This is a genomic window from Candidatus Neomarinimicrobiota bacterium (genome assembly GCA_041154365.1).
In the GTDB taxonomy this organism is placed as follows: domain Bacteria; phylum Fidelibacterota; class Fidelibacteria; order Fidelibacterales; family Fidelibacteraceae; genus Fidelibacter; species Fidelibacter multiformis.
Window position 1 is genome coordinate 980,415 of record AP035449.1, and the last position, 922,746, is coordinate 1,903,160.

At 45.1% G+C, this 922,746-nt stretch carries 753 protein-coding genes, 26 tRNA genes, 1 other RNA gene, 3 pseudogenes and 1 riboswitch (2 of these 784 running past the window's edge); of the genes and pseudogenes, 328 read left to right on the forward strand and 455 right to left on the reverse strand.

The features are described from left to right. A protein-coding gene (locus strainIA91_RS04285) for an ABC transporter ATP-binding protein (protein WP_400167898.1) crosses the window boundary here: on the reverse strand, window positions 1-892 show its 5' portion. The gene continues 809 nt to the left of window position 1, outside the view; the window shows 892 of its 1,701 coding nt (coding positions 1-892); it begins with the start codon at window positions 890-892; its stop codon lies beyond the left edge, outside the window. Continuing rightward, the gene (locus tag strainIA91_RS04290) at window positions 889-2,673 is read right to left on the reverse strand and encodes an ABC transporter ATP-binding protein (protein ID WP_400167899.1); all 1,785 of its coding nucleotides are present in this window, start codon (window positions 2,671-2,673) and stop codon (window positions 889-891) included. The genes strainIA91_RS04285 and strainIA91_RS04290 overlap by 4 nt, the downstream gene beginning before the upstream one ends. A 254-nt stretch (window positions 2,674-2,927) precedes the next feature. On the opposite strand from strainIA91_RS04290, the gene strainIA91_RS04295 reads away from it, so the two are divergent. The 3 genes from strainIA91_RS04295 (at window position 2,928) to strainIA91_RS04305 (ending at window position 10,156) form a co-directional block, all read left to right on the forward strand. Continuing rightward, window positions 2,928-3,632, forward strand: coding sequence for an alpha/beta family hydrolase (locus strainIA91_RS04295; RefSeq protein ID WP_400167900.1), 705 nt, complete (start codon window positions 2,928-2,930; stop codon window positions 3,630-3,632). 148 nt (window positions 3,633-3,780) lie between these two features. Further along, on the forward strand, window positions 3,781-4,749 hold the full coding sequence (locus strainIA91_RS04300) for a hypothetical protein (RefSeq protein ID WP_400167901.1): 969 nt from the start codon (window positions 3,781-3,783) through the stop codon (window positions 4,747-4,749). 7 nt (window positions 4,750-4,756) lie between these two features. Continuing rightward, window positions 4,757-10,156, forward strand: a complete 5,400-nt coding sequence (locus strainIA91_RS04305) for an aminotransferase class I/II-fold pyridoxal phosphate-dependent enzyme (protein WP_400167902.1) — start codon at window positions 4,757-4,759, stop codon at window positions 10,154-10,156. 154 nt (window positions 10,157-10,310) lie between these two features. Here the strand turns inward: strainIA91_RS04305 and strainIA91_RS04310 are convergent, their stop codons facing one another. Further along, window positions 10,311-11,567: an aminotransferase class I/II-fold pyridoxal phosphate-dependent enzyme gene (locus tag strainIA91_RS04310; protein WP_400167903.1), complete on the reverse strand. Its 1,257-nt coding sequence runs from the start codon at window positions 11,565-11,567 to the stop codon at window positions 10,311-10,313. Window positions 11,568-11,744: 177 nt separating this feature from the next. Between strainIA91_RS04310 and strainIA91_RS04315 the strand changes: the two genes are divergently transcribed. The 5 genes from strainIA91_RS04315 to strainIA91_RS04335 all read left to right on the forward strand — a co-directional run bounded on the left by strainIA91_RS04315 (window position 11,745) and on the right by strainIA91_RS04335 (window position 19,236). Next, complete coding sequence (locus strainIA91_RS04315; RefSeq protein WP_400167904.1) at window positions 11,745-12,938, forward strand: MFS transporter; 1,194 nt, start codon at window positions 11,745-11,747, stop codon at window positions 12,936-12,938. Between the two features lie 171 nt (window positions 12,939-13,109). After that, entirely contained in the window at window positions 13,110-14,816 is a 1,707-nt protein-coding gene (locus strainIA91_RS04320; RefSeq protein ID WP_400165908.1) for a transposase, read from the forward strand. Window positions 14,817-14,944: 128 nt separating this feature from the next. Continuing rightward, the gene (gene hydE / locus strainIA91_RS04325; RefSeq protein ID WP_400167905.1) at window positions 14,945-16,024 is read left to right on the forward strand and encodes a [FeFe] hydrogenase H-cluster radical SAM maturase HydE; all 1,080 of its coding nucleotides are present in this window, start codon (window positions 14,945-14,947) and stop codon (window positions 16,022-16,024) included. Between the two features lie 194 nt (window positions 16,025-16,218). Further along, the gene (locus tag strainIA91_RS04330; RefSeq protein ID WP_400167906.1) at window positions 16,219-18,855 is read left to right on the forward strand and encodes a transporter substrate-binding domain-containing protein; all 2,637 of its coding nucleotides are present in this window, start codon (window positions 16,219-16,221) and stop codon (window positions 18,853-18,855) included. Window positions 18,856-18,864: 9 nt separating this feature from the next. Beyond that, complete coding sequence (locus strainIA91_RS04335; protein WP_400167907.1) at window positions 18,865-19,236, forward strand: response regulator; 372 nt, start codon at window positions 18,865-18,867, stop codon at window positions 19,234-19,236. Window positions 19,237-19,990: 754 nt separating this feature from the next. Here the strand turns inward: strainIA91_RS04335 and strainIA91_RS04340 are convergent. The 4 genes from strainIA91_RS04340 to strainIA91_RS04355 all read right to left on the reverse strand — a co-directional run bounded on the left by strainIA91_RS04340 (window position 19,991) and on the right by strainIA91_RS04355 (window position 23,086). Then, a complete protein-coding gene (locus strainIA91_RS04340; RefSeq protein WP_400168234.1) occupies window positions 19,991-20,164 on the reverse strand; it encodes a four helix bundle protein in 174 nt (57 codons plus the stop codon). Window positions 20,165-20,514: 350 nt separating this feature from the next. Continuing rightward, window positions 20,515-21,423, reverse strand: coding sequence for a homoserine O-succinyltransferase (gene metA, locus strainIA91_RS04345; RefSeq protein ID WP_400167908.1), 909 nt, complete (start codon window positions 21,421-21,423; stop codon window positions 20,515-20,517). Window positions 21,424-21,434: 11 nt separating this feature from the next. After that, a complete protein-coding gene (locus strainIA91_RS04350) occupies window positions 21,435-22,736 on the reverse strand; it encodes an O-acetylhomoserine aminocarboxypropyltransferase/cysteine synthase family protein (RefSeq protein WP_400167909.1) in 1,302 nt (433 codons plus the stop codon). A gap of 155 nt (window positions 22,737-22,891) precedes the next feature. Continuing rightward, window positions 22,892-23,086, reverse strand: a complete 195-nt coding sequence (locus strainIA91_RS04355; RefSeq protein WP_400167910.1) for a PspC domain-containing protein — start codon at window positions 23,084-23,086, stop codon at window positions 22,892-22,894. Window positions 23,087-23,253: 167 nt separating this feature from the next. Between strainIA91_RS04355 and strainIA91_RS04360 the strand changes: the two genes are divergently transcribed. Continuing rightward, window positions 23,254-24,741, forward strand: a complete 1,488-nt coding sequence (locus tag strainIA91_RS04360; RefSeq protein WP_400167911.1) for an OmpP1/FadL family transporter — start codon at window positions 23,254-23,256, stop codon at window positions 24,739-24,741. Between the two features lie 178 nt (window positions 24,742-24,919). Here strainIA91_RS04360 and strainIA91_RS04365 read toward each other — a convergent pair whose 3' ends face one another. Beyond that, the gene (locus strainIA91_RS04365) at window positions 24,920-26,119 is read right to left on the reverse strand and encodes an FprA family A-type flavoprotein (RefSeq protein WP_400167912.1); all 1,200 of its coding nucleotides are present in this window, start codon (window positions 26,117-26,119) and stop codon (window positions 24,920-24,922) included. Window positions 26,120-27,425: 1,306 nt separating this feature from the next. Here strainIA91_RS04365 and strainIA91_RS04370 point away from each other — a divergent pair. The 6 genes from strainIA91_RS04370 (at window position 27,426) to strainIA91_RS04395 (ending at window position 32,023) form a co-directional block, all read left to right on the forward strand. Beyond that, window positions 27,426-27,854, forward strand: a complete 429-nt coding sequence (locus strainIA91_RS04370) for a SufE family protein (protein WP_400167913.1) — start codon at window positions 27,426-27,428, stop codon at window positions 27,852-27,854. Between the two features lie 108 nt (window positions 27,855-27,962). Continuing rightward, complete coding sequence (locus tag strainIA91_RS04375) at window positions 27,963-28,652, forward strand: glycosyltransferase family 2 protein (protein WP_400167914.1); 690 nt, start codon at window positions 27,963-27,965, stop codon at window positions 28,650-28,652. Beyond that, on the forward strand, window positions 28,652-29,131 hold the full coding sequence (locus strainIA91_RS04380; RefSeq protein ID WP_400168235.1) for a COG2426 family protein: 480 nt from the start codon (window positions 28,652-28,654) through the stop codon (window positions 29,129-29,131). Before strainIA91_RS04375 ends, strainIA91_RS04380 begins: the two co-directional genes overlap by 1 nt. Before the next feature lie 104 nt (window positions 29,132-29,235). After that, entirely contained in the window at window positions 29,236-29,904 is a 669-nt protein-coding gene (locus tag strainIA91_RS04385; RefSeq protein WP_400167915.1) for a corrinoid protein, read from the forward strand. 11 nt (window positions 29,905-29,915) lie between these two features. Beyond that, a complete protein-coding gene (locus strainIA91_RS04390; protein ID WP_400167916.1) occupies window positions 29,916-30,941 on the forward strand; it encodes a uroporphyrinogen decarboxylase family protein in 1,026 nt (341 codons plus the stop codon). 86 nt (window positions 30,942-31,027) lie between these two features. Then, window positions 31,028-32,023, forward strand: coding sequence for a uroporphyrinogen decarboxylase family protein (locus tag strainIA91_RS04395; RefSeq protein WP_400167917.1), 996 nt, complete (start codon window positions 31,028-31,030; stop codon window positions 32,021-32,023). Between the two features lie 37 nt (window positions 32,024-32,060). Here strainIA91_RS04395 and strainIA91_RS04400 read toward each other — a convergent pair whose 3' ends face one another. The 4 genes from strainIA91_RS04400 to strainIA91_RS04415 all read right to left on the reverse strand — a co-directional run bounded on the left by strainIA91_RS04400 (window position 32,061) and on the right by strainIA91_RS04415 (window position 36,707). Continuing rightward, window positions 32,061-32,852 carry a CPBP family intramembrane glutamic endopeptidase gene (locus strainIA91_RS04400; RefSeq protein ID WP_400167918.1) on the reverse strand — a complete coding sequence of 264 codons (792 nt, stop codon included), beginning with the start codon at window positions 32,850-32,852 and terminating at the stop codon, window positions 32,061-32,063. 12 nt (window positions 32,853-32,864) lie between these two features. Further along, window positions 32,865-35,432: a C39 family peptidase gene (locus tag strainIA91_RS04405; RefSeq protein WP_400167919.1), complete on the reverse strand. Its 2,568-nt coding sequence runs from the start codon at window positions 35,430-35,432 to the stop codon at window positions 32,865-32,867. A gap of 7 nt (window positions 35,433-35,439) precedes the next feature. After that, complete coding sequence (locus tag strainIA91_RS04410) at window positions 35,440-36,561, reverse strand: tetratricopeptide repeat protein (protein WP_400167920.1); 1,122 nt, start codon at window positions 36,559-36,561, stop codon at window positions 35,440-35,442. A 74-nt stretch (window positions 36,562-36,635) separates the two neighbouring features. Then, window positions 36,636-36,707: transfer RNA gene (locus strainIA91_RS04415), tRNA-Gly, on the reverse strand. 168 nt (window positions 36,708-36,875) lie between these two features. Here strainIA91_RS04415 and strainIA91_RS04420 point away from each other — a divergent pair. The 18 genes from strainIA91_RS04420 (at window position 36,876) to ispG (ending at window position 52,366) form a co-directional block, all read left to right on the forward strand. Next, the gene (locus tag strainIA91_RS04420; protein WP_400167921.1) at window positions 36,876-37,160 is read left to right on the forward strand and encodes a fluoride efflux transporter FluC; all 285 of its coding nucleotides are present in this window, start codon (window positions 36,876-36,878) and stop codon (window positions 37,158-37,160) included. A 105-nt stretch (window positions 37,161-37,265) separates the two neighbouring features. Next, the gene (locus strainIA91_RS04425; protein ID WP_400167922.1) at window positions 37,266-37,604 is read left to right on the forward strand and encodes a DUF190 domain-containing protein; all 339 of its coding nucleotides are present in this window, start codon (window positions 37,266-37,268) and stop codon (window positions 37,602-37,604) included. Window positions 37,605-37,764: 160 nt separating this feature from the next. Next, window positions 37,765-39,537, forward strand: coding sequence for a PAS domain S-box protein (locus strainIA91_RS04430; protein WP_400167923.1), 1,773 nt, complete (start codon window positions 37,765-37,767; stop codon window positions 39,535-39,537). A gap of 93 nt (window positions 39,538-39,630) precedes the next feature. Further along, entirely contained in the window at window positions 39,631-40,689 is a 1,059-nt protein-coding gene (plsX, locus tag strainIA91_RS04435) for a phosphate acyltransferase PlsX (RefSeq protein WP_400167924.1), read from the forward strand. A gap of 142 nt (window positions 40,690-40,831) precedes the next feature. After that, complete coding sequence (gene hrcA, locus strainIA91_RS04440) at window positions 40,832-41,866, forward strand: heat-inducible transcriptional repressor HrcA (RefSeq protein WP_400167925.1); 1,035 nt, start codon at window positions 40,832-40,834, stop codon at window positions 41,864-41,866. 10 nt (window positions 41,867-41,876) lie between these two features. Then, a complete protein-coding gene (locus strainIA91_RS04445; RefSeq protein WP_400167926.1) occupies window positions 41,877-42,545 on the forward strand; it encodes a nucleotide exchange factor GrpE in 669 nt (222 codons plus the stop codon). A gap of 4 nt (window positions 42,546-42,549) precedes the next feature. After that, on the forward strand, window positions 42,550-43,668 hold the full coding sequence (gene dnaJ, locus strainIA91_RS04450; protein WP_400167927.1) for a molecular chaperone DnaJ: 1,119 nt from the start codon (window positions 42,550-42,552) through the stop codon (window positions 43,666-43,668). A 36-nt stretch (window positions 43,669-43,704) separates the two neighbouring features. Next, window positions 43,705-44,064 (forward strand): ComEA family DNA-binding protein, encoded by a 360-nt coding sequence (locus tag strainIA91_RS04455; RefSeq protein WP_400167928.1) that lies wholly within the window; start codon window positions 43,705-43,707, stop codon window positions 44,062-44,064. Between the two features lie 10 nt (window positions 44,065-44,074). Further along, a complete protein-coding gene (locus tag strainIA91_RS04460) occupies window positions 44,075-44,830 on the forward strand; it encodes a hypothetical protein (RefSeq protein ID WP_400167929.1) in 756 nt (251 codons plus the stop codon). Between the two features lie 11 nt (window positions 44,831-44,841). Then, complete coding sequence (locus strainIA91_RS04465) at window positions 44,842-45,720, forward strand: hypothetical protein (protein ID WP_400167930.1); 879 nt, start codon at window positions 44,842-44,844, stop codon at window positions 45,718-45,720. A 2-nt stretch (window positions 45,721-45,722) separates the two neighbouring features. Then, window positions 45,723-46,889, forward strand: a complete 1,167-nt coding sequence (locus strainIA91_RS04470; protein WP_400167931.1) for a hypothetical protein — start codon at window positions 45,723-45,725, stop codon at window positions 46,887-46,889. Next, window positions 46,889-47,419 carry an RsmD family RNA methyltransferase gene (locus strainIA91_RS04475; protein ID WP_400167932.1) on the forward strand — a complete coding sequence of 177 codons (531 nt, stop codon included), beginning with the start codon at window positions 46,889-46,891 and terminating at the stop codon, window positions 47,417-47,419. The genes strainIA91_RS04470 and strainIA91_RS04475 overlap by 1 nt, the downstream gene beginning before the upstream one ends. After that, window positions 47,409-47,897, forward strand: a complete 489-nt coding sequence (gene coaD / locus strainIA91_RS04480) for a pantetheine-phosphate adenylyltransferase (RefSeq protein WP_400167933.1) — start codon at window positions 47,409-47,411, stop codon at window positions 47,895-47,897. Before strainIA91_RS04475 ends, coaD begins: the two co-directional genes overlap by 11 nt. Then, on the forward strand, window positions 47,894-48,889 hold the full coding sequence (pta, locus tag strainIA91_RS04485; protein WP_400167934.1) for a phosphate acetyltransferase: 996 nt from the start codon (window positions 47,894-47,896) through the stop codon (window positions 48,887-48,889). Before coaD ends, pta begins: the two co-directional genes overlap by 4 nt. Continuing rightward, window positions 48,889-49,155, forward strand: a complete 267-nt coding sequence (locus strainIA91_RS04490; protein ID WP_400168236.1) for an FmdB family zinc ribbon protein — start codon at window positions 48,889-48,891, stop codon at window positions 49,153-49,155. The genes pta and strainIA91_RS04490 overlap by 1 nt, the downstream gene beginning before the upstream one ends. Next, on the forward strand, window positions 49,152-50,120 hold the full coding sequence (gene obgE, locus strainIA91_RS04495; RefSeq protein ID WP_400167935.1) for a GTPase ObgE: 969 nt from the start codon (window positions 49,152-49,154) through the stop codon (window positions 50,118-50,120). Before strainIA91_RS04490 ends, obgE begins: the two co-directional genes overlap by 4 nt. 68 nt (window positions 50,121-50,188) lie before the next feature. Then, window positions 50,189-51,280 carry a DNA-processing protein DprA gene (gene dprA / locus strainIA91_RS04500; protein ID WP_400167936.1) on the forward strand — a complete coding sequence of 364 codons (1,092 nt, stop codon included), beginning with the start codon at window positions 50,189-50,191 and terminating at the stop codon, window positions 51,278-51,280. A gap of 12 nt (window positions 51,281-51,292) precedes the next feature. Next, window positions 51,293-52,366: a flavodoxin-dependent (E)-4-hydroxy-3-methylbut-2-enyl-diphosphate synthase gene (gene ispG / locus strainIA91_RS04505; protein ID WP_400167937.1), complete on the forward strand. Its 1,074-nt coding sequence runs from the start codon at window positions 51,293-51,295 to the stop codon at window positions 52,364-52,366. Here the strand turns inward: ispG and strainIA91_RS04510 are convergent. Further along, window positions 52,339-53,424 carry a hypothetical protein gene (locus strainIA91_RS04510; RefSeq protein WP_400167938.1) on the reverse strand — a complete coding sequence of 362 codons (1,086 nt, stop codon included), beginning with the start codon at window positions 53,422-53,424 and terminating at the stop codon, window positions 52,339-52,341. The genes ispG and strainIA91_RS04510 overlap by 28 nt on opposite strands. 182 nt (window positions 53,425-53,606) lie before the next feature. Between strainIA91_RS04510 and strainIA91_RS04515 the strand changes: the two genes are divergently transcribed. The 4 genes from strainIA91_RS04515 to strainIA91_RS04530 all read left to right on the forward strand — a co-directional run bounded on the left by strainIA91_RS04515 (window position 53,607) and on the right by strainIA91_RS04530 (window position 56,429). Beyond that, the gene (locus tag strainIA91_RS04515; protein WP_400167939.1) at window positions 53,607-53,846 is read left to right on the forward strand and encodes a hypothetical protein; all 240 of its coding nucleotides are present in this window, start codon (window positions 53,607-53,609) and stop codon (window positions 53,844-53,846) included. Window positions 53,847-53,987: 141 nt separating this feature from the next. Then, window positions 53,988-54,644, forward strand: a complete 657-nt coding sequence (locus tag strainIA91_RS04520; RefSeq protein WP_400167940.1) for an HAD family hydrolase — start codon at window positions 53,988-53,990, stop codon at window positions 54,642-54,644. After that, on the forward strand, window positions 54,641-55,207 hold the full coding sequence (locus tag strainIA91_RS04525) for a GNAT family N-acetyltransferase (RefSeq protein WP_400167941.1): 567 nt from the start codon (window positions 54,641-54,643) through the stop codon (window positions 55,205-55,207). Before strainIA91_RS04520 ends, strainIA91_RS04525 begins: the two co-directional genes overlap by 4 nt. Next, the gene (locus tag strainIA91_RS04530; RefSeq protein ID WP_400167942.1) at window positions 55,197-56,429 is read left to right on the forward strand and encodes an MDR family MFS transporter; all 1,233 of its coding nucleotides are present in this window, start codon (window positions 55,197-55,199) and stop codon (window positions 56,427-56,429) included. Before strainIA91_RS04525 ends, strainIA91_RS04530 begins: the two co-directional genes overlap by 11 nt. Here the strand turns inward: strainIA91_RS04530 and strainIA91_RS04535 are convergent. The 8 genes from strainIA91_RS04535 to strainIA91_RS04570 all read right to left on the reverse strand — a co-directional run bounded on the left by strainIA91_RS04535 (window position 56,424) and on the right by strainIA91_RS04570 (window position 66,375). Continuing rightward, the gene (locus strainIA91_RS04535) at window positions 56,424-56,885 is read right to left on the reverse strand and encodes a universal stress protein (protein WP_400167943.1); all 462 of its coding nucleotides are present in this window, start codon (window positions 56,883-56,885) and stop codon (window positions 56,424-56,426) included. The two genes, strainIA91_RS04530 and strainIA91_RS04535, sit on opposite strands and share 6 nt — an antisense overlap. 142 nt (window positions 56,886-57,027) lie before the next feature. Further along, window positions 57,028-58,470 (reverse strand): 2-oxoacid:acceptor oxidoreductase family protein, encoded by a 1,443-nt coding sequence (locus strainIA91_RS04540; RefSeq protein ID WP_400167944.1) that lies wholly within the window; start codon window positions 58,468-58,470, stop codon window positions 57,028-57,030. After that, window positions 58,467-59,525: a 3-methyl-2-oxobutanoate dehydrogenase subunit VorB gene (locus tag strainIA91_RS04545; RefSeq protein ID WP_400167945.1), complete on the reverse strand. Its 1,059-nt coding sequence runs from the start codon at window positions 59,523-59,525 to the stop codon at window positions 58,467-58,469. Before strainIA91_RS04545 ends, strainIA91_RS04540 begins: the two co-directional genes overlap by 4 nt. 7 nt (window positions 59,526-59,532) lie before the next feature. Then, window positions 59,533-59,868: a ferredoxin family protein gene (locus strainIA91_RS04550; RefSeq protein WP_400167946.1), complete on the reverse strand. Its 336-nt coding sequence runs from the start codon at window positions 59,866-59,868 to the stop codon at window positions 59,533-59,535. A 93-nt stretch (window positions 59,869-59,961) separates the two neighbouring features. Further along, window positions 59,962-61,260 carry an acetyl-CoA hydrolase/transferase family protein gene (locus strainIA91_RS04555; RefSeq protein WP_400167947.1) on the reverse strand — a complete coding sequence of 433 codons (1,299 nt, stop codon included), beginning with the start codon at window positions 61,258-61,260 and terminating at the stop codon, window positions 59,962-59,964. Between the two features lie 191 nt (window positions 61,261-61,451). Further along, window positions 61,452-63,764: a PEP/pyruvate-binding domain-containing protein gene (locus strainIA91_RS04560; protein WP_400167948.1), complete on the reverse strand. Its 2,313-nt coding sequence runs from the start codon at window positions 63,762-63,764 to the stop codon at window positions 61,452-61,454. A gap of 105 nt (window positions 63,765-63,869) precedes the next feature. Then, a complete protein-coding gene (locus strainIA91_RS04565; RefSeq protein ID WP_400167949.1) occupies window positions 63,870-65,132 on the reverse strand; it encodes a Glu/Leu/Phe/Val dehydrogenase in 1,263 nt (420 codons plus the stop codon). A 58-nt stretch (window positions 65,133-65,190) separates the two neighbouring features. Beyond that, window positions 65,191-66,375, reverse strand: coding sequence for a trans-sulfuration enzyme family protein (locus strainIA91_RS04570; protein WP_400167950.1), 1,185 nt, complete (start codon window positions 66,373-66,375; stop codon window positions 65,191-65,193). Window positions 66,376-66,697: 322 nt separating this feature from the next. Between strainIA91_RS04570 and strainIA91_RS04575 the strand changes: the two genes are divergently transcribed. Genes strainIA91_RS04575 through strainIA91_RS04585 form a run of 3 tightly spaced genes read left to right on the forward strand, consistent with a single transcriptional unit; the run spans window position 66,698 to window position 70,307 of the window. Continuing rightward, window positions 66,698-68,416, forward strand: a complete 1,719-nt coding sequence (locus strainIA91_RS04575) for a tol-pal system YbgF family protein (protein ID WP_400167951.1) — start codon at window positions 66,698-66,700, stop codon at window positions 68,414-68,416. Between the two features lie 14 nt (window positions 68,417-68,430). Further along, a complete protein-coding gene (locus strainIA91_RS04580) occupies window positions 68,431-69,411 on the forward strand; it encodes an AAA family ATPase (RefSeq protein ID WP_400167952.1) in 981 nt (326 codons plus the stop codon). Further along, the gene (locus tag strainIA91_RS04585; RefSeq protein WP_400167953.1) at window positions 69,408-70,307 is read left to right on the forward strand and encodes a DUF58 domain-containing protein; all 900 of its coding nucleotides are present in this window, start codon (window positions 69,408-69,410) and stop codon (window positions 70,305-70,307) included. The genes strainIA91_RS04580 and strainIA91_RS04585 overlap by 4 nt, the downstream gene beginning before the upstream one ends. Window positions 70,308-70,371: 64 nt before the next feature. Here strainIA91_RS04585 and strainIA91_RS04590 read toward each other — a convergent pair whose 3' ends face one another. The 8 genes and pseudogenes from strainIA91_RS04590 to asnB form a co-directional block, all read right to left on the reverse strand. Then, window positions 70,372-72,822 (reverse strand): phosphodiester glycosidase family protein, encoded by a 2,451-nt coding sequence (locus strainIA91_RS04590; protein WP_400167954.1) that lies wholly within the window; start codon window positions 72,820-72,822, stop codon window positions 70,372-70,374. Window positions 72,823-73,327: 505 nt separating this feature from the next. After that, on the reverse strand, window positions 73,328-74,344 hold the full coding sequence (locus strainIA91_RS04595) for an ABC transporter ATP-binding protein (protein WP_400167955.1): 1,017 nt from the start codon (window positions 74,342-74,344) through the stop codon (window positions 73,328-73,330). Beyond that, window positions 74,341-75,348 carry an ABC transporter ATP-binding protein gene (locus strainIA91_RS04600; protein WP_400168237.1) on the reverse strand — a complete coding sequence of 336 codons (1,008 nt, stop codon included), beginning with the start codon at window positions 75,346-75,348 and terminating at the stop codon, window positions 74,341-74,343. Before strainIA91_RS04600 ends, strainIA91_RS04595 begins: the two co-directional genes overlap by 4 nt. A 255-nt stretch (window positions 75,349-75,603) precedes the next feature. Beyond that, a pseudogene (locus tag strainIA91_RS04605) lies at window positions 75,604-75,822 on the reverse strand (ATP-binding cassette domain-containing protein); the annotation flags it as partial. Further along, window positions 75,819-76,901, reverse strand: coding sequence for an ABC transporter permease subunit (locus strainIA91_RS04610; protein WP_400167956.1), 1,083 nt, complete (start codon window positions 76,899-76,901; stop codon window positions 75,819-75,821). The pseudogene strainIA91_RS04605 and the gene strainIA91_RS04610, both read right to left, overlap by 4 nt. After that, entirely contained in the window at window positions 76,898-78,172 is a 1,275-nt protein-coding gene (locus strainIA91_RS04615; protein ID WP_400167957.1) for an ABC transporter permease subunit, read from the reverse strand. The genes strainIA91_RS04610 and strainIA91_RS04615 overlap by 4 nt, the downstream gene beginning before the upstream one ends. Before the next feature lie 14 nt (window positions 78,173-78,186). Next, window positions 78,187-80,109: an extracellular solute-binding protein gene (locus strainIA91_RS04620; protein WP_400167958.1), complete on the reverse strand. Its 1,923-nt coding sequence runs from the start codon at window positions 80,107-80,109 to the stop codon at window positions 78,187-78,189. A 171-nt stretch (window positions 80,110-80,280) separates the two neighbouring features. Continuing rightward, a complete protein-coding gene (gene asnB / locus strainIA91_RS04625) occupies window positions 80,281-81,939 on the reverse strand; it encodes an asparagine synthase B (RefSeq protein WP_400167959.1) in 1,659 nt (552 codons plus the stop codon). A 269-nt stretch (window positions 81,940-82,208) separates the two neighbouring features. On the opposite strand from asnB, the gene strainIA91_RS04630 reads away from it, so the two are divergent. From strainIA91_RS04630 to strainIA91_RS04650, 5 genes are all read left to right on the forward strand, one after another. After that, window positions 82,209-83,348, forward strand: coding sequence for a KamA family radical SAM protein (locus tag strainIA91_RS04630; protein WP_400167960.1), 1,140 nt, complete (start codon window positions 82,209-82,211; stop codon window positions 83,346-83,348). A gap of 163 nt (window positions 83,349-83,511) precedes the next feature. Next, window positions 83,512-84,450 (forward strand): homoserine kinase, encoded by a 939-nt coding sequence (locus strainIA91_RS04635; protein WP_400167961.1) that lies wholly within the window; start codon window positions 83,512-83,514, stop codon window positions 84,448-84,450. 17 nt (window positions 84,451-84,467) lie between these two features. Next, complete coding sequence (thrC, locus tag strainIA91_RS04640) at window positions 84,468-85,775, forward strand: threonine synthase (protein ID WP_400167962.1); 1,308 nt, start codon at window positions 84,468-84,470, stop codon at window positions 85,773-85,775. Between the two features lie 348 nt (window positions 85,776-86,123). Beyond that, window positions 86,124-87,026: a zinc transporter ZupT gene (gene zupT, locus strainIA91_RS04645; protein WP_400167963.1), complete on the forward strand. Its 903-nt coding sequence runs from the start codon at window positions 86,124-86,126 to the stop codon at window positions 87,024-87,026. Between the two features lie 171 nt (window positions 87,027-87,197). After that, complete coding sequence (locus tag strainIA91_RS04650) at window positions 87,198-87,554, forward strand: four helix bundle protein (protein ID WP_400167964.1); 357 nt, start codon at window positions 87,198-87,200, stop codon at window positions 87,552-87,554. An 81-nt stretch (window positions 87,555-87,635) separates the two neighbouring features. Here strainIA91_RS04650 and thrA read toward each other — a convergent pair whose 3' ends face one another. The 11 genes from thrA to ilvD are packed head-to-tail and all read right to left on the reverse strand — an operon-like array spanning window position 87,636 to window position 101,859. Then, on the reverse strand, window positions 87,636-90,077 hold the full coding sequence (gene thrA / locus strainIA91_RS04655; protein ID WP_400167965.1) for a bifunctional aspartate kinase/homoserine dehydrogenase I: 2,442 nt from the start codon (window positions 90,075-90,077) through the stop codon (window positions 87,636-87,638). 3 nt (window positions 90,078-90,080) lie between these two features. Beyond that, window positions 90,081-90,923: a pyrroline-5-carboxylate reductase gene (gene proC, locus strainIA91_RS04660; protein WP_400167966.1), complete on the reverse strand. Its 843-nt coding sequence runs from the start codon at window positions 90,921-90,923 to the stop codon at window positions 90,081-90,083. A 15-nt stretch (window positions 90,924-90,938) separates the two neighbouring features. Beyond that, window positions 90,939-92,033 (reverse strand): 3-isopropylmalate dehydrogenase, encoded by a 1,095-nt coding sequence (leuB, locus tag strainIA91_RS04665; RefSeq protein WP_400167967.1) that lies wholly within the window; start codon window positions 92,031-92,033, stop codon window positions 90,939-90,941. Next, window positions 92,030-92,521 carry a 3-isopropylmalate dehydratase small subunit gene (locus strainIA91_RS04670; protein WP_400167968.1) on the reverse strand — a complete coding sequence of 164 codons (492 nt, stop codon included), beginning with the start codon at window positions 92,519-92,521 and terminating at the stop codon, window positions 92,030-92,032. Before strainIA91_RS04670 ends, leuB begins: the two co-directional genes overlap by 4 nt. A 2-nt stretch (window positions 92,522-92,523) precedes the next feature. Beyond that, on the reverse strand, window positions 92,524-93,792 hold the full coding sequence (gene leuC, locus strainIA91_RS04675; protein ID WP_400167969.1) for a 3-isopropylmalate dehydratase large subunit: 1,269 nt from the start codon (window positions 93,790-93,792) through the stop codon (window positions 92,524-92,526). A 9-nt stretch (window positions 93,793-93,801) separates the two neighbouring features. Beyond that, complete coding sequence (locus tag strainIA91_RS04680; RefSeq protein WP_400167970.1) at window positions 93,802-95,346, reverse strand: 2-isopropylmalate synthase; 1,545 nt, start codon at window positions 95,344-95,346, stop codon at window positions 93,802-93,804. Further along, window positions 95,343-96,926, reverse strand: a complete 1,584-nt coding sequence (cimA, locus tag strainIA91_RS04685; protein ID WP_400167971.1) for a citramalate synthase — start codon at window positions 96,924-96,926, stop codon at window positions 95,343-95,345. The genes strainIA91_RS04680 and cimA overlap by 4 nt, the downstream gene beginning before the upstream one ends. Window positions 96,927-96,928: 2 nt before the next feature. Beyond that, a complete protein-coding gene (gene ilvC / locus strainIA91_RS04690) occupies window positions 96,929-97,930 on the reverse strand; it encodes a ketol-acid reductoisomerase (protein WP_400167972.1) in 1,002 nt (333 codons plus the stop codon). Beyond that, window positions 97,920-98,438 (reverse strand): acetolactate synthase small subunit, encoded by a 519-nt coding sequence (gene ilvN, locus strainIA91_RS04695; protein WP_400167973.1) that lies wholly within the window; start codon window positions 98,436-98,438, stop codon window positions 97,920-97,922. The genes ilvC and ilvN overlap by 11 nt, the downstream gene beginning before the upstream one ends. Then, entirely contained in the window at window positions 98,435-100,168 is a 1,734-nt protein-coding gene (ilvB, locus tag strainIA91_RS04700; RefSeq protein ID WP_400167974.1) for a biosynthetic-type acetolactate synthase large subunit, read from the reverse strand. The genes ilvN and ilvB overlap by 4 nt, the downstream gene beginning before the upstream one ends. Continuing rightward, entirely contained in the window at window positions 100,165-101,859 is a 1,695-nt protein-coding gene (gene ilvD / locus strainIA91_RS04705) for a dihydroxy-acid dehydratase (RefSeq protein WP_400167975.1), read from the reverse strand. The genes ilvB and ilvD overlap by 4 nt, the downstream gene beginning before the upstream one ends. Window positions 101,860-102,205: 346 nt before the next feature. Between ilvD and strainIA91_RS04710 the strand changes: the two genes are divergently transcribed. The 6 genes from strainIA91_RS04710 to strainIA91_RS04735 all read left to right on the forward strand — a co-directional run bounded on the left by strainIA91_RS04710 (window position 102,206) and on the right by strainIA91_RS04735 (window position 109,398). Next, a complete protein-coding gene (locus strainIA91_RS04710; protein ID WP_400167976.1) occupies window positions 102,206-102,706 on the forward strand; it encodes an arginine repressor in 501 nt (166 codons plus the stop codon). A gap of 38 nt (window positions 102,707-102,744) precedes the next feature. Continuing rightward, complete coding sequence (locus tag strainIA91_RS04715; protein WP_400167977.1) at window positions 102,745-103,998, forward strand: argininosuccinate synthase; 1,254 nt, start codon at window positions 102,745-102,747, stop codon at window positions 103,996-103,998. After that, window positions 103,995-105,173 carry an argininosuccinate lyase gene (gene argH / locus strainIA91_RS04720; protein WP_400167978.1) on the forward strand — a complete coding sequence of 393 codons (1,179 nt, stop codon included), beginning with the start codon at window positions 103,995-103,997 and terminating at the stop codon, window positions 105,171-105,173. The genes strainIA91_RS04715 and argH overlap by 4 nt, the downstream gene beginning before the upstream one ends. Before the next feature lie 315 nt (window positions 105,174-105,488). Further along, window positions 105,489-106,976: an aspartate aminotransferase family protein gene (locus strainIA91_RS04725; RefSeq protein ID WP_400167979.1), complete on the forward strand. Its 1,488-nt coding sequence runs from the start codon at window positions 105,489-105,491 to the stop codon at window positions 106,974-106,976. 23 nt (window positions 106,977-106,999) lie between these two features. Further along, on the forward strand, window positions 107,000-108,145 hold the full coding sequence (proB, locus tag strainIA91_RS04730; RefSeq protein ID WP_400168238.1) for a glutamate 5-kinase: 1,146 nt from the start codon (window positions 107,000-107,002) through the stop codon (window positions 108,143-108,145). Next, window positions 108,142-109,398, forward strand: coding sequence for a glutamate-5-semialdehyde dehydrogenase (locus strainIA91_RS04735; protein ID WP_400167980.1), 1,257 nt, complete (start codon window positions 108,142-108,144; stop codon window positions 109,396-109,398). Before proB ends, strainIA91_RS04735 begins: the two co-directional genes overlap by 4 nt. 244 nt (window positions 109,399-109,642) lie before the next feature. Here strainIA91_RS04735 and asd read toward each other — a convergent pair whose 3' ends face one another. After that, window positions 109,643-110,668, reverse strand: a complete 1,026-nt coding sequence (gene asd / locus strainIA91_RS04740; protein WP_400167981.1) for an aspartate-semialdehyde dehydrogenase — start codon at window positions 110,666-110,668, stop codon at window positions 109,643-109,645. 151 nt (window positions 110,669-110,819) lie between these two features. Here asd and strainIA91_RS04745 point away from each other — a divergent pair, with 151 nt between their 5' ends. The 3 genes from strainIA91_RS04745 (at window position 110,820) to strainIA91_RS04755 (ending at window position 114,665) form a co-directional block, all read left to right on the forward strand. Beyond that, entirely contained in the window at window positions 110,820-113,174 is a 2,355-nt protein-coding gene (locus strainIA91_RS04745; protein ID WP_400167982.1) for a CehA/McbA family metallohydrolase, read from the forward strand. A 103-nt stretch (window positions 113,175-113,277) separates the two neighbouring features. Further along, window positions 113,278-113,451: a hypothetical protein gene (locus strainIA91_RS04750; protein ID WP_400167983.1), complete on the forward strand. Its 174-nt coding sequence runs from the start codon at window positions 113,278-113,280 to the stop codon at window positions 113,449-113,451. 62 nt (window positions 113,452-113,513) lie between these two features. Continuing rightward, window positions 113,514-114,665, forward strand: coding sequence for a murein transglycosylase domain-containing protein (locus tag strainIA91_RS04755; protein WP_400167984.1), 1,152 nt, complete (start codon window positions 113,514-113,516; stop codon window positions 114,663-114,665). A 53-nt stretch (window positions 114,666-114,718) separates the two neighbouring features. Here the strand turns inward: strainIA91_RS04755 and strainIA91_RS04760 are convergent, their stop codons facing one another. Beyond that, window positions 114,719-116,788 carry a tetratricopeptide repeat protein gene (locus strainIA91_RS04760; RefSeq protein ID WP_400167985.1) on the reverse strand — a complete coding sequence of 690 codons (2,070 nt, stop codon included), beginning with the start codon at window positions 116,786-116,788 and terminating at the stop codon, window positions 114,719-114,721. A 159-nt stretch (window positions 116,789-116,947) separates the two neighbouring features. Between strainIA91_RS04760 and msrA the strand changes: the two genes are divergently transcribed. Further along, entirely contained in the window at window positions 116,948-117,421 is a 474-nt protein-coding gene (gene msrA, locus strainIA91_RS04765) for a peptide-methionine (S)-S-oxide reductase MsrA (protein ID WP_400167986.1), read from the forward strand. Window positions 117,422-117,490: 69 nt separating this feature from the next. Here the strand turns inward: msrA and strainIA91_RS04770 are convergent, their stop codons facing one another. The 4 genes from strainIA91_RS04770 to strainIA91_RS04785 form a co-directional block, all read right to left on the reverse strand. Beyond that, the gene (locus strainIA91_RS04770) at window positions 117,491-118,537 is read right to left on the reverse strand and encodes an LPP20 family lipoprotein (RefSeq protein WP_400167987.1); all 1,047 of its coding nucleotides are present in this window, start codon (window positions 118,535-118,537) and stop codon (window positions 117,491-117,493) included. 10 nt (window positions 118,538-118,547) lie between these two features. After that, the gene (locus strainIA91_RS04775) at window positions 118,548-119,966 is read right to left on the reverse strand and encodes a hypothetical protein (protein ID WP_400167988.1); all 1,419 of its coding nucleotides are present in this window, start codon (window positions 119,964-119,966) and stop codon (window positions 118,548-118,550) included. Window position 119,967: 1 nt separating this feature from the next. Further along, on the reverse strand, window positions 119,968-120,585 hold the full coding sequence (locus strainIA91_RS04780; protein WP_400167989.1) for a penicillin-binding protein activator LpoB: 618 nt from the start codon (window positions 120,583-120,585) through the stop codon (window positions 119,968-119,970). A gap of 71 nt (window positions 120,586-120,656) precedes the next feature. Further along, window positions 120,657-121,781, reverse strand: a complete 1,125-nt coding sequence (locus tag strainIA91_RS04785) for an exo-beta-N-acetylmuramidase NamZ domain-containing protein (protein ID WP_400167990.1) — start codon at window positions 121,779-121,781, stop codon at window positions 120,657-120,659. Here strainIA91_RS04785 and strainIA91_RS04790 point away from each other — a divergent pair. The 20 genes from strainIA91_RS04790 to strainIA91_RS04885 all read left to right on the forward strand — a co-directional run bounded on the left by strainIA91_RS04790 (window position 121,769) and on the right by strainIA91_RS04885 (window position 141,588). Continuing rightward, window positions 121,769-122,137: a hypothetical protein gene (locus tag strainIA91_RS04790; protein ID WP_400167991.1), complete on the forward strand. Its 369-nt coding sequence runs from the start codon at window positions 121,769-121,771 to the stop codon at window positions 122,135-122,137. The genes strainIA91_RS04785 and strainIA91_RS04790 overlap by 13 nt on opposite strands. Continuing rightward, the gene (locus tag strainIA91_RS04795) at window positions 122,064-123,716 is read left to right on the forward strand and encodes a diphosphate--fructose-6-phosphate 1-phosphotransferase (RefSeq protein WP_400167992.1); all 1,653 of its coding nucleotides are present in this window, start codon (window positions 122,064-122,066) and stop codon (window positions 123,714-123,716) included. Before strainIA91_RS04790 ends, strainIA91_RS04795 begins: the two co-directional genes overlap by 74 nt. Before the next feature lie 17 nt (window positions 123,717-123,733). After that, on the forward strand, window positions 123,734-124,828 hold the full coding sequence (gene fbaA / locus strainIA91_RS04800; RefSeq protein WP_400167993.1) for a class II fructose-bisphosphate aldolase: 1,095 nt from the start codon (window positions 123,734-123,736) through the stop codon (window positions 124,826-124,828). A 70-nt stretch (window positions 124,829-124,898) separates the two neighbouring features. Continuing rightward, window positions 124,899-125,891: a hypothetical protein gene (locus strainIA91_RS04805; protein WP_400167994.1), complete on the forward strand. Its 993-nt coding sequence runs from the start codon at window positions 124,899-124,901 to the stop codon at window positions 125,889-125,891. Then, on the forward strand, window positions 125,888-126,988 hold the full coding sequence (locus tag strainIA91_RS04810) for a hypothetical protein (protein WP_400167995.1): 1,101 nt from the start codon (window positions 125,888-125,890) through the stop codon (window positions 126,986-126,988). Before strainIA91_RS04805 ends, strainIA91_RS04810 begins: the two co-directional genes overlap by 4 nt. A 104-nt stretch (window positions 126,989-127,092) precedes the next feature. Continuing rightward, the gene (locus strainIA91_RS04815; RefSeq protein WP_400167996.1) at window positions 127,093-127,827 is read left to right on the forward strand and encodes an ATP-binding cassette domain-containing protein; all 735 of its coding nucleotides are present in this window, start codon (window positions 127,093-127,095) and stop codon (window positions 127,825-127,827) included. Window positions 127,828-127,862: 35 nt separating this feature from the next. Then, window positions 127,863-128,447, forward strand: coding sequence for a protein-L-isoaspartate(D-aspartate) O-methyltransferase (locus tag strainIA91_RS04820; protein WP_400167997.1), 585 nt, complete (start codon window positions 127,863-127,865; stop codon window positions 128,445-128,447). Window positions 128,448-128,623: 176 nt separating this feature from the next. Beyond that, window positions 128,624-129,019: a DUF5683 domain-containing protein gene (locus tag strainIA91_RS04825; protein ID WP_400167998.1), complete on the forward strand. Its 396-nt coding sequence runs from the start codon at window positions 128,624-128,626 to the stop codon at window positions 129,017-129,019. A 1-nt stretch (window position 129,020) separates the two neighbouring features. Next, entirely contained in the window at window positions 129,021-130,430 is a 1,410-nt protein-coding gene (locus tag strainIA91_RS04830) for a sodium-dependent transporter (protein ID WP_400167999.1), read from the forward strand. Beyond that, entirely contained in the window at window positions 130,427-130,807 is a 381-nt protein-coding gene (locus strainIA91_RS04835; protein WP_400168000.1) for a hypothetical protein, read from the forward strand. The genes strainIA91_RS04830 and strainIA91_RS04835 overlap by 4 nt, the downstream gene beginning before the upstream one ends. Beyond that, window positions 130,797-131,585 carry a polysaccharide deacetylase family protein gene (locus tag strainIA91_RS04840; protein ID WP_400168001.1) on the forward strand — a complete coding sequence of 263 codons (789 nt, stop codon included), beginning with the start codon at window positions 130,797-130,799 and terminating at the stop codon, window positions 131,583-131,585. The genes strainIA91_RS04835 and strainIA91_RS04840 overlap by 11 nt, the downstream gene beginning before the upstream one ends. Before the next feature lie 99 nt (window positions 131,586-131,684). Continuing rightward, a complete protein-coding gene (locus tag strainIA91_RS04845; protein WP_400168002.1) occupies window positions 131,685-131,864 on the forward strand; it encodes a DUF362 domain-containing protein in 180 nt (59 codons plus the stop codon). Beyond that, entirely contained in the window at window positions 131,857-133,035 is a 1,179-nt protein-coding gene (locus tag strainIA91_RS04850) for an NAD(P)/FAD-dependent oxidoreductase (protein WP_400168003.1), read from the forward strand. The genes strainIA91_RS04845 and strainIA91_RS04850 overlap by 8 nt, the downstream gene beginning before the upstream one ends. 15 nt (window positions 133,036-133,050) lie before the next feature. Continuing rightward, window positions 133,051-135,969, forward strand: a complete 2,919-nt coding sequence (locus strainIA91_RS04855) for a helicase C-terminal domain-containing protein (RefSeq protein ID WP_400168004.1) — start codon at window positions 133,051-133,053, stop codon at window positions 135,967-135,969. Window positions 135,970-136,086: 117 nt separating this feature from the next. Continuing rightward, window positions 136,087-137,025, forward strand: coding sequence for an ATP-binding cassette domain-containing protein (locus tag strainIA91_RS04860; RefSeq protein ID WP_400168005.1), 939 nt, complete (start codon window positions 136,087-136,089; stop codon window positions 137,023-137,025). Next, a complete protein-coding gene (locus strainIA91_RS04865) occupies window positions 137,022-137,735 on the forward strand; it encodes an ABC transporter permease subunit (protein WP_400168006.1) in 714 nt (237 codons plus the stop codon). The genes strainIA91_RS04860 and strainIA91_RS04865 overlap by 4 nt, the downstream gene beginning before the upstream one ends. 2 nt (window positions 137,736-137,737) lie before the next feature. Next, complete coding sequence (locus strainIA91_RS04870) at window positions 137,738-139,345, forward strand: GldG family protein (protein WP_400168007.1); 1,608 nt, start codon at window positions 137,738-137,740, stop codon at window positions 139,343-139,345. Next, window positions 139,338-139,856, forward strand: a complete 519-nt coding sequence (locus strainIA91_RS04875) for a DUF4340 domain-containing protein (RefSeq protein WP_400168008.1) — start codon at window positions 139,338-139,340, stop codon at window positions 139,854-139,856. The genes strainIA91_RS04870 and strainIA91_RS04875 overlap by 8 nt, the downstream gene beginning before the upstream one ends. A 96-nt stretch (window positions 139,857-139,952) precedes the next feature. Continuing rightward, a complete protein-coding gene (locus strainIA91_RS04880) occupies window positions 139,953-140,366 on the forward strand; it encodes a hypothetical protein (protein WP_400168009.1) in 414 nt (137 codons plus the stop codon). A gap of 10 nt (window positions 140,367-140,376) precedes the next feature. Further along, complete coding sequence (locus strainIA91_RS04885) at window positions 140,377-141,588, forward strand: redoxin domain-containing protein (protein ID WP_400168010.1); 1,212 nt, start codon at window positions 140,377-140,379, stop codon at window positions 141,586-141,588. 361 nt (window positions 141,589-141,949) lie between these two features. Here the strand turns inward: strainIA91_RS04885 and strainIA91_RS04890 are convergent, their stop codons facing one another. Beyond that, complete coding sequence (locus tag strainIA91_RS04890) at window positions 141,950-143,044, reverse strand: tetratricopeptide repeat protein (protein WP_400168011.1); 1,095 nt, start codon at window positions 143,042-143,044, stop codon at window positions 141,950-141,952. A 276-nt stretch (window positions 143,045-143,320) separates the two neighbouring features. Here strainIA91_RS04890 and strainIA91_RS04895 point away from each other — a divergent pair, with 276 nt between their 5' ends. From strainIA91_RS04895 to strainIA91_RS04905, 3 genes are all read left to right on the forward strand, one after another. Beyond that, window positions 143,321-144,112: an N-formylglutamate amidohydrolase gene (locus strainIA91_RS04895; RefSeq protein ID WP_400168012.1), complete on the forward strand. Its 792-nt coding sequence runs from the start codon at window positions 143,321-143,323 to the stop codon at window positions 144,110-144,112. Next, on the forward strand, window positions 144,109-144,636 hold the full coding sequence (locus strainIA91_RS04900) for a cysteine peptidase family C39 domain-containing protein (protein ID WP_400168013.1): 528 nt from the start codon (window positions 144,109-144,111) through the stop codon (window positions 144,634-144,636). Before strainIA91_RS04895 ends, strainIA91_RS04900 begins: the two co-directional genes overlap by 4 nt. Before the next feature lie 69 nt (window positions 144,637-144,705). After that, complete coding sequence (locus strainIA91_RS04905) at window positions 144,706-145,419, forward strand: M48 family metallopeptidase (RefSeq protein WP_400168014.1); 714 nt, start codon at window positions 144,706-144,708, stop codon at window positions 145,417-145,419. An 81-nt stretch (window positions 145,420-145,500) separates the two neighbouring features. On the opposite strand, the gene strainIA91_RS04910 is transcribed toward strainIA91_RS04905, so the two are convergent. The 7 genes from strainIA91_RS04910 to strainIA91_RS04940 all read right to left on the reverse strand — a co-directional run bounded on the left by strainIA91_RS04910 (window position 145,501) and on the right by strainIA91_RS04940 (window position 156,073). After that, window positions 145,501-147,942, reverse strand: a complete 2,442-nt coding sequence (locus tag strainIA91_RS04910; protein ID WP_400168015.1) for a DUF3160 domain-containing protein — start codon at window positions 147,940-147,942, stop codon at window positions 145,501-145,503. 150 nt (window positions 147,943-148,092) lie between these two features. Beyond that, window positions 148,093-149,406 carry a WD40/YVTN/BNR-like repeat-containing protein gene (locus tag strainIA91_RS04915; protein ID WP_400168016.1) on the reverse strand — a complete coding sequence of 438 codons (1,314 nt, stop codon included), beginning with the start codon at window positions 149,404-149,406 and terminating at the stop codon, window positions 148,093-148,095. Window positions 149,407-149,577: 171 nt separating this feature from the next. Continuing rightward, complete coding sequence (locus strainIA91_RS04920; protein ID WP_400168017.1) at window positions 149,578-150,894, reverse strand: WD40/YVTN/BNR-like repeat-containing protein; 1,317 nt, start codon at window positions 150,892-150,894, stop codon at window positions 149,578-149,580. Between the two features lie 127 nt (window positions 150,895-151,021). Continuing rightward, window positions 151,022-152,350, reverse strand: a complete 1,329-nt coding sequence (locus strainIA91_RS04925) for a hypothetical protein (RefSeq protein ID WP_400166425.1) — start codon at window positions 152,348-152,350, stop codon at window positions 151,022-151,024. Between the two features lie 473 nt (window positions 152,351-152,823). Beyond that, window positions 152,824-154,059 (reverse strand): IS256 family transposase, encoded by a 1,236-nt coding sequence (locus strainIA91_RS04930; RefSeq protein WP_400168018.1) that lies wholly within the window; start codon window positions 154,057-154,059, stop codon window positions 152,824-152,826. A gap of 51 nt (window positions 154,060-154,110) precedes the next feature. After that, window positions 154,111-154,656, reverse strand: a complete 546-nt coding sequence (locus tag strainIA91_RS04935; RefSeq protein ID WP_400168019.1) for a hypothetical protein — start codon at window positions 154,654-154,656, stop codon at window positions 154,111-154,113. A 106-nt stretch (window positions 154,657-154,762) separates the two neighbouring features. After that, window positions 154,763-156,073 (reverse strand): hypothetical protein, encoded by a 1,311-nt coding sequence (locus strainIA91_RS04940; protein WP_400168020.1) that lies wholly within the window; start codon window positions 156,071-156,073, stop codon window positions 154,763-154,765. Between the two features lie 269 nt (window positions 156,074-156,342). Between strainIA91_RS04940 and strainIA91_RS04945 the strand changes: the two genes are divergently transcribed. Then, on the forward strand, window positions 156,343-158,028 hold the full coding sequence (locus tag strainIA91_RS04945; RefSeq protein ID WP_400168021.1) for a T9SS type A sorting domain-containing protein: 1,686 nt from the start codon (window positions 156,343-156,345) through the stop codon (window positions 158,026-158,028). 322 nt (window positions 158,029-158,350) lie between these two features. Here strainIA91_RS04945 and strainIA91_RS04950 read toward each other — a convergent pair. From strainIA91_RS04950 to strainIA91_RS04960, 3 genes are all read right to left on the reverse strand, one after another. Further along, window positions 158,351-158,424: transfer RNA gene (locus strainIA91_RS04950), tRNA-Arg, on the reverse strand. A gap of 5 nt (window positions 158,425-158,429) precedes the next feature. After that, a tRNA-Pro gene (locus strainIA91_RS04955) sits at window positions 158,430-158,504 on the reverse strand. Between the two features lie 104 nt (window positions 158,505-158,608). Continuing rightward, window positions 158,609-158,681, reverse strand: a tRNA-His gene (locus tag strainIA91_RS04960). A 122-nt stretch (window positions 158,682-158,803) separates the two neighbouring features. Here strainIA91_RS04960 and strainIA91_RS04965 point away from each other — a divergent pair. After that, window positions 158,804-159,850: a serine protease gene (locus tag strainIA91_RS04965; protein ID WP_400168022.1), complete on the forward strand. Its 1,047-nt coding sequence runs from the start codon at window positions 158,804-158,806 to the stop codon at window positions 159,848-159,850. On the opposite strand, the gene strainIA91_RS04970 is transcribed toward strainIA91_RS04965, so the two are convergent. The 6 genes from strainIA91_RS04970 to strainIA91_RS04995 all read right to left on the reverse strand — a co-directional run bounded on the left by strainIA91_RS04970 (window position 159,851) and on the right by strainIA91_RS04995 (window position 164,951). Continuing rightward, a complete protein-coding gene (locus strainIA91_RS04970; protein ID WP_400168023.1) occupies window positions 159,851-160,726 on the reverse strand; it encodes a rhomboid family intramembrane serine protease in 876 nt (291 codons plus the stop codon). It abuts the gene before it with no gap. Continuing rightward, complete coding sequence (locus strainIA91_RS04975; protein ID WP_400168024.1) at window positions 160,726-161,490, reverse strand: alpha/beta hydrolase; 765 nt, start codon at window positions 161,488-161,490, stop codon at window positions 160,726-160,728. The genes strainIA91_RS04970 and strainIA91_RS04975 overlap by 1 nt, the downstream gene beginning before the upstream one ends. A 39-nt stretch (window positions 161,491-161,529) precedes the next feature. Next, window positions 161,530-162,276 carry a DNA repair protein RecO gene (gene recO, locus strainIA91_RS04980; RefSeq protein ID WP_400168025.1) on the reverse strand — a complete coding sequence of 249 codons (747 nt, stop codon included), beginning with the start codon at window positions 162,274-162,276 and terminating at the stop codon, window positions 161,530-161,532. Window positions 162,277-162,357: 81 nt separating this feature from the next. Further along, window positions 162,358-163,788 carry a proline--tRNA ligase gene (gene proS, locus strainIA91_RS04985; protein ID WP_400168026.1) on the reverse strand — a complete coding sequence of 477 codons (1,431 nt, stop codon included), beginning with the start codon at window positions 163,786-163,788 and terminating at the stop codon, window positions 162,358-162,360. Further along, entirely contained in the window at window positions 163,785-164,495 is a 711-nt protein-coding gene (locus strainIA91_RS04990; RefSeq protein ID WP_400168027.1) for a PhoU domain-containing protein, read from the reverse strand. Before strainIA91_RS04990 ends, proS begins: the two co-directional genes overlap by 4 nt. A 141-nt stretch (window positions 164,496-164,636) precedes the next feature. After that, on the reverse strand, window positions 164,637-164,951 hold the full coding sequence (locus strainIA91_RS04995; RefSeq protein ID WP_400168028.1) for an ArsR/SmtB family transcription factor: 315 nt from the start codon (window positions 164,949-164,951) through the stop codon (window positions 164,637-164,639). A gap of 289 nt (window positions 164,952-165,240) precedes the next feature. Here strainIA91_RS04995 and strainIA91_RS05000 point away from each other — a divergent pair, with 289 nt between their 5' ends. The 11 genes from strainIA91_RS05000 (at window position 165,241) to strainIA91_RS05050 (ending at window position 178,496) form a co-directional block, all read left to right on the forward strand. Beyond that, window positions 165,241-165,621 (forward strand): Hpt domain-containing protein, encoded by a 381-nt coding sequence (locus tag strainIA91_RS05000; protein ID WP_400168029.1) that lies wholly within the window; start codon window positions 165,241-165,243, stop codon window positions 165,619-165,621. Continuing rightward, entirely contained in the window at window positions 165,618-165,995 is a 378-nt protein-coding gene (locus strainIA91_RS05005; protein ID WP_400168030.1) for a response regulator, read from the forward strand. The genes strainIA91_RS05000 and strainIA91_RS05005 overlap by 4 nt, the downstream gene beginning before the upstream one ends. Continuing rightward, the gene (locus strainIA91_RS05010) at window positions 165,992-168,088 is read left to right on the forward strand and encodes a PAS domain-containing sensor histidine kinase (protein ID WP_400168031.1); all 2,097 of its coding nucleotides are present in this window, start codon (window positions 165,992-165,994) and stop codon (window positions 168,086-168,088) included. Before strainIA91_RS05005 ends, strainIA91_RS05010 begins: the two co-directional genes overlap by 4 nt. A gap of 11 nt (window positions 168,089-168,099) precedes the next feature. Next, entirely contained in the window at window positions 168,100-169,617 is a 1,518-nt protein-coding gene (locus strainIA91_RS05015) for a response regulator (protein WP_400168032.1), read from the forward strand. Further along, entirely contained in the window at window positions 169,614-169,958 is a 345-nt protein-coding gene (locus strainIA91_RS05020; protein ID WP_400168033.1) for a response regulator, read from the forward strand. The genes strainIA91_RS05015 and strainIA91_RS05020 overlap by 4 nt, the downstream gene beginning before the upstream one ends. 1 nt (window position 169,959) lies before the next feature. Next, window positions 169,960-171,033, forward strand: a complete 1,074-nt coding sequence (locus tag strainIA91_RS05025) for a HEAT repeat domain-containing protein (protein WP_400168034.1) — start codon at window positions 169,960-169,962, stop codon at window positions 171,031-171,033. After that, window positions 171,034-172,467 carry a glycosyltransferase gene (locus strainIA91_RS05030; RefSeq protein ID WP_400168035.1) on the forward strand — a complete coding sequence of 478 codons (1,434 nt, stop codon included), beginning with the start codon at window positions 171,034-171,036 and terminating at the stop codon, window positions 172,465-172,467. Further along, entirely contained in the window at window positions 172,464-173,768 is a 1,305-nt protein-coding gene (locus strainIA91_RS05035) for a YaiO family outer membrane beta-barrel protein (protein ID WP_400168036.1), read from the forward strand. Before strainIA91_RS05030 ends, strainIA91_RS05035 begins: the two co-directional genes overlap by 4 nt. Further along, window positions 173,746-174,957: a hypothetical protein gene (locus strainIA91_RS05040; RefSeq protein WP_400168037.1), complete on the forward strand. Its 1,212-nt coding sequence runs from the start codon at window positions 173,746-173,748 to the stop codon at window positions 174,955-174,957. Before strainIA91_RS05035 ends, strainIA91_RS05040 begins: the two co-directional genes overlap by 23 nt. A 116-nt stretch (window positions 174,958-175,073) precedes the next feature. After that, window positions 175,074-176,039, forward strand: a complete 966-nt coding sequence (locus strainIA91_RS05045) for a YbgA family protein (protein ID WP_400168038.1) — start codon at window positions 175,074-175,076, stop codon at window positions 176,037-176,039. Between the two features lie 870 nt (window positions 176,040-176,909). Further along, on the forward strand, window positions 176,910-178,496 hold the full coding sequence (locus strainIA91_RS05050) for an aspartate:alanine exchanger family transporter (protein WP_400168039.1): 1,587 nt from the start codon (window positions 176,910-176,912) through the stop codon (window positions 178,494-178,496). Window positions 178,497-178,712: 216 nt separating this feature from the next. Here strainIA91_RS05050 and galE read toward each other — a convergent pair whose 3' ends face one another. Next, window positions 178,713-179,720, reverse strand: coding sequence for a UDP-glucose 4-epimerase GalE (gene galE / locus strainIA91_RS05055; RefSeq protein ID WP_400168040.1), 1,008 nt, complete (start codon window positions 179,718-179,720; stop codon window positions 178,713-178,715). A gap of 9 nt (window positions 179,721-179,729) precedes the next feature. After that, a complete protein-coding gene (locus strainIA91_RS05060) occupies window positions 179,730-181,256 on the reverse strand; it encodes a S8 family peptidase (protein ID WP_400168041.1) in 1,527 nt (508 codons plus the stop codon). A 211-nt stretch (window positions 181,257-181,467) separates the two neighbouring features. On the opposite strand from strainIA91_RS05060, the gene strainIA91_RS05065 reads away from it, so the two are divergent. The 27 genes from strainIA91_RS05065 to strainIA91_RS05195 all read left to right on the forward strand — a co-directional run bounded on the left by strainIA91_RS05065 (window position 181,468) and on the right by strainIA91_RS05195 (window position 209,076). Then, window positions 181,468-182,316: an ExeA family protein gene (locus strainIA91_RS05065; RefSeq protein WP_400168042.1), complete on the forward strand. Its 849-nt coding sequence runs from the start codon at window positions 181,468-181,470 to the stop codon at window positions 182,314-182,316. 374 nt (window positions 182,317-182,690) lie between these two features. Beyond that, window positions 182,691-182,840: a hypothetical protein gene (locus strainIA91_RS05070; protein WP_400168043.1), complete on the forward strand. Its 150-nt coding sequence runs from the start codon at window positions 182,691-182,693 to the stop codon at window positions 182,838-182,840. Continuing rightward, the gene (gene pilM / locus strainIA91_RS05075) at window positions 182,827-185,694 is read left to right on the forward strand and encodes a pilus assembly protein PilM (RefSeq protein ID WP_400168044.1); all 2,868 of its coding nucleotides are present in this window, start codon (window positions 182,827-182,829) and stop codon (window positions 185,692-185,694) included. The genes strainIA91_RS05070 and pilM overlap by 14 nt, the downstream gene beginning before the upstream one ends. After that, window positions 185,691-186,257 carry a type 4a pilus biogenesis protein PilO gene (gene pilO / locus strainIA91_RS05080; RefSeq protein ID WP_400168045.1) on the forward strand — a complete coding sequence of 189 codons (567 nt, stop codon included), beginning with the start codon at window positions 185,691-185,693 and terminating at the stop codon, window positions 186,255-186,257. Before pilM ends, pilO begins: the two co-directional genes overlap by 4 nt. A 1-nt stretch (window position 186,258) precedes the next feature. Then, on the forward strand, window positions 186,259-186,786 hold the full coding sequence (locus strainIA91_RS05085; protein WP_400168046.1) for a hypothetical protein: 528 nt from the start codon (window positions 186,259-186,261) through the stop codon (window positions 186,784-186,786). 74 nt (window positions 186,787-186,860) lie between these two features. Then, window positions 186,861-188,624, forward strand: a complete 1,764-nt coding sequence (locus strainIA91_RS05090; protein WP_400168047.1) for a hypothetical protein — start codon at window positions 186,861-186,863, stop codon at window positions 188,622-188,624. Between the two features lie 17 nt (window positions 188,625-188,641). Further along, window positions 188,642-189,706, forward strand: a complete 1,065-nt coding sequence (locus strainIA91_RS05095) for a type IV pilus twitching motility protein PilT (protein WP_400168048.1) — start codon at window positions 188,642-188,644, stop codon at window positions 189,704-189,706. Between the two features lies 1 nt (window position 189,707). Beyond that, a complete protein-coding gene (locus strainIA91_RS05100) occupies window positions 189,708-190,811 on the forward strand; it encodes a PilT/PilU family type 4a pilus ATPase (protein WP_400168049.1) in 1,104 nt (367 codons plus the stop codon). A 24-nt stretch (window positions 190,812-190,835) separates the two neighbouring features. After that, window positions 190,836-192,764 (forward strand): sensor histidine kinase, encoded by a 1,929-nt coding sequence (locus strainIA91_RS05105; protein WP_400168050.1) that lies wholly within the window; start codon window positions 190,836-190,838, stop codon window positions 192,762-192,764. Window positions 192,765-192,914: 150 nt separating this feature from the next. Continuing rightward, window positions 192,915-193,286, forward strand: coding sequence for a response regulator transcription factor (locus tag strainIA91_RS05110; protein ID WP_400168051.1), 372 nt, complete (start codon window positions 192,915-192,917; stop codon window positions 193,284-193,286). Further along, complete coding sequence (locus strainIA91_RS05115; RefSeq protein ID WP_400168052.1) at window positions 193,283-194,062, forward strand: prepilin peptidase; 780 nt, start codon at window positions 193,283-193,285, stop codon at window positions 194,060-194,062. The genes strainIA91_RS05110 and strainIA91_RS05115 overlap by 4 nt, the downstream gene beginning before the upstream one ends. A 13-nt stretch (window positions 194,063-194,075) precedes the next feature. After that, window positions 194,076-195,770 carry a GspE/PulE family protein gene (locus tag strainIA91_RS05120; protein ID WP_400168053.1) on the forward strand — a complete coding sequence of 565 codons (1,695 nt, stop codon included), beginning with the start codon at window positions 194,076-194,078 and terminating at the stop codon, window positions 195,768-195,770. Beyond that, on the forward strand, window positions 195,748-196,140 hold the full coding sequence (locus tag strainIA91_RS05125) for a type IV pilin protein (RefSeq protein ID WP_400168054.1): 393 nt from the start codon (window positions 195,748-195,750) through the stop codon (window positions 196,138-196,140). The genes strainIA91_RS05120 and strainIA91_RS05125 overlap by 23 nt, the downstream gene beginning before the upstream one ends. Then, window positions 196,140-197,354 (forward strand): type II secretion system F family protein, encoded by a 1,215-nt coding sequence (locus strainIA91_RS05130; RefSeq protein WP_400168055.1) that lies wholly within the window; start codon window positions 196,140-196,142, stop codon window positions 197,352-197,354. Before strainIA91_RS05125 ends, strainIA91_RS05130 begins: the two co-directional genes overlap by 1 nt. Window positions 197,355-197,492: 138 nt before the next feature. Next, window positions 197,493-197,843: a type II secretion system protein gene (locus strainIA91_RS05135; protein WP_400168056.1), complete on the forward strand. Its 351-nt coding sequence runs from the start codon at window positions 197,493-197,495 to the stop codon at window positions 197,841-197,843. A gap of 117 nt (window positions 197,844-197,960) precedes the next feature. Next, window positions 197,961-199,061 (forward strand): glycosyltransferase, encoded by a 1,101-nt coding sequence (locus tag strainIA91_RS05140; protein WP_400168057.1) that lies wholly within the window; start codon window positions 197,961-197,963, stop codon window positions 199,059-199,061. Further along, window positions 199,048-199,368 (forward strand): glycosyltransferase, encoded by a 321-nt coding sequence (locus tag strainIA91_RS05145; protein WP_400168058.1) that lies wholly within the window; start codon window positions 199,048-199,050, stop codon window positions 199,366-199,368. Before strainIA91_RS05140 ends, strainIA91_RS05145 begins: the two co-directional genes overlap by 14 nt. Continuing rightward, window positions 199,358-200,308 (forward strand): hypothetical protein, encoded by a 951-nt coding sequence (locus strainIA91_RS05150; protein WP_400168059.1) that lies wholly within the window; start codon window positions 199,358-199,360, stop codon window positions 200,306-200,308. Before strainIA91_RS05145 ends, strainIA91_RS05150 begins: the two co-directional genes overlap by 11 nt. After that, on the forward strand, window positions 200,284-201,264 hold the full coding sequence (locus strainIA91_RS05155; RefSeq protein ID WP_400168060.1) for a lysylphosphatidylglycerol synthase transmembrane domain-containing protein: 981 nt from the start codon (window positions 200,284-200,286) through the stop codon (window positions 201,262-201,264). Before strainIA91_RS05150 ends, strainIA91_RS05155 begins: the two co-directional genes overlap by 25 nt. A 14-nt stretch (window positions 201,265-201,278) precedes the next feature. Continuing rightward, window positions 201,279-202,241 (forward strand): glycosyltransferase family 2 protein, encoded by a 963-nt coding sequence (locus strainIA91_RS05160; RefSeq protein WP_400168061.1) that lies wholly within the window; start codon window positions 201,279-201,281, stop codon window positions 202,239-202,241. 7 nt (window positions 202,242-202,248) lie between these two features. Beyond that, a complete protein-coding gene (locus tag strainIA91_RS05165; protein WP_400168062.1) occupies window positions 202,249-204,351 on the forward strand; it encodes a hypothetical protein in 2,103 nt (700 codons plus the stop codon). A gap of 408 nt (window positions 204,352-204,759) precedes the next feature. Next, a complete protein-coding gene (locus tag strainIA91_RS05170; RefSeq protein ID WP_400168063.1) occupies window positions 204,760-205,143 on the forward strand; it encodes a GxxExxY protein in 384 nt (127 codons plus the stop codon). A gap of 469 nt (window positions 205,144-205,612) precedes the next feature. Beyond that, window positions 205,613-205,999, forward strand: coding sequence for a hypothetical protein (locus strainIA91_RS05175; RefSeq protein ID WP_400168064.1), 387 nt, complete (start codon window positions 205,613-205,615; stop codon window positions 205,997-205,999). 384 nt (window positions 206,000-206,383) lie between these two features. Further along, window positions 206,384-206,737 carry a hypothetical protein gene (locus tag strainIA91_RS05180; protein ID WP_400168065.1) on the forward strand — a complete coding sequence of 118 codons (354 nt, stop codon included), beginning with the start codon at window positions 206,384-206,386 and terminating at the stop codon, window positions 206,735-206,737. Further along, window positions 206,737-207,237: a type II secretion system protein J gene (locus strainIA91_RS05185; RefSeq protein WP_400168066.1), complete on the forward strand. Its 501-nt coding sequence runs from the start codon at window positions 206,737-206,739 to the stop codon at window positions 207,235-207,237. The genes strainIA91_RS05180 and strainIA91_RS05185 overlap by 1 nt, the downstream gene beginning before the upstream one ends. Window position 207,238: 1 nt before the next feature. Continuing rightward, window positions 207,239-208,282, forward strand: coding sequence for a LamG-like jellyroll fold domain-containing protein (locus strainIA91_RS05190; protein ID WP_400168067.1), 1,044 nt, complete (start codon window positions 207,239-207,241; stop codon window positions 208,280-208,282). A gap of 551 nt (window positions 208,283-208,833) precedes the next feature. Next, the gene (locus strainIA91_RS05195; RefSeq protein ID WP_400168068.1) at window positions 208,834-209,076 is read left to right on the forward strand and encodes a hypothetical protein; all 243 of its coding nucleotides are present in this window, start codon (window positions 208,834-208,836) and stop codon (window positions 209,074-209,076) included. On the opposite strand, the gene strainIA91_RS05200 is transcribed toward strainIA91_RS05195, so the two are convergent. Next, window positions 209,073-209,735: a CpXC domain-containing protein gene (locus tag strainIA91_RS05200; protein ID WP_400168069.1), complete on the reverse strand. Its 663-nt coding sequence runs from the start codon at window positions 209,733-209,735 to the stop codon at window positions 209,073-209,075. The genes strainIA91_RS05195 and strainIA91_RS05200 overlap by 4 nt on opposite strands. A 462-nt stretch (window positions 209,736-210,197) precedes the next feature. On the opposite strand from strainIA91_RS05200, the gene mutS reads away from it, so the two are divergent. The 3 genes from mutS to strainIA91_RS05215 all read left to right on the forward strand — a co-directional run bounded on the left by mutS (window position 210,198) and on the right by strainIA91_RS05215 (window position 214,433). Continuing rightward, a complete protein-coding gene (mutS, locus tag strainIA91_RS05205) occupies window positions 210,198-212,795 on the forward strand; it encodes a DNA mismatch repair protein MutS (RefSeq protein ID WP_400168070.1) in 2,598 nt (865 codons plus the stop codon). Further along, window positions 212,773-213,831, forward strand: a complete 1,059-nt coding sequence (locus strainIA91_RS05210; protein ID WP_400168071.1) for a hypothetical protein — start codon at window positions 212,773-212,775, stop codon at window positions 213,829-213,831. The genes mutS and strainIA91_RS05210 overlap by 23 nt, the downstream gene beginning before the upstream one ends. 224 nt (window positions 213,832-214,055) lie before the next feature. After that, a complete protein-coding gene (locus strainIA91_RS05215) occupies window positions 214,056-214,433 on the forward strand; it encodes a four helix bundle protein (RefSeq protein ID WP_400168072.1) in 378 nt (125 codons plus the stop codon). A 75-nt stretch (window positions 214,434-214,508) separates the two neighbouring features. On the opposite strand, the gene strainIA91_RS05220 is transcribed toward strainIA91_RS05215, so the two are convergent. Beyond that, window positions 214,509-216,926: a TonB-dependent receptor domain-containing protein gene (locus strainIA91_RS05220; RefSeq protein WP_400168073.1), complete on the reverse strand. Its 2,418-nt coding sequence runs from the start codon at window positions 216,924-216,926 to the stop codon at window positions 214,509-214,511. After that, window positions 216,923-217,678, reverse strand: a complete 756-nt coding sequence (locus strainIA91_RS05225; protein ID WP_400168074.1) for a hypothetical protein — start codon at window positions 217,676-217,678, stop codon at window positions 216,923-216,925. Before strainIA91_RS05225 ends, strainIA91_RS05220 begins: the two co-directional genes overlap by 4 nt. A 471-nt stretch (window positions 217,679-218,149) precedes the next feature. On the opposite strand from strainIA91_RS05225, the gene strainIA91_RS05230 reads away from it, so the two are divergent. From strainIA91_RS05230 to strainIA91_RS05285, 12 genes are all read left to right on the forward strand, one after another. Further along, entirely contained in the window at window positions 218,150-218,746 is a 597-nt protein-coding gene (locus strainIA91_RS05230; protein WP_400168075.1) for a hypothetical protein, read from the forward strand. A gap of 654 nt (window positions 218,747-219,400) precedes the next feature. Further along, entirely contained in the window at window positions 219,401-221,332 is a 1,932-nt protein-coding gene (thrS, locus tag strainIA91_RS05235) for a threonine--tRNA ligase (protein ID WP_400168076.1), read from the forward strand. 39 nt (window positions 221,333-221,371) lie between these two features. Then, window positions 221,372-221,887 carry a translation initiation factor IF-3 gene (infC, locus tag strainIA91_RS05240; protein WP_400168240.1) on the forward strand — a complete coding sequence of 172 codons (516 nt, stop codon included), beginning with the start codon at window positions 221,372-221,374 and terminating at the stop codon, window positions 221,885-221,887. 15 nt (window positions 221,888-221,902) lie between these two features. Then, window positions 221,903-222,097 carry a 50S ribosomal protein L35 gene (gene rpmI, locus strainIA91_RS05245; protein WP_400168077.1) on the forward strand — a complete coding sequence of 65 codons (195 nt, stop codon included), beginning with the start codon at window positions 221,903-221,905 and terminating at the stop codon, window positions 222,095-222,097. Between the two features lie 12 nt (window positions 222,098-222,109). After that, window positions 222,110-222,454 carry a 50S ribosomal protein L20 gene (gene rplT, locus strainIA91_RS05250; protein ID WP_400168078.1) on the forward strand — a complete coding sequence of 115 codons (345 nt, stop codon included), beginning with the start codon at window positions 222,110-222,112 and terminating at the stop codon, window positions 222,452-222,454. Window positions 222,455-222,466: 12 nt separating this feature from the next. After that, window positions 222,467-223,480 carry a phenylalanine--tRNA ligase subunit alpha gene (pheS, locus tag strainIA91_RS05255; RefSeq protein WP_400168079.1) on the forward strand — a complete coding sequence of 338 codons (1,014 nt, stop codon included), beginning with the start codon at window positions 222,467-222,469 and terminating at the stop codon, window positions 223,478-223,480. A 28-nt stretch (window positions 223,481-223,508) separates the two neighbouring features. Further along, on the forward strand, window positions 223,509-225,905 hold the full coding sequence (gene pheT, locus strainIA91_RS05260) for a phenylalanine--tRNA ligase subunit beta (protein ID WP_400168080.1): 2,397 nt from the start codon (window positions 223,509-223,511) through the stop codon (window positions 225,903-225,905). After that, the gene (locus tag strainIA91_RS05265) at window positions 225,905-226,132 is read left to right on the forward strand and encodes a hypothetical protein (RefSeq protein WP_400168081.1); all 228 of its coding nucleotides are present in this window, start codon (window positions 225,905-225,907) and stop codon (window positions 226,130-226,132) included. Before pheT ends, strainIA91_RS05265 begins: the two co-directional genes overlap by 1 nt. Further along, on the forward strand, window positions 226,116-226,421 hold the full coding sequence (locus strainIA91_RS05270) for a cell division protein ZapA (RefSeq protein WP_400168082.1): 306 nt from the start codon (window positions 226,116-226,118) through the stop codon (window positions 226,419-226,421). Before strainIA91_RS05265 ends, strainIA91_RS05270 begins: the two co-directional genes overlap by 17 nt. Before the next feature lie 50 nt (window positions 226,422-226,471). Continuing rightward, window positions 226,472-228,016, forward strand: coding sequence for a ribonuclease Y (rny, locus tag strainIA91_RS05275; RefSeq protein WP_400168083.1), 1,545 nt, complete (start codon window positions 226,472-226,474; stop codon window positions 228,014-228,016). A gap of 16 nt (window positions 228,017-228,032) precedes the next feature. Beyond that, on the forward strand, window positions 228,033-228,914 hold the full coding sequence (folD, locus tag strainIA91_RS05280; RefSeq protein ID WP_400168084.1) for a bifunctional methylenetetrahydrofolate dehydrogenase/methenyltetrahydrofolate cyclohydrolase FolD: 882 nt from the start codon (window positions 228,033-228,035) through the stop codon (window positions 228,912-228,914). Window positions 228,915-228,920: 6 nt separating this feature from the next. Next, window positions 228,921-229,247, forward strand: coding sequence for a rhodanese-like domain-containing protein (locus strainIA91_RS05285; protein WP_400168085.1), 327 nt, complete (start codon window positions 228,921-228,923; stop codon window positions 229,245-229,247). Here strainIA91_RS05285 and strainIA91_RS05290 read toward each other — a convergent pair. The 4 genes from strainIA91_RS05290 to strainIA91_RS05305 form a co-directional block, all read right to left on the reverse strand. Continuing rightward, on the reverse strand, window positions 229,242-231,707 hold the full coding sequence (locus tag strainIA91_RS05290) for a TonB-dependent receptor (protein WP_400168086.1): 2,466 nt from the start codon (window positions 231,705-231,707) through the stop codon (window positions 229,242-229,244). The two genes, strainIA91_RS05285 and strainIA91_RS05290, sit on opposite strands and share 6 nt — an antisense overlap. Then, a riboswitch (TPP riboswitch) is annotated at window positions 231,694-231,792 on the reverse strand. Its footprint overlaps the gene before it by 14 nt. Before the next feature lie 65 nt (window positions 231,793-231,857). Then, window positions 231,858-232,436, reverse strand: coding sequence for an HD domain-containing protein (locus strainIA91_RS05295; protein WP_400168087.1), 579 nt, complete (start codon window positions 232,434-232,436; stop codon window positions 231,858-231,860). Continuing rightward, window positions 232,433-232,750 (reverse strand): hypothetical protein, encoded by a 318-nt coding sequence (locus strainIA91_RS05300; RefSeq protein ID WP_400168088.1) that lies wholly within the window; start codon window positions 232,748-232,750, stop codon window positions 232,433-232,435. Before strainIA91_RS05300 ends, strainIA91_RS05295 begins: the two co-directional genes overlap by 4 nt. Then, window positions 232,747-233,601: a helix-turn-helix domain-containing protein gene (locus strainIA91_RS05305; RefSeq protein ID WP_400168089.1), complete on the reverse strand. Its 855-nt coding sequence runs from the start codon at window positions 233,599-233,601 to the stop codon at window positions 232,747-232,749. The genes strainIA91_RS05300 and strainIA91_RS05305 overlap by 4 nt, the downstream gene beginning before the upstream one ends. Before the next feature lie 119 nt (window positions 233,602-233,720). On the opposite strand from strainIA91_RS05305, the gene cobO reads away from it, so the two are divergent. Beyond that, a complete protein-coding gene (gene cobO, locus strainIA91_RS05310; protein WP_400168090.1) occupies window positions 233,721-234,257 on the forward strand; it encodes a cob(I)yrinic acid a,c-diamide adenosyltransferase in 537 nt (178 codons plus the stop codon). A gap of 15 nt (window positions 234,258-234,272) precedes the next feature. Continuing rightward, complete coding sequence (nadA, locus tag strainIA91_RS05315) at window positions 234,273-235,364, forward strand: quinolinate synthase NadA (RefSeq protein ID WP_400168091.1); 1,092 nt, start codon at window positions 234,273-234,275, stop codon at window positions 235,362-235,364. Window positions 235,365-235,367: 3 nt separating this feature from the next. Here the strand turns inward: nadA and strainIA91_RS05320 are convergent, their stop codons facing one another. Beyond that, window positions 235,368-236,777, reverse strand: coding sequence for a PAS domain S-box protein (locus strainIA91_RS05320; protein ID WP_400168092.1), 1,410 nt, complete (start codon window positions 236,775-236,777; stop codon window positions 235,368-235,370). 79 nt (window positions 236,778-236,856) lie between these two features. On the opposite strand from strainIA91_RS05320, the gene strainIA91_RS05325 reads away from it, so the two are divergent. Next, a complete protein-coding gene (locus strainIA91_RS05325) occupies window positions 236,857-238,251 on the forward strand; it encodes an MBL fold metallo-hydrolase RNA specificity domain-containing protein (protein ID WP_400168093.1) in 1,395 nt (464 codons plus the stop codon). A 25-nt stretch (window positions 238,252-238,276) separates the two neighbouring features. Here strainIA91_RS05325 and strainIA91_RS05330 read toward each other — a convergent pair whose 3' ends face one another. After that, window positions 238,277-239,275, reverse strand: a complete 999-nt coding sequence (locus strainIA91_RS05330) for a potassium channel family protein (RefSeq protein ID WP_400168094.1) — start codon at window positions 239,273-239,275, stop codon at window positions 238,277-238,279. Between the two features lie 134 nt (window positions 239,276-239,409). Here strainIA91_RS05330 and strainIA91_RS05335 point away from each other — a divergent pair, with 134 nt between their 5' ends. Then, window positions 239,410-240,066, forward strand: coding sequence for a redox-sensing transcriptional repressor Rex (locus strainIA91_RS05335; RefSeq protein ID WP_400168095.1), 657 nt, complete (start codon window positions 239,410-239,412; stop codon window positions 240,064-240,066). 108 nt (window positions 240,067-240,174) lie between these two features. Next, window positions 240,175-240,624, forward strand: coding sequence for a hypothetical protein (locus strainIA91_RS05340; protein WP_400168096.1), 450 nt, complete (start codon window positions 240,175-240,177; stop codon window positions 240,622-240,624). A gap of 39 nt (window positions 240,625-240,663) precedes the next feature. Here strainIA91_RS05340 and strainIA91_RS05345 read toward each other — a convergent pair whose 3' ends face one another. Beyond that, window positions 240,664-241,884, reverse strand: a complete 1,221-nt coding sequence (locus strainIA91_RS05345) for an aminotransferase class I/II-fold pyridoxal phosphate-dependent enzyme (RefSeq protein ID WP_400168097.1) — start codon at window positions 241,882-241,884, stop codon at window positions 240,664-240,666. A 228-nt stretch (window positions 241,885-242,112) separates the two neighbouring features. Between strainIA91_RS05345 and strainIA91_RS05350 the strand changes: the two genes are divergently transcribed. From strainIA91_RS05350 to strainIA91_RS05385, 8 genes are all read left to right on the forward strand, one after another. Beyond that, window positions 242,113-242,766, forward strand: a complete 654-nt coding sequence (locus tag strainIA91_RS05350; protein WP_400168098.1) for a PTS sugar transporter subunit IIA — start codon at window positions 242,113-242,115, stop codon at window positions 242,764-242,766. Then, entirely contained in the window at window positions 242,763-244,424 is a 1,662-nt protein-coding gene (locus tag strainIA91_RS05355) for a cation:proton antiporter (RefSeq protein WP_400168099.1), read from the forward strand. The genes strainIA91_RS05350 and strainIA91_RS05355 overlap by 4 nt, the downstream gene beginning before the upstream one ends. 148 nt (window positions 244,425-244,572) lie before the next feature. Continuing rightward, a complete protein-coding gene (locus tag strainIA91_RS05360) occupies window positions 244,573-249,240 on the forward strand; it encodes a hypothetical protein (RefSeq protein WP_400168100.1) in 4,668 nt (1,555 codons plus the stop codon). Further along, a complete protein-coding gene (locus strainIA91_RS05365) occupies window positions 249,240-250,400 on the forward strand; it encodes a FecR domain-containing protein (RefSeq protein WP_400168101.1) in 1,161 nt (386 codons plus the stop codon). Before strainIA91_RS05360 ends, strainIA91_RS05365 begins: the two co-directional genes overlap by 1 nt. 14 nt (window positions 250,401-250,414) lie before the next feature. Continuing rightward, window positions 250,415-253,054 carry a hypothetical protein gene (locus tag strainIA91_RS05370; protein WP_400168102.1) on the forward strand — a complete coding sequence of 880 codons (2,640 nt, stop codon included), beginning with the start codon at window positions 250,415-250,417 and terminating at the stop codon, window positions 253,052-253,054. A 70-nt stretch (window positions 253,055-253,124) separates the two neighbouring features. Continuing rightward, window positions 253,125-253,841 (forward strand): gamma-glutamyl-gamma-aminobutyrate hydrolase family protein, encoded by a 717-nt coding sequence (locus strainIA91_RS05375; protein WP_400168103.1) that lies wholly within the window; start codon window positions 253,125-253,127, stop codon window positions 253,839-253,841. 222 nt (window positions 253,842-254,063) lie between these two features. Further along, window positions 254,064-257,585: a pyruvate:ferredoxin (flavodoxin) oxidoreductase gene (gene nifJ / locus strainIA91_RS05380; RefSeq protein WP_400168104.1), complete on the forward strand. Its 3,522-nt coding sequence runs from the start codon at window positions 254,064-254,066 to the stop codon at window positions 257,583-257,585. Between the two features lie 65 nt (window positions 257,586-257,650). Further along, on the forward strand, window positions 257,651-258,412 hold the full coding sequence (locus tag strainIA91_RS05385; RefSeq protein WP_400168105.1) for an ATP-binding protein: 762 nt from the start codon (window positions 257,651-257,653) through the stop codon (window positions 258,410-258,412). Between the two features lie 197 nt (window positions 258,413-258,609). Here the strand turns inward: strainIA91_RS05385 and strainIA91_RS05390 are convergent, their stop codons facing one another. Next, window positions 258,610-260,676: a M13 family metallopeptidase gene (locus tag strainIA91_RS05390; RefSeq protein ID WP_400168106.1), complete on the reverse strand. Its 2,067-nt coding sequence runs from the start codon at window positions 260,674-260,676 to the stop codon at window positions 258,610-258,612. A gap of 154 nt (window positions 260,677-260,830) precedes the next feature. After that, window positions 260,831-262,474 carry a hydroxylamine reductase gene (gene hcp, locus strainIA91_RS05395; RefSeq protein WP_400168241.1) on the reverse strand — a complete coding sequence of 548 codons (1,644 nt, stop codon included), beginning with the start codon at window positions 262,472-262,474 and terminating at the stop codon, window positions 260,831-260,833. 81 nt (window positions 262,475-262,555) lie between these two features. Between hcp and strainIA91_RS05400 the strand changes: the two genes are divergently transcribed. Then, complete coding sequence (locus tag strainIA91_RS05400) at window positions 262,556-263,236, forward strand: Crp/Fnr family transcriptional regulator (protein ID WP_400168107.1); 681 nt, start codon at window positions 262,556-262,558, stop codon at window positions 263,234-263,236. Here the strand turns inward: strainIA91_RS05400 and strainIA91_RS05405 are convergent, their stop codons facing one another. The 14 genes from strainIA91_RS05405 to strainIA91_RS05470 all read right to left on the reverse strand — a co-directional run bounded on the left by strainIA91_RS05405 (window position 263,237) and on the right by strainIA91_RS05470 (window position 274,424). Next, window positions 263,237-265,057: a lysophospholipid acyltransferase family protein gene (locus strainIA91_RS05405; protein WP_400168108.1), complete on the reverse strand. Its 1,821-nt coding sequence runs from the start codon at window positions 265,055-265,057 to the stop codon at window positions 263,237-263,239. Between the two features lie 190 nt (window positions 265,058-265,247). Further along, on the reverse strand, window positions 265,248-265,778 hold the full coding sequence (locus strainIA91_RS05410) for an LptE family protein (protein ID WP_400168109.1): 531 nt from the start codon (window positions 265,776-265,778) through the stop codon (window positions 265,248-265,250). Beyond that, the gene (locus strainIA91_RS05415) at window positions 265,762-266,937 is read right to left on the reverse strand and encodes a sigma-54 interaction domain-containing protein (RefSeq protein ID WP_400168110.1); all 1,176 of its coding nucleotides are present in this window, start codon (window positions 266,935-266,937) and stop codon (window positions 265,762-265,764) included. Before strainIA91_RS05415 ends, strainIA91_RS05410 begins: the two co-directional genes overlap by 17 nt. Window position 266,938: 1 nt before the next feature. Beyond that, a complete protein-coding gene (uvrB, locus tag strainIA91_RS05420; protein ID WP_400168111.1) occupies window positions 266,939-268,939 on the reverse strand; it encodes an excinuclease ABC subunit UvrB in 2,001 nt (666 codons plus the stop codon). Window positions 268,940-269,525: 586 nt separating this feature from the next. Next, window positions 269,526-269,607 (reverse strand) — tRNA-Ser (locus strainIA91_RS05425). Window positions 269,608-269,673: 66 nt separating this feature from the next. Then, window positions 269,674-272,076, reverse strand: a complete 2,403-nt coding sequence (locus tag strainIA91_RS05430; RefSeq protein WP_400168112.1) for a DEAD/DEAH box helicase — start codon at window positions 272,074-272,076, stop codon at window positions 269,674-269,676. Between the two features lies 1 nt (window position 272,077). Beyond that, window positions 272,078-273,367: a ribonuclease H-like domain-containing protein gene (locus tag strainIA91_RS05435; RefSeq protein WP_400168113.1), complete on the reverse strand. Its 1,290-nt coding sequence runs from the start codon at window positions 273,365-273,367 to the stop codon at window positions 272,078-272,080. Window positions 273,368-273,400: 33 nt separating this feature from the next. Beyond that, a complete protein-coding gene (locus strainIA91_RS05440; RefSeq protein WP_400168114.1) occupies window positions 273,401-273,676 on the reverse strand; it encodes a GIY-YIG nuclease family protein in 276 nt (91 codons plus the stop codon). Window positions 273,677-273,678: 2 nt separating this feature from the next. Continuing rightward, a tRNA-Pro gene (locus strainIA91_RS05445) sits at window positions 273,679-273,753 on the reverse strand. Window positions 273,754-273,896: 143 nt separating this feature from the next. Next, window positions 273,897-273,976 (reverse strand) — tRNA-OTHER (locus strainIA91_RS05450). A 32-nt stretch (window positions 273,977-274,008) separates the two neighbouring features. Further along, window positions 274,009-274,088: transfer RNA gene (locus tag strainIA91_RS05455), tRNA-OTHER, on the reverse strand. Window positions 274,089-274,120: 32 nt separating this feature from the next. Further along, window positions 274,121-274,200: transfer RNA gene (locus tag strainIA91_RS05460), tRNA-OTHER, on the reverse strand. Window positions 274,201-274,232: 32 nt separating this feature from the next. Continuing rightward, window positions 274,233-274,312: transfer RNA gene (locus tag strainIA91_RS05465), tRNA-OTHER, on the reverse strand. A 32-nt stretch (window positions 274,313-274,344) separates the two neighbouring features. Next, window positions 274,345-274,424, reverse strand: a tRNA-OTHER gene (locus strainIA91_RS05470). Window positions 274,425-274,540: 116 nt separating this feature from the next. Here strainIA91_RS05470 and rlmN point away from each other — a divergent pair. The 9 genes from rlmN (at window position 274,541) to strainIA91_RS05515 (ending at window position 285,376) form a co-directional block, all read left to right on the forward strand. Then, window positions 274,541-275,611, forward strand: coding sequence for a 23S rRNA (adenine(2503)-C(2))-methyltransferase RlmN (gene rlmN / locus strainIA91_RS05475; protein WP_400168115.1), 1,071 nt, complete (start codon window positions 274,541-274,543; stop codon window positions 275,609-275,611). Further along, complete coding sequence (locus strainIA91_RS05480; RefSeq protein WP_400168116.1) at window positions 275,583-276,356, forward strand: purine-nucleoside phosphorylase; 774 nt, start codon at window positions 275,583-275,585, stop codon at window positions 276,354-276,356. The genes rlmN and strainIA91_RS05480 overlap by 29 nt, the downstream gene beginning before the upstream one ends. A 12-nt stretch (window positions 276,357-276,368) precedes the next feature. After that, entirely contained in the window at window positions 276,369-278,459 is a 2,091-nt protein-coding gene (locus strainIA91_RS05485; RefSeq protein ID WP_400168117.1) for a pullulanase, read from the forward strand. Beyond that, window positions 278,459-278,917, forward strand: coding sequence for a DUF523 domain-containing protein (locus strainIA91_RS05490; RefSeq protein ID WP_400168118.1), 459 nt, complete (start codon window positions 278,459-278,461; stop codon window positions 278,915-278,917). The genes strainIA91_RS05485 and strainIA91_RS05490 overlap by 1 nt, the downstream gene beginning before the upstream one ends. Beyond that, complete coding sequence (locus tag strainIA91_RS05495; RefSeq protein WP_400168119.1) at window positions 278,917-279,174, forward strand: glutaredoxin family protein; 258 nt, start codon at window positions 278,917-278,919, stop codon at window positions 279,172-279,174. Before strainIA91_RS05490 ends, strainIA91_RS05495 begins: the two co-directional genes overlap by 1 nt. A 3-nt stretch (window positions 279,175-279,177) precedes the next feature. Further along, window positions 279,178-280,293 (forward strand): aminopeptidase, encoded by a 1,116-nt coding sequence (locus strainIA91_RS05500; RefSeq protein WP_400168120.1) that lies wholly within the window; start codon window positions 279,178-279,180, stop codon window positions 280,291-280,293. A gap of 107 nt (window positions 280,294-280,400) precedes the next feature. Beyond that, window positions 280,401-281,000 carry a hypothetical protein gene (locus tag strainIA91_RS05505; RefSeq protein ID WP_400168121.1) on the forward strand — a complete coding sequence of 200 codons (600 nt, stop codon included), beginning with the start codon at window positions 280,401-280,403 and terminating at the stop codon, window positions 280,998-281,000. A gap of 209 nt (window positions 281,001-281,209) precedes the next feature. After that, complete coding sequence (locus tag strainIA91_RS05510) at window positions 281,210-282,661, forward strand: SH3 domain-containing protein (protein ID WP_400168122.1); 1,452 nt, start codon at window positions 281,210-281,212, stop codon at window positions 282,659-282,661. A 108-nt stretch (window positions 282,662-282,769) separates the two neighbouring features. Beyond that, complete coding sequence (locus strainIA91_RS05515) at window positions 282,770-285,376, forward strand: T9SS type A sorting domain-containing protein (RefSeq protein ID WP_400168123.1); 2,607 nt, start codon at window positions 282,770-282,772, stop codon at window positions 285,374-285,376. A 1,300-nt stretch (window positions 285,377-286,676) separates the two neighbouring features. On the opposite strand, the gene strainIA91_RS05520 is transcribed toward strainIA91_RS05515, so the two are convergent. After that, window positions 286,677-287,945 carry a hypothetical protein gene (locus strainIA91_RS05520; protein WP_400168124.1) on the reverse strand — a complete coding sequence of 423 codons (1,269 nt, stop codon included), beginning with the start codon at window positions 287,943-287,945 and terminating at the stop codon, window positions 286,677-286,679. Between the two features lie 328 nt (window positions 287,946-288,273). On the opposite strand from strainIA91_RS05520, the gene strainIA91_RS05525 reads away from it, so the two are divergent. Next, a complete protein-coding gene (locus tag strainIA91_RS05525; protein WP_400168125.1) occupies window positions 288,274-288,576 on the forward strand; it encodes a tyrosine-type recombinase/integrase in 303 nt (100 codons plus the stop codon). 445 nt (window positions 288,577-289,021) lie between these two features. Here the strand turns inward: strainIA91_RS05525 and strainIA91_RS05530 are convergent. From strainIA91_RS05530 to strainIA91_RS05550, 5 genes are all read right to left on the reverse strand, one after another. Further along, a tRNA-Ile gene (locus tag strainIA91_RS05530) sits at window positions 289,022-289,095 on the reverse strand. 13 nt (window positions 289,096-289,108) lie between these two features. Continuing rightward, a tRNA-Val gene (locus strainIA91_RS05535) sits at window positions 289,109-289,182 on the reverse strand. A 22-nt stretch (window positions 289,183-289,204) separates the two neighbouring features. Further along, entirely contained in the window at window positions 289,205-290,587 is a 1,383-nt protein-coding gene (locus tag strainIA91_RS05540) for a sodium:solute symporter (RefSeq protein ID WP_400168126.1), read from the reverse strand. Window position 290,588: 1 nt separating this feature from the next. Beyond that, window positions 290,589-291,215 carry a thiamine diphosphokinase gene (locus strainIA91_RS05545; protein ID WP_400168127.1) on the reverse strand — a complete coding sequence of 209 codons (627 nt, stop codon included), beginning with the start codon at window positions 291,213-291,215 and terminating at the stop codon, window positions 290,589-290,591. Continuing rightward, a complete protein-coding gene (locus strainIA91_RS05550) occupies window positions 291,205-292,110 on the reverse strand; it encodes a hypothetical protein (protein ID WP_400168128.1) in 906 nt (301 codons plus the stop codon). Before strainIA91_RS05550 ends, strainIA91_RS05545 begins: the two co-directional genes overlap by 11 nt. Before the next feature lie 119 nt (window positions 292,111-292,229). Between strainIA91_RS05550 and strainIA91_RS05555 the strand changes: the two genes are divergently transcribed. Next, a complete protein-coding gene (locus tag strainIA91_RS05555; RefSeq protein WP_400168130.1) occupies window positions 292,230-293,663 on the forward strand; it encodes a sodium:solute symporter in 1,434 nt (477 codons plus the stop codon). Window positions 293,664-293,777: 114 nt separating this feature from the next. Continuing rightward, on the forward strand, window positions 293,778-295,154 hold the full coding sequence (locus strainIA91_RS05560) for a sigma-54-dependent transcriptional regulator (protein ID WP_400168131.1): 1,377 nt from the start codon (window positions 293,778-293,780) through the stop codon (window positions 295,152-295,154). Window positions 295,155-295,207: 53 nt separating this feature from the next. Here strainIA91_RS05560 and strainIA91_RS05565 read toward each other — a convergent pair. Then, a tRNA-Leu gene (locus strainIA91_RS05565) sits at window positions 295,208-295,291 on the reverse strand. Between the two features lie 52 nt (window positions 295,292-295,343). On the opposite strand from strainIA91_RS05565, the gene strainIA91_RS05570 reads away from it, so the two are divergent. From strainIA91_RS05570 to strainIA91_RS05650, 17 genes are all read left to right on the forward strand, one after another. Next, entirely contained in the window at window positions 295,344-297,146 is a 1,803-nt protein-coding gene (locus strainIA91_RS05570; protein WP_400168132.1) for an AMP-dependent synthetase/ligase, read from the forward strand. Window positions 297,147-297,158: 12 nt separating this feature from the next. Beyond that, on the forward strand, window positions 297,159-298,181 hold the full coding sequence (locus tag strainIA91_RS05575; RefSeq protein ID WP_400168133.1) for an NAD(P)H-dependent glycerol-3-phosphate dehydrogenase: 1,023 nt from the start codon (window positions 297,159-297,161) through the stop codon (window positions 298,179-298,181). A gap of 41 nt (window positions 298,182-298,222) precedes the next feature. Then, window positions 298,223-298,296: transfer RNA gene (locus strainIA91_RS05580), tRNA-Arg, on the forward strand. A 20-nt stretch (window positions 298,297-298,316) separates the two neighbouring features. Further along, window positions 298,317-298,991, forward strand: a complete 675-nt coding sequence (locus strainIA91_RS05585) for a tetratricopeptide repeat protein (protein WP_400168134.1) — start codon at window positions 298,317-298,319, stop codon at window positions 298,989-298,991. Between the two features lie 91 nt (window positions 298,992-299,082). Continuing rightward, on the forward strand, window positions 299,083-299,541 hold the full coding sequence (rimP, locus tag strainIA91_RS05590; RefSeq protein ID WP_400168135.1) for a ribosome maturation factor RimP: 459 nt from the start codon (window positions 299,083-299,085) through the stop codon (window positions 299,539-299,541). Between the two features lie 13 nt (window positions 299,542-299,554). Continuing rightward, a complete protein-coding gene (nusA, locus tag strainIA91_RS05595) occupies window positions 299,555-300,850 on the forward strand; it encodes a transcription termination factor NusA (RefSeq protein WP_400168136.1) in 1,296 nt (431 codons plus the stop codon). Window positions 300,851-300,881: 31 nt separating this feature from the next. Next, window positions 300,882-303,548 carry a translation initiation factor IF-2 gene (infB, locus tag strainIA91_RS05600; protein ID WP_400168137.1) on the forward strand — a complete coding sequence of 889 codons (2,667 nt, stop codon included), beginning with the start codon at window positions 300,882-300,884 and terminating at the stop codon, window positions 303,546-303,548. Further along, window positions 303,535-303,882 (forward strand): 30S ribosome-binding factor RbfA, encoded by a 348-nt coding sequence (gene rbfA / locus strainIA91_RS05605; protein ID WP_400168138.1) that lies wholly within the window; start codon window positions 303,535-303,537, stop codon window positions 303,880-303,882. The genes infB and rbfA overlap by 14 nt, the downstream gene beginning before the upstream one ends. 10 nt (window positions 303,883-303,892) lie before the next feature. After that, entirely contained in the window at window positions 303,893-304,546 is a 654-nt protein-coding gene (truB, locus tag strainIA91_RS05610) for a tRNA pseudouridine(55) synthase TruB (RefSeq protein ID WP_400168139.1), read from the forward strand. A gap of 29 nt (window positions 304,547-304,575) precedes the next feature. After that, the gene (locus strainIA91_RS05615; RefSeq protein WP_400168140.1) at window positions 304,576-305,466 is read left to right on the forward strand and encodes a bifunctional riboflavin kinase/FAD synthetase; all 891 of its coding nucleotides are present in this window, start codon (window positions 304,576-304,578) and stop codon (window positions 305,464-305,466) included. Continuing rightward, complete coding sequence (gene rpsO, locus strainIA91_RS05620) at window positions 305,466-305,738, forward strand: 30S ribosomal protein S15 (protein WP_400168141.1); 273 nt, start codon at window positions 305,466-305,468, stop codon at window positions 305,736-305,738. The genes strainIA91_RS05615 and rpsO overlap by 1 nt, the downstream gene beginning before the upstream one ends. Window positions 305,739-305,748: 10 nt before the next feature. Then, entirely contained in the window at window positions 305,749-307,920 is a 2,172-nt protein-coding gene (locus strainIA91_RS05625) for a polyribonucleotide nucleotidyltransferase (RefSeq protein ID WP_400168242.1), read from the forward strand. Continuing rightward, on the forward strand, window positions 307,898-309,145 hold the full coding sequence (locus tag strainIA91_RS05630; protein ID WP_400168142.1) for a M16 family metallopeptidase: 1,248 nt from the start codon (window positions 307,898-307,900) through the stop codon (window positions 309,143-309,145). Before strainIA91_RS05625 ends, strainIA91_RS05630 begins: the two co-directional genes overlap by 23 nt. A gap of 63 nt (window positions 309,146-309,208) precedes the next feature. Continuing rightward, window positions 309,209-309,748 carry a MerR family transcriptional regulator gene (locus strainIA91_RS05635; protein WP_400168143.1) on the forward strand — a complete coding sequence of 180 codons (540 nt, stop codon included), beginning with the start codon at window positions 309,209-309,211 and terminating at the stop codon, window positions 309,746-309,748. Window positions 309,749-309,783: 35 nt separating this feature from the next. After that, window positions 309,784-309,857, forward strand: a tRNA-Pro gene (locus tag strainIA91_RS05640). 178 nt (window positions 309,858-310,035) lie between these two features. Further along, a complete protein-coding gene (locus strainIA91_RS05645; protein WP_400168144.1) occupies window positions 310,036-310,383 on the forward strand; it encodes an ArsR/SmtB family transcription factor in 348 nt (115 codons plus the stop codon). 114 nt (window positions 310,384-310,497) lie between these two features. After that, the gene (locus tag strainIA91_RS05650) at window positions 310,498-311,400 is read left to right on the forward strand and encodes an AAC(3) family N-acetyltransferase (RefSeq protein WP_400168145.1); all 903 of its coding nucleotides are present in this window, start codon (window positions 310,498-310,500) and stop codon (window positions 311,398-311,400) included. Here strainIA91_RS05650 and lon (strainIA91_RS05655) read toward each other — a convergent pair. The 4 genes from lon (strainIA91_RS05655) to strainIA91_RS05670 form a co-directional block, all read right to left on the reverse strand. Then, window positions 311,349-313,763 carry an endopeptidase La gene (gene lon, locus strainIA91_RS05655; RefSeq protein ID WP_400168146.1) on the reverse strand — a complete coding sequence of 805 codons (2,415 nt, stop codon included), beginning with the start codon at window positions 313,761-313,763 and terminating at the stop codon, window positions 311,349-311,351. The genes strainIA91_RS05650 and lon (strainIA91_RS05655) overlap by 52 nt on opposite strands. A 71-nt stretch (window positions 313,764-313,834) precedes the next feature. After that, window positions 313,835-314,653, reverse strand: a complete 819-nt coding sequence (locus strainIA91_RS05660; protein ID WP_400168147.1) for a metal ABC transporter permease — start codon at window positions 314,651-314,653, stop codon at window positions 313,835-313,837. Beyond that, on the reverse strand, window positions 314,653-315,420 hold the full coding sequence (locus strainIA91_RS05665; protein WP_400168148.1) for a metal ABC transporter ATP-binding protein: 768 nt from the start codon (window positions 315,418-315,420) through the stop codon (window positions 314,653-314,655). The genes strainIA91_RS05660 and strainIA91_RS05665 overlap by 1 nt, the downstream gene beginning before the upstream one ends. Further along, window positions 315,417-316,256, reverse strand: a complete 840-nt coding sequence (locus tag strainIA91_RS05670; RefSeq protein ID WP_400168149.1) for a metal ABC transporter solute-binding protein, Zn/Mn family — start codon at window positions 316,254-316,256, stop codon at window positions 315,417-315,419. Before strainIA91_RS05670 ends, strainIA91_RS05665 begins: the two co-directional genes overlap by 4 nt. A gap of 81 nt (window positions 316,257-316,337) precedes the next feature. Here strainIA91_RS05670 and strainIA91_RS05675 point away from each other — a divergent pair, with 81 nt between their 5' ends. The 3 genes from strainIA91_RS05675 to strainIA91_RS05685 all read left to right on the forward strand — a co-directional run bounded on the left by strainIA91_RS05675 (window position 316,338) and on the right by strainIA91_RS05685 (window position 323,909). Then, window positions 316,338-317,603, forward strand: coding sequence for an asparagine synthetase B (locus strainIA91_RS05675; RefSeq protein ID WP_400168150.1), 1,266 nt, complete (start codon window positions 316,338-316,340; stop codon window positions 317,601-317,603). A gap of 190 nt (window positions 317,604-317,793) precedes the next feature. After that, window positions 317,794-323,382 (forward strand): lamin tail domain-containing protein, encoded by a 5,589-nt coding sequence (locus strainIA91_RS05680; RefSeq protein WP_400168151.1) that lies wholly within the window; start codon window positions 317,794-317,796, stop codon window positions 323,380-323,382. Window positions 323,383-323,558: 176 nt separating this feature from the next. Next, a complete protein-coding gene (locus tag strainIA91_RS05685) occupies window positions 323,559-323,909 on the forward strand; it encodes a four helix bundle protein (protein WP_400168152.1) in 351 nt (116 codons plus the stop codon). A gap of 107 nt (window positions 323,910-324,016) precedes the next feature. Here strainIA91_RS05685 and lpdA read toward each other — a convergent pair whose 3' ends face one another. The 6 genes from lpdA to strainIA91_RS05715 are packed head-to-tail and all read right to left on the reverse strand — an operon-like array spanning window position 324,017 to window position 330,000. Beyond that, complete coding sequence (gene lpdA / locus strainIA91_RS05690) at window positions 324,017-325,405, reverse strand: dihydrolipoyl dehydrogenase (RefSeq protein WP_400168153.1); 1,389 nt, start codon at window positions 325,403-325,405, stop codon at window positions 324,017-324,019. Between the two features lie 55 nt (window positions 325,406-325,460). Next, on the reverse strand, window positions 325,461-326,714 hold the full coding sequence (locus tag strainIA91_RS05695; RefSeq protein ID WP_400168154.1) for a pyruvate dehydrogenase complex dihydrolipoamide acetyltransferase: 1,254 nt from the start codon (window positions 326,712-326,714) through the stop codon (window positions 325,461-325,463). Continuing rightward, window positions 326,715-327,701: a pyruvate dehydrogenase complex E1 component subunit beta gene (locus strainIA91_RS05700; RefSeq protein WP_400168155.1), complete on the reverse strand. Its 987-nt coding sequence runs from the start codon at window positions 327,699-327,701 to the stop codon at window positions 326,715-326,717. It lies immediately after the preceding gene. 10 nt (window positions 327,702-327,711) lie between these two features. Next, on the reverse strand, window positions 327,712-328,704 hold the full coding sequence (gene pdhA, locus strainIA91_RS05705) for a pyruvate dehydrogenase (acetyl-transferring) E1 component subunit alpha (protein WP_400168156.1): 993 nt from the start codon (window positions 328,702-328,704) through the stop codon (window positions 327,712-327,714). A gap of 20 nt (window positions 328,705-328,724) precedes the next feature. Continuing rightward, window positions 328,725-329,162, reverse strand: coding sequence for a pyridoxamine 5'-phosphate oxidase family protein (locus tag strainIA91_RS05710; RefSeq protein ID WP_400168157.1), 438 nt, complete (start codon window positions 329,160-329,162; stop codon window positions 328,725-328,727). Further along, on the reverse strand, window positions 329,137-330,000 hold the full coding sequence (locus strainIA91_RS05715; protein WP_400168158.1) for a biotin/lipoate A/B protein ligase family protein: 864 nt from the start codon (window positions 329,998-330,000) through the stop codon (window positions 329,137-329,139). Before strainIA91_RS05715 ends, strainIA91_RS05710 begins: the two co-directional genes overlap by 26 nt. A 47-nt stretch (window positions 330,001-330,047) precedes the next feature. Here strainIA91_RS05715 and strainIA91_RS05720 point away from each other — a divergent pair, with 47 nt between their 5' ends. Further along, window positions 330,048-330,575 (forward strand): GNAT family N-acetyltransferase, encoded by a 528-nt coding sequence (locus strainIA91_RS05720; RefSeq protein ID WP_400168159.1) that lies wholly within the window; start codon window positions 330,048-330,050, stop codon window positions 330,573-330,575. Between the two features lie 384 nt (window positions 330,576-330,959). Here strainIA91_RS05720 and strainIA91_RS05725 read toward each other — a convergent pair whose 3' ends face one another. From strainIA91_RS05725 to strainIA91_RS05750, 6 genes are all read right to left on the reverse strand, one after another. After that, entirely contained in the window at window positions 330,960-331,481 is a 522-nt protein-coding gene (locus tag strainIA91_RS05725; protein ID WP_400168160.1) for a methylated-DNA--[protein]-cysteine S-methyltransferase, read from the reverse strand. Next, window positions 331,450-332,397 (reverse strand): DMT family transporter, encoded by a 948-nt coding sequence (locus strainIA91_RS05730; RefSeq protein ID WP_400168161.1) that lies wholly within the window; start codon window positions 332,395-332,397, stop codon window positions 331,450-331,452. The genes strainIA91_RS05725 and strainIA91_RS05730 overlap by 32 nt, the downstream gene beginning before the upstream one ends. A gap of 45 nt (window positions 332,398-332,442) precedes the next feature. Further along, entirely contained in the window at window positions 332,443-333,336 is an 894-nt protein-coding gene (gene secF / locus strainIA91_RS05735; protein ID WP_400168162.1) for a protein translocase subunit SecF, read from the reverse strand. A gap of 16 nt (window positions 333,337-333,352) precedes the next feature. Next, window positions 333,353-335,242: a protein translocase subunit SecD gene (gene secD / locus strainIA91_RS05740; protein ID WP_400168163.1), complete on the reverse strand. Its 1,890-nt coding sequence runs from the start codon at window positions 335,240-335,242 to the stop codon at window positions 333,353-333,355. A gap of 127 nt (window positions 335,243-335,369) precedes the next feature. Next, window positions 335,370-336,593: an aminotransferase class I/II-fold pyridoxal phosphate-dependent enzyme gene (locus tag strainIA91_RS05745; RefSeq protein ID WP_400168243.1), complete on the reverse strand. Its 1,224-nt coding sequence runs from the start codon at window positions 336,591-336,593 to the stop codon at window positions 335,370-335,372. After that, window positions 336,584-337,561: an L-threonine 3-dehydrogenase gene (locus strainIA91_RS05750; RefSeq protein ID WP_400168164.1), complete on the reverse strand. Its 978-nt coding sequence runs from the start codon at window positions 337,559-337,561 to the stop codon at window positions 336,584-336,586. Before strainIA91_RS05750 ends, strainIA91_RS05745 begins: the two co-directional genes overlap by 10 nt. A gap of 226 nt (window positions 337,562-337,787) precedes the next feature. On the opposite strand from strainIA91_RS05750, the gene strainIA91_RS05755 reads away from it, so the two are divergent. The 6 genes from strainIA91_RS05755 to strainIA91_RS05780 all read left to right on the forward strand — a co-directional run bounded on the left by strainIA91_RS05755 (window position 337,788) and on the right by strainIA91_RS05780 (window position 346,374). Beyond that, a complete protein-coding gene (locus strainIA91_RS05755; protein WP_400168165.1) occupies window positions 337,788-339,335 on the forward strand; it encodes a class I adenylate-forming enzyme family protein in 1,548 nt (515 codons plus the stop codon). Then, window positions 339,332-341,416, forward strand: a complete 2,085-nt coding sequence (gene fusA / locus strainIA91_RS05760; RefSeq protein ID WP_400168166.1) for an elongation factor G — start codon at window positions 339,332-339,334, stop codon at window positions 341,414-341,416. Before strainIA91_RS05755 ends, fusA (strainIA91_RS05760) begins: the two co-directional genes overlap by 4 nt. A 1-nt stretch (window position 341,417) precedes the next feature. After that, window positions 341,418-341,927, forward strand: coding sequence for an HIT family protein (locus strainIA91_RS05765; RefSeq protein WP_400168167.1), 510 nt, complete (start codon window positions 341,418-341,420; stop codon window positions 341,925-341,927). Window positions 341,928-342,005: 78 nt separating this feature from the next. Continuing rightward, window positions 342,006-343,286 carry a histidine--tRNA ligase gene (gene hisS, locus strainIA91_RS05770; RefSeq protein ID WP_400168168.1) on the forward strand — a complete coding sequence of 427 codons (1,281 nt, stop codon included), beginning with the start codon at window positions 342,006-342,008 and terminating at the stop codon, window positions 343,284-343,286. After that, window positions 343,255-344,190, forward strand: a complete 936-nt coding sequence (locus strainIA91_RS05775; protein WP_400168169.1) for a lysophospholipid acyltransferase family protein — start codon at window positions 343,255-343,257, stop codon at window positions 344,188-344,190. Before hisS ends, strainIA91_RS05775 begins: the two co-directional genes overlap by 32 nt. A gap of 45 nt (window positions 344,191-344,235) precedes the next feature. Beyond that, window positions 344,236-346,374, forward strand: a complete 2,139-nt coding sequence (locus strainIA91_RS05780) for a histidine kinase dimerization/phosphoacceptor domain -containing protein (RefSeq protein WP_400168170.1) — start codon at window positions 344,236-344,238, stop codon at window positions 346,372-346,374. On the opposite strand, the gene strainIA91_RS05785 is transcribed toward strainIA91_RS05780, so the two are convergent. Further along, window positions 346,371-347,624: a glycerate kinase gene (locus strainIA91_RS05785; protein ID WP_400168171.1), complete on the reverse strand. Its 1,254-nt coding sequence runs from the start codon at window positions 347,622-347,624 to the stop codon at window positions 346,371-346,373. The genes strainIA91_RS05780 and strainIA91_RS05785 overlap by 4 nt on opposite strands. 41 nt (window positions 347,625-347,665) lie before the next feature. On the opposite strand from strainIA91_RS05785, the gene strainIA91_RS05790 reads away from it, so the two are divergent. Genes strainIA91_RS05790 through strainIA91_RS05800 form a run of 3 tightly spaced genes read left to right on the forward strand, consistent with a single transcriptional unit; the run spans window position 347,666 to window position 349,718 of the window. Further along, window positions 347,666-348,289 carry an ATP-binding cassette domain-containing protein gene (locus tag strainIA91_RS05790; protein WP_400168172.1) on the forward strand — a complete coding sequence of 208 codons (624 nt, stop codon included), beginning with the start codon at window positions 347,666-347,668 and terminating at the stop codon, window positions 348,287-348,289. After that, window positions 348,286-349,083: an ABC transporter permease gene (locus strainIA91_RS05795; protein ID WP_400168173.1), complete on the forward strand. Its 798-nt coding sequence runs from the start codon at window positions 348,286-348,288 to the stop codon at window positions 349,081-349,083. Before strainIA91_RS05790 ends, strainIA91_RS05795 begins: the two co-directional genes overlap by 4 nt. Then, window positions 349,080-349,718, forward strand: a complete 639-nt coding sequence (locus strainIA91_RS05800; RefSeq protein ID WP_400168174.1) for an L-threonylcarbamoyladenylate synthase — start codon at window positions 349,080-349,082, stop codon at window positions 349,716-349,718. Before strainIA91_RS05795 ends, strainIA91_RS05800 begins: the two co-directional genes overlap by 4 nt. A gap of 2 nt (window positions 349,719-349,720) precedes the next feature. On the opposite strand, the gene strainIA91_RS05805 is transcribed toward strainIA91_RS05800, so the two are convergent. Continuing rightward, on the reverse strand, window positions 349,721-350,563 hold the full coding sequence (locus strainIA91_RS05805; RefSeq protein ID WP_400168175.1) for a DUF4835 family protein: 843 nt from the start codon (window positions 350,561-350,563) through the stop codon (window positions 349,721-349,723). A gap of 120 nt (window positions 350,564-350,683) precedes the next feature. Between strainIA91_RS05805 and strainIA91_RS05810 the strand changes: the two genes are divergently transcribed. From strainIA91_RS05810 to strainIA91_RS05835, 6 genes are all read left to right on the forward strand, one after another. Further along, complete coding sequence (locus strainIA91_RS05810; RefSeq protein WP_400168176.1) at window positions 350,684-352,492, forward strand: carbamoyltransferase; 1,809 nt, start codon at window positions 350,684-350,686, stop codon at window positions 352,490-352,492. Between the two features lie 132 nt (window positions 352,493-352,624). Next, complete coding sequence (locus strainIA91_RS05815) at window positions 352,625-352,891, forward strand: hypothetical protein (RefSeq protein ID WP_400168177.1); 267 nt, start codon at window positions 352,625-352,627, stop codon at window positions 352,889-352,891. A gap of 10 nt (window positions 352,892-352,901) precedes the next feature. After that, the gene (locus tag strainIA91_RS05820) at window positions 352,902-353,060 is read left to right on the forward strand and encodes a DUF5989 family protein (RefSeq protein WP_400168178.1); all 159 of its coding nucleotides are present in this window, start codon (window positions 352,902-352,904) and stop codon (window positions 353,058-353,060) included. Between the two features lie 8 nt (window positions 353,061-353,068). Further along, a complete protein-coding gene (locus strainIA91_RS05825) occupies window positions 353,069-355,003 on the forward strand; it encodes a hypothetical protein (RefSeq protein WP_400168179.1) in 1,935 nt (644 codons plus the stop codon). Next, window positions 354,993-356,897, forward strand: coding sequence for a hypothetical protein (locus strainIA91_RS05830; protein WP_400168180.1), 1,905 nt, complete (start codon window positions 354,993-354,995; stop codon window positions 356,895-356,897). Before strainIA91_RS05825 ends, strainIA91_RS05830 begins: the two co-directional genes overlap by 11 nt. Window positions 356,898-356,935: 38 nt before the next feature. Further along, complete coding sequence (locus strainIA91_RS05835; RefSeq protein ID WP_400168181.1) at window positions 356,936-358,954, forward strand: urocanate hydratase; 2,019 nt, start codon at window positions 356,936-356,938, stop codon at window positions 358,952-358,954. Here strainIA91_RS05835 and strainIA91_RS05840 read toward each other — a convergent pair. From strainIA91_RS05840 to mltF, 3 genes are read right to left on the reverse strand one after another with little or no spacing between them, the layout of a single operon-like run. Next, window positions 358,951-359,172 carry a zinc ribbon domain-containing protein gene (locus strainIA91_RS05840; RefSeq protein ID WP_400168182.1) on the reverse strand — a complete coding sequence of 74 codons (222 nt, stop codon included), beginning with the start codon at window positions 359,170-359,172 and terminating at the stop codon, window positions 358,951-358,953. The genes strainIA91_RS05835 and strainIA91_RS05840 overlap by 4 nt on opposite strands. Continuing rightward, the gene (locus strainIA91_RS05845; protein ID WP_400168183.1) at window positions 359,165-362,173 is read right to left on the reverse strand and encodes a hypothetical protein; all 3,009 of its coding nucleotides are present in this window, start codon (window positions 362,171-362,173) and stop codon (window positions 359,165-359,167) included. The genes strainIA91_RS05840 and strainIA91_RS05845 overlap by 8 nt, the downstream gene beginning before the upstream one ends. A gap of 14 nt (window positions 362,174-362,187) precedes the next feature. Further along, entirely contained in the window at window positions 362,188-363,633 is a 1,446-nt protein-coding gene (gene mltF, locus strainIA91_RS05850; protein WP_400168184.1) for a membrane-bound lytic murein transglycosylase MltF, read from the reverse strand. 71 nt (window positions 363,634-363,704) lie between these two features. Between mltF and strainIA91_RS05855 the strand changes: the two genes are divergently transcribed. From strainIA91_RS05855 to strainIA91_RS05865, 3 genes are all read left to right on the forward strand, one after another. Further along, on the forward strand, window positions 363,705-364,172 hold the full coding sequence (locus strainIA91_RS05855) for a GNAT family N-acetyltransferase (protein ID WP_400168185.1): 468 nt from the start codon (window positions 363,705-363,707) through the stop codon (window positions 364,170-364,172). 2 nt (window positions 364,173-364,174) lie between these two features. Then, the gene (locus tag strainIA91_RS05860; protein ID WP_400168186.1) at window positions 364,175-365,752 is read left to right on the forward strand and encodes a hypothetical protein; all 1,578 of its coding nucleotides are present in this window, start codon (window positions 364,175-364,177) and stop codon (window positions 365,750-365,752) included. Window positions 365,753-366,047: 295 nt separating this feature from the next. Beyond that, the gene (locus strainIA91_RS05865) at window positions 366,048-367,436 is read left to right on the forward strand and encodes a deoxyribodipyrimidine photo-lyase (protein WP_400168187.1); all 1,389 of its coding nucleotides are present in this window, start codon (window positions 366,048-366,050) and stop codon (window positions 367,434-367,436) included. A 223-nt stretch (window positions 367,437-367,659) separates the two neighbouring features. Here strainIA91_RS05865 and strainIA91_RS05870 read toward each other — a convergent pair whose 3' ends face one another. The 4 genes from strainIA91_RS05870 to strainIA91_RS05885 form a co-directional block, all read right to left on the reverse strand. After that, complete coding sequence (locus strainIA91_RS05870; RefSeq protein WP_400168188.1) at window positions 367,660-369,042, reverse strand: YcaO-like family protein; 1,383 nt, start codon at window positions 369,040-369,042, stop codon at window positions 367,660-367,662. Then, entirely contained in the window at window positions 369,043-370,068 is a 1,026-nt protein-coding gene (locus strainIA91_RS05875; protein WP_400168190.1) for a putative glycoside hydrolase, read from the reverse strand. Window positions 370,069-370,242: 174 nt separating this feature from the next. Next, window positions 370,243-370,641 (reverse strand): PIN domain-containing protein, encoded by a 399-nt coding sequence (locus strainIA91_RS05880; protein ID WP_400168191.1) that lies wholly within the window; start codon window positions 370,639-370,641, stop codon window positions 370,243-370,245. Beyond that, entirely contained in the window at window positions 370,638-370,841 is a 204-nt protein-coding gene (locus tag strainIA91_RS05885) for a type II toxin-antitoxin system VapB family antitoxin (RefSeq protein ID WP_400168192.1), read from the reverse strand. The genes strainIA91_RS05880 and strainIA91_RS05885 overlap by 4 nt, the downstream gene beginning before the upstream one ends. Before the next feature lie 704 nt (window positions 370,842-371,545). Here strainIA91_RS05885 and hisG point away from each other — a divergent pair. From hisG to strainIA91_RS05930, 9 genes are all read left to right on the forward strand, one after another. Then, window positions 371,546-372,397 carry an ATP phosphoribosyltransferase gene (gene hisG / locus strainIA91_RS05890; RefSeq protein ID WP_400168193.1) on the forward strand — a complete coding sequence of 284 codons (852 nt, stop codon included), beginning with the start codon at window positions 371,546-371,548 and terminating at the stop codon, window positions 372,395-372,397. Between the two features lie 13 nt (window positions 372,398-372,410). Then, the gene (gene hisD, locus strainIA91_RS05895; protein WP_400168194.1) at window positions 372,411-373,715 is read left to right on the forward strand and encodes a histidinol dehydrogenase; all 1,305 of its coding nucleotides are present in this window, start codon (window positions 372,411-372,413) and stop codon (window positions 373,713-373,715) included. Beyond that, window positions 373,708-374,745 carry a histidinol-phosphate transaminase gene (hisC, locus tag strainIA91_RS05900; protein WP_400168195.1) on the forward strand — a complete coding sequence of 346 codons (1,038 nt, stop codon included), beginning with the start codon at window positions 373,708-373,710 and terminating at the stop codon, window positions 374,743-374,745. The genes hisD and hisC overlap by 8 nt, the downstream gene beginning before the upstream one ends. Next, complete coding sequence (gene hisB, locus strainIA91_RS05905) at window positions 374,742-375,833, forward strand: bifunctional histidinol-phosphatase/imidazoleglycerol-phosphate dehydratase HisB (protein WP_400168196.1); 1,092 nt, start codon at window positions 374,742-374,744, stop codon at window positions 375,831-375,833. Before hisC ends, hisB begins: the two co-directional genes overlap by 4 nt. Beyond that, entirely contained in the window at window positions 375,830-376,414 is a 585-nt protein-coding gene (gene hisH / locus strainIA91_RS05910; RefSeq protein ID WP_400168197.1) for an imidazole glycerol phosphate synthase subunit HisH, read from the forward strand. Before hisB ends, hisH begins: the two co-directional genes overlap by 4 nt. Continuing rightward, entirely contained in the window at window positions 376,411-377,130 is a 720-nt protein-coding gene (gene hisA, locus strainIA91_RS05915; protein ID WP_400168198.1) for a 1-(5-phosphoribosyl)-5-[(5-phosphoribosylamino)methylideneamino]imidazole-4-carboxamide isomerase, read from the forward strand. Before hisH ends, hisA begins: the two co-directional genes overlap by 4 nt. Further along, entirely contained in the window at window positions 377,124-377,879 is a 756-nt protein-coding gene (gene hisF, locus strainIA91_RS05920) for an imidazole glycerol phosphate synthase subunit HisF (RefSeq protein WP_400168199.1), read from the forward strand. The genes hisA and hisF overlap by 7 nt, the downstream gene beginning before the upstream one ends. After that, entirely contained in the window at window positions 377,873-378,466 is a 594-nt protein-coding gene (gene hisIE / locus strainIA91_RS05925) for a bifunctional phosphoribosyl-AMP cyclohydrolase/phosphoribosyl-ATP diphosphatase HisIE (protein ID WP_400168244.1), read from the forward strand. Before hisF ends, hisIE begins: the two co-directional genes overlap by 7 nt. Before the next feature lie 318 nt (window positions 378,467-378,784). Beyond that, window positions 378,785-379,039, forward strand: a complete 255-nt coding sequence (locus tag strainIA91_RS05930; RefSeq protein ID WP_400168200.1) for a hypothetical protein — start codon at window positions 378,785-378,787, stop codon at window positions 379,037-379,039. Window positions 379,040-379,089: 50 nt separating this feature from the next. Here strainIA91_RS05930 and strainIA91_RS05935 read toward each other — a convergent pair whose 3' ends face one another. Then, on the reverse strand, window positions 379,090-379,653 hold the full coding sequence (locus strainIA91_RS05935) for a hypothetical protein (protein ID WP_400168201.1): 564 nt from the start codon (window positions 379,651-379,653) through the stop codon (window positions 379,090-379,092). 136 nt (window positions 379,654-379,789) lie between these two features. Between strainIA91_RS05935 and strainIA91_RS05940 the strand changes: the two genes are divergently transcribed. The 6 genes and pseudogenes from strainIA91_RS05940 to strainIA91_RS05965 all read left to right on the forward strand — a co-directional run bounded on the left by strainIA91_RS05940 (window position 379,790) and on the right by strainIA91_RS05965 (window position 385,116). Then, window positions 379,790-380,389 carry a TetR/AcrR family transcriptional regulator gene (locus strainIA91_RS05940; RefSeq protein ID WP_400168202.1) on the forward strand — a complete coding sequence of 200 codons (600 nt, stop codon included), beginning with the start codon at window positions 379,790-379,792 and terminating at the stop codon, window positions 380,387-380,389. Beyond that, window positions 380,373-381,272 (forward strand): HlyD family secretion protein, encoded by a 900-nt coding sequence (locus strainIA91_RS05945; RefSeq protein WP_400168203.1) that lies wholly within the window; start codon window positions 380,373-380,375, stop codon window positions 381,270-381,272. The genes strainIA91_RS05940 and strainIA91_RS05945 overlap by 17 nt, the downstream gene beginning before the upstream one ends. 3 nt (window positions 381,273-381,275) lie before the next feature. Next, complete coding sequence (locus tag strainIA91_RS05950; protein ID WP_400168204.1) at window positions 381,276-382,178, forward strand: ABC transporter ATP-binding protein; 903 nt, start codon at window positions 381,276-381,278, stop codon at window positions 382,176-382,178. A 1-nt stretch (window position 382,179) separates the two neighbouring features. Beyond that, window positions 382,180-382,902, forward strand: a pseudogene (locus tag strainIA91_RS05955) (ABC transporter ATP-binding protein); the annotation flags it as partial. After that, window positions 382,903-383,997: an ABC transporter permease gene (locus tag strainIA91_RS05960; protein ID WP_400168206.1), complete on the forward strand. Its 1,095-nt coding sequence runs from the start codon at window positions 382,903-382,905 to the stop codon at window positions 383,995-383,997. 3 nt (window positions 383,998-384,000) lie between these two features. Next, on the forward strand, window positions 384,001-385,116 hold the full coding sequence (locus tag strainIA91_RS05965; RefSeq protein WP_400168207.1) for an ABC transporter permease: 1,116 nt from the start codon (window positions 384,001-384,003) through the stop codon (window positions 385,114-385,116). A 19-nt stretch (window positions 385,117-385,135) separates the two neighbouring features. On the opposite strand, the gene msrB is transcribed toward strainIA91_RS05965, so the two are convergent. From msrB to strainIA91_RS05985, 4 genes are all read right to left on the reverse strand, one after another. Further along, window positions 385,136-385,540, reverse strand: coding sequence for a peptide-methionine (R)-S-oxide reductase MsrB (gene msrB / locus strainIA91_RS05970; protein WP_400168245.1), 405 nt, complete (start codon window positions 385,538-385,540; stop codon window positions 385,136-385,138). A 189-nt stretch (window positions 385,541-385,729) separates the two neighbouring features. Further along, entirely contained in the window at window positions 385,730-386,767 is a 1,038-nt protein-coding gene (ltaE, locus tag strainIA91_RS05975) for a low-specificity L-threonine aldolase (protein ID WP_400168208.1), read from the reverse strand. Then, window positions 386,764-387,534, reverse strand: coding sequence for a sugar phosphate nucleotidyltransferase (locus strainIA91_RS05980; RefSeq protein WP_400168209.1), 771 nt, complete (start codon window positions 387,532-387,534; stop codon window positions 386,764-386,766). Before strainIA91_RS05980 ends, ltaE begins: the two co-directional genes overlap by 4 nt. Further along, entirely contained in the window at window positions 387,513-388,967 is a 1,455-nt protein-coding gene (locus strainIA91_RS05985) for a phosphotransferase (RefSeq protein ID WP_400168210.1), read from the reverse strand. The genes strainIA91_RS05980 and strainIA91_RS05985 overlap by 22 nt, the downstream gene beginning before the upstream one ends. A 356-nt stretch (window positions 388,968-389,323) precedes the next feature. On the opposite strand from strainIA91_RS05985, the gene strainIA91_RS05990 reads away from it, so the two are divergent. From strainIA91_RS05990 to strainIA91_RS06000, 3 genes are all read left to right on the forward strand, one after another. Further along, window positions 389,324-389,394, forward strand: a tRNA-Gly gene (locus strainIA91_RS05990). Between the two features lie 303 nt (window positions 389,395-389,697). Then, window positions 389,698-390,750, forward strand: a complete 1,053-nt coding sequence (gene queA, locus strainIA91_RS05995) for a tRNA preQ1(34) S-adenosylmethionine ribosyltransferase-isomerase QueA (protein ID WP_400168211.1) — start codon at window positions 389,698-389,700, stop codon at window positions 390,748-390,750. Window positions 390,751-391,011: 261 nt separating this feature from the next. Next, entirely contained in the window at window positions 391,012-395,640 is a 4,629-nt protein-coding gene (locus strainIA91_RS06000) for a PKD domain-containing protein (RefSeq protein WP_400168212.1), read from the forward strand. 69 nt (window positions 395,641-395,709) lie between these two features. Here strainIA91_RS06000 and strainIA91_RS06005 read toward each other — a convergent pair whose 3' ends face one another. The 6 genes from strainIA91_RS06005 to strainIA91_RS06030 all read right to left on the reverse strand — a co-directional run bounded on the left by strainIA91_RS06005 (window position 395,710) and on the right by strainIA91_RS06030 (window position 407,268). Continuing rightward, a complete protein-coding gene (locus tag strainIA91_RS06005; protein ID WP_400168213.1) occupies window positions 395,710-397,008 on the reverse strand; it encodes a hypothetical protein in 1,299 nt (432 codons plus the stop codon). Between the two features lie 74 nt (window positions 397,009-397,082). Then, window positions 397,083-398,069: a PorV/PorQ family protein gene (locus strainIA91_RS06010; RefSeq protein ID WP_400168214.1), complete on the reverse strand. Its 987-nt coding sequence runs from the start codon at window positions 398,067-398,069 to the stop codon at window positions 397,083-397,085. 21 nt (window positions 398,070-398,090) lie between these two features. Continuing rightward, a complete protein-coding gene (locus tag strainIA91_RS06015) occupies window positions 398,091-400,793 on the reverse strand; it encodes a TonB-dependent receptor domain-containing protein (RefSeq protein WP_400168215.1) in 2,703 nt (900 codons plus the stop codon). After that, window positions 400,790-402,292 carry a hypothetical protein gene (locus strainIA91_RS06020; protein ID WP_400168216.1) on the reverse strand — a complete coding sequence of 501 codons (1,503 nt, stop codon included), beginning with the start codon at window positions 402,290-402,292 and terminating at the stop codon, window positions 400,790-400,792. Before strainIA91_RS06020 ends, strainIA91_RS06015 begins: the two co-directional genes overlap by 4 nt. 153 nt (window positions 402,293-402,445) lie before the next feature. Next, window positions 402,446-405,091: a T9SS type A sorting domain-containing protein gene (locus strainIA91_RS06025; protein WP_400168217.1), complete on the reverse strand. Its 2,646-nt coding sequence runs from the start codon at window positions 405,089-405,091 to the stop codon at window positions 402,446-402,448. Between the two features lie 26 nt (window positions 405,092-405,117). Next, window positions 405,118-407,268 (reverse strand): hypothetical protein, encoded by a 2,151-nt coding sequence (locus tag strainIA91_RS06030; protein ID WP_400168218.1) that lies wholly within the window; start codon window positions 407,266-407,268, stop codon window positions 405,118-405,120. A gap of 472 nt (window positions 407,269-407,740) precedes the next feature. On the opposite strand from strainIA91_RS06030, the gene strainIA91_RS06035 reads away from it, so the two are divergent. The 5 genes from strainIA91_RS06035 (at window position 407,741) to strainIA91_RS06055 (ending at window position 414,589) form a co-directional block, all read left to right on the forward strand. Beyond that, window positions 407,741-408,832 carry a Na/Pi symporter gene (locus tag strainIA91_RS06035; protein WP_400168219.1) on the forward strand — a complete coding sequence of 364 codons (1,092 nt, stop codon included), beginning with the start codon at window positions 407,741-407,743 and terminating at the stop codon, window positions 408,830-408,832. A 287-nt stretch (window positions 408,833-409,119) separates the two neighbouring features. Further along, window positions 409,120-410,610, forward strand: a complete 1,491-nt coding sequence (locus strainIA91_RS06040; protein WP_400168220.1) for an IMP dehydrogenase — start codon at window positions 409,120-409,122, stop codon at window positions 410,608-410,610. Window positions 410,611-410,624: 14 nt separating this feature from the next. Then, the gene (locus tag strainIA91_RS06045; protein ID WP_400168221.1) at window positions 410,625-411,863 is read left to right on the forward strand and encodes an adenylosuccinate synthase; all 1,239 of its coding nucleotides are present in this window, start codon (window positions 410,625-410,627) and stop codon (window positions 411,861-411,863) included. Between the two features lie 19 nt (window positions 411,864-411,882). Then, window positions 411,883-413,442, forward strand: a complete 1,560-nt coding sequence (gene guaA, locus strainIA91_RS06050; RefSeq protein ID WP_400168222.1) for a glutamine-hydrolyzing GMP synthase — start codon at window positions 411,883-411,885, stop codon at window positions 413,440-413,442. A gap of 373 nt (window positions 413,443-413,815) precedes the next feature. After that, on the forward strand, window positions 413,816-414,589 hold the full coding sequence (locus tag strainIA91_RS06055) for an MBL fold metallo-hydrolase (protein WP_400168223.1): 774 nt from the start codon (window positions 413,816-413,818) through the stop codon (window positions 414,587-414,589). Window positions 414,590-414,856: 267 nt separating this feature from the next. Here the strand turns inward: strainIA91_RS06055 and leuS are convergent, their stop codons facing one another. The 11 genes from leuS to strainIA91_RS06110 form a co-directional block, all read right to left on the reverse strand. Then, entirely contained in the window at window positions 414,857-417,271 is a 2,415-nt protein-coding gene (gene leuS, locus strainIA91_RS06060) for a leucine--tRNA ligase (protein WP_400165877.1), read from the reverse strand. A gap of 74 nt (window positions 417,272-417,345) precedes the next feature. Continuing rightward, window positions 417,346-418,548: a hypothetical protein gene (locus tag strainIA91_RS06065; RefSeq protein WP_400165878.1), complete on the reverse strand. Its 1,203-nt coding sequence runs from the start codon at window positions 418,546-418,548 to the stop codon at window positions 417,346-417,348. Further along, window positions 418,545-419,816 carry a hypothetical protein gene (locus tag strainIA91_RS06070; RefSeq protein WP_400165879.1) on the reverse strand — a complete coding sequence of 424 codons (1,272 nt, stop codon included), beginning with the start codon at window positions 419,814-419,816 and terminating at the stop codon, window positions 418,545-418,547. The genes strainIA91_RS06065 and strainIA91_RS06070 overlap by 4 nt, the downstream gene beginning before the upstream one ends. Beyond that, window positions 419,813-420,415: a hypothetical protein gene (locus tag strainIA91_RS06075; protein WP_400165880.1), complete on the reverse strand. Its 603-nt coding sequence runs from the start codon at window positions 420,413-420,415 to the stop codon at window positions 419,813-419,815. Before strainIA91_RS06075 ends, strainIA91_RS06070 begins: the two co-directional genes overlap by 4 nt. Then, a complete protein-coding gene (locus strainIA91_RS06080) occupies window positions 420,396-420,641 on the reverse strand; it encodes a hypothetical protein (protein ID WP_400165881.1) in 246 nt (81 codons plus the stop codon). Before strainIA91_RS06080 ends, strainIA91_RS06075 begins: the two co-directional genes overlap by 20 nt. After that, entirely contained in the window at window positions 420,638-421,075 is a 438-nt protein-coding gene (locus tag strainIA91_RS06085) for a hypothetical protein (protein ID WP_400165882.1), read from the reverse strand. Before strainIA91_RS06085 ends, strainIA91_RS06080 begins: the two co-directional genes overlap by 4 nt. Next, window positions 421,072-422,001 carry a hypothetical protein gene (locus strainIA91_RS06090; protein ID WP_400165883.1) on the reverse strand — a complete coding sequence of 310 codons (930 nt, stop codon included), beginning with the start codon at window positions 421,999-422,001 and terminating at the stop codon, window positions 421,072-421,074. Before strainIA91_RS06090 ends, strainIA91_RS06085 begins: the two co-directional genes overlap by 4 nt. Beyond that, entirely contained in the window at window positions 421,998-422,957 is a 960-nt protein-coding gene (locus tag strainIA91_RS06095; RefSeq protein ID WP_400165884.1) for a hypothetical protein, read from the reverse strand. The genes strainIA91_RS06090 and strainIA91_RS06095 overlap by 4 nt, the downstream gene beginning before the upstream one ends. Continuing rightward, window positions 422,954-423,238 carry a hypothetical protein gene (locus strainIA91_RS06100; protein ID WP_400165885.1) on the reverse strand — a complete coding sequence of 95 codons (285 nt, stop codon included), beginning with the start codon at window positions 423,236-423,238 and terminating at the stop codon, window positions 422,954-422,956. Before strainIA91_RS06100 ends, strainIA91_RS06095 begins: the two co-directional genes overlap by 4 nt. An 18-nt stretch (window positions 423,239-423,256) precedes the next feature. After that, window positions 423,257-424,330 carry an adenosine deaminase gene (gene add / locus strainIA91_RS06105; protein ID WP_400165886.1) on the reverse strand — a complete coding sequence of 358 codons (1,074 nt, stop codon included), beginning with the start codon at window positions 424,328-424,330 and terminating at the stop codon, window positions 423,257-423,259. Then, on the reverse strand, window positions 424,331-426,220 hold the full coding sequence (locus strainIA91_RS06110; protein ID WP_400165887.1) for an OPT family oligopeptide transporter: 1,890 nt from the start codon (window positions 426,218-426,220) through the stop codon (window positions 424,331-424,333). Window positions 426,221-426,351: 131 nt separating this feature from the next. Between strainIA91_RS06110 and strainIA91_RS06115 the strand changes: the two genes are divergently transcribed. Then, window positions 426,352-426,702: a carboxymuconolactone decarboxylase family protein gene (locus strainIA91_RS06115; protein ID WP_400165888.1), complete on the forward strand. Its 351-nt coding sequence runs from the start codon at window positions 426,352-426,354 to the stop codon at window positions 426,700-426,702. Further along, window positions 426,699-427,505 carry a M55 family metallopeptidase gene (locus strainIA91_RS06120; RefSeq protein WP_400165889.1) on the forward strand — a complete coding sequence of 269 codons (807 nt, stop codon included), beginning with the start codon at window positions 426,699-426,701 and terminating at the stop codon, window positions 427,503-427,505. The genes strainIA91_RS06115 and strainIA91_RS06120 overlap by 4 nt, the downstream gene beginning before the upstream one ends. 274 nt (window positions 427,506-427,779) lie before the next feature. On the opposite strand, the gene strainIA91_RS06125 is transcribed toward strainIA91_RS06120, so the two are convergent. The 9 genes from strainIA91_RS06125 to lepA form a co-directional block, all read right to left on the reverse strand. Beyond that, window positions 427,780-429,114: a hypothetical protein gene (locus strainIA91_RS06125; protein ID WP_400165890.1), complete on the reverse strand. Its 1,335-nt coding sequence runs from the start codon at window positions 429,112-429,114 to the stop codon at window positions 427,780-427,782. A gap of 19 nt (window positions 429,115-429,133) precedes the next feature. Next, entirely contained in the window at window positions 429,134-432,064 is a 2,931-nt protein-coding gene (locus strainIA91_RS06130) for a TonB-dependent receptor (protein ID WP_400165891.1), read from the reverse strand. 101 nt (window positions 432,065-432,165) lie between these two features. Further along, entirely contained in the window at window positions 432,166-432,981 is an 816-nt protein-coding gene (locus tag strainIA91_RS06135) for a DUF2520 domain-containing protein (protein ID WP_400165892.1), read from the reverse strand. After that, window positions 432,974-433,531 carry an AmmeMemoRadiSam system protein A gene (gene amrA / locus strainIA91_RS06140; protein ID WP_400165893.1) on the reverse strand — a complete coding sequence of 186 codons (558 nt, stop codon included), beginning with the start codon at window positions 433,529-433,531 and terminating at the stop codon, window positions 432,974-432,976. The genes strainIA91_RS06135 and amrA overlap by 8 nt, the downstream gene beginning before the upstream one ends. 1 nt (window position 433,532) lies before the next feature. After that, entirely contained in the window at window positions 433,533-434,351 is an 819-nt protein-coding gene (amrB, locus tag strainIA91_RS06145) for an AmmeMemoRadiSam system protein B (RefSeq protein WP_400165894.1), read from the reverse strand. Further along, a complete protein-coding gene (locus strainIA91_RS06150; RefSeq protein WP_400165895.1) occupies window positions 434,348-435,052 on the reverse strand; it encodes a type II CAAX prenyl endopeptidase Rce1 family protein in 705 nt (234 codons plus the stop codon). Before strainIA91_RS06150 ends, amrB begins: the two co-directional genes overlap by 4 nt. 6 nt (window positions 435,053-435,058) lie before the next feature. Beyond that, window positions 435,059-436,609 (reverse strand): amidohydrolase, encoded by a 1,551-nt coding sequence (locus strainIA91_RS06155; protein WP_400165896.1) that lies wholly within the window; start codon window positions 436,607-436,609, stop codon window positions 435,059-435,061. Between the two features lie 3 nt (window positions 436,610-436,612). Next, window positions 436,613-437,071 carry a Crp/Fnr family transcriptional regulator gene (locus tag strainIA91_RS06160; protein WP_400165897.1) on the reverse strand — a complete coding sequence of 153 codons (459 nt, stop codon included), beginning with the start codon at window positions 437,069-437,071 and terminating at the stop codon, window positions 436,613-436,615. 11 nt (window positions 437,072-437,082) lie between these two features. Further along, window positions 437,083-438,888, reverse strand: a complete 1,806-nt coding sequence (gene lepA, locus strainIA91_RS06165) for a translation elongation factor 4 (RefSeq protein ID WP_400165898.1) — start codon at window positions 438,886-438,888, stop codon at window positions 437,083-437,085. Window positions 438,889-438,959: 71 nt separating this feature from the next. Between lepA and strainIA91_RS06170 the strand changes: the two genes are divergently transcribed. After that, complete coding sequence (locus tag strainIA91_RS06170; protein WP_400165899.1) at window positions 438,960-439,751, forward strand: Nif3-like dinuclear metal center hexameric protein; 792 nt, start codon at window positions 438,960-438,962, stop codon at window positions 439,749-439,751. A gap of 51 nt (window positions 439,752-439,802) precedes the next feature. On the opposite strand, the gene strainIA91_RS06175 is transcribed toward strainIA91_RS06170, so the two are convergent. Next, entirely contained in the window at window positions 439,803-440,051 is a 249-nt protein-coding gene (locus strainIA91_RS06175) for a hypothetical protein (RefSeq protein ID WP_400165900.1), read from the reverse strand. 85 nt (window positions 440,052-440,136) lie between these two features. On the opposite strand from strainIA91_RS06175, the gene strainIA91_RS06180 reads away from it, so the two are divergent. The 12 genes from strainIA91_RS06180 to strainIA91_RS06235 all read left to right on the forward strand — a co-directional run bounded on the left by strainIA91_RS06180 (window position 440,137) and on the right by strainIA91_RS06235 (window position 454,557). Beyond that, window positions 440,137-441,576, forward strand: coding sequence for an aminoacyl-histidine dipeptidase (locus strainIA91_RS06180; protein WP_400165901.1), 1,440 nt, complete (start codon window positions 440,137-440,139; stop codon window positions 441,574-441,576). Then, window positions 441,573-442,022, forward strand: a complete 450-nt coding sequence (locus strainIA91_RS06185) for a LexA family protein (protein ID WP_400165902.1) — start codon at window positions 441,573-441,575, stop codon at window positions 442,020-442,022. Before strainIA91_RS06180 ends, strainIA91_RS06185 begins: the two co-directional genes overlap by 4 nt. Window positions 442,023-442,029: 7 nt before the next feature. Beyond that, on the forward strand, window positions 442,030-443,286 hold the full coding sequence (locus tag strainIA91_RS06190; protein WP_400165903.1) for a Y-family DNA polymerase: 1,257 nt from the start codon (window positions 442,030-442,032) through the stop codon (window positions 443,284-443,286). A 1,139-nt stretch (window positions 443,287-444,425) separates the two neighbouring features. Then, window positions 444,426-445,301, forward strand: a complete 876-nt coding sequence (gene lipA, locus strainIA91_RS06195; RefSeq protein WP_400165904.1) for a lipoyl synthase — start codon at window positions 444,426-444,428, stop codon at window positions 445,299-445,301. After that, window positions 445,298-445,954: a ribulose-phosphate 3-epimerase gene (gene rpe, locus strainIA91_RS06200; RefSeq protein ID WP_400165905.1), complete on the forward strand. Its 657-nt coding sequence runs from the start codon at window positions 445,298-445,300 to the stop codon at window positions 445,952-445,954. The genes lipA and rpe overlap by 4 nt, the downstream gene beginning before the upstream one ends. Then, window positions 445,951-446,625, forward strand: coding sequence for a prenyltransferase/squalene oxidase repeat-containing protein (locus strainIA91_RS06205; RefSeq protein ID WP_400165906.1), 675 nt, complete (start codon window positions 445,951-445,953; stop codon window positions 446,623-446,625). Before rpe ends, strainIA91_RS06205 begins: the two co-directional genes overlap by 4 nt. 146 nt (window positions 446,626-446,771) lie before the next feature. Next, window positions 446,772-448,478, forward strand: coding sequence for a transposase (locus strainIA91_RS06210; protein WP_400165908.1), 1,707 nt, complete (start codon window positions 446,772-446,774; stop codon window positions 448,476-448,478). Between the two features lie 12 nt (window positions 448,479-448,490). Next, entirely contained in the window at window positions 448,491-448,970 is a 480-nt protein-coding gene (locus strainIA91_RS06215) for a hypothetical protein (protein WP_400165909.1), read from the forward strand. Further along, window positions 448,960-451,365: an endopeptidase La gene (gene lon / locus strainIA91_RS06220; protein WP_400165910.1), complete on the forward strand. Its 2,406-nt coding sequence runs from the start codon at window positions 448,960-448,962 to the stop codon at window positions 451,363-451,365. The genes strainIA91_RS06215 and lon (strainIA91_RS06220) overlap by 11 nt, the downstream gene beginning before the upstream one ends. Before the next feature lie 6 nt (window positions 451,366-451,371). Beyond that, window positions 451,372-453,189 (forward strand): ABC transporter ATP-binding protein, encoded by a 1,818-nt coding sequence (locus strainIA91_RS06225; RefSeq protein ID WP_400165912.1) that lies wholly within the window; start codon window positions 451,372-451,374, stop codon window positions 453,187-453,189. Further along, window positions 453,170-453,850, forward strand: coding sequence for a DUF3108 domain-containing protein (locus strainIA91_RS06230; protein ID WP_400165914.1), 681 nt, complete (start codon window positions 453,170-453,172; stop codon window positions 453,848-453,850). The genes strainIA91_RS06225 and strainIA91_RS06230 overlap by 20 nt, the downstream gene beginning before the upstream one ends. Beyond that, window positions 453,847-454,557 carry an arylamine N-acetyltransferase gene (locus strainIA91_RS06235; RefSeq protein ID WP_400165915.1) on the forward strand — a complete coding sequence of 237 codons (711 nt, stop codon included), beginning with the start codon at window positions 453,847-453,849 and terminating at the stop codon, window positions 454,555-454,557. Before strainIA91_RS06230 ends, strainIA91_RS06235 begins: the two co-directional genes overlap by 4 nt. Before the next feature lie 198 nt (window positions 454,558-454,755). Here strainIA91_RS06235 and strainIA91_RS06240 read toward each other — a convergent pair whose 3' ends face one another. The 3 genes from strainIA91_RS06240 to strainIA91_RS06250 are packed head-to-tail and all read right to left on the reverse strand — an operon-like array spanning window position 454,756 to window position 459,189. After that, the gene (locus tag strainIA91_RS06240) at window positions 454,756-456,729 is read right to left on the reverse strand and encodes a prolyl oligopeptidase family serine peptidase (RefSeq protein ID WP_400165916.1); all 1,974 of its coding nucleotides are present in this window, start codon (window positions 456,727-456,729) and stop codon (window positions 454,756-454,758) included. Window positions 456,730-456,744: 15 nt separating this feature from the next. Then, window positions 456,745-457,203 carry a GNAT family N-acetyltransferase gene (locus strainIA91_RS06245; protein WP_400165917.1) on the reverse strand — a complete coding sequence of 153 codons (459 nt, stop codon included), beginning with the start codon at window positions 457,201-457,203 and terminating at the stop codon, window positions 456,745-456,747. Between the two features lie 15 nt (window positions 457,204-457,218). After that, window positions 457,219-459,189, reverse strand: coding sequence for an FG-GAP-like repeat-containing protein (locus tag strainIA91_RS06250; protein ID WP_400165918.1), 1,971 nt, complete (start codon window positions 459,187-459,189; stop codon window positions 457,219-457,221). Between the two features lie 209 nt (window positions 459,190-459,398). Here strainIA91_RS06250 and cysK point away from each other — a divergent pair, with 209 nt between their 5' ends. Continuing rightward, entirely contained in the window at window positions 459,399-460,325 is a 927-nt protein-coding gene (cysK, locus tag strainIA91_RS06255) for a cysteine synthase A (RefSeq protein ID WP_400165919.1), read from the forward strand. A gap of 99 nt (window positions 460,326-460,424) precedes the next feature. Here cysK and strainIA91_RS06260 read toward each other — a convergent pair whose 3' ends face one another. The 7 genes from strainIA91_RS06260 to strainIA91_RS06290 all read right to left on the reverse strand — a co-directional run bounded on the left by strainIA91_RS06260 (window position 460,425) and on the right by strainIA91_RS06290 (window position 466,518). Next, the gene (locus strainIA91_RS06260; RefSeq protein WP_400165920.1) at window positions 460,425-461,603 is read right to left on the reverse strand and encodes a MalY/PatB family protein; all 1,179 of its coding nucleotides are present in this window, start codon (window positions 461,601-461,603) and stop codon (window positions 460,425-460,427) included. 136 nt (window positions 461,604-461,739) lie between these two features. After that, window positions 461,740-462,624 carry a hypothetical protein gene (locus tag strainIA91_RS06265; protein WP_400165921.1) on the reverse strand — a complete coding sequence of 295 codons (885 nt, stop codon included), beginning with the start codon at window positions 462,622-462,624 and terminating at the stop codon, window positions 461,740-461,742. A 108-nt stretch (window positions 462,625-462,732) separates the two neighbouring features. Beyond that, window positions 462,733-463,497, reverse strand: coding sequence for a DUF6544 family protein (locus strainIA91_RS06270; RefSeq protein WP_400165922.1), 765 nt, complete (start codon window positions 463,495-463,497; stop codon window positions 462,733-462,735). A 58-nt stretch (window positions 463,498-463,555) separates the two neighbouring features. Further along, window positions 463,556-464,542 (reverse strand): Acg family FMN-binding oxidoreductase, encoded by a 987-nt coding sequence (locus tag strainIA91_RS06275; RefSeq protein WP_400165923.1) that lies wholly within the window; start codon window positions 464,540-464,542, stop codon window positions 463,556-463,558. 41 nt (window positions 464,543-464,583) lie between these two features. Next, a complete protein-coding gene (locus strainIA91_RS06280) occupies window positions 464,584-465,156 on the reverse strand; it encodes a hypothetical protein (RefSeq protein WP_400165924.1) in 573 nt (190 codons plus the stop codon). Between the two features lie 20 nt (window positions 465,157-465,176). Continuing rightward, window positions 465,177-465,887, reverse strand: coding sequence for a hypothetical protein (locus tag strainIA91_RS06285; RefSeq protein ID WP_400165926.1), 711 nt, complete (start codon window positions 465,885-465,887; stop codon window positions 465,177-465,179). Window positions 465,888-465,981: 94 nt separating this feature from the next. Then, window positions 465,982-466,518 carry a helix-turn-helix domain-containing protein gene (locus strainIA91_RS06290; protein WP_400165927.1) on the reverse strand — a complete coding sequence of 179 codons (537 nt, stop codon included), beginning with the start codon at window positions 466,516-466,518 and terminating at the stop codon, window positions 465,982-465,984. A gap of 97 nt (window positions 466,519-466,615) precedes the next feature. Here strainIA91_RS06290 and strainIA91_RS06295 point away from each other — a divergent pair, with 97 nt between their 5' ends. Then, window positions 466,616-467,614 carry a T9SS type A sorting domain-containing protein gene (locus strainIA91_RS06295; RefSeq protein WP_400165928.1) on the forward strand — a complete coding sequence of 333 codons (999 nt, stop codon included), beginning with the start codon at window positions 466,616-466,618 and terminating at the stop codon, window positions 467,612-467,614. 156 nt (window positions 467,615-467,770) lie between these two features. Here the strand turns inward: strainIA91_RS06295 and strainIA91_RS06300 are convergent. After that, window positions 467,771-467,855: transfer RNA gene (locus strainIA91_RS06300), tRNA-Leu, on the reverse strand. 8 nt (window positions 467,856-467,863) lie between these two features. After that, window positions 467,864-467,936, reverse strand: a tRNA-Cys gene (locus tag strainIA91_RS06305). A gap of 157 nt (window positions 467,937-468,093) precedes the next feature. Between strainIA91_RS06305 and strainIA91_RS06310 the strand changes: the two genes are divergently transcribed. Then, window positions 468,094-468,726 carry a hypothetical protein gene (locus tag strainIA91_RS06310; RefSeq protein WP_400165929.1) on the forward strand — a complete coding sequence of 211 codons (633 nt, stop codon included), beginning with the start codon at window positions 468,094-468,096 and terminating at the stop codon, window positions 468,724-468,726. Window positions 468,727-468,842: 116 nt separating this feature from the next. On the opposite strand, the gene strainIA91_RS06315 is transcribed toward strainIA91_RS06310, so the two are convergent. From strainIA91_RS06315 to strainIA91_RS06415, 21 genes are all read right to left on the reverse strand, one after another. After that, on the reverse strand, window positions 468,843-469,772 hold the full coding sequence (locus strainIA91_RS06315) for a LytR C-terminal domain-containing protein (protein ID WP_400165930.1): 930 nt from the start codon (window positions 469,770-469,772) through the stop codon (window positions 468,843-468,845). Further along, window positions 469,724-470,455, reverse strand: a complete 732-nt coding sequence (locus tag strainIA91_RS06320; RefSeq protein ID WP_400165932.1) for an RNase H family protein — start codon at window positions 470,453-470,455, stop codon at window positions 469,724-469,726. The genes strainIA91_RS06315 and strainIA91_RS06320 overlap by 49 nt, the downstream gene beginning before the upstream one ends. Further along, entirely contained in the window at window positions 470,456-471,616 is a 1,161-nt protein-coding gene (locus strainIA91_RS06325) for a glycosyltransferase (RefSeq protein ID WP_400165933.1), read from the reverse strand. Next, window positions 471,609-473,048, reverse strand: a complete 1,440-nt coding sequence (locus strainIA91_RS06330; protein ID WP_400165934.1) for an oligosaccharide flippase family protein — start codon at window positions 473,046-473,048, stop codon at window positions 471,609-471,611. The genes strainIA91_RS06325 and strainIA91_RS06330 overlap by 8 nt, the downstream gene beginning before the upstream one ends. Further along, window positions 473,048-474,034, reverse strand: a complete 987-nt coding sequence (locus strainIA91_RS06335; protein ID WP_400165935.1) for a GNAT family N-acetyltransferase — start codon at window positions 474,032-474,034, stop codon at window positions 473,048-473,050. Before strainIA91_RS06335 ends, strainIA91_RS06330 begins: the two co-directional genes overlap by 1 nt. Continuing rightward, window positions 474,021-474,827, reverse strand: a complete 807-nt coding sequence (locus tag strainIA91_RS06340) for a ferredoxin--NADP reductase (RefSeq protein ID WP_400165936.1) — start codon at window positions 474,825-474,827, stop codon at window positions 474,021-474,023. Before strainIA91_RS06340 ends, strainIA91_RS06335 begins: the two co-directional genes overlap by 14 nt. 2 nt (window positions 474,828-474,829) lie before the next feature. Next, window positions 474,830-476,290 (reverse strand): glycogen synthase, encoded by a 1,461-nt coding sequence (locus strainIA91_RS06345; RefSeq protein ID WP_400165937.1) that lies wholly within the window; start codon window positions 476,288-476,290, stop codon window positions 474,830-474,832. Window positions 476,291-476,311: 21 nt separating this feature from the next. Continuing rightward, the gene (locus strainIA91_RS06350) at window positions 476,312-478,348 is read right to left on the reverse strand and encodes an alpha-amylase/4-alpha-glucanotransferase domain-containing protein (RefSeq protein ID WP_400165938.1); all 2,037 of its coding nucleotides are present in this window, start codon (window positions 478,346-478,348) and stop codon (window positions 476,312-476,314) included. Window positions 478,349-478,396: 48 nt separating this feature from the next. Continuing rightward, window positions 478,397-479,395, reverse strand: coding sequence for a type I glyceraldehyde-3-phosphate dehydrogenase (gene gap, locus strainIA91_RS06355; RefSeq protein WP_400165939.1), 999 nt, complete (start codon window positions 479,393-479,395; stop codon window positions 478,397-478,399). Window positions 479,396-479,473: 78 nt separating this feature from the next. Continuing rightward, window positions 479,474-480,097: a regulatory protein RecX gene (locus tag strainIA91_RS06360; RefSeq protein ID WP_400165940.1), complete on the reverse strand. Its 624-nt coding sequence runs from the start codon at window positions 480,095-480,097 to the stop codon at window positions 479,474-479,476. Beyond that, window positions 480,094-481,116 (reverse strand): recombinase RecA, encoded by a 1,023-nt coding sequence (recA, locus tag strainIA91_RS06365; RefSeq protein ID WP_400165941.1) that lies wholly within the window; start codon window positions 481,114-481,116, stop codon window positions 480,094-480,096. The genes strainIA91_RS06360 and recA overlap by 4 nt, the downstream gene beginning before the upstream one ends. A gap of 1 nt (window position 481,117) precedes the next feature. Further along, window positions 481,118-481,699, reverse strand: a complete 582-nt coding sequence (gene thpR, locus strainIA91_RS06370) for an RNA 2',3'-cyclic phosphodiesterase (protein ID WP_400165942.1) — start codon at window positions 481,697-481,699, stop codon at window positions 481,118-481,120. Further along, the gene (locus strainIA91_RS06375) at window positions 481,696-482,925 is read right to left on the reverse strand and encodes a competence/damage-inducible protein A (protein ID WP_400165944.1); all 1,230 of its coding nucleotides are present in this window, start codon (window positions 482,923-482,925) and stop codon (window positions 481,696-481,698) included. The genes thpR and strainIA91_RS06375 overlap by 4 nt, the downstream gene beginning before the upstream one ends. Further along, window positions 482,922-483,401 carry a phosphatidylglycerophosphatase A gene (locus strainIA91_RS06380; protein WP_400165945.1) on the reverse strand — a complete coding sequence of 160 codons (480 nt, stop codon included), beginning with the start codon at window positions 483,399-483,401 and terminating at the stop codon, window positions 482,922-482,924. Before strainIA91_RS06380 ends, strainIA91_RS06375 begins: the two co-directional genes overlap by 4 nt. After that, a complete protein-coding gene (pgsA, locus tag strainIA91_RS06385; RefSeq protein WP_400165946.1) occupies window positions 483,379-483,975 on the reverse strand; it encodes a CDP-diacylglycerol--glycerol-3-phosphate 3-phosphatidyltransferase in 597 nt (198 codons plus the stop codon). Before pgsA ends, strainIA91_RS06380 begins: the two co-directional genes overlap by 23 nt. Further along, window positions 483,965-484,582, reverse strand: a complete 618-nt coding sequence (gene recR / locus strainIA91_RS06390) for a recombination mediator RecR (RefSeq protein WP_400165947.1) — start codon at window positions 484,580-484,582, stop codon at window positions 483,965-483,967. Before recR ends, pgsA begins: the two co-directional genes overlap by 11 nt. After that, a complete protein-coding gene (locus tag strainIA91_RS06395; RefSeq protein ID WP_400165948.1) occupies window positions 484,582-484,905 on the reverse strand; it encodes a YbaB/EbfC family nucleoid-associated protein in 324 nt (107 codons plus the stop codon). Before strainIA91_RS06395 ends, recR begins: the two co-directional genes overlap by 1 nt. A gap of 18 nt (window positions 484,906-484,923) precedes the next feature. Beyond that, on the reverse strand, window positions 484,924-486,504 hold the full coding sequence (gene dnaX / locus strainIA91_RS06400; protein ID WP_400165950.1) for a DNA polymerase III subunit gamma/tau: 1,581 nt from the start codon (window positions 486,502-486,504) through the stop codon (window positions 484,924-484,926). Window positions 486,505-486,527: 23 nt separating this feature from the next. Beyond that, window positions 486,528-486,624: signal recognition particle sRNA small type (gene ffs, locus strainIA91_RS06405), an RNA gene on the reverse strand. 65 nt (window positions 486,625-486,689) lie between these two features. After that, on the reverse strand, window positions 486,690-487,448 hold the full coding sequence (locus tag strainIA91_RS06410; protein ID WP_400165951.1) for a hypothetical protein: 759 nt from the start codon (window positions 487,446-487,448) through the stop codon (window positions 486,690-486,692). Window positions 487,449-487,467: 19 nt separating this feature from the next. After that, complete coding sequence (locus tag strainIA91_RS06415) at window positions 487,468-489,753, reverse strand: FecR domain-containing protein (RefSeq protein ID WP_400165952.1); 2,286 nt, start codon at window positions 489,751-489,753, stop codon at window positions 487,468-487,470. A gap of 175 nt (window positions 489,754-489,928) precedes the next feature. Between strainIA91_RS06415 and strainIA91_RS06420 the strand changes: the two genes are divergently transcribed. Then, window positions 489,929-491,206, forward strand: a complete 1,278-nt coding sequence (locus strainIA91_RS06420; protein ID WP_400165953.1) for an NAD(P)/FAD-dependent oxidoreductase — start codon at window positions 489,929-489,931, stop codon at window positions 491,204-491,206. Window positions 491,207-491,272: 66 nt separating this feature from the next. Here strainIA91_RS06420 and strainIA91_RS06425 read toward each other — a convergent pair whose 3' ends face one another. The 21 genes from strainIA91_RS06425 to strainIA91_RS06525 all read right to left on the reverse strand — a co-directional run bounded on the left by strainIA91_RS06425 (window position 491,273) and on the right by strainIA91_RS06525 (window position 512,375). Further along, window positions 491,273-492,139: an SMP-30/gluconolactonase/LRE family protein gene (locus strainIA91_RS06425; RefSeq protein WP_400165954.1), complete on the reverse strand. Its 867-nt coding sequence runs from the start codon at window positions 492,137-492,139 to the stop codon at window positions 491,273-491,275. Next, window positions 492,126-494,504: a DNA translocase FtsK 4TM domain-containing protein gene (locus strainIA91_RS06430; RefSeq protein WP_400165955.1), complete on the reverse strand. Its 2,379-nt coding sequence runs from the start codon at window positions 494,502-494,504 to the stop codon at window positions 492,126-492,128. Before strainIA91_RS06430 ends, strainIA91_RS06425 begins: the two co-directional genes overlap by 14 nt. Window positions 494,505-494,509: 5 nt before the next feature. Further along, window positions 494,510-495,610, reverse strand: coding sequence for a glycine cleavage system aminomethyltransferase GcvT (gene gcvT, locus strainIA91_RS06435; RefSeq protein WP_400165956.1), 1,101 nt, complete (start codon window positions 495,608-495,610; stop codon window positions 494,510-494,512). Further along, on the reverse strand, window positions 495,603-496,688 hold the full coding sequence (locus tag strainIA91_RS06440; protein ID WP_400165957.1) for a pyridoxal phosphate-dependent aminotransferase: 1,086 nt from the start codon (window positions 496,686-496,688) through the stop codon (window positions 495,603-495,605). The genes gcvT and strainIA91_RS06440 overlap by 8 nt, the downstream gene beginning before the upstream one ends. An 81-nt stretch (window positions 496,689-496,769) precedes the next feature. Continuing rightward, complete coding sequence (locus tag strainIA91_RS06445) at window positions 496,770-497,147, reverse strand: hypothetical protein (protein ID WP_400165958.1); 378 nt, start codon at window positions 497,145-497,147, stop codon at window positions 496,770-496,772. Between the two features lie 73 nt (window positions 497,148-497,220). Continuing rightward, window positions 497,221-497,415, reverse strand: coding sequence for a hypothetical protein (locus strainIA91_RS06450; RefSeq protein ID WP_400165959.1), 195 nt, complete (start codon window positions 497,413-497,415; stop codon window positions 497,221-497,223). 1 nt (window position 497,416) lies between these two features. Then, window positions 497,417-497,806 carry a hypothetical protein gene (locus strainIA91_RS06455; protein ID WP_400165960.1) on the reverse strand — a complete coding sequence of 130 codons (390 nt, stop codon included), beginning with the start codon at window positions 497,804-497,806 and terminating at the stop codon, window positions 497,417-497,419. A gap of 18 nt (window positions 497,807-497,824) precedes the next feature. Then, entirely contained in the window at window positions 497,825-498,853 is a 1,029-nt protein-coding gene (gene amrS / locus strainIA91_RS06460) for an AmmeMemoRadiSam system radical SAM enzyme (RefSeq protein ID WP_400165961.1), read from the reverse strand. Further along, window positions 498,840-499,502: a hypothetical protein gene (locus strainIA91_RS06465; RefSeq protein WP_400165962.1), complete on the reverse strand. Its 663-nt coding sequence runs from the start codon at window positions 499,500-499,502 to the stop codon at window positions 498,840-498,842. Before strainIA91_RS06465 ends, amrS begins: the two co-directional genes overlap by 14 nt. Before the next feature lie 151 nt (window positions 499,503-499,653). Beyond that, window positions 499,654-500,787 carry a radical SAM family heme chaperone HemW gene (gene hemW / locus strainIA91_RS06470; protein ID WP_400165963.1) on the reverse strand — a complete coding sequence of 378 codons (1,134 nt, stop codon included), beginning with the start codon at window positions 500,785-500,787 and terminating at the stop codon, window positions 499,654-499,656. Window positions 500,788-500,796: 9 nt separating this feature from the next. Continuing rightward, the gene (gene lepB / locus strainIA91_RS06475; protein ID WP_400165964.1) at window positions 500,797-501,702 is read right to left on the reverse strand and encodes a signal peptidase I; all 906 of its coding nucleotides are present in this window, start codon (window positions 501,700-501,702) and stop codon (window positions 500,797-500,799) included. Then, window positions 501,692-502,711, reverse strand: a complete 1,020-nt coding sequence (locus tag strainIA91_RS06480; protein ID WP_400165965.1) for a ribonuclease HII — start codon at window positions 502,709-502,711, stop codon at window positions 501,692-501,694. The genes lepB and strainIA91_RS06480 overlap by 11 nt, the downstream gene beginning before the upstream one ends. Beyond that, on the reverse strand, window positions 502,705-504,537 hold the full coding sequence (locus tag strainIA91_RS06485; protein WP_400165966.1) for a ComEC/Rec2 family competence protein: 1,833 nt from the start codon (window positions 504,535-504,537) through the stop codon (window positions 502,705-502,707). Before strainIA91_RS06485 ends, strainIA91_RS06480 begins: the two co-directional genes overlap by 7 nt. 172 nt (window positions 504,538-504,709) lie before the next feature. Further along, window positions 504,710-506,356 carry an NAD+ synthase gene (locus tag strainIA91_RS06490; protein WP_400165967.1) on the reverse strand — a complete coding sequence of 549 codons (1,647 nt, stop codon included), beginning with the start codon at window positions 506,354-506,356 and terminating at the stop codon, window positions 504,710-504,712. A 13-nt stretch (window positions 506,357-506,369) separates the two neighbouring features. Beyond that, window positions 506,370-506,657, reverse strand: coding sequence for an acylphosphatase (locus strainIA91_RS06495; RefSeq protein WP_400165968.1), 288 nt, complete (start codon window positions 506,655-506,657; stop codon window positions 506,370-506,372). Then, the gene (locus strainIA91_RS06500; RefSeq protein WP_400165969.1) at window positions 506,633-507,091 is read right to left on the reverse strand and encodes a TIGR00725 family protein; all 459 of its coding nucleotides are present in this window, start codon (window positions 507,089-507,091) and stop codon (window positions 506,633-506,635) included. Before strainIA91_RS06500 ends, strainIA91_RS06495 begins: the two co-directional genes overlap by 25 nt. A 390-nt stretch (window positions 507,092-507,481) precedes the next feature. Next, on the reverse strand, window positions 507,482-508,777 hold the full coding sequence (gene asnS, locus strainIA91_RS06505; protein WP_400165970.1) for an asparagine--tRNA ligase: 1,296 nt from the start codon (window positions 508,775-508,777) through the stop codon (window positions 507,482-507,484). Between the two features lie 685 nt (window positions 508,778-509,462). Then, complete coding sequence (locus tag strainIA91_RS06510) at window positions 509,463-510,392, reverse strand: TIGR01212 family radical SAM protein (protein ID WP_400165971.1); 930 nt, start codon at window positions 510,390-510,392, stop codon at window positions 509,463-509,465. Between the two features lie 155 nt (window positions 510,393-510,547). Beyond that, window positions 510,548-511,228: a Crp/Fnr family transcriptional regulator gene (locus strainIA91_RS06515; protein WP_400165972.1), complete on the reverse strand. Its 681-nt coding sequence runs from the start codon at window positions 511,226-511,228 to the stop codon at window positions 510,548-510,550. Further along, window positions 511,229-511,588, reverse strand: a complete 360-nt coding sequence (locus strainIA91_RS06520; RefSeq protein ID WP_400165973.1) for a GerW family sporulation protein — start codon at window positions 511,586-511,588, stop codon at window positions 511,229-511,231. After that, a complete protein-coding gene (locus strainIA91_RS06525; protein WP_400165974.1) occupies window positions 511,560-512,375 on the reverse strand; it encodes a hypothetical protein in 816 nt (271 codons plus the stop codon). Before strainIA91_RS06525 ends, strainIA91_RS06520 begins: the two co-directional genes overlap by 29 nt. Window positions 512,376-512,499: 124 nt before the next feature. On the opposite strand from strainIA91_RS06525, the gene rpsT reads away from it, so the two are divergent. Beyond that, window positions 512,500-512,754, forward strand: coding sequence for a 30S ribosomal protein S20 (gene rpsT, locus strainIA91_RS06530; RefSeq protein ID WP_400165975.1), 255 nt, complete (start codon window positions 512,500-512,502; stop codon window positions 512,752-512,754). A 70-nt stretch (window positions 512,755-512,824) separates the two neighbouring features. On the opposite strand, the gene hutH is transcribed toward rpsT, so the two are convergent. From hutH to strainIA91_RS06590, 12 genes are all read right to left on the reverse strand, one after another. Continuing rightward, on the reverse strand, window positions 512,825-514,348 hold the full coding sequence (gene hutH / locus strainIA91_RS06535; RefSeq protein WP_400165976.1) for a histidine ammonia-lyase: 1,524 nt from the start codon (window positions 514,346-514,348) through the stop codon (window positions 512,825-512,827). Between the two features lie 19 nt (window positions 514,349-514,367). Further along, window positions 514,368-517,238 carry an alpha-amylase family glycosyl hydrolase gene (locus tag strainIA91_RS06540; protein ID WP_400165977.1) on the reverse strand — a complete coding sequence of 957 codons (2,871 nt, stop codon included), beginning with the start codon at window positions 517,236-517,238 and terminating at the stop codon, window positions 514,368-514,370. A 14-nt stretch (window positions 517,239-517,252) separates the two neighbouring features. Continuing rightward, window positions 517,253-520,177 carry an alpha-amylase family glycosyl hydrolase gene (locus tag strainIA91_RS06545; protein WP_400165978.1) on the reverse strand — a complete coding sequence of 975 codons (2,925 nt, stop codon included), beginning with the start codon at window positions 520,175-520,177 and terminating at the stop codon, window positions 517,253-517,255. A 21-nt stretch (window positions 520,178-520,198) separates the two neighbouring features. Continuing rightward, window positions 520,199-521,017: a TrmB family transcriptional regulator gene (locus strainIA91_RS06550; protein ID WP_400165980.1), complete on the reverse strand. Its 819-nt coding sequence runs from the start codon at window positions 521,015-521,017 to the stop codon at window positions 520,199-520,201. A 52-nt stretch (window positions 521,018-521,069) separates the two neighbouring features. Continuing rightward, a complete protein-coding gene (locus strainIA91_RS06555; RefSeq protein WP_400165981.1) occupies window positions 521,070-522,893 on the reverse strand; it encodes a sodium:solute symporter family transporter in 1,824 nt (607 codons plus the stop codon). A 16-nt stretch (window positions 522,894-522,909) separates the two neighbouring features. Continuing rightward, entirely contained in the window at window positions 522,910-524,298 is a 1,389-nt protein-coding gene (locus strainIA91_RS06560; RefSeq protein WP_400165982.1) for a peptidylprolyl isomerase, read from the reverse strand. Between the two features lie 34 nt (window positions 524,299-524,332). Further along, window positions 524,333-525,346 carry a PorV/PorQ family protein gene (locus strainIA91_RS06565; protein WP_400165983.1) on the reverse strand — a complete coding sequence of 338 codons (1,014 nt, stop codon included), beginning with the start codon at window positions 525,344-525,346 and terminating at the stop codon, window positions 524,333-524,335. Between the two features lie 20 nt (window positions 525,347-525,366). Next, entirely contained in the window at window positions 525,367-528,459 is a 3,093-nt protein-coding gene (locus tag strainIA91_RS06570; protein WP_400165984.1) for a hypothetical protein, read from the reverse strand. 9 nt (window positions 528,460-528,468) lie between these two features. Then, window positions 528,469-532,326, reverse strand: a complete 3,858-nt coding sequence (locus strainIA91_RS06575) for a hypothetical protein (protein WP_400165985.1) — start codon at window positions 532,324-532,326, stop codon at window positions 528,469-528,471. 7 nt (window positions 532,327-532,333) lie between these two features. Then, window positions 532,334-535,276, reverse strand: a complete 2,943-nt coding sequence (locus strainIA91_RS06580) for a TonB-dependent receptor domain-containing protein (RefSeq protein WP_400165986.1) — start codon at window positions 535,274-535,276, stop codon at window positions 532,334-532,336. Window positions 535,277-535,391: 115 nt separating this feature from the next. Beyond that, a complete protein-coding gene (locus strainIA91_RS06585; RefSeq protein WP_400165987.1) occupies window positions 535,392-537,176 on the reverse strand; it encodes an aminopeptidase P family protein in 1,785 nt (594 codons plus the stop codon). 37 nt (window positions 537,177-537,213) lie between these two features. Further along, window positions 537,214-537,651 (reverse strand): hypothetical protein, encoded by a 438-nt coding sequence (locus strainIA91_RS06590; protein WP_400165988.1) that lies wholly within the window; start codon window positions 537,649-537,651, stop codon window positions 537,214-537,216. Window positions 537,652-537,838: 187 nt separating this feature from the next. Between strainIA91_RS06590 and strainIA91_RS06595 the strand changes: the two genes are divergently transcribed. From strainIA91_RS06595 to strainIA91_RS06610, 4 genes are all read left to right on the forward strand, one after another. Next, window positions 537,839-538,366, forward strand: coding sequence for a flavin reductase (locus tag strainIA91_RS06595; protein WP_400165989.1), 528 nt, complete (start codon window positions 537,839-537,841; stop codon window positions 538,364-538,366). A 90-nt stretch (window positions 538,367-538,456) separates the two neighbouring features. After that, window positions 538,457-539,578, forward strand: a complete 1,122-nt coding sequence (locus strainIA91_RS06600; RefSeq protein ID WP_400165990.1) for a mandelate racemase/muconate lactonizing enzyme family protein — start codon at window positions 538,457-538,459, stop codon at window positions 539,576-539,578. A 3-nt stretch (window positions 539,579-539,581) separates the two neighbouring features. Continuing rightward, complete coding sequence (locus strainIA91_RS06605; protein WP_400165991.1) at window positions 539,582-540,685, forward strand: aminotransferase class I/II-fold pyridoxal phosphate-dependent enzyme; 1,104 nt, start codon at window positions 539,582-539,584, stop codon at window positions 540,683-540,685. A gap of 26 nt (window positions 540,686-540,711) precedes the next feature. After that, the gene (locus strainIA91_RS06610; RefSeq protein ID WP_400165992.1) at window positions 540,712-542,118 is read left to right on the forward strand and encodes a Na+/H+ antiporter NhaC family protein; all 1,407 of its coding nucleotides are present in this window, start codon (window positions 540,712-540,714) and stop codon (window positions 542,116-542,118) included. Window positions 542,119-542,274: 156 nt separating this feature from the next. Here strainIA91_RS06610 and strainIA91_RS06615 read toward each other — a convergent pair whose 3' ends face one another. Continuing rightward, window positions 542,275-542,907 carry a metallophosphoesterase gene (locus strainIA91_RS06615; RefSeq protein WP_400165993.1) on the reverse strand — a complete coding sequence of 211 codons (633 nt, stop codon included), beginning with the start codon at window positions 542,905-542,907 and terminating at the stop codon, window positions 542,275-542,277. 643 nt (window positions 542,908-543,550) lie between these two features. Next, window positions 543,551-545,323: an aspartate--tRNA ligase gene (gene aspS, locus strainIA91_RS06620; protein WP_400165994.1), complete on the reverse strand. Its 1,773-nt coding sequence runs from the start codon at window positions 545,321-545,323 to the stop codon at window positions 543,551-543,553. A gap of 126 nt (window positions 545,324-545,449) precedes the next feature. On the opposite strand from aspS, the gene bamA reads away from it, so the two are divergent. From bamA to strainIA91_RS06640, 4 genes are all read left to right on the forward strand, one after another. Then, complete coding sequence (bamA, locus tag strainIA91_RS06625; protein WP_400165995.1) at window positions 545,450-547,267, forward strand: outer membrane protein assembly factor BamA; 1,818 nt, start codon at window positions 545,450-545,452, stop codon at window positions 547,265-547,267. 1 nt (window position 547,268) lies between these two features. Then, entirely contained in the window at window positions 547,269-551,096 is a 3,828-nt protein-coding gene (locus tag strainIA91_RS06630; protein ID WP_400165996.1) for a translocation/assembly module TamB domain-containing protein, read from the forward strand. A 9-nt stretch (window positions 551,097-551,105) separates the two neighbouring features. Continuing rightward, window positions 551,106-552,596 carry a glycoside hydrolase family 10 protein gene (locus strainIA91_RS06635; protein WP_400165997.1) on the forward strand — a complete coding sequence of 497 codons (1,491 nt, stop codon included), beginning with the start codon at window positions 551,106-551,108 and terminating at the stop codon, window positions 552,594-552,596. A gap of 62 nt (window positions 552,597-552,658) precedes the next feature. Then, window positions 552,659-553,018: a response regulator gene (locus strainIA91_RS06640; RefSeq protein ID WP_400165998.1), complete on the forward strand. Its 360-nt coding sequence runs from the start codon at window positions 552,659-552,661 to the stop codon at window positions 553,016-553,018. 203 nt (window positions 553,019-553,221) lie between these two features. On the opposite strand, the gene strainIA91_RS06645 is transcribed toward strainIA91_RS06640, so the two are convergent. The 9 genes from strainIA91_RS06645 to strainIA91_RS06685 form a co-directional block, all read right to left on the reverse strand. Next, complete coding sequence (locus tag strainIA91_RS06645) at window positions 553,222-554,370, reverse strand: NAD(P)/FAD-dependent oxidoreductase (RefSeq protein ID WP_400165999.1); 1,149 nt, start codon at window positions 554,368-554,370, stop codon at window positions 553,222-553,224. After that, window positions 554,357-556,438 (reverse strand): 2Fe-2S iron-sulfur cluster-binding protein, encoded by a 2,082-nt coding sequence (locus strainIA91_RS06650; protein ID WP_400166000.1) that lies wholly within the window; start codon window positions 556,436-556,438, stop codon window positions 554,357-554,359. Before strainIA91_RS06650 ends, strainIA91_RS06645 begins: the two co-directional genes overlap by 14 nt. A 9-nt stretch (window positions 556,439-556,447) precedes the next feature. Continuing rightward, a complete protein-coding gene (locus strainIA91_RS06655; protein ID WP_400166001.1) occupies window positions 556,448-557,200 on the reverse strand; it encodes a LamG-like jellyroll fold domain-containing protein in 753 nt (250 codons plus the stop codon). Window positions 557,201-557,256: 56 nt separating this feature from the next. Beyond that, complete coding sequence (locus tag strainIA91_RS06660; protein WP_400166002.1) at window positions 557,257-557,742, reverse strand: hypothetical protein; 486 nt, start codon at window positions 557,740-557,742, stop codon at window positions 557,257-557,259. Then, window positions 557,729-558,799: a branched-chain amino acid aminotransferase gene (locus strainIA91_RS06665; RefSeq protein WP_400166003.1), complete on the reverse strand. Its 1,071-nt coding sequence runs from the start codon at window positions 558,797-558,799 to the stop codon at window positions 557,729-557,731. Before strainIA91_RS06665 ends, strainIA91_RS06660 begins: the two co-directional genes overlap by 14 nt. A gap of 154 nt (window positions 558,800-558,953) precedes the next feature. After that, window positions 558,954-559,589, reverse strand: a complete 636-nt coding sequence (locus strainIA91_RS06670; protein WP_400166004.1) for a deoxynucleoside kinase — start codon at window positions 559,587-559,589, stop codon at window positions 558,954-558,956. Then, window positions 559,586-560,884, reverse strand: coding sequence for a tRNA (N(6)-L-threonylcarbamoyladenosine(37)-C(2))-methylthiotransferase MtaB (gene mtaB / locus strainIA91_RS06675; protein ID WP_400166005.1), 1,299 nt, complete (start codon window positions 560,882-560,884; stop codon window positions 559,586-559,588). The genes strainIA91_RS06670 and mtaB overlap by 4 nt, the downstream gene beginning before the upstream one ends. A gap of 12 nt (window positions 560,885-560,896) precedes the next feature. Beyond that, complete coding sequence (locus tag strainIA91_RS06680; RefSeq protein WP_400166006.1) at window positions 560,897-561,970, reverse strand: glucose-1-phosphate thymidylyltransferase; 1,074 nt, start codon at window positions 561,968-561,970, stop codon at window positions 560,897-560,899. Window positions 561,971-561,997: 27 nt separating this feature from the next. Continuing rightward, window positions 561,998-563,311 (reverse strand): aconitase family protein, encoded by a 1,314-nt coding sequence (locus tag strainIA91_RS06685; RefSeq protein ID WP_400166007.1) that lies wholly within the window; start codon window positions 563,309-563,311, stop codon window positions 561,998-562,000. Window positions 563,312-563,488: 177 nt separating this feature from the next. Here strainIA91_RS06685 and strainIA91_RS06690 point away from each other — a divergent pair, with 177 nt between their 5' ends. Next, complete coding sequence (locus strainIA91_RS06690; RefSeq protein WP_400166008.1) at window positions 563,489-563,815, forward strand: hypothetical protein; 327 nt, start codon at window positions 563,489-563,491, stop codon at window positions 563,813-563,815. A gap of 4 nt (window positions 563,816-563,819) precedes the next feature. On the opposite strand, the gene strainIA91_RS06695 is transcribed toward strainIA91_RS06690, so the two are convergent. The 15 genes from strainIA91_RS06695 to strainIA91_RS06765 all read right to left on the reverse strand — a co-directional run bounded on the left by strainIA91_RS06695 (window position 563,820) and on the right by strainIA91_RS06765 (window position 581,437). Then, the gene (locus tag strainIA91_RS06695; protein WP_400166009.1) at window positions 563,820-564,371 is read right to left on the reverse strand and encodes a YceI family protein; all 552 of its coding nucleotides are present in this window, start codon (window positions 564,369-564,371) and stop codon (window positions 563,820-563,822) included. A gap of 72 nt (window positions 564,372-564,443) precedes the next feature. Further along, a complete protein-coding gene (gene nadB / locus strainIA91_RS06700; RefSeq protein ID WP_400166010.1) occupies window positions 564,444-566,030 on the reverse strand; it encodes an L-aspartate oxidase in 1,587 nt (528 codons plus the stop codon). After that, window positions 566,017-568,728, reverse strand: coding sequence for a DNA polymerase I (gene polA, locus strainIA91_RS06705; protein ID WP_400166011.1), 2,712 nt, complete (start codon window positions 568,726-568,728; stop codon window positions 566,017-566,019). The genes nadB and polA overlap by 14 nt, the downstream gene beginning before the upstream one ends. Before the next feature lie 25 nt (window positions 568,729-568,753). After that, window positions 568,754-569,809 (reverse strand): hypothetical protein, encoded by a 1,056-nt coding sequence (locus tag strainIA91_RS06710; protein ID WP_400166012.1) that lies wholly within the window; start codon window positions 569,807-569,809, stop codon window positions 568,754-568,756. Between the two features lie 8 nt (window positions 569,810-569,817). Continuing rightward, window positions 569,818-571,038 carry a GWxTD domain-containing protein gene (locus strainIA91_RS06715; RefSeq protein WP_400166013.1) on the reverse strand — a complete coding sequence of 407 codons (1,221 nt, stop codon included), beginning with the start codon at window positions 571,036-571,038 and terminating at the stop codon, window positions 569,818-569,820. Next, window positions 571,022-572,596 (reverse strand): hypothetical protein, encoded by a 1,575-nt coding sequence (locus strainIA91_RS06720; protein ID WP_400166014.1) that lies wholly within the window; start codon window positions 572,594-572,596, stop codon window positions 571,022-571,024. Before strainIA91_RS06720 ends, strainIA91_RS06715 begins: the two co-directional genes overlap by 17 nt. Window positions 572,597-572,637: 41 nt before the next feature. Beyond that, entirely contained in the window at window positions 572,638-573,633 is a 996-nt protein-coding gene (rfaE1, locus tag strainIA91_RS06725; protein ID WP_400166015.1) for a D-glycero-beta-D-manno-heptose-7-phosphate kinase, read from the reverse strand. Beyond that, window positions 573,626-575,152, reverse strand: coding sequence for a 2,3-bisphosphoglycerate-independent phosphoglycerate mutase (gene gpmI, locus strainIA91_RS06730; protein WP_400166016.1), 1,527 nt, complete (start codon window positions 575,150-575,152; stop codon window positions 573,626-573,628). Before gpmI ends, rfaE1 begins: the two co-directional genes overlap by 8 nt. Window positions 575,153-575,233: 81 nt before the next feature. Further along, on the reverse strand, window positions 575,234-575,953 hold the full coding sequence (locus strainIA91_RS06735; protein ID WP_400166017.1) for a ubiquinone/menaquinone biosynthesis methyltransferase: 720 nt from the start codon (window positions 575,951-575,953) through the stop codon (window positions 575,234-575,236). Then, window positions 575,931-576,542 carry a UbiX family flavin prenyltransferase gene (locus tag strainIA91_RS06740; protein WP_400166018.1) on the reverse strand — a complete coding sequence of 204 codons (612 nt, stop codon included), beginning with the start codon at window positions 576,540-576,542 and terminating at the stop codon, window positions 575,931-575,933. The genes strainIA91_RS06735 and strainIA91_RS06740 overlap by 23 nt, the downstream gene beginning before the upstream one ends. Further along, entirely contained in the window at window positions 576,539-577,402 is an 864-nt protein-coding gene (locus tag strainIA91_RS06745) for a UbiA-like polyprenyltransferase (protein ID WP_400166019.1), read from the reverse strand. The genes strainIA91_RS06740 and strainIA91_RS06745 overlap by 4 nt, the downstream gene beginning before the upstream one ends. Continuing rightward, window positions 577,389-578,054, reverse strand: a complete 666-nt coding sequence (gene queC / locus strainIA91_RS06750) for a 7-cyano-7-deazaguanine synthase QueC (protein WP_400166020.1) — start codon at window positions 578,052-578,054, stop codon at window positions 577,389-577,391. Before queC ends, strainIA91_RS06745 begins: the two co-directional genes overlap by 14 nt. After that, window positions 578,051-578,653 (reverse strand): 7-carboxy-7-deazaguanine synthase QueE, encoded by a 603-nt coding sequence (locus tag strainIA91_RS06755; RefSeq protein ID WP_400166021.1) that lies wholly within the window; start codon window positions 578,651-578,653, stop codon window positions 578,051-578,053. The genes queC and strainIA91_RS06755 overlap by 4 nt, the downstream gene beginning before the upstream one ends. Beyond that, window positions 578,614-579,021, reverse strand: a complete 408-nt coding sequence (gene queD / locus strainIA91_RS06760) for a 6-carboxytetrahydropterin synthase QueD (RefSeq protein WP_400166022.1) — start codon at window positions 579,019-579,021, stop codon at window positions 578,614-578,616. Before queD ends, strainIA91_RS06755 begins: the two co-directional genes overlap by 40 nt. Window position 579,022: 1 nt before the next feature. Beyond that, complete coding sequence (locus strainIA91_RS06765; RefSeq protein WP_400166023.1) at window positions 579,023-581,437, reverse strand: alpha-amylase family glycosyl hydrolase; 2,415 nt, start codon at window positions 581,435-581,437, stop codon at window positions 579,023-579,025. 203 nt (window positions 581,438-581,640) lie between these two features. Here strainIA91_RS06765 and strainIA91_RS06770 point away from each other — a divergent pair, with 203 nt between their 5' ends. Then, complete coding sequence (locus tag strainIA91_RS06770) at window positions 581,641-582,591, forward strand: MBL fold metallo-hydrolase (protein WP_400166024.1); 951 nt, start codon at window positions 581,641-581,643, stop codon at window positions 582,589-582,591. A gap of 65 nt (window positions 582,592-582,656) precedes the next feature. Here strainIA91_RS06770 and strainIA91_RS06775 read toward each other — a convergent pair whose 3' ends face one another. Together strainIA91_RS06775 and tatC are read right to left on the reverse strand one after the other, a co-directional pair. Continuing rightward, window positions 582,657-583,283, reverse strand: a complete 627-nt coding sequence (locus strainIA91_RS06775; RefSeq protein WP_400166025.1) for a LysM peptidoglycan-binding domain-containing protein — start codon at window positions 583,281-583,283, stop codon at window positions 582,657-582,659. Between the two features lie 104 nt (window positions 583,284-583,387). Further along, window positions 583,388-584,173 (reverse strand): twin-arginine translocase subunit TatC, encoded by a 786-nt coding sequence (gene tatC / locus strainIA91_RS06780; protein WP_400166026.1) that lies wholly within the window; start codon window positions 584,171-584,173, stop codon window positions 583,388-583,390. 80 nt (window positions 584,174-584,253) lie between these two features. Between tatC and strainIA91_RS06785 the strand changes: the two genes are divergently transcribed. Then, window positions 584,254-584,326: transfer RNA gene (locus strainIA91_RS06785), tRNA-Ala, on the forward strand. A 30-nt stretch (window positions 584,327-584,356) separates the two neighbouring features. On the opposite strand, the gene strainIA91_RS06790 is transcribed toward strainIA91_RS06785, so the two are convergent. From strainIA91_RS06790 to strainIA91_RS06800, 3 genes are all read right to left on the reverse strand, one after another. Beyond that, a complete protein-coding gene (locus strainIA91_RS06790) occupies window positions 584,357-584,704 on the reverse strand; it encodes a cupin domain-containing protein (protein ID WP_400166027.1) in 348 nt (115 codons plus the stop codon). 92 nt (window positions 584,705-584,796) lie between these two features. Further along, window positions 584,797-585,237 (reverse strand): hypothetical protein, encoded by a 441-nt coding sequence (locus strainIA91_RS06795; RefSeq protein WP_400166028.1) that lies wholly within the window; start codon window positions 585,235-585,237, stop codon window positions 584,797-584,799. 102 nt (window positions 585,238-585,339) lie between these two features. Continuing rightward, the gene (locus strainIA91_RS06800; protein ID WP_400166029.1) at window positions 585,340-586,110 is read right to left on the reverse strand and encodes an exodeoxyribonuclease III; all 771 of its coding nucleotides are present in this window, start codon (window positions 586,108-586,110) and stop codon (window positions 585,340-585,342) included. Between the two features lie 140 nt (window positions 586,111-586,250). Here strainIA91_RS06800 and strainIA91_RS06805 point away from each other — a divergent pair, with 140 nt between their 5' ends. The 4 genes from strainIA91_RS06805 (at window position 586,251) to miaB (ending at window position 590,588) form a co-directional block, all read left to right on the forward strand. Beyond that, window positions 586,251-586,763: a ferritin gene (locus strainIA91_RS06805; RefSeq protein ID WP_400166030.1), complete on the forward strand. Its 513-nt coding sequence runs from the start codon at window positions 586,251-586,253 to the stop codon at window positions 586,761-586,763. A gap of 59 nt (window positions 586,764-586,822) precedes the next feature. Beyond that, complete coding sequence (locus strainIA91_RS06810; RefSeq protein WP_400166031.1) at window positions 586,823-587,203, forward strand: desulfoferrodoxin family protein; 381 nt, start codon at window positions 586,823-586,825, stop codon at window positions 587,201-587,203. Window positions 587,204-587,403: 200 nt separating this feature from the next. After that, on the forward strand, window positions 587,404-589,281 hold the full coding sequence (gene htpG / locus strainIA91_RS06815) for a molecular chaperone HtpG (protein WP_400166032.1): 1,878 nt from the start codon (window positions 587,404-587,406) through the stop codon (window positions 589,279-589,281). Window positions 589,282-589,283: 2 nt separating this feature from the next. Beyond that, a complete protein-coding gene (gene miaB / locus strainIA91_RS06820; RefSeq protein ID WP_400166033.1) occupies window positions 589,284-590,588 on the forward strand; it encodes a tRNA (N6-isopentenyl adenosine(37)-C2)-methylthiotransferase MiaB in 1,305 nt (434 codons plus the stop codon). A gap of 369 nt (window positions 590,589-590,957) precedes the next feature. Here miaB and strainIA91_RS06825 read toward each other — a convergent pair whose 3' ends face one another. Continuing rightward, entirely contained in the window at window positions 590,958-591,824 is an 867-nt protein-coding gene (locus tag strainIA91_RS06825) for an endonuclease/exonuclease/phosphatase family protein (RefSeq protein WP_400166034.1), read from the reverse strand. Window positions 591,825-591,961: 137 nt separating this feature from the next. Here strainIA91_RS06825 and strainIA91_RS06830 point away from each other — a divergent pair, with 137 nt between their 5' ends. From strainIA91_RS06830 to strainIA91_RS06860, 7 genes are all read left to right on the forward strand, one after another. Beyond that, complete coding sequence (locus strainIA91_RS06830; protein ID WP_400166035.1) at window positions 591,962-592,879, forward strand: TolB family protein; 918 nt, start codon at window positions 591,962-591,964, stop codon at window positions 592,877-592,879. 9 nt (window positions 592,880-592,888) lie between these two features. After that, a complete protein-coding gene (locus strainIA91_RS06835) occupies window positions 592,889-595,444 on the forward strand; it encodes an Ig-like domain-containing protein (RefSeq protein ID WP_400166036.1) in 2,556 nt (851 codons plus the stop codon). Between the two features lie 138 nt (window positions 595,445-595,582). Beyond that, the gene (locus strainIA91_RS06840) at window positions 595,583-596,263 is read left to right on the forward strand and encodes a response regulator transcription factor (RefSeq protein ID WP_400166037.1); all 681 of its coding nucleotides are present in this window, start codon (window positions 595,583-595,585) and stop codon (window positions 596,261-596,263) included. Then, complete coding sequence (locus strainIA91_RS06845; protein WP_400166038.1) at window positions 596,264-598,003, forward strand: ATP-binding protein; 1,740 nt, start codon at window positions 596,264-596,266, stop codon at window positions 598,001-598,003. Between the two features lie 73 nt (window positions 598,004-598,076). Then, window positions 598,077-599,051, forward strand: coding sequence for a hypothetical protein (locus strainIA91_RS06850; protein ID WP_400166039.1), 975 nt, complete (start codon window positions 598,077-598,079; stop codon window positions 599,049-599,051). Next, a complete protein-coding gene (locus tag strainIA91_RS06855; protein ID WP_400166040.1) occupies window positions 599,041-600,702 on the forward strand; it encodes a M14 family zinc carboxypeptidase in 1,662 nt (553 codons plus the stop codon). The genes strainIA91_RS06850 and strainIA91_RS06855 overlap by 11 nt, the downstream gene beginning before the upstream one ends. A gap of 16 nt (window positions 600,703-600,718) precedes the next feature. Beyond that, complete coding sequence (locus strainIA91_RS06860; RefSeq protein WP_400166041.1) at window positions 600,719-602,293, forward strand: amidohydrolase family protein; 1,575 nt, start codon at window positions 600,719-600,721, stop codon at window positions 602,291-602,293. Between the two features lies 1 nt (window position 602,294). Here strainIA91_RS06860 and strainIA91_RS06865 read toward each other — a convergent pair whose 3' ends face one another. The 6 genes from strainIA91_RS06865 to strainIA91_RS06890 form a co-directional block, all read right to left on the reverse strand. Further along, a complete protein-coding gene (locus tag strainIA91_RS06865; RefSeq protein WP_400166042.1) occupies window positions 602,295-603,023 on the reverse strand; it encodes a Bax inhibitor-1/YccA family protein in 729 nt (242 codons plus the stop codon). Window positions 603,024-603,316: 293 nt separating this feature from the next. After that, on the reverse strand, window positions 603,317-604,801 hold the full coding sequence (gene dacB / locus strainIA91_RS06870) for a D-alanyl-D-alanine carboxypeptidase/D-alanyl-D-alanine-endopeptidase (protein ID WP_400166043.1): 1,485 nt from the start codon (window positions 604,799-604,801) through the stop codon (window positions 603,317-603,319). Window positions 604,802-604,900: 99 nt separating this feature from the next. Then, complete coding sequence (locus strainIA91_RS06875; RefSeq protein ID WP_400166044.1) at window positions 604,901-605,389, reverse strand: GNAT family N-acetyltransferase; 489 nt, start codon at window positions 605,387-605,389, stop codon at window positions 604,901-604,903. A gap of 58 nt (window positions 605,390-605,447) precedes the next feature. Further along, window positions 605,448-605,520, reverse strand: a tRNA-Lys gene (locus strainIA91_RS06880). 56 nt (window positions 605,521-605,576) lie between these two features. Further along, entirely contained in the window at window positions 605,577-606,938 is a 1,362-nt protein-coding gene (locus strainIA91_RS06885) for a sigma-54-dependent transcriptional regulator (protein WP_400166045.1), read from the reverse strand. Next, on the reverse strand, window positions 606,910-608,316 hold the full coding sequence (locus strainIA91_RS06890; RefSeq protein ID WP_400166046.1) for a nitrogen regulation protein NR(II): 1,407 nt from the start codon (window positions 608,314-608,316) through the stop codon (window positions 606,910-606,912). Before strainIA91_RS06890 ends, strainIA91_RS06885 begins: the two co-directional genes overlap by 29 nt. A 100-nt stretch (window positions 608,317-608,416) precedes the next feature. Between strainIA91_RS06890 and strainIA91_RS06895 the strand changes: the two genes are divergently transcribed. Further along, on the forward strand, window positions 608,417-608,944 hold the full coding sequence (locus tag strainIA91_RS06895; RefSeq protein WP_400166047.1) for a DUF4416 family protein: 528 nt from the start codon (window positions 608,417-608,419) through the stop codon (window positions 608,942-608,944). Here the strand turns inward: strainIA91_RS06895 and strainIA91_RS06900 are convergent. Then, complete coding sequence (locus strainIA91_RS06900; RefSeq protein ID WP_400166048.1) at window positions 608,941-609,441, reverse strand: asparaginase domain-containing protein; 501 nt, start codon at window positions 609,439-609,441, stop codon at window positions 608,941-608,943. The genes strainIA91_RS06895 and strainIA91_RS06900 overlap by 4 nt on opposite strands. A 123-nt stretch (window positions 609,442-609,564) precedes the next feature. On the opposite strand from strainIA91_RS06900, the gene strainIA91_RS06905 reads away from it, so the two are divergent. Beyond that, window positions 609,565-610,296, forward strand: a complete 732-nt coding sequence (locus strainIA91_RS06905) for a superoxide dismutase (protein WP_400166049.1) — start codon at window positions 609,565-609,567, stop codon at window positions 610,294-610,296. A 480-nt stretch (window positions 610,297-610,776) separates the two neighbouring features. Here strainIA91_RS06905 and strainIA91_RS06910 read toward each other — a convergent pair whose 3' ends face one another. Then, on the reverse strand, window positions 610,777-611,001 hold the full coding sequence (locus tag strainIA91_RS06910; RefSeq protein WP_400166050.1) for a hypothetical protein: 225 nt from the start codon (window positions 610,999-611,001) through the stop codon (window positions 610,777-610,779). 11 nt (window positions 611,002-611,012) lie between these two features. On the opposite strand from strainIA91_RS06910, the gene strainIA91_RS06915 reads away from it, so the two are divergent. Beyond that, entirely contained in the window at window positions 611,013-611,702 is a 690-nt protein-coding gene (locus strainIA91_RS06915; protein WP_400166051.1) for a protein-L-isoaspartate(D-aspartate) O-methyltransferase, read from the forward strand. Continuing rightward, window positions 611,699-614,062, forward strand: coding sequence for a hypothetical protein (locus strainIA91_RS06920; RefSeq protein WP_400166052.1), 2,364 nt, complete (start codon window positions 611,699-611,701; stop codon window positions 614,060-614,062). The genes strainIA91_RS06915 and strainIA91_RS06920 overlap by 4 nt, the downstream gene beginning before the upstream one ends. A 78-nt stretch (window positions 614,063-614,140) precedes the next feature. On the opposite strand, the gene strainIA91_RS06925 is transcribed toward strainIA91_RS06920, so the two are convergent. From strainIA91_RS06925 to strainIA91_RS06950, 6 genes and pseudogenes are all read right to left on the reverse strand, one after another. Beyond that, window positions 614,141-617,707 (reverse strand): right-handed parallel beta-helix repeat-containing protein, encoded by a 3,567-nt coding sequence (locus tag strainIA91_RS06925; protein WP_400168246.1) that lies wholly within the window; start codon window positions 617,705-617,707, stop codon window positions 614,141-614,143. A 291-nt stretch (window positions 617,708-617,998) separates the two neighbouring features. Continuing rightward, a pseudogene (locus strainIA91_RS06930) lies at window positions 617,999-618,367 on the reverse strand (glycosyl hydrolase family 28-related protein); the annotation flags it as partial. Window positions 618,368-618,406: 39 nt separating this feature from the next. Next, window positions 618,407-619,078 (reverse strand): outer membrane beta-barrel protein, encoded by a 672-nt coding sequence (locus strainIA91_RS06935; protein ID WP_400166053.1) that lies wholly within the window; start codon window positions 619,076-619,078, stop codon window positions 618,407-618,409. A 346-nt stretch (window positions 619,079-619,424) separates the two neighbouring features. Further along, complete coding sequence (locus tag strainIA91_RS06940) at window positions 619,425-620,501, reverse strand: hypothetical protein (RefSeq protein WP_400166054.1); 1,077 nt, start codon at window positions 620,499-620,501, stop codon at window positions 619,425-619,427. 609 nt (window positions 620,502-621,110) lie between these two features. Further along, window positions 621,111-622,295 carry a [FeFe] hydrogenase H-cluster maturation GTPase HydF gene (gene hydF / locus strainIA91_RS06945; RefSeq protein WP_400166055.1) on the reverse strand — a complete coding sequence of 395 codons (1,185 nt, stop codon included), beginning with the start codon at window positions 622,293-622,295 and terminating at the stop codon, window positions 621,111-621,113. Window positions 622,296-622,305: 10 nt separating this feature from the next. Continuing rightward, window positions 622,306-623,709 carry an aspartate ammonia-lyase gene (locus strainIA91_RS06950; RefSeq protein ID WP_400166056.1) on the reverse strand — a complete coding sequence of 468 codons (1,404 nt, stop codon included), beginning with the start codon at window positions 623,707-623,709 and terminating at the stop codon, window positions 622,306-622,308. Between the two features lie 148 nt (window positions 623,710-623,857). Between strainIA91_RS06950 and strainIA91_RS06955 the strand changes: the two genes are divergently transcribed. The 3 genes from strainIA91_RS06955 (at window position 623,858) to strainIA91_RS06965 (ending at window position 627,095) form a co-directional block, all read left to right on the forward strand. Then, window positions 623,858-624,817 (forward strand): PhoH family protein, encoded by a 960-nt coding sequence (locus strainIA91_RS06955; protein WP_400166057.1) that lies wholly within the window; start codon window positions 623,858-623,860, stop codon window positions 624,815-624,817. Beyond that, a complete protein-coding gene (locus tag strainIA91_RS06960) occupies window positions 624,804-625,565 on the forward strand; it encodes an NAD-dependent protein deacylase (protein ID WP_400166058.1) in 762 nt (253 codons plus the stop codon). Before strainIA91_RS06955 ends, strainIA91_RS06960 begins: the two co-directional genes overlap by 14 nt. Window positions 625,566-625,682: 117 nt before the next feature. Further along, window positions 625,683-627,095, forward strand: coding sequence for an aminopeptidase (locus strainIA91_RS06965; RefSeq protein ID WP_400166059.1), 1,413 nt, complete (start codon window positions 625,683-625,685; stop codon window positions 627,093-627,095). Between the two features lie 1,326 nt (window positions 627,096-628,421). Here strainIA91_RS06965 and strainIA91_RS06970 read toward each other — a convergent pair. The 22 genes from strainIA91_RS06970 to strainIA91_RS07075 all read right to left on the reverse strand — a co-directional run bounded on the left by strainIA91_RS06970 (window position 628,422) and on the right by strainIA91_RS07075 (window position 667,361). Next, window positions 628,422-630,824: a GH36-type glycosyl hydrolase domain-containing protein gene (locus strainIA91_RS06970; RefSeq protein ID WP_400166060.1), complete on the reverse strand. Its 2,403-nt coding sequence runs from the start codon at window positions 630,822-630,824 to the stop codon at window positions 628,422-628,424. Window positions 630,825-630,841: 17 nt separating this feature from the next. Beyond that, window positions 630,842-633,595, reverse strand: a complete 2,754-nt coding sequence (locus strainIA91_RS06975; protein WP_400166061.1) for an alpha-mannosidase — start codon at window positions 633,593-633,595, stop codon at window positions 630,842-630,844. Between the two features lie 2 nt (window positions 633,596-633,597). Further along, window positions 633,598-634,947: a hypothetical protein gene (locus strainIA91_RS06980; protein WP_400166062.1), complete on the reverse strand. Its 1,350-nt coding sequence runs from the start codon at window positions 634,945-634,947 to the stop codon at window positions 633,598-633,600. Further along, window positions 634,944-636,386: a phosphoglucomutase gene (locus strainIA91_RS06985; protein WP_400166063.1), complete on the reverse strand. Its 1,443-nt coding sequence runs from the start codon at window positions 636,384-636,386 to the stop codon at window positions 634,944-634,946. Before strainIA91_RS06985 ends, strainIA91_RS06980 begins: the two co-directional genes overlap by 4 nt. Continuing rightward, entirely contained in the window at window positions 636,376-637,485 is a 1,110-nt protein-coding gene (locus tag strainIA91_RS06990) for a glycoside hydrolase family 10 protein (RefSeq protein WP_400166064.1), read from the reverse strand. The genes strainIA91_RS06985 and strainIA91_RS06990 overlap by 11 nt, the downstream gene beginning before the upstream one ends. A gap of 48 nt (window positions 637,486-637,533) precedes the next feature. After that, on the reverse strand, window positions 637,534-638,844 hold the full coding sequence (locus strainIA91_RS06995) for an FAD-dependent oxidoreductase (RefSeq protein WP_400166065.1): 1,311 nt from the start codon (window positions 638,842-638,844) through the stop codon (window positions 637,534-637,536). Between the two features lie 3 nt (window positions 638,845-638,847). Continuing rightward, complete coding sequence (locus strainIA91_RS07000; protein ID WP_400166066.1) at window positions 638,848-639,543, reverse strand: N-acetylmannosamine-6-phosphate 2-epimerase; 696 nt, start codon at window positions 639,541-639,543, stop codon at window positions 638,848-638,850. After that, complete coding sequence (locus strainIA91_RS07005; RefSeq protein ID WP_400166067.1) at window positions 639,521-640,354, reverse strand: FAD-dependent oxidoreductase; 834 nt, start codon at window positions 640,352-640,354, stop codon at window positions 639,521-639,523. The genes strainIA91_RS07000 and strainIA91_RS07005 overlap by 23 nt, the downstream gene beginning before the upstream one ends. 3 nt (window positions 640,355-640,357) lie before the next feature. Beyond that, window positions 640,358-641,857, reverse strand: coding sequence for a DUF5009 domain-containing protein (locus tag strainIA91_RS07010; protein ID WP_400166068.1), 1,500 nt, complete (start codon window positions 641,855-641,857; stop codon window positions 640,358-640,360). 11 nt (window positions 641,858-641,868) lie between these two features. Next, on the reverse strand, window positions 641,869-644,028 hold the full coding sequence (locus strainIA91_RS07015; RefSeq protein WP_400166069.1) for a hydantoinase/oxoprolinase family protein: 2,160 nt from the start codon (window positions 644,026-644,028) through the stop codon (window positions 641,869-641,871). A 16-nt stretch (window positions 644,029-644,044) separates the two neighbouring features. Then, a complete protein-coding gene (locus strainIA91_RS07020; protein ID WP_400166070.1) occupies window positions 644,045-645,517 on the reverse strand; it encodes a citrate transporter in 1,473 nt (490 codons plus the stop codon). A gap of 71 nt (window positions 645,518-645,588) precedes the next feature. Continuing rightward, a complete protein-coding gene (locus tag strainIA91_RS07025) occupies window positions 645,589-650,697 on the reverse strand; it encodes a choice-of-anchor D domain-containing protein (protein WP_400166071.1) in 5,109 nt (1,702 codons plus the stop codon). A 64-nt stretch (window positions 650,698-650,761) separates the two neighbouring features. Next, window positions 650,762-652,435 (reverse strand): phosphodiester glycosidase family protein, encoded by a 1,674-nt coding sequence (locus tag strainIA91_RS07030; RefSeq protein ID WP_400166072.1) that lies wholly within the window; start codon window positions 652,433-652,435, stop codon window positions 650,762-650,764. Then, window positions 652,432-653,694, reverse strand: coding sequence for an ROK family transcriptional regulator (locus strainIA91_RS07035; protein ID WP_400166073.1), 1,263 nt, complete (start codon window positions 653,692-653,694; stop codon window positions 652,432-652,434). Before strainIA91_RS07035 ends, strainIA91_RS07030 begins: the two co-directional genes overlap by 4 nt. Continuing rightward, a complete protein-coding gene (locus strainIA91_RS07040) occupies window positions 653,691-655,547 on the reverse strand; it encodes a glycoside hydrolase family 10 protein (protein WP_400166074.1) in 1,857 nt (618 codons plus the stop codon). The genes strainIA91_RS07035 and strainIA91_RS07040 overlap by 4 nt, the downstream gene beginning before the upstream one ends. Beyond that, window positions 655,547-657,529, reverse strand: a complete 1,983-nt coding sequence (locus strainIA91_RS07045; protein WP_400166075.1) for a T9SS type A sorting domain-containing protein — start codon at window positions 657,527-657,529, stop codon at window positions 655,547-655,549. The genes strainIA91_RS07040 and strainIA91_RS07045 overlap by 1 nt, the downstream gene beginning before the upstream one ends. Window positions 657,530-657,542: 13 nt before the next feature. Next, window positions 657,543-659,543, reverse strand: coding sequence for a T9SS type A sorting domain-containing protein (locus strainIA91_RS07050; protein ID WP_400166076.1), 2,001 nt, complete (start codon window positions 659,541-659,543; stop codon window positions 657,543-657,545). 24 nt (window positions 659,544-659,567) lie between these two features. After that, a complete protein-coding gene (locus strainIA91_RS07055; protein ID WP_400166077.1) occupies window positions 659,568-660,203 on the reverse strand; it encodes a hypothetical protein in 636 nt (211 codons plus the stop codon). 17 nt (window positions 660,204-660,220) lie between these two features. Beyond that, a complete protein-coding gene (locus strainIA91_RS07060) occupies window positions 660,221-661,177 on the reverse strand; it encodes a hypothetical protein (RefSeq protein ID WP_400166078.1) in 957 nt (318 codons plus the stop codon). Then, window positions 661,178-662,158 (reverse strand): PorV/PorQ family protein, encoded by a 981-nt coding sequence (locus tag strainIA91_RS07065; RefSeq protein WP_400166079.1) that lies wholly within the window; start codon window positions 662,156-662,158, stop codon window positions 661,178-661,180. It lies immediately after the preceding gene. A gap of 24 nt (window positions 662,159-662,182) precedes the next feature. Continuing rightward, window positions 662,183-664,258 (reverse strand): hypothetical protein, encoded by a 2,076-nt coding sequence (locus tag strainIA91_RS07070; RefSeq protein WP_400166080.1) that lies wholly within the window; start codon window positions 664,256-664,258, stop codon window positions 662,183-662,185. Window positions 664,259-664,277: 19 nt separating this feature from the next. Beyond that, window positions 664,278-667,361 (reverse strand): carboxypeptidase-like regulatory domain-containing protein, encoded by a 3,084-nt coding sequence (locus strainIA91_RS07075; protein ID WP_400166081.1) that lies wholly within the window; start codon window positions 667,359-667,361, stop codon window positions 664,278-664,280. 135 nt (window positions 667,362-667,496) lie between these two features. On the opposite strand from strainIA91_RS07075, the gene strainIA91_RS07080 reads away from it, so the two are divergent. The 4 genes from strainIA91_RS07080 to nagA all read left to right on the forward strand — a co-directional run bounded on the left by strainIA91_RS07080 (window position 667,497) and on the right by nagA (window position 672,556). Further along, entirely contained in the window at window positions 667,497-668,135 is a 639-nt protein-coding gene (locus tag strainIA91_RS07080) for an SGNH/GDSL hydrolase family protein (protein ID WP_400166082.1), read from the forward strand. 1 nt (window position 668,136) lies between these two features. Next, window positions 668,137-669,270, forward strand: coding sequence for a glycoside hydrolase family 10 protein (locus strainIA91_RS07085; RefSeq protein ID WP_400166083.1), 1,134 nt, complete (start codon window positions 668,137-668,139; stop codon window positions 669,268-669,270). Further along, on the forward strand, window positions 669,267-671,174 hold the full coding sequence (locus strainIA91_RS07090) for a family 10 glycosylhydrolase (protein ID WP_400166084.1): 1,908 nt from the start codon (window positions 669,267-669,269) through the stop codon (window positions 671,172-671,174). Before strainIA91_RS07085 ends, strainIA91_RS07090 begins: the two co-directional genes overlap by 4 nt. A gap of 140 nt (window positions 671,175-671,314) precedes the next feature. Then, complete coding sequence (gene nagA / locus strainIA91_RS07095) at window positions 671,315-672,556, forward strand: N-acetylglucosamine-6-phosphate deacetylase (RefSeq protein ID WP_400166085.1); 1,242 nt, start codon at window positions 671,315-671,317, stop codon at window positions 672,554-672,556. A gap of 49 nt (window positions 672,557-672,605) precedes the next feature. Here nagA and strainIA91_RS07100 read toward each other — a convergent pair whose 3' ends face one another. The 29 genes from strainIA91_RS07100 to strainIA91_RS07240 form a co-directional block, all read right to left on the reverse strand. Next, window positions 672,606-672,836 carry an SHOCT domain-containing protein gene (locus strainIA91_RS07100; RefSeq protein ID WP_400166086.1) on the reverse strand — a complete coding sequence of 77 codons (231 nt, stop codon included), beginning with the start codon at window positions 672,834-672,836 and terminating at the stop codon, window positions 672,606-672,608. Window positions 672,837-673,121: 285 nt separating this feature from the next. After that, entirely contained in the window at window positions 673,122-673,934 is an 813-nt protein-coding gene (locus strainIA91_RS07105) for a nucleotidyl transferase AbiEii/AbiGii toxin family protein (RefSeq protein WP_400166087.1), read from the reverse strand. Beyond that, window positions 673,931-674,563, reverse strand: a complete 633-nt coding sequence (locus tag strainIA91_RS07110) for a hypothetical protein (RefSeq protein WP_400166088.1) — start codon at window positions 674,561-674,563, stop codon at window positions 673,931-673,933. The genes strainIA91_RS07105 and strainIA91_RS07110 overlap by 4 nt, the downstream gene beginning before the upstream one ends. A 124-nt stretch (window positions 674,564-674,687) precedes the next feature. Then, complete coding sequence (locus tag strainIA91_RS07115) at window positions 674,688-675,116, reverse strand: type II toxin-antitoxin system VapC family toxin (RefSeq protein ID WP_400166089.1); 429 nt, start codon at window positions 675,114-675,116, stop codon at window positions 674,688-674,690. Beyond that, the gene (locus strainIA91_RS07120; RefSeq protein ID WP_400166090.1) at window positions 675,097-675,369 is read right to left on the reverse strand and encodes a DUF6364 family protein; all 273 of its coding nucleotides are present in this window, start codon (window positions 675,367-675,369) and stop codon (window positions 675,097-675,099) included. The genes strainIA91_RS07115 and strainIA91_RS07120 overlap by 20 nt, the downstream gene beginning before the upstream one ends. A 154-nt stretch (window positions 675,370-675,523) precedes the next feature. Beyond that, a complete protein-coding gene (locus strainIA91_RS07125) occupies window positions 675,524-675,940 on the reverse strand; it encodes a PIN domain-containing protein (RefSeq protein ID WP_400166091.1) in 417 nt (138 codons plus the stop codon). Further along, a complete protein-coding gene (locus strainIA91_RS07130; protein ID WP_400166092.1) occupies window positions 675,937-676,182 on the reverse strand; it encodes a DUF6364 family protein in 246 nt (81 codons plus the stop codon). The genes strainIA91_RS07125 and strainIA91_RS07130 overlap by 4 nt, the downstream gene beginning before the upstream one ends. A 378-nt stretch (window positions 676,183-676,560) precedes the next feature. Next, window positions 676,561-676,770, reverse strand: coding sequence for a helix-turn-helix domain-containing protein (locus strainIA91_RS07135; RefSeq protein ID WP_400166093.1), 210 nt, complete (start codon window positions 676,768-676,770; stop codon window positions 676,561-676,563). A gap of 99 nt (window positions 676,771-676,869) precedes the next feature. Further along, complete coding sequence (locus strainIA91_RS07140; protein ID WP_400166094.1) at window positions 676,870-677,850, reverse strand: nucleotidyl transferase AbiEii/AbiGii toxin family protein; 981 nt, start codon at window positions 677,848-677,850, stop codon at window positions 676,870-676,872. Further along, on the reverse strand, window positions 677,847-678,572 hold the full coding sequence (locus strainIA91_RS07145; RefSeq protein ID WP_400166095.1) for a DUF6088 family protein: 726 nt from the start codon (window positions 678,570-678,572) through the stop codon (window positions 677,847-677,849). The genes strainIA91_RS07140 and strainIA91_RS07145 overlap by 4 nt, the downstream gene beginning before the upstream one ends. Window positions 678,573-678,832: 260 nt before the next feature. Next, entirely contained in the window at window positions 678,833-679,042 is a 210-nt protein-coding gene (locus strainIA91_RS07150; protein WP_400166096.1) for a helix-turn-helix domain-containing protein, read from the reverse strand. A 392-nt stretch (window positions 679,043-679,434) separates the two neighbouring features. After that, window positions 679,435-680,277: a hypothetical protein gene (locus strainIA91_RS07155; protein WP_400166097.1), complete on the reverse strand. Its 843-nt coding sequence runs from the start codon at window positions 680,275-680,277 to the stop codon at window positions 679,435-679,437. 193 nt (window positions 680,278-680,470) lie between these two features. Then, complete coding sequence (locus tag strainIA91_RS07160; RefSeq protein WP_400166098.1) at window positions 680,471-681,427, reverse strand: ComEC/Rec2 family competence protein; 957 nt, start codon at window positions 681,425-681,427, stop codon at window positions 680,471-680,473. Between the two features lie 985 nt (window positions 681,428-682,412). Next, window positions 682,413-685,490, reverse strand: coding sequence for a type I restriction endonuclease subunit R (locus strainIA91_RS07165; protein ID WP_400166099.1), 3,078 nt, complete (start codon window positions 685,488-685,490; stop codon window positions 682,413-682,415). Then, window positions 685,480-686,559 (reverse strand): restriction endonuclease subunit S, encoded by a 1,080-nt coding sequence (locus strainIA91_RS07170; protein WP_400166100.1) that lies wholly within the window; start codon window positions 686,557-686,559, stop codon window positions 685,480-685,482. The genes strainIA91_RS07165 and strainIA91_RS07170 overlap by 11 nt, the downstream gene beginning before the upstream one ends. After that, window positions 686,556-687,599 carry a virulence RhuM family protein gene (locus tag strainIA91_RS07175; RefSeq protein WP_400166101.1) on the reverse strand — a complete coding sequence of 348 codons (1,044 nt, stop codon included), beginning with the start codon at window positions 687,597-687,599 and terminating at the stop codon, window positions 686,556-686,558. Before strainIA91_RS07175 ends, strainIA91_RS07170 begins: the two co-directional genes overlap by 4 nt. Beyond that, on the reverse strand, window positions 687,599-689,185 hold the full coding sequence (locus strainIA91_RS07180) for a type I restriction-modification system subunit M (RefSeq protein WP_400166102.1): 1,587 nt from the start codon (window positions 689,183-689,185) through the stop codon (window positions 687,599-687,601). Before strainIA91_RS07180 ends, strainIA91_RS07175 begins: the two co-directional genes overlap by 1 nt. A gap of 265 nt (window positions 689,186-689,450) precedes the next feature. Beyond that, window positions 689,451-690,380, reverse strand: a complete 930-nt coding sequence (locus tag strainIA91_RS07185; RefSeq protein ID WP_400166103.1) for a hypothetical protein — start codon at window positions 690,378-690,380, stop codon at window positions 689,451-689,453. Between the two features lie 30 nt (window positions 690,381-690,410). After that, entirely contained in the window at window positions 690,411-691,418 is a 1,008-nt protein-coding gene (locus tag strainIA91_RS07190; protein ID WP_400166104.1) for a PGN_0703 family putative restriction endonuclease, read from the reverse strand. A 182-nt stretch (window positions 691,419-691,600) separates the two neighbouring features. Further along, entirely contained in the window at window positions 691,601-692,011 is a 411-nt protein-coding gene (locus strainIA91_RS07195) for a hypothetical protein (RefSeq protein ID WP_400166105.1), read from the reverse strand. Further along, window positions 692,004-692,696, reverse strand: coding sequence for a hypothetical protein (locus strainIA91_RS07200; protein ID WP_400166106.1), 693 nt, complete (start codon window positions 692,694-692,696; stop codon window positions 692,004-692,006). The genes strainIA91_RS07195 and strainIA91_RS07200 overlap by 8 nt, the downstream gene beginning before the upstream one ends. Window positions 692,697-693,314: 618 nt before the next feature. Beyond that, window positions 693,315-693,797, reverse strand: a complete 483-nt coding sequence (locus strainIA91_RS07205) for a hypothetical protein (protein WP_400166107.1) — start codon at window positions 693,795-693,797, stop codon at window positions 693,315-693,317. Next, window positions 693,764-694,396: a Panacea domain-containing protein gene (locus tag strainIA91_RS07210; RefSeq protein WP_400166108.1), complete on the reverse strand. Its 633-nt coding sequence runs from the start codon at window positions 694,394-694,396 to the stop codon at window positions 693,764-693,766. The genes strainIA91_RS07205 and strainIA91_RS07210 overlap by 34 nt, the downstream gene beginning before the upstream one ends. A gap of 676 nt (window positions 694,397-695,072) precedes the next feature. Then, the gene (locus strainIA91_RS07215) at window positions 695,073-696,284 is read right to left on the reverse strand and encodes a hypothetical protein (RefSeq protein WP_400166109.1); all 1,212 of its coding nucleotides are present in this window, start codon (window positions 696,282-696,284) and stop codon (window positions 695,073-695,075) included. Window positions 696,285-696,541: 257 nt separating this feature from the next. Beyond that, window positions 696,542-697,012 carry a DUF3795 domain-containing protein gene (locus strainIA91_RS07220; RefSeq protein ID WP_400166110.1) on the reverse strand — a complete coding sequence of 157 codons (471 nt, stop codon included), beginning with the start codon at window positions 697,010-697,012 and terminating at the stop codon, window positions 696,542-696,544. Next, window positions 697,009-697,701, reverse strand: a complete 693-nt coding sequence (locus strainIA91_RS07225; protein ID WP_400166111.1) for a hypothetical protein — start codon at window positions 697,699-697,701, stop codon at window positions 697,009-697,011. Before strainIA91_RS07225 ends, strainIA91_RS07220 begins: the two co-directional genes overlap by 4 nt. A gap of 89 nt (window positions 697,702-697,790) precedes the next feature. Further along, on the reverse strand, window positions 697,791-698,468 hold the full coding sequence (locus strainIA91_RS07230; protein WP_400166112.1) for a hypothetical protein: 678 nt from the start codon (window positions 698,466-698,468) through the stop codon (window positions 697,791-697,793). A gap of 154 nt (window positions 698,469-698,622) precedes the next feature. After that, window positions 698,623-699,045: a hypothetical protein gene (locus strainIA91_RS07235; protein WP_400166113.1), complete on the reverse strand. Its 423-nt coding sequence runs from the start codon at window positions 699,043-699,045 to the stop codon at window positions 698,623-698,625. Between the two features lie 206 nt (window positions 699,046-699,251). Further along, window positions 699,252-700,340, reverse strand: a complete 1,089-nt coding sequence (locus strainIA91_RS07240; protein WP_400166114.1) for a serine hydrolase domain-containing protein — start codon at window positions 700,338-700,340, stop codon at window positions 699,252-699,254. Between the two features lie 313 nt (window positions 700,341-700,653). On the opposite strand from strainIA91_RS07240, the gene strainIA91_RS07245 reads away from it, so the two are divergent. Beyond that, window positions 700,654-703,581: an insulinase family protein gene (locus tag strainIA91_RS07245; RefSeq protein WP_400166115.1), complete on the forward strand. Its 2,928-nt coding sequence runs from the start codon at window positions 700,654-700,656 to the stop codon at window positions 703,579-703,581. A gap of 1,089 nt (window positions 703,582-704,670) precedes the next feature. Here the strand turns inward: strainIA91_RS07245 and strainIA91_RS07250 are convergent. The 9 genes from strainIA91_RS07250 to strainIA91_RS07290 form a co-directional block, all read right to left on the reverse strand. After that, window positions 704,671-706,158, reverse strand: a complete 1,488-nt coding sequence (locus strainIA91_RS07250) for a serine hydrolase domain-containing protein (RefSeq protein ID WP_400166116.1) — start codon at window positions 706,156-706,158, stop codon at window positions 704,671-704,673. Between the two features lie 15 nt (window positions 706,159-706,173). Next, window positions 706,174-706,890, reverse strand: a complete 717-nt coding sequence (locus strainIA91_RS07255) for a DNA alkylation repair protein (protein ID WP_400166117.1) — start codon at window positions 706,888-706,890, stop codon at window positions 706,174-706,176. A gap of 28 nt (window positions 706,891-706,918) precedes the next feature. Beyond that, window positions 706,919-707,371, reverse strand: coding sequence for a cupin domain-containing protein (locus tag strainIA91_RS07260; RefSeq protein ID WP_400166118.1), 453 nt, complete (start codon window positions 707,369-707,371; stop codon window positions 706,919-706,921). Between the two features lie 89 nt (window positions 707,372-707,460). Then, on the reverse strand, window positions 707,461-707,868 hold the full coding sequence (locus strainIA91_RS07265) for an ASCH domain-containing protein (RefSeq protein ID WP_400166119.1): 408 nt from the start codon (window positions 707,866-707,868) through the stop codon (window positions 707,461-707,463). Between the two features lie 122 nt (window positions 707,869-707,990). Beyond that, entirely contained in the window at window positions 707,991-708,836 is an 846-nt protein-coding gene (locus strainIA91_RS07270) for a carbohydrate ABC transporter permease (RefSeq protein ID WP_400166120.1), read from the reverse strand. After that, complete coding sequence (locus tag strainIA91_RS07275; RefSeq protein ID WP_400166121.1) at window positions 708,833-709,750, reverse strand: carbohydrate ABC transporter permease; 918 nt, start codon at window positions 709,748-709,750, stop codon at window positions 708,833-708,835. The genes strainIA91_RS07270 and strainIA91_RS07275 overlap by 4 nt, the downstream gene beginning before the upstream one ends. Beyond that, window positions 709,740-710,936, reverse strand: coding sequence for an extracellular solute-binding protein (locus tag strainIA91_RS07280; RefSeq protein WP_400166122.1), 1,197 nt, complete (start codon window positions 710,934-710,936; stop codon window positions 709,740-709,742). The genes strainIA91_RS07275 and strainIA91_RS07280 overlap by 11 nt, the downstream gene beginning before the upstream one ends. Window positions 710,937-712,982: 2,046 nt before the next feature. After that, window positions 712,983-715,103, reverse strand: a complete 2,121-nt coding sequence (locus tag strainIA91_RS07285; RefSeq protein WP_400166123.1) for a glutamine synthetase III — start codon at window positions 715,101-715,103, stop codon at window positions 712,983-712,985. Window positions 715,104-715,464: 361 nt separating this feature from the next. Continuing rightward, the gene (locus tag strainIA91_RS07290) at window positions 715,465-715,926 is read right to left on the reverse strand and encodes an Lrp/AsnC family transcriptional regulator (RefSeq protein WP_400166124.1); all 462 of its coding nucleotides are present in this window, start codon (window positions 715,924-715,926) and stop codon (window positions 715,465-715,467) included. A gap of 215 nt (window positions 715,927-716,141) precedes the next feature. Between strainIA91_RS07290 and strainIA91_RS07295 the strand changes: the two genes are divergently transcribed. The 4 genes from strainIA91_RS07295 (at window position 716,142) to strainIA91_RS07310 (ending at window position 718,349) form a co-directional block, all read left to right on the forward strand. Then, window positions 716,142-716,212, forward strand: a tRNA-Gln gene (locus tag strainIA91_RS07295). A gap of 9 nt (window positions 716,213-716,221) precedes the next feature. Further along, window positions 716,222-716,293 (forward strand) — tRNA-Glu (locus strainIA91_RS07300). A gap of 11 nt (window positions 716,294-716,304) precedes the next feature. Next, a tRNA-Arg gene (locus strainIA91_RS07305) sits at window positions 716,305-716,378 on the forward strand. 87 nt (window positions 716,379-716,465) lie between these two features. Next, complete coding sequence (locus strainIA91_RS07310) at window positions 716,466-718,349, forward strand: metallophosphoesterase family protein (protein WP_400166125.1); 1,884 nt, start codon at window positions 716,466-716,468, stop codon at window positions 718,347-718,349. Between the two features lie 56 nt (window positions 718,350-718,405). Here the strand turns inward: strainIA91_RS07310 and strainIA91_RS07315 are convergent, their stop codons facing one another. The 8 genes from strainIA91_RS07315 to strainIA91_RS07350 all read right to left on the reverse strand — a co-directional run bounded on the left by strainIA91_RS07315 (window position 718,406) and on the right by strainIA91_RS07350 (window position 734,161). Beyond that, a complete protein-coding gene (locus strainIA91_RS07315; protein WP_400166126.1) occupies window positions 718,406-721,111 on the reverse strand; it encodes a T9SS type A sorting domain-containing protein in 2,706 nt (901 codons plus the stop codon). A gap of 41 nt (window positions 721,112-721,152) precedes the next feature. Then, entirely contained in the window at window positions 721,153-721,401 is a 249-nt protein-coding gene (locus strainIA91_RS07320) for a hypothetical protein (protein ID WP_400166127.1), read from the reverse strand. Further along, window positions 721,388-722,908: a [FeFe] hydrogenase H-cluster radical SAM maturase HydG gene (gene hydG / locus strainIA91_RS07325; protein WP_400166128.1), complete on the reverse strand. Its 1,521-nt coding sequence runs from the start codon at window positions 722,906-722,908 to the stop codon at window positions 721,388-721,390. The genes strainIA91_RS07320 and hydG overlap by 14 nt, the downstream gene beginning before the upstream one ends. A gap of 8 nt (window positions 722,909-722,916) precedes the next feature. Continuing rightward, on the reverse strand, window positions 722,917-723,171 hold the full coding sequence (locus tag strainIA91_RS07330; protein WP_400166129.1) for a TM1266 family iron-only hydrogenase system putative regulator: 255 nt from the start codon (window positions 723,169-723,171) through the stop codon (window positions 722,917-722,919). Window positions 723,172-723,335: 164 nt separating this feature from the next. Beyond that, window positions 723,336-729,539, reverse strand: coding sequence for a UvrD-helicase domain-containing protein (locus strainIA91_RS07335; RefSeq protein WP_400166130.1), 6,204 nt, complete (start codon window positions 729,537-729,539; stop codon window positions 723,336-723,338). A 15-nt stretch (window positions 729,540-729,554) separates the two neighbouring features. Continuing rightward, window positions 729,555-730,520, reverse strand: coding sequence for a response regulator (locus strainIA91_RS07340; RefSeq protein ID WP_400166131.1), 966 nt, complete (start codon window positions 730,518-730,520; stop codon window positions 729,555-729,557). 117 nt (window positions 730,521-730,637) lie between these two features. Continuing rightward, complete coding sequence (locus tag strainIA91_RS07345; protein WP_400166132.1) at window positions 730,638-731,207, reverse strand: biotin transporter BioY; 570 nt, start codon at window positions 731,205-731,207, stop codon at window positions 730,638-730,640. An 11-nt stretch (window positions 731,208-731,218) separates the two neighbouring features. Beyond that, on the reverse strand, window positions 731,219-734,161 hold the full coding sequence (locus strainIA91_RS07350) for a C1 family peptidase (RefSeq protein WP_400166133.1): 2,943 nt from the start codon (window positions 734,159-734,161) through the stop codon (window positions 731,219-731,221). 155 nt (window positions 734,162-734,316) lie between these two features. On the opposite strand from strainIA91_RS07350, the gene der reads away from it, so the two are divergent. The 3 genes from der to strainIA91_RS07365 are packed head-to-tail and all read left to right on the forward strand — an operon-like array spanning window position 734,317 to window position 737,734. Further along, complete coding sequence (der, locus tag strainIA91_RS07355; RefSeq protein ID WP_400166134.1) at window positions 734,317-735,624, forward strand: ribosome biogenesis GTPase Der; 1,308 nt, start codon at window positions 734,317-734,319, stop codon at window positions 735,622-735,624. After that, the gene (locus tag strainIA91_RS07360; RefSeq protein ID WP_400166135.1) at window positions 735,624-737,144 is read left to right on the forward strand and encodes a hypothetical protein; all 1,521 of its coding nucleotides are present in this window, start codon (window positions 735,624-735,626) and stop codon (window positions 737,142-737,144) included. The genes der and strainIA91_RS07360 overlap by 1 nt, the downstream gene beginning before the upstream one ends. Further along, entirely contained in the window at window positions 737,141-737,734 is a 594-nt protein-coding gene (locus strainIA91_RS07365; RefSeq protein WP_400166136.1) for an IMPACT family protein, read from the forward strand. The genes strainIA91_RS07360 and strainIA91_RS07365 overlap by 4 nt, the downstream gene beginning before the upstream one ends. Before the next feature lie 378 nt (window positions 737,735-738,112). On the opposite strand, the gene strainIA91_RS07370 is transcribed toward strainIA91_RS07365, so the two are convergent. The 4 genes from strainIA91_RS07370 to strainIA91_RS07385 all read right to left on the reverse strand — a co-directional run bounded on the left by strainIA91_RS07370 (window position 738,113) and on the right by strainIA91_RS07385 (window position 740,026). Then, window positions 738,113-738,526: a hypothetical protein gene (locus strainIA91_RS07370; protein WP_400166137.1), complete on the reverse strand. Its 414-nt coding sequence runs from the start codon at window positions 738,524-738,526 to the stop codon at window positions 738,113-738,115. Window positions 738,527-738,592: 66 nt separating this feature from the next. Next, entirely contained in the window at window positions 738,593-739,366 is a 774-nt protein-coding gene (locus strainIA91_RS07375) for a patatin-like phospholipase family protein (protein ID WP_400166138.1), read from the reverse strand. Between the two features lie 22 nt (window positions 739,367-739,388). Beyond that, complete coding sequence (locus strainIA91_RS07380) at window positions 739,389-739,667, reverse strand: encapsulin-associated ferritin-like protein (protein ID WP_400166139.1); 279 nt, start codon at window positions 739,665-739,667, stop codon at window positions 739,389-739,391. Between the two features lie 65 nt (window positions 739,668-739,732). Next, on the reverse strand, window positions 739,733-740,026 hold the full coding sequence (locus strainIA91_RS07385; RefSeq protein WP_400166140.1) for a hypothetical protein: 294 nt from the start codon (window positions 740,024-740,026) through the stop codon (window positions 739,733-739,735). 197 nt (window positions 740,027-740,223) lie between these two features. Here strainIA91_RS07385 and strainIA91_RS07390 point away from each other — a divergent pair, with 197 nt between their 5' ends. Genes strainIA91_RS07390 through strainIA91_RS07435 form a run of 10 tightly spaced genes read left to right on the forward strand, consistent with a single transcriptional unit; the run spans window position 740,224 to window position 754,269 of the window. Continuing rightward, the gene (locus tag strainIA91_RS07390; RefSeq protein ID WP_400166141.1) at window positions 740,224-741,393 is read left to right on the forward strand and encodes a hypothetical protein; all 1,170 of its coding nucleotides are present in this window, start codon (window positions 740,224-740,226) and stop codon (window positions 741,391-741,393) included. Between the two features lie 33 nt (window positions 741,394-741,426). Next, the gene (locus strainIA91_RS07395; RefSeq protein ID WP_400166142.1) at window positions 741,427-742,884 is read left to right on the forward strand and encodes a PKD domain-containing protein; all 1,458 of its coding nucleotides are present in this window, start codon (window positions 741,427-741,429) and stop codon (window positions 742,882-742,884) included. Then, a complete protein-coding gene (locus tag strainIA91_RS07400; RefSeq protein ID WP_400166143.1) occupies window positions 742,881-743,852 on the forward strand; it encodes a nuclear transport factor 2 family protein in 972 nt (323 codons plus the stop codon). The genes strainIA91_RS07395 and strainIA91_RS07400 overlap by 4 nt, the downstream gene beginning before the upstream one ends. Before the next feature lie 26 nt (window positions 743,853-743,878). Further along, window positions 743,879-745,009 carry a PEGA domain-containing protein gene (locus tag strainIA91_RS07405; RefSeq protein WP_400166144.1) on the forward strand — a complete coding sequence of 377 codons (1,131 nt, stop codon included), beginning with the start codon at window positions 743,879-743,881 and terminating at the stop codon, window positions 745,007-745,009. Continuing rightward, window positions 744,994-746,679: a PQQ-binding-like beta-propeller repeat protein gene (locus strainIA91_RS07410; protein ID WP_400166145.1), complete on the forward strand. Its 1,686-nt coding sequence runs from the start codon at window positions 744,994-744,996 to the stop codon at window positions 746,677-746,679. The genes strainIA91_RS07405 and strainIA91_RS07410 overlap by 16 nt, the downstream gene beginning before the upstream one ends. 3 nt (window positions 746,680-746,682) lie before the next feature. Beyond that, window positions 746,683-748,116, forward strand: a complete 1,434-nt coding sequence (locus strainIA91_RS07415; protein ID WP_400166146.1) for a PQQ-binding-like beta-propeller repeat protein — start codon at window positions 746,683-746,685, stop codon at window positions 748,114-748,116. Beyond that, the gene (locus strainIA91_RS07420) at window positions 748,117-749,508 is read left to right on the forward strand and encodes a WD40 repeat domain-containing protein (protein ID WP_400166147.1); all 1,392 of its coding nucleotides are present in this window, start codon (window positions 748,117-748,119) and stop codon (window positions 749,506-749,508) included. Between the two features lie 12 nt (window positions 749,509-749,520). Then, complete coding sequence (locus strainIA91_RS07425; protein ID WP_400166148.1) at window positions 749,521-751,194, forward strand: hypothetical protein; 1,674 nt, start codon at window positions 749,521-749,523, stop codon at window positions 751,192-751,194. A gap of 4 nt (window positions 751,195-751,198) precedes the next feature. Further along, window positions 751,199-752,590 carry a WD40 repeat domain-containing protein gene (locus strainIA91_RS07430; RefSeq protein WP_400166149.1) on the forward strand — a complete coding sequence of 464 codons (1,392 nt, stop codon included), beginning with the start codon at window positions 751,199-751,201 and terminating at the stop codon, window positions 752,588-752,590. 2 nt (window positions 752,591-752,592) lie between these two features. After that, window positions 752,593-754,269: a PQQ-binding-like beta-propeller repeat protein gene (locus strainIA91_RS07435; protein ID WP_400166150.1), complete on the forward strand. Its 1,677-nt coding sequence runs from the start codon at window positions 752,593-752,595 to the stop codon at window positions 754,267-754,269. Window positions 754,270-754,530: 261 nt separating this feature from the next. Here the strand turns inward: strainIA91_RS07435 and strainIA91_RS07440 are convergent, their stop codons facing one another. From strainIA91_RS07440 to strainIA91_RS07460, 5 genes are all read right to left on the reverse strand, one after another. Continuing rightward, on the reverse strand, window positions 754,531-755,229 hold the full coding sequence (locus tag strainIA91_RS07440) for a methyltransferase family protein (protein ID WP_400166151.1): 699 nt from the start codon (window positions 755,227-755,229) through the stop codon (window positions 754,531-754,533). Window positions 755,230-755,342: 113 nt separating this feature from the next. Then, entirely contained in the window at window positions 755,343-755,753 is a 411-nt protein-coding gene (locus strainIA91_RS07445; RefSeq protein ID WP_400166152.1) for a hypothetical protein, read from the reverse strand. Window positions 755,754-755,892: 139 nt separating this feature from the next. Continuing rightward, on the reverse strand, window positions 755,893-758,916 hold the full coding sequence (locus strainIA91_RS07450; protein WP_400166153.1) for a FlgD immunoglobulin-like domain containing protein: 3,024 nt from the start codon (window positions 758,914-758,916) through the stop codon (window positions 755,893-755,895). A gap of 208 nt (window positions 758,917-759,124) precedes the next feature. Next, window positions 759,125-759,367, reverse strand: coding sequence for a DUF6868 family protein (locus tag strainIA91_RS07455; RefSeq protein ID WP_400166154.1), 243 nt, complete (start codon window positions 759,365-759,367; stop codon window positions 759,125-759,127). A gap of 81 nt (window positions 759,368-759,448) precedes the next feature. After that, window positions 759,449-760,108: a transposase gene (locus strainIA91_RS07460; RefSeq protein ID WP_400166155.1), complete on the reverse strand. Its 660-nt coding sequence runs from the start codon at window positions 760,106-760,108 to the stop codon at window positions 759,449-759,451. Between the two features lie 169 nt (window positions 760,109-760,277). Here strainIA91_RS07460 and strainIA91_RS07465 point away from each other — a divergent pair, with 169 nt between their 5' ends. The 4 genes from strainIA91_RS07465 to strainIA91_RS07480 all read left to right on the forward strand — a co-directional run bounded on the left by strainIA91_RS07465 (window position 760,278) and on the right by strainIA91_RS07480 (window position 765,184). Further along, window positions 760,278-762,623, forward strand: a complete 2,346-nt coding sequence (locus strainIA91_RS07465; RefSeq protein WP_400166156.1) for a TonB-dependent receptor — start codon at window positions 760,278-760,280, stop codon at window positions 762,621-762,623. Next, entirely contained in the window at window positions 762,620-763,570 is a 951-nt protein-coding gene (locus tag strainIA91_RS07470) for a hypothetical protein (protein ID WP_400166157.1), read from the forward strand. The genes strainIA91_RS07465 and strainIA91_RS07470 overlap by 4 nt, the downstream gene beginning before the upstream one ends. An 88-nt stretch (window positions 763,571-763,658) precedes the next feature. After that, window positions 763,659-764,327, forward strand: coding sequence for an MBL fold metallo-hydrolase (locus strainIA91_RS07475; RefSeq protein ID WP_400166158.1), 669 nt, complete (start codon window positions 763,659-763,661; stop codon window positions 764,325-764,327). Beyond that, complete coding sequence (locus strainIA91_RS07480) at window positions 764,327-765,184, forward strand: damage-control phosphatase ARMT1 family protein (RefSeq protein WP_400166159.1); 858 nt, start codon at window positions 764,327-764,329, stop codon at window positions 765,182-765,184. The genes strainIA91_RS07475 and strainIA91_RS07480 overlap by 1 nt, the downstream gene beginning before the upstream one ends. A gap of 477 nt (window positions 765,185-765,661) precedes the next feature. Here strainIA91_RS07480 and strainIA91_RS07485 read toward each other — a convergent pair whose 3' ends face one another. Both strainIA91_RS07485 and strainIA91_RS07490 read right to left on the reverse strand, forming a co-directional pair. Beyond that, window positions 765,662-765,916 (reverse strand): hypothetical protein, encoded by a 255-nt coding sequence (locus strainIA91_RS07485; RefSeq protein WP_400166160.1) that lies wholly within the window; start codon window positions 765,914-765,916, stop codon window positions 765,662-765,664. Between the two features lie 13 nt (window positions 765,917-765,929). Further along, window positions 765,930-767,675: a T9SS type A sorting domain-containing protein gene (locus strainIA91_RS07490; protein ID WP_400166161.1), complete on the reverse strand. Its 1,746-nt coding sequence runs from the start codon at window positions 767,673-767,675 to the stop codon at window positions 765,930-765,932. Between the two features lie 373 nt (window positions 767,676-768,048). Between strainIA91_RS07490 and strainIA91_RS07495 the strand changes: the two genes are divergently transcribed. The 3 genes from strainIA91_RS07495 (at window position 768,049) to strainIA91_RS07505 (ending at window position 772,839) form a co-directional block, all read left to right on the forward strand. Continuing rightward, complete coding sequence (locus strainIA91_RS07495; RefSeq protein ID WP_400166162.1) at window positions 768,049-769,413, forward strand: MATE family efflux transporter; 1,365 nt, start codon at window positions 768,049-768,051, stop codon at window positions 769,411-769,413. A 142-nt stretch (window positions 769,414-769,555) separates the two neighbouring features. Continuing rightward, on the forward strand, window positions 769,556-772,276 hold the full coding sequence (locus strainIA91_RS07500; RefSeq protein WP_400166163.1) for a FlgD immunoglobulin-like domain containing protein: 2,721 nt from the start codon (window positions 769,556-769,558) through the stop codon (window positions 772,274-772,276). A gap of 392 nt (window positions 772,277-772,668) precedes the next feature. Continuing rightward, window positions 772,669-772,839: a hypothetical protein gene (locus strainIA91_RS07505; RefSeq protein WP_400166164.1), complete on the forward strand. Its 171-nt coding sequence runs from the start codon at window positions 772,669-772,671 to the stop codon at window positions 772,837-772,839. Window positions 772,840-773,036: 197 nt separating this feature from the next. Here strainIA91_RS07505 and strainIA91_RS07510 read toward each other — a convergent pair whose 3' ends face one another. From strainIA91_RS07510 to strainIA91_RS07520, 3 genes are all read right to left on the reverse strand, one after another. Next, entirely contained in the window at window positions 773,037-776,234 is a 3,198-nt protein-coding gene (locus tag strainIA91_RS07510; RefSeq protein ID WP_400166165.1) for a T9SS type A sorting domain-containing protein, read from the reverse strand. A 383-nt stretch (window positions 776,235-776,617) separates the two neighbouring features. Beyond that, window positions 776,618-781,693: a T9SS type A sorting domain-containing protein gene (locus tag strainIA91_RS07515; RefSeq protein ID WP_400166166.1), complete on the reverse strand. Its 5,076-nt coding sequence runs from the start codon at window positions 781,691-781,693 to the stop codon at window positions 776,618-776,620. A gap of 294 nt (window positions 781,694-781,987) precedes the next feature. Beyond that, window positions 781,988-783,415, reverse strand: coding sequence for a sodium:solute symporter (locus strainIA91_RS07520; RefSeq protein ID WP_400166167.1), 1,428 nt, complete (start codon window positions 783,413-783,415; stop codon window positions 781,988-781,990). A 718-nt stretch (window positions 783,416-784,133) separates the two neighbouring features. On the opposite strand from strainIA91_RS07520, the gene strainIA91_RS07525 reads away from it, so the two are divergent. Beyond that, a complete protein-coding gene (locus strainIA91_RS07525; protein WP_400166168.1) occupies window positions 784,134-785,504 on the forward strand; it encodes a sodium:solute symporter family protein in 1,371 nt (456 codons plus the stop codon). Window positions 785,505-785,696: 192 nt separating this feature from the next. On the opposite strand, the gene strainIA91_RS07530 is transcribed toward strainIA91_RS07525, so the two are convergent. From strainIA91_RS07530 to strainIA91_RS07560, 7 genes are all read right to left on the reverse strand, one after another. Further along, the gene (locus tag strainIA91_RS07530) at window positions 785,697-785,930 is read right to left on the reverse strand and encodes a hypothetical protein (protein WP_400166169.1); all 234 of its coding nucleotides are present in this window, start codon (window positions 785,928-785,930) and stop codon (window positions 785,697-785,699) included. A 400-nt stretch (window positions 785,931-786,330) separates the two neighbouring features. Further along, window positions 786,331-786,921 (reverse strand): hypothetical protein, encoded by a 591-nt coding sequence (locus strainIA91_RS07535; RefSeq protein WP_400166170.1) that lies wholly within the window; start codon window positions 786,919-786,921, stop codon window positions 786,331-786,333. An 8-nt stretch (window positions 786,922-786,929) separates the two neighbouring features. Beyond that, window positions 786,930-796,259 (reverse strand): PKD domain-containing protein, encoded by a 9,330-nt coding sequence (locus strainIA91_RS07540; protein WP_400166171.1) that lies wholly within the window; start codon window positions 796,257-796,259, stop codon window positions 786,930-786,932. Between the two features lie 13 nt (window positions 796,260-796,272). Then, entirely contained in the window at window positions 796,273-797,013 is a 741-nt protein-coding gene (locus tag strainIA91_RS07545; protein ID WP_400166172.1) for a hypothetical protein, read from the reverse strand. 134 nt (window positions 797,014-797,147) lie between these two features. Beyond that, entirely contained in the window at window positions 797,148-798,620 is a 1,473-nt protein-coding gene (locus strainIA91_RS07550; RefSeq protein WP_400166173.1) for a hypothetical protein, read from the reverse strand. Window positions 798,621-798,628: 8 nt separating this feature from the next. Further along, entirely contained in the window at window positions 798,629-799,204 is a 576-nt protein-coding gene (locus strainIA91_RS07555) for a hypothetical protein (RefSeq protein ID WP_400166174.1), read from the reverse strand. Then, window positions 799,194-800,165, reverse strand: coding sequence for a 3'-5' exoribonuclease YhaM family protein (locus strainIA91_RS07560; protein WP_400166175.1), 972 nt, complete (start codon window positions 800,163-800,165; stop codon window positions 799,194-799,196). Before strainIA91_RS07560 ends, strainIA91_RS07555 begins: the two co-directional genes overlap by 11 nt. Before the next feature lie 238 nt (window positions 800,166-800,403). Between strainIA91_RS07560 and rsxC the strand changes: the two genes are divergently transcribed. Genes rsxC through strainIA91_RS07600 form a run of 8 tightly spaced genes read left to right on the forward strand, consistent with a single transcriptional unit; the run spans window position 800,404 to window position 806,144 of the window. Further along, entirely contained in the window at window positions 800,404-801,738 is a 1,335-nt protein-coding gene (gene rsxC, locus strainIA91_RS07565) for an electron transport complex subunit RsxC (protein ID WP_400166176.1), read from the forward strand. A 14-nt stretch (window positions 801,739-801,752) separates the two neighbouring features. Then, a complete protein-coding gene (locus tag strainIA91_RS07570) occupies window positions 801,753-802,847 on the forward strand; it encodes an RnfABCDGE type electron transport complex subunit D (RefSeq protein WP_400166177.1) in 1,095 nt (364 codons plus the stop codon). Beyond that, window positions 802,844-803,425, forward strand: a complete 582-nt coding sequence (locus strainIA91_RS07575) for an FMN-binding protein (protein ID WP_400166178.1) — start codon at window positions 802,844-802,846, stop codon at window positions 803,423-803,425. The genes strainIA91_RS07570 and strainIA91_RS07575 overlap by 4 nt, the downstream gene beginning before the upstream one ends. Window positions 803,426-803,432: 7 nt before the next feature. Further along, window positions 803,433-804,041 carry an electron transport complex subunit RsxE gene (gene rsxE, locus strainIA91_RS07580; RefSeq protein WP_400166179.1) on the forward strand — a complete coding sequence of 203 codons (609 nt, stop codon included), beginning with the start codon at window positions 803,433-803,435 and terminating at the stop codon, window positions 804,039-804,041. Next, a complete protein-coding gene (gene rsxA, locus strainIA91_RS07585; RefSeq protein ID WP_400166180.1) occupies window positions 804,041-804,613 on the forward strand; it encodes an electron transport complex subunit RsxA in 573 nt (190 codons plus the stop codon). Before rsxE ends, rsxA begins: the two co-directional genes overlap by 1 nt. A 48-nt stretch (window positions 804,614-804,661) precedes the next feature. Then, on the forward strand, window positions 804,662-804,874 hold the full coding sequence (locus strainIA91_RS07590; RefSeq protein WP_400166181.1) for a hypothetical protein: 213 nt from the start codon (window positions 804,662-804,664) through the stop codon (window positions 804,872-804,874). Between the two features lie 2 nt (window positions 804,875-804,876). Further along, window positions 804,877-805,698: an RnfABCDGE type electron transport complex subunit B gene (locus strainIA91_RS07595; RefSeq protein ID WP_400166182.1), complete on the forward strand. Its 822-nt coding sequence runs from the start codon at window positions 804,877-804,879 to the stop codon at window positions 805,696-805,698. Window positions 805,699-805,703: 5 nt separating this feature from the next. After that, on the forward strand, window positions 805,704-806,144 hold the full coding sequence (locus tag strainIA91_RS07600; protein WP_400166183.1) for a SoxR reducing system RseC family protein: 441 nt from the start codon (window positions 805,704-805,706) through the stop codon (window positions 806,142-806,144). A 1,120-nt stretch (window positions 806,145-807,264) separates the two neighbouring features. On the opposite strand, the gene strainIA91_RS07605 is transcribed toward strainIA91_RS07600, so the two are convergent. The 7 genes from strainIA91_RS07605 to strainIA91_RS07635 form a co-directional block, all read right to left on the reverse strand. Next, on the reverse strand, window positions 807,265-808,299 hold the full coding sequence (locus strainIA91_RS07605; protein WP_400166184.1) for a CDP-glycerol glycerophosphotransferase family protein: 1,035 nt from the start codon (window positions 808,297-808,299) through the stop codon (window positions 807,265-807,267). Next, window positions 808,299-809,348, reverse strand: coding sequence for a RimK family alpha-L-glutamate ligase (locus strainIA91_RS07610; protein ID WP_400166185.1), 1,050 nt, complete (start codon window positions 809,346-809,348; stop codon window positions 808,299-808,301). The genes strainIA91_RS07605 and strainIA91_RS07610 overlap by 1 nt, the downstream gene beginning before the upstream one ends. Beyond that, window positions 809,332-810,378, reverse strand: a complete 1,047-nt coding sequence (waaF, locus tag strainIA91_RS07615) for a lipopolysaccharide heptosyltransferase II (RefSeq protein ID WP_400166186.1) — start codon at window positions 810,376-810,378, stop codon at window positions 809,332-809,334. The genes strainIA91_RS07610 and waaF overlap by 17 nt, the downstream gene beginning before the upstream one ends. After that, window positions 810,353-811,456 carry a glycosyltransferase family 4 protein gene (locus strainIA91_RS07620; RefSeq protein WP_400166187.1) on the reverse strand — a complete coding sequence of 368 codons (1,104 nt, stop codon included), beginning with the start codon at window positions 811,454-811,456 and terminating at the stop codon, window positions 810,353-810,355. Before strainIA91_RS07620 ends, waaF begins: the two co-directional genes overlap by 26 nt. Further along, window positions 811,453-812,223, reverse strand: coding sequence for a glycosyltransferase family 2 protein (locus strainIA91_RS07625; RefSeq protein ID WP_400166188.1), 771 nt, complete (start codon window positions 812,221-812,223; stop codon window positions 811,453-811,455). The genes strainIA91_RS07620 and strainIA91_RS07625 overlap by 4 nt, the downstream gene beginning before the upstream one ends. Beyond that, a complete protein-coding gene (locus strainIA91_RS07630) occupies window positions 812,216-813,154 on the reverse strand; it encodes a glycosyltransferase family 2 protein (RefSeq protein WP_400166189.1) in 939 nt (312 codons plus the stop codon). Before strainIA91_RS07630 ends, strainIA91_RS07625 begins: the two co-directional genes overlap by 8 nt. Before the next feature lie 145 nt (window positions 813,155-813,299). Beyond that, window positions 813,300-814,433, reverse strand: coding sequence for an anhydro-N-acetylmuramic acid kinase (locus tag strainIA91_RS07635; RefSeq protein ID WP_400166190.1), 1,134 nt, complete (start codon window positions 814,431-814,433; stop codon window positions 813,300-813,302). Between the two features lie 180 nt (window positions 814,434-814,613). On the opposite strand from strainIA91_RS07635, the gene uvrA reads away from it, so the two are divergent. Beyond that, a complete protein-coding gene (gene uvrA / locus strainIA91_RS07640) occupies window positions 814,614-817,442 on the forward strand; it encodes an excinuclease ABC subunit UvrA (protein ID WP_400166191.1) in 2,829 nt (942 codons plus the stop codon). Window positions 817,443-817,478: 36 nt separating this feature from the next. Here uvrA and strainIA91_RS07645 read toward each other — a convergent pair whose 3' ends face one another. The 19 genes from strainIA91_RS07645 to strainIA91_RS07735 form a co-directional block, all read right to left on the reverse strand. Then, window positions 817,479-818,015, reverse strand: coding sequence for a spore maturation protein (locus strainIA91_RS07645; RefSeq protein WP_400166192.1), 537 nt, complete (start codon window positions 818,013-818,015; stop codon window positions 817,479-817,481). 12 nt (window positions 818,016-818,027) lie between these two features. Beyond that, window positions 818,028-818,726: a nucleoside recognition domain-containing protein gene (locus tag strainIA91_RS07650; protein WP_400166193.1), complete on the reverse strand. Its 699-nt coding sequence runs from the start codon at window positions 818,724-818,726 to the stop codon at window positions 818,028-818,030. Between the two features lie 428 nt (window positions 818,727-819,154). Then, window positions 819,155-819,943, reverse strand: a complete 789-nt coding sequence (locus tag strainIA91_RS07655) for a dihydroorotate dehydrogenase electron transfer subunit (RefSeq protein WP_400166194.1) — start codon at window positions 819,941-819,943, stop codon at window positions 819,155-819,157. After that, window positions 819,936-820,865: a dihydroorotate dehydrogenase gene (locus strainIA91_RS07660; RefSeq protein WP_400166195.1), complete on the reverse strand. Its 930-nt coding sequence runs from the start codon at window positions 820,863-820,865 to the stop codon at window positions 819,936-819,938. Before strainIA91_RS07660 ends, strainIA91_RS07655 begins: the two co-directional genes overlap by 8 nt. An 8-nt stretch (window positions 820,866-820,873) precedes the next feature. Continuing rightward, the gene (locus tag strainIA91_RS07665; protein WP_400166196.1) at window positions 820,874-821,344 is read right to left on the reverse strand and encodes an aspartate carbamoyltransferase regulatory subunit; all 471 of its coding nucleotides are present in this window, start codon (window positions 821,342-821,344) and stop codon (window positions 820,874-820,876) included. Further along, window positions 821,341-822,261 carry an aspartate carbamoyltransferase gene (gene pyrB, locus strainIA91_RS07670; protein WP_400166197.1) on the reverse strand — a complete coding sequence of 307 codons (921 nt, stop codon included), beginning with the start codon at window positions 822,259-822,261 and terminating at the stop codon, window positions 821,341-821,343. Before pyrB ends, strainIA91_RS07665 begins: the two co-directional genes overlap by 4 nt. Then, complete coding sequence (locus strainIA91_RS07675; protein WP_400166198.1) at window positions 822,258-822,962, reverse strand: orotidine 5'-phosphate decarboxylase / HUMPS family protein; 705 nt, start codon at window positions 822,960-822,962, stop codon at window positions 822,258-822,260. Before strainIA91_RS07675 ends, pyrB begins: the two co-directional genes overlap by 4 nt. Further along, window positions 822,955-823,530, reverse strand: coding sequence for an orotate phosphoribosyltransferase (pyrE, locus tag strainIA91_RS07680; RefSeq protein ID WP_400166199.1), 576 nt, complete (start codon window positions 823,528-823,530; stop codon window positions 822,955-822,957). Before pyrE ends, strainIA91_RS07675 begins: the two co-directional genes overlap by 8 nt. 22 nt (window positions 823,531-823,552) lie before the next feature. Continuing rightward, the gene (locus strainIA91_RS07685; protein ID WP_400166200.1) at window positions 823,553-824,830 is read right to left on the reverse strand and encodes a dihydroorotase family protein; all 1,278 of its coding nucleotides are present in this window, start codon (window positions 824,828-824,830) and stop codon (window positions 823,553-823,555) included. 3 nt (window positions 824,831-824,833) lie between these two features. After that, window positions 824,834-826,270 carry an amidophosphoribosyltransferase gene (purF, locus tag strainIA91_RS07690; RefSeq protein WP_400166201.1) on the reverse strand — a complete coding sequence of 479 codons (1,437 nt, stop codon included), beginning with the start codon at window positions 826,268-826,270 and terminating at the stop codon, window positions 824,834-824,836. Continuing rightward, window positions 826,271-826,870, reverse strand: coding sequence for a phosphoribosylglycinamide formyltransferase (gene purN / locus strainIA91_RS07695; protein WP_400166202.1), 600 nt, complete (start codon window positions 826,868-826,870; stop codon window positions 826,271-826,273). Then, window positions 826,867-828,117, reverse strand: coding sequence for a phosphoribosylamine--glycine ligase (gene purD / locus strainIA91_RS07700; protein WP_400166203.1), 1,251 nt, complete (start codon window positions 828,115-828,117; stop codon window positions 826,867-826,869). Before purD ends, purN begins: the two co-directional genes overlap by 4 nt. Then, the gene (gene purB, locus strainIA91_RS07705; RefSeq protein WP_400166204.1) at window positions 828,114-829,481 is read right to left on the reverse strand and encodes an adenylosuccinate lyase; all 1,368 of its coding nucleotides are present in this window, start codon (window positions 829,479-829,481) and stop codon (window positions 828,114-828,116) included. Before purB ends, purD begins: the two co-directional genes overlap by 4 nt. Continuing rightward, a complete protein-coding gene (locus strainIA91_RS07710) occupies window positions 829,474-830,868 on the reverse strand; it encodes a phosphoribosylaminoimidazolesuccinocarboxamide synthase (RefSeq protein ID WP_400166205.1) in 1,395 nt (464 codons plus the stop codon). The genes purB and strainIA91_RS07710 overlap by 8 nt, the downstream gene beginning before the upstream one ends. Window positions 830,869-830,884: 16 nt before the next feature. After that, entirely contained in the window at window positions 830,885-832,501 is a 1,617-nt protein-coding gene (gene purH, locus strainIA91_RS07715; RefSeq protein ID WP_400166206.1) for a bifunctional phosphoribosylaminoimidazolecarboxamide formyltransferase/IMP cyclohydrolase, read from the reverse strand. A 607-nt stretch (window positions 832,502-833,108) separates the two neighbouring features. After that, on the reverse strand, window positions 833,109-833,951 hold the full coding sequence (locus strainIA91_RS07720) for a phosphoribosylformylglycinamidine synthase subunit PurQ (RefSeq protein ID WP_400166207.1): 843 nt from the start codon (window positions 833,949-833,951) through the stop codon (window positions 833,109-833,111). After that, complete coding sequence (locus strainIA91_RS07725) at window positions 833,941-836,934, reverse strand: AIR synthase-related protein (protein WP_400166208.1); 2,994 nt, start codon at window positions 836,932-836,934, stop codon at window positions 833,941-833,943. Before strainIA91_RS07725 ends, strainIA91_RS07720 begins: the two co-directional genes overlap by 11 nt. Before the next feature lie 11 nt (window positions 836,935-836,945). Continuing rightward, complete coding sequence (locus strainIA91_RS07730; RefSeq protein WP_400166209.1) at window positions 836,946-838,034, reverse strand: AIR synthase-related protein; 1,089 nt, start codon at window positions 838,032-838,034, stop codon at window positions 836,946-836,948. A 583-nt stretch (window positions 838,035-838,617) separates the two neighbouring features. Then, on the reverse strand, window positions 838,618-838,893 hold the full coding sequence (locus strainIA91_RS07735) for a hypothetical protein (RefSeq protein ID WP_400166210.1): 276 nt from the start codon (window positions 838,891-838,893) through the stop codon (window positions 838,618-838,620). 234 nt (window positions 838,894-839,127) lie between these two features. On the opposite strand from strainIA91_RS07735, the gene strainIA91_RS07740 reads away from it, so the two are divergent. Together strainIA91_RS07740 and strainIA91_RS07745 are read left to right on the forward strand one after the other, a co-directional pair. Next, a complete protein-coding gene (locus tag strainIA91_RS07740; protein ID WP_400168247.1) occupies window positions 839,128-839,670 on the forward strand; it encodes a glutathione peroxidase in 543 nt (180 codons plus the stop codon). Continuing rightward, entirely contained in the window at window positions 839,667-840,191 is a 525-nt protein-coding gene (locus strainIA91_RS07745; RefSeq protein WP_400166211.1) for a nitroreductase family protein, read from the forward strand. Before strainIA91_RS07740 ends, strainIA91_RS07745 begins: the two co-directional genes overlap by 4 nt. A 287-nt stretch (window positions 840,192-840,478) precedes the next feature. Here the strand turns inward: strainIA91_RS07745 and strainIA91_RS07750 are convergent, their stop codons facing one another. Then, window positions 840,479-841,513 carry a 3-deoxy-7-phosphoheptulonate synthase gene (locus tag strainIA91_RS07750; RefSeq protein ID WP_400166212.1) on the reverse strand — a complete coding sequence of 345 codons (1,035 nt, stop codon included), beginning with the start codon at window positions 841,511-841,513 and terminating at the stop codon, window positions 840,479-840,481. 724 nt (window positions 841,514-842,237) lie between these two features. On the opposite strand from strainIA91_RS07750, the gene strainIA91_RS07755 reads away from it, so the two are divergent. The 7 genes from strainIA91_RS07755 to strainIA91_RS07785 all read left to right on the forward strand — a co-directional run bounded on the left by strainIA91_RS07755 (window position 842,238) and on the right by strainIA91_RS07785 (window position 847,878). Continuing rightward, the gene (locus tag strainIA91_RS07755) at window positions 842,238-842,873 is read left to right on the forward strand and encodes a hypothetical protein (RefSeq protein ID WP_400166213.1); all 636 of its coding nucleotides are present in this window, start codon (window positions 842,238-842,240) and stop codon (window positions 842,871-842,873) included. Beyond that, window positions 842,873-843,535, forward strand: a complete 663-nt coding sequence (locus strainIA91_RS07760; protein WP_400166214.1) for a YggS family pyridoxal phosphate-dependent enzyme — start codon at window positions 842,873-842,875, stop codon at window positions 843,533-843,535. The genes strainIA91_RS07755 and strainIA91_RS07760 overlap by 1 nt, the downstream gene beginning before the upstream one ends. A gap of 50 nt (window positions 843,536-843,585) precedes the next feature. Then, window positions 843,586-844,635, forward strand: coding sequence for a class I fructose-bisphosphate aldolase (locus strainIA91_RS07765; RefSeq protein ID WP_400166215.1), 1,050 nt, complete (start codon window positions 843,586-843,588; stop codon window positions 844,633-844,635). A 62-nt stretch (window positions 844,636-844,697) separates the two neighbouring features. Beyond that, entirely contained in the window at window positions 844,698-845,450 is a 753-nt protein-coding gene (locus strainIA91_RS07770) for a hypothetical protein (RefSeq protein WP_400166216.1), read from the forward strand. Window positions 845,451-845,589: 139 nt separating this feature from the next. Beyond that, a complete protein-coding gene (locus strainIA91_RS07775; protein ID WP_400166217.1) occupies window positions 845,590-846,405 on the forward strand; it encodes an HD domain-containing protein in 816 nt (271 codons plus the stop codon). A 5-nt stretch (window positions 846,406-846,410) separates the two neighbouring features. Then, complete coding sequence (locus strainIA91_RS07780; RefSeq protein ID WP_400166218.1) at window positions 846,411-847,211, forward strand: uracil-DNA glycosylase; 801 nt, start codon at window positions 846,411-846,413, stop codon at window positions 847,209-847,211. Window positions 847,212-847,248: 37 nt separating this feature from the next. Beyond that, window positions 847,249-847,878, forward strand: a complete 630-nt coding sequence (locus strainIA91_RS07785) for a class I SAM-dependent methyltransferase (protein ID WP_400166219.1) — start codon at window positions 847,249-847,251, stop codon at window positions 847,876-847,878. A 94-nt stretch (window positions 847,879-847,972) separates the two neighbouring features. On the opposite strand, the gene strainIA91_RS07790 is transcribed toward strainIA91_RS07785, so the two are convergent. From strainIA91_RS07790 to strainIA91_RS07815, 6 genes are all read right to left on the reverse strand, one after another. Further along, entirely contained in the window at window positions 847,973-848,365 is a 393-nt protein-coding gene (locus strainIA91_RS07790; protein WP_400166220.1) for a NifB/NifX family molybdenum-iron cluster-binding protein, read from the reverse strand. A gap of 378 nt (window positions 848,366-848,743) precedes the next feature. Next, entirely contained in the window at window positions 848,744-849,391 is a 648-nt protein-coding gene (gene trhA / locus strainIA91_RS07795; RefSeq protein WP_400166221.1) for a PAQR family membrane homeostasis protein TrhA, read from the reverse strand. A gap of 1,031 nt (window positions 849,392-850,422) precedes the next feature. Then, a tRNA-Ser gene (locus tag strainIA91_RS07800) sits at window positions 850,423-850,511 on the reverse strand. A 72-nt stretch (window positions 850,512-850,583) separates the two neighbouring features. Then, window positions 850,584-851,456 carry an ATP-binding protein gene (locus strainIA91_RS07805; protein ID WP_400166222.1) on the reverse strand — a complete coding sequence of 291 codons (873 nt, stop codon included), beginning with the start codon at window positions 851,454-851,456 and terminating at the stop codon, window positions 850,584-850,586. Next, window positions 851,453-852,298 carry a 4Fe-4S binding protein gene (locus strainIA91_RS07810; RefSeq protein WP_400166223.1) on the reverse strand — a complete coding sequence of 282 codons (846 nt, stop codon included), beginning with the start codon at window positions 852,296-852,298 and terminating at the stop codon, window positions 851,453-851,455. Before strainIA91_RS07810 ends, strainIA91_RS07805 begins: the two co-directional genes overlap by 4 nt. Next, window positions 852,295-852,612 carry a NifB/NifX family molybdenum-iron cluster-binding protein gene (locus tag strainIA91_RS07815; protein ID WP_400166224.1) on the reverse strand — a complete coding sequence of 106 codons (318 nt, stop codon included), beginning with the start codon at window positions 852,610-852,612 and terminating at the stop codon, window positions 852,295-852,297. The genes strainIA91_RS07810 and strainIA91_RS07815 overlap by 4 nt, the downstream gene beginning before the upstream one ends. A 128-nt stretch (window positions 852,613-852,740) precedes the next feature. Here strainIA91_RS07815 and aspA point away from each other — a divergent pair, with 128 nt between their 5' ends. From aspA to strainIA91_RS07830, 3 genes are all read left to right on the forward strand, one after another. Continuing rightward, window positions 852,741-854,582 carry an aspartate ammonia-lyase gene (gene aspA / locus strainIA91_RS07820; RefSeq protein ID WP_400166225.1) on the forward strand — a complete coding sequence of 614 codons (1,842 nt, stop codon included), beginning with the start codon at window positions 852,741-852,743 and terminating at the stop codon, window positions 854,580-854,582. Beyond that, window positions 854,579-855,343 carry a biotin--[acetyl-CoA-carboxylase] ligase gene (locus tag strainIA91_RS07825; protein WP_400166226.1) on the forward strand — a complete coding sequence of 255 codons (765 nt, stop codon included), beginning with the start codon at window positions 854,579-854,581 and terminating at the stop codon, window positions 855,341-855,343. The genes aspA and strainIA91_RS07825 overlap by 4 nt, the downstream gene beginning before the upstream one ends. Window positions 855,344-855,793: 450 nt before the next feature. Next, entirely contained in the window at window positions 855,794-856,561 is a 768-nt protein-coding gene (locus strainIA91_RS07830; RefSeq protein ID WP_400166227.1) for an SDR family NAD(P)-dependent oxidoreductase, read from the forward strand. 764 nt (window positions 856,562-857,325) lie between these two features. On the opposite strand, the gene strainIA91_RS07835 is transcribed toward strainIA91_RS07830, so the two are convergent. From strainIA91_RS07835 to strainIA91_RS07845, 3 genes are all read right to left on the reverse strand, one after another. Continuing rightward, window positions 857,326-858,585, reverse strand: coding sequence for a glucose-6-phosphate isomerase (locus tag strainIA91_RS07835; protein WP_400166228.1), 1,260 nt, complete (start codon window positions 858,583-858,585; stop codon window positions 857,326-857,328). A gap of 110 nt (window positions 858,586-858,695) precedes the next feature. Continuing rightward, window positions 858,696-859,607, reverse strand: coding sequence for a carbohydrate kinase family protein (locus tag strainIA91_RS07840; protein WP_400166229.1), 912 nt, complete (start codon window positions 859,605-859,607; stop codon window positions 858,696-858,698). A gap of 24 nt (window positions 859,608-859,631) precedes the next feature. Next, on the reverse strand, window positions 859,632-860,390 hold the full coding sequence (locus strainIA91_RS07845) for a TerB family tellurite resistance protein (RefSeq protein WP_400166230.1): 759 nt from the start codon (window positions 860,388-860,390) through the stop codon (window positions 859,632-859,634). A gap of 321 nt (window positions 860,391-860,711) precedes the next feature. On the opposite strand from strainIA91_RS07845, the gene strainIA91_RS07850 reads away from it, so the two are divergent. The 7 genes from strainIA91_RS07850 (at window position 860,712) to strainIA91_RS07880 (ending at window position 867,139) form a co-directional block, all read left to right on the forward strand. Then, entirely contained in the window at window positions 860,712-861,065 is a 354-nt protein-coding gene (locus tag strainIA91_RS07850; protein WP_400166231.1) for a four helix bundle protein, read from the forward strand. A 198-nt stretch (window positions 861,066-861,263) separates the two neighbouring features. After that, window positions 861,264-862,160: an RNA polymerase sigma factor RpoD/SigA gene (locus strainIA91_RS07855; RefSeq protein ID WP_400166232.1), complete on the forward strand. Its 897-nt coding sequence runs from the start codon at window positions 861,264-861,266 to the stop codon at window positions 862,158-862,160. 34 nt (window positions 862,161-862,194) lie between these two features. Beyond that, on the forward strand, window positions 862,195-862,386 hold the full coding sequence (gene rpsU / locus strainIA91_RS07860; RefSeq protein WP_400166233.1) for a 30S ribosomal protein S21: 192 nt from the start codon (window positions 862,195-862,197) through the stop codon (window positions 862,384-862,386). 52 nt (window positions 862,387-862,438) lie between these two features. After that, window positions 862,439-863,815, forward strand: a complete 1,377-nt coding sequence (gene glmM / locus strainIA91_RS07865; protein ID WP_400166234.1) for a phosphoglucosamine mutase — start codon at window positions 862,439-862,441, stop codon at window positions 863,813-863,815. A gap of 65 nt (window positions 863,816-863,880) precedes the next feature. Further along, a complete protein-coding gene (deoC, locus tag strainIA91_RS07870; protein WP_400166235.1) occupies window positions 863,881-864,576 on the forward strand; it encodes a deoxyribose-phosphate aldolase in 696 nt (231 codons plus the stop codon). A gap of 212 nt (window positions 864,577-864,788) precedes the next feature. Further along, window positions 864,789-866,201 (forward strand): 23S rRNA (uracil(1939)-C(5))-methyltransferase RlmD, encoded by a 1,413-nt coding sequence (gene rlmD / locus strainIA91_RS07875; RefSeq protein WP_400166236.1) that lies wholly within the window; start codon window positions 864,789-864,791, stop codon window positions 866,199-866,201. Between the two features lie 74 nt (window positions 866,202-866,275). Further along, entirely contained in the window at window positions 866,276-867,139 is an 864-nt protein-coding gene (locus strainIA91_RS07880) for a ChbG/HpnK family deacetylase (protein ID WP_400166237.1), read from the forward strand. A 268-nt stretch (window positions 867,140-867,407) separates the two neighbouring features. On the opposite strand, the gene strainIA91_RS07885 is transcribed toward strainIA91_RS07880, so the two are convergent. From strainIA91_RS07885 to tuf (strainIA91_RS08195), 63 genes are all read right to left on the reverse strand, one after another. After that, window positions 867,408-868,871, reverse strand: coding sequence for a TolC family protein (locus tag strainIA91_RS07885; RefSeq protein ID WP_400166238.1), 1,464 nt, complete (start codon window positions 868,869-868,871; stop codon window positions 867,408-867,410). A gap of 12 nt (window positions 868,872-868,883) precedes the next feature. Then, complete coding sequence (locus strainIA91_RS07890; protein ID WP_400166239.1) at window positions 868,884-870,239, reverse strand: ABC transporter permease; 1,356 nt, start codon at window positions 870,237-870,239, stop codon at window positions 868,884-868,886. Next, window positions 870,236-871,489 (reverse strand): efflux RND transporter periplasmic adaptor subunit, encoded by a 1,254-nt coding sequence (locus strainIA91_RS07895; RefSeq protein WP_400166240.1) that lies wholly within the window; start codon window positions 871,487-871,489, stop codon window positions 870,236-870,238. Before strainIA91_RS07895 ends, strainIA91_RS07890 begins: the two co-directional genes overlap by 4 nt. Further along, on the reverse strand, window positions 871,486-872,718 hold the full coding sequence (locus strainIA91_RS07900; protein ID WP_400166241.1) for a hypothetical protein: 1,233 nt from the start codon (window positions 872,716-872,718) through the stop codon (window positions 871,486-871,488). Before strainIA91_RS07900 ends, strainIA91_RS07895 begins: the two co-directional genes overlap by 4 nt. A gap of 14 nt (window positions 872,719-872,732) precedes the next feature. Then, a complete protein-coding gene (locus strainIA91_RS07905; protein WP_400166242.1) occupies window positions 872,733-873,968 on the reverse strand; it encodes a nucleoside recognition domain-containing protein in 1,236 nt (411 codons plus the stop codon). Window positions 873,969-873,976: 8 nt separating this feature from the next. Then, window positions 873,977-876,901, reverse strand: a complete 2,925-nt coding sequence (locus tag strainIA91_RS07910) for an FAD-binding and (Fe-S)-binding domain-containing protein (protein WP_400166243.1) — start codon at window positions 876,899-876,901, stop codon at window positions 873,977-873,979. Window positions 876,902-876,992: 91 nt separating this feature from the next. Then, on the reverse strand, window positions 876,993-877,235 hold the full coding sequence (locus tag strainIA91_RS07915; RefSeq protein WP_400166244.1) for a hypothetical protein: 243 nt from the start codon (window positions 877,233-877,235) through the stop codon (window positions 876,993-876,995). A gap of 406 nt (window positions 877,236-877,641) precedes the next feature. Then, window positions 877,642-878,115, reverse strand: coding sequence for a tRNA adenosine(34) deaminase TadA (gene tadA, locus strainIA91_RS07920; protein WP_400166245.1), 474 nt, complete (start codon window positions 878,113-878,115; stop codon window positions 877,642-877,644). A 7-nt stretch (window positions 878,116-878,122) separates the two neighbouring features. Further along, window positions 878,123-879,280 carry a pyridoxal phosphate-dependent aminotransferase gene (locus tag strainIA91_RS07925; protein ID WP_400166246.1) on the reverse strand — a complete coding sequence of 386 codons (1,158 nt, stop codon included), beginning with the start codon at window positions 879,278-879,280 and terminating at the stop codon, window positions 878,123-878,125. A 16-nt stretch (window positions 879,281-879,296) separates the two neighbouring features. After that, window positions 879,297-880,937 (reverse strand): uridine kinase, encoded by a 1,641-nt coding sequence (locus tag strainIA91_RS07930; RefSeq protein WP_400166247.1) that lies wholly within the window; start codon window positions 880,935-880,937, stop codon window positions 879,297-879,299. 1 nt (window position 880,938) lies between these two features. Further along, the gene (gcvPB, locus tag strainIA91_RS07935; protein ID WP_400166248.1) at window positions 880,939-882,399 is read right to left on the reverse strand and encodes an aminomethyl-transferring glycine dehydrogenase subunit GcvPB; all 1,461 of its coding nucleotides are present in this window, start codon (window positions 882,397-882,399) and stop codon (window positions 880,939-880,941) included. Window positions 882,400-882,402: 3 nt separating this feature from the next. Further along, complete coding sequence (alaS, locus tag strainIA91_RS07940; RefSeq protein WP_400166249.1) at window positions 882,403-885,021, reverse strand: alanine--tRNA ligase; 2,619 nt, start codon at window positions 885,019-885,021, stop codon at window positions 882,403-882,405. 96 nt (window positions 885,022-885,117) lie between these two features. Beyond that, the gene (locus strainIA91_RS07945; protein ID WP_400166250.1) at window positions 885,118-887,490 is read right to left on the reverse strand and encodes a hypothetical protein; all 2,373 of its coding nucleotides are present in this window, start codon (window positions 887,488-887,490) and stop codon (window positions 885,118-885,120) included. Window positions 887,491-887,557: 67 nt separating this feature from the next. Then, window positions 887,558-888,361, reverse strand: coding sequence for an SPOR domain-containing protein (locus tag strainIA91_RS07950; RefSeq protein ID WP_400166251.1), 804 nt, complete (start codon window positions 888,359-888,361; stop codon window positions 887,558-887,560). Window positions 888,362-888,450: 89 nt separating this feature from the next. Beyond that, window positions 888,451-888,678: a DUF350 domain-containing protein gene (locus strainIA91_RS07955; protein WP_400166252.1), complete on the reverse strand. Its 228-nt coding sequence runs from the start codon at window positions 888,676-888,678 to the stop codon at window positions 888,451-888,453. A 14-nt stretch (window positions 888,679-888,692) separates the two neighbouring features. Then, window positions 888,693-889,124, reverse strand: coding sequence for a hypothetical protein (locus strainIA91_RS07960; protein ID WP_400166253.1), 432 nt, complete (start codon window positions 889,122-889,124; stop codon window positions 888,693-888,695). A 56-nt stretch (window positions 889,125-889,180) separates the two neighbouring features. Further along, window positions 889,181-890,389, reverse strand: coding sequence for an imidazolonepropionase (gene hutI, locus strainIA91_RS07965; protein ID WP_400166254.1), 1,209 nt, complete (start codon window positions 890,387-890,389; stop codon window positions 889,181-889,183). Between the two features lie 3 nt (window positions 890,390-890,392). Next, window positions 890,393-891,505 carry a glycoside hydrolase family 10 protein gene (locus tag strainIA91_RS07970; protein ID WP_400166255.1) on the reverse strand — a complete coding sequence of 371 codons (1,113 nt, stop codon included), beginning with the start codon at window positions 891,503-891,505 and terminating at the stop codon, window positions 890,393-890,395. 64 nt (window positions 891,506-891,569) lie between these two features. Beyond that, window positions 891,570-892,166, reverse strand: a complete 597-nt coding sequence (gene rplQ, locus strainIA91_RS07975; protein ID WP_400166256.1) for a 50S ribosomal protein L17 — start codon at window positions 892,164-892,166, stop codon at window positions 891,570-891,572. Window positions 892,167-892,177: 11 nt separating this feature from the next. Then, the gene (locus strainIA91_RS07980) at window positions 892,178-893,161 is read right to left on the reverse strand and encodes a DNA-directed RNA polymerase subunit alpha (protein ID WP_400166257.1); all 984 of its coding nucleotides are present in this window, start codon (window positions 893,159-893,161) and stop codon (window positions 892,178-892,180) included. A 19-nt stretch (window positions 893,162-893,180) separates the two neighbouring features. Next, a complete protein-coding gene (gene rpsD / locus strainIA91_RS07985; protein ID WP_400166258.1) occupies window positions 893,181-893,786 on the reverse strand; it encodes a 30S ribosomal protein S4 in 606 nt (201 codons plus the stop codon). A gap of 9 nt (window positions 893,787-893,795) precedes the next feature. Next, window positions 893,796-894,191, reverse strand: a complete 396-nt coding sequence (gene rpsK / locus strainIA91_RS07990) for a 30S ribosomal protein S11 (protein ID WP_400166259.1) — start codon at window positions 894,189-894,191, stop codon at window positions 893,796-893,798. Between the two features lie 31 nt (window positions 894,192-894,222). Then, a complete protein-coding gene (rpsM, locus tag strainIA91_RS07995; protein WP_400166260.1) occupies window positions 894,223-894,597 on the reverse strand; it encodes a 30S ribosomal protein S13 in 375 nt (124 codons plus the stop codon). A 13-nt stretch (window positions 894,598-894,610) separates the two neighbouring features. Further along, window positions 894,611-894,724: a 50S ribosomal protein L36 gene (gene rpmJ, locus strainIA91_RS08000; RefSeq protein WP_400166261.1), complete on the reverse strand. Its 114-nt coding sequence runs from the start codon at window positions 894,722-894,724 to the stop codon at window positions 894,611-894,613. 10 nt (window positions 894,725-894,734) lie between these two features. After that, complete coding sequence (gene infA, locus strainIA91_RS08005; RefSeq protein ID WP_400166262.1) at window positions 894,735-894,953, reverse strand: translation initiation factor IF-1; 219 nt, start codon at window positions 894,951-894,953, stop codon at window positions 894,735-894,737. A 3-nt stretch (window positions 894,954-894,956) separates the two neighbouring features. Further along, on the reverse strand, window positions 894,957-895,703 hold the full coding sequence (map, locus tag strainIA91_RS08010) for a type I methionyl aminopeptidase (protein ID WP_400166263.1): 747 nt from the start codon (window positions 895,701-895,703) through the stop codon (window positions 894,957-894,959). A gap of 12 nt (window positions 895,704-895,715) precedes the next feature. Further along, a complete protein-coding gene (gene secY / locus strainIA91_RS08015) occupies window positions 895,716-897,053 on the reverse strand; it encodes a preprotein translocase subunit SecY (RefSeq protein WP_400166264.1) in 1,338 nt (445 codons plus the stop codon). Then, window positions 897,050-897,490 carry a 50S ribosomal protein L15 gene (gene rplO, locus strainIA91_RS08020; protein ID WP_400166265.1) on the reverse strand — a complete coding sequence of 147 codons (441 nt, stop codon included), beginning with the start codon at window positions 897,488-897,490 and terminating at the stop codon, window positions 897,050-897,052. Before rplO ends, secY begins: the two co-directional genes overlap by 4 nt. Continuing rightward, the gene (gene rpmD / locus strainIA91_RS08025) at window positions 897,487-897,690 is read right to left on the reverse strand and encodes a 50S ribosomal protein L30 (RefSeq protein ID WP_400166266.1); all 204 of its coding nucleotides are present in this window, start codon (window positions 897,688-897,690) and stop codon (window positions 897,487-897,489) included. Before rpmD ends, rplO begins: the two co-directional genes overlap by 4 nt. A 1-nt stretch (window position 897,691) precedes the next feature. After that, entirely contained in the window at window positions 897,692-898,204 is a 513-nt protein-coding gene (rpsE, locus tag strainIA91_RS08030) for a 30S ribosomal protein S5 (RefSeq protein ID WP_400166267.1), read from the reverse strand. Window positions 898,205-898,219: 15 nt separating this feature from the next. After that, on the reverse strand, window positions 898,220-898,588 hold the full coding sequence (rplR, locus tag strainIA91_RS08035; RefSeq protein ID WP_400166268.1) for a 50S ribosomal protein L18: 369 nt from the start codon (window positions 898,586-898,588) through the stop codon (window positions 898,220-898,222). Between the two features lie 11 nt (window positions 898,589-898,599). Beyond that, a complete protein-coding gene (gene rplF, locus strainIA91_RS08040; RefSeq protein WP_400166269.1) occupies window positions 898,600-899,139 on the reverse strand; it encodes a 50S ribosomal protein L6 in 540 nt (179 codons plus the stop codon). A 14-nt stretch (window positions 899,140-899,153) separates the two neighbouring features. Then, window positions 899,154-899,546, reverse strand: coding sequence for a 30S ribosomal protein S8 (gene rpsH / locus strainIA91_RS08045; protein ID WP_400166270.1), 393 nt, complete (start codon window positions 899,544-899,546; stop codon window positions 899,154-899,156). A 12-nt stretch (window positions 899,547-899,558) separates the two neighbouring features. Further along, entirely contained in the window at window positions 899,559-899,744 is a 186-nt protein-coding gene (locus tag strainIA91_RS08050) for a type Z 30S ribosomal protein S14 (RefSeq protein WP_400166271.1), read from the reverse strand. 8 nt (window positions 899,745-899,752) lie between these two features. After that, a complete protein-coding gene (gene rplE / locus strainIA91_RS08055) occupies window positions 899,753-900,313 on the reverse strand; it encodes a 50S ribosomal protein L5 (protein WP_400168248.1) in 561 nt (186 codons plus the stop codon). A gap of 14 nt (window positions 900,314-900,327) precedes the next feature. Next, complete coding sequence (rplX, locus tag strainIA91_RS08060; protein WP_400166272.1) at window positions 900,328-900,642, reverse strand: 50S ribosomal protein L24; 315 nt, start codon at window positions 900,640-900,642, stop codon at window positions 900,328-900,330. Window positions 900,643-900,652: 10 nt separating this feature from the next. Further along, complete coding sequence (gene rplN, locus strainIA91_RS08065) at window positions 900,653-901,021, reverse strand: 50S ribosomal protein L14 (protein WP_400166273.1); 369 nt, start codon at window positions 901,019-901,021, stop codon at window positions 900,653-900,655. Window positions 901,022-901,041: 20 nt separating this feature from the next. Then, window positions 901,042-901,302, reverse strand: a complete 261-nt coding sequence (rpsQ, locus tag strainIA91_RS08070; protein ID WP_400166274.1) for a 30S ribosomal protein S17 — start codon at window positions 901,300-901,302, stop codon at window positions 901,042-901,044. 15 nt (window positions 901,303-901,317) lie between these two features. Further along, window positions 901,318-901,518, reverse strand: coding sequence for a 50S ribosomal protein L29 (gene rpmC / locus strainIA91_RS08075; RefSeq protein WP_400166275.1), 201 nt, complete (start codon window positions 901,516-901,518; stop codon window positions 901,318-901,320). Between the two features lie 3 nt (window positions 901,519-901,521). Further along, window positions 901,522-901,941: a 50S ribosomal protein L16 gene (rplP, locus tag strainIA91_RS08080; protein ID WP_400166276.1), complete on the reverse strand. Its 420-nt coding sequence runs from the start codon at window positions 901,939-901,941 to the stop codon at window positions 901,522-901,524. Window positions 901,942-901,965: 24 nt separating this feature from the next. Next, entirely contained in the window at window positions 901,966-902,595 is a 630-nt protein-coding gene (gene rpsC / locus strainIA91_RS08085) for a 30S ribosomal protein S3 (protein ID WP_400166277.1), read from the reverse strand. 3 nt (window positions 902,596-902,598) lie between these two features. Further along, window positions 902,599-902,973, reverse strand: coding sequence for a 50S ribosomal protein L22 (rplV, locus tag strainIA91_RS08090; protein ID WP_400166278.1), 375 nt, complete (start codon window positions 902,971-902,973; stop codon window positions 902,599-902,601). 19 nt (window positions 902,974-902,992) lie between these two features. Next, window positions 902,993-903,256 (reverse strand): 30S ribosomal protein S19, encoded by a 264-nt coding sequence (rpsS, locus tag strainIA91_RS08095; RefSeq protein WP_400166279.1) that lies wholly within the window; start codon window positions 903,254-903,256, stop codon window positions 902,993-902,995. A gap of 13 nt (window positions 903,257-903,269) precedes the next feature. Beyond that, window positions 903,270-904,097 carry a 50S ribosomal protein L2 gene (gene rplB / locus strainIA91_RS08100; RefSeq protein WP_400166280.1) on the reverse strand — a complete coding sequence of 276 codons (828 nt, stop codon included), beginning with the start codon at window positions 904,095-904,097 and terminating at the stop codon, window positions 903,270-903,272. An 11-nt stretch (window positions 904,098-904,108) separates the two neighbouring features. Then, window positions 904,109-904,432, reverse strand: coding sequence for a 50S ribosomal protein L23 (gene rplW, locus strainIA91_RS08105; protein WP_400166281.1), 324 nt, complete (start codon window positions 904,430-904,432; stop codon window positions 904,109-904,111). A gap of 7 nt (window positions 904,433-904,439) precedes the next feature. After that, window positions 904,440-905,069: a 50S ribosomal protein L4 gene (rplD, locus tag strainIA91_RS08110; RefSeq protein WP_400166282.1), complete on the reverse strand. Its 630-nt coding sequence runs from the start codon at window positions 905,067-905,069 to the stop codon at window positions 904,440-904,442. Window positions 905,070-905,074: 5 nt separating this feature from the next. After that, a complete protein-coding gene (gene rplC / locus strainIA91_RS08115) occupies window positions 905,075-905,698 on the reverse strand; it encodes a 50S ribosomal protein L3 (protein WP_400166283.1) in 624 nt (207 codons plus the stop codon). A 3-nt stretch (window positions 905,699-905,701) separates the two neighbouring features. After that, complete coding sequence (gene rpsJ, locus strainIA91_RS08120) at window positions 905,702-906,010, reverse strand: 30S ribosomal protein S10 (RefSeq protein ID WP_400166284.1); 309 nt, start codon at window positions 906,008-906,010, stop codon at window positions 905,702-905,704. Between the two features lie 14 nt (window positions 906,011-906,024). Beyond that, entirely contained in the window at window positions 906,025-907,218 is a 1,194-nt protein-coding gene (gene tuf, locus strainIA91_RS08125; protein ID WP_400166285.1) for an elongation factor Tu, read from the reverse strand. A gap of 11 nt (window positions 907,219-907,229) precedes the next feature. Next, on the reverse strand, window positions 907,230-909,311 hold the full coding sequence (gene fusA / locus strainIA91_RS08130; RefSeq protein WP_400166286.1) for an elongation factor G: 2,082 nt from the start codon (window positions 909,309-909,311) through the stop codon (window positions 907,230-907,232). 15 nt (window positions 909,312-909,326) lie between these two features. Next, window positions 909,327-909,794, reverse strand: a complete 468-nt coding sequence (rpsG, locus tag strainIA91_RS08135; RefSeq protein WP_400166287.1) for a 30S ribosomal protein S7 — start codon at window positions 909,792-909,794, stop codon at window positions 909,327-909,329. Window positions 909,795-909,806: 12 nt separating this feature from the next. Continuing rightward, window positions 909,807-910,178: a 30S ribosomal protein S12 gene (gene rpsL / locus strainIA91_RS08140; protein WP_400166288.1), complete on the reverse strand. Its 372-nt coding sequence runs from the start codon at window positions 910,176-910,178 to the stop codon at window positions 909,807-909,809. A 63-nt stretch (window positions 910,179-910,241) separates the two neighbouring features. Further along, the gene (gene rpoC, locus strainIA91_RS08145) at window positions 910,242-914,549 is read right to left on the reverse strand and encodes a DNA-directed RNA polymerase subunit beta' (RefSeq protein WP_400168249.1); all 4,308 of its coding nucleotides are present in this window, start codon (window positions 914,547-914,549) and stop codon (window positions 910,242-910,244) included. A gap of 36 nt (window positions 914,550-914,585) precedes the next feature. Next, complete coding sequence (gene rpoB, locus strainIA91_RS08150; protein ID WP_400166289.1) at window positions 914,586-918,401, reverse strand: DNA-directed RNA polymerase subunit beta; 3,816 nt, start codon at window positions 918,399-918,401, stop codon at window positions 914,586-914,588. Between the two features lie 109 nt (window positions 918,402-918,510). Then, entirely contained in the window at window positions 918,511-918,894 is a 384-nt protein-coding gene (gene rplL, locus strainIA91_RS08155) for a 50S ribosomal protein L7/L12 (RefSeq protein WP_400166290.1), read from the reverse strand. A gap of 24 nt (window positions 918,895-918,918) precedes the next feature. Continuing rightward, window positions 918,919-919,446 (reverse strand): 50S ribosomal protein L10, encoded by a 528-nt coding sequence (gene rplJ, locus strainIA91_RS08160; RefSeq protein WP_400166291.1) that lies wholly within the window; start codon window positions 919,444-919,446, stop codon window positions 918,919-918,921. Window positions 919,447-919,457: 11 nt separating this feature from the next. Then, window positions 919,458-920,153 (reverse strand): 50S ribosomal protein L1, encoded by a 696-nt coding sequence (rplA, locus tag strainIA91_RS08165; RefSeq protein ID WP_400168250.1) that lies wholly within the window; start codon window positions 920,151-920,153, stop codon window positions 919,458-919,460. Window positions 920,154-920,168: 15 nt separating this feature from the next. After that, entirely contained in the window at window positions 920,169-920,594 is a 426-nt protein-coding gene (rplK, locus tag strainIA91_RS08170) for a 50S ribosomal protein L11 (RefSeq protein ID WP_400166292.1), read from the reverse strand. Window positions 920,595-920,604: 10 nt separating this feature from the next. After that, window positions 920,605-921,132, reverse strand: coding sequence for a transcription termination/antitermination protein NusG (gene nusG / locus strainIA91_RS08175; protein WP_400166293.1), 528 nt, complete (start codon window positions 921,130-921,132; stop codon window positions 920,605-920,607). A 15-nt stretch (window positions 921,133-921,147) separates the two neighbouring features. Further along, complete coding sequence (gene secE, locus strainIA91_RS08180; RefSeq protein WP_400166294.1) at window positions 921,148-921,333, reverse strand: preprotein translocase subunit SecE; 186 nt, start codon at window positions 921,331-921,333, stop codon at window positions 921,148-921,150. A 23-nt stretch (window positions 921,334-921,356) separates the two neighbouring features. Beyond that, a tRNA-Trp gene (locus strainIA91_RS08185) sits at window positions 921,357-921,429 on the reverse strand. An 11-nt stretch (window positions 921,430-921,440) separates the two neighbouring features. Then, window positions 921,441-921,590 carry a 50S ribosomal protein L33 gene (gene rpmG / locus strainIA91_RS08190; protein ID WP_400166295.1) on the reverse strand — a complete coding sequence of 50 codons (150 nt, stop codon included), beginning with the start codon at window positions 921,588-921,590 and terminating at the stop codon, window positions 921,441-921,443. Between the two features lie 21 nt (window positions 921,591-921,611). After that, on the reverse strand, window positions 921,612-922,746 hold the 3' portion of the coding sequence (tuf, locus tag strainIA91_RS08195; protein WP_400166285.1) for an elongation factor Tu. Its footprint extends 59 nt past the window's final position; the window shows 1,135 of its 1,194 coding nt (coding positions 60-1,194); its start codon lies beyond the right edge, outside the window; the stop codon is at window positions 921,612-921,614.

Sequence of the window (922,746 nt, forward strand, 5' to 3'; positions counted from 1 at the left end):
AGCTGATGGTCCAGATCGTTTCGGTCATGCCTGACAGATAGGCCACAAAGGCGTAGAATTCGCCCAGACTCATGCGCCCCTGCTGAACGAAATAACCTCCCACAAAAAGAATAATCACAAGTCCCACCTGATTGATCATGGCTCCCAGGCTTTCCAGAAAGGAACGGATTAAAACCACCTTTTCCTCTGCGCTGACCCGTTCTTTCATCACACGTCGGAAAATTTTCCCCTGGGCTTTTTCTGCCACATATCCCACCACAATCCGGATGCCTGAGAAGGCAGATTCCAATACATCCACGGTTTCGCTGGTCCGTTTCTGGCGAAGGCTGTATGCCCGTTGCTGAATATGTTCTGTTTTGGCAATAACCCAGATGATAACAGGCAGGGGTGCCACGGCGATCAGAGTCAGCCGCCAGTTCAGGGAAAGCATAAGGGCGATACTGAATCCCAGGGTGAGAAAAGCTTCCACCGGCCGGAGAATTCCTGAAGCGGCATACCAGGCGATTTTCAAATCTCCGTCAATATCATCTGTGAGCCGGGTTGTCAGATCTCCGGTCCGGTGCCGGGCAAAAAAGGAGTAATCCTTATTCATGATTTCATGGAAATAATTCAGACGGATATCCATACCAATGCCCATATTCATGAAATAACGCGTGGCAGGAAGCAGCCATTGGGTGATTTCACGGACAAGCCCCACACCGAGTATAATCCATACCCAGGTGAGAATATTGTCGTAGTGGATATCCCGGGTTAGGTGATCGATCACAAATTTAAAAATATAGGGATAAACTGTTTTGGCGGCGATGGCGAGGGTCGTAATCAGCAGGAGGATGCCCATGCCTTTGCGCCGGAGTTTCCAAAAGGGGAGGAACCATCGGAGGACGTGTTTCATGCCACACCCTCCCGTTGTTTCATGATCAGGTCATAATAAAATCCTTCTTTCATCATCAGTTCGTCATGATTACCCATCTCCATAATTTTGCCATCCCGGATAAAAAGGATGATATCGCAATGCCGGATGGTGGACAGACGATGGGCTACAATGAAACTTGTCCGCTCTTCGATGAGGGTATTGATGGCGTGTTGGATTTTTTGTTCGGTTCCGGGATCCACAGAGGAAGTTGCTTCATCCAGAATAAGGATGGAAGGGTTCACGGTAAGGGCCCGTGCCACAGCCAGAAGTTGCCGTTGTCCGTAAGAAAGATCTTTTCCCCCTTCAGCCAGATTGTCATGGATGGAAATTCCCCGTTGAAAAAGGACGGAATCGATGCGGCTTACCTGTATGGCATGGTGAATCTGATCTTCGGGGATATCCTCACGGAAAGCCATGAGATTTTCCTTCACGGAAGCCGGGAAAAGGTAAAGATCCTGAAGCACCAGACCGAAATGATGCCGCAAATCCTGTACGGCAAAGCGCCGGATATCTGTCCCGTTGATATAAACAGCCCCCTCATCCGGATCTCTGAAGCGGCACAAGAGACTGAGGATCGTTGTTTTTCCGCCGCCGGTTGGACCTACAATGGCTACAGACTGGCCGGCATGAACGTCGAACGAAATATTTTTCAGGACCGGTTTATCCTGTTCATAACCATAAGACACGTTTTTGAACTCAATCCGGCGGATTTCATCAGGAAAGGGGAGAGGATCCGGTACATCAGGGAGGACCGGTTTCATTTCAAGTGTGTTGAAAATGCGGTCTGCAGCACCGCCTGCCCGTTGAATTTCCCCTAGTTGTTCGCTCAGCATGATAATTGGCCAGTAAATTTGAGCAATGTATTGTGAAAAGAGAATCAGGGTCCCGATTGTCATGGTGCCGGCACTGATCCATTTGGATCCAAAAATCAACACGGCCATAGTTACCAGGACTTCCATAAAGGCGAGTCCCCGGAAGATGCCGTATTCTACATAGGCTATTTTTGCCGCAAAGCGCCGGTAGGATTCATTCTCTTTTTCCAGCCGCCGGGCAGCCCAGTGTTTCCGGTTGAAAATCTGGAGTATGGATACCGATTTCAGAAATTCTGCCACAATTCCACTGATGGTGGCATAACGGGCACGTTCCTCACGGAAAAACGGCCGTAGATATTTAAACAGAAAATATGTCCCGGTGATGACCACCGGCAATACCGCTGCAACAATCAAAAAAAGCCGGTAATCCACAATGAGCAACATGACCATGGCACCCACAAGCATTCCAGCCGCCATGAGAACCCGTTGCATCATGGTGGATGTCAGGGAAATAAGACGCTGGGCATCGGATTCAATCCGACTAACCAGCTTGCCTACAGGATATTTTTCCAGGTAAGGGAGTCCAAGGGTCATTAAATGGTCAAAAAGCTTGATTTTGATGTCACTGATTGCCCGGACACCGGCTAATTGCAGGAGCCAGGAGGAAAAAAAACCGACAATGGCGGATAAAACCATGGTGCCCAAATAGAGGAGAGCACCATTGCGGACCGGCCGATAGCTGTCGGATGGGATGGCTTTATCTACGATGTACATGAGGATGCGGGGTTGAAGAAGTATGAGAAACACACCGGTTAATGCCAGAAAAAAGGCCCCGATAAAAATAGTCCGGTATGGCCGGATAAATGGATATACCTTTTTAAAAATGTTTCGGGTCGAAGGGATGTTGCTCCCCTCATCTTCAAATGAATCGTCCTCATTCCACCACATGACTCGTCTCTCTTTAAGGCGTTAAAATTACGATGATTTGAAAGAGAGAGGAAAAGAATTATGAATGATGAATGATGAATGATGAATTGAATGATGAATGATGAATTGAATGATGAATGATAAATTGAATGATGAATGATGAATTGGATGTGTAACAAGGTTCAGTAGTAGTGGCAGGGCACGCCTGCCACTACTCTACACTCTCAACTCATCACTCATTCTCTTATATTATGGTATAGGAAAAAGGATGTTGTATGGCGAAAACACGATATGAGGAAATGACTCTGCAATATGGCAGAGATGAAATTTTGATTCGTATTGACCGTCCGGAGCGGGAATCGGATGTGGTTTTGGTGTTGGGACATGGGTACTACCATGATATGGAGGATGATTTATTACAGTATCTGGCACAAAAACTGCCGGAAGAAGGACTTTTGGTAGCCCGGTTTAATTACCCCTTTGCCCATAAACGGTGGAAAGGACTCCCCCATGCTTCCAAATGGGTCCCTTTTTATCAGAAGGTATTGGAACGTATTCAGACAGAATCTTTTATCCCTGAAAATTCCTATTATTTTACCGGTGGGAAATCCCTCAGTGCCCTGGTTTCAGCCTCTTTACCGGATCATCAGGATACGGGAAAGATATTTCTCGGGGCACCCCTTGAAATCCGAAAAGGTTTTCTCCGCTGGCCTGTCAGTCCTGAACCTTTTTTAAAGCAATCCGTTCCCATGCTTTTTGTTCAGGGAAGTGAAGACCGCTATGCACCCCGGCGGAAGGTGGAACTTCTCATGGGTAAACTGAATCCCCGGGGACATCTTCTCCTGATTCCCGGTGCAGATCACTCCCTGAAAATCCAAAATCAGCAAAACCGGTCACAAAAAGAAGTATATCAGGAAATTTCTGATATTATTTTATGGTTTGTCAGCGAATCCCTCAGGAAAAAGCTGAAGAAAAACTAAAATCCGGGAAAAGCGTAGAATAAACGTCAAATCGTAAACAGATGTAAAATATTAAAAAAATATCAAAAGACATATTCCCAGGTTGCTTATAAATCATAAAATCGTCATATTTGCATTATAGAAACAGACAGGAAAAAGAGGTGTTCACATGGAATTTTGGATTACACTTGCAGCACTCATCGTCATACTTGTCCTTGTATGGCTGATCGAGTACCGTTACCGCCGGCCGGATCAGATTGTTTTGCGGGAGCGGAAGGGGGTTGTTGAGGAAAACAAGAAGCGCTGGTATCCCCGGCATACATCCCTGGCTCTTCCAGGGAATGTGTATGCCGTACAATCCCAGGTAGATACGGAAGCCCGTGGGAAGCTGGGAGTCCGGGTCGTGATGGATCTGGCTGTGGCACCCTCGAGAAATCATTTACATGCACTGGTCCGGGCCGGAGGATGGTCCTCGGATGTGGTGGTTCATGCCACCCGGGAACTGGAGCGGCGCACCCATGCCCTGATTCGGGAGTTTGCAGAACAGAAAGATATTGACGTCCTTGAACCGGAAATTCTTAAAAAGCAATTGACAAAACAGGTTTCCGAAATGGCTCTTCTTCTGGGATTGGAGCTGGACAATCTGCATATTCAGAGTATTGAACCCCTGGATAAGCGGATAACGGAAGCCATGCAACGGCGTGAGGCGGACCGTATTTTGGAAGAGACAGAAAAGGCCAGTCAACAAGCCCGGGTCTCAGCGGAAAAAGCCCGCATTGAAGCAGATACGGAAATTGCAGACCGGGAGCATTCTCTCCGCTTGAAAAAACTGGAACTTTTAGGAAAGGAACAAGCCCGGGAAGCAGCCCTGGCAGAAGCAAGAGTCCGGGAAGAACAAAAACGCCGGCTTATGCAGATAGAAACTGAAAGCCGGGAGATGGAACTGTTGAAATCCCATCCTGAGATGATTCTGCTTTCACCACAACTGGCACAGCTTGCCGAATCTTCCCAACAGTTGAGGAATGCCCGGACGGTTGTCAATCTTCAGGGACAAGATGGTTCTGCTGTCGGATTTATTCAGGAACTACTGCAAGATGTGCTGAAACGGTTACAAAAGAGCGAAACAAAGGAATCCTGACGGTTTCATGCCTGATACGCAATCACATATCCCCCGGCTGAATCCCTTGCGGGTAGCCCGGATTTCTGAAATCAGCGAACTGACATCCGGTGCAGGTGTTTCCGATGTCCGCCGGGTGAGTTTTCACATTGGAAATCCGGTCCAGGATATCCGACTGGAAGGAAAAACACTGGCTCTCCTTGCGGGAGATGAAAATCCCGGTGAACATCCTCTATGGCCCTTGATTGTAAAAGCGACATCAGCCAGTATTCCCTATGCCCCCCGGGGAGGATACCGGAGTCATGATATCCCCGAACTGGTCCGGATCATTCATGACCATTTGCTGAATACAGAACGGGAGGGACTTGAATACCATGTGGGTGAAAATGGTGACCCTCGGGAAATAATTTTTAGTTCCGGTGGACATTTTGAAACACTCCGGGTCTTCCTTCGGGTTCTGAACACCTCTCTTGAATCCCCAACAGCCCGGATCCTTGCCATCGGGACAGATTTATCTCTCATTGCCTCCGATTATGAGCGGCTCCGTTTTGTTACTTTACCGGAAAAACCTCAAGACCTTTTTTCAAGGGATAAATCCCCCGTCTTTTTTATCATCGGACATCATCTGTCTGAAAGTGAACGGAAACTATATCGTCAGATAGCCCTTGATTTCCCGGTCATGTTTGTGGAAATGAATGATGCCCCTAATCACCTTTCACTGGCACGGGAAGCTGGACTCCGGGATCATGTTATCCGCTTTCTGAGTCCGGTTCTTTTTGATCCACGTCTTGCCTTTATTCCCGTCGTGACTGTCCTTGGGAACAGCAGCTACCTGCAACAAATGGAAACCCTCCATTTCGAATTGAAGGGTACACCTTCTGCAGCGGAAATTTGTACCCTGGAAGCTTTTTTGACCGGCGAAACAGAATTAAACCCGGATCCGGATCTTCAAACAGGCGTGGGTCAAAGACAATTTCCAGAAAATACACGGTTGAAATCCTTTTGGGAAAGGACCCGTCAAAGCACAGACCGCATCCTGGGGGAATCCCCCCTTGTGAAGCGCCATTCGCTGAAGGATCCTCTTATATCGATGAGTCGAACAGAGCTTTTGGACTTCTATGTCAATCTGAGCCGGCAACCGCATAAAATCCACGACCTGGAGCTTTCATTTCTGGCGGCTTTTCTCCGTTCTTACCCCTTTTACCGGCAGCAGGAGTGTTGCGTTGTCAGCGGATCGGCACGGACTGCCCTGGCTATCCTTGGACAACACAGTGGGATTGAGGACGTGATTATTTCGGATATGAGCTGGAATTATGAGCATGCTTTTCCTCGCTGCCGGACTATTCCCCCTTTGCCCGATCTACGTCCCGATGTTACCGGCATTTTGAATACAGTCGATGCCTGTTTGCGCCGGGATCCGTCCTGGCGTGATAAAGGGGCGGTGGTTGTGAATACACCACACAATGCCACAGGATTGGTATGGAAAGGGGAGACCCTGGATTTTCTGATCCGAGAGTTAGCTATCCGCCATATCCGGATTATTGATGATTTATCGTATTATGGGCTTGCTCCTTCCAACCATTTTAGGCCTGAACCTTCCATCCGCCAGCGGGCTTTAAAACTCCGGGAACAGGGTATTATCGCCGATGAGGCACCCGATCTTATTTTTACCATTCACTCTCTATCCAAAACAGACTGTCTGGCCGGAGCCCGCCTGGCTGTAGCCCATCTTCCTCATCCCAAAATCCGCGAACGTTTTCAGGCCGTGAATCAAAAAATCCACCCCAATCCCACAGCTTTGTTAATCGGGCTTCTTTTCTATAAAAATCCTTTTTCCCGACTGGATGAATCCCGAAGACTGAGAAACAGAATTCTGAACGAGCGGATGACGGCCTTGGAGCAGGCTCAGAAGGAGCTGCCGGCATATCGGAACAGGCAGCATATCATCATTCACAGACCGGAAGGGGCCATGTATCCCCGGCTTGAAATCAAAGATTTGCCACCAGGTGTCTCTATTGACCTGTTGGCAACGGAACTGGCCAATCAGGGGATTGGTCTGATCCCCTTAACGGCTTTTGCCCGCACATCTCTTGGATATATAGCTGCCTGCAAAAGTTTCAGGCTCTCCCTGGGAGGCAAAGATTCCGCTGAAGATCTGCAGTTTAAAACCCGCCGGATGTTGATAGATTTGAACCGGATCATCCAAATCAAAGCCGCATCGGTACGTCGGGTGAATTTACCCCCGGCAACATTGCGGGAACCGTCCTTTGACACTTTCAGGCCTCAATGGGAATCTGTCTGTCGGGACATTTTCAGGTTTGCTGTTGAAAACGGGATGAACCGTGTCCTGAAACGGAATCTTCCCCTGGATGGCCCTTCCGGATTAAAACCATTTTTAAATGAACGGATGAAGACGTTTACCCAACAGTTTCTGGATGCCTGCGCTTTGAATGAAGCCCGGGCACTCTGGATCCGTTCTCAAAAAACCCAATCCCTGCGGAAAATGCTGCAGGACGAATTTTATAAAGAATTGGATGAAGAACGGGCGGAACGGTTTAAACACCGTTTATTTGACCGGACTGTTCATCCTACGCAAATTCATGCCCTGCCGGTTGAGCAGGATTTTCGCAGCATCATCGATTTGATTTGCCGGGGGAATGTTGTGACCCATGAACTGAAAATGCGCCTGGCACGCTCGCTGGTGCATGAATTTTTAGGTGAAAATGTGGCCATCTCCTCGTCTCAGGAAGCAGATGAGCTGGTCCTGGATGTCAGAGCCTGGCAGGATGCTGAAGCCCGGGCAGAAATGTTTCATGGTGTGAAAAATCCGGTTCTCCTTTCCTTCTGGAGCGACTGGGATGGAAGTTCACGTCCCAGCGGACAAGGACACCGCCTGGCTGCAGCAGTCCTTCTATATGATGTTCAGCGAATGGCCGGACTTCTGAAACATGCCCGAAAAATTGATCCGTCCTATATTCCACCGGAAGACCTCTGGAAAAAAGTCCAGAAACTGGAGGAAACAACCCGCAATTTCTGGAAACTTTTAAACCGGATTACCGATTTGACGGTAGAGCTGGCAGAACGTTATCAATCCCTTATGCCCTATGATCTGGTCAATCCGTCCGCGTTCCGAAAAGTGCTGGGAAAGGTAGGGCTTTCAGGGGACCCGGTGCGGAAAATCTGGCAACACAATGATAAACTGGAACGGCAAATGCAAAAACTCCGGGAAGAACGACGCTTCTGGCTGGAGTACTATTTTTTGCTGAACAAACAGCTCCGGAAAACAATCCACGATTTTATTCCCCGGATGGCCGGCAGACTGGATGACCCCACCCTTTCTCTACCATTCGTGGCATTCAAAAGCGCGGTCAAACGGGTTGCCCTGACACCCCGGATTCATCAGAAGCAGATTATGGATAGAGATCAGTTTGCCATAGATACAACTATCTATAATATCTGTGAGATTAATATGCTGGCACAACAAACCGGGCATCCTCGGATGGTGCCTGCCCTTCAGGTAAGCATGAGTGATACTCCAAAGGCTTTTGTCAATCTGGACCGGAAGTTTATACAACACCGGGAAACGATCAGCCGTTCAGGTAGACAACCGGTTCCCCCGGTATGGATCATTCCCCTCTTTGAAGAGATGGACCGGGTGAAAAGTATTCGCCAATATCTGGATGAGCTTTGGTCTTATGCCGCCCGGACACGGCGGGTAGATCAGAGTGAGCAGGATCGATTTAAAGAAATGGTATGTGAATTTTTTATCGCCGGTTCGGATTTAAGTCAACAGGTGGGTCAGGCTGGGAGTCAGGAGTTATATCAGCATGCACGGGTGGATATCAAAGAGTGGCTGGCAACCCGGGGACTGGCCGCTGACGTGCGGGTGAAATTGGGCAGTGGTGAGCCCATGCAACGCCAGGGGGGGTATTATGATCCCCTGGCGGGTAAACCGGTAACAGTATCGGAAGGGCTGAAGGAATTGCCGGATGGACCTTTGAAGCTGCAACTCTCATCAGCCCGCTTTCCCCTGAGAGGTATCTGGCAGGGATGGGAATTCCGGACCTTTCAAAGTACCGTAAGTGAATGCATCCGTTTTTTAAGCCTTGAAGACAGAACGGCTCTCCTCCATCACCTGTCAGTTTCGTCAAAAGACCATGCCGATCAGGTCCGCCGGATGAATGATACTTTTCAGGGAACCCGAAACCGGTCTGTAATGCAACGGAGGCAAATGATTGAATCCCTTTACGGCTTGAGCCCCGATACGGCGATGGATCGTTTTATTGATATTCACACACAAAATTTCCGGCAGATTCTTTATGGACGGCATGAAGACCTGACAGGCCTTCACCTGGTCAGCTATTTTCTCTCGAGAATTGTCCCCACGCTTCGTGACCGGCCGACGATACGACCTGTGAGTGGACAGGAAAGACAGGAACTTTTACAGCGTTTGGCACAAATTATTCCCATGGCAGAAAGCGGCAGCATGCTCCGGGCTATCGGTCATCAACGCAGCCAAACGGTGATGATCGGGGTGAATCAACTGTCAACCGGACTTTTTCGGGCTTTTCGGCAGTTTATGGAGGATCCGGAATGGAAAGGAGAAGGCGAGACAATCCTGAAGGACAGAATCTTATCCCGTTTGCCCTGCCTGGATATTCTGAAAACCCTCCGCCTTTATCAGGATCCTGACCTGAAAATTGTAAAGGAAGCAGCCCTGGCTTTTCCACCGGGGAATTCAGCTTTTGCCGCCCTTGAAGAAGACCATCAGCTTATCCGCGAGATGATTCCTTTTCTTCAGGGAGAAGTGTTAAGACAATTGGGACTTCCTGTACAGGATATTTTAACTGAAAACGGAGTGGATCCGGATATTTTATCTGCGCTTCATCCCGAACTGGCCGTTTTAATGCAATCCGATTTTATGAACCGGGATACAGAAGTATTTCTTTTATCGATTCACCATATTCCCTCCGATAACTGGCTACAAGCTGTTTTGTCGGAGTTGGAAAAACCGGGTATCATCGAATTTCATCGGAAGGCTGTGTGGGATATTGTTTCAGACAGTGTTCTGGAAAAGATTAAAAGTTTTAATGAATTGGCGGCTGCTTTGAATACCTTGGCAGGGATATCCCCTGATGTAGCTATGGATGGGCAGACTGACAATTCTGTGGGCAATCTCTTTCGGCAGGTATTGCGCCTGCCATCCTCACCGGAGGATGATCGCCTGAAAATACTCCTGCTGGAGGCCGTCCGAATGCTCCGTACCGCGACCACCCGGCAGACAGAAGTTCCGGTGGATGTTCTAAGAGTGATTCGGGATGTTCAGCAAATTATTAAAATGGAAGAAACCGCCCTTAAAATATCAGAACGCAATCTTATTCAGGCTCACCTGTTGGCAGTAGCACGACTGACAGGCGAAAACGGGTAAAAGAGTTGAGAATTAAGAGGGGAGAGTAATAAGTTTGAGTTGTGAATTATTAGTTTGGTTTTGTGTGTTATTTGACGAACTAAATCATGGATTCATCTTATGAAAAAAGGACACACCCCTCGCACCTCGTCACTCGTCACTCATCACTCGTCACTCAAGTAATAATCCCGTGCTTTTTTCCCACTTTATAAAATTTATCCAGGCAAAAATTGAGCTGTGATTGTATATGAGTCGCCATGTAGCTGGTTCGTAAGAGGCACCGGTTTTCCGGAACAGCAGGCGGGATCACTGGATTCGTATAGACCCCTTCTTCAAAAAGGTCTTTCCACACCCGAAAGGTTTTCATCTCTTCACCGATGATCACAGGAACGACCGGTGTTGTGCTCATTCCGATATTGAATCCCATTTTTTTTAAATTCTTCTGAATATAGGCGGCATTTTCCAGGACTTTTTTCCGGCGCCAGGGTTCTTTTTCAATGATATCCAGGGCTTTGGAGACCATTGCCACATTCGAGGGGGGTAATGCGGCTGTAAATATCATGGTCCGGGTATGATGCTTCAGATAATCGATAACCGGTTCTTCTGCTGCGACAAATCCTCCCACACAGGCCAGAGATTTACTGAATGTTCCCATAATCATATCCACCTGATCCGTCAATCCAAAGTGAGCGGCTGTCCCGTTTCCTTTAGGACCCAATACCCCCAGGGAGTGAGCATCATCCACCATCAGGCGGGCCCCGTATTTACGGGCGATCTGCACAAGTTCCGGCAGATTAATAATATCCCCTTCCATAGAAAAGATTCCATCCACGACGATAAAACGTCCTTTTGTTTTATCTGCAGCAGAAATCTTATTTTCAAGATCTTTCATGTTGTTATGCTTAAAGCGGATAATCTCTGCCCGGGAAAAACGGGAACCATCCACAATGGAAGCATGATTGAGTTCATCACTGAACAAAAGGTCTCCAGGTCCTACCGTGGTGGCAATGACGCCTAAATTAACACCGAAACCGGTTGAAAATACCAAAGCAGCCTCTTTGCCTACAAACCGTGCCAATTTAACTTCCAGTTCATCATGAAGAACCAAGTTCCCATTTAAAAATCGGCTTCCCGTCAAGCCGGACCCATATCTGCGAATGGCTTCGATGCCCGCTTCTGCAATTTCCGGATGCTTTGTAAGTCCCAGATAATTGTTGGATCCCAGCATCAATACTTTTTTTCCCTCTATAACAACCTCTGTTGTATCAGATTCCTGAATTTTCAGAAAATAAGGATAATACCGTAACGCTTTGGCCGTTTTGGCCCGTGTAAAATTGTACATTTTGTTGAAAACATCGGGATATTCACTAAAAAATTCAGATTTTCGGGCTTTTAACTTTTGCTTTGCAATCTCTTTCATCTCGGATAACATGGAGGTTCCTTTCTATTGAAATAAGAACAAATATAAGGAAAATTGGGGGAGTTCAGAAAGATTATGTTTTGCTATAAGAGGCGAGGTGTGAGATATGTGTATCGAGTATCGAAAATCAAGACTTGACTTTCAACTTCTGGCACTTTGAGTCCCAATAGATTATGGTTAAATTTACCCATGATTCAAAAGGCAAAACAAGATGGTTTTCAGGGTTTAAGAGTCATGGTTTTGTCTCTTTCCCACATGCTGCATGATACATATTCTTCCTTTTTAGCGCCTGTTTTACCGTTGATTATTGAAAATCTGGGAATTTCCTATGCGTTGGCGGGGCTTTTATCTGTCATACAACGGATTCCATCCCTTTTAAATCCTTTTGTCGGGCTGGCCATAGATCGTTTACCGGTAAAATATTTTATTATTTTTGCCCCTTTGGTGACAGCTATAAGCATGAGTCTTATCGGTTTGGCTCCAAGTTATGGCGTCCTGGCGATTTTGCTCTTTGTCAGTGGTGTGAGTTCAACGGTTTTTCATGTTCCCGCCCCGGTGATGATCCGACGCCTTGCCGGGAAACGGAACGGGATGGGAATGAGTTTTTATATGTTTGGTGGAGAATTGGCACGGACCCTGGGACCTTTGACGATTTTGGGTGCTATTAGCCTGTGGGGATTTGCCGGAAGCTGGCGTTTGACAGGCTTTGCCCTGGTGGTGACGGTTTTGCTGTGGTATGAGCTCCATTCTGTGGATCTCCATGCCCGAAATGAAACACAATCTGACTCCATGCCCCATATCCGGGAGGATGTGAAACAAATCATCCCTTTCCTGGCCATGATGGGAGCCATGTTTTTCTTCCGATCCTCTATGAAAAGTGCCCTGACTATCTTTTTACCGACCTTTTTGAAAACCCGGGGAGCAAGCCTCTTTTTTGCCGGAGCCGGTCTTTCGGTGCTCCAGTTTGCAGGTGCAGCAGGGACTTTTATCGCCGGGACTTTCTCTGATTATTTCGGCCGACGCAAAACCTTGATTTTAATTACCAGTGTGAATCCCATCCTCATGGCTCTCTTTATTCTGGCAAAAGGGATATGGGTTTTGCCGGTCCTCCTTTTGACTGGATTTTTTCTCTTTGCTTTTGGCCCCGTTACCCTGGCCATGGTCCATGATATCCCCCATAACCGGCCGGCTTTTATTAACGGACTCTATATGACCATGAATTTTGTCCTCAGTGCCCTGGCCACTTTTCTTATCGGATGGCTTGCAGACCTTTGGGGACTTGAATCCGCCTATATCATCGCGAATATCATGGCTCTGGCCGCCATTCCCTTCGCCGCAAAAATCCCCCTGAAAACATCTCCTCCTCACACACCCAATTCATAATTCATCATTCATCATTCATCATTGATCCCACTCCGAAAAGTCGACAGCCATGCTCGGGTACAGGCGTTATGACAGGCGTCAAATAGTCTATAAGTCTTTGATAATCAGTAATATAACTTGATATTGTTGATAAAATATTGTAAAATATGAGCAATATTTTAAGAGGCAAAGATGTTCAAAGAGACAGAGTCCAGTCGGCCGGTAGAGTTGTTTGGTGATGTAGAGAACCTGTTAGAATGGAACAAGAAGAAGCTGAAGAAATACCGTGATGAGACGCGATGGCACAATCAATTCCGGTGCATGGTCTATGATGTCATTGACGAGACGCCTTACCGGATATTGTTTGATGCGCGGATGGGCGCACCGAATGCCCCAGTAAAACAGTTGGTATCCATGATGATTATCAAAGAGCTGTTTCGCTGGAGCGACAGTCAGTTATTTGAGCAGTTTGAGTTTAATGTTTTGGTCCGTCGCGCCATCGGAATCGACACGCTCACGGAAGATATCCCGGTTCCCTCCACCTATTACTTATTCCGAAAGCGGATCTATGAGCATGGTAAAGAGACGGGCGAGGAATTGCTGGAAGAGACTTTTTCCCAGATAACGGAAGCACAAGTTCGTGAATTCAAGGTGGATGGACGGCGTATCCGGATGGACAGCAAATTACTGGGGAGCAATATAGGCTGGTACAGTCGTTATGAGTTGGTCCACAAGAGTTTTGAGATGTTTTATCGGGGGCTAACCAAGAGTGATAAGCGTTTTCTACAGACGCGGTATCGGACAGAGATCAGTCGTTTGTTGGGAGAAGAGGCAGAGAAGGTTGTCTATCGTCATAACCGTGATGAAGTCAATGAACGCCTAGTGCGTTTAGGTGAATTACTTTATATGGTCATCCGTCATTATAAGGGAAAAAAGGAGGAATCATTCCGGGTATTGAAGCGGGTCTTTGAGAACCAATATGAGGTGAATGAAGAGGAGAAGATTATCTTACGCCCGAAGGAGAAAATCCCCCCGGATAGTGTTCAATCGCCCCATGATCCGGACTGCACCTATCGGGGCAAGTCAGGAAAGAAGGTGAAGGGGTATCATGCGAATGTGACAGAGACCTGTGGAGAGGACTTGCATTTAATCACGGATATCCGGATAGAGGCCGCCAGTTGCGGGGAGGCCCGTTTTTATAAAGAGGCGGTGGAAGGCAGTGAAAGAGTCACGGGTCAAAGGGTAGAACATGTGCATGCTGACGGGGCTTATTACAGCGAAAGTAACAGCCGGTACTCGGAAGAAAGAGACCTTGATTTTGTGGTGACCGGAATCAAAGGAAGTGAGCCCCGATATCTGATCCATGAAACACACGAAGGGTATGTTGCCGTGGACCGCGAGAGCGGGAGCGTGTATGAACTTCATAAAGCAGAGACGTATCAAGACTCGGAAGAAGCACGATATTATATCCGAACAGACTCCGGCCGGAAATACTTTAGCAGTCTGGCCATATACACTGCTTTGCAACGTCAAAAACTGATATCCCGTCCTGAAAGAGAACTGCAGATCCGTAATAACGTGGAAGCCACGATTGGTCATTTTGCTTATGGACTTCTGAATAATAAAACACCCTACCGTCGAAAGCAGAAACAGCAGATGTGGGCTTATTGCCGGGCGATGGCGGTAAACATCAAACGAATCGCGGGATACGTACGTCCAAAAAAGCCGTTTGAAGAGCAAAAAGCAGCATTATGTGCACAAAAGGTTCAAAACACAGTCCCATCCACCCCTTGCTTTTTCATTTTTTCCTCAATCGGTCGCCATCTGGCTAATTTTTATGGCTTTTTCCAATCCAATCCCTCGATTTATCCGAAAACCCCCGTATTTATACAATTATAACCGTATTTTTTAATGGGGTTTTCGGAGGAGGCTCATCATTCATCATTCATCATTCTTCATTCTTCATTCTCCCCAAAGCCGATTTGTCCTTAAATTCCCGAAAGAAAAAATATGAGAAACCCTATTTCATGATTGAATCCATTCTGGAAAAAGAGATACCTACAAAAGAAGATCTCGTGTCCATGCTGAAAGCTGAAGGACCGGAGATGGACCGCCTGTTTAAAAAATCCATGGCGGTAAAAGAACAGTATGTCCAAAACAAAGTATATTTTCGGGGACTGATTGAATTCTCCAATATTTGCCGGAAAGATTGTCTCTATTGCGGAATCCGTAAATCGAACACGAAGGTCCATCGTTATGATATTGCTGATGAAGAAATCCTTAAAGCAGCCCAATTTGCCTATGAAAATCATTTCGGTTCTGTGGTCCTCCAATCAGGTGAGCAGAAAAGTTCTGTTTTTACCCGGCGGATTACCCGGCTTCTGGATGGTATGGATAAATTATCCGGTGGAAAACTTCGGGTAACCTTATCCTGCGGGGAACAATCCCGGGACACCTACCGGAAATGGTTTGAACACGGGGCAGCCCGCTATTTGCTTCGGATAGAAACATCAAACAGGGACTTGTATTCAAAACTCCATCCCAACGATTCACTTCACAATTTTGAAGAACGGTTAAAATGCCTGTATGATTTGAAAGATCTGGGATATCAGACCGGAAGCGGGGTGATGATTGGCCTGCCATTCCAAAGCTATGAAAGTCTTGCAGAGGATCTTCTCTGGATGCAAGCCTTTGATTTGGATATGATCGGAATGGGTCCCTATCTGGAACATGAAGATACCCCACTCTATGCTTTTCGGAATCTTTTATTGCCCCAGCAGAAACGATTTGAACTGGCGTTAAAAATGGTGGCGGCTCTCCGGATTCTTATGAAGGATGTAAATATTGCTGCGGCAACAGCCCTGCAAGCCATCCATAAACTTGGACGGGAAAAAGCAATTAAAATCGGTGCCAATGTTATCATGCCCAACATCACTCCCGGTGAGTTCAGGGATGATTATCACCTGTATCACAACAAACCCTGCACAGACGAGAATCCTGAAGATTGTAAAAGCTGCCTGGAAATGCGGGTTGGACTTGCAGGGAATCACATTGCCTATGACGAGTGGGGAGATTCAATCCATTATCAAAAACGAGTTAAGAGTTAAGAGTCGAGAGTCGCCGCAAAGCGAACCGGACCTCTGAGATGATTGCTTAAATTTTGCATCTTGCTTTACATCCATCATTTTCCTTATATTCAAAAAATTAATTAACCATCATTTTCAAACGGACCAGGACATAGGATAAGATTTGTACCCTTCCAAGTAGATTTTAAATGTTCTGCTAACGGTAGGGAAAGAACATGAACAGATATCTCAAAAAGGCAATTTCTTATACTATCCCGATCGGGTTAAATTGTAATTTTAAAGAACTGTTCTATATTTTAAGTGTCTTATTATTAATCACTCCTCTTACAGCTGAATATCCCTGGGGAACGGAGACAATTCCTGTCATATCCGGTTGTGAGTATGATTATCCTCCGTACTGCTTTGTTGATGCAGACAGTCATGCCACCGGTTTTTCTGTGGAGCTGATGCAGGCGGCCCTGAAAGTCATGGGACGGGATGTCACGTTTCGTGTAGGCCCCTGGGAAGATGTGAAAGGATGGCTGGAAAACGGAGAGGTAGATGCTCTCCCATTAGTGGGCCGTACACCGGAACGGGAAGAGATTTTTGATTTTACCTTTCCCTATCTGTCCATGCACGGTGCGATTATTGTTCACGAAGAAACCCGGGATGTTGAAGATCTGAGCGATCTTCGTGGACGGAAAGTCGCCGTGATGAAAGGGGATAATGCCGAAGAGTTTCTCCGTCGCGAGGAGCAGGGATTGGTTCTCAAAACCACCCGGACATTTAAAGATGCCTTGTTAGGGCTATCTGAAAAGAAATATGATGCGGTGGTTGTTCAGCGCAATGTAGGGTTGCGGCTGATCCAGGAATTGGGATTGAAAAATCTCCGGGTTGTTGCTAAGCCGATATACGGGTTCAGGCAGGACTTTTGTTTTGCCGTCCAGGAGGGAGACCGGGAAACCCTGGCTTTATTAAATGAGGGATTATCCCTCGTGATTGCCGATGGAACATATCGCTATCTTCATGCCCGGTGGTTTTCATCCCTGGAATTACCCGGGCACCGGGAAATAATCGTTGGTGGGGATTCCCATTTCCCGCCCTATGAATTTCTGGATGAAGAGGGAAATCCCAGCGGATTCAATGTGGATCTTATCCGTGCCATCGCCAGAGAAATGGATCTGGATGTGGCAATCCAACTGGCTCCATGGACAGAAATCCGGGATGGATTGCTCAAAGGTAATATTGACCTCATTGAGGGAATGTTTTATTCACATGAACGGGATCTTCTTTTTGATTTTACGCAACCCCATGCCATGAGTCACTATGTAACGGTGGTCCGAAAAGAAGCAGGGAAACCTCCCCAAACTGTGGCGGATCTGAAGGCTTTTGTGACCGCAGTGGAAGATGGAGATATCATGCATGAGTTCGCCTTAGAAAATGGGTTGAAAGATCAGATTAAAATCTATAATAACCAGGAAGAATGCCTTTCGGCACTCTTACGGGGTGAGGTGGATTGTGCCCTGGTAGCACGGCAGACCGTTTTGTATTTGATCGTAAAAAACAATTGGAAAGATTTGTCTGTCGGACAACATCCTTTTGCCACCCTGGAATACTGTTTTGCCGTACAACAGAACAACCAGGAGATCATGAATCTTTTCAGTGAAGGTCTCACCATTATTGAGAAAAGCGGGGAATACCGGGACATTTATAAAAAATGGCTGGGGGTATATCCCGGAACTTCCACGGATTGGAACAAGGTTCTTCGCTATATCAGCTATATTACAATTCCACTTATTATCCTTATTTTGAGTGCCGTTCTGTGGGTAAATCTGCTCCGGAAACAAGTTGCCCTGCGTACCCGGGAACTCCAGGAATCCAAAGAAAATCTTCAGGATATTCTGGATTCAGTAGCTTTCGGAATTATGATTATTGGATTTGATAAAAAAATATATCGGTCAAACCGCCGGGCTACCGAATTGTGCAGGTATGAACAGGAAGCTGATATTATCGGTAAAACATGTCATGATATCTTATGCCCGGACCGGATAAATCAGTGTCCGATCCTTGATTTGAATGAAACATCAAACACATCCGAACAAGTTTTATTTACCCGGGACGGACAAAAAATTCCGATTCAAAAGAGTGTTACAACAATCACCCTTCAGGGAAAACATTATCTATTGGAAAGCTTTATTGACATTTCGGAGCAAAAGAAAGCCGAAGAACAGATCAAACAAAGTCTGAAAGAAAAGGAAATACTCCTCCGGGAACTATATCACCGTACAAAAAATAACATGCAGGTGATTGCCGCGTTCATGCATCTCAGGACCCGCCATTTTAAAGATGAAACTCTAAAAGATATTTTTCGGGATTTGGAAACGAAGATATCCTCCATGGCCCTGGTTCATAAAAAACTTTACGAATCGGGGGATTTATCAAAAATTAATCTGAAAGGTTATTATCACAGCCTGGTGGAACTGATTAAAGAAACGTACGATATCCCGGATAAAGATATTGACATATTGCTGAGTGGAGATGATATCCCTGTGCTTATCGATGTGGCTATGCCTTTGGGACTCATCTTGAACGAGTTGGTTACCAATTCTCTGAAATATGCTTTTATTGATCGAAAAGAAGGGCGGATTGATATTCATATTAAAGTTGGAGAGAAAACCCTGATTTTGTTATATTCAGACAATGGGATAGGTCTTCCTGAGGGATTTGATCTGAAAAAAGACAGCAAACTCGGCCTTGAAACGGTCCGGGCTCTGGTGGAACAACAACTCATGGGAAAAATGGAAATAGAAAACAAAAACGGATTATTATTCCGTTTTACATTTACGGAAACCCTTTATTACCCACGAATTTAAAGGAATGCTATGAAAATAATGGTAGTTGAAGACGAAATTCTGACAGCAAAAAGTTTGTGTATGGATCTTGAGGATTTTAACGGGGAGGTTTTGCCACCTGTTGCCAAAGGGGAAGATGCCGTCAACGTGTACAGCGAAAAAAAGCCCGGATTGATTTTTATGGATATCCGTCTGGCTGGAGAGATGGATGGTATCGAAGCCGCAGAATTAATCCGTCAACTGAACGGGCCGGAAATTTGTTTCATGACCGGTTTTGCCACACCTCACGTCCGGGAAAAAGCAATGAAAGTCAAACCGATAGCCTTCCTGGAAAAACCCTTTTCCATTGCCGATATACGAGCTGTTTACGATTCTGTCGTTGATAAGATTAAGGGTTCATGAGTTCAGGGGTTCCGACTGTCGACTGAAAAAGTGACGCGTGACAAGTAACACGTGACGAGTGGCAAGGGATTCAAGCACCTCACTGCGTTCGGTGTTCAATAGCCGCTGCGCGGCTTTCAAACGCTGCTGCTCAGCGTTCAAGGATCTCACTTCGTTCGATCTTCAATTCCAGCTTTGCAGATTTCAATAGGTGTCCGGACTTCTTTATTGAACACTGCGAAGCAGTGCTGGAATGCTGAACGCAGTGAAGCAATTGAACGGCACGAAGTGCCGCTTGAATTATTTAACGCCGCTGCGCGGCTTTCAAACGCTGCTGCGCAGCGTTCAAGGATCTCACTTCGTTCGATCTTCAATCCCAGCTTTGCAGATTTCAATAGGTGACCGGACTTCTTTTTTGAACACTGCGATGCAGTGCTGGAATGCTGAACGCAGTGAAGCAATTGAACGGCACGAAGTGCCGCTTGAATCCTATAGCACTGCGTGCAACGAAGTACCAACCCCCCCCTGAAATATCCCAATAAATTGGGTCCCTTTTCACGGGGCAGGCAATTATCTCATAGAAGTTGGAAGTTGGAAGTTAGCGTCGCTGCGCTCCTGATAGTTGGTTCATGGGTTCAGGGGGGTGGTGGTACAGGTTCCTACTTTCGACTTTCGACTTTTGACTTTCGACTTTTGACTTTCGACCATCTACTGCCGACTGAAAAAGTGACGCGTGACAAGTAACGCGTGACAAGTGGGTTTGAGGGAGAGGCATTTATTGACGAGAAAGGTATCGGATCAGGCCGATAGTCCTGTTTTTGATTTCAAGGATTTCTTTTTGAAATGTTTTTAATAATTCTTCCGAAATATATTCGAGATGATGTGGGATGATGAGTTGTGTCTCCAGTTCCGAAATACTGCCCGGGGCAACATATAAAAAATAGATAATTTTTTACAAGAATTACGTGCAGAGCCTTCAGCAATGTTAGATGGAATAGAAACCGCAGATCACCGCATTTGATGGATTATTCCATATTTTTCGTCATCTGGAAATGCTTTCGTAATCCTGAATATCTCTGTCACTCATGCAATACTTCTTTTCCAAACATCCAAATCTTTATGCGATTTCAAAGCAAATTCCCATTTTACACAATTAACTAACACACACTAAAATTCATCACATTAAACAATAGTTACCCCACAAAAACCACTTGTGACTCGTTACGCGTGACAAGGGGTCCAATCATCCAATCCCCCAATCTCCCCAATCCCCTCATCACTGCCGACTGTCAACTTCCGTTATTTCCACACATAAGGCGTTTCCTGGTACACATAATAGTTCAGCCAGTTTGAAAAAAGCAGGCTGGCATGTGCCCGCCAGGAGATCCGGGGGTGGTTGGATGGATTGTCCTCCGGGAAATAGTTTTTTGGGATTTCGATGGGAAGCCCGGCGGCTTTGTCCCGCTCATACTCCTTTTTTAAAGTATTTGCACTGTATTCAGGATGTCCTGTAATAAAAATCTGTTTGCCGTTTTTTGTGGCAATAATACCGAGACCGGCTTCAGGAGAAATGGCGAGGATTTTAAGGTTTGGGACAGATAAAATGTCCTCTTTCCGGATTTCAGTATGGCGACTATGGGGCATCATGAAACAATCATCGAATCCATGAAAAAGGGGTGTGGTTTTTGGGAGGACGGTATGAGGAAATATTCCGAAACACTTTTTTTCCAGGGGATATTTGGGAATCCCATAAAAATGATGGAGACCGGCCTGAGCTGCCCAGCAAAGATAGAGTGTGGAGGTCACATGATCAGTTGTCCAGTCCATAATAGATTGAAGCTCCCGCCAGTATGTGACTTCTTCAAAGGGAAGGGTTTCGACAGGGGCTCCTGTAATGATCATACCGTCATAGCGGTGCTCCCGGATATCCCCAAAGGTGTGGTAAAATTGTTCCAGATGTTCACGGGGAGTATTTTTAGATATATGGGTGGACATGTGGAGGAGTTCCAGCTCTACTTGAAGGGGAGTATTGGAAAGCATTCGGATGAGATCGGTTTCCGTCACAATTTTTAAAGGCATTAGATTTAAAACCAAAAGTCGTAATGGCCGGATATCCTGGTGAGTTGCCCGGCTTTCCGTCATGACAAATATATTCTCTTTCCGGAGTGTGTGAATAGCTGGGAGTTTATCGGGGACATTCACAGGCATAGCGGTCTCCTTTAAATTTTTGTCAGGGCCTGGTCCAAATCCTCCAGGATGTCATCAATATGTTCAATACCCACCGAAAGTCGGAGCATATTGGGATAAATTCCACCGGCCCGCTGTTCTGATTCTGTCATTTGCTGATGGGTTGTACTGGCCGGGTGAATGATAAGGGTTTTGGCATCACCCACGTTTGCCAGGTGACTGATCAGATCCAAATGATGGATCAACTCAGACGCCTTATTCTTACCCCCTTTGATACGGAATGTCAACACACCCCCATATCCGTGTTCCAGATACTTTTTCGCCAGTGAATGGTAAGGATTATCCGGCAGTCCGGGATAATTGACAGATTCAATTTTCCGGTGCTTTAATAACCATTTTGCCACTGTCAGGGCATTATCGGCATGTCGTTGTGCCCGCAAACTTAACGTTTCCAAACCCTGCAGCAGAAGAAAGGCATTGAAAGGAGAGAGGGCAGGGCCCATATCCCTGAGTCCTTCTACCCGTGCACGGATGGCAAACGCAATATTGCCATGTGGACTTTTTTCACCGAATGTATCCCAAAAATTCAGTCCGTGATATCCTTCGGAAGGTTCTGAAAAGAGGGGATAACGTCCGTTATCCCAGTTAAAATTTCCTCCATCAATCAATATTCCTCCGATGGATGTCCCATGACCTCCGATCCATTTGGTAGCTGATGCTGTAACAATATTTGCACCGTGTACCAGGGGTCGGCAGTAATACCCACCGGCTCCAAAAGTATTATCAACAATCAGGGGGATTTGGTGTGCCTGGGCAAGGGCAGAGAGTCCTTCAAAGTCGGGAATACTGAATTCAGGATTTCCGATGGTTTCCGTGTAAAGGGCTTTTGTTGTCTTGTCTATCAAATGGGACATAGCTTCCGGTGAATCATTTTCAGCAAAGTGAACCCTTATGCCTAATCGTTTCAAGGCAATTTTAAACTGGATATAGGTTCCACCGTATAAATAAGGTGAGGAAACTATGGAATCTCCTGCCTCCAGAAGGGTGATGAGAGCCAGGAATTGGGCGGACATTCCAGAGGCCGTAGCGACTGAAGCAGTTCCCCCTTCAAGGGCTGCCATGCGCTTTTCAAAAACATCGGTCGTAGGGTTCATGATACGTGTGTAGATATTGCCAAATTCTTTCAGCTCGAAAAGATCTGCTCCATGCTGTGTATCTTTAAAAGTATAGGAGGAAGTCTGATAGATGGGGACAGCCCGGGAATGAGTTACCGAATCAGGTGTATGCCCCGCATGAAGCTGTAATGTTTCAAATCGGTAGGGTTTATTTTTCATAATTCCTCCTGTCGGATATTTTTAGAAAAAGTTTGTATGAACAACCCCCACCTTCAGAAATCTGAAATAAACAGCAGTCTTGAAGCAAGTCTGATAGGGGAGGGGACGCGGGGATTACCTTTCCCGAATATATAAACGGGTTTAGAATAGATGTGTTATTGTTCTTCAGGCATCAAAATCCACAGAACCACATAAACAAGGATTCCGGGAAAAACAGATGATAAGAGGGAAATAACAACGAATGCAATCCGCAGCGCAGTGACATCCCAGCCTAACCAGTCTGCCAGTCCTGCCAACACGCCGGCTATCATTCGGTTCTGACGGGGCCTCTGTAAGGGTCTGTTGTTCATGATTTCTCCTTTGTCCTGTTCAAAGTTTAAAATAAAAAATTTTATCCTGCAATCATATTGAAATGGATAGTGTTAAGTATTGTATAAAATGACTTGCAAATATATGCATGATTCTGGTAATTTCACAAAAAGCAAAATACAAGTGTAACACAAACAAGGAGGGAATCTTGAAAACACTAAACTTGCTGATCGTTGTTGTTTTATGTCTGGTTTCCGTTACGGCTTTCGCCGGAGGGATTGTGACGAACACGAATCAAAGTGCCCAGTACACCCGGACATTGAACAGAAATGCTTCCACCGACCTGGACGCGGTCTACTACAATCCTGCCGGTTTGTCCAGATTGGATGACGGGCTTTATCTTCATGTAAGTAACCAGATGATCTGGCAGACCAAGACTGTCATTAATAACCTGCCTACATTGAACAATGATGAATTTGTCGGGGATGTTTTTGCTCCCCTGTTTCCAAATCTTTATTTTGCCTACAAAAGCGGAAAAATTGCTATATCCGGCGGTTTTGAACCTATAGGCGGAGGCGGAAGTGCCGTTTATGAAGACGGCCTCCCGTCCTTTGAAATGCCTGTCTCAGGACTGGTTCCCCAATTGGGTGTCCAGGGCTATAAACTGGATACGGAATTTGAAGGTTCTTCTGTTTATTATTCCGGCCAGGCCGGTTTAACCTACAAGCTGAGTGATATGATCTCCCTGGCTGTCGGAGGCCGGGTTGTCGTGGCGAAAAATACCTATGACGGATATCTGAAAGATATTATGGTGACAGAAGATGGTGTTAATTGGATTGAACCTGAACAATCAACCACAGCATTAACTTTAATTAATACTGCTTCTAACCTTCAGTCTTTTATTGATGGAGGAGCCGGTGGATTGACCCTTTCTCAGCTACAAGCAGCCGGACAGTTGACAGCAGAACAAGTATCGTCACTCGAAGGTGGATTACAGCAACTTGGGATAGATCCTACAGGATACACAGTTGAACAGGTTCAGGCATCATATAGTGGTGTTTATTCTAACTTAGTAAACAAAACCGCCGATGTAGAAGTGGATGCTGCCCAGGATGCCACGGGCTTCAGTCCCATTTTCAGTGTCTTTGTCACTCCTTTTGAAGGACTCGATATTGCCTTGCGTTATGAAATGAAAACCGAGTTGACTCTTGAAAATGACACAGAAGTGGATGGCTCCGGAATGTTTGCAGACGGTGTAGAAACCCATGCCGATATCCCGGCCATACTGGCCATGGGTGTGGCCTATCAAGTAATGCCCAAACTTCGTGCCGACGCGAACTTCAACTATTATTTCAACGAAGGTGTAAACTGGGATGGCAAAGAAGAGAAAATTGACAACGGGATTGAATTTGGCGTTGCTTTTGAATATGACCTGTCTGATAAACTCCTTATCAGTGCCGGATATTCTTATGGAGACCAGAATGTAACTCCCGAATATCAGACCGATCTCAGCTATAGCCTGCCTTCCAGCACACTGGCCGGTGGTTTTGGCTATAAAGTGAGTCCGAAACTTATGGTCAATGCCGGTATCTTGAATACATTCTATGATGAAGACGAAAAAACTACCGAAACCTATACCGAAACCTATAAAAAAACAACTTTCAACGTGGGCGTGGGATTTGATTATTCATTTTAAGAGTTGAGAGTGTTGAGCGATGAGTACTGAGTCGGAGTTATGAGTTGAGAGTTCGGTATTACAACATATGAAAAAAGGCGCCTGATCAGGCGCCTTTCTTATAATGATGAATGATAAATGATAAATGATGAATTAAATTTATTAATTATGAATTGGGTTTAGTGGGTCAATGAATGTATCATTCATCATTCTTCACTCTTGTAGCCATTCTTCCAGCAATGTCCCGGCATATTTCGTAGTCTTTTTCAAGAGGCCGGTATTTGGCTTCATGGGGGGGGTGGACCATCTCTAATCCGGTCGTTTCAGCAAAACGGATCAGGTTTTTCACACCGCCGCCACTCCAGGTGGCTGTCCCAAATAGGCCTAAAAGACGGTTTTTTATGTGTAACTGCTCCAATTTAATTGTTAGGGCTTCTATTGTGGGAAAAAGTCTGTTATTGTATGCAGGACTTCCAATAATGAGTCCCCTGTATTTCCAGATGTCACTCAGGATATAGGAAAGATGGGTTTTTGAGGCATCATAGACTTTTACATGCCGGATCCCGGCCAGGATAAGCTCCCGGGCAATATATTCTGCCATCCGTTCCGTCCGGCCGTACATGGACCCGTAGGCAATGACAACTCCCGGATCCCCGTCAAGCCGGGACCAGCGGTCATACAAGTTGACAATATGATCAGGATGCTGGCGCCAGATGAGACCATGTGTCGGTGCAAACATCCTGACATTTACAGTTTTCAATTTTTCAAGAGCTCTCTGGGTTTGTTTGACATATTTTCCGACGATATTTGAATAATATCTCCGTTGTTCCGGCTCCCAGTCGTCAAGGTTCACTTCATCATCAAAAAGCACACCGTCCAAAGTACCGAAACTTCCGAACACATCGCCGGTAAAGAGAATTTGGTTCTTTGTTTCCAGAGTCATCATGGTTTCAGGCCAATGAAGCATGGGCGTCATGACAAATGTCAGGGAGTGATCTCCCAGATCCAAAGTATCACCTTCTACCACTTCAAGAATACGCTTAAAATCACCGAAAAACCCCCGGACAAATTTGAAAGTGTTCTTGTTTCCCACCAGGGTGATGTCCGGATATCGTTGCGTGATCAGTTTCAGAGCCCCTGAATGATCCGGCTCCATGTGATTGATGACCAGATAATCTACATTTTCTCCTGATTCCAGAATTTCATCTATAGCATCAAAATATGATTCCACATGGCCGATTTCTACAGTATCAATCAGGACATTCTTTTTATCCCGAATGAGGTAAGCATTGTATGATATTCCTTTATCCAATGGCCATAAATTTTCAAAAAGATGTGTCCGCCGGTCGTTGACTCCAATCCAGAAGATGTGTTGACTCAGTTTGATTCCGTGATTCATGTTCTATCTCCAGTTGTTTAAAAGAAAAATTAACGAAAAAATAGATCAAATGGAAGGTTGGATGATTGGATGGTAAATCAGTCCCGATCCTGAGTCTATGAGAAAAAAAAGGGAAATAATCCGGATTTTAGTTCAGTGGGAGGGATGAAGCACAAACCTAGACTTCATGTATGGCTATAAAAATTGTATGTAGTCCTATTATGTAGATCGATGAAAAATCAACCCCATGATATATATGAATTATAATATTATCTTGCATTGTGTTGCATTTCGCTGTATTTTACCCCCCGGGGTGGGGGGCGCTACCTAATCGAAATCATATATTCCCTCTCTCTTATATCCTGATTCCGGTTAGGAAAAAAATCCCAATCATTTATAAGAAGTTGGAAGTTGGAAGTTGGAAGTTAGAAGTTGGAAGTTGGCGTCGCTTCGCTCCTGATAGTTGGTTCAAGGGTTCATGAGTTCAAGGGCTCATGGGTTCAGGGGCTCAGGGGTTCCGACTGTCGACTGAAAAAGTGACGAGTAACGCGTGACGCGTGACAAGTGGTCCAATCGAATCAATCGAATCAATCGAATCAATCCCTCCAATCTCCGCGTCACTGTCCACTGCCGACTGTCCACTTTCGACTGAAAAAGTGACGCGTAACAAGTAACGCGTGACGAGTGGGTTTAGGGGACAGGCTTTTGTTGACGGGAAAGATATTGGATCAGGCCGATAGTCCTGTTTTTGATTTCAAGTGATTGTTCCAAACTATTTTATACAATTAACTAAGTTATACTAATAAATAATACATAAAATAAAAATTATCCCACAAAAACCACTTGTTACTCGTCACACGTTACGCGTCACTGCCCCGCCCCATTTCACAGGGCAGGCAATCCCCTGTGAAATACGCTGCGCTCATTTCACGGGGCAGGCAATCATCACCTGGAAGTTAGAAGTTGGAATTTGGAATTTGGCGTCGCTTCGCTCCTGGTGCTTCAATCGAATCAATCAAACCCATCAAATCAATCTAACCAATTAACTTTTTGGCTTTCAACTTTCGACTTTCGACTTTTCGACTATCAACTGTCGATTGACGACTGACCACTGCCGACTGCCGACTGAAAAAGTGACGCGTAACGCGTGACACGTGACAAGTGGTTCAATCATCCAATCTAACCAATCTAATCAATCGACTTTTCGACTGTCAACTGCCGACTGACGACTGCCGACTGTCGACTGAAAAAGTGACTCCCCACATCAAGCTGGCTCTCATTCCATTAAAACCTTTCAATCTCATCCCGAATTGAATAATTTCTTACAATGAGTGATTTATACGAGATGACAGCAGATGACCTTGCCAATTTCTTTGCCATGTTACCTGGCTGGGAAGAAAAATTCAGGTACATCATTGATTTAGGAAAAAAGCTTCCCCCATACCCTGAAGAATATAAAAAAGATGAATTCCGGATTTTTGGCTGTCAGAGTCTGGTCTGGCTGAAATCGGATTATAAGGACGGCCGTATTCATTTTGTTGCTGATGCTGATGCAGCTATTGTCCGCGGACTGATTGCCATTCTTATGGTCATCTACAATGATAAAACACCAGAGGATATACTCGGTTTTGATATCCATGCATGGCTTGAATCGGTGGGACTCAGTGCTCAATTGACTCCTACGCGGAGTAACGGTCTTCATGCCATGATCAAAAGACTGTACACTTTTGCTGAAAATGCACAAGAAAAACATTAGTCAGGGATGAAACGTGTGTAGTTATCAAAAATCCTTTATGACCGATCATATAAGTTCTGATTGTGATCATCCGTGCCATGTTAACCTGAAACACATTAAAGTCTTTGTATGAATCCTGATACACACAATGGCTATATTATCATTCCGGCTTATAATGCGGAAAAAACACTTCCCGAATTGCTTCAACGGATCAGAGCATGCTGTCCCTTCCATATCGTGGTTGTGGATGACGGGTCGAAGGACCATAGCGCCCAAATTGCTGCCCATGAAGGTGTCCACCTGATTCGTCACCCCAAAAATATGGGGAAGGGAAAGGCGCTTCAGTCCGGTTTTAAGTTTGTTTCAAAAGCCGGAGGAGACTTTGCTATAACCCTCGATGCCGATCTGCAGCATCCACCGGAAGCGATTCCCGGATTGGTTGTGAAATATTCGGAAGCTCCGGGAACCTTCATGATCGGCAGGCGGCAGAGGGATGACAATATGCCTTTGCATCGCCAGCTGAGCAATTATATTACCAGTTTTCTTGTCAGTCGACGAACCGAAATGACAATCCCGGATGTTCAGTGTGGCTTCAGACTGATTCCCGGTAAGTATTTACATCACTTATTTACCGGCAGTAAAGGGTTTGTCTTTGAAGCGGAAATGGTGATCCGACTGGCAGATATCGGTGTTCCAGTGGATTTTTATCCTATCCCCACCATTTATTTGAAAGGTGGACATAGCAGTATTGCCCATATCCGGGATACCCTTCACTTTATCAGCATGTTTACCCGCTCACTTTTCAGGAGATTTTCGTGATGTGGCATAACCTTTGGCAACTGATTCTTGTGACTTTCCTCCCGTTTCTTGAACTCCGGGCCAGCATTCCCTACGGTATTCTGAAACTGAATATGCCCTGGTTCGAGGTCTATCTGATCTGTATGCTTATCAATGTCCTCCTGGCACCCTTTGTTTACTATATGCTTCACTGGTTTGTCGATGTTGTGATTAAAATCCCTTTTATCGGCAGACTCTATGATAAAATTGTCCTCCGGACCCAACGGCGAATCCATGACAAGGTGGAGAAATACGGAGAATGGGGACTCGCTCTCTTTATTGGGGTCCCACTGCCTGGATCAGGTGTTTATACAGGTGCCCTGGCAGCCTTCCTCCTGGGTGTCCCCCCACGAAAGTTCATGATTGCCGCCATCTGGGGCGTCCTGATTGCCGGTACAGCTGTTCTCATCGTGACTCTCACCGGTATCGAATCCCTCCAGTTCTTTTTGAAAAAAGTCTGACAACGGCTATATCCTCAATTCCAGGTGCAACTTTCTTCTTTCGGTTTGTAAACAAACTTTATAAACTATAGAGATAAAAGACATATAGATAAGAGGAAGAGAATATGGAGCTCCTGAAGCAAATTGAAGAATTGGTTGTTCGTGGCCACATTGATGCGGAATCCCGTTATCCCAAAGATTTATCCGGTCAACCCGGTGTTCGTGAAAAAGTGGCAGATGCCCTGGAGAAAGGAATATCCCCACAGGAAATTCTATGGAACGGACTCATCAGCGGGATGAAAATTGTCGGTGAGAAATATGAAAAGAATGAAATATTTGTCCCCGAGATGCTTTTTTCAGCCAAAGCAATGAAAAGTGGCCTGAATCAGATTCGCCCCATGTTGGTAGGTGATGTGAGTGTCCGTGTAGGGACTGTCATCCTGGGAACCGTCCAGGGGGATATGCATGATATCGGGAAAAACCTTGTAGGAATGATGCTTGAAGGCGCCGGTTTTGAGGTAATTGATCTGGGAATTAATACACCGGTTTCAAAATTTGTGGAATCAGCACGGAAGCACCCGGAAGCGGTGATCGGTATGTCCGCCCTGCTTACCGTCACGATGAAAAATATGAAAACGGTCATCGAATCCCTCCGTTCCAACGGCCTGGAGAATAAAGTCATGATCGGCGGAGCACCTGTTACCCAGTCTTTTGCCGATGAAATCGGAGCTGAAGGATACTCCCTGAATGCCAACCAGGCTGTCTCCCTGGCCAAAAACCTGATATCAGCCTAATAGAGGATATTATGTTTGAACATCTTCGAAAAATTGATTTTGAACGCCTGGATAAGACCTTGCGGAATCAAAAAGCCGATGCCATCCCCCTGATTGAATTGGGAATTCATCCGGATATTAAAAGAGAAATCACCGGGAAACCGGTAGTGACGGTCCGGGAGGACATTCAGTTTATGCGTTCCCTGGGTTATGACTTCCTGAAGGTTCAGCCCCGAATTGACCTCGAATTAAACCGGAAGAAGGCGGAGGATGAGTCCAAAGCGACAGACCGGTCCTGGTCCTCGGAACATGACAGCCTTGTGAAGGATTGGGAGAGTTTTGAAGCATATCCATTCCCCAAACGGGAAGATATCAATTACAGCCGCCTGGAAGAAGCCGGAAAACTTATCCCTGATGATATGGGAATCATTGGCCAATATGGAGATATTTACACAACCGTCTGGGAAACCATGGGGTTTGAAACCTTTTCCATGCTCATGTATGAAGAGCCGGAACTGGTGGCTGAAATGTTTCGCCGGATCGGAGATGTGATTTACAGCATGTTTGAAGTGATGGCCCAGATGGATTTTGTAAAGGTTCTGTGGTACAGTGACGATATTGCCTATTCTTCCGGACTCATGGTGGATCCTGATTTTCTCCGGGAGCATTTTTTCCCCTGGTTGAAGAAAATCGGGAAACTGGCCACAGCACGGAATATTCCCTTTATCTATCATTCCGATGGTGTGTTGTATGATGTGATGGAGGATATTCTGGATTGTGGTGTGACTGCGCTTCATCCGCTGGAACCCATCTCCATGGATATTGATGAATTAAAAACCCGCTACGGCGATAAAATTGCACTCTGCGGGGGTATTGATGTGGATCAATTGGCCCGGGCATCCACTGATACCATCCGCAACCTGACCCGGAAATATATGCGTATCGCCGGCAATAACGGAGGATGGGCTGCAGGTTCTTCAAATTCAATTACTGAATATATGAAAACCGAAAACGTTCTGGCCATGATCGAAACCGTCCTGAAAGAAGGGACCTATTAGGATGGAAGGGGAGAAAGTTCTTACTTCGGATTTCAGTTTGGGGCGATAAAAATAGAGGGTGAAAACTTCAAAAGAGGAAGTATCAAATGAACATGCTCAATTCAGTCCATGCGAATTATAAAGAAGGCCGGCGTATTTTAGCTCCTTTACTGGGTTTCCCTGCAGTAAAACCGGCAGGAACCTCGATCAAACTGGCCCAACAGAATGCAGGTGAACACATGAAGGTGATGCAGCGGATTGTGGAGAAATGGCATCCTGATGTGGTTTTTACCCTTATGGATCTCTCCGTGGAAGCCAGTGCCCTGGGCCGTGAGACCATTTTCCCACCAGATGAAGCAGCAACGATAGTAAAATTTGATTATGACAAAGAACGGGATTTATCCCTTTTGAAAGCTATAAATATTCTGGAGGACGGGCGGCTCCAGTCCTATGTGGAAACACACAAACGTATGAAACGTGATTTTCCCGGAGATATTCTCAGGGGTGCTTATGTAACAGGGCCTTATACTTTGGCCGGACTCATTATGGGTGCTGAGAATGCGGCCATGGAAACAATGATGGATCCGGAAGGATTTCATGTCTTGTGCACCGTGTGCACAGAAAAAATTTTAGACTATACACAGGCCATGATAGAAGCCGGTGCTCACATAATTGCGGTTCTCGAACCCAGTGCCATGATGCTTGGTCCGGAACAATTCCGGGAATTCTCGATGGATTATACCCGGAAAATTGTGGATATGTGTCATCAACATGATGTGGGAATGGTTTATCACATTTGCGGCAATACTGACCATTTGCTGGAATCCCTGAATGATTCGGGGGCGGATGCCCTGAGCCTGGATTCGGATGTCAATTTCCCTCAGGCTGCAAAAATGATCCGTGAGGATATGATACTCATCGGTAATATATGTCCAACCGGTACAATCATGACCGGTCATCCTGAAAGTGTCCAAAAAGAAGTTCAAAAGCTTCTGGAGGATATGAAAGACATCCCCAATTATATTCTTAGTACAGGTTGCGATCTTCCATCGGAAGTGCCTGAAGAAAATGTGACAGCTTTTATGGAAACGGGAAGAAAATAAATCCCTCTTCATTTATGTCCAAATAATCCAGTTCTCTTTAGTCTTTGAGATTGATGGATATCCAGAAGTCGGGATCCTTTATGGGAGTGCCTTTCTGTCTGTATGCTCCATATATCATGCCTGCAAGCGTTCCGATTGCCAGTATAAGCGGTATGATGATGGGTGATGCTTCACTGTTGTAGATGACACCTTTCGATGCCAATAACAAGGCATTGGACATAAGATGAACCAACATGACAAGAATCAGCGATTCACTCCAGATATAGAGAAGCATATAGGCAATGAAGGTGATAAAGAGGTATCCTGCGGCATAGCTGTGGACAATTTCAGGGAAGAGGGCAGGAAAAAGGGTGTGGTATACTGTGAATAATACTCCGTTGATGAACAATGACCACCACAGGCCGTATCTTTTGCGAAATGCCGGGAATAGCAACATGGCAAAGAGGGGATAATAAACCACCTGAATCATCAGTGTTTGGGATACATGTTCAAAAAATGCATTCCAGCTTAATCCGTTCATTCTGATGATCGTCAGATTGTCATAGTTCATGAGTACAAACCACAGGGCCAGAAAAAAGATAACATGAAGGGGATTTTTGTTTTTCGGCCAGAAAGCATGAGGAAGTCCCCACTTTGATACCATGCGAAAAGGTACGTAAATCCCGAAAAGAGCAAGTCCAAAACCGGCCAGGAGTATATATGCTCCCGCTTCATACCAGGAATTTCCCAGAGAGAAGGCCTTTTCAAGTCCCAGATTACCCAGGTATACCGATAGCCCTGATAAGATGAAAATAAACAGGGCATAACGGATTTTCTTTTTTTCATCCATAATAGCACCTCACTATTTTAACAAGACAAGACGGATTGTTTTATAACCCTGTGTGGATGCCAGCCGGGCAATGTATACGCCGCTTGTGGCGGCATGTCCCTGCATATCTGTTCCATCCCAATGAATTTGATAAGTTCCGGCTGTGTGAAATCCATTCTCCAGGGTTTTTACATGCCGTCCCCGGATATCGAAAAGATCCAGGCGGATATGGCCTGATTCAGGCAGACTTACATGGATTATTCCGCGGGGATTGAAAGGATTCGGATAGGCACGGAGGGCGAATACCCCGGGGCGCGATTCTTCCGGCTCCAGGGTCGTGGATGTAAGTGTGAATGTCCAGGTATATACACTTTCAAATCCTGCCAGATTCCGTACCCGTACCTCGGCAGTGTACTCTCCAGGTTCCAGGGGACTTTCGGATATCCGACGGATTTCACGGGTATTCCAGCTGCAATCGGCATTGATATTGACTCCATTCAGACTTAAAAAAACCGAATCTGTATCCACCTTGTCAATGGTTTCCCTGAATTTTGCAAAAAGAACCGGTGTTGTACTGTTCACTGTAGCCCCTTTTTCGGGAGCTGTGGCATATACATGGGGATATCCTACGAGTTTTACTTCTTTTTCATAACGGTTATTGGAAAACCGGATTTCACTGAATTGGGTGTCAAGGGGAACACTGATACTAATGATATAAGTATCGCTTACCAGAGAGTCCGGAAGATGCATATTCTGTTCAAAGGTCTGATATGAGCCGGGAACGAGTGGATCAACATTCATACGTAACAATACAGTATCTATATCCAGATTGTTGACTCCGTTACTGGTCAATCGCCATTCAATGGATCCAGGAGATGTGGTAGTATCTCCCAAATTGTGAAGTGTATAATTCAGTGGTATTATTGAACCACTCTGTAAGGTGTCGGCGACTGGTTGTTGCATTTCCAGTGCCCAGTCCGGCCGGGTGGGGATATCTGCCTGAAAATAGATAAAACACCATACGGTATTCAGATTCTGATACCCGTTATTGTAACCCGGCCAGTCGTATCGGGACAGTGCCCCGTCGTAACTGGGATAGCCCGGTGTGTTTTTATTTCCATAAGGGTCGTTAAAAATAAGGGTCGTGGCAGAACTGTTTTCATAACCGATGGTGCTGATATAATGGCCTGAACTGGTGAGGGAGTTCAGGAGCACGAAGGGCATGCGCTCATCTACCTGTTGAATAACCTCTGCACGGGTCGGGGTCCAGTCTACAGGCTTGTTGGCCATCCCGTTTTTCCAGGCATATTCAGCCATATACCCTTTGGTATCGGACCAGTTATTTTGGGTGATGTAACCAAAAGCTCCCCAGCCGTAATTTCCCCGGCTGTATCCAATCCGGTTCATGTGATATCCAAGAATGGTATAATATTTATCGCAAATGTAGCGGCCATAAGGACTTTCATGGGGGTAGGGATTGGAGGCGGTTGTCGGCCAGGGGGTGATCGTGCCGTAATAGGCCAGGCACATCACCGCCGCTGTTCCTCCACAGGCTGCCGAGCCGGCACCAAACCAGTCCGGTGGATCATACACCTGATTGACATAGGGGATTTCATAATAAGCCGCTCCCTTGGACGAGCGGTGTGGGGGATAGTAGGTGACCGATAACGGGGCATCCAGTGTGTGTAGGATGGATTCTCCCTTGGTGTTTGACAGGGTGACGATGGAAGCATCCTTCCGGGTGTGAAAAAGGATTCGCTGCTTCGATTTATCCCAGAAAGGATCCATTTCAAAACGGTCGGGTGTATCTGTAAGGTTTTCTATCGTGCCTTTGTGAATGTCACAGGCGTAAAGGTCTGCATTTACTGCTTTGCCTTCCTGTACTTCAATCCGGTGAAAAAGGATAGTGGAGGAATCTTTCCATACGGCTGATTGTCCCTCGGTTAGTGGATGGGAAGATCCGGTTTCCAAAAAATAAACCCAGAGAGTACCTCCCACGGAGGAAAAAAGTATGGACTTTCCATCAGGACTCCATTGGGGATTGTAAAAGGCTTCTTCCAGAGCTGGGGATACCCGGATGTGTTTTCCGCTCCCGATATCCGTCAGCCACAGTTGATCCGAGTCATCATTGGAAACCACCCATTTCCCATTGGGAGAGACCGGGGCCAGATTTGCATAGGCCGGGAGATCACAGGAACGTCCATCAGAGAGATGAAAACGGCGCCCGGAGGTCCAGGCAGCTACCCCGTCCCGGGTAAAAGAGACCTGGCCGGCCTCGTGAACCGGAGCCTGTAAATAAATGATCTCATCATTTTTCAGGTCATACAGGACCGGAACCTGCAGTCCGTTATCCAAAATGATTTTAGTTCCGACGGCATCCCGGACCGGTGATCGGCTTATGTGATATCCAATTCCCCGTCCTTCGGCCATTTTCCGGATATTACCATCCTCCAGAGTATACAATGCGGATGTCCGGTTGTCTGTAAAAATTATGTGTTCCCTGAAAGCACAGGGCCGGAGTATCAGTCCGTCAACTTCAGTACTCTGGAGGTAAACACTGCATACGATGAGTAATAAAATACTGTGAATGAATCTTTTCATGCTCGTCCTATTTGATTTCCATTCCGGGAATGCGTTTAAATTTTGTTTCCAGCGTTGATACATTTTCCAGGTATTGATTTTGGAGGATTTTCTGGATTTCGCGGGCTTTGGCTTTAAAGGTTTCTGCTTTTTCTTTCTGATCCAGCTGGGTGTAATAATGGGAAAGGTTCAAAAGAAGGGCAGGGTAAAGGGGTGTCGTTTCCGGGATATCCTCCATGAGTTTTAAAAGAATCTTATACTCTTTTTCCGCTTTATCCATGTCCTGCACGGCCCGGTAAATTTCTGCCAGATTGCTGTGAATTTCAGCCTGCTTTATGTGGGAATCCTTTTCCTCTTTCCAGATTTTCAGGGATTTTTCCAGATGGGTTATGGCCTCTTCAGGGCGGTTGGTCATAAAGCAGACAGATGCGAGATTATTATGGAGGGAAGCGGATTGCAGGCTGTTTGTCCCTCTGAGCTTATCCACTGTCGCCAATGCTTTGCGATAAAATTTTTCGGCGGTCTCATATTTTTCCTGAGATTCTTTCAGCATGCCCAGCCGGGCTTCGATATCGGCAATCATCACATGATTGGAATCGGCCTTTTCCACAAGTCCAATGGCTTTAAAATACAATGCTTCGGCGTCATCCATACGTTGAAAAGCCTGGTTGACTTCGGCGTATCGTGAGTAAATGTCCGCCAATAACAGATAATTTCCATGGTGAGCCATGGCAGCTGCCGTCATGCCTTTATCCAGATAATTTTTTGCCAGACGGGGTTCTCCCAGGGTCATGGCAAAATCAGCAAGTTGTATGTATACACGGATGGTTTTTTCATCTTTGGGGCCGTAGAGGACTTCCGCCATGGATTGTGCCCGAAGTCCCGCTTCAAACGCACGGTGAGCATCTCCCATTTCTGTGCCCAAACGGCTTAAATCCATGAGATTTTTCAATGCTTCGGGACTCGCTTCGCCCTGCTGTTGGATCTCAAGGGTGAGATCATCTATCCGCCGGAGCAGTTTCTCCTCCTTTGACGTATGAATCCAACCGGCATACCGGTCGTATAGTGAAGTGGAACGCTTTTCACATCCTGTAAACTGAATGGATAGAAGAATGACAGTTGTAACGATAAAAAATGACAGATGACGCATAATCACTCCCTTTTGGTACGGGTCAATGATAATTAATTTTGAGGTATTAAAAAAGCCCCATTCGGGGCTTATTGAGCGAGAGACGAGACTCGAACTCGCGACAGCCACGTTGGCAACGTGGGGCTCTACCACTGAGCTACTCTCGCGTTTCTCAAAAAGCGTGTAATTTTACTTTGAATGGATATAAGAAGCAAGAAAAAATGGTGACCTATACAACGGTCTGAAGAATCTGTTTTTTAATGTCCCTCGAAAGTGTAATAATTTGCTATAATTCTTTTTTTAATTTATTTTGCTTCCCGTTACTTATGAGCTCAATGATGATTAAAATACTTTTCATTATGGCGGGGGGTGCACTTGGTACCCTGGCCCGGTATGGGGTTTCTGGTTTTTCTTACCGTTTTTTAAATACAACATTTCCCTATGGGACACTGGTCGTAAACTTAATCGGGTCTCTCATCATTGGTTTTTTATGGGGATTCTGGGAATTGGAACATATTCCGGGTAACATAAAAGTCTTTATTTTTATTGGTGTCCTGGGCGGGTTTACAACCTTTTCATCCTTATATGCTGGAAACCATGAATCTTTTAAGAGAAGGTGAAGTAAGATTTGTTCTGGTAAATATTTTATTATACAATATTTTGGGCTTGTTGTGTGTGTTGGGAGGATACTTCTTCGCTAAATTTCTTGTACAGGGGGGCAGACCATGAAACTACCGGACGAAGGAATTTTATTACGGATATTTATTGGAGAAGGGGATATGTATCATGGGAAACCGCTTTATGAAACTATTGTCATGAAAGCCCGGGAATTAAATATCGCCGGAGCAACTGTGACCCGTGGAATCCTTGGGTATGGGGCGGACAGTCGCATTCATTCCTCAAAATTTCTCAGAATATCTGAAGATTTACCTGTCATCATTGAAATTGTGGATCATGAAGAACGGATTCACAAACTTATCCCTTTTCTGAATGAAACCGTTAAAGATGGATTGATTACACAGGAAAAAGTTTCTGTATTATTTTACAATCATAACTCGGGTTGACACATAAACCTGCCAGGAGAGTAATAGCCGTTTAGACCAATTAATTGTTTATTCTAAGAAATATTTATGTTAAATTTATAAGCTTTACATAATAATTTTCTAAGACTTTGATGAGGTCTGGACGATTCGCATGTTCTGAACTTCTGAAACAGGTCGTGATGTGGAAACAAAAAAAATAAAACGCTTACAGGCCAGTGAAGCCAAATTCCGGCAGATCTGGGAGTCCGCCCGGGATGGGATGCGGCTCACAGATGCTGATGGGATTGTCCGTGATGTCAATCCGGCATTTTCGGGGCTGGTACATTTATCCAGGGAATCTCTTGTCGGAAAACCTCTGTCGGTTATATATCAAAAAGATGCATCACGAATTATCCGGAAGCATTGTGAACGCTTTAAAACAAGGACCATTCCACCCCATGTGCTAAATCAATATGTTTTACATGACGGGACTGTCCGATGGTTTGAGGTTTATAATACGTTTGTGGATATTCCAGGTGAACCGGAGCAGGTGTTAGCCGTTTTCCGGGATAAAACGGAACTGGTTGAGGCGACAGACAAGCTGAAAGAGAGCGAAAGCCGCCTGAATATTGCCGTGCAGAGTGCCCGTATAGGGCTCTGGGATCAGGATTTCCGAACCGGAACCATAGTCCGGAATAACACCTGGTCGGAAATGCTGGGATATGCTCCCGAAGAGATTCATAAAGATAAAAATGCCTTTGTCAATCTGATCCATCCTATGGACAAAGAACGAACCAACTGCATCATCCAGAAACACGAAGCAGGTCAAACGGAGTATTTCCGGATCGAGCACAGGCTTCGTTGTGCCGATGGATCCTGGAAATGGATCCTGAATGTGGGACAGATCGTGGAAAGGGATGAATCCGGAAAACCCTTGCGAGCTGCTGGTGTACATATAGACATCGACGAACAGAAAAAGACGGAAGAATACCTGAAACAGTCGGAAAAACTCCTCCATTCCGTGTGGGACCAGTCCAAAGACGGTATGCGGCTGACCGATGCCAAGGGACGCATTGTGATGGTCAACGACGCCTTTAGTGACATGATGGACATGCCAAAAGAGGAATTGGAAGGGCAATCTCTCGGTATTATTTATTTCCCTGAAGAACAGCACAGAATCGTTAAGCGGTATAAAGAAAACTTTTCAAATAAAACGGTTCAACCCTATATCGAACGTCCATTCACCCTGTGGAACGGGGAGCAAAAATGGTTTGGTGTTTCAATCGCCTTTATCAGTGATACCCTGTTGTTAAGTGTATTCAGAGATATTACCCAGAGGGTTCGAAACCAGGAATCCCTCAGGGAGCTTGTCCATCAGAAGGAAATGCTAATGCGCGAACTCCAGCACCGGGTGAAAAACAATATGAACATTATCGCGAGTCTGATCAGCCTGGAAATGCGGCAGATCCAGAATCCGGACATCAGGGATATCTTCCTGAATATCCGTAACCGTATCCATTCCATGGCCGCCATTTACGAGCGCTTCAGCCTGACCGGTGATCTGGAATCTGTTGAATTGAACCAATACATCAAAACCCTGGCAGAAAGTATTCTTGAGACTTTCACTGCCGGTTCCAACCGTCTCCATCTGGAGACCTTTCTGGATCCTGTCAGACTCGATACAAAACGGGCGGCCAGCCTGGGACTCATTTTAAATGAGTTGCTGACAAATTCCCTGAAATATGCATATCCAAATCATGAAAAGGGGACGATTACCATCGAAATCCGGCAAAAAGACAATCAGCTACGTTTTGTTGTTAAAGATGACGGAATCGGACTGCCGGAAGATTTTTCTCCCGGGAAACAGAAGAGTATGGGATTTATGCTGATTGAGACTCTGGTCAGTCAGCTCAAGGGGAAAATGAGTATTGACGGGGTGCGGGGAACCCAAACAACGATTGAATTTCCAGTTTAATCCATACTGCTCAGATTACGAAACCTATGGCCGGCTTGTGTCGTATCAGGGGAAACTGTATATTTACATGAAATTGAAGGATGAAAGTGAATTATGGAAGATCATGAAATTACAATCGCCCTGGATGCCATGGGCGGTGATGATGCCCCGGCGGTGACAGTCCAGGGGGCTGCAGAAGCAACTCTCGAATCTCCCCTAAAGGTCCTGCTGATAGGCGATGAAAAGGCTATTCAGAAAGAACTGAAAAAACATAAATATCATGCAGATCAGATAGAAATTATTCATACAAGCCACCAGATTTCCATGGGTGAAAACCCAAAAATTGCCATGAACCAAAAACCCGATGCGTCCATTGTTCTGGCAACCCGAAAAGTATCCGAGGGGCATGCACATGCTTTGGTGTCTGCCGGGAGTACCGGGGCTGTCATTTTATCCGCGGCAAAAAATATTCCCAGAATCCTGGGTGTCCACAAAGCAGCCCTGGCCGCCAGCTATCCCACCCATAATATCCAAAAAAGACAGGATATATTTTCTCTGCTTCTTGATGTAGGGGCCAATATTCACAATTCCCACCACGATTTGGTCCATTTTGCCTTTATGGGGGCTACGTACGCCCGGGAAATCAAGAAAATTGAAAACCCTTCGGTGGGACTTCTGAACATCGGGGCTGAAGAGTACAAGGGGGGTGAAAAACTGGCCAGAACCCATGGAATTTTAAAAACCCTTCCGGATATTAATTTTATCGGCAATATCGAGGGGAATCAGATTATGCAGGGACTGGCAGATGTGGTTGTTACCGAGGGGCTTACGGGAAATATTGCCCTGAAGGTGATGGAGGGAATGGCCAGTTCAGTCAAACACCTTGGAAAACAGGCATTCCGTCAGAATGTCTTGTGGAAAATGGGACTCATTATGCTTTCCGGAGGGATTCGCAAGTTAAAAGATGTGACCGATTATCAGGAATATGGCGGAGCACCCATTTTCGGGTTCGATAAGATGATTATTAAATGTCATGGACGGTCTACAGCTAAGGCGATAAAAAACGCCCTGAAGCTGGCGGCTAAATCTGTCCGGGATGATATTACCGGGCAAATCAGCCGCTATATCACCAATTATGAGTATCACCATGCAGACTATGATGTGGAAGTCTGAGTCTGCCGGAAAATAAGTCAGGATTTGTAAAATCAATAATATCATAAACTTACACTCCTTTTACTTCGGGAAGGGATATGCTTTTACAACTTGAAAAAAAACAATGATTTTGTTAATATCTACGATGATTGTGAGATAAAAGATGGTACGGACAAAGGAATTGGAAAATAAAGTTTTGGCCGGCGTGATCCGGGAGTATATTGCCACCGCACAACCTGTATCTTCCAGGGTGGTTGTAGAAAAGTATATCCCGAATATTTCGGCTGCCACGGTCCGGAATATCATGGTCGGACTCGAAAAGCGGGGGGTGTTGACCCATCCTTTCACATCATCGGGCCGAATTCCTACGAACAGCGGGTACAAGTATTATGTAGATACCCTGATGACTTCTCCGGAGCCGGGTGATTCTATAAAGCATGCCATTCATGAAGCCCTGAATCGTACGCCTTCCGACATTGAAATGTTGTTGAATCTTACCTCGCGACTCTTGGGGACCATGACGGATGAAATCGGTGTGGCGATGGCTCCGGTGTTTATGAAAGGTATCGTGGATGATATTCAGCTCCTTGAGTTGTCGGGGGACAGGCTTTTGCTGGTGTTTCAGATTGAAAACGGTCTGGTGAAAACTGTGATGGTGGAAACACGCCAGGTGTTGAATAAGTCCCGGCTTCAGTTTATCCAATCCCTTTTTAAGGAACTTTTCGTAGGTGTTAATCTCTACACGATGAAACAGAAACTGGAACGGATACTGAATGACATTCCCAGCGGTGAACGGGGACTGGTGGAATTGATTTGCGGCCAGATTGAGCAACAGATGATGCCCCGGATCCACACCAGTGAAAATTATTCCTTCCTTGCAAAACCGGAATTCCGTGAACCGGCCGACTCTGCAGTTGTACACCTTTTAATGACGGATGGATGGATGTTCAGACTCCGGGAAAAAATTTCCGGTACTCATCTTCCGGATGCATTGACACTTCTGACCGGGGACGACATCGATTTTGTATCCGGGACAAACTGCAGCGTGCTCATGTCTGGTTTTACCCTGGGGAATCTGGAAGGTGCTCTGGCCGTTGTCGGTCCTTCCCGAATGGATTACGATTTTATCGTACCCCTGCTGGGATTTGTCCGCCGCAAGATTCACGAGAAAATCAATAACATCAAGGAAAATATATAGGACACTCCGTATGAAAAAAGATGAAACTCCAAAAGACAACCGGGATCATGAGATATTGGAGGATGAAAATCCCCGGGATGTGAACAAAGGGAAAACAAAATCCAAAGGGAAAGGAAAACAGAAGACTTCTGAAGAAAAATCCCAAACGAAAAAAGAAGAGCCCAAACAGTCTGAAGCGGAAGAAACGGAACAGGCAAAGGAAAAAGAAACGGATCCTTTACAAATCCTGATGGATCAGCTGTCTCAGACCGAAGAACAGAAAAAGGATCTGGAAGATAAATTTATCCGTCTGGTTGCAGAGTTTGACAATTATAAAAAGCGTATGTCCCGGGATTTTGACAGACAGTCGGAAATGGTCCGGGATAAGATTATTCTCAGTTTATTACCGGTGATGGATGATCTGGACCGGCTTTTACAACATGAAGGAGAAAATGGGAACGTCTCCCTGGAAGGGATTAAACTGATACGGAACAATTTTGAAAGGATTTTGAACAATTATGGCGTGAAAGCTTTTGAGTCAGTGGGACAGCCATTTGATCCCGAAAAGCATGATGCCATGATGACCCGTAAAAGTGAAGAGCACGATGTTCCAACTGTTATTGAAGAATTTGAAAAAGGATATGAAATAAATGATAAGGTCCTTCGGCATGCCCGGGTCGTGGTAAGTGCCGCGGAATAAATATATGGCAAAAAATTATTATGACATACTTGGCGTCAGTAAAGATGCCACACAGGAAGAACTGAAAAAAGCATACCGGAAAATTGCCCTGAAATACCATCCGGACAAGAACCCGGGTAATAAGGAAGCGGAAGAGAAGTTCAAGGAAGCCGCTGAAGCCTATGCGGTATTATCCGATAAAGAGAAAAGGGCCCGGTATGATCAATATGGTGAAGACGGGTTGAAAAATTCCGGATTCAGCGGATTTGGTGGCGGCGGCATGTCCATGGATGATATTTTTTCCCAGTTCAGCGATATCTTCGGTGGAGCTTTCGGAGGGAGTCCCTTCAGTGACTTTTTCGGTGGAGGGTCCCGCCAACGGGTAAGAAAAGGCTCGGACCTCCGGGTACGGATTTCCCTGACACTGGAAGAGATTTATAAAGGGACAAAAAAGAGTATCAAAGTCCGCCATTATGAAGAATGTCCCGTTTGTCATGGCTCTGGTGCCGAACCAGGTCATGGCAGCAGCACCTGTTCTTTGTGTCATGGAAGCGGTGAAATCCGTGAACGGGTCGGCTCTTTTCTGGGTCAAATGGTGAATATCCGTCCGTGTCCCAATTGTCATGGCGAAGGGACTGTCATTGACAAACCCTGCCGTAACTGTCATGGGGACGGTCGGGTGAAAACAGAAAGCAAAGTGGATATTGAAATACCCCAGGGCGTATCTACCGGAAATTACATGACCCTGAAAGGTAAAGGAAATGCAGCCGTCCGGGGTGGAATTCCCGGTGATTTGATTGTTGAATTCTACGAACAGGAACACCCTCTCTTTACACGCCATGATAATGATATTTTTATCAGTATCGTCATTACCTGGCCCCAGGCAGTACTTGGAGATGAAATCACGGTTCCCACGCTCTCCGGAAATGTCAGCCTGAAAATTCCCCCAGGCATTCGCTCCGGTAAAATGCTAAGACTACGGAAGAAAGGCATGCCCGGACTCCATGGCAGCCAATACGGGGATCAATTAATACGAGTACAGGTTGAAACACCCACCAATTTATCCAAGGAAGAGGAAGAACTAATTAGCCGCCTGAAGGATTTATACCGAAATAAAAAAATAAAAATCGAAAAGTATAAATGAAATTATTAGATTAGACTGATTAAAGAGGGAAAAGCCATGTTAAACAATATTCATAAGAAAATTGTGTCTGTATTATCCTGGACACTACTGGCAGCAGGCGTTCTGGCCTTGTTTAAAAGGATTTTTCATGGTACGGCTGTGTGCGGAAAAGCAAAAAAAACAGATGTACAGGGAGAAGATGAAGGAATATTCGATGTGGACAAAAAGGTGAATATTAACAGTGCCGATGTCCATGAACTGGCGACTCTTCCTTATGTCAGCCTGCCTGTGGCACAGAATATCGTGAACTACCGTGAACTGAACGGTTCCTTTTCTCAAAAAGATGAATTACTGAATGTCAAAGGTATCGGGCCCAAATTACTGGGATTAATCGAAGAATATATTTGTGTAGAATAAGGGAGGTCTTGTGGAACAACAGGCATATAATGAAAAATGGTCTTTTGTGGTTAAATGGGTGACAGTCATCCTATTGGTCGTGTTGGCTTTGGTTATCCTGATTCCCTGGTCCATCTGGAAGGAAGAAGAATATTACCGGAATCTGTGTCACTGGAAAATGTCAAACCTGTGGAATGCACAGCGGCTCTATCATAACTTGCGTCATGAATACAATCCCAATCTCCGTGAAACACTCCAGTTTATCGATCAGGTCAGAGATTCGGTCCTGGCAGACAGTATGTACGTTAAAGACCAAAAAATATATTTTAACAATGAGTGGCTTGATATCACGGTTCCTGAATACTGGCATGAGGATTTTGATACCACCTTTGCTTATGGTTACGATGCCCAGGACACTTCGGAGGAGATTATTTATACAGCCCTGGTCCCCAATGATGAAACGGGCATGATCGATACGCTCTTTTTAAACCGGGAACGTGACCGATGGATGTATAGTGATACCCTTTGGGAAGGGGAAATTATTGACACCAACTCGGAAATGCGTATCGAAAAGGTGGTTAAATACAACCGCTACAACCTGGTGGATTCCCTCCTTGTATGTCCCCTCGTGAATGAGTTATATCAGTCTGTCCTCTCTGAAGATAGTGTTCTTACCATCTACTGTCCTACCCGGGGTGGGGTGGAATTTGAGCGCTACTATTTCTTTACATTCAGCGATACAGGACACGGATCCATTCGGGACGGTGAACGAAGCTGGCAAAAATAACAGGGTAAAACATGTTGTATCTTTCACTGAATCCCGGATTGTGTACTTACGTTTCTTCCAATGATAATAACGGAAATCAGGTTGTGGAAGATGCAGGCAAAATCCCCGTTCCTTTTGAACTGAACCGGACCTTTTTTTATGGAAGGGATGCACTTGCACAGCTTACTTCCCTGTTTAAAAACCTGAAAGGAACCCAGGATTTTCCACAACATGAAATCTCCCTGAGCCTTCCCCCCAATATTCTAACGTATTCTGTCAACGAGGAACCGGTACCGGACTGGATGGATACCCTGCGACTTGGGAAGGATTATTCTGAAAAACTGGAAAAAAAGGTGTATTCCCTGGAAAAGGGACAATTAACGGTGTGGCATGATCCTCACATCACGGATATGATTCTCCAGGCAGCTAAGAACTCCGGATATACAATAAACAAAATTACACCGGGTATTGTAAATGCCATAAACAGTGTTTTCATGATTTATGCCACCAGCGATTACGACAAATTCACTATTTTAAAATGGGATTCCCATTATCCCGAACTTGTCACTTTCAGGAATGATGTCCTCTCAGGCCATCTCTGTTTTTCGAATGACGAATCTCCCTGTGTATTGCAGGGCAGTGGTGATAGGGACGCTACCATACCGGAACACCTGAAGAAGAATAATATTACAGAAAAATTATATGACCACACGGGTCCTCTTTTTGTGTATTCTGTTTTTGAACCCGATTCAGATCCCCTGCAGCCCTTTAAAAAATTTGGGTTTTGTGAAATCATCAATCCATGGACAGGGCTGGAAGTCAGTCAATCCGGAAACGGTCTCCTTACGGATTTGTCTGATACCGTACTGTCTTTGTGGACTGAATCCGCAGGATTTATAAACCGGGAATAATTATGAAAAAAATTGATGTGAACATTTTGGAGAAGGATGAAGACTCTGACGTAAAAGCGCCAGAATCTGAATCTCCGGCAGAAGAAACAGCTGAAGAAGAATCGTTAGCCCCACAGGAAGCCTTGCCGGTGGACGAAGGTGAAGCCGGGAAAAAAGAGCCGGAAGATACCCCTGTCCCGGATATCGAAGAAGCTCATACTGGTGAGGAAATGCCTGCAGATCTGGAAGAAACAGACACGGATTCTGTACTGGAAGAAGAAGAAAAAGCGGGTGCAGGAGGTGGTGGCAGTGGATCCAAACCACCGGCTAAAAAGAAAACAGGCCGGAATATCATGCTGTTCCTCCTTTTTCTGATTATCCTGTCGATTGTTTTTCTATTGACCAAACCTGAATTTGTCCCGGGTTTCTTTAAGCTGGACAAAGATACGGTTCTTGTTGTTGAAGAGATTGTCCCTGCAGATACCCAGGAATTTTCCATCGTTCCCGCCGATGATGAGAAAGCCGGTGAAACCCTGGCACGGATCCAAAAAGCGATGGATGGACAGGAAAAAGTGGTACCGGAAAACATTCAGGTTCTGAAGCGGCGAATGGCTGAATCTGCAGAAAGACTCAATCGGTTATTCCTGCTCTCAAGGCACTTTCCCAGTGGACTCTTTTGGTCTTATTATACAACCAGCTCCGGTTTTGAACTGCTAGAGATGAAAGCTACCGAGGTGGGCCTCTTTGAACAATATTTTAACCGGGTGATGAAGAATAAACTCTTCGATACCCTGGAATTTTTCTCTTACGACGGAAAGTACTGGGACTCGCTGGAAGGTGTATTTGTCGGTTCGTATACTCCAGCAGCCAAAGCCCAAACAGGTCCACTCTATACTATGAGTGCCGAAGATTTTCTGGATTATACAGGATATGCTGCACAAAAGGCCGGTATCAATTTTACGGACAGAAATTCTAGCATGGGGAAGTCAGTGATTCCCGGAACCAAACAAACAGTGTTTGAACTGACATTTTACGGTACTGTGAACCAGTTGGCGGATTTTGCTGATGAATTTCTCTCTATCCCTGCAACATTTACCATTACAAAGGTTCTTGCAGGCCGCAGACCTTCTGACTCATATCCCGATCCGCTGAAACTGACACTGTTTGTCTCGTTATATGAAAAAGAGTGATGCCCAGAATTATATCCGGAGAATTTGGCGGTCGGGTGATCAAAACACCGGGGTATGAGCTCCGCCCTACATCCGATAAAGTGAAAGAATACATTTTTAATGTCATTCGGGACTGGGAAGGAAAGACGGTGGCGGATCTTTTTGCCGGCTCCGGTTCTCTCGGCCTTGAAGCAGTGTCACGGGGAGCAATATCTGTGGATTTTGTTGATTCACATCCCCTGTCCATCCGGATGATTACTGAAAATATGGAAAGACTCAACCTTGACCACCCGGAAATACGCCGTTTCAAAATGAATGCCCGAACTTTTTGTTCACGTTATATGGAGTATTACGACCGGATTTTGGCAGACCCGCCTTACAAACTTCGATTGGATGCATCATTTTTCCTGAGTGTGTCCAAAGCCCTGAAAAAAGGGGGGTTGTTTGTGCTGGAATTTTCCATCCGTGAAACAGATGCGATCCTGACAGATATGAACCTGATAAAAGAAAAAGTATTTGGCGAAACAGGAGTCCGGATTTATGAAAAATGAACGAGTTGCCGTGTATCCCGGGACCTTCGATCCCATTACCTATGGTCACCTGGATATCATTGAAAGAGCCGCACATCTTTTTGATAAGGTGATTGTTGCCATTGCGATGAATAAAAACAAAACAGCTCTTTTCAGTGTGGAAGAACGGAAAGAAATGGTGGAAAAATCCACGGAACATCTGAAGCCGGTGGAAGTAGTGACTTTTCAGGGACTCAGTGCCCGTTTTTCAGAAAAAATGAATGCAGTGGCTCTTATACGAGGTCTCAGGGCTGTTTCCGATTTTGAATATGAGTTCCAGATGGCATTGATAAACCGGAAAATCGGGAAAAACACGGAAACCGTTTTTTTAATGCCAACAGAAAAAAACACCTATCTCAGTTCTTCTGTTGTCCGGGAAATTGCCTCTTTCCAGGGAGATGTATCTCCCTTTGTACCGAAATTTGTCAAACAGAAACTAGAGGAGAAATTCAAAAAATGAATCCACTTGAACACATTAGAAAACGAGCCATAGAAGAAACCGATATTCATCTTGTACTTCCTGAAGGGAATGATCCCCGTGTTTTACAGGCAGCTATGACCATTGAAGCAGAACATATAGCCCGAGTGACAGTTTTGGGAGATGAAAATCAGATTTTAAAAATGGCATCTGATGCCGGTATTCAACCCAATGTTTTGCAGATGATCAATCCCCTGAATAGTGAGTATCTTGAAGATTTCGGCCGGGAATATTATGAACTTCGAAAGAAAAAGGGAATTAGCACAGACGTTGCATTGGATGCAGTGAAAGATACAACATTTTTCGGAGCCATGATGTTACGGAAAGATCTGGCAGATGCCTGTATCAGCGGGGCTGCCAATGCCACATCTCATGTGGTCAGAGCGGCAGTCACTGTTGTAAAAACCAAACCCGGAATTTCCCTGATGTCCAGTGATTTTCTCATGTTTTCGCCAGATGGGGATAAAATCTATTCTTTTGCAGATTGTGCTGTGAATCCCGATCCAAACAGCGAACAGCTGGCAGATATTGCGTATGCCACTGCCATGACCCATCAGCAGATTTTTAATGTGGAACCCGTGGTTTCTCTTCTCAGTTTCTCCACAAAAGGCAGTGCGGCACACGATCTGGTGTACAAAGTGGAACGGGCGTTGAAAATTGCCCGGGAAAAATACCCCGATTTGAATATTGACGGTGAACTTCAGCTGGATGCATCCATTGTACCGGCTATTGGAGAAAAAAAAGCCCCCGGGAGTCCTGTGGCTGGTCATGCCAACGTACTCATTTTTCCCGATCTTAATGCGGGTAATATTGGCTATAAATTGGTTCAACGTTTGGCAGGCTATAAAGCAGTCGGCCCGGTTCTCCAAGGATTGAAAAAACCTATGCATGATCTGTCCAGAGGCTGCAGTGCAGAAGATATAGTTAATCTTGCAGCAGTTACGGCACTTCAGACGTTGAGCAGAGGTAAATGATGCCCACATATCGTTATCAGTGTGAAAAATGCGGGAAAATCTCTGAAGTATTTCAGAAGATGAGCGATCCTCCCTTAAAACGGTGTCAGGAGTGTGGAGGAAAACTTGTCAGGTTGTTATCACCTGGTGCTGGTTTTATCCTGAAAGGGGAGGGTTTTTATGTGAATGATTATAGAAAAAAAGACAAATCCCCGCAGATGGATAAAAAGAAGCCTCAAAATGACAGTGAAAAAAGTGCTACACCCTGTGTGGATTGTAAAAGATGAACTTTGTTGATTTTACAGAAATTCAGGTACAGGCCGGAAAAGGTGGAGATGGATGTGTGAGTTTCCACCGGGAAAAGTATATTCCCAAAGGGGGGCCTGATGGGGGAGATGGCGGAGACGGAGGTCATGTAATAGTCCGGGCCACCACACAGCTCCATACCCTCCAGGATGTGCGGTACCATAAGAAATACCATGCAGGAAACGGAAAACCGGGGCAGGGAAATAACCGTTCAGGTCAGAAAGGTAAGCATGTTGTGATCCGTGTACCTGCCGGGACACTGATAAAAGATGCGGTAAGCCATGAACTTATTGCAGATTTGGTTGAAGAAGGGCAGGAGGTGATTGTCGCCAGGGGTGGCAGCGGCGGTTGGGGTAATCAGCATTTTGCATCCTCTGTAAACAGGGTTCCCAGACATGCCAATCCCGGAACAGCAGGGGAATTCAAAAAAATTGAACTTGAACTGAAAGTGTTGGCAGATGTTGGGCTTGTAGGATTCCCCAATGCCGGGAAAAGTACACTTTTGTCCGTACTTTCTGCCGCAAAACCGAAAATCGCCGATTATCCCTTTACCACTCTGGTCCCCAATCTGGGCATCGTCAAATATGGTGAGTATCAATCATTTGTCATGGCCGATATTCCGGGGCTTATTCGGGGGGCGCATGAAGGGAAGGGACTGGGTGACCGCTTTTTAAGACATATTGAAAGAACCCGGGTCCTTGTCTTTCTCATTGATATCCACGATGAAAAACCGGAAGTAAGCTATCAGACCCTTCTCGATGAACTAAAGGCTTTTGATCCTCAATTGCTGGAAAAAAAACAGATTGTGGTTTTTTCCAAATGTGATCACGAAACAGAGGAAAAAATGGCAGCTGATAAACGCTTCCTGGATGATATGTTCACCATTTCATCCATCACAAAGAGGAATTTAAACACCCTCATTCATCAAATAGACAATATATTATAATAGTATCAAAAAATATTATAAATACTGAATTATTTTTTAATTGAAAAATTCATTTCTTAGATTTCTGCATGTTTGATCCTGAAAGTATTCTGAAGGTCATGTGTGTGGAAGGAATGGGGCCTCGTCTTTTCCAAACACTTTTGGAGCGCTGTAAAACTCCTGAGGCGATTCTTGTGCATCTGGAAAGTGGAGACAATACACTGCCTGGTCAACTCGTGCAATCCGTCCGGAAAAGAAATCATGAAAAATTTTATAACATGCATCAACGGTGGGTGAAAAAGAACGGTGCACGAATTATCTCTTTTGAGGAATCGATTTACCCGGATATTTTAAAACACATTTATGATCCACCACCTGTTCTGACCTGTACCGGTGAATGGGATTCTTCGGACCGGAATGCCCTTGCCATTGTAGGGACCCGACATCCGGATGTTTACGGAAAGCGGATAACCCGTGAACTGGCTCAGGCTGCTGTAGATTTGAATATCACAGTAGTCAGTGGACTGGCAAAAGGTGTGGATTCCATTGCCCATTATACGGCTGTACGTGCCCAAAAGCGGACCATTGCCGTTTTAGGTACACCACCTCATATCATTTACCCTGCTGAAAATAAGGCTTTAGCCCGTCAGATTTCACAAAACGGGGTTGTATTATCGGAATTTATCGTAGGACATAAAACCACACCGGGATGTTTTGTCCGGAGAAACCGCCTGATCAGTGGATTGTGCAGAGGTGTGATTGTAACCCAGGCCGGTGATTCCAGTGGTGCCCTTGCCACAGCCTATAGTGCCAATGAACAAAACCGTGAGGTCTTTGCCGTCCCGGGAAATGTATTGTCCGGCAATCATGAAGGGTGCCACCGGCTGATTAAAAGCGGGGCGAAACTGGTGGAAAAATTTGAGGATATACTTGATGAACTTCCCGTTCTGAAATCCAAAGCATCCCAAATGAATCTCCTTGTGGAAGCAGCAGAAATGAAAAACATGACAGAAACGGGAAAGGCAATCATTGATTGCTTAAACCGTGAGCCGGTGCATGTGGATCAAATCCTGGAAAAAACACGGCTTGAACATGGAAAATTGATGAGTGTGCTTCTCCAATTGGAATTAAAAGGATATATTCAACAGTTACCGGGTAAATTTTATATCCGAAAAATATAGGGAAGAGATGTCATGATCTCACGTCGTAAAACCCGTCTTGTACAGGTTGGCAATGTTGGAGTTGGTGGTGATGCCCCCATTTCGGTTCAGAGTATGGTGAACACCCTGACCACCGATATTAACCAAACGGTTTCCCAGATACACCGCCTTGAAGAAGCAGGTTGCTCCATTGTGCGGGTAACGGTTCCTGATAAAGCTTCTGCAAAGGCTTTGCCGGCTATTTTGAAACGCATATCCATCCCGTTGGTGGCGGATATCCATTTCGATTATCATTTGGCTCTGATGGCGGTGGATGCGGGAGTACAAAAAATCCGGATCAATCCGGGAAATATTGGAACCGGTGAACGGATCCGGGAAGTGTTGAGGGCCTGTGAATCGGCAAAAATTCCTATTCGGATTGGTGTGAATTCAGGATCCCTCGAACGGGAAATTATGGAAAAATACGGAGAACCTACAGTTCAGGGAATGGTTGAAAGTGGTGAGAAACATCTGAAGATTTGCTATGACTATGGATTTGAGGATGTGATCGTTGCTTTAAAATCATCCAATGTTTCCATGATGATTGAAGCGAACCGTTTGTTTGCAGAGAAATACGATGTCCCCCTTCATCTGGGGGTTACGGAAGCAGGGCCTAAAGGCAGCGGAAGCATAAAATCAGCTGTTGGCATTGGGACTCTTTTGGCGGAAGGTATTGGAGATACGTTGCGGGTATCTCTCTCCTCCGATCCGCTGGAAGAAGTAAAAGCCGGTTACCAGATATTAAAAGCACTGGGATTTCAACGACAAGGTGTGAATCTTATCAGTTGTCCGACCTGTGGCCGTATGAGTTTTGATCTTGTCCGCATTGCCTCCGAAATAGAAGCCCGAACCTCACATATAAAAGAAGCAATAAATGTAGCCATCATGGGTTGTGTGGTTAATGGTCCGGGTGAAGCCCGGGAAGCAGATATCGGAATAGCCGGCCTGGGCAAAGGTAAGGCAAGACTCTATATTCATGGGATAGCAAGGGATATCATTACAGAGAAGGATATCATTCCACGTGTATTGGATGAGATTGATCAGTTGATCAATGATGAGATACGCTGACGGACTTCGTATTCGATACGGAGTGCTTTTTCTTCATCACCGGTATGACGGTATAGGTCGGATAATTTAACAAGTTGGCGAAGTGTGTTACTGTGGGTTTTTCCCCATAACGCTTCACTGGTATTTGCTGCGAGGATTTGGTAACTCACGGCCTTTAGGGGCTCATTCAAAATCAGGCTTAATTCTGATAATCCACCATAAATCTTTTCCAGTTCCGGAGTATACACACCTGTGGACGGATCCAAAAGATTCAGTGCCTTTTCGTAGTGATTTCGGGCAGTGAGTACTGCCTTTTGTCCCCGCATATTCCGGGCGGCGATCATAAGGAGTCTTGCCTCTTTCTGTTTGGAAACATTGTGCCTGTTACCGGCAATCTCTAAACCCAACTCAGCGGTCTGACGGCCTAAATGATAATTTCCCAGATGATAGTATACAGTAGACAACAGATACAGGGGATCTATCAATTGTGGAGAGGTGCTTCCGTAATGATTTTCCAGGATTCTGACAGCCCATCGTATATAGTTTAGGGCACTTTCATATTTTTCGTAGGCCGTGTAATACAGAGCCTGGTCAAAATAAAGTTGTCCCAGTTTATCCGGTGTAATTTGATGACGATGCCTGTGGGCTTTCAGGTATTCCAGCAATTCGGCATTGATGGCAAGCGCGCCCCGAATATCATTCAGCCGATGTAAAAAACGGCTGTAGTCCCTGTATATGAGATACGTCTGTTGAATATCCGCCTGGTCCAGATCCCGAATCATGAAAAGGCACCTGGAGTAAAAATGATCGGCTGTTTCATGTTTTTTCAATTGGTCATTGATGGAAGCCAGCAGGTAGAGGGACTGTAAAATTCTGTAATGATCCACATCTTCAAAATGCCGAGCGGCATTCAGAGAAACCGATGCATGCCGCAATGCTTCCTGGTACCGGTTTTGACGATATAACATTTGACCACGCGCGTAGGATTCATCCCAGGATTCGCGATTATCACACCCGAACATGAATAAAAATAGAAAAATAAGGGCAAATCCCTGCACCAGACCGGTATATTTGTGCATTAACCCACAGCCCCGTGAATGCATAACCTTGCAAAGTATATTTTTATGGGTGATACTTTCAGGTAAGAGAGGAATCCGGGAAGACAATATGTTTTTATCCATTTTATCTGGTTTATATGTGTGCACGTTACGACTGGCTTTTTTGCTGTTATATTTTAACCAATTTATTTACATTCATCACTATGAAAAACGAGCGTAAAAGACCGGAAATATTTGAACGGATGGGGCTAACCCGGAAAAACCTGTTCATTTTTGCTGCAGGTATAATCAGCATCCTTTTGGGTTATTTTTCACTGGCCATCGGCAAGACCAACGACGTATGGTCTCTGACGATCGGCCCTGTTTTGCTGGTTCTGGGTTATGTTGTGCTCTTGCCTGTTGCTCTTGCATATAAAGATAAGAGCCACCATCCGGAAAAATAACGTCCTTCAGAAAGGAATCCGTACCGATTATTGCTGCGGGTTCTTTTTGTATCATCCTTTTTATGAGAATCGGATGGGTGAATCTGAGTTTGTCAAAGCGTTCGGGTTACCGAAGCAGATGGAACAGGAAACTGAAAATTCATGCCGCAATCACTTCAAAAAAAGGCCATATTGTTTGATTTCGACGGGGTTGTAGTCAATTCCGAACTGATATATGAAGAATATACCCGGGAGCGTTTTTTACAGTATGGGATCCAAATTCCTCCTTCAGAATGGTCACTCTTCAAAGGAATCAGTACAGATGTCTTTTTTAAGCTGGTAAAAAGTCGTTTCATTCCGGATATTGATATCCGGGAACTCAGGGAGGAATGGCAGATTGGTTTGCGGGAAACCATGCGGAAGAAACTGGCATATACTCCCTATTTTTGTCATTTTTATCAGAAAATTTCTTCCTATTTTAAAACGGCTCTTGTCACATCTTCCCGGCGGGAAATGGTAGACTGGATTTTTCAGAATACACTGATTGAAAATGTCTTTTCTCTCATCGTTACCTCAGATGATGTAACAAATACAAAACCCCATGCGGAACCTTATTTGAAAGCATCTGAAAAACTTGGTGTGGCCATTCAGGATTGTATTGTGATCGAAGATAGCCTAAGGGGAATAAAAAGCGGTAAAGAATCGGGTGCTTTTGTGATTGCCATTACGACAACCCATTCCCGTCACGAAATGAAAGATGCCGATTTGGTGATTGATTCATGGAACGACCTGAGTCTGGAAAAATTATGGACTATATGACAGATCAGACCATTGTGCTGGCAGGTGATCTGGTGACCCTGACAAATCCTGAAGACAGTCATGCCTCTTTTTTTTATGAACTTGCCTCGGATGAACAACTGCGTTATTACAGTTCAGACGAACCCTTTCGGAAACTACAACCTGAAGAATTTATCTATTATTATCTCACACGCCTTATGCCGTCAACAAGGTACTATTTACCTTTTGTCATACTGGACAAAGATACGGGCCAGCCTGTGGGGCAAATTCATGCCGGACGAATCGATCAGGACAATCAGAATTGCATGATCGGATTTGAAATTCATCCCAGGTTTCAACAACGCGGATATGGAACTGATGCGGTGGAAACCCTTCTGGATTACCTTTTTTTTGATATGCAACTCCACCGGGTTGGAGCCGAAGTTTATGAATACAATCAGGCCAGCCGGAAAGTGTTGAAAAAGCTCGGCTTTTCCCAGGAAGGCAGACTGACAGAGTGGCTTTACAGAAATGGGAAATACTGGGATAAACTCCTTTATGGCATTCTCCGGAATGAATGGATAAATTCTGCCGATGATGAATAATAAACTGTCCAGATATCTATTTTCATTTGATCGCCGTTTATGGGTGCTCATGCTGGGCTGGTTTATCAGTTCATTGGGTTTTGGAGCGGTTGTTCCCTTTGTAAGTATCTATTTTCATACAGAACTGGGTGTCCCCATGAGCTTGATCGGCTCTTTTTTTCTGGTAGCTGCAGTATTGCGGAGCAGTTCACAGATTATTGGGGGTGAGTTGTCGGACAGGATCGGAAGACGCCGGTTATTGATTATTTCCCAAGCCAACCGGGCTGCGGTTTTTATTGCCACAGGGGTCGCCATTGCCTTCCAGGCGGGATTCTGGGTGATTGCCGGAATATTAATGCTGAATTACCTGCTCTCATCCTATTTTCAGCCTGTGGCCAGTGCCATGATTGTGGATCTGGTTCCAAAAGAAAAGAGGGTGGAAGGGTATTCGGTGCTACGGACCGCCGGTAATGCCGGCTGGGGGACAGGTCCTGCCATCGGAGGATTTCTGGCGTATTACGGATATGAATACCTTTTCTATTTTTGCGGAATCAGTGCATTGATTTCAGGTATCCTTATCTGGACTTTTGTCGGAGAAACCTTTCGGAAATCTGAAAATTCATCTTCTGAATCCTTCATGGCTTCTTTCAGTGTTCTTAAAAACAATCCAACTTTCAATGTCTTTATGATTTCTGCTTTGCTCCTTTTTCTTACCATGGGACAGCTGGTTTCCACACTGTCTGTTTACATGAGCAAAACCCTGGAATTTTCTTCCCGGAGCATCGGATGGGTTTATACCTATAACGCTTTGCTTGTGATTCTTTTCCAAATTCCCGTCAGCCGGATGATCCGGAAAATCAACATGTTCAAACTCATGATTATCTCTTCTTTTCTATATTTCATCGCCTATGCCCTCATGGGCTGGGTGCATACATACCCCTTGATCCTGCTCATGATTACAATTATTACAAGCGGTGAAATTATCGGAATCCCAACGGGAAATACGATTGTCAGTTATATGTCCCCCGAAGGAAAACACGGCCGGTACCAGGGAATCTACAGCCTGGCAACCACACTCGGCTGGTCTGTTGGTCCCTTTATCGGTGGAGTAAGTATGGATTTACTGCCGGATCCCAAAGTTTTATGGTTTGTGCTGTCTCTTTTCAGTTTTATGGCTGTCTGGGGATTCTTATGGCTAAAACATCATGAAAAAGCCTGTTGCGGATCTGCTGAACCGTTATAACATTTCAAATTTATGCTCCGGATCCCGAACCGTTAAAACCGGTACCGGTGATTTCCGAACCACTTTTTCTGCGGTTGATCCGAAAAGAATATGTGAAATACCTGTCAGTCCGTGGGTGGACATGATGATGATATCAAATTCTTCCTCTTTGGCACAGCGGATAATTTCTTCAAAAGACCGTCCATACCGGATAATCGGTGTCGCTTTAATCTTATCCGGGATTTTTTCACGAATGATTTTATCCAGGGATTCCTGCGTGTATTCCCGGGACTTTTTCTCCAATTCGGCGATATCGTAACTTTCCCAGGTGAAATCTGTAGGTGCGATAATGGGTTCAATGACATGTAAAAGACCGATTTCCGCCTTGAATTTATCGGCAAATTCCACAGCATAAGTCAATGCATAGTGGGCATAATCGGAAAAATCAGTCGTTAAAAGAATCTTTTTTATCTTCATGGTCATGTCCTCCTTTAAATTTATAATATTAATTATTTTCTTTTAAATCAATATGGAGTTTCCAAATAAAAAAAACACCCCGGCGGGGAAAAGACCGGGGTGTGTTATTGAGAACGAAATGAAAACTTCACTTCGTCAGAACTCACACATGTTTGTCCGCATAGTCAAAACCCGTCTGAAATGCTTTTTGGTTGATTTCATGAAAGGCTTTGTTTTTCAGGATCTGGGGAAGAGCCCAACGGATGTAATGATCACTCAGGATCTGTTTTTTTAGATAGGCAAAGATTCCCAGGACTATCATATTTGCTGCTTTTGTACTTCCCAGCTTGTCTGCCATTTCTGTTGCAGGCAATCCAATAACAGTTACATCATCCCGGGAGGGAGGCGTATCTATCAGGCCGCTGTCGTATATGATTGTTCCGCCACTCACTACATCATTTTCAAATTTTTCCAGTGAGGGTTTATTCATAACGATCAGGGTTGTTGGATTGGCAACCAGGGGTGCTCCAATCCGTTTATCTGAGATTTTCACACTGCAATTGGCCGTTCCACCTCGCATTTCGGGTCCATAGCTTGGCAGCCAGCTGACTTCGTACTGGTGTCCCATGGCGACATTGGCAATCACATATCCCAAACTCAAGAGCCCCTGACCTCCAAATCCGGCAATTTTCAATTCTTCATGAAAATTGTTTTTTTCAGGCGTGGGAACAACATCCTCTTTTTCGGATAAGTGACTGATATCCATCAATTTGTGATAATCTTTAAATGATGGGGTTTCCTGTTTGATGATGATGGGTTCCCGTTCTTCGATGACATCTTTAAATACGCCAGGGACAAAATATTTGGACAGGACTGAATCAATCCAGTTCTTTGCCTCCTGAGGGGTCATTTTCCATCCGGTGGGGCATCCTGACAGAACTTCCACGAAGGAAAATCCTTTATGGTCGATTTGAGCTTTCAGGGCTTTCCGGACAGCCTTCCGGGTTTTCGCAATATTTCTGGCATCGGTCAGCATGCATCGTTCAACATAGACCGGTGCTTCAAGTGTGGCGATGATTTCAGACATCCGGATAGGGAATCCTTCACTGTGACTGTTTCTGCCATAAGGTGTGGTTGTAGTCTTTTGTCCGATCAATGTCGTCGGAGCCATTTGGCCCCCGGTCATACCATAAATCGCGTTATTGACGAAAAAGACGGTCATGGCTTCGCCCCGGTTTGCCGCCTGAATGATTTCATTGGCACCGATGGCTGCCAGATCACCGTCTCCCTGATACGAAATAAGGATGGAATCCGGATTAGCCCGTTTGTAACCGGTTCCAACTGCCGGTGCCCGGCCATGGGCACTTTGAATGTTGCCTGTATCAAAATAATAATAGGCAAAGACAGAACAACCTACGGGACTTACAAGTACCGTTTTATCCTGGATGTCAAAATCGGATACAGCCTCGGCGATTAGCTTATGGAGTATTCCATGTCCACAACCCGGACAATAGTGGGTTGCTTTTAGTTCCGAATCTCCTTTACGTACAAACGTGTCGTAAAAGGTCTCGGGCTTTTGCAGAACTTTATTGTGTTGAATTGTCATGACTGCCTCATATTTTTCATTATTTCCGCACTGATCTCCTTGATGGTTGGAAGATTACCCCCCATTCTTCCATAAAACAGAACAGGTTTTCGTCCGTTCACAACCAGTTTTACATCATCTACCATCTGTCCGTTATTTAGTTCAAACACATTGAAAAAACGGACATTCTTTTTTGAGGCATAAACATCTATGATTTTCCTGGGGAAGGGGAAGAGGGTGATGGGACGAATTAAACCCACAGGAATGCCTTCAGCTCTCATTTCATCCACCACAGACTGAAGCAGGCGGCTTACAATCCCAAAGCCACACAAGAGGATTTCCGCATCATCACTCCGGTATTCTTCACAGCGGACCTCTTTTTCCTCGATAATAGCATATTTTTTCTGAAGTTTTTGATTATGGACTTCCAGACGATCCGGATCGAGTTCTATGGAAGAGACGAGATTTTCCCGGGTTTCTGCCGTGGCTTTTACAGCCCAGTCTTTTTTAGGGAAGGATGTCACCGGCTGGGGAAATTCAACCGGTTCCATCATTTGTCCGATGGTCCCATCTGCCATGATCACAGTTGGATTTCTGTATTTATCTGCCAATTCAAAGGCCAGCATAGTCAGGTCGCACATTTCCTGGGCACTGTTGGGTGCCAGTACGATCAATTTGTAATTTCCGTGACCGCCTCCTTTGACAATCTGATTGTAATCTCCCTGTTCCGGCGCAATATTTCCAAGCCCCGGTCCACCCCGGGTAATATCCACAATCACACAGGGTAATTCAGAACCGGCCAGGTAAGAAATGCCTTCCATTTTGAGGCTGATGCCCGGACTGGAGCTGGCCGTCATACACCGAACTCCACTGGAAGCAGCTCCGTAAAGCATGTTGATGGCCCCGATTTCACTCTCTGCCTGAAGAAAGGTTCCCCCGACTCTTGGGAATAGCAGAGCTGATCCTTCGGCTATTTCACTGGCAGGGGTGATGGGATATCCGAAATAATTCCGGCAACCTGCCAGCAATGCTCCTCTTACAACGGCATCATTTCCTTTTATAAGTACTTTTTTCATAAAACCCTCACGATATGGGATTTAAACATTCGGCACAAAGAACAATATCTTTTCCATTCTTTGCGTGATACACTTTGGTTTCTTTTTGACACACCGGGCACATGGCTTTTTCCGGCCAGGTATCCCAGCCTTTAAAAACGGTGATTGCTCCCGGTTCCGGACAGGTATAATAACAAATCCCACAACCGGTACACCCTTCTCCGGTGTACGTTGCCGGTTTGTATCCCATGTGATTCAGTTTTTCGGCCAGTTTGAGCACATGGACCGGACAAGCTTCAATACATAACTGACAGCCCTTGCATTCCGATGCCTTGATGATCACATGGCCTTTTGATGCGCTCATATTATCTCCTTAGCTATACGTTGAATTCTCAATTCCCAATTCTCAATTCTCAATTCTCAGTTCTCAATTGAACTCTGCTTCTTATTCTCCCAGTCATACCCTCAAATTTCTCTCCCAGGCGGCTTTTGCCAGTTCTTCCCGGAATTTGGGATGAGCAATGTTGATCAGGGCTTTTGCTCTCTCCCGGAAAGATTTACCATGGACATAAGCCACACCGTATTCTGTAACGATATAGTGGACATCCGCACGGGTTGTGGTGACGGAGGCCCCTTGCTTTAAAAACGGGACAATCCGGCTGATTTCTCCGCATTTGGCTGTTGATGTCAGAGCGAGAATTGCTTTGCCGCCGGGACTCATTTTTGCACCGCGGAAAAAATCCACCTGTCCACCAATTCCACTATAATTCATGGTTCCAATGCTATCTGAACAAATCTGTCCCGTAATATCTACTTCAATTGCTGAATTGATAGATACCATTTTCGGATTTTGGGCGATGACCCGGGGATCATTGATATATTCCTGAACATGAAATTCAACCAAAGGATTGTCATCAATAAAATCAAAAAGACGGCGGGTACCCAGGACGAAACCGGCTGTCATCTTTCCCCTGTGAATGATTTTTTGAGAATTGTTAATGATGCCTTTTTCTACCAGTTCAATAACCCCGTCGGAAAACATTTCAGTATGAATCCCCAGGTTCTTTTTGTCATGAAGATGATTCAATACTGCATCGGGTATGCCACCGATACCAGTCTGCATGGTGGCTCCATCATCAATGAGCTCGGATATGTACTGTCCGATCTTTGAGAATTCTTCAGTCACCACAGGCCTGGGAAGTTCATGGACCTCTGTTTCCGCTTCCACAATAAAATCCAGTTCGTCTATGTGGATAAAATTATCTCCATGGACCCGGGGCATTCGGGAATTCACCTGGGCGATGACAATATCGGCTGTTTTTGTGACTGCACGGGTATGATCCAGGGATACACCAAAACTGCAGTATCCGTGCCGGTCCGGTGGTGAAACCTGAATCAATGCGACATTCACTTTTATTTGTCCGGACCAGAAAAGCCCCGATACCTCATGAAGAAAAATGGGTACAAAATCCCCCCGGCCTTCCTTGATGGCCTGACGGGTATTGGCTCCGGAAAATAAACTGAGAGTTCTGAAATGTCCTTCCATTTCCGGCTTGGTATAGGCAGCTTTTCCAAAGGTCAATATGTGGGCCATGGTGACATTTTCCAGCTCAGGGGCACGGGCGACAAGAGCATCAATCAGGTGTTCCGGAACCGCACAGTTCGAATGAACATAAACAGTATCTCCCGATTTTACGGTCTTTACCGCATCTTCAGCCGTTGTGATTTTTGCTTCATAACGTGTCTTCCAGGTCATGGGCTCTCCAAATGCATGTCGTGTTTATGGTTAGAGTATGATAGTTCAGGCAAACAAATAACTTCAAATTTCATGCCAAAAATATATTCAGTATCAATCCCCTTTCTGTTCTGCTTTCCATAACCACGGATATAGCAGATATTCTCAAAAATGATAAAACCACACGCACAGATAAGAATACACAGTTTATATCAGGAATGATCTTCAGGGGCAATGAATCCAAGTGATTTTTGATTATCCCTGTCCATATAGATATGAAAGTATTGTGCCTGAAAACATCGTGGGACCTGATAGACTTTTAGTACTTTTTGAAACCGTTCATAGGTTGGCACCAGTTGTCCCAGCATGTTATCACAGGTGTCAAAAACGCCAGGGTTGAAAAAGGTGCTGCTTAAATCGGGATATAAGGGCATATAAAATATATTTGCCTCCACCAGATCCTGAAAAAAGTGGGTCCCGTAGGAGACTTCCGGCGTATATCCACCAGATTCCCGGGCAATTTCAAAAATCATTTTGGTTTTATTGATATCTGAATAACGTGTTGGAATTCCCAGCTTGATATTGCTGCTTCCCCATCGTCCTGGACCCAGGAGGATGAATCGTTTCCCTTCCAGGAGCCGGTTTAATTTACTGATGACCCGTGCCAGGAGAGACTTGTCATTATCCGGAATTTCATTATAATCCAAGGGGTCACAGTAAATAATGTATTCGATATTTCTTAATACACCGCAAGGTACATCCCGTTCGGTCCGGAAGAATATCTTGTTTTCCGGTACATGATCCGGTAATTGAATTTTTTCCTCAACCAGCCTGTGAGTCAGGGGGCGACATTGAAGGAGATAAAATTTTTGGTTTGCATAGGCAAATTCCAGATCCACGGGACAATTGTAGGCTTTTTCCAGTTTTTTCAGCATCCGGCCGATAAGTTCAGGGAATTTTTTATCTTTCAGCAGATTGTTGAAAGTAATGACCGGCTGGCCTTCTTCCTGATAAGAGACATTTCCGATAGGATCGGTGATATGATTGTCCTTGAAAGTGCTGATAATTTTTGACAATTCCGGTGTTTTAATTTTATCCAGGATTTCATCCAGTGTCATCGTGACGAATGTATTGGATCTGAGGTCAATCACGTCTACTTTTTTCTGGGAATAGAACTTGATTTCCCGGGGTGTGGCTTCCGGTCTGAGCAAAGGTTTTGTGAGTCCGATCATTCGGGGATAATCGCTCACACGGTCTACTGCCCGGGTACCCATGCCAAAAACAAGGCGTACAAGGCCGTCTTCATATTTCAGTTGCTGGGTCCACCGGTACTCATTCCGTCCAAAAGCAACTCCGGCCCAAAGGGGCATGAAATAATCCCCAAAGCGCTCACCCACCACTTTTTGGATCAGGATGGCAACACTTTCAAAATAATCCAACAAATCATGTTCTTTCCGGTATTCCAACGGATCCGGTCCGAGTCCGGAACTGTAAACTTCACCAATGGCAGCAATCAAAGCAGAAAGCCGGTCATCAAGCGAACCCTGATTCGCCAGAAAAATACTGTCATATTTTCCTGAAAAGGAGGTGCCGAAATTATCTTCCAGCAGGGAACTGCTCCGGACAATGAGGGGGACTTCGCCGATTTTATCCAGCAGATGTCTTAACTGCCGTTTAATGGCCGGCTGAAAATCGGCGTTTTTAAATAGTTCACGGATCAGGGGGTATTCATCATGAATTTCATCAATGCTTTTATATTTCTGGTTTTGATATTCCACCAGTCCGTTATATGCCAGAAAGTCTTCAAAAACATCGGTTCGCAGGTAATAAGATTCAGGGACATATACATTTTTCTGAAAATACTCATAATCCTCATCGCCGGAATATTCATCTGTGAGAATTTTATATGCAAGAATGAGTCCAGCTGCTTTACCGCCGATTTTCCCTGTCCCCGTTTCTGATCCCAGGGTTCGTTTGATAATCGGATCGAGATCTGTAATCCGGATATGTTTGCGGGCAATGCGAATAAACTGGAGATTGTCGCTGATAAAATTCTTCAGCAACGCCACCCGGATACCGGTTGCCATGGATAGAGGGATGGGCTCTGCTTCCGGAAGATTGCAGAATTCATGGACCTTTTCAGCCAAAAGCCAGAAGGATACCCCGGGGAGATTGGCAATATTTTCCAGGGCAAAAGCTTTTTCCGTTTTTGATACATAATTCACTATCCGGTCAATTTCCTCGATGGAGAAATTTTCCGAAGCATGTTTAATGACCATTTTCCGGATATACTCTTTTTCCTTTTTACCCCACTGGTGGACTTTACCTGCGTTGGGATTATACTTTTTTTTATCTCCGGTATCGGGAAGAGAGGCTGCCATTTCACGGCTGTGTTGATAAATTTTATCAATGGATACGATTTTCCGGTTATGGAGCTGAATCAGAAGATTCTGAATGATTTTTTCCGCCAGATTGGGATGTTTTTGAAGGATGTTATTCAGATGTTCATACGTCTTGTCTATCACAGCTTCCTCTTCTCTCTTTCCGTAATATAATGATAATCCGGTTATGAAAAACAGGTGTAAAAAAAAGAGGGTGCGTTTGCACCCTCTCAATCAATGTGGCAGGGATCAGATCCATCCCCGCAATTTTGCCGCTCTGGCAACCCGGGCGATGGATACCATGTAGGCTGCTTTGCGCATATCAACTTTTTTATCGTATTTGCAATACATATCGTAAACAGCTTTAAATGCCGCCGTCATCTTCTGATCCAGCCGTTCATTCACTTCAGCTTCTTCCCAGTAGAAATTGTAGGCATTCTGAACCTGTTCGAAATAGGAGACGGTTACACCACCGGAATTGGCCAGAAAATCAGGAACGACGAATTTTTTGTTCTTGAAAAGAATGACATCGGCTTCAGGGGTTGTGGGGCCATTGGCCAGTTCAACAATCACATCGGCCTTGATACGATCTGCATTTTCTGCTGTGATCTGACTTTCAAGGGCTGCAGGGATCAGGATATCAACACTCATCTCCAGTACGTCCATGGGATTATCAAAGGCTTTCATACCTTCTTCCGTATATCCTTCAAGGGATCCGTGTTTTCCCACATATTCAAACATCGCATCAGTGTCGAATCCTTTCATCTTATAATAGGCACCGCTGATATCGGAAATCCCCACGATTTTACAACCGGCTTCTTTAAAGAGGACGCCTGCCCATCCCCCGACATTACCGAAACCCTGAATGGCAACGGTTTTACCTGCCAGGGCTTCACCCCGGGCTTTTATGGCTTCACGGGCGATGAACAAACCACCCCGGGCTGTTGCGGCGGCACGCCCTTTAGAACCGCCGATATCAATGGGTTTTCCTGTGATAACACCCGGCATGCTTTCACCTTTGATCTTTTCGTATTCATCCATCATCCAGCTCATGATCTGAGGAGTGGTGTATACATCGGGAGCCGGCACATCTACCGTGGGACCGATATCCTTGGCGATGGCGCCAATAAAGGCACGGGCCAGCCGTTCTTTCTCAGTATCGGATAATTCCTGGGGATTACAGGTTACACCACCTTTTCCCCCGCCCAGAGGGATATCAACAACTGCCGTTTTCCATGTCATCCAGGCAGCTAAAGCCCGAACAGTGTCGATGGTTTCATCCGGATGCCAGCGAAGTCCGCCCTTTGTGGGACCCAGAGCCCGGTTGTACTGAACACGGTATCCCTTAAAGACCTTTATGCTACCATCATCCATGCGGACAGGGAGCGTCACAACAATCTCTTTTTGGGGCCACCGTAAAAATTCCCGTGTGGACTTATCCAGTCCTAACAGTTCACACGCTTCATCGAGTTGCTGCTGAGCCATCTCAAAGATGTTCTGCGATTTGGACATTCTTTCCTCCATTCATGTTTCTCTGTCCGAAATATGTATTCGGACTTTTTAAAGTGTTTTATGCGTTTAAAGCCTGCTCAAGATCTTCAATTAAATCATCTGCATGTTCAAGTCCGATAGACAACCGTATGAGCCCCGGATTGATGCCTGCAGCTTCCAGTTCGCAATCACTCAGCCCGGAATGTGTAATGGATGCAGGATGCTGGATCAGTGAATCGCATTCTCCAATGGAAACAGCCCGGGTAAACAAACGGACCCGGTTAATCACCTGAATACCTGTTTCTTTGTCACCCACATCAAAAGACACGACTCCTCCAAAACCAGTCATTTGCCTGCGGGCAATGTCATGTCCGGGGTGGTCAGGCAAACCGGGATAATAAACACGTTTCACCCTGGGATGTTTATGGAGAAATTGGGCCACTTTCATGGCGTTTTGCTCATGACGTTCCATCCGTACCGATAAGGTTTTGAGTCCCCGAAGTAAAAGCCAGGCATCAAAGGGACTGATAATTGGACCGTAACGACATAGAATCTCATCACGAATTATATCCATCATCTCCTTTTTTCCCGTGACAATCCCGGCGATTACATCACCATGACCGCAAATATATTTTGTGGCACTATGCACGACGATATCCACGCCTAAATCCGCCGGCCGCTGGAATATGGGTGTGGCAAAGGTATTATCGATCATAACAGGGATTTTCTTTTCTCTGGCAATTGCACAAACCGCCTGAATATCCACCAGGCTGAGGGTTGGGTTGGAAGGGGTTTCCAGGAAAATCAACTGAAAATCATCTTTTTCCAGATGACGTCTGAATGTTTCCGGATTATCATCTTCCACGATGACCGTTTCAATATCCCGGCCGGGAAGGGAGCGGGTGAACAGACAATGGGTTCCACCGTATAATGTGTGACTGGCCAGTACTTTCCCGTTTTTGGGAATCAGTGCCATGATGACAGCTGCAATAGCGGCCATCCCTGAGGCAAAAGCCAGTGAAGACTCCGTGTTTTCAAGCCGGGCGATCTGCCGGCATAAGGCGTTTACCGTGGGATTTCCCATCCGGGAATAAAAATAGCCCTCCTTCTGTCCCGTAAAGAGTGCTGAACCATCCTCCGTCGATTCAAAGGCGAAAGCCGTCGTCTGATACAAAGGAGGAATAACGGCATGATAAGATGGATCCGATTCACCCTTGCCATGAACACATATTGTCTCAATACGTTTACTCTTTTTCAAATCCATACCTGCTTAGTTTCTTACTATGTTTATGGCAATTTATATGCCAGTTCTCAATCGGTGTCAAACTTATCCTTTTTTTTTCAAAAAAGCCTGTGATTTTGAGAAAAAAATGAAAAAATCCACCCGTTGACCGGAAAATAAATATCACTTTTACAAAGAGTATTCTCAATAATGATAATGCCCAGCCATTCACACAGTGCCTGGAATTCGATAAATTAAACTGTTGATAAAGATTTCATGACGAATGTTTCAATTTTGTCGTTTTAATGAATGTAAAAAATTGATAGTTTAACATGATGGGTATAAAAAGAACAGGTGGGATATCATGAAACGTTCAGGTGTGTTAATAATGAGTCTCATTATTCTGGTTCCTTTACTTATGGGACAGGATATTGATGTGATGGATGGGATCCAGAGGCGGGATACGAGCCGCACTCTGGCTCCGTTAGATTTGGATGAAATTCCAGATGAGATTGAAAGTACTTCTGATGAAGACTCACGGGAGGATTCTACATGGCGTAAGGCCTTGATTGACAGCCTTGAATACCGGTATAATCTGGAAAAAGAACGAATGGAAGCAAATTATAAAACGTCGTATCAGTACAAGCTGAATAAAGCTGTAGATTCCATTCGTTTAAGTATTGCCGGACAGATTAAAGCCCTGGAGGATGAAATTGAAGTTTTACGTCAGCAGGAAGTGGACAGTGCAGATCAGGTAAGTCCGGCTTATCTGTGCGAAAAGGATTCTCTCATTGCTGTAATCCAAAATCTCAGAGAGTCCCTTTCTTCAGTCAAAGTCCAAACTGATGTCCTTTTTTCCCCTGCAGAGATAAAAAGGGAACAGGCACACTATCAATATTTGTTACAGCTAATGGAAGAAAAGAGCCCTGAGTCATTCCTGCCTTTAAAAGATACCGAACTTCCTGAACTGAAAAAGAAAGAACTTTCACTGTATCTGGATATGTATTTACCCGAATTGAACAGCAGCGAGGTATTGATCCGGCTTAGCAGAGTTTATGAGGATCAGAAGGAATCCCAATTCGCCAAACTGAGCTATTTGAAATATCTTTTTTATTTTCCTGAATCCACAAATCTTACCTATATCAAAGAACAAATAAACCAGTTGATGGAGACATATCCTGATCCCCGGGACACCCTTTTATCCTTTTATTTAAAAGATGAAACACGGGAATCCCTGGAAGGAAGTATTCTGTTCAGATATATTCGAGCTGTAGCTGATATTGGATATCCGGAATGTGAACCCCTGTTTGAAAAGGAAATTTACCGTTTCCAGAAGGAATCGCAGACGGGAGACCGGGTAGATCGTGCTTTGATTTGGTATGCAGATATTTTGAAGAACCAAAAGCTGTACACATCAGCTGTCAGTCAATTGCAAAAATTGGTCACAGTATATCCTGATAGCCCTGAAGTTCCCTATGCTTTTTATACTATGGCTGAACTTTACAGGGATAATTTAAAGGAAAGCCGGATGGCTCTGGAAACACTTCGTAAAATCAGTGCCGGATATCCGGACAGCAGGCTGGCTCCAAAAGCCATCCTGATGAGTGGAGATATCCAGGAGAAGGATTTGAAGGATCCGGTAGCTGCCCTCACAGAATATGAGAAAGTACCTGCTGCTTATCCTGGAAGCCGGCATGCGGTGACGGCTTTGAAAAATATGGGCAGAATTTATCAAACTCTGTCAAAAAGTTCTGAACTTGCTTTCAAACAGTACGAAATCATAAAGAATGAGTATGCTTCATTTTATTCCGATGCAGCAGATGCCATGATCACGATTGCGCATTTATATGAGGCCAATGGAGAATTCAGAAAAGCCGTGGAAGAAATCCGGGAACTTTATGAACGTTATCCCGAATATGAAAAAACACCGGATCAGCTTTTAAAAGCAGGAGGTTTTCTTGAAAAAGAGTTGGCAGACGGAGATGGGGCCATAGAGATATATACAATCCTCATCACACAATATCCGGAAACAAAAGCATCGGAAAAGGCGAGGAAAGCACTGGCCAAATTGCAGAAAGAATAAATAAAAGGACATTCATGGCATCATCACCCCTGAAGCAGTTAGATGAAACGGCGCATTTTTATCAATCAGCCACACAGGAAATCAGTAAAGTCATCATTGGCCAGCATGAGATCATTGAAAATCTCCTGATCTCACTTTTATCCGGGGGACACTGTCTGTTAGTTGGTGTTCCCGGACTTGCAAAAACACTTCTGGTCAAATCACTGGCAAGCATACTGGATCTCTCCTTTAGCCGGATTCAGTTCACACCTGACCTGATGCCATCAGATATCACCGGGACGGAAGTGATTGAAGAGGACCGGGAAACGGGTCAACGGATTTTTCGATTTATTCAGGGACCTGTTTTTGCCAATATTATTTTGGCTGATGAAATTAACCGGACACCCCCCAAAACCCAGTCCGCCTTACTGGAAGCCATGCAGGAACATCAGGTCACATCTGCAGGGAGGACATTGCCTCTTGAAGAACCTTTTTTTGTCCTTGCCACACAAAATCCGATTGAGCAGGAGGGGACCTATCCCTTGCCTGAAGCCCAGCAGGACCGTTTCATGTTTCAGCTTAATCTGGATTATCCTTCTTTGGAGGAAGAAAAGGTGATTGTGGATCAGACAGTCCGGATTAACAATACCCGTCTCTCGTCTGTCATTGAAAAAAGGCGGATTCTGGATATCATGGCCTTTACCCGGGAAATTCCTGTGTCCGACCATGTTGTGGAATATGCAGTGAATCTGATCCGGAAAACCCGTCCTTCTGAAGATAATGATGGGTTTATCCGTAAGTATGTCCGTTGGGGTGCCGGTCCACGTGCTGCCCAATACCTGATTGCCACGGCAAAAACCCGGGCTGCGATTCATGGGAAACCCACTCCCGATGAGGAAGATATTGATGCCCTGACCCTGCCGGTCCTTCAGCACCGGGTTCTCCGGACTTTCGCTGCAGAAGCAGAGCAGGTGGACATCAAAGCAATTATCCGGCACATTGTGCAAAATAAATGATGCAAAAAGCAGAACCTTTCAAACCGATTACCTTATCTGATTTAGTTTTATTTGATACCCTTGATTTAAAGGTCCGACAAGTAGTAGAGGGATTTCTTCTGGGACTTCACAGTTCGCCCTATCATGGATTCAGTGTGGAATTTTCACGCCATCGTGCCTACAATCCTGGAGATGATATTCGTCATTTGGACTGGAAGGTCTATGGCCGGACCAACCGGTATTATATTCGCCAGTATGAACAGGATACCAATTTATCGGCTTATCTTCTGGTAGATAGCAGCCGTTCCATGGGATTTGGTAAGCCTTTTAGCAAGTTCACAGCTGCTTCAGTCATTGCCGCATCTCTGGCCAGCCTTTTGGTCCGTCAGAATGATGCCGCGGGACTGTGCCTTTTTCAGGATAAACTGGTAAATTTTATGCCACCCAAGGCCATTCCATCGTATCCTGTTGAAATGATGAAGGTCCTTTCCCAAACAGTTGTTGCAGGCACCACTTCCACAGCATCAGCGCTCCACCAGCTTGCTGAAACGATTAAACACCGCGGACTTGTGATTTTGATATCCGATCTTTGGGATGATCAGAAGGATGTACTTAACGGAATCCGGCATTTCCGGCATTATGGGCATGAAGTGATCGTGATACATGTCTGGAATCCGGAAGAAATGGCGTTGAAAGCCCGGAGAAAAACAGAATTTATTGATATGGAAACAAAAGAGCGGATTAAGGTGGATAACCGGAAAATCAAAGAAGAATATGAACAAATACGGTCTGCCTTGCAAGAGACGTATTTGGAAACCCTGGGAGATATGGGCGTGGATTATCTCTTTTTCAGGACGGATGATGATTTAAGAACGGTCCTGATGACCTATCTGCTCAAGCGCATGGAATTGCCATAAATTGGTGATAAAAAAAAGAGACGCCTTAAAGGACGTCTCTTTTTATCTGTAAGATTATTTTCAATTATTTGAGATAGACCATTTTTTTGCAATCTCTGAATTCTTTTGTCTGAATGGAATAGAGATAGAGTCCGGTACTTACCGTCTTACCCTGGGTATTGGTTCCATCCCAGGTAATGGAATACCGTCCGGCATCCTGACCTGTAAAAGTCCATTCCCTGATGAGTTGACCGTTCAGATCATAAATCTTGAGAACTACGTCATCAGTATGGGGAAGCTGGTAAGCGATTTTTGTTTGAGGATTGAAAGGATTGGGATAATTCTGATCCAATCTGAATGATTCAGGGATTTGAAGGTTTTCAGGGATCTTTGTTGTAATAAAATCAATGATGAAATCGTCAAAATATAACACACCGGTTCCCTTGTTATCATCACTGGTTTCTGCAAGATAGAAGCGTGTCCATGTTATGGGATAGGAAAGGACGGCATTGGGGTTTGCCCAACTGGGAATGGCATCATCGATGTTGACTTCAATCCGTTTCCAGGTATCTGTCCAGTCGATACCCGGACTGGCATCGGTAAAGTTTATAAGAAATTTTTCACCGTCCGCGTCTTTAAATTCTCCCCGGAGCCAGTGACCCTTTCCGTCGCCGTAAATATGAATTCCGATTTTATCAGGGTGACCTGATACAGGGATATTGCAGTTCATGTAGAGGGCACTGGTACCACCTGTTGTCAGAGTATAAGAAAGTTTTCCTGAACTTGGCTCGGATATATATACGCTGGTGTCTGTTTTAAAAGTACAATCGTTGATGGCGACATTAACCCCTGTCAGTGTAAAACCGGAGACACTGGAAAAATCATCTACCAGAACGGAAGTTGAAATGCCGACGGTTACCGGTACAGATCCGGTTATGGTGTCGTAACGGGCACAGATAAGGCCTTCTCCGCTTTGGGTGGCTGTGAAAAACCCGTTTTCCGAAATGGTTCCCACATCTCCTTCAACCCACCACTCATAATCGGAGAGGGCAAACGTGATAAGGTTTCCATAATTGTCAAAAGCTTTCGCATCCATTTGCTGAAAGTCGCCTTCGTTCAAAATGACAGGATTCGGTGTAAGTTCCAATTTTGACAGAATACTTTTTTTCACCAGAGCAGAATCGACAACATGGCTTATCTGGGCGTATACATATCCGCTGACGGTGTCGTTTGACGCCACGAAAAGACCGTTTTCATCAATCGTCCCCAATGTGGAATCACAAATCCAGAGAAGTGTGGAATCCTGAATATTCACATGATTATAGAACATATCTAATCCCTGGACGCTGAATTGGATTTCAGACCCGGCAATGGCATAGACCAAAGGCGGGGTAATTCGTAAATGTGCCAGGTTACTGTCTGGAGCCGTACTCACAACAAGAAAACAGTTTGAAACAGTCCGTTCACCGCCGGGATCCGAAGGACTGTTTTTAATTTCATCCCGGACCAGCATTGTTGTAGAGCCGCCACCATCCAGATTGATTCCGTGATATACACCCCATTCCAGCATGTAAGCCGCCAGTTCCTGATAGGTCATACCAATGGAATAACCTGGTTGACGGCCATCTACTGTGAATAGAAAGAATTTTGTCGAATCCGCGTTATATCCTGCTGCAGTCCTCGGATGCCGGTCCCCTGAACTGCCTACATTCACACCATCCCGGACCAGAATCGTGTTTCCACCCACCAGTTGTGTGAATTTTTCCGGGCCTGGGATCATGTTTTGGACCAGTTGAATGGTATCATCAACAGTCAGCTGATTGATGAAAGCAGCAGCTGTTCCATGGCCTGAGAGGACTGCCTTTCCTTTTGACAGGGGCATATTTCCCTGGTTGATGCGGGTTTCTTCCACGACACATTGAAGTGTATCGTTCACGAACCATCCCGATACAGGCACTATTCGTGCTTCCGAACCGTATGCGTTAGTTCCTGTCGCCTGGCCGTAAAAAGAATTGTACAATATCATCTGATCGGTATTTCGGACCGTATTGATTCCGGATAAGGGCACGGATCCTGAATCGGATATGATCACACCAGAAAATGCAACATCTGCAATTGACGGAATGTTTTTCACATTCACCCCTATACTTTGCCAGGCTTCATCGGTTTTGACGATTTCACCATTTGAAATCTGGGCACCGATGGGAACACCATTGGATGTGTTATAAAAATCTCCATTTACTCCACCAACAATCCGGTGGTATTTCCGGTCTTTCCGGGCAGCCATTGAAGAAGTGCGTTCGAAAGCATTCAGCTTATCGCCGGCTTTCACCGTTTCAAATGTGATATAAGGATTGGTCAAATCCACAACCAGCACATCGAATTGAAAAGGACCATTATCTCTGGATTCGGAATAATACATGACCCCCGGACCCACACGCAGACTGTCCAGGTGATCTGCATAAATTCTCGTACTAAATATACACAGTGCTGTTACCACACTCAGGATTTTTCCGGCATACTTTAAGGCTTTCATCTTTATACCTTTTGATTGTTTAATATGTTAAATATTTTTAACCCGGAATAAATATATGAGGTAAATATATTGAGGGCAAGGAACAAATATATAATGAGTCAGGATATCCTCATTTTGATAAAGGGTGATGGAAATCAGATGGTGACAACTTGGTTTGATAACGATTGAGATGTTTCTTATGATGAAGGTTATAAAAAGCCATACTCCTATTGAATATATAAAATACAATATAAGCTTGACATTGATTCAAAGTGGAATTATTTTGTCCCCGGGGGTTTTCAATATAGCAACAATCATATATAATAGTTATCTTAAAAATGGATAATTTCGAATTCTGCTTATGTAAAATAAATACTTATTATCACTATCAATTCATTTGTTGATAAATATACCATTGAAACTCATCATTCAATTCATCATTCATCATTCATCATTCATCATTCATCATTTATCATTCATCATTCATCATTCAATTCATCATTCATCATTTATCATTCATCATTCATTATTTAACCACAGGGCACGCCACAAAGTGTCCATCCGCATGTTCTTCAAGGGGAGGTACTTCCTGGGAACAGGAGGGGAGTGCCAGGGGACACCGGGTACGGAAGGGACAGCCCGAGGGTTTATTGAGGGGGTTGGGAACATCACCTTTGAGTACGATCCGTTTCCGGTTTTTCCGGGATGGATCCGGCAGGGGAACAGCGGATAAAAGGGCCTTACTGTAAGGATGTCTTGGATGATGATAGACATCCCGGGCTTTGCCCATTTCCACAATGTTGCCCAGATACATTACAATAATCCGGTCAGATATGTGTTCCACAACAGAAAGGTCGTGGGCAATAAACAGGTAAGACATGTTGAATTCATCCTGTAGATCCTGCATCAGGTTGATGACCTGGGCCTGGATGGAAACATCCAGGGCAGAGACCGGCTCATCGCAGATAATCAGTTCAGGATTTGTTGCCAAAGCCCGGGCTATTCCAACCCGCTGGCGCTGGCCACCTGAGAATTCGTGGGGATATCGCCGTGACTGTTCCGGTTGCAAACCCACCTTGTCCAGTAGCCAACCAACACGCTCTTTTTGCTCTGTCTTACTCATGTTTGTATGAAGCTGCAAGGGCTCACTGATGATTTGAGCCACCGTCATCCGGGGGTTCAAAGAGGCATAGGGATCCTGAAAAATCATTTGGACATCTGAACGGAAAGGTCGGATTTTTTTCGGACTGCTTTTAATAAAATTGACTTTCTCCCCTTTCAGGTGATAGATGATATCACCGGAAAGCTCTACATCCGGTGCTACATGCTTCAGGATATTGACCAATGCACGTCCCACAGTTGTTTTGCCGCATCCCGATTCGCCCACCATCCCCACAATTTCACGCTTCCCGATAGTGAATGTGATGTCATCGACAGCTTTAACGGTAGCCACCTTATGGGATAAAACACCCCCAAAGACGGGAAAATGGACTTTCAAATGTTGCACATCAAGAAGGGGAGAGGTATGTGTGTTATGTTTCATGCTTTTGATTCCATCTTTTGTTGAACCACGTGGCATCGGACAAAATGGCCGGGACGAATTTCCCGAAGTTTGGGCTCAACCGTATCACAAATATCAATTTTCTGATCACAGCGGGTACAGAATTTACAACCCTCCGGCAGTTTTAAAATGCTGGGGACCATCCCCCGGATTGTTTTGAGTTTTTCCTTTTTTTCCGTATCCAGAGGATTGGGGATGGATTGAAGGAGTCCCAATGTGTAGGGATGCAAAGGGTGATTAAATAGTTCTTCTACCGGTGCTTCTTCCTGGATCATCCCCCCGTACATGACAATCACCCGTTCACAGGTTTCCGCCACCACGGCAAGGTCATGGGTAATCAGGACAATGGCGGAATCACTTTTCTTGTTTTTTATTTCCAGCATCAAATCCAGAATCTGAGCCTGGATAGTGACATCCAGTGCGGTTGTCGGTTCGTCTGCAATGAGCAGGGAGGGATCTTTAGCCAGTGCCATGGCAATCATAACCCGTTGCCGCATACCTCCGGAAAATTGGTGGGGATAATCTTTCATGCGGGATGCTGGATCGGGGATTCCCACCAGTTCAAGAAGCCGGACACCTTTGGTGAAAAGCTGTGCCTTTTTCTTTTTATAGGATTCGGGGATGGTTTTATCCCAGAGGATAATCCCACCGGCAAAGACAGATGGAATCAGAAGCCCACCGAGCAAAGACCCGGCAATGGCGGATAGTTGAAAGGTCCATCCGGCCGCAAGCTGACTGAAAAAGAGGAAGATTGCAGCGACTATTCCCATCGCAGAAGCTCGGAATTTCCAGGAATGTCCCCGAAAAGATTCCGAAAGATTGATAACACGGTCCCGGATAAACTCTTTAAAGGATTTGGGCTCCAAAGATTCTTCGATCTGCATGCCAATGGTATAGACCGGGTTCAGGGATGTCATGGGTTCCTGAAAAATCATGGCAATATTCCGTCCACGGTAATCCCTCATCTGTGAATAGAGCTTTTCCATGTACTTTCTGAGAACCTTTTTTCGTGGAGAATTATAGAAAATCCGGATGGTCACCCAGATATCCAAAATAAAAGATAATACCAGGGGAAGGAGTCCTGATATGGGCAATAAGGCATAGAGAAAAAGCCAGAGGATGAAGAAGGCTCCGGCAGCCCATTTTCTGTGTTTATCGGATAGTTTATTGAAAAAGCGGTATTCGGGAACATCAAAGACCTTCCGGTATTCGGCACCGTCAAAGATCAGTTTATCCCGGAAACGGATTGTCCCTTCAATCACTTCTCCGGGAGGATTGGGGATGAGTTGGATCAGGGAGAGGACCGAAACCGATTTTCCGGAACCTGATTCACCGACGATACCCAGTGTTTCCCCTTCGTAGATATTGAAATCAATCCCGTTTACGGCTGTTGCCCAGTCGTCTCCCACTTTAAACCGGGTTTTGAGTCCTTTTATTTCAACCAGTTTTTTTCTGTTCATCGCAACCTCGAATAGACTTTGGGGTCAAAGGCTTCCCGGACACCTTCACCGATGAAAACAATGCAGAGAAGGGTAAGAAATTGAGCCGTTACCGGGGCAAAAACCATCCACCATTTTGTAATATTGGAAAGACCTACATCCAGCATTTGTCCCCAACTGGGTGTCGGTGGCGGCATTCCAAATCCCAAATAATCCAGTCCTACAAGGGCCAGTATACCCATAACCACGGCAAATGGGAAATACGTAATGACAGGTACCAGGGAATTGGGCAGAATATGTTTAAACATCACCTTGAAATCACTTTGTCCCATAGACAGAGCCGCAGCCACATAATCTTTGGCCTTTTCCCTGTAAAATTCCGCCCGCATCAGGTAGGTCATGCTGATCCAGTTGACGATGGTGTAAATTCCGATCAACAGGAGAAAGGACGGTTTCATGATGGATACCAGGATAATGATGACGTACAAAATCGGCATACTGGACCAGATTTCAATAATGCGTTGGAAGAAGAGGTCAAATTTTCCGCCGAAATACCCCATGGATCCACCGATCAGGATACCGATAATGTAATTCAGGATCGTCAACAGCAGGGCAAATGAGATGGAGATATTAAACGCGTAGCAGAGCCGTGCAAAGACATCCCGTCCCGTATTGTCCGTTCCAAGCCAGTGTTCTGAATTGGGCGGATCAAACATTTTATTTCCTTCGACGGTTATATCCTCGTATGGACTGTAGGGGTAGGGAGGCATGATGAGCCAGTTTGGGTTGTCAGTTTCATCCCAGGTTTGTTTCAAAAGTCTGTAATTGGTCTCACCGGGGACATCCTGCCCGAAGGTGGTGCCCTCAATATATCCCTGAATGACGGGAAAATAGAGATGGTCTTCATATTTAACCACCAGGGCCCGGTTGTTTATCAGAAAGGGAAGAAAGAAAGAGATGATATAGAGAGTTATCAGAATGACAAACGAGTAGTACCCTCGTTTCATGGTTTTAAACTTTTGCCACCGTTTCCGGTAGATGCTTAAAGATATTTCATCTCTATCGTAAACATGTTTTTTAAAAAATTTTGGCCATTTCATTTGAATCGTATCCTCGGGTCAACAGTTGCAAGGGCAAGGTCAGACAGGATATTACCTATCAGCCGAATCAGAACAACAATCACAAGAAATCCCAATGTAATGGGGTAATCCCGGTCCAGAATGGCCTGGTAACCCATTTTTCCAAATCCATCGATATTAAAAACCCGTTCGATAAAATATGAACCGGATATAATGACACCGATATTTTGACCGATCCGGGCAGCGATGGGAATGAGGGAGTTTCTCATGGCATGGATCCAGACCACCCGTTTTTCACTGAGTCCTTTGGCAAAGGCTGTCCGGATATAATCCTGTGAGAGGTTTTCCAGGAGGCTGTTTTTCATCAGAGTTGTCATGGTGGCAAAACTCCCGATAGTCCAGGCGATAATCGGCAGAATGGCATGATGGAGCTGATCCATAATTTTCTGCCACCAGGAAAGGGTTTCCCAGATTTCCATCGGTGAGCGGAATCCTCCCAGGGGGAAAATATCCCAGAAAGACCCCCCGCCAAAGAGGACGAGAAGAACCCCTCCAAGAGCCCATCCCGGGATAGAGTAACCCACAAAAACAATCACACTGGATACAAAATCGAAAGGGGTTCCATGATTCAGGGCTTTCTTGATTCCCAGGGGGATACAGATCAGGTACATGAGAATAAGTCCGGACAGACCGTAGAATATGGATATTTTAAAGCGGGGAGCCATCACTTCGGTGACAGGCTGGGCATAGGTATAGGAGGTTCCCAGGTTGCCGGTGAGTATTCCGGAAAATTCTGTTTGAAAGATGACAGCCTCAACCGTCCCATCATCCCTGATTTTATCAATACGGCCTTTCCAGTCTGATGGAACAGTTCCCGATTCATCGGTGATCAATAAATCATTTTTGCTTCGTTCCAGGTTCAGATAGGTTCCATAACCCACATATTTATTGAGAGTTGTTTCACCGGGATCAAAGGTCAGATCCCTGTGACGGATTTCCCGGGGCCACACACCCAGCCAGATAAGGTAGCGTTGCCAAATAGGTTTATCAAATCCATAAAAACGATTGAGTTCTTTCAGGGCGGATTCCGGCAGAATGCTGCTGCCGCCGGTCATCATATCCCCGGTAGCACCAGAGATTTCTCCACGGCTCATACTTCCCATCTGCAAGCGTTGAATGGTTTGCTCCAGGGGTCCCCCGGGTGTAAGCTGCAGAATGACGAAGATGAGAAGTGTAGAACCCAGAAATGTAGGAATCATGAGCAGGATACGTCGAATAAAATACTGAATCATGACGGGAGTCCCTTTCAGATGTCCGTATTTTTATATTTATCCCAATAACGGACGATCAACTCACCTTTCGGCAAAGATGTGTTGTTTTTCATGGCTTCTTTCAGCAGGGTATCTTTTTCAGGCTCATACCACCAGTACCTGAAAATGCTGGTATAATCTCCGTTGTAACGGTCAAAAACAAATTCGGGGTGTCCCAGCTTGTTCCAATAAAGGATATTCATAGACCGCCGTGCAATACCCCAGGCTGCGGGATGAATGTCTGAATAAATGCCGTCAATCTCCCGGATGATTTCAATCCGGCGTTTCTGATCGAAACACTGATCATATTCTTCCAAAAGTTCATCCACGCGTTCATTGGCAAAACCGCTGATATTGTTGTTGTTCTTTTTGTCTGCCAGGGAAGAGTGAAGCGTTGTTTCCGGATTCGGAAAAACAAGTCCGCCCCAACTTTGCATGTAAATTGTAAAATTTCGGTCCATCAGATTTTTCCAAATGGCATTACCGTCCATGTATTTGATTTGCATGTCTATCCCATAATCTTTCAACATCTGCTGGACCGGTGTCACCATGTAATCCACGGATTTTTGGATGGCAATTTCAAAACGAAGGACCTTTCCCTCATCATTGACAAGCCAGCCATCCTCGTTCCGTTTTGTAAATCCGGCTTCTCTTAAAAGCTGGACGGCCTTTTCGGGATTGTATGTAATTTTTTCGTTATTGGGGTTTTCATAGACAGAACCGGTGTACAATGAATTCATCATGTCGTATTCATTATAATACATTTCTTCATTCATTTTTTCCCGGTTATACAGGTATGCAAAGGCATAGCGGATCCTCCGGTCATTAAAGGGCCATTTCCGCATATTAAAGGCAAAACCGGATGTCCCGGCCGGGCGGTTGGAAAAGACTTTGCGTTTTTGGACCCAGCCTTTTTGGACGGATTCAAAATCCGTTTCTTCATGCCATTCGCGGGCACTATAGACAGGATAAAAATCACACTCGCCTTTTTTGAATTTCTCAAACATCAGACTCCGGTTATCTTTGACCACGACGATTTTGACCCTGTCAAAATTATGGACGTATTTATTCATAGGATCTTCGGCAGCCCAGTAATTATCCCGGCGGGTAAAGGTAAAGGATTCCTGATTGATGATATCTTCGGGATAAATGACGTATGGGCCGGATCCGGGCACCATAGTGTACTGGTACCGTTTCAGAAATTCAGTTCCATCCACCTGGCGCAGATAGTGTGCCGGCATGATGTTCATTCCGCTGAAATAGAGGAAATTACGCCAGTTCAGGTTTTTACTTTTTACCTTTACGATATATTTTCCTTCAGCTTCAGGCCGTTCGAATTTGCCGTAAACCAGTTGGCTTGAAGGCATGAGAATGGTTTCATCCATGTGCAGGTCCCAGGTGGCGATAACATCTTCGGCAGTTACCGGCCGGCCATCGCTGAACCGCGCATCAGGATTGATTCTGAACCAGTAGGTTAGTTTATCATCGGATATTTTCCAGTGAGACGCCAAAGCAGGGACATATTCCAGTGTGACAGGATGGAGTCCCAACAGACTTTCGTAGCATAAAGGGGCAATGATACTGATGTTTTCTTCATAATTGTAATTTTGTCCCACAATCCGCATGGTGGCAGGAAAACGGGAAGAAATATGTGTCAGTGTTCCCCCTTTTTTGGCCCGGGGATCACCAAAGGCAGGGTAATCTGTTTCAGGATTGAGGACATAGGTTTCATATCCCAGATCTTCTGCGATATTTTCAAATCCGTATCCTCCTTCTTCTGCAGGTGTCACCGTATCCCTGGGAGCCGGTTTTCCATTGTAAAGGGCCTCAGCTGAAGATTCCAGTTTGTCTCCGGATCCACCGCACCCGGCGAGAATGATAACAGATAGGATCATTCCTATAAGTGCTATTTTTTTCATAGTCTCTCTCCAAACATCCATTGGTTATTTATCACGTATTCATTTTCAGATCAGGTGGAAACTACTAAAAAAAGGGTGAGTATTCACGGAAAAAATCACGTTTAATCTGTAAATAAGTCATGAAGATCAATGATTAGAAGCAGGAATGATCATGGAAAAAATCCAAAAATTTTATCCTTTATGGATTCCTTTAACAGCTCTTCCGGATGGATCTGCCAATTGGGAGAAATTTTTATCCCAGGACAGAGCGGTTTCAGTGCTGCATGCGATGGATGGAACAGAGGGGACTGTCCGGGCAGCGGCTTCTGAAGGAAAGTGTTCCGAAAATATACTTCGGTAAAAATATTCTTCCTTGCTGAGGGGGGGATTGACAGGATAACGGAAATGGGCGTTTTCCATGGCTTCATCTGAGACTTTATGGGAACTTATTTCTTTCAGAATATCAATCCAGCCGTATCCCACCCCGTCGGAAAATTGTTCTTTCTGCCGCCATACAATATCGGCTGGCAACAAATCCTCAAATGCCTTACGAGGCAGCCATTTTTCCATCCGGCCCGGACGAATCATTTTATCCATTGGATTGATGTTCATGGCCACATCCAGGAATTCCTTATCCAAAAAGGGGACTCTGCCCTCAATTCCCCAGGCTGCAAGGGATTTATTTGCACGAAGACAATCATAGAGGTGGAGCTTTTCCAGCTTTCGAACGGTTTCATCATGGAAATCCCTGGCGCCGGGAGCTTTATGAAAATAGAGGTAACCGCCGAAGATTTCGTCGGATCCCTCACCGGAAAGCACCATTTTAATCCCCATGGATTTTATCACCCGGGCCAGAAGATACATGGGAGTAGATGCCCGGACCGTGGTTACATCGTATGTTTCCAGATGATAGATGACATCCCGGATGGCGTCCAGTCCTTCCTGAAGGGTAAAATGAATTTCATGGTGCACGGTCCCTATGTAGTCCGCCACTCTTTTAGCCGCTATCAGGTCCGGGGATCCTTCCAGACCGATGGCAAAGGAATGAAGCCGCGGCCACCAAGCCTCCTGACTGTCCCCGGTTTCTATTCGTTTTGCAGCATATTTTCGGGCGATGGCAGCAATAATCGAAGAATCGAGTCCACCAGACAGGAGAACCCCGTATGGGACATCACTCATCAGTTGTCGGTGAACGGCATGTTCTAGGGATTGGCGGAGGTGAGCCAAGTTTGTTGTATTGTCCTTTACGGCTTCATATTTTACCCAGTCCCGTTTATACCAACGTCGGATTTCCCCAATGGAACTGTCCAGATAATGACCTGGCGGAAATATCTCAATTTGGTGGCAGATTCCTTCCAGGGCTTTCATCTCAGAAGCCACATAAAATTGCCCCAGCTGATCCCGGCCGGTGTAGAGGGGTATAATGCCGATATGATCCCGGGCAATTAAATAGCGCTCATTTTCTTCATCGTACAGGGCAAAGGCAAAAATCCCATTCAGCTCTTCAAGAAAGTCTGCTCCATTTTCACGATATAACGGCAGGATGATTTCGCAATCGGAATGAGTCATAAAAGGATAGGTCCCTTCATACCGTTTCCGGATGGACTGGTGGTTGTATATTTCACCGTTCACAGCCAAAATGAGTTTTTTGTCCGGACTGTACAAAGGCTGGCCACCGGACTGGGGATCGACAATGGCCAGGCGTTCATGTGCCATAATAGCCCGGTTTGACCCATAAATCCCTGACCAATCCGGTCCCCGGTGTCGTACCTTCTTGGCCATATCCAATATCCGGGGACGCATGGATTCCATCCCGGTCCGGATTTCAAAACAGCAGACAATACCACACATTAGTGTTCCTTTAATTTTGAATTTTATTCGAAGATATGTCAATGTTATCGAATAGAAACATAGTAAAATTAAAAATATTCGACAAATCAAATTATTATTGTTAAAATTACTGAATTATCATGATGCCAGTTGTCTGGTGATTCACCCGGCAGACAGTAGTATAGAAGAGAAGAAGCTGAAAATTTCTTCTTTACTCTTAAGGATCAGGCTGTTAAACTATAAAGCTAAGCCTTTTCATACAATTTGCCTGTGGGATGAAAGGAGGTTATATGAAATCTGTCAAATATATTACACACATTAAAAATGTAAAAGGACTGACAGACAAGGAGAAGGAGCGTTTATCCAAAATTGAGGATAAATTTACCTTTCGTGCAAATGAATATTATCTGGGGCTCATCAATTGGGACGATCCGGAGGATCCCATTCGGCGGATCATCATTCCCACAGAAGATGAGTTTGTGGAATGGGGAGCTCTGGATGCTTCCGGTGAGTCAAAATATGTCCGGGTTCCGGGTGTGGAACACAAATATCGGGATACGGCTCTCTTTATTTCCCAGGATACCTGCGGGGCATTTTGCCGGTTCTGTTTCAGAAAACGGCTTTTTATGCATGAAAACAAGGAAGTTACCCGGCGCTATGATGAAGGTATCGAGTATATCCGGAATCATCCGGAAATCCTCAATGTCCTAATTACGGGTGGGGATCCCCTCATCATGTCCACCCCGAAACTGGAAGACCTGATCCGTAAAGTGGCTGAAATTCCCCATGTTCGGATTATCCGTATCGGGACCAAAATTCCCCTGTTCAATCCCTATCGGATTTTGGAAGATTCCTCTCTGACGGATATGATTCAGCGGTATTCCAACGGGGACAAAAAAATCTATCTCATGCTGCATATCAATCATCCCCGGGAGTTAACCCGCCAGAGTCGTCAGGCTTTGAAGATTTTACGGCAATCCGGTGCAGCCCTCGTCAATCAAACACCAATGATCCGTGGTGTAAATGATCATCCCCAGGTTTTGGCAGATCTTTTTCTTCAGCTGAATATGCTGGATGTCCCCCCGTATTATATTTTCCAGTGCCGGCCAACACTGGGGAATAAAACCTTTGCCGTTCCCATTGCCGAAGGTTGGAATATTTTGGAACAGGCAAAGGACAGGGTTTCCGGACTTGGACGCAGGGCACGGCTGGTAATGTCCCATAAGACCGGCAAAATTGAAATTCTCGCTGTTACGCCGGAACATACAGTGATGAAATATCACCGGAATGCTGACCCTGCAAACCGGTCTAAAGTGATGATCTATAAAACAAACCCTGAAGCCTTCTGGCTGGATGACTTTGAGGAGTATAAAGCCTGGCTGAAACAGGAAGGACTCGAAGGGGATACGGATCCATATACGTATTGGTGAGAGTGATGAATTGAATGATAAATGATGAATGATGAATGATGAATTGAATGATGAATTCTTAAATTTCCATTCTCAATTCTCCATTCTCAATTTTCAATTTTCAATTTTCCATTCTCAATTCATGAAAAAGAGCGTCAGGATTCACCATGAAAGCAGGGCAAGAATGATAAGAAATACACAAACCATTCGTGTTTTTGCACCGGCAACCGTGGCAAATGTTTCCTGCGGTTTTGATGTTTTTGGGTTTGCAGTCCATGAGCCGGGTGATGAGGTGTTTCTCACACTTCGGAATACACCGCGTGTAAAGATCCTGTCAATCCATGGAGACAAGGGATTACTTTCGGTGGATCCTGAGAAAAACACAGCTGGTGTTGCAGCTCAGGCATTTCTGAATGCCTATGCACCTGATGCCGGGGTTGACATCGAACTATTTAAAGGATTGCCTATTGGAAGCGGTCTGGGTTCTAGTGCCGCCAGTGCGGCAGCTGTTCTTTTTGGTTTAAATCGCTTATTGGGACATCCTGCCGATGGTAAAGCCCTTTTGGAATTTGGGCTTCAATCTGAAAAATCCGCCTGCGGTTCAGCCCATGGTGATAATGTAATACCCTCCCTCCTGGGGGGATTTATCCTGATTCGAAGTTATCATCCTCTGGATATCCGGCACCTGCCTATCCCTGAGGATTTATACTGCACGCTGGTTTTTCCACAGGTTGAAATTGAAACCCGAAAAGCCCGGGAATTGATCCCCAAATCCATCCCTCTTGAAACAGCTGTAAGGCAGTGGGGTAATACGGCGGGACTGGCAGCCGGATTTTGTTTGTCTGATTATGATTTAATTGCCCGTTCCATGGAGGATTTGATTGCCGAACCGGTCCGGGCTACTCTCATTCCACAATATCACCTTGTGACAAAATCTGCACAGGATGCCGGTGCTCTGGGATGTGGTATTTCCGGGTCAGGACCGACTGTTTTTGCCCTCTCGAAGGGTAAAGAAACAGCTCAAAAGGTCAGGGAAGCGATGAGATCGGTCTATGAGAAATCTCATGTGTCATATCAAACGTGGGTGTCACCCCTTAACCCCGAAGGACCGCGCATCGTATAAAAAGGGTTACATAAGGTATGAAATTTTACAGTACAAAAAACAAATTACTGAGGGTCAGCCTGAAAGAAGCCGTGCTAACTGGTATGCCACCGGACCATGGGCTCTATATGCCCGAAACCGTCCCAACTTTAACCCCGGAGTTTTTAAAACGTGTTCCAGATCTCCCTTTTCAAGAATTAGCCTTTGAACTTGCTCGATATTTTGTGGATGGAGAAATCAGCGATGATAAGCTGATAGATCTTGTTAGCGATGCCTTTCCCTTTGATGCACCTCTTGTGCCTCTTTCTGATCATATTTACGCACTTGAACTTTTTCATGGGCCAACCCTGGCATTCAAAGATTTTGGCGCCCGGTTCATGTCCAGACTCATGGCCCTTTTTACACAAAACCTTTCAAAAGAACTTAAAATCCTTGTGGCCACATCTGGTGACACGGGAAGTGCTGTGGCAAACGGATTTTTTAATGTTCCGGGTATTCGGGTCTATGTTTTGTATCCTGCCGGAAAAGTCAGTGAGATTCAGGAAAAACAAATGGCAACCCTGGGTAAAAATGTCATTGCCCTGAAAGTTCACGGCGTGTTTGATGATTGCCAGGCTCTGGTGAAAAAAGCGTTGGCAGATAAAAAATTGCGTGAGTCTTTTGTGATTAGTTCGGCGAATTCCATCAATATTGCCCGCCTGATACCCCAGATATTTTACTATTTCTATGCCTGGGCACAATTACCTGAAACAAAGAGGGATAAACTGGTTATGTCAGTCCCCAGTGGAAATTTTGGGAATCTTACAGCTGGACTGATAGCCAAACAGATGGGGCTCCCGGTTGACCGATTTGTGGATGCCGCCAACAGGAATGATGTGGTACCTGAATATCTGCAAACCGCCCGTTTCAATCCACGCCCTTCAGTACAGACGATTTCCAGTGCCATGGATGTGGGCAATCCCAGTAATTTCGACCGGATTCTGGATCTGTATGGTCACTCCCATAAAGCGATGATACGGGATATCTGGGGAAAAGCATATTCCGATGAAGAAACACGGGACAAAATACGTGAAACCATTGAAAATACAGGATATCTCTGTGATCCACACGGGGCCGTGGGACTCCTGGGTCTTCAAGAATATTTGGAACATGTGGATAACACTGCTACGGGTATCTTTTTGGAAACAGCCCATCCCGCAAAATTCAAACCGGTGGTAGAGGAAATTATCGGAAAGGAAATCTCTCTCCCTGAACGGTTGTCAGAGTGCCTGGAAAAACCCCTGCTATCCGTTCCTATGGAAAACGATTATGAGGCATTTTTTGGGGTAGTAACGCGTAACGAGTAACGAGGGGGGTGTGTGGGTCAATTGACAGTTCCATTTTTGGTAGAGAGCTGACACGAGCATACTTCGATCCTTCGACAAGCACTTCGATTTCGCTCAGTGATCAGTCAGCTTAGTAACCGTGCCTGTTTCAGCCTGGATAATTTTGAGAACATCAATGAACCCACCCAACCAAATTCATAACTCATCATTCATCATTCATCATTCAATTCATCATTCATCATTCAATTCATCATTCATCATTCAATTCATCATTCATCATTCATCATTCATCATTCATCATTATTTCATGTAACTTGTCGCATATCATATCATCTTAAAATCTGATTCACATGGAGATATGACTCGAAGATGGATAATTTTTGGTTAGCCTTTGGTTTGACCCTGATTGCAGGGATGGCGACAGGTATCGGCAGTGTTATAGCTTTTACAGCCAAACGGACCAATTACCGTTTTCTTTCAATATCCACAGGATTTTCAGCCGGTGTGATGCTTTATGTATCTTTTGTTGAAATTTTTTATAAGGGATTTGATGCCTTAGGCGAAGCCTATGGGGAAAATTTGGGATCGTGGGTTAATACGGCTGCTTTTTTCAGTGGTATCTTTCTGATAGCCCTCATTGACAATCTCATTCCTTCCATTGAAAACCCACACGAACCTTTTGACGAGCGTGCAACGGCCCCTCTCCATGATCCGAATGCTGAATTGCCGGATCTGAAAGAAGTGACCCGGGGTGGAGTGGACGAAGAAACCCCGGACCATATCCATCATATTCATCATACCCACCTTTTAAGACTCGGCTTGTTTACTGCATTGGCTATTACGATTCACAATTTTCCCGAAGGGCTGGCAACCTTTTTATCTGGATTGAAGGATCCTCAACTGGCTGTTGCCATTACTGTTGCTATTGCCCTCCATAACATCCCCGAAGGCATTAGTGTATCCGTCCCCATTTTTTATGCCACGGGAAACCGTAAAAAAGCATTTTTCTACTCATTTATGAGTGGACTGGCTGAACCGGTAGGCGCTGTGATTGCCTATGTAGGAATCCGTTTTTTTCTTGCCGGTGATTCAGGAGAAATTCCTTCTCAAATCATGGGAATCCTTTTTGCTGCCGTGGCCGGTATTATGGTCTATATCAGCCTGGATCAACTTTTACCCACCAGCAGAGCCTACGGGAAAGGACATGATAGCCTTTTGGGTCTTATGGGAGGGATGATTGTAATGGCGTTGAGTCTTTTATTGATGAATTAAGAATTGATGAATTGATAATTGAGAATTGAGAATTGAGAATTGAGAATTGGGTTTTATAATTGTATTTGTTGATATTTGTTAATTTGTAAATTGGATACATCATTAGATTTAGATAATATATTTTAAATACTATAATATTGGTTAGTTTTTTGATTTTTACTATAATTCGCTATGAAAAAAAATATTCTTAAAGAAAAAACGTTTCAATTTTCTCTTGAAATTTTTAAAACTGCCAAATACTTAATGGATGTAAAAAAAGAATTTATAATTTCACGACAATTGCTAAGATCAGGGACTTCGATTGGTGCAAATGTTGAAGAATCACAAGAGGTATTAACAAAAAAAGAATTTATATATAAGTTGACCATAGCTTTAAGAGAAGCAAAAGAAACCCATTATTGGCTAAGGCTACTAAATGCTTTAGAAAAAGAATCAACAACTTATACATCATTACTGCAATCTTGTGAGGAAATTATAAAAATTTTAAATTCAATTATTATAACAACAAAGAAAAGATACTTGTCCTAAAATTGAAAATTATTGAAAAAAAAGTAAAAGTGAAATTCTTTCCAAACGCAAAAGCATCCCCCCGTTCTCCATTGTCAATTCTCAATTATCAATTATCAATTCACTCATAATCCCCGCTGCCGTGACTTTCGCACCGGCTCCAGGCCCCTGGATAACCAGGGGATTTTCATGATAACGTTTTGTTGTAAATATGATGGCATTATCACTGCCTTTCAGACCGGCAAACGGGTGATTCGAATCAATTTCTGTCAACTCAATGTTTCCTTTACCGTTCTTATAGGTTCCGATGTAACGTAAAAGCCGTTTGTTTTTTGCAGCGCTCAGGCGTGCTTCTTCAAATTGTGGATCGTAATCTTTCAGGATGGTGTAGGTTTCGTCTACGGTTGCTGCTTCAAAACATGCTACTGGGAGGAGTGGGTCAATCCGGATATCTTCAAGATTCACGACTTCGCCGCATTCACGCATGAGCAGTAACAGTTTCCGTGCAAAATCAAGGCCGTTCAGATCATTTCGGGGATCAGGCTCGGTAAAGCCCTTTTCCTGAGCTTCCCGGATGACCTCACTGAATGTCTTTTCACCGGATTGAAAGGTATTGAAAAGATAACTGAGGGTGCCACTGAGAATGGCTTCAATTTTTAGGACCGTGTCTCCGGTTTCCAAAAGACTCTTCAGGGTCCGTAGGACCGGAAGTCCGGCTCCCACATTGGTCTCGTAACGGAAAAAGAGCCCTTTATTCCGGCTGAGTGACTGCAAGGTTTGATAACCATCATAATCTCCTGTATTGGCGATTTTATTGGCAGCTACAATCGATACGCCGTTTCTTAAATAGCTTTCATAGGTTTGGCTGATTTCTCCGCTGGCAGTGAGGTCAATAAAAACCGTTTGCCCCCCATGAAATTTTTTTAAGTGTCTCAAAAAAAATCCGGGATCGGGGCTTTGATGTCCCTGCATCAGTATTTTCTGCCAATCGGCCGGTGGAATGCCATCTGTACGAAAAATGCCATATTTCCTGTTTGACAAACCAATGAGATGCAAATCGAGGTTTTTACTCTTTAGTATATTATCATGGTTTTCGGCCAGTTGCCTGAGGAACTCGCTTCCGATCAGGCCGGTTCCGCATAAGAGCAGATTGAGTTTTCGTGCCTTTGAAAAGAAGGCTTCGTGAATCGCCTGAAGAGCCCGCACTTCGTCTGCCTGGGATACAACGACGGAGATGTTCAGTTCTGAGGATCCCTGGGCAATGGCAACGACATTAACTGACCGTTCGGCCAAAGCGTGAAACAATCTTCCGGCAATTCCCGGTGTTTTTCTCATGCTTTCACCTACCAGTGCAATTGCAGAAAGGTCTTTTTCTATCTGAACACGGTCTACAAAACGCGCTTTGATTTCCAGCTCAAATTCCTTTTCAATGGCTTTCTTGGCCGGTAGGGCGTCTTCCGGTTTTACCGCCAGACAAATGGAGTGCTCCGAGGAAGCCTGACTGATGAGGATGACACTGATGGCGTGATTAGCCAGAATCGAAAAGGCACGGGCGGATATCCCGGTAACTCCCACCATGCCAGATCCCTGAAGAGTCAATAAAGCAATGTGATGAATGGATGTGATCCCTTTGGCTGGAAACTCGTGATGTAAGGGGTCCTTTTGTACCAGCGTTCCTTCAAATTTTGGATTGAAAGTATTCAGTATGCGGATGGGAATCCCTTTTTCCATAGCCGGTTGGATAGTGGGAGGGTGGAGTACCTTTGCTCCGAAATGGGAAAGCTCCATCGCTTCTTCATAGCTGAGAGTTTTTAGGCAAAAAGCATCGGGAACTTTCCCCGGGTCGGCACTCATCACACCGTCTACATCTGTCCAGATCTGAATTTCATCGGCTTTGAGTACAGCTCCTAGAAAGGAGGCTGTCAGATCGGATCCACCCCGTCCCAGTGTGGTTGAGATCCCGTCAGATGTGGTGGCGATAAAACCTGTGATAATTTTCAATCCTGGATTTTTATCATAAAACCGCCGGATTTTCCGTGCTGATTTTTGATAAAGGATATTGGCATGACCGTGCACGTCATCTGTGATTAAAAGTTTTCGGGCATCTGTATAAATAGCCGGTACTTCTTGTGAAATGAGAAAGCAACTGATAATATACGCCGACAGCTGTTCACCGAATCCCATAATCAGGTCGACAGAACGGGGGGTTAGTTCTTTTAGCAGGTAGATACCATGAAGGATGTCCTGAAGTTCATGAAAAACCTTTTGCACCTGACATAAAACCGGTTGAGCGGATGAGGGCATCAAAACTTTAACCGTTTCTGCATGGCGTTTTTCACAACGTTGCAAAATTTTAAAATATTGCCGGTCCCGCCGACAAGCCAGTTCGCTTACGTGGATTAGATCGTTTGTGACTCCGGTGAAGGCAGAGACTACCACACTGATATCCGGGTCTTCCCGGATCGATTTCTGAATAATCCGGCCAACCTGTCGTATGTTTTCCGGTGTGCCGACGGATGTCCCCCCGAATTTCAGAATTTTCATTGTCTATTCTGTCCTGTTTTTTGGTGAATGTTTATCCGGTGTTTTATAGAGTCCGGAAGCCTTTTCAGCAGATAGTCTGATTCCCTTGATCATGGCAGAGCTGAATCCTTCATGTTCCATTTGATTCAGGCCGGCGATGGTGCATCCCAGAGGTGTCGTAACTTTATCGATTTCCTGTTCGGGATGGTTTCCGGATGTTTGAATCAACGAGGCAGCTCCTTTTGCCGTCTGGGCTGCAATTTTCAAAGCATCACCGGCATGAAATCCCACTTCGATACCTCCCTGGGAAGCAGCCCTGATAGCCCTGAGAAAGAAAGCAATGCCACAGGCACCCAGGGCTGTGGCAGCACTCATCTGCTCTTCATCAATGATGAGGGTTTGTCCCAGGGTGTTAAAAAGGGTCTCGGCAGTTTTCAAAGCCGGCACCTGACGGTTGACCGCTGCCAGACAGGTCATGGATTCCCGAATGGAAATGGCTGTATTAGGCATGACCCGGACCAGTGGCAGGTTTTCAGGCAGCAAGGCCTGCATATCCGGGATGGGCAACCCTGAAACCACCGATAAAAAGATATGTTTTGCCGGGTTAAGAACTGGTGCTATGCATTTCATAACAGGTTCCGCCTGCTGGGGTTCCACGGCAAGAATAATAATGTTTCCGGATTGAACGGCAGACAGATTGTCCGCTGTAATGCGATACCCTTCCTTTGCATAGGGTTCAAGTACCGCGATATGACGGCGGGTTAATGTGATGTCCTTTGCTTTTACCAGGCCGGAGCGGACAAATCCGCGGGCCATGGCCGTCCCGATATTTCCCGCTCCGATAATGACGATCTGTGTCTCTTTCATGATCGATTTCTTTTGTTATAATTGTTTATAGGCCGTTGTGATCAGATCCCCCATGGTTCCCGTTGAAACGGGGGTGTCTTCTCTTCCGGCAATATCGGCAGTTCTGTGACCTTCAGCGAGGACTTTTTCCACGGCTTTTTCTATGTCACGTGCCGGTTTTTCCATATTAAGTGAATATCTCAACATCATAGCGGTACTCAAAATCTGGGCAATTGGGTTGGCGATATGTTGCCCGGCGATATCCTGTGCGGAGCCACCTCCCGGTTCATACATACCGAAACCGGATCCGGCAAAACTGGCACTGGGCAGCATACCCAGACTCCCCGTCAGCATGGCTGCTTCATCCGACAAAATATCCCCAAACATATTTCCGCATAGTAACACATCAAATTGTTGTGGGTTTTTAACCATTTGCATGGCGGCATTGTCTACATACATGGGTTCATACGTCACATCGGGATAGTCTGCTGCTACTTCCTCCACAACCTGGCGCCAAAAGACCATTGTTGTCAAAACATTAGCCTTATCAATGGACGTGACCTTTTGTCGGCGCTTTCGTGCGATTTCAAAGGCGACCTGTGCTATCCTCCGGATTTCACACCGGCTGTAAACCATGGTATCAAAGGCTTTTTCTTCTTCTCCGGTACCGGTTCGTCCTTTTGGCTGGCCAAAATAAATACCACCGGTCAGTTCACGGACAACCAGGATATCAAATCCCTCCCGGGCTACATCCTGTCGCAGGGGTGAAGCAAAAGCCAGTGCCGGAAACAACCTGGCAGGCCGGAGGTTTGCAAAAAGTCCAAATGCCTTTCGAAGTCCTAAAAGGGAATGAACCTCTACACCCTGCCATTTGGGAGTGTTTTGTTCACGGACAGGTCCGCCGACAGAACCGAACAGAATCGCATCAGATTCCCTGCAGATTGTCAGTGTTTCTTCTGGAAGGTGACTGTGATAATGATCCCAGGCGGCACCCCCCACCAATGCTTCCTGGGTCCGGAATGCCACATTTTCTTTCCTGCTGACGGCTTTAAGTACTTTTAATGCTTCCGCCATGACTTCCGGTCCGATCCCGTCGCCGGGTAACACAGCGATTTGATAAGTTTTTGTCATGCCTTCACCTTTTGGAGGATGGTTTTCATCAGGCCTCCTGATTCTAGTATCTGAAGGGCAAAATCAGGGACCGGTGTAAATGTATAGGATTCCTGCTTTGTTTCATTGAGGATTTTACCACTTTTCAGGTCGATCGTCAGGTTGTCGCCAGTGTGGACCTTTTGGACGGCTTCAGGACATTCAATAGCCAAAAATCCGTTATTGATGCAATTCCGGTAAAAGATCCGGGCAAAAGAGCCGGCGATAACAGCCTGGATTCCGGCACCTCTCAAGGCCCAAACGGCGTGTTCACGGGAACTGCCACAACCGAAATCTTCTCCGGCTACAATAAAATCCCCTTCATGAACCTTTTTTACAAAAGTTTTATCAATATCTTCCATGGCATGGGCTGCCAGATCCTTTTCCTGATCCATATTCAGGTAACGGGCCGGGATGATTTCATCTGTATTGATATGATCTCTGGGATAACAGTGTGCTTTTCCTTTCATTATCAATCCTGTCTGTATGCATTGGGGTTTACGATTTTTCCTGCGATGGCGGATGCGGCAACGGTGGCGGGGCTGGCCAGGTAAACTTCCGATTCCGGGCTTCCCATACGGCCGACAAAATTCCGGTTTGTACTGCTGATACACCGTTCACCGGCTGCCAGAATCCCCATGTGTCCGCCCAGACACGCACCACAGGTGGGAGCAGAAACTGTGGCTCCGGCTTCCATGAATATATCCAGCAACCCTTCCCGGTTGGCCTGTTTCCAAATATCTGATGTGGCCGGAACAACAATCATCCGCACACCCTGGGCCACTTTTTTGCCTTTGATTTCAGCTGCCGCTTTCCGCAGGTCTTCAATTCGTCCGTTTGTACAGCTACCCAGCCAGGCCTGATCAATGGGAATGTTTCCGATCTGCGATACAGGCTTGCCGTTGGAGGGGAGGTGGGGAAGGGCTACCATCGGTTCCAAATCCGATACGTCAATGTCAATGACATCACTGTATTCTGCGTCCGGATCGCTGGTGTAGACATCGAAAATCTCGTTTGAACGGGACTGCACATAATCCAGTGTTTTGTCATCCGGGTTGATGATGCCGGATTTGGCACCGGCCTCAATGGCCATGTTACACAGAGTCATGCGGGATTCAACAGAAAATTCTTCCACTACATTTCCGGTGAATTCCATAGCTTTGTACAAGGCTCCGTCCACACCAATGCGCCGGATGATTTCCAGAATTACATCTTTGGCAAAAACTCCCTTCTGAAGGGTTCCGTTGATTTTAAAAAGAATGGTTTCGGGAACCTTGAACCAGAGTTCGCCGGTTGCCAAAGCTGCAGCCAGATCGGTACTGCCGATTCCCGTCGCAAAGGCACCCAATGCTCCATGGGTGGATGTGTGACTGTCCCCGCAAATGATGGTCGTCCCAGGGCGTACATGTCCCTGTTCCGGTAACAGGGCATGACATACACCATGGCGACCGATTTCGTAAAATTTTTCAATCTTCTCTTCTTTGGCCCAACGGCGGATTTTTGCCACCATTTCAGCAGATTTAATATCTTTGTTCGGTACGAAATGGTCCGGCATGATCACTACGCGCTCCGGATAGGCTACATGAAGATTTCCATGGGCTTTTAACAGGTCAATGGCCGGTGTGGTTGTGACGTCATGACACATGATGACGTCGATTTCGGCGTTTATCAGTTCACCCGGCCGGACGGTTTCACGGCCGCTGTGGGCCGCCAGTATTTTTTCAGTAATAGTTGATCCCACAATATCCTCTCAACTGTTTTGAAGGGTTCGTTCTTTATAGTTCAGTGCTTTGTTAATCCCCTTGATGATGGCTTTCACACTGGCTTTGATCACATCTTCATCCAGTGCCCGGGCAATGTATATGTTGTCTGACTCGTCAGAAAGCTTGATGGAGACATCCGCCAGGGCATCGGTCCCCCCGGTGATGGCCTTCAGGTTATATTCCACCAGCTTCAAAGAGGGATCAATGACATTCCAGATGGCGTTACTTACAGCATCCACCGGACCGTCACCGGTTCCCGAAGCTGTTTTCTGATCACCGTAAACTCTCAGTTTAACCGAAGCGGTGGGTGTCATATTGGACCCGGTAAAGACGGCAAATTCCTCGATCTTGACATATTGTTCTTCTTCAGAGAGCTGGTTGGTCACATCCCGGGCAATGGCAATCACATCATCCCGTTCCACCATTTTTTGTTTATCTGCCAGGTCTTTTACTTTTTCCGTTATTTGCCGGATTTGATGATCCGAAAGCTGGAACCCTTCTTCAGACAGAAGGGCTGTGACGGCATGTTTACCTGAATGTTTGCCGATCACCAGGTTTTCGCCTGTCCAGCCCACATCTTCCGCTTTCATGATTTCATAGGTTTCGCGGTTTTGCAATACACCATGCTGATGTATCCCGGCTTCATGGGCAAACACGTTGGCTCCTACAATAGGTTTGTTCCGCTGAATTTCAAGTCCTGTCAGATTGGCCAGAAGCCGGCTTGTTTTATATATTTCCCGGGTGTTTACGGCCACGTCTACATTGAAATAATCCCGGCGGGTTATCAGATTCATGATGATTTCTTCCAAAGACGCATTCCCTGCCCGTTCACCAATGCCGTTGATACAGCCTTCAACCTGGGTTGCTCCGGCCTCGACTGCTGCCAGGGAGTTTGCCACGGCATTTCCCAGATCGTTATGACAGTGAACGCTGATGATCACATTTTTTGCTTCGGGCACGTGTTTAAACAGATAGCGTATCCGGTCTCCGAATTCCTTTGGTTCGGCATATCCTACCGTATCGGGGATATTGATGGTGGTGGCACCGGCCTCAATGGCAGCCCGAACAACATCACACATATAATCCAGACTGGTTCGTGCGGCATCTTCCGGAGAAAATTCCACATCATCACAGTACCCTTTCGCCCTCTTTACAGCATTCCGGGTGATTTCGATAATTTCTTCCGGACTCTTTTTCAGCTTGTCTTCACGATGGACCTTTGATGTGGCGATAAATGTGTGGATGCGGGGTTTTTCAGCATATTTTACCGCTTCCCAACACCGGTCAATATCTGCCTGATTCGCCCGGGCCAAGCCACATACTGAGGGTCCCTTAATGTTTTGGGCGACCTGTTTTACCGCTTCAAAATCCCCTTCGGAGGCGATGGGAAAACCGGCTTCAATCACATCCACTCCCAAACGGGCCAGCTGATGGGCGATCACCAGTTTTTCGTTGACCGTAAGGGATGCTCCGGGACTCTGTTCGCCATCCCGGAGAGTTGTGTCGAAAAGAATAATACGTCGCTTGCTCATGATGTCTCCAAAGGTTTATGTTGATGTCGTTTCATTAAAAAGTAAGATATACTGTCTGTAAGAGCCTGCCAGCTTGCTTCGATGATGTTTTCCGATACACCGACCGTACTCCAGGTTTTTCCATTGGTGGAAGATTCGATCAACACCCGGACTTTTGCCGATGTGGCAGCCCGGGCATTAATCACACGAACCTTGTAATCGGTGAGTTTCATCTCTTCGATTTCCGGATAAAATTTGATCAGGGCTTTCCTTAAAGCCTTGTCCAGGGCATTCACCGGTCCTACACCTTCTGCCGCTGTATGCTCTTCCTGTCCGTCTACAACAGCCCGGACTGTAGCTTCCGACCGGATTTCATTGTTTTCGTCCTTTTCATTCAGTATCCGGAATCCCTGAAGGGTAAAAAAGTTTGGATATTCCTGCTTCATCCGCTTGATCAACAGTTCCAGGGAACTCTCGGCGGCTTCGAATTCATATCCTTCGTGTTCCATCTCTTTCAACTGTTTGATAATCTCAGGAATCCGTTCTTTGTCTGAAGCCAGATCCAGGCCCAATTCGGAACTTTTAAACAGAATATTGCTTTTTCCAGCCAGATCCGAAATGAGCACACGCCGTTTGTTCCCCACCTTTTCCGGCTGGATATGTTCGTATGAATCAGGTTTTCTCATGACGGCACTTACATGAATTCCTCCCTTATGGGCAAAGGCACTTTTGCCGGTAAAAGGGGTGGTGTTATTCAGGATCAGGTTGGAGATTTCACTCACATAATGGGAAATTGCCGTCAGTTTGGAGATATTTTCATCGGGGATACAACGATATCCTGCCTTGAGCTGAAGATTGGGGATGATGCTGCATAAATTGGCATTGCCACAGCGCTCTCCGTAACCATTGATGGTCCCCTGAACATGGACTACTCCGTTCATGACTGCCGCAATACTGTTGGCCACTGCCAGATCTGAATCGTTGTGGGCATGGATCCCAAGGGGGGATTTTACAGCCTTATGTACAGATTTTACAATCCCGGCAAGATCATGGGTCAGGGTTCCACCGTTTGTGTCGCATAGTACCAGGACATCGGCACCGGCCGATTCTGCAGCTTTCAGACAGGCCATGGCATAATCGGCATTGTCTTTGAATCCGTCAAAAAAGTGCTCGGCATCGAAGATAACCTCCCGGCCGTGTTTTTTCAAGTAAGCTACACTCTCCCGGATCATGTCCAGATTCTGTTTCCGGGTGACGCGTAATGCCTGCTCAACATGGTAAATCCAGGTTTTCCCAAATACGGAAACAGCCTGCGTTTGTGCGTCCAGCAAGGCTTTGATATTTGGATCCTTTTCAACAGAATTCCGGGCATGCTTGGTGGAACCAAAGGCTACGATGCGGGCATGCCGGAACTTTTCCTCCCGGACCTTCTGAAAAAAAAGCATATCCTTGGGATTTGAGCCGGGCCATCCTCCTTCGATGTAATGGATCCCAAATTCATCCAGTTTGTGGGCAATATGGAGTTTATCCTCCACAGAAAAGGAGATATTTTCACTTTGGGATCCATCCCGAAGGGTTGTGTCAAACAAGGTGACATTCATACCTATGCGTCCTTTTGTAACCAGGCCATCATGTTTCGCAGTTTTTTCCCGGTCTTTTCGATGAGCAATTCGGCATGTTCCCGGCGTTTTTCTGTTAAAACTTTCCGGCCTGTCTGGTTTTCATGAATCCATTCTTCAGCAAAAGTTCCATCCTGGACCTCCCGGAGGATCTCTTTCATTTTATGCTGAACCGTTGCATCAATCAGACGTGGTCCACGGGTCATGCCGCCGTATTCCGCCGTGTCACTTACAGAGTAATACATCCCACTGATACCACCCCGATAAAAAAGGTCCACAATCAGTTTCATTTCGTGCAGGCATTCAAAATAGGCGATTTCAGGCTGGTAACCGGCATCCACCAGGGTTTGAAAACCGCTTTTGATCAGTTCGGTAACGCCACCGCAAAGGACAGCCTGTTCACCAAAGAGATCGGTTTCTGTTTCTTCTTTAAAAGTCGTTTCAATGATACCCGCCCGGCCGGCACCAATACCACTTGCATGGGCCAAAGCCAGACTTTTCGCCTGTCCCGTGGCATCCTGATAGATGGCAATCAGGGAAGGTACACCGGCACCGGCTTCAAATTGGGAGCGGACTAAATGACCAGGTCCCTTAGGTGCCACCATATACACATCCACATTTTCCGGTGGGACAATCTGATTGAAATGAATGTTGAAACCATGGGAAAACACCAATGCTTTTCCGGCTGTCATATTTTTTTCAATAGACTCATGATAGACCTTCTTTTGGATTTCATCCGGTAAAAGTATCTGCACAATATCAGCTTCTGCACTGGCCTTTTCGGCGGATCTTGGTTTGAAACCATGTTTCAGGGCAAGTTTGTAGTTGTCAGACCCTTCAACGTCCGATACAATCACCTTAAAACCGCTTTCCCGAAGATTCTGTGCCTGGGCGTGTCCCTGACTTCCATACCCGATGACAGCTACGGTTTTTTGCTTCAGGATCTGTGTATCAATATCCTTGTCGTAATACATTTTAATCGCCATTTTTTTCTCCTTTTTTTGATTTTTGATATTCAGACATGGCAAATTCGCCACTCCGGACATATTCCTTGATGCCGAAGGGACGGACAAGCTCGATAAAACGGTCAATTTTCCGGGGATTTCCCGAGAGCTCCATGATGATATGATCCGTTTCGATATCAATGGCATGGGCATTAAAGTGACGAGCCAGTTCCAGGAGGTCTGTCCGGTTTTTTTGCTGCACTTCCAGTTTTAAAATGATGTATTCCCGGACGATGTAATTGTCTTTATGGGATATGTCCACCACCCGGATGGTGCCGATAAGTTTATTCAGCTGCTTGACAATCTGTTCAATGTGTTCATCGCTTTCCTGAACCACCAGGATGACTTTGTAAATGTCAGGGTCTTCGGTGGGTGCGCCAATGGCGCTTTCTATGTTATAACCCCGCTGAAAAAGGAGTCCGGATATGCGGGCAAGCACACCTGGACTGTTTGTGACTGTGATAATAATCGTATGTTTTTCCACCATCATTCTTCTCCTGTCAGGATATCCGTAAGGGGTTTTCCGGCTGAGACCATGGGATAGACGTTTTCCTCCCTGCTCACCAAAAATTCCATGAGAACCGGTCCGGTATGTTGAAGTCCTTTTTTCAGAGTCGGGAGAACTTCACCCGGTTTGGCAGCTCTCAGACCTTTTACACTGTTGGCTTCAGCCACTTTCACAAAGTCCGGAATATAATCCGGTGGACAATGCTCATCCAGCCCCCGGCATTCTTGTGGACAATCCGGTCCCCGTTTCAGACAGACCTGTGAATATTTTTTATTCCAGAAGAGATCCTGCCATTGCCGGACCATCCCCAGATAGGCGTTATTAATGACAATAATTTTCACCGGGAAACGGTTGATGGCACAGGTGGCCAGCTCCTGAATATTCATTTGAAGACCTCCGTCACCGGTGATGCAGACAACCTGTTTATCCGGATTTCCCAGAGCTGCCCCCATGGCTGCCGGAAGTCCGAATCCCATGGTTCCAAGGCCGCCTGAACTGAGAAAATGCCGGGGTTTCCGGAAGTGGTGATACAGGGCGGTCCACATCTGATGTTGTCCCACATCCGTCACGACAATCGCTTCGGGATCAATTACCTGATTCAGTGCATCGATGACATACTGGGGGATTACTGTCCCCTGATCTTTTTGCTCATACCGTGTGGGAAATTTTTCCTTCCAGTATTCGGTTCGATCATTCCAGGCATCCTTCAAACGGGGTTTAACCCGTTCAGTCAATTCTGTCAGTACATGGGCAGCATCGCCGACAATGGGCAGATGGGTTTTTACGTTTTTTCCGATTTCTGCAGCATCGATATCGATATGGGCAATTGTAGCCTGTTGTGCAAAGGTATGGAGGGGACCGGTTACCCGGTCGTCAAAACGGACACCTACCGCAATGAGCAGGTCACATTCGGTAAGTGCTTTATTGGCAGCAATGGTCCCATGCATACCGGGCATTCCCAGGAAACAGGGATGATCATAAGGGATACTGCCCAGTCCCATCAGCGTGACAACAATGGGAATTTGTGTTTTATCCAGCAATCCATGAAGGACTTCAGTGGCACCGGAACTGATGATCCCGCCACCGGTATAGAGGAGTGGTTTTTTTGCCCGTTCAATAGCCCGGGCCAGTTTTTCAATCTGCATGGGATTTCCCTGAATGACAGGTTTATAACCCGGCAGATGAATATTTTCTGGATAGACGTAATTTTTCACTTTGGAATTCAGCACATTTACAGGCAGATCAATGGAAACAGGTCCCGGACGACCAGAACGGGCGATATAAAAAGCCTCTTTTATGGTTTTGGCCAGATCATTCACATCTTTAATCAGGTAATTGTGTTTACAGATGGAACGGGTTAACCCAACCATATCCGTCTCCTGGAATGCATCGGTTCCGATACTATTCGTATGGACCTGTCCGCTCAGGATGACCAGGGGGATGGAATCCATTTTGGCTGTGGCAATGCCGGTGATGGTATTGGTTGCACCGGGGCCGGATGTGACCATGCAGACACCTACTTTTCCGGTAGAACGGGCATAGCCATCTGCCGCATGGACTGCTCCCTGTTCGTGCCGGGTCAAAAGGAAACGGATTTCCGGCGTTGAATAGAGAACATCAAAAATGGGTATCATCACACCCCCCGGATAACCGAATACGGTATTCACCCCTTCTTTCTTCAGGGCGTCTATGACGATTTCAGCGCCTTTCATCTTGACCTCGGGGTTTGAGTGTTAAAGGCTTTTAAAACAGCTCCTTCACTGGCGGAACCAACCATCTGGGCATAACGGGCTAATGTACCTGTTTTTACCCGTGGTTCCGGAGGACTCAGGACTTTTTTCCGGTCCGCCAGTTCTTCCGGACTCAGGCGTACGGATAGTTTACCTGCCGGAATATCGATGTCAATCATATCTCCGTCTTTCAGGAATCCGATAGGCCCTCCGGCGGCTGCTTCCGGAGCCACATGACCAATGCAGGCACCCCGGGTCCCGCCTGAAAAACGGCCGTCCGTAATCAGCGCAACTTTCTCTCCCAGTCCGTGCCCCATGATCAGGGAAGTGGGGGAGAGCATCTCCTGCATGCCGGGACCACCTTTCGGACCTTCATAACGAATCACCACCACATCGCCGGCGTGTACCTTTCCTTCGGATATTCCCCGGGATGCTTCTTCCTGGCTGTTGAAAATCACCGCTTTTCCTGTGAAGGTGAGCATGGATTCTGCCACTCCGGCAAACTTCACCACACTGCCTTCAGGTGCCAGATTTCCCTTTAGGATGGCCAGCCCGCCGGTTGGACTGTAAGCATCCTTTAAAGGATGAATGATGGCCGGATCGAGAATTACGGCATCCCGGACATTCTCTTCAAGGGTCTTTCCCGTGACGGTGATACAATTTCCTGTCACCATACCAGGTGACTTCAACAATTCATTCAGGATGGCGGATATTCCACCGGCTTGTTCCACATCCTCTATGTGATATGAACCGGATGGGGAGACTTTGCACAGGGTGGGGACCCTTTTGGAAATGGCATCCATATCCTCAAGGGTATAGGGGACACGGGCTTCGGCAGCAACTGCCAGAGTATGCAGAACCGTGTTGGTAGAACCTCCCATGGCCATATCCAGGGCCATGGCATTGTTGAGTGAATCTTTGTTGACAATATCCCGGGGTTTAAGGTCCTGTTGTACCAGATCAACGATTTTTTCTCCGGCCTGTCTGTACAGGTCTTTTCGCCGGGGATCTTCCGCCAGGATTGTCCCGTTTCCCGGCAAGGCCAGACCCAATGCTTCACACAGGCAGTTCATGGAGTTTGCCGTAAACATACCGGAACAGCTTCCCCAGCCGGGACAGGCACAGGCTTCGATTGTTTCAAGTTCTTTTGAGGAAATATGGCCGGATTTATAGGCACCGATTCCTTCAAAGACCGATATCAGATCCACGGTTTTGTTTTCCGGAGTTCTGCCGGCTTTCATGGGACCTCCGGAGACAAAGATAACGGGGATATTCACCCGCATGGCGGCCATGAGCATACCGGGGATGATTTTGTCACAGTTGGGTATACATACCAGTCCGTCAAATGCATGAGCCCAAAGCATGGTCTCCATGGAATCGGCGATCAATTCACGGCTGGGCAGACTGTAGCGCATACCCATGTGTCCCATGGCAATGCCGTCACACACAGCAATGGTGTTGAATTCAAATGGAAGTCCGCCACGTGCATATACGGCTTCTTTGACAATCTTTCCTGCTTCCGGAAGATTTACATGTCCCGGTACAATGTCTGTATACGAATTTGCCACGGCAATAAAGGGACGGTTAAAATCTTCACGCCGTTTACCGGTCGCCCGTAACAATGCCCGGTGGGGTGCACGGTCTATTCCTTGTTTGATTTCATCACTACGCATGGTCAAAATCCTTTCTCAAAAAAAAACCCCTTCTTTCGGAAGGGGTTATTGTGAATTATGTGGAAAAATAATTTACATCACCCCTTCTCTCCCGGAATTAGGATAATGGTTAAAGGCAGAATGTGAAGAAGGAGCTGTTTCATGGTATTATTTTGTCCCTTTTTCAATTAATTGATTTTAAAGAGATAGAATAAATATGTCAATTCTTTTTTTATAAAAAAATAAAATGAGTCCGTTTAGGCTGTTTTGGGGATAAAATTTCAAAAATATCGAACAAACGCTTGTAATATTTTGTTTAAAAATGTATAATTATGCGTAGATAGTGAAATAATATACAGGTGGAGCCATGAAAAAAGATGAAAGACATGAAGTAATCCGACAACTGCTTCAATCCCACAAGATCAACCACCAGGATCAATTGCTGACGCTTTTGAAGAAAATGGGGATTCAGATTACCCAGGCTACCTTATCCCGGGATTTGAATGCCTTGCGGGTTGGAAAGGTTGCGGACCCAAAATATGGTCATGTTTACACCCTGCCTGATCAATTTGGAGGAAACGAGGATTCGGTCTTTGCCCAGGATTTCCCGGCGGACAGTGTCCGCTCCCTGCGATTTTCTGCAAATCTGGGTGTGATGAAGACGCAGCCGTCCTTTGCGCCAACAGTGGGACTTTTTCTGGACAAGCTGGAATTAAAAGAAGTGACAGGCACTGTGGCCGGTGATGATACGGTTTTGATTATTCTGGAAGAATCAACAACCCGGGAGGAATTCGTGACAGCCCTGTTGGACCGAATTCCCCGGCTTCAGGACAGGCTAATGGGGCGGGTATCATTCGATATAGAATAAAAAAAGTAAGAAAGGATGACAGGCATACAAAAATGGAAATGAAAAAAAAGATTGTTCTTGCGTACAGTGGCGGCTTGGATACCTCCGTCATTTTAAAATGGCTCACACAAAAGGGCTTTGATGTCATTGCCTATGTGGCTGATGTAGGACAAAAAGATGATTTTGAAAAGGTCCGGGAAAAAGCTCTGAAGACCGGTGCATCCAAAGTGTATGTGGAAGATCTCCGGGAAGAGCTGGTTACCGATTATATTTTTCCTGCTCTCCGGGGAAATGCACTGTATGAAGGGCGTTACCTTTTGGGGACAGCCCTGGCCCGGCCTTTGATTGCCAAAAGGCAGGTTCAGATTGCGGAAAGGGAGGGGACCAACCTGCTGGCTCATGGTGCGACAGGCAAAGGCAACGATCAGGTCCGGTTTGAATTTGCTTTTTATGCCCTCCATCCCGATGCCGTAGTGATATCCCCCTGGAAGGATCCGGAATTTCTTTTTGAATTCAAAGGGCGGACCGACATGCTGAAATACGCAGAGAAATTTGGCATTCCCGTCACGGCTTCCAAATCCAAGCCCTACAGTGAAGATGAAAATATCATGCATATCAGTCATGAAGCAGGGATTCTGGAGGATCCGGACAATTCGCCGCCGGAAGAGATGTTTAGCCACACCCTCTCACCTCAAAAGGCACCGGATGTGGAAACTATCATTGAGATTGAATTTAAAGATGGATTTCCTGTGTCTGTGGTAAATCTAAATGATGGGACGGTGAAAAAAAAGCCGCTGGAGCTCTTTCTCTATCTGAATGAACTGGCAGGGAAAAATGGTATCGGACGGGTGGATATGGTGGAAAATCGTTTCATTGGAATTAAATCCAGAGGTGTATATGAAACACCGGGTGCCACCATTCTCTGGGCTGCACACCGGGACCTGGAAGGCATTGCCATGGATAAAGAAGTGATGTACCTCCGGGATATGATGATCCCGAAGTTTTCTGAACTGATTTATAACGGGTTCTGGTTTTCTCCGGAAATGGATTTTATTATGGCGGCCATCGAAAAATCCCAGGAAAAAATAGACGGGACCGTCCGCCTGTCCCTGTATAAGGGCAATGTACAGCCAATCGGCAGAAAATCCCCCACATCCCTCTACAATGAAGATCTGTCCAGCATGGATATCGAAGGAGGGTTCAACGCCGTGGATTCCCTGGGTTTTATCAATATCAATGCCATCCGTCTGAAAGCCCATAATCTGCTCCTGAGAAACCACGATCCCTATAGATGGAGGAAGAGAAGACAATGAAACTCTGGCAAAAAGGATACACCCTGAACAGCCGGATTGAAGCCTTTACCGTCGGTGAGGATTACCTCATCGATCAAAAACTGGTGGATTATGACTGCCTGGCTTCCAAAGCCCATGCCTCTATGTTGTGTAAAATCGGCATCCTCACGGATGATGAGCTGGAAAAAATCCTCAATGAACTGGACCGGATCATTGAGCTGAATCATAACGGACGTTTTCCGGTAACGCTTAAGGATGAGGACTGTCATACGGCGATTGAAAACCGGTTGACAGAATCGTTGGGGGAGACGGGCAAGAAGATCCATACCGGACGTTCCAGAAATGATCAGGTACTGGCGGCACTCCGGCTTTATTATAAGGATCGTCTGACGCACCTGAAAGATGAATTAAAATCCCTGAAAAAAGCGGTGGATAAACTGATTGAATCCTCCGGTGCCATTCCAATCCCCGGATATACCCATACACGGAAAGCCATGCCGTCCAGTGTGGGACTCTGGGCTGGAGCCTTAAGCGAGGCTTTGGAGGATGACCTTCTTCAGCTGAAAAGTGTGTATGACCTGGTGGATCAGTCCCCCCTGGGATCCGGGGCCGGATATGGTGTGCCCCTGAATCTGGACCGGAAAATGGTCGCGGAAGAATTAGGGTTTTCCAAAGTTCAGCAAAATCCAGCCTACGTTCAGTCCAGCCGGGGGAAATTTGAAGCCGCCCTGCTCCATCTGGCCGGTTTTATCCTTTTTGATGCCAATAAGACCGCCACCGATCTCATCCTGTATACCCTGCCGGATTTTGGTTTCTTTGAACTCCCTGATGCTTTTCTCACCGGAAGCTCTATCATGCCCCAGAAGAAAAACCCCGATGTCCTTGAACTGGTTCGGGCCAACTACCATGTGGTGCTGGGCTATGAAATGCAGGTTAAATCCCTTATCGGAAACCTGATCTCCGGTTATCACCGGGATTTTCAACTCCTGAAAGAACCGGTGATGAAATCCCTGGAAATCCTTCTGGAAACCATCAGTATCCTGACTCTTGTCTTTGAAAATCTGACTGTGAATGAAGAGCAGTGTAAAAAAGCCATGACCAATGAACTCTATGCCACCGAAAAGGTCTATGAACTGGTGAAAAAGGGAATGAGTTTTCGGGAAGCATATAGAAGTGTAATGATGAATTATGGATGATGAATGATGAATGATGAATTGGATGATGAATGATGAATTGGATTTTTACCGCTGCTTCGCAGCTTTTTCAGAAGTTGGAAGTTAGAAGTTGGAAGTTGGCGTCGCTGCGCTCCTGACCTATCATTCAAATCAATCTATTCAATCGAATCAATACCTCCAATCTCCTCGTCACTGTCCACTTTCGACTGATGACTGCCGACTGAAAAAGTGACGCGTAACGCGTGATGTGTAACAAGTGGCAATTGACTTTTCGACTTTTGACTTTCGACTTTCGACTGCCGACTGTCGACTGTCGACTAAACCATAGGTGATAAAATGAAACAAAAATTAATGAACGTACTGATCAATGACAGATCACAGCATCCGGAACGCTTAAATGCAACACCGGAAAGAATTTTGGAAGTTTTGGAAAATATCTCGAAGAAAAATATGAATGAATATTCAAAAAATATCCGGAGTATCCTGGGTACATCCCCGAAAAGACAGGAAATAACGCAGGATATCGCAGAGAAAATATGCAATTATCTGGTGTCTGCCGATATACCGGATGACATTCTGTTGTTTATTGCGGATCAGTTAATAGCATCTGAAATATCGACGGATGAAGCCGTTGAGATGCACGAAACCTATAAAATCCCTGTATCCACCCTGGAAAAAGATCTGGTACCTGTATCCGGCAAAGGCTGCTGGTTGATGGATACAAAAGGGAAAACCTATCTGGATATGGACAGCAATTACAGTGCCACCAACCTGGGAATGTCAAACGAAGAGATTGCCAAAGGACTTTATAACCAGGCATCTCAGCTTATCTCCATGAAGGAAGACAGGGTTCAGATTGCCCGGACCCGTTTGTTAAAAACCATCATGCCCATGATGCCAAAGGGACTGAATTACTTTTATTTTCAGAATTCAGGTGGAGAAGCCGTGGATAAGGCTCTGAAAATTGCCAAGGCCTATACCGGCTCGCGTCATGTGATTGCCTTTAAAAACGGCTTTCATGGACGGACCCATGGAGCAGTATCTGTCACCTGGAACGAAAAATACCGGAAGCCTTTTGGACTGGATCATGAGGACTGGGTCCACTTTGCGGATTTTAACGATGTTGAGAGTGTCCGGACACTCATGGAAAAAAAGAATGCCAAAATTATCATTCTTGAAATGATCCAGGGTGAAGAAGCCGGAAATCTGGCAGCCACTCAGACTTTTATGGATGAATTGTTTGAACTGGCAGGGGAAAAGGGGGCCATTGTGATTGCCGACGAGGTCCAGACCGGTTTCGGCAGGACGGCGATCAAGCAAAACGACTGGTTTGCCTGCATGGGATACAACGTGATTCCGGATATCATGACTATTGGGAAATCATTTGGTGGTGGATATCCGGTAACGGCTGTTGTGACACGGAAAGAGATCTCCCAGGCCATGAAAGGGGGATACGACGGGTCCACATTCGGCGGTAATCCCATGGCTATGACAGCTGCCCTGATTGCCACACGTCAAATGCGGGAACTGGATGTTACAGGCAATGTGGTAGCCCGGAGCAGACAGTTTGAAGAAGGACTGAAGCACTTGTCCAAAAAATACGGACTTCCCGGTGAAATCCGGATCCGGGGACTCATGATTGCCTTTTCCCTGGGCTCCTCTGAGCGGGTCCATGCCGTACAGGAAGCCCTGAAAGATCATGGTGTCATGTCCAGCCTGTCTACAGATAAATTTCTGCGGATTCTTCCTCCTACCATCATTTCAGAAAAGGAAGTTACTTACTTTCTTGAAGCATTGGAAAAAAGCATACAAGATACGATGTAAAAAACATGAAAGAGTATAAAGCCATAAAGCTTCCCCCCTGGAAGCGGTGTGTTATCAAAATCGGGAGCTCCATTATTGCCCCGGACGGGAGAGGTTGTGCCACAAAATACCTTTTACCCATCGCCAACTTCATCAACCAGAGTATACAGGATGGAAAGGAGGTTATTGTCGTTTCTTCAGGTGCCGTTGCTGCAGGATGGAGTACCCAACCCCAGTATCCACGGAATACACCCCTTTCTATTCCACGGAAACAGGCTTTTTCGGCCATTGGTCAACCCATGATGTTCTTTTTATGGAAACAGCTCTTTGATTATCCCTGTGCCCAGTTGCTGATTACCCATGATGATCTCCTGAACCGGCGGCGGTTTATCAATGTCAAAAATACCCTTCTGGAACTTCTTCGTTTGAAGGCACTGCCGATTGTGAATGAAAACGATACGGTGGTTGTGCAACAATTAAAGGTAGGGGATAATGACAACCTCTCAGCCCATGTCGCAGATCTGGTGGAAGCAGATATCCTGTTTATCTGTTCCGATATTGACGGTCTTTATACCGGTAATCCTCATCTGGATAAAGAAGCAAGTCTGATTTCGGAAGTCCGCAAAATCGATGATTCGGTGTATCGTATCGCCGGGGATTCGAATAATCCCATGGCGGTAGGGGGTATGCGGACCAAGATTCAGGCCGCTGAAAAAGCCACATCCCGGGGGATTGATGTGGTCATTCTCCATGGGAAAAAGGCAGAAAATTTTGATTTGATGGCCCGGGGGAAATTCGTGGGAACCCTCTTCCACCGGACTATGAGTCCACGGGCGGCGAAAAAACACTGGATTCTCCATGCCCTGCCCTCCAGTGGTGAAATTGTGGTGGATGAAGGGGCCGCCAAAGCACTTCTCCACCGGTCGGCCTCTTTGCTTCCGTCGGGTGTGGTACAAATCTACGGTAAATTCGATCATGGTGATGCCGTTAAAATTTACCGGGAGAGTGTATCCAAGGCAAATCTCATCGCAAAGGGACTTACGCAATATAATTCGGAAGATATGCGAAAACTGACAGGACGTCAGAGTCATGAAATTCAGGATGTCCTGGGCTATTTTGCCAGCAGTTCCATCGTCCACCGGGATGATATGGTGATTGTAAGTACCGTAAAAAAAGAGGATTTGATATGAGTAAAGAGAAAAAAATCATCACAATGGCAGAAAAAGCAAAAACGGCATCCCGATATATTGCCTCTTTGAGCTCCAAAGATAAAGATGCGCTTTTACACCGCATGGCCAAACTTTTAACAGAGCGGAGTGACTTCATTCAGGTGGAAAACAGAAAAGATGTGGAGGAAGCACGAAAAAGAGGAGTGTCAAATGCCCTGGTTGACCGGCTGATCCTGGATGATGTACGGATTCAAGGAATGGCAGACGCATTGCTTGAAATTGCCCGCTTGCCTGATCCGGTCGGTGTGATGGATCAGTTTAAAATCCGCCCCAACGGTATTCAGGTGGGACGGATGGCCATTCCTCTGGGAGTGATTCTCATGATTTACGAAGCACGCCCCAATGTAACATCGGATGCGGCCGGGCTCTGCCTGAAAGCGGGAAATGCGGTGATTCTCCGGGGAGGATCGGAAGCTTTTCATTCCAATACGGCGATTGTAGAAGTTTTGCACCAGGCCTTGCAGGAATCCGGTTTCCCGAAAGAAATTATTGCATTTGTCCCTTCTACAGACCGCGATAGCATTCACACTCTACTGAAGTTAAATGGAACCATTGATCTGGTCATTCCCCGGGGAGGTGAGGGACTCATTCGTTTTGTGGATGAGAACAGCCGGATACCTGTCATCAAGCATTATAAGGGAGTCTGTCATCTGTATGTGGATCAGGCAGCTGATCTGAATATGGCCATGGAACTCCTGGTAAACGGAAAAACATCCCGTCCCGGAGTCTGCAATGCCTTGGAAACTCTGTTGATTCATGAAAAAATTGCCGAAGCATTTCTAAACCGGATTGAAAAAGAACTTCGCCTGAAAGATGTGGTATTTAAAGGATGTCCGGTGACGCAAAAGTATTTTCCCCAGGCAGAATCCGCCACGGAAGAGGATTATTTTGCTGAATACCTGGATTTAAAAATCGCTGTAAAATGCGTCTCGTCGGTAGATGAAGCGATCAATCATATCGAAAAATACGGATCCAATCACACGGAAGTCATCGCAACTCAGGATATATCGGTCGCCCAACAGTTTATCCGCGGGATTGATTCCTCTGTCGTGATGGTCAATACATCCTCCCGTTTTTCCGACGGCGGACAATTGGGGCTGGGCGCTGAAATCGGCATATCCACCACCAAACTCCATGCCTATGGTCCCATGGGAGTGGAATCGCTCACCACGAAAAAATTTGTGGTTTTGGGAGAAGGTCAGACGAGGGAATGAGGGGTAAAGATTCTCCCGCAGAGAGTCCCGAGAGGCTGAGAGAATAAGTGCACGAAAGGGTGGTGTGTCCGCCCGGAAGATTGGATGATTGATAAATCCATATTTCAGTCCGGGGAATAAAGAATATGATAAAAAAGATATCTAATAATATAAATCATAAATCTTTCCCGTAACCCCATTCATAATTATTAAATTCAATTCATCATTCTTCATTCTTCATTCTTCATTCTTCATTCATCATTCTTCATTCTTCAACCATCATTTCCCCAATAAGTATAGCCGTCCCCGCTGCACCGCGGATGGTATTATGAGACAAAAGGGTAAAGGAATAGTCCAGAACGGGACAGGTTTGAAGACGTCCGATGGACACGGCCATCCCTTTATCCAGATGACGATGAAGCTTAGGCTGGGGATAGGCAGATTCATGAAAATAATGTATAGGTTGCAGGGGTGCCATGGGTAAGTCTTTTTCCTGAGCCTCTGAACGAAAGCTTTCCCAGACACGTATGATTTCATCTTCAGAAGTGCTCTTTTTAAGTTTTACCGAAACGCATTCCAAATGTCCGTCAATGACCGGTACTCTGTTGCATTGGGCACTGATTTTAATATCTGCCGGTATTATCCGGTTCTCGTTCAGGGTTCCTAAAATTTTCAGGGGTTCCCGGCGCATTTTATCCTCTTCACCGGAAATAAAAGGAATGACATTATCGAGTATATCCAGGGATGAAACTCCCGGATAGCCGGCACCGGACAATGCCTGGAAGGTCACTACATGCAAGGCTTCCACACCAAAGGTATCCAGCAGGGGCTTGATGGCCAGGGTGAGTCCGATAGTGGAACAATTGGGATTGGTGATGATACACCCCTTGCCATACGGTTGATGTTTTATCAGGGCAAGGTGGTTACTATTTACTTCAGGTATCACCAGGGGGACATCCTCATCAAAACGGTGGTTCCGGGCGTTGGAAATGACCGTATATCCCTCCCGGGCAAAAGCAGTCTCGATGGGTCCTGCCACAGAGGCATCCAATCCGGAAAAAACAATCCGGCAGGGCAGATTGGGTTCACAGGTCTGAACCGTCATAGTTTCCACAAAATCCGGCATAGGTGTGGATAAGAACCAGGTCACAGCCTCCCGGTAAGATTTTCCTGCAGACCGTTCCGATGCCGCCAATGCAGTAATCTCGAAAAAGGGATGATCCCTGAGCAAATGTATGAATTGCTGTCCCACACTCCCCGTAGCGCCTAATATGCCGACTGGTATTTTCACGTCAACTCCTTGGTTTACTGTTGGGAATATATTGACTTCTGCCTTTCCCGTCAGCTTGTTTTTAAGAGAAAGAATATAAATCAGCGCCTGTTTTGATTTTAATGCCTGCCTTTATAAATTTGGGTAACATTTTAAGAAAGCAGGGAATATCATGGCAAAATCCATCACCCGAAGGGATTTTTTAAAACAAACGGGACTGGCAGGAGGGAGTCTGATCTTTTTGCCCCTGGGGCGGCTTTTGGCAAATGGCTTCTGGGAAGAACACGCACGGGTTGATGAAGCATCAAAGGCACCTTACTGGACCATATCACCCGGTATCACTGTTGGAGAAGGGGTTCAATGCAATTATCCTGGCATCTGTCTGTTTGATCAGCGACTCTATGTGGCTTTAACACAACAACAGGGGGATAAAGAATCTATTCAGATTTTTGTTTTTAATGAAGATCTGAAACAGGTAGACAGCAAGGTTGCTGTATCAGATTTTCCCATCAACAGCAGGGCTGCATTTGGAAACGATACACAACATATATACCTGTTTTGGCTTCGAAAATCCGGTGTAAACGGTGACATTGTTTTTCAGGATGTGAATCAGAGTTCAGATACATCTCCGCAGGTTCTGGCACCTGTTTCAGGCAACAGCGGATGGATCCGGACAGCTTCATCCCCGGAGGGTGATTTAATGATCGTCTGGCAGGACGGGTCTCAAAAACCATATCAATGCCGGTATACTCTTTTAAAGGATGGGAAACCCGGTCCTATTCATACGCTTACTTCTGAATGTCCTGTCCGCCATCCCGATGTCATCTATGGCGACGATGCTTTTTATATTGCCGCGGAGCACGAAACAAAAGAATTCCAGTCCCAGATTTATCTGACCCGGATTCAGAAAAATGGACGTATCGATGAATCAATCCGCATAAGCGACCATCCGGCAGGAAATTATCATCCGTCTCTGGCCTTATCACAAAATGAGGATCTTGTGGTGGCTTATACCAGCCCGCGAAAAGGAAAACAGGGCTGGGATATGCCCCGATGGGTCTATTTATCCCTCTACGACGGTCGGAAAGTCCGCCATCTGGATTCCCTTCCGGGCATGGACCTTACCAAAGATCTCACAGACCAAAGCCTTGAGTATCCCAAACTGGCTGCACTGGATTCCGGGCAGCTGTTTCTTACCGGAAGGCCATCCCAAAACTTCTTTGTACAGGTCCAGAGCCAAAAAGGATTTGAAAAACCTTACCGTCTGGAACAGGATGGCTGGGGCGGCCGTGGATTGACTGTAGAACTTGCCGTCAACGGACATACGGTGTATACAATCCGCCGGGATCTACGAGAAATCATTTTGCAGAAAATTGAAGTCCACAAGCCGGAAGGCCGGTTGAGCAAATTAAAATCATACCCTCCTTCCGGTGAGATTCCTGTCCTGAAAAATTCATCTTATGAAAACTACCAGGATGTTTATCCTAAAATCATGGGAAAAACCGTCTTCTTCGGTGATTTACACCACCATACCGCCTATTCTGATGGCATTGGAGATCCTGACGAATACTACACCCGGGCCCGGAATCTTTTCGGTGACGATTTTTTCTGCCTGACCGATCATGATCACTTTGTGTGCCGTCCCATGCAACCGGGGGACTGGCAGATGATGAAAGATGTGGCGGATTATTACAATGTCAATGACGCCTTTGCGACTTTTTACGGTATTGAATGGACGACAGGCCGTTACCCCAACAAGGGATATGGACACCGAAATATCTATGCCGTTGATCCTGCAATGCCTCTTATCGATCATACCCGGGAGCCCTGGAAGACATCGAAGGATCTTTTGAAAAAAATCCGGACTTTTGACGGCATTGCCGTTCCTCATCACACCGGATGGACCGGCACAGACTGGGAGAATGCAGATGATGTCAGTCAGCCCCTCTGTGAGATTATTTCAAATCACGGTGCCTATGAATTTATGGGAAACCGCCCCATTCAGCACCGGGGTGGGAAAAAGGGCTGTTTTATGCAGGATGGTCTGGCGGGTGGACACAAATTCGGAGTGATTGGCAGTACAGATTCTCATGGGCTCATCTGGCATCACAGAGCCGGGTACAAACGGAATTGCATCCGGAGCGGACTGACAGCGGTTATTGCAGAAAAATTGAACCGTGAAAGTCTTTTTCAGGCGATGAAGCACCGGCATACCTATGCAACATCCGGTATCAAACTGTTTTTACGATTTGAATGTGAAAACAACATGCAGGGTGATGTGATGACCTCTCATCGTGTTCCGGAATTTTCTGTGGAATGTATATCACCTGATCCTATCCTGCGTATTGTCCTTGTGAAAAATAATTCGGATGTTTACGAATATGGAGGGGATGGTTTACGATCACGCTTTACCTGGACAGATCCGGATCCCTTACCCGGCCAGGAGAGCTGGTATTATCTGAGGGTTACGACAGTTTCCGGCGAGATGGCCTGGAGCAGTCCTATATGGATTACTCCTCTGATTTGAGTCCATCTAATGTGACAAGGGACTCATTTCACTTAAAAAACTTGATTTAGGAACCCTGATTATTGTATTTTGTTTTATATTGAAAAATAACAGGGAGGTTACCATGGCGAAAGGTGCAAAAGGATTCGGTGCAAAAATTGCTCACCGGGCCAAAGATAAAAGCAATGCCATTCTTGTAAAAGTGTATAAACCTGTAAAAGGAGCCCATGCCGGTGTTAAGTTTAAAACCAGGATGGTAACAGTTGAAGATAAAAGTGAATTGGATAAAATGAAATAGGGGAGCCCGGCTCCCCTTTTTGTGGGATAATATATCATCGCTGTAAACAGAAGGGATTTTACATGAAATATGCATCAGTCATTTTAACGTTTTGTCTGGCGGGCTATCTGATAGCCCAGGATTATCAGCAAGGGATGGAAGATGATATGGAGGCTTTTCGCCGCTTTCAACAACAGGATGAAGAGGCATTTTCAGATTTTCAGAAAAAGGACAGAGAAGCTTTTGAGGCATTCAAGAAAAAAGTTGAAAAGGAGTGGGGGGATTTTATATCATCCACGCCCAATGACTGGGTGGAATACTCGGAAGATTTGCAAAACCGCTCCAAAGTTGATTTTGAAAAGGGTGAAGTGACCATTGAGGTCCTTGTGGATAAAAACGAAGCGAAAAATGAAAAAGTAGTTAAAGAAAAACTCGCCAAAGCAGTAGAACATGTAGCCACCACCCGAGCCAAAGCTCAGGATTTTCCGGGGCAGACTGCAGAGAAAAAACCAGTCACCCCTAAACCGGTCCTTCATGACCAGTTGAAAACTCCGGATGGGAAAAAAGTCACATCTCAGAATGCCAAAACCTTTGCCCAGGAAGTTGTAAAAAAAGAGGCGGTAAAACCCAAACCGGTCAAAGGTAACCCGGATAAGGTGAAAGTTCAGATCTCCCTGGCCCTTGCACCGGATCATATACAAACCCGGGCGAAGGATTATATCCCATCAGTTAAAAAATATGCATCCAAATATAATATTGATCCGGCATTGATTCTGGCTGTGATACATACTGAATCCCATTTTAATCCCAAAGCACGATCCCATATCCCTGCTTACGGACTTATGCAGCTGGTTCCCTGGAGTGGAGCTAAAGACGCCAACCGCTTTCTTTTTAATAAAGATGAAGATGTTTCTGCCGGAGACCTGTACGATCCTGATAAAAACATTCAGTTTGGTGTTGCTTATATTTATCTCCTTCAGAACCGCTATTTTAAAAAAATTACGGATCCCCAGGTGAAAACCTATTGCACGATTACAGCTTACAATGCCGGCGCCGGTAATGTCAGCAGGGCTTTTATCGGAAATACCAATCTTCCCAAGGCGATTCCCACCATCAATACCTATTCACCGGACCGGGCATATAATCAGCTCAAGAATAAAATGTCCACGGAAGAAGCGCGGAATTATATCCAAAAAGTGTCCAAACTCCACACCCAGTACAAATCCTGGATGTAGTTTAAATTCCTAAAGCAGTATTTTTCAGGAGAGGTTTTTTGCCTCTCCTTTTTTTATGGATTCACTGATCTATTATCCGGAGGACATTCGGGAATTTTCAGTATCATAACTGTTCCTGAAGGTGAATTGTCTTCCACTTCAATCTGACCCTGATACCGCTCTATGTTCTTCTTTACAATATAGAGTCCTAACCCGGTCCGAGCCCTTGGGCCAAAGGAAAATTCTTCATCGAAAACTCTGTTTTTAATTGTATCTGAAATGCCACTGCCATTGTCGGCAACCCGGATCTCTACAAAAGGCTGATCATGAATGCGGATTGCTTGAATGGAAATATCGATACGGGTTGCTTCACCGTGGGTAACAGAATTTTCGATAAGGTTATCGATCACGGATAGTAAAGCCTCGTCGGCAAAAGCTGTTCCCTGGCCTTGTATATGCCATTCAAGGGCTGGGTATTTTAAACGGACCCGTTTCATGATTTCCGGGATATTCACCGGTTTCAGGGTTCCGGAGGATGCGGTAATCTTCTCAAGCTGTTTCATCCGTTCAATGAGTTCAAGACTCGATTTTGCCTTTTGAATAATGGCATCGAGAAATTCCTCATCTTTTTGTCTTTTATACAATTTTACGGCACTCATCACCGCAGTGTTGTTGTTGGCCAGGTCATGGCGTAATATTTTGTTAATCAGGGATAAATGATCCTGATGCCGTACCACCAGGGCATGTTCTTTTTCTATGACCTGATTTTTATGTTGCAGTGTTTTCAGATAATTTCTCCGCATCCGGTTGATAACAGCCAGGATAATGGTGATGATAATCATGAAAGCAACGATGACGATCAACATATTCCGGATTTGTTTGGCCCGTCGGACAGCAGACGTTTTTTCCAAAATCTCCATGCGACTTTTTTGTCGTTCAAATTCATGCTGTAATTCCTCCATCCGGAATAATACTTCTTCCTCATGCAGGGATTCATTCAGATTAATATAGGCTTCATACATCTCAAGAGCTGCCTGATAATTCCCGTGTTGCTTGTAAATACCGGACAATGCAGAATAAATATCCCGGAGTTCCATCACAGCATGGGCATCTTCGGCAAGAGGCAGGCTTTGCTTCAGATAATCCAGAGCTTTCTCTGTATCACCCACTTTTTGAGCAATCATTCCCAGATTCTTCAAAGCTGAGGCCTGACAGTAAATGTCTTTTTCTTCAATACACAGAGTATAGGATTTTTGTGCTTTTTCCCGGGCTTCTTCTAAATTCCCCTGCTTCAGATGTGTCTCGGCGATGTTGTTTAACACATTGGAGTACAAGTACCTGTTTCCGGTCTCCTTGCTCATGTTGAGAACTTCATTAAAATAAACAAGAGCAGAATCGTAATTTTCCAGATAAAAGTGGACTGCACCCAGATTGGTAGATGCTGTCAGAATCCCCGGGATAAAATCGGAATTTTTATAGAAGTCGTAGACTTCCTGCTGGTATTTATAGGCGATTCCATACTGGCGGAATTGAATATAAATCATGACCAGATTGCTCAAACAGGCGATTTCACCGTTTTTATCTCCCAGTTGTACATAGAGTTTTCTGGATTTATTATAATAATCCACGGCATCTGAAAATTTGCTTTGGGTGGAATACACACTCCCCAGATTCATATACACTACCGCCAGGGCTTCCAGATCATTCTCTTTCAAAAAAATGCCTTCGGCTTGTTTCAACAGCTTCAGGGATTTTTCAAGATTCCCCGATTGCAGTTTCACCGTCCCCAATAAATTATAAATCCGGGCCACTTTAACTGAGTCGTTCACGGCCCGGGCTGTTTTCATGGCCATATCTGCATATTTTAGTGTGCTGTCCAAATTATTGTAGGTGTAGAAAAAATCTCTTGCAAGCTGGTATTCTGCATTGAACCGTTGCGCACCGAAATCTCTGTCATACCGGATGATTTTACGGTAAAAAGACAAAGCTTTTTGTGGATCCACGCTTTGATAATAGTCAGCAGAATCAATCCAGGTTTGAATTGTGTTGGGATCACTTGCTGAAGGCTCTTTTTGAATTCCGGCAAAGAGTATGGTTTGAATTAGTAAAAGATTAACTATTGTAATAGGAATCCGCTTTTTCATAGGGGATTTTCCTCCGCTCTCTGTATTTTATGGGGAAAAACCAGCCGGGATAATATACACATTAAAATGGAACGACTGTGTAAAATCCTGCGTAATAAAGAAACAAAGAAACAATTTCTGATACTGATCGGTCTGATCACAATCATCTACGGAGAAAGCATGAAAGAGAAAGCAACATTTGGTGGCGGATGTTTTTGGGGAGTGGAAGAATCCTTTAGAACAATCCCAGGTGTTTTGGACACACAAGTTGGCTTTATGGGGGGTAAAACCGAGAACCCAAGCTATAAGGAAGTCTGCACAGATAAAACCGGTCATGCCGAGGTTGTTCATTTGATCTTTGATCCTGATAAAATTTCTTATCAGGCTCTTTTGGAGACCTTTTTCAAGATTCACAATCCTACACAGTTGAACCGGCAGGGGCCTGATGTAGGGACCCAATACCGCTCGGTTATTTTTTATCATACGGAGGAACAGAAATCCCAGGCTGAATCAATGATTAAATCTCTTGAAAATAGTGGTAAATACATCAAAAAAATTGTTACAGTGATCGAGCCGGCATCTTCTTTTTATCCGGCTGAAGAGTATCATCAGAAATATCTTTTCAAACGGGGATTGGGGAGCTGTGGAATATAGATTTTATTTCTAAGATACAGAAAAGGGGATCTTTCAGGATCCCCTTTTTTTATTGATCACTTTTTTATTTTACTTAAGCCGGCTGTCAAAATATTCCGTCAGTTGTTTTTCCAGTTTATTTCCGACATTTTTTCCGATTTCCCGGAGGGCAATCCGCCTGGCAGCTTCCTGACTCATGCCGCCTTCCCGTCCTTTGGCATCCAGTTCAACAAAAACAGCACCGTCAGGTCCTGTAACTTTCAGGTTCAGGTTCCACCCGACAAATTCCATGTTGTCCCGCTGAAGGTCCACATCCTCATAACTGATGGTGCCGGTAATCCGGACAGCCGGATTCTGATTAACCAGGGGAAAGCCCATCTGGCTGATGGTTTCGGATGTCATGGATGCAACCCGACCGTCGTCACCACTGATGTTGACGGAAAAGGTCAGTGCTTTGGCTGCTTCTGCCCGTTTTTGGCTGATGCTGTTATGGTTGATGGACTCATATTCTGCTGTCAGCATGGAATGGGAGGGAGGATGTATAAAATTTAACTGTTCCAGCATGGCCTGATTGATGGTACTCATGGCATGGGCTGCATTGAGTAATGCGTACCGTTCTACCGGATCGGAAGCAGATTCGGTGTCTTTTAACAAGAACTCAATTTTTTCATAATTGGCACTAATTTTGTCTCTGTAAATATCGGCTGTTTCCTTCCGGTCCAGATATGCCAGTACATGTACTCTGCCCATTTCGTCAGTATAGGTCTCGCTGAATTTAATGTTAAAGAGCGTTTCTCCGGCCAGGACCTTTACTATCTGGTCCATATCGGTTTGCAGGGTTTCGTCCATACTGCCGCCCAGTTTCGTGAAAGCAGAGTAACGTTCCCGGGTGGTTTGATCCACGGATATTTCAGATTTGAAAATTCTGGCAAGATTTCCAGACGCGTTATCTTCAGCTGCCTGACGGGTGTCACCGGCACCCCGTGCCGCCAGGTAATTTTTCTCGGGATAAGCGGCAGCCGGATTATCTACCCAGATGGGTTTGCCTTTTGAACCTGTGGTTCCCTTGCTTCCGGCACAGGATACTAACATCAAAGACATCAGAATGATCAGCAAGAAGAGACATATTTTTTTCATGGCAGACTCCTTATTGTAAGCAGAAGGATTCGAAAAGATTCAGGTCGCGGGGATTTATCTGGACTGTCCCCAGATCATTGCTCCGGATGACATTTCCGTATTGATCCAGATAAAGGACCTCCAGCCGGTGTTCTCCCGAGGACAGCTCAAAATCTGCTATCGATGTAAATCCCGGGAAGAAACGGGATATCCGAAGATCGGCATTTTCACTCACATCTACAGCCACATCCGTGGCAAAACCGGCTAAAAGACTCAAATACGGATTTTCAATTTCCTCATTCATTTTTTCCTTACCTTTTTCTGCGGCAAACCCTTTAATCAAAGACCGGGCCACTGATTTGAGGTAGATCAGAGGGGCTTTTAACTCGAAGGTGGTTACAGCGACTTTATTCATGTCTTCAAGGGGCGTAAGGGAGATCGTTTGATGATTGTCAATCCGGACTTTTACACTGTGAATGAAAGAGCTGCGTTCTTTCAGGTAAGGGAGTGAGAATTTGAAATGGTACCCATGTTTGGAAGGCCATGGGATCGATTCGGAAAAGGGTGCCGGCGAATCGGAAGAGATCACCACGTAATTATCAAAGGTGGTAATCCGGAAATTTGCCGCATCTTTGATGGGACCCAGTCCGTGAAAGGAAAGAAGGGTTACGGGGATTTTATCCCGGCTTTCAGGACGGATAGAAATATCCGGTGGATCAAAAGGATAGATATGTGGCTGACTTGAGAAAGCCTGAAGCAGGTTCTGTTTGTCGATGCGGGCATCATCGTAATCGTTTTCATACCGGTAAAGAATGACACCCAACGCATTTCCCAGGGCTGAATTGTGGTATTTCAGTGTCCCCGGTTTGAATTCCGGGACTTTTCCTTCCGGTTCATCCCCTTCTTCTTCTTTGATCTGCATCATCATGGCTTGCTGGTATTTGGCACTCATGTCTACATATTTTGCTTCCAGCTGCTGCAGTTTGTGATGAAGCCGGTTCAATTCTACAAAGGAGGCGTCTGTTTCTCCTAAATGGGCATAATTCAATGCCTTAAATACGTTAAGATAAATGTCTTCATAGTCCTCACCGGCATAATCCAGGGCGTTATCATTCAATAGAAATGATGTGGCAATCTTGGAAACGCTGGCGGTAAACAGTTCCTCAATTCCCCGCTCGGCCTGGGTCAGCATGGCATTGCTTTCAGCATAATTCCCAATATAATGATGAAGCATTCCCATGTTTAAATAATATAAAACCCGGTCCTTTTCGGAAAAAGCCTTGTCTTTAACCTTTTCAAGCTGGGCAATGGGAACGGAAAACTGATTGTTGGCAATTGCCTCATCCATTCCTTCATAAATAGACGTATTTGTCATGATTGACGTACAGGAAGGCAGGAGGAAGATGATCAGAATGGTGAATAAGGCAACAAAATGATGTGTTGCCTTCATGTTACCATCCTACTTTTTTTTGATCGATAAGTTTTTTAATCTTTTTGGTGCCGATCCAGACTTTCTGGTTGGATTCCACATCGATAAGTTCCAGATCAACCTGGTAATATTTCGCCTGTTCACCGCCGGCCTGATCCACGAACATCGTGATACTACCCTGAAGCATATAATCGGCCGCCTGTTCCTGAGCGACACGTTTGGCTGTTTCTTCCGAGGCATACTGCTGCTGGTCCATGCGCTCACCCCGGATTTCTTCTCGTTCTTCCGAACTGGCTACGAACTGGACTTTTCCGCTGTTGATCAGTTCCCGTTCAATATCTTTGACAAATGCGTTGGTCCGGATATGTTCACTGGCATCCCTGAGACGGATACGTCCGACAATCACCTTGGGTGCCACACCGTTTTCAGATGTGAAATTTGACAACCAGGGGCGACTGGTCATATCCCTGACCATCTCCTCCGCTACAAGCCGGGAATCTGTGTCATTCCAATATCCACTCAAATCCGTCTGGGTATCAGCTGCCGTTCTCTGAACACTTACGGAACTACCGCATCCGGCTACGAAAACCAGTGTCAGAATCAAAATGAAAATCTTCTTTACAGCATTGGACTGTACCATGGTTTACTCCTCTCTTATTTTTAGTTTAATTGTGTGTATAATTTCGCGGAATTCATGTATCACATCAAGTATTATTCTTTCATTGCATCTGATCTGTACAGACTTATACGTTTCATCCGTTCGTAAAACGTCCTGTATTCCGGGTCCCAATATACCTGAAAGTGATCCAAAGGTGTATGCCTGAGAAGCAATTCACCATATTCATGACTTCCTGTTTTCCGGGCCAGAGCCTGTGTATCCAAAAGAATCTGATCCGGATACAGGATGAGCATCAGGCGAAGGCAGGCGGTAATTTTGTAGAATTCCGGGAGTTTTACTTTGTCAAGACTCAGAATTTGAAAAGCACTTGTATCGTTTTTAACGGTTCGAATGCTGATGTTTCCGAATGCGGGGTGGATATCAGCTAATTTGGCCTTGAGAAAAAAGGGATCTGCCGAGGGTGATCCAAACCACACATTTTCCGGAGTTGTTTCGATGTACAAATTTGTTGCCTGTAACAGACTCAGTCCGGTAGCATATTTTCCCTGTTCACTGTTAAGAAGCAATGTATCGACTTTTACCGGATACGGGCTTATAAAGCGTGGAATGTCCTGTCGATTCCGGATATCCAGGGGAATGACACTCAGACGCAGCCCCGGAAAGAAATAGGTGCCGAAATAGTGTGCCAGTTCACCGCTTGTGAGCCCATATTGATAGGGAAGTTCAAAGCCCTCATGCCACGGCCCCTGGCAGGTATCAAGCCGGGTAAGGGGAGGGCGGTCACACACAATAAGCTCCAAATCATGTTTTTGTGCCAGCGAAGCGGCAATTTGTAAGATGGATAAAGCCGGATCATCGACAACTCCACTGAGTTGCATATCGAATAAAATAGCGTCACAGGAAAGGATATCCCGGATATTGAAGCGGAGATGGGGGTATTGCTGATAGCGGATAACCGTACTGTCCATCCAGATAGTTTCCTCCGGGATACTTAATCCCTTCCAATGGGGAGCATTAAAAATATAAATAAGGGGAATGGCCATTGTGTCCGAAGGGTTCAGGACATCCAGCAAATGCCTGCCTTGCCTGTCCAGACTGCTGTGATTGCAAAAGACGGCTGTCCGCCGCCATTCAAGAGGTTCATATTCCAATTTTTTTAAAACATCAATACCATACGAAACAGGAGATTCTGCCGGTGTGTTTTTTGGTGAAAACAACACACCTGATACGAAAAGTAACAGGAAGAAAAGAGCTTTATAATAAGGGTGTTGCATTTCAGGTAAAATGCGGTAAAGTAAAGGGATATTCAATGAAAAAATCAATGGGAAGGGAAAAAGAGAAAGAAATGAAACACAACATCCGTCTGTCCGTAAGAAAATTGAAAGATGAAACAAAATACAATACGTCAAGAAAGATAGCAGCTTCAGGAAATACTCGCATTAAAGCTATGAAAATGAGTATATTAAAAGCTGAAAACATCAAACCATCAGAGGGACGGAATGGAAAAAATTTCATTATTACAACAGGAGAGAGCGAAGTACAGGCCCAAACTACCGGCGATTTTTACCGGTGAAGGGAGTGTCCTGGCAGTTGAAAGGGGAAAAACCGAGTCTGTTGATGATCAGGAAACTGTCCGCACGTTGTTCTCCAAGACTTATGGTTTGCCTTTGATTTCATTCGAACCGTCAGAAAAAATTTCCCTTGAACCTGTGAATGTTGGCGTCATCCTGTCCGGCGGACAGGCTCCCGGAGGGCATAATGTGATATCAGGTTTATTTGACGGACTAAAGGCACTGAATCCCGAAAACCGTTTATACGGCTTCCTGGGCGGGCCTGGAGGACTTGTAGAAAATAAATACCGGGAACTTACGGCTGATATGATCAATACTTACCGGAATACCGGTGGATTTGATATCATCGGATCTGGGCGGACAAAGCTGGAAAAAGAGGAACAATTTGACAAAGGGCTGGAAAATCTGAAAGCCCTGGGGATTAAAGCCCTGGTTATTATCGGAGGAGATGACTCCAATACCAATGCCGGGATACTGGCTGAATATTACCAAAAAATTGATGCCGGAGTGCAGGTCATCGGATGCCCGAAAACCATTGACGGCGACCTGAAAAATGAGATGATTGAAGTATCCTTCGGTTTTGATACCGCCACAAAAGTCTACAGTGAACTCATTGGAAATATTGCACGGGATGCACTTTCTGCGAAGAAGTACTGGCATTTTATCAAGCTCATGGGACGTTCGGCTTCCCACATTGCCCTTGAGTGCGGACTCAAAACCCAGCCCAATATCACACTGATCTCGGAAGAGGTGGAAGCAAAGGGTATGACACTGGGTGATATTGTTGATGAGATTGCCGGCACCATTGCCAAGCGGGCTGAGAAGGGAAAACATTTCGGTATTGTTTTGATACCTGAAGGACTGATTGAATTTATACCCGAAATGAAAGCCCTGATTGGCGAACTGAATGACGTTATAGCCCACAGGTCATCGGAGCTGGACAGCAAAGATAATCCTGATGAAAAACGGTCTCTGGTGAGTTCCATGTTATCAGAGAAAGCAGGTGCTTTATATGTCTCACTGCCGGAGGATATTGCCGATCAGCTGATCATGGATCGCGATCCCCACGGTAATGTGCAGGTCTCCCGGATTGAAACGGAAAAGTTGCTGATCGAAATGGTGGGTGAAAAATTAAAAGCTTTGAAAGAAAAGGGGATGTACACCGGAAAATTTTCGGCACAGAACCATTTCTTTGGATATGAAGGCCGCTGTGCCGCACCTTCAAATTTCGATGCCGATTATGCCTATGCTTTAGGTTACACGGCATCAGCGCTTATCGGAACCGGAAAAACAGGTTATATGTCATCCGTCCGGAACCTGACTGCTCCAGCATCCAAATGGATAGCCGGAGGTGTCCCTTTAACGATGATGATGAACATTGAACGACGCCATGGCGAAGATAAACCGGTCATTCGGAAAGCCTTGGTTGATCTGAAAGGAAAACCCTTTGAAATGCTGAAAAAACACCGGGATCAATGGGCTGTGGAAACCTGCTATGTTTATCCTGGACCCATTCAGTATTTTGGTCCGGAGGATGTAACTGACCAGCGTTCAGAGACTCTTACATTAGAACATGAATAGCCTTAAAAGGAGATAAAATGATGACAGTAGCCAAACCCAAACTTGAACCGGGAGTGATTACCGGTAAAAAATTGATGGAAGTCCTGGAATATGCCCGGGAGAATAATTTTGCTTTTCCAGCTGTGAACGTGGTGGGATCCAATTCGATAAATGCCGCCCTGGAAGCAGCAAAACAGGCAAAATCCATTTTAATGATTCAGTTTTCAAACGGGGGAGCTCATTTTAATGCGGGCAAATTTTTAAGTAATGAAAATGAAAAAGCAGCTATCGCCGGAGCGGTGGCAGGAGCCGAACATATTCACCGCATGGCCAAAGCTTATGGTGTACCGGTTATTCTCCACACGGATCATGCCGCAAAAAAGCTTTTACCCTGGATTGACGGACTTTTGGATGCCAACGAAGCCTGGTATAAAGAACATGGTGCTCCCCTCTTCAGCTCACACATGCTGGATTTGTCCGCTGAGGATTTGAAAGAAAATGTGGAAACTTGCAAAAAGTATTTGAAACGGATGGCAAAAAGCGACCTCCTGCTGGAAATTGAACTGGGTGTCACCGGAGGAGAAGAAGATGGTGTAGATAATACAGGGATTGATAATTCCCAGTTGTATACACAACCTGAACATGTCTCTTTTGCTTACGAAGAGCTGAGCGACGTGAGTCCCATGTTTACTATCGCTGCTTCCTTTGGAAATGTACATGGTGTGTATAAACCCGGAAATGTCAAACTGACACCGAAAATTTTGGATAATTCCCAAAAATACATTGAGAAAAAACACAATACCGGGGAAAAACCTGTATTCTTTGTCTTCCACGGTGGATCCGGTTCCACCCGTGAAGAAATCCGTGAAGCAATTTCCTACGGTGTGATCAAGATGAATATCGATACGGATACACAATGGGCGTTTACCAAACCGGTCAAAGATTATATGGATGAAAAAGATGCCTATCTTCAGGCTCAGATCGGTAATCCCGAAGGAGAGGATAAGCCGAATAAAAAATACTACGACCCCCGGAAATGGCTCCATGAAGGTGAAAAGGGATTCGTGAAACGCCTGATTGAGGCCTTTGAAGATCTCAATTCCCTCAATGCCTTTGAATATCTTTATGAATAAGTCCGATTCATAAAACGACCCAGGCCCCGGAAGTTCTTCCGGGGCTCTTTTCATATTGGCTGTATTTCTGATGAAAGATCCTTACACCATGATGAACTCTGTTACCAAATCACGTCTCTATGAAACTCTGGCATATTTTCTGATTCTTGTTTTTTTACTGATTCACGAATCCGGTTTTAATCTATCAATTCTCCGGTCTCCGGCCATTCTCTTTTCAGCCGGACTCTTTATGCTTTTAAGGTACGTTTTTGAAAACCGGGAACGAGTTGATTTTAGTTTTTATATTGATACAGTTGTTTTCATAATGCTTGTCTGGGCAGGTGTAGTGTTGATCCATACCCTCTTTTTTCAAAGCAGTACAGGTGTATTAACGCAGAGTCTTTTTATTTTTCTACCCCTGGCCGGACTCTTACTTAATACCGGCCGCCTGGTGCATCCGTCCCGTTTACATCGGATCTATGCCCTGAGTACCCTCGTATTTCTGGCGGGTATCTATCATCTAAGCGGACCGATGCTATTTTTTCAGATCGATCCTGTACAACTGATAACTCTTTTTGTGGATCAATACCTTGTGAGTCTGTTCTTCCTCTTCCTCTACTTCTTTCTGCCGCCCCTGATTCTGTGTATCGGCCGTGGTCTTCTTGAATCGAATGATATTAAACCTTTTCGGGATTTTGCGAAAGTCCTGCTCCCGTTTCAGTCTGTTCTCTATTTTTCACATACCACTCTGATTGTTACCCGGAGTACTGAAAGCAGCCGGTATATCCTGAGCCATTACCAGATTTTAATGATACTTTTCCTGCTGGTCATGTTTATCGGCGGAATCATTTTGAATAAGCCGGCATATAATGAAAGCAGAAAAAGGGGACGTAAACTGGGAATAGAAATATTCACTATTGTTGGAAATTATCACACCGGTGTCAGTTATACCGGACTCCTGCTCGCACTGATTGGATCGTTGTGGGTGTTCAACAGCGTGACAGATAAAACACTTGGCGGCCTGTGGTTTTGTCTCTCGGGCTTCTTCGTGTACAACACCTTTCAAAAAAAGGATGAAACATGAAAAAATTAATCCTTCTCCTCCTCATTTTCAGTGGGATATTATCCTGTACGAACAATTCCTCTTCCAGGGAAAATACCGTTAAGATTATTATATCAGGGAACAGCCGTGCCGAACTGGAGCCTTGTGGTTGCCGGATTCCTGCAGGTGGATTGCCAAGACGGATGGGTTTTATCCATTCCATGGAAAAGAGCGATGAAAATATTCTGAAATTAGAGGCCGGCAACTGGCTTTTTCCAGCTTATAATTATCCTGCACCCGATACGTGGAAACACACATCCGATTTATTGGCCGAAGCCTATGGCGAAGCAGAATTTGATGCCATTCATATTGGTGTCAGCGATTTGGCTTATGGTTTTGAGTATTTACTTGATCTCCAAAAAAAGTATCATCTCCCACTATTATCTACAAATCTCCTGAATGATGCGGGAGAGGGTGTATTTCGCCCCTTTTACCTGTTTCATGTTAAAGGATTCCGCCTGGCTGTCCTGGGTGTCACGTATCTGACGGATGACCAGGCGTCACGTTTTAAAGCCATGAATCCTGAAGAAGCCATCCGGAAACAACTGCCAAAACTGCGGAAAGAAGCAGATTTGATCCTCCTTTTGGCAGATATGCCTTTGGAAAAGACGGAGGCGTTGGGTGAAGCCATTCCTGAAATTGATTTTATTGTTAATTCCCGGCATAAAGGGCGGACCCAGCTTCCCCGGCAGACAGGTGGTAAGGCGGCTTTTACGTATCTTGGACCGGACGGTCAATATCTGGGCATTCTGGATGTGGTGTTTAAGTCTCCCGGACAGCCACTCCGGGATGTGAGCAGTACCTTTCACCGCCTTGATTTTTCCAAAGGACGGCTGGACGAGTACCGAAAAAGGGCGGGGGATACGCCTGTGGAAACCTATTTTCAGGATAATCCGGGACTCCTACGCACGATTCGGGTCTATGAAAAAGAGGTGGAACGGCAACAAAGCATCCTGGATACGACCCGGAACTATTTCATCTGGTCCATGCGTCACCTGGATGGAGATGTCTACAGTCCCCCGGAATGGGAAAAAGCTGTCAATGAAGTGCTCATGCAAACATCAGACGAAAAGAAATAAGGGTGATTCTTTCATACCATTGTTGAATAGTGTATATTTACATGCTATTTGAAAAGCGGGTGGAATGGTAAGATGGCATGTTTTAATGTGAAAGGTAAATTTTTATGAGTGATCAAACACCTGTTATCGAACTTCAGGATCTTAATGTGAAGCGCGGTATTCAGAAACTTGAAATATACTCCATGAAAATCTATCCCGGTGTTTGTTATCATATTTTCGGTCCAAACGGATCAGGAAAATCATTGTTAATGGACGTTTTGGCACACAGACAGTCTGTAGATGGCGGGAATATCCTCTATGAGGGCAAATCTCTGAAGAGACGGGAATATTCTCAGGCTGTCGTTCAAAAACAGATTGCCTATTTTCAACAAAAACCGACAGGATGGATACGTGGAACAGTGCTTTCCTATCTGGAAAAGACTCTGAAAGAACGAAAAATCTCAGCAGGAATCGCCTATCAGCAGGCAATGGCTCAACTGGATGAATTCGATTTGAAAGAATTCGCCAATGTGAAACGCAAGCTATTGTCCCCTGGTGTTTTTCATAAGGTTGAACTGATTCGATGCTTATTGCAAAGCAGTGACCTTTTAATACTCGATGAACCTTACAGCATTCCTGATGAGAGTTTTATTAAAAAATTTAACAGTCGTTTGCGGAATGTCATCCGTAACGAAAAAAAAGCCGTCGTGATTGCATCAGCACAAAGTCTGTCCCGATTCAGGCTGGTGGATATCATTCTGAATTTGAATCACGGCCGGATTGTGCGGGTCGAAAAGACCCGAAGACCTCCAAGAACAGATAACCGGAATAAAAACCGGCGTTATCAGAACCATAAATAAATATTAAACATCATTCCGCCCGCCCTTTTTTTACGATGAAAAAAAGTCCTGTCAATAAATACTCACAATATGGAAAATTTACAAAGCGTCAGAAAATGACGGAGACGCTCCGTTATTATGGAATTCGGGATCCGCGGATTCTTTCAGCATTCCTTGCCATACCCCGGCATCGATTTGTTCCTCCCGATGAGCAAGACCGGGCCTATGCCGATACCCCTCTGCATATCGGTTTTGGACAGACGATTTCACAACCCTACGTGATTGCCTTTATGCTTGAAGCCCTGGATTTGCAATCCCACCATCATATCCTTGAAGTGGGATCCGGATGCGGTTATGTGACCGCTTTACTCTCTATGCTGGTAAAAAGAGTGACAGGCATCGAACTGGAAAAAAATCTGGTCTCCCGAAGCCGTTCTATCCTGAAAGAACTGGATATTAAAAATGTGAAAATAGTCCATGGGGACGGGTACAAGGGATTTGAACCCAATGCGCCATACGATGGGATACTCGTCTCTGCAGCACCCGATGAGGTCCCTGAAAAGCTCTTTCAGCAATTGAAAGATGGAGGATCTCTGGTCATCCCCGTTGGGAAATATGCCCAAATGTTGAAAAAAATTTAAAAAAAAGAGGGGAAGAAAATTGAAGCAGACCTCCTGGATGTCCGTTTTGTTCCCTTGAGAAAGCCCTCAATATATTGAAATAAATATAACCTTTTCCCGCGGACTGATTTGTTGTAAATTTCACGTTCGTAAAGGAGGGGCTTATCCGGAAAAGCACGCTTGTAAAATGCTTGTTCATGTGTCTTCTGATTCCGGTGATGCTGACGGGACAGGAGAATGTCAAGGGTGTGGATTTATATAAAAATCCGCGGACGGCTGTTTTGTGCTCTGCTCTTTTTCCGGGAGCCGGACAAATGTATAACGGGAAGTGGCTGAAAGCCGGGATTTTATCCGGACTTGAAGGATATACGTTGTACCGGGCTCACACCTTTCATGAAGAGTATCAACAAGACCTTACAGACAAGGATGCCCAGATCAACCGGAACAAACACCTGTGGTATGCGGCAGGTGTGTATGTCTATGCCATGCTGGATGCGTATGTGGATGCCCACCTCAGCAGTTTTCCTGAAGGAAACCTGGTTTTTGATCCGGTGAACAGAAGTTTGCAATTTGCCTTAATTCTGGAGTTTTAACATGGCTGAAACACGAGAACACTGGGGGAGTCATATCGGTTTTATACTGGCGGCTGCCGGAAGTGCCATCGGATTGGGGAATATCTGGAAATTTCCCTATGTGGCCGGGAAAAACGGCGGAGCAGCCTTTATCCTGATTTATCTGATCAGTGTCTTCTTTATCGGTATTTCCCTGGTGATTGCAGAAATTCTGATTGGACGCAAATCCCAGCTGAACCCCGTCGGGGCGTACCGGAAACTCTTGAAAGGGCACCGGGGCTGGACTTTGGTAGGTTACCTGGGTGTTTTTACTGGTTTTATCATTTTATCCTATTACAATGTGGTGGCCGGATGGTCCGTCGGATATTTTATCGAAGGAGTGCGTGGAAGTGTTCTTTCATTTACTTCATCTGAAGAAGCGGCGGACTTTTTCAACCACCAGATTATGAATCCTGCCTGGATTATCGGTTATCAGGCCATTTTTTCCATATTGGTGCTGGCGGTTGTTTATTTTGGTGTAGCCGGCGGCATTGAGAGAATTTCCAGAATCCTTATGCCCGTTTTCCTGGGGATTTTATTGATTCTTGTAGGATGGGGAATCTCACTGGAAGGATCCCGGGAAGGACTCTCCTTCCTGTTGAAGCCAAACTGGGAAAGTGTCAACGGCAGGACCGTCCTGGAAGCATTGGGACAGGCATTTTTTTCCCTGAGCCTGGGAATGGGCGCCTTGCTCACGTATGGAAGCTACCTGAACAAAGATGACAGTATTTTAAGCAGCTCCATCATGATCGCCTTTTTGGATACCCTGATTGCACTTCTGGCCGGTGTGGCAATTTTTACCTCCGTCTTTGCCATGGGATTTAGTCCCGATACCGGGCCGGGACTCGTTTTTTGTGTGTTGCCGGCTGTTTTCAGTAAAATGCCGGGAGGTTACGCTTTTGGACTCCTGTTCTTTTTGCTTCTGACCATTGCCGCCCTCACATCGGCAATATCTCTTCTGGAAGTCATTACATCCTATTTTGTGGATGAAAAAAAATGGACACGCCACAGGGTTGTCCTGGGAGCCGGGCTGATTGTCTTTCTGGTGGGGATCCCGTCAGCCCTCTCGTTCGGTCCCATGAGACATGTCACTGTTTTTAAACGCACTTTCTTTGATTTTCTCGATTTTCTCTCTTCCAATATCCTCTTGCCTTTGGGAGGATTGCTTATGGCCCTTTTTGTGGGCTGGTATGTCAAGAAAACATCCATTTTGGAGGAATTTCGTAAAGGCGCTGGCGGATGGGTCGATACACATGTTCTGCACCCGGTTAAACAGATCCGGCATAAAACAGCCTTCCTGACCATCGGGAATGTGTGGTTCTTTGTGGTAAAATATCTGGCACCTGTCGTGATTCTTCTCGTTTTCCTCTACTCAATCGGAATCCTGTCATGAAAAAAAGATACATGATTATCCTGCTGCTTATGATTGTATCTGCTTTGCCGGCTGAAGAGAATTTGGATACGAAGACGCAGTGGGAAAAGCCGAAAGACACCTGGACCGGTTTTGATAAATGGCAGCATTTCTCTTTCAGCCTGCTGATGACGGTTCAGTCCGGCTATATTTTATCCCATGAACAGGGCGTTTTTCAGGCACCGGACCGGCAGAACCGGATGATTTCGGCCGGTATAAGTTTTTCTTTCGGCATGTTAAAAGAATGCCTGGATATGAAACGAAAACCCTCGGGTTTTTTTAGCTGGAAGGATTTGGTGATGGATATGGGAGGTACATTGGCAGGTGTGTGGATACTGAGTACTATCAATGATGCATGACGATAAGTACATATATCTGAAAAGAGTCCCGGTGCTCCTGTATCACCATGTGAGTCCCCATGGATTCAACACCGTTTCCCCCGGTCTTTTCGAAAAACATATACGCTCTCTGAAACAAACCGGATATACGGGAATTACCTTTCGGCAGATCCTGAATGGAGATGCACTTCCTGAAAAACCGGTGGTCATTACCTTTGATGACGGGTATGATGCCGTGTTTCATCATGCACTCCCCATTTTGGAAAAGTATGGATTCAAAGCTGTCGTGTTCATGTTATCGGGATATATTGGCAAAAAAAACACCTGGGACCTTTCATTGGAACCTTCAGATATCCGCCATTTAAGCCGTGAAGAATTGATGGAATTATCCTGCAGGGAGTGGGAAGTTGCAGCCCATGCCCTGACTCATCGTGTTTTGACAGAAATGCAGATGCAAAAAGCCCGGTATGAAATAGAAAAATCCGGTAGAATTCTTGAGGATCTGTTACAGGTTCCTACACTTGGTTTTGCGTACCCTTTCGGTCGATATAATGAATCCATAAAAGCCTGTGTAAAAGAAAGCGGATATCGTTATGCCTGTGGAGCCTTGAAGCGGCATCAGCTGCCGGCATCTGTTTATGAGCTGGTTCGAATACCTGTCTATCGCACTGACGGAACTCATTCCATCGGAAAAAAGCTGGCTTATCCGGAAATTCCCTATGGAGAATATTTCAAACTGAAAGCCATCAGCAGCCTTTCCCGGTTCACGCCGCTCTATCAGAAAATGAGGCGTAAATGACCACAGACTTTTGTCCGGGGTGCAAGGGAGGTCCCGAACCTTGTCCCTCACCCCTCGATCCTCGTTACTTGTAAACCCAACACATGAGGAATACATGCCATGATACACATTGATCATGATCTGTGTGATTTGTGCGGGACCTGCGTTGGAGTGTGTCCCGTCGATTGTATATCCATGTCTGACACAACACTGGATATTGATGATGATACATGCATTCAGTGTAATTTTTGTATTCAGGTGTGTCCGATGGAAGCCCTGAAGGAGGAAACCAATGATTAAGCGGGATTGGGATGTCATCGTCGTGGGAGGCGGACCGGCGGGGACAGTATTTGGCCGATATGCTGCTGAAAAGGGTCTATCTGTACTGATTCTTGAAAAAGACCGGGAAATCGGATTACCGGTCCGTTGCGGTGAAGGTGTAAGTATGCGTGGTTTGGAAGCTTTCACACCTGTGAATCCCCGGTGGATTTGCCGGAAAATCAGTGCCGTTGATTTTTATGCTCCGGATGGGACTTTGGTGGAGCTGGATTTTAAAATGGAAGGGGCCATTCTGGACCGGCGTGTTTTTGACAGGGATCTGGCGGATCTTGCCGCTCAGGCAGGGGCACGGATCTATACCCGGGCGAATGTAACCGATCTGATACTGGATGATAATTTTGTGCGGGGTGTTGTGGTCCATTATCGTCATGAGGATTTAAAACTCTCGGCCCGTCTGGTCATTGCTGCTGATGGAGTAGAAAGCCGCATCGCCCGGAAAGCCGGCATCAAAACAGCTGTTACACCGGAAAATATGGATAGTTGTGTCCAGGTAACGGCCCATGGATTGAATATGAATCCTGATGCCCTGAGCTTTTACATGAAACGTGAATATGCTCCGGGAGGATATGTGTGGGTCTTTCCTAAAAGTGAAACTTCAGCCAATGTGGGACTTGGTATCAGTGGAAATTTTACTCATAAAACCAGTCCCTATAAATCCCTTATGAAATTCCTGGCCGACACTTTTCCCAATGCGTCCTGGAGCAGCCTGGTTGCCGGGGGAGTCCCGACGGATAAAACCCTGGACCGGATTACGGCAAACGGACTCATGGTTGTAGGGGATGCCGCCAGGATGGTGAATCCCCTGAGCGGTGGGGGGATCCATGCAGCCATGAGAGCTGGAAAACTGGCTGCAGATACAGCTGTCGAAGCGTTGAAACAGAATGATGTGTCTGAAGATTTTTTGAAACGGTATGCCAAAGCCTGGCATGATGAGGCCGGAAAAAATCATGAAGGCCTCTACCGTCTGAAAGAAGTTGTCAACAAACTGACAGATGAAGATCTGGATAAACTGGGACACAAGATGGCGGCTATTCCGAAGGAAAAAAGAAGTCTGACACGAATATTTAAAGCAGTTGCCTGGAATAAGCCCCGACTGATTATGGATGTGGCCCGGGCATTTGCCGGTATTTAAGGAACTTGGAGTGCTATGCGATTAACTGAAAACTTTCTGCAAGAGATTGGATTAAACCGTTTTGTAGCTTTTGATGTGGAAACAACGGGACTTGAGCCGGAGAGTTGTGATGTCATCCAGTTTTCGGCATCTGTTTTTGAACAGGGGAAATTGAAGGAAACGCGGACTTTTTTCTGTAAACCCCGGGGAGAAGTTCCCGAATTTATCCGGCAACTGACCCGGATCTCCGATGAAATGGTTAAAAATGAAAAGCCCTTTTCCCAACGGATTGATGAGGTTCTTGATATTTTTGGAGACAGTCCGGTTGTCGGGCATAATATTAAATTTGATATCGCTTTTCTTGTACCTCATCTAAAGGAACCCTTTACCAATCCCCTGGTGGATACCGTTGAACTCTCAAGGATTTTTCTCTACTATCTTCCGGATAGGAAGCTGGAATCCCTGGCTGCACACTTCAATTTGCAAACAGAAGGAGCCCACCGGGCTGATGTGGATACTGAAAATACCGGCGAACTTTTTCTCCGTCTACTCGACATCATGGTTTATTATGATTATCCGGTTTTTAATCAGCTTACCACCATTGCTGCTCCTTTGGCACAGGCTCCAAATACCTGGCTCTATCAAAGCTTTTTGTCCGTGTATCAGTCCCAGAGGAGAGTCCGGGATGAAAATCTGGCCCCTCTCCATCCGGTTCCAGAAAATGCTTTGGGAGAATTTAAAAAGGGGGGAGAGGACAATAGTGAAGACCGGGAGGATGTAACACTTCAAAAAGTGAATCCCCGGGACATTCAGGATGTGTTTGGGATGAACGGCATCCTTTCACGGAAATTAAAGGGATATGAACTTCGGCCGGGACAGATCCGGTTTGCATCGGATATTGTGACAGCCCTGAATAAGGGAAATTACCTGGTGGGAGAAGCAGGTACAGGTGTGGGGAAATCCCTGGCCTATCTGATTCCTGCCATTAAATGGGTACGAAAAAACCGGGATGCGAATTTTTCAGTCGTCGTTTCATCCAATACCAAAGCCCTTCAGGAACAACTTTTTGGCAAGGAAATCCCCTTTATTCAAAAAGAAATTGATTCTGATTTCACGGCAACGTTGCTGAAAGGGCGGAAAAACTACATTTGTATGACCCGTTGGGAACAGTTCTATCAGAATCTGGATGGAGCTGTGGATATATTTGACAGGGGTGATGTACTTCCCCTGATTGTATGGCTCCGCGAAACCCAGACAGGTGATATTGAAGAAAACAGCGGTTTCAGGGCCTCCCGTTATACCACTATCTGGAGCAAAATCTGCAGTGAAACGGGATATTGCACTACCAAACGTTGCAGTGACAAAGGGGGGTGTTACCTGGGGAAAATCCGCTGGAAATCCCAGAAAGCAGACCTGGTGGTTGTAAATCACTCTCTTTTGCTCAGTGATGCCGCTTCTGATAACCAGGTGCTCCCGGATCATCCCATTCTGGTCATCGATGAGGCTCATAATCTGACGAAGAGTGCCTATAAATATTTTGCCGTTGAAGTGGGTCCCTGGATTATCGATCAGGTTCTGGAAGCTTTTTTTCGGCAGGGAAGGGATAATTTCGGGCTGCTGGTTTTGCTTAACCGGAAAATCAACAGACTCTCTCTCTCGGAGTCGCTTACAAATTCTCTGTTGAAACGCATTGCTGCTTTTGAAAAAGAAACCCTTGAATTGCAACGGGAATCCCGGCAGTTTTTTAACCGGTTTCTGGATTTTATCAACGAAAATATCCGTACCGTAAATCAACGATATATCCTGAAAACCCGTTATAAACCCCATCAAAATCCCTTTGTACTGATGGGATTGGATAAAAGTCGGGATCACCTGCTCAATCAGTATGAAAAAATAATTCTGGATTTTCAGAATTTCAGGGACACCCTGGAAAAGCTCCCTCTGAAAGAACGGATGACCATGAGTGCCCTGCTGGATGATTTTGATACATCCCTGAAATTGCTGGCAGAATTGAAGCAAAATCTTGAAACAGTACTGGTTCCCGAGCATGATGACTGGGTTTACTGGTATGAAGTGCCTGTCGATCCCAAAAATTTTAATATCGGATTATATGCCGTTCCCCTGGCGGTAGATGCCTATATCTATGAACGGATACTTCGGCGGAAACATTCAGTGATTGCCACATCAGCCACCCTGACCATTGCCGGCTCTTTTGAATATTTTAATAAAACAACCGGATTTTCACGGCTGGAACCGGGAAATCTTGTGTGTCGTACGTATGAAAGTCCATTCGATTATGCCAGTCAGTGCGCCGTGTATGTTCCTACCTTTCTGGGAGATCCGGGACATGTGAAATTCGAAGAAAATGTGGCGGGTCTTCTAAATGAAATTGCCGCCCGCTTTCAGCCCGGAATGCTGGTCTTGGCAACATCTTATTACTCCATTAAACAGCTTAGCGAACGTATGCACATCCCCTATAAAGAGGAAAACGTCCCTCTGATTTATCAGGCGGGTTCAGCATCCCGGAGTGCCCTTCTAAACCGTTTCCGTGAATCAGGTAATGCCACCCTGATTGGCACCGAATCTTTTTGGGAAGGAGTGGATATCCCCGGGGATGCTCTTGAAATGCTTGTGATGCTGAAACTTCCCTTTGCTGTTCCTTCAGAACCTATTGTGGAAGCCATTACGGATAAAATAAAAGAGAGTGGAAAAAATCCCTTTCTGGAGTACTCCGTCCCTGAAGCGGTCATCAAATTCAAACAGGGATTCGGACGCCTTATCAGAAGTCGAAGCGATACAGGTGTCGCCCTTTTTCTGGATAATCGCCTTCATTTTAAACGATACGGGCGGATTTTTATGGATTCATTACCAGGAAAATATTCCTTTGTGAGGAACCGGGAAGAATTTTTCAAGTATCTGGAAACCTGGTATAGACGGAAAAGACAATCCCGATAAAATTGAAGTTGCAGAATTTAAATAACGCCGGGGAACTTTTTGCCTGTCAGTGTGTGAAAAAGACAGTTTGATATATTACATAATTATATTTGTTGACAGAAACAGAGAGGAAAAGCAATGATCAAAGTTGAACACCTCACAAAGCATTACGGACATGTAAAGGCCGTAGACGATATCTCTTTTCATGTCCGGGACGGAGAAATTCTGGGATTTCTTGGTCCAAACGGTGCCGGAAAATCAACAACTCTCCGGATCATGACATCCTATCTGACTCCCACGTCGGGAAACATTCATATCAACAACCTGAATGTCCTGGATGATTCTCTGGATATCCGGAAAATCATTGGATATCTTCCGGAAAATAACCCCCTTTACCCGGAAATGAATGTCTATGATTTTCTGAAATTTTCAGCTGCAGCCCGGCAAATTGAAGGGAAAGCTTTTGAAGAGCGTCTTAAGAAAGTCTCTGAACTATGCGGGCTCCATGGTGTAATCCACAAAAAGATTTCGGAACTGTCCAAAGGATATAAGCAGAGGACAGGTCTGGCACAAGCCATTTTTCACGATCCGGAAATTCTGATTCTGGATGAACCTACAACCGGTCTGGATCCCAATCAGATTGTGGAAATCCGGAACCTCATCAAACAACTGGGAAAAGAAAAAACGGTCGTCATTTCATCCCATATTCTCCAGGAAATACAGGCGACGGCGGACCGGATGGTGATTATCAACAAAGGAAAAATTGCCGCAGACGGGACCATAGATGAACTCATGAGTGGTTTCAAAGGGTTTACACGTCTTCACCTTGAAATTGAAGGGTCTGATCATGTGAAAGACCTGACGAAAATCCATGAGAAAGTGAAACTTGCCGATATTCATACTTCGAATGGTATTACAAAAGTGGTAATCGAATATCCGAATACCCTGGATTTAAGAAAGGATGTCTTTCAATATGCTGTAAAAAAAGGGTGGATCCTTCTGGAGATGAATCGTCATCGCACCTCGTTGGAAGATATGTTCAGAATTCTCACTGTTGAAGAAGGAGGAGAGGCATGAATACTGTCCGATTGATATACCGTAAAGAAATGAGTGCGTATTTCAACAGTGCCGTTGCCTATATCACGTTGATCATTTTTCTCCTGATCAATGGGTGGTTTTTTACCAGTTCATTTTTTCTTGTGGGCCAGTCAGATCTGAGAATTTTATTCAATTCTGTACCACTGGTTTTTATCTTTTTCATACCGGCCATTACCATGGGATCACTGGCCCGGGAAAATCATGCCGGAACGATGGAATTTTTAACCACGTTGCCGGTGGATGATTACCAGATTGTGCTCGGGAAGTTTTTCTCTGCCGTGGCATTGATTGGGGTTGGACTCCTTTTCACCCTTCCTCATTTTATCACCCTCCTTTTTGTGGGAACCAGCCCGGATATCGGAGCCATTCTGTGCGGGTATTTGGGGCTCTTGTTGGTAGGGGCCATGTATGCTTCTATCGGGATGTTTGGAAGTGCCGTGTCCAATAACCAGATTACGTCTTTTCTTTTGAGTTTTATTATCATTTTTGCCCTTTATCTTTTTGATAAAATCCTCATTTTTGTCCCCCCCTTTCTCAGCGGCATCCTGCAGTTTCTCAGCACTGACTACCATTTCAGCAATATCAGCAGAGGTGTCATCGATTCAAGGAATATCATCTATTTCCTTTCGGTTATCTTCTTTTTCCTGACACTCTCTGTCAGAGTCCTTGAAATTCGGAAATGGAGGTAATTATGGCCCGCATCAATAATAGTAAACAGTTTGCACTCTCCCTTGTGTTTTTAGCTGTGATCTTGATACTGATCAATATCATATCACGCTCCCTCTTTTTTCGTTGGGATTTGACCCGGGGGAATATTTATTCCCTAAGCGAATCCAGTAAATCAATCATCAGCCAGCTGGATGACCGGATGACTGCCCGGGTTTTCTTTTCTGAAGATCTTCCAGGTGAATATGTGAATTCCCGGCGGTATCTGCAGGATATACTCGAGGAATACAGGGCATACTCCAACGGGAATTTTCATTTCGAATTTGTCAACCCTGATGATCATGAAAAAGCCAAAGAGGAGGCTTCCGGCTACAGAATACCCCCGGTTCAGCTTCGGGTTCTCGAAAATGATAAACTGGAAATCAAAAATGTCTATATGGGGCTGGTCCTTTTGTATCGGGATAAGAAGGAAGTCCTGCCTGTGATTCAAACTACAGAGGGACTCGAGTACGATCTGACGGCGGCAATCAAAAAGATGTTGGCAAAAGATCTGAAAACAATCGGACTGATAGCCGGTAAAGGAGAAGGTGTAAAGACCCATCAGCTGAGCCAGTTTCTGAATCAAACCTATCAGGTTCGTCCGGTTTCCCTGAACTCACCTGTTCCGCTGGATGTTGATCTTGTGCTTATGAATGGAGTCATGGATTCCCTCAGCATGGATGAACTGTACCATATGGACCAGTTCCTGATGCGTGGTGGAAAGTTATTCCTCTCCCAGGCAAGACAGGAAGCAAAGGTTCAGGAAGGCATGGCCGAATCCATTGCTTCGAATATTTTTTCCTTTCTGGAACACTATGGTTTGACTATTAACCCGGATATCGTAATCGACAAACTTTGCAGTCAGATTCAGATTCAGCAACGTCAGGGTATTTTTTCCTTTAATAATGCGGTGGATTATCCTCCCATCCCGGTAATACGCCGGTTTAATGAAGAAAGTCCCATTGTCTCCGGATTGGATGAAGTGCGGGTTTTCTTTCCTCATGAAATAACGGCATCTCCTGATTCGGGGACCTTTACACCCTTGATGTGGACATCAAAAAATTCCGGTTCACTGGCGGAAGGCTATTTCCCGGCTCCTTCCATGGGAGGGAATTATACACTGCGGAACGGGTATAATATCTATCCGGTGGATAATAAGCAGCTCCAGAAATTCGATAAAGGCCCCATGATTGTTGCGGGATTACGGACAGGTTCTCAAACCAGTTTCTTTGCAGACAGCAGTGAATATGCTGAAAAAGAAGGTTTTTTAGCTTTCACCAATGATCTCAATCTGTTATTGATCACAGACAATCGCTTTTTCGATGATACGCGGGCTGCAGGAATCCCGGAAAATACGGCGCTCATTTTAAATGCTGCAGATGTAATGACGGGTGATGCCGAACTGGTTTCCATCCGTAACCGGGGCATAAAGGTCCGGCCTCTGAAACCGGAAATCCTCACTTCGGATACTTCACGGAATGCATGGAAATGGGCCAATATCATCACTCCTTCACTGCTTGTCATACTTTTTGCCCTCTATAAAGTAGGACAAAATCGTAAAAAACGCCGGAAACTGGAGGAATATTATGGCTAAACATATTCATTGGATTCGTTATGCTGTCGTTTTGGTAACGGCCATCCTGGTGTTATGGATTGTACAGAGCCGGGAAAAACAATTTGAATCGCAGGAAGTGCCTGTCTTCAATTTTGAATCGGAAGCAGTGACATCCATTCACATGTGGAGAGGTACAGATTCCCTTGCTTTGGCCCGTGAAGATACCCTTTGGGTCTTTCAGGAACCGGATACAGGTGTCGTGGATCAACAGAAGGTCCATGAATTTTTGAAAACGATCTCAGAGATGAGTCACGGTTCGTATATCGCATCCAATCCGGAGTACTATTCTGAATATCATCTGGATGAAGCGTCAGCTACGCATCTGACCTTGAAAAAAGGCAATGACATTGTGGGAGAAATACTTGTGGGACGCTCAGATGCTTCTCCGGTCAAAGATAACATCCGCTATCCCCAGGATCCCCATGTTTATCAGGTGGATTTAAAACTGACACGTCATTTGAGACCCCAAGCCGCTTATTGGCGGGAGTAGCTTTTTATTAAAAAAAAGAGGAAATAATTCCGGGAAAGAGACAAATTTCTTGAATCTTTCCCGGAATGTGCTGATTTTCCCACACAGGAGGGAAGCATGGCAAAAATTGAGCTGACCATCGATGAAATTGTGGATTTGTATACCCGGTATTTTGAAGCGGAAAAAATTCCGGTTCGGAATCTTGTGGCTGTCGATTCCAAAACTGTCCGGGGTGAAATCAAGGTCCCATCACTTTCCCTGGATTTTCCTGTTACCCTGGCCTTTGATTCCTACATGAAACCCAATATCCTATTTAAAATCGTATCCAGAAGTTCCCTGGTGAACAAATTATTACCGATTGTAAGCCGGTTTGTGGAACGGTACCAAAATAACATTGTAGCGTTAAAGATGCCATATATCATCATCGATACGGAAACAGCCATGAAAAAAATTGCTGAGCTCATACAGGTTTTGGATGTACAGCATGACGGAGAAAAATTCATTGTAGAAATCGGTGTGAGAAACGTTTAAGAGGAGACCCATGAAAAAAACTGCCCTAATTATTACTTTACTCATGATGATTACGGCTTGTGCTATCAAGCCTACAGAGAACAGGATAGAAAAGACATTGGCTATAAAAGAAGATTCCGTTTTTGTCCGGGAAGCCCTTATGATGATAGATGATGTAGAATCTTCCGAATTGAAGTACCAGCTTACAGAAAGACTGTTTCCTTTGGTTATAGACAGGGAGGGGGAGATATATCAATCAGTACTAAATGCCACGCAGGAGAGTCATAATGCCATGCAATATGCCATGCTGGCAAACACAATCGCCTGGAAAAACAGGGAGAACACCCTCCTGGAGGACAGGCTCTTTTCATTGATTGAAGATGCAGCAGTTCAATGCCGTACCGGCGAGTTTATTGATGCATTGTCTGTGTATCTGGATAAACGGGGATATTCTCCAATGGAGAAAATTGAAGCTGAACCGCAGTACAGAGCCATGATTTTGGATACCTATGCGTATTACCTGATGAAAATGGGCAGGGTGGAGGATGCCCTTGCTGTCTATGAGGAAATCCTGGCAGAATATGATGATCCTGAAATTCTGATCAATGTATCCCGGGCTCAGGCAAAACTGAACCGGTATCAGTATGCTATGGAAAATGTTCTCAAAGCTCTCTCACAGGCTCCTGCCCATCAGGATGCTTTATCGCTCATCTATGAATACGGAGAATCTCTTTCCTATCCTGCATCAGCTATTGATACAATGGTTGAGAAAGCGGTAAATGACGCCCATGAAGCCATTGTCAGCACTTTGGACGAGATTCGGATAGACAAGCCTATGCCGGCTTTTAAACTGGAAAACCTGGACGGTTCTGTTGTCCGGTCCTCAGATCTTCAGGGCAAGATTCTGGTGATTGATTTTTTTGCTACCTGGTGCGGGCCCTGCCGACGGGCATTGCCCAAAGTGCATCAGCTATACCAATCCTATGAAAATGATGAGGATGTCCGTTTTTTGATCATATCAACTGATAAAGATAAATCCAAAGTCCGTCCTTTTATCGAAACAAATCAATATACCTTTCCGGTTTACTATGGAGACGATGTATCGGATAAATTTGGCATTAAGGGAGTGCCAACTATGTTTGTGGTTGGACCCGATGGTAAAATCCGCTATGAGAAAATCGGATATGCCGAAGGGGAAGATCTTGAGTTTACTCTGATGATGTATGTGAATTCGTTACGTTGAGGCCTGTCTGAAGTTGGCGTCGCTTCGTTCCTGGGATTTCAGTCGAAAGTCGTAAGTCGAAAGTCGAAAGTCGAAAGTCGAAAGTCAACGGTCGACAGACAGAAGCGAGGAAGGCTGGGAACTTTTTCTGCCCCTCCGCCCATAGAGACGCTCCCAACCAATCTCGTCATGCCTCACGTATCCCTCGCCCTCGTCCCTCGTTACTCTTCACTCGTCACTCGTTACTCGTTACTCGTCCCTCGTTACTTTCTTACACACCCCTAAAAGAGAGGACTTGCCCGGTCTCATCGTCAATTAAAGCTCTCAACCCAATTCATAATTAAAAATTCAATTCATCATTCATCATTCATCATTCATCATTCTAATTATATATCCATCCAAATAACCTGTCCGCCAGATCCTGGTTGAGTTCTTTCAGAATTTTATACTCTTCCAAAGCCGAACTCCTGTCCTCAAGTACCACATAGGTCCATCCCAGATTATAATGGGTCTGGGCATCGTCGGGACGGATTTCAATGGCATTTTTAAAGGATTGAATGGCATCATGGTAGTGTTCTATATGTGCCAGAGACCAACCCAGATTATGGTGCGCTTCATGATGTCTTTCATTGATCTCAATTGTCCGGCGATAGGATTCAATGGCTTGGGTAAAATTTCCCTGCTGCCCATAGGCATAACCCAGATTGTAATGTGCTTCTTCGTATTCAGGATCAATTCGGATGGCTTCAGAGTAGGATTTAACGGCATCCCCGAATTGTCCCAGTTTTCCATAAGCCCATCCCTGGCGGTAAAAAGCCATTTTAAAATTGGGATTGAGTTCCACAGCCTTCTGATAAGCATCGATGGCGTCCCGGTACTGCTCCAGTGACGCATAGGCAATACCCAGGTTGTAATATGCATTCGCGTCGCTGGGGTTTTGAGGGTCATCCGGTGAGCGGAGCGTATATTCCTTGGTATATTTCTCCAGTTCTTTTTGTGCTTGTCCCAAATGATACCGGGCATTGACCATATCCGGATCATATTCCAGAGATTTTTCAAAGGATTCAATTGCATCTGTATACTGTTCCAAAGCATTATAAGCCAGACCAAGATGAAAATAGGCACTCGCATTTTCCGGTTCTATCCGGATAGTTTGCCAAAATGAAGAAATTCCGTTGCTGTACTGTCCCAGATGGTTGTAAGACAATCCCAATTCATAATGAGCCTCTGCATAATCAGGATTTAAACGAATAGCCTGTCTGTAAGATTCTGCAGCCAGCGAGTAATTGTCATCATTAAAATAAGCGTGCCCCAACTCAAAATGAGCCGTATCATAGTCTGGATTTAAACGAATTGCTTCCATATAAGATGCATAGCTATCCTGTTTTGTGTTTTCTGTACAAAATGACAGGAATATTGCAATCATTACAAGGACAGCAACATTGATTTTTCTATAAACGTCCTGTTGATTAGGCATGAAAAAAGACTCCTTTGTTAACAATAGAAAATAAGAGTTAGTTAAAAAAATGTCAATACAGCATATCATCAATTCATTAAATTTAATCAGATAAAATGCAGTTTAAACGGCATTTTGCTGAAAAAATGTTCAATAGATCTTTTTTTTGTAGAATAAACAGTTCTTGAACCGAATTCTGAACCCTCTTAGATTTACATATCTTGAGATTAGCGGCTTCATGTTGGGTGAAGTCGCTCTGTTTTTTCAGAGGTATACCTTTCAGAGGAGAGAGAATTCATGAATCATTCAGATATTCTTGTGGTGATTCCCCATAGTGGATTGATCATTCCCTATGAAATCGACATGGATTCACTCTCGTCGGATTTCCGTCTTCTGGTTCAAAATGTGGATTGGTACACCAACTGGCTTTATGATTTCAGGGATATCCTTTCAAACCGGCATCTTGTCTTTCCTTATTGCAGCATGATTGTGGAAGGTAACCGGCATCCCGATATCCTCGATGATTCTGTCCCCCTGGTTGATGTGTGGGGACGGCCGGTCTATGAACAGGGACGTGAACCTTCACTGGCAAGGCGGCAGGAAATGTCGGATAGATATTTAAAAAAATTCCACCAGGTGATTACTGAAGAAATACGATCCGGCGCTACCTTTCTCCTGGATGGACACAGTACAGTTTCAGCCCGGGGAGTAACAGATCATCAGATCGACCTGATGAATTATCAGCATTCTAAGCTGGATAAAGAGCCTGTTTATTATTCTCCGGATGCATATATTGAAACCTATGCTGCTGAACTCCGGAAACGTCTGCCGGAAGTAAACGTTACGGTTAATGCGTCTGAATATTATACGGTGTACGGCCATGTGTGTTCTGCCCATTCCATTTCAGCCACGACCCGTATCGGGGACAGGGTACCGGCGATTCTGCAGGAGACCAATGAACGGCTTTACAAGCATCCGGATAAAACACCGGATGTGGATGCAATAAACCGGCTGCGCAGAGCCTTTGCAGAATCCCTGGCTGTTACCGTGGAAAATCTTCAGAAAAAGACCGGAGGAAACGAATCATGATTAATCTTCATGTTGGCCGGCAGACCTTCGATTTTGATTGTGGGGCTACAGCACTGCAACTGGTGATGGCTTATTACGGAGTAGATATCCGGGGGGATGAATTAATGAAAGCCCTTGGAACAGGAGAGGATGGAACTCCGGTATCAGGTATGATCAAAGTGGCTGAAGATCATGGTTTTTCAGTCATTGCCAAATCAGGGTGGACACTGAAGGAATTGAAACAAATGCTGGATAAAGGATATCCGGTAATTGTTTTGGTGCAGGCCTGGGCTGATCAATATATGACACTTGAAGAATGGAAAAGTGATTATGATGATGGACACTATGTCATCGTCATCGGATATTCCAAAGGGGTACTGCTTTTCGAGGATCCTTCTTCATTTCACCGGACCTGGTTAAGGGAAAGGGAATTTATGGCCAGGTGGCATGATGTCGATACGGGCTCGCAAGAAAAATTTGAACATTTTGGAATCGTACTTACCGGTAAGGAACCGGCTGTGAAAATTCCAAAACACATGGATTGAGTGAAAGTATTGGTCATATTTTCGGACGCGCGTTGGTTCTAACCCGTTAATAATGAATTATGGATCTTCATGAAGGAAAAACGAAGCACACTTGTTATTCTGAATATTCCGGTTGAAATCATCTGGAAAAAAGTAAAGAACATAAACCTGAGAGTGTATCCACCGGATGGACAGGTAAGGATGTCTGTCCCTCATGGAATCGGTGAATCAACCGTCAAGACTTTTATTCTGAAAAAAATGGAATGGATACATTCAAAACAGGCGATGTTTCAACGACAGCCATTGATAGCTAAAAAACAGATGCATACTGGAGAAATTCATACCTTATGGGGAAACTCTTATCGTTTGCATGTCATTGAACAGGTGTCTTCTCCAAAAGTGTGGCTTGGAGTTGATAAGACCCTGATTATGCAGATTCAACCGGGAATGGGGCGCGACCAACGGCAAGTTCTTTTGGAAGATTGGTATCGCCGGCAGCTAAAAAAAGTAATTCCTGATTTTATATCACACTGGGAGCCTGTCCTGGGAGTTCATGTAAAGGAATGGAAAGTCAGAAAAATGAAAACCCGCTGGGGAAGCTGCAATATTCAGGCACAAAGGATCTGGTTTAATTTGGAACTGGCCAAAAAGCCCCTGAAGTGTCTGGAATATATTGTTGTACACGAGATGAACCATTTACTGGAACGTTACCACAATGCCCGGTTTTATCGGTTGATGGATTCCTGGATGCCGGATTGGCGGGATTACAAAGAGTTGTTGAATCAAATTCCGGATATTCAATAAATACTTTTTGTGAATTTTATTCATCTACTTTACTGATTCGATAGATTATCCCGATTAATAATCAATAAAATGATATGCAAATTACTTCATAAGTACCATTTTTCGGATGGATGTATTGCCTTCGTATTCAATCTGATACATGTACACGCCAGACGGTGCAAGGTGATTGTTTTGATCATACCCATCCCAATACACGACCTTATGACCGGCTTGTTCATACGAATTTTTCAGAGTTATGATATGTTCTCCGAGAACATTGTATATGGATATATTGACAAAACCATCCTTCGGAAGATCATATTGAATGGTGGTTGAACTGTTAAACGGATTCGGGTAGTTTGGGTGGAGGGAGAAGTTTCGGGGAAGGGTTTCTTCATGAATGTTCGTGATTGACAGTCCTTTTTTGTAGCAATAATAGTGTTCAGGTTCTGAATTGGTAAGATCATATTCCGGATCAAGGTATTCTGTAGTCCAGTACGGCAGTTCAGGGGGTGTTTCAGAGATGAGCATCTCTATCCATTCCTCATCCGTCAGTCTGTTGGCGATTGGCTGGACAAATTCATAAGATGAAAAAATACCGCCCACTGTTACCGTGAGTTCTCCTTCAACCGGGCATATTACATAGATTCTGAAAGGGTAGCCCACACCTTCCTCAAGGCAGGAGGATGTGTTTGGGTCTGTGTGTACATCTGCAATAACGGGCATCTCATCATCAATGGCAGGTAAGAACATATCATAAAAATCATTATACTCATTGAACGTGACAAGGTCTTCGACAGTTTCACCAAACAGGCAAAGGGCTATGTATTCATCCGTGGTGATTTCCTCTCCGGTCAGCTCTTTTTCCGATATACTTTTCAGGGTTAAGAGCAGGTCTTCCAATATGATTAACCGCTCTTCCATATCTTCATTGAGTATGGAAAGTCCAAGCAATCCCTCTTTTGTCAATTTTGTAAGAGAAGCCAGCCGGGCAAAAACCCAGGGATTGGATTCCACGTAACCCCGGATAAGTATATTTCTGGGCCCGTCACCGATGGGTGTTTCACTCGGTTTTGCGTATAAAATAGTATTATGCCGTAATTCGGTCCATGAACTCAGTGCCGTATTCAAATCCTTCCGGAGCCATGCCAGATTTTGCATAAACGGCGGGAAGCCCCCGTTTTTCTCCATTAGGAGAGGCATCAGACAATAAAGCCAGTTCCAATAGAGGTTTTCTACCCATTGTTCTTCCGGATAATCTTCAAATTTGGCTTTCAGCAATGCGAGTTGACTCAAATATCCGGGATACCCGGTTTCACCCATCTCTTCCAGCAGGTTAAAGGCCTCATCCGAATTTAAGACGGCGAGAATATCCAGGGACTTTGGCATGAGTCGTTCCAGTGAAACAAGCTGGTCCAGGATATATGAATCAGGAACGAAACGCTGTCCCATAAACCGCATACCTGTGCCTGTCAATGTTGTGATTTCAGGATCAGGGAAAAAATCATCAGCCCAGTTAATAAATGCTGACAGATCAGATTCGTTCAATATATCTTCAAGATTCCGGGATGCGAAGTCCTGGCCAAAATATTCCAATGCTGCACTGAAATAATCCTGGGGCAACAGATCATCGGCTTTTCCCACAAAAAAGACAGTTGGCAGATATATGTTATTCCACAGAGTCCATACCTCATTGCTATTATCCATATTCTCCATGAGATAAATCAGGGCAAGAGCAGAACCGGTAATATGAATACAGGATGATGCTTCGCTATCATGTAAAACAAACGTCTGCCTTCCATGCCACATCATGGCCTTAAAATAGTTCTCCAGTTCCTCTGTTTTTGTATAATGCCCTCTGGGTTTGTACTGGCTGTAATCTTCAGGATAAGCGCCGAAGAGGGGGGATATCTCATATCCTTCATGGGCTTCAATCAGTTCCAGTTCCTGACGGACCGTATCGGAGACGAGATCCGGCACCTGATAGGTACTGTCCATTAGTTTCAGGGGGACCGAAAAGTAGGCGACGAGGGTTTTAAAAGAGGACCTGATGAGATCATCGGAGTGTGTGTGATAGGCGTTGAGGGATTCATGGACCAGCATACTGTCCATCTCTTTCAGATAACGGATAAGATAATCCTCTTCAGTGGTTGAAAGAATTTTATCGAACAGTATATGGTAGGTGTGTAAAACAGCATCAGTGGTAATAAATTGGGGGATATCGTTTTCCCGGGCTTCATTATAGATGTCGTAGATCTCTTTATAGCCTGTCGGACCGGAGGTTCTTCCGGGAATCACCACAAAATGGTTTTCCAGTAATTTCTGTTTTTGTGATTCGGTAAAAGTGAAATCGCTGAAGTTTGCAACATTACTGAAATCTGATTCGATGACATATTGTGGTGCATTGGGTTCAATGTCAACAAGACAGGGGATATATGTACCGAACTCTGTTTCAATTTGTCCGGTAATATCGGCCAGCATGCCTGTTTGAGCGAAGGAAAGTTTAAATGCAATCACAAGTATTGATAACAATTTTACTTTCATTTTCACTCCAGTTTAAATATGAAAATGTTGTTTATATTATTATAGTGTGAACAAAAATCTTATGCAAGAGTAAATCTGTTGGTGGCTTTTTTGAATCTTGATATCCTCCACAGAAGCCTTCATTCATCATTATCAATTGTTATCGTTTTCTTATTTAACTTTTTTACCCCAAACAATCTGATCACCGACTACAATGACTAAATCCTCTTTACGATCCATTGCCCGGTATTCACAATATATATTTGGATTAGAAAAAACATTTTTCCAGCTTTTACCATTGAAGTGAATAAATTGCCGGATAGCGCCAATCATCAGAATATCATTTTCTGCCTTAGTGTCCATATCAACATAAAAATCCCCAGGATAATCCTGATACATTATCCAATGACTCATATAGTCCTTACTATAAGGGAATTTCAATATGCCCTGAATGGCTCTCACATACAGATGCTCCTTAAGGATGTCGAATGTTATCATGTGCCCCCAATCCGAAAAAACACCCAATGTACGGTCCCAAATTCCGTTAGCCGTATTGGAACTCATAAGAGTTTTACATTCACCATTTTTTATGTTGATAAATGCACTCTTAAAAGGACTGAATCGAGTATAACCGACAACAAACACATCATTACCCATACCTTTCACTTTTGACCAATCTAACTGGGACTCCCATGAATTGGATATCCTGCGGAACCGGCTCCCGTCGTAGTGGACAATGCGTCCATATCTGCCTACAAACCAAACATCATTTGGTGAAGCTCCCCAAATAGAACCACCAAGCCCTCCTGGTATTATTCCCATTTCTGTTAAGTGGTAGTGAGTCCATGATTCTCCATCCCAATGAATTGGATAACTTGATAGTACCCAGATATCATCTTCTGCAAAATACCAGATACTGTATAAATCAAGAGTATTGCTGTAAATACCCATAAATTCCCATTCCGAACCATTCCATCGAGCGGCATTATATTCACCATCCGGGGTATTTATGTTTCCCACAACCCAGATGTTGTTTTCATCCACAATGGCCACATCATTGAGGGTTGACCCGGCATCTCCCAGGGTTTCCACGGTCCATGTAAAATCATGGCTGGTGGTATCCGGCGTGGTAACGGCGATGGGATCGGACCGGTCTTTGTCCCGGCCGTCTTTCATATAGCTTATGTGATAGGTATAATCCGCCGCCGGCAAAAGTCCCGTATCCCGGATATAACCGCTTTGTCCGCTGAGTGTTTCCGTTACCACCAGACTGTCATCCCGGTAGAGTCCGCACGTCCACGTTTCCGGCACCCCGGAAGCCGTCACCCGGAATGTGGCCTCCACACAGACCACATCCACCGCTTCAAGCGCCAGTCCGTAATCCTCCGGCTCCGGGCTGAAGCAGGCGGTGATGAGGAAGGGGAGAAGAAGTGTGTAAATCAGAGGGGATTTTAGGCGGAATATATGTTGTTTATGGATGTTCATGGGGGTTCCTTTATTTCTTATATGTCAGCCAAATCATTTTTACTGCTACTTCCCTTTTTTCATTCATGATGCACTCCTTTCACAATAATTCCCCCCGGGATAGCTGAATCAAACAAGCCCACAATCACTGCCAGATTGTCTGTGTAGCGTGCCCGTCGCATCTCCTAATATTTATTTTCCCATTACAACTTTAGACAGAAAACTGCCATGATCGACGCCAACAGCCACTACGGACCGGTTTATCACAGCGATACTTTTTAGACGGACGGATTCAGAAACAAGCCCTTCATACCAATGCCAGGAGAGTCCGTTAAAATGAAACAAAGAACCGAATTCACCGGCAATAAATAAATCTGCTTCATGATTTCCCCGCATTTTCCACGGATATGCAAAATAACCGGTATGTGCTTCCACATCTATCCGGGTGTATTTTTGGGGTGACTCCCGGTTATCCAGCTCATATAGTCCATAACCCCCGGCTATTTTCAGACGCCGGCTGTGAGGACCGGTCCAAATTGTCCAGGCTTCAGGAGACCAGTATGTTTCATCATCCAGATTATTTGTTCCATCACTGTACCGATGGAAAAGTTTCGTTGGTTTTGAATCAAAGATTCCTATGATTACTGACTGGGTAAACTCGTCACATCCGGCTACCCATATATGATTTGCGTTTACTCCGTAAATATCTGTGAAATCCACATCCGTCCCGCTCTCCACCCGGCGGAACCGGCTCCCGTCGTAGTGGACAATGCGTCCATATCTGCCTACAAACCAAACATCATTTGGTGAAGCTCCCCAAATAGAACCACCAAGCCCTCCTGGTATTATTCCCATTTCTGTTAAGTGGTAGTGAGTCCATGATTCTCCATCCCAATGAATTGGATAACTTGATAGTACCCAGATATCATCTTCTGCAAAATACCAGATACTGTATAAATCAAGAGTATTGCTGTAAATACCCATAAATTCCCATTCCGAACCATTCCATCGAGCGGCATTATATTCACCATCCGGGGTATTTATGTTTCCCACAACCCAGATATTGTTTTCATCCACAATGGCCACATCATTGAAGTAAGACCCGGCATCTCCCAGCGTTTCCACGGTCCATGTAAAATCATGGCTGGTGGTATCCGGCGTGGTAACGGCGATGGGATCGGACCGGTCTTTGTCCCGGCCCTCTTTCATATAGGTTATGTGATAGGTATAATCCGCCGCCGGCAAAAGTCCCGTATCCCGGATATAACCGCTTTGTCCGCTAAGTGTCTCTGTTACCACCAGACTGTCATCCCGGTAGAGTCCGCACGTCCACGTTTCCGGCACCCCGGAAGCCGTCACCCGGAATGTGGCCTCCACACAGACCACATCCACCGCTTCGAGCACCAGTCCGTAATCATCCGGTTCCGGGTTAAAACAGGCGGTGATGAGGAAGGGGAGAAGAAGAAGAGGGGATTTTGGAAAGAAGTTTTGATGTTTATGGTTTTTCATCGGTTACCTTATGCGTTATTAATAAACAGAGAATAGTTGTTTAAAAGCACTGTGACCATTAAAAGTCCCGCCAAAAGACATATTCGTTTACCCATGGCACTGTCTCCTATGCATTTCTTCCATATAATTATCGAACTCCTCGAAAAACTACAGCCCGAAAACTGCTGCCCGTAGCTCCGGCAACAAATACGTGATTATTAAAATGATAAATACCAAATGAATAGCCGTCCAGGGATAATTCGGGATAATTTCTTACGGTGCTGCCGTTATAGTGATATACTTTATTCCAGTCTCCTACGATAAAGAAATCGTTTATACTGTTCCCATGCATATCAAAAGAGAATAAGTCATGATTAAACAATGAAGTATGCTGATGCGGATTTTGCTGATTTAAAAGATAGGTGCCGGAATTACTACCACCCCATACCGAAACGATAAACCCTTTTCTATCCGGAACCCAGACCGTATTAGGATTATTATAATTATCTTTAAAGAAGGGGTGATCAAAATCCCAGACAACCTCCCAGGTTTCCCCCTCGGAATAGAGAAGCACTCCCGAACCGGCTACCCAGATCCGGGTTTGCCCCGTTTCAGGATCATATACCCCGTCGATATCCTTTAAATCCGCATCCGTACCACTCTCCATGCGTCGGTATTGGGATCCGTCATAATGGACAATGGTACCCTTGTCACCCACAAAATACAGATTGGTGGATGATGTCCCCCAAACTTTTGTTAGTATTCCATCATTAGGACTTAATACACCCATGTCCCATAAATGATATTTACTCCAATTCATCCCATCCCAATGGTGTGGAATCCCACTTACCATCCATAAATCATCTTGTGAAAAACCTAATATATAATACATGGGTGGATTAAGATCTATCTTATGCAATTCCCACTTAGTACCATCCCAGTGAGCAGCATTAGACTTATCCCCGGTATGAACATTTGTGATGATTTCGCCCACAACCCATACATCATTTTCACTGAAAGCGAATACATCCCTCAGCATACTGCCGTATTCTCCCAGAGTATCGATCTCCCAGTGAAAATCATGACTGCTAAGAGGCAGGGTTGTAACCGGGACAGTGTCACCGGAATCCACAGGCTCACTGTTTTTAATTCCGTATACCGTGTAATAGTATTCCGTACCGGGTGTCAGGGATGTATCGGTGATCAGGGTATCCCGGCCGGAGAATTGCCCTGTAAACCGGTCCTCATTGTTTCGCCGGATCAGATAATGAAGATCTTTCACAGTTTCTTCTACAGACAGTTTGAGCCAGACGAAATCCGTTCCCCGGTAATCCACGTCCAATTGAATAGACGGTACCGGTTCCGGACCCGTGGAATGATCCCGGCATGCAGGTAGAAGGCACAAAACGATCAGGAATAGTAATAGAATGCAAGCCGAATATCTGTTCCCTGATGTAAAATGTGTGAGATTAGGCATGAAACGTCCCTGTATACGGTTACATGCTGCAATTTAGATGAGAATGGGGTGGGAAGCAATGAGGAGAATGAAGAATTAAAACACCGGTATAATCCCCCGAAACCCCCGGTAATTTCCTAAATATAGGAAAATACAGAGAGCACCATTCCGGTTGGACTGATATGCACGGTGCATCTTTCTGCTTGACAGCAGCAAATAATCAATCTATTTTCTGTATAAGAAAATAGCTACATGGGCATATGAAAGTCAGTATGATCACGCGGTGGATTCTTCTATTTCTGATAAGCATCAGTGCTTTTGGTCAACAATTACCCCAAATGCGAATAGTCGATAAACCACAACTTCTCAGTAATGAATCTCTGGGCTCACTGTATTGGAATATAACACAGTCAACCTTTTTAGCATATGTTCTCTGAATTTAACCTTATGCTTCAATAAAGTATTAAGAGCAATCAGTCTAACCCGGGAGAAGATTAAGCAACGTTTTTTCTGTAAAAAGGCATAGCATTGTTTTTCGCCTCGCATTCATCTATATCAAAGTTTAAGTATATTCGTCCTGAGATCCACGTTTCATGTTGTTCAACAAGTATGGCGGTAATCAGTCTCAGACACGATTCCTGATTGGGAAAAAGGCGTGCGACACGAGTTCGCCGTTTAATCTCCTGATTGAGGCGTTCCAACCCGTTGCTGGTCCTGATTCTTCTGCGATGAGATTTGGGGAAGTCATACACTGTCAGGGCTTCGTCGATGTGATCCTGAAGCCAGTCACAGAACGCCGGTGCTTTGTCTGCATAGGTTTTACAGACGGTCTCTGTTTTAGTACAGGCCTCTTCTTTGCTGTCTGTATTAAAAATAGCTTTTACCGCGTCTGCCAGCTCTTTTCTCATGTTTTTGGCCGGGGCGTAAGCCTGGGCATTTTGCTGAAAGTGAAATTGACACCGCTGCCACGGGATATGGGAGTAAACCGCCAAACGGGCTGCTTTTAAACCCGAATGATCATCGCTGATAAACAGATCCACACCCTTTAATCCACGTTTTTGTAAGTGCTCCAGAAAATGGCGCCAGTGTACTTCCGCTTCAGACAGTTCCGTGCTGATGCCCAACACTTCACGCAGGCCTGTTCGCTTATTGACCCCAATGGCAATCAAAACCGCACTATCGATCACACGGCCGTTGTGACGCGTTTTCTCATACCGGGCATCCAGATAGACATACGGATACGGATCGTCCAACTCACGGTCTCTGAAGGCGCTCAGCGATTCATCTAATTCCCGGGTCACACGGCTTACCTGACTTGAACTCACACTGAGGCCGCACAAGGCTTCGGTAATCTCCCGGACTTTCCGGGTGGACACACCCTGGATATACATTTCCGCCAGGGCACACTTCAATGCCTTCTCACTCCGGGTGCCCCGCTCAAGACTCCCGGGATAAAAACTCACATCGCCCCGGACCTGAGGAATCTGTAACGCCAGCGTTCCAACACTGCTGTTGAAGCGTTTGGGCTTAAATCCGTTGGCGTGTCCCCGCCGTGCCTCTGTCCGCTCATAAGGGTGGGCACGGAGAACCTCACTTCGTTCTATCTGCATTGCCTGATTATAAAGCAGCTCCAGGCTCTCCCGAAACTTTTCCGGTCCGTATTCAATTAAGAGTTTCATTACATCTTCAATCATCGTACTTTTTTCCAGGCTCATTGTTTTTCCTTTCATTTGTTTGTTACCTGAATTTGAAAAACTTTGAGCCTTTTTACAGAAAGAAAATTACACTACCGACTGCGTTGTGTTATGTTCCCATGATCCGGTATTATCGGTTGTAAACAAGAAGTAATCACCAGTATTTATTCCATTAACATCATCCAAATATAAAGTATCTGAACCAAATTCAATGCATTCAGGATGGGTATGGTCAACAAATTTTGTAATATCCGTAGAACCTTGAATATTGATTGCCGCATTTTCTCCGACATTGAACAGCAGTGTTGTTGTTTCCGGACTATCTCCTGAGATGATAAGATTTTTATCAATATTTATGATGTTATTCCCAAAATTATATATACCCGGGTCCAATTTGATTCTGGTAATTTCACTCGTGTCCCTTGAATTTAGTGCTGCAAAAAAATCATTAACAGAATTTACTGTTATAGTTGTATTCGCAACAAATGTAGAATTATCACCTGCAATACTCCAATCAACTGTAGGATAGGTTTGCAGTCCCATTAAATTTGAACCAATAATAAACCAAATGAAAATAAATACTCTTTTCATTATAACCTCCATTTTGCCTGAATAGTTAGTTAAATCACCCATATCAAATCCTCATCCAAGACTGGTATATGGGCTTGTGCATTGCCTTGTAGACTTCGCCAAAAGTGATAAACAAGACAATTTACTTTGATGCGTTCCATTCCTCTTTTTAATGATTTCTTCTGCCAATGAAGATATTCTTCGATCGAAGTGCAGCTACAATCAACTCGTCTTTCACTGCTCCATCACCCAAGTCAATAACAGATGGAAAGCCCGGATTAATATGCTTAAATGTCATCCCATTATAATGGGCTATTTCACCTGCCGTAGTGAAAAAATATATATCATTTACTGCATTTGCCCTGATCGCATGGACTGGCTTTAAATCGTTCAGGATCGTCGTTTCTATTAGAATCAATTTTGTCGTATTTGAAGCAATATGCCAGTGGACAAAGGCCGTCCGGACAGTGTTAAATAAAACATGCTCCTGAAGAACATCCAATGAATAAAACAAGCCTGCATCTCCTAAAGTCCAGTCTCCGTTGGGCAGGGATGAATGCCGTTTTATGCTTACCTGTTTATCTCTGATTTCAAGCAAGTAACTATTTTGATCCCAATAACTCCAGGCTGTTGCAACTGTTAATTCATCATTCCCATCAATATCCTGAATATCTACATCAATCCCGCTCTCCACCCGGCGGAACCGGCTCCCGTCGTAGTGGACCAGTGACCCGTTGTTTCCCGCAAACCATACGTTATCCGAAGATGAGCCCCAAATGGCTTTTCCTGCACAGGCATTTACACCTACACCATTGGAAGAAAAACGATAGTATGTCCATTCGTTTCCATCCCAATGATACGGTGAACAGGCATTGCTTACCCATATATCATTATTTGAAAAAGCGAAAACACTATATAATATGTTTCCCACAGGACCTACGAGATCAAATTTCCATTGATTATTATTCCATATACCAATGTTATACCAACCAGAATCAGATCTTATTTCACCTACGACATATATATTGTTTTCATCCACGATGGCCACATCATTGAGATAAGACCCGGCATCTCCCAGCGTTTCCACGGTCCATGTAAAATCATGGCTGGTGGTATCCAGCGTGGTAACGGCGACGGGATCGGACCGGTCTTTGTCCCGGCCGTCTTTCATATAGCTTATGTGATAAGTATAATCCGCCGCCGGCAAAAGTCCCGTATCCCGGATATAACCGCTTTGTCCGCTGAGTGTTTCCGTCACTACCAGACTGTCATCCCGGTAGAGTCCGCACGTCCACGTTTCCGGCACCCCGGAAGCCGTCACCCGGAATGTGGCCTCTACACAGACCACATCCACCGCTTCGAGCACCAGTCCGTAATCATCCGGCTCCGGGTTAAAGCAGGCGGTGATGAGGAAGGGGAGAAGAAACATCAACAAAGCCGGATATCTGTTCCCTGATGTAAAATGTGTGAGATTAGGCATGAAATGTCCCTGTATACGGTTACATGCTGCAATTTAGATGAGAATGGGGTGGGAAGCAATGGGGAGAATGAAGAATGAAGAATGAAGAATTAAGAATGATGAATGATGAATTGAATGTCTGAATGATGAATTGGGTTTGGTTAATAATGTGTTCAATTAGTCTCGGATCTCGCTATTTAATCAAATGAATGTCCATATCCAACCTCTTGGAAATAATTGTAATCTTTTCTTTTATATCTGCTGAGTTTATATTAGTTATTGAGGATATCATGAAATCATTATTCCGATATATGCTTTTCGTTTGTTTATTTGTATCATTTATTTTCGGACAAAATGCACCAGAGCCCTATCTTAGGTTTAAGGTCTTTTTAGAGCATGGACCGGATGGTGGACCTCTTTTAACCAGTCCGGTAATGATGGATATGAACAGAGACGGATATAAAGAGATCATCATGAATGCTCACAATAAAGTCTTCATTGTGAATAAAGACGGGTTTTCCCTTCCCGGCTGGCCACAGGAGACGACCTATCGAATCCAGCAAAATGCCTCAATTGCAGATATTGACGGGGATGACACATTGGATGTGGTGGTCCGGGACCGGGGCTGGGGGACATCGGATCATTTTCTGTATGCCTGGAATCATCGGGGTGAATTGTTCCCGGGCTTTCCCGTTGAAGCGCCGCTGACAACCAATCAGCCCAAAACCCCCACATTGTTCGATTTTAACGGAGACGGGACGGCAGATATCCTTTTTAATAAAGAAAATGAACTGGTGATTATTGATCACACCGGAACGCCTCTTCCCGGCTGGCCGGTGCGTTTAAAAAACCGCCCCCGTCATTATCAGCTTGCGTCATTGACCGGGAATGATTCAATACAGATTCTGGTGCAGATCAATTCCTGTGACAGCCTGTATATCCTTAATCCGGACGGGACCTTTTTTATGGAACCTGTTCATTTGCATATTGAAGACCACTTTTTGTCTATATTCTCAGCAGCCGATGTGGACCGGGACGGAATTGCGGAGATCTTTGCCGGCATGTATAAGCTGGGGATTTTTCCGCCGGAAGAATATGCCGTGGCTCTGTTTTCACCCTTTCATGGGATTCTCCCGGGTTGGCCTCAGTATTTCTCCACGGAATATATTTCCCAACCCTGCAGTTGGGCTGATTTGACGGGGGATGGTCAATTGGAAATCATCTGGGCGGATTATACGGGTCATCTATATACTTATTTATCAGATGGAACACCCCTGCCGGGATTTCCGGTTAAACCCACAGGCAGCAGAGAATCCGGAGTTGATCCTGTCATTGGAGATATAGACGGAGATGTGGATTTGGAAATATTCGTTGATAACAATCTGGCATTTAATGACAGTTCTCATTACCACGTTTACCATCATACCGGAGAAGAAGTCAGCTGGTCCCCCTTGGTAACTCCTGCAATAACCGGTTTTAAATGTCCGGCCCTGGGGGATATTGACAAAGATGGCTCTGTTGAAATGGCATTGTGCATTGAAGATCCCTATGACTGGAATGTCTATTTATGGGTTTTTACCATCCCGTCGGTACCTTTTGTCCCGGAACGCTTTCCCTGGCCAATGCACGCCCATGACCCGCAACATACCTTTTGGTATGATTTTCAGGAAAATTCGTACAATTCTGTAACAAAACCCGCGATTCACCATGCAGAGAAATTCAGACTCTTTGCGAATTATCCCAATCCCTTTAATCCGGCAACAACCATCCGATATTCACTTCCGGAAGCAAGCCATGTTACGCTGAATATCTATGACATCACCGGCCGGCTGGTGGAACAACTTGTCAATCAGCACATTCCTGCCGGATATCACACCGTCACCTGGGATGCATCCTCTTACAGCTCAGGTGTGTATATCGCACGATTAAAAGCCGGAAGTTCTATTAAGACACAAAAGATGGTATTGATGAAATAAGTCGGCAGTCGACAGTCAACAGTCGACAGTCGATAGTCCCCGAACGTCATTCTGGCTTATCGGGGCATGTTTCAGTCGAAAGTCGAAAAACAGTGACGAGGTGCGAGTAGAGACACAAGATTTTGTGTTTAGGTTAATTGGGGAAATTCTCGTTACTCGACCCTCGCTACTCGCTACTTATACCAGCAGTCGTCGAGACTGAAAGGTCGTAATATTTATATCATTCAGATTAACAATAAAATTATGGTGATAAATAGTAAAACATAATTGACATATTAAACCCAATTCATCATTCATCATTCTTAATTCATCATTATTTATGTACCCCGAGCAGGACTCGAACCTGCGACCTACGGTTTAGAAGACCGTTGCTCTATCCAGTTGAGCTATCGGGGCATCTGTCGGGGCGGGGAGATTTGAACTCCCGGCCTCCTGCTCCCAAAGCAGGCGCGCTAACCGGGCTGCGCTACGCCCCGTATAACTCATTATTCAGAACTCAAACCTATGATTCGGAATTCAAAACTCAAATTCATCATTCATCATTCATCATTCATCATTCTGAATTTAGAATTCCCTTGAGGGTGAATGATGGGACTTGAACCCACGACCACTTGGGCCACAACCAAGCGCTCTGCCAACTGAGCTACATCCACCATGTTCAAAAAGCTAAGTATTTTACACAATAAGTCCTTTTATGTCAATATCAATTCATCTATCATTTCCGTTTCAAAAGCCTGCTGAAGACCTTATTTTTATATACAAACCAGGAGTTTTCATGCAACGATTTCCCATCCTGATGTTGCCCGCTGCCTTTCTGTCCGTCCTGCTGACAGCCTTTGCCTGTACACGCGTTGTCTACGATGATGAGCTCTTTGTGATGCCCGATGGCAGGTATGACAGTGAATTTCCCAATAAAAACGGATCCGGTGAATTGGCGGATATCCTTGAATCTGTTAAAATGATTAATTCCATTGCCTACTATATTGGATACAATTTTTCGGAGGTTTCCGGCGTGAGAGAGATCAGCGAAGCTGCCTTATCCAAAGCGAACCATGTTTTTTATTTTAATGAAACTTCAGCCGGAACGGCGACCATTATCTATAATTACGGGAACCGTCTGGCCCTGCTGACCTGTGAACATATTGTGACTTTTCCGGATACAATGATAACGTATTATGAAAATACAGATCGAATCAGAACGGTGTCCTTTTTGCGACGACAGACAAATTATGTAAATGGTATTCCCGATGGTTCGGATCTGGAGGTTATTATCAGTAATAAAACCCATGATCTGGCCCTCATCGGGAGGGAAAAAGAGTCGAATGCTTATTTGCCGGTCTTTTCTTATCCCCTGGGTGAGGCAAAAAAGCTTGAATGGGGATCCTTCGTGTATCTGCTGGGTTATCCCAAAGGGAATAAAATGATTACACGGGGCATTGTCAGCAGTCCAAACCGGAATAAAGAAGATCATTCATTCCTTGTGGATGCCCTCTTCAATAAAGGGTTCAGTGGCGGACTTATTCTGGCCTTGAAAGACGGGGTTCCAAATTTTGAGCTGGTGGGCATTGCCAAATCTGTCTCAGCAGATTACGATCTGCTTGTAACCCCTGAAAAAAATTATACCCGGAATGAAATGGAAATGAATTTACCCTATACCGGTGATCTCTATGTGGAAGAACGGAGCACTATCAGCTATGGGATTACCAATACAACATCGATTGAAAGTATTCAACGTTTTCTCACTGCGAATCGTTTAAGACTGGAAGAATCGGGATATGAATTTTCCTATTTCTTTAAATCCGTGATCCCCAATAATCGTTGATCAATCTTTTCGATGATCTCTTTTACTTAATCGACTGCTGGCTTCAAGCAGTGTCTGTTTTTCTTCAGCCGTTAATCCTTCATATCCTGTTTTGCTTATTTTATCGAGTATCCGGTCCAGTTCTTTTCGATCATCAGACCGGACATCCGGACCTTTTTTATCTGTTTTCTTGTGTTTGAACTGATTGATTTTCTGCCGGATTTTATTCAGTGCCTGATCGATATTCAGATTTTTCAAATCGTTGCGGTAAGATCTGTACCGCCTGAATGTACCCATCCGCCGAAGGTAAATATATCCAATCAACATGCCGGAAAGATGGGTGAAATGGGCAATGCCGTCCTGCATTCCAATGGAAATGGTTGAAAAAAATTCAATCAGACCGAAAATCATCACAAAATATTTCATCCGGATGGGGACGGGTAATGGAAATATAAAAGCCTCTCTATCCGGAAAACGGAGTCCATATGCCAGCAATATACCATAAATTGCACCGGATGCTCCAATAACCGGGATCGTTGAGTGAATCTGAAACAGGATGGTGACCAAGCCGGCTCCTGCGCCTGTGATGAAATAGTATTTTAGAAATTGCTTCCGTCCCCATATCATCTCCAACTCGGTCCCGAACATCCACAACGCCAGCATGTTTAACGCCAGATGTGCCAGGCTTCCATGGAGGAATATGTAGGTAACAGGCTGCCAAAGGTGGAGACGGCTCCAGAAATCAGCCGGGACAATTCCGAAATTGAAAATGATAAACTGACGGAAAGAGGGTGAACTGATTGCCTGAAAGAAGAAAATGGCAACACTGATGATAATGATTTTTTTTATCCCGTCCGTCATGCGACGACCGGGACCAAATTGTACGCGTCTATACATTATGTTTCCTGTTTCTCCTGGTTGAGGTTTTGATGAATGAATTGAAGACTTTTGCGAATAATATGATCCTGATCAGGTCCGGCTACTATCCGGTGATGGCTTTTTTCCAACAGATGTGTTTCCACATAGTAACTGCCGATATTATCCTTGAGAAAATCCAGGTTTTCCGGTGGCGTCAGGGTGTCTTTTTGACCGTGACATGCCAGGACTGGGGCATGAATGCTTTGAAGCCGCCGCCGGACCTGATGGCTCAGTCGCAGGACTTCCCGGAATCCCAAAGCCGGCCACATTTCATAACCCTGAAGACGCTGTGGATCTTCTTTGTCAAATATTTCATCCAGTGGAATGAGTGGACGGGTATCTTCTGCAATCATCTGCCGTAAATGTTGTGAATGCGTGAATTTTAAGGCGGTGGAAAGTAGAATCAGCCCCGAAAGGGTCCGCCTGGAAGCCAGTTCAAGGGCCAGGAGGGAGCCCAGAGAGTATCCCAGGACAAATACATGGAAATGGTGTTTTTTGAGCTGCAAAAATGTTTTATCTGCAGCATTGATCCATTGTTCCATTGTGGCAGAATTAATCTCTTCAATCGTCCCGCCGTGTCCCGGGAGGAGGGGAGCTTCAATGGCAATGTCCTCTTGATGAATATGCCGGGCAATCCGTTTTAAAACAATGGGATTGCCGGTAAAACCATGAAGTATCAGCAAGGCGGCTTTTTTGCCAGGTAAACGATAGGTGAGTTCTTCTTTTTTCCAGCTTCGTTGCATATATTCCTTTTCAATTAGTGACGACAGGAGATATAAAGGTCACAAAAGACGTTCAACCGCTTTTTTTGTATTTAAATATTCTGTTTTATCATAGTGCAATTCCAATAGTTTCCACAACCAGCGTGTCAGGGTAACAGCTCCATGCCGGTTGATACGGATGGCATTGCTCTTTTCCGGAGGATTGGCTGTCAGAAAAACCAGCACCTCACGAAGTTTTGTATCCAACGACAGGCCTTGAGTCCCTGTATGTCCGGCACAGGTTTCACAAAAGAGTCCGCCGCTGTCCGGGATGAGTACAGCATGTGCCAGCTTCCCCTGGCATCCGGCGCAGGTTTCCGGATCCGGCCATACACCATGGATTTTTAAAAAATGGACAATGAACCACCAATGTATTTTTTCACCGGAAAATTCTGCATGATTCATAGCCCTTAAACTGATATACAATAAGCGCAGAGTTTCGATATCCTCATGAGGTTCAGCAGTCTTATCTACAATTTCAAGGATCATGGAAGCATAGACAATTTTTTCCGGATCCATGGTCAAATCTTGAAAATATTCGATACGGGACACCGATCGAAAAAAGGGCAGATACCGGCTTGTAGCCGTTTCAAAATCCACTACAGAAAAGGGGGTGAGTAAACCGAAAAAAGCACTACCGGGTTTCCGGGCTCCCTTGGCAATGCAGATCATGCGCCCCGAATCCTTTGCAAACAGGCGGACTTTTAGGCTGGTTTCTCCGCTTTTTTCGGTTTTAAGCACAATGCCCCTGTCTTTCACAAGCTTCATGTCGGAAGTTAGCCGTTTTGCAGGATAAAAAAAACCCCGATGAAAAACCGGGGTTTTATGTGTTTTATTTTGGGGATTGAGTTAGTATGATTTTGAAAAAATCACTTGTTCTGTGCTCGGTTTTCCGGTCATGACGCAGGGTCCGGACTCTTTGGTTTTTTCAAAGAGGATGCAGCGGATGGTCGCTTTGGTTTCTTCCTGAATGCGATTTTCCATGTCACTGTCTCCAGCCCAGAAGGTCCGTGCAAAGCCTCCCTTTTCTATTACCTCTTTCAGTTCATCGTATGTTGCCACATCTGTCGTGTTTTCTTCACGGAAAGCCAGACGATTGTTATAAATGGATTGCTGAATATCTTCCAGGGTCTCTTTGCAGGAATGGATAAAGGCATCGATGGCAAGGAAGGTCTTTTCACCGGTATCCCTGCGGACTCGCATCAACCCGTTTTTGTCGGCATCTTTCGGTCCGATTTCTACCCTGAGAGGGACACCCTTCATCTCCCAGTCATTGAATTTGAAACCAGGGGAAACAGTTTCCCGGTCATCGGTATGGTACCGGATCCCCTGATCTTTAAAAGCCTTTTCCAGGGAGTTAACTAGTTCCATAACCTTTTCTTTGTCTTCAGGATTCTTATAAATCGGGACGATCACGATCTGATATGGTGCAATCCGGGGAGGAAGTATCAGTCCCTGATCATCCCCATGGGCCATAATTACGGCTCCTACAAGGCGCGTACTCACACCCCAGCTGGATGCGTACACATATTCCATGACGTTATCTTCGGATTGAAATTTTACGTCAAAGGCCTTGGCGAAATTTTGTCCCAAATAATGACTGGTCCCGGCCTGTAGTGCGCGCATATCACCCATCATCGCTTCGATCGTGTAAGTGTTCACGGCGCCGGCAAATTTTTCATTTTCCGTTTTCCGTCCCACATGGACCGGCAGGGCAAGGGTTTCTTCGCACAACTGGCGGTAGACATCGATCATGCGGTGAGCTTCTTCTTCCGCTTCTTCACCGGTGGCATGGGCAGTATGTCCTTCCTGCCATAAAAATTCCGTGGTTCTCAGGAAAAGCCGGGTGCGCATTTCCCAGCGGACGACATTTGCCCACTGATTGATGAGTAAAGGTAAATCCCGGTAACTATTAATCCATTTTTTATACATGGACCAGATGATAGTTTCAGATGTGGGGCGGATCACCAGAGGTTCTTCCAGTTCTTTTCCTCCGCCATGGGTCACGACGGCCAGTTCAGGTGCGAAACCTTCCACATGCTCCGCCTCTTTTTTTAAAAAACTCTCAGGAATCAACATGGGAAAATAGGCATTCACATGTCCCGTTTCCTTAAAACGCCGGTCTAAAAAATCCCGAATCTGTTCCCATAAAGCGTAGCCATAGGGACGGATCACCATGCACCCTTTGACGGGAGAATAATCAGCCAGCTCTGCTTTTTGAACGACATCTGTATACCATTTTGCGTAATCCTTTGAACGGGGGGTGACTCCCTTACTCATACCGACTTATCCTTGTCCTTATAATTGTATCCGATTTTCTTGAAAGGGTTTACCATCAGGCTCGCGACATTCCGCTGGTTGGCATCAATGCGTTTCAGATACCGGAGGTACAGTGCCGCAGATACCATGTTCTGGGGTGGTAACTTGGCATAATTCCCTTTTAAAATGTTGATCACCGTTTCATTGATCCGGAATGAGACATCTTCCTTGTATTCATTCATGATCCGTTTGCTGATTTCCAGGTCATCATTTTTAACGGCTTCCAGCAATTCATCAAAATGACGGAAAACAATGTTCTCCAGTGTTGTAACGGTTTCTTCCAAATCTCCGTAATGCACCGTCCCGCTGGCAGCCATGGCCAGATCTGCAATATTCTTGCAGTTGTCACCAATCCGTTCAAGACCGTTGATGACCGTGACAATTCCCAGGGCCTGGGATATCTCATATTTGGATATGTCTGAAATAATCAAATGGGTTAACACATCCTCACGGATCTTCTGTTGCATGGCATTGATTTTTTTATCCACAGCCAGAAGATTATTGAATTGCTCATTCTGATATTCAATCCGGAGCAGGTGATGGGCATCCTTGAACATGGCCTTGTCCGTTTGAATCATATCGATCACAAGATTCCATGCCTCTTCCAGCAAGCCGGCCTTAAATAACCTTTCACGGAGAATGGACCACAAACTTTCTTTTTTCTCCATCTGTCAAATCCTTCTGTTTTTATATCCTGCAAAAATAGAATTTTTATGGGTCAATATCAAACGAATGCACATAAAAAAAGCTGTCGCTCTTCATTTTTTCCAATGACAGAGGACAGCTTTTATAAGTAGAGGCAAAAGCTGCTATTTCTTTGATTTCAGAACGGCGTTTGTCACATGTTTCAGGTTCTGAACTGTCGGGTCATCTGTCAAAGAATAATAGTGCCAACGGCCTTCTTTACGGTATTGAACAATCTGACGTTTGAGCATTTTCCGCAGATAAATGGAAGTGATTGTCTGTTCCTCGTCAATCTTCTTCTGAATTTCAGCCACGGAGTGTTCTCCCTTCTGAAGCGTCAGAAGGATTTTCAGCATGATGGGATGTCCCAGAGTTTTCAGGACAAGAGCCGCCCGTTCAATACTGTCTCCCGGAGGGATTAATTCTGCTTTTCGTGCCATATTTTTTCCTTTCCTTTTATGTTATCGGTTTTGCAAAATATACTTGCTTTAATTCGTACAATTTTAAATTATTGTTTATTATCTTAAATATCAACAAAAAAAAAAATATGAATATCTACACATTGCAAACTGTTTTTTCATATAGCGTTATAAGGAATATCTTAAAATATGTTTCAACCTTTTTTAGAATACATATTTCCGGTTTATAAATGATCGTTATGTCAGATAGAATCCTCACTTGTTTCTCTGACAGAGTTAGCCTACATTTCTAATATATATGGAAAGAAAAATGACAGAATCCCATCCCCAAACCATCCCGCTTGTCACACTCCTGAAGGATAAGGCCGGTCTTCAGGAAGACCGCCTGAAGATGCTTTTTTCACTGGGAGGAGAGGATTTTTTAAAACAGATTCTTTATACAGCTTTGGATAATATGCGCCACCGGAGTGACGGTTTTGAGAAATCCCTTGATGAGAAGGACTATGATACGGTGCACAAGCTGGCTCATTCCATCAAATCTTCTGCAGGCAATATTGGGGCGCCGGATGTGATGGCATTAGCCCGAACCATTGAAGAGACGGATATCCCTGATCCAAAAAAGGTCCGTGAACTCCGGGATAAAATCCGTATCTTACACTCACAAATCACAAAGAGTCTGGACATATCATGAACCAGAAAAAAATTGTTTTGATTGAAGATAATGCCGACAACCGCCTGTTAACCCAGGCTATCCTGGAATCGGAGTTTCAGGTGGAATGTTTTGAGGATGGAATGACGGCACTTGACAAGATTGAAGGATCCAAACCGGACCTGATTCTGTTGGATATTTCTCTCCCCGGTATGGATGGGATAGAGGTATTAAAACATATCCGAAACATGCAAAGCTTAAAAAATATCCCTATCATTGCCCTGACAGCCCATGCCCTGCCCGGTGACAAGGAAAATTTTCTGCGCCACGGATTCAATGACTACATCACCAAACCGATTATTGACGATATTATTCTATTTGAAACCATCAACAAGTGGATTCCTCAGGGTGAATGAACAATCCAGGGTCACATAGAGGAATTTTTCTCAGATACCTGATCCCCCTTTTGGTTTTTATTCTGATTTTTTTCTTTCTGGAAAGCCTTTTCTGGTTTTTCTCCCGTGTCCTGGATCTGGATGATATTTTCTGGAGCCGTGCCCTTTATCTGCAAAAGCCCATTCTTGTGATAAATTTAATTGCAGCATGTATTTTTTCGGGTGGTGCAGCACTCATTATTTACCGGATTCAGATGTTGAAACGCAAACTTTCCGAGGCAGGCTATGAGCAGGAAGGACTCTTCAATAAAATCCCGTTTCAGGTGATGATCAAGGATGTCAGGGGGAAAATTGTCCGGGTGAATCAGGCTGTTTTGGATTTTTACGGACTGGATCCGCAGGACATGCTTGGAAAAAAAGAAGAGGAGGCTATTCCCGGCCTGAAGGCCAAATATTTTGAAAACAACGAGTATGTATATCACAAACAGACCGAAAAGCGTGGTCTCCTGGAAACCCGGATGGCTCCGGACGGCCATGAAAAAATCATCAGGACAGACCGCATCCCCTATTTTAATACAAAGGGTGATTTTCAGGGAGTGATGGTTTTTGGTGAAGATGTGACATCGGATGTAGAAACGGCCCATCAAATCCGGGAAACCAGTTCCCGCCTGGAAAAAATCATCGAAAGCCTTCAGGAAGGGGTAACCCTGAGTACACCGGAAGGACACTTTGAAATCTACAATTCCCAGATGAGGGATATAACGGGTTATACACGGGAACAGGCAAACCGGACCCGCGATTTCATCAATTTGATCTATCCTGATCCCAACCAGCGTCAGATTGTTCTCGATGCCATCGAAGATATGCAAAAAACGGGTCGTTCCCATGAAACCATTACAGAAATTGTTACCCGGGACCGCCAGCATAAACTCATCCTGGTTTCATCGGTGCTTGTGGCTTTTAATGATAAAATCCGTTTTCTAAGCACTTACCGGGATGTGACCGATGTTTTTCATATCCAGGAACAGGTTAACCTGTTCAGCCGGGCCGTGGAACAAGGGGCCAGCTCGGTACTGATTGCAGACAGAAACGGATATATCCAGTATTCAAACTCCAAATTCAGTGAAATCTCGGGATTTGACAGGGATGACATTGTCGGACAGCGTATTGGTTTTCATTTTGTCCGGTCTTCTTCAAATGGCATGATTGATGAGATGATGCAACACATGCATGACGGGGAGGAATGGCAGGGAGAGTTTGAATGTCAGCGAAAAAACGGGGATGTATATTGGAATGATATCAATATATCCCCCATCGCAGATACGTCCGGTGAAATCACTCATTTCATCATCATTGAAAATGATATCACCGAACGGCGGCGGATGATCGAAATGTTGAAAAACGCACGGGATATTTCCGAATCGGCAAATCGTGCCAAAACCGAATTTCTGGCGAACATGAGTCATGAACTCCGGACTCCCCTCAATTCCATCATCGGTTTTACAAATATCCTATTGAAAAACGAAAAAAAGCATTTCGACGAACGGGATACAATGTTTTTGAACCGGATTCGCCAAAACGGAATTCAACTGCTCAATATTCTCTCGGATATCCTGGAAATCAGTATGGTGGAATCCGGAAAAATCACAACCCGCTTTGTGCAGACGGATCTGCAGGAATTACTCAAAGAAATCCTTCACACCTATGGCGAAAATGCCCGGAAAAAAGGATTGGAATTTAATCTCTCCCTGCCTGAAAAAATTCAGCCATTCAAAACGGATCCGGAAAAGCTCAAATCCATTGTGGACAATTTGTTGTCCAATGCTGTGAAATTCACCGAAAAAGGGAGTGTTTCCGTCACCCTCAATGTGAATCCCAATACGGGTGAACCGGCTGAACTCATGATTGCCGATACGGGTCCTGGTATTCCAAAGGAAAGACATGAATCCATTTTTAAGGCCTTTGAGCAGGTGGATTATTCCAAATCCCGGAAATATGGAGGAACGGGATTGGGCCTTGCCCTGGCCAATTCCTATGCCGAGCTGATGAATTACCAGATGTTGATGAACACTCGTGTTGATGAAGGGACCACCTTTACGATACGTTTTTATTAATGGGTGGCTTTATGGAAGATCTGAAAAAAATATATATCCGTAGCCTGCCATCCCGGATTGATTCGTTGAAAACCCAGGTGGATGATCTGGAAAATTCCAGTGAAGGGGCAGGAGAATCCATCCGCAGACTGGCTCATTCCCTATACGGTTCCGGAGCAACATACGGATTCCCGCGGGTTTCCGAAGCTGCCCGGAAAGTCGAAGTGTGTCCGGACAGTGAACTGGTGACTAAAAGCCGTGAATTCATTCATGTGTTGGAAGATATCGTTCTTGGTTATGAAAAAACACCCCAAACCCTGTTGATCATTGATGACGACCCCGATATTGTGCTGATTCTTAAAATGACAATGGCACGGCTCTTTGATAAAATTGACGAAGCAGAGACTTTTGAAAAGGCCCAATTGCTTTTACAGCAGCAGGATTATTCCCTGATCCTTCTGGATTTGGTTTTGCCGGACCGTGACGGACGGGAAATTCTGGTGGATATGAGAAAGAGTCCCTATATGAAAAGGGTCCCCATTTTGGTGATGTCCGCCCTGACGGATTTCAAACATAAACAGGAATGTTATGCTTTGGGTGCAGATGGATTTATTCAAAAACCCTTTATGCCGGAAGAAGTCATCCTGACGGTCCAGACAACTCTTAATCAATATGAATCATCCCGGGAAACACCCCTTCCTGATAAAGCTGAAGCCCTCCATGAAAAGGAGTTGCAGTCTTTTTATCAAAAAACCCATGCCCTGATGCAGAGAACCCGCAACCATGCTACCCTGGTGAAGATAGCCGTGGATGATCTTCAGACTTTCCGGCTCCATTTCGGAAGGGATACAGAGGATAAAATTGTGACGAAAGCCCAAAATATTATCAATGATCATCTGAGAGATTCGGATTATCTTTTTCGTCATCATGACGGATCCTTTTCCATGATCCTTCCGAATACGAGTCTGGATGACGCTTCCCTGATTGTAGAGCGGATGCTTTTTTACATCCGCGAAAGCGGAAAGAAGGATGTCCAGTTCTTCATGTCCGCCGGCCTTGTGGATCTTGGGGATGTTAAAAGTTATGAAGAAGCCACAACAACCGTAAATGCCCTTTTGGTACAGGCACAGAATGAGGGAGGAAACCGTGTGGTGCTTCAGTCCAGATCTGAATCCCTTAAAAATAAAATCATGTTGGCTGAAGATGACCGGCTGATGGCAAACATCATCATTCACAATCTGAAAAAAGCCGGATTTGAAGTGGATTATTTCAGTGACGGTGCTTTGGCACTGGAAGGTGCTGAAGCCCAGGATTATTCCCTGATGATTACCGATATCAAAATGCCGGTAATCGATGGGTTTGAATTATTGCGCCGTGTCCGGATGCTGCCGGGAAAAACCCATACTCCGGTCCTGATTCTCACATCCATGGGAAATGAGGATGATATTGTCCGGGCCTTTGATTCAGGGGCTGATGATTACCTGTTGAAACCCTTTTCTCCCAAAGAACTGATCGCAAGGATTAACCGGATGCTTCGGGGACTTTCATGAAAATTTTGATCTGTGACGACGATCCGGATATGCAGTTTCTTCTCTCCTATATCCTGGAAGAAGCCGGTCACAAACCTGTCATTATTCCTGACAAGAAACGCCTTTTTGCCCGGTCTTCATCCGGCGTGGATTTGATACTCATGGATCTCCGGTTCGGAGAGGATGATGGCATGGATATCCTCACATCCTGGACCTATGAATGTCCGGTCATTTTGATAACCGGTGTGCAAAACCCCGATCTCAAGGGAAGGGAAAAGGCATTGGGAATTATCGATATCATCCGGAAACCTTTTGATCCTCTCGAATTGATGACATATTTCAAATCAATAAAACATTTATAATATGATTCGCTATTACTGGCACATATTCGTCACCATGTCCCGTCAGGACCAGATTCTTTTTATCCTGACACTATCCATACTGTTGCTTCTATTATTTGTAATTTTTCTGGCTTTTTCCACTTTTTATCTTCGGGCCAGGAACAACCGGAAATCCAGGAAATATTACCGGTTGGAGCGTGTGTGGGAACCGTTGTTGCTGGAAATTCTCAGTGAAGAACGGGCCCCTGAATCGATCCAATCCCATGTACATCCGGATGATGTATGGCAATTTTTGACGTATTTAAGCCGATACATAGCCCGTGTGGATGGTGAAGCCAGGCAACGGCTGATAGAAGCAGGCCGACCGTATGTGAAGAGAATTTTAAATAAACTGCACAGCTGGAAAGTAGAAAAACGGGCAGAAGTCATCAGCCTGCTTCAGCGGATGGATCCAGATCAGTACGACCGGGCTTTTAGAAAAGGATTGAATGACAGCTCTTTTTTGGTCAATATGGTCGCCGCCCGGGCTTTGGCCCGGAAAGGACACGTCGATAACGGTGAAGCTATTTTAAGGCATCTGGATCGTTTTAAAATATGGTCTGTGAATTTACTCTCTTCATTGATTGCACAGGTAGGGAACGGACTCGGTCCGGCCTTGAGGGCCCTGATGATTGACCGTGACGAACCGGACTGGCAAAGAACTGTAGCGATTGAAACACTCCACAAGCTGTACGATTTTAAGGCAGGGGATTATGCCCAGGTGATATGTACACCTGAAGAAAACAGGGAGGTGGTTGCTGCGTATCTCAGATTATTACGTGTGATAGGTGAAGAAAAACATATCCCCTATATAAAACAAGCCTGTGAGCGGGATGATCCCGTATTGCTGGCCCACGGTATCCGGATTCTGGTCCATCTTGAAAAAGAAAAATACCCGTCCTGCCTTTCCAAAGCCATGGACCATTCCTCCATCTGGGTAGTGATAAATGCTGCCTGGGGTTTAAAGGAAGCCGGCAAGCTGGATGTCCTGAGGCATTATGCCTATTCAGACCATCCCCGGGCAGAACTGGCCAGACAGGTTTTGACGGAGGTGTAAATGATAGATATACCCCGCCTGTTTCTGGATTTTTTCAACCATGTCGTCCTGGCCTACTTTTTTATTTTGAATACTGTATATCTCATTTTAAATAGTATTTCTTTTATCTCTCTTCGCAGATATGCCCGGAGTATGCGTGTTTTGCAGGTAGATGAACTGATCAATATCGCCGGGGCACTGCCTATTACCCTTATTGCTCCGGCATATAATGAAGGGTCTACCATCGTGGAATCCACTCGATCCCTGCTGGCTTTGAAATATCCCGATTTCGAGATTATTACTGTCAATGACGGCTCCAAGGATGATACTTTAAAACGTGTCATCGAAAATTTTGACATGATCCAGGTTTCAAGGGCACCGATTGCGTCCCTGAAAACTGCCGATGTAAAAGCGGTTTACAGAAGCCGGAAACATTATAATTTATGGCTGATTGACAAGGAAAACGGCGGGAAAGCAGATGCCCTCAACTGTGGTTTGAATTATGCCCGGACACCCCTCTATTGTGCCATGGATTCAGACAGTCTGCTTGAACGGGATTCTCTGACCCGGATTGTACGGCCCTTTTTGGAAAATAAGGATACCATTGCCGCCGGAGGCATTATCCGGATTGCCAATGGCTGTGACGTACGGGGAGGAGAGGTTAAAAATATTAAACTTCCGAAAAATCAACTGGCCCGTTTTCAGGTGATGGAATATTTAAGAGCTTTTCTGGCAGGACGTATGGGGTGGGATTCCCTGAATCTGACCTTTATTATTTCCGGTGCTTTCGGGATTTTCAAACGGGGTATTGCCATTGCCGCCGGAGGATATCACACCCAGACCGTCGGTGAAGATATGGAACTGGTCGTGCGTCTTCACCGCTACTGCATTGAACATAAGATTCCCTATCATATCACCTTTATTCCCGATCCCGTCGCCTGGACCGAATGTCCCGAATCCATGAAAGTATTGGGCCGGCAGAGGGACCGTTGGCAGCGTGGACTGATGGAGGTGTTGTTCCGCCATAAAAAGATGTTGATGAATCCCCGGTACGGCCGGATTGGCATGCTGGCTTATCCCTATTTCTTTTTCCTGGAAATGTGCGGCCCCCTGATTGAAGTCCCGGGATATATTCTCTTCCTTATCTCATGGATGACAGGGAATCTCTCAACGATGTATGTGTCTGCTTTTTTTATTCTGGCTTTTATTTTCGGAGTGAATCTCAGCATTTTTGCCGTTGGTCTCGAAGAGCTCACGTTCAAACGCTACGGACGGTTCAGAGATCTCCTGAATCTGTTCTGGCTGGCGGTTGTGGAGAATTTTGGATATCGACAGCTTACCACCTATTGGAGAGCCCGGGGGACCTGGTCCTTTTTCCGAAAAGTCAAATCGTGGGGCGCTATGGAACGAAAAGGATTTCAAACCATCGAAGCAGACAGGAATACGAAACCATGACAAGAAATCAGATGACCAAAAGTCTGTTATCCCTTTTCTCTTCCGGGGGATGGCTCCCAAGTTGGAGCAAATCTTTAACTTTAATCTTTATCCTGTTATTATTTTCCTCTTCTTTTGCCCAGGACCTTCCCCCTGAAGGACGTGAACTGAAAGGACTGGTGTATCAGGAGCTTTTTGAGAATGCGCGGGAAGCCATCGGGAAGGACAGCCTTCCCGAGGCGGAAAGCATTCTGAACACTCTTTTGGAGAACTTTCCCGGGGATGCCGATGGACAGCTTATGCGTGGCCGGGTTCTGGCATGGCAGGGGAAATATCCGGAAGCCGAAAAAGATCTCCTGGAGGTGACCCGGAATACACCGGAATACACCGATGCCTGGCATGCTTTGACGGATCTCTATCTGTGGAGTAACCGGTTGGAAGAAGCAAAAAAATGCTGTGAAATGTGCCTGAAACAGGAACCGGATACACCGGGCTTTTATATCAAATATGCCCGGATATTAATCGGACTCCGTATGTATCCCAAAGCAAGGCAGGCTTTGTTACAAGGACAGGCACTGGGCGCAGATCCCCTGGATGTGGATCCGTTCCTTGATGAAATTAACCGGATTCAGAATCCGCTGACCTGGGAAAGCGGCATTGCCCTGGATTACCAAACATTCTCAAGCGAAAAATCCGACTGGTTTGGTATGATTCAGATGATAAAAAGGGATTTTTCAAATCAAACACTTGTAGCTGAAGCTGCTCAATATTGGCGCTATGATCAAACAGATCAGCAAATCAGCGGCGAAATCTATGCAGATGCCTGGCAGAATGCATACTGGAATGCCAGGCTCTCAGCCGCTTTTCAACGCGAGTTTCTGCCTGATTTTGATTTCTATGGTGAATTATACCAGGGGTTTGCCGGAAAATGGGAAGGTGCTGTTGCATACCGGATGATGAATTTTCATGATGATCATATTCATATTCCTGCTCTGGCCCTGGCTCTCTATCAGGGGTCGTATTACTTAAGATATAAATATAACTATATAATTGACAGTCCTCACCATAAAGTATTTCATCTTGCTTCAGTCCGGTATTTCTACGGCAGTGTGGATGACTATGCTGAATTTTCCTGGGGATACGGGCGGGATCTGGATCAGATATCCCAGGGAATTTCGGGAGAGGATTCCCATATTTTAACCATGAAAGGCCAACATCTGCTTCATCGTCAATGGATTTTCCAGTGGATGATTAACCTCCAGGTGAATACTCCTGAAGAAAATCAGGGAGGGGGACGGATTGGACTCTTCTACCGCTGGTAAAATACAGAAGGAATCAGATGCCACAGATCATACCCAATTATCCGCACAGGAGAAAAAAGGGCGTCAAAAGCGGAGTGTGGGACTTATTATTTTTTTCCTTTTGCCCTTTTGGATGTTTCTGGTATGGTATTTTTCTCCCCGTGTGGAGAAATCCGTCTTTATGATGGATAAAACGGTGCCTAACCAAAGTTATCAGGAACACAAAGCTTTCTTCTGGGTACTCAGGCATCTGAAATGGGTTAAACCGGATCGATCTTTTTATAACCCGTCGGATGATTATTATGGATTTTTTCCTGTTGAACCGGGATTATCCTATTTTGTGGATGATCTGGATCCTTTGGATGCTCGGGATCTTGAATTGCTGGCAGATTCTGTGGATATGGTTGTTTATCTTGATGGTTACGGTGTGTACCAGCAGGACTGGTGGGGACGGGCAGAGGATGAAATTTCCAAAATATATGGGGGAATCAGCCTTCAGGATGTCCGCTTTCTTGAAATGATCCAATCTCTGGGAAAACCCGTCATGGCAGAATTCAGTTTTTTGGGTTCACCCACCCCTCATGATGTCCGCCGGCAGATAGAAAAGAACTTCCATTTGAAATCCACAGGATGGACCGGCCGGTATTTTGATGACCTGGACATTCTCAATACGGATATTCCCCGGTGGATTTTTGAAACATACCAGGAACAATATGATATTATTTGGGAAATGAAAGGTCCCGGGACAATCCTGGTGCATGAAAACGGGACCCTCCTTATCTTGCAGGCTGAAAAACATTTGCGCACTTATTGGCCAATGGTCAGTACTGACAAAGTATGGCAAAAAAAGCTCCGGGTGCCCGATGAAATCCGTTACCCCTTTTGGTTTGAAATTATGGAGGCCGGACCTGAATACGAGTTGATTTCTGAATTTTATCTGGATATTACCGAGACCGGCGATTCCCTTTTATCCTTGCACAATGTGCCAAATGCATTTCCCGCAACACTTTTCCGCCGCGCACCATCACCTGTACTATATTATACCGGCGATTTCTCCGACACCAGGGTCAAGCTGAGAACCGCCCATCTTTGGGGTATTCAATATTTCAGGTCTCTCTTTTATAATGAAGGGGAACCTTTGGACAGAGATAAATTCTTTTGGGATTATTATATTCATGTGACGAAGTGGTTTTTGAGGGGATGGGGGTAGGTTGGTAGGGGGTAGAATGGTAGGTGGTAGGTTGGTAGGTGGTAGAATGGTAGGTGGTAGGTTGGTAGGTGGTAGAATGGTAGGTGGTAGGTTGGTAGGTGAAGAAGGAGATTTCTATGTGGGATGAATGCAGGCCCCGGATTTTACTGAGTCGATGTATTGAACATGACCACTGCCGTTTTAACGGAGGAATTGTTTCAAGCCAGGAAATTAAAAATTTAAAACCTTTTGTCGAGTTTGTGACCGTATGTCCTGAAGTGGCAGTTGGACTCAGTGTCCCCCGGGAAGCCATCCGGATGATTAAAAAAAATGGGAAGAAACACCTGGTCTGGAGTCTTTCCGGTAAGGATATTACTCAGGATATGAAAGATTTTTCTGAACGGTATCTGAAGGATCTGGAGGATATTGACGGTGCCGTTTTGAAAAGCCGTTCACCTACATGCGGTATCAAGGATGTGAAAATCTATCCCACTGCAGGAAAAGTCGCTGCTTTGGGTGAAAAAACTGAAGGTATGTTCGGCGGGGCTGTGGCGGATTTTTTTCAGGATATCCCTGTTGAAGATGAGGGCCGACTGACCAATTTCAGGATTCGTGAGCATTTTTATACCCGGATTTTTGCTCACCGGCGTTTTGCGGATCTGAAGAAAAATCCAACCATGGCCAAATTGGTCGATTTTCATACACGTCACAAATATTTATTCATGATTTATAGCCAAAAGGAATTGCGTCATGCCGGCCGTGTGGTTGCCGGTCACAGTAAAAGAACCCTGGGGACTGCCCTGGAAGAATATGAAGATGCGTTGAACAATATTTTCCTGAAACCTCCCCGGCGCCCGTCTGTGATCAATGTCCTTATGCATATTATGGGCTATTTTTCCAAACAGCTCTCGCCGGAAGAGAAGGCTTTTTTTCTGGATCAGCTTGAACTCTACCGTGAAGAAAAAATTCCCCTGAGCAGCCTTCTGTTGATACTCCGGTCCTGGATCATCCGTTTCAACAACGATTACCTGAAAAAACAGATAGTTTTTGAACCCTATCCCCGGGAGCTGGTAACTATATCGGATTCCGGGAAAGGCAGGTAGGAGGGGGAGATGCAGAGGGATTTTTTACCTCCCGCTGAGGGCGCGGAGACACAGAGAATGTTTTGAAAAGATTGATTGGATTGACTGGATTGGGGGGGTGGTACTTCGCTGCACACAGTGTTATAAGATTCAAGCGGCACTTCGTGCCGTTCAATTGCTTCGCTGCGCTCAGCATTCCAGCACTGCTTCGCAGTGTTCAAAAAAAACTCTCTAATTGGAATCCCCATAGCTGGGATTGAAAATCGAACGAAGTGAGATCCTTGAACGCTGCGTAGCAGCATTTGAACACCGAACGAAGTGAGGTGCTTGAACCCCATGAAATGGGGGTTGAACGCCATCAGGCGTTGGAATACCGCAAAGCGGCTATTGAACCCATGAACCCCTGAGCCCATGAACCAACTATCAGGAGCGTAGCGACGCTAACTTCCAACTTCCACCTTCTAACTTCTTAAATAGAATTGACAATTAATTTGATTTAGCACCAGGATTATAAGAGAGATGGGATATATGAATTTGCTTAGGTGACGCCCCCCACCCCGGGGGTAAAATACAGCAAAATGCGACATGAAGCAAGATAATATTATTAAACAAATATATAAATTGTCTAATAACTTAACAGACTGAAATCGGAAAACATTCAAGCCAATAAAGTAGTATGCTCACAGGTGGACGAATTAAAATAATAACCTTTCGTCAATTTCCCCGAGAAATATTCCCGTAAACCAGATCTCATTTCACAGGGTAAGCAATCAAATCAATCTATTCAATCGAATCAATCGACTTTTGACTTTACGACTCAATCAAAAAGATTTTCCGTTATGTTTCATGCCTGAACTTTTTAATTTATGTGGTAAACATGAGGAGTGATCTGTGCTGGAAAATTCTGTGTTTGTCCTCTTTGTGATTATTACCCTGGGCTATTTTCTGGGGCTGATCCGATTCGGCTCTTTCAGTCTGGAAGCCTCGGGGATTGTCATTATTGCCATGATTTTTGGTCATTTTGGATATATGGTGCCTGATGCGTTTCGCACCATGGGTCTCACCCTGTTTCTATATACCATTGGACTCCAGGCCGGACCGGGGTTTATTGAATCCTTTAAGAAAAGTGGGCGTCAACTCACTACCCTGGCACTTATCACCGTGGGTTCCGCCGGGTTATTGACCCTTATACTGGGACATCTGTTCAAAATAAGTCCGGAACTCTCCGTCGGATTGTTTGCCGGCTCTCTCACATCCACTCCCGGACTGGCAGCTGCAACGGAAGCTTCCGGAAGTCCCATGGCGTCTCTGGGCTACGGTGTGGCTTATCCTGTCGGGGTCATCGGCACGATTCTGACTCTGCGCATGATGCCCCGACTTTTTAAAATATCCATTTCTGATGCTGAAAAAGCGGTGAAACTGGAAAAGGTGGATATCCACCGCCAGATGGAATGGCGAATCCTCCGGGTGACGAACAAGAATGTCCGGAAGTTGACCATCAAGGACTTAAACCTGGACAAACACTATGGTGTTACCATTTCCCGGATTTTACGGAATGGCGAATCTCTGGTTCCGGCACAGAATATCCAGTTGGAAATGGATGATAAAGTGCGCCTTGTAGGTCCGCGGGAGGGACTGGATAAGGCGGTTCTTTTACTGGGTGAAGAGGAACATGATGTTGAGATTCCCCTGCCGGCTAACCGGACAGTCCTTCGGGTCCTTGTGAATAATCCGGAATATGTAGGAAAAACTCTGGGTGACCATCACCTTGAGGAGCGGTTCAATGTCATTGTTACCCGGGTCCGCCGGAGTGGAATTGATTTACCACCCACACCGGAACGCAGACTCCAGATGGGGGATATTCTGCAGTTGGTGGGAGATGCCCAGACCCTGGAAATGCTCTCCGAAAGGATGGGTGCAAACCTGAAAAATATGCTTAAACATGAAATAGTCCCGGTCTCATTGGGAATCGTCCTTGGTATGCTGGTAGGAAGCCTCCATATCGGCTCGGAAAATGGGCTTACTATTTCATTGGGACTCAGCGGGGGTATTATCCTTACATCTCTTTTTCTCGGGTATAAAGGTGTCACCGGGCCGGTTACGTGGGTGGTGACGGGACATACCAACCGGCTTTTACGAGATTTTGGACTGGTCTTTTTTCTCTCGTCGGTAGGTACGGAAGCCGGGGCCGGATTGGTGAATACTATACAGGATCAAGGGGTCATTCTCCTGTTAATGGCCTTTTTTATCACTATTCTTCCCATGCTGATAACGGCACTGGCCGGACTCAAACTCTTTAAACTCAACCTGTTAACCGTTCTGGGGACGATCACCGGCGGTATGACAAATACTCCCGGCCTGGGTGTGGTGAATAAAATGAGTGATTCGGACGCTGTCAATGCCTCGTATGCAGCTGTATATCCCTTTGCCCTTGTATTAATGATTGTGTTTGCCCACCTGATGATTAAAATATGGTAACTTTTAAGAGTTATGAGTGGAGAGTGGTGAGTATTGAGTTGGAATTTTGAGTTTAGAGTCTGGTTTTGTGCGTTAATTATCGTCCCAGCCCCAATTCATCATTCAATTCATCATTCATCATTCAATTCATCATTCATCATTCAATTCATCATTCATCATTCAATTCATCATTCATCATTCAATTCATCATTCATCATTCTTAATTCTTAATTCCTTTCAATATCCATCGGGATTTTTCATCTGCCATCGCCACGTATCCGCTGTCATATCTTCCAGCGTTTTTTCTGTTTTCCAATCCAACTCTTTCAGTGCAAGTGAGGGATCGGCGTAACAACGGGCGATATCACCGGGGCGGCGTTTGGTGATCTTGTAGGGAATGGATTTTCCACTGGCCTTTTCAAAGGCTTTGATCATTTCAAGTACACTGTATCCCCGGCCGGTGCCCAGATTGTATGTATATACTCCCGGGTCCTGACGGAGCTTTTTTAATGCCTGCAGGTGTCCCTTCGCCAGATCTACCACATGAATATAATCCCGGACCCCTGTCCCGTCCGGTGTGGGGTAGTCGTTGCCGAATACCTGCAATTCTTTCAGTTTTCCCACAGCCACCTGGGCAATGTAGGGCATCAGGTTGTTGGGAATCCCTTTCGGATCTTCACCTATCAGACCGCTGGGATGGGCTCCAACGGGATTAAAATACCGGAGCAGAGCAATTCGCCAGGAAGGATCGGAAATCTGTACATCCCGGAGTATCTCCTCTATCATCAGTTTAGTCCGCCCGTAAGGGTTGGTGGCCTGCAGCGGAAAATCCTCCCGGATCGGCACTTGTGCCGGATCTCCGTAGACTGTTGCAGAAGAACTGAAAACGATGGATTTTACCCCGCGTTCCATCATCACCTGACATAAGGTGAGGGTTCCATGGATGTTGTTTTCATAATAGAGAAGTGGTTTTTCCACAGATTCACCTACAGCCTTGAGTCCTGCAAAATGAATCACACTTTCAATGGCATGCGTTTGAAAGATTTTTAATAAAGCCTCTTTATCCCGTAAATCTATCGGATAAAAGACCAGTTTTTTACCGGCAATTTTTTCCACCCGGGCAAGAGATTCCCGTTTGCTGTTTGAAAGGTTATCCACCACAATTACGTCATAATCTTTGTTGAGGAGCTCAACACAGGTATGACTTCCGATATATCCGGCCCCGCCGGTGACAAGTACTTGCATGGATTGATCCTACAGTTTAATGAATTTCACGGTTTGTCCCCCGGTCCGGCCGAAATAAATGCCTGATGGCCACTGGTTCAGGGGTATATAAAATGTCAGGCTGTCCTGAAAAGAGTGAAGGGTTGTTTCCCAGATTTCCCGTCCTGTCAGGTCAAAAACAGTCAGGGACTGTGAGGGTTTCGTTCTGGGTGAGAGAATCGTGATGCTTAGGGATGCAGGATTGGGATAAGCTTTCAGGGTAAAGGGTTCAAGGGATCCCTGGTATAAATCGGTCACAATTTTTCCAAAATCAGGGATTCCCCAACCAGTATTGTTATTTTTGGGGTGGTCGGCATATTTCTGCAGCACATAAAGCATATCATGGACATCCCAGTCCGGCCGGAGCTGCTTGATCAGGGCAATGCCGCTGGTGATGAGAGGAGTTGCATAAGATGTCCCGCTGCCATAGGAAATGTCTCCTGAAGGCAGGGCTTTGTAAACCTCTTCAGCAAGGGCTGCCACATCGGGTTTGGTCCGGCCGTCTGCCGTAGGTCCCCGACCGCTGAATGACGAAACCTGTCCCTCTGTATCCACACCGCCCACGGTAATCACCAGGGGAGAATCACCGGGACTCCAGAGGGTTGTGGGACCGGGTCCTTCATTACCGGCGGCAGTCACCACAATCATCCCCCGGGATGCAGCCCAGTTGCAGATCCGGGCTACGATGGTTGTATTACCATCCAGTGCGGATAAGGGATAATCCGGAAAGGGATCATCAAATTCAAGATACGCCAGGGATGATGTGGCAATTTCCACCTTCAGGGAATCAAACCACTCGATGGCTGCAGCGAAATAATCCTCCTCGACAGGTGTTTCTGTCGGGATGACCTCTGTTTTGGCCAATACAAATTCCGCGTCGAAAGCACCCCCTACAAGTTCACCGGGTGCGTATGACCCGATGACGGACCACACTCCGGTCCCGTGGGTTTGAGTTGCCCCCGATTCTCCATCTTCTGCTTCATCTTCCGTATGGTCATCCCCATGGATAAAATCCCGTTCGGCAATCAATCGCCCTTCATCCCGGATTTTTTCGAAGATGGGCAGGGAGGATTTGAAACCTGTATCAAGAATTCCGATCCGGACCCCCGATCCTGTGATTCCCAGATTTTGAGCGGATATAAATCCAAGTCCCGATAGCTGGTCAAAGGCATATCCATAGAAGGGATCCACAGTGACACTCTTTTTTGACAACGCCCATGATGCCGTTTTTGGAGGATTTGGAACATGCAGACGGCGTAAGGGTTCCGTGTGATGGATGCCGGGAAGTTCCATGAGATCCTCCGGCCCAATATCCTGGTTCAGTTCAAGACTGATGGCATGGAGGGCTCTGGATTTATATCGGATTTTTGCACATTTTTTCAGGTGTGTTAAGGCGTCTTCAAGGGGATAATCCGGTTCATAAAAGACCCATAAACGTAGGGGGGGATCGCCGGCAGCCAAAATGGCAACCCCGAGGATTAGAAGGATGAAACCGCCCTGTAGCATCCGTTTGAACATGCAAAAGTTTACTTACTTATGGACATGGAATCCATGAAATTCTTGTGGCTGAGTCACTTGAAAAGAGTCTTATGCGGAAAAATGGACAGATCAATATTTCTATTTGCATTTTATGATTAAAATATTTAAATGACGTTATAATATGTTGGGAAATAAATGGTGCAGATTGTAAATTGTATATTGAAAGAAATAGTAAATTAATGCTGGTGATATGGAATATTTTGAGATTGTAAATCTAAAAAAAGAACCTTTCTCCATAACACCGGATCCCTATTATTTTTACGAATCCGAAATTCACCAGGAGTGCCTGAATCTTCTGGAAATCGCGGTCCGTACCCGTCGCGGTCTGAGTGTGGTAATCGGAGGTATCGGGACCGGCAAGACGACCCTGAGCCGCATTTTACTGCGCCGCTTTTATAAATACGATCCACGATTTGAATTTTATCTGATTCTGGATCCTTCCTGGAATTCAGAACTGGATTTTTTGAAATACCTGATCGATCTCTTTGATATTCCTGAAAAAGGGGATTCCATTGTTGTCTGCAAGGATATCATCGAAAATTACCTCTATGAAAAAGGTGTGGAAGAGAAGAAGGTCCTGGTTTTGGTGATTGATGAGGGACAAAAAATATCTTCGGAGAACCTGGAACTCATCAGGACCCTTTTAAATTATGAAACCAATCAATATAAGTTGATTCAGGTTATCTTTTTTGCCCAGCCTGAATTTCGCGATATACTCCAGAAGCATCCCAATTTTGCGGACCGGGTTTCCATGGGATATACCCTGAAACCTCTGAGCCGTGATGATGCCATTGCCATGATTGAACACCGCCTGAAAATTGCCGGTGCCGCCGGGGGAATCAAATTTTTCACCGATGGCGCACTGGAACTGATTTACCTGAATTCTCAGGGTTATCCCCGTAAAATGATCACACTGTGCCATGACTGCCTGATTGAAATGATCCGGCAGGAGAAACAGATGGTGGACGCAGACATTGTGATCAGCCTTTTAAAAGGAAACAGGTTTTTCCATGTCGGAGCATCATCCGAAAGATTGTAACAGTGCCACAAAAAGACTCCTCGAAATACTCCGTAAAGAAGTAAACGAAGATGATTCGTCGGGGAGCAACAATGATTTTGATCCCGGAGTTGTAAAGAAAAAGAAGGAGGTCAAATCTCAGCAACTGAGTCTATTTCCCAATTTGGAGACGGAGTCTGAACCGGAAAAATAAGACCGGATCGCCGGATTGATCCCACTTTCATCCTGTCACACCCGTTAAAGAACATCAGCAAAAGGAAAGGAGAACGATTGATACACCGGGAGAATCATTTTTTTTTAAACAGCCTTCAAGACAACGGAAGATTCTTGAATTACAAAATAAATAAGGATAAGTTAATCCGTAATTTTTCTTTACTCAGGATGAGTTCAGAGAAATGGAACAGAAATCCTTTTTTTTCGGTGGATTTCTCTTACATTCCACTGTTTTTTCCGTATTCTGCCAAAGATTGATGCGAAAAAAGGCAGAATATCCGGAAGAAACCCAATATATAAAGGAGCCCCGCATCATCCATGCCGGACCGTGACGATAAAAACCGGGACAATGCCACAAACAAACTCCTGAATATCCTCCGGACAGAATCTTCTGAGACCGGAAAGGGAGAAAAAGTGTCTCATTCGACGGATAAGCCATCCGGTGAAGAGAGTCTTGATTCAAAAAAACTAACGGAACTCTTTGATCAAGCCACCTCGCGGAAAAAAGGGAAACCAGGAGAAGAAACGTTTAACGAAAGTGAACCGGAGCAGAAAAAGGATGAGAAAAAATCTGAAGAAGAAGGTGCTCCCGAAGATTTAAGCCGGTTTATGGATCTGAAAAAAATCAAAGCGGATACACCTGAAGAGGATACATCCCGGGAGGAAAAGTCCAAAGAGGAAAAACCCAAAGAGAAAGAAAAAGAACCCGAAGAAGAACCCAAAGAAGAAGAAGAAGAAAAAGAAGCCATTCCAGATAAAGGGGATGAGACCGGCCTGAATATTGAAACACCAAAAATTAGTCTGACGGTTGATAAAGAAGAGAAAAAGAAGACTGAACAAGAAACTGAACAGGAACCCGATAAAGAACCAGAATCCCCTGAAGTAGAAAAAGATTCTGAAGATTTAGATGCGTTAATATCCGATACGGAAGAAACATCCAATCGGGTGGGTCCTTTTGTAGAATTCAAAACCCGCTTTGAAGACCGGGAAGCAGCTCCTCCGGAAGAGGTTTCATCTGAGGATCAGGAAAAGGCATCAGAAGAAGGTGAATCCCTGCTGACTTTTTTGGATAAACAGCCTCGTGAAAGTACTGAAGAAGAGAAAGAAACTGCTACAGGAATTGGTTTTAAAGGTGAGAAACCCTCCCGTGACGGAAAGTCTATTTTTGATATATTGGATGAATATATAGCCACAAAAAATGATGATGTGGTATTACCGATTAAAGAGACAGAAGAGCTTTCCCTTGAAACTCCTTCTCCGGCTCCACCATCTGAACCTGCCGGTGATGAAAAGAAGAAAGATGAGAAAGTTCAGGAACCTGAAACTCCGGTGGATAAATCTCTGATTACAGAGGAAGAAGAGGAAAAACAGCCTAAATCCGCGACGCAGAAAATCCTTTATGATGATTTTGAAAATGAAAAAAGAAGTTTTGATGATCTCCTGGAAGAAGAAGAGGACGAAGACCGGGTGTTTGATGAAAAATTCAATTCGGTCTCACCAGCAGTTAAACTGAAGATTTCGGAAATTTCCGACTGGTTGAACAATAAACGGAATATTGTGGTTGTGGAAACAGATGATTCTTCAGCCCGTTATCTTCAGGCTGCTCCGGAAGTAAATAAAATCAAGATCACCAACTGGGGCATTTTGAATTACTGGAATTTTCCGGAGGATGCCACAGATGAAGATAAACATAAATTCGCCCTGAGGTCTATTTCCCGGCAGATCAAGCATAAAAAGAGTTTTCTGACCTATTTTACCCATTCCCGGAATTATGTATCCCGGATCCAGAATTTTCAGAAATTAAGCAAGAAAGAGATCCAGGAAGCTTTGAAATGGGCGGTATCCAAGAATTTGCCTTTCCCTGATAAAGCCATTGAATATGATGTGAAACAGGTATCATCGGATAGTGTGGATGAAAAGAATTTTCTCACCCTCATTGCCCCTCACAACCTGGTAGCCCAGCAGGAAAAGTATTTTCAGGACGTAGGCATGAATCCCCGCCAGATCACCACGGTGTCCTATCTGGCTTCCAAAGCTTTCCGGCTGAATTATCCCGATTATTTTAAAGAGACTGCCATCATCTTCTATATGGGGGAAAGCTACAGCAATCTCATTTTTATCAAAAATCATGAATTTCACTACGAACGGGAATTCAGTATTGGCCGGAAGGATCTCCTCGGGGCTCTGAACCAGGAAGTAAACACCCTGAACGGTCCGCGGAAATTGTCCACTTCCGATGCTCTTCTGCTTTTGGATACATACGGATTTCAGCGTAAGACGGCAAGCACCATTAAAAGCCTGGGCATTGATTATTCCCGCTACTCCATCATGATTCGCCCCATTGCGGAACGTATTATCATGGAAATCAGCCGTTCCATCGATTATTACCGGAAAACCTTTTCACTCCTTGCCGACGGGGATGTCTTTCTGGTGGGACCGGGAGCTGTGATTCCGGGCATTGCCCGATTTATTGAAGACCAACTGGGACGCCGGACCAGTGTGTTGAATCCCATGCGGGCGGATATTTTTGCCTACAAATCAAAAGAATCAGAAATCCCGGAAAAATTGTTGCCCTGTTACACACTCCATCTGGCTGCCGCCTATCCGGATAAAGACCTTAACGTGATTACCAAAGCCACCCGCAACCGGGAAATTTTTATTGCCGGGACCAAACTGACCCATCTGATTTTAGCTGTATTCCTGATTTTTTCCGGTATCCGCACCTATGATATGCTGGAAAAACGGGATCAGGTAGAGGCTGATTACCGGCGGACCCGCACACGGTGGCAAAATATTTCAGATGTATCCACCACATTTATGTCCATGAGTGAAAAAGAACAAACACTCACACAGATTTTGAATCAGATCCGGATGGATCAGTATTCCACCGACAGGACCCTGACCTTCCTCAAAATGATATCCAATCTCACACCGGCTGGTATCCATCTGATCGATTTTCAACTGAATAAGCCCGTGGATGATTCAAGTAAGGACAAATCAGACTTCATCCTGAAGGGATATATCACTCGGAATCCTTCGGTAGCCGATATTTATCTGAACAACTATCTGGCAAAATTCAGGGATACGGGATTTTTTGAATCGATTGAACTTTCTACCGATGATGAAAGAACGGAAACCGGCACGCGCCGAACATTCATAATCAAAGGGGTTTTGAAGAAATTATGAACCAGCAACGCATGGGACTGATCAATATCGGAATTCTGGTTGTCGTCGTCTTTGGATGGCTACTCTTCTTTTACCTTCCGGTGAATCATGAAATCCAAACCATGAACCAGGAAATGAGTTCCCTGGAACAGCGCATTGCCCAGGTAGGATCCATTGAACGGAACCGGGCACAGATCGAGCAACGGATAAAAACACTTGAAAATGACCTGGTTCAGCTTTTTGAATCTGTAAACAGCGATAATGGCATTGAAAACACAGTGGAAATGATCGATAAACTGGCAGTTCGGCACGAATTGGATCTGGAATACGTCAATCCGTCGCCTGTAGACCAGTTTTCTGTTGTTGGAGCAGAACAGAGGAAATATTTTGACAAATCCCTGCATTCATATCCCATCGATGTGTTTCTGAATGGGAAATTCATCCCAACCGGCAAATTTCTGGAAGAATTATCCGCCACCACAGAACCTGTCCATATTCAATCCATTCACCTGTTGACGGATACACAGCTTCCTGATAAATTGCATATTGAGATAAAACTGCTGGCTTACTCGGCAAAGGAATAAGATGGCACTCCAGAAACGGGAAAAAATCCTATTGGGACTGGCCGGCATCGCCGTCCTGATATTTGCTGCCACCAAGGTTATTCCCATGCTTTCCAAAGAGAAACCGGCTGCACCCACGGCATCCACCACTGTGGCACAACAGGTTACAGCGTCCCTGCCGGCCCAGTCTGCGGCTGCATCGGTCAAACGTGTACCTTTGAAATCCTATTCCACCCGCACCGCCTGGAATCTGGAGTGGAAAAGCGATCCCTTTGTATATTCTGAAAAACCTGAAGAAGAAACAGCCATCACGGAAGTTGAAGAAATACCTGAAGAAACCAGCCATCATTTTGAGCTGAACGGGATTTCGTGGCTGAATAACAAGCCAACAGTCCTGATTAACGATCAAATATTGAAGCCGGGGGACACCATTGAAGGGTATACCCTTTCTCTGGTGAAACCTGAATATGTGATACTCATTAAAAACGGGGAAAGAATCCGCCTGACCTTTTCGGAAGGCGCCTTTGTCCCCGGCAGGATTTTCCGCTAAGGGGATTGATATTTTAAATCTGTTTCCCCGAACCGGAGACTGTAAAAAAGACAAAGACAAAAACGGAGATCCGGATGCTTCGTAAACATATTATTTTCTTATGCCTGCTTATGGTATCGGTCGGCAATGTGCTCCTGGCCGATAACGCCATCAGGGATATTATTTATCACCGGTATGAAAGCCAGGCTGAAATTGAAATGGTTTTTGAGGATGATAAAATCGAATATGATGTCTACGGGACCTATTCACCGCCTCAGATTACCATAGATATCCGGAATTGTGAAAATATTTTTCAGGGAAAAAAGGAGTATGTGAACTATTCACCCCTTTATCTCTACCGGATTCTCAACCGATACAAAATGAATGATCAGTTTAAGGTGATTTTTGATTTCTCTTACCTGCCCAAGTATTCTGTGTACCAAAATGGGAAATCCCTGTTTTTAACCTGGGAACTGGATGACGACGGTCAGGCCGAACCGGTGGAAAATGAGTATTATTCGCCCTATAAAGCCGGATTAAACAACCGGGTTTCCTTGCAGTTTTCCAATGCACCCCTCTCCAAGGTCCTCAGGCTCTTTGCCATTCAAAATGATCTGAACCTGGTGAGTTCCAACGATGTGGAAGGAATTGTCACCCTGACCTTAACCAATGTAAAGGTCCACAATGCGCTGGATGCTATTCTCCGGGTGAACGGATACAATTGGTTTCAGAACGATGATGTTATCATCATCAAAGAAAAAGACGAAGAGATGACGGGGGAGACCATTACCCAGGTGTATCGCCTGACCTACGTAGATGGTCAGTCTGTTGCCAATGCCTTGGAAAATGTGTTGACGGATAAGGGAGAAGTTGCCGTGTTTTCACCATCTATCAAGGGTGGACAAGCCATGGGGCAGAGTGGAACCGGTACGGGGACCGGCACGACCGGCGGAACCGTCGGCGGATTTGGATCTACCGGGTTTATGGGTAGCTCCATGGGTATGGGCGCGATTGGCGGGACCGGTGCTACCGGCGCTTCCGGTGCCATGGGTAGCATGGGTATGATGGGCATGATGAGCCTGATGCCCGGCTATGATATGATCCTGGTGACGGATGTCAGTGCCAATTTTGAAACCATCGATAAAATTATCCGCCAGCTGGATGTGGAAATCCCCCAGATCAATATTTCCGTCAAATTTGTGGAAACCAAGCTGGATGCCTCCGAGGATATGGGGATTAACTGGACGGCCCGTGCCAGTCTGCAGGGCGGTCCCGGAAGTTCGGCTCAGGGCTTTACCCTGGGGAACTGGCAGGATATGGCCATTGCCACCCTGACAGCCGCCCAGTTTTCCGCCGTTTTTGACTTACTGAAATCCTCTACCTCATCAAAAATCACCCAGCAGCCCCAGACCACCACCTTTGATAACCAGATGGCTACCATCAATGTGGGCACAACCTATCCCATCACCGTGACCCAGCCGGCAACTCAATACGGACCGGCAACCACCACTTATGAAGAGCAGGAAGTCAATATTGTCCTTATGGTCACACCCCGTATCAATGAAAATGATTACATTTCATTGGCAGTCAATGCCCAGGTGGAAGCGGTCACAGGTTTCGGCGGACCTGAATCGGACCGGCCCATTGTCTCCAAGCGGACAGCCAATACAAATGTCCGGGTAAAAGACAAAGAGACACTCCTTATGGGCGGATTGATTCTGGAACAGGATATTGAAACCATTAAGAAGGTCCCTTTCTTTAGTAAAATTCCCTTAATTAAACATCTTTTCATTCATAAAAGTACCGAAACTCAACGCAGTGAACTCATGATTTTTATCACCCCCACCATTATTAAATGATCTTCAGGAGATAATTGATGGCGACGGAAATCTATACACTCTTAAAATTTGCAGTCGATAACGGAGCATCGGACCTTCATCTTTGTGTGGGTTCGCCCCCCATTGTCCGGGTGGACGGCGATATGCTCCGGACCAATCTGGATCCTATGGACAGTACCACGATTCATTCCCTTGTCTACGATGTGATGAGTGATGAACAACGGAAACTCTTTGAAACAAACTGGGAAATCGATTTCTCCCGGGAATTCAAAGGCATCGGACGGTTCAGGGTGAATGTCTACAGGGATATCAACGGCGAAGCGGCTGTTTTCCGGATGATCCCCACAAAGGTTTTAAGCTTTAAAGAACTGGGACTCCCGGATGTTCTTCTCAATATTGCATCCCAGGATAAAGGCCTTGTGCTGGTCACCGGTCCTACAGGGAGTGGAAAATCCACAACTCTGGCTACGATCATTGATTTTATTAATAAAAAGTATAAAAAACATATTATTACGGTTGAAGATCCCGTAGAGTTTGTCCATGTATCCGATGAATCACTGGTGAATCAGCGGGAAGTCGGATTCAACACCAAATCCTTTGCGGCAGCTTTGAGGAGCGCCCTCCGTGAAGATCCCGATGTGATTCTGGTTGGGGAGATGAGGGATCTGGAAACCACCAGTCTGGCCATCACCGCGGCAGAAACAGGTCACCTGGTGTTTGGAACGCTTCACACCAATAACGCCGCAAAGACCATCGACCGGGTCATCGACCAGTATCCGGCCACACAGCAGGCACAAATCCGCTCCATGTTATCGGAATCCCTCCTGGCCGTTGTCTCACAGGTTTTACTGAAACATGCCTCCGGCCGGGGTCGGGTAGCTGCCTTTGAGATTATGATCGGAACCAGCGGAATCCGGAATCTGATCCGGGAAAGCAAGGTGTTTCAGATTCCTTCGGCCATTCAAACCGGCTCCAATGTGGGGATGGTGTCTCTCGACCAGTCCCTGGTCCGGCTGGCGGAAGCCGGTAAAATCGATACCAATATCGCCATCCAGAGCGCGACCAATCCCGGTTATGTGAAGAAAAATCTGGGCTTAGAATAAGATGTATTCCATTGAAGATTTTCTGAATGTGATGATCCAGGCAAAAGCCTCGGATCTTTACCTGACCATCGGTGCCTATCCCATGCTCCGCATCGAAGGAAAATTAATCCCCCTGGAAAAAGAAAAAATCAACATGGATGCTCTGAAAACCCTGATGAAGGAAATGCTGTCCGAAAATGACATCCAGAAAGTCCGGAATCAGAAAGAACTGGATTTTATTGTCAGCAAACCGGGCATGGGCCGATTCAGGGGGAATGCCTTCTATCAGCGGAATTCCATCGGCTTCGTCCTCCGGAAGATTGTAACCCAGATTCCCACCCTGGATGAACTGAAGATGCCGGCGGTGCTGAAAGATCTGATCATGCGGAAAAAGGGACTCATCCTCGTGGTAGGTGCCACTGGTTCAGGGAAAAGCACCACCATGGCGGCGATGATCGATCACCGCAACAGCCAGACGACCGGACATATCCTCACGGTGGAAGATCCCATTGAATTTATCCATAACCATAAAAAAAGCATTGTCAATCAGCGGGAGGTGGGGATTGATACCCCTGATTTCAATTCCGCTTTAAAATATGCCCTCCGCCAGGCGCCGGATCTGATTCTTATCGGAGAGATCCGGGACCGTGAAACCATGAGTGCCGCCCTGAATTTTTCAGAAACCGGTCACCTGGTACTGGGTACCCTCCATGCCAATAATGCATACCAGACCCTGGAACGGATCATGGGTTTTTATCCCCCCGAATATCACGATATGATCCGCCTGCAAATGAGCTTGAATCTACAGGCAATCATCGGTCAAAGGCTGGTGCCTACGGTGAAAGGCGCAAGGACAGCTGTCATGGAACTCTTACTGGATTCCGCCCGGGTCCGGGATCTCATCCACAATGGTGAAATCGAAATGATCCGTTCCACCATTGAAGCCAGCACCCATGAAGGGATGATGACCTTTGATCAAAGCCTGTATCAGAAACACATGGACGGCCTTATTTCCATGGAGGATGCCATTCGTTTTGCAGACCGGCCCAATGATCTGAGACTGAAAATCAGACTCAACAGCCAGACGAACGACACGGATGAAAAAAAGATTGGAATCACCCAATAGATAAATGGATTGTACGGTTAAATCATGGTATCCGGAGTTTCAATAAAACATGTCCTTTTTCTTGCTGACGATAGGCTGAAATTCAGTGCACTCGCCGATGCGTTCCGTAAAAAAAATATCACCGTCAAAACCCTCAATGATACTTCGGCGAAATCTTCTTTTGTCGAACCCGCACCGGATCTTGTCCTTTTTGACCTATCCCACGAAAAAACCGCTTTAAAAAACCGGGATACATGCCCGGCCTGTTTTATTCCCATTGCACATACCCCGGATGATGTAGACGCATTTCAAAACACCTGGCCTTTTTATATCATCTGGTCCGTGGACGGGGATCATCCGGATATTCTGATGCACCGCCTGATGAGTTTTACCCGCCTGTCCCGCGGAATCCTTCCATCCTCAGAGAAAATGACGGATGGAAATACGGCCCTGATTAAACTGAATATCCTGAATGATCTGCTCCTCTCCCTCGATGACCACCTGCGCCTCTCCGATGCCCTGTCTGTTGCAGCAAAATATTTTGACCGGGTGATCCATTATGATCTGCTTTTTTTCTATTCCCTCTGGAGCGACAATATTGTTTTGCTTTCCGGTGAAGGCGTATCTCCCCGCCTGAAAGATGCCATTCATATCCTTTCGGAAACTTTCCTAGAGGAAAAAAATCCAGAAATGACCCGCATGATCCCGGATTTCCGCTACAGTGACTCGGAGAACCCGGTCCGGGATGAACGGATCCGGGATTCCCTTCTGTTTCCCTTTCCTTCATCGGGACGCTTCTCGGGGATTATCGGTTTTTTGAGTTATAAAAACGACGTCTACAAGGAAAGCGACCGCACCTTTTTTGAGGATCTGACCCGGCAGATTGAAACCATTCTCAATCACCTGGAAAATATTGTCCGAAAAAAACAGGAACAACAGATCCTGACGATTTTTGACCAGATCAATGATGCGGTTGCCATTATCGACTTGCAAAAAGAATCGGTCTATGTGAATCACTATTTTCAGGATCTGATGGGGAAATACCAGAAAATCATTCCCTATGAAGAATTAATCCATTTTTTTTCCCAGGATTGGGAGAAAGTTCAGAAAATCTGCATCGAGGATAAGAAAATTTATCGCCATAAAGTTTTTCTCGGTGAAAACAAGGCGGATCGCCTGGTGTTTGACACGGTGACGGACCGTTTTCAGAATTTGCCTTTTATTGAGAACGGATTGATCCTGGTGGCTCGGAATATTACGGACAATCAACGGGTTGAAGATATGAAAGCCGACCTGATTTCCAATGTATCCCATGAGTTGAAAACACCCGTTGCCATTGTCAAGGAGTATGTATCCCTTATGGCAGATGGCATCGGAGGGACCCTGTCACCAGATCATCAGGAATTCGTTTTCATTATAGCCAAAAACCTGGAACGGCTGGAAAGACTCATCAACAACGTTTTCGATGTGATGAAAACAGACAAAACCCGGCGGAAACAGCAAATTACTGATGTGTATATCCCCGATCTGATCCAGGAAGTGGTGGATTTATTCAAGGTGCGCTATGCCTCAAAGAATATGACACTCACAACGAAGGTCAAGAAAGATTTGCCCACTATCCCTACAGACCGCGATGCACTGATGCAAATTCTGGTAAATTTTGTGGAAAATGCCTATAAATATTCCGATGAAAATTCAGAAGTGATTATATTTGCAGATATCCGGAAGGATGGGGACCTTTACATGTATGTCAAAGATCACGGCCGGGGCATCGCCAAAAAAGACCAGGACAAAATTTTTCAACGGTTTTTCCGCACGGGTTTGGATTTGGAACGTCTTCCCGGTGCCGGACTGGGACTCAGTATCACCAAGGATGTCGTGGAACAGATGGGCGGCGAGATCTGGTTTGAAAGCGAATTGAATAAAGGCACGACTTTTTTTGTGACCATACCGGGGTTATTGAATGAAGAATGAAGAATGAAGAATGAAGAATGATGAATTGAGAATTGAGAATGATGAATTGAGAATTGAGAATTGAGAATGATGAATGATGAATGATGAATGATGAATGATGAATGAGCACTGGAGTACAGTTCAGGGTTTTGAAGAGAAGGATAGAAGATTATGATGGAATACACAATACTGATCATTGAAGATGAGCCGGATATGCTTCGGGCGATCAAGCTCAGGCTGGAATCCATCGGGTTCAGGGTGGAAACGGCTTCGGACGGACTGGAAGGGCTGCAAAAGGTGAAATCCCTTAACCCGGATTTGGTCCTTTTGGATATTATGCTCCCCAAGATGGATGGTTTCAAGGTCTGCAATATGATCAAATTCGATAAAAAATATAAAAACATTCCTGTGATCATCCTCTCCGCCAAGAGCGCCCAGAAAGATTTTCATACCGCCAAAACCGTAGGAGCCGATGCCTACCTTACAAAACCTTTTACCACGGTGGATATGCTGAAAAAAATCAAGGAGTTACTGCCGAAATGAACATTGCCTGGATGGGACTGCTTTTATCCGCCCTGGGTGGACTGGCCCTGGGGAGTTTTGCCAATGTGGTGATTTACCGCGTACCCCGGGAGAAATCCATCATCAAACCCCGGTCCACCTGCGTTTCCTGCGGGTATCAAATACCCTGGTACGACAATATTCCCATCCTGAGCTACCTGATTCTGGGTGGCACATGCCGTCATTGCAAATCAGCCATCAGCCTGCGCTATCCCCTGGTGGAATTCCTCACCGCTTTTTTGTTCGTAGCCGTCTACTGGAAATTTGGCCCATCCATTGAAGCCGTCTGGTATATGTCCCTCATGTTCATCCTGATTATTACCGCTTTTGTGGATCTGGATCATCTTATCATCCCCCGGTCTTTTATTACCGCCGGTGTGATTATGGCCATTTCCGGACTGATTGTCTTCTGGGATGACCGGTGGATTTCATCCCTCATCGGGGCGGCGATTATCTCCGGCTTCCTTTTTCTGGCAGGAATCCTGGGGAAAGCCCTTTTTAAAAAAGAGAGCATGGGTTCCGGCGACGTGTTGCTGGGTATCGTGATTGGTCTCTTCCTGGGATGGAAGCTCTCCCTGATGATGCTTTTCCTGACCTTTTTCTCTGCCGCTGTGATTCTGCTGATCCTTATGGCTTTGAAACGGGTCCGGGCCGGTGTGCAGGTACCCTTTGGCCCCTTTATGGCTATCGGCGCCATTCTGTCCCTCTTTTTTGGACACTTTTTAATTGAATTATATATGACCTATGTTTGGATTTAATCAGGAGTAACACATGCCAGCCATCAAAATGAAAAAACCCCTGGGACAACTTTTGTTGGATAACCGGAGAATTACCCAGGAGCAGTTGAATGAAGCCCTGAGATATCAGAGTGAAAACGGTGTATACTTTGGAAAAGCCCTCATCGAACTGGGATATATCAGCGATCTGGATCTGACCCAGTTTCTGGCGGAACAGATGGATATTCCCTTTGTCAAACTGGACGATTTAACCATTGATAAAGAGATTATCCGTCTGGTCCCGGAAGAAATGGCCCGGAAATACCAGATCGTGCCCCTTTTTAAAATCGGAGACCAGCTGAGCGTTGCCACCGCCGACCCCCTGAATGTGGAAAGCATCGATACCGTCAGCAAACATACGGGGATGGATCTGGACCTGGTTTTGGCCACCGAAGCGGATATTGAATACGCGGTGGAGGTCTATTACGGCAAGTCCAAAAAGATGGAAGGGCTTTCCGAAGAAAATATTGAATATGAAATTGAAGAGATCGAACGGCAGCGCCAGGAAGCCAAGGATGAGGAAAATGTCGGCAATTCCAAGGTCATCGAAGCGGTAAACACCATGCTTGTGCAGGCCATAGACATGGGTGTGAGTGACATCCACTTTGAACCCCGGGAAAAAGACGTACGGATCCGTTTCCGGGTGGATGGGACCCTCTTTGAGAATTATACCCTGCCCAAAACCTTCCAGGCATCGGTGGCTTCCCGTCTGAAAGTCATGTGTAATATGGACATTTCGGAAAACCGGAAACCCCAGGACGGCCGGATCCGCTTTAAAAAAGATAATAAACGGGTGAGTCTTCGTGTATCCACCTATCCCACCTACTTCGGTGAAAAAATCGTGATGCGGCTTCTGGATAAGGAAAAGAACCAGATTGATCTGAAGGATATGGGATTCAGCCGGGAGATGCTTCAGCAGTGGCTGGACCTGATCCGCATGCCCAACGGGATTATCCTGGTGACGGGTCCGACCGGGAGTGGTAAAACAACCACCCTCTATTCCACACTGACAACCCTGAATACGGTTTCCAAAAACATTATTACGGTGGAAGATCCCATCGAATACGAACTGGATAACATCAACCAGGGACAGGTCAATCCAAAAATCGGAGTCACCTTTTCATCCTCACTGCGGACCATCCTCCGGCAGGATCCGGACATTATCATGATTGGTGAGCTTCGGGACCAGGAAACGGTGGAGCTGGCAGTCCGTTCCGCCCTCACAGGCCATTTGGTGTTGAGCACCCTCCATACCAACGATGCCCCCTCAGCCGTCACCCGGCTCATCGATATGGGAGTGGAACCCTATCTCATTGCATCCACCATCCGGGCGGTATTGGCCCAGCGGCTGGTACGAAAACTGTGCCCGCATTGCAAGGAATCCTTTGTACCGCCGAAACACCTCTTTGAGCGCCTGAACCTGGATCCGGACAAAGAGTATGATTTTTACAAACCCGTGGGATGTATTCAGTGCCGGAATACAGGCTATCTGGGTCGTTTGGGACTCTTTGAACTTTTGACCAACGACGAAAAACTCTCGGAAATGATTATCAATGAAGCTTCTCTGGATCAATTGCGGAACTATGCCGTTAAAAAGGGGATGGTGCGACTGATGCAGCAGGGAATCAAACTGGCAACGGAAGGAATTGTATCTATTGAAGAAGTCCTTGAAATTACATCCATGGTCTGATCTCCGGGGATTCACCCTTATGGAGATCGTGCTGGTGATCATTCTTTTGGGGATTTTGGCGGCAGTGGCTGTTCCCCGTTTCTTTGATACCGGCAATACAGGAAAGCAGGAAGCGGAGGAAACCATCGTAGCCCTGGTGAGGGCCGGGATCGAGAGCCATTACAACCGGGCTGTCACCCGGGGTACCACGCCTCTGTATCCTGCCGCGCTGGATGGGGCATCGGACGGGGCGGCATCCTCCTCCAATCCCTTTTTTACCAACGTCCTCACCCAGCCGGTCACGGACAACTGGACCAAGAGCGGCAGTACCTACACCGGACCGGCGGGAAACAGCTATACCTATAACTCAGGCACAGGAGCTTTTCAATAATGCCAACCTTTGAATACAAAATTTTGGGAAAAAACGGGGTACCCCGCACCGAAACGGGGGAGGGACCGGGTAAGAACGAGATGCTCTCCATGCTGGAAAGCCAGGGATACATGGTGTTATCCATCAAGGAAGTGAAAGACGGTGCCGGCGGGGGAACCAAAGGCGGGACAAAATTCGGTGAAAAGGTGAAACCGGAAGATGTGAGTCTTTTTACCGATCAGCTGGCCACCATGCTCAAGGCCGGTGTCCCTCTGGTGACCAGTCTGGAAGCCATCCATTCCCAGGTCTCCAACGAAAAATTCAAAGGCATCTTATATGAAATTATCGGGGATGTGAATTCAGGGTACTCCCTTTCTGTGGCCATGCAGAAACACCCCAAGGTTTTTGACAACCTGTATGTCAACATGATCCATGCCGGAGAAGAGGCAGGGGTAATGGACACGGTTTTGAACCGGCTGAGCAATTTGATAGAATCCGATATCAAAGTTAAGCAGGAAGTCAAATCGGCCATGCGCTATCCCATGATCGTCCTTGTAGTGCTCATCCTGGCCTTTGTCGGAGCCATGGTCTTTATCATCCCGGCTTTCATGGGCATGTTCAATCAGATGGGCGCCGAATTGCCCTTACCCACCCGGATCATGATCGCCACCTCTGATTTCATGAGGAATTACTGGTGGTTGCTGGGGGCCATCGTGGCAGGGATCATCTTTGGATTCAAACGATATATCAACACGGAAAGCGGCCGTTTATGGTGGGATGGATTTAAAATGAAAGCGCCGGTCTTTGGGGATTTGATCTCCAAATCGTCTTTATCCCGTTTTGCCCACATGTTGCGGACCCTGAGCCAGAGCGGGATACAAATAGTAGATGCCATGAAAGTTGTGGCGGAAACCACGGGAAACGCGGCCTTAACCCGGGACATCCTGGAAGCCCGGAAAGACGTGATCCGGGGAAATGCCATTGCCGAATCACTGAGAAAGAGCAAGTTTTTTTCCAAGCTGGTCATCCAGATGATTGACATTGGTGAACAGAGCGGGAGCCTGGAAGAGATGATGGGCAGCATTGCCAAGCAGTACGACCGGGACGTGGATTATTCCATTAAAAAACTCTCCAGCCTCATCGAGCCCATCATGGTCATGATCATCACCGGCTTTCTCCTTATCTTCGCCCTGGGTATTTTCTTGCCCATGTGGAACATGTCTTCCATCATGTAAGGAAAGGTGTGATTTATATCACATTTGGGCAATATGAAAAAAAATGAGATAAATACATGTTTTTTTCTTGCATTTGGTTTACAAATAAACGAATATTAAATGAAACATTAAAAGGGTAAAAAATTGAAGGGAGATATCATGAAACACAGAGGTTTTACATTGATTGAGCTGGTGACGGTCATCGTCCTGCTCGGTATTTTGGCGGCGGTTGCGGTGCCGAGGTTTGTTGATGTACAAGCTGAAGCAAGAGCGGCAAATAAGCAAGCAATTAGAGCACAAATTACTAGTGCTATAAATCTAAAAATTGCAAGCAATATGGCAAGTAATGTCTCTCCTACTGTACCTGCAAGTTTTAGTTCATTAAGCGAGATTTTAAGTGATTGGCCCGAAGACTTAACTTTGGCAAGTGGAACAGCATTTGCGTATGATGGTTCAAAGTTAGTCTATACTTCTTCAACTGATGGGTACACTTTATCACAATGGCAATGATAATTAATAATGTTACTTAATTAATTAAAAAAAAAGCTCCTTTTGGAGCTTTTTTTTATAAACTTAGAAATTGTAAAATATTAGAGCTTCTGTTAATAGAATTAATTAAGCTTGTTTATGAAGAAAATAATAATCCTAAATTACTCATCATGTGAAAATAATTTACGTCTGTGCATTATAAATACTTTAATAAAACAGTATTGTATTGTCCATGTGTTGGAATCGAATCATTGGAAAAACACAAAGAATAAATTACAGTATATAAAAAAGCCACTCAAGATAATAATAAATAGTATTGGATATATTAATAAACTTATAAAATTTATTAGGAAACTTGATGATTATGATGTGATTATTATTGGATATCCTGCTTATTTGGATTTTCTTATTGTTAGGATATTTGGATATAAATATTTGAATAAGGTTATTATCGATTTTTTTCTTTCATCTTATGACACGGTTATTTTAGATCGAAAAATTATACAAAGAACTACACTTAGAGCTAAATTACTTTTTATGACTGATAAATGGCTATTGAAAAAAGGTAATAAGGTGATGGTTGATACTAATGTAAATATTGATAGATATCGAAGCATATTTGATTTAGAGAAAAAAAATATTTATCGTGTATTTGTAGGATCTTATTTTCTCTTGAACCCTTTAAAAAAAGAAATTAATAAAAAAACAAATAATAATAAGATGAATGTAGGCTGGGTTGGTTCAATAATACCTTTACATGGAATCGAAAAGATATTAGCAGTTGCTTCATTGTTAAGAGAAAAAGACTTTATCTTTCATATCATCGGGGATGATCCGGATAATGAATGGGCAGAAAGAAACTCCCCAAAACATCATAATCAGTACATTAACTTTTATGGTAGATTAAATTATCATGATAGTATGGAAATACTTTCAGAATGTGATATATGCCTGGGTATTTTTGGTGATAGTGATAAAGCGAAATCTGTCATACCTTTCAAAATTTTTGATTATATGGCTTTACGAAAAGTCATTGTTACCCAAAACTCAAGGGCAATTCAAGAACTTGGAGTACTTTCTGGATTGTTTATGGTAGATAATACAGTCAATGCACTTGTCAATCAACTAATGTGGATAAAAAAAAATATAAAGAATATTCAAATAAAGTACCCAGATATAAGACAATTGATGGAAAATGACCTTAGGAAATTTGGAATTTTAAACAATGAAAAACACTGATATTCGATATTATTCCAAAGATGACTGGTCTTTCTATATTTTTGTGAACACGGAGTTAAGCATTAAATTGCAGAAAAGAAAAAGAAAGGAAAATAATGGAATATTAGTAGATGAGAAGAATCCTAAAGCGATAGCTAATGCGGTTATAAACATTGTCGAAAACACATATTTCAGAAAAAAACTTATTGAAAGAGGCTTGGAAGATGTAGTTAAAAGGTATTCATGGGATTCAATTGCTAAAAAATACAATGATTATTATAATAATATTACAAGAAGTCATAGTTGGGATAAACATATTGAAGAATAATATTAAAGACCATAGTAAACCTGATATTTTTAATGAAAAAAACTTTGTGTTTATCATTTCAGCAGGAAGAACTGGTACGAAATTCTTAGGTGATAAATTATCAGAAATTATTGAGAATTCTTATTCAGTACACGAACCAGATGTTCTAAATGATGACTTTAAAAATATTATTAATAAAATTTACCAATTTGGTATTTATCAGATGATTATTGGGAAGTTTCTCAATAAAACGGGTATTCGAAATTTATCACAGAATTATATCTCACGAAAAATCAATATAAATCAACTTGTAACACAGTTGATTAATCATAGAGAAAAATTCTATAAAAAAATTAATAGTAATTTAATTATTGAATCGTATTCTGGATGGTATGGAGTTATTCCAGGAATTCAAAAGTTATATAAATATTATAAAATAATAATAATAATAAGAGATCCAAGAGAATGGATTAGATCAACTATAAATTGGCAAAATATTTATGGAAAAAAAGATTTTGTTCAAAAATTATCTTTTCTAAAGTTGGAGCGACTTAACCCGGAAATGACTCAGGATATGAATTATTCTATGGATTGGAAAGAGTATTCAAAATTTGAAAAACTTTGTTGGATGTATAATAGTCTCTATTCTATCATGCTTTCTGAAGCTAAAAATGATCAAAATATTGAAGTAGTAAGGTATGAGGATATTTTTAATCCTAATGGAGTTGCTTTTAAAAATATGCTGATTTTCATATCTGAGTATCCAAATAAAATATATAATATTAATAATAAAAATATAATAACTGATAAGAAAATTCATCAAACAAAAAATAGTCATTTTCCGCAGTGGCATTCTTGGGATGATTATTTAGCAAAAACACTTAATAAACATTGTCACGAGTTAATGACTAAATATGGATATGGAGAAGAAAGTGAGTGGATAGAAAAAATAAACAGATAATATTCCTAGTTTTAAAATATTTCTTAAGCATTACTATACTAGTTCCTATTATTTATTTAATATTAAAAAATAAAGAAACTATTTTATCTTTAAAAGATATCAACATATTTGGCGTATTATTATTATTATTATCATCTATTCTCGCTTATTTACCTACATCATTAGAGTTCAATATTTCTCTGAAATTATTTAATATCCCTATCAGTTATATTGAAAGCTTCAAATTAAGTTCTTTAAATAGCATGTATAATTATTTTATACCAATACGGGGTGGCAGCTTTGCCCGGGCTTACCTTTTAAAAAAGAGATATGGTCTTGATTATTCTAAATACCTCAGTTTACTTGGCGGTCTTTACTTTATTGGAATCTTTGTTTCCTCTCTTATTGCACTTCTTACTCTAAATATTCTGTTATTATTTCTTCACATGTGGTATTGTAAGTTGTATTTTTTATCACTGTTTCTTTTTCTGACTTTAATAGTACTATTTTTTTTGTTGAACAAAATAAAAACAATACAAAGTCAAAATCATAGAAATAAAGTTATAAAAGCGTTAATAAAAATTTATGTTGGTTTATCTCTCTTTAAAAAAAATCCAAAAGTAATTGTTAAAATTTCTTTAGTACAAATAATTTTAGTATTATTTCTTACACTTCGACTATATATCTCTTTTATTCTTCTAGATATTTCAGTCAGCTTTATTCATTTATTAGTCGTACAATCTTTAGTAACTTTTTCTACTATTTTATCCATAACGCCCGGAAATATCGGGATAAGAGAAGGAATTGTTGGGCTATTGTCAAACTTATTTGGAATTTCTTTACCGGGAGCTTTTATGGCTGCAGCTTTAGACAGGGTTGTGTCCATGTGTGTTGTCTTTTTGTTTGGATTTATTTCGCATTTAAATATTTTACATCAAGATCAAAAGGAACATAACATGAAATTCACGAAACATTAATATTGAGAAAAACCATGTATAAAAGTAATAGTATTGCAGTAGTAATTCCTTGTTACAACGAAGCAAAGCAGATCAGTCGAGTAATAAAAACAATTCCCAACTATATTGATCATGTTGTAGTAGTAGATGATTTCAGCAAAGATAATACGATAGAAAAGATTACGTCCATACACGATCATAGAATCATTCTCATTGAACATAAGAAGAATTTAGGGGTAGGTGCGGCGATTTCTACAGGATATAAGTGGGTTTGTAATCATGATGTTGATATTGCTGTGGTAATGGCCGGTGACGGTCAGATGGATCCGGATGATCTTCCGGCACTTCTCGATCCGGTCTGTGATGGAACAGCAGATTATTCCAAGGGAAACAGGCTCTTTACCGGAGAAGCCTACAAAATGATTCCCAAAATCCGGTTTTGGGGCAATGCCTTTCTCTCCTTCCTTACAAAAATTGCCAGTGGCTACTGGCACGTGGCGGACTCCCAGTCCGGCTATATAGCCATTAATAAAAAAGCCCTACATGCTATTGACTGGGATAAGATGTACAAACGCTACGGCCAGCCTAACGATCTGCTGGTCCGCCTGAATATCCATAATATGCGTGTTGTGGATGTGCCTGTAAAACCGGTTTATAATGTGGGGGAGACGTCCGGACTGAAGATTCGAAAAATTATTTTTACCATTCCCTTCATGTTAATCCGCATGTTTTTTACCCGTCTTTTTAAAAAGTACATGATTCGGAATTTTCACCCCCTGGTTCTCTTCTATTTCATGGGTATTTTACTCAATATTTTATCGATTCCCCTTCTGGTCCGCTTTGTCTATTACTGGATCACCGCCGGAACCATTCCCAAGGTGAATTTTCTGGCCTGGATGATGCTCACCATCCTGGGCGTCCAGTTCCTCCTCTTTGCCATGTGGTTTGACATGGAAGAAAACCGTCATTTGGAACCCGATATACTTGATAAAACATGAGAGGATTATGAAAGTCAATAAAACCTTCTATTGCCTGATTATCATTATCGTGACAACCATTGCCTACTGGAATTCATTTGATGTTCCTTTTCAATTTGATGATAGTCATGCTATACAAAATAACCCTGGAATCCGGGATCTGTCGGATTTAAACCGGGTTTTCAACTCGTTTCCCCAGCGGCCTGTGGCCCAGTTGACTTTTGCCCTGAACTACCATTTTCACGAACTGGATGTGTGGGGCTATCACCTGGTGAATCTGATCATCCATATTATCAATGCGCTTTTAGTCTTTTGGCTGGTACTCCAGATATTGAACCGCTTGAAGGAGCAAAAACGGATTTCGTTGCAAGATCCGGAGATTCTCTTCGTGGCGTTTTCCACGGGACTCCTTTTTGCCGTTCACCCCGTCCAGACCCAGGCCGTGACCTATATCGTCCAGCGCATGGCCTCCCTGGCAACTTTGTTTTATCTGTTGGCTGTGAATTGTTTTCTGAAAGGGAGGAGTCTCTTATCAAAGAAAAAATTTGCCTGGATTTGGTTTGTCCTATCCGGCCTGTCCGGACTTTTGGGACTCTTTACCAAACAAATTGTCTTTACCTTTCCCATCATGATTCTCATGCTGGAGTGGATCCTGTATGAAGATATCGGATCGTTTTTAAAGAAGCATCAGAAGAAAGCCATCATCATCGGTGTGATTTTTCTGTCATTTTTGCTTATTCTCCCGCTGGTTTATAAACTGGATTTTTCCAGGATTTTTAAAACAATACCTCCGCAACAAGGACACACCTACACATTGACTCCCTATAATTACTTTTTAACCCAGTTGCGGGTCCACATGACCTATTTACGGCTCATCTTTTTACCCGTCAACCAGCATCTGGACTATGATTATCCCATCAGTGAAAGTCTCTTCGAGTGGAAAGTCATTCTGAGTGGGTTGTTTCTTTTAACACTTTTCATCCTTGCAATTCGCTATCGAAAAAAATATCCGGTTTTCTCCATAGGGGTCCTGTGGTATTTTATCGCATCGGCTGTGGAATCATCCATTATTCCCATTCCCAATGTGATTTTTGAACATCGTTTGTATTTACCTTTTGTAGGAATTTTATTGGCTTCATTTTTAGTAGTTTTTATAAAAGTAAGGAAAAAATTAACAATTATAATATTATTAATAACAACATCATTATTGTATATGACATATGAAAGGAATAGAATATGGGAGTCAAAAAAATTGTTATGGTATGAATCTTTTTTGTTATCACCAAACAAGGCAAGAACTAAAAATAATTATGCCACATATTTATCAATACAAAACGATTATTTAAAATCATATATTATATATAAAAATACTTTAAATATTAATTCAAGTTATGAAGCTCCTTTATTAAATCTATATAAAATTTATTTAACGATAGGTGATTATAATAGTGCAAATAAACTTAATATTAATCAAAAAAAACCAGAACTTATTAATCACATATTAAATTATTATATCGATCGTGATTTTAAAACAAAGGTAAAAGAATATTTACTAGATATAAATATTAATAATGTAAAAAGTAGTAATATAAATGTATTGATAAAAGCATCAGAAATTGTAGACTTACAAAACGTAAGTGATAATCTTATTAATTATGCAGATAGTGTTGGAATAATTAATAACGATCTAAAAAATTATTATACTTATTATCATAACATAACCAATACAAATAAAAATATTAATAATATGATAGAAAAAATAGAAAATAATAAAATTAAATCATTATTACTTTTTAATCTTAGCCGTAAATTTACTGTTGAAAAGGATTATAAAACAGCCCTGAATTATATCATGGATGCCCTGGAACTGGATAACCGGCCGGAGTTTTATCATTTACGGGCAGCAATATTCTTCAATGTAGGAAATTATCTTTACGCCGCCATGGATTACACATCGGCCTTTAAACTCACGGGGGATCCGGAATTTGTAAAATACAGGGCTATGTGCTATGAGCGGATGGGACATGAGGAGAGTGCGAAGAATGAGTGGCGGTATTATGAGATTTTGACGGAGAAAGAGGGGGAGAAGGGGGAGATCCCTGAGAGTACGCTGAGTGTGGGGGAGGAGTGATGCCTCCCGCTGAGATGCAGAGACGCGGAGATTTTTTTATAACCTCCCGCTGAGATGCTGAGGTGCAGAGAGTATTTATATTTAATCCCGCAGAGATTCTGAGAATGCAGAGGGTATTTATATTTAGTCCCGCAGAGATTCTGAGAACGCAGAGGGATTTTTAATTATTCCCGCGGAGGGCGCAGAGATGCAGAGGGTTTTAATTATTCACGCGGAGGGCGCAGAGATGCAGAGGGTTTTAATTATTCACGCGGAGGGCGCTGAGGTCGCAGAGGGATAGGTTAGAATAGATGGCTGAGTGCGCGGAGCCGCGGAGATAATTGAGTTTATCCTTGGATTTGATTTAAAGAATTATTATCCTTAATATGTATCAATAATAATAGAAATTGTATATCGGGGGGATGGTATATGACGGAAAATGAGATCGGGACACTTGCCATTGCTTCTGCGATTGCGGTTCACCGGGAATTGGGCCCCGGTTTGCTGGAATCTGTGTATCAGAAAGCTCTGCTCTATGAGTTGATTCAACAGGGTCTTTCTGTAAAAGCACAGGTCAATATCCCGGTAAAATATAAACGTGAAATTATGGATATTGGATTCCGGGCGGATATTTTAATTGAAAATAAAGTCCTCCTGGAACTTAAATCCGTTGAAAAAATTCAGGATGTCCACAAAAAACAAGTACAAACATACCTTAAACTGACCCGTTTGAAATTAGGATATATTTTTAATTTCAATACACCTTTGTTGAAAAACGGCATTGTCCGATGCGTCAACGGTCTGGATGATTAATTCTTTAAAATAATGAGACAATTATGTTACATTGTGCCATGATCTATAATGAAATATTATGAATAAATTATTAAAAAACAATTCTTCCTCCCCTGTGAAATATGCTACGCTTATGTCACGGGGCAGGCACTTTCACTCTCAGCGAGCTCTGCAGGAGAATAAAAAGAATCTCAGCGACTCTGCGTCCTCAGCAGAATATTTAAAGAATTTCTCCGCGTCTCCGCGTTCTCAGCGGGAGGTAAAAAAAAATCTCTCTACTTCTCCGCGCCCTCTGCGGGAGGCAAAAAAAAACCTCCGCATCACCACTGGAAAAGACATTTATTATCCGAAATCAAATTCATCAATTCATCATTCAATTCATCATTCATCATTCATCATTCATCATTCATTAAACAGAGGCTTCACGCTTATCGAGATCGTCGCTATCGTTATCATCACCGCCATCCTGGCCGTTGTGGTCCTGCCCAATATGTTCTCCGGCTACTCCTCCGTGAAAGTCTCTACAGCCTTAGGACAGGTAGCCGACGATATCCGCTATTGCCGGGAAGAGGCGGAAGCCACCCGGGATACGTGCTGGATTTCCTTTGATGTGGCCAATAACCGCTATACGCTCTACCGGCACTATCCCTCGGGGACCATCCTGACCAATCCCGTGACCCAGGAAAACTTTCAGGTCCAGTTGGGACAGGGATCCCTGGATGGATTAACCCTTTCAGCCGTTTCATTTACCGCCCCGGCTTCCAATCACCTGGCCTTTACACCCTTCGGGACACCGGTAGGAGGGGGGAGCATCACCCTGAACGGCTCAAGGGTGATAACGGTGGAAGCAGAGACGGGAACACTTGATATCCAATAGAAACTTATCGTATATTTATTTATGATAAATCATGTAAAGAAACCATGGGAAAGAATTGGGGGCGCACTGCATTCGTTTCAAATATTTGAGCTAGTTCGGCAATATTATAGAAGTTGGAAGTTGGAAGTTGGAAGTTGGAAGTTAGGAGTTGGCGTCGCCGCGCTCCTGCGCTCTCTCGTCCCTCACACCCCGCCCCTCGCACCTTGCTCCTCGTCTTCTCCGCACCCTCAGCGTAATAATAAAAACGTCCGCATCTCTGCGCCCTCCTCGGGAGGTAAAAAAGATATCTCCGCGCCTCTGCGGCCTCTGCGGGAGGAAATAAAACCGACTGCATCTCAGCACTCTCAGCGGGCTGGCTTCTCCCTCATTGAAGTGGTCTCCTTCGTGGTGATCGTAGCCATCTCCTTTGTGGTCCTGGTCCTGGTTTTCCGGAATGCCGGTGATTTTTCCATGAAGGGCGACCTTCTCACCCAGGCGTCCCAACTGGCGGTCCACCGTATGGAAACCATCCGGAGCGATACCTTTGACGGCATCGATACCTGGGATGAGGTAACCACAACCCACGGATCCATCACCGTGACCTCCTATGTCTACTATGTGGATCCAACCACAGACCTTGTCACAGAAGTAGCGGGTCCTACCACCATGAAACGCATTGTGGTCCAGGCAGCCAGTCCGGAGACGGATACGGTCACAATTACATCATTATACTATCAAAGACCCGGGATTGTGTACTGATGAAAAGTCATCCCAAAGGATTTACGCTCATTGAAATGCTGGCGGCCATGGTGATTGCGGTTGTCGTAGGTTCCCTGACCTATCAGATCATTGGAAATATGGCGGATATCTACGCCCATATCACCGCCCGGAATCAGCTCACAAGCCTGATCCGCCAGGTGGATGACCGTTTGGTATTGGAAATACGGCAGGCGGCGACTATCAATACGGCCTCAGCCCAGGCGTTTGAATTTGTGACCTCCGGCAGCAATACGGTTCGATACGAAATTACATCGGGACAATTACAACGGCAACTGAACGGCGGGACTGCCCGGACACTGGTTCCGTCAGAAAATTTAAATGCCACCGGGTCCGGATTTACCTATTATGATGCTTCCATGACCGTTGAAACGATACCTGACAGCATTAAATCGGTGCTGGTGACCCTGAACCTGGTCTCCGGCAGTGAAACATATACCCTGAATCAGCATATCTTGCTTGAAAACAGGAGGGGGTTATAAAATGAAAATGCATCAAAAAATAAAAGCCTATCCCGGTGTCGCCCTGACGGCGGTGGCGCTGGTGGTGGTGATCCTTTTCGGGATTATGGGGACCTTTTTGCTCTATATCAGCTCCTCGGGCGGACTCAGTGCCGCCGGATTTCTGAACGGACACAAGGCGTATTATATCGCCGATGCAGGGATTGAATATGCCCTGAATGAATTGGCTGTGACAGATACGATTGTGAATGAAACCGTTTCCTTTGGTGACGGGCAGTTTACCATTACCAATACAGCCTTAACTGATACAACCTTTCGTCTCCGCTCTGTGGGAAGTATAGGAAAATACACCCGGAATATTCAAATGGATTATTATTATGTTAATATTGAGCCGGTTCCCTTTGAGGGTGCCAATCTTGCAATGGATCTGACAGATTGGGAAGGCAGCGGAGATATTTCTGGAGAATTTGATGGGACGGAAGTACCAGTTGTAGCCGATACTGCAGGAGAAAGCATCATTGAAGCAGGAAACGATGATCCCTTCACCATATCCGCCTGGATTCGGCTGAATCCATTGTGGGATGATCCTGATAATGTAATGGTTATTGCAAGCCTTTACCAGGATGAAGATAAGACTTATGCCCTCTTTTTGGAAGGTGGAACCGTTTCTGGTGATGTTGTAGCAAAGGTTGCCTTGAGATACAGGGATGTTGTATTTGTTGCTGATAATTCAGACGTCAATGACGGAGAATGGCATTTGGTAACCGGAACGGCCGTACGAAATGGTAATACCATATCTTGCAGGATTTTTGTGGATGATACTGAATATGCAGATTTGACACAAAGGGCACCAGGAAATCCTGTTACCGGAGATGTCGTTTATGTCTCTATCGGATCCTGGAGTCCTGGTGGTGGAGACTATTTCTCTGGAAGTATTAGCTCAGTTGGTGTTTATCAAGAAACCCTTACTGAAGAAGATGTCTCAGAAATATATTATGCTAATCCTGATGTCAGTGGCTCTGCAGGAAGTCTTATTACCCAGATTTTAACTGTGAGTGAGTTTTGAATGTTGAGTCGTTAGTTGGCAGTGGACAGTCGTCAGTCGGCAGTCGTCAGTCGGCAGTCTGTAGGGGATTGATTCGATTGAATAGATTGATTGGATTGCCTGCCCCGTGAAATGAGTGCAGCGTATTTCACAGGGGATTCGATTGGAGGATTGGATGATTGGACCCCTTGTCACGCGTTACGGGTTACGCGTCACTTTTTCAGTCGGCAGTCGGCAGTCGAAAGACAGTAGCGAGGTACGAGTAGCGAGGGACGAGTCCTGTAAAATGGGACCCGGTTTACCGTATATCACGGGGGATTGATTAGATTGGGATGATTGGTTTGATTGGATTGATTGTTCTACTTGTTTCATGTAATGCCTGACGAAATTGGTTGGGAACGTCAATGGACGGAGGGGCTGAAAAAGTTCATAGCTTTCCTCGCTACTGACTTTCGACTTTTGACTTTTGACTTTCGACTTAAACCCCAGGAGCGAAGCGACGCCAACTTCAGACAGGCCGCAGTCTGTCCCTACATCTTCCAGCTTCCAACTTCTGATAAAACTGCGCAGCAGTGTTTGAACGCCGTCAGGCGTTGGAATACCGCATAGCAGCTATTGAACACCGCAAAGCGGTGATTGAATCCCTCACTGCGCTCGATGTTCTAAAAGATATTGATAAAATATCGCTTTTTATGCAAATCATGTCTCTTTCACGAAACCCAATTCATCATTCATCATTCAATTCATCATTCATCATTCAATTCATCATTCATCATTTATCATTTATCATTCATTCATGGCAGACAGGTTTTTAATCTGCACTTAAAGAGAGCTGTTCGGCGATCGTCTCCTGGTCCACCCGGAGCCAGACATCATTTTCCTTAAATTCACTCATGTTGATAAGTTGGCGGGTTTCATCCAGGACACTCAACTGGTCCACCGGATAGTGATATGCCATGTATTCCGATCCCATAGGACGGATTAAAACAATTTGTTCGTCGCCTTCCTTGCTGTCTTTAGTCCCTTCGTAGAGGATCATCTCATCAGGTTCCAGATGGTTGGAGACACGGAACATATATTTGAGGATTTCCAGGGTCACATCATCAAAACCATCGTCGATGATGCGGATTTTTTCCAGGAAATCGGGGAAATTATAGACGGACCGGAGGATATAATCATCGCCCATGGCTTTCACCAGTCCCAACGATTCGGGATCAAATTCCGGCACGTCGCCGTTTTCATCGGGATATCGGAGGAGAATCATCATTTTTTCATCCAGATCGTGGTAAATCATATCGAATTTGACAAAAACCGCTGCCTGACATGCTTCACAGACCATGGTGGTTAAGTCACCATGCATTAACTTCTCTTTCAGTTCCGGATTTTTGGATGCGTTCAGACTGTCCCATACTTCAAACGGCTGCTGGTGTCCGCAGGTTGGGCACGTAATCCTTTCCTCATGTGAGCTGCTCATCAAACCCCCTCATTGTTTTTTGGGAATTTACAATACTGAAGGGGAGAAGTCACGGGGGAATTGGGAATGGAGAATTGGGAATGGAAAATTGAGAATTGATAATTTAGTCGACAGTGGACAGTCGGCAGTCGTCAGTTGGCGCAGATTGATTAGATTGGTTTGATTGATTTGATTGGGGGATTGGCACTTCGCTGCGCTCCGCATTCAATCGCCTTCGGCGTTCCACGATTCAAATATATCATTGCGTTCGATATTCAAGGGAATTGGAAAAAAAGTATCGTTAATTATAAAAAATCGATTCTTTTCTCACGAAACCTAACTCATCATTCATCATTCAACTCATCATTCATCATTCAATTCATCATTCATCATTCAATTCATCATTCATCATTCATCATTCTTCATTCTTCATACCCTCATTCCCATTTCCAATTCTCAATTTTCAATTGTACATTTCAATCTATGTCGGATAAGGAAAAACTCACACCCCTGATGCGCCAGTATAAAGCCGTGAAGGCCAAACACACGGATAAGGTGGTGCTTTTTCGCATGGGGGATTTTTATGAGACCTTTGAGAACGATGCCAAAATCGCCAGCCGGGTTTTGGGAATTACACTCACCAAACGGAGCAACGGAAAAGCAGCAGATACGCCCCTGGCCGGTTTTCCACACCATGCCCTGGACGCCTATCTCCATAAATTACTGAAAGCCGGACTTAAGGTGGCCATCTGCGAACAACTGGAAGATCCGAAACTGGCCAAAGGACTGGTAAAACGGGATATTACGGAGATTGTAACACCGGGTACGGCGGTAAATGATAAGTTTCTCCAGAGTGGTGAAAATAATTTCCTGGGCGCCTTGTGGCTGGGGGATCACAGCGGTGTTTTGGCCTTGTCCGATATTTCCACCGGGGATTTCTTTTTCCTGAAGGATTCCAAAAAGAAAATCCGGGACTATTTTAATGCCCGTCCACCGTCAGAACTCCTTTACAGTGATGAGCAGCAGGAGATAATTAAATCCTTTATTCCCCATTATGGTGGACTCAAAACACCTCTTCCGGACTGGATTTTCGATACGGTATACGGCCGGGAACAGATCAACGGCCATTTTCGCACCCATTCCCTGAAGGGACTCAGCCTGGAGGAGGGAAGTGTTGAAATCCGGGTTATCGGAGCGGTCCTCCATTATATCAAAGAGAATTTTCAGCGTCAACTGGCTCACATTACATCGGTCCGGCGGATCCACCTGAATGAGTATATGGGACTGGATCAGTATACCATCCGGAATCTGGAGGTTTTCAGACGCCTGTCCGGTGAAACGGGAGAGGGGACCCTGATTCATGTCCTGGATCAGACCAGCACATCTATGGGAGCCCGTCTGTTAAGAAACTGGTTGTTACAACCTCTGCAGGATATTAAGGCCATTGAACGGCGCCTGAATTATGTCTCCCTCTTTCTGGATCAGCCCAAGCTTCTGGAGGATATTCAGACCATCCTCCGGGAAATACCCGATATGGAGCGGTTAACTGCCCGATTAAGTTCAGGTAAAATCAATCCCCGGGAGATAGTCCAGTATGGAAAAGGGATGGTACACTGTCTGGCTCTGGGTCAACTGATGCAAAACCATTTGGATTTTTCCCTGAGTAATCCCGGAGATTTACAGGCCGTAGCAGAAAAAATCCGGGATGCCTTTGAAGAAAATCCACCGGTGCAGATTTCCGACGGTTATGTGTTTAAAAACTCCTGGCATGAGGATTTGAAATCTCTCCGGGACATCGCTTATCACGGGAAGGATTTCCTCCTGAATCTTCAGAATACGGAACGGGAGCGCCTGGGGATACCCAGTCTGAAAGTAAGTTATAACCGGGTTTTCGGATACTATATCGAAATTACCAAAGCCCATACCGGAAAGGTCCCCGGGGATTATATCCGAAAGCAGACCCTGGTCAATTCGGAACGGTATATTACCCCGGAATTGAAAGAATACGAGGAGAAAATTCTCACAGCAGAGGAAAAACTCCTGGAATTGGAATCCCGCCTGTTCAAAGAATTCACCGATGAGCTGACTCAATCCATCGAATTAATACAGACCAATGCCCGGATTGTGGCAGAGCTGGATGTGCTGGCTTGTTTTGCCGAACTGGCAACCCGTCACCAATGGGTCCGTCCTGAAGTGACCGAAGAGACATCCCTTGAGATTAAAGGGGGCACACATCCGGTGGTACAATCTTTGCTCCCGCCGGGAGAATCATTTATCCCCAATGATGTATACACGGACACGGAAAGCGATCAAATCCTCATTATTACTGGTCCCAATATGGCCGGTAAATCCACCTATCTCCGGCAAATCGGTTTGATCGTCCTCATGGCCCATATCGGATCCTATGTACCTGCCGTCAGTGCCCGTATCGGCCGGGTGGATAAAATCTTTACCCGGGTGGGTGCCAGTGATAACCTGGCTTTTGGCGAAAGCACCTTCCTCACGGAAATGATCGAAACGGCCAATATCCTCAATACGGCGACAAAACGGAGTCTTATCCTTCTGGATGAAATCGGCCGGGGGACCAGCACGTATGACGGCCTGTCCATCGCCTGGGCGGTGGTGGAATATCTCCATAATTCTTCAGATGTGGCGGCCCGTACCCTTTTTGCAACGCATTATCATGAATTAACAGAGTTGGAACAAATTCTGGAGCGGCTGAAAAATTACAATGTGGCGGTCCGGGAATACGGGGATCAGGTGGTCTTCCTCCGGAAAATTATCCCTGGTGGTGCCGATAAATCCTACGGGATTCATGTAGCCCAGATGGCAGGAATTCCCCTTGAGGTGGTGAACCGGGCGAAAGATATACTCCATGGGCTATCAGGAAGTGACCATATACTCCCGGATGGTCAGAAAATGGTGAAACCCTCCATCAAAGGCACAGAACAGGCTGTTCAACTCAGTATTTTCGAAGCAGAGGAACATGAGGTCCTTAAAGAAGTTAAAACCATCAAAATTGAAGAAATGACACCCCTGGAAGCACTGCAAAAACTCAATGAACTCAAGAAAAAACTCTAAAATCTTATTCGTCCTGGCCGGCTTGCTTTTTATTGTAAGTTCTGTCTCTGGAAAATCCCCTTTCCGCTCTTATGGAAATGACCATCTGGAACTCACCGGTGGACCGGGAGGCAGTGTGTTTGGACAGCTGTGGGGACTCTATCATCAGGGAAGTGACAATGTCCGGTACAATCCCCTGGCATTGGAGCCGGATAACGGGCATCATCTGTTTCTTTTTCATGCTTTGCTGTATCATCAGCTGGTTACGGCATCCAGCGGAGCTTATACATTCACCCTTTTTCAGGATAAACCGGCTGCATTCATGATATCCCGTGTGGGTGTGGATCATATTCCCGATACACGCAATGCCCTGTTGGATTGGGGACATGACGGGATGCCGGGTACGGGCGATGACGGTGAGGGAAACGGTCTGCTGGATCCAGGCGAACGGCTGGATTATGATCAGGTTTCCTATCACTCATCAGGCATTACCACCCTTGCCCTGGGGACTTCTTTACGGAAAATCGGTGGATTTGAAACGGGAGTGACAATCCAAACCATCATGATGAATCTTATCGCGGAGGATGGTTTTGGCCTGTCCTTTGATCTTCATGCCTATAAAAAGGGGGATAAGCTTCACAGCTTGTATGCCCTCAGACAGCTTCCCACAGGTGTAACAGCCTTTTCTGACGGCTCGGTACAACTTTACGCCCCGTATCTGGAAAGTGCCTGGAGCCTGCCCCTGGAATTTGGCCCCTTTGGAATGAAACCCGGGCTTACACTTCGTTTTACACCAGGATACAATCGGGATGAAGGGGTGAACCTTGGGGGCCTGGGCAATCTGACTTTCCGTCCCGGACTGCTTATGGATTACCGAAACCTTCTCTCCCTGGGCACAGCCTACGATTCCCGAAATGTATTTTCCCTCTTTACAGCCATTTCACTGAAACCCCTGACCCTTGAATATGCATTTCGCATGCACAGTCATGAACTCCTGGGGAACAGTCACCTGGTGGCGATATCCTTTGATCCGAAGTTTTTGCTTGAGGAGAGTTGAGAGTTAAGAGTGATGAGTAGTAGCGGCAGGACGTGTCCTGCCGCTGAGTCTGAGTTGGGAGTTTTGAGTTTGGTTTTGTGGACCTGAGTAGTTTTTTATGTATTGGCGATACTTGATGATTGGGAAAACGTTTGTATCGTAAAAAAGGCATTTTATCGTTATCTGCTAATATATGATGTTTAATATTATTTTGTTTGTGTGCATGAATTGTATTACTTTTTTTCATGGCTAAAAGTATCATTGCAGAAAAAACCCTGGATTTCTCGGTGAATGTTGTCAGGGCATCCCAATTTTTAAATCAGGAAAAACATGAATACGATATATCCCGTCAGCTTAAAAGAGCCGGAACATCTATTGGAGCCAATGTATCAGAGGCTCTGAATGCTTCATCCCGGAAAGACTTTATTCATAAAATGACTCTTGCTTTGAAAGAAGCCAATGAAGCCTTCTATTGGATTCAAATATTAAAACGGACAGATTACAATCATGAAATCATATCAAACCTGGAATATCCCTGTCATGAAATTATAAAAATCTTAAGATCCATCATTCTCACATCAAAAAACCGCCTCAATCATTCCACCCTAAAAGATAGTCAATAACGAAAAACGTATCTAACGCACTCAATCAAACTCTCCACTCATAACTTGTACTCAGCGGCAGGACGTGTCCTGCCGCTACCACTCATCACTCTCCACTCTCCACTCTACAAAGTCAATCATAATTCCAATAGACGGCAAAACCGTCCCCGTTGTGTTTTCAATTGTTTTCAACTGATACCGGTCTATGCCATCTTCTCCTGTGACGATGATGCGGTTGCCATTATCATCAGTTTCGGGGAGGACGATATCTGACAGTTGAGCCTGGTAATTATAAACATTTTGGATATCCAGATAGAGCATAAGGGTCCAGTTGCGCAGGTAAATCCGTTTATCCACCCGCAAATCCAGTTGATGGAAGGGTTTTAATCGTGCCTGGTTAAAGCGTGAGTAATCCAGAAAAGGCTGTTCCCGGGTCTGCCAGGCAGTGACGATGGCCGATTTTTCCAGATCATAGGGAGTTGTCGGGAGTCCGCCCACATATCGCCATTTCCCGCCGATCTGCCAGCCATTACCAAATGAACGGATGACTGTCATATTCAACAAATGTTTGCTGTCCCAGGCGGAAGGTGTGTATTCATCAAACTGATTCACAAATTCACTCCGGACCAGTGTATAGGAGATATTGATATTCAGTGAATTATCCGGTTTGTATCGAAAGAGGAATTCTGCCCCGTAAGCGCGGCCTTCGCCATCCGAGCGGACGGCCTCATCGCCGATCACCCCAAAATCCGCCCCTTTATTGGCCAGACTGATGGAATCCCGGATGGAAACAGGATAATTGTTGTATGTTTTATAGAAAGACTCAACAGTAAACTGGGATTGTGGGTTCAGGCGGTATTCAATACCCCCGATCAGATGGTCGGACGTGATGTAACTCATTCCCGTTTCCTGATTTACCAAAGTACCTGTATTGTCCTTATATCCAAAAGACGTATAGGGTGGGCGCTGATAATATCGACCTGTGTTGAAATTCAGATTCAGGCGGTCGGACAGGGAATAGGAGAGGGAAAGGCGCGGTGAAAACTGTTCCAAAGGATTGGACATGGCCGATGAATAGTTATTTCCATCCATGCGCAGACCTATGGATGCCGTCAGTCTTTCATTGAAAAAATTCCGGCTGTACTGGCCGAATACACCATATATCCACAGATACACCTCTGTATTGTAGCTCAGTTCAAAAAGCTGGTTATTGAGAAAATCTTTCCGGTACGTCTCGTTATCATACCGGGCAAGTTCCAGATTTCCTCCCCAGGTAAAGCGCTGCCCATTCCGTCGGGTAATCCGTTCATAGCGAAATTTGTTTTCACTTTCATCCGAGCTGTAATCCAGGATTTTATTGGATGGAAGGGATTCATCGTTGTTCAGGTATTTGTAGGAAGTATTCCGGAGCATATTCCGGCTGAATACCCAATTGCTGAAGGAATTGTTTTTATGGAAATGGGTATAAACGGCTCCCAGGGTATAATTCCATTGCTCATTTACCGGAATATTGTTCAAAATGTACTGTTGTTCTTCATCGGGATTTTCAATGTCCAGATTCAGTTCAAACTGGTCGATTGCCCCAAGGCCGATGATTGTCAAAGAGTTTTTGGCATCAAAGTTTATTTTGGTTTTGAACTGGAAATCGTTATAGGTAGGGAGGAAGGGGAGTCCGATGATACCAAAGAGAAATTCAAGGTAAGAGCGTCGGGCGGAAAAGATGAAGGATGTCTTTTCGTTGAGAGGTCCGTCCAGGGTCAGGGCCAGGTCCGAAGCTCCCACGACAGCCCTGCCGGTGAGTTTTTCCCGGTTGCCCTCTTTTTGACTGAAATTGAATACCCCGCTCAGGGCATTACCCCGGTTGGTGGGAAAAGCACCGGCGTAATAGTCCACAGACTGAATAAAGTCCGGATTGATGATCCCAACCGGTCCGCCCGAAGCTCCCTGTGTGGCAAAATGGTTCAGATTGGGAATTTCCACACCGTCCAGATAAAAACGGCTCTCATTGGGTCCCCCGCCCCGGACGATTACATCATTCCGGAAGGCTGCCGTGGATGCAACACCCGGGAATGACTGTATGATTTTGGACAGATCACGGTTTGCCCCGGGATTGTTCTCGATATCACCAACGCCAATGGTCCGTAGTGATAGGGGAGCTTCTTCCGTCTTGGGAAACACACTGGGACGGACCTGAATCTGTTCAAATTCCAGAGCCTGAATTTCCATGGGGAGTTCAATATATGCCGGACGGGCGAAATTCACCTGGAATTCTTCCGAATAGGTGGTTTTAAAGCCGATAAAAGAAGCCATAAGTCGATAAAAGCCCGGTTCAAGACCATAAATGACAAAATTCCCATCTAAATCTGTGGCCGCACCATAATCTGTATCCAGAACTACCACATTGGCGAAGGCAATCGGTTCGTTGCTCACGGCCTGAAATACCCGTCCACGGATCACGGTTGATTGTCCATACAGGGAAACGGCCAGGATCAGGAGTGGTATAAATTTTTTCATGATCCATCTCCCATCCGGACACTTACCTCACGAATGATATCCAAAGCAGTCGTCAGGGTACTGAGGTCTGTGTATAATTTGCCGTTTTTCCCGCCGTAATGGCTGTGACCGATGGGATTCAGATAGTACAGCTCCGAGGGATCGTGTGAATCAATCATCACCGAATAGACCAGAGCCGGCTGGCTGGAGCTTTTATAATCAAAATCATCCGGATATTTATTGTTATGCCAGTATGGGTTCCAGTCCCAGGTTTGATTGATTTCCAGCATAAACCGGTAGGGAAGTTCAGGTTTAATATCACTTTTCAGCGTCAAATAAAATTCTCCCCGGGGAGTGGCACCTGTAAATCCATCTGCGGCAGGGTTTTCCGGGACAGGCATATCACCCTCACCATTTTTCAGAATGCCGCTTTTATGCAGCCAGTAGGGGAGGGTTGCCCTGCGGATAGAAATTCCGGGTTCATCTTTCCATCGGCCTGCATCCAATTGACCGTGACCAAACCAACCAGTTGCCAGGGATTGGGTAACATAAAGAGTCTGAATGAAATCCCCTTCCGCAGTTTCAAGCCAGATGGCAAAGGTAGGGTGATTGTGGGCTTTACCGGGGACGAAATGAAGGGTGTACGTTTGACCCTCACCTGCAGGATTAATCTGGAAAATCTCGACATTTTTTTTGGCATCTTTATTTTCACTCAATCCGCTGCATGCGGTTAGAATGAAACTTATGAGGAGAAGTAACAACCTTTTTTTCATGCGAACTCCGAATTTTGGACATATGATAAATATTTATGAGAAATGTTACTTTATGTTGAGTGTTTACTGAGTTCACTGTTCATGGGTTCATGAAGCTGTATCATCATAACCTTATTTTCTTGTCCAATTTCCCCTCGTCTCCTCGTATCTTCATACTCCTTTCTTCCAAGAAGTGCATCAGTAACAGTAAATAGTAAAAATATGCAAAAGTAGATGATGATAATATATGAAAAATTCTATTATTAAGCCCCCCCGGGGATAAAATATCGCCAAAGTTTATGAAATGCAAGAATATATTATAAATAATATAAATGAGTGTGTTCGTGTAGCTGTTGGTCATATGAAGAACATTTATCTCAGAAATTTTGAGAATTTAAATTACCATTTGATGATAACCAGGTAAGTTTTTTTCAGGAAATTCCCGGAATATCTGTAGATTATAAATAGAGCAGAAAAAACAGGAGGGGTGACATGAAAGGGAATAAAGTCCTATTGAGTGTTTTATTATTTACGTCGTTGGCTTGGGGACAGGAGGGGAAGATGCTTTCGAAAGCCATTGGTTTTGCCGGGGGATTGATCAGCGGATCCGGTTTTTCCTATCGGAAAATTGATGAGAAAGGGGGATATCAGATCAACGGAGGACTCGTTGGCTGGAACCGGAATGAGACACTGCCGGCTGAAAGTGCTTTGTGGTATTCGGATTATGTAGTGACGGAATATGCTTGGAATATGTATATCAATGGAAATGTCGGCGTGAATCTTTATAAAACTCTTCGCAAAGCAGAGAAATCCACACTCTATCTGCTTTGTGGATCAGCCATTTATATTGATGCAGAGGAAGAAACAAGCCGCAAACATCAATATGGACAGTATATTTCCCCGGAAAAAAACACATGGGATACGAACTTACAGGTGAACGCCGGGGCCGGATTCGGATTTGAATACCACATTACCGAAAACATCCATCTGGCTCTTGAATGGCCACTCACTCTCTCGATTGGCGGAGAAACGGATTTTCAAATTATCATGTACATTCCTCAGGGGGGGATACACTATTATTTTGAATGATGAATGATGAATGATGAATGATGAATTGAATGAAGAATGATGAATTGGGTTTCGTGAAAGAGACATGATTTGCATAAACAGCGATATTTAATCTATATCATTTTTAAGCACCTTACAATGATCGGTGTTCAATAGCCGCTATGCGGTATTCCAACGCCTGACGGTGTTCAAACGCTGCTGCGCAGCTTTATCAGAAGTTGGAAGTTGGAAGATGTAGGGACAGGCTGCGGCCTGTCTGAAGTTAGCGTCACTTCGCTCCTGATGGGTGGTTCAGGGGCTCAGGTTCCGACTGTCGACTGAATATCCCGGTCACACCTGCAATACTTCTTTTCCAAACATCCAAATCTTTGTGTGATTTCAAAACAAATCTCTATTTTAAACACTCTACTAACATATTCTAATATTCTTCGCTCTAAAGAATAATTATCCCACAAAAACCCCTTTTCACTCGTCACGCGTCACGCGTCACTGCCCTGATCCCATTTCACGGAGCTCGCACCTCGTACCTCGCACCTCGTACCTCGCACCTCGCTACTTTCTGCCGACTGCCGACTAAACAACGTCCAAAAGTAATTGTATGAACAGATGAAGGTATGTATATTATACGAAGTTTGAAAATTGACAATGTAACGATGAGAGAAAAACTGAAAACCCATGACAGACACAATAAAGATTACCCTTCCTGACGGTAGTGTTCAGGAGTTTCCCATAGGATCGACCCCTTACGATGTGGCTTTATCAATCAGTGAAGGACTCGCAAGGAACTGTCTTGCCGCAAAAGTAAACGGTAAGCTGATTGATTTGAAACGTCCCTTGCTAAATGATTCGGAAATTCTGCTGATTACCTATAAATCCCCTGAAGCCCATGAAATACTTCTCCACAGTACAGCCCACATTATGGCTCAGGCGGTTCAGCGGCTTTTTAAGGATGTGAAAGTGACCATCGGTCCGGCCATCGAAAACCGGTTTTATTACGATTTTGATGCCCCGGACCCTTTTACCGAAGAGGATCTGGATAAGATTGAAAAGGAAATGGAAAAAATCATTTCCGAAGATCTTCCGGTCACCCGCCGGGAAGTGACCCGTGATGAAGCGATCCGTTTCTTTGAAAACCTGGGTGAGACCTACAAAGTGGAGATTATTCGTGAAATCCCGGAAGATGAGATTTTATCCATCTATACACAGGGAGAATTTTCTGATCTTTGCCGCGGTCCCCATATTCCCTCAACCGGCAAAGTCCCGGCCTTTAAACTCTTAAGTGTGGCCGGCGCCTATTGGCGCGGTGATGAACGGAATAAAATGCTGTCCCGGATTTATGGAACGGCTTTTCCTGACAAAAAGGGACTCAAGAATTATCTGAATTTCCTGGAGGAAGCCAAAAAGCGGGATCACCGGAAACTGGGACGGGAACTGGATCTTTTTGATTTTTCCGACCGGGTAGGCCAGGGACTCACTTTATGGTTCCCAAAAGGGGCAACGCTCCGAAAAATTATTGAAGATTTCTGGCATGTGGAACACCGGAAAGCCGGTTATGAACTGGTCCAGACTCCCCATATTGGTAAGGCGGAACTTTGGGAAACGTCCGGACATCTGGGTTTCTATAAAGATTCCATGTATAGTCCCATGGAGGTTGAAGGCCAGGATTACTACATCAAACCCATGAACTGTCCCTTTCATATTATGATTTTCAAACGCCGGCAACATTCATACCGGGATTTGCCTGTCCGCTATGCTGAACTGGGAACGGTGTATCGTTATGAAATGTCCGGGGTTTTACATGGACTCATGCGGGTCCGGGGATTTACTCAGGATGATGCCCATATCATCTGTACACCGGATCAGTTAAATGAAGAAGTGGAAAAACTCATCCAGTTCTCTTTTGATTATTTGAAAACCTTTGGATTTACCGAATTTGAAGTCTACCTATCTACACGCCCTGAAGGAAAATCTGTCGGTGATCCGGCGGATTGGGAACAAGCCCAGGCATCCCTGAGGGCATCTCTGGAAAAGAAAGGGGTTGATTTTGAAGTAGATGAGGGAGGCGGTGCCTTTTATGGACCTAAAATTGATATAAAAATCAAAGATGCCATCGGCCGCTTATGGCAATGCACCACCATCCAGTTTGATTTCAACGAGCCGGAACGCTTTGATATGGAATACACCGGCACGGACGGGAACAAACACCGGCCTTTTATGATCCACCGGGCTATCATGGGTTCTCTGGAACGCTTTATCGGGATTCTTATTGAAGATACAGCCGGACATTTCCCCATGTGGCTGGCTCCGGTCCAGGTGAAACTTTTGCCGATTGCCGATCGTCACCTGGAATATGTCCGTGAAATCGCCGATTCTCTCTTTCAAAAGGGAATCCGGGTGGAAATAGATGACCGTCAGGAGAAAATAGGTGCAAAAATACGCGATGCGGAATTGAATAAAATCCCATTTATGTGTATAATTGGAGATAAAGAAGTGGAAGATCGCCTGGTCAGTGTCCGGCAACACCGGAAAGGGGACCAGGGTTCACTTCGTTTCGATGAGTTTATTAATTGGATGCAGGAAGCATCAAGACCTGAATATACGGAATAGGTTCAGGTCTGTCAGTTAACCCGAAACAAAGGAGAGACTATTTCGAAAAAAGATGACAGCCAACGAATCAATCAGGAGATTCGTGCTCCAAGAGTTCGACTGATTGAAGAAAATGGCAATCAAATTGGTATCGTAAGCATACAAGAGGCGCTCAGAGAAGCTGAAAAAAGAGAGTTGGATCTGGTGGAAATCTCCCCGGATGCAAATCCCCCTGTATGCAAGATACTTGACTTTGGAAAGTATAAGTATCAACAGCACAAGCACGAGAAGGAAAACCGGAAGAAACAGCACGTCGTGCAGATGAAAGAGATCCGGTTCAGACCCGGAACCGATGTCCATGACATTGAGACCAAAGCCAAAAAGATCCGCAAGTTTATTGAAGACGGATCCAAGGTGAAAATAACGGTCATGTTCCGGGGGCGGGAAATGGCTCACAAAGAGTATGGACACAGAGTCCTCGAGGTGGTGAGCGAACAATTGTCGGATATTGCCCGCATGGAAAGTGAACCGTCTCAGGAAGGTCGTTTCTTAACCACCTATCTCGTCGCCAAATGAAAGGAGTCGCATTCAATGCCCAAAATGAAGACAAATCGCGGTGCCGCCAAACGCTTTAAAGTGACGGGCACCGGGAAAATCAAACGCGTGAAAGCTTACGGCAGTCACCTGCTCACATCCAAGACCACGAAGCGTAAACGCTCATTAAGAAAACCCACCGTGGTTTCAAATGCTGAAAGACGGCGGGTAAAACGGATGCTGGGAATTTAAAGGAGGTGAAATATGCCAAGAGCAAATAGTTCTGTACCAAGACATCGTCGCCATAAAAAAATACTGAAAATGGCAAAAGGCTACTGGGGTGCCAGAAGCAGACTTTATAGAACCGCAAAAGAAGCTGTCGAACGGGGTTGGCTGTATGCCTATCGCGATCGCAGGCGTAAGAAACGGGATTTTCGCCGTTTGTGGATTACCCGTATCAATGCCGCCGTCCGCCAGTACGATATGTCCTACTCTGTGTTTATTCACAAACTGCAGGAAAACAACATCAAACTCAACCGGAAACAACTGAGCGAAATGGCAATACGTGAACCTCAGAGTTTCAAGAAGCTGGTGGAATCACTCAAGTAGAAAAACACGTTTATGACACTTCTGGAAAAAATCAATCACGTTCGGGATCAGTTTAATACTGATCTCGAACGTATTAGTGACTTAAAAAGCTGGGAAGAACTGAAAAATACCTATCTGGGCCGGAAAGGGCTTGTCAGCAAACTCTTTTCCCGGATTGGAGACGTTCCCCCCCAGGAACGTAAAACCATTGGGCAGGCGCTGAACAGCCTGAAAAATGAGCTTCAGAACCAGGTGGATTCCTTGCTTCAGACACTGCAGGAAAAAGTGGATGAATCCCACAATGTGGATTATACCCTTCCCGGTTTTCCCATCTTTAAAGGATCCCGTCATCCCCTGACCCAGGCGATTGACGAAATGTTGTCAATTTTTGCCCGGCTGGGTTTTGATATCGCCTATGGGCCTGAAGTGGAAACAGACTGGTACAATTTTTCATCCCTGAATCTGCCCCTCAATCACCCGGCACGGGATATGCAGGATACGTTTTATGTGGATGAAGGGATTATGCTCAGGACCCATACATCTCCGGTGCAAACCCGGTATATGACACAACATAAACCACCGGTCCGGATTGTAGCTCCGGGAAGAGTCTACCGGAATGAAGCCATCAGTGCCCGGAGTTATTGCATGTTCCACCAGATCGAAGGCCTTTATGTGGATAAAAATGTGACCTTTGCCGATCTGAGGGGAACTTTGGAACTCTTTTGCAAAATGTATTTTGGTTCTGATGCCCGGATCAAGTTCCGTACCAGTTACTTTCCATTTACTGAGCCATCTGCGGAAGTGGATGTATCCTGCTTTCTCTGTAATGGAAAAGGTTGCCGTGTCTGTAAAAATACCGGCTGGCTGGAAATCCTGGGTTGCGGAATGGTGGATCCCAATGTGTTTAAGGCAGTAGGATATGATCCGGAAGAAGTAAGCGGATATGCTTTTGGCCTGGGCGTAGATCGTTCAGTTATGCAAAAGCTGGATATCCCTGACATTCGCATGCTGTTTGATAATGACGTCGAATTTTTAAAACAATTCTGATTCGACATACCGATGATGGAGTTTCACTGTGAAAGTTGATCTGAACTGGCTTCAGGATTATGTAGATATAGATAGACCTCTTGAAGAAATCCGCGATCTGCTGACGGAGGCGGGACTCGAGTGCCAGATTGTTGAATCTGGTCCAAGGGTTCCAGAAGGCGTGATAGTGGGGGAAGTCGTCTCTGTAGAAAATCATCCCAATGCCGATAAATTGTCTGTTTGTTTTGTGAACACCGGTGAACCCGAACCGGCTCAGATTGTCTGTGGCGCCCCGAATGTGGCTGCCGGCCAGAAAGTCCCGGTGGCAACGGTAGGGACATCCCTGACACCTGAATTCACCTTGAAAAAAGCAAAACTGAGGGGGGTTACATCCAATGGTATGATTTGTGCCGAGGATGAACTGGGCCTTTCGGAAGATCATTCCGGAATTATGGTCCTGGATGAATCCTGTGAAATTGGTAAATCCCTGAACGATTACCTCCCTAAAACGGTGATTCTGGATATCGATTTAACGGCAAACCGCCCCGATTGTATGTCCCATATCGGGGTCGCCCGGGAAGTGGCGGCTCTTACCGGTAAACCCCTGAAAATTCCTGAAATCACACTTCAGGAAACAGGACCGGATGTCCATTCCCTGGCTCAGGTGGATGTCCCTGCCTCCGATGGGTGTCCACGATATACAGCCCGAGTCATCCGGAATGTGAGCATCAGTCCCAGTCCGGACTGGCTGAAAAAACGGATCGAAGCCATTGGCTTGCGACCGGTCAACAATGTGGTGGATGCATCCAACTATGTATTGCATGAAACCGGACATCCTCTCCATACCTTTGACTATGATAAATTAGCGGAACTCCGGATTGTGGTCCGGTATGCGGAAGAAGGGGAGACTTTTGAAACCCTGGATCATAAAGAACGGACTCTCTCCCGAAATGTCTTATTGATTTGTGACGGAAAAAAACCGGTCGCCATGGCGGGTGTAATGGGCGGACTCGATTCTGAAATTTCCGACGATACCGTCAATGTATTGATAGAAAGTGCTTATTTTGACCCACCGACCATCCGTAAAGGATCCAAGCAGCAGTTGCTCTCCACCGATTCCTCCAAGCGCTTTGAAAGGGGAACGGATCCCAATGCAAACTGTGTGTATGCCCAGGACCGGCTGGCATCCCTGATCCTTGAACTGGCAGGGGGAAGCTGTGCAAAAGGGATGATTGATGTCTACCCGGAAAAGATTGAATCCCTTCCCATCACCATGCGCTTTGACAGGTTGAAAAAAATTACATCCCTCGATATTCCCCCCGAAACCTGTCTCACAATTTTCGAATCTCTGGATATTTCCGTTCTGTCTATGGACGATCAAACGATTCACGTTCTTGCCCCCACCTTTCGTCCCGATCTGGAACGGGAAATTGATCTGATTGAGGAAATTATCCGTATTTACGGACTGAATAAAATCCAGGCAAATTCACGACTTCAGTTTTCCATGCCTGAAACGGTAGACCCGCTGAATCCCTTTTTTAACAGAATCCGTGAGATTTTTATGGGATTTGGTTTTCACGAAGCCATCAGCAATTCCCTTGTTTCACAGGATATGGCTAAAGCCGGAATTTGGGAGTATGAGCCTGTTCGTTTGATGAATCCTTTGTCAGTGGACATGAATTTTTTAAGAACTGACCTGATTCAGCCCTTGCTGCACAATTTAAAACTGAACGCTGCCCGAAAAAGGCAACATGTTCGCCTATTCGAAATCGGACGGGTAATGGAGAAAGATCCATCGTCGGAAACCACAGTCTGTGAACACCAGAATTTGGGAGTGATCATGTGCAGTGACATGTGGGATCTTCACTGGCTCGGAAGTCCTGCACCGGCTGATTTCTTTTATGGAAAAGGTATGCTGATACGTTTTCTGGAGAACCTGGGGATCACGGATATCTCTCTGAATAAGACAGATTTTAATCCGGACACATATCGCATTATCATGGACATCACTTCGGGGAAAACACAAATTGGAAAAATCGGTGAGTATTACCCCGAATTTCTGAATAAATATCAGCTGGAATATCCGGTGGTTGTTCTGGAACTGAAACTGGATGAAATTTTTAAACGTCGCAAAGAAGTTTTCAAATACAAACCGGTTTCACCCTATCCCTCAATGACCCGGGATATTTCCATTGTGGTAGATAAAAACATGGAATCTGAAACTCTGATGAAGGAAATTCATCAAAAAGGAAGTAAATTTCTGAAGGATGTGGTTGTCTATGATCAATTCATGGATGACCGGAAACTCACTCCCGGAAAAAAGGCTCTTTCTTACAGGCTTTGGTTCCAGAGTGATGACCGGACCCTTGAAGATCAGGATGTGGACCGCATCATGGAAAAGATATTTAACATACTGATCAGGAAATATGGAGCTCAACTCAGATAATGGACATCAGGGCTCTTGAAGAACTGGAAATCAAATTACATCTGCTGGTGGAACATCTGCAGTCTGTAAAAGAGGAGAATCAACGCCTTCGTCAGTCCCGGAGTCAACCCAACCCCGACATCCAGGAAGCTGTGAAGAAAATCCGGACAAGTCTCCGGAAAATATCGGGATGGATTGATGAGGAACTGAAGGCGCAGGCGGAATTAAACCATGAGCGTGGAGAATGAAGAAAAATCGGTTGTCCTGAAAATTTACGGCCAGGACTATCCGGTTCGGGGCAAAGTGGATGTGGAACAGTTGAAACGCATCGCCGCCCTGGTAAATGACAGAATGCATGAAGTCGGTGCCAATATGTCATCCTCTGCGGCTGTTCATAAAATAGCTGTTCTGGCGGCAATGAATATTGCCGGGGAATATCTGGAGTACCGGGATGAACACGAAAGTCTTTTGGACAGTGTAGAAGAAAAGTCCCGGGAATTGATTCTCACGATTGATCGTTCTTTAAGCGACACCTGATTTTATCTGCAGAGATCCGGTTTTCCTGGTTTTAACCAGGAGATGAACTGATGCTTAATATTATTATTTGTTCAACGGTATCCTTTTTAGTGGGCTTCCTGATTTACTGGCTTTATGTCCGCATTAAGCTGGGTGGATTGAAGAATCACATCCAGGATATGCTGGAAAATGCCCGTAAAGAAGGGGAAAGCATAAAAAAGGAGCGCATTCTTGAAGCGAAGGATGAAGCCCTTCGTATTAAACAGAATGCCGAGGAAGAGTACAAACAGAAACTCAAAGATGTTCGTGAAGCTGAAAAGGAGATCCTGAAAAAGGAGAGCAACCTGGAGCGTCGCAGCGATTTTCTTGATCAGCGGTACGACAATATCCAGAAGCAGGAAGATGAACTCCGGAAAAAGGATAAAAAGCTGGAGGAACGGGCTGAGGAAATCGAAAACCTGATTCGTCTGCAGCAAAAAAAGTTGGAGGAAATCGGCGGGTTGAGTGCTGACGAGGCCAAGGAAATCCTCATGAACAGCATGATTGAAAAAGCCCGGATGGATGCCCAGGTGAAGGTAAAGGAAATCCGTGAGCAGGCTCTGCTGAACGCCAATAAAGAAGCAAAGAAAATTATTATTGAAGCCATTCAGCGCTCCGCGGCTGATCATACGGCCGAAACGACGGTGACTGTTGTGAACCTGCCCAATGAACAGATGAAAGGACGGGTGATCGGACGTGAAGGACGGAATATCCGTCACTTTGAATCCCTTACCGGTGTAGAACTGATTGTGGATGATACACCTGAAGCAGTGGTTCTGAGCGGATTTGATCCCATTCGCCGGGAAACAGCCCGAATCGCCCTGGAAAAATTAATTCAGGATGGCCGGATTCATCCTGCACGGATTGAAGAAATGATCGAAAAAGCCACGAAAGAAATTGAGGAATCCATTATACAGGCAGCGCAGGATGCCCTGATGGAACTGGAACTCCCTCCCCTGAATCCTGAAATGATGCATTTTATCGGTCGCCTGAAATACCGGACCAGTTATGGACAAAATGTTTTGAAACACTCTATAGAAGTGGGCTGGCTTGCAGGTTTGATGGCTGTTGAACTGGGGTTTGACGGAACACTGGCCAAACGGGCGGGCTTTTTGCACGACCTGGGAAAAGCTTACGACCGGAATATTGAAGGGACTCATGCCCTGATTGGCGGTGAAATTGCCCGGCGGAACGGTGAAAACAAGATAGTCGTGAATGCCATTGAAAGCCACCACGATGAAGTAGAAATGATTCATCCCATTTCTGCCCTGGTCCAGGCTGCCGATGCCATCAGCGGTTCCCGAAGAGGTGCACGTGGACAAACCCTGGAAAGTTATATCCACCGGATGGAAAAGCTGGAAGAGATTTCAAACGGATTTTCCGGTGTAAGCAAAACATACGCCATTCAGGCCGGCCGGGAAGTCCGGGTAATGGTGGAACAGGACTCCGTTGACGATCGGGATGCAGATTTGCTGGCCGATGATATTGCCGGGAAAATTCAAAATGAAATGACCTACCCGGGACAGATTAAAGTGACGGTTATCCGGGAGCACCGGTCTGTCAGCTATGCGAAATAAAAAAAGAGGAGACACCATGAAAGCGATGCTTCTTAACGGGAAAGATGTAGCCAAATCCGTTAGAGAATCGGTAAAACATGAGGTGGAGGCCCTGAAGAAGGAGAATATCTATCCCGGTCTGGCTGTGGTTCTGGTAGGGGAAGATCCGGCATCAAAAGTTTATGTGAGAAATAAAGGCCGGACCTGTGAAAAACTGGGAATATTTTCCGAGACTATCACTCTGCCTAAAGATGTATCCCAAAAAGAATTGAATACCATCATTGATAAACTGAACCATGACCCAAAATTTCACGGTATTTTGGTCCAGATGCCGTTGCCCAGGCAACTGGATGCATCAGAAATCATACACCGGATCCGTCCGGAAAAGGATGTGGATGGTTTTCATCCGGAAAATGTGGGGCGGCTCATTTTGGATGAAGAGGGTTTTCAGCCCTGTACACCTGCCGGAATTATGGAAATACTTCGTTATTATAAGATATCGCTGGAAGGGAAACATGCTGTCGTGGTAGGCCGTAGCAATATTGTCGGTAAACCCATGCTGAATATGCTGTACCAGAAAAAGAAAGATGCCAATGCCACTGCAACTATTTGCCATACGCGAACCCAGGATATGGGTGCCATCACACGCACGGCGGATGTTCTCATCGTTGCTGCCGGTGTGCCGGAATTTGTGACCGGAGATATGATTAAACCCGGTGCGGTTGTCATCGATGTGGGTATGAACCGTGTGGATGATCCTTCAACTGATAAGGGGTATCGTCTGACCGGTGACGTGAAATTTGATGAAGCATCGGAGATCGCTTCGGCCATTACGCCTGTTCCCGGTGGTGTGGGACCCATGACCATTGCAATGCTTATGGTGAATACGGTTAAAGCTGCAAAATTTCAAAACAGGTAAATGATCATGCCTGAAAGAATCAAGACATTCCCTGTCATTCATGGACATAAGTTGCGTGAAATTTTTCAGGATACACCGGAAGATCTTTTTATATTGGATCTGAGATCTCCGGACCGGTATATTGAAGGACACATCCCCGGCGCCCATTCATTCCCTTTTTCTCAATTGGAGCAAAAGGTTCATTCAATCCCAAAGAATAAAATAGTTGTGGTGTATTGCCAGAACGGACTTAAATCATCCCTCGCCGTGGATCTTCTGAAAAAGAAGGGAATTCCCCACGTTTTTTCATTGGGAAGTCTGAAACACTGGGACTATGAATTAATCCCATCATAAACCGGTTTTAATGTGCCAGGTGGCTGTTAAAAAGAAATTCCTTGTGGCTGCAGGCCAGTAGACATCAATACGTGTGTCGGGATCCAGATAATAATTATATCCAAAGGTTTCATACAAGGTATCGAAAACATTGTAGATTTTTACATCCATCGTCAGATTTCCGGCACGGGATTGAATGAATGGCAGGTTTAAAGCCATATTTACGATGGTATGTGGCGATACGGCTGCATCTTTTGTGTTGGAAAAATCGATATATTGTTTACCGGTGTATTGTATATCCAGGTTTAGTGAATATCCTCCCAGACTGAAGGTTCCGCTTAGATTGGCCATGAGAGACGGATAACCGGGAATGGTTTTTCCTGAATAATCCGCGATAGACCCATATCCGCCCCAACCCAGGGCATCTCCGAAAAATTCAACAAATGAATTATTGGAATAGCTCACATTGGAACGGAGGGATACATGTCGGTTGAACCGGAACGCAATATCTGTTTCGATGCCCTGATGAATGGTTTTGGGTACATTCCCTTTAAGGATGTTATCGTCATCCCGGTACCGGTAATCCATGGGAATCAGCTCATTCCGGAAATCCATCCGGTACAGGTTCAAAGCCCCGGATAACCGGTCGGTGGAATAATCGATACCCAGTTCAGTATGTATCAGCCGTTCTTCTTTAACAAGCGGCTCAGCATACTTTGAGTCTGTCCACCGGATAGCCGGTTCAGCATCAGGATCAGACTGGTCATAAATATCCGAATCAGCCGGTTCACGGTGAGCAGTGGAGATATTGGCAAAGAGTGTCAATCCGTCGGCTGCTTCCCACATGATACCCAATCGCGGATCCAGGAACAGATATTTCAAAGTGTATTCATATCCTTTGAAAGCACCTGTCTGATCCTGTTCAAATGTGTAAAAATGAGAGAGGAATCGCACATCTGTAAGGAAACTCAGGTTTTCGCTGAGCTTATAAACGGTATGAAGATAGAAAGAAACTGAATTTTTATAACTGTCCGAATAATAGTATTTATGATCATCAGGTGGCGACAAGGGAACATTTTCCAGCGAGGTGACGGTTCCGAAATGGTCGGACTGGTAAAAACGGGCTTCCGTTCCCAGGGTCATGTCCATGTTGTTGATATGTTGCAAATTGTATTGAAGGAGGAGTCCCTGATAATCATTCTTTAACCATTTCTGTCGGATCAGGTCTACAGATGCTGTATCGGGAAGCAGGGATGTCAGATGATATTCTTTGACGGACTGAGTGCCTTTAAACTGTTCATAATATCCATCGCCTTTGACGGCATACAGTGTGAGGTTCAGCAGGGAGGAGGTAAATTTTCGGCTGTGTTGTAAAGAAACGATATGCTGTGTGAAAACATCTTTGTTTGCATCATCAAAACCGCCGTTATAGGCGGGATCGGCATAAAAATTATACCGGCGATCATCCCGGTTATTCAGATCATATCCATATTGAGGCGAAATACCATCCCAGGAAAAATGCGTGATTTCATCACCGAAAATCCACTCCACCCGGGTCATCCTGTCCGGACTCTGTTTTTGAAATCCGGTATGGAAGGATTTTTGTGTGGTTCCGCTTCCTACACGGTATCCGGGATTGTCCATGTAACTCCCCCGGGCATAAACGTAGAGAGGTTTATCGGCAAATGGCCTGCCATTGTACGTGGAGGATATCTTATAGCCGGGTAAATCGAGTCCTCCTGAACCCATATAATTTCCATAACCGGTGGAAATTTGAATTCCCCGGGGTAAATGGGCATAATTGGTTTCCATGTTCACCGTCCCCCCGAAAACCGTAGCTCCGTTGAGAAAATTTCCGGTACCTCTTTGTATTTGGATGTTGGATACCGAGGCGAGAATATCCCCATGATCCACCCAGTACACAGAATGGGATTCAGGATCATTCAAGGGAATGCCATTCAGCATGATGCCGATCCGGTCCTGGGAAAATCCACGGATTTTCAGATAGGAATATCCTGTTCCATTTCCTGCATCTGAGTAGACATAAACCCCCGGTGTTTTCTTCATCACCATAGGGACATCCTGATGTGAGTAGGCCGTTTGAATATCCTTCTGATCAATGGTGGAAAAGGCGACCGGTGTTTTACCCTTTACAGCCCGGCTTGCGATTACACGAATTTCTTCCGTTTGAAGGACATCCGGTTCCAGGATGATTTTTGTGTAAGGATCCTTCAATTTGAGAATCCTGTTTTTAAACTGGATATGACCGATTTTCACCTGTAAAGGCAATGTGTCGGTTTTTACCAAAAAATATCCGTCCGGATTACTGATGGTTCCCTGATCCGTCCCCGATATGGAGATATTCACATAAGGGACAGGCTCACCGGTTATCGAAGAGATAACGAGTCCCTCAAGTACATCGGCATGAATCCTGTTACTGATTAAAAGTGAGATGGCGATGATAAGATGAGATATTTTCATGTTTTCCTCCGCCGGTATTATCCGTTTCAGGTTCAAGGGTTTGCTCTCAGCCATCCTTTTTAGGATAGCACCCCTAACATTTCACTCTGAATATAAGGACTTTCTGACTTTAAAACAAAACCCGGCTGTTACAAGGAGGATGATATGGTGTTACATACCTGTTTCATCTGCTATTTCTGTCATGGCATCGATGGCAAGTTGAATAAATTCCGATTCTTCCATATTTGCATGCAGGTAGGTGTCGGTAATAAATTCCCGGTTTACAGAGGCGGCAAAGGATTTATCTTTCAATTTTTTTCGGATAGATTTGGGTTTTGTCCCTTCCAGTTTTCCGCCGGGTTTCAGCAATACATAAGCGGATATAATACCGGTAATATTCTCTGCTCCCGCCAGACAATAATCAAGAAGAGTTTCCCGTTTCGGACGGCTGGAATCCAGTCCTTCGGTATGGGACAGAATGGCCTGGAACATGGAAGGAATGTCATATCCTTCATCTTTCAGGATTTCCAGTGTCCTGAATCCGTGTCTGCTGTAATCACCCTCGCATGCATCCATATCCAGGTCGTGTAGCAGCCCTGTAATCCCCCAGAATTCTTCATCTTCATGTAATACCCGGGCTAAGTGGCGCATGATGACTTCCGTTTCCCGGGAATGTTTTCTCAGATAGTCTGTCTTCAGGTATGTATCAAATAGATTTTGAGCTTCCTCATAGGTGATGCTTTCTTTCATGGGGCAGACTCCTCTTCATTGGGGATGGATTTTTTGGATATCATGCGGGGATGATATCCATACTTGGCAATACATTGCAATATCACATCCGAATGGGTTTTATAGCGGTCATATTTCAGGGTAATGTGTGTAGTATCGGGACTCAGGGCTACATAGCTGATTCCCTGAAGCCCTGTTAAGGCATATTTTAATGAATCAACAGCTGCGGATTGTGTGTTTGATACAATCTCAACTTCAATTCGGTTGATATTGGATTGACAGGCAACAGTGCATAAAATTGGAATAAGAAGAAGAAAATATCGCTTGAATGTCATTGTGTTGATCCGAAAAGCGTCAATTTTCCTGATTCATTCACCTGGACAACGACAGGTTTGTTGGTTTCCACAGGGAGAATTTGCTTATTTATCATAATCCGACACTTATCAGGCTGGAAAATTTTCAGCTTGAAGGGGGAATTCAGTGTGATACTGTGGTTAATATTTTTCTGAATAAGATTCTCCCGGGAACGTTCGTTGTTTACCTGTAGCAAATAGATGAGATTCTCCTCAGGGAGTATCTCAATGGTATAAGGTTGTGTGAGAATCGTTTCATCATCCGGATCCAGATTTTCCATATCATTGGATACCTGGATCGCTTCGGCATCACTCCGGAGGGTGGTTTGTGCCAGTGTATCGGTTAAAGGGGTATTGGTGGGATCCTCAGACGTATTCTGATAGTATTCAAAGACAATCACAGCAGCAGCAATGATAATCACACCGGATAATAGCAACAGAGGATTGCGTTTTCGACGGCTCCTGATCCGGAGAGGTTTCGTGTTTTCATGTCCTTGTGTTGTGGCCACCGGGACTTTAGGTTTTTTTTGAATGGATTCCGGAGTGTGGGACAGAATTTCCTCAAAATCCAAATCTAATTCCTGTGCATAGGATTTTAAAAATAAACGGATGTATGTTTCAGGAAGCGCAGAAAAATCCCCCCGTTCAATGGCTTCAAAATAACGGACATTGATTTTTGTTTTCAGACTCAGATCTTCAAGAGTGATTTTTTTCTGGATTCGCTTTTTTTTCAACAATTCCCAATAGGTGTTTTCCGTTTCCCGGGATGTTGATTTTTGTGAATGTTGATCGTGATTTCCGCTGTTTTCTGTATGATCGGATGTATTTTTCATGATGGCTATCCTGTTTTTGGAAATATAATAAAAAAGCAGGAGCTTTTAAATCATCCATTTTCAAATCCCGGGCCATTTTTGGGAATCTTCTGTATATTAGGGCAAAAATCGGAGTGACTATGAAAGATTCAAAAGGATTAATCCTGGTCTATACCGGAAACGGGAAGGGAAAAACCACGGCTGCCCTGGGTACGGCGCTCCGATGCCTGGGATATGGTTGCAAGGTCTGCATGATCCAGTTTATCAAGGGTGATTGGCACTATGGAGAACTGGATGCCGTCAAACGACTGGCTCCTGATTTTGAAATTCACCGGATGGGTAAAGGTTTTTACCACATCATGGGAGATAAAGTACCGGAGAAGGAACACCGGGAAGCGGCTGAACGTGCCCTGGCTTTTGCCCGCGAAAAAATGCTTTCAGGGGCATATCGCCTGATCATACTGGATGAAATATTGGTTTCGGTCCAGGTGAACCTGATTCCGGAAAAACAACTTCTGGATTTCATTCAGGATAAGCCGGATACGATTGATCTGATTCTTACAGGCCGTGGAGCGGGAGATGCTGTGATTCAGATTGCGGATCTGGTGACGGAAATGAAAGAGATTAAGCACCCATTTCAAAAGGGGATTCCCGGAAAAAAGGGGATAGACTTTTAAAGCGAAAGGATATGTATGGAAGCCTTTGAAAAAGGAGTAGAATATTTTAAATCCCGCCGGACTCAGGATCAGATCCTCACAGATATCCGGACCCTGAAACATGAACTGAGCCACGAGATAATACTTCTGGCCCATCACTATCAGCAGGACGAGATTGTCGCCATAGCGGATATTGTAGGAGATTCATTAAAACTGGCGCAAGAAGCGGCTAAAATCCGGAATAAAAAATATATTGTTTTTGCCGGTGTCCATTTCATGGCAGAAAGTGCCGATATTTTAACCCCTCCGGACCGGGTGGTTCTCTTACCGGAGCCCAAAGCCGGGTGTCCCCTGGCTGAAATGGCAGATATTACAGAAGTGGAAAGTGTATGGCGTACCCTGAAAGATCAGGTAGATGGGAAGATTATCCCCGTGACATATATCAATTCTACAGCCGTGATTAAAGCCTTTGTAGGCCGAAACGGGGGGACGGTCTGTACCAGCGGAAATGCAGGGAAAATATTTGACTGGGCATTGAAACAGGGCGATAAAATCCTTTTTCTTCCGGATCGCTACCTGGGTGAAAATACGGCATTGGCTAAGGGAATCCCTCCGGAATTGATCTATCATCTCAAAGGGGATATGCTCAATCCGGTATTCCAGGAGGATATTCACACGGCAAAAGTTCTCCTTTGGGATGGCTATTGCAGTGTCCATCGCCGCTTTAAGACGGAAGATGTGGCGCATATCCGAAAAAAATACCCCGGTGTGCGGGTCATTGTTCACCCGGAGTGCAGCCATGATGTCGTGGCTCAAGCCGACGATTCCGGAAGTACGGAGAAAATACTCCGTCAGGTGGAACAGAGTAAAAGCGGTAGTGTATGGGCGGTTGGGACTGAGGCACACATGGTGAACCGGCTTCAGGACATGTTTCCTGATAAAACAATTTTACAATTAAGTAATCCCGGATATCAATGTGTCACCATGTCCATGACCACTCCTGAAAAATTACATCACCTGTTGTCAGAATTATCCAAAGGACACGTCATACATCAGGTCAGGGTAAAACCGGATATCGCGCGGGATGCCTACACGGCCTTGAATAAAATGCTTGATATAACCGGCTGATCCTTACCAGTGGATGGTATATGCCAATCCCTGATCCGATTCCATGTCCAGGGTCCCGTGTAACTGGGCGGTCAGGGTTTTGATAAGATGAATCCCCATGGTTTTTGACTCTTCCGGTTTTTTTGACAAATCCAAACCGCATCCATTATCCTGAATGATCATCTCAAACCTTGAATCAATTTTATGTAATGAAATATGAATAACGGGTTTAGGTGTATCCTTAAAGGCATATTTGAGGCTGTTTGATATGATTTCATTCACAATCAGTCCTAAGGGAATTGCCTGGTTGATGGGAATCGCCAAATCCTCAATATCGAAGATAAAATCAATATTTTTGGGTCCAGATTCGTAGGAAGCAAGAAGATAACTGACAACTTTTCGGGTATATTCCTCAAAACTGATATGGGTCAGATCATCTGATTTGTATAGGCGTTCGTGTATCAATGCCATGGATTTAATCCGGTTCTGACTCTCCCTGAAAATTTCCTTATCAGCTTCATCTTTTACATAACGAATCTGCATGTTTAACAGGGACGAGATAATCTGCATATTATTTTTCACCCGATGATGAATCTCTTTCAACAAAACCTCTTTTTCCTTTAAATCCCGGGCTATCTTTTCCTCTGTTTTTTTCCGCCGGGTAATATCCCGGTAGATGCCGTAAACAGCCAGTTGATTGTTTTCCATCAGAATCGGTTTGCCAATAATGGAGACATGGATCAGTTTGCCTGATTTTGTTTTACGGACGGTTTCCAGACTGATATTTTGCCCACTGGCAACACTCATGGTGGCCTCCAGTCCCTCTTTCTTCAGATCATCAGGGACAACCAGGCTGTTAATAGGTTTTCCAAGTGACTCCCGGAGAGTATAGCCGAAGAGTTCGGTAAAGGCATCATTGACATTAACCACCCTGTCGTTATTGTCTAGAATAGCAATGGCATCCGGGGATTGCTGGAAAAGGTTTTCAAAATATGCTTTTTGAATTTTGTGTTTGTCTGATATATTTTTCAGCTCTGTTGTATCCCGTCCGTTGATGATAATTCCCATGATTGCGTCACCAAATGGACGGTAGGGAAGACATGTTACACTGATATATCTTTGAATTTTATTGTGTTTATACCAGGCTGAATAGTGGACGGATTCACCTTGCAGACACTTTTCCAGATTGGGTCGTATGGTCTTTTTATAAAATTCCGCGCCAAACAGTTCCTTGTGTGTTTTGCCCAGTATATCCGCTTCATCCAGATTGAAATATTTTTTATAGGCTAGATTGACATACCGGTATGTACAATCTCTGTCCAAAACAGAAATGTAATCATTCACATTGAGAGTAGATTGCAGCGTTTTTAGAATGATATCATGATGAAAAGGATCTTTCGAAAAAGCGTGTTGAGTATCCATATCTTCTTTCATTCCTTAGTTTATTGAAACATTAAGATGTAAATTATGATGATGACTAAAGAATAACAATACTATAAGTGAAGGAGTTCTCATGAGTTCTGTACGATTCCTGGGAGCGACAGGTACGGTAACCGGATCAAAATATGTTTTTGAGAGCCGGGGAAAGCGGATCATGATTGATTGCGGCTTGTTTCAGGGTCTTAAGGAACTGCGGCAGCGGAACTGGGCGCCCTTGCCTTTGGATATTCACTCACTTGATGCCATAATCCTTACCCATGCCCATATCGATCATACAGGATATTTACCCCGTCTGGTGAAACAGGGGTATTCTGGTCCGGTTTATGCAAATACTGCCACAGTAGACCTGTTAAAGATCATGCTTATGGATTCGGCTCACCTGCAGGAAGAAGATGCCCGATTCCTGAATAAAATCGGTGCAACCAAACACAGACCGGCCCTCCCCCTTTATAACAAGGAAGATGCTGAAAAGGCGATTGCTTTGTTGGAACCGGTGTCCTACGGTTTTGAATTTGAGGTGATACCCGGAGTAAAGGCAAAGTTGAAGGATGCAGGACACATTCTGGGCTCCTCTTTTGTAAATCTTTATTGGCAAACGGATGAAGGTGACAAACGGAAAATTGTTTTCAGTGGAGACCTGGGTCGGGCCAACAGACCCATCCTGAAAGATCCTGCTACAATTTACAATACTGATTATCTTTTGGTGGAATCTACCTATGGAAACCGTCTTCATGAGGAAAATCATCCGGAAAGAAAACTGGAGGAGATCATTGGAGAAACAATCCGGAAAAAGGGAAGCGTGATCATACCTTCCTTTGCTGTGGGACGGACTCAGGAGCTCTTGTATATCCTGAGGGATCTTGAAGAACAGAAACGGATTCCACAAGTCCCCGTTTTTGTCGATAGTCCCATGGCCATCAATGCCACAGAAATTACATCCAGGCACATCGAGAATCAGGATTTGGATGCCCGTTTGCTCCATATTAAGGGGATAGATGCTTTCAAAACCCAAAATACCCGATTCACCCAGACCCGGGAAGAATCCCAGAAAATCAACGATTTCAGGGAACCGTGTATCATCATCAGTGCCAGTGGTATGTTGACAGGTGGCCGAATCCTGCATCATCTAAAGTACCGCCTCCCTGATCCGAAACATACTGTCTTGTTTATTGGGTATCAGGCAGAGGGGACCCGTGGACGGGCGATGCTGGAAGGAAAAAAGAAAATCAAAATCCATGGTGAACACATTCCCGTGAAGGCCAGGGTAGAACAAATCAGTGGTTTTTCAGCCCATGCCGACTATGAAGAAATTCTGGCCTGGCTGGCAGGACTCACACATCCGCCCAAATCTGTTTTTATTGTTCATGGCGAACCGGAAGCATCCAGGAGTCTGGCAGAGAAAATTAATGAGACTTTCCATTGGACAGTCCATATCCCCCAATACGATGAAACATATAAACTACCATAAACCATGCCTCTAAAGAAATAGTCTGTCAGGATGAGATCCCCAAATCCTTCTTCAGATGATTCAAATCATCGGTCTTACCCATGATCAGCACATGATCACCGGATTTCAAAACGTGATCCGATGAAGGGTTAAAATAAGGATCGTGGTTTTTATCAAAAATCACAGTAATCATCAGGTTGTATTTAGACCGAAGGGGTGCATCGATCAGGCGTTTGTCAGATAAAAAACTATCGTTGGGGATTTCAATTTCTTCCATTGCCAGATCAATATCCCTGCTGCGGAAAATTTCAATAAAGTTATGAATGGCCGGCTGCAGAAGGATTTGGGCAATGGTTTTTCCACTCACTTCATAAGGATTGATGACGCGGTTTGCCCCCGCTTTCTGGAGTTTGATCGTGTTGGCCGATTCTTTGCACCGGGCAATAATCAGTGCCTTCTTGTTTTTCTCACGAACAGAAAAAGTGACGAAGAGATTGTCTGCATCCGTTTCCAGGGTACAGACGCAGGCCCGGGCATCCTTGACATTCGCCTTTTCCAAAAATTCATCCAGTGTTGCATCTCCCTGGATTGCCGGGATCTGATCATGCATCAGCTCTTCAATGACCTTTTCGTCCCGGTCAATAACTACAAAAGGCTGACCGGAATGGATCAGCGATTCGCAGACAATATGTCCCATTCTTCCATAGCCGCAAACAATAATATGGTTTTTCATCTCTTTAATATTTTTAAGCATTTTATGTCTCCTGAAAACCCGTATATCTGTTAATACTTCGGCAAACTTCCCCGCGATAACACCCAGGATGGTCACTCCGAATAAAATCAGAATCAGCGACCATACACGGCCAGCGGTGGACAGGGGAAAAACTTCGCCGTAACCCACAGTGCTGATGGTAATCACCGTCATGTACAAAGAATCGAACCAGGATAACTCCTCAATATAGTGGTATCCCAGCGCCCCAAAAAAGATGAGTCCGAATACAAGCAATACAATTTGTATCAGTAATGTACGCTGTGAAGCAATCATACATGAAATTATTCAATTTCAAGGAAAAAAAAAGCTTAAACTATGCTTAGAGTTTTATAATTGAGGATGAATTCTTGACTTAACCTGTAAAAAAAGCTATTATTCGTGAAATAATTCTCTATTGGAGATGTATTATGCGAAAAATCAGGAAATTCTCTGCTCCGGAACCGTCAATGCGGCGACTGCCCGCTTATTTACATGTCCTCACTCGTTTACTTCGTGAAAACCGGCTTTATGTCTCCTGTACCTTTATTTCCAACGAATTGTATCTGGATCCGACTCAGGTACGGAAAGATCTGGCTTTAACAGGGATTGTAGGCAAACCGCGTGTAGGATATTCTGTTCAGGAATTGATTGATAAGATCAAAGCTTTTCTCGGGTGGGATGTCCAAAGGGATGCGATTCTTGTCGGAGTCGGAAATCTGGGGACGGCATTGTTGGGATATCAGCGCTTTCGTCTGTATGGTTTGAATATTGTGGCGGCATTTGACAAGGATCCCCGGCGAATCGGTAAAACAATCTTTGGTGTGGATGTCCTCCCCGTGGAAAAAATGCCGAACCTGGCATTGAGGAAAAAAATTGATATAGGGATTATTACGGTGGGTGAAGATGCTGCCCAGGAAGTGGCCGATTTGATGGTGCAGGGCTTTATCAAGGGTATCTGGAATTTTGCTCCGAAAGCCCTCATCGTTCCTGACAATGTGATTGTGGAAAATGCCCAACTTTCGGTAAGCCTGGGGGTCCTGACCAGCAAAATGAAGCTGTCCGAAACAGAGAAGGATACGGTGTAAAAGCATTTGCGTATTTATGATTCCTGATTTCCTAAAGACTAAAACTTATATAAAAAGTGGTTTCCAGGCATGATCAGACCTCTTCAGATAATGATAACACTCGCTCTTATGGTGACAAGCATTGCGCTTATTTCAGGATGTGAAGGGGATGGTGATGCCCAGTCTGAAAATCTTACCGGAGTCTGGATCAGTGAAGGAGATCATCTTTCTGCTTTGCAACCATCCGTGATTGACAGCATGAAACTTGTGTTTTATCAGACCGGTGAATTTAAGATGTATACCTATATGAAAAATGTGTCACCAGTTATTCATGAAGGAATCTATGTGGTCACCCAACCGCCCGGTGGATTGTACGAATGGCTTGAAATGGCCTATCATGACGGCAGGGTAGAGGAAGGTCTTTTTCAATATTTGCCCGGTGAAGACGTGAGCATGGAAACTGACCTGGTCCAGACAGTGCCTGATTTAGGCCATATACCACCTGATCCGGAACGTGGCACTGGTTCATCCAGTCTTGGACCTGCCAATATCCAGGTTTATGTAAAGATAGAAGAATAAAAAAAGGTCCGTGACGGACCTTTTTGATCATGATATGATTTATGATGAATGGTACCGCTTCCGGGTGAAATCCCGGATTTTATCGTAAGCTTTGATAAGCCTGTCTTCTTCCGGCAGAAAAACCACCCGCATATGCTGTGTCCCCTCTTTTTGTCCGAAACCGCTGCCGTGAACCGTGACAACTCCGGTTTCACGGATGAGATCTGATACATAATCCAGGTCACGATCCGGGATGTTCAGGGTTGGAAAGGCATAAAAGGCTGCTTTCGCCGGGACACAGCTGATTTCAGGAATATCATTCAGCATTTCGTCCGTAATCCGGTTGCGTTTTTCCAGTTCGCCAAGGACATATTGAATGTGAGATTGATCCATTTCCAACGCCGGTTTGATGGCATATTGCATGGGATGGTTGGCACAGAGTCTTGCACGGACCATCTTATTGACACCTTCAATGTAATCATGCATCAGTTCTTCGGGTCCACTGAAAATAGCCCAGCCGATTCGGAATCCCGGCACCAGATAGGATTTAGAGAGTCCGTTAAACGTGACAACCGGTGTATCCTGAGTCAGGGAAGCCAGGGATGTGTAGGATTGTCCGTGAAAACAGAGTTTATCATATATTTCATCGCTGAAAATCACCAGATTATACTTTTGGGCCAGTTCAATGAGTTGTTTCAATGTCTCCGGCGGATAAATGGCACCTGTGGGATTGTTTGGATTGATGATCACAATACCTTTGGTCCGCTCGTTGATGCGGCTCTCAATATCTGCCACATCTAGATTCCAGTCGTTCTCTTCATTTAGATAATAAGGATTGATTTCGGCGGAAAGTTTCCCCACAACTGATGTATAGAGAGGATATCCGGGGTATGGCAGCAATACATTATCCCCGGGGTTAAGCAAGGCTGTAAGACACAGTTCAATCGCTTCACTGGCACCGGTTGAAACAAAAATATCCCGGATGTTCTGAATTCCTGAACGAGCAGCCTGTTTCCGGATTGCTTCCACCGCTTCTTCTATGCCGGAAGAAGGGGAGTATCCGTTCATGTTGCGGTTCATGGCATCAGTTACAGCATCCAGCATATGCTGAGGTGTCCGAAACCCAAAAATATTCGGATCCCCGATATTCAGATAAATCATCTCTTTTCCGGATGCTTTCGCTTTGTTTGCGATGGCAACAATGTCCCGTATGGCGTATTTAACGTTTTCAACCCGTTTTGCCGGTGTAATCGGTTTCATCACTTCCTCTGTTTTTTTCATCTATACCAATAAACTCAAGATATAAACTTATGTAAAAGAATGGATTTTAAAAACAACTTTTCCATGAAATTTTCCAGGATTTGCTCCCTCCATGATTCCATGCCTGCAAACAGGTCATTAATATGGATTCTATATGAATTTTATGGAAATATATAAACTGTGAAGTAATTAATTGAAAATAATTGAAAATACACGAAAATTGTACTAATTTAAGACAGGAGGACGAAGATGAACGAAATTATGACTCTTGAAGAAGTGGCTGATTATTTACGGGTATCCGAACGGACGGTATATGAGTGGGTCCAGAAAGGGGATATTCCCGGTGGTAAGATCGGCACATCCTGGCGTTTCAAACGGTCTGATATTGAAAACTGGGTTAACCGACGGCTCACGCCCCGGATTCCCTCTGAATCCAAAGAATTCAGTCTGACGGTTCCTGCCGTCCTGAAACCGGAATCAGTAAAATTACTCCAATCAGAGCATAAGTGGGGGGCATTGGAGGAACTGGCAGATTTGATTATTCAGACGGGTAGGATGAAATCAAAGGAAGAGCTGATGCATGCTCTTCACCAGCGGGAGGATTTGATGAGTACCGGCATCGGCTGGGGGATTGCCGTTCCCCATGTCCGCCTGACATCGGTCAAATCTCCGGTGATGGCTTTGGGTGTCTCCCGGAAAGGGATTATAGACTACGATTCTCTGGATGGTCTGCCGGTCCATTATATTATTATGATAGCAGCAGGACGCGATCAGCATGCTGAATATATCCGGCTTCTATCTCTGGTCAGCGCCCGTATGAAAGATGAATCGGTGGTCAAAGCCTTGTTGACAGCGGAAGAACATGAAATTTGGTCTGTCTTTACAGGGAAGGATTTGTCATGACGGGACTCAATCCGGGCATTCTGATTATTTTTGGAATTGGTGTGTTTGGGGGGATTCTCAGTGCCTTGATGGCCAGGCGATTGAGTATTCCTCAGGTTTTGGGATATATCCTCTTGGGTGTACTCCTGGGGGAAGGGGGGATCCGCCTGGTGACTCAGGAAGATATCCAGGCTCTCAGTTCCTTTAACTACTTTGCCCTGGGGATTATCGGGTTTCTTGTCGGTGCGGAAATCCGTTTTTCCACACTTCAAAAATATGGGAAACAATTTGCTGCTATCCTGATTTCTGAAGGTTTACTGACATTTTTCCTGGTTGGATTGCCTATTACTGTGATTCTTTACACGGTGATGGGAAGCTGGTCCGGTGCCATCGCTGCCGGGATTATTTTTGGTGCCATTGCCAGTGCCACGGATCCGGCATCCACCATCAATGTCATTTGGGAATACCGGTCTGCCGGGATTTTAACAACCACTCTCATTGCTATTGTGGCCCTGGATGATGCCCTGGCAATGACATTGTACGGTGTGGGGACCGGTATCGCCGGCATCTTAGCAGGGGAAGGTGTCAACTGGCTGGAACAAATACTCCGCATCAGTGTGGAATTAGGCGGTGCTATTCTGACTGGCTTTATTGCTGCCTTCATTCTCAAATGGATTCTTCGCTATACTGACAAACTGGAAGTGATTTTACCCTCTGCAATTGGTCTGTTACTATTAACCATTGGGACGGCTGTATTTTTTAAAATGGATGTGATTATGGCATCCATGACCATGGGGATTGTCGTGGTGAATCTGGATTATGAACGGAGTAAAAAAGTCATTCAGCAACTGAAGAACTTTTCCGATCCCATTTATATCCTCTTTTTCGTCCTGGTCGGTGCCCGGTTGACCTTATATGCCATGCCGGGATGGCTCTGGCTGATGATCGGAGTCTATGTGGTCGCACGTACTTTGGGAAAAATTGCAGGTGCCTGGTTTGGCGCGGTGTTGTCCAAAACCGCCCCGGTTGTTAAAAAATACGCAGGTCTGGGGCTCTTCGCCCAGGGTGGTGTAGCTATCGGTCTGTCCATCATGGCCAGCCATCACCTGCAGCATATTCCGGTCTCTTCTTCCATGTCTCTTGGGGATGTGGTGATTTTCGGCGTGACGACCACAACGTTTATTGTCCAGCTTATCGGCCCTCCCATGGTCAAATGGATTGTGAAAAAATCCGGCGAAGCAGGAAAAAATGTGACCATTGAAGATGTCCTGGCAGAAATGAAAACATCTGAAGTTTTAAATCCTAAACCTGTAATATTCTACGAAGACCTGCCCCTGGAAAAAGCCGTGGATATGATGGCCCAGGCGGACCAGTCAATATTTCCGGTTGTCAAGCGGTCGGGTGAGTGGATCGGCCTGCTGAGTGTCAGCGGTATCCGCCAGGTTTTACCGGATCCCTCCCTCTGGCAATGGATGGTAAGTTCTGATGTGATGACCGATCCTCCCAAAGATATGATATATCCCCATACGCCCCTGGATAAAGCCCTTGCCCTTATGAATCAAAAGGGATATGGTGAATATATTGTAACGGATGAGACTCATCAAAAAATCATTGGCCTCATCAGCCGGCACCACATTATGAGAGAAGTGGAACACCGGGTGCTGGCGGAGACATTTTAGCTCCGGCTCATCAATGTGAGAGCCGTCATATCCTTTGGAATATTTGTTCAGTTGCCTTGCATGGTATGATATTTAAAAGTATAATGTAACATGAACAGGAATTTTTTATAAATTACCCACAATATCCTTATTCAGGGAGGGACCCCTCATGAAAAAACTTTCCATTTTGATACTGGCCCTTTTATTATGTATACATTTTGCAGATGCGGCTCCGATGGGAGAAGAGCTGGATATTGAAGTCCGGTTGTTAATGACGGGGCAATTCACGCTGCAAAGCTGGAATGATCCCAACATTAATTTGTGGACAGTCAGCCTGATGAACAAGACGGATGATGTCATGTATGTAAATGTGGAATTCCGTCTTAGCGTCCAGAATGTTTCCGGCATTTCTGAAAGCGATAATCCTATCGCCTGGGGCGTGACGGATCCCTATGAAGTATCGGCCAATTCAACGGTCCTGCTGATGAATTCCAGCTTTACCGAAGACCGGATGATGGTCTTTGAAATTACCCAGAAATTCCAGGATATGATTGAAACCAACGGCTATCTGCCGGCCGGTAAATATGATATTAAAATGATTGCGTGGGAAAATGTACGACGGTCTGATACAGATAGCGATTCACGACTGGTGATGGATACAGACGGAAACCGGTTGTTGGATTTATCCTGGGATCATAGCTATGTGGATGATAGTTACAACCAGAACTGGACCTGGGATAAACCGGAAGCTCAGGTACCCGGTGAAAGTCTGACAAATATTTTATCCAGTAAAATTGTATTAAATGAACCCATCCAGCGGGCGGATGTGACGGATTTTCAACCCTGGTTTCGCTGGGATTCCCCAGGATTCCGTCAAGGTGTGGTGATCGATTACAGACTCAAAGTAGCCCAATATGACCCTGAAATCCATAGCAGTTATGAAGACGCTTTTGAAGATGTGACCGCTGTATTTTTGGATACACGCTGGGAAGAATCCTATGCGTCCATTTACAGAGTCCCTGAAACGGGAACAGTCCGGACCGTATCCCTTCAGTATCCTTCCAGCGAACGGGAATTGGCCTGTGGTTATGAGTATGTATGGCAGGTGGAAGCCAGGGAGTATATTGATGGTTACGATTATATCGGCCAGCAGGGAATTTGGGGTTGGCCCGATCCCATCACGAGTCCGGTGTACATTTTCAGTTATGGCAAGCGGATAACCCAGGACCGGATGTCCTCACCTGCTTACGGAGCAGCAGTCAACAGTGTCAATCCGATTTTTAACTGGGATGTGGTGGCTTGTGCACAGGAATATGAAATCTGGCTCAGTGAAGCAGATATCGACCCTATGGTGGAGAATCCCTGGTGGCAAAGTGATCCGATCCAAAGTCTCCCTTATACCTATCCCCTTGAAGAAGAACCTCTGGTTCCCGGTAAACGCTATGCCTGGAAAGTCCGCATGAATCCCGGACCCGATCCTTCGCCCTGGAGTGATATCAGCACTTTTACCGTTTCTCCCATCCAGTTGACAGAGCCCGTTACGGGGGATGAAATTTTTTCTGTTTTACCCACCTTTAATGCAGATGTCCCTGCGGCGATCCCCTATTATGAACTCCGGATCAGCGATATCAATGATCAGACGGTGGATATCGGGAATGTCCTCAATACAGTCATCCAAACACTCCCCTATAAATTGCGGATGGATGAAAACGGCTGGTTATATCCAGGCCGGCAATATTTCTGGAAACTGATTCCCCTGGATGCCAATGAAACCATGCTTGGACTACCGGATGATCACACAGTTATCAGCAATTTCAGAGTTTCCAATCTCTCACTGCAATCTCCTGTCAATGGAGAAAACCAGGCCGAACCCAATCCTGTATTTTCTTGGGAAGCTCCGGCAGGACAGGATCTGTTTGAATTACATGTGTCATCTGCTGATGATCCAAATGTTGAAAATCCCTTTTTTACAACGGTTTTACGTCAGAAAATGTATCAGTACCCCACCGATGCAGATGTTCCTTTACAGCCTGGAGAAACCTATTTTTGGCAGGTTATTCCCCTTAATCCCGATGAGGTAGCGGGAGACCCATCAGTCACCTACTCTTTTTCTGTAAAAACCCTGGATTTTCCTGTGGTGGACTGGTCGCTGACAAACCGGGATCTCACAGCGTTTTGGTCTGCCTATGCCTCAGCACAGGGATACGAGATTCTGATTTCCGATATGCCGGATATCCAGGAAGACGGGCGCCTGACCCAGCCTTTATGGAGTTCCGATATGCTGTTGGAAACCTCTTTGCGTTTGCCGGTGAATGATCTGCGGATAACACCTGAAATGACCCTTTACGGCCAAATCGGGATAACACTGGATGGGAGCACCTTCTTCTGGGATGTTCCCCGGCCTCTGAATCTTGACCTGTTTAATGAGGAGGATTTGTTTATCCGTCTGAGCCAGAATCCGCAAAATCCTCTTCAACCCCTCGTGGAACTGATCCAGGGCGTCAGTGGAGTTGATGAATATGTGATTACCCTGTCATCGGATGCCGGGGGAGAAGAGGTCATTACGGATTTTTCAACCCTGGGATTTCCATATCCCCTTGAGGATGTGTGGAATCAGATTGCAGAATATGATCAGGTATATGTGACGGTCCAGGCCCTCTCTTCAGGGATGGTCATGGCAGCCACCCACGAACCGGTTGTCATCAATCCTGCAACCTTTATTTCAGCACTTTATGAGCCATTTATGGTAGAACCCGATCCATCTGGAAATCCGGGTTTTATGGTTCGATATACCCAGCCATTATCATTTGCTCAGTCTGTCCTGGTCAATGCTGGTACAGATCCTGAACTGTCAACACCCATCCATTCGGAAGAGTATTCTACCAATGCTTTGCCGGCTCTTGTGACCGACGATTTCTTTGAATACAACCAACAAATGTTTGTGCAGCTGGTGCTTTTACGGGATGGTATGCCTTTGGGAAATGGATCCAGGGTGTATGAAGTCATTCTACCATCCCAACCGGGAGCCAATCAACAGGTGGGAATTGTGGCAAACTGGCTCAGAGATCAGGATCAGATTTCGGTGGAAAGGACAAATTCCGTCACCGGAGCAGATACTTATCGCCTGACAGCTTATTCTGATGCAGAAGGTATGGATGAGATCTGGCGTCTGGACGCCATGACGGGAATGACGGTAAACCTCGATAGAGAGGAGTTGGGACTCTCTTTCGATTCCAATGTCTATTTTCAAATTACGCCCCTGGCAAATGATGAAGTGCATGGAATTCCATCTGAAATCCGGCGGGTCTATATCGAGCCCGTTGTTCCGCCGGTCTTGTCCGAAAGTCTCCTCATGTGGGATCCTGCCATTCCTCCGGCGCCCCAATATGAAGTGAGACTCTCCCCGGATCCTGATTTCCGAAGCGAGGTTATAGAAACGGTTGTCAGTCAAAATCTGATTACGGAAGATCAGTTTGATCTCTTCTGGGGTACCCTTTATTATTGGCAGGTTCGAGGACTGGGATATCATGACGAACCCTGGGGAGACTGGAGCAGGGTAAAATCTTACCGGAGTTCCCCGGGACCGGATATCCTGCCTGAATCACCCCCATCCGGGGCTTCACTCACAGATCTTCCAACTTTTAACTGGTCATGCCCGGAAAACCTGACCTTTGTTCTGGAAATTTCCGAAGATGAAAGTTTCCAGTCTTACCTCTATGCACGGGAAACATCCGAAAAACAGGTGGTGTATGACGGGGAAGTCGGGATTTTTCAGGAAAATAAGTCCTATTATTGGCGAGTCCGTGGCATCCATCCATCAAAAGGTACGGTTGTATCACCGGTCCTTTCCTTTGCATTTCAGGAATTACCCTTAATTGCTGAAGACAAGGATGAAGGGACACTTCGTTTTGTCACACCGGCCAATCAGGGAATATATCCGGCAGACCGCTTACGTCTGGCCTGGAGTGGTGAACCGGAAGGCAGTGTCCGGTATGAAGTGAGCTTTTCCTATGATGAGGGCTTTAGTGACGCCCGGACTGAAAGGGTGGAAGCAAAAGAGTTTCAGCCGGTATCTTCCGGTTACTTTGAGGAAAGGCAGGATATTTATGCCCGCGTGAGGGCTTTGGATGATGGGAACAATCCTTTGACAGATTGGAGCAATGTGCTCACCTTTCAGGTGGTATCCAATATGATACCCACCCTCGAATCTCCGGCAAATGGAGAGAAAGTCTATTCTTCTGCCATGGTATTTACGTGGTCAACGGTTCGTCATGCAGACCGCTATGAAATCATGATTGCTGAAGATGAAGAATTTACCTCTTTAATCTGGAACCATGACCGGGTAAGGGAACCCAATGTCAGTCTTCCAGAAGGAGCCGGAAGTGAGCTGAAAAATGATCAAAATTATTACTGGAGGGTTCGAAGCCTTATTTCCGGCGCGAGTCCTTTTTCATGGTCTGTTCCCTTTCAGTTCAGCCTGTCCGGCGACCGGATTACAACCCTGGAGTATCCTCTCGATGAATTGTTCGAACCGGGAAATATTTCCTTCTCCTGGAAAAGGCCTACCGGTGTGAGTCATGTGATTGTTCAAATCAGTACCAGCAGTGATTTTACATCGGTTTTATTTGAATCACCTCCCCTGAGTACCAATCAGTTCTCCTATCCTGCAGAAGCACCGGTACCTTTGAGTCCATCGGTGGATTATTTCTGCCGGGTCATTTCTTCGGATGAAGAAGGGAATCATCTGGCGGATCCTTCCCAAACCGGTAAATTCAGAATTAAGGGACAGGTGATTGAAATTGAATTAATCTTCTCTGCTGCCGAAGGAGGTGAATAATGAAACACCTGAATAAGACTCTCTTGCTGCTTCTGATTTTGTCACTGTCCCTTACGGCAGCAGAAAAAGTAGCTGCAGTCATTAAGATTAAAGGGAATGTGATGGTGAGACCTGCAGAGGGGAAAATCTATAAACAAAGTTACGTTGGACAAATTCTCTATGATGGTGACTGGCTGAAGACGAATGGGGATGAATTTGCAGCCATCGTCTTTATGGATGGATCCCAATTGAAAATCAGAGAGCTCACAGAGCTTGAAATACGTGCTCAGCAGGTGTCCCAATCTGTACAGAATACAGATTTGTATCTAACCCAGGGAGAGGTGTGGACGAAAGTACAGAAGCAAAAGGGTGAGTTTAAGATTCAAACTCCTGTCTCTGTTGCATCTGTAAAAGGTACGGAATTTGATCTTTTGTACGATCAAATTGAAAATATTTCAGATCTTTTTGTAATCAGTGGATCTGTGGAATTCAGCAACGAACTGGGAACGATCCTGGCACGGGAAATGACCATGTCCCGTATTGAACCCCAGCAAAAACCGCAACGGGTTTCCAAACTGAAAAAATCAGAAATTCCCGGATGGAAAGATGAAATCGAACCGGAATGGGGATTCCATGTGGTTCCTGAAAAGCAAGGGAAAATCCCGGCGGGGCAGCCGGTCAATGTGGCTGTTCAGGTGAGAGATCTGTCCTCCAGTAAAACAGCCAATCAATTTTCCGGCAAGATGACCATCGTGTCCGATTCTCCCTCCATGATCGTGGGAGTTTCTTCCGGTGCTTTGAAGGATCAGACAGAGGTTCCCGTCTCAAATGGTAACGGGACCTTTGTAATCAAGGGACTCAATCCCGGGGATTTTGGATGTACCCTATCCATGGATGGAGCGGAATCCAAAAAAGTGATGTTTGAATTTGACAGAACGGTGGAACAGAAAAAGAAAATTGCCAGGGATGTGGAAAAGTTAGGGACCTCTTCGAAAATCCAGAAAATTGGAGAACTTTCTGAAAACAGAACACTTGAGACGGCCAAAATCAGTGGGGCCGGTGAAACGGTGAATGATGTTCTGAATAAAGTGGATAAAGGAGAGTATGAAGTGCTGGATATCATACAGGTAGAAAACCCTGACGGGACCATCAGTCTCAGAATACTTGTTGAACCTAAATGACGGGGAGATGTCCCATGAAGTGTCGCAACATCACATTGATGGTATTTGGCTTTGCTCTTTCACTTTTTGCCCAGGATGACGGACAGCCTCCCACATTTGTGTCGGTCCCCCAAATTGGAAATATTACGGCCGGAAGCCCTATCCAGTTTGAAATTGTTATTTCCGATGCTTCCCCCCTTGAATCGGTCCGTCTTTATTATAAAACCAGAGAAACCCGTGGATTTACGTCCGTAGAAATGGAAAAGGATGTAAATTATATCGCAGAGATTCCCGGTTTTGAAGTGATTGAAGGTGTATTGGAGTACTATTTCTGGGCAAAGGATGCCTATAACAATCAGGCATTCTATCCGGAAGGTGGAGAACGAAATCCGTTGCGGATCAAAGTTGGACGGTTTGAGTCAGAGATTGAACCGGAGCGTTTTTCCATTCAAATGCTCTATCCCGAGCCCAATGTTCAGACGGATGATGATAAACCGACATTTGTCTTTCTTGTCCATGATCCGGATAATTTGTTGGAAAAAAACAATTTACGGGTTGTTTTAAATACTACCGATGTCTCCGGTAAATTAATCCGGGATGGAGCGGTTATGACTTACATCCCGGAAAGACAACTTTCGGGTGGTTCTCAGGAAGTGAAGATTTTGCTGCAAGATCAGAGTGGAAAACCTCTCTTTATGAAACGTTATCCCGTCAGTATCGGGAAAGGAAGTCCCATTGCAGATCGTGGAGAACGACCGGCGTGGCAGGATAAACTGAAAATTAATGCGAATGTAGGACTCGATTCTGATTATGACATATTCTACGGGAAAGAACAACCGGAAAACCGTCCCATGGATGTCCACAAAGCATCGGCAAGGGTCCGGTTCCGCTATGGCAAAATCCAATTGAACACTTCAGCCCTCCTGAATGCCCATGTGATGGATGAAAAGGCCCATGATTTGAGTCTGCGCAGACAGCCACTAAACCGTTTGCGTGTTGATTTCAGGTCTCCTCTCCTGGATGTGACTTTTGGTGATGCTTCACCGGAATTTACTGAGTTGACGTTAAAAGGAACCCGGGTCCGCGGATTGTCTGCCTGGCTCAAGCTGGGATGGTGGCATACAGCTTATGTGCAGGGAACAACCCGGCAGCTTATCAAGCCTATCGTGGAAACTCACCCCGATTCAATACATTGGCAGATGATGCGAAATCTTACCGGGGATACACTGTATGTGAATCATGATAAAGGAACACCTGTCCGGGAGTTTAGGGGACTTTCTACTTCTATGGATTTTTATCGCCATTTTCGTCTAGGGGTTTCCGCCTTTAAATCTTACGACGATGTGAGTTCTCTCAATTTGGAATATGAACCTTTGGAGGATCATTATCTGTTTTTGGCGAATTCGGTTGTGGGACTCAATTCCGAGCTTCATTTCAATCATGAACGAACGGTTTTGTCAGCAGAACTGGCAATTTCCGCTACCAACGATCTCAGGGCGGATGACTCTCTATTGATACATGAAGGCGGACTGGATACAACCCTGCTCAATGATATCAATGATTTATTGGGTTATCCTCTGACGGATGATATCTTTCTGGGAAGCGCTCAGGGGATGGGACTTTCAATTCCCTTTCCGGATCTGGATGATTTCGATCCCGCTTCCTATCTGATTGAAGATGTGGTCAAGAGAGGGACCTACCGAATTGCATTTCGCACACCCCTTGATTTAAAATGGCTCCAGGTTGATTTGAATTCTGAATATTTCAGGGTTCCGGCTAATTTTGTTACAATTGGCAACCCATCTTTGCAGACCGACATTATGGGTCTCCGGTCCGGAGCCAGGATTCGCTTGATTAAAAACCAATTGTCTTTAACAGGCCGCTATGAAAATACCTTCGACAATGTTGCGGGAAACACCAAGAATCAAACCACAAATACTGAATCCATCGTGGGAGGGATCGGACTCAATTTTTTTGGTTTACCTATGGTGAATTATTCCATGCGGATTATGAACCGCCTGGGCGAGCCGGCAGAAGGATATGAGAATCCCGAAGAACTTACCCTGAATGATAATGTGACCATAACTCATACAGTGAGTCCTTCCTATCAGTTTACAGCATTTAAAACACAGTTCAATATCAATGCCAGCTATATGTTAATGAATTATGAGGATGCAAATTCCACGGATGACTATAACACAAATTATCTCACCCAATCCCTGACAACTGCTTTAACAGCCGGTTTTGAATTCCCTCTTTCCATGACGCTGGGGGGTGGATTTTCAACGACGGATCCTGAAGATGTCACTCAGGCCGGGACGCGTTTTATCATTCACAGCAGCCGGGTCGGGTATAAATGGATGAATAACCGGCTAAACACATACATTGGCTATAGCATGGTGGATGGATTCCGGGATAAAAACGGCTTGTTTGATCCCGGGGAATCCTATACTGATTCCAATGAGGACGGTCAGTATAATGATGGTGAGTCCTATATTGATGAAATTCAGCTTGATAATAGCAAGTTTACCCTCAAAGCCGGTGCCGGTTACAAGATTATGAAAAACTTTACATTAGACGGAAATATGGATTTAATCGTCGTAAGTGATGAAGTGGATGTGGAAAAAGAGTATAATGAATTTCGATTCAGAATGAAGTTGAAATATTGGTTTTAATGAATGAAGAATGATGAATGATGAATTAAGAATGAATGATGAATGATGAATTGTGTTTAGTGGATATGAGATGAGAACAGTTAAAGAAAAAAAGCCTTTGATAGGGGTGAATAATAATTTTGAAGAGAGAAAGAAGGCACCCTGGATCACGGTACCCGGGAGGTATCTTGAGGCCGTTTACGATAATGGTGGAATTCCGGTAGTGATTCCTCCCTTTGAAGATGATAAACACCTGGAACTCTATTTTGACTTTTTGGATGGATTTCTTTTTGTCGGTGGAGATGATTATGATCCTTCTCTTTATGGAGGGAAAGTGTTACCTGACATGGAACTGGCTCACCCCCGGAGGACAAATCATGATTTAATGATGATGAAACAGGTTTTAAAACAGGAAAAACCTCTACTTGCCATTTGTGCCGGAGTACAAATAATGAGTATTGCCGCTGGTGGCCGGTTGATTCAACATCTTGAAACCGGAATGCGGCATACCGGTGAATTCTATCATCACATAAATATCTTGGAAGGTTCTCTTCTTGCCGGGATTTTTTCGGAAACAAAACTTGTTGTCAATTCTTACCATCATCAGGCGGTGGATCCAGACTGTGCAGGTCAGAGATTGAATATCATCGCTCAGGCTCCGGATGGTATTCCTGAAGCCCTCTCCGTTCAGGGACGATCTTTTCAGTTGGGCGTTCAATGGCATCCTGAACGTATAGATGACTTACATCACCGGGATTTGCTTTTTTCAGCCTTCATTCGTGCTGCCGTGAATCCTGTCGAAACATAATACCTGCTACACCGTATAGAGTTTAGAAACATGGGAATCAATGAATCCGGAAATGATCCGGATTTATTTTCGTCCGTTTAAAAGGGGTAAAAAGCTCTCACTTTCATGCGATCCATAAGTAAAAAAATATCAATAAAGAGCTTAAAAAATCAGAAAATTATTTTGTATATTGCAACGCTATGGAAGTTCTGAGATTAAAAAATATAAATAGGAGATATGCAGATGAGCAAATTTAAAAAACAGACGATTGATGGAAATTTTGCCGCTTCTCATGTCGCATATGCGTTCAGTGATGTGGCTGCCATATATCCCATTACTCCTTCATCAAATATGGGTGAGTATGCCGATGCATGGGCATCCAAAGGACAAAAAAATCTCTTTGATGAAGTTGTGGATGTCGTGGAAATGCAAAGTGAAGCAGGTGCTTCCGGAGCAGTGCACGGTTCTCTTTCTGCCGGGGCCTTCACAACGACTTTTACGGCTTCACAGGGACTCATGCTCATGTTACCGAATATGCATAAGATTGCAGGAGAGATGCTACCAACAGTTTTTCATGTCAGTGCCCGTTCCCTGGCGGCTCAGTCTCTCTCTATTTTCGGAGATCACTCGGATGTAATGTCTGCCCGGAATACGGGTTTTGCCCTGGTCGCTGCATCATCCATTCAGGAGATCATGGATCTCGGCCTGGTTTCACACTTGGCAACTCTCGAAGCAAAGGTTCCCTTTCTCAATTTCTTTGATGGATTCCGTAATTCCCATGAAATCCAAAAGATTGAAATGATTGATTATGACACGATGGGTGAACTTTTAGAGGATAGTAAAGAATATATCGAAGCATTCAGGAAAAGAGCCCTGAATCCGGAAGTCCCAATGGCAAAAGTCGGTGCCCAGAACCCGGATGTCTATTTTCAGGGACGGGAAACCGTTAATAAATACTATCTGGCGACTCCGGATATTGTGCAAAAATATATGGATAAAGTGGCTGAGAAAATCGGTCGCCAATACCATCTCTTCGATTATTTCGGTGATCCCAAAGCAGAAAAGGTAATTGTGGCCATGGGCAGTGCCTGTGACACCATCGAAGAGACTATCAACAAACTCAATAAAAACGGTGAAAAACTTGGACTCGTGAAAGTCCGCCTCTATCGTCCCTTTGCATCAGAAAAATTTGTAGAAACAATTCCTGATTCTGTTAAAAAAATTGCCGTATTGGACCGGACCAAAGAACCAGGTTCCATCGGTGAACCGCTCTATCTGGATGTCTCTGCAGCACTGAAAGACCGGAAGGGGATCGAAATCATCGGCGGCCGCTATGGGCTTTCCAGCAAGGAATTCACACCATCGATGGTGAAGGCCGTTTATGATCATCTGGATGGAAAAGCCTTCCATAGTTTTACCGTTGGAATTACAGACGATGTCACCGGTTTTTCGATTCCGGTTCAAGAGCATATCAATACCGTTCCCGAAGGTACGATCTCCTGTAAATTCTGGGGACTTGGTTCGGATGGGACGGTTGGTGCCAATAAGAATTCTATCAAGATTATCGGGGACAATACGGATATGTATGCCCAGGGATATTTTCAATACGATTCGAAAAAATCCGGTGGGATTACCCGCAGTCACCTCCGTTTTGGAAAAGAAAAAATTCAATCCGAATACCTGGTGGAAAACGCCGATTTTATTGCCTGCCATAATCAGGCCTTTATCGGACGTTATGATATCCTCCAGGGCATAAAAGAAAATGGTGTATTTCTGTTGAATTCCAACTGGAAAGACGACGAGGTCTTCGAAAATCTTACGGAAGATATGCAGAAAACCATCATTGAGAAGAATATCAGTCTTTACAATATCGATGCATTGAAAATTGCTCAGGATGTGGGACTTGGATCCCGGATCAATACAGTGATGATGGCTGCCTTTTTTATTATTTCCAAGGTTCTTCCCCGGGAAGATGCCATTCAAATGATCAAGAAAGCCATCGAAAAGACTTATATGAGTAAGGGTAAAGATGTAGTCGAAATGAACTGGAAGGCTGTGGACAGAGCCGACGAAGCCTTGAAACAGATCAAAGTTCCTGAAAAAATTACAAAGAGTGCACACATCAGTGATCTGGTGCCCCAAGATGCCGATGATTTTACGAAAAATGTGATTGAACGGATCATGCGGGAAAAGGGAGACGAGATTCCTGTAAGCCAGATGCCCTATGATGGACAAATTCCTACCGGTACCACGGCTCTTGAAAAACGGGGTGTTGCACCTCAGGTTCCCCATTGGGAAGCAGAAAAATGTATTCAGTGTAACCAGTGTTCTTTCGTCTGTCCCCATGCAGCTATCCGGGCCAAGCTTATTGATCCGTCTGAATTGGAAAACGCCCCGGAAACATTCAATGTATTGGATGTGAAAGGCAAGGATAGTCAGTATAAATATAAAATCCAGGTGTACATTGATGACTGTGTAGGTTGTGGTGTTTGTATCAATGATTGTCCCACCGGTGCCCTGACCTTTTCACCTATCGAAAAGGAACGGGAAGCGGGAGAACGGGTTAATGCAGACTTTTTCAACGCATTGCCCAATGATGTGCTGGGTAACAGCAGGGAAAATTCCGTCAAAGGAAGTCAGTTCAAACAACCTTTGTTTGAATTTTCCGGAGCCTGTGCCGGATGTGGTGAGACACCTTACATTAAGCTGGTCACGCAGCTCTTCGGAGACCGGATGATCATTGCCAATGCCACGGGATGTTCATCTATTTACGGCGGGACATTCCCCACGATTCCCTACACGAAAAACAAGGACGGCTATGGACCGGCCTGGGCAAATTCACTTTTCGAGGATAATGCCGAGTATGGTTTTGGGATGCGTCTGGCTGTAGATGCCAACCGGAAGCAATTGAAAAGCAATGTTCAGAAGCTTTTAAACGGGGGTGTCAATGGTGAATTGGGCGAAGCACTGAAGACCGCAGTGGAGAACTGGACATCCGTGGATCAGGAAACCAAAGCCAATGCACGGAAAATCAAAGAATTGTTACCGGAATACCTAAAGAAGGTCCCTGCTGAATTCAAACCTGTCGCCCAAAAAGTCTATGAACTGAGAAATTATTTCGTGGACAAATCCATCTGGTCTTTTGGTGGTGACGGCTGGGCTTATGATATTGGATTCGGTGGCCTGGACCATGTTCTTGCATCTGGTAAGAACATCAATATCCTTGTGTTGGATACAGAAGTCTATTCCAATACTGGTGGACAGGCATCAAAGGCATCCCCGCTGGGTGCTGTGGCACGTTTTGCTGAAGCAGGTAAGATGACTAACAAAAAGGATCTGGGCAAGATGATGATGACATACGGTTATGTCTACGTTGCCATGGTCTCAATGGGTGCCAATAAGAATCAATTGATTAAGGCAATTTCCGAAGCGGAAGCCTATCCCGGACCTTCTATCATTATTGCGTACGCTCCCTGTATCAATCATGGGATTGATATGAGTAAAAGTCAACTGGAAGAGAAAAAAGCCGTTGAATCCGGATACTGGCTGCTTTATCGCTATAATCCGGCGCTGAAAGAAGAAGGTAAAAATCCCTTTATTCTTGATTCCAAAGAACCGAAAGAGGATGTGCTGGACTTCCTGGAAGGTGAAAAACGCTACACATCCCTGAAACAGACCTTTCCTGAAAAAGTGAAAGAATACAGGGAAAAATTTGCGGAATATGCCAAAGAGCGCTATGAAGAATACCGGAAAATGGCTGAATAAACAATAATCACACATAACTCAAAAAGGGGACAGTCAAACTGTCCCCTTTTTTTGTAAATTCTATTATGCCTACAAAACTGGAAAAAATACTCCTGGCCTATATCCGGGAAGCTAACCAAAATTGGAATCTCTTTCAGGAAGGTGAAAAAGTGCTGGTGGGTATTTCCGGCGGGAAAGATTCCATGAGTCTTCTCACCCTTTTATCCCGCTTCCCGGTTGAACTCCATGCAGTGTATGTGCACCTCAATCCTGATTCTCCTGTCCATTTTCTGGATTATTGCCGTCAATACGCTACGGTTTACCGCGTAGATACAGATATTTACAAAAAGGTTTTTGCACCTGATGCAGAAAAAAATCCCTGTTTCATCTGTATGCGTCTTAGGCGAAAGGCAGTGGTAAGCTTTGCCATAGAAAATGGGTTTAACAAAGTATTCTTCGGGCACCATAAACATGATGTCGTCGAAACCTTTCTTTTAAACCAGATCTATAGCCGTGAAATCAGCACCATGCTTCCACGTCAACCCCTCTTTGACGGACAATTCCACATATGCAGGCCTCTGTATCTGATCCCTGAACCGCTTTTAAAAACCTATGCTGGGGAACAAAACTGTCCGGCAGTTTCTGAAAGCTGTCCTGCTGCAGAGCATTCACGACGAAAACAAGTCAGAGAATGGCTTACGAATATTCAGGAACTCAATCCCAGGATAGATATCGTGGATAATATATTTTCAAGTCTGAAACGGATAAACCGTCCCTTTATCCCCGTGTTCCCAGACACACAAGATTTGACAGAGATTCGAAAACCAAAATATAAAAAGTCCTTGTAAAAAATATTTAATAATAAAAATAATAATATAAGCTTGACATCTTTTAATTTGTGGCGTATCTTTCCCCCCGGGGTGGGGGGAAAAGGGCAAAATTATTATTATATTAAAATATATTGAAATACTTAAATAAATTTACCGGATGATTAGATAAAAAAAGAGGGTCAAAAGACCCTCGATTTTTTATTCTCTTTAATATATTACCAGATAACTACCCGTTCTTCCGGAGATCGGTATCTTGGGTCTCCGGGTTGAATGTGAAAAGCCTTGTAAAAGGCATCCACATTTTCAAGGGGACCCACAACCCGGTAATGGGCAGGAGAATGTTCATCTTCCATGATACGACGGATCATGGTTTCCCGGCTCATATTTCGTCGCCAGATTTGGGCAAATCCCAGAAAGAAGCGCTGATCAGGTGTAAATCCATCGATATTTTTCATATCACGATTCTGTTTGGCCAGTTGTAAAGCGTCATAAGCCACATTGACTCCACCCAAATCCGCGATGTTTTCACCCAGTGTCAATTCGCCATTGATGTGAAACGTATCAATAACAACATAGCGATCATATTGTCCGATGAGTTTTTTTGACCGGGCATCAAACTGTGCTGCATCTTCAGCTGTCCACCAGTCGTTCAGCATTCCGTTTTCATCATATTGCCTGCCATGATCGTCAAACCCGTGAGTCATTTCATGACCGATTACCACACCAATTCCCCCGTAGTTTACAGGGTCGTCGGCATGTAGATTGAAAAAGGGTGGCTGGAGAATACCCGCAGGAAAAACGACTTCATTCCCCAGGGGACTGTAATAGGCATTGACAATATGAGCCGGCATGTGCCATTCTTCCGGGTCCGGCTCTTGTCCGGCTTTTGACTTTTCTAAATCGAATTGATAGGCCGCAATTCGCAGAAAATTACCAAAATAATCATCTCGTGTAAGTATTAATCCGGAAAAATCATCCCAGGAATCGGGATATCCGATTTTAATGCGCATCGTTTCCAGTTTGACCAAGGCTTTTTCTCGTGTTTTGTCTGTCATCCAATCCACATTTTCGATACGTTGTTTTAGGGCACGCTTCAAATTCCCGGTTAATTCGGTCATTTTTTCTTTTGCTTCAGGAGGAAAATAGGTCTCAACATAAAGCCTGGCCAGCATATCCCCCAGAATCCAGTTAGCCTGGTCTAATACTCTTTTTGTCCGGGGTTCCATAACTTTCTGTCCGGATAAATACCTGTTAAAAAAATCAAAATGTAAGGCATTGATTTCACTTGGCAAATAATGGGCCATACGGTCCATCAAATTCCAGGTAAAATAATCATTCCACACTTCGGGCGGGATATTCGAAAGCATTTGATTTATTTCTCTGAAAAAATCCGGCTGGTGAACATTATAATATTGATCGTAATCAAGCCCCAATGTTTTAAAGTAAAGATCCCAGTTTAAATCTGGTGTTAATGCTTTTAATTCTGATAGGGACATTTTATGGTATGTTTTTTGTGGATCACGTCGGTCGACAAGGTTCATGGATGCTTCGGCTAGCCGTGTTTCAAACGACAGGATGGAGGCAGCTGCTGTTTCTGCTTTTTCCGGTGTATATCCGCCGGCTTGTAAAAAACGGCTTAGAAAGTCTTGATACTCTTTTCGGATCTCCTTTAACCTTTCAGATTGTCCAATGTAGTATTCCCGCTCAGGAAGACCTAAACCACTTTGTCCCAGGTGTACAATGACAAGCTCTGTGTTTTTTGGATCTTCGTAAAATGAGATATCAAATGCCGGTGCCATGAAATGTGAATGAAACCAGGCAAGGGTCTCAATAATTTTGTCGGGTGTTTCAGTATTGACCATCTCAAGCCGTGCTTGTAAGGGTGTTAGGCCTTTTTCTTCAATGAGAGCACTGTCCAGACCACTGGCGTAATAAGCACCTACCTGGCCACGTAAACTTGCAGGATCTGAGTCCACGTCTTTCGCAGCTTCATCTAAAAGATTTTTGATCATTTCCTGATTCCGATCGTATACTTCCCGAAAAGCACCTATGCTGACTTTGTCATCGGGTACAGGGTTATTCCGCAGCCATTTCCCGTTGACATAAAGATAAAAATCTTCACCAGGTTTGATAGACAAATCCATGTTGGAGGTGTCAAAAGCAGGATACATGTGAACAGTTTCCGGTTCATCCAGTATTTCCCTTGGAGTGCAGGCCATACTCAAAATCAGTAAAAGTCCAGTGATTACAATCATTCCAAATCTTAATACAGTACGATTCATGGTTTTTTCCTCATGTTTATCCAAATTCAGATTAAAAATTTACCCAAAAAGTTGTCATAAAATGTAAATTTTTTCATGATCCGGGAAGATTATCCCCAAGAAATAAAAAGACCGGATTTTTTCCGGTCTTTTCATGAGTGAGTTATGGGGGGGATCAGGCAAGAAGTTTGATATCTTCATCAACAGAGCTAATCGGAGCGATCCCAAAGTTTTTTACAAGTACATCTGTAACATTGGGGGAGAGGAATGCAGGGAGTGTGGGACCCAGATGAATATTTTTGACACCCAGGTATAGTAACGCCAATAATACAATCACTGCTTTCTGTTCATACCAGGCGATATTGTATGCGATAGGAAGCTCATTAATATCGTTCAGTTCAAAGATCTCCTTTAACTTGAGTGCAATCACGGCAAGACTGTAAGAATCATTACACTGCCCCGCATCCAGAATCCGTGGAATTCCACCGATGTCTCCCAGAGGCAGCTTGTTGTAACGGTATTTGGCACAACCGGCCGTTAGGATAACTGTATCTTTCGGAAGTTTTTGGGCAAATTCTGTATAATATTCACGGCTTTTCATTCTACCGTCACATCCGGCCATGACTATGAATTTCCGGATGGCTCCGCTTTTTACGGCGTCCACCACTTTATCGGCTAATTGTACAACCTGATTGTGGGCAAATCCACCGGTAATGGTGCCGTTTTCGATGGCTACCGGAGGTTTGCAGGTTTTTGCCATCTCGATGATGGGTGAAAAGTCTTTGCTCCCGCCTTTAGGCCGGTCTGCGATATGGGGAAAACCGCTGAATCCTGCAGCACCCGTTGTGAAAACACGGTCACTGTATGTGGATTTTTTTCGGGGAGGAACCAGACAGTTAGTAGTAAAAAGAATGGGACCATTGAAGGTTTCAAATTCTTCGGTCTGTTTCCACCAGGAATTTCCGTAATTCCCTACAAAATGATCATATTTTTTGAACGCAGGATAATAATGGGCCGGCAGCATCTCACTGTGTGTGTAAACATCGATTCCGGTTCCCTCGGTCTGCTCAAGAAGTTCTTCCAAATCTTTCAGATCATGGCCACTGATCAGTATCCCCGGATTGTTTCGGGTACCAATATTTACCTGTGTTATCTCAGGATGTCCATAGGTAGACGTGTTGGCTTTATCCAAAAGAGCCATGGCGCTGACACCAAATTTTCCACATTCCAATACCAGATTGGTCAATGTTTCAGCATCCAGGCTCTCATCCAGGGTTGCAATCAAACCCTTTTCAATGAAACCAAATACATCATTATCCGAATAGCCCAGATTCAATGCATGTTCTGCGTATGCAGCCATTCCCTTTAAACCATAGGTAAGCAGTTCACGGAGACTCCTTATATCCTCATCTTTCGTCTCCAATACACCCACATGCTTTGCCTTTTCTTCCAATTCGGGAATAGTTGATCCGTTCCAGGTGATTACATCATGGGTTTTGAGCCATTCGGGGAGTGCTTCCACATCAACATTCTCCTTGATGTGATCCCGCAAGGCAAGTCCCTGTAAGATTTTATCGGCAATCACCTGCAGATCAAAATTGGCATTGGTGATGGTTGTGAACAAGGCATCCGCCAGATAGCGGTTAGGTGTTTCACAAAGGACATTCTGTTTGCGTTTTTCCCTGCTTAAGACGGCCACACCTTTGGCTGTATACATAAGCAGATCCTGCATGCGGGCAACTTCCGGTTCTTTGCCGCAAACACCTTTGATCGTGCATCCGGTGCCTCCTGCGGCTTCCTGACATTGAAAACAAAACATGTTGGTCATTCAATACTCCTTTTTTCTTTTTAAAAATATACTGGTAATTCCAAATCAAATGATGTAACATAAGTTACAAAAATGGAAAATATCTACCAAAAATTGAGAAAAATTTCTCTTTTTAGCTTTTTTGATGAACAGGCTTTATCTGAATTGTTACCGGAAGACCGAATGTATGTCCGGCATTATATATCCGGCAATGTTATTGCTTTTTCTGATGATCCCGTCGAGTCACTGTATTGTCTGACCCAGGGGGAATGCCGGGGAGAAATGCTTGATTTTTCCGGACGTTCTTTCACCGTGGAAGCCATTTATGCACCGGATACGGTGGCATCCGCTTTTTTATTCGCCACAGAAAATCGTTTTCCCGTCAATGTGGTGGCTGTAACATCCTGTGAAATTGTTCTGATTCCCAGAGATTTTATTTTTATGCTCATTGCTCAGAATCCGGAATTTATCCGCATGATCATTCGGGATATCACAGACAGGACCGTTTTTCTGGCGAAGAAGATACAAATGTTGTCTTTCCGGACTATCCGACAGAAACTGGTCCGGTATCTTCTGTCACTGCGAAAGAATCAGTCACTGAATGTCCATGTGCCTGTCACCCGCGAAGCCATGGCAGATCTCTTTAATGTGGAAAGACCTTCTGTATCCCGTGTCTTGTCGGAATTAAACCGCGAAGGATTGATAGTCGTAAAAGGGAGGACTATCGAACTGAAAAATCTTCAAAAACTGAATGAAATTCTGATTGATGTTTAGTCAGCTTTGATGAAATTTAATATAGGATTCATACCCTTCCGGTGACATGTACCATTTTAATATGTCCCGATCCGTGGACGGAAGGTTTACATAGATCAGTCCATCCAGACAATAGTTAAAATCGGGATCCACATTAAAAGATAGAATTTTTCCACCCAGTTTCAGATACTGTTTGATCAAAACGGGAATGCCGTCAATCTGATGCTCGATGTCGGATATGAGTGACGAAAGTTCTTCCGGTGTTTTTATCAGATGTTGTGACGGGATTTTATCCCACACCTTCATAGATTTGTGCTTAAATGGATTCCGGGGGCGAACATACCGGGCCAGTTCTTTATCCATATAGTGATCTTTCAGGAAATTGACCAATATTTGCCGGGATGCGGCGTTATAATCTCCCGTGATGCTTACTGGACCGAAGAGATTTGCATAGTGTGGATTCCGCACAATAAACAGACTGATACCTTTCCATAGAAGCAGGAGGGGGGCATATTTCTTCTGGTATTCTTTCCGGATAAAAGACCTGCCCAATTCAAGTGACGGCCCCATTTTATCAAAAATTTCTGCTTTATACCGGAATAATGTGCTTGTATAGAGTCCGGAAGTACCATATTTGCGAATTATTTCGTCCGTCGGCCCCAGGCGGTATGCACCTACAATCTCTTTTTTGACATGATTCCAAACGATCAAATGGTAATAATATTCGTCAAAAATATCCAAATCCAGGCTTTTTCCCGTCCCTTCGCCGACATCCCGGAATGTTATTTCTCTCAAACGCCCTAGTTCCCGGACAGAATAAGGGATATCATCAACTTTGGCATAGATTACGCTGTATTCTCTGTTTTTCAAAAGCTCCTGTCCAGGGGGCAGCGATTCGATTTCTTCTGTCAAAACGCCTCTATCAAACCGTTCTGGGATTTCTTCCAATGGATTTTCTTTCAAGGTGTTTTGCTGTTTCTGATCTTCTGTGGACAAGGGTCTGTATTGGAGGACATAGGTTTTAAGGCGGAGATAGTTCAAGAGATCTTTTGGATTGGTATATCCCTGATATCGCTTTGGTTGAATGGAATCACCCACTTTTACAATGATGTGTTTATTTTTTGTCTTCAGGAATTCCCTTGGATACATGAACATACGCAAATTTTGATTAAACATACCGGCCAGTAGAAATGTCAGGCTGTTTCTTCCTTCAAAATAGACGGGGATTAAAGGGACAGAAGCCAATTTAATCAGACGGGCTGTGTTTTCAATCCATCCGGGATCTGTGATATCCTGATGGCGCACACGAAATTGTGATACTGCCCCGGAAGGAAATAACACAAGACCGCCGCCTCGCTTCAACCATTGCAGACCATGACGTACTGCTTTTATATTCATGTATTTTGATTCCGGAGACCGGTGTGTATCTACCAGTATCAGACGGTCCCGAATATCCGGAATGTATTTGATCTCTTTCTGGGCAATAAATTTGACATCCTGCCGGATTCTGTAAATTAAATCCATCAGAATGAGTCCGTCCAAAACCCCAAAGGGATGGTTGGCAATGATGATAAACGGGCCCTTTTCCGGAATGTTATGGAGCGTTTTTGCATCGGAAACTGCATAGGTGATGTTCATGTTTTTCAGTACACAGGCTTCGAATGTTTCATGATCCGGACGGTTTCGGAGTTTTGAATACAAATCATTCAAACGCCCAAAAGCAAACAGATGTTCTAAAAGAGGATTGGCCAGATGAATTATCTGATCTTTCCATCTGCGTCGTGAATGAAAATTAACCCTGAATGGATCTTCTGTGTGATGTGTGTCTGTTTTTTTCGTCATCAATAAATGTTGATTTTATTCTTAAATTATACGGTTCTGACAGATTTTTACCAACAGTTAATTCCTGCCTGGTAAAGATTTGTTTTGAATCTCCGGGTTTACGATAGCCTGAAAATAGCAAGTGTCATGATTTGAAAATACACCACAATGCGTTGTATATCAATAACAAACAGTTGACAACTAAAGTTTACTACCAATCCGACGTGAGCTTTTCAATCAGATCCTGCGAGATTTTTCCAAGGACATCTTCAATGGCATCCTCCCGGACTATCTGATCACCGGGGGATAATTGATTGTTATAGTTGTCACTGTAATAGATGCTCCATTGAGATAATGTTCCAGACATTAGTTCCCGTTCTTCCGGTGTGGCAATCCACTCAAACTGAAGGGTCAGAGATACTTTATACTCTTTTACCGTCTCTGTTTCATCAAAAGTATGGGGGTCATCAGAAATGCGTGTAATGCGGGTTCGTATTACGGAGTGGGCAGAATGGGGTTCAGCCAGGGGCAGGATATTTTCAGATAAAATCCTGGAAATCAGAACAGAAGTCAGTTCTTGTCCTAACCCGAATTCAGCGGTTTCGTTTAGGACATCTTCTACGGCAATGCTTTTTATTCCAGGGGGAATGGTTCCGGGACGCACCGAGTAAATGCCACATCCCGTGAATAAAAGATGTGTCAGTATGAATATGAAAACAGTGTATTTAGCTTTGAATATCATACTCTTTCAACTTTCTGTATAGTGTCCGTTCGCTGATTTGCAGGGCCTGGGCTGTTTTTCGCTTGGATCCGTGATATTTATCCAGTGTCTGTTCTATGAGTCCTTTTTCCATATCCCGGATGGATTTATCCTCTACAGTTAAAATTTCTCCTGCCTGGATAGGCTCTTTGTCGTACCGGTTCAGTCGCTGGGGGATTTCATCCAGTGATACCTGCCCTTTTTCCAGCATTTGATAATTCTGTCTCAACATGTTTTTGATTTCATCCACATCCTGTCGGAGAAGAAAGAGTTGGCGGAGTATTAATTCACGTTCCATTTTATCCACATCTTTATCCATGCGGACCGGAAACCGGGTATCAAAATGTCCGCTTTCGATGAATCCTGCATGTTTCCTGAGATATTCACGGACCGTTTCTGCCTGGATGATATGGGATTTCTCCAGGACAAAGACAGAGTGAATAAAATTCCGCAATTCCCGGATATTTCCCTGCCAGTTTAAAGATTCCAGGATTTTCATGGCTGAGGGAGTAATCGGTTTGTATTGCAGATTGTTCCGGTCGGCATATTCAATCATAAAATGTTCCGCCAGCATGGGGATATCCTCCCGGCGATCCCTTAACGCGGGCAGGTGAATCGATATGGTTTTCAACCGGTAATAGAGATCTTTTCTAAAATCCCCTTCCATTACCTGTTCTTTCAGATCTTTATTGGTGGCGGCCAGAATACGGACATCAACTTTTTGGGGAATGCTTTCGCCGACACGGATAATTTCCCCTGATTCAAGGACACGGAGAAGTTTTACCTGGGTTTCCAGAGGCAATTCACCAATTTCATCGAGAAAAATCGTTCCCTGGTTGGCTGCCTCAAAAAAACCTTTCCGGTCTTCCGTGGCACCGGTAAAACTTCCCTTTTTATGGCCAAAAAGTTCGCTTTCAATGGTTCCTGAAGGGATGGCTCCGCAATTGACCACTATGTACGGCCGGTTTTTACGGTGGCTTAAGCGATGAATCGCCTGGGCAACCAGTTCCTTTCCGGTTCCGCTTTCCCCGCTGATAAGTATGCTGATGTCTGTAGGTGCCACCTGTTCAATAGAACTGATGACCTCTTTGATGGCATCGGATTTGCCAATGATCCCGTATTTTTGTTCAATTTCAATCATATTATTTCTTCAAAGCCCGTTTTAAGACCACGATTTGATCCCTGAGTTTTGCCGCCAGTTCAAATTCCAGGTTCTCAGCCGCTTGATTCATCTCGTTGGTCAATTCGTCAATATGCTTCAGAATGTCCAGTTTCGACAATGCCGCTGCATCTTTTTCAATCTTGTAGCGTGCCTGCTTCTCTTTGACATGGGAGTAGTCTGCAATGGATGTACTCAGGCGGACAGCATCCTGGGTTTTATAAATTGTGACTGGTGTAATATCATGAATCCGGTTGTATTCCTTTTGGACCTTCCGCCGGCGGTTGGTTTCATCAATGACTGTTTTCATGGCATCGCTGATACGGTCTGCATAAAAAATCACCTTGCCATTCACATTCCGGCTGGCCCGGCCGGCAATCTGAAACAATGAACGTTCAGAACGTAAAAATCCCTGTTTATCTGCATCCAGGATAGCCACCAGTGAAACTTCCGGCAAATCCAGTCCTTCCCGGAGAAGATTTATTCCTACCAGTACATCAAATTCACCCAGTCGCAGATCCCGGAGGATGGAGATTCGTTCAAGGCTATCGATTTCCGAATGGAGATACCGGGTATTGACCTGGACATTTTTCAGGTAATCTGCCAGGTTTTCGGACATTTTCTTCGTTAACGTGGTGATCAGAACCCGTTCTTTTCGGCTGGTTCGTTTTTTTATTTCATCTATCAAATCATCAATTTGGTTTTCTGTGGGACGGACTTCGATTTCCGGATCCAGGAGTCCGGTAGGACGTATGATCTGTTCGGTAAAAACGCCTTCTGTTTTCTCCATTTCATAATCGGCCGGTGTGGCGCTGACAAAGATTGCCTGATGGATCATCTCTTCAAATTCTTCAAATTTCATGGGTCGGTTATCCAGGGCGCTGGGAAGGCGGAAGCCGTATTCCACCAGTACTTCTTTTCGGGAACGGTCTCCGTTGTACATGGCGCGGATCTGGGGGATGGTAGCATGGGATTCATCGATAAAAAGGAGATAATCCTCCGGGAAAAAATCCATGAGGGTATAGGGACGTTCTCCCGGTTTGCGCCGGGTTAGATGACGGCTGTAATTCTCTATTCCCGAACAGTATCCCAGTTCCTGCATCATCTCCATGTCGTAGTTTACCCGCTGTTCCAAACGTTGGGCTTCTACCAGTTTGCCGTTTTGCCGGAGCTCTGTCAGCCGTTCGGAAAGTTCATTCCGGATATCCCCTAATGCAATTTTCATGGTCTCTTCGTTGGTGATAAAATGCCGGGCCGGATAGATGATGATCCAGTCTGAACTGCCCTGAACCTTCCCGGTTATAGGGTCAATAAAGGTAATGCTGTCCAGTTCGTCTCCCCAGAATTCAAGCCTGACCGGATTGTCGTTGTATGCCGGATAGATATCCATCACATCGCCCCGGATCCGGAAAGTTCCCCGGGAAAAACTCATATCGTTCCGGACATAATGGATGGCAATGAGCTTTTTAAGCAGCTCATCACGGGGATAGATGTTTCCTTTCTGGAGGAGAATAATCTGATCTTTATATTCTGTGGGAGATCCCAGGCCGTATATACACGAGACCGATGCCACCACAATCACATCACGGCGTGACAGGAGGGAGGCAGTGGCTTTCAGACGGAGTTTTTCAATTTCGTCGTTGATATCCGAATCTTTTTCAATATAGGTGTCCGTCACCGGAAGATATGCTTCAGGCTGATAGTAATCGTAATAACTGATAAAATATTCCACTGCATTTTCCGGGAAAAAACTCTTGAATTCCCCGTAAAGCTGAGCAGCCAGGGTTTTATTGTGAGAAATGATCAACGTGGGCCGCTGGACCTTTTCAATGACCTTCGCCATGGTAAAGGTCTTGCCTGAACCGGTAATACCCAATAGGGTTTGAAATTTCTCCCCACGTTTTAATCCATCCACCAGGGATTGAATGGCCTCCGGCTGATCCCCCGTCGGCTTAAACTGTGATTTGACTTTGAGTTGTGTCATATTGTCAAGAATATATGACATTTAGTGGAAGAATGGAAGAGGGGATGATTGAGTAGCGAGGGTCGAGTATCGAGTAGCGAGGTTCGAGTATTGAGTAGCGAGGGTCGAGTATCGAGTAGCGAGGTTCGAGGTTGGGGTCTTCATTGACCCGTTTACCAGATTCATCATTCTTCATTCAATTTAAAATAGTTATTATAATACTTCCTTAGATACCATTAAAAAGGGACTTTTTTGGCCTCACCGTCTACTGACGCACCCAGCCAGTCCCAGTCCCTAATCCCCAGTCCCTAATTTCCAGTCCCCAATTAACGCACTAAATCAATCTCAAAACTCATAACTTGGACTCACTACTCATTACTCATAACTCTTCACTCATCGGGATAAACTTCTCGTCCCTCAGATTTAGCTATTCGCATATGTTTTAAAAGATAAATTATATTCACATTACCGAATTATGTTGATGCGGAGGATGAGGGACTTCCCGATCCGCTTCGCTTCTCGGGATAAACTTCTCGTCCCTCAGATTTAGCTATTCGCATATGTTTTAAAAGATAAATTATATTCACATTACCGAATTATATTGATGCGGAGGATGAGGGACTCGAACCCCCAAGCCCAGAGGGCGGCGGTTTTCAAGACCGCTGACTTACCAATTAGCCTAATCCTCCCAAAAGCCCGATAGTTTACTGCAGACGGGGGTTTTTTTCAACAGGTTTTTATATGGTTATGACAGATCAGGATTCCCGTTCCAATAAAATGGATAATATATCGAGGGCGATTTCTTTGGTGTTGATACCCACTTCATTTGACGGGCCGACACAGGAGGGACACCCATTGTGACATGAGCAGTTTTGGATGAGGGACCAGCTTTCCCGGATGAGTTTTTCATGGGCATCATAGAGTAGGGGACTGAATCCGATGCCTCCTGGATAATTGTCGTAGATAAAGAGTGTGGGTTGAAAGTTTTCCAGATCCTCCGGGTTGAGTTTTTCTGACTTTTTGTTTTCATCCGGGGCAGAATAGATACCCCGTTCTGTAATGGTGTTCATGGCGAACCATTCCGAGCTTTTGTCCCCTACAGCTTTATGAATATCATGGGGTTCACTCATGATGTGCAGGGTGGCAACGGAGTGTAGGGCTTTACTGATTCCCAACAAGCCATCCACTATATCCGCCCTGCTTCGGGGCAGACGCTCAATCGCGTGATTGGGGATGGTAAACCAATAAGCTGTGGTGGCCATTTCCAGATCCGGCAGGTTGATTTTTCCATATCCTGTATTTTCACTGGTGTAAAACCGGATTTTCTTGAATCCCACCGCCCGGGTCATGACCTGAACTTCGCCCTGGAAAACCTCGGCATTCCGGGTATGGCGCGCTTCGTCTTCACTTAATACTTTCACTTTGGTGTAATCAATGGAATCGGTGTAATAATCCGAATCGGTGGGACGAACCAACGCCTTTCGGCCGTCCCAGTCCAGCTTGTCTACAATGTACTGTTGTCCGGACGCCAGATAGATGGCATCGGGATATATGGTAAGAATCGCAGCGCTGTAATCCACTTCACCGATGATTTTGTGATTATTTTCTGTATCTACCACAACAAAATTGCCTTCAGGTGAGCGTCGGAGATTTACATTTACCGCAGGATAAGCCGTGTCGGACCAATACCAGCGACGGTTATCATAATGTAAGACGCCTCCTTTGGTCAGAAATTCCAAAATTGCCAGCAAATCGTCCGCCGGTACATTCCCAAAGGTGTCTCCTTCTTGAAAGGGGAGTTCAAAGGCGGCACATTTAATATGATCTACCAATAGCATGACATTGTCCGGATTCATCCGGGCATGTTCCGGGGACTGTCCGAAAAAGTAACCGGGGTTTTGCATCAGGAACTGATCCAGGGGATCGGACCGGCCGATAAATATGCCGATGGCGGATTTTCCCCGGCGTCCTGCCCGGCCGATCTGCTGCCAGGTGCTGGATATACTTCCTGGATATCCTGCCAGAATCGCCGCGTCCAGACTCCCGATGTCAATCCCCAGTTCCAGGGCGTTTGTGGATACAACCCCACGTATCTGTCCGCTCCGGATGCCCTTTTCTATCTCCCGGCGCCGGTTGGGCAGATATCCCCCCCGGTAACCGGCAATCATTTCCGGCCGGCTCATGGATTCCCGATCTGAATCAAAGGTGTCCTTGAGATATTTTGTCAATACTTCCACATTCAGACGTGAAAGGGCAAAAATAAGGGTCTGTACATCCTTCCGAATGAGAAATTCTGCCAGGTACCGGGCTTGTTTGAGGTAACTGGCACGGATGCCCAGCTCTTTGTTGATGATAGGTGGATTATAAAAAATAAGCGTTTTGGAACTTACCGGTGCACCGGAGCGGTCAATGACGGTGATCTGATCCTCAATCAAGCGGCTTGCGTGCTCACCTGGATTGGCTATTGTGGCAGAGCAAAGAATGAAAAGGGGATTCGAACGGTAAAACCGGCAAATTCGTTTCAACCTACGGATGACATTGGTCATGTGGGATCCGAAAACACCCCGGTAAATATGCATTTCATCGATAACCACGATATCCAGATTCTGAAAAAACTGCATCCATTTTGTGTGATGGGGCAAAATGCCCTGATGGAGCATGTCCGGATTTGTGACAACGATATTACCCTGTTTCCGGATCGCGGCCCGGGCGCTGGAGGGCGTATCCCCGTCAAAGGTGTAAACCTTGATATCCCGTTCCAAAGCCGTGATCAGTTCATGAAGCTCCGTCATCTGATCCTGACTCAATGCCTTGGTGGGGAAGAGGTACAAGGCCTTTGCTTTTGGGTTCTCTATGATTTTTTGTAAGACCGGAAGGTTGTATGTGAGAGTTTTTCCGGAAGCAGTGGGGGTAACCACGGTGATGTTTTTACCGGCAGTGGTCTGTTCCCAGGCTTCTGCCTGGTGGGAATAAAGACGCTGAATACCCCGGGACCGAAGAATACGGGTAATATCGGGGTGAAGATCTTCCGGAAAGTCCCGATAATCACCTTCATTCCCTTCAATATGGTGAATATGCACAATATTGGGACTAAACTGCCCTGATTGGGTGAGGATTGTTTCCACCGTTTCTTTCTCTTTAGAGTACAGATCATTCATCTTATTTTCCTGCTTCGAGTTTACGTATTATCCGTGATAGCCTGTATTCCAGAGATTCAATTTCTGTCCTGCGACGGAAAGGAATGTTTGCCAGTGCTTCTTCAACAATTTGCCGGGCTGTTTCATAGTTTTTTTCTCTGTGTTCATGGTAAATTGCACGTTCCACATACGCTTCGTATGAAAAAGGGTATTGGGAATGACAGGCTTCTGTCCAGGCTTCCAGAGCCTCACGCCACATCCCTTGTTTTTTATGAATAGACGCCAGTTCCAGAAGGGTTTTCTGACGGCGCTGCAGTGAGATGTCGGATTTCAAAACAAAGCGGTAATGGGCAACACTCCGTTCAAAATCCAACCGATTCCTGAATAGCCGACCCTTTGCATAGTCATCCAGAGGGTTTTCTTCCGCCTGCACCCGTTCATGGCTCTCCAGGATGCGTATGAGGATGGCCAGCATGGTGATAATATCCCACCTGTTGTGGATAAAAACCTTGGCCAGAAGATCCACACGGTTCAGACGCATATATTCAAAATAGACACCGGGAATCATTTCACCTGGAATGTCCTCATCCCGGATATACCCCAGCTTATCCCGTTCAAGACTTGTCAGTTTGCAATTCTCCTGAGAGAATTTCCACAAATTCCGGCTGTGATGAAGCAAATCAGCATGAGGTATTTCCGGATCCAGGGGGGGCAGATGATTCATGACAAAACGGGTGTTAAGAAGGGGAATATCATAGATTTTTCCATTGAAGGTCACGAGGGTATGAAAATTATTGAGCAGATCACGGATCAGTTCCAACATCCCTTCCTCATGACTCAGACGGGAGATAAAGTACTGATACACATGGAATAAGCCATTTTTGATAAAGCCAAGACCAATCATAAATGCCACCGTTCCCGATCCGCCGCTGAGTCCGGTCGTCTCCGTATCTACAAAGATGAGAGATTCCCATGATGGAGGTATTGGCGTGCAAAAAGTATCGGAAAATGATGGTTTATCAATAGAGAAAATAGTAGAGAGATTACATTTACCATATAATTCGTTCAAATCCCATGCATATTCCGCCCGGAAAATATCACCGAAGGGTGTGTTGATCCACCGGCCTCCAACAAGCTCTTCCAGTCCGGAAGATTGCTGCTGAAGCCGTGTGTCCGGAAAATGTTTGACCTCTTTTTTGTGAGTATAAATCCGCTCAAGCTGATGTTTTACAGGACTTTCATCATCTTTGTGCTTTTTGGGGGTGGAGGAGGGGTATGACAGCTCCTGAAGTTTGTCTTTGATGCTTTTCATGAAAATAAATTTACAATGAGATTGAGAGAATATCTAATGGACACTGGAAGAAGATATTTCCTGTTTAAAATTTCTAATCAGTGTTTCGATATATTTTCGGCTTTTCATTTTTTTGATAGACCGTTCACAGGCATACGCTGCAGATTTTGAATCAAAGGCTTTATACCAAACAAGTTCCCAGGGTCCCCTATTGCTGGTATAGGATATTTTATGATCGTGGTGCCGCTTAAGCCGTTCTTCAAGATCGGATGTATAGCCAACATAATATCGATCGACTTTTTTACTATAAAGGATGTACGTATAGTACATAGTCGGGGTGAGAAGATTTGAACTTCCGACCTCGTCGTCCCGAACGACGCGCGCTAACCGGACTGCGCTACACCCCGAGCACAAAAGAGAATGTCAAAGAATTGATAAAGGAAAGCGAAAGGTTGAACTTCCGACCTTCCCGATCAGCGAAGCGATCGGGACGCGCTAACCGGACTGCGCTACACCCCGAACACAAAAGAGAATGTCAAAGAATTGATAAAGGAAAGTGAAAGGTTGAACTTCCGACCTTCCCGATCAGCGAAGCGATCGGGACGCGCTAACCGGACTGCGCTACACCCCGAGCACAAAAGAGAATGTCAAAGAATTGATAAAGGAAAGTGAAAGGTTGAACTTCCGACCTTCCCGATCAGCGAAGCGATCGGGACGCGCTAACCGGACTGCGCTACACCCCGAGCACAAAAGAGAATGTCAAAGAATTGATAAAGGAAAGTGAAAGGTTGAACTTCCGACCTTCCCGATCAGCGAAGCGATCGGGACGCGCTAACCGGACTGCGCTACACCCCGAGCACAAAAGAGAATGTCAAAGAATTGATAAAGGAAAGTGAAAGGTTGAACTTCCGACCTTCCCGATCAGCGAAGCGATCGGGACGCGCTAACCGGACTGCGCTACACCCCGAGCACAAAAGAGAATGTCAAAGAATTGATAAAGGAAAGTGAAAGGTTGAACTTCCGACCTTCCCGATCAGCGAAGCGATCGGGACGCGCTAACCGGACTGCGCTACACCCCGATGGATTCTCAAAAAGCTGTGTAATTTAATGAATCTGCAAGGGAGGAGAAACTATTTTAGTGAAAAAAGTGGAAAAGAATAGACCCTTAGCCGTGAACTCACTATCTTTCACGTTATGACAATCAAGCATTCCCTGAAAGATCTGCTTCCTGAAGAAATGGAAACATGGGCTCAGTCTAAAGGCTATCCATCCTACAAAGGGCGACAGATGGCTCAATGGATTTTCCAGAAAGGGGAAGACAATCCGGATTTCATGCACACTTTGCCCAAAACGTTTCGGGAATTGATCCATGCTGAAGGGAATCTTCACCTGACTCGTCTTATTGGTGATGGACCGAACGATTTTTCACGCGCCTTTAAATTTCTTTTTAAACTGTCTGATGGAAAAGCGGTGGAGAGTGTTTACATCCCATCGAAAAAACGCAGGACAGTGTGTGTAAGCAGTCAGGTAGGCTGTCCCCTGAACTGTACTTTTTGTCAGACAGCCCGGATGGGATTTCAACGGAATCTGACGCCCGGAGAAATTGTAGATCAGGTTTTACACATTCGCCATCTGATTCCGGAAACCATGACCAACGTGGTGTTTATGGGTATGGGAGAACCTTTTCTCAATTTTGATGCGGTGATACAGGCAGCACGGATCCTGAATCATGAATCGGGTCTCAATATTGGAGCCCGGCATATCACGGTTTCCACTGCAGGCATTGTCCCCCAAATCCTTGCCTTTGCCGAGTTGCCTTATCAGTTTAAACTGGCTGTATCCCTCAATGCCATCCGCGACGACTTAAGGCAAACGCTGATGCCGATAAACAGACAATATCCTTTGTCTGCTCTTTTGGAAGCTGTTAAATTTTACACCCGGAAAACCCATCGCAGAGTCACTTTTGAATATGTGATGATGAGGAATGTCAATATATCCCAAAGGGATGCCGATGAACTGGTAGCCCGTCTAGGTGAATTGGATTGCAAACTGAATCTGATTCCTTTCAATATGACTGAGGCTCCCTATGAAAGGCCGGCTGAAGAAGAGATACAGTTTTTTACTGACTATTTACAGCAACGAGCGTCTTTTCCGGTAATGATACGATGGAGTGACGGAGCCGACAAACAGGCAGCGTGTGGACAGTTATACACACAGATAAAACAAAAGGAAACTTATGACGGATACCCTGAAAAAATATCTTGAGACAAACCCCGTTGATTATGGAATGATTCTGGGAAGCGGACTGGGAGATGTGGCATCTGAAATCCAGGCAGAGCAGGTTTTAGCCTACGATAAAATCCCCGGTTTTCCTAAACCCACGGTGGAAGGCCATGCCGGTCAGTTTATTCTGGGAAATTGGCACGGACACCGGATATTGGCTGCCAAAGGCCGTTTTCACTATTATGAAGGCTACAGCATGGATAAAATTCTGGCAATTGTGGACTATTTTCATGCTGTCGGGATTTCTCATGTCATTGTAACCAATGCCGCAGGACTCATGAATGAAAAGTATGAAAAGGGAGTCATTCTTAGAATTGATGATTTTAAAGATTTTACCCATAAAGCTCTTGAAGCAGGTGATCTTGACCTGGCTAAAATCCGGGAGGATGAAAAAGAGGCGATTGATCGTGCCGTTTCACAATCCAATGTGTCCATTGGGCACGGAATATATGTTTGGACTACCGGGCCTTCGTATGAATCGCCTGCGGAAATACAATACTTTAAAGAACTGGGTGCCGATGTGGTGGGAATGTCCACAATGCCGGAAGTGATCCGGGCCCGCTCTTTTGGTATGAAGGTCTACCCCTTCAGTTGTGCCACCAATTATGCCGCCGGGATTAAAAAAGAAGCGCTGTATCATGAAGAAGTCACAGAGACGGCTCTGAAAGTCAGTGGAAATATAAAATCCCTGATTTCATCCCTCTTAAATGTTTTGGACAAATCATAAATTGAGGCAGTTATGAAAACAACACTCATTACTGCGTGCATGGTGATGTTATTGGGAGGATGCATGACCGAAAATGCCGTTTATCAGTCTCCGCAAAAGGTTAAACCCTTTACGGAAAAGGATTTTGACAGGCTCTACTCTGATAAAGCCCTGGGGATGAATATTGAAAATGGAAAGATGACTTTCAGACTCTTTGCTCCCCGGGCAACTCAGGTGAAAATCCTGTTCTTTAAAAAATACAATGATGAAAAACCCTATGAGACTCTCTATCTGGTTCGGGATGATCAGGGCGTGTGGGAGTATATCAGTCCCTCCAAACGCTGGGGAGATTATTATGGATACCAGGTTTCCGGACCTAAGGGTCCCGGCGAGATGTTTGATGATAACATCGTGATTGCAGATCCCTATTCCATCGCCGTTTCTACAAAAAACCATTTTACCCATGAAGGAAAATCCATCATCCTGAAAGATGATTACAATTGGGACAATGATACCTGGGTCGCTCCGGCAGATCCCCGGGATCTGATCATCTATGAAGCCCATCTCCGGGATCTGACGGCTCATTCCTCTTCAGGTGCTTCAAAACCGGGGACATATACCGGAGCCGTGGAAAAGGGTATTACAGGCGGACTGGAACACATTAAATCCCTGGGAGTGAATGCAGTGGAATTTCTTCCCCTGATGGATTTTGGAAACATTGAAATTCCCTATAAAGATAGTGTGGAAAGGAAATACAACACCTGGAATCCCTATGAACGGAATCATTGGGGATACATGACCAGTTATTTCTTTGCCCCTGAATCCTACTATGCTTCCAATCCATCCCTGAAAGAGGGAGGATACAGCGGTCATGACGGCCGGCAGGTGAAGGAAATGAAAGAAATGGTCAAAGCATTTCATAAAGAAGGAATTGCCGTCCTGATGGATGTCGTTTATAACCATGTCAGTGAATACGATTATAATCCTCTTAAGTACATCGATAAAAAATATTATTTCCGTTTGGATGAAAAGGGGGACTTTATTTCTGTCAGCGGGTGCGGGAATGATTACGCCACAGAGCGTCCCATGGCCCGCAGGCTGATTATAGACAGTGTGATATTCTGGATGAAAAAATACCATATAGATGGCTTCCGTTTCGATTTGGCAGCCATGATTGATGAAGAAACCTGTTCCATGATCCTTGAGGAAGCCCGGAAAGTGAATCCCCATGTGGTCATTATCGCCGAACCCTGGGGAGGAGGATATAAACCAGATCGTTTCAGCGAACTGGGATGGGCTTCCTGGAATGATCAGTTCCGGAATGGGATCAAGGGACAGAATCCAGATAACCGTCCCGGTTTTATTTTTGGACGATGGGATGATGGGGTAACCCGGGATAATGCCTTTCGATTTCTAACCGGGACACTAATCAATGATGGGGGACTTTTTCAGACATCCGCCCATTCGGTGAATTATCTGGCATCCCATGATGATCATACCCTGGGTGATTTTATCCGACTCTTCCTAAACTGGACTCCTCAGAATAAGAGCGTTGAAGAGTATCATCTTGTCCAGGGGGATATGCTGGCATTGAATCGACTGGCGGCTTTTACACTGGCTACATCACAGGGAATCATGATGATCCATTCGGGTCAGGAATATGCCCGCTCCAAGGTGATTGCACCCTCGGGTGTGGAGGATGCCCACGTAGGCCATATTGACCATAATTCCTATGAAAAAGATAATGAAACCAATTATATCAACTATCATACCGCATCCAAGAACAAAGAGCTGGTCTCTTATTATAGCGACCTGATGAAACTCCGTACCCGGATACCTGAACTCAGACGTACCGACCGGAAGCATCTGAAACGAAAATATTCAGAGAATGTTCAGTTAGGAATTGGTTATGATATTCATGACCCTGTTTCGGAAAAGCGGTATCTGGTCTTGCTCAACGGAGATCCGGCAAAACACGCCATGTATAAACTACCCGAGGGCACCTGGGATGTTCGGGCTAATGAGAAAAAAGTCGGATTGGATGATCCCGTACACAAAGGGATTGTCGGTCAAATTGTCCTTGATCCCCGGGGAGCTGCCTTACTGGAACAGATGAAGGATTAATGAAAGAGAAACTTCTTATTTCTGGTTGTCTGGCCGGACTTTCCTGCCGTTACGACGGTGGTTCCAAACCACATCCCCATTTGGATGATTTAAGAAAGGACTATGATCTGATTCCGGTATGTCCTGAACAAGCCGGTGGATTATCCACCCCAAGAATTCCGAATGAGTTGCAGGATTCTGCAGCTGAGATTCTTTTCGGGCGGGGAAAGGTTAAGAATCAGGCCGGTGAAGATTGTACCGAACAATTTATTCGGGGTGCAAACGAAACATTAAAAGTTGTCCGTCTGCTGGAGATAAAAAAAGCACTTTTAAAAGATGGATCTCCATCGTGTGGAAAAAACCGTGTTTATGACGGCACCTTTAGTGGGAAATCCATAACAGGCAGGGGCATTACGGCTGAAAAGCTTCATGATGAAGGGGTAGACATTTACTCAGAAGATGAAACGGATCAGTTGTGATGAAACGTCTTGAGATTTACACCGCTGAATGGTGTGCCGTATGCCTGGCACTGAAAAAGATGCTGGAGCATGAAAAGATACCCTACACTGAAATAGATGTCACACAAAGAGATAACTATAAGGAATTTCTGTATGAAAAAACCGGATACTGGGGTACGCCAGGTATTGTATTGGATGACAAGCCCCTGAAAGGTGGTTTCCCCGAACTTGCCGGACTTATAAACCGGGGATATTTCAGAGAGAAAAAGGAGGATTAAAGCATGACAGATCCCAGAGAGAAGGCATTAGCCGAAGTACTGGTCAATTATTCAACTCACGTTCAGGAAAATGAAAATGTTCTGATTGAAGCATTCAATATCCCCGATTCGCTCGTTGTGCAGCTCATTCGTGCTGTTCGTTTGCGGAAGGGAAATCCCTTTGTACAGATTAAATCGTCAGTTATCAACCGTGAACTCTTGCGGAATGGTAATGATGCCCAGATTTCCCTGAGCGGTAAGCTGGAAGCGGCAGCTATGAAGGAAATGGACTGTTACATTGGTGTCCGGGGAGCCCTGAATATTTCTGAAATGTCTGATGTGGCTGCGGAAGATATGAAACGCTACGAACTTTTGTGGGGATATCCGGTCCATAAAGAGATTCGCGTCCCCAAAACCCGCTGGGTGGTTCTCCGGTATCCCACACCCTCCATGGCCCAGCAGGCGGGGATGAGTACGGAAGCTTTCGAGGATTTCTTTTTCAAGGTCTGTACCCTGGATTACTCAAAAATGTCCAAAGCCATGGATCCTCTGGTGGATTTGATCAACAAAACAGATAAGGTTCATATCACGGGTAAAGATACGGATTTAACCTTTTCCATCAAGGGATTCAACGGTATTAAATGTGATGGTGAAGCCAATATTCCGGATGGTGAAGTTTTTACGGCACCGGTGAAGGAGAGTGTGAATGGCGTCATCCATTATAATACACCCACCCTGTATCAGGGAACGGTTTTTCAGGATATCCGCCTGACATTCAAAGACGGGAAAATTGTGGATTTTCAGGGAGATCATTCTGAAAAGCTGAAAGCAATTTTTGACACGGACGAAGGCGCCCGGTATGTAGGAGAATTTGCCATCGGACTCAATCCCTGGATTACCGAGGGGATGCTGGATATTCTCTTTGATGAAAAAATTGCCGGATCTATCCATTTTACCCCCGGGGATACCTATGAAGAAACCAATAACGGCAATAAAAGTGCGATTCACTGGGACCTGGTTTTACGCCAGACTCCGGAACATGGCGGGGGAGAAATCTGGTTTGATGATGTTTTAATCCGGAAAGACGGGCGCTTTGTGTTACCGGAATTGGACGGATTGAACCCGGAAAAATTGAAATAAAAAATTAGTCCAAGGCTTCAGCATTTAAGTATTCAGTATTCAGCATTCAGAATTCATTTGATAGATACTGAATAAAAACCATACATTCTTTATCATCAGGAGAAATTATGTCTAAACATACGATGAAAACTCTAATGCTTATGAGTTTTATCCTTTTGCTCGTGTGGGGTTGTTGGATTCCCGAAGATTTTGAAACCCAAATTTATGTAAATAAAGATGGGAGTTATCGGTTTACCTATGAAGGAAAATTGGCGAATGTCATGGCTTTGTCTTTGGAAAAAGAGGGGAAACTCGGGAAAAAGGAAGAGAGTGAACTGAAAAAGGACGTTGAAAAACTAAAAGAACTGGACGGTTTTAAGTCAGTCAAATATATAGGAAAAGGACGTTATCGAGTAACAGTGGACTATCAGGGAACAAGAGGAAAGGCATATTCTTTTATTACGGATGATTTACGGATTTTTTCTGTTTTGTTTCAGGAAGAAAACCAGCTAGCTGTCCAAGGTTTCAGACCGGAAGAAGAAGAAATAAAACAGTTGAATGCACTGGGTGTGAACATTGAAGGCTCTTTAACTGTCCATGTGCACCCTGCTTTGAAAGTGAAGACTCATAATGCAGATCAACATTTTAATAAGTCCAATTTGAAAAGCTATGTCTGGAATATCAAAGGTGTTGCTGCTAAGCCAGAAATGGTCATTATTTTACAATAAAATGGAGTTTGAAATTGACCATGGAAAAATAAAATTTATTTTCAAACATAAAATGACTTGTTGATAAGAGTTTGCAGGGGTAATTTTAGTTGAGACGAATTATTCATTGTGGCGTTGTTACATCAAATATCCCCGTGGATATTCGAATTTTTTCGAATCAGGTACTGTACAAAATCCTATAATCCGGAATCACAGAACAGGAGATCATCATGAAGGCAAAGTATGCTCTGTATGCCGCCATTTTTGCTGTTGTCATTACTTTTTTGGTGAACGTATTTCAAAAGGACAGACGAATTTATGATGCCGAACCTTATGCTTCAGTCATCATTGAAGATGCAGATTTAATGTCCAATTATCATTGGAGAGGGGCCAGCGACGAGTGGGTCAGCCGTGTTGTCGGGCAGGTTCAAGCCGGTATGCCGGTACAAGTGATGGAAGGACATTCAGAATGGTATAAGATTCTCATAGATGATGGAACAATGGGGTGGATTCATGAGAATTATCTAAAACCATCTAAAAAGGTTCTTGTAAGAGAAGTAGAAAACAGAACAATTGATATCTGGGATAAACCTGAGACAGCAGGTCATAAAGTAATTGGGGAAGTTCACGGACGCAAATGGGTTACACGACTTGAGGAATCTCCAAAAGCATTGAATAAACAGGCTTTTACCCGTATACGGACAGAAGACGGAAAAGAGGGATGGGTTTTTTCTTATGATTTGGAACGGATCGGCTGGAAACAACCTCGTCTGATTCAAAGAGATGAATGGCGTTATAATAAAAAAAGAATTGTAAAACGGTGGACTGGACGGCCGGTTGAAAAATTTATCGGGAGATATTCAGAACCTCATGCTATCATGATTGAAGAAGGACGGAAAATATATTTTTTCAACAATCTTTATTTATTCAATGATCACCGGAAAGAGATTGGTACACAGGTGATAACAGAAGATGGAAACATACAGAATATTCATTATAGTGCCCGGCCGGGACAGTTAATAGGTCGCTTTCCTTTAAGTGCGAGCCTCCGCTTTCCCATTATTATGAATAATTTATGGCATGTATTCGATCTAAGTTATCATAAATCTTACAACAGATTTGGAGATAAATTATCTGAAACAATTTATAATCCACCACAGTGGCTTTCATGGATACTGGTTATTCTTGTGGTCATCAGTTTCATATCCCTTTTTTATATTATCTTATTTGTCCCTTATTATATCTCCAATAAAATCGCTCTCGGTGTCAGTTTAAATCAGAAACTGGCAAATAAAATCATTTTACTCGTTGCGGCAATTTCTGGGATTATTCTGGGATATATATATTTTGTCTTTATTAATGTCAATATCGGAACATTCAACAACTACTTCTTAATTCATTTTCTCTTTGTACTCGGTATGACGATCGGTTTTATCAGCAAATGGAAATCAGACCTTCTTTATAACCGGTGTTCCAAATGCCGCAACTGGTCTGGTTCTGATGCCGGTTCTGAACTGGTGGATAAATCAGAGCATACACTGACAACGACATACAGTAGCGGGAATAAAACAGTAGAACATGGCACTAAAGAAGTCTGGCTGGATCATCGCTTGTGTACAAATCAAGAATGCGGACATTTTTGGAGTATTGTCCGAACTCGGTGGTCGGGGTGGCACAGATGAGAATGAAGAATGATGAATGAAGAATGATGAATTGAATGGCTGAATGCAGACTTGACATATAACTAATTAAGTGTTAAACTATTTTAGAGAATGAAAATGAGGTCTGTTATGAATAGGCAAAGAAATATCCTGTTTTTAGTTGTTATGTCCGTTTTTCTATGGATATCCGGGACGCATGGAGCCGTGCCCCTGGACCGGGCGGAGCATATTGTGACTGAAAATCAGGATTTTACTGTGGATTATGGTCAGTTTGACGGAAACCGGATCTGCACGTGGACCAGCAATGTAGGGGACTGGGTTTCGTATCGGGCGACATCGTATCCCGGTATGGAATGGCCGAAAGGTTCCGAAATATCGAATGTGTTCCAGTCCGGACTCTTTCTGGTAAGCGGACAGACAAAGGAAAAGGATTCCCTTGCATTCCGCGAGGATATCCGGACGGCGGTAGTGGGGTTCTTTTCACAGTATCAGCCCGGACAGATTCTCTATTTTGATACCTTAAACCAGGTTGTGGTGCCTGTGAGTCACTATCCTCAGGAACACTGCATCTGGAAAGCGGGAGATCCGGCAGATCCGTCTTACAGGTTGTATAAAATCAACCGGCATGACAGTCTGTCTGCTGATTACCTGAACTGGCCGGCGGAACAGGGCGCCCCGGTGGATGAATCGGGGAAACCACTCTTTTCAGGTGACCAGATGGTATGGAGTGTCTGCAATGATATGGATACGAGCCTTCATACGTCCACTTTGGGTGGAGCCCCCATGGGCGTTGAGATACAGACGACATTATACGGATTTGACCGGAGTGATATATTGGGAGATGTACTTTTTATCCGGAGCCTTGTCATCAACAAATCGGATAACCACTATAAAGAGATGTATGCCGGTATCTGGGCGGCTCCGGAATTGGGAATGGCATGGGATAACTGTGCAGGGGTTGATACTAGTCTAACAATGGGATATGTATTTAATGGTGTTCCTGAAGATTTGAAATATGGTTTAACACCCCCTGCAGTAGGATTTACATTTCTTCAAAGGCCTCAGGTGCAAAGCCCGGGAGATACGGCGAGCTGGTCCGGGAAACTACGACCGGGCTGGAGAGAAGTGGATTTGTCCGGATTTATCGTTCTAAAAGGATCACCGACTCTTGACCAGGATCCTCATAGTACGGAAGAGGCATATCATGTCGTCCGGGGCTTGAAAAAAGGGGGAGGATCATGGATTGATCCGATGACGGGTGAACCGACCCGTTTTCATTACACCGGTGATCCGGTCACGGGAGAGGGATGGCTGAATATTATGGAAGTTCCCCCGGGGGACCGCCGATTCCTGTTCAGTGCAGGTCCTTTTGAAATGGCACCCTGTGATACCCAGGAGATTGTGACGGCCATCATCGTTGCCCAGGGACACAACCATATCCGTTCCGTGGCGGCCCTGCGTTTTGCAAAAGAATATGTCCAGACGCTGTTTGACACTCAGTTTGATTTTGAAACCACAGCGACTGTAGCAGATGTTATAGATGCAGTCAGACCGGAGAATCTGGATTATCATGTGCGGGTTCTTTCGGGTGATACCACGGCCATGATCGGGGGTAGTGAACAGCGTATCGAAAAACGCTACTTCATTTTTAACACGACAGTAAGGGAAGAAAATGACGTTCCCCTGGCTGAACAGTATCTGACAGAAACTCTCGAATCATACGGATATTCGGTGACATCCCGCCCGATAGGTTTAAACGATTTGGATATTAACGACCTGCTGATTTTTAAAGAGGGGACCGAATATCCTGATTCCTGTATACTTATGACGGCTTTTTACGACGGTATTGAGTGTTGGTCAAAGCCGTCTGTTATCAATCCCAATGCAGATTTAAATGCAAGCGGGGTGGCAGCACTTCTGGAATGTGCACGTATCCTGAAAGATGTTGATACACCTTATTCCATCCTCTTCGCGTTGTGGGGATCCTGGCAGATTGGTGCCACATCTTTCAAAGAATGGCCGGACAATCCCTGGTGGGATCAGATCCTCTTCAATGTGGATGTGGAAGCCATTGGGTACGATACCCTGAATCTGAGAGAGATTGTCCCCCAATATAGTGACAGGGAAGGAAACATTGCCATTCAAAGCTATGTTTTGGACCGGATGCAGTCGGTTTTGTACCAGAATGCCGTTAATTTGTCCATCGGAAGGCGATGGCAAGGGACAACCTATGGACAGGCAGATCCTTTACCTTCCATCTCCTTTACTCAAAGTATTTATCATCCGGATACCAGCTATGAATATTTGATCTCCAACCCCAATATGCATGGGTTTGGTAGGGATGATATGGAATTTTTCGATCTGCCGGTCTTTCACGACCGGGCCAGGGCAGTCATAGGCCTGGTCGCCGATCTGGCATTGCATGGCATTCCGGAAAATCTGCCTACGGAAATAAAGCCTGTTATAAAACCAGAATCATTTGCTTTATATCCCAACTATCCCAACCCCTTCAATCCTGTGACACATATAGAATTTTCACTGCCTGAACCGGCACAAATCACCCTGAATATTTACGACATCACCGGACGACTGGTGGAACAACTCGTTAATCAACACATTCCTGCCGGATATCACACCGTCACCTGGGATGCATCCTCTTACAGCTCCGGTGTGTATATCGCACGATTAAAAGCCGGGAGTTCTGTTAAGACGCAAAAGATGGTGTTGATGAAATAAGTCGACAGTCGGCAGTCCTCGAACGTTATTCTGGTTTATCGGGGCATGTTTCAGTCGAAAGTCGAAAAACAGTGACGAGGTGCGAGTAGAGACGCAAGATTTCATGGTGTGTTTTAGGTTAATTGAGGAAATTCTCGTCCTAGTTCCTCGCTCCTCGGCCCTCGCTACTCGCTACTTATACCAGCAGTTGGCAGATTAGTCACTTGTCACGTGTTACGCGTCACTATTCAGTGGACAGCCGTCAGTTGGCAGGATTGGTCCACGTGTCACGCGTTACTCGTCACGCGTTACTTTTAAGTTGGCAGTCAGTATAAAATAACTCAGGGGCGGCATCACAACCGCTCTTTTTATTACCCTATTATTTAAAATAACCCCGTAATCCCCCGGGGAACCCCACCCTTTACCCACATATAGGAATATTTAGTCCAAAACCATACGCCCCTGAGACCCCTTTCAGGGGCTTTTTTGTATCCCCCCGTTTTTTATCCCCCATCCTCAAAAATGTTCAGAAAACCCATGACATAACTAGAGTGAGCGTGGTTATCTGGTTGTGTGAAAAATTATAGGAAATCGTTGCCATTAAAGGTCGTAATATTAATATTATTTAGATTGACAGCAAAATAATGGTTATAAACATGATTGACAAATTAATCCCAATTCATCCCGTGAAATTCTTATTCATCATTCATCATTCATCATTCTTAATTCATCATTTAAAAAGTAGCTCCCGTAGGACTCAAACCTACGACAAACAGATTATAAGTGAGGTGGAAGCCCTTTATCTAAGAGAGTTTTACGGTTTATGTGTACCAAGATGTGGCTGGTGCGGGAAAGTTTGTGTTTTGAACTGTATTATTATATTGGTGGATAGGAAACTTTGCTGAAAAGTGCACTTATACAATATTGGATAGGGACGCCTTAATTTCATACCTCAAACTGTACACTTTAGGCTGACGTTAAACATTCCGGCTCCCTATAACCCTTAGAGGGGAAGTATCCGCACGCGCATAAGGCGTAGACTGGACATGACTGTATTTTTGCGAGAGTTTTTAGACTTTATTCATACGGTTAGGTTATATGCTTAGCAGTGTCCAAAAGTTGACAAATGGATATTTCCTGTTTTTCGGAAAATGTTTTGGGGTGAATTACCGGTGTTTGCTGACATTTTAAAATTGCCTTGTTTATGAGGAGAATGACAGATAGTATTTTTTTATAATGTTATATTATTTATTAGATAAATCAAACCTGTTGGCACTGTTTATCATGCCAACAGGTTTTTTCTATTGTAGAACCGTATTCATTAATCCGCGTCTGTTTCAGTAAATGAAATGGAATAATCACCATTATCACCTATAAAACTTCCAAGCTTTATATAAATGAAAGAATCTGAACCGGTTGTATTACTCATGTTGCCGGTAATTGTTTGCCCGTCACCACCATCTTCATTTCCAAGATATGTTTGGCTGGCATTATAAACATGAAAGTGAAGTTCTGTATTTGCAGCATCGGGATCAACCGACCATGATACTTTTTTATTATTTGCTATTGTTATTTTAAAGAACTCATAGTCCCCTCCATTATCATTGGCGGCATCACTTAATATTGTGCCTGTCAGATCGGTTGGGAATGAGGTGATTTCCCGTGCATTATCAAATGTATCATCCGGCTCATTGTCATCATTGCCGTTATTTATAACACTCATGGAGTAGCTTCCGCTTGATGATTGGTAATCATCATAGAACAAACCATTACCTCCTGCAATTAAGACATAAAAAACATCTTCTTTCGTAGTCAGGCTTGCAGACAAATCAGCTCCTTTGGTACTACTGCTAACACTTTTTAATTCGTTTTTTGCAACATCATAAAATCTAATGGTTGCAAACAAATCACTTGAAACATTTGTAAGTGTTACGGAATAGGAATTCCAGACGCCAGAAGCAGGATTGCTGAACATATAATAATCAGTTTCATACTTCGATACAATAACACCATCATAGGAATTACCATATTCAAGAGATTCCTCAGCCGTTTCAAAAGTATGATTAGGGGCGAATTCATCATTGGCATCCATATTTGAAACAGTTAAAGAATAAGAACCAACCGATCCATGATCCCCCACAATACCGTCCCAACCACTAAGACGAATATAATAATCAACCCCGGGTGTGGCAAATGTGTAAGTTAAACTTTGTCCTTTAGTTGTATTGCCATGTGTTGCAAGGCTGGCGCCATCAGCACTGTAAAGCTCCATGTGAATAAATAAATCAGTAGATACATCGGTTACACTAATTTGCACCTTATCATAAGTATCGCTGCCATGTAAAGGCGTTATTTTAAACCAATCGTCATCATCATCACTGATCCTTGCATCATATATTGTATCCAGAGCAATGATAAATGCCTCGGATCGTTCATCATTGGGCTCATAATCATCGACTGTAGGGACAGTATCATCAATAGAGAGAATATCACATGATACCAAAACAAGTGATAGCATCAACAATAAACTGGTTAAACTAATAAAATTACTGGTCATTCCGTGCAAAACGTTCTTCTTAGAAGATTTCATTTGCTCACCCTTTCATATTACAATGTTTTAAGTGACTTATCATAAGTAAAAAATTAGTAATGGAGAGTATAACCTCTCTGTCTCTGGCGATTTCTTACTTATTTTAGTTATACAATTGGAATATTCACCTTTTTTTAAATATAATATTCTATTTTTTATTAGTCAAGAAAAAATAAGTTGCTAACGTTTTGCAACGTTTGAGCTAGGTTTTACATTAAATATTCTTCCGAAGTTAGTTCTGAAATATTAAATGTGTCATTTACATCTGCTGTTTACAGACATCTAATGTTGGTTGGCCATCCCAGTTTTTCAGTCACGTGCATGTTATATGATAATAAAGAGTGGAATTTCCCATGATGAAGCATACCTGAAAATGAAAGAGAATATCCCGCATAAATGTACTGTCTCTCATCAGTTCAAGGTGTTTGCCCAAAAAGCCGGATTGTCTGATGATATCACTTTCCACAGCCTGAGACATACCTTTGCCGTGCGCCACTGGATTGAACACCGGGATATCAACCTGACTAAACAGGTTTTGGGACATTCTTCTGTTGTTGTGACTGAAATCTACACCCGGATTCCCATCGACTACCTGAAGAATGTGATCAGTATTCGGAGCCAGAAGTCCTGAACTGACATGAATCCGGGGTTTTGCATGGGATGTTTCCTGTGATAAGCCCCGGTAATTCAGCATAAAAGTCCAACAATTTGGGGTGTTAATCTGAAAAGTTAACGCTATGTTAACGGTATGAGCGTTTGGGATTCTTCTTGTACGTTGATAATCAACTGTTTATAGGTATGCTTCAGTCAAACATTTTAATCAATAAAACTGCCGGCCACACTACGTTTAATCCGGAGTTATACTCATTTACTAAAAGGGCATGTTTTTATAACTCCCTTTCTATCAGCAGGTTAATCATTATAAAGATGCCTCAAAAAGTTAACGGTATGTTAACGGTTTACATGATAAAACCCCGCTAAAATTGAGCTAATTCGGCACTTTACAGGGGGCAAAAAACAAGCCTCCGGAACGACTTGGAGGCTTGTAAGTCGTTGATAGTCAGTGGATTAGTTCGTAGCCCCCGTAGGACTCGAACCTACGACAAACGGATTATGAGTCCGCTGCTCTAACCAACTGAGCTAGGGGGCCGGGGAAGGGAGTGTGGGTAGTACTAGACTCGAACTAGTGACCTCCTGCGTGTCGAGCAGGCGCTCTAACCAACTGAGCTAACCACCCTATCAAAAAGCCAAAAAGTTTATCACCTTTCACCCTTATTTTCAACAGGTTTTTTTCTCCACGCCGGAAAAAGAACCAGCAGGCTCCATAATAATCCGGGATAAAATGGCTCAATCCCTAAAGGATATCCTTTTCCTGTAAAAAATGAGATGCCATACCAAAATACCGGAATAAGAAAAGCACCCCCCATGCTGATCAGAATCCGATTGGAAGAAATGTGTCGTTTCCCATACGCCATTAAAACCGGTAAGATTAATGCAGGTATGATGAGGGTCCCTATGGTGTACCACAAATCCACAACAGAAGGAATCAACCAAATGAGAACCAGGGATAATATGCCTGTAATGGCATATCCCCAACGGACATAGTATCGAGTCGATTTTCCCCGGAGACGCCAGTGTGCCAGTAAATCGTATCCCAGGGTTTGACCCGATATGAAGAGGTAAGAATCCAATGTGGACATGACCGTGGCGATTAATCCTGTATAAAAAATCCCTAAAAGTCCAACAGGCAGAAATTTTTCCGCCAGTAAAGGATATAAATACAAAGGATCTGCATCCGGTAATAGAGCCCGGCCGTACAAAGCGGTCATAAGTGTAAGGGCATCAAAAACCGCCCAGAAACCGATACTGATCAGCATCCCCCTTTGAGCTGTCCGGCTGTCCTTCGCCGCCAGGCACCGCTGATGAAATCCCGGATCCACCAGAGTCCATAAGGCAATAAAAAACCAGGATAAAATATATGTCCAGGAAAGTCCCCCGGTAAGCTGTGTATGTTCTTTCGGTAGTTTCGGGAGAATATCCCCGGAGAATGAAAAATTCTTGAGAAGCACACTCATCAGGATGGCAAATCCTGCAAACATGAATATAAATTGCAGCACATCTGTTTGAATCACGGTTTTGAATCCGTATTTGTACAAGTAAAATGTTGAAACAATCAACAAAATTACAGCCCAAAAGAGAAAATTTCCCGGAAGAATGATGGAAAAAAGGAGTCCGGCAATTAAAAGATAGGGAGCAGGAGTGACAATAACTGACACAAGAACTGCTGAGATGATGCCTGGTTTTTGTCCGTACCGCTGAGATATGAGATCCGGTATGGAGCTATAACGATGATTGCGTAAAAGGGGAATGATAAAAACTGCAAAGATGAATGCAAAGATGTAGTAGGGGAATCCAAAGATAAACCAGTTGCTGATTCCATATTGAAATGTGAATTCCCCGATACCCAGGATACCACCATACCAGGTGGAGACAAGCGTCATGACAAACAAGGGGATGGTCAGACGTCTTCCGGCAAGCAGATAATCATCATCTGCGTCTCCTTTCCGGAGTCCAATCCAGAATAGAAAGCCCACATAAACGAGAAGAATCAGATAATCGTAAGGAGACAGGGTGATCGTCATATCAAATATTGTCTTTGTATGGAATAACGGCTACCAGGATCCCCCGGGTAAAACTCAGAAAAACCTCAGACATGACAAAATGATTGCTGAGTCCACGGCTTCCGGGAAATAACGTTTCAAATTCCAGAGTGTATTCCGTCCCCTTTAAATGGATATCTTCAACAGGGGAGAGGGGAATCAAAGAAAGCAGATCCCCTTTGTGACCACGGAATGTATACACCCCTGGCCGGAGGATGCGGGCCAGTTGTCCTCCTTCATACGCAAAAATGTCCAGATGGGAGGATACTCGCAGAAAAAGGTTGAGATTTACCAGTTCATGATCCAGACGATCACCCCGGAACCCATGAATATGAACCGTTGAGTATCCTTCCTGAATAAGCCACTCTAGCGCTTTTTCCGAATCATTTCGTTCCTGATTGGGCATAGGGATTACACGACAGTTATCCGGTAGCTTTTTAATCGAATCCATGTCACCAATCACGGCATCCGGTGTGATATCCATCCCTTGCAGAAGATCATAGGCTCCATCTGCACAAAGATGGAAATATCCCTTTTGAATCAGACAGCGGAGAATCTTTTCATCCTGCCATGAACCGTTCAATGTGAGTATGGCCGATTTAGGTGACATCCCCTTCTTCCTTGTACTTTGTCATCAGCTTATCCCGGTCCACTTCAATCCGGAGCTTATCTTTGTATTGCCGGTATGAATTTTTGTATTCTTTGGAATCAAAGTAATTTTTTATTTCATCACTGGTGGGCAGGACCATTAATGAAGGCTTCCATTCCAGGGGTTTTCCCGTATCCAGATGGTAAATACAGTTGAAATACCCGGCCCATGCGATGGTCCACAAACTATAATGTTTCATCAAATATCCTTTGATGGCCTGGTTTATTGCCTCCATAGCCGGATCGATAAAAAGAAATTCTTTGGAAAAAAGGACGGCGGTATGCAGGTAGTTTGGAGTATTGGCCAGGCCTGAGGTCCGGATTCTTTCAGCCATGTGATATAAAATTTCCATAACGTGATCCCCGATACGCAGGCCCGGGTAAACTTGTCCCGGCAGACGGGGACGGCGAAGGGAAAATTGTTTTTCCGGATTCTGTAATAAAAGCCATTCTACATACAAGAATTCGGCATCCTTGAGCCCGGAAGTGTTTAAGGGCGAATCTTCCAACTCCAATCCCTTTTTGCGAAGGACAATCTCAACAACCTTTTTGGAGTCCTCATATTTTCCACTGTAAATACAAAATTTGTGTTCATAAGAATCCGCCAGATCCAGGACGTATTTCAAATTCTTCAGTCCCAACGTGGAAAGATATTCGAAGACATGAAATTTTTTCAGGTATAAATCAATGGTTTTGGGATGATAATATCCTAAAAACAAGTTAGTCTGATGCCGGATGCCCCCTGATTCCGCCAGAATATCCTCTTCACTCAGGTTGAAATCCCGGGAATTCTGAAATTCAAGAGATGTCATTTCCTTGAAGATGCGATCATATTTTTTTCTTAATCGGGCTGCCATGGGAAAATATAAAAATTTTTAAAATTAATAACATCCCAAAATTGATAAAAAGTTCCTTGATAATGAGTACAGGAAACAGGAAATTCCGCGGAAAATAATAAATATGCGAGAGGTATTCCATGCAGTTTGTTGATTATGCAATTGTGGTTGTCTTTATGCTTGTTGTGTTCACAGCAGGAACCTGGCTTGGAAAAAGTGTTAAGGATGTTCAGGGCTATTATAATGCCGGTAAGAATCTTCCCTGGTGGGCTGTGATGATTTCTATTGTGGCCGCTGAAACATCGGTCCTTACCTTTCTGTCCATTCCCGGACTGGCCTTCATTTCGGATCTCTCTTTCCTTCAGGTCTGCCTGGGGTACATTCTCGGACGTTTTTTAGTCTCTTTTGTGCTGTTGCCCATGTATGTCCGGGGAAACGTGATTTCCGTCTATGAATCCATCCGTGAAAAGGGCGGAATTACCATGCAACGTGTCATGAGTATCACTTTCATGTTTACCCGCCTTCTGGCAGATGGTGTGCGCCTGTTTGCCGTGGCAATTCCCCTGTCTATGATATCCGGACTCAGCTATGGTGCATCTATCTGGATCATGGGAATTGTCACCGTTGTGTATACCTGGTTTGGAGGAATCCGGTCTGTCGTGTGGATGGATGTGGTTCAGTGGATCATCTATATTACGGCGGCATTTTTTACCCTTGGCATTGCCTATAATCTTCTGCCTGAACCGGGAGCTATCTTTGCAACCATGGCCGAAGCGGGAAAATTTAAAATGTTTACATTCAGTCTGGATATGAGCAACTACAGCATCTTATCCGGTCTGTTGGGCGGTGCGATTCTTTCCATGGCAAGTCATGGGACGGATCAGTTGATTGTTCAGCGGGTTTTAAGCTGTAAAAATCTGGCTGATTCAAAAAAAGCCATGATCGGAAGCGGATTTGTGGTTTTCTTTCAGTTTGCTCTCTTTTTAATTATCGGACTCCTTATTTATGCCGTATGGAATGGAGCCACCCTGGCGCAAGCAGGCTTAACCAAATCTGATGAGGTGTTTACCCTCTTTATCATTAATCAGTTGCCACCGGTGATAAAAGGGATTACTGTTGCCGGTATTTTTGCCGCAGCCATGTCTACCCTCAGTGGTTCCCTGAGCGCCTTGTCCAGCTCTACAACCATGGATATCATCAAGCCTCTTTTCAAACTGGATGTAAGTCAGGAACGCCTGTTCAGAATCAGTCGCTTCGTAACCCTGATCTGGGGAATTATCATGGTGGGCGGAGCATCCCTGTTTAAAAATATGAATAACCCCCTGGTGGAAGTTGGACTTTCAATTGCTTCTTTTACCTATGGTGCTATGCTGGGGATGTTTATCCTCACGCGATTCTTTAAAAAAGCTGACGTGTGGCAGTATGTGGTCACATTTTTTACAACCCTCTTCGCCATGATCCTGGTGATACAGGGGACCAGCATTCACTGGACCTGGTACACGATTATTGGATTGATTGTTTCAGTGATTACTGAACAGGTTTTGGTCCGGATCTTCGGTGTAAAAACAGCCTAAACAAAAAAAATACAATGAAGAAAAAAGGCGCTTCGGTGCCTTTTTTCATTTTTTGGAAGTATTTCAGGCTTGTTCTCTCCCTTATCCTGAAATAAATTCTTAAAATTGAGAAGCATGATGATAAAAGGAGAAGCTATGGCTCAAACCCATATTCTGATTGTGGATGATGATCTGGAAGTCCGGGATTCACTCCGGGATGCCCTTTCTTCAGAAGGGTATCTGTGCAACAGCGCTGCAAACGGGGAAGAAGCCATGACCTGTCTTGAGAAGTCCAATTACGATTTGGTCATTACGGATTTGAACATGCCTATCCGGAATGGTATGGACCTGCTGAAATACATCTCCGCCTATGCCCCCAAAACATCTACAATGATCATCACGGCTCACGGTACGGTGGAAACCGCTATTGAAGCTTTGCGGAAAGGAGCGATCGATTATATTTTAAAACCGGTGGATCCTGAGGAGTTGATCTATCGGATCCGCCATATCAGCAAATACCGCCGGACCTTGTCGGAAAATATTTCTCTGAAAAAGGAACTGGGAGCAAAATATAATTTTTCGAACATCATCGGTAATAGTCCGGCCATGAAACAGGTTTTTCACATGGTGACCCGGGTTGCCAACTCGACAAGCAATGTGTTGATTACCGGTAAAAGCGGCACAGGCAAAGAACTCATTGCCCGGGCGATTCATGCCAATAGCCCACGAAAAAATGAGCCCTTTGTTCCAATTAACTGTGGCGCTCTTCCCGAAACCCTTTTTGAGAGCGAACTTTTCGGATTTAAAAAGGGAGCTTTTACCGGTGCATCCCAGGATAAAGACGGTGTATTCAAATCCGCCAGCGGTGGGACTCTTTTTTTGGATGAAGTCGGGGAGATTCCTGTACACATTCAGGTGAAATTACTCAGGGCTATTGAAACAAAAGAGATTAAACCCCTGGGCAGCAGCAATCCTATCCGGGTGAATGTGAGAATTGTTTCAGCCACCAACAAGGATTTGTTGAAGGAAGTGGAGGAAGGCAATTTCAGGGAAGATTTATATTACCGGTTGAATATTGTGGAAATCCATCTGCCATCTCTCCGGGAACGTCAGGAAGATATTCCCCTCCTCGTCACACATTTTATCCATAAATATAACCATGAACTGAAGCGGAAAGTAAAGGGTGTGGATAATGAGACGATGAAAGCCCTGATCAATCATCCCTGGAAGGGAGAGGTCCGGGAATTGGAAAATATGATTGAACGGGCAGTGCTGCTGTGTGACGGAGAATACCTGACCATTGACAATCTTCAGGGTGCCAATATGGAGGATCCGGTGTCCGGCAGACATTTTCCTCCGGCCCTGAAACAGGCTGTCAGAGAATTTGAAAAATACCACATCCGGAAAATACTGGAACAGGTGGAATTCGATAAAAGTAAAGCGTCTGAAATTCTGGATATTGGCCTCAGTTCTCTGTACCGTAAAATAGATGATCTCTGCATTGAATGCTGAGATGAAACAGACAAAGCAGAATAAAAAAAGGGGCTCCGGAAAGCCCCTGTGTGTACCGAGGGCGGGAGTCGAACCCGCAAGGACCGAAGTCCGGAGGATTTTGAGTCCTCTGCGTCTGCCAATTTCACCACCTCGGCATGGCAAGGGCGAAAATTTCAAATAAATCCATAAAAAGCAAGTAAAAAAGAGATGACAGAAGAAAAAAGAACAATCGCAGCAGAATTTATCCGGTCGACAGATGAGTGGAAAGAAAAAACAGCATATGCTTATAAACACCATGGTGAATGGGTGGATATCAGCTATGCGGAGGTGCGGAATAAAGCTGAAAATATTGCACATGCTTTGTGGGATATGGGAATCCGGCGTGGTGATCACATTGCCATCCTTTCAGAAAACCGCCCGGAATGGTCCATCACCGATTACGCCATAACTTCTCCGGGTATGGTAACAGTGACAGTCTATCCAACCCTTTTGGCATCACATATCCAATATATCCTGAAAAATTCCGACACAAAGGCGATTTTTGTCTCAGATCGTGATCAGGCGGAAAAAATCATCGGGATTAAAAAAGATTTGCCGGAATTACAGTTTATGGTGGTTTTCGATTGGGATCGGAGTCTGGATGAACCATGGGTCTATGATTACGTGAAAATGGAATCGACGGGACAAGAGGCTAAAGCCCGATCTTCTTTTGATTTTATCGATGAAAGCCTGAAAACCCGTCCGGAAGAGATTATGACCATCATTTATACCTCAGGTACTACAGGGAACCCCAAAGGTGTGATGCTGAGTCATGGAAATCTGTGGTGGAATGCCATATCCAGCATTGAGACGCTGAAACCCGATCATGATGAAGTTTTTCTTTCCTTTTTACCCTTGTCTCATTCGTTGGAACGGACAACCGGCAATATGATCCCCATGATTTTAGGAGCCAAGGTCTGTTTTGCCACCCATATTTCTGCAGTCGCTCAGGAAATTCGTGAAGTTAAACCCACTATAGCCATTTCCGTCCCCCGTCTGTTTGAAAAGATGTACGCCGCCATCCAAAATGAAACACAAAAGTTTTCCGGTGTAAAAAAACAGATTTTCAAACAGGCTATGAAGACAGGCAGAATGATCAGTCGCAAATACAAACAGCATGGAAAAGAACCTGCAGGAATACACCGGATTCAATATGCCACGGCGGATATGCTGGTCTTTAAAAAATTGAGATCCTATACGGGCGGCCGGATCAAATTCTTTATATCAGGCGGAGCTCCGCTTTTGGAAGAGATCGGAGAATTTTTTGATGCCGTAGGGATTCTGATCCTTCAGGGATACGGCCTGACAGAAGCCTCTCCCGTAACCCATACAAACAGACGGGAGCATTATAAATTCTCCACGGTGGGAAAACCCATCCACAATGTAGAACATAAACTCACGGAGGAGGGAGAAATTCTGGTGAAAGGTCCCAATGTCATGCAGGGCTATTATAAGGATCCCCGGGCAACGGCTGAAATGATCGATGAAGAGGGATGGCTTCACACAGGAGATATCGGAGAAATTGATCTGGATGGCTATTTGAAAATAACGGATCGAATTAAAAATATTATTGTCACATCCGGCGGGAAGAATATCGCACCTGCAACCCTGGAGACGGAACTGATGAAATCCCCCTATATTGAACAGATTGTCATCATCGGAGACAAACGCAATTATCTGACGGCATTGATTGTCCCCAAATATGAACAGATGGAAGCTTTGGCTCAGGAATACAACATTCAATATGACTCCTACCGGGAATTGATCAACCATTACAAAATTGTCAATACAGTTCACGAAGATGTCCAAAGGATACAACAGAAATTTGCCCGTTATGAACAGATCAAGAAAATTGCCCTGCTTCCTGAAGCATTTTCAATTGAAAAGGGGGAAGTCACCCCTTCCCATAAAATCAAACGCACAGTTGTGGAAAATCATTACCGTGAAATTATCGATACACTCTATCACTAAGATGGGGGAAATATGATGCAACACAAACAAATCGGTGTCATCGGAACCGGCTCGTGGGGAACGGCTTTGGGGCTTCATCTTCACGATCTGGGTCATCATCTTTCCTATTGGGAACATGATCAGGAACGGGTCCGGCGGATCCGTGAGACCCGTGTCAATGATCTGATTCCTTACCGGGAGTTTCCTGAAGATGTCCGGATCAGTCAGGAACTTAATGAAGTGGTTTCCTATAAAGATATTCTTATTTTCGCTGTCCCGTCCCATGCCATGCGACACGTCAGCCGGGAAGTGAATCTGTCTTTCAAAGGGCCTGCTCCTCTCATTCTGAATATCTCAAAAGGCATTGAATCGGGGTCGCTGTTGCGGATGAGTGAAGTTGTCCGCGAAGAAACCCATTATCCTTTCCGGGGTATTGTGACAGTTTCAGGTCCAAGTCATGCAGAAGAGGTGATCAAAAACCAGCCGACAGTTCTTGTTGCCGCGTCAGATGATGAGAATTTGTCTGAAGAAGTCCAACTTTTATTGATGGGAGACCGGTTACGGGTTTACCGGACCGATGATATTGTCGGGGTAGAGCTGGGTGGATCCCTGAAGAATGTCGTTGCCATCGCCGCCGGAATCAGCGATGGTGTAGGATTTGGCGATAATGCAAAGGCTGCCCTCATTGTAAGAGGAGCCCATGAAATTATGAAGCTGGGACTTGCCATGGGTGCCCGGCCTGAAACCTTTTCCGGCCTGACCGGTATGGGGGATCTGATCGTTACCTGCATCAGCAGGCATAGCCGGAACCGCTATGTAGGTGAAGAACTGGGAAAGGGAAGGACCCTTGAAGATATTTTAAAATCCATGAACATGGTGGCGGAAGGGGTCATAACAACCCAATCAGTCATAAAACTGTCTGAAACATACGGAGTGGATATGCCTGTAGCCCAGGCCGTCTATCAGGTTATGTTTGATCATGCCGATCCTCTGAAAATTGTTAACGACTTAATGAACAGAGATCCAAAATCTGAATCCCTCGTTCTGGAAATATAGAATTGTATTTAACCCTGAAAACTGATAAACTTTATAGTTTTGCCCTTGTAGCTCAGCAGGATAGAGCGACGGTTTCCTAAACCGTAGGCCGCAGGTTCGAGTCCTGCCAGGGGTACAAAAATAAGGAGTTGAATCATGCTGAAAGCCCGAAAAAAGATGACCAAGAAGGAATTGAAAACTGACCCGTTCTTTGAGAAAATGGATGCACTCTTACGGTTTTACAAACGGAATGAAAAGCGGATCTGGACCATCATGCTTGCCGTGATCCTCATTGGAATCGCCGGCTCATACATCACCCGGTCTGTTGTTAAAAAGCATGAAAAAGCGAAAAGTCAGATCAGCATTGCCCAGTTTTATATGAAAAGCGGCCAGGAAGACCGGGCTGTCAGCCTTCTCTCAGAAGTCCGTGACGGACTTTATGGGAAAAAATATATTGGCTATGCCGCCTATTACCTGGGGGATATTCACCTGAAGAACCGGAATTACGAGCAAGCTGAGGAAAATTACAGGGAATTTTTAAGCAGCAAATCCGGGGACAGATTGATGAAAACCACGGCCTGGGCTGCTTTGGGAGCCGTGGAAGAAAGCCGAAAAGGATATGAGAAAGCAGCAGAATTCTATCTGGAAGCTCTTAAACTTGCAGAATTGACCAGCCGAAAAATCAACTTTGGTGAAAAAGTTTTTCAAAATTCCCTGAAAGCCGGAAATACACAAAAAGCTGAAGAAGTCCTTGATCTTCTTGAAAAATTGGATCTGAATGATGTCCAGAAAAATAAAATCGTAAGCTATCGCGCATTGATCGGAAAATAAACGACTATTTCCTTGTTACATATACAATTCATTCATAAATTATACACTGGAAAGTGGGATTAATCCCACTTTTCTATTATAGGTGCGAAGAATGACCCTGAAAGATGAACTGAAAACAAAGGTTGAAGCCATGGCGGATAGCCGTGGATTGTGGATTGAAGACATCCGTATATCGGAGAGTGGTGGGGGGACCATCCTGATTTTATGTGACAAAGAAGGAGGGATTCAATTCGCTGACCTTCAACAGTTTTCCAAAGACATCCAGAAAAGTGAGTGGTTTGATGAATCCTTCAGTGAGCATTACGATTTGGAAGTGAGTTCACCTGGATTGGATTTTCCCCTTCGCTTGCCACGGCATTTTGTGAAGAACCGGGGACGGCTGGTGAAAATCCGCCATACAGTGGATACAATTCCAAGTCCCGTCAGGGGAAACATTGTGGATGCGACGGATTCCATGGTTATTCTTCAGAAAGAAGGATCGACATCGGGGGAGACACTTGAAATTCCCCTGGATGCCATAACAGAAGCCAAAGTAAAAATTAAGTGGTAAGAGGAGATCTGCTTTGAACCACAAAGAACTTATTGATGCCTTTGCCCAGCTGGCAAAAGAAAAAGGGATTGCCAGAACCGAGGTCGCCGAAATTATTGAATCGGTGTTTGAATCCATTATCCGGAAAAAATATGGTGATGTAGATAATTTCGACATTATTGTGAATACGGATAAGGGAGAAATTGAAATTTACCAGGAACTGGAAGTGGTGGCTGATGAAGACCTGGACGATGAAGTCCGGGAGATTTCCCTTACAGAAGCCAGTAAACGCCAGGATGTAGATGATGTGGAGCCGGGTGATGTCATTGTCCAGGTGATTGATCCGGACATATTCGGACGCCGGGCCATTTCTGCTGCCAAACAGGTTTTAAGTCAGAAAATCCGGGAGCTTGAACGGAATCAGATCTATGAGGAATATACCAACCGTATCGGAGAAATTATTGTGGGAAGTATCCACCAGATCCGACGGGGGGAATCCCTTTTTGTCAATATTGACAAAACTGAGCTTAAAATGCCACGCCGTGAACAGATTGAAACAGAGCGTTATCGCCGTGGGGATACCATAAAAGCCATTATCAAAGAAGTGAACATGACCCCCAAAGGGCCTGAAATCATCATTTCCAGGGCGGATGAATCTTTTTTAAGACGGCTTTTTGAACTGGAAGTGCCGGAGATTTTTGATGGAATCGTGGAAATTAAAGCCATTGCCCGCGTCCCTGGCCGGCGTAGCAAGATCATCGTAGAATCCAATGATAAACGGATTGATGCCGTAGGTGCCTGTGTAGGTATCAAAGGAAGCCGGATTAAAACCATAGTCAATGAACTGGCCGGGGAAAATGTAGATATCATCAGTTACAGCCATGAATCGGAAGTCCTCATTTCCAGAGCCTTGTCACCGGCGAAACCTCTTTTTATTGAGATTGATGAGGACCGCCGTACGGCACTGGCTGTCTTTGATGACAACGAAATCGCCACGGCAATTGGTACCGGTGGAATCAATATCAATCTGACCTCACAGGTGACCGGATACGATATTGATGCTATACGCCGTTCCGAATATAACCGTCTGGAAGGGGATGATATTTTCATTGAGGATCTGGAAGGAATTACCAAAACCCAGGTCAATGCCCTTCAGGAAGCCGGTATTGAAACGGTTGCAGATTTTCTGAATACGGAAACAGCCAATCTCCTTGAAATTAAAGGAATCGGAGAAAAGACCTTTGAAAAAATCGAAACCATTGTTCAGGATGCCCTGCAATCCAAACGGGATAAGCAGGATGAACTGGATCTCGATGACAATCAGGGTTAAGTCGTTGTAAAAAATAAAAAGGAAATTCTGAATGACCTCAGAGAAGCCTGTAAGAATATATCAACTTGCGAAAAGACTGAATATCTCTCATAATGATATCATTTCCCTGCTGGAAAAGCATGGGATTGAAGCCAAAATTAATACGGTTTTGGATAAAGAGAATCTGGGTCTTGTCTTGTCTCATTTTTCGGATGATGATAAAAAAGCGCATGATGAACGCAAAGAAAAAATCACCCAGAAAAAAGCGGACGAAGAAGAGAAAAAAAAGATTGAAGCACAGAAAAAGTCTGAAGAAGAAGCACGGATCAAGGCAGAAAAGGCACGTCTGAGGGCACTAAAGGAAGAAGATGATTTAGAACAAAAGGAAAAGGAACGGCTAGAAGAAGAGACCCGGAAGGCCCGGGAGATTGAAGAGAAGGTCCGCAAAGAAAAAGAAGAGCGTTTGAAAGCCGAAGCCGAAGCCAAAAAAGAACTGGAAAAAGAACAGAAGAAAGAGAAACATAAAAAGAAAAGTACAGAACCGGAAAAAGGAGAATCTGAAGAAAAAGCGGCAGCTATTCCTGAAAAAGAGACTAAAGAGACACAGAAAAAGAAGAAAAAGCATAAAAAACGTGGTGGCGTAACTTCTGATGAGGATGAATACGAAAAGAAGCTTGAAGATTTGAAACGACGGCATAAATCAGCCACCAAACGGTACCAGGTATCTGAAATCGAATCCCGGCTGGATCAGTTCAAAAAACAAAAAACCGTAGCCCAGGCCGGATCTGCTCCCAAGAGGAGCCGAAGTAAGAAAAAAGGCCGTAAAGTAGATCAAAATGAGGTGAACAAATCCATTAAATCTACCCTGGCGGCGATGGATGAACGGAAAACCCGCCGTAAACATAAACATACCCAGAGTGCTTCAGAAGCTCCTGTGCAGGAAGATTCCGGTATCATTGAAGTCACAGAGTTTATCAGCGTCCAGGAACTGGCCAAACAGCTGGATGTCCCCAGTACGGACATCATTGCCAAAGGGATGGGACTGGGATTGATGCTGACAATCAATCAACGGCTGGACTGGGACACCATTGAACTCCTGTGTGCTGAATATGATATGGAAGTGAAAAAGCTCGAGGAGTATACAGAAGAGATTCTGAACGAGACGGAAGAAGAGATTGATGAAGAGGATTTAACAGAAAGAGCTCCCGTTGTAACTGTGATGGGACATGTGGATCACGGGAAAACGTCTATTCTGGATACCATTCGGAATTCGAGGGTTGTTGATGGGGAATCGGGAGGTATTACACAGCACATTGGTGCCTATAATGTAGACGTTAGTAATGGGAAACGGATCACTTTTCTGGATACGCCTGGACATGAGGCTTTTACGGCGATGCGTGCCCGGGGTGCCCAGGTGACGGATATTGTTGTGATTGTCGTGGCTGCAGATGATGGGGTGATGCCCCAGACAAAAGAAGCCATCAGTCATGCCCATGCAGCAGGAGTTCCCATTATTGTTGCTATCAATAAAATTGATAAACCTGAATCTGATCCGGAACGGGTCATTCGTGAATTGTCTGAAAACAACGTTCTCGTGGAAGACTGGGGTGGAAAAGTCCAGAGTGTAAAAGTCTCAGCAAAGCAAAATATTAATATCGATAAATTGATGGATTCCATACTCCTGGAAGCCGAAGTGCTGGAACTGAAATCCACAAAGAAGGGACTTGCACGGGGTGTGGTGATAGAATCACGGCTGGATAAGGGACTGGGAGCCATAGCCACTGTTTTGATTCAACGGGGAACCCTGAAAATTGGGGATCCCTTCATTTGCGGACGTTTTGCCGGTAAAGTCCGGGCGATGATCAATGATCAGGGAGAACGAATCAAAGAAGCTTATCCGGCGGATCCTGTCCAGATTCAGGGATTTGATGACGTCCCTCAGGCCGGTGACCATTTTATCTGTATGGATGATGAGCGGGAAGTCAAGCGAATTGCCACCGAGCGTCAGCGCATTCACCGGGAACAGGAATTCCGGTCATATTCACTGCAGACACTGGATGAAATCGGCCGGCAAATTAAAGATGGACGGACCAAGGAACTGGCTCTGATTATCAAAGGGGATGTGGACGGATCTATTGAAGCCCTGGCCGATGCTTTCATGAAACTTTCCACTAAAGAAGTGGCGGTGAATGTGATCCACAAGGGTATTGGAATGATTAATGAGACCGACATCAACCTGGCATCAGCATCCCGGGCCGTGATTATCGGTTTTCATGTCAATGCCACAACGAAAGCCCTTGAAGCAGCCAAAGAACTGAAAGTGGAAATCCGGAATTACACGATTATTTATGACGCAGTGGATGATGTGAGAGCAGCCCTCGAAGGCTTGCTTGAACCGGAAAAAATCCGGGAAGTAATGGGTGAAGCGGAAGTCCGGCAAATTATTAAAATTTCCCGAATCGGTTCAGTAGCCGGGTCTTTTGTTACATCAGGCAAAATGATCCGGAATGCCCAAATCCGGATACTGAGAAATAAAGAAGAAATTTATCAGGGATATCTCTCTTCATTAAAACGTTTCAAGGATGATGTAAAAGAGGTTCAGGAAGGCTATGAATGCGGAATCACCATTGATGGTTTTGATGCCTTCCGTGAAGGAGATATTATTGAATGTTATAAAGAGAAGTCCGTGAGAAGAACACTGGAAGATGCAACAAAATAAACGACAAAGGCAGATTGCCTCTGAAATAAAGCATAAACTGGGTGAATATTTTATCCGTGAGGGAAAGGCACTGACGGGGGAATCCCTGATATCTGTCTCCCGGGTTGAAATGTCTCCGGATCTGCAATATGCCGATATTTATATCAGCATCTATCCCGAAACCGCTGAGGGAGAGGGTGTTTTTCAGAAAATCCAGGAAAATATCAAGCAAATCCGCATGTTTATAGCCCGGAATATCCGTCTCAGACTGGTACCGGAAATAAGAATATTTAAAGATGACTCCATGGAATATGCCGACAGAATTAATAAAATACTGCGAGATCTGGGAGAATAATATCAAAGGTATGACTGTCCCAATCCATAAACCTGCCGGATGGACATCTTTTGATGTGGTCAAAAAATTAAGAAATGTGACAGGTTTTAAGAAAGTCGGACATGGGGGGACACTGGATCCCTTTGCATCAGGTCTGCTGATGGTAGGTTTTGGGACACACACGAAGAAATTGAATACCTTTTTAAAAGCAGATAAAAGTTATGAAGTATTGATCCGGACAGGAATGGAATCGGATACCATGGATATCACCGGGAAAATTCATCAGGCTCAGAAAAGCGTACACCTGAGCAGGGATATGATACTACAGGCTATCCAATCTTTCAAAGGCCATCAACAGCAGATTCCACCCATGTATTCTGCAAAAAAAGTAGATGGAACTCCCCTGTACAAGAAAGCCAGAAAAGGGGAGCTTGTGGAAAGAAAACCTCAAGACATCGAAATATACACAATTGATCTTTTAGATTTTACTGAGGATACATTTCGGATCCGGGTATCTTGTTCCAGCGGGACCTATATCCGTGTTTTGGCGCATGATCTGGGTAAAGCCCTGGGAACTGCAGCGCTGGCAGAAGAACTGATACGTCTGAGAATAGGTGATATTAGCCTGGAAGAGAGTCTTACTATTGAGGATTTTATCGAACAGTGGAAATTATTAGCAGCTTAGATAACTTGCCCGGAAATCCGGAAGCGTATGTGACCATTGGAACTTTTGACGGGTTTCATCTGGGACATCAAAAAGTCATTTTCCGGCTTGTGGAAAGGGCCCGTGAAGATCAGGTAAAAAGCATTCTTATCACTTTTGCACCCCATCCCAGAGAGATTGTTCAAAATCCATCCCGTGAACCGATTCGTTTTATTAACAGCCTGGAAGAACGGATTCAAAATCTTGCAGTTACCGGACTTGATTATATTGTAATTCAGCCCTTCAATCAGTACATGGCCAATCTGGAGGGAGAAGTTTTCCTGGAACGCTATATTATGAAACGGATTCGGGTTAAAGGCTTTGTCATCGGAGAAAGTCACACCTTCGGAAAAGACCGGAAATGCACAGCACAGCGTTTGAAAGCGCTGGGTAATCAGAAATACGGTTTCGATGTGGAAATAATTTCCCGTGTAAGTGACGGTGATTTTATTATAAATTCAACCAATATCCGACACCTTATTGCCACCGGAAACATGGAGTCGGCTAAAAAATACATGAATAAGCCCTTTCACATGAAAGGACGTGTTATTTCGGGTGAAAAAAGGGGGAGAACCCTCAGTTTTCCCACCTTGAATATTCTTCCTTCGTCACCCAAAAAGATCATACCGAAAGAAGGCGTCTACTGTGTGAAGGTCCATATTCAGAGAAAAACCTTTAAAGGGATGTGCAATATAGGCACCAGACCCACCTTTGAAGGGAACCATCTCACCATTGAAGTCCATGTGATCGACCAGGAACTGAACAATCTCTACGGCCGTGAACTGGATATGGAGTTTTTTCATTATGTCCGCGAAGAAATGAAGTTTAACAGCGTGGATGATTTGAAAAAACAGTTGGAAAAAGATAAAAAATATTGTAAAGAATTAAAGTTGGAGGACTGATGTCAACGTTATCATCGGAAAAAAAGAAGGAAATCATTCAGGAATTTGGAAAAAATGAGCAGGATACAGGAAGTCCTGAAGTCCAGATTGCTATGTTAACAAAACGCATTAAGGATCTGACGGAACATGTCAAGATTCATAAAAAGGATCATCACAACCGGCGTGGACTCCAGAAGCTTGTAGGACAGCGTCGTGGTTTGTTGAACTATCTTATGAAGAATGACTTTAACCGTTACAGAGACATCATTAAGAAATTAGGATTGCGTAAATAATTAGGAGTTTATTTTGATTGTAAAAGAACGAGAATTTCAAGGAATTAAAACCAGTCTGCAGACCGGTAAAGTGGCTAAACAGGCTCATGGATCTGTCCTTGCCAAAGCAGGCGAGACAGTTGTTCTTGCCACCGTCGTTTCTCAGAAAGAGGTACGGGAAGGGGCAGACTTCATTCCTTTGATGGTGGAATACCGGGAAAAATTTTATGCCAGCGGCAAAATCCCCGGTGGTTTTATCAAGCGGGAAGGCCGTCCATCTGACCGTGAGATCTTGTCCGCAAGGATTGTAGATCGTCAGATCAGGCCCTTGCTTCCCAAAACCTGGTTTTTTGAGACCCAGGTTGTGATCAATGTGTTATCTTATGACCAGGTGAATCAGGCGGATGTCCTGGCAGCCGTGGCTGCTTCTGCAGCTTTGACAATATCTGATATCCCATTTGCAGGGCCTGTTGCCTCTGTCCGGGTGGGACGTGTGGACGGCAAGTATATCATCAATCCAACCCTTGAAGAGATTGAAAAGGGGGATATGGATCTTTTTGTCGCCGGATTGAAAGATTCCGTCATCATGGTAGAAGGAGAAAGCAAGGAAATCGGTGAAAAAGACTTTCTCGAAGCCATCCGTGTTGCCCAGGAAGCCATCAACGAACTCATTGAACTTCAGTTGGAACTGGCAGAAGAAATCAAGCCGGTGAAACGGGAAGCGCCGGTTTTTGATGAACTGGAAAACCTGAAACAGGTTGTACGCGAAAAAATTACGACAGAAATTGATGAACTCATCAGTATTCTGCCGAAACAGGAACGGGTGAATTTTGAACAGGAACTGGTGAAAAAGATCACCGGGGAACTGGAAGAAGAGTATCCGGACTGTAAAAATGTTGTAGCGGGAGAAATTCATGACCTGATCAAGGATAAAATCCGGAAGAAGATCCTGAAAGAGGGAATCCGGATCGATGGACGAAAGACAGATGAAATACGTTCTATCACCTCGGAAATCGCCTTTTTACCCCGTGCTCACGGATCTGCCCTTTTTACACGGGGAGAGACTCAGGCACTTGTGGTCACGACCCTGGGATCGAAACAGGATGTACAGATTTTGGACAATATTGATGGAGAAGGGGAGAAACACTATATGCTTCAATATAATTTCCCGCCCTTCTGTACCGGAGAAGCGAAAATGATCCGGGGTACCAGCCGGCGTGAAATCGGGCATGGAAACTTGGCGGAACGGGCACTGAAAAATGTGGTTCCCTCCCATGAAGAATTCCCCTATACCATCCGGGTTGTCAGTGATATCCTTGAATCAAACGGATCATCCTCCATGGCAACGGTTTGTGGCGGATGTCTTTCTCTCATGGATGCCGGTGTACCTGTCAAAAAGATGGTGAGTGGCATTGCCATGGGACTCATTACAGAAGGTGAAGACTTTGCCGTATTATCCGATATTCTTGGTGAAGAAGATCATTATGGAGATATGGACTTCAAGGTTGCCGGAACAGATGATGGAATTACGGCCATTCAAATGGATCTGAAAATTCAGGGACTTTCTTACGAAAAGATGGAAAAAGCCCTGTTGCAGGCCCGTGAAGGAAGGAAGTATATCCTGAACAAAATGCGGGAAACCATAACTGAACCTAAAAAAGAGCTCAGTGTATGGGCACCCAGGATCACCACGCTTCACATCCCCATTGATAAAATCGGGGCGGTGATTGGTCCCGGCGGTAAAGTTATCCGGGAAATCATTGCCGATACCGGTGTGGAAATCGATATTGAAGACGATGGAACCGTCAATATCTTTACACACGACAGCAAAGCATCAGATGAAGCGGAAAAACGGATTCTGGCACTTGTAGAAGAACCGGAAGTGGGCAAAGTGTACAAAGATGCAACGGTAACCCGCCTGATGGATTTTGGTGCCTTTGTTGAGTTTATGCCAGGAAAAGAAGGACTCGTACACATTTCCGAGCTGAAATGGGAACGGGTTGAAAAGGTCAGTGATGTTCTTAATGTGGGTGATAAAACTGATGTCATCCTCTTTGAAATAGACCGGCAGGGACGGATGAACCTCAGTATTAAACGTTTATCCGAACCACCTGAACGGTATCGTCATTACGACCGGGATAAAAAGTCCCATGATTCCAAACCGGGACAACACCGGAGAAATGACCGAAACAAAAATCATTAAATCCGTTCTGACAAACGGACTGACAATTATAACGGAAAACGTCCCCGGTGCATCTTCAACCGCCGTGGGCGTTTTTGTTAAAGCTGGTTCAATTCATGAGCGATACGAACTATCCGGTATCGCTCATTTAATTGAACACCTTGTTTTTAAAGGATCTAAAAAACGGTCTTCCTTTAATATTGTGGATGCTATTGAATCGAAAGGGGGGATTCTCAATGCATACACGGAAAAAGATTTAACGACTTTTGTGGCCAGGGTTTTACCCAGGGATGTGCTCTCAGCTTTGGATATCCTCTGTGATATGATACTGAATCCTGAATTTTCAGAATTGCATATCCAGCAGGAAAAAAGTGTGATTCTGGAGGAAATCAATGATTTTATGGACACACCCCAGGATTATGCCAACGAATCTTTTATCCGGAAGCTTTATCCGGAGTCCAGCTTTGGGACCTACATTTTAGGGAATAAGCAGAGTATATTACACATTACACCTGAAGATATTCATGCATTTCACCGCCGGTATTATCATCCATCAAACATGGTCATTGTAGTATCTGGTGCATTAAATCCACAAGATATTGTTTCATTTTTGGAAAGACATTGCACGATCTCTCCAAATATACATAATGAGCATGGCGTTGAGAAAACGTTACCGGATGTCATCTCCCGTGGATTTGAATGGGAAGAGAAGGATGATATCGGGCAATCCCACCTTATCTACGGATGTCATTTCCCTGTGAAAGACCGGTACCAGAAATACGCTTTTCATCTTATACAATTGATGTTGTCCGGTGGTATGTCATCACGGCTATTTCAGCATATCCGCGAAAAATTCGGTTTTGTCTATACCATTGAGTCTTTTATGGATACCTTTTTAGGGTGTGGTGTTTTTGGAGTATATGCCGGGACAGATGCGTCAAAACGCTATTTTGTCCGGGATTTAATTCAGGAAGAAATCAGGAATATCCATGCAGGATCCATATCAGCTCAGGAGTTGATGCGTATCCGGATGCAATTTGAAGGTCAACTGATAATCAGTCTGGAAAATCCTGAAAACAGGATGGAACGGATTGCCCGGCATGTGATGACGTATGGAGATTATCTGACACCCCTGGAAACCATGGGACTGATTCAAGGTATTGGGGCGGATGATCTGATTCGAAGTGTTCGGGAGTTGCAGGCTTTTGAAGATTACAATACTTATTCACTCATCCCCAGAAGCTAAAGAAGTGAAAAATGAATCATGGTGTATACCTTGAAAAGCATATTTTAGGTAAAATATTCAATAGTGTTGATTATCAATCATTTAATTCGTACGTTTAAAGAAAAGGTTGATCGGGAAATGGCACTTCCAAAAATGAAAAAGCTCTATTATTCCATCAGTGAAGTCAGTCGCATCACGGATGTAACCCAGCCCACACTACGCTATTGGGAAAATGAATTCCCATTTTTACAACCAGGCAAAAACAGTGCCGGAAACAGGATTTATAAAGAGTCGGATATCAAATTAATTTTTTTAATTAAGTATCTGCTTTATGTACAGAAGCTAACCATCAATGGTGCCATCGATTATATACAGGAGCTTCATGATAAAAATGCCCTGAATGAAGCTTTGGATTCATTTTATCCACCGAAAAAGGGTGCTGAAAAGAAAACAACAGAAACTAACATGCCTGCAACACAGGAAGAGCAAGTAAATCAGACAAATAAACCTCAGGAATCTGCAAAAGAGATGCATTCAGGAATTCTAAACCTACTGATGAAAATCAAGGAAGAAATTGATACACTTAATCATGAACTGGAAAAAATACAGTATAAATTGGATTGATTTTAAAGGGAAAAAACTCTATAATAGCAAACTTTCGGAGCGTAGCGCAGCCCGGTAGCGCACTTGAATGGGGTTCAAGGGGTCGTAGGTTCAAATCCTATCGCTCCGACAGAATAAAGAAAGGGGATAGCTCCCCTTTTTTAATTTCAGAGTTTTTTAAGAAACTTTAAAAACTAAAAATAATTAGTTAAATGAAGATTTTAGTTGACAAAGAGAAATGTAAAATAATAGATTTAGGTAGATTGTCAAATAGAACATTACATTAATTGAACAAGTGGAGGATCTCAATGGGGGTTAGACGTCAAAATGTGAAGAAAAAGGAAGATCCGATTTGTTCACCAGAAGCCCTGAAAAAGTTATCTTCAACCTTCAAGGTTTTGGGGCATCCTGCAAGAATCAAGATCTTCCGGGTCCTGGATGGGAAAGAGTACAGCGTGACTGAGATTCAAAATCTCATAGGGGAAGTTCAACCCGTCACATCCCAGCATCTTAAGATCATGGCAGATCATGAGTTGCTTTTGTGCCGAAGGAATGGAACCCATGTTATGTACTCCCAGAATGCTTCCGAATTTAACCGGAAGTTATCATCCCACATTGTTCGCGAATTAATGAGCGAAATATCTCAGGACCAATGAGTGCCGGGCGGGGGGTGTTTTACACCCCCCACAATTATTCTCCCTTTCCAAAATGTTCTGATTCTTCTTCTTCTTTCTTATTGATTATTATATTGTTTATGTTTACAATTCATCATGAATAAATCACTACGTGAAATGGAAGCAGTCATTAAAACATATTCATTAAGTCATACCATACTTTGCCTTCATATGTCGTTTAACCGCTTGTCCCGTCTTATTCCGTCTCCCGAAACTTTTATCGATCTTCTCCTATTTCATGGAATAACACTCATTGTTCCCGCCCACCGTTATGGGAACCAGGTGCATGATGTCCACCAGCTAAAGATTCTGCAAAATGGCAATGATGACCAACCAGAATATATGAACAATCCACAGCCCTATTCAGGAGACATGGATCCGGAAGAAATAAGTCCGCTGATGGGAATCGTAGCCCGACGAATTGCTAAGCGTGGTACGTCACATATTGGATTTCATCCTGAGAATGCTTTTGCAGGAATAGGACCGGCAGCAGAGAAAATTATAAAAACACAAACTCCCTGGAATGTGTATGCTCCTTATGATATCCTCATGGAGGACACACAAGCAAGAATTGTGTTGATAGATGTTGATTTAAGCAAAGCAACGCCCATCCATTATGCTGAAATGAAGGCAGGCAGAAATCCCTTTATCCGGTGGTACAAAGACAGTACCAATCAAGTAAAACCGATGCGGGTGGGGGGATGCTCTGATGGTTTTGAACAGTGCAGACCTTACCTGAAAGACCTTGAAAGCGTTTGTCAAACAGGTTTATCAACCTGGAGGATATATCCTTTCCAGGCATTTATCAATCGTATGTCGGATCTTATTGGGGATTTCCCGGAGATCACCCGGTGTGATAAGCCGATGTGTCCCCGATGCAGGGATAGTATTGCCGGAGGTCCCTATTTTTCATTTTTTTCCATCAGCTCTCACTTGCTGAAAGGCGATCATTCCTTCTGTGAACGGGGGAAGGTGATGGGAATCAAGTCTTCAAAGTAATCCACAAAATGGACCTTTTGAATACCCTCGGTGATTTTAGGATTCAGATCTTCATAATCCGGACGATTATCAGACGGCAGAATCAATTCCCGGATTCCAACCCGTCGGGCTGCGATGGTTTTTTCCTTTACCCCTCCAATCGGTAAAATCTTTCCTGTCAGAGACAATTCCCCCGTCATGGCAATATCCCGGCGGACAGATTTATTCAAGGCCAGGGAATAAAGAGCCAGAGCCATGGTAATTCCGGCAGATGGGCCGTCTTTGGGTGTGGCTCCAGCCGGTACATGCAAATGGATGTGATTTTCACGAAAAAAGTTTTTTACAGATTTTTCATGAGGATGTTTGTCTATATATGACCTAACATAGGAATAGGCAATATGGGAGGATTCCTGCATTACTTTTCCCAGCTGACCGGTTTGCTGGAAACCTGCAGATTTGCTCATGACAGATGAGGCTTCAACATAAAGGGTTGTTCCCCCAAGGGGTGTCCATGCCAGACCCAGCACAATACCGGGTTTTTGTCTCGTATAGAGTTGTTCTGTTTTGTAAATAGGTTTTCCAAGGAATTCTTCAAGGTTTTTCTGATTCACCTGAACTTTATGGTTTCCTTTATCTGCCTGTAAAAGTGTCGTTTGACGCATGATTTTTTTTATCTGATTTTCCAGATTTCTCACGCCGGCTTCCCGGGCATATTGTCCTGCTATCCGTTTGATGGCTCCATCACTGATGGAAATATCCTTAGTAAACAACCCGTGTTCTTTCCGTTGCTTTGGAATGAGAAATTTTTTGGCGATTTCCACTTTATCTTCCAGAATATATCCCGGCAATTTGATAATCTCCATCCGGTCCAGCAAAGGGGATGGAATGGTGTCAAGCTGGTTGGCTGTGGTGATGAAAAGGATGTTGGATAAATCATACCGGACATCCAGGTAGTGATCCAGGAAAGACTGATTCTGTTCGGGATCCAAAACCTCCAAAAGGGCTGATGCCGGATCTCCTTGATAACTGATGCCGATTTTATCGATTTCATCCAGCATTATGACAGGATTGGATGTCCCGGTCCGTTTCAGGCTCTGGATGATTTTTCCCGGCATGGCACCGATATAAGTGCGCCGGTGACCCTTAATTTCAGCTTCATCGCGCATTCCACCAACACTGAAGCGGTAAAATTTTCGGTCCAGGGCGTTGGCTATGGATCGGCCTACAGAGGTTTTTCCTACACCGGGAGGACCTACAAGACAAAGAATAGACCCGGCAACGCGTCCTCTTTTAATGATTGTGCTGATAACTTCCAGGATGCGTTGTTTTACATCTTCAAGACCGAAATGCTCCCTGTCCAAAATCTCACGGGCTTTGTGGATATCCAGGTTATCCCGGCTGTAAAAACCCCAGGGAAGATCGGTGAGTGTCGTCAGATAGGTACGGGTCACATGAAATTCTGCAGAAGCAGGCTCCAGAATGCGGAGTTTATCCAATTCTTCCTGAACTACCTGTAGGGCTTCCGCCGGCAATGTAAGGGATTTTATCTTTTCTTCAATTTTTTCGATTTCTGCTGTTTTATCATCCTTTTCCAGACCAAGCTCTTTTTTAATTGCCTTCAGCTGTTCCCTGAGGAAAAACTCTTTTTGCTGCCTGTTGATCTTTTCATCAATCTGTTTCTGGATTTTTTCCTGAAGCTGGGCCAGTTCAATTTCTTTACGAAGGAGTAGAAGGAGCTTTTCCGCCCGGCGATTTAAATCGTATGTTTCAAGAATTTCCTGCAGTTCCGATGACTCTGCTGACAACATCTGGGCTATCAGATCCATTACCAGACCCGGTTTGTCGTAACTAATCTGGGATAATACCATCTTGAGTTGTTCTTTCATCAATGGATTCAGGGCGATCAGTTCTTTGACATTCGTCATAACAGACAGGGTGTAGGCTTTAAGGGAATCCGACATCTCATCCTCATTATCCCGGACGGGAGTTACAGTCCAGCGTGTAAAGTCCGGATGATGAATTTCCCGGACCTTTTTAAAACGTGAAATAGCCTGGACGATTAAATGGGCAGAATCATCTGTAATCTGAATGATTTTGATAATTTTCAGGATGGATCCGGTTTCGTGCAGACGGAATGTTTCATGCTTTGGGTTATCTGAATTTTTAACAAGGGAAACTCCCAGAAAATTGCCGTCTTTTTCAATAGCATAGCGAATTTCTTCCACATGTGACTGCCCGTTGAAAGTGATGGGAAGGGTAATGCCGGGAAAAACCGGACGATTATAAAGGGGTAATATGTTCAGATTATCCGGGATGATATCCGAAACAAGAAGCAATCCCTGTTGATCCTTATCCGTATTTGTATTGATATCGTATTCTTTCATTGAATTCTCCTGCATTCATTTAAATCTGTAATTGGACAAAATGATCCACACTGTATGACCGGTTTACCGTTTCATTTAACCAATTTATTATTTCTTTTCAGAAGATATGTTCCAAATAAAATCATGGCCCCCAGAAGGATAATCACCGGACCGGCGGACAGATCCAGATAAAAGGAGAGGATAATCCCACTTTGAGTTAGAAAAATACTAATCAGGACGGAGAAGAGGAGCACACGCCTGAAATCATTGAGAAAAATCATGCTTAGCAGCGGAGGTATGGTTAACAGGGCAATGACGAGAATAATTCCCACAACCTGAATCAATGTCACAATTGTCAACCCCGTCAGAACAAAGAGAATCATCCGGAAAAGCCGGACCGGAATATCCTGCAGCTGCGCAAATTCCTCATCGAAGGCGATAGATAAAAAATATTTAAAGAAGCCGAAAATAATTATCAGAACTGAAACTGTCAGAATGGACATCCATATCAGATCCTCTGGCCGGACCATCAGAATATTTCCGAAGAGATAGGACATCAAATTGGGAGTATAGGATTGAGGAGAAAGACTGATCATTAAAATACCTGCTGCCATACCCACGGACCACAGAATGCCGATATAAGCATCCTGTGAATTAATCTTTGAAGGTTTGTAATACCCGAGAATCAAAGACGCGATGACAGCAACGGCGTAAGCTCCCAAAATGGGACTCAGACCAAGCATAAAAAAGAGTCCAAGCCCCCCAAAGGCAGCATGACTGATCCCCCCGCTGATAAATACAAGGCGTTTGGTGACCACAAAAGTACCCATAACACCACACATTAGGCTGGCTAAAAAACCGGCAAGCATGGCATTTTTCATAAAGTCATAGGATAGAATGTCAAGTCCCATTATCTGCGTCCGTTATGTGATTTTAAAACCCGGTGGGGTACTCCATGAGCGATAAGGTCTACCGGGCAGCCATAGACCTTTTCCAGGGTTTCTTCCGAAACTTTCCCCACATCATGGATATACAGCTCCTGATTCATACAGGCAATATGTTTTACTTCCTGAGCAATTGCCGAAGCATCATGAGTAACCATGACAATTGGAATATGTTGATTCAATTCATGGATAACTGACTGGAAAATCTGTCGGGATTCGGAATCTATTGAAGCAGTGGGTTCATCGAACAGCAGAATACCCGGATCACCAATAATAGCCCGGGCTATAAGTACCCGTTGCATTTGTCCCCCAGACAGTTCACTGACGGGCTTATCCAGAATAGAATCCAGCTTCAATTTCTTTGCCAGTTCAACAGGTTCTTTATCCGATAAACCCCGGGAAGGGCTTAAAAAACAATACTTCTTCAAATTCCCCATTTTGATCACATCCAAAACCCTGAGGGGGACATTCTGGTCAAAATTTGAAAACTGGGGGACATACCCGATTTTCTTTTCCAGAGAGGGAGGATGGTAGGTGATTTTACCACGGATGGGTGTCAGCAACCCTGCGATCACCCTTAACAAGGTTGTCTTTCCCCCACCATTCGGTCCGATAATTACAAGGTAGTCCCGGGGTGTAATTGTAAAACTGATATTTTTTAGTATCAGATTATTCGGGCGATATCCGAAAGAGACATTGTGAATTTCAATAACAGTATTCGTCTTATTCATCATGGTTTAACCAGAATTGTTGTCATTGTTCTGATGCTTTCCAGCCAGTCATAAGTCAATGGGTCTGCCTCTGCCAGCCCGGCTCCTGTTTCGTGTGCCAGTGCTTCAGCGCTCTTTTGATTAAATCCTTTCTGAACAATAATTTTTTTATGATCATGTTCATGGACCTGACGGGAGATCTGCATCAAATGTCCGGGACCTGGTTCGTGTCCGCGGGTCTCAATCGCAATTTGAGACAAATTAAAATCCCGGGCAAAATACCCCCAGGACGGATGGTAAATAAAAAACTCACGAACCTGATGTTCCCTGATCAAATGCTGTATACTATCCTGAAGGGTTATAATTTTTTCCGAGAGCCGTTGTGCATTTTGACGAAAGAGAAGCGAATCCTCCGGATAAAACTCATGGAGAAAACGTGTCAAGTCTTTCAACATCTTATTCATGAGGATTGGGGACATCCAAAGATGGGGGTCGTGATCATCTGGAGTGTAAGAGACGTTCAGGGCTTCCCGGTATAGGTTGAACACGGGGATATCCTTGCGTCTGTTCACATAAGGAAAAATATGTTTGGTTTCAAACAGAAAGGCCGGATGACCGATCAGAAAAAAGGCATCGGACCGATTCATTTTCATCATTTGGGATGGTTTTGGAGAATACACTGCCGGAGACTGACCATTAGGAATCATGATATTTACGTCAAAGCGATTTTCACCTGCAATCTGATGAATAAAGTACGCCTGTGGAGGAATACTGACAGTAATCACTGGAGTGTCAGCATATACAGGTAATAGCTGTAACATCAGAAGGATAAGAATACCGGGCATTATTCTCTTTTTCATTGCATTTCTGTGATTGATCCGTTGTTTATTCGTTACAGAATTTAGTACATTTTAAAAATTGAATAAAATGATATGAGACTAATGATAAAAAAAATAATTGTGCTTCTTGCTTTAGGGCTGTTTTGGATCAACTTTCTGCAGGCTTCTGTTTTGCTGATTCCAATGGATGAGACTCAAGCAAACCATTTAAAAGCATACGGTATCATGTATTGGGTTTTGGAACAGGGTTGGGAGGGGGATTGGTTGCTCAATTATCGGGGAGGTTCTTTCAGGACAGATGATATTTCCTCCATCCGGGAAGTGTGTGTCATCAGGGGTGTTCGCTATGAAATTTTAAATGAAAGTCAAAACCAGCGCATGGAAGAGGAGATAGAAAACGAAAACATGGATATCGTCAAACTGGAGGTGGCGCCGAAAATTGCTGTCTATACGCCCCCCAACACCATGCCCTGGGATGATGCCGTGACTCTGGCTCTTACCTATGCGGAAATACCATATGATAAACTGTATGATTCGGAAATATTGCAGGGGCGGTTGGCTGATTATGACTGGCTGCATCTCCATCACGAGGATTTTACGGGTCAATACGGAAAATTTTATCGCTCATACAAAAATGCTGCCTGGTATATTCAGGAAGTCCGGACCCAGGAACGTATAGCGGCAGACCTGGGTTTTTCCAAAGTATCAGAGTTGAAACTGGCTGTCGCTGAAAAGATTCGCAGTTATGTTTTGGACGGTGGTTTTTTATTTGCCATGTGTGCGGCAACGGACAGTTATGAGATTGCCCTTGCAGCACACCGTACGGACATCGTTCCGTCAGTCTTTGATGGAGATGGGATTGATGAAAATTTTGAAGAAAAAATGGATTTTGACTATACCTTTGCATTTGAAAATTTTTCCATCATCACAGATCCGAACATTTATGAATTCTCAAACATTGACATCCCACCGGGATATGATCCGTATGCCATTGATATGAATACAGATTATTTCTCCCTTTTTGAATTTTCTGCTAAATGGGATCCTGTCCCCGCAATGCTCACCCAGAATCATGAATCCCTCATCCGGGGATTTATGGGGCAGACCAGTAATTTTAACCGGGAGCTGATAAAGAAGCATGTCCTTGTGATGGGGGACACACCGGAAACAAAGCGGGTGAAATACATCCATGGGAATGCAGGCAAGGGGACCTTCACCTATTTGGGAGGCCACGATCCTGCAGATTACCGCCATTTTGTGGGGGATCCGCCGACAAATCTGGACCTGTATAAAAATGATCCCGGATACAGACTTATATTAAATAACATTTTATTCCCTGCTGCAAAGAAAGAGAAACGAAAAACTTAATATCTTATTCCTTGAATTTGAATTTCATAAGAGTTATTATTGAACACGTGAATAATAAACATACAATATTCTCATCAGGAGAAAGTGCAGCCATGTCGGGTGAAGATGTTGATTTCATTCAGGACTTTCACGATGGCTCATATTTGATAAGTATAATCCATAAACAATCCAAAGAAGAAGGAGAAGTCTCATGAGAAAAGTGCTATTTCTCTTGTTGGCTTTTGCCGTAGTAGGATATGCGGCACAAGCTAACTTAGAAGGAGACGTGTTGCTTCTTCCGAATCCAACGCAGGACGCGGATTTTGCAGTATCCATTGATGATGGTTTTACCATTGGTGATAATGCAGGATCCCAGGTCCGCGATTTATGGGTCGGAAGCGACATCAACGGCAACGGCATATTGGAAGTCATTTTGGCGACCTATGACGGTGGCGGTGGTAAAGCATACGTCTATGATGTAATTGCGGATAATACCGTGGAACTTATTGGCGAATCGGATGCCTTTGGCCTGGGTGCAGGGACACTTCGAGACGCCAAATGGGGAGATCTTGATGGTAATGGTTCAGCTGAACTTATTATCAATATCAACTCTTCCGACGCTTCCACAGCAGGTATTTGGGTTTACGAATGGGATGCCACAGGTGATTCTTTACTGGATGGCTTTCACATTCAGGTAGATGATATTACTGGAAACCGCTGGTTATCCGAAAGCATGTATATTTCAGATGTTGACCAGGATGGAGTCCAGGAAATACTTGTCGGAAATAATGGACTGAGTACATTTGACAATGTTTACATTGGTTCCATTACTTCAGGTACCTTTGCAGCCGGTGATGCTGTATGGACAATTGAATTTCAACATGGAAAATCAAGTGAAACATTGCCATTTGGCGGATCAGCCTATGGTCCCGTAGTGGGCGATATGGATGGCGATGGAAATTTGGAAGCCCTCTTTTCCATCTGGGATCACGGTGCCCTGTTTATTGTAGAAGCAGATGGTCCGGATACTTATACGCCTCATGCCTATGTGCAGACCGATCTGGATCTCCGGGACGATTTTGCGTTTTATGATTTCCGGGTTGCCGATCTGGATCAGGACGGTCGTGATGAAGTCTATGTGTCCCTCTATGATGCAGGTGCTTTTAATGTTGTGACCTGTCCTGAAGGGACTGATTTATCCGCTTTGACCACGGCAAATGTCCACCCCATCGGATTGATGGGTTCCACCGGTGGATTTGGGCAGTCTTTTGGTGATCTGGATGGTAATGGTCATATGAATTACTATTCTACCAATGGCGGATCCACCATTTATAACTGGGAATTTAAAGGTGGCGATCCCACCGACTCCACGAACTGGGTCGCGGCTGAACCCATTACCAACGAACATTTTGACGGTATTATGCCCCTCCAGTATGCTGACGATCTGGATGGTGACGGATACGATGAAATTTATGTTGGAAACATGGGTACATCCGATCCCGCATTGGCGGTCGCCATTGAATTTGTACCCCCTGCTGTTTACTTCTCGGAATATATTGAGGGAAGCAGCAATAACAAGGCTCTGGAAATCTACAATAATAGTGACGAAACGGTCTATTTGGATAATTTTGCATTTCCAAATACCAATAATGGTGCAGATACACCGGGTGAACATGATTATTGGAATACCTTCCCTGAAGGTGCCACAATTGCTCCCGGAGATGTCTATATCATTGCACATCCTTCAGCAGTTCCAGAGATTCTGGACCAAGCTGATATGACTCACCTGTATCTCAGTAATGGTGATGATGGATTTGCCCTAGTATACGGAACAGAAGACAGTTACGTCATTCTGGACATTATCGGAGACTGGGGTGCAGATCCCGGTTCAGGTTGGGATGTGGCCGGTGTGACAAGTGCCACGGCAAACCATACTCTGGTCCGTAAAGAAACAGTGACGAACGGAAATCCGGACTGGGCAAGTTCTGCAGGGACCAATGCCGATGATTCCGAGTGGATTGTCTATCCTCAGGATACATTCCGCTATCTGGGATCCCGTGTATGGGTTGCCCCCGATCCCATCACTCTGAAAACCCGGTGGGAAATCGGAGTTGATGCATATTCATTCTTTGCCAATGATAACAATACTCGCGGTATGGCCATGGCACCCGATGGATCAAAAATCTATGTTCCAAGTAGAACTGGCGGAGCCAACATTTACATTATGGATCCGGCTACCGGTGATTCATTGGGTAAATTGGACATGACCGGTGTAACCGATGGTTATTATGGTATTGTCTTGACCAATGTTGCTGTGGATACAACGGGTATTATTTACGCGTGTAACCTGGCTAGTGGCGGTGATTTCAAAATCTATCGCTGGGCAGACGAAACATCTGCGCCGACTGTCGCTTATCAAGGTGCTATGACAAATCGGACCGGTGATTCTTTTGGAATCAAAGGATCTGCTGAAAATACGGTTATTTATGCCAGTGGTGCAGGAAATACAGCCATTGAAGTATTTACAACGACTGATGGCATTAGTTATACGCTCGGAACACCAATTACTGTTGCTGCCGGTTCTGCTGACGGTGGTATCGCTCCAACACCGGATGGTAATCTCTGGGTGAATGGATCAGGCGAAGAAGCTTCGCTGATCACTTCCAGCGGTACTGTCCTTGGAACCCTGTCTTCGGCAGTTGTATCTTCAGCATATCATCATATTGATTATCTTGAACTCTCAACAGGCGAAAAACTGGTAGCTCTGGCTGGCGGAAATGTAGACGGAACATCTGATCAGGCCCAGGTTTGGGATGTTTCAGTTGTTAATGATCCGTACCTGTATGGAAGTGGTGCATTAACAGGTACCTGGAATGCAAATCTGAATGCAACTGCTGCCGTCTATATGTATGAAGCCACTGAAGGTGATTTGCACGTTGCTCATATGGTCAGCAACAATGGAATCGCTTATTATACTGTCAAGAATGCACCGGTTGTACCAGGCCAGTATGATATTGCCGAAGAATTCAATGATGATTCGGATATTGCCAACTGGCGCTCCGATAACAGCGGTTGGACCAGCAGGGCTTTTGTGGACAGTACGCTGTTCCTGAGAGATGGTGGTTGGACCTTTGATGCCCGCCGTGATGTGGAAGCTGAAGCCAATACCTTCTTTAAAGCCACGGCCACGGTGAAAACCATCGGTTCTTTCAGTCAGTATGACAATCAATACCTCTATTTCGGTGTTGATGGACTCGGTGGAGACCAGGTATATCAGACCTCTTGTGTGTCTGATGATGGTTTTACAACATTTACCGTTATCGGTTATGCTGTGAATACATCCGGAACGCTCTTTATTGCCGGTCAAGGCGGTAGTGGAGCCGATACGGTCTATGTGGATTCTTATACATTCACGAATGATTTCATTCCTGAACTGGATCAGATCTCCACGATTGCCGAAGCCAAAGCCATTCCGGATGGACAAATGGCAGCCACAAAGGGTGTTGTGAATTGTGCATCCCTTGGTGCTCCGATTTTTATTCAGGATGACAATGCCGGACTCTCACTTTATGACTGGGATTTTATCAATGACGGTATCGTCAAGGAAGGCGATGAAATCTTGGTGATTGGTGAACGTTCCACCTATAACGGGCTGGTTCAGATTCAAAGTACAAATGAGAATTATGTTGTTCTCAGTGAAAACAATCCTGTAGAACCCATACTCATTACGGTACCCGATCTGGACAGTCGTCAGTATCAGGGAATGCTGGTTAAAGTGGAAGATGTGGATACAACCGCCGGTTTTGCCTGGCCTGAAGAAGGAAGTGATGCCACGATTACCCTGATGGATGCGGACAGTAATGAATTTGCTTTGCGTATCGATAAAGACGGGAATATCGATGGTTCACCGGAACCCAATCAATGGCCTCTGGATCTGATCGGGGTGGTTGGCGAGTACAAAGTACCACAGATTATGCCACGTTACAGAGAAGACTTCATTGACAACCAGGCTCCGGCTCCCTTCTTTGTCCTGAATCCTGTCGATGGGGATACAATCTCATCTCTGGATGATCCGGCATTTGTGGATGTGACCATTGAAGGCAAGACCGTTAAAACATTGTTCTTCAACTGGACCGAAGCAACGGATACCGATGCAGGTGACACTGTGACCTATGAAATCATGATTTCACCCGATGGTCCGGAAGAAGCAATGGTTACAGAAGATACACTCTATTATCTGCCTATTCCTGAGGACAGACCCTGGGATATGAACGGAACCTATGATGTGTACGTACAAGCCGTTGATCTGCTTGGCAATGCAACGATCAGTGATACTGTAACCGTGACATTTGAATTCAAGGCACCGCCGGAAGTTGAATTTGCCGATGTGGTCCTTGTAGATGGCGTTCCTGCCTACTACGCTGAATTCAATATGCCTATTGTTATGGACATTGCGAACTACACGTTGATTGACTGGGATACCGGAACAGCAATCGATCCTGCAACCATGGATTCAATAGCTCCCAACGCTATTATGCTGAATGCCTCTCTGGCCGAAGATCATTTTGTATCTCTGGCTTATGATGGTGTAGCCGCTGTGGCTGATGAAGCTGCAGAACCCATGACAATCAGCGATACAACAGATGCAAATGAAGTTCTGATTCCCTTCAGTGAAAACCATCCTGAAGATACGGAACATATCATTGAAACTTTTGAGGCCAATACAGGATCCTTCTGGGCGCCAACTGGCTCAGGATCTACATCTGGTCTTTTGACAACATCCACGTTCGCAGTCTCCGATGAAGCTGCCTTCAGAGGTGAAAAATCCGGTAAACTAACACTGCTCGATGATCCTGATAAGGAAGGTGGTTGGTATTTAAGGCTGTATCATCAGTTAACATACACAGCCCGGGCAGATGCCAAACTCATGCTTATGGTCAAGGGAACCAATGCCAATGTTGATATCCGTCTCTCCATTAAGGATACAGGATATGAACAGGGTCCATGGCAAACGGTCACCCTCTCTGAAAATGATTGGCAGATCGTTACATTTGACCTGCTCAATGATGAAGCTGAAGGCTGGATTACCGGTAACGGTGAGGTCGAAGGAAAGACCGTCCAGATCGAAGCCATTCACATGAGATGCAGTGAAGATGCGGATGTCACACTCTACGTGGATGAATTCATGGAACGTCGGCTTATTGATGTTTCCTTCAATGTTAACATGAAGAAATATGCAGAAGCCGGTGATTTTAGTATTGAGAATGATTTCGTGGACGTAGCAGGGTCTTTCAACAATTGGGAAGGTACCGAGATGAAAGATCCCAATGCCGATACAATCTATACGGCAGTCATTCCATTGAAACAGTTCTCAACCCATGAGTTCAAATTCCGTATCAACGGAAGCTGGGATACGTCTGAGTTTCCGGGTGGTGGACCCAACCGTGTTTATACTGTCGGTGATTCCGCGAATAATGTCGTGACCTACTGGTATAACAACGAAGTATATGTCGGTATTGTGGATAACCTCATTCCCGATGTATATGAACTGGGTCATAACTATCCGAACCCATTCAATCCCACAACTACCATTCCGCTGGCGCTGCCGGAAGCCGGAATGGTGAAACTGGTCCTGTATGATATCTCAGGTCGTATGGTTAAAGAAATCTACACTGGCGAACTGGATGCCGGTTACCATGATTTCAATTTCCATATCGGCAACCTGGCCAGCGGTATCTATATCTACCGTGTAAAGGTCAATGACTATCAGAAGGCTCATAAGATGACAATCCTGAAATAATCCTCGATTAAACAGGATAGAAAAAAAAAAGGGCGGTAAAACGCCCTTTTTTTTTAATTAAGAATTAAGAATTAAGAATGATGAATTGAATTAAGAATGATGAATGATGTTGATTGTATAATATATTGTATATTATATTATCTTGTTTTTTCCTTTTCCTTTTATTATAATTTATCATGAAGAAGAACATCATTGCAGATAAAACTTTTCATTTTTCTGTTGGAATTATGGATTATGTAAATGAATTAAAAGAAAATCAAAAAGAATATATCATATCAAATCAACTTTTACGATCGGGAACATCAATAGGTGCAAATATCAGTGAAGCGCAAAGTGCTGTATCAAAAAGGGATTTTAGCAATAAAATGATGATAGCCCTCAAGGAAGCAAACGAAACTCAGTATTGGTTGAAATTACTAAACGAAGCAAATGGTTCTTCACAAAAACTTCAAATATTAATAATCGAATGTGAAGAAATTATTAAAATCCTTCGATCAATAAATCTATCCATCAAAAAATCTCTCTAATTCTTCACACCATAAATCACAAACACACCAAATTCATCATTCATCATTCAATTCTTCATTCATCATTCAATTCATCATTCATCATTCATCATTCATCATTCATCATTTCAAATGTGTATTGCTTCACCAAGAATCCCCCTCGCCGCTTCCATCACAGCCTCCGATAATGTAGGATGGGCATGAATCATCGTAGCAATATCTTCCGGAAGGAGTTCGGCTTTTCGGGCCAGGAGAATTTCATGTATCAATTCTGTGGCATCTTTTCCGGCAATATGGGCACCTAAAATTTCATGAGTCTTTTCATGACAGACTAGTTTCACGAGTCCTTCGGATTCCTCGACAGCTACAGCCTTTCCCGCACCTCTGAAGGGAAAGACAAATATTTTGACAGGTAGTCCTGCTTCTTTTGCTTTTGCTTCCGTATATCCAAAACTGGCAACCTGAGGTTCAGTATAGACAGCTCCGGGAATAAGTGTAGAATCCACCCGTTTTTCATGCCCTTTCCCTGTCATGTGCTCTACGGCAATTTCTCCCTCCTTGGAAGCTACATGAGCCAAAAGGGGAGTGTTAATCACATCACCAATGGCATAAATACCCGGGACTGATGTCTCATAGTAATCACCGGTTTCAATGAAACCCTTGTCGGTTTTTATACCTATTTCCTCCAGCCCCAAATGATCCGAATTAGGCGTTCTGCCTACAGCCACCAGAATTTTTTCTACTTCAAGCTCTTCAGCTTTACCATCTTGATGCTCAAGCTTCACTTTGTAAATATTTTTTTTTCTATCTGAAACAGAGGCTTTGGTGGATGTGTAAACTTTGACTTTACTCTTTTTAAACGCCTTCAGAAGGATATCTGATACATCCTTATCTTCCTGAGGCAGGATTGACTCCAACATTTCTACCAGATAGACCTGGACGCCAAATGAGCTTAAAATATAGGCGAATTCCACACCGATGGCGCCGGCACCCACAATGAGTATACTTTTCGGCAATGATTTCAGACTTAAGGCACCTGTTGATGAGAGTATCCCTTCTTCATCAAATTCCAAACCGGGGATTACTTTAGGTCGAGAACCTGTGGCAATCAGGATATTTTTGGCTGTATATTCTTTTTCATCAACAGATACTTGATGTTGACCGCTTATTTTGGCTGTCCCTTTTATCAGTTCAATGGCATTCTTTTTGAGTAGAAACTCCACACCTTTAGACAGTTTGGTAGCAGCCAGACGTGATTTCTTGTAGACTTTTTCATAATCCAGATTTCCGGTATCAATGGAGACACCCATGTTTTCCAGATCTTTCAGATATGAAAATTTCTGAGCCTGGGAGATGAGTGACTTTGAAGGAATGCATCCCCAGTTCAAACACACACCACCGGGATTATCTTTCTCGATAACTGCCGTTTTCAGTCCCAGTTGAGATGCCCGGATGGCCGAAACGTAACCACCTGGACCGGCACCGATAATCAGAAGATCATAATTGTAATCAGTCATAGTCTATCCTCAATTTGTATGTGAAATTAGATTTCTTTACTATTTGGATCAAGCTTTAGGTTAAAGCCAGGGCCGGATCGTCAATGTAGGCTTTCAGGGTCTTCATAAAATCAGCCCCAGTAGCGCCGTCAATGACCCTGTGATCACAGGATAGGGTCATGGACATCATCGGCCGGATGATAATCTCATCGTTGATGACAACAGGCTTTTTTTCTATGGCACCTAAAGCGAGAATTGCCGATCCCGGAGGATTGATGATAGCTGTGAATTCTTCAATACCCCAGGCCCCCAGGTTGCTGATTGTGAAAGTGGCTCCCGTGTACTCTTCCGGAGAAAGTTTATTGTTCTTTGCTTTCTCGATAAGTCCTTGAAGTTCATGATCCACCTGAGCAATTTTTTTATATTCGACAGATTTTACCACTGGTGTAATCAGCCCGTCTTCCTGAGCCACTGCCAGCCCGATATGCACATTTCCAAAACGGATAAGAGCATCCGTATCCCACCCGGAATTCACTTCGGGATGTTTTTTCAACGCTTCCGACGAAAGTTTGATAAGCCAGGCATTCAGGGATGTTTTAGCATCAGGATGAGTTTCGTGATAGCGTTTTCGTGCTTCCATCAACCGGGTCATATCCACCTGGACCCTTAAATAAAAATGGGGAGCAGAGTATTTTGATTCGGAAAGACGCTTGGCAATGATCTGCCGTTTCTCACTTAAGGGAATCCGTTGATCTGAATTTTCTGAGGAGGGTGCATGCGTTATAGCAGATTTTTCCTGAGGTTTATAATTCTCCACATCCCGCTTCACTATCCGGTTTTGCGGTCCACTGCCTCTAATTTGCGAAAGATTGAGACCTCTCTCCTCAGCAATTTTCCGTGCCAGGGGAGATGCTTTGATTCGTGTTGTCGCTTCAGGTTGTGTGGTTTTTTGTGACTCAGGACTTTCTTCTTCAATATCTGGATCCGTTTTCTTTTCTGAAGCCGGCTCTTTTTCTTTCTCTTCTCTATTTGTATCCGGTTTGGATGATTTTTCTTTTTTAATTTCATCCAACAAAGGGGAGATATCCTCACCTTCTTCGCCAAAAATAGCAATAGGATCCCCAACCGATGCCTGTCCGCCTTCATTCACCAGAATTTTTAATAGGATTGCATCTTCCGGAGATTCATATTCCATGGTGGTTTTATCCGTTTCCACATCGCAAAGGATATCTCCTGTAGAAAAGGCATCTCCCTCTTTGACATGCCATGTATGAATAGTCCCTTTCTCCATTGTAGGGGAGAGGGCAATCATGAGTAATTTATCAGCCATTTAAGCCTCCCTGATATACATCACTTTTTGAACTGCCTGAACAATCTTATCCACCGATGGTTGAGCAGCCAACTCAAGGGTGTGGTTGTACGGCATGGGGACATCCTCGGAAGTCACCAACTCAACCGGAGCATCCAGAAAATCAAAAGCTTTATGTGAGATGATCCACCCAATGTGTGATGCCATACCGGCTACCGGCCAGGATTCATCCACAATCACAGCCCGGTTTGTTTTTTTCACTGTTTTGAGAATAGCTTCTTCGTCCAGAGGGCGAAGGGAACGTAAATCCAAAATATCTGCGTGGATTCCTTTTTTTTCCAGGACATCTGCAGCTTCTGTAACGATTTGAAGGGGTTTTCCAAAAGTGATGATCGAAACATCATCCCCCTCTTTTTTAAGATCGGCTTTACCAATCTCAATCAAATATTCCTCTTCCGGGACATCTCCTTCCCAGGCATATATCAGCTCCGCTTCCATGAAAACGACAGGATTGTCATCCCGGATTGCCGATTTCAGGAGTCCTTTGGCATCATAAGGAGTTGCCGGGGCCACAACTTTTAATCCCGGAAAATGGGCATAGATCGAAGCCAAAGCCTGTGAGTGTTGGGATGCCAGATATTCCGCCGGGCCATTGGGTCCGCGAAATACAATGGGGATATTAAACTGTCCACCGGACATGTACAGCATTTTGGCAGCATTGTTGAACACCTGATCCATGGCCTGAATGGAAAAATTGAAGGTCATCCACTCGACCACGGGACGCATTCCCGCCATGGCAGCGCCGATGGCCACCCCTGTAAAACCTTCCTCTGTGATGGGTGTATCAATCACCCTTTCTTCTCCAAATTCATCCAAAAGCCCCTTTGATACTTTGTATGCACCGTTATATTGTGCCACTTCCTCTCCGAGAAGGATGACATTTTTATCCCGATGCATTTCTTCTTCCAAAGCCTGGCGTAATGCTTCTCTGTATGTAATAACTGCCATATTACCTCCCTCAGACGAGGACATCCTCGTATAATAATTCCAAAGACGGTTCAGGACTCTTTTCTGCAAAATCTGCAGCAGCCTTCACCTGATCCTTGATTTTTTTATCCATCTTTTGAAATTCATCTTCAGTCAGTTTTTTTTCTTTTAATAGATGGTCTTTTAAAATGAGAATCGGATCCTGGTTTTTATATTCTTCCAGTTCTTCCTTTGTCCTGTATTTTGCCGGATCACTCATGGAGTGCCCTTTGTACCGATACGTTTTGATTTCCAGCAGGGTGGGGGTTCCTTCTTCTTTAGCCCTGTAAACTGCTTCACCTACTTCTCTGTGTACTTCCTGGACATCCATGCCGTTCACTTGTTTTCCGGGTATGCCATAAGATTGTCCCATGATGGAAAAATCGTCCACCGAACTGACGCGTCGGAAATCAGTTCCCATACCATACTGGTTGTTCTCACATATAAACACAACCGGCAGATTCCAGATTTTTGCCAGATTCAGGGTTTCATGAAACGAACCCTGATGTATCGCTCCATCACCGAAAAAACAAAGGACTACTCCATTTTCCTTATTGAATTTTATTTTCATAGCAGTCCCTGCTGCCAGTGGGATATGGGCACCAACGATACCATTACCTCCCATGAAATGTTTTTCCTTGTCGAAAAAGTGCATGGAACCACCCTTACCCCGGGAACACCCACTCTCTTTTCCGTAAAGCTCTGCCATGAGTCCTTTGATATCCATTCCACAGGCAATGGCATGTCCATGATCCCGGTAAGCGGTATATACATAATCTCTTTTCAGATCTAAATGTGCTATACTTCCCACAGCTACCGCTTCCTGGCCGATATATAGATGAAGAAATCCTCCGATCTTGCGAAGTCCATACGCCTGGGCTGCCCTCTCTTCAAATCGACGGATAAGAAGCATTTGCCCGAGCATGTGTTTCAAATCAGGGGTTTTCTTGGCTGTTTCCTGCTTTTTTGTTTTATCTGATGTCATGGATTCCTCCAAATAACCCTTTAAAAGGTCGCTTTTTCTTTTAAACAGTCCATGGGTTTGTAATAGGAAATTTCATCGATGGCTGTTTCAAGAACCACCATATCTTCTTCATTGTCACATAATTTCCAAAACACATCCAACCGGTCCGATATTTCTTCAAGGAGTTCGGAACGAAGCGATGCATTTTCAATAATCGTAGTTTCACCTTGTACATTCATAATTTCCCGAAGATCTCGACTCTGAATCATCCACTCAGTGTGTGGATTTTCTTCAATCTCGTGTTTTTTGGTGAATGTTTTGGATGTAACCGTGAAAATAAACCCCGGCCTTTTTCGTAAAACGATAGGACTCATCCAACGCGTATGAGGTCTGTTGTTCTCATCCACGGTCGTTAGCACTCCCGTTTTAACTTTGGAAATCATATCATCCAGCTTATTCAGAAATTCCTGCTTTTTCATGAATATCCTCCCTGTAATAAGGATTAGTGACATAATCTGTATTTAGTGACATCCAATCTCCAAAGCGCCACGTTGTGCTTTGGTGGAATTCTATTAGATTTACTAATTCTGCTGAATTGAGGATGGGCAATACAAGATTGGATTCAGCAAAATGAAAGTGATTCTTAAACTCGTTTATCAGCGTTTCGATCAACATTGGCGTTGTTAAGGCCGGATTCAATTGCTGTAAATTAATGACCTCAGCAGGATTTGAACGTGTGCTTTTAAGATCTGTTACAGTGTAGGGGGATGTGAGGGACGTTTTCATCTGATCCAGATCTGAATGGACAAGCAGGGTCCCATGATGAAGCACCATCCGGTTGCTCTGGCGAAAAGCAGATCCGGAGAATTTTTTTCCAGCTGCTGTAAGCGCCCATGTTGATGTGATCTTTATTTTCATATCCATTTTTTCAAATGCAAGACAAATGGATGAAAATATCTTATCCCGGTGATAAAGCTTTCTTGGCATGATGAATGAATAGTTCACATTCCCTGTGTCGTGATACACACTTCCGCCACCGGACCGGCGCCTGGCAAAAGAATATCTCAAAGGATCCGTTTCTATCCACGGGTTTTGATGTTTTCCTATTATGACCACAGGATCGTTGATATAAAAAAGAAATGCCGGGATTTGATGGGAAAACAGATAATCTTCCAAGGCCAAATGCTTATATGCAGATCCTTCCGAAATGTGTAAAAGAAACGGAGAATGTAGATCGCCTTTAATCATCGATTCTTGTATTCCTGGCTTTGCAGAATGTCTGTTTTTTTTGATTTCATCGTCATACATTTCATGCATTAAGAGATCGTATGAATAGAATTGTTACATGATCAGGATGGTGAAATATGAGAGATATTTTTCTGGAAGGTGAGAAAGTTATACTGACACCCATGGAAGAAGAAGATGCTGAATTTATCCGGATAATGGAGAATGATCCGGATGTGAGGTATGCCCTGTTTCTCTATAAACCCTTAACCCAAGAAAGTGCTGAAAAAAAAGTTCGGGAAATGATATCTTCACCTGACATTTTCATGTTTATGATCATGGAGAAAGAGTCCGGACAAAAGATTGGACAAACCGGCCTCGTCCGCATTGATTTTGTCAGCCGCGCTGCGGTGTTTTATATTGCAATTCATCATAAGGCCAGCCGTTCCAAGGGATTCGGGACAGAAGCTACGCGACTCATGGTTGACTATGCTTTTCATACCCTAAATTTGAACCGGATACAACTTCATGTAAATTCAGAAAATTTACCGGCAATCCATATATACAAAAAATTGGGCTTTGAGATAGAAGGAACCCTACGCCAGGCCATGTATCATGGCGGTAAATATTGTGACTTTTACGTAATGGGAAAAATAAGGGAGAGTTGAGAGTTGAGAGGGGAGAGTCGTGAGTTGGAGTTGTGAGTTATGAGTTTTGTTGAGAGAAAGAGCGAAGATGATTTTGATAGGCTATTTATATTTTTTAAAACAGATGATTTTTAAAAAAAACATCTCCAGGTTTCGAGTATTCAGTTAATTTCATTATTTTTATCTAAAACATTGAATATCAGTTTATAATATATGCTATCGGCAGATTAACTGGAAATTCCTCTTTCATTTACACATTAGAGTTTCAATAAATGAAAAATCTATTTACAATACTACCTTAGAACATGAACATTCCAAAATGGCACGACCTCCCGAGCTCAAACGAATAATCTTCAATAGAAGCAGAACGCCAACTCATAACTCACAACTCAACTTCACGACTCATCACTCATTACTCATCACTCTTTCCATATTTATTATCATCTGCTTCATGGCTGTTCCTCCGCCGTATTGTCCGGGGGTTCCATCTGCTTTGATAACACGGTGACAGGGTATAATGAAGGGAAGGGGGTTGTTTTTCATGGCACTGCCAACAGCACGGGCTGCACCGGGATACCCGGCCATGGATGCCAAATTTCCATAACTCACCGTATGGCCATATTTAACCCGCTTGTACAGCGTCTGATAAATAGTTTCCTGAAAGGGCGTTCCACTCAGTTTAAAAGGAAATGTAAAATCTTTCCGATGTCCTTCAAAAAATTCCCTTAACTCCTCTTCAGCCCATGCGAGGACTGGATGAGTTTGATAAAGGGGAAGCGGAAGATGATGTCTCTTGAGAAAATCTTTTAGAGCATTCTCATAGGACGTGATAAACAAAACCTTCCCATCGCAGGCGAGCAGGTAATGTTCGGGAATAGTCTTGTGTAAAAGTGTTTTAATGAGGAAACAATGCGTCTCTTCCGACATGAATGTATCTCCTGTATTTCAAATAATCGATGATAAAAATTCCCAGGAAAATAAGGATCATACCGATGTAGGACTGGGCATTTAAAGATTCGCTGTAAAACAAGACGCCAATGATTAGCGACACTATGGGGGTTAGATATGCGGAAAGGGAAAGCTTGGTCAGCTGCACATGTCTCATCAGCCAGAAAAAGGCAATCAGTGTGTAGCAGGAAGCAAAGACGGATAAATACCCCAGCACAAGCCAGAAACGAAAGTCTGATGGAACATGAAGGGGCGATTCAACAAAAAAGGAGGTCAATAATAATAGGATACCACCTAAAAGCATTCCCAGGGAATTCAGGACAAAGACATTGAGATGAATGCTGTTTTTGCGGACAAGGACACTGGGAAGAGCGGCAAAAACAACGGAAAAAACCATGGTAAAAAAAGCAATTGATGAAACACGTGCCTGAAGGATCACAGGATCAAAAAAGAGAATAAAAACACCCATAAATGAGATGAGTGTCCCTGCGATTTTCAGAAGTCCGGCCTTTTCTTCCTGAAGAAGAAGAACACTCAGAATGAGAACCATCACAGGATAAAGACTGAAAATAATAGAACACAGGCTGGAGGGTAAAAACTGCTGACTCCAAAAGACCAGGGCATTGGATAAGGCAATCAGGAAAAGTCCGTAATATAAAATTGATAAATAGTCTTTTTTTGTCAGAGTGATTTTTTTTAGTTGGTGAAGGGCGACAGGAAAGATCAGGACACCGGCTAAAAGGTATCGAAGGCCGGCAATATAAAAAGGTTTGGCCCCATCAAATGCCTGGGCATAATTTTCCAGTAAAAAACGGACGGAAGCCCAGCTGCTGCCCCAGATCAGGACGTTCAGGAAGAAGAGCACATAGTATAAGGGTCTGTTTTTTTGTTTCATAAAAAAAGGCTCCGGAAACCGGAGCCTGAATTTTTGGATAGAGTTTTATTTCTTTTTTATATCTTTTTGTCTCACTTTTTTATCCCAGATGATAAGAAGGGGAGAAGCCACAAAAGAAGAGGAATAGGTACCTACAATTATTCCAATCAACATGGCGATTGAAAAGCCGAATAACACCTCACCACCGAAGAGAACAAGTATCAATACCACAAGGAATGTGGTCAGGGATGTAATAACCGTTCGGGACAAACTTTCGTTAATACTCAGGTTGATGACATCGGGAAAAGCTTTATTTTTATGGGTAAGACGATTCTCTCGAATTCTGTCAAATACAACGATGGTATCGTTTAAAGAATATCCCACAATGGTCAGGAAGGCAGCCAAAACGGGCATGGAAATTTCCCATTGAAAAAGTGAGAAAAGCCCCAGTGTAATTAAAACATCATGAAACAATGCCAAGACTGCCCCTATGGCAAATTTAAGTTCAAAGCGGATGCTGATATAGACCAGAATCAGAAACAATGCAGCGAAAATAGCCCCAAAGGCTTTTCGCCGTAATTCTTCACCGATTTTTGGTCCTACAATTTCTGCCCGCCGGACTTCGAAGGTTTTTTCCTGGAGATCTTTTTGGATCATATTCTGAATTTCATCACCGGTCCCGATACTCAAAACCCGGATCATGTATTCATTGGGTCCGCTCCGTTGTATCTGGGGGGTACCCAGTTCAGGACTTTTCAGAAGCGACCGGATTTCACCAGCTGTGATAGGTTCTTCAAATTTTACCTGAATCAACGTTCCACCCCTGAAATCAATCCCGTAATTCAACCCCTGAAGTATAAAGCTCAGGAGTCCTGCAAGAATGAGCAAACCGGAAATCCAATACGCGTAGACGCGTTTTCCGACGATGTTGTAATGTGTGTTGACAAATATTTGAAACAAGGTATGACTCCTTTCCTTATATACTCAGTTTTTTCAGTGTCCGTCCATGGGTCACGGTTGTGAGGATTGTCTTGGAAATAAAGTAACCGGAAACGAAGTTGAAAATAATTCCCCAGAACAGAACCACTGCAAATCCCCGGATGGGACCGGTACCGAACTGCCAAAGCACGAGGGCAGCAATCAGGGTTGTCAGGTTTGCATCCAGAATGGTAATAATAGCCCGTGAATAGCCATTATCCACAGAAGCTTTCACCGTTTTTCCTTTTCTCAACTCCTCGCGGATTCTTTCAAAAATGAGCACATTCGCATCGACAGCCATACCCACGGTTAACACCAATCCGGCAATTCCCGGAAGGGTGAGGGTTGCCCGAAGGAGTGCGAGGACCGAAAGGACGAAAATGATATTAAGAACCAGTGTAACAAAAGCGACTATGCCAGAAGCCCGATAGTAAACCACGATAAACAGGACAACCAGCAGGAGACCGATCAGTGCACTCATTGTTCCTTTACGGATTGAATCAGCGCCCAAAGAGGGGCCGATTGTCCGTTTTTCAATAATATCCACTGGTGCCGGAAGAGCTCCGGCTTTCAGGCAGATTTCAATATCCTTGGCCTCTTCAATATTTGTCAGTCCTTCGATGACCGTTCTTCCGCCGGTAATCCGGTCTCGGATAACGGGAGCAATCTGAACTTTGTCATCCAGAACGATCGCAATCCGTTTACCCACATTGGCCCCTGTCATCCTTGACCATGTTTTGGCACCTTCGCTGTTCATGCTGACATTGACAATGGGTTGTCCCATATTGGATCCATCCATGCCACCCAGTGTTGCTTTGGCATCTGTGACCACTTCTCCGGTTAAACCGGCATCTCGGTTCACAAAATATAGCCTGTAAAATTCTTTTTGAGTCCCATCCTGTGTGGTGAATGTCTCAGGGGCATTGGACCACAGAATCCGGATATCGGCAGGGAGGACCCTTTGAACTTCAGGATTTTGTAATACCTGGTTGACGGCATAATAATTTTCTGCCGGGACACCGATATCATTCCCAAGGTTTCTTAAAAGGGCGCTGAAGGGCCTGTCTTCAAAAATTGTTTCATCAACCAGGGCTGTGGAATCGCCTTCAGTATCGGCCTGATCCTCGGTAAGACCGAATAATTCCTCAACAGAAACTTCCTTATCCTGGCTGACCCTGTCTTCGACTGTCGTTGTATCTTTTAAAGTCCCAGGATCAACTTTTTTCACAACGGCATCAATTCGTGATATAGCGTCCTGAACCACTTCAGGATCTTTAAGGAGGACGAATTCCAGTTGAGCTGTACTCTGAATCAGGTTGGTTGCACGTTCCGGATCGGTGACACCAGCCAGTTCGACAATAATCCGTCGATCGCCCTGGCGCTGAATCGTTGGTTCACTCACACCGAATTGGTCCACACGATTCCGGATAATCTCTTCCGCCCGAATCACCGCATCGGTGGCTTCCTTACGAAGGGATGCGACAATTTGAGGGTTTTCATCTCCTCTCCCGGGAAAATGCCGGGCCAGACGAAAATTTTGTGTGTTAGCCATTTCTTCCAGAATATCAAAATAATCACGGTCTGTCTGCCCTGTAAATTGCTCTTCGACCTGATTCATGAATTGATAGTAAGACTGGCTTTTATTCTGGGCGATATTTTGTGTTAATTGGGATACATTGACTTCCAAAACCAGGTGCATTCCGCCCTGTAGATCCAATCCCCTACGGATGATCCGCTCCTGGATGGGTTCCAGATCGCCTTGCATGCGAAGTTCTTCTTTCCGCTCTTCAGACATCATTTCATAACGTAAGGTTGGAATCAGCTGCCAGGCAGCCCAAACCAGAAGAACACCAATGATGACATAGTTCAACATGAATTTTTTCTGCATTCTGTATCTTACCTCCTAAGTGCCGCAGGGACTTTGTTTCGTTTAAAGCAAGCGAATTTAACCTGTCACAGGGTGAAATTCAATCCCAAAAGAGAGATATGAAAAAGCTCAGTGAGCTTATATTCATTCAGGATTCGAATTTGGCCAGAACCGACAAAACTGCTTCGATATCCTTTTCAGTGTGTTCAGCGGATATCTGGAAACGGATTTCTTCATCTCCTTTGGGAACTACCGGAAAATTAAGTCCCGTTGCAAGTACACCTTCCTTGTGAAGCCAGCGGGTTAAACGTCCGGTTTTTTCTGTATTCCGAACCATGAGGGGTACGATGGGGTGCGGCCCGGGAATCGTTTCATAGCCGGCACCGGTAAGGCCGGATTCAAATCGGCGGGTCAATTCACCCAGATGCTTGAGAATTTTTTTCCCTTCCGGTGAATCAACAATGCTCAGAGCTGTTTCTGCTGCAGCTGCCTCGGGAACCGTAATAGGATTTGAATAGATATACATGGGGGCCGTTTCCCGGAGATAACGGATCAGGGTTTTGTCTCCTGCTACATATCCTCCGTTTACACCGAATGCCTTGCCCAAAGTCCCGATAAGGATATCTACCTGGGTTTTGGTGTATTCTTCCGTTCCCCGGCCTGTATCCCCAAAAGCACCAACACCATGGGAATCATCCATGATACTGATCACACCTTCTTCAAAATAGTCATTATATGTGTGGCAAAGAGAGACCAGCTCATGCAAAGGCGCATAATCTCCACGCATACTGAAAATACCATCTGTTACCACCAATACCCGTTTCCCTTTTCCAACAGAGGATTTCAGTTTACTGTGAAGATCATCCATATCGTTATGATGGTAAATGTATTTTTCCGCGGGGCGGGAAAGACGGATCGCGTGAATGATACAATTATGATTCAATTCATCACTGATCACAATTGTCTCTGGTGTGATCAGCGGATAGATAACGCCCATACTGGTAACATAGGCGGAACTGAATAACATAGCTGCCTGTTTCCGGTGAAATTGGGCGATCCGGTTTTCCAGGGAGATATGATGTTTGAAAGTACCGCTGATAAACCGGACAGCACCTGGTCCGCTTCCGAATATCCTGGCTGCTTCTTCTTCAGCTTCTATCACTTTTGGATGACGGGATAATCCCAGATATGAATTGGAATTCATCCGGATAAAGGGTTTATTTTCATCCCCCAGGATAAAATACCGGGGTCCATACCCGTTTTTTCCTTCTTCAATTTGGTGAATGACCATCTCATGTCCTTTGACGGTTCCCTTTTTTTCAAGATCGTCAATCACCTGCTGTAAAGGATATTCATATTTTTTCATGATGATATCTCCTTATGATGCCTTTGCCTTTTCTTGAGCGTTTTAAGCATATCGTCCGTCATTTTGGATAGATCGTATTCATGTTTCCAGCCCCATTCCTGACGGGCGGCACGATCATCCATATAATCCGGCCAGCTGTCTGCAATAGCCTGTTTTGCCGGATCCGGCTTGCAGACCATCTGGAAATCAGGAATGTGCTTTTGAATTTCAGCTTTTAACTCACGGGGGCTAAAACTCATGGCCGATACATTATAGGCATTACGATGCACCAGCTTGTCCGGATCTGCTTCCATCACTTCAATTGCTGCCCGGACAGCATCGGGCATGTACATCATGTCCAGGTAAGTATCTTCTTTCAGATAACAGGTATACCGCCCCTCTTCCAAAGCCTTATAGAAGATCTCGACTGCATAATCCGTCGTCCCTCCGCCCGGTTGAGTCACGTTTGAAATGATCCCCGGATAGCGAAGCCCCCGGGCGTCCACACCATACTTTTTAAAATAATAATCCCCCAGCATTTCTCCGCACACTTTGGTAATACCGTAGATGGTTGTTGGCCGCATAAGGGTATCCTGTGGTGTGTTTTTTTTGGGTGTAGAGGGACCGAAAGCACCGATTGAACTGGGAATAAAAACTGATAAATGCAGTTCACGGGCAATTTCAAGGACATTCATCAGGCTTCCTACATTGATGTTCCATGCCATCAATGGTTTGTGTTCACCTACAGCCGATAAAAGGGCAACGAGGTGATAAACACGTGTTATTTTGTACTTGATAATGACTTCGATTAAACGGTGTTCATCCATGCAATCCAGAATTTCAAAGGGGCCTTCATTCAGAACCTGTTCACAAATGTCGGGTTTAATATCTGATGCAACTACATGCTCCGAACCATACACTCTTCGTAAGGCCGGAGTCAGTTCGGAACCAATTTGACCACCGGCACCGATTACCAGTATGCGCGTTTTTTTCATGCTTCTCTCCCAAAATAGATTAATCACATTCCATTATGGACAAATCTGTTGTTTGCTATGCCTCACTTTCTTTCATGGTTAAAAACATCGTTTAAAATTTAAGGGGATACTCCAAAGAATCAAAAGGGACAATTAATCATATCCCCATGAATTGAACATAACTTTCTGAATTGACTAATGATCAATCTATGAGTAACTTCACAAGCTTAAGAAGTGAGTATCAGATATGAAATTTTCAATGTCTTTGTACTCAAGTTTTTTTCAGATTACAAAGCAAAAACATGATAAAATTTTCCTCACCCATGGTGAACAGAATGATACGTACCATGATGTTCTGGATAAATCCCTGCAAATTGCCGGATTTTTACTGGATTCCGGTGTAAAAAAACGGTCCCGTATTGCACTCATGCTCCCTTCTTCACCGGAATTCTTCTATATTGTATTGGCTTTATCCCGTCTGGAATGCACGGTAGTTCCTGTTGATCCCCATTTTAAAGCCCTGGCTCTCAGACATGTTTTGAGTGATGCCGATATTCCTGTGGTCATCTATCACAGGGATTATGAAAAAAGTGTGGCGGATGCCATCGACATTCTCGATAATGTTAAGACAGTAATATCTGTTGGTGGAAAAGGAGAGCTTTCAGAGTTATACATAGACACCACATTAAAACATGCCCTTTATGGCGGTCCTTTTAACCCGGACAGCCAGCAGGAAGCGGTTATTTTTTTCAGCTCCGGTACCAGCGGTCCTTCCAGAGGCGGCATTTTCAACAATCGCCAGTTGCTGATGAATGCCCAATCCTTTAATGAAACCATGATCCTCCATGAAAATGAATCTTTGTGTGCCCAGTTTCCCCTCCATCATTTCTGGGGATTCACCACAATTCTCGTAAGTTCTCTGATCAAAGGGAACAGGGTCATTTTAAATCAATCAACAACGTTACCTTCTACACCGGATGATGCCAAAGGCATGATTCTTATCGGGGATACAAATTATTTTGAAACGCTTTCCGAATCTGTCCGGGAACTTCCACCAGGTCTTTTATACGGAATTACTGCAGGGGGACACTTGAAGCCGGATGTCCAGCAGTGGTTTTATGAAACGTTTCATTTCCCGATTTTCAGAGGATATGGCCTGATCGAAGCGGGACCAATTATTTTGATCAACAACGATGAAAGCAAGCTCCGTTCCATCGGAATTCCGCTGCATAATGTTTCCGTTTCGATCCGCCAGGAAGATGCCGTTGTTACAGATCAGAAAATCGGCGAGTTATGTATTCGGAAAGAATCGGTTGTATCAGGTTTTACTTCAGGGCAGGAAAAATTAAATGAAGCATTGAACAAGGGCTGGTATCATACCGGGGATCTCTGTTATCAGGATCTGGACGGGTACATCTATTTTGTAGACCGTATTGAAAACCGTATCCGGATTAATGGATTTGACATGTTTCCGGAAAGTGCGGAAAATATCCTCAAAAAGCATCCCAATATCCGGGAGGCGGTTATTGTAGGGATTCCGGCAGACAACCGGGGGAATGAAAAAGCTATTGCTTATGTAGTGCCTGATAAACTGAGCCAGGCTGATTCTGAAGCCCTGAAAGAGTATCTCAAAGGGAAAATTCCACGCTATCAGATCCCCGCGGATTTCATTTTTCTTAATCATTTACCTGCAGGAGCCACCGGCAAAATCGCCCGGCAGACAATTCGCAGAAATGCCATACACCATAACAATAAAATGAATAATTTATCTTCAAAACCGGAGGACGATTTATGAAAACATTCGATACGAAACAAGTTCGGAATTTTTCTTTAATGGGACATTCCGCCAGCGGCAAAACCATTCTGTCTGATGCTCTTTTACTTCTGGCCGGTGAAATCAGCCGGATCGGATCTGTTGAAGAGGGCAGTACCACATCGGATTATTCCAGCGATGAAATTGAACGTCAGATATCTATTAAAACTTCATTAATGCATTTTGAAAAGAATGGTGTGAAATGCAATATTCTGGATACACCGGGCTATATGGATTTTGCCGGAGAAGTGATTAGTGCCGTGAAAGTCACGGAAAATGCCATGATTCTGGTCAATGCTACATCCGGGATTGAAGTGGGAACTGAGTTTGCGTGGAATTATGTGAATGATTACAAAACAACAGCCATGGTCGTTATGTCCATGTTGGATAAGGAACATACACAATTTGATACAATTACCGACAGCATTCGGGATCGTTTTTCCAACCGGATCTATCCCATTCAGTATCCCGTCAATGCCGGTCCTGCTTTTGACAGCATCATTGACTTGCTGAAACGGAAGATGCTGGTTTTTGATAATAATGGTGCTTATAAGGAAGAGGAGATACCGGCGGAATTCAAAGATACATTTGATACACGGTATGAAGAACTGGTTGAAATGATTGCAGAATCGGATGATGCCCTATTGGAAAAGTTTTTTGAGGCAGGAGAATTGACGGAAGAGGAACTGAAGGATGGACTGCGGCAGGCTATCCTTGAACGGAATTTCTTTCCGCTGGTATGTGTTTCATCTGAAAAGAAAGTGGGGATATCCCGCCTGATGGAAATAATGGTGGATTATTATCCTGATCCGTCACAAAGCACAGAGTGGAAGGTGAAAAAATCCGGTGATGCTGATCCGGAGCCTGTAACCATCGATGAAAAAGGTGTGACAGCCCTTTTCATTTACAAAACCGTCCATGAACAGCATGTTGGGGATATCTCCTATTTCAAGGTGATCAATGGAAGCCTGAAAGTAGGGGATGAGCTGAAAAATCCGAAGACCAACACATCCGAACGCTTTGGAAATCTATTTATCCTGAATGGTAAACACCGGAAAGAAGTATCCGAAATCAAAGCCGGAGATCTGGGTATTGCCGTCAAGTTAAAAAACACCATGACCAATCATACACTGGTTAATTCCAAAGAGCCCTGGCAGTTTGTAGGAATCAAATATCCCGAACCGGTTATTCGTGTAGCCGTTGAAGCGGCAGCCAAGGGTGATGAAGAAAAAATCGGAACAGGCCTGGCACAGATTCAGGCGGAAGATCCGACTTTTCATTATGTTGTCGATTCCGAATTGAAGCAGACGATTGTATCGGGTATGGGAGAAATTCACCTGGATATTTCCCTGAAGAAAATTGCCCAGCGTTTCAATGTGGAAATAGTGCAGGTACAACCCAAAATACCTTATCGTGAAACCATCCGAAAGACAGCCACCGCCCGTTACCGGCATAAAAAACAGTCCGGTGGGGCAGGGCAGTTTGGTGAAGTGGAACTTCGGATTGAACCCCTGCCTCGTGGGACAGGCATTGAATTTGCCAGTGAGCTTGTGGGGATGAATGTAGACCGTTCGTTTGTCCCATCTATTGAAAAGGGTGTCCGTCAGGCTTGTGAAGCCGGCCCTCTTTCCGGAAACAAAGTGATCGATGTCAAAGCGGCTGTCTTTGATGGTAAACAGCACCCGGTAGATTCAAAGGACATCGCTTTTCAGATTGCAGCCCGGGGCGCTTTTCGGGATGCCTTTGCTAAAGCAGATCCGATTCTGCTGGAACCCATCTATGAAATCGAAATTACCATTCCCGAAGAATACATGGGTGATGTGATGGGCGATATTTCTGCCCGTCGTGGAAAAGTGCTGGGTATGGATTCAGACGGACATTTCCAGATCATTAAAGCAGAAGTCCCTCTGGCTAACCTCTATAAATATTCCAACACCCTGCGCTCCCTTTGTCAGGGACGGGGATACCACCGGAGAAAATTCAGTCACTACGAATACGTTCCAAGGGAAATTCAGGAAAAAATTGTGGAAGAGTACCTGAAAGAACGGGAAGAAGGACATTAACATGGATTATCTCTGGGCTCCCTGGCGGATTGAATATATCCGCCGGGATAAATCAGAGGAAGAAAAATGTATTTTCTGTCAGAAGCCCTCTGAAGATGATGACGAGGAAAACCTGATTGTGTATAGGGGAAAGTACACCTTTGTGTTGATGAATCTCTTTCCGTATAACAATGGTCATCTGATGATAGCCCCTTACCGGCACACATCGGATTTCCTGTCTCTCACAGATGATGAAAACCGCGAAATGACTAAACTCACTCAAGTATCCCTACGGGTTCTTGAGACCTGTTTGTCCCCTCAGGGATACAATATCGGTTTGAATCTTGGAAGTGTAAGCGGAGCCGGAATTGCAGATCACCTTCATCAGCACATAGTACCCCGATGGCTTGGGGATACCAATTTCATGCCTATCATTGGTCATACCAAAGTCATGATCGATGGATTGAAAGAGACCTGGAAAGAGCTTCACGACGGGTTTATCAGGATACAAGATACCGGGAATTCCGATTAACATTTCCCGGCCTTTCTTTGGATACATTAATCTGATATCCCTGTGGATTCAGAGATAGTGAATAACGATTGGGGATTCATGAAATCACTAAACGCAGTAAAAGGGACCAAAGACATACTCCCCTGGGAATCGCCGATCTGGCACCATGTGGAATCGGTTTGCCGGGATGTTTTTTCCTCTGCTTTCTATCAGGAAGTCCGAACGCCGGTTTTTGAGAAAACAGAGCTCTTTGCCCGGGGGATCGGCGAATTTTCTGATATCGTCAGTAAAGAAATGTATACCTTTCAGGATAAGGGAGGAGAATGGCTGACCCTTCGGCCGGAATACACTGCTTCTGTGATTCGCTCATACATTCAGCATCATTATGAACAACAGTCTCCACTTCAAAAATTGTGGTATGTGGGTCCCCTGTTCAGACAGGAGCGCCCCCAGGCCGGCCGGCTCAGACAATTTCATCAATTTGGAATTGAACTCATCGGTTCTGAATATCCTGAGGCGGATGCTGAAGTGATTACTCTTGCGTGTCAGTTGTATAAAAAGGTCGGACTCCGGGATTGGGAGCTCCATATCAACAGTATCGGAAATACAAAAGACCGGCTTAAATATATCCAACGGCTGTCAGATTCCCTGAAACCTCATTTTAACGATTTCTGTCCTGTTTGCCGCGAACGTTTTGATAAAAATATTCTCAGGCTTTTTGATTGTAAAAATGAATCCTGCCAGAAACTTCTGGATGACCATGCCCCGAAAATCATCGATCATCTTTCCCCTGAAGATAAGTCCCATTTTGATGAAGTATGCACATTGCTGGATGTTCAGGGGATTGCATATACCATCAATCCCAAGCTGGTCCGGGGACTGGATTATTATACCCGTACAACCTTTGAAATCAAAGGGAAACAGCTGGGTGCCCAGGATGCCCTTTGCGGCGGTGGCCGCTATGACAATCTGGTGGAGGAACTGGGAGGAAAACCGACACCGGCAGTCGGATTTGCAGCAGGTATTGAACGGTTGATTCTGGCACTTGAAGCGGAAAAGAAATCAGATATAACGGGAGCACGTCCGGATCTGTACATGGCTACCCTCGATGTGGCATCGTATGAAGGGATTTTAAAAACATGTACCGCACTGAGAGACCAGGGCTACATTGTTGAAACAGACTTGTTGCGCCGCAGTGTAAAAGCCATGATGCGGGATGCCAATAAAAAACAGGCACGGTATGTGACCGTGGTCGGCCCGGATGAGCTGGAATCGGGGACCCTTACACTGAAAAACCTGGAAACAGGCAAAACCAGTCAGGTTTCATGGAATGAGCTTGGGAAAGCCCTTGGAAAAGAAATCTATACGCCTAAAATATAAGCTGGAATATTCTGTACTTCTTTTTGTACGGTTTTTAGCCAATGTTTTGCCCGTCTCTGTCTCAGAATGGATTGGCCGCCGATTGGGTGATATTGCCTGGTATTTTTTTCCCTACCGTTTTCAGGTGATGATGTACAATATGGATATTGTATTTCCTGAGAAATCCCATGAATATAAACTTCATTTGGCCCATCACTCTTACCGTTTTTTCGGGGAAATGGCTGTTCAGTTTTTCAGTCAGAACAAAAAGAAGAACAAAAAAAGAATTTTGTCGGCGGAGATTCAGGGTCGTGAATTTCTTGATAAAGCCCTGAATAAAGGGAAAGGTGTCATTTTAACGGCTCTTCATTCCGGAAACTGGGAGTATGTGGCATCCTGGTTAAATATGAGTGGGATTACTACCTCGGGAATCTATAAACCGATGAAAAATCCCCTGAGTGATGAATTTTTTCTCTCTTTGCGTCTGAATATGGGAGATGCAATGCATATGATTTCAACACGGCAGGGCATGAAAGCTTATGAAAAAGCTCTTAAACAAAATCATGTGCTGGCTGTAGCTGTTGATCAAAATGCGCACGAAAAGGGAGTTAAAGTCCCCTTCTTTAACCGGATCACGTCAATAGCAAAAGGAACTGCCGTCCTCAAATTCAGAACGGATGCAGAAATATTAGGAATGGTACCCCTCTATCAGCATGGGAAATTTTATATCCATTTTTTTCCGGTCAATGATGAACCTATATCTGTACTGAACGACGAAACCATCGGACAAACCATGAAATCTGTCATGAAAAGCTTTGAACCCTGGATTGTTCGGTATCCTTCTCAATGGATGTGGTTTCATAAATTATGGGGCAGTCCTGATAAAACGTATAAACGAACATTATATCAGATACTTCGGTATTAAGGTCTTATGAACTCCGGAAAAACCCAACATTTATCTGCTTTATTGATGAATATCCTTCTGTGGATCCCCGGGATTTTTATTGCACTTTTTAACCATCGGTTTTTGAACCAATCTATGATTCTCACTCAATGGTCTGTTCTGATTCTCCTCTTTGGAATATTGAGCATTTTTTATTATATGGGGCGTTTAAAGACATGGGAAATATTTCGATACTTACATGTTCTTGTGATCATCAACCTCTTTTCAGCCCTCTTTTTTGTGTGGGTTTCTCTGTTTCTGGGGGATTACTTTTTCTATACAGGCTTTGTCTTTTTTTTGCTCGTTTTCTATTTTGTTGTGTATTTCTATAAATTATCATTCAGGGACATACTTTTATACGGATTGAGTACTTTGGTTCTGTTAGTGCTCAGCCTTCCGTTTTCACGATTTCTGTTCCAAAAATCCGTCAATTCCATCATTCTGATCTATTATCTTTTCCTGATCCTCTCGTTTACTGTCGTAGCTCTGTTTATTCTGGCAGAAAGATACATGTTTTATAAACGGGGAAACCATTTGATTCAAACAAAAGGTGATTTCCTGAGAAACAAGACAAGGATTCAGGAGGATGTAAGCCTGTCATTTTATTCTCATTTAAACGCTCTTTTTCTAAAAATGACCAGTCCATCCATTTTGGAAAACTATCCGGAGATGATTTATCAGCTTCTTGAATTGACTGGCCGGTATTGCCATGCAGACAGGGCATATATTTTTAAGTTTTCAAAGGATGGAAAATACGTTATCAATACGTATGAATGGTGTCATCAGGGAATTAATTCACAGATCACAAATCTCCAGCACCTGCCCGTTGCCGATTATCCCTGGTGGCTTAATCAATTGAAGAAACATGAGATCATTTATTTTAAATCCCTGAGTGAGCTGCCTGTTGAAGCGATTCATGAGAAAGAAATTCTTGAAATGCAGGATATTTCGGGAGCTCTGGTTGCAGGCATCTATCGGAATCAGAATATGACGGGGTTTGTTGGATTGGATTATGTGACAGGAAATGATCAGCTTGAGACTGCCTATATTTCCGTCATGAAGTTGATTTCTGGCATGCTTTCATGTTTGTACAACCGGCTTCAAATGACTTTTGCCCTCTATTCGGAAGATGAAAATGGATTTACACTGCCTGAAAGTAAGACTTTTAATCAGGAGATACTGGCCCGAAATTTCTATACCGCCGTCATGAAGACTCCGGTTCTGGTAGTAGATCATCGGCTGAGAATTGTGACAATGAATCTGAAAACACGGGAGGATTTTTATAAGGCCCGCCGGTTAAATCCGGAAAAAGATGTGAAAGAATTTTTATTTATCAGCGAAAAAGAAAGGCCTGCATTTAAAAAGAATTTGCAGGAAGCGTTATCTTCTGATGAGATCCTCTCCGCCCTTTCAGATAAACCCTGTCGGTTAGGGGAGGCATACTATGCTGTGTATTATTTTAAAATATTGGATGATTCCGGGAATACAAAAGCCTTGATTCTATATTTTATTGAGATGACAGCCCAATATATGAACCGTTTACATCTTATAAAATCTCTTGAGGAGAAAGAACTTCTTCTCAGCGAGATTCATCATCGTGTGAAAAACAATATGCAGATTATGGCAAATCTGATGGATTTGAAAGCGATGATGATTAATGAGCAGAATGCGCTGTCTGTGTTTTATGATACCCGGGACAGATTGAAAAGTCTTGCTCTCCTTCATGAAAAACTTTATGAAAGCCAGGATTCCGGAAAGGTTAAACTGAATACATACCTGAAAGAACTGGCTGCCAATATGATTTTTGCCTTTTCAGGGGAGAAAAATATCAACTTTGATATGATTAAAGCTGAGCCTGTGGAAGTCACCTTTGATAAAGCCATCACCCTGGGCATGCTTATGAATGAAATAATCGTCAACAGCATGAAACATGGTTTTTACGACAAAAATGAAGGAAACATCACTCTCAGCTTATCAAAAGAGGATGACCAGCTTATCCTTGAGATTGGAGACAACGGCTCCGGTTTTGATGTGACATCCGTTTCAAAAGATACCCGTACCCTGGGATTGAATTTGATTTCCGGTTTTATCCGCGAACTCAATGGCAGCCATGAACTCCGTTCAGATGCAGGGACACATTATAAAATACGCATTCCCAACACCTAGGCAGGTTTATCCACATATGCGACAAACAGATCATTTAAATGAATACCGGTATAGCCTGTTTTTATTAGTCCGTTATGTGATTTAAAAAAGGAGTATGTATCGTTATTGTACAGGGCTCTTTCTCCTTCTTCCACCATGTCCTTCGTGAATTGCTGACTTGTCATGACAGCTCCGGCAGCAGCGGTTGGTCCATCAACTCCATCAGATCCTACACATGCCACACCCCAGGTGTAAGGTGTTTGCTGTAATTCAAGACCGGTTTTCAATGTCACCTCCATGTTTCTTCCACCGATGCCGTTTCCGCGGACTGTTACTGATGTTTCTCCGCCACCAATATAATAAACAGGCGTTGTTTTCACTGAAGCAGCTATATATTCGGCAATGCGTTTCCCACAGTCTGAAGCCTCACCGGAGAGGGGAAAGGGGAGCAGGCGACATTGCTTGCCCTGTTTCTCAATATTTTTTCTGCATGCTTCAATCAACGTTTGGTTGTTTGAGATGAGTGTAGTGCTGACATGACGAAAATCAAAATTTATTGTATCCTGGCCTGTTTTCTTGATAATGTTTGAATCCAGGCCGTATGCTGATAATATTTCCCGTGCCTTTTCAGGCGTCCCTGTGTCTGGTGTTACCGGTCCGGAAGCAATCAGATCAAGATTGTCACCCACCACATCAGACATGATGAAAGCTTTTATTTTCCGGGGATATAGCAATTGAGCCAGTTTTCCACCCTTTACGGCAGACATTTGTTTGCGGATGGTATTTAGTGTCTGAATATCTGCTCCTTTTTTCATAAGATTTTTTGTTACGTCAGATATATCCTTTATACTCAATCCGGCCTGTGGAATTTCAAATAAGGCTGAACCACCGCCAGACAGAAGCAACACGATGTGTCCATAATCAGGGATGTCTGTCAGAATCCTGTCCAATACCTCTCTGGATGTTCGCTCAGTTTTTTCTCCTGGATAGGGGTGTTCTCCCAGATAAATTGACAAATCATCAGAATATTTTTCCGGAAGATATTCTGAAGAAGTGATTACACAATTCAATGCCGGAGTTACCAGGACATGGCGTAAGAACACTTCAGCCATAGAAACAGCTGCTTTTCCGATGGAGAGCAGGGCATAGGGAGTCTGGATAGTCAGGTCGTTCAGCCAAAAGGGAAAAATTTTTTCCGGGTGGCAAGTCCGGATGCTTTCGAGGATGATATTCTCCAAATCCCATGCTATATTTCCATTGCTTTTTCTCATCTGTATCTCCAATGATTTCAAATGAACGATAAGGAGTGATTTTGATAAAGTTTGAAAACATTTATGTGAAAAAAAAGGATAAAGTCGTTTTAAATCATATCTCCGGGGAGATCCGGGAAGGAGACAGGGTTCTCATTACCGGACCATCAGGAAGTGGTAAAACAACACTTCTCAAAACACTCCTTTTTTTTGACTATCCCGAAACGGCAGATATCCGTTTTCAAAACCAGAAAATAGGTAAAAAAGATATTCACCATTATAGGTCCTCATTTGGATATATCGGACAGAATCCACCAGCCTTTACAGGTAAAACATCTTCCCTCATGCGCTTTATGGTCAGGGATATTGTTGAAAAACAAAACCGGCTGAAGGAGCTTATGTTTTTTTTCTCCCTGGAGGATGAATTATTGGAGAGCGCTTTCGTGTCCCTCTCAAATGGTGAAAAACAACGGATAAACATCATCATTTCCTTGCTGTTAAACCGGAACATCTATTTACTCGACGAAATCACATCGAATCTTGATCCTGAAAATGTCCAGAAAACCATCCGCTGTTTCTCCCGTGAAGATTTTACATGCCTTGTGGTGAGTCATCAGGAAGAATGGCAGTCCTTTGCGACACGCCGGTGGCATCTCAACGGATCTTTGAAGGAGGTAAACCCATGAATACACAGGGAACCTTTGACATTCCTATTATAAATATTGTCATGTATAGTTCCATTCTCATTGTTCCCCTATTAATATTTATCTGGCTGGACCTGAAGGTGTATAAAGATTTATTCATTTCAATTGTCCGGATGATTCTTCAATTGATTCTTATAGGCCTTTATTTGAAATACCTTTTTATCTATGACAAAATCTGGCTGAATCTTTCCTGGGTTCTCATTATGATCCTTGCCGCGAATTTTACCATTCTAAAAAACAGCGGCATGCTCAACAAACGTATTTATCTGACAACCATTCCCGTATATATCATCATTGTCGTTCTGGTTTTTCTCACGTTTTTAATACCATTGGGATATGAAAACCTTCGGTCTGCCCAGTATATGATACCCTTGATTGGCATGATCCTGGGGAATATCCTGAGCAGTAACATCATCGGTTTGCAACGCTTTTACGAAGATCTGATTCATCACGAGGATGATTACATACAGTTTATCCTGGCCGGAGCCGGTTTTATCGAGGCAATCAAACCCTTTGCCCGGCATGCACTAAAAACATCCATTATGCCCAAATTGGGGATCATGGCAACGATGGGACTGGTTTCGATTCCCGGAATGATGACCGGACAGATTCTGGGTGGTGTGCCTCCGGTTGCCGCCATTAAATATCAGATTATAATTATGATCGGCATCATTTCATCTGCCACTTTATCCGTGATCTGTTCAATCCTGGTGTCTGCTGTTTTAAATTTTGATGCTTATGGACGAATATGCAAAGATGTAAGAGATCTTTTATGAGGAATGATGTTCAAAACTATGAAGAGAACAAAAATCTAATTCTTGATGTTTTCCGGTCAGGAGGGATTGCAGCCTATCCGACAGATACAATCTTTGGTCTGGGGGTAGATGCTTTAAACCCTGATGCCATCAAATCCCTGTATTATCTAAAACAAAGACCTGAAAAACTCCCATTCAGCATTCTTTTTCCTCATGTAGATAAGATCCTTGAAATTGTGGATGTATCCGAAAAATGCAGAGTATTTCTAACAGGTGTGTTTCCCGGACCTGTCACAGCCGTGTTGCCGTTAAAAGATCCTCACTGTTTTTCATCCGGGTTTTTATCCGATGAATACGCCGGATTCCGGATACCGGATCATCCCTTTTGCCGGTGGCTTTCCCATCATTACGATCATCCCGTCATAACCACGTCGGCGAATCCTTCCGGTATGGCACCCTTATTAACGCTTGAAGAAATCAAAAAAGTCTATCAGGATAGGGTTCATTTGTATATCGATGACCCGGTTGACGGATTTTCCCGTTCCAATTTACCCAGTACGGTTTTTAAAATAAGCCGTGATGACAAAATAAATATCCTCCGGGAAGGTCAAATTCCAGGAGAGAAGTTATTGGAAAGTTTTTTAAACATTTCCTGAGATCAGTAATATTTGTCTACAATCGAATCAAAATATTTTTTTTCATTGGGAGTGATATCCCGGTATAAAGGCATAAATGAAGTATCTTTTAGGGCAGACAAGAAATATTCGGCATCTTTGTAATGACTTTCGATAAAATCATTGGTGAATTTGTCTTTATTCCGGATGCGGATAATTTCCTGAATCAATGAGAGAGATTCTTTTAATTTGCTTAAAGCTAGATCCTTTTTTTGATCTTCCACGGCCCAGAAAGCTTCGCTCAGGTAAAAACGGGCTTTCCGGAGTCTGTAATTCCGGGTAATCGATTCAAAATCAGCAATCCGGCTGCGCCATCCGGAACTCCACCGGCTGGACTGGCTTCTTTGGATAATCTGGTTGGCTTTTTCAAAAATAGCATTTCCTCCTAAAAGCTCAATCGCATCCAGTTCTGTACCCACAATCAGATATCCGTAGTAATCAATGATGTCAGTCAACGGATTGAATATTCCCATGGACCGATATAACGATGAACCACTGGAATATTCAAATTTCCATTGGGGATCGTAATACCGCTGATCGTAATCATTGGTAAAAAATGCCTCACAGGTATACACCCGGTCTGTCCCGCTTTCATCAATGCTCCGGACAAAAATGGAGATGCGGTAGGGTATCTGAAAATCATAGGTTTCATCTGAGAAGGATTCGGTTTGGATATATTGGGCTATTTGCTGTTCAAGTTCCTCTATTTCAGGAAGATATGAGGATTCAATTCTCTCAGAATCAATGCTGACATTTGGAATTAAAACCTGTCCACAAAGAAAAAAGGGGACAAGTAAAATAAATATAATAATTTTATTTATTGTCATGGATAACTCCTTATTTAACCATACTCGAATTTAGGTGACCTGTTCATCTTTGTAAAGATATAATCACGCTTGTTCCCTTAGGGATTATCCCGTATTTTTTCACAAAATTTCAGGGGAGAGATGGACCTTATTCTTGGAATATCGGCCTATTACCATGACAGTGCCGCCGTGATTATCAAGGGAGATATGATTCTAGCGGCCGCCCAGGAAGAACGGTTTACCCGGATCAAACATGATCCTTCATTTCCTGAACATGCCATCCGTTATTGTCTGGAAGAAGCCGGAGTTTCTCCTTCAGATCTGAAAGCCGTCGCTTTTTATGATAAACCCTTTTTAAAGTTTGAAAGGATCCTGGATACCTATCTGCACTATGCTCCCCGGGGACTTTTTTCCTTTACAAAGTCTATTCCAGTGTGGATAAAACAAAAAATCTGGATTAAATCACTGATACAAGAGCAATTGCCTGGATTTAAAGGGGAATTATTATTTACCCGTCACCATCAGGCCCATGCCTCTTCTGCTTTTTTCCCTTCTCCCTTCGAAAAAGCCGCTATTGTCACTGTTGATGGAGTAGGGGAGTGGACCACCACCAGCATCGGGGAAGGTCATGGGCATTCTATACGCATGATGCAGGACATCCATTTTCCTCACTCTTTGGGACTCCTGTATTCGGCATTTACATACTATTGCGGCTTTAAGGTGAATTCGGGAGAATACAAACTGATGGGACTTGCTCCATATGGCCGCCCGGTATATACACAGATTATCAAAGAACACTTAATCGATATCCGGGAGGATGGCTCCTTTCGTATGAACATGTCTTTTTTTAATTATGTTTCAGGTCTTACAATGGTAAACCGGCGATTTGAAAAATTATTTGGTTTTCCACGACGAAAACCGGAGGATTCCCTTACCCAGCCCTATATGGACCTTGCCCGGTCTGTCCAGGATGTTACCAATGAAGTGATGTTGAAAATCGCCCGATATGCAAAAGTCCTGACAGGTCAGGATTCCCTCTGCCTGGCCGGAGGTGTGGCTCTTAATTGTGTGGCCAACAGCCAAATCCTGAAGTCTGGACTCTTTTCAGATCTCTGGATACAACCGGCTGCCGGTGATGCAGGCGGTGCTTTAGGTGCTGCTTTATCGGCTTATTACGAGTATTATGCTCACCCACGGACTGCAGTAAGACCGGATTCACAACAGGGCAGCCTGCTGGGACCGGTTTACAGTCAGCAAGCCATAGAATCTTTCCTGCAATCCCACAGTATTAAATACAAGACCTATGATCAGGAATCCCTGACGGATACAACAGCAGAGTTTTTAAATCAACAAAAGGTAGTTGGCTGGTTTCAGGGACGCATGGAATTCGGGCCACGGGCCCTGGGAAATCGGAGTATTCTGGCCGATCCCAGATCTCCGGAAATGCAAAGACAACTGAACCTGAAAATAAAATTCCGGGAATCTTTCAGACCCTTTGCACCCTCGGTTTTGAAAGAATTTTCCCAGACGTATTTCGATCTTAATACAAGCAGTCCCTATATGCTCTTAACAGCTGATGTACTTAAAGATCATCGTCTGAAAATCCATGAAGAGAAAGAGGGTCTGGAAAAGTTGCATATCCAACGCGCCACTATTCCGGCAGTTACCCATGTGGATTTTTCTGCGCGTCTTCAAACTGTTCACAAGGAAACGAATCCATGCTTTCACAGACTAATCACAGCATTTTATCGTCTTTCCGGCTGCCCGATCCTGGTCAATACATCTTTTAATGTGCGAGGTGAACCCATTGTTAATAGTCCCAAAGATGCCTTTAGCTGTTTTATGAATACAGAAATGGATGTTCTTGTCATGGGACATTGTATTATATTAAAAGACGAGCAATCCCATCTGGATCCTAACGACTGGAAAACCTCTTACTGTAAAGATTAAATGAATATCTCCTTTCACAACATCCAAACAAAAACCTCCCGTCAGTTTGTCTTGATTCTATTGGGGGTTCTCCTTGTTTGTCAAACTATTTCACTATTTAAGGGGAATAACCCCAATCCGGTTTTACTCATCATGACAGGGCTTTTAGCTTTCCTTTTCCTTTTACCGGCAGTTGTTACCCGGAGTCTTTTCTGGGGCGTCATGGTGATCACCGGTGTTTTGGGAACGATTTTAACGTTTCTCCTTTTAACTGTGGTATTTTTTCTTCTTATTTTTCCTTTGGGATTTTTTCGCCGGATACTTGGAAAAAGTCCCCTCGATGATAGGATAGAAAAAGAAAATCGGACGTATTGGCGTCCGGTGCATGATGACCACAATGATATGACAAAACAGTATTGAAGGTAAAGCCATGGGAAAATGGATAATTATCAAAGAATTTTTCCAATATGCCCGGGAGAATAAGCGGTATCTCATCTTACCTATCGTGATGATTCTGCTGTTATTGGGAGTCATTATTATCTTTTCACAGGGGAGTGCCCTGGCGCCATTTATTTATGCCTTATTTTGAGGGTTTGAATGTCTGTAAAAAAATGGAAAAAAATGCTCTTTTCAATCCTGCTGATGCTGGCAGGTATATCCCTCTTTGTCCTGACGGAATGGGTACTTCACCTTTTTCATCTGGGGGAAGAGTATACCCTTGTGGAAGAGCTGGAAATTCACCATAAACCATATTACCGGATTAACCGGAATTTTCCCGAAAAGTACTTCAGATCTCATGAAACTGCCCCGGAATTCAGAGATGAGATTATCCCGCGCTATAAAGGTCCTTCTGAAAAGCGGATACTGGTGTTGGGGGGGAGTACAGCCTTTGGCTTTCCCTATTCGTATAACATTACTTTTCCGGATATGCTGGAAGGATTGTTGAACCGGGGGGATCCGGATCATATATGGAATGTGATCAATCTGGCAACATCCGCCATTAACAGCTATTCTGTTTCTGATATCCTGGAACACACACCCGTTCTTGAACCGGATGCTTTGATTCTGTATATGGGTCACAATGAATTTTACGGAGCTTTTGGCAGTGCATCGTCTGAACGGGGATTTACGTCATATTTTCTGACTCATCTGCTGATGAAAGTCCAACAGACCTATCTTTTCCAGGTCTTGCTGAAATGGGTTAACCGCGCCCTGCCAGATGAAATCACCGGAGATCCCCTGATGGCCAGGGTTGTAAGGAAACGCCAGATTCCCTATGGCTCGTCACTTTATTTGAAAACTCGTCTGAATTATATCAAAAATCTGCACAGGATTCATAAAATTGCTGAAAAAATGGGTATTCCCGTATATATCGGAACTCTCACAAGTAATGAACGGTCTCAAATTCCCTTTGCATCCGATTTTCAGGATGAAGCTCTAAATCAGCAGACACTTTATAACGAATTTACTTTTTTATTGGAACGGGAAGACACAACCGGTGTGGAAATGTGGCTGAAAGATATGGAACTCTGGGAGCCCCAGTCCGCACTATTTGCCTATTGCAGGGCAAAATACCATGAATGGCAGGGCAGACCCGACAGTGCTTCCTATTTTTATACTTTAGCCAGAGACCTGGATGTCCTCCGATTCAGAGCCGGGTCGGACTGGAACGTGGCAATCCGTCAGTTTGCCCGGGAAAATGACTGGGTGTGTGTGCCGGTGGATGAGGCTTTTCATAACGTTTCTGCTCCTTATGCCCCGGGAAATAACCTCTTTCATGAGCACGTTCATCCAAAGGAAAATGGATATATGCTTATGGCGGAAACCTTTTTCAAGAGCCTGACAAATTCTGGCTTTTATCAATACGGAATTTCTGACGATGAACTATTGTCTGATTTCAAAACAACGTATCCCATTACCCCTTTTGAATTAAAAGCCGGCGAACTGACGATTAAAAAACTCATGTCCAGATGGCCCTTTGTTTCTGATAATCAACCATTTACATTTAATCCTTCAAACACGACCGAATACTATGTCTGGGAATATCTGAACGGAAATATCAGTTGGGGGAAGGCCAATCAATCCCTGACAGATTACCATATCAACCGGGACGAGAATGATCTGGCTATCCGATATGTGAACAGTATCCGGGCCGTTTTGCCCCATGAAGCCGCTCCGGTAATCCAACTGGCTCATATCCTCCTGGATCAAAACCAGATTGATCAAGCCCTGCAGGTTCTAAGAAAAGTGGATGAAACCATGGATGATCCCCATCTCTGGTTTCTTGAAGGATCTGTCTATTTAAACCGCCATGAATATGATTTTGCCATATATGCCCTGAATAAAACGCGGAGAATCATTTTGAAAAATCCGTCTTCCTTTCATCCTGAGATGATATCCCGGCTTTATCAGCACCTGTTCAAAGCTCTTATGATGACCGGTAGGACGGAAGAGGCGGATATCGTAAAAAAAGAATCTGAACAAACCTTTCATCTGAATATCAATGCGGATACCTTAAAAAATGCTTCTTAATACTTCATCGAAACGAAGGATTCTTTATCGTCTTATTTTTCTAGTACTGATTATCGGATTTTTTTGCCTGATAGAAGTGGGCTTTCGTTTGGCAGGATATGGACACTCATACCGGATTTGTGTTGAAAAAGAGTTTAACGGTCATTCCTATTTGGCTATAAATCCCGATGCTGGAGAAAAATATTTTTTCAAAAAGGTTAAACCGGATATATCCACAGATATGTTTCTCAAAGAGAAACCTGAGAATGCCTACCGTGTTTTTGTCCTTGGTGGATCTACAAGCGCAGGCTATCCATGGGAATACAACTTTTCATTTTCCAATATCCTGAAAGAGCATTTATCCCACTATAAACCTTCATATCACATTGAGATGGTAAATTTTTCAATGCCGGCGGTGAACAGTTACGCTGTTTTGGATATTTTCCGACAGATTTCACGTTATGATCCCGATCTGGTCATTGTATATACCGGACACAATGAATTTTACGGCAGTATGGGTGCCGGGGGAGGAGGGACCTCCATCCTCCTGAAAAGACTCGTCCTGGTGCTCCGGGATCTCCGCTTTTATCAATGGATGGAGGCAGGTGTTGAAAAAATCATATTCAACCACAGGGAACAGGATGTTTCAAATCTCATGCACCGTTTGGCGGGAGAAAAACGTGTGGAACCGGATAGTCCCCTTCGATCAGCAGTGGCCCGTCAATATCGAAAAAATCTCAATGCGCTGTGCCGGCATGCCAAAAGGCATCAAATCAATCTTTTACTTATGAGACCTGTCAGTCATGTGACGGAATTTCCACCTTTTGAATCATCAGGTGCAGCGGATCAGCAGCTCATACAAAAAGTGATTGATTCTGTAACATTCATGATTCGAAAAGGGGAATATTCAGCGGCTTCCCACGAGTTGAAAAAACAGCTTAAAATAACTCCCAATGATGCCCATTTGCACTATCTGCTGGGTCAGTGTATGCTCTCACTTCAACATGAGGATACAGCCCTGATGCATTTTAAACAGGCCCGGGATCTGGATGCTTATCCTTTCAGAATGCCCGGGCGCCTGGACTCTGTCCTTACCCGGGTAGCTGTTACTTGGTCGGTACCAATATTTGATACCCATGAGGTTCTGGCATTGCATCAACCTCAGAATTACGACCGATATTTCTGTGATCATCTGCATTTTTCCATTGAAGGATTAAAAAAGGTGGGGGAATCTCTGGCGGAATATTTACTTAACAGACCGGTTCAACTTCTGGATCACATGGACCACTTTACACGGCTGGATTCCCTGTTGGGGGAAATCCGCCTGGATATTTTGTTGAGAACCTGGCCATATACAGAGGATTTTCATGTTACACGTCCCCATTTTATTCCTGAAAATGATTATGACCGGATTGTGATGAAGGTATGGGAGAATTCTCTGAGTTGGGAAGAAGGCCATGTTTACGCTGCCCGGCTCCTTGAAAAAGAGGGAAAATTGAATGCAGCCATCCGGGAGTACCAGGCTTTATGGCATTTGATGTCCTTTAATGAAGCGCCTCTGGTGGAATCAGCCCGTCTTGCCATCCAGTTGAAGAATTGGAATGATGCCGAAACGTGGAGCAGTAAAGCTCTGGAGATTTTTTTCAATGCCAGGGCTTTGTGGTACAGGATCCAGGCTGAAGCCGCCCGGGGGCACACCGGTACAATTCTTTCGCTTATGGAGTCTTACCGGGATCAGATATCACAAAGTGATCCGGAAATCAAAGGTGTTTTATACTATTTTGAGGGATGGGCCTATGCCAACCGGAAAGAATACGGAAAGGCACTCAATGCACTGGATAAGGCTTTGGATGTTTTACCTGGATATCGTCAGGCTTTGAATCTCAAACATGACATTCAGGCTGTTTTTCAATAAATTTATTCGTACAACACATAATTACAGAGGTATCTGTCATGAATCATGAAAATCAGGGATCCGTGATAACTATTGGTCTTTCAAAGGAATTACCCCCTGATCCGGTTTTTGATCCGGGAATCCGCCGGGCACCGGACCGGGGGTTCAGACTAAATGAAATGGAAACACGTCAGGCGTTGAAGAATGCCTTACGATATATACCTCCGGAACTCCATGAAAAACTGGCTCCGGAGTTTTTGCAGGAATTGAAATCACGTGGACGGATTTACGGGTACAGGTATAAACCGGCAGAACGGCTTTGGGGCAAACCGGTGGATTCTTATAGAGGCATTCTTCCCGCCAGGGCCTTGCAGGTGAATATTGATAATAACCTGGATCCCGATGTGGCGCTTTATCCCTATGAACTGGTGACTTACGGAGAAACAGGGCAAATTTTCCAAAATTGGATGCAATACCGTCTGGTTAAACAATACCTGGAAATCATGAGGGAAGATCAGACACTGGTCGTCAGCAGCGGGCACCCTGCCGGACTCTTTCCGTCCCATGAAAACGCTCCCAGGGTAATATCCACAAACGGTCTTTTGGTTGGTGCCTGGGATAATCCTGAAAATTTTCACACATGTGCCGCCCTGGGGGTAAGCAATTACGGACAGATGACTGCCGGCGGCTGGATGTATATTGGTCCCCAGGGCATCGTTCATGGGACCTACATCACACTCCTGAATGCTGGAAGAAAATATCTGGGCATCCCTGAAGATAAGGATCTTTCTGGTGTTCTTTTCATTTCTTCCGGATTGGGTGGCATGAGCGGTGCCCAGGCAAAAGCCGTTGAAATTGCAGGGGGCGTGGGTATTATCGCTGAAGTGGATCAATCTAGAATCAAAACCCGATATGAACAGGGATGGGTGTCAGAAGTTAGCGATGACCTGGATAAAGTCGTTGAATTGGCGTTTACGTATCAGAAGAAGAAACAAGCCGCCTCTATAGCTTATTATGGTAACGTAGTGGATTTGCTGGAATATTGTGCCAACAAGAAGGTTCCTGTTGAACTGTTGTCAGATCAGACCTCCTGTCATGCCGTTTATGAGGGAGGATATACTCCGGCCGGTCTTAGCTATGAGGCCGGGAGGGGCCTTTTGAAATCCAATCCTTCCCTGTTTCGTGAAAAAGTAAACGCGTCTTTAAAACGGCATTTTGAGTGTATTCAAAAACTTGTTCAACAGGGAGCTCATTTTTGGGATTATGGAAACAGCTTCATGGCAAGCATTTTTGAAGCAGGTGAGGTAAGGATTGCCAAAAACGGTAAAGATGTATCAGAGGGCTTTATTTGGCCCTCATACGTGGAAGATATCATGGGTCCCATCTGTTTCGACCGGGGCTTCGGTCCGTTCCGCTGGGTTTGTCTGAGCCGGAAAGATGAAGATTTACGAAAAACAGACCAGGCTGCGTTATCCTGCATAGATCCTTCAAGGAGTTCACTTCACCGGGATAACTATCACTGGATAGAAACGGCAGAACAAAACAAGCTGGTTGTAGGCACAAAAGCGCGGATTCTTTACGCAGACGAAGAAGGGCGGATTCAGATTGCCCTGAAATTCAACGATCTGGTTCGTAAAGGAAAAATCGGTCCTGTTTTACTGGGCCGGGATCATCATGATGTTTCAGGCACCGATTCACCGTTTCGTGAAACCGCCAATATTTACGATGGCAGCCGTATCACCGCCGATATGTCTGTCCAGTGCTTTGGAGGAAATATTGCCCGCGGCATGACCCTGGTGGTTTTATCCAATGGCGGAGGGGTTGGCATCGGTCGTGCCAGTAACGGCGGAAACGGTATTTTGCTGGATGGTAGCGACAAAGCAGACCGGGTTGTTGCATCAGGACTTTCCTGGGATGTTATGGGTGGTGTTGCCCGGCGGAGCTGGGCAGGTAATGAACCGGCCATCAAAACAGCCGGATTGTGGAATAAAAACCATACGGACGGTCATATAACCATGCCCTATAAGGCAGATGAAAATTTGTTGACGGATGTTATTGACAAAAGCAGAAAACGCTAACCCCGGGTGAAGAAATCAAAAATATTACCCAGGGCTGTCGTTTCCGATTTGTAAAGCTCAGTGTAACGGCAGCGTGTACAACTGACTGCGACAAATTTTTTATTCTGGACATCAAAAATTTTGCTGAATCCTCCACCGGTTGTCCGGATTTGGTCTACTTCATATTCGGTGTGACCGCATTTGGGACATTTGTAGTTTAATCGGGTTTGATTATTCATCGTGATTTTCCTTTATATGTGATAATGTTTTAAATACAAAATGCAAGAGCGCATTCCGTTCGTGGGCAGTAGGAATGGATTCAAAGGGAATCCCCAGAGCAAAGACGGAATAATTATCATGATACAAAGTACCGGCGCTGATATTGTTGTCAGTATAACGGAACAGCGTACAGACGGCGTGATCTTTGACCGGTTCTATCCCGTCAGGGGATTCTACAGCATACAGGGTGTCATTCAACTCTGCGACATAGGAAAAGAGGGAGGGAGTGTCCGGAAAATTATTGACTGCCCGAATTCCTCCGCTTCGTGACGCATAGTTTGTGCGCCACGTGAACTTGAGGATATCTTTACAAAATTTTTGGTCCTCCGGATATGCCAGGGCATCGGTCCCGATATAAGCACCGCTGACAAGAATAATCCCATCTTTCCGCCCGGAAAAGTCTGTCAATACACGTTTCAGAGAAGGAGTCCACACACGGTACTTCGGTTTTTGGAGTGGTTTGACTCCGGGTGTGGTCTTTTGTTCGCCGTGAATGACATCCAGGAGTGCATAAGGAGAGAGAGAAAAGGATGTATCCTGTAAGACACCGGTTTGGCAGGAGGCAAAGGAATAGCCCTGTTCCAAAAGCGCCTGACCATGAACAGCTGTATAGTCGAACGTATTACCGGCGATGATGTCTGTCTCGTAATCAGCAAAGCTGGCTCCGTGCCCCGGATTGTCATCATCCAGCCATTTGACATTTCTGTTATATTCGTATTGTGCCCCCACATAACTTATATCCTGTTTCCATGGAACGCCCTGATCCAGAAAATCAGCAAAACCTGCAATCGGGTCTTTTTCAAGAGTCGCCGGAGCACTCACCCGCTCGAAGTTATAAATCACAAGTGCCGTGTCTTTACCCTCAGCAATCCCTGCAGATAATACTACCGATGGGAAACTTTCTCCGCCGGCATTGGCAGCCGTTACCCTGAAAATGTAAACCGTATTCTTTTCGATCTCAGGGATCGTTATAAAGGGATCATTACAGACCCGTGGAGCTCCAAAAGCCCCGTTGTTTTTTCGCATATACACCAGGTAATAGTCGGGATCCGCCGAGGGTTCCAGAGGATCAGGGACACCCCGCCAGCTTAAATTCAAATTATTTCCCTGAAGCAGAACGGAAAAATCTTCCACAGGCAGTGGTTGTACTGTGTAGGGGCGGTTTTGAGAGGTGGCTAAAAATTTTAAGATTGCCTTGTAAATCGACCGTGATACATCGAAACGAAACTGTGGATCCAGGCCGAATTTCATATCCAGAAAGTTATGATGTGATAAGAGTTCCAAAAGTCCGGCCGGAACGTTGGGTTTCCATGCTTCATTATATTTCCGGTCCCACAGCCCCCGCCGGCTCCATGCCGGGTCGTATAAGCGGCGCAGATCATCCACGATTTGTGTTTGCACGATATCGGCAAAATCCCGGTTGGCTATGCGGTTTACCCCATCGGGAAACCAAAGTGTATCTTTCAGTCCTTGTGAACTGTAAATCATTAATGTTCCAATGACGGTATCAGTCCGTGCCGATCCGGCATCGGTGTGAAAGGCGAGGGACAGATCCACAGGGATATTGAGTCCTTTTACATCTTGTCGGGCTGAATCAACGTAGGTTCCTCCCAGGTAGTTCACCCAGGCGCCACGACATTGATAGTCGTCATTATAATCCAGGGTATCCTTATTCAGATCATACACCAGTGTATCGGGAAATCCGGCATACTGTAGGTAATATCGGGCTCCTTCAACAAAACGAGGTCGGTGGCTAATTCGGCCGTTCCGCGAAACATTTCCCATCCCGCCTCCCAGACGGATGGCATCTGCTGTGATCACTTTACCGGAAGCCCGGGATTGATTTGTAAGCACGATGGAACCTGATTCCGGATGTATTCCCTCATGAAAAGGATATGTCCCGGCGTAAACCCATGTATGGTATCCCATGGTTTGATTTGCCAGTATCCGGGTGCGTCCTCCGGAATGGTGAACAATATATTCGGCATCATCGACTGCTTCGGATGTATCTGCCCAGGAAAGATAAAGTGCATAATCTCCGGTTTCGGGAATATCCGGTATGTAAACGATGGAATCAGAAGCCACAGTATCTGAAAGCATATAAATCCATCCACCGGAGCGAAAAGGATTTTCGCCACTTTCATAGGGTGGATTGCCGATCGAAAAACCAGGGGATCCTCCATATTGAACCGATTGATTGTATTTTATACGAGAAGGAGCGGTAGATGAATCCTGATCAACGATGACCTCATGCGTCTGAAGATCTCTTTCGCGGGGGAAAAGAACGGTGCAGCCGGCATTTTCCAGCATAGGTGCCAAAAAAGGCAGGGTATAAGCCATGGGATAGATATCCTCTACTATTTGAAACACACGGGCTCGTTGCCATTCCCAGCGATCCAGACGATTTTCATAATACCAGCCGTGACTATGCCACAAAGCAATGTGGGCACCGTATAAACCATTGTAAGGACGGACCGGATGGTCAGGATATCGGACAAGGGGAACAGGGGGGAAGGGTTTCGGAATTGCCATGCGGCTCTTATCGTAGTGTGTTGAATCCGTACGGAAATAATTGGGGATCAGTTCATACAGTTCATACCCGTTACTGTAAATCATCACGTTTGCATCCCTGAATCGCCGGCCGGCGGATCTGAGAATCTGGGACCGTAACCAGTTTACCTCATCCTCACGGTATGGTTTGAATGCAAAAGCACGGTTCATATAAAGTTCAATCGTCTTTTCATCCTCATGATATGCCAGTGAATCCAACTGTGCATAAGGAGGAATCAATCGGTGAAAAGGATCTTTTCGAATCACATCCAGGTAATCCTGGATTCGGTTGTATAATCGATGCACCGATCTGTTATCAGGATAAATCGGGATTTTTTCAGGTGGGAAGATTGGTAAAGTTGCACAGGATGTCAGGGATATAAAAAACACAAATAGAAGAAATTTTTTCATAAGTTGTCAGATCCTCATTGCGTTTGAAGTGCTTCAGTATTTGTGGTATCCGGATTCAGCTCCTGCGGCTGGAACAGGGTTTGTTCCAGAATATCCCGGTAATTGACAATTCTATCCACATAACGAACCGGTTCCATTCCCCTGGCATACCCAAAGGTCAGTTTTGAATAATATTTCGGTTGGCTTAAAAGGGGAAGGACCGATTTCAGGTCGTGCCAGGAGTCTGGATTTCTGCCCAGGTCCGCTGCTAACCTTCGGGCGTCTGTTAGATGACCGAATCCCACATTGTATGCTGCCAGGGCAAAAAGATAGCGATCGTTAGGCTGGACGGACAAAGGGATCCGGTCAATCAATCCTGCCAGATAACGGGCACCACCAAAAATGCTCTGTCTTGCATCCAGACGGTTGGTCACATCTACTGTCTGAGCAGTTGTTTGTGTGAGCATCATAAGTCCACGGACACCAGTGGGGCTGATAGCCCGTGAATTCCAGTGAGATTCCTGATAGGATTGAGCTGCTAAAAGAGTCCATGGGATGTTGTATTTATTTCCTGCTTCTTCAAACCATTTGCGGTAAAGAGGAAGCCGGGTTTCAATACGCCAGTGAAAAGTCCGGATATCAAAATAATCGAAAAACTCATAATATCCGAAATACTTGGCCACCAGCTCATCCAGATATCCGCTCTTTTTTATTTTTTTAAACCATTTTTTCGCATAACGCTCCAGATCATACCCGTTTTTTCTCAGGATCCAGGCGACTTCTTCTGCTTCACTGACAGGAAACAACGGGATGAGTTCTGGAAAATAGCGTCGGTAGAGAGAAATAATTTTATCATCACAAATGGTGACATCTATCTCACCAAGCCAGACCTTTTCAAGAATCTGTTCAGTGGATAATACAGTAGTGGTATCCCACTCCAATGCAGGATACTCTTTTTTCAACCGTATTAAATTCTCTTCAAAGCTCGTCCCTGCCACAATAACCGGTTTAAACTGAAGCAAATCTTCCATAGATCGTGGCAGATTCCTAAATCTTTTCCCCACCACATACTGAGTCACTTCATAATACGTCGGACCAAACAGGTATTTGTTCTGCCTTTCCCGGGTGCGGGTCATACCGGCTGCAGCGATGTCCCCTTCTCCGCTCTGAATAGCTTTTAAAACTTCATTAATGTTGTGCTTAACCCGGAACTCCACTTCAACACCCAGGGATTGGGCAAATAATGTTGCCAGCTCATATTCCATACCTTTTGGACCGTCTGTTCCGTAATAATACGTGGAAGATGTATTGGTTGTAAGAACGATGAGCTTTTTCCGCTTCCGGATAGTATGTAAACTTGAAAGTAAAAGGCTGTCCAGTGCAACCCCCATCCCAATTAGAAAGGTAAAAGATACCGAGATGATAAGGATCAGACGATGTTGTAGTGTGTGATTTCTACTTTTTTTTGTATACTTGCTCAAGTTGGGTATTATTTTTTCTGTGATTATACCTGCTTCAAATGAATATGTCAACACTAAGTCCCTGAATTTGAATGGATGAAACAAAAATTACACTCCACCGCTGGCAGGAACCTGCAGCCCGTCACATCATACAAAAAATTCGCTATGAAGTCTTTGTTGAAGAACAAAAAGTCCCTGTGGAAGAAGAAATAGACCGTTTTGATCCTCTTTCACTCCATATTCTTGTTCATTTGAAAACCCGGAATGGTGTATATGAGCCTGTGGCTACCGGCAGACTGATCCCAGATGGACATATTGGCAGGATTGCAGTATTAAAAGGCTATCGAGGGCGGGGTATTGGTCTTCTCATGATGGAAATCCTGGAGAAAAAGGCCATGGATAAAGGCATAAGTACCGTGGAACTGGATGCCCAGTTGCAGGCACTCCCGTTTTATGAAAAAGCCGGCTATATCGCGTATGGCGGTGTTTTTATGGATGCGGGAATCCAACATAAAAAAATGAAAAAAATCCTGAACAACCGAAACGATGAAATGTCATAACCATGAAATTAAAGACACTTATACTACTTAATCTTATTCTTATTTTTATTCTAATCACTTCATGCACAACAGATACAGAGGAAACATCCAGTCAAATCACGATCAGGGAGTGGACACAGAACCATCGTTCTGAAATAATTCGTGAAGCGGATGCCTGGCAGGTGTATTGCTCCGAAAACTTTCCTGTTCAAAAGGATATTGTCCACACTCTGATTGAACGGGGAGAGCTTCCCATAAAGACAGTATCTCATATATCATCAGAAAAGCCAGGAACCTGGTTTCTTCATGTAGATGATTCCCTCTCAGCTGTTTTGACACCATTCTTTTTAAAAGGCGATACAGTCATTATTGATGACCAAGCCATCGATTTGCACGGATCTTTTCTTTTTACCTTGATTTCCTCAGGGAGAAACAACGGGTATCATGAAGTGGTTATTGCTGGAAAAAAAGTTGATCCGGAAAGATTAAGAGATTTTATTAACAAAGCATCCCTGATCCCGGAGCCGTGGTTTGTGTATAAAAAAAATGTATTAATCCTGCCTGATTTAAAACGGGAACAGAATCATAAAATGATTGATTACCCAAACTTTGCAGAAGGTTCTGCGTTTGAGGACTGGATGCAGAAAATCAGGCAATCATCGGTCCCGAAAGTGCTTGCAGAAGCCTTTGAAACCTTTGTTACCCAAAACCCCATGCCTTTAATTCAGGATTCCCTTGCGACCTTTTTCTGGTTTGAACCATCGGAAGATAAGCCGGTATACCTGTTATCTGATAAAACGGGTTGGGATACATCCCCCAAAAACAGGATGAAACAGATTCCTGATACCCATATCCATTATTATCAAATGATTCTCCACCGGGAAGCCCGGATCGAATACCTATATCGCATGGGGAATGAAGTCAAAAGGGACTATTTGAATCCCCAATATACCGGTTCAGGATATTTTTCCCATTCCGTGTTGACCATGCCCGGTCGAAAACCTGCACCTGAAATCTCTCAGCCTCCCCTTGCTTTTCAATCTGCGATCGATGAGTTTGCTTCAGATAACGGCAATAGAATCCGTGTGATTCTTCCTCCGGAATACCATCAAACTTCATCTGCCTACAGAACCCTGTACATTCTCAACTCATATCAAAATATGTTTATTATCCGGACACTTATGGAAAACCTCATGCTCAGCGGGGAAATCCCGCCGGTGATCGTTGTTTTTGCCGGAAATGAACTGTTAAAAGAGCTGGTTCTTGATGTGGATAAACGGTATAGAACCATGAAAAAGCCGGAGTACCGCATACTTTGTGCGTGGAGCGGTGAAACAGACAGATTGATGGTTGATAATACCCTGTGGGAGAATTATCTGCTCTTTTCTCCACTGGATATGCCGGCAATGCCGGATGAAAAAGAACATCATTTCACCCTGAATATCTCAACAGGTTTATATGACCTGAATAAAGCAGATTTTATCACCAAGGCTTTGAAAGCAAGATATCCCGATCATACGGAGGTACACTATTTCCCCGGAGGCCATCATCCGGAAGAGTGGTACAGAGCACTTGTCCGGGAGTTGAAAAGAGGGTTTTGAGTCGTTAGTCGACAGTGGACAGTCAGCAGTGGACAGTCAGCAGTCAAATCGTTGATTGAATAGATTGATTTGATTGACACACCAGGAGCGAAGCGACGCTAACTTCCAGCTTCTAACTTCTAACTTCTAACTTCTGAAAACGCTGCGCAGCAGCGTTTGAAAGCCGCGAAGCGGCTATTGAACACCGAACGTAGTGAGGTGCTTGAATTCCATGAAATAGGAATTGGATGATTGGACCCCTTGCCACGCATTACGCGTTACGCGTCACTTTTTTAAGTGTTGTTAAGGAGTTACTGTGGATCGTGTGAAACAATTGAGCCGTGGTTTTGGAAGTGGCGGAGAGTACATTCTTTATTGGATGCAGCAATCTCAACGGGTTTTTTACAATCACGCCCTGAATTTCGCCATTTCAAAGGCAAACAAGAATCATCAGCCGCTAATGGTTTTATTTGTCCTCACCAACGATTTTCCCCAGGCTGAAAATTCACATTATGTGTTTATGCTTGAAGGGTTACAGGAAGTACAGGAGGAATTGCAAAAAAGAGGGGTCACTTTTATTATTCGACAGGGAGATCCTGTAGATATTGTATCGGATTTTGCCAGGCAAGCTTCCATTGTAGTGTTTGACGGGGGGTATCTGAGAATCCAGAAGTCATGGCGAAATCATATCCGGGATCACATAGAAAACCCCATTTACCAGGTAGAATCTGATGTAGTGATTCCTGTTGAAACAGCCTCAAACAAACGGGAATATATGGCCAGAACCCTCAGACCGAAAATCCATGCTGCTTTGAAAGAGGTGTTTGAGGATGAGGTTAAGGTTAAGCCCCGTGAAATAAGTGAAGCAGATTTCTCAGGGGAGGTTGAGGTTCCACCTCGATACGACTCTGTTACAGGTAGTATTAACCCGGTGACAGGGGTTAAGATTGAGAAAATTTTGGAAGAATATAGAGAAAAGGCAAAAAAAACACGATTTACCGGTGGCCATTCCACAGCTGTGGCTCAATTCAGGAATTTCGTGAAAGAAAAACTCCCTTTTTATGCCGACAAATCCAATGATCCGGGGTATGAAAATGTGTCACTCATGAGTCCATACCTTCATTTCGGACAGATTTCACCTTTGGAACTGATTCACCTGATCCAGGAACATTATGACCTGAATGAACCCTTTGTCCGGGATTATTTGGAACAGCTGATTGTCCGCCGGGAACTGGCTGTGAATTTTGTCCATTATACAGAACATTATGATTCACTGGACGCATTGCCGGACTGGGCACGAAAGACTTTAGAAGAGCATGCAAACGATGCGAGAGAATACCTGTACACCTTTGAGGAACTGGAGCAGGGAAAAACCCACGATGAGGACTGGAACACCTGTATGGAAGAAATGCGTGAAACAGGTTTTATGCATGGTCATATGCGAATGTACTGGGGAAAAAAAATCATTGAGTGGACAGAAAGTCCGGAAATTGCCTTTGACACCCTTATAAAACTGAACAACCGGTATTTTTTGGATGGACGTGATCCGGTCTCGTATACATCCATACTTTGGCTATTTGGTCTGCATGATCAGGCCTGGAAAGAAAGGCCAATTTTCGGGAAAATCAGGTATATGAACCAGGCGGGATTGCATCGGAAATTTAATATGAAGAATTATGAGATAAGAATTAAGAATGATGAATGATGAATGATGAATTGAATTTAGTAATGATGAATTGGATTGTGCGGATCAATCTTGCCCACTGTCCACTGAAAAAGTGACGCAGCGTTTTCAGAAGTTAGAAGTTAGAAGCTGGAAGTTAGCGTCGCTTCGCTCCTGGTGTGTCAATCAAATCAATCTATTCAATCAACGATTTGACTGATGACTGCCCACTGATGACTGTCCACTGATGACTGTCGACTGCCAACTAATGACTCTCAATAACTTCTTCAACAGTATGATTGAACCACAGAGCATCAGGTGAAAAGAGGACACCAAGGGCTTCGCCCAAATCCTGGTCCGGACGGAAATACTCTGAATCTAATAATTCTACTAATCTTTCCGCATCACGGGGATACCTTTCCAGTAGGGATATAACTTCATTTCGTGTGACGCAATATCCCTGAAAATCTTTCTCAATCAGATCCTGGTAGGGATATACTTCGGAAAATCCCGGAATAATAATCTGGCAGGCTGAATGGCCATTCCAAAAGATATCCCGGGTTAAAATCGTAAACCCCGTTTTCTCTACGATATCACACAGGTGATCCCATTCCTTTTCTGATGTCCCGTGGAAAGAGCAAAACGTTGAAGATAGAGAAGATGGCGGTTTAAATATATTGGTATGAAGAATGCCTGTAGAATTGATAAAATGGGATTCCAGGTTTTCCGGAAGGCCTGTTAGTTTCGTATCATCAGAAACAATGTTCAGAAAATCCTGCGTATCCTCCCTTGGATTTCGTCCCTGAAAAGCCTCAGCAATCGTCCGCTCGATGGCAATTTCCTGATCAGGATGGGCGCCAAAGGAGAGAAAGGCTTCCTGCTGATCCGGAGTATAGATCAGAAAAGCCATCACCGGATAATTCATTCCCAGGGAAGCATCAAGCAACTTGCATTGTAATCCCACATCGGACAGGAGAGACTGAGCCCTGTAGAAGATCTCCGGATTTTTTAACTTTTCCGGAGACACGGACGGTAAAGAAAGTCCCTTTCTGATAACCCTATATTTGACATGTCGTTCAATAATCTCACATAAAGCCTGAACCCTGGCTTCATAGATATTATTCCCATACGCGAGTCCATTTGATGTATAGAGTTCACGCCAATAAGAAACCGGAAGAAAAAGCTGTTCTCCATGCCGGGTATGAAATGGTAGAAAACAGAACGGTTCTTCACTGGGCGACTGATTGATGTCATAACAGGATTTTGATTGCAGTATGGACATTGGATAGAACTTTTTCAAATTTTTTAACAGGGATTCCGGTTTGGAGGTCCAAATTTCGTTTTTATCGTAAACCCAGGGGACAGGTCCATCTTTTGTAAGCCATAAATCATAGAAGAAAAAACGGGTCATAAACCGTTCCATAAATTCACCATAGGCACTGGCGAGGGCCAGTTCACGGCTGATGCCTTTTCCGTTGGCCATGAAACGTTCTGAATGCTTATCAGCAATCAAAACTGAAAAAAGTCCGCCAATATTATTCTCTGATACAATTTCAGGGCTAAAATCCTCCAAAATCAGCGTTTGTTGAATTCTCCGAATCGTTTCTTCAGGGTTGAGATCTTTTCCTGCAACAAGATGATTTTTCATTTAATCAGCCCTTTGTGAATTTTCTACAAGTCCCCAGTGAAATAGCACGTTCCCGCTAAAAAGATCCTCGTTGAGAAGGGAATGGGAGAGTGTATCTGAAAGATGAAAGGAGGGAAGTAAATGAATATCCGGATATCGTCTGGTAAAATCCGTTATCATTTTTCTGATTCTTTCAGGTGTGAGTCCCGGTACTATCGTATAAAACATGGGAGAGAGGAAATCAGCATAGACTGCAAGAGAATCTACATCCTGACCTGTCAGAGATGTAAGATAGAACTCCTGCTCTTCTTCCAGCCAGGGGAGAATATGAAGTATCAGGGGAATATCTTTAATCTGTATCCGTGCATCCCGGACAAAAGATGTAATTTGATTGGTTTTAAAGGATCCCCATTCCGGGGATGGAGAATTTCCCGGTAACACTGATGTTAGGGAATCAACTTTGAATGTATTCTTGAACATACTGATAGACAATGGGTTATAATCATATCTTCGTGTGATTTTATGGAGTGAATCTACATGAACGTTTTCCCAGAAAACGGGATAGCGGATAAAATCCAGAGCCAGCATATCGGGATTTAGTTCCTGGATGATCCGGCTGATATGTTCCAGTTTAAGATTCCTGAAATCCCCACAGGCCGGTGAGAGCATTTTCTGCCATGCCTGGGGTGAATCATCCCTTTCTTGGTCCAATGCCCGCCATTCAGGATGTTCATCCCACCGTTCCGGATCATAGAAAACCTGTACAACGGCTGTAAAGCGAATATCTTGTTTTTTCAGTTCACGACGGAAAGCATAAAGATCGAATTCAGTCCTATCTGACAAATCCTTTTCCCGGACAGGCATAAATACCATAGTATAACCGGCATCATGAATAGACCTTGCACAGGTCTCTGCATCGGAACACCGGCTGTGTTCGGGATAGAATTTGATACCGCGGATAAGGGCGGCCTTGTCATTTTTCTCTTTACAACTCATGAGTATTCCTGATAATACAATGATGATCAAAAGTGTGAGATAATTTTTCATTGTAAATATTACATTAACGAGTCGAAAGTCGAAAGTCGAAAGTCGTTAGTTGGCAGTCATCAGTGGGCAGATGTTTAGGTGTAGGAGTGAATTTCCTCTCGTCACGCGCGTTACACGTTACGCATCACTATCTTGCTACCCGCCAAACGCTTCACGTCCCTCGTTACTGCCCAATCAATAAATTTTCAATTCATGTATCACGGATGCCAGCATATCATAATCACTGTTATTATGTAAAAGATATAGATCATGATCTATTGCTGTCTGAGCAATGAGTATATCAATTGTACTCCGGATGGTAAGACCGGCTTTTCGGGCACGAAAATAAAATCGTGCAGCTTTTTCCATAGAATCATGATCCTGATTCAGATGATAAAGAGGGATGGAAATCAGGTATTCTTTCAAATATTTGAATTCTCTTTCGGATTTCGCACCTTGCAGCAATTCCACATAGGTTAAGGCCGAAATTCCCCAGGGTATACTTTTGTCCAGAATTTCATCAAAGAGTCCGGTTTTTGTATTTTCTGTTCCTTTCAGGTAATCAATGAGGACGGAAGTATCCACAAGAATCATTTTTCTTCCCTCAAGGACTTATAATCATAGGATTCATGAAAGGAAATTTTTCCTTTTATGTCTTTTAAATTTTTCATTTTCCGCCTTTGAACGAATTCTATCAGTGCTCTCTCTACCAGTTCACGTTTAGTCTTTATATCTTTAACTAATTTAAACGCCTCTTCAACAAGCCTGTCATCCAACACAATATTGGTTCGCATAATACACCTCCTATGGTGTATTATAATACACATATTAAAATGAATCAACTTTTTTTGGAAAGAAAGTTTTCCTTCAGACATCCTGTTAAGGACGGGGGTAAGTGGTTTATAAAATTCAAGCGCTTCACCTTATTCGGTGTTCAAACGCCGCTGCGCGGCTTTCAAGCGCTGCTGCGCATCGTACAAATCCATTATCTTTCATAAGCTGATATCTTGATATGATTGCCGCAATGTCTAAATGAAGACTTTATTTAATCCATTAAATAATTCGAAATAACACATATATGATTAACAATATTATCTTGACTTCTGTCGGTTTCTGGTGTATTTTACCCCCGGGGTGGGGGGCACTACCTAATCGAAATCATATATTCCATCTTTCTTATAATCTCATCTTAAGATCAGCAAAATCTCACAGTCCGGTCAACCGACTGTCCACTGTCGACTGTCGACTGTCGACTGTCCACTGCCGACTGATGACTGCCCACTGTCAACTGATGACAACGTTTTTCATTTGCATTTCATCGCCAATTTAATTTAGATTCCGACGAAATGAAGAATTCACACAGACATACCCATCATCATCTTCTTCTCAAAACCGTCGGAGGAGCCGGGTAGGTCTCGTGTGTTTCCCATAAAATGTCAAAGCCCGATTCCTCAGAGTCGGGCTTTTTTGATTGTATCGACAAATTAAAGGAGAAAAAATGCTGACTCTTGCAATTCAGAAAAAAGGAAGACTTCATGACAGTACCATGTCCCTGCTGAAAGATTGCGGTATTCGTCTGAGTAATGGAGGTAAGGATGGACTCATAGCTGATGCAGACAATTTTCCCCTGCGGGTCCTCTATCTGCGGGATGACGATATTCCTGAATGCATCAATGACGGTGCAGCAGATATCGGCATTGTGGGAGAAAATGTGATCCGGGAAAAAAAGAAAGACCTGAAAATCATCAAAAAGCTGGGGTTTGCCCGATGTCGCCTTTCCATTGCCGTGCCCAAAAATATGTCTATATCCAAACCGGAAGAGCTGAACGGACTCAGTATCGCCACATCTTATCCCGGAATTTTGAAAGACTACCTGGATTCAAATAGCATCGATGCTTCTATCTATGAAATCAGCGGTTCGGTGGAAATCAGTCCGGGAATCGGACTGGCTGATGCCATTTTTGACATTGTAAGCAGTGGCAGCACGCTTTTAAGCAATGGACTGAAAGAAGTAATAACCGTAATGACATCGGAAGCTGTCTTAACAGGTAAAGATCTTGAAACTGAAAAACAAAAAATTCTGGATCAGTTGATTTTCCGTATCAAAGCTGTCCGGGAAGCGGAACGGAACAAGTATATCCTTCTGAACGCCCCTAAGAACAAACTGGATGAAATTACGGCAATCATTCCGGGAATGAAGAGTCCCAGTGTCATTCCCCTGGCCCGGGAAGGCTGGTGCTCTGTTCACTCCGTAATCAGTGAAGATGACTTCTGGGAGAATATCGAACAGTTAAAAAAGACTGGAGCCGAAGGTATTCTGGTCATTCCTATTGAAAAAATGGTTCGCTGAGGAGGGGAACACAGTGCAAAAGCTCAACCAACCCCGGAAGGATTTCCTCAAACGTCTTTTTGACAGGAAAAGTACACCTGAGGCAGAAATGCTGAAGAAAACCATGGCAATCTTTGAAACCGTGAAACGAAACGGTGATGAAGCTGTGAAGTCTTATACACGAACTTTCGATGGGGTAGATATATCCCATCTGTCCATCCCTATTCTCATGGAAGATTTTGAATCCCGCGTGGATGGTTCCCTGAAAGAAGCCATCACCTGGGCTGCAGAAAATATACGGACCTTCCATGAAAAACAGGTACCAGGTAAGAATGAAAACTACACAGTGGAAGTCCGTCCGGGTATATCCTGCGGATTACGATATCAGCCCATTGAATCGGCAGGAATCTATATTCCCGGCGGCACAGCACCTTTGTTTTCCAGTGTATTGATGCTGGTGATTCCCGCCCAGTTGGCAGGATGTAAAAAGATTGTCTGTTGTACACCACCGGATAAAAATGGTTCAGTCAATCCGGTGATTGGATATACTCTTGCTTACCTGGGAATTGACTCAGTATTTCTGGTAGGTGGTGCACAGGCGGTCGCCGCCATGACGTACGGGACTGAATCCATCCCCCGGGTAGATAAAATTGCCGGACCGGGAAATGCTTGGGTAACCCTTGCCAAACAGGTGGCTTTTCTCAACGGGACAGGCATTGATCTGCCGGCCGGCCCCTCAGAAGTAGCTATTCTTGCCGATGATTCCGCCGATCTCTCTTTTATCGCGGCGGACTGTCTATCTCAGGCAGAACACGGTTATGACAGCCAGGTACTGGTGGCAACTACATCGGAAAGGATTTTTAACGACCTGATTCCGGAAATCACGCTTCAGCTAAACAAACTGCCACGTAGAGATATGGCACAACACTCTCTGGAAAAGAGTTATCTGATCTATGTTCCAAACCTGGAGGATGCTGTGAACATCACAAATCTCTATGCGCCGGAACACCTGATTATCCAGACACGTTCTGCCGGGCTGGTCTCCGAACAGGTGACAAATGCCGGGTCCGTCTTTGTAGGCTCCTGGACTCCAGAATCCGCCGGAGATTATGCTTCCGGGACCAATCACACACTGCCCACATCGGGAAATGCAGCCAACACTGGCGGAGTGACCGCAAAAACCTTTATGAAAACCATGACAACCCAGACTATTACACAAGATGGACTCCGGGAGCTGGGACCCAGAGTCGTCACTATGGCCGAAGCAGAAGAACTCAAAGCCCATGGGGAAGCAGTCCGGATCCGGTTAAAAAAGCTGAAGGGAAATATCTATGAATAACATCATCCGGAAAAATATCCTCACACTTAAACCCTATTCTTCAGCCCGGGATGAATTCAAAGGGAAGGCAGACCTTTATCTGGATGCCAATGAATCCCCCTGGGATGACGGTTCACAACTTAATCGATATCCAGATCCCATGCAGAGAGATCTGAGAAAAAAAATTGCAGAATATTTCAAAGTGGAAGAAGAAACCCTTTTCATCGGAAACGGGAGTGATGAGGCCATAGATCTCCTGATTCGTGTCACCTGTGAACCGGGTATTGACCGGATTATCCAGTTCCCGCCAACCTACGGCATGTATGAGGTCCAGGCACGGATTCAAAATGCAGACGTGAAAAATATCCTCCTGAATAAGGATTTTTCACTACCTGTAAAAGATTATCAAAGCCAGATGGATGAACATGATAAACTTACCTTTGTCTGTACACCCAACAATCCTACAGGAAATGTCTTTCCTACAGAGGATATTGAAGCATTGATTCGGACTACATCCGGGCTGATTGTCGTAGATGAAGCCTATATTGACTTTTCAAATGTTGAAAGTATGATTGGGAAAATTGGGGACTATGACCGTCTGGTAGTTTTGCGGACCTTTTCAAAGGCTTGGTCTGCAGCTGGGATCCGCCTGGGTGTAGCCATTGGAAATCCAACCGTTATATCCTATCTGAATGCCGTCAAATACCCCTATAATATCAACCGGCTCACAGCGGGAAAAGCCATCTCTCTGCTGGACGAAAAGAACACATATAAAGAAAGGCGGGAGTTGATTCAGAGAGAGAGGCAAAAAATGCGCCTTGAACTGTCAAAATTACCGGGCATTGAAACGGTATTTCCCTCGGAAGCCAATTTCCTTCTTGTCCGCGTACAGAATTCAGCAACCGTGTTGGTAAAAAAACTTGCTGACCGGGGAATCATCATCCGTAACAGGAGCTATTTGCCACGATGCAAAAACTGTGTGAGAATTACCATTGGCCGGCCGGAGGATAATAAACGCCTGCTGAATAATATGAAGGAGATCCTGATATGAAGAAAGTCCTCTTTATCGACCGGGACGGGACCCTGATCCGCGAACCGGAAGATGAACAGATTGATTCCTGGGATAAATTTGAATTTCTTCCCGGTGTCATCCGATATCTGGGATATATTGCAGAAAATATGGATTATGAACTGGTCATGGTCACCAATCAGGACGGACTTGGAACAAAGAGTTTTCCCGAGGACACCTTCTGGCCTGTCCAGAATAAAATGCTTCAGATCCTGAAAGGGGAAAGAATTGTATTCAATGAGATCTTTATTGACCGAAGTTTTCCTGAAGATAATTCACCGGCCCGTAAACCCGGTACAGCCCTGCTTATGAATTATTTGAATGGGGAGTACGACCTTAAAGCCTCATACGTCATCGGGGACCGGCAGAGTGACGCCGATCTGGCAAAGAATCTGAATGCTCATAGTATCCTGATTACTGATGAGAAGGATCTGAATGCCGATTATATCGTGTCATCCTGGAAAGAGATACCTAAAATTCTCTGTTTTGATCAGCGCAAAGCCGAAATCAGCCGTAAAACACGGGAAACGAATATTTCATTGATCCTCAATGTGGACGGAATGGGGAAAACAGATATCAACACGGGCATCGGTTTTTTAGATCATATGCTGGAGCAGGTGGCTTTTCACAGTAAAAGTGATCTTACCCTTACCGTTCAGGGCGATCTGCAGGTGGATGAACATCATACTGTGGAGGATACGGCCATTGCGTTGGGACAGGCCTTTGCAAAGGCACTGGCGGATAAAAAACAGATCAACCGCTATGGTTTTCTCCTGCCCATGGATGAATCCCTGGCCCAGGTGGCGCTGGATTTCTCCGGCCGTTCTTACTTGGTGTGGGATGTGACATTCACCCGTGAAAAGATCGGTGATATGCCTACGGAACTCTTCAAGCATTTTTTTGAGAGTTTCGTCCGTCATGCGGGGTGCACATTGAATATCAAAGCAGAGGGAGAAAATGAGCACCACATAGCCGAAGCGATTTTTAAAGCTTTTGGTAAAGTCTTGAGACAGGCTGTGGATCGCAACCCTGAGAACGCCATCACGGCCAGTACGAAAGGAGTCCTGTGAAAACCGGTATTATACGCTATTCTGCCGGCAATGTTTATTCTGTTGCCATGGCTCTGGAAAGACTGGGTGAATCGTATCAGGTGAGTGATGATCCGGAGGTTCTTCAGGCCTGTGATCGTATCATTTTTCCCGGTGTGGGAGAAGCGGTAACGGCATTGAAAGACCTTGATATGAAGGGACTTACGAAATTTATTAAAAGTTATAACCGCCCCTTTTTGGGGATTTGCCTCGGTATGCAGATCCTGTGCCGCGATACGGAGGAAAACAATGCACGGGGACTTGGAATTTTCAATCCGAAGGTGCGCAAATTCCGGGGGGATCTGAAAATTCCCCACATGGGATGGAACACTCTGCATAATATGGATTCCCTGCTTTTTTCAGGAATTCCCGAAGGAAGCAGTGTTTATTTTGTCCACAGCTATTATGCCGAACTTTCAGAGCAAAGTTCTTCCTGGTGCAATTATGGCAAGGATTTTTCCGCATCACTGGAAAAGGGGAATTACTATGGTGTACAGTTTCACCCGGAAAAAAGCGGGGAAACAGGTTCAAAAATTCTGAAAAACTTTCTGGAGAAGACATGATTATCTTACCTGCGATAGACATTATGGATGGAGAGGTTGTTCGTCTTGAAAAAGGAAATTTTTCCCGGAGAAAAAACTATGGTACCGATCCTGTATCACTGGCAAAATTTTATAAAAACGCCGGATTTTCTTATCTGCATGTAGTGGATTTGGATGCGGCAAAAACCGGCCAACCGGTAAATCAGTCTTTGATTGTTGATATTGCCAGAGAAAGTGGACTCTTTGTCGATGTGGGAGGTGGATTAAAAGAAGAAGAGGACATAGCCTTTTACCTTGAGAATGGCGTTTTTGCTGTAAATATGGGGAGTCTGGCTGTAAAAGAACCGGGCAGAACGGCAAAACTGATTCAGAAATTCGGTGGCGACAGAATCTATGTCAGTCTGGATTTACTGGGAGAAGATGTGCGTATCCATGGCTGGCAGGAAAAAGCAACGGTCAAATGGCAGGATCTTATGAAAAAGTTAATCAAAGGCGGGGCAGAAACCTTTGTGATGACCGATATCAGCCGGGACGGCATGCTCAGCGGTGTATCCGAGGACTTTTATAAGAGAATTTTGAATACTTTTCCTGATATCCGGCTCTTCGCCAGCGGAGGTGTGTCTGGTTTGGAGGATATACGTGTACTGGATCGTCTGGGTGTATACGGTGTGATAACGGGAAAAGCCCTGTTGGAAGGAAAACTGAAAACCGAAGAACTGGCGGAGTGGTTATGCTAAAAAAGCGCATTATACCGTGCCTGGATATAAAAGACGGACGGACGGTAAAGGGTATAAATTTTATTAACCTGAAGGATGCCGGTGATCCGGTAGAGCTCGCACAAGCCTATTCGGATCAGGGAGCCGATGAACTGGTCTTTCTGGATATCACCGCTACGGTGGAAAAACGAAAAACACTGGCTGAGCTGGTTCGAAATATTGCCCGGGCAATCCATATTCCATTTACTGTCGGTGGTGGAATATCTTCTGTGGAGGATGTGAATATTCTTTTGGATTCCGGTGCTGATAAAATATCAGTTAACACATCTGCCGTCAACAATCCGGAGTTAATTGACAAACTGGCAAATCGTTTTGGAAGCCAGTGTGTGGTTTTGGCTGTAGATACAAAGAGAATACATGGAACGGATATTGTTTTTATCCATGGCGGAAGGACTCCCACAGAAAGGAAAACGTTTAAATGGCTGAAAGAGGGAGTGGATCGGGGGGCAGGTGAAATTTTACTCACGTCCATGGATCACGACGGGACAAAGGATGGATTTGCCCTGGAACTCACCCGGAAAGCCTCCGCAACGGTCTCCGTGCCCGTCATTGCCAGTGGCGGTGCGGGTAATATGGAACACTTTGTACAGGTCTTCAATGAAGGCAAAGCCGACGCTGCCCTGGCGGCGTCTATCTTTCATTACGGTGAAATATCCATACCTGAATTAAAACACTATTTATCAAAACAGAATATTGAGGTCAGATTATGATTGATTTTGACAAATCGGAAGGACTCGTTCCTGCCATTATTCAGGACAGCCGGAGTGGGGTTGTTCTTATGTTGGGTTACATGAATCGTGAAGCCTATGAAAAAACAGTGAAGGAAAAGAGAGTTACCTTTTTCAGCAGAAGTCGGCAGAAATTGTGGACAAAAGGGGAGACCAGCGGAAATTTTCTGACCGTTAAGGAAATTATCACGGATTGTGATGAAGATACTCTGTTGATTAAAGTTGTTCCTGCCGGTCCTGTATGTCATACAGGGGCGGATACCTGTTTTGACGAAATCAATAAACCGGATTCACTTGAATTTTTACGATCATTGGAAACACTAATTCAGGAACGAAAAAGGGAACTCCCGGAGAAATCCTATACCACCCGTCTTTTCCGTGAAGGAATTCCGAAAATTTCACAAAAAGTGGGTGAAGAAGCCGTGGAAACCATCATTGAGGCGATGAAAGAAGATCAAGAACGCTTCAAAGAAGAGAGTGCAGACCTGATGTATCACCTTTTGGTCCTGGCTACAGCACTTGATGTCACTTTCGATGAGATAGTCGATACATTAAGAAAAAGGCATTAGCTACATTAGTTGTTAGTCGACAGTCGGCAGTGGACAGTCATCAGTCGGCAGTGGGCAGTCGGCAGTCGACAGTGGGCAGTCGGTTGACCGGACTGTGAGATTTTGCTGATCTTAAGATGAGATTATAAGAAAGATGGAATATATGATTTCGATTAGGTAGCACCCCCCACCCCGGGGGTAAAATACACCAGAAACCGACAGAAGTCAAGATAATATTGTTAATCATATATGTGTTATTTCGAATTATTTAATGGATTAAATAAAGTCTTCATTTAGACATTGCGGCAATCATATCAAGATATCAGCTTATGAAAGATAATGGATTTGTACGATGCGCAGCAGCGCTTGAAAGCCGCGCAGCGGCGTTTAATAATTCAAGCGGCACTTCGTGCCGTTCAATGGCTTCGCTGCGCTAAGCATTCCAGCACTGTTTCGCAGTGTTCAAAAAAGAAGTCCAGTCACCTGTTGAAATCTGCAAAGCTGGGATTGAAGACCGAACGCAGTGAGATCCTTGAACGCTGCGCAGCAGCGTTTGAAAGCCGCGTAGCGGCTATTGAACTCATGAACCCATGAGCCCTTGAACTCATGAACCCATGAACCCCTGAGCCCATGAGCCCAATAATCTAAAACCAGGACAATCTGTACAATGCATCCACCCGCATTTTCAGTCTGTTATGGTTTTTTTCCAGGTCATGGGATAATTCTTTGATTCGGTCGGCATATTTTTCAAGTTCATCCGCTTGTGCTTCGATATCGGAGGATTTGACTTCGATATCCTCCTCAAAATCTTCGGCATCATAGAAGGGACTCAGCATCCTTAAAACCCCTGCAGCAGCTGCGATACCGATTTTTCCGGCTTCTTTGCCTATATCCGAAGCTTTATCAACCAGGATTTCAATTTCTTTTTCCATACTATCACACAGATCATAGTATTCTGTTACCAGATTTATTTCATACGGATTCAGTTTAATTTCCTGATCATTGATCAACAGCTTACCATTTTTATAAATCTTGACATCTTCCTGAGTTCTGGTTTCAGAATATATCCGAACATATTCAGGATGAATGGAAAATCGAAGATCTTTATTGGAATCGATCAGGTTTATATCATCCAAATCATGAATATGTACAGCTCCCAGAGCCAGGGGTAAGCATAACATGAAAAGTATTGATGTGATTTTTTTCATTTTTTATCTCCTTTTTTCATATAAGAGCTCATTAATTGAATAATCGTTGTCTTTTTAATATAAAAATCTTTGAAAAAAAATTCTCTTTCAATAAATTAACCATACAGTTAAACCATACGGTTAAAAGGGAGGTATCATGCCGGGGTCACACACTAAATCAGCTATTTTAAATGCAGCACAGAATGTTTTTATGATGAAGGGATATGATGGTGCACGGATGCAGGAAATTGCTGACAAAGCCGGGATTAACAAAGCCATGCTCCATTATTATTATCATACGAAATATGAGCTTTTCAAAGAAGTGTTCTATCATATCATGGACCTGTTTTTACCTGTGATTCTAAAAACAGTGGAAGAGAAGATTTCCATGAGGGACAAGATTAATATTATAGTGGACAGCTATATGAATTTCTTTAGTGAATATACTTTCATTCCTGCATTTATCATGAGGGAAATGACGCAAAAACCCGACTGGTTCACCCAATATTTAAAATCACATGGTGTAAATCCACCGGAAATCTTTCATAATCTCAAAGAGAAATCAACATCCACTATGGATACTGTAGACATGGAACATCTGATTGTGAATATCCTGTCACTTTGTATTTTTCCTGTCGCAGCCACGCCAGTATTAAAAGAAATGCTATTTGATAATCGTGAAACTGAATGGGAACGCTTTATCAAGGAACGAAAACAGGTTATTAAGGAGGTCTTATTCAATGCCTATAATTTGTAATAATCTAATTAAAACAATTCTATGCCTGACAGGAGTAGTATTCATCCAATCCTGTTCAGAAGAACCCAATAAATTTGATGCCCAGGGAAACTTTGAAACAGAAGAGATCCATGTATCGGCTCAGGAAAGCGGAATTCTCCTGTGGAGTTCTATAAGGGAAGGAGAAAAACTGTTTCAAGGGGATACCGTGGGATTAATAGATACCATGATGTTTCATCTCACAAAAGAGCAGCTTCTGGCACAAAGTGAACTTATTGATTTTAAGCATCGATCGATTGATGCAGAGAAAGAAGTCCTACTTGCACAGTTAAAACCTTTAAAAAACGATTTAAAGCGGATGAAAGCTTTGTATGAATCGGATGCTGCGACCAAACAGGAATTGGATCATGTGCAGGGTAAAGTTGAAACACTTATGAAACAGTTGGAAGCATTGGATGTGAAAGAAGACGGGATCAGCCATGAAAAAGCTGTTGTGGGAAAACAGATACAACAGGCAGACTTTCATCTTCATCAATGTCATATTATAAATCCAGTGAATGGTACAATCTTAACCCGTTATATTCAAGCAGGTGAATTGGTTCAACCCGGCAGATATTTATATACAATCGCACCACTGGATCCGCTAACTCTCCGGGTTTATATCAGTGGAGTTCAGCTATCAGAAATCAGGATTGGTGATACCGTCACAGTAATGACGGATTCCAAAAATGGATATCAAACTCATGAGGGAATTGTCCGGTGGATTTCATCTGAAGCGGAATTTACACCCCGTCAGATTCAAACACGGGAAGAACGCGTCCACTTGGTCTATGCTGTTAAAATTGATGTACCCAACCCAAATGGAATTTTTAAAACGGGTATGCCGGCAGAGGTAATTTTTTAGGATATGATAGCGCTCAGAAATGTCACGAAATCGTTTGGCGAAATCCTTGCCTTAAAATCTATAAATCTATCGGTCTGTAAAGGTAAGCTTCATGGTCTTATTGGTCCGGATGGCGCAGGAAAAACGACACTATTCCGTATATTGACGACGCTTTATCTTCCGGACAGTGGCCATGTAACCATTGATGGAATGGATGTTGTTAAATCCTACAAGAAAATCCGTCGCATTCTTGGATATATGCCTGGAAAATTTTCTTTATACCCAGATTTGACAGTAGAAGAAAACCTCAAATTTTTTGCAGCTGTATTCAACGTTCGGATTGAAGAGAATTATGAGTTAATCCGGCCCATTTATTCTCAAATTGAACCTTTTAAAAAACGCCGTGCAGGGGCATTATCGGGAGGGATGAAACAAAAGCTGGCCCTATCTTGTGCACTCATTCATAAGCCTGAAATTTTACTGCTGGATGAACCCACAACAGGTGTTGACGCCGTCTCGCGCAGAGAATTTTGGAATATGCTGGATCATTTGATTTCTTTGGGATTAACCATCCTCGTTTCGACTCCTTACATGGATGAAGCGGCCCGATGCCATAAAATTTCACTCATTCATGAAGGTGACATTTTCAAAACGGGATCTCCCCATATGATTGTTAAGGCATTTCATCGTCCACTTTATTCATTGAAGACAGCCCACCGATTGCACATGCTTACGTATTTAAGAAAAAGGGAGGAAGTCTATCTTGCTTATCCCAGTGGCCAATCCATTCATTTCAGCCTTCATCAATCACAGAAGAATATTGAGAAAATCATTCAATCATCGGGTATTTCCTATACGCACTTAAGTCCGAAGCCTGCTGATATTGAAGATTTTTTTATGGAAAGGATGGGTGGTCATGCAGAGTGAACCTATCATTTCCGTAAAAAATCTCACAAAAAAATTTGGACATTTTACTGCAAATGATGCATTGACTTTTAATGTCTACCCGGGAGAAATATTTGGTTTCCTCGGGGCTAATGGTGCAGGGAAAACAACGGCCATGAGAATCTTATGTGGTTTATCAAAACCGACGGGGGGAGATGCTTATGTTGCAGGCTATTCGGTAAAAAAATCATCTGAAGCAATTAAAAAACGCATTGGGTATATGAGTCAGAAATTTTCCTTATATGAGGATTTGACAGTAGAAGAAAATATCCGGTTTTATGGGGGTATTTACGGTTTAAAAAGAAAAGATATCATGAATAGGATGGAAGAATTATTGGATCGTCTTGGGATTCAATCCATACGCCATCAGATCATCCGGTCTGTTCCTACAGGATGGCGACAAAAGCTGGCTTTTTCCATTGCTATCCTGCATAAGCCTGTTATTGTATTTCTGGATGAACCGACAGGTGGTGTAGATCCGGCAGCACGGCGTCAGTTCTGGGAACTCATCTATGAAGCCGCAGATAATGGAATCACTGTTTTTTTCACGACCCACTATATGGATGAGGCTGAATATTGTGACCGGGTATGTATTATGACTGAAGGGAGAATTGTGGCCCTGGATACCCCTGATAACCTGATAAAGTGGCATCAATGCAATACAATCGAAGATGTCTTTATCAAACTTGCCAGGAATCGTGAATAAATGAGACGATTTATAGGTTTTCTGAAAAAAGAATTTCTCCACATTTTTCGTGACTCACGGACCCTTGTGGTCCTGTTTGGAATTCCGATTGCACAACTTCTGATTTTTGGATTTGTTATCGTGAACGATATCAAGCATATTGATGTGTTAGTTATAGATCATTCAGGTGATGAAGTGACACAAGATATGATTCAAAAGTTATCAGGCAACCCCTATTTTAATATTGTTTCCAATCGAAACGATGAACGGTATGAAGATTTGTTTAAAAAAGGAACCATTCAGGAAGTGCTTGTTTTCGAAAAACAATTTGCTCGGAATTACATCCAGGGAAATCCGGCAACTGTCCAATTGCTGGCAGATGGATCAGAACCGAATACAGCACATCTGATTGTCAATTATACCCAGGGTGTCCTTCAGTCATATCTCTCCAATTCCTATTCTGACCAGTCAATTCCCGGTTTTTATGTCCGGATGTTTTATAATGAGGAGCTTCGGAGTCCCCATGTGTTTGTCCCCGGGACCATGGCTTTAATTCTGATGCTCATATCCGCCATGATGACATCCATCTCCATAACCCGGGAAAAGGAAATGGGTTCAATGGAAATTCTGCTGGCATCACCCATGAGACCTGCCCAGATCATTGCAGGAAAAGTCCTGCCCTACTTACTATTATCAGTAATCAATGCCGTGATTATAATTGCCCTTGGTTTTTATGTTTTTCACGTGCCTATTGAGGGAAGTCTCATCCTTCTATTGGCAGAATCTATATTATTTATTGCCATGGCTCTGGCTTTGGGAATCATGATCTCAGCCGTATCGCCTAATCAGCAGGTTGCCATGATGATATCGATGTTTGCTCTGATGATGCCAACAATGCTTTTATCGGGATTTATTTTCCCAATCGACAGCATGCCCATCCCGCTTCAGTGGTTTAGCATTTTAATGCCACCCCGATGGTTTATTGTCATTCTGAAACGCATCATGTTGAAAGGGGTCAGCTTTACGTATGTCTGGAAAGAAACAGCCATAATTTCTGGTATGTTTATTTTCTTTCTTGTCGTGAGTATCCGGAAATTTAAAATCAGGCTGGAATAGAAGATGAGACAACTGCTCACATTGATACGGAAGGAATTCATACAGATATTTCGCAATCGTACGATATTGCCCATTATTTTTCTTATGCCATTGCTTCAAATGGCTGTCCTGGTATTTGCCGCGACTTTTGACCTGAAACATATTGACATTGCCGTGGTAGATCCCAGACCAACTCAGTCATCCCGGCAGATTATTGCTTCATTACAAGGCAACCCGCTATACTCTGTCAACACATTTACCCATGTGGCAGATGCTGAAAAGTATTTTCTCATGGATGAAAAAGATCTCATTCTTGTCTTTCCCATCCACTTTGAAAAAAAGACGTTTGATAAGGGTTTTGAGGTTCAGATTTTAGCTGATGCAGTTAACAGCCGGAGTGCCCAACTGGCAGTCGCCTATTTACAGGAAACGCTAATAAAACATGTCCCCGGAATTTTTATGAATGTTTCCGGATTGTCAGAAAGAACAACGCAAAAAGCCCGGATAAATGTGATTCCCCGCTATCTATATAATCCTGATTTGGATTATAAGCAATATATGTTTCCCGGGTTGATTGTGGTGGTAACCTCAGCTGTTGGAATTTTCCTGACAGCCTTCAATATTGTCAGGGAAAAAGAAGTCGGTACGATTGAACAAGTAAATGTGAGTCCTATCCATAAAACAGTCTTTATTGTAGGGAAACTGATTCCTTTTTGGATTATTGCCATATTTGAAATGTCCTTTGGATTGCTCATCGGACATTTATTTTATGATATAACCGTTGCAGGCCCACTGGGAGATTTGTTCATTTTTACCGTAGCATATTTATTGTTGGGATTGGGACTTGGGCTTTTACTCAGCACATTTGCTCATACACAACAACAGGTGATGTTTCTAAGCTGGTTTTTTATGATGATTTTTATTTTGATGAGTGGACTCTTTACATCCATTGAAAGCATGCCCCTTTGGGCTCAAAAAGCAAATATTTTAAACCCAATGGCCCACTTTATGAAGGTCATCCGAATGATCATGTTAAAAGGGTCCACTCTATCAGATGTCCTCCGGACCTTTCTTTTTATTCTGGGCTATGCCTTTGTCGTCCTATTGGCAGCTGTTATCAGGTACCGTAAAAATGAGTGATAAGGGATGGGTCGGATAGCTAAGGATCGGTTTTCAGGCTGTCCTGACTAAAATCCAGGGCGGCAGAATTGATACAATAACGCAATCCTGTCTTGCCGGGTCCATCCTCAAAAACATGACCTAAATGGGCATCACATTGGGCACATTTCACCTCTGTCCGCTGCAACCCATATCTGAAATCAGTTTTGGTCTTAATATTTTCTGACTTTAACACATCGGTAAAACTGGGCCATCCGGAACCTGAATCATATTTTGTTTCCGACGAAAACAAAGGATTTCCACAAACTATGCAGACATAGGTTCCCTCTTCCTTATTGTAAAGATATTTTCCCGAAAAGGGTGGTTCAGTACCGCATTCTACAGCAACATGATAGGACTCAGGTGACAAATTTTTGTATAATTTCTGTTTATCTTGATCACTCATATTTTCTCCTGATACAACAGCATTGGCCATCAGAATTATGATCGCAATAGCTGTCAGTTTTGATAGATTCATGTAATACCTCACATTGAACAGTAGATATTAGAAAATATTATTGCCTGATTGTTACAAAATCACGATTTATATCATCACAGCCCAATCAACTCTCAACTCTAAACTCCAACTCAATACTCAGCACTCATCACTCATCACTCTTTCAAAAATATTTACCGCTCTTTCTGTCATTTCATCATCGATATGCAAGTGAAATACAGCCCGTAAACGTGTCGGGGAGACGGGAAGAATATCCAGACCGAATTTCATGAGTTTGTGGTGTAATTCTGCAGCAGGAATAGATAGTACATCAATCATGACGATATTTGTCTGGACTGTTTCAAGATTCACGGCCAATCCTCTCATTTGGGCCAGTTCATTGGCAAAAAATGCCGCCCGGGCGTGATCTTCAATCAGTCTGTCGATATGGTATTCAAAGGCATACTCTGCCGCTGCAGCTAAATATCCCGATTGACGCATACCACCACCAAAAACTTTTCGCCAGCGTTTCGCTTTATGAATGAATTCAGCCGATCCCAAAAGCATACTGCCAACGGGTGCCCCCAATCCCTTGCTGAAACAGACGGACACAGATTCAAAATACTGCGCATATTCCTGTAGTGGAATATGTGTTGCCACATGGGCATTCCAGATCCGGGCTCCGTCCAGATGCATGGGGAGTTCATATTTATCGGCAATTTTTCGGATATCCTGAATATTTTTCATGGGGATGATGGTTCCGCCCCCCCGGTTATGTGTATTTTCCAGCTCAATCAGTGCGGTTGGCGCGTGATGCACATTATCATCAAAACGGAGATTTTCTTCAACATATTCCGGATCCATAATTCCGTAATTACCTTTGACCGGCCGGATTTGTACACCGGATAACACGGCAGGTCCACCTCCTTCAAAGTTGAAAATATGGGCACCCATTTCACAAATGATTTCCTGCCCCGGCTGAGTATGAGTCCTGATGGCAATTTGGTTGCTCATAGTACCGCTGGGAACAAACAAACCGGCTTCCTTGCCAAATCGTTCGGAAACTTTTTTCTGGAGACGGATAACCGTGGGATCGTCACCCAGCACATCATCACCTACTTCTGCTTTCATCATGGCATTTACCATAGCAGGTGTGGGTTTTGTTATCGTGTCACTTCGTAAATCGATACGTTTCATGTAGTCTCCGTCATTTGTTTAAAATTCTCAAAGGACATCTCTCTCAGTACTTTTAACGAGGGAGGCTTACCTGCGTCATACCAGTGACTTACATCATGTTCAAAAGCAAAGATTTTATGCTTGTTTGACAGATGTAAGAACCAGGGAATCACTGAAAAGACGTCTTCTTCCGGAACGTGATTCAGTAATTCCGGGGACATTGAATATATCCCACTGAATGCCCGGGCTTTCAATGGATTTCTTGTATTGCCTATGATGAGTCTTTCATCTGTGTTCCTGTTTTCCCAGCCACAGAGTTTCATGGACTGATCCAGCAAGAGGTATCGACTTGATTTCCTGTCAGACACCAGAAGCAATGCATCCAAATCTTGTGAAATACTATATTCCATAAAAGACGATACATTGAAATCCGAAAAGATATCCACATTATGAACAAGGACATGAGAAAAATTTTCCAGAATAGGTCTTGCTTTTTTTAAAGCCCCGCCTGTATCCAACAGTCTATCTTTTTCAAGCGACATATGGATACGAATATCCGAATTAGATATTTGATATTCAGAAAGCCAGGCTATGAGTTTATCGGCATGGTGGTGGATATTGATGACAAAATCTGTGATACCTGCAGCACTTATCTTTTTTAAAATCCAAAAAATCATGGGTTTCCCTTGGACTTCAACAAGTGCCTTGGGAATATCTTTTGTTTCGTCTTTAAGCCGTTTTCCCAGACCGGCAGCCGGAATAAAGGCTATGTTTCGTTGTGTATCCATGATTCCTGATCCCGGTGATTCAGAATAACATTCAAATCATATTTATCCAACAGATGGCGGGCAAGGGCTTCAGCACAATAAACTGACCGGTGTTGACCTCCGGTACACCCAAAATTTACCTGCAGATGAGAAAAATGACGTTCGATATAGGATTCGACTGTTTGATCCACGATTTGATACACGTTTATCAGAAAATCATCCATTTCACTTTCCTTATTAAAAAAGCGGATGACTTCTTCATCTTTTCCGGTCAGTGATTTGTATTCATCATAGCGTCCCGGATTGTGAATTCCCCGGCAGTCAAAAACAAATCCTCCACCGTGTCCATGTGGATCCTCCGGTAATCCCCTGTGATAAGAAAAACTATTAATCGTGACGGTTAAATCTGATTTTTCCAAATTCTTTGTATATTTTTTCAGTGCTTTGGATTCAAGCATGTCTTCCAGAACATGTAAAAGGGTGGGGAGTTGTATGGGCCAGTCCACATTTTTCAATAGCCATTCCACGTTTTTCAGGGCATAAGGAATACTTTGAAGGAAGTGTCGTTTTCTCTCATAGAATCCTCGATACCCGTACGAACCCATTGCCTGCATAATCCGGATCAGGACATAACCATAATAATATTCGATAAAAGCATCCCGGTTTACAGGAAGATACTGTTCCAGTTGATCCAGGTAATATTCCAGGAGATATGACCGGATATCATAGGGGATATCTGCCTTCCCATCCCATAACAGAGAGGCAAGGTCATATTGAAGTGCCCCTTTTCGACCTCCCTGGTAATCAATAAACCAGGGATCCAGAGAATCTCCTCTGAGCATGATATTCCGGGATTGAAAGTCCCGGTAGAGAAAATAATCACAATCCACCTGCAGGAGAAAACCGGACAAGCGGTTAAAATCATCCTCCAAAAGTTGTTCATCAAAGGGGATATGCGCCAATTTTAAAAAGTAATACTTAAAATAAGACATATCCCACATCATAGATTGCTTATCAAAACTGTCACGTGGATAACAAACGCTGAAATCCAAACCGGATCGTCCTTCAATTTGAAAGCGGGGCAGGATTTCCAGAATTTTTTTATACACATTAATCAGTGTCCGTGGAAATATCTGAGATGTACGGACCTGGCGGGAATATCCAAAAAGAGTCAGATCCCCCAAATCCTCCAACAAATAACAATTGTTTTTTAGATCTTCACTGTACAGCTTTGGAACCGGAAAGTCTTTTTTCCTGAAGTGCTTGGTAAAGCTTAAAAAAGCAAGATTTTCTTTTTTATCCGGATTCGTTGCAGCAATATAGGTCTGTCCCGAATCATCAGACAAACGATAATAATGCCGGTCTGATCCGGAACGAGGAAGCGGAGAAACCGATCTGGGATATTCTCCCGAAAAATGCTTAAAGAGTTCCGACACCCGTTCCGTATCTTTCATCAAAATCCTTTCAATACATGTTTAAGTGAATTTAAAGAAAAGGGGATGAACTTCAAAACAGCTTCCTTACTCTAAGAATTCAAACAGTGGATAGTCGGCAGTTATTAGTCGACAGTCATCAGTCGGCAATTGGCAGTGACAAGGGTATTGGGGAGATTGGGGGATTGATTTGATTGATTCGATTGATTCGATTGGACCACTTGTCACGCGTCACGCGTTACTCGTCACTTTTTCAGTCGAAAGTTGGAAACTGTACCAACCCCTGAACTCATGAACCCCTGAACCCCTGAACCCTTGAACTCATTATTCCTTGAGTTCATCAAAAATTTCACCTATATTTTCCCGCTTTTTGACGTGCGGGTGTAGTTCAATGGCAGAACACCAGCTTCCCAAGCTGGATACGAGGGTTCGATTCCCTTCACCCGCTCTGTTCCATTTCTTGATGTTTAAATGAAAAGTATATAAATTTCTATCGGTTATCTAAACCATATCATTAAAGGATTATTGAAAATGAAAAAAAATCATATCATTATTCTTTTGATCAGTCTTGGTCTGATAGGACTGATTTTTCTCTTATGGTGGTATATCATACGGGAAACCTGAAAATATATCGGATAAGAGCTTGAAATGAATGTCAGATGACTTAAATGCTGGCTTCCAGTGATGGCGAATAAATTCCTGCCTGCCAATTATTTTAAATCCATTCAAATAAGTATTCAAAATGTAGACGATGAATAAAGAATCTTCCAACTCTCTTATATACCGGGATACATACAATTATGACCTGCCGGAAGAACTGATTGCCCAGTATCCGCTTAAAGACAGGGATCATTCCAGGCTTTTAGTGTTGAAGAGAGATACCGGTCATATTGAGCACAAGACCTTTGATCATTTGCCTGATTTACTTCAACCCGGTGATTTACTTGTGTTTAATGAGACAAAAGTCATTTCTGCCCGCCTGAAAGGACATAAAACGACTGGAGGAAAAGCTGAAATATTTCTGCTGAATCAAAAAGATGAATGCCATTGGGAATGTCTTGTTAAGCCGGGACGCCGTTTGCGTCCGGGGACAGCTGTTACTTTTTCCGATACGTTCAAAGCGGAAATTAAGGATGTCCTGGAAGAAGGGGGGAGGCTCGTTAAATTTATCTGGGAAGGTGATTTTTGGAATACCCTTGAGGAACATGGCCAGATCCCCCTTCCACCTTATGTCCACCGGGAACCGGAACCTTCAGATAAAGATCATTACCAGACTGTATATGCCCGTACATACGGTTCGGTGGCTGCCCATACAGCCGGACTTCATTTTACACCGGAAATCTTGGATAAATTATCAATGAAAGGCGTAGAAACAGCTTTTGTCAATCTCCGTGTCGGGTTGGGCACATTTAGACCGGTAAAAACAAAACGTATCGATCAACATACCATGCATCGCGAGTATTGTGAAATTCCCATACATACGGCGAATACTGTAAATCAAGCTCTGAATGAAGGCAGGCGTGTTATCGCTGTCGGAACCACCTCCACCCGAACCCTGGAAAGTTTTGCAGAAAATGGAAGAGTGAAGTCCGGTGGACATTTCACGGACATTTTTATCTATCCTGGCGGAAGACCTATTCAAATCATCAACGGCCTGATTACCAATTTCCACATGCCCAAATCCACACTCCTGATGCTTGTATCTGCCTTTGCCGGGTACGAAAACATTATGAATGCTTATAATATCGCTGTTCAAAAGAAATATCGTTTTTTCAGTTATGGCGATGCGATGATGATACTTTAAGAGTTATGAGTGTTGAGGGGAGAGTAGTGAGTTGGAGTTTTGAGTTGAGAGTTGTTGAGAGTTATTGAGAGTTATTGAGAGGATAAAAACCAATATGATTTAATATAATAAATAGTGTTAATTTATCATTGTAAAAAACCAACTATTGTTTTACAGAATGTGTTGTTTAAAAAAAAGCAATTGATTACTTTTATTATATCATTACTTATCAAAAATTATCATGTATGACAAAATGATGATTAAGCTTAAGGAGTTCACGGGATGAAAGGTTTAAAGATATTCCTCATCATACTAACCCTTGTTATTGTATCATGTGATTGGTTTATGAATGAGCCGCCAACGTGTATCATAACCAATCCTCTGGACAGTATGACGTATGAAATAGGGGAAGTTCTGCCTGTTTCTGTTGAGGCGGAGGATCCGGATGGTAAAGTAGTCGGGGTTCAATACTATATTAACAATGTTGCAATTACATCACTGGATTCATTCCCATGGACCTATTCGTGGAATACGATGGGGGAAGATGAGGCATCCTATACGATTAAAGCTATTGCCTATGATAACGATGATGATTCAAAATCAGACGAAATCACGATTTTCCTTGAAAACAGTGCACCTGTTGCTTTTTTTACTGTGGATTCTACGCATGGACATACTCAATCAGTCTTTCGTTTTGACGCAACCAAAACTTATGATGCCTCTGATGATTCCTCGACATTGATGATTCGGTGGGACTGGACAAATGACGGGACATGGGACACCAACTATTCCACAGAAAGGATAGTGACTCATCAATATGAAAATCCGGGGACATATACAATCCGGATGGAAGTCAAAGACAGTTATGATCTGATCTCGCAAATGTCATTAATTATCCATGTGGAACCCTATAATTCAGCTCCCACTGCTAAATTTTATTTTACTCCCGAAGCCCCGGAAATGGAGACGGAAGTAACCTTCGACGCGTCTGAAAGCTTTGACCTGGAAGATGATGCACAATCCCTGGAGGTTCGATGGGATTTTGAAAACGACGGGACCTGGGATACGGGATATTTAAATACGAAAATAAAAAAATACACCTATTCTGAAGAGGGATCATACATAGTCAAACTGGAAGTCAGGGATTCCGGTGGTTTAACAGATGTATTAAACAAAGAAATTACGGTTCTTTATAAAAATCAATCTCCGACAGCTGTTATTGAATGTACACCGCCTTATGGGGATACACAGACCCTTTTCACGTTTTCTGCTGCAAAGTGCCAGGATTTCGAGGATGATACGAGTGAATTAGAAGTCCGTTGGGACTGGGAAAGTGATGGGGAATGGGATACGGGGTTTGACACACAGAAAACAATCACACATCGGTACTCAAAACAGGGAACATTTACTGTCACGGTTGAGGTACGGGATACGGAAGAATTATCATCCACAGCCACAAAAGATGTTTTTGTTTCGGATTACAATTCCGCACCCACAGCCAAATTCACGATTTCACCTGAAACAGGGGATACAGAAACACTATTTACGTTTGATGCATCACCCTCTTTTGATCCTCAGGAACAAACGTCTGCACTGCAGGTCCGTTGGGATTGGGAAAGTGACGGTGAATGGGATACGGGATATTCACAGACCAAAACCATTACCCACCAGTTTCCTGAAGCCGGATCATACAGGATTAAAATGGAGGTAATCGATAATGGCGAATTGACAGACACTATTTCACATGTTTTAACGGTTAACTATAAAAACGAAACACCCACTGCTTTATTCGTGCATACACCGGAGCATGGAACAACTGAAACCCTATTTCATTTCGATGCATCATCGAGTCATGATGTAGAAGATGCTTCTTCTGAATTACAGGTCCGTTGGGATTGGGAAAATGATGGGAACTGGGACACAGGGTATTCCACAACAAAAACAGTAACACACTCATTTGATGAAAGTTCTACTTATACCGTTCGACTTGAAGTAAAAGATACAGATGGAGGAATAGGAACTGCCGAAAAAGATATTTTTGTGGCAGATTACAATTCTGCACCTTCAGCGCGTTTTACTTTTACACCTGAATCAGGAAATACTGAAACTGTTTTTACATTTGACGCATCAACCTCATTTGATTTGGAAGAAACCTCAACAAATCTGCGGGTCCGTTGGGATTGGGAAAATGATGGCACATGGGATACGGGATATTCTACTACAAAAACCGCAACCCATCAGTTTAATGAGAGTGGAAGTTACTCTGTGAAACTGGAAGTTCAAGATTCAGGTGGTTTGACATCAACCGTCGTAAAAGGAGTAGCTGTTTCACACAAAAATACGGCTCCTGTAGCCATATTGAAAGGGACTCCCAATTATGGAACGACAGAAACTGTATTTACTTTTGATGTATCAGAAAGTTCTGATTTAGAAGATGATTTGGCAAATTTAATAGTTCGTTGGGACTGGGAAAACGATGGCAACTGGGATACGGGTTTTGATACCAGCAAGACGATCACCTATAGTTTTACAAAAGAAGGCAACTATACTGTAAAAGTTGAAGTCCGAGATACAGAAGAATTATCCGGATTTGATACGAAGGAAATTTTTATTTCACAGTTAAATACTGCCCCTTCAGCACGATTTGATGTTCATCCATCATCGGGAGATACTGAGACACAATTTACTTTTGATGCATCAGAGAGTTATGATAACGAAGAACAGGATGAATATCTTCAGGTACGCTGGGATTGGGAAAATGATGGAATCTGGGATACGGGTTATTCAACTCAAAAAATAGCGACACATCGTTATGATTCAGCAGGTACATATAAGATCCTCATGGAAATAAGAGACAGTGGGGAATTGACCGATACCGTCAGTCATCAATTAACGGTAATCTACAAAAACACGCCACCGACAGCTGTATTTCAGGCTATTCCAAGCTTTGGCAATACAGAAACCCTCTTTACCTTTGATGCATCCGCTTCGTCTGATATAGAGGATAGTCCCCAGGATTTATACATTCGTTGGGATTTTGAAAATGATGGGATATGGAACACGGATTTTGATACATCAAAAACGATAGTGCATCAATTTCCTGTTGGAGGTACGTTTTCTGTAAAATTGGAAGTGATTGATACCGAAGGACTTACAGATTCACATGTAAAAGAGATTATCGTGGCTAATATCAATTCGGAACCAACTGCAATTGCCGAGGTAATCCCCTTGGTTGGCAATACACGAACCGATTTTTCATTTGACGCATCCAAAAGTTATGATAAAGAAGATGCATCAGAATTTTTACAGGTCCGATGGGATTTTGATGATGATAATGAATGGGATACAGAATACACAACAAATAAAATAAGCCAATTTAGATTTGCAGTTGCTGATACGTATCAAACAAGGTTACGGGTCAGAGACCGGGGGGGACTGACAAAAGATACATTGATCCATGTAATCGTTGAAGAATATGTGAATACAGCACCTGTCGCTGTGTTTTCGATCGATCCAACAGCCGGACCGCCAGAAACACTGTTTCATTTTGATGCAACATCCAGTTATGATCATGAAGATGATATTAACAATATCCAGGTCCGTTGGGACTGGGAAAATGATGGCACATGGGATACGGGATATTCATATAAAAAAACGGCAAGTCATTTATATGGTAGTGACGGCACATATATTATTAAATTGGAAGTCCGGGATAGTGAAGGGTTATCGAGTACAAAAGAAGGAACTGTTGTTGTTTCATCTACCAATCAGACGCCGGTAGCAGTCATCAATAGTGATGCCACCAGTGGGGACACGGAGACGGTGTTCACCTTTGATGCGTCGGGCTCCTCAGATGCAGAAGACGCGCTGGCGGATCTTGAGGTTCGCTGGGATTATGACAGTGACGGGGAATGGGATACCGGTTACAGCACCAGTAAGACGGTCACCCATACGTTTACGACGGCGGGAAATTACACGGTGACCCTGGAAGTGCGGGATACCGAGGGGGCGACGGATCAGGCGATGATGGATATTTATGTGGACATTGCAAATACTTCACCAACAGCCGTCTTTACTTCCAACTATAGCACAGGCACAACCGAAACTGTTTTTACCTTTGATGCCTCAGGTTCTTCAGATGCTGAAGATGCTGTGTCATCTTTGGAAGTCCGTTGGGACTGGGAAGGTGATGGTACTTTTGATACACCTTACCATTCCATAAATGAGACGATGGATCATCGCTTCACTTCAGCCGGAACCTATCAAGTGACAGCACGGGTAAAAGACAGCGGCGGCTTAACTGACGATGCCACAATCAGCTATACGATTACCGAATATACCAATAATCCGCCGTCAGCCGGTTTTACCGTTACCCCGGAATCAGGATATACCAGTACTGTTTTTGAGTTTGATGCATCAAATTCAAGCGATCTGGAAGATGGACAAAATCTGCTCTACATCTGGGATTGGGATAATGATGGAAATTGGGACACAGATACATTATCCACACATTCAACAACCCATAAATATGATAATTCTAGCTCCTATATTGTTAAACTGCTTGTCATAGATTCTCATGGATTAACCGATGAAGCAACAGGCACAGTTCATGTATCAACGACTGTGTATTATGCCCCTACAGCCATTTTTTCAGTAAGCTCTACTACAATAAATGCAGGTGATACATTAACTGTTGATGCTTCAGAGTCTTTTGATACCTTTAACGGAGAATATACGCTGCGATACAGATGGGATTGGGAAGATGATGGTACATGGGATACAGGTTATGAATCCAATGCAGTAAGAAAACATGTTTATGAAATCGCGGGAAACAAAACAATCCGCCTGGAAGTGATTGACGATGATGATCAGATTGATACGACAACCGAAACAGTCACTGTTAATCCATAGATTAAAACCATAGAGAAAAAAAAGAGTCCTGATGTCAGGACTCTTTTTTTTATTATCATCTAAAGAAAATTAATCATAAGGATTCGGGTCTTCAATACCCGCCTCTGTCCGGGTAAAACGTAAGATTCTTTGATTCCCATTATCCGAGACATATAACACTTCATTATAAAAAGCCAATGCCTTTGGTGCATCGAGGAGATCATGATAGGAAACCTGGACCAATGTATCCCTCAGAATCATTTCATTATCTATCCAGGTTGTATCTGTTTCTTTGATCCATTCCTCACGGATTGCGACAAATTTTTGAAATTCGCCCTGGGGACTGAATTTTAAAACAGCATTTTGGGTTGAATCGAGGACAAATATGGCACCGTCATCACCAACGACTGCATCCATGGGGGATTTAAAACGTCCTAAATCCATGATATCATCTGTACCGAAGGTAAAAGCAGTGGTATACATACCTGTCCGAAGTTTATGGAAACCGAAGTAATCACCAAACTGTGTATATAATAAATTGCCGTTTTCATCACTATACAAGCTGTTTGGTTCTGAAATAGTCCCAGCACCTGTTCCATCTGATGCCAAAAGATTATCATAGACCCCTTTAAAATGCCAGATGAAGAAACCATTGCTCAACTTTAGCAAATAGGTGGGAACCAGTTTGAAATTAATCAGCCTGTTGTTCAATGAATCCATTACAGCGATATGACGGGATTCTACACTTTCATCTGCCACTGCGATAAATGATTTGGTTAAAGAAGCATAAACAGGATTATTTCCCAAAACACTTCCATCTATAGGATCTATGGTGGCTTCACGATTTGATTGATCGCGTGATGCATAAAGTGGGACAATGCTTAAGAGAGAATCTATCAAAGCCGGATCTGTATTTAGTACTTCACTGTGATCAAGACGGGTGTATCCTTCTGTAAACTCACCAATGTATGGGTCTTCTGTCACAATTTCTCCATCCACACGGTAATCAAAGGATGTCACAATACCTTCAACCCCTGCCATGTTTAAATACTGGAACCAGGCATAAACCGTGTCGCTTCTGTTTGTAAAATAAAGGATAAAACGGTCATCCACTGCAACTGAGACCGGTGAGAGGGGGGACCCGTGAAATGAAAGTTGCCGGAGTGATTCATAAATCCCTGTTTCCCGTTTGCCGCTGGGACGAACAACAGAGATCCGATGATTCACAGGGTCTGCAAAATATAGTCGCCCGTCTTCTGTAGTTTCCATGTCTGATAGTGAACTGATACCCAGCTCACTGAAAGCCCATCGGGGCGTAATTTCTATAAATGCATCTTTATCTTCAGATATTCCTGTGGGATTGCCATTCCCGGTGCTGGGTAATTCCATGGTTTCAATGCATGAGGTCAAGATGAGCAGAGGAAATAAGAATGATATTCGTTTTAAATGTCTCATTATCCGTCCTAGAAATTGTAAGATATCTGAAATTGTTGTGTCGGGTTCAAATATTCATTATCCCTGTATGCATAATCAATCCTCAGGGATTGTCCCCATTTTTCCGCTTTAAAACCCAATCCAAAAGAGAAGGGATTATGATCTTCATTTGTGTCAAAGCCTGCCCTGAGAACCAACGTTTTCAAGAGGGTTATTTCGGAGCCGAATGCAAAATATTCCGCGTTATCCACAGGATGGTTCAATTGAGCAGAAACAAGCCAATTAAAAGCCTGACGTTCCAGAAGGGTCATGGCAGATCCCAGATGGAAAGTGGTTGGTGGCGAAAATTTTTCGTACTCCCGGGTCTCTGTATATCCCTCCGCATTGATATACTCATAGGTACCTTCGGGAGCTGTAGGCGGGCCGAAATTTAAAAACGCAACAGCGATTCTCAGGTCTTTAAAACCGGTATAATAATAGGTTCCCAAATCCATCAGGAGATTTGTGCTTTTAAAATTCAGGTATTCTTCGCGGGCGATACGGCCTGTGATACCAAAACTGAACCGTTCACTCATTTTACGTGAGAAGGAGATCCCAGCAAAATAATCGGTAAAAGTGAAATATTCACCGGATCCATAGGGTTTATATTCTGTGGTAATTTCCATGGCAGGCATGTGAAGGGTTCCGGCTTCAAATCCCAAAGCCCAGTTAAGAAAAGGATAACTCACGGCAAAATATTCAAAATCAATATCGGCGAACCAGTCCAGATGACTAAAGGTGACAGACGGGTTTTCCAATTGTGTGAGTCCCCCCGGATTATATTGTATAATTGATGCATCTCCCGCTATGGCAGTAAAGGCTTCAGCCATCCCGGAGGCCCGGGCGCTGGGTTTTATTTTCAGAAATGTCAAAGAGGATGTACCGGCACGCTGCCCACCTAGTTGGGGTAATATCCCTCCGGCATGGAGAGTGGTTGTAAGAATGAGGAGTGTTAATATGATCAGTTTTTGTTTCATTGTATTCCGTCAGTTCATGATTTAAAACATTAAAAACGCACCCAGGGTCACCTGTCTGGGAGCATAATATCGTGATGGATCATAATTTGGATTTCTGCCGCCTAAATAGACATAAGAGATAATTTCACCGGGATCGTAAGGTTTTCCGGTAAAGGGATTGATTCTTCGGGGTATTTTATGATTAAAGACATTTTGGGCATCAATGTAAAATCCATATCGGAGGGATTTGAAGTAATATTCTTTGGTGAATTTGACATCGATGGTCACAATCGGATCGGCAATTGCCCCGTAGGGATTGTCGGACATGGAGGTACCCAGAAAAATCCAGGTGCCACCTTCAACCTGTACGGTGTCTGTCGCAACACTGGGTGTATATCGTTGCCCGGACTGGGCATCAAAATGGATATTCAGTTTCCAGTTGTTGGGCATTCTCATCCCAAACAGGCGGGGAGGTGTTTCTTCAAACATATTAAACCGTAGATTTCCCCGAAGCCGAAAGGGTTCATCCCAAGACAGGTAGTTTTCAGAGAGGGGTTTTTGAGAAAGCATTCCGGCTTCAATCAGCAGATTGTCATCGGGTCTGGAAGATTTACCAGTACTGATAGCATAGGAAAATGAGGCATCCCCGGAAAAATATCGGCCATAAAGGCGACGGAAGGTGATTTCAATCCCCCTGGACCGGGCATAATCAGCATTGATATAAATGAGCATGCTGTAATTCCCCACAAGAGGATTAAAACTGGTAATCCGTTGTGAGGTTTCATAATCAAACATGTCTTTGTAATAGGCTTTGAATTCAATGGCCGTGGACTTGGAAAATTTATGTTTAATACCTAATTCATAGGCTACGGTTGTCTTAGGATTCAAATTGGGATTTCCGATGAGGGAATAAGGATTTTCGGAACGGCTTGTGAGATTGGCATATACATAGTTGTATGTCGGTAATTGGCTGAAATGGCCGTAATTAAAGTACAGAACATCATTATCGGTCACCGGATGACTGATACCCAGTCGGGGACTTATATGCCCCTTGGCTCTTCGTCCCAGCAGATTATATGTTTCATTCAAAAATCGATCTTTCCCTTCGGGAGTAATGGTCAGGATATCGGGATCATTCACGATATCTTCCACGTACTCACCAATAATCCAGTAATCATAGCGCAGGCCGATATTGGCGATCATGCCTTCAAATGTAATTTTATCCTGAATATAAAAAGCACCATCCGACGGGGATACCGTGTAATAGTCAAAGGATTCCCCCAATCCTGAACCACCACCGGCCCAGGGTTTATAAATATCGACGACCTGCATATTGGTCTTACGATGGTTGTACCCCCCCTTGACGGTATGCCGTGTGTTGGGCTGCCATGTCATATCTGCTTCAATAGAATAGTTCTTGCTGAAGTAATCATACCAATACGGGGCGTCGCCATGATCCCAAAATTCATCCCCGTTGTATACACGAAGATTCCCATACGGATTCAAAGGAGTAAAGGAAGTGGGATCCAAATCCAGAACTTCATGATATTCAGACCAGTGTTTATTTTTTACGGCATCATGCTTTCCGGTGTAAAAATATCCTAGATTCATATTATAAAAAAGCTTCGAATTCAGCGTATGAGTCCAGATCACATTCACAACCTGCGATTCCCGGGTTGTTGTGGGGTAATTATCCATGATCTCTTTATAGGCATAATCATAATCCCGGTCCACATTGGCACTATGGTTATAAGAGATGGCAAATTTATGTTTTGGAGTAATCAGCCAGCTGAGTTTGGCCATGCTGCTGAAATTGTTTTCTTCCCGGCTGACAAATGCTTCAGTCCATTCCCGATAGGGATACAAAGGACCAGCAGTTGGCAGATATGTGTCCGTCAAAAAAAGATAGCCACTCAGGAAATAGGAAAGATTTCCAGGTATCATATCACTATTTCTGAAAAGAGGGCCACCCAGAGTAAATTCGATGTTATCCGTATTAAAATTGTCTGATAAAATTTTATCTGTCTTATATCTGACAGATCCTTCCAGTTGTTTGGCACCTTCCTTTAATTTGACATCAATAATTCCGGACATGGCCTGTCCGTATTCGGCGTTAAATCCTCCGGTGATGAATTCCAGTTCCTCAATGGCATTTGGATTCACATACAGGCTGTTTGTAGCTCCTGTCAGGGGATCTTTAATGGAAAGCCCATCTACAATAAACTGGCCTTCGTCCACACGGCCACCCCGGATATGGATTTCATTATCCCCGCTTTTTGATACACCGGTCTGCTGGGCTACAATATCACTAACACTCTCGACGATGGAGTTTTCCAGATCGCTGGCACTCACATTGACCGAAGAACCGGTCGCATCGGCATCAATAATCGGACGTTCACCGATGACCGTCACTTCTTGACCCAAGGCTAAGACGGTTGGTTTCAATTGGATATTCAAAACGCGTGTTTCCCTGGCAGACACATCAATACCACTGTGAATTTGTACGGTATAGCCCATCATAGAGACTTCAAGGTCGTAACTTCCGGAAGAAACATCAGGAATCACATAGGTACCATCCACATCCGAAGCAGCACCGTAGTAGGTTCCTTTTAAAATGATGTTGGCTCCCGGCAGGGGTTCGCCCGTCTCTGCATCTGTCACTGTTCCGCGAATTGTGGCAGCAATCGTTAAAGATGTACTCAGGAGAAGAAGAACCAGGATTTTATGTATTATTTGTTTCATCATTCCAATTCAAATACGTGTTTAAACAGCTTATCGACATTCTCATTCCCATTACAATAGTAAAGCGGGATGGTCATATAATAGCAAATACCCTCATTGATCCGGGTTTCGGTCATAATCCCAGGGGCTCCATTATAGGATTGACCATTCGGACCGGCATCCTCAAATCGGTAACGGATCACCGCATTTTTACCAGGTTCTATGGCCCATAAACGGTCGGCAAGGGTAGAGCCCAGTGATAAGGCCAGGGTTGAATCCAATACCGGATCTCCCCAGAACCCATCGATATTTGTCCCCGGCAGAACCCGCCCTGTTTTGCTGAAAAAGTACATGGTATCAATGCTGGTGAAACTCCAGGTTGTATCAGCCAGTGTGCCGCCTTTCATGGCATTGTTCATAAAAAGAATGCCACCATCAGCAACAAATCGGGTCAGAGCCAGGGCAGACTGGTTTATGGAGTTTTCTCCCCGGAAGGTAAACCAAAAGACATTTTTAAAGTAACTTAAATTGTATTCAATATCCTGTGTGCTGTAAGGAATGGAATTATGGGCATTATTCACATTATCACCGATTTCCCAAATAGAATATTGATCTGAACCAATGATGTTATCAAAAATTTCTTTATAAAAATTTTGATGCGTATAATTTAACTGATCACTGGCGTAATCGTTTACAATGAGGTAATCACCGACAGGTTCAATCACTTTCCATGTATTTGGAATTTCATCATCTTCGGGATCAGGAAAGGAAATCACGTTTGATTTTGCTCCTGCAATATCTTCTGCCTGAAAAAAGATCCGGTGGTTTCCTGGTTCCAAATCCTCCAGGAAAATAGAGCGCTGATCTCCATCCAGCCTGTGCCATGTACTTGTATCATCCAAAGCCCAATAGACAGACGTGATAGTTTCCAGTCCGTCCAGATCATATACATCCCAGAAAAAAGAGTGATGTGTAAACGATTGGTGAACAACATTGGGGGTAGTTGCAACAGGGGGGAGGGAGTTTAGTTTCCATTCTAAAACCGGCGGAGAATTGTATACCGGAAAACTGACGACAGCCGGAGTACTGTCTTCCAGACTGTCATTATCAACCGCCCAGACTTTAATGCTATAAATATCAAACTTGCTTCTTAAAGGCAGATAAAAGGTATCGGATTCCTCCTGAGTAAATTCAGGTTCAGGCATAAAACTCCATTGGTAATAATATCCGATGATTTCTCCATCCGGATCATCACCCCACCAAAAGACTTCTTTGACACTGACAGTTGTATCCAATCCAAGGATCAGGCTGTCGTTTTCTTCCACCCAGATGGTATCCCCTTCATTTATCCAGTAATCACCGGCTGTTAAAACCGTATCCGGATGGTATATCATGGAAATATGCGTTTCAGGTGGCAGATTGGTATAAGTAGATTCCGGGATATCCGGTGTAAAGGGATTTTCACAATTCCACATGAGAAGCGTTAATAAAAACAGAACTCCAACGAATACTCTATGTCTCATGGATACCTCTCATGATTGATATGATGCCTGCATATTGCAAGGAGTGACAGAAGTTTTTCGGATTTCCCGGCCATGATGTGAATTTTCGTATACTTTGTCATTTCATAAATGAATAAAAGGGGGGAGTTGAATCCCCCCTTTCAGACAAGTTTCCTATTTAAGATATGTCATCTTTTTTACTGCGTTAAAATCACCGGCATTAATCCTGTACAGATAAATACCGCTGCTGAGATTAACCGGTTTCCACGTAAGCGTGTGTTGTCCCGGTGCATACACACTGTTAGTCAACGTTTGCACCAGTTGTCCTCTCACATTGTAGATCTGAATCGAGACCAGTGTTTGTTCAGGGAGTGAGAATGAGATAGACGTTGAGGGATTGAAAGGATTGGGATAATTCTGGTGCAAGGCATAGGTCATCGGTACTACCGGTTCAGTGGCAGATGTCAGTCCCAGGTCGGTTCCGTCCCGGACTTCAATTTTAAAAGTGCCATAGCTGAACAGATAAACACCTTTGACGATATCCAGATAATCTCCGACACGTACCGTATCTGTCCCACCGATAACAGCATATTCATTGCTGGTAATGCTGAATATTTCGGAAGGTACGCAGTCATCATCAAGCAGAATGCTGTCACTTCCGTTTGTGATGGTGATATCATACTGATTGATGGATGCGATTTGAGAAAAATCGGTCACATTAATTTCAACACCTTCGAAGGATTCATGATCGGCAGCAATATCCGAGATGGAGACTCTTGCAGGAGTCGGTGGTTCAGAGACATCACCTGCGACGATTGAATCAGCAACAATATAGGTGTTTTTCTGCCATCTCCAGTACTCATCGTAGTTATCATCAACTCTACCGGTTACAGTGACTTCCTGTCCATACTGGAGTCCGGCCAGCTGTTCCGGGGTAGCAAGGATAAAAATACCGTTCCATGGACCGCTATCATCAGCCATGGGCAGGGCACTGACACCACTGTTGGTAAACTGTGTAACGTAACCTTGTCCTGCAGTGATATATCCGGTGGTTGTTACTGTGGAACCATGGAAGGGTGATTCACCATTGGCCCAATGCGTATACTGGATATCCCTGATAGTAGGATTACCATCTGTCACAACATAGGAGAAGTTCTTGAGATTTACATCAGAGGGAAGAGTAGACACACCCCCTTTTTCATCTTCAACATAGAAGTAATAATCCACAAAAGCGCCTTCTGCCTGAGCAGGAATATCTCCGGCAAAGACTTTTTCTCCCTGATCAGTCATGACAACTTCAGTATATGAAGCAGCATTATCTACCCGGTAGTAAACTTTTGCATCAGTTATTGACCGGTTAGTTACGGCGGTTACCTGAACCGTAACCACATCAGAGGAGGAGGGAAGTTGGGGTGTTCTTTTAGCACTGGTCAGCAGCGCCGGACCTTCACCGGCCACAATATCCCGTTCGAAAAGGGGCTCGATTTTATAGGTGGTGGAATCGGCATAACTGCCATAGTGATGATAAATCCATCCGACAACACTCTGGAGCTGTGTTCCAACAGGGGGGGCAATATAATTTGCCAGGCTGTCTGAATCATCATCAACCAGCGCAGCACCGGAACCATCATCAATTTCCATGACTTCATATTGAAGGTCATTATTGGTCACGACACAGTTTTCAGTTTTTACAAAAACATTTCCCCATTGTTCTGCAGTTGTTGGCCATCTGAGATCACCCGTTTTAACAACAGGTGTATCCGGAAGCGCCTGCTCGAAATTAAGAATTTCAATATCTCCCACAAGCCAGAATTCCGTCATATTCGCATCATCTGTTGTATATTCGCCCACATAACCGGTCATTTCAATCTCATCACCGGGAAATAAAACGGGATAGATAGTTGAATCAGCATTATATGAAAGAATGGCACTCCAGGGACCACCATGAGGATCAGAAAGGATAAATTTAATACCGTCTCCGGCGTAACTGATACCGGTAGGCATAGTTACTATACCACGGACAGTCATCAGAGAACTGTCTCCGGCCTCACGAACCAGATAGGAAGCATCTGATTCTGCATCAACGCCTGCTTTGACCAGATCGGAATACCGCACCTGCTGGATTCTCTGGATTCTGGTGTAGGCTTTATCCTGCCCTTTTTTTACACCTTCTACAATATCATAGGCAATCCGGGGTGCAATTTTACGGTTATTATAATCGTAATGGAGGGGGCCTGTAATGGATTTAATGGAATCGTATTCCGCAGGCCAAAAATAGTAGTCACCGTTATCAACCATCACGGTGTCTGTCCCGTCGGTGACAGACCATTCACCGTATCCTTCATCAGGATTTGCCACGGCAACATCCCTAATTTGGACCAGAACGGCCTCATAGGATTCTGATTCGGCAGCGCCTGTGGCAATTTGATCTGCCGTGACGACAATGGGTTCAATACCGAAAACACCTTTTTCTTCAATCACAATAGAGGTAAGATCGGTAAAACGGGTCATTCCGTATTTTTCCTCAACGGTACCCGTTAATGTCACACTGTCTCCCTCAGCAATTAAAATATCGTCGGGAGCACTGTCATACACAAAGATTCCGGACCAGGGTGCATTGTCATCCTGAACGAAGAAATAGCTGTTACCATAGGCATAGGGTTCTGCTGTTACAATACCCGATATGGTTACAGTCTGTCCGTTCATGGGAGAATCACCACTGGCTTCCGTTGTGTACTGAATATCTCTGATAGGCGTAATCTGGGCAAAAGCCGGTATGGCCAGAACCGCTATCAGTACAACGGTTAGCAGTTTTTTCATATCATCTCTCCTTGGTTTATTGTTATTTATTTAATGATCAGAAAACGGCCTGTTTGGATTTTACCGGATTCCTTATCTTCAATGGAATAAAGATAAAGTCCGGTAGCCGTTGCCTGATCGTAGTCTGTAATCAGATCCCAGGCGTGTTCTCCGCCGGCATACACCGTATTTGATGTGGAAAGGTCTTTCAGAGATACGATATCCGCGCCGTTATAGGTATCGGCATCATGGTCGATGGTTTTGATCAATTCGCCAGCGATGGTAAATATCCGGATGGTGGCTTTATGGGGCAAACCGTAAAACCAAATCATCCGTTCACGGACACCCAATCCATCCCAGGCGGCATGGGCATGGTAAGGATTGGGATAAACCCCTGTCACCCATTCATCTCCCGGTTCAACCGGTGCCTTGCCTGCAACAACTGCCGTGCGGTTTTCCAGAGTACTGGATTCAAGAGAAACAAGTCCCGTCGCCGGATCACCAGTATCATAAGAGGTCACGGAAAACACATTTTTATCCGGCCATCCATTGAGGATGCCGGTATTTTCAAATTTATAATAAAAGGTATCCGGACCGAAAACGGTATAGGATGGGTTTCCAAATTCATCCCTGATCCGGAGGACATCCAGACCGCTGTTGAATCCAATATCATTTTTCTTATCAATTTGTCCCAGAAGTGTCCACTGCTTGTCTATGCCACTGGTTTTGCGGCGTGCATAGATCCGGTATCCTTCAAAGTCTTTTTTCCGGCTGATAGGGTCTTCAAAATCTTCGGGGGAATTATCCCAGTATAAAACTGCTTTACCGGCATCCACTTCAATATGCAGGCGGGGTGAGGGAGGGGGAGAGGGGAGTATGTATCGATCCAATTCACCATCACCGTCCTGATCTTCCCAACCATCCAGAACACCGTTCCCGTTACTATCTTCCCCGTTATAGGCTTTCTGAGCCCAGTCCAGATTTGCCCGAAGCAGTTCTCTTCGCTCGGGAGAATCTTTTAATTCATTGGTTGCCCAGCGTCCACATCCTACGGCATAAACGACATTTAAGGTGTCCCCGGGATAAAAATCCCAGGCAGTGCTGTCGTCATTTGCCGGATGAGTCCCAAATGGACCGGCAGAGATAAGTATCATCCAGCTATTGGGCTGACTGGGGTAGCCATCTTCCGTATAAAGATCGGGATATGAAACCGGGTCACCTTTGGGGACCGATGTTTTCATCTTATCATAACGCTGGTTGTCATCAACCGGCATAAAATAATCCGGGTAAGTCATATTGGATGCCGCCTGCCAGGGCCATTGATTATATTGGGTATCCCAGTATTCTCTTGGAACCGTTTCAGATCCGAGACAGGAAAAGCCCACGTAACTTTCAGAGTACCCGTTATCTCCATCGGCATCAAATTGATAGGCGATATTCCGGGGAAAACCCGGGACATTGTCGTCCGGCATTGGGTCAAAATCCGATTGGTCAAATCCATTTTGATTGTCATACCAGCTCCACCCGCCTCCGTTTTCATAAATACTGGTATAATTCATATTGCCCACTGCGGCATCGGCCCACAAGCCTACATAAATATCTTTAATGACTTCTGTACCTTTATTTACAATGAAATAATCCAGAATCACAAAAGCTTCCGCAAATTTATAATTCCATGCATGTGTCTGCAAATTGACTTCCAAATTCATGGGAGTATGTTCTACTACCGGACCCATATCATGAAACTGAGTAATAAAATCCTGGTGACTCACGGCATCAGGTGAATAGTATCGGCTGGTTGTAATGGAAGAACGGACATAGATTGAATCACCGTTATCCGTAAACTCAAATCCTTCTGACCCATAATCAAATACACCGTCAACAATGGCTGTTGAAACCCGTTTCACATCACCAACGATTCCTCCAATCCATAAACCGCCATAGCTCATGTGTTCTACTTGTTCTTTAATATTATCCGGATATTGTTTGTACATGAAACTCGGCTGGTCCGGATTATTATATCCTTCACCAATAATTCCGAAATTGGTGACCGTTAATCCCAATTGTCCCACAGTGGTGTAATGGACATAGTCCGCCACACCGGCATTGCTTTTTCTCATTTGAATATCCGATACAGGACCGGTACGCCGCTGTGCATGGGCACCTGAATGAATGACTAAAAGTAAAATTGAGATCATTAGATACTGAATATTATTTTTTCGGAAAATCGTCTCTTTCAATGCAACTCCCGCCTGATACCAGTAAAATAATCTACCTGATTATTTTCTGTTTGTCCAAATATGTAAGATGTGAAAATATTCACGTTTCCCCGGTTTTAGTTGGACAAATAAGCTATTTATTTTTTACCGATAAGTCAAAAAAATAATTGTTAAGAAACCTTTAATTTCAGCTATTTCGAAGATCTTTTTAATAGGGTCTAACCTAACTTTTATAAAGAATAGTAACTCATTGTAAATCAGCTTAATAGAAGATATTATAAAAGTATATTTTGAAATTCTGCATTATTGAAAAGTAGAAAATCTCATTGCCCTTCAGAAATCTTAACAATATCTTAACACACAATTCACAGTGAATTAATTTAAAATACGGATTATTCTGCGTATTTTCCGGCTTTGAAAAGTGACTGTCCATGAAAAACCCAGGGAGTCCATGAACAAATATACAAGCGGCCTGATCAAGACTTTACAGATCCTTGGACTGTTATACCTTTTTCTCCTGAGTATTGAATTGATTGGTTTGGGTTTTAAACTGTTCGGTAAAGAGTTTGCCCATGCTCTGATGGAAACAACTTCATCCCCTTTTGTGGGGCTTTTTATTGGGATTTTGGTAACCAGTATGGTTCAAAGTTCGTCGACAGTTACATCCATAGTGGTAGGAATGGTGGCAGGGGGAACCTTAACGATTTCAGGGGCTATTCCTATTGTTATGGGATCCAATATCGGGACCTCTGTAACCAACATTATTGTCTCGATGGGATCCTTATCCAGACGAAATGAGTTCCGAAGTGCCTTTTCGGCAGCCGTTGTCCACGATTTTTTCAATGTTCTTTCAGTCCTTATTCTTTTTCCTCTGCAAATATCTTTTAACGTTTTGGGGGTTTTATCCAAAGAACTTGCAGATATTTTTGTAGGATCATCCGGAGTAACCTTTAAAAGTCCATTGAAGCTGATTGTGAACCCCCTGGCATCTTACCTTGCGGATCTTCTAAATAAAAATCCGGTTTTAATTGTGATACTCGCCCTCATCTTTCTTTTTATTGCATTGCGGTATATCGTGGTTGTTTTAAAAAGTGTTTTTATTAATAAAGCAGAAAACTTTTTTGACAAAGTCATTTTCAAATCAACCTTTACAGCCCTTGCCTTTGGTTTGATCCTGACGGTTCTTGTCCAGAGCAGTTCCATTACCACATCACTCATAGTACCTATTGTGGGATCGGGAATCCTGACGCTGTATCAGGTATTTCCCTATACTGTCGGAGCTAATATCGGCACAACGATTACAGCAATTCTGGCTTCCCTTGTCACAGGTAAAACAGAAGCATTGATCGTTGCCTTTGCCCACTTTATGTTCAATGTTACCGGGGCAATTTTAATTCTTTCTATTCCGTTTTTACGAAATATCCCCCTGTGGGGCGCAAAAAAATTCTCAGAACTTGTCTATAATAACCGGTATATATCTGTACTCTTCTTAATCATCTTTTTCTTTATTATTCCATTATTGGTCATCTTTTTATCGCGTTGATCAGATATTTCATTGAAACAAATCGTATTTAGACAAAAGATCAATGATTATGTAAATTTCACACGTAAAATCGTTCATTTCAGCCGACATTTTTCTTAATTTTCCGGCATGATCACACCGAATCCCACCCGGACAAATCCCATTGGTATATTTCTCCCTTTCGTCGTCCCAGAATATTCCACGACAATACATCAGATCGTACAATTCACAGGTCGTCGTCAGGAATATCCTATTATGGATATATCCTTGAATATCAAACAATTAATGAAAACTTCATAAGGAGAATCATGGCAAAAAAAATCATTAATGAACCATCCCGGACTCTTATGGAATATCGTCTTTTGCCGGGATATACAACGGATGAAACATCCATTGATAAAATATCCCTGGAAACAACATTGGCATGGACACCTGAGGGAGAGCAGGAACTTAAACTCAATATTCCTGTTGTTTCAGCCGCTATGCAGAGTGTTTCCGGTGTGGAGATGGGCATTGAACTGGCCAGGCTGGGCGGACTGGCATTTATTTTCTGTTCACAAACCATAGAGAATGAAGCGGCCATGATCCGGGATATTAAAAGCTATAAAGCCGGTTTTGTGGATCCCTTTTATGTACATCCGGATATGCTGATCGGCGATGTTTTCGAAATCAGCAAAAGCAAGGGTTTTAACACTTTTCCTGTGGTTGATGTCAATCATAAGTTGTTGGGAATTCTTACAAAAAATGATTACAGCGGGACCCATCATGCCCATTTAAAAGTTTCCGAGCGGATGATTCCACGGGAACAGCTGGTTGTGGGTGTCAATATTTCCGATATCAAGGAAGCCAACAAATTATTAAGGGAAAGTCATCAGAGCGTTCTTCCCATTGTGAATGAAGAGGATCAACTGAAAAACCTGGTTTTCCGTAAAGATGTCCGTAACCACATGAATTATCCTCTGGAATTGCTGGATGACCGGAAACGTCTTTTGACCGGAGCCGCTGTAAACACCCACGATTACAGAGAGCGGGTCCCGGCCCTTGAAGAAGCCGGTGCTGATATTCTGACAGTGGATTCATCCGATGGTTTTTCAATCTATCAAAAGCAGGCATTAGAGTGGATATCGGCAAATTATTCCCATCTTCCGGTTATTGGAGGCAATATTATTACAGGAAAAGGATTTCGATTCCTGGTGGATTGCGGTGCCCGGGCGGTAAAGGTGGGTATGGGCGGGGGATCCATTTGCATCACTCAGGAACAAAAGGGGACAGGTCGTGGACTTGCATCGGCGATTATTGATGTGGTGAATGAAAGAAACCGGTATTTTGAAGAGACAGGCAAATATATCCCCGTCGTTGCAGATGGGGGGATCGTAGATTCCAAAGATGTTACCATCGCCCTGGCGTTGGGTGCGGATTATGTAATGATGGGTCGTTATTTTGCCAGGATGGAGGAATCCCCCACGGAAAAAATTCAACTTAGCAACCGGATTATGAAACCCTATTGGGGAGAAGGCTCTGCCCGGGCCAGGGAATGGAAATCTGCCCGGTACTACCAGATGAAATTTGTTGAAGGTGTGGAAGGTTTTGTCCAGTATGCAGGTAAACTCCGGGACAATCTGCCGGAAACCCTTTCAAAAATCAAGGCATCTATGTCTTCCTGTGGTGTCACTACCATCCGGGAGTTCCATGAACAGGCAGAGCTTGAAATTGTCTCGGCATTGTCCATCCGGGAAGGGAAGGTCCACGATATCTATATGCCTAATGATTCTTCAGACTATAAATCCGATAAATATTGACAGGATGTTTTATTATGAGTGTATCAATTGTCATGGGAGCCCAATGGGGTGATGAGGGGAAAGGGAAAATTGTCGATACCCTGGCCGAAAAGGCGGACCTGGTAATTCGTTACCAGGGAGGGGCCAATGCCGGCCATACCGTAATTCATGGAAACAAAAAATATGTCCTTCATCTGATTCCCAGCGGGATTATATCCGGCCAATCTGTCAATATCATCGGAAACGGTTGTGTTGTGGATCCCATACTCCTGCTTCAAGAAATTGAAATTCTGCGGGATCAGGGAATTACTGTAGATCCCCGCCATCTTCTGATCGCTGAAAATGCCCACATAGTCACACCACTCCACAAATGGCTTGATTCCCTGCAAAATGCCCACATCGGCACAACCAAACGGGGAATTGGTCCGGCTTATGAACAAAAAGCCCGCAGAAACGGCATCCGTTTTGATATGATCGCCGAAGACAGATATCAATCCATCCTGGACTCTCAACTTGCTGAAATCCAAAAGTTGACGGAAACTGTTTATCACCAGGAATTCCCTGATAATATGGAGGATGAACTGACTGAGTGTTTTCGTTCAGCTCAAAAACTTCTACCCTTTGTGAAAGAAACATCATCTGTGATTGCCCAAGCTGTGAACTCAGGAAAAGAGGTTCTCTATGAAGGAGCGCAGGGGACGCTCCTGGATATCGATCACGGCACCTATCCCTTTGTCACATCATCCAGTACAACTATTGGAGGGGCTTATACAGGATCCGGTGTGTATGTCCATTTCGACCATCGGATCGGTATCGTGAAATCGTATACAACCCGGGTTGGTGAAGGTCCATTCCCAACGGAGCTTTTTGATGAAGACGGTGAAAAACTTCGGCAAAACGGACATGAATTCGGAGCCACTACCGGCCGACCCCGACGCTGTGGCTGGCTGGATCTGCCGCTCCTGAAAAAAGCCATTCGAATCAATGGCTTCAATTCCCTGGTTTTAACGAAAATCAGCTGCCTGTCTGGATTCGATACCTTAAAAATTGCTGTCGATTATCATGGTAACCAGCCGATTTATCAGGAACTTGCAGGTTGGCAAGATCCAGTGGAAGGGATGACGGACTGGAACACACTCCCCAAAAACTGTCAGTATTATGTTCAATTTATCGAAGAGGCTCTGGGAGTTCCTTTTGGGATGATTTCAACCGGTCCGGACCGGGATAATATCATTGTCAGACATACATCGGCCAATGATATACCACGACGGTAAATTATAATAAGAGGCTTTTATGAAAACACTCTTTCAGAATGAAAAGATTCTTATCCTGGATTTCGGATCCCAGGTGACCCAGCTGATAGCCCGGAGAATACGTGAATCCCATGTCTACTGTGAAATCCATCCTTATAATATGCCTTTGAAGGATATAAAAGCTTTCAATCCCAAGGGAATCATCCTATCCGGTGGACCGTCCAGTGTGTATGATGTAAATGCCCCCAAACCCCCGGATGAAATTTACGAATTGGGTATTCCCATTTTAGGAATCTGTTACGGACTGCAATTAATTGCTCAACACTTTGGCGGGCATGTGGATAAAGCAGCAGAAAGAGAATACGGCCGGGCGGAATTGAGCATTTTGAATGAAGAAGATTTATTCAATAAACTTCAATTGTCAAAGGGACGGTTGACGGTTTGGATGAGTCATGGGGACCGGATCGAACATTTGCCGGAAGATTTTGAAATCCTGGCAAGGACAGATAATGCTCCGGTTGCGGCAATCCGAAACAGAGACAAGAACATTTACGCGATCCAATTCCATCCGGAAGTAGCCCATACGGATCAGGGAAAAGACATTCTAAAGAATTTCATTTTGAAAATCTGTGATGTCCAGCCGGTCTGGACTCCCTTGAATTTCGTGGAGTCCCAACTTGAAAAAATCCGGGAAAAAGTGGGAGGGAAGCGGGTTCTTTGTGGTCTGTCCGGCGGAGTGGACAGTTCTGTTGTAGCTCTTCTTCTCCACAAGGCAATCGGTGATCAGCTGACCTGTGTTTTTGTGAATAACGGCCTGTTAAGACTCCATGAAGCGGAAGATGTTCAGCGTGCTTTTCGTGAACATTTTAAGATCAACCTCGTCTATGTGGATGCAGAGGAACGTTTCCTGAAAGCTCTGGAGGGTGTTGTCGATCCCGAAAGAAAACGGAAGATTATCGGTAATCTCTTCATTGATATTTTTGAGGATGAAGCCCGCAAACTGGGAGAATTTGAATTTTTGGCCCAGGGGACCCTTTATCCTGATGTAATTGAATCGGTGTCTTTTAAGGGACCTTCAGCAACCATTAAAAGTCACCATAACGTTGGGGGACTCCCGGAGAAGATGCATTTTAAGCTTATAGAGCCCCTGAGAGAGCTTTTCAAGGACGAAGTCCGTGAAGTGGGATTCCAGCTCGGCCTGGACGAAAAAATCCTTCACAGGCATCCTTTTCCGGGTCCAGGACTTGCAATCCGAGTTTTGGGGGATATTACACGGGATAAACTGGATACATTGCGGAAAGCAGATTATATCGCTATTGAGGAATTACGGAACCACGGACTCTACCGAAAAATATGGCAGGCCTTTTGTGTACTCCTGCCGGTTCAAAGTGTTGGGGTTATGGGTGATGAAAGAACCTATGAAAATACCATTGTATTCAGGGCAGTGACCAGTCTGGACGGCATGACTGCCGATTGGGCCCATATCCCTTACAACGTATTAAGCCGCATATCAAACCGTATCATCAATGAAGTTAACGGCGTGAACAGAGTCGCTTACGATATCAGCTCCAAACCGCCTGCAACAATAGAATGGGAATAATACATACGAGTTGAGAGTGATGAGTGGAGAGTTTGAAGTACAAGTTTTGAGTTAAGAGTAGGGGGTGACCCATGTGTCACCCCATTAAAAATCGAAAACCCCATGTGTCACCCCAACAGAAAAACCAATACCCCATGTGTCACCCCATTAAAAATCGAAAACCCCATGTGTCGCCCCAACAGAAAAACCAATACCCCATGTATCACCCCAACAAAAAACCAATGCCCCATATCCCCCAATCATAAAATGCCAAACCGTCTGTTGTCCCAATGGATTGAAATATTATGTGTGATGAATACCGCCCCAATACATGAGGTTGAATAATTGATATATCTCATTGTATATCAAGAACATACAAATAATTCATTAAAGTATGAATACACCTTACATACATGTCCTTGGGACCGGCACATCGGTTCCTGAAGCAGGTAATGCACCATCATCGTATTGGGTAAAGGTTAGGGATAAAGCCTTACTGATCGATGCAGGTCCGGGTATCGCACAGGAAATTGTCAATAATGGTTATAATTTGACAGATATACATACCATTTTCCTGACCCATATTCACTCAGATCATTGCCTGGGTCTTCCGGAAATCCTTTTTGGCATTATTCACGGTGAACAAAATATTCATCACAGCATAAATATATGTGTATCAGCTGCTTATACAAAATTTATAGAAGACGGATTACTTAAAGTATGGCATCCGTGGTTTAAAAAATCTAAACATGTAACGTATCAGATAACTCCGTGTGTTTCAGGAAAAGAGCTTTTTGTCAATGATGTGACCATCACACCTTTTAAGGTAAATCATCATGATAGCAGTTTAGGATATCATATGAGAACTAAAGATATATCTCTGTCATTCACCGGAGATACAGATGTATTTGATATTCACCAAGTTGAAGAGTTAAAAACTCAAATCCTGTTTTTGGACAGCAGTACAAGTGATCCACAAAAAATTCCGGGACATTTAACAGTACAGGAATCTGTCAGATTGGTAGAGAATTCCAACATATCCAGGGTATATTTGTCCCATTTTATGCCTGGAGAACAAAAAAAGATCAAAAAATATCTTAAAAAAAGAGGGAAGAAGGGGAGATCTGAGATCTTATTAGCTGAAAAGGGAAAAAAAATACCCCTGTGATAGCTGCGCATAATATGTATTATGTAAACTGTTACGTATTAACGTTCAAGGGTTGAAAAGTTTAAAAGCTTAAACATTGAGGGGTTTTTTAGAAGCTTAGACGTTGTTTTCCGTGGTTATTTCACTGGATTTTATGTTGATAACTGAAGTTGCTCTGATGATGCATTGCATTTTCTATCTAAATTAGACAGAATTATTTGTAGATCATGTTATGCTCTTACATGGCAACTGCAATATCAGGAAAAATGTATTTTTTATGTGATAGAATCAGATCACGATAGTGATGATTTTTTCCGGAACTACGATAAATTTCCGAATAGGTTTTCCAGCAGTATATTTTTGTACACGATCATTTTCAAAAACAACGGCTTCAAGGTCTCCCCTGCTGATGTTTTTGGGAACGGTTATCACGGTGCGTACTTTGCCGTTTATTTGAACCGGATAATCAATAGTCGCCTCAATGAGATATTTTTCTTCATATTCCGGCCAGCTTGAATACGTTAATTCATCGGTATTCCCCATTTTCTCCCATAATTCTTCTGCCAGATGAGGTGCAAAAGGCGACAACAATTTCACAAATCCGTTCATGAATGACCTGTTCAGTGTTTTTTCTTTATAACATTCATTAATGAATACCATTAATTGTGAAATGGCTGTATTAAACCGACACGATTCGATGTGTTCAGTCAGGATTTTTACCGTTTCATGGTACACTTTAACGTTCTGCCCGGATGCATGATCGTCTGTGATTTTATCTGTCAGTGTCCCATCTTCTTCAATAAAAAGCCGCCATATCCGGTTGAGAAAACGGTTAATACCTGCTAATCCCTGGGTAGACCACGGTTTTGGCCGTTCTATAGGTCCCATGAACATTTCATATACCCGTAATGTGTCTGCACCGTATTCATGAATAATCTCGTCAGGATTCACCACATTTCCCCGGGATTTACTCATTTTTTCACCGTCTTCACCAAGTATAAGTCCTTGATTCATAAGCTTTTGGAAGGGTTCATCCGTAGAAACAACACCAAGATCATACAGGACTTTATGCCAGAAACGGGCGTAAAGTAAATGTAAGACTGCATGTTCTGCACCACCGATGTAGAAATCCACCGGCATCCAGTATTTCTCTTTTTCGGAATCTACCAGCTTTTCGGAATTGTGAGGATCGATGTAACGCAGATAATACCAGTTAGAGCCAGCCCACTGAGGCATCGTGTGAGTTTCCCGGTAATATGTTTTGCCATTCCTGGTAAATTCAACCCAATCCCGGATAGCAGCCAAAGGTGACTGTCCACTCCCGGAAGGTTCATATTTTTCTACTTCGGGTAATTCCAGGGGAAGTTCATCCTCCTCAAGGGCATATACATTGCCTTCTTCATCTTTATACAACGGAATGGGTTCGCCCCAGTAACGTTGACGCGAGAATAGCCAGTCCCTGAGTTTATAATTGATAGCCCTCTCCCCCGCATTGTGTTCTTCCAGCCAACGGATCATGGTGTCAATGGCATCTTTTTTGTTCATGCCGTTGATAAAACCTGAATTGATATGAGTACCGTCTTCAACGAAGGCTTCCTGAGAGATATCCCCACCTTCCAAAACCGGTACAATTTTCAAATGAAACTTACGGGCAAATTCCCAGTCGCGTTGATCATGAGCAGGAACGGCCATGATAGCACCTGTTCCATAACTGATGAGGACATAATCGGCAATCCAGATCGGAATTTTTTCCTCATTCACCGGATTAATCGCATAAGCACCCGTGAATACCCCGGTTTTCTCTTTAGCCAACTCGGTACGGTCTAAATCACTTTTTAACGCGGCTTCTTCCTGGTATTTCTTAATATCGGTTTTGTGCTCGGGTGTACATATTTTATCAACAAGTGGATGTTCAGGGGATAGGACCATATATGTGGCACCAAAAAGTGTGTCCGGACGTGTGGTAAAAACTTTGATGGTTTCAGGGTGGCCATGCACGGGAAAAAGAACTTCAGCACCTTCACTCCGCCCTATCCAGTTTCTCTGCATCTCTTTGATGGATTCGGGCCAGTCCAGTTTATCCAATCCTTCAAGCAACCGGTCGGCATAGGCGGTAATTTTCAACATCCACTGTTTCAGCATTATCCGGCGGACAGGATATCCACCCCGCTCGCTTTTTCCATCCACCACTTCTTCATTGGCCAGAACCGATTTCAGTTCTTCACACCACCAAACAGGAGATTCGGCTTCATAGACCAGTCCCTTTTTGAATAGCTGAATGAATATCCACTGAGTCCATTTGTAATAATGAGGGTCTGTTGTGTTCACAACCCGGTCCCAATCGTATGAAAAACCGAATTGTTTCAACTGCCTTGTAAATGTGGCAATATTATTTTCTGTGGTGATTCTGGGATGAGTGCCTGTCTGAAGGGCATACGTTTCTGCAGGCAAACCGAATGCATCAAAACCGATGGGATGAAGCACATTAAAATTATTCATCCTTTTGAACCGGGCAATAATATCACTGGCTGTATATCCTTCAGGATGACCTACATGCAAACCCTGTCCGGATGGATAAGGAAACATATCCAAAATGTAAAATTTTTCTTTGCCCGGGTCTTCCTGCGTTTTGAATGTTTTATTTTTTTCCCAAACACGTTGCCATTTTTTTTCGATGTCTTGAAATGGATAAGATTTTGCCATGCATGAACCTTTCTTTGTGATGATTCGACTCGAAATTTAACGGATTAGCTTACGATTATTAATGGAAAACTGACCTAAAATCCAAAAAATCGGGGGAAATTTTCAAAAAAGACCCATAAGAAAAGGTTAAAAAGAAGGATAAAGAGCAATACGGGATCAAAATGGCCATTATATGGTTTTTCTGAAGGATGGATCTGTCGTCCAGTTTTATAATACAGATAGATCCAGAATGCCAGGAGAAGCGTCCCGGCAGCAAGCAATAAAAAGCTAAACAAAGATTGAAAGTCCAAACGGGTCAGAACATGTATCCAAATTACACTTCCGGCTGTAAAGGGTAGCCCATGAAGTGTCATCAGCATCATGAGATAAGCTCTGCGATAACGGCTCTGCCACCAATTATTTTTTAGCAAAAACAAGAGGACCCATGGAAGCAACAGATATCCATAAACGGTGCTGAGATTTATAATACCGGACAGAGCAAGCAATAAACAGGGTAGTATCAGGGTGTTCAGACTCATATCCAGAGATGATGTATCTGATGGTTTACGCCCTGATTCAATAAAATGTATGATCACTGATACGATGAGGAGTCCGGCTCCTAAGATACGGACTCGCATGAAAGTCATTTCCGGCTGAAAACGAATGATCAGTAGAATGGTGATAAATGTTTGAAGAAACGAAGCGTAAAAGGATTGAGCAGGTCTTGTGGAATATCCCCCGGGAGTATAAAGGCGTAGGATGAATCCTGAAAATAAAAGAAAAGAGGCATAATCCCGTACCAACATTTGTCCGTTTTGGACTGTTAATAGCCATAAAGAAAGAAAAAGAATCAATGAGGAAATGAGATATCTGATCCGGAATGATTGGGATCGGAGGGTTCCCCGGGAAAGTTGAAGAAACAGGGAGAGAACTTCATACGATAAATACCAGATCAAGGGGTGTTCGAATCCATTCAGAAAAAAAATAAAATAGGGGATTAAGCCCAAAGTGGGATTGGAATCAAAAGTATGATACCGTTTCGTATAAATCAGGGCCGGCAGCATCATAAAAGCAGATAAAGCAAATAAAACCCCGGATTCCTTATGAAAGGTAAACCCACCCGGTAATCCACTAAATGAAATCAGGCTGATGAATGATGAATAAACCAGTCCAGACCATAAAACTAAACCTGATATTTTTCGATACATCTGTTCCCTGTCGGACATGATGTAAACTACGGCAGCAGCGGATAATACCAACACCAGAGTATATATGTGAGTCAGCGTAAGATGTATCATGACAAAACTCCCAGTTCATGTATCATCAAGAAAAGGATCGCCATGATGAGCATCACGCCGGGAAATTGGGTCCCCTTCCCCTCCCCCTTATTTGTATACAAAAGCAAAAATGCACTGGATAGAATGGACCACAATGTAAACAGTATAAATAGAACCATTCCAAAGGAATTTTCATGCATAAAGGTAAAGAAGGAATATGCATAAACCTTTCCTGAGAGAATGAGAGGATTGAGGATCAGAGTCATCGTGAAAATAATGCTTGCATAATAACGGGATAATTGATCTTTAAGAATCATGAATACGTCCCGAAAAAGTACAATTATTAAAGTGTATAAGGGGAAAGCTGTAATAAAACGTTGTTGCAGATGCAGGATCGAAATCTCGACCGGGAAGAGTCTGAGGCTCATAAAAACAAAACTCATGGTAAGTAAAAAGGTGATCATAAAAGGAGCAAACGACTGGTTCCGCAAGCATTTAAAGAATATTGTCCCCATCAGGATAAACAGGATAACGGAAGCTGATATGAACCAGTACATCAGAATCACATGGGGATTCAACATCATCCCGGTTAACCGCTGGATGATAAAAAGCAGTGCAAAAAATGAAATAATCAATTCAAGGATGGCATATTCTACAGATACATAATCCTGAATAATATCCGTTAAGCGGATTACAGCTATCAGAAAATAGGCAGAAAGAATCAGATACAAAACAGATCCGGAAACGGGGATAACAGCAGATATTTCATGGATGGATGTGGCAAGTGATGTGGGCTCCCGGAGCATATTGAAAAGAAAATATGCTGTTATTAATAAAAAAACCGGGATATAGGTTATCACGTGTAATTTTTTCCCCCGTCCCAGTTGAGAAGTAAGAAAATAGATGAATGAGGCAAAAAGCATCGTTCCTGTATTTCCTGCCAAAACCAGAAGATCAAGGGAGATAATAATCCAGAGATATCTTCCTTTATCCTTATCCGGCTTGGTGAGTAAGAGGATAAAGAGCGATATTGAAATCGAGAGAAGAAAGAGGGTGTTCATTTCATCCAATTGAAGCGTCAATGAAAAGGAGTTAAAAAATGAAATCGTAGAGACGAGAGGAAACATATTCCCGAAGATAAGATAAAGGATAACAGACATAAAACCGGTCTGAAACAATAAAAATAAGGGGTAGCGGTGCCGTATTCGATAGAATCGGTCCGGTAATACATCCACAAAGAATGCAGGGACAAAAAGTATAAGAAAAATGCTTTTCAGAAGAAGATTCATCCTGTCACAAATCCTATCATTAGAATGATAAAGCTTAGCAAAAAATAGAGAGTCAGGATACCAATGACGGGCGTATCCTGTTTATATTTATGACCGGTATGGTATTGGGCATTGGGAGGGTGAGTATAAAAACAGCCTAATTTCTGAATTTTCATTCTAAGGGAGGAAGAACTGAACAAAGCAATTCCGAACCACGATAATAGTATAAAAAGAACACCGGTAAAAGCGGTAAATATATTCCCGGAAAATAGAAAAAGGCTGATAAATAAAGCACACACCAGGATTTCATCCTTTGGGCTATGACGATTATACATTCCAGTAATTAGTAAAGTCAAAAAGACGAGGGAAAAAAAGATAAGTCTGCTGATCGTGAGTTTAAAAAGAAGAATATCGTAATTATAAAGTGTGTAAGACAAAACGGGGTTTTTCAATGAACCGGGGAGTGTCAGGAAAAGAGTGGTCAGTAAGAGAATAAGAAATGAGAGCAAGGGTAAAAAAACGAAACGCCGCCGAAAGGCAGGAATGAGCCCGTAGAACAGGCAGAATGTTGTGACAAATAGGAGCAGAGCCAGAAAGAGCTTATCCTGAAGAATCATCATGGCTCCTTTCCATCATAAAATAGATGAAAAACAAGATCAAAATTATCATCCCGGTAAATGCGGTAATAATAGTGATATGATGCAACAAAATGGTGACCATCACCGTCATACCCATGATATATCCCATTCCCTGAGCAAGTTTATCTTTGGAGAAAAAGAGTAATACCCCTGAAAAAATGATTAGCAGGCAATATGAGATATAGGGTAGTATAAGTTCCCACGTCATGGATGACCTTCCTTATCTTTTTCAAGGTAAAACCGTATAAAAAGGACAAGAATTACCACCAATAACAAAGAGAATACAGGAGTGAGTACTGTTTCTGAGGATACCATGACAGGGTAAAAAACAATAAAAAAACCTGCCATCATAAACGATACCAGATATAATAGAAAAAGAAAAAAACGGGACAGGTTTTGTGGTAAAGAAACCGGTCGGATATTTTTTATAAAGACAAGGGAAACCGTACATAGAAGAATTGGGATCAGAAACAGGAAATACACAGGACCTTCTGAATATTTGACTGGCAGTAAAATAAAAATAAGCAGCAGAAACAAGACTCCAATCCGTAGCATGGGTGAGCGGAAATACACAAACATCACACCACTTACTGCAGTGAGGAGAATAAGAATCAGCGAAAACAGCTGTGGGCTTATATTCATATCAACACCAAAACAATTGCAGCAATCATCAAAACCGGTAAAAGAACCTTATGATTCAAAATGATCAAATACTTCTCATCTGGCCAGGAATAACGAAACATAAGGCGACGTTGAAAAAGATCCAGTAAAATCACAACCAATAGAGTCATGAAGTACAAAATAATTGGGTGTGACATGCCGGATTGATTCAGTAATTCCTTTGTAAAAACCTCATTCCAGGTACTTAAGGTTAAAAAGATACCAAGAAACAAGAAACCCGACACCTGTTCATTCAATTCAGTGAACAATTTTCCGTTTTTTGACAAACGATCGGACCAGGGTTTGTTTAACAGGTACATATCCAATGAAAATGTGTGGCGTATGACCCACAAAGTAATAAACAGGACAATCATCAACAAAACCCTTAAAACAACGATCAATGATGATAGAAATGGTGTTTTAGCAGAGGCCGGATTAGATGAACCAAGAATCAGGACCAGAAAGAAAAGGAGGAAAAAATATTCAAAAAGAATACGTATACGTTTCAGAAAGAAATGTCTTAACACAGAATCGTTGGCGGAAAGAAACATCAAAAAATTGATAAACAACATCAAAGTACCGTATAGGGTTATTAAGACAAAATGATGTTCCTGAGGGACGGGAAAAAGAAACAGGTAGACTAAAAAAAGCAAGGAAACAGGAAGTTGTAATTTATAAATAATATCAATCTGGTTATATGTATTTTTATACAAAGAACTGGTAAAGAGTGGTTTCAATTGAAAGGTAAGATCTTTTCTCTTCCGGTTCACCAACTTTTGGCTTATCTGTCGGTAATAAGCAATCAGAAAAAACATAAGGCTCAGGCATATCCCGGAAATCAGAACAGTCAGGATTCCTTTTACAAATGGTTTGACGGATAATGTTTCAAGAAAACCGGGCAGATTCATGAATACTCTTTCTCTAATAATGTAAAATTCATCAGAAAAAAAACAAATTCCAATGCTTCATGGTGCAATCCATAAAAAACATGGGGATTTTGGAAGTACCGGTCATACAAATATTCAACTAAATATTGATGATTCGTTTTATGATGAATATTACCGTAATGAAAAGCCGATTCAAGATTTGTTTGCATGGAAGTTATATTTTGTCTACCGCCTCCCTCCTCTTTTCCAGAGAGAATTTCAAGATCATGTTTCATAACCTGCAGATATTTTTTCAGATCATTCAATAATTTTTTTCTGTATTCCGGAACAGATATCAATTCGGGGTTTGAATCTTTAATAAAGGCATTATCATAGAAATGACCGGGTAAGATTTTTTTATGTTTATGAAAGTGCCGGAAAACTGCATGGTTCATGACCAAATAACTTTTTCCTTCTTTTTCCTTTTCTTTTTCATACCCCATAATCAAATCGTAGAGAAAAAAAATATCTTTTATGGTAAGAATAGTATTCAAAGAATCCTTCTCTGGATTCAATATATGCGCTGACAAACGATTGAGTATTTTCTCATTAAAAATACTTTCCCTGAAAAAGAGGGCTGTGGTCTGATAAAGGGCTTTATCATGATAATGTACAGCCAGCAATTTAATCTGCTTCATGATTTCGAGAATAGAAAAATAGTCCTGAAGAATTTTTAACTGGAATCCAGGTGTTGAAAAAGAAAGTTTTTCATCCAACAGATCCTGTTGACTTTTAATCAGGTAATTTAAAAAGTTGAAAGTCATGTAAGGATATTCAAACGAGAGTTCCATGATTTCAGATTGCTGTATCAATTCCTGTTCAGGCGTATAGTCAGGCAGGATGATTTTTCGGACATATCCATGATTCAGACCGGCATGAATATGAATGATACGGTCTTTCTTGAGTGTTGGAACGCGATATGTCCAAAAAACGTTCATTGATATCTGTATCCTGAAACGTACAAAATCAACGCATAAAGAGTGAGCATCATCAAAACCACAAATCCCTGATCATTCAATGCGTTTCTGCTCATAAATATAAAAATCAGGATGATGTACAAGAGCATTTTCAAAAGAAATACAGCAAAATTTTCACCCATATCTGAATCAACGGGTTTAAATAACACGGAATAGTCTTTCAGCGCAGATATATGCAAAATCCAGAAAAGATAAAAAACAAGAAAACTCAGTGCTGCAATCAGGTACACAGTTGTCATCATGTCAAATTTCCATTATAATCAGGATTCCTGTTTATCAAAATCACGGATCATTTCATCCATGATGGGAGACACTTCCCGAATGAGCCGGACCCGATCCCGATGATGCATAAAAGAACTTTTAAAACCATCAATCAGGACGTCTTTAATGTCTTTCAATTTCAAATTGAAAGTATGATATGCCAGACACAGTTCGTCGGTAAGTGTGGTGTTGGAAATCAGCCTATTATCCGTATTCAGACACAAACGGAGTCCGTAATCTTTAAAATATTTAAAAGGGTGTTTTTTCAGGCTTTGGACAGCCCCTGTCTGGACATTGCTGGTGAGGCATATTTCAAGGCAAATGCGATGATCATTGATATAATTGAGCAGATCTCCATCTTCCGTCAGACGTGTTCCATGGCCAATGCGGTGTGCCCCGCAATAATGGACCGCCTGATGAATACTTTCAGGTCCGTATGCTTCGCCGGCATGAATCGTAATATTAATATTGTTCTTTAAAACCAGCCTGAACGCATTCTCGTGGTCTTTAGCCGGATAGTTTTCTTCCGGCCCAGCCAGATCAAATCCCACAACACCCCTGTTTTTATAGGCAACGGCCAGTTCTGCCAGATTATAAGAGATATCGGGACTGATACTTCTCATGCCACAGATGATTACGCCGCCACGGATTCCAAAATCCATCTCCGCTTTTTTCAGCCCCCGGATTACAGCTTCCAGATTATCAACCGTTCCCATATCATTATTCACATGCAGAATGGGTGAATACCGTACTTCCAGCCATTTGATGTTTTCCGCGGAAGCATCTTCAGCCAGTTCGTAGGCTACTCTTTCAAGAGCATCGGGAGTCTGGAGAACACTCAATGTTAAATCGAATTTTTTCAGAAAGACTTCCAGCGATTCACCCTTTTCAAAGCGAAGGAACTCCATTAAATCATTTTTATTTTCATAAGGGATGTTGACATTATTTTGTTTGGCAAGATCAAAAAGGGTATCCGGCCTGAGTGAACCATCCAGATGACAGTGCAGCTCAGCTTTTGGAAATTTTTGAATGACTTCCCTTAATTTGGGATCATAGTTCTGATGATGTGACATTTAATTCCTTTTTGCAATTTTCGTTAATATCGCAGTTATTATGACAAACAGCAAGATCCCAAGCCATGAAAAACCGGGTATTTCAGGCCACCAATTTTTTTCACCGGAGATAAAAATTGGAATCGCGACCAAGATGCCCATCAACGCTTCACCGGTAATGAGTCCCGATGCGAAAAGGAGCCCCTGCTTATTTTCCGGATGTGTCTCCCTGTGTTTCCGTGTAAAATGGGAAACCATTCCACCAATGAAGATGGGAGTTGAGAGAGTGATGGGCAGATAAATACCGACGGCCACTGCCAGAATGGGTATTCTGAAATCGGATCCCCTGGATTTTTGTATCAGATCTGCGATAATGATCAAAACACCTAAAACGGCGCCGGTAATCACAAAATTCCAGGGAAGATTCCCCTGAAAAACGCCTTCCGCCACGGATTTCATCAGGGTTGCCTGAGGTGCCGGAAGGGTTTCACTTCCGATTGTGTAGGCACTATGGAGGATGTCCAGTGTAAGTCCCAGAGCGATGGCTGCTGAAAGTGTTCCCACAATTTGCATGATCTGCTGTTTCCAGGGTGTGGCTCCAAGGATATAACCGGCCTTTAAATCCTGCATATTATCACCGGCAATGGCTGCGGCACAGCAGACAACTGCACCGATAATCACAGCACCTGCTGCACCTTCTATACTGCCGGTCCCTTTGATAAGAAGCAGGAGCAGGGAAGAAAAGAGAATGGTTGCGATAGTCACTCCACTGATGGGATTGTTGGAAGACCCCACCAGGCCCGCCATATAACCGGCTACTGCAGAAAAGAGGAATCCGAAGATCAACATAATCACAGCCATTAAAAGTGCAGTAAATACATTATGAATGATATCTTGATAAATAAAAAATACGGGGATAACAGAAATAATCAGAGCAATGATCACCCAGTTTATCGGGATATCTTTTTCATGGCGTTCCACAGCAATTCCGGAATTGCGATTCTTGTAGGCATTCAGACTGGATTTGACACCGTTCACCAGGGGGCGATAGAGGTTGATCACAGACCAGATTCCTCCGATAACCATGGCACCGACACCCATATAGCGGATTTTAGCATTCCAGATATCATAGGCTGCATCCAGATATCCTGAACCTGCTTCAACAGGATTAAAAAACGAATATAGGGGAATGGCAACAATCCAGGAAATCAGTCCACCGGCAAAAACCAGGACGGCAATATTTCTCCCCACAATATATCCGACGGCCAGAAGTGCCGGAGACAGTTCAGAGCCGAATCCAATGACAGAGCGTTTTTCTGCCTGTCTGGAAGCAAAGGGAAGGGCAAAATCAATGGCTGAATTCCACATCTGTAGTCCCTGTTGGGCAAGCTTCATCAATCCACCAAACAGGGCTGCTTTAAAAATCATCATCAGATTTTTTGAGGAATCATCCGTCTCACCCTGATGATCACCGGCTTTTAAAACTTCAGCCGTTGCCACACCTTCGGGATACTGCAATTCCGCTTCTACAATCAAAGCTCTCCGCAGCGGAATGGTAAAAAAGACTCCAATCAATCCACCGATACCGGAGATTTTTGCAATTTCAAAATAATCAAAATCGGTCCAATATCCCATCAGCACCAGTGCGGGTATGGTAAAAATTACACCTGCCGCCAGAGATTCTCCTGCAGAAGCAGAGGTTTGTACAATGTTATTTTCAAGAATGTTGGATCGTTTGAAGAGTTTCAAAACGCCCATGGATATGACTGCAGCAGGTATGGAAGCGCTGACCGTCATTCCGGCAAATAAGCCCAAATAAGCATTTGCAGAGGCAAGAACAATGGATAAAAAGACACCAAGTATCACAGATTTCAGTGTGATTTCAGGTAAAGTGTGATTTACTTTCATCATAATCCCTGTCATTTAACTGTCTGGTTAAAGCCTTGTCGGAACATGAGGTTAAAATAGTCATGATTCCATTTGTGGTAAAGTGATTTTTATCCTTAAGTTTGATTAAATTCAATAAAAATCGGGGTTCAACCATGGAAAAATACAGTTTCAAGGATTATGATGTGGATGGACTTACATTTCTGATGTCCAACCGGAAAGAAGTCGTTAAATCTTATCAGAAGCTCATATCCACGCTGGGGGAACATTTGGATGACAAGACCCGGATTCTGATTACCCTGGCCCTTCAGGTTACGACACAACAGCCTGAGGCCGTTAAAATTGTCATTCCCAAAGCACTGAAAGCAGGTGCCAGTTCAGATGAGATTATTGACAGTGTCATACTGACTACACCCATAGTTGGACTGACGGGAATCATTAAGTTATTGCCCAAAGTTTTGGATGAACTCAAAAAACATCAGGATATGACGAAAGAGGGATCATGATGAAATTGTACATGAGTGTAGATATTGAAGGCATCACTGGTGTCGCCAACTGGGATGATGCGGAAATAGGTCATCAGGAACACCAATATTACCGGAAGATTATGACCCGGGAAGTTTTAGCTGCCAGTAAAGAAGCAAAAAGCAACGGGGTACGGGAAATTCTGGTGAAGGATGCTCATGCATCAGGCCGGAATATTCTGATCGATGAGCTTCCGGAGTATGTGACCGTTATCCGTGGCTGGAGTGGTCACCCTTTTTCAATGGTTCAGGGACTTGACGGCAGTTTTGATGCTCTGTTTATGATGGGATACCACTCCCCTTCCGGCTCCCTGGGAAATCCCCTCTCCCACACCATGGCTTCATCCATTATCCGTGAAATGCGCTTGAATGGGCACCGGATCTCAGAATTCACCCTCCATGCTCTGGTCGCCGGTCACTATAAGGTTCCGGTAACACTCCTTTCAGGAGACGACGAGATGTGCAAACAGGCAAAAGAACTGATTCCTCAAATCATTACATTGCCGGTAAAACTTGGTTTTGGAAATGCAGTCGTCACAAAAACTCCGTCAAAAGTATTTGAGGAATATAAATCAGCCGTAAAAGAAGCCTTGAATGTGAAACGTTTCAGAGAGTGTATTCCGGTGATTCCATCCTCCTTGTCCATGGAGATTGTCTATTCACATCCAACGATTGCCTATAAATACAGCTTCTTCCCGGGTGTTGAGATGACAGATGAATCCACTATCCGGTATAAAGCTGAAAATATTTTTGATATGATGACTTTCATCCAGTTTTGTTCATGAAAGAAATCAGGGAATCGGATAATCTGTGATGAAATTCCGGCTTGTTCAGCAGCATGGCCGTTGTGCCATTTGCAAGAGACATTCCATGCGTCGTATCCATCGAAACCGGTGGATGAAAATGCTACCGGGAACAAAACTCCTGAGCTGCCATAATTGTCATGCTAAAGAATATGTCTTTTTTAAATACTTTTCTATCGTTTTAAAAAATAAGCTATAAAAAAACAATCCGGCATTAATGCCGGATTGTTTTGCGGGGTCAGTTGTGTGATAACGATTAAAACCGCTGAGTTTCAGACAGAATTGACCAGCCATCAAGCCAGTTTTCTGTACCAAAAGCCCCTTTAAAATTCACGTTTTCAAAAAATCCGTCATTGGGAAGTTCGTCAACCAGCTGAAATGCTGCCCCTCCGGGAGCAGGTAACAGATCAAGGAGTCCGCCACTTTCACGTCCGTCCAGGGCATAACCCGGATCTTCCTGAACGGCAGTCAGTACGCTGTCTTCATCACCTTTGAACAGGTCCGGCGTACCATAAATGATATTATTGGGTGAGAAATAGAGATAATCAGGAGCAGTCTCTCCGGCAAGATCTGCTGTAATCAGGGCTTGTGTAGGTGCATCCGAAATGCGAACACCATATTCCTTCCCCTGATAGATAATCATATTCCGAAAATCTGCACCGGTCCCTTCGCGAAGACGGATACATTGGTCATTGTCTGCAGAAGCACTTTGACCGGAACCGATAATGGTTACATTATGGAATTGTGGAAAAGATCGGGGCTGCAAATCCATATTTGACCCGTCGTTATCCATTTCAAAGCCACGGTTACCGTCATCAGAACCAATGAGAGCCAGAAGAAACTGTCCCTTCCCTTCATATCCCAAATCCGTATCAAAATGGTCATCTCCACAGAAGATGGCTGCACAATGTTTAAGATTCACTGTTCCCCCAAACATTTCAAATCCGTCATCCAGATTATAGGCCACCTCGCAATACTCAACGGTTGTTCCCCGTCCTACACCGGCAAGTGTGATTCCGTTGATCTCATTATCCTGGCCGATGGAACGTCCGCCGTGCCAGACCCGGACATATTTCAAAATGCCACTGTCATCCTCGGGATCATTGCCTCCAAAAGGAATTCCGGCTAAACCTTCCACATAGGTTTCACCGATATTTACCGGAGCATTTCCTAAAAGGATTAGTCCACCCCAGTTTCCCATGGGATTTCTGTCCAGCATATCCCGGGGAAGTATGGAAGTAAAGGTAATAGGCTTTGCTGCAGTTCCTTCCGCAATAATCCTGGCACCCCGTTCAATGACCAACGCCGGGGCCAAGCCTTTACCATCATCAGCCATGGCATAAATAGTTGTACCTTCTTCTATCGTCAAGGTGACACCTGGTTTAACAAAGGTCTGTCCGGCCAGGACAATGCTATCCTCGGCATGCAGTGTCAGATTGCTTGTGATATTTCCCTTTAATACCACATCCGCCTGAATTTCGTTGTCTGTTTCATCATCTTCATTGCTGTTCAACAGATTACACCCCGTGGCTGACAAAATCCATAAACCCAGTCCAATCACCAGTAAAACCCTGAATACCTGCTTTTTCATCATCTCTCCTTTTTGTGTGTTACATTGCGTAAGACAGGCTTATTCCTGCACCCATCCCGGGACGATACTGATCCGTGATGTAAAGCCTGTCATCTTTTTCAAAGCCAAATCGAACCATTGAATTCAAAATATTTTTAATCTTAAAGCTCAGATTCAAAGATCCCATGGATTTATTGAATGTGAGATTCAAGGAGTGAAAAGGAAACTCGTACTCATTGGGAACATCACCGCTTCCCAGGGCATTAAGCCGTGGACTAAACGTATGATAACTCAGAGATCCGCTGAAACCCTTTAAACCGTGGTAATTCAGGGAAAGATTCAGCATGATATCCGATTGTCCCTGAAGTGGACGAACCAGGGATTGGGCATTATTGGGTGTTTCAGCACCTGTAAAAAGACGAATGGTTTCAGGAGATTTTACACGGGATCTTGAGAGGGTTGTATTAAATGTCACCATGATTTTTCCTGATTCCAGAGGAATGATGGGTAGATGGGTTCTGTAATCCACTTCAATACCGTAGGTAGTGGCATGTTCGGCATTTTGGAAAGTGATATAGGATTCATCAGCTGTTTCTATAATGACTTTTTCAATGGGATGTGAAAAATCCTTGAAAAAGGCTCCAACAGAAAAAATCTCACCGGCCATGCGATACCATTCATACCGAAAATCATAGTTTCCGATACGACTTGATTGAAGATAGGGATAACCAACAACAGGATTCCCACCATAAAAGGCCTGGAATTCATAGGGAGCCATTTCCCTGAATTCTGCACGGGCCACTGTATTGCTGTATGAAATTCTGAATTTCTGATAATCTGACGGATTATATACCAGATTCAATGAAGGCAGGAGTGTTGTTTCATGAAGATTTGTCTCAACCTGTTCTCCTCCCAGGATATCACTCGTATAGGGAACTCCGGTGACGGGATTATAGGAGGCAATGGTTACACGATAATCTTCAATTCGTACCCCACCGATGATACGCCATTTGTTGAGAGTTGTGTAGCGACCCATTCCCAGGGGAATATCAGTCATGACATACAATGCATTATTGATTTCCTGGGCATCATAGGCATTTCGCGTAGCGCCATCTGTAGATTCCAGCAGAATGAGTCCTTCACTGATGTGTTGGTCGTTGCTGTTGTATGAAAAGTAGTTTTCTTCACGGAATATTTCTCCAAAAGAGTCCGGATGGCTTTTTACATCAAGGGATATCAGTTCATCAGGCCATGTACCGTTACTATATTCATGATAAAACGATCTTTTTTGAAAACTCCGGAGCTTGTATTGCAACCTTCCGCCGGTCTTGATTTTATACAACTCACCCAAGCGGTCTTTCAGATTCAGGCTGTAATTCACATCTGCATTTCCGTTAAAATCGAATCCTTTGGTAAAATCCCGGATACCTGCTTTTGCGGATGAACTGGCCAGACGATAGATCTCTTCGCCTGGATAGTACTTATAATTCTGGCTTTTCCCATCTGGTTCGGAAAGTTGTGATAAGCCTGTGTTGATAGTCCATTCCACCCGGCTATCAGCCTGTTTATCAAAATGATGCAATCCTGTCAGCGATGTATTGAGAATACTTTTTTCTACAAAATATTCTCTCAGGTAAATACCCTTTTCATCCAGATTCGGTGTTTTTCCACTCCCATACGTAAATGCGTTTTCTGAAGCATGAGTATATAGGGATGATAATTTCAATTTGTGCTGATTATTGATTTTGGCGCCCATACTCCCGCTGATACTCAGGTTTGTTTTATAACTGCTTTTCTGATTCAGCAAATCCGTCCGGGCAATCATCTTCTCATCAGAAGCAGAATATTTACGGAATATTTCTTCCCGGTACCCATAATCATTGGAAAAATGGACGTTGGTATAATACCCGTATTCCAGATTTTTTGTGGGTGTATACCGGTTGCCGGCGTTAAAACCTATCGAAACCGGCATAAAGGAATTTTCTTCCGAACTGGTCATATCCGTCGAAAAAGCCCTGCCATAATCAGCCAGAGACTGATAATGACTGAGTATATCATTCCCGTTATATTTTGATAATATTTTATTCTCCGGAATCTCGGCTGGCATGCTTCGAATCCCGTCATCAAAACCAAAGAAGTCCAAAGATCCCTGGCTGCCAAGACGAAACTGAGCCCCTACGAGGTCCGTTGATCCAGAAAATCCCAGCGAAGCATTAAAAATACGTTGATCTGGATAGGCCTTTGTCCGGATATCCACTGTTCCTCCACCAAAAGAACCTGGCAAATCCGGTGTGAATGTTTTATATGCCGTGATACTTTCAAGAATTCCGGTGGAAAAGAGATTCAGGGGGACACTCTTCTTTTCCGGTTCCGGACTTGGAATCGGTACCCCATTCATTTGTGTAGAAACGTAACGGTCTCCAAGTCCGCGAACATACACTGTATTCCCATTCAGAACCGAGACACCTGTAATGCGTTTGACAGCATCGGCAGCATTGGAATCACCGGACCGGGACATTTGAGACCCGCTGACTCCATCCTGAACATTGGATGACTGTCTTTTTTCTGAAATCAGATATGCATCCGAATTTGAGGATGCCCGGGCTTCCACGACAATTTCTGATAAATTCATCACCGATGGGATGAGAGCAACATCCAGATAATGGTTTTCATCTTTCTGGATTTGAAGTCCTTTTACGGCCTGGTTTTCATATCCCACATAGCTGACAGAAACATCATAGGTGCCAGGGGGCACATCATAAATCATATAATGACCGTCCAAATCGGTGGCTGCTCCCATGGATGTTCCTGAAATCATGACATTTGCTCCCACAAGAGCCTGGCCTGTTTTATAGTCTATGACACGCCCTTTTAAGGATCCTCCTCCGTTCCCCGCATGGAGTTGAATACCAATGCCCATCATCATAAAGAGTAAAATACCTGCTTTCATGAATTTTTTTGTCCGGATCATCGTATCTCCCTTGTTTTATCGTTATCACACAGGGAAATTCCACATCAGGAATTAAAGCTTCGTGAATAAAAAATGAATTAATGGTTAATTAATCAGCGAATTCAGTTTATTGACATCTTTTGTATCAAATACCTGCTGAGGAGATCATACATGGCGTATTCATCAGTAAGTCCTGCCTTTTTAAGGGCGGCTTTTTCCCGTTCCAGTAAATGGTAATCTTTCCGGACAATGGGACCCCCCAGCGCCTTATGCAATCCACTCTGATGAATATGGTCGATCACACTGTCCACCAGCGGTAAAAAAATTTTTTCATAATCTTCAGGGGATATTCCGGCCAAGGAAGCTGTCGCTTCGGCTCCCCGCAGGATACCGATAATCAGATTTGCCGTCATCACAGCCGAAGCGTGATAGAAATCTTTTTTATCATCGGGCAAAAGAAAAGTCTGCAATCCCCATGCGGATGCCATATTTTGCATCCACGAGGGGTTATCGCCTGATAAGGCCCACCATGCCTTTTTCAGCAGTTTTTTACCCTGGTCAGTGTTTGTTTCAATGACTGATATCATGGGATGAAACGAATGGATTTCCGACTGAAAAACATCTCGAAGGGGGGACAATATTTCCGCCTGATGAAAACCACTTGTATGGATAATATGAGGTGTTTTCCATTCCGGTTTTTGCTGAAGATCCCGGATCAGTTCATGAAAAGAATCATCCCGGATACAAATCAACAGGCATGTCGGTTGGGATGGTGTGGGTTTTGGAGTAAAACAGGAGGAAAAATGCTTTTGATAAGCTTTCAACTGATGATCTGATACATCATCCACCCGATCTATGGTCCATCCCAAATCTGTTAGTAGTCCGCTCAAAGCCCAGCCGATGCGACCTGTCCCGATGAGTGAAAATCTTTTATGCATGGTCATCTTCTTCCGAGAAGACATCTGCCGTAAAGACAAAAAATTCTGTGTTTTTATCCAGATATGCCTGTGGTTTCAGGCCCGCTTTCATGGATAGATGGGTTAACATCTCATCTCTGTCCCACCCTTGTTCCGGAGCCACCTGAGGCAGAAAAACAGCTTGTCGAAATCCTTGCTTCAATACCACGCCGTGTTGTCCCGGTATAATTTTATCTATGGAATCCACCGGAATCAATTCGGAAAGGATTGAAATTTCAATGCTGATATCCTGGAGTTCATTTCTGCTTAAGGGGGGAAAACGGGGATCTGAAAAGGCGGCGGCTTCTGCCATCTCAAAAAGAGCTTCTTTCAGGGGAATGTGACCCATAATGTGTCCGATACATCCCCTGAGCTCTTGATTTCTATGGAGTGTGACAAATATTCCGGTTTTTTGATTATACAGGGGATTTTCACTCAACACAGGTTTCGTATCGCTGATACCTAATTTATACGACAGGTAACTGCGAACAGCTTTGAGAAGCTCTTGTTTCACATGATGATCCAGTATCATATCACACCTCCGATATTACAGCCGATGTATATCCCACAACCGATGAATCATCCCGGTTGATCTCACCGGAATGGGTATAACCTGTGACCCGAATCTGTGTATTATCCGAGTACAGTGCTTTCATCAGGGCAATAATTCCCCCTCCTCCACATGCTTCACAAGTTTCAGAAAAAAAATAGTTTTCCAGGGTTTCAATGTCGTATTTCTTCATGGCATTAATCCACATGCCGTCCATGCGCCGGGCTGTTTCAGAATCGTGAAAATGAGACAGATCGGAACTGGCGATGATTAATAAATCGGGATCCTGTCCTTTGGCAGCTTTCAGAAAATGTGCCAGGTATTCAATGTTTTTTTCGTCCTGATTACCCATAACAACAGGCAAAAGGCGAAAGCCATCCCCCAAAACAACCTGAAGGAATGGAAGTTGAACTTCCAGGGCATGCTCAAAGCCATGACCGGATTCTGAAAAGCGGCATCCCGTTGATGATTCAATCAACGTGTCAAAATCTTCTGTTCTTTCAAGTATCCCCAGGGGTGTTTCATATCCCTCTCCGGGATAGATGGAAATAAAATCAAAGAAATCCCGGTGGCTCGGGCTGATGACAAGGACATTTTTAAACATCTTTCCGCTCAGGGATTTATAGGCTTCTGCTGCCCGCTGACCGGAGTAAATATACCCGGCATGGGGTGCGACAAGGCCGGAAATTTTTCCTTTCACATCCAGATTTTCTGCATTTCCCAGAAAAGCCCGGATCATATAGGTCAGTTCCCGGGGAGATCCCGGATAAAACTGGCCGGCAACACTGGATTGTCTGATCATGGTATCAATCCTCCCAGATAAATCAGTGAAAGATTATAAAATGTGTGGGTATAAGCTGCAACTGCAAATCCGCGAAACAAAAAGACAAGACTCAAAATCACCGAAACGGCGGAACGGACCAAAAAGCTGTGCCATTCGAAGAGGTATTTGAATTCTCCCACATAATGGAGTGTGACAAAAACCGCCGTTGAAATAAGAATCGCCGATACCCACGACAACCATTCATTCTTTCCCAGTGATTGAATCATGAGATAGAGTCCATACATGATAACGGCTCTGAAAACCAGTTCTTCATAGACACCCGCTCCACAACTGTAGGCTATGTTCAGTGCGTGATCCGGACTGTTGACAGGTGCATAACTCATATTCAGGTGTATTAGAATGTAAAATATTAACAGGGCGTAAATCAAGCCCTCACCAGCCATGACCGGAATAGAAATAAATTTAAGTTCACTTTCATTGAAATGGATATTATGAAGCCATTTTACCATGATGAACACTATAAGAAAAAGAACAATGCCTGCCTCCAGTCCGTAAAATCCAATTTCAGACAGGAGCCTTTTCAGAAGGATATCCGCCCCGTTCCGGATTGACACGGATTCAGATTGATAACGAATAAACATGACAGATTCATAGATAATCACCAGTGGGATCACGGCGATAAATGAGAGGAGCGGTGATTTTGTATGTTTCAGGGGCATAACAGCTTATAAAACGGAGTAAACAATCCTTCCGTCGATAATGGTCATCAGGGTTTCTATAGAGAGAAAATCCTCCGTTTCAAAGGGGTCTTCACTGATGACGATCATATCTGCCAACATACCTGGCAGAAGTTTTCCCACCAGGTGTTCTTTACCTGCTGCTAGGGATGGATGTATTGTCAATGCATCGATACACTCATCAATGGTCAGACTTTGTTCGGGGTACCAGGATTTTTCTTCTTTTTCCGGATATCTGAATACTGCTGCATGGACGGCTTTCCAGGGATTTACTGTTTCAACAGGCGCATCTGAGCCTATGATCACATTGGCTCCTGTACTCCACAGATCCCGGTAATTATAGGCATGGCTGCAGTTGTCCTTCCCCCAGATTTTCTCTGCCAGGTGGATATCCCCGGGCAGATGAGAGGGATTGATACATATTGCCAGATTTCGCCACAAGGTTCTGTTTAAAAGATCCTCGGGAATATACTGAACATGTTCCAGACGACATTTTCCATCATATTTATCAAGACTGTTAAAAATTTGTTCCAGTGCCGCATCACCTATCACATGGACCATCATATCCCAGTGATTCCGGTTTGCTTTCGAGAGGATGCCATCCAGTTCCTCCTGGGAATATTTTAAAAAGCTTTGGGCTGTTGCATCGGTATAATCAAAACGCATGGCCGCAGAACGGCTCCCCAGGGATCCATCGAGAAAAATTTTCATTCCCAGAAATTCGAACCAGCTTCCTCCCCCTCCGGAACTCATCATCATGGACTCTACCGATTTGTAATCATCCCAATAAATATAGGATCTGAAACGGGGACCCCGTTTGGATGGATCCTGATATAAATTCTGGTATTTGATAAAATTGTCGTATTCCTCCACAGCGTGGACGGTAGTAATTCCCTGTTTGAATAGTTCATTGAATATTTTTTCCGGTTCATGAAATACCGGGGATTCCATTTTCCGGATGATGGGGGATATCAGTTCGTTGAGTGCATCTTCCTTCACAATTCCCAAAGGTTTACCCGATGTATCCAGGGGAACCCGGCCATTTTGGATATTTTTCATCAGTATTCGGGTATCCATCAGGTCGAAAACAGGATAATTTACCCAGGCAGTGTGATAATCCTTGTTGATGAAAATGGCCTTGGTGTGGGAAGATAAAAAGTTCAGATCACTGGCCCGGGGCATCAGATATTCATCCCAGGCATTGGCATTCCAGCCCCATCCCAAAAGCCATTCCTGTCCTTTGTACTCATTCCGGATCATCTGAACCGCTTCATCCCTGCTGCTGCTATCCCCCAGGTTTAACTGGGTGATTTTTTTTGCCCAGTCAGAGACATGGATGTGGCAGTCACACAATCCCGGCAGAACAATCCGTCCCTCCAGATCAACCGTAATGCTGTCCCGGCTGATGGACGGTGAAAACTCGTGGGATTCCCCAATGGCCGAAATGTATTGATCCTCAATTAAAAGGGCGGATACCCAGGGCTTTTTGGAATCCCCCGTATAGATGCGTCCGTTATAGAGAAATATCTGACCTGCCATGATTTACCAGATGAAGAGATTTCGTTGACTGATATTTGAGCGTCTCATCCTGTCAGTTAAAGACTGGGCAAGACGTTTCATGAACAGATAGCCAATCCGGGGATTTTTATTGAAAAGTTCGTTCAGTTTTTCGTAATCAAATTTAATAATCACCGCATCCTTATCCACCAGGGCACTGGCACTACGGGGTGAGCCGTCAATAAAGGAAAATTCACCTACTGCTTCTCCCGGTTTTAAACGATAAATATTGATTTCCTCGTTTTCATCAAAATTTACCTTCATGGTGATCTCTATCCGTCCGCTGACCAAAAAATAAAGATCACGGCTCTTTTCTCCTTCCTGAAGAAGCAAAGAACCAACCGGAAGCTTTAAGACTTCTGCATAGGGAATCAGATCATCAACAACATCATTTGGCAGGGCTTCGAAAAAAGTCAGATCTTTCAAAAATTCTTTAACAGCCATCACGTATCTCCTTATTTTTCATCACCAAGCTGGAGAACAGCCAGAAAGGCTTCCTGCGGAACCTGCACGCGTCCCACCTGTTTCATCCGTTTTTTACCTTCTTTCTGTTTTTCCAGCAATTTACGTTTCCGGGTAATATCACCACCATAACATTTCGCCGTCACATTTTTCCGCAGGGCTTTCACATTTTCACGGGCAATCACTTTATTGCCGATCGCAGCCTGTATGGGAACCTCAAAAAGATGGCGGGGAATCAGGCTGCGAAGTTTCTGAACCAGACGTCGACCCTGATAATATGCCTGATCCTGATGGATGATCAGCGACAGGGCATCTACCGGTTCATTGTTGATCAGGATGTCCATTTTCACCAGTTTACTGGGCTTATATCCGATAAATTCATAATCCAGAGAAGCATATCCACGACTTACAGTTTTCAGTTTATCGTAAAAATCATAGATAATTTCCGAAAGGGGTATTTCATAGATCAACTGTACTTTGCTTGGATCCAGATAATGGGTATTGACATACGTTGCCCGTTTTTCCTGGGTAAGGGTCATCAGGTTTCCGATAAACTCCGGCGGTGTAATAATTTCGGCTTTAACATAAGGCTCTTCGATCATCTCGATATCCCCCATATCCGGCATTTTTGAGGGTGTATCCACAATAAAAAGATTCCCCTGGCGATCAGTTACATGGTATTCCACATTGGGAATGGTTGTTATCAGATTTTGATCAAATTCCCTTTCCAGACGCTCCTGGACAATTTCAAGATGAAGAAGTCCCAAAAAACCACAACGAAAACCAAACCCCAGGGCTTCGGATGTTTCCGGCTCATAACGGAGTGACGCATCATTGAGCTGAAGTTTTTCAATGCTCTGACGGAGTTCTTCATAATCATCGCTGTTGACGGGGTACAAACCGGAAAATACCATGGGCTTCATCTCTTTGTAGCCTTTTAAGGGGGATTTAGCCTCATTCTCCAACGTGGTTATTGTGTCTCCAACCTTTAAATCCCGGATATTTTTAATCTGGGCAACAATATACCCTACATCTCCGGCTTTCAGTTCTTGTGTAGGGATCTTTTTAAAGAGGAATTTTCCCACTTCCGTAATTTCATAGACATGCCGTGTTGCAAAGGATTTCATCTTCTGACCAGGTTCAATCCGGCCTTCAAAAACACGTACGTAGGGGATTGCTCCACGGTAATTGTCAAACACACTGTCGAAAATCAGGGCCCGTGCCGCTTTATTGAAATCACGCTCCGGCGGTGGAATCCGGGTAATAATTGCCTGAAGCAGCTCGGGAATCCCTTTTCCGGTCTTTGCACTGGTCAGGATGATGTCATCTTCTTCACATCCTGTAAGATCCACCAGCTGGTGTTTAACTGATTCCACCTGTGCACCCGGCAGATCCACCTTATTGATCACCGGGATGATTGCCAGGTCGTTTTCCAGTGCCAAATACGTATTGGAAACCGTCTGGGCTTCCACTCCCTGGGAAGCATCCACCAGCAATAAAGCGCCTTCACAGGCGGCAAGACTCCGTGAAACTTCATAGCTGAAATCCACGTGTCCGGGGGTATCAATCAAATTCAGTGTATACGTTGTTTTGTGATCGGCTTTATACAAAATCTGAATTGGGTGGGATTTGATGGTGATACCCCGCTCCCGCTCCAGATCCATATCATCCAGTATCTGTTCTTTCATTTGAAAAGCCTGCAGAGTGCCGGTATATTCCAATAGCCTGTCCGCCAGGGTGGATTTTCCGTGATCAATATGGGCAATAATGCAGAAATTTCGAATATTATTGTCTTTCATGTCCGGAAAATAACGGAATTTTACCATAATTAAAAAGACATTGATAAATTAGGGTAAGATAAGGAGGATCCATGAAACGCCACGAACTTGATCAATTTCTACGTCATCTATACCAGATTGAAACCTTTGATGATTATTGTTATAATGGTTTGCAGGTGGAAGGAGCAGAAAATATTCACAAGATTCTTCTGGGAGTATCTTTTCACTCCCTTTTACTGGAAGCAGCGATTCGTGAACATGCCGATGCCATCATTGTCCATCATGGGATATTCGGAAAAGACTTTTTTAAAATTCATGAACCCTTTAAAAAGACACTTCATACTTTATTAAACAAAAATATTTCACTTTTCGGCATTCACCTGCCCATGGATGCCCATCCTGAGATTGGGAACAATGCCGAATTAGCCCGGATGATCGGAGCCAGTATACTGGAACCCTTTGAAGTAGGTTTTTTAGTGGAAAACACACGGAATCTGAGTCTGCAACAAATCGTCAACCTCTATCACAAGGAACTGGATCCAGATGGAGAAAATGATGCCACCAATCACCCTTCCCCCTTGCACTACAAAAGCCGAGGTGGCATCCAGTATTATGATTTTGGTCCTGATACACCCGAAAAAATCGGAATATTAAGCGGTGGTGGAAGCGGGTATATAACTGATGCACAATCACTTGGGGCCGACACTTATATTACCGGAGATATCAAGGAACACCTGCCGGCCTACCTGTATGACCATGGTTTAAACTATATCAATCTCGGCCATTACCGGTCCGAAACCACCGGAGTGCTGGCTCTGAAGCGACTGATTGAAAAAACATTTTCTGTGGAATGTGTTTTTCGAGATATATTTAATCCTATTTAAGAGTTATGAGTTATGAGTTATGGGTAATGAGTTGGAGTTATGAGTTGTGAGTTAGCATTGTGCTTCTGTTGGAGCTTCCTGGTGTGAGATTAGTGGGTTGTGCCGTTTTGGAATGTTCTTTAGTAAAAGGTTAAAACCCAGGGAAGATTTTTTAAAATATCTGCCAGAAAATGTATTTAATAATACATGTTTATTTTTTTCTTTTTTATCATTGTTATCAACAGGGTAAATAGCTTTTTTTAAAATGCATTCCGCCCTTCCTCCCCAACCAACTCTCAACTCCCAACTCAAACTCTCCACTCACCACTCTCCACTCTCAACTCCCAAATAACATGTATTTGTCCCGGCAATTTTGTACTTTTACATATAACTCAAAGGAGCGTATATGGACAAAGAAATAAGGGAAATTTTAGACATATTTACAGAAATCAATCAAATCCCCCGGGAATCGAAGCACGAGCAACAGATATCGGACTGGCTCATGACATGGGCGGAAAAACAGGGTTTTACGGCTAAACGGGACAAGCTGATGAATGTCCTCATTCACGTCCCTCCCACCCCCGGCTATGAAAAAAGTCCTGTGGTAGTGCTTCAGGGACACATGGACATGGTGTGTGAAAAAACACCGGAATCCACCCATGATTTTCGGAAAGACGCGATTAAAGTATTAATTGACGGAGACTGGGTCCATGGGGATCAAACCACATTGGGAGCAGATAACGGAATTGCCATGGCCATGGCCATGAAAATCGCCACAGATCCGTCCATTGAGCACCCGGAGCTGGAACTGCTGTTTACGGTAGATGAAGAAACGGGACTCACCGGTGCGAATGGACTCTCCTCTGATTTTTTAAAGGGTAAGATTCTTTTGAATATAGATTCGGAGGATGATAAAAAATTTACCATCGGATGTGCCGGTGGCCGGGACACAAAAATACGATTCATCAAAGAAGATGAAGCCATTCCTGAAAATTTCGAAATTTACAAATTGTCTGTATCGGGCCTTTCCGGCGGACATTCGGGAAGTGACATTCACCTGGGACGGGCCAATGCCAATAAACTGTTGGGACGGGTTTTGGATCATATTCAGCGTCAGGTACCGGAATTGCGACTTTTATCACTTTCCGGCGGATCAGCCCACAATGCCATTCCACGGGATGCCCATGCCCTGATTGGATTGCCGACGCTTCAAACTGATCCCGCTTCCCGTTTTGAACCCTTTTTCTTCGATTTACGCCAGGAATACAAAGAACGTGATCCCCGTTTGAGCATCAGCCTTGAAAAAGCAACAGCATCGCCGGAAATGGCTTATTCAAAGTCGACAGGCTCCCGGATCATTCAAACACTCATGGCTTTACCCCACGGTGTGGCAGCCATGTCACCCACAATTCCCGGACTGGTTGAAACCTCCTCCAACCTGGCAACTCTGAAAGAGAATTCAGGTGAACTGACCATCCTCACCAGTCAAAGAAGTTCTGTTATGAGCCGCCTGGATGCGACTACCCGAAGCATTGAAAGCGTAGGGTCTCTGGCAGGCGCAGAGGTTGAATCGGGAAACGGCTATCCCGCCTGGCAACCGGATATGGACTCCACCCTGCTAAAAAAATGTACCGCCGTCTACGAAAGGGTCCACAAGAAAAAACCGGTGATTGAAGTCATCCATGCCGGCCTTGAATGTGGTGTGATCGGTGCCAAATATCCCGGCATGGAGATGATCTCTTTCGGCCCCCTGATTGTCAATGCCCACTCTCCCGAAGAAAAAATGAGTATCTCTTCGCTGGAGAAGGTGTGGCGCTTTTTGAAACAACTCCTGAAGGAATTATGAAACTCATCCGTTTAAAAAAATCCGGCCCATTGGAATTCTATTCCGCCGAAGGCAGCACACCCCTGAAACTTCCCTTTTACGAATCCACAGTGGAAGCAGGATTCCCATCCCCGGCTGATGATTACGCAGAGCTCAAGCTCGATCTGAATAAACACCTGATCCGGAATCCCTCTGCGACCTTTTACGTCCGGGTCCGGGGGCATTCCATGGTGAATGCCGGTATTTGTGACGGTGATATGTTGATTGTAGACCGCTCTCTGGAACCGAAGGACGGGGATGTAGCCGTGTGTGTAATCAATGGAGAATTTACCGTTAAACGCATTAAAAAGAGCGGGCAACAAATCGTTCTTTCCCCGGAAAATCCCGATTTTCCTGAAATGTCCGTCACCAAAGACGATGATTTCCGGATCTGGGGCATCGTTTCTTACGTAATCCATAAACCCTGAGAAACCCATGTTTGGTATTGCGGACTGCAACAACTTCTATGTTTCCTGTGAACGGGTTTTCAATCCATCCCTGGAAAAGAAACCGGTTGTCGTTTTATCCAACAACGACGGATGTATTGTGGCACGGTCCAACGAGGTGAAGGCACTTGGCATTCCCATGGGGACTCCTTTGTTTAAGGTCCGTGAAATGATTCAGGAATACAAAATCGCCGTCTATTCCTCCAATTATACCTTGTATGCCGATATGTCCCAACGGGTGATGACAGTTCTGGCCCAGATGGTTCCTTCCATGGAAATCTACTCCATTGACGAGGCTTTTTTGGATTTGCGGGGTTTTCCGCCAGACCGCCTGGAGACCCATATCCGGGACACACGAAGAAAAGTGGTCCAGTGGACCGGCATTCCTGTTTCCATCGGCGTGGCATCCAGTAAGACCCTGGCAAAAATCGCCAACCGGGCTGCGAAAAAGAAAGGGGAATACGAGGGTGTATGTATTCTTAATTCAGAGATTCTTCGGGAGGAGTTTCTGAAACACACCGCCGTGGAAGATATTTGGGGCATTGGTCCCCGTCTCTCCCGTTTTTTAAAAGCCCGGGGAATTTTTACTGCCTGGCAGCTAACCCACATGAATGACTTCTGGATTAAAAAGAATCTCACGGTTACGGGACTGAGAACGGTTTATGAATTGCGTGGAATACCGGTCCTTCCCCTGGAAGACAAAACACCGGATAAACAGGAAATCTGCACTTCCCGCTCTTTTGGAAGGCCGGTGGAAAGACTTCAGGAACTAAAAGAATCCATTGCGACATATGCGGCACGGTCGGCTGAAAAACTCCGGCAACAGCACTCTCTGGCCAATACGGTTCTTGTGTTTATCCGTACCGATCCCTTTAAAGAAGGGGCCTATCAGAATTTCAGAGTCCTCTCTCTCCCTGTCCCCACGGCCTGTACCGAAGAAATTACCGAATATGCCTTATACGGATTAAGGCACATTTACAAACCGGGATACCGCTATAAAAAAGCCGGTGTGATTCTCAGCAGTATCGTTCCGGACACCGGTGTACAGCAAAACCTTTTCGATGCCCGTCCCCGGGAAAAAAGCCGCAAACGCATGCAGGTGGTAGACCTCATCAATCAGAAAATGGGCAGTGACACCCTCCGTTTTGCTTCCCAGGGCATTCAGAAATCCTGGAAAATGAAACGGGAAAATATCACACCCGCCTATACCACAAACTGGGATGAAATTTTAACGGTTAGGATTTGACAGTCGGCAGTCATCAGTCGTTAGTCGGCAGTCGGCAGTAAACAGTTGATTGATTCGATTGGACCACTTCTCACGCGTCACGCGTTACTCGTCACTTTTTCAGTCGACAGTGGACTGTGGACATGAGGGATTGATTTGATTGATTTGATTGATTTGATTTGATTGGTTTGATTTATTTGATTGAAACGTCAGGAGCGCAGCAACGCCAACTTCAGACAGGCCGTAGCCTGTCCCTACATCTCGACACACACCAGGAGCGAAGCGACGCTAACTTCCAACTTCCACCTTCTAACTTCTTTAATAGAATTGGCGATTCATTTGATTTAGCACAAGGATTATTGGAGAGATGGGATATATGATTTCGCTTAGGTAACGCCCCCCACCCCGGGGGTAAGATACATTGAATGAGTGGAGAGTGGAGAGTCGTAGGGGCAGGATGTGTCCTGCCTCTGAGTTGGAGTCTTGAGTTTTGAGTGTATGTTTTTAGAAAATTGCAGATTTTGAGACTTAGATATTCTGACTTTTATTCATTGGATGATATTGTAATCAATTACTCCAAAGGCTATAAGTGAAACAAGATATATGAATTCGATTAGGTAACGCCCCCCACCCCGGGGGTAAGATACACCGAAATGCGACATGACGCAAGTTAATATTGTTATTCGTATATATGAATCTTCGAATCATTCTCCAGTTTATCGACTTGTATCCATCATCCCGGTTACTGATTGGACTGTGAAGCAGTCTTATAGAGATGGGATCATGGAATAAATTGCCCACAGGTGATCATCTCAAAATGCCAGCCAATGACTTCGTGACACTGTATGTATAAAAGCACCACAATTTAAATACGGAGAAACAGCTATTAAAATTCGATCGAAATAAAGTGCTTGAATTCCACGAAACAAGATCGTATCCAAATGCAATTATCTCTGCAACTCAGCGTACCCTGCGGGAGAAAAATCCATTCTCAATTCTCCATTCTCAATTCCCAATTTCCCTCCCATTTCTTCCTTTCTGAAAGCCAATTTGTAAGATTAGCACTTAAATTTATCCGGTTTGAAAGGCAAATTTCTATATTTCCTCTTTTTTATCTCCCTACTAAACCGGGAATGTCGTAATTTTCACATGGAGGAAATATGCCGCAATTAAATCATTTGAAAAAGCCGGAATGGCTAAAAATAAAGGTTCCGGGGGGTGAAGGATACCGGACCGTCAAGCAACGGCTCAAAGACCACAAACTGCATACCGTCTGTGAGGAAGCCTTATGTCCCAATATGGAAGAATGCTGGGGACGGCGAACGGCTACATTCATGATTTTGGGTGACACCTGCACTCGGAATTGCCGCTTTTGTGCAGTTAAAAAGGGAGTTCCTCTGCCACCGAATCCGGATGAACCCCGGCAACTTGCTGAAGCCGTAAACGAATTGGGTTTAAAATATGTGGTCATTACGTCGGTAGACCGGGATGACCTTGCTGATGGAGGAGCTTCCATCTGGTCTGAATCCGTCCATCAAATCAGGTCATTGAATCCGAACTGTAAAATAGAGGTTCTGATACCGGATTTCCAGGGAGATCAGAAGGCTTTGGACATGGTGCTGAGTGCGGTTCCGGATGTTGTGGGACACAATCTTGAAACCATCCCGTCTCTTTATCCCATTGCCCGGTCTAAAGGGAATTATCAGCTGTCTTTGAATGTGTTACAATATATTTCAAAGAAGGGATTCTTAACAAAAACCGGTATCATGGTGGGACTGGGTGAAAAACCTGAAGAAGTCATTGATTTGATGAAAGATGCCTATAAACATGGAGTTACATTATTTACTATCGGACAATATCTACAACCCACGTCCCGTCATTTGCCTGTTAAAGAATATGTAAGTCCGGCACAATTCATGGAATATAAAAAAATTGGGGAAACCCTGGGATTCGATCACGTAGAATCAGGGCCTCTGGTTCGATCTTCGTACCATGCCGATGAACAGGCTATCTTTCAAAAAAAGGGACAATCATGAAGAAATTACTGGCACCCTCCCTCCTCTCTGCGGACTTCCTTCATCTTGAAGATCAGATCCGGCTTACGGAAGAAGCCGGTGCAGATATCCTCCATCTGGATATTATGGATGGTCATTATGTCCCCAACCTGACCTTTGGTCCGCCATTGATTGAAAAAATCCGGCAATTGACTGATCTACCTTTGGATGTCCATCTGATGATCACAAATCCGGAAGAAACGATTGATATGTATATTGATGCAGGAGCAGACTGGATTTCCGTCCACCCTGAAACCGTCCGCCACCTGCATCGTCTGATATCCCATATAAAAGATCAAAACGTGAAAGCCGGTGTTGTATTAAATCCCGCAACGCCTGTTTCCTGCCTGCAGGATATCCTGCCTGTACTGGACTATGTGTTGCTGATGTCTGTTAACCCGGGTTTTGGTGGACAACATTTTATCCCGGATGTTTTAAAAAAAGTGGATGCATTTTTACGTTTGCGGGAACAACAGGCTTGTCCACAGGTGAAACTTGAAATGGATGGTGGAATCAATCGTGCGAATATTGCAGAAATCTCAAAGGCAGGTGTGGAAATTTTTGTAGCAGGCAGCGCGATCTATCATTCTGAAAACATTGCTGAAACGATACTCTTTATGAAAAAAACTTTATGAAAAATACAAAGAAAAATCTTCTTCCCTTTCCAGAAATACCGGAAAACCTTTCCTGGTTTTCAAATCGTTTCACCATCGATCCCATACAGAGAATTCTACGCTCCAGGAATTCTCAGGTTAAATTTTACCTTTATAAAAATGTCTTTCAAATGGATCAGATGGCAATCCATTTAAAAGTCACCAAACGGGAATTGAATGAGAACCGGAACCGTACAAAAATATTAAAATCCCTGGAGCTCTTTGATCCAGCCACACAATATGCTGAGTATCCTGCTGACAAACAGGGAGCTCTGCAGATCAATTATCTTACCTCTCTTTTAAGTGAGGCACGGGATTATAATTGTCACAAACGTATGACAGACATTCAGAATGTCTTCATTCACATTTTAAAACATCAGAATAAAGACGGTTCATTCCCCCTTCCCCTCCATCTGAATGCTCATGTCATTGAAACCCTGTTAAAATATGATTTTGAGGGGAATCGTTTTGTTGAACAGGCAATACGATGGCTGGTTCGTCAACAGAATGAAGATGGCGGATGGGGGACTTCTGATGAGGGTTCAGATGTCTGGCTTACATTGAAAGTTTTGAGTGCCTGCAGCTATCACTCCATCATGCGGGAGCGGAAAAAAATAAAACGGGGTGCTGATTTTATTTTAAATCATTATTGATCCCACTCCGAAAAGTCGACAGCCATGCTCGGGTACAGGCGTTATGACAGGCGTCAAATAGTCTATAAGTCTTTGATAATCAGTAATATAACTTGATATTGTTGATAAAATATTGTAAAATATGAGCAATATTTTAAGAGGCAAAGATGTTCAAAGAGACAGAGTCCAGTCGGCCGGTAGAGTTGTTTGGTGATGTAGAGAACCTGTTAGAATGGAACAAGAAGAAGCTGAAGAAATACCGTGATGAGACGCGATGGCACAATCAATTCCGGTGCATGGTCTATGATGTCATTGACGAGACGCCTTACCGGATATTGTTTGATGCGCGGATGGGCGCACCGAATGCCCCAGTAAAACAGTTGGTATCCATGATGATTATCAAAGAGCTGTTTCGCTGGAGCGACAGTCAGTTATTTGAGCAGTTTGAGTTTAATGTTTTGGTCCGTCGCGCCATCGGAATCGACACGCTCACGGAAGATATCCCGGTTCCCTCCACCTATTACTTATTCCGAAAGCGGATCTATGAGCATGGTAAAGAGACGGGCGAGGAATTGCTGGAAGAGACTTTTTCCCAGATAACGGAAGCACAAGTTCGTGAATTCAAGGTGGATGGACGGCGTATCCGGATGGACAGCAAATTACTGGGGAGCAATATAGGCTGGTACAGTCGTTATGAGTTGGTCCACAAGAGTTTTGAGATGTTTTATCGGGGGCTAACCAAGAGTGATAAGCGTTTTCTACAGACGCGGTATCGGACAGAGATCAGTCGTTTGTTGGGAGAAGAGGCAGAGAAGGTTGTCTATCGTCATAACCGTGATGAAGTCAATGAACGCCTAGTGCGTTTAGGTGAATTACTTTATATGGTCATCCGTCATTATAAGGGAAAAAAGGAGGAATCATTCCGGGTATTGAAGCGGGTCTTTGAGAACCAATATGAGGTGAATGAAGAGGAGAAGATTATCTTACGCCCGAAGGAGAAAATCCCCCCGGATAGTGTTCAATCGCCCCATGATCCGGACTGCACCTATCGGGGCAAGTCAGGAAAGAAGGTGAAGGGGTATCATGCGAATGTGACAGAGACCTGTGGAGAGGACTTGCATTTAATCACGGATATCCGGATAGAGGCCGCCAGTTGCGGGGAGGCCCGTTTTTATAAAGAGGCGGTGGAAGGCAGTGAAAGAGTCACGGGTCAAAGGGTAGAACATGTGCATGCTGACGGGGCTTATTACAGCGAAAGTAACAGCCGGTACTCGGAAGAAAGAGACCTTGATTTTGTGGTGACCGGAATCAAAGGAAGTGAGCCCCGATATCTGATCCATGAAACACACGAAGGGTATGTTGCCGTGGACCGCGAGAGCGGGAGCGTGTATGAACTTCATAAAGCAGAGACGTATCAAGACTCGGAAGAAGCACGATATTATATCCGAACAGACTCCGGCCGGAAATACTTTAGCAGTCTGGCCATATACACTGCTTTGCAACGTCAAAAACTGATATCCCGTCCTGAAAGAGAACTGCAGATCCGTAATAACGTGGAAGCCACGATTGGTCATTTTGCTTATGGACTTCTGAATAATAAAACACCCTACCGTCGAAAGCAGAAACAGCAGATGTGGGCTTATTGCCGGGCGATGGCGGTAAACATCAAACGAATCGCGGGATACGTACGTCCAAAAAAGCCGTTTGAAGAGCAAAAAGCAGCATTATGTGCACAAAAGGTTCAAAACACAGTCCCATCCACCCCTTGCTTTTTCATTTTTTCCTCAATCGGTCGCCATCTGGCTAATTTTTATGGCTTTTTCCAATCCAATCCCTCGATTTATCCGAAAACCCCCGTATTTATACAATTATAACCGTATTTTTTAATGGGGTTTTCGGAGGAGGCTCATTATTTATCGCTGAACAAAGGGGGTATTCTGGAAGGTCTGCAGGCATGGGACCAGCTTTCCTATGGTTACGAAGGAATCAAGGCCTTCCGGGGCGGAACTCTGAAAGTATTGGAAGTGTTGGTTCGTTTGGGATATACTGCCGAAAACAAAAGCATCCGAAAGATGTTAAACTGGCTGGAAAGCCAACAAAATATGTATGGCCTTTGGTCCGCACTGCCCCGGCAGGCAAAGGATACCACTGACGACTGGGTATCCTACCGGGTCATCCGGGTTTTACAACTTTACTATCTTTTAGCCGGAGACCGGAAACCTATCCGAAAGTTTAAAATTAAACCAGGTGGGCGGACTTCTTCAAAAAAACCCCGTTTTTTGACAGAACGTAACCTGAATGATGATGAATTATCAGAATCATCAGAAGAAAATACAGATGACAAGGAGACACTGAATGAGTCATAAAGAATTTGAAAATATTAAAGCGGACATAAGCCTGGCAGATGATTTTGAATCCCCCCAGGAAATCCCTCTTATGCCCTTGAGAAATACCGTTCTCTATCCTCAACAGGTTATTCCACTCTATATCGGTCGGGAACGTTCCCTGCGCCTGCTGGATGAACTGCTTCCTGAAACAAAACTCATTGCCGTCGTCGCTCAAAAAGATATCAGTACGGAAAATCCCAAAGAAGATGATCTGTACAGTTGGGGGACACTGGCACAGGTTTTAAAAATATTTGATATGCCGGACAAGAGTAAAAGTGCCATAGTCCAGGGAATTGAACGGATTCAGATTTTAAAGGTAACCCAGGAATCACCCTTTTATAAAGCGGTGGTTCGCCGGGTACATGAAATCAGTTACACAAACGATGTAAAAACCCAGGCGTTGGTCAGCAATCTGTACAATCAATTCCAGACCCTGGTGGATAAAGCCCAATACCTGACAAACGAACATCTGGATGTGGTAAAGGTGATTCGGGATCCTGGTAGGCTTGCTGATAAAATTGTCTCCATCCTGAATGTCCAGGTTAGTGAAAAACAGTCTATTCTGGAAATTCCGGATGTTCAGAAACGACTCACATCCGCGACGATTCTGGTGAACAAGGAAATCCAACGGATGGAAGTGGGTGAAAAAATTCAGTCCCAGGTTCAGGATTCCATCAATAAGAATCAAAGGGAGTATTTCCTTCGGGAACAATTGAAAGCCATCCGGAAAGAGCTGGGTGAAGACGATTCAGGTATGGATACGAAAGAACTGGAAGAAAAGATCGAAAAATCCAATCTGCCTGAAGAAGCTCTGAAGGTTGCCCGAAAAGAATTGACCCGTCTTGAACGGATTTCGCCTCAATCCCCGGAATATACCGTAAGCCGGACCTATCTGGAATGGCTTGTTGAACTTCCGTGGTCTGTTTCAACAGATGATCAGGTGGATATTACCAAGGCAGAACAGATTCTGAACGAAGATCATTACGGACTTGAAAAGATCAAGGAACGGATTCTCGAATATCTGGCTGTCCGAAAACTGAAACAGTTAAAAGATCCCAAAGCCGGTGTAAAAGGTCCTATCCTTTGCTTCATTGGACCTCCGGGTGTTGGTAAAACATCTGTCGGTATGTCAATAGCACGGGCTATGGGACGGAAATTTTACCGAATGTCTTTAGGAGGTGTCCGGGATGAAGCAGAGATTCGCGGACATCGCAGGACCTACATCGGAGCTTTGCCCGGACGGATTATTCAGGGGATTAAAAAGGCAGGCTCCAACAATCCGGTTTTCATGTTGGATGAAATCGACAAGCTGGGAGCTGATTTCAGAGGGGATCCGTCCAGTGCCCTGTTGGAGGTCCTGGATCCGGAACAGAATTATTCCTTTTCTGACCACTATCTGGAAGTCCCCTTTGATTTACGCCATGTCATGTTTATTGCCACCGCCAACTGGTATGATCCCATCCCGGATCCGTTGAAAGACCGGATGGAAATCCTGGAATTTCCGGGATATACAGAACCGGAAAAAATTCATATCGCCAAATCCTTTTTGATACCCAAACAGATTAAAGAGCACGGACTGGAGCAGGATGATATCGTCTTTACCAATGATGGAATCAGTACAATCATTGAAAATTTCACACGGGAATCGGGTGTGAGAAATCTGGAACGTGAAATCGCCAATATCTGCCGGAAAGTCGCCCGTGAAAAAGTAGAAAAAGGAACACGCAAACGGCGGATTACCTCATCCATGGTGACCCGTTACCTTGGGAAGAAAAAATATTACAGCGAAGTTGCCGAGCGTATGGTTAAACCGGGCATTGCTGTAGGACTTGCCTGGACAGCCGTAGGTGGTGACATCCTGTTCATAGAAGCCACAAAGATGCCAGGAACCGGAAAACTAATCCTCACCGGGAAACTTGGGGATGTGATGCAGGAATCAGCCCAGGCTGCCATGAGTTTCATCCGGGCGAATGCTGAACACTTTGGCATTGATCCCAATTTCAACAAGGAATATGATGTCCACATACATATACCGGCCGGAGCCATCCCCAAAGACGGCCCTTCAGCCGGTGTCACCTTAATGACCGCCATGGTGAGTGTTTTAAGTGACCGGATGGTTAAAGACCGTTATGCCATGACCGGAGAAATTACCCTGCGTGGACACATTTTGCCGGTAGGTGGAATCAAGGAAAAAGTGATTGCCGCAAACCGGGCAGGAATCCGAAATGTGATCCTCCCGGATAAGAATAAAAAGGATATCGATGAAGATATTCCGGCAGAAGTTAAAAAAGAGATGACTTTTCATTTTCTGGATGATATGCTGGATGTTCTGGATCTGGCCCTGGAACCCAAGAAAGACAGGGAAAAAAAATAAAAGCACATGTTTAAAAGACTCATAAAAACAGCGGCCCATTATTGGCCGCTCTCCCTTTCAGGGCTCTTTTTCTCTTTGCTCTATGCCATCAGCAATACAGCCTCACTCTGGGTTGTGGCTTCACTGATTCAGACGATTTTCAAACCGGAAGAATCGGTTTCACCTGATGCTCTCCCGGCGGATCCGGGACTCAACGAATACCTAAAGGGACTGGTTAGCCGGCTGATTGTAGATATCGATCCCGTGACAGCCCTGACGCGCCTGAGTCTTTTAATTATCTCCATTTTTCTATTGAAAAATCTCTTTCTGATCATCAAGCGATTGCTTTTCGGCCGGATGGAACTGAGCATTATTGTGGATACCCGCAATAAACTATACAGTCATATTACACGACAAACCATGTCCTACTATGATAATCACAAACAAGGCGATTTTATGTCCATCATTATGAATGATGTACTGATCTTCCGCCAGGCAATCAAGGTCATTTTTGATAAAATGGTAACCGAACCGGCAAATATCGTGATTACCATCCTCCTCCTTTTTATCATCAGCTGGAAATTTACACTTTATGTCCTGATCATGTTTCCCGTTTCAATTTTCATTTTCTGGATCGTGGGATCATCCATCCGCCGGAAAGGCCGCCGTACGCTACGACAAATGAGTGTGATTACTTCTTTTCTCCAACAGATGCTCGGAGCATTCCGCCTGATAAAATCATATCATAAAGAATCGGATGAAATACAAAATTTTAAAGACCGGAACCGGAAGTTCTTTAAAATTCAGATGCGCCAACTCCGGCTGACAGCCATCAACTCACCCTTATCAGAAATGGTGGGTGTTGTGACAGGAGCGCTGTTGTTTATGATCGGTGGAAAAATGGTCATTACCGGCTCAGCCATGGATTCAGAGGATTTCCTCCGGTATATTATCCTCCTTTTTTCTGTACTCAGCCCTGTAAAAAATCTGACATCCGTCAATGACAGTATTCAGAATGGTCTGGCAGCCGCAGAACGTATTTTCAATGTTTTGGAAACCCCCATCGAAAATTTGGAATCTCCCCATGCTGTTGAGAAAATAAACTTCGAAAAAGAAATTGAATTCCGGAATGTCTCATTTCGTTATGAATCCCACGATGTCCTAAAAAACATCAATCTGGTGATCCCCAAGGGAAAATCCTATGCCCTGGTAGGTGCCAGCGGTTCAGGAAAATCTACACTGGCAGACTTGTTATGTCGATTTTATCTCCCCCGTGAAGGACAGATACTGATAGACGGCACAGATATACGTGATATCAAGGCAGAATCACTGTATAAACTGATTGGTACAGTGTCTCAGGATGTCCAGATGCTGAATGAAACGATCCGGGATAATTTAACGTATGGGTCTGAAGGGATTAATGATGCATCCATTGACCGAGCAGTTGAAATTGCCAACGCCGGGTTTATTCATGATCTGGAACAAGGATGGGATACCATTGCCGGCGATCAGGGCGTCCGTTTATCAGGAGGACAAAAACAACGCATCGCCATTGCCCGGGCAGTATTACGGAATCCACCCATTCTAATTCTGGATGAAGCCACATCTTCTTTGGATACGGAATCGGAAAGGCTTGTACAAAATTCCCTGAACCGTCTAATGAAAGGACGGACTTCCCTGATTATTGCTCACCGTTTATCCACCATATTGGATGCTGATCAAATCGTTGTGCTCAAGAAAGGACAAATCGTTTGCCAGGGAACTCATACTGAACTCCTGCAATCCTGTCCGGACTATAAAAAATTGTACAAACAACAAATCCGGAATGATCTTGAAAAGGATTAGGAAATACCTCATATTTTTTGCTTTATTTTTCTTTCTGCTCTCTCAATTTCTGTATGCAAATGAGTATCTTTTTGATATTTATTTCCGTGGAATCCCTGGAGGAAATGCCAGTTTAGTCGTTGATTATCAAGATGATAGGGTGTTTGCTTCATTCATCATACACTCATCAGGTTTTGTTGACACTTTTTATGAAGTCAGGGATACTACCCAAATTGTAGCGTCATATCCTTCCTACCATACTCTTGAATATGACAAGCGGATCCATGAAGGAAAATATCACAGTCAACGCACATTTGATATTGAAACAATTGATACAGAAAAACTGACGTATCCTGTTCGTGATGAATATACAACCATGATCATGTTGTTGGATTCTCTTTATTTTTCCACTGATTCTGTGACTGTAAGTCTTTGGGACCGAAAAGACAGTGTATCTGTTCCCTTCAGGCTGTACAAGAAAGATAAGGATATTATCAACAGTCCTGCGGGGACCTATCCAACGCTGGTTTATAAACCGGATAAAGATTTTCGGGAAGTCTTTGAAAATGAATCGGATCTTGTGATTTGGATATCGGAAAGTATTCCACCTCTTCCGGTACAGATGCAAATTCGTCTAAAATATGGACCGCTGGTATGTGTTTTAAGAAAGGTTATTCCTTGAATACAATCAATATCCTTTTAGAAGATTTTTCTGATATTCCTTATGAAAATATTTCAAAAATACTCCGGCTTCCTATAGAGAGGCATCAAAGGCCTCGATCTCCGGAGACATTGATATCCGAGTTTATCCAATCAGGCCGGGGTGGAACCTGTTTTTCATTGAATTATACCGTTATGAAGGCATTGCGGATGAACGGTTATCCGGCCTGGCCGGTTTCTGTTCATACCGGAAGGAATTCTTTTCCCCACTATGCTGTCATTTTTTCTATCAGAGATCAATCCTATCTGGTTGACCCGGGATATTTGTTATACTCACCCTTATGTTTGAAGGAAAAGGGCAGCGATTATGGAACAAACGGTGTTTTGGATTACGAATTATCAAAGCAGAACGGAGTATATACGTTGTATTCTTTAGATTCTCAAAACCGTAAAATTCGCTATACCTTTACTCCCCAACCGGTTGGTGACCGTCTGTTTATTCATCATTGGATCCGTTCTTACGACTATATTTCAGCCCTTGTTGCCTCCCGGATTGTAGATAACAGCATTTTATATATCAATGACGATTATGTCCGTTTTACTGATGCTCACAGTGTTCAAAAAAGCTATGATATAGACAAGGCGAACAGGTATTTATCTCAATATTTTGGTTTTACACAGGAAGAAATTGACCGGGCAAGAGGAATCTTGAAAATTCATACGTCCTGAGAAGAGTGGCGTTCAGATCAATCAACCATCTAATCAATCATTCGGGCGGACACGTGATATCTGCCCCCTGTGCCCTGTCTCACCATCATACCCTCGTACCTTCTTACCCCTATTCCTTCTCTGCGGGAGGAATCTGGGAGCGACACTTGGGTCGCTCCCTACTCCCTACTCAAAACTCAAAACTCAAACTCTCTACTCTCAACTCTTAACTCTAAACTCCTCAAGCATTAGTTTCAATCGTTCAACACGTCTGTCCGGGCGGCCTCCGCGGCTTAAACCGTGGGATTCTTCGGGAAAAAGAACCAGTCTGACCGGCTTTTTATCGTATTTCAGCCGGACAAAAAGCTGCTCTGCCTGTTCCACGGGGCAACGGAGATCATTCTCCGAATGGATAATACAAAGGGGAGTATCAATTTGATCTGCATAAGTTATGGGAGACCATTTTTTATAGAGTTCCGGATTTTTCCAGGGGACATCATGAAAATCGGCTTCCAGGTCCCATCCTGTATCGGATGTGCCAAAAAAGGATGACAGATCACAAATAGATCTTTGGGTAACAGCCCCTTTGAACCGGTTTGTATGTGATATGACCCAGTTTGTCATGTATCCGCCATAACTCCCTCCTGTTACAAAACACTGTTCCGGATCCACAAAACCCAGTTCAAGAATATAGTCCACGGCCGCCATCAAATCATTCATGGCCGGTTCAGCCCATTTGCCAGTAATGGCATCGGCAAAGGCGTGACCATATCCCTGGCTCCCCTGGGGATTGGTGTACAGTACTACAAACCCGGCTGCTGCAAAGACTTGCATTTCATGAAACCAGGTATAGCCGTATTGGGCTCGCGGACCGCCATGTATCTGCAGCAACAGCGGATATTTTTTCTTTGAATTGAATCCTGGTGGTTTTAGAACCCAGCTTTGAATAACAGCATTGTCCGAAGGAATATGATATTCTTCCGGAACGTTGCAGGAAATCGAACTCATATACTCGTCATTCAAAAAAGTAATCCGGCGAAAATGTTTTTCACTGTTCAGTTCCAAAAGCCAGATTTCGTCGGGTCTTTCCATTTGAGCGAGATGTACAGCGATGTTTTTTCCATCACGGGACATACTGAAAGACACGACACATTCAGGTCCGTCTAAAAGAGGTGTGATTTCTCCGGATAAAATATTGAATTTAAACAAAGGATTGGCACCTTCGGAAGAAACAGTGAATAAAAGGTCTTCCGAAGTTTGAAACAGGGCTTTTTGTTTCACAAAGGATGGCGTGATATCCCCCAGAGTTACCATATCTGTTGTCCTGTCCAGAGAAGCTGTCAGTGAATGGATTTCTCCCGTTTCCAGATGAAGCTGCTGAATTTCCGAATTGACAGCCCCCCAGCTGTGGCCTGGTTTAAAATGACCTGCAAAATAGAGGTATTTACCTTCAGGATCAGCCTGAACCCATCCTATAGGACCTGCCGGCTTTTCGATTCTGACATGGCGTTTTTCCTTCAGTGAATAAAAGAAAATGGATTCTTCATCCATGTGCCTGTCCGGATCTTCATGATCATTCGTCACATAATAGATGCCTGTCCCATCATGATTCCAGGCAAAATCCGTCACATCCCGTGGCACATCCGTGATAGGGATAAGTCTGCCACCCCTGCTTTTTACGATAAATAACTGAACAGCTCTTTTTTGGCGGAAACCTTCTCCGTCAAGACGATAAAAAAGTCTGTCAATATCTCTTTTCAGAGGTTCTTTTTTACGGTCTTCACCGGATACATCATATTTTTGAATGAGAACCGCGACCCATTTATCATCCGGAGAAAATGCGAGATCCTGGATATCGCCATCCTCCAGGCTGATCAATGGCATGGGCTCTCCCAATCCCCCATAAAAGGACAACAATTCAGATTTATTTTGGGTGGAACGGATAAAAAGCAGTTGTTTCCCGTTTCGGTTCCAGCGGGGTTTGATATCCTTTTGTTCACCCCGGGTAAATTGTACCACCGTACCCCTTACGGTATCTACAGAATACAGGTTGGAATAATATTTCTGTTCTTTCTTGTGGATCCACTTTTTCACAAAAATGACTTTCTTACCATCCGGTGAAATTTGCGGATCCGATGGAAACTGAAGATCATAGATATCCTCAGGACTCACGTATTTTTCCTGTTTACTCATCGTATCAATCCCTCTTTAGAGTTCCTTATAATAAATTCGTGATGGCTTGCCGCTAAAAAGATCAATACCATCTTCCATGCGGGTCCACCCGTATTTCTCGTAATATCCGTCCAGGTCTGTAGTTAAATATACTTTGTGAAAACCAGCGTTCCCTGCACACTGTACCGCATGGTCAAGTAACAGACTCCCAAATTGATTCCCACGATAAGCTTCATCTACATAAAGGCAGGCAACCCAGGGATACAGGTCATGGCGGCTGATAAAATCATTGATGATCAATGCGGCACATCCTATGATATCATCATCGTGCAGAAGAAGATAAAATTGAGGGAGTCCCTTATCATTTTCAGACGCATTGCGAATGGCATCCTCATAAAAAGCATAATTTCCGGCATTTCCCCATACTCCGTGAATGTAGCGGATTCCTGCTTTAAGTCCATTTTTATACTTTTTTACATTGATCATTTCAACCATCGTTTTTTACCTGTTTTACTTTAAAAGAATCATTTTTCCGGATGACACATGTTCCGGGGTACGTACCTGATAGATATAGAGACCTGAACCTGCCGGAGAGCCATCCTGCATACAGCCGTCCCAATTCTGGGTATGAATACCCTGACCAAGTATAGAAAACCGCCAGGAACGGACCTCACGTCCCCTCAGATCAAAGATCACAAGAGAAGCGGGGGTTGCCATGGAAAGGGTAAATTCAATTGTTGTAGAGGCGTTAAAGGGGTTTGGATAGTTTTTCAACCCAAAGTCTTCCGGGAGAATTATGTGTTGATCCGTCAGGCTTGTGGTGCCGGCCTGGTTTTCATAATAACTGAATGTTCCTTCATAACATCCCAGAACCAGGTCCTGATCACCGTCACCATCCATATCGATCAAAGCAGGTGCCGTATTTTGTCCACCAACAATTCCGGCAAAAAAGGTTGTATCTTGTTTCCACACGCTATCCTGAAAGGTAAAGAAATTCAATTCCCGCCACATATTTCCCGTCAGGACGTCCAACCTGCCATTTCCGGTAAAATCTGAAACAGACGGGACACAGTTGGATCCTACATCAATACCATTGAAATAGTCTGCAATTTCCACCCAGTCGGGATTATCAGGTGTCCCCTGATTCTCAAAATAAAACAGATTTCCTTCTTCATTCCCGGCAACCAGATCCAGATCTCCGTCATCATCCATATCCACCAGTCGCGGTACAGACCAGCCGCCAAGGGAGATATGTGACAGGACATCGCTTTGGAATATAAAGCCGCTTCCGGTATTTTTATGGAAATAAAGATTGCCGCTTAAATCACCTACGATGGCATCGGGCAGACTATCCTGATTAACGTCTCCAATTGCCACTGAAGCATAAATAGAGTGCTTTAAACCCGAAAAAGAACTGCTTTTTTCTTTCCATGCGGGAGAATTAGCGCTCCCGGTATTTTCATAATATTTGATATCGCCCAGATTGCTTCCGCTGAACAAATCCCGGTCCCCGTCAAAATCATAGTCGTAAAAAAAGGGATTAGAGGCCCCGCCTACATCTAAAGTACCGCCAAAAAGGGTTGTATTTCGTGTCCAGGCAGGTGTTTGTGCTGTACCTGTGTTCCGAAAGTAATTCAGAGGTCCTGATCCTGAACCGTAAACAAGGTCCAATTTTCCGTCTCCGTTTAAATCTGCAATTCCCGGCGAGTTAAAATACGTATCGCTCCCGATTCCGTCAAAAGGGATTGCATCGGGATGCCAGACACCATTTGCAGCATCTCCGTTATTTCTATAATAGGCAAACCCGTGTCCGTCGCGTCCTATCAGGATATCCAGATCTCCATCGGAATCCATATCGCAAAATACCGGATATGCATAGAGCCCCACATCCCCGATTAAAAGGGTATTATTGTCTGAAAATTGGGCTACGGAATCCGTCCCCGTGTTAAAATATATTTTTACCGAACCGTCTTCACTGAATCCTAATACCAAATCCAAATCACCGTCATCGTCTACATCTCCCAAATCAGGTACAGGATAAGAACCGGTATTAATTCCGGAGAAATATCCTTCTTCTTTCACAAAGATGGGGAATTCAGGAATACCTGCATTCTTATAGAGATGAAGTCCGGTATATCCACCCGTAATGAAATCAGCTTTTCGATCCCCGTTTATATCGGCCATTACACCAGCTTCTGCGTCTAATGAAGATACCAGGGAAAAAATATCGCCTGAACCTACCTGAAATTTCGGAGACGATGCCGTTCCAATATTTTCAAGATAAAGAGGCTTATCACTCATATTCCCCAATATCATATCAAAATCCCCATCCTCATCCACGTCGGCAAAACGGGGGTGGGAGAACATCAGGCTGGGGACACCACTGGGATTGAAAATGGCATCATTTTGTTGCCATGGTTGAGCAATAAGCATAATGTGTAAAAGCAGAATGAACGTTAATGTTTTGAAAAGATATTTCATCACGATCCTTTTTTAATTATAGAAAACAGAACTGAATATTTCTGATAATTAATGCGTGTATTTCTATTTCCCATACATTCATCCAATTTTCAATTTGTTTAGAATTTAACGAACCCTGCTAATGATTAATATTGTTTTCACTGCCTTACTCGATTTACCCCGGTGAATCTTAAACTTTGTATATTCAGATTAAAGAGAGAGGAAATGTGATGAACATACACGATGATATTACAAAATTGACAGGTAACACACCCCTTGTCCGAATAAACCGTCTGAATACAGGTATCCATGCTACAATATTGGCAAAGCTGGAATATTTTAATCCCTTATCCAGTGTAAAAGACCGTGTAGCCAAAGCCATGATAGAAGATGCTGAAAAAAGAGGATTGATTGGATCTGGTAGTGTTATTATAGAAGCAACCAGTGGAAATACCGGGATCGGTCTGGCATTTATCGGAGCAGCTAAAGGTTATCGTGTGATTCTGGTCATGCCGGAAACCATGAGTATAGAACGCAAGAAACTATTGAAGGCTTTGGGAGCTGAACTGGTTCTTACAGATGGGAGTGAAGGGATGAAAGGTGCTTTGGCAAAAGCAGAGGAACTGGCAAAACAGACACCCCGGTCATTTATACCCGGGCAGTTTTCCAATTCGGCCAATCCTGAAGTGCATCGCCGTACAACAGCTGAAGAAATCTGGAGAGACACAGAAGGGCAGGTGGATATTTTTGTGGCCGGGGTAGGGACCGGCGGGACCATCACAGGGGTGGGAGAAATTTTGAAAGCAAGAAACAGTAATATTCAGATAATTGCCGTCGAACCAGCGGGTTCTCCTGTTTTATCCGGGGGTGAACCGGGTCCGCATAAACTTCAGGGAATCGGTGCCGGATTCATCCCTCCCATTTTAAATACATCCATTATCGATGAAGTTGTCTGTGTTAAAGAAGAAGATGCGGGATACACGGCCCGGGAGGCTGCCAGAAAAGAGGGTTTATTGGTGGGCATATCTTCCGGTGCCGCCCTATGGGCATCCTTGCTCATATCAAAACGGCCGGAAAACAAAGATAAAGTGATAGTTACGATTATTCCCAGTTGCGGAGAACGGTACTTAAGCACGTGGATGTATGATGGATTATGAATGATGAATGATGAATGATGAATTAGGTTTGGATGTCAATTGACGCACCCAATCAAACTCATAACTCAAAACTCTAACTCACTATTCAGCACTCATCACTCAGAACTCCCCTGCAATTCTTTCCAATGCCGTTTCCAATATTTTTCGTGGTGTGGGCACACACAAACGCTGAAAAGATTCAGAACCGGCTCCGAAAATCTTTCCATCTTCAAGAAATACATTTGCCCGATTGTAAATTCTGTCGTGAATTTCCTCCGGCGATAAACCGGTCCCGGAAAAATCCAGCCAGGCGATGTAAGTCCCCTCAGGACGGCGAAACTGTACATCCGGCATCTGTTTTTCAATAAAAGTTTCTAAATAATCGAAATTGCCATCCAGGTATTCTTTCAATTGTTCAAGCCACTCCTCTCCTTCATTGTAAGCGGCAATCAATGCCGAGATGGCAAATGGAGAGGGACTTTGAATTCCCATTACTTTTTGAAAGGATTTTCGTAATTCGGGATTATCGATGATAATGTTTGAACAATGGAGTCCGGCTGTATTAAACGTTTTATTGATCGCTGTACAGATGATGGCATTGTCTGTATCTGTCACTTGTGCCAAAGGATAAAAGACCGCACTTTTCCGGATCAGATCTCCGTGAATTTCATCGCTGATCAAAATCACTTCATTTTTCCTGCAGATATCATTTATCCGGCGGAGTTCATCCGGTGTCCAAATGCGTCCAACGGGATTGTGGGGACTGCATAGGATCATCATCGTTGCGGTAGGATCGGCGGCCAGACGCTCCAGTTCATCGAAATGAATGCGATAATAACCGTTATCATTGATCAGTTCATTATTTGCTATCCTCCGCCCGTTTTGTTCAACGGCTGATGTAAAGGGTGCATACACAGGCCGTTGAATAATCACCTTATCTCCTGGACGGGTAAAAGCACGAACGGCTATATGCAAGGCAAAAACAGTTCCAGGTGAGTACACGACCGATTCAGGATTTATTTTCCACCCATGACGGCGGTTGAACCATCCCTGCAATGCCTTTAAATACCTGTCATCAGACAAATGATAGGTGTAACCGAACATTTTTTGTTCCACCCTTGCATGCAAAGCATCCAAAACAGGTTTGGGACATGTAAAATCCATATCCGCTACAAAGAGAGGAATAGTTTCATCATCATAACGTTCAGTAAAACCCAGATTGATCAGCAATTCCCGACTGTCCCATTTCAGGGAGTTAGTACCGTGGCGGTCTATGATTTCATCGAAGTTGTATTTCATGGGCTCAGGGGTTCATGGGTTCATGGGTTCATGGGTTCAGGGGTTCATGGGTTCAGGGGTTCATGGGTTCAGGGGTTCATGGGCTCAGGGGTTCAGGGGTTCGTCGTACCCTCATCCCTTCATATCCTCGTTTTGATTAAAAGCTGCCAAGTTGGGAGTTTTGATATGTGGTAATAGCTTTCAGGTGTCCGGTCAGGCTTACACCCTCAGATGGACTGCTCCAGGCATATCGAACCATATTTCCCGGGACTTCTTCCGATATCCACCATTCATATATTATTTTATCCATGTCTCCGGTGGGTTCTCCGGTATCCGGATCTGTTTTTTCATATTCTGCTTCAAAACGGGCATATTTTGCATCAAAAGTGCCGGCAGGTACTGTAATGGATTCTGTTCTTAATACATAGGGTGAATAATCGTTTACATTCATGGCTTCGGAATAGCTTTCTTTGGCAGCATACGTTTGTGTTTCCTCTGTAACAACACCTTCTTCCGTTTCAACTGTTTCGGAAGTTTCTGTTTCATATTGAGGTGTCCATTCTCTGATTTGATTGTATTCAGGATCCCGGTAACGGAATTTCTTCAACTGATAGGCTGTATCCATAAGGGCTTCCGATAGGATGGTTTCTCCATTTGCACTATAACGCAAGAGCCACCACTGGCTGCCATCCGGTAATTCCTTTAAAAAAGCCCGTTCAATTTCAAGGCTTTCCCTCTCACCTTGATCCTTGCTGATCACTTCCCAAACGACTCCTTGCCCTTCTGTGAAATCTTCATAACCTCCGGCGTATCCACCGGCCAGGAAAACCTGCATATAGAGTGTTGTTGCCATCATCCCGGCCTGCATGGCTCCAAGTCCTGTGGCATCCATAAGGGCAAGTCCTACCCGGCGTTCTGCTCTTTCCGTGACAGGTGTCATGGGTGACGTTCCCGTCATATAAATGTCCATCAGTGTTGAACACCCGGAAAACATCAGAACCAATGTTCCCAACAACATAGTGGAAATCAAATTCTTTTTCATGGCTTTATCCCCTATTATTTAGATTTTCATAATGTTAGGAAATAATAACACATTTGACAAGTATCAAAATCGTATATTATGAAAAACTGACTTTCAAACAGTCCGTATTCACTCTCTTTTATCATGATCGTAAATGATCTCGTCGATAGTAAGTTTTAGCCATGTCCAATCCCCCTTATCCAATTTCCAGGTGGCCTCCATTTCGACAGGAATTTTCAAACCATCCAGTATTGCATGTTTCCGGACGGATATAATCCATTCAAAGCGCTTTGCATCCGGCGTATTTTCTTTATAGCGCATAGCACTGAACCTGATAAAATCACCTTTTTCATTAAAGTAAAATATTCCACTTCCTTCAGTTCCTTTATATCGCATGGTTGCCTTTGCCGAGAAATTATCGATTGGCTCCCAGGTAATATACGGACTCAGAACAGCTGTAGGATACCAGACAATTTCTCCCAGATAACGTTGAAGTGTCCCCTCATCAATTTTCTCGCCTGACTCATTCACCACATTGATGAGTGAATTCATCCGGATGCGCATTTCACCCTTTCCTTCTACAAATAAATCCCTGCCTTTTATGGCAATCAGTGGATTCATCTTCATTTTCACGGTCCAATGAAAGGCCGGAGGTGTGGTAGTAAACAACTGCTCAGCTTGGGCATGATACCAGGTTTCCTGGTTCGGCTTCATTTTCATGGCTGCAGACTGTAATATCCAACCATAGCGAATTTCCGGACGACCTACAACTCCGGATCTCCTCAACCATTTTTTTACCGGTTCCGGGAGGGATTGTATGCTTTCTTCCGTAACAGGCTGTGGTTTTGTGTCCGGAAGCGTCGAAAGGATCTGTTCCCTTTCTTGCTGTATCATGTGATTCATACTGCAGGATGTACAAAACACAAGTAGCATCTGTACAAAGTATTTCATTTTATTTTCTTTCCTGTTTCAAGATAAAATGTTTTAAATTTCTCCGGTAGGAATAAGGCATGGATTTGCCATAACCTAATCGTATAAGCAGCATTGGACTGCCGTGATAAATTTTCCTCAGTTCATGTCGTATCTCCCGGACTTCACAGGGCATATTAACATGGGAATGTGACAGATTCAGAGATGTTGCGGTTAAGCCAAACCGTTGAAAGGTCCTTCCAAGTCTGATCATGGTCTCGGCAGATTCTGTATCAGTCAGAAACAAAATAAATCCTCCACTGTGCTTTAACAAAGAATCCCAGCGTTTTCTTTCACGACCGGGCTTAAGTAAGGTTTTCATGATGAATTTTCCCAGACCTTTGCCAAAATCCGGAAGTCCCATGGTACGGCTCCATAAACCATCACCCAGAAGTATCGCTTCTCTTTTTCGGAATCTCATCCAATGGAGCAATTCATGAATGAACTTCCTGTCACTGTATTGTTTACTGATAGCCTGGAAAATATAGGGTTTTAAACTCTGAATACCTTCATCCTTTGAAAAGAGATGCATTCTGATCCCTGCTTCAACTGGGATATCCTGTATTCTTTTCCATACATTATTGGATATCTTTTCAGGTGCATAAGGACCTCTGGAAACCTGCCGGCGTTGGATTTGGGGATAAAGGTCGGAGGATTTATTTACGATTCCAGGGAGAAGTCGGATATGGATATGAATTTGATGTCTGTCCTTTTGATACATAACATCTGGCTGGAATCCATGATGTTCAGCAGTAATCACCATATTCTCAAGGGCACATCCCAGGCTAATATACAAGGCATGGTTATCCGGATCCGCTTCCGGGAGGTTTCGGGTCAGATCCGGTGAGAGGATAATTCTGTTGTTTTCTCTTCCGATCAACCATGGTTGAGTGTTGTGTCCAGAAGGTGCCCTGATCCCGGCCATCAATATTTTAAGCACAACCTCTTCAGAAATATGTGCAGTATCCATTCGCTTGAACCTTTTTCAATCAAAATCATTGAACATGTTTTCTAAAACCGGATCCCCAGAAAGAAAAGGGGCGGAAAATAAAAGAAGGGATTTTCAGCTGCACGATCTTTAAAAGATTCCGGTTTTCCTGCGGGATCCGAGTAGAGGGCAAACCCAAAGGGCCACTGGACATTCAGGAAAAAGGGCACGTTTTTTATCTTAAAATCAAAAGAGTAACCCAGCCGAAATTCATTCCACAAATCGAATCCCAAAGGATATGTTTTGTCCTCTTCTTCAGAGTAATAGCGATCCCACATGGGCATCAGCTGATAATCAACATGCAGATTTTTCCATAAATAACGGCGGTATCCAATGATAAAACCCGGTGCATCGGTATGACCAACCCCCTCATATTCAATATTCATATAAGAGGGAGAAATGATAAACTCACTTTTCGGTGCAAAACGATAGGTATAATGCAATCCATAGATGCCTATTACTGGTGAAAGAGGACAGAAATCCAGGGCATGTTTATACTCAGGCATGTCCTGTTTGACCGGCGTACTCTGTCCATATATGCTTCCAGTCAAGATCAGAAAACTTGTCAGTACCATAAGAAATCGTTTTAACATCATGTCTGCTCCTTTCATGTGTTTTAATCTTCTTTTGACTGTATTTGATACGATATTCCATATCGGATAAAAGCCGAACCCGGCATTTCAAAATTTTCCTGGTTATAAAAATCGGTATAGATCCTGGAACCTCTGTAAAAATCGAGAAACAAACCGGTTTTAGATCCATTAGGAAGGGTTAAAATATCCAGAGAAAAACCGAGAAGGGCACCTCCCGAAAATTGATGTATGATATAATCCGGCAAGATCCCTTTTTCCTTAACCGCACCTATATTCCACTGGGCAAGATAGCCTGCTTTCATTCTGAAATGAGCCTGAGGAAATCGTTTTTTGAACAATTCCATTGAATAAGTAAGGGGAATGCTGCATTGTGTCAGACTGAATTCCCGTGTTCCGGTAAATCCATTGTTTAAATCGTCATACGAAAAAACCTGCTTGTTTGTCATAACATCAGCTCCGGTTTCAATACCTCCATATTTCAAATTCTGTAGTACATGAATTCCCAGATTCATACCGGTATGAGTGGCCCCTGTAAATGCATCCACATCATTCATGCCGGCGGTGTTCAGATTGGGCACTCGAATCATATCTGTATTCTCCACAATACCTCCTTGATACAAGCCGGCCCGAACCGAAACCTGCCGTGTATAAGTACTGATCTCTGTGATCGAACAGGCTGTCATCATCATCAATCCTCCAACACATACAAAGAGCCTTCCTGAACGTTTCATCATATTTCCTTTCAAATCGGACTGACTTTACACAAATAACCTAAACAAATCGTCTCACTAAATGTATATTGAGTCTCACTTTACAGTAATTGGGGTCTCACAAAACCTGAGACTGTTGAAAATATTCGCCGGGGGACATCCCTTCGAATTTTTTAAATGCCCTGTAGAAGGAAGCCTTGGAATTGAACCCGCATTGAAAAGCCAACCCGAGAATGGAAAGATGTTTGTTGGATTCCATAAGGCTCTGAATTTTAAATGCCTCAATGCGGTATTTATTGATAAAATCAAAAAAATTCTGGTTTAATTGTGTGTTGATTGTGTTAGATAATAGTTCCTGTTTTACTTTCAGCATTTTACTCAATTTTTTCAAGGTTAATTCCGAATCCAGATAGGGTTTTTCATCTTCCATAAACTGAATAAGACGATTGAGAAAAGCCTTGTCTCCCGGAATCGGTATTTTGTTTGGCTTATTTTTAATCTTTGGGCTTATTGTATGAGTTTCCGTCTCAGGCAAAGTAAAGAATACATGTCCCTGTCGCAGGCCGAAAAACCCGAGAACCAACACATACAATGATGCAAAACTATAGGTGATCAGCATTAACACACGATAGGATGCAAACAAGAATTCGGGCATTTTGTGCTTAAGATAACATAACTAAAAGAGCTTTTGCGAAAGAAATAAATAACATGTATTATAAACAAACACAGGTAAACTAAACGAGGAGGCAACAATGAAGCACCTTTTCCCTTTTTCTTTTAATTGTTGCAGGTTTACACACAAATTACTCCTTTTTGTCTTTATCATCATAACCCTTTACAATCCGCTGAAAGCCCAATATCTCATGGATTGGCAGGTGAGTCAGCACTATTATGAAATGGGTCTTCCCTATTTTGACATCACCGGAGACGGCACACCTGAGCTGACCAAATATCTTGGAAACACTGTAACGATTTTTGACGGGACACAGAATTGGGCTATCGTATGGAGTATCACGGCCTCAGGGTATGATGAGCTGATTTTATGGGATCTTTTCTCTACAGAAAGCGGGCAAAAGGCACTATGTCTGGCTACAACTCTTTTTGATCAGGTGAGTACATCAGTTCAGGTTTACGATATCTATGGTGAAACACCCAAATGGTCAACTTCCTCCTTTGAAGGATATTATTCCAATGTTGTCATCACTGATTTGAACGGTTCGGAAGGATCAGAAATTCTGTTGGGATGCAATCAATGGAATGAATCGACTGCCCGGTATAGTTGCCGCTTCTATATCCTGAACGGAGAAACAGGATCGATAGATTATGAAAGTTCTTCTTTCAATGGATATCTGAAGGGTCCTTATGCAGCTGATTTGGACGGGAACGGCATTCAAGAGATCCTGATTAACGTGTACACCGCCGACAGCACCTCTACCCTGTCGGTATTTTCCTACCATGGGTCCAGTTCTGTAAAGGAGGTAATGCCTGAAGAATTCAGTATGGATACCGCATTTCCCAATCCTTTCAACGGTACAGTTTCCGTTCCTTTTACAGTGCCAAAACCAAGTGAATTATCCTTTGCTATCTATGATATCTCTGGCCGGATGGTATACACAACACCTTCCTGTCACTTTTCAGCCGGATCACATCAATATACTTTGGATTTTGCAAAACAAAGTTCTGGTGTATATTTTATTCGATTATGGTCAGGCAAGACATTTCAAGAGCAAAAGATAGTGCATATTAAATAAAATCATAACTCTTTATCATAAACATTCGATGCCCCCATCTTATTTACATGATAAAAGGGATTGATAAATTTGTGCTCAATAAAACGGAAAAAATCAAATATTCCCAAGAATTAAAAAACCCTTGCAATCTACTGATATACAAGGGCTTTGTGTGTGTACCGAAGGCCGGACTTGAACCGGCACGGAGAAATTCTCCGAGGGATTTTAAGTCCCTTGCGTCTGCCAATTCCGCCACTTCGGCAAACATTGAGGTGACGGCCGGATTCGAACCGGCGAATAAAGGTTTTGCAGACCTCCCCCTTAGCCACTTGGGTACGTCACCAACTTTTCAAAAGCTTGTAAGCTTAACATTTCCTGCACTGAAAATCAATCTTTTATGATTATTCTAAAAGCCATTTTTGCACCTTTGCAGGGACCTTTCTTCCTTTTCACATAAATATGTCCTTCCGTAAATTCGGGTCATTGAAACAGGAGATTTTATGGAAAAAAAACTTGTTCCTAAAATCATTCTCGAAGGGACGCGCCTGACGTTCAAAACCGATATAGCTTTCCTTCTGAATGAACATCCCGAGATTGTCGGACCCAGAAAATACAGGTACCATAGTCCCATCATTTCAGCCGAATGGTGCTCCTTTACCAATTTTCCCTGGGGACGGGGTCTTATAAATTTTTTGCCGGAAGAGGCTCCCCGGGCAATGGAAACCTATAAGACCTGGGTCAGGCTCTTTGAACTTCAAAAGTATTACTCGTGGATTGTTGACCGGTTTTATATTTCAACTCAGGTGTTTCAGAAAACTCATCATGGCATGGATTATGATTTCAGTCACCTTGAAAGACGATTGAAGACCCTGGGATTTCACATGGTTTTTCTTACCCGATCTCCGGAATCTTTTGAATCAGCCCGCAAGGAACGCCTGAAAGTATCGGGTAATCCAACACAATACGATGACCTATCGGTTTTTTACAAGGAACAACTCATGATGAAATCATGTATCGACAAATCCATCCTTCCCGTACTGACTCTGGATATCTCCGATAATGATAAAAACAGGGCCGTTGATTCCATCGCCCGGTGGCTTAAAGAAACCGGTGGATTGTACAGCCCGGATTAAGAACTACATCTCTGTTATTTAAAATGACAAGTTTCAATAATTTCAGAATCATTGTGTGTAAAAAATCTAAATCAAATCACTCAATCATAATATGAACTGCATTCAACTGTCTTCGATTAATAAATGGGCAATTTTTGATAATCCTTACCCAGAATGATGACCGTATTCGCTTTATCCCTTTCTTCTTTCAACGGTTTAACGGTTTTGGCATTGACACCGATTAAATCGAGCCAGATATGATCATCCGGGTTATCTGATGTAGAAAAGATAACCGTCGAAGGATAATTGAAATTATCGGCGTTACGGCTGTCCACGACACGAATCCCATTACGTGTAAGATATTCTTCCAGTTTAGCAGCAATTCCGGATATACCACATCCGTTCAGGATCAATACCCTGGGGACAAATATTTCGATAAGTTCCGGTGTTTGAGGAATATTCTCCGCTTGTGAGGTTTGGACTTCATCCCGTATAACGGTCTGCGATGGTGTTTCTTCAACGGGTGCTATTTCATCCAGCTTTTCACCAATCTGAGACTGGATCTCCTCCTGATAGGGTTGTGCCGATGAACGATCATCAGACGGGGTGTTCAGGGATTCGTAAATTCCTGGCATATCGGAAGTTTCTTCGTTCCAGCGGCTGTCCAAAAAGCCGGTGATCCAACGATTTGCAAAGAAGAAGACAACGGCCAGCAGCACAACAATTCCAATGATTTTACCGGCTTTTGATGGAGCAGGCTCCATGGGACCTTTCCGGTTTTTCTTTCCTTTTACGGCCTCATCCCCTTCTTCCAGAAGGTCTTCCAGATTGTTGATACCGACTTTCAGTCCGGAAATCTGCTGCTGAAGAACGGTAAGGACTTTGTGGGAGGATGCCTGGCGCTTGGCAAGTTCATCAATTTTCCCCTCAAGGTTCCGGATTTTATCCTCTATTTCACCGGTTCCTGTTACATCCTGCCCATAAGAATCTTTATGTTTCAAATCTTCTTCCATTTCACTCAGTTTCTTTTTGATTTCAGAGAGCTCTTTTTGTTCAATATCTTCCATGACTCACCTTTTACTGCATCTTTCGCCAGACGGTCCGCCCGCTCGTTCCATAGGTTTCCCGAATGACTCTTCACCTTGTTCCAGGTTATTTCAAGGGGAAGTTTTTGTACATACTCCCCATATTTCTGTGTCAGTTCTTTATTGGCTTTCCAGGCTCCGGTAGCCCACTTTTGAATTCCTTCATAATCATAATGAATGGTGCAACGGGATATTTTGTTTTTCAAACACCATTGAAAGAATTTCACTGCCGCAACCAGTTCACCCCCCACCTGATGATGCTGACAATAGTCAGGACGATCTACAACACCATTTATTTCCTCCAAGACCACCCCTTTCCGGAGAATAACGAGCCCATAACCGACCTTTCCATCAATAGAACTCCCATCAACAAATGCATGGACCTCCCCATTTTCCAGATGATCCCCGTGATGAAATCCATACCAGGCCATGCGGATTTTTTCTTCCTTGGCCGGATCCTGACTCTGAACAAAGGTGATTTTTGAGGTTTTTCTTTTGGGACTGTACCAAAGGGTTATACGGATATTCATGGATTCAATGTCCAGGGAAACACTATAATCCCGAAAACTATCCAAATCCAATTCCGCCTGTATTTTCAACGATTTCGCCAGATAGCGTTGAAATTCACGGGCAACCTGTTCTACTTCCGGCCGGCATTTTGTCATCTAACTTTTTTCATCCTTCAGAATACTCCGGTAGACATCCAGTAATTTACTCTCTTCAAGCTCCCATGTAAACCGGTTTAAAAAGGTTTCCCGGGCTGTTTTCTTTATATCGTTCAGCATCTGTCTGTCCGGAAAAGCAGATTGGATCAGGGCGGCAATTCCTTCGGCTTTTTTATCCTGAAAAATGAGGGCGGCGGGATTTTTCCAAAAAAGATGGCGAATATTATGGAGATCTGAAGATACAAATGGAAGTCCGCATGCCAGGTATTCAAAGATTTTATTCGGAAGGCTGATGTTAAAGGGGGATCGATCCGGTAAGACGGACCATCCGATATGGGCTTCCTGCAGGCAGGCAGGAATATCTCCATGAGGAATGTGCCCGAGATGCAACATTTGTCCCTGGCTCTTGCGACAACGATCTTCCCAATCTTCCACATCGCTTTTTTCCCCTTGGCCCAGGGTCACTCCCATGCTTGTGTATCCCCTCTTGTTTAATACAGCGACCGTATCGGCAAACAAAAAAAGATTCCGATGGCGGGATATATCACCTGCATAAATAAGAATAATGTGGTCACGTGCTAAATCCCGTATTCTCAATGCTGTTTCACTTACCTCTGTTTGTCCATTCTTAAAAAGGTCCTTCCGGGGATAATTCCTGATTTCCGTCACATGCCGGTTCCAACGGGAAAAACGTGATGTTAACTGGGGAACTACGGTAATAATATGTGTAGCTTTCCGGCTTTGGTGTTTTTCACGGAATGCCAGTATGGTTCTATGAATTTGCTTTTTCACCCATGATCCCGGTAAATAAAATTTAACCAGACGAGGAAAATGTTCATGCACATCATAAATAAGGGGAATTTTAAGGTTTTGAGCATATTGAAGTGCCTCTTTAAGAATAAACAGATCATGGACATGCACCAATGATGGTTTGAACTTCCGTGCTTCATCCATAATCGCCTGAATATTGTTCTTGTATCCTGCTCCTTTCACACCGATGGTTAAAATATCCTGAAGTGTTTCTTGCGTGGTTTTGTCAGAAACACCAATAATAATTAATGAATATGTTTTTTTCAGGCTCAGACCTTCCCGGTAAAAAATCCGGTCATCATCCGGTGAATGAGTACATGATAGATGGAGCACCACATCCGGGTTATTCACGTTTTAATATCCTCCTGATTTGATGAAAATCACCGATTTTAAAGAAAAACAGTGAACCGGCGTAAACAAGAAAGAGTCCGGCTTTTTCATGAAGCGCTGTGAGATTTCCCAGATAGTATACCAGCAGGACCACCATTAATAATCCATAGGTTAAAAATACTTTTTTCCAGTTATAGGGTATGGCATACCAACGACGTACAACAAAATAGGTCAGTCCCGCCATCCATAAATAGGACAGAAATGTTGCCCAGGCGGCACCGGTCATGCCAAAGGATTGAATCAGAAAATAGTTCAGAATCACATTCAGCAAGGCTGCAGAACCGCTGATCAAGGGAATGACACCTGTTTTTTCTGAAAAATAGATTGAAGGTAGAAAATTTATATACATACCCAGAAAAATATAGGCACCCAAAATAACAGGGACAATATGTTCCGATTGCCAGTAATTTTGTCCAAACACAGTGATTCCGAAAATCCTCAGAGTGATAAAGTCATGAATAAAAAGGGTTACACCCAGAAAAACCAGTGCCATCATCACGTTGAATACGGTAAAAACCCGTCCAAATGTCGTGGGTGCCTGAGGATCATCGGCCTTGTTTAGAAAAAAGGGCTGCCAGGCAAATTTATAACCCATCACCACAATCAGCATGAAAATACCCAATTTGTAGCCTGCCGAATAGAGTCCTACAGTTTCATAATCCACCATAATCCTAAGCATATACCGGTCGATGAGTTCCAAAACCATGGAAGCCATCCCACCCGGGACAAAAGGCAAGCCAAATCGAAGCATTTTCCGGAAAAGCCGGGTATTGAAAACAGCCTTTACGTTTTTTTTCAAAACAGGTAAAAGGAGGATAAAACTGAGGGAAGAAGCGGCAATATTTGCCCAGAAAATGCCTTCGAGTCCCATACCCTTGTATCGTATAAGCCAGATATTCAGGCTCATATTCAATATGACATTGGCCAGATTGATGAATGTGAAGGTTATGGCTTTATCGTTCATCCTCAGGGTATGAAGGGGGATATTCACCAGGGTATCCATCAGGAGGATACCGGAAGCCAGGCGTATCAGGCGCTCATACTCTGAGGAACCAAGAAAAGCGCGGCTGATCCATGCGCTGTTGATAAAAAGGAGTAAAGAGAGGACGATCCCGGTACACAGAAGAGAAAAAAAGGCTGCCGTAAAGGCTTCCTCCCGTTGATAATCGCCTTTTTTGGTATAAAAGCGCAGGAAAGCACTGTCCAGACCATAATGGTAGATAATATTCAAAAAAGCAATTCCGGAAAACACTAAGGATGCCACACCATATTGTGAGGGGTGAAACAGATGGCTATAAAAGGGCAGGAGAAAAAAGTTAAGCATACGGGTCACAATATAACCCGTCCCGTATATCAGGGTCTGGCTTCCCAGTTTTCGTATATCACCGGCCATTATTTTAAATCAAGGTAAAAAGTATCCCGGAAAATGCCACCGGCTCCGAATGATTCCTTAAAGCGGGCAAGTCCGAGGTTCGGTTCCATATTTACGGTAAAAATCCCATAATCAAGATATGTAAAGCCCCGGCGGATACTATCCTCAATCACTTCCTTGAACAGGAGATTCACACCGCGGTATTCCTGATAAGATTCATCATGGGAAATATAAAAAGCCAGAGTGACCCGTTCATTGGCATCAAACAGGACGATCCCGGCGATCATCGTTTCCCCGATAAAGGCAGCATACAGGCGGACGTGGTCCGGATAACGCCGCTTGATATCTTCCAGTTCTTTAAGTGTGTGTGTAGGTTGTACATTGTGCCGGATTTTCAAATTTCTTTTGAGGATTTGATAAAAGGAAGCATAATCATCCGACTCACGGACAGTCACCCCTTTTTTGAGTGCTTTTCGAAAAGCGGTCCGTGTCGTTGGACGAAATTTTGCAATATTTTCTTCTATTGATTTCTCAAGGAACAATACGGAAGATATATCCCGTTTCAAGTAACGGAAATGGTGTCTGAATAAAGCAAATTCAGCATAATTGGATAAGCGTTTGTTATAGATAATGGGGGGAATAGTGATAATTACACGATTGATATTTTCCTGTTGAAGATAATGGATAAAGGATTCTGTGATTTTCAGGTGCATATCCAGGGACATATCATGGGGCTGGACAAACCCTCCATAACTGGATCCCCGGTGTGAATGGAGAATTTTCATACCGGCCTGTTCGTATTCTACAGCCGGAAGCAGTGAAACCGGTTTTTCATCTGTAAGAAAAACCAGCGAGTGGTCTGTAAAACGGTCTTCCGGATGATAATTCAGAAAAGTACGTTCATGAAAAAGTGTCCCGTTATTCGATTCTTTTACAAATGAATCCCAGAAAGGGTGACGATCCGGATGAAAACGTTCGATGGTCACAGGGTGTTTACCAGTCCTCATAAAATATACTTCCCCCCTTTTTTCGGTCATAAGGTTTAAAACCACTTTCTCCAAGGAGTTCCACCATCTGGGAGATCATTTCCGGATGTCCACAGAGAAAAACCGCTGTATTTTCCGGTCTGATTTCTGAATGCCACAGATCATCTACAATTCCTTCATGCCATATATCCTGAACGAAGCCGGTTTTACCGGTCCAGGGAATTTTTTCACGATCCTGATGGCTGATAACCGGCACATAGGAAAAATTGTCACACAAACGTTCCAGATGTTCCAATTCGGCACGGAATCCCAGATCTCCGGAATTCAGGGCTCCATGAATCACAGCGATTTTCTGTTTGTTCCGGCATGGTGTTTCAGATCGTATCATACTCATATAGGGGGCCAGACCGGTTCCGGTAGCGACGAATAAAATGTTTTTTTCTTTTTCCACCGCATCCAGTGTTAACATTCCCCGGAGTTTGGGAAACATATAGAGTTTGTCTCCTGTTTTGAGGGCAAAAAGCCGGGGAGTAAGTTCGCCGGAATAGACCAGACGGATATAGAATTCAATATATTGCTGTTGATCTTTACTGGAGGAGGCAGAATAGGGCCTGCGGATCCAGGTATTGGTGTCCTCCCTTTCCGGTGGTTCGGCTTCGGGGACATGTGGGGCATCGGCGGGAAGAGCCAGCATGGTAAATTGCCCGGGTTTAAAGGGAGATAATTCCCATCCAAGGGGAACAACCCGCAGAATCATCAGAGTAGGAGAAATATTGATTTTCTGACCGACAACGGCATTATATTCCGTTTTCATCCTTAAAACCTCATGAGTCCCTGATACATTTTAATATAATTTTGTGCTGCTTTTTTCCATGAAAAATCCATGGACATCCCTGATTTCTGGATACGGATCCACTCATCTTTATTTAAAAATGCCTGATATGCCCTGTCCAGGGTTCTTAAAAAGGCTGCACAGTGGTAGGATTCAAAAAGAAAGCCTGTTTGCAAACCCGAACTGTCGATTATGGTGTCAGCCAATCCACCGGTCCGGTGTGCCAAAGGTGGTGTGCCATATTTCAGGGAATATATCTGGCTTAATCCACAGGGCTCAAATGAGGAGGGCATGAGGAACAGATCAACACCGGCCTGGATTTTATGCGCCAGTTCTTCATTGAATGAAGTATTCAGATACAGACGATCGTAATCTTGCCTTGCCAGCGATTCCCACAGTTCCTGCAATTCTTTATCACCGCTGGCCAGAATAATACATTTTACGGGACGCTTTTTCAGTTCTTCCCAACACTCCAGTAGAAGTTTGAATCCCTTTTGCTCCGTCATCCGGGCTACCATACCGCAAATCATGGTTTTATCATCGGCTTCCATTCCCACACGTTTCAGAAGGCCTTCACGATTCGCGGCTTTGTTTTCAAGGGTTTCTTCTGTATAATTTTTATAAATCAGGGGATCCGTTTCCGGATTCCAGTAACTGTAATCAGCTCCGTTCAAAATACCTTTAAATTTATAACTCACAGCCTGAAGGACATCAAAGAGTCCATAGGAATATTCAGGTTTTGCCAGCAGTTCCTTCGCATATTTAGGACTGACAGTATTGATGACATCTGAAAATTCCATTCCGGTTTTGACAAAATTTGTTTTTCCGTAGAACTCAAAGGGACTCAGTGCATAGAACGCATTTTCACTGATACCTCCTTTAAAAAGGACTGATGCATCATACACACCCTGAAACAGAAGATTATGAAGGGTCAACACGCATTTTGAATAACTGAAGTAGGGAGACATTTTAAAGTTGGTACGGATCAGGGCAGGGATCAGGGCAGTATGAAAATCGTGGACATGTACAATATCGGGATAGAGTTCAAGACATTCGACGGAACGAATAACTGCCAACTGAAAAAACATCCACATTTCACCCTCATCCTCAAAGGGGACATTGTTGGGATGGGAATAAATGCCGTCCCGGTTGAAATAACGGGGAGAGTTCACGAAATAAACCACGGCAGAGGGGGTTTCGGGTAGACTGTATTTATACAGCGTAAAAGAAATATCGTCATTTCCCAGGTGAACCCGAAGATCCTGATCCTGCAGAACCTGTTCAGAGGGGAATTTTGTGTTATCAATACAGCTGTAAAAAGGCAGGAAAAGACAAATCTCATGGTCATAGGGAGGTAAATGACGCAACAAAGCGCCGACCACATCCGCCAAGCCTCCGACTTTGACAAATGGAACGGCTTCTGCACTGGCCATTACAATTTTCAAGAGTCAGACCTCCTGATTGGTTTAAAGATTTTTAACTGAAAATGAAAAAGAAAGTTTTTGTGTTTTACCTGGTTCAATACGGACATTCCAGAGGGGCAAAATAGCGGTACTCTGAAATATTTTTTCTTTGCCAGATGCTTTCTGAAGCATGGTATATACAGGATAAGTCAGGAGTCGAACAGGGTTTTCAAACGTGAACCGGACTTCAATACCGATCGCTTTGTTTACAATTCTCAAAAACTGTATACCGTTTTCGTCCAGCATATTTTCCAGTCCGTTATTCGGCAATTTCTGGTTTGCTTCGAAAAACCGATCTTCCGGAGATCCCACATTCAAAGCCAGATTAAATTCCGGACCAAAAAGAAAAGAGTTATCGGCAAAACCGATATTCGAAATTTTGTATTCAGTATGAAATCCGTTTTCATTCATCTGAATACTTTTTTTCAGACTGCAACGCTGCCAGTTAATCCATCCTTTTCGGGCAAAAACCACCGTATCGGAATCTGCATCCTTTCGGAGATCCACCGGTTCGTTAAGAAAATCGCTGGCTTCCTCGTAGGCATTGTTCATAAGGCCCCGGGGATTAATTTCCAAATCAAAATACCGTTCCAGCAGTGAATGCCTGGGGTAGGTGTCGTATACATCATGGTCACCGGGATGGCAATCATACTCTTTATAGCGGGCTACTGTATTGCACAGGTTGTAATTCACCGGCCTGTAATCAAATTCTACAAGTGCTCCGGCATATTTGGCACTAAACACAGCATTCAAGTCACGGGACGATAGGGAAACTTCAATAAATCCGTTCCGGTCAATATCCGACTCTTCCCGCAAAAAAGAATGATTCTCCTGATTGTACAGCCGTTTATCAATTTCTTTCTCTGCCCGGATCAGATGAGTCCATAAAGCGGTTCTTAAATGTGGCAGATAAAGTCCACCCGAAATATTATACCAATATCCGTTATTGCACATACTTTTCCAAAGATCTTCGCGAATTTTTCGAAGGCAGTCATTTCTTTTGTACTGTGAGGAAAGCAGATAGTATTTTCGGCTCACCTGTTGCATGCGCTTTTGGAGCCAATTGGATTCGGGATATTTTGTCAGGGAATTCCGCCAGATGCCGCCTTTGACAAAGGGCCGGGCTAAATCATCATATTTCATATCCTCAAGGGATTTCAGAACTTTTTCAAAATCCTGCCGGACCCGGCAATTCAGGGATTGGCGGCCAAGGTCAAAATAACTGCAGGATGGTAAATAAATAAGTCCCTTGGGTGGAAAGGATTTCCAGTACTCTTTTACGGTCTTCGTCGTAATGAATGGTGTTTCCTCCAGCAAAGTCATCAGACGGTCCAGCCAGCCCTTTTCATAAACCCGCTCATAGGATCCTTCATAAAGTCCCAGCTTTTCTCCGTCATCCATGACAGTCACCACATCCTGGGAATTGTCCGTCAGAAGTGATTTCAGATAGTCAATGATATCTTCCGGTTCGGCCCAGGGGATCATGGAACGGAGTTGATAGGAAATGGGGAAGATTCCCAGAGTATGTCCATCCTCTTCCGTATTATAATATCCCTTCAACGGTTTTTCATAGATACCTGTAGACATAAAATTAAATTCATCGATAAACGTGTAATTCAATCCCGATTGTTCGATACATCCGGCCAGATGGGGCTCCCAAACCCGTTCTGTCAACCAGAGCCCCCGTGGTTCATACCCAAAGTGATTCCGGATAAACTGGTTTTGTTTGACAATCTGTCCGATACGGTCTTTCTCGGGGATGGCCGTTAAAACCGGCTCATAAAATCCCCCGGAAATCAGCTCAACATTCCCCCTGCGGACCAGCTTTTGTATGGTATTGATAAAGTCAGGTTTTCGTTTTATCAACCATTCCAGCAGAGATCCGCTGTAATGGAGCGAAACAGCTACACGGGGATGTTTTTCCAGAATTTTAATAAAGGGGTAATAACTCTTTTCACAGGCTTCTTCAAAAACCGTATCGAAATTTCCGACAGGCTGATGATTGTGAACACCGAAAATGAACTGAATATTTTTTGTCATAGGATAAAACGGGGAGAGAGCCGGCTCTCTCCCCGGATTGTAAACGATTTACATGTTAGCCATTTTTTCAAGCAGGTCAACAACGCGAACGCTGTATCCCCATTCATTATCATACCAGGAAAGGACTTTTACCATATTGCCGTCCGCCATGGTTGATTTTGCGTCAAAAATGGATGAGTAGGCATTCCCGATCACATCCACAGAAACAATGGGATCTTCTGTATATTCGAGGATACCTTTCATGGAACCTTCAGAAGCCTTTTTCATGGCTGCGTTCACTTCTTCAATCGTGACTTCTTTTTTCAGTTCCACAGTTAAATCCACCAGTGAACCGTCCGGTGTGGGGACCCGAAGAGCCATACCATCCAGTTTTCCATCCAGATCCGGAATAACCTTACCTACCGCTTTTGCCGCACCGGTTGTGGTGGGAATAATGGACATGGCGGCAGCACGGGCTCTGCGAAGATCCTTATGGGGAAGATCCAGAATTTGCTGGTCATTGGTATAACTGTGAACCGTGGTCATCAGTCCTTTAACAATTCCGAATTCATCATTCAGAACCTTTGCAACCGGTGCCAGACAGTTGGTTGTACAGGAAGCATTGGATACAATTTTATCTTCGGGACGTAAAGAATCATCATTTACACCCAAAACAACCATGTTGTCAATTTTATCTTTGGCCGGAACGGTCAACACGACCTTTTTTGCACCCGCTTCAAGATGTTTGGCAATCTGATCTTTTTTGCGGAACACACCGGTTGCTTCCACGACATATTCCACACCCAGTTCTTTCCAGGGCAGATTTGCCGGATCTTTTTCGGCATAAATCTTAATCTCTTTACCATTGACTACGATTGAATCCTCTTTGGCTTCAACAGTTCCCTGGAATTTCTTATGAACCGAATCATATTTTAACAGATGAGCCAGTGTTTTGGCATCCGTCAAATCGTTAATACCCAGCACTTCAAAATCATCACGATTCAGCATTTCACGAAATACCAGTCTTCCGATTCGACCAAAACCATTGATACCTACTTTTACGCTCATGTATTCCTCCTTTTTTCTATATTCGTGCATCTTAATAATATACTTTTTTATCCCTTTCTCTGCTACCTTTTTATCCGGTCACTCCTCCATTTCTTCATATTCGTTAACCACGTTCTGAACATTCCCATAGCTGAAGCCTTTTCGCGTCAAAATCCCCAGAACCGTTTCCCTCAGATTGCCGGAATTCCTCCTGAGCTTCTGCCTTTTTTTATGAAGGATTTCACGGGCAATTTGTTCCCATTCATCAGCCGGAACGGTATTTAATTTGCCATCGATAACCGTTCCCTCCACCCCTTTTTCCATCATTTTTTTTCTGATCATGAGGGGGCCGTATTTCCGTTGGCGCATCAGTTCCCTAAAATAGAGAGTTGCAAAGCGCTCATCATCCAGATAGCCTTTGGCAATCATTTGTCTTAGAATATCCTGAGCGAGGGAAGCAGAAAAGCCTTTCTGAATGAGTTTTGTTTTCAACTCATAGGAGCTGTGTTCCCGGTAGGACAGTAATTCAATGGCCTTTTCAAAAGCGGATTGACGTTCAGCTTCATTTTTCAGGGTTAAATATCGGTCTTCTCCAATATTGATTGCCGGGTGAAGGCCATATTTTGTTTTCAACTCATCACTGACGGAAAGGGTCTCTCCTGTATCAAAGGTAAGGAGCCATACTTTACGTCGTTTTTGATATTTCAGAGACTGAAGGATCATGATTCCTTTTCAGGCGGCGGTGGTGGTGTCATTCCCAAAGCCGATTTCACTTCATCTGCAATGGTTTTAAGCACCTCAGAATGTTCTGTAAGATAGGCTTTGGCATTTTCCCGTCCCTGACCGATACGTTCGTCTCCATAGCTGTACCAGGATCCGGATTTTGTCACGATATCCAGGGTTGTCGCCAGATCCAGCACATCCCCTTCATAGGATATGCCTTTCCCGTACATAATGTCAAATTCACAGCTTTTAAAGGGAGGAGCTACTTTGTTTTTCACGATTTTAACCTTTGTCCGGTTACCCAGAACATCCTCACCACTCTTAATGGAGCCAATCCGGCGGACATCAATACGGACAGATGTATAGAATTTCAAAGCCCGTCCTCCGGTTGTGGTTTCGGGATTTCCAAACATCACACCGATTTTTTCCCGGATCTGGTTAATAAATATAACTGCAATACGTGATTTGCTAACAGCACCCGTTAACTTTCTCAGGGCCTGACTCATAAGACGAGCCTGCAATCCCACGTGGCTGTCCCCCATTTCCCCTTCAATTTCAGCCCGGGGAACCAACGCCGCTACTGAATCCACGACAATAATATCCAGTGCGTTGCTCCGGACAAGGGTTTCTGTGATTTCCAGGGCCTGTTCTCCATTGTCGGGCTGGGAAACCAGGAGATTATTGATATTCACACCCAGATTCTGGGCATAGGTAATATCCAGTGCATGTTCCGCATCAATAAAGGCAGCATATCCGCCGTTTTTCTGCGCTTCAGCAATACACTGGAGGGCCAATGTCGTTTTACCGGATGATTCAGGTCCGAAAATTTCTGTGATTCTTCCCCGTGGAATACCCCCCACACCAATAGCCGCATCAAGGCTCAATGAACCGGTGGATATTACCGATACCGGTATCACAACCCGGTCTTCCCCCATTTTCATAATGGACCCTTTCCCAAACTGACGATCAATCTGGGATATGGCCATTTCCAATGCTTTTTCTCTGTCTTGAGAACCCATTTTACCTTCCTTTCTTCATGTTTAAAGGAATTCGCATTCGTTCTATATACTCTGGACCTGCTGATGATAACTGACTTTCATACCAGATAATATCCTTTGCCTGTAAAACCATAGGCGGACATTCGCTTTGGATAAATTTTTCTATACACGTTTTTGTTACCTCACCTTTAACACGGGCAAGAGTCACATGAGGTTTAAACCGCCTTTCTTCCCGGGGGTACCCGTAGTCCTTGAAAAGCAAATTCAGTTGGAGGACAATTTGCTGCAACGGTAGGGGAACATGCCGGTTGCCGATCCATAAGATTTTCGGATGGCTTCCCCGTGGAAAAATCCCTGTCGTGTTTAATTTAAGGGAAAAGGACGGGATTTGTCCAATACTCTGATGAAGATTCTCCTCCGTTTTTTTCAACAAATCCACAGGGGTTTTTCCTAAAAATTTCAACGTGATATGGTATTCATGAGACGGGGTAGGTTTTACGCCTGGACATACTTCCAGAAATTTGAAATGATCGGCCAGTTTCCGGGAAAGTTCCTCATCACAGGAAAGGGCAAAAAAAGACCGGATGTGATGAATTTCATTCATAACAACAACTTTCTCAATAAATTCAGGGCAGCCTGGGATGCGAAATGTTTATTCATGTGCCGCCCTTTATTAAATTGGATCCGTATTGTTTTTTCTTTTTCCGGTGTCAGAGCACAGATCCATACGGTCCCGACCGGTTTTTCCCGGGTCCCTCCTGCCGGGCCCGCAATGCCACTGACACTTAATGCTGTGTCTGTACCTGATTTTTGACGAATACCACGAGCCATTTCTATCACCGTCTCTTCACTCACTGCCCCGTGTTTTTTCAAAGTATTGACTGATACACCCAGTCGTCGAATTTTGGCTTCATTGCTGTATGTAAGCAATCCTTCAGTAAAAACCTTTGAAATTCCCGGAATGTCTGTTAAACGGTGACTGATAAGTCCTCCAGTGCATGATTCGGCGACAGAAAGGGTCCAACCACGGGTTGTGAGCTTTTCAGCTATGATTTCTGTGATGTCCCGATCCCCTTCGGTATAAATCGTGTCACCTAAGCGATTGTATAAAAAATCTCTCAGCCGGGGTTCAACAGTCCCTACCTCATTTTCTTTCACCGTCATTTTCAAGTTCACACCATAAACGGATGGATAATATCCCACTTTGACCATGGGGAAATCATTTAATCCTTCATCAATCCTGTCCACAATTTCTGATTCCATAATCCCTGTGGTTTTATAGATGAAGACACGGATTTTTTCTCCAGGTAATTTTGTCAATTCTGGACGAATTGATTCATTGAAAATGCTTTTCATCTCTTCAGGAACCCCAGGAACCAGGTAAACATGTCTACCCTTTTTATCCTTAAAGCATAAACCGGCAGCTGTTCCCATGGGATTTGGGAGAATCCTGGCGTTGTCAGGAATCATGGCCTGTTCACGGTTACTTTCAGGGATGGTTCGGTTTCTGTGCTTGAGCTTTTCCTGAATCTCCTGAAATAGGGATTCTGAAAAGATCAATTTTCCACCGAAATACTCCGTAACAGTCTTTTTGGTAATATCATCCCGGGTAGGACCCAATCCACCTGTTAAAATCACGATACCTGTATCATCAGATAAGGATCGAAGCACGTGGAGAATCTCTTCAGTTCGATCGGAAATCGTATGTCTTCTTAAGACGGGAATATTCAAAGTTACCAATTCACCGGTAAGCCAATGGGCATTGGTATCCAGTGTGGCACCGGCAAGAATTTCATCACCAATTGTAATGATTTCAGCAATGGATTTCATGGTACAAAATAAAAGTAAGCGGCGTTCAGAATCCAGGCAGCCAATCCCGCCAGCAGGTCATCCAGCATAACTCCCCAGCCACCCGGTACTTTTTGAACCCGGTATATAATCCAGGGTTTCCAGATATCAAAAATCCGGAACAGGACCATCCCGCCGAAAACAACGGACAAACTTTTGGGAAGAAGAAAAACCGTGAGCATCATACCCACTGCTTCATCGATGACAATAAAGCCCGGATCCTTTTTTCCGGTTCTTGTTTCTATATGGTGACCGGCTTTAACCCCTAAGAAAAAGAAAGATCCGATCATAAGTATTTCCAGTACAGGTGCTGCTTCAAAGGGATATAGAAATTTTATTAGCACAGCCATGATAAAGGATGCCACGGTTCCGGGAAACCAGGGCACATATCCTATATAAAAAAAAGAGCCCAGGATATTCCAGAAGAAAGATTTTTCAGGTTTTTTTTGTAAAGACATGTTTATTCTCAAAGAGATACAGAATTCCGCTGTACAAAGTGATCATAGATGTCAGCAACATCATAACCCATAAAAGATGTTTATCTATCAGGAGTTTATCCAAAAAGGAATAGAAAGGATCAAAGACCGGAATGTTTTCAATAGCAAGAAAGGTCAGGATAAAATAGATCATGAACATCTGAATACCGGTTTTGGCTTTGGCAAATTTACTGGTATGCATACTTTGTCCACGGCGGATCATCACACTCCGGAGAAGTGTCACAAAGATGTCACGAAACAGGACAATAAAAATCATCCACCAGGGGGCCAGTCCTTTGAGTCCGAAAGCCACAAACATAGTCATCACAAGAATTTTGTCGGCCAGCGGGTCCAGAAATTTTCCAAATTCGGTTGTGACATCATATTTCCGGGCGTACCAGCCATCGACCGCATCGGTAACTGAAGCAATCAGAAACAGAATCATGGCATACAGGCTGTAGAAGGGACCTGTACTGAGAATAAAATAAAGACACACCGGTGTAATAAGCACACGAAATACAGTGAGTATGTTAGGAACAAACCGTTTACTGATCATGATGCCTTCCATTCATATCTGACCGGCCTTCCAGGGCTTTGGTCAGGGTTGCTTCATCTGTAAATTCCAGGTCACCGCCCACGGGAATACCCCGGGCCAGAGATGTCATCCTGATATCCTGATGACGGCTGATGATTTTATGAAGGTAGTGGGCTGTTGTATCACCTTCCACAGAAGGATTGATCGCCAGGATGATTTCCTTAACGTTATCCAGTCGTTTTACAAGCTGATCGATGGAAAGATCTTCCGGGCCGATGCCGTCCAGGGGACTGATTAATCCTCCCAGGACATGGTATTTGCCATGGTAAGCAGCTGTTTTTTCTATGGAAATAACATCCAGGCTATCTTCAACAACACACAAAACCGTTTCATCCCGTTTAGGATCCCGGCAGATAGCACAGGGAGTCTCTTCTGTAATAAAGTGACAAATAGGGCAATGGGTTATTTTATCTTTCAGATCAATAAGTCCTTTGGCATACCGTACAATCTCTTCACGGGGTCGGTCCATCAAATAGAAACAGATGCGTTGAGCACTTTTTTTGCCAATTCCCGGCAAGGCAGATAAAAGTTCCGTAAGTTCCTGTATTACATTTGGAATGGATGTCATTACAGTCCGAATCCCGGTATTTTCCCAAGCCCGCCGGTAAGAGATCCCATTCTTTCCTGCGCCAGTTCTTCTGCTTGTTTAAGTCCCTGATTGACAGCTGCCATGATCAGATCTTCCAGCATCTCCGTATCTTCAGACAAGACTTCCGGGGAAATTTTTATGGATTTCACCGTTTTTTTCCCCGTTACCACAACCGTGACCATGCCACCACCGGCCGAGGCTTCCACGGTTTCATGTTCCAGTTCTTCCTTGGCCTGCTCCATTTGCTTTTGCAGTTTCTGGGCCTGCTTCATGATTTCCTGCAATCCGCCTTTTGGAAGCATTATCTCTCCTTTTACACTTTATTGGACAATATCCCCTTCAAAAACATTCAAGATGTTATGAACACCTTTTTCCAGGGGTTTATCCTTTGTTTTATGTTCTGTCTCTTTGTTTAATGTAACACGTAATGTGATTTTCTCTTTAAAAAAACCATCCAGCAATTTTTGGATTGTCTCTTTGTTTCTTTCAATCTGCTGACATGTGAAAGATTCACCGCATTCAGCTTTGACAGAGTGTTCATCAATAGATGTCACCGTAACAGCTGACAGCAGGGACGATATTCTGGGACTCTCCTTTTTTACCTCTTTTAAAAACCTGTCCCAGCTGCCCTGATTCAGATCCCTCAGGACTTTTTCTTCATTTTTTTTAGCAGGTTCAGGATTGGGTGAAGAAGCTTCAGAAACATGATTTATTGAACGATCTGTCTTTGCCGGCGATGAAGGGGTATTGGATTGGGGACGTGAACCTGATTGCCGGGGCATTTTTTCCAGAATTTTATTCAGATCCACCAAATCATCCATACGGGTCAGCTTCAGTAAGAGGGATTCTATTAAAAGCCGGACATTTGATGAGTTGCTCAATTGGGGCAGAATGTTGTGGATGAGGGAAAGCATCTGAATCAATGCATGTTCATCACTGGTGTCCGCCAGCTTTTTCATCACCTGTTTCATGGTATCTGTTGTTTCAATTTTTTCTGCTGTTCCTGTCACTTTAACAATGTATAAATCCCGGATAAAGGCAGAAAAGTTGCGAATAAATTCCGGCAGATCATGTCCACCGTTTGATACATTCCTTATCTGATCCAGTATGGCATTTACATCCTTATTTAAAACGGATTCAGTCAGTGCAACAAAGACTTCATCATGAACAATTCCCAAAAGATCCACAATTTTGTCATAACGAATCTGATTATCTGTAGAAAATGCAACAGCCTGTTCCAGAATACTCTGACTATCCCGCATACTCCCATCCCCTTTTTTCGTAATCAGGTGAAGGGATTCCTCATCGATGCTGATTTTTTCATTTTCGCAGATAGATTTTAGACGTTTGATAATATCTTCTGATGGAATACGTCTGAATTCAAAGCGCTGACAGCGGCTTAAAATCGTAGGCGGCACCTTGTTCAGCTCCGTCGTGGCAAATATAAAAATGACATGTGGTGGTGGTTCTTCCAGTGTTTTCAACAAGGCATTAAAGCCATCTCTGGTAATCTGATGGAATTCATCAATGATATAAATTCTGAATTTTCCCCGGGTGGGAGGATATTTCACCATTTCCCGGATGGATTTAATATCTTCAATCCCCCGGTTTGAGGCCCCGTCAATTTCCAGGACATCCATAGAACGGCCGTCAGTAATTTCCCGGCAATTCACGCAATCATTACAGGGATTGTGTCCCTGAGGATGCTGACAATTTACAGCTTTGGCAAACAAACGGGCTGTAGACGTCTTTCCGGTTCCCCGTGGACCGCTGAAAATATAGGCCTGGCCGATTCGATTGCTTTTGATAGCATTGACCAGCGTTTCGGTAACGTGGGTTTGACCAATGACTTCTTCAAAGGTTTGGGGACGCCATTTCCGTGATATTACCTGGTAGCTCATTCAGTCCTCATAAGGATAAAAAAGGACCCCAGGCTGACCGGCACATTGTTCTGATGCCTACCGCTGCTTCCTTCCGGATCTGACGGGGTTCAGCATTTCCCAATTGCACGGGACCTGAGGCCTTAATCGTTTTTCGCACATCGGTTAATTTAAAGGAAGCGGTCAATAAAGACAAATTAATTGTCCTAATGCCATATAATCTCAAAAGCATGTTTACGGGGAATTTTTGTCAAATATGTCTGCCTGAGTAATTCGGTAATTAAAAGAAAACTGACAGATGAAACAGCTGTTTTATAATACCGGACCGGTCTGGAGTTTTCCCGGAAAAGCAAATAACCACTCATAGCACCAAGTCCCAGAGCTCCGCCATAGATGTACTTATCCAGCCCGTGGTTCCGGGTCCTGTATTCAAGCCAGTATCCCTTCTCTATGATGGGATATGGAACCTTAACAGACCCATTTTTACTGGATATAATCATTCCCTTGTCTTCATGGGCATTCAGGACTCCTTTGACAGGTGTATCCTGGAATCTGAAAATTTTGACAGGATATCCTGCAGGAATTTTCCGGAATAACTCCATTTGTTTTAACAAAAGGAAAGTCCCGGTTATCTTTTGAATATCTTCTTCTGATGGGCGCGGAGTCAGATCCACACGTTGTTTTAATGCCTCATACTCACTGACTCTCAGTCTTTTAACAGTTTTCTGAAGCTGCCTGGAACTGCTGTCCAGGTATAAAATTTTCACGCCATAATACGAAGGATTCACATAAACAATCTGGGCTGACCATAATTGTGGAAGATCGGGAAAAATGTGATAGTAAGCATTTTCCAGACAATTAATTTCCGGTCCCACTTTATGACTCAATACAACAACACTGCCTCCCTGTGGTGTTTCAGCCACAAGAGAGGCAGTGATCAGGGTAAAAAGGAAGAATCGCTTCACATTGTTCATTGAAAAAGTATCAGAGAGTAATCCCTGTTTCAATGGTCGTGATTTTCAGAGATTCTTCTTTGGGTTGAATATTGCCGTCTCCGTTTTTATCCCGGTAAGTGGTCATAAAATTCCAGATAATGGATACACCGGGGCTCACTTCCGCTCCGACCCGGTATCCCCAGATCGTATTTTCCGAAGGATCTTTAAATTTAAAGGGATTTGGGTCGTTATTGCGGATATAATAAGCGGATAATTCCGACAATTTGGGAACCAGTCCTTTCTGGACACCTGCCTGTGCATTAAAACTCCGGACCTCGTCTTTTTCTTTTGATACCATGTGCATATAGGATGCCTGGGCATAAGCTACATTAAAAAGCTTTACACCGGCAGCACCATAGATACCCTGGACAGAGGGAATACTGTCATTCAGGATCCGGTCGAATTTGGTCTTCGGAACCACATTTCCAACAGAATCTCTCTGTACATAGACCCGGTTGATGTCGTAATTCCTGTCAAAAAAGTTATAGCGGAAATTTTCCTGAGCCCAACGGTATTCGACACGTGCATCAATGATTTTGATAATATTGGCTGCAACTCCCAAAGGTGCCGCACCGAAGGTCATTTTATCCACTGTCCCTCCGGTATAACCCAGGATGGCTGCTTCAGAATAGACATTCAGGTTCAGGAATGACATACTCAGGACCGGTACTGTGACATCTGCGCCTACAGAATAAATGGTTGGATGATCATCCATCAGATCAGAAATGGTGGGTATATCCATCAGGGTGCTTGTCGAATCGGGACCGTTTGTATATCCCAGTGATGTGAAGTATTTATCCAGGGCGTTAATCTCTGACGGTGTCATGTTCAGGCTGGGATCATAATACCATCCACCTGTCCCGGCAGGATCCACATCCCTGTTATCTGCCAATCCGTCACCATCTGTATCCCGGTATGTTTCACTGTCATCCGGAAACATATCCATCAAATCGGAATATCCGTCATCATCCCGGTCTCTGTCAAAAGCATTGTATGGATTCACATCCGAGATGATACTTAAACCCACGCTAACCGGCAGGATAAGTTTCGTATTATAAGAGACCCGTCCACCCAGTAAACCGGGAGTCAATGTTTCACCACCCAGTTCATTCCAGTCAGCAATAAATCCGTTAAATCCAATTTTACCGGTCCGGAATTTCAGATAGGTTCCCAGGCGTTTGACTTCCGGGTATTCCAGCATATTAGTATATCCTGAAACCACAAGACCGTTTGCCATGGTTACCTGATCCAATCCACCCAGGCGGACATAGAAAGGATCCTCCATAAAACCCCAGCTAAGGAAATAGATCTTATCCAATACATCGTCCAGTGAATTCCAGTTATCCTCAAGAATATTCCCATCGCTGTCTATGTAAAGAACCACATCAAGGCCCACACCCAGCTTTCCCATTTGCAGGGTGGGTCTCGCAGCAATCTGGTTGTAGAGCTTTCCGTTAATGGTCACAGACCCCACACCCAGACCAACTCCATAATTTTTGCCTTCACCATCTTCAGCCGGTTCTTCTGCTTCAGCTTCTTCTCCGGTTTCAGCGGGCACTTCAGCTGTTTCTTCAGTCTGGGGAGCTGTAATGGGTTCAGCAGGAGTAATGGTTGTTTCGGACCGATCTACCGGACCTGTCTCTTCTTCAGGTTCTTCCTGGGGTACTTCTTCTTCAACAGGTTCTTCCATCATGGCATTAAAAACCGATTCATCTGGAAGTTCAGAAGCTGAGTAGTTCCGAACCTGCATATCACCTGCTGTGGTATTGATACACACCTGCCCCTGGGTGACGGTACCCGTCTGTCCTGACAGGGTGTTAAACACTTCAACCGTTCCCTCCGTTGTGAAAATCCTGTCCTCATTATCCTGGCAGGCAACCCAGAACCTGGTTCCTTTCACCGATGCAACAGATACCGGGGTCTGGACTTTGAATTCTTTCAGAGCACCGGGGGTCACTTCAAAAAGACTTTCCCCTTTATCCATTTCCACGGTTCTGGAGGATGCATCATCGTTCAATGTGATTTGCACATTTTCACGGAGTTTTAACAGGGTTTTATCATCATTAAACATAATCACGGCAAATCCATCCGATGCCGTTTGAACTACATCCCCATTCTCCAACTGTGTCCCCACCTCTACTGAGAGTAAATCAAAACTTCCGGCAGGTAATAGTTTGACATCACCTTTGGTTTTGATGACACTGGCCACTCCAGCCGGCAATATGGACACCGTCATGAACAGGAGCAATAAACCGTATAACCATCGTTTTCCCATCAATGACCTCCGTTTTTTTTAAGTTTTATGAAATATATGAATCCTGTATCAATTATCGTAGATAATTGTATAAAATCCTCCTAAAGACACATTTCATCATGATGATTATCACAAAAAGATCCTGTTTCACAAGAGCTTTATTCAGATTTTTCATTCTTTTTCTCTAAGTTATACCATGATAAAATCAGATATTGTGATTGTAGGCGGTGGTCCGGCAGGGCTCATGGCCGCAGGGAAACTGGGGCAGGCGGGGATACCGGTTCTATTGCTTGAAAAGATGGAAAAAACCGGAAAAAAACTCCGCATTACAGGAAAAGGGCGCTGTAATGTGAGCAACAGCCGGCCTCAGAGAGAATTCATCAACGCCTTTGGAACACAGGGGAAATTTTTATACTCTGCTTTTTCCCGTTTTTTCAGGGATGAGCTCTTGAATTTTTTTAAGCATGAACTTCATATTGAATTGACAGAAGAACGGGGCGGGCGAATTTTCCCTTCCTCCCAAAATGCTCACGAAATCGCAGATAAACTGACGGATTGGGCAGTTGGACACCATGTAAATATCCTTTATCACCATTCCTGTGATTCGCTCATAGTACATGGTGACAAGATTCAGGCTGTTTCATGCCGGACACCCAGTGGGCTCCAGCAATATGAGACATCGGCCGTCCTGATTGCCACAGGTGGCGCCAGTTACCCTGCTACAGGATCCACGGGAGATGGATATAAACTGGCCCTTCAGGCCGGTCATACCATCATCCCCCCTGCCCCTGCTCTGGTCCCCCTTGTTGCAGAACAGGGAGATCGTTATGGACTTCAGGGACTTAGCATAAAAAATGCCCTGGTATCGGTTTATACGGAGGGAAAAAAGACCGCATCGATGTTTGGGGAGTTTCTTTTTACCCATTTTGGCCTGTCTGGTCCGGTAGTTTTAACTCTTAGCCGTGAAATTGTCTTGTCTCTGCGTCACCAGAAACGTATCTCACTGGAAATCGATTTCAAGCCGGCACTGGATGAACAAACCCTGGACAAACGCCTGATTCGGGAATTCACTACACATGGTAACAAAAAACTCAAAAATGTCTTTCGATTTCTGATGCCGGAGGCTTTAGGACCGGTATGTCTCAGTCAAACTGGAGTGTCTGGTGATATTCCCTGCAATGTGGTACGGGTAGAGGAGCGAAAAAAGATTCTTCATTGGATGAAACATTTTACCGTAAAAATCAGTGGATACCGATCCCTTGATGAAGCCATTGTCACTCAGGGAGGTGTCTATCTGAAAGAAATAGAACCGGCAACACTCAGGTCCAAATATATCCCAAACCTTTATTTTGCCGGTGAAGTTTTGGATCTGGCAGCTGATACAGGCGGTTATAACCTTCAGGCGGCATTTTCAACAGGCTGGTGTGCCGCAGAAAGTATGATTCAACAAATACATCAAGCACAGGATCAGTAAATCTTTATTTATACTTTTAATATTATACTTGATTCAATGATGGAAATATAAATGAAGCAAATAATATCATGGATTTAACGGCAGTCTATAAAGGGCATTTGTGACTGTTTCGGTTATATAGAGGAATTTTTTATCCGGACTGATTGTACAATTAGTTACCCGTTTTCCGGGTAATTCCAGACTATCGGTAACCGTTTTTGTATCAATATCGATACTGTACATTTTCCCCCCGCCAAAATGGGCTACCAGGAGTGTTTTTTCATCATAAAACTCCATACCATCCGGGTCACCGCCAGGCAGCTCAATTAAAACTTCACGTTTTTCAGGATTATCCATCGGCAAAATCGTAATCCGGTTCAGAGCTGATTCACATACATAGAGCTTCTTCCCCCGCGGGCCAATTGCGATTCCATTGGGAAAAGCGAGTCCGCCTGTCAATAATTGAATCTCTTCTGTTTCAGGATTCAGCAAATATATCCGGCCGTCCCAAACGGTCTTTGAATAGGATTTTGGATCCGTAAAATATATCAGACCGTTATGGAGGGTCATATCGTTTGGACGTGAGAAACGTTCTCCATTATAATCCAAAACCCTGAGAATTGTACCGGATGTATCAAGTTTCAGGATGCGTCCCTGATTAAATTCACAAACCCATACATCACCGGAGGGTACCCAGCATAATCCATTGGGTTTGAAATCATTGCCGGAGAGGTCTGCAAAGGTATCTAAACGTCCATCTTTGCTCAACCTTCCGATCCACATACCATAACAGTTGGAAAAAAGCAGGTCATCCCCGGCAAAAACAGGTCCCTCAGGAAAATTTAAACCATCCGCTACTTTTACCAAATTCTCGGAGAATTGAAAATCCTCTTCAGAACAGGCTGTGATCAGAAGCAGAAAGAAAAAAAGGAGAAATATTTTACGAATTATCATCGTCTTCCTCATCAAAAGTCCCGTCTTCCAGGGATTTGAGATGTTCCAGATAGTTTGTATCCACCAACACTTCCCGAGCTTTTGAGCCGGTAAAAGGACCTACAATACCTTCCCGTTCAAGTTCATCAATAAGTCGTGCTGCCCGGCTGTATCCGACACGTAAACGGCGTTGTATCAGGGATATTGACCCCTGTTGATGCATTACTACCAGTTTCAGTGCTTCTTCAAACAGCGGATCACGTTCTGTTGAAAGTTCAAAATCATCACTCTCTTCCTCTTCTTCTTCCTCTTTCGCGGAAGGCAGGATAAAATCATCGCCGGAACCAGGTTGTTCATTGATATGATCCATGACCCGTTCAATTTCTTCCAGAGTAATAAAGGCATTATGAATACGGATGGGTTCAGAACGTCCCGGAGAGAGAAAAAGCATATCTCCTTTCCCCAAGAGTTTTTCAGCGCCTCCTGTATCCAAGATGGTCCGGCTGTCGATTTTTGTTGGAACCTGGAAGCCGATACGGGCAGGAAAATTGGAACGGATCACGCCGGTAATCACATCCACGCTGGGGCGCTGAGTTGCAATCACAAGGTGAATTCCCACGGCACGAGCCATTTGGGCAAGGCGTGCAATCGGTTCTTCTATCTCTTTTCCGGCGGTCAGCATCAGATCTGCCAGTTCGTCAATGACAATCAGAAGATAAGGCAGATGCTCACCCTCTACCAGGCCATCAGCCACCTTTTTGTTGTATTCATCAATGTTCCGGACCGTGGCATTTGCCAGTACCGTATAGCGCCTTTCCATTTCCACCTCAGCACTCCGGAGTGCCAAAACCGCATTTTGAGGTCGTGTGATGACATGTTCTCCAATATCATCGTTGGTAATAAGGTGATACTCTTTCAAAGCTTTATACACTGACAATTCCAGTTTCTTGGGATCTATCAGAATGAATTTGACTTCAGACGGTTTAGCCCTGTACAGGACGGACATGAGTAATGTGTTGATACAGACGGATTTTCCCGAACCGGTGGTTCCGGCAATAAGAAGATGAGGCATTTTGGCCAGATTAAAAACAAAGGGTTCGCCATTGGCCGTCTTTCCAAGGGCAATCACCAGCTTATCATCTACTATGGTAAACCGTTCAGAATTAACAATGGATTTAAAGTAAACAATTTCCGGCTTCCGGTTTGGAATTTCAACACCAACCACTTTTTTTCCGGGAATAGGAGCAATAATCCGAATTCGTTTGGCAGCCATAACACGGGCAATATCGTCAGCCAGTGATGAAATTTTACTTACCCGCACCCCGGTAGCCGGTTCCACTTCATATAGGGTGACAACCGGTCCGGGAACAACTTTCACCACTTTTCCCGTTACACCGAAATCAGCCAGTGTTTTTGTAAGTATGTCAGCGTTTTCCTGAAGTTCGTTGGGATCTATCTCATACCCCGGCGGTGGATCATTCAGCAAATCCACACTGGGAAAATGATATTCTCTCCTTTTCCCCTCTTCGACAAAATCATCATAATCGATGCTGTCATCTGTGCGTTTTTCGCTGACTTCAAAATCGTATGAGCCTTGATCGCCTTCGATTTGTGTATCTTCTTTTTCTCCCTTTTCAGGCTTTTCCTTCTGAGGGGGCATATCCGGGACATCGTCTTCCTGTACCACTGCTTTTTGATTCTCAAGCGGTTCCGGTTCTTCCGGCGTTACCTTTTCTTGGCTTTTCTTTCCTTTTTTATCTTTCTTTTTATCTGATTTCCCCTTCTCTTTTAATCCGGCACTTTTCTCTTTTAATCTTTGCTCTTTGCGTGTTGTTTTCCAGATGTGGTACTTTTCCATCCAGTGTTTCCAAAGGCGGTTGAGAGGCTGATACATACTCCACCTGAAATACAGACTGACCACCACAATGATGGCCACAATCAGGATAAGTATGGATGGAATCAGTCCCAACCAATCCATTAATAGAATACTGAGGGATCCTCCGGCAAAACCACTGATATTGAAATCAGGCGTAACAATCGGTACATGCCGGTTTAGGATTGTGGTGGTCAGCAATGCCGTTAAAAGGATGAAGCAAAACCAGTAGAGGGTAAATCGCCATGTTTTTCGGTAATCTTTTGCAGCGAAAAAAGTCCATCCCCATACAAAAAGAAGAAGGACAAGTCCCCATGAAAAATATCCCAGGCCGTATTTAATCAGAACATGCGCAATAAAAACCCCAGCGATACCCATGGCATTTTCGATGAGAAAGAAGCGGGACATGGATAAAACATCAGAGGGTGAATATGTAGCCAGACTAATGCCTGTAAGAACAGCCGTAATCATAAAGAGAACGCCGATAACTTCCTGTTTGATTTTTTCTTTCATAGAGATCAATAAGGTTTTGAATCCACAAAGGGAGTTTTCACAATTTTTGCCTGAATTTTTTTGTTCCGGATGCCAATTTCAAGGGGAGTACCGGTTTTTGCACAATCCCGTCGGACATAGGCTAGACCGATAGGCTGGTCCAGACCGGGAGATTGTGTCCCGCTGGTTACAACACCCACTTCTTCATCCTTAGAATAGACAGGATAGCCATGGCGTGGAATTCCTCTTTCCAGGAGGGTAAAGCCTACCAGTTTTCGTGCCGGTTTGGATTCCTTGATCCTTACCAGTGCCTGTTTACCGATAAAATCCTCTTTATCCAGCTTGGTGATCCAGCCCAGGCCGGCTTCAAGGGGATTGGTCGTATCATCTATATCATTCCCGTAAAGGCAATATTTCATTTCAAGCCGCAGGGTATCCCGGGCTCCTAGCCCCGCAGGCTTCAAACCATAGGGATTCCCGGCATCAAACAGTGCATCCCAAAGTTTTTCACCCTCTTCCGGTTTATGATAAAATTCAAAACCTGGTTCACCTGTATAACCCGTCCGTGAAACAATCATGGGAATCCCGGCCACAGTTCCCTTCAAAAAATGGTAAAAACCAACAGATTGGGGATCGAAATCAACCAGCTTTTTAAGGATTTTCATGCTCTCGGGTCCCTGAAGAGCCAGCAAGGCATAATCGTCGGAAGCATTTTTCACAGAGACTTTTCCTTTAAGGTTTTTCTTAACCCAATCAAAATCCTTTTGAATGTTGCCGGCATTCACAACCATCATATACTTGTTTTTTTCAAATCGATAGATAATGAGATCATCCACAATGCCACCGTCAGGATAACACATGGCTGAATACTGTGCCTGAAAATCTATGAGGGATGAAACGTCATTCAGTGTGAGATAATTGAGAAAGGATTCGGCATCCTCCCCTTCCACGAGGAATTCACCCATGTGTGACACATCGAAAAGACCGGCTTTTTGGCGGACTGCAAGATGTTCTTCTTTGATGGACGTATACATGACCGGCATGTGAAATCCGGCAAATTCAACAATTTTGGCTCCCAGGGAGCTGTGTTTTGCATAAAAAGGTGTTTTTTTCAACGTATTATTCATGAGAAGATCCTTTATGAATGATGGAATCGATTCCTTTCCGGATTCGCCGGACACCTTCAGCGAATGTATCGGGGTGCCCTCCGTAGCTCAGGCGCATAAACCCTTTGGAATAATCACCAAAAGCTTTTCCCGGAACAGTTAAGATACCAAAATGATCTTTCAGATAGAAGGCAAAATCCACTTCGTCCATAGCTTCCAGTACGGCTTCTGGAATTTTAAATAAAACATAAAAAGATCCAAGGGTTGGAACATACTCAAGTTTATTCTCTATCAGGGCTTCCGTAATAATTTTTCTGTTATGAATGACCCGATTCCGGTTATCTTCCAGCCATTTCTGATAATCGAAGTCGGGAAATCGGCTGATAATCAACTGGGAGATAGTGGGGGCAATGGCAACCATAGCCTGATGGGCTGCAAATATCTGATTCAATACGGAATGCCGGGTAAATGCCCAGCCCAGGCGCAAACCGGGTAATCCAAAGCACTTTGTCAGAGAACTGACGATGATGGTCCTCTCTCCCACTGTTTTCCAATTATGGCAAACCGGTTTTTCCACATTGCCGAAAAAACGGTAGACTTCGTCCACCAGAAGAAAAGCATCGTATTCATCACAAACCGCTTCCACCTGACGGATATCCGCTTCAGTCATCATGAGTCCCGAAGGATTGGCGGGTGTGTTGAGAATTACCAGGGCTGTGTCTTCACTGATATGTTCCCGGATACTCTCAGCGATGCTCCCTTTGCAAAAGGGTGGAATTGGATAGGTTTTCAGATCCATCCCCATCATTTTACTGATTGTTGGATAGGTGAGAAAATATGGGGAAGGTATGAGCAGTTCATTTTTTTTCCCTGCCCAATAGAGTTTGGCTCCGCCGATACCGGCGCTGAGACCTTCTTCTGCGCCACATACAATGCAAACATTATCAAAATTTCCAGGATACTCATTAATGGTCACAACCGCTTTTCTGGCTTCGTCGGTTCCGGCCGTGGGGGAATATGCAAAATTATTAATCACGTCTCTGCTGATAAGGGAATGAAACCACTCCGGCATATCAAAAACCGGTTCACCTAGGGCCAAATTGATACTCCCGGCAGGGGCACCATCAAAAATTTGACGAATTAAAGACTTCTGAACTGATGACATGGCTTGCCTTTCGTATTATCCTTTGCGTTTTTCAATCCGTTCGATAATTACCTGATCCGCATCGGTATCGGCTTCCTCCGATTCAGATAAAATTCCGGCAGTTTCCTCCGTTTTTTCTTCCGGCATTTCAGATTTTTTCCACTCGGATATTCTTACGCTTTTTTGCTTGATATCAGGGAGGGTTTCAAAATATTGGGTATCTTTTTTTTCAATATCTTCCAGGATTTTCCGGACATCTTTGTCAAAATCATCCAATGTTTTTTCAATCCTCTTGTAAAGTATGTTGAACATTTTTTCACCATAGGATGATTTGACCGTATCCAGCATATCATTCAGCACGGCTCCCAGATCCCGCTGTGCTTTATCTTCACTTTTCCGGTTCGGTATATCCATTGTTTCTCCTTTATAGTCGGCAGTCAACAGTCGGCAGTTAACAGTCAACAGTCGACAGTTGGCAGTCGGTAGTTTACCAGAGATCTCTCTTTTTAAAATCTTCAAAATGAATCAGTTGACGGTTGATTTCCTTCAAGGCCCCCCGAAGGACACCCGTGACTTTGACAGATTTTGCTTCACCGGGAGGGGATTTTTCCAGTTTCTGGATTAATTCCTTAAATTCCTGTAACTGATCATCGTCCAGTTCAATGGTTATTTTGTTCAGCATGTCAGGACTCCCTTTTCAAATGCATGCGGTAATTATACGCATCCAGCTTTTCAATGACAATTACATCTCCCGGTTTGACATTCTTTTCCGTCATATACCGGGTTGTCCCTTTAGTATAACTGCGATTTCTAAGGACAAACCGTTTATCTACAATATCGGTTTCTATTGAAAAACCGGCATCTGTTTCAATATTTATTGTTTTTACTTTATAACTTAAATTGACATTATCTGCGGGATTCATGGCCCCGATAACATCATAGGGAAAAAAATCAATGTGGTCAGCCACTGAAAACTGCCGTTGCATGAAAAACAGATTCTGTCGGGTTATTTCGATTTCAATGGAGTCCTTTAGTTTAAATCCTGTCCAGCCTTGTGTATCAAATTGCATCATATATACAAATTTCTTTTATTATTTTCCCGGGTTCACTATGTCAATGAGCCTGCCACACGAACAAACTCTTTCCTGTTCAACCTGTATCCGATAAGAATGTCTGTTGATGATACGGGCATGACAATCGGGACAGTAGGTCGAATTATCCACGCCCGAAACGTTGCCAATATACACATATTTCAATCCAATATCCAAGGCAAGCTCACGGGCCTTAACAAGTGTTTCCGGAGAAGTTGGGGCATGATATTGCCGTTTATAACCGGGATAAAAGGCAGACAGGTGTAGGGGTGTCAGTTCTCCCGTATTCTGCAGTATCCATTCGAATGCATGCCGGAGTTCTTCCCGGGAATCGTTCAGTCCTGGTATGATAAGAGTCGTGATTTCCAGATGTTTTTTCAAGGTATGGATCGTTTTGATGGTTTCCAGGATTTCAGAAAAAGAAGCACCGGTATATTTTCTGTAAAAGGAATCAGAAAAAGCTTTCAAATCAATATTGAAAGCATGGACATTCTCGTACAATTCCGGAATTATATCTGCCGAGACATAGCCATTGGTCACAGAGATGGTTTTCATTCCTTTTTCCACGGCTATTCTGGCGATATCCCGCATATATTCGGCATAAACCGTCGGCTCATTGTAGGTGAATGCAATCAGACGGAGTCCTGCCTCCCCGGTTAACCGGACAATATCCTCCGGGCTGTATGTTTCAGAAGATGGGATTTTATCATAACCAGCCTGAGAGATTGTCCAGTTTTGGCAAAAATCGCAGGACAGATTACATCCCATAGTCCCTATACTGTACACCGATTCTCCGGGATAGAAATGATACAGGGGTTTCTTTTCCACAGGATCCACATGGAGTGCTACAGGTCTTCCATAGGATACAGAATAGAGAATGCCATCACTGTTTTTTCTGACTTTACATCGCCCATAGTGGTCCGGAGCAATGATACATTGATGAGGACACAAGGTACATTTGACACGTTTTGTTACATCATCGAGTGGACTCCACCAGTCCGCCCTGTGTAAATAATCAGAAGAGTTCATAGAGACGTTTTTCATAATCAATTTTTTTCTTTACGATTGAATCCGGTTCAAAAAAATATTGAATATTAATGTGACGGTCTGACCGGTTAATAGAGGTTACCAGTAACTCGTTTCCGGATATCCATTTTTGGGTATAAAAAGGTTTCCCGGGTGAATAATCTTTGACATCATAAACTGAAATATGGGATGGATTTCCGTATTTCTTTCTGAGAATTCCGGTGATCATCCGGTATTTTTTCAACAGGGTGTCTTCATCCCTCATTTCAGGAAGGTAGAGAAGCTGAAAAGAGGTGATACCTTCATCCTGATATCCCGGGTAGCAGTATAGAGTATCCTTACCGATTGCAGAAATCCATCGATCGAGGGTATCCGATGAAAACCCCCGGAGTGCTAAAAGAGCTTCCACCTGTTCCCGGGGAATACTCCAGGGAATCGAAGAGAATGTGAAAGCCTGTGATTCCAACTCAGACAGGAAAAAAGAGCTCTGTATAGGCAGAATATCTGCTGAAGAAGCTGTCCCTGTATCAGGTTTTGTCATCAGGGTATCGCTCAATTCCTCCAGATTGAATGCAGGCAGGGAATCCTGAACAGTCGTCAGAGTATCACGATCCTGGGCAGAAAGCAATCCCATCCCGGCCAAACACAACATCAGACAGCAGAAATATTTATTCATGACAGCACCAACCTTAATCGTTCTTTTTAAGAGTCCTTTTGCGGCGTTATCGTTTTGGTAACTGATTAGTGAGATAGTTCTTAATCCCCGATTATAAAAAATATTGTTTAATTTCATGAAATGCAAGTCAGCAGTCTATTTTTTCTGTTAATTCTTCGATTATTGAATCCAGAAGCATCCAACCCTCTGGTGTTGCTTTCAGAAAATTTCCCTCAACTTTTAGAAGTCTTGTCTCCGTTTCAGAATTCAGGCGAGATATCGTATCGAAAAACGGCTGAGAATGCTTTATGATGGATAAAGTATTCAGATTAAAACCTTTTTCTGTTCGGAGCCCAAGCATCAGCCGCTCGGTCAGCCACTGCTCATCATTCATATTTTCATACACAGGCTGATAAGTACCATCCAGATAGCTCTTCAAATCAGGCGGATTCCAAAAACGGGTTCTGCCCCACCGGGAATGGGCTGAAGGCCCAAAACCCAGGTAATTGGAATCATCCCAGTATTTGGAATTATGGCGGCTGTGATATCCGGGTTTGGCAAAATTGGACACTTCATAATGAGAATAACCTTTGTCTTTCAGATCATCATGGGCAAATTTCCACAACATGTTCACTTTTTCTTCATCCAAGGGATTTATCCGTCCTTTTTGAACCCATTGATAGAGGGGAGTTTCTTTCTCGACAGTCAGTGTATATACAGACAGGTGTTCAGGAGAAAATTTCTGTAAGATATCAAGACTCATCTGCAGATCATCCACAGACTGGCCCGGAAGTCCTGTTATCACATCACAGGCCAGGGAAAAAACATGGGTGGAACAAATCAACTGTAAGGCATCCAGATTTTTCCGGGCATTGTGAATCCGCCCCAGAAACTTGAGTTCTTCATCCCTGAAAGACTGGGTCCCCAGGGACAGCCGGTTGATTCCGGATTGTTCATAGGCCTTAAGATCCTCAGGATCTATGCACTCAGGATTTAACTCCAGGGTTATTTCTGCATTGGATGTGATATGAAAAGACTTTTTCAGGATATCCAGACATTCCATTAAAGCAGATGATTTAAGACGATTGGGTGTTCCTCCACCAATATAAACCGTATCGAATGTAGACGTGGTATAAAATGGAGCTTTGTTTATTATTTCCTGTTGAAGCTGATGCAAAAAACGGCGTGTTTCATCTTCATTGGCAACCTGGCTGAAAAAATCACAATATGGACACTTTTTCAGGCAAAATGGGATGTGTATATAGATGCCGGGATTTCCCATAGAACAGGCTTAAGATACGGTATGAAAAATCCGGTTCCAGCGAATCTTTTTATAGAATTGTGTCCAGGGAGCGGTTTTATCCCATGAAAAATAAAGAATCAATGGTGAACCCATCACATATTCATAAGGCACAAGACCCCAATAACGACTGTCAAAACTATTATCACGGTTATCCCCCATCATAAAGTAATAGTCCTGTTCCACCTTGTATTTCGGTTCCCCTTTTTCATAATAAATGCCATAGTTGTCTTCCGGACTGTGTCCATCCAGAATCATGATATGGCGAATAAACTCCACCTGTTTATGAGACAGGCCGGATAATTTGAAAATATCTCCTTTCCTGGGAATGTAAATGGGATCATATTGGTCTCTGTTCCCGTTTCCACTGGGAAAAATACGGGGTTCTTCATAGGATTTTGGAAAGATATGATCATAATTTACAATCGAGTGTTCGGGATCATCAAAACGTTCACCATTGACGTAAACTTTTTTATCCACGATTTTAACCGTATCTCCGGGCCCTCCCAGACACCGTTTCACATAATTGGTCCAGGGATCGAGGGGGAACTTAAATATCACCACATCCCCTACTTCCGGATCCGTGAGAGCTGGAAAACGGTAGTATGGAATATCAAAACCAACCCGTGTAAAAGGAATCCCGACCCAGTCCGGTGTGCGGGCTCCATATAAAAATTTATTACCCAGTAAAAAATCGCCCACATGAATGGTTTTTTCCATTGACCCTGTAGGAATTTGGTACGCCTCGATAATACCGGCACGGATAAAGAAGACAGCAATAATCACGAGTGTCCAGGATTTGATTTCATATATCACCCGTTCTTTGGTGGACGAAAAGACTTTTTTATTCTGTTGTTTCTTTTCCCGTCGTTTCTGAAAAAACTCTTTAATCTGCATGGGTATTCAACTCACTTTCACCGCCGTAAATAATATCGGCATAATGTTTGATAACAGGATTCCTCCAGGATTTTGCCTGAACAGTCATCACATCCAGTCTGACATGATATTCCATATAGCCTAATTTATAGAAATACAATTCTGATAACCTGAGCATTTTTTTTATTTTTTGTTCTGTTATCCATTCTTCCGGTTCCCAGTGGTCATTGGGTCCGGAGGTTTTTACTTCAACAAGGACAAACTGTTCCCCCTTTTTCATAACCAGGTCAATTTCCCCGTAGTGTTGAAGTCTGACATTCCGTTCAATAAAGGTAAACCCGTGCTTTAACAATGTGTATAAGGCCCAGCTTTCTCCCCAGAAACCCAGGATTTTTCGATCCGGGCGGGCTGGAAAGGTAAAAGATTTCACCGGTTCAAAACTGAGCCGGTGCTCAGGAGACGGCAGATTCTCCTGAAGAAGCCGGATATGATTTGCCGTGCCATATCCCTTATGTTTTTCCAGCTCATAAACCGGATACCGCCGGGCACATTCCTCTACATATTGGTCCCGGGCTGTTTTGGCTAATATCGATGCCGCCGCAATCGAAAATGAGTGCCGGTCTCCCCCTTTTACAGGTATGCACCGTTCCATTCCTTTGGGAATCCGGTTTCCGTCAATCAGAATTTTATCAGGCCGGACAGACAGTGATTCAACCGCTTTTTTCATCCCGTACAAAGTCGCCTGAAGAATATTCATCCGGTCAATATCCCGGTGATCTACAAAAATCACTGACCATGCCAAAGCATGCCGGAGAATCCATTCACGGGCCTGATTTCTCTGTTTTTCACTGAGTTTCTTTGAATCTTTAATCAGCGGATTGGATTCAATATGGAGTGGAAAAACGACGGCGGCTACCGCAACCGGACCGAAAATCGGACCTCTTCCCGCTTCATCCACCCCTGCCAATAAATCTGCCGGATTATCCCGCATACTGCGGTCAAATAGAATGAAAGGATTATCCGTCACCATATATTGAATTCAACCTCCAATCCTGATTTTTTCAACTCTGCTTTTATGGTGTCCCTAACCAGTAATTGACGGACGGTTAGAAATTTATCAGTTCCCGTCCGTAATTCACTGTACTTTTTTCTGGAGATGACCAGGTCCGCACTATCCATTTGTTGTGCATATTCCATGAGTCCACAGCTTTTATTACCCGGTTTCAGCAGGACATTTATCTTATGATGATCCGGAAAAAGTGAGATGCTTGTCTTTCCATGTGTTACAGATGTATCCTGCCGAATCGTGACATCAGCCAGACCATGTAAATCATGTGCAGCCATGACTACCATACCGGGATACCTTTTTTTTAATCGCAACACATTTTCAGGATTGATGAAGTCCGGGTGTGTGATCAGAAGGCGTTCCACATCCAGACCTGACAGGCGGAATCGTTTGAGTATTTTCTGATCAAAATGATCCTGAGTGGTGCCGTTAATCATTAACACTTTTTTCCCTTTTCGAAGGATTAATGCATTATCCTCTCCGGAAATGAGGACAGACTGGCTGCACAACCTTGGCAAGATGAATACAGTAACAATCAAAGCAGAAAAAATCCAGTATTTATACACTTTTTTCCGGGGAACGTTAAAAAACAGAAGTGTTATAATTAACCAGAAAACCAGTACAAGCAGAGCATCCCGAACCTGATGAATCAGCAAATCGTCATACTGAGTTACGTGATACAGGATGAAAAAAAATACGTCTGATAAATAGGAATACACGACAGAAAAAAGTCTGCCCAACCCGGGTAAGGCATGCAATAAGACACCACTGATAATCGATGCCAGCATGAGAAAAACCAAAGGAATCATCACCAAATTCAGGGCAATTGCCAGTGTTGAAAAAGTACCGAAGACGGTAATTCCTGCCGGCATAATTCCCCAGGTCGCGGCAGCAGAGACACCCAGACTGTTCAGAATATATCTGAAACATGTAGGGAAGCGGCGTGTTTTTCTTTCAATGGGAGGATAAAAGAGAAGAATACCAAGTACCGCCAGATAGGAAAACCAGAAACCGACCTCATTCATCTGGGATGTATCATAGAGAACCATGATCAGCATACTTGAAAAGACGATCTGAAGAATATGAACTTTCCGCTTTAGAAGGGTCACGGCACTGTATAGTGTTACCATTAAAACGGTTCGGAAGATTGACGATGAAAAAGGAGTAAGCAGGGCGTAAAAAAGAGCAAAGACTGGGATTAGCCATAATATCACCCTTGTGGTACAGCCGCATTTTTTAAGGATAAAAGAAATTAGCATAACAATGAATCCCACATGGAGTCCTGATACGGCAAAGAGGTGACTGATACCCGCTCTGTTGATTTTATTTTTTAGAGGCTCAGGTATCATGCTTTTTTCGCCGAGAAAGAGTCCGCAAGCTATAAATCCTGACCTTATGTCACTGTCTTTCAATAGGATACCCCTTATCTCCTCACGTACTTTTTCTAAGAAGTCAGCCCCATTAATGGTGTATTTCCTGCTGCATCTGGATACCGTTTTTGATGTTTCATAGACGGATAAACCAGGTATAATGTCTCTCGTTCGAAGTTGGATTTTGGGATTAAGAAATTGGCATTCTTGTCCTGAATGTAATGTATCCGGGCCATCCAAATAGAGCATCACCGGCAGAGAAAATGTTTCGAATTGACAGATTCCCTCCCACCAAACATTTTGTTTCCAATCCGTATGTTTTTTCTTCAGAAAGATGGATATGGAAGTTTCTGTCTGAAACATCTCTTTTTCATGTAAAACAGGCTGCTTTAATGTATCAAGGACGAGTGAGCATAGCATTAGCAGGATAAAAATGGAAGTTTTGCAAAAGCAGAACCGGTAAAGGGTCATTAAAAAAATAGAAATGAGGATCAATGGTAATAGAGAAAAACAGCGGTAACAGAGAATCAGCAAAACGGACAGAATGCTGAGCCGTAATGCAGGGGCCGGGCTAAATACACCGGTAACAAGGTTATAATTTCTGATCTTTGGTCATATATTTGTTTACAATCGGAATCCGCCGGCCCATCCCAAAAGCTTTTTCTGTGACCCGAAGTCCTGGTGGAGCCTGACGGCGTTTATATTCTGCCAGATGAATCAGTCGGTTCAAGCGGTGAACCAGTTCTGAATCATATCCTTCCCGGATCAGTTGTTCCGGACTTTTTTGATGTTCCAGCAGGGATTCAACCAGGGGGCTTACTATTTCATAATCGAATGGATCTGTCTGATTTTCACGAAGTTCAGCCGAGGGGGTTTTTTCCAGGATATGCTGAGGGATTCGGTCAAAACCGGCCTTCGTGTTGATAAAACGGGACAAGCGGTAGACATCCTCCTTATTCAGATCACTGATTGCAGCCAGGGCACCGGCCATATCACCATAGAGTGTCGAATATCCCAGGGCCAGTTCTGTTTTATTCCCGGTTGTAAGGACAAGCCGGTGATATTTATTGGCCAACGCCATCAGGATGATGCCACGGCTCCGCGCCTGAATATTCTCTTCTGCCAACCCGAAGTCTGTCCCTTTAAACTGATGCTCCAGTGTTTTTAAGACTTCCTGGTAAATAGACTGGATTGATATCATCTCATGATGGATATTCAGGTTTTGTGCCAGTTGCTGTGCATCGGAGATGGAATGTTCTGAACTGAATTGGGATGGCATCATTATTCCCCACACATGTTCAGGGCCTAAAGCGTCAGCTGCAATCACGGCAACCAGGGCTGAATCAATACCACCACTCAACCCGATAAGGGCATCTGAAAATCCGGTTTTATAAAAGTAATCCCGGACGCCGGTCTGCAAAGCCAGGAATAGTTCTTCATCGGGATGGATGTCTGGTTCGGACATATGATTTTGGGGGGCCGTATTTATATCCCAAGATGTGTAGGTGATATTTTCCCTGAAAGGACCATTATAGGCAATCCACTGGCCCTGGGAATCCACCATAAAACTGTTCCCGTCAAATATCAATTCATCCTGACCGCCACACAGATTGACATAGCAAAAGGGTGTTTTAAGACGACTTACCTTATTCAGAACAAGTTCTTTTCTTTTGGAAAATTTATCATAACTGTAGGGGGACGCACTGCAATTGATGAGTATTTCAGCACCCTGATAAACCAGTTTTTCCGACACTTTCACATCATAAAGGTCATCCCACAGATCTTCACAGATTTCAATTCCCAGTTTTACCTTTTTTCCACCTACATCACAACTGACAGGTCTTATCTCCGGTGCCGGTTGAAAGTATCGTTTTTCATCGAAGACATCATAGGTGGGAAGCAGGGTTTTATAGACAGTATCCGTCACCTTCCCCCCACTTAATACCGATACCGCATTGTAATACACCATTTTTAAGGGATTATCTATATGTCCTACTAAAGAGACGATGTTCAGATGACGGGTCTCATAGGCAATCTTTTGGCATGCTTTGAGATTTTTTTCCACAAAACCCGGTTCAAAGATAAGGTCCTGTGGAGGATAACCGGGAATTACCATTTCCGGAAAAACCACAATCTCAGCATTGTTTTTCGCCGCTTCATGGATAGTCCGGATCACTTTGTCCGTATTTCCTGCAATATCACCGACCGTCACATTCAACTGAGCTAGGGCTATTTTCATTGAGTTTCCCGGTTTATCGGATTTCAAAATAGTGAAATAATTCTTTTCTGTCCGGCGGTTCGGTTCGCATGTGATCCACCCGGGCATAAGAGGGACCTTCAGCCAGGAGGCGTTCAAAGGGTTCCAGCCGATCATGGGAACCCTGTGCTACCACAAGAACGGATCCGTTAAACTGATTCCGGACGAAACCTTTTATACCAAATTCATCGGCCAGACGTTTAGTGAACCACCGGAAACCGACACCCTGAACCCGGCCGGTCAGGACATATTTCCGGGTTATTTCAGTTGCGTCTGTATCCATTCAAATGCCTCCCAGGCATGGTTACATTCATGAACACCCTGGATTTTCCAGGATTCTACAGCAGCCACCGGTTTTTGATTATTTAATGCATGAGCTATCTCTGAAAGGGTTCCATATTTGCCTCCAAAGGCACAGGCGGCATGACATGCCAGGGCAAGGACTTCATTCCGTGCGTATCCGAGTCCGGTTGCCAGTGGAATACCTACATACTCATTCGCCTCAATATCCTTCGCTTCCGGAAGGAGTCCAACAGAGATCCCTCCCTTTGCATCCACTCCCCGGCACACTGCTTCCATAATTCCGCCTTTCCCCCCACAGATGATGATCCAACCTGCTTCCGCTGCCAGCTGTCCAAAATGTTCCGCCTCTTCGAGCAACTTTTGATCGGCTTCCCGGCCCCCAAACACTGCAATGATGTGTTTCTGATGTCTCATGTCTCTAATTTAATCATTAATGACACAACGAAGCAAAATAATATTAAAATTGATATATAGAGCAGGAATTGGGAATTGAGAGTCGTAGGGACAGACTGGCGTCTGCCACTGAATAAAAGTTGTGAGTTTTAAGTTTGGTTTTGTGGATTTGTGATATTAAAGGTTTGAAGCTATTTATTACTTATTCATAATAAACTTGATTTGAAAAAATTCGTGAAGTGTGTTGGATGCAATATTATATACAAAAAACATACTAATCATTTCATTACAATAAACAGCCACTAAAAAAAATGTATCTAATGTTCTAAACCGAACTCCCAACTCTCAACTTGTACTCAGGGACAGACGCCAGTCTGTCCCTACGACTCTCAACTCTAAACTCTCAACTCACTAAGGATTAAGCCTCACCATCGTCCGCGGCCAGGGGATACACTCCCGGATATGGTGGGAACCACAGATCCACTGAACAGTTCTTTCGAGTCCCAAACCAAAGCCGGAATGTGGCACGGAGCCATATCGCCGGACATCGATGAACCAGTTGAAAATTTCTTCCGGCAGATTTTCTTTTTGTATCCGGGCCAGGAGTTTGTCGATATCATCTTCGCGCTGGCTTCCGCCGATAATTTCTCCAAATCCTTCGGGAGCAATCATATCCACTCCCAACACATAACGTTCATCTTCCGGATCCCGCTTCATATAAAATGCCTTGGTTTCGGCAGGCCATTTCCAAATCATGACAGGTTTATCAAAATCTTCAGATATGGCAGTTTCATGAGGAGCCCCGAAATCATTACCCCATTCAAAATCCAGTCCTTTCTTCTTCAGAATATCCACTGCCTCATCATACGTAATCCGGGGAAAAGGCGGAATGATTTTTTCGAGTTTTGACAGATCTCTTTCCAGTATTTTCAGCTCTTCCGGACAATGAGTGACCGCTCGTTCGACAAGATAAGACACAAATTCCTCTGCCAAATCCATGTTGTCGTGGATATCATAAAAAGCCATTTCCGGTTCAATCATCCAAAATTCCGTCAGATGACGGCGTGTTTTGGATTTTTCTGCTCTAAAACAGGGGCCAAAACAGTATGTTTTATTGAACGCCATAATGGCGGCTTCACTGTATAATTGACCGGATTGTGTTAGATAAGCCTTCCGGCCGAAATAATCAGTCTCAAAAAGGGTTGTGGTCCCTTCTGCGGCATTGGGTGTAAACATGGGTGAATCCACCAGGACAAAATCCCGTTCATTAAAAAAATCCCTGCATGCATTTTCCACTTCAGCCCGAACCTTTAGCACGGCGTTGGGTTTTCGGCTTCTCAACCATAAATGCCGGTTATCCAAAAGGAATTCAATGCCATGCTCCTTTAATGCAATCGGATACTCTTCTGCAATCTGATAGATCTTGATATCTTTAACCAGAATCTCATATCCGAATTCCTGCCGGGGTGCCTTTTGCACAAGGCCCCTGATTTCAATGGAAGATTCCTGAGTAAGTGTATTTTTCATTTCGAAAACTTCTTCACTCACTTCATTTTTCAGTACTACGCACTGGATCCAATTGGTTCCGTCTCTGAATATTAAAAACCAGATTTTCCCGCTTTTACGGATATTATAAACCCATCCCCGGAGCGTGATCTCCCGGTCGATATAATCTGGTACGTGTTTCACAAGCACATGGTCAGGCATTTGAATTTCTCCGTGTTATCAATCGTTATCGGTTCGGACTGCAAATATAGGGAATTAATGGGGGATTGAGAATTGAGAATTGAGAATTGGAGGGGCAGGTGACGTGGGTATGGGGAGATTTTTCCTCCCGCCGAGGATTTTGCCTCCCGCTGAGGGCGCGGAGATGCAGAGAATGTTTTGAAAAGATTGATTTGATTGTCTGCCCCGTGAAATGAGCGCAGTGTATTTCACAGGGGATTGATTTGATTGGGAGATTGGCATGACTCTGGTTCAGCATTCAACCGCCTTTGGCGATCAAGCATTCAAGCGGCACTTAGTGCCGTTCAATAGCTTCGCTCAGCATTCCAGCACTGCTTCGCAGTGTTCAAAAAAGAAGTCCAGTCACCTATTGAAATCTGCAAAACCGGGGTTGAAGATCGAACGAAGTGAGATCCTTGAACGCTGCGCAGCAGCGTTTGAAAGCCGCGTAGCGGCTCTTGAACCCATGAGCCCCTGAGCCCTTGAGCCCTTGAACCCCTGAGCCCTTGAACCCATGAGCTCCTGAGCCCATGAACCAACCACAGGAGCAAAGCGACGCCAACTTCTAAATTCCAACTTCCAACTTCTAGAAGATGATTGCCTGTCCCGTGAAATGAGCACAGCGTATTCCACAGAGGATTGGATGATTTAGAAAATAAAAAGAATGCTACAGCTGACAGGCTTGCCACAAGTTTTTGTCACCCATGGTTTTCTGAATATCCATCATGATTTCGGTTGTTCTTTTCTTCCATATAGGAGCCAGGAGCCAGGAACCCGGTGATTCGGCAAAAAGCCGCTGAAAAATGATTTCTGTTTTGATGCGGGAAATGAACTCCGTGACCACATCGAGATATTCCCTGTATTCAAAGAGATGGAATGGATTCTTTAGATATTCTTTTTCAAGTCGTGCCCCACGTATGACCTGTAAGTGATGCAGTTTCAGAAATCGGATATTCCACCGGTTGATCTCCTGGGTCATCGCCAGCATTTCTTCCCTTGTTTCAGTGGGTGATCCCAGAATGATATGTGCTGTGACATCAAATGAATATTCATCCAGAACCGACAGGGCTTTCAACGTATCTTCCACCGTATGACATCGGTTCATCCAGATCAGGGTTTTATCATAAACAGACTCTGCCCCAATTTCAAGATTCACATAAGTATCACGACTTATATCCTGCAAGAAATCCAGAACATCCCGCTGAAGACAATCCGGTCGTGTGGATACGGAGATACCCACAACATCTTTATCCTCCAGGGCAATCCTGATTTTATCCTTTAAAACAGATACCGGTCCGTAAGTATTCGTATAACTTTGAAAATAGACAATAAATTTATCTGCATGGAAACGGTTTTTTAAATACTGTTTCCCCACACTTATCTGGTCCTTCAGATCCCCATTAACGGCATAAGGCGGCATAAAGGAGTTGTTATTGCAATAAATACACCCTCCCCACCCTTTCGTGCCGTCCCTGTTGGGACATGTGAATCCAGTTTCAACAGATAAACGCTGAACCCGGGTATGAAACATATCATCCAGAAAAAATTTGTAGTGATTATGTCTGAAACCGTTGCGGGCGTATTGAAGTAATGGCATGATGGGATATGTTTATTTATGTAATTGAGAATGGATAATTGAGAATTGAGAATGGAGAATGGAGAATTGAGAATTGAGAATGGAGAACGGGGCGTGATGAGTAAGTCGGCAGTGGGCAGCAGGTGGCTGCCAGAAGATTGTGTTGTGTCCCACTCTTATTTTGAGAAATTCCGATAGAATTCCATATAGTTATTGATGATCAGCTTCCGTCCCTCACGGGTAATGAGCCCTTTATTTTCCAACATTTTCAGCATTCGTGAGACGGTTTCACGGGATGTGCCGGCCATATTGGCAATATCCTGTTGCAGGGGAATGTCATTGATGGTCACACACCCTTTCAAATGGACCCCCAGGTCTTCGGCAAGACGAATGATGGTATTGGCAACCCGGTGTTCGGCATCGCTGAGAGAAAGACTTTCAATCTGTTGATCACTCCGGCGGAGTCTGCGGGCAAGTTCTTCCAGAAGGTGAATGGATATTTTGGGATATTTTTCCAACATTTCCAAAAAATCCTGCCGTTTCAACATAAAAACTTCCGATTTTTCCAGTGCTACGACATTGGCAGAGCGGGACTCACCGTCCAGAATGGACATTTCACCAAAAAACTCACCGTCAGATAAAATACTGAGGATCACTTCTTTTCCATCTTCATTGATCCGGCTGATCTTCACTGCGCCCTGACTGATGATAAAAAGCGTATCCCCCAGATCTTCCTCCAGAAGGATCAGTTTGTTTTTCTCATAGGTCCGGACCTGAATGGCCTTGGAAATTTGCTCAAGTTCCTGATCTTCCAGATCTTCAAAAAGGGGAATATGACGCAATAAAGAAATATCCATTTACTCATCCTCCTTATGATCGGTCTTTTTCGGGGCAAATCGATCCAGCAGATCCGGCACCAGATCAAGAATTTTACCCAGTTGTTGTTCTTTTCCGGTAAGCATCATGAGCTTTGCATGCTCTTTATGGACCGCTATCACTGCTACAGGGTGGATATTCATCCCCCCGCCAAATCCTTCGGATACGGACTTGTCGTTATGCTGACCTTGAGCGTTATGATCACCGCTTCCAAATCCCACAGAAATCTTCGAGATAGGAATTAAGGTAAGATCATCTATGTGAATCGGATCCCCGACAACTGTCTTGGTATTTAAGAACTCGTGGGCTTTATCAAGAAGTTTCTCCAGCGTCTGGTTCATGCTTAATCCTTCTTTGTAATGATGACAATCTGCGATAATGCCACCAAATAATTAATAATCTAATAACAATACCATACAAATTCATAGAAAAATATAAATCAACATTAAAATCCAGAGTCTTTTTATCATACCGGAAGCAGGTGGACACGGGATCAGCCATGCGCTTGTCAGCCAGAAAAGGAGTTGAGGAAACAACAGCTCCCTCTACCCAGCCGGTTACTGCCGGATTTTCATGTCCAAACACAAGGTGAAGGCAACGTATTCTGAGATGAAAATAAGAAAAAAGATGTCGAATCTGGGGTATCAGTGTTTTCCGGATAAAAGGCTGATAGAAAGCAATCATGTCCCTTACCCCTCTCTTTTCAACTTCAGCTTCCTGAGATTCTGTACTCTTCTGTTCCTTTTTACCCGTTGATGTATCACCCTGAATGGGTGTTTCCTTTTCTTCCGTTTCCCTGACGGACATTTTCCCTACTTTATATTTCTTTTCCTCCGCCGCTTTTTCAGGCACTTTTTCTTCTTTTTCCTTTCCCCTTTTCATTTTTTTCAGAGGGATATGAATAGGAATGCCAAGAATAACGGCAATGAGTTTCATTTTTTGATCCCAATATTCAACCCTGGTTTGAAACAACCAGGATATCCAATAAGCAGATCCCTTCAAACCCAGATCTTTATCCTCTTTAACTGCCTTTAAGGTCAATTGAAAAGGAATAAAAAGAATAGCTGCCAAAATCAGTAACAGAAAAGCAAGAAATATCAGAATAATTTTTAGAATGAGTAAGATCATGACCGGAATTTATAAAAATATTCCCCTCAGCGTGAATAATTTCAAAAAATATTTATGCAATTTCATTGACATTACGAAGAAAAGAAAATAAATTTTCAAGCTATAAAAAAGGAAGAGGAGTGAAATGGCATATCCGTTATCGACAAAGAAGAGAATCCGTCAGGCTGAAAAGCGCAACCGGCGCAATCGTCATTATAAATCACTGGTAAGAACAGAGATCAAGAAATTTATGGCTGCTGAATCCAGGGAAACCGGTCAGGAGCAATTGAAAAAGGTCTATTCCCTGGTGGATAAAGTTGCACAAAAGGGAATTCTTCATAAAAACCGGGCGGCAGGTATTAAATCACGCCTTTCACGTCATTTAAATACACTGAATTAACAATTATTCGAATTCCATCATTTTTTAAAAGCCTCCATCGGAGGCTTTTTTAATATGACTCAACAAATATTCAGCGTTTCGCTGTCTTTTGAAGATACCCGCTTTTGATAATACTGAGGGTTTTCTGAATATCTTCGTACATCAGTCTGTCTTTTTCCAGATGGGGGATATCCTGTCTAAGGCGCTGATGGACCTTTTCCAGAACAGGACTCGATTTCAGGGGCCTGTGATAGTCGATTCCTTCGGCAGCGGCCAGATATTCAATGGCCAGAACTGTTTCGGTATTTTCAATGATTTCCAGCAATTTTCTGGCGGACCGGTGTCCCATACTGACATGATCTTCCTGATTGGCAGAGGTGGGAATACTATCCACAGACGCTGGTGTAGCCAGTCCCTTATTTTCAGAAACAAGCGCCGCCGCCGTAACATGGGCAATCATAAAACCACTGTTCACACCGCTGTCTTCCACAAGAAAAGCCGGGAGTCTGGACATGTGGGAATCCACCAGTTCAGCAATACGTCGTTCTGCGATGCTGGCAATTTCACTGACAGCCATGGCCAGATAGTCCATCGTAAGGGCTGGTGATTCTCCATGGAAGTTTCCGCCACTCACGATCAAATCATCTTCCCTGAAAATAAGTGGATTATCAGAAACCCCGTTGGCTTCCCGGATCAGGATATGTTTGACATGATCATAGGCTTCCCATACAGCTCCGCACACCTGGGGATAACATCGAAAACAGTAGGGATCCTGTACTTTATCACAGTGTTCATGGGACCGGTTGATTTCACTTTTTTGAAGATAATAGCGCACCCTGTCTGCACAGGCAGCATTGAATGGAGAGCCTTTTGCTTCGTGAATAGCCCGATGAAAAGGCGACAGAGAAGCCTTCATGGCATCCAGGGACAACCCAAAAATCAGTTCACCAGAATACAGGATGTTCTCTGTGCGGATCAGGGCCATCACACCATGGGCTGTCATGGACTGTGTCCCGTTGATGATAGCAAGTCCCTCTTTCGCTTTTAAAGAGAGGGGCTCCCGGTTTAAAGCCCGGAGCACTTCAGCGGCATCCCTTTCTCCCCCCTTTTCCATTACTTTCCCTTCACCAAGAAGGGGAAGGGTCATATGAGCCAGGGGAGCCAGATCTCCCGAGGCACCCACACTTCCCTTGGAAGGAATGCAGGGCAGAATATCGTGATTCAAAAAGAACACCAATTGTTCCACCACACGAGGACGTACACCGGAAAATCCCTGAATCAGGCTTTGGATTTTGATAAGCATCATAAGCCGGACAATATCCTCTTCAATATAGGGACCCACTCCTGCAGCATGGCTCCGGATGAGATTCACCTGGAGTTCATCCAGTTTTTCATCGGGAATACGAACCTGAGCCAGATGGCCGAATCCCGTATTCACACCGTACATGATTTTTCCATGCCGGATTTGCTTTTCGATATAGTTCCGGCCCTCCTGCAGTCGGGTGATGACGGATTCATCCAATGAAATTTCAGGCCGGACCTGCAGGTAATATTTAAAATCATCCAGCGTGAGGGGATTTCCGTCCAGACACAGGGTCTTGTCTTTAAACTTCATATATAATTCCTGTTATTTTTTACTTTAAATACACCATTTTTCCCTGGAGCGATCCCATTTCGCGATGATCAATCCGATAAAAATAGAGACCGGACGCAGCGTTTTGCCCCGATTCCGTTGTTCCATCCCAATGAATGGTGTGAATACCGGCATCCAAATTCCCCTGATACAGGGTTTTAATCTGCCTGCCTTTTACATCAAAGACCTGAAGGGTAAAATAGTCTTTAACCGGTACGGCAAAAACGATCCGGGTTATTCCGTTAAAAGGATTCGGATAATTATCAAATAGTTCAAAGTTTTGGCTGAGGAAAGCGTCCTCATTCAATTGTGTCAGAATACCCGGTTCAGGAAGGGGTTGTTTTTTATCGGTATAAATATGGAATTCTCCGGGCGCAAGGGTTAAAGACTTATTTAATTCAGCCAGGTTTTCCATGATAAGACTATCTCCGCTGAAATAATCATACCATACACCAATCCGCGGAAAGGTCACTTCTGCCGATTTCTCCACGACATCAAAATTACCCACAATTACACTGCGCATAGTCGAGCCTGTGAGGGTCAGGATTTTCACCATCCCTCCCGTATCCATGTCAACCTGGGTATTTCCGGAGTAAAACAGGGGATTGGAAAGGCGTAAACGGATCAGAGCTGCCGTTGTTTTAAACAGATTCTTTCGCCGGACGTCGTGATAGTATTCCCATCGGATGGGTTTTTCACAGACTCTGCAGGGTGTATCAATGGATACATCGTATCCCAACTCACCAAATTGCCATATCATTTTAGGTCCCGGTAAGGTATAGAAAAATGCGGAAATCAGTTTTATCCGGTTTAATGCCGTGGTTGTTTCCTGTATGGAATAGTCACCCGATACATTCCCCCAGCTCAGGTTTTTATACATGATCCGTTCTTCATCATGGCTTTCCATATAGGTAATCAAATGGGGATCGGCCCATCCTCTGGACTCATAAAAACCCCAGGAGAAATCGGAAGTGTAACCCATAGATGCCTCCTGGTAATCATGGGTCACATTTCCCCAAAGCATAAATCCCTCATTTGCCAGGATTTGTTCTTCAGAATTATCTGCCCAGTGTTCAAGAATCAGGTATGCTGTGGAATCTTTTTGCCACAGGACATTTCCCAAGCGCTTGATCAGGTTTATCCGGCTCACGTCATATCCGGGATCACCGCTTGTATTGGTAAACCCTTTGGTAAAATCAAGCCGGTATCCGTCTATATGGTATTCACGAATCCAAAAAGCCAGGACAGAATCCACAAATGCCTGTGTCCACGGACTTTCATGATTGAAATCAAATCCCCAGGAATAATCAGGATTGGGCGAGACTTCATTAAACCACGGGTTTTCTGCAGATGGACGGGATTCAGTGCTGTTCCAGTACATGCGCACCTGGGGGGACTGGCCATAGGAATGATTTAAAACCATATCCATGATCACAGCTATTCCCTGTTGATGACAGCCATTGATGAATCGTTTTAAGGCAAGATCCGTTCCATAATACTTATCCGGTGCAAAATAGAAGCTCGGATTATACCCCCAGCTTGAATTGCCTTCAAATTCACTGAACGGCATCAGTTCAATAGCATTCAATCCCAGTTTTTTCAGGTACTGAAGAGTATCCATAAGAGTTTCGTAGCTGTGATCGGCCAGGAAATCCCGGATCAGGAGTTCATAAATGACCAGTTTTTCCCGTGGCGGTCGGACAAAGGCTGTGTCTGTCCAGTTAAAGGACGATGACATTTCCGTGGTAAAGGTTGACACAATTTCCTGGGTTTTTCCTTGTGGATAAGGTTTGAGACCGGGATAGACACTCTCGGGAATATAGGGATCATTCCAGGGATCCAGAATTTTTTGTGTATAAGGATCTGCGATCCGCAGCTCACCATCAATGAGATACTGAAAAGCATATTCCTTCTGTTCATCCATCGGTACCGATATCCAATACCACACTTCATGTTCAGAAATGGAGTCCCGGGACATTTCGAATTCGGGCAATACGCTCCAGTCGTTAAAATCACCGATCAAATAGACAAAATCCTTATAAGGTGCAAAAAGACAGAAAGTCACAGATTGGCCGAAAGGACCCACCGTGATACCGGGTTCCAACCCCTCGGGCCTTGGTGTTTCTTTAAGTCCGGGGTTTTTGATCACGACACATGAGGCTGTATCACGCAATTCATACAGATCCTCGGCGATCAGATCGATTTGAAGGAGATCGTTTGTATAATCGCCTCCTATGAGCGTATACGAGAGGGTATCATCCTCTGCCGAGCTGACAAGTGTTCCATTGACCCACAATTGAGTACGAACCGTTTCCGTAAATAACTGAACGCTGGTCCCAAGAATATCCAACGTATCGTGATCCGTCATAAAAAGAGGTTCACGGTAGGGATTCTGAAAAGATTCCATAACGGCAGGGGTTATAAACCGGGCAGTAATCCCTGGCTTATACAGTTCGACAAAAATATCCTGATTGTCGACATCCTTTCCTTCCAGATAGCTTCCGTCCGGTTGTTGTGAGCTTCTGAATACAAAGGCGAGATGTGTTACATTTACCTCTTCGGGGATTGCATAAAAATCCCTGGGATAACCAATTACCAGTTTCCACAGATTTGTTTCCACCTGGCTTAATTGAGTTTCCGGAGTATCTTCACCCCAGTCTGTGACGACATATTTCCATTCGGACGATGAGGCACTTTCATCGGTCAATACACCGGTATGGGCATACACCGGACCGGCAAAATCTTTCAGTCCCTGATTCCCTTTTGTGGCATCGAAATAGATGATGACGGAATCATTGACCGTCGGATAGACAGGATCGGATGTCACCGGAAAAGCCTTTGCCGTTGTAATAATCCCCATAAGTAAACACATAATCATTATTTTTTTCATTTCAAAAGCACCAGTTTACGGGTTGTATTGTGTTGATTCTGTGAAATATTCACAAGATAAACTCCGGATGGCAGGTGACCGAGATTGAATGTCCGGGAATATATTCCCTTTCGGACAGCCGGGAGATAAAATTCTCCCACGGTTTTTCCGGTTATTGAAATAAACTGAATCGACAGGGGGGCAGAATCCGGAAGTGTCAGATGCACAGTGATTTCAGCATTGAAGGGATTGGGGTAAAGATCCACCAGACGGAATATGTTTTCATGACCCGGTTGGGAACGTAGAGAGACCGGTAGGGTTGTATCGGGAATGAAAAGTTTCTGATCGGTATAAAGCCGGTATTCACCGGGTTGCAGTGTCAGGGTCATACCGGTATCATCCACTGACAGGGTATCCCCGGAAAAAAACTCGTACCAGGACCCGGTATGATGAAACTCCGGCCAGCTTTGATGTTCATTCATCCCAAAATTACCAAGGATCACTGCATTCATTTCAGGAGACGACAATTTCAAGCGGCGGTCCGGAACCTGATCCGGTGTATAGATAGACACCGTAGTCTCAGAATTCCGGAATAAGGGATAATCTTTCCGGAGTTTTAAAAGGTTTTTATAAACATTAAAGAGTTTTACCCGGTTTGTGTTTTTCAAATAGTGCCAAAGTACTGGTTTTGCTTCGGTACGACCTTCTTCTTCCGGCAGCTCTCGGTCATATCCCAGTTCACCAAACTGCCAAATCATTTTTGGTCCGGGTAGTGTAAGAAAAAAAGTGGCGGATAGTTCCATACGCTTCAAAGCTGTCACTGTATCCCTGATGCAGTAGGTTTCCATACAGTTGCCATATTGAAGGTTCTTGTACATAATCCATGGTTCATCATGACTTTCCATAAAAGTCACCAGATTCATGGCCCACCAGCCCCGGTTTCTGAAATACCCGTAACTGAAATCAGAGTTGGTTAACCAGCTCATAGCCGCCTGGCTGTATGGCCCGTTCATGTTTCCCCAAAGCATAAATCCGTTATGGGCTAAGGTTTTTTCTTCATCATTATCGGCAAAATGTTCCAATATCAGGGCAGCATCAGGTTTTACGGACCGGATATGGGATGCGTATTCATTCAGGATATCAATACGACTTTGATCGTAGCGACTCCATGCTCCTACATCATCTCCCGAATAGGTTTGTGTAAATCCCTTGGACAGGTCAAAGCGGTATCCGTCCACATGATATTCTTCAATCCAGTAGGCGGTAATCTCTTTCATCAACTCCTTGGTAAATGGGCTTTCATGATTGAAATCGTACCCGACACTCATGGGATGGGGGGCAGATACATTAAACCAGGGACTTTCCGGTAAGGGTGCTCCAAAATCCCCCTCATTATAGAGGCGAACAAAGGGGCAGTCTCCAAAGGCATGATTGAGTACAATATCCAGAATGACGGCGATTCCCGATCCATGACAGGAGTCGATGAAAGCTTTCAGATCATTGCCTGTTCCGTAAGCTTTGTCCGGAGCAAAGAAAAAAGTGGGATTGTAACCCCAGCTGTCATTTCCGCCAAATTCAATGACAGGCATGAGTTGTATTGCATTGACGCCCAGTTTTTTCAGGTATGACAGGCTGTCAATCAGAGATGTGTATGAACGATCTTCCAGAAAATCCCGAACCAGCAATTCATAGATCACCCATTCTGTTTGAGGTGATACCGAATAGTTTTCATGTTGCCATTCATACATATCCTGAAACGGTTCAAAAACTGAAACAATATGTTCGGTTTTTCCTTTGGGATAGGGTTTCAAATTGGGATAAATTGCTTCGGGGATATAGGGGTCTCCTCCCTCATCCAATATTTTCACAGCATAGGGATCCGCGACACGAATTTTTCCATCCACCAAATACTGATAGGCATATTCCATGCCGGGAGTCAGTGAATTCACAGGCAACCAGAACCAAGTTTTATCCCCCTCGATTGATTTATTCATCAGGTAGGCATCATTCACCTTCCAGTCGTTAAAATCCCCCAGGAGATAGACAAAGCGCTTGTTGGGTGCCATCAATGAAAAGAGAGCACTGCCGGCATCGAGAGAATAGACACCATTTCGGATTTCAGATGGTTTGGTAATCATATGGGGAACAGGATCCACAAAAAGGGTGAATGACAGAGTATCTGAAATACCCTCGGCAGACAGAGAAACACACTGTATCAGGTTCCTGCCTTTCCAGGTTGTAGATACTGGATACTGCATATTCAAGGTATCCTGCACCGTAAAGAAGAGTCTTTTCCCATTGCGGAGAACAACCAGCGAATCGGCGTCAACGCCCAGTGCAGCTGCCGTAAAACGAACCGAAAGAGTGTCTGAACTGTTTAAGAAGAGAGGATTCCGGTCCGGGTGGCCAAATTTGTCCCGGTCTTCAGGTTCAATAAGAACTGATGTAAGTCCGGCTTCATATAGTGGCAGAAAAATATCTTTATCCTCCGAATCTCTTCCTACAAGTGTTCCGTCCTGGTTCCGGAAAACAAAAGCCAATTTGAGAATCTGCTCTTCTTCAGGGACTTCATAATAGGGGGACGGATATCCTATAACCAGTTTATAGAGATTTGTATCCAGGCGTTCCAAACGGTTTTTGGCCTGATTGGCATCCGGGCCTTCACCTGGCCAGGGAGTCACAACATATTTCCAATCCGACGGACCACTGCTTTTATCAGTAATCACTCCCGTATGGGCATAGAGTGTATCGTCAGTCCCTTCCAGAGAACCGTTCCCCAATTCCGCATGATAAAAAACAATGATGGAATCAAACTGTGTTGGAAAAACAGGTTCTGAGATGACGGGATTTCCTTGTAAAACAATGGGAATATAAAGCATAAAGAAAATAAATCTTGTAAGACTTTTTAATTGGATCAAACGGATGTCCGGATATTTTTTCATATTGATTAACTCTTCCGGACGCTATTTTTTGTGGATCAGTTCTTCAAGGCCGTTCAGATGGCCATTCATCATATCGGTAACCGAGTCGGAGACATTGATCTCCCTGCGTTGGCCGAAAAGGGTAATATCCAGAATGATATAATTGATAGCAATGGATATGATGGCTTCGTTATTGGTCCAGGCGGCTCTCTGAGGATATCGCTTATCCGATTCTCCCATGAGCACTTCGTGTTTATCAGCAACAAGCACAATTTTATGATTCCAGTTTTGTTCCAGTAACCTTTCTTCAATATTATAGGAATAAAAACAGGTGTGTTTCATGGGAAGAGTATTAAAAGAAAAAATGATGACTTTTACATCTCTTTTCAAAGCGTCTTTGATATCATTCTTCAGAACTTCAATTTCTGATCCCCAGGCGGAGATATAGACAGATTTTTTTGCTTTGTGAATGAGTTCACGGGCTTTTTGCATAATGGTGATATAACCGCTGATATTCCACAGGTGCCCGGTATGTCCACCTTCGGAAAACTCTTCCAGGTCGTGTTTCAAGGATTCGATATTGTGATGGAACTGATTATCCATCATAGAAATCAGCTGATCCGGCGGCAGGGGGACATATTTTTTAGGTTTATCGTGTACGATCCCTGCCACACCTGCCTTTTCCAGTTTACGGAGGACATCATAAATTACACTTCTTGGGACGCCCGATTCCTGGGCGACTTCATAGCCACTGGCCGGACTGATTTTCAGGAGGGCCAGATACGCCTTGGATTCATAAACGGTGAACCCCAGGGTATTCAGTTTTTTTATCAGTTCTTCATGCATGGGAGTCTTTTTCATAGGGGGAGGAATGGATTAGGGCTACATCCATTCCTCCCGGTTAAAGCATTAATTACCCTTTTTTCATCCTGTTACGCCGTGGTATCCGTGGTTTTTCCGACAGGTGTCTGAACCAGTTGAAATAGAGTCCGGCACTTAACACCACAAGGAGTAGCAGGAGAATGACAAACTGGTTCCAGACCTTGAAAATCAGATTCATCATAAACATGAAGAGAACAATCTGCCAGGGAACAGCGATGAAAGTGGAAACGATATCCCGTTTATTTTCCTTGTCAATTTTTTCTATTTCTTTGTCGGGAAGTGTCTTTTTGAAACGTTTCCAGAAACCAAATGGACGGGTCCGGTTATAAAAATCCTGCAGAACCGCCTCATCGGTGGGTTTGGTCAGCAGGGTACCGATAATAGTCCCCAGCAGGGAAATAACTGATGCAAAAAGGAAGGAAAAATATTCCGGAGTTGCCTGAGGAGACAAGGCTTTCCAGAGAATTGCCGCCAGCATACCGGCAGCCATTCCAATGGCGTATCCATAGCCGTTCAATCGCCACCAGTACCAGCGAATCAACTGGGGAATGATGAGCCCGGCGCCCATACTCATGGTAATCCAGGCCCAGATCTCATTGACATTTTTAATGATCAGCATGAGTCCCAATCCGATGACAACAATCAGAATGGACGACCAACGGCTTTGCTTCATTAATTTATCGTGATTCGCTTCCGGGTTGATATAGACCTGGTAGATATCTTTCACCCAATACGCCGCACCGGCATTCACTGTGGAATCGAAGGTGGACATGGCAGCAGCCATCAATCCTGCAATCATAAATCCCTTAATACCCACAGGCAGCGTATTGACCACAATCGGTAAAACCATTTCAGGATCGGTAATCTGGCTTCCCAGTGAAATACCCCAAACCGCCAATGCCCCGATAAAGGGCCAGCGGAAACTGAGGAGAAAGGTCCAGAAGAGGGACAAATAGCCGGCTTCTTTATCATTTTTAGCAGAATAGTATCGTTGAATCATGTAGTTACCGGTCCCACCGCTTCCTTCGATTACTGTTTTAAACACATAAAACATGGTAAGCAGTCCAAAGAGATTATACATGGAATAATCGCTGTCCGGGTGAATATTCAGTTTCCACCGGGGCAAAAGGTTTGCCCATTCAGAAAAGGTAGTTGGAAAGCTGGCGAATGTTCCGTCTTTCATGGGCATGGTGACGGAAAAGGTTTCCGGAAGGTTCAGGGACATGGCTTTCACAACAATGTACATAATCGCCCCGAAAATCAAAATGCCCTGAAAGACATCGGTCCAGACAACTCCGTAAAGCCCTGACGCAACCGTATAGATCATGGCCAGGACTATAAGAATCGTCGCGGCCCAAAATGCACCGGGTAATCCGGCAAAGGAAGGAATCCCCAAAAATTCATCCAGAAATTTACCGCCACCGATGGCAAAATAGGTCACCATGGCAATAGTTCCAATAATACTGACAATGGCCGTAATGGTTCGTGCCAGTCTTCCCTCCTTGTCATCTCCGAAGCGGACACTCATCCACTCTGCCATGGTCATCACACCGGCCCGTCGGTTCCATTTACCCATAAAAATCATGAGAAAAGCCATGATCAGGGTAACTCCGCCCCGAATTTCAATATAAAAGCCCCGGGCTCCGATGGCATACACCAAAGCAACGATAATCATCGTGCCGCTGATATCCAGATTTGAGGACATTCCTGATGCTCCCAGTGCCCACCAGGGAAGATTCCGGTTGCCCAAAAAGTAAGAATCAATCCCCTGCTCCGCTTTTCGCTGCATCATCAGTCCAACGTAAATCATGGCGCCGAGGTAAACAAAAACAATCACATAATCAAGTGCCAGCATGGTTGTCATCCCTTATTTATTTTATGTTATCGTAATATGCATAGATTTTATCCATATCCGTCCAGATACGGGCTTTCTGCCTTAAATCCAGATAGGTCTGATGGATAAGAGCGTTTTGGACTTCCCGGGCATAGCGATTTTTTTCATCCTCATTCAGATTGGGAGGGTAATGAATGGACATCGTATCGGTAAGGGCTGCCACAAATTGTCTGCTCAGCCAGTCTTTTTTCCGCACACCTTTTTTCATCTGGACGGTTTCATGTTCATTTAGTCCACGTTCAAGACCCATTTGATAGACCAGCTCATCCCGTACGGCAAATAGTACGGCCTGCGAGGGATTTCTGTACAGGAGCGCCAGGGGCACCCGTTTTAAAAGAGGGAGAATGTCAATTAAGGAAAGGAAATCATCATCCACATAGACAACCGGTTTATCCCAGATATCTTGTGATTTATTCAAAACTTCCTCGAACAGGGCTTCAGAGGGATAAGCCTGAATATTATTGGCAAGACTTTTCCCAGTAATTCGACTGGACATGATGAGATGGCTTAGCGCCTGGACACCACCCAAATCAGGCCTTATCTTCCTTTTCTCAACAAGAGAAGTATAAAAATTTGAAAGAAATTTTTCTTTTTTTACACGCCGGATTTTATTTTTGATTCTACCCCGGTTCATCTGAAAATCATCTTCTGAAGGGAGCATATCCGTTTGAACCGATTCAACAGACAATATATGCCAGCCAAAGGGTGTTTTAAAAGGTTTGGACACTTTTCCAGGTTCTGTATGGAAGACCATCTCTTCGAATTCAGGAACCATATCCCCAAAAGTAACGAATCCCAGGTATCCCCCATGATTTGCCAGAAATGTATCCTGAAAGGCTTCTTTTGATAGGGAGAGAAAAGATTCCTGGCCGGATTGAATTTGCCGGTACCAGGATTGGATTTTCGCTGAATCAGGGGAAAAAAGATGACGGACTTCACGGTATTCAAGGCTTTTGCGATAGGCCTCTCTCATTTCTTCTTCGGATAAAGTTTCAAGAGAATCATCGATCATGAGCCGGATCATTTCATCAATCACAGCTTTCCGTTCAGCCTCTGTAATTTCATCTGTCAGAATAAGAGGATCATAGGTCCCCAATTCTTCCTGATGTTGGGCAAACAGAACATTTCGGATCATCCGGCCTCCATGATAATTGAGCATCTCTTTGTCAAAAGGATTTTTCATGAACCGGATCTGGGGTGTATAAGTATAGATAAATTCTTCAACCGTAAGTACATCATCATCAATGCGGGCAAAGATTTCCTGTTTCGGGTCCTGTTGAGACTGACACCCGAGGAGAAGGATAACGCTGAAAGACACGATGAGAATTTTTTTGATCATAACGGTAACATGAAACAGGGTGAGCATTCGTTCACCCTGTTTTCATTGGTTGTTTCCAAGGTTAGAAATACAATATAACTGAAAAATACTGAGGCGGGGAAAGATATTTCATGCTTTGATAGGCATAATCGATGAGGATTTCACCCCGTGTCCCATAGAAAAGCCGGACCCCACCGCCAAATGTCAACCCGCTTTCATTATCCTTTTGTGCCAGATCTTTATAACCTCCCCGGACATAGAATCTTTCAAGGAAAGAGAACTCGGCACCCAGATTCAGGCTGGGAGTATTGTCATTGGGATATAAAGCATCCACCGCAATCCGGACCTTAAAAGGGTCTTTATCCAGTGCTGTCATGGATACACCAGCTCTGAAAAAGACAGGCAAATTGAATTTATCTGTTAAAAGGACCGCGTTGACTTCCGGGTTGGAATCGTAGCTATCATCAATGTCGTGATTAACGTAAAGGCCTTTTCCATCCATTTGCATCTTGGTGCCAAAATTGGAAAAACTCATACCGATTTGTGTTTCCCTGAAATCCAGCTTATACAGGGTTCCCAAATCAAAGGCCACACCTGAGGCCTGCTGGATATCGATTTTCTGGGTAATATATTTGACAGTCCCTCCGATGGAGAATTTGTCGCTCATCTGCATGGCATAATGGAGGTTTACCACAAAATCATACGATTCGAATCGGGTTCCGTCACCCTCCTGATTTTCAATGGTGGTCCGTTCCATGGATCCGTAGTTCAGGTATGTGGAACTCAGGCCGAAGGTTCCGGAATAGCCAAGTTTATAGGTAAAGGCAAAGTACTGGTACGATATATCGGCAAACCAGTTCGTATGGCTGAACAAGAGCCCATTTTTTTCAAGATTTGCCGCACCTGCCACATTCCAGTACAAGGCTGACGGATCGTCGGCTACGGCACTAAAAGCACCGCCGGTAGCCAGAGCTCTTGCTCCCTGCCCGATTCCCAAAAACTGGGCAGCCGTCGTTGCCACTTTCGACTGTGCCGCCATCAGGGGACTGCCTGCCAAAAGAATGATTGTGAGAAAGACCGTTATTGATTTTTTCATGATCATATCCTCTGTTCACGTTATCGTATAATTGCAAATTTGCCGGTTTTAGTCCCATGCTTACCGGCATCCAGGTAATAGAGATACACACCGTAAGCAATTTTCCGGCCATCTTTATTTTTCAAATCCCAGAAAACGGTCCCGTCTTCGAGAGATCCTTCATGGATTAATTCTTTTACAAAAGCACCATTGATGGAATAGATCCTGATTTTGCTCCCCAGGGGAACATGGGTAAACCGAATACCATCTTCGTATCCGCCGTATTCATCCTGGAAGGTATATAGGGATGCAATTCCATAGGGATTGGGAACCACTTTCACACGATCCAGACTGTTTTCAACGGAGTCCTCATTGACAAAGGCCTGTTCCAGACTGAATTCAAAGACATCTTCTTTGCGGAAGGGCTTTTTAGTCCGGATCACCAGTTCATCCTCAGGAGCAATTGGATAGTATTCAAGGATTGAGATATAGGATATTTTCAGCGTAGCACTATCGGTGGTTTCAGGGTACCAGACCAACGCAAGGGAATCTTCTTCTGTCAGGATCAATGAATCGACATGCACTTCCTGCCAACCTGCATCCTGAGTCACGGTAAAGGGCTTCACCAAATTTCCCGATTTTGATTCAAAGGCCATATTCACATCCCCCTCATCGGCCTGTATGAGAAAATAGGCTCTGTAATACCCGGGCTCGAGATGATACCGGCGCCAGTAATGAAGAGGATCATTGTTATACTTGACGATTTGGGTCATATTAATGGCACGGTTACCCATAATGGTTGGCGGCCGGCCTGCAATGCGGGCTTCTGTTTGTACCGCCGTTGTATCACCGGTCCAATACCCCCTCCCACCAATCTGTTCATTCTGAAGTGAAATGACATTTTTTCCTTCAGATTCCATTTTCACCGACCATGTCGGCCTGTAAATATCAGCCCCACTGTAGTTCACAGTGTCTTCATAAAACAAGTAAATGATAAAATTGTTGTATGTATTGGCAATTTGGGAAAAACCGGTCTCGACTTTCTGCCCTGTTACCAGATCTTCTACCAGATAGGTTACAGGATGAATATCCAGTTTATCGAAGGTAGATGTGAATTCGATACTGCTATCCACTGTGTCCGCATAAAAAGTGATTTTATAATCTGTGGGGTACGGGCGGCCTGAGAAGTTGGGTGTCGTTGAAAAAACCAGTTTAGGTCGTTTGAAAGCATCCCCGGATGTCCATTTTGTACTGTCTTCCCAGATTGAAATTGATGATTCATTTTTTACATTCAGGCGAAAACCTTCCACGACGGGTGTAATCCGGTTGAACTGAGTGGAATTTTCAATCAGGGTATCGCCTGTTGTCGTATTGAGGAGTGTAAAATCCCAGGTGTAGGGAATGACCCGTTTATACGGAGAGGTGGTAATGGACGGATCCACGATGTTGGTATCCCGGGTATCCCTGAACACCAGGCGGTACAGATTCTTATCGGTGATTTTCACCGGGTCCATAATTTCAAGAGATATGACACTCGTTCCCGGTCCTTCGGTATGCGGTAGTGTATTCCCTCCCCCTTCCATTTTAGCTGGTTCATAGGCTGCAGCCTTGGAATTGGGAACAACAGTGGCCACATTCCCAGACATTTCCAGAGTCCCGCTGATGGGATCATAATCAGTTGTAAAATGTGATTCAGCAGGAAAAATATTATATAGGGTATCGCCGGAATCGAATGAAGTAATTGCGTAAAAATAACGTTTCCCATTCACCACATCATGATCCACCCAGGAGTATTTCAAACCGCTGTTTTCACCCAGATAATAGGAAATGCCGCCTTCCCCGTAAATACTGGGAATATATTCTCCTTTGATCAGGTCAATAACCGTACCGGACGGAGATTCAAGAAAAATATCCAGCATATAAACCCAGTCATGGGTCATATCGAGGGTGAGATCCAGAGAAGAAACGGTTCCGGCGGAACCAATATTCAGGGTATCCCGTACGGTTGAGACAAACTCATCGCCAAAGTAGCGATTTCCCCGGACGGTTACATTATCCACATAGACCGAAACGGTATCATTGGATATCACACGGATAAAAAATTCCCCGAAAAGATAATCCGGATGAAGGGTAATGGTTTGAGTGTATTTAAAGCGATTCCCGTTGGGATTTGAAGTTGAGAATTTTTCCGGATTCATTTCATCGGATGTGGACTGGGACAGGCCGGAGGCAACGGCGTAATATTGCCTGAAACCCACCTCCGCCGTGGCATTGCTATCCAGATAGATATCAGCAGAAAGGGTATACTGGGAATTTTTAACCATATTGGGAATGCGCTGATAAATTTCGATGGAATCGAGTTTTGAAGTCACCCACTTATTCCGGAGAAGCACCTGCGCAGCATATTCACCTTCGGTGACATAGAGTGAGGAATCGGTTTTAATATAAATGGCATTCGTATCGACGGCCTGCCATTGGGTTGGATTAAAAACATCCCAGGTTTCGAAAGAACCGTTGGACTGGAGTGTCAGATGGTCAATGGAACCGGTCCGTTTGACTCCGTTCAGGTTTAAATCCCATTTTTTCAGGACACCCATTTTTGTATCGGCATAATTGTCCCGGATTGTCAGAATCCAGTCACCGTTTAACGACTCTCCGTTGAGAGTAGAGAATGGCTGATAGGGGCGAACATCGGGGAAAAAGGGTGGCAGTGACTCTGTTATGGGATTGTCACTTTCATCTGTCAGAACCAGTGGCATTTTAATCCCAAAATTTCCAGTAAAAAGGTCTTCATGGGAGTTTATTTTATCAAAAACAGCCACCGGACTATAAAAAACAGGATTCCCATGGACATCTGTAATCGTATAGGCATCCTTAAAATCGTGATGTTCACTTTTATAAATCCGGTATCCTTCGAAGTCGTTCCATTTTTCAGGAGACACGGGATAGAGCATCTGACGGACGGTATCGATATGATTTTCCGCTTCTGTTCCCCAATAAAGGGTCACCTTTCCGTCTCCCGGAACAGCATTCAGGGCTGGAGAATTTGGTGGTACAGGGTGAATTGCCTGAGCCCACAGGGCGGCATGCAGAGTTATGATAAAAATGATTGGTGCTATTGTAAAACGCTTCATCTTCATTCCTTATTTTATCACAGCAAATTTGCCGGTATATGTTTTATTGGAGAAAGGAACCGAAACCTGAAAAATATAGACACCGTAGGCGATTTCAATTTCATCTTTGGATCGCAAATCCCAGAAAATGCGGTCTGAAATGCCGCCATCCTGTTTCAGCACCTGAACCAGATCGCCTCTGACGGTATATATCCGGATAGTAGCATTTTGGGGTACATTGATAAAAGCAATTCTCCGGTCCCCCCTGCCAACCAGGGAACTGGCTGCTGCTGCAGAGCCACGGAATTCCCAACTGGCTGCGGCGTAATAGGGATTGGGAACCACCTTCACACGATCAATGGATTCTTCGGCCTGTTCTTCATGCACAAGGGGACCCTGAACTGAAAAATGGAAGATATCCTCATTTGTAAAGGGACGTTTGAAATAGAAGGTATACTCATCACCTACAGTAGAAATATCACCGGAAAAACTGATTTCCCATGTGGGATACTCAATACCATTATCAAGCTGTCGAAGTATAATGATTTTATCATCTTCAGAGAGTCCTGAAGGTGCCTGATCATCATAAGCATATTTCAGGGGATAGGGTGATCCTGTATTCAACAGGCTGACATTGAAATCAGTTACAGATGCAGGATAAACATCATAAGCCACAGACTGGCCGCTGATGTCGGTTATAAGGACGAAGGCATCCCCATTCCGATATCCATTTGAAGCCTGACGGATTTCAACAGGAACTGTAGCGGCACCATTCCAACCGCTTTTTTCAACATCTGGTTCAATCACCCAGTCATTATCAAAGAGAATTTCGAGTCCCAACTCATTGGACGGAAGGCGATATGCCGTTGCAGGTTGCCATAGAGTTGACAAGCCGGTGGTATTCATGGCTGTTCCAATTTCCGGTAACAGGGATTGAGGCAGCATCACCTGTTCCTGGAATGGAACCAGTGTATCAGGAAGGGATGTTGTGATATCAATCAAATACCATCCGGTGGTCACCCGGGTAAGCGCTTCTGCAGGATCCAGGGCATTATAATCCGGTTCTCCGTCATCAGGATATTGATTTCCGTTGAGATCATCGGTCGAGTCTGCCGGTGTTTCAAACCAATTTCCATTATTGTCATACAGGTCATTCGACGTATCCACAAAACGGATTTCCAATTCCCGTGTTTCTCCGCCCCAGGATTCCGGCAGCATGGCTGAATTAATCACATCCACCTGAACATTGCCGGTGGCAGTCCCCTGATGTGTCACTGTCCCGCTGACATGACCCGGTTCATATCCCGATACATAGCCTCCGGGACGGATGACAACCACATTGGTACCCAGATTCCAGGAACTTCCGGAGTAAACGGCCCGTTTGGAACATTCCGCCGGAGGAATTCCCAGATGGCTTCCGCCACGGTCATAAGAGACAACAGCATACACGTACATTTTCCCGTTTTCGACGGTTGTATCGGTCCAGCTATGTGTGATTCCTTCGTTTCCTTCCAAACCATTATCATCATCCCCCAGATAAAAGGAGATACCGCCGGAAATGTTGAGGTCCCCTACGTAATTTCCCTTGATATTATTCACCAGATCGAACTGAACCATGGGTTTATAAAACTGTTTATTTCCGTAGGCATTGGTAATGGTATTGATATCGTTGAAACCTTCCACCGTTGCCCTGTAAATCCGGTATCCTTCAAAGTCATATCCCAGCCAGGGATCCAGAGAATACTCGGCCAGGTCATCCCAGTAAAGGGTTACCTGTTCATCACCGGGTACCACTTTTACCGTAGGTGTTTCAGGAGGCCGTGTAAAGTTATAATTCTCGTCATATATTTGCTGGGCAACCTGTTTATTTTTGTACATTTCCGCTTCATCATTCCCATACACAAGTCCCAGGGAGAATCGTTCTGTTTGTCCTTTCCGGATGGGAAAATATCCGGCTCCGTAAATAAAATCACCATCCACGGGTTCAAGGCTGATTTCATCGTAGTTACCCGGCTGCATCCTGTTCCACAAACCGCCCGGACTGCTGATATCCCAGTTATAGTCATCATTCATCCGGACCTTACCAGGAGGTGTAAAATAGTTAAAGGAAGTCAGACCGATCTGATCGGATTCATCGATATCGGTGGCATCCAGGTTAGGTTCACCGGGTGTGGGTAATCCATCGCCTTCTCCCTCATCCCGGGTTCCGGGTTTACCGTCTGCTCCCACATCATCTGTTGCCGGATCCCAGTCCCCGTCATTATCAATACCGTCATCCCGGGTTTCATCAATCATCAGGTTATCCATCCCCGCTCCGGTGAAATAATTGATATATCTCAGGGGTGGTTTGGGAGTCACTTCTGCTCTCAGAGGTTTGATACGATATAAATAGTGAGCATTGTAATTTTCATCAATGAGCCCGTCAAAGTCATCATCCACCAGATTTCCGATGATTTCCTTATAATTCACACCGGGTTGAATGGTTACAGCGCGTCCCTGGGTTGTAACGGTCAGTGGAAGTTCTTCTATTATTTTCACTTCCCGTTCATACGTGTCCCCGTCAATCAAAACAATCTGGTCTCCGATGTCGAAAGTAACCGGATCGAAATCCTCTTCGGTAAACTGGGGAGCCGGTGCTGTATGTTTGTTATAATCCCCGTCGTTATCGATCCCATCGTAAGGATTTCCCGGGGATTCCAGATAGGCATAGCCTACATATCCTACCGGACCATCGAAACAGGGGGAATAGGCCGGTGGAGCATCCCAGCTGTAGCACATATTCTCTTCCATATCGAAATAGGAAAGGTCATCCTGGGCATCGATATGATCGTTACAACGTCCACCACTCAGAGTCCCTACAACCATACCAAAGCTGGCTTTATTGTAATCCCAGTCCGAAAAATTTTCAATTTCATATAACCAGAAAATCATGTCCTGTGCCATAAAATGGGCCCATTGCATGGCACGGACCTTCACCCGTAATCCCAGGCCGAATCGGGATGTATTTGTACTATCGGGAAGATAAACCAGTTTACCTGAACCGTTTTTCTCGTAATTAAATTCATAATCGTTGGCGTCATCCATATAGAAAAAGGTCTCTTCATCGGCACTGGATATGCCCCGACCGAAATATCCGTTCCATTCGGGGATTCCGTTCACATCCACCCAGTCCGGGTGATCCGGCCAAAACCAGGGCCAGGTATCCGGTTTCCCGTCTCCGTCCAGATCAAGATCTGTAGCCAAAGGAACATAGTCCTGGTTGGGATCGGCAAATCCAGGAAGAGGCTCGAAGGTCCAGGACATATTTGAAGCACCTCCGGGTCCATCTGTGGCTCCCCGGGGTCCGTCATTGGTTCCCACATAATACACAGTATCCTGATACATCAGATGCATCAAAGAGTCTGGATAAATATTCAGGGATTTACAGCTGTAAAAATACCGGCTTACATTGTAATCGATTCCATTAATTCTGATGGTATTGGGTGAAATGACCGTGACAGTATCTTTGTTTGCATTCAGATAGGTCTGGGAATCGATAATTTCATATTCCACCCCATCCAGAACCGCAATGGAATTTTCATCAATTTCAGCCTTTTTTTCCCATTTCCGTGGCAGTTCCACACCAATAAGAATAGACACATCACCGATATAGCTGTTCCCGCTACCGATGGGCCACTCCCCTTCCGGTGAACTTCCGGTAATATCGCCTCCTACAACACCGTAATTGTAGAAGAGAGTCCGGACCTTGTTTCCGGCGATAATCCCCGACTTCCGGGCTGTACGATCTCCCATCAGATGATCCAGGGAATTCTCTTCCGCTACAAGGACCGTTGTCAATCCCAAAAGGGCTAAAAGAAGGAAAAAACGCTTTTTACATGAATATTTCATAGTATTCTCACAAATCAAATTGAACACCAGCAACGACACGTCTCGGATGACTGAAATTGGTGGGCTGTATCAGATACTCCCGTAGACCGTTAATCATTTGACTGGCTTGTGTTTCACTGTATTTATTTTCCAGGGTCGTATACGTGGCACGTCCCGTATCATCAAAAACGTTGTATTCGTTCATTGTATCAAACAAATTGCTGACTCTGAAATAGAGATTAAAATTGATGCCTGCAAAATTCAGGGTTTTGTCAAAACGCATATCCACATTTGTTTTGGCAGGCTTCACACCCGTATTGGCAATTTGTGTCAGCTGAACCAGTTCAAGATTTCCGATGGTATATGGCATACCGGTGGACCATTTGGCAATGATTCCCACATTCCAGTTTCCCGGGACCCCGATATTGGTAGTGACATTCAGCGTATGTCGCTGATCATGTCCCAGGGGAATCAGTTGTTTCTCCGGTGTCATATTATTATTGATGGCATTGTATGCCGCGTTCCGATCCACTGAAACCCCTTCGGCCACCTGATAAGTATAATCCAGAAAAGCACTAAAATAATTTGAATACCTTTTTTCCAGGGAGATGGTAATTCCTTTGATTTCCGCATAATCGTTATTGCTGTAAATGGAATACATGGTCCCCTGCTGATAGGTTTCAATGATTTTATCACCGCTCTGGAGGTTCCGGATGTCCCGATAAAAAATATCCAGTTGGAGTTTGATATCATTGGAAATCTGCTGTTGGAGTCCGATTTCATACTGATTGGTCCGTTCCGGTTTCAGATCGGCATTCCCCATCTCTCCCTGGAGTCCTGTACCCGTTCCCATCTGATAGAGAGGATTTTTATACAGTTTATCCATCAAAGGCATTTGAAGGAATTGTCCAAAGGACACATGGATGGATCCCCGGTCCGATATGGGATACCCGAATCCGATCCGTGGAGAAATCTGATATTTCCCTTCCACATCCCTGTACCAGAAATCAGCCCTTTCTTCTGTTGTATACTCATTGTCAGCCGTCATTTCACCAGCCTGTATCACGCCATCACCATTGGTATCTTTATAACGGTTTTTCGGGGCGATGGGGGTAAATATATTGGGATCTCTTGGATCTGAGAGGACATGAAAATTCGGTTCGAAGTAATCGAGCCGGATACCTGCATTGACAACAATCGTATTGTATTCAATTTTATCCTGAATGTATGCCGATAGCTGCCAGGGCTTTACAGGGTTCTCATGGACATAGTCAGAAAAATCCTTCAAAACATTGTTTGCCTGTTCAATCGTCTCGAATGAGGCAAAGAGATAGTCCTGAAGAGTGGCAAATTCTCCATTTACCAGCATGTCAAAATTGGCATTTCCAGACTGTCCGTCCAGGCTGAATCTGAATTCAGACAAACGGGTTTGTTTAAATTCCACACCTGTTTTGATTTCATGATGAAGGGTTATTTGATTCACATAATCTGCTTTCAGACTTGTCATATTTAAGCGGCGTTCATAATACTCATTTTCCATGCCGCCTACATTAAAGGTATTGAGGGGTTTTCCGGAATTACTGGTTGCTGTATTAATAATTTCCATATTGACGATCTCATCCGGACCGAAGGGATAGTGGTGATAATTGGTGGAGTAACGGGACAATCCGAAAGTCAGGTAAGACCTGGACGAAATACCCCGGTGAATATTGATATTGTGCGTGAGAGCACGGCTATATTTGTTATTAAGCCCCTCTGGAGTGTATCGCCAGTCATGACTGTAATCCGTCCATGAAATATAATCGCCAAAGAGATTGGGCAGGTTATTGCTGATAAAATTGTAAGAAATTCGAAGGGTAGGATTGATGCGCCAGGTGAGTTTGGACTGAAAATTCAGTTCTTCCGACGTATTCATGGGAATCCATGCATTATCTCCCGTTTCATATAAAATAGTCAGTGTATCATTTGCTGGATCTCCGCCATAGTTTGGATTAATAGACATCATGTGGGACATATACGATTGGTAATCGTCGGTCACAACCACTGAATCGGGCGAATCAAGATGATAAAAAAAGTTGTCAGGATCAAAGCGCCGTTGTCCCCATAAGTGTCCCTCGTGTGTGTAATATCTCATATTTGTATAGAAAAAGAGTTTATCTTTTACCAGTGGACCTTCAAAGGATAACTGCAAATTTTTAATACTGAGTGGATTAATATCATCAATATGGGGAAAATAGTCTGTTTCGTCGGAAATATAATCACCAAAATAGGTGTGGATATTGCCGCTGAAAGTATTGGATCCGTCTTTAGTGACAATATTAACCACACCGGACATGGCATTTCCGTATTCCGCGTTAAAAGATCCGGTGATCACCTGAAGTTCTGCTACGGCTCCGGCATCCACCACTACGCCCTGGTTTCCGGTAAAAGGATCGGTAACGGGGACACCATCCACCATGTACATAGTCTCCCCTTTACGGCCACCGCGGAAATGGCCATCCACAATACCCGCCTTGGTGCCAATCACCTCGCTAACCGTTTCAATGGGCATATTGGCAATATCATCTGCGCTCACGTGAGAAGCCGAAGACGTCCGGTCCCGGACAATCATGGGACGATCGGCCACAACCGTCACCACTTCACCTTCCACTGCTTCAACGCGCATTTCAATGTCAAGGTTCGTGGTGCGGTCCACAGAAACAGAAACATTTTGCAAGGATTGTGGAGCATATCCGATCATGGAAGCCTGAATGACATATTCGCCGGGAGGTACGTTCAGAATGACAAAATTCCCGTCCATATCCGATGCCGCTCCAAGATATGTACCTTCAATGATAATATTACATCCGACCAACGGCTCACCGGTCCGGGCATCCGTCACCTGTCCGATAATTTTTCCCGTAGTACTCGCGTATAGCCATCCGGATGCAACAGCCAGTATCCATGATAAAACAAGAATTTTAAGCTTCATTGTCTTCCACTCAGTTAATTATTCAAACAACTTTTGAAAAATATAAAATGACAGAAAACATAAAACAAATAAAAAGTCACTCAATTCTTAACAAATATCTTCTTTTTAGCCATTATCAGGAAATTTCGCGTGTCTGTTCACTGAGCCATTGCTGTTCTTGTTCCGTTAAAAGGGGGGATAGTTTATCCCGGACCCGGGCATGGTACGTATTCAGCCACTGTTTTTCTTCAGGTGTCAGGGATGTACTCTCAATCAGCGAGATATCGATAGGACAGAGAGTCACCGTTTCAAATTCGAGAAATCCTTTTTTGGAGGATTCGCGGCATAAGATCAGATTTTCGATGCGTATGCCGTATTTGTCCTCAAAATAGATACCGGGTTCATTGGACATAAGCATCCCGGCTTTCAATGGAACATCCGATTTCAGGGATATCCGCTGAGGTCCTTCATGAACATTGAGAAAACATCCGACACCATGACCTGTGCCGTGACCATAATTGAGTCCTTCCTGCCACAAAAATTTCCGGGCAAGAACATCCAGATTGGCACCGGTTGTCCCCTCGGGAAAGATTGCCCGGCTTAAATTGATCATTCCTTTCAGGACCCAGGTAAAGTGTTTCTTGTGTTCAGGTGTGGGATTGGAGAGGGCTATCGTACGGGTGATATCTGTTGTCCCGTCTAAATACTGGCCACCGCTGTCCACCAGTAAAATCCCTTTCGCTTTTATGAAGGATGCCGTTTCCTCCTTTGCGGAATAATGAACAATCGCTCCATGTTCACCATATCCTGCTATGGTTGAAAAGGAAAGCCCTTTAAAAAGAGGCTGCTCAGCCCGAAATTTCTGCAATTGATCAGCCACCGTTATTTCCGTATGCCTTTCGCGTTTTACAGCCTGATGAAGCCAGACCATCCACCGGACCATTGCAGCCCCGTCCCGGATATGAGCCGATCGGATGCCATTCTGTTCGACAGGGTTTTTCACACTTTTAAAAAGGGTTGCCGGACTTACCCCTTCAATCACCTTATGAGCTGATTCCCTGATCAGATGTTCATGATACGAGGATGTTCTTCCGGTATCAACGAGCACATGCTGTCCTGAACATAACTCCGGCAGCATTTTATGTACATCGTCATAGTTTTTGAATGTGACCCCTTCTTCCCGGAGCTCTGTTGCCAAATCCTCCGGTACTTTTTGGGGATCGATAAACCAGATAATCCGTTGCCGGTCCAACCAGAGATAAGAAACAACCAGTGGATTGTATTCTACATCTCTTCCCCGGACATTCAATATCCAGGCGATTTCATCCAACAGTGTGAATAAAATGGCTTCAGCATGATTATCCAGTAAATATTTTCGAATGCGGTCAATTTTTTGGGGACTCCCTTCGCCGGCATAATCCATCATGTAACGAAAGGCAGGATGCTTGGGTAAAGACGGACGTTTCTCCCAGATTCGTCCAACAAGATCTGTATCACCTTTATAAGCATAATCTTTTTCGATAAAGAGCTTATGCCATGATTGAACCTTTGCAGCAGGCATGCAAGTTCCATTGAACCCGATGACGGATTTAGGGGGAAGATGTTTAATCATAAACTCTTCGACAGAAGGAATGCCTGGATTTCCGGACCGGAATAGAGTTATTGAGGATTCCGCCAGCTCTTTCTCTGCCTGTATGAAATAGCGCGAATCAGTCCATAATCCTGCAAATGTCTGGGTTATAATCAGGGTTCCTGCCGAACCGGTAAATCCTGAAAGCCATCTCCTCGTTTGCCAGAAATCTGGAATATATTCACCTAAATGGGAATCGGATCCACCATCATACCACAGATCAATACCCTCTTCTGCCATGACATCCCGTAGTGCTTCAATACGAGCCGGATTTTTGGTTTCAGCTTCCATCTTTTTGTTTCACTCCCCGGTTTAATGATATCATGATTTATTTGTTTTCAAAGTCTTTGGCCTTTATGTAATCACGATACTCTTTCTGCATTTCACGTAACTGCTTAGACAGGTCATTCAACCTGAATTCAATGGAATTCATGACATGGAACTGGAAATGCTCCACCTTAGTCTGTTTATGAATCATCCAGACAATTTTAATAGAGACAAGCAGTAATCCGATTTCAAGGGATAAAACGGAGGGTAGGAAATCAGCAAATTTGAATATATGGCGAAGAATATCAAAGGCAAAGAGTAACCCCACAATAACTAAAAAGATAAAATTTATCTTCCGGTCCTTTTCCACTGATTCTGTCCCGCCTATTTGGCCCACCAATTGGCGGATTTTTTCCTTTTCAGCTTTAAACTCTTCCAGTTCACGGCGTAAAGCTTCCGTATCCTTATCCCGAATATTTTCACCAATTTTATCTCGCATTATCATCACCTTTGTTTTTCAAATGTTCTCATGGCATGTTTATGGATACTTATCATAGAAAATTTGGCACAATATAAGGGTTTCATGAAAGATTTAAAAACAGCTTTCACCTGAATTCGGGGGATTCAGTTCTTTATTTATCATTTTAAACGCTTAAATTTTACCGATAAAAATTGAAGGATACCTTATGAAAAAAGACTTAAAGAAAATTGACATCAAAGCATTTGATTCAAAAATTTTTTCCTTGTGGGATGATCAGTGGTTTTTATTGAGTGCCGGTGATTATGACAAAGGAGATTTTAACACCATGACGGTTGCCTGGGGAAGTCTTGGCATTATGTGGTCTGTCCCCTTCGCCCAGGTTGTCGTCCGTCCGACACGTCATACCTATCATTTCATGAACAAATACAATGACTTTACACTGTGCGCCTTTCCTGAAAAATATCAGGAAGATCTTTCATATCTCGGATCTCATTCAGGTCGTGATGAAGACAAAATCGCTAAAACACTTCTCACCCCCTGTGCTTCAGATTCTGTAAAAGCCCCCTCTTTTGAAGAGGCTGAATTGATCATTGAGTGTCAGAAAATGTATGAACAGGATATGGATCCGAATCTTTTTCTGGAGAATTTCATTCATACAAAGTACAAAGAAAACGATTATCACCGAATTTATTTCGGCAAAATACTCAACCTGTTCCAGGCGGAGAATCGTTAGGGTGGCATCAAAGAATGTCCCTTGTACCTGAGTAGACACTTTTCTAACTTTTAATACGACCAACCCGTCAATAAACAGAGAGGTTTTGCCATGACTGAATGTATGTATCCTGCCATGAAGATTGATAAAATTAACATTTACCCATTTAATATAGAAACTGAGGAAGTTTTTAAGATTGCCACCATGAGCCTGAGTGGAGCGAAGAACGTGCTTGTGGAAATCAAAACCAATCAGGGACTTACAGGCTGGGGAGAAGCAAGTCCCTTCCGGGCGATCACTGGAGAAACCCAAGGCATCAATCTTGCTGCAGCGGTTGAACTGCGAGAGGTGCTCATTGGAAAAAATCCCCTGGAGGTAATGGCCCGGACTGAAGAGATGGAAGCCTGGCTGCCATTTAATACGACGATCCGCTCGGCATTTGACATGGCCTTATACGATATCGCCTCCCAGGCAGCAGGATTACCTTTGTATGCCTATCTGGGAGGGACACGTCGACCGGTGGAAACGGATTTGACCATCGGGATTGGGACTGCGGAAGAAGCGGCCATGAAGACAAAGAAAATTCTGGATAAGGGATTTCGGATGATCAAGACCAAAGTGGGGATCTCCATAGAAGATGATTTAAAGCGATTGAGAGCTATCCGGGAAACAGCCGGACCGGATGTAAAAATCCGGATTGATGCGAATCAGGGCTGGGATCGGGTGACAGCCGTCCGTTGCCTGGAAAGTTATGAAGAATTGGATATTGAATTTTGTGAACAGCCGGTTCGGGCCCGGGATTTTGAAGGAATGAAATATGTTTCTGACCATTCAAACATCCCCATCATGGCTGATGAATCGGTGTTTTCACCCTGGGATGCCCTGGAAATTGTCCGGACACAGGCAGCACCCCTGATCAATATCAAGCTGAGTAAATCAGGGGGGATCTCAGCCGGACTCAAAATCGCCCATATTGCCCAGGCAGGGTATATTTCATGCATGACAGGCTGTATGTCTGAATCGGGATTGGCAAATACGGCTTTTACTCATTTTGCCATGGCAAATTCAGCTGTAAAATATTTTGATCTGGATGCCAATGAAGGTCATGTTAACGAACCCATTATAGGTGGGGCTGTTTTTGACAAAGGTCATGTAATCGTTCCGGATGATCCGGGCATCGGAGCCACCCCCGAACCGGATTTCATCAAAAAAATCAGCAGGGAGAAAATATAACCCATGAATAAAAATGTCCCGGTTTTACAGGCCGTCGACCCCACCCATGTGGATCATGAAGGGAAAATATTCCTTTTTTTTGGAGGATATGACTACCACCGGCTTTCCTGGCATCCTGAAATCATGAATGCTATGGACGAAGCGTCCCGGAAATACGGGATCAACAGCGGCGGTTCCCGGTGTACAACGGGCAACCATCCCTTACATCAGAAACTTGAGCGGGATCTGGCACATTTTTTCAATCTGGAAGATGCCCTGCTCCTCCCTACCGGGTATCTGGCAAATATTGCATTATTTCAGGGGCTAAGACACGATTTCGATGTGGTATTTATTGATGAGAAATGTCACCCCTGTATTCGGAACGGAACGGCTGTAGCCCGTATGAATACCATAATTTTCCCTCACATGGATGCGGATTATATTGAAAAAGAAGTCAAAAAACTCCCCGCTGACAAAAACCGCTTTCTGATTGTCACAGAAGGAACGGGATCCGTGTACAGTCCGATTGTCCCGGCAGACCGCTACGCGCAGATTGCCAAAGAATACAAGGGGATGCTTTTGGTGGACGAAGCCCATACTGCCGGTGTTTTAGGCCATACGGGACGGGGAATCCGTGAACATTTTAAACTGTGTTCAGATCACTACCTTATCTCAGGTACTTTAAGCAAGGCATTTGGAACCTATGGGGGGTACATTGCCGGTGGAAAGCGGTGGATTGAAGCGATCAGATGCACAGCCCATGCCTACCAGGGAAGCTCTGCCTTTCCCCTGCCACTCTGTGCCGCCGGCATGAAAGCCATTGATATCATCGATCGTTCACCTGAAAAAGTCCACACTTTACAAGACAACAGTCTGAAAGTGAAACAGTATCTGTCAGAAAAAGGGTTTTCCCTCCCCCTCACTCCCACACCTACGATTCCTGTGCTTTTTGATAATCCGGAGCAGACAGAAAAATTGAAGAAAAACCTTCAGGAAGCAAGAATTTATCCTACGTACATATTCTACCCGGGCGGTCCAAGAGAGGGCTATTTCCGCTTTGCTCTTTCCAGCGCCCATTCGCAAGAAGATATTAATACCTTTCTTGAATGTATTGATCGAAGTCTGTAAGACAATTCACTGACAGGGAGTTTTTCATGGAATATGGGTTTCTTTCCGTCCTTCCCCCCCTCATCGCCATCCTCCTGGCTCTCTATACCAAAGATGTGTTCATTGCCCTCTTTACCGGTTGTTTCAGCGGGTATTTTATCCTCAATGATTTGAAGATCATTAACGGATTAGACGCTACATTCATGTCCTTTATTCAGGTCTTTGCCGATTCGGATAACACCATTGTTATCCTTTGTGTTTTGCTGATTGGAGCCCTCATTCATCTGATTGAACAGAGCGGTGGCATTAACGGCTTTGTGGAATCCATGGTCCGCCACCGTGGCATGATCACTACCAAGCGAACCGCCAATTTTTTTACCTGGTTCACAGGGCTGCTGGTATTTACATCAGGGACACTCAGCACACTCCTTACAGGAGCCATTACCCGGCCTGTGAACGATGCCTTGAAAGTCCCCCATGAAAAAAGTTCTTTTATTGTCCATTCCACATCTACACCTGTGTGCGTGTTGATCCCTCTCAGCGGCTGGGGAGCTTTTATGATCGGACTCATACAGGCTCAGGGAATTCCCGATGCCACCCAGGTAATGATCCGAACCATACCCCTGAATCTTTACGCCATTCTGGCTGTATTTATTTTACCGATCCTGATTTACACAGGCTTTGATTTCAAAGGTATGAAAAACGCCGAAAACCGGGCAGATACTACCGGTCTGCTGGATGCCGATCCGGACCGCCAAAACCTGATGGAGTCAAAAAAGAGGGATGTTGCAACATCTTCCGTAAAAAATCTGATTATACCCATCCTGACCATGGTGTGTGTTATTCTGGCAGGCTTATTCATTACAGGAAAAGGTAGCCTGATAGAAGGAGATGGTATGCGAAGCATACTCTGGGGATGTATTATCAGCCTGCTGACTGCATATATTTTATACAGAAGCCAGGGAATTTTTTATTACAAAACTTTTATGAAACATCTTTTTAAAGGTGCAGGAAGTATGCTGAACGTGGGTTCAATATTAATTTTTGCTTTTTCCATGGGAGGTGTCGTGAAAATGTTGGGGACCGGACCTTATCTGGCAGAAGTCTTTTCAGGATATCTAACACCTGCCCTTTTACCGGCTCTGATTTTTCTTTTCAGCTGTATTATCAGTTTTTCTACCGGATCGTCCATGGGCACTATGGCTGTCATGATGCCTGTGGCCATGCCCATGGCACTGACCATGGATATGTCTGTGGCACTGATCTCGGCTTCAGTTTTCGGCGGCAGCATTTTTGGGGATCATGCCTCCCCGATTTCAGATACCACCATCATGAGTTGTACCACCACCGGATGCGACGTAATGGACCACATCCGCACACAGCTTCCTTATGTGGTGAGCTATGCAACACTGGCTTTACTGGGATATCTAATCCTGGGCTTTTCCGGTATATAAATCTATTTACACGAATTGTTTGATTTTCGTTCTACCAAACCCTATGCGGATTTGATAGAATAAATCATGGAAAAGGGCGAAGCGTACTCTTATTTCATCGCATTTCTTATGAGTTTTAATTAAAGAAACTACGTTGAACAATGATACCACTTAAAATTATACATTCACTTCATACTTTTCCAGCGTCACCATATCCATCGCTGTTAAGATCCGCTTATATCCGGCACCGGTATCCAGATTAATTACATGGTATTTGTTTTTTTCTGCTGAATCTTTCAGGGCTGTGTGTCCCAGAAAATACCGGTCATACGGTAATTTTGGATCCTGTTCAAACACCCAGAAATAGCGATCCCATGTAAGAACTTCAGTGTCTTGATCTTTCAGCGGGACTCCTGGTGTGATACCTCCATGAAATACAGCGATGGACAATCCTCCGAGATGAAGTTCACGGTAATAGGGCATGTTTTGGTAATAATCCAGCACTTCTTTCCGGGACATGGATTCCTGATGCCAGGAAGAGAGGGTTTCATAACCACCCTGACTGAGCCATATCATGGGCGCATAGCCCCGGATTAAATAATCCAAAAACCACATATCATGATTCCCGCGAACGGATAAAACCCCGTGTTTGATACAAAAATCCAAAACCCTGGCAGAATCGGGTCCACGATCCGTCAAATCACCGACACAGTACAGACTATCCCCGTTCGGATCATAATCCGCTTTCTTCAGGACACGGATCAGGGCATCGTACTGTCCGTGGATGTCACCAAGAATGAGATGGCGCATGATGTTAGTCGTCAGTCGAAAGTCGAAAGTCAAAAGTCGATTGACTCGATTGCCTGCCCTGTGAAATGAGCAAAGCGTATTTCACATGGGATTGCCTTCCCCGTGAAAAGGGACCCAATTTATTGGGATATTTCACGGGGGATTGATTCGTCAGGAGCGCAGCGACGCCAACTTCCAGCTTCCAACTTCTAACTTCTAATAAAGCTGCGCAGCAGCGATTATGAATTCAAGCAGCACTTCGTACCGTTCAACTGCTTCACTGCGCTCAGCATTCAAACTCCTTCGGCGATCAAAAATTCAAGCGGCACTTCGTGCCGTTCAATTGCTTCACTACGTTCAGCATTCAAGCACTGCTTCGCAGTGTTCAAAAAAGAACTCACTAATTGGAATCCCCATATCTGGGATTGAAGATCGAACGAAGAGAGATCCTTGAACGCTGCGTAGCAGCATTTGAACACCGAACGAAGTGAGGTGCTTGAATCCCATGCAAGGAGCGAAGCGACGCTAACTTCCAGCTTCCAACTTCTGATAAAGCTGCGCAGCGGCTATTGAACACCGACTGCAGTAAGGTGCTTGTCCCATTTATTCAAATTCACAACTCCCAAATTCATCTCAGCGGCTGAACGTGCATTGCCCCTACGGCTCACAACTCTTCATTCTCCACTCTCAAATGGAGCTCTTTCAGTTGTTTTTCATCCACAATATCGGGGGCATTATCCATGGGAGATTGGGCAGTGGTAGTTTTTGGAAAGGCAATGACCTCACGGATAGAGTCTGTCCCGGCGAGAATCATCACCAGCCGGTCAAAGCCAAAAGCGATTCCACCATGAGGCGGGGCACCGTATTGAAAAGCATCCAACAGGAAACCGAACTTTTGGCGGGCTTCATCATGTGAGATTCCCAGAATTCTGAACATTTTTTCCTGAAGATCTTCCCGGTAAATACGAATACTTCCTCCGGCGATTTCGTGGCCGTTCAACACCAGGTCGTAAGCCTGTGCCCGGACCGATTCAGGATCTGTTTCCATCCGTTCTTCATCTTCCGGCCGGGGTGCTGTAAATGGATGGTGCATGGCTACAAAACGGTCCTCTTCCTCACTTCGTTCAACAAGGGGGAAGTCGTTGACCCACAACGCTTTATATGCATCCTTCTCTATCAGATTCAAATCCTTTCCCAGTTGAAGACGAACCGCTCCCAGGGCTGTCAAAGCGGTTGTCCATGTATCGGCACTGAAGAATAACAGATCCCCGGGATTTGCACCGGAAACTTCAATCAATTCCTCGCTCAAAGAATCATTGAAAAACCTGGAAATTCCACTTGATAGTCCACCTTCCTCTACCTTAACAAATGCAAGTCCTTTAAGTCCATACTTTTTGGCAAGATCAGTATATCCGTCTATTTGTTTCCGGGACAAACGACTCCCTCCGGGAACCCGCAGTCCGCGAATCACTCCACCGGAGGCCAGTACAGACCGAAAAATTTGAAAATCGGATTTTTCTGCTATTTCATCTAAATTAAAAAGAGGTACATCGAAGCGGGTATCGGGCTTGTCACTCCCGTAAGTTTCCATGGCATCCTGATAGGAATAAACAGGCAGGGGCAGCGGCAGTTCGATATTCTTTACGGCTTTCATCACACCGGCCAACAAGCGTTCCCCCACATCTCTTACATCCGGTTCGTCCACAAAGCTCATTTCAATATCAATCTGTGTAAATTCCGGCTGGCGGTCTGCCCTGAGGTCTTCATCCCGGAAACATTTTACAATCTGGTAATACTTATCAAAACCAGAGACCATTAAAATCTGTTTATAGGTCTGGGGGGATTGGGGCAAAGCATAAAAGTGTCCCGTGTGCAGCCGGCTGGGGACCAGAAAATCCCGGGCACCTTCCGGTGTGGATTTCATGAGAATGGGCGTTTCAATTTCAAGAAAATCCTCCTGGTTCAAAAAGTGCCGGACAGTCTGGGCTGTTTCATGTCGCAACAGAATATTTTTTTGCAGTGACTGGGTTCTTAAATCCAGATACCGGTATTTAAGCCGCAAATCTTCACTTCCTGTTTCCCGGCGGGTGATTTCAAAAGGGGGCGTTTTGGCTTTGTTTAAAAGTTCCACCTCTTCTGCCAGCACTTCCAGGGTACCGGAAGCCATTTTGGGGTTGATGGCATCCTCAGGCCGCAACGCAAGTTTTCCTTTCACGGCAATCACATCTTCAGGTGTCATTTTTCTTACACGATCACGAAGGATTTCCGGCAATTCAATCCCCACCCGGATCTGTATCAATCCATAGCGGTCCCGGACATCCAGGAAATAGATGCCGCCCAAATCCCTCCGGGTATTTATCCAGCCATTGACAATGACGGTTTGTCCCACCAGGGACTCATTTAATTCGTGACATCGGTGTGTACGCTTTAAGTTCATGGTGTCTCCCTGTTTACCGGGTAAAGTTACAGAAAGCTAAGCATTTCTAAAACGGAAAGATATCCATCGTATTCAGCCGTTGTAAGCCTCCGGAAGTTTAATTAGCTTTACAAATCGAAACATGACATGAGGATCTCCATCAGACAATTTTTCATATCTCTTCTGCTTCTTATCTATGTTTCCGTTTTATTCGGACAGGATGAATTTGCAATCCAAAAAATATATTTTGAAGGAAATAAGAGCCTTTCTGAATCGATCTTGAAAAAACAGCTTAACCTTGAACTCCACTCCTTTCCCAAACGTCTTTTATTCTGGAAAGAACCTGAAAGATATACAGATGAGCACCTCTATCAGGAAGCAGATCGGCTTGAGAGATTCTACCAGACAGAAGGATTTCTGAAAGCACAAGTTCGTTTTGAAAAGAAAATCCTCAAAAAAACAAAAGATATAGACGTTGTATTTTATATAAAAGAAAATGAACCAGTGGTCGTTCAGGATATCCGGTACATCCTTATGACTGAAACGAGAGATGACAAGAAAGCAATAGATTCACTCTTACAACATCAAATACATGAATTACCCCTCCGTACAGGAACCCGTTTCCGGGATCAGGAGATTCTTGAACAACGCCGGGAAATCATACGCCTTCTCATGAACGACGGATATCCATCTCCTGAAGTTCAATACCGGATTACATTGAACCATCACCAGGCAGATGTTGAATATATCGTGTACAGCGGCCCAAAAGGGGTGTTTCATGACATTCAAATCCTTGGGAATCAATATATCAGCCCTGAAATAATCAAGAAACAACTGAGTATTGACATGGGGGATACTTTCCGCGAGGAGGCATTGGAAAAAAATCAGAAACGGGTCCAGCAACTGGGTGTTTTTGAATATGTATCCATTCGCCAAAGACCAGATCCAAATGCTGGCAAACTGATCCTCGATATTCAGGTACGTGAGCTTCCCAGATGGTCAGTCAAAACCGGCATCGGCTACGGTCTGGATGAGCGGTTTCGATTATCTGCCACCCTTCGAAGGCAACCGTTCTTTGGACATGCCCGGTATGCAACCCTATATCTGAAATATTCCAGACTGGAGCCCTATCATGTTGATCTGAAAATTACTCAACCGGCTCTTTTTACACCGAACAGTACCCTCTTTCTGAATCCCTTTGCACGAAAAGAAATCGAAAAAGCTTATGAGCTGCAACGATGGGGAACCGGTATGACTTTTCAGCAGGGACTTTCCCCTGAATCCCGGATTTTTGTCAATTACACATTTGAGAGAAATCAATTGAAACTGGATGAAGATGTCACTGAAAGCTTTATCCCGGACTATAGTTATTATAACAAATCTAAAATCTCACTGGGGTTTTCCACGGATTATGCTTCACCCCTGTTTTTTCCGGATCAGGGATGGTATGTATCGTGTATCACCACTTTTTCAGGACTTCCAGGAAGCCGGTATCACTACCTTTCAGGTCTGTCGGAATTCAGAAAATATCAGCGATTCACCGACCATTTGGTACTGGCCGGCAAGATAAAAACAGGCATTATGAAAAACATCATGAATGATAAAACCACACCGATTGAAGAGCGGTTCTATGCAGGAGGAAGCAACAGTGTCCGGGGATTCCTCAGGAATGAACTGGGCCCGGAAAATGAAAAAGGTATTCCGGTCGGCGGCAACAGCTACCTGGAGGCATCCCTGGAGCTAAGATACCGGATCATCCATGCCTTCTACGGCACGCTTTTTATGGATACCGGAAATGTATGGAGTTCATACCATGGCATGAATGTGTATACCCTTGCCTGGTCGCCGGGAATGGGCATCCGCTATAACACTCCCATCGGTCCGGTACGCTTTGATATCGCCTACCCTTTACATGAACCGGATGGACAACTGCGGTTTCACCTGAGTTTCGGGCAGGCATTCTGAAATGAAACGATGGATTAAAATCATAAGCCGTCTCTTTTTGGGATTGATAACAATTCTCCTTATCCTCTTACTTTTCACTCAAACAGGTGCATTCCGTAACATTTTAAAAAATTTTATGATCCGTCAGGCAGAAAATTCCCTGATAGATGTGGAAGTGTCGATTGACCACCTGGAGGGGAATCTGTTTCGTGAAATTACCATGCAAAATCTTACCCTCATTCATCACACAAATGACACATTAATTTCTCTTGAAAAGGCAAGAGCGACCTACCGTTTATCCGGATTATGGAAAAAGAATCTGCTGATCGGGAACATTCAACTGAAAAATCCCAGGATCCAACTGTCACAAGATAATGAGGGTGATTGGAATATTCTCAACATTCTGCCAGTACCTGCTGACACGCTTCCTGAAAAAAATTCAAAACCTTTTCTAAAAAGTCTCCGCATCAATATGCTCTCCCTGGAAAACGGCAATATCATCATTTCGAACAAGCAAGACCTGACATTCCTTCCTGAAAAGATCCACCATCTTCAGATCCGGTCCGAATTGTTTTTCAGCGACGATTCAATGCAGGCTACAGTGAAAGATCTGAGTTTTCAAACATCCTCCCCGGATTTTACCCTAAATAGGTCGTCTTTCCACTGGAGCCGTCAGGCAGACGAATCTGTGTTGGGATCATTCCAATTAAGGTCAACTCACAGCTTTCTGACAGGTTTGATACAGTATGATACGCTATCAGCCATCCCACCCAAAGTTTTATTAAAAGGGGATCCTGTCCAACTGGAGGAATTCAGGGGTTTTATGCCGGACATTCCGGTACGGATTCTACCGGATATATTTTTAACACTCAAAACCCAACGAAATAAGGGTTTCCTTGATGTAAAGATGAAACACGGACATCAGCAGATCGCAGCTCATATCACTGCCGAATCATTCCGGCCGGAAGTAAACTATCAGGCCGATATAGCCATTCAGAATATCAACCTGGCAGACTGGATTTCAGCATCTCCTATTCAGACCGATTTGAATATGCAAATCGCTGTAAAGGGCTCAGGACTTGATCCCCAAACCCTCTCTGCAACGCTGACAAGCAATATGGACGGATCCACAATCGAGGGATATCCCATTGAAAAAAGTCTTTTTGAAATCCAAAAAAATTCTGACCATGCACAGGTTAAGGGAAATTATACAGGTATATTTGGGGATATTTCTTTTATGGGTACATTTTCCCACATCTTTTCCGACCCCCATTACCATCTGAGCCTGGACATGAACCATGTCAATCCATCTTCACTTTTTCCAGATATCATACCAGATTCAGATCTCAACCTGAGCCTGAACCTTCAGGGGACGGGCTATAGGTGGAGAAATTCGACTGTCAATCTCTCATTACTGGGATATAAATCCCACATAGCAAATATTGATCTGGATACAGTAAACGTTGACATCACATATCAGGACAGCATGCTCACCCTGCACCGGGGAGCTGTCCGGAATTCTATGGTATCGGCAGATATTACAGGGATAGCTGGTTTGAAGGGAAAGACTACACTTCAATATCTGTTTGAAATAAAAGACCTGGATCCACTTGGAAAGCTGACCGGTGCCGTTCCCTTGAATGCTGAGGGTACGATTCGTGGAGATCTTTCCGGTACATATCCCCGATTATCCCTTGAATCAGCCCTCAATCTGAAAAATATCCAGTATCAAACCCTTTCCATGGATTATTTAAGCGGTCCGGTATCTCTCGGGTATGATCGGGGCAGTCTTTTCGGGAATGTAATACTCACCGGGGATACATTAACCCTGAATACTATCACACTGGATAAGGTTCAATGGAAAAGCCAGGGAAATACCCGGGATTTCACAAATCGTCTGACCGCCCAATCTGAAAACATTGAACTGCTTCTGGAAGCCAGGGTGCTTCAGGATTCAGTTCTCAGCATTGGTCTAAACAATCTTTATTTCCGACTTGGACCGTTGGAAGCCGAGACCATGCACAAAGAAGGAAAAATCATTCTGTCGGACCAGGTTATGGAAATTGACAAAATATCCCTTCAAAGTGGACAGGGGATTCTGAAAACAGAGGGAAAAATCCAGGATAATTTCAAAAATAACAGTTCATTCTCTTTTAATCTTGAATCCTTTGATCTCTCTATCCTGGATACACTCATCAACCTGCCATATCCGATTCATGGTTTACTTACAGCATCTTTATGGATGGAAGGAACCCTTTACAATCCGGTAATTCATTTGGATGCAATGGTTTCACCTTTCCGTATGGACAGCTTGTCTTTTGAAAAGGGAGATATGCATCTCAAACTCATGGACACGTATCTGTCATCTTCATTTTTCATTCAAAAACAAGAGGAAGAAACCCTGGCAGGATCGGTTAAGATTCCTTTCATGATCTTACCGGATTCAGGGAAAGCCAGAATTCCCGGTCATCAACCGGTGGACATTGATATGAGTATTGAGAATGTTGATCTGTCATTTCTGAAAACATTCAGCAAACAGATTGGTGTGGCAGAAGGACGCCTGAACGCCGGCATCAGGATTCAAAATACCTTAGAGAATCCGGACATATCGGGAGATATTTCCCTGCATAAAGGTCGCCTGACCATACCAGCTGTGGGATTGTCGTATCCCCAGATCCGATTGAACATGTCCCTTCAGGATACGGTGGCAACACTCAATGAATTTTATATCCAAGGAGGTGATGGTCAACTCGTGTTTACAGGAAAAACGATTCTTGGAAGATCTTTATATAGTGGGGTACAAAATTACATATTGAAGGCAGAAGGAAAAAATTTCAAAGCGGCAGGCAGTCGGGACCTCTACATTTTGACAGATTTAAATGCCGTTATTGAGGGAACACCGAAAAATGCAAACTTTAACGGAACGGTAACAATACCCCGGGGGCGTATCAATTTGGATGCTCTGCAGGCTTATACATCTGGTACACATCATCCGAATGCCCCCCTCCTTATCCAGGCGCAACAACAGGAAACTGATACCTCCTACAGTGTTTACCGGAGGTCCAAACCAACCCCATTTATGAATCATCTCAGTGGAAAACTTCGCATCATCATTCCCAGGAATACATGGATTCGAAGTCAGAGCATGAATCTGGAAATATCCGGAGATGTCAATTTGATTCAGAATGGATCCGATTTTGAACTGACAGGTTCCATAAGCACCCTCCGGGGAACATACACATTTTATGGCCAAAAATTTTTATTTAAAGAAGGGAAAGTAACATTTGATGGTGGAACCGAAATAAATCCTTTGTTAAACTTCACGATAGATCACCGTTTCAGAGACGCTTACAGAATACAGCAAACCCTAAGCATCAAAGTAAATGGAAGAATGGCCACACCGGAAATCACATTTCTTTTAAATGATGAAGAAATATCTGAAGCAGATGCCGTGTCTTATCTTTTATTCGGCCGAAACAGCCGGGAAATCACGGGTAGTCAGCAAAATGAGGTCCGGAAACAGACAGAATCAGGATTGGCAAAATCATTGATTGCTCGTCAGTTGGGTTCTCAACTGACCCATGAACTAGGAAACAGGCTTGATCTGGATGTTGTGGAATTTGCCGGTGGTGAGGACTGGAAAGAGGCGTCGGTATACATCGGAAAATACATTACGGATAAACTCTTTGTCAGTTATGAAAAGGCTTTTATATTAGGACAAACACGTGAGATTGTCCCCGATAAAGTATCTGCTGAATATGAACTCAACCGGAACATTTTCATCCAGGCTACACGGGGAGATGAACAATCCACAGGATTTGATATCATCTGGAAATTTACAAAACGATAGGAGACAGAAATGAAAGTAAAACAACTTATGTTGCTGACGGTGCTTTTTGCACTCATGGCATCCTGTGGCGGCAGGATTGAAGCCCCGGTCAAAGAAGCCAGGGCTGTCTGGTATTCCCGGTTTGAATATTGCAACTCTACAAAGACCCATGATCAGGATTCGATCAAACTTCACATCAGTTCTGTCATAGACAAAGCGGCTGATGCCAATTTTAATATTATCCTTTTTCAGGTCCGTGGGAATGGAGATGCTTATTACACATCAGATATCGAACCCTGGGGTGAACATCTGACAGGTGAATTCGGAAAAGATCCGGGTTGGGATCCCCTGGAATATGCTGTAAAGAAGGCACACAGCAGGGGTCTGGAACTCCACGCCTGGATTAATACATTTCCTGTATGGCGGGGGACCGAACCTCCTAAAGAGACAAACCCTCTCTCCCCCTATCTTGCCCATCCTGAGTGGCTTGTCTGTGATACATCCGGAACACCCCAGCCTTTGACGAATCATTATGTTTCTTTTTCACCTGGAATTCCTCAGGTCCATGATTACCTGATCACCCTGGCAAAGGATATCGTCAGCCGGTATGATATTGACGGAATTCATTTCGATTATATCCGTTATCCCGAAGGAAGCATTGATAATGGTTATTCCCACGATTCAATCAGTGTCAGCCTGTTTCAGGATTCAGAAAAAGGGAATCCTTATAACCTTGAATGGGAAGACTGGCAGCGTGAGCAGCTGAACCAATTTGTCTACAAGATGTACAACGCAATCCATGAAATGGATCCGGCAATTAAAATGTCCGCCGCTACCATTGGCAGTTACGATGTTGGAGGTTGGAATGGCTATCATGCCGTTTTTCAGGATGGACGTCGCTGGGCGGAAATGGGGAAAGTCGATTTTCTGGCTCCCATGATTTATTGGGAAAGGACTCATCCCATTCAGCCTTTTATGAAACGAAGTGAGGAATGGCGTAAAAACACCTTCGAAAGATACTGCTTTCCCGGTATGGGGAGTTATCGTTACAATACAGATGAGAAACCTCACACCTGGGATGAAACCCTGGGTCAAATCAGGGACATGCGTGCAAAAGAGTTTCCAGGCTTTGTCTTTTTTGATGCCGGAAGCATTGAAGGACACTGGAGTGACCTAGGTTTTAAAGAATTTGCCACACCTGCAAATATTCCACCCATGCCCTGGCTGAATGTTCAGGAACCTGTTTTACCTGAAAATATTACCGTCGATATGCCGGATCACAACAAAATCCGGATTCAATGGGAAAATACAACTGACCAATGGCAGCGGTACAATATTTTTGTGGCTGAAGGACCTGAAATCGATTCACTGTCATCACATCATCTCAGGATGGTCACATTACCAGGGGCGAATACCGCAGAACTGAAAGTCAGGAACCAGGATACCCATATCGCTCTGTCTGCACTCAACAAAGCATGGGTTGAAAGTCCATTAAGTCGGATTATCTCCTTCAGGGAATAAAAAAATGCTTGCAAAAAGCCGGTATATGATAATATTTTCTTTATAAGCACGGAAAAATTATCATGAAAAAGATCGTAATTGTAGAAGACGAGAGAATAATAGCTGATGATTTACAGCTCACGCTCAAATCGTGGGGCTATGATGAAGTTATCACTGTTACGGCAGCAGAAGATCTTCTTGAGCATCTGGATGAGATCAAACCGGATTTAATTCTCATGGATATTATGCTCCGGGGAAAGATGAATGGTATTGAGGCTGTTCACATCATCAACAAGAAAAAACCCATCCCGGTGATTTATATCACGGCTTATGCAAACAAAGCCACCATTGATAAAGCAACGGAAACCAATCCCCTGGGGTATCTTATTAAACCCTTTGAAGAATACCGTTTAAAAGAAATCATTGAATCAGCTTTTAAATAATATATTTTGGAAAACCTTTCAAAAAGAGCCGGAGTATTCCGGCTTTTTTACTATTTAGTTTGACAGACAAAATGGGAACTCTCTATCATTTAATATATGATTATTAATATTATTTTGCATTTTACCACTTACGGCGTTATTTTACCCCCGGGGGGGCATAGAGATAAAATTATTCCTATATAGTAATATTCTTAAAAACCATTTTATTTTAGCAGTTCACTCTGGTTAAAACTCCTGTCAGGCCTTAATTGATCCAGAATGTGGTCATACGCTGCTGTCTCTCCAGTAAAAATTTCCGCAGTGATCGCTCCAAGGCCGGGTCCCAGCATAAACCCTTGCCCACACATGCCGGCCAGAAGGAAATAATTATCAAACCCCGGTGCCCATCCCACCAGAGGAAAGCCATCGGGGGTCATGGGATAGAGTCCGCGCCAGATTCTTCTTACTCTCAGGTGTCTCAGACGGGGATAGAGTTCAACCATCCGCCGGGAAACCATGGGGAGAAATTCGGACGTGTTCTCACAATCTTTACCTTTAATAGGTGGCTCAGGTGTTATACAAAAAACAACCTGGCCCTCATCATTCTGATAAAAATAGAAATTTGAAGATCCTTTTCCGGGACGAATATCCACAATCATGGGTTCAAAAAAACGTTTTACCGGTTCTGTGATACCTCCTTCATGAGAATCGGGAAAAACCGGAACATCCAGTCCCAATGATGCATTCAGCTCCCTGGAATCCGCCCCGCTGGCATCAACAAAAATACCTGCCGTGTATGTGTCTTTATTTGTTTTTACGGCATGGATATTTCGATTATTTCTTTCAAAATTCCCGACGGATTCATTAAAGAAAAAGTCAACACCCGAATCCCTGGCAAGACAGGTATATGCATCGATAAGCTTCAGGGGGCTGGCAGAACCATCCTCCGGAGAAAAGGTCCCCCCTCTTAAACCTTTAGAGTAAATACCGGGAACCCTTGATTCCACCTCTTCCTTTCCCGCCCAATAAATATTCAGATCGTGCTCATGTTGGATTGTTAAAAGATCTTTCAGGGCAATTTCATCCTTTTGAGTATAAACAGGAAAAAGGTATCCTCCTTGAAACCAGCTGATATCATACCCGTAATTCTCTTTAAAACAGCTTACAATTTCCAGGCTGCGTTTACAAATGTGAATTTTTGCCGGGTCAGAGTGTGTAGCCCTGATACCGCCGATAGCTGCCCGGTTCTGCCCTCTTCCCACAGAATGATTCTTTTCGATGACAGCAATTTTTAACCCCTTCCGGGAGAGATAAAAACTTAAAGGGACGCCTATGCTTCCTGCACCTATAATAACTACATCATATTTTTTCATGGGGATCTTCTTCATTCACTATCGATTTCAGAGGTAATTCGACACTTAAGGGTCTGTATTTAACTGGTACAACATCCAGGGGATCTACACCCGCTTGTTTAAACAGAGCCGGATAGTGTACAGTACAGTTTTTCCCTCCACAGGCTCCCATTCCCGCCCTGAGAACTTTCAAATGGTTCATATCCCTGACCTGATGTTCTCGGATGAATTGGATCAATTCACCGGCGGTTACCCTTTCACATTGACAAACCAGGGCATTTTCTGGAAAGTATTCAGGAGCCGGATTTGGCAAATATTTTGTCACTTCCGGGTTCTGGACACGTATTCCTGCAACAGTTAAGGCTCTTTCCAGGGGAACAACGACATGAATCAGGTAAGTTTTTGTCTTTTTGTCATAGCGGATTCTCTGGACTTCCCCATCACCAACATCTTGACTATCCATATCCATCAAGGGTATGTGTGACCCTTCAGAAAAATCCGGGATAAATTCAAAGGGCAAAACGACTTCAGCTTGTTTTTCACTTATTTTCCGGACCAACACAATAGCCAGTCCGGGGCAAATGGACACACATTTCCCACATCCTGTACATCCGCCGATATATTCAGGAATATCCATTAAATCGTGACGACGGGGGTTCAGGCGAATTGCATTCACAGGACAGGATGTCACACAGGGATTGCAGGGAATTTCCTGGCTACAACGAATCACCGGTTGAAATGTTGCTTTCAGCTGGATTTTTTGATGATTCCATATTTTTCCCGGTTTGCTTTTTAAAAGTTCAGCTTTCCGATACCACTCTTCCTGGACCGGCATCTCTTTTCCCATCTGGCGGGATAATTCACGGGCAGCCAGTCTGCCTCCAAACATGGCTGATGAGGCTTCAGCAATTTCACCGGCATCCCCGGCTTTGACAGCGGGAAATCCATAACGTTCCGCCACATCATAATATTCATCAATAGATGTAAGCCCGGCGGCAATTAAAAGTGTATCCACCTGAAACGTTTTTCCCGTATCCAGCAAAGGTCGAAACGATTTGTCCACCTGTGCAATGGTGATATTTTCCAAAACATCCTTCCCCTCAGCCGATAAAATGGTATGATTCAGCCAGATGGGAACCCCCATCCGCCTGATTTTGTCGGCGTGGACTTTATAACCTGTCACTTCCGGAAGGATATCACAAATTCCGGCGACTTCAATACCAGCCTGCAGGGCATGATAGGCTGCAATGAGTCCTACATTGCCACTGCCAACAATGAAAATCCGCTTTGACGCCAAAACCAGATCCCGGTTCACCAGAGTCTGAAAGGCCCCTGCGCCATACACACCCGGGAGATCATTCCCGGGAAAAACCAAAGAGCGTTCCCTGGCACCTGCACTGATCATGAGTCCCCTGAAAGCAATTCTGCCATAGTGTTTGTTCTCTGCAAAAACCCCGGCATAGCCATCCTCATATATTGCCACAATGGGAGAATTCAACAGAATCTTTATATTGGGATGGTTTTGGACTTTTTCCGAGAGAATCCGTGCAATATCAATACCCCGGGTTCCTGCATAACAATCTTCAACAGAACCAAAGAATTTGTGGGTTTGAAGCAATAATTTGCCTCCCAGGCGGGTCTTGTCTTCAGCGATAAGCACAGAATAACCCATTTCAGCGCATTCAAGGGCACCTGTGAGTCCGGACGGCCCCCCTCCGATCACCAGCACATCACACGTATACTCTTTCTGCAATGTCCCATGATATGCCATGGTGTCATTCGGGATTTCAGGAAGGTCGTCCAGTAATCGTACGGACATATTTTCTTCCAGGGGCGTCACACAGGATTTTTGTGGCTTTCCGTTGATGATCACGGTGCAATGAGAGCACTGGCCGTTGGCACAGTAGATTCCTTTGGCTGCATGATCTTTGGGATGCCGGGATAATACATGAAAACCATTGGCAATCAATGCCGATGCAACAGGCTCCCCTTTCACTCCCTGATAGGATTTGCCGTTACATGTAAATGAAACCATTTCAACTTTATCAGGAATGGGTAAAATGGGGTGTTTTCGGATGCGATGTTGCATAAAAAGTCCTCAAAGTGGGCGTGTATGGTTTGTGCTTCGTGGGATAGTTCCCGAAGGAGATTGAATCAGTGCGTCTATGCCGTAGCGTCCCTCATCCGGAATCAACAAACCGGAATTGGTATTAAAGCGCCAGATACCCATCAATCCGGCATCACCCTCCTCCTGATCAAAATGGACTGTCAACTTGGAAGGATTGAACCGATGAAAAGATATGAGCTCGGAATGGAGGGCTTTGTCCCATAACCGGCATTCATCGATGAGCCCGGTCCAACCAAGGGAGTTTGGATCCAGTGCATCCTGCCCGATCTCAAAGGACATCTGATCCCCTGAATCGGGAATGGCTGTAAAGTAGGATGATGAAGTTCCAATACGTGTACTATCGAACCAGAGTTCTATCCGGGATTCATCATAGTTCAAATTCAAAGCCATCAAATAGAATTGGTCATTCCATACCGGATCTGTAACAACAGCTCTGATGAGTGTGTCTGACGGGGATAAAAGATGCCAGTATGACACAGAATCTCTGAGCAAGGATACAGAAAGAACCGTTTGAGATCCCTGAACGACAGACAACAGAGTCCGGTTTTCAGGGAAAATAAGCGTATCCAGGGAAAAAAAGATTTCAACACACCAGGTTCCGTCATTCAGGATCTTCAAGCTGTCATGTGGCCCCATCAGAATGCTTTCATTACCGGATAGCACAATCGAATGATACGCAGTTTCGGGTTCATCACAGGCAAACAAAAGGAAAATTACAGTCATAACCAGTAACATGGATAAAAAAGAAAAAATGTTTCTATTATTTGACAACTTCAACATCATAAGACGACCCATAACCCGGCTGCTGCCAGGAGAATCAAACCCGATACCCCCATAAGTGTCCACCGGGTACGTTGATACTCTTTGTCCAGATGAGCAAGTTCAAGCATCACAGGCTGCCATGCCATCATGACCATCGCCGTATCACCAGGAAAAACCCTGCATTCCCGGGATGAACGATACAGGATGTCAAGATAGGTTTCCCGGTCCAGATATTTGATTTTCTTATCTGATACAGGTGGAAAAAACGTGATCAGATAATTTCCGGGAGCCACATTACATTCTACGGGAAGAGGTGATTTACCTGTATAGGATCCATTGATATAAAGGGGGATATTATCGGCATCACATACAATAGAAAGGCATCCGGCTTCCTCGCTGTCTGCTTCTGATGCCGTTATCAAAAGAAGGAAAAGAATCAGCCCAAGTATCAGGCAGATTCTTACCCCCTTTGCCCACCAGAGAGAATAATTATTTTTCGTCATCAATGACGGTAAGCCATCCGAATTTATCGTCTAATTTTCCATATTGGATACCTGTGATGGTATCATAGAGTTTTTGTGATTTGGGTCCGATTTTCCGGTCATTTACTACCATGGCTTCTCCTTCATAATGGAGTTCACCGACGGGAGAAATAATGGCAGCTGTTCCTGTTCCAAAGACCTCTTCAAGCACACCCCGTTTATAGGCATCTACCACTTCGTTGAATGCAATCCGTCGTTCTTCCACAGGCCAGCCCCATTCCCGTGCGATTTTCAGTACACTGTCCCGTGTAATACCCGGCAAAATGGTACCTTCGTCCAGAGAAGGCGTGATCAGGGTCCCGTCAATCACGAACATGATATTCATGGTACCTACTTCATCCACATATTTGTGTTCCTTGCCATCCAGCCATAAAACCTGAGGAAATCCTCTCTGTTTTGCCGTCTGTGTAGCATAAAGACTGGCTGCGTAATTGGCAGCGGCTTTAACCTCTCCCAGTCCGCCTTTGACTACACGGCTGAATTGGGTGTTTACTTCGATACGGATGGGATTCAATCCTTCCTCGTAATAAGATGCTACTGGTGAGGTAATCACCATCAATCGGTATGTTTCAGATACTTTGAGCCCCAGTGTATTGTCCATGGCAATGATAAAGGGACGCAAATAAAGGGAAGTCCCCCATTCCGTCGGAATCAGATCCCGGTCCAAATCCACAAGCCTTTTTACCGCCTCTTTATACACATCTTCCGGAACTTCGGGGATAAACATCCTTCTGGATGAATTCACCAGACGCCGGTAATGGCTATCCAGCCTGAACAACCGAACCTTTCCGTCAATCCCCATAAAAGCTTTTTGCCCTTCAAAGACACATTGTCCATAATGCAGGGTAATATTTGCCGGCTCGATACTCATAGGCTGATAGGGAACAATCTTTGGCTCTTCCCACGTTTTGTTTTTGTAATCCAGAATCAGCATGTGATCGGAAAAATATTTTCCAAAACCAAGGTTTGAATAATTAATCGATCCTTTTCGCGATGTTTTAGCCTTTTCAATTTTCATATTTCCCTCACCTTCTTATGGGTTTAACGTACCAGATAATATGCAAATTCCGAACCAAACGGGCAATTGCCCATTCATTTAATCCTCAAAAGGAATTTACCAAAGCATAAACCCCAATTTCAGGAAAAAATTCTATTTATTCAGGAAATTTTTCTCATTTTTTGGAATTTTCCAAAAATGTATAGATGGACTGGAAAGATTCCACACGGAATGCTTCGTCGGTGACAAAATCTTTATGGTCAGTCGGTATAACCAGCGTATTGATTTCACCACTCTTCTGCAGGGAACGGATCCAATTATCGTAATGAATATTTAATAAATGAAGATATTCGGGATCGATAGATTGTTCATAATCCCTTCCTCTTTTCCGGATCCGGGATAAGAGGGAATCGGTAGACGCCTGAAGGTACACAATCAAATCCGGTTTTTTCAGATAAGATGTCATTTCATAGAATATCTCCCGATAGCAATCCCAGTCCCGGTTGCTCATGTTCCCGAATTCATGAATACTTTTAGCAAAAATCATGGCGTCTTCATAGATAGTCCGGTCCTGAACAATAGTTTGCGTCAAATTTTGAATTTTCTTTTGGACTTTAAAGCGCTTGCCAAGAAAAAAGATTTGCAGGTGGAAGCTCCATTTTTTCATATCTGCATAAAAATCAGAGAGATAAGGGTTATCCACTACCACCTCAAAATGGGGTTCCCAGTCATAATAATCACATAGCATCCGGGTGAAGGTGGTTTTTCCAACACCGATATTTCCCGCAATTCCGATAAAAGAAGGTTTCACAGAATGTGTCCTCTTAATATGTCTCCATCTACAGAATCAATGTTCACATCATTCATCTCGTTCAGCTTTGCCTGATGTTTACCCGTGAGAGTTTGAATATAATATTCATTAAAACCTTTTGCACCCTTCTCGTTTTCCGATTCCCATAAAACACGGACTGTTTTTCCTTGAAACTGGGAGGCATAGAGAAAACGGAGCCGTTTGTCCAGTGCACGAAGAATCCGGCTTCGTCTGATTTTTTCACTTTCTGACACCTGATTTTTCATGATTGCTGCCGGTGTACCCTTTTTCGGTGAAAAACGGAAAATGTGGAGATAACTGAATTTTAGGGTTTCAATAAAACGATACGTCTCCTGAAAAAGAGCTTCTGTCTCACCGGGGAAACCGGTAATAATATCCGTTCCAATGGATGCCAGGGGGATTTTATCACGGATGTACGCCACCTTATGAGCAAATTCCTGACAGGTATATTTGCGGTTCATCGCCTTGAGGATAGGATCTGAACCCGCCTGAAGGGACAGATGAAAGTGTGGAGCTGTGATCCGTGAATCGGCAATATAATCAATCAAAGCATCTGTAAGAGTATTCATTTCGATAGATGATATCCGGATTCGTAAAAGTCCGTCGATCCTTTCCAGAGCCTGAATCAGATCCAGTAAATCATGGGACCCATCCCGGTAGGCTCCGATATCGATACCTGTGAGAACTATCTCTTTGTAGTGGTGCTCTGTAACCAGTTTTCTTGTCTCTTCTATTGCATCGTGAAAGGATCTGCTCACCGGCTTGCCCCGGGCATAAGGAATCACACAAAATGTGCAATAATTGGCACACCCTTCCTGAATCTTTACAAAGGCCCGGTTTCGGTTTCCTGTACTGCTGATAAAAATGTTTTCCGGGTAGATATCCTGATCTTCATCACTGATGCAGATCACCGGACTTTCAGGCAGGGACGGTAATTCATGCAGAAATTCGAAGATTCTGAATTTATCCCGGTTTCCCAAAATCAAATCCACACCCTCAATACGTGAAACGCTCTCTGCCGCCACCTGGGGCAGGCATCCGATGACGGCAATTTTTCCCTGAGGTGATGCTTTCACTGCCTGATAAATCGCACTACGGGTTTTTCTGTCTGCCTGGTTTGTCACGGTACATGAATTAATCACCGTCACATCTGCTATCTGCCTAAAAGGGACAACCTTCCACCCCTGCTCTGTAAAAGCGGTTCTCAAAGCGTCTGTTTCCGCCTGATTAAGTTTACATCCTAATGTATGGAATGATACGGTTTTCTGTGTCAAGAGATCATCCTGTCAGCGAATCTGAACCTGACTTTGGTCCCCGATGATAAAGCGGTGATTTGCAGGTATACCTTCGGTTTTTCGAATGACGGCAGACTTTCCCAAAATACTGCTCTCAATCCGGATATCCACATCCCGGATGGCAGCATCATCCATGAGAATCGAATATTCAATTTCAGAATTCAAAATTTCACATCCGTTCCCAATACAGGTATAGGGACCCAGGTAACTGTTTAGAATACGGCAATTTTTTCCAATATGCACAGGGCCCCGGATAATACTGTTTTCTACGACACTGCCTTCTGATAAAAAGACCTGTCCGGCCAGAACCGATTTGTCATCGGAATAACCGGAATGATGATTTTGAACATCCTGAAGAAGCATCCGGTTGGCTTCAAGCAGATCCTCGGGTTTGCCTGTATCTTTCCACCAGCCGGTGATTTCTGAGTATGTGACTTTCCGGTTGTGCTCGATCAGATATTGATGGGCATCTGAAATTTCCAGCTCGCCCCGGGGACTGGGTTGAATGGCATGAACGGCCTCATAAATTGATTCGTTATACAGATAAATGCCTGTTACAGCATAGTCGCTCTTTGGCTTTTCCGGTTTTTCTTCAATGGATATAATGCGCTTGTCGACAATTTGAGGGACACCAAAACGCTGGGGATCCCGAACTTTGGATAATACCAGATGACAATCTGATTTGTTTTCATGAAAGGCATTCAGAAATTGTTGTATCCCCCCTCTGAGAATATTATCCCCCAGGTAATACACAAAAGGTTCTCCCTTTAAAAAGGATTCTCCGGTAATCACCGCATGGGCGAGTCCCAGCGGCGCTTCCTGAGGAATATATGTCAGGCGCACACCAAACATCTTCCCATTTCCAAAGGCCTTTTCCAGGTCTTCAAAATCCGGATTGGTGATAATCCCGATCTCTTTTATCCCGGCTGAAGCCACGTATTCAATGGCATACTGCAACATAGGTTTATTCACCAGCGGAATGAGATGTTTGTTATGAACGTAGGTAATGGGACGCAGACGTGTCCCTTTGCCTCCTGCTGTGATCAGGGCTTTTCTGAGTTTCATGTCACATTCCTGTTTTGGGTTATCATCTCAATGGGAATCTTCATTGTGGGAATGGGAGGCCACTTGATGGAGTTTCATCTCTAATGCTTTGGGATGAATAATGCTCCCGTTTACTGCCGCTGCAAAATTGGTCAGGATACTGCCAAGATACACATGATGCCCTTCCGTATGACAGGCTGATTGGAAAAGAGCCGGTGATGTGGTCATCACATGAACGACTTTTGTAAAGATACCCAGGCCTTCCTTGAGTACTTTAAAGAAGGAAGAAGGATAAATTTCGCAACCCAGATCCAGAAAAATACCTGCCAATCCATTATTGATCAAGTCACTGTAGACCATGGTATCTGATGGCATAATCATCATCTGTACTGCAGGGTTCACCGGGTTATACCGCATAAGTTTCAGGCCGATTTGGAAATCCTCAAAACGTCCGGATCCCTGGGCTCCTGCCATAATTTTATGGACAGATTCATCAGTCAGAGAGTCTACCGGAAGGATCTGAGTCTCTTTTCCATCGATGGCCAGGGCTATCATTGGAGATACGGCTGTGAGGTTAATTTCATTATCTTTGATATAATCTGCTTTTTCATCGGGTTGATCAAAAAAGGCTTCCTGATCCGTCCGTTGATTTAAATATTCCAACACTTCTGTATCTGCTTCAAACAGAATATAATCGTATCCGAAGGATGCAAGGACATTGGCCAGATTGAAACGTTCATGAAGAGGGAGTTCAGCCAGCCCTTCACCGGAAAATTCCAGGACACATTTGTGGTTATCGGGTAATTCATAATTTTTCAGTATATGCAAACCGATATCGGTCCCCGTCACCCAATTTCCCAGAGTTCCACTGAAACGGAAACGGGCACTGGGAGGTACCTGAATCCATAACTCACCGGTGGCAAGGGAGAGAGCCATTTCGTGGTCTGACGCAAGGACAGGAAAAGCGCCCATGACACCCAATTCGGCGAAATGGGGCTCTGCAGATACAGTAAGCAACCCGGGAACAATGTGTCCCTGATTTATCACCACATTGGAAGGACACCCGCTGCGCCCCAATTCATAATAGGTTTGAATCCGGTGGTGATGAACAAACTCCTGGAAATGGGAGGTATCACGGGATTGGTGAACCGATTCGATGGGTGAAGCATTATTCACCAAAATGACTTTATCCGGGCAAGGTACGGTTTTCATCCCGCTTTGATAAAATTTCTGGATAACGCTGTTGATACTATCATTGGAAGCCAGTAGCAATTCAGGTTGAATGCGGATCAAATCTCCGGCATGCTGATCAGTATGACCGGTTTTTCTGGATAATATTTTCTGTATCAGTGTCTGTGGCATGTATGAATCCTCCTTGGGTTTAAAGTACCGATATTTTAAATGTAAATCAATCAGAGTTGAGAGTGGAGAGTTGAGAGTTGAGAGTTGGAGTTATGAGTGGAGAGTTGTGTCCTGACGAAGAGTTTTTAGTTGGAATTCATCCCAGACTCGTGTACACTCAGCCAAAAAGGAGGCTTCATGAAAGTTTTGGAATTCATACAAAACATGCTGAATGATATTTTTCCCGAAGGGGAATATGACGGATCTGCCACGTTTCAGGATCTGATTGATGGTGATATAGACGAACTATCGTTGACACATATTCTTTATGCCATTGAGTTGGAATACAAAATCAATCTTCCCGAAACACTGACAGACAATCCGGATATGGTTCTCAATGATTTCGCGAAGGAAGTCGAAAAACTGTCCCCTTCGGAAGATCCCATGTTCGTGTACAATCTATTAAAAACCATTTCAGACGAGATTGCTGCCTGTTATTTTGATGAAGATTTTACGGAAGAATAATCAATTATTTTTCTATCTGTGATTTCATAAAAAGACTCATCTTTATTTCATCCCGTACTTTCATAGGACCGAAACCGGGTCTTGAAAGGTTAAAGTCTGACATGAGAATGATAAAATCAGCCCGGGCTATCCAATTATCTCCATCCTGGCTGATCTCTCCCTGAATTGTATAGGGTTTTGATATACCCTGCACGGTCAATACACCCTCCAGGGTAAAGGGACCTTCACGGGGTTCTGTCAGATTGCTTACCGCATGATAGTTAATCCTGGGGAACTCATCCTTCAGCAAGACTCCGGAAAACATATGCTCATCCCTGCGTTCGTGTTCTGTGGTAATACCTTCGACTGGAATGGTAACCCGAAGTGTTCGTTGATTATCAGCATCTACCGAATCCACAAACACCTGAAAACGGGTAATAACAACAGGGAATTCATGGGTCGGCGTAGAAGCGCTCCCCTTCACCCACCCGACAGATTCGTTCATGATATACTCACTCGCATCTGCCAGAGTTCTTAAAAACAGAAAAACCATCAGAATTATTTTTATGTATTTCATGTCATATCCCTTTATAGATTAAAAACTAAGAGCTTTTCATAAAAACAAAGTTACAAAAACATAATATGAGAATTAAATCACCGTATCCTTATGAAACTTTTCCTGTTTCCGGGGAAAATCCGTCCTGTAATGGAGTCCGCGGCTTTCTTCCCGGCTCAGGGCAGACCGGGTAATCAGATAAGCGATAGTGGTCATATTCCGCAATTCCAGAAGTCCTTTGGACACACGGGTCCGTTTATAATAATCTTCAATTTCATCATACAGTAAATTGATCCGACGCATGGCCCGGATCAGATGATTTTTTGAACGGACAATCCCCACATAATCCCACATTATGGTTTGAATTTCAATGCGATTGTGTCTGAGTACTCCCCATTCCTCATCATTTTCCACACCTGAGTCATCCCAGTCGGGAATCGTTACTTTAAATTGGGGACCGGGTTTTTGCAATACTTTCATGGCAGCACGATGACTGAAGACGACAGCTTCCAGCAGGCTGTTGGATGCAAGCCGGTTGGCTCCGTGAACGCCGGTATGGGCATTTTCTCCGCTGGCCAGAAGATTATGCATCGAGGTTTGTCCGTTCAGATTGGTCATTATTCCGCCGCAAACATAGTGCGCCGCCGGTACCACAGGAATCATGTTACGTGTGATGTCCAGATCCAGATACTTTTTGCAGTGCCGGTAAATATTGGGGAATCTGTTTTTTACGTCGGTTGCCGGGAGTCCGGTCATATCCAGAAACACACATTTCTCCCCGCTTTGTTTCATTTCACTGTCAATGGCACGGGCGACAATATCCCGTGGAGCCAGCTCTTTTGCTTCATCGTATTTGGTCATAAACCGTTCGCCCCGGCCATTTCTCAAGATGCCTCCAAAACCGCGCAAGGCCTCGGAGATCAGAAACGGCTCATGCTCCGGATCATAGAGTGCCGTAGGATGAAACTGGATAAATTCCATGTTGGCAATTTTCGTCCCTGCCCGGTACGCCATGGCAATGCCATCACCTGTAGCAATTTCAGGATTCGTTGTATGCAGGTAAACCCTGGATGCCCCTCCTCCTGCCATCAATATATAATCTGCCCTGAAAGCTTCCACTTCACAGGTCACATTATTGAGGGCATATACGCCAAAACACACATTAAAAGCAAACTGAAGATTATCCAAAACCTGATGTTCGGTAATCAGGTCAATAGCCGTATAATTCTCGAATATTTGGACATTTGGGTGATTGACGGCTTTATCCAGAAGGGTTTTTTCGATTTCGTCTCCCGTCATATCTGATGCATGAAGGATTCGTTTTACCCGGTGTCCGCCCTCACGGGCAAGATCCAGATTTTTTGCATCATCTCGTGAAAATTTCACTCCCCATGAGACCAAATCTTTAATCCTGTCAGGACCTTCATTTACAAGAATCCGCACAGCATCTTCATGGCACAGATCGGCACCGGCTTTTAAAGTATCCCTGAAATGGTATTCAAATTGATCATCTTCCGATGTGACGGCAGCGATGCCACCCTGGGCATACCGGGTATTACTTTCTCCCGCCGTTTTTTTTGTTAAAATGGCCACGGTTCCGTGGTCTGCAACTTTCAAAGCAAAGGTCAATCCGGCAATACCACTGCCGATGACAAGATAATCTGTTTTAATGCGCTTCAAACCAACTGTCTCCTATGCCAATGTCCACTTTCAAAGGAACATCCAATTCCATTGCCGATTCCATATCTTTTTTCACCAGATCGCAGAGTACATCCTCTTCGTCAGGTGCCGTTTCAAACACGAGTTCATCATGGACCTGTAAAATCATCCTGGATTTTAACGTCTTCTTTTGCATATCGGCATCAACCCGGATCATGGCCAGTTTAATCAGATCCGCAGCCGTTCCCTGGACAGGCATATTGATGGCCATCCGTTCTGCAGCATCCCGAAGGTTCCGGTTTTCACTCCGGATATCCGGCACCTGACGGTACCGCCCCAGCAAGGTGCGGACCATCCCCGTCTCAGCCGCTTCTTTCTTGATGTTTTCCACATATTTTTCCACACCGGGATATGTATCAAAATAGGCTTTGATCAGGGCTGCCGCATCCTGTCGGCTCATATCCAGTTCATTGGACATTCTGAAAGGACCTGCTCCATACATGATGCCGAAATTCACAACTTTAGCCTTCCGCCGCATGTCTTCTGTGATCTCTTTTTCCGATACGCCAAAAACCAGAGCAGCTGTACGGGCATGGACATCGGCATCCTCCAAAAAAGCCTGAATCAATCTTTCATCCCCTGAAAGATGGGCCATGATGCGTAATTCCACCTGGCTGTAATCCGCTGACAGAATCTTCCAGCCCTTATCCTGAGCAATAAAAGCCTTTCGAATCCGCCGTCCCAAAGGAGTCCGAATGGGGATATTTTGGAAATTCGGGTCCGTACTGCTCAACCGGCCTGTTGCCGCGACAGTCTGGTTAAATGACGTGTGTACCCGTCCGGTCCTTGGATTAACCTGCTTCGGCAGTGTTTCAATATAGGTGGATTGTAATTTGCTGAGGGTCCGGTACTCCAAAAGATGCTTTGCTATGGGATACTCTTTCTTCAGCGTTTCCAATACGGTCACATCTGTCGAATATCCGGTTTTCGTCTTCTTTACCACCGGATATTTTAACTTTTCAAAAAGAATATATCCCAGCTGTTTGGGAGAATTTAGATTGAATCGCTCTCCCGCCAGATCGTAAATTTTTTCTGTAATTTTTGACAGCTCGTCACGGACCTCTCCCTCCATGTTTTTTAAAAATTCCACATCCAGATATACCCCGTTATCTTCCATACGGGTCAGGACATGAACGAGGGGAATTTCAATATCATGAAAAATTTTATCCAGTTTCTCCTTGTGGATCTTTTCTTCCAGAATCTTATACAATTTCCAGGTGATATCCGCATCCTCGGCGGCGTAAAAACCGGCTTTTTCCAGGGAGACTTTATCCATGGTGATTTGTTTGGACTTTTTGTCTCCGATGAGTTCTTCTATAGACTGCATTTTGTAATTGAGATACCGTTGCGCCAAATGATCCAGTTTATATGAAGTCATATCAGGATTCAGAAGATATTCCGCAATCATGGTATCAAAGAGGGGGCCTTTCCCTTCTACTCCATATTTTTTAAGAACCAGCAAATCATATTTTATATTATGCCCTACCTTCAACACATTATCATTTTCCAACAGGGGTTTCAATTGGCTCAGGACATAAACCACATCATCCTGTGTATCAAAAAGTTCGTTTTCTTTATTCAGAAACCTTAAGGGAATATACACTGCCTGACCGGCTTGATAACTCAGTGAAACCCCTACCAGGTTTGCCCGGTTGGCATCAATATGATCCGTTTCCGTGTCGAAGGCAAAAGCCTTTTCACCAGAGATTTTTTGGATAAAATCGTCCAGAGATTTTCGTGTATCCAATACCCGGTAATTTTGTTCTACATCTTCATGGGATTCACCCAACTGCAATTCGTTGATCAGGGCATAAAACTCCATTTTTTCCAGTGTTTTACGTAATGCATCTTCATTGAATCCGGTAAACTGAAAGGTATCAAGGTCCAATTCCACCGGAACGTCTGTTTTGATGGTCACCAATTCCCGGCTTAAAAGGCCGGATTCCCTGTGTTCTTCAATGCCTTTTCGGATTCGGGCATTACTTTCTTCCTGACCTTTTTCCAGAACAAGATCAAAAGAACCATATTTTTTAATAAGCTTTACGGCTGTTTTTTCACCAATTCCCGGAATACCTGGAATGTTATCAGAGGAATCCCCCATGAGCGAAAGGAGATCCACAATCCGCTCCGGCCCAACATCCCATTTTTTTTTCACTTCATCACAGGTATACACCACCAAATCCTTATTGCCCACAGCCGGTGAATAGAGAAAGATATGATCATTCACCAATTGCATAAAATCCTTATCTCCCGATACCATATAGGTGTCCAGTCCCTTCTCCTGCGCCTGAACAGCCAGGGTGCCAATGACATCATCGGCCTCAAATCCGGATTTCACAAAAACGGGAATATTCATGGCTTCCATAATCTCCCGGATCCAGGGAATCTGTGGACGCATTTCAAAAGGCATTTTTTCCCGTGTCGCCTTGTATTCGGGATATTTTTCATGTCTGAATGTTTTTTCTTTGGCATCGAAAACGACGGCCAGATACTCCGGTTTTTCATCCCTGATAAGTTTAAGAACTGACTTCGTAAAGCCATACGCCGCACTGACATGCCTACCGTCGCTGGTTAGCAGTGGATTGCGGATAAAAGCAAAATGTGCTCTGTATGCCAACGCCATTCCATCAATCAGGAAGAGACGTTTTTGGGGTGTCATGAAAATACTCCTGTCAGCTTAAAGATTAAGTCCGGACATTTTCGGACAATTCCCTGTCCACAAAGGAGGTATATAATCCCGAAACGGCCGTCCGGCTCATGGTACCATCCAATTCTGGTGTCAGCCATCCTTTATCCATGGCTTCATAAATACCCCTGCGCAATACCCGTGCCGGTATCACCATATCCAGAAGGTCATATAACATGGCCAGGGCATGGTACACATTCAGGGGAGAGCGATAATTCAGAACACCTTTGTAGAATTCAGTGATATTCTCAATATAAAATTTATTCTCATCGGTCATCAGGGCGTAACAGGAAAAGAAACCTTTATTCAGAAGCATATTCAGGGAATAGAATAGCATGTCACCCAATGGATCCGGGGCAAAGATCCACCGGAATTTTTTAGGTGTTTCCGTAAAAGATTTCCAGAATTCCTGAACTGTGAGAATCAGCGAAGGCATTTTGGATTCTTTGGCTAATGTATCAAACAGCACCGCCCATTTTTTAAAGATGCTGCTTTTTATGGCAACCGGCAGCACCATCACAACATCCTCGGCATGTTTTTTTTCCGCCAGTTCAAAAAAACACGAAAGAACTTTTTTCATATAGGATACCGGATAGAAACTCTGATCAGAAATCACTTCAAAGTCCCTGTCAGGATAATGGGTATCCCGGTTTAAACTTACAGGACGGAGGCGCGTTTCACGGCACAGATACAGTCGGACATCGGGGACTTGTATGCCTTTCAGGGAAGATGTACTCTCATGGTACATGATTACCGGCCGTATGGCCAGATCATAATTCATGGCATGAAATAGTCTGAGACGGATCCGGCCGCTGTTTTTCATCCTTTTATCATCCATCTGGTCTGTGAATACAGCTTTATAGGTCCGGACCGATTTTTGAAAAAATTCTTCCGTCAGAAGAGATGTTGTGGTATCAATATTTTTTTTCTGATCTGTATAAAATTCGACCGTGACTTTTGTTTTAAAATAAGCATTGACAATATCCGTCAACGAGAGGATTTCCTCTTTGAAGGCTGAATGATTCCCCTGGTAGGAAAATGAAGCAACGTTCATAAAACCACTTAATATGTTACATCAAACACAGGATCCGTAAGTTGGTAATCCCCGAATCCGGTGTAATCCATAAAGACAAATTGTCTGTTCAGATTATGATAATACCAGATGATATAAGGTTTCGTTGACAGATCAAAGGTGTGTTGTTCCACGTCATCAGGCTCGCCAAAAATTGTATATATCATGCCGCGGTCACTTTCCCACCCATCGAGAAACCCGGAAAATTGTTGATTGGCCAGCTCGATTCTATGAAAATATTCATTCATCAATTCATTGTTTCGTGTGGTGGGAGACGGGTCATTTCGTTTCCAATAATCCTGAAAAAGCTTTTTCTGTTCATCTCCGGTGGTATTCAGCATTTTCTGGTACTCATCAGCCTGAATAAAATTGGTCATACGTAAATAGCGCATCTGACGCACAGCCAGATCCAGATCATGAATCAGGGTGGACATATCCTCCCAGCGTATTTGAAACCGGGTGGAACGCCTGATTTCTTCATCATCAATCATGGCTGACAATTCAAGTGTATATGTTTTATATCCCAGTTCATCAATGGAGACGGGAAAGGCATAATCGCGGGGACTCTTTTTCAGGTTGACAAAGAAATATCCTTCACGGATTTTTTTTCCATCGTCAAAAATCCGGAAAGTAAATTTTTCTTTTCCTTCTTTTCCGGCGGCAGAAAAAATAAACCGGATATACCGGACCGGGGGATTTTGGGTACTATCCACGTGGATGGGTTCATCGGCCGGGAAAACCTCACCCAGGGACCATGCCATATCCTTGAACAAAGATAATTCAGCAGTAAACTCCTTCTTCCCTTTTCGCTGAGTGAATATATCTGCCACATAGACTACAACTTCCATATCCTCTGTGTTTAAATCATAGGTTTTTTTTAATTCCGTGAATTGATTTGATGCTATGGATTTATCATAGGAACGGGTTGTGATGGTTTCAAACCAGGTATCGCCGGCAATTTTTTTGCCGTCATGTAAAATCGAAATGGTTACATCCAGTCTTGCTTCAAAATCTTCACCGCTTTTCTTAAAAAGAATCGATTTATTGGGGACCTTGATGGTCATTTCAAGCTGTCCGTATCCCGCTTTATCCGAAGGTCTTATTCTATGATCCACCTGAAAACGAATGGGTTCTTCGTCTCGGTTTGCAGCGAAAAGAACAGAGGCTCCTGCAAGTAAAATTAGTAGCAGTATTTTATTTATATATTTCATAGCGGGTTAATCCCTGGTCTGTTCCAATATATAAGATATTATCGGATATTTCCAATGTCTGTATTGTATTGCTGCAAAGGCCTTCCTCCTGTGTAAGGTGTGCTGTTTGTTCTGTTTTGAGATTGTACGAGAAAAGTCCCTGATTCGTTCCGACCCATACATTCGATGTATCACAGGCAATATCGGTAATCCGGATTCCCCGCCTTAAGCCGGTAACAGGCAACGTGCGGACCGATTCCAGCCGGGGATCGGATTCCATAATGAATACATCATCACACCAGTAAATATGTTTCCCATTCTCAGTTAAATGGTTCACACCATACCGGATATTGATGAAATTCTTTCTGAAATTCAGATGATTGGTATCAGAAACCTCATAGACCATAATGCCTGAATAGGATCCAAGGTATAAATAATTCTTTATTTGAAGACCGGTTTGAATTTTAATGGGAATATCCTGAACCGGGCGGATATACAACTCTTTCAAATCAATCTCAAAAACACCGGTTTCGGCTAAAATCCAACCTGTACGGCCCTGTTGAACCACGTCATGGACGGTATTGATAAGTCCTACCCCAGGTGTGATGGTTTGAAAATTATCGTCACCAGGGCCGGATACAATGATTGAATGATCTGTGATGACAAGGAGAGTATCGTGGTATTGCATAAATCCCCGGACGGACTGATTGCCCAACACAGCCACATCATCATCATCGATCCACTGAAACACCTGGAACTCCTCACGGGTTTCAGTCCAACCGTTCCGGTCATCCAATCCCTTGTAATCAATTCCATGACCTATAAATACCTGATCTCCGCTGGCAAAACACCGGGTCACGTTGTCGTTTAACAAACCATAGGGCTGATGTTCAACAATTCTGACCGTTTTGTCACCGCTGTATAGTCCATTTCCCAGTGTACCCATCCACAGATTTTGGGAATTTCCGTATACTGAAAATGCGATGGGATATTTTACGAAAGGGCTTTTCACAACTGAACCCTCTGTGTCAATAAAATATTCTCCGGTAAACTGCACCTGATATAAATCCATCTCAATACCCGAGACAGACCAGTTAATTTTCATATCTTGAACATGGATTTTTTTGATAGAATTTCCTGTGTAGGGATCCAATTCCACAATTCCGTCGTATGTATCGGCAAAAAGCCTGTTTCCATCACTTCCAATCCGTTTACAGTATCCCTGAAAATCAATTTTCTCCCATTGAAAGGCTGCATCCCCATATAAGACATACAGGTCTTTGTTCACAGCAGCCCACAGATAACCTGTAGCCCGGTGATAATAGATAGTCCGGATATCAGTGTCCGGAAGCCCCATAGGGCGGTTCATCGGTTTTTGCCATTGACGGAAAAGATGGGAATAGACAATCACTCCGTTATTCGTAGCAAAATACGTCCTGTCATCTGATTGTGACATGGAATATAAATAACGAAAAGAGTGATAATTGGTCATTTTTTCTGAATAATGGGGACTGACAGCATAGAGTGGAGAGATCAGTATCCACAGCAGGAATAGTGTCAGGATATTTATACGTTTCATCAAAGCCTCATCAGGAAAGGTAAGGAAACATTCTATACGAATTAAAGAAAATTATGGCTCATTTCTTTCAGGGCATCAAGTGTAATGGGAATAATACCCACTTCTTCACACACTTTGCCGGCGGCAAGATTTGCCATCACGGTGCTGACCCTAAGAGAATACCCGGCCGAGGAAAAAAGGGCAACTGTAGAAATAACCGTATCTCCGGCACCGGTCACATCATGAATTTTCCGAGCCCGGGTAGGGATTTTCAAACAGGTGTCCGATGTTTCCAACAGAACCATCCCATCTTCGCCCAGCGTGATTAGAACATTCTCAGCTTTTAATATTCTGCGAATTTCCCGTGCTGCAAGACAGGCATCATCCGGTGAATTAATTTTGATGTGGAGCAGATCCTCTGCTTCTTTCCGATTGGGTTTAAACAAGAAAACCTGATGATAGAGCCGGTAGTTTTCAAATTTGGGATCGATAAATACCGGAATTTTGAATTTCTTACAGATGGGCAACACACTTTTAATCAGTCCGGGGGATAACACACCCTTGTTATAATCCTGAAGAATCACGGCATTCAGAGAATCCGCCTGCTCCTGAAACCTGCGGGTTAAATCTTGGCATACCTTCTCGTGAATCCATGTTTTTTCTTCATGATCCATCCGAAGCAACTGTTGTCCATCACTCAGGACACGTGTCTTGGTGGTTGTGGGCCGGTCATTTACGGTTACCAATCCGTCGGTATTGACATGATCTTCAGCAAAGAGCCCCTTCAGTTCTTCTCCCTGCTGATCTTGTCCCATAATGCCGAAAATAGAACAGGACGCTCCCAGGGACCGGATATTCCGGCAAACATTGGCAGCACCGCCTGGTTTTATGACAGATGACCGGATATCCACGATGGGCACCGGCGCTTCGGGGGAAATCCGTGAGACTTTACCTTCATGATACACATCCAGCATCACATCCCCAATCACACCGATACGGAGCTTGCTGAAACGCTTCTCAGCATCTTTAAAATCCACGTGTCTGATCAGGTCAATCAACGAGGCATTCTCCGTCCATCTCGAGAGGTTTCGGCACATCCAGCCATTTCAGCATGGTCGGCGCGATATCCGCCAATTTACCGTCTTTTTTGAATGTATAAGATTGAATCTCCGGTTCCACAATCATAAAGGGGACTTTGTTCATGGAGTGCTGGGTGTGAGGTTGTTTGTTTTTGGCGTCCCACATCTCTTCGCAATTTCCATGATCGGCTGTCACAAAAACGGTCCCCCCCTTTTCATTAAAAAGGTTGATAATTTCGCCGATGCGTGTATCCAGGTATTCCATGGCTTTTATTGCCGCTTCCAGCACGCCGGTATGGCCAACCATATCCCCATTGGCATAGTTTAGAATAATCACATCGTAAGTATCACTTGTAATGGCTTCAATTAGTTTATCGCTGACTTCTGGTGCACTCATTTCCGGTTTCAGGTCGTAGGTTGCCACCTTGGGAGAAGGCACCAGAATCCGTTCCTCGCCTTCAAATTGTTTTTCCTCACCACCATTGAAAAAGTAGGTCACATGGGCATATTTCTCAGTTTCCGCAATGCGAAGCTGTTTCATTCCGGCCTTGCTCACCACTTCCCCGAAGATATTGTAAAGCTTTTGTTTGTCGAAAAGAACAGGATAGGGAAATTCAGCCTGATACCGGGTCATGGTCACATAATTCAATCCCAGTTTGCGTGTCCGGAATTCTGAAAAATCAGGATCATTCAATGCAATGGCGATTTCACGCATCCTGTCCGCCCTGAAATTATAGGTTAGTACCGTATCCCCGGGAATAATCAATCCATTATAACCCGGATTTTTTACCACAGCCGGATCCATAAATTCATCAGTGATTTTTTCTTTATATTTCTTTTCCATATATGCGACGGGATCCTGCACATGTTCACCCACTCCTTCAGTCAGCATCCGGTAAGCTTTTTCAATTCGCTCCCACCGTTTATCCCGGTCCATCCCGTAATACCGCCCGATAATGGTAGATAATTTGCCGATTTTATGCTCTTTCATAAAATCAAGCAGATCCCGAATATAGTTTACTCCACTGTTGGGAGGTGTATCCCGGCCATCCATCAGGGCATGGACATACACTTCTTTAAGACCGTCTTTTTTAAGTTCCAGTATGATATTTTTCAGATGGGAAATCTGGGAATGAACTCCCGCATCCGAAAGGAGTCCCATAAGATGAAAACGACTTGTCCGTGATTTACATACATTCACACATTTCCGGTATACGGGATTGTCTCTGAAAGTCTCCTTTTCTAAAGATTCATCTATACGAACCAAATCCTGTTTGACAATCCGGCCGGCACCAATATTTAAATGCCCCACTTCTGAATTGCCCATCACACCGTCCGGAAGCCCCACAGCTTTTCCGTTACATGTCAGGGATGTCCAGGGTCTTTCCTTAAACAACTTGTTTAAATTTGGTGTATCTGCAAGTTTTGTGGCATTGTTCTCTTTTTCTTCCCGGAGTCCGTAACCATCCAGGATCATGAGTAATACTTTATTTGGCATGTTTTCTCCTTGTATAAATAGATAAAAATGTAATGCTTTTAAGTGGGAAAATCAACGTACAAGGGAAAAGCTTATCCTGGCTCACAGACTTCTATCAGATTTTACGGCGTGATACAGATGACACACACCACCGCTCATGGAAATGGCATCAGACACAATGAAACCGGAGTCTTTCAAAAATTTTGCGAACACAACCGGAGACGGAAATCGATCCACCGAATCAGGCAGATAGGCATACGCCCGGGGATGTCGTGAGACTCTCTTCCCAATCCGGGGGAGAATGTGATGAAAATAAAACCGGAAAATGGTTTGCCACAGGCCTTTTGGGGGAACGGAAAATTCCAGGATATACAGATTACCTTTTGGTTCAAGCACCCGGTACAATTCCTTGATTCCCAAGGCAAGATTTTCCAGATTTCTCACTCCAAAAGCCACCAGGGCATGTTGGAACATGTCATCTTCAAAGGGGAGTGCTTCCAGATCTCCCAGGCAAAAGTGTACCCGCTTGTCTTGGATACTTGCATTGGCGATGTGAAGCATCTTCGGGGATAAATCAATTCCTGTCAGTTGAAATGGGATATGAGGATGCCTTTTAAGGATAAGCCGGGTCAGGGCACCGGTTCCACAAGCGGCATCGAGTATGGATTCGTGTGCCTTGATATCCATGCTATCTACAAGGCGTTTTCTCCAGACATGATCCAGACCCAAACTGAGGAAACGGTTGAGAAAATCATACATCGGCGAGATGGAATCGAAAAGAGATCTGATTTTATCCTTTTCAGGACCGCTTGGAATTGTCATCGTCAGGGTCAGACCATCGGGGATAGAGTTTATGGGAAATTTTCAGGCTGTCCATGATTTTACCACTGATATAGGCTTTGATATCGTTCAGGCTTTCAGGATAGGTATAAAAAGCGGGGACAGGCGGTAGAATTATGGCACCTGCTTTTCCGGCTTGTAGCATATTTTGAAGGTGAATGGAATTCAGGGGCGTTTCCCGGGGGACAAGAATAAGGGTTCTCCGTTCCTTGAGCATCACATCTGCAGCCCGTTCGATAAGGGAATATGAATATCCGTTTGCCACGGCTGAGAGCGTTTTCATGGAGCATGGAACAATCACCATCGCATGGGCAACTCCTGATCCACTGGCAAAAGGCGCAGAAAAATCGCCGGGATCCCAGATACGGATGGAATGATATTCAGAAAAATAGTCATGGAGTGAATGATTTTTCGGTATCCTCATTTCCTGACGGAAAACCTTTTCCCCCATGGAAGAGAAAATAACATGGATTTCCGGAATCACGGGTGCCAGTTGGCGGATGAGATGGTCAGCCATTGGAGCGCCTGTGGCGCCTGTTACCGCTACAATGATTTTTTCAGGCCCTTTCATGATAGAAAAATACGATCCAATAAGACAAATCCAAAGTACAATAGGGAAATCATACCATTCATATTAAAAAAGGCCTTGGCGATATTGTCGTGGCTTCTATAAACCAGATGATGTTCATAAATGATGAATATGCTTATGATACCTGTCCCGGTCCACAGAATCCATCCTGCAGGATACAGAATATGGAGAATGACCAGAAAGAGCACCATGAAGGTATGACAGAGCCGGCTGATCACGATCGCTGTATGGAGGTTCATATCTGCCGGAATGGAGTGCACGCCATGCTGTCTGTCAAAATCCACATCCTGAATGGCATATAGAATGTCAAAACCGGCAGTCCACACACCCACGGCAGCACTCAGCAGGATCGGGACAATATGCAAACCACCTGTAAGCCCCAGCCAGACGCCTGATGGAGCAATCCCAAGAGAAAGACCCAGCACAAAATGAGTCCCTGCCCACACCCTTTTCAGGAAGCTGTATCCCATCAAAACGGCCAGGACCGGAAAAGCAAGCCAGAAGCAGATTCTGTTCAGCATGGCGGCGGAAAAGAGAAAAATCAGGGCAGATACAGAAACAAACACAAGGACAGCCCCCGGTGAAATCACCCCGGCAGGCAGTTCTCTTGTCCGTGTCCTGGGATTAAGGGCATCCAACTGCCGGTCCGCCAGCCTGTTAAAACCCATGGCAGCACTTCGGGCAGAAACCATGGCTATCAGAATCCAAAGAAGTTTTATAAGCCATACGTCAGGCGGGATAGAAAACATATCTACGGCAAAGGTAAAGGATGCCATGGCAAATGGAAGGGCAAATAAGGAGTGAGAGAATTTGATCATCCGACCGTAATCAAGAATTCTCATGGCGGGTCCGCAGATACGCTTCATAACCTTTTTTTCTCAACAGGCAGGCAGGACAATTTCCACATCCATAACCCCAGGCATGACGTGTGGAATGATCTCCATGGTAACAGGTATGGGTCTTTTCCACTATGGTTTGCATAACCCCCAATTCGTCCGACAATGCCCAGATCTCTTTTTTTGACAAATGCTGAAGGGGTGTTGTGATTCGGATGGGATAATCAAGTCCTTCACGAAGTGCCGATTCCATGAGATGAATAAAGGAAGCCCGGCAATCAGGATATCCCGAAAAGTCTTCATCATTAACACCTACGATGACGCTGTCAAAATTGAGTCTGTACGCAAGGGAAGCCGCCAGGGTAAGAAAGACAATATTCCGCCCGGGAACAAAGGTATTTAGCACGCCTTTGTTTGTCATCTGAATATCCGTTTCTTCAATCATGGCCGTTCCACCTATCTGTTGAAAGGCAGGAACATCCAGAACATGCAGGGGAATCTTGTTTTCCTCACAAAGAAAGCGGGCACACTCCCACTCGATTTTGTGGCGTTGTTCATAGTTAAAAAACACTGCCTCTGTTTGTTTCGCATGTCGAAGCGACCAAAACAGGCAGGTTGATGAATCCTGTCCACCGGATAATAGAACAAGGGCTTTCATGGTATATCCAAATATTTATGCAGTTGAACGCTTAAACGCCATTTGGGATGATGTAATACATAATCAAGACAATAGCGGAGATTTTCATGATCAATTTTTTGAGGATTATTTAGGGGTGGGTTTACAGGACTGACAAAATAATGATCAGCCCTGATACCAAAATCACGGGGGATATCCCCTTTTTTAAGCAAAACTCGCAATTCATTGCATTCCCTGATGACGGGTTTATCTGTTTTGGGTGAAACAGCAACCCAGTCAAAGATGTTTTCCGGTATAGGAAAGGTCCCATTGGTTTCCAGATGGATCCTGAAATGGGCAGATTGAAGACTTTTCAGCAGGGGTTTCAACGGATGAATCAGCGGTTCACCACCTGTCAGAACAACAGTCCGGGCTGGCCAGGATTCCAGTCGTCCGAGTATTTCATCAATTATAAGCATTTCTTTCATGGAATAATCCGTATCACAAAAATCACAGGCCAGATTACATCCGGCAAAACGGATAAATGTCACCGGCAGACCTGTCCAGAAACCTTCTCCCTGAATGCTTGAAAATATATCGTTTACAGGGTAAGCACGGCTTTGCTTGTTGGTGTTTCCCATAAGATGATTTTAGAAATATCCAAATTCCGTGCCTGGAGTCGACGGGCAATCCAGGCACACAAATTTTCGGCTGTTGTTTCAAAAGGAAGCATCACGGCACGGAATTTTCCGGATAAAGCATCCACCAGGGTTACATCCTTTTCGTAGATGGCCACGCTGTGATCGAGGATATCCACGATCTCTTCCTTTACGATGTGTTTTAAATCTCCGAAATCCATGACAAAACCATGCTTATCCGGTACTCCCCGAACATAGACTTCCAATGTGTAGGTATGGCCGTGGAGATGCCGGCATTTTCCCTGATGAAAGGAAAGGCGGTGTGTCATGTCAAAATGAAATGTTTTTGATATTTCAAAGAGTTGTGTCATGTCATTTTAAAAGTAATATGTGTCCTTGCAATGGTTTTGAACTGATAGTCAGTGAATATCCTTCCAGTGTCACATGATCTGAGCCATAGAGTGACTGGACCTGTTGCAGCTTGAGTTGAGGTGGCAGATCGATAGTGATCATCCCTTCTGAATCACTGCGATAATTTACGACAAGGAGTGTCTCCTGCAAATCTCTTCGGATGTACGCATAGGTTACGGGATCGGCTTTCACCGTATACAAAACCCCATACCGGAGTGCTGAATGTGTGTTCCGGATATCTATCAGTCTGGATATCTGCATGCGGAGTTCTTTTTCCACCTCTTTCACATTTTTACCCCAGCGCATCATCCTTCGGTTGTCAGGATCTGCCGCACCTGTCATCCCAATTTCATCTCCATAATAGATAATAGGAATCCCAGGGGTTGTCAGGAGGTAGTTCATATACAGATTAATGAGTTTGTATGTACGGGAATGATCGACTTGTATATTCCGTTCCCATCCTGCTTCAGCGGCATTTTCATCCCAGCGGAGATCACCATCCGCATAGGCGGCAAAGCGCGGCTGATCATGGCTGTCCATCATATTGGCCATCACATGCAGCTGACCATAATATTCCAGGGTTCGCTTCATCTCCCTGTCCAGATTTTTAAAATCGGAAGAATCGGTGACAAAAGCCATGCGAGCAGGCCAATAGAGATTAAAATTAAACTGGGCATTCAGTTGGCCGTTTGTCACATAAGAACTGACCAGATTATAATCGCCGAAGGTTTCACCAATCTGATAAAAATCCCGGGAAGGAAAATTTTGACGGATTTTACGGGTCAATTCACGCCAGAACTCATTGGGAACGTGTTTAACGGCATCGTGACGGAATCCATCGAATTGGTAATTTTCTAGCCACCAGACAGCATCATTGGTAACGGTTTCGAGCGCTTCCGGTGATCCTTCGAAATCGTAACTGGGGATATAGGGATCAAACCATGTTGTGAGCCGGTGTTCATCCCACAGACGCAGGTTTTGGCGACCATCCGGCAATTCCAGCTGTCCGAACCAGTCCCGGTGCTCCTGAAAATAGGGATGTTCCTGATGGACATGATTGGAGACAAAATCTTTGAGGACCCAGAGCCCGTTTTTATGGGCTTTTTGTATCAGTTCTTTCAGCAATTCATTGGTACCGAAGCGGGGTTCCACATTCCGGGGATGAACCGGCCAGTACCCATGATAACCCGTAAACCAACGATGGGGTTCCGGTGTTTCACGAAAAGCCTTATCGGTCGTTTCCTGAATCGGGGATATCCAAAGGGTATTCACCCCTAAGCGGTTAAAATACCCGTCACCAATTTTTTCCATGAGACCCGCTAAATCACCACCCTGAAAATTTGCACGATCAGCCAGTTGGGGATGTTCTACCGGATCGTCATTTTCCGGATCCCCGTTATAAAATCGGTCCACCATAAGTGAATAAATGATGGCATCATTCCAGACAAGTCTTTCATTCTTTAAAGGCAGGGGGTCCCCATCCTTTAAATAGAATTCAACTATATTGCTTCTCACATGACTATTTGTCAGCACACACCGCACACGGTGGAGTCCTTCCAGTGTAATATCCCGCGGATTCAGGCTGACAATCACCTTATTGGCATCATCGAGGACCATCACATTTTTTTCGGAGATACGGTGGTTATCATAAAGAGCGATGATATGGGTTTTATTGAGAGGATCCTGGAAATCCCCCCGTTCAATCATAAAGTGCAAATCTATACGGCCGTTTTCTCTGGGACCTATTTTATCAGGAAAGATAAAAGGTTCTTTACCCGGAAAGGCAGGGTCTATCGAGAGAATGGAATTAAAACCACCCAATCCATTGGGCAGGGAATCCGGATTGTTAGGGTCCAAATATTCGTGCCCATCAATATAAAACTTGTATTCATAGCGTCCGGGATCAAACTGGACATCTGCCGTATACATGCCATTCTGATTGGTATCTTCCATAAAGATATCATGGCGGTTCCAATTGTTGAAGGATCCGAAAACCGTGATGACTTCAGGTGTTTTTTGGGGGCGGAAGACAAATGTCTTGTTGATTCTGGATTCAATTTTCAAAGGGATTACATATTCGGTTTTTTTAAATGTGAATGGCAGAAGAGCGACGGTTTTTTGGGGTGCAGAAGCATGGATTGTGATGCTGGCATTCATTGAATCATAACGGACCTTAAATGCATCATCATTTTGAAATCTTATGGACTCATAGGAATCAGCATAAAACAGATCAGACAATAAAACAGTGGTGGAATCACCCTGGTAAACCCGGATAAAGGGGATGATATCCAATTTTGATGCAGGTGGTTCATCCTGAGGTGCACATGCAGTAATAAGAATTGGTAGAATGACAAGAAAAAACAACAAGCGTTTCATACTTCCTCTCTGATTTTCAAAGGGTAATTTAGGACAATAGACAATAAAATGAGTAGAACTATCTTATTCAATTGATTTCGTGAAAATGAAATATGTATATTAAACTTAGCATGAAATAAGTTATAAACGTGAGACACGTCACACAGAAATTCAAAAAAAATCAATAGTTTTGCCAAACCCAATAAATTTACGCGGAGACATTTATGAAAGTCCGTTTTTGGGGAGTTCGAGGTTCTTTACCAACACCGGTATCGAACCAGCAATACACCCACAAAATACGAAATATTCTTGAGCAGGCTTCAAAAGCGGATATATCCACGGCTCCCATGCGGGAAAAATTCATACAGGAACTGCCATTTACGGAAAGAATGCTTGTCGGCGGGAATACAGCCTGCCTGGAGGTTCGGGTTGATAACAAACTGATCATACTGGATATGGGAAGCGGATTGGTTAAGTTAGGCAATTATATCAATGAACATGAACAAAATGGGAATCCTCTGGATATTCATATTTTCATGAGTCATACTCATTGGGATCATATTGCCGGATTCCCCTTTTTCAAACCGGCTTTCCTTCCACAAAATACGATAACCTTTTACAGTCCCCATCCCAATTTCAAGGAACGCCTTGAATATCAGCAGGATTTCCGCTTTTTTCCCATATCACTTAATCACATGGCTTCCAAAAAAGTTTTTATCACCCTGGAAAAAAACAGTGATTATAAACTGGGTGATGTCACCATCAGCAACATCCTGCAATATCATCCCGGAGATTCTTTCGGTTATAAAATAAGCCATCATGGGAAATCCTTTGTGTATGCGACAGATTCAGAATACAAAAATTTGACAGATGATTTTATTGATCGTCATAAAGCATTCATAAAAGACACGGATTTACTGATATTTGATGCCCAATACACTATGGAAGAAGCACTTCACAAGGAAGACTGGGGACACAGTTCAGCGATGCAGGGTGTAGATTTTGCCATATCCTGCGGTGTAAAAAAACTGGCACTCTTCCATCATGAACCGGATAATGATGACTACAGGATATATTCCATGTTAAGGCGGGCGATTGAGTATAAACGGGCAAATTATCCTGATTCAAAACTGGAATTAATGCTTGCCCATGAAGATTTGATTGTCAATTTGTAAAAAAAATTATGTTAAATATGAAAAAGCCCCGGATACCGGGGCTTTTCTTTATTCATGGATTTAGTTTAATACAATTTTGTTCTGAGTTGCAGAACCGTCCCCGGTTCCAGTGTATCGTAATCATTACCCAGTTTATTGTAATTATCCCTGAGAATGACGACCCAGGCATAATTGTTGCCATATTCTTTTTCAGCGATGCTCCAAAGTGTTTCACCCTGAGCTACTGTATAATCGTAGAGATCATATTTCACCGGTTTGGCCACTTCCCGGGGTTTTTTCAGGTCATATTCCTGGTAAGGAAAGATAACATCCGGATTGTCACCGATTTTTTCATAGTTCCAATTCCAGATCATTCTCCATACAGAAGCCCGGCCATATTCATTCAGAGCAATTTTCGTCAAATAATCACCGGGGCGGGTCATATAAATCACATTCACGCTATCCGGCATTGAAACAGGCGTTGCTTTCTTTTCTACAACAGCTTTTTCAGGAACTGTTTCTATCTCCTTTTCAGCTTCTTTTTCTATTACAGCTTCTTGTTCAGCAACAGGTTCTGCAGGTTTCTCTTCTTCCTGAGCAACAACAGTGTCTTGTTGTGCTTGTTCTGTTGTCTCCGCTTCTTCAATGGCTTCTTTGCTGGAACACCCGATCAGAAATCCCAGAACAAACAATACAAGCAGATATTTACGCATTTCTCCTCCATTCTACGTTATTTGATATTTTAATGCTAATATGTCAAAAAGGTTTCAATTTATTTTCAATTTCCGTGCGATATTAAAGAAATGAAGGCAAAAACTCAAGTTGAACTTTTTTCTGATAAACGGACAATAGTGATACTGATTTCATACACAATGATCAGGGGAACAGCCATCATTAATTGGGTAAAGGGGTCTGGTGGAGTCAGGATTGCGGCCAAAATGAAGATAAAAATAAGTGCATATTTTCTGCTTTTTTTCATAAATGCAGCATGTAAAACTCCCATTTTGGCCAAAACAAAACTCAAGACGGGCAGTTCAAACACCACACCGACACTCAGCATGAGCATCAATACGAAGCGAATATAGTAATCTATGGCAATAATTGGGGAGACGGAGTATGGCTGACTGATATTCATAAAAAAACGGAGGGCCAGGGGAAGCATCAGATAATATGCCATAGCAGCACCTGCGATAAAGCAGAAAAAAGTAATCACGATTAAGAGTCCTACCCATTTCCGTTCCTTCCGGTATAAGCCCGGTTTTACAAAGGCCCATATCTGGTAGACCAGGACGGGAATTGACAGAATCAACCCGCCAACAAAGGCCACCAAAACCTGGACAATGAACATTCCCTGCACTTTCAGAACCTGAAGGTGGATGGGGGGATTCAACAAAAGGGCGGGATGGATCAGAAAATCTATCATCTCTTTTGCAAAAATAAAGCAGCCTACTCCCGTCACAACAATTGCCAGAATACTGTAGAAAAGTCTTTTTCTCAACTCCGTCAAATGATCCATGAAACTCATTTCTGGAAGTTTCTGGCTTGTCTCTGGTGCTTGATCCGCTTCCGTCATATCCCTGCCTTCATCTTGATCTCCATTCATCCTTACTCTGGACAAGTTACGGAAAATTCATTTGCCTGCCAATTTTGATCTGATTATATTTTCAGGCTTTTTGGCGTAATGGGGAATTAGCTCAGCTGGGAGAGCGCTTGAATGGCATTCAAGAGGTCAGCGGTTCGATCCCGCTATTCTCCACAAATTAATGTTAAGGTAAAGATCTAATATTTATGATGAAACAAAGGTCGTCTTTTTTGTTGGCCGTGGAGCTTTGATAACCATAAAAACCAAGTCTTCACCACTCTCATTATACCAGCAGTGAAGAATATCCTTCGGACTTTCAACAAGTGTCCCTTCTTCAATGGTCTCTTTTTCCTCCCCTATTTCGACGATCCCTTCACCTTTTAAAACGTAAAAAGCCACATCCACAGGTGTGATATGACGTTTCAGAGATTGTCCGGGTTTCAGGGAGATGATGGTTACTACGGCATTTTCTGTATTGTAAAGATTCCGGGCATCCACACCGTGAGCCGTTTCCATAATGGGTGTTTCAGCAAGTTTTCGTGTAATGATCATGTGTTTTTCCCTCCATTCCAATTATTGTTGATGTGATAGTAAAATCCGCCCCATGTGGAGCTGATTTATACGAGATTATTTAATTCTTATTATCAGAAGTAGTATCTGGCACCCAGGCCGCCATTGATTCCGAAATTGGTTTCAGGAATCAGATTCAATCCGGGTACGATTTCCAGAAAAATATCGATGGGAGCGCCCTCCAGCTTGTGAACGAGTCCAACCGGTACACGAATGCCCAACTGGACATCATCCATCAGTTTCACTTTGGCACCCAGGCCGTAGTACAGGGAGGCAAATTCCAGCAGATCGTCTTTATGAAACAAATAATCTGCATGAAGATGCAGCGCACCATTATCTCCAAAGGACCATGCAGCAGCAGCATCAACAGCTGTACTACCACCCAGCCACATCTTGCCACTAAGTCCTGTAGGCTCACCTAAAATAATCCCCAGTCCTAAACCTTCAGCTTTCAATGTTACTGGTCCGGCAATCAAAACAAGGGCAACAACCATAAAAATAATCCACTTTTTCATTCTTCACCTCTCTGGTTTAACGTTACTATTATAAGATAAATTTCTGCTATTCGGTTACAAAAAATCATATCCCCTCGTCCTCTCATCCCCTCTCACACAAAATCAGATCTCCAGATCAATGCCAACGGGGCAATGATCCGAACCCATGATCTGATCCAGAATAAAGGCATCTTTCACATTCTCTTTCAGATCAGGAGAAATATAGAAATAATCGATTCGCCATCCGATATTCCGGGGACGGGCATTGGTTCGGTATGACCACCAGGAATAACGGTCCGGGACTTCGGGATGAAACAAACGAAAGGTATCGAGATATCCATGATCTTCCAGTTTATCCATCCAGGCCCGCTCAATAGGTAAAAAACCTGATGTCTGCTCATTTTCTTTCGGTCTGGCAAGATCTATGGGATGATGGGCAGTATTGTAATCTCCACAGATTACAAGTTTTTCTCCCTGTTTTCTCAAAGATTCAAAATAGTGAAGTGCCTCTTCATAAAAATCCAGTTTGTATTGGAGCCTATCCTCCCCCATTTGTCCGTTAGGAAAATAAATATTAAGCAATGTAAAATCTGAAAAACGTGTCAGGAGTACCCTTCCTTCCTGATCATCCCATCGATTTCCAAGTCCACGTTGGACCTGCTCAGGCTCAATTTTCGAATAGGTGGCCACTCCACTATACCCTTTCCGTTCAGCAAAATGATAATCAGCATAGGGATATCCTTGAGGTTTCAACATGTCCTGGGTTAGTTGATCTTCCTGTATCTTCGTTTCCTGAAGACACACAATATCTCCATTCAATTGAAGAAGTATTTCCGGCAGGCCTTTACGCATCACAGCCCGTAATCCATTGACATTCCATGATATTAATTTCATCAGCATTCCTTGTTTTCATCTTTTGTTTGTACTGATTGGTCTGATAGTATTACGTTTTTTACGTTACGGACAAGTGAATTCCTTGTAACCTCCCGGGGCCGCTGAAATCATATCTTCACAAACACCAAAAAGGAGAAACCATGATATCCAAAAAGCTGGAAAAAGCCTTAAACGAACAAATTAACAAAGAGCTGTATTCCGAATACTACTATCTTGGTATGGCGGCCTGGTTTAACAATCAGGGACTGGACGGTTTTGCCAATTTTTTCAAGGTTCAGGTTCAGGAAGAACGCTTTCATGCCATGAAAATGTTTGATTATCTGACAGACCGGGGAGGTAAGGTTGAATTGGAAACCATTCAGAAACCACCCCAGGATTTCGAATCTGCGGAAGATATTTTCAAAAAAGCGTATGAACACGAACAATTCGTCACAAAATCCATTAACGACCTGATGGATCTGGCAATTGCTGAAAATGATCATGCCACACGTAATTTTCTCAACTGGTTTGTTGAAGAACAAGTTGAAGAAGAAGCCTCGATGGATGAATTGTTGACAAAGGTCCGTATGATTGGTTCGAAAGGACACGGATTACTGATGCTGGACGGACAACTAGCCCAACGTACTTTCAATCCGGTAGAATCCGAGGCTTAATATCACAATAAGATTGTGAAATAAGAGCGTGACATAAACAATTCAAAAAGGAGGAGATAATGCCTGTTCAAGGAGAAGTACTCTATTCACCAAAGAGCAAAACCCTGGTAGAAGTCATTCATGGAAGCGAGAGCCTGCCGGAATGCGACGGGTTCCCCATGAAAAAACTGGAAGCAAAAACAGAAGATTCCAAACACGAAAAACATGTCCCCTATGTGGAAGCCAAAGATAACGGTGTATTGGTAAAAATCGGTCAGAATGAAGACCACCCCATGACTGAAGAACACTACATATACTACATTGAAGTCCGTACGGGAGATATGAGCCTCCGCAAATACCTGAAACCCGGAGACAAACCCCAGGCCTGGTTTCCTGTGGATCTTTCTGAGATTGTGGAAGTCCTGGAATGGTGTAACATTCATGGACTGTGGAAGGCGTGAATTTTTAAAGTTAAACGTTTAGACGTTGGGACGGGGTGAGAGGATCCAGGAATCAAAAGGACTGACGAGGGTTGGTCCTTTTGATTTTATATCGTAACTCAATTTTAACAATCAGGACAGAGAACATTCCCAATAATTTTTATGCCCGTCATCCACATGATTTGTTAAATTTAAAATTGGGAAAAAATGGAGGCAGACTTATGACAGACAAATTAAAGACGTACGAATATCAGACAGAGATCAAAAAGATATTGGATATTGTGATTCATTCCATCTATTCCAACACAGATGTTTTTGTCCGTGAACTCATTTCAAACGCTTCGGATGCTCTGGAAAAATTCCGTCATATCATGCTGACGGAAGAGTCAGTTGTGGATAAGGAAATCCCCCAGGAGATTCGTATCAGCATAGAAAAAGAAGCAGGTAACCTGGTGATAGAAGATACAGGTGTGGGAATGACCAGGGAGGAATTGATTGAAAACCTGGGAACCATTGCTCATTCCGGAACTGCGGAATTTTTAAAACAGCTCCAAAAACATCCCGGAGAATCAGCCGAAATTATCGGCCAGTTCGGTCTGGGTTTTTATTCTGTTTTTATGGTCTCAGACCATGTGAAAGTTATCACCCGTTCCTATAAACCGGCAGCAAAAGGTTACGTATGGGAATCGGACGGAGCCAGTGGATATACAATCACTCAGGAAGAAGGAATTAAGCGTGGAACCCGGATTGTGATCCACCTGAAAGAAGAAAAAAAAGAGTATCTGGATGAAGAAAAAATCAAGGAAATCATTCATGAATACTCAAACTTCGTTACTTTTCCCATATTGCTTTCAGGAAAAAAGATCAATACAATACAGGCCATCTGGACCCGCAGGCCCCAGGAAATCAAGGAAGAAGAGTATACGGAATTTTATAAATTCATCGCCAATACAGAATCTGAACCTCTCTTCCGCCTTCACACATCTTCTGACGCACCCATTCAGTTAAATGCCTTGCTTTATATTCCCAAAGAAAACTATGAAGTATTCGGACTTAACCGTCTTGATCCTGGAGTTCACCTCTATTGCAATAAAATCCTGATTCAATCGAAAGTAAAAGATCTTCTTCCCGAATATCTCCGCTTTGTCAAAGGCGTGGTGGATTCAGAAGACCTGCCCCTGAATATTTCACGGGAAACGTTGCAGGATAACCAACTGGTGAAGAAAATCGGCAAACACCTGACAAAGAAAATTTTGTCTACATTGAAAGACCAGAAAAAAGAACATCCTGACAAATACAATGATTTCTGGAAGCAGTTTTCCAATTTCATCAAGGAAGGGGCCAACACGGATTACGAAAACCGGGAAGAGCTGGCAGAACTTCTCCTGTTTGAATCCAGTAAAACCAAGGCGGGTGAATGGACCTCCCTGGAAGACTATGTCTCCCGGGCCCCTGAAGATCAAAAGGAAATTTATTATCTGACCGGCATGTCCAGAGAAGAACTGGAAAACAGTCCTTATATGGAAACCTTCAGAGCTGCAGATATTGAAGTCTTTTATCTGACCAATCCCATTGATGATTTTGTCATGACATCCATCCGGGAATACAAAGAGAAAAACCTGGTTTCCGCTGATAACGCAAACATTAAGCTTCCCAAAAAAGAAGAAAAAAATGATGCAGAAGGGAAAAAAGAGGAAAAAGAGAAGGTCGATGACAAAGAGATGAAGGGCTTTATCAAATGGCTTTCCAAACATCTCAAAGACCGGATTTCCGAAGTAAAAGTCTCTGACCGACTGGTAGACAGCCCGGCATTATTGGTTAATCCCGATGATATGATGACAGTCCACATGCAAAAAATCCTGGAACAGGCCGGACAATCTCTGTACTCATCCGGTAAAAAAGTTTTGGAAATCAATCCCAAACACGATTTAATCCGAAAAATGGTGAGTTTGAAAAAAGAGGGTGGACAGGATGACCTGATAAAAATGCTGGCTGATCAGATTACGGATAATGCCTTTATGATGGCCGGCCTGGAGACGGACAAATCAGCCATGGTTCGCCGGATCAATCATATTATGAACAACATTGTGAAACCCTGATTTTGAATACATATTATATTGAAACATATGGCTGTCAGATGAATGTATATGACAGCGAAATCATTGCGGCTATCCTGCAATCAGAGGGACTTGAAGAGGTTGATACGCCTGAAAAAGCAGATCTGGTTCTTTTAAATACCTGCAGTGTCCGGGATTTGGCCGAGCAAAAAATTCATACACGCCTGGGACAACTTCGGGTGATCCAGGAAAGTACCAATCCGGACATGAAAATGGGTGTCGTGGGATGTATGGCACAAAATCTGAAAAAAGATATCCTCCGAAAAAAGCCTTATGTCAATTTTATTCTGGGCCCCGATTCTTACCGGCACCTCCCGGCTATCCTGAAGTCCGGAAACATCCCAAAACGGGTAATCGACACTCGGCTATCTTCACTGGAGCTGTATGACGGACTCTTTCCGGCACGCCATGAAGGAATCAATGCATGGATATCCATTTCCCGTGGATGTGACAAATTTTGCACTTACTGCATTGTTCCATATACCCGGGGACGTGAAAGAAGCCGGAAACCGGAAAGTATTCTGGAAGAAGCAAAACGGGCGGTTCAAAAAGGTTTTGTAGAAATAACCCTCCTGGGACAGAATGTAAATTCATACCGTTCTTCCACCGGTGGCTTTCCAAATCTGCTGAGACAACTTGCAACAATCGAAGGACTTTTACGAATCCGCTACACATCTCCTCATCCCCAGGATGTGAGTGATGATCTGATAGCGGTCCACAAAGATTTAAATCCCCGTGTTTGCAATCATATCCACCTTCCTTTGCAAAGCGGTTCAAATGCTGTTTTGAATGCCATGAACCGGACATACACCCGGGAACATTATCTGAAACTGGTGGAAAAAATACGAACTGCTGTTCCTGATATGGCCATCACCACAGATATGATCGTGGGGTTTCCGGGAGAAACGGAAAAGGATTACGAAGATACGCTGGATATAATGAAACAGGTCCGTTTTGATGCGGCGTTTATGTTTAAATATTCACCACGTCCGGGGACAAAAGCGGCTAAAATGGATGACGATGTACCAGATGATGAAAAATCCGACCGACTGAATCGCCTGATTCGCCTGCAATATGAACATACACTGGAGAAAAATCGCTTCCTGATTGGCAAAGAGGTGGAAATTTTAGTGGAAAAAGAAAGCAAAAAACGTTCCAGTGATATGATGGGACGGACATCCACCAATAAAATTGTCGTATTTCCTGCACTCCACTATAAACCCAAAGATCTGATTACCCGAACCATTACGGATGCGCAGGGAGTCACGTTGATGAGTAGAGAGTTGTGAGGGGAGAGTCGTAAAGCCAGGCTGTAGCCGGACCCTGAGTATGAGTTTTAAGTTTTTGAGTTTGTTTGAGTACAAAAGCTATGATAAAGGGCAAAAGTTGGATTCTTATTTGTTAATTAGTGTTTTCTTTGCTTTGATTCACCTTAAATAGACAATGGTTGTATTAAAAATAAGGATATGGAAAAAAGAGCAGGATCCATCAAATTTAAAAATCCATTTCCACCCGAAACAATACAAGCAATTCAATATGATCCAAGACAAATTATTTTCAAATACATCAACCTCACAAAATTTAACCTCAATCCACACACTGATGCCAACTCACAACTCTCAACTCCAACTCACAACTCACCACTCTCCACTCTCAACTCATTTAAATGTATACATGACAGGCCGGTGATCAGACAAGACTTCAAAATAATCAGTGAATATTTTATCGAGTCGTAAGGTTGTGACCGTCGCATGTTCGTGGGCTTCAAAGAGGGCACGGGTAATCAATATATTGTCAATAAAACTGGGCCATCCGGGATAGGAGGCGAAATCAGGGTCTTTCGCCAGTTCTGCTGTTACGAATAAAAAATCATCGGGATGATCCAGAAGTGCCTCAAAACTGTATTGTCCACTGCTCGTAGTGACATCATCATTCCAGTCCCCGGCAATAATCCAGGGAGACTCGGCCGGATCCTGAGCCAAAAGATACTCAGCAATGATCTCGGAGGCCTGATGCCTTCTTTCCCGTGAACTGGCATCCCCCATGGCTTTCATGTGAATATCCGCCACATTGAATATGAAAAGGGAATCCCCCCGGTTCCAGCGGAATTCCACATTCAACGGGGGCCGGGATGCAAAAAAATATGAATCATCCTCAAAAAGTTCCTGAATATTTAACGCCGAAAACTCTTCTTTTTGCCAGGCTATTACATAATGCATCATGTAAGTCTCTGTGGAAATAACAGTTTCGTAATCGGGTATGTTCCGGAACATGCGCTGGAAGCTGGCAGTATTTTCTATTTCCTGAAAACAATAGATATCCGCATGGAGGGAATCAAGAATGGCCTGAAGGCGGTCTATGGTTTCACCGGATTTGGGAAAATTCTGAACATTCCATGTGACAATTTCTATCTGATCCGGCTCATCAACAGAGGCGAGGGTCCACTCCGGAGCATCCGTATTTCCATCTGTCAGCTGGGCACAAGATGTAAAAAGAAGCACTGTAATCCATAACAGATATGTCATTTTTCTCAAATACATAGATTTAAATTTAAGACGAAACAGAATGGATTTCATAAAGTAAAATCCTGTATGGTAAATATTTTCAGGATATGCTATATTGCATAGATCATAAATAGTAAAAAAATGCTTATGGAGTGGTAATGAAAAAAACATTAATCCTTCTCATTCTGCTTTCAGCTGGCCTCTATGGCGCACTGCCTGATGCAGCATCTGTCGATGTCATCTCTCCGGAGAGTGACGGATCTTTCTATTATCCGAAATTCAGTCCGGACGGTGAACGATTGCTCTTAACCCGAGAACGTTTTGCCGGGTTATGGGAATATAACCTCAGAACCCAAACCCTGGTTCAGATCTCCCATGAAATGGGATCAGGGTATGAACCTCTGTACTCTCCGGATGGAAACCGGATTTATTACTTACGGGATACGTATGAAAACCATCGACGTTACAGATCCCTAATGGTTTATAACCGGCTGAGCAAGGGAAGAGATTATCTGATCGAAAACAAACGGCTTTTAACCCATCCCCTGCTGGCAACAGAAGAGGGAGTGGTCACACGGACCGGGACAAAGATTCTTGTCGTAGACAGGGACCGGAAGGCAGAAAATCCCGGAATTCGGTTGGTACACACCTTTGAAAATCATCTGACACTGTACGATAATGGCAAAGAGAAACGGCTGGCTCCATCCGGAGAAGGAAACTATGTCTGGGCATCTCTTTCTCCACGTGGTGATCAGATTCTGTACAATAAAGCCGGCGAAGGGACATTTATCTGTGATTTGGATGGCAATATCCAGGCGGAACTGGGGTATGCCAATGCTCCGGCATGGTCTCCCAACGGCCAATGGATTGCATATATGAAGGATTATGATGACGGTCATTTTATAACTGAATCGGAAATATGGCTTGCTTCGGCAAACGGGAAAGAGTCCGTGCAGTTGACAAAAACAGATGATGTCATCGAAATGTATCCCCGCTGGTCCCCTGATAATAAAGCACTGACATATCATGATCTGACAGGGCGGATCTATATAATGAAACTCCACGTGACGGAATAGGAGAGACTGATGAAAAAAATAACAATCTTTATAACACTTGTCTCATTGATGTCAGCCTCCCTCCTTTTCAGCCAGGATCTAAGCGGTATCCGTATTTATGTCAATCCAGGTCACGGCGGACACGATTCCGATGACCGATACATTGCCGCCACGGGCTTCTGGGAATCGGAAGGAAACCTGACAAAGGGTCTCTACCTTAAAACACTCCTTGAAAATATGGGAGCCACGGTAGGAATCTCCCGTACAACCAATTATACATCTGACGATCTTCCTCTTTCCACGATTTCCGCCATGGCCAATGATTTTCAGGCGGATATTTTTGAATCGATTCACAGCAATGGATTTAACGGAGAATTGAATTACACCCTCATGCTTTACAGAGGCTGGGATCCCGGAGTCACCGCCGAAAATTACGATATGACGGTAACCGGGGCTCTCTTTCCCCTGGCAGGTGAAATGGCACCTATCATGGGGACCGAAATCTATAAGTCTCACCGAACCACCAACAACCATGTCCGGGGAGATTGGAGTTTCTACAGCTGGACAGACTCCCAGGGTAACCGGTCCGGTTTGGGTGTTTTGCGTGGACTCAATATGCCCGGCACTTTATCGGAAGGATCCTTTCATGACTACGTACCGGAATCCTGGCGACTTCAAAATCTGGATTATCGCCGGGAAGAATCCTGGGCTATTGCCCGCTCATTTGTGAAACTTTATGACCAGCCGGATTTTCCTTTCCGGAATTTGTCTGGTGTCGTGCGGAATCCCCTTGAAACCGTCCCCTATTTCTATATCAATGGGACCAATGACAATAAAAAACCGGTGAATGATGTCACGGCTTCGTTGTATCAGGAAGGAACTCTTGTTGAAACGTACACCGGAGATAACAAAAACAACGGGTTTTATCTGTTCGACAGTCTGGCTCCCGGGACCTATACCCTGATTGTAGAAGCGGAAGATTTCTATCCGGATACACAGGAAGTGGTGATTGGGGATGCTTTTTACAATCACAGGGATGTAAATCTCATTTCCAGCCAGCCGCCGGTCGTCCTTGCTTCTACACCGACACAGGACGAAACATCCCATCCGGCATGGAATCCCATCACCATCTATTTCAGCCACGAAATGGATACAGCGTCCGTCAGGGCCAACCTCTCCCTGACCCCGGCTGAAGATTTGATCTTTTCCTGGAATACGGAACTGAGGATTTTAACCCTGAAAGCCACTGACGATTCCCTGGCCTTTGAAACACAATACACCCTCACCATTGGCGGAAATACACTGGGAAACCGGGGTCTGAATCTGGATGGAAACGGAGACGGTACCAGCGGTGACGATTATACACTTACCTTTACTACCAGCGCCCAGGATATTACTCCACCCTCCATTTCCTCTGATGATATGTACCCTCTGATCAGTGCCGAAAATATTGAAACCGATGTGGTGATTAATTTGGTATTTGATGAAATTCTGGCAGATGAAAATATCGATACCAATCACCTGAAACTTCAGAATTATACAGAAGATTATTTTATCGATGTGGATATCATCCACGACATCATCGGTAACAGAAGTGTGATATCCCTGGCTCCTGCAAGCGAACTCAATCCCCAATCCATCTACAGAACCTATGTATACCAGGGTGGATTGAAAGATCTGTTCGACAACTACATGTTCGACAGAACCCGGGCTTATCGTTTTACCACCGGTTATGCCTACACATCCAAAGAAACTGTGGATAATTTTGAGGTCAATTTTACCAAGTGGCACGAACCGAAATACAGCGGATCCACTGTCGGACTGGTCACAGGAACCGTGGAACAAACAACGGAAAAGGTCCTCCCAATCCTGAACAGCACCCAGGCCATGAAACTGAGTTATGAATTCGATGAAACAGCGGATGCACACCTGCTCCGCGAGTATCAGGATCCCCAATCCTTCACTTTCGATAACAGCTATCGGCTTCAGGTTTATATTTACGGTATGGGCAACAATATCTCTTTTCGATTTGCCGTGGATGATGATATCACCGGGAACGCCGGACACGAAGTCAGTCCGTGGATCAAGGTGGATTGGTACGGATGGCGTCTTGTCAGCTGGGATATCGCCAATGACGGCACCGGAGAATGGCTCGGTGACGGCTCGGTGGACGGGACGCTCCGGATGGACAGCTTCCAGTTTACCTGGCATGAGGATGCCAACCCGTCCGGTGTTCTATACCTGGATGAACTCCGAATCGTCACAAAAACAGCATCTTCCGTGGAAAATTCTCTCTCCGAAATTCCTCAAAGCATAACTCTCCATGGCAATTATCCCAATCCATTCAACCCGGAAACGACCATAGCCTTTTCGATGCCAGAAGGGCAACCGGTGATCCTGTCTGTTTACAGTATCAACGGCACCCTGATCCGGCGCTATGCCCGGCAGACCCTTTCTGCAGGATACCATGAACTGACATGGGACGGCCGGGATCAGTCCGGAAAAGAGGTTTCCAGCGGCGAATACATTTACCGGGTGGAAACCCCAACACAGGTCTCAGCAGGAAAAATGCTGTTTTTAAAGTAAAATAATAGAAAATATGTCCGCTTAAAGGGACTGTCACACCGGCAGTCCCTTTTTCTTAACCATCTCTTAACCATTTCCTGCTTTTATTTTATATCCGCTTGGAATATCTTAAGCTGTACGATACGAGGGAAAAGGACCATGAACGAAAAAATTGCCATTGTCGATGACGAAGCGGACATTCTGGAGTTGGTCTCACTGCATTTAAAGCGCTCAGGCTTTAAAGTGGAGACATTCAGCGACGGAAAGAGTTTCTATGATTATCTGAAAAACAACATCCCGGATCTGACCATTTTGGATCTCATGTTACCGGATATGGATGGGCTGGATATTTGCCGGGATATTCGGAAAGATCCCCGTCATAACAACATGCCGGTGGTGATGCTTACAGCCCGGGGAGACGAGACAGATACCGTATTGGGACTCGAACTTGGGGCTGATGATTACGTGACCAAACCTTTTTCCCCAAAAGAGCTTGTGGCACGGGTCAAAGCAGTTTTGCGCCGGGGAATCTCATCACAGGATTCACCTCTTCTGAATATTAACCAGGAAGTATTTATTGATACGGAAAAATATGAGGTCACCTACCGCAACAAGCCTGTCCCTCTTACACCCACCGAATTTCGCATCCTTACTATTTTGTGTGAGCGGAAAGGAATGGTGTTCAGCCGTGATCAGATACTGGACAGACTGTGGGGAAACGAAAAAGCAGTATTAGACCGGACCATCGATGTCCACATTAAACACATCCGGGAAAAACTGGGGGAAGCCGGAAAATATATCAGCAATCTCCGGGGTATCGGATATAAAGTTGAGGAATAAGTGAATTCCATTTTTTACCGTGTGTTCAGCCGTTATGCCTTTATTATCCTGATACTTTCTGTCGTCATTTTCCTCTTTTCCTTTACCATCATCCGTACAAATCATATCAACACATTGTCGTCTTCCCTTGAAAATCTGGCCATCTCTTTGGAAGACAGGGTCCTGGAGTTAATCCGGCAAAAAGATTACTCCCAACTGGATGCATTTGTAAAAGAGAAGGGAAAACATATCAACGCCCGGATCACGGTCATCCGGAAAGACGGTGTGGTTTTAGCCGATTCCGAAGCGGATCCTGCCGTCATGGAAAACCACAGAGACCGGCCAGAAATCATGGAATCCATTACAGGCCGGATCGGCAGGAGTGTCCGTTTCAGTACCACCGTTCAGACGGAAATGCTCTATATCGCCATGCCTTTATTACAAAACAGCGATATCACGGCTGTCTTACGCTTGAGCCTTTTTTTGGAGGATATCAATACTCTTCTGGCTACCCTCCGGAACCGTTTTCTGATGATCACCCTCATTTTTATTGCTGTTGCCATGGTCCTGGCTTTTTATTTCGCACGGGACTTATCCAAGCCCATCAAAGAACTGGTGTCCACATCCCGACGTATTGCCGAGGAGACACTGGATATCACCTATCAGGATAATCCTCAGAATGAAATCACGTTTCTGGCCAATAATTTTGATGAAATGGCGGCGCAAATTACCCGGCTCTTTGCCAAGACAAACCGTCAGAAAGAGGAACTCCGGGCAGTGATTTCTGCCATCCAGGAAGCAGTGGTCGTCCTGAATCCCGAAGGAAAAATTTCCCTGTATAACAACAGCTTTGCCAGTCTGGCCAAACGGAATAATCTGAAGCATGTCCCCATCGAGGATGTCCTGCCGGATAAATTTACTACTCTCCTCCGCCATGTAAACCAGGAGAACCGGTATTACACCCGTGAAATTGAACTGGATGGACAAATTTACCTTTGTAGCCTGAACTGCCTGAAAACCCGGAAAGAGATCGTGGTGCTTTTACACAATGTGACAGAACTGAAAAATCTTCGCCAGATGAAAAGGGATTTTATAGCCAATGTCTCTCATGAATTACGAACACCCCTCACATCCATCAAAGGATTTATTGAAACACTCCTGGAAGATGAAAATCCCGAAACGACCCGGTATTTGAACATCATCAAACGGAATACAGACCGGCTTATCCATATTGTGGAGGACCTTTTGATCCTTTCCGAAATGGAAAAAAGGGATTTTACATTGAAAATCGATACTCTTAATCCTGTGCATCTCATCGAAAATGTCAGTTCCATATTCAAACAAAAAATGGAAGCCAAGGGACTCGAACTCATCCTGAATCTTCCGGATCATCTGCCATCCCTGGAAGCCGATGAATTTAAGCTGGAACAGCTCTTTGTAAACCTCATCGATAATGCGGTCAAATATACCGAGACCGGCTCTATAACCATTTCAGCCCGGGCAGATGAAACGTCGATCTATTTTTCTATCGCTGATACGGGCATTGGTATCCCCGAAGATGATCTGAACAGAATCTTTGAACGTTTTTATGTGGTGGATAAATCCCGGTCCCGACGGGTTGGCGGAACCGGTTTGGGACTTTCCATTGTAAAACATATCGTTTTACTCCACCAGGGATACATCAGTGTGAACAGTGAGAAGAAAAAAGGGACTGAATTCCTGATTACGCTTCCTCTTCGTCATACGACTCTTCTTACATAAAATATAAGCTTTGCTCATTATTTTTTCCTGAGTGTTCATTTTTTATTCCCTCTTCTTTGCTGTAAATTATGCCATGAAATTTTCTGTACATAAAATGTTTTCGGTAATCATACTCATTCTTTTACTTCAGGGTTGTGCCACCTGGGATTTCATGCCTGCCTCCCGGCAGCTGATGACTGAAGAAGACCTGAACCGGAAAACACTGACCCTTTACACACAGATTTCCGAACAAAACAAGACAATCAACACATTACAACAGAAAGTGGATTCCCTTCAGACACTCCTTGACAGCACAGGCCGTTTCCTGCACAAAAAGGATATCGAGATTGATCAGCTGAGAGCTGAAATCCGGGTATTAAACCAGGAAAACGATGCACAGATGCGCTATCTGCAGGATATGATCATTGAGCAAAGCATTACCCTGGATTCCCTGTTTGCCGAATTTGTGGAACAACAGGATTTTGAACTCTTTCTCACCGATTTAAGGGATGTCCCTGATGATAAACAGTCCGCCCTCTTCCTGCAGAAGCAGCTTGGAACCCTGAAAACAGGTTTCGATTCCCTGACCCAACAGATCCGCACCGTCGTTCAGCATCAGAATTTTCTCCGCCAGGATCTGAGTATTGTGGAATCTTCCATCATGGATATCATCAAATTTTCTTCGGAAAAATATCTCCGTGAAATTGAAAAACGCCACAATAAAGTCATGACTGAACAGGAATCACTGGCCCGGCGCCAGGATTCCCTGATAACCGCTTATAACACTTTGATGGAAGGGCTCACGGATTTTGCCGTAACTTTGCAGGAAGACCGGATTCTTTTCAAAGATTCTGTGGAAATTGCGCTAAAAAATTATGACCAATATCTGGACTCACTCCAGCGGGATGTGATTACATGTCTGGAGGATCAGGCGAAGCTTCAAACACAGCTTCGATTCTTCAGGGACAGCCTGTCCATACCTGAGCCTCTTTTACGGGAACCTGCAAAAACTGACAGTCTTTCAATCCCATATATACCGCAAGATACTCTTCAAAACCATGAAAACTAAATGGTGCGTTCTCGTACTGCTTTTATGGCAAAGCAGCATATTAACGGCTGACATTCGGGCATTCCGTTTCAGCCGGAAAGGTGTTTCTCCGTCTAATTTAACCCGCATAATCAGTATAGATCACGTAGATAAAGACAGCATCACAGCCTATGCCAATGACCGGGAGTGGAAAGCTTTTTTGCAAATGAACATCCCTTATCGTTTACTCACACCTGTTAGGACTTCCAAAGGACTGGACATGACAAACGAAGATCTCAGGGATATCCAGTGGTCCAAATATCCTACTTACCCGGCTTATCTTGCATTAATGGCCTCTTTTAAAAAGGAGTATCCGAAAATCTGTCGAATCGATACACTGGGCTATTCAGTCCAGGGAAGATTACTGATAGCGGCAGAAATCAGCGGAAATCTTAAGGAGAAAGAAGAAAAACCCGGTTTTTTCTACACTGCCCAGATGCATGGTGATGAAACCGCCACATCGATTTTAATGTTACGGTTGATAGACACCCTCCTCAGTTCTTATGCCGATTCATCGGATATTTGGCAGCTTGTGGAAGAAACCCGTATCTGGATCAATCCCCTGGCCAATCCGGACGGTGCTTATTATACCAGCGACAGCACGCTGGATGGATGCATCCGATACAATGCCAACGAAGAGGATTTAAATCGAAATTTTCCAGATGCCCGTCATGTTCCAAATCCCAACACTTCGCCCCGGCAACCGGAAACACAGGCTATGATGGCCTTTGCCGAAAAAAACCAGGTTCACCTGTCTGCCAATTTTCATGCAGGCAATGAATGTGTGAATTATCCCTGGGATTCTACACCGGACAGGCATCCTGAAACGAACTGGTTCATATCCATCAGCCGGGAATATGCAGACACTGTCCGCTTTTATGCGCCGGATGACTATTTCAATGAATTTAATGAGGGTGTGACAAATGGCTGGGACTGGTATGCCATTTACGGCGGCCGCCAGGATTTCATGAATGATTATCACAGTTGCAAGGAAGTGACGATTGAAATCAGTGATATAAAGCAATATCCGGCAGGACAACTGGGAGAACTGTGGGATTATCATAAACGGTCTCTGTTACATTTTATCAAACGGGCCCATGAAGGTCTTAGGGGTGATTTCAGAACACGAGAACAACTCCCTGAATCAGTAGAAATCCTGAATCTCCCGGGGGTGGTAATTCCCTTGGAAGCGTCCGATTCCCTTTTCTTTTATCCCCTGGAAGCCGGAAAATACGACATTTGTCTCCACTATCCTGACAGGACGGATACACTCTTTCAGGTGGAAGTGCAATCCCATCTGCTGACGGATATTACACGCATACCGGTTCACACAGATCCTCATCCCTATACACCCGCAACATTTGTCTTGAATCCTCCCTATCCCAATCCGTTCAATCCAGAAACGGCAATTCAGCTTTACACATCCATGCCGCAAAAAACATCCTTAATCATTTATAATATCCAGGGATGTCAGATTAAAACCCTTTACAAGGATTTTTTATCGGCAGGAACACACACATTCCGCTGGGATGGAACACAAGACGACGGGAAAGAGGTTTCTTCGGGGATTTATATCATATCCGCTGAAAATAACCGTCAAAAAGTCCGGCAGAAAGCCTTAATGATACGCTGAGAAAAATATGGATCTGATGATACAAAACGGCCTGGTTTACATCGGTGACGGAAAATCACCGATAAGAGCGGATATTGCCATCCGGGAAGGAAAAATCATTCACATTGACCGGTCTGTTCACGAGCATGCAGACACCGTTATTGATGCAAGTGGTCTGGCGGTATCTCCTGGATTTATCGATGTCCACAGCCATACCCATGCTGAATTGCTGATCAACCGCCAGGCGGAAAGCAAAATCCGGCAGGGTGTTACCACAGAAATCTCAGGCAACTGCGGCATGTCTCCCTATCCCCTGTCGGGACACAATGAGAAAACATGGCATGATCGATCTGAACAACTCTTTGGGGTCAGGACCTCCTGGAGAACCCTTGATGAATTTTTTCGTCAACTGGAAGATCCTGGTATCAGTATCAACTACGGGACATTTACAGGGCATGGAGATTTGCGGATTTCAGTGATGGGAAATACGGGTCGTGCTCCGGATCGCGTAGGCCTGCAAGCCATGATCCGGCAACTGGAACAAACTCTTGATGAAGGAAGTCTGGGTTTATCTACGGGACTGGAATACGCACCGGGCAGCTTTGCCGAAACGGAGGAACTGGTCACATTATGCCGAGCGGTATCCGCCCGTGGCGGCCGGTATGCTTCCCACATGCGGGATGAAGGTGATTACCTGGAAGAAGCGGTGGGAGAGGTCATCCGGATATGTCATGAAGCGGATATACCGGTTCAGATTTCACATTTGAAAGCCTGCAATACGCCCAACTGGCATAAGGCAGACACGGTGATCGCCCGGATTCAGGAGTTGATTGATCTGGAATATCCCATCGGTGTAGACCGTTACCCCTATACAGCGTATGGAACAACACTGGAGATCTTTCTTCCTTTATGGAGCCGGGAAGGCGGGACTGAAAAAATTCTGGAACGGCTGGAAGATGCCGGGACCTGTGAAAAAATCAGGGACTATACAGACATGAAAATTGCCCACATGGGTGGTGCTGACCGGATTTTAATCAGTTATGTAAGTCATGAAAACAACCGTCACTGGGAAGGTTATTCCGTTGAAAAAGGTGCCCGGGAAACCGGATTATCTCCCTTTGAATTTATAAAAAAACTGATGATTGATGATCAAAACGGGGTTGAAATCGCCGGGTTTGCCATGAGTGATGAAAACACGGAGAAAATATTATCCAGTCCCTGGGTCTCCATCGGAAGTGACAGTGTCACCTGGGCACCATACGGAGCCTTGAATGTGGGAAATCCACATCCTCGCGATTACGGATCATTTCCGAGGGTTTTAGGGCATTACAGCCGGGATAAAAAGCTCTTTCCCCTTGAAGAGGCCATCCGTAAAATGACATCCCTTCCTGCCCGTCAAATGGGATTAAAGAAACGAGGATTATTGGAAAAGGGGTATTTTGCAGATCTAGTTATATTTGACCCGGTACATGTTGCAGATACCGCCACATTCGTCAATCCCAAGCAATATCCCACAGGGATTCACACCGTCATTGTCAATGGGAAAATCGTCCTTCAAAAGGGCCGGCATACCGGGCAATTGCCTGGAAAAATACTCCGGAACGGCGAATAAATCAGCGCCGACGTCCCATGATCCGCAACATCATGATAAACAGATTGATAAAATCCAGGTAAAGTTTCAGGGCTCCTAAAACAGCTACTTTCTGATATGATTCGGCATCTGATCCACCCATGACAGCCATCTCTTTAATCTTCTGGGTATCATAAGCCGTTAAACCTGTAAAAACCAAAACGCCCACATAACTGACAATCCAATAAAGGCCTTCACTTCTTAAAAACAGATTCACTACAGAGGCAATCAAAATTCCGATAAGGCCCATGAATGCCAGGCTCCCCAGGCCCGTCAAATCTTTCTTTGTAAAATATCCCCAGGCAGCCATGGCTCCAAACATGGCCGCTGTAATGATAAAAGTGGAGGCCAATGATTCACTGGTAAACGCCATAAAAATGACAGATAACGTGAGTCCGTTCAGTGCCGAATACCCTAAAAATGTCCAGGTTGCCGTTGCAGCAGTCATACGGTTTATCGCTGCGGATAAATATATCACCAGTCCCAGTTCTGCGATAATCAGTCCAAAAAAGACAAAAGGTGTTCCAAAAATAAATTGTTGAAGCGCTTCGGATGTAAAAACTCCCCTGGCCACCACACCGGTCACCACCAGTGCTGCCGTCATCCATCCAAAAACTTTCGTGACAAATTCCTTTTGTGCTTCAGCTACAGCATCCGACCGGACTGAATGACCCGTATATACTGTATGATCAAAGGGACGCAAACGGTTCATTGTTTTCCTCCTTTTTTTGAAAATATACGCTCAAACGGGGATATGGTTTCTTGGGGATGTTTAGTTGAGAATGGAGAATGGAGAATGGAGAATGGAGAATGGAGAATGGAGAATTGAGAATTGAGAATTGAGAATTGAGAATTGAGAATTGGGAATTGAGAATTGAGAATGCGGAATTGAGAATGGTGTTTTGATTCAATAAGCATTTTGAAAAACGACCTGATCACCAGTCACCAGTCACCAATCACCAGTCACCAATCACCAGTCACTAGTCACCAATCACCAATCACCAGTCACCAATCACCAGTCTCCGCCAATAATTCCAGTACTTTATCTGTAATCAAATCCGTTTCATCAGATTTCAGGAGATGGCCATTAATGAGGAAGGAAAAAATGAGTAATTCTCCGTTGCGGGTCGTCACATAACCTGAAAGACCCCTTGTATTGGCTATGGTCCCGGTTTTTGCATGGACGTTCCCTTCGGCAGGTGTTCCCTTCATCCGGTTTCTCAAGGTTCCATCCTGCCCGGCTACGGATTGTATTTCGTACCAGACGGGCCAATAGGGTGAATGGTACATGGCTTCAAGAATGGTCACCAGCTGGGACGGGCTCCAATAATTATATCGGCTAAGTCCGGATCCGTCAGCATACACATAGCTGTCAGGGGCTATGCCCCACGCTTCCAGTTGTTTTTCGACCACTTTTCGTCCGTTTGAAAAAGAGCCCAGGCCGTATACATCATACCCCAGCAGCCGTGCCATGGTCTCTGCATAGAGATTCTGGCTTCGCTTCATGAGCCCTTTCAGGATATCCCGAAAAGGCGGTGAATCATGTACATAGAGAATTTCTGTACTATCCCGCCAGGATTCATCTTCGATATCATCACAATCAACAACAGGTCCATTGACTGAGATTCCTTCATCAAGCAGTGTTTCTTTCAAAGCCGTGCCATAAAAAAGAGTCGGATTAAAAATAGATGGTGAAACCATAAACGATGCATCACCGGCGAGGACATATCCGTTGATCCGAATTATATTGGATCCGTAATCCCGGTCCACCCGGATTTTGGTTTTTCCTGTATCCCCCACCACCACATCTGTTTCAATGGTGAAATAGGAGGATTCCACATTGGGTTCCACCAGGAGTTCTCCGTCGGGCATCAAGGGCGGTGTAATGATAAGATCCACATAATTTTCATTAAACTGGAGAGCATTGATTTCTGCCGCATACCATACATCCAGATAATCAAAACTCCAGCCGCTCCCTATCCGCCGGTTGTCAAAAGCATCGTCATCCCCGATGATCCGTCCCTCAATTTCTCGGATACCCATCGCTTTCAAACGTCGTGCCCAGTCTTTAAACACATCCCTGGGATCAAAGAAAAAACGCTCGTAAAGGGTTGGATCACCGTTACTGAATACAATCAGATCACCGGTAAGAATGGAATCTTTGATTTCTCCATTTGTGGTTACCAAGCTTTTAAAGCGGTAATCCGGTCCGAAATGTGTGAGTGCAACAGCCGTAGTTGGAATTTTATTGTTGGATGCCGGCATAAACATTCGGTTTTGATTTTTTTCATACCAGATCTTACCTGTTACAGCCGATTTGATTTGCACACCCCAAAAGGCATGGTCAAAGAGAGGATCATTGAAAAGAGAATCGATTCTTGCTGCCGTTTCATTTTCCCATTTTTTCTCTTTGACAAAAGGATTTATCGTGGCACAACCATTAAAAGCAATCATTCCGATAAGCAAAATGCAGATAATGCGTATTTTCATGTGTACACCTTTATTCAGGGGGCAGTCATCAGTCGACAGTCGTGAGTCGACAGTGGACAGTCGTGAGTATGTGTCGAAATCGAGTTTATCACAAAGAAACTAGATCTCACGTTGAAATTCGATTTCATCCCGGATAGGTAGGTTTTCATAGCCGAAGGGCTGAATTTCAGGTTTAACTTTCCGGGAGTATTTAACCACCTCATCCTCAAAGACTTTCACTTTCTTGAATCCATTCCGTTCCAGAAATTCCATCCGTTTGACATTATCATTCGTTGTCAGCATTTTAATCTGGTGGATATCCTGATCCCGCATCACATCCAGGACCTTTTCTAGGAGAGAAATACCGATACCTTTGCCATGGACCACGGTATCCAGAGAAATTATCTGGCAGACATTGTCCTTCACACGATACGTGATTACACCCACCGGCATTTTATGCATGAAGGCAATAAAACCGGGGAGTTCTGCAGGTAAGTTCTTTTCTCCTCTGAATACGAGAGCTTCAGTCCGCCAGCGCTGGCTAATCCATACGGGAAGCCAGATTCTGTCCACATCTCTGATTGGCTTAATCGTAATCATGTCTTTCATGAGATATACTCCGTTCTGATTATTCCTGCCATAAAAAAAGCCTCACACGAGGCTGGTGTGAGTGTGGAAGGATTCGAACCTTCGACCAACGGCTTAAAAGGCCGCTGCTCTACCAACTGAGCTACACACCCGATATTCAAAAAGCCCGAAAGTATAGAAAGATTAATTCCAAGAAGCAATAAAAACATCACGACTTTTCTTCCCTTTCATCCACACCTTCCTGCAATTTCCTGTACAGCGTTGGTTCACTGATTTTCAATTCGCGTGCCGTTTTTCCCTTATGCCCTTTAAACCGGTCTAACATGTTTCTAATATAAATATACTGAAATTTTTTGGTTGCTTCATCCAAAGAAAGTCCCGGTGGAATATTCTGATCTTCGATTCTGGGTTTTTGAGTGAGGGATTCCGGCAGATCACTGACATCCAGGAGATTTTTCCGTGAGAAAATCATTGCCCGTTCTACAATATTTTCCAGTTCCCGTACTTCCCCCCGCCAGGTATAATTTTTGAGGATTTCCTGGGCTTCCCGGGTCATCCCCAGTATATTTTTACCCATGGATTGGTTGAGTTTCCGGATAAAAAAGTCAATTAGGAGAGGAATATCTTCTTTCCGCTCAGACAGCGTCGGTACGGGGATATGAATCACATTCAGGCGGAAATAGAGATCTTCCCGGAAATGAGCATTTTCAATTTCCTTCCGGGGGTCACGATTGGTGGCAGCCATAATGCGCACATTCACCCGGACCGGTACACTTGCACCGTCGGGAAGGATTTCTTTTTGTTCTACGACCCTTAGCAATTTAAGCTGTGCACTTAAAGGCAGATCGGTAATATCATCCAGATAAAGAGTTCCCGTATCCGCCTGCCGAAACAGCCCGGGATAGACATATCCCCCCTTTTCTTCATACCCAAACAATTCTTTCTCAATCTTATCTTCGGGATAGGCATTGCAATTGAGTGACAGGAAAGGTGAGTTTTTTCGAGGACTGTGATAATGGATAGTCCGGGCAATCAATTCTTTGCCTGTCCCCTGTTTACCCACGATAAACAAATGACTGTCACTATCAGATATGCGTCGAATCAGGGTTAACAAACGCATCATGGCAGGGGATTGGCCCACGATATGTTTAAAGTCGTATTGCTGATGAATCTCATGACGGAGCCGGGCATTTTCCAACAGCAGTTCTTTGTGATCAATCAGCTTATTCAGTTTCAGAATCAGGCTTTCAAATTTAAAGGGCTTGATAATATAGTCAAAGGCTCCCAGTCGGAGAGCTTCAATTGCCGTTTCCATAGAAGCATAAGCCGTTACAATAATAAAAAAGACCTCCGGGGCTTTATCACGGACTTCTTTCATAAGATCGAGTCCGCCCATGCGTGGCATATCAATGTCTGAAATCACCACATCCGGCATCCGGGTTTCCATTTTAGACAGGGCTTCTTTTCCATCACCAGCCTGATCACATAGAAATCCCCGTTTTCGGAGGATAGTCATCAGGGCTTCCCGGAAAATGGGATCATCATCGACCAGAAGAATTTTGTATGCCACGCATATCTCCTTTGAAGACCGGAAGTATAATTTTTACGGTTGTTCCGCATCCTTCTTTACTATCAAGAGCTATCTTTCCACCCATGGATGTCACAATATGGTGACAAACCCATAAACCCAGACCGGTTCCCTGGTTCTCTGACCGGGTAGTAAAAAAGGGCTCAAAAACCCGTTCCAGGTATTTCCGTGGGATACCTTCCCCGTTATCTAAAATCTCAAGGGTGATCTGGTCATCCAGGACTGTCGACTTTATCCGGAGCACCGGCTTTTCACACTGGCGCATGGCATAGCCGGCATTTAAAAATACATTAATAAATACTTGAAGTAATTGATCATAGGCAAAATAAACAGGTGCCCCGTCCCGGGTAAGTTCCTCAACAATCCGGACATCCTTGAGGATTGCATCAAAACGGACAATCCGGATTGCATCCCGGACCAGGGTGTTCACGTTAATAATTTCCTGTTGACCCTGAAGGGGGCGGCTTAGATCCACCAACTGACGGACTGTTTTGGACAGATATTCCACCTGTCGGGAAATCATGCCCAGGGTATTTTCGACGTATTCATCACGAACATGAGCTTCCAGCATTTGCACAAGGGAACTGATGGATACCATGGGCTTTGAAACATCGTGGGCGATGCCAGCGGCTAACTGTCCCAATGCAGACAATTTTTCACTTTGAGCCATCTGTTTTTCAAGCCGGCTTCGTTCTGTAATATCGTGGCCAAAAAAGAGGAGGACGGACTGACCGTACTGAAAATCCACCAGGAGTTTTACATTCCATAAAAGCTGCCTTTCCTCTCCTTTAGGTGTCCGGTATTCTATTTCCAATTCTTCAAATCGTCCCTTTTCCTTCAGGTTATTCCGCAATTGCCGACGATCAGAGGATTTGAGCTGCAAAACATCCAGAATAACTTGATCCAGGCGTTCCTGTTTCCGGAGATCCAACACCTTTTCAGCCCAGGGATTCATATCTTTGATCCGATATCTGGCATCCGTCCGGATAAACATGATATTTGCCGTAGAAATCAGTTCATGAGTATACCGCTTCTGTTGGCGAAGTTCGATTTCCAACTGCCTTTCATGGGGGATATACTGGAGCAGCAATCCAAGAGAATCATCTTTGTCTTCCAGGTATCTGAGAGTGACCAAAAATAAAACGCGGTTCGTTTTACCTTTCTTCAAAAAAAGATACACAGCCTTTTCCCGAAGCAGCACGGGCAGACATTCACCCCAATTGTGAAAAGGACTCTTCGTCCAGTCTACCAGAGTTTGAAAAAAAACCGGCAACTCCCCCGGGAAATATTTCTCAAAATCATCAGAAAGGGAGAGTATTCGTCCCTCCCTGCTAATTGTAATTTTTCCGGATCGAACCATGGATAATACATATCCTCCTTTCCAATAGGTTAATAAATTATTTTATGATTATCAACGGCTGAATCCTTTATTTTTTGAAAAAACCAGCGTACTTTTCATTATGGATATTCATTTTTTCAGACCCGTTAAGCTCTTCATGGCAGTTTTATATAATAAACAGGGCGATCCGGCTGATTTTATTCCCCACTTAGCCCGGATTTTTTCACCGGTGGATTATCGAAGTCCTGTTTACCCATTTGATCACACCCATTACTACGAAGAAGAAATGGGTTCTTCTTTATCCCGGATACTTCTGAGCTTTGAAAGACTTATTTCCCCAGACACCCTGGCAGAGATCAAGCATCTTACCCGGGTTGTTGAAAGCATATACAGCCACGGGGCAAACCGAAACATTAATTTGGATCCGGGATATCTGGATCTGGATAAAGTTGTACTGGCATCGGCCAAATACGGACGGCAAAAAATTCCGTTGAAAGATGGGATTTTTGCCGATCCTACTCTGGAATTCACCCGGCATAACTTCAAGCCCTTTGAGTGGACTTTTCCGGATTTTTCTACCCAATTATACTATGAAGATTTAAGACACATCCGTGTGATATATAAACACCAATTACGTGAATTGACCTAATTTGTATCGAATGTCCGACGGGTTCTGTCTTTAAAAACCCCGGGGAATTTCAGAATCCGGTTATGCATGACCACGTAGATACCCGGCTCCACAAGTCTGGCAGCGATCAGGCTCTCTGTTACATTTTGTACGGCATCGCTGTCTCTGAATTCATACGGACGCATAGCCCCGGTGAAAATAATGGGACAAGGAGGATTTTTTATTTCATGGTAGAGTAATTCACCTGTGTTTTCCAACGTATCGGTCCCATGGAGAATGATCACCGCATCGCCATTTTTCATCTCCAGGCGTGTTAAACGAAGGACCAGGTCCCGGTCCTCATCGGTCATATCCAGAGAGTCCTTGAAGATAATGTTTCTTTGCTGTATCTCCAGATCCGGCAGGCGGAGAGAACCCAGAATTTTCGTCAGGATTGAACTGTAATTCTTTAACGACCCATCCTGCTCATTATAGGTTTTTTCGATGGTCCCGCCGGTTGTAATGATGGTTATTTTCATATTTTTCTCATTTTGAACGTTCAAACGTTCAGACGTTTAGACGTTGGGACATTGTTTAGACGTTGAGACGTTGGGGCGTAACATTTTGTCCGTCTATGTTACAAATATAAAAAAATGGAGTGAATGATGAAGAAATATTTTCTATTGATTTTGGGGATTGGCTTACTGGCTGGATGCAGTAAGCTGGAAAACAACAAACAGTTCAACACAACAGAATATGGAGCAACCATGTTAAAATATCCTTATAAACGGGCTGACCTTCCCTTTGGCCTGAACGATCTGGAACCTTACATGGATACCAAAACAGTGGATATCCATTACAACAAACACCACAAAGGTTATACGGACAAACTGAATGCGGCGATCGCCGGCACAGATCTGGAAAAAAAGAGTCTGATCGAGATTTTCAGAAACGTTAGTCAATATCCGGATGCAGTCCTGAATAACAGCGGTGGTTTTTACAACCATGAACTTTTCTGGGCACATCTGAGTCAGGACGGAGCAAAAAAGCCATCGGGAAAACTTGCAGAAGAGATCAACAAGACCTTTGAATCTTTTGAAACCTTTCAAAAGGTCTTTGAAAGTGCTGCTGCGAGCCGATTCGGCAGTGGCTGGGCCTGGCTGAGTGTGGATTTCAACGGCCGTCTTTTTGTAAGTTCAACTCCCAATCAGGTGAATCCCCTGATGGATGTGGCCGAAGAACAGGGATTTCCCATTCTGGGCATCGATGTGTGGGAACATGCATACTACCTTCTCTACCAGAACCGGAGACCGGAATACATCAAAAACTTCTGGAATATTGTGAATTGGGATGTGGTGGGCAAGAACTATGAAAATGTCTTGAAGGCGTTGTAGGACAGTCGTCAGTCGTCAGTCGAAAGTCGAAAGTCAAAAGACAGTAGCGAGGTACGAGGAGCGAGCCCCGTGAAATACGCTTCGCTGATTTCACAGGGGAGGGGTGAGAATCTGTAAGGGCGAACCTTGTGTTCGCCCGAAGGATTGTCTGCCTCATGAAAAGGGACCGAATTTATTGGAATATTTCACGAGGGGATTTGATTGATTAGATTGTTGTGTTTAGCTGAACTGAAGATGAGATTATAGGAGAGATGGAATATATGATTTCGGTTAGATGACGCCCCCCACCCCGGGGGTAAGATACACCGAAATCCAATATGAAGCAAGTTTATATTGTTATTCGTATATTTGTTTTGACGAATTATATATAACAGCTTGAGACCTTATATTAATCATCCCGGTCATTGAGTTAATAGGTGACAGTCGGCAGCAGACAGTCAACTGAGGCACTTTTTGCCGTTCAATTGCTTCGCTCAGTAATCAAACGCCTTCAGCGTTTAAATATTCAAAACTCACTCCGCTCGTTTCAATAATTCCATTAACCTCAACCTCCCCTGTGAAATACGTTCCACTAATTTCACGGGGCTTAACCTTAACCTTAACCTCCCCTGTGAAATACACTGCGCTCATTTCACGGGGCTTAACCTTAACCTTATTCTTCTCTTGACATTCACTCAAAAAATCCCTGAATTCTAATACAAACAAAAGGAATCGCCATGAAAATATGGATTCTTTTTTTTCTTTTGATGTGTCAGGTTTTTTTATTCGGAGAGGATTACGATAGAGCCCGTGAAGAGATGGTCCGGTATCAGCTTGAAAACAGGGACATTAAAAACAAAGTAGTTTTAAATACCATGAAGAGTGTCCCGCGACACGAGTTTGTACCGGATAAAGAGAAACGCAATGCGTACGATGACAGGCCTTTGCCTATAGGTTACGGACAGACAATCTCTCAGCCTTACATCGTGGCTTATATGACACAGGTTATTGATCCCAAGCCGGAGTACCGCATTCTGGAAATCGGAACCGGATCCGGCTATCAGGCAGCGGTTTTGGCGGAAATTGCAGATTCAGTCTTTACCATAGAAATCGTTAAGGGATTGGCAGACAGGGCACAGTCGGCTTTGGAGGAAAACGGGTACGCTAACGTGGTAATCCGGCATGGGGACGGGTATTACGGTTGGGAATCGAAAGCTCCCTTTGACGCTATTGTGGTTACCGCCGCTGCGGAACATATCCCCCCGCCTCTGATCAAACAGTTGAAACCGGACGGAAAAATGATCATTCCGGTAGGGTCACCCTTTATGATTCAGAATCTGATGCTGGTTGAAAAGAAAGGGGAATCTGTCCGGACCACCTCCCTCTTCCCCGTCCGTTTTGTCCCCCTGACCCGGGAACCCCGATGAACGATACTGCCAGCCGCAGGAACATTTCTCTCGGACTCCTTTCCGGAGCAATCATCGCCTACCAGATAGCCCTGATGAACGCCTTTTCCCTGATCCAGTGGGATCATTTTGCCTCCATGATGATATCTCTTGCGCTCCTGGGTTTTGGGGCTGGGGGAACCGTCCTGACGCTATTTAAAACGTGGCTGACAGACCGGCAGGCTGTCATTATTCCCCTTCTCATGATTCTCTGCGCTTTTTCCTTGGCACTTGCCTTTCCCCTTTCCCGGACAGATGGAATCCGCTTTGATTCATACCTTCTCTTAACCGGCGGAGAACAAATACTCCGTTTCATCTTAACAGCTAATCTTCTGTTTCTTCCCTTTTTCTTCGGCGGACTGGCCATTGGCATGCTTTTTACTGTGCGGGTAAAATCCATCAGTACGCTTTATGCGTTTAACCTGGCCGGTTCGGGAGTCGGAGGAATATTAGTCCTCCTTCTCTTTTCCCGTTTCGAGCCCCACCACATACCCATCCTTCTTGCCTCAATCCCCCTGGCAGCAGGATTGCTATATCCAAAAAAACGGGCCTGGCAGCTTCTCTATGCCGCGGGAGGATTCACCTTACTGACAATCCTCCTGGTTTTTTTCTCCTTTCCGGAACCCTCTCCGTCTCAGTTTAAAGGGATTCGCTCGGCACTTCAGCTTCCGGAAGCTCAATGCGTGTATGAAAAACCCACTCCCTACGGTTATTTACAGATTGTCAAATCCCCTGCACTGCGTTATGCTCCGGGGTTGAGTCTGCAATACCGGGATCCCATCCCTTCCCGGCCGGTTCTGTTTTCCAACGGCAATCAAAGAGGTCCCCTGGCAGAATTCCCTTCAGAGAATACACATCATCTCTATGAATGGTCCACCCTGAATCTCCCTTACACTCTTAGAAAGCCGGATAAAATCCTCATCCTTAATGCCGGGACAGGCGATCTTGTTTCTCATGCCCTCTCCCATCATCCAAAACAGATTATCGCCTGTGAAAGCAATGAAGGAATCCTTTTGGCGATAAAAGGTTTTTATGGAGAAAACACTCCCTTTGCATCCCCACTCGTCAACATCCACATATCGGATGCTTATACCTATCTTCTATCCACAAGAGAAACGTATGATCTGATCCAGCTCCCTGTTCTGGGGACTTTCGGCGGATCATCCGGGCTCGATGCGCTTGAAGAACACTATTCCCTCACGCTGGAAGCCTTCGAGACCATGTGGCAACGACTGGAACCGGACGGTATGATCAGTGTCTCCACCTGGATGGATTACCCTTCCCGCTACCCCCTGAGAATCCTCACGACCCTGAAACGCTTGACCGGCGAAGACCCTTTCCGTCATCTTGCCGCGATCCGAAACTGGAATATGATTACTTTTCTCATGAAAAAAACACCACTCTCTTCCAGGGAAATTCAAACAATAAAAACCTTTTCTGATTCCCTGGATTTTGATGTGGTTCTTTTACCCGCTGGTAACAGGGATTCGTCATCCTACACTCATCACCAGTTACAGAATTCATCCTTTTTTCATGCCGTGGAAGCGATTTTAGGCAATAATGAAGACTCCTTTTCAGAAGAATATCCATTCCGCATACAGCCGGCCCGGGAAAACAGTCCCTATTTTTCTCAATTCTTAAAGCCGGGTCGAATTCATGAAATCATGGATTATCTGTCCAGAGATGCACTCCCTTTTCTGGAGCTGGGATATCTGATTCTCATTCTCACGTTTATCGTTGTAACACTCATCGCCGTCATTCTGATTATAGTGCCTCTGATTTTTCATCAGCCGGGTGTTTTCCATTCAAAGCGGACTCTCCTTTATTTTTCCGGATTGGGACTGGCCTTTATGTTCGTGGAGATTGTATTGATTCAGCGATTTATTCTCTTTTTCGGAAATCCTCTTTATGCCGCATCCGCCGTCATCAGCGGGATTCTCATCTTTTCCGGGGCCGGCAGTTATTTTTCCACCCGTCTGGAAAGCAGCCGGCAAACAATCACGTATGTCAGTGCAGGAATTTCCGTTTTTCTCCTCCTCTTAGCGCTCGGTCTGACTCCCGTTTTGAAAGCCGTGATCCATTACCCCTTTATCCTGAAAATTTTTATCAGTCTTCTTATTGTAGGGCCTGTGGCTTTTCTCATGGGAATACCCTTTCCACTGGGACTCAAACGACTGAATCAGACCAATCCGGCGGATATTTCATGGGCCTGGGGAATCAACGGATGTCTGTCCGTGATCAGCAGTGTTCTGGCGGCAATTCTGGCGGTGGAAATCGGGTTTACGGGAGTTATGATTATTGCGGCGATCCTATATCTGGGAGTTCTGAGTTCTGAGTTCTGAGTGCTGAGTGCTGAGTTCTGAGTGCTGAGTTCTGAGTTTTTTTCTCCCGCTGAGGTGCCGAGACGCGGAGGGGAAGGCTCATTTCATATATACAATCTTCCGGATCTGCACCTGCCGGTTATACCGGGCCCTGACGATATAAAGACCCGTAGAGAGGTGTGAAGCAGTGTAATCAAAATGGTGTTTGCCGGCGGGATGATTCGAAAAAGCTATCCGGTCCACAATGCGGCCGGTGATATCCACAACTTCAAACACAAGATCCCCCGCATCCGGCAGGCTGTAAGTCAAGCGGGTCACCGGATTGAAGGGGTTGGGATAGGCGGATCCAAGTATAAAAACTTCGGGAAGGATCTCCTCTTCCTGTCCGGGAAGGGTCCGTTTCCGGATGACTATTTGATCCGGATCTTCCCCCCGGTCCAGTCTGGCAATGCCGGTCAGTTCATCCTCCGGATATTTGGTTTTCAGTTCTGTTAAATAATACTCCGCCTGAACACTATCCGCTAAATCCTTATCATAGAGATTGAACAGATCAAAAAGGGCCGTGGTTTCATGGATGGTTTCCGGGTTTTCCGCAAGGATTTCACGGGAGAGGGCGATGGCCTGTTTCGTGTCTTTCATCCGACGGTATTCGGACACTTTCCGGGATTTGATCACGGCCCGGAGAGTCTTATCCTCAACACCGGTCAGGAGTTCATCCAGATACGTCAGCATATCCCGGGTTTTCTGTTCACGGCAGAGGCGCACGGACATGCTCAAGGCCCGGTAAGCATAAGTGGAGACGGGATATAAGCGGATCAGGGTTTGAAAATCATCGAGTGCCCCGGTATAGTTCTTTTCCCACACGGCACCCATAGCGACTTCCCACAGGGCTTTGGCCGCTTCGTCGCCCGGTTCTTCTTCAGGATGGGATGCGATGACCGATTCAGGGCTGCTTTTACTCAGGGTGCTTCCGGAACCGGGATCGGATTGCAAAGGATATGTGGTGAGTACATCTCCGTAACAGGCAGATGCCGAAGGTTGACCCCACCAGCAACGTCTTGCATCGATGGATGATGTGCCATCCGATGCGACGGCGGCATAATAGGTCCCCTGCCAGATAATGGAGTTTTTGCAATTTCCCCACACTTGTGGGATATGTCCACCCATAACAGGTGTTGAAGCATTGGATGCTAAAATAACACCCTCTGAGGATTCCCCGGATGACATATAATTAAAGCCCGTGTATGTATAATTTTCATACTGTCCAAACAGCGGATCGCTCCCGTTGTTTGCATACACTGCCCATAAAGCATCCGTGGTGCTGATCGTATTATAATACAGATCCGGTGATGATGAATACATTATAAAAGCATAATTCCCGCTTCCGCCGGTAATCAAATTATTGTGCATTTCCGAATTACTGTTCACAAAATATAGCCCGAATAACCCGGATTCCGTGATTGCATTTGATTCTATTAAGGGGGACCCGTTGTAAACATACAGGCCAAAGGTTGAGGCATTGCTGATTGTATTATCAGAAATTTCCGAACCCGCCGGGACATTCAGACTCATGATCCCATATCCGGTATTTGACAGTTCGTTGTTGGAAATAACGACAGACCCATTGGGATCTGAGCTATAAATAGCATACGCCTCTATATCGGATACCGTATTCTCAGATATATACGGCGTGCATCCATTAACACAATAAATACCATATTCACTGTTTGAGATTTCATTAAAGGTTATGACAGGTGTCCCATTCAATCCTGAATAAATTGCCCTGCTTGAAATATTTGTCAGATGATTATAAAATATATATGTGGAAGAATTCAGAGAGCTTATTCCGTAAGATGCATCAGATATGGTATTTGAACTGAGTACCAGGGCATCCTGGCCTGTTTTACCTGAATGATCACGAATGGCTGTGGTTGCATGGGTTATGGTGCATCCGCTTAATGAACCCGAACTGTTTTCCTGATAATATATACCACCCCAGGTTCCGGAAATACTTGTAAACGTTGCATTATTTCCTTCAAGGATTGCACCGCCTGCTATCTCCAATGTTTTTCCCGATGGATACTTTAACAGGGCTCCATCCTGAGCCACCAGCTTTCTTCCACTCGTCAAGGTATACGTATCATTAAAAATAAATTCTCCGCGAAGGTGAAGCTCTGATCCGTTATTAAATGCATCATCAATTGTTGTATACAACCCCAGAACCGTTGACCCGGACATAAGACGGATATCCGGAGTAAAGCTTGCACCGGATTCAATAGCAAGTGACCCGGATCCTTTTTGAATGGTATGACTGTCTAACGTAATATCCGACCCGTTTTTGAATGTCAGTGTCACCCCGGAGGGAACGGTGAGATTCGCGGCAAGGGTGTGAGACCCATAGACTTCGATACTCTGGCCGCTGCTGGCGGCTGACATCGCTGATGCGATTGTGGAATATATCCCTTTAATGGCACTTCCCGTTATAAGCCGGGTATGGGAATTGGAGGGGTTGATGGTCGCGCCGGATTCAATGGCAATGATTCCGCCTGTAGAAACAATTGAATACCCATTCAGATTAATATTCGTACTATTGGAAATAGTCAGGGTAACACCGGATGGAACAAAAACATGACCTGTGAGGGAGTGCGTAACTGACCATGTTTCATCGTAACTAAGTATGCCGCTTGTTGTAAAAGGTTTAGGTGTAGGATTTTCTACATAAGTTTTTTGAGGGCTATTAAAGCGCTCTTCTGCCGGTATACTGTAAGATAACTCACCACCGGTTTGTGTTTTAGGACCAATTGCAGGCCACGTATATCCATCTAAAAATTCAGGTTTTGAGGAGTAATAATAGGAGACATCATCCAATCTGTAAGCTGAATAACCAGGACCATCATAAGCCACATTGTGAGTTACATCAAATGTATAATCATTCAGAATTCCATAAGCATCAGTTGCTGGTACAGCATCTCCAATCCAATTAAAACGTAAAGGATATAACCAATCGCCCTGTTTTTCCATGTTTCCCAAGGTAGCCCATTCATGCATTGTCTTAATAAGTGCAATACCACCAGTAGCCATATTTCTTACAAACGTATTATAAAGGCCATTATCACCGTGATAATCATCCGATGCAATTCTTTCAACAATATTGTGTTCAAAAAGATGACCAAATGGGTATTTGGCATGTAAATCAAGATCACGATCGTCATATCCAATGCCAAGCCAATAAGTTGAGTGTTGTTCTCGTGAATAGTTAAATGTCCAAACATTGCAGTTCGAGCCTGCGCCGGCAACCATTGCGTGACGAAGGTATCGAAAAATATTATTTTCGACTAATGTATTTGTTGTGCTTGCTCCCATAGTAACTCCATATCCCCACCCTCCGCCTCCATAGTCCATTGCTTCATGCAGATAACATCCGGAAATTTCACAATGAGACGATGTGGATATGCCGATATGATGACACGCTGCCTTATAGGATTCAACGCCCCGAACCCAACAGTTAATAGCAAAATTAATGATTATATTACAGGGATGACCTGAAGTTGATTTCTCATTCGGAGACCTTATGATCTTTAAATCTTCAATTCCGATATTTTGAACGGGTGTTACTTCACGAACTTTAAGAGAATAATCGGTATTCACTTCGTCATCATAATTCATGTTGGCTTCATCTTTAATTTCTCTCCAGTCGCCAGTGGCATCGGAACCTTGAGCAGTGATCCTCGTTATTTGTCCGACAATTTCTCTAGCAAAATCTTGCTCTGTATGATAATTAAAATTTCTCTTAATAAAATGAATCCAATCATCAATCGCAATGCCGCTTAATACTCCAACAGGAGCTGCATGCATTACGGATTCTCCTTTATCAAAATCCTGGTCCAAGTCTATCCATGCGCCGGCTGTGCCAGTCAAAGCAAAACAACTATAATTTTTCATGTTTTGAAAAACGAGAACAGTCTTGTCTGATCCGGCTCCTTGAAACACGATATTTCTCTCATCTTGAGATAATTGTATGGTACTGGTAAAGTAGTAAGTACCCGCTGGAAAATAAATAATCGCCAAACCTCCAGTTGTATTAACATGATTTCTTGCCGTATTAATTGCTGTCGCAACTTGCGAACTGGCAGCTCCCGGACTAATTGGTATAACCAGTTTTGGCTCCACAGAACTCATATCCTGTAAAAGCCCCGCTACATTCCAGGTAACCTGGTTGTACGCAGGAATATGGCCGACACCATTCCATAACGTTTGTGATTGAACCTCTGTTATAGTTATAATAATTAAACTAAAGGATAATATTATTATATTTGTTATTCTCATTTTACAATCCTCCGAATTAATGTGATAAATTCATAGAATCTAGAAAAGAAAAGCTGCTGACATTTTAAAAGTATCTATCTTATCCCTGACACTTAAGCTTGAAACACCTTCGGTTATTGATAATGCTCTTGAATAGTTAATTATTAAAACAAATTGATAATAAGATAACCTGAAACCAATTTGAATATTGGTAGATGGGATAGTATAGTTTTCATCAAGAGGAATATAATCGTAGGGATATGTTTTCCTTTCATCTGGTCCGAGTAGTATTGTTTTTTGATTTGAAATTCTTGTATGATTTTTAATAGGTATCGAAAGGCTAAAACCAGTATAGATACTTGAACTAGTTTTATTTTTAATTATAATAGAATAGCCAACACTTACAGGTAATTCTATATATGATATATTTACATTGATATCTCCTATTTCTATATCGGAATCATCAAAATAAGGATCACTCTTCCAAGTTCTGTCTTCTAAAATAAACTTTTTTCGTTGATAATTTATTCCGAAACCAATAAATCCATTAAATGAGTGAATTGGATAAAAATCCTTCATAATTCCGAAGGTAAGTCCTGGTTGACTAATACATTTCTCATTACGAAATTTTGATTGATTAAAGCCAAGCTCTATACAATTAGGTGATTTTGCTCTTCCATTAACAGGACTCAGCAAAATAAATACAAGTAAAATTAATAATAGTTTATTCATGTATGATTTCTCCCTCAAAAATGGTATGTTGAAAGATACTTATATTTATAATGAAACGACACATAATGATTTTCGAAGTTTATTTGCATTTTCTTAAGTCTTTCTACAATTTATGGGTGTTCTTAAGAATTATTTAATCAATCCAATTTAGAAAACCAATTTTTCTTACATGCTGTTCTCATCTAATTCCTGTTGTTATAAAAAATAGAATCACTAAAACCAGACATAATTGAACTTGTTCATCATTCTACTCCTTTTATGTTGAATTTTGTATTAAGAGAAAAAACAAACAAAGGCCATAAGATTTTTTCTTTATATTTAAACAATTTTATAAGATAATATGGATTCATGATTCAACCGGATATCCATGTAGAACTAAATTATTATACTCCCCATAATTTCGTATACAATAAAATATTTCATTTTCAAAAATTAGAGGGGAACCTGTAATCCTCATTTTTTCGAATGGAAATTTATAAATATATTCTATATCAGTGCCGTTATAATGTGCAATACCGTCCCGTCTGGCAACAAATAAATCTTTCTCATGTCTTCCACAAACCTGGGCGAAATATTTGTCATGATCAACAGAAAGAACGTGTATGAAGCTGTCGTCTTGATATCTGCATAATTCACGTCCTAAAAGAAAGAAGATTTTGCCACCAATACTGCTCATATTAGCCCAGTAAATTTCACTTTCTTTGTTGGAATAGATTTGCTGTAGTTCATTATCTACTACCTGATAAAATTCCACATCGCCGTCACCGGTCTCATAATTGATCCCGTATGAAAATACATACACATTGCCATTCTCTGCTCTAATCTTTAAAAACTGCGAATTAAAATCAGCCCGGGCTATTTCCCGCCAGTTCGCGCCGTCATAATGCAAGACAAACCCTCGCCAACACTCATTTGTTCCATCAAAAAAACTGATAACACCACAGGCATAAACATCGTTTGGTGAGGTTCCCCAGATATCCTCAACACTTATTGCATGGTAATTTTCTTCGATACTATACACATAGTTTTGCTTCCATTCCACGCCGTCATAATGCCAGATCCCTGCTCCTCGTTCACCCCAGCCTGCCTGTCCCCCCATCCATACATCATCCGCACTGAAACCAAACAGCGTCATTCCGGTACACCAGATTGTTTCATTGGTGTACGTCGTCCACTCTGTGCCGTCATAGTGCAGCAGCCGGTCATACTGGGTACCGCCACCGCCAACCGCCCATACGTCATCAGGTGAAGCACCCCATACCGAACTGATATAATTCATGGGCATATCCAGCGTATCCAATGTCCATACATAGTTCCGTTTGCCCGGTTCCGGCTCAGGTTCAAATTCCGAAGGATTATCTTCACAGGAACAAAGAGCCAATAGTGTTATCATACTTACTATCAGACATGTTTTCCGGATCATGCTTGCCTCATCTGTTTTTTCGAATTGCACCTTTATGGTGAAAAGACTGGAGTATTTTCATTCTCTTGGTTAAAAGATTGAAATCAGGTAATAAATTTTTTCTTTTTCTGTAATTGTTAAATATATAGTGACATTGACACAAACAATTACACATTAAAATAACTATTTTTGATTTTTGGCTCATATTACCAACACTTTTTACGAACTTACTGCATATTATAAAAAAAAAAAAAAAACGAATGTCAAGATTTAAAAAGGTTGAAACGTTGAGGATCGCTGTTCGCAGTCGGCAGTGGGCAGTCGACAGTTGGCAGTGACGAGGAGATTGGGGAGATTGATTTGATTGGTTTGATTGATTCGATTAAAACACCAGGAGCGAAGCGACGCTAACTTCCAGCTTCCAGCTTCTAACTTCTGAAAACGCTGCACTCAGCATCTCAGCACCCTCTAAAGCCTCTGCACTCTCTGCCCCCCTCACCATATAACAAACATTCTCCGCGCTCTCCGCGCCCTCCGCGGTAGAAAGAAATCCTCCGCCCTCTCTGCACACCCTCAAAAACATTCTCTGCATCTCTGCGCCCTCTGCGAGAGGATAAAACCTCCCCTCCATCAATAACCAAAGGGGCGAACCACCCGGTCCAGCAATCCGTGGACCTTGGAAATAATCACTCCATAATTGGTGATGGGAATATTTTGCCGGTGGGCGGTCAATAAGCGCCGTTTGAATTCCATGCCGGTAATCATACAACTGCCACAATGAATGATTAAGGCGTACTCTTCCAGTTTTTCAGGGAAATCATGTCCTGTGTAGACATCAAAATGGAGATTTTTTCCGGTGTACTGTTTCAGCCAGCGGGGGATTTTAACACGGCCGATATCATCGGACTGCACATGATGCGAACAGGCTTCGGCAATAAGGATTTTATCCCCGTCTTTCAGCCTGTCCGCTGTATTGGCTCCTTCCACCAGCATGGCAAGATCCCCTTTATACCGGGCAAAAGCGGTGGAAAAGGTGGTAAAAGGGACTTCTTCCGGTACACTCCCTGCCACTTTCAATACAACCTGGGAATCGGTGATAACCAGTGCCGGTGGCCGGGATAGTTTTTCAAGGGCTTCATCCAGCTCACGATCCTTCACGGTAATCGCAATGGCATCATTATCCAGCACTTCCCGGATGACCTGCACCTGAGGCAGAATCAGACGACCTTTTGGAGCCGCCAGATCGAGGGGTACCACTAACACCACCAAATCACCGCCCTGAATAATATCCCCGATAATCACCGGTTCATTTCTGAAATAGTCCGGGACAGAAGCAATGATTTTTTCCTTCAGGTCGTGGACACCCAGAAATGTTTTTGTCGAGACCCTCAGGGCACGGTCCACTTCTTCCACGGGAATTTCCGGAGAGGCCAGGTCCGATTTATTGAATGCAATCACATAGGGGATGTCCATTTTTTTTAAATCATGAATAATTTTTCTATCTTCGTTGGTAACCCCCTTTTCATCCGTTACCAAAACAGCAATATCGGTCCGCAACAGAACCTTCCGGGTGGCTTTCACCCGCATATCCCCCAAATCACCGGTGTCATCCAGTCCGGCTGTGTCATAAAAGGTTACCGGTCCGACAGGTATGAGTTCATACGCTTTCGCCACAGGATCGGTGGTTGTACCGGGCTCTTTCGAGACAATGGCAATCTCCTGTTCGGCAATGGCATTGATCAGGGAGGATTTTCCCGCATTCCGCCTGCCTAAAAAAGTGATAATCAGTCGTTCACCACGGGGGGCTTTAGTCATAACGTTCTCCTTACACGGTATCGCCGGGTGTAAATCCCAGTTTCAACATATTCTGAGGTGATAAGATGGTATCCAGTTGATCCGGAGTCAGATATTTCTTTTCCAGCACCAGATTTTTGAATGATTTCTTTTCGGCCAGTGCTTCTTTCACCCATGTCTGCACGGTATCGTACCCAAAATATGGCACCAGCGCCGTTGCCAGGGTCCACCCTTCACCGATTTTAGACTCACAGGATTCCCGGTTCGCCTGAATATCCCGTGTACAGTGATGATCCATGGCAACAGTCACGGCTGTCAAGAGCTTCAGGGATTCCATAAAACTGTGCGTGATCAACGGGATAAGATGATTTAACTCCAGCTGTCCCATACCTGCCGCCTGAGCGATAACCTGGTCATTGCTCATGACCCGCAGTGCAACCTGTACGGCGGATTCAGGAATCACAGGGTTGACCTTTCCAGGCATGATGGATGATCCTGCCTGGATTTCCGGCAACCGGAGTTCATGAAATCCACCGGCCGGACCCGATGAAAGAAGCCTGAGATCATTGGCAATTTTCATCAAATTCACGGCATAACTTTTCAAAATGGCCGAAACTTCTGCAAAACTGTCCAGATTCTGGGTGGCATCCACCAGATTTTCTGCCCTGGCCAGTACGAGTCCCGTCTCTTTTTTCAAGTGTTCAGATGCTTTAAAAATATACTCCCGTGGAGCCCCCAAACCGGTCCCTACGGCCGTTCCCCCCAGGTTATGGATCTTAATCCGCTCCCGGGCTTTAAAAATCCGCCAGCGGTCCCGGGCAACCGCCTCCGCCCAGGCACCAAAGGTCATTCCCAGTGTCATAGGGACTGCATCCTGAAGCTCGGTCCGTCCCAGTTTTAAAATATTCTGAAATACAGACTCTTTTTCCTGAAGACCCGCCTGCCAGTCTGTGACCGCCTTTTCAAGGTCCTTTAAACGGAGTAACACTGCCACTCGTAGTGCCGTGGGATACACATCATTGGTGGACTGATGGCGGTTTACATCGTGCAGGGGGTGGATCTTATCATAGGATCCCGGTGCAAAGCCCATTTTCTTCAATGCCAGATTGGCAAGGACCTCGTTAAAATTCATATTGGTGGATGTCCCGGCCCCTCCCTGCCAGGGATTGACTACAATCCAGCTGTGGTGTTTTCCTCCGGCAATTTCAGAACAGGATTCAGCCAAAACCCGGGCTTTATCTGAATCCAGAAAACCTGTCTCTTCGTTCGCAAGAATACACGCTTTTTTAACAAGGGCAAACGCTTTGATAAAAACCGGGTCCAACCGTTCTTCACTGTAAGCAAAATGATTGACAGACCGCTGTGTATGAATGCCATACAGACAGTCATCCGGTAATTCAAGGGTTCCTAAGGCATCTTTTTCAATTCGGGACATGGGGAAACCCCCTATTTTTACTGAAATTTACACAAAGCAGGTGGATTCCGCACGAAGAGAATCCCCATGGATAAATCCCATCCCATGGAGGTAACACTTCTTTTTGCACATAACTCTTTTTAAATTCAAAAGGAACAAAAGGAGATACATGGCAGAAACACGACGGGAAATACTGATGCGGGGATTTGATCCCCTGGCCCTTCTGGGGGTGAATGATGAAAATTTAAAAGTCCTTGAGGATCACTTTAATGCAGAAATCATAGCCCGGGGGCAAAGTATAAAAATTGTGGGGGATCCCATCGAGGTGGAACGGATTCACCATATCCTCAATCAGTTAATCCAGCTTATTCCCAAGAAAGAATATATCAAACCATCGGATGTAAAAACCGTGATCAATATTGAAGCAGATGACTCAGACTCCATTTTCTCTGTTCCGGAGGAATCGATCATACTTTTCACACCGAACGGACTCATCCGTCCCCGAACTGCAGGCCAGGCGGAATATTACCGGATCGCTTCAGAAAATGATATCACATTTGCCATCGGTCCGGCAGGGACAGGCAAAACCTATCAGGCCGTGGCCATGGCCGTGGCGGCATTGAAAAACCGGGAGATCCGGAAAATCATCCTCACCCGACCCGCCGTGGAAGCCGGGGAAAACCTGGGATTTCTTCCGGGGGATATGAAAGAAAAAATCGATCCCTACCTGGCACCCCTCTACGATGCCCTGAAAACCATGATCAGTCCTGAAAAACTGAAAGTCTTTTTCGAACAGAAAATTATTGAAATCGTTCCTCTTGCTTATATGCGCGGGCGGACCCTTGACAGTGCCTTTCTCATCCTGGATGAAGCCCAGAACACCACGCCGCTGCAGATGAAGATGTTTCTGACCCGTATCGGTGTGAATTCCAAGGCCATTATTACAGGAGATATCACCCAGATCGACCTGCCTTCCAAACAACGGTCCGGACTCATGGACGCCGTGAATATTCTGAAAGATATCGACGGTATCGGGTTTACCTATCTGACTGAAGTGGATGTGGTCCGCCATCATCTGGTCAAACGGATCATTAAAGCCTATTCGGACTCGGGGGATGACCTTGAGTGATTTTTCTTCTCATCTGGAAAAAGCGGCTCGTTTAATCCTCCATGCAACACATACAACGGCATTCACCGGTGCCGGCATTTCCGTGGAAAGCGGCATTCCCCCCTTCCGTGGCAGAGAAGGGTTATGGTCCCGCTATGATCCGGGATGCCTGGATCTGGATGCATTCTACCGGGATCCTACCCAGACATGGACGCTCATCAAAGAAATCTTTTACGACTTTTTCGGCCGGGCAAAACCCAATCCGGGACACATAAGCCTGGCGGAGATGGAAAAAGCCGGGTATTTGCAGGCCGTAATCACACAAAACATCGATAGTCTGCACCATCAGGCAGGAAGCCGGAATATCATTGAATTTCATGGAACATCAGGTCGTCTGAAATGTACCCGGTGCGGTAAGGTTATCCCTTTCGAACCGTCTTATCTCAAACAACTTCCACCCCTATGTAGATCTTGTGGCGGAATTTTGAAACCGGATTTTATCTTTTTTGGGGAAGCAATTCCCTATAAGGCCTATGATGCCTCAATAGAGGAAGCCCGGATTGCTGATGTTTTTCTGATCATCGGTACCACAGGAGAGGTCGTCCCTGCCTCATCCGTCCCCTGGCAGGCAAAAACCCACGGGGCAGCCATCATTGAGATCAATCCCGAACCGTCGGCGTACACCCATGCCATTACCGATATCTATCTTCAGGGCAAGGCGGGGGAAATTCTGCCGGATCTAATACAAAGCATAGAAGTTATATCCTGAAACGGGGATTTTCTGAAACCTTTCCCCTCTCCAGGACACATACAAAAACACAAGCACTCCTTACATTGGAGTCTGAAATGTTGTAAATTTGCCCGTTCATTTAACAAAGGAGGCAATATGAAAGAACAGGAAAATCAAAACAATGCATTAAAAGACGAACTTCTGCATACGCGGAAAAATGTGTGGGACACACAGAAAGACCGGGAAGCAGTCTTTGCTTTCAACACCGATTATGTATCCTTTCTGGATTCATCCAAAACCGAGCGTGAAGCCGTAAGAAATGTGATTCAACTGGCTGAATCCAAAGGATTTGAAAATATCCTGACATCCCCTAAAAACATGGATAAGCTTTATTACCCCCTTCACGGCAAATCCATTGCCCTCTACCGGAAAGGGGAAAAACCACTGACAGAAGGTGTTCATATTCTCGTTGCCCATGTGGATTCACCGCGGCTTGATCTGAAGCAGTATCCGGTGTATGAAGACCAGGACCTGGCCATGTTTAAAACCCATTATTACGGCGGCATCCGGAAATATCAATGGGTGTCTATTCCGCTGGCATTGCACGGGATCTTTGCCATGAAAGACGGGAGCATCAAAAACATTGTGATCGGAGAAAAGGACAGCGATCCTGTATTTACCATTGCCGATCTTCTCCCACACCTGGCGGCAAATGCCCAGAATACGAAGAAAGCCACCGAATTCATCCCCGGTGAAAAACTGAATATTCTTGCCGGAAGTCTGCCAGTCAACGATGACGAAAAGCAGGATCAACGGTTTAAACTGAACATCCTGAAACTGTTTAAAGACACTTACGGCATTGCAGAAGATGATTTTTTAAGCGCCGATGTAGAGCTGGTTCCGGCTGGTAAATCCCGGGATGTGGGACTGGACCGGTCTCTTTTGGGTGGATACGGACACGACGACAGGGTGTGTGCTTATACAGCGCTTCGTGCCATCCTGGATGTGGAAAAGGTCAAAAAACCGGTTCTTGTTTTTCTCATGGACAAAGAAGAGATCGGCAGTGAAGGAGCCAGTGGTTCCAATACCTGGTTTCCCGAGATGGTGGTGGGTGAAATCCTGGCCCTGGAAGGCAAAGACAGCTACACCGCAATCCGGCGGACCCTGTCCAATGCCCGGTGTCTGTCCGCCGACGTAAATGCAGCGGTTCACCCGGACTGGAAGGACGTCCACGATTTGAGAAACGCCGCGTATATAAACGGTGGTATTGTATTGACAAAATTCACCGGTGTCCGCGGTAAAGCAGGAAGCAGTGAAGCCAACGCGGAGTTTGTGGCAGCTCTCCGGAAAATTTTTGATGAAAATGACATCACCTGGCACATGGCCGAGCTGGGAAAAGTGGATGAAGGCGGCGGCGGAACTATCGCCAAATTTATGGCCTATTACGGCATGCAGGTTATTGATGCCGGTGTACCGGTCCTGGGGATGCACTCACCTTTTGAGGTTGTGAGCAAAGGAGATGTGTACGAGACATATAGGGCCTTTCGGGCAATTATGAATGATGAATGATGAATGATGAATGATGAATGATGAATTGAATGAAGAATGATGAATGATTGTTCCCACTGAGGGTGCGGAGGTCTTTTTTCCTCCCGCAGGGGGCGCAGAGATGCGGAGGGATTTTGGGTGATGCCTCCCGCTGAGGGCGCGGAGACGCGGAGAGTGTTTTTATATTGCGAAGGGGGCGGAGGACACAGAGAGCACGGAGGATTTTTTCCTCCCGCAGAGGGCGCAGAGACGCGGAGATTATTTTTTATATATCGCAGAGGAAATTTGGGAGCACGGAAGGTATGAGGGTATAAGGGCACGATAGTGAGAGGGTGCAGACCTGTGTCCGCCCGAAATATTGGCACCTCGATATGCCGGCCAGTCGGCGGCCTACTCAACGACCGGGATGATTGAAATAAAGCCTCAATCTGTTGTTTTATTCGACAAAACATATATACGAATAACAATATTATCTTGCATTGTGTCGCATTTCGGCGTATTTTACCCCCGGGGTGGGGGGCGTTACCTAATCGTATTCATATATCTTGTTTCACTTATAGCCTTTGGAGTAATTTATTACAATATCATCCAATAAATAAAAGTCAGAATATCTAAGTCTGAAAATCTGCAATTTTCTAAAACATACACTCAAAACTCAAGACTCCAACTCAGAGGCAGGACACGTCCTGCCCCTACGACTCTCCACTCTCCACTCTCCACTCATTCAATGTATCTTACCCCCCGGGGTGGGGGGCGCGTTACCTAATCGAATTCATATATTCCATCTCTCCTATAATCCTTGTGCTAAATCAAATGAATCGCCAATTCTATTAAAGAAGTTAGAAGGTGGAAGTTGGAAGTTAGCGTTGCTTCGCTCCTGGTGTGTGTCGAGATGTAGGGACAGGCTGCGGCCTGTCTGAAGTTAGCGTCGCTGCGCTCCTGGTGTTTCAATCAAATCAATCAAACCAATCGAATCAATCCCCTGTGAAATACGCTGCGCTCATTTCATGGGCAGGCAATCACCTCCTAGAAGTTGGAAGTTGGAAGTTGGAAGTTAGCGTCGCTGCGCTCCTGGTGTTTCAATCAAATCAATCCCTCCGCATCTCTGCGCCCTCTGCGGGAGCCAAGAAATATCCCTCAGCATCTCCGCGCCCTCTGCGGGAACAAAAAAAGATCCCTCAGCATCTCTGCGCCCTCTGCGGGAACCAAAAAATATCCCTCAGCATCTCCGCGCCCTCTGCGGGAACCAAGAAATATCCCTCCGCATCTCTGCGCCCTCTGCGGGAGCCAAAAAAAATCCCTCCGCGTCTCCGCGCCCTCTGCGGGAGGCCTCCTACTCTCACCTCGTTACTCGTCACTCAATCTCACCTCCACATCCAATTCCCTGCCGTCATATTTTTCAGGATCCAAAACCTGTGAATCATGAGATTGTCCGTTAACAGTCATGGATTTGACACCCATATTCACACGATCAGGGTTGTGTATTCGAATGTGAAGGGTTTTACCCCGAAATTTCCGGGTGATGTTTACCTTATCCCAGTCTGCAGGGATGCGGGGATCAATCAGGAGTCCACCGGGGACGGGCCGTATTCCCAGTAAATAACCATAGCCAATGTACAACATCCACACGGCAGATCCGGTAAGCCAGGAGTGACTTGCCTGTCCCTGTGTGGGGTGTTCAGGACTTGTGACATATTCTGAAAAAACGTAGGGTTCGGTTTCATACCGGTCGATATCCGTACCGGAATTCACGGGAAGCATTTTCTGATAGATCCGGTATGCGTCTTCTATCTGTCCATTCATAAGGGCTGCCAGGACAAACCAGGCAGAGGCATGATTAAAGACTGCTCCGTTTTCCTTTTTCCCGGGCACACAACGGCTGATGAGCCCAACCGTGTCATCAATTCGATGGTATGCCGGACGGCAAATTTGCATGCCGTAAGGTGTTTCCAGCTGGTCAAGACAGCTCTTCAAGGCTGTATTCCCCCGTTCCGGCGTGGCCATTCCGGATATGACAGACCAGGTCTGGGCATTCAGGAAAATCTGTCCCTGGTCATCCTCCGGCGTTCCCACCGGCTGACCGTTGTCCCGAAAAGCCCGCAGGTACCACGTCCCCGTCCAGGCCAGATCATTGATGGTTTTGGTGAGTGTCTTGTAGGCTTGGGAATATTTTTTCACCTGCACTGTTTCTTTCCTGAAATCGAAAAAGGAGACAGCTTCTTTCAGGATATATCCCAGAAAAAAGGCTCCCCAAATGGTTTCTCCCTTTCCTTTTGGTCCGATATGATCCAGGGTATCATTCCAATCTCCATTCATAATCCGGGGGAGTCCCCGTTCCGTGGTTTCACTGATGGCATAATCCATAGCCCGGACCATGTGTTCACAGACAGTTCCTTCACCTTCGTCGTGATAAGGCACAGTTTCTTCGAAGATTGAGGCATCTCCTGTTTCAGAAAAATATTTTATAAGACCAAAGGGAATCCACAAAGGGGTATCGGAGTGCCGTGTTCGTTCACCCGTTCCTGCCAGTTTAAAAAAGTTATGGAGGGTCGATCCGTCATTGAACTGGAATTGCAGGGCATTGAGCAGGCGTTTCCGTACCCGCTCCGGTTCCACCATCACCATCCCGAGAATATCCTGGAACTGGTCCCGCATTCCCGTCCCAAAAAGCAGTCCGCCATGGTAATATCCCGAATTCCGGGCCATGTCAAAGGTAACTGCCGCCTGATATTGGTTCCAGGTATTTAGCATAGTGTTCACTTTTTCATCGGGGGTTTCCACCTGCAAAACGGAAAAATAATCCTGCCAGTACTGTTGAAGGGCAGACAGTTTTCCTTCAATAAATGTTTGTGATTTCCAACTGTTTATATCACTAAGCTTTGCAGATTCTTTCTCCGAAACTTTCATGAGTATGGAAAAATCCAACGTGTTGCCGGGTTCCAGTTTTACTTTGGACTGAAGGGCGGCCACAGGATCACCGGCGGTGATTTCCGTATGATGCATTTCCCCTGTTTCAACTGAAAGAGGATTAGCCTCGGAGCGCCATTTCCCGATAAAGGTGTCCAGACTGGCATCAAACCCGCTCACATCCAGTGTGGAGGCAAACTGGAGAATGTATTTCCAGTCGATATTGGGCTGGATTACAGAGACTTTCTTATTTAAAACCCAGTAACGCCGGGTGGCCACCAGGGATTGGGACTCTTTATCAAAGTGGATATCGGTAAAATGTTTGTCGTTGGGCTGATTGATCAGGTCATTCAGAGCATTTCCCATGAGGAGTTCGGTAAACGCATAGATTTCCAGATTCCGGGGGCGTTCAGACAGGTTTGTGAGACTGATTTTCCAGATTTCTCCCGTTTCGTCACGGGGGACAAAATAGGTGATTTCACCCCGGATGCCCTTGTATTCCGTGATGATGCGTGTATATCCCATCCCGTGATGACATTCATACAGATCATAGTTAACATTCAGGGTGGGAGCCCAACTCAGAGACCAGTATTCCCCGCTTTCTGTATCTTTCACCATCACATACCGACCGGGACGATCCCAGGGCAGGCTGTTATAGCGCATGCGCGTCAGGCGGTTATCCCGGGGGGAATCAAGGTAGCTGAATCCACCGCCGGTGTGGGAAATAAGTCCGGCATACCGGTCATTCCACATGTAGTTAAACCAGGGACGGGGTGTTCGCGGGTCTGTTATGACAAATTCCCGTTTTTTTGCATCGAAGTAGCCATATTTATTTTTCAACATGAAACGCTCCAAATCCTCTATGACTTTGTGATTATTTTAAGTGTCATGATTTCCCGGCTGTTCAGGGTCACTCTCCATTTGCCGTCTCTTTTTCTCAGCTTTTTGCCGGTGCTCTCTTCCAGTGTCGTTTTTTCAATGTTTTTGACTGGAAAAGCAAAGTTCAGGAATGTTGTCTGGCGGGTTCTGGCCGGATTATAAAGACGCAGGATATATGTATTCGGCGTCCGGGCATCACTCTCTTTCACAGCCGATACAATGACATTCCCGTTATCCAATTCCAGAAAGGAAAAATCCGTTTTAAGCTTCCCCGCAGTCCGCCCTGTCTGAAAAAAGGCAGGGGGATAATTTTTCCGCATGGCTTCGGCATATACACCCCCTGTTTGCCAGTCCCCTTCATGCGGCATGAGGGCAAAATGGTAAACAGATTTTCCCAGACACTGAGATCCTTTATCCTCTTCATAATCCTGTTTTGAAGCAGGCTGAATGACATAGTGAAAAGCCCGGAAAAGGGTCAGGGCCAGGGTATGATTTGTATCATCCATCATTTCATACTCTTTCAGTCCGTTTACAAGGATGGATAATCCTTTTTTCCCTGCTTTTACACCGGCAAAATGATACAGGGGATAATCGTACATGGGCTGTTCCACCCAGTCCGAAGTATCCGGCCGCTCTACCGGTCGCTCCACCACATCAAACTGTCCTTCGGCAAAATGAACCTTCGCATGTAATCCGGTCGGAAATAAAATCCTCAGCCGGTGATCTTCTGCAGGATTATCCACCTCGGCAGTAAGGTCCAATCGCCGGGATCCTTTGCTCAGTGTCAAAGCCAGGGTCACAGGCATAACAGCCGAATGAATTCCCTGACGGCGTTCATCCAGATCTTCCGGGATTTCCAGTTCGTATTCCACTTCAACAACTGCCCTTAACCAGTTGTTTTCTCGTATAGTTACAAAACTCTCTGAAAGCCGGCTGTCGCCAAATGGTTTCACCGGTTCATGGACCCAGGCATGGCCGGCTTCCCCTTCATCGATAAAGTATCCCAGGCCGGAATAACGGGTATCGTGTGCTTTGTCTATGAGTGTAAAGGTCCCGTCATCTCCGATTTCAACACGTAAAAATTCGTTTTCGATGATTCTTCCCCCTTTGGAAGCCAAAAGTCTTACCGGCGGGGTTCCCAGTTGTGACACCGGGACAGCCTGAAACGAACGGAGTCCAAAGGAGGGTATGGCGGGCATATCGGCCAGGATGCGGTAGCGGACCATCTTATAGTACATGGGGCGGTCTTCCAACTGCTCCAGAACCGGTTCAGAGGGTAATCTTTCGAGGATTACCGTATGGACCTCTTCTCCTTGATTATCAACAAGTTTCACTGATCCTTTATCGTACTTTTCAGGAATATCCACGTACAATTCAAAAGGACCGTCTGCATTAAACTGCACCGGGTTCAGGGCATGGATATGGATACTGTGTGCCGGTGCATGGGAAAGGTCCAGTTGCTTCGCCAAAAACTGACAAGCCCGTTCAAACACACCATCGGCGATTTCGTTGATCTGTTTGTAACGGTTCATCATATCCGTATGAACCGTATCCAGGCTGCATCCGCCGATGGAATCATGGGCAGAATTTTCCAGGAGTTTCCGCCAGGCGATATTCAGATATTCATCCCCGATATTGAGTCCATAAATCCCGGCAAAGGTATTAAAGGGTTCGGCATACTTTTCCAACAGGCGTTCAGACTGAAAATTGGCCTGTTTCAAATACATGCGGGCAGAGGTGATATACCCGTACAGATTTCCACTCCGGCGGTCAAACTGAGCACTGCGCCGTTCTCCGGTCACTCTGCTGAGTTTTGCAGGATCAGCGTCAGCTTTGAGTCCCGCCACGTAATCCTCAAGGGTACTGTGGCGGACATCCACGTCGGGCATCATTTTTTGGATATCCCGGATAATTTTCGGTGTTTTCCCGTTGGGGCCGCTGGAATCGTGTCCTTCCATCCAGATGACATGGGGGGTTGTAAAGTCATTCACCTGTTCATCGATCAACTTTTGGACCCATGGCCGGATGTTTTCCTTATAGTAACCATCTTCCGCTTCAATCATGGCATAATCGTGCCCCACCCGCTCCGGGTCTGTCAAGTGGAACGATATTTCGTGGTTATCCCAGGGATGAGCCACCATATCTGGTGTCTCGTTGTGAATGACGGGACGATAGACGTAAAAGTAGAAATTATAGCGGGGCATGGTTGAGAAGCGTGATGCCAAAACAACGGTCCCGTCAGCCCCTTCCCAGAGGAATTCGGCTTTGGGACTGTCCAGGGAATTCATTCCCCGGTAGAACATAATCACATCTATACCAAATTCCGTGTATATCTGTGGCAATTGGGAGATCTGTCCCCAGGAAAAGGGGGAATATCCAACCTTGGACACCCGTCCGAACTCCCGGCAGATTTTGTGTCCCAGCAGTAAATTCCGGATCAGATTTTCACCGCTGACCATAAATTCATCGGGCAGGATAAACCACGGACCGATAAAGAGACGTTTTTCCTTTACATATTGGGATATCTGTGCTTTTTTTTCAGGACGGATCTCCAGATAATCCGTCAGTACCACAGACTGGCTGTCCAGATGGAATGCTTTGTAATCCGGTTCTTTTTCCAGGATATCCAGCAGATTGTCCATCATTTTCACCAGCATCTGCCGGTTTTTTTGGTAGGGATAGCGCCATTCCCGGTCCCAGTGTGTATTGGAAATGACGTGAAAAATGCGTTTCATGGTCAGGCTCCGGTTTTTAAAAATGCTAAATGTTTCAATATGGCTTCAGGTATTCCACCCTGGAGGATATGGGATGCGGCACTCAGATCGTGTCCACTGGTTTCATGAAAAGGCACAGCACAGCAGAGCCCGATTCCGGCAGCCCGGATGGCAAGGGTACCGCTTTCACTGTCTTCAAATCCGATAACAGTGTCGAAATCCTCTTTCGGAATTCCCAGCTGATGCAGGGCGATACTGTAGAGATCCCGGTGGGGTTTCAGGCGGATTTCATTGGAATCACTGGCGGTGACAAAGGCATCGTAGACATTTTCGTAAGCAGTAAAAGAATCCATGATTCGTGATTTCCGTGCTTCAGAGAGAGGCCAGGATTCGGTATCCCTCCTTAGCCTTTCGAAAACCCGGCTCATCACGATTCGGGCTTCGTAAAAAATGGAGGAAGTAACAATGGAGATTTTTACAGGATTTTTTTCAAAAAAACGGGAAACCTGAACCAGGGGGGGAATCACATCCTCCCCACCCTCCCAGGGACTTCCTGATTTCTCTTCATAGGCTTTTTTTAGTTCCGGAACCATTTTTTCAATCTCATCGCCTAATAATCCTTTGATCAATGCCAGGTAGATGCCAATCCCCGGCATGGGTTCAATGAGTTCGCGCCTGTCATCCAAACCAGGGATGCTCGTATGATCGTCTATGGCGGCCAGTATTTCATGATAACGCTGATAGTAGATATCCACTGCCATTTTTACTGTTTGTGCGTCAGAAAAGCTCTTTACCCCTTTAAAACACGACTTCAACAGATCATTTTTAACTTTATTCCAGGTTTTCTCCCAATGGGTATCTTTTTTTACAGCTTTTCCAGAAAAATCCAGCAACGACCGGCAATTCAGGGCGATAAGGTTTTGCCGCACCTCTTGTTTGCGTTGCGCATCCTGCCCATGCCATAAAAACCAGAGCGCTGCTTTCAGAAAGGACTCTTTCAGGGATTCCGGGTGGATATATTGATGATATGTTTCGATCAGATATTCCACATGACGGGTTGTGCTGTTTCCGATAATGTGAGGATAATCGGTATCCGGAACCAGTCCACTCCATTGGGCCGGATCCAACCTGCCGGTAATCTGCCGGACCATGTATTCCAAAGCGTGGATACAGAGTCCCTCGGTAGTGGTTGTCGTCCCGTCCATATCCGAAACCACGGCTTTGATACGGGAGAGGGGTCCTGTCAGTTTGTCTGCCAGGGGAACATATTCCACAGAAGGCCAGATACCGGCGGGATTTTGAATCACCGCGAATTCTTGTGCCTGGTGACTCATTTTCTGTATGGCCTGATGAGCCGGAATAATTTTTTTCATTCAGGGACTCCTGCATATTCATGAATGAGTTGGACACCTATTTTGAGGAATGTTTCTACCTCACTTTCAGATTGTCCTTCGGCATAGATGCGCATCATGGGTTCGGTTTCTGAAGAGCGGAGAATCAACCAACGGCAATCCCCTTCCAGGCGGATTTTCACACCGTTGATCACACCTCTGCTGCTTAAATACGTATCCATCCTGTGGACAGGATATCCTCCGATATTTTTCAAATCATTCCTCACCAAATCGGGCAATACCCTCATACGTCCCGGCTTGTCAAAGGGATAATCAATGCGGTCGTAATACAGATTTCCTGCCTTTTCCCGCAGCTGTGCCACCTTGTCCGACAGTTTTTGATATCCTGAGACAGCCAGCATTTCCAGAAAAAGGAGGGCAGAAAAGATGCCGTCTCGTTCAGGGATGTGAATCCCGTATCCAAAACCGCCACTTTCCTCCACACCCAGGGCAACAGGCAGTTCGAGCATCTTTTCGGTGATATACTTGAATCCCACCTGGACATCCAAAACCTGCCGGTCCGGCGATTCATACAGCATCCGGAGTTTATCGGTCACCGAAGAAGATTTGATAATCGCTCCCGGGATATCTTTTACACAGACCAGGTAATCCGCCAAAAGGAGGATGGTTTCCTGGGCGCTGAGCCAGATCCCACCGTCCATCATCACACCCAGGCGGTCTGCATCTCCGTCTGTGGCCAATCCCAGTGAGTAGTCCGGATGTCCCATCAGATACTGTTTCAGGGGTGACAGATTTTTTTCCAGGGGCTCGGCAGCCCGTCCGCCGAAATCATGCAGAATGTCAGAATCAATACCAGTAGCCCTGCACCCTTTTTGGGTCAACAGATCCGGCAACAGACTCCCTCCCGCTCCGTGCATGGAATCCACCACACAGGTAATGCCGGCTTTCCGGATTCGGTCAAAATTGATCAATTCATTCAGGCGGGATTGATAATCCGGCCACAGATTATCAACCGGGATATGATCACGGGACCGTTTTATGGGAGACTTCCCCAAAAGCGTTTCTACTTTTTGTGTTTCTTCCGTAAAAAAGGGGCCCCCATAGGGACCTTTAAATTTGATGCCGTTATAGGCAGGCGGATTGTGACTGGCAGTGATCATCACACCGGCACTCAATTTTTGATGCTTCACGGTATAGGAGATGACCGGTGTAGGGACGACACGGTCCGAAAGGTGTGTCAGGATGCCGTTCCCACTGAGAATTTCTGCAAAGAGCTTCGCAAATTCCGGGGAATATTTCCGGCCGTCATAACCAATGGCACAGGACGGTTGCTTCCCGTTTTTCTCCTTCAGGTAATCGGCAAAGGCCTGGGCCACCAGACCTGCGGATGCCATGTTCATCTCCGTATCCAGGAGTCCCCGCCAGCCGTCTGTCCCGAAATGGATGGTATCACTCTTCATCCTGTTCCCGTCCAAAGCGTTTTGTCACTGTTTCCGTAAAAACCGGTGTGCGCCAGTTATAGGCAAACCACGCAAGGCCGGTTGAGCCTTTTGTCAGCCCATCTTCAATCAGCATCTCCACATCCTGTGTACTTTTTACCCGGTTGATCGCCAGGCCAATCACCACCGGCACGTCTGATATCTCAAGGGATTCCCGGATTTCCTGTCGGCGTTTTTCCCGGTTTGGGGCATAGCACATCGGTGTAATAAAATCCAGCATATCCCCTTTCACCCAGGCTGCCCAGTCCTGAAATTTCTGCAGGGATTGAGGATCGGTAGCATAGGAAGGAAAAATCGCCGCCGAGAGCTGGATGTCTTCATCCACCCTTTTTAATTCATCAGTCACCCGCCTGACAAAACGGGTTACGATAAGCTTTTTCCAATCTGCATAATCTTTTTGAACTTCCGGATTCTCCAGAGAATAGTCTGAATTTTCATATCCCATTTCTTCGGGAAAACGTTTAAGTGAGACCTTGTCGTACCCAAACTGTTTCTCATCTGTATGAACCGGATAGCGGATATAATCCAGATGCACCCCGTCCACATCGTAGGTTTCCACCAATTCTTTCATCATATCCGTCAGGTAATCCTGAACACCGGGATGTGCCGGATTCAAAAAGAGTTTTCCATCTTCGGCTGTATGGTCATTAGGATCGTTGGATTTTAACAGCCAGTCCGGATGCCGGGTCAGCACAGGGCCAGAGGTTCCATCCAGATAATGAGGATTAAAGGCATAGAAAACCTCGATCCATGCATGGACCTCCATATCATGCTCATGGGCATAATCCAGGGTCATTTTCAGAGGATCCCAGCCCAGGAATTCCGGTCGCTGTATGGATTTTTTCCCCGGATAGATAGTCCAGCTATGGTAATAGGTTTCGATAAACACCGTATTGATTCCCATATTCCGCATATTTTCCAGGGATTCCAGTAATTCACCCGCATTATCCGGTGGCCGGAACCACATGCCGTGGACCTGTTCCGGTTGGGATTCTGAACAGGCGATAAAAAACGATAACATGCCCAGTATCATCATGATGTGAATGAGTATTTTTTTCATAGAATATCCTCCTGCCGGATAATCCGGCGGACAGAATAAGTTAAAACGTCAATCTTCAAATTCAATATTATGCCGGATTTCATGCCTGAGTTTTGCATAAGGGATATTTCGGAGAGATGTTTGCAGGCGGACCGCCAAACCGGCAGCGGCTCCGGCGGCTTCACCGGTTGCCGCGGATGTGGGCATGATCCGGATGGCCGCGTGTCCTTCCCGGGTGGCAGACAGGCAGCGTCCGGCGCTGAGGACATTCTCTGCATCCCGGTGAATCAATGAACGGAAAGGGATGGTATAATAATCCCCTTCTTCCAGCTCTTCCATGCGGTCACTTTCTCCCTTAGCACCATGAATATCAATCCCATAGGATGCCCGGGCAATCATATCCTCAAATTTCCGTCCATCCAGCACATCTTTTCCGGTCACCACATAATCACCCACCATACGCCGGGTCTCCCGGATTCCCACCTGGGTTGCCGTTTCCAGAAGCCATGATGATGAAAACCCGGGAATTTCAGTCTGAAGCAGATGAACCACATCCATGACCTGTCGGCGTCCTTCGATTTCAGCCAGAGTCATGTCTTTCGAACAGGTCCCGTCCAGCTCCAGAATATTAGACGTGTTAAAGGATGCTTCACCGCTTTCCGGAAGAGTTGTGTAAAAAATATATTTCACATGATCGGATAACCGGCCTTCCCGGTGAGCTTTTTTAACAAAACTGAAATATCCCCCTATACTGATAATTTTTTCCAGATTGAAATTGTAGTCCATCCACTCAAAAAAATCATCCTTGTGTGATTTGATATAATCCAGAGCACGGGGAATGTTGATATTACCCATTCTGAAAAAAAGAGTCATCGATTGCAGGCGGCCATTTTCACCTTTTTCATAAGGGAGTCCGGCCAGGTATACAAGCTGGGCATCACCCGTGGTATCAATAAAGATGCTTCCCCGGATTGTATACACGGTGCCTTCATACAAAACATCCACTGAGTGCAACATACGATCCATCAGTCTGGCGTTCATCAGCACGGCATTGGGAAGGATATCCACGCCGGCATCATTCAGGAGTTCAAAGGCTGCCAGTCGGAAGGCAATCCCTGAAAAACCATTGTCGATCATCCCGTTCCTGCGGATCATCCCATCTTCCAGTTCCTGAAAGATCCCTTTGGTCAGGGGGATACCATGGGCGGTATGTTTCATAAAGGGGGATACCATCCCGGCGGTGGCGGAGCCTCCGGTAAAACCATATTGCTCAATTAAAAGGGTTTTTGCGCCGGACCTTGCCGCTTTTACAGCCGCAGCGATTCCGGCGATGCCCCCACCGGCAACAATCACATCGTAGGAAAGCACTCTTTTCTTCATGGATTATTGGGCAGATTCTTTCAATTTTTCCACAAACCAGGAAGTAATATCAATCGGCCGGGTAATAGCCGTCCCTACAACCACAGCCCAGGCACCCAGTTTCAATGCCTTTGCTGCATCATCGGGAGTATAAATCCGTCCTTCGGCAATGACCGGGATGTCGGTCTGTTTGACCAACTCTTCCAGAAGTTTAAAATCGGGAGATTTCTGGCTTTTCCGTTTTGTTTCCGGAGTGTATCCGCTCAGGGTAGTTGCCAGACATGTGGCACCGGCTTCAACACAGGCCAGTCCCTCTTCGACTGTGGCAATATCAGCCATAACCGGACAGGTATAACGGTTCCGGACTTTCCGGATAAATTCAGGACCGGTAAACCCGTTGCACTCCCGGAAGGTTCCGTCAATGGCTATCATGTGAGTCCCGACAGAAAGCAGTTTTTCCACATCCGTATAGGTCCGGGTAATGCATACAGTCCCGTCGGGATAAGCAGTCTTAATAAGGCCAATGACCGGAACTTCCACCGAATGGACAATATACAGGGTGTTGTTTTTCCCTTCACTCCGGATGCCCACAGCACCTCCAAGTACAGCAGATTGGGCAAACAGGGACAAACGATCCGGTGCATCGAAGGGTTCCCCTTCTTTAGCCTGGCAGGAAACAATCAATCCGCCTTTCAGGTCATTCAGGATTTTTGGTATCATGCTCTTCTCCTTTTGACGTATTTAAAACAATTTTCTTTATATCTTCTGCATCATCAATAAATAAAGGTGAAATTTCCGGCTTTTCCCCGTCTTTAAAACGATATAGCGATTCAGTCTGCATGGGAACCAGCTGAATCACCCCGTTCTGACTAGTCATGGCATGATGAAGACGATCCAGGGACCGATGCATGGCCAGGGACGGATCTTCGGTACTTGCTTCAAAGGCAACCGAAATCCACCACCGGTCATCTTCCAGTTTGATACAATCCGTGATGTCTTCATACTCCGGTTTACGGGGACTCCGGACAAAACAGTGATAAAGATTGTGATCTAAGCGTTCCACAGGGTGGAAAAGCCGTTCAAGGGACACGTTTTCCGATGCATCCACAAGGGTTTGACAGGTATAATTTTTAAGTCCTTCCCGTTGGTAAAAAGTGATTTCCCAGGATGAATCCCTTTTTTTCACGGACGCAGGAACGGCGTAAAAAAGAAGATGTACTGGGGATTGGCTGAGATGATGGAGAAGTTTCATCTTGATAATTTCAGGATTCATAAGGACAAATGACATACCAAATTTTAGAATCCCCCCTTTTTCATGGAGGATATCCTGATAGAGTTCACCGGTGATGGTGTTGCTATCGGGAAGATTGTTATCCACATACTGGCAGATACTGAAGGCGGTACTGAGGAATCCTCCCGGAAATCCATACCGGTGAAACAGGGCGACTTTACGTCCTTCCCGTGCTTCTTTCAGGGACCGGACAACACCATACCAGGATGCACCATACAAGATTGTATCAAAACTTTCCATAAATCACGTTTTCCAAAACAGTTTTTTTCGCGTTAAGACGCTGACAAAGAGTGCCAGCAGTGTTGTTTCAATCACGCTCCAGATGAAAGCGGTCCAGGGCGTGGAAAAAATGCCTGCCGCAAGGTTTTTCATACCGGTCAAATGAAGCACCGGCCAGATAAAATTGGCCATCCCCACATAGGCAATCATGGGATTCCGGCCGTTCTGGATGAGCAGGTTCACCCATTTCTGCTTTTTAAAACCATCAATCAACACCGTAAAAAATGTTAAAAGGTAGAATGCAAGGCCGCTTGTTACAAAATAGTAGCTCAGGGTGGAATGATCCTTTTTGATTCCCCCTTCAAAGGGTTCAAACAATAGACCTAAAATCAGCCAATAGCTGCCCCAGAGGACGAACTGGCGGATCAGTATCTCCGTATCACTTCGAGGCTTACCTGTGAGAATAAGGGCTGTCAGGACAATGCCGGAACAGATTAAAAAGGTCAAAAACACGTATCTGGACTGGAGACCTGCCAGAACCACGACCACGCTGAGAATCATCAAAACGGCCAGGGTTGCATACCGGACTTTTCCCCGGGATATTTCCCGGTCATCGTGGGATTGTTTCAGCCATTTCAGGATCAAATCACCGGCGATTGTACCGGGAATGACGATAAACAGATATTTCAGGAAATGAAATTGATAAAGCCACGGGAAGGGAGAATAATCCCAGACCCGGATCATCCAGTTTTTAGCCTGCTGAGTAAACAGAAAGAGGACGGATCCGATGTTCTGCACCGGTTCGGCATGGGGGCCTACAGCCTGCATGATATCCCACTGGGTGTGGACCAGCCTGAAAGCCAGATAAAACCCCAGCAGTCCAATCCGAAAAATCATATTGTTTCGTGTCCCCAGCCAGATGAGAGCACCAAAAACCGCCATATTCGTCAGGACGATGATGATAATATCGTTCCGTTGAAAAGAAAAACCGCTGCCATCGCGATACGTCATAAAAGCAAGCCAGAGAACCAGTGCCAGCCAACCGGATATTTTAATCGTGCGTTTCAGACTGACAGGCCAGGATTTCGGAGGTCTTACATAAACGAGAAAGAGGATCACAAATCCTCCCAGGGCCGCAACCCAGGTCCATCCCTCCGGAGAGGCACTCAGTTGATGAGGTCGGATATGCATGACGAACACGGCAAAAACTGCCAGCATAAACCCCCGTTCCACGATGGACAGGATAATCCGTGAGATTGGAACACCACTCTCGATTTTTTTGGAAAGAGCCAGGGGGAAAGCTGCGCCCATGGCAAAAAGGAAAAAGGGGAAAACCAGATCCACCCAGGTGATTCCCGGCAGGTTGGGATTGAAAATATGATTCGGCGGTGGCACCTGGGCATGATACATCCACGGTGGTAAACTCCCCCAGGGGACGGTTCCGGACAAAACCATGGTCAATATGGCAAATCCTCTGAGGGCATCCAGGTTGTAGGCACGTGCCTGAGCATTCAATTCGTTCATGATCACCTGTATTAGTGTTTTGGTGCGACAATCAACACGATGGCTTCATCGGGAAGCACTGATTTCAGTTCGATATCTACCAGCGCCTGGATCTGGCTTTCCTCCACCAGGCCGGTCATATCGATAATTTTCCCGCCGATGAGAAGAAACACATCGGGGACAAGTGCTCCTGCGTCGCCGAAGGTGGTGAGTTCACCCGTGAGTTCTTTTAAAGCGCCTTTAACAGTATCCGGTGTTTCCTGACGGACTTTGCAATCATATACCCTGAGTTTGATCACCCCTTCAAGATCCACAACCCGGACCATGGTATGGTCATGGGTAAACAATCCGAAAAGATGTTTTGTTTTCTGATGAACCACCGCGGCGTAAAGATAATTTGTCTGACCGGCAATGTCCACCGATTCCGGATCACTGCGCATGGAATCGGCGGCAATTTTCCGGATTTCGGCTTCAGTTTTTGGCTTGATTTCCAGTTCACGGGTCCGCATTTCACTGGAACCGGATGCCGTGGCGATCACCCGCTTATTCCGGGAATCGATTTCGACGGTTACTTCAATGCTGTCCGGAGCGGCACCCATGGACTGAACCGCCTGAAAGGCTTCCTGGCGCAAGGCGATGATATCCGATTCAGTAGGATTGAGGATGGTTTTTTCCACCGAATCCTGAATGATACCCAGAGCGGCACCAATCGCGGAAACCACCTCGGTGTTTTCGGAAATTTTATGGGGGACTCCCATGAATTTTGCTGTATAGGGGACAATCGCCGGTGCACCGCCACCGCCCCCGATAAATTCCAGAAAGCGCTCATCCAGTTTGTATTCACGGGTAAGCTGTTTTACCACCGGTTTGATTTTTCCGGCGGATATCTCCAGGATTTTTTCAGCCAGTTGTTCGGGAGACATATCCAGTTGTTTTCCCAGGGACTGAAAAACACTTTTGACCGCATCCGCATTGGCCCAGCCATGACCGGCATCTTTGACAAGTCCCAGGAAATATGAAGCACCGGTGGGAGTCACGGTATAACTTTTATGATCAGCCTGGTTGATGATCTTTAAATAATCGTCGGGATCTCCCTTTCGCGGACGAATCGTATCCAGGCGGATATCGGAAAAGTTTTCTTCCTCTGCAAATGCCGTATACCCCAATTCAGCAATATGGGCGCTTCGAGGCCCTACATCAATGATTTTATTCTCTTTGATCCGGGGGGTGGATCCGCCGGCAATTCCCAGAGTCCGGACATCCAGGGTCCGCAGATAAAGCCGGTTTCCGCCGATCTGGGCACTTTTCACCTGGGGTTTTCCGTTTTTGATGACGGAAATATCGGTGGAGGTCCCTCCCACTTCAATAAAAATTCCGTCCGAGACTTTGGCATACATGAGGGCGGCAGCCACACCTGCTGCCGGACCGGAGAGCATGGTCAGGATGGGACGTTTTCGCATCTCTTCAATATCCATGATCCCGCCATCGGAACGCATAATCATGAGCGGTGCTTTTATACCGCTTTCTCTTACTGCCTTTTCCGTCATATTGGCTGTTTCCAGCATTTTGGGCATCATGCTGGCATTGATCAGGGCGGTTCGGGTCCGGACCCGGAGGCCATAAAGTTTTGAAATGGAGCTGGCAGCCGTGGCCAGATACCCCATTTCTTTTACCATATCCCGGATCTGACTTTCCCGCTCAGGATGATCGACACCAAAAATTTCAGTGGCCACAAAGACTTCTGCCCCTTCTGCAGACAATTTTTTCACCTGCTCGCGAACAGTATCCTGCTGAAAGCCCTGGGACACATCGATGTAGGCAGGGTATGTTTTTAAAAACTTTCCCGGTGCCAGCTCAATTTGGTCGTTTTGAATCTGTTTAAATCCCAGGCGGCCTTCCAATCCCTTCCCCAGCACCAGCACTCCCACCGATGCCACATCCCCTTCCAGCAGGGCATTTGTGGCCTGAGTAGTGGAATGGGCGATCAAAACTACTTCATCCGGGCCAATTCCCGCTTCCCGGATCAGGTTATTCATGGATTGGATCACACCCAGGGCAACTCCTTCGTCCGCTTTGTGGGTGGTCGGCACACAGGCTTTTCCCAACAGAGAATAATCAGCAATATTCACAGCCACGGCATGGGTGAAGGTTCCCCCCACATCAATTCCGATTTTAATTTTTCGTTTTGTCATAAATGATTTATCCGGATCAATAAAAGATTAACGAGGCGGCAATGAGTCCCACAACAGCCACAGACCATGTATAAGGCAGGGTATTCCAGAGGACTTTTTGCACATCCTGTTGCATTTCATTGGCAAGCCACACATTGTGCGTATTGGTGGGATCAGAAATACCCTGAACCTGTCCCACGGCCAAAAGCAGGCCCATCACGGCACCGGCCGGCATGCCACTGGCCAGAAAGACTGCGGCAATACCGTACCCCATCCCCCACACATTCAGGGGACCACGATACAGGGCCAGGGGAGCAGCCAAAGTAAAGATCACCACAAATCCCAGGGGCGTTTCAGGTGTAATGGCCATCATCAGAGGGCGAAGGACATTAAGAACCGGCCAGCCTTCAGGGTGCATGGCATTCCATTCCCCGCCCGGACCGATTATTGCATTCAGGAGCATCCCGATACCCAGCATCATTACCAGGGCCGGCATGACAACAGCTCCCCCTTCCAGAATTGATTTGATAAAAACGTTCAAACTCCCCTTTTTCCAGGTTGCCACCAGGGCGTATATCAATCCGCAAATAAAGGCGGCAATAAAATCCATACTGTAGAGCAAAATCAAAAAGAGGGGTAAAACCGGAGACAAAAAAGCGCTCCAGTGAACACCGGTATCCGGTGATTTTTTTTGAAACATCCGGATCACATTGTACAGGAATAATCCCCCCAAAAGGAGACCGATCCCGGATTTAAAACCGGTGTTTAGTATGGACAATATATTTTGAACCGCAGGTTTTTCCGCGAATCCCGAGCGGTTTAAAAGATAAAATAGCGCCAGGGCCAGTATGATAAAACCCAGGCTGTAAGAAATAATTTTTTTCAGATTCAGGTCATGGCCGTCTTTATACAGTTGGACGGTAATATAGACGAGGGCTGTCATAAATGCCAGGGCGAACATCAAAAGGGCAAACGAGCGAATTTCTTCCACGGGGAGTTTCATCACATCCACATACACCGCCCAGTTGCCGGCATTCAGGATTCCTCCGATACTCAGACCGAAAAGAAAAACGCCCACAACCGTCAGGGGGCCGATACCCACGGACGTCATAATGGGTAATACGATGGTTGCCACCATAATGATAGCACCCAGTCCACCCAGGGTTGTAAAAAGAAGTGAAATCAAAAAAAGCATGATCACGGCGATAATCCAGGGATTGTCCCCGGAAAGCTCGGCACCTTTTTTAATGAGATTTTCTGCGACTTTTGTCTTTTGCATCAACACGCTGAGCATACTTCCGAACAGCATAACCGTATAGGCACGATGGAGCCTTAACGCTCCCTGTCCAATGACCAGTTGCATCGTGTCATTCAAAGACACACCACCGATCAGGGGTATCAGAAAAGCCATCACGGGCAAAGCCAGGAGTGCTGGAATCTTTCTGAAAAACATGGACAGGGCCATGATCAGAAAAACCAGAATGAAAAGAATCGCCTGAAGTGTTTCCATGGAGGTTCCGGGTTTTTGTAGGAATTTAAAGAAACGGGCTGTCCGGAGACAGCCCGTTTTCTATAACTTGTTTATTTCAGGATTGTCATCTTTTTCACGGCTGTGAAATCGTTGACTTTTACACGATAGAAGTACACACCACTGGACAGGTTACTCATGTGGAAATTGAAGTGATGATAACCGGCTTCCATGTGTCCGCGATAGACATCGGCAACTTTCTGTCCCAGTACATTGTAAACCGTCAGGTTTACCATACCGGCTTCAGGCAGTGCCAGCTGTATCGTTGTTGCGGGGTTGAACGGGTTCGGATAGTTCTGACCCAGTTCATAGGTTTCCGGTAACATCTTGTCTGCAAGTCCCACATAGGACCCGTCTCCGTCTACTTTCACGTCATCCAGGAAAAGACCGCCTTCGATTGTGCCGTCAACGACAAAACCGATGTAGTAATTTCCTGTCTGAGGAATGGCAACGGAGGCATATTTCCAATCCAGGTTCCCGGGATTGGACAAAACAGCCAGGGTATCGCTCCAGGTGGAGCCGTCTTCACTCAGGCAGATCATGAGATCCCAGTCATCACTGGCCACGCTGTATTGGGCGTAGTAGAAGGAGACATAGGATGGATTTTCAACACCGGGCAGCCGTACAGAGTGGGCAGAACCCAGACTTGAGGCACCCAGGTATTTTGTGCCGGAGTGGCTGTAATTATCGTTATAGAGGTCCATATTGTTGACAATCCAGTTCCCCGGAATGGCAGACCAGGATTCGAAGTCCTCGTGGATTACGTTTCCTTCGATGGCAATACCGTCACCATCCACCTTCACGTCATCCAGGAATATACCGCCGGCGACTGTATCGGAAGATACAAAACCGATGTAGTATTCTCCGGTCACTTCGACAGGCAGAACGGCCAGTTGCCAGTCAAACACACCGGGAGCCGTATAGGTACCCAGCGTATCGGTCCAGGTTTCTCCATCCGGGCTCAACACCACATTCAGGGTCCAGTCGTCACTGCCACCGCTGTATTCCGCATAGTAGAACATGACCTTTTCAGGATTCATGACTTTGGGTGTCAGAATGGTGACGGGTCTGTCCAGACCGGTATCGGGGGAACCGATGTAGTTTGCGTCTCCGTTGCCATAGCCATCGGTACGCAGTCCTACATTTTCGCCACCCCAGCCGTGTCCGTAGGAGCTCCAGGAAGCAAAGTTTTCATCGATCACATTGCCTTCCACGGAGATCACCTGGCCTTTGGCCGTGACTTTATCCCAGCCATTGGCGGCATAGATGGTCAGAGAGGCTTCAAAATCGCCTTCCAACTCCGCAGCAGAGACGGTTAGGGAGTAAGTGTTTTCTGTTCCGGGGGTCAGGGTTCCGGGGACCAGGTCCGTCGTCAGAACGGGACTTGAAGCCACCACACTATCGATGACCAGATCGGCCGTACCTGTATTCCGGAGGGTGAATTCCATGGTTTTCTCATTGATCACCACTTTATAGTCCAGCATGCGTGGTTCCACATCCATAACGGCAATGGCCGGAACATCATGATTGGGAGCCACAATGTTTAAACTATAGGAAGAGATTCCGTTATTGGTAATCAGTTCAACAATGCTGTTATTGAAGCTGTTGTAAACAGACATACCTGTTGCGTTGGCATTGCTGACCGTTGCATAATCGGGGGTCGGTGCATCCATAAATTCATAGTCTGCACACAGGCTGTCTCCGGGGTCTCCCAGAAGTTCAGCCACATAGACACCGGAGGACCATGCGCTGGTGAAAGCTACAAAGCGGCGGAGTCCTTTGGTATCCACCGTTGGAACCTCAAAATATTCCACGGAAGTTCCATAGGGGAAGAACTCATGAAGGACTGTGCCATCTTTCTTCATGTAGAGGGGACCGGACGCACCGGTTCCATTCACGAAAATGTAGTCACCATTCCCTACAGGACTGATCCCATAGTTGGCATCCCGGTTTTTTGGCAGGTGGACAAAAGATTCGGTCCAGCTGTCCAGATCTGTCGTTTCCAGGATAATCATCTGGCTTGTAAGGGTGGTATCGCTGGCCCAGTGACCTGCCGAATACAGGGTAATATTATTACCCGTACCAGACACGGCCAGGGCGTCTCCGGCCACAATGCCTACATCCTTGCTGAAGACCATCTCAGGTTTGGCCGATTCATTGGCATAATGGTAGACATTGAAGAGTTCCGGTGTTCTGCCCAGGGATGCCACAAAGATCTGACCGTCATCGGTCACATCCACGGTATTGATATGAAACGTCGCACCATTCTGAGCAATTCCAGTGTTATCCAGTTCACCAATCAGTTCACCGGTTTCGGCATCCAGAACATAGATATGGGGACCGCCGATACGGCTGACCACATAGATGTGATTATTCAGCTTATTGTAGCCCAGTGAACGGACATAGTGCTGATTGGCATTGCTCCAGAACCACTCGGTTCCTGGATCGCCGGCTGTAATCCGCCAATTCATGGGCCACAATTCATAACCGGACCCACTCATGGTCAGGTATACCAGTCCACCACCGGTCACGGCGATCAGATCGTCAGTCACCAGTTCTTCCAGTTCCGGTGTAAAGGTAACGACCAGTTCCGTGGAATCACCCGGTGCCACCACATTGGCGGCAGGTGATGCAGTAAAGTAGTCGCCCTTGCCAAGAATCAGCTGTTCAAACACCAGGTTTTCCGTACCCGTGTTATAAACCCAGGCTGTGAGGGTCTTGTTGGAATTCAGCACAAAGGGACCGAAATCGAGGTGTGATTCAGCAGCGGCAATTTGAGCTTCTGACGCAAAATCATCCAGAAAAAGATATTTCACAAAAGCTTCTGACGGATTTCCGTCATTCATTCCAAAGAATTTAACATAACCGCTTCCACCAACATCAGCGGTTCCTTCCAGTGTGATAACAACGTATTCATTGAAATCGCTGATGGCCACCGTATCCGGATTGGAATCGATTCCTTCCAGGGTCACACTCAGTTTATTGGTGGCATGGGTCCAGGCCGTGGTTTTCACAATGAGGGAAAGCCGGTAGCCGGCGCCTTCCGTGACATAAACCGGTCTTTTACCCAGAAAACCAAAACTAGCATCATTCATGCGAAGGGCATTTTCTGTTTCATCCCAGGCGAATGTGGTGTAAGCGCTGGCTTCGTCATGGGGACCCCAGTTTTTAATGTCTGTTGTATCACTGAAAGCAACTTTCATATCATTGTCATACACAGGCGGTGTGAGAGTCCACCGGGCAATGACATTGTTGGATGCCAATTGAAAAACAGCCAGTGAATTATCTTCATTGATGCTGTATTTCAGGTCGCCGGTCACGTTAGCATTTCCATTTTCATAGTTACCGGCTTCAGCAGAGGCCCAGAAAACCGGATTGGCATCATCTTCCGTGATGTCATAAATCATCACTTTCCGGCGGTTCCCGTCATTATGGTTGGTGTTCATTCCCAGGAGTTTTTCTCCATAGGGACCTTTCATAATGGTCACGTTACCGTAATACTGGTCCAGGGTGCTGAGTTCAGCCAGGACTTCCCCTGCCGTATTGATTTTACGGACATTATTCCAGGCTGCATTGATCCAGATCGCACTTGTATCTTCCACACTGATACCGCCGTTAGCCCAGCCGGCCGTGATGGGAATTTCCATTTCTTCCGTAAAGGTGAGTCCGTCAGCTGTACTGAATACTTTAATTATTGAAGCTCCTTGTCCCGTCGTATAAAGATATGTATCAATGCCTAAACCATATATTTCAAAAATATCTCCTAAACGAGTAGAAGCCGATGCAATTTCAGCAGCAACCGTTGGGGTAGAATCTTCATCATGCCAGCGATAAATTTTATAATTATTTCCTGCAAGAGACATTGAGCAGGCATAAATTATACCATTATTATCGACAACGACTTTATTAATCGGAAAATACCCACCACTTACACCTGTCATGTCCAACTGACCTAATACCGACCCGTCAGCAGCATCCAGGATATGGATGATGGCTCCACCGGTCCGGCTGGCAACCAGCACATGATCTGTCACGGGATTGTAAGCCATGCCCCGGGTATTGTTATCATTTTGGAAGAAATCCACTTCACCGGCATCCACCTGCCATTCGGCAGCCATATTGATGGGATCTTCCGGCATTACGGGAACCTGCATGGAATAGGCACCAATGCCGTTATTGGTCATCATGGCGAACATATCCACCGTACCGTCCCCGTGATTGATCAGGGCCACATCACCGGTTTGATTCGCATTATCAGTGGACGGACCGTATGCCTCGGGAGTCATGCCCCGGTGGCGCCAGGCATTGGAGATCCCGTTTGTCCATTCCAGCACCTGGAAGCTCTGGGCGCTCCAGATCAGGTTTTGAAAGACGAATTTCCGGTCGTTAGCTTCAAAAGAAACCAGGGCATTTCCATCTCCGGCGATACCGGTGGAAAACTGTTCACCCCATACACCATCGGGAGTGACGTATGTAATTTTCTGTCCGTTTGCACTGAACAGAAAATCATCTGTATCCGGCAGGGGAGCAATTTTGGCCTGATTATCGGTCTTGACAAAGTTTTCACCGGAAAACGTGATTTCTTCGGGGACAGGATTCATTTCGCCGCCTTCCATGGTAAATTTGAAGGCGCGTTTCCCCCACCATCCCGAATCTACCAGGTAGACTTCCAGCGTTCCGTTTGCATAACTTCCGTCCACGGTGAATTTATCCCCCAGGCGGAAATATTCAGAGCCGGTTTCAGTCGTCGTATCAGGCATAAACTGGAGCAGCGTATCCCGCACACTGTCGACCGAATCCCACATGTAAATGGTCACCGGTCCGACAGGCAGCCACTGACCTTCGTGTCCAACCATGGACGAACCAAAGATCACACCGTCTGCATCCACTTCTACATCCCCCAGGGCGACACCACTTTGAGCTACGGTGTCGATCAGGGTTCCTGTGGCAATATCGAGGATTTTTATACCTCTGGCCCGGAATGATCCCAGGTAGAGATTGCTTCCGTACGCTGAAATGCCCCGTACATCATGGTCCGTGGTGAACCATTCGGGCAGATTCGCTTCCCGTTTGGCAATCTCCCATTTGGGAGTCAATACCTGGCCGAATGCCAGAGATGCCATGAGCATCACAAGCATTGCTAAAATACCAAGCTTCTTCATACCTTTTCTCCTCTCTTTATGAGTTTTCTTATCTATTCATGAACAGGCCCAAAAAACCTGTCATCTACCACATGAGCACTAATTTTCGTGATTCGCCTTTCTGCCTGTTTACAAAGCGCAGAATATAGATTCCCGAGGCAACCCTCTCCCCTTTTTCATTTTGTCCACTCCAGGTCAAAGTGTATTCTCCTTTATTCAGGGTGGCATCCAGGAGTGTTGAAACACAGGTCCCCCGAAGGGAATATATCCGGGCGGTATAGTGATCCTGTTGAGTGATATGGACAGGAATCACCGTTTGGGCATTGAAAGGGTTGGGATAATTGGTTCCCAGAGTAAACGCTTTCGCAACATGGGGCCGGGGATCCGGACCTACAATGCGGGTCACCGAGCTGTCCACATCCACAAAACGGATGGCATCCGCCACCACATAAAAGCCCGAAGTCGCTGCATCGGAGATCATCACCTGTTCCGCTGAATCGCCGGTAAACGTATAGGTTCCGATATAATTCCACTGTTCCGCCCCCAGGGTTTGATTGACGCGGACCGTATCCCGGCCGTCACGATGGCGGATGACAACAGGTGTATCGAGACAGCGGTTACTGGCAGGCACCCACCAGGCGTAGACATGGTAATCTGTTTCCCTGGGAAGCCGGGGCGTAAACACCGCCTGGTCCGTTCCTTCCCCTTTTACATTCAGCATGGCCGGACTCACATCCCAGTAGCCCGGATTGGCGGTAGGGAACCAGTCACTCCCCAAAAATTCACATTCGTCATCTTCCGTATCCAGGATGATGCCACTGTCGTCGTACTCCACAAGTCCCAGGGAATCGTAATGAACCACGGCAAAAATGGTGGGGACAGACCTGTTTTCCGAGGGGGTGTTGATATTTTTCCCGGGGATGGCCATTTGGGTGGATCCGCCACCATCCAGGTTCATGGCTTCCACACAGCCGAATGAAATCATGATTTCCGCCAGCTCATTTAAACTGACTCCCGAACTCACCACCTGGCGGCCGTCTGCGGTTACCATGATCACATGCTTGTCTGCCGTATATCCTACAGCGGTACGGGGATCGGCATTGGTGAGTCCTACACCGGAGCCCCACATGATCTCTTCGTTGTACGTAATGTGTACCTGACCGTCTTTTACCAGGGTCGGACCGCCGCCAATGCCTACCAAAAGGTCTTCCATGGGCGTTCCGGTCGCCGCAGTGGGAGCCGGTTTGGGAGTGGGATCATTGTAGATATAATCCATGGGGGCATCATATCGGTAGGTTTGTTCCGGCTTACTGCCGAAATGGTAGATCCAGTCCACGGATAAATCACCTGTTTCATTCATGCTGAAAAGGCTCCGCATCAGAGGATAGGATTGGCTGTTCCGGGTTACCGCCCCGATATTCCGGGCTTTGAGTTCACCGGGATATACTACTGCCGAATAGGATGTGGACCCGCCGAAATATCCCCCGTTTATGGCTGCATAGACATTAAAGCGCTGAGCCAGGGTCCGCACAGGGGCAATAGATGTGGTGATATAAGGCCTTACAGCCAGGTCTTCCCGGTTCAAATCCACATCCAGGACCCAGATATTCAGGGCCGGACTGTTTCGTCGCCCGTAATAAAGGGTGATCCCTTCAGGAAAGTCAAACGCTTCTGTTGTGTCTGTCCATGCGATGGCTTCACCCTGGGCAAAGGATGCACATATCAGGATGAAACCCCAGATGATTCCTGCTTTTTTCATATTTCGTCACTCACTAAGCGTTCCAGGAAGGGATTTTCCTGATTTGGGTTAAACAGGGTTTGCAATGCCATCACCACGGCTCCCCGGAGTCCGGCTTCAATTTTCAGTTCTCCAATGGTAATTTTGGACCGGAAGGTCAGGGGAATATTTTTCAAACTCTCGTCCACTTCATGGTGGACCCGTTTCAACAGGTAGGGTGAATTTTCAATTACAAAACCATTCAGAACGATGACACCGGGATTCAGGGTTTTCTGAAGATTCAGGCACAAAGATCCCAGCACATAGGCATATTCGTCCAGAACCCGGCATGCCCGGGGATTTCCCGATTCAGCCATGGCCAGGTATTCCGCCAGACGTGAACGTTTGAAGGGTTCTCTATCATTGGGACTGACAGACAATTGAAAGGCACTGAATAAATTCTTCTCTGACAGGATATCCCCATAAATGATATGACCGTTGCAGATGTATTTCAAGGGGCGGTCTACCGAGCGGACATATTCAATATACCCGATTTCTCCTGCAGCTCCCTGGACCCCCTTTACCAGGGTCTGGTTGTGGATGATGCCGGCACCGATTCCATCACTGATGGCAATACAGATCAGATCTTTTTCTTCTTTGCCAACGCCGTATAAGTATTCACCCAGGGCGATGGTATTCACATCATTTTCCAGAATGACGGGAACGTGAAAGGTTTCCTGAAAAACCCCTGAAATAGGTTCATGGGCCCAGTTTTTCAAGGTATCCGCCACCAGAAGATTCCCTTCGTCATAATTGATCTGACCCGGGGCTCCGATACCAATGGCAATGAGCCTGTCATAGGATATCTTTTTCAGGGCAAGGACATTCTCCATTTCACGGATAATGCGTCGAAGAATTGTAGAGACAGGCGAACCGGCTTCATACTCAATGACGGAAGTATTCAGCAAATCTCCGTCAATATTGGCCAAAGCAATGATGGTTTCACTCCGTTTGATCTCCAGCCCGAACACATATCCCCGGTCCGGATTGAGCCTGATCAGAGTCGGACGTTTCCCCCCTTTTGAGGTGGATTGACCTTTCCCTACCTCCTGCAGCATCCCGGCATCACATAAGCGGTTGATGATTTCAGACACGGCCGCTTTGGACATCGAGGCTTCCCGGGACAGATCCACCCGGGATACAGGCCCTTCTTTATAAATGATATAGAGAAGGCGTGTCTCATTGACTTTCTTCAGATAGGAGGAATCGCCTTTTTTAATCAAATGGGCTTCTGGAATCATTTTATATAAACCATTTTAGTTGTTTTTAATACTTTGCCATTTTGAAGAATACCCAGGATATACATTCCACTGCCCCGGTTACCGGCTGTATAGGTCAACCGGTAATCCCCTTGATCCTGATACCCTTTGTAGAGGACATCCACCCGTTTTCCATCCACTCCCCATACCCGAATTTCGGTTTTGCCGGAGGATGCCAGGGTATAGCGAATTTCGCAGCGGGGATTGAAAGGATTGGGATAGACATCGATCAAATCCACCTTATTGGGCATGGGAGGTGATTGCACAGAGACGTGGGGAGTTATCCCCAATCGACGGGATTTGATGAGCATGACGGCATCGGCAAAGACAAAATTATTGTCTGTGTTTTGGGTCGTCAAACGGACGATTTTCTGTTTGAATCCCGGGTCCAGCCATACATCGCCCAGTTTTATCCAACGGGCTTGTCGGACTTGTTGATTCACATGAAAGATGGTTTCGCCATCCCGGTGATACACGGTATAGGGTGCCCGGCTTGTGGCATAAGCCTGCTGATAGTGAAACACGTAGACCTCGTACCAGCCTTCTTCATCGATATTGGCATAATAGTCGATCCAGGCATCTGAGGATGTTTCGGCATAATAGATGCCGCCGTCATAGCCGTTATATCCCTGGGCCGGAGTCTTTTCAACCCAGTGATCGGATTTTTCCGTCATCCGGCCGTCATTTTCATTCACGATGATGGCCGGTGGCCGCCAGCCGGCATTCCGGTAAGGGATATGAACTTTTTCCCCATACACGGATGCTTTCAAATCCACCAGGTAGGTGCCGGTTTCAATCAAAGGCCTGTGATACCACACCACATTCCCGTTCAGGTTCCGTTCCCGGGTAGATTGAATCATTTTAATCAGTTCTGATGAACTTGTGGTATTTCCGTTGGCAGCCGTGGCAATTCCGGGATAGAGGATGCTCTGGTCATTCATCTTCACACGTTCCGTATCCAGACGCCACACATAGGAATCATTGGTGGAGTTATACATTTGCACCTGGGCTACATCCAGAAAACTCTGGTTCACCCAGGCCACCCAATCCTGACAAAACTGTTCATATCCCCAGGGCAAGGGCGCATTGGAGACAATGATATCCGGATTCATGGCTTTGATGGAGTCATAGAAAACCCCGACAAATTCCGTCAGTTTGTCTGCTCTCCATCGGATCCAGTCGCTGTCTGCTGTGTTTTGAGGCGGTTCCGTTCCCTCGTGTTCGGCCTTATACAGGGCGATGGTGGTGCTGTCGTATCCGCAATCCAGTCCGGGATACCGGACCCGGTCGAATTCCACACCGTCTACATCGTAATTCCGGATTACATCCTGTGTGAGGTCAATGAGAAACTGCCATGCTTCGGGATGGGTATGGCTCAGGGACATGCCGCCGGCACCATAGAGGGGGACATCTCCTTCCCGGTTTTTGGCAAACCATTCCGGCTTTGCCCGGTACAGGTGATCATTATATCCCTGGGTTGCCATAAAGCCTGCTTCAAACCAGGCTTCCACTTCCAGTCCGGCCCGGTGCCCTTCGGCAATCATCTCTGCCAAAACATCCCGGTCCCCCACAGCCGGATCTGTATAGAGTCCGGTATATTTATGGAAAGTTTCACTTCTGAAATAGGGATAGCCGTAACGCCACACATCCACATAGACAATATTGAAATTGGCTTCGGCGAGGGCGTCCATTGCCCGGGCGATATCCTCATTGGTCGGGACTTCACCCCCGGCCCAGGCAAACCAAACGCCCCGGAGTTCGGGATCGGCTCCATGGAGGAAAGAGCCGATACTCACAAGAAGGAGGATGAGAAAAATGTAGATTGGTTTTTTCACTATTTCAGATATACCATTTTTTGTGTGGATATGGCCGTGTGATTGACCCGCAACTGATAAAAATACACGCCGCTGGCCAGGCCTTCCCCATTCAGGATCCGGGTATAAGTACCTGCTTCCAAAACTTCATCTGCCAGTGTATGAACTTCCTGTCCCCGAAGATCAAATATTTTCAGCTCAACCCGGGCTTTTTCCCGGAGTGTAAAGGGAATGACGGTTTTGGGATTGAAGGGGTTCGGATAGTTTTTATGGAGGATGGCGGTTGAGGGCAGTGACGTACCGGGTTGAATTCCCACACCTGTATTGACAATTCTGAGATCCTCCGGATTGGCGGCATACATGCCGGATCCCAGACTGTCTGCTTCATAGTAAGCTGTAAAAGCAGCGCCTGTTTCAGTGGGATTCACATCAGGAAAAGCGCAGAGGATGGCACCGTCGCTTCCCGCTTCGGCACTGTAGGTCATCATGCGGATGTTGGTAAAATCTTCACCCAGGCCGGCACTGTTGAAGGCCACGGCTACTTCCGTCAGGGTGGTATCCGTCTCGCCGCCGACCCAGGCCATGGCACCGTATCCGATATCAAATCCGTCGATACTGCTGCCTACGACCCATTCACTGCCGTTCCAGGTGTACACCCAACCGGTGGTATAGTCAAAATTGTCCCAGGGTTCCAGGTGGACCACCACATCTGCCTTGAAAGGCAGGGCACTCACACCGCCGGCATCGGACGGCGGCACCGAACTCCCCCCGTCTCCGTCCGGATCCAGATCAAACGCCAGAAAAAGCTGGTTTTGCAGAGTGGCATCCTGCAGGGTATGGCCGGTTATGCCGAAATACACCGCGTTGCTGCCCCAGGTCAGGTACAGATCCCGGTCCTGGCTTGTTCCTACATGGTCGTAATGAAAATATTCTTTTTTCTTGCCATCGATCTGAATGGTCGCGGCACCCTGATCCCGCGGTGTGGCAATGCGGAGGAGTCCGTTTAAATCCAGGGCGGCCACGCTGTTTACACCGTTTAACGCGTATAAAACATGCCGGGTGGAATCGTAACTAAGGGCGGATGATCCGTTTTGGTTGTTCACCAGCTCATTTCCCTGATAGCCCAGCATCAATGAGTCTGAATTATCCCCAAAATAATCAAAAGTGATGGTCCCCAGTTCATCTTCATAATACCGCCCGGCACGGACTGCGTTGGTTAAGAAGACATTCACGGCAAAAACCAGGTTAAAAGAGCCCAGATTCACGTGGTGGACCGTCCCTGTACCACCGGCGGCAATGATACTATCCGGGACCGTAGCAATTATATTCCCGTCGTTGGAAATCAGCCGGACCGGCGGGTAGCTGTCCCCGGCACCGTTTATCCACAGATTTCCACCGGGGGACACAGGTGAAATGCCGTGACGGGCACTGTTGATGGAAGGGAGTTCAATATAATGATCCAGGGCAATGCCCCGGGTTCCGATTTTCAGGACGGCCATTTTATCGTTCTGATAGCCGGATGTATAAAACCAGGTATTGTCGCCCTTTCCTTCCACGGCAAAGGAATCGCCGTAGCGGTTTCCGTCCAAAGCATCATCAAAGACCAGTTCGGGAGCGGCACTTTCATCGGTGTAGCGGTAGATGCGGAAGCGGTCGTTGGGATCGTTACTGGGAACACTGAGGTTACACACGTAAATCGTGCCGTCATCAGCAATATCCACCAGATTCAGGGGATAAGTCCCTCCTTCAAAACCCGTATCGGTGGTATCCAGCATGCCGATAATGTATCCGGTTTCCGGGTCCAGTTTCACCACACGGTTTCCGCCGAAACGGGTTGCCACCAATACATGATCCGAATAGGGATTGTACACCAATCCCCGTGTCACGTCATTGGCCCGGTCAATCACATCGTAATTGGCCCATTTCAAAATGTACTGCTGGCCAAAGACCGTACCCGTGATAAACAGGGTTATGACCAAAATTTTTAACAGTGATTTTTTCATTGATTTCATCCTTCTATTTGATATATACCATTTTCTTTGTATCAACATTCTTTCCATCGATGTTCAACCGGTACAGATATACACCGCTGGAAAGGTTTTTATCTTCGAATTGAATCGTATGCTTTCCCTGATTCAGGATACCATGTGTCAGGGTTTTTACAAGCTGTCCGCGAAGATCAAAAACGGAGACATCCACGTGGACTTTTTCACCCAGTGTCAGGATAATTTCCGTTTTGGGGTTGAAGGGGTTGGGATAGTTTTGCGACAGAGTAAACTGCCCCGGCATGGTTTTTCCTGCAGGATTTACACTTACTGCAGAATTGACCACCCGCAGATAATCCGGATTGTTGGGGAGCATGTAAGATCCCAGGCTGTCTGCTTCGTAGTAAGCTGTAAAAGCAGCGCCTGTTTCGGTGGGATTCACATCGGGAAATGCACAGAGGATGGCACCGTCACTTCCCGCTTCGGCACTGTAGGTCATCATGCGGATTTTGGTAAAATCTTCACCCAGTCCGGCGCTGTTGAAAGCCACGGCCACTTCCGTCAGGGTGGTATCCGTCTCGCCGCCGACCCAGGCCATGGCGCCGTATCCGATATCAAATCCGTCGATACTGCTGCCTACGACCCATTCACTGCCGTTCCAGGTGTACACCCAGCCGGTGGTATAGTCAAAATTGTCCCAGGGTTCCAGGTGGACCACCACATCGGCCTTGAACGGCAGGGCGCTCACGCCGCCTGCATCGGACGGCGGCACCGAACTCCCCCCGTCTCCGTCCGGTTCCAGGTCAAAGGCCAGAAAAAGCTGATTTTTCAATGTGGCATCCTGCAAAGTATGGTCGGTTATGCCGAAATACACCGCATTGCTTCCCCAGGTCAGGTACAAATCATGGTTTTGGCTTGTCCCCACATGGTCGTATTCACAATACTCTTTCATTTTGCCATCGATCTGAATCGCCAGCAACCCTGTATCCCGGGGTGTGCGCACTTTAAGAAAGCCATCCATATCCACAGCGGCCAGGCTGTTGTTTCCCATTACGGTGTACAGCCAGTGGCGGGTGGAATCGTAGACAATATCGGCGGAGCAATTCAGATTCATCACAGGGGATGTTCCCTGGTACACCAGCATCAGGGAATCGGAATCATCCCCGAAATAGGAGAAAGTGATGGTGCCCAGGTCATCCTCGAAATAGCGTGCGGAGCGGAGGGTATTATTCAGAAAACCATTGGCACAGGTAACAAATTGATAATCGCCCACGCCCCAGTGGAGGATTGTGGAGGTTCCGCCATGGGAAATAATGGAATCGGGGACTTCGGCAATGATATTTCCCTCGCCATCAATCAGTCTCGGAGCCGGATAGCTGTCCCCCGCCCCGTTAATCCAAAAAGGACCTTCCGGTGTAACGGCTGAAATGCCGTGACGGGCGCTGTTGATGGAGGGAAGTTCGATAAAACGGTCTATTACAAAATTGCCCCGGGCGTCCATTTTCAAAACCAGCATCTTGTTATTCTGATAGCCTGAGGTGTAGAGATATTTATCTGTCCCCGTTCCAATCACATCCAGGGACGCGCCGTACCAGTCATAATATCCGCCTGTAGGATCCTGACTATTCACTAACTGATCAAAAACGACTTTTGCCCGGCTATCCTCATTCTCAAATTCCCACACGGTAAAATTCCAGTCCGATTCTTTCCATCCCAGGTTACACAGATAGATTTTCCCGTCCGCCGTCACGTCGATGAGTTCAATGCCTTCTTCTGCTGTTCCCCGTTCTCCAAGTCCCGTGGAATCCATTTCACCGATGACAATTCCTGTTTCCGGATCCATTATCACAATCCGGGGATAGGCAAAGCGGGTGGGCACCAAAAGATGATCCGTCACGGGATTCCATGCCACACTGCGGGTCACATCATCCCCGTTGATGAAATCATAATCAGCCCAGACGAGCCTGTATTCCTGTCCGGAAACAGATGTAACCATGATCAGAAAAAGCAGAATCGTAACAATTTTTTTCATGGGATGCACTCCACAATGATACATTTAAAAATAGTAGCGAAGTTTCAGATTCACATGTGCCATCTGAAACCCGTTCACCTGTTCGATAAGAATATGTTCTTGCATGGTGGGCCACAGGGACCCGACCAACAGGCGATAGACGGAAGAAAGTTCCAAAGCGAGAGAAGGTGTCATAAAATATTCCACACCTGCCCCGGCCTGGAAGGCCATATTCCACTCTTCAAGAGTTCTTTGGGGGATGTAGGGAATGCCCAGGGAATCATTTTGGGCAATTTCACCCCGGATTCCCTTCCAGTAGAAAGGTCCCATGCCGGCAATAAACTGAATATTCCAGGAATTGGACCGGATCAGGGGTTTATGTCCGGTAAACATTATCCCCCCATATTCCAGGCTTACGGTCACGTGATCTTTGGCATAGCCCGTCAGGTTGGAACGGTCCAAACGGCACAGATCCACCTGCCCTTCCATGTACCAGCCGTTTTCCAGAAAAAATCCGGCGCCGATTTTCAGGGAAGGTGCCGGTTTGTACAGATCTGCAAGTCCACTAAGGGGCACCACCGCCGAAGCACCGGCAGAAACACCGTAATATCCCGGATCCCGGGCCAAAAGACCGGTGGTTCCCAGGCAAACAATAAGGAGTATCACGCACGTTTTTTTCATAGTCCTGATTTTCAATGCTAATAATTGAAGGTTAAACTCAGCACAAAGGTGCTTTTGGATTCATAGGGGAACCAGCGTTCACTTTGGGAGGCGAAGCGGAACAGATCCTCCAGTTTTTCCACATTTTTCAGATAGAAGATCCCGTAGTACCCCAGATCCAGATCCACGGTTTTGTTCAGTGTTACCCGGCATCCCAGAAAGGGAGAGGCAAAAAAACGGCTGCCTGTTTTCGCCGGTGAAAAATGGGTAATCTGAATGTCGTAGGCGTAACGGAAACGGTAGATCACATTGGAAGAATCACTGTTGTAATCATAGGTAAGGGGGTAGGTTTCCGGATTATCCTCATGGAGATCCATAAAAATGTCAAAACGTTCCTGAGCGTATTCATCCATCAAATCATTGGCCAGTTTGGTACTGTCGAAATTGAAGGTAAAATTCTTGGTCCAGTCCTCCACCATTTTGATCCGCCGTTTGTAGATATTGGCTCCCAGGTTCACCCCGCCATAGAGGGAGACTTTTTTCATCACCGGCAGATCAAATTCCAGTCCTGATGAAATCATCACTTCACCCAGGGTTTGTTGGGGATTAAAAACACCATGGTAAGATGAATCGGTCCGCCAGTACTCTTTATAAATACTCATAGAATCGATTTCCAGTTGAGTTGCGCCCATCAGCATCCAATCGATATACTGCTCCCAGTAATCCCACTCCCACTCCAGCAGCACCGTATCTTCGTCGAGAGTGCTGTAATCATAACCCAGCCTGACATTCCAGTCCAGACGGCTCACCAGGTCCCGGTTCACCTGCATTCCCACCAGGAAGCCCCGGGCATCCGAGGCCAGTTTCTCAGTATTTTGCTGTTGATAGCCGCCGAAGAGTTTCACGGTATAGGGAGATAAATCCTGGGCCAGGGTGCAGGATCCCAGAATCAGCATCCCAAGAATCAGGCGGCACGTGAAGGTCGAAGCTCTCATTTACAACTCCATTGAGAGAGTATATCTCATGGTTGATTGAAGGTATTCATGATTCATATAGGCCATATCCAGTTGAAACTGTTTTGCCTGGAACACAAAGCGGATACCCATACCCAAAGTCAGTTTTTCATAATCACTGCCCAGCTTGTACCCGCAGCGAAGGGTGAGCATATGATTCCAGCATCCTTCCAGTCCGGCATGGATTTTTTCCGATTCATCGTTGGGGTGTTTGGCTTCCAGAGTAAAAGAGAGGTAGCTGGGAGACTGGTAGGAGCCCAGGATATCGCCGGAAACACCCAGGGTCATGGTCTGGGGCATTTTAAAAGTTTCGCTCACGTACTCGGTTTCCAGTCCAAAATTCTGTAAAAAAGCGCCCACCCGGAGGGACTTGTATCCGGTAAAGAAGATAAAACCGATATCGGTGACAAGATTATCCGCCGAATAGACATCGATGGTTTCACGGACATATTTCAGATTGGTGCCGATAGAGAATTTATCTGTCAGTTGCCGGGCATAGGTCATGCCCACAGAATAGGCCCCGGCGGTAAAGGTTCCCAGATCACGGTATTTGTTGTTATCCCCTTCCGTCAACTGATCGGCTTCGTAGGAAGAAAGAACACGGGTTTTGGTCATTTCACCGAACTGATAATTCAGCACGTGGACGCCCACCGATCCCAGAAGATTCAGATTGCGGGTATAGGAGAGGGTCTGATGCCGGGTATCCAGGTACCAGTCTCCGTAGGAAAAGGATAAAGCATTGTTTTGGGGGATCAGGGAAGCCAGGGCCGGATTGACAAAGATGGCGTCCGAACCAACGTTAGGCAGGGCAATACCCGTTTCACCCATGGCTATGTAGCGGGCCGACGCAGGGATTTTCAGAAAGACAAATCCCGTTGTGCCGGTCTTTTCTCTCAGTTCTCCCCGGAGGGATGAGCTGACAATCAGAAAGATGCCAAGCCATAGGAACACTCTTTTTTTCATATCAATCGTTATCCTGTGCTTTCATTAATTAATAATGGCAAATTTTCCCCGGGTTGTATTGCCATTTTCATCCTCAATATGGTAAAAATACAAACCGCTTTTCACGTACTGTTCATTTTCGCTGATCTGATTCCAGAAAGCCACACCCGAGGAGGGGTTATCATGGTGAATCACCTTTACCAAATTCCCTTTCACGGTAAAAATCCGGATGGTGCAGGGAGAAGGCAGGTTCACAAACTGAATATTTTTCACATCCCCACCCCGTTCAAAACCGGATGTCACATAAAAGGGATTGGGCACCACCACCACATTATCCAGGGCTCCTTGAATTTCCTTTACAGGAACAAGGGTGGAATAGAAAGGTTTTTGCGTCCGGTTGGCATAGAGGGAGGATTCCAGTGGCGGGACGGAGACAGAAGGATCCACAATCCAGGCATCATGTCCTGTATCATAGGCCGTTACAGCATAATAGTATCCATAACCCAGGGCTACCTGTGAATCCCTGAAGACATACATTTGTCGGGTTTCATCCCACACATTGGGATCTTTTACGGGAAAGTCGGCAATCCTTTCCCAGGGGCCGAAGGGATACCGTTTGGATTTATAGATGCGATACCCGGCGATATCCACCACATTTTCCTGGGGATCGGGGATGGAATCGACGGAACCGTCAAAAACAATCAGATTGGCCACCGAACCGCTGGTCGTATCGGGTTCTACGGTAAATTCAGGTCCCGGCGGAGGCAGGGGGACGGTAAAATCGTGGGTGTAATTGAATTCCAGGCGATTGTTGAGGAATTCCGCTGCAGAATCGGCAGCGGCTTTGATTTCACGGGCTTTTTCCGCCCGAATAACGGGATCAATGGTATCTAGAAACGTTTTCCCGTAAGGGAGCCCGCCGACAAACTGCCCCACCACGATTACAATGGAATCCCGTCCACCGCCCCGAAGGTTATAGGGACCAAAGGAAAAATTGGCATAGAGGCGACTTTGTCCCATGAGAACACTGTTGGTGTCCTGGAAAGCATCATAGAGCAGCGACGGGTCTTTCATGGCGTCATATTTGTTTTTCATTCCGGCCACTGCCGTAAAGGGACCCTGATAATCACTGTCCGGTGCCCCGGCAGACCAGGTAAAACCGTTGATTTCATCCGGAGTCGGGCCATCATCGGGGGTCACTTCCAGCAGTTTGATTCCCACGATCCCGGGGGCCATGAATTCGGTGACAGGCCTTTCCACATTGTCGATGGCGCTGTACTGATAATATTCGTAGGGATCCCAGGAGTCATCCCGGTCCGCACTGAGGGTAAAATCACCGGCCCAGGCGGTTAAGAGTTTTTCATCTTTATCCCAACGGCTGTGGGTATTCCTGGCGCCGGCCCGGTAGGACGGATAGGTATAGGCCCATCCCCGCTGATTGGGGGACAAGGCATAGGTTAACAAAACATAGGCACTGTCGATGCCCACCCGGCGTTCACTTTCCAGACTCCGGATCACATAGCGGACAATCACATAATCCTGATCGATTTCGGAACCGGACCACTGGCGGACCACCCGCTTGATACTGATATTGAATTTCTTGTTATCGGTTTTGGAGTCATCATACTGGGGATCTTTTTCCAGATAGCTGTAAATCACTTCTTCCGCTTCATAGGGATCGGTCATGCCCCAGTAATTTTCACCCTTGGGCCATCTTTTCTGGTGGACTTTCGCCACAAAAGGCTGCTGTCCCTGAACCCAGCTTGTATTTCGGTCCCCGTTGAGGGCAAAATCCATCCAGCCCAGGACCGAATCGGGATCAAAATAGGTCATATTGCTGGCATCTTTCAGAGGTTTCAGGGCTGTCAGGTAAATTCCTCCGGCCACCATGTGAGTATAGGTACCTCCCAGGTTTTCATTCAGCTCCGTGGGTTCATAGCCCGGCCAATCCAGTCCTGCAGACATCCGCTGCCAGTCCGACAAGGGTGAACACTCCTGGGCATGATGAAAGGAGTGCCATAACCGGCCACGGGTCAGTTTGATAATTTGTCCCCGGGCCGTGGTGGCGCTTAAGACGCCGATCAGGAGAAGAATGATTGATTTTTTCCAGTGATTCATCATGTATTCCGTCATTTTCCGTTTAAAAATCAAAACCAAAGGTCAGATATATTTCCCGGGGGACGTTCCGGTAAGCCTGCCAGTAATTGAATATGTGATAATTCCGGGTTGGATCCGGTTCGCCATCCATGTATGTCACACCTTTGGTCACCCATTCAGAGAGTTCCAAGTAATTATCGATGGGTGTCAGCTGTTTGTTGTTGAAGAGATTCCGGATTTTGATGCTGACCATAAAATCGATACCACCCAAGGTAAGATTTTTTTCAATCTGCAGGTCGGTGACGGATTCCAGGGGATAGCGCCGGTTGTTCTGGACATTCCGTTCCGTCTGATAGGACGGGCTCCAGAAATAGGCGGCTCCACTGGACACCCGGTAGATGAGACCGAATGTCATCCGTTCCATGGGATAGAGTCCCAGGACTTCCGGTCCGGCATTTTCCGGTATCCCATAGGAGAGCGAAAGATTGAAACGGTGGGTCCGGTCTTCGCCGGAAATAAAATCGGAGGCTGAGTAAGTGTAGGTCTGTTTCTGGTCTTCCGTCATATCCCGCAGATCCAGGTAGGGTCCGTGGTATCCGATTTTGGTCTGGCTCAGGGTATAGGTCAGGTTATAACGCCAGCGGGATGCCACCCGGTTCCGGAAGGTGATTTCCACCCCCTGTGAACTGCCGTAGCTGTTGTTGGTGTATGTGGTATAGGTTCCGTAATATTCATCTGTTTTCCAGATGGACCCCGCAGTGGTTTCGCGATGGATGGCGTATGTCTGGTTTTTCAGGTCGTTGTAATAGGTGACAATATCCAGCTGATGGGTCCCCCACAGGTTCTGTTGAATCCCGATTTCATAATTGACGCTCAGCTGAGGTTCCAGATTGGGGTTTCCATAGCTACCCCATCCGTGGTTGGTCTGATTGTCCAGCGCCCGGTGGATCAGGGGCATGGAGCGGAAATGGCCGTACTGGACCCTAAAAGCGGTTTTATCGGCAATGGGAAAGGAAATTCCGATCCGTGGGGAGAGGGTGACAAAGGTTTTGGAATCCTCCCAGGCCGGAATCCCGATAGATGTAAATCCTTCATTTTCAGCAGGATAAAAAAGTTCATATTTATTGATGGGGACCTTGCCGCCGAAATTGTAGGCATCCAGGCGAAGGCCGATATTCCCCACCATCCCGGCAAATTCGATTTTATCCTGGGCGTAGGCGGCAAAGTAGCGGGTTTTTGCCTTATAATTGGTGGAAAAACCGGTCCGCCAGATATACGATGAAACAGTGAGTGAGGATGACGCATTGTAATCCTGATCCATGAGCCAGGCTTCAAGACCGATTTTAATCAGATTGGTGGCGTTCACCTGGGATGTAAAGCTGACATTGCCTTCATAATAATGGGTTATGGATGCCTGGTTATACAGGCTGGACCAGGTATAGTAATCCCGGTAATTTTCAAACCAGGGTCCCCGCTCTTCCAGAAAGCGTGTTTCCTGCCGCCCCTGGGCCACCCGCTGGGCATCTTTTTCAATACCGGGGACAGGAAGCTGGAGGGCAAACAACACCTCGCTCTGGTGCGTCACGGATGCCTGCAAAAAGGTCCTGGACGAAAAGAGGTACTTGTAATCCACATTCTGGGCCAAAACTGTCTCTTCCCGGAGGGGGTCGTAAATCAGGGTATATTTCCGCCGGGCACCGTACCAGCCCCACAGACCGGCCCAGCGGACATCCTCTGAACCGGAACCCATGCCGGAGCGGTAAAACTGGTACATATTGGTAAATTTGAAATTGTGATTGGTCGAAGGTTTCCAGGAAACCATAAAGGAGAGATTCTGCATGTCCTGGGTCTTTTCCCGGGTCGGCAGGCGGGTGGGTTTGCTTTTCAATTCACCGGCAAAAAAGAAATTCATTTTTTGGGGATCATTCCCCAGCGGACCGCCAAAACTGAACATATACCGGGTGGCAGGGATTTTACGGTAATCGTAGACCCCCATGATATTGGTAGGATTTTCCCGGCTATTCAGGGTGAAATCCTTCCGGTACAGGGTTTCACCGTTAACGGTGACAGGCACCATCTCATAGCCGTCCACCAGGGTCACATCCGCCCCGGAAGGCGTGTGGTTTTTGACCCATAAATTGTAATTGTTAATGGCGGCACTGTCGTCCACATTAAAATCCTTCAGGATATAATCGCCGTTTTGAGCCTCATACAGGTTATAGGGGATGCCATTCAGGGTGAAGGATGTATCCCTGAGCCATTTGGAATTATCCAGCCACGCCTCATAATCGCCCCATTTTTCCCATTCAATCTGATTTTTGGAATACAGATAATCCCCCCAGTGATACTGTCCAGGCGGCCGGTATTCCATGCGGAATCCTCCCGAAAAAGTTTCACCGCCTTCTTTAGTGACGACCTTGATCACACCGGACTGGGCATTTCCGTGTTCGGCGTTAAATCCGCCGGAGATCACTTCCATCTGGGCGACGGCCAAGGGATTTACATCATATTTCCAGCTGTTATCCGCCTTGTCGTTCATGCCGCCGAAGGCCGTGGCCCCGGTATTGGTGGTCATGGATTTGATACCGTTCACCTGGTAATTGATTTCATAGCCGCTGCCACCCCGGATGCTGATGGTGCCGTCCGCATTCCGGCTGATGCCCGCCGTCAGTTCCAGTACATTCCGGAGTCCTTCCACCGGCAGATTACTGATTTCTTCAGACGTGAGATGAATGGATGATCCGGTTTTATCCGCCTCCACGATGGGACGCTCCGCCGTCACGGTGACTGTTTCGCCCAGTTGCAGCACATCCTCTTCCATGAGAATTTCTACCCGGGCCGTCCGGCCCATCAACACTTCCACCCCTGTCAGGGTCACCTGCTTGTACCCCATATAATTCACCTGGAGCGTGTGATCCCCGGCAGGAACGTTCAAAATCACAAAACTCCCGTCCGCACCGGTGGCCGCGCCCAATTGGGAATCGGTCACAATCACATTGGCCCCGATCAGGGGATCACCCGTTTTTGCGTCCTTCACAACACCACTGATCTTCCCCGTCGTTTGCCCCCATGCCAGTACGGGCAGAATAACGGCGAGGATCCATGTTAAAAGGCGTGCTTTACTCATCAGCGTCTCACGTCTTAATTAGTTCGTTTAATTTACAAACTAAATTAAAGCTTCGTTTCCTGAATTTCAAATATTATTTTTTCATGGCTGATTTTTTGCACCTTTTATGCATTCATCACGAAAAGGAATTAAACCATGGCGACACCTTTCCGGATTCTCTGTATGGGCAACAGCATCACCGATGCCGGGCGGACCAACGACACACCGCCTTTGGGGGACGGATATGTGGCCCGGCTGAAAGATATGATTGAAACCCGGCACCCGTCCCTCCCCTTCGAAATCCTGAACAAGGGGATTTGCGGAAATACGATTGAAGGACTCGCCCTCCGCTGGCAGCGGGATGTCCTTGACCTGGCACCGGATCTGCTGACACTCCTCATTGGCATCAATGACGCTCACGTGACCCAAAACCACCCCAGCCCTGAAGAAAAACGTATATCCCATTTCCTTGAACTCTACAACACCCTGATCCGGCAAACGCAGGAAACCCTTCCCAAAACGTCCATGGTGCTCATGACACCTTTTTATATCTGCAAAGATCCCTGCATCCCCGTTCTGAAAACCACAGAAAAAATGGTCCGGGGAATTCTTGATCTGGCTGAACGTTACATCCTCCCCTGCCTGAACCTCCATGCCCTGTTTCAATCCCTCCTGGATAGATCGCGGGAAAACCAATGGGCATCGGACCGGGTCCATCCCACACCGGAAGGACACACATTGATCGCCCAAACCCTTTATGATACCCTGAACCAACACCATTTAATAAGGAGCTGATATGAAAACCCTGGCATATTCCCTTATCACTTTGCTCATCTTTGGCTTTTCTGCCGGCTGTAAAGGACATACCCCTGCAGCCCCTGACCTTTCCCGCATCCGGGGTGTGTGGATGACCAATGTGGACAGTGAGGTTTTGGAGAGTCCGGAAGCCATCCGGGAAGCCGTGGATTTTCTCAAGGAACACGGTTTTAACACCCTCTTCCCCGTGGTCTGGAACCAGGGATATACCCTTTACCCCAGTCCTATCATGGAACGGGAATTCGGCATACGGGTCCACCCGGATTTCGACGGGTTTGATTTTCTGGCTTACCTTACGGACTATGCCCATGAACAGGGTTTTTGGGTGATTCCCTGGTTTGAATTCGGCTTTTCATCCTCCTATCACGCCAACGGCGGACACATTTTGCAGGCAAAACCTCACTGGGCAGCCAAAGACCGGGAGGGACATCTTCTTACCAAAAACAACTTTGAATGGATGAATCCCTACCACCCCGACGTACAGGCCTTCATCAAATCCCTGATCCTGGAAGTGGTGGAAACCTATGATGTGGACGGCATTCAGGGAGACGACCGCCTGCCGGCCAATCCCATCGAAGGAGGATATTCGGAATACACCGTAACCCGGTATAAAAAAGAGCACAGCGGCCAGGAACCCCCGGCGGATTACCGGGATCCGGCATGGCAAAGATGGCGGGGGGATATCCTCAATGCTTTTGCCGAAGATTTGTACCGGTCCGTGAAAAAGGTGGATCCGGACCTCATTGTCAGTTGGGCCCCCAACATCTATCCCTGGGCCTATGACGAATATCTTCAGGACTGGCCCGCCTGGATCAAGGGCGGATATTGTGACCTGATGATCCCCCAGATTTACCGCTACGACCTGAAAGCGTATCAACAAGCCCTGGCCACCATTCATCCCGATACCCTGGGACTCCCGGAGCATCACTGTCCCATCCTGCCGGGTGTTCTGCTAAACCTGGGAACATACACCATGGACAATACCTTTTTGGAGGATGTGATTCGTCACAACCGGGCTATGGGATACAAAGGGGAGGTCTTCTTCTTTTACGAAGGACTCCGCAAAGACAACAACCGGACCGCCCGTCTGTTAAAAAATGAGTTTTATCGATGAAAAAATCTGTACTGATCCTGTTATACACTTTTACGGTCACCACGTGTCTCTTCAGCCAGGCGCCGGAAGAATTCCGGGCGGTGAAAATCACCAATGTGGACAGCCAGGTGCTCTTTTCCGATGCCAATATCGCCGAAGCCATGGATTACCTGGCCTCCATCAACATCAATACCATTCTGCTGGTCGTGTGGAATGCCAGCGGTTCGGACGGGGTTCACACCTTGTATCCCAGCAATGTGATGAACAGCCTTTTCCGCCGGAAAATCCATCCCTCCTTTTCGGGACGGGATCCCCTGCAGACCGTCCTGGTGGAAGCCCATGCCCGGGGTATGGAGGTCCTGCCGTGGTTTGAGTATGGCTTTGCCACCTACTGGACCAGCACTTACCAGGAAAACCCCGATTACATCCTGAAATCCAAACCCCACTGGGGACTCCGGGCAGCAGACGGAAACCTGGCCTGGAAGAACAATTTTTACTGGATGAGTGCCGTCAATCCGGAGGTTCAGGACATGATCCGGGATCTGACCCTGGAAGTCTGCCGGAATTACGACATCGACGGGGTGGAATACTCGGACCGGATTCCTGCCATGCCTGTGGAAGGGGGATATGATTCAGTCACGGTGAGCCTTTACAAAGCCGAACACGGAGGTGCAGCGCCGCCTGAGGATTACAGCAATGCAGACTGGAAACGGTGGCGGGCAGACAAGATGAATGCCTGGTTCCGGAGTGTCCGGGATTCGGTGAAAGCCTATGACCCTAACCTGAATTTTTCTTCCAGTCCCAGCGTGTATCCCTGGTGTTATCACGAATACCTCCAGGATCCCTACACCTGGATGAATGAGGAAATCTGTGACGATATCATCCCCCAGCTCTACCGGTATTCCTATGATGAATACCTGAGCACACTCACGGCTTCTTTGCAAAACTATCCCAATCACCGTCATGCTTATTATGCCGGGATATTAATGAATGTGGGTTCCTACATCATGTCAGAGGATTACCTGATGAAGGCCCTGCAGGCCAACCGGGAGCGGAATGTAAAGGGAGAGGCCTTTTTCTTTTACGAGGGATTGCGCAAAAACAGCAATCAGCTGGGGAATAAACTGAAGGCCACCTATTATCAGGACTGGGCCACACTGCCGTTCCGTCGGGGAGCCGTCTGGCGTCCGAAAACGGGCATCATCCACGAAAATTCCCGGGCCGTGGCGGCCACAGAGGGCTGGACGGCTTACACAGGCAATATGCCTCTGCACACCGGACAGTGTTATTATGCCCCGGTTAATTCGAACGACACCCTGACCTATCATGCCGACCTGCCGGAAAATGCCTGGTATAATGTGTATCTGTACGCGAATAAACATTACAATGCCACAACCCGGGCCAAGATTCTCATCACCCATTTGGAGGGGACGGACACTGTGTATGTAAATCAGAAAAACCCGTCTGTCCCGGGATGGACAAAAGTGGCCACGGTGTATCTGCGGGAAGGATTGCGTCAGCCGGTCATCAGACTGGTCACGGACGCCCCGGACGGGTCCTACGTCTTCGGGGATGCGGCCGCTGTCCTCATCAACCGCCATCTGAGTCCTGAAGGGGATCCGGCATCCATTCACCCCACGGCACCGGAAGAAACTCTGCCGGATTCACCCTCCCTCCTTTCCAGCTGGCCCAATCCCTTCAATCCCCTGTTGAATATCCGGGTGAACCTGCCGGAAAGGGGGCGCTATTCCCTTAGCCTGTGGGATATCAGTGGCCGGGAAGTCCTGCGCATCCGGGAGGCATTCATGGATCAGGGCAGCTTCCAGACCCGGGTGGATTGCCAAAACCTGAGTTCAGGCATCTATTTCCTGACCCTGAAAGGTCCGGGACTTTACGCAAGCCGGAAGATTCTCCTCCTAAAATAAGAGAGCAAACACCGGATTTCTGATCCATCCTCTCAGGGAATTGACATTATATCCAGGCCCGGCAATGGATTATTTTACAAGGGGGCTTTCTATTGACAGGAAATTTTGGTAATTTCCCAAGGAAAAATAAAGGATTCAACATGAGCAATACAGTGGTTCTTCGTCATGCCAGAGTCTTTACGGGCATCACCGTGCTGGAAGACTCATCCATCATCATTATAGACAACAAAATATCCGATGTATTGAGTGAAAAACGCTTCAAACAGCGGACCTGGCCCAAAGATGTGAAAGTCTACGATATGGAAGGTTCCTGGGTCTCATCCGGTTTTGTAGATACCCACATTCACGGTCTTCACGGCTTTGACACGGCCGATTGTGAAGTGGATTCCATCCTGGAAATGTCCAAAGCCCTTGTGGAATACGGTGTCACAGGATTTTGTCCTACATTATATCCCCAGGGAGACAAGGATTTTATCGAAGCCATCCGGAGTGTCCGGGTTTCCATCGGGATAGAGCCGGGGGCCAAAATTTTCGGCCTTCACCTGGAGGGACCCTTTGTGTCCCGGGAAAAACCGGGTGTCCTTCCCCAGGAAAACATGAAAGAGGTGGATCTGAATCTGATGGACCGGTTCATTCGGGAATCAGGGGAAAATATTGCCATCATGACGGTGGCACCGGAGTTGAAAAACATGCACGAGCTGGCCCTGTACTGCACGAAAAAGGGGATCGTCCTTTCGGCAGGACACTCCAACGCCACCTATGAAAACATGCTGGAAGGCATTCAGGCGGGGATACTCCACTCCACCCACTTTTTTAATGCCATGCGGCGGCTTCATCACCGGGATCCGGGTGTGGTGGGAGCCATCATGATCCATCCCAACGTCTCCTGTGAAATCATTGCAGACGGCTATCACCTGCATCCGGCCATTGTCAAGCTCCTCCGGGAAGTCAAACCCATCAACAAAATGGTACTGGTCACCGACTCCCTGAAACCCACGGAGCAGAAATCCGGTCCACTGATTGCCAACAACGAGGAAGTCTATTATGACGAAGGGGTTTTCAAACGGAAAGCCGACGATACCATTGCCGGTTCAGCCCTGACCATGATCAAGGGAGTGAAAAACCTGGCAGGTATGGGCTTTGATGTGGATGATGCCCTGCGCATGGCCTCCTGTAATCCGGTGACGGTCCTCAGTAAGCAGATTCAGACCGGTTATATCCTTCCCGGCCGTTATGCGGATATCACATCCTTTGATGACGACTTTGGGATTAAACTCACCATGGTCCAGGGCGAAGTGAAATTCATTAATATGGATAAACCGAAAAAACGGGTCAAAATTGTTCCGGAAGAAGAAAAGAAAAAAGCGGGGAAAAAAGAGTAAACACTCCGAGTGTGATATACATTAAATGACTTGAACAACATTCAGGGGTTTAGTCTTTCAGCAGGTCCGCCTTGCGTTGATCGAATTTTTCCTTGTCGATTTCGCCTTTGGCATACCGTTCTTTCAGAATATCCAGGGCGGATTTGTCCCGTGAATAGTATCGGCCGGATCCCTGAATCAGAGATTTCAGAAGCAGCCACACCACAAAAATGACGATGACCATTCCCAGTAGCCAGATAAACCAGGTGACGCCAGGACCTCCCCAAAAACCATGTACCATTGTCTTACTCCTATTGCCATGTGTTGAAAATTTCAATTAATCTAAACATTAGGGCTTTTTAACCGGATCACGTTACATCCGGGCAATAATGGCGATTCCCACGATCCAGTCGATGGCATTCAGCAAACGGTGGGACACCCTTTACCATTCCGATTTACAGATGGGGAAAGGTTGCTCCAGTTCTTCCGGTGTCATATCGTGGAGGGATTTTTGTTGAGGTATGGATTTTAATTTATTCAGATTGTTCTTATTCATGATCGTCCGGCTGAACCGCTTAAAGAAATTTCAAATATTTTCATTGAGACACCGGGTCAGATTATCCAGCGTCAGCAGGTTTATATCGTTTTGTTTTTCAAGGAAAGGTTTTACATCGGCGATGACATGTTTCCAGTCGAAACCGGATAAACGCCTGACAATGAATTCCCGCCAGTTATCCACAGTTATAACCGGTCCTCTATAACCCGTCTGCCTAAGGGCATGATTGAGTAAGGTAATATTCGGTTCAGGCCAGGACCTGTCTGAAAGATACCACATCAGATCATAGACATCCCGGCCTTTGGTATACCTGCGGCTTAATAATGCATTCAATTTACCGGCAAAAAGAGAACTTTTATCATAATGGTAAAGATTCAGCATGACGTGTTTTCGAAGAATGCTCGTTTTTGTGATGGCACCCTCAGGGGGATTGGTATCAATCTCCACCTTAATCGAAAGGATCTCCCGTCTGTCAGATGACAGATTCAGTTCATAGAGTAGCCCGGGGAATTTTATAAATGCATATTTCACCGTTTTATCAGCGTTTACCTTTATGTTTACCTGATAATTTTCCTGCTCAAAACCCTTTTTAATTTTCTTCTGGTGCTCCACAAACCTGTCTTCTTCTCCCCTTCTGAGCAACGAAAAATCCAGATCTTCTGAAAACCGTGGCATAGAATAGAGAAACCTTAAGGCAGTACCCCCGACAAATACCCAGTTTGTAAATGCCCCGTTTCCCTGGAGAAATTCCAGGATTCTCGCCTGCAGATATTCACGAACGAGACACCGGGCAAGGTTCATATCCTGAATATTCTCAATGTGCTGTTTAATATATTCTTTCATAAATCAATGCCATCTCCCTGCGCGATCAAATCCTGAATATGTTGTTCAGCCTGCATCATTTTAGCACTGTGAAACCTTTGGGTCCACAGGGTGAGTTTGGATGTGTCGATCTGTTTCACATTTTGCAGTCTTAGTTCTTCGATAAATGCCTTTTTCTCTCCGCCCGGAGTGAGATATATCAGATCCAGCAGCGCTTTTTCAGGACTGGCAATAAAGGCATGAATACCATTTGATAATTTATGTTGTTCATATCCCCAAAAATATTTTTTACTGACATGTCTGAAATCAAAACGGCCTAAAGGGGTATCCATTGACTGAGGTCTGCCGGTTGTAATGCTGGTGAAAGAGGGAACGAATTCTGGGATCAGTCCATACCATGACAAGGCAGATTGAAGGCTTACATAGGAGGCCTTTTTAAGCATATTGGCAATATAAAAGGGGTGTGGATTTACCTTTCTGTACGGTTCTGCCAGCGTATATAACCCTTTGTGAATTCTGATCACCTTACCATCCCGAACCCACCTGTTAATCTGTACTCTTATCCGGTTCAAATCCTCCCCTGCTGCCAGGAACCTGATTGTAAAAGCAGGTAAATGGGATACTTTTTCCACCAAACTGACATATTTCATGGTAACAATTTATCATTATTGATAAATTATTGCAACAATTTGTCTATTTAAAAAAATCGTACAATAACGGCTGAATTTAAATATTTACAAAATATCCGCAAGAATAAAGATAAAATGTGTGATATTACGTGTGAGTCAGGTGCCGTAATTTCAGGTAATTCCCGGGTTTCATCACACCAAGGGCGCTCTGTTTAAAATCTTTTGTATTTCGTGTCATCATCACATCCACCTGACCGCTCATTTCCGCAGAAAAATTTTGTATCGCGTCTTCAAAATCCCTGAATCCGGAATTCAGTGCCTGATGAATCATCTCTTTGTTTGTCGTCAGAATTTCAGTGATGCTCAGAAGCTGTTTCAGTTTATCGACCACTTTTTGATGGCCGGCAGTTTGTCTGAGGATATAATAGACATTGCTGACAATAACCGACGTGACATATCCCGTGATCTCATGTGATTCACACAATGCCAGTACCTGAGCCGCATCATCCGAAAATGGTTTTCGATCAAAAAAGAAATCCAGAATCACATCTGTATCAATCAGAATCTTTTTCATTGACCACATATTTCCCGGATAAGCCTTTCAAAAGTTCTTTTGAATAGTCAAAGTCTTCAGGCGCTTTAAAGGATCCTTTTAGTGATTTCACGAGGGGTGTCAGCTCGTTATTCTGCTTATCTTCAATTTCGTTTGCAATCACTTTCAGATAATTTTCAACAATATCCGAAAGACTTCTCTTTTTGCCTGACGCGTATTTTTTTGCTTTTTTGATCACAGATTCCTCGATTGTCAGTGTCAGTTTCGTGTTCATGGAACACACCTCCGGTTGATCATGTACCGATAGAAAGCTACAAAACATTCAAAGCACGTGCAATTATTATTTAATTCACACGTGTATTTTGAAGATTTATTTATGTATTCATTTTTACTGTATAAGACATCAGGAAATAGTCCGGGTTATTCATTCAAGATGATTTGATCATCCCCATGAGTTCATCCGGATCATATACATACACAGAAGCGTGCTTAAAATCTTTGACATTACGGGTGACAATTCCTTCCATATTGCTTAAACGGGCAGATTCATGGAGTACGGCATCTTCATAGTCGTTGATTTTGTGATTGCAGGCTGTTAAAAATATGGAACGATTTAAATCTGTTAATTTGAAAATATTCAGAAGATTCTTAATGAGTCTCTTTGCTTCCTTTGGCCCTTTTACTTTTGTGATTAAATATCCAAGGGTCGTGATCGTTGTGGGACAAAGCCAGCCTTCAATTTTGCCCTGTTCAACCTGAGACAATAGAAAAGTAGCAGACGTATAAAAAGGTTTCCGCAGAAGTAATACATCCAAAATGATATTTGTGTCAAACAAGATTTTCATAAGTATTTATTTTCGATGTATTTCCTGTAATCGGATTCATCCACATGTGAATCAGCCAGGGCCCCATACAAAGATTTTACATTGGGTGGTAATTCTGTCATGGTGTCAGTGTTTTCTTTCTTCGTCAGTATTCTGAAGTAATCGGCAACCATTTTTGAGAGAGACTTCCCTTTTTTTTGGGCGACAGATTTCGCCGCATGTATGAGTTCATCTTCCATTCTTAGTGTCAATTTTGTTTGCATCTCATCTCCCTATACGTATCTTTTTCATAAATTAATACGTCATATAAAAAGGTGCAAGGATTTTTATCTATTCTGATGATATTGTATGTTGGAGTGGGTGTCCGAAATGGACCGGAATCGTGTCCGGATTGAAACCGGAATGGGTGTCCGGAATGAAACCGGAATAACTGTCCGATTTGACCGGAACAATCAAATGAGGCAGATTTTCCTAAATCATGTGATTTATTCGTGAGGCAAAACGACAGGGAATTTTAATTGACGTTCACATCTTTTTACAATGTCGTTAAACAATGAGCGTATCAGGGAAAAATAGTTGACGTTGATCATCAAACTACCCCCCTCCTTCGGTGGGCACTTTAATGGTGCATTTTGAACACATCATGCCTCCCCGGGACTTGTACTCCCACATCCGTTATTCCGGGTCGCATTTACGCTTTCTGCTTCCGATTCCTTCTTAAACTTCTTCCGATATGACGACACCGTACGCCGGTTTAAACCTGTGCTGCCATGGATCTTACGGTCACTCCAGCCTGCTGCGATCAATTGCTTGATCAGCGCCTGCTTTTCCATCTTCAGCGTATTCCCCATGTTCAAATTCTCCTTTTGCGTAATCAGAATATGTAGGTATTTATTTCCCTTTTAGTGGTGCAGTTTGAAGGGTGCAGGGGTGGTGGAGTTTAACTGCGTCTATGACAAAATATCCCATTTGATTTCATTAAGTCTTGATGAAATTTTAGAAAGTGTGTTGATCAAGTCTTTTTCTGCCGGAAAATCCCCGAAAACCAAATCCTTAAAACGGGACTTGTATTCTGAACTAAGTTGTTTCCAGGTTTCTTGGGGTTTTTGGAATATGAGTGCTGTGGAAGGATGTTCAGTAATCCATGAATTGTTGTTCTTATAGCTTATCATATCGTCATTACCCACTTTAACAAGCATCTTTTCAAAATTTTCAGAGAGAAAAAATATTTGGATTTCACGATCATTTAACATTTTATAAATATCATATACATGACGAATCTTATTCTTTAAATCAGATATGGGATCCTTTGATCTGGAAAACCTGACTAAACTCATAATTTTCTCACAAAATGTTCGATATTTGCTTAGTACTTTAATGACAAAAGGCTCCATATTATATTTCGTGATTAAATCTGCGTGACCTTTTGATACTATCATGTCGTAAATAAATGATGAGACTTGCATTTCAGAATAGGGTTCAAAGTCACCTAACCATGACGCTTCAACAACAACATTTTTGCTGACAGGAATCAAATATTCATCATACAGCGAATTATATTGATGTACGGTTTTTCGAATATTACCTTTTTTATTCGTTAATCCTTCCACTTCAATTTCCGGGAGAATATTTGAGGCAACTTTGCTGATTGAACGTATCTTCTTCTTTAATTGGTTGTCATTTTCACCTGAATTTCGGATAACAACTAAATCAATATCCTCAGAAAACCTATCTATTAAATGATAGCATTTTGAAAGAGACGTACCTCCTTTAAAAACAGTCTGACTCGCCATATCTGATTGGAATATTGCTTTCAGGACAACTGTAATCCAATAATCTTTTTCAATAAAAACCTCTCTCATATTCATAATATCCGTGGTAGCCTGGACCGCATCACGAAAAAGTTCTTTATCAGTGTGCAGATTCATCATTTAATATTCCAACGGACTCTTTCAGGGAGAATATCCTCATTGATTCTAAGTTTATACGTTGACAGGGGATTGAGATTATCTTTTAATTTTACGGTATATTTTTTCATACCCATACTTTCAAGAACCGCTCCGAGTAAAGCTTGTGTACGGGGAGGATATTTCAACGCATATCGTATTAATGTTGACAAATCTGTATCGGATAATTGCTTGAGTTTATTCTTTAAAATGGCGAGTGATGAGGGCACATTCAGGTCTGGAATGTTTTTAAAATCTTTAAATGCATCCAGCAATTCCAACAGGACAACATTATCGTTGGTCACATTTACATAGCTTTTAACCGGTTTAATCTGAGTATTCCCGATTCTTGTGGATATGCGTTTCACACTGCTGGCACATCTGATGTTCTTGGGAAACTGTGTGGTTAATCCCATTCGGTTATACAAATAGGTACCTGTAATATAGCCAATGCGTTTACCCTTCCGGAAAAGATAAGATTTTATTAAATCTTCTTCACTGGGCCTCAGTTTCCCGAAAACGGATTCTTTAGGTTTATAAAACACACCTCTTGAAATTCTTTTAATAAACCCTTTATTTAAAAACCGTTCAATCGCTTTTGCGGCAGCACCGATTTCTTCCCTCTCAATACCTAATTGCTCATATTTAAAGGGTATACCGGGTTCTAACTGATTGATTCTGTTTTCTATTTTTTGGGTAATATTCATGTATACTCCATGCCTTATCCGACTATTAAAAATACAAAATTGTATGATGATGTCAAGTTTTTTGTTTGTTTTACTTGACTTTATGTATGTTATAATTAAAAAATACTGATTTCTCTATTAAGCCTGTAAGCGTGCAGCTTCGGTTGTTAAAGAGGGAATTTTAATTGACGTTCACATCTTTTTACAATGTCGTTAAACATCGGGCACTTCAAACTACCCCCCTCCTTCGGTGGGCACTTTTCCGGTGCATTTTGAACACATCATGCCTCCCCGGGACTTGTACTCCCACATCCGTTATTCCGGGTGGCATTTACGCGTTCTGCTTCCGATTCCTTCTTAAACTTTTTCCGATATGACGACACCGTACGCCGGTTTAAACCCGTTCTGTTGTGGATCTTACGGTCACTCCAGCCTGCTGCGATCAATTGCTTGATCAGCATCTGCTTTTCCATCTTTAGAGTATTCCCCATGTTCAAATTCTCCTTTTGCGTAATCAGAATATGTAGGTATTTATTTCCCTTTTAGTGGTGCAGTTTGAAGGGTGCAGGGGTGGTGGAGTTTAACTGCCCCCTGACAATAATGTGATTTTCTCGTGAGGCAATACGCCTGGGAATAATAGTTGACGCTTATCACGGGAGATTCTTCCTGAAAATTATCTTTATGGGAATTCCGGAAAAAGACCTTTAAGTGGTAAACTTTTATCTGGAATTGGTGGTAGGTTTGAACCGGAATGACTGGCAGGTTTAACCCGGAATGGGTGGCAGGTTTGTGCCGGAATCTACAGTTTGAAAGGTTGTTCCTTAATTCCTTCAAATCGCTCGTTATTTTCTATTTTAAAAAGTACCATTATCCATTCAATATTTTAGGAAATTATATCTTTAATTTCTTCTCTGGTTGAGCCATTGTACAAACTATTAATTTTAGGCGATAGCGTTCTTATTTTTGATATTTGAAGACCACACTTCTGTAAAGTTCTAAGTTTTGCAAATCTTAAATCCCCCTTGTTTTTAAGGTAAAATCCAAGCCTTACGAAAAGCATTTCGTAATTCATAAATACAGCAATTAAATATGCGCAGGGTATAAATGAAATTGATAATATTACAGGCAGTAGGAAGGATTTTAGATTTGAATAATTTGCAAATCCAGTAATGTCATTTGTAATATCCCGAATAGAAATTATTAAAAATGTTACCGCGATAATTACAAATATCCAGTCAATTTCGGTCTTAACAATTTTCGTTCTTTCCTCTTTTTCAGCAATGACCTGAAGCATTGCAAGAAAGGCAAGTGCTGGTAAAATGAACATTTCTGCCAATAAGCTGAATTGATGAAAATTGATTACAAACTCTAATATCAAAATCAGCTTCAAATTGTCTCGTAAAATATTTTTAAAGAAGTTTTTTTCTTTTTCAGCTTTGTTCAAATTCATAAGAATAAAGAAGCTCGAAGCAATAAACCAAATTATTATGTCTTTTAAAAGAGCTTGATCCCAAAATTTGATTGTCCATAGTATCCAAACAATTGCAGCGGAATATGAAAGTGCCAGAAGAATTACCGAAGTGATTTTCCATTGAAAAAATGCCTTCAATAGATTTTTGGATGCTTCTCTTGTGGATTTATTAATTTGGAGGTACAAGCCTATAATTACAAGCCAAATGATGGATGCTAATTCTCTATTGTTAAATATTTCGTTAAGTTTTTCCATTACACCGTTTCTATGTTGATTTTCAGCTCTCAATTGGTCTGTTTTTAATGTGGGCTAACGGTTTTCGTGTATGTGCAGTAGCGGATTAGAAGCACTTTCCTGTCCGTTTAGCACAAAGATTCTTAGAAGCACAGACCTTCGATTTACCAATACACCCGCTATTGCCACATACACGCTGTTGGCGGTAGTGTTTCTATCTGTCATATTGAGTGTCATAGCTTCCAGAACCGTCGGAATTTATTGTAAAAGTAATATTTCCTTTCCAGCGTGTTGACCATACATTTCTCGCATACTGTTTATACTTATTTGTTGCATCAGTTGATGGTTTTTTACCGACTGAAACCACTACATATTCTGGGTTCATTACTTTAACTGCTGGTTGATAATACCCACTGTCTCTTCCGTGATGTGAAGCGTCTATAACTGTTACGTTTTTAATTTTTTCTTCATAGTTATCTAGAATATATTCCCAAGTCTCTTTTTCTGCATCACCACCAAAAATTAGTTTATGTCCACCGTGTTCTACAAGAAGAACATAACTCATAATATTTCTATTTTCTTTCTCTTGTGCAAGTTTTACAAGTTCGGGAGTGGGTGATAAAACGGTGATGTTATCTTCTCTCCAAAAGTCTCGACTATGGCCTGCATAAGGTCTTACAATTGTTGTGTTTTCGATTTTTCTTTCATTAGTATCTCTAAATTTTTTAAGTAGTGCCCAATCTACCTTCTCAGAGTCATTCAACTTAGTCAAGTCCATTGTGAAATTGTTCTTAATACACCAAATGTTCCAAACGCTAAAGCTTTCAAATAAATCGTTCATTCCTTTAAAGTGGTCTAAATGCGGGTGGGTCTGAATAAATCGAAAGATGTTTTTGTAACCTAAATTATTAATGTAATCAATCGGGTCAGTTAGTCCAATGTCATAGCCTGCTTTTTCAAATAATTTTTTTCTGTCATAAAGATTGAATTTGTAAAGATTTCTAGTAGGTTCGTCCACCATACTAAGTGCTTCATTTATCAATTCTAATTTAGTGTCATCGTCAAATTCGGCTGACCTGTTACAGTCTATGACCATAAGCCTTTTTGTGTCGAAAAACTCTATCAAAATAGTGTCCCCGTGTCCGACATTTAAGTGGTGCGTTTTTATCATTTCGTTAATTGATTATTGATTCTGTCGTTAATATATTCTGTTTGTTTTCTGTATGAGAGGATAAATAACACTAAAAGACCTACAACTAGGATATATTTTTCTATACCAGTTGACTGAAAAAAAGAAGAAACAAATTTTTCATAGATAACTGATATTAGTAAACAAAAAAATGTTGATGAGAGAGTTCTATACGTGTTATTAATTTCTGAAAAGAGTGAAACCTTGTCGTCATTTTTTGACGCTAAAAGAAAGTCGGAGTAACTAAAAAATTTCACAATTTTTATTTTTTTGAATATCGGATCAAGTATTATCGAGCCAATCCTACTAATTACAAGTCCTATGAAATAATAAAGAAATGCACCTAAAAAATTATTTTCAATTATCAGGTCATAATTTGTCACCTGGTCTAATAGAATGACAAATACAATTCCTGGAAACAAATAGTTAAAGATATTGTATGATGATATCTTATCAATTATGTCTTTCATTTTTTAAGTGTTTTGTAGTGGTTGTTTAACATTACCGCCAACGTTTGTGTAAACCCAATTGTGTTTATTTCACCAATATGGGATGCTAAACACAATTGTATATATTTTCCCTTTACCAAAACCTGAAGTATTCTCTTTAAACTAAAAATTTTTTTCAGATACTCAGTTGTCATCATTCTAATCAACATTATTTTCTATTGCTTTAAGCGAATATACATTATCCTTAATCCGGCAATCAAGGAAAAAGATTGTTTTTTCATTATTTTTTGGTTTTTAAAACTGTTTAATATAATTCCTGATGACCTTTCCAAGTCGGACGAACCGGTCAGTCATGTCATTCTGAATGATGTCCCATTTGTCTTCATCGTCCAGGTTGCTTACCGGAGAAACTGTAATAAGAAGCGATATCTGATTTTATCCTGTTCCGCCATTTCTTTCTTTACACAACTTATTTTATGATACCATTAATATGTTTTCGAATTAAACACACACCCCTGTTAAAACTTTCCATGAGAAATATCAAAAAACCGTTCAAAAAAGCTCGACAGTTTATCCAGAACACTCTCGCGTTTTTTCGAACGTTCCCCGCCGGGAGAAAAGCGTGATACGGGTGGCAATACTTTGGCCAGATCCGTACCTGTACTGGCGACACTGCCGTTGCGAAATGCGTTTCTAACAAATTTATAGGTTTCTTTCCGATCTAGATTTTCTTTTGCAATAATCTCTTCCAGCTCTTCGATCTTTTTCTGTTCCACATACTCCTGCCAGTCTTCATCTACCACCGAATGGATATCAAGGGAGGCGATAAACTGGTTAATAAGGTCTTTTTTATTGCGCAGCTCAACACTGGAATCGATGGCTTTGTTAATATCAACAAGCAGTTCGCGGTTCTTGATGTGATCTTCATGATATTTTTTAACCAATCCCAAAATATAATCAATGTTGATTTCAATCTGTTTTATCAGCTCCATCTCGAAGACGATGTCATCATTGATATTTTCCTTTTCGCCTTCACCTGTCTTGCGAAATTCATTATAAAGATCTATGTAAATACTGTGATAATCCTGTATGTCTCGCTCAGATAAAATTTCGTTGCCGCTGAATTCATCAAAGGTAAGCAGGATATTTCTTATCCGTAAAATTGCACCGTAGAGCCGGATGAAATCCTTTTGTTTTTGTTCTCCGATAATCCGCACGCCAATCGGAAATTTTGCCAAAAGCTCGTCGACCAGACTGGTATATCCCCGGACTTCCTTGTCGCCTTCTTTATAACCGTTATAGTAATCGTTATAGGATCTTAACAGCACGATGCCGCTGGCTTCCTTGTCGCCAAAGAGAGAAATGGATTCGTTGGTCGCTTTTTCCAGGTTGCGGAAGCAAACAATATTTCCGAAGGTCTTGACGGTGTTCAAGATTCGGTTGGTACGTGAATATGCCTGCAGAAGCCCGTGCAAGCGCAGGTTTTTATCCACCCACAGGGTGTTGAGCGTGGTTGCATCAAAACCGGTCAGAAACATATTGACCACTAATAGGATATCTACTTCACGGTTCTTTACCCGTTCGCTGACATCCTTGTAGTAATTCTGAAATTTATTAGATGTGGTGTCCCAGGATGTTCCAAACATGGCATTGTAATCCTGGATGGCGTTTTCAAGAAAATCCCGGGAGCTTTGGTCCAGTCCGCGGGTATCTTCGGAATTTTCATCGATCACACCGTCTATTTCTTCCTCATTGACGCCATAGCTGTAAATAAGGGCTATTTTCAGCTTTTTGTCACTCGGCACGTCCGAGAGCTGTCTTTGGAATTCCGCATAGTACTTTTTGGCCATGTCAATTGAAGATACGGCAAAGATGGAATTAAATCCGGCAAGTCGGCGGTCCTTGAGCTTGTAATAACTGTTCCGCTTGGTTTTCTGATCAAAGTGCTCGCAGATATACCCGACAATATTTGTCAGACGCTTTGGTGCGGCCAGTGCCGCCTCCCGGTCAATATCCCGCACTTTTTTATCTTCAATATTTTCCGCTTCCCGCAGGGTGGAAATGTAATCGATCTTGAAAGGCAAAACGTTTTTGTCGGCAATGGCATTCACAATGGTGTAAGTATGCAGCTTTTCCCCGAATGCCTGTGCGGTGGTCTTGAAATCCGGACGCCCACCGGAGGAGGCATTCACAGCAAAGATCGGCGTGCCGGTAAATCCAAAGAGATGATAATTTTTGAACGCCTTGGTAATGGCGGCATGCATCTCGCCAAACTGGGAACGGTGGCATTCATCAAAGATCAGTACAATATGGCCGTCGAATATGGTATGGCCTTTATGGCGACCGATAAAGCGGTCCAGTTTCTGAATGGTGGTAATGATAATGCGTGCGTTGGGATCTTCAAGCTGGCGTTTTAGTATTGCCGTACTGGTATTGCTGTTGGCCGCTCCCTTTTCAAACTTGTCATATTCCCGCATGGTCTGATAATCAAGATCTTTACGATCAACGATGAAGAGCACTTTATCCACATAGGGCAGTTTGCTTGCCAGACGGGCAGTTTTGAAACTGGTCAGTGTCTTTCCCGAGCCGGTGGTGTGCCAGATATAACCGCCGGCATCCAGCGTTCCGAGTTTCTTGTAGTTGGTGCTGATCTCGATCTTGCTGAGTATCTTTTCGGTCGCTACGATCTGGTAGGGACGCATGACCAAAAGCTGTTTTTCGGTCGTGAACACACAATAGCGGGTGAGAATATTCAGCAGGGCATGTTTGGCAAAGAAGGTCCTGGCAAAATCCACAAGATCGGGGATCGGTCTGTTGGTGGCATCTGCCCACCAGCTGGTGAATTCAAAGCTGTTGCTGGAGCGTTTTCCTTTTTTGATGCTGCCTTCAACGGATTCCCGGATATGCTCAGAGCGTGTGGTGTTACTGTAGTATTTGGTGTGCGTACCGTTGGAGATAACAAATATCTGCACGTATTCAAAGAGCCCGGATCCGGCCCAGAAACTTTCCCGCTGATAGCGGTTGATCTGGTTGAAGGCTTCCTGTATGGCTACGCCGCGACGCTTGAGCTCAATATGTACCAGGGGCAAGCCATTGACCAGCACTGTTACATCATAGCGGTTGGCTCTTTGGCCCCCTGCCCGCGACCCGGCAGGCGGGTCTTCGGTGGCATATTGATTGATCACCTGCAGGCGGTTGTCGTGAATGTTGTCCTTACGGAGCAGGTAGATGTTCTTATCGGTACCGTCATCGCGTTTGAGGATCTTGATGTAGTCTTCCTGAATGGTTTCGGTCTTTTCGGCGATACTTTGGTTGGGGTTGGCGATTTCACCGGTATAGAAGCGATTCCATTCGTTGTCGGAAAAATGGTAATTATTGAGTTTTTCAAGCTGCACGCGCAGGTTTTGAACAAGGTCTTCTTCGCTGTGTATGGCAAGATAATCGTAAGCCTGCTCCTGAAGTTGTTGGATAAAGGCACGCTCCAGCTCCGCTTCGCTTTGGTAGGATGTGGCGCTGCGGTATACGGGGGTGTATTCGGACACCACCGTGCTTTGCGGGTTTTCCGCCACCATGTTGTAGCGCAGGTTATCCGGCATTGTTCTCTTCCAGGGGTTTGAAGGTGAGCAGCTTGTTGCGGTAGTATTCGTATTGCTTGCGTCGGGCATTGAGTTCTGCAGGTAAACCAACAGATATATCGTTTACTAAGGCATCGAATTTGTCCAGGATGGTGACAATGCGTTCTTGTTCGGAGAGGCGTGGGATTGGGACGGAAAGATTTTTAAGTTTGGTCGCAGTTATAAGCGGTTGACCACCACCACTAGCGTACTGGTTTAGATTTATATTTTTCAACAAATGGTAAAAATACCCAAAACTTACTTTCGGATTTAACTTGATCATTAGTGTGTTGTCTGAAACATCAAATTTTCCGCCCACTTTGTTAACTAGGCCAGCGTATGCCCCAACTCTTGCCACAAGCAGAAAGGTGCCGTCGTATGCAAACGAATCTGAATATCCAATAGCTCCTGTAGACCCATATACTGGATACACTCCATCGCTAGCCCTACTTTTGTTTTTACCAGACTTAATTGTTCCTAATTCCCCCAGCGTCTTCCACTCCACCTTATCGCCGAAGGTCAGCAGTTCATCGCGGTAATATGCATATTGCTTCTTGCGCGCCTCCAGTTCCGCCTCCAGTTCCGCCTCCAGTTCCGTGAATGTGTCCAGAATGTTTACGATCTCTTCCTGGATGGGAAGTGGGGGGAGGGGGATGGGTATTTTGTTTAGAACTGTCTGTGTGAGACTTGGTACCCCCCCTGCTTGGTTCAAATCTTCAAGCCTTTGAGTTACCAGGAAATAGTAAAAGAACTTCGGGACAATAAAGTCTTCGTTAATCACTGTATAGAAAATTGTATCTACGGTCCAGAACGGTTCTTCAACAAAGTATAGTTTGTTCAATGAACCTTTACGAGGGATCAAGACAGAAGCTTTTTCATAAACGGACGTATTAATTCGGGTCATTATTCCGCCTGTCCCATAGACTGGAATTGAGCCTTCGCCAAAGTTTTTATAATCTCTTCCGTTGCGAATACGGACAACATTTTTGAGAGGTCGAAATACCACCCCATTGGGACAAAGCTCGGCGATCAGCTGTTCGACCTTATTCATGATGATTTCCCTGATTCAGAACCCGGCTTTTTGATTTTTCTGCTCTTTTTCACTTTTTTCTCCGCCTTTTCCAGGGTTTCCAGATAGGCCTGTTCCACCGCGCTGATGGTTGCGGACTGGTATTTTCTGTATTCAGTCTCGACTCTTTTCATCGCCTGCTCGTGACTTACGGAGCCGGCATCATTCAGCAGTTTTCCGTCAAAAGTCTGTATCAGCCGGTCCAGTTGCGCGATCCAGTTTTTCATATACATCGGCTCTTGATTCAGGGCTTTGACTTCTGCAAGGTCAAAATAAGCAGAAACGATGTTATTGAGTTTTTTCAGCTCATTTCCGGAGAGATAATTTTTGGCGATACCGATATCTTTGCGGGTGACCTCTCCGCCGGAAAAGGTAAGGAGTCCCATGAACGGTTTTCCGGCGTCGGCGCGTTTGGCGATGATTTCTGCGGCGGTATGACCGTGGGCAGCGTAATGCAATTTGTTCTGCACAATCTTGAAAAACCGAATAGATTCTTCTGAATTCGGATCATAGTCCGCACTGGTGGCGTAGAGGTCCAGCACCTGGCGGTAGAGTACTTTTTCGCTGCTCCGGATATCGCGGATGCGGTCGAGCAGTTCCTTCCAGTAAATCCCGCCGCCAAGATTTTTGAGCCGCTCGTCATCCATGGTGAAACCTTTGATCAGGTATTCTTTCAGTCGTGCAGTAGCCCAGATACGAAATTTTGTGGCAATATGCGATTTTATACGGTAACCGACAGAAATAATGGCATCGAGGTTGTAAAACTTTTGCCTTCGCTCAACCTTTCGGGAACCCTCGTTTTGAACTTGTAAGAAATCCTTACACGTTGCATCCTCCTGTAGCTCACCTTCATCAAAAATATTTTTCAGGTGAATGGTTATGTTCTGAGGCGTTGTCTGAAACAATTCGGCCATCATCTTTTGAGTAAGCCAAACATTTTCATTTTCGAGGCGGACTTCTATTTTGGTTGTTTCGTCTTCAGCCTGATAAAGGATCAGTTCTCCTTTTTGCTCTTCTTTCATTACCGGCTGCCCTCCAAATCCGCCACGATTTCATCAATCGCCGTGCGCAGTTCGTTTTGCCGGGCAACAATATCTGCAATCTCGGCGTTGAGCTTTTTAATATCAATCACCTCACGAGTGTCTTCTTGTGTTACATAGGATGAAACAGCGATATTGTAGTCGTTTTCCTCAATTTCACTGTTATCTACCAGCCGGCAGAAATACTCAACATCTTCCCGACCTTTAAAGGCATCCAGGATTCTGGCCTGGTTTTCCTCCGTCAGCTTATTTTTATTGCCTCCCCGGACAAACTCTGCCGATGCGTCAATAAACAGGGTTTTGTTATCCTTCTTGCTTTTTTTCAGCACAATAATGCAGGTAGCGATGGTCGTGCCGAAGAAAAGATCCGGCGGAAGCTGTATTACGGTATCAATATAGTTGTTGTCAACGAGATATTTGCGGATCTTCCGTTCCGCACCACCGCGATAGAGTACGCCGGGGAACTCAACGATGGCCGCTGTTCCGCTGGTGGAAAGCCATGACAGCATATGCATGGTAAAGGCAAGATCCGCCTTGCTCTTGGGTGCCAGTACGCCTGCCGGGGAAAAACGCGGATCGTTGATGAGCAGCGGATTGCTGTCGCCTTCCCATCTTGTGGAATAGGGCGGATTGGAAACGATTGCATCAAAGGGTTCATCATCCCAGTGCTTCGGATCGGTCAGTGTATCGCCGTGGGCAATATCAAAATGATTGTAATTGATATCGTGCAAAAACATATTGATGCGGCAAAGGTTATAGATCGTGAGATTTACCTCTTGGCCAAAGAACCCCATTCTTACATTTTCCTTGCCCAGGATCTTGGCAAACTTCAGCAGCAGCGACCCGGAACCGCATGCCGGGTCATAGACCTTATTGACCTCTTTCTTCTCTACCGTTGTAATAGAAGCCAAAAGCTCGCTGACCTCCTGCGGCGTAAAGAATTCACCCCCGGATTTTCCCGCATTGGCCGCGTACATGGTCATTAGAAACTCGTATGCATCGCCAAAGGCATCGATGGTGTTGTCATAATAATGGCCCAGTTTCAGATCACCAATCGCCTCAAGGAGTTTAGCCAGTGTCTTGTTCCGTTTTTCCACCGTATTGCCCAGCTTGTTGGAATTCACATCAAGGTCATCAAACAAGCCTTTCAGATCATCTTCGCTTTCAGAACCCTTGGCCGAGCTTTCAATGTTGCGGAAAACGGCGGCCAGTGTTTCGTTGAGATTGGCATCATGGCGTGCCTGTGCGCGGACATTGACAAACAGCTCGCTTGGCAGAATATAAAATCCCTTTTCCTTCACGGTATCCGCGCGACCGAACTCCGCTTTATCGTCGGACAGTTTTGCATAGTCAAAGTCCTGATTGCCGGCGCGTCGTTCGTCTTTATTGATATAGGCGGTCAGATTTTCGCTGATGAAGCGGTAAAACAGCATGCCCAGGACATATTGTTTAAAGTCCCAGCCGTCCACACTACCCCGGAGGTCGTTGGCGATCCCCCAGATAGCCCGATGGAGTTCCGCGCGTTCCTGTTCTTTGGTGGTATTGTGATTATTTGCCGTATTTGCCACTGATATTCTCCATATTTACCATTTACTATCTTCGCCTGTCAAAGACACCAGGATTTTTCTGAGTGCTGTGATTGTATGTTGTTATCTTAACCATTTATTTTCTTTGTTCTGTCTTGGTGCGGTATTTTTTTATTACGTGTTGTGCTAGGGCAAATAAGGGTGTTCAGGCGTTTTCATGTTAAGTTAAATAAGAATTTAAGTAGGCTACAACGCTTAAATAATCACTGAAACCCTTATGGCATATACATTATCCTACCGCCATGTTCTATTCTTCATTGATTAATTTTTCTCTAATTTCGGATAAAGTTAATCCAGTTTCAGTTTTCCAACTAGTCCATCCATTAACAGTTTTTCTGTCACTTCCAGCATCTTGAATCCCTGCGAGTGCAGCATAACTTGGACTACTATAAACCTGATCAAGAACTCTTAGGGCCCCGTCTTCCAATATTTCTGCTTCGTATTTCTTTTTACTTCCTTGTCTGGGTTTATATTCCATTATTAGTTTTTGACCGGGTAGTAATAAATTATTCTCAATTAAATCTGAAATTGAGACTTCATATCTTGTAAGTTCTCCGGTTTTTTCATCCTTTTCTTGTTCTTCTTCAGTATCCAATATTGGTTTAAACTCTTCAGGAAATTCGTAAGCAATAGAATTTTTATTATTAAAATCAACATATTTTGTTATTGTCCAAAGTTTGACATTATACTTCAAGGTCCTTGCCCATTCCTTTAAATCTCCAGATATTGCATCAATCGGAAGGCCAATAACAGGTTCTTTGTTTAAAATCTCACCAAGTATTTTTCTAACATCAATTTCTTTGATTTTTTGTTCGGCAAATTTTTCTCTGGTTGTTTCATTATTTTGGTATTGATCAACAGCCAAATCTTCAATTGTTTTCTTTGAAATGGGTTGTAATGATGCAATTACTTGCTTTGATATCTGTGGAGCAATGTGCCCCCAAACATTATGATGAAGCAATTCTGCTTCAACTAAATACCATTTCTTTGATGCAAGATCGATTGCAAAACCATCAGGAATGGTTCCTGTTCCATCTCCGGTTTTAATCAAGGTTTTCGGTAAATATATTGAAGTTGGGCCAAAAATATACTCGTAATTGTCAACAACTACCTGTTCCAGTTCTTGTTCACTATCGAAGGGTGTCTTAATGAATTTACTTTCACCTAGTATTAGCATGATTTTATGTTATACTTTCGGGCTTTTTTCTCATTGATATCTTGTCTTTAAATAATAAAATAGGTCTTTATATTTTTGCAAGTTAATTCCATCTAAGAATAATTCTGGTGATATTATTTTATATTTGGATTGATCAATGAGTTGATTTTTCCATGTTTTTTCCATGTCAAGTCCACTACACTTATAAACTTTTTTCAGTAGGTCCCTATTATTCTCTGGTATTACGTGCAAATGAATAAAGTTGTCTGCTTTAAGTGTTTCTTGATTTTTATTCTTTATCATTTGCTCAACCCATAAAGTCTGGCGCATTAGCTGATAAAACGGTTCAAAAAAATAAACGGAGTTCCTATACTGCTTCATAGTTTTAAGGTAGTTAGAGTCATCAATTAATCTACCTTTGGGATTGTAGCAATATCTATTCAGTCTTTCATTTCCTTTTGCTTCATCTTCTTTTATATATCCTACGGATTTTTTGTCGCTCTCTTCGATTGACTTGTCTGCATTATTGTAGAATTCTGTATACTTCCATTCTATTGGTATTAACCATTTTTCTCCATTTTTATGTTTTGCATAAATAAGAGCATCAATTGAGGTACAGTTGTTGCCACGAGTTGGCTTTCCTTCGTTTAAATAATCATTATCACTGACTGCCTCGAATTGAATATAGGCAGGTAAAAATTTATCAGTATCTATTTGAAAAACATCAATAAAGTCAGTCGAAATGTTTTTAAGAATTGTCAAAACAGCTAACTTGTCATTTCTGATTTGGAATAAATGATTCAAACAAGCAATCTGAGAAGATAAAACATGACCCGTTGGATTCTTACCACCCCACCATGAAATTGAATTTTTCTTAAAATATTCAACTACATCATTATAAATAGGAGCAAAAATATTTTTTTTACTGTCCTGCAGAACAAAATCCCTATTCTTTGTTCTGAAATATTTACCAGCTGCACCACCATAAAAAACAGGACTTCCATTTTTTATTAAGTTTTCAGCTTTTGTTCTTTCAGTTTCTTGGTATTTTGAAGCCATATTTTAGTTTTTAGTTTATTTTTCTGTCCTTTTTTAACCTGAGGCATAACATTCCGGACGTATACGCGTTTACCCAAAGGTCAAGGAGCGGAGCTACACCGTATATACCCCGTGTTAAATGAAGTACCCAACTTCAACCAGTTACAATATTTAAAAAGTACTAGGATGTACTATTTGAGCACTTACGGATGTTCGATATTTTCTTCAATAAGTTCCTCAATATCATTAATTTTACCATCAATTTGATTAAAGCGACTATTAACAGATTCTTTATGGTAGTTAAAATTTGTCTCAAATTTTTCTACTGCTGTATTTGTATTTGAAATTTCTGATTTAATATCCGATTGACTAAGTATTATAGAAACAAAGAACCAGATTAATCCTCCAATAGTAACGACTCCACCAATTATTGCGATAATCGCTTTTACTAGATCTCCTCCACTCTTTAGATTCGAACCACTATAAGATTCTCCTAATTCTGAAGAACTTTCTGAACTTGTTCTCGTTTGATCAACATTTGGTGTAAAACCAACTTTGATATTAATGTTGGGGCTTTGAGTCGGAGCGTATTTGTCTCCATATGTATCATCCATTGAAAGCTACCTCAAAGAAATTTACTAAGTTACTTTTTATAGAATTCATTCGATCATATATTCTTTTTGCAGTTCTATCTAAGTCTTTTGGAAGAACATCAGTTTCAAAACAATCGATATCCAATAAAAGATAATCATCTTCCATATTTTCATTCTCTACAAACTCATTTGTATAATTATTTCGTTCATCTTTCTTCATGGGGCCCATATTTAATCTTGAATTACTATTCTGAAGAATTATATATAAATCTGAAAAATTTAATATTTTATTGATGCATTCCATAAACTGAGATGAGAAAAGAACATTCTCTTTTGATTTTGAAATAAAATCTTCCAGTTTTAAATAGCCAACCTTGAAATAACCTCGAATACCAACCCTTGAGTAGATTGGTATTGAAATAATCTTTTCAAGCTTTTTCTTGTAACTTAAAAGTTTATCAATAAATTGATTCTCGGTAAAAGGATCTTCTAATGAATAGATAAGTCGTTTGTGCTCGATTAGCAAGTTTTCAAATGACTTCTGATATGGCTGGACATTATGCAACCGAATAATAGAGTTATTCTCTATTGTCCAGTGTTTAAACTTTTCAGGATAGTATGCTTTAACAATTTTTGATCGTCCATCAAAAATGTCTATTTGTCCGGGATATCTTAATTCGCTGAATATTTTCTTATATATCTCCATATTAACCTCTTTAATAGCACATTTTAGTATATCCGAGCCATGGATGGCGAGGAAGAACAAATTTAAAACAGTTGGGTATTTCATTTAACGTCTGTATAAACCCAGTTGTATTTATTCCAGAAAATTGATGACATAAATATATTTGAGAATATGTTTTTTTTAAAAATACCTTCAGTATTCCACTTAAACCACAAATTTCCTTTAGAGATTCAGTTATCATTATTTTAATCAACAGTATCTTCTATAGCTTTAGGAGAATATACTTTATCTTTTATTCGCTTATCAAGGGAAAATTTGGGTTTTTGGAATCATAAAAAAATCTTCACAACGAAAAAAGGATATCAATAATCTCCGGTTTGGTGTTTTATTTCTTAACCCCCTTCCCCTCCCAAAACGCCCCTCAAACTCCACTGCGTTGTTCCGGTAAAAGACTAGCTGGAAGTTGGAAGCTGGAAGTTGGAAGTTGGCGTCGCTGCGCTCCTGGGGTTTCAATCGATATTTGACTTTCGACTTTCGACTGATGACTGTCGACTGAAAAAGTGACGAGTAACGCGTGAAAAGGGGTCCAATCCAATCCCCCAATCGAATCAATCCCTCCAATCTCCTCGTCACTGCCAACTATCGACTGTCGACTGATGACTGTCCACTGCCGACTAAGGGATGCGTGAATACAAACTCCTGATAAAATCGCAGTGAATTTTTTACCGGATATTTTGGACTGGCTTTAAGTAAAGAACACGCGTTTTGTACTTCATATTCAATTTTATCCGGAGGTGTGCCTGTAAATTTCGGCAATGTCGTGTGTCTTTCCATTCCCCCAAAATATATGATCCCATTTTTTGGATCAGATGCTTTCCGAAATTCTCCGGCATTATTAAAAAAACCCTGACATAATTTGAAATGAATAAATTTAATAATATTTACAAAATCCTTAGGACTCAATGGAATTTGATTTTCATTAAGAAAATAATTATACAGATCATCATACCTTGAACTAATTTCCTTTATGACATCTTCAGGATTAAATTCATTCGACTCATTTATCGGAAAATCGTTCAGTAAGGAGGCTATTGTTTCGACTTCAGGATTTGAAGAAGGCATCCAAATGACTGGAATTCATTTTGTTGGAATTTTTTAAGTTTTTTATAATGAATGTAATTATCGAATACCAAAAATTTTTCTTGGTCTTTTTTCGGAATATCCAGATAAAAAGCCGCATGACTGTCATAATAAAGCGGGTAAAAGGGTTTATTGTTTAAATCCAATGGAAAATTTCTGGCAAAAAGAGTCCCTGAGTAGTATTGTTTCATAGCGTTTTCTTTAATGACCTGATTGTCCGGTGTTTTTTTCCATGGATCTTCACTGTGGGTCATGGCCGATAGTGAGTATGCATTGATGGGTACATAATTTTCCAGGATGAAGTCCACAAAGTCCTTTTCATAACTGCTTAAATAATTATCCGGGCATGTTTCGTGTGGTATAGGTTTTTTTCCATAACTCTTATACTTTTCCCAAATATTCACATTCACAGGACCGAGCTTCCACTTTACAAAATCACCGGTAATCAGATCCGGATGATTATCAACTACTGACCATACTTTTAAATAGTAAACAAGCTTCTGCAGCTTGAGATGGGTCATTTCATCCTGTTGAATAATTGGATGAGATAAAACATATTTTGCGGCATCTATTGCATTCATAAATGTAATTTACGTCTTTTGTCTCTCTTAGTAAAACGAAATGTGGATGGCAAATGCAGCTTTCAAACGCTGCTGCGCAGCTTTTTTAGAAGCTGGAAGTTGGAAGTTGGCGTCGCTGCGCTCTTGGAAGTCGTTAGTCGACAGTCGACAGTCGACAGTCAGCAGTTTGTGACTATTGGAAGTCCACTTCGTTCCGGTATGGGATTCAAGCACCTCACTTCGTTCGGTGTTCAAACGCTGCTGCGCATCTTTATTAGAAGCTGGAAGCTGGAAGTTGGCGTCGCTGCGCTCCTGACGTTTCTATCAAACCAATCAAATCAATCCCCCAATCTATTCAATCATCCAATCCCCCCAATCCCCTCGTCACTGCCGACTGTCCACTGCTGACTACCGACTGTTTTTCTCGCACCTCGTACCTCGCACCTCGCACCTCCACTGTGAAATACGCTGCGCTCATTTCACGGGACAGGCAATCAAACCAATCAAATCCAATTTTTACCAATATTTCAAATTTCCGGCGATTATTGAAAAACAAAAATACGCCAGTATAACAGAATACCGGCAAATATTGGGATTCATGAAAGGCGGGAAATTATGCTATTCATGCTTTTTTTGATGTTCCGATAAAGGTAGCGCCATTTTTTTCAAAGTAGGTGATAATTATTTCAAATTCAGATTAATTGAATAGATTATTAAGCCTGTTGAGTAGACCCGAGACAAGATTACGGGCTGTTTCCGTATCGATTCCGTATTGAGCGGCATATCCGTCAATATCCGGTTCACGGCCGGCATTGATATCCTGTATACATTGATCCAGAAACCGGTTCAGATTATCTTCGTCCGGTATGCCGGACTTTTTTTCCGATGATTCAAAGTGTTTTTCATAAGGAAAAAATGAAATGCTGTATCCCAGGATATTTTCAGTCAGATGCAACATGTTGGGAGTCACTCTTTCCAGGGCCTCATAGGGCAGTTCATACCCTATATGCTCTATGTAATCCGCCAGCTCGTCAAATCCCTCAAGGGTCATGGCAGTCAGCATCATGGATTGCTTGTTTTTGTTATAGTAAATGGCCGCAAAGTGGGGGAATCCCTCCATGCCTTTCAAAGATAATCGATATAAATGCTTCTTTTTTTCTATCGTAAACTGTTCGGCATGATCTTCAGGAATAAAGGAATCCAGAACAAATTCCATCCGGCTGAAGATCAACAGAAAATCTTTTTCATAGATCAACGGCACCATGGAACCCGCATGCAACATGGCAAAAGGAATGGGATCCCGTTCAATGAGTTCCGGGATATCCTTAAGGTCATTCACCGATGGATCCAGCTGACGGGCATAAAACAAGATATCGGATATGGTGATACCCTGAAAATCGACGATGGTCCCATAGGTTTCCCAGCAGGATCCGTTATACTGCATAAGCATGAAATATTGAGTGACTGGATGTGAATTGGTTATGTTTTCGATGGATGGTGAATAGACCAAATACGTGTCATCAGTGAAAGAATCAAGCATATTAAAAAAGTTGGGGGCCGGACTATCTTCAATAAAACAAAAGCAAAATTTCCAGGGATACTTTATGTATTTTTTTATAAAGTTCAAATCCTCTTGGTTCCGGTAAGGGAAAGATGGATCGAAGAGGTATTTTTGGGCGTATCCCCCCTTTTTAAAAAGCTGAAAGGCCACATATTGGGATAACAGCCATCCTGCCCATCCCTCCGGCATCATCTCCGCGATATGGTTGAACCGACTCATTTTTTTGGCAAATTTGGATTCCAGATCCTCCCTCTCTGCACAATAATAGATTAAATACTCATCAATGAGAACTTTGGATATTTCTCTGTCTCTCAGACATTCTGCTTCCATTTTTTCATATTTGTTCATGTTTTCCCCTTATCAAACACCCAAGTATAAAAGGATTCGAGCAGCGATACCATAAAAAATAATGGGTTTTTCCACATTTTGAAGACCCTATACATCGGATTTGCGTTATCTGTACAGGGACCTTTTCAAAGATAAATATCGGACAAAATCCACTGAAATATATAAGATGTAAAATTTATTATTCCTGAACTATTCACAGGCAAATCAATAAAAACGAAGGATGTTTTCCTGGATTCAAGTGTGAAGCGGTGATATGATTACGGTGTATTTACATTTGTTTTATGCACGATCCGTTCATATCCACAGGTAAGGCATCCCGGCCTGTGGATACAGATCAACTCTCCGCATTGGGGACAGATCCATCTTTGTTCTTCATGTTTGATGAAATGGCCAATCCCGGATTCACGGATGATTTTAAGATTATCGATCATACTCATGCCATACCGGGTTCTGTATCGTTGATCCAGTTGTTTCAGCCGTGTACAGGGATAACGGGGACAGCGGTCAGAACAATACGTATTTTCTTCCTGTTGGATATAGTCGCAGTTTCTGATTTTACACGTCGTGCGGTGTTTTGATTTCGGACTCTCAGTGCTCGTGATCATCCGGCAGCCCGGGCAGGAATTCTTTTCCCGGATATATCCCCAGCAGAGCCGGCAGTTCATACCGCAGGGGGCAATTAAATCCGCAAAGATGGTTGTTGTTGGTTGTTGGGATGGTTTTTTCACGTATTTAAGGACCTTTTTCGTTTGAGAAATACACGGATCGTAACTGCTGCCAACACAAAATATAACACATTCCAGAGAGCAAAACTGATATAGCCCGGAGGTGTTAAAACCCAGCCTAAATCAAAGGCACTCCACACAGCACCAATCAGGCTCAGGATCCCATTGAGAATAAACAGGACTTTCGCGAAGCCTTCAATTCCCGTTGAGTTAAAGAAAGAAGCTGCAAACCACGTACCAAGTCCAATAAAACCATACCCCCACATTTCAAAAGCCCATGCCAAAGACATGGGGTTCGCCATGGACATGGCCTGGAGCATGACTGCATCATTCGGGGTATATGCAGAAACTACTGCCGGAATATAAGTTGTTTGTATAATGTAATTGATGGCCACAATGGCACTGCCTACACTGCCAAACATCAAACCTGCCAGGGGTAAGGAGGATGATTTGGAACATAAATACACAGCAACGAGAAGCATAAGACTGCCTCCAACCAGAAAATAGCCAAAATAAAAGGGAAGACTTTGTATCACATCATAATGCTGGACAAACACGGCAGCACTTTCCCACGGCGGTTGTTTGGGACGAAGAAAAATAGCAAACAGAGTGGGAAAAATGGTCCCGAGAAGTATGAGAACAGCACCCATAATCCCAAGTGAATATTCGGTACGATGTAAATTTTCTTTCATCCTGAAAGCTCCTAACATATTTGTTTTTTATTTAACTTTATGTTATCCCACATGAGAGGAGTTATTCATAATAATAAGAAGATTGACGACTACTCTGTAGGTGTTTTTTCTCTGGGGATACGGATCAAAGCGACAGATAAGGCAGCAATCCAGAGGAAATAAATCAGCCATGCCAGTCCGTTCAACGTTCCAAAGAACCCGTTTGGATTGTTTTCAACCAATGTGCCAACACTGGCGATTGCTGCAATACCGGTCAACAAGCCCGTCCACCCCAGCCAGCGCATAAAAACACCGGTGCGTAAAATGATCACAGCCGCGCCGATCATGGCAATTCCCCCATAGGCTCCTGAAACCACATAGGCATAATAGTTCGCCGCAATTCCGAATCGGGCCACATTGTGGGCAACACCCGGACCCAGCAACGCCAGTCCCATGATAAACGCACCGGCAACCGTTCCTGCCGCAGGGGACATAATGGCACCGGCCCATGTCACGCGGGTCCAAATAGCCGGTTTACTCTCCGCTTCTTTCAGTTTTTCACACAATCCTGCATAAAAAGGAAAATAAAACAGTAAGAATGCCAGTCCTGCAAGGACATGTCCAAACCGGAACCAATCCCCATTTTGGGCAAACCATTGGGAATAATCCGCAGTTTCCATGGTATAAACAGGTGGAAGCTTGTTAATACCCGACGCAAAAAAGGAAAGTCCCACAAATAGAAGTCCTGATAATCCGCTTAACCGCCATGGTGTTTTAAAGATCTTCATTTTTCACTCCAAATCTTAAGACCGTTTTCAATTTTCCCGGTGATACCATCTGGCATCACTTAAACATATTTTACTGTGCATTTTGAAGTAAGGAACGGATATTTTTCTCCGATAAAAACCTGCATGGGATATTCAGGATAGGAGGAAGTGTTACTTATCCGGGGGTCTTGTGATCCTTTCTATTTTGATTGAGCACGAGATATGCAATAAGAAATGCCAGACCAATACTGAATCCACTTGCAATCAGATCCAGCCAGTCAAAGGTATAATGAACTTTTGCAAGAATTCCAGGCCTGGGTATTAGCTGAAGAGTTTCAAGCCCAAAAGCAATTGCAGCAACAACCCATGTAACTCGGATTAAAACATGATGTGAAAGCTTCGATACATTAGATATTATAAGGAACAACAATCCCGCAGGGCCTAAAAAACTGGGTGCGATTCCAACGATTAAAGAGGAAGTTAAATTCTCATCCATCCACCGCGTTGTTTTGATGGGGATAATAAGAAGCAGGCAAAATGCTCCTATCCATCCGAACCGTTGTTTAATTTTTTGATTTTTTAATAATTTCCCGCTCATATCAACTCCCTGTTTCATTACCCCATTATCTGCAAAAATATACACTCTGGAAATATCTACAAAGATAACTGCAAAAATGGGTCTTTTTAATTCTGTATCGACACAGAAACAAGATATTCAAGAGATCCACGATGTGAGCGCTTTAACAATCTCTTCCACCCGGGTGACCGGAGAAAGGGTACAGGATTACCCTTGATCTAAATAGTTTATTTCTGTGCATGTTTTAACAGCTCTTTAATTACTTTTCTTGCCATAAACTCCAGGGCTTTTCCCCGGTAAGCAAAATCGTTAAATGTCCCTATGATGTATGATTCGGTTGCCGGATGATAGAACATAAATGCACCGGTAACACCCACACATCCCCAGGCAAAATATTCTTTGGGCATTATGACTGGTATTGTTTTCATTTTCCAGATGGAATATCCGTAACGAAAGCCAACCATGGGAAAACCCATGTTGACGTCATCATTCAGCATGATATGAAGGGTCTCTTTTTTAATGAGTGTTTGGTTCAGCAGAGCCTTCATGAAGAGCAGAAATTCATCCGGGGGCGCCATCACACTGCCGCCGGCATAATCGATCTGATGGACGCCTTCAACAGAGCGGAAATCAACATTCTTGAAATACAATCCGGCCTGGGGAAATTCCGATTCCTTTTTCGGTCTGGAAAACCCGTACATACAGGCATGATCCATTCCCAGGGGTTCAAAAATGAGTTCATGCATCACGTCGTGAAATTTTTTATCCGTGATCTTTTCTATGATAAATCCCAGCAGGTAATAGTTGGTATCGGTATAGGAATGCTTTTTCCCCGGAGTGGCCACCGGTTTCAGATGGTCTTTTCCCCAAAGGACTGCCTCTCTGGGTGTTGTTTTGAATGTTGGATCTTTCTGCATTTTTTCCCACAGGTCATAAAAGACATCATATAAACCGGATGTCTGTTTCAGCAGATGTTTGATTTTTATATCCTGAGAATACTCTTTGCCTTTATAGACATGCAGTCCCTTCATCAGTTCATCATCCAGGTATTTGCCTATACTGTCATCAAAATCGAGCTTCCCTTGTTCATACAGGATGCTGATAAGCGTTGCCGTGAAGAGTTTTCCCACACTGGCCAGATGATTCGGCTGTTTGGGATTGGCGGGAATATCCCCTGATTTGCCTTCTGCAATATTTAAACTTACGTTTAACCTGTCGGAGTGAACCAAAAGGTATGCATTTCTCACTCTTTTATCCTTTTGGACCTGATTCCGGAAATGGGATTCAATCCTTTGGGAAATGTCTGTATTGCTCATGTCTCTCCTTTTCTTATCTTAATTTGAAAATTAATTAATCTTCAATGCCTAGTGAATAAAAAAATTTTTACTTACCGCATAGCAGCAAAGGCACTGAGGTGACGAAGTCACAAGGAGACGAGATCTTGCCCATGTCAAATTAACAGACATGCCGGTGCAATCCCGATTTGTCGGGAAACCCTTGAACCCATGAACCCATGAACTCATGAACCCTTGAGCAGCGAACGAGTGAGCTTTTTTCCATTCTCCATTCCCAATTCTCCATTCATTTCGTATCTTTCACCCTGCCTAATTGAAAACAGAGGAGAAAAGCATGTCTTATAAGACAGGAGAAACATATCACGGATTTACCCTTCACAGGATTGAAGAACTGACAGACATTCACAGTACGGGTTATCATTTCAGGCATGATCAAAGCGGTGCGGAGCTGGTGTATCTGGTAAATGCCGATCCCAACAAGGTGTTCAGTATCACCTTTCGTACACCGCCCTGGGATAATACGGGCCTCCCTCACATTCTGGAGCATTCGGTACTGTGTGGTTCCCGGAAGTTTCCGGTGAAAGAACCTTTTGTGGAGCTGATTAAAGGCTCTCTGAATACATTCCTCAATGCCATGACCTATCCCGATAAAACCCTTTATCCTGTGGCCAGCATGAATCCCAAAGATTTCATGAACCTGATGGATGTGTACATGGATGCGGTACTGTATCCCCAAATAGACAAGGTCCCGGAAATTTTCTACCAGGAAGGCTGGCACTATCACCTGGAAAAACCTGAGGATTCCCTGACGATCAACGGGGTTGTCTACAACGAGATGCTGGGTGCCTTTTCCACGGCTGAATCGGTCCTCTACCGCCGCTCCAAGCAGCTCCTTTTCCCTGATTCCCCCTATGCCTGGGAATCCGGCGGCGCCCCTGATGAAATTCCCCAGCTGACCTACGAAAAATTTATCCAATTTCATAAAACCTACTATCATCCCTCCAACAGCCGGATTTTCATCTATGGGGATGGGGATATGGATAACCACCTTGCTTTTCTAAACCGTGAATACCTGAATCATTTTACCGCCATTGATCCCGATTCGGACATCCGGGTCCCCATCACATTCACCCGGACAAAGGCCGCCGTAGAAACCTACTCCCTCCCTGCCGGTGAAAACCCCGATGGAAAATCCTACCTGAGCCTCCACTACGGCTGCGGACAGAATCTGAGTCCAAAAGAATCCATGGAGCGAAGCATCCTTATGCACTACCTGATGAACACACCCGGATCCCCCCTGAAAAACAGACTCCGGGACGCTTCCCTGGGGCAGGATGTCTTTGGCTCTTACGAATCGGATATGCTCGCGCCCTATATGTCCCTGATTGTGAAACACAGCTCCCCGGACAAAGAAAATGAATTTGAAACAATTGTCCGGGAAACGCTGGAAGAACTCCGGGATGGCGGACTGGATCGCCGACAACTGGAAGCATCCCTGAATATTGCTGAATTTAAAACACGGGAAGGGGATTTCGGTTCCATGCCGACTGGACTTATTTACAACCAAGCCATGATGAACAGCTGGCTGTACGACGGGGATCCCTTTGCATACCTGAAATTTGACACCGCATTTAAGGAAATCCGTGAAAGTCTGAAGACAGACCGCTTTCACACACTGATCGATGAGATTTTCCTGAACAATCCCCACACCCTGAAACTGCGGCTGGATCCGGAGCCGGGACTCTCGGAGCGAAAAATCCAGGCTTTATCCAAATCCCTCCAAAAAAGAAAAGAGTCCATGAGCCCGGATGAACTGAAATCCGTCGTGGAAAACACCCAGAAACTAATCAAACGTCAAAACACACCGGATTCTCCGGAAGATCTGGCCACCATCCCCAGTCTTAGCCGTGAGGATATTCAGAAAAAAGCCAGGACCTTTCCCGTGGAGGAAATCCCATGGGACGGGGGAAAAATCCTCACACACCCTGCTGAAACCAAGGGAATCCAGTACGCAAACTTCTACTTTGATCTCTCGGCCGTACCGGAGGAACTGCTGCCGGTAGCCGGACTCCTTCCGGACCTTTTGGGACAGCTTTCCACGGAAAAACGGAGCTATACGGATCTGTCCAACGACCTGCTTTTTTACACCGGGGGATTTTCTGTGAATACATCCGCTCTATTGCCGGTCCAAAACCCGGATGATTTCCTGCCGAAACTCATGGTGAGTCTGCGGTATCTGTCCACCTTTACCGATAAAGCCCTGGATCTTGCCGGAGAAATACTCACCCAAACCCGCTTTGATGAAAAGAAGCGCATTCACGACCTGATCCGGGAAATACGCTCCGATGCAGAGATCAACCTGGTGAACAGCGGTCACAGCTTTGCGGCAGGACAGGTCAATGCCGCCCTGAAGCCTTTCGGAAAATTTGAAGAGATCACCAATGGTTATGATTTCTACACCTGGATTGCCGATTTGGATACCCATTTTGAAGAACGGTACGACGGTCTGAAGCAGAACCTGGAAGGATTGCTGAAAACCATATTCCGGAAAGAGGGAATGATTCCCGCCCTGACCAGTGAAACAGAGGATATAAAAACCTTCACAAAACATCTGAAATCCTTTGAATCCCGGTTGAATTCAGGAGCTCTGCCGGCTCAGACATGGAAACTCCCCCTGAATCCGCCGAACCGGGGTTTTTACACACCGGGAGATGTGAATTACGTGGTATTCGGGACTTATTTACCGGAGGATATCATGCAATTCAGCGGAAAATACCATGTCTTACGGCATATCCTTTCCCTGGATTACCTGTGGAACCGGGTCCGGGTTCAGGGGGGCGCATATGGGGCTTTCTGCACCTTTTCACGGAACGGACGAATTCTGTTCAGTTCCTACCGGGATCCCAAACTGGGCAAAACCCTGGAAACCTACCGGATGATACCCGATTACCTTTCACGTTTTGATGCAGATGAACAGTTTATGACCAACATCATCATCGGGACCATTGCACGCCAGGACACCCCCATGAGTGTCTCCCAGGAAGGGGGCATGGCATTTATCCGGCATCTGACGGGACTCACGGACGAGATGATCCAGGAAGAACGGGAAGACATCGTCTCCTGCAGCGCCGAAGATATCCGAAAATTCGCCGACATCCTTAAAATCGCCGTCTCCCAGGGCATTCATTGCACCTTCGGGAGTGAGAAAGCGGTGAAGGAAGAGAAAGAACTGTTCTCTGAAATACAATATGCTTTGAAATAATGATGAATGATGACAGTCGGCAGTCGGCAGTCGTCAGTCATCAGTCGAAAGTCGAAAGTCGAAAGTCGAAAGACAGTAGCGAGGTACGAGGTACGAGGAGCGAGACCCGTGAAAAACAGTCGACAGTCGTCAGTCGGCAGTGATGAGGGGATTGGGGAGATTGGGGGATTGATTTGATTGAAACACCGGAAGCGACGCCAGCTTCAGACAGGCCACGGCCTGTCCCTATTTCTAACTTCTTAAATATAATTAATAGAATTGGGGGCTTTAACTGCTTTTTAACCGGGATTATAAGAGAGATGGAATATATGATTTCGATTAGGTAGCGCCCCCCACCCCGGGGGTAAAATACACCGAAATGCGACACAATGCAAGATAATATTGTTAATCATATATGTGTTGTTTCGAATAATTTAATGGATTAAATACAGTCCTCATTTAAACTTTGCGGCAGTCATATCAAGATACCAGCTTATGAAAGATAATGGAATTGAATGCTGCACAGCAGCAATCAAGAATTCAAGCGGCACTTTGTGCCGTTCAATTGCTTCGCTGTGCTCAGCATTCCAGCACTGCTTCACAGTGTTCAAAAAAGAACTCACCCAATGAAATCCGCATATCTGGAATTGAACACCGAACGAAGTGAGGTGATTGAATCCCATACCTGAGCGAAGTGGACTTCGGAAAGTCACAAACTGTCGACTGTCGACTGTCGACTGTCGACTGTTGACTGTCAACTGAAACCCCAGGAGCGAAGCGACGCCAACTTCCAGCTTCCAACTTCCAGCTTCAGAAAAATGACTGCGGTTTTTTTCTGATCTGATGATGGGTTTATTAGAGAGATGGAATATATGATTTCGATTAGATAGCGCCCCCCACCCCGGGGGTAAAATACAGCGAAATGCTACATGATGCAAGATAATATTATTAATCATATAATTGGATAATTATGAATGATGAATTAAATTAAAAAATTATGAATTTGGTTGTGTGGTTCAATGAACATTCCTGACACTTGATGCTCGCGAATTGCGTCTTTTGAATCAATCGAATCCCCTCTGCGCTCATTTCACGGGGAAGGCAGTCAAATCAATCCCGCTCTTCATTTCCCGCCACACAGAGTGATGAAAGAATAAATCCCACAGCCAATAGAAGAAGTCCATACCCTAATAAAGGTGTGGAAGCGGGAAAAACAGAGCTAAGAAAAAAATACGGCAGCTTAATAGCCCACAGGAGCAGTGCAAGAATTGCCATACCCACCAGGCCAGATAAAAGGCGTTTTAAGCAATTTTTTTCGGACAAGGGATGAAAACGATATTTCTCCTGGATCATTCCGTATATCACAAAGCTGATGAGAAAAATGGCTGCCAGAAAAATCAGGATGATCACGCCCAGGAAAACCCGGGAGGCTGTAAGAATGCGGCTCATCCCCACAGGAGGAATTTCAAGCCAGCGGGTCCATTCCAAGAGAACTTTTCCAAAAAAGGGCCAGCTTCTCTGGCTGTTTGTCAACAACACGATTCCATCCCCTGATCCCGGTAAAAGATGAAAGTGGGTCATCCATCCGTGACCCTGTCCACCATGCCATACGGCCTGTCTCCCATCGGAAAGCCTTTCCACGAAATGTCCGTATCCATACCCGTCTGACACGAAACCATAAAGTCCTTTTACATCCGTATGGGATGTGAATATTTTCGTCAGACTTTCCGGATCCAGCACACGCTGCTCCCCCCTCTTTCCGGCAGTGAGAAAACGGGCGATATCATCTATCGGAGCCATGAGTCCTCCTGATGCATGCACCGGATAGACATAAGGTGGTACAGGTGTTCCATCTGTTTCATATCCGGATGGGATTTCAGGAAGCTCTTCCGGACTGAAGGTAAAACCTGAACGGGTCATTCCCAGGGGCAGGAGAATTTCTGCAGTCATATACGAAGAAAAGTCCTGACCGGACACTTTTTCAATGAGGATTTCCAGGGTATTGAATCCCACATTGGAATAGACAAATTTTTGGCCGGGTGTATGAAGTCCCTGAATTTCGGATGTAAGATATTCTGCAGGCGCCGGCATCTTGCTGAATGGCGGATATTCAACATCCGGACCGATGGAGCCCAGGGGGAATCCGGCAGTATGGGATAAAAGCTGGTGGATTGTGACAGATCGCCAATCCGGATCAGTCTCAGGAAAATCTGTTTTTTTCAGGTACAAACCGATAGGATCCTCCAGGCGGATGAGTCCTTTCTCCACCAGTTTCATCACACCCCAGGCGGTCACCGATTTGGATATGGACTCCACGCGGCAAAGGGCATCCGTTGTCATGGGAATCTCCTGTTCACGATCAGCCAATCCATAGGCACCGGTCCAGACGACCTGATGGTTGCGGACAAGAGCTATACACAGGCCGGGAATCTCATATTTTTCCATTTCTTCCGGGATCCGTTGATCCAGTCGTTGCACGAAAATTTTAACATCCTGATGTGCGTCTGATTGCGTCGATCCAAACAAAGAGACGGAATGTGGATATACCAGCAACACCAACAGAATCCAGGCTAGATACAGGTTGTTAGAACTTTTCATTCTTAATGTAGATTTTTATTCTCTCTCCATGGCTTTTTTCCGCAAGTCCTGTGGCATTTTTTCGATAGCATAGCGCAGGGCCGTCCGGGGCATCCTGTCTTTTCGATCCATGACAAAGTCAAACACGGCTTTTTGATCTGCCTGGCTTGCCGCTTTCAGCATCCATCCATATCCTTTTTGGACCAGATCATCCGGATCCTGGAGAAGAATATGGGCAATGCGAAAAATCTCAGTGTGAAACTTCCCTTTACGGGCAGGAATAATGAGGGATACTGCCGCCGCTCGGCGCACCCAGCGGTTTTGGGACCCAGCCCATCGCCTGAGTTCGATGATATATTCTGGATACATCTCAAGGAATGCTCCTACCGAATGGTTACACAATGTATCACACGATGCCCAGTTGGACACATACTTGTCAATCCACGATTCAAAAATGCGGAAATCTTCCGGTTCATACCGTTTATGCACATAATAGGACCAGTGGCAGGCAATAAAGGACTCCTCAAGCCGGCCGGATTTCCACAGTTCCTCACAGATTTGAAAAATCAGGGACTTATCATGATCTTGTATTTCCTTGTAAATTTCTTTACCGATTTGAGTCACTGTTGAAGTCCTGACCCCGTAAGGATGGATTGTTTCCTTAAAGAAACGCTGGCTGGATTCCCGGGTCTTTTCATCAATATGTCGAATTAACTCATTCCGAATTTTATGAACCGTATCACTTGTTTTCATTAAGAAACCTCATGGATTGAATAGTCATTTACGGATTCGAAGATAAAACAGTGAAGGGCATATTTTGAATCCCTGCGTAAAACACAAGAATTTCCGCCGTTTCATCACCTTCATTGATGCCGTAATGAAGGGTATTCACGACTTCGACGATGGGATCACCGGCTTTCAGTTTAAACACATCACCCTTTTCCGTATAGACGGTAAGCTCACCCTTGAGGAGCACACCCGCGTTGATCACCGGATGACTGTGAGTGTCCAGGCGTGTCCCGGCGGGAATGGAGATTTTCAAAATGGTGATTTCCGGCTGTCCCTTCGGATATTCCGGCAGACGTGTTCCATCCCAGCTGTGGGTTGTTTTCACCAGCTCCCGGACTTTCAGGGAATCCGGAGTTTTCTGACTTGCAGTATCAGTTTGTTTTGCCGTACAGCCGAAGGATAAAAGAACCAGACACACCGTGAGCAGATAATAAGTTTTTTTCAAAATCGTTTCTCCTTTCCACATTGATAAGGCATAAACCGGGGTAAAAAGCTATGAAAAATCAGATTGAATCCAAAATGAAACACGAAACATCAGGACAGTGTGTCCGGGGAATCGATGATTTTCACCAGTCTGAAATGAGTGGCCATCATGTCGAAATCATCGGTCAGATCATATTCCGGCCAGCAGTGCCGGTGTGCTTCGCGGAAATGTTCCGCATCCCGGCAGACTTCACCCATCCACAGTTTATCGGGAAAATTTCCAAATGTAGTTCTATATACCTCCGTAATTTCAATCAGGCAACGGAGTTTCTGATGATTGTCGTAAACTTCCACCAGGTCACCTGTCTCCCACCCGCCGTCATCGTAATCACCTTCAGGTAAGTCGTATTCATCGGCTTTACACACCGTAGCGGTTTTTTTACCTTCCAACACTTCCCGGATCAGGGAGTCGTCATTTTCATCTTCCCCCCAAAATTGCATGCGTTTGAATCGGGTCATGGATCCACCTTTCATCGAGTATTCATCTGATATACCGGAAAAGAGCACAACTTTTTCCAGCCAGAGTAAAATTATTAAAAAAGGATAAAAAAAACGTTTAAAGAATGGATATGTGGAAGAAATCAACCTTTTATACCCGATTGGGCAACCCCTTTGACAAACCATTTCTGGAAGAGGAGAAAGAGTCCCAGCACCGGTGCCACCATCATCACACCGAAGGCCATAATATCCCCCCACTTCAGAGGAGGCAGGGTCCGGAATGTGGCAATCGCCACCGGCAGAGGACGGACAGCTTCACCGCTGGTAATCATGAGGGGCCAGAGAAAGAATCCCCAATACATCAGAAAGGTGACAATAGCTACCGTAGCAAAAACCGGCTTTGCGTTCGGCACAATGATTTGTGCAAAAGTTCTGAAAACACCGGCCCCGTCGATGCGGGCGGCTTCTTCCAGTTGCCGTGGCATGCCGATAAAAAAGGAATAAAAAAGGTAGATGCTCATGGCGTTGGCAATAAAGGGGAGAATCTGGGCCAGATAGGTATCCCGCCAACCCAGCCGGGTGATTTGGAAAAAGAGGGGCGCGGCAATGGATTCAAAGGGAAGAATCATCAGTGCGGCCACTCCCATAAAAAGGACATCCCGGCCTTTCCAACGGAGTCTGGCAAAGGCATATCCCGCCATAGAATTGATTAAAAGTCCGATCAGAACGATAGACCCGGTAATGACGATGGAATTGAGCATAAAGCGTCCGAGATTCACCCGTTCAAAGACATCAACATAATTTTGAAATGATGCTTCCGCCGGCACAAAGGCCTTGAGGGATCCTGAATCGGCCATCACACGCTCATCGGGTTTCAGGCTTCCCACCACCATAAAGAGAATGGGGGATATGTACAGGAAGGTCAGGATCAGGAGTATGCCGATTTTAAATCCTTTAAGGATCGTGGTTCGGATTGAAGAGCGACTCATTCAATTTCCCTTTCCTGTTTGGCTGCAGACCGTTGAACCAGGGTAATCACTAAAACCAGGATAAAGAAAATCACAGTCATGGCAGAGGATTGTCCTACCTGCTGACGGTTAAAAATGGTTTGTACAGTTTCATACATCACTGTGGTACTGGCACCATTGGGTCCCCCCTGGGTCATAATTTCCACCTGGTCAAAGACCCGAAAAGCCAGGATGGTAGTCACCAGGGCAGTAAAAATCAATGGATTCCGGAGTTGAGGCAGGGTGACATGGACAAATTTCTGCCACTGGTTTGCCCGGTCGATTTCAGCAGCTTCATAGAGGACATCCGGGATAGATTGGAGTCCGGCCAGGAGAATCACCATTTGAAAACCCACTCCCTGCCAGATGGAACAGAGCATAATGGCCGGTAGGGCAAGATACGGGTTGTGGAGAAAATCCTGGGGAGAAATTTGTCCGAAAGAGATAAACTGCAGGAAGGCATTGATCATTCCATCGGCACCTGGTGCATACATGAGGATCCACACGACAGAAACCAGGGAGAGGGGAAAAACCACGGGCATAAAAAAGAGGGTCCGGAAAAACATAATCCCTTTGAATTTTTGATTGAGAAAGAGGGCCAGTCCCAGAGCCAGAACTGTTTGCAGGGGAACGACAATCAGGGCAAAAAGGCCGTTATTCATAAGAGCCCTGAGAAACGAGGGATCGGTCAAAACCCGTTGATAGGCTTCAAACCCGATAAAGCGCGTCGGTAAGGGAGATCCCATCCGCAAGTTGGTGAAAGAGAGTCCGATGGCCAGTAAAAAAGGAAATGCCATAAACAGAGCCAGTCCCAGCACAGCCGGCAGGGACATAAGCCATCCTCCCAGGGATTCGGATTGGGTTTGTCGAATGTTGAGAATTTTTTTAATATGCATGATTCACCATGGGATATCCCTGATTATCCTTGATATCCAAATTGATCTCTTGTGTAGCTCTATTGAGAACCTGCTGGATTTTCGCCCCGTGGCTGATATCGAGGAATGCCTGTTGAAACACAGTGGTAATGACAGGATAGGCGGGTGTACGGGGTCTTGGAACAGCGTAACCTTCAGTCAATTGCCGGGCAAAGAGCCGGAGTGGACTCCCTTTTTGGTACTGTCGGGAAGCCTCCAGGGCTGAATATGTAGCGGGGACAGCCCCGTTGGCATCGGTCATGGCCACGATGGATGAATCCTCCAGGAGGAATTCAATAAAACGGGCGGCCATTTGGGGATATGGGCATTTTCGGGTCATTCCCCAGCTCCAGGATCCTTGCCCCGTTTTGCTGCCGTGTTCAAAATCCGGAAGGGGTATAAGCACCAGGTCTTCACCCCAGGCCTGATGATACCGGGGATATTCCCAGTGGCCAACCCAGGATAAGGCGACCCTGCCTCCCACAAAGGCATAATCATCTACATTCATATCCACCCGTTTTTCGTCATGAATCCATGATTGGAAATATGTCATGACCTTTACAGCTTCCGGGCTGTTCAAAGACCCGGTTGCTGATTGAAAGGAATCCCGGTTGATCACATCGGCGCCACCGGAGATCAAGGGAGGCATAAAAGCAAAGGTAAACCACTCCCCCCGGTAGTTCATTTTCAAATCCAGGACCTGTCCATCAGGGTCCTGATCTGCCAAATCTTTCAGAATTTTATCAAACTCTTCGATGGTCCAGGCATTGGCCGGTGAGTGGGGAATCCGGGCCCCCACTGCTTCCAGGCGGCTTCGGCGTCCATATAGAGCCAAACCTGCATCAAACATACCCAGGGTATATAATTTTTCCCGGTAAGTTCCCTGTTTCAAAACAGAGGGGATTACATTTTTCAGTACAGATTGGGAAATAAGGGAATCCAAAGGCAACAGGTGTCCCTGCCACACATAGTTGTACATATACGGCCCGTCAAACTCCAGAATATGGGGCAAATCCCCGGCAAGTGCCGCCGCCTGGACCTGGGAATTATAGGATCCTTCGGGAAGAAGTGTCAGTTCGATTTCGACTGAATCCTGATTTGTATTGAACGTTTTCACCAGGTGCTGCAGGACTTCCCGTTCCGATTGCCGTCCTGCATGTCCCCACACCTGCAGAACGGTTCCATCTGCCTGTGGAGGGGTTTGGGAGCAGGAAAAGATTGAAGTGAAGGTTAAGGTTAAGGTTAAGGTTAAGACTGAACCACATGAAATAAGCGAGAAGAATTTCGCAAGGGAGGTTGGGAATAATTTTTTTATGTGAAGGAAGATCATGTATGAATTTTCATATTATTCAATATAACAGTTCCATATAGTATACAATTTTGTGGGGGAAAATTCCAGATACGAAGTATCGAGGGACGAGGAGCGAGAAAGTGACGCATGACAAGGGGTCAAGCACCTCACTTCATTCGGTGTTCAATAGCCGTTGTGTGGTATTCCAACGCCTGACGGCGTTCAAACCCCATTTCATGGGGTTCAAGCACCTCACTTCGTTCGGTGTTCAATCCCAGCTATGCGGATTTCAATGAGCGTGGACTTCTATTTTGAACACTGCGTAGCAGTGCTTGAATGCTGAGCGCAGCGAAGCAATTGAACGGCACGAAGTGCTGCTTGAATTATTAAACTCCACTTCGTGGTGTTCATGAACCGCTGTGTGGTATTCCAACACCTGACGGCGTTCAAACCCCATTTCATGGTGTTCAAGCACCTCACTTCATTCGGTGTTCAATAGCCGCTACGCGGCTTTCAAACGCTGCTTCACTGCGTTCGATCTTCAATCCCAGATATGCGGATTTCAATGGGTGACCTCTTTTTTGAACACTGCGTAGCAGTGCTTGAATGCTGAGCGAAGCGAAGCCATTGAACGGCACGAAGTGCCGCTTGAATTCTTGATCGCTGCTGTGCAGCGTTCAAGTCCATTATCTTTCATAAGCTGGTATCTTGATATGACTGCCGCAAAGTTTAAATGAGGACTGTATTTAATCCATTAAATTATTCGAAACAACACATATATGTATAACAATATTATCTTGCATTGTGTCGTATTTCGCTGTATTTTACCCCCGGGGTGGGGGGCGCTACCTAATCGAAATCATATATTCCATCTCTCTAATAAACCCATCATCAGATCAGAAAAAAACCGCAGTCATTTTTCTGAAGCTGGAAGTTGGAAGCTGGAAGTTGGCGTCGCTTCGCTCCTGGGGTTTCAGTTGAAAGTCAACAGTCGACAGTCGACAGTCGACAGTCGACAGTTTGTGACTTTCCGAAGTCCACTTCGCTCATATCTGGGATTCAAGCACCTCACTTCGTTCGGTGTTCAATTCCAGATATGCGGATTTCATTGGGTGAGTTCTTTTTTGAACACTGTGAAGCAGTGCTGGAATGCTGAGCACAGCGAAGCAATTGAACGGCACAAAGTGCCGCTTGAATTCTTGATCGCTGCTGTGCAGCGTTCAAGTCCATTATCTTTCATAAGCTGGTATCTTGATATGACTGCCGCAAAGTTTAAATGAGGACTGTATTTAATCCATTAAATAATTCGAAACAACACATATATGATTAACAATATTATCTTGCATTGTGTCGCATTTCGGTGTATTTTACCCCCGGGGTGGGGGGCGCTACCTAATCGAAATCATATATTCCATCTCTCTTATAATCCCGGTTAAAAAGCAGTTAAAGCCCCCAATTCTATTAATTATATTTAAGAAGTTAGAAGTAGGGACAGGCCGTAGTCTGTCTGAAGCTGGCGTCGCTTCTGGTGTTTCAATCAAATGAATCAAACCAATCCCTCTGCGTCTCTGCGCTCTCTGCGGGAGGCATCACCCAAAATCCCCCTGCATCTCTGCGCCCTCTGCGGGAGGCATCACCCAAAATCCCTCCGCATCTCTGCGCTCTCTGCGGGAGGCATCACCCAAAATCCCTCCGCATCTCTGCGCCCTCTGCGGGAGGCATCACCCAAAATCCCCCTGCGTCTCTGCGCTCTCTGCGGGAGGCATCACTCAAAATCCCCCTGCATCTCTGCGCTCTTTGCGGGAGGCATCACTCAAAATCCCCCTGCATCTCTGCGCCCTCTGCGGGAGGCATCACTCAAAACTCAACACTCCAACTCAGCGGCAGGACATGTCCTGCCGCTACAACTCTCCACTCTCCACTCTAAACTCTATACAGGATTTCTTCATAGACAGGAAACGGCCAATGTTGTTTCGGTGTATGGCATTCCAGCCAGTCTCCTTCATCCCGGAGGGCATTCATGGCGGACCGTAACACATTGCGCATCGTCAGGCATTCTTTGATGTTTTCAGGGTTGCAGGATGGGTATTGAGAGGCTGCCGATTCGAGGGATTTGAGATTTTTCATAAAGGCCAGGACATGCCTTCGATAGTTTTGCACAAGATCTTTTTCGGCACCATGGGGAATACCCGTATCACTTTGAATCTTTACGAGCTCCAGGAGTTCTTTCTGATACAGCAGAATAGCGGGTAAAATCCCAGTCTGGGCCATGCGGATCATGGTATTGACCTCGATCCGGAGCTGTTTCATGTAGGTATCAATATAAATTTCCGCCCGTGCTTTCAGTTCGGACAGGTTAAAAACCTTCTGTCGTTGAAAAAGGGTAACATTTTTTTCCGCCAGGAGTTCCGGATAGACATCCAGAGAGGAGGGATATTCAGGGAGCCCCCGTTTTTTTGCCTCATGCCGCCATGCTTCCGCATATCCGTTCCCATTAAAGACCACCCGTTTGTGTATTGTATAGGTTTCGAGGACCAGCTCCTGGGCTATTTTCAAGGGATTTTCCGACGATTCCAGTTTTGTGGCAAATTCGTCCAGCACATCGGCTACAATGGTGTTCAGCATGATATTGGGTCTGGCGACAGAGGCCAGGGATGAAACCATGCGGAATTCAAATTTATTTCCTGTAAAAGCAAAGGGAGATGTCCGGTTCCGGTCCGTATTATCCCTCAGGACCGGCGGCAGGGTATCCACGCCACCCTGGAGAGTTTTTGTAAATTCTTTCGTACTGTCTGCTCCTTTTTCCAGATTTTCCAGGAGGTGGGTGAGAAAATCCCCCAGAAAAATGGATATGATCGCCGGAGGAGCCTCATGTTGACCTAGTCTTTCATCGTTATCCGGTGTAGCGGCACCTATACGAAGCACATCTGCATGAATATCCACTGCCTTGATGATGGCCGTCAGAAAGACGAGAAAACGGAGTTTTTCTTCCGGTGTAAAGCCCGGTTCCAGGAGATTCACGCCCTGATCGGTCACAATAGACCAGTTATTATGTTTTCCCGATCCGTTGATGCCTTTGAAAGGCTTAGCGTGGAGCAGGCAGACCAGGTCGTTCCGCTCGGCAATTTTACTGATCGTATCCATCACCAGCTGGTTATGGTCAGTGGCAATATTGCAGTTATTGTGGATGAGTGCCAGTTCATATTGTCCCGGGGCTACTTCATGGTGTTTGGTTTTGGCACTGATGCCCAATTTCCAGAGTTCCACATCCACCTGTCGCATGAAATCGGTAATCCGTTCTTTCATACTCCCAAAGTAGTGGTCCTCCATTTCCTGTCCTTTGGGCGGCGGTGCACCGAAAAGAGTCCGTCCTGTAAATTGTAAGTCGGTCCGACGGTTGTAATAAAATTTATCCATGAGGAAATATTCCTGTTCAGCCCCAACAGATGCGTGGACCCGTTCTGTCCGTGTATCTCCGAATATCCGGAGAATGCGGAGGGATTGTTCAGACAGAGCCTGCATAGACCGCAGAAGGGGTGTTTTTTTGTCCAGGGCTTCTCCGTGATAGGAGTAAAAAGCCGTGGGGATATAGAGAGTAACGCCCGTCAGATCCTCACGTAGAAAGGCCGGTGATGTGGCATCCCACACGGAATATCCCCGGGCTTCGAAGGTGGAACGAATCCCGCCGGAGGGAAAAGAAGACGCATCCGGTTCACCCTGGATCAATTCCTTTCCGGAGAATTCCATTACAATCCGTCCCGGTCCAGCATTTTCAATAAAGGACTCATGTTTTTCAGCCGTGATCCCGTTCATGGGCTGAAACCAGTGTGTATAATGGGTTGCCCCTTTTTCCAATGCCCACTCTTTCATGGCATTGGCTACATAGTCAGCAATATCATGATCTAAAGGACGTCCTTTTTCAATGGTATCTTTTAATTTCAAATAAATATGTTCCGGCAGGCGCTGCTGCATCACCTCGTCGCTGAAGACATTGGACGCAAAAATCTCCGTTACCGGTTGGGTTGGGATGGATTTTGTGTTCATGGGATTCCTTTATTTTTGGTTCTGGGGTTCAGGGGTTCAATAGCCGCTACGCGGCTTTCAAACGCTGCTGCACAGCTTTATCAGAAGTTGGAAGCTGTAGGGACAGGCTGCGGCCTGTCTGAAGTTGGCGTCGCTTCGCTCCTGGTGAATCAATCGATATTTGACTTTCGACTTTCACCTTTCGACTTTCACCTTTCGACTGACGACTTCCTCGCCCCTCGCTACTCGCACCTCCCCTGTGAAATACGCTTCGCTTATTTCACGGGGCTCGCTACTGTCTTTCGACTTTCGACTTTCGACTTTCGACTGCCGACTGTCAACTGCCGACTGCCGACTGTCTCATCACTTTCCCCTCGTTCTCTCAGGATTCCAGTTCTGTCTCGTCCGGTTCGATGAAGGTACTATCCTTAAAGGTGCTGAGGACCACATGGGTCTCAGTCCCTTTGACGCCTGGCCAGCACTGGATTTTGCTCAGAAGTTTTTCAAGGGAGACGGTGTTTTTGGTGCGGACTTTTAAAAGATGGGAACCGCCTCCGGTGATGGAGTGACATTCCTGAATGGCCGGTTCCTGAAGGGCGTAGTCAATCAAATCCTGGTAATGAATCGCAACGCTTTCAATCATGATAAACGCCGTGATATCCTTGTTCAGAAGCTTCGCATCCACATGGGCATGATAACCCCGGATAATTCCCCGCTCTTTGAGTTTTATAATCCGGTCCCGAATTGCAGGGACCGTCAAATCGGTCTTTTCAGCTAACTCGTGATAGGTGATACGACCGTTTTCCTGAAGAGCCCGTAAAAGCGTTTTATCTGTCTGATCCATCTTCCCTCCTGATTTTGTCGAAAATTATATTTAATTAAGCAAAATGCAAATATTTTTTTAATAATTTAGGTATTATTCTGAATAATCTTATTTTTTAAAGTACCGCATGGATATGAAACATCTTTTAAAGAGATCAAAAACCGATATAAAGGTAAAAATTATCCGTTGCAGTTTTTTCAGGAACTTATGTATATTTGCAGGCTTTGTTGAGATAGTGGGTTGTCGTCCAATGGCAGGACATGCGGCTCTGGACCGTAGAATCGGGGTTCGAATCCCTGCAACCCAGCACGGACATGGCGCGTTCGTCTAGCGGTTAGGACGCTGGCCTCTCACGTCGGTAACACGGGTTCGAGTCCCGTACGCGCTACGCGATCAGATGCGCCCTTAGCTCAATTGGATAGAGCGTCTGGCTACGGACCAGAAGGTTGGGGGTTCGACTCCTCCAGGGCGTACACAGGACCGGTTTGATTACCGGTCCTTTTTGTTTCCTGTCAAATTTTTCGTAGCTTTATCCTGAAATTCAAATTAAGGAGAAAACAATGATCCAGAAAGCTGCCTTCTTCATCCTTTTTATACCCATGTTGCTAGTGGGGAAAAATCTTCATGGAGTCTTGCCCACATCACCGGGGGTTCCCGTATCGGGACAAAGCAGCCGGATAGTGACAGAAAACCCGGATATTGACATTATCCGGGATGATGAAGGGGACCGTCTGGCCCGTATCCGCTTTACTACCCTTGTCCCCTCCCCTGCTGTCCGGGTCTATTACGGCATTATCATTCCCGATGACGTGTTGCAGGCACCCCGTTACCGGTGGTCAGCTACAGAAAAAAGTGATACCCTGTCCACCCGGCATACCGTATATCTGAATCTTGAGAATCTCTTTTCAAAATATGCAGATATTGACAGTGTCTTCAGAAAACATGACGGTGGAGTTGTTGTCTATCGTCTGGAAATCCGTAATCCCCACGCTGCCAGTGCCCATTATTATGATAACCGGTTTCGTTTTAAAGGAAACCAGCGTACTGCATGTATCTCTGAAGGCCCATTTATTGATCTGGTGAAAACGCATAGCGCTGTTTTCAGTTGGGAAACAGACAATCCGGCAATAAGTGCCATGACTGTTGACGGAAAACGATACATTGCAGAAAGTACCCCGTCTACCCAACATCAGATCCAGGTTACCGGATTACACGGCACAGAGCATCATTATCATATTGAAATCACAGATGACACGATTTCATACCAGACACCCTCCCGGACTTTCAGCACTCCGGACAATAACAATCATGTTTTGTTTGCCGTGATGAGTGATTCCCGGGCTGCAGCCGGCGGCGGTGCCAGTGATTACAATGCAGTCAACATTGATGCCCTTTCCACCTTGTTGAATCATGCCTATTTCAGAGGGAGCGAGTTTGTGCTGTTCGGCGGGGATCTTATCGGGGGATTCTGCAGTGATCCGGAGGATTACCGGAGCCAGATGAAGTCGTGGAAACAGATCACAGCCCAAACCGGATCCATGATTCCTATTTACGAGGGGATGGGAAATCACGATGTGACCATTGACATTTACCGAAATGAACAGGGATACTGGTATTATTTGGATAAAAAAGGAAAGGAAAACTCTCAGGCCCTTTTTGCAGAAGCCTTTGTGAATCCGGAGGATGCTTATCCGGCCCCGGAACATCCTGAAGCACCTTCATATCGGGAAAATGTCTACTTTTTTGACCGGGAGAATGTCCGGATCATCTCGGTAAACACAAATTACTGGTATAGCTCGCGTCCCGAAGAAACAGGGGGCAATCTCATTGGCTACATCATGGATAAACAGCTGGCCTGGGTGGATAGTATTGTGGCTGATGCAGATAAAAACGCTTCCATAGATCATATCTTCCTGTTCGCCCATAGCCCGGCTTTTCCAACCGGGGGGCATGTCAGTTCAGGCATGTGGTGGTCCGGCGGGGATTCCCTGAAAAATCGTTATTCGAATGGTTTACCCCTTGACCGCTCTTATGTGGTGAAACGCCGGAATGAATTCTGGCATGCCATTGCTTCATCACCCAAAACCCGGGCAATGTTTTTTGGTGACGAACATAATTATTCACGTCTTTTGGTTGATAAAGATCTCCCTGCCAATCCTGATGGTTCCCCGGAATATTTCAAATATCCCGTGTATCAAATAATTACAGGCGGCGCCGGTGCACCCTTTTATGCCAAAGATCCTGAAACACCCTGGCACAATAAGGTGGATACTTTCAGCGGACTCAAACATTATATCCTGGTCGAAACACATCAACACAGTGCCTGGATTTATGTATACGCAGAGTCTGGACAGCTGATTGAAAAACTTCAGATTGCAGAGAATGGCAAGACCATGGAAAAGGATACGATGCGACCTGCCCCGGCACGAATCGGGCATTTCTGAGACAATTCTTTTCATGTAAACTATGGATAAAACCGGGGATGATTCCCCGGTTTGTTTTATTTAATCAAAAGAATCTTTCTGCTCTGGTTTACATCCCTGTGTGAAAAACGAACAATATAAACACCACTTGAAAGCCGTGAACCGTCAAACACATATTGATAGCGCCCGGCTTGTGGAAATGTCTCGACATATCCTGCCACTTCCCGGCCCCTTACATCATAAATCCGTAAAGAGACCTCTCCCCTCTCTTTAAGTCTGAAAGGAATCACGGCCGTGGCATTAAAAGGGTTGGGATAAACGGGATCCAATGTTGTTTTTTCAGGTATCAGCGGCTTTTGCGTGGAGACATAATCCCCATCAATTAATTGAATTTTTGCCGCATCCGCTCTCAGGCAGAACTGAGATGTGGCATTTGTCTGACTCACCGTGAAACAAACGTCTGATCCTTCAGGTAAATAGGATTCAAAAATTTTCCGCCAGTCCCAATAGTCCCGGTTCTGGTTCAAACGAATGCTATCCACCGTCACCCCGTTCACTTTCAGGATGTAATCGGTCTCATCGCAGGCATTTTCTGTTTTGGGAATCATTTCCTCTACTGAATAAAGTCCGGAAACTCTCGGTTTGAAGAGATAATGTACGGCAGACGGACCATCAGACAGTTTCGCATAGCGGCTGGTTTCTCCATAGGCCTGTGTGATGGATGTGGTCCAGGAACCTTCTTCTATGTAGTTTTCATCATCCTCATTATCCACGATTAAATAGTAGTTGTTTATATTGATATCGATGGGGATCCTTATTTCATGATCACCGGGATCCCAAAGAATTCGGAGGGTATCAACCACATGGGTTTCTGATTCATGGTACCAGGCCAGGTAAATTGTATCTCTTGCATAGGGCCCCAATTCTCCGGTAATATCTTCCAGGATGAGACCCTCCGCGTGTAAGAGAGAGATGTTTTTAAGAGTCACCGGTGTTATGCCGCTGTTTTGCAGGGGGATATCAATCAACAAGGTATCGTAGAGACTCGCATTCTCTTCCAGAATATTTGTTTTGTGGGTGTGCAGATATCCATCGGTATAACAGGCACTGAGATGAACCACATCCAGGATTAAATCCTGATGTTGGAGTGAATAATTCCGTCCGGTAAATTCCACACGGGGATGATCAGCCGGGTCCAGATTGACGGTTCCTCCAAAGATCCATTGATGGGGTTCCACACCGTGATGAAAACGGTTCATCAATATCACCGTATCTTCTGTCACGTACCGGACCGTCAGGCGGTCTACCGGATTGGCTGTTTCCGGAACCTGGAAAAAAAGATTCCAGGTGTCTTTTTGCAAGCCGCTTAGATCAAAACCGGCAGTCACGGAGTCACCCGGCAAAACGGGGGTAGTCCGGGCGCTTGTACCCCATGCCCAGTTGTCCGTCTGTTTCCAGTAGCCACGGGATTCGTCATATTCCGGACTTTCATCATCCAGCCACACATCATTTGGGCGGAAATGGTAGTGTTCAGTGGTCAGGTTTCCCACAGTATCCGTCACAGCGACTCCCAGCCGGTACAGATCATCCGCCGGAATTCCCAGGCGGACAAACCAGGTATTTTCTCCAATCTCCATGGGCTCGGGAAGAATCAGCTCCTTTTTGACATTTTCCACGGCAACAAAGGGATGTATCTGAAAAATAGGTTCATTCGAGGTGATGCTAAGTTGAATACCAAAGGCATCCTCTTCCACCTGAAGATCCACCTGGGGTGCAATACTATCCGGGGTTCCCAGCCAGGCCTGCATGGCATCTACACCCGTCAGGTAGTGATATTTCACATCCGGGTACTCTTCACCCAGCGATCGGACCACTGAATGGATACGTCCGGTTTCCGTCACGTAATCGGTTTCCGGCAAATGAGCCCAAATACACATCAGGCGGTCTTCACCGGCATTGACTTCTTCAAAAACAGGGCGCATCCGGGATTCACTGACCCACCCAAATCCCACAGACCGGGTATTCCAGCTCCGGCCGTCCCCGGGAATCTGATAATTTTCCGGACTGGGATGATAGGGAATAAATGTATTGGGGGCATCGACCCACACATAGACATTGTTCACGGGTTCAGAATCTTTTTTCATCTCCCATGTCCAGTTTGCCGGCCAGGCATTGTGCATGGAAAAGGGAATAAAGTCATCCAGATCCGCCTGCCATTCATTGTCCATATAATGCCAACCGCTTCTGAAAGAGACGGGAAAGACATCCTCATACAATAAATAATGTCCGATGGTTTCCCAGAAATCCTGCCGGCAGTTCACGAAAGACGGGGTTTGATTCCAGACCCAAATCCCATCTCCGTTGTAATCACTCCACTCCCAGGTGTGATAATGGAGCGTCAGTTCATCACCATACTGTTTGATGGCTTCACCGTGATATTTTTTCATCAGGTACAGACACATGGTGTTATTCAGGGGGAAATTGGTGTTGGTTGCATTGCGAAACATATTTCCGCCGTGCATCCACCATGTCTGTGGCATGATACGCCCTTCCGAATCTCTCAGGGAATCCCGGAAAACCGGGTCCATAATGGCATAGGCATTCCTGGAAGGATCCGTGTACAATCCCTGCCGGTAATAATTGTGCTTCACGCGGGTATTGGCACCTTCCCAAATTCCCGTATCCGAACCAATGACCAGGTATAAATTTCCCCCGGCCGTTAACAGGCTCACAAACAGAAAAATTGTGATTATAATCCAAAGAAAATTATTTTTATGTGTCATCTTCACTCCGGGTATCTTGACTAAAGATAACAAAAATCGTATCAAGAATCATCCTCAACCAGGGTATTTAATCGGGTAAGCACCTCATTTTTCACGATTTCAGGGAGTTCATCGGCAATCAATCCGTAATGCTCATTGATTTGAAACCGGACTCCGGCATAGAGGTTATCTCCTGTCCCGGCGATGTAGGACCAGCGTTTTCCGAAAATTTGACACACCGCCAGGGAGATGCCATAGTTTTCGTGGATATCCCGGCAGAGTTCATTGATTTTTTTTTCAGATATAGACATCCCGTTCACCGGTGGAAATTCGTTGGTAATAGTTTTCAAAATTTTCCAGGAGTTTCCCCCGTTTGAAAAAAGGAATTGACCGGATTTCCGCCAGTTCCTTTTCCAGGAGTTTTTCACCGACGGCTTTGGTTTCCGGCGAAGCGTAATCTTCCAGGTATTCCTTAAAAGTGAGGACGGCATTCAACTTGCAAAATTTTCCCTCGGTGCAGCTTTTCAAAAGACCCATAATCTTGTCCCCGGTCCTGCCGCAACGATATCCGGCCGTACAAAAACTGGTGATCATATCCATTTCCGCCAATTCACGGACCACATCGTCCAGTCGACGGGTATCACCAAGGATAAACTGTTGGGCGTCTTCGTCCTGGTCTCCCTGTTGGACGTTGTTCAACACTTTCAGGGCTTCCGTATAACCACCAATCCCAATTTTTGTCGAAGCATCGGTCTGGGTACACCCTACTTTGATCACTTCCCTCCGGAGTTCCGCCCGTTCACGGGCTGTGATAATGAGTCCTGTATAGGGAACACTCAGCCGTAAAATTGTGACCAGTTTCTTGAAGGTGTCATCATCGACTTTCCAGGGAGAATGGGTTGTAAGCCAGGACCCGCTGGCCGGGGTCATCCGGGGAAAACTGATGGTGTGAGGACCGATACCGAACTGTTGTTCCAGATCCATGGCGTGGTACAGGAGTCCCATGACCTCAAATTTCCAGTCATACAGCCCAAACAGGGCACCGGCAGCTACATCATCAATGCCGGCATCCATGGCACGATGCAAAGCATACAAACGCCAGCGGTAATTGGCTTTCAATCCCGCCGGATGCACCCTGGCATAGGTTTCTTTATGATATGTCTCCTGAAACACCTGATAGGTGCCTATGCCCGCTTCCCAGAGTTTTTTCAGATCCCCGATGCTCATGGGAGCAGCATTGACATTTACCCGGCGGATTTCACCATATCCACTCCGGGCAGGGACCTTTACTTTATAGATATTTTTAATGGCATCGGCCATATAATCGGCATCGGACAGGGGATGTTCACCAAAGACCACAATCATCCGCTTGTGCCCTTCAGAAACAACTGCCCGGGTTTCATCCTGAACCTCATCCATGTTCAAAATCCGGCGCTTTTCCCGGGTATTATCCGTTCTGAATCCACAGTATACACAGCTGTTCACACACAAATTGCTGCAGTACAGTGGGGCAAAAAAGACAATCCGGTTGTCGTACACCTTCCGCTTGACTTCCAGTCCGGTGGCATACATTTCTTCCCACAGATCAGGATCTTTTACATGAATCAATGCCGCTGTTTCTTCAGGATCCAGACGCTCAATGGCCAGTGATTTCTGCAGGATTTCCCGGATTTTAACCGGATCAGGATTATGACCCTCTTCCAGATTTTTCAGAATTTTCCCTTCATCAATGAAATCTTTCCCGTTGATCAGGTATTTGTCAATTTCTTCCTGTTTGATTACCTGGTCTATCCAGGCAGCAGTGGATTGTACGGCCATAGCGGCTCCTATATTTTTAAGGTGGATACTTTTACATTGACGGATTCCAGCTGTCCCAAACGCCCGGACAAGGCCCCTACCTCATCCCCCGTCATCTTTAAAATCAAAAAAATAATGGCGGCGTTTTCATTCTCCACGGGATATCCTACCCGGAGGAGAATGGCATCGGCAAAATCATGCAATAATTCTCCCACCTTCCGGTATACTTTGTCACGATCATAAACGGTAATGCTTAATGTGTGATATCTCAGTTCCGTGTCCATTGGCGGCTCCCGTCGTTATTCCATCAGAAGACGGGATACCGCACCCCTGGCGCGACAGACCCGATCCCCTGACGGCAGATGAACTCCCCCATCTCAGGATGGCAACTCAATATAAATAAAGACCCAGATGAAAGTCAACAGAATATCGTGAAATTTTTCTTTATTTAATCCGTGTCCTCTTTTCTACACAGATACGCAAATTCGCAGTAGGTGCACGCTTTTTTGAAACGGTCCTTGCTGGTGTGCGGAAATGTCCCCTTTTTCAGATGGTCTGCCGCTTCCTGAAACCAGCCGATGATTTTTTCCAGGCTCAACATATCCTCCTGATCTCCACCTTCCTCCCGGATCAGGAATGGTTTTGAAGTATCCACAAACAGCCCCTTTTCGCCTGTATCCCCGATTTCTTTGGACATTTCGTAGGGTTTGTGATTTTTGGGGATACTCTCATAAACAAAAACAGTCTGGTATCCGGGAAACGCTTCTTTCACCTTCAGATAATAAACCAGGGGTTGAATATTAAATCCGGCTGCTACATCCTTTACCGAATAGGATGACCCGGTTTTATAGTCTGATATAAGGATCTGCTTTTTTTCATGATCCACAAAGACTTTATCAATGGTCCCTTTAAGGACCAAATCTTCAAAGGCTTTATGTTTCAACACAGGCCAGATCCGGGAATCTTCGGAAGATTCAGGATTATCAAATTTCTGTTCGAAAAAGCAGTTAAGCTGATTAAAAGTATAAAGAATCTCTATGTTTTTCCTTATGAGATCAGCCATTTTTCCTTTTGGAGGATTCTCATCAAGACCCCGGGTGAGAAAACGAAACCGTTGTTTGGCCCAGATATCTGTTTCCGGATCGTGATCCCGTTTTTTCAGTTCCTCATCCACCACCTGTTTCATGAGTGAGATCGCTTCTTCTTTCGACCGTGTAAATCCCCCTTCTTCCCCAAAGCGATGGAGGATGGCATGGACAAATCCGCCCAATTCCTTGTTTTCTTTTCCCTGTTTGTCCCCATCAGTTTGCCGGAGATTGAGAATTTCACTGAACCAGTATCGCATGGGACACACAACCAGATGTTCCACCTGGGTAGCAGATGTTTTATGGGGCAATTTCACCGGTCTGGCCAGTCCGTGATAGGGCCCCGGCAATCCATCTGATTTCCTTTCCGGGTCAGTTTGCCTTTTCATCCATTCATTATGGCGCCGGATGGCAGGCAGATCGGGAGCCGGATGGATCATGGCCGAGGAAAAGTTGCGATAGAATGAGCGCCGGCCAGGCGTTACTGTGTGGATTTCAGGCGATGGAACCTGTTCAAAAGCTTCCAGGAGAGCGGAAGGTTCAGTCGCCGAACTGTTGGAAAGTGATTTGGAAGCCATAAACCGGATCTCTTTCAGCCGGCACCAATGGTTGAGCATACGCCGGTTCAGATACCAGGGATTGTAAGGAGGTTCGCTGAAAAAGGGGTTCCGGAGCATCCGGACCGGAAAATCGGTCTGGTTCAACCCCAAAAGCCACAGGCAATCGGGTTCCAGATTCATAGTATCCAAAAAACCCGTGACGGGAATGCCCTGCCGCCGGTCTCTCCGGGGAATTTCCTCCTGGTTAATCCATTCCCTGAGGAGGATGAGTCCCTCCTGCTTCATCTCTCCCTCATCGACTCCCACCATCTGCAATGACGGGATGGTCTTTCGAATCAGTCCGGCAAGTGTTTCCCGGACCTTTTGGTCCAGATCCATACCATCATTGGGTGCCAGGTTTTCCGGTATTTTATCCATTGTCTGTTTCAGATAATCCAGGCAGCGGGATATGCTTTTCAAAGAGGCTATGTGCTCCAGAAGACGAACCACAACCCGGTCGTATGTATCACGGCAGGACTCGTGTTCCGGTCCCCTCTTTCTATCCAGGAACAACCTGATAGCATCCGGTGATTCCAGAGCATTCTGCCGGAGATACAGATCCAGTCTGTAAAGAGACTGGGATGGCTGAACGATGGGATCCAGGAGGACGGGAGCAATCATTACCCAATCTGCCTGGTGAATATTTTCCATCAGAGTTATGAGATTCAAAAAATAGTGACCCAAAGGAGTTTGTTTCAGGGGAATACGTGTGGAAAAGGAGACGGGAATGTGATATTCGCCGGCAATACGGCGGATCAGGGGTTCATATTCGGATGGATTGGACACGGCAATATGGCAGGAATCAAGATCGGCAGGTTGACGGGCAATGATTTCCCGGAAAACTGTCCGGACTTCATCTTCAGAGCGGTTGCAAACGACTACCTGATGATCCCGGCATTCAAAATCATCCAATTTTTTCCATGCATAGGCATCGGGAATATGGCTGGAACCGGGCATTCTGAACCGGCGGGCATCCCGGGCGATGGATGCCATCAGGTGATGACGCAGAGGCGATGGCTGATACCATCCCGTAAGGTACACATCCATGCCTTTAAAAGGATGATTCTCTTTCAAATGATGCAGGATATCCCCGTCTGTTGTCAGATTCCGCTCCCGGATTGCCTGAAAGACCGATTCAATCAGGGATTCATTCATCGTGTTGCCTGTCAGTTCATAAAGTTCCGCCTGGCTTAAGGCTTCAGAGAGTTTCCGGGCAGTCCCGGGCATGGGAGATATTTCCTGCTGTTTTTTCAGGACCTGCCGGCATAAAAGCATCCTCACACCGGGATCAAGTCCTTTACCGGGGACATCCTGAATACGCTGAAGATCCTGCCAGGAAAGTATGGAGATATCCGGTGAAGCTTTTTTTCTCCAGACAAGGTTTTTCCGGATTTCTTCAGCTTCTGTCTTTGTTGTACATAAAACCAGCGTGGGGTGTCCATCCAGAAATTTTACCAAGTCTTCCATGACGGCAGTATCGGCTTTCCCCTTTTCCGGTGCCGGCCAGGCAGGATTTCCATCAGGAGCAAGACGGTGTAATACCGCCGGATCATGCTGAATCGTTTCCACATGATTTTGCGTTACAAACCAAATCAATCCCTTCGCCTGAATTCCAAAGGCCTGATACAACATTTCCTGATACAGTTGCATTTGCACCCGGTATTGAGGCAATCCGTTCAGATCCCGGTCCGTTTTATAATCCAGAATCCTCCATGAATCACCCACCCGATAGAGCAGATCCACCACACCCCGGAAAATAAATCGTGCTTTGTCTGTTTCATAAGCAGCTGAAACCGGCAATTCAAAAAAGGCATCTTCTGCCCGGGTATGGTCAATTTCCTGAAAAAGAGGATTGGATGTCAGTCTGGACACATCGTCATTCAGTCGCTGCATGGCTTTTGCAGGGGTCAGTGCCGGGAAATCGATGATATTATCTTTGAGCCATGTTTCTGCGAAAGTAAGATCATGCCACCACTGTTTTTCCATAACTTTATGAAAAAAAATGCCATACTGGCGATGCAATTCTGAATCGTCACCGGCTGCTTCTCTGCCACTATTCCCTACATGTATCCGTTCCATGATATCATGGGGTGTGATGATGAAAAGGGGTTTCCCGTACCCTTCGTCAGCCGGGGGTAAAACCCAGGCTTTTTTATCAATTTTTGGCTCTGGAAGAACCGCCCGTGCATCCTCCCAGGTGCGGTTTAAAAGGCTTATGCCTGTCTCGGGATCATGGACATTGATCCAATCCGGACTTTCAGGATCTGAGGGCAACTCTGCCAGCAGCCCCCGGACAATATAGCGCTGCCAGGGCGTTTGCTGGGAGGGTTTACGGTTTGAATCGGTAAATTCGGCCAGAAAAGCCACCTGGAACTTTGCCCGGGTGACAGCCACATAAAATACACGAAGTTCTTCTGCTTCTTCCTGATTTTTTTGTCCGTTGTGAATGGAACGTACAACACCGGAACGAAGATTTTCATCCTCCTCGTCAAAAATATTCATGGCAACATCAGTTTTATCATCCCTGACGGCATGAGTCACATGGATTTTATCGTTTCTTCCTTTCCGGTTCATATCCCCAAGGATCACCATGGGAAATTCGAGTCCCTTCGCTTTATGAATGGTCATAAGGCACACACGGGCATCCCCCTCGGGGCCGGCTTCCTCCCGGCTGCTTTGACGGTCTCTCTGGGAGATAAACCAGGCCAGGGATTCCCGAAGGGACATCCCATTGAGCATCAGTCCCCTCAGGAGATGAACAGCCAGATCCAGGTTGGCCAGGCATCGATCTCCTTCTTCATCGCTGTAAAATGCCAGTTCCCGATCCTGTTCCGCCAGGATATCTTCCAACAGATCCGGCAGAAAGAGGGTTCTGCTGCGATCCAGCCAGCTTTGCAGAAGCTTTTTGACAGGTTGTAAAGATGGATGTCTTTGGATAAAAGACCAGATTGATTCATATTGGGCTCTATCCCTGAATTCATCCACCTCCATATCGGTAAGCATAAGCCATGGACTTCGACCAAGGGCCGTCAGTGCCAAATCATCGTGGGGATTGGCAAAAAAGGACAGAAGGTAGCAAAAATCAAAAATTTCCTGACGTTGGAAGAAACTGTTTCCGGCGACGATTTCCAGGGGGATATTGAAACGTTTGAAAATGGCAGCAAAGGCACCTACACGCGTAAAAGACCTTAGGAGGATGCCCAGCACCGGACCTTCTGTGTCACATCCGGCCTTCTTCAGTTTTTCGTCCATATTTTCATCATCCCACCAGGCCAGCATTTCCCGGGCCGTTAGAGCGGCATTGAGGGCACAGGCCCGTTCCATATCGTCTGACGGAACCTGGGTCATTGTCCGGACAAGAACGGGACATTGAGGTATCTCATCGATATGGGGAGGAAAGGTACCGGCAGAACGGGTCGGTGTAAACACCGCCTGCCAGGGGGATTCGTCATCGGGAAAAAGCCGGGGGAAAAGGGTATTCACTACTTTTTCGATAAAACGTCCGGTAGACCGGTAATTATTCCGGAGCACAATATCGGCCGGTTTTACAGAAGCTTTTGCCAGATCGTCCCGGGCCTGTTTCATCACCGTTACATCTGCCTGCTGAAATCCATAAATAGATTGTTTCTTATCTCCCACAATAAAGAGTCCCGACGGCCGGAGAAAACCCTTTTCATCAGAAGCAATCATCCGGATTATATCCCAGCGGGGATCGTTGGTATCCTGAAATTCATCCACCATGATATGGATATAGCGATTGGACAGGCTTTTCCGGATGCTTTCATGCTGCTTCAACAGAGATTGTGTTTTGAGAATTACGTCATCAAAGGTCAGGTAACCCATTCGTATCTGAAAATGATCCATGTGTTCCTGAAAAGCAACAAAGAGACCATGAATGGCGAGGAGCACCTGGAGTCCCGTTTGATCCAGCGAATTCGGTGCTTCACACACCCGGGAAGCTTCCAGCCCCAGGGAGTCCGTCAGATCTTTCAGGCTTTCCTTGACATGATTAAGAACTTTCGGGTATTTCCATTTTAATTTGTTGCCCTTATACCGGGATAAAAATTTGTTCTTATTCTTTGTCATCAGCAGAGGCAACACCGACTCGCACAACGCTCTTCGGAGTTCGATACCAGAGGTACCGGATGGAATGGCATCGAGGGCTTTTTGAAGATCGCGCAGGAGGCAGCGGGCTGCATCCGACTCATCATAGACCGGACTCTCCAATGCATCAAAAACCCGGCGGAGTTCAAGGACGACATGGTCTTCGTCAAAATCGGGAGTATAGGCCTGAACCCAGTCACGCCAGATCTCATTTTCCAGATCTTCTTTCGGTTTACGGTCCATCTTTTGCAGCCAGTCCTGAAGAAAAAGGCGGTGTTCATACAAGTATTGAATCACCTGTTTCACCTGATCTACAGTCACCTCATCGAAGACCCTGGAAAGACCGGGATCGTTGCGTGAAGCTTTCATCCGGAGGAAGCGATCCAGTTCTTTCTCAAAAAAGAGGGCACTTCGAACCTCTTCTTCTACCTTGAAATCGGGATCCAGGCCGGCGGTAAACGCATAATCTTTCAGGACCTGCATACAAAAGCTGTCGATGGTGGAAATGGCGTGCCGTGAAAAAGTACCCTCCAGCCAGAGCCGATATTCAGGACCGGACTGTCGCAAATATTGTCCAAGTCCGGAAAGCTCCTCATCAATAGATTTTCCCGCCAGAAGTTTTTTCAGGTCCCTGAAGATTTTCACGGTCATTTCATTGGCGGCTTTCCGTGTAAAAGTGATGACCAGAATATTTGAGGGATCGTAACGGGGTGCATTGGGGTTTTCGAAAGACTGTCGTGCAAAATCATCCAGGATGGCACAATAGCGTTTGGTGAGGGTATAGGTTTTCCCCGTCCCGGCACTGGCTTCGATGAATAAATTCCGGTCCATAAGCATTGCTTTTTGCAATTCACTCTGAGTCATGTGACATCCTAAAGTTTAGAAGTTGGCAAGAAATGTGGCCAGATCCACATATTTCCCGATGCCCAGTTTTTTCCGGAGCCGGTACCGGGCAATTTCAATACTTTTCACAGAACGGAGGGTGAGATTGGAAATATCCTTGGTTGTAAAATTGAGTTTAATCAGTTCACACAGACGAACTTCATTGGGGGTCAGGTTGGGAAAATTTTTGAGAAGACGGTCATTGAAACCGTGGTAAATATCACTGAAGCGAACTTCGAACTCATCAAGAGTATGTTCTTCGAAATGGTTTTGCAGAGCCCGGATCATTTTCACGATTTCCGGGTCAATGACCTTTTTTTCTTTATCCTTTTTATCCAGGAGGGATTTGGTGAGTTTTTTCAGCAACTGATCTTTTTGATACAGTTTCAAAGTTTTTGCCATGATTTGCTGGTTTTTCAGTTTCAGTTCTTTATTCAGGGCGACCAGTTCCTCGTTTTGACGGACCAGGGAGGCTTCCACCGTTTTCCGCCGCTCTATTTCACGCTGCAGGTCATAGGTTTTTTCATTGACCATCTCTTCCAGGCGTTTTTGATAGTGGAGCAGTTGCTGATCGGTTTGAATTTTCCGGAAGGCCATATCGAGGGTAATCTGAAGCTGTTTTGGATCAAAGGGTTTGATGATATAACCAAGTGGAGCTGTACTTTTGGCCCGTTTTAGTTTTGCTTCGTCTGAATGTCCGGTAATATAAATAATGGGGATATGCATCCGCTGATTGACTTCACAGGCAAGGTCGATTCCATCCATAGGACCATTGAGCACAATATCCATGAGAATCAGATCGGGCGGCTGTGAGGTAAAGGATGTCAATGCTTCCCGGGCATTGCCAAAGGGTCCCTCAACCTGGTAACCATATTGTTCGACCAATTTTTTCAGTGTCATGCTGATGACTGCCGAATCTTCAACAATACCGATTTTAAAAGGGTCAGAGCTTGTGGAAATCATGGTTAACCTGTGCTTACGTTTCAGTGAAAACCTAAACATTTATAAAACTAAAGGGAAGAAAATTGTGTAAAAAAAAGCCCGCACTAACGCGGGCTTCCAGATTGTTCAGAAGATTTTTCAGCTTTCCCTGATCCGGGACATCCTGTTGATGATTCCGGCCAGAATCACCGATTTGAATACGGCGCCTGGAATGAAGGGAACGATACCTTTCATCATTGCCGGTTCCCAGGAGACAAAGCGACTGAGCCACAGAGCACCGAAAAACAGAATCGCTGCATGGGTTATGAAACCTGCGACCCAGACATTCAGGAAACGGCGTTCCAGGGACCATTCCAGCCAGCGTCCAAAGAGAAAACCCAAAGGAAGAAAAGCCAACAGGTAACCACCGGTTGGACCCGTCAGATGGTAAAAGCCACCGGAACCCATAGCAAAGACGGGCAGACCGGCTAATCCTTCAGACAAATACAGGAGAACACTCAGGGTTCCCCTTTTTGAGCCTAACAGTGCCATAACGATGAGGACAGCCAGTGTCTGAAGAGTCACAGGTACCATGGAAAAAGGAACGGGAACGGCCACCCGGGCGCTCAGGGCAATGAAGAGCGATCCGGCGACAATCAGAGCCAGATTCAAGGTATAGGTTTTAAATCCCTGCTGAACGGTTCGTAGCTGGTTTGCTTTAATGTGCACTGAGACCTCCTCTATTTCATGTAGACCATTTTATGACTTTTCAACATGCCAGCAGGAGTTGAAAGGGTGTAAATATACACACCGGAACTGACAGGGATACCCCACTGGTTTTGTCCGTTCCAAACGGCCTCATACCATCCGGCCTGATGATTCCGGCTTACCACGGAAGTCACGAATTCACCCCGGATGTTATAGATATTCAGTTGAACAGGGCCGCTTTGAGGCACACCGTATCGAATACGTGTTTCGGGGTTGAAGGGATTGGGGTAATTCTGATCCAGCTCCCAGGTCTGAGGTATGGACGCAAGGGGGTTTTCCACTGAAGAAACATGTTCCAGATAAATCCCCACGTTATCCAAAAGCACCCCGATCAAATGGTTGCTGTCATTGGAAACAAAGCGGAAACGGATCCAGAGTTTCTCTTCACCGGCATAATCGTCCAGGTTCACGGCCCGTTCTTTCCAGTTGTTGTCAATTCCCGAGAGGGAATCTTCCACTGTCCAGTTCACGGAATCCGTACTGGCTTCCACATAGAGGATATCCTGGCCGGCTTCTGTTACATACCATGCCCAGTATTTCAGGGCGACCACATCGGCCAGACTCAGATCAAAACCCGGTTTAAAAGTGAGGGTTGTATTCATATTGGGCAGATAGGGTGAAACCCCGCCGTTTACATGGGCTGTCCAGTATCCTTCATAGGCAGGAAAAGTCCGGGTTGTTCCCCACCCACCGGTAGTATCCCAATAGGTCTTGGCAGATTCAAAATCATCCACCATATTTCCCACCACCACGGTGGTTTTCAGGGTATCGTTGTAATCATTGTAATCCTCTGTCAGATCCAGAGGATAGACGATGAAATCGAGGACACCTGTTTCCATGGGTGTAATGGGTTTAAAGGTCACAATTTGTGACTCACCCGGTGCAATGGATGCGAGCGTGGATGTATCGGCATAAAAAGGTTCACCTGCTTTGGTGGCATAACACACCACATTCATGTCCGTTTCTGTATTCTGACCAATATTGCTCACCACAGTACCTATTTCAATGGGGAAAAGGATGGATAATGAGGAACCAGGCAGGGACAGATCTTCCACAAAAATATCATGGGGTGGTTCCGTCAGATTGATCACCATATTGACGGAACGGTAAAAATTGAGCGAATCATTCAGAAGCACCTGAATCTGTCCGGCATAGGATCCGGCTTCGAGTTCTCTCGAATCCACCGTGAGGATCACATCCCGTGATTCGCCGGGATATAGCACGCCGTTCACACCCTGGGCACTGATCCAGTCCACTTCTTCCACCGTGCCGGAAAAACCCTTAGGAATGAATCCCTCTGCTTCTTCGCCAGTATTGCTCAGGAGGATAGTACTGCCGTCACTGATTTCAATATTATCAACCAAAAATCCTGTCAGGGATGGATCATCGGCTGTGGAATATCCCTGATCCGATGCGAAGGCAAAGCGGATCATCACGCCGGATGCTTTGTAGGATGAAAGGTCAAATTCCACGGGGACCCATCCATCGCTGGAACCGGCCCAGCCGGCAATACCGGGACCCATATTCCAGCCCTGATCCGGATGTCCAAAACTCCACAGGCTTTCACAGGTATATGCCGGGGTAACAGGTTCCAGGACTGTCCAGGTTGCACCGCTGTCGGCAGAGACCCACACATTAAGGCCATCCCATCCGTCGTAATCCGGATCATCATTCCCGGCAGCTTCCACATCCCATTTTCCCATAAAAGAAAGTTTTGGGGTTGTCGTCCCGCTCAAATCCACAAGGGGTGTGTACAAATACTGTAGAACACCATCTGTATACCCACCGATGCTTTCATCCCCACACCACCAGGAGGTGCCGTCATACGCTTTAAAGGAGCTGATGTGGAAATAGGGATCCGCATTTTTTCCGCCATAGATGAGTGAATAAAATTCCGCCACATCACTGCTGACATTGGTGAATGTGATAGTATCACTCAGTACATCCCCCACTGTCATATTCATTTCAATTTCATTGTCTGACATCGCCAGGGGGTCTTGTGTCATGCCGCTGTACACATAAACACCATTATATCCAAAATCCATATCATCCCAGGTAATCCGGAAATAACCGTCTTCCCCCCAGGATGGTCCCCAGCTGTTTTTCACAATCCAGCACCGTTCGGCATCATCCCAACCGACAATCAAAACAGCATGGCCCCCTTCACTGTTTTCAGAGACCCGTTTGTACACGCCGCTGGTATAATTATAAAAATCCGAATACACCTGCATGGATACACTCAAAGGATGCTGGTACACAGCCTGTTTGATGTTGTCTATCAAGGGTTTTGAACCGGTCACATAACCCCATCCGGGAAAGGTGAGGGCTTCGCTTTGCCAATCCTCACAGGCATTACTGCAGGGAGCGTCATCGGCTGTATAGGGAAAACAGCTTTCAGAGGGAACGCCTCCCACATCCAGGATAAAATCCAGGGCATATCCCGTAAAGTAACCTCCGTTTGCCGTTGCCTCATCGTCACAGGAAATGAGAAACTGTTCAGACAGGTCAATCATGGTATCGGGGTCGTTGGTTGTAATCCGGTACCAGGATTCCAACTGAGCTGTGGCCGAAAAGGACCAACAGCTGCCAGCAGGATTCTGGTTTTTTACCGGTGTCACCCAGTTCCCGCTGTTGTCCCGCCAGTCAAAATGGGATGGAAGATTTTCCACATCGGGCAGATCTATAATTTGATCATCAATATTTTTTTCCCGCGGCCCTGTATCACCCAGGAGCTGCCGCCGGGCTTCCGGGCTCATTTTCGAGATTTCCGTTTCGCCGGCTTTCCAGTTGTACCCTGCTTCGTCAATCGCTTTTTGAATCGCTTCCACAGACATCCCCTGTCCAAAAGCCAGAGATGTCAGGATCACGATCAGCATGAAGGGTACAAAATGCCGGAATCTGATTGAGTACTTCATTGTTTTACCTCATGTATCATCTTAGATATTTTGAGAATGTATAAATTTTATCCCGTGTTTGTCATCTAAAAAGCGTTTAACAGGTAGAATTCATGCTTTTAGTGGGATAAACCCTGAAAAAATGATAATTTCCGGCGAATTGACAGGAGACATATATGGCAGCAACCGTTGCAATAGTGGGACGGCCGAATGTGGGAAAATCAACGCTTTTCAACCGGATTCTTCAGGAACGGAAGGCGATTGTAGATAAAACAGACGGAGTAACCCGGGACAGGGTTTACGCGAATGTAGAGTGGAGCGGAAAACATTTTGCCCTGATCGACACGGGAGGAATCATGATTCATCCCAAAGGTCAGATTGAAGATAACGTCCGCAAGCAGGCACTCATTGCCATCGAAGAAGCAGATCTCATCCTCTTTTTGCTGGATGGACCTACAGGCATTACCCATATTGACCATGAAATCGCCCAGATCTTAAAGCGCTCGGACAAAAAAATCCTCCCGGTTGTCAATAAAATTGATGACGTTAAACATGAATCCATGATCTGGGAATTCCACAATCTTGGACTGGGGGAGCCGCTGATGGTCAGTGCCCTTCTGGGGCGGGCGACGGGTGATGTGTTGGATGAGGTGATAAAACGGCTTCCGGATGAATTGCCTGAACAGGAACTGGAACCGGATATTAAACTGGCTCTTCTGGGAATGCCCAATGCGGGAAAATCCACCATGGCCAATGCCTTTTTGGGGATTGAACGTCACATTGTAACGGATATCCCCGGTACCACCCGGGATAGTGTGGACAGTAGCTTTAAATATCATGGGAAACTGATTCAGATTGTGGATACGGCAGGACTCCGGAAACGGACGCGTATCAGTGATTCCATTGAATACTACAGTCTGGTTCGCTCCAAAAAAACCATCGAACACAGTGATGTGTGTATATTGATTGTGGATATTTCCAAGGGGTTTTCCCGGCAGGATGTGCAGATCATCCGTGAAATTCAGGAACGGGGCAAAGGATTGGTCATCGCCCTGAACAAATGGGATTTGATTGAAAAAGAGACAAACACAGCAGGGATGTTCCTCAAATCTCTCCATTACGAATATCCCGTCTTAAAACACTACCCCGTCTTTTTTATATCCGCCCTGGAACGGAAACGCCTTTTGAAAGTTTTAGATGAAGCTCTGGCCGTAAGGGATCGCTTGCACATTCGGATACCCACATCGGAGCTCAATGATGTTTTCGGCCGTATCATCGCCAACAATCCCCCGCCGTCTGTCCGGAGCAAATACGGAAAAATCAAGTATGTCGCCCAGGTCCGTACCAGTCCCCCGCACATTGCATTCTTTTGTAATGAACCCTCCTGGATTCAGGATCACTACAAGCGCTTTCTGGAATCCAAACTCCGGGAACTCTATGGCCTGTCTGGTGTGCCCCTGAAAGTATCTTTTAAAAAGAAGTAATGCGGTATTTCAGTACATTCATCATTTCTTTTCTTGTGGCTGCAGCCCTCTTCGGCGGTCCGGGGCGCCTGATTCCCCCTGCCAAAAGCGGAATGAATCTTCGGCCGGACGGACTGGATCAGACGTATATTTCACCTGAAGGATTATTTGCCCTCCACTACACAAACACGGGGAATGACACTGTCCCCCAGATTTATTCCACCGACTCGGGAGTACCGGATTATATCCTTTCCGCGGGTACTTTTCTGGAAAGGGGTTACCGCCTGCTCAAAGATACCCTGGGATTGCCCCAACCCCCGGTGGATGATATCCGGAGTCCGGAAATTGATATTTACTTTCGACGCCTGGGTTACGGGGTATACGGACAAACAACCGCTGAACTCTCCAAAACACTGCCAGGACGGCCCAAAGCCTATACCGCTTTCTCTGAAATCCACCACACACTTACCGGAGCCGGATTTTATACTGAAGGACTTGAAGCACTGAAAGTCACCTGTGTGCACGAACTGTTTCATGTATTTCAGGTAGGTATCGGCATCTGGAATTTGAACGAAGATATGTGGTTTTATGAAACATCGGCCACCTGGATTGAAGAGGTGGCTTATCCGGACGTCAATGATTATTTCCAGTATGTTGAACGTTATGTGAATGATTGGGGAAAACCTATCTATGACTATATTTACGACAATGTCACCTGGCTCCTTTTTTTAAACGACCGTTACGGCGGAGAAGCCTCACCGGCCATCTGGAACGCCATCGCAGAACAATCCGTATGGCCTGCCATTACCGCTTATCTGACTGAAAAAAGCGGGTCAAAGGGCTGGTCTGAACATTTGGCAGCATGGGGCATGGAGCATCTGTATGCTGATTATCACCCGGATTTATCCCGCTTTGACGACGGTGAAGCCTACTCCCCCCTCTTATTCCCTGCCGGGACTTTCAGATCTTATTCTGTTATTGACTCTTTTAATGTGGTTACCTATGGGCAGCCCTTCAGTTCAAGTTTCTATAAAATCCAGCATATCACCACACCCAGTATTCAAATCAGGATTCTTAGTCCGGGAGAAATCTCTGGAAAAGCCTGGGCGTCTGAATCAGCTACCGAAGCGGTGGATCTTTCCCGGGATTTTACCACCATCAGCGGGACCGGTGTCCCCTGGGATCTGTTGATTTCCCTGGGAACGGAAGAGGCATATTCATCCGGTGAAGCTCTCCGGATCACCCTTGATATCCGGGAAGGGGAATCCTCTCTCCTTTCCCTTTATCCCAATCCTGTCACAGATCCCCGCGTTGTATCCTTCCGTTATCATTTGAAAAACGATTCTGAAAAGGGAATGCTGGATATATATGATATCCTGGGGCGGGAAATCCGCAGCCTGGAACTTTCCACAGATAATACCCGTGCAGGTCTGCATACCGTAACCGCAAACCTTCCGGAAACACTGGCTTCCGGAGTATTTATTGCAGTCTTACGCTTTGACAACCATACGTTTCCTGCAAAATTCACCTTGTTGAAATGAAATTCAAAACCATACAAAAAGAAGTCCACACCAAATTTACGGAAAAGGGCAGCAAATTTTTAGGTCATGCATATCCGCTTATATCGGAAAATCAGGCGGAGACGGTTTTAAAAGAAGTCCGAAAAAAATATTACGATGCCACCCACAACTGTTATGCCTGGCGTGTGGGGACGGGTAAAGATGAACTTTTCCGGTACAGTGATGATGGTGAACCGTCAGGTACAGCAGGAAAACCAATTTTTGATATGCTGGATAAATACGGAGTCACCAACCTGCTGGTCGTTGTGACCCGGTATTTTGGTGGAACCAAATTAGGAACGGGTGGATTGGTAAGAGCTTATTCACATTCGGCGGAACTTACCTTATCGGAAGCCCGGATCATCACCCGGGAAATAGGAACAGAGGTTCAGATCATCTGCACGTACGAGGAACATCCCCATATCATGCGAATTCTGAATACCTATCCTGTTATTAGTCTTAATCAGGATTTTTCAGAAAGTGTCCAGTTATATATTGAAATCGATGAAGTGCATTTACCTGCGCTTCGCATGGATATTCAAAATGCGACATCAGGGAGGGTGAACCTTTAAGGTTGCAGCTTGGGGACATGATACAGATTATTCGAGTGCGAGAAATTTTATTCTCACTATATAGGAAGATGCTTATACATGTGAGCCCCCGGGGATAAAATAATCCCGTCGAGGATCAAATGCAAGATTATATTATTTTTAATATATTGCGCTGTCTTTTTTTTATCAGAGGAGGATTTTTCTTTATTTGAAGTTGGAAGTTGGAAGTAGGTACAGGCCGTGGCCTGTCTGAAGTTGGCGTCGCTTCGCTCCTGATGGTTGGCTCTGGGGCTCAGGGGTTCAGGGGTTCAGGGGTTCAGGGGCTCAAGGGTTCAAGGGTTCAAGGGTTCAATAGCCGCTGCGCGGCTTTCAAACGCTGCTGCGCAGCGTTCAAGCACCTCACTTCGTTCGGTGTTCAATCCCAGCTTTGCAGATTTCAATAGGTGACTGGATTTCTTTTTTGAACACTGCGAAGCAGTGCTGGAATGCTGAGCGCAGCGAAGCAATTGAACGGCACGAAGGGCCGCTTGAATTATTAAACGCCACTTCGTGGTGTTCATGAACCGCTGTGTGGTATTCCAACGCCTGACGGCGTTCAAACCCCATTTCATGGGGTTCAAGCACCTCACTTCGTTCGATCTTCAATCCCAGCTTTGCAGATTTCAATAGGTGACTGGATTTCTTTTTTGAACACTGCGAAGCAGTGCTGGAATGCTGAGCGCAGCGAAGCAATTGAACGGCACGAAGGGCCGCTTGAATTATTGATCGCCAAAGGCGTTTGAATACTGAACCAGAGTCATGCCAATCTCCCAATCAAACCAATCTATTCAATCAAATCAATCTCTCCAATCAAATCAATCCCTCTGCGTCTCAGCGCCCTCAGCGGGAGGCATCACTCAGCACTCTTTGTGCCGCCTCATATCCAATCTCAATCAGTTCCGGTGTTTGGTCCGTATCCACCCGGCTGGCGCCGGAAAGGTCGGGGGTCAACAGGATATGAGCTTGATCCGTATAGGTTTTGGAGGCGTTGGTAATCATGAAATCAAAGGTATTCAACAGGACTTCCACAATATTATCCGGTTCTTTCACGTGGTGATGGGAAATCAGGTCCACGGCAATGATCCTTTCGGCGCCGAAATCCTGAAGGGGTGTGATGGGGACATTCTCCAAAACACCGCCATCCACCAGAAGGCGTCCCTCCCGCTTCACCGGTTCAAATATTCCCGGAATACAAGTACTGGCCATCACAGCAGAGGCCATATCTCCCTCTTTCAAAATCACCTTTTCACCATTGACGATATCGGTGGCGATCATGGCAGCCGGAATATTTGCTTTTTCAAAGGTGATATCCCCCAGTGTTTCCTTTAAAAGCTTTCCCATTTTCTTGTTGGACAGGAGTCCCATCTGGGACAGGGAGATGCCGGAGATATCCAGCCATTTTAATTCTTTAGCAATCTCTTCAATCTCTTCCCAGGTTTTTCCGGCAGCCACAAAAGCGGCGACGAATGCACCGATGCTGGTCCCGGAAACAAAATCCACGGTGATATCATGTTCTTTCAAAGCCCGTAATACACCGATATGGGCTGCACCCAGAACAGCCCCGCCTCCCAGAGCAAGTCCGATCGATTTTTTACGCTTCTTAAATATCCCCATAGCACATCTCCCCTGTGTTTACCTAATGAGAAATTTCTCCATCGGTAAACAGATAGTTTTTCAATTCTTCATCCCAGGCATCCATATTCCGCCGGAGCCATTCCAGCGTCATACTTGCATGTTCTATCTCTTCATCCCGGTTATGAGCCAGGATTTTTTTCAGACTCTCATCTTTTTCCACATCTACCCGTTGATTGTACCAGTCCACCGCTTCAATTTCTTCTTTCAGGCTGTTCAGGGCACGGGTGATGGATTTGGCTTTTTCACTCAGTTTGCTTTCCGATTCGTGATATTGACTCATGATGTCTCCTCTTTTGTGGTGTTTTTCACCATTATCTGTGATGATTCAGTTAGACATTTTTTAATTTACTGTTTTAAACGCTTAAAAACCCGGTCAAAGGTATCACCTAAGGTTTTCCAGCTTTTTTCCAGACCGGCTTTCAATTCATCCCAGGCATCGTCACCTGACTCCCGGAGCTTATGAATCTTGTTCTGGACCTTTTCCCGCTGTGTTTTCATCTCCCGGATTTGCTCATCATATTCTTTTTTGACGTCTGCCTGGGCGTTTCGGGCCTTTGCTTCCAGCTTTTCAATTTTGGCATCCCACTCCTTCAGTTTGGCTGCCATTTTTTCAATGTAAACCTCTCGTTCACTCATCATAATCCTCCTTATTTAGAGTTTCTAATAAATTTAGTGTCTCTCCTACTGATTTCGTTTCAAACAATCTCTCCTTCCCTAAACATCTCAACGTCTAAATGTAAAAATTCTTTTTGATTTTTTATCCATCAGCCATTATATTGAACTTAACACATTCATAAAGGGGCTGTGTGGGGAAACACAAGCAAATATGGCTGTTTGTGATATGCTGTTTTCATGGGATACCCTGTCTGAAAGCAGTCCCTCCGCCTGATGCCCCCCTTGCCTATTCTTCCCAAATCATTCAAAGGCTTTATACGCGACTTCAGGATTTTACACCTCACATCGTGTATCAGGATACCATCCATGAAAACAGATCAGCCTATGTGATCCAGTATATGGAGATTATCCGCCAGGATCTATCCTTCCCGGTCCAGGTGGTCCAGTATCCTCCGGGATATGTTTTCCATATAGGATTTCCCTTTTTTCCGGAAAATTCCCCGGTCCTACCAGATGCCGTCCAGACATTTCTGGAACGGTATTTTTTGGAATTGCTGTTGAATCGCCGGCCACAGGAATTATTGAACCAGGACCATCTGCTGCTCACGTTTAACCGTGCCTTTTACGGCTCCCTTTCGTTTCAGGATGTAGGAATGATGATCCCCAAAATTATCCGGGCGGATCAATACACACTCTATACCATCAACAACACCCTGCTGGCGGAATGGATCTCAGGAAAAGATACTGTCCGGTGCCGTTTTCCACGGAATCTCCAATTAATTTCCGGACTGGACACACGGGAATTGGAAGACAATCTGATTGACAGTCTGGATAAATGGCAAAAGACAGGAAATGAATCCTCCCGGATCAGGAAAAATCCCGTATCCACTACTCCAACATCGGTTTTCCTGAAAAAAGGCAAAGAATTTTATCCCGGACTTTCCCAAGATCAGTATGTGAACCTGTCAACCGGCGATTCACAGATGGTATATCATTCCGATTTCCCTGAGGAAAGCCTCCAAAATGCCCTGCTCCATCCCACCCTTTTTTCCATCTCCCCGAGAATTGAATTGACGGTCCAAATTTATGATCCGATTACAGATACGTTGAACTATGCGTATCTTTTCCATGGCTTCAGCATGGGCCATGACATCTATGCCGGAATAGAAAATCAAACCCGGGAAAGATTTACCTGGGTCCTTTTGATACATCATCCCCATTATGACTATATCCACCTGATGACCCTGGATATCCCTGTCCAATACATGACATCCCGGGAAATCTGGACCGGAAAACTATATCCGTATATCCGGCAGGATAATGTGACAAATATCTTTTCGACCCTTCGTCAGGCATCGGACACAGCGCCGGTACGGATTCATCTGAAATAGTTTTGATTCCCCCAAAAAAACGGAGATCTTACGATGATACATTCCCATAAAACTATCTGTCTGTTATTATTGGTCCCTCTGTTTCTGGCCGGGCAGACCGAACAGGAGATTAAACTATCGGGGGATTATTACTGGGGAGAAGGTGAACATGAAGTGGAGGAAAATGCCAGGTCGGCAGCCATCCAGGATATGCTCTTCAAAATTCAGGTAACGGTCCGCTCTGAATTGACAACAGTCACCGAAGAGTCCGATCAGGGAATCCGGGATGATGCCCGTTCCGTCGTTCAGGCACATACAAGTATGCGTTTGAAAGGACTTAATTTCTACACCACAACCCGGCGGGGAAGGTACCGGGTGATTGCATATATTGCCAAATCGGATTATGCCCGGGGGATTGACCTGATGGCTGCTGAAATTGCAGCAGACGCTGCAGGCGCCGAACTGGACGAACAGCAATCCGGGCTTCCTACTGCGATTATGACCTATTATCTTACTTACCTGAAAACCTTTCAATGCCCCAAAGCCATCCGCTTCATCACACAAAACGGCATGCAATATGATAATCTGCAGATATTTCTGAAAAACAGGATCGAAAGCTATTTATCTGCCCTGGACATACGTACCGGTGATGTGACCATTGATGCATCCATTCCTATGATCACCATCCCTGTCCACGTACGATATCAGGGAAAACCCGTGAGCCGGCTAACAGCCAGGCTGGATCATCCGGACGGGGCAGACATGCCGATTGTAGACGGGAAAACCCGGTTTTATCTCTATACGCTCCCCTCCAGGATAAAGGAAGAATACCAAATTTTTACTGCCATCCACCTGGATCCGAAAACAACTCCTGAAGATCTCCTTGCCATGCACCTCTCTTTTCCCCTGACCTATCCGAAAAAAATCTCACTTGATTTCACTCAGATCATCAAGCTTGATTTTAATGTATACCGGCAGGCCTCCGGAGCCATGCTTTTTAATCCCGTTTATAAAAACATCAGTATTTCGGCCCTGTCCTGGGATTTCGGCGATGGCGAAAGCAGCACGGATCAAAAACCATTGCACCGGTATGAAGAGGAAAAAGAGCATATCGTCTCCCTCACGTTTAACAACAATCCCGCCCTGCGAATCATGAAAACCCTGTCGCCGGATGGAAAAACAACACCGTATGCTTCATCTCAACCTGAACCTCAACCCAAAATATCCTCTCCCGTTCTCAAAGATCTTTCCCTGTCCCGCACCTATGAAGAACTCAGCCGGAAACTGATTCTTTATAAGAAAAAACATCAACTGATGTATGGTAAAGAGAGTACCTTTCTCAAACCGGAGAATTGCTACATCTTTGTGGTAAATCCCCAGACCAAAGAGGTCATAGCTTTGTTGGATCAAGGGATGAACACACGACAAAACATGCTGACCGGCGAGATGGTAGATAATATCAGCCGTCATTACCGGGGCATGGTGAGCATATTTACGGAGGTGTATGAATGAATGAATTGAAACTCCTGATCGCCGGACTCCTGATAAGCGTTTCATTGTGTGCCCAGCACCGGACCCAGGTTTATTTGTCTCCGACAGGAAATCCAACGCTCCTCAATAAAATTCAAAAAAATGCATCATATCTGCTGACGGAGTTCAATGTGGCCTTTATGGAAGAGAAATCCCCGGCGCTTAACGAGGTGATGTTTTCCGAATCAGCCCGCCGGGCCATTCAATCACTCTGGAAAACCAGCCCTTTTTATTGTGAAGAAACTGAAATCATCACCAACCTGGTCACCCGGACAGACCGGAACTACGAAATCCGGAACATCTCCCTGGTTTTTCAAATCGGCGATACGGAAGATTCCCTTCATTATGAAGAGGGAGTCATTATCCTTACACCGACGGGATTGATTGACAATTTTTATTTTGGTCTGGAACGGCACCGGTATCAGGATTTGTTGAACGCCGGAAACACGGTGACCGACTACCGCCGGCGGCAGATTATCCTGGATTTTGTGGAGAATTTCCGCACCGCCTACAACCGGAAAGACCTCCCTTACATCCGGGATGTTTTTAGCGATCACGCCCTGATTATTGTGGGTAAAGTGGTGGAAGTAGATGAAAACAGTCCCAATATGCTGGAAAGCAGTTTCGAAAAGAAAAAAGTGGAACTGATTCGCATGAACAAACAGGAATACATCGACCGGCTAACCCGGGTTTTCAGTGTAAATCAGTTTATCAAAGTAGGATTTGATGACATCGAAATTTTCCGGCATCCTCTGTATGAAAGGATCTACGGAGTGACTTTGCTTCAGCACTGGACAACTTCATCCTATGCTGATGTAGGTTATCTTTTTTTGATGATTGATTTTAAGGATGAAGATAATCCCATGATTCACGTGAGAACCTGGCAACCTGAAAAATATACATCGGCTGATGAAGTCATCGGTTTGGGTGATTTTGAAATCGTTCAATAACCGTATAGAAGGTAAAGGATAAAATCATGAAATCATCTTGGTGGTACCGTTTGTCCCTGTTGATTCTACTGAGTGTTATACCCCTGTCCGGTCAACTCAAAGAATTCGAGATCAAAGAGGTGGAAGCCCCTCCTGGCATCCCCGTCTTTATTGATTATCCTGAAAATGCAGCTGTTTACATCTTTTCTTCCATGAACAATCTGGATATCAGTTCAAATCTGGGGCTGGTTGCGGATAAAAGCACGCCCCGGGAAGGGAAATACCTCCTTATTGTGCGTTTGAACCGGCAAATCCTGACAGTAAAAGCTCCCGGTTTCAAGGAGGGGAAAATTCCCCTTCCTGCCATGGGTCAGCGCGAACGGAAGTTTTACCAGGTGGAAGAACTGATTACAGACGGGACCCTCATGATCAACTCCATACCTGAAGGGGCTGAAGTGCTGTTGAACGGTACCCAGTACGGATTCACACCTTATGAAGGTATTCTGCCGGAAGGGGATTATGAAATGATCCTCAGAAAAGAGATGTACCATGATAAAATCGACCAGATCGTGGTGGAACCGGCCGATACCATGATGTACACTTTTCGGCTGACACCAAAATTCGGCACCCTGTCTCTCACGTCAGAGCCGACAGGGGCGGAAATTTTTCTGGATAACAACCTGGTGGGGAAAACTCCGTTGAAAATAGAGAAGGTCCCTTCAGGTGACCATGAAGTCTATGCCCGGCTGGAATTTTACGAAGATGTAGTTAAAACCGTCACCATCCAGGATGCACAAACCACCAGTGATAATATCATTATGCCCAAAACCCAGGATGCCCTGAACCTGGAAAAACGGGCACGATGGAAAAAATTCCGGTCGGCAACCATGTACAGCTCCATCGGAGCCGGGGCTGCCGGTCTTGGACTCAAATTCCTGTCCGATTCAAAATTTGAAGCGTATAACAATGCCACATCCACGGCAGAGGCCACTGACCTCCGAAAACAGGTGGAGAATTTTGATCTGTACACAAAAATTGCAGTCATCAGTTGCGGGACCTTTGCCGGTTGGACCCTTTTCAATCACTGGGTGGTGATTAAAACACCGGAGCCGGTCCAATCCGTGGAGCTATCCCTTCAACCCACACCAAATGGAATCGGATTGTGCATGCGTTTCTGATAAAAGGTGCCTGGCTGATGACTCTGGGACTCTTACTCGCAAGCGGGTGTGAAAACCGGGAATGGACCAATCTCTTTGATCCGGACAACAGTTTAGATCCCAATTCCTGGTCTCCCGCAGATCTCACGATCAGGCAATTATCTGACAATCAACTGGAACTGGTATGGGAAAATCCCGACCCCCGGATTGAACGCTGTGTGATTCACCGGCAAAAAAACACAGGAGAATGGTTCATCGACTACAGTTTTTCAGCAAGCGGCGAAAACAGATGGACAGATACTGTGACACTAAGCAACCGATACAGATATCAAGTTGCATCACAGGCCGGTGACTCCCGATCAGCATCTGTTGAAAGGGAAATTATTCCCATTTTTCCACCACCGGAAGGACTGGCAGTAGAAAGCATATCGGAAACAACCGTGAACTTGCACTGGCCGGCCCATCCTTTTCAGGATTTTTCCGGTTACCGAATTGATAAAGCAATGAACGGCGGGACTTTCAAAACATGGGCTTCTGTATCCTCTGAAACACTGGGTTTATTGGACAACAGCCTGTTGGAAGACTCCATTTACAGTTATCGATTATCCGCTTTCACGCCCCGGAATGATTCGCCTTTTGGGGATACCCTATCCATCCGCTGGGAAATCACCCGTTTTGAAACATTGTGGGAATCCTTTCACAGTGCCGTAATCAACCGGATTGCCGTCAGCCCGGATCATCGCTTTGTGTATGAAGGTGACGGTGACGGCATCCTCCGGAAAAAAGAAATTTCTGATGGCTCAATACTATGGCAGGTATCCCACGATAAAAGTATTTCATCCCTAAGTGTGAGTCCTGACGGACAGCTTATTGCCGTCGGGACAGATGGCTGGAGCAGTACATCCTTTGAAATCTGGGATCCTACAGGCTGGCAGTTAAGTGCCATGTCCCATCAGGGAACCGTTCACCAGGTGGCATTCAGCGGGGACAGTCAAAAAGCGGCCTCCTGCAGTGAAGATAAAAGCATCCAGATATGGGATCGTTCCACCCAAAGCCTTTTGCGTACACTTTACAGCACCGATCCGGTCTATGATATCTGCTTTACCCCGGAGGGAAATCATCTGCTGGCAACGGGACAAAATTTTTCCATGGCCTTGTGGGATTTAAACACCGGGACTTCGCAACATTTTACCGGTCACACAGGTCAGGTTGTGGCGGTGGCCTCAAACAGAGAAGGGACTTTGTATGCCAGCGGTTCTATGGACTGGCGGATCAAAGGCTGGAATAGCCGGGGAACACAACTCTGGAGCCATGATCTGTCGGGATCTGTGACAAAACTCCTCTTTTTTCCACAGGGGGATACCCTCCTCTCTGCCGGTGAAGACAAGGTCCTCCGATGTTGGGATGCTTCAAGCGGTGAAAAAATCTGGGAGGTGAGTTTCGGAGGTATGATAAAAGATATAACAGTGGATTCATCAGGTGAAAGGATTCTCCTGGGTACGGACGATGGACATATCAGCTTTCTGGACGCTTCTTCCGGGCAGGAAATCTGGCAGCTCGAAACAGATCCGCCCCTTTTGGCTATGGGATGTACGGACCAGATAGACTATATGGTTTGCAGCTTTTCGGACAATACAGTACAGGGATTCTCAGGTGTCTTTTCATGGTTTTCAGGTTTGCCAACGGAGTAAAACATGTCTAAAACCTATGTCATTTTCCTTCTCATTCTGACATTTCTTGTGTCAGGATGTGAATCCCGAACCTATGAAAACCCCTTCGATCCTCATGTTCAGTCCCATGTATGGGCTCCGGCGAGTCTTTCAGCGGAAACCGATGCCCGGGGACAGATTCACCTTTCATGGGAACCCCGGGCTATCATTGAAACCGGATACAAAATTCAGCGCCGGGAAAATGACAGTGATTTCGTCACTCTCGACTCAACATTTGAAACCCGTTATGTAGATTCACCACCGGATCACTCCCGCATCTATGGATACCAGGTGAGAGCCTGTTTAAATGATAAACTGTCCACTCCCACCAATATCCAGTCCATCCGTTGGATACCTTTGGGAGAACAGATATGGACGTATGCCATCGGTCACTTCGGATCCTCCACCCTTGCTTTCAGTCCTGATAACCGCTATTTAGCCACAGGAAGCACCGGACTTGTAAACAATGAATATTGCGGTCCGGTAACCCTTTTTGATGCGGAAAGCGGTGGTATACTCTGGACAGGCTATCACAGTTGGGGAGTTACCGCTCTGGTTTTTTCCAGGGACAATACCATCCTCCTTTCAGGTTCGGAAGATACCCTCATCAAGGCGTGGGATGTTGAAACCGGGGATCTGTTGTGGCAAAATGCCCATCCTTACCGGATCAACACGGTGGATATCGGCGGAGACGGGACCCAGGCCGCATCGGGATGCAATGCAGGGTATGTGCGGGTGTGGAATGCCGAAACCGGAGCCCGGCTGTGGCAGCACCGTCATACACATCCCACCTGGCGTGTGGCCGTATATGATGTGGCCTTTCATCCAGAAAAGCATCAGCTGGCTTCGGCAGGTGGTGAATACATCCTTAAATGTTTTAACAGTGATACAGGTGAGCTGATCTGGCAGGATGACATCGGTGCCCAAATCAATCAGATCCGGTATAGTCATTCCGGTAACTGGATACTGGCCGGAGGCGGTGGATATCAAAGCGGATGGATCCGACTGATGGATTCCCAAAGCGGCAACGGAGTGTGGAATATTTCCCTTTCAGAACAGATCATGTCATTGGATATCTGTCCCGGAGATACCCTCATCGCCGCCGGAGATGCCCAGGGAAATATCTACATCTATCACATTGAATCGGAAACACTCCTCAGGGAATTTAATCACGGCGGATTGATCAACAGCCTGTGTTTCAGTCCGGATGCTTTCAAAATTCTGACTGCAGGAAACAACAACATGGTGAAAGTATGGGATACGGGAACAGGAGAACTTCTGTGGACCGGCACCCAGAACCGTGAAATTTATACTGCCCGCTTCAGTCCGAATGGCCAAAAACTGGCATCCATCAGTTACGACGGCCAGGTAAAATGCTGGCGGGCTCTCAATAACTGGATCATTTTCAATGGAGAGTAAATGAAGTTTACATTCTCGTTACTGATAGCTATGGTTTTCATGCAGGGATGCTCACGGGACTTCACCAATCCCTACGATCCGGAGGTCCCCCCTGCCGCCTGGATTCCGAAAAAGGTCTCCATCTCAATAGAATCCATCCAGGCCGTCACCCTGTCCTGGAAACACACGGGTGATTTTGACATATCCGCAATTGTAGAACGGCAAATGAATGAAGGAGAATTTGAGGAAATTGCCCGGACATCCGCCACGGTTTTCACAGACAGTACCCTGATTCCCGGGCGGACTTACACATATCGCATCCGGGCGGCTATTGAAGACAGGAGCTCCGATCCCAGCGAAACCCTGACCCTAGTGTGGAAAGATGCAGGGACTGTGATCTGGGAAGCCACTCTTCCCGGGGGGATTTATTCCGCCGATATGAGTCCGGACGGCTCTTTTATCGTAACCGGCGACAACAAAGGATTTGTCCATCTTTTTGAAACGGCTACAGGGGCTGAACAGTGGAACAAAAAAGTGGATGATACCGGATTGGGGACCTCACCGGAAGATCTCCATATCAGCGATGACAATCAAAAAATCGCCTATGGTGTTTGGGGCAATGATTTTAATGAAGTGGGAGTTATCTCTGCTTCCAACGGGTCCAGGCTCTGGTCTGCGGCACTAACCCGGCAGGTGGTTGCCGTTCGGTTCAGTCATGACAACTCAAAACTTGCCAGTGGAGGATACGACAACCGGATCCGGATGTGGACTGCCTCGGGAGGAAAAGAGCTATGGAATGGATATCACAGTTATTTTGTCGAGAAGGTTCTGTTTACAGAAGACGACCAACATGTCTATTCTGCCAGCTGGGATTATACCATCAAAAAATTTACCGTTTCAGACGGAACGGAGATATGGACAGCCAATCATGATGGTGAAGTATGGGATATGGATATGAGTCCCGATGAAACCCGGCTTGTCAGCGGCAGCTCCGATAAAACCGTCCGGATGTGGGATACGGCTTCCGGTTCACAATTATGGTCCCAGGCAACCCCTGCTACGGTCATGTCGGTGGATTACAGTTCTGACGGACTCCTGGTAGCCCATGGGTGTACGGATGAAGTGAAGATATGGAGTGCACAAGATGGAAGCCAGATTCACACCCTGACTCATCCCAGCTTTATTCACAGTGTGGCGTTCAGTCCCGATGCCTCGCTCCTGGCTTCCTGCGGACGGGATGGAATGCTGCGGGTCTGGCATGTGGATGACGGAACCCTTTACTGGCAATCTGCTTTTGCTGAAGATGCGGAGTTTATTGAATTTACAGTTGACGGGCGATACCTGTTTTGTACGGACCGGAGCGGGATTCTCCGTTTTCTGTTGGTGAATGATTCGTGGCATCTTCAGGAATAATGGAAGGAAACCATGCTTTTTAAACGCGTTGTGATTCCGGCATTTCTCACCCTTCTTCTGCTCAATGCTGCCTGCGACCGGAAATGGTCCAACATTTATGATCCGGATAGCGACATAACCCATGAATATGCCCCTAAAAACCTCCAGATAAGTCAGGTGGCAACCCATGAGCTGAAACTGGTCTGGGAACACGGAGACGACCGGGTGGGAGGATTTCTTCTGGATCGGAAAATCGGGGAAACGGGACCCTGGCATGAGGGCTACCGCTTGATTGACAAGGATTTACGGGAAGTTCGTGAAACGGTGGAGCAGTTGGAAATTCCCATCATATTTCGACTTCAGGCCTTTGCCGATGAAGCCCTTTCATTCAGTGCCCTTGATACCCTGATTCCCACCTTTCCCCCGCCGAAATCCCTGGGGTTTTATACAATCAGTAAATCCGGCGTGATGCTGAGTTGGGATCCTCACCCCTACACCGATGTGAATGGTTATCAAATTGAGCGGAAAAAAGGATCTGATCCGTACGTCATTCTGGATACACTTGGCACTACAACATACCGGGATACAACCCTTTCCTCAGCAGAAACATACACATATCAGGTCAAAGCAAAGGCAGGAACCCTTTTATCCGTTCCAGCACCTGAAAAAAGCATCTATTGGCAAACCGGCGACTACTCCCTGGCCTGGGAAGCTATCAATCCCAATGGGGTGCACGGACTTGTTTTTAACAACCACGGAGACCGGCTGGCAGCTATTGGCGGGTGGACATTCAATGTGTATGATGTTTATTCCGGAGAAGTGCTGTGGTCCGGGAATCACCATTCAGGTACCCATGATCTTTTTTTTATTAAAGATGATAAAGTTATCTCAACAGGCTGGGACGGTCTTAAAGTATGGGATGCAGAAACTGGAACACTGCTCAGGTCACTTTCAGATTTTGAACATATTTTAGGACTTAGTCCGGATCAATCGAAAATATATGTCAATAAACAGCAAACAAATGGTGTTCGGATCACATGTTTAAATACCGACGATATGTCAGTCCTCTGGGAAGATTCGGAAGATCGGTATATCTCCAATTCCGACCTGAACACTGACGGGACGATCCTGCTTGTCATTACACAATCCAATCCTGCTTTAGCCTTGTTTTTTGATGCAAACACAGGGAATCTTATACATGAGATATCCGATTTGGATTACAGCGGGGAATGCCGATTCAGTCCTGATGGATCCCTTTATGCTTTGAAAACCAACAGCACCCTGACCATGTATCAATATCCCACCCATTCTATCCTTTGGCAAGTGACTGATTATCAAAATTTTACAGGTAAGCAATTTTCTTTTTCTCCGGATGGCGGCACTTTTATTTTCTCTCAGGGGGATACACTTAAAGCCGTCGACCCGCTGACGGGTTCATTGCAGTGGAAGAACACACTGACCTCTTTGGCAATGATCAATGAAATGGATTTTAGCCCGGACAGTGAAAAACTTTTGGCAGCACACCGGGATTTTATCCTCCGATTATGGGATGTCCGGACCGGTGCGGAATTGTGGTCTTTTCCCTTTGAAGCGTGGAGCTCCTGCAGCTACTCACCGGATAATAACCGGTTTGCAGGTGGGGACACAGAAAGCACATTAAAGATTTGGATTGAGAAACACTGGGTTATTAGCGGAGAAAGTCCATAAAATAATGAATAAAATCAAAGCTGTCTTTTTACTTATCCTGATATCATGTGTCTGTATATCCTGCAGTGAAAGGAATTTTTCAAATCCTTTTGATCCGGCCATTTCTCCCCGGGACTGGGTTCCTGAGGATTTAACGGTAACAATATTATCTACCTCATCCGTCCGTCTGGACTGGAAGCATCCGGGGGCCTATCGGATATCCACAATCATCGACAGACAGAGAAACAGTCAGGAGGAATTTGTGGAAATCGGACGGGTTTACGGCACCACCTATACCGACAGCACACTACAGCCTGGTGGAACATACACATACCGGCTGAGGGCGGCCATAGATGACCGGACATCCGATCCTACGACCGGACAAAGTATCCGATGGGTCAATGAAGGGGTTTTAGTGTGGGAGGAAAATGGTCCTTCCATGATACGAACCTTGGATTTTTTTCACACCAGTTACATGCTTGTGGCAGGAATGATGGATGGTACGATCCGGGCATATAACGGACTGGATGGAACACTTATCTGGAGCATTCAGGCCGCAGGTACCGTTGAAGATATGGATATCAGTGCGGATGATACCCGGTTTGTTGCAGGAACATCCCAGAACACCGATCTCAACACCGAAAATACCCTGGAAGTCGGTGATCTGGCAAATGGAACAGTAATTTGGCAGGAAAGCTTTCCCCGGCAAATGGTCAGTGTGTGTTTCAGCCCGGATGGTCATACTCTTGCCTCAGGGAGTTATGATTACAAGGTTCGTCTTCATCAAAGCAACGATGGAATCCTGCTATGGGAAAATTCCAACGGATACCATATCAATAAAGTAGACATCAGTCCGGACGGTCTTTTTGTGGCCTCTGCAGGATGGGATCATTATTTGAACATCTGGAAATGGGTGGATGGATCCCTTTTATGGCAAGCCGATTGTAGCCGTGAAGTATGGGATGTCAACATCTCAGGGGATAATACCAAGATCGCATCAGGAGACCTGGCCAATGGTTTGAAAATATGGAATGTGGATACCGGATCTTTGCTCTGGTCCGACATACATTCAGGTTTTACAGATTTGGATATACATCCTTCAGATCGTAGTGTGACCTGTGCTTTTACTGATAAAACATGCTGCTACATCCTGGCAAACGGTACCATGATGTGGCAATATCCAAAAGCCGGGAAAATTCAATACAATCATGGGGGAAACAAAATCGGAATTTTTGATAACAATGGGATAGTCCGGATTCTGGATAGTGAAACCGGAGATTCATTGTGGTCCGGATTTCATGATGATTCAGGTTGGTGTATGAGCTTCAGTTATGATGATTTACTCTTAACCACCGGTGGAATGGATCAAATGATCAAAGTTTGGTATGCAAAAAATGCCTGGATAAAAATGGATTAACCATGACACATAAATTTGTTTCATTATTATTCCTTCTTCTCATCCTGTCCTGTGAAGAACGTGAATGGAAGAATATATACGATCCGGAAGGATCAAATCCCACCGAATGGGCCCCACAGACTTTTGTAGCTCACCAGGTATCTGACAGGGCTGTCAGACTAGTTTGGGAGCAGTTTGACGAACGAATCGACGGCTTTCATCTGAACAGGAAAACCGGGGATCAGGAATGGGTTGAAAAATACAGGAGTTTTAATGCCGATCTTCGAAGCTGGACTGATACCATCATGCAGATCGGACAGATTCAGAAATATGAGCTCTATGCCTTTGCAGATCAGGCATTATCCACACACATGACCCTTGAATTTATACCCGTTTTTGAAGGTCCGGAGATATTGGAAATTTCTCACATCTCATCTTCTGTAATTAAACTGGAATGGGAAGCACATCCCTATCCGACTGTCAATCTATATCACATCGAACGGAGTGTAAATGGTGCTGAATTCCAACATTACATACAAACAAGTGACATCACTGTTTATGACAGTACATTAAACCAGTCCGATATCTACACTTACCGGATCAGGGCGGTAACGGATGTGAATATTTCCACACCGGGTCAAGAAGCCTCTATACGCTGGGATCATATTGGATATGAAGCTCATTGGCTGACTCCTCTCCCCTATTATCACGCAAAACCCAGTCCGGATGGTCAGTTCATTGCAGCCTGGAAAGAGAACGATCTTTCTCTGTTTGATCTGGAAACAGGCACTCGACTCTGGACAGCAGATCCCGGGGCATATTATCCAGGTAACGTTTTGTTCAGTTCAGATAATCAATATCTCCTTTCAATAACCGGAGAACACTTTTTCAAGGTGTGGGATCGTGCCACCGGACTGGAAGCATGGACCGGGAATCATGAGGATAAACCGAATAACAGGGTCTTTGCGGTCATGAGTCCGGACGGGAGAAAAATTGCCAGCACAGATAGTTTTCATGAAGATCAGGAAGTCAACTTCAGTGTCTGGAACACATCTGATGGAACAGTTTTATGGAGTAAAGGCTTAGAAACAGGTATTGGCATGATGATCTTTTCACCGGATAATACGGAATTGTTAACCGGAGATAAAAGCGGAAATATTGATGTGTGGAACGTAAGTGACGGTACATCAGTCAGACAAATGACTCTATCAAAACCAGTAAAACTTGCGCATTTCAGTCATGATGGAAACCATTTGGCTGTCACTATGCCCAATGATGAATCTTATGAAAATCAGATTGAGATTATCCAGGTTCAAAACGGATCTGAAATAATGCAAGGAAGTCATGAATCTATGATATCTTCACTGGATTTCAGTCCAGACGACCAATATCTCATCACAGCCAGTTTTGATGATACGCTTAAGGTCTGGAACACGACAAATGGCACACTGGTGTATGCACGCTCGGGAGGCCCCCCGGCATCTTTTAATCCGGACAACACACTCATCATTTCCGGAGGGGGGATTGGAATACGGGTTTACAACAGCGAAAGCGGTTCTCAATTCTGGCAGGATAATACACCGGGTTATTCCTGGAATACTGAATTCATTGGAGATGAAGATCGTTTACTCAGTTCCAGTGAAGCGGGAACCATGGTATGGCATAAGCAATACGGCTGGCATCAGTTCGATACACCATAAGGGATGCCGGTTATCCAATTGATAAATAAGAATCTGTCTCATTTTGTTGAAATGGAGTACTATCAGAAACTGAGTTTATAGAAAGATTTTTAGATATGTTATTATATTTTATATCTAATATATGAAATTCCCTATTTGAAACAACCCCCGGGGATAAAATAATTCCGAAACTGAAAAAATGCAAGATTATATTTTTTATAATATGTTCATGTTTTGTTTTATAGGATGAATTTATACTACACTCATCCAATCATTAATCGATTACCAGATTTTTGGAAAGAGTCTGTACCGGACTTTTTCAGCATATTCTTTATAACCGGTCAATTCCTCTTGAAGGGTATAATCTTCGAGCCGGGTCCGGATAATAAGTACCAGAGAGATGGCCAGGGCAGGTACAAAAGCCCATATTGAATCCAGAAAAAGGGGGATTGCAAGGAAACTCATTACAGATCCCGTGTACCCTGGATGCCGGATCCACCGGTAGGGACCTTCAGAGATGACGGTATGTCCCCTGTCGGATTGAATGCGTACATACCCGGAGAAAAAACGGTTGATATACATGGCATAGCTTCCTAAAACATATCCTGATACAATCAGGATAAGAGCCATGATTTTCACCGGCATGCCAAAAGTCACGTTGGGTCCGTATAGAGCCTCAAAACCGGCTACTGCAGGTATGATACCCGAACCGACACCTACCAGAGGAGCCAAAATTTTATCCCATGATTTAACATTGGATAAAGCCTGAAAATGAGCTCTTTCAGAAATAAGATCGGGGGTCCGTTGTGCAACAAGAATTCGACTGACGATGAAGCCCAGAATAAAAATACCTGCAAAAACCCACGCTTCCCACCAATTCCAACGCCTGCTGATGAGCAGGGGTAAAAAAGGAATCACAAAGATGACAACTGTCAGCATCAGGACAATTCGTACAGCTTCTTTCATTTTTTGTATATTCATATGATCCACTCCAGGGATGGGGGAGAGATGGAGTGAGGGGGTGAAGGCATCTCTGCTAAAAACACTTTTACTCATCACTCCGACTCATCACTCTCCACCCACTACTCTCAACTCTATTTTAATTTTAGCCCTTTTCCCTTCACAGTCACTTCCGTTTTCCAATAGAAAGGTGGAAATCCTGTGACATGCATTTCATAACGGGGTGCAATGATCATGTCCGCGCCCTGTGATTTTTCCAGTGCGTTGTATATAGCCATACTCTCTACCATACCGGATGTTCGGTAGTAAGGAATAAAGGCATTGGGATTATTTAAAACACCAAATTGGGGTTTCTGGCCGATGGGGAAGAAAAAGAAAACCATGGTAACCTGGGCTTCACCGGTAATGTCCCCGGTAATTTCATACTGATCCGGTTCCAGAGTTGCAACGGTCTGAACTGATCCACGATCCATCTGCAAGGTGGATCCACATCCTGCAAAAATCAGAGCAACCAGCACTAGTAAACCAATTTTCTTTGCTTTCATGTCTGCCTCACTTTCTGTTAGTTCTGAAGTTATTAATATTTATAAAATATATTTTTTTTGGAGGTAAAACAAGTCCCTGGTATTTTTTTTTAACATTAGATTGGTTAAAAATTAATTAAATAAAGAAAGAAAGAAATTGTTATTTCACAAACATTATCTTTTTGCTTGAGGAATAATCGCCTGATTTCAAGTGACAAATATAGAGTCCTGAACTCACCGGATGACCGGACTGGGAGTGTCCGTCCCATTGAATGGTATAATAACCGGCAGGTTGGGATTCATGTGTGAGAGTCTTCACATGCTTACCATTAATGTCAAATATCTGCAATTGGACAACCTGTTCTGAAGGTAAGCCATAGCGAATGGTCGTCACCGGATTAAACGGATTGGGATAATTTTGTGCAAGAAAAAAGTTAGTGGGAAAACCTGTTTTCACATCCTTGACAGCCGAGGGATCCTCCTGAAGAAAGGTGAGAATCTTATCCATGAGAATTTCCCGAGTTTCTGCCGGATATACCGTTTCGAAAGGAAAACCCATGTAAACAATTTTTCCCGGGACTGATCCTCCCGGAAAAAGTCCCTCAAAACTCACACCTCCAATTGTATGTGTGCTGACGTTTTTATACCGTATGATGTTTCGTCCCCCATTCACACCCGTCACCGCATCCGCCCATTTCACATTCAGGGTTCCATGGGTGCCGTTATCAAAGGTAATATCATTTATTCCATCAAATAATCCTCCCTCGATCCCTTCGGCATTGTAATGGGTTCCGGATACATTCCCCGGTGCATCGGCAGTATATTGAGCTTTTAAAAAGTTCCTAAAAAAATCTTTATCAGTGGAAGATCCTTTGTAATCCAGATCCCAGGCAATTTCAGCCCCGGAGACAAAAAGCCGGCCTCCCCCCTGCAAAAAAGCTTTTACCTTTGTCTGTTCGCCAGATGAAAAGGTTTCATCCACCGTGGATTCATCCCCAAGGATATAATCCACCACCATATACTCCCCCAGGTGGATAAGATCTCCCGTGACAGCCTCATTTGTGGCGGATACAAAAGGTAATCCCAGATCTTTCACGGCATGGGCATGATACCGGATAAAATCGTAAGTATTACCTGTAGATGCCCGGTCAAAACCATAGACCAGAAGAATATCCGGCTCCAGTCCGGGAACCGTGTTCACAGCCAAGACTTCCGTTTCACCCGATACGCCGGCACTGTTTTCTGCCTGAAGCTTAAAAAAAAGCAGAGTATCTCGTCCACCTGTATCCAGAATATATTCCGATGATGCGAAAGTAGCTGCAGATTGAAAGGTGAGTCCGTCCGGACTGCTAAACAGGCGATAGGATTCTACTGAAGGATCAGGAGTGACTGTAATCTTAATAGATCCGTTGGAATCGGTGGATACCCCCCAGGATTTAGGTTTGGGCGGCAGGGATGCATCGGCGATATAGGTGGGCTGGACCATGGGGCCTGTCTCATCACTGAGGATTTTATAGAACACCGGATCCCTGAGAACGGTTCTAATATCTTTTTCTTCATCGTCAATCATGACCTTCCCGTACAAAAGGCGGATACCGTGACTGTAATCCACATACGAAGCATAGTGTCCGTTATAAAGCGGCTGCCAGGGTGTACCGTCCAGTTTATGCCAGCCATAAATCACTACATGATCCGGCCGTGCCGGGTCTGTAATCAGGTTACTGATGACCACATCTTTTTTCAACCCACCCATCAGCTGCCCCAATTCCCCTCCCGCTGCCAGACGCAGGGCTTCAATATCTTCATTATGTTCAATAAAGCGGGGAACTTTCACACTTTCTTCAGACCAGGGGTAGGTCACAGGTTCCAGCTTGACTTCCGCATGGACATAAATATGATCCACCAGCTTCCGGGTGGGCATGGATGCTCCGAAACGATCTGCAAGTCTCTGGGCCGTTATGGGCCCCATGGGTATCCGGCAGAAATCCTCATCGGATCCGATGGCCAGGTAATCGGGCATTACCTGATAAGAAACCACATGTGACATGCTGTTCGCGTCGGTGAATGTGGCATTCACACTTTTTAATTCCCGGAGAAAATTGGGGATATTTCCTGTGGATATTTCATCCCAGATGGCCAGTTCACGATCCTCAAAAGAGAGATTCAAGACGGATTGCATAAATTCCGATCCGGTTTTGGCATCCTCAGATCGCAGGGGGATTTGGAGGCCGGTCGCATGATACACATCTGTCTGTATCTGATCACCATAGGCCCTATCCCCATAATACTCATATCCCTGGTTTTCCTCTGCTGTGCCGGTAAGCATCCCGTGGATAAACCCGTTTTTTTCAACCTGAACCGTATGGAGAATGGCTTGTTCAGGATTTTTTTTGAGGATAAAGCGAAGGCGGCCATCCAGGGCGGAATGACGGATAAAATCCTCATCTTCGGAAGTTGTAAAAGAAAATGAATCCGCCATATACCGCTGCATAATCCGGCTCCGGTACCAGGTTCCCCCGGTAGGTGAAACGATGGGTTCTCCGTTGTACAAAGCTACGCTGTCGTTATAGGCAATTACAGTGAGATAATGGTCCTGTGCCGCATTCAGCCATTGAATCATTTGATCGCCGTACACGTGTTCATATCCATAATTGCTGTCCAGAAAAAGAATCCGTTTTACATCATCAGGGATTTCAGTAACGGCATCCAGATATGAAAATGTAAAACGTCCTCCACCGCTGTGCCCCGTCAGGATGATAAAAGGATCCATGGACTTAAAGCAGGATTTGAGATAATTCACCAGGTTTTCTACGATCTCCTGATAGTCAGGATGTTCACTTTTCCAAGCCGGCCAACTTTTCTGGGATGTTTCCAGATAAACCACTACCAGGTTATAATCAGAAATCCGCTGACGCAAAAAACGGGTCTGGGCACCGATGTGCTGAATATCGTAGTGCCAGTCGTCCCCGGCCTCTAACTGTTTGCCCACGGTCTGTTCAATTGTATTTCCGTTGGGCAGCGCATAGAATGCCAATCCCACCGGCTTATCTGCATTAAAACTATCCGGACAAGCGGCATTTATGTGGACGCGGATATCGGAAGTGTAGGAGAAAGTTGAGACTTGTTCATTAAAAGCGGGACTGAGAGAAAACCCCGGAAGAAGTCCATCTTCAGACTGTCCCATCAAAGATCCTCCTAACATCATCAAACTAAACATTAAAAAAAGCCATCGGTACATTCTCATTCTTATCTCCATCCTGATTATGTTAAAAGTTTACAATAATTTATTAACTTCCTCTCACCATTACTAAGTGATTCATAAGATTACGGACAGATTAAAACCGATAATGTAAAACCGGAACCAATATCTTTGACCGGTATGGAATATCCCTTTAGATCAGAATTAAAAGGGCGATATAGGGAAAGAGGCAGAACACAATAAAGAGTGTTTTATAAAAGACCACAACAGCATAGATAATACTGTTAAAAGATTCACGGGAAATGGAATACCAACGGGTATGCAATGCATAAACCCAATCTCCCAGAAAACCAAAAATTAATGCCGCAAAAATCAATCCCCCTGCATTGAGAATGGTGCACCACATAAAAAAGTCCCTAAGCATCAGCAGATCCATCAGATCCTCCTTTCTTATTCAGGATATATTCAGTATACGGACCCTGGCCATGGAATTCAATTCTTTTCGTGGATAGTCAGATCATTTCAACCTGCCTGATGACATTCGATTTGATCTCCGGTTTTTATCCATTCTCATGGGATTATTGATAATATATCTGCGGATATTTTCCAGGGCATATTGATTTCGGATGATGTGTTCGTAATAATTGCGTTGCCATAATTTTCCATCAAACGGGATCCAATTATTAATTTTTACATTTTTAATATAATCATTGGTTGACATCGTTTTAAACCATTGAATAACGCGATGTAGGGGCGAACCTGTGTGTTCGCCCCATTTGCCGATATTTTTTTCATTTACACCCGTGCGTTCGCCCCATTTGCCAATATTTTTTTCATTTACACCCGTGCGTTCGCCCCATTTATCAATATGGGGGCAGACACATGGGTCTGCCCCTACAGAGGATACAACATTATTAATAATGATAAAATGAATATGATCGGGCATACAAATAAATGCATCACATTGAATATCGGAAAATTTTTCTTCCAATTTATAATACCATTTTGTAACCATCATCCCGGCATGATTTACACCAATTATATTGTTTCTCTTCTCCCCCAACAAACATGCCCGATTTTTTGTACATATGGTGATAAAATATGCACCTTTAGCGGTATAATCATACCCTCTTAACCGAATAGATTTTCGATGATACCTCTGCCAATCAAAACCCATGCTCCCTCCCCTTTCACACTTTATTCTGCCTCCATATAATTATTTTACTTTATAGTGATATTCTGTATTATTTATTATTAATTACTCTTAATTATTACTGTTTAATTTATATTATTATGTTCGAAAAAACAATGGTAAGATTCTTTCACAAAAGGTTTAAATTTTTAATATGAAAAAGTTCTTCCTGTTATTGGGATTCTTACTGAATGCCTTTTCTTATCTGCAAGGTTCCAATATCAGCGGATACGTGACGACTGACGAAACGGGCGAACCATTGAGTTATGCCAATATTATTCTTGTGGGAACGGATTACGGCGCCGCAACATCGGTCCATGGATATTATGTGATGACGGGGATTCCCCCGGGATCCTACATCCTTCGGGTGATGATGATGGGATATGCCACGGAGGAAAAACCGGTCCGATTGAGTCCCGGCGAGGATCTCCGAATCGATGTGCCCCTGAAAGTGTCTGTGATTCAGGGAGAAACGGTCACAGTCACGGCAGAACGGACCCGTTTTGAAAACAAGGTGGATGTAAGCCGTCTGAATCTGAATCTCCGGGAGATCAAATCCGCACCGGCATTTATTGAAAGTGATGTCTTCCGGAGTCTTCAACTTCTGCCGGGCATCAGTTCACAAAACGATTTCAGTGCCGCCCTGATTGTCCGTGGCGGGAGTCCGGACGAGAATCTCATCCTCCTGGATGGCAGCGAGGTGTATAACCCCTATCACATCGGCGGTATTTTCAGCACGTTCAATGCCGATGCCATTGCCGATGCCGAATTTACCGCCGGCGGTTTTACACCGGAATTCGGGGGCAGACTGAGTTCTGTTCTGGAAATCAACACACGGGAGGGTGACTCCAAAAACGGCCGTTTTTTTAAGAATACCAGCTTGGGTCCCTATTTCGATATCAGTCATATCAAGGGCGAAGTGAATATCCTCAGTTCCAAAATCCTCCTGGAAGGCCCTTTATACAAAGGAAGCTGGCTTTTCAGTGCACGGCGGACCTACTTTGACGTGCTGGCCGGACTTTATTACCGGATTAAAAACGATCCCCAGAACTGGAAGTACTATTTCGGAGATCTGCAACTTAAAATCACCCAAAAACTAAATGATGCCCATCACCTGACCTACAGCAGCTTTGGCGGACACGATGTACTGGCCTTTACACTGGAACCCAGTTCCGCCAATGAGGTTAATTTCGACTGGGACTGGGGAAACCGGACCAACAGCGTGAACTGGCGGTGGGTCCCCAATGCCATGGTGTACAATGAGTTCATTCTCAGCCGGACTGATTATCTTTTTGACGTAGACCTCTCATTCATGCAAATGGACAGCGCCGGAAGAAAAGCAGAGACTCGGATTCTGGTGAATAATGGGGTCTATGATCTTACATTCCAAGACAATCTGACCCTGTTTGCAGGTCCCTCCCATCAGATAAAATCAGGCATCAGTCTGAAATTCCTGGAGATGGATCTGGATTTCAATCTGGACGGAAGCTCCCTGATCCGGATCGGAAACAAACCCTATATCCTTGAAACCTATCTCCAGGATCAATGGAAAATCAATGTGCGACTGACATTACAGGGAGGAATCCGCCTGAGTAAATATGAGCTTCATGATCCTGTATATTTTCAGCCTCGCTTCGGTTTTAAATACAATCTGACGGAAAACTGCAAATTCAAATTCAGTACCGGCCGGTATCACCAGTTTATTTTTACCACCAACGACGATAATGAAATCCTCCGGGTCGTGGATTTCTGGGAACCGGTCCCTGCCGATTTACCGGCTCAGGAGAGTCTGCACACCATTGCAGGACTGGAACAATGGCTGGGTGAGGGATTTACTTTTTCTATAGAAGGATATTACAAAGCCTATCCTTCCGTATTGGATGGAAATCCAAATAACGATCCGTCCGACGATAGCGATGATTTCATTGCCGGGTCGGGATATGCCTATGGCGGAGAAATCCTCCTGAAACGGGAACGGGGCAGACTCACAGGCTGGATCGGTTATGCCTACTCACGGGTCTTCAAGGAGATCGATTTGAACCAGGATGGCACAATCTCCCGGCAGGACGGTGAAAAATTCCCCCTGAAATACGATACCCCTCACCGTGTCAACATCCTCCTGAATTACCGCCTGAACGACAAGAGCAATCTCTCATTTACCTATGTGTTTCAAAATGGTCAGCGATATACACCGGTCGTGGCAAAGGTCTTTCACCGAAGTGGATTTACAGATCTTTTAAACCCCTATGGAAATTTGAGTACCCTCAGCGGAGAAACAAATGCTGCTGCATTTCCCAATTATATCCGGGCGGATCTGGGATACGCACGAAATGTAAATTTTTGGGGATTAAACGGCTCTTTTAAAATCCAGATTATCAATGTGAGCAACCATTTCAATATTCTCCTCTACAACTGGGACCACAGTGAGAGTCCCAGCCGGGTTACAGCCCTGGGAATGTTTCCCTTTATTCCTTCCATGGGACTGGAGTTTGAACTATGAAAAAAATCATCCTGTTGCTTACCCTGCTGGTGTTCTTTACCTCCTGTGAAAAACAAATCAGCCTTACAGAGTTTGCTGATGTTTACGAGAATTACACACCTGAACTCCGGGTCGAAGCGTTTTTGGATGCAAGTTTTCCGATGCGCAGTATCGTGCTGGTAGACCGAAGTATACGCATAGATGACACGGAGATTTTTGGGGATATTGATGAAGAAGCCACCTGGCAGGATTCCATCGAACGCATCAGCAGACGACTCGCAGACAGTACAGCCCTGGTATCCCTGAAAAATCTTGAAACCGGTGATATGATTCCATTTAAATGGGTATGTATTGCCGATTCGTTTCAGTACAGCTTTTGGAACGATGAAACATCCATCCTGCCGGATAGTTTTGTCACTCAGCGTTATGGAGGTTTTAAACCGGCTGTTTCTTTTCAGGTGGATTCAGACAGTGAATATGAATTGACGGTTATCAGTATCACTTTCGAAAAAACCATTACCGCCAGAACGCGCCCCGTTCCACCGGTTCAACTTTTAAACCGGGATTTTACACCCCATACGGGAGATACCCTTTTGTACACCTTTGGAGAAGAAAATACATTGTACTGGCTTTCAGACAGCAGGGCAACCTCTTACTACATCACCCTTTATGGATATATCCCAGATGGGCGGGTGCTTATCAGTTCCAATCCGGGATTTTCACTGGAAACAGACGACTCTCTCCATCCGGGATTTGCCCTTGGATTCACCTTTTTCCCGCCATTTTTAACAGAAGGCCTGTATGATTTCACCATCCGTGCCCTGAATACTGATCTGTCCAGGTATTATGTGTCTTCCCTACCGGTCAACAACTCAACCGTGAGTAACCTTCGGGACCAGGATGGCAAACCGGTTATGGGTATTTTTGGAAGCTATAGCTCAGTTGAAAAAGTCCTCATGATACGCTGAATCCTTTTCCATGCAAAGCTTGGCCATTTGGATTGATCCATATATTCAGTACATTTAGGGGCATATAAAAGACAGGAGTCATAATCTTATGAAACAGGTAAAAATTCACATCATTTACGACAATACCAGCTGTCGGAAAGATCTGATTGCCGACTGGGGGTTTGCCGCATATGTGGAAACAGACAATCGGCACATCCTTTTCGACACCGGTTCAGATGGCCGTATTTTGCTGGGAAATATGTCACTCATGTCGATAGATCCGAAACAGATTGACACGGTTTTTATCTCCCATCACCATTTTGACCACACCGGTGGATTGGCGGCATTTTTACATGAAAATTCCGATGTGCAGGTTATCGTCCCCAAATCCCTCAGGGGTGTCCGCAGAGCCCGTGAAGTGATCCATGTTGAATCGGAATACACCGTGGACCGGGGAATTTTTTCCACAGGTGAATTAATGGATATTGAACAATCCCTGGTGATTGAAACCCCCGCCGGTTTGGTAGTTGTAGTCGGATGCTCTCATCCCGGACTGGAACGTATTATTTCTGCAGCGGAATTTCATGGACGCATTCATGCCCTGGTCGGGGGTTTTCATGGATTTTCCCAATATGAAATCCTGAAGGATATTGATTATGTATGTCCAACCCATTGCACTCAGCACATTAAAGATATCGCCTTCCGCTATCCCACAAAATATATTCATGGCGGGGCAGGTACACAGTTAACATTTCCCAAAACAACAGGAACCACGTGATGAAAACTTTTCTGGATTGTATCCCCTGTTTTGTGAATCAGGCACTGCGGGCCGGACGAATGGTTACGGAAGATGAAAAGCAGCTGAAGTTGTTACTGGACCGCATCGGTTGCCGCATCAAAGATATCCCTATGGATCACACTCCACCGGAAATGGGACTGATTATTTACGATGAAATCAGCAACATCACGGGTATTGATGATCCCTATAAAGAACAGAAAAAGCTCCATATTGCCGAGGCAAAACGATTGTATCCCAAATTAAAAAAAGTACTGGCTGAAGCTGAGGATCCGTTACTGACGGCTGTGCGGATTGCCATTGCCGGAAATGTGATTGACCTGGGCATGGATAAGGATTTTCACATTGAGCGGGATCTGAATACCATCCTGCAACAGGATTTTGCCGTATGTGACATTGCAGCTTTCCGAAAAGTTTTACAGAAAGCAGAAAACATTTTATATCTGGGGGATAATGCCGGCGAATCGGTTTTTGATAAACTTTTGATTGAAACTCTTAATAAACCGGTCACCTATGTGGTTAGGGGGCGGCCCATCATCAACGACGTGACGAAGGAAGATGCCATTGCCTCCGGACTACATGAGGTTGCCGAGATTATTTCCTCTGGATCACCTGCGCCATCTACAATACTGCCATTGTGTACCCCTGATTTTATCCGACGGTTTAATGAAGCGGATATGATCATCAGTAAAGGACAGGGAAATTATGAAGGACTCTCTGATTCTGACCGGCCTGTTTTTTTCCTGTTGAAAGCGAAATGTCCTGTCATCGCCCGTGATATCGGAGTAAAGGAAGACGATATTGTATTGAAAAAGTCGACAGTCGGCAGTCTACAGTAACGAGGGGATTGGGGAGATTGATTTGATTGATTTGATTGATTTGATTGATTTGATTGATTTGATTGATTTGATTGATTTGATTGAAACGCCAGGAGCGCAGCGACGCCAAATTCCAGCTTCTAACTTCTAACTTCTAACTTCTTAAATATAATTAATAGGATTGGTGATTTTTAACTGCTTTTAACCGGGATTATAAGAAAATTGGGATATATGATTTCATTTAGGTAGCGCCCCCCACCCCGGGGGTAAGATACACCGAAATACGATACAATGCAAGATATTATTGTTAATCTTATATATGATGATTTGAATTATTTAATCCATTAAATATAGTCCTCATTTAAACTTTGCGGCAGTTGTATCAAGATATCAGCTTATGGAAGATAATGGAATTGAACGCTGCGCAGCAGCGTTTAATAATTCAAGCGGCACTTCGTGCCGTTCAATTGCTTCGCTGCGCTCAGCATTCAAGCACCGCTACGCAGTGTTCAAAAAAGAAATCACCCGTTGAAATCCGCATATCTGGAATTGAACACCGAACGTAGTGAGGTGCTTGAACCCCATGAAATGGGGTTTGAACACCGTCAGGCGTTGGAATACTGCGCAGCGGCTATTGAACACCGAATGAAGTGAGGTGCTTGAACACCACGAAGTGGCGATCAAGAATTCAAGCGGCACTTCGTGCCGTTCAACTGCTTCGCTGTGCTCAGCATTCAATTCATCATTCATCATTTATCATTCATCATTACTTCAACAGTATCGCCTTCTGTAAATGTATCTCCCCGCCGAAGGATGTCCGGATCAAATAGATGCCTGAAGACAGGTCCGGGGTCTTTATGGTGTAAAGATAGGATCCGGTGGTAAATTCCCGGTTCACAGCCGTCAATACATGCCGGCCTGTCAGGCTGTAGAGATCGATAGAGACATGCATCGGTTCTGTAAGGGTAAAGGGGATGGTCAGGGTTGCATTGAAGGGATTGGGATAGACGGGATCCAAAACATAGCCCTCTGCCACGATTGTTTCCTCAGTCTTAACCTGAACCTCAACCTTTTTCAATATTGTCTCATTTCCGGCGTAATCTACATCCGTCAGGGAGTACACATAGGTCTTCCCGGGTTCCACCGTTTTATCGACATAAAGATATTTTGTCGTTTCCGTCGTACTCCCCTGTCCCTTCAAATCATCATGGGTGACAAAACTCGCAGTGACCTCCGACTTTTGACTTTCGACTTTCAACTTTCGACTGATAATAAACCCCTGATTTTCAATTTCCGCACTCGTTATCCATTCCAACACAACAGTCCCCTTGACGGTTTTTGCCGTAAAATCAGTCAACGTGACTGGAAGAGAAGCATCAGGATTTTCCTGAAGGCGGGGATAATTAGATCCAATCATTTCCCACGTATTCGTAAAATCCCAGCCCACATCCGTATAGGTGGACAGGGTTTTCATTTCGGATGTGGTTTTGCCGGTACATCCGCTATTGGGTGAACTTGTGGCCTGACCAGATGTTTCCGTATCCCAAAAGCAATTATAAGTTTCTCCGTTTGAATCACCTGTTCCACCTTTGCCGACAAACCCTCCAACTGAACTGACAGATCCATACGTGGTCACAACACTGGTTGAATAAGAATCTTCAATATACCCCCGGATAAGAATACATCCTGAAAGTCCACCAATTCTTGAGGGGACTGTTAAATTATCTTGAGGATTGAGAACTTCAACAGCCGGATCATTATCAACTGTCACCACCCCTCTTGCGTGACTATTTATGATCATTCCTTTTTGATTACACCCTGTCAGGCCGCCAAATTTATCAGCACCACTATCAACTTCACGGGACCAGGAAACATTTATATTGGCATAACATTTTCTCAACACTGGATGGTTGTTCCTGTTAGAGGGGTTTTCAACATAACTGTTATGTGATCCAACCAGACCACCCGTGGCACCATCACCGGTCACATTACCATCAACAGAGCTGCATAATTCTATGAGGTTTTTATTATTGCCTGTTACTCGTCCCACTAATGAGCCAGTCCCACGCCCTCCGATAATCGTAACATCTTTTAACGTAAGGTTGCGGATAGCAACACTATCCTCATCATACCCGAGGTGACTGAATAATCCTACATTAGATGAATTCGGCCTGTTGATATACAAACCACTGACAAAATGTCCTTTCCCGTTATAATTGCCAAAAAATTGCTGAGATTTTGTATTGGTTGGATCAAATGCAATGGGAGTCCAACCACTACCTGAATCCCAGGTCGTGATATCCGGACTCGCTGCTGATAAATCAATATCCGCCGTCTGTTCAAAATATTTATCCCATGAGGAAGAATTCTGACTGATCCAATACAGATTTTGCCAACTGGCTATCAGATAGGGATCGCCGCTTGTCCCCGTCCCACTTGGCTGGGTTGCTGTTTGGGCAAAAACACTTGCTGACAGGAGCAGAGTCATACAAAAACAGATTATTTTTTTCATTAAGATCCCCCTTTGCCGAATGAAAATAATGAATTTTTCATTACCCTATTTGTGAAGATATATTTCAACAAAATTGCCAATTATTGAATGGATAGAATGGAAACAACATGCTAAGACCTTTCTCGATATATTAAATTTACGAGATAATGGAATATTTACAAGTCACATTTTTAAAATTTTTTATGTTTTTGAAGCAGTTACTCTTGAATTAGGTATCTATTTTAATTTTACATCATTCCATTTTATTTTAAACAATACCCGGGCTAAATGATGGATGATAAATTCCACGAAAATATCCATTGAATTCAAATGAATTTACTGATATACTGGACACATTCTATCGTTCCCCATACAACAGAAAAAAAGAGGCATCATGAAACGACGGAATAAGGATCTCAGCCAGGGCAATATCAAAAAACAACTCATAAATCTTGTCTGGCCTATGCTATTTGGCATGGTGGGTATGGTGATTTTTAACCTGGCGGATACCTATTTCATCGGCAGGCTGGGTGTACAGGAACTGGCCGCCATCAGTTTCAGCTTTCCCGTCGTGATGTTTATTAACAGCCTTTCCCTGGGTATCGGCATCGGGACCAGTTCCCTCATATCCAGGCATATTATCGTGACAGAACGTCATGCCGTCAAAATGATGGCAAGCCGGGCACTGCTACTTGGCATTATGGTAGTGCTGATCTTTGTTATCACTGGTCTTTTCACCATCCGCCCCCTCTTTACGGCGCTGGGTGCAGAGGGCATCATTCTGAAGTATGTAAGCGACTATATGCACATCTGGTATTTGGGGGTTCCTTTTGTGGTTTTCCCCATGATCGGAAACAATATCGTCCGCGCCACCGGCGATACTTTTATGCCAGGCATGCTGATGTTGAATTCCGCCATCATCAATGTGATTCTGGATCCGCTGCTGATTTTTGGTTACGGATTTTTCCCCCGGATGGGCATTCAGGGAGCTGCCCTGGCCACGGTTTTTGCCCGGGGTGTGAGTTTTGTACTTATTCTGACAGTCCTGATCAAACGAGAAAAACTTTTGACGATCCGCCTGGGACGATTCAGAGAGATTCTGGCGACCTGGAAAAAGGTCCTGTATGTGGCGGGTCCCGCAGCTTTGGGGATGCTGATCACACCCCTGTCTCTTGGACTGATTACCCGTATTCTGTCCGGTTTTGGCAAAGAAGCCGTGGCTGCTTTCGGCGTTGCCTCCCGGGTGGAAATGTTTGCCCTGATGGTCATTGCCTCCCTGGGATCGGTGTTGATTATATTCATCGGACAAAATTACAGCAAACAAAAATTCAACCGAATCTTTGCAGCACTTCGCTACGCTTTGGGATTCTCCATGGTATGGGGAGTCCTGATTTTCCTGATTCTGTTGCTTTTCGGCCGGAACATTGCCGGGGTCTTTACCAACGATTCCCGGGTTGTTGCCATCGCTGCCAGTTTTTTTCTTATCGTGGGTTCCAGTTACGGTTTTCAGGGACTGGTCATGCTGAGTACAGCCAGTTATAACGGACTGAATCGTCCCTACCCTGCCGTCTTCTTTTCCATGTTGCGCATGCTCATTCTTTATGTGCCCCTTGCCTGGATCGGAGCAACTTTCTTTGCTTTGGAAGGAGTTTTCTGGGCCGGCTTTACGGCAAATATCATTGCAGGATCCACCGCTTATGCCTTCCTATATCGCTGTGTTAAACGAATCGAAAAGCAAATTGACGGATCATGTTTTTAATTCATCGTGTGATATAAAAATATTCCAAAGACAAAAAAAGAGCTACTTATTTTCTGTTGCAACAATTCCACCTTCATTCATTTTATTTCCCAATATATTTCCTTAAATTTCAAAAAATTAAAAAACTTACAGGAAAAGCCTCATGATAAAAAATTATCTTATTTTGTTTCTTTTATTCTTTGGGATTCTTTACCCCGTATCCGCATCGGAAAAAGGGAAGGTTTACCTGGTTGTTGGTTCAGATACATCCATCTGGGACGGCCTTAGCATATCTGTTTACGACAACCGCTATTTCCGGGGTGCCTTATATGCCGATCCTGCCGGAAACGGACATGCAGTGATGGATACATCTTTCCGGTATCAATTGCGGGATTCTTATGGAACCCCCATGAAAATGACCTGGTGGATGATGGCAGGCAATGTCTTTCGCCTGTCCAGAAACTGCAATATACCCATCCGGAATAACATCACCCTTTATCTCATGAAAAAATACCATCAGGAAGCGATAGATCACTATGATGACCAGCTGACCCTTCACTATCATAATTATCACTGGTCCGACGTGGATGGGGATGGTACATATTATTATAACCAGGGTCTGGATTTCACCCTGAATTTGGATGATTATGAACATACCCTGAATACGTTTCTTATTGAGGATGACGTATTCCCCGTCTCTTTTCGAAGCGGATGGCACTATATGGACAATGCCTGGCAGGCTTATCAGGAACGGTTCATCCCCTTTGACATGTCCAATGCCTATCCATGGAAGGGTGGGGATTATAATGAACCCACCAATAACATCATCGATTGGTCCGAATCTCCCGAAGCCTTTGTGCCTTATCATCCCAATGAAAACAACTACCAGATTGAAGGGGACCTGAATCAGTGGCGCCTCCGGTCTGTGTGTTTCACCAGTATCGACAGAACCCGGCGGGAGATGGAAAAAATGTTTCAGGAAGCGGCCAACGGGAATGATCAGATGGTCTGCCTTTGGTCCCACCTGCCTCAGACCGATTTCTTGTACGGGATGGAGAAACTGAATGAATTTGCCCATGAATTTGAAAATCAATACGGCGTGGATTTTATGTACTGCAAGGATACAGAGGCCATGCGTTTGTGGATCAATCCTGATGATACGATTCCCCCGGTTTTGACGGTCAATGAAATCATCGAGCCGGACGGCATCCGCTTTGCCATAGCAACAGACGGGCCTGTTTTTCAGGTTGAGGAGCCATATATCGCCATAAAAACGGTCTATGAAACCTATAAACGTCTGAGCTGCACCATCACAGGTGAGAACCAGTGGGAAACCATTGAATCCATCCCGGCCCATCACCTTGCCAAAGTCTCTGTTGCCGTTTGCGACACTGTGGGCAACCAGGCCAAAGCCCATCTGGATTATGTCCCCGACGATCTGTTCATCGATAACCAAGATCCTGCCTTCCAGGAAATTTCCGGCATCTGGACTGACCACACCAGCGGTGAATTGTGGAGCTTGTCTGCCCGGAAAGTCCAGGGTCCAGGTACAGTACAGATTACACCTAATATTGAAGAATCCCGAATGTACAGTATCTTTTTTCATGGCCCCGGCAGTACAACAGATTCGGCCCGGTGTATTGTTCAAACCGGCGGTGCCATTGATACGGTTCTTTTCATGTCCCCGCTGAAAGGTACAGATGTCTGGCAGCATGCAGGATTTTTTGAACTGGATGAAGGAACAGGCAATATCATCACCTTAGAAAACCTGTCATCGGATAAAACTTTTGGACTGGATGTGGTCAGGATAACTCCTCTGGTAGCGGATAAATTTTTCCAAACGGATTGTGAAATGCTCACCTTTGGAGAAGTGAGCGCCCAAGACACAGTAGAAAAAGTGATAACATTAAGCAATGCCGGCAAAGAGGTTATGACCGTCTTATCGGTTTCATGGGATGGAGATAAAATATCCATTCCGGTTCATTTTCCTCTCACACTGGGTCCTATGGATAGCCATGAAATCCCGGTGAAATTTTATACAGACGAATTTTGTAAGTATTCTGATGTGATTACATTTGAGACTGATGATCCGATGCATCCGATCGTGGACATTCCCGTGAGTGTCCATGCCATGTCCTTTTTTAAACTGGTTGATAATGAAGATCCTGCGGGATATATCGAATACGGAAGTGGCTGGTTCACGAGTACAGCCACAGCTTACGGTCCGACCAGCCGGTGTGTCTTGGTCTCATCCAGTGGAAATGCCAGTTATAAACATGCTGATTTTACCAAAACCCTGAACATGAGCGGGACGTATGATATCCAGTATATCGTCCCAAAAACGGTTAATGCCCACAACCGGGCGGATTACATAATTATGGTTGACGGTGCCCCCCGGGATACATTTGTGATGGACCAGAACCAGGGCAGTGGAGCCTTTGTGTCAATTACAGATTATGATTTACCTAAAAATCTTCCCATTACTATCCGGGTTCAGGATAATGGTGGAAACTCCAATCCAAACAGCGTCCTCCGGGCGGATGCAGTCAAATTCCTTCTGGTGGAAGAAAAATTTGTATCCGGAACGAACGATCCGGAAATCCCCCTTGACTTCAGTCTGAATCAGAACTATCCCAATCCATTCAATCCAACAACCCATATTATTTTTGATCTGCCGGTCCGTTCACCCCTCCATCTGGCCATATACGACATAACAGGCCGAATTGTGAAAGAGTGGCAATTCAACGACCACAAAGCCGGGCGTCATGAAATAGTCTGGAACGGGACCAACCAGTTGGGACAACCCATATCGACTGGTGTTTACATTCTCCGGATGAAAGCAGATGGATTTTTGGATACCAGGAAGATGGTTTTGATGAAATAGAATTCATCCCGGACATCACCCCGGGAAGATTGTAAATCAGTCGGCAGTGGACAGTCGTTAGTCGGCAGTCAGCAGTCGGCAGTCGACAGTTGACAGTTGACAGTCGAAAGTCGAAAGTCGAAAGTCAAAAAGTCGAAAGTCGAAAGTCGATTGACTAGATTGAATTGATTGATTTGATTGAGATTTTTTTCTTAAATGAACTGGGATATAAGAGAGATGGGATATATAATTTCGGTTAGGTAACGTCCCCCACCCCGGGGGTAAAATACACCGAAATGCGACCGAATGCAAGATAATATTGTTAATCATATATGTGTTATTCCGAATTATTTAATGGATTAAATACAATCCTCATTTAAACTTTGTGGCAGTGGTATCAAGGATATCAGCTTATGAAAGATAATGGACTTGAACGCTGCGCAGCAGCGTTTAATAATTCAAGCGGCACTTCGTGCCGTTCAATTGCTTCGCTGCGCTCAGCATTCAAGCACCGCTACGCAGTGTTCAAAAAGAAATCACCCATTGAAATCCGCATATCTGGGATTGAAGATCGAACGCAGTGAGATCCTTGAACGCTGTGAAGCAGCGTTTGAAAGCCGCGAAGCGGCTATTGAACACCGAATGAAGTGAGGTGCTTGAACCCCATGAAGTGGCGATCAAGAATTCAAGCAGCACTTCGTGCCGTTCAACTGCTTCGCTGTGCTCAGCATTCAATCATCATTTATCATTCAATTCATCATTCATCATTTATCATTCATCATTACTTCAACAGTATCGCCTTCTGTAAATGTATCTCCCCGCCGAAGGATGTCCGGATCAAATAGATACCTGAAGACAGGTCCGGGGTCTTTATGGTGTAAAGATAGGATCCAGTGGTAAATTCCCGCTTCACAGCCGTCAATACATGCCGGCCTGTCAGGCTGTAGAGATCGATAGAGACATGCATCGGTTCTGTAAGGGTAAAGGGGACAGTCAGGATTGCATTGAAAGGATTGGGATAGACGGGATCCAAAACATAGCCCTCTGCCACGATTGTTTCCTCAGTCTTAACCTGAACCTCAACCTTTTTCAATATTGACTCATTTCCTGAATAATCTACATCCGTCAGGGAGTACACATAGGTCTTCCCGTGTTCCACCGTTTTATCGACATAAAGATATTTTGTCGTTTCCGTCGTACTCCCCTGCCCCTTCAAAGCATCATCGGTGGCAAAACCGGCAATGATCTCTGACTTTTGACTTTCGACTTTCAACTTTCGACTGAGGATAAACCCCTGATTTTCAATTTCCGCAGACGTTTCCCATTCCAGCACTACGGCTCCTTTGACGGCTTGAGCGGTAAAGGCGGAAAGGGTCACGGGCAGGGAATTATCATTGGAATTGCTTCCAACTCCAAATTCTGAGAAACCGTTTAGACCGCTGCGGTGCAGAACCGGGATCGCGTTACTGCCTGTACCTGTCGTATGGGAACCGTCCAGCATCCAGACGCTTTCGCTGTCTGCACGCTTGAGGATACGCAACAAGCTGTAATCGGCAATACCCCCGAAGTTTTCGGCAGTGATATCCAGATCGTAGGTCCCGCCGCTCAGGTCGTCTGCAGATGTTAGAGACCAGTAACCATCCGGAGCGACAGTGTTCACGGCGTATTCGCCGTCGCTCAGGGGCAGTCCGCTGCTGCCCGGATTGGAGGCCGTAAAACTTGCCGTCAGCGTCCCGCCGGTTGAAGGTGCTGAGGTATAGCTGAGGCTGACAGGACGATAATGGTCTGCTGTGCCTATCGGAAAAAGGACGTCATCGACGGTTGAAGCCGCCAGCCAGCGCTTGAAATTGCCAATGATCTTCCCGTTCGTGCGAGTCAGGGTTCCTACGCTTCCGGCTGAGCTCCCAAGCGTCAGTGTATTGGATCCCGTGATCAGAGCGCCCTCGCTGAGGATAAGATCCGTGCTTGCCGTAACATTGGAACTGAGCGTCACACCGCTGCTGTTTTCGATCATCAAATGCCTGACCGTTGCAGGCAGACCGATGCCGGTCACTTGCGCGGATGTTCCGTTATAGTGATATTTACCACCGGTGTGGAATGTCCGCGTCCCGCTGCTCTGAATATTCCCGTTACTGCCTGATGATGTAATCCCGTCCGTTGAAGCAATGATCAGCCAGGCATTGTCTGCGTTTGTAAAATTACCGCCTCCGGAAAAGATATTTGTCCCGCAATCCAATGTGCCGGAATTCGTAAAAGTCCCGGCATCAGTTGAAAAATTACGGCCGTTACGGAGGGTTAGACTTCCATCGGAAGAAATTGAACCTAGACTTATCAGGGCATTTCTTTCGATATCTGAATTTGTCAATAGTATTTCGGAGGAAGCACCATCTAAAATGATTGTCGCTTTATTTTGAATGATAGTATCATCACTATTTGGTGGTTTATATTTTAATTTACCCTTAAGGTTATATGTCCCGCCTTCAAGCCTGTCTCCGTTATCATTGTCGTTAATATAATTTGTAAAACCGGAACTGCTCGAAAGGTAAAATACTCCCGTTTCAACGGTAAGCGTTCCGTTGTTGGTCAAATGTACAGCAAATGTTGTCGTACCGGACCCGGCGGATTTTTTGATCAGACCATCGTTTATAACCGTATATATGCCTGAATTGGCAAGGAAAGTTGCGTTATTTTGGATATCGATCAAGCCGGTGCTTTTATTACGGATGGTCTTGTCCCCACCGCTGATACCGCCGGCACCGCTCCAGGTGATTGTCCCGTAGTTCTCCAGAAGATTCGCGCCGCTTGAATAATAGTAGGTTTTTTGGTTATCTCCACTGATATTGAGGTTACCGTTTTCGCCGACAATGATGGTTCCCGTATTGAAATTCCCGGTAGTTGTCCAGTCGAAGGTCCCGTTGATCGTGAGTTTTCCCGCGCCGGTCATGACGCTTTTTTTACTGTTATCAATCTGGGAAAGTTTGAATGTAACATCGGAACCAATTACTGTACCGTTCGTTGTTCCGTTCACTGAGATCTGGTCACTGGTTATTTCAAAAGTCCCCGCACCGTTGATCACGGAGCCCTCGTTGAAATCATGGTCGGAATACTCTTCCGTCAGGATCGTTGCCCCGGAGGCAATGGTAAAGGTTCCGGTATGTGTTCCGCGTGCGTAAGCTGTGAACTTTAAGGTGCCTGTTTGTATATCTACCGTTCCGGTATTGTTGAATTCCATTTTGTAAACGGTCGTTGTGCCCGTGCCGGTCTTTTTTCGGAAGGTGCCGGCATTATTGAATTCCGGCATATTACCCCAACTCAGGTCATTCCTGTGATATATTGACTGATTGGTGGTCGCTTCGAAAATTCCGCCGTTGAGATTGTTAAAGGTGCCGTTATAATACATCACAAATGCCACACCGGACTTTGCAAAATTTACCGTTCCGGCATTGTTGACAACGCCATCCTCGTTAATTCTGCATTCGCCGCTGCCCTCCATATCCATCACACCGCCGGAGGCGATGTTGAAATTAGTGCTTGTAATGTGACCGCTGTTCCAGTTGCAGGTGCCGTTGATGACCGTTTTGCCCGTGCCGGTTAATCCGAGACCCTCGTTTTGTAAAACGCCACTCATATTCAGCGTACCGTTCACGGTCAGATCATCGCCGTCACCGTTATTAATGGTCAGACTTTCGGAACTGCTCAGATCCACCGTCAGGGTCCCGCCCGCATCCACGACGATCTGGTCGATGGTCAGGGTGGAGTTGATCGTGACTGTATGGCCGTTAAGAACGGTTACCACGCCGGATCCGCTGTTGGGTGCTGTTTCGGCATCTTGCCATTCACTGCCGCTGTAAGTTTCCCAGGTGGCTGTTGATGTCCAGTTTCCACTTGTTTTTGAACGATAATCACCGCTTGTTTGTGCCAGCAGGAAAGTTGCACAAAACATGCTCAGCATCACTTGCCATACCCATAATTTTTTCATCTCTATTCTCCCAAAATGAGGTTTATACTTATCAATAGCCCGGGAATAAGCTGATCTGGTTCATATCCCATATAACCTTATTTATGACGACTAAACAATCATTGAGTGGACGAAAAAGGAATGAAATAAAATAAAAGTGTTTCAAGGTTCAGACCATTTCCCGAAAACACATTTTAACAAGGGTATCATGACAGAATTATTTAATTGATAATTTATAATAGAGTTTAATTTTACTTTTTTCAATAGAGATTTTATTCAGTCTCTGAATTGTGACACAAATCATAGTTAAGGACAATTATTATGTTATAAGTTACCGATTACAGGTAGGGATTTGACATATCACTTTGTTTTAGAGAATAAAATCCACCATTTATCATTCATCATTACTTCAACAGTATCGCCTTCTGTAAATATTTCTTCTTCCCACCGAAGGATGTCTGTATCAGATAGATGCCTGAAGACAGGTCGGGGGTCTTTATGGTGTAAAGATAGGATCCGATGGTAAATTCCCGGTTCACAGCCGTCAATACATGCCGGCCTGTCAGACTGTAGAGATCGATAGAGACATGCATCGGTTCTGTAAGGGTAAAGGGGACAGTCAGGGTTGCATTGAAAGGATTGGGATAGACGGGGTCCAAAACATAGCCCTTTGCCACGATTGTTTTCTCAGTCTTAACCTGAACCTCAACCTTTTTCAATATTGTCTCATTTCCTGAATAATCTACATCCGCAAGGGTATACACATAGGTCTTCCCGGGTTCCACCGTTTTATCGACATAAAGATATTTTGTCGTTTCCGTTGTACTTCCCTGCCCTTTCAGTGCATCATCGGTGGCAAAACCGGCAATGATCTCTGACTTTTGACTTTCGACTTTCAACTTTCGACTGAGGATAAACCCCTGGTTTTCGATTTCCGCAGACGTTTCCCATTCCAGCACTACGGTGCCTTTGACGGCTTGAGCGGTAAAGGCGGAGAGGGTTACGGGCAGGGAATTATCATTGTTGCCACCCAGTGCAAACTCGGAAAATCCCGTAAGTCCATTCGCCTGAATATAGGTTAAGCTGCGTGTCACATCTGCATGGATTTCCCATTCTCCCTGTTCGTTATTCCGCCGAAGCAGCTGCAGCGTTTCAGACGATCCGATTCCGTTACCATTGATCTTGTCAAAATACAGCCGCAGGGTTCCTGTGAAAGATTCCACATCGGTCGAAAGGGTCCAATAATAGGGAGACATATTGGTCACACCATCTGGCAGTTCACCGGAACGCCCGTCTGAAAAATAATATCCCGTCACCCTACCACTTATGTCCAAAGAGGGATTAAAGGTGACTCCGCCTGCAGCGTCCATGGAAATAATAGCGTTCTCTGTCTCTGCCACAGGATTGCTAAAGTTCCCAGATGTCGTGGCATCTTGTCCGATGAATTCGACAGCACCTGCATCGGGTGTGCTTTCACTCCGGACATTTCCATAGAAATCTGTGCTGACACCGCTGACAGGTTGCCCCATATTTGAAGCGGGAGACGGCGGAAGCACATGCAGATCATTCAGCGTATGGAACAGCGGGTCACCCGAGAGCGACTGGGCATCAAGCGATGCGGTGGTCTGCCAATCCCCTAAGTTTGAATAACTATTCGTGCCGTTGTCTGTAGTCCCGATATAACCGCCTGAACCGGAAGCATAGAGCAGATTATAATTCTGTGTGAGGGATTCGTGTGAATTTAAATTCACGGCGTAGTGCTTTTGGGTTGAACCATCATTGCTTCTCATATTGGCAAAAATATTACCACGAATATCGTCTGCAGCCGTGATGCTCCGGAAAAAAGCCTGGGAATAGGTGCTGCCAGCCGTTCCGGTTACTGTACCTCCGATGCGGACAGAATTAAAGCATACTGTATTGGCGGAACTTGAGGCATCTGCCACACCCCGTATATTTATGGCATTTGCGATACCGGATCCCAGACTGACCATATTGTTGATCACTGAAACAGGACCGTTTATCATCTGTATCCCATTGATCACAGATGCCGTATTCGAAGTGTTTTGGGAGATATTATAGATGTGATTTTTATCAATAGTACAGCCTGCTCCGGTATTTTTGTAATAGATCCCGTTCGTTTCAACGGCATCCGATTCATGGGTGGCCGAAAGGGCGTAAATATCATTGTCCGAAATGGACACATTATTCGGATTATTGGAGTATACGGCATAAATGCCGCTTAAAGCATTATTGTCGCCTGATGAAGTACTCCCTGCAGACATGCTCAGATTGTAAATCGTATTCCCAGAAACGCTTCCGCCGCGGTCATTGATATTCAGTCCGCGGATCCTTGTGTTTGTGCTTGCATAGGGGTAGCTCAGGTTTGCAATGGTATTGTTGCTGACCGTTGTGGAGCCGCCTGCAGCATTTGAATAAATTCCGTTTAATATAATTCCCCAGCTGTTATTGGCGCCCCGGATACTGTTGCTTTGCGTCAGGCTGCCGACCAGGTTATCCGAAATAAGATGGGTTCCCGCATTGGAACTTGCGTTATAGATCCCATAGAATTCCCCGTAATAATAGAACGTCAGACCTCCAATGGTATTGTTTCTGATCGTAGCAGCTGCATCTCCGGAATTATACGTAATTCCCCTGGCATAGGAATTATAAGGTGAATTTAGGGTGATAACATCGTTGGATTGTGATGAACCGATGATGTTGCCGGTATTTGCGCCAATGCGGATATTTCCATATAATGCGCGAATTCCCAAAAATAATGTTGCGTTCTCTCCTGAATGGTACACACTGATGTTTTTAATGGTATTCCCGTTAATATTCGATACGTCTGAAGCGGTAACGCCATAGAGATCAATACAGAAGAGGGATCCCCTCCCTCCAGAATGGGTCCAGGCCGTCCCGCCGCATTCGGGTTCTGATCCGCCCACATAGTTATTGCTGACCGTGCAGGTTCCGGCAATGTCAACATGTATGCCGTACATTGTACAATAATCATTGTCATGAAAAGTCCGTGAAGCGGTTTGATAAAGGCTGTTGCCTGTAACGGTCCACGATCCGTTGCCCCAGCCGTCCACATGGATTCCGGAATGATAGCGAAAGTTAGGATAATAAAAATCATAAATATTGCAATTAGAAATGGTATTTCCGTTGTTATCTGGCGTGGATCCGTTGGGATTTTTTGAATAAATGCAGGCGCTGGTGTTTCCCTGTCCGTCAATATCGCAGTGGTCAATGGTATTATTATCATTTCCGGTCACAGAACCGCCACCGAAGTGCACAAGGCCGTTATTGATACTGATGCTACTGTTGGAGGGTGCCTTTCCCCGCATGATCACATATTTGACCGTATTGTTGCAGGCATCATAAAAGTACAGTGTTTTGTTTGTACTTGAAGCAGTACTGGTGTTGAGAATGGTCAAATCCTTGGTCCCACTGATACCGCCGACCTGTCCGTCGATAGTCACATTGTCGGCGCCGTTCAGATAAATCATTGTGGACACCGCTCCGCTGATGCTCACACCGGCTGTTCCAGGACGAATCAGAATAGAGGAATATGAGGCGGAACCGGAACCGCTCGCGTTCAGTATCGGGGAGGACGTTTCCGTGACGTTTGACTCGATTAGGATAGTTATGTCTCCGGTATGGGTCCCGGTGTTGATGGCGTCAAAGCTTTCCTTTAAAGTATTGTAGGTGGCTGCCGTGGTTCCGCCCGTGGCTGTCAGGGAGACGGGAGGAACGGGCTCGCCGTCGCCTACTCCGAACTCTGAAAAAGCGCTCATTCCGGTGCGGTGTAAAACAGGAATGTCATTACTTCCGGTAGCAGTGATATGCGTTCCATCAACAGTCCAGTCCGAACCAGAGTTAGATCTTTTCAAAAGATGCAGGCTAGTATAATCGCTAATTCCAGTAAATCCATCGGCTGTCACGTCGAGGGAATAGGCACCACCGCTCAGTCCATTCCCGGACGTGAGGGTCCAGAATCCATCGGAATAGCAGGATTTAACATTAAAACTCTCGTCCCGGACAGGCTCGCTGCTCAGGTCCACACCATTCGTGCCGGGATCCGAGGCTGTGAATCCGGATAAAATCGTCCCGCCGGTTGAAGGCGCGGATGTATAGCTGAGATTTACCGGCCGGTAATCATCCGCCGTTCCGATGGGAAACAGGATATCCGATGCTTCGGAGGCAGCAATCCAGCGCTGCAGATTCCCGACAACGGTGCCGTCGGTCCGGCTGATGGATCCGGAGGATGATGCAGAAGTCCCCACGGTCAGGGTATTGGAACCCGTAGTCAGGTTCCCGGAGACAAGGTTTAAGGTACCACCGACCGTTATGCCGGAACTTAAAGTGAGTCCGGTGCTGTTGTTAAGGGTCAGGTTATTGACCGCAGCGGGAAATTCCGATCCGCTGACCTGTGCGGCATTTCCGCTAAAGATATAATTTGCGCCCGGATCGAGGGTTTTTGTACCGCTTAGCGTTAGCTGATCATTGATGCCATTTGTCCATTCATATTCAACGATTCCTTTTAATTCCAGTGTTGCCCCTGAAGAAAGAGCAAAATTTCCGGCTCCGTTGATGGTTACCGGATGATCGATTTGAAAAGTCCCTGCTGCAAAGGTGAGGGTATTTCCTTCGGCAACGGTTACGCTGTGTGAATACCCGCCGTCAGGTTTATACAATCGGATGGGAAAGGCATCGGAAGCGGACCAGGACAGATTTGTGTTGACCTGCAGTGCTGCAACAGATAAGGCATCGGAACCATTGCCTGATCCGGTATTTCCTGAGTAAGTCCCGGCTGTCCCATTCCGGATATAAGCCCCGAACCCGCCATTGTTGTTCATCGTATTATTTGTCATGTTTGCGATAGAACTGTTCATATACACACCGTCATAGGTGCTTCCGCCGTTATAGCTGAAAGTACTACCGGATATATCAAGATCTGTAGCCTCATCTGCATATAAGCCGTAAGTTAAACTGTATTCAGAAATGCTGTTTATAAAGTGTCCGGACGATCCGCTATGAAACTTGATATTTGCGTAATAGGCGCTGCTGCCGCCATAGCGGAATACGCAGTAATCAAAAGTAGCGGGCCCCGGCCATACATAGACACCGTTCCAGTCACCGGGCTGGGGATTGCCAGTTGATCCGCTGATAGTTTCACCGATGCTGTTGTCATGAATAGACGTAAAATAGACCTGGCCACCCATAGAAATATTGACATCAAGCATCCCCTGAACATTAAGCCCGCTGCCTTCAGCAAATTTCAAAACCACCCCGCCTTCCAGGATCAGTAATCCTCCGGGAGGAACTGTAACATTTCCTTCAACATAGTAGGTACCTGCAGGTTTAAGTCCCACCATCACGCTACCTGCAGGAATTATTGTATAGGCATGTAATAAGGAGCTAAAAACAGATACAACCAGCACACTTTTTAATCCTTTGCTAAAAAATCGCCTCATCATTGAAACTCCCTGTAAATAAAGTGATAATAAAAATACCTGTCTGATAAAAAAGAGAGAGATTCTCTCCATCCGTAACGAAACCCTGTAGGGGTTGGATTCGCGTGTAATTTTCTCTTTTCTTTAAAAAATCTCTTATGATTAAGAGATGTTCAAAATGAAATTAGATTTAAAACATAGTTTTAAAAAAGTAATTTTTCTTGAGCTATTCTAATACGTCATCATTTGTGACGGAAAACACATCAATGTGGAATTCTCACTTAATCCAGATGTCAGCTTCCGTTCCCATTTTATCCATCAAGATTCATTCCGGCTGAGCAATGAAACAGAGATATAGAGCACGGCAGATACGACAATCCCATAGACACTGAAATCCAGTCCGGTACCCTGGAGAAAGGCCGGTGGTTTGATGAGATTCACCATCATCAGTAAAGTGAGTCCACCCCCACCGATCATGCCGGTCAATGCCCCTTTGGATGTCCCCCGTTTCCAGAAATAAGCCCCCAGCGTGGGAATAAAGAGTCCACTCACCATAAAAGAGTAAGCATACAGGATGGCATCCAAAACCATGGTGAATTGTGCCGCCAGGGTTACGGCTGTCACACCGATGACCAGGGTTACCAGCATAGACAGGCGGACCGATTTTTTCATGGGCAGATTGGGGAAAAAATACTTCTCCAGGATATCATTGGTAAAATTTCCGGATGAGGCCATCATGCAGCTGTCTGCCGTACTCATAATGGCTGAAAAATACGAGGCAATCACAATACCGGTTACTCCGATGGGAAGCATATCCCGGATAAGCATGGGAAGAGCCATTTCGGCCTCGGCACCGGGAAATACCACCCGGGCGCACATCCCCAGAAAGACCCCGGTAAATGCCATGACCGGATACTCAAAGAGTCCGGCCAGAAACCAGGCTTTTTTTGCTTCTTTTTCATCCTTGCACGCATACATTCGCTGATAAAGGGTCATCCCAACCAGCCAGATAGGAATAATGGTAACCATCCAGTTGACAAAGGTGACGGCCTTAATATTCCCCAGGGAGAAAAATTCCCGGGGAAGATGCATTTTCAAAGCCTCGATACCGCCGATTTTCGCCAGGGTCACAGGGATGGTTACTGCAATGAGACCGACCAGAAGAATCATCCACTGTACCGTATCTGTATAGATGACGGCTTTGAGTCCGCCAATAACGGTATAAAGGATTGTAATCACAGCAATAATGAGGAGTGAAAAGAGGATTGGATCCATGCCCCATGGATTGGTCTGGAGTATGGTTGCGGAAGCTAATTTTGCACCGGCCAGCATCTGGGCACCGGTAAAACCCAGGTAGCCGATACCTGAAATAGCTGCCGCAGCAAGAGCGACTTTATCATTATACCGGAAGCGGAGAAAATCGGGATAGGTCATCATCCCTTCAGAGACATCCACTTTTTTAATCAGAGGGATAATAAAAACAGCTGTAAGCCAGGCACCCACCAGGCCGGTAAACAAAAGCCAGCTACCGGCGAGACCCATAAGAAATCCTACACCTCCGAGACCGATTGAGAATCCCCCTCCCACATCGGTCGCCACGATGGAGAGTCCTACATGATGAGCCTTGACATTCCGGTTCCCTACATAATAATCCTCTGTACTCTTATTTTTAATAAAATGATAAACACCAATAGATAACACACCGGCCATATAAAGACCAAAGATCAGATAATCTGTAAACTTCATAAAACCCCGCAATGTTTTATTTTAAGTTTCAAAACGTATATAATTTAATAAAATCAGCGGAGGAACAAAAGGAATGATGAATGATGAATGATGAATGATGAATGATGAATTGAATTTATGAATGATGAATTGTGTTTTGTGAAAAAGACATGTTTTGCATTAAAAGCTATATTTTATATAGATCTTTTAAACATCGATCGCAGCGAGATGTTTGAATGCTTGAACGCCGAAGGCATTTGAATGCTGAACGCAGCGAAGCAGTTGAACGGCACCAAGTGCCGCTTGAATTATTAAACGCCGCTTCGCGGCTTTCAATCACCACTTCGTGGTGTTCAAGCACCTCACTTCGTTTGGTGTTCAAATGCTGCTGCGCAGCGTTCAAGTCCATTATCTTTCATAAGCTGATATCCTTTGCCACAAAGTTTAAATGAGGATTGTATTTAATCCATTAAATAATTCGGAATAACACATATATGATTAACAATATTATCTTGCATTCGGTCGCATTTCGGTGTATTTTACCCCCGGGGTGGGGGACATTATCTAACCGAAATTATATATCCCATCTCTCTTATATCCCAGTTCATTTAAGAAAAAAATCTCAATCAAATCAATCTAGTCAATCGACTTTTTGACTTTCGACTTTCGACTTTCGACTTTCGACTTTAAATTCCAACTCATCTTAATTCCTGTAAACAGAATCAAACGAAAGGATACCATGGATCTCGTTATTATTTCTCTCTATCTCGGCGGAATTTTACTATTTGGACTCTGGTACGGGCGGGGTATAAAAGATTTGGGGGATTATGCTGTAGCTGGAAAAGCGTATTCGGCTCCGATTATATTTGCTACTCTGAGTGCCTCATTTATTGGTGGCGGTTTTTCCATGGGGAATGCAGAAAAGGTCTTTCGCTTCGGCATCATGAATATTGTTGCCCTTTTCGGCTTTAGTCTGAGTCAGATTCTCATCGCCCGCTTTATTGCTCCCCGGATGGGACGTTATGAAGATGCCATATCCGTGGGTGATATCATGGAGAAAAGCTACGGGACAAAAGCAAAATTCTTTACAGGTTTGTTTGCCCTCATTGCCTGTGCCGGAATTTTAGGTGCCCAAATCGGTGCCATGGGACATATTTTCAATGTGTTTCTGGAAATCCCCAAATTTCATGGGATCCTGATCGGTATCGGTATTGTATTGATTTATGTGACAGCCGGAGGGATGAAAAGTGTCGTAGGAACAGACATAGTGCAGTTCATTTTTCTGATTATTGGAATTCCCCTGACACTGATACTGGCGGTCCATTATTCAGGTGGAATATCTGCCTTGGTCCACTCTGTTCCAGCTCAACACTTTTCCATTCCCGCCACCGGTTTTACCTGGACAACCTTTATTTCCCTCTTCCTGGTTTTTGTCGTGGGTGAAACCCTGGTTCCACCCTATGTGCAACGCCTTCTCCTTGCCCGGGATGTAAAAGCTGTTTCCAGGGGAACCCTCTGGAGTGGTATTATTTCCATACCCTTCTTTATGACAAGCGGTCTGATTGGTCTTTCAGCCCTGGTGCTAAATCCTGGACTAGATGCCAATCTGGCCATGCCTTTTGTAGTCCGGACAGTTTTGCCAGTGGGTGTTCGGGCAATCATGATTTCCGCTGTCATTGCCATCATCATGTCTTCGGCCGATTCATTCCTTAATGCCGCTACGGTCTCATTCGTCAATGATATCATCAAACCCATGAAATCCATCAACCTGAACCCACATCAGGAACTGAGAGTTGCCCGCTATTTCACTATTTTTCTGGGTATAGCCGGTGTTATCTTTGCCGTGAAAATCGAAAGTGTTTTGGATATTCTCCTCTTTACCTACAATTTTTGGGCTCCTGTGATTCTTGTGCCCCTTGTAGCCGCGATTCTGGGCAAGCAAGCGACCTCCAGGGACTTTACCGTATCTGCTGTCTGTGGTATCGGCGGAATGATCCTGTGGAACTATATCCTGAAACAACCCCGGGGCTTTGACGGTCTTGTGGTGGGTGTGGTTTGCAGTGCACTTGGATTTATGAGCTCGAGAGTACGAGGTACGAGGGTACAATAAAGCGAGGAAGTTACAGAGAGAGGGAGAGGGGTGACGAGGACACAATTTCGTGGTGTTCAATAGCCACTGTGCGGTATTCCAACGCCTGACGGCGTTCAAACCCCTTTTCATAGGGTTCAAGCACCTCATTTCATTCGGTGTTCAATAGCCGCTACGCGGCTTTCAAACGCTGCTTCACAGCGTTCAAGGATCTCACTGCGTTCGATCTTCAATCCCGGATATGCAGATTTCAATAGGTGACTGGGTTTCTTTTTTGAACACTGCGAAGCAGTGCTGGAATGCTGAGCGCAGCGAAGCTATTGAACGGCACGAAGTGCCGCTTGAATTATTAAACGCTGCTGTGCAGCTTTCAATCACCACTTCGTGGTGTTCAAACACCTCACTTCGTTCGGTGTTCAAACGCTGCTGCGCAGCGTTCAAATCCATTATATTTCATAAGCTGATATCTTGATACAACTGCCACAAATTCTAAATGAAGACTGTATTTAATCCATTAAATAATTCGAAATAACACATATATATGATTAACAATATTATCTTGCATTATGTCGCATTTCAGTGTATTTTACCCCCGGGGTGGGGGGCGTTACCTAAGCGAAATCATATATTCCATCTCTCTTATAATCCCGGTTAAAAGCAGCTAAAACCCCCACTCCTATTAATTATATTTAAGAAGTTAGAAATAGGGACAGGCCGTGGCCTGTCTGAAGCTGGCATCGCTCCTGGTGTTTCAATCAAATCAATCAAACCAATCAAATCAATCTCCCCAATCCCCTCGCTACTGTCGACTGCCGACTAACGACTGTCCACTGTCGACTGTCAAATGTCAACGATATAAAAGATTCAGCGTTTCAATTTTATCTGCCAGGCTTCCAATGCCCTCCTGGGTACTTAAATCCGGATTGAATGCCGGCTCCAGGTGCCGGATATATTCCAGGCTCCGATCAAAATGTCCCTGATTGAACGCTGCCGAAGCAAGAGTGACATATATCGTTTGATATGTAATATCCCTCTCCCGTGAGAAAACCCAGGAACTATCCCGATATAAAATCTCTTCTCCTCTTACAAGGCACGAATCCCACTGTCCAAGGGCATGAAAGGCAAAGGTCATTCCCGCCAGTATTTCGGCATATACCGTATCGTCAGTATGGGTGACATACAAACCTGTCCGGTAATATGATATGCTTTCAGAGACGGAATCCAGCTTGCCAAGGCTCCACCCCGCTCCGTTCCATCCATCAGAATATCCGGGGCGTTCTTCAACAGATTCAATAAACCAGCGCCTGGATTCCACATAATTCCCGGCGGCATAATAATCCCAGCCATATTCAGAAAGATCCTCTCCCGTCACTTCATAGGCTTTACGGCAGGCTGTCAATGAAGTCAGGACAGATAAAATTATGATCCAGAGTTTCATGTGTCCTCCTACCGTATCAGGGTCATTTTCAGGGTTTTTGTATACCCGGCACTGCTGACAAAACGGGTTATATATACCCCGCTGGAAACCTGCTTCCCCGTGTCTGTCTGTCCGTTCCAGCGCCATTCATACCGGCCGATCGCCAGCCTGTCATGTATGAGTGTTCTGATGAGCTGGCCCCGGATATTGTAGATATCACACCGGATCAGCTGATCCGGCCCATCCTCAAATCCCACATCAAAGGTGAGGGTTGTGGATGGATTGAAGGGATTGGGATAATTACCGGTCAGTTCCGTTGTTTCAGGGACATATATGGTTTTCTCACCCAGGCGGTATTCTCCCATATTTCTTGTCCATGCTTTTAATCCGTTGTTCCGGTATAGTGTGGGAATTTCCTGCCATACATCACCCATTTTAACATATAATGCCTGGTTTTCACGACCTTCTTTCAGGGTTAAAAGAACCGGTGCATCAAAGGTTTCTCCGGACAGCCCCAGACGATACAGTATGTGATCCGATGAACCTGCATGAAAAGTGGAATCTACAAGAAGTAGTCGCATGTCTTCTCTGGCAGTCCCTCTCTTCCCAAAGACACCCAATTTCCCGTCTGCACTCTGTCCGTTCCAGTCTGACATGGATTTTGTCATCACCACCGATATATGCCGGATGATCTCTGCCATGCCTGCATAACCATAAGAGAGAACCTTAAGTTCATGGCTGCCGGCTTCCGGCTGGTGTAAACGGGCTGTGTAAGTGTATGAACTTATGGCATTAATACTTACCGGTTCATCATCCACAAAAAACTCCACCGAATCAGCCATCCCCAGACTGTCGTTGAGAATAAAATCGAAATATTGATGAAAAACTGCATTCTGTACCACAGCGATGGAATATTTTCCTGTCGTTACCATTTCCACCAGAAACCGGAGTATCACATTCGCCCCATCGGGCATATTGGTTCGTATGAGGAGGGAATCTGACAGATATCCATATTCCATCTGATCCGGGCGGATAGTGGCTGTAATCGAATCCCGGGCATTGCGGAGGATATTTCCGTCCATCTTTTCCATAGCCAGCCAGTCCGGCTTATACAGACAGTTCCATGACAAGGGTTTATATCCCTCATTGCGGAATATAAACGTGGTATCATAATCCACTCCCAGAATATAGGTCATTGTCAGCGTGTCGGGAGTGGCATTCATCACGGGAGGATCCAGGTTAAAGGTAAAGGTATCTGTTGAAGCGGTGGTAAATTCGCCATCCGCTGCCGTCACAGACCAGGTCACATCTCCTTCCGATGCATGGGGAAAATTCAAAGACTGAACCGGCAGTGAAAACACCGTATCAGAGGTTAAAAACAGCGTATCCAGGGAATCGGTCCGGCATAAAAAGCGGTATGTCAACACCGGATTATCCACATCCACTGCTCCGGTCCAGCGAAAACGCACTGTGTCCGGCCATGTTTTTGTCAATCGTTGATTGTCAGGTGGATACAGAATATCAAAAGGAGCCGGCGGATCATTGACCGGAAGCAGAGTCACCTGAAAGGCACTTGTATCCGATAAGCTCCGGTCTGATACAATCATTTGAACGATTGCCATACCGAACCAGTGTTCCTGAACAGGTATGGTGATGTCATGATATCCCGTATCCAGGCCGGTAGCAGCCGTAAAGTCGGGAATTGCCGTGGTATCACTGATAACCCGAATCCTGAGGGGATCTGCTTCCACATCGGCAAGATGGACCCTTACAACCAGGGTGCTGTCTTCGCTTAATGTCGTATCGGGAATGGCGGCAATAAGAGGTTTGTCATTGGTGGCCGTTACCGTGAGCCTGAGGGTGTCTTTTATGGTTTCCAGGCTGTCATCTGTGGCTGTAATCACCATATCCACATCCCCGTAGAAATCCAACGTGAGATACACAATCATCTGTGTTTGATGGGATGAAGGCAGCAATCCGCCGGGATAGGATTTTTCTTTGGCAAGGTCATTCTTTTCGATCTTTTTGGAGGATAGAAATGCCGTGCCTTTTTGACGGTTCAGGCGTGCTGAAATACCTTCTGTGCTTTTATCGCCCGGTGCCGCCCGGAAATGGACGGAATCCACGGCATCCTCCCGGCTGAAAATCACACTGAAACGCAGACTGTCTGTCGCATCCATATCGTCGAAATAGGTCTCAAGACGGTTAAGGAGGATATAATTTTGCGTATCTTCCGGAATGCTTTTATCCGGCAGGGGAAGACGCACAAAGGGAGGATCATTCAAAGGCAGAACGGTCAGACTGAATGCCAGGGTATCCTCCAATTCCGTATGGTCGCGGACAAGCAGCCGGACAGCATGGGTCCCTACATCTTCATTGTCCGTCTGCCACTGAAGAACAGCTGTCGTATCATTTTGCCGTGTAAACACCATCCCATCCGGACCTTCGTCGAGATGATAGGTCAGGCGTTCCGGTGCTAGGGTATGGCGGTTGTTGTCATCAGCCCCAAGAGTCAGAAGCAAAGCCCGATCCTCCAGAATACTGGTATCACTCTGAGTGCTGACAAAATCCGGGGGAGCCTGGCTCAGATATTGAAATGTATCAGATCCCGGGGATGCCTGGATATTTCCGGCACTGTCCACACTTGTGGTTTGGATTTCATACATTTCCTGATCATCCAGAGCCTGAGCCGGCAAGGTGGGATAATACCAATTCCCGGCATCAGAAATACGCCCCTGAACCCGGGTCACGGCAGATTGCCAGTCAGCTCCATTCCAGTAAAACCCGTCACTCTCACGCTGTATGGCCAGACGGACCCGCTTTACACCTGCTCCGTTATCACTGCAGGTACCCCGGAGTGTGTCGTGAAGGATATAATGTGTGTCGTACACATAGTCACTCACAACAGGCGATGATAAAGGCGCCATATAGTCAAACATGATCCCATCGGATATGGTCGTGTCCGAGACATTTCCGGCTGTATCCACAGCCCGGACAGAAAAGAAATATGTATCACCATGCTGATATCCGCCGTCAATGGTCAAATCCAGTTTAAACGTATCCAGTCCGGCAGATTCCCAGGCATTGGGCAAAAAGAAGAGATTATCACTATCCACACGGACATCATAACGCTGAATGCCGCTGTGGTTGTCTGAAAAATTCTTCCAGGAAACGGGGATTGTCTGAAAGCGTGTATAATCCAGATCCACATTCAAACTATCCATCACTGTTCCGGCTGTCGGTGGTATCCGGTCCAGATAGATCGTTTCAACGGCGCTTGCACTGGTGGTGCTGTTCCCGGCAATATCCTCAAGGGTTGCCCTGATTTGAATGGTTTTCCCGTCACCTGTGCTGAAACCGTTCAGGTCCCGGGCGAGTATTTCATCTGTTACAATGAATGTCTGATCTGCAATATGGGGGATGGTCCGGATATCTCCCACGGTTTTCCAGGGATTGGCCCCCAATTTCATTTCCAAAAAGGTCTGCCCGTTGATGAGTGAAACATCGGCAGCAACCGGCACCGTAACGTTAACGGCAGTTGCTGACATATTATAATAACGGATATTTGGCGTGGATGTATGAATCACATCCTCTCCGGTTACCGTCACCTGAGAAATTGCAAAGGATGCAGGCGGTGTATTATCCACAAGGAGGGATTGATTTCCCGAGAGAATTTGTACCGGATTCTCAGCAGGATCCGTGCCGGACACGCTTACCGTGGCATATCCGTCGTTGTCACTTCCTGCAGGGATGGTCAGGGCATAACTAAACAGACTGTCCGATAATGCAATGGGGGAAAGCAAGGCATTCAAAATGTCATCATCGCTCCCTGTATAATTAACTGATATGAGAGGATTGGATGCCATTCCTTCGGAGAATTCAACCCGGATGGTCACGGCTTCCAAAGCTTTGACAAGGGAATCGGAATATGAAATGACTGCCTGGGGAACCTCACGATCCAGAATGACATCGAGAACAGGGCTGAGTGTTCCGGCATTGCCTGCCGCATCTGTCAGGCGGGCTGTGAAGGATTTTGATCCGTCCGGAGGAATCATATCTCCACTTAGTGTAAAGGTATAGGTTCCGGCGCTCACATCCGTCACATCCAAAACATGGGTGGAAAGGGAGCCTGCATTGACATAGAGGGCAAGCACATCACCTGAAACGGCGGATAATGCGCTGAAATCCACTTCAAGGGTAAATGATTCACTTTCTTCCAGATTGATGTAAGAACCGGCTGAGCAAACAGGTATCAGCGGAGCTGCAGGTGTATGGGCATCAATGGCGGGACAGGCTGTCGCAGAGGGCGATGAATTAAACGTGGCACTCACATTTCCTGCTGAATCTGCCAGGATCACCTGAAGGGGAATTTGCTCATTTTCTCCTCTGTCCGGATCTCCCTGAATCACTGTATAAACTGCCGTGTACGTATTGTTTCCGTGATCTGTAAACCCACTTGTGATGGATTTTGTATTGACCGTCAACGACGAAAGCACCAGGTCTGATTCTTCAGCCCGGATTGTCACTGTAACAGAGTCCCCGATTTTTCGCCAGCCGGAAGAAGGTGAATAGGCTACCGATGTGATCACGGGGCGGTTGGCATCCACGGAAGGTGTGAGAGATGGAGCCGGGGCACTGGTATAGGCAGCGTTTGTATTTCCTGCAGGATCGGCAAGAACAATGCTCACAGGTATTTGGTCGTTCCTTCCCCGGTCTGGATCTCCTTCATCTACAGTATATGTCACGGTGTAAGTCCCGTTTAAATTGTCCGTATACCCTGTGACGGCTTTTCCATTGATGGTGATGGCGTTTTCCAGCAATCCTGTTTCACCGGCTGAAACCGTGACATTCAGTATTTCACCGATGGACAGAATGCCGCTTTGGGGACTGAAGGTGAGACTGGAAATGGCAGGACGTGTGGCATCAACAGCAGGGCAGTTGGCAGCATCGGGAGCTGTATCATAAACGGGACTCAGATTTCCTACGGCATCCCGGACCTGAATGCTCAGGGGAAGACGATCTCCTTCTCCGATATCCGTATCCCCTTCCACAACAGTATAATTCACGGTATAGGTGTTATCCAGATTGTCGGTGAAATGTGTGACTGCTTTGCCATTCACCGTGATGGACTCCTCAAAAAGTCCCGTTTCCCCAGCATTAAAGGTTAAACCCACCACATCTCCGATTTTCCGCCACCCGGAAGCAGGTGAATAACTGACACTGTATATGGCCGGTTTATTGGCATCAATGGCCGGAGACACGGTGGCTGATGGAGACACGGTATACACTGAACTCACATTGCCTGCTGCGTCTGACAGTTGAATACTGACAGGAATGGTTTCATTTTCGGCAATATCCGTATGCCCGGAAGCAACGGTATAAAGCACGGTATAAGTACCATCCCCCAGATCTGTAAATTCTGTAGCGTGATGATCATTGACTGATATGGATACAGGTTGCAAATTTGTTTCCGCTGCAAGAATGGTCATCGTGATGGTCTCGCCGATTTTCAGCCAACCGGAAGCAGGTGAAAAGCTGACACCTGTAATCACCGGCTTTTGGGCATCCACCGCCGGAGAAACACTTGCAGCGGGTGAATCCGAAAAAACGGCACTTTCATTGCCGGCGGCATCTTTCAGGGTCACACTCAGAGGGATCTCTTCATCTTCAGCCACATCGGCATCCCCTTCGGCAACGGTATACACGGCAGAATACCAACCCGTCCCTAAATCTGTAAACCCGGTGACACTTTTCGAATTCACCTGGATGGTTCCGGCTGTGAGTCCCGATTCATTTCCATTGATCAGCAGCGTGATGGTTTCACCGATGGTATGATATCCGGACGCTGGCTCGAAACTTACCCCGGTAATGACAGGTGCATTGGCATCAATAGCCGGACAGTCACCTGCCAGGGGAGATACGGTATACGTTGTGCTTTCGTTTCCTGCCTCATCCATGAGTGTGACACTGACAGGAATCCGCTCGCTTTCGGCAATGTCGGTATGACCTGAAGCCACTGTGTAAATCACCGTATACGAGCCATCACCCCTATCGGTAAATCCACTAACACCTTCACCGTTTACCGTGATGGTCCCTTCGTTTAAGCCGCTTTCTCCGGCCTGGATGGTCATGGTGACGGTTTCACCGATTTTCCGCCATCCTGAAGTCGGACTGAAGCTGACTGTGGTGACCACCGGTGCGCCTGCATCAATGGCAGGCGTCGATGTGGCCGGAGCTGCCAAAGTGTAGGCATCATTGGCATTCCCTGCGGCATCCTGCAACACAATATTGACGGGGATCTGATCCGATTCACCGATATTCTGATCCCCAGCAGATACGGTATATGTGACGGAATAAGTCCCGTTTTCAAGATCTGTAAAGCTTGAAATTACATTTTTACTGTTTAGTGTGAACGTTGTTGCTGTCAACCCGCTTTCATTGGCGTCCACGGTGAGGGTAAAACTTTCCCCGATTTTATGCCATCCGGACGAAGGCTGATAGGTGAGACTGCTGATCGATGGTTTATGTCCGTCAATCGCCGGACTCACGGAAGCATTGGGGGATGTCGTATACGCCGTATTCTGGTTCCCTGCTGCATCTGCAAGGATAAAGCTGACGGGGATTTGTGACGATCCTGCGATATCGTTATCCCCTTCAACAACTGTATAGATTGCTGAATATGTCCCATCCAGATTGTCAGTAAATCCGGTAACACTTTTCCCATTGACTGTCCCGCTGATCAGCGTCAGACCGGACTCACCGGCATTGAGTGAGATTGTGACACTGTCTCCGATTTTCCGCCACCCGGAAGCCGGAGAAAAAGCCAGGTTACTGATGACCGGCACATGGGCATCGATGGCAGGACAGGATCCGGCGACAGGTGAAACCGTGTAGGGAGAATTCTCATTCCCTGCATCATCTATAAGCACCACGCTGACAGGAATTCTCTCAGCATCTCCAATATCCGTATCACCGGAAGCCACCGTATAGTTTACACGGTAGGATCCGTCACCCAGATCAGTAAAACCCGTTACTGCTTTTCCATTTACGGTAATCGTTTTGTTATTCAGTCCCGTTTCACCTGCGGAAATGGTAAGGGTGATATTTTCTCCGATTTTCCGCCAGCCGCTTGAGGGATCAAAACTGACACCGCTAATCAATGGTTTGTTGGCATCGATGGCGGGCGATAAACTGGCTGAAGGAGGTGTGGTATAGGCTGCGTTCTGATTTCCTGCATCATCCTGCATGGTAATGGAAATGGGGATTTGTTGTGTGGGACTCCGGTCCGTGTGTCCGTCCACAATGGTGTATTGTACCGTATAGGATCCATCATTGTTATCCTGGAGGGTTGACGTGACATCCATATTGTTCACCAAGATTGCCGCAGCGCTAAGACCGGATTCACCGGTTTGAAATGTCATCTCAATCACATCACCGATGGGCAAAATACCGCTGTTGGGAGAAAAAGAGACAGCTGTAATAACCGGTGAATGTCCATCAATCCCGGGGCACTGGGTATAGGCAGGAGATGTGGTGTAGGCATCGTTGGTATTTCCTGCAGCATCCCGGAAAATAACCCGGACCGGTACAGTTTCATCTTCATCGATGTCGTCATCTCCTTCGGAAATGGTATATTCTGCAGTATAGCTTGCATCTCCGTTATCTGTCACCAAATCAGCTACCTGCCCATTGATGGTGATCTCCTGGGTGATCAATCCACTCTCACCCGCCTGAATATTCAACCGGATCAATTCTCCCACTTTCAGTAAACCGGTTGATGGGGAAAAAGCAACAGATGAAACCACCGGTTTACTGCCGTCAATCGCCGGACTCACATTGGCTGCAGGTGAAGTGGTAAAGGCTGCGCTTTCATTGCCGGCTATATCTGTCAACCGGACACTGATGGGAATTTGCTGACTTTCTACTATGGTTGTATGGCCCTCGACAACGGTGTAGGTCACAGTGTACGTATTATCCAGGTTGTCGGTAAAATTTGTCACTGCCGCGCCATTGACTGTAATTACATTCTCTGTAAGATCCGGTTCACCTGCAGAGAGGGTCATGGTAAAACTGTCCCCGATTTTATGCCAGCCGGATGTGGGTGAAAAGACCACCGACGTGATCACGGGTTTATTGGCATCAATCGCCGGTGTCACATTGGGTAAGGGTGAAGAGGTAAAAGTATCGCTCAGATTGCCTGCCTGATCGGAGAGTTTCACCGAAATGGGAATCTGTTCATCTTCCGCCACATCATCATGCCCTTCAATCACCGTATAGACTGCGGTATAAATTCCCCCTCCTTCATCGGTCATGTTGGTCACATTCCGGTTGTTCACCTGAATTTGATTCCGGAGCAGATCGGTTTCTGTGGATGTTATCCGGAGAGTGATGGCATCCCCGATTTTATGATATCCACTGGCAGGCACGAACGACACACCGGTAATCACCGGTTTATTGGCATCGATGGCAGGGGACTGATCAGCGGACGGTGATGTGGTATAGGCCACATTGGTGTTGCCGGCCGCATCCTCAAGGATGATACTGACAGGTATTTGTTCATTCTCTCCGATATCAGTATCTCCCTCTTCAATCGTATACACAACGGCCGAGGCTGTCCCGGCGGTGACATTTTCACCATTGATCTGAACACTGTTGATAAAAAGATCCGTATCATCACTGGCATTGATATTAAGGGTGATGCTTTCGCCCACTTTCCGCCAGCCGGATGTAGGAGAAAAGCTTACACTGTTGATAAGAGGCGGGGTTTGATCCCAGGTCATAACTACCTGATCGGAATTGGACATGCCTGCTGAATCAGTCACTGTCAATTGAAGGGTATAATCCCCTTCCTGGCTGGCCCAGACTGTGGTTGCCGCCGCCGTGGCATCTCCGAAAACAACGGATCCGGGACCGGATACCTTAGACCAGGCATAGTATTCAATACCGATATTATCCGTGGAAGCACTTCCATCGAGATTGGCTGTATTGGCCGCAGCAAAATCATCACCGGCAATGGCCTGGGGTCCTTCCGTATCCCCTTCCTGAGTCAGAATAAAGGAATTTCCCCCTGTAATACTCAGGACCGAAGATCTGGCATCCGACGAATGGGCATTCCGGGTAAAACCAATGGTGACAATGGCCGTTTCATTTCCTGAAGTGGGATAAATGGATTCTATCCAGGTATCGGCAGGATTTTTTGTAACGGTCCAGGCTTCGTCCGCTGTGATGGTAAAAGTTGTAGATGTGGATGTTTCGCTGACCACTTTACTGCCGGGACTCACACTGACTGTACCATAAGCAAATCCGGTCCACAGGATCAATACGAAGAGAAACCGGATAATCCTTTTATATGTATTCACAATCATCCCCTTATCAGAAGACCCTGAAACCCATCCGGAGTCCCAGTTCAAGCCAGTTACCCCATCCATTTCCCAGGATATCCGATGTAAAAATTACCCGGGCGCCTGCCTGAATGGGAAAGCGTTTTCCCTTCGTAAGCCCGTAACTCTGTTCCAGATAAAATCCCGGAGCATCCCTGATAATCCCAGCACCCACACCGAACATTCCCGGATGAAAGGGCCGTTCAAAGCTGAGAAAAGCCGCAACACCGGAATAGAGTCCCCCCTGTGGGAGGGAATTTTCAAAGCGGAACGTAGAAATATCCACACCGGCATGGACCTTTTTAAACAGGAGGATGGGCAAACGTGCGCTCATACGAAAATCTACCGATGAATTCCAGGTCATCAGATCTACACTTACCAAAGTTGGTGAAACAGCACCTATAGATACAATAAAACTCCGCTTCTCCCCTGTCTGAATCTGTTTGCCTTGGGCAGGGACTGCCTCTGCCGGTTGTTTAGTCTGTTCAGAAGGCTTATCCACCACTTCTTCGGGAAACAGAAACAGGTCATCTGCACTTTCCACTGTTTCCCCTTCCAAAAAGAGATCCAGATCATCAACCGGCTCTTCACCAGCCATCGTAGTATCCTCCCTAAATAAAGAATCTTCATCTTCGATCCCAAAGAGAGCGTCAAAATCATCCTGAGCCGCAAGCTTCGCAAAGAAAATCACGAAACACAAAAAAATCCTGAAAAACCACATCGCTTTTTTCATGGCGCCTAATCCATATATTGGTTTGGGGGAAACATCTGTTTAACCGGATACTCCTTAACAGATTAAATTTAACGCCCATTATCAGTAAAATCAAGATATTGAATATTTAAAACTTTTTATACTGATAATTTATATCAGCGATACCACAGCCATTCGATATCCAGAATGAACATCCGGTCGTTCGGCATCAGGTTGCGGGCAGTATAAACCTCCTTTTGAAGGACATTTTCAAGACCTGCGGAAAGGGTGAGTGTTTTTACCCGTGCGGATACTTTCCCGTTCAGTGTCCAGTCGGAGACGGTATAACCGGTATATTGATCCCCGGGAACATACCCGGGAAGTTCGGGAATAAAATAGAGTTCTCCGGGGTCATCATGCACCTGCCAGAGTCCTTCGATACGAAAGGTCAAATCCAGGTTTCGAAACAGGGTGGTACCGGCCTGGATACCCGGCAGGATATTGACTCTTCCAGGATGATACCAGAGATATTCCAATCCGTTAAAATCCCGGTAATTCCAGGACAGATCTGCCAAAAATGTTTCTCCACCGATTTCCAGGCTACCTTCACCCTGCATCAGGAGGGCCGGCTCATCAGTCACTGCTTCAACACGATCCGTTGTGGTATTATATTGAAGGGCATAGGTTTCAGTCCGGCGGTAGCTCCAGTGATGACTGGCCTGTAACCGGATATGCCGCCCAAAGGATTGGTCCACAGCGAAGCGGGCTGTGATAAAATCGGCTTCCGTGCCGGCTCCATATTGGGTTATTAAAACAGCCGGATAAAAGCGGGCTTCCAGGGCAATCTTTACACGGGCTCCCCATCGGGAGACGGCTATCCAGCCGTCATATCCGAACACTGATTCATTATTGGATGAGAGGGTAAAACCGGCTTCTCCCAAGGGATGATAAAAAGTGGGAACAAGGTTGATCTGGGAAAAACGAAAGTGCTCATCTCCAGGCCAGGATTCATACCACTCCCCTTCCAGGTTCAGAGACCACCAGTCTTTGAAAAGTACCAATCCACCTACCATTTCAGCATATTGGGTGCTGCCTGCCAGCAAAGAATCCCCCCGGTCCGGTTTAAAGCGTCCATACCGGCCATCCAGATAGGTATCTATATCCACATCTCCCACCGACTTTTTCATGCTCCAGTTCAGGTGGTGGTTCCGGGCATCCCATTGGGTGAATTGATTGGAAAGGGGATTATAAAGCTTTGGTTTCGTGTTCACCACACTCAATTTCAAAGTGTGATCCGGGTTTTGGTAAACAGCGAGAAAATCATTTTTCTTTAACTGGCTGTAACCTTCGTATGTAAGCCATTGCCCGGCCAGAACCCAGCGTCCCTGTGATGACATGGGAGAAAAAAGAATGCGGACATCTGAGAGTCCGAAATCGCCACTTTGCCAGTTTGCTTTTGAAACCGTGGAATCTACATCCGGGACATTCCCGGGGTGCTGTGAACGGGTCCAGGCAGCGGAAAGACGGGATATGCCGTCCAGATTATCCGGTAAAAAAGTAAATTCTTTCCCATATTTTTCAATACCCAGGTTTTGGGCGGATACAAAAGAAGCGGTCATCAGGATCATCACGATGAATTTGTAAAACATAAAAAACCTCATGAAGCCAGATAGTGGGGATATTTTTTAGTGACAAACTGAACCAAAACAGGGCCTAAGATGGCAAATATCAGGGTATTGGATAGAATATGGATGCCGTAAAAGGGGAGCCCGGAAAGGTAAGCCGCCCATATTTGGGCACCGGTAAAGCCGGAAGCCAGGGGAAAAGCCAGACTTGTCAGGCTGTCATAGACAAAAGTCAAAAGCAATCCGCCTGCTCCAAATAGAGATATGAGTATTTTTTTTTCTTGCCGGATGCCCCGGATCACCGGCCGAAGCCAGAAACCTGCAGAAGCGACCAGGATAAATCCCAGCAATTGTGCGGCCAACATTGGGGGATAAGCGAGTCCACTCCCCATGGGATTGGCAACGGAAAACACCAGTTCTCCCAGAAAAGCGACAAAGACACCCCGGATCCATCCCAGGAGAAGACCACTTAAAAATGCAACGAAAAGAATAAATTCCACATTGGGCACGTACAAAAAGGCATATCCAAGTCCCCAAAACAAGGCTAAAAATACACCTGTCTCCACAACACGGCGGTTTCGTTCAAAATGCGCATAACTATTCGTCATGATCCTCCTCTTTCAGTATGGGTATCCGGAAGTAATTCCGGTTACTGGTCCAGATGCCTTCGGAAAGGTCTTCCTCCCGAATTTGTTTCATCATATTCATGCGGGCATCCAGTTCATCAATATAATGGACAAGCAAAGCTTCATCGAAAGCCGGTTTTTTAGGAGCCTGGTATTCATATTCCCCCTGATGGGCCAAAATGATATGTTTCAATTTCAGGGCTGTCATTTCCGGAAATCCCTCAGTTTTCCGGATATAATCCTGGATCAGACTGTACCCCTGGACGGTATGTCCGATAAAATTCCCTTCATCGGTGTAAAAATTATCGGGAAAGCCGTTCAGTTCTTCAAGTTTGCCGATATCATGGAGGATAATACCGCTGATGAGAAGATCCCTGTTCACCGGATACACATCGGCGGCAGTTTCGGCAAGAGTCACCATGGTATACACATGTTCCAGGAAACCGCCTACATAGGCATGGTGGAGTTTCAGGCTGGCAGGATGGTTTTTTATCTTTTGTTCATGATCCTTGCATATAGCCATGGTCAGTTCTTTCAGCCAGGGATCCTCCATGACGGATATGGCATTTAAAACCGATTCCCACATCAGTTCCCGGTCCCTTTTTGTCGCCGGAAAAAAGTGTTCCCATGAAATGCCCATCTCCTCCAGATCCTGGGAGCTCAGGGGTTTAATGGAAGAAACAATCAGCTGGAGGGTTCCCAGGTACTCTTCGCACTGTCCACGGACCCCCACAGGAAGGCCGGTTTTCAGAATTTCGGCGAGTTCCTTTCCCTGCTCCCACACCTTGGCATTGATCCGTCCGGTCATATCCCCCAATACCAGATCCAGGTAGGGCTTGCCGTCCCGGGTCCGTCTCAGGGTTATTTCCCGTATCATCAGCACGGAAGCCACAGGACTGTTGGCCTTGAACGCTTCCACTTTCTTCAGCTCATTCCGTGTCATTCCAATCTCTCTTCGTTAGAACCATCAATATGTTTAGTAACACACCCCTTTGAAAAGTTAACGCAATTGTCTCAATAGCTTAATGATTATTTTTGTATCATTCAATAAATAAAGCTGGTAAAGTATTTTAGATTTTTCAAAGTTTTTTCTATATTTCGGCCTGTGATGTCCGGTAGACAGTAATGAAATTGCAAACCGTACAACCTGACAGGTTGAATAAAGTGGGAGATCTTGAGCCTTGAAATTACGAACATTCAAAAAAGGCATACATCCGGGGGAGTACAAGGAATTCAGTCATGACAAGAAAATTGAGCAAATGCCTCTTCCGGAGCAGGTGTATATTCCTTTACAGCAACACATCGGAGCCCCATGTGAACCGCTTGTCAAAAAGGGAGATACGGTAAAGACCGGGCAGGTTATCGGCCGGAGCAGTGCGTATGTTTCCGCCCCGGTCCATGCCAGTATCACCGGGATTGTAAAAGCCGTAGATAAATTTCCCCATCCCCTGGGCATGCGGGTGGAAATGGTTCATATTGAGCGAACGGGGGATGAAGACGACTGGGAATTGCTTTCCATACCGGAGAACTGGGAAAAAGCTCCACGTGTGGAACTGATCAAATTGATCAATGAAGCTGGGATTGTAGGGATGGGAGGCGCCGCCTTTCCTACCCATGTAAAACTTAATCCTCCCGCTGACAAAAAAATCGATTCATTTATCCTGAATGGTGTGGAATGTGAACCGTATCTGACATCAGACCACCGGCTGATGGTTGAATACACAGATCAGATACTGGCCGGCATGAACATCATCATGTCCCTTCTGAAGGTGGAGAACGGGTATATCGGCATCGAAAACAACAAACCCGATGCTATTGAGATGATGAGCAAACGTGTAAAGGATCTGGGTTACAGTTTTCAGGTTGTACCGCTGGAGGTTAAATATCCCCAGGGAGCAGAAAAAATGCTCATTGAATCGGTCCTGCACCGGAAAGTCCCGGCCGGCGGACTCCCCATGGACGTGGGTGTCGTAGTGAACAATGTGGCCACTGCCAAAGCCGTGGCAGATGCCGTATTAGAGGGAAAACCCCTGGTGGAACGGGTTACAACGGTAACGGGAGACGGGATTGTCCACCCAAAAAACCTGCTTACCCGCATTGGAGCACCTTTCAATGACCTGGTGGAATTTTGTGGGGGTGTAAAGGATGAAACCACCATGGTTTTCATGGGCGGCCCCATGATGGGACAGGCACAATACGATTTATCAGTCCCCGTGATCAAAGCGGCAGGAGGAATTGTCTGTAACACCTCGAAAATGATCACCATGGTAGAGCACTTCCCCTGCATCCGTTGTGGTGCCTGCGTGGATGCGTGTCCCATGTACCTGCTCCCCACCAAACTGGCAAAATTGACCGAACATAAGAAATATGAAGAGGCGGAAAAACTGGGGATTCAGAACTGCATTGAATGTGGATCCTGCGCCTTTTCATGTCCGGCTCACATTCCCCTTGTCCAATGGCTCCGCGTGGGAAAAATGCGCGTCTCCGAATTAAAACGTAAACAAAAAGCATCATAAACATGAGTGAACGGATGGAAAAAAACGAAAAAACAACATCTGATCAGTCTGCCGAAGTGTCGGAAAAGCCCAAAAAAGAAGCTCCGGCACCCAAGCCCAAAAAAGACCCGCGGGACCGTTTATACAAACCCAAGGGGCGGCCACTGACCATGGCATCTTCGCCCTATTCCCAGACAAAAGATAATGTCCCGAAAATCATGTGGTGTGTTAGCCTGGCCCTGACACCGGCAGTGATCGGCGCCGTGGTCTTTTTTGGATTGAAAGCTGTTTTTATGATCAGTACATCCATTTTAGCGGCCATGGTGACGGAACTGGTCATTACCCGTATCCGCAAACAACCGGATACACTGGATGATGGAAGCGCCTTTCTGACAGGTCTTTTACTGGCGTTAACCCTGCCTCCCACCTTCCCTGTTTCAGGTTGTGTGTTGGGCTCGATCTTTGCCATCGCCATCGGAAAACAGATTTTTGGCGGACTCGGATGCAATATTTTTAATCCGGCGCTGCTGGGGCGTGCCTTTTTACAGGCCAGTTTCCCTGTAAAAATGACAACATGGGTCTTACCCCGCTATGCAGACATGAACGCCTATACCGGTGCCGTATCCCCAGATGCCATTACAGGAGCAACGCCTTTGGGACTTCTGAAATATGAAAAGATCTTTACTCATCTCAAACCCCTGCTCATAGGCAATGTGGGGGGATCCCTGGGAGAAACTTCCGCCCTGGCTCTCCTGGCCGGTGGCATTTTTCTGCTGATACTCCGGCATGCCGACTGGCGGATTCCCGTGGGATTTCTGGGAAGTGTGGCCGTTTTCGGCGGCATTTTCTGGATGGTAGATCCCGCCACTTATCCCAGTCCCCTCTTCCATCTCCTTTCCGGCGGACTTTTGCTGGGTGCCTTTTTTATGGCTACGGACATGGTCACATCACCTATCACCATCAAAGGGACCTGGATTTACAGTGTCGGAGCCGGATTGATCCTGGTCATCATCCGCCTTTTCGGTGGCCTGCCGGAAGGTGTGATGTATTCCATCCTGCTCATGAACGGATTGACACCTCTCATTAACCGATTTACACGACCGAAATTTTTTGGGGAGGCTCGCGCATGAATACCTCAGTCAAAATGATACTCGTCCTGACCATCATCTCTACACTATCCGGCGGACTTCTTTCCTATTGGGATGCCTACACGTCAAAGAAAATTGACGAATACCGGCAACAGGAAATCCAACAGGCCGTAAAAGAGGTTTTGCCCCATACCGACGAAGAAAAAATCAGGGAAACTGGTGATTTTACCTTTTATGTTGGCTATAAAAACGGCGATATCACAGGTGTGGCCTTTGTCGCCGAAGGCGGTGGTTTTCAGGATATTATCTCACTCATGGTTGGGGTTACACCGGATTTCAGTACATTTACCGGTCTGACGGTTTTGAGCCAGAAGGAAACACCGGGACTGGGAACCAAAATCGCCTATGATCCCTCCCGGGAAGGATGCGAAACCTGGTTCATCGACCAGTTTCAGGGGAAAAAGACCGGCAATCTGACCTATGTAAAAAACCAGAAAGCAAATGGCGATTCGGAAATTGAAGCCATTACCGGAGCAACAATTTCTTCCAATGCAGTCATTACAATTTTAAATGAAAACGTTCCCACCGCCAAATCGGCGTTTGAATCCATCAATCAGTAGGTGAAGTATGGCAAAACAAGTATCACTGATAGAAGATTTTACCAAGGGTATCTGGAAAGAGAATCCCATTCTGATTGCCCTTTTGGGACTCTGTCCGACCCTTGCTGTCACCATATCCGTTGAGAACGGACTGGCCATGGGGCTGGCAGCCTCATTTGTCTTAATCTGCTCAAGCACCCTGATTTCCCTTCTCAGAAACATGATTCCCAAACAGGTCCGGATCGCCAGTTTTATCGTGATCATCGCGACCTTTGTCACCATTGCAGACCGCTACCTGGCAGCTTTTTATCCGGAAATCAGCAAAAATCTGGGACCCTTTATTCCCCTGATTATTGTGAATTGCATGATTCTGGGCCGTCAGGAGGCCTTTGCGTCGAAAAACGGAGTGGGACGATCCATCCTAGATGCCCTGGGTATGGGACTCGGATTTACCCTGGTGCTTTTGATACTCAGTGCCATCCGTGAGCTTCTGGGGTCAGGGACGATTCTGGGATACCAGATTATGTGGGATTCTTTCAGCCCGTGGATGGTAATGATCCTGCCGCCGGGGGCTTTCCTTACACTGGGACTCATGATCGGCGCTTCAAACTGGATCAATGACAGGAGGGCACGCTGATGGAACTACTGGTAATTTTTATCTCAGCCGCAATTGTCAATAATTTTGTCCTCAGCCAGTTTCTGGGAATCTGTCCCTTTGTGGGCGTCTCAAAACGGGTGGATTCAGCGGTCAGCATGGGGATGGCGGTCACATTCGTCATGACCATTACAGCTGTGGTCACCTGGCTGATATATCACCTTTTACTGGTCCCCTACAATCTTGAGATTCTCCAGTATGTCTCTTTCATCCTGGTGATCGCTTCCCTGGTCCAACTGGTGGAAATGTTTATCCGGAAGGTTAGCAAGCCCCTTTATGATGCCCTGGGCATTTTTCTCCCCCTGATCACCACCAATTGTGCCATATTGGGACTCGCACTCATTGCAGTTCTCAGGGAATACAGCTTTATGGAAAGTCTTATATATGGAATTGGCGCCGGTGCAGGCTTTACCCTGGCGCTGGTAATTATGGCAGGAATCCGTGAAGAACTGGAACTGGCGGATGTCCCCCGACATTTTCAGGGAGCCGGCATCACCATGATCATTGCCGGAAGTCTTGCCCTGGCCTTTATGGGATTTGCAGGATTAATATAGGAACGTCAACCCGGTGCGGTCGTTCAAGGGAAAAAGTGAGGACATGACATGAACATCACAAGCATCATAACCACCATTGCCGTCATGCTGGCAGTGGGACTCATATATTCCCTTGGCATGGTCATCATGAACAAAACCTTTTATCGTAAGAAAGGGGATTATCCCGGTGCAGACTGTCTTTCATCAGGCAGTGGCTGCAGTTCCTGCGGTATCACGGGGTGTTCGATCAATCCCGCCCGGACTGAAAAGACAGAGGAATAAATATGGATTTAAGTGCCATTCTGATTTCGATGGGTGGTATGGGTGGAATCGGCCTGGTGTTTGCCACGGGACTTGCCATTGCCAATAAGAAGCTCCATGTGGAAGAAGATCCCCGGATTGAAAAGGTCAATGATGCCCTTCCCGGAGCCAATTGCGGTGGATGCGGATTTGCGGGATGTATGAATTTCGCCGAGAATGTGGTCAAAGGTAACGCACCCATTAACGGGTGTCCCGTAGGCGGTGTGGAAACGGCCAACAAGATCGCTGAAATTCTGGGTGTGGAAGTGGAAGCGGGAGAGCCCCTGAAAGCCCGGGTCCTCTGTCAGGGCGGCCTGAATGAAATGGCCGTTAAAGGCGAGTATATGGGACTTGAGTCCTGTGTGGCAGCGCATATCAGCGGTGGTGCCATGAAACTCTGTGAATGGGGCTGTCTGGGATTTGGCGATTGTGTGGATGCCTGCCCCTTCGATGCCATGTATATGAGTGAAAACCGCCTTCCGGTGGTTATTGAAGATAAATGTGTGGGATGTGGCAAATGTGCGGAAGCCTGTCCGCGAAATATTATCGAACTCCATCCTGTCAGTCACCGGGTCTTTGTGAAATGCAAAAATCAGGATGCTGGAAAATATTCCCGGCTGGTCTGTACACGGGCCTGTATCGGGTGCGGCATTTGTGTCCGGGAAGCAGGTGATGACAAGATGTACCTGGAAAATGGCCTGGCTCATTTCAACTATGATACATGGGGTGACCGCAACGAACTTCCCACACAGAAATGCCCGAACCATGTTTTGGTGAGCCTGGATGAAGAAGGGACCGATGCCTGATGTCCATGACGGCTCAAAGCAACGGAAAGGTGGAAACACTCGAAGGTAATTATGCCATCGTGCTGATGCAACCTCAGCGCGCTCCTTCCCGGTACTCCCTCCCCCTCTTCCCTGTCCTGCCCCTGAAATCCCGCAATGAACCGGTCCGGATTCCGGTCCTGAATAACCTGGACGCGAAACCCGGCGATTTGGTGGAACTCACTGAAACTTCCTCCTTCATGATCCAGTTATCTGCCATACAATATGGTATTCCCGGACTGGGTTTTATTGCCGGACTTATAATCGGTTATATTTTCCATCCCCAATCCCTTGCCATCCCCCTGGAACTGTATCAATTTTTCCTGGGTCTGGGTGGACTCGTTTTAGGCGGTTATATCGGTTTTAAATGGGCTAAAGCCCTGGCATCCAAACCGGAAAAATTTTTCCGCATGGAAAGGGTTTTGTAGTTTCTATATATTTTTTTCTGATTTTATTTGCAGTTAATTTTATATCATATAGACGTTTAGACAGTAGTTGGCAGTCGGCAGTTGACAGTCGAAAGTCGAAAGTCGAAAAGTCGATTGACTAGATTGGTTTGATTGATTTGATTGACACACCAGGAGCGAAGCGACGCTAACTTCCAACTTCCAACTTCCAGATGTTGATTGCCTGCCCCGTGAAATGGGGCGGGGCAGTGACACGTAACGTGTGACGAGTAACAAGTGGTTTTTGTGGGATAATTTTTATTTTATGTAATATTTATTAGTATAACTTAGTTAATTGTATAAAATAGTTTGGAATAATCACTTGAAATCAAAAACAGGACTATCGGCCTGATCCAATATCTTTCCCGTCAACAAAAGCCTGTCCCCTAAACCCACTCGTCACGCGTTACTTGTTACGTGTCACTTTTTTAGTCGGAAGTGGACAGTCGGTTGACCGACCTGTGAGATTTTACTGATTTTAAGATGAGATTATAAGAGAGATGGGATATATGATTTCGCTTAGGTAACGCCCCCCACCCCGGGGGTAAGATACATTGAATGAGTGGAGAGTGGAGAGTGGAGAGTTGTAGAGGCAGGACGTGTCCTGCCTCTGAGTTGGAGTGTTGAGTTTTGAGTGATGCCTCCCGCAGAGATGCAGAGGGATTGGTTTGATTGATTTGATTGAAACACCAGGAGCGATGCCAGCTTCAGACAGGCCACGGCCTGTCGCTATTTATAACTTCTTAAATATAATTAATAGGAGTGGGGGTTTTAGCTGCTTTTAACCGGGATTATAAGAGAGATGGAATATATGATTTCGCTTAGGTAACGCCCCCCACCCCGGGGGTAAGATACAGCGAAGTGCGACACAATGCAATATAATATTGTTAATCATATATGTGTTGTTTCGAATTATTTAATGGATTAAATACAGTCTTCATTTAGACTTTGTGGCAGTTGTATCAAGATATCAGCTTATGAAAGATAATGGATTTGAACGCTGCACAGCAGCGTTTGAACACCGAACGAAGTGAGGTGCTTGAACACCACGAAGTGGTGATTGAAAGCCGCGTAGCGGGGCCAATTTCAACCAATTCAGCATTCAGAATTCAGCATTCATTTTTCCCGCGGCCTGTTTTCCAGCCGTTCCAAGATTGCAGAAAAGCTGATCCCGCAAAAGACGACGGTTATGGGTATAAGGGTCCTCAGATGTGAGATATCGCCTGAGAGTTTGTTTTAAATCATCAAAAGAATCCACACGGTAACCCGCCTTATCCAGCATGGCATCCAGGGAATGAGGTTTACGTTCTGCACTGCCTGTCCGGAAGGTGATGATCCGTTTGTCCAACGCTATAAATTCCCCGATGATGGAACTGGTATCGCTGATGGTACAATCGGCAAGCATCATGAGGGGCAAAAGGTCATCAGTGCCTGCCAGGAAAACATCCGGTGTATTTTTGATGGTAAGATACACATTCCGCGAAACCCAGGGATGGAGTGTGACACACACCGTATAGTCAGCCGTGAGTTCCTTCAGCCGCCGATACCAGCGTTTCACAGCAGACATTCCCGATTTTTCCCAGGTGGCGCTGAATAGAACAATGGGCTTTTTACTGTCATTCAATTTTTCTTTACGGAAGCTCTGAAGCTTTTCTTCCGTCCAGCTTCCGTCAAAAGCCGGATCCAGTTTGGGATAGCCTGCAGGCACGACGTTGTCAAGTCCCATCTTCCGGGCTTCTGTTGCTTCTGCCGGAGATGTGAGGAAATAAAGGGTAAAGGGCCGGTAGTTCCGGACTGACGTAAAGGTCTTGAAATGATAGGGACCATGGCGGAAACCGTATTTTCGAATCGCCGGAACGGGAAATTTCCATGTACTGTGACGGGCCATGAGAACCACCTCGGGAAAAACCGGCATCCGTAAAACCCCAATTCCCTTTCGATGCAAATAAGCGGCCGTCCGCCTGTTTTTTGCCACATACACACAGGGCTTTTTTAGATGACAGACAACCGGTTCAAGGATGGTGTAATCCTGCGGCTCCGCGCAATAGATCACACAGGGAATCAGCCGGTTTCGGTACCGGATCCAGTGCCAGAAAATACGGTATGGCAGGGTATATAGATAGGATGACAATGGCATTATGACTCAATTCCTCGTGTCAGATACCGGTCCAGTGCCTCTGTGATTTCCTGCTCCACAGTCTGTTTATCCTCCCGGAAAGTCCAGGTACTACCTTCCCGTATATAATACCCCCGGGATTTGGTGATGGCACTGACGCCAAAATGAGATGCCTGATATTCTATCAGGTAACAGCTTTCTCCATCCTGGATTATATCCATGGAAAGAAAAGGTGTGTTGAACCTTTGAGCTGTTTTGGAGGCAAATTCCAGCAGGGCATCATCCGGTGTAAAATCAAAATCAAATTTCTTTGTCCCACTGGCCCTGAAATCCCCTTTGCGGGTATGGCGGCGGGTCACAAAAAACTTTCCTTCCAGCGCCAGAACCCGGGTATCATAGGTTAATCCCGGAATAAATTCCTGCAGGATGAAATTCTGATGCCGGGTGATATATTCCTTATACTGAAGATAATCCACATAATCATCATGATGGGGATAATCCGGATAGGTCCGTTTTCTGAAATGGCGCCGGCGGAATAAATCCACCCGGGTCCAAAATCCCACATGGGTGAGTTTTTGCACCTGTCTTTCCAGACTTTTTTGATCGGGAATCAGAAATACACCCTTCCCGTTTGATCCTGACACCGTTTTTAAAACGACCGGGTAGGAAATATCGTACGCATCTATATCCTGCAAACCTGAAAAATACCAGGCTTTTAGGCCGGTCATGCCCAGCTCACGTTTGTAGAGTTCCTGGTAACCCTTGTTTTCATGGCACAACAGCAAATCCAAAGAAGGAATTATCTTATTGGTTTTACTCAGGTTAAAAATGACATCCCGGATATACTGACGGACATTCTCTTTTTGACTAAAGGTATAGAGAATGGTTTTCCCTGAGAGAAGAATATTCCGGTTATATAATTCCTGAAATGTGTAACGTTGCACCGGATAGCCCAGGGACGAAAGGTGTTTTTCCAGCACCGAAGCGTCCATACTGACCCATGCTTTTCGTGTTTGGCCATAAAAACCCTGATCCCCTGTCAGAAGGACCAGCTCAGGTTTTGGATTCATGCGTAAACCTTTCAAAAATCAGTTGGGCAATTTCAAGGGGATATTGTTCCATCATGCATTTGAAATGCCGGAGGGGACACTGATCATGGCCGTGTTTTCCACAGGGACGACATGGCAGATCCCGTTCCAGTATTTTATCGTGCTCCCGGTAAGGGTAACAGCCAAAAGCTTTCACCGTTGGTCCAAAAAAGGCATACACCGGTGTATTGACCGCATTCCCCATGTGCAGGGGAGCACTGTCGTTACAGACCAACAGGTCCAGTTTGTGAATCAGCGCCGCAGATTCCAGAAGGTTCAGCTCACCGGCGGCATTCCAGGCTTCCAATCCTGCATTGTGGATGATGGTCGCGCAAAGTTCCCGTTCAGACGGACTTCCGATAAACACAATGTCATATCCCTTATCTTTCAAAAGGATGAACAATTCCGTCCAGTAAGACGCAGGCCATTTCTTGGTTTCACGGACCGATCCCGGGGCAAATCCAATTAAAATTTTCCGATTTTTATTGATTTTACCTACAAGATCATCTGCCTTTTGTTTGTCTTTCATTCCCAGATACAGGTGAGTCTCATCGGAATAGGTCTTATCAGTAAAAGGTTCTATCATGGCCATGTACCGTTGCCGGATATGAAGTCCTTTGGGAGGATAGATTTTCACGTTGATGAATTTTTGCCTGTAAAACCCCACCCGGATTTTTATCCGGCACAGAAGCATGAGAAGCGAAGATGTAAGGCTGCTTTGAATGGAAAATGCCACATCATATTTATTGGGACGGAGTTCACGGACCCTGTCCATAAAGGATTCATATTTACTCTGATGCCCGGATTTATCCAGGGTATAGATCCGCCGAATCCTCGGATGTTTTGAAAAGAGAATTGCCGATTCAGGCCGGGTGAGAATATCTACTTCGGCATCCGGCCACTGGTCACACACCGCCTGTATCAAAGGGGTGGACATGATCACATCCCCAATAAAGGCGGTCTGAATGATCAAAATATGTTCCGGTTCAATATTTTTTAAGGATTTCTTCATATAAGCCGATATGTTTTTCCACGGTTAACCCAATATCAAAGTTCCGGACAAGATCCAGACTCTTTTTCCCAAATTCCTTTCTTTTTTCATCATCCCGAAGGAGAGACAGAATGGCAAGTGAGAGGGCTTCGGGATTTTGCCGGGGGACAATCAGTCCGTTTTCTCCATGATGTATTACTTCCGGGATTCCACCTGCATCGGTGCCAATCACGGCCAATCCGGCAGCCTCTGCATCCAGGATCGAGGTTCCCAGTCCCTCCTTTTTCGATGCCAGGACAAAAAGATCGCTGTTTTTCAGGAACCAACCCACATCCCGCCTGAATCCGGTAAATACCAGGTGATCCTGTAATCCTTTATGACCGGCGAGTGCCTTGATAGACGCCAACTGTTTTCCATCCCCTACTGCCATGAAATGTACTTTGGGATATGCCTGTATCACCCGCCTTGCCGCTTCAAGAAAGGTGGGATAATCTTTTTCACTGGTCATGGCCGCCACAGTGCAAACAATCTTGTGATCTGTAGGAATATGCCATTCCTCGCGGAAAGCCGGACTTTGTTTCAGGGTATCAGATGTGTGAATATCAATACCTGAGGGAATGACTCTCAGTGTGTTTTCAGAAATTCCCTGATGCAGCATGACACGTTGGATCTCATGACTGACACAGATAATCCCGTCCAGGAGGGATGTTCGGTATTTCCACTGGGCCCATGAATGGCTTTTCAGGGGAAAATCAACACGCCGGGAAGCGATGACGGCTGCCTGTTTTTTTACCCGCAATTTGGCCATGAGGGCTAGGGTCATGGCATGGGCATTGTGGGCATGAAGGATACACCGTCCGGATCTTTTGACAGTCCGTGCCAGTCGCAGGGCAGACACAATATCTGCTTCACAACACAGGGGAAGGGTTTGAACAGGATACCGGCGTTCCCGGCACCACAAAGCCATGGCCGAATGTTCCGGACAAACCATCAGGGAATCGATTTTCCTGTGAAGGAGTCCTTCATGGAGATATGCGGCCTGCTGCTGCCCCCCTCGCCAGCTTTTTGCCGTGTCGATGTGAATGATCCGTCCCGTCATACCTTTCTACCCCGGCTGAGCCGGCTGATTTTCACGTATTTCAGAAACACACCAAAAGCTGAAACCCATGCCAGGATCAATCCCTCCCGGCCATCCAGAAATCCGGCCTGTAAAAAATACATCTTCAGAAATTTCACATCGGCTTTCAGAAAAGCACAAAAAAGATTGGACCGTTTCCCATGACGGACAGCCAATTGAGCCGCCAGATCAGTATAATGGGCAATTTTTCGTAAATGGGTGTTGATATCAGGGTAGGTATAGTGATAGAGCGGGGAACGGATCCTTCCGATACGGCCTGAGGGGATCTGTACCGATTCATGGACCGGTTTGTCATTAAAATGTCCCCTTTCTTTGTGGAAAAGGCGAAGAGTTTCGTCACGATTCCAGCCGCTATGGCGAATCTGTCGGCCCAGATAGTAGGATAAGCGGCGAATCCTGTATCCGTCGAAATCCGGATTTTCCAGAACCTTAAGAATATCTTCTTTCAGCTTCGGACTCACTTCTTCATCGGCATCAACCACCAGGACCCAGTCGTGACAGGTTTTGGACACGGCATATTGTTTGGCCGGACCAAATCCGGGCCACTTCCCTTCAAAAATCCGGCATCCAAAATCACGGCAAATTTCCAGTGTCTGATCCGTACTGCCGCTGTCAAACACCACAATATCCTCAATCCAGCGAATCGATTCCAGGCATCGCCGGATATTGTTTTCCTCATTCTTGACGATGAGGGCGGCTGAAAGGGCGAATGGTGTTTTGTCAGACATCCCGTAAGAGAATATAATTTTTAAATTGTCCCACCGGCCGGTTTAACATTCGTTCTACCATGGTAGTCAAACGGTACCGGAGGGTTTCATGTTTATGTTTTTTTCGTAAAGGATTGGGGGTTCCCGAATACTGGAGTTTTTCTTTCCAGTCCATGGAACGGATCCTCTTTTCCATGACTTTGGGATGACTTCCTTTAAAACGTCCCAGGCGTTGCAGTGGACCATAATCAAATTCTTGCGGAGCCTTGTCGTAAAAATCCTTCGCCCGGCCCAATCCCCAATGGAGTCCGGATAAAGCCCGGCTTTTTGATTGCATCAGGTGAGGCGGGCGGACCCATCCATAATGGTAAATCCAGGCATCCACTGCGGCCACTTTGAGTTTGCGGGTTCCTTCCTGCTGGCGGGGATTATCATAATACTCAAAAGCACGAAAAGACTGGGCACTTTCATAAGAGTGGATATCAGGACGGTTACGGATGATGCGGATTTCATGGGGATACCAGCCGTGACTGATATGGTAATGATCATAATCCCCCCAGAAATGACGGTATTTAAATAAAAGTCCCTCTACCTCCGGATGATCGAGGAGTGCTTCGCAGCGGGCTTTGATAGCCGGCAAATCTTTTTCATGCAAGACCTCATCGGCCTGAAGATACAAAAGCCAGTCCCCCGAACATTGCTCTTTGGCGATATCGGTTTGAATGGCATTGATGATCCCTTTTTTAAAATATTTTTCCTCCCATTGGGTATCGAGGATTTTGATTTTGGGATCCCCGATGGCTTCAATAGCTTCCCGTGTCCCGTCATCGGATTTTCCCACGGCCACGACAAATTCATCCACCAAAGGCAGAGCAGATTGGATGGATTCCACAATGGGATAATAGAGACTGATGCCATTCCGAACGAAGGAGAAACCGCTTATTTTCATCATCTTTCCTTATGTGTGACAGTAATTTAGAGAATATTCTCATGTATATTAAGGATAAATAATCAGATGCAGAGTCTATTAAGACAGGCCGGATATTTTGAAGCATGTCTTAAAAGAACCAGGGCAACTTTAGTGAATGAACAATTGTTCACGATGTAATTTTTCCAAGGACGACGGCTTTTTGTGCACCGGTTACAGAGGGGATATTCCCCGGGATCCGACGAATACAGGCAAGAGCCAGGATTGCAAAACCGAGGGCTTCTTTGGAATCGGGATCCACACCGGCATCTTCGACAGATCGGACCTGGATTCCCGGCAGTTTTTCTTTCAGACGGTTCATGATTACGGGATGCCGGCTACCACCTCCCCCGGCCAGGAGTTCGGTGATTTTGTATAAATCCCGGTATTTCAGTACGCTTTCGGCAATGGTATCGGCCGTCAGGGCTGCCAGGGTTGCTAGCCGGGAGGATCCATCCAGCTGTTCCAGTTCCTGACGGTGTTCATGCAACCACTCCATCCCGAATTCATCCCGCCCGGTGGATTTTGGGGGTTTTTTCAGGATAAAAGGGTGTTTTTTCCATGCATCCAGTATAGCCTGGTGGATCGTACCTTCCCGCGCCTTTTCACCATCGATATCATAAGGGCCTTCATATAATTGATGATATTGCTCATCCAAAAGTCCCATACCGGGCCCCGTATCAAATCCCAGGACCGGCATATGGGAATCGGACGGGGGAATGAGGCTGATATTGGCAACTCCCCCGATATTCAACAGGCAACGACCTGTATCTGCTTTCTGAAAAAGCCACAGATCCACTGCCGGGATCAAAGGTGCCCCCGTCCCCCCTGCCGCAATATCCGCCGCCCTGAAATCGGAAATCACAGGGACATTCAGGGTTTGGGCCAAAAAGGAGGGTTCACCAATCTGAAGGGTAGAATGACCGCTGATGTGATGCAGGGTCTGTCCGTGAGTCCCGATTAAATCCACAGAAGGAATCTTGTGCCGTTTCAGACTTTCCGCCACTTCATGGGCATAAAAACGGCCCAGATCATAATGGAGGGCACACATTTCGGGAACACGTCCTGCTAAACTTTCCCGGATCCTCTGTTTTAATTCGGAAGGAAAAGGAACCGAGTCGCTGAATATTACCTCATGCCGGAGTCCCTTCCGGGTCAGATCAATATCCGCCACACAAATATCCAACCCGTCCATGGATGTCCCCGTCATCAGGCCGGCCGTCCGGATCATCCCTTTTTTCTGCATGAGTGTCTGTAAGTCCATGATTATCCTTTTGTTGAGGTGGGAATTTATCAAAGAAAATGATCAGGGAAAAGAGGGGATACGGTTTTATGAACCTTCGGTAACAGACACGGAAGAGATCCATCTGAAAAAATTGAAAGAATCACCATCCGGCGAAAAAGTTTTTGTAAATTTCAGCTTGACCAAAAATCAGGGGGTGTCATGGACATGGATAAAATCCGCATCACGGGCGCACGGGAACACAATCTTAAAAATATATCAGTCTCTATACCCCGGAATAAGCTGGTGGTGGTCACAGGATTGTCAGGAAGCGGCAAGTCATCACTGGCTTTTGACACACTGTATGCCGAGGGACAGCGCCGGTATGTGGAGTCCCTGTCCTCCTATGCCCGCCAGTTTTTGGGACTGATGGAAAAGCCGGATGTGGATTATATAGAGGGATTATCTCCGGCCATTTCCATTGAGCAGAAAACAACCCACCGGAATCCCCGTTCCACTGTGGGAACGGTGACTGAAATTCATGATTATTTGCGGCTCCTTTTTGCCCGGATCGGCAAACCTCACTGTTATATCTGTGGAACCCCTGTCACCAAGATGACTGTCCAGCAGATCGTAGACTCGGTGATGGAAATGGATGAGGGCACAAAGATTCAAATTCTTTCACCTCTGGTTCGGGAACGGAAGGGTGAATTCCGGGATCTTTTTCGTGAAATGCGCCGTGAAGGGTTTATCCGTGCCCGGATTGACGGAAATGTGACACCCCTTACCCAGGATCTCAGCTTGCCCAAAAACAACAAACACACTATTGAACTGGTGGTAGACCGGCTGGTGATTCAGGATAGCATCTCCGCCCGTTTAACAGACAGCATTGAACTGGCGCTGAAAATGGGTAAAGGCAATGTATTGATTGAAGAAAATGACGGGACGGAACACCGTTTCAGTGAACATTATGCCTGTCCACACCATCCGGAAGTGAGCTACGAAGAACTGACCCCCCGCATGTTTTCATTTAATAACCCCATTGGTGCCTGTCCGGCCTGTTCCGGTTTGGGTACCATGATGGAAATCTCCCCCGATTTGCTGGTCCCTGATAAAAAAATAAGCCTGATCGGTGGTGCCATCGTCCCCCTGGGAGAACAGCCCCGGGGGAATTATTATTCCAGCATTTTAAAAGGGCTTACACAGGAATACAATTTTAAATTCACCACACCCTGGTACAAATTATCACCGGAGGTCCAGAAGGTTTTGCTGTATGGAACAGGTGATGAAAAAATCACCATATCCTATGAAAGCGACCGGTGGTCCGGTGAATATAAAGGAGCCTGGGAAGGGGTTGTAAACAATCTGAAACGCCGGTATCACCAGACCCAGAGTCCGGGCATCCGGGCCTGGATTGAAAAATTCATGAGCGTGGAACCCTGTCGGGTCTGTGGCGGCAGCCGCCTGAAACGTTCCAGTCTGAGTGTGTACATTAACGGAAAAAATATTGACGATATCTCCCAAATGTCCATCCGTCACGGACTTGATTTCTTTAAAAAGCTTTCTCTGAATACCACAGAGCAGCAAATTGCGGGACAGATACTCAATGAGATTTATCAAAGATATGGATTTTTGGTCAATGTGGGACTGGGTTATCTCACCTTGAGCCGGAGTGCCGGGACTTTATCGGGAGGTGAAGCGCAACGGATTCGTCTGGCCACGCAAATCGGATCCCAATTGACCGGTGTACTTTACATTTTGGATGAACCCAGCATTGGTTTGCATCAGAAAGACAACGGCAGACTTTTGGAAACCCTGAAGAAACTACGGGATCTGGGGAATTCCATTGTCGTCATTGAACATGACCAGGAAACCATGGAAGCGGCAGACTGGATTGTGGATGTGGGACCAGGAGCCGGCGTGCATGGCGGCGAGATCGTCGCCAACGGGTCCCTGGAGGATATCAAAAACTGTCCCAAAAGTCTGACGGGCATGTATTTAAGCGGAGAAAAACGCATCCCCGTTCCGGAGAAAAGAAACAAGGGAAATGGGAAGATGCTCACGCTGCATGGAGCCAGAGGAAATAATCTGCAATCCATCACCGTAACCTTTCCCCTGGGTCGAATGATTTGCGTCACAGGTGTCAGCGGGTCAGGAAAAAGCACCCTGGTCAATGAGACCCTTGTCCCCATATTAAGCCGGAATCTTATGCATGCCAAAGCTACAGCCCTTCCTTATGAATCCATCACCGGTGTAGAATATCTGGATAAGATCATCAACATCAACCAATCTCCCATCGGCCGGACTCCCCGCTCCAATCCGGCGACCTATACCGGTGTTTTTACCCACATCCGGCAGCTCTTTGCCTCCCTTCCCGATGCCAAACTCCGGGGTTATTCTCCCGGGCGCTTCAGTTTTAATGTCAAAGGCGGCCGTTGTGAATCCTGCAGCGGAGACGGCATCAAAAAAATTGAAATGCACTTTCTGCCCGATGTCTATGTCCGATGTGAAGAATGCAAGGGCAAACGGTATAACCGGGAAACCCTCCAGATTAAATATCGGGGTAAAACCATCGCCGATGTTTTGGACATGACGGTGGAGGAAGCCCTGGAATTTTTCAAAAACCACCCCGCCATCAAGCGTAAACTAAAAACCCTTTCGGATGTGGGGTTGGGATATATACACCTGGGTCAGCAGGCCACCACCCTTTCCGGAGGAGAAGCCCAGAGAATCAAGCTGTCTACTGAATTAAGCCGCATCGGTACCGGGCGAACCCTCTACGTTTTGGATGAGCCCACCACGGGACTCCATTTTGCCGATGTGGAAATGCTGCTGAAGGTGCTCCATAAACTGGTCAAAAAAGGAAATACAGTCCTGATAATCGAACACAATCTGGATGTGATTAAAACAGCCGATTATATTATTGATCTGGGGCCGGATGGCGGAGATCATGGCGGACAGGTCGTGGTGACCGGTGAACCGGAAGAGGTCATCAAACATCCCGATTCCTATACCGCAACATATTTACAAAGAGTGGTGAATAACCCGTAGAGACAGGGCGTGCCCTGTCTCTACGGGGTTGGGTTTTTAACCAAAAATAACATTTGTCAGAACCACCGCGGATATGATACCGGCCAGATCAGCGGTGAGGGCAGCAGGAACGGCATGACGGGAATTGGTGACAGATACGGAACCGAAATAAACCGCCAGCACGTAAAATGTTGTTTCCGTTGAGCCCATCATAATAGAAGCCATCCGGCCGATGGTGGAATCGGGACCATGGGTTTTCACCAGTTCGGATAAAATGCCCAGGGCTCCGCTGCCGGAAAGGGGCCGCATAAATGCCAGGGGCAATACGTCACCGGGCATTCCAATTAAACTGGTGAGTGGACTCATAATCCAGGACAGAACCTGCATGGCTCCGGACGTCCGGAAAATGCTGATGGCAGCAAAAATAGCCACCAGATAAGGGATAATCCGTAAAGCTACATCAAAGCCTTCTTTGGCACCCACCGTAAACACTTCATAAACTTTTAACCCTTTCCGGTACCCATACAGGGGAATCAGGACAATAATCAACGGAATCGCCAGGGCTGATATCACATTTAAGATTGTTTCAAACATGGATCATACTCCTTATGCATTTTCCTGTGAAGGGTTCTGTTGATTTTCCGGAAGCGAGGACTCTTCCCCTGTGTCGGGATAGCGAAAACGGGGAAGTTTTTCCAGTATTTTGGTCATGATGATGGCTACTGTTGTGGAAATACCCGTCGCCAGAATCACCGGTGCGATAATTTCCGAGGCGTTCGTGGAATTGGCGGCAGCACGAATCCCTATGATGGTGGCGGGGATCAGGGTGACACTCGACGTACTCATGGCCATGAGCATGCACATGGCATTGGATGCCGTATCCTTTACCTTATTCAACGTTTGCAACTCCTGCATGGCCTTGAGTCCCAAAGGGGTGGCTGAATTTCCCAGTCCAAGGACACTGGCGGCGATAGCCATCACGATGGAGCCCATGGCGGGATGATCCGGGGGGACTTCCGGGAACAGCCGGATCATTACCGGTTTCACCGCTTTGGCAACAATATTGATTAAACCGGATTTTTCCGCAATTTTCATGAGTCCGAGCCATAAGGACATGATCCCGACCAGGCCGATTGCCAGGGTGACGGCGAATTTCACAGAATCAAATACACCGGAGGTCAGGTTGACTAGTGGTTCCATAGTCGGACTCCATAATATGGATCCATCGACAAAATCCAATAAACAATCGGCTGAAGCGATCGTCACACCTATAAGTATCATGGCAAGCCAAATGACATTTATCAAGGTCAACCTCCTTCTGAAAACAGTTTAAGATGATTGCAAACCGGCGTAATATAAAAATAAATGCTCCGATTATCTGCCATTATTCTGCCAAAATCCAGATCGATATCCTCTATGTTCCCGAAAAAATGTAGTGTTTTTGTAGTAGTGACATCCCGTCAATTTTTTTTTAAAATCATAACAGTTGAACGATACAAGGTCTTATGAAACAATACCCAACCCAAAAAAACTCGCATGCTTATCTCCTTTTGAATGGCGCCATGTTTTTTCCTTTTAGTTAATCATTTTAGTCAAAGGAAGTTTTCCTTTCCAGATGGAAGCCCCGGCAACGGGGCTTTCTTCATATCAGGAAAAAAATTTCATGCGGTTTTATAAGTCTTTCATGTATAATGTTCTGACAAATTGAATATTATTTTGGATTCGTGATTCTTTCAGGAATTATTTCTTCGGCCTGTGGCATCCCGGTGAGGCAAACCCCATTCGCTGACTTTTTCCGCTTCCTGACGTGTTAAGACAGGTCCTTCCTTACATAAGCGGATTCCGGAGCCATCCACCACACATTGTCCGCAAATACCAATGCCGCATTTCATGTAGCGTTCAAAACTGATTTCGTAATCGAGTCCTGCCTGAGCTGCAAGGTCCATCACCTTCACCAGCATGGCTTCAGGACCGGAAGAGTAGACAAAAGAGAGACGGCTTTCACGGATTTTATCCTGCATGTAGTCTGCCACCAGTCCTTTATATCCCAAAGAGCCGTCATCGGTGACAAAGGTCGTGGGCGCCCATTCGGAAAAATCATTTTGAAAGGGAATATCCTGTCCGCAGCGGCCGCCCAACAGGACCTCAAAATGAAAACCCCGCTGGCGGAGTTGCCGGGCCAGGTACCGGAGGGGAACAACCCCCATCCCACCGCCTACCAACAGGGCGTGTTGGTGATGACTGAATCCCCGGCCGAAAGGTCCCCGGAGTCCCAGCAAATCCCCCCGGCGGACATCCATCATCTTCCGGGTAAAAGGGCCTACTGCCTTGACGGTAATTTCCATGATCCCCTGATATACATCGGACACAGAAAAGGGTTTTTCATCCACACCCGGGAGCCACACATTGAAAAAACGGCCAGGTTGAATGTCCGGTACCGGTTGCCTGAAATAAAAACTTTTCATGACCGGGGAATGACTTTTAACATTCAACACCGGATATGTTCTCATCAGATCACTCATGCACAACCCCCCGGAATTCTTTTAAATTTTTAATATCCCTTTCTTTCATCCAGGACCGCAAATCCCGGTTGATGCGGGTGAAAAGTTCAATATCCCCATAATATACGCCTGAACCGATACTGACCATACGTGCACCGGCCATGATCATCTGCAAAGCTTCATCCGCCGTTCGTACCCCACCTGTTCCGATCACGGGCAACCGTGTGTTTCCGCAGATTTCGTATACGGCTTTCAAGGCCAGGGGAAAAATCGCCGGACCCGATACACCGCCTACTGTATTGGCCAGAACCGGCTTCATGACACCGGTATCAATCAACATACCGGGACCCACGGTGTTGATGGCCGTAATCGCATCGGCTCCGTTTTCTTCACAGATTTTCGCCATGCGGATCAACGAGGGACAATGAATGGTGAGTTTGATACTGACAGGAATGCTACCTGCCGCTTTTTTCACAATCCGGGTGATATGTTCCACGTCCATTTCATTGGCCCCAAAGGGAGTACCGAATTCCGAAGAAACGTTGGGGCAAGAGACATTCACTTCAATCAGGTTTGGTTCAAATTCCACTGCACGCCGGGTCACCTCGCCGAATTCTTCATGGGTTCTGCCAAAGACTGAGGCAAAAATGCCGGATGATGATCCTGCCTGTTCCCGGAGTTTCCTGATTTCCTTTACCATCTCGTCCACCCCGGGGTTTGAAAGTCCCACCGCATTGATCAGGCCGCCATCAAAAGGCAAAATGGCCGGACACGGATGACCTTTTCGGGGTTCCAGTCCAAAGGATTTGGTAGTCACTGCTCCGGCACCGGCATCCAGGACCCGTTTCATGGAATCAGCCGTGAGTCCCAGAACTCCCGAAGCCAACACCAGGGGCGAAGGATATGTTTTGCCCAGAAATGATGTTTTCAACAGTTTATCCATTTTTCGTCTCATACAATGGGAGATAATTCGTGAATGGAAAACTCCCGTTCACAATAGACACACGTCACCAGATTTTTTTTGGGATCCGTCAGGATAAAGCGGGTTTTCAGTCCCGGCTCATTCTGGGTAATACACCCTGGATTCAAACACCTGAGGAGATTCACCATCTCGTGAGGCGGCTGGACGGACACTTTTTCCACCACCTCAAAATCCCGGATTCGCTTGATGGTTACACCGGGAGATACCAGGGATATATGCTGGATTGTCCGTTCACACAAATCATCCTTTTGAATTTTCAGCATATCCTTGGCTCCCAGTTTGTTGCTCTGGTAATTCATTCCAAAGGTAATGGGGACATTTTTTAAAGCCGGATCCCTTTCCAGAATTTCCAGGATATGCACACCATCACCGGCAGGAATGTGATCAATCACAATGCCACTCCGGATTTTGGGAATCATCTGAATTTTTTTATCGCTCATATCGTCACCTCAAAGACATTTAAAAGAATGGCTTGCCGCATGATGAGTCCGTTTTTGGCCTGGCGGAAATATTCTGCATGGGGCGTATCATCCACATCCGGTGCAATTTCATTGACCCGGGGCAAGGGATGAAGAACCTTCAGTTGTTCAGGTGCCTTTTTCAGCATTCCGGCATTCAGGCAAAAGGCATCCTTTACTTTTTCATATTCAATCTGGTCCGGAAACCGTTCCCGCTGGATCCGGGTCATGTAGATGATATCCGCATAGGGGATGGCATCCTCCAGATCCTTCGTTTCCACAAAGGTCACAGGGAAACCTGTTTCCACCCGTTTCAGATATTCGGGCAGCCGGAGAGAATCGGGCGATACAAGCATAAATTCATTCACCCGGAATTTCATCAGAGCCTGAAGCAACGAGTGGACGGTCCGGGAGTATTTTAAATCCCCCACAAAAGCGATACGGAGACCTTCAATTTTTTGGAAATTCTTGATAATGGTGTACAGATCCAGGAGGGTCTGGGTGGGGTGCTGGTTTGTGCCGTCCCCTGCATTGATGACCGGCAGATAGCTGATTTGGGAGGCATGGCGGGATGTCCCCTCCTTGGGATGACGAATCACGATGACATCCGAGTAGCTTTCCACCGTGTGAATTGTATCGGAAAAGGATTCCCCCTTGGAAACAGACGTGGCGGCTTGTTCGGCAAAACCGATGACATTCCCTCCCAGCCGGTACATGGCCGCCTCAAAACTCAGGCGGGTCCGGGTACTGGCTTCAAAAAAGAGGGAAGCCATAATTTTTCCCTGAAGCAGCTGAAATCTGTCCTTCAGTGAAACTGTCTCGACCCGGGCAGCGGTATCCAGGTAGAGCTGAATATCCTCAGCCGTCAGATCATGCATGGAAATAAGATCTCGTTTCATGCGTCCCCCGATGTGTCTTTAATTTGTTTGGAAACCTCATCCAGATAGAGGGCAGGATCTTCTGCTTTCAGCAAGGACCGGCCGATGATGAGGTAGTGATTGCGGATAAAGGGGAAATTTGCCGGATCCCCGCCCTGACTGCCGTATCCCGGTGAATAAAAGGTGCACCCGTCATCCAAACCCGCTTCCTTAAAAATCCGTTCCGTTTCCGACGGTTTGGTCAGGGGGACCACAAAATTACGGACATTCTCTTCAAAGGCCAGTTTGTACATATCCGCCGCCGCTGTATTCCGGATAAATCCTCCCTCCGATTCCAGGTAGGCCGGATGGGTCATGATGCCGCCGACAATCACTTTTAACTCTTTTTCTTTCAAAGCCTCTGTCCAGGCTTTCAATGTTTCAGGACCAGCCTGGGGGAAAAGGATCACCTCGTCGATCCCGGAGGATTTCATCACATCGGCAAAAAGCTGACCTGTCGCAGGAATATCCGTGGCCGCTTTCTGATGATCATAGATCAGGGGTTTATTGGTATGTTTTCGAAGCAGTTTGCATACGCGGGGCAATCCGTAGGTAAGTCCAAGGGAAAAACCCAGCTTATACCCATATACCAAAGGATGGTCATCCACCGCCTGAACCAGAGTTTCCAGTTTATCCAGGTCCGTCAGATCCAGGGCGGGAATGATTTTTATATTTTTACTCATTGCTGCCTCCATGATAAAAGGTGTTCAGCACATCCGCCATGGACGGATCCTTTACTTTCATATACTCAATCAGATCGGGAAGGTCAATCAGAGATTTCAACGGGACAGGAAATTCAGTGATTTCCTGCTTCCTTCGCCGGTCTGCCGCAACAAGCACTCCGGCAACTTTCACACCAAAAGTTGCTTCAATTAACTCCATAGCCTCCAGCTTGGTCCCCCCTGTTGTCATCACATCATCCACCAGAATCACTGTGCTCGAGGTGTCCGGCGTGTGACCCACAAACACCCCCTTTTCCCCATGTCCCTTCATCTCTTTCCGGTTGTAAAACATGGCAAGCTGCCGGACGGGATGCTTCATCACTGTTGCTGTTGCCAGGGATATCCCCTTGTAGGGTGGACCGTATATGTGGGTTGCTTTCGGAAAAAATTTGGAAATCACATGGGCAAAGGCTTTTCCCGTCACATTCAGGGCTTCTGACGAGGCAATATTCCCAAGGTTTAAAAAAAACGGAGATACCATCCCCGATTTCAATGTGAAGGATCCGAATTTCAGGACATCTTCCTTCATCAGACATTCAATAAACTGACTTTTAGCCGGTGAAAGCACCAAAGAGCTCCTTTCCTTTATGAGGTGTGAAAAATTTATTCTCTGAATATACAACCTTTCCCTCAATGAACACCGTATTCACCGTATAGGTCAGGGAAATATGCTTATAGGGATTATATCCAGCCCGGGTGATAACAGGGCCCGGATTCCCATCTTTTTTCAGGATGACCAGATCAGCTGTTGATCCGGCTTGAATGCCGTGATATCCGGACAGTCCGTAACAGTCTACAGCTCCGGTAGAGATCAGGCGGGTAATCCGGGACCAGGGAAGCTCTCTTTGTTCTGCCAGTTCCAGAATAGCCGGGACTGCCCACTCAATGCCGGGAATCCCAGAGGGGGGATGGTCACTCTCTTTTTCGGCAGCCGTATGGGGAGCATGGTCTGTCCCGATGAAATCTACGATTCCATCCCGGAGGGCCTGCCGTACCGCATCCCGGTCTGCAACTTCCCGGAGGGGAGGATTCACCTGGTACCGGGCACCGAAGTATTCTTCCTCCTCCCGGGTAAACCACAGGTAATGGGGTGCTGTTTCGCCCCACACATCAAAACCCCGGGTTTTCATATCCGCCAGCCATTGGACATCTTCCAGTGTGGATGCATGGCAAATCACCACCCGGGGACGCTCAGATTCCGGCAAAAGGATGAGAGTTCGCCGAATCGTTTCCAGGGCCATGCGGATGGCTTGTCTTGGCCTCCGGAGATGGTGGCGGGTTTCCTGTGTAAAACAGGTTTCATCTTCTGCATGAATTGCCACCCGCCGGGCTTTTCGAAACATGGGCAACAAGGCCTCTTCCCGGTTCCAGGCGGATCGCGAAGAGGACCTAGCCATGAAAATTTTGACAGATACCGCCCTTTCGGGAATGTCCCGCATATCCGGCGTTGCCATATAATGGAGCCCCCAGTGAACCCGGGACTTTTCTTTAAAAAGCCGTTCTTTTGCTTCAAAGGCTTCCGGTGTATCACAGGGGGGATCGGTGTTGGGCATATCAAACACAGTGGTTACACCGCCCTTGACGGCTGCCCGGGATCCATTTTCAATTCCCTCCTTCGCAATAAATCCCGGTTCACGAAAATGGACATGGGGATCGATCATGCCGGGGAGGATTAACCCGCCTTCTACATCCAAAACGTCCATGTGGGGACGGAGGGCAATTTGACCGATTTTCTGGATTTTTCCCTCATCAAGCAGCACATCTTCCCGATCCAACCGGCCATCGGGATGCAAAACCGTTCCATTTTTCAGGAGGACTGCCTTCATCATCCTCTAATTCCTGTCCGAACCAATTTTTTCCTGTTCGATATGATCCAGGATCTCTTTTGTAATGCCCGTCGGGTAATTCCCGGAAAAACAGGCATCACAAATAGGCAGATCCTGGTAGAGTTCCTGCAGGTCTTCCAGTTTCTGATAAATCACGGCATCGGCTCCGATCACCCGTGCGATTTCTTCATTGTCGTTATAATGGGACGCCACCATCTCTTTCCGGACGGACATATCGATACCGTAAATGCAGGGAAATTTGATAGGCGGCGAGGCAGATACAAAGAAAACCTTCGCGGCACCGTATTCCCGGAGCAGGTGAATAATATGCCGGGAGGTTGTCCCCCGAACAATGGAATCATCCACTACAGCCACTTTCCGGTCTTTGATGATATCTTTAATGGGATTCAGCTTTTGTTTAACCACATTTTCCCGCTCTTTTTGGGTAGGAGTGATAAAACTCCGGCCTACAAAACGGTTCTTCGCCAATCCCCGCCGGTAAGGCACATGGACCTCTTCCGCCAGTCCCGATGCAAAAAAGTATGCCGAATTGGGCACATCGATGATGATGTCAGGATCAATATCGGCTTCCTGGAAGGTTTTTGCCAGTTTTTTGCCCATTTTCACCCGTTCACTGGCCACCAGGCGTTCATGAAAAACCGAATCCTCCCGGGCAAAATAGATATATTCAAAAACACAGAAGGCCTGTTTTTTCTGTTTGAGAATTTTGGAATGGACATTCATTTCATTGTCAATAAACACCGCTTCACCCGGCTGCAGATCCCGCATCATTTCATATCCCAGAAAATCAAAAACCGTGGTTTCAGAAGCAAAGGCATACACCACACCCTGATCCGTAAGTTTTCGTCCCATCACCAGTGGCCGGATACCGTAGGGATCCGTAAAGGCCAGAAATCCTTTGTTGGCTATGATAGTCAGAGCGGAATAGGCCCCTTTAACCAGATCCTGGACTTCCGACACCACATCAAAAAGGTCATCAACCTTTAAATGTTTCAGATCCTTCTTTTCCAGCTGGGCGGCAAAAGTATACAGAATAAGGGCCACATCGTTGGATGTATCCAGAAGGCGCATATTGTCTTCATAGAGCCGTCTTCGTAATTCCTGAAAATTGATCACATTCCCATTGTGAACCATGGCCAGTCCGTAAGGATAATTGACGGCGATGGGCTGGGCATCCACCTCCAGGGTAGACCCCATGGTGGCATACCGCACATGTCCCAGACCGCATTTTCCCTGAAAGGCTTCCGGATCAAAATTCCTGAAAACCCGGCTCACGTGTCCCTGCCCTTTTTTCATCCGGAATCGACCGTTCAGGGTCACAATACCGGCTGCATCCTGTCCCCGGTGCTGAATCACCGTCAATCCGTTAATCAGCTCCGCAGATATATCCTCATGACCTGTAATTCCAATAATACCACACATTTATGATTGTATCTCCTGTTGATGAATTTTTCCTGTTAACACATCCCGGATCACCTGGCTGTAAAAGGTCCGTTCGACGGCAAGTCCCCGTTTTTCCACCTCTTCCAGTGTATCCGCGCCACGGAGGTCCACTGTTTTCTGTGCCAGCACAGGCCCTGTATCTACTCCGTCATCGATGAGATGCACGGTAATTTTCGTCTCTTTGAGTCCCTTTTCAAAGGCCCATTCATATCCCCCGATCCCCTGAAACTGTGCCGTATCTGCCGGGTGGATATTCAAAATCCGGTTCCGGTAACGATGAATAAAAAAGGGGGTTAAAATCCGCATAAAACCGGCCAGGATAATATAATCCGGCCTGTATTTTTCCAGGTTTTCGATCAGTTCCTCTTCAAATTCCCGTCGTTTTTTCCCTTTTGAGGAGACGCAAATCGCCGGAATACCGGCATTCCGGGCCGTTTCGAGTCCAGCCGCTGAACAAGTGTTTGATACCACTACCGCCACCTCACACAATCCTTTCAGGATTCCTTCCCGGCTTTCCCGGAGGATTGCTGCCATATTGGATCCCCTTCCGCTGATGAGAATTGCCAGCCGGGCTGTCATAGATTCCCCTCCCGCCGGCCGATGTCCCGACGCAGATATTTATCCTGAAAATGGATTTTATCAGTTTCAGGATAAACCTTTCGGATGGCTTCCTCCAGGTTTTTACCCCGCACCACCACATTCAGTACCCGTCCACCGTTGGTAAGCAGCTTGCCTTTTTCCTGCCGGGTTCCTGCGTGAAAAAGAAGAGTTCCGGCGGTGAGTCCCTCCACTCCGGTGATTTCGTACCCTTTTTGATAACTTCCCGGATATCCCCCTGAAGCCAATACCACATCCAAAAAGGTCTCCGGGTAAAACTGAGGATGCACACTGTCCAGATTTCCGGATAAAGCCCCCTCAATCAGTTCCGCCAGGGAGGATTTCAGGGCCGGCAGGATGACCTCCGTTTCAGGATCGCCGAAACGCACGTTGTATTCCAACACTTTCGGGCCTTCTTCCGTCATCATGATGCCAAAATAGATGACACCCCTGTACCCAAACCCTTCTTCCCGGATACCCTTCATGGTCGGTTCAATCACGTGATTCTGCACCGCTTTCGCCATGGCGGGGGTATACCAGGGAACGGGACAATAGGCTCCCATGCCGCCGGTATTGGGACCTTTATCGCCTTCGTAAGCCTGTTTATGGTCCTGGGAGGGTAAAAGAAGGCGGATGGTTTTTCCGTCGGTGATACCGATAACAGACATTTCACGTCCCCTCAGGCGTTCCTCCAGCAAAAAGGGGACATCCTTTCCATATTTTGTTTTCAGGTCAGAAATAGCTTCCAGGGCTTCCGGTTCAGATTCACACACTGTGACGCCCTTTCCCGCCGCCAGTCCGTCATATTTCACCACCACCTGTCCGTTCAATGACCGGATAAAGTCTTGGGGATCACCTGCTTCGGATGAATACAGGCAACGGGCTGTGGCTACCCCATATTTTTTCATGAACCGCTTGGAGTAAATCTTCGATGCTTCCAGTTGCGCCGCCGCTTTTGACGGGCCAAAGACTTTGACGGCCGACCCTGCAAAAGTATCACAAATCCCCTGAGCCAATGGATCTTCCGGGCCAACCACCAGCCAGTTGATCCCTTTGGATTCACAAAAGGACTTCAGGGCTTTAAAATCCATGGGATCCAGGGGATGGTTATTGGGTGTTCCTCCATTCCCGGGAATCACAAAAATATTTTCCTCTCCCATATCGAGTCCCAGTTTCCAGGCCAGGGCGTGTTCCCGTCCGCCGGACCCGAGGATGGCAATTTTCGTCATGATTCCTCCCTGAGATATTTCCGGACCTCCGCCGTCATGGAAAGGGTTAGTTGAGGGGCCAGACCCACATATCTTTCAGGGCGGAGAGTTTTCAATTCACGAATCAGCGCCGGATCCACATCCAGTGTTTCCAAAGACCTGTGCAGAGTTTCCAGGGTTATCACCTGCCCTCGTGTAAGTTTTTTCATAATCCCGTAAGGATCTGCAACACCGGCTTTCCTTAACACCGTCTGAATGGGTTCCGCCAAAAGTTCGGGATGTTTCGACACCTCTTCCAGGGCAAAGGGGGCATTGACACGGATTTTCGAAAGTCCCCGCAAGGTTTCCGAGATGGCCAGGTATGCGTGTCCCAGAGCCACCCCCATATTTCGTGCCACGGTGCTGTCGGACAGATCCCGTTGAAGGCGGGATGTGGTCAGGCTTTCGGACAGGGCCCCCAGGAGGGCGTTTGAGAGTTTCAGGTTGCCTTCGCTGTTTTCAAAATTGATAGGATTCACTTTATGGGGCATGGTAGAAGATCCCACTTCCCCTTTTGTTACGGATAGCAGGAGATACCCCTGCATCAGGTAAAGCCAGGTATCCTGGTCCAGGTCCCGGATGATCTGATTGATACGGCGGGTGATATCAAAATATTCCGCCCAGGTGTCGTGATCCTCAATCTGGGTTGTCAGAGGATTGATTTCCAGGCCGTAGCGTTCCATAAAGCGCCGGGCAAACGCCGGCCAGTCTCCATTGGGACACGCGGTGGCAAAAGCGGAATAATTTCCCGTTGCCCCGTTTAATTTGGCCCGGAAAACAAGGTTTTTCAGTTTTTTATACTGGGTGAACAGGCGGTTCAGAAAAACGGCGGTCTCTTTGCCATAGCTTGTGGGGGATGCCATCTGTCCATGAGTCCGGGCCGGAAAAACCGTATCCGCCCAGGTTTCAGAAAGATCGCAGAGAGTAAGAAGGAGCTCTTTGAGCTGAGGCAGCTGGCATGTGTCCCGGTAGCTTTTCAGCAGAAAGGTCCAGGCGAGATTGTTCACATCTTCCGATGTCAGCCCGAAATGAATCCGGTTGGGTTCCCGGAGTCCTGCCTTTTGTTGCAGGTAAATTTCACAGGCCTTTACATCGTGATTGATCTCTTTCTCGATGGCTTTGATGGCTTGGTAATCCGTTTCATCGAATTGCTTTTCAATGGCTTCAAGCCTGTCGATTTCTTCGGGTGCGAGAGGTGAAAAACACCGCATCTCGTCCAGGGCCCGGATAAAGCGGATTTCCGTGATCACCCGCATCCGCATGAGGGCAAATTCGGAAAAAGAGTCCCGGAGGATACCCAGGCGGTCTGCATAGCGCCCGTCCAGGGGAGAAATGGCTTTAAACATTCTGTTGCTCCTGTAATGTCGCATTGGCCTGATCCAGTTGATTTTTCACCTGTAGAATTTTTTCCCGGAAACATTGTTTCAACGAGGGGGTATTCAGGCAGAGGACTGCGGCATCGGCGGCATTTTTGGGATCCACCACCGTCAGGGCCGGCGTATCGGAGGGCATCATGAGGGAGGAATGGATATTCACCAGATAGTCCGTCTTGTCACTGAAAGGCGGACAATTAATCACCGGGACCGGCAGGTTGGCAGAAAGGGCACCGCCCAATCCGTTGGAACGCCCTGCCACGGCAATGATGGAAACCGGTTCATGGCATTGGATGACATCCTGCAGGATCACCGGGATTTTTTCCCCGTTTTTATGGGCCGAAACTACCCGCATTTTAACGGCAATATCATACTGTTTGATCCGTTCCGCCATTTTTTCCGCATGGGGAATATCGGAGGGGGATCCCATGACAATCACAACACAGCCTTCTTTCAAAAACCCTTCACGATTGAGATTTTTCATAACTCTCTCAGCAGGATCCATCTGTGGATAATTTAAGGATGATCCGGTGATCCGTTGATATAGTTCCAGATAACGCCGGCTTGTTTCGGCTACAATATCTTCCGGCAGTGTGTCCGGGTAGTCTCCACCCTTTTTGTGTTCCATCAGGTAATTCCGGACAAATTCCTTATCCAGTTGTTCCACGGATTCAGGGTTTTTATCATAGGCATCTTTCAGCCAGAAACGGGAGGAATCGGGCGTGTGAATCTCATCAATCAGCACCAGTTCACCATCTATCAGCCCAAACTCATACTTGGTATCCACCAGGATAATCCCCCGCTCCAGAAGCATGGCACTTCCCTTTTCAAAAAGACGGAGGGACAGGGCATGCATCTTTTCATAGAGTTCCCGGGTAGTCCACCCTTCCGCCACAATCTCTTCGGCACTGATGGGACGGTCCGATGCTTCTTTGGTTGTGGGTGTCACAATAGGTTTCGGAAAAGGGGCATTCTTTGTAAGTCCGTCAGGCACCGACACACCGGAAACGGTCCGTTCACCTTTCTGATATTTTCGCCAGGCGGATCCCGTCAGGTAGGCCCGGACAATGATTTCCAGACGGATCGGATCGGCCTCACGAACCAGGCTGATGGCCGGATCCACGGTTTTTACAAAGTGGTTGGGACACATATCCCGGGTTTTTTCAAACCACCAGGCTGCCAGAGAATTGAGGACTGCACCTTTCGCCGGAACCGGCGTTTTCAGCACCTTGTCAAAGCTGGAAATCCGGTCTGTGGCCAGGATCAGGCGATGGCGTTCATCAGCCCTGAAACTTTCACGGACTTTCCCGCTGTGGAGTTTTCTCAATTGGGGGGATTCAAAACGGGTCAGACAATCCATGGATCTTCCTCCTGTTTTAATGCTTGAAATGACGCATTCCGGTAAATATCAGCGTCATCTCCAGGTCATCGGCTTTTTCAATGACGGCTTTATCCCGGATGGATCCACCGGGTTGAACGATGGTCCGGATCCCGTCGGCATGGCTCAATTCCACATTATCCGGGAAGGGAAAAAAGGCATCGGAAAAAAGCACGGCTTTTCCCATTTCCTGCCGGATATATTCCTCCAGGCCATCCGGATCACCGGTATATTCATTTTTCAGATTTTCCCGGCAACGGGCCAGGGTGAGTTGTGTGGCATTCACCCGGTTGGGCTGGCCGCAACCCATCCCCAAAAGCTGAATGTCCCCGTCTTTACATGTCCGGGCCACACAGATGGCATTGGATTTCAACTGGCGTACAGCCGTCAGACCAAACCGCATCAGGTCTTCATCCACCGGATCCTTTTTGTGACTGACATATTCCACCTTGTCCAGTAACTCGCGATCCGCATCCTGGTACAGCAGGGCATTATAGATGAATTTCATATCGTGGGCCGGTTGCAGCCTGGCCGGATCAAACACCACAATGCGCAGGTTTTTATGCTGTTTCAAATAATCCAGGGCCGACGGTTCAAATCCGGGAGCCGACACAATTTCCACGAATTTCCTCTGGCTTTTATCCTTTGCATCAAGTTCCAGGAATTGGGCGGTTTCAAGGGTCACAGGTGTATTAAAGGCAATCACCGAGCCGAAGGCGGATACCGGATCTCCTGCCCAGGCTTTTTCAAAAACTTTCCGCTGGTTTTTCCCTTCACTGAGTCCACAGGGATTGGCATGTTTGATGATCGCGCACCCGTTGTTTTTCAGATCCCGAACCGCTTCCAAAGCGCCGTACAAATCGAACATGTTGTTATAGGAGATGGCTTTGCCATGAAGGACCTCCATATCACAGAGGGAATCGGGGGCATTCCGGAGGCGGTAAAGGGTCCCTTTCTGGTGACTATTTTCCCCATAGCGGAGAACCTGAGGCTGGTCAAAGGCAAAGCGCAGGGTGGGTTCACCAGCCTGTTCGTCCATGGTTGTGGCGATCAGGCTATCGTAATCGGCCGTATGGTTAAAGGCTTTCCGCATGAGTGTGAATCGGGTTTCCAGGTCAGTATGTCCCCCATGAGCCGTCATGTTTTCCATAACCATCCTGTAATCTGCCGGATCTACAACCGTTGTAACCCATCTGTAATTTTTTGCGGCAGCCCGGATCATGGTGGGACCTCCGATATCGATATTTTCAATCAGACGGGGTAAATCGGCGCCTTCTTTTTTCACACTTCCAAAGGGATACAGATTGCAGACCACCATATCGATGGGGAGAATTCCCAGGGCTTCTGCTTCGTCCCGGTCCTTTTCCCGGTCAAAAAGCAGGGCCGATTCAATCTGAAAAGAGATGGTTTTCATCCGGCCGCCAAAGGCTTCAGGATTACCGGTAACCGACTGAATATCGGTCACGGGAATGCCCGCCTCTTTCAGCACCCGGTGTGTCCCGCCGGTGGATATGATCTCACACCCGGCTTTCTGTAAATATTTCCCCAATTCCGGCAGACCGGTTTTGTCTGAGACACTGATTAAAACCCGTTTGACAGGAGTGAAATGTTTCATGGCATACCCTTATTTTTTGAATGATGAATGATGAATGATGAATGATGAATTGAATGATGAATGATGAATGATGAATTGAATGATGAATGATGAATGATGAATTGAATGATGAATGATGAATGATGAATAGTGTTTTGTGTTCATCGTCATGTTTGTTCCTTTTGGTGGATCGCATTTTCATACGACCTGCTTTGCAGCTTTATCAGAAGTTGGAAGCTGGAAATAGGGACAGGCCGTGGCCTGTCTGAAGTTCGCGTCGCTGCACGCCGACATAGAATTCAAGCACCTCACTGCGTTCGGTGTTCAATAGCTGCTGCGCAGCATTCAAATGTCGATGTCTGGAATCCTTGAACGCCGAAGGCGATTGAATGCTGAGCGCAGCGAAGTGCCCATCCCCTGTTAAATACGCTGCGCTCATTTCACAGGGCAGGCAATCAACATCTGGAAGTTGGAAGTTGGAAGTTAGCGTCTCTTCGCTCCTGGTGTGTCAATCAAATCAATCAAACCAATCTAGTCAATCGACTTTTCGACTTTCGACTTTCGACTTTCGACTGACGACTGTTGACTGTCCACTGCCGACTGCCGACTGTCGACTGTCCACTGCCGACTACCTTATCACTCTTCCAACAACATTTTCAAAGATCTTCAATCCCTCCCCTTTTTCATCTGTCAGCTGACCTGTTTTTTTTCGCCGGTTCCAGTCCGGATGGTTGTAGACGGTCAGATAGGCTTCGGGGTGGGGCATGAGGCCGAATATCTGTCCGGAAGGATCACAAAGTCCGGCACAATTCAATTCAGACCCGTTGGGATTGTATGGATAGGTATCGGTGATACGCCCCTCCCTGTCCGCATAAGCCAAGACGTTCAGTTTCTGTTCCACCACCGCCTGGCGGACAGTTTCATCCCGAAAGATCAGCCGGCCTTCCCCATGGCGGACCGGCAGATCAAGGGTGTCGATGTCCTTCAAAAAGGGCGTTGGAGGATCTTCCAGGACTTTGCAGGTGACCCAGCGATCCTCGAATTTACCCGAATCATTAAAGGTCAGCGTCGCCTCCTGTTCCCCTTTTCCACCGGTATTGGGCAGGAGTCCCATTTTCACCAGGGCCTGAAATCCATTACAGACCCCGATGATATATTTTCCATCTGCCAGAAAGCGCTGAATTTCCTCCATAAAGGGAATGCCGGAGGCAATGGGACGCACCTTCAGTTGATTTGCCAGGACTTTCGCCGAGCCCAGATCATCCCCAAATGAAAAACCTCCGGGAAGATTCAGCAGGTCATAGTCATGAATCGACACCTCCCCGTTGAATATCCGGCTCAGGTGGACAATCTCCGCATGGGCGCCGGCAAGACGGCAGGCCGCAGCCATTTCCTCCTCGCAATTAATTCCAGAACCGGTGAGCACAAGGGCCCGGATTTTACCATCCTTTATGTCTTTTTCAGAATACAAGTCCGCCTCTCCATTTTTCAAGCATTTCTTCTTTGGATACATCCAGGATTTTTTCCCCTTTAAAAGAGATTTTTAACACCGGCTCTTCCGATACCGCCCCCAGAAACCGGGCATCAGAACCCATCAGGTTTTCAAAGGTCGTTTGATTTTTAGCGGGGACAGACACAACAAAGCGGGAATGGGATTCGGAAAAGAGTTCAGGAATCAGGGACAGATCACCATATCCCACATCCACGGCAGCCCCAAAAGGTCCACCGATGACACATTCCGCCAAAGCCACAGCCAAACCTCCGTCTGACAGATCATGGGACGAGGCCAGAAATCCTTCCCGGTGGGCTATCCCCATCAGCCGGTAGAGATTCAGGGCATTGGCTTTATGAACTTTGGGAACATTCGCTCCAAGATACCCCAGCAGCCGGTAAAATTCCGAACCGCCCAGTTCATCCCGTGTTTTTCCCACCAGGTAGATGGCATCGCCGGGACGTTTGAAATCGCTGGTGGTCACTGTCCGGATATCATCGATTTTCGCCGCCATGGAATAAAGGACTGTCGGCGGTACGGAGATTTTCACCTGCCCCTTCCGAAAATCATTTTTCATGCTGTCCTTCCCGGATGTCATGGGAATATTGAAGGTGGTGGCCATATCAAAAAGGGCCTGGTTCATGCGGACCAGCTGTGCCAATTTATATTTTCCGTCAGGATTGGTTTCGGGATCGTAGACTGAATCGGGCACACAAAAATTATCATTTACAGACCAGAATGGACTGTTGATATCCTCCGGGTCGGGCAAGTGGCCACCGACGGAGATAATCTGCCGGACCGCCTCATCGAAGGCACCGGCCGAGGCTTCATAGGCATCGATATCTCCGAATTTAGGCATAATTCCGTTGGACACGGCAATGCCTTCCCAGGAATCAAAACTCAGGCGCATTACCCCTGCATCCTGGGGAGCATGTCCTTCTTCGCCCATGAGGGGTTTGACCACCGTTCGTCCCTTCACCTCGTGATCATATCGTCGGATAATACTTTCCCGAGAACAGATATTCAAACTTCCCAAAAGGGCCAGGAGGGTCTCTTTGATATCCGGCTCTTCTTTTAGTTCCGGTTCCCGAACCTCCGGTTTTTTCCACACGGCCTCAAGGTGCTTCCGGGGCACACCGTTGTGAAGAAAATCCAAATCCAGGAGAGCAACCGTCCGGTTTTCATAAAAAAGTTTCAAATGGCCCGAACCGGTAAAACGGCCGATATCCGTCACTTCCACGTCATAGAGCCGTGCCAGATCAAAAACCTTCTCCAGTTGATCCGGTTCCAACACGAGAGTCATCCGTTCCTGGGATTCGGAGACGAAAATTTCCCAGGGCTGGAGTCCGGGATATTTAAGCGGGACCTTATCCAGAAAAACCTCCGCCCCGCCCGAAATCTGGGCCAGTTCACCGATGGAGGATGAGAGTCCGCCGGCACCGTTGTCCGTGGAACATTTAATGAGTCCCTGCCGGGCTGCATCCACCATAAAATCGGACATGTTTTTCTGGGTGATGGGGGATCCGATCTGCACGGCGGACCGGGGTGAGTGTTCATCGATTTCCAGGGAAGAAAAGGTAGCGCCGTGAATGCCGTCTTTCCCCACCCGTCCACCGGCCATGATAATACGGTCACCGGGATCGATGGATTTTATCCAGGTGGGGCGATCACCGTATTTCAGGGGCATCACCGCCGCTGTACCACAAAAAACCAGGGGTTTGCCGCTGAAGCGGTCATCAAAAATTACAGACCCGTTGATGGTGGGAATTCCCGATTTATTACCCCCGTCTTCAATCCCTTTCACCACCCCGCTCATGATGCGCCGGGGATGGAGCTGTCCGGGCAGGAGCTTACCGGGATGATCCGGATTTCCAAAACAAAGGACATCGGTATTGAATAGAAGTCTGGCTCCACCGATGCCTGTCCCCAGGGGATCCCGGTTCACCCCCACAATACCGGTCAGGGCTCCTCCGTAAGGATCCAAAGCCGAGGGGGAGTTGTGAGTTTCAACCTTCCAGATGAAGCAGGAATCCTCATTAATCCGGACCACGCCGGCATTATCCGTAAAAACCTTCAGCAGCCAGGGATTACCTGCTTTGTCAAAACGTTTCCGAATGATATCGGTGGATTTTCGGATATAGGTTTTAAAGAGAGAATCAATGGTTTCATCCTGACCCGTCTCTTCATCCCGGAAATGAATCAGGGCATTGAATTCCTTGTGTTTACAGTGTTCGGACCAGGTCTGGCCCAGAATTTCCAGTTCACAATCGGTGGGATTTTCATCGAGTCCCGCCTTTTTCCGGGCTGTCCGTACATCCTCCCGCATAAAATAGTCCCGGATGGCTTTCATCTCGTCCAGGTTCAGGGAGAGCAACATTTCCGACGAGAGCCGGAGCAGTTCATCATCCTTACGATCCACGGGAATGGTCCGGATTTCAGCCCGGGATCCCATGCGCACATCCGGTACATACGTGATGGGATCATCCACGGAACCGGCTTCAAAATAGTTGATAAGGGGATTGCCCAGGAGTTCTTCTCCCAGGGTGATGAGATCCTTTTGGGCTACCGGTTTTTCAAAATAAAAGAGATCCGCCGTATAAATCTGCTGGACATGGGTGGAAAATTCCCGGTTCAGGGTATCACCCAGGGCTTTTTGAGCCGAGATGCCTTCGTCATCCGTCACCCCGGGTCGTTTGGCAATCAACAATTTGCGTGTAAATTTCTCTGCCGGGTAAAAAGTGCCGATATAAACATCCTGCATCACCGGATCCCGGAGGACTGATTCGGCAAAGAGTCGGATCTCTTCAGGAGAAATATCCAGTTGGACGGTAAAGAGCCTGGAGGATTTCACCCGGCCTGTATCGAGATTCAGATAACGTGTGGCGGAATGTTTCACCCGCTCGCCGGTGACATCTCTGACCGTGTCTTTCAGGATGAGTTGGATAAAATACGTCTGTGGCACAAAAGGCTCCTTTACCTTAGGGGATACTCAAGCTGCTGGGGATCGTTTCCCCGGGAGACGATTCGAATGCGCGGTTCGGAAACAATATATCCTGCCTGCTGGACGGGGTATTCATATTTCCCCGCCAGCTCATTCAGGGCGGAATAGGCGTGTTCATCCGTCACCAGAAGCATGCCGTTTCCCATATTCCACAGGCGGTAGGCCATATCTTCGGGGACGGTCCCCAGTTCCTCGATCTTTTTCATCACAGGATGGGGATCAAATAGCCGGTTTAGTTCGGCACCATAGCCGGAACTTTTCAACACCCGGGTAAAATTTTCGCCGACTCCTCCGCCGGTGATATGGGCAATGCCGTACAGAGGAATACGGGCGGTGATCAAATCGGTAATCAGGGGGGCAAAAATCCGGGATGGGGTTAAAAGGACCTCTCCCCAGCTTTGCTGACCGGAGTAAGGCTGTAGATGCCACTCAGGTCCGAAGGTTTTGTGCATGACATGCCGGATCAGGGAAAACCCGTTGCTCCGGAAACCCCGGGAAGCCAGTGAGACCACGATCTGGCCGGGACGGATATTGGATCCGTCGATCAGTTCAGCCCCCTCGGGAATGAGTCCCGTCGCCGTGGAGCACCAGTTAAAATGCATGCGGTCTCCATACCCGCCGATCCGGTTTCCCAGTTCGGCAATTTCGCCACCGGTAACGGTGATCCTGGCAATTTTGGCTGCGTCATAGAGTCCGCGCATGAGGTCATCCACAATCTCATGATCCAGGTGATCCACATCCAGGATATTGGAAAGATTCACGGCTTCAATGCCATTGGCTGCCAGGTCGTCAGCGGTCATGGCTACCAGGTCGAATCCCAGGGTATCATAGATGCCGGTCCGCTCGGCCAGTTCGATTTTCGTCCCGATTCCATCGGACGAAATTCCCACTTTTACCCCCCGGTAATCCATCACATTGGAAAAGACCCCATCTACCGCCATGAGGGGATTCCCGGATCCCGGGACACGATGGATAAAACTTTTTTTTGCCCAGGAATAAGCGGTGCGGGAGCATTGATTTCCAAGATCGATATCAATGCCGCTTTTGATGGATTCAGCCATGCGATCCTCTATGTCAGTTGGGAATTTTTTGTGTTGTGCGTCTCTTTGTCTTCACGGCGGGAAATTCCCGATTTTTTTCTTAAAATGCAATGAAAAGGTTTGGGGGTTTAGGGGCTCAGGGGCTCAGGGGTTCAATAGCCGCTACGCGGCTTTCAAACGCTGCTATGCAGCGTTCAAGGATCTCACTGCGTTCGATCTTCAATCCCGGATATGCGGGTTTCAATGGGTCATTTCTTTTTTGAACACTGCGTAGCAGTGCTTGAATGCTGAGCGCAGCGAAGCCATTGAACGGCACGAAGTGCCGCTTGAATTATTAAACGCCGCTACGCGGCTTTCAAACGCTGCTATGCAGCGTTCAAGGATCTCACTGCGTTCGATCTTCAATCCCGGATATGCGGGTTTCAATGGGTCATTTCTTTTTTGAACACTGCGTAGCAGTGCTTGAATGCTGAGCGCAGCGAAGCCATTGAACGGCACGAAGTGCCGCTTGAATTATTAAACGCCGCTACGCGGCTTTCAAACGCTGCTGTGCAGCGTTCAAGGATCTCACTGCGTTCGATCTTCAATCCCGGATATGCGGATTTCAATGGGTCATTTCTTTTTTGAACACTGCGAAGCAGTGCTGGAATGCTGAGTGCAGCGAAGCCATTGAACGGCACGAAGTGCCGCTTGAATTATTAAACGCCGCTACGCGGCTTTCAAACGCTGCTATGCAGCGTTCAAGGATCTCACTGCGTTCGATCTTCAATCCCGGATATGCGGGTTTCAATGGGTCATTTCTTTTTTGAACACTGCGAAGCAGTGCTGGAATGCTGAGTGCAGCGAAGTACCAATCCCCTGTGAAATACGCTGCGCTCATTTCACAGGGCAGGCAATCAACATCTGGAAGTTGGAAGTTGGAAGTTAGCGTCGCTTCGCTCCTGGTGTGTCAATCAAATCAATCAAACCAATCTAGTCAATCGACTTTTCGACTTTCGACTTTCGACTGTCAACTGCCGACTGATGACTGCCGACTCCCATGTAACCCCAATCCATCCTTCGCCTCAAATGGGAAAATAAGAGAAGGATGAAAAAAATGACACGATACATAGGAATGATAACGATCATGTTAATGATGACAGGAGGGTTGTTTGCGATGGATGATATGAACGTATATACTTTTGAAGTCAAGACGGCATCAGGGGAGGCGTTTCCCCTGGATCAATTCAAAGGGAAGGTGCTGATGCTTGTGAATGTGGCCAGTAAATGCGGTTTTACGCCCCAATACGAGGATTTGCAGAAGCTGTATGAGGATTACAAGGACAAAGGACTGGTGATTCTGGGATTCCCGGCCAACAATTTCATGAATCAGGAACCGGGGAGTGACGAGCAGATCCAGGAATTCTGCCAGATCAATTACGGTGTGACCTTTCCGGTCCTGGCCAAGATCTCTGTTAAGGGTAAGGACATACACCCCCTCTATGCCTGGCTGACGGACAAAAAGATCCATTCCGAAACGGGGGGCAGTATCGGGTGGAATTTTACCAAATTTCTCATCGACAAAGAAGGAAAAGTGTCTGCCCGGTATGCATCCCGCGTGAATCCTCGCTCCGATGAGGTCATCCAAAAAATTGAAAGTCTTTTGGAGGAAAAATGACGGTATACGAAGCCATCCAACGCCGCAGATCGTATCGGCACCTGGAAAACGTGGAGATCACCGATGAAATCATCGATAAATTATCCCGGGCGGTGCAGCTGTCTCCCTCCTGTTTCAACAATCAGCCCTGGCGCTATGTTTTTGTGAGGGATCCGGAAAAACTCAAAGCCCTTTACGAGGTCTATTCCAAAGGCAACGAGTGGACTCATGACGGGTCCCTGGTCATTGCCGTCACGACCCGAAAAGAGGATGACTGCGTGGTAGGTTCACGGGAGTACTACCAATTTGATACGGGCTTGTCGGTAGGACAGCTTTTGCTTCAGGCCACGGAACTGGGACTCACAGCCCACCCTATTGCCGGATTTAGTCCGAAAAAAACCCGCAAAGTCCTCCATATCCCTGAGGATTACGAGGTCATCACCCTGATCATCGTAGGGAAAAAGGCGGTGGGAAGCCCGGAAGAACCGGCCATGCCCCGAAAAGAACTGAAAGAGATTATATTTCAAGATACATTCTTATAAATGAGTGACGCGTGACGCGTAACGAGTAACGAGAGGAAGTGACGCGTGACGCGTAACGAGTAACGAGAGAAAGTGACGCGTGACATGTGACGCGTGAGTTTAGGGGACAAGCTATTATGGACGGGAAAGATATCGGATCAGGCCGATAGTCCTGTTTTTGATTTCAAGTGATTATTCCACACTATTTTATACAATTAACTAAATTATACTAATAAATAATACACTAAACAAAAATTATCCCACAAAAACCACTCGTCACTCGTCACGCGTTACTCGTCACTTAATAATCATCGTGCGGCTTCTTCGGCAATAACCAGGAGAAGCCGTTCCGTCTCATCCCAGCCCAGGCAGGGGTCTGTAATGGACTGACCGAACACCGTACCGCTGGATTCCTGTCGACCACCCACAAGATAACTTTCGATCATGAGTCCTTTAATGATTTTTTTAAGTTCCGGATTATGGTGACGGCTCTGCATCACTTCCCGGGCAATCCGGGGTTGTTCTTCATAGCGTTTATTGGAATTATCGTGGTTCACATCCACGATGAGAGAGGGATTTTTCAGTTCCTGCTTCAGATAGAGATGGCTGATCCGGAGCAGATCTTCGTAGTGATAATTCGGCACCCGGATACCGGAAGGATCCACGGCTCCCCGGAGCACCCCGTGGGCCAGGGGATTCCCATCTGTCCTGACCTCCTTATTGTTATAGACAAACACATGAGAATGCTGGGCGGCATAGATGGATTCCAGCATCACCCGGACTTCCCCGGATGTGGGATTTTTCATTCCCACCGGGATATCCAGTCCACTCACCGTAAGCCGGTGCTGCTGATTGGCTACCGATCGTGCTCCGATGGCCACATAAGAGAGGAGATCCTCCACATAGGGATAATTCCCCGGATAGAGCATTTCATCGGCGGCGGACAGGTGTGATTCTTCCATGGCCCGGATATGCATGGCACGCAAGGCCTTAATCCCCTCCACGATATTGGGTTTTGCCGTGGGATTGGGCTGATGGAGCATCCCCTTGTAGCCGGTCCCCAGTGTCCGGGGCTTGTTGGTGTAAATACGGGGAATCAGCAGCAGGGTGTCCCGGACCTTTTCCTGGACGCGAGCCAGTCGGGAAACATATTCACAGACTGCATCCGGATCGTGGGCGGAACAGGGACCCACAATCACAAGAAAAGCAGATGATTCACCCCGGATAATTCGGGACACTGCCTTATCCCTCTCCTTTTTCACCTTTTTCAGGGGTTCCGGCAGGGGAAGTTCCTCAAGCATCTCTTCCGCTTTGGGAAGGGCTTGTATAATATGAAAGGCCATATTTACCTCATAAATTTCTGGAATATACTTATTACGCTTAAAGGTTTAAAGGTTTAAACGTTGTTTAGTTGACAGTTGACAGTTGACAGTTGGCAGTCGGCAGTGGACAGTCGAAAGTCGAAAGTCGAAAGTCGAAAAGTCGATTGACTAGATTGGTTTGATTGATTTGATTGACACACCAGGAGCGAAGCGACGCTAACTTCCAACTTCCAACTTCCAGATGTTGATTGCCTGCCCTGTGAAATGAGCGCAGCGTATTTCACAGGGGATTGGCACTTCGCTGCGCTCAGCATTCAATCGCCTTCGGCGTTCAAGGATTCCAGACATCGACATTCAAACGCTGCGTAGCAGCGTTTGAATGCCGCATAGCGGCTATTGAACACCGAACAAAGTGAGGTGCTTGAACCCCATGAAATGGGGTTTGAACGCCGTCAGGCGTTGGAATACCGCAAAGCGGCTATTGAACACCGAACAACCTGAGGTGTAGTAGTGTCATTTTTGTTTAAAAGCCACCTGTTGAGAATTGGCATTATATCTCGAATATTAAATGACCGGATCCAGAACAAAACTGTCTGCCACGATCGCCTCCTCAATCTTGATCTGCCGTGTTTTGAGTCTGTCTAGATCAGCCATTACCGTTTATGGGACATCACATTATATGTAACTTTGAATAACAAATATTATCTAAAAGACACAATAATTAACAACAAGAAGAAAAATCAGCATGAAGCGAGTGATCAAAGAGTTAAAGAGACATGCTCCTTTCACTGCGTTTGGGGCTTTTTCCGGAATTTTATTGTTTATTATTTTTCAGCACCTTCCCAATGAAACGGCTTACAGGGCATTTTATGTTCTTCATCCAATCCATGTTGTTCTAAGCGCGCTGGTTACTGCATCTGTTTATGAAATTCATGAATGTGATTGTATCAGCGGAAAATGTCTTCGCGGCCAATGCAATTTATGGAAACTCTTTCTGGTGGGTTATATCGGTTCGATTGGTATCGCCACTTTAAGTGATTCAATTATCCCCTTTATCGGTGAGTTTTTGCTTGGCATGCCGAATCGTGGCATTCATATCGGCTTTATCGAAAAATGGTGGTTAATCAACCCCTTGGCTATTTTAGGGGTGATCTTTGCATTTCTGAAACCCATGACCAAATTCCCCCATGCGGGACATGTTTTATTCAGCACCTGGGCTTCTTTATTTCATATTTTAATGGCTGTGGGATCTGATTTGGATTGGACTTCTTATTTGGTGATTTTTATCTTTTTATTTTTAGCTGTCTGGTTACCCTGCTGTGTGAGTGATATTGTATTCCCCATGGCTTTTGTAAACTCAAAAAAGAAAGAAAAAATGTAATGTCTTCTCATTCAATTAAAAAATCTGTTAGGGAAATATTTCAAACACTTCCCAAGGATGTTATACTGGTCGCAGCCTCAAAAACACGAAGTGTTGAAGAAGTCAATGAAGCAATACACAGAGGTGTTACAATTATAGGCCACAATTATGTTCAGGAAGCAGAACAAATGTATCCCTTTGTCAAAGATAGCGTAAAATGGCATTTAATAGGTCATCTGCAAAGGAATAAAGCTAAAAAAGCCAGCCAGATTTTTGATATGATTGAAACAATTGATTCATATAAAATCGCATTGGCTGTCAACCAATACTGTGAAGAAATGAATAAAGTAATGCCGGTTTTGATTGAAGTGAACAGCGGCAGGGAATCCAATAAAACCGGGATATTGCCGGAAAATGCCGAATCCTTGATTCGAAAGATTAGTTTATTGAAACATGTACATATTCAGGGATTGATGACCATGGGACCCCGATTTGGTAATCCTGAAGACTCAAGGCCCTATTTCAAAAAGACTAAAGCTCTTTTTGATCATTTGCAACAAGCCGATATACCCCAAGCTGATTTTAAATATTTATCCATGGGGATGAGTAACAGTTATAAAATTGCCATTGAAGAGGGTGCAAATATGGTTCGTATTGGCACAAGATTATTCGGCAAACGGTGATCTCAATGAATCATAAAATACTAAAATAATTAAAAAAGGGAGTTACAAACATGCTTGAAACAATTATCAACTATTTAGGAAAAGAATCCCAAAGTCTGCTCGATTATACCTGCCAGGGAATCAAAAAAGAGGATCTTCATCTGCCGGGACCAGATTTTGTGGATCGGATTATGAAAAATACAGACCGATCTTCAGCTGTCCTGAGAAATATGCAGCTTCTGTTCAATACAGGTCGCCTGGCAGGAACAGGATATCTTTCAGTTCTGCCGGTGGATCAGGGTGTAGAGCATTCTGCCGGAGCTTCTTTTGCTCCCAATCCGATCTATTTTGATCCGGAAAACATTGTAAAACTTGCCATTGAGGGTGGTTGCAATGCTGTAGCATCTACTCTGGGTGTCCTTGGGGCTGTCTCACGAAAATATGCCCATAGAATTCCCTTTATTGTGAAACTGAATCACAATGAGCTTCTTACATATCCGAACAGTTATGATCAGGTACTGTTCGGGGATGTGGAACAGGCTTTTAATATGGGAGCTGTTGCCATCGGCGCCACAATCTATTTTGGTTCACCCGAATCGCGCCGGCAGATTCAGGAAATCAGCCAGGTTTTCAAATATGCTCATGAACTGGGCATGGTGACAATCCTGTGGTGCTACCTGAGAAATTCAGCATTCAAAGCAGATAAAGATTACCATGTATCGGCAGATTTAACCGGCCAGGCAAACCATCTGGGAGTCACACTGGAAGCTGATATCATCAAACAAAAACAGCCTCAGAATAATGGCGGATATACGGCTCTGAAATTTGGAAAAACCCACAAGGATGTGTATGAGAAACTGACGACAGACAATCCGATTGATTTGACACGCTACCAGGTGGCAAACGGTTATATGGGACGCATTGGCCTGATTAACTCGGGGGGTGCTTCCGGAGACAATGACTTTACCGCAGTAACCCGAACAGCTGTTATTAATAAACGGGCTGGAGGCATGGGATTGATCACAGGTAGAAAAGCCTTTCAACGTCCAATAAAAGAAGGTATTAAACTTCTTCATACAGTTCAGGATGTGTATCTAGAAAAAAAGGTGACCATCGCCTGAAAAACATGTCTTGCTGAAGAATAAATACAAAAATCAGACAATGAGTAGGTGATCGAGAAAAAATGGAATCACTTGAGTTACACAGTGACTGGCTGGCCAAATTGCTGCCGGAAGGGTTACCGGTTCCATCGTCTACATTGATCAGCGGACCTGGTGGCACGGGTAAACCATTGGTGGAATTTGCTTTTGTTGCAGACTGGCTCAAAGCAGGGGGTTCACTGATTGCCATCCCTTTGCAATATCCGACGCCGGATTTGATGAAAACGGCAATGAAGAAACTTTATCACATTGATTTAAATAATTATTCAAAAAAAGTTGTTTTTGTTCAATTTGATCACAAGATTGATACTTTCCAGAAGTTGAATAATAACACATTTCAGGCTAATATGTTAAAACCGAAAGTGTGGAACAAAATCATATTGGCAGCTGAAGATATTCTTCCGATGAGCCCCAAAGGTGTTATGGTATTCGGTTCAGCTTTAAATTTGCTTTTATTCTCACAACATTATGGAGACAAGATTCTGGAAAAACTCTATGAAATCATCACTTTTGATAAAGGCAGGACCTATCTGTTCGCCGTAAGTACAAGTGCTTTTGCGGACCGGATTAAAATCCTTGAAGATGCCACCGACAACCTGATGTTTACACGGGTTGAAGAATCCATGCGACTCTTTTACAAAATCGTCCGGATGAAAGGAGTCCCCTTTCTGAAAGATGAAATCCAGGTCCCCATTTCGCAACAGTTACTTGAAGAAATCAAAAAAGTTGCTGAAGAAACCAGAAAACGAAAAATACCGGAAATCCGAAAAGTTTGATCATCTCCAAAGCAACATGCAAACTTTCCGAAGGTAAAAAATTATTTACAGGAATTTACATACCATAACAAATAATTAAAATACGGGGATTGATGGAAACTCAAAACCATATCGTTGAATATATATATGTTAGGATCAAATGAAAATTGACATTCAATCAGACCTGTTGGCAAAATGTAAATCATGGTTTTCCATTTATGTTGAATCCTTTAAATATGGTAATCAGGATTTACGGAAAAATATCGGTCTAAAAGAAGAACATACCTATCGTGTCGTTCAGGAAATTAAGTCACTGGCTGAATCATTGGGACTTAATGAAGGAGAAAAAAGGTTTGCCGAACTGACAGCACTGCTCCACGATATTGGCCGGTTTGAGCAATATGCCCGTTATCAGACATTTCATGATGGTAAATCAGAAAATCATGCTGACCTGGGGATAACCATTCTGAAAAGATATAGAATTCTTAATCATCTGAAAGAAACAACAAAAGATTTAGTCTATCGGGTAATTCAATATCATAATCGTGCCAATTTGCCGGAAAATGAATCGGAAACATGTCTCTTTTTTTCGAAACTGCTAAGAGATGCGGATAAAATGGATATCTGGAAAGTTGTGATTAATCATTATTACCGGGAGGATGGGCAACATGATCCTGTTTTGGAACTTGGTCTGCCAAATACATCCGGGATATCTGAAAAAGTATATCAGGATTTAATGAATCATCGTATTGTAAATATGAATAATATGCAGAATCTGAATGATTTCAAACTGCTTCAGATGGGTTGGGTTTTTGATATAAACTTCAAGCCTTCATTTCAGCTGATCCAATCCAGACACTATATAGAAAAAATTCGGCGCGTTTTGCCCAACTCCAAAAAAGTTGATGACATAAACAAAACAATTCAAATATACATGGATTACAAACTAATAGAACTGAGTAAGGATACAGATTAAAAAAGATGTTGTCACAAAGTGTGGCTAAAAATCAGGAAAAACGAATATTATTAAAACATCTTAACCAACGGATTAAAAGGTGTAAATCCTGTCATCTTTCTAAAACCCGTGAGTATGCTCTTGTCGGAGAAGGGGATCCTGATTCCCGTTTAATGCTGATTGCCCTTTCGCCGGGTAAAGAAGAAAATAATGCAGACAGGATGTTTGTCGGACCTTCAGGCAAAGTCCTGGAGCGTTTATTCAATGCAGTTGCCATAGATCGCCAATCGGTTTATATGACCAATTTAATCAAATGCATGCTGCCCAAAAACCGAAAGCCCAAAATGATTGAAATTGCAGCCTGCAGTCAGTATCTCGATGAAGAAATTGCGATTATACATCCGCCCATTCTAGTTCCGTTGGGGTATTATGCCACACGTTATGTTTTACAGAAATATCACTCAGAGATTCCCCCTTCACGTCAGGCATTCAGACAGATTTATGGCAAATTACTTTATAAGAACAATCAAAAGATTTATCCTCTGTATCATCCGGCTTCTGTGATTTACAATCCGGATTATGAACCGGAAACCATCCGGCTTTATCGTAAACTTCGTGTCTTTTTAACCGTTTGTAAATGGTATGACTTATGTCCGTTACACCGGTTTTATGAAAAGGGCATGCTTGAGCGAAAGTGGATCGACTTATACTGTAAAGGGGACTGGGAAACATGTGAACGATACAAAATGGAGGAGCAGGGATATCCTCACCCCGACTGGATGCTGCCGGATGGAAGTTTGAATTTTGATTTAAAACCGGATTCATGATCTCATCAATCTTATAAGAAAAATTTAAGGATCAAACATGGCCAGAACCCAACCCTTTGATAAACACACGTCTCAATATGAGGCCTGGTTTAAAGAAAACAAAAATGCCTATTTATCGGAACTTCAGGCAATACGGGAGCAGATGCCCGATAGTCAGAAAAGTATAGAGATCGGTGTAGGAAGCGGCCGGTTCGCACAGCCATTGGGTATAAAAAAAGGTGTTGAACCCTCACAAAAAATGCGGGAGATTGCAGAAAAGAGGGGCATACATACCATAGAAGGCATTGCCGAAGCTCTTCCCCTGGAAGATGCTCAGTATGACCTTGTATTAATGGTAACCACCATCTGTTTTGTTGACAATTTGTATAAAGCCTTTCAAGAAGCATACCGTATCTTGAGGTTTGGTGGCATATTACTTATCGGATTTATTGATAAAGAGAGTCCTGTCGGAAAACTGTATCTGGAACATCAGCAGGAAAGTGTCTTTTATCGGGATGCCACCTTTTATTCCGTTGATGAAGTTGTGACTGAAATGATAAAAACAGGATTCAAAAATTTGAAATTCTCGCAGACTATATTTCACCATTTAGATAAAATAAAAAAAGTCGAATCCATCAAAGAAGGATATGGTGAGGGTTCTTTTGTTGTGATTAAAGGAAGTAAATGAATAGCACTTCATTTTATCCTTAAACAAATACGGGTTGATATGTGTGAAAAGTCAACAAGTCATAAGATTTTAGCATATACCAAATTAAGTTTTCTTAATGAAGCACCAGATGTTTCCGAGTTTCTCCTTTTTCTTTTGCCTCAACAATATGTTCAATATGCTCCCGCAGTACTGTGATCGCTTCCTCAACAGTATGTCTTTTAACAATGATGCAGACATACTTCTTCAGCAAGCGGTTGATATTAGGACCGAAACGCAATCCTGCAATTGCATCCAGACCTTTCAGGACTTCCGCTGTGGCTTGAGCCTTGCCCGGATCACCATGTTTGATGGATTCATCTTCGTGATATTTTATGTTTTTTATTCGTTCCACAAAACTTTCACCTTGTTCTGTGAACCGGTAAATATAAAAATATTTTGAATTTCCGAAGTGATCCTTAAGTAGATTTTGTCCGTCGTTACTTCCTATTCCAATTAATAATTCCATTTGATAACCACACCACTTTTTTTAATAATTATTGGTTTTGAGTTTTATATGCAACATGACTTCTACCAAAAAAATAAGATTGATTCCGTATACTTCCTAACAAGATTTTTTCAGTTCAATTTTCTTAATGTAGAAAGGCTCAAAATGTTTCAAATTCAGGTAAACCACATACGAAAAGAGAAATAATGAGCCTGGAAAAAATCTTAACAGGTCATAATAAAATCCCAAAAAATTTCCAGGAATTATTTTTAATCCAAACCATATCACCCTTTCGATCTCAGAACTCCGCATGTTTCCACATACCGTCTCTTTAAAACCCGGTTCTTTTCCTTGAGAATGGATAATTTTATGTTCTAATATAAAAGAGCATTTTGCTTTTTAGGCGGTGAGATTCATGATGGATAAAAAGTGGAAGAAGGTCCCGCCCAGGACAAAGAGATGCCATACGGGATGGCTCCAGATGGGTTTTTCCCAACGGTGAAAAAAATACCCGATGGAATAGAGGCCGCCACCCACAAAGAGATAGATCAGACTTTTCAACGGCAGTTGCCGGATCAATGCAGGACCGGCAATAATCACAATCCATCCCAAAGCCAGAAAAACCCAGTTGGTTGCCTTATAATATTTTTTGAAATAGACAGTTTTCAAGATGATTCCTGCCAGAGCAACTCCCCACACAATCCCGAAAAGAGTCCATCCCCAGGGACCTCTGAGGACGGTCAGGGTGTAAGGTGTATAGGTCCCGGCAATGAGAATAAAAATCGCCGCATGATCCATTCGGCGGAAGACATTTCGGGCTCCTTTTTTAGGAATGCCGTGATACAGTGTGGACATGAGATAGAGCAGTATCATACTGCTTCCGAAGATGGTATAGCTGGTGATATGCCAGGCTGTCCCCGCCTCGATTGCCCGGAAAATCAAGAGCACTAAAGCTACAATACTCAGCAGAAATCCAATACCATGTGTTACTGCATTGGCAATTTCTTCAGGGACAATAAATGGCCGGTCTTTGTACGTCTTTTCCATGGAAACTTCCAGTTTATTTTACAATTCAAGATAATCATTTCCAGATAGATTTAATCATTATTTATGGAAAATTTTAGATTTGAATGCACTTTTAACGGTAGTGTAATTTTGATTGTTTAAAAAAGCTTAAAGTCCAATCCAGTCATCAGTCGGCAGTGGACAGTCGACAGTGGCGAGGGGGTTGGGGAGATTGATTCGATTGGGAATTGGATGATTGGCACTTCGCTGCGCTCAGCATTCAATCGCCTTCGGCGTTCAAAAATTCAAGCGGCACTTCGTGCCGTTCAAGGATTCCAGGTGTCGACATTTGAACGCTGCGCAGCGGCGTTTGAAAGCCGCGTAGCGGCTATTGATCACCGAACGCAGTGAGGTGCTTGAATCCCTTGTCACGCGTTACGTGTTACTTTTCTGTCGATTGCCTGCCCCGTGAAAAGGGATCCGGTTTATCGGTATATTTCACGGAGAATTGAATAGATTGATTCGATTGATTTGATTGATATGTCTGGAGCGACGCGAAGCCCGGTCATCGAGTAGATCGCCGGCTGGCGGGTGTATCGAGATGCCAATTTCCAGTTTCCAACTACTAAAAAAGCCTCCTTGGTACAATTGAATTCTTTGAACACTGAGTACAGCGTAGTGCCAATCCACTCGCCACTGTCAACTGACGACTAACGACTGACGACTGTCGACTATCAATTACCGACTGCCACTACCCAACAATCCCCTCTGCGTCTCCGCATTCTCTGCAGATGAATATTAAAAATCTCTGCTACTCTGCACTCTCTCCGGGATGAATATTAAAAACCTCTGCTACTCTGCGCCCTCTGCGGGATGAATATTAAAAACTTCTGCTACTCTGCGCCCTCTGCGGGATGAATATTAAAAACCTCTGCTACTCTGCGCCCTCTGCGGGATGAATATTAAAAACCTCTGCTACTCTGCGCCCTCTGCGGGATGAATATTAAAAAACCTCTGCTACTCTGCGCCCTCTGCGGGAGGATAAAACTCTCATCATCTCAGCGGGAAAAAAGCGGAGAGGCAGGGATTTGAACCCTGGTTGCAGGTAACCCCGCAAAACGGATTAGCAATCCGTCGCCTTAAGCCACTCGGCCACCTCTCCTTTGACTGCCTTTCAAACAGCCGAAAAATATAGGACTTTTCACTGATGATGCAAAATAGTTTGATGGATTTTTCAGGCGAGCTTTTCCAGGATGAGCTGCTTGAGGTGCTCAAATATACGATATAGCTCCGGGGCTCCATCCAGTGTGACCGGCTTTCCCTTTATCTGAGATTTCGTAAAAGATGGATGGTACGGGATGTCTCCCAATACTGTCACTTTTTCCCTCCTGGCAATATCCCGGATGCGCTCTTTCTGCTCCGGAGATATATCCGCCTTGTTTATGAGTATCATGGCAGGAATGGAAAAGTGCTTCGTCAGCTCAAGAATCCGTTCCAGATCATGTATGGCCGAAACACCCGGTTCGGTCACAATCAATACACCCGATGCACCGGTCAGCGAAGCTATCACCGGACAGCCGGTCCCCGGTGCCCCATCTGTGAGTATCCAGCTTTTCCCCTTAGCCCCGGCTGTTTCACGTGCCTTTTGCCGGACAGCCGTCACCAGCTTTCCGGAATTCTCCTCCCCGGGATATAACTCTGCATGAATGAGCTCCCCCCAGGCTGTATCTGAGATATACAATTCTCCGTTGACGACTGGTTCAAATTGGATGGCATCCATAGGACACGCACGAAAACACAAGCCGCATCCTTCACAGGCAAGTGGGTCCACCTGATAAATACCGTTATCCTCCTGAGAAATGGCATGAAAACGGCATAAAGACTCACACAAGCCGCATCCCGTGCAGTCATCCTCCACAATTTCCGCCTTTTTCCCGCCACTGAAAGGCAATTTTTCACGGATTTCCGGATTCAGGAGAATGGGCAGATTGGAAGCATCCACATCACAATCGGCAAATACGGCATGATCCCACAAGACAGCCAAAGCACCAGTAACACTGGTCTTACCTGTTCCTCCCTTTCCACTGATGACCACAAGTTCTTTCATAAGCCCTTCCCGCACAAATCTTTCGCCAGGCAGGCCATATCTTCCCGAAACCGGGGAAAGTGTTCAATCAACAATCCACCACCGGCTATCACACGGGCATAATCCTCCCGGAAAGGAATTTTTAACACAACCGGAATCCCTTCTTCTTTGCACCAGTTTTCCACACCATCATCCCCCTGACCATGACGGTTGATTACCACCTGGAAAGGCTTTCGAATCAAACGGAGCATCGCCGCAACCCCCTTTAAATCATGCAATCCAAAAGGGGTGGATTCTGTCACGACCAAAACACGATCCGCATGTTTTACCGTTTCCACAACCGGGCAGGAAGTCCCCGGCGGAGCATCTATGATGGTACACGGACCTGCATAACTCAACACATCATCAATCACCGGAGTCACACGGCTCTCACCCCGGTGTAAATCACCTTCAATCACCTGAAGACGGGGATACGCTTTACAGTGATACTCCCGGATCCGGCCTGTTTCCCGGAACTTTTCAAGGATAGCCTTTTCCGGACATACATACATGCACGCCCCGCAACTATGACACAAATCCGGACTTAAAAGGACTCCCTTCCGGGTCATCATCAGGGCGTTATATTCACACATTTCCACACATTTACGGCATCGGGTACATTTTTCATGGAGGATTTCGGGAACCATCACAGAGACCGCCATATCACGACTCATATCCGCCTGAAAAAACAAGACGGCATTAGGCTCCTCGGCATCGGCATCCAAGAGGCGGATATCCCGCTCCCGGGACATATACGCTGCAAGGTTTACAGCAACGGTGGTTTTACCCGTCCCCCCTTTTCCACTGACTATGGCAAGATTCATTGATCAGCCACAAGCTCTTCCACAATGTGGCGGATTTTGCCGCTTTTACCGGTAATTACCTTAACACCGGCACTTTCCAGAGCAGTCAGTGCCTTGGGACCTACCTGAGGTGCCACAACCATGTCTACATCGGCATCTACCACATACTGAGCCACCACGCGACCTACTCCATGGCCACCCTCTTTTTCCCCGTTCCGCAAGGCATAAGACTCCATGGTCTCCGTATCAACAACCACAAACCAGTCCGCCCGTGCAAAACGGTTATCCATCTCCGAATCTAAAGTGTTTCCTACCGAAGGAAATAAGATTTTCATTGTTTTGCCTCCTGAATACAAGATGGTATTTTATGAACTTATGTTCATTATGAAAAGCAAAAAAGTCCTGTTCCTCTTTGCCGGGTCTTGTGTAAATTATCCCGTCAATTTTAAACAGGTGGTGAGCCATGAAAAAAGAAGAGATCCTGGCAATCCTGGAAAGTCAGCCCCTTTTCAAATCATTTCAGAAAAAAGATCTGGATACGGTTATCCGGCTTTCCAAGGTCAAAACTTATCCAAAGGATGAATTTCTGTTTCACGAAAGCATGCCCCGGGAGGCTTTGTACATTATTCTCAGCGGCCGGCTGACCATCCTTCAGGGGATTGGGGATGAAATGATGCCAAAAGCCATGTATCAGGCAGGATCGGTGATTTCCGAACGGATACTCCGGCAGGATCATTCGCCCCATAAGGCATCGGGACAAGCAGCGACGGCTCTGAAAACGCTGGAACTGGATCTTCAGGGACTGGAGAAATTGCGACACTGGCACAGGGAGATCTTTGACAGACTTCAGACCAATGCTTACAAGGCCTTTGCCCACAGCATGATCCATGTACAATCGCCGGAAGGGACGGAAACCGTTCACCACACACGAAAAGAACATGATCTGCTGGGTGAGCGGGATGTCCCGGACGAGGCTTTGTACGGCATTCAGACTCTGAGGGGGCTTGAAAATTTTCCCATCTCCCGCATCGGCATCAGTAAGGTCCCTACTTTGGTAAAATCCCTGGCGATGGTCAAAAAAGCTGCAGCTCTGGCCAATTACGAGCTGGGCAAGCTGGATGAAGCAGTCGCAATGGCTATCATACAGGCCTGCGATGAAATCATCGACGGAAGTCATCATGAGGCATTTGTAGTGGATGTTTACCAGGGAGGCGCCGGGACCAGCACCAATATGAATGCCAACGAAGTGATTGCCAACCGGGCGCTGGAAATCATGGGACACAAACGGGGTGAATACGACTACTGCCACCCCAATAACCATGTCAACCTGAGCCAGAGTACTAACGATGTATATCCCACCGCCTTGCGCATCGCCCTGCGGTTCAGTCTGCAGCTCCTCACTGGCGCCATGAAACAACTCTCAAAAGCCTTTGATACCAAAAGCAAAGAATTTAGGGATATCCTCAAAATGGGACGTACCCAGCTTCAGGATGCAGTCCCCATGACATTGGGACAGGAATTTTCCACCTTTTCCATCATGATGAATGAGGATATTGATCGGGTAAAAGAGCTGGATAAACTGCTGGAAGAGATCAACATGGGAGCCACAGCCATCGGGACGGGACTCAATGCCGATCCGGAATATACGGAAGCGGTGCGGAAACACCTGGAAGCCATCACCGGAAAAAAAATGACAACAGCTGAAAACCTGGTGGAAGCCACCCAGGATACCGGTGCCTATGTCCAGGTAAGCGGTGTGTTGAAACGGGTGGCGACCAAACTGAACAAAATCTGCAACGATCTGCGCCTTTTGTCTTCAGGTCCCCGGGCAGGTCTCCACGAAATCAACCTCCCCCCCGTCCAGCCCGGAAGTTCTATCATGCCCGGAAAGGTGAATCCCGTCATTCCTGAAGTGGTGAACCAGGTGGCTTTTGAAGTCATCGGAAATGATGTGACCATCACTCTGGCTGCCGGGGCAGGACAACTGCAGCTGAACGTTATGGAACCGGTGATTGCCTGGTCTCTGTTTAAGAGTATCAGTCATCTCCGGCAAGCCTGCATTGTGCTGGCAGAACGGACGGTCCGGAATATCACGGCTAATCCCGATGTGACCCGTGGATATGTAGAGCGGAGTATCGGCATTGTCACCGCTCTCTTGCCCAGACTGGGATATGAGATGTGTTCCAACCTTGCCAGGGAAGCCCTTGAAAAAGATAAAAGCATCCGCGAGATTGTTTTGGATAAACACCTGATGAGCGAAACAGAACTGGATAATATTTTGAAACCGGAGACAATGATTCGATGACAGATCAATCCCCATCAGATCCTGAATTATTCACTTTTCCCCATCGCCAAATCGCAAAAAGAGTCTTCAAAACCAGAGAAATTACATCGACCAATGACGTGATGCTGAAGGATCCGGAAAAACTCTTCCATTCCGGGGACGTGTTATGGAGTCTGAGACAAAGCAAAGGGCGAGGACGTTACGACCGGGTATGGAATTCCCCACAGGGCGGACTCTATTTTTCCATTTTATTTGAGGATATTCCCCGGCTAAGTGCTTTTTACCCCTATGTGCTCCTCTGTGCCCTGGCGATCCGGAATGTCCTGGCGGATCGGACCCGGGAGGATTTTTTCACCATCAAATGGCCAAATGACGTGTATGCAGATTATCACAAAATCGCCGGAATCCTGATCCAAAGTCATACAGCTTATCAGGGTTCTCGCGCTGTCATCGGAATGGGCATCAACCTCAATAATCCCATGCAGCATCTTTCCAATCTCCGGTCCCCGGCGATTTCACTCTATGAACTGACGGGAAACCCAACGGAACCTGAATCTTTTTTGGAGGATCTTCTGGACCGGGCGGATGCATACTACCGGGATTTTATACACCTGCGCTTCAGCCATTACCTGCCTGAGCTCAACCGCGTACTTTACAGCAAAGATAAATCCTTGATTTTAACGGAAGGAAAACATCAGCGGATTGTGATTCCCCGGGAATTCACAAAGGATGGGTATTTAAAATGTGAAGAAGATGGGGAAACGGTGATCCTGATGGTTTAGATTCAGGCATCTCAGTGTTGCTTCGCAGCTTTTTTAAGAAGTTGGAAGTTAGAAGTTGGAAGTTGGCGTCGCTACGCTCCTGGAGCTTCAGTCGACAGTCGTTAGTCGGCAGTAGACAGTGGCTTGGGGATTGGGGAGATTGGGAGATTGGATGATTAGCCCCCTTGTCACGCATTACGCGTTACTTTTTCAGTCGGCAGTCGACAGTCTGTAGCGAGGAAGGCTGGCACTTCGTGCTTTTTGGGAAGCTGGAAGTTGCCGTCGCTACGCGGTTTTCAATCACCACTTTGTGGTGTTCAAACGCTGCTGCGCAGTGAAGCAATTGAACGGCACATAGTGCCACTTGAATTTTTGAACGCCGAAAACGTTTGAACACTGAGCATAGCTAAGTGCGATCATCAAGTAACTTTTAGTATTCAAAAACCTCTTATTAAAAAAGGAGGCAAGCAGATGAAACGTTTTGAAGGAAAAACAGCAGTCATCACTGGTGGTGCCGGTGGAATCGGTTCTATTACCGGTGAATTGATGGCCAAAGAAGGAGCAAAGGTTCTTCTTGTTGATTTACATGAAGATGATTTAAAAAAGACCGTTGAAAAGATAAACAATCCAAACGTACACTATTTTGCAGCGGATGTAACAGATGAAAAGCAGGTCCAGGCTTACGCAAAAAAAGCAGAAGAGCTCTTCAGTCATGTTGATATATTTTTCAACAATGCAGGAATCGAAGGGAAGGTCCTGCCCTTGGAGGATTATCCATCGGACCTTTACAGGAAAGTCATCGATGTGAATGTCCATGGGGTATATTACGGACTCAAATATATCTTCCCCTTGATGAAAAAATCAGGAAAGGGCGGCTCCGTGATTATCACATCGTCTGTTGCAGGTATAAAAGGTACCCCTAATGTCCTGCCTTATGTGACCAGTAAACATGCAATTATTGGGATGATGCGCTCTGCTGCCCTGGAAGGAGCTCCCCATAAAATCCGTGTGAATACCGTCAATCCGTCTCCTATTGACAACCGGATGATGCGGTCTTTGGAAGAAGGATTTGCACCAGGCCAGGGAGAAGAAGCAAAGAAAAGTTTTGAGCAATCCATTCCACTGGGACGGTACGGTACAAATGAAGAAGTCGCAAGACTGGTCTTGTTTCTTGCCAGTGACGATAGTGAATTCATCACAGGTACCGTCAATCCGGTGGATGGTGGCATGACGGCCTGAGAAGGCAGTTCTCGATGCACACTAAATTCTGAATGCTGAATTCTAAAATTCAGCATTCAGAATTCATCTTGTGAATGATTGAATTAGATTTTATAAAAAAGATATATTTTTGATAATAATATAGTTTTTTTCTTAAATATCAAGTACAGCAGTTTTTAATCTATATGTTATCCACTTTGTCATTCAACTATTCATATATACGATTAACAATATTATCTTGCTTTATGTCGCTTTTCGGTGTATCTTACCCCCGGGGTGGGGGGCGTCACCTAAGCGAAATTATATATCACATCTCTCTTATAATCCTGGTGCTAAATCAAATGAATCGTCAATTCTATTAAAGAAGTTGGTAGCTGGAAATTGGCGTTTCTTCGCTCCTGGGGTTTCAGTCGAAAGTCGACAGTCAACAGTCGTTAGTCGGCAGTGGACAGTAGCTTGGGGATTGGGGGATTGGATGATTGGCCCCCTAGTCACGCATTACGCGTTACGCGTCACTTTTTCAGTCGACTGTCTGTAGCGAAGAAGGCTGGCACGTTGTGCCTTTTGGAAGTTGGACGTTGAAAGTTGTTCTCGCTTTTGACGAATCAATTTATTCGATCCCCCAAATCCTCCCAATCCCCTCGTCACTGTAGACTGTCCACCCTGTGAAATACACTTCACCCATCCACAGAGCAGACTGTCGACTGATGACTTTCGACTGATGACTTTTTTCGACTGATGACTGTCGACTGATGACTGCCGACTGATGACTGCCGACTAAACAATTACTTCCCAAGCAGTTTAAACATGTTCTTTTTGTACGCTTCCACACCGGGCTGGTCAAAGGGATTCACGCCCAATGTATATCCATAGATAGCAATGGCAAATTCAAAGATGACCAGCAATTCAAATAGGTTTTCCTCATCCAGGCGATCCAGGTAAAAGGCAGAAACCGGCACTCCGCCATCCTCATGGGCCTGGCGGGTTCCTTCATAAGCTTTCCGGTTAATCCAGCTCATTTTTTTACCCGTCAGATAATCCAGTCCGTCCAGATTTTGCCTGCTTTTTTCCACGGCAAGATCTGTTTCATAGTGTTCAATCACAAGGAATGTTTCAAAAATATTCCGGGTTCCTTCCTGAATCCATTGCCCCAGACTATGAAGATCCGTCGTAAAATCAGCAGAAGCCGGATAGAGTCCTTTTCCTTCTTTCCCCTCGCTTTCTCCAAAAAGCTGTTTCCACCATTCGGCAAGATAGTGCATCTGCGGTTCAAAGGTGGCAAGGATTTCAATGGCTTTTCCGTTTTTCCAAAGGATTTTCCGGTTCCGGGCATAGCGAAAAGCCGGATTTTGCCGGTCATCAAGAGATCCCTGTTGATATCCGGCCTTGGCACCTTTCAAAATCTTTTTCAGATCTCCCCCGGTGGCAAGTACGGGCAGGAGTCCTACCGGAGTGAGGACAGAAAACCGTCCGCCCACATTATCCGGAATGGTAAAAGTCCGGTATCCCTCCTGCTCACTCAGGGTGCGAAGGGCACCTTTTGAAGCATCGGTTGTGGCAATGATCCGTTTGGAAGTTTCTTTTCCATATTTCTTCTCAGCCAATTGCTTTAAAAAGCGGAATGCCACACCCGGTTCGGTGGTCGTCCCGGATTTGGAAATGACATTGATATAAAAATCTTTGTTTTCGAGTTCTTTCAGGAGCCGGCTTAATTCCAAAGGACTCAAATGGTGACCGGCAAAGCGAATCCTGTCATTTTCAGGAAAGAGGGAATGAATAACGGCTTTGGCTCCCAGATAAGATCCTCCGATGCCCACACAGACCAGGAGGTCGCCACTTGATTTAATTTCCTCAGCCACGCGGGACAGTGGTTCAAATTCTTCAGGGCTTTGCAAAGGCAAATCCATCCATCCTAAAAATTCATGTCCGGGGCCTTTTCTATCCAGAAGCAGATGGAGGGATTCATGGGTTCTGTCCTCCACATCTTCCACATGAATGGGTTCAAATGAATGGCAAAGTTTTTCATCATCATAGCGTACAGACATGGGCTCGATCCTTATTCTTTTATCTGTTTGATACGGTGACTTTCAAAACGTCGCAGGTTTTTTTAAAAAAATTCATTCATCTTTACGGAAAAAAGATATGAAACACTGCATTAATCTGGAAGATGGTGAAAGGTAAAATGGCTTTTGATTGCCTGGGCTGTCAGCTCTGGTGAATGGGTCCCGATAAAGGTGGCTGCAAGTGCCCCGGCTGCTGCCCCGAATTCTACGCAGGCCGGTATATCCCATCCCTGAAGGAGTCCCCAGATAAACCCCGCATGAAAAATATCCCCGCTGCCGTTGCTGTCCACTGCATCCACATGAAAGGCAGGCTGAAAGGCGGTGCCTTCCCGGTTACCATATACCACCCCTCCGGCTCCCAGCGTAATGCCCGCCATCTTCACCGGTGGTTTGGATAAAAAATGACAGGCTGTAAAAAGATCGATTGTGCCCAGAGTTTGGGTGACACCTTCCTTCGGAACCAGCCAGTAATCGATACAGGTAGACCATTTTTCCAGATTTAGTACGCGGGTTCCGGGATCAAGAACAGTAATAACCCCCTTTTCATGGGCTTCCCGGCCAAGCCGGTATTCAGTTTCTTCGTAACGGCCCTCCAGAAGCAGGATATCTCCGGGAGTCATGGACTCGACAAAGTCGGCGTGGTATGCCGGACAGCATAGTACATCATGGGATAAGATTGCTGTCCGTTTACCATGGTTGGATTTTTCGATGAGAATATAGGCAACGGGGCTGGCTAACTTTTTTTTGGTCTGAATAAAATCCGTCCTGACACCCTGGCTTCCGATTTCATCAACCACCGTCCGGCCGGTCCCATCATCCCCTACCGCCGCAAGCAGAGCCGTTTCCACACCGGAACGGGAAAGAAAGGCAAGGGCGTTGGACGCCGGTCCGCCAAAAAACCGGTGGAAGTCTGATGTGATCCTTTTTTCATTCAGGGCAGGGTAAGAATCCAAAAACAACACATGGTCATAGACCAGAAGACCGCTTGCGTAAACCTTCGGCATTCTCTGCTTTTCTCCGGGTATCATTTAAAACTGCCGGATGGTGCGAATCTGCTGATAGGCATCGTTAATCATTTTAAATTTTTCCTCGGCGGTTTTGACCAAATCCGGTCCAAGGTGTGCCACTTTATCCGGATGATAGAGACGGGCAAGGCGTTTATAGGAAGCCTTGATTTCATCATCAGTAGCCTGGGGACTGACTTCCAGAATTTTATAGAGCGCATCATCCGTTTTCGGTTGATAAACATTGAGAACAGACTCATAATCCTGAACAGAAAAACCCAGATTCATGGCGACTTTTTCAATAGCCTTCCGTTCAGCCCGGTCAATTTGCCCATCAGCCTGGGCCAGTCCGAAAAGAAGGTGGAGAAACTGGATGCGGGAAGACAGATCCAGGTACATAGAGATTTGCCGGATCACGCCGGTTATATCAATATCCCGTTCCAATGTCTGCTTAAAAAGATACATCAATTCCTGGACAAAATTCTGGTCCGAGATATTTTGCATGAGGTACTGTTTGACATATTCTACTTCCCCTTTACGGATTTTGGAATCGGCTTTGACGACATAGGCAAAAACGATCATCAGACTCACATAAAAATCGCCCATCTGTGTCTGTGCAGAAGGCCTGCCGTAAGGATGTCCCCCTGAAAGCCGGTAGGCTCCTCCCTGTTCTCTTTCATCCAGCCGGGATCCCAAAATCCCTCCCAATATCGCACCGATAGGTCCTAAAAGCACCCATCCCAGTCCTGCCCCAATAATTGTCTTATATGATATGGCCATCATCCGTCCCAATTTTTATTCAGTGGGAAATTGGAGAAAATGAGGGGGAAATTCAAGGGAAAAGGTTTATGGGTTCATGGGTTCATGGGTTCAGGGGTTCATGGGTTCATGGGTTCAGGAGCTCAGGGGTTCAGGAGCTCAGGGGTTCAGGAGCTCAGGGGTTCATGAGTTCAGGGGTTCAGGGGGAAGTTGCTTCAAGAGATATTAATTAATATTATATATCATAATTATTGAATTATGTTGACAGATTCTACATAATTAATTATAATAAAAAGCAATAGCTATTTGCAGATCAATTTTTGATAATTAAAATATGAGGTGTATATGGGCACTCATAAAAGTTTAGATATTTGGAAACAATCCATCGATTTGGTTGAACGGGTTTATAAAGCCACATTGGAGTTTCCTGATGAAGAAAAATTTGGTTTAGTTTCTCAGATTAGAAAAGCAGCAATATCTATTCCTTCAAATATTGCAGAAGGTGCTGCAAGGCAATCAGATAAAGAGAATATCTACTTTTTGTATATTGCTTTGGCATCCCTTTCAGAACTTGATACACAATTTATTATTGCAAAAAAATTAGATATTTGTAATAATCAAAATATTTCAAACTCAATAAATACTTTAAGACCTAAAATTGTAAAGTATATTAAATATTTAAAAACATTCAGTAAATAAACAATTCAATTATAATAATTCTATTAAAAAAATAATAAATTTCACCCATGAACCCCTGAGCTCCTGAACCCTTGAGCCCTTGAGCTCCTGAACCCTTGAGCCCTTGAACAAAAAAAATTGTAACGAATTCCCCAAATATTCATTGAATTTATAGGATAGAAATAATACATTTCTTTGTTGTGTTAAAATTGGGGAATTATGCAAAAAAAAGAGACAACTGAGACAAAGCCGAAGACCCGGAGACGCAAGAAACAGCGTTCGACGAACGATGCCAATAGGGCATTGAGCCGGTATTTAGATGAAATCGGTCATTTTGAACCGTTAAAACCGGCAGAAGAGATTGAACTGGCGAAGCGGGTTAAGCAGGGAGACCGCCGGGCATTGAAACAATTATGCGAGGCAAACCTGCGATTTGTCGTGAGTGTGGCAAAGGATTATCAGGGACAGGGTTTACCTTTAACGGACCTGATTAACGAAGGAAATCTGGGCTTAATCAAGGCGGCAGAACGTTTTGATGAGACCCGGGGATTCAAATTCATATCCTATGCTGTATGGTGGATTCGGCAAAGTATTTTGCAGGCCCTGGCGGAACACAGCCGGATTGTCCGTCTTCCCTTGAACCGGGTAGGCACGATCACCAAGATCACCCGGGCGGCAGAAGAGCTGGAAGGAACGGGTGAACGGACACCCAATCCGGATGAGATTGCAGACAAATTGGGACTCAAAACCTACGAAATTTCCGATGCAGTCCGGATTTCCCGGCGTCATCACTCGCTGGATGCCCCTTTTCGGGATGGGGAGAAGAATTCACTGATTGACATTATTGAAGACAGCGGGCAGCAAACACCGGATCATCTCTTGATGGATGAGAGTCTGGAATCTGAAATCCGTTCAGCCCTGGATACATTGAAAGACCGGGAGCGGGACGTGATTAAGATGTATTTCGGCATTGACCGTGAATATGCCCTTACCCTCAATGAAATCGGTGAAGAATTCAATCTGACCCGTGAACGGGTGCGACAAATTAAAGAAAAGGCCATTCGGCGACTGCGACATAAGTCCCGAAGCCGGAAATTAAGGTCCTATTTAGGCTAATGGTAACATAACAGAAAGGTGGTGACTTTTCACAATGGTTCAAGTAACTGTACACAGGGACGAACCACTGGAAAAAGCACTGAAGCGTTTCAAGAAGAAGTTTGAAAAGGCCGGGATCATGAGGGATATCAATAAGATCTCTTATTATGTGAAACCCAGCCAGGACAAACGGATCCGCCGGGCAAAGGCGGAGAGACGCTTGAGACGGCTTCGTAACAGTAAGTAAGCCTGAGAAGTCCGGAGAAGTCCGGACTTTTCCATTTCAGGGAGGATAAACCATGCTCATTGAATCCATTTCCGGTGTCCGCGGAACCATCGGAGACAGCCTGCAACCGGCACATATTGTTCAGTATGCTTCTGCTTTGGGAACCTATCTCAAATCAAAGGGCACCGTTATTATTGGCCGGGATTCCCGTCCCTCGGGAGAAGCCATTGTCCGGATTTTCAGCGCAACTCTCCAATGGATGGGAATTGATGTCATCCATATCGGTATTGTCCCCACCCCCACTGTCCAATTACTCACAGAGAAAAAAAATGCCGATGCAGGGGTTGCTGTTACTGCCAGTCATAATCCTTTTCCCTGGAACGGGATAAAATATATCGATCGTACCGGACTCTTTATGAATGCCGATCAGGTGCAAAAAATCATGTCCCTGAAAAATCTGACCCATACATCCTACAAAAAAAGCGGTGAGTTCGGATCCTACAGAGAAGAAGGGACAGCCCTGGCATACCACATAGACAACATCCTGGAAATTCCTTATATCCAGGCGGATAAAATCCGGAAAAAACATTTCCGCGTGGTGGTGGATGCGGTGAATGGTGGCGGTTCACTGGCGCTTCCGGCCCTTTTGAAAACGTTGGGGTGTGATGTGGTCGAAGTCCATTGCACACCAAACGGGAATTTCCCACACACACCGGAACCACTTCCGGAAAACCTGAAAGATTTGATGGATGCTGTCGTTAAACACAACGCCCACCTTGGCATGGCCGTAGATCCTGATGCAGACCGTCTGGCCATTGTCGATGAAGGCGGACGCTACCTGTCCGAGGAGTATACCCTGGTCATGGCGTTAAAAACGGTCCTTTCCAAAACAAACAGAAAAAATCCCCTGGTTGTCACCAATCTTTCCACCACCCTTGCAGTAGATAAAGTGACACATCGTTTTGGAGGAAGAATCCTCCGCACGGCCATAGGCGAGATCAACGTCTCATCTGCCATGAAGGCCGAAAATGCCGTGATTGGTGGCGAAGGAAACGGGGGAGTCATACTACCCGATTCACATTTGGGAAGGGACAGCCTGGTGGGGGCAGCGTTAATCCTCCAACTGCTCACCGATGAAAATAAACCCCTCAGCGATATTTTTGCATCTCTGCCTCAGTACCGGATGAGCAAGAAAAAGGTAGAGATCGGTCAGTCTGATCCTGATGCCATTATTGAAACGTTGAAAAAACGGTTTGCACAAAAAGAAACGGATACGACGGATGGACTAAAAATTCTTGATCAGGACCGGTGGGTACACCTTCGGAAATCCAATACCGAACCTATTTTACGGATCTATTCAGAAGCCCCAACCCTCGAAGAAGCAGAATCCCTGGGCGAAGCGATGATTGGGGAAATTAAAAGGGAGTTGAGAGTTAAGAGTGGAGAGTAGAGAATTGGAGTGTTGAGTTGAGAGTTAGGACGTGTCAAGAATCAGCATTCCAGAAAGGAATACACATGAAAAAACAAGAGAACATTGCCCGGTATATTGATCACACCCTGTTAAAACCCGATGCAACACAGGAACAGATTATCAAACTATGCCAGGAAGCGAAAGAATATCAGTTCGCTTCAGTATGCGTCAACCCCTATTGGGTCTCTTTATGTAAAGGCCAATTAAAAAATACAGACGTCAAAGTCTGCACGGTGATTGGTTTTCCACTGGGCGCCAGTACCACGGTGGTAAAAGTTGCTGAAACGCTGCAGGCCATTGAAGACGGGGCTGACGAAGTGGATATGGTGATGAACATCAGTGCCCTGAAATCCGGGAAGACAATCGATGTGGAAACGGATATCCGGGCTGTTACAGAAGCCGTCAAAAAGGTCACCCAAAACAACCGGATTCAGGTCAAGGTGATCCTTGAAACCTGTCTTTTACGGGATGAAGAAAAAATTCTGGCCTGTGAACTTAGTGAAAAGGCCGGGGCAGACTTTGTCAAAACATCCACAGGTTTTTCAAATGGTGGCGCAACGGTTGAAGATATCAAACTAATGAAGAAAACCGTCGGATCCCGGATGGAAGTGAAGGCTTCGGGCGGTATCCGTGATATGCAGACAGTCCTGGCCATGATACAGGCCGGTGCCACCCGAATCGGGACCTCATCCGGTGTGAAAATTGTCACCGGGCAAACAGGCGCAAAAGAGACATATTAAACCACGGCAAATTCCAGACAACCCTGATGAAAATATCAGTTATAACATTATGAACATATATGAAAGTCTGCAGGTCTTCGCCCCCCACCCCGGGGGTAATACAGGTCCCGAAAATAAGAGTGTCAAGTTTATTTTGTTATTATTATATACTTATGATATTTTTTTAAATAATATGAATTTCTAAACATATCAATACAACATCAAGATTACCTATGAACACCCCTCATCCCGTAAAAAAAAATTCCATCCATGAAGTTACGATCGAGAGTATTGCCTTTGGCGGTAAAGGCATTGCCAGATTGAACGATTATGTAATATTTGTCCGTAATTCCCTTCCAGGTCAATCGCTTCGGGTAAAAATCATCAAACGTAAATCTCATTATGCAGAAGCCATCATTGAAGAAATTCTGAAAGAGAGCCCACATTATACCCCGCCCCCGTGTCCTTATTTTTCCGATTGTGGCGGATGTTCATTCCAAAATCTGGACTATACAACCCAATGCCAGATCAAAGAGCAGCAAATTCGTGATGTGTTCGTACATCTGGGAAAATTGAGCACGACCATATTGCCGGTGAAAGGCGCACCGGTTTTGTGGGGATACAGAAATAAAATGGAATTCTCAGCCGGGACAGAGCGGTGGTTTATGAAAGAAAATGATCCGGGAACTCCCCGGGATTTTGCACTGGGTCTCCATGCTCCCCGGCGTTTTGACAAAATACTGGATATTGAATCCTGCCTGTTACAGGATGATGAGAGCAACGCCCTGTTTCAGGAAATCCGGAAAGAAGTGAAAAAAGAGGGGCTCTCACTTTACAACGCCAGGACTCATGAAGGGTATCTGCGGAATGTGGTAATCCGCAAAGGTTACCACACCGGGGAAATGATGGTCAATTTTGTAACCCGGGATGATACACCTGAACAGCTGACACCTGTGGTTGAACATATACTCCCACGTTTTCCTTCTGTGACAACGGTGGTCAATAACATCAATGATTCCCTGGGGATGACCGCCTTCGGTCAAAAGGAATGGCGTCTTCATGGACCGGGAATTATTCATGACCGCATCGGTCCTATACAATATGAAATATCCGCCAACAGCTTCTTTCAAACCAACACATCCGGTGCCGAACAGCTATATTCTCTTGTGGAAGACTTTGCCGAATTGACAGGACATGAAACCGTATGGGATCTCTATTGCGGAACCGGTTCCATTGCCCTCTATTTATCCCAAAAGGCCAACGAGGTTTTAGGTTTTGAGATGATCCGGGATGCCATTCAAAACGCCAGGCAAAACGCAGAGAAAAACCACATTTCCAATTGTCACTTTTTTGAAGCCAATCTGGATAAATTTTTTCAAAAAAATCCGGATCTGATTCAATCCTTACCGGCACCTGACCTGGCGGTTGTGGATCCTCCACGGGCCGGTCTCCATCCCGATTTCATCCAACAGCTGATTCACCTGGCCCCGCCGAAAATTATCTATGTCTCATGTAATCCGGCAACCCAGGCAAGGGATTCGGCATTGCTAGTAGAAAGCGGCTATTCTCTGGATAAAATTCAACCGGTGGATATGTTTCCCCATACACCTCATATCGAGTCTGTGGCACTTCTGACAAAAACATAACGCTGAAATAAGATCATTGCTCAAAACATCACTGTTTCATAATTTTAATCCATCAACTAAACGGAGAATTTCCCATGAAACGAATCCTTTTGGGCTTTATGCTTGTTTTATGTATCCATGTGCCCGGTATGGCTGCTGCTAATTTGATTATCAGATGTGATGATATCGGCATGAACCATTCCGTAAACCTGGCTGTCAGAGAGCTTTTAGATACCGGGCTCCCTATCAATTGCTCTGTCATGTTTCCGTGTGGATGGTATCTGGAAGGTATTCGTATTTTAAATGAATACGATAATGTCAGTGCAGGTGTCCACCTGACTTTGAATAGTGAATGGCAGGAATACAAATGGGGACCTGTTGCAGGTCAGGGAAGTGTACCGAGTCTGGTGGATTCCAACGGTTTTTTCTTTCCAACACGGGCACTTTTTGAAGCCAACAAACCGGTTCTGGCAGAAGTGGAAAAAGAACTTCGGGCCCAGCTTGACCGGGCTATGAATTCCGGAATAGACATTTCCTACATGGATTATCACATGGGCACCGCTGCCTCAACTCCTGAGTATCAAAGCCTCCTGATGAAACTGGCCAGGGAATATCAGATTGGCATCTCCCGTTTCTATGGCGAAGAAGATATGACGAGTGTGTATGCCGTGGATATCCACCATAAAACCGATTCTCTGGTCACCTACATTCAAAATCTGCCGGATACGGGGACATACTTGCTTGTTTGTCATATTGGAAAAACGACACCTGAAATGAATGCCCTCACGGATACACATCCCTGGGGACTAAAAGAAATGAGCCGACACCGGCAAGCCGAACTAAATGCCCTGAAATCTGAAGCTTTTCAATCCCTTCTGAAAAAGAAAAAGTTGAACATTCTCATGTATGATCAACTTCTGGATGAAAAAGGTGTTGAGGCGTTAGAGAATCCTTTTTGACGTTGAGACGAGACGTTGAGACGTTGTTGAGGCGTTGAGATGTGGGAACATGGATGGGGACGGTGGGAATTTACTTTATCCGGTGTTGATGGATTTTTGGGTTCATGGATTGGCAAGTGAATATGGGTAATGGGAATTTATAAAATTTTACTCTCACTATATAGAATTTTATTTATGCGTGTAGCCCCCCGGGGATAAAATAAACCCGAACCGGACCAAATGCAAGATTATATTATTTTTAATATGTTGTGTATTCCTATCCTTCGGACTAAGGTTCGGGGTTGTTTGCCATTTCGCCATTCAGGATACCAAGGATCTGATAATACGAGATCCAAAAGTTTTTCAGCGTCTGGATGTAGGTCCTTCGGGCTAAATCCTGTTCCTGCTGGGCCATAAACAAATGTGTTATATCCACTTTCCCGATGAGGTAGCGGTTTTTGGTGACCTCGAAACGCCGTTGGGCCACCGTATCTGACTGGGCAGCAATGTGGACTTGTCTTTTCAGTTGATCGAACTGCTTTAAAACATTGGAATAATCTTCCCGGATTTGTTTTCGTGTCAGATTTTCCCGGATTTGTGCTGATTTCAGGGCTGATTCACCGGCTTTGATCTCGGCACGGTTTTTTCCCCAGTTAAAAAGAGGAATATCAAGTCCCATGGTAAACTGTTCCTGGTCAAAGGGTTTTTCATATAAATCCTGAATATTTTCTCCGGTCTGGTTATAACCAAAGCTCATGGTCAGATCGGCACTGATTCTTCTCTTGGCTTTCAAATCATTCAGGGTATGTTCGGCTGACAACACCGAGAGGCTATCCCGTAAAATTTCAGAAGAACGGGCAAGGGCTTTTGAAAGAAATTCTTCCCGGTCAATCTCTACATCCGGAATTTTCATCGGGGCAGTAATACTAAACTCCATCTCTTCGGGCATGCCCAGAAGCATTTTGAGTTCGTTCATGGATCTTTCCAGCTCAAATTGGGCCGATTCCAGGTTTGTCTCGGCTTTCATGAGTTCCAGCTCACTTTGCAGCAAATCGTTTTCGGCGATTTTACCCACACTATAACGCCTTCTGGAAAGATTGTACACCGTATCATTCACTGTATAGTTTATCCGGGCAATTTCCAGGTTGATCTGATCGATATAGGTATTGAAAAAAGCGTTGACAATCTGGACATTCAGTGAATTGACATCTTCTTCAAAAGCCTGCCGGGCCAGTTCGTACTGGATTGTTTCCAGCTTATGTTCCCATTTCATGGCGTTGGGGGTAAAAAGAGGTTGACGGTAGGAAGCCACAAAGGGAGAAGCCCGCCAGTAAAAATTGCTAGTATTCAAATTATCAAAGCGCTCAAGTCCGCTACTCATGGATAAGGTTCCGCCGGTCCAGCGGACTTTCTGACGAACTTCCAAAGCCGCCGTTCCGTAGGTTTGGCTTTGTGCCCGGTATAAAAGGGTCCCATCCGGCTGCTGAACACTTCTGATGCTCCGGTTTAAACCCGGGATATTACCGGATAATGAGATCTCCGGAAAATAATCTTTCATAAAAGCTTCGTAATTCCACCGGGAATTCAGAAAATTCTGACGGACCATTTCCAGATTGGGACTGTGAACCCGGGCATAGTCCAGGGCATTATCTAAAGATAATTCAATGATTTCCCTGTTTTCTGCTGATAACAAAGCTCCGCTCAGGAATAAAAGACAGAAAAAACACATAAAAAAACGGATGGGATATCGCATATAAAAACTCACCTATTCATATCTTAAGGATTCAATAGGATCCCTCCTGGCCGCCTGATTGGCAGGATAACTACCGAAAATGAGTCCAACCGAGATGGAAACCACAAAAGAGACAACAATGGAAATCGTAGAAACTACCGTGGTTATACCAGTAATTTCTTCTATCAGATAGCTGAGAAAAATTCCCAAAAAGATTCCAATAATTCCCCCGGTAACCGAAATTGTAATGGCTTCCAAAAGAAACTGAAGCATGATATCCAGACGTGTAGCACCCAGGGCCTGGCGGACACCGATTTCCTTGATGCGCTCCATTACCGAGGCCAGCATAATATTCATGATTCCGATGCCTCCCACGACCAGGGAGATGGAAGCAATAGCTCCCAGGACTATATTAAAAATTCGTTTGGTCTGTTGTTCCTGCCGCAACAATTGTTCGGGAACGATCACCTCAAAATCCACCACATCATAATGCCGGCGGGCCAGCATGCGGGCGATAATTTCTGAAACCGTGGTGATGTATTGTGAATCATCTACCCGGACCACAAGCCGGTCGATCTGGTGATAATTTGTCTCCTGGGATCGGCTTCTCTGCCGTGAGGCAGCCATGATGTCCTGAGGAGAAATCCGAGATCTGTCAATATAGCGGAGTAAAACGGTTTTCACCGGGGTATAAATATCCAGGTTGGTATTTCTCAATCCCAGATGCTCAAAAGATTCTTCAGACACTCTCCGCTCTTTCAACACACCCACAACCGTCAACCAGTTCTTTCCGCATTTTATTTTTTTTCCTATAGGATTTTCTCCCGGAAAAAAGCGGACACCGATGTCATATCCGACCACACAGACTGGCAAAGCCTGTTGCTGCTGATTCTCCGTAAAAAAAGTCCCCTCCAGTATTTCAAAATCCGTGGTTCGGAAATATTCATTGTGAACGCCCACCAGCTTTCCTGAACGGCGGTATCCCGACCGGATCATGGTAGTTTCCAATACAATTTCAGGACTCACAAAATCCACATGTGGAACCGTAGATTGTATGGTTTCGGCATCTTCCAGGGTTAATCCCCGGGAGAATTTAATCTCTTTTTCGCCGTTGCGGGTCTGTTGAGTGTCCGACTCATCCTGTACACGCCCTTCTTCCTGTTCGATAACAGGCCGGATAATGACATTATTCACACCCAGCAGGGACATCTGTTCCAATATTTCCTGTCTGGCGCCAGATCCAATCGCCAGCATGGCTATCACACTGGCCACCCCAAAAATAATCCCCAAAGAAGTTAAAAGGGATTTCAGCTTATTCTGCCGGATGGCATCTAAAGCAATATGCAAATTCAAAAGGGTTTGAACAGACCAGTGATAGTGCAAACTCATGGAGAATCCGATAGATAAATGATTTCAAGGTCATCCCGATTTTCTGGAATCGATAAAAAGATTTTATCCCTGGGCTTTAATCCACGAATAACCACTATTTCGTTTTCATTTTTCAGGCCGGTTTCCACTTCCTGTTTCACTGTACCGGAGACACTCTTTTTATACACGAATTCCAGAGAATCTTCTGCATGGTATGTCTCCAGGGGGATATAGAGGGCAGAATCCAGGGACGCAATGATGATGGTGTTACTGGTAGTCATGGCCGGCCGAAGGGTAGAATCGGATTCATTGATTTCGATCTCCACTTCAAAGACCTTGGAGTCTGAATTAGGCTGCTGTTCGCCGATATTGGCAATTGATGTAACCACCCCCGTCAATTTTTTGGATGGATCAGCATCCAAACCAACCTCCACCGGCATCCCTGTTTTCACTTTTTGAATATCCACTTCGCTGACATAAGTAATGGACTGCATCACACTCAGATCCGGCAGGGTGGCAATTGTCGGATCCCAGGCATTCACCGTAGAACCCTCCGTGATCTTGTTCCCGTTCCAGTCCCTTTTGTAAATCACCATCCCCTTTTCGGGAGCATAGATGGTAAACTCCTTCATCAGATCCAGATATTCCTGGTACTCATTCCGGTTTTTCCGGAGGTCTGAATCCACTTCGGACATTTTGGCAATCGCCTGTTTGACTTTGGTTTTATAGTTTTCTTTTGCCTGTTCCAGGGCACGGACTGCTTTGTCATAATCAATTTCAGCCTGCCGGGCAACAGACGGAGCTTCATATTTGGCCTGTTCTTTCATTAAAAGCCGTTCTTCCAGGGCATACTCCAGATTGATCAGTTCATTCCGGGCATTTGCCAATGTCAGTGTACAATCCAGCTTTGCCTGCTGATATTGACTTTCAGCCTTTTGAATAGCCAGCTGGGCATCTTTGATCTTGCTCTCCAATTCGGATCTGTCCAGACTAGCCACAAAATCACCGGAATCCACCACTGTCCCCTCCGGGACCAATTTCAGGATTTTCATCTCATAAATCCTGGCTCTTCTGGAATTGGCAGGACCTCGGATCTCTGTGGAATTTTTTGCCTTCAGCTCTCCGGTGGTTGTAATTGTAACACGGAATGGACCTGTATCTGGAGAGATAATTATTTCCGTACTCTCTACCTCAGGTGTCAGAAAGCGGTAAAAAAGAAAGACAATAACGAGAACAATAAAAAGAATCAGAAGAATGTTTTTACGTTTCATGGATGACCCAGTTGTTCAATGCTTGACTCATAAAGCGACCGGATATAGCCATCCAGCCACGTGTTAAAATATTTGATATCTTTTTGATTTACACCCTTTTTATAGAATTGTTCCTGCAAAGTCCTGGCTTTTAATATGATGGCATCTTCCCGGGGGATCAGATTCTGCAAAAATCCTGTATTCTGCTGATTTTTCAGGGGGGCTGTATTGATATAGGCTTCCCCGTTCCCTTTTTCATAAGGAAAACAGTATTCTTTCAATTTCAGGGACCAATCCACCAGGGGAGGATTTCCACCATCCGTCGATTGGATCGTGGCAGGCAGTTCCTTTCCACCACCCACCCATACCGGTGTGACCACGCAGGTGAGGGGAAATCCGATAACAGTCCACAATGTTGTGGCTTCAGGGTTTTCATGGGGTTTTACTCCTTCTACAATCAACACCGAAGCGGACCAGTAACGGACCACATAGTCCTGCAGTGATACCATGTATTCATCCTGAAAGTCTTCGGGAAAGTAAGTATCCCAAATATCCCGTTTCATCAGGCCATGATGCATATTCCGGGTTGCCTTTTTCAGGATAAATTCCACACTCAGGCCTCCTTTCAGCATTTCCCGTCGGAAAAGATCTGCCGTTTCGGCATACCGGATATATCCCTGGCCGTCTTCCGGTTCTCCGGAGAAAGAGAAATTTGTCCGGATCAGATAGCCTTCAGGAGCTGCTATTTTATCATTGGCATCATATTTTACATAGTTATAAAACCCGGTTTCAAAATAAGCTGCGCCACCTTTCGCATCGATAACACCGAAATTTGCCTCAACGCCCCATTTTCCCGACTGGGATTTAAGAAAGGTTTCAAATTCATCCACAGTGGCACATTGTCCCAGGGCTTTTTTCATAAAAAGTCCTTCCTGATCCCTTTGTTTTTTCCATTCTACACCAGCATTTACATTATAGGACGCCGTGTTCATGATACTAAAACCGGCTTCATTGCTGCCCATCCAGAGTTGATGATTCAGGGTATCGTTTACATTGAAGATTCCAGTACAGGCATATTTTTCACCCATAAAATGGACTATTTTATTTTCCAGAGCGCCGGTATCCCGGTGTTTCCACAGCATAGGTCTGCCGGTGAGCGATGCGTTCCCGGTAATGACCGCTGAAGTACAGGGAAAAAGCCCAGTGATTAAAAGAAATACAGAAAACAGTACACACAGACTTTTTTTCATCTATAATACCTCCGTTACGGGCTAAAAAAGAGATAAGCTACAAAAATAGCAGCAATCACACCGGCAAAATCGGCGGTGAGTCCGGCTGATACGGCATAGCGGGTTTTCCGCACACCTACTGAGCCAAAATAAAGGGCAATCACATAAAAGGTGGTATCTGTTGCACCCTGCATAATACACACCAGTCTTCCCACAAAACTATCGGGGCCATGATGCTGCATGGCTTCAATCATGAGTCCCCGTGCACCGCTTCCACTGAGGGGCCGCATCAGGGCTGTTGGTAAAGCCGGTAAAAATTCTGTATTCAATCCCAAGGCAAAAAATCCCCTTCCCAACAGATCAATCAGCATTTCCAGGGCTCCGGAAGTCCGGAAGACGCCGACGGCAACCAATATAGCGATGAGGTAGGGAATAATGACAATGGCCGTGCTGAATCCTTCCTTGGCACCGTCAATAAAAACTTCATACACATTCAGTTTTTTCCGGAAACCCATCCCGATAAAGAAAATAATCACAGAAAAAAGGATCAGATTACCGGCAATGAGGGAAATCTGGTTAATCATTTCAGGGGTTAAGGTAGAAAAAAAGGCAATCATGCCAACGACAAAAAGGAGAAATCCACCCAGATACGCCAGAAGGACTCCATCCAGAAGTCGGATTTTTTGGCGGAAGGCCACGGCCAGGATGCCGCAAAAGGTAGAGAAGAAGGTGGAAATGAGGATGGGAATAAAAATATCTGCCGGGGCAGCTGCACCCATTTCAGCCCGGTACATCATGATAGCCACCGGCAGAATCATAAGTCCGGATGTATTCATCACCAAAAACATAATCATGGCATCCGTCGCCGTATCTTTCTCCGTATTCAGGTCCTGAAGCTGCTTCATAGCTTTCAGCCCCAAAGGCGTAGCTGCATTTTCCAACCCCAGTATATTGGCGGCAATATTCATTAACATGGAACCGTAGGCAGGATGTCCTGAAGGAATACCGGGAAAAAGCCGGCTGAAGAGAGGATTAACAGCCCGGGCAAGCAGCCGGATACATCCGGATTTTTCCGCAATTTTCATGAGTCCCAACCAGAGTGTCATTATGCCGGCCAACCCCAATGAGATCTCAAGTCCTGTCTTGGCCATCTCAAAAGTGCTGTTGATCAGATCGGGGAAAATCTGGGTATCCCCCAGGAAAATCAGGCGTCCCAGTCCCACAAGCCAGGCAATGACAAAAAAGGAGATCCAGATAACATTCAATACCATAACAAATCCTATTTCTTAAGAGCCTGATAGAGTATTTCAACGGGGTGGTAAGCAATCCGGCCGGTTCCGTCGCGAATCTGATGCCGGCAACTGGTTCCCGGAGCCGCAATAAGAGTATCGGGGCTTGCCTTACGGACAGCAGGAAAAAGAACAAGTTCTCCCACTTTCATGGATACCTCATAATGTTCTTTTTCATATCCAAATGATCCGGCCATCCCGCAACATCCACTGGGAATCTCACTCACCTTGTAATTTTCGGGAAAAGCGAGCATCCTCAACGTTGGAGCCGTAGATGCCACGGCCTTTTGCTGACAATGGCCATGGAGGAGAATATGTTTTTCTTCGGTTGTAAACATGTCCTGGTTGATCCGGCCCGCATCCATTTCCCGGACCAGAAATTCATCAATCATGAGGGCATGATCTGACAGTTTTTGGGCATCTGCTTTAAGCTCATCACCCACCAGTTCCGGATATTCATCCCTGAATGCCAGAATCGCCGACGGTTCGAGTCCAATCAGGGGGGATTCTTCCGAAATCAGGTTTTTCAACAGAGTAACATTTTTTTCAGCCAGGACTTTCGCTTTCCTTAAAAATCCTTTGGAGAGACTTGCCCGGGCACTTTCTTTATGCTTGGGAATTTTTACGTCATATCCCAGGCGGGTCAGAAGGCGGATTGCGTCAATGCCCACAGGAGTATCCTGAAAATTAGTAAATTCATCATTATACAGGTAAACCCGCCTTTTCTCCTTCTCATTTTGAAGTGTCCGGACATAATGGCGCATCCATTTTGTCAGGGTTACGGTATGGAGCAAGGGAAGAGTCCGTTTGGTCGAAAATCCAATCATAGACATGAAAGGTTTCCGGAAAACACCCGTTTTAAAAAAGAAATTTGTCAATCCGGGAAAGAGAGATCCCAACCGGTGGAATTTTGTAATATTGGCTATTAATCTGGACCGAAAGGGTGCTCCATGGAGGTCATAATAATGCTGGAGAAACTCGGCTTTCAGTTTAGCCACATCTACACCGGATGGGCACTCGGATTTACACGCCTTACAACTCAGGCAGAGATCCATGATTTCGTAAATTTCTTCATGGTCCAGAGGATCATCCTTAGGTGAATAGGTTAAAAATTCACGGAGGATATTGGCCCGTGCCCGGGTTACGTGATGTTCATCCCGGGTTGCCATGTAGCTGGGACACATGGTTCCGCCCGACAGTTCTGTTTTTCGGCAATCGCCGGAACCGTTGCATTTTTCCGCAGCCCGGACAAATCCCTGGACCTGTGAAAAATCAAAGACAGTTTCAACTTCCCGGAGGGGTAATCCCGGTTCATATCGCAGGTGGGTATTCATCAGGGGAGTGTCTACAATTTTCCCGGGATTGAATATATTGTTGGGATCCCAGGTATATTTCAACTGACGAAGGAGCCGGTAGTTGTAATCACCAATCATAAATGGAATCATTTCGCCTCTCAGACGGCCGTCTCCATGTTCCCCACTCAGGGACCCCCGGTACTTTTTTACCAGTTGTGCCACATCCATGAGAATGGAACGGAAAATTTCCACTTCATTCCGGTCCTTTAAATTAAGGATGGGACGCAGATGAAGTTCTCCGGAGCCGATGTGGGCATAATATACACTTTCCTTGCCATATTTTTTCAGGATCTGATCAAAAGCTTTCATGTAGGCGGGCAGGTCTTCCACATCCACAGCCGTATCTTCAATCACAGTCACACTTCGGGTATCTCCAGGGATATTGGAGAGGAGTCCGAGTCCGGCTTTCCTGAGTTCCCATACCCTGTCTGTCATCTCATTGTACAAAACCGGAAAGGCATATCCATACCCTGCGGAGCGCATCTCTTGTTCCATGGCATGTGTCAATGTGTCAAGCTCATCCCGGGAATCCCGGCGGAATTCCACCATCATCAGGGCGGCGGGATCTCCCTGGAGGAAAAAACGATTTTTTCGCTGACTGATGTTGTCTTTTGTACAATTCATGATGTATCGGTCCATGAGTTCCACGGCACCGGGTTTGTATTTCAGGGCAATTAAATTGGCATCAAAGGCTTCTTCGAGTTTTTCAAAATGGCAGCAGACAACGGCTGTTTCTTTTGGAGGCAGGGGCACTAAATCCAGGGTGATTTCAGTAAAAAAGGCCAGGGTTCCTTCCGATCCTGCCAGAAGGGATGAAAAATTAAAGGGTTTTCCCTGGGCGTTAAAGGGTTGCATCTCCATGAGAATATCCAGGGCATAGCCCATGTTCCGCCGGGGAATGGAAGGTTTGGGGTAATTATCCCGGATATGAGACCGGTTATCAGGATTTTCAAGCATATCCCGGATATACCGGTAAAGCCTTCCTTCCAGGGAATCCAGGCGGGTTTTGGCATCAAAGGCTTCGGCACTGAGAGGTTCAAAAACGACTTTTGAGCCGTCACTTAACAGGGCTTTCACCGCCAGGGTATGTTCACGGGTACTGCCATATATGGGCAGATGGGCACCGCAGGAATTGTTTCCCACCATGCCACCCATCATACAACGGCTGGATGTAGAGGTTTCCGGCCCGAAAAAGAGTCCGTAATCTTTCAGAAAAAGATTTAAATGATCCAGGATGACGCCCGGCTGGACCCGGACCCATTTTTCTTCGGGATTTATTTCAAGAATCTCCGTCATGTATTTGGAGACATCCACCACAATCCCGTTCCCGACCACCTGTCCGGCCAGGGATGTCCCGGCGGTGCGGGGAATCAGCGATGTGCTGTTCAAACAGGCAAAACGAATCAATTCCTTCAAATCGTCTTCATCTTTCGGCCAGGCCACAGCCAAAGGTTTTTCCCGGTAAACAGATCCATCTGTTGCATAAATAATCCGCGTGGCATTATCCGTGAACAAATCACCTTTTAACGAAGTTTTCAGGGCATCCAGTGCTTGAATCACAACCTGTCTCCACTTAGCATTATATTGAAATGAAAGTTAAAAGATTATTTGTGAAGCTCAAAGAACGTTTAGACTGTATTGGTTCAGGGGTTCAGGGGTTCAGGGGTTCAATAGCCGCTGCGCGGTGTTCAATCGCTGCTGCGCAGCCTTCAAGGATCTCACTTCGTTCGATCTTCAATCCCAGCTTTGCAGATTTCAATAGGTGACTGGATTTCTTTTTTGAACACTGCGAAGCAGTGCTGGAATGCTGAGCGCAGGAAGCAATTGAACGGCACAAAGTGCCGCTTGAATTATTAAACGCTGCTGCGCAGCGTTCAAATCCATTATCTTTCATAAACTGATATCTTGATATGACTGCCGCAAAGTTTAAATGAGGACTGTATTTAATCCATTAAATAATTCGAAACAACACATATATGATTAGCAATATTTTCTTGCATTGTGTCGCATTTCGGTGTATTTTACCCCCGGGGTGGGGGGCGCTACCTAATCGAAATTATATATCCTATTTCTCTAATAATCTCATCATGAGATCAACAAAAAATCCGCAATCATTTATAAGAAATTAGAAGATGTAGGGACTGGCCGTGGCCTGTCTGAAATTGTCGTCGCTGCGCTCCTGGTGTGTCAATCAAATCAATCAAACCAATCTAGTCAATCGACTTTTCGACTTTCGACTTTCGACTTTCGACTTTCGACTTTCGACTGTTGACTGACGACTGCCGACTGCCGACTGTCGACTATTTATCTCTCAACCGTTGAAAAAACATTTCCATCAGATCTTTTATCTGATCTCTCATATAGCCGTTATGAACGCGGAGCCTGTGGTTCAGGCGGGGATCTTCACAGAGGTGATAGAGGGAATCACAGGCACCGGCATTGGGATCTTCCAATCCGTAAACAACCGTTTGAACCCGAGCATTGACCATGGCGCCGGCACACATAGGACACGGTTCAAGGGTTACATAGAGTGTTGCCTTTTCCAGGCGCCAGGATTTCAAATTATCTGATGCGGCTGTAATGGCCAGAATTTCTGCATGGGCCGTTGCATCCTGCAGGGTCTCACACATATTGTGTCCCCGGCCGATAATGTGATGATTCAGCACAATCACCGCCCCAACGGGGACTTCCCCCAATTCAAATGCTTTTTCTGCTTCCTGGTACGCAAATCGCATCCAATAGAGATGCGAAAAGGGTTTGATTGTCTCTGTCATTCTGGTTTCAATTCTTTTTATTCAAGTCAGTCAGACACTGGCGAATCCTTGCAAATCCTTCCTGAATAGATTTTTCATCCGTGGCAAAAGCGATACGGATATGCCCCTCCCCTTCTTCTCCGAAATAAATTCCCGGCACGACAGCTACTTTGTACTTTTCAAGCAAAAGATTTGAAAAATCTATACTGCTGATCGTTTTTTTGCAATACTCCTGGTAATTGAGGAATAGGAAATATCCACCCAAAGGTGTTGTAGCGGCATAAAATTCATGCTGGGTCAACAGATCACGCATCAGTTTTTTCCGGTTGGCCAGAATGGAAAGGATTTTATCCCGGTGTTCACTGCCAACACCTTCCAGAATGCGGATAGCCACACGCTGACTGATGGCTGGTGCACAGGTTGTGGAATAATTTCTTAAAAAATTTACCGGTTCCATCAACTCTTCCGAGCCGATGATCCATCCCAGACGCCAGCCGGTCATGGCAAAAAGTTTGGAGATACTGGTAAAAGTGATGACATTGGGATTATATCCGGACAACGAAAAGGCCTTGCTTTCGTAGGTAATTTCCCGGTACGATTCATCAATCATACACAGGATCCCTTTTTCAAGACAAATATCAGCGATATTTTCCAGAACAATCTTATCAACCACCTGACCAGTAGGATCCATGGGGGTGTTCAAAATAATCATACGGGTTTTATCGGTAAAAAGGCTGCATATACGTTCCGGGAGGACCGGGATCCGTTTATCAATTTGAATGGGGTAACGGACGGGGGTACATTCTGCCAGGCTCACAACCACTTCATAACTGGGATTCCCCACGACGGGTATCAGAATTTCATCACCTGGTTCACTCAAGGCCATCACACCGGAAAAAAGGGCTTCAGAGGCACCACCGGTCACCGAAACACCATAACCTTTGTCCGGTAGTTTATAGGCCTGGGCGATCAGCTCCCGAAGTGGGGGTAATCCGGCCGTATCTGTATAGGACAAATCTTCCGACAGGACAATTTCCTGGGCTGCATTCCGGATATTGGCCGGCATGGGGAAATGGGGCTCGGACATGGCAAAATTGATGACATCCCTGGAAATTTTGTGGGTAATGGTCCACTGTCCGTAAAAGGATTGCCTGGATAACTGACGGATTTTCTCTTTACCGATCATAGATAATTGTATTTAATCATTTATGGAGAGAACTTCCACCAATAAATTCCCGGAGGATAGATGTGGGTGGAATATCATCCGGTGGCAAAGGTAAAAAGAGCTGAAGATATCTGCTGATGCGGACAGCTTCCGCTTTGACTTCCGATTCTACCGGGATTTTATCCAGAAGCGGTAAGAGTCTTTCCCTGAAGACAGCCCACTCATACTCCAGGGCACTGTTGAACATCATATCCGCATGCTCCTGATAGGGAAAAATCCACCGTTCTTCCCCCATTCGGACCAGGGGCCAGCGCTTCAGGGTGTTTTCCACAGAATAGGACCGGAACTGATAATCCCGGAGCATCCGCCTTAACAAGCGGGTATCCGCCGTACTGATACGGTTATACACATTGAAATTGAGCTGGGTCAAAGCACTGATGTAAATTTTAAAAACACTCTCCGGGTCCAGATCCTTTGTCAATTCGGGGTTCAGTCCGTGAATTCCTTCAATAATCAGCACATCCTCCGGTCCCAGGGTTGTAAACGTTTTGGCCAACTCCCGCCTGCCAGTATGAAAATTAAAATGGGGCAACACGACCTTTTTCCCCAGCATGAGATCATTCAGGTTTTCATTCAACAGGGCATGGTCGATCATGTTGAGATGTTCAAAATCGATATTCCCATTTTCATCGGGCATAATTTTATCCCTGTCAATATAGTAATCATCCAGAGATATGTTTTTTACATGGAGACCATTGATCCGGAGCTGAATGGAAAGACGTTTCATAAAAGTGGTTTTCCCGGAGGAAGAAGGACCGGCGACAAAAATGAACCGTACGTGGTCATGCTTAAAGGTGATGGCATCGGCAATCTGAGCGATTTTCTTTTCATGGAGTGCTTCATACAGGTGGATGGCATCCACGAAATCTCCCTTTTCAATCCGTTCATTCAGATGATCGGTGAATTTAATACCCAGCAACTGTCCCCTATGTTCACTTTCCTGAAAGATGGAAAAGAGTTTGGGGGATTCAAGAAAGGGCGGCAGTGAATTGGGATACATGCTGTTGGGAAACTGGAGAACAAATCCGTCTGCATAACTTTGAAGCCGGTAATGATTCAAATAGCTGGTCCGGGGAATCAGGGGAGAAAGAAACCAGTGGGGAAACCCACAGATATCATAGACCTGAACGGATTCGAAGGGTGCTTTTTTCAGGATTTTAAAACGTCCCAGAGGGATTTCCTGAATTTCACTTATAGACATTGTCCGTTCTTCCATTTCGATATCCATGTCGATAATCGAGGACATTTTTGAGGATATTTTCAGAATATAATCATCGGGCAGCAATTCCGTGGAGAGGGGTTTGCAGAAAAACCCACGGCTGTAGGAATGTTCCACGGCAATGGTCACATCAGGAAACAGGCTTTCGGCAGCACAGAGCATGATAGCCGTGGCACTGATGGCCATGGCATTGGCTCCGGCAGCGCTATGTATATCAAAAAAATCCACAACCCGGGCTTCCGGAAGGATGGTGGAATTCAAACTTTGAGGAGATCCATCTACTGACATAATCAGAATGTGATCCATACTGTCCGGTAAAATATTCTGAACCAGATCTATTCCTTTGATGGAATTTTTCAGCTCACGATTAAAGGCCTGGGAACGATAGCGAATGAGCATCTTAGTCTCCCTTGTTCATATCCTGCCAGCAAATATTCAGTTCCCTGTTGGCTTTTCCCTCATCCAGGCGGGATACAGGTGTTGTATAAGGGGCGTTGGTTACTAATTCAGGATCTTTGTCAATTTCCTGATCTATTTTCAGCATTACATCGGCAAAATAGTCGAGAGATGCCTTACTTTCCGTTTCTGTCGGTTCAATCATGAGGGCTTCATGGACAATGAGGGGAAAATAGACTGTGGGTGCGTGGACGCCGTAATCCAAAAGCCGTTTTGCAATATCCAGTGTCCGGGCTCCTTTTGCCTTTTGACGGTCTCCCGAAAAAACGCATTCATGCATGGGTCTTTTGGTGTAGGGGAGGTGATACACCTTTTCAAGACGTGTTTTAAGATAATTGGCATTGATAATGGCACCCCGGGAAACCTGTTTGAGTCCTTCGGATCCCAGCATCCGGATATATGTCCAGGCCCTCAGAATCACTCCGTAATTTCCCCAAAAAGAATGAATTTTTCCGATAGATTCAGGCAAATCCCAATCAAAAAAGTAAGTCCCGTCTTTTTCCCGGACTACAGGCGTGGGCAAAAAGGGGAGTAATTTTTCATTCACACCGATCGGTCCACTTCCGGGTCCTCCACCACCATGGGGGGTTGAAAAGGTCTTGTGCAGATTCAAATGAGTAATGTCAAAGCCGGCACGACCCGTTTTCACAATACCCAGAAGGGCATTCATATTGGCTCCGTCCATATACATCAGTCCGTCCACTTCATGAATCAGGCGGCTGATTTCCTGCACATTTTCCTCAAAGAGTCCGACCGTATTGGGGTTTGTCAGCATAAAACCCGCCACCTCGTCGGAGAGCTTTTTTTTCAAATCTTCAATATCTACCAATCCTTCAACAGTGGATTTGACCTGCCGTGCTTCATATCCACCGATGGCAACTGACGCAGGGTTGGTCCCGTGGGCTGAATCAGGAATCAGAATGATCTTTTTTTGATTCCCTTTTTTCAGGTGGTACCGGCGCATGATCATGACACCGGTCAGTTCACCATGGGATCCGGCAGCAGGTTGAAGAGTAAAACCGGCCATCCCCGTGATGGCACAGAGAAAATCTTCCACATCTTTATAAATTTTCAGGGCTCCCTGGACTGTTTGAGGAGATTGCAAGGGATGGATTTCCGTGAAACCGGTCATGCCTGCAACGGCTTCGTTCATTTTGGGATTGTATTTCATGGTACAGGATCCAAGGGGATACATGGCTTTATCCACATGGTGGTTCAGGGCGGAAAGATTCACAAAATGCCGGACCACTTCAGGGATACTCACCTGGGGCAGGTCCGGCGGTGATTTTCGTAAATAATCTGAAGGGAACATATCTTCAAGTTTCTGTTCTTCCACATCACAGGCAGGAAAACGAACACCGTTTTTCCCGTCACTTGACAATTCAATCAACAACTTTTGATCCATTGCTCACCTGCTTCTCTTTACATACATGACTGCTTGTTTCAACACGGCGGCCAGATCTGTGCTTGATTTTCCACCTGCCGTCGCCATATGAGGACGCCCTCCTCCTCCACCACCAAGTTCCTGTCCGATCTTTTTTACGATATTCCCTGCGTGCACACCCTTTTGCACCAGATCATCGGTAACCATGCACAGGACCTGACTTGTTTGATTATTCTGTGTGGCAAAAAGGACAACCCCCGTCTTCAGCTTCTCCCGGGCCCTGTCCCCAAGATGTTTCAGGGAATTCATGGAATCCACATCCACCACGGCTGTGTAAACGGGAATTTCTTCAGCATATTCAGGATTTTTCAGATAATCCTCTACCGAATCTGTCAAAAGACGTGCTTTCAGTTCATCCCTTTCCTTTTCCAGGATTTTGAGTTGTTCCATCAAATCGTCAATTTTTGACAGGATGGATGTATCTTCCGTTTTCAGGCGGATGGAGAGATTTTCCACAATATCCTGCCAGCGGGAAAGATACTCCCTGGCTTTATGCCCTGTGACGGCTTCAATCCGCCGGACACCACTGGCAATGCTGCTTTCATTCAGGATGATGAAATATCCAATATCACCTGTGGCCTGAACGTGAGTCCCCCCGCAGAGTTCAAAAGAGACATCTCCTATTTTGATTGTCCGGACTTCCTGACCGTATTTTTCACCGAAAAGAGCCATCGCCCCCTTGTCTACAGCGTCCTGATAGGACATGTATTTTACAGTAAGGGGGGTATTGTGGAGAATTGCTTCATTGACCAGTGACTGAATTTTCTTCAGTTCATCCGGGGACACTTTCCGGGGATGGTTAAAATCGAAACGGAGATTATCGGGCCCCACATAACTGCCCGCCTGACGAACATGGGATCCCAACACATTCCGGAGGGCTGCATGCAGCAGATGGGTACCGGTATGATTCCGGGCCGTATCCAATCGCCGCGCCTCCACAACCTGAAGAGTCGCCGTTTCCGAAAGATGATTCAGTGGGATTTTTTTATCCACAATATGGATAAAACGGCTGCCTTCTTTCCGTGTATCTGTTATGGGATACTCTTTCTTATCAAAAACCACAATTCCGGTATCTCCGATTTGACCTCCGGATTCTGCATAAAAAGGAGTTTTGTCAAAAATAAGGTATGTTTGTCCCTTTGCATGGGCGGCCTTTAACAGCTTTGCCTGGCAACTGAGCCTTTCATACCCAACAAATTCTGTTTTGTCTGACTGGTCCCTTTTGGGAGCAAAACTTTTCCATTCCAGCGGTTTATTCGAAACATCTTTAAATTGGCCTGAAGCCCTGGCCCGTGCTTTTTGCTTTGCCATGTGCTGGTTGAAAGCCTCCTCATCAATGAAAAACCCCTTTTCTTCAGCGAGAAGACGGGTCAGATCCACCGGGAAACCAAAGGTATCGTATAATTTGAAGACATCTTTACCCGGGAGTGTTTTAAGTCCCTTTTTATTCGCCTTTAATACAAGATCTTCAAAGATGGCCAGTCCACGGTCCAACGTCTGAAGAAAAGATTCTTCCTCATTCCGGATAACCGCTGTTATCTGTTCGCCATGTTTGACAAGTTCGGGATACGCATCACCCATCGTCCGGATTAATTGGGGGACGAGTGCATGGATAAAGGGACCATTCAGACCGATTTTCTTTCCATAGCGTGCCGCCCGGCGAAGGATACGCCGGAGGACATACCCACGACCATCATTGGAAGGGAGGGCACCATCGGCAATACTGAAAGAGAGCATCCTCAGATGGTCTGCAATCACCCGATGAGGCATCCCAGCCGGACCACCATCATAGGATTTCCCGCTTCTGGATTCTATGTCCCGGATAACCTCCTGGAAAATATCGGTTTCATAATTACTCTGCAAACCGTTCAAGGTGCATAAAAGCCGTTCAAATCCGGCACCTGTATCCACATGTTTTTTAGACAGGGGGTGGAGGATTCCTTCCTCATCCCGAAAATATTGCATAAAGACCAAATTCCACAATTCAATATATCGTGAATCGCCGGCATTTACCAGACCGGCATCGATCCCTTCATTCATGGAGCCCCTGTAATAGTGAATTTCAGAGCTGGGTCCACAGGGGCCTGTATTTCCCATCTCCCAGAAATTATCTTTTTCCCCGAAACGAAGAATGCGTGATGAAGGCAATCCTGAAATTTTCTTCCACAGCTTATAGGATTCATCATCCTCATGATACACCGTGGCGAAAAGCCTGTCTTTGGACAATCCCCATTCCCGGGTCAGCAAATCCCAGGCCCATTCGATGGCTTCCCCTTTATAGTAATCCCCAAAACTCCAATTCCCCAGCATTTCAAAAAAAGTATGGTGATAGTCATCCTTCCCCACTTCTTCCAGGTCATTATGTTTTCCGCTGACCCGGATGCATTTCTGGGAATTTACAACCCGTGGGGAGACCGGTTCGGCCTGATCCAGAAATACCGGCTTAAACTGGTTCATTCCGGCGTTGGTAAAAAGAAGGGACGGATCATTCAGGGGAACCACCGGTGAACTGGGGACTTCTGTATGTTGGTGCTGTTTGACGAAGAAATCGATAAAGCTGCGTCGAAGTTCCTGAGATTTCATAATATCGGAGCATCCTTTCCATTGATCATCAGAATTGTAAATGTAAGAAGTGTGCAAGAATATTACAAATCAAAGCCGTCAATCGGCATAATCAGACTATTGCACTGCAAATTTCAAGGTCTTGTTTTCACCATCCACATTGTAAACAAAGAGATAATATATGCCCCGGCTTATGGGATTTCCATCGTAAAGCCTACCGTCCCAGATGATTTGTCTGCCGAAATGATAGGGAGACGATGGGGCCAGAGTATACAGGACTTCCCCACCTAAAGAAACAACCTTAACTGTACTCTGGTCCGGGAGTCCGTCAATGATAATCCGTTCATGGACCCGGGAATCATAGGGTTGTGGAAAGACCTTTATTGTGGATGTCCCCTGAATTTCTTCAGCCCAGGGGGTTTCCACCATATTAATGCCTCCGGCCGTTGCAATATATGCCATCCCGCTATTTTCATCGAAGGCTGCATCAGCCACAAAGGAATCCAGCAGGGGAGTATTTTCCCGTGTATATCCATATCCGCTGTTCAACCAGGTACTGTTAGCCAGGTATACCTTCACCCCGCCGTCACTTGTGAGGAACCATTTGTTGCTCCGACCGTCTATACGAACCTTTGTAATATTGGCATCGGAAACGGCTGGCAGAGGTGACGAGATGTTGCTGATAATATCTTCCAGGAAACGGGTAATAGAAACCGGGGGATTGATACTCTGTATACCACCGGATGTCACAACCCAGATAGTGCCGTCAGGAGCTCTGTCAATACTCAGGATATTGTCATTGGTCAAGCCGTGACTGGATGTAATCCGGTACCACACATTCCGCCGGTAATCGAAGACGGCAATGCCTCCCTGGGTAATGGGATCATTTTGGGGATGACTTTGCAGGGCAATCCATACCCGGTCATACTGATCGGTTGTCAACTCTGTAGGCAGAACTTCCAGGGCATTTTCCGAGTTAGTAACAGAATACTTTTCAACTGTCCCATCGGGCTTAAAGCGGACCAGAGGTTCGTTGTTGGCCGCATGGGCATTGGCCACCCAAATGGAACCGTCCCGGGTTTCAGTCATTCCCCTGAGAATCAGATATCGGGCTTCCCCTCCTACCGAAGCTTCCGATCCATGAAAGATATCATTGGTGGTATCCACCATGGTATAATCGGAATAATCTTCCCGGTTTATCACCAAAAGTGGACCCGGTTTTACCACTGGATCATAATTCAGGCGGGGGTAATCAATATAAAAGCCTTCAAAGGTCGCATACATATATCCGTTTTGGGCCAAAAGCAGATCATAAATCGTAGTGCTTGTAGATAAAATCGTGGTATAGGCCAGTGTGTCTGCACTAAACGAGCTTGTGTTTTTCTCCTCACGGATATGAATCAATGTATCCGCACGGATCAGATTGTGCCAGCTCCGGTTCTCCGGAATATAAATACTGATGCCGTCCCGGTTTGCAAAATATACGTGTCCATTTACATCTACCTCCACGGCATTATAGAATGAGGCAAAGGGAGAATTTGGAAGGATTCTCCGGGAAAATGACCCGGTTTTTTCTTTGATGAGGATTCCCTGGTTTTGCTCAGCCAGTATAAGGGTATCACCGGACAGAGCCACATCATTGAGGGCGTTGGGACTTGAGTAGTACAAGTCCCATGAATCACCGTTCAGTTCATAAATCCCCCACCGGTCCGCCAGCATGAGAGTGTCATCCCTGGAAATAAAACGCAGGGGAGTATATCCCTGAAAATCCGGGATGGAAATCCACCCATTTGAATCGAGTCGGCGGGTATCCCGGGAAAGGGCAACGTAGAGAGTATTTTGAAAAGTAGTCATGGCCAGCACCCGTTCATCCAGCATGGCATGCCACTGGGAGGCTGGTTTTAGATTGGATGATTGCCGATTTCCGGCGTACAGGCGGTTTGATGATGAAAAGAGAATCAGGGAATCACTCACAGCCACACTATAAATATGATCGATGGTTTCAGGAAAGTTTTCATACGTGTCCCGAAAAGCGACATACTCCGATGTGGTCACAAAATGGGCCAGTCCGTACGTGAGTCCTTTTTTATAAGCAACAATCAGGTCATTCTCCTGGCTATCCATGGCAAGAATCTGGTCAAATCCGAAATCGAAAGAGCGGATTGTTCCGTTATTCATGTGACAGGTAATGGTGGATGGTGCATGATCATAGCCAATCCAGAGGTGTCCATGTTCATCCTGCAAAAGCACCGATATTTTAATATGATCCGTAAAATCCGTATTAGTCAGCAGTTCCGGATCTGGATTCTGCCTGTTGATGGAAAGGATCCCCCCGTCAGTGGCACCCAAGATCCGGGAATTATTGATTACAATCTTTTTAACATTAATAGCTGGACCAACTGATTGCCAGTCCCCTACAGCCGCATTCAGAGCCGGGACAACCTGAAGAAGTGAGAAAATCCATAACAGAGTCAGGGCTTTTTTGTGCATTCACATCCTGAGTTTTCTTTTTATATGTTCAATATGGCGGATTGTTCAGCCTGATGTGTAAGAAAGTTCAGTCTTTGACAATAAAACTATCGGTACTATACCGTTTCAAAAGGAATTCCCGGGCGCTTTGGGCACTTTCACGGTCAGGATAATCTCCTACCCATACGACATACATGGTACCGCTTTCAGTTGCCCGGATCCGGATGACGGCCGGATATCCTTCCCGGATAAAATAATCCCGCCGTTCTTCCGCATTGGCTTTACGGGAAAAGGCACCAATCTGTAGATGGTACAGGAGAGATGGCTTTTGTGCTTGTGTGTCCGGTTCTTTCGCAGGCACACCCGGCAATTCATCAGACCGGTCAATCAAAACATCATTCTGTGCCAGCATTTTGTTGGCTTCACTCAGGTCAAGAGTTATGCTGACAGGTTTTTTATCCTGAGGCTGAGCTGCTGCATCGGGAAGGTTTCCATCAATCCGGCTTTTTATGAGAATATAGTAGCGATCTTCAGCAATATTCGGATCTCTTCGCAAGGCTTTATCGAGAATTCCTCCCGCCAAAACCACATTACCTGACGAAATATAGTAATCCGCCAGAAGCAGGAGAAGCCAGTTGGATTCAATTTCCGTGCTGTATTTACGAATATAGTTCTGGGCTTTTCGTGCAGAAGAAAGACCATCTGTATCCAGAATGATATCCAGCAGCTGCACATCCTGATCATCCGCTGCATATTCTTTATAGACATTGAGATAACTCCGCAATACCGCTGAATCCTCTCCTTTCAGGATCTCCTGAATATCGAGAGGTGAAGCCGGTAAAAACCCGGAGAATCCAAAAACAAGCATGAGTGTTATGTAAAATTTTATCATGGTATAAAAATAAAGATTCCCCCGGACATGAACATCAATAAAAAAGCTCCACAGGGGAGCTTTTTCAGGAGAATCATATCATAGATACATCAAAGGACGCGATAGATCAACAGGCCAATGACCACAATCATTGCAACAAAAATAAGGGCAACACCGATATTTCCCTTTTTGATCTCTTCCCATTCATCAATTTCAGTTGAGAGCCAGTCAAAAACCTTGATAGCCAGTCCCACACCAAAAGCAAAGCCGATGGATGCTGTGACAGCCCATAAAATCGCGTATCCCATTTCAGCAATTCTTTCAACAAAACTTAGCATAGATGCCTCCTGTATTACATACTTTCAATTTTTTTCCGAAATTCAGCTGGAGTAATGGAACCGTTTTCAAGAAGAATCAGGTCTTCCAGGGCTACGGTGGAAAAAATGACGTTGGATTGCCGGTCGGCCACACTGATTTCAAGGGAAACCTTATCAATCTCCGGACTGTTGGGTGTCATGCGTATCGCTTTGGCCACCGCAAAAAAACCGGTCATCATGGTGGAGTTGTAATTTGTCCTCCTGGCATCCAGTTTTAGAATCAGTACCAGGTTATCCTCGAAATCTTTCTCAACCCGGATATCTTGCATTCCCACATCAATCTGATAGGCTTTGCACACCCGCTGAATATTGTACATCAGGGCATACAATCCATGAGACTGGGCATAGGCAAGTCCGGTAAAAAGCAATAAAAGCATAAGGTATTTAATCACTGTATATTTTTTCAAGATTCCCTCCTGAAGCTTTCAGAACTATGTGAAAATATCTTTATCTGACCTGGATTTCAAGCATATTCTTCCCGGACACCATTTTTAAAAAGAGACTTCAGATGATTCATACCGTACCAGTAGGCTAAATCACGGTAATCCCTGACATTCCAAATAGCGATATCGGCTCGTTTCCCCGGAGCCAGAATTCCTCTGTCAGACTCAAGTCCAAGGGAGCAGGCACTATGCCAGGTAACGGCCTGCAGGGCTTCGAGGGGACTTAAATGCATATAAACACAGGCCAGGGTGAGAATAAGGGAGAGGTTCTGGGTCATGGAGCTGCCGGGATTAAAATCAGTAGCCAGAGCTACCCTCACGCCTTCATCCCAAAGTCTACGGGCTGGTGCATAATCACATTTACCCAGGAAAAAAGTGGTTCCTGGTAATATAATGGCTGTTGTATGGCTGTTTTTCAATGCCCGGATCCCTTCTTCTGAAACCTTCATAAGATGATCGGCCGAATCGGCATGACGTGAGACCGCCAATTCAGTCCCGCCAATTGCTGTAAATTCATCGGCATGAATTCTCAGCCGAAGACCGTATGCCTGGGCAGCATCAAAGATTTTTTCCGTCTCATCCCGTGAAAAAACAGTTTTTTCCGTGAAGACATCACAATAGACAGCCAGATTTTCTTCTGCCACAGCCGGGATCATTTCATCCGTAATAAGACGAATATATTTGTCACGCTGATTCCGGTATTCGTCTGGAATCTCATGGGCTCCCAGAAAAGTCGGGATCAAATCCAGGGAGAGGGATTCATTCAAACGGCGTATCACCCGAAGCGATTTCAGCTCATCCATTGTAGTCAATCCATACCCGCTTTTTGCCTCAATGGTGGCTGTGCCATATTCCAGGAATTTTTTTACCCGGGGAAGGGATCTGTCGAACAATTCATCTTCAGACATGTTTCGCAGGGAACGTACGCTGTTCAGGATCCCACCGCCGGCAGCGGCAATGGCCTGATAATCTGCACCCTGAACCCGTAATTCAAACTCTTTTCGCCGCATATCCGCAAATACAGGGTGTGTATGAGGATCGATGAAAGCCGGCGTTACCACACAATTGCTGCAATCGAATTCCCGGGCATCCTGTATGTCAGCAGACAGACCGATGGAAAAAATCCTGTCCAGTGCAATGACAAGGTCCTGATTCTCCAGTATGACCATTTCCCCCAGATTTTCATCCCACGTAACCAATTGTCCAATGTTTTTCAGTACCGTTCTCATCGTTCAATCCTGAAGGTTAAATGTTTTTATCCGGTTAAAATATTCTTTATCCGCTTTTAAAACATTATATGAAAAAATTACATAATGGGGGAAATTTAATGATTTGGCTACAGCTGCCTGTTTTTCAAACTCCGGATAATCCTGATTCCAGATTCCGTTGCCAATCCAGACCTGTTGGGTATAGTGAGCTGGCAATATATCCTTGATTTCCAGAAGATTTTCACGGTACAACTGATCCCGTGTGGTATAGTTCATGGGAATGGCACAATCCAGCCAACCCTGCTTTAACCACTCTGCCCAGTCCTGGTAAAAATGATTTCTTGCTTCAGATGGAGAGGCTTTTACGGCAGCTGAGAGTATGACGGGGATATTTAACTGCCTGTTAAAATCAGAAAGTTCTTTCAGCAATTTGTTAATAGCATCCCGCCGGTACTGGTCATAAAGTTTTTTAAAGAGTGTATAGGATTCGGAATCGTTCCATAGTGGCGCATCCTTCATGAAAAGCCGGGGATTGACCCCAAATTTCTTATAAAAAACATCCATTCCATCGGGATTATACCCGAATTCCGGTCCCTGAAAGCGGATATAGTCCAAATGAAGGCCGTCGATATTGTACTCACTGATCAACTCCTTCATCAGGACAAGCAAATAGCGGTTCACCTGAGGATGAAGCGGGGACAGATAAACCCCTTCGAACAGCTGGTGGTTGTGGGAGGATTTTAGTTTATCGAGGTCGCTGGCAGCATTTTCGTCCCACTCAATCCATTCGGGAAAAATGGATAGCAGGTGCAGATCCGGCGGATCTTCAGAACGGTTAGAATAAAGGACATAGGTATTAAACCAGGCATGAATTTTGAGTCCTTTTTTATGACCTTCCGAACAAACATATTTCAGGGGATCAAAATCCCCGTTCCTGACCAGGGATGATGTTTCCATATATTTACTATGATACATCGCATCTCCCCTGCCACGGACCTGGACAAAGAGATCGGTAAACCCCAGGGTTTGAGCATGACTCAGGAATTGGTCAATCCGTTTCCGGGTTACAAGATCCTCACGTAACACCCAAAGGCCTTTGTGGATTTCCTGTCCATCAAGAAGGTTGTATGAAAACAAAAAAAGGGCAACCGCAACGACTGCCCTTTTGAACGTACCATATATGAACGCTGAGTTTATCAATTTACGCTTTTGTTTTTGTGTCTTCTCCGGAAGATGTGTCATCACTGTCTACTTTATCTTCCACAGGTGCTTCTTCTTTCGCTTCAGCTTCTTTTACTTCAGGTTCTTCTTTTTCCAAATTGCTTTTTTCGGTTTTGGTTTGTTCAGCCTTTGGTGTTTCTTTACTGCTTTCTTTTACTTTTTCTTTTTTAACAGCTGTTGCTTTTTTTGGGGATTTCTTTTTCTTATCCGTATCTGAACCTACCATATCTACCAATTGAAACAGAACAACTTTTGCCGCATCATTGGGACGTTGCCCAAGTTTGAGGATGCGGGTATATCCACCATTTCGGTTCATATAAACCGGAGCAATCTCTTCAAAGAGAATTTTCACAGCTTCTTTATTCCGGAGCTGGGCAAAGGCCAGGCGGCGATAGTGGGTTGTATCCTTTTTTGCATAGGTGATCAACCGCTCAACAAGGCGCCGGGCTTCTTTTGCTTTGGCTTCTGTTGTTTTAATCTGTTTATGGAGAATCAGGGATGCGGCCATATTCTGGAGCATCGCTTTTCTGTGGCTGGGGGTACGACCTAATTTACGTCCTCTTTTTACGTGTCTCATATCCGTTCACTTCACTTCTTGTTTACATCTTTAACATATTCAGAAATATCCATACCAAAACGAAGTCCCAGCTCATCCAGCTTCTCGATGAGTTCATTCAGGGATTTCCGGCCAAAATTCTTAAACCGGAGCATTTCGTTTTCTTCTTTGGATACCAGATCGGCAATGGTTTTGATTTCAGCAGCCTGAAGGCAATTGTAGGAGCGGACGGAGAGTTCCAGCTCATCGATACTCCGCATAAGTTGTTTCCGTATCCGCATCTTATCTTCATCTATCTGCTGTTCCGGTTCAATCACATCAGTGGACTGGAGTGCGAAGAAGGGTTTCAGGTGATCTGCCAGGAGTTTAGAGGAATAGGAAACGGCATCCTGAGGTGTCATAGTTCCATCTGTTGTCACTTCAAGGATCAGTTTTTCCAGATCTTCCTTTACTCCTGACTGAAGTTTTTCCACAAAATAGTTCACTTTAACAATGGGTGAGAAAATGGAATCGATCCAGATTGTATCCAGGGGAGCATCGGCGGTTTTATTGTTATCCGCAGTAAAATACCCTCTACCGCGACCGATCCACAGTTCCAGTGTCAGATTTTTTTCTTCTTCAATAGTCATGATATGTTGATCGGGATTCATGATTTCCACATTTGGGTTTCCACCGCTGAGCATACCTGCCGTAATATTGGCTGGCCCCTGTAGTTTGAGGGTTAGCTTGATGGGCTTGGAATTTGCCAGTCGTACGCGGACTTTTTTAAGATTCAGGATAATCAGGGTTACATCTTCAATCACACCGTCGATGGTGGAAAACTCATGAAGGACCCCTTCAATCCGAAGGGCTGTTACCGCCGCGCCAGGTATAGATGAAAGTAAAACACGCCTGAGGGCATTTCCGGTTGTAATGCCGAATCCCCTTTCGAGGGGCTCCAGGATAAACCGGCCAAAGCGCTCCTGCTTTACATCTTCATCAATTTTTATTTTTTCAGGTATTTGAAAATTGGGCATGTCTCATAACCTCTATTATTTATTTAGAATACAATTCGACGACCAATTGTTCATTAAAGTCCTGAGGGATTTCTTCCCTTTCAGGGATATGAAGAATTTCGCCACTTAATTTCGCTTTATCCAGTTTCAGCCAACTCAGGTTTCCGTGAGACTTTTTGACAGCATCCAGGATCAGATCCAGGCGTTTACTTTTTTCGCGAATACGGATCACGTCCCCGGGTTTTACCTGATAGGACGGGATATTGACCACTGATTCATTCACCAGGACATGTTTATGGGAAACGATCTGCCGTGCAGCACGGCGTGTGGGTGCAAATCCCAGGCGGTAAACCACGTTATCAAGTCGGCTTTCAAGCATTCTCATTAAATTGTCACCCGTTTTCCCTTCCTGGCGATCAGCCCGTTTAAAATAGTTTCTAAACTGACGTTCCAATACACCGTACGTATGCTTAATACGCTGTTTTTCGCGCATTTGAATACCATATTCTGAGAGGCGATGCCGATGGGTTGGGCCGTGTTCTCCGGGGGGATAATTTTTCTTTGGATTGGAAAATTTTGGAGATTCAAAAGCCGCATAATCCAAACGACGACAGATCTTTCCTCTTGGACCACGATATCTAGCCATAAATAACTCCTACACTCTTCGACGTTTCGGGGGACGGCATCCATTATGAGGAATGGGTGTAACGTCCTTAATTGCGGTTACTTCCAGTCCGGCAGCAGACAGAGATCTGATAGCCATTTCTCTTCCTCCGCCTGGACCTTTTACACGGACTTCCACGCGGACCAGTCCTGCATCCATGGCTTCCTTCGCTGCAATTTCAGCGGCTTGTCCTGCGGCAAAAGGAGTGCTTTTTCTGGATCCTTTAAATCCGGCACGTCCTGCAGTGGCCCAGGCAATGGCATTCCCGTACTGATCGGCTAATGTAATCACCGTATTGTTATATGAAGCTTTGATGAAAGCAATCCCGTCAGGATCAACTCTCAGCTTTCTCTTTCTTTTGCGTGTTGCTTGTGTTTTCTTTGCCAATTTTAGACTCCGATAAATTGGAAATTATTGCTTATGTTTTCCGTTTTTTCTTAATCGCTGCCCTTTTCTTACCTTTCCGTGTCCGGGCATTATTCTTGGTGTTCTGCCCCCGGACCGGAAGTCCCCGGCGATGCCGGAGTCCACGATAGCAGCCGATATCCATCAACCGTTTAATATTCATTGTTACTTCGGTACGCAATGCACCTTCAACTTTATATTCGTCGGCAATCAGCTGACGAATGGAACTGACCTGATCTTCTGTCAGATCCTGCACACGGATTTCAGGATCAACTCCTGCTTTTTCCAGGATCTTAAGAGCCATAGGACGTCCTATACCATAAATGTAAGACAAACCCACTTTGACTTTTTTGTCGCGCGGTAAGTCTACGCCTGCAATTCGAGCCAAATTAACCTCCTAATTATCCTTGTCTCTGTTTGTGCTTTTTGTTTTCGCAAATGACGCGTACAACGCCACCTCTGCGAATAATTTTACACTTGTCACAGATTTTTTTTACTGATGCGCGTACTTTCATTTCAATTCCTTTACTTATATCGATAGACAATACGGCCTCTGGACAAATCATAAGGGGACAATTCCAATGTCACCTTGTCACCTGGCAGAATTTTGATAAAATGCATACGCATTTTACCTGAGATATGAGCCAGGACTTCATGTCCATTTTCCAACTCCACCCTGAAAGATGCATTGGGCAGAGTCTCCAGTATTGTTCCATCCACTCTGATAGCGTTTTGCTTTGCCATATTTCACCCGTTTGTCAGAATAAGCGGTTCATTTTCAGTGACTGCGATGGTATGCTCAAAGTGAGCCGACACTTTCCGGTCCCGCGTCACGATGGTCCAGCCATCCTGCAGGGTTTCCACTTCATGGGTTCCCAGATTGATCATCGGTTCAATTGCGATGACCAGACCGGGTTTCAAACGCATACCACGCCCCGGATGTCCGTAATTGGGGACCTGGGGCTCTTCATGAAGTTTCCGTCCGATTCCGTGTCCCACCAGGGACCGGATCACCGAAAAGTGATGCCCTTCTGCATGTGTCTGAATCGCGTGGCCGATATCCAGCAAGTGATTACCGGATACAGCCTTGCGAATGCCGATATTCAGACATTCTTCCGTGACGGTCATCAGCCGTTTCCAATCCTCCGGCAACTCACCCACGGCAAATGTCCGTGCGTGATCTCCATAGTATCCATCCACAATGGTTCCACAGTCTATACTGACCATGTCCCCCTCTTTGAGGATACGCGGACCGGGAATGCCGTGAACGACCTCTTCATTGACAGATACGCAGAGTGTTGCGGGGTAACCGTTATACCCTTTAAAGCCGGGAAGTCCGTGATGAGACCGGATATAATCTTCGGCAATAGTATCAAGCTTTGCCGTGCTTATTCCGGGTTTGATCCATTTTGAGACTTCCACAAGGGTATCATGGACCAGCTTTCCCGCTTTCCGCATGATTTGAATTTCATGCTGTGATTTGTAGCGTATCATACGATGGCCGTTTTAAAAACGGCGCCGTCCCCGAAGTTTTCCGGATTTCAAAAAACCGTCATAATGGCGGGTAATCAGTTGTGATTCAATTTGCTGAAGCGTATCCAGAGCCACACCTACAAGAATCAGCAAAGATGTCCCACCAAAGAAACTGGCCAGATCGTAATCAATCCCCATGACATTCATCAGGATGTAGGGAAAAATTGCCACGATAGCCAGGGCAATCGAACCGGGTAATGTAACCCGTGTGAGAATATTGTCGATATATTCTGCTGTACGTTTTCCCGGACGGATACCGGGAATAAATCCCCCGTGCTTTTTCATGTTATCCGCCACTTCCGTGGGATTGAAAGCAATCGCCGTATAGAAGTAGGTGAAGAAAATGATGAGCAATCCAAAGACCAGCCAGTAGAACCAGTGATCGATGGAGAAGATGCGCATAGCACTTTGAAGCCATTCCACATCACCCATAAAGGTGGTGATGGTACTTGGAATGAACATGAGGGATTGAGCAAAGATAATCGGCATCACACCGGCTGTATTCACCCGGAGGGGAATATGAGTCGACTGGCCGCCATAGATTTTCCGTCCGACAACCCGTTTTGCATACTGAACAGGAATCTTGCGCGTTCCCTGTGTCAGCAGAATCACAAAACCAATCGTCAGAACCATGAGTCCCAGAAGAATCACTTCTGCAAAGAGGCTTCTAACCCCTTCAGAAATGAGGGTGACTTCCTTGAAAATCACGTTGGGGAAGCGGACCATAATACCGATCATAATAATGAGGGAGATACCGTTTCCGATACCCCTGTCCGTTATCTGTTCACCGAGCCACATAATAAACATGGTTCCGGTGATCAGAGTTAAAACTGTCAAAAGGACGAATCCCATACCCGGATTGGGAACGACAGGCATGGGCTGAGCCGATGTCCCGGCATTCATGTGCTGAAGGAAGATGGCCACGCCGTAGCCTTGCAACGCTGAAATAGCCACGGTGCCATAGCGGGTTAATTGCGTAAGTTTCTTTCTCCCTTCCGGTCCTTCCTTTTGCAGTCTCTGGAAATAGGGAAAGACAGCTCCGAGAAGCTGAATGATAATGCTCGCGCTGATATAGGGCATAATTCCCAGGGCAAAAACGGTTGCTTTTTGAAAAGCACCGCCTGCGAACATATCATAGAGGCCCAGGAGTGTATTTTGAAAGCTCTGGGCTGCGATACTGAGGGCTTCTGTATCTACACCGGGGAGAGGAATGTGTCCACCCACACGGTAGACAACCAGAATGAGAATGGTGAACAGAATTCTCTGTCGCAATTCGTGAATCTTGAAAACGGATTTCAGACTCTGGATCATAATACTATGGCCTTTCCGCCGGCTTTTTCAATTTTTTCTTTGGCTGTGGCACTGAAAGCATCCACAGTAATGGTGAAGGCTTTATCCACTTCGCCCACCCCGAGTATCTTCACGGGTTTATCTTCTTTTTTCACCAGTCCGTTCGCTTTCAAAACCGTTGCATTAATCTCTTCAGTTTCGAGCGTATTCAGGTCTTTCAGATTCACAATCTGAAATTCCTGACGGAATTTATCATTGGAAAATCCCCGTTTGGGAACCCGGCGCTGGAGGGGCATCTGTCCGCCTTCAAACCAACTGTAGTGTTTTGCACCGGAGCGGGATTTTTGTCCATTGGATCCACGTCCGGCCGTACAACCATTTCCGGACCCAATGCCGCGGCCGCGACGTTTGGTGTTTTTCCGGGACCCTTTTGCGGGTTTAAGTGTCGATAATATCATGATTCTTCAACCTCCTCGACTTCAACCAGATGTGAGACCTGAGAGATCATCCCACGGGTGGGACCATTATCAGGAAGAAGAACGGTTTTGTGAAGTTTTCCAAGTCCCATGGCTTCAATCGTCCGGGCTGTCCGTTCGCGATAACCAATGGTGCTTTTTATCTGAGTCACTTTGAGTTTTTTTTCTTTTTTCTTAGCCATCTCAGTTAAATACCTCCTGTACCGTAATACCCCGCCGTTTGGCCACCATATAGGGATCTTCCAGTTCTGCAAGGGCATTCATGGTTGCTTTGATGACATTATGAGAGTTGGCGCTACCGATGGATTTGGCCAGAATATCATGGACACCTACCTGTTCCATGATTGCACGGACCGGTCCTCCGGCAATAATTCCAGTACCGGGAGAAGCCGGTTTCAACACGACACGGGCGGCACCATAGCGACCGATCACCTCATAGGGGATGGTTCCTTTAAGTACGGGAACCCGGATAATATTCTTTTTGGCATCTTCCCGGCCTTTATTGATGGCATCGATCACCTGGTTTGCCTTTCCAAGTCCCACACCCACATGTCCGTTGCCGTCGCCGACAACCACAATGGCGTTGAAACGGAAGCGGCGGCCACCGGTAATCACCTTGGCAACGCGATTTATCTTGACGACCTTCTCGTCCCGTAATTCCAACTCAGCAGGATTGATTGACTTTTTCAAATGCAAGACAATACTCCTTCTTTAGAATTTCAATCCGGCTTCACGACTGGCTTCAGCCAACGCTTTGACCCGACCGTGATAAATATATCCGTTCCGGTCAAAAACCACCGTTTCGATTTTTTGTTTTTTGGCAAGTTCGGCAATCTGTTTGCCCACTTCCACACTCATTTCTGTTTTGGATTTGGATGCGAGTTTCTCTTTATTCTCTTTGGAACAGGAATTCGCATGGGCCAAAACCTGATTGTTGATATCATCAATAATCTGAGCGGAGATATGCCGGTTGCTTCTGAAGACAACCAGTCTGGGCCGCTCGGGTGTACCGGAAACCTTTTTACGGATTCGTGCCTTTTTCCGGTATCGGATTTCATTTCGATTTACATTTTTTTTCATAATCCAGTCCCTTACTTCTTGATCGTCTTTCCGGCCTTCCGGTGGACCGTTTCGCCCACATAGCGTATCCCCTTGCCTTTATAGGGTTCCGGGGGACGGAAGGAGCGAATCTGGGCCGAAACAGCCCCTACTTTTTGTTTGTCGATGCCGGATACCGTGATAATATTACCACGGCCGACCTCGAATGAGATCCCGTCCGGAGGTTCGATCAGAATCTGATGGGAATATCCCAGTGTTAAGAGTAAGTTTTTTCCCCGCAGTTCAACGGAATAGCCTACACCCTGGATTTCGAGCTGTCTTGAATATCCTTCAACAACACCCGTAACCATATTCTGAATCAGGGACCGGGTCAGTCCATGAAGGGACTTATGGGTCCTGGAATCAGACGGGCGGGTTACTACTATTGTATTATCCTTCAGTGCTACCGTCATTTCGGGATGATAATTTAACGTCAGTTCACCTTTGGGACCTTTGACAGAGAGGATCCCACTGGCGACACTCGCTTTGACATTTTCAGGTACCGGAATTGGGTTTTTACCGATTCGTGACATAAGTACTTCCCTTCTTACCAGATTTTACAAAGATACTCACCGCCGATACCCTTTTCCCGGGCTTCTTTGTCGGTCAGTACCCCCTGAGAGGTTGAGAGAATTCCAATTCCAAGTCCGTTTCGGACCCGGGGAATTTCCAGGGCTTTAACATAAATTCGCCGTCCTGGCTTACTGACCCGTTCGAGTCCGTACAAGACGGGTCGGCCGTCGCTCAGATATTTCAGATAAAGCCGAAGCATCCCCTGTTTTCCATCCTCTACAAGGATGAAATCTTTAATGTAACCTTTTGTCTTCAAGATCAATGCAATCCGCGCTTTCAACTTACTTGCGGGAATTTCAACCCACCGATGCTGAGCTGTGGTTGCATTGCGAATACGTGTTAAGAAATCTGCAATTGGATCAGTCATGAATCTTCCTTTTTACCAACTTGCTTTTGTTATTCCGGGAATTTCACCCTTTAAAGCCAGTTCGCGAAAACAAATACGACACAGGCCGAATTTACGGTAAACGGCTTTAGGCCGGCCGCAAAGACTGCAACGAGTGTTAGCTCTGGTTGAGAACTTTGGTTTGCGCTTGGCTTTTGCTATCATGGATTTTTTTGCCATAGGAATCCTTATCCTTCTGTTTGCGTGGTACGGCGTTTAAACGGGAAACCGAATGCTTTTAAAAGTTCATAACATTCCTGGTCATTTTTGGCCGTGGTTGTTATGGTAATATTCATACCCCGCACGCGGTCCACTTTGTCATAATCAATTTCAGGAAAAATAACCTGTTCTTTCAGGCCAAATGTATAATTTCCAAACCCGTCAAAGGCTTTGTCCGACAATCCGTTAAAATCCCGGACCCGGGGAATGGTTACATTGATCAGCCGATCCAGAAACTCATACATTTTTGTCCGCCTCAGGGTTACCCGTACACCCACGGGATCACCTTCACGGATCTTGAAATTACTGATCGCTTTCTTGGCACGTGTGACCACAGCATGCTGACCGGTAATCATTTCAAGATCTTTGACGCAATTTTCAACCTGAGCCGGTTCTTCCTTTGCATTCCCCAATCCAACAGTGACGCTGATTTTATCAAGTCTTGGGACTTCCATGGAATTATCATAACCGAAAGTCTTTGTCAGATAAGGGACTACCTCTTTTTGGTACATTTCCTGTAATCTCGGAATCTTATTCATAATCCTTATTTCCCTTCATCCACTTGTTCGCCCGTTTTCTTTCCATAACGGACACGGGATCCGTCAGCAAGTATCCGTTTTCCGGTACGGGTCGTCTGGTTGTCCTGAATCAACATCACATTGGATGCATGAATCGGGGCTTCTTTTTCAACGATGCCGCCTTGTGGATTTTGCTGATTAGGCCGGGTGTGGCGTTTCACCAGGTTTACACCCTCAACGATAACCCGGTTTCGTACCGGGAACACTTTGAGGATCTTCCCGGTTTTCCCCCGGTCTTTCCCCGTAATGACTTTAACTGTGTCATTTTTCTTTACGTGCACGGGACTCTCCTTACAATACTTCAGGTGCCATTGAGACAATTTTCATATACTGTCTTTCACGCAGTTCACGGGCTACGGGTCCGAAAATTCGGGTCCCGATGGGTTCACCCTGGGGGTTGATCAATACCGCTGCATTTTCATCGAAACGGATATAGGAGCCGTCCGGGCGTCCCACTTCCTTTTTCGTGCGGACGATGACCGCCTGGGCTACATCACCCTTTTTGGCTGTTCCGCCGGGAATCGCCTGCTTGACAGCAACAACAATGACATCACCCACTGTTGCATACCGGCGGCGTGTTCCGCCCAGGACTTTAATGCACTGGACGACTTTCGCCCCGGAATTATCGGCAACCCGCAATTTGGATTCAACTTGTATCATCTCGCAATGCCTTTCTCAGTTTAAACTTCGGGTTCACGGTCTATGATTTCAACAAGGCGCCATCTTTTGCGTTTGCTTAAGGGGCGTGTTTCAACGATACGGACCGTATCACCGATCCGGCACTCGTTCTTTTCATCATGGGCCATGAACTTCACACTGCGTGTGATATACTTTCCGTAAACCGGATGTTTGATTTTTCGGCTGATCAGGACAGTCACGGATTTATCCATCTTATCGCTGACCACTTTGCCAATTCGGACTTTTTGATTTTTAGTGCTCATGCATCATCCCAGTTCTTAGCGCTTACCCAGTTCATATTCACGCAATATGGTCTTCAGTTGGGCAATTTCTTTTTTTACCTTTTTAATCTGCAGAGGATTATCAAGTTGTTGCAGGGTAAGCTGAAACCGCAAATTCATCAGTGCTTCCTCATTATCCCGCAATTTGATCACGGCTTCTTCCTGCGTGAGTTCTTTAAGTTCCGTTTTAGACAACATGATTTATCCTCCTATTTCCCGGCGTGAAACCATTTTCGTCTTGATGGGAAGTTTATTGGAAGCCAGGCGAAAAGCCTGTTTTGCCATCTCTTCCGTCACACCTTCCACTTCAAACATGATTCGACCGGGCTTCACAACGGCTACCCAGAATTCGGGTCCGCCTTTCCCCTTCCCCATACGGGTCTCCAGTGGCTTTTTGCTCACGGGCTTGTGGGGGAAAATCCGAATCCACATTTTTCCGTGTTTACGAACAACACGGGAAATGGCAACACGGGCGGACTCAATCTGTCGGCTGGTAATCCAGGATGCTTCAAGGGCTTTCAGACCATAATCTCCGTAATTCACTTCAGAACCCCGAAACGCGAATCCAGTCCTGCGTCCTCTGTGTTGCCGGCGATATTTTACCTTACGAGGCATTAACATGAGAAAAAATCTCCGTTCTTCGTTTTAAATTGTGTTTACTTCACCGTTGCAAATCCAGACTTTTATGCCGATACATCCGTAACTGGTGTTCGCCGTGACGGATGCATAGTCAATATCGGCACGGAGCGTGTGCAGGGGTACCCGTCCCTCACGGGCAGATTCAACACGGGCCATTTCTGCACCACCCAGGCGTCCTGAACACTGAATTCTGATACCTTCAGCGCCCATGCGCATTGTGCTCTGGATTGCACGTTTGATCGCACGTCTGAAAGAGACTTTTCTTTCAAGCTGCTGGGCAATGTTTTCACCCACCAGATATGCGTCCAGCTCAGGCTTTTTAATCTCAACAATGTTTACCTGAACATCAGATTGTGTGAGTTTCCTAATCTCTTCTCTCAGCTGATCGACTTCTTTTCCCTTGGCGCCAATAACAATTCCGGGTCTGGATGTATGAATCGTTATGGTGATCAGCTTGGTTGTCCTTTGAATCTCTACCCTGGAAACACCACCTTTTGAGAGTCTTTTGGATACATACTTCCGAAGCATCAGATCTTCAGACAGTTTTCCGGCAAAATTTCTCTCGTCAAACCAGTTGGATAACCAACTTTTGGTGATACCAAGACGAAATCCGTAGGGATGTGTTTTCTGACCCAATCTCTACTCCTTTTTTGTCGATGCCGTTTCAGCTTTTTCAGGCAGGCCAACTTTGACTGTCACATGGCTTGACCGTTTGCGAATCAGATAAGCCCTTCCCATGGATCTGGGTTGAATCCTGCGGGTAATCGGCCCTTTATCCACATACGCTTCCTTGATTACCAACTCTTCGGGATTCACTTTGCTTCCCTCATCCGAGTCGATATAATTGGACACTGCCGAACGAATGGTCCCTTCTACAATTTTCGCCGCCTTATTCGGCAGGAAATGAAGGGCATTCAGCGCATGGTCCACACGTTTTCCACGGACCAGGTCCAGCATCGGCTTGATTTTCTTTGTACTGTGATGTACATATTTATTTATTGCGCGTGCTTCCATTATGTACCTGTCTTATCAATTATTTTTTCTTGTCATGCCCACGATATGTCCGCGTCGGGGCAAATTCGCCTAACTTATGTCCTACCATGTTTTCCGTCACATATACCGGGACAAATTTCATCCCATTATGGACGGCAAAGGTATATCCCACGAATTCCGGCGATATGGTAGATCTACGGGCCCAGGTTTTAATCACCTTCTTTTTACCGGTCCCGGACATCTCTTCGATTTTCGCCAGAATGTTTTCATCAACATAAGGACCTTTTTTCAGTGATCTTGTCATGTTTCACGGTTCCTTATTTTTTTCGCCTGGCCACGATATGCTTATCGCTGCCTTTGTTCTTCTTACGTGTTTTATAACCTTTGGTCGGTTTACCCCAGGGAGTCCTGGGATGTCCGCCACCGCTGGTTTTTCCTTCACCACCACCCATGGGATGGTCGATGGGATTCATGGCAACACCGCGAACCTTCGGGCGTTGACCGAGCCAGCGTTTCCGTCCGGCTTTTCCCAGTGACACGTTGGCATGCTCTTTATTTCCAATTTCTCCTACAGTCGCATAGCATCGGTCCAGGATCATTCTCATTTCACCAGAAGGAAGTTTCAGGGTGACATATTTTCCTTCTTTTGCCATGATCTGAGCAGCAGCACCTGCCCCGCGGGCAATCTGTCCACCCTTACCAGGTTTCATTTCAATATTGTGGACAATAGTACCCGATGGAATTTTAGACAAGGGCAGGGAATTCCCCACTTTAATTGCCACATCTTCACCGGATATCACCTGGTCGCCAACTTTGAGTCCCAATGGCGCCAGGATATAACGCTTTTCACCATCGGCATACTGCAAAAGAGCAATATCGGCAGACCGGTTGGGATCATATTCCAGAGCCACGATTTTTGCAGGAATGTTGAATTTATTCCGTTTGAAATCAATGATCCGGTATTGTCTTTTCTGACCGCCTCCACGTCTGCGGACACTGATACGACCCTTGCTGTTTCTACCACCTGAAGAAGGATTCGCTTTTAACAGCTTTTTTTCCGGTTCCTTCTTTGTCAGGTGGCTGAAATCCAGCGTCGTCTTTGTCCGTAATCCGGGAGTATGCGGTTTGTACGTTTTAATCGGCATAGATCTTTTCCTTAAACAGCTGTTTCACCTTCAAACAGGTCAATTCGTTCTTCAGGTCGCAGGGTTACGATGGCCTTTTTCCAGTGAGCTCTCCGTCCGTTGGTCCGGATTACTTTGCCGCCACTGCGTACCGTCTGAGTTTTTGATTTGCCTTTTAATCTCACGACGGCCACTTTCTCCACGTGAACATTGAAGCGTTTTTCCACTGCATTTTTTATGGTCATTTTATTTGCAGCCATATCGACTTTGAAAGCGTACTTGCGTTCCGTTTCAGACAGATATGTCATTTTTTCCGTGAGGAGTGGCCTGAGAATCACATGTCTTTCTTTTTCCACCTTACACCTATGCTTTCAATAATGTGTTCAGTTTCTCGGTGGCACTCTTTTCCATCAAAAGCACGTCACAATCGAGAATGTCAAAGGTTGATACCCGCTCTACGGGAATGATGTACACATTTGGCACATTCCGGCTTGCCAGATACAAATCATCTGAAATTTCTTCCACAAGAATGGTCAGTTTTTTGTCGGCAAGTTTCAGATTGTTCAGCAATTCAACAAATTCCCGGGTTTTGGGGCTTTCCACTTTTATTTCATCCACCACAACTACCCGATCATTTATCAGCATTGTGGATAAGGCACTGCGTCTGGCAAGACGGCGGACCTTTTTATTGAGCTTTTGAGTGTACAGATGTGGCTTGGGGGCAAAGGCTTTACCACCGCCGACCCAGATGGGTGAGCGGTTGCTACCGGCACGGGCCGTTCCACGTCCCTTTTGCCGCCAGGGTTTCCGGCCGCCTCCGCGAACCTCGCCCCGGGTTTTTCCCTTGTGAGTCCCCTGCCTCATATTGGCCAGTTCTGCCCGGACAGCTGCATGCATGCAGTGTTCATTCGGTTCAATTCCGAATACGTCCGGCGAGAGTTCCACCGTTGCGTTTAAAGGACTTCCGTCATTTTTCAGTACTTGTATTTTCATGTCCATCAATCCTCTAACTTCATAATGCGGATGATCCCGTTCCTCGCGCCTGGAACACTGCCTTTAACCAGCAACAGGTTTCTCTCCGTGTTCACTTCGACGACTCTCAGGTTCCGGATAGTGACGGTCTCGTTTCCCATCTGTCCAGCCATGCGCATCCCCTTCCATACTCTGGAGGGTGATGAACTGGCACCGATGGAACCGGGAGCCCTGAGGCGGTCACTCTGACCATGGGTCTTAGGTCCCCCGCGGAAACCATGACGCTTCACCCCACCCTGGAATCCTTTTCCCTTGGATGTGCCGGTAACGGCGACAACATCCCCGGGTTTGAAGATATCCACGGTGATTTCTGTGCCGGTTTTCAATCCGTCCGCTTCAAAATCACGAAACTCTTTCAATACTCTGAGTGCTTTACCGCTCTTTTTCAAATGCCCCAGTCTGGGCTTATTCAAGACTTTTTCCCGGGCTTCTTCAAAACCAAGTTGTACCGCATTGTATCCGTCTTTATCCTGCGTTTTGATCTGTGTTACATAACACGGACCCGCTTCAATGACGGTTACGGGAATATTCCTGCCGTACTGGTCGAAGATTCGGGTTAATCCGATTTTTCGTCCTATGATTCCGTTCACCGTTTATACCTTTATCTCTATATCAACACCTGCGGGTAAATCCAGCTTCATCAATTCATCAATGGTTTTTGTGGTCGTATTCAATATTTCCACAATCCGTTTATGAACCTTCATCTGGAACTGTTCACGGGATTTCTTGTTCACATGAGGTGAACGAAGAACTGTATAGACTGATTTGCGGGTTGGCAAAGGAATGGGGCCGGCAATGACGGCTCCGGTTGCCTTAGCCCGCTGGACAATCTTTTCCGTGGATTTATCCAACAGGTTATGATCGTATGATTTTAATGCTATGCGTATTTTTTGTCCTGCCATGATGGTCTGCTTTCCTATTCAATAATGTCCGTCACAACACCGGCACCTACGGTCCGTCCGCCTTCACGGATGGCAAACCGCAACTCTTTTTCCATGGCGATGGGGACGATCAGTTCCACCGTAAAGGTGATCTTGTCACCCGGCATGACCATCTCGACGCCTTCCGGCAGTTCCACCGATCCCGTCACATCCGTGGTCCGAAAATAAAACTGGGGACGGTATCCTTTTACGAACGGTGTATGGCGACCGCCTTCTTCTTTCTTCAGAATGTAGACCTCTGCCTTGAACTTGGTATGGGGCGTAATCGATCCCGGTTTCGCCAAAACCATTCCGCGACGGAGATAGTTCTTGTCAATTCCCCGCAACAGAAGACCTGCATTGTCGCCGGCCTGGCCCTGATCCAGAAGCTTCCGGAACATCTCCACGCCTGTGACAACCGTCTTCTTGATCTCTTTCTCAATACCGACAATCTCCACTTCATCGCCCACACGAACGATTCCACGTTCTATACGGCCTGTTCCCACGGTCCCTCGGCCTGTGATCGAAAAAACATCTTCCACCGGCATCAAAAACGGCTTGTCCACCGCACGTACCGGTTCCGGGATATAACTGTCCACCGCTTCCATCAGCTCGTAGATGCACTTTGTCTTCTCGTCGTCATCCGGATTGTTCAGCGCCTCAAGGGCGGATCCACGGATAATCGGTACCTCGTCTCCCGGAAATTCGTATTCATCCAGAAGTTCACGAAGTTCCATCTCCACCAGATCCAACAGCTCCGGATCATCCACCATATCCACCTTGTTCATAAATACCACGATGGAAGGCACATTCACCTGACGTGCCAATAAAACGTGTTCCCGGGTCTGGGGCATGGGGCCGTCAGCCGCACTTACCACCAGGATCGCTCCATCCATCTGGGCTGCTCCCGTGATCATGTTCTTGATGTAATCCGCGTGTCCCGGACAATCCACATGGGCATAATGACGTTTGGACGTCTCATATTCCACATGGGCTGTGGCAATCGTAATTCCACGTTCCCGTTCCTCAGGGGCGTTGTCAATACTGTCAAAGGAGCGAAGCTCTGCTCCGCCGGCCTTCGCCAATACATACGTGATGGCTGCCGTCAGCGTCGTTTTGCCGTGATCCACATGACCGATCGTTCCGATGTTCACATGCGGCTTCGTTCTTTCAAATTTTTTCTTTGCCATGAGAAAAACTCCTAAATTTTTCCATGAATGCGTTCCAAAATCTTCTCCTGGACAGAGGCGGGAACAGGATCATAGTGATCAAACTGCATCGTAAAAACCGCCCGTCCCTGGGTGATAGACCTCAAGTCAGTTGCGTAGCCGAACATTTCCGCCAGGGGCACATAGCCTGACAGGACCTGAGCGTCATTTCGCGGTGTCATCCCTTTGATCTGACCGCGCCGGGATGTCAGGTCACCCATTACATCCCCTAAATACTCATCGGGCACAATGACTTCCACCGCCATCATGGGTTCCAGGATGATGGGACCCGCTTTTTTGGCAGCTTCCTGTGCGGCCATGGATCCCGCAACTTTGAAAGCCATTTCCGATGAATCTACCTCGTGGTAAGAACCAAAAGTCAATTCGACTTTGATATCTTCCAGAGGATATCCGGCAAGGATGCCATTTTGCAAAGCTTCCCGGATACCTTTATCGACAGACGGGATATATTCTCTGGGAATCACCCCGCCCACAATTTTATTGACAAACTCGTAGCCTTTTCCTTTTTCATTGGGAGACATGGTAATCACCACATGTCCGTACTGACCTTTACCACCGGTCTGGCGGACAAATTTCTTATCCACTTCCACGGTTTTGGTAATGGTCTCTTTATAGGCTACCTGGGGTCTGCCCACATGGGCATTAACCTTGAATTCACGTTTTAACCGGTCTACAATAATCTCGAGATGAAGTTCACCCATACCCCACACAATGGTCTGGCCCGTTTCTTCATTTGAGCGGACCTGAAAGGTGGGATCTTCATCGGCCAGTTTTAAAAGTCCTTTATAGAGCGCATCCTGATCTGCTTTACTGGCCGGTTCGATAGAGACACTGATCACCGGATCGGGAAAAATCATTTCTTCCAGGATGACAGGTTTATCTTTGTCACACAGGGTATGCCCTGTCCGTGTATCTTTCAGTCCGACAACAGCGACAATATCACCGGCCATTGCCTGTTCCACATCTTCCCGTTTATTGGCATGCATCCGGAGGATTCTACCAAAGCGTTCCCGTTTTCCACTCAAAGGATTCTGGGCATACTCGCCGGCAGCAATTTTCCCGGAATAGATTCGGACATATGTCAGTTTCCCTACATAAGGATCCGTCATAATTTTAAAAGCAAGGGCGGAAAAAGGAGCATCCGTATCAGGAGTCCGCACGATGGGTTTTTCAGTTTTGGGATCGATTCCTTTAATGGGGGGAACTTCCAGGGGAGAGGGTAAATAGTCGATAACAGAATTCAGCAGGACCTGTACACCTTTGTTCTTAAAAGCCGAGCCTACAATCACGGGGGTGATATCACCTTTGATAGTTCCCTCACGGATTGCCGACTTAATTTCTTCCGCACTAAGTGTTTCACCTTCAAGATATTTTTCGAGGAGCTCATCATTGTAGGCAGCCACCTCTTCAATCAGATGGTGACGATACTCTTCCACCCGGTCAAACATATCCTTGGGGATATCGCCATACTCAAATTCAGCTCCAAAAGTAGATTCATTGTACAGGATAGACCGCATGTGGATCAGGTCCACAATTCCGGTAAACATTTCACCGGATCCGATAGGTAGAAAAACCGGCAAGGGATTTGCTCCCAGGCGTTTCCGGATCATATCGATGACATAGTAGAAATCGGCACCGGTTCGGTCCATCTTATTGATAAAGGCAATTCGTGGGACTTTATATTTGTCAGCCTGGCGCCAGACCGTTTCAGACTGGGGTTCCACTCCTCCGACACCGCAAAAAATGGCAATGGCTCCATCCAGGACCCGGAGGGAACGTTCCACTTCAGCGGTAAAATCCACGTGTCCCGGCGTATCTATAATATTGATATCATGTCCCTGCCAGGAACAACGGGTTGCTGCTGATGTAATGGTAATACCCCGTTCTCTTTCCTGCTCCATCCAGTCCATTGTGGCTGTCCCTTCGTGGACTTCGCCCAATTTATGAGACCGGCCGGTATAATAGATAATGCGCTCGGTCGTTGTGGTTTTACCCGCATCGATGTGAGCCATAATACCGATATTTCTGAGCTTTTTCAGGTCTGCTTTAGCCATGGGATCCTTTATACTTTACCGAAAATGGGCAAAAGCCCGGTTGGCTTCAGCCATTTTGTGTGTATCTTCCCGTTTTTTCACGGAGCTACCCTCGCCCTGAGAGGCAGCAAGGAGTTCAGCGGCAAGTTTAGTCGCCATACTATCCCCGGAACGGGCATCAGAAAACTTAATGATCCAACGCATCGCCAGGGCGTAGCGGCGGTTATGGCGGACTTCCACAGGTACCTGATATGTGGCGCCTCCGATTCGTTTGGATTTGACTTCCAAAACCGGGGCTACATTATCCAGCGCCTTCTGGAATGTCTCCAGTCCCTTGCCTTTTGTTTTTTCATCCAATATATCCAGTGCGCCGTACAAAATAGACTCGGCAACACCTTTCTTTCCCCGTTCCATCAGGTTGTTGATGAACTTGGCAACCGTTGCTGAATGGTACTTGGGATCGGGGAGAATCTCTCTTTTTTGCGGTTTGTTTCGTCTTGACATTGAAATCGTTCCTTATTTCGGCTTCTTGGCACCATAACGTGAACGGCTGTTTTTCCGGTCCGATACACCGGCCGTATCCAAAGTTCCCCTCACAATATGGTAGCGAACACCCGGTAAATCCTTTACACGACCTCCCTCAATCAACACCAGTGAGTGTTCCTGAAGATTGTGTCCCTCGCCGGGAATATAGGCCGTTACTTCAATACCCGTCGTCAAACGGACACGGGCCACTTTGCGTAATGCTGAGTTCGGTTTCTTGGGCGTGGTTGTATAAACACGGGTACACACACCGCGCTTCTGGGGATTTCCCTGAAGAGCGGGGACCTTATTTTTTTTGATAACCTTTTTTCTGCCCTTTTTCACCAATTGATTGATCGTTGGCATACTTTCTCCAATTTTTGTCAAGCCTGATAATGTAATATCCCTGCTTTTTATAAGCAATGGGATTTATTCAATAAGCAGGTCATCATCATCATAGACCTGGGCATCTGCAAAGAACTCCAGATCATCCACTTCCGTGAATTCCGGTTCCCGGACTTTCAAATTTTCATACCGGGACTGGCCCGTTCCGGCAGGAATCAGGCGGCCCATAATGATATTTTCTTTCAAGCCCTTCAGATAATCCACTTTCCCGGCCACTGCGGCATCGGTCAGCACGCGGGTTGTTTCCTGGAATGATGCGGCAGAAATCCAGCTTTCCGTATTCAGGGATGCACGGGTGATACCCAGCAGCAAGGGTTCAAATGTAGCTGGCACAGCCGGTTCAAACTCTGCAGGTTTCTTCCCGGCCGATTTGTGGCGCTCATTGTCTTCCTCCACTATCTCACGGGGATACAGGTTGTCGTTTTTCAGGGCGGTGTCACCGGAATCGGTAATACGCACCATATTATATATTTTCTCGTTTTCTTCCATCACAACCTGTTTGGATACCCGGTCACCCGTCAGAAAATCCGTATCACCGGGATCACTGACTTCCACTTTCTGGAGCATCTGGCGGACAATCACTTCGATATGTTTGTCATTTATCCGGACACCTTGCAAGCGATAGACGTGCTGAATTTCATTCACCAGATATTTCTGGACTTCATACACACCATTAATCTTCAGAATCTTCTTTGGGGGAATCGCCCCGTCGCAAATGGGATTCCCGGCGTGGATGTAATCACCATCGTGGACCAGAATATGTTTTCCGGGCGGAATTTTATAGGTGTACATCTCACCCAGATCATTTCGGACACGGACCGTCTGAATACCTTTGGAAAGACGGTCAAACTGGACATATCCGTTTACCTCACTCACAATGGCTTCATTGGAAGGATTCCGTGCTTCAAAAAGTTCCGAAACCCTGGGAAGTCCACCGGTAATATCATTACTCCGGGCTGTTTCCTTGGACCGTTTCGCCATGGTTTCACCCTGGCGGACCTTCTGTCCGTCTTTCACCAGCAGTGAGGATGATTCGGGCAGGTTGATTGCCTTTCCGATGGGATTCCCTTCTTCATCTACAATGAGAATCCGGGCTGTTTTATCACGATCCTTGGAGGCAATAATCTGCCATTCTTTGAAACCGGAAGCATCGGACACTTCATCATAGGTCACACCAGGCACCAGATCGATCAGTTTGACATATCCATCATAACGGGACACGATGTGTTCATTATATACATCCCAGTCATAGAGGACTGTAGATTTTTCAACCTGCTGACCATCGTTGACGTAGATTTTTGCACCCTGGGGGACCGTATAGGAAATAAGCTCACGGTTATTACTATCGATGATACTCATTTTTCCATTCCGGACCAGGACAACCCGGTATTTCTGTTTCGTGGTTTCTTCCACAAATTCATTTTCAGAAATATGCAGGTTTTCAGAAAAGGAGACCTGGCCTTCATACCGGGCTGGCTGGTGTGATTCTTCAATCACATGGCTGGCCGTACCACCGATATGGAAGGTTCTCAGGGTCAACTGTGTTCCTGGTTCACCGATAGACTGGGCTGCTACGATACCTACCGCTTCTCCCTGATTAACCAGGGTATTAGTGGCCAGATTCCGTCCGTAGCACTTGGCACAAACCCCGTTCTTAGCCTCACAGGTCAGGACTGAGCGGATCATGACAGATTCCACATTGCTCTCATCCACTGCCCGTGCCTTAACTTCGTCGATCAGTTCACCGGCTTCCACAATAAGCTTATCTGAGACCGGATCGATAATGTCATCCAAAGCCACACGACCCAGAATTCTTTCGGACAGGGGTTCAATCACCCGGTCACCGTCTTTAATGGGAACGACTTCAATGCCGTTGATGCTGCCACAGTCTTCTTCACTGATCACCACATCCTGGGCGACATCCACCAGGCGGCGTGTCAAATACCCGGCATCGGCCGTTTTCAACGCCGTATCGGACAAACCCTTACGGGCCCCATGGGTAGAAATAAAGTATTCAAGTACCGTCAGTCCTTCTTTAAAGTTGGACGTAATAGGCGTTTCAATAATTTCACCCACTCCACCGGTCATGGATTTCTGGGGTTTGTTCATCAATCCACGCATACCGGCAAGCTGTTTCATCTGATCTTTGGATCCCCGGGCGCCAGAATCAGACATCATATAGATGGGATTAAAGCCTTCCCGGTCATTCTGGAGGATCCTGTTCATGGAAGCCTGAACCTGGTCTGTTGTCCTGGACCAGGCGTCGATCACTTTGTTATACCGTTCATTCTCAGTAAGAACACCCTTATTCCGCTTTTGGTTAATGGTGTCCACCTGAGACTGGGTTTTATTGATAATTTTAAATTTATCATCAGGAATCAGAACATCGCTCAGTCCGATGGAAACACCGGACATGGTTGCCAGTTCAAAGCCAAGGTCTTTCAGCTTATCCAGGAAACGGACGGTTTCGTGGAGTCCGACCCGGCGATTGGATTCGGCAATGATGTATTCCAGACGTTTTTTGGTAATCAATTCATTGAAATAGGGCATTCCTTCAGGTATAATGGCATTGAACTGAATCCGTCCGACAGTTGTATCAATCAGTTTGCCGTCTTTCAGGAGTTTTACCTTGGCATGAAGGGTTACCCGCTTGTTATCAAATGCCAGCAAGGCCTCATCATAGGATGAAAACACCATGCCTTCACCGGGTTGATTGGATTTTGCCCGGGTTATGTAATAGGTCCCGAGAACCATATCCTGAGAAGGCACCGAGATGGGATTTCCATGAGCCGGATGGAGGATATTATTGCTCGCCAGCATGAGCATGCGGCATTCGATTTGAGCTTCAAAAGAAAGTGGCACATGGACGGCCATCTGGTCACCGTCGAAGTCTGCATTGAATGCAGCACACACCAGGGGATGCACCCGGATGGCTTTTCCATCAACCAGGACAGGCTGAAAAGCCTGAATTCCCAGACGGTGCAGTGTAGGTGCCCGGTTAAGCAACACGGGATGATCTTTCACCACATATTCCAGAAGTTCCATCACTTCCGGGCTCCGCCGTTCCACCATGCTTTTGGCTGTTTTAGGGGTTGTGGCTTTACCCCGGACCAGGAGTTCATGAACCAGATGGGGTTTGAAAAGCTCTGTCGCCATCAATTTTGGCAGACCGCATTCATGAATTTTCAATTCGGGTCCTACCACAATCACAGAACGTCCAGAATAATCCACACGTTTACCCAGCAGGTTCTGACGGAAGCGGCCTTCTTTTCCATTCAGCATGTCACTGAGAGATTTCAAAGGCCGGCGGGTACCGGAACGGACGGCTGTTCTCCGGCGGCTGTTATCAAAAAGGCTGTCCACTGCTTCCTGAAGCATCCGCTTTTCATTTCTCAGGATCACATCAGGTGCTTTAATATCAATGAGCTGTTTCAGCCGGTTATTCCGGATAATAACTCTCCGGTACAGATCATTCAGATCCGATGCAGCAAAACGACCGCCTTCCAGAGGAACAAGGGGACGGAGTTCAGGTGGAATAACAGGCAGGACTTTCAAAATCATATATTCCGGTCTGTTAACCGGCGGTTCATCTTCTTCAGGCTCAAAGGCTTTCAGAATTTTCAACCGTTTGACAATGTCTGCCTGATCCGATGCAGATGTGCTTTTTTTCAAATCGTTTTTCAGGGTTTGAATCAGCGTGGGAACATCCAGATCCACCAGAATATCGTAGAGAGCTTCAGCACCGGTTTTGGCAATGAAGCGTTCTTCTTCCGGTATCTCTTCTTCGGCTTCTTCCCCATATTTATACAAGAGATCAAGATAGGTATCTTCATCAATTAGTTCCATGGGTTCAACAGGACGGGTTTTACCATTTTCCGTCTCAATGACGGCCTTCCCCGGCTGAATAACGATATAGGATTCATAATAGATGACCTGTTCAATATTCTTGGCAGACATCCCAAGAACATTGGCCAGTTTGGAGGGAATGGATTTCAGGTACCAGATATGGGCTACTGGAACGGCCAGGGTAATGTGTCCCATCCGTTCACGGCGAACCTTTTTCCGGGTGACTTCCACCCCGCACCGGTCACACACAATCCCTTTGTACCGGATTCGTTTATATTTTCCACAATGACATTCCCAGTCTTTCACCGGACCGAAGATCTTTTCACAGAAAAGACCATCTTTTTCCGGTTTATAGGACCGGTAATTGATTGTTTCAGGTTTGAGAACTTCTCCTCTTGATTTGCTCAGAATAGACTCGGGAGAGGAGAGTCTCAGGCGGATTTTGCTAAAATCCTTTTTTGTATCTTGTGAAGCATTGAATTTCACACTCAAGGTGAATTCCTCCTTTGTTAAAAGTGAATCTTACAGAAGATCCACTTCCAGACCCAGTCCCTGAAGTTCTTTCAGCAACACGTTAAATGATTCCGGCATACCGTAATCGGGAAGATTTTCCCCTTTGACGATGGCGTTATACACACGGGATCTGCCATCCACATCATCGGATTTAACGGTCAGAACTTCCTGTAAAGTGAAAGCGGCACCGTATGCTTCAAGGGCCCAGACTTCCATTTCACCGAAACGCTGACCTCCGAACTGGGCTTTTCCACCCAGGGGCTGTTGCGTAATCAGTGAATAGGGACCGGTTGATCTTGCATGCATTTTATCTTCAATCATGTGGGCCAGTTTCATCATGTAAATCTGTCCCACAGCAACTGTATCGTAGATCTTTTCACCGGTTCGGCCGTCGTACAATTCGCTTTTTCCATTTTCAGGCAGACCGGCTTTTTTCAGCTCTTCCTGCACATCCCCATAGCGGGCTCCGTCAAAAACCGGTGTTTCATAGTAAATACCCAGTTTCTTACCGGCCCAGCCCAACATGGTTTCGTACAGCTGTCCAAGGTTCATACGGGAAGGCACACCCAGTGGATTCAGGACGATATCCACAGGAGTTCCGTCCGGCAGATAGGGCATATCTTCCTCGGGAACGATAATGGATACAACACCCTTGTTTCCATGGCGGCCGGCCATCTTATCTCCAACCTGAATTTTCCGTTTGCTGGCTATATATACTTTGGCCAGCTGGAGGACTCCCGGCTGAAGGTCATCACCGGCTTTGACCTTGAACTTTTCATTATCGATTTCATATTGAATATCCTGCTGGACATTCTGAAAATTCTGGATCAGGGTTAACACCTTTTGATACTGTTTTTCATCCTTGATCCAGGGTTTATCCAGATCCACACGCCGGAAATCCATATTTTCAAAGATCTCGGCATTCCATTCACGGCCTTCAGCCACAATGGCATTGCCACCCTTGTCGTAGATTCCGGTACAGGCGTGTCCCTCCAAGAGTCCCAGAAGTTTCCGGGTTAGTTTCCCTTTGAGGGCTGCCAGGCGGCGTGTCAATTCATTATCGAGTTTTTCGATTTTTATTTTTTCATCCCGGCGGGATTCTTTGCCCTTACGGACAAAGAGGCGGGTATCAATCACCACACCGGATGTCCCCGGTTCAGCCCTTTTGGAAGCATCCTTAACATCCCCGGCTTTTTCACCGAAGATGGCCCGGAGCAGTTTCTCTTCCGGAGTCGGATCGGTTTCTCCCTTGGGCGTAACTTTTCCAATCAGGATATCCCCGGACTTTACCTGGGCACCGACGCGAATAATTCCATTTTCCTCAATATTTTTCGTGGCTTCTTCCGAGACATTGGGGATTTCACGGGTCAGTTCTTCGCTTCCCCGTTTTGTTTCCCGGACTTCCAGTTCCACTTCCTTCACGTGAACCGAAGTGAAGATATCCTCTTTTACCATCCGTTCACTGAGAACAATGGCATCCTCGAAGTTATAACCACGCCAGGGCATAAAAGCCACCAAAACGTTTCGGCCGAGGGCCAGTTCCCCTTTATTGGTAGATGTTCCGTCTGCCAGGGGTTGCCCTTTTTTCACAACCTGATTTTTCCGAACAATCGGCCGTTGATTGATGGCTGTATCCTGGTTGGTCCTCTGATATTTTTTCAGATGATACACATGTCGACCCTCGTTTTCATCGAGGGAAACGGAGGCATCAAAACCTTCCAGAGGACGGAGGATAATTTTATTGGCATCTACATATTCAATGACGCCATCTGTATCGGCTACAACAATCGCCCGGCTGTCTGCAGCGATAATCCCTTCCATCCCTGTTCCCACAATAGGGGTACTGGGAGTCAGCAGCGGCACAGACTGACGTTGCATATTACTTCCCATCAGGGCACGGTTAGCATCATCATGTTCCAGAAAAGGAATCAGACTGGCTGCGGCGCTGACAATCTGAATTGGGGCCACATCCATGTAATTCACTTTTTCCGGAGCAACTGCCGGATAGTCGGCGCCTTCCCGGCACTTAACCACATCCAGGGCAAAAGAGTTGTCCTTATTCAAAGGTGCATTTGCCTGGGCAATCACACTTCTGTCTTCATCATCAGCAGAGAGATATTCCACCTCTTCCGTCACAAACGCTTTATTATCCTTCACCTGTGTTTTCCGGTACGGTGTTTCAATAAAGCCCAGGCGGTTCACCACCGCATAAGAAGCCAGTGATGAAATCAAACCGATATTCGGTCCTTCCGGGGTTTCGATGGGACACAAGCGGCCATAGTGAGTATAGTGCACATCACGGACCTCAAAACCGGCCCGTTCACGTGTCAATCCTCCCGGACCCAGGGCAGACAGACGACGCTTGTGGGTCAGTTCAGCCAGAGGATTGGTCTGATCCATAAACTGGGACATCTGCGAGGTACCAAAAAAGGTATTGATGACGGATGTGATAATCCGGCTGTTCACCAGTTCCTGGGGTGTGAGGTTTTCTGCTCTGTGGATATTCATCCGGTCCCGGATCGTCCGTGACATGCGGGTAAAGGCAATGGAGAACTGATTGGCAAGTTGTTCGCCCACAGTTCGCACACGCCGGTTTCCCAAATGGTCGATATCATCAGAGAGTTTATCTCCGCGCCGCATCTTGATCAGGTGCTGAACTATGTAGATAAAATCATCCGGAGTAATCACCGTATTGTCAAGGGGGACATCCATATTGAACTTTTTGTTCATCCGGTAACGCCCCACTTCACCCAGGTCATATTTTTTCGGACTGAAAAAGAGTTTTTCCACAAATTTCTGGGCTGTTTCCAGATTCGGTGGATCTCCATTTCTCAAATTCCGGTACAGGTAGAAAAGAGCATCTTCCTGATTTGGTCCCCCTTCAGCCAGCCGTTCCGGATCCATTTTATCCTTTTCACGGCGGATGGAGTTGGCCAGAAGTTTCAGATCGATTTCCTTATCCGGATCAACCACTTCAATTTTTTTAATTCCGGCTTCTTTCAGCGTCTGAACATGTGAAGCTTCAAGAACGACCCGGTCATCTTCAGAAACGCCGGCGGCCAGGATCACTTCTCCGGTATCAGGATTCAGAATGCTTTGAACCAGGGTCATCCCAATGATTTTATTTGAGACAGTGACTTCTTTCAGTACATCAAACTGTTTTAGAATATCGTAATCGGAATCAAATCCAACTGCACGGAGGAGAATAGAGACGGGAAACTTTTTTCGTCTGTCAATAGTGACATAAATTGCATCGAAAATATCTGTCGTAATATCTACCCAGGAGCCACGGAAGGGAATAATACGGGCATTGTAGAGGATGGAACCGTTGGGATGGCGTGCGTCGTTAAAGAAAACACCGGGAGAACGCTGAAGCTGGCTGACGATAACCCGTTCCGCTCCATTAATAATGAAGGTCCCCCGGTTGGTCATAAAGGGAATATTACCCAGAAACACTTCCTGTTCAATACTCTCTGAATAGACACCGGGTTCTGCATCTTCTTCGGCAATTTTTAAGATTAATTTTGCCTTTAAGGGGGCAGCATAGGTGATACCCCTTTCCAGGCATTCTTTTTCAGAATAGCGAGGTTTTCCGATGGAATAACTCACATAATCCAATGCAAAGGTATTATGGGAGTCCTCGATGGGAAAAATCGCCCTGAAGGCCTGTTCCAGGCCAATATTCTCCCGTTCTTCGGGTTTTTTATCCAACTGCAAAAATTCATTAAATGAATCGAGCTGAATGCTCAGCAAATCGGGGATATCCAAAACCCTTGAGATTCGGGAGAAAGATTTCCGCTGTATAAGTCCTGACAGATTTCTCAAAAGAAATCCTCCCTCATATTATTTCATAAAAAGAAATAAAGAGCCATCAGCATGTGAAGATGGCCCATAAAAACTTCTTTTAATGGCTTTATAGCTGCCATCTTGACTGTTATTTCAGTTCTACAGTTGCACCAGCCTCTTCGAGCTGTTTCTTTACCTTTTCAGCTTCATCTTTTGGCAATGCTTCTTTGATGGTGCTGGGAACACCTTCGACCAGTTCTTTGGCTTCTTTCAGTCCAAGGGAAGTAATCTGGCGGACTTCTTTGATCACGTTGATCTTTTTGTCGCCAAAACTGGTCATCACCACATCAAACTCAGTTTTTTCTTCGGCCTCTTCAGCAGCGGCGGCAGCACCGGGTGCAGCAGCAACGGCCACAGGGGCAGCAGCAGTAACACCGAACTTATCCTCAATTTCTTTGATCAGTTCGGAAATTTCCAGCATATTGGCGTTTTCAAGGTATCCCAATACATCGGCACGTGTAACTTCGGCCATGACTTTCGTCCTCCTTATCTCACTCTATTGTTTTTTTTCTTTCAAAGCATTCAATGCGCCCAGCAGATTACGCATGGGAGCCTGCAAAACTCCGAGAACCTGTTGCATCGGATAGGAAATTCCACTGAGGAATTTACCGAGCAGGACTTCCCGGCTTGGCAGTTCTGCTATTTCATTGACTTTTTCTGCGTTTAAGAATTCCCCTTCAAACAAAATCGCTTTTACATCCGGCTTTCCCAGATCCTTTGTCTCTTTTTTAAAAGCAGTCAGGACCTTGGCGGGGACAACCGGATCGTCTTTCCCATATACGAGGGCTGTGGAACCGGTAAGAAAATCCTTTTTATCCACATCATACCCGGCATTTTTCAGGGCGATTTTTATCAGGGTGTTTTTCACAACCTGCATTTTCACATTTTGTTCAAACATCCTTGAACGCAGGTTGTTGACTTGTTCCACATTCAGGCCGAGATAGTCTGCAAAATAAACGGCTTTTGATGCATTTATTTCTTCAGCAACTTTCTCGACGAGATCTACTTTTACAGGGGTAGGCATAGTATCTTCTCCTAAGCTAAGGCTGTCTGCTTTTCGATTTTAATTCCGGGTCCCTGTGTGGATGTAAGGGTAATCTTCCGCAGGTACTGGCCTTTTGCTCCCTGGGGGCGGAGTTTGACAAGTGTGGCAACCATAGCTTTCACATTTTCCACCAGTTTTGCTTCCTCGAAGGAAACCTTACCGACAGCCACATGAATAATCCCATACCTGTCCACACGAAAACTGATTTTACCCGACTTACTATCCGCAACAGCCTGAGCAATGTCCTGGGTCACGGTCCCGGTTTTGGGGTTGGGCATGAGTCCGTGAGGGCCCAGTACACGTCCAAGTTTACCGATATGACGCATCACATCGGGGGTTGCAATCACCACGTCGAAATCGAGCCATCCGTCCTGGACTTTTTGAATATACTCTTCAAGTCCGGCATAATCCGCACCGGCGTCCAGGGCTTCTTTCACTTTTTCTCCCTGGGCAAAAACCAGTACACGGACTTTCTTTCCGGTCCCGTGGGGCAGGATTACCGTCCCCCGGACCATCTGATCGGCGTATTTTGGTTCCACACCCAGGTTAATGCTCAGTTCGACGGATTCGTCAAATTTAGCAGAAGCGACTTTTTTCAGGAGCTGAACGCCCTCAACCAGGGGGTATTCATGTTCCCTGTCCACTTGTTTCATCAGTTCAAGATATCGCCGACTATGTTTCATGATATCACTCTGCCTCCTCTATCCTTCAACCTGCAGGCCCATACTTCTTGCAGTACCGGCGATCATTTCCATGGCCGCCTCCACTGTATGAGCATTCAGGTCCTGCATCTTCAATTCAGCGATCTCCTGAAGATCTTTTCGGGAGACTTTCCCGACTTTCACTTTGTTCGATTCGGGAGATCCCTTTTGGATCTTTGCCGCTTTCTTTAGCAATACTGCCGCAGGGGGGGTTTTGGTAATAAAGGTAAAAGACCGGTCTCCGTATACTGTAATGACAACCGGTATAATTAAACCCATTTTATCAGTCGTTTTGGCATTATATGCTTTACAAAACTCCATGATATTCACCCCGTGCTGTCCCAAAGCCGGACCGACCGGTGGTGAGGGATTTGCTTGTCCTGCAGGGAGTTGCAATTTGATGACAGCTACTATTTTCTTTGCCATGCGTTACAACCTATTTTTCTCGTTCAACTTGTAAATAGTCCAGTTCAACCGGCGTAGATCTGCCGAAGATACTGACCATAATTTTCAATTTTTTCTTCTCTTCATTGATTTCCTGAACCACCCCGGTAAAATCCATAAAGGGGCCGTCCACAATCTTCACAGGATCACCCACAGAAAAGGGTGTGGCGATCACTTCACGTCCGTCTTTCTTTTCCACTTCACCCTGTATTCGGCGGACCTCATTCTCTGTCAGAGCCTGGGGGCGCCCTTTGGGTCCGACAAAACTGATGACACCAGATACATTTTCAATAAAGTACTTCGTCTCTTTCGTGAGTTCCATCTTGATCATAATATATCCGGGATAGAACACTTTTACCCGGGACCGTTTTTTCCCTTCGCGCATTTCGACCACATTTTCCGTCGGGACCAGAACCTCTTCGATATAATCCCTGAGTTTACGGGCTTCCGCCTCGTACAGGATACGATCAGCCACTTGTCTCTCTTTACCGGAAAATGCTTTAATTGTGTACCACTTCATATCTGTCACTTATTTTTAATACAGCAGCGCATGGACTGATTGAGAGAGGATGAAATCAACAACAAAAAGGAACACAACAAGGATAATGGAAAAAAATATTACCACCTTGGTGGAACCCTTCAGTTCTTCAAAAGTCGGCCATGTAACCTTCTTCATCTCGAATTGGACACTTGCCAGGAAATCACGTATTTTTTTGATCATCTTTTTATTTCCTCTCTTCTTCGCAGGTCCGGAGGGATTCGAACCCCCAACTTGCGGTTTTGGAGACCGCTGCTCTGCCAATTGAACTACGGACCTGTCCGATCAAATTACCGGGTCTCTTTATGCACCGTATGCGTCTGACACCAGGGACAGTACTTTTTGTATTCTACACGTTGAGGATGTTTACGTTTGTTTTTCGTCGTCGTGTAGTTTCTACGTTTGCATTCGCTGCATGCCAGGATAATTGTATCACGCATGGTCGGTCCTCAAAGGGTTATTTATTCAATAATGTCCGTCACAACACCGGCACCTACGGTCCGTCCGCCTTCACGGATGGCAAACCGCAACTCTTTTTCCATGGCGATGGGGACGATCAGTTCCACCGTAAAGGTGATCTTGTCACCCGGCATGACCATCTCGACGCCTTCCGGCAGTTCCACCGATCCCGTCACATCCGTGGTCCGAAAATAAAACTGGGGACGGTATCCTTTTACGAACGGTGTATGGCGACCGCCTTCTTCTTTCTTCAGAATGTAGACCTCTGCCTTGAACTTGGTATGGGGCGTAATCGATCCCGGTTTCGCCAAAACCATTCCGCGACGGAGATAGTTCTTGTCAATTCCCCGCAACAGAAGACCTGCATTGTCGCCGGCCTGGCCCTGATCCAGAAGCTTCCGGAACATCTCCACGCCTGTGACAACCGTCTTCTTGATCTCTTTCTCAATACCGACAATCTCCACTTCATCGCCCACACGAACGATTCCACGTTCTATACGGCCTGTTCCCACGGTCCCTCGGCCTGTGATCGAAAAAACATCTTCCACCGGCATCAAAAACGGCTTGTCCACCGCACGTACCGGTTCCGGGATATAACTGTCCACCGCTTCCATCAGCTCGTAGATGCACTTTGTCTTCTCGTCGTCATCCGGATTGTTCAGCGCCTCAAGGGCGGATCCACGGATAATCGGTACCTCGTCTCCCGGAAATTCGTATTCATCCAGAAGTTCACGAAGTTCCATCTCCACCAGATCCAACAGCTCCGGATCATCCACCATATCCACCTTGTTCATAAATACCACGATGGAAGGCACATTCACCTGACGTGCCAATAAAACGTGTTCCCGGGTCTGGGGCATGGGGCCGTCAGCCGCACTTACCACCAGGATCGCTCCATCCATCTGGGCTGCTCCCGTGATCATGTTCTTGATGTAATCCGCGTGTCCCGGACAATCCACATGGGCATAATGACGTTTGGACGTCTCATATTCCACATGGGCTGTGGCAATCGTAATTCCACGTTCCCGTTCCTCAGGGGCGTTGTCAATACTGTCAAAGGAGCGAAGCTCTGCTCCGCCGGCCTTCGCCAATACATACGTGATGGCTGCCGTCAGCGTCGTTTTGCCGTGATCCACA

Coding starts and splice junctions, on each gene's coding strand:
- strainIA91_RS06190 (WP_400165903.1), top strand. CDS start 442,030: ATGTTTGGTATTGCGGACTGCAACAACTTCTATGTTTCCTGTGAACGG.
- strainIA91_RS07405 (WP_400166144.1), top strand. CDS start 743,879: ATGAAATCATCTTGGTGGTACCGTTTGTCCCTGTTGATTCTACTGAGT.
- strainIA91_RS06645 (WP_400165999.1), bottom strand. CDS start 554,370: ATGAAAAAATATGATGTAGTTATTATAGGTGCAGGAAGCATAGGCGTC.
- strainIA91_RS05035 (WP_400168036.1), top strand. CDS start 172,464: ATGACAAGAAATCAGATGACCAAAAGTCTGTTATCCCTTTTCTCTTCC.
- lipA (WP_400165904.1), top strand. CDS start 444,426: ATGCCGCAATTAAATCATTTGAAAAAGCCGGAATGGCTAAAAATAAAG.
- strainIA91_RS04920 (WP_400168017.1), bottom strand. CDS start 150,894: ATGAAAAACCATAAACATCAAAACTTCTTTCCAAAATCCCCTCTTCTT.
- strainIA91_RS05510 (WP_400168122.1), top strand. CDS start 281,210: ATGAAGGCAAAGTATGCTCTGTATGCCGCCATTTTTGCTGTTGTCATT.
- strainIA91_RS06800 (WP_400166029.1), bottom strand. CDS start 586,110: ATGAAATTAATATCATGGAATGTCAATGGATTACGGGCTGTGATGCGT.
- strainIA91_RS07080 (WP_400166082.1), top strand. CDS start 667,497: ATGGCGACACCTTTCCGGATTCTCTGTATGGGCAACAGCATCACCGAT.
- strainIA91_RS04375 (WP_400167914.1), top strand. CDS start 27,963: ATGAATCCTGATACACACAATGGCTATATTATCATTCCGGCTTATAAT.
- strainIA91_RS07335 (WP_400166130.1), bottom strand. CDS start 729,539: ATGACTCAGAGTGAATTGCAAAAAGCAATGCTTATGGACCGGAATTTA.
- strainIA91_RS05230 (WP_400168075.1), top strand. CDS start 218,150: ATGAAAGGGAATAAAGTCCTATTGAGTGTTTTATTATTTACGTCGTTG.
- strainIA91_RS06010 (WP_400168214.1), bottom strand. CDS start 398,069: ATGAAACAAAAACTGATCATATTAACACTCCTCATTCTTACAACCACT.
- strainIA91_RS04810 (WP_400167995.1), top strand. CDS start 125,888: ATGAAAAAATTAATCCTTCTCCTCCTCATTTTCAGTGGGATATTATCC.
- proS (WP_400168026.1), bottom strand. CDS start 163,788: ATGAGTAAGGGAGTCACCCCCCGTTCAAAGGATTACGCAAAATGGTAT.
- strainIA91_RS06920 (WP_400166052.1), top strand. CDS start 611,699: ATGAACGATACTGCCAGCCGCAGGAACATTTCTCTCGGACTCCTTTCC.
- strainIA91_RS07255 (WP_400166117.1), bottom strand. CDS start 706,890: ATGAAAACAAGTGATACGGTTCATAAAATTCGGAATGAGTTAATTCGA.
- asnS (WP_400165970.1), bottom strand. CDS start 508,777: ATGCCTGACCATGTGCTTGTGAAACACGTACCAGATTATATCGACCGG.
- truB (WP_400168139.1), top strand. CDS start 303,893: ATGACTGTCCCAATCCATAAACCTGCCGGATGGACATCTTTTGATGTG.
- strainIA91_RS07660 (WP_400166195.1), bottom strand. CDS start 820,865: ATGGATAAACTGTTGAAAACATCATTTCTGGGCAAAACATATCCTTCG.
- strainIA91_RS05800 (WP_400168174.1), top strand. CDS start 349,080: ATGAGGAATGATGTTCAAAACTATGAAGAGAACAAAAATCTAATTCTT.
- strainIA91_RS04940 (WP_400168020.1), bottom strand. CDS start 156,073: ATGCCTAATCTCACACATTTTACATCAGGGAACAGATATCCGGCTTTG.
- dnaX (WP_400165950.1), bottom strand. CDS start 486,504: ATGAGCTACCAGGTAATATCACGGAAATGGCGTCCCCAAACCTTTGAA.
- strainIA91_RS05785 (WP_400168171.1), bottom strand. CDS start 347,624: ATGAGAAAAAGCAATGGAAATATAGCATGGGATTTGGAGAATATCATC.
- strainIA91_RS06990 (WP_400166064.1), bottom strand. CDS start 637,485: ATGAAAAAAATACTCATTCACATCATGATGATACTGGGCATGTTATCG.
- strainIA91_RS05290 (WP_400168086.1), bottom strand. CDS start 231,707: ATGAAAATATCTCATCTTATCATCGCCATCTCACTTTTAATCAGTAAC.
- strainIA91_RS07415 (WP_400166146.1), top strand. CDS start 746,683: ATGTCTAAAACCTATGTCATTTTCCTTCTCATTCTGACATTTCTTGTG.
- hutI (WP_400166254.1), bottom strand. CDS start 890,389: ATGAGAACGGTACTGAAAAACATTGGACAATTGGTTACGTGGGATGAA.
- strainIA91_RS07930 (WP_400166247.1), bottom strand. CDS start 880,937: ATGCTCATTCGCTATCGTTCCCAGGCCTTTAATCGTGAGCTGAAAAAT.
- strainIA91_RS04650 (WP_400167964.1), top strand. CDS start 87,198: ATGAAAAAAAATATTCTTAAAGAAAAAACGTTTCAATTTTCTCTTGAA.
- strainIA91_RS06640 (WP_400165998.1), top strand. CDS start 552,659: ATGAAAAAGATCGTAATTGTAGAAGACGAGAGAATAATAGCTGATGAT.
- strainIA91_RS05390 (WP_400168106.1), bottom strand. CDS start 260,676: ATGAATCGTACTGTATTAAGATTTGGAATGATTGTAATCACTGGACTT.
- strainIA91_RS06985 (WP_400166063.1), bottom strand. CDS start 636,386: ATGAAGAGTGATACCATCCATTTCGGGACAGACGGCTGGCGGGGACTC.
- queA (WP_400168211.1), top strand. CDS start 389,698: ATGAATAAAGAATCTTCCAACTCTCTTATATACCGGGATACATACAAT.
- lon (WP_400165910.1), top strand. CDS start 448,960: ATGAGTCATAAAGAATTTGAAAATATTAAAGCGGACATAAGCCTGGCA.
- strainIA91_RS07480 (WP_400166159.1), top strand. CDS start 764,327: ATGAAAACTTTTCTGGATTGTATCCCCTGTTTTGTGAATCAGGCACTG.
- strainIA91_RS07155 (WP_400166097.1), bottom strand. CDS start 680,277: ATGGAAAAACTTAACGAAATATTTAACAATAGAGAATTAGCATCCATC.
- strainIA91_RS07115 (WP_400166089.1), bottom strand. CDS start 675,116: ATGAAAAAGATTCTGATTGATACAGATGTGATTCTGGATTTCTTTTTT.
- strainIA91_RS06695 (WP_400166009.1), bottom strand. CDS start 564,371: ATGAAATACATAAAAATAATTCTGATGGTTTTTCTGTTTTTAAGAACT.
- strainIA91_RS06850 (WP_400166039.1), top strand. CDS start 598,077: ATGAAATTTTCTGTACATAAAATGTTTTCGGTAATCATACTCATTCTT.
- strainIA91_RS06055 (WP_400168223.1), top strand. CDS start 413,816: ATGAATACACCTTACATACATGTCCTTGGGACCGGCACATCGGTTCCT.
- strainIA91_RS07315 (WP_400166126.1), bottom strand. CDS start 721,111: ATGACACATAAAAATAATTTTCTTTGGATTATAATCACAATTTTTCTG.
- rpmC (WP_400166275.1), bottom strand. CDS start 901,518: ATGTTGTCTAAAACGGAACTTAAAGAACTCACGCAGGAAGAAGCCGTG.
- strainIA91_RS07445 (WP_400166152.1), bottom strand. CDS start 755,753: ATGAAAGCAAAGAAAATTGGTTTACTAGTGCTGGTTGCTCTGATTTTT.
- strainIA91_RS05145 (WP_400168058.1), top strand. CDS start 199,048: ATGAAAAACACTGATATTCGATATTATTCCAAAGATGACTGGTCTTTC.
- strainIA91_RS07595 (WP_400166182.1), top strand. CDS start 804,877: ATGGATTTAAGTGCCATTCTGATTTCGATGGGTGGTATGGGTGGAATC.
- strainIA91_RS07385 (WP_400166140.1), bottom strand. CDS start 740,026: ATGATGAGTGAACGAGAGGTTTACATTGAAAAAATGGCAGCCAAACTG.
- strainIA91_RS05025 (WP_400168034.1), top strand. CDS start 169,960: ATGATTCGCTATTACTGGCACATATTCGTCACCATGTCCCGTCAGGAC.
- strainIA91_RS07190 (WP_400166104.1), bottom strand. CDS start 691,418: ATGGCTTCAAAATACCAAGAAACTGAAAGAACAAAAGCTGAAAACTTA.
- purD (WP_400166203.1), bottom strand. CDS start 828,117: ATGACGAAAATTGCCATCCTCGGGTCCGGCGGACGGGAACACGCCCTG.
- strainIA91_RS07240 (WP_400166114.1), bottom strand. CDS start 700,340: ATGAGCAATACAGACATTTCCCAAAGGATTGAATCCCATTTCCGGAAT.
- strainIA91_RS07440 (WP_400166151.1), bottom strand. CDS start 755,229: ATGAATATACAAAAAATGAAAGAAGCTGTACGAATTGTCCTGATGCTG.
- strainIA91_RS07375 (WP_400166138.1), bottom strand. CDS start 739,366: ATGGGGATATTTAAGAAGCGTAAAAAATCGATCGGACTTGCTCTGGGA.
- dacB (WP_400166043.1), bottom strand. CDS start 604,801: ATGAAAATACGCATTATCTGCATTTTGCTTATCGGAATGATTGCTTTT.
- hisS (WP_400168168.1), top strand. CDS start 342,006: ATGAAATCACTAAACGCAGTAAAAGGGACCAAAGACATACTCCCCTGG.
- strainIA91_RS05270 (WP_400168082.1), top strand. CDS start 226,116: ATGAGCGTGGAGAATGAAGAAAAATCGGTTGTCCTGAAAATTTACGGC.
- strainIA91_RS07045 (WP_400166075.1), bottom strand. CDS start 657,529: ATGAAAAAATCACTGTTAAAAATTTTGGTCATAACCCTGTTTATCACG.
- strainIA91_RS04545 (WP_400167945.1), bottom strand. CDS start 59,525: ATGAAAAAAGTACTTATAAAAGGAAATGATGCCGTTGTAAGAGGAGCA.
- strainIA91_RS04305 (WP_400167902.1), top strand. CDS start 4,757: ATGCCTGATACGCAATCACATATCCCCCGGCTGAATCCCTTGCGGGTA.
- rsxE (WP_400166179.1), top strand. CDS start 803,433: ATGGCAAAACAAGTATCACTGATAGAAGATTTTACCAAGGGTATCTGG.
- strainIA91_RS04580 (WP_400167952.1), top strand. CDS start 68,431: ATGGCATCATCACCCCTGAAGCAGTTAGATGAAACGGCGCATTTTTAT.
- strainIA91_RS07505 (WP_400166164.1), top strand. CDS start 772,669: ATGAAAGATAATGGACTTGAACGCTGCGCAGCAGCGTTTAATAATTCA.
- rplB (WP_400166280.1), bottom strand. CDS start 904,097: ATGCCGATTAAAACGTACAAACCGCATACTCCCGGATTACGGACAAAG.
- strainIA91_RS05680 (WP_400168151.1), top strand. CDS start 317,794: ATGAGAAAAGTGCTATTTCTCTTGTTGGCTTTTGCCGTAGTAGGATAT.
- rpsD (WP_400166258.1), bottom strand. CDS start 893,786: ATGGCTAGATATCGTGGTCCAAGAGGAAAGATCTGTCGTCGTTTGGAT.
- strainIA91_RS05060 (WP_400168041.1), bottom strand. CDS start 181,256: ATGTTCAAACGGATGCTACAGGGCGGTTTCATCCTTCTAATCCTCGGG.
- strainIA91_RS04585 (WP_400167953.1), top strand. CDS start 69,408: ATGATGCAAAAAGCAGAACCTTTCAAACCGATTACCTTATCTGATTTA.
- strainIA91_RS07000 (WP_400166066.1), bottom strand. CDS start 639,543: ATGATACCAAAAATCCTGAATGACCTGAAAGGCGGATTGATTGTTTCC.
- strainIA91_RS07730 (WP_400166209.1), bottom strand. CDS start 838,034: ATGGCTGAATCCATCAAAAGCGGCATTGATATCGATCTTGGAAATCAA.
- cysK (WP_400165919.1), top strand. CDS start 459,399: ATGAACATACACGATGATATTACAAAATTGACAGGTAACACACCCCTT.
- strainIA91_RS06950 (WP_400166056.1), bottom strand. CDS start 623,709: ATGTCCCGAATTGAAAAAGATGCCTTAGGAACCCTTGAATTACCGGAT.
- strainIA91_RS06935 (WP_400166053.1), bottom strand. CDS start 619,078: ATGAATAAACTATTATTAATTTTACTTGTATTTATTTTGCTGAGTCCT.
- strainIA91_RS07035 (WP_400166073.1), bottom strand. CDS start 653,694: ATGATTCCAGAAGCCCATTTGATTAAAAAAGGCGATTCCTCCTATCTG.
- strainIA91_RS07150 (WP_400166096.1), bottom strand. CDS start 679,042: ATGGGGAATACTCTAAAGATGGAAAAGCAGATGCTGATCAAGCAATTG.
- strainIA91_RS06515 (WP_400165972.1), bottom strand. CDS start 511,228: ATGGATATTTCTTTATTGCGTCATATTCCCCTTTTTGAAGATCTGGAA.
- trhA (WP_400166221.1), bottom strand. CDS start 849,391: ATGGAAAAGACGTACAAAGACCGGCCATTTATTGTCCCTGAAGAAATT.
- strainIA91_RS06270 (WP_400165922.1), bottom strand. CDS start 463,497: ATGATACAGCAAGAAAGGGAACAGATCCTTTCGACGCTTCCGGACACA.
- strainIA91_RS05345 (WP_400168097.1), bottom strand. CDS start 241,884: ATGAAAAAAACAGAGGAAGTGATGAAACCGATTACACCGGCAAAACGG.
- strainIA91_RS06605 (WP_400165991.1), top strand. CDS start 539,582: ATGAATAAAAATGTCCCGGTTTTACAGGCCGTCGACCCCACCCATGTG.
- strainIA91_RS07465 (WP_400166156.1), top strand. CDS start 760,278: ATGAAAAAGTTCTTCCTGTTATTGGGATTCTTACTGAATGCCTTTTCT.
- strainIA91_RS04310 (WP_400167903.1), bottom strand. CDS start 11,567: ATGTTATCCGAGATGAAAGAGATTGCAAAGCAAAAGTTAAAAGCCCGA.
- strainIA91_RS04540 (WP_400167944.1), bottom strand. CDS start 58,470: ATGACAATTCAACACAATAAAGTTCTGCAAAAGCCCGAGACCTTTTAC.
- strainIA91_RS07350 (WP_400166133.1), bottom strand. CDS start 734,161: ATGAAGTACTCAATCAGATTCCGGCATTTTGTACCCTTCATGCTGATC.
- strainIA91_RS04610 (WP_400167956.1), bottom strand. CDS start 76,901: ATGAAATGGCCAAAATTTTTTAAAAAACATGTTTACGATAGAGATGAA.
- strainIA91_RS07625 (WP_400166188.1), bottom strand. CDS start 812,223: ATGTCTGACAAAACACCATTCGCCCTTTCAGCCGCCCTCATCGTCAAG.
- strainIA91_RS05505 (WP_400168121.1), top strand. CDS start 280,401: ATGTCTAAACATACGATGAAAACTCTAATGCTTATGAGTTTTATCCTT.
- strainIA91_RS04425 (WP_400167922.1), top strand. CDS start 37,266: ATGAAACTACCGGACGAAGGAATTTTATTACGGATATTTATTGGAGAA.
- nusG (WP_400166293.1), bottom strand. CDS start 921,132: ATGAAGTGGTACACAATTAAAGCATTTTCCGGTAAAGAGAGACAAGTG.
- hcp (WP_400168241.1), bottom strand. CDS start 262,474: ATGTTTTGTTTTCAATGTCAGGAAGCCGCAGGAGGCACCGGATGCACG.
- strainIA91_RS05165 (WP_400168062.1), top strand. CDS start 202,249: ATGAAAGTCAATAAAACCTTCTATTGCCTGATTATCATTATCGTGACA.
- strainIA91_RS06955 (WP_400166057.1), top strand. CDS start 623,858: ATGGCAGAAACACGACGGGAAATACTGATGCGGGGATTTGATCCCCTG.
- strainIA91_RS06975 (WP_400166061.1), bottom strand. CDS start 633,595: ATGAAACGCATTTTTCACGTCATTTCCAATACACACTGGGACCGGGAA.
- strainIA91_RS06965 (WP_400166059.1), top strand. CDS start 625,683: ATGAAAGAACAGGAAAATCAAAACAATGCATTAAAAGACGAACTTCTG.
- strainIA91_RS04835 (WP_400168000.1), top strand. CDS start 130,427: ATGAAAAAAAGATACATGATTATCCTGCTGCTTATGATTGTATCTGCT.
- strainIA91_RS04770 (WP_400167987.1), bottom strand. CDS start 118,537: ATGAAAAAAATATGTCTCTTCTTGCTGATCATTCTGATGTCTTTGATG.
- rpsQ (WP_400166274.1), bottom strand. CDS start 901,302: ATGAGCACTAAAAATCAAAAAGTCCGAATTGGCAAAGTGGTCAGCGAT.
- strainIA91_RS06865 (WP_400166042.1), bottom strand. CDS start 603,023: ATGAACCGTTTGCGTCCCTTTGATCATACAGTATATACGGGTCATTCA.
- strainIA91_RS07130 (WP_400166092.1), bottom strand. CDS start 676,182: ATGCAAACAAAATTGACACTAAGAATGGAAGATGAACTCATACATGCG.
- nagA (WP_400166085.1), top strand. CDS start 671,315: ATGAGCAATACAGTGGTTCTTCGTCATGCCAGAGTCTTTACGGGCATC.
- strainIA91_RS04465 (WP_400167930.1), top strand. CDS start 44,842: ATGTTGTATCTTTCACTGAATCCCGGATTGTGTACTTACGTTTCTTCC.
- strainIA91_RS07955 (WP_400166252.1), bottom strand. CDS start 888,678: ATGCTAAGTTTTGTTGAAAGAATTGCTGAAATGGGATACGCGATTTTA.
- strainIA91_RS06635 (WP_400165997.1), top strand. CDS start 551,106: ATGAAAGTAAAACAACTTATGTTGCTGACGGTGCTTTTTGCACTCATG.
- strainIA91_RS07285 (WP_400166123.1), bottom strand. CDS start 715,103: ATGAACACAAAATCCATCCCAACCCAACCGGTAACGGAGATTTTTGCG.
- strainIA91_RS04895 (WP_400168012.1), top strand. CDS start 143,321: ATGAATCATTCAGATATTCTTGTGGTGATTCCCCATAGTGGATTGATC.
- rpmD (WP_400166266.1), bottom strand. CDS start 897,690: ATGGCTAAGAAAAAAGAAAAAAAACTCAAAGTGACTCAGATAAAAAGC.
- strainIA91_RS07105 (WP_400166087.1), bottom strand. CDS start 673,934: ATGAAAGAATATATTAAACAGCACATTGAGAATATTCAGGATATGAAC.
- recR (WP_400165947.1), bottom strand. CDS start 484,582: ATGACATCCATTCCAAATGTAATACAGGAACTTACGGAACTTTTATCT.
- strainIA91_RS07610 (WP_400166185.1), bottom strand. CDS start 809,348: ATGAATCCAAAACCTGAGCTGGTCCTTCTGACAGGGGATCAGGGTTTT.
- strainIA91_RS05945 (WP_400168203.1), top strand. CDS start 380,373: ATGCCTATAATTTGTAATAATCTAATTAAAACAATTCTATGCCTGACA.
- strainIA91_RS06160 (WP_400165897.1), bottom strand. CDS start 437,071: ATGGCTGTTAAAGAATTTTTGAAAGATCTGACTTTTTTCGAAGCCCTG.
- strainIA91_RS07145 (WP_400166095.1), bottom strand. CDS start 678,572: ATGAATATTACCCAAAAAATAGAAAACAGAATCAATCAGTTAGAACCC.
- strainIA91_RS05170 (WP_400168063.1), top strand. CDS start 204,760: ATGACGGAAAATGAGATCGGGACACTTGCCATTGCTTCTGCGATTGCG.
- strainIA91_RS07070 (WP_400166080.1), bottom strand. CDS start 664,258: ATGATGAATCACTGGAAAAAATCAATCATTCTTCTCCTGATCGGCGTC.
- hisB (WP_400168196.1), top strand. CDS start 374,742: ATGAAGAAAGTCCTCTTTATCGACCGGGACGGGACCCTGATCCGCGAA.
- strainIA91_RS06600 (WP_400165990.1), top strand. CDS start 538,457: ATGACTGAATGTATGTATCCTGCCATGAAGATTGATAAAATTAACATT.
- strainIA91_RS04830 (WP_400167999.1), top strand. CDS start 129,021: ATGGCTGAAACACGAGAACACTGGGGGAGTCATATCGGTTTTATACTG.
- strainIA91_RS04615 (WP_400167957.1), bottom strand. CDS start 78,172: ATGATTCAGTATTTTATTCGACGTATCCTGCTCATGATTCCTACATTT.
- strainIA91_RS06075 (WP_400165880.1), bottom strand. CDS start 420,415: ATGATGATTCTTCAGGATAAGCTCTTTCTGGCTCTGCTCCTATTTGTC.
- strainIA91_RS05370 (WP_400168102.1), top strand. CDS start 250,415: ATGAAGTGTCGCAACATCACATTGATGGTATTTGGCTTTGCTCTTTCA.
- strainIA91_RS04510 (WP_400167938.1), bottom strand. CDS start 53,424: ATGCACAAATATACCGGTCTGGTGCAGGGATTTGCCCTTATTTTTCTA.
- strainIA91_RS06115 (WP_400165888.1), top strand. CDS start 426,352: ATGGAAAAATACAGTTTCAAGGATTATGATGTGGATGGACTTACATTT.
- queD (WP_400166022.1), bottom strand. CDS start 579,021: ATGACACAACTCTTTGAAATATCAAAAACATTTCATTTTGACATGACA.
- rbfA (WP_400168138.1), top strand. CDS start 303,535: ATGCAACAAAATAAACGACAAAGGCAGATTGCCTCTGAAATAAAGCAT.
- strainIA91_RS06290 (WP_400165927.1), bottom strand. CDS start 466,518: ATGCCCGAATTCTTGTTTGCATCCTATCGTGTGTTAATGCTGATCACC.
- strainIA91_RS04355 (WP_400167910.1), bottom strand. CDS start 23,086: ATGAACAACAGACCCTTACAGAGGCCCCGTCAGAACCGAATGATAGCC.
- strainIA91_RS05410 (WP_400168109.1), bottom strand. CDS start 265,778: ATGATATTCAAAGCTAAATACACTGTTTTCATATTCATACTGACACAT.
- strainIA91_RS07395 (WP_400166142.1), top strand. CDS start 741,427: ATGATACATTCCCATAAAACTATCTGTCTGTTATTATTGGTCCCTCTG.
- strainIA91_RS05340 (WP_400168096.1), top strand. CDS start 240,175: ATGGTGACAAGCATTGCGCTTATTTCAGGATGTGAAGGGGATGGTGAT.
- dnaJ (WP_400167927.1), top strand. CDS start 42,550: ATGGCAAAAAATTATTATGACATACTTGGCGTCAGTAAAGATGCCACA.
- strainIA91_RS07590 (WP_400166181.1), top strand. CDS start 804,662: ATGAACATCACAAGCATCATAACCACCATTGCCGTCATGCTGGCAGTG.
- strainIA91_RS06500 (WP_400165969.1), bottom strand. CDS start 507,091: ATGAGACATCAGAAACACATCATTGCAGTGTTTGGGGGCCGGGAAGCC.
- strainIA91_RS06260 (WP_400165920.1), bottom strand. CDS start 461,603: ATGAAATACAACTTCGATGAAATCATAGACCGCCACGGTACTAACTCC.
- strainIA91_RS06740 (WP_400166018.1), bottom strand. CDS start 576,542: ATGAAAGGGCCTGAAAAAATCATTGTAGCGGTAACAGGCGCCACAGGC.
- strainIA91_RS05325 (WP_400168093.1), top strand. CDS start 236,857: ATGAGTTCTGTACGATTCCTGGGAGCGACAGGTACGGTAACCGGATCA.
- strainIA91_RS05820 (WP_400168178.1), top strand. CDS start 352,902: ATGGGAAAATGGATAATTATCAAAGAATTTTTCCAATATGCCCGGGAG.
- strainIA91_RS04945 (WP_400168021.1), top strand. CDS start 156,343: ATGAAATCATTATTCCGATATATGCTTTTCGTTTGTTTATTTGTATCA.
- strainIA91_RS05415 (WP_400168110.1), bottom strand. CDS start 266,937: ATGATTGAAATTGAACAAAAATACGGGATCATTGGCAAATCCGATGCC.
- thrS (WP_400168076.1), top strand. CDS start 219,401: ATGACAGACACAATAAAGATTACCCTTCCTGACGGTAGTGTTCAGGAG.
- strainIA91_RS07805 (WP_400166222.1), bottom strand. CDS start 851,456: ATGAAAGAACTTGTGGTCATCAGTGGAAAGGGAGGAACAGGTAAGACC.
- strainIA91_RS06555 (WP_400165981.1), bottom strand. CDS start 522,893: ATGCTGGCACTTGATTATGTGATTGTTTTTGTTTACCTCGGCGCCATG.
- strainIA91_RS06455 (WP_400165960.1), bottom strand. CDS start 497,806: ATGATGCAATTTGATACACAAGGCTGGACAGGATTTAAACTAAAGGAC.
- fusA (WP_400166286.1), bottom strand. CDS start 909,311: ATGGCTAAAGCAGACCTGAAAAAGCTCAGAAATATCGGTATTATGGCT.
- strainIA91_RS06445 (WP_400165958.1), bottom strand. CDS start 497,147: ATGGATATACCGAACCGGAAAAGTGAAGATAAAGCACAGCGGGATCTG.
- strainIA91_RS06715 (WP_400166013.1), bottom strand. CDS start 571,038: ATGAAATATATAAATAAAATACTGCTACTAATTTTACTTGCAGGAGCC.
- strainIA91_RS07185 (WP_400166103.1), bottom strand. CDS start 690,380: ATGCTAATACTAGGTGAAAGTAAATTCATTAAGACACCCTTCGATAGT.
- strainIA91_RS04290 (WP_400167899.1), bottom strand. CDS start 2,673: ATGTGGTGGAATGAGGACGATTCATTTGAAGATGAGGGGAGCAACATC.
- strainIA91_RS06230 (WP_400165914.1), top strand. CDS start 453,170: ATGATCTTGAAAAGGATTAGGAAATACCTCATATTTTTTGCTTTATTT.
- strainIA91_RS06185 (WP_400165902.1), top strand. CDS start 441,573: ATGAAACTCATCCGTTTAAAAAAATCCGGCCCATTGGAATTCTATTCC.
- strainIA91_RS07135 (WP_400166093.1), bottom strand. CDS start 676,770: ATGGGGAATACGCTGAAGATGGAAAAGCAGGCGCTGATCAAGCAATTG.
- strainIA91_RS05675 (WP_400168150.1), top strand. CDS start 316,338: ATGATAAAAAAAATAATTGTGCTTCTTGCTTTAGGGCTGTTTTGGATC.
- strainIA91_RS07225 (WP_400166111.1), bottom strand. CDS start 697,701: ATGAAAGAAAATTTACATCGTACCGAATATTCACTTGGGATTATGGGT.
- strainIA91_RS06315 (WP_400165930.1), bottom strand. CDS start 469,772: ATGGAAGATATTGAACAAAAAGAGCTCTCTGAAATCAAAAAGAAACTG.
- strainIA91_RS04670 (WP_400167968.1), bottom strand. CDS start 92,521: ATGAAAGGAAAAGCACACTGTTATCCCAGAGATCATATCAATACAGAT.
- strainIA91_RS04840 (WP_400168001.1), top strand. CDS start 130,797: ATGATGCATGACGATAAGTACATATATCTGAAAAGAGTCCCGGTGCTC.
- strainIA91_RS07750 (WP_400166212.1), bottom strand. CDS start 841,513: ATGGCCTTTCATATTATACAAGCCCTTCCCAAAGCGGAAGAGATGCTT.
- strainIA91_RS05700 (WP_400168155.1), bottom strand. CDS start 327,701: ATGGCAGTTATTACATACAGAGAAGCATTACGCCAGGCTTTGGAAGAA.
- strainIA91_RS05200 (WP_400168069.1), bottom strand. CDS start 209,735: ATGAGCAGCTCACATGAGGAAAGGATTACGTGCCCAACCTGCGGACAC.
- strainIA91_RS06420 (WP_400165953.1), top strand. CDS start 489,929: ATGATAAAATCAGATATTGTGATTGTAGGCGGTGGTCCGGCAGGGCTC.
- strainIA91_RS05500 (WP_400168120.1), top strand. CDS start 279,178: ATGACAGATCCCAGAGAGAAGGCATTAGCCGAAGTACTGGTCAATTAT.
- strainIA91_RS06030 (WP_400168218.1), bottom strand. CDS start 407,268: ATGATCTCAATTTTACTTTTAGTCATTCATTCAGGTGCCCATGCACAG.
- strainIA91_RS05185 (WP_400168066.1), top strand. CDS start 206,737: ATGAAAAGTCATCCCAAAGGATTTACGCTCATTGAAATGCTGGCGGCC.
- strainIA91_RS06395 (WP_400165948.1), bottom strand. CDS start 484,905: ATGCTTCCAAAAGGCGGATTGCAGGAAATCATGAAGCAGGCCCAGAAA.
- lepA (WP_400165898.1), bottom strand. CDS start 438,888: ATGAAAGACAATAATATTCGAAATTTCTGCATTATTGCCCATATTGAT.
- strainIA91_RS06480 (WP_400165965.1), bottom strand. CDS start 502,711: ATGGTGACGGATAATCCTTTCATTCTATTTGACCGCAGTATGCGGGAT.
- strainIA91_RS06375 (WP_400165944.1), bottom strand. CDS start 482,925: ATGAAATCCATTGCTGAAATCATTACAATTGGTGATGAAATTCTTGCC.
- strainIA91_RS05320 (WP_400168092.1), bottom strand. CDS start 236,777: ATGAAAGAAGATATGGATACTCAACACGCTTTTTCGAAAGATCCTTTT.
- pgsA (WP_400165946.1), bottom strand. CDS start 483,975: ATGATCAGTAAACGGTTTGTTCCTAACATACTCACTGTATTTCGTGTG.
- pdhA (WP_400168156.1), bottom strand. CDS start 328,704: ATGACATCAGATAAAACAAAAAAGCAGGAAACAGCCAAGAAAACCCCT.
- rpsT (WP_400165975.1), top strand. CDS start 512,500: ATGGCATATCCGTTATCGACAAAGAAGAGAATCCGTCAGGCTGAAAAG.
- strainIA91_RS05980 (WP_400168209.1), bottom strand. CDS start 387,534: ATGGATACACAACGAAACATAGCCTTTATTCCGGCTGCCGGTCTGGGA.
- strainIA91_RS07205 (WP_400166107.1), bottom strand. CDS start 693,797: ATGCCTTCTTCAAATCCTGAAGTCGAAACAATAGCCTCCTTACTGAAC.
- rpsL (WP_400166288.1), bottom strand. CDS start 910,178: ATGCCAACGATCAATCAATTGGTGAAAAAGGGCAGAAAAAAGGTTATC.
- strainIA91_RS06690 (WP_400166008.1), top strand. CDS start 563,489: ATGAAAGTTTTGGAATTCATACAAAACATGCTGAATGATATTTTTCCC.
- strainIA91_RS04795 (WP_400167992.1), top strand. CDS start 122,064: ATGGAAAAAATTTCATTATTACAACAGGAGAGAGCGAAGTACAGGCCC.
- strainIA91_RS06035 (WP_400168219.1), top strand. CDS start 407,741: ATGAACAAATATACAAGCGGCCTGATCAAGACTTTACAGATCCTTGGA.
- strainIA91_RS04910 (WP_400168015.1), bottom strand. CDS start 147,942: ATGAAAGTAAAATTGTTATCAATACTTGTGATTGCATTTAAACTTTCC.
- rplL (WP_400166290.1), bottom strand. CDS start 918,894: ATGGCCGAAGTTACACGTGCCGATGTATTGGGATACCTTGAAAACGCC.
- strainIA91_RS06540 (WP_400165977.1), bottom strand. CDS start 517,238: ATGTGTTTACTTATGGGGATTATTACAACGGCAAAGGCTTTTCCGGTG.
- strainIA91_RS07330 (WP_400166129.1), bottom strand. CDS start 723,171: ATGGACACGGAACTGAGATATCACACATTAAGCATTACCGTTTATGAT.
- strainIA91_RS05375 (WP_400168103.1), top strand. CDS start 253,125: ATGAGAACAGTTAAAGAAAAAAAGCCTTTGATAGGGGTGAATAATAAT.
- strainIA91_RS04865 (WP_400168006.1), top strand. CDS start 137,022: ATGAATACTGTCCGATTGATATACCGTAAAGAAATGAGTGCGTATTTC.
- strainIA91_RS04570 (WP_400167950.1), bottom strand. CDS start 66,375: ATGGATTTGAAAAAGAGTAAACGTATTGAGACAATATGTGTTCATGGC.
- strainIA91_RS05020 (WP_400168033.1), top strand. CDS start 169,614: ATGAAAATTTTGATCTGTGACGACGATCCGGATATGCAGTTTCTTCTC.
- purB (WP_400166204.1), bottom strand. CDS start 829,481: ATGTTTAAAGCCATTTCTCCCCTGGACGGGCGCTATGCAGACCGCCTG.
- strainIA91_RS04680 (WP_400167970.1), bottom strand. CDS start 95,346: ATGAGCAAGCGACGTATTATTCTTTTCGACACAACTCTCCGGGATGGC.
- strainIA91_RS06430 (WP_400165955.1), bottom strand. CDS start 494,504: ATGAAAGAAAAAATCAAACAGGAAGTTATCGGCGTTCTCTTTATGATT.
- strainIA91_RS06070 (WP_400165879.1), bottom strand. CDS start 419,816: ATGAATCTTCTTCTGAAAAGCATTTTTCTTATACTTTTTGTCCCTGCA.
- strainIA91_RS07010 (WP_400166068.1), bottom strand. CDS start 641,857: ATGAACGAATTGAATGCTCAGGCACGTGCCTACAACCTGGATGCCCTC.
- rpsJ (WP_400166284.1), bottom strand. CDS start 906,010: ATGGCAGGACAAAAAATACGCATAGCATTAAAATCATACGATCATAAC.
- strainIA91_RS05720 (WP_400168159.1), top strand. CDS start 330,048: ATGAGAGATATTTTTCTGGAAGGTGAGAAAGTTATACTGACACCCATG.
- secE (WP_400166294.1), bottom strand. CDS start 921,333: ATGATCAAAAAAATACGTGATTTCCTGGCAAGTGTCCAATTCGAGATG.
- strainIA91_RS04575 (WP_400167951.1), top strand. CDS start 66,698: ATGAAACGTTCAGGTGTGTTAATAATGAGTCTCATTATTCTGGTTCCT.
- rplN (WP_400166273.1), bottom strand. CDS start 901,021: ATGATACAAGTTGAATCCAAATTGCGGGTTGCCGATAATTCCGGGGCG.
- strainIA91_RS06905 (WP_400166049.1), top strand. CDS start 609,565: ATGATGAAGAAATATTTTCTATTGATTTTGGGGATTGGCTTACTGGCT.
- strainIA91_RS04445 (WP_400167926.1), top strand. CDS start 41,877: ATGAAAAAAGATGAAACTCCAAAAGACAACCGGGATCATGAGATATTG.
- strainIA91_RS06840 (WP_400166037.1), top strand. CDS start 595,583: ATGAACGAAAAAATTGCCATTGTCGATGACGAAGCGGACATTCTGGAG.
- add (WP_400165886.1), bottom strand. CDS start 424,330: ATGTCACATCATCAGAACTATGATCCCAAATTAAGGGAAGTCATTCAA.
- strainIA91_RS04975 (WP_400168024.1), bottom strand. CDS start 161,490: ATGCAACGAAGCTGGAAAAAAGAAGAACTCACCTATCGTTTACCTGGC.
- strainIA91_RS06650 (WP_400166000.1), bottom strand. CDS start 556,438: ATGCAACATCGCATCCGAAAACACCCCATTTTACCCATTCCTGATAAA.
- strainIA91_RS06735 (WP_400166017.1), bottom strand. CDS start 575,953: ATGACAATTCCAAGCGGTCCTGAAAAGGATAAAATCAGATCTCTTTTC.
- strainIA91_RS07215 (WP_400166109.1), bottom strand. CDS start 696,284: ATGAACAAATATGAAAAAATGGAAGCAGAATGTCTGAGAGACAGAGAA.
- strainIA91_RS05870 (WP_400168188.1), bottom strand. CDS start 369,042: ATGAAAAATCATCTTGTTGCAGGAAAAGATCTCAACCCTGAAGAAACG.
- aspA (WP_400166225.1), top strand. CDS start 852,741: ATGAAAAAAGAAGAGATCCTGGCAATCCTGGAAAGTCAGCCCCTTTTC.
- strainIA91_RS04330 (WP_400167906.1), top strand. CDS start 16,219: ATGAACAGATATCTCAAAAAGGCAATTTCTTATACTATCCCGATCGGG.
- strainIA91_RS06120 (WP_400165889.1), top strand. CDS start 426,699: ATGATGAAATTGTACATGAGTGTAGATATTGAAGGCATCACTGGTGTC.
- strainIA91_RS05725 (WP_400168160.1), bottom strand. CDS start 331,481: ATGTCGGAAGAGACGCATTGTTTCCTCATTAAAACACTTTTACACAAG.
- strainIA91_RS05190 (WP_400168067.1), top strand. CDS start 207,239: ATGAAAATGCATCAAAAAATAAAAGCCTATCCCGGTGTCGCCCTGACG.
- strainIA91_RS05385 (WP_400168105.1), top strand. CDS start 257,651: ATGCCTACAAAACTGGAAAAAATACTCCTGGCCTATATCCGGGAAGCT.
- gcvPB (WP_400166248.1), bottom strand. CDS start 882,399: ATGGATCAAAAGTTGTTGATTGAATTGTCAAGTGACGGGAAAAACGGT.
- strainIA91_RS06170 (WP_400165899.1), top strand. CDS start 438,960: ATGAAACGCCACGAACTTGATCAATTTCTACGTCATCTATACCAGATT.
- strainIA91_RS05355 (WP_400168099.1), top strand. CDS start 242,763: ATGACGGGACTCAATCCGGGCATTCTGATTATTTTTGGAATTGGTGTG.
- strainIA91_RS04805 (WP_400167994.1), top strand. CDS start 124,899: ATGAAAGATCCTTACACCATGATGAACTCTGTTACCAAATCACGTCTC.
- strainIA91_RS07520 (WP_400166167.1), bottom strand. CDS start 783,415: ATGAAGTTTACAGATTATCTGATCTTTGGTCTTTATATGGCCGGTGTG.
- strainIA91_RS06655 (WP_400166001.1), bottom strand. CDS start 557,200: ATGACTGTAATTTTCCTTTTGTTTGCCTGTGATGAACCCGAAACTGCG.
- strainIA91_RS07430 (WP_400166149.1), top strand. CDS start 751,199: ATGAATAAAATCAAAGCTGTCTTTTTACTTATCCTGATATCATGTGTC.
- strainIA91_RS07060 (WP_400166078.1), bottom strand. CDS start 661,177: ATGAGAGCTTCGACCTTCACGTGCCGCCTGATTCTTGGGATGCTGATT.
- strainIA91_RS05860 (WP_400168186.1), top strand. CDS start 364,175: ATGAAATTAAAGACACTTATACTACTTAATCTTATTCTTATTTTTATT.
- strainIA91_RS05555 (WP_400168130.1), top strand. CDS start 292,230: ATGCAGTTTGTTGATTATGCAATTGTGGTTGTCTTTATGCTTGTTGTG.
- strainIA91_RS04935 (WP_400168019.1), bottom strand. CDS start 154,656: ATGGGTGATTTAACTAACTATTCAGGCAAAATGGAGGTTATAATGAAA.
- strainIA91_RS04390 (WP_400167916.1), top strand. CDS start 29,916: ATGTTTGAACATCTTCGAAAAATTGATTTTGAACGCCTGGATAAGACC.
- strainIA91_RS04860 (WP_400168005.1), top strand. CDS start 136,087: ATGATCAAAGTTGAACACCTCACAAAGCATTACGGACATGTAAAGGCC.
- strainIA91_RS07485 (WP_400166160.1), bottom strand. CDS start 765,916: ATGATGAATGATGAATTGAATGCTGAGCACAGCGAAGCAGTTGAACGG.
- strainIA91_RS04370 (WP_400167913.1), top strand. CDS start 27,426: ATGAGTGATTTATACGAGATGACAGCAGATGACCTTGCCAATTTCTTT.
- strainIA91_RS05285 (WP_400168085.1), top strand. CDS start 228,921: ATGCCTGAAAGAATCAAGACATTCCCTGTCATTCATGGACATAAGTTG.
- plsX (WP_400167924.1), top strand. CDS start 39,631: ATGGAAGATCATGAAATTACAATCGCCCTGGATGCCATGGGCGGTGAT.
- strainIA91_RS06525 (WP_400165974.1), bottom strand. CDS start 512,375: ATGATCTTACTCATTCTAAAAATTATTCTGATATTTCTTGCTTTTCTG.
- strainIA91_RS07980 (WP_400166257.1), bottom strand. CDS start 893,161: ATGCCCAATTTTCAAATACCTGAAAAAATAAAAATTGATGAAGATGTA.
- strainIA91_RS06335 (WP_400165935.1), bottom strand. CDS start 474,034: ATGAGGACTGGTAAACACCCTGTGACCATCGAACGTTTTCATCCGGAT.
- strainIA91_RS07645 (WP_400166192.1), bottom strand. CDS start 818,015: ATGTTTGAAACAATCTTAAATGTGATATCAGCCCTGGCGATTCCGTTG.
- strainIA91_RS05130 (WP_400168055.1), top strand. CDS start 196,140: ATGCCAACCTTTGAATACAAAATTTTGGGAAAAAACGGGGTACCCCGC.
- strainIA91_RS05225 (WP_400168074.1), bottom strand. CDS start 217,678: ATGAAAAAAAGGTTGTTACTTCTCCTCATAAGTTTCATTCTAACCGCA.
- strainIA91_RS05685 (WP_400168152.1), top strand. CDS start 323,559: ATGAAGAAGAACATCATTGCAGATAAAACTTTTCATTTTTCTGTTGGA.
- strainIA91_RS04490 (WP_400168236.1), top strand. CDS start 48,889: ATGCCCACATATCGTTATCAGTGTGAAAAATGCGGGAAAATCTCTGAA.
- der (WP_400166134.1), top strand. CDS start 734,317: ATGGCAGCAACCGTTGCAATAGTGGGACGGCCGAATGTGGGAAAATCA.
- strainIA91_RS06295 (WP_400165928.1), top strand. CDS start 466,616: ATGAAGCACCTTTTCCCTTTTTCTTTTAATTGTTGCAGGTTTACACAC.
- strainIA91_RS05830 (WP_400168180.1), top strand. CDS start 354,993: ATGCTTCTTAATACTTCATCGAAACGAAGGATTCTTTATCGTCTTATT.
- strainIA91_RS05665 (WP_400168148.1), bottom strand. CDS start 315,420: ATGATGAATAAGACGAATACTGTTATTGAAATTCACAATGTCTCTTTC.
- strainIA91_RS05100 (WP_400168049.1), top strand. CDS start 189,708: ATGTATTCCATTGAAGATTTTCTGAATGTGATGATCCAGGCAAAAGCC.
- pyrB (WP_400166197.1), bottom strand. CDS start 822,261: ATGAAACGAGATCTTATTTCCATGCATGATCTGACGGCTGAGGATATT.
- strainIA91_RS06245 (WP_400165917.1), bottom strand. CDS start 457,203: ATGGTTGAAATGATCAATGTAAAAAAGTATAAAAATGGACTTAAAGCA.
- msrB (WP_400168245.1), bottom strand. CDS start 385,540: ATGAGTGATCAAGATAAACAGAAATTATACAAAAATTTGTCACCTGAG.
- strainIA91_RS05090 (WP_400168047.1), top strand. CDS start 186,861: ATGCTTCGTAAACATATTATTTTCTTATGCCTGCTTATGGTATCGGTC.
- strainIA91_RS05210 (WP_400168071.1), top strand. CDS start 212,773: ATGAACTCAAGAAAAAACTCTAAAATCTTATTCGTCCTGGCCGGCTTG.
- leuS (WP_400165877.1), bottom strand. CDS start 417,271: ATGGCAAAATCTTATCCATTTCAAGACATCGAAAAAAAATGGCAACGT.
- strainIA91_RS06150 (WP_400165895.1), bottom strand. CDS start 435,052: ATGCCCCTGAAACATACAAAATCACCGCTCCTCTCATTTATCGCCGTG.
- strainIA91_RS07400 (WP_400166143.1), top strand. CDS start 742,881: ATGAATGAATTGAAACTCCTGATCGCCGGACTCCTGATAAGCGTTTCA.
- strainIA91_RS04755 (WP_400167984.1), top strand. CDS start 113,514: ATGAAATATGCATCAGTCATTTTAACGTTTTGTCTGGCGGGCTATCTG.
- strainIA91_RS05885 (WP_400168192.1), bottom strand. CDS start 370,841: ATGCGAACCAATATTGTGTTGGATGACAGGCTTGTTGAAGAGGCGTTT.
- strainIA91_RS05095 (WP_400168048.1), top strand. CDS start 188,642: ATGGCGACGGAAATCTATACACTCTTAAAATTTGCAGTCGATAACGGA.
- strainIA91_RS04565 (WP_400167949.1), bottom strand. CDS start 65,132: ATGTCCAAATCGCAGAACATCTTTGAGATGGCTCAGCAGCAACTCGAT.
- alaS (WP_400166249.1), bottom strand. CDS start 885,021: ATGAAATCTCAGGAACTTCGACGCAGCTTTATCGATTTCTTCGTCAAA.
- strainIA91_RS06795 (WP_400166028.1), bottom strand. CDS start 585,237: ATGAAAAAGTGGATTATTTTTATGGTTGTTGCCCTTGTTTTGATTGCC.
- strainIA91_RS05525 (WP_400168125.1), top strand. CDS start 288,274: ATGATAATAAAGAGTGGAATTTCCCATGATGAAGCATACCTGAAAATG.
- rpe (WP_400165905.1), top strand. CDS start 445,298: ATGAAGAAATTACTGGCACCCTCCCTCCTCTCTGCGGACTTCCTTCAT.
- strainIA91_RS06720 (WP_400166014.1), bottom strand. CDS start 572,596: ATGAAACGTATAAATATCCTGACACTATTCCTGCTGTGGATACTGATC.
- strainIA91_RS07915 (WP_400166244.1), bottom strand. CDS start 877,235: ATGAAAGATAATGGATTTGAACGCTGCGCAGCAGCGTTTAATAATTCA.
- queC (WP_400166020.1), bottom strand. CDS start 578,054: ATGAAAGCCCTTGTTCTATTATCCGGTGGACAGGATTCATCAACCTGC.
- strainIA91_RS06350 (WP_400165938.1), bottom strand. CDS start 478,348: ATGACAAAAAATATTCAGTTCATTTTCGGTGTTCACAATCATCAGCCT.
- strainIA91_RS06310 (WP_400165929.1), top strand. CDS start 468,094: ATGGAAAAAAAACTTGTTCCTAAAATCATTCTCGAAGGGACGCGCCTG.
- strainIA91_RS05985 (WP_400168210.1), bottom strand. CDS start 388,967: ATGAAAGATACGGAACGGGTGTCGGAACTCTTTAAGCATTTTTCGGGA.
- strainIA91_RS04335 (WP_400167907.1), top strand. CDS start 18,865: ATGAAAATAATGGTAGTTGAAGACGAAATTCTGACAGCAAAAAGTTTG.
- strainIA91_RS07675 (WP_400166198.1), bottom strand. CDS start 822,962: ATGAGTAAAAATATAAAAATCATTCCCGCCCTGGATCTGACGGACCTG.
- strainIA91_RS07160 (WP_400166098.1), bottom strand. CDS start 681,427: ATGATAAAAACGCACCACTTAAATGTCGGACACGGGGACACTATTTTG.
- strainIA91_RS04385 (WP_400167915.1), top strand. CDS start 29,236: ATGGAGCTCCTGAAGCAAATTGAAGAATTGGTTGTTCGTGGCCACATT.
- strainIA91_RS06005 (WP_400168213.1), bottom strand. CDS start 397,008: ATGGAATTACCCAGCACCGGGAATGGCAATCCCACAGGAATATCTGAA.
- strainIA91_RS05495 (WP_400168119.1), top strand. CDS start 278,917: ATGAAACGTCTTGAGATTTACACCGCTGAATGGTGTGCCGTATGCCTG.
- guaA (WP_400168222.1), top strand. CDS start 411,883: ATGAAAACACTCTTTCAGAATGAAAAGATTCTTATCCTGGATTTCGGA.
- strainIA91_RS06940 (WP_400166054.1), bottom strand. CDS start 620,501: ATGATCCGGAAAACATGTCTGATAGTAAGTATGATAACACTATTGGCT.
- strainIA91_RS04455 (WP_400167928.1), top strand. CDS start 43,705: ATGTTAAACAATATTCATAAGAAAATTGTGTCTGTATTATCCTGGACA.
- strainIA91_RS07880 (WP_400166237.1), top strand. CDS start 866,276: ATGAAACGAATCCTTTTGGGCTTTATGCTTGTTTTATGTATCCATGTG.
- strainIA91_RS05330 (WP_400168094.1), bottom strand. CDS start 239,275: ATGATTGCTTCACAGCGTACATTACTGATACAAATTGTATTGCTTGTA.
- strainIA91_RS07365 (WP_400166136.1), top strand. CDS start 737,141: ATGAAATTCAAAACCATACAAAAAGAAGTCCACACCAAATTTACGGAA.
- strainIA91_RS05430 (WP_400168112.1), bottom strand. CDS start 272,076: ATGAATGATCTGTACTCTAAAGAGAAAGAAACGGTGGAAACAATCCTC.
- strainIA91_RS06275 (WP_400165923.1), bottom strand. CDS start 464,542: ATGGATACTGCACATATTTCTGAAGAGGTTGTGCTTAAAATATTGATG.
- strainIA91_RS04820 (WP_400167997.1), top strand. CDS start 127,863: ATGAAAAAAAGTCCTGTCAATAAATACTCACAATATGGAAAATTTACA.
- strainIA91_RS07245 (WP_400166115.1), top strand. CDS start 700,654: ATGTCTTATAAGACAGGAGAAACATATCACGGATTTACCCTTCACAGG.
- strainIA91_RS07765 (WP_400166215.1), top strand. CDS start 843,586: ATGCTTGAAACAATTATCAACTATTTAGGAAAAGAATCCCAAAGTCTG.
- rpmI (WP_400168077.1), top strand. CDS start 221,903: ATGCCCAAAATGAAGACAAATCGCGGTGCCGCCAAACGCTTTAAAGTG.
- strainIA91_RS06210 (WP_400165908.1), top strand. CDS start 446,772: ATGTTCAAAGAGACAGAGTCCAGTCGGCCGGTAGAGTTGTTTGGTGAT.
- strainIA91_RS06090 (WP_400165883.1), bottom strand. CDS start 422,001: ATGAATCTGCCCGGTTTTCTTGAAACATTATCCGTCAAACCATTTGTA.
- strainIA91_RS04535 (WP_400167943.1), bottom strand. CDS start 56,885: ATGAAGATAAAAAAGATTCTTTTAACGACTGATTTTTCCGATTATGCC.
- strainIA91_RS07600 (WP_400166183.1), top strand. CDS start 805,704: ATGACGGCTCAAAGCAACGGAAAGGTGGAAACACTCGAAGGTAATTAT.
- strainIA91_RS07270 (WP_400166120.1), bottom strand. CDS start 708,836: ATGAGTCGCTCTTCAATCCGAACCACGATCCTTAAAGGATTTAAAATC.
- strainIA91_RS06110 (WP_400165887.1), bottom strand. CDS start 426,220: ATGATGAAAGTAAATCACACTTTACCTGAAATCACACTGAAATCTGTG.
- proC (WP_400167966.1), bottom strand. CDS start 90,923: ATGAAAGAGACACAGATCGTCATTATCGGAGCGGGAAATATCGGGACG.
- strainIA91_RS05835 (WP_400168181.1), top strand. CDS start 356,936: ATGAATCATGAAAATCAGGGATCCGTGATAACTATTGGTCTTTCAAAG.
- strainIA91_RS05840 (WP_400168182.1), bottom strand. CDS start 359,172: ATGAATAATCAAACCCGATTAAACTACAAATGTCCCAAATGCGGTCAC.
- strainIA91_RS04410 (WP_400167920.1), bottom strand. CDS start 36,561: ATGCGTCATCTGTCATTTTTTATCGTTACAACTGTCATTCTTCTATCC.
- strainIA91_RS05085 (WP_400168046.1), top strand. CDS start 186,259: ATGGCACTCCAGAAACGGGAAAAAATCCTATTGGGACTGGCCGGCATC.
- strainIA91_RS04320 (WP_400165908.1), top strand. CDS start 13,110: ATGTTCAAAGAGACAGAGTCCAGTCGGCCGGTAGAGTTGTTTGGTGAT.
- strainIA91_RS06770 (WP_400166024.1), top strand. CDS start 581,641: ATGAAAGTCCGTTTTTGGGGAGTTCGAGGTTCTTTACCAACACCGGTA.
- dprA (WP_400167936.1), top strand. CDS start 50,189: ATGTTTGATCCTGAAAGTATTCTGAAGGTCATGTGTGTGGAAGGAATG.
- polA (WP_400166011.1), bottom strand. CDS start 568,728: ATGACACCCCAAAAACGTCTCTTCCTGATTGATGGAATGGCGTTGGCA.
- strainIA91_RS05755 (WP_400168165.1), top strand. CDS start 337,788: ATGAAATTTTCAATGTCTTTGTACTCAAGTTTTTTTCAGATTACAAAG.
- strainIA91_RS04850 (WP_400168003.1), top strand. CDS start 131,857: ATGATTAAGCGGGATTGGGATGTCATCGTCGTGGGAGGCGGACCGGCG.
- strainIA91_RS07855 (WP_400166232.1), top strand. CDS start 861,264: ATGCAAAAAAAAGAGACAACTGAGACAAAGCCGAAGACCCGGAGACGC.
- asnB (WP_400167959.1), bottom strand. CDS start 81,939: ATGTGTGGTATTGTCTGCTGTTTTGAAATCCGGACCGGGATGGAATCC.
- strainIA91_RS07745 (WP_400166211.1), top strand. CDS start 839,667: ATGACGGTATACGAAGCCATCCAACGCCGCAGATCGTATCGGCACCTG.
- strainIA91_RS07885 (WP_400166238.1), bottom strand. CDS start 868,871: ATGCGATATCCCATCCGTTTTTTTATGTGTTTTTTCTGTCTTTTATTC.
- strainIA91_RS04710 (WP_400167976.1), top strand. CDS start 102,206: ATGAAAAAAGATGAAAGACATGAAGTAATCCGACAACTGCTTCAATCC.
- strainIA91_RS05730 (WP_400168161.1), bottom strand. CDS start 332,397: ATGAAACAAAAAAACAGACCCTTATACTATGTGCTCTTCTTCCTGAAC.
- strainIA91_RS08050 (WP_400166271.1), bottom strand. CDS start 899,744: ATGGCAAAAAAATCCATGATAGCAAAAGCCAAGCGCAAACCAAAGTTC.
- strainIA91_RS07685 (WP_400166200.1), bottom strand. CDS start 824,830: ATGATGAAGGCAGTCCTCCTGAAAAATGGAACGGTTTTGCATCCCGAT.
- strainIA91_RS06265 (WP_400165921.1), bottom strand. CDS start 462,624: ATGAAAAAGAATTTGATTTCCACTATGTTGTTGGGAACATTGGTTCTG.
- strainIA91_RS07500 (WP_400166163.1), top strand. CDS start 769,556: ATGATAAAAAATTATCTTATTTTGTTTCTTTTATTCTTTGGGATTCTT.
- strainIA91_RS04525 (WP_400167941.1), top strand. CDS start 54,641: ATGACAGATCAGACCATTGTGCTGGCAGGTGATCTGGTGACCCTGACA.
- hemW (WP_400165963.1), bottom strand. CDS start 500,787: ATGGGAAATCCCGGCATCTATATACACATCCCATTTTGCCTGAAAAAG.
- strainIA91_RS06810 (WP_400166031.1), top strand. CDS start 586,823: ATGCCTGTTCAAGGAGAAGTACTCTATTCACCAAAGAGCAAAACCCTG.
- hisF (WP_400168199.1), top strand. CDS start 377,124: ATGCTAAAAAAGCGCATTATACCGTGCCTGGATATAAAAGACGGACGG.
- strainIA91_RS07785 (WP_400166219.1), top strand. CDS start 847,249: ATGGCCAGAACCCAACCCTTTGATAAACACACGTCTCAATATGAGGCC.
- ltaE (WP_400168208.1), bottom strand. CDS start 386,767: ATGAAACGTATCGATTTACGAAGTGACACGATAACAAAACCCACACCT.
- strainIA91_RS06250 (WP_400165918.1), bottom strand. CDS start 459,189: ATGAAATATCTTTTCAAAACATTAACGTTCATTCTGCTTTTACACATT.
- strainIA91_RS06765 (WP_400166023.1), bottom strand. CDS start 581,437: ATGAAACGCTTGTTGTTTTTTCTTGTCATTCTACCAATTCTTATTACT.
- fbaA (WP_400167993.1), top strand. CDS start 123,734: ATGATGACAGTAGCCAAACCCAAACTTGAACCGGGAGTGATTACCGGT.
- strainIA91_RS05135 (WP_400168056.1), top strand. CDS start 197,493: ATGAAACACAGAGGTTTTACATTGATTGAGCTGGTGACGGTCATCGTC.
- strainIA91_RS07755 (WP_400166213.1), top strand. CDS start 842,238: ATGAAGCGAGTGATCAAAGAGTTAAAGAGACATGCTCCTTTCACTGCG.
- strainIA91_RS06225 (WP_400165912.1), top strand. CDS start 451,372: ATGTTTAAAAGACTCATAAAAACAGCGGCCCATTATTGGCCGCTCTCC.
- strainIA91_RS05305 (WP_400168089.1), bottom strand. CDS start 233,601: ATGAAAAATACATCCGATCATACAGAAAACAGCGGAAATCACGATCAA.
- rplJ (WP_400166291.1), bottom strand. CDS start 919,446: ATGCCTACCCCTGTAAAAGTAGATCTCGTCGAGAAAGTTGCTGAAGAA.
- strainIA91_RS07275 (WP_400166121.1), bottom strand. CDS start 709,750: ATGCATATTAAAAAAATTCTCAACATTCGACAAACCCAATCCGAATCC.
- map (WP_400166263.1), bottom strand. CDS start 895,703: ATGATACGCTACAAATCACAGCATGAAATTCAAATCATGCGGAAAGCG.
- pta (WP_400167934.1), top strand. CDS start 47,894: ATGAATCCACTTGAACACATTAGAAAACGAGCCATAGAAGAAACCGAT.
- strainIA91_RS05810 (WP_400168176.1), top strand. CDS start 350,684: ATGGACCTTATTCTTGGAATATCGGCCTATTACCATGACAGTGCCGCC.
- strainIA91_RS06485 (WP_400165966.1), bottom strand. CDS start 504,537: ATGCTATGCTCACTCGTCCTTGATACATTAAAGCAGCCTGTTTTACAT.
- strainIA91_RS05765 (WP_400168167.1), top strand. CDS start 341,418: ATGGATTATCTCTGGGCTCCCTGGCGGATTGAATATATCCGCCGGGAT.
- strainIA91_RS06590 (WP_400165988.1), bottom strand. CDS start 537,651: ATGCGAGATAAAATTGGTGAAAATATTCGGGATAAGGATACGGAAGCT.
- strainIA91_RS06215 (WP_400165909.1), top strand. CDS start 448,491: ATGGGGTTTTCGGAGGAGGCTCATTATTTATCGCTGAACAAAGGGGGT.
- strainIA91_RS05110 (WP_400168051.1), top strand. CDS start 192,915: ATGATGGAATACACAATACTGATCATTGAAGATGAGCCGGATATGCTT.
- strainIA91_RS05950 (WP_400168204.1), top strand. CDS start 381,276: ATGATAGCGCTCAGAAATGTCACGAAATCGTTTGGCGAAATCCTTGCC.
- strainIA91_RS04875 (WP_400168008.1), top strand. CDS start 139,338: ATGGCTAAACATATTCATTGGATTCGTTATGCTGTCGTTTTGGTAACG.
- metA (WP_400167908.1), bottom strand. CDS start 21,423: ATGCCTGTGAATGTCCCCGATAAACTCCCAGCTATTCACACACTCCGG.
- strainIA91_RS04970 (WP_400168023.1), bottom strand. CDS start 160,726: ATGTATAGACGCGTACAATTTGGTCCCGGTCGTCGCATGACGGACGGG.
- strainIA91_RS07195 (WP_400166105.1), bottom strand. CDS start 692,011: ATGGATGATACATATGGAGACAAATACGCTCCGACTCAAAGCCCCAAC.
- strainIA91_RS07320 (WP_400166127.1), bottom strand. CDS start 721,401: ATGTCTATATCTGAAAAAAAAATCAATGAACTCTGCCGGGATATCCAC.
- strainIA91_RS07925 (WP_400166246.1), bottom strand. CDS start 879,280: ATGATCGGTAAAGAGAAAATCCGTCAGTTATCCAGGCAATCCTTTTAC.
- strainIA91_RS07230 (WP_400166112.1), bottom strand. CDS start 698,468: ATGAAGATCTTTAAAACACCATGGCGGTTAAGCGGATTATCAGGACTT.
- strainIA91_RS06925 (WP_400168246.1), bottom strand. CDS start 617,707: ATGAATTATGATGACGAAGTGAATACCGATTATTCTCTTAAAGTTCGT.
- strainIA91_RS04635 (WP_400167961.1), top strand. CDS start 83,512: ATGATAAGAAATACACAAACCATTCGTGTTTTTGCACCGGCAACCGTG.
- strainIA91_RS06380 (WP_400165945.1), bottom strand. CDS start 483,401: ATGTCTTTACAAAAAAAACCTGAAAAATCTTTCTTCTGGAATATCCTG.
- rplQ (WP_400166256.1), bottom strand. CDS start 892,166: ATGAGACACGTAAAAAGAGGACGTAAATTAGGTCGTACCCCCAGCCAC.
- strainIA91_RS06450 (WP_400165959.1), bottom strand. CDS start 497,415: ATGCTGAACAAAATAACCATTGAACTGGACGATGATCAGTTACAGGAA.
- strainIA91_RS04780 (WP_400167989.1), bottom strand. CDS start 120,585: ATGGTACAGTCCAATGCTGTAAAGAAGATTTTCATTTTGATTCTGACA.
- rpmG (WP_400166295.1), bottom strand. CDS start 921,590: ATGCGTGATACAATTATCCTGGCATGCAGCGAATGCAAACGTAGAAAC.
- strainIA91_RS05365 (WP_400168101.1), top strand. CDS start 249,240: ATGAAACACCTGAATAAGACTCTCTTGCTGCTTCTGATTTTGTCACTG.
- strainIA91_RS06805 (WP_400166030.1), top strand. CDS start 586,251: ATGATATCCAAAAAGCTGGAAAAAGCCTTAAACGAACAAATTAACAAA.
- strainIA91_RS05360 (WP_400168100.1), top strand. CDS start 244,573: ATGAAAAAACTTTCCATTTTGATACTGGCCCTTTTATTATGTATACAT.
- strainIA91_RS05140 (WP_400168057.1), top strand. CDS start 197,961: ATGAAGAAAATAATAATCCTAAATTACTCATCATGTGAAAATAATTTA.
- strainIA91_RS07420 (WP_400166147.1), top strand. CDS start 748,117: ATGAAGTTTACATTCTCGTTACTGATAGCTATGGTTTTCATGCAGGGA.
- strainIA91_RS04365 (WP_400167912.1), bottom strand. CDS start 26,119: ATGAATCACGGAATCAAACTGAGTCAACACATCTTCTGGATTGGAGTC.
- strainIA91_RS07340 (WP_400166131.1), bottom strand. CDS start 730,520: ATGATTTCCACAAGCTCTGACCCTTTTAAAATCGGTATTGTTGAAGAT.
- strainIA91_RS07055 (WP_400166077.1), bottom strand. CDS start 660,203: ATGAAAAAAACGTGCGTGATACTCCTTATTGTTTGCCTGGGAACCACC.
- bamA (WP_400165995.1), top strand. CDS start 545,450: ATGAGGATCTCCATCAGACAATTTTTCATATCTCTTCTGCTTCTTATC.
- strainIA91_RS05940 (WP_400168202.1), top strand. CDS start 379,790: ATGCCGGGGTCACACACTAAATCAGCTATTTTAAATGCAGCACAGAAT.
- strainIA91_RS07380 (WP_400166139.1), bottom strand. CDS start 739,667: ATGAGTCAATATCACGAATCGGAAAGCAAACTGAGTGAAAAAGCCAAA.
- rplK (WP_400166292.1), bottom strand. CDS start 920,594: ATGGCAAAGAAAATAGTAGCTGTCATCAAATTGCAACTCCCTGCAGGA.
- strainIA91_RS07470 (WP_400166157.1), top strand. CDS start 762,620: ATGAAAAAAATCATCCTGTTGCTTACCCTGCTGGTGTTCTTTACCTCC.
- strainIA91_RS07525 (WP_400166168.1), top strand. CDS start 784,134: ATGGATCTCGTTATTATTTCTCTCTATCTCGGCGGAATTTTACTATTT.
- gap (WP_400165939.1), bottom strand. CDS start 479,395: ATGAGCGTAAAAGTAGGTATCAATGGTTTTGGTCGAATCGGAAGACTG.
- thrA (WP_400167965.1), bottom strand. CDS start 90,077: ATGAAAATTCTGAAATTCGGGGGGACATCCGTCGGCACACCGGAAAAC.
- strainIA91_RS07290 (WP_400166124.1), bottom strand. CDS start 715,926: ATGGATCAGACAGATAAAACGCTTTTACGGGCTCTTCAGGAAAACGGT.
- strainIA91_RS04590 (WP_400167954.1), bottom strand. CDS start 72,822: ATGAAAGCCTTAAAGTATGCCGGAAAAATCCTGAGTGTGGTAACAGCA.
- strainIA91_RS04630 (WP_400167960.1), top strand. CDS start 82,209: ATGAAATCTGTCAAATATATTACACACATTAAAAATGTAAAAGGACTG.
- strainIA91_RS05440 (WP_400168114.1), bottom strand. CDS start 273,676: ATGTACTATACGTACATCCTTTATAGTAAAAAAGTCGATCGATATTAT.
- strainIA91_RS06125 (WP_400165890.1), bottom strand. CDS start 429,114: ATGAAAAAGCAGGTATTCAGGGTTTTACTGGTGATTGGACTGGGTTTA.
- strainIA91_RS04530 (WP_400167942.1), top strand. CDS start 55,197: ATGATGAATAATAAACTGTCCAGATATCTATTTTCATTTGATCGCCGT.
- strainIA91_RS07460 (WP_400166155.1), bottom strand. CDS start 760,108: ATGGGTTTTGATTGGCAGAGGTATCATCGAAAATCTATTCGGTTAAGA.
- strainIA91_RS06100 (WP_400165885.1), bottom strand. CDS start 423,238: ATGATGACAACTGTGTACCTGATTGCAGCACTGAGTTTTCTTGTTTTT.
- strainIA91_RS05650 (WP_400168145.1), top strand. CDS start 310,498: ATGAATAAATCACTACGTGAAATGGAAGCAGTCATTAAAACATATTCA.
- strainIA91_RS06775 (WP_400166025.1), bottom strand. CDS start 583,283: ATGCGTAAATATCTGCTTGTATTGTTTGTTCTGGGATTTCTGATCGGG.
- htpG (WP_400166032.1), top strand. CDS start 587,404: ATGACAGACAAATTAAAGACGTACGAATATCAGACAGAGATCAAAAAG.
- strainIA91_RS05570 (WP_400168132.1), top strand. CDS start 295,344: ATGACAGAAGAAAAAAGAACAATCGCAGCAGAATTTATCCGGTCGACA.
- strainIA91_RS07065 (WP_400166079.1), bottom strand. CDS start 662,158: ATGAAAAAAAGAGTGTTCCTATGGCTTGGCATCTTTCTGATTGTCAGC.
- strainIA91_RS04300 (WP_400167901.1), top strand. CDS start 3,781: ATGGAATTTTGGATTACACTTGCAGCACTCATCGTCATACTTGTCCTT.
- strainIA91_RS06680 (WP_400166006.1), bottom strand. CDS start 561,970: ATGAAACTCAGAAAAGCCCTGATCACAGCAGGAGGCAAAGGGACACGT.
- strainIA91_RS06490 (WP_400165967.1), bottom strand. CDS start 506,356: ATGAAAATAGCCCTAGCTCAGTTGAATGTGACGGTCGGTGATATTGCA.
- strainIA91_RS06830 (WP_400166035.1), top strand. CDS start 591,962: ATGAAAAAAACATTAATCCTTCTCATTCTGCTTTCAGCTGGCCTCTAT.
- strainIA91_RS05575 (WP_400168133.1), top strand. CDS start 297,159: ATGATGCAACACAAACAAATCGGTGTCATCGGAACCGGCTCGTGGGGA.
- rplP (WP_400166276.1), bottom strand. CDS start 901,941: ATGTTAATGCCTCGTAAGGTAAAATATCGCCGGCAACACAGAGGACGC.
- strainIA91_RS04880 (WP_400168009.1), top strand. CDS start 139,953: ATGGCAAAAATTGAGCTGACCATCGATGAAATTGTGGATTTGTATACC.
- strainIA91_RS04905 (WP_400168014.1), top strand. CDS start 144,706: ATGAAGGAAAAACGAAGCACACTTGTTATTCTGAATATTCCGGTTGAA.
- strainIA91_RS05935 (WP_400168201.1), bottom strand. CDS start 379,653: ATGAAAAAAATCACATCAATACTTTTCATGTTATGCTTACCCCTGGCT.
- strainIA91_RS04990 (WP_400168027.1), bottom strand. CDS start 164,495: ATGGAGAAAAAAGAAAGTTTGTGGTCCATTCTCCGTGAAAGGTTATTT.
- strainIA91_RS06135 (WP_400165892.1), bottom strand. CDS start 432,981: ATGCATAAAAGATTTTCACTCATCGGGACAGGTCGCATCGGCTGGGCT.
- amrS (WP_400165961.1), bottom strand. CDS start 498,853: ATGAACTCTTCTGATTATTTACACAGGGCGGACTGGTGGAGTCCACTC.
- hydG (WP_400166128.1), bottom strand. CDS start 722,908: ATGGCCGTACAATCCACTGCTGCCTGGATAGACCAGGTAATCAAACAG.
- purN (WP_400166202.1), bottom strand. CDS start 826,870: ATGACAGCCCGGCTGGCAATTCTCATCAGCGGAAGGGGATCCAATATG.
- strainIA91_RS05560 (WP_400168131.1), top strand. CDS start 293,778: ATGATGATAAAAGGAGAAGCTATGGCTCAAACCCATATTCTGATTGTG.
- tadA (WP_400166245.1), bottom strand. CDS start 878,115: ATGACAGAGACAATCAAACCCTTTTCGCATCTCTATTGGATGCGATTT.
- strainIA91_RS06080 (WP_400165881.1), bottom strand. CDS start 420,641: ATGACGTGGGAACTTATACTACCCTATATCTCATATTGCCTGCTAATC.
- strainIA91_RS06855 (WP_400166040.1), top strand. CDS start 599,041: ATGAAAACTAAATGGTGCGTTCTCGTACTGCTTTTATGGCAAAGCAGC.
- strainIA91_RS07620 (WP_400166187.1), bottom strand. CDS start 811,456: ATGACGGGACGGATCATTCACATCGACACGGCAAAAAGCTGGCGAGGG.
- strainIA91_RS07770 (WP_400166216.1), top strand. CDS start 844,698: ATGGAATCACTTGAGTTACACAGTGACTGGCTGGCCAAATTGCTGCCG.
- strainIA91_RS05825 (WP_400168179.1), top strand. CDS start 353,069: ATGTCTGTAAAAAAATGGAAAAAAATGCTCTTTTCAATCCTGCTGATG.
- strainIA91_RS06425 (WP_400165954.1), bottom strand. CDS start 492,139: ATGATAATTCGTAAAATATTTCTCCTTTTTTTCTTTCTGCTTCTGATC.
- strainIA91_RS05005 (WP_400168030.1), top strand. CDS start 165,618: ATGAACCAGAAAAAAATTGTTTTGATTGAAGATAATGCCGACAACCGC.
- strainIA91_RS07200 (WP_400166106.1), bottom strand. CDS start 692,696: ATGGAGATATATAAGAAAATATTCAGCGAATTAAGATATCCCGGACAA.
- deoC (WP_400166235.1), top strand. CDS start 863,881: ATGAAAAAACAAGAGAACATTGCCCGGTATATTGATCACACCCTGTTA.
- obgE (WP_400167935.1), top strand. CDS start 49,152: ATGAACTTTGTTGATTTTACAGAAATTCAGGTACAGGCCGGAAAAGGT.
- strainIA91_RS04890 (WP_400168011.1), bottom strand. CDS start 143,044: ATGCCTAATCAACAGGACGTTTATAGAAAAATCAATGTTGCTGTCCTT.
- strainIA91_RS07455 (WP_400166154.1), bottom strand. CDS start 759,367: ATGGATCTGCTGATGCTTAGGGACTTTTTTATGTGGTGCACCATTCTC.
- strainIA91_RS04295 (WP_400167900.1), top strand. CDS start 2,928: ATGGCGAAAACACGATATGAGGAAATGACTCTGCAATATGGCAGAGAT.
- rplO (WP_400166265.1), bottom strand. CDS start 897,490: ATGATATTATCGACACTTAAACCCGCAAAAGGGTCCCGGAAAAACACC.
- strainIA91_RS04775 (WP_400167988.1), bottom strand. CDS start 119,966: ATGAAGGCAACACATCATTTTGTTGCCTTATTCACCATTCTGATCATC.
- strainIA91_RS07050 (WP_400166076.1), bottom strand. CDS start 659,543: ATGAAAAAAATTGTTACGATTCTGCTTTTTCTGATCATGGTTACATCT.
- secY (WP_400166264.1), bottom strand. CDS start 897,053: ATGATCCAGAGTCTGAAATCCGTTTTCAAGATTCACGAATTGCGACAG.
- strainIA91_RS05780 (WP_400168170.1), top strand. CDS start 344,236: ATGAATATCCTTCTGTGGATCCCCGGGATTTTTATTGCACTTTTTAAC.
- strainIA91_RS04395 (WP_400167917.1), top strand. CDS start 31,028: ATGAACATGCTCAATTCAGTCCATGCGAATTATAAAGAAGGCCGGCGT.
- strainIA91_RS07950 (WP_400166251.1), bottom strand. CDS start 888,361: ATGATAAAATTTTACATAACACTCATGCTTGTTTTTGGATTCTCCGGG.
- rplF (WP_400166269.1), bottom strand. CDS start 899,139: ATGTCACGAATCGGTAAAAACCCAATTCCGGTACCTGAAAATGTCAAA.
- strainIA91_RS07100 (WP_400166086.1), bottom strand. CDS start 672,836: ATGGTACATGGTTTTTGGGGAGGTCCTGGCGTCACCTGGTTTATCTGG.
- hydF (WP_400166055.1), bottom strand. CDS start 622,295: ATGACTAAAGCCCCCCGTGGTGAACGACTGATTATCACTTTTTTAGGC.
- strainIA91_RS07780 (WP_400166218.1), top strand. CDS start 846,411: ATGTTGTCACAAAGTGTGGCTAAAAATCAGGAAAAACGAATATTATTA.
- strainIA91_RS07740 (WP_400168247.1), top strand. CDS start 839,128: ATGATAACGATCATGTTAATGATGACAGGAGGGTTGTTTGCGATGGAT.
- strainIA91_RS05105 (WP_400168050.1), top strand. CDS start 190,836: ATGGTATCCGGAGTTTCAATAAAACATGTCCTTTTTCTTGCTGACGAT.
- strainIA91_RS04750 (WP_400167983.1), top strand. CDS start 113,278: ATGGCGAAAGGTGCAAAAGGATTCGGTGCAAAAATTGCTCACCGGGCC.
- strainIA91_RS06900 (WP_400166048.1), bottom strand. CDS start 609,441: ATGAAAATAACCATCATTACAACCGGCGGGACCATCGAAAAAACCTAT.
- strainIA91_RS05695 (WP_400168154.1), bottom strand. CDS start 326,714: ATGGCTGATAAATTACTCATGATTGCCCTCTCCCCTACAATGGAGAAA.
- purF (WP_400166201.1), bottom strand. CDS start 826,270: ATGTGTGGTATTATTGGAATTACAGGTCATGAGGATATATCTGCGGAG.
- strainIA91_RS07665 (WP_400166196.1), bottom strand. CDS start 821,344: ATGAGCGATAAAAAAATTCAGATGATTCCCAAAATCCGGAGTGGCATT.
- strainIA91_RS06895 (WP_400166047.1), top strand. CDS start 608,417: ATGGATATTCATTTTTTCAGACCCGTTAAGCTCTTCATGGCAGTTTTA.
- strainIA91_RS07015 (WP_400166069.1), bottom strand. CDS start 644,028: ATGACAAAACGAAAAATTAAAATCGGAATTGATGTGGGGGGAACCTTC.
- strainIA91_RS05335 (WP_400168095.1), top strand. CDS start 239,410: ATGCGAAAAATCAGGAAATTCTCTGCTCCGGAACCGTCAATGCGGCGA.
- strainIA91_RS05295 (WP_400168087.1), bottom strand. CDS start 232,436: ATGAAAGAAAGCATCACCTATGAGGAAGCTCAAAATCTATTTGATACA.
- strainIA91_RS07110 (WP_400166088.1), bottom strand. CDS start 674,563: ATGAAATATGTCAGTTTGGTGGAAAAAGTATCCCATTTACCTGCTTTT.
- strainIA91_RS05300 (WP_400168088.1), bottom strand. CDS start 232,750: ATGACATTCAAGCGATATTTTCTTCTTCTTATTCCAATTTTATGCACT.
- rny (WP_400168083.1), top strand. CDS start 226,472: ATGCTTAATATTATTATTTGTTCAACGGTATCCTTTTTAGTGGGCTTC.
- strainIA91_RS05645 (WP_400168144.1), top strand. CDS start 310,036: ATGGGGGTTAGACGTCAAAATGTGAAGAAAAAGGAAGATCCGATTTGT.
- strainIA91_RS04350 (WP_400167909.1), bottom strand. CDS start 22,736: ATGAAAAATAAACCCTACCGATTTGAAACATTACAGCTTCATGCGGGG.
- strainIA91_RS06610 (WP_400165992.1), top strand. CDS start 540,712: ATGGAATATGGGTTTCTTTCCGTCCTTCCCCCCCTCATCGCCATCCTC.
- strainIA91_RS05515 (WP_400168123.1), top strand. CDS start 282,770: ATGAATAGGCAAAGAAATATCCTGTTTTTAGTTGTTATGTCCGTTTTT.
- strainIA91_RS05960 (WP_400168206.1), top strand. CDS start 382,903: ATGAGACGATTTATAGGTTTTCTGAAAAAAGAATTTCTCCACATTTTT.
- ilvB (WP_400167974.1), bottom strand. CDS start 100,168: ATGAAAGGCGCTGAAATCGTCATAGACGCCCTGAAGAAAGAAGGGGTG.
- strainIA91_RS07475 (WP_400166158.1), top strand. CDS start 763,659: ATGAAACAGGTAAAAATTCACATCATTTACGACAATACCAGCTGTCGG.
- strainIA91_RS06835 (WP_400166036.1), top strand. CDS start 592,889: ATGAAAAAAATAACAATCTTTATAACACTTGTCTCATTGATGTCAGCC.
- strainIA91_RS07835 (WP_400166228.1), bottom strand. CDS start 858,585: ATGTCTGTACGCTATGATGATGAAAAACTTTGCCATTCATTTGAACCC.
- strainIA91_RS06130 (WP_400165891.1), bottom strand. CDS start 432,064: ATGATCCGGACAAAAAAATTCATGAAAGCAGGTATTTTACTCTTTATG.
- strainIA91_RS04515 (WP_400167939.1), top strand. CDS start 53,607: ATGAAAAACGAGCGTAAAAGACCGGAAATATTTGAACGGATGGGGCTA.
- strainIA91_RS07265 (WP_400166119.1), bottom strand. CDS start 707,868: ATGACCCGATTCAAACGCATGCAATTTTGGGGGGAAGATGAAAATGAC.
- strainIA91_RS06915 (WP_400166051.1), top strand. CDS start 611,013: ATGAAAATATGGATTCTTTTTTTTCTTTTGATGTGTCAGGTTTTTTTA.
- strainIA91_RS06595 (WP_400165989.1), top strand. CDS start 537,839: ATGAAAAAAGACTTAAAGAAAATTGACATCAAAGCATTTGATTCAAAA.
- strainIA91_RS05215 (WP_400168072.1), top strand. CDS start 214,056: ATGGCTAAAAGTATCATTGCAGAAAAAACCCTGGATTTCTCGGTGAAT.
- rlmD (WP_400166236.1), top strand. CDS start 864,789: ATGAACACCCCTCATCCCGTAAAAAAAAATTCCATCCATGAAGTTACG.
- gpmI (WP_400166016.1), bottom strand. CDS start 575,152: ATGCCAAATAAAGTATTACTCATGATCCTGGATGGTTACGGACTCCGG.
- strainIA91_RS06360 (WP_400165940.1), bottom strand. CDS start 480,097: ATGATCCTTCAGTCTCTGAAATATCAAAAACGACGTAAAGTATGGCTC.
- strainIA91_RS07790 (WP_400166220.1), bottom strand. CDS start 848,365: ATGGAATTATTAATTGGAATAGGAAGTAACGACGGACAAAATCTACTT.
- tuf (WP_400166285.1), bottom strand. CDS start 907,218: ATGGCAAAGAAAAAATTTGAAAGAACGAAGCCGCATGTGAACATCGGA.
- nifJ (WP_400168104.1), top strand. CDS start 254,064: ATGAGCAAATTTAAAAAACAGACGATTGATGGAAATTTTGCCGCTTCT.
- strainIA91_RS06575 (WP_400165985.1), bottom strand. CDS start 532,326: ATGAAATATTCATGTAAAAAGCGTTTTTTCCTTCTTTTAGCCCTTTTG.
- strainIA91_RS05175 (WP_400168064.1), top strand. CDS start 205,613: ATGTTCTCCGGCTACTCCTCCGTGAAAGTCTCTACAGCCTTAGGACAG.
- amrA (WP_400165893.1), bottom strand. CDS start 433,531: ATGATACTGGATCATCATGTGAAACAAGAGCTTCTCAAAGCTGTTCGC.
- strainIA91_RS04925 (WP_400166425.1), bottom strand. CDS start 152,350: ATGCCTAATCTCACACATTTTACATCAGGGAACAGATATTCGGCTTGC.
- strainIA91_RS06020 (WP_400168216.1), bottom strand. CDS start 402,292: ATGAGACATAGAGTATTCGTTGGAGTTCTGTTTTTATTAACGCTTCTC.
- strainIA91_RS05485 (WP_400168117.1), top strand. CDS start 276,369: ATGAAAACAACACTCATTACTGCGTGCATGGTGATGTTATTGGGAGGA.
- strainIA91_RS07735 (WP_400166210.1), bottom strand. CDS start 838,893: ATGAGCGCAGCGTATTTCACAGGGGATTGGTACTTCGCTGCACTCAGC.
- strainIA91_RS06665 (WP_400166003.1), bottom strand. CDS start 558,799: ATGAAAATTGAAAAGGCTAAAACATCGCGAAAAGGATCGATTAATTAT.
- strainIA91_RS06510 (WP_400165971.1), bottom strand. CDS start 510,392: ATGCCATTACTTCAATACGCCCGCAACGGTTTCAGACATAATCACTAC.
- rpsG (WP_400166287.1), bottom strand. CDS start 909,794: ATGTCAAGACGAAACAAACCGCAAAAAAGAGAGATTCTCCCCGATCCC.
- lpdA (WP_400168153.1), bottom strand. CDS start 325,405: ATGACTGATTACAATTATGATCTTCTGATTATCGGTGCCGGTCCAGGT.
- strainIA91_RS05670 (WP_400168149.1), bottom strand. CDS start 316,256: ATGAAAAAGAGAATAATGCCCGGTATTCTTATCCTTCTGATGTTACAG.
- strainIA91_RS04995 (WP_400168028.1), bottom strand. CDS start 164,951: ATGGCACGAAAAGCAGAATTAATCCCTCCGGGAGACAGTATTGAACGG.
- strainIA91_RS05750 (WP_400168164.1), bottom strand. CDS start 337,561: ATGAAAAAAACGCGCATACTGGTAATCGGTGCCGGTGGTCAAATTGGT.
- strainIA91_RS06660 (WP_400166002.1), bottom strand. CDS start 557,742: ATGACGAAAAATAATTATTCTCTCTGGTGGGCAAAGGGGGTAAGAATC.
- strainIA91_RS07575 (WP_400166178.1), top strand. CDS start 802,844: ATGAATACCTCAGTCAAAATGATACTCGTCCTGACCATCATCTCTACA.
- strainIA91_RS07555 (WP_400166174.1), bottom strand. CDS start 799,204: ATGACGAATAGTTATGCGCATTTTGAACGAAACCGCCGTGTTGTGGAG.
- leuB (WP_400167967.1), bottom strand. CDS start 92,033: ATGACAAAAACTTATCAAATCGCTGTGTTACCCGGCGACGGGATCGGA.
- strainIA91_RS04900 (WP_400168013.1), top strand. CDS start 144,109: ATGATTAATCTTCATGTTGGCCGGCAGACCTTCGATTTTGATTGTGGG.
- strainIA91_RS05630 (WP_400168142.1), top strand. CDS start 307,898: ATGACCGAAACAAAAATCATTAAATCCGTTCTGACAAACGGACTGACA.
- strainIA91_RS07630 (WP_400166189.1), bottom strand. CDS start 813,154: ATGATGAAAATAAGCGGTTTCTCCTTCGTTCGGAATGGCATCAGTCTC.
- pilO (WP_400168045.1), top strand. CDS start 185,691: ATGAACCAGCAACGCATGGGACTGATCAATATCGGAATTCTGGTTGTC.
- strainIA91_RS06065 (WP_400165878.1), bottom strand. CDS start 418,548: ATGATACATCTTACGCTGACTCACATATATACTCTGGTGTTGGTATTA.
- strainIA91_RS07490 (WP_400166161.1), bottom strand. CDS start 767,675: ATGAAAAAAATAATCTGTTTTTGTATGACTCTGCTCCTGTCAGCAAGT.
- strainIA91_RS07310 (WP_400166125.1), top strand. CDS start 716,466: ATGATCCAGAAAGCTGCCTTCTTCATCCTTTTTATACCCATGTTGCTA.
- coaD (WP_400167933.1), top strand. CDS start 47,409: ATGAAAAATGAACGAGTTGCCGTGTATCCCGGGACCTTCGATCCCATT.
- strainIA91_RS04725 (WP_400167979.1), top strand. CDS start 105,489: ATGAAACAAAAATTAATGAACGTACTGATCAATGACAGATCACAGCAT.
- strainIA91_RS05710 (WP_400168157.1), bottom strand. CDS start 329,162: ATGAAAAAGCAGGAATTTCTGAATAAGCTGGATGATATGATTTCCAAA.
- strainIA91_RS06960 (WP_400166058.1), top strand. CDS start 624,804: ATGACCTTGAGTGATTTTTCTTCTCATCTGGAAAAAGCGGCTCGTTTA.
- strainIA91_RS06240 (WP_400165916.1), bottom strand. CDS start 456,729: ATGAGTAAACAGGAAAAATACGTGAGTCCTGAGGATATCTATGATCTT.
- strainIA91_RS06560 (WP_400165982.1), bottom strand. CDS start 524,298: ATGCTCACCCTGTTTCATGTTACCGTTATGATCAAAAAAATTCTCATC.
- strainIA91_RS07515 (WP_400166166.1), bottom strand. CDS start 781,693: ATGATGAGGCGATTTTTTAGCAAAGGATTAAAAAGTGTGCTGGTTGTA.
- recA (WP_400165941.1), bottom strand. CDS start 481,116: ATGGGTTCTCAAGACAGAGAAAAAGCATTGGAAATGGCCATATCCCAG.
- ilvD (WP_400167975.1), bottom strand. CDS start 101,859: ATGCGTAGTGATGAAATCAAACAAGGAATAGACCGTGCACCCCACCGG.
- gcvT (WP_400165956.1), bottom strand. CDS start 495,610: ATGAATAATACGTTGAAAAAAACACCTTTTTATGCAAAACACAGCTCC.
- strainIA91_RS04735 (WP_400167980.1), top strand. CDS start 108,142: ATGAGTAAAGAGAAAAAAATCATCACAATGGCAGAAAAAGCAAAAACG.
- strainIA91_RS07085 (WP_400166083.1), top strand. CDS start 668,137: ATGAAAACCCTGGCATATTCCCTTATCACTTTGCTCATCTTTGGCTTT.
- strainIA91_RS06790 (WP_400166027.1), bottom strand. CDS start 584,704: ATGATCATTACACGAAAACTTGCTGAAACACCCATTATGGAAACGGCT.
- uvrA (WP_400166191.1), top strand. CDS start 814,614: ATGGACATGGATAAAATCCGCATCACGGGCGCACGGGAACACAATCTT.
- strainIA91_RS06330 (WP_400165934.1), bottom strand. CDS start 473,048: ATGGCCGGTGATATACGAAAACTGGGAAGCCAGACCCTGATATACGGG.
- strainIA91_RS04520 (WP_400167940.1), top strand. CDS start 53,988: ATGCCGCAATCACTTCAAAAAAAGGCCATATTGTTTGATTTCGACGGG.
- strainIA91_RS07890 (WP_400166239.1), bottom strand. CDS start 870,239: ATGAGTTTGCACTATCACTGGTCTGTTCAAACCCTTTTGAATTTGCAT.
- zupT (WP_400167963.1), top strand. CDS start 86,124: ATGGATAATTTTTGGTTAGCCTTTGGTTTGACCCTGATTGCAGGGATG.
- strainIA91_RS06585 (WP_400165987.1), bottom strand. CDS start 537,176: ATGGAAGCTGAAACCAAAAATCCGGCTCGTATTGAAGCACTACGGGAT.
- fusA (WP_400168166.1), top strand. CDS start 339,332: ATGAAAACATTCGATACGAAACAAGTTCGGAATTTTTCTTTAATGGGA.
- strainIA91_RS06085 (WP_400165882.1), bottom strand. CDS start 421,075: ATGAATATAAGCCCACAGCTGTTTTCGCTGATTCTTATTCTCCTCACT.
- strainIA91_RS05520 (WP_400168124.1), bottom strand. CDS start 287,945: ATGAAATCTTCTAAGAAGAACGTTTTGCACGGAATGACCAGTAATTTT.
- strainIA91_RS06095 (WP_400165884.1), bottom strand. CDS start 422,957: ATGAACGTTTTTTGGACATATCGCGTTCCAACACTCAAGAAAGACCGT.
- strainIA91_RS07825 (WP_400166226.1), top strand. CDS start 854,579: ATGACAGATCAATCCCCATCAGATCCTGAATTATTCACTTTTCCCCAT.
- strainIA91_RS07810 (WP_400166223.1), bottom strand. CDS start 852,298: ATGAATCTTGCCATAGTCAGTGGAAAAGGGGGGACGGGTAAAACCACC.
- strainIA91_RS04825 (WP_400167998.1), top strand. CDS start 128,624: ATGTGTCTTCTGATTCCGGTGATGCTGACGGGACAGGAGAATGTCAAG.
- strainIA91_RS07175 (WP_400166101.1), bottom strand. CDS start 687,599: ATGAAAGAAGAGCAAAAAGGAGAACTGATCCTTTATCAGGCTGAAGAC.
- rplD (WP_400166282.1), bottom strand. CDS start 905,069: ATGAAAATACAAGTACTGAAAAATGACGGAAGTCCTTTAAACGCAACG.
- strainIA91_RS04400 (WP_400167918.1), bottom strand. CDS start 32,852: ATGGATGAAAAAAAGAAAATCCGTTATGCCCTGTTTATTTTCATCTTA.
- strainIA91_RS05550 (WP_400168128.1), bottom strand. CDS start 292,110: ATGGCAGCCCGATTAAGAAAAAAATATGATCGCATCTTCAAGGAAATG.
- strainIA91_RS07775 (WP_400166217.1), top strand. CDS start 845,590: ATGAAAATTGACATTCAATCAGACCTGTTGGCAAAATGTAAATCATGG.
- strainIA91_RS05965 (WP_400168207.1), top strand. CDS start 384,001: ATGAGACAACTGCTCACATTGATACGGAAGGAATTCATACAGATATTT.
- recO (WP_400168025.1), bottom strand. CDS start 162,276: ATGAAGCTTGTGAAAGACAGGGGCATTGTGCTTAAAACCGAAAAAAGC.
- strainIA91_RS07545 (WP_400166172.1), bottom strand. CDS start 797,013: ATGAAAAAAGCGATGTGGTTTTTCAGGATTTTTTTGTGTTTCGTGATT.
- rplV (WP_400166278.1), bottom strand. CDS start 902,973: ATGGAAGCACGCGCAATAAATAAATATGTACATCACAGTACAAAGAAA.
- strainIA91_RS04855 (WP_400168004.1), top strand. CDS start 133,051: ATGCGATTAACTGAAAACTTTCTGCAAGAGATTGGATTAAACCGTTTT.
- strainIA91_RS05805 (WP_400168175.1), bottom strand. CDS start 350,563: ATGACAATAAATAAAATTATTATATTTATTTTACTTGTCCCCTTTTTT.
- strainIA91_RS07235 (WP_400166113.1), bottom strand. CDS start 699,045: ATGAGCGGGAAATTATTAAAAAATCAAAAAATTAAACAACGGTTCGGA.
- rplR (WP_400166268.1), bottom strand. CDS start 898,588: ATGAAAAAAAATGTAAATCGAAATGAAATCCGATACCGGAAAAAGGCA.
- strainIA91_RS04555 (WP_400167947.1), bottom strand. CDS start 61,260: ATGACCTGGAAGACACGTTATGAAGCAAAAATCACAACGGCTGAAGAT.
- strainIA91_RS06710 (WP_400166012.1), bottom strand. CDS start 569,809: ATGAACGTTGCTTCATTTTCCTACCAGGGGAATCATTCAGCCTTCAAA.
- uvrB (WP_400168111.1), bottom strand. CDS start 268,939: ATGACACAACTCAAAGTCAAATCACAGTTTAAGCCGACGGGGGATCAG.
- strainIA91_RS07830 (WP_400166227.1), top strand. CDS start 855,794: ATGAAACGTTTTGAAGGAAAAACAGCAGTCATCACTGGTGGTGCCGGT.
- rpsS (WP_400166279.1), bottom strand. CDS start 903,256: ATGACAAGATCACTGAAAAAAGGTCCTTATGTTGATGAAAACATTCTG.
- strainIA91_RS07360 (WP_400166135.1), top strand. CDS start 735,624: ATGCGGTATTTCAGTACATTCATCATTTCTTTTCTTGTGGCTGCAGCC.
- strainIA91_RS05120 (WP_400168053.1), top strand. CDS start 194,076: ATGCCAGCCATCAAAATGAAAAAACCCCTGGGACAACTTTTGTTGGAT.
- pheS (WP_400168079.1), top strand. CDS start 222,467: ATGACACTTCTGGAAAAAATCAATCACGTTCGGGATCAGTTTAATACT.
- strainIA91_RS07020 (WP_400166070.1), bottom strand. CDS start 645,517: ATGGAAACACTTCAGGCGATTCTTTTCATTCTGGTTTTTCTGATCATG.
- strainIA91_RS06415 (WP_400165952.1), bottom strand. CDS start 489,753: ATGGGAAAACGATGGTTATACGGTTTATTGCTCCTGTTCATGACGGTG.
- strainIA91_RS06025 (WP_400168217.1), bottom strand. CDS start 405,091: ATGAAAAAACTGCTAACCGTTGTACTGATAGCGGTTCTGGCCATACCG.
- strainIA91_RS07710 (WP_400166205.1), bottom strand. CDS start 830,868: ATGGATTGTCTGACCCGTTTTGAATCCCCCCAATTGAGAAAACTCCAC.
- strainIA91_RS04745 (WP_400167982.1), top strand. CDS start 110,820: ATGGCAAAATCCATCACCCGAAGGGATTTTTTAAAACAAACGGGACTG.
- strainIA91_RS04915 (WP_400168016.1), bottom strand. CDS start 149,406: ATGAACATCCATAAACAACATATATTCCGCCTAAAATCCCCTCTGATT.
- strainIA91_RS06520 (WP_400165973.1), bottom strand. CDS start 511,588: ATGAACCAGACGCTGGAGAAACTTCTTGATAAAGCCCACGAGTTCTTA.
- strainIA91_RS05480 (WP_400168116.1), top strand. CDS start 275,583: ATGACGGATACCCTGAAAAAATATCTTGAGACAAACCCCGTTGATTAT.
- lon (WP_400168146.1), bottom strand. CDS start 313,763: ATGAAAGAATACGATATCAATACAAATACGGATAAGGATCAACAGGGA.
- strainIA91_RS05815 (WP_400168177.1), top strand. CDS start 352,625: ATGACAGGGCTTTTAGCTTTCCTTTTCCTTTTACCGGCAGTTGTTACC.
- strainIA91_RS05220 (WP_400168073.1), bottom strand. CDS start 216,926: ATGAAAAAATTTATACCACTCCTGATCCTGGCCGTTTCCCTGTATGGA.
- galE (WP_400168040.1), bottom strand. CDS start 179,720: ATGCAAGTACTTGTCACCGGCGGGGCCGGATATATCGGAAGTCATACC.
- strainIA91_RS06550 (WP_400165980.1), bottom strand. CDS start 521,017: ATGAAAAAGACTCCCATGCATGAAGAACTGATAAAAAAACTGAATACC.
- strainIA91_RS04885 (WP_400168010.1), top strand. CDS start 140,377: ATGAAAAAAACTGCCCTAATTATTACTTTACTCATGATGATTACGGCT.
- strainIA91_RS06465 (WP_400165962.1), bottom strand. CDS start 499,502: ATGTTGTGTTTGGCCGGGATGGGATTGCTTTCTGCCCAGGATCGTGAT.
- strainIA91_RS04715 (WP_400167977.1), top strand. CDS start 102,745: ATGAAAAAAAAGATTGTTCTTGCGTACAGTGGCGGCTTGGATACCTCC.
- strainIA91_RS06015 (WP_400168215.1), bottom strand. CDS start 400,793: ATGATGAAACAAATAATACATAAAATCCTGGTTCTTCTTCTCCTGAGT.
- rimP (WP_400168135.1), top strand. CDS start 299,083: ATGACCCTGAAAGATGAACTGAAAACAAAGGTTGAAGCCATGGCGGAT.
- strainIA91_RS04420 (WP_400167921.1), top strand. CDS start 36,876: ATGATGATTAAAATACTTTTCATTATGGCGGGGGGTGCACTTGGTACC.
- strainIA91_RS07655 (WP_400166194.1), bottom strand. CDS start 819,943: ATGAGTGATCTGATGAGAACATATCCGGTGTTGAATGTTAAAAGTCAT.
- strainIA91_RS07550 (WP_400166173.1), bottom strand. CDS start 798,620: ATGTTTTACAAATTCATCGTGATGATCCTGATGACCGCTTCTTTTGTA.
- strainIA91_RS07425 (WP_400166148.1), top strand. CDS start 749,521: ATGCTTTTTAAACGCGTTGTGATTCCGGCATTTCTCACCCTTCTTCTG.
- strainIA91_RS05115 (WP_400168052.1), top strand. CDS start 193,283: ATGAACATTGCCTGGATGGGACTGCTTTTATCCGCCCTGGGTGGACTG.
- hisA (WP_400168198.1), top strand. CDS start 376,411: ATGATTATCTTACCTGCGATAGACATTATGGATGGAGAGGTTGTTCGT.
- ispG (WP_400167937.1), top strand. CDS start 51,293: ATGATCTCACGTCGTAAAACCCGTCTTGTACAGGTTGGCAATGTTGGA.
- strainIA91_RS04620 (WP_400167958.1), bottom strand. CDS start 80,109: ATGAAAAAAATAGCACTTATAGGAATGATCCTATCTGTTATCATTCTC.
- strainIA91_RS05030 (WP_400168035.1), top strand. CDS start 171,034: ATGATAGATATACCCCGCCTGTTTCTGGATTTTTTCAACCATGTCGTC.
- hisC (WP_400168195.1), top strand. CDS start 373,708: ATGAATAACATCATCCGGAAAAATATCCTCACACTTAAACCCTATTCT.
- strainIA91_RS05660 (WP_400168147.1), bottom strand. CDS start 314,653: ATGGGACTTGACATTCTATCCTATGACTTTATGAAAAATGCCATGCTT.
- strainIA91_RS05930 (WP_400168200.1), top strand. CDS start 378,785: ATGGATTTGTACGATGCGCAGCAGCGCTTGAAAGCCGCGCAGCGGCGT.
- strainIA91_RS06745 (WP_400166019.1), bottom strand. CDS start 577,402: ATGAGAATTCTTGATTACGGTCGGATGATCAAATTCTCTCACTCCTTA.
- strainIA91_RS06045 (WP_400168221.1), top strand. CDS start 410,625: ATGAGTGTATCAATTGTCATGGGAGCCCAATGGGGTGATGAGGGGAAA.
- strainIA91_RS07845 (WP_400166230.1), bottom strand. CDS start 860,390: ATGATGGCCATATCATATAAGACAATTATTGGGGCAGGACTGGGATGG.
- strainIA91_RS07570 (WP_400166177.1), top strand. CDS start 801,753: ATGGAAAAAAACGAAAAAACAACATCTGATCAGTCTGCCGAAGTGTCG.
- strainIA91_RS05265 (WP_400168081.1), top strand. CDS start 225,905: ATGGACATCAGGGCTCTTGAAGAACTGGAAATCAAATTACATCTGCTG.
- purH (WP_400166206.1), bottom strand. CDS start 832,501: ATGAAACATTTCACTCCTGTCAAACGGGTTTTAATCAGTGTCTCAGAC.
- secD (WP_400168163.1), bottom strand. CDS start 335,242: ATGCAGAAAAAATTCATGTTGAACTATGTCATCATTGGTGTTCTTCTG.
- thpR (WP_400165942.1), bottom strand. CDS start 481,699: ATGAATGAAATTCATCACATCCGGTCTTTTTTTGCCCTTTCCTGTGAT.
- strainIA91_RS06860 (WP_400166041.1), top strand. CDS start 600,719: ATGATACAAAACGGCCTGGTTTACATCGGTGACGGAAAATCACCGATA.
- strainIA91_RS05540 (WP_400168126.1), bottom strand. CDS start 290,587: ATGACGATCACCCTGTCTCCTTACGATTATCTGATTCTTCTCGTTTAT.
- hrcA (WP_400167925.1), top strand. CDS start 40,832: ATGGTACGGACAAAGGAATTGGAAAATAAAGTTTTGGCCGGCGTGATC.
- waaF (WP_400166186.1), bottom strand. CDS start 810,378: ATGAAGAAATCCTTAAAAAATATTGAACCGGAACATATTTTGATCATT.
- strainIA91_RS05585 (WP_400168134.1), top strand. CDS start 298,317: ATGCTGAAAGCCCGAAAAAAGATGACCAAGAAGGAATTGAAAACTGAC.
- strainIA91_RS07140 (WP_400166094.1), bottom strand. CDS start 677,850: ATGATGAATCTGCACACTGATAAAGAACTTTTTCGTGATGCGGTCCAG.
- msrA (WP_400167986.1), top strand. CDS start 116,948: ATGAAAGAGAAAGCAACATTTGGTGGCGGATGTTTTTGGGGAGTGGAA.
- strainIA91_RS06340 (WP_400165936.1), bottom strand. CDS start 474,827: ATGAAAACGGAATATAATGCCGTTGTCGGTCAGAAAATCAATATTTCT.
- strainIA91_RS06545 (WP_400165978.1), bottom strand. CDS start 520,177: ATGAAAAAATATCCGGACATCCGTTTGATCCAATTAAAAAGTCTTACA.
- strainIA91_RS07025 (WP_400166071.1), bottom strand. CDS start 650,697: ATGAAGAAGCTTGGTATTTTAGCAATGCTTGTGATGCTCATGGCATCT.
- strainIA91_RS07760 (WP_400166214.1), top strand. CDS start 842,873: ATGTCTTCTCATTCAATTAAAAAATCTGTTAGGGAAATATTTCAAACA.
- strainIA91_RS06495 (WP_400165968.1), bottom strand. CDS start 506,657: ATGGATACAGACGCAACTGAAATAACCCGGAAATATGTCCTGACCGGC.
- strainIA91_RS07530 (WP_400166169.1), bottom strand. CDS start 785,930: ATGGATTTGAACGCTGCGCAGCAGCGTTTGAACACCGAACGAAGTGAG.
- ilvC (WP_400167972.1), bottom strand. CDS start 97,930: ATGGCGATTAAAATGTATTACGACAAGGATATTGATACACAGATCCTG.
- strainIA91_RS07900 (WP_400166241.1), bottom strand. CDS start 872,718: ATGAAAAAAAGTCTGTGTGTACTGTTTTCTGTATTTCTTTTAATCACT.
- strainIA91_RS05405 (WP_400168108.1), bottom strand. CDS start 265,057: ATGACGAAAAAAACAGACACACATCACACAGAAGATCCATTCAGGGTT.
- strainIA91_RS05065 (WP_400168042.1), top strand. CDS start 181,468: ATGGAATATTTTGAGATTGTAAATCTAAAAAAAGAACCTTTCTCCATA.
- strainIA91_RS06755 (WP_400166021.1), bottom strand. CDS start 578,653: ATGGGAAACACCAACAAGCAAAGCCGTGCTTACCCTGTAAACGATATA.
- strainIA91_RS07495 (WP_400166162.1), top strand. CDS start 768,049: ATGAAACGACGGAATAAGGATCTCAGCCAGGGCAATATCAAAAAACAA.
- strainIA91_RS05015 (WP_400168032.1), top strand. CDS start 168,100: ATGGAAGATCTGAAAAAAATATATATCCGTAGCCTGCCATCCCGGATT.
- strainIA91_RS05715 (WP_400168158.1), bottom strand. CDS start 330,000: ATGCATGAAATGTATGACGATGAAATCAAAAAAAACAGACATTCTGCA.
- strainIA91_RS07170 (WP_400166100.1), bottom strand. CDS start 686,559: ATGAATAAGGTCGAACAGCTGATCGCCGAGCTTTGTCCCAATGGGGTG.
- strainIA91_RS05045 (WP_400168038.1), top strand. CDS start 175,074: ATGTGGGATGAATGCAGGCCCCGGATTTTACTGAGTCGATGTATTGAA.
- strainIA91_RS04315 (WP_400167904.1), top strand. CDS start 11,745: ATGATTCAAAAGGCAAAACAAGATGGTTTTCAGGGTTTAAGAGTCATG.
- strainIA91_RS05160 (WP_400168061.1), top strand. CDS start 201,279: ATGTATAAAAGTAATAGTATTGCAGTAGTAATTCCTTGTTACAACGAA.
- strainIA91_RS07120 (WP_400166090.1), bottom strand. CDS start 675,369: ATGAACACGAAACTGACACTGACAATCGAGGAATCTGTGATCAAAAAA.
- strainIA91_RS06320 (WP_400165932.1), bottom strand. CDS start 470,455: ATGACAAAATGCCGGCCGGAAGTAGAACAGGTTGCCCGTGAATTTCAA.
- strainIA91_RS04380 (WP_400168235.1), top strand. CDS start 28,652: ATGTGGCATAACCTTTGGCAACTGATTCTTGTGACTTTCCTCCCGTTT.
- strainIA91_RS07030 (WP_400166072.1), bottom strand. CDS start 652,435: ATGAAAAAAGCAGGAATCATCTGGGGTTTCATCCTGATATGTGCATCC.
- strainIA91_RS06040 (WP_400168220.1), top strand. CDS start 409,120: ATGGCAAAAAAAATCATTAATGAACCATCCCGGACTCTTATGGAATAT.
- strainIA91_RS07250 (WP_400166116.1), bottom strand. CDS start 706,158: ATGAAAAGTTCTAACAACCTGTATCTAGCCTGGATTCTGTTGGTGTTG.
- strainIA91_RS07450 (WP_400166153.1), bottom strand. CDS start 758,916: ATGGGACAGTCTGAAGATGGACTTCTTCCGGGGTTTTCTCTCAGTCCC.
- strainIA91_RS05795 (WP_400168173.1), top strand. CDS start 348,286: ATGAATACACAGGGAACCTTTGACATTCCTATTATAAATATTGTCATG.
- strainIA91_RS07435 (WP_400166150.1), top strand. CDS start 752,593: ATGACACATAAATTTGTTTCATTATTATTCCTTCTTCTCATCCTGTCC.
- strainIA91_RS06000 (WP_400168212.1), top strand. CDS start 391,012: ATGAAAGGTTTAAAGATATTCCTCATCATACTAACCCTTGTTATTGTA.
- hydE (WP_400167905.1), top strand. CDS start 14,945: ATGATTGAATCCATTCTGGAAAAAGAGATACCTACAAAAGAAGATCTC.
- strainIA91_RS04595 (WP_400167955.1), bottom strand. CDS start 74,344: ATGAAACATAACACACATACCTCTCCCCTTCTTGATGTGCAACATTTG.
- strainIA91_RS04965 (WP_400168022.1), top strand. CDS start 158,804: ATGCAACGATTTCCCATCCTGATGTTGCCCGCTGCCTTTCTGTCCGTC.
- rpsH (WP_400166270.1), bottom strand. CDS start 899,546: ATGACTGATCCAATTGCAGATTTCTTAACACGTATTCGCAATGCAACC.
- strainIA91_RS05070 (WP_400168043.1), top strand. CDS start 182,691: ATGGAACAGAAATCCTTTTTTTTCGGTGGATTTCTCTTACATTCCACT.
- strainIA91_RS06995 (WP_400166065.1), bottom strand. CDS start 638,844: ATGAAGAAAAGAGTGCTTTCCTACGATGTGATTGTTGCCGGTGGGGGC.
- thrC (WP_400167962.1), top strand. CDS start 84,468: ATGAAATTTTACAGTACAAAAAACAAATTACTGAGGGTCAGCCTGAAA.
- strainIA91_RS04845 (WP_400168002.1), top strand. CDS start 131,685: ATGATACACATTGATCATGATCTGTGTGATTTGTGCGGGACCTGCGTT.
- lepB (WP_400165964.1), bottom strand. CDS start 501,702: ATGCAGATTAAAGAGTTTTTTCAGAAACGACGGGAAAAGAAACAACAG.
- strainIA91_RS07945 (WP_400166250.1), bottom strand. CDS start 887,490: ATGCACAAAAAAGCCCTGACTCTGTTATGGATTTTCTCACTTCTTCAG.
- strainIA91_RS04550 (WP_400167946.1), bottom strand. CDS start 59,868: ATGAGCGCATCAAAAGGCCATGTGATCATCAAGGCATCGGAATGCAAG.
- strainIA91_RS05010 (WP_400168031.1), top strand. CDS start 165,992: ATGAACAATCCAGGGTCACATAGAGGAATTTTTCTCAGATACCTGATC.
- strainIA91_RS07535 (WP_400166170.1), bottom strand. CDS start 786,921: ATGAAACTCTGGATCATAATTTTATCTGTCCTGACTTCATTGACAGCC.
- strainIA91_RS06205 (WP_400165906.1), top strand. CDS start 445,951: ATGAAAAATACAAAGAAAAATCTTCTTCCCTTTCCAGAAATACCGGAA.
- strainIA91_RS04930 (WP_400168018.1), bottom strand. CDS start 154,059: ATGAAAGGAAAAACAATGAGCCTGGAAAAAAGTACGATGATTGAAGAT.
- strainIA91_RS07510 (WP_400166165.1), bottom strand. CDS start 776,234: ATGAAAAAATTATGGGTATGGCAAGTGATGCTGAGCATGTTTTGTGCA.
- strainIA91_RS05880 (WP_400168191.1), bottom strand. CDS start 370,641: ATGATTCTTGTGGATACTTCCGTCCTCATTGATTACCTGAAAGGAACA.
- strainIA91_RS06285 (WP_400165926.1), bottom strand. CDS start 465,887: ATGATGAAACGTTCAGGAAGGCTCTTTGTATGTGTTGGAGGATTGATG.
- strainIA91_RS07815 (WP_400166224.1), bottom strand. CDS start 852,612: ATGAAAATCTTATTTCCTTCGGTAGGAAACACTTTAGATTCGGAGATG.
- strainIA91_RS07635 (WP_400166190.1), bottom strand. CDS start 814,433: ATGGACTTACAGACACTCATGCAGAAAAAAGGGATGATCCGGACGGCC.
- strainIA91_RS06565 (WP_400165983.1), bottom strand. CDS start 525,346: ATGAAAAAATCAATAACGGTCTTTCTCACAATCATTCTTTTGGCAGGC.
- pilM (WP_400168044.1), top strand. CDS start 182,827: ATGCCGGACCGTGACGATAAAAACCGGGACAATGCCACAAACAAACTC.
- strainIA91_RS04475 (WP_400167932.1), top strand. CDS start 46,889: ATGCCCAGAATTATATCCGGAGAATTTGGCGGTCGGGTGATCAAAACA.
- strainIA91_RS07905 (WP_400166242.1), bottom strand. CDS start 873,968: ATGGTATTGAATGTTATCTGGATCTCCTTTTTTGTCATTGCCTGGCTT.
- rpsO (WP_400168141.1), top strand. CDS start 305,466: ATGTCAACGTTATCATCGGAAAAAAAGAAGGAAATCATTCAGGAATTT.
- strainIA91_RS06980 (WP_400166062.1), bottom strand. CDS start 634,947: ATGAAAAAAATTATTCCGGCTCATCAGGCCATACAGAAAATGAGTCAC.
- cimA (WP_400167971.1), bottom strand. CDS start 96,926: ATGAATGTCACCTTGTTTGACACAACCCTTCGGGATGGATCCCAAAGT.
- amrB (WP_400165894.1), bottom strand. CDS start 434,351: ATGATCAGACAATCCAGTGTTGCCGGCCAGTTTTATCCGGGATCTCCC.
- strainIA91_RS05000 (WP_400168029.1), top strand. CDS start 165,241: ATGACAGAATCCCATCCCCAAACCATCCCGCTTGTCACACTCCTGAAG.
- strainIA91_RS07210 (WP_400166108.1), bottom strand. CDS start 694,396: ATGAATGCAATAGATGCCGCAAAATATGTTTTATCTCATCCAATTATT.
- strainIA91_RS06875 (WP_400166044.1), bottom strand. CDS start 605,389: ATGAAAGACATGATTACGATTAAGCCAATCAGAGATGTGGACAGAATC.
- strainIA91_RS05490 (WP_400168118.1), top strand. CDS start 278,459: ATGAAAGAGAAACTTCTTATTTCTGGTTGTCTGGCCGGACTTTCCTGC.
- strainIA91_RS07075 (WP_400166081.1), bottom strand. CDS start 667,361: ATGAGTAAAGCACGCCTTTTAACATGGATCCTCGCCGTTATTCTGCCC.
- strainIA91_RS04815 (WP_400167996.1), top strand. CDS start 127,093: ATGAGTGATCAAACACCTGTTATCGAACTTCAGGATCTTAATGTGAAG.
- folD (WP_400168084.1), top strand. CDS start 228,033: ATGAAAGCGATGCTTCTTAACGGGAAAGATGTAGCCAAATCCGTTAGA.
- strainIA91_RS06890 (WP_400166046.1), bottom strand. CDS start 608,316: ATGGTTCGATCCGGAAAAATTACAATTAGCAGGGAGGGACGAATACTC.
- rlmN (WP_400168115.1), top strand. CDS start 274,541: ATGACAATCAAGCATTCCCTGAAAGATCTGCTTCCTGAAGAAATGGAA.
- hutH (WP_400165976.1), bottom strand. CDS start 514,348: ATGAAGTTTAAAGACAAGACCCTGTGTCTGGACGGAAATCCCCTCACG.
- strainIA91_RS07560 (WP_400166175.1), bottom strand. CDS start 800,165: ATGACACGGAATGAGCTGAAGAAAGTGGAAGCGTTCAAGGCCAACAGT.
- strainIA91_RS05400 (WP_400168107.1), top strand. CDS start 262,556: ATGGAAAATATCTACCAAAAATTGAGAAAAATTTCTCTTTTTAGCTTT.
- aspS (WP_400165994.1), bottom strand. CDS start 545,323: ATGAACTTAAAGCGTACACACCGATGTCACGAATTAAATGAGTCCCTG.
- strainIA91_RS04405 (WP_400167919.1), bottom strand. CDS start 35,432: ATGAAAAGATTCATTCACAGTATTTTATTACTCATCGTATGCAGTGTT.
- strainIA91_RS04470 (WP_400167931.1), top strand. CDS start 45,723: ATGAAAAAAATTGATGTGAACATTTTGGAGAAGGATGAAGACTCTGAC.
- strainIA91_RS06970 (WP_400166060.1), bottom strand. CDS start 630,824: ATGTTGAAAAATAAATATGGCTACTTCGATGCAAAAAAACGGGAATTT.
- strainIA91_RS05350 (WP_400168098.1), top strand. CDS start 242,113: ATGAACGAAATTATGACTCTTGAAGAAGTGGCTGATTATTTACGGGTA.
- strainIA91_RS06280 (WP_400165924.1), bottom strand. CDS start 465,156: ATGATGTTAAAACGATTTCTTATGGTACTGACAAGTTTTCTGATCTTG.
- rplT (WP_400168078.1), top strand. CDS start 222,110: ATGCCAAGAGCAAATAGTTCTGTACCAAGACATCGTCGCCATAAAAAA.
- strainIA91_RS04760 (WP_400167985.1), bottom strand. CDS start 116,788: ATGAAAAAGCGGATTCCTATTACAATAGTTAATCTTTTACTAATTCAA.
- rpsU (WP_400166233.1), top strand. CDS start 862,195: ATGGTTCAAGTAACTGTACACAGGGACGAACCACTGGAAAAAGCACTG.
- infA (WP_400166262.1), bottom strand. CDS start 894,953: ATGGCAAAGCAAAACGCTATCAGAGTGGATGGAACAATACTGGAGACT.
- ilvN (WP_400167973.1), bottom strand. CDS start 98,438: ATGATGGTGGAAAAACATACGATTATTATCACAGTCACAAACAGTCCA.
- strainIA91_RS07005 (WP_400166067.1), bottom strand. CDS start 640,354: ATGGAAAGTTTTGATACAATCTTGTATGGTGCATCCTGGTATGGTGTT.
- strainIA91_RS07125 (WP_400166091.1), bottom strand. CDS start 675,940: ATGAAAATCTTGTTTGACACAAATATCATTTTGGATGTATTACTTCTG.
- strainIA91_RS07165 (WP_400166099.1), bottom strand. CDS start 685,490: ATGCCGGATAACCTGCGCTACAACATGGTGGCGGAAAACCCGCAAAGC.
- glmM (WP_400166234.1), top strand. CDS start 862,439: ATGCTCATTGAATCCATTTCCGGTGTCCGCGGAACCATCGGAGACAGC.
- strainIA91_RS05845 (WP_400168183.1), bottom strand. CDS start 362,173: ATGAAAAAATTTCTTCTATTTGTGTTTTTTATATCCCTGACATCCTGT.
- strainIA91_RS05545 (WP_400168127.1), bottom strand. CDS start 291,215: ATGTCACCTAAATCGGCCATACTCACATTGAACGGTTCATGGCAGGAT.
- strainIA91_RS04870 (WP_400168007.1), top strand. CDS start 137,738: ATGGCCCGCATCAATAATAGTAAACAGTTTGCACTCTCCCTTGTGTTT.
- strainIA91_RS07895 (WP_400166240.1), bottom strand. CDS start 871,489: ATGAAACGTAAAAACATTCTTCTGATTCTTTTTATTGTTCTCGTTATT.
- strainIA91_RS05855 (WP_400168185.1), top strand. CDS start 363,705: ATGGATGAAACAAAAATTACACTCCACCGCTGGCAGGAACCTGCAGCC.
- strainIA91_RS06180 (WP_400165901.1), top strand. CDS start 440,137: ATGGACAAAGAAATAAGGGAAATTTTAGACATATTTACAGAAATCAAT.
- strainIA91_RS07850 (WP_400166231.1), top strand. CDS start 860,712: ATGGGCACTCATAAAAGTTTAGATATTTGGAAACAATCCATCGATTTG.
- strainIA91_RS06580 (WP_400165986.1), bottom strand. CDS start 535,276: ATGAAGCTTAAAATTCTTGTTTTATCATGGATACTGGCTGTTGCATCC.
- rpmJ (WP_400166261.1), bottom strand. CDS start 894,724: ATGAAAGTACGCGCATCAGTAAAAAAAATCTGTGACAAGTGTAAAATT.
- rsxA (WP_400166180.1), top strand. CDS start 804,041: ATGGAACTACTGGTAATTTTTATCTCAGCCGCAATTGTCAATAATTTT.
- strainIA91_RS06570 (WP_400165984.1), bottom strand. CDS start 528,459: ATGAAGCGTTTTACAATAGCACCAATCATTTTTATCATAACTCTGCAT.
- strainIA91_RS06825 (WP_400166034.1), bottom strand. CDS start 591,824: ATGACATATCTGTTATGGATTACAGTGCTTCTTTTTACATCTTGTGCC.
- hisG (WP_400168193.1), top strand. CDS start 371,546: ATGCTGACTCTTGCAATTCAGAAAAAAGGAAGACTTCATGACAGTACC.
- strainIA91_RS06685 (WP_400166007.1), bottom strand. CDS start 563,311: ATGCCACAGACACTGATACAGAAAATATTATCCAGAAAAACCGGTCAT.
- strainIA91_RS06155 (WP_400165896.1), bottom strand. CDS start 436,609: ATGGCAGGTCAGATATTTCTCTATAACGGACGCATCTATACGGGGGAT.
- tatC (WP_400166026.1), bottom strand. CDS start 584,173: ATGAATGGAGATCAAGATGAAGGCAGGGATATGACGGAAGCGGATCAA.
- strainIA91_RS07840 (WP_400166229.1), bottom strand. CDS start 859,607: ATGCCGAAGGTTTACGCAAGCGGTCTTCTGGTCTATGACCATGTGTTG.
- nadA (WP_400168091.1), top strand. CDS start 234,273: ATGGAAGCCTTTGAAAAAGGAGTAGAATATTTTAAATCCCGCCGGACT.
- strainIA91_RS07605 (WP_400166184.1), bottom strand. CDS start 808,299: ATGCCATTGTCATCCTATCTATATACCCTGCCATACCGTATTTTCTGG.
- infB (WP_400168137.1), top strand. CDS start 300,882: ATGACCTCAGAGAAGCCTGTAAGAATATATCAACTTGCGAAAAGACTG.
- strainIA91_RS05435 (WP_400168113.1), bottom strand. CDS start 273,367: ATGAAAAGCATCAAAGACAAACTTCAGGAGCTGTCATACCCCTCCTCC.
- cobO (WP_400168090.1), top strand. CDS start 233,721: ATGAAAGATTCAAAAGGATTAATCCTGGTCTATACCGGAAACGGGAAG.
- strainIA91_RS06630 (WP_400165996.1), top strand. CDS start 547,269: ATGAAACGATGGATTAAAATCATAAGCCGTCTCTTTTTGGGATTGATA.
- pyrE (WP_400166199.1), bottom strand. CDS start 823,530: ATGAAGGAAGATGTCCTGAAATTCGGATCCTTCACATTGAAATCGGGG.
- strainIA91_RS07090 (WP_400166084.1), top strand. CDS start 669,267: ATGAAAAAATCTGTACTGATCCTGTTATACACTTTTACGGTCACCACG.
- argH (WP_400167978.1), top strand. CDS start 103,995: ATGAAACTCTGGCAAAAAGGATACACCCTGAACAGCCGGATTGAAGCC.
- strainIA91_RS06615 (WP_400165993.1), bottom strand. CDS start 542,907: ATGCGCCATCTCATTCTTGGTGACATCCACGGACAGTACGATGCCCTG.
- mutS (WP_400168070.1), top strand. CDS start 210,198: ATGTCGGATAAGGAAAAACTCACACCCCTGATGCGCCAGTATAAAGCC.
- strainIA91_RS05875 (WP_400168190.1), bottom strand. CDS start 370,068: ATGAAAAATTATCTCACACTTTTGATCATCATTGTATTATCAGGAATA.
- strainIA91_RS04600 (WP_400168237.1), bottom strand. CDS start 75,348: ATGGAAAAGCTCTATTCACAGATGAGGGATTACCGTGGACGGAATATT.